Below are 914648 nucleotides of genomic sequence, written 5' to 3'. Positions count from 1 at the left end.
CAAGCACCCGCTCTACGGCAAGATCATCCGGCGCACCAGCAAGGTGAAGGCGCACGACGAGAACGGCGTCGCAGGCATCGGTGACCGCGTGCAGCTGATGGAGACCCGTCCGCTGTCCGCGACCAAGCACTGGCGTCTCGTCGAGGTCCTCGAGAAGGCCAAGTAAGAAACCGAATTATGCATCCAGTACGATGGTGGGGTTGCCTTGCGGCAGACGCACGGCAACCCCACCGTTGTGCCGCCCACCCGGGCGGCCCCTCTCGCAGGGCACGGGTGCAGACCGCGCACGTCGGGTCGGAAATCTGCCGTGCAACAGTCCAGGTCAAGGAGAAGTAAGTGATTCAGCAGGAGTCGCGGCTGCGCGTCGCCGACAACACGGGTGCCAAGGAGATTCTCTGCATCCGCGTTCTCGGTGGTTCGTCTCGCCGCTACGCCGGGATCGGTGACATCATCGTCGCCACCGTCAAGGACGCCATCCCGGGTGGAAACATTAAGAAGGGCGAGGTCGTCAAGGCCGTCATCGTCCGTACCACCAAGGAACGTCGCCGTCCGGACGGGTCGTACATCAAGTTCGACGAGAACGCCGCCGTCCTCATCAAGCCGGACAACGATCCCCGTGGCACCCGCATCTTCGGCCCCGTCGGCCGTGAGCTGCGTGAGAAGAAGTTCATGAAGATCGTCTCGCTCGCCCCGGAGGTGCTGTGATGAAGGTGCACAAGGGTGACACCGTGCTGGTCATCGCCGGCAAGGACAAGGGCGCGAAGGGCAAGGTCATCCAGGCCTACCCCGCGACCAACAAGGTCCTCGTCGAAGGCGTGAACCGCATCAAGAAGCACACCGCGGTTTCCGCGAACGAGCGCGGAGCTTCCTCCGGCGGCATCGTCACGCAGGAAGCCCCGATCCACGTTTCCAACGTCGCGGTCGTCGACTCGGACGGCAACCCCACTCGCGTGGGCTACCGGACCGACGAAGAGTCCGGCAAGCGCGTTCGGATTTCCCGGAAGAACGGGAAGGACATCTGACATGACCTCCACTGAGAACAAGATCCAGCCGCGCCTGAAGACTCGCTACCGCGAGGAGATCAAGGCTGCGCTGAACACCGAGTTCGACTACGCCAACGTGATGCAGATCCCCGGCGTCGTCAAGGTCGTCGTCAACATGGGTGTCGGTGACGCCGCGCGCGACGCCAAGCTGATCAACGGTGCCGTCAACGATCTCGCTCTGATCACCGGTCAGAAGCCCGAGATCCGCAAGGCACGCAAGTCCATCGCGCAGTTCAAGCTCCGCGAGGGAATGCCGATCGGTGCCCGCGTCACGCTGCGTGGCGACCGCATGTGGGAGTTCCTGGACCGTCTCGTGTCCGTCGCGCTTCCCCGCATCAGGGACTTCCGCGGCCTGTCGGGCAACCAGTTCGACGGCAACGGCAACTACACGTTCGGCCTGAACGAGCAGTCGATGTTCCACGAGATCGACGTGGACAAGATCGACCGCCCGCGCGGCATGGACATCACCGTGGTGACCACCGCGACCAACAACGAAGAAGGCCGTGCCCTGCTGAAGCACCTCGGCTTCCCGTTCAAGGAGAACTGAGCTAATGGCTAAGAAGGCATTGGTCAACAAGGCCAACAAGAAGCCCAAGTTCGCGGTGCGCGCCTACACCCGCTGCCAGCGCTGCGGCCGTCCGCACTCGGTGTTCCGCAAGTTCGGCCTGTGCCGAATCTGCGTCCGTGAGATGGCGCACGCCGGCGAGCTGCCCGGCGTTCACAAGAGCTCCTGGTGAGCCGGTGACGCCGTTGCCCTCTCCGGCGGCGGCGTCACCCCCACAGACTTCCGGTTCGTAACCTCGGACCGGGAAACGTAAGACCTACTTCGCGATAGGCCTGCGCCGGAAACGGCAGAGGGAACCGTTGTGAGAAAGGTAGAGGTCAACCTCATGACCATGACCGACCCCATCGCAGACTTCTTGACGCGTCTGCGCAACGCCAACACGGCGTACCACGATGAGGTGAAGTTGCCCCACTCGAAGATCAAGGCGAACATCGCCGAGATCCTCAAGCGCGAGGGTTACATCGCCGACTACCGCACCGAAGACGCCGAGGTGGGCAAGACCCTCATCGTCGACCTGAAGTACGGCCCGAGCCGTGAGCGCAGCCTTGCCGGCGTGCGTCGCGTCTCCAAGCCCGGTCTGCGTGTGTACGCGAAGTCCACCAACCTGCCCAAGGTTCTGGGCGGCCTCGGCGTGGCGATCATTTCCACGTCCACCGGCCTGCTCACCGATCGCCAGGCGGCCAATCAAGGAGTGGGCGGGGAAGTCCTCGCCTACGTCTGGTAAGGGAGGCCACCACAATGTCGCGTATTGGAAAGATTCCCGTCACCGTCCCCGGCGGCGTCGACGTCTCGATCGACGGCCAGGACGTCACGGTCAAGGGTCCCAAGGGCACGCTGGCCCTGACGATCTCCGAGCCGATTGCCATTGCGAAGAACGACGACGGCACGCTCAGCGTGACCCGTCCGGACGACGAGCGTCGCAGCCGCGCGCTGCACGGCCTGTCTCGCACCCTGGTGCAGAACCTCATCACCGGTGTCACCGACGGTTACACCACCAAGATGGAGATTCACGGCGTCGGTTACCGCGTTGCTCTCAAGGGCAAGGACCTCGAGTTCGCACTCGGCTACAGCCACCCGGTCCCGATCGAGGCTCCGGAAGGCATCACCTTCGCGGTCGAGTCGCCCACCAAGTTCTCGGTGTCGGGCATCGACAAGCAGAAGGTCGGGCAGATCTCGGCCAACATCCGTCGTCTCCGTCGTCCGGACCCGTACAAGGGCAAGGGCGTGCGTTACGAGGGTGAGCAGATCCGCCGCAAGGTCGGAAAGACGGGTAAGTGATATGAGCCAGACTGCAAACCAGAAAGCCAAGCGGATTCCGCTCGGCAAGGATGCGTCCACGAAGCGTCGCCTGTCGAAGGTGCGTCGTCACTTCCGTCTCCGCAAGAAGGTCTCCGGCACGCCCGAGCGTCCCCGCCTGGTCGTCAACCGGTCCTCGCGCCACATCCACGTCCAGCTCGTGGACGACCTCGCAGGCCACACCCTGGCTGCGGCGTCGACCACCGAGGCCGACGTGCGTGCAGCGGACGGCGACAAGAAGGCTCTCAGTGCGAAGGTCGGTCAGCTGATCGCCGAGCGCGCGAAGGCAGCCGGTGTCGAGGCCGTCGTGTTCGACCACGGTGGACACGGCTACCACGGTCGCATCGCGGCCCTTGCGGACGCAGCTCGCGAAGGCGGGTTGAAGTTCTGATGACCAAGACCGAGTACATGAACGGAAGGACAGCCTGATGCCGGGACGTCAGAGGCGTGACGGCGGAAGCGGACCCGCCGGACAGAATGGCCCCAACACCGGGGACAACCGCGGCGGCGGCGACCGTCGTGGTGGCGGTCGCGACGATCGTCGCGGCGGACAGTCGGCCGAGAAGTCGAACCACATCGAGCGCGTCGTCACGATCAACCGCGTGTCGAAGGTCGTCAAGGGTGGTCGTCGCTTCAGCTTCACCGCTCTGGTGATCGTGGGCGACGGCAACGGACTCGTCGGCGTCGGCTACGGCAAGGCCAAGGAAGTTCCTGCGGCCATCCAGAAGGGCGTCGAGGAGGCTCGCAAGAGCTTCTTCCGCGTTCCGATGATCGGCAGCACCATCACGCACCCGGTTCAGGGTGAGGCCGCAGCGGGCGTCGTCATGCTGCGTCCGGCAAGCCCCGGTACCGGTGTCATCGCCGGTGGCGCGGTGCGTGCCGTGCTGGAGTGCGCCGGTATCCACGACATCCTGTCGAAGTCGCTCGGTAGCGACAACGCCATCAATGTCGTGCATGCGACCGTTGCTGCGCTCAAGGGTCTGCAGCGTCCCGAGGAAGTTGCGGCTCGCCGCGGTCTCCCCCTCGAAGACGTGGCACCCGCCGGCATGCTGCGTGCGCGCGCACAGGCTGGGAGCGTGAAGTAATGGCCGAACTCAAGGTCACTCAGATCAAGAGCACCATCGGTACCAAGCAGAATCAGCGGAACTCGCTGCGCACCCTCGGCTTGAAGGGCATCCGTCAGACGGTTGTCCGCGAGGACAATGCCCAGAACCGCGGTCTGATCAACGTGGTGCGCCACCTCGTCACAGTTGAGGAGGTCTAACCATGACCATCAAACTGCATCACCTGCGCCCCGCGCCGGGAGCCAAGTCCGACAAGATTCGTGTCGGTCGTGGTGAAGGCGGCAAGCGCGGCAAGACCGCCGGTCGCGGCACGAAGGGCACCAAGGCCCGCAAGAACGTGCCCGCCGCCTTCGAGGGTGGACAGATGCCGCTGCACATGCGTCTGCCCAAGCTCAAGGGCTTCACCAACCCGTTCCGCACCGAGTACCAGGTCGTCAACGTCGGCGACATCGCTCGTCTGTTCCCCGAGGGTGGACAGGTCACGGTCGAGGACCTCGTTGCGAAGGGTGCCGTTCGCAAGAACCAGCTCGTCAAGGTTCTCGGCGACGGCGACCTGACTGTCGCCGTCCAGGTGACGGTCGACAAGTTCACCGGCTCCGCCAAGGAGAAGATCGCTGCTGCCGGTGGTACCGCCACCGAGCTGTGAGCTATCACCGCTAGCCAGTAGATGGCCGCAGTACAGCCTCGCGCTGTACTGCGGCCATTTGCGGCTGTACGGGCAGCACTGCCGCAGGTCTCCCAACTGTGCGTTCAGTTGCCACTGTTAGAGTTCTAGAGTTCATTCACGGACAAGTCTGCTATCGACTCGTCTCCCCACCGTCGTGCCAGGAGGATCTTTGCTTTCCGCCTTCGTCTCGGCCCTCAGGACCCCGGACCTGAGGCGGAAGATCCTCATCGCGCTCGGTCTCGTTGCGCTCTATCGCATCGGCGCGGTGATTCCGTCGCCGGGCGTCGACTACGGCAACGTCCGAGCCTGCGTCGATCAGTTGTCGGGCGGCGATTCCGCGGGTATCTACTCGCTGATCAACCTGTTCTCCGGCGGCGCGCTGCTCCAGCTGTCCATTTTCGCGATCGGCATCATGCCGTACATCACGGCCAGCATCATCGTCCAGCTGTTGACGGTCGTCATCCCGAAGTTCGAGGAACTCCGGAAGGAAGGCCAGTCCGGCCAGGCGAAGATGACGCAGTACACGCGTTATCTGTCGATCGCCCTGGCGATCCTGCAGGCCACCGGCATCGTGGCGCTCGCGTCGCGCGGCCAGCTGCTGCAGGGATGCCAGGAAGAGATCATCGCCGACAAGAGCATCTTCGGCCTCGTGATCATCGTGCTGGTCATGACCGCAGGCGCTGCGCTCGTCATGTGGTTCGGTGAGGTCATCACCGAGCGCGGTGTCGGTAACGGCATGTCGCTGCTGATCTTCTCGGGTATCGCGTCCCGCCTGCCGTCCGAGGGCAAGGCCATCCTGGACAGCCGCGGGGGACTGATCTTCGCGATCATCTGCGTCGCGGCGCTCGCCATCATCGCCGGCGTCGTCTTCGTCGAGCAGGGCCAGCGGCGCATCCCGGTCCAGTACGCCAAGCGCATGGTCGGCCGCAAGATGTACGGCGGCTCATCGACGTACCTGCCCCTCAAGGTCAACCAGGCCGGCATCATCCCCGTCATCTTCGCGTCGTCGCTGCTGTATCTGCCGAACCTCATCGCGCAGCTCACCGGCGCCACGTCGTCCGCCGATCCCAGCTGGTGGCAGCGGATCATCAACGAGTACTTGGTGAATCCGAACAACCCGGTGTACATCGTCATCTACTTCGCGCTGATCGTGTTCTTCGTGTTCTTCTACGTCGCGATCACGTTCAATCCGGAAGAGCGCGCGGACGAGATGAAGAAGTTCGGCGGCTTCATTCCCGGTATCCGCCCGGGTCGCCCCACCGCGGACTACCTGAATTACGTGCTCAACCGCATCACCGTTCCCGGCTCGATCTACCTCGGCCTGATCGCGGTGCTGCCCCACTTCTTCCTGTCCGGAAGCCAGACCTCCAGCAGCATCTTCGGTGGTGCGGCCGTGCTGATTCTCGTCAGCGTCGCCCTGGACACGGTCAAGCAGATCGAAAGTCAATTGATGCAACGTAACTACGAAGGGTTTCTCAAGTGAGACTTGTCCTCCTTGGTCCTCCCGGTGCAGGCAAGGGCACCCAGGCCGCGATTCTGTCCGAGAAGCTCGGCGTCCCCCACATCTCCACGGGCGACCTGTTCCGCGCAAACATCGGCCAGGCCACCCCCCTCGGCCTCGAGGCGAAGAAGTACCTGGACGCCGGGGACCTGGTTCCCAGCGAGATCACCAACAACATGGTGAAGGCCCGCGTCGGCGAGCCGGATGCGGCCAACGGATTCCTCCTGGACGGCTTCCCCCGGACCGTCGACCAGGCTCAGGCGCTCGAGGCGATCCTCGCCGAGCTGAACACCAAGCTCGACGCAGTGCTGTCCTTCATCGTCGACGAGGACGTCGTGGTCGAGCGGATGCTGGCCCGTGGCCGCGCCGACGACAAGGAAGACGTCATCCGCAACCGGCTCCGGGTGTACCGCGAGGAGACCGCGCCGCTGCTGGACTACTACAAGGACCAGCTGGTAACCGTCGACGCCCTGGGCGAGGTCGACGAGGTCAACGCGCGCGCACTGGCAGCGTTGGGTAAGTAATGGGCTTCGGGCGCAAGCGCAAGGTCGTTCCGTTCCGGACCGCAGGCGAGCTGGACGCGATGGCGGCCGCCGGTGCCATCGTCGGTGCGGCTCTGGTGGCGGTCCGTGATGCGGCGAAGCCGGGTGTGAGCACGCTCGAACTCGACGAGGTGGCCGAATCGGTCATCCGCGACGCCGGCGCCGTGCCGTCGTTCAAGGGCTACCACGGGTTCAGCGGATCGATCTGTTCGTCCGTCAACGATCGTGTGGTGCACGGGATTCCCTCGGCGGAAGACATTCTCGCCGAGGGAGACCTCGTCTCCATCGACTGCGGCGCCATTCTCGACGGCTGGCACGGCGACTCTGCGTGGACCTTCGGTGTCGGAGACATCATCGAAGCGGACCAGCAGCTCAGCGAGGCCACTCGGCTGTCCATGGAGGCGGGGATCGCGGCGATGCTTCCCGGCAACCGCCTCACCGACATCTCCCACGCCATCGAGCTCGGCACCCGCGCCGCCGAGGTCGCGCACGACCGCAAATACGGCATCGTCGACGGCTACGGCGGTCACGGAATCGGCAGGGAAATGCACATGGAGCCGTTCCTCGCCAACGAGGGCGCTCCGGGCAAGGGGCCGCAACTGGTGGTCGGTTCCGTTCTGGCGATCGAACCGATGCTGACCCTCGGCACCACCGATACCGTTGTCCTCGAGGATGATTGGACCGTCGTGACCTCCGACGGCACCCGTGCCGCGCACTGGGAGCACACGGTCGCGGTCACCGAGGACGGGCCGCGCATCCTGACCCTGCGTCCGGAGTAGCGACCGCCTGCGGGTGCGGGCCTACACGTCGATGAGCAGCGTCACCGGGCCGTCGTTGACGAGGCTGATCTCCATGTGTTCGCCGAACACGCCGGTCTCGACGGTCGCCCCCAGTTCGCGAAGGGCGCCGGTGAACTCGTCCACGAGTGGCTCCGCCACCGGCCTCGGCGCCGCGGCGGACCAGGACGGGCGCCGGCCTCGGCGGGTGTCCGCCATGAGCGTGAACTGACTGGCGACGAGTACCGGGGCGTCGAGGTCGGCCGCGGACTGTTCGTTCTCCAGGATGCGCATGGTCCACACCTTCTTCGCGAGCAGAGCGGCCTTCGCCTCGTCGTCCGTATGGGTGACGCCGACCAGGACGAGCAGCCCGTGGCCGCCGGCCGGGGGAGTGATCCGTCCGACCTCGTCGCCGTCGACGCGGACCGACGCGGACGTCACTCGCTGTACCAGGGCGCGCACGCACACCATCCTTCGCATCGTTGCCGGTGGGTCTCGGAAGTCGAATTCTCGCCCGGCGGGCGGGTCCGTCAGGGACCGCATTTGGCCTGGTGAGCAATTTCCCGTAACATGGATCAACGGTGCGCTATGCGTGCCGGTTGTCTGCGTGCCCAGTGCCGGATTCGATCCGGATTGTTCATGTTTCGGCCGGTGAAGATCCCATTGGGCGCCACGGTAACGGAAACAGATGCAATAAGCACGCCAAACCACATGGATCGCGGAGGATATGGCTAAGAAAGACGGGGCCATCGAGGTCGAGGGACGAGTAGTCGAGCCGCTGCCCAATGCGATGTTCCGCATTGAGCTCGAGAACGGCCACAAGGTTCTCGCCCACATCAGCGGAAAGATGCGTCAGCACTACATTCGCATCCTCCCGGAAGATCGCGTTGTCGTAGAGCTCTCGCCCTACGACTTGTCGCGCGGACGCATCGTTTACCGGTACAAGTAAAAGCTTCCCCGCCCGACCAGGTCGGGGAGAAGTACGTCCGCTGCGGATCTGCGTAGTGGGCTGCCACAAAACAGGAGATCAGAAGACGTGAAGGTTCAGCCGAGCGTCAAGAAGATCTGCGAAAAGTGCAAGGTGATCCGTCGTAACGGCCGGGTCATGGTGATCTGCGAGAACCTGCGCCACAAGCAGCGTCAGGGTTAGATCTCCGCTTTTCGAGGATCTGCTTGGCAACAAGCAAAGATGACCTCCCAGCACCAGCCAGTACTCACGGCTCTCGAGCAGGCACTGGTTCACCCCCGGCACGGAGGCCGGGGCCCCACTGAGTTAGTTGAAGCATTGTCGGTCGCGAGACCGCCGACGTTTGAAGAGGCACAGGGGATGGACTGGGAGCAGACCTCCGCACACCGATAGGAAATGCCGACATGGCACGTCTCGCAGGTGTCGATCTTCCCCGTGAAAAGCGGATGGAGATCGCACTTACTTACATCTACGGCATCGGCCGTACCCGCTCCAAGGAGATCCTGGACGCCACCGGCGTCAGCCCGGATCTGCGGAGCAAGGATCTCTCGGACGAGGATCTGGCCAAGCTCCGCGAGTACATCGAGGAGTCGCTGAAGGTCGAGGGTGACCTTCGCCGCGAGGTCCAGGCCGACATCCGACGCAAGATCGAGATCGGCTGCTACCAGGGCCTGCGCCACCGTCGTGGTCTGCCCGTGCGTGGTCAGCGCACCAAGACCAACGCCCGCACCCGTAAGGGTCCGAAGCGCACCATTGCAGGCAAGAAGAAGGCGAAGTAATGCCCCCCAAGTCACGTAGCACCGGTCCGAAGAAGACCCAGAAGGCGCGTCGCAGGGACAAGAAGAACGTCCCGCACGGCGCCGCTCACATCAAGAGCACGTTCAACAACACCATCGTGTCCATCACGGACCCCGCCGGAAACGTGATTTCCTGGGCGTCCTCGGGACACGTCGGCTTCAAGGGTTCGCGTAAGTCGACCCCGTTCGCCGCCCAGCTGGCCGCCGAGAACGCAGCCCGCAAGGCGCAGGAGCACGGTGTCAAGAAGGTCGACGTCTTCGTCAAGGGCCCCGGCTCCGGCCGTGAGACCGCGATCCGCTCGCTTCAGGCCGCAGGCCTCGAGGTCGGCACCATCTCCGATGTCACCCCCCAGCCGCACAACGGCTGCCGTCCGCCCAAGCGGCGTCGGGTCTAGCGGGAAGGATAGGTAGAAGAAAATGGCACGTTATACCGGACCCATCACCCGCAAGTCGCGTCGTCTGCGCGTCGACCTCGTTGGAGGCGACCAGGCGTTCGAGCGTCGTCCCTACCCGCCGGGCCAGCACGGCCGCGCGCGGATCAAGGAGAGCGAGTACCTGCTCCAGCTGCAGGAGAAGCAGAAGGCTCGCTTCACCTACGGCGTGATGGAGAAGCAGTTCCGCCTGTACTACAAGGAGGCGAACAACCGCCCCGGCAAGACCGGTGAGAACCTGCTCCGCATCCTGGAGTCGCGTCTCGACAACGTCGTGTACCGCGCCGGACTGGCTCGCACCCGCCGCCAGGCCCGTCAGCTGGTCACCCACGGCCACCTCCTTGTGAACAACAAGAAGGTCGACATCCCCAGCTACCGCGTCTCCCAGTACGACATCATCGATGTCAAGGACAAGTCGCTGTCCACGCTTCCCTTCCAGGTTGCGCGCGAAACCCAGGGCGATCGCCCGATCCCGGGTTGGCTGCAGGTTGTCGGTGGACGTCTCCGGGTTCTGGTTCACCAGCTTCCCGAGCGTGCGCAGATCGACGTTCCTCTGCAGGAACAGCTCATCGTCGAGTACTACTCGAAGTAGGCCTGAGGGCTCGTGCGCCTTTCCGGTAGTTCCGACTACCGGAAAGGCGCACGAGCACGAAGTGCCTTTCCCATCGTGGGCGTCAAATAGCGGACGCCCGTACAGGAGGAACTCCAATGCTCATTTCTCAGCGACCCACGCTGACCGAAGAGGTCATCGCTGACAACCGCTCGAAGTTCGTCATCGAGCCCCTCGAGCCAGGCTTCGGGTACACCCTCGGCAACTCGCTCCGCCGCACGCTGCTCTCGTCGATTCCCGGCGCTGCTGTCACCAGCATCCGCATCGACGGCGTTCTGCACGAGTTCACCACAGTTCCCGGTGTGAAGGAAGACGTCACCGACGTCATCCTGAACCTCAAGGGCCTCGTCGTGAGCTCCGAAGAGGACGAGCCGGTCACCATGTACGTCCGCAAGCAGGGCCCCGGCGCTGTGACTGCAGGCGACATCGTGCCCCCGGCCGGCGTCACCGTGAACAACCCGGATCTGCACATCGCCACCCTGAACGACAAGGGAAAGCTGGAGATCGAGCTCGTCGTCGAGCGCGGTCGCGGCTACGTCCCCGCCGTCCAGAACAAGGCGTCCGGCGCCGAGATCGGCCGTATCCCGGTCGACTCGATCTACTCGCCGGTGCTCAAGGTCACCTACAAGGTGGAGGCCACCCGCGTCGAGCAGCGCACCGACTTCGATCGGCTCGTGCTCGATGTGGAAACCAAGAACTCCATCACCGCTCGGGACGCGCTCGCTTCGGCGGGCAAGACCCTGGTTGAGCTCTTCGGCCTGGCCCGTGAGCTGAACGTCGAAGCAGAAGGCATCGAGATCGGACCCTCGCCCGCCGAGGCCGATCACATTGCTTCGTTCGGACTGCCCATCGAGGACCTGGACCTGACGGTCCGTTCCTACAACTGCCTCAAGCGCGAAGGTGTTCACACCGTCGGTGAGCTTGTCGGCCGTACCGAGTCCGATCTGCTCGACATCCGCAACTTCGGACAGAAGTCCATCGACGAGGTGAAGGTCAAGCTGCATTCGCTCGGCCTGGCCCTCAAGGACAGCCCCGCGTCCTTCGATCCGACCACCGTTGCCGGCTACGACGCCGCCACCGGGACGTGGAGCGACACGGACGCCGGTTCCTTCGGTGATGCCGAGGGCACCGAGGACTACGCCGAGACCGAACAGCTGTAGCTCACGGTCCTTTACTAGGAGATCATCATGCCCAAGCCCAAGAAGGGTGCCCGCTTCGGCGGGTCGGCTTCGCACCAGAAGGCGATCTTCGCCAATCTGGCTACCGCGCTCTTCGAGCACGGCCGCATCACCACCACGGAGTCCAAGGCCAAGGCCCTGCGCCCGTACGCCGAGAAGCTCGTCACGCACGCCAAGGCCGGAACCCTGGCTCACCGTCGCGAGGTTCTGAAGGTCATCCGCAACAAGGATGTCGTGCACACCCTGTTCGCGGAGATCGGCCCGTTCTACGCCGATCGTGACGGCGGCTACACCCGCATCATCAAGACGGTCCCCCGCAAGGGCGACAACGCGCCGATGGCGATCATCGAGCTCGTCAAGGAGAAGACCGTCACCTCCGAGGCCGACCGCGCTCGTCGCGTGAAGGCATCGAAGGATGCGCCGGCTGCTGCTCCCGCCGAGGAGAACGTCGTCGAGGCCGTCGAGGCCGAGGCGACCGACGCCGAGGTCGAGAACGCTGACGCCGTCGTCGAGGCCATCGAGGACGAGACCGCCACCGCGGCCGACGCCCCCGAGGCCGAAGAGGCCAAGAAGGACTAGTCCACTTGGTTTCGGCACACGCTGAATCGAACGAGCCCGTCGTCCCCCCGAGGGACGGCGGGCCCGTTTCGTATGGGACCCGTCGCCTGCGCCTGGACATCGCGTACGACGGAACGGATTTCTCCGGGTGGGCCCGCCAGAACGGGCTGCGCACGGTGTGCGGGGAGATCGAGGAGAAGCTCGGCGCCGTACTGCGCACGCCGCTGCAACTCACGGTGGCGGGGCGCACCGACGCCGGGGTCCACGCCACCGGACAGGTCGCGCACGTCGACGTTCCGGTCGACGCCCTTCCGGACGACCCGTCCCGGCTCGTCCGCAGGCTCGCGCGGTTCCTGCCGAAGGACGTGCGGATCAAGCAGATCTCCTTCGCGCCGGAACACTTCGATGCACGGTTCTCCGCGATGCGCAGGCACTACGAGTACCGCCTGACGTCGGCAGCCTACGGCGCCGATCCACTCCGAGCCCGGGACACCGTGTCCTATCCGAAGGTCCTGGACCTCGAACTCATGCGCTCGGCATCCGCGATGCTGCTGGGGTTGCACGACTTCGCGGCGTTCTGCAAACGCCGCGAAGGCGCCACGACCGTCCGCGATCTCCAACGCTTCGACTGGGAGCGCGACGGCGACGTGTTCACGGCCTTCGTCAGCGCCGACGCCTTCTGCTGGTCGATGGTCCGCAGTCTCGTCGGTGCGGTTCTCGCCGTGGGGGAGGGACGTCGCGACCTCGACTGGATCGAAGGACTCCTCCGCGAGAAGTCGCGGTCGAGTTCGATCCTGGTGGCCCCGGCGCACGGACTGTCCCTGGTGCGCGTCGACTACCCGGACGACGCGGATCTGGCGGCACGCAACGAGATCACCCGGGACGTCAGGACCGTGCCGGGCGGCTGCTGCGGCGACTGACCGGAACCCGCGGCGTCGATCACCACCGCGGTTGCGGAGGCACCAGCACCTACGATGGCTCCGGAAGAGAAGGAGCCTGTTCATGACCGCAGTCGCACCCGTCCGGATCGAGATCATCATCGGATCCGTCAGAGTGGGCCGGATCGCTCCCGTCGTCGCCGGCTGGTTCGCCGAACGCGCTCGCGCCTACCCGGGACTGGACGTGGGCATCATCGATCTCGCCGACACACCGTTGCCGCAGGATCTCGGCGCATCCCCGGTGACGGACGAATTCCGGGAGCGAGTGGGCAGAGCCGACGGGTTCGTGGCCGTCACCTCCGAGTACAACCACGGCTACCCTGCGGCGCTGAAGACCGCGTTCGACAGCGTCAAACACGAATGGCGCTCGAAGCCCATCGGTTTCGTGTCGTACGGCGGGTTGGCAGGCGGACTCCGGGCAACCGAACAACTCCGCCAGGTCGTGGCCGAACTGCACATGGTGTCGGTGCGGCAGAGCGTGAGCTTCCACCGGGTGCGCAAGCGATTCGACGACCAGGGACAGACGACCGACGGCGCCGCCATCGACTCGGCGGACCGCATGCTGGCTCAGCTTCTGTGGTGGGCCGACGCGGTCCGAATTCAGCGGGGGAGCACCCCGTACCCCGGCTAGTACTGGTGGACCGGCGGGTATTCGTCCACGGCACGCGGCCGGCCGATGAACGCCGTCTCGGAGGAGATCGTGACCAGCATCAGTTCGATGCTCGTCCCGCCGGTCGACAGAAGAATGCGGTCGCCCAGCGCATTCGGCTGGACAATCGACAGGTCCGGTTCGGCGCCGGGCCACTGGCTCGGTTCTCCGTAGAGGTAGATCGCGGTGACCCCGGCACGCGGCGGCAGCGCGTCGACGCCGTCGAACACGACGGTGTTGAACCCGTTGTCGGACTGCGGATTGTGGCCCGCGATGCGCAACCGGTCGGGTGTGGCGATGGAGTCGATCAACGAAGACCACGCGTCGGGCCGATCGGTGTGGACGAGCACCCGGGCGCCGGTCGCGACGGCGCGGAACACCAGTTGCTGGGCAAGGTACAGCTCGCCCGCCACGTAGACCATGCCGACGCCGGGACCTGCGATGCGGGCGGTGATTCCGTGGCCGTAGTCGTCGGAGCCGATGAGCTGGCCGCACCCCGCCGGAGGCAACTGCAGCGCACGCAGGTCCTCGACGGACATATCGGTCAGCGGCATCACCTCGTCGAGGTCCGCCATCGCGACGGGGAGATTGGAGAGCAGCCCGTCCCGGTGCCTGCCCTGCATCGAGACGAGCCCGGGAATCGTAAGGGGCTCGGGCATGGTCCGGGTGGTCACCCGGCACGCCGCACCGACCTTCACCTGCCCGTCGTGTCCGCTGGGACGCAGCCGGATCGTCACGGTCGTGCCGAGGCTCGACGGAACCCAGAGCTTCGCGAGCAGATCTCGCGTCAGGTATCGCGGGTCGACGCCGTAGCCGGTGTTGCACACTCCGGGCAGCGGTGCATGCTTCCACGTCTGCGTGAAGGTCTTCGGGTCGACGCCCCGACTGATCTGCAGCGCGGCGGATTCGATCTCCGGGGCGGTGAGAATGCGCGCGCGGCAGCCGGAATCGGCGAGTGCACGCACGACACGGCTTGCCGCGATCGTGATCGCGCGCGACGCGCCTTCCTCGCCGCCGCCACGCCGCGCCACGGCAGCGACACCGTCGGTGGCGTCGAATCGCAGGGCGAGCCACACCATCCGGGTGGCCGTCGCCGGGAGCGGGCCGACCAGCCTGTCGTACACATCGGTTGCGGGGGAGCCTGCCGCGGCGCGATAACCGTGGCTGACGATGTCGATTCCGGTCAGCGAGATGTCGTGCTGCACGAGACAAGCGGCGAGCGCGTCTGTGGGGAGTTCGTGCGTCGTCTGGAAGCCGTCCCGGGTGATCTGAGTGAGGCTCCCCGCGGGAGGAAGGACCTCGACGACTGCCACCACGCTGCCACCGTCCCAGCGAAGCCCGACGGACTGGCCTGTCGGTGACTGGAAGCTGACGGTGCGGGACTGCGTCCGACCGGGTTTGGTGCAATATCTCCAGCACGTCCGGGCCCAGTCCAGGCTCGACCAGCCGCCCACGCGGACGAGCGCGGTGAGAACGAGGACGACGGCTACGGCGACGGCGCCCCACCACACCAGCCCGCACAGCGAGGCCACGACCCCGCCGGCCACCCCCACCAGTTGCGCAATGATCACCTCGGTCGCCGAAACCCGAAGAGACGACGGCCGACGTGTGACGCGCGAACGGTCCATGGTTCCTCCCCCGAATACCTGAACCCAGCAGACCCGTACCCGTCCGCCGTGAAGATTGTCGAAGGAACTGTACTGTGTCCCCCCGAGCGCTGTGCAGCACGGGGGAGGAACAATGGCTGTAACACCCACCACCCGGTGGCAGGTCAACGGGTATCGCTTTCTGGTCAGACGGATGGAGCACGCCCTGGTGCGTCGAGACGTCCGAATGTTGCACGACCCCATGCGGTCGCAGTCGCGTGCACTCGCGGTGGGGGTCGTGATCGCGTCGCTCGGACTCGCCGCGTGCGGCGCGCTGGCACTGTTTCGTCCGCAGGACAAGATCGGCGACGCGTCGATCGTCGTCGGCAAGGATTCGGGCGCGATGTTCGTCGTCATGGGCGACACCCTCCGTCCCGTGCTGAATCTCGCGTCCGCCCGGCTCATCGTCGGAAAGCCCGAGAATCCCGTGATCGTCAAGGAATCCGAACTCGACACCCGCCCCCGCGGTGCCCTCGTCGGGATCCCCGGCGCGCCGTCTGCGCTCCCGGCGGGAGACCCCGCGGCGAAGACACCGTGGACGGTGTGCGACTCGATCGAGGCCGACGGACATCGTTCCGTCACAACATCGGTCATCGTCGGCGAGACGGAGAGCACCGAGGGCGGCGGGGCTCTCACGGGAGATCAGGCACTCCTCACGTCGACCTCCGATGCGTCGTACCTGATCTACGAAGGCAAGCGGGCCAGGATCGATCTGGACGATCCGGCGGTCACCCGGGCGCTGGGTCTCGAAGGCGCTCGGCCACGCCCGGTGAGCAAGGGCTTCGTCAACGCCGTCCCCGAGGTGCCGCCACTCGCGGCGCCCGTCATCCCGGGGGCAGGGAGCAGCCCGCGATATCCGTTGCAGGACAAGGTCGTGGGATCCGTCTTCCAGGTGCTGATCGGCTCCGAGACCACGCACTACGTGGTACTCCGCGACGGAATCCAGAAGATCAGCTCGGCCGTCGCGAACCTGATCTTCCTGTCGGACTCGCACGGCGACACCGAGATGTCGAGCATCACTCCCGACGCCACCAAGCGAATCCCCTCCGTGGAACAGATTGCGGTGGACAGCTTCCCGGAGTCGGCGCCGGTGATCGTGGATGCCACCGACAGTCCCGTGAGCTGCCTGTCCTGGCAGCCCCTCCGTGCACCGGACGAGTCGGGCTCGAGCGGTCCGGCGGCCGAGCTGTCCCTGGTAGCGGGACGCGCGCTCCCGATTCCCGGCGACGCCCGTGCGGTCGAGCTGGCCCAGGCGGACGACACGGGCGACAACGCGGATTCGGTCTACGTGCAGCCGGGAGCGAGCGGGTTCGTCCAGTCCACCGGCATCGAGGCCACCAGCACGCGACGCGACAGCACCTTCTTCGTCGCGGACACGGGAGTCCGGTTCGGTATCCCGGATGGCGACTCCGCCAAGGCATTGGGCGTCGACGGCACCCAGCCCCTCGCGCCGTGGCAGATTCTCGGCCTCCTGGCGCAGGGCCCGGCGCTCGGGAAGTCGTCGGCGCTCGTCGCGCACGACGGAATCGCCCCGGACGCGGAGCCGGCCGCTGTCGCGTCAGGGTCCAACTAGACAGGATCAGCGCCGAGCGGTCGCCGACTGGAAGCGGCGGCGGAGTGGGAACGACGCCAGGACGCCGAGTACGAGCAGCGCGCCCAGCGTCGCAGTTGCCGCGACAGCGACGTCGCGCGCCCGATGATCCGGGGGAGCAGCGGCCGGGAGCGCCTCGATCGCGACGGAATTCGACTGATCGACGGCGACGACACCGTCGAACGGAACATCGGCGGTAACGGCGGCCAGAGGATCGATGATCCCGTGCCCGACCGACGGATTCCGCCCCTCGGCCGGCGCATGCGCCGTGGCCTCGATCCGGGCCATGACCTGTTGTGCGAACAGTTGCGGGAATCTGGAACGGACCAGTGCGACGGTCGCCGAGACGTACGGGGCGGCGAAACTCGTGCCGCTTACCGGCCGGGCATTGCCCTGCGCGCTGTACACCGTGTTCGTCAGATCGCCTGTGGTCGGATGCAGCGAGATCAGACCGGCTCCCGGAGCTGCCACGTCGACCCACGGACCGGCCAGGCTGAAGTCACTCGGCGACCCGTTTGCCTCGACGGAGCCGACGGTCAGCACGTAGTCGTCGTACCAGGCGGGACTGGCGATCGTGCTCACGGAGTCCCATGGATCGGCTCCGGGCCGGAGGGGATCGACTGCCGGGTTCTGAATCTTGCATTCCTCGGGACCGAAGTTGCCTGCCGCCGCGACGACCACGGCGTTCTGCACCGTGACCGCGTATTTCACGGCCGCCCCCAGATACCGGTCGCCATCGCCGATTCCCTCGGCGGCCGTCTTGCACGCGACCTCGGAGATGTTGATGACGGTGGCGCCCATGTCGGCCGCCCGCCGGATCGCCGTCGCCATCGTCGCAACGTCTCCGTATCCGCCGACCGAGTTGCCCGCGTTGTCGAGCCGATCGGCCCGGCCGACGGGGCTGTAGGCACTACTCGACTGCCGGATGGACAGGATCCGGGAATCCGGTGCGCCACCGGAGAAACCGGAACCGGGAACCTGCGCGGCGCCGATCAGCCCGGCGACGAGCGTGCCGTGCGCGTCGCAGTCGACCGTGCCGGTCTCCGTCCCCACGAGGTCGCCGCCGTCCATGAGGCCGGGGAGACGCGGATGCGGGGAGACGCCGGTGTCGATCACCGCGACGATCTGACCGGCACCCCTCGTGATCGGCCAGACCGACTGAAAGCCGAGATCGCGCTGGGCAATCGGAACATCGGGGCCGTCCGGCACGCGCACAGCATCCTTGCACGGCTGGCGTTTCTCGGACTTCTGTCGGTCGTTCGGTGGAACCAGTCCGGCCTCCGCGGGCGCGGGCACCACAGCAGAGGCCCCGCCCTGACCCACGGCGGCGGTGACCGCGACGACCGCGGTGGCCAGGACGACGTGGGTGAGCCGGCGCCTCACAGTCCACGCATCAGCGAGTAGAGGCCGGTCACCCAGCACACCAGCGGAACGATCGACGCGATCACCGCCAGATCGATCAGCTCGGCCACCCGTCGCATCACGGGCGAGAACGTCCGGCGCGGGGCGAGGATCCCCAGCACGAGCCCACCGACGGCGAACAGGATCGCGACGGCGAACGAGGCGATCGCGAAGTCGGGCACGGCCACGGCTGCGGCGGTGAGCAGCAGAACCAGTATCGTCACCCCGCCCGCGATCAGCGGTACCGCCTGCTCGGCGCTGCTGTACGTGCGTCCCCGGAACATCAGCACGGCGGCGGTGGCGACGGCGAGAGAGAGCCCGGGCCAGAAGATTCCACCGTCCATGCCGGGGTGCGCTGCGATGAGGGCACCGGCCACGGCGAGTGCTGTCATCGCGCCGACCAGACCGGTGAGGTACTTGCGGGCGCGTGCCGCACGCTGTGCCAGAGAGTCGAACGACGGCATCGTCACCTCGTCGTCCGGGTCGTCCTCGGACGGATCGACCGAGGTGCCCGGCGCCGGGACGGGGGGCAGTGGAAGTTTCGCCAGCAGTATCGCCACCCGGGCCGAGAAGGCGAGTCCGATCAGCGCCGCCGCCACGACGCCTGCGCCGACAGCGGAAACCGGATTGCCGAACAGAGTCGCCACGAGGGCGGCGAGCGAACCGAACAGGGACGTCACCGACAGGGCCGTGAACAGCCGTAATCCGACACCGCCCAGCCGCAGCGCAAGAACGGCGGTGGTGCCCGCCAGCACGAGTCCCAGGAGCAGGTGCGGAGCGCCGAGATCGCCGGGCACGAACAGTATCCCCGCGGCGAACGAGAGGGGAACGGCGCATCCGCTGAGGACGACGGAGCTTGCCGCGTCGCCGTAGATGCGACCCGTGACCGCGCCGGCGATCAGGAACAGTAAGGCCGTCGCGAGTGCGCACCCCGCCCCCAGGAATCCTTCGGTCCCCGCCCCGGACCACAGCAGCGCGAACGAACCGGCGACGGTGCCGAGCACCGCGGCGACGGAGCCCACGACCCGTGCGGAGCCCCGGGTCCACTCACGGTCGACCTCGGCGTCGGCGATCGCCACGTTGTACATGATGTCGTCGAACAGCGGCGGCGGTGCGCTGGCGTGCACGCTCTGCAGTACGAGGAGGTCGCCGTCGCGGATTCCGTGCTCGTGCAACGTCAACGTGGTCGACAGCGGCGAGTGCCCGATCTTCGCGAGAACCCACTCGCTGGGTTCGTACTGCTCGAGCGAGTCGTCGAAGTCGTTGGTAGTGCGATGGGTGCGGATGGTGTCAACGATGCCCGGAATCAGGATGGCCAGCGGAACACCGAACGGCACGGCCATGTCGACCTGCGAATGCGTCGACAGGACGGTGATCCGGCAGAGATCTGCTGCGGCACCGGGACGGGTGGACGAGGCGGAGCCCCGCGAATCGCCATGGGTGATGGACATGTGCAATTTCCCCCAACTCTGCGACGCACAACCCCATCTGCGCCGATACGACACGGATCGACGACCGGTCACAGATCGTCATCCGATTTGATCACCGGTGACTTTACGACACCGTGGGCGCCGCCTCCAGCGTCCGGCAGGCCGCGGACCTCCTATATGCCCGATCGCCCTTCATGGGTTAGTGTCTGACTTCGCGGATCGAGCCCAGGGGGGCGACCCGGAGTTCCGGGATCGGATCGGCTGCACGGTGTTTTCGGGGCGGTTGTAGTCATGGGGGGCGAGTAGTGAGCACTATTCGGTTCGTGCGCAAGGCGCGACGGGAAGTACCGCGCATTCCGGGCGGCGAAGTGAGCCTGCAGGCTCCGCCCGAGATTCCACGCCTGGTGCCGGGAAACCTTCTGACCAAACTCCTTCCCGTGGTCATGGTCGTCGCCATGGTCGGGATGATGGCCCTGATGTTCTCGTCGGGTATGGCCCGCAATCCGATGTCGATGCTCTTTCCCGTCATGATGATGGTGTCGATGCTCGGCATGCTCGCCGTGGCGGCCGTGGCGGCCCGAAAGCGGCGGAGGCCAACGAAGACCGCAAGGACTACCTGCGCTACCTCGATCAGCTGCGCCGCGACGTCGACGAGACCGCGGAGCAGCAGCGGAAGGCGCTCGACTGGAGCCACCCCGAGCCCGGTCTGCTGTGGACCATCGCAGGAACCGCGCGCATGTGGGAGCGCCGCATCACCGACCCCGACTACTGCCACGTGCGCGTCGGCCGGGGAAGCCAGCGCCTCGCAACCCGCCTGATCGCACCGGAGACCGGACCGGTGGAGGATCTGGAACCGGTTGCCGCGGTGTCGCTTCGTCGCTTCGTCCGCGCGCACTCCGTAGTTCAGGATCTACCCACCGCGGTGTCGCTGCGTGGCTTCGCGGCCATCTCCGTGGAAGGGGAACGTGGTACGGCACGGTCCCTGGTGCGGTCGATGCTCATGCAGTTGTGTGCATTCCACGGCCCGGACAATCTCCTGGTCGCCGTCGTGTGCGGCCCCGACACCGAGCACGAGTGGGACTGGGCCAAGTGGCTGCCGCACGCGCAGCATCCGGATTCGTCCGACGGCGTCGGTTCGTCCCGCATGATCTACGGCTCGATCCTCGGACTCGAATCTTCGCTCGGTCCCCAGCTGTCGATGCGAAACCGATTCTCGCGCAATGCTCCCGCCGCCCCCGGTGTTCCCCAGTTCGTCATCGTCGTCGACGGTGGAATCCTCGAGGGCGAATCGGGGATGATCACCGACGGCGGGGTCGACTCGGTGTCCGTTCTCGACATCAGCGGCTTCTGCCCGCGACTGACGGCCACACGAGGACTCCAGCTGGTGGCGCAGGACGGATCCCTCGGCGCCCGCAGCGGAGCCGGCGTGGAGATGTTCGCGACAGCAGACCTCGTCAGCGCTCATCAGGCGGAAACGCTGGCCCGGCGACTCGCACCGTACCGAACGGCGTCGCAGACGGCAGTGGACGCGGGCGAGGACGACCAGCCAGTGCAGACGTGGAGCCAGATGCTGGGGATCGGCGACGTCGGCCGTCTCAACCCGGATCATGCGTGGCTGCCCCGTCAGGGGCGCGACCGGTTGCGGGTCCCGATCGGTGTCGGAGTGGACGGCCACCCGGTCGAGATCGACCTCAAGGAGTCGGCCGAGAACGGCATGGGGCCACACGGCCTGTGCATCGGCGCAACCGGATCGGGTAAGTCGGAGTTCCTGCGGACGTTGGTGCTCGGCCTGATCGCGACGCATTCGCCCGACGCGCTGAACCTCGTCCTCGTCGATTTCAAGGGCGGCGCCACCTTCCTCGGCCTCGAGGAGGCTCCGCACGTCGCCGCGGTGATCACCAACCTGGCCGAGGAACTCGCGATGGTCGACCGGATGAGGGACGCACTCGCCGGTGAGATGAACCGACGTCAGGAACTCCTGCGCTCCTCCGGGAACTTCGCGAACGTCACCGAATACGAGAAGGCGCGCCAGGCGGGCGCCGACCTGGACCCGCTGCCCGCATTGTTCATCGTCGTCGACGAATTCTCCGAACTGCTCAGTCAGCAGCCCGAGTTCGCGGACCTCTTCGTCGCGATCGGCAGGCTCGGTCGCTCGCTGCACATTCACCTGCTCCTGGCGAGTCAGAGACTCGAGGAGGGCAAACTGCGGGGGCTCGACAGCCACCTGTCGTACCGCATCGGTCTCAAGACGTTCTCGGCCAACGAGTCGCGCACGGTGCTCGGCGTTCCGGACGCCTACCACCTGCCCGCGACCCCGGGCGCCGGATACCTCAAATGCGATTCCGCGGAGATCGTCCGCTTCCAGGCCTCGTACGTGTCCGGCACCTTCGAGGGCGGCCGGGACGACAGTGTCCGACGGCCCGGTGAGGCGGCTGTCGAGCTGCGGCCCAAGATCTTCACGGCTGCACCGGTCCCCGTCGACATCGTCGAGATTCTCGACGAACCGGAGTCGCTCCACCTGGCAGAGGAGCCGACGGAGATCCGCACCACCATCGACGTCGTGGTTGCGCGGATCAGAGGTCGCGGACCCCGAGCCCACGAGGTATGGCTCCGCCCGCTCGACGCCGCGCCGAGCCTCGACCAGATGCTGCCGAGGTCGGTTCTCACCGAACCGGTTCCCGCACTGAGCTCGCTGCGTACACCGATCGGGATCATCGACAGGCCCTACGACCAGAGACGCGACCCGCTTGTCGTGGATCTGTCCGGGTCGACCGGCAACATGGCGGTGGTGGGTGGACCGCAGTCGGGCAAGTCGACGGCGATCCGCACCCTCGTCACGTCGTTGGCTGCCACCCACTCCGCGGAACAGGTGCAGTTCTACTGCCTCGACTTCGGTGGCGGCACGCTCGCCGGACTGTCGGGTCTGCCGCACGTCGGCTCGGTCGCCAACCGCCTCGACGTCGACCGGGTGCGTCGCACCATCGCGGAGATGAACACCATCGTGCGTCAGCGCGAGGAGCGTTTCCGCGAACTCGGGGTCGAGTCGATGGCCGAGTTCCGGCGACTGCGCGCCACCGATCCCGGCAGCGGCGGCGCGGCCGCCGGGGTGGCGCAGGATCCGTTCGGGGACGTCTTCCTGGTGATCGACGGTTTCGGCAGCATTCGTCAGGACTTCGAGGCTCTCGAACAGCAGATCACCAACCTTGCGTCCCAGGGGTTGTCGTACGGTGTGCACGTCGTGCTCACCGCCTCACGGTGGGGCGAGGTCCGACCCGCGCTCAAGGACCAGCTCGGCACACGGATCGAGCTGCGCCTCGGTGATCCCTCGGATTCCGACCTCGGTCGTAAGACCGCGGCACTCGTTCCCGAAGGCCGACCCGGACGCGGCATGACCCGCGAAAGCCTGCATCTGCTCGTCGGATTGCCGAGGATCGACGGGAGCTCGGATCCGACGGACCTGGCGTCCGGTGTGGCGCACGCGGTGTCGTCCATCGCCGCCGCGACACACGGTCGGCCCGCTCCGGCAGTGCGAATGCTGCCTGCGCAGATCGCCCGCGACGACGTGCTTCGTGCGGCCGGGGGGTGGCCGTCCTACCTCGATCCGGCGCAGGCATGTCTGCAGATTCCGATCGGTCTCGACGAGGCCGAGTTGGCTCCGACATTCCTGAACTTCGCCGAGCAGCCCCACTTCCTGGTGTTCGGCGACAGCGAATGTGGAAAGACGACGCTCCTGCGGAACATCTGCGAGGGCATCATGGCGTCGAACACGAGCAAACAGGCGAAGATCATTCTCGCCGACTACCGGCGCACGATGCTCGGTGTCGTCGAGACGGAGCACCTGGCTTCGTACGCACCGTCCGAGGACGTGCTGACGACGAATATGAGGGACCTCGCGATCCTGCTGAAGGGGCGCATGCCGGGCCCCGGTTTCAATCGCCAGCAGCAGCGCGACCGGTCCTGGTGGACGGGGCCCGAAGTCTTCGTCGTCATCGACGACTACGACCTCGTCGTGACCTCGAGCGGCAACCCCGTCGCTGCGATTGTCGAGTTCCTGCCGCACGCCCGTGACATCGGGTTTCACCTGATCATCGCGCGACGCTCCGGCGGCGCGGCGCGGGCGATGTACGAACCGGTCATCGCACGCTTGCGTGATCTGCAGTCGACGGGCCTCGTGATGAGTGGCAACCGGGAGGAGGGCAATCTCATCGGCACCGTTCGTCCGAGTGCGATGCCGCCCGGGCGCGGAACGCTGGTCAACCGTGCGGGTACCGGCCTAATCCAGCTCGCGTGGATGCCCCCGCTGTGATGTCGTCGGTCGCGATTCATCTCACTGAATCCGGCATGTGGTCCTGCACTCAGGGCGTGACGACGGCAGCTCACGAGATGACGCCGCTGTGCTTCGTCGACGACGAGTACGTGGACGTCGACGGCGGAGTTCGCTCGGTGTCCGACGCGCTGGCAGCGGTGTTCCGGTCCGTGACAGACCGTGCGGGGAACGCGGCGCCGATCGCGACGGCCGTACTGTCCTACCCGACCGAGTGGGGCTCCGCGAGGCGGAATGTGCTGTCCGACGCGGGCGCGCGCGTTGCCGCCGCCACGGTGCTGGTTCCCGTTGCCGTGGCGGCGGCCGAGGGTGCTGCGGTGTCCGGTGGCCGATGGCTGGTGCTCGAAAGCCGGACCGTGGGTGCAACGGCCGGTTACGTGGTCGGCGAGGTCGGCGGATACCGGGTCGTCGACTGCGAGCACGATCCGTCGCTCTGCGCCGACGAGGGGATCGACGAGTGGGCGACAGCGATCGTGGAACTCGGTGCGCGAGCCCGCGGTGATCGGCCTGTCGACGGAATACTCCTCACCGGCGTCGGAGATTCGCAGGAGCGCACATCGATGCGTGACGCCGTGATCGCCGCCGCGTCCCCGATCGCTGACGTCCGGATCGTCACCGGCGAAGAAATCGCACACGCACTCGCGTCCAGCTTGGACGCCGTTGCGGACGATCCGACGGCGATGACTGTGCCGCAAGCGAACTGGCTCGAACCGGCGCTGCAGGGATCGGAGCACGGTGACCGACGGAGCTCGCGGCCGACGTTCTTCGCGGTGGCCGCGGTGGCCGCGGTGCTGGCCGTCGTCGTCGGAGCTGTTCTCGTCTTCACCCTTCGGGAGCCCGGTGCCGGCACCGAATCCGTCCGTGCTCTGGACGCGAGTGCGGCACCGGCGCAACCGACCCCGACGCTCACCCGATCCTCGGTGCCGACCACCACCACCACCACCACCGCGGCGGCCCTCGAGGCGGGCGGAATTCGCGTGACACTACCGAGCGGGTGGAAGGAGCGCCCGCCCGCCGCGTCGTCTTCTTCCGGATCTCGACTGGAGTTGGTGCCTGCGGGCGGAGCCGACAGGCGGATCATCATCACGCAGAACGCGGTTCGAGAGGGTGCCGGATACGACGAGGTGGCGGCGACCCTCGCGGCGAAGATTGCGCAGCGCGGCCGTTCCGAGCTGTTCGGCGAACTGGAGCGCGACGTCGTGTTCGGCGGTCGACCCGGCATCGCGTACAGCGAGTTTCCCGAAAGGAGCTCCGTGGTGCGTTGGCACGTACTCGTCGAGCGTGACCTCCAGGTGAGCGTCGGCTGTCAGTTCCTGGCGGAGGAGTGGGAGTCGATCGAGAACGTGTGCGAAGAGGTCGTGCGGTCGCTGGTGATCGTTCGGTGACCCCGTCCTGTTCGCCGGAGAATCTTCCACCGTGGTGGAACCGATTGGGCGGTTGATGCGTCCAATCTTGTGTAGGGGTGAATTCGGGCAGTCCAGAGGGGGCCGCCGCACCGAGAACAGAAGGAGTCACAATGGCGGGAGTTGTTACCGATGTCGGCCAGATGGAGGTCGCGGCCAACCACGTGCAGACGGTGAACAGCCAGCTGCAGGGCACGATCAACAGTCTCAAGGCACGTTGCGAGGAGTCTTCTTCGGCCTGGCAGGGTGGAGCTCAGGCGGCGTTCATGGAGCTGATGGCTCGGTACGGAGATGCTGCGCGCCGTATGCAGGACTCGCTGGACGAGATTGCGGTGAAGATCCGCGAGAACGGCAAGGGATACGACGCCGCCGAGCAGGCCAACCAGGACGCGATTCATGCGGCCGGAGCCTCGGGATCGCTCGACATCTGACGCCGGCGCCGAGAACAATTACCAAGCTCGAGGGGAGCACCGAATGTCTTCATTGAAGTACGGATTTGCCGAGTTGCAGGCGCTGGCGAGCGACATCAAGTCGAACGAAGCGAAGCTGCGCGAAACGCACGACGAGCTCCGGGGCTACGTCAACGGGCTCGTGGCGCAGTGGGAGAGCGGTGCGCGGGAGAACTACCAAGCTGTGCAGGCGAAGTGGGACAGCTCGCACGAGGATTTGCTGCAGGTTCTGCAGACGATCTCGAAGGTCGTCCAGGACGGTGCCGTCGACATGCAGACTGCGGAAGACCGGAACGCCACGGCGTGGCTCTGACCTTCGCGTGACACGTCGAGTGCCCCAGCAATCCACGGTTGCTGGGGCACTGTGGTCTCCGACAGTGAATCGGGTGGATCAGTCGGCGGGCGGTATCAGCCGGCTGAGGACGACACTGCTCTTGGTCTGAAGTACGGCCGGCTCCGACCGCAGGTTCTCCAGCGTGCGTTCGAGGTGTGCCGTGTCGGTGGTGCGGACGCGGAGAAGGGCGTTGGCGTCGCCGGTGACGGTGTACGCCTCCTGAACCTCGGTGTGACGGGACACGATCCGCGCGATCTCGACGGCCGAGGTGCGACCGCTGCAGTACAACTCGACGAAGACCTCGACGCCGTGGCCGAGTGCGCGCGGATCGAGCGCAGCATGGAATCCGGTGATCACTCCGGACTCGACCAGTCGATCGACTCGACGCTTCACCGCGGGTGCGGACAGCCCGACCTCGGCGCCGATGGTGGCGAAGCTGGACCGTGCGTTGCGCTCCAGCTGCGCAACAATCCGTCGATCGAGCCCGTCCAGACGCAACGAATCATCCATGTGATGAAACGCTAGCGCATTGATCAGGCCTTTTGGTGGGTGGATACTGATTTCACCGACACCGATCGAGGGGGAGTGGAGATGGCGCCCACTGCTGGTATCGAGTCCGAGAACCCGTACGAGGAGACGGCCGAGGTGCGGCGCGACACCGCCCGCATGCCCCGGCGTGCCCACTCGCGGAGTTACCTGATGTGCCCGCCCACCTATTTCGACGTCGTCTATGCCATCAACGACTGGATGCGTCCCGAGGAGCCCGTGGACCGGGATCGCGCGATTTCGCAGTGGTCCGCGCTCGCGGACACCTACCGGCGACTCGGACACGAGGTCCTCACGATCGACCCTGTCGAGGGACTTCCGGACATGGTGTTCGTCACCGACAGCGGACTCGTCGTCGACGGCGTCGCGCTCGGCGCCCGCTACCGGTCCGCCGAGCGGCGGGCCGAGGCCGAGTGCGTGTTCCGGTGGTTCCAGGCCAACGGGCTGATCAGACCCACCCTGCCGCGGTACGTCAACGAGGGGGAGGGCGACTTCCTCGTCGTCGGTGACGTGATCCTCGCCGGAACGGGGTTCCGGTCCGATCCGCGGTCGCACGCCGAAGCCTCGGCCCACCTCGGCCGCCCGGTGATCACGTTGAACCTCGTGAATCCCCGCTACTACCACCTCAACACCGCGCTGGGTGTGCTCGACGACGCGACCATCGCCTACCTGCCGGCGGCGTTCTCGCCGGACAGTCGGGCTCTGCTCGGGCGGATGTTTCCCGACGCGGTGATCGCGGCCGAGACGGACACCGACTGGCTCGGACTCAACCTGGTGAGCGACGGCGCCAATGTGGTCCTGCCCGTGCAGGCTTCGCGCCTCGCGGAACAGCTGTCCGAACGCGGGTACGAGCCCGTGCCGGTCGACTATTCGGAGTTCCTCAAATCCGGTGGCGGAATCAAGTGCAGCACGCTGGAGCTCCGCGGCTTCCGCGGGCTCCGGGACGCGGAAGATCAGGGGTGACCAGCAATGTCGGACGGTGTCGTTTCCGTGTCGGATGCCACGCGTGAGCAGCTGAGCAGGGCCGACGAGCACAGCGCACACAACTACTCGCCGCTGCCGGTCGTGATCGAGTCGGGCGCGGGCTCGTGGGTGAAGGGAATCGACGGCGTCGACTACCTGGACGTTCTCGCCGGATACTCGGCGCTCAACTTCGGCCACGCACACCCCGCGCTGGTCCGGGTGGCGCGCGAACAACTCGGCCGCCTCACGCTGACCAGCCGCGCGTTCCAGCACGATCGGTTCGCGTCCTTCTGTGAGGACCTGAGCCGGCTGTGCCGGAAGGAAGCCGTGCTGCCGATGAACACGGGCGCCGAAGCCGTGGAGACCGCGCTGAAACTGGCCCGCAAGTGGGGTTACGACAGCAAGGGTGTGCCACCGGGGCGTGCCGAGGTGATCACGTGCGCCGGGAACTTCCACGGTCGCACCATCTCGATCGTCGGGTTCTCGTCCGATCCGGACGCGTACACCGGATTCGGTCCGTTCCCGGCCGGCTTCGCGTCCGTCGAATACGGAAACGCGGCCGCTGTCGAGGCCGCGATCACCGAGAACACCGTGGCGGTGCTCCTCGAACCGATCCAGGGGGAGGCCGGAGTCCTGGTGCCACCGCCCGGCTACCTCGCGGCGGTCCGCGACATCTGCACCCGTCGCGGGATCCTGATGATCGCCGACGAGATCCAGAGCGGTCTCGGGCGGACCGGAGACACGTTCGCGTGCGACCACGAGAACGTGACCCCCGACGTATACGTCCTGGGCAAGGCGCTCGGGGGTGGTCTGATGCCGGTCTCCGCCGTCGTTGCAGACTGGTCGGTGATGGCAGTGATCGGCCCGGGACAACACGGAAGCACGTTCGGCGGCAACCCCCTCGCCTGCGCGGTGGGAAGCGCGGTGGTGGACCTGCTCGAGACCGGCGAATATCAGCAGCGAAGCCGGGATCTGGGCGCCTACCTGCACAGCATGCTGTCGCAACTGCCTCCCGGGCACGTGTCGGAGGTGCGTGGGCGTGGGCTGTGGGCCGGTGTGCAGCTGGCCGACGGTATGCCGTCCGCCCGAACGATCTGTGAAAGACTCCTGGCACGCAGGGTCCTCGCGAAGGATGCGCACGAAGGAACGATCCGCATCGCCCCGCCGCTGGTGATCGAACGGGACGAGCTGACGTGGGCGGTCGAACAGCTCGCCGACGCGCTCGCCGAGTGAGTTTTGACCCTGGGCCTCACCGACCGGTATTGTTCTCCGTTGGCGTGCCGTGCGCCGCTGTGTCCTCGTGTCGCAGTGGCTGGCGGTTCTCGGGTCTCAACTGGCCGCCGGGAATCGCTCGACGATACGCAATGGCCAGCAGCGGATTGAACAAGACGAGGAAGTTCTGTGTCTACGTACACCCCGAAGGCCGGAGATGTGACCCGCACGTGGCACGTCATCGACGCCACTGACGTGGTGCTCGGCCGCCTTGCCGTCCAGGCAGCCAACTTGCTGCGCGGCAAGCACAAGCCCACCTTTGCACCGCACGTTGACGGCGGCGACTTCGTCGTCATCATCAACGCCGAGAAGGTTGCCATCAGCGGCAACAAGCGTGAGGGCAAGTTCCTCTACCACCACTCCGGACACCCCGGTGGTCTGAAGTCCCGCTCCGTCGGTGAGGTTCTCGACAAGAACCCCGACCGCCTCGTGGAGAAGGCCATCGTCGGCATGCTCCCCAAGAACAAGCTGGGTCGCGCCATCAGCAGCAAGCTGAAGGTCTACGCGGGCCCGAACCACCCCCACGCCGCGCAGCAGCCGGTGCCATTCGAGATCAAGCAGGTGGCCCAGTGACGGCGCCGGAGGAGCAGAACGTGTCCAACCCCGAAGAGATCACCGAGGCTGTCGAGGTCGCGGCGGACGAGTACGTGTCCGTCGAGGAGCCCGAGGTCGCCGAGGACATCGAGGCCGCTGCTGCGCCGCAGGCCCCGATCGTGATCGATCGCCCCATCCAGACCGTCGGTCGTCGTAAGGAAGCGGTTGTCCGCGTCCGTCTGACCCCCGGCTCGGGCGACTTCAAGCTCAACGGCCGCACCATCGAGGACTACTTCCCGAACAAGGTGCACCAGCAGCTGATCAAGGCTCCGCTGGTCACGGTCGAGCGTGCCGAGTCCTTCGACATCGTGGCGCTGCTGCACGGTGGCGGACCGTCCGGACAGGCCGGCGCACTGCGTCTCGCCATCGCCCGCGCGCTCATCGAGGTCACCCCCGAGGACCGTCCGGCTCTCAAGAGCGCCGGCTTCCTCACGCGTGACGCCCGCGCCGTCGAGCGCAAGAAGTACGGCCTGAAGAAGGCCCGCAAGGCATCTCAGTACTCGAAGCGCTGATGTGTCGCCGAAGCCGCCCTCCGGGGTCGGCTTCGGCACCTGTTCTTCCCGAGAGCAGGCGTCCATCGTTACCGGACGCCTGCTCTCGTGCTTTATCCGAGATGTAGTGGGTTTCCTAGGTGCGAGGGGTCTGGTCTATGGGTCGATTGTTCGGGACGGATGGGGTTCGTGGTCTCGCGAATACCGAGCTGACCGCCGAGCTGGCGTTGCAGGTGGCCTCCGCCGCCGCGACGGTGCTGGCGTCGCCGGGTTCGGGGGGACGCAAAACGGCTGTGGTCGGCCGCGACCCGAGAGCCAGCGGTGAAATGCTCGAGGCGGCGGTCGTCGCGGGCCTGACGTCTGCCGGCGTCGACGTTCTGAACGTCGGGGTGCTGCCGACACCCGCAGTGGCCTACCTGACCGCGGAGTTGGACGCAGCTCTCGGTGTCATGATCTCGGCCTCGCACAATCCCATGCCCGACAACGGCATCAAGATCTTCGCGGCGGGTGGACACAAACTCGACGACGAGGTGGAAGGCCGGATCGAGGCCGTCGCCGCCGGAACCACGACACGGCGGGCGCCGACCGGTGCAGGGATCGGACGTGTCCGGGCGGTGCCGGACGCAGCGGAACGGTATCTGCAGCACCTGGCCACCGCACTCCCGAACAGCCTCGACGGGCTGACCGTGGTGGTGGACTGTGCGCACGGCGCGGCATCGGGCGTCGCTCCCGCCGCCTACCGGGCCGCCGGCGCCACCGTCGTCGCGATCAACGCCGAACCCGACGGACTCAACATCAACGAGAACTGCGGGTCGACGCACCTCGAAAGCCTGCAGAAGGCGGTCGTCGAGCACAGCGCCGACCTGGGTCTCGCGCACGACGGGGATGCGGATCGATGCCTCGCCGTCGATGCCGCCGGTTCCCTCATCGACGGCGACGCCATCATGACCGTGCTCGCCCTCGGCATGCGCGATGCAGGCGAACTGGTGGACAACACCCTCGTCGCGACGGTCATGAGCAATCTCGGTTTGCACATCGCAATGCGCGAGGCCGGGATCTCGCTGGTCACCACTGCTGTCGGTGATCGCTACGTCCTCGAAGGGCTCCGGTCCGGCGGCTTCAGCCTGGGCGGCGAACAGTCCGGTCACGTCGTGTTCCCCGCCTTCGGCACCACCGGCGACGGAGTGCTGACGGGACTGCGGCTGATGGGCCGCATGGCGGAGACCGGACAGCCGATCGCGGACCTGGCGTCGGCGATGACGACGCTTCCGCAGGTTCTGGTCAACGTGAAGGTCGCCGACAAGCGCGCCGTCGCCGCGTCCCCGGTCGTGCTCGACGCGGTCGTGGCCGCCGAGCGCAGCCTGGGCGACAACGGCCGGGTACTGCTGCGGCCGTCGGGTACCGAGCAACTCGTCCGCGTCATGGTCGAGGCTTCGGACATCGAAGTGGCTCGGAAGCTCGCCGACGAGCTGGCGGGCACCGTCGCCTCCGTGTGAGCGGACACAGCCCACCGATCGGCCGGGGGAACCGATCGGTGCGCTGTCGCGTCTAATGCAGTAGGTCGCGAAGAGAGGGTGGGGCAATGAGCGATGGGCTCGAGGTGGACGTCGCGGTGGTGACGGACGCGGGCGCGAGACTGTTGCGGTCGGCGGAGGTCCTGAGACAACAGGCCGCCGCGACCGCCCGGCTGGAATTCGGTGGGGCGCACGCGGGCCGCGACTACGCCGCGAAGGGTGATGCGGTGCGTGACGCCCTCGGCGTCGTCGGGGTCGCGCTCGGGCAGTGGGCCGCGGACGCGGAGTCGTTCGGGCACGCGTTCCGGGCCGCCGCGGCGCGCTATTCCGGAACGGACGCGAACACCACCGCCGTCGTGAACGGGGTGCAGTGGTGACCACGGATCCGAGAATGCTGATCGACGACCCGACCCTGAGCCGCGAATACAAGGAGCAACTCCTCCAGGCCTGGGCCGCCTCCCGCGAGGAGGACGCGTCGTCCTGGCAGCCGTACCTCGACGAGTACGGGCTCGACAGGCGTGACCGGACTCCGTTCGCCGACCAGCGGTTCGTCGCACTGCTGGAGCACGGCAGCGACGCCCAGGCCGCGAACGCGTCCCGGACCGTTCTGGGGGAGCACCTGCGCCCGAAGTCCCTCAACGTTCCCGACGACATGCTCGATCTCGGCGCGCGGGGCCTCGAATTCTTCGAGATGTTCCTCCCCGCTGCGAAAAGACTGGGATACGAATCCCGCGAACTCACCGACTACTACACGAGGTTCGACGCCGAGCGGGGGATGCGCCTGCACGTGCTCGCCCGCGACGTCGACACCCTCGGACGCGGCCTCGAGGCGGCCCGCACCGAACTCGACGAGAACGAGAAGTGCCTCACCGCAGTGCGAACCGGGTGGAGGGGAGTCGCCGCCGCGGCCGCGATCGACGCCGCCGGCCGGCAGAACGTCCAGGCGGACGCCACCATTGGTCGGCTCCACGGACTCGCCGAGGTGCTGTTCGAGGCGAACCTCACGCTGAGCGCCGCGGTGACGACCAAGGCGTACAAGGTGGTGGCTCTGCACCAGCCGACGGTCGGGGGGTACAGCGCGGCCCAGATCGACGTTCTCGCGCAGATCTACGCCGACGGCAAGGACGGCGACAACTCCGCCGCGAAGGACTGCATGGAAGACGCGTCCTACTGGTTCCCCGAACTCGCCGACGACGACTACCGACACGTCAACGGCCTGTACAAGGACGGTGGCGGCGGCGCGCTCCGCAGACTCGACCGTGACGACGTGGTGCGGCGGGCCGCCGGAATCACCAAGGACTGGCTCGACGCGAACTTCCGGCACGTATATGAGGAGAAGCAGCAGGAGTTCACCGCTGCGTGTGCGGACTGCGCCGAAGCGGTGCACGCCGCCTACGACGCCGTCGTCGCCGAGGCGCGGTCGATCGAGGTGCAGCCCGGGTTTCGTCCCGAGGACACTCCCGATCCGGCGCCCGCGCCGAGGGTGCCGGAGGTGCGGAACGCGGACACAGTCCCAGCGGCTGCGCCCGCGCCCGTCCCTGCGGCGCCGGCGGCGCCCGCCGCGTCACCTGCGACGGACGTCCCGGCGTACGTCCCGCCTCGATCCGGTGGTGGGGACACGGCCACCAGTCCGATTGCCGCCGCACCACCGATGTCCGCTGCGCCACCGGCAACCGCACCACCGGCAACCGCACCACCGATCGCCGTGCCACCGATGACCGCCGTGCCACCGATGACCGTGCCACCGATGACCGTGCCACCGATGACCGCCGTGCCACCGATTACTACTGCCCCGGGCCTCGGGAGCATTCCCGGTCCCGGCGATCTGGTGCGTCAGGGGCTCGCCGGAGGTCTGGCGGATCTCGGTTCGATCCTTCGCCCGTTGATCGAGGACACCGTCTCGGCCCTCACCGACAGGGACGACGAGGAACGGAACACCGAGGACCTCGGCGACGAACACGCCGATCCGCGGGAGGACGACGGCGAGTCGGCCGACGGCGCGTCACACGACAAGAGCCTCGAACTGAACCTCGACGGCAAGTCGTGGACGCTCGCCGTCGATGCCGACGGTCAGGGAATTCACCTCGAGATGAGCGACGGCCAGGGTGGGACGGCCAGGTTCGGAGTCGAGATCGGCCCGGACGGTCTGCCGCAGATCACGGCGGAAACCGATGCGGGCGAGGGAGACGCCGGCGACGCCGACTGCGCACCTGCCTCGCCGACACCGGAATCGCAGGTCAGCGGTGGTGCCGAGGACACCGCGGACGCGACAACCGAAGAAGAGCCGCCCGGCCGACCCGCCGCGGACGACGTGCCGGACCACGAGAACGCACCGGCCCTTGCGCCTGCCGGAGACGCCGCAGCCGTCCCGCAACCACAGGTGGTGTCAGTGCAGCAGGAGCCGGTACCCGAGACGCCCGCCTGGCCCCCGCCGCTGGATGAACCGCGGTCCGCACCCGAACTGGCGACAGGTCCCGTGACCGGATTCGACAGCGGCGCCGAGTTGGCCGAGGCCGGGCCGCTGTGAGCCACCGAGCCGCACAGTTGCGTGCGCAACGGGCACAGATGCGAGCCGACCTGGACATGTTCCGGGAGCGGATCGACGAGCGCAGGGCCAGAGACGAGGAAGCCGCGGCGAACCGGTCCGGCCGCGGCCGGACCGAACCCGCAACGGCACCACCCGCGGCCGCGCAACCGAGAACACTCGACGACGACGAGTTCTATCGGCCGCGCAGCTGGCTGGTGTGACCCGAGACCTCAGATGTGCGGGAGCACGCCCTCGAAGCCGGCGTCGGTGTGCTCCTCGTGCGGGTCGACGAGCGTGGTGTGGGGGAGTTCGGCGTCCGCCTTCGCGAACACCTCGTACTTCTTGTCCTCGGTGAGGTGATAGAGCAGGAAGCCGGTGAGCAACGCGCGCGTGATCTGCTGGGTCTTCCGCTCGGAACCGCCGATACCGAGTGCACCCAGCAGGCGGCGGCCTTCGGTGAGCCCGGACTCCTTGGCCCCGTTGACGGCGCGCAGAACGTGTTCTCCACCCCACGCCTCGGCCAGCGCCTTGGCGTTGCTGTTCATGGTGTCTATGTCGGCACCGGCGACGACGAGACCCGGCGCTGTGATCTTGGACGCATACTTCTCGGCCTTCGGTGCGGTCGGAGCCGGGAACAGGGCGGCGACCGCCGACACGTCCCGTTGCGCGGCGGCGAGCACCGCCACACCCGCACCCATCCCGTGTCCTGCGAACGCGACGCGGTCGGGCTGCACGCTGATCTGGCCGGGGCCGAGCCGCACGCCCACACAGATGTCGAGGGTGGCCCGCAGGTCGGTGGCGAGGCCCAGGTGGGAGGGCACGGGACCGCGTTCACTGTTGGGGGCGGCCACGACGATTCCCCACGAAGCCAGATGCTCGAGCGTCTTCCGGTAATGGTCGGCACCTGCCATCCAGCTGTGCGCGAACGCGACGGCCGGCAGGTTGAAGCCTGATTCGGGCGTGTATACGACGCCCGGCTGTCCGGCGAGGGCGAGGTCACCCCGCAGCACGCGGTGCGGTCCACGCTTGGACAGTTCACGGGCCAGGGTCTTCGGTTTCGGCGCCACGGGGAGAACGTTATCCGATTCGCGGCCCGGCGAGAGAGCCGATGCGGCCCACACTCCGACTTCGCCGCGTCGCCCGGTCCAAGTACCCTGATGAACCATGTGCGGAATCGTGGGATACGTCGGCCACCGGCAGGCTCTGACTGTTGTGGTGGAGGCCTTGCGGCGAATGGAATACCGCGGATACGACTCTGCCGGTATCGCCGTGCTCGACGGACACGGCGGCATGGCGGTCGAGCGGAAGGCGGGTCGTCTCGCGAATCTCGAGGCCGAACTCGACGAGATCGGGGCCGAGCACTTCACCGGGAGCACCGGGATCGGTCACACGCGGTGGGCCACGCACGGCAGGCCGACCGACCGCAACGCGCACCCGCACCGTGATGCGGGCAACACGGTTGCCGTCGTGCACAACGGCATCATCGAGAACTTCGCCCCGCTGCGGGCCGAACTCGAGCACGACGGAGTCGACTTCTCCAGCGACACCGACACCGAGGTGGCGGTGCACCTTGTCGCCCGGGCCTACGCCTCGGGTGAGACGGCCGGTGACTTCGTCGCGAGCGCGCTGAGCGTGCTGCGCAGGCTGGAGGGCGCGTTCACGCTCGTCTTCACCCACTCGGATCACCCGGACACCATCGTCGCGGCGCGTCGCTCGACGCCTCTCGTCATCGGTGTCGGCGAGGGAGAGACGTTCCTCGGGTCCGATGTCGCGGCGTTCATCGAGCACACCCGTGACGCGGTCGAGCTGGGGCAGGACCAGGTCGTGGTGATCACCGCGGACGGGTACTCGATTCTGAACTTCGACGGATCCGAGGCGCAGGGCCGCCCGTTCCGCATCGACTGGGACCTCGCCGCCGCCGAGAAGGGCGGCCACGACTACTTCATGCTCAAGGAGATCGAAGAGCAGCCGGCCGCAGTCGCAGACACCCTGCTCGGTCACTTCCAGGACGGGAAGATCGTCCTCGACGAGCAGCGCTTGTCGGATCAGGAGCTGCGCGACGTCGACAAGGTCTTCGTCGTCGCCTGCGGCAGTGCCTACCACTCGGGGCTGCTCGCGAAGTACGCCATCGAGCACTGGACCCGGCTGCCCGTCGAGGTCGAGCTCGCCAGCGAATTCCGCTACCGCGACCCGGTCCTGGACCGGTCGACGCTGGTCGTGGCCATCTCGCAGTCCGGTGAGACGGCCGACACCCTGGAGGCCGTGCGCCACGCCAAGGACCAGAAGGCTCGGGTGCTGGCAGTGTGCAACACGAACGGCGCCCAGATTCCGCGCGAGGCCGACGCCGTCCTCTACACCCGGGCGGGTCCGGAGATCGGTGTCGCGTCGACCAAGGCGTTCCTCGCGCAGGTCACGGCGAACTACCTGGTCGGCCTGGCGCTCGCCCAGGCCCGCGGCACCAAGTACCCGGACGAGGTCGCTCGCGAATACGCCGATCTCGAGGCCATGCCCGACCTGGTGAGCCGGGTACTCGACACGGTCGAGCCGGTGCGGGCGCTGGCGCGGGAGCTGGCGTCCTCGTCGACGGTGCTGTTCCTGGGCCGCCATGTCGGTTACCCCGTGGCGCTCGAGGGTGCACTCAAGCTCAAGGAGCTGGCGTACATGCACGCCGAGGGCTTCGCGGCCGGTGAGCTCAAGCACGGTCCGATCGCGTTGATCGAGGACGGGCTGCCGGTGATCATCGTGATGCCGTCCCCGAAGGGGCGTGCGGTGCTGCACTCGAAGCTGCTGAGCAACATCCGGGAGATCCAGGCCCGCGGTGCGCGGACCGTCGTGATCGCGGAGGAGGGCGACGAGGCCGTGCGCCCGTTCGCCGACCACCTGATCGAGATCCCGGCAGCGCCGACGCTGCTGCAGCCGCTGCTGTCGACGGTGCCGTTGCAGGTGTTCGCTGCGGAGGTCGCGCAGACACGGGGCTACGACGTCGACAAGCCGCGTAACCTCGCGAAGTCCGTCACCGTCGAATAGCAGCGACCGTGGGGGCGTGGCAGGGCCGCGCCCCTACGGAGTGACGACGACGGTGCCGGTCATCTCGGGGTGCAGCGAACACGTGTAGTCGTAGGTGCCCGGTTCGGTGAACGTGTACGTGAACGTGCCGGTCTGCATCAACCGGCTCCGCAGCACACTCTTCGCGGCGCCGACACCCACCACGTCGTGGGTGACACCCTTGTCGTCGAAATTCCAGGTGACGGTGTCTCCCGCCTTGACGGTGAGCGTCGCGGGCGCGTACGCCATGTTCGCGACCTGCACGACAGGTCCGGTCGGGGCCTCGGGCGCCGCGCTGTCCGGCGAACCGCACCCGGACACGACGCCCGCCATCGAAATGCTTGCGGCGAGAGCCACTCCGGCGATCCACGAGCTTCCACGTCCACGCATGACGTCGAGCGTAGTCTGACCCGATACCGACCCTTCTCGCCGAGGAGTTCCCATGCGGGGCTACTACACCGCTGACGAGGTTCGAGCCGCGGAGGCGCCGTTGCTGGCGTCTCTTCCCGACGGCGCACTGATGCGACGCGCAGCGCATGGGCTCGCCACGGTGATGGCGGCGGAACTGCGAGCGCGGACCGGGGGCGTCGCCGGTCGCACGATCACGGTGCTGGTGGGGTCCGGGGACAACGGCGGCGACGCGCTGTGGGCGGCGTCGATGCTGCGCAAGCGCGGTGTCGCGGCCACCGCGGTCCTGCTCAAACCGGAGAAGGCGCACGAGGCCGGGCTGGCCGCGTTCACCGCGGCCGGCGGCCGGGTGGCAGCCCCGACCGGCGATCTGGGGCTGCCCGATCTGGTGATCGACGGGATCGTGGGAATCTCCGGCAGGGGGTCGCTGCGACCCGACGCTGCGGCCCTGGTCGACCGGATCGAGGCACCGATCGTGTCGGCGGACCTGCCGAGCGGTGTGGACCCGGACACGGGGGCAGTCGACGGGCCCGCCGTGCGCGCCGCCGTCACCGTCGCATTCGGTGCCCTCAAACCGGTTCATGCGCTCGGCGCGGCGCACTGCGGCCGAGTCGAGCTCGTGGACATCGGACTGTTGCTCGGCGATGCCGGGATCACCGCCCTCGACGCCGCCGACGTGGGTGCCGCGTGGCCGGTGCCGGGGGCGGACGACGACAAGTACTCGCAGGGTGTGGTGGGCGTGGTCGCAGGCAGCGACGGCTACCCGGGCGCCGGTGTGTTGTGTACGGGCGCCGCGGTCACGGCCACGTCGGGGCTCGTCCGCTACGCCGGGCCGTGCACGAACGAGGTGCTCGCGCAGTCGCCGGAGGTGATCGCGACCGCCGATCTCGCGAAGGCGGGACGCGTCCAGTCGTGGGTGGTCGGGCCGGGTATGGGAACCGACGACGCCGCCCGACGCACCCTGCGGACGCTGCTCGGCTCCGACGTGCCCGTCTTGGTCGACGCGGACGGTCTGACCCTGCTCGCCGAGGACCCGGACCTGGTGCGGTCGCGGACCGCAGCGACACTGCTGACCCCGCACGCCGGGGAGTTCGCCCGGCTGACCGGGAAGGATCCGGGTCCGGACCGGGTGGCGTCGGCACGTTCTCTCGCTGCCGACTGGAACGTGCACCTGCTGCTCAAGGGGCGGGCCACGGTGATCGCGGAACCCGGGGGCCGGATCTTCGTCAACGAGGCGGGCGGGTCGTGGTCCGCCACCGCGGGGGCGGGGGACGTGCTCGCCGGGATCATCGGCTCGCTCATGGCCGCGGGTATCGCTCCGGCCCGGGCCGCAGCGGTGGGTGCGCGAGCTCACTCGCTGGCCGCGAACCTAGCGGCCCGAGGCGGTGGCGCGGACCTCTCCGCAGGCCGCGGAACAGCACCGATCACCGCCGGGACGCTGCTCGCGCACCTCAGGGAGTCGATCAGAGTTCTCCGTGCGGGGGTGTCCCCCGAAGAAATGCCGGCCTCATCGTGAATGGCAGGATCGAACACATGACGCTTGCTGAAGCAGTACCGGCCGACGACCACGGACACAGCGAACCCGCAGCGCCCGCACAGGCGGCGCCGGCGCCGCAGGCCGAGGCCGTGGTCGATCTGGACGCGATTGCGCACAACGTCCGTATCCTGCGCGACAGCGCCCGGGACGCGGCGATGATGGCCGTCGTGAAGGCGGACGGCTACAACCACGGCGCGGTACCCGTGGCACGCGCAGCGCTGGCCGCCGGAGCATCGGAACTGGGCGTGACGACAGTGTCCGAGGCACTCACTCTGCGCCGCGCCGGCATCGACGCACCCGTCCTCGCGTGGCTGCACACCGTCGACGCCGATTTCGCCCCCGCGATCGCGGCCGGGGTCGAACTCGGCGTCTCCTCGCCCCGCCACCTCGCCGCGGTGGTCGCTGCGGCCCGGAGCGTCGGCACCACGGCGATCGTCACGATCAAGGTCGACACCGGACTGAATCGCAACGGGGTGGCACCCGACGAGCTGGCGCAGGTCCTCGTCGATCTGGCGCGCGCACAGGCCGAGGGATCGGTGCGGCTGCGCGGCATCTTCTCGCATCTGGCCCACGCCGACGAGCCGCACCACGCCTGGATCGATTCCCAGCGCGATCGCCTGGTCGGCGCGATCGCGGATGCCAAGCGTCAGGGGCTGGTCCCCGAAGTGGTGCACCTGTCCAATTCCGCGGCCACCCTGACCCGTCCCGACCTGCGGTTTGACATGGTTCGCCCGGGAATCGCGATATATGGGTTGTCGCCCGTTCCCGAACTCGGTCAGTTCGGGTTGCGCCCGGCGATGACACTGCGATCGAGGGTGGCTCTGGTGAAGAAGGTAGCGGCAGGTGAAGGCGTGTCCTACGGGCACCAGTGGGTGGCCCCACGGGATACCACGGTGGCGCTGCTGCCGTTCGGGTACGCCGACGGGCTGCCGCGCTCGCTCAGCGGCCGTTTCGAGGTCCAGCTGGGTTCGGAGCGACGTCCGGGGATCGGACGCGTCTGCATGGACCAGGTGGTCGTCGATCTCGGACCGGACGGCGGCGGAGTCCGGGAGGGGGACACCGCGGTGTTCTTCGGCAACGGCGACCTCGGCGAGCCCAACGCGCAGGCGTGGGCCGACGAACTGGACACCATCCATTACGAGGTGGTGACCGGGGTACGCGGACGCACGGTGCGCAGTTACGTCGGCGGGACGGGCACCTAGATGGGGTTGTCGAAGCGGTTGGGGCTCGTCGGCGGTGTGCTGAGCGCACTGGCGCTCGGTTCGGTTGCCGGTGTCAACGCGCTGCGCAGCGCGGCCCGGCCGGGCCGCGAGATCTACGGCGACGAGGACTTCACGCTGATGTCGCGGGACCGGCGCAGCGTCGTGGTCACCGAGGACGGCGTCGCGCTCGCGGTCCGCGAGGTCGGCCCGGAGGATGCGCCGGTGACGGCGGTGTTCGTGCACGGCTACTGCCTGGACATGACGTCGTGGCATTTCCAGCGTCGCCAGCTCGCCGAGCGCTGGGGCGACGACGTGCGGATGGTGTTCTACGACCAACGCGGGCACGGCGATTCGGGCGTGCCGTCCACGGCGAGCTGTACCATCGCTCAGTTGGGCGCCGATCTCGCGACCGTGATCGAGGCGAAGGCCCCCACCGGACCGGTTGTGCTCGTGGGGCATTCGATGGGCGGGATGACGGTGCTGGCCTTTTCCGGCCGGCGTCCCGAACTGGTGGCGTCGCGGGTGGTCGGTGTGGGCCTGGTGGCCACGGCCGCTGCGGGTCTCAGCGAGACCGGATTGACGCGGAACCTGCAGAACCCGGTCATCGACGGCTTCCGGCTGGCCGTCCGGACCTCGCCCGAACTCGTCCAGCACGCGCGCGGCGCGGCCCGCGTGCTGATCACCCCGATTCTGCGGGCGGCGTCGTACGGCACGGACGTGAGTCCGCGGCTGCACAAGTTCTCCGACTCCATGCTGGACCGGACGTCGGTGGTCACCATCGTCAACTTTCTGCGCACACTCGAACTGCACGACGAGTCCGCGTCACTCGCGGCGATCGAGCACACCCCGTCCGTCGTGGTGTGCGGCGACAGCGACATGATCATCCCGTTCGGCAGCTCCCGGAAACTGGCAGCGGACCTTCCGGAGTCCGAACTGGTGCGGGTGCGTGGCGCCGGCCATCTGGTGCAGCTCGAGTTCCCGACCGTCGTGTCGGACGCCGTCGACCGGGTGCTGCATCGTGGCCTGGCCACGTACGAGTCGCGTGAGCAGTCCGATGTCGGCTGAGGAGGGAGTGTTGCCCGTGAGCGGGACCGTGGTGTTACCGACGGCGGAGGACACCGAGCAGTTCGGGCGGGACCTCGCCCGGGGACTCGTCGCCGGTGATCTCGTAGTTCTCGACGGACCCCTCGGTGCGGGGAAGACCGCACTGACGAAGGGGATCGGAGCCGGGCTCGGCGTGCAGGGGCGAGTGACTTCGCCCACATTCGTGATCGCGCGGGAGCACCGGGCGGGCACGCGCCCCGACGGGGGCGCACCGGTCGGAATGGTGCACGTGGACGCGTACCGACTGGGCGGAAGCGGCCCGCACGCACTGGACGAACTCGACGCGCTCGACCTCGACACCGACCTGGCCGCAGCGGTTGTCGTCGTCGAATGGGGCGAGGGGATCGCCGAGCAGCTGGTCGATCGTCACCTGCGGGTACGCCTGCGCCGCGAACCGGAGACGGACGTCCGCACCGCCCACTGGGAGTGGATTTCCTGACGGGGTCGGGTGTCGGGAGCGGTTCTGACGTGCGAGTACCCTCAGTTACCGTGCTTGTTCTCGCCATCGACACGTCCACGCCTGCCGTGACCGCCGGAGTCGTCCGGGTTTCGGCCGATTCCGCATCGGTGGAGGCGGTGGACACCCTCGCGGTGCGCGTGACGGTCAACCCGCGCGCCCACGCGGAAGTGCTCACCCCGCACATCCTCGAGTGCCTCACCGAGTCGGGTCACGTCGCCGCCGACCTCGACGCGGTGGTGGTCGGCGCCGGACCCGGGCCGTTCACCGGACTGCGCGTGGGAATGGCCACCGCCGCCGCGTTCGCCGACGCCCTCGGTATTCCGGCCCACGGCGTGTGCAGCCTCGACGCCATCGCCGCGCAGGTGGACGGTGACCGGAATCTGCTGGTCGTCACGGATGCACGCCGGCGTGAGGTGTACTGGGCGCGCTACTCGGCTGGGGTGCGGGTCGAAGGTCCCGCGGTGGTGAAGCCGCGCGAACTCGAGCCGATGCCGTCCGAGGTGGTGGCGGGATCGCCGTCCCACGTCGACTTCTTCGATCTGCCGGTCGAGCCCGTGGAAACACCGTCGCCCGCAGGGCTGGTCGCGGTGGCCGCGGACGCCCTGTTCAGTGGTGCCGCCCCGGCGGCGCTCGTGCCGCTCTATCTACGGCGCCCGGACGCGGTCGAACTGGCGGACCGGAAGAAATGACATTCCGCATCGAACCGATGGCGGTCGCCGACGCCGAACGGTGCGCGGAGCTCGAGACACTCCTGTTCGCCGGTGACGGACCCTGGAGCGCGGGCGCATTCAGGGCGGAACTCGCCGCCCCGCACGTGCACTACACCGTGGCGCGGGACGACACCGGCCACGTCGTCGGGTACGCCGGAATCGCCCTGCTGGGCAACGGCTCACATCCCGAATCCGAGATACACACGATCGGAACGGATCCGGCGTGTCAGCGCCGGGGGATCGGCGGAGCCCTCCTCGACGAGCTCCTCCGCGTGGCCGACACCCGGGGTGGCCCGGTGTTTCTCGAAGTGCGAACCGACAACGACGCGGCGATCGCCCTCTACCGACGTGAAGGATTCGAGATCGTGGGAACACGTAAGAAGTACTACCAACCGAGCGGTGCGGACGCCTTCACGATGCGTCGCCCCGGATCGGGTGAGGAGCCGGTGCAATGATCGTCATGGGGATCGAAAGCTCTTGTGACGAGACCGGAGTCGGCATCGTCCGGTGGAACGGCGACGGAACCTGCGAACTCCTCGCGGACGAGGTCGCATCCAGCGTCGAGGAGCATGCACGGTACGGCGGGGTGGTGCCGGAGGTCGCGTCCCGCGCGCACCTCGAGGCGATCGTCCCGACGATGCGGCGGGCCCTCGCCGCCGCCGGGATCGCCAAGCCGGACGCTCTCGCCGTCACCATCGGACCCGGTCTGGCCGGCGCCCTGCTCGTCGGTGTCGCGGCGGCAAAAGCGTATGCGGCGGCGTGGGACGTCCCGTTCTACGCGGTGAACCACCTCGGCGGTCACGTGTCGGTGGACACCCTCGAACACGGACCGATGCCGCCGTGCGTGGCGCTGCTCGTGTCCGGTGGGCACACCCATCTCCTGCACGTCGAGGACCTTGCGAAACCCATCGTCGAACTCGGCACCACCGTGGACGACGCGGCCGGCGAAGCCTTCGACAAGGTGGCCCGCCTCCTCGGCCTCGGATTCCCCGGGGGCCCGGCCCTCGACGCCGCGGCGCAGGACGGCGACCGCAACGCCATTCCCTTCCCGCGCGGAATGACCGGTCCCCGGGACGCCCGGCACGACTTCTCGTTCTCCGGGCTGAAGACGGCTGTCGCACGGTACGTGGAATCCAAGGAGCAGGCCGGGGAGGCCTGCTCGGTGCCGGATATCGCCGCGAGCTTCCAGGAAGCCGTGGCGGACGTGCTGACGATGAAAGCGGTGCGCGCAGCCCGCGACGTCGGCGTGGACACACTGGTTCTCGGGGGCGGCGCCACGGCCAACTCACGCATCCGCGCACTCGCCGAGGAACGCTGCGCCGACGCCGGACTGACCCTGCGGGTGCCGAAACCGCGCTTGTGCACCGACAACGGCGTGATGATCGCCTCGCTCGGCGCGCATCTGATCGCCGGCGGAGCCGCGCCGTCCCTGCTGACCGTGGCCAGCGACCCCGGACTGTCGGTGGCGACCAGCCAGGTGTTCAGCTGACCGGAATCGTGACGGTCTGCGTGGCCGGGGGAGTGAGCGCCGCACCGGGCTGAGCACCACTCGGTTGCGCCGCATCGGGACTCGGAGCGACTGTGCCCGGCGCCGGGATCATCGGGAAGAGCCCTTCGGGCGTCGCGGGTGCAGTAGGCGCAGCGGGCGCAGTAGGTTCCGCGGGCGCGGCCGGCGTCTCCGCGGGCGGCGGTGCCACCTCGGGAACGTCGGGTGCGGGCGCAACCGGACTCGGTTCGTTCGGCGTGGATTCCCCCGGAACCTGCGGCCACAGCGGCGGAATCGCGGGCCATTCGATGTGCGGCCACGACGGCTGTGACGGGTTCGTTCCGGGCAGTGTCGGACGCGGGGGAGCCGAGGGTGTCGGTACCGGGGTGGTGGTGCGCGGCGTCGTGGGCTCGCTCGTCGCATCGGGCGCCTGCTCGGGCGTCCGGTCCGTCTGCGGTTCGGACGTGGGCGGGACAACCTGATTCGGGTAGTACTCCGACGTCGGCGTCGGATCGTACGACGGAATCCGCGTGGCGGGAGGGTCGTCCGTCGTCGTGGTCGTGACCTGCTCGGTGGTCTGGAACATGTCCGTCCCCGCGGGGGAGACGTTGGGATCGGGCGCAGGCGCGAGTTCCTTGACGCCGTAGCCGAGTACGAGCCCTCCGACCACGAGGGCGCCGACGAGTGCCCCCGACACCTTGGCGGCCGAACCGGGGCGGTTCGACTCGGTGGCCGGGTAGTCGCGGATGGCGGAGGAGACGGCGAGCAACGCCGCACCTTTCGCGGTCGCGGTGTCGGGTTCGGGCATCACGACGACCCGTGCGGTGAACGCGTCGGCGACAGCGGCGGTGATCGCGGGAATGTTCGCGCCACCACCGACGAGGGCCAGGGCGTCCGGTTGCCGCGGGGAGTCGGCGACGGTGGCACGGATGAACTCCACCGCGACCCGGACAGTCGGTGCGACGATCTCGTCGAACCTGGTGCGGCTGATCCCGATCGGGCGGATGCCCGGCAGGTCGATGTCGACGTGCGCGTTCGGCTCCGAGGACAACTGCTCCTTGGCGACGCGGCACCGCGCCGAGAGCAGGTCGCGGTCCAGGTGCCGCAGGGGATGCGGGGTGGAGAGGCCGGCGACGACGTGATGGAAGACGAGATCGTCGATTCCGGTGCCGCTCACGTGGCTCGTGCGGTCGGCGTGCAGGACGGTGCCGTCCACCTGATCGACCACGGCGACCGACAGTCCGGACTCGCCGAAGTCGACGATGGCGACCGTGGCATGCTGAGCGACCTCACCGGTGTGACGCAGGTAGGTGAGAGTGGCGGCGGTCTCGGGCACGAGATGCACGCGGTGCCGCTGCCTGCTGACGGCGCTGCGGATCGAATGCGCCTGTTCCGCCGTGCGGTACGCGACGGCGAAGGCGTCGGGAGTGGTGGGGTCGGCAGGGACCTGGGTGGTCATCAGGGATATCGACGAGCGGACCAGGTCACCGAGGTCGGTGTGCGCCTGATCGGCGGACAGGTACCGGAACTCGACGTTCTGCGAACCGTTGGAGGCCGTGGTGACGAGGGCGGAACCCACACCGGCCGCGCCGGTGGACATCCCCAAGGACATCCCCATCACACACCCCCTCACGTTTTCGACGCGTGACCTGCCATCTCTGTCGGAACACCCTGCTCAGCGGGGATTCCCTGCCCGTTGAATCGGCGACTGTTATCTGAACGTTACAGAAAACAAACGGATTTCGCTCCCGACTTTCGGCCGCAGAAGACGAGGATGGCCCTCGATATCCGGTCTCACCTGCACAGTTGTCCAAAGGAATCTCATGCGACGCGCCAGCGATTTTCGCGACCTCACGAGACGTGAGCGCCGACGGCTTCTGCTGCGCGCCTTTCTGCGCCCGCTGGTCACCGTCGTCCTGTGCGTCGTGGTCTACTTCGCCCTGCCGTGGACCTCGTTCGGGGACGTGTCGGGCGTGTTCTTCCTGGCCGGCGGTTTGCTCGTCGTCGTGCTGGTCGCGGTCTGGCAGATCCGGCGGATCGTCCAGTCCGACATACCGGCGCTCCAGGCGATCGAAGCTCTGGCCCTGATCCTGCCGATCTACCTCCTCGGATTCGCGGCAGGGTATTGCTTGATGTCCGAAAGTGATCCGGGTTACTTCACCGAACCCCTCACGCGCATGGGTGCGCTGTACTTCTCGCTCACCGTCTTCTCGACCGTCGGGTTCGGCGACATCGCCGCGACGACCGATCCGTCGCGCGCCGTCGTGAGTGTGCAGATCATCGGAAACCTGATCCTGCTCGGCGTCGGCATCCGCGCGGTCGTCGCGGCGGTCGGCTGGGCCCGCAGGCGCCGGGTCTAACGACCCGACGCCAGCACCAGTTCGACGTTCCGGTCGGGCGTCCCGCCGAGCAGATCGGGGTCGGCGTGAATGTCGTTGAACGACAACTCCCGGTACAGCGACGCCAAGCCGAGCGGTGAGAGATCCGTGTGCTCGACGGCGTAGGGGCTGTCGGCCTCGAACAGCGTCGTGAGCAGCGACACGGTTCCGTCGACGTTGTCGACCACCTCGATGATCCGCCCGTGCTGGGGGAAGTCGATGTGTGAGGCCGTGTTGATCTCCCAGAACGACTGTTCCGGAGTCGATCCGGGCCACGGGGTGATCCGGTTCTCGTGAGTGTGTCCGTTGACCCAGGCGAGGACGTTGGGGAATCGGTGCAGCAGATCCACCAGTCGCGAGCCCCGGATCCGGGGCTCCGCCGGGGCGGCCGGGTCGGGAACGACGTTGTCCATGCTGCCGCTGGTGTGGTGACTGAACAGAACGAACCAGGTGTCGCTGCGTGCCTGCGTCACCGGGTTGCCCGCCGTGTCGAAGTACCGGCTGCTGCCGGCCGTCAGGGTGTCCTCGATCCACCGGAACTGCGCCGCGCCGAGCGAGCCGTCGACGAACCCCGCCCGGTTGGTGGAATCCATGCTGATGCCGACCACGCCGGGTGCGATCTCGAACGAGTAGTAGCCGATCCCGGTCTCACCGGCGTCCGGTGCGAAACCGTGGCCGACCGGTCCGGGACCGGTGTTGGCGGGGTCCAGGTGTGCGGCGATGAACTGGCGGGGAGTGAACGGGGCGCGTGCGGGGTCGGGTGTGACGACCCGCGGTGGGATCGTGAACGCGGACAGGGCGGCGGGAATGGCGCCCGGGTCGAACCTGGTGGCGATGTCGACGGCCTTCGCCTGCTCCGGCGACCCGGGGACCTCGAACTTCAGCGAACCGGTGTACATGGCTTCGAGCGGTGGGATGCCGCTCGGGACGGTGCCTTGCACGGAGTCGTCGTGATTGCCGAAGACGCAGTACCAGGGGGTGCGCAGTCCGGGGCTCGTGACGGGAGTGATCGCCGCCCCGAGCAGGCCGGGTATCTCGGGGAACCCGGCCTTCTTGTACATGTCCTGAATGGAGGACTCCGGGTTCCAGTACAGATCGGCACCCGAGTTCTGCACGCCTTCGTAGCGGTCGGGCGCGCCTGTGTTGGGGACGATGGTGCCGCCGTTGAGTGCGGTGAGGAACCAGCCGAGTTCGGCGAATTCCTTGTTGTCGGTGTTGTCGCCGGTGCTCACGACCGCGTCGAACGGGCGCTGGGTGTGCGGGCCGGACGCGAGCGCGTTGACGCGTGCGACCAGGGCGACGAGACCTTGTGCGGTGAGTGTCTCGTGCGGGCGGAACGCGGAACCGGTGAAGGGGTGCACGTATTCGAAACGCATCGGGGACTGGGCGTCGACCAGGTGGACGTCCGTGAGCTGGACGAGGGAGGCGACGGCGGTGCGCCGGTCCTCGCGCCCGCTGCGAGCTTCGGCGAGTTCGGTGCGCACGATCGTCGGCCACCCCGGTCCTGCGCCGAGCCTGCGGTAGCCGGAGTTGCCGAGAGGGACGGCCACCGCTTCGAGGGTGGTACCTGCCCCGGATGTGGGAAGCGGCGCCGCGCCCGCGTACTGCAACCCCCACGGGCGTGCTCCGAATCCCACTGCCCCGATCGCCCCGAGTCCGGCAAATGTCAGGAATTTACGCCGATTGATGTCAGACACCAGAGGAACCTTAGGTGACGACCCGTGAGACAGGCCGACATTCGGCCCGGCGCGGTTTACCACCCCCTTCTCCTTGAGCGTTGGCACTCTCACGTATAGAGTGCCAAGTGGCGCCGATCGAGCTCCGGCACCCGCGACGACGGGGCTGTGTGAAGTGCCGTAAACGGAACACTCAAACAGGAGTCCGGAGAAGTCTCCGGATCCGCATACCCCAAAGTGGAGGGCTCATCGTGGCGAGCGTCAACATCAAGCCGCTCGAGGACAAGATCCTCGTCCAGGCCAACGAGGCTGAGACGACGACTGCCTCCGGCCTGGTCATTCCCGACACGGCCAAGGAGAAGCCCCAGGAGGGCACCGTCGTCGCAGTCGGCGAAGGCCGCGTCAACGAGCAGGGCAACCGCATCCCGGTCGACGTCAAGGAGGGTGACACGGTCATCTACTCCAAGTACGGCGGAACCGAGATCAAGTACGCCGGCCAGGAGTACCTGATCCTGTCGGCACGCGACGTGCTGGCTGTCGTCTCCAAGTAAGCCATACGTGATCCGCCCCGGAGTCCCCACAGGATCCCGGGGCGGAGTGCGTTCACGCGCGTAACCCTGAGATCCAGGAGAAGACAGAACACATGTCCAAGCAGATTGAGTTCAACGAGATCGCACGCCGGTCTCTCGAGCGTGGAGTCGACAAGCTTGCCGACGCGGTCAAGGTGACCTTGGGTCCGCGTGGCCGCCACGTAGTCCTGGCGAAGGCCTTCGGCGGCCCGACCGTCACCAACGACGGCGTCAGCATCGCCCGGGAGATCGACCTCGAGGACCCGTTCGAGAACCTCGGCGCGCAGCTCGTCAAGAGCGTCGCCACCAAGACCAACGACGTCGCAGGCGACGGCACCACCACCGCGACCGTGCTGGCTCAGGCCATCGTGCGGGGCGGTCTGAAGAACATCGCCGCGGGTGCGAACCCGATGGCACTCGGCATCGGCATCAACGCCGCGGCCGACAAGGTCGTCGAGGCGCTGCTCGCAGCGGCCACCCCGGTCGAGGGCAAGAAGTCCATCGCCCAGGTCGCGACCGTGTCCTCGCGCGACGAGGAAATCGGCGAAATGGTCGGCGAGGCGCTCACCCGCGTCGGCACCGACGGCGTCGTCACGGTGGAGGAATCCTCGACACTGGCGACCGAGCTCGTGATCACCGAGGGCGTCCAATTCGACAAGGGCTACCTGTCGCCGTACTTCGTCACGGACCTCGACGCACAGAAGGCCGTGTACGAGGACGCGCTCGTGCTGCTGTACCGCGAGAAGATCACGTCCCTGCCCGACTTCCTGCCGCTGCTGGAGAAGGTTGCCGAGAGCGGCAAGCCCCTCCTCATCATCGCGGAGGACGTCGAGGGCGAGGTTCTCTCGACGCTCGTGGTCAACTCCATCCGGAAGACCATCAAGGCCGTCGCCGTCAAGGCGCCGTTCTTCGGTGACCGCCGGAAGGCGTTCCTCGACGACCTCGCCGTCGTCACCGGTGGCACGGTCATCAACTCCGACGTCGGCCTCACGCTGAAGGACGCCGGACTGGACCTGCTCGGCAGCGCACGCCGCGTCGTGGTCAGCAAGGACGAGACCACGATCGTCGACGGCGCCGGAACCGACGACGACATCAAGGGTCGCGTCGCGCAGCTGCGCCGCGAGATCGAGAACACCGACTCCGACTGGGATCGCGAGAAGCTCGAAGAGCGCCTGGCGAAGCTGGCCGGTGGCGTCGCCGTCATCAAGGTCGGCGCGGCCACGGAGACGGACCTCAAGGAGCGCAAGTTCCGCGTCGAGGACGCCGTCAACGCCGCGAAGGCCGCTGTCGCCGAGGGCATCGTCCCCGGTGGCGGTTCCGCCCTCGTCCAGGCGAGCACCGAGCTGGCCGACAACCTCGGTCTGACCGGTGACGAGGCCACGGGCGTCAAGGTCGTGCGCGAAGCACTGCAGGCGCCGCTGTTCTGGATCGCCAGCAATGCCGGTCTCGACGGTTCCGTCGTCACCAGCAAGGTTGCCGAGCAGCCCAAGGGCCACGGTTTCAACGCCGCGACCCTGACCTACGGCGACCTGCTCGCCGACGGTGTCGTCGACCCCGTGAAGGTCACCCGCTCCGCAGTCGTCAACGCGGCCTCGGTCGCGCGGATGATCCTCACCACCGAGAGCGCCGTGGTCGAGAAGCCTGCGGAAGAGGACGAGCAGCAGACCGGTCACGGGCACAGCCACTAGGCTCTGCCGTCGCGACCGATCGGGCTCCGATCGTTCGAACGAGGAAATCCCCGTGCGGATCACCGCGCGGGGGTTTCTTCTGTCGGGCAGCGCCGGATCAGCTCAGTTGCAGCACCGCAAAAGGTTCCGACGTCGGCTGGGGTGATCCTCCGGGCGGTTCGACCGTGACGGCCAGCATGGACATCGACCCCACGTCGTCGAGGACGATCGTCGTGGTCGGCTGCACGTCTGCGGGAGAGATGGTTCCGGCGGGCACGGGCGCGTCCCCGGATGCCGGCATCAGCCACAGCTGGTACACGGTGTCTGCGCTGGGCGGGGCGACACCGTCCAGCACGAACACCACGGCGTCCTGCGACTTCGAGTAGTTGGCGGTCGCGGACCCGCCTGCCGCGATCGCACTCGTCGACGAGTGCACGTCGGAGGCGTCGAGAACCTGCTCCGCCACGGTCGGCGACGGACCTTCCGTGAGCTGCCGGACGATCACCGTCCCGCCGGCGAGCACCCCGACGGCCGCGGCGGCGGCGACGGCGACCTTCCAGCGGCGCCGGCGGGACCGGCGTTCGGTGAGCGACGTCGGCCTGGACGCGGATTGCCTGACCTCGTCGAGGACTCGCGTCCGCACCCGGGGCGGGGGTTCGACGGCTCCCACCGCACTCACCACCGCGAACGCTTCACGGATGCGCCGGACCTCGTCGGTGAACGTGGAGCGGGTGTCCTCGTCGGTGGTGGCGAGATCGGTGTCGAGTTCGCGACGTTCGCTGTCGTCGAGCGCATCGAGTGCGTACGGGTAGGCCATGCCCACGAGTTCGTCGTTCATGTCACAGACCTCCCAGGCACCCGCGAAGACGCGTCAGTCCGTCGCGGATGCGCGTCTTCACCGTGGACAGGGCGACCCCCAGCTGGGAGGCGACCTCTCGGTAGGTGCGGCCGTCGTAGTACGCCATCGCGACGGACTCACGTTGGGTGTCGGTGAGCGAGTCGAGGCAGGCGAGCACCGATTGATGCTCGAGCCGGCGGGTCACCTCCTCGGTGACGTGGTCGAACGGCCCTGCGATGTTGGTGGTCTCGTAGAGCGCCTCGCGGTCGGTGCCTGCCTGTTCCGATCGCACGCGGTCGACCGCCCGGCGGTGCGCGAGCGTCATCAGCCAGGACAGTACGGAGCCGCGCGCCGGATCGAAGTTCGACGCGGTGCGCCACGCCTGGAGGAAGACTTCCTGCGTCGTCTCCTCCGCGTACCCGGGGTCGCGCAGGACGCGCAGAACCATGCCGTGCACTCGGGCGCTCGTCCGGTCGTAGAGTTCGGCAAACGCGTCGGCGTCTCCGTTCGCGACGCGGGCCATGGTGTCGTGGAGTTCAGCGGATTCGGTGGTTCGGGCCCTGTGTGCCCCGGCTGCGTCCGCCGAGCACACGTCGTCTGCCGGAGTGTTGCCTTCGGGGGTCGTCACCGGCACTCGTCTCGCTTCATCGAGAACCACGGTAGCGTGCACATCCACTCATCTCCTCCAGCCGGTAGGCATTCGGAGACCGCGTCGCGGTGGATGGGTGTCGAGGGGATCGATGTGACGCGAGGAACCCCCGTACGGCGACGAGGGTTCCCCGGTGAGTGTCGTCGAGCGGTCAGACGGCTATCCGGCCGCGTCTGTGCCGGGCGTGCATCTCGCGTTCGGTCTCGGACATTCCGCCCCAGATTCCGTACGGCTCGGACACGCTCAGGGCGTGATTGCGGCACTGGGCGAGGACCGGGCAGCGTCTGCACATTTCCTTGGCGCGGGTCTCCCGCTGCGCGCGCGCCCGGCCGCGCTCTCCGTCCGGATGGAAGAACATCGAGGAGTCGACCCCGCGGCACAGTCCGTGCATCTGCCAATCCCAGATATCGGCGTTCGGGCCGGGCAGGTGGTTGGGTGCAGGCATGTGGACTCCTTAGCTGCAAGCTCGCCTCGGGCGACGAGCGGACCGTGGGCTCGTAGGTACGTTCAAGCCACTGAATCATTCACGTCGCTAACCGTAGAGTCGGTTGTGAAATCGCGTCAATAGTTGTTCACAGTGGCGATTTACATATCCCACGAACTGAAAGTTAACCTGGAAAATATTTACTTTCCCGCGGTTCCGTGATTCCGTTTCGGGTTGAAAGACCCTCGGTCACGGGTGACGATGTCCGGGTGCCCCAGCCTGCGGAGCCTGAAACCCCACCCCCTTCCGGATACCCGGACGAGGGACCCACGATCTCGGTATCTGCCCTGGCCAGAAAGCTCGGGGTAGCTCCGTCGACGCTCCGCACCTGGGACCGCAGATACGGCATCGGACCCTCCCTTCACGCGCAGGGAAGTCACCGGCGGTACACCCCGCGCGACGTCGCCCGGCTCGAATGTATGCAACACGCTCTGGACGGCGGTGCAAACTCCGCGGAGGCCGCGAGATATGCGATTAACGCAATGGCTACATATTCGTCAGAAAGCGACCACCGACCGGGTCTGAAAAATCTGGATGACAACTCGGTGAACGGGACGAAAACAGACCCGTCGAACCTTTTGTCCTCCTTTTCCGGCCTCGGCGGCGCCGAGGCCTCGATCCGGAATTTATCGGGTGCATTGCTGGCGCGAGACGTCGTGACCATCCGGCGGATCGTCGTGCGAGCCGTCGCGGAGCGGGGATTCAGCTCCATGTGGACGACCCTGGTCGTTCCGGTGCTCGAGTGGGCGGACGAGGGGAGGAATTCGGACGCCGCCGCTGCGAGTGTCCGCGTCTTCGCCGAATGCGTCGCAGGGATTCTGTCCACGATGACGCTGGATGCGCCGATCGGCGGCGGCGGCCGTGTCCTGCTCGTGCACGTGCCCGCGGACCCGCTGGACACCGTTCCCGCCGACCCGTACGGCCTCGAATTCCGGGCCCTGGGCGCCGCACTCGCCACGGCCTCGGTGGACACGCGGATGGCTCTGCCACTGTGCCGGTCGGCGTTGCTCGCGTCCGTGACCAACGCCGAGCCGGACGTGATCGTTTTGTGGTTGCCCGCCGGCGGATGCGAACTGCCGTCTCTCCTGCGTGCGATCCGCCGCAGGCGGACAGGGCTGACGATGCTCGCGGGCGGCCCCGGATGCCGGACGCAGTCGCTTCCCCGGTCGATAGCAGTGCTGGGCACGCTGGACGAGGCCGTGGGCACCGTCACCGCGGTCACCTGACTTCGGAGCGTCCGCGCGATGCGATGATCTCGGCGTGCCCGACTCCACTCTCCGCTCCGACGCCACGAATTCGTTGATCCGCGCGGCTTTCGGCGCCGACCCGGGCGCGTGCCCGCTACCGGCGTCCGACGTTCCCGTCGAACGCTGGATGCGCGCGGTGGCGTGGGGCGCCAGGGGGCACTACAGCCGATCCCGCGCAGAACTGGACGCACTGACACGCGGCGGAGTGGCGGAACCCGCGGTCGCCTCGCTCGCCTGGAGCACGCAGGCGTCGTTGCTGAGGCAGCTCGGCTGGCACGGTGTGGCGTCCGGGTTCGACGGCCGGGCTCTCGCCGTGGTCGGGACGGGCCTCGGCGACGACGGCGTCCTCGTCGACGAGGCGCGGTGCGACGCGCTGACGGGGCTGGCGGCCGACGCTCTGGGGTGCGGCCGGCTGGCACTGGGCAGGCGGCTGCTCGACAGGTGCTCCGAGTATCTGGACGAGCGTGCTCCCGACGAGCTGTGGCGACAGCGCGTCCGCAGGCACTGGGTGAGCGCGGAGTTGCTTCTCGCGGGCGGAGACTTCGTCTCGGCGCGCCGCCACGCCGAGACCGCAGCGGAAATTTCGGAGGCCGCCGGATCTGCGCGGCACCACGTCAAGTCGGATCTGCTGAGGAGTGCGTCGATGACGGGGGAGCCCGATTCCGGTCCGGCGGCACGCCTTGCCGCGGATGTGCTCGACCGGTGCGATGGGTACGGCCTGATACCTCTGAAGTGGGCCGCTGCGATGTTGCTGGGTGGTGTGACATCCGACTCACGTGCGGAGGCCGTGCGTGAGGAGTGCGAAGCCGTCATCAGGGCGCGAGGTGGGCGCTTCCGAATCTGACTCCGCTGGTCGGGCCCCGGACGGCCGGGTTGCGCGCGAATCGCTGCGAATCCGGGCGAATACCGTTCGGTCCGCACCGTTACTCTTGGAGTGTTCCGCTGAGAGCGGGAGCACACCCATCGGGGGAGGTGCCACTGTAACGCCAGGATATTCAGCAACGATGACTAATACGAGCGAGGAGTTGGACTCCGCAGTCGCCGCTGCAACGCAGGGTGACCGGGCCGCTTTAGCTCTGGTCCTGGAAAACATTCGGCCCTTGGTTGTGCGTTACTGCAGAGCCAGGGTCGGTGCTGCGGAGAGGGGACAACTCTCCGCGGACGACGTGGCACAAGAAGTGTGCCTCGCCGTGATGACGGCCTTGCCTCGTTACGAGGATCAAGGCCGGCCGTTCATGGCATTCGTCTACGGGATCGCCGCACACAAGGTCGCCGACGCGCATCGGAACTCCGCCCGTAACAAGTCGGAGCCCGTCGCCGAAGTACCGGATGTCGTAGCCAACGATGACGGACCCGAACAGAGGGCGCTGGACTCGGAAGCGAGCAGGCAGATGAACGAACTGCTGAGCACGCTGCCGGAGAAGCACCGGGAGATCTTGATCCTCCGCCTCGTGGTCGGTATGTCAGCCGAGGAGACGGCCGCGGCCGTGGGTAGTACCGCGGGAGCTGTCCGCGTGGCTCAACACCGAGCCATAGCGAAACTGAAAAAAGAAGTGACGAGGGCAGGTGAGAGGTTTGGCTAGGGGCATCAAGCGCAACGGCAATCCCGATGCCGATCTCCCAGGAGACGACGCACCGGTGGACGTCGCGGCAGTGCGCCGCGACGACGCTTTGATCGACGCGATCGCCGGTGGCGGTCCCGTCGCGACGGATTCGCCGGAGCAGTACGAGCTCGCTCTTCTGCTGACCAATTGGCGCGCCGACATCGTGGCGACGCCGATGCCGACCGGGCCGCTGCTCGACGACGTGATCGCGGCGATCGACGCCTCGGACGCCCGTTCCGCACGCAGCGCCGCCCGCGGCAAGCTCCGCTTGTTGCGACCGATCGCAGGCGCTGCCGCCGCGATCGCGGTCGTCATGGGTGGCGCCACCATCTTCTCGTACAACGCCGCACCCGGCGATCCGCTGTGGAGCGTCAAGTCGGTCGTGTTCAGCCAGCAGGCCGATTCGACCGTCGCGCAGATCGACACCACGTCGCAGCTGCAGGAGGCCGAGCGGCTGATCGCCGCGGGCGACGCGGAGGCGGCGAAGAACCTGCTCGAGGGCGCCGCCGACCGTGCCGGCGGGGTACGTGACTCCGACATGCGCACCGAACTCGACGTGTGGCGTGCGAAGCTCGCCGCGGAGGTCGAGAAGATCGCCCCCACCTCGCCGCCTGCGACGACGACGCCCGGTACCACCACGACGGACGCGCCGACGCAGGCCACCGAGTTGCCGGCCACCGTGCCGGGGACACCCGGTTCGACGACGCTGCCGGGAGTCGGACAGTTGCCGGGAACCCTGCCGACGGATCTGCAGATTCCGGGACTGCCGCCCATTCCGCTGCCACAGCTGCCCACGCTGCCGCCGCCGCCGCCCGAGACGTTGCCGTCCACGAGCCCGGATCCCACGATCATGTTGGTTCCGACGCTGCCCTCGGACATTCCGGCGACGGAGCCGTCCACCCAGCAGCCGCCGCAGGAGCCTTCGACGGTGCCGCTACCCACCACCACGACGCCGGTCCCGGTGCTGCCGCCCACCAGCTAGCGGTTCGGCGGCCCTCCCGCACAGACCACTGTGGCCCGACACTTCGCGTGTCGGGCCACAGTGGTCTGTATCGGGTTGTGCCGGATCAGGCGTCGAAACCGTCTCCGTGCAGAGCGTCGTTCATCGAGGCGTCCGCGTAGCCGCGGCAGTAGTCCCAGGTGACGTACGCCTCGGGTGTCGGGTCGTAGGCGGGCTCGTGCGGGCGCACGGTGCCGTCGACCAGAAGCTGGAGGAGGTTGGCACGGAGCATGTCCCAATCGTGGTAGTGATCTTGCTGGCAGTCTTCGCAGCAGACGACGAGACCGCGGATCCCGCGATGTGCCAGCAGCGCCTCGTACACGGCGAGGTCGGCCAGATCTTCCTCCACGGCGAGTCGCTCGTGGGGGTCGAGTGGCTGGCCCGGTTCGATCGCATCGAGAGCTGCGGACGGGTCGGCGGGGTCGCCGGCGAAGGGGTCCGGGGGCAGACCTGGAGGCAGTTGATCGCGCACAGCACCACGGTACGCAGGTCAGCCCGGTCTGCGCCAGCCGTTCGGCGTACGCCCAGCGTGGGTGGGCTCCGTGGTGATCGCGTCGAGCCGATATCATGGTGTGTGGAGCTGGGAATATCGATCGTCGCTCCGGCCTTTTTCCTGTATCCGTGTTCCCGAAAGTTTCCACCAGATCGAAGATCTGAATGTCCGCAGACGGCGCCACCGGCGCTGCACCTATGTTCCATGGAGGGCCCGAACCGCATGACAAGTTCAGCAGGGCATGTACACACCGGCGGTGACGACCCGAACAAGGTCGCGATGCTGGGTCTCACGTACGACGACGTCCTGCTCTTGCCGGCGGCGTCGAATGTCATCCCCGGCCAGGTCGACACATCCAGCCAGCTGACCAGGGACATCCGGCTGCGAGTGCCGCTCGTCAGCTCCGCGATGGACACCGTCACCGAAGCGCGGATGGCGATCGCCATGGCCCGCGCCGGTGGGATGGGCGTCCTGCACCGCAACCTGTCGGTCGAGGCGCAGGCCGGGCAGGTGGAGACGGTCAAGCGGTCCGAGGCGGGAATGGTCACCGACCCGGTCACCTGCAAGCCGTCGGACACCCTCGCCGAGGTCGACGCCAAGTGCGCCCGCTTCCGTATCTCCGGACTTCCGGTCACCGACGGGGCCGGGCAGCTCGTCGGCATCATCACCAACCGCGACATGCGCTTCGAGGTCGACCAGAACCGCGCCGTGTCCGAGGTCATGACGAAGGCGCCGCTGATCACCGCGCAGGAGGGTGTCACCGCGGAGGTGGCGCTGGGCCTGCTCCGCCGCCACAAGATCGAGAAGCTGCCGATCGTGGACGGTCAGGGCAAGCTCACCGGCCTCATCACGGTCAAGGACTTCGTGAAGACCGAGCAGCACCCGGACGCCACCAAGGACCGTGACGGCCGGCTCCTCGTCGGCGCAGCGGTGGGTGTGGGCGACGAGGCGTGGAGCCGCGCTATGGCTCTCACCGACGCCGGAGTGGACGTGCTCGTCGTCGACAGCGCCCACGGCCACTCGGCCGGCGTGCTGGACATGATCTCGAAGCTCAAGGCCGAGGTCGACGAGCGCGTGCAGATCATCGGCGGCAACGTCGCCACCCGCGGCGGTGCCGCCGCTCTCATCGAGGCCGGGGTGGACGCGGTCAAGGTCGGGGTCGGCCCCGGCTCCATCTGCACCACCCGCGTCATCGCCGGTGTCGGCGCCCCGCAGATCACCGCGATCCTCGAAGCGGTCGCCGCGGCCAAACCGCACGGTGTGCCGGTGATCGCCGACGGTGGACTGCAGTTCTCCGGCGACATCGCGAAGGCCCTGGCGGCAGGCGCGTCGACGGCCATGCTGGGTTCGCTGCTCGCAGGCACCGCCGAGTCGCCGGGTGAGCTGATCCTCGTGAACGGCAAGCAGTACAAGAGCTACCGCGGCATGGGTTCCCTCGGCGCGATGCAGAGCCGTGGCGCCGCGAAGTCGTATTCCAAGGACCGCTACTTCCAGGACGACGTGCTGTCCGAGGACAAGCTGGTTCCGGAGGGCATCGAGGGCCGGGTCGCGTTCCGCGGACCGCTGTCCCAGGTCACCCATCAGCTCACGGGCGGTCTGCGGGCTGCCATGGGCTACACGGGAGCGTCGTCGATCGAGGAACTGCAGAACGCGCAGTTCGTGCAGATCACCGCCGCGGGTCTGAAGGAGAGCCACCCGCACGACATCACGATGACGGTCGAAGCTCCCAACTACACCGCTCGCTAGCAACCAGTCACGATTCACGAGAAAGGGGCGCGCGTGCGCGACCTCGTTGAGATCGGCATGGGCCGAACAGCCCGACGAACCTATGAGCTGGACGACATCGACATCGTCCCCTCCCGCCGGACCCGCTCCTCCAAGGAGGTGTCGACGTCCTGGCAGCTCGACGCATACCGGTTCGACATTCCTGTGCTGGCGCACCCGACCGACGCGCTGGTGTCGCCGTCGTTCGCGATCGAACTCGGCAAGCGTGGTGGCCTCGGGGTCATCAACGGTGAGGGTCTGTGGGGCCGGCACGCGGACGTCGAGGCGAAGCTCGCCGAACTCGTCGCGCTGGCGGAGTCGGATGTCGACGTCGAGGCGCCGATCAAGAAGCTGCAGGAGCTGCACGCGGCACCGTTGCAGCCGGGACTTCTCGCTGCTGCCGTGGCTCAGGTCCGCGACGCGGGTGTCACGACCGCGGTGCGGGTCAGCCCGCAGAACGCCCGGGCGCTCACCCCGCAGCTGCTCGAGGCGGGCATCGACCTGCTGGTCGTGCACGGCACGATCATCTCCGCCGAGCACGTCGCCCACGGCGACAGCGAGCCGCTGAACCTCAAGACGTTCATCTCCGAGCTGGACGTCCCCGTCGTGGCCGGTGGGGTGAGCGATCACCGCACCGCACTGCACCTGATGCGCACGGGCGCGGCCGGTGTGATCGTGGGTTACGGCTCCACCGAGGGCGCCACGACCACCGGTGAGGTGCTGGGGATCGGTCTTCCGATGGCCACGGCCATCGCGGATGCCGCTGCTGCTCGCCGCGACTACCTCGACGAGACGGGCGGCCGCTACGTCCACGTCATCGCGGACGGCGACATCACGTCCTCGGGCGACCTCGCGAAGGCGATCGCCTGTGGCGCGGACGCCGCAGTCCTGGGCGCACCGCTGGCCGTCGCAGCGGAGGCTCCCGGCGGCGGCTGGTACTGGCCGTCGGCCGCCGCGCACCCCTCGGTTCCGCGCGGCACGATGCTGCCGGTCTCGTTCGGTGACCGGCCGTCGCTCGACCGGGTCCTCACGGGTCCGTCCGACGACCCGTTCGGTTCGCTGAACTTCGTCGGCGGGCTGCGCCGCTCGATGGCGAAGTCGGGGTACTCGGATCTGAAGGAATTCCAGAAGGTGGGCCTGACGGTCCGCGCCTGAGGCGTCCGTCCGCCACCGCTTCTCTTGTCGCCCGATGTCACATCGGTGCAGTTCAACTGCACTGGTGAGGCATCGGGCGACGTGCGTTTGCGGGTATCGCGACCGTTCCTGATACCTCTCGTTACAGTTAGGTGACCCTTGTGGCAGCTGTCACAGCCGAGGGGTGCATACTGGCGAGTAATAACTCAGGTTTCGTTGGAGGTCGAGTGATGAGCAAGCAGCGCGCAACGGAGTACGACGTCCTCATCGTCGGTTCCGGATTCGGTGGCAGTGTCACCGCACTCCGATTGGTCGAGAAGGGCTACAAGGTCGGCATCCTCGAGGCGGGCCGTCGCTACGCCGACGCGGATTTCGCGAAGACCAGCTGGGATCTCAAGAAGTTCCTGTGGGCGCCCGCTCTCGGTTTCTTCGGCATCCAGCGCGTCCACCTGCTGCGCGACTGCCTCATTCTCGCCGGCGCCGGGGTCGGTGGCGGTTCGCTCAACTACGCGAACACGCTCTACAAGCCGCCCGCCTCCTTCTTCCAGGACAAGCAGTGGTCGCACATCACCGACTGGCACGACGAGCTCACGCCGTACTACGAGCAGGCCCGCAAGATGCTGGGCGTGGTCCAGAACCCGCACATGACCCCCGCCGACGAAATCATCAAGTCGGTCGCGGAGGACATGGGGGTGGGCGACACGTTCATCCAGACCCCGGTCGGGGTCTTCTTCGGTGAGGCGGGCAAGACCGTGCCGGACCCGTACTTCGGCGGCGTCGGCCCCGACCGCACCGGGTGCATCGAATGCGGCGAATGCATGACCGGATGCCGGCACGGCGCCAAGAACACCCTGCTCAAGAACTACCTGGGTCTCGCGGAGAAGGCCGGCGCCGAGATCATCCCGATGACGACGGTCACCGGTCTGCGCGAGGCGTCCGACGGCACCTGGGACGTCTTCACCCGGCGCAGTGGGCCGCGGAGGAACCGGAACCGCACGACGTACACGGCCGCGAACGTCGTCCTGGCCGCCGGCACGTGGGGCACTCAGCATCTGCTGTTCGACCAGAAGGAGACGGGCGCGCTGCCGAAGATCTCCGACCGCCTGGGTGTGCTCACCCGCACCAACTCGGAGTCGATTCTCGGTGCCGCCAAGAACAAGGTGGACCCCGCGCTCGAGCTCACGAAGGGCGTCGCCATCACGTCGTCCTTCCACCCGACGTCCGACACGCACGTCGAGCCGGTGCGCTACGGCAAGGGGTCGAACTCGATGGCCCTGCTGCAGACGTTGCTGACCGACGGCGGCGGCCGGCGGTGGATGACGTTCCTCAAGGAGCTCGCGAAGGATCCGACGGCGCTGAAGGTCCTCACCCCGTACAAGTGGAGCGAGCGCACCATCATCGCGCTGGTGATGCAGAACCTCGACAACTCCATCACCACATACACGAAGAAGGGCCTGTTCGGTCGGCGCAAGGTCACCAGCAAGCAGGGCCACGGTCAGCCGAACCCCAGCTGGATCCCGGCGGGCAACGAGGCGACCCGCCGGATCGCGGAGAAGATCGACGGTCGCGCGGGCGGCACCTGGGGCGACGTGTTCAACATCCCGCTCACCGCACATTTCCTCGGCGGCTGCACGATCGCGTCGGAACCGTCGAAGGGCGTCATCGACCCGTACCACCGCGTGTGGGGTTACCCGACGCTGAGCGTGGTCGACGGTTCGGCCGTGTCCGCGAACCTGGGCGTCAACCCGTCACTGACGATCTCGGCGCAGGCCGAGCGTGCGGCCTCGCTGTGGCCCAACAAGGGCGAAGAGGACCTGCGTCCGGCGCAGGGGGAGGGATACCAACGCCTGAACCCGGTCGCGCCGATTGCACCGGTCGTCCCGGAAGGAGCGCCCGCAGCGCTCGTGCTGCCGATCGTCGAGATCCGCAACAGCTCTGCGGTGCCCGACGCGCAGAAGCACGGCGTTGCATAGCGCCCGAGAGGGCCGGGTCGTGGGGTCGCGCAGACCACAGAGCTGCGCCGATTAGACTGACCCGGTGGCAGATATCGAGCAACAGAGACCGGTCCTCGTCGTCGACTTCGGCGCGCAGTACGCGCAGCTGATCGCCCGGCGGGTGCGTGAGGCCAAGGTCTACTCCGAGGTGGTCCCGCACACCGCGACCGTCGAGGAGATCGCGGCCAAGAATCCCGTCGCCGTGGTGCTGTCGGGTGGGCCGTCGAGCGTCTACGCCGACGGGGCGCCCCAGCTCGATCCGGCACTGTTCGACCTGGACATTCCGGTGTTCGGCATCTGCTACGGATTCCAGGCCATGGCCGGCGCACTCGGCGGCACGGTGGCACACACCGGCACCCGTGAGTACGGCCGCACCGACCTGAAGGTGCAGGGCGGTCTGCTGCACGAGGGGCTGCCGTCCAGCCAGCCCGTCTGGATGAGCCACGGCGACGCGGTCACCGAGGCCCCGGCCGGCTTCGAGGTGACGGCCACGAGCGAGGGCGCACCCGTCGCCGCGTTCGAGGACCGGGCCCGCAAGCTCGCCGGTGTGCAGTACCACCCGGAGGTGCTGCACTCGCCGCACGGCCAGCAGGTGCTCAGCCGGTTCCTCCACGAGATCGCCGGCATTCCTCCCGCATGGACGGCCGCGAACATCGCCGACGCCCTCGTCGAGCAGGTTCGCGAGCAGGTCGGCGACGGCAGGGCGATCTGCGGACTCTCCGGCGGTGTCGACTCCGCTGTCGCGGCGGCGCTCGTGCAGCGTGCCATCGGCGACAACCTGACGTGTGTGTTCGTCGACCACGGATTGATGCGTGCGGGCGAGCGGGCCCAGGTCGAACAGGATTTCGTTGCCGCCACCGGCGCCAAGTTGATCACGGTCGACGCCGCCGACACCTTCATCGGTGAGCTGGCCGGTGTCTCCGACCCGGAGACCAAGCGCAAGATCATCGGCCGCGAGTTCATCCGCAGCTTCGAGGGCGCGGTCAGCGATGTGCTGGGCGAGAACGCCGCGCACGGCGACACGGTCGAATTCCTCGTGCAGGGCACGCTGTACCCGGACGTCGTGGAATCCGGCGGCGGCACCGGCACGGCCAACATCAAGAGCCACCACAATGTCGGCGGGCTGCCGGAAGACCTGCAGTTCACGCTCGTGGAACCGCTCCGCCTGCTGTTCAAGGACGAGGTCCGGGCGGTGGGGCGCGAGCTGGGTCTGCCCGAGGAAATCGTGGGACGCCAGCCGTTCCCCGGTCCCGGGTTGGGCATCCGCATCATCGGCGAGGTCACGCAGGACCGGCTCGACATCCTGCGTCACGCGGATTCCATTGCGCGCGAAGAGCTGACGGCCGCCGGGCTCGACGGTCAGATCTGGCAGTGCCCCGTGGTGCTGCTCGCCGACGTCCGCAGCGTCGGCGTGCAGGGTGACGGACGCACCTACGGCCACCCGATCGTGCTCCGCCCGGTGTCCAGCGAGGACGCGATGACCGCGGACTGGACGCGACTGCCCTACGACGTTCTCGAGCGGATCTCCACCCGGATCACCAACGAGGTGCACGACGTCAACCGTGTCGTGCTGGACATCACGAGCAAGCCGCCGGGCACCATCGAGTGGGAGTGACGCACTGTGCGCGGTGAGCGAGTCCTCGGACTCGCTCACCGCGCACGTGCGCTTGCGCCTCTACTTCCGCCGGTTCGGTGCGAACACGAGCACCACGCCGACCAGCACCGCGACCAGCACGAACAGCCAGCGGAACTCGACGTTCGCGAGCGGTTCCAGCGAGAACGGCCCCGCGAGTGCCCAGCCGCTCACCAGGAGCGCTGCCAATCCTGCGAGGAGCAGTAGAAGCGACGGGCGTTTCCGCGTCCGGGTCTGCTCGCTGTCCTGGGTGTCGTCGATGTCATCCACGGCGCACCTCCACACTTCCGAATCGAACATCGGCATTGAGGGTCAGAACGGGACCGTCGGTGCCGTCGACGCCACCGTCGAGACCGTCCCGGAGGCACTGCGCGTCGCCGAACTGGGCGGTGCAGTGGTTCTCGACATTCATGCCGGGCGGCAGGAGCACTACGACCTCACCGAACTGCCCGCTGACGTCGACCGTCTTGTCCTCGGTGAGAGTGACGTTTCGGAGGTCGAGCGTGAAGCTGCCGAATCCACCGGAGTACGCGGGTTCGATGGCGGCCGCTGTCGCCGGGTTCCAGGTCCGATCGCCCATGTTCTCGCTGTTCAGGTCGAGTGAACCGACGAGCGAAGCGAGGATCACGAAACCGGCCAGCGGGCCGGCGACGACGAGTAGACCGTAGCCCTTGCGCAGGAATCCGCCGATCAGCAACCCCACTCCGATGACGGTCAGCGCGACGGCGCCGATGCGACCGGGGTTCAACCAGTCGGATCCGGTGGCGACCGACAACGCCGTCGCTGCCGCGGCCGCGAGGATCGCCAACCCGATCACCATGGTGGTCAGACGGGAGTGGGTCCGCTCCGGTTGCACTGCGGGAGAGGTGGTCCTGGCCGGTTCGGGCAGGTCCCACGCGAACGGGGCGACGCCGAGCGGGTCCCACGCCGGCGGTCGCGGTTCGAGCGGCGCGAACGGGGCCGAGGGTGCGTCGACCTGCGGACCGGGCGTCGGGGTCTTCTCGAACGACACCGGATCGGATTGGGCGGCAGCAGTTTCGGGCTTCAGTGCCTCGGTGGGCGCGTCGGCCGGCTTCTCGTCCGAGGTGGGGGGCGTGCTCGGGATGTAGGAGTCGGGGAGCTTCGTGTACGGACCGTACGCACCCGGACCGTAGGCGCTCGGACCGTACGTGCCCGGGCCGAACGGGTTGGCGCCGAACTGACCCGGCGAGAAACTCGTCCCGGGATAGCCGGTCCCGACACCCGGGGCAACGGCTCCGGCGGGCAACGGTGGAGGTATCGGCTGCCGCTGGTACAGCAGCCACAGCCCGCCGAGCATCAGCGCCATGCTGATCAGCCCGGAGCCGCCGAGGCCCACACCGAAGGGGCCGACGGTGCTCAGCGCGATGGCCAGTGCGACGAGAAGGACGATGGTCTTGGTGCCCGAGTCGGAGCTGTGACCGCGTCCCACCAGCGACTCCGCGGGGGAGGCGGGGTCGCCCGACTTCGTGAGGGCGAGCCAGCACGCCAGGTAGAGGAGCACACCGGCGCCACCGAAAATGGTGGACACGACGAAGGCGACTCGTATCAGTACGGGATCGACGCCGTAGCGGTAGCCGATTCCCGCACAGACACCGGCGACGTGACCACGGCCCGGTAACCGCACCGGCCGGGTCCGCCACAGATCCTGTATCTGCTCTTGGAAGCTCCCATTGCTCATACGACCATCGTTCCGGTCGGCGCGGCGCGCGTACATCGGGAACTACCCTGATCTTTCCGGCCGGGGTGGGCCGGAACGCCTACCGAAGTCAGGGTTGGACCCTGATGCCGCGGCCAGGGGATCGTGCCAGTATCGAAGATGTGCAACCTGTGTCGAACACATCCGCGGTCGGCGCCCAGTACGCGGGTGCCGTGACCGCGCCTGTCCCGCCCGGCGGTATCCCCCTGCCGCGGCTCGAACGCCGGACCGGTGGACGCATCGTCGGCGGCGTCGCGGGTGGTATCGCCGATCAGCTGGGCGTCGACGTGATGAAGGTGCGGGTCGCGTTCGCCTGTCTCGCCGCGCTCGCCGGCGCGGGCATCGTCGGCTACGGACTGTTGTGGATCTTCACGGCCGCAGGTTCGGACACCGAGAAGCCCAGTGCGTCCGAGCGGCGGAGAGCGTACGGGCTGATCGCGATCGGCCTGGCCGGTGCGTCCGCGTTGTCGTGGTTGTTCAGTGGCCGCGTCGGTTCGGTGATCGCACCGATCATCGTGGTGGCGGTCGGCGCGGCCCTGGTGTGGCGCGAATTCGATTCGGAGGGGCCGCGCACCGTCATCGGGCTGCCGCAGCGTCCCACCGTCCTCACCTGGGCGCGGGTCCTCGGTGGCGTGACGTTGATCGTGTCGGGTCTCGGTGTGGTGATCCTCGCGCAGGTCGACTTCGCTGCGCTGCGTTCGTCGTTGCTGGCCGTGGTGGTCACCCTGGTCGGCGCCGGGCTGCTGACCGTGCCCCTGTGGCTACGACTGTGGCGCGCGCTGGGCGCGGAGCGTGCGGCCAGGATCCGCAACGACGAGCGTGAGGAGATCGCGTCGCACCTGCACGATTCCGTTCTGCAGACCCTGGCGCTGATCCAGAAGCAGGCCGACCATCCTCAGGAGGTCGCGCGGCTGGCCCGGGGGCAGGAACGGGAACTGCGGAAGTGGTTGTTCGGTGGGGGAGACACCGACCATTCGAGCCTTGCGGAGGCGTTGCGGATCATCGCGGGCGAGGTCGAGGACCATCACGGCGTCACGGTGCGACCGGTGACGGTCGGCGATGTGGCACTCGACGTCGAGGGCACGGGCGAGGGTCTGTCGAAGGAGAGTTTCACGGCGGTGCTCGGCGCGACGCGGGAGGCTCTGGTCAACGCGGCCAAGCATTCCGGGGAGACGGACATCAACCTGTTCGCCGAGGCCGAGCGCGAACAGGTCAGTGTGTTCGTCCGGGACCGCGGCGTCGGGTTCGACGTCGACGAAGTGTCCCCGGACCGTCAGGGGCTGGCGAAGTCGATCCGTGGACGGATCGAGCGGCGAGGCGGGCACGTCGACGTGCGGTCGGCACCCGGCAAGGGCACCGAGGTGCGAATCCACATGCCGCGGAACGGCCGGACGTGGGCGACAGCGGGCGCCGCCGGGGACTCGGACACCGCCGGCGTCGAGGACGTGCCGTTCAGTCAGGGTGCGTGAGCACCACTTTCGACGTGGCGGGCGCCATGGTGCGCGCCGTCTGCTCGCATGCTGTCCCATTGAGGGGGTAATGTTCGCCGGCGACACGACTGTGGGGGTCGTGTGGTCGCATCGTGCTGCGGCGGGGTGGGACGCCAGATGTCAAGGGGGGATTTCATGTTCGACCGTGAGGGTCTGCGCGTGCGCGAGCGCGAGCTGCAGGATCAGATCGATTCGATGCTGGCCACGCTCGACCGGCAGACGCAGGTTCTGCATGCCGCTCAGCAGCAGGTGGCGCAGCTGCGGGTGAGTGCGGCGTCGGCCGACGGACTGGTGCAGGTGGTGGTGAACTCGGTGGGCGGCGTGGTGGACGTGCGCCTCGCACCGGACGCGTTCCGGCGGTCCACCCCCGAGTCGCTGGGACGTGCGATGACCGAAGCCGCCCGGCGTGCGGGCGAGGCCGCGCACACCGAGTCGATGCGCATCATGGGATCGATCGTGTCCGCGACCGAGACCCTGCCGGATCTGCCGGACCTCGTGCCCGGCGCTCCGAGCCTGCGGGACTTCCTCCCGCGCCTCGAACCCGGCGTCGATGCCGTGCCGGCCGATCGGGACCCGGACCCGGATGATCCCGACGACGCGCGGTGGAATCGGCCGGTCCTGCGGGACGGGTGGCAGTGAGCGCGCAGCTGTGGGTGGACCCGGCGCATCTGCGCAGCGTCGCGCCCCGATTCGACGCATTGTCGCAGCGGATGGCAGAGGCCGCCGCCACACTGCACTCGACCCTCGAGGCCGAGGGGGAGTGCTGGGGCGGCGACGAGACCGGGACGACGTTCGCGAACGGGTATCTGCCGTCCGCGGAGGTCGCCGAGCATTCGCTGGGGTTCGCCGTCGGGGCGCTGGCCGCGCTCGGGACCGAGCTGAGGAGCACCGCCGACTCGTTCGACGACACCGACCGCGGGACCGCATCCAGCCTCGCCGGGCTGTTCTGATGGGCATCGAGGTTCCGGGCGGTGTCCGGTGGCTGGCAGAGAAAGTGGTCGGGGCGGACTGGCCCGACGCGGACGAAACGGCGATGGAGCGGCTCGGGCAAGGGTGGAAGGACGCCGGCGCCTCGCTCGACGACATCGTCGAGGAGGCCGACGCCGCGATGCGGTCGGCGATGTCCGGAGTCGATGGTGACGTCGACACCGCGATGGCGGAGCACTGGGCGCGCATCGGTGCGGACGGGGCGCTCCGCGAGTTGTCGGGGTTGCTCCACGAACTCGGCGACACCCTCGACTGGTCGGCCGACGACATCCGGGTCGCGAAACTGTCGATCATCGCGGCCCTGGTGGCGCTGGCGGCCGAACTCGTGGCCGTGGCCGTGGCCAGCGCGATGACGTTCGGTGCGGCGAGTCCCGCCGCGTTCGCGGCGGAAGCGGCCACACAGGTCACCGTCCGGATGATCATCCGGCAGCTGATCACCTCCATCCTCACCCGGGCCGCGTCGGGTGCAGCGGCCGGCGCCGGGATCCAGGCGGGCCTCGAGGCCGCGTTTCAGAAATATGAGGTGCACGTGGGCCGGCGCGACAGTATGGACTGGGGCAACGTCGCCGAGGCGGGCGGCAAAGGTGCGGTTCAGGGAGGCGTGAAGGGGGCGGTCAACGGTGCGTTCGGGCTGACGTTCACCGACCCTCGCTCTCAGTTCGGGGGCATGCTCGGCTCCTACGTGCAGGAGGAGACGGTCGGCACACCGCGGGTCACCGAGGCCGTAGCCGGCGAGGTGCTGGACCGGACCGGACTCGATGACGACGCCCGGCGGGCCCGCGACGAGATCGACGGGTGGCTGCCGTGAACGGAGTCGAGAGCCTGTGGCGAGTCCGGCCCGCCGGTCACCTACGGCGCGGTGTCGCCCTGGTGCTGGACCTCGCGTTGCACGCGCTTGTCGCGGCCGTGGTCGGTGTCATCGTCTACGTCGTGCAGACCGCCGGACAGTCGGTGCCGCCGAATGCGGCCGAGGGGACGGCGGGGTTCGCCGTGATACCGGCGTGGCTCGTGTTCTCGTTCGTCCACCGGACCGCGATTCAGGCGCGATTCCATGCGACGTTCGGCAAATGGATGACGGGTCTCTGCGTCGTGCGGCCGGAGGACGGAACGTGGCCGAACTTCGGATATCTGGTGAAGGCCTGGTTCCGAAGTGCCGTCGCCGCCGTCCAATCGGATACCCCCGAGGACGGGGAAGACGGGATGCCGGCGGTGGTGCGGCGACGGAGTGAATCATTCGACACGCTCTAGAGTGGGGTGACACTACCGCCCACGCGAGGAACAGCTGCAGTGACTTTGCCTGAAACACCCCCGTACCGTGTCTTTCTCGTCGATGACCATGCCGTGTTCCGGTCCGGTGTCCGCGCCGAACTCGGCAGGGAAGCGGACATGGAGGTGGTGGGCGAGGCGGGCGGTGTCGCAGAGGCGGTGTCCGGCATCAACGCCACGTCACCGCACGTCGTGCTGCTCGACGTCCACATGCCCGACGGCGGCGGTGTCGCGGTGCTGCGGGGCATCGAGTCGGGTCCGGTGTGCCTGGCGCTGAGTGTGTCCGACGCCGCCGAGGACGTGATCGCCGTGATCCGCGCGGGCGCCCGCGGGTACGTCACCAAGACGATCTCGGGCGCGGAACTGGCCGACGGCGTGCGCCGGGTCGCCGGCGGTGACGCCGTGTTCAGCCCGAGGCTCGCGGGATTCGTGCTGGACTCCTTCACCGGACGTTCCAATGCTCCTGAGCCGCAGTTGGATCCGGAGCTGGATTCGCTGACGCCGCGGGAACTGGAGGTGCTGAGGCTGCTCGCGCGCGGCTACACGTACCGGGAGATCGCCGAGGAACTGGTGATCTCGGTGAAGACCGTCGAAACGCATGCGTCGAACGTGCTGCGGAAGACGCAGCAGTCCAACCGGAATGCGCTCACGAGGTGGGCGCACCGACGGCGGATCGACTGACCTCCCGGGGTGTCAGGGCTGGGCGAGGAGGACGATCACGGCCACGAGCACGGCCAGGATCAGGATCGCGACCATGACACCCATGGCGATCGGCGCCCACGCCACCACCTGATCGCGGACAGTGGGCGCCGGCGAACCGGGGGCGGGCTTCGTCGGGCGCGGAGGCCACTGCAACCGGCCGAGCGGACGGGGCACGTTCTTCAACGGTGTGCTCTGATGCACAGCGGGCAGCCCGGCCTGGGTGGAACTCACCAGTTTGCTGCGCCGGCGTGAGTCGGGCAGCGGCGTCGAGCGCTGTGCCCACGCCGGGATGGTGCCGTCTGCGGAATAGACGGGCGAGCCGACGAGGTGCGCGACGTTCCCGTCCCCGGCCATGGCCACCCGGGCGAGGGCGTCGCGGGCCTCGGCCATCGTCGGACGACGCGCCGGGTCGGGCTCGAGCAGGTGCAGCAGCGTGTCGGTGAGCGGCCCGGCCTTACTGGGACGGTAGATCTCGGCCTTCGCGACCCGGTGCAGGAGTGCGATGGAATCGGAGTCGATCCCGAACGGCGGCTGGCCCTCGACGACGGTGTACAGCGTGGAACCGAGCGAGAAGACGTCGCTGGCCTCGGTGGGGTCCTGGCCGCGGGCGACCTCGGGGGAGAAGTACGCGGGTGTGCCGGTGATGACCCCGTTCGTGGTGTCGGCGGAGTCGCCCTTGGCGCGGGCGATGCCGAAGTCGCTGATCTTGACGGTGCCGAGTTCCCGGCCGCGGTCGGCGACGAGAATGTTGCCCGGCTTGATGTCCCGGTGCACGATCCCGGCGGCGTGCGCGGCGGTGAGCGCGTCGGCCACCTGCGCGCCGATCTGCGCGACCTCGAGTGGGGGCAGTGTGTCGGCGATGTTCATCGCCTGGGCGAGGCTGCGGGACGGCAGGTACTCCATGACCAGCCAGGGCTCGCCGGCCTCGAGTGCCACGTCGTACATCGCGATGGAATGGCTGTGGGCGAGTTTGGCGGCGTTGCGCCCTTCCCGCATGGTGCGTTCGCGGACACGGCGGGCCTCGTCGGGGTCGAGCCCGGCCGTCGTGGTGACCTGTTTGATGGCGACGTCGCGGTGCAGCAGGGTGTCCCGTGCGAGCCAGACCGCGCCCATTCCACCGCCGCCCAGTTTGGACCGCAGGCGGTATCTTCCGGCCACCAGGTATTCGGGTCCGATGCCCCTTTCGCTCTGCTCCTGCTCCATCACGCGTTCAGGTTAGAGGATTGTGCGGACACGGGATGCGCGACGGTCCTGACCTGGCCGTTCGGGGTCCACTTGACGGGCCTCCACCGACCGGCTTTACTTGAAATGAGTTCGAAAATACGTTCGAACAAAGCGTCTGTTCGAGCCGCGTCTTCCCCGTGGTTGCCGACCGCTGTTGGTGCCGAGTGTCAGGGGTGTCGAGTTGGCTGAAGTGGCCGGCGAGCCGGGGTTTCCGGTGCCAGGGTCTCCCGAGTTGTCCGGGCTGTCCCGGCAGGAGCGTCTGGACTACCTCCGGCGACGGATGGCCGCAGTCCCCGCGCGCGGGGAATCGGTGGCGGGCCGCGCCCCGGTGGAGAGTGCGGTCCCCACGACGGGCACTTCCGCAGCACCCGATTCCCGTGCTGCCGGGGTACTCCCGGTTCCGGCTGCGCTGGCCGAACTCCTTCCCCGTGGCGGGCTGGTGCGCGGTTCGGTGGTGTCGGTGTCGGGTGCCACCTCGCTCCTGCTGGGGTTGGTCGCGTCCGTGACCGCGGGCGGCGGACACGTCGCGGTGATCGGGCATCCCCGGCTCGGGGTGCTGGCAGCGGTCGAGATGGGGGCGCAACTGGAACGGCTGGCCCTGATCCCCGACCCGGGTGCCGATCCGGTGGAGATCGCCGCGGTGCTGCTGGACGGAATGGATCTGGTGGTGCTCGGACTGGGAGGGGCGTCGGTGGCGCCGTCCCGGGCGCGTGCGGTGGTGGCCCGGGCCCGGAGCAAGGGGTCGACCCTGGTCGTCACGGACGGGCACTGGGACGGCGCGGAGATGCGGCTGGAAGCCCAGGTGCACGGATACGCCGGACTGGGCAACGGATCTCAGGACCGGGGCTGCGGGCGGTTGCGTTCCCTCAGCCTGGCGGTGTGCGCCCGGGGGCGGTCGTTCCAGCCGCGCACCACCCGGCTGGACGTGCGGTCGGCGCAGGGCCGGGTGGAATGGGTGAGTACCCCGGAATCGGTGGTGCCGCTCGAGAATGCCCCGTTCCCTGCGCCGGTGGAGGTGGTGGGTCTGTGAGCCGGGTGCTGGCGTTGTGGTGCCCCGACTGGCCCGCCGTCGCGGCGGCGGCTGCCGCGGACCTCCCGCCGACTCATCCGGTGGCGGTGACGTCGGGGAATCGGGTGATCGCCTGCTCGGCACCGGCCCGCGCGGACGGGGTGCGCAGAGGTCTGCGCCGCCGCGAGTCCCAGGCCCGGTGCCCTCGGTTGCACGTGGTGACAGCCGATCCCGACCGCGACGCGCGGCTGTTCGAGCCGGTCGCCTCGGCCGTCGACGCGGTGGCACCCGGTGTCGAGGTGCTGCGGCCCGGTCTCGTGGTGCTGTCCGCTCGCGGTGTCGCCCGGTACTTCGGTTCGGAGGAAGCCGCCGCGGAACGGTTGGTGGATCAGGTGTCGGCGGTGGGGGTGGAGTGTCAGGTCGGCATCGCCGATCAGCTGTCCACGGCCGTGATCGCCGCGCGCAGAGCAACTCTCGTGCCACCCGGTGAGGGGGCGGCCTTCCTGGCGCCGCTCCCGATGCGGGAACTGGCCGCGGAGCCGAGCCTTGCGGCACCCCACCGCGGTGAGCTGGTCGATCTGCTGCACCGGCTGGGGTTGCGCACGATCGGCAGTTTCGCCGGGCTGTCGGCGGGCGATGTGGCCTCGCGGTTCGGAACCGATGCGGTGCTGGCACATCGGGCCGCGCGGGGTGAACCGGAGCGTCCGCCGTCGGGGCGGTCCCTGCCTCCCGACCTGGAGGTCGAGGAACGGTGCGATCCCGTCATCGAACGGGTCGACGCCGCCGCCTTCGCCGGGCGTGCGCTGGCGGAGAAGCTTCATCGCACACTGTCGGACGCCGCGGTGGCCTGCACCCGGCTGTCGATCTCGGCGAGCACCGGCAACGGTGAGCAACTGTCCCGGATCTGGAGGTGTGCGGAACCGTTGACCCCGGAGGCGACGGCGGACCGGGTGCGGTGGCAGCTGGACGGGTGGCTGACCGGGCGCAGCGAGAAGCGGCCCACCGCCGGTATCGCCGTCCTGCGGCTCGAACCGGTGGAAGTGGTGGCGGCAGGCGCCCTGCAGCTGGGGCTGTGGGGTGGGGTCGGCGACCAGGACGAGCGGGCTCGGCGGGCGCTGGTGCGAGTGCAGGGTCTGCTCGGCGGGGAAGCCGTGCAGGTGGGGGTCCTCAGCGGTGGGCGGGGCCCGGCGGAGCGCATCACGTTGCTGCCGTTGGGTGACGAGTTGATTCCGCGCAACGATCCGTCGGAGCCGTGGCCGGGCACGTTGCCGGAACCGGCGCCTGCCGCGGTGCTGACCGCGTATCCGGAGGTGTGGATGTCGGACGAGCGGGGTATGGCTGTGACGGTCACGGAACGTGGTGTGTTCAGCGCGCCTCCCGCGCGGTTGCGGTGGGGGAGCCGAGAGTGGGCGGTGTGCGGATGGGCCGGACCGTGGCCGGTGGACGAGCGGTGGTGGGACCCTCCGGCCGCCCGGACGGCGGCCCGGGCCCAGGTGCTGCTGGAAGAGTCGCGGGCGCTGCTGGTGATCTGCACGGCAGGCCGCTGGGCGGTGGAGGGAATCTATGAGTGACACAGAGCGGGACGCATCGCATCGCAGGGTCGTCGTCCAGGAATTGACGAGCCTCGACGGGTTCGTCGCCGGGCGGTCCGGCGAGCTGGACTTCTTCGATGCGGTGCCGGATTACGGTGAGGTGGACCGGTACAACCTCCATCTGCTCGCCGACACGGACCTCGTCCTGCTGGGGCGCAGGACGTACCAGATGTTCTCGGACTACTGGCCCACCGAACAGGCTCGGGGTGAGGTCGTGGCCGAGACCGTCAACTCGATCCCGAAACTCGTGTTCTCCTCGACGCTGGACAGTGCCCCGTGGGGGGATCGGGAGCCGGCGCAGCTGTGGCCGGGCGACGCCGTCGAGCGCGTGGAGCAACTCCGGCAGGAGCCGGGTGGCGACATGATCGTCTGGGGGAGCATCACCCTCGCGCGGGCACTGCTCGCCGCCGAACGGGTCGACGAAATCCAGTTGCACGTGGTGCCGATCCTGCTGGGGCACGGACGCAGGCTCCTCGACGAGGACACCGGGATGCATGCGCTGACGTTGCTGGAGTCGAAGGGGTACGACTCCGGGGTCGTCACGCTGCGTTATCGGGTGGGGCGGGCGGCGTAACCCGCCCAGACGATCTGCCTTGCGAACCGGCCGTTCGAAATGCTTTGCTGTGCAGAGGGTCGCGTGCCGGTGGCGGACAGCGTCAGGCATGGAGGCCCGCCACAGCCGCACCGTCGGTTCGTGGCATACCTCGAAAGGGTCGACTGTGACCATTTCTTTCAACCACACGATCGTCGCCGCCAAGAACAAGCAGGAGTCGGCGTCCTTCTTCACCACGTTGTTCGGACTGCCGGACGCCGTGCCTGCCGGCCATTTCCTGGCGGTCGCCCTCGAGAACGGGGTCTCTCTCGACTTCGCGGAACCGCCGATCGAATTCCAGCCGCAGCACTACGCGTTCCTCGTCGGAGAGGACGACTTCGACCGGATCTACGGTCTGATCGTCGAGTGGGGTCTCGATCACTGGGCGGATCCGCGGCAGACGCTGCCGGGCACCATCAACACCAACGACGGTGGGCGGGGCGTCTACTTCCTCGACCCGTCCGGTCACTATCTGGAGATCATCACCCGCCCGTACGGGTCGGGCCGGTAGTCCGCGGCCGGGGTGTCCGTACTCGCTAGTCTGGATTCTCGTGGAGACGAGCAGGACTACCCCGACGCGCGCCGGTATCGAGATCGCCTACCGAGACAGTGGCGAGTCCTCGGGGTCGTTGGACGTCCATCCCGTGCCGGTGGTTCTGGTGCACGGGATGGGCGGTGACGGCGGCACCTGGGACCGCTTCGCCCGCGCACTCGTCGCCCGCGGGCGACGCGTCCTCGTCCTGGACCTGCGGGGGCACGGTCGCAGTGCCCGCGCCACGTCGTATCTGTTCGAGGAGTTCGGCGCGGACGTGGTGGAGGTGTGCGACAACCTCGGGCTGACGCGGGTGGATCTCGTCGGGCATTCGCTCGGTGGTCATGCGGCGTCGCTCGCGGCCCAGGCCTCTCCCGGGCTGGTTCGCCGGCTGGTGATCGAGGAGGCACCGCTCCCGTTGCGTCCCGGTGACCCGGAACAGGTCTTCGCGAATCGGCTGCCGTCGCTGCCGGAGCTGTGGCACGCGACGACGAGCCTGATCCGGCATCCGCGGGCGGCGTTCGCCTTCGATCGGTCGATGACGGGTTCGGCGCTCGAGCAGTTCCGCCGCCCGGATCCGTTGTGGTGGGACAGATTGCCGGACATCGAGGCCGACACGCTCATCCTGCGGGGTGGTCCGGGCGGAATGGTGGATCCGCGCAGACTCGAGTCCGCGGTGGCGGCGATACAGAACTGCCGGGTGGTGGTGTTCCGCAGCGGGCACAGCATTCACCGCGACCGCTACGACGACTTCGCGGCGGCGGTCCTGCCGTTCCTGATGAAGCCCGAGACGAGCTGACAAAAAGTCCGAAAATGTAAACCGTGACGGCTTCGGCAGGACTAGCGTGGGAACCGAAGCGGGGGCTCGGAACGAGACGGTAGTCACGAGCGACCCGAAGCTGCGGGGCGTCCGACGACGTCTTCCGCACGTCCGGAAGAAGGCCAACGATGTCGACACTCACGCCCGGACGCCCCTACGCGCCCGGCAGGCAAGGGTTCAGCTCGCTCCGCGCGGGGGGCCTCAACTGGGACGCGTTCCCGTTGCGGCTGTTCACGAAGGGTAACGCCAAGTTCTGGAACCCCACGGACCTCGACTTCAGCCGGGACGCGGAGGACTGGGAGGGACTGAATTCGGAGCAGCAGCGCAACTCCACGTATCTGGTCGCACAGTTCATCGCCGGTGAGGAAGCGGTCACCGAGGACATCCAGCCGTTCATGAAGGCGATGGCCGCCGAGGGGCGCTTCGGGGACGAGATGTACCTGACGCAGTTCTGTTTCGAGGAGGCCAAGCACACCCAGGTGTTCCGGTTGTGGATGGACGCGGTGGGCCTCACACGAGACCTGCACCCCTTCGTCGCCGAGAACCCGTACTACCGGCAGTTGTTCTACGAGGAGCTGCCCGGATCGCTGAAGGTGCTCGAGACCGATCCCAGCCCGGCCAATCAGGTGCGGGCCAGCGTCACCTACAACCACGTCATCGAGGGCAGTCTCGCGCTCACCGGGTACTACGCGTGGCAGAAGGTGTGCACGACGCGCGGGATCCTGCCGGGCATGCAGGAACTGGTCCGCAGGATCGGCGACGACGAACGACGCCACATGGCGTGGGGAACGTTCACCTGTCGCCGGCACGTCGCCGCCGACGACAGCAACTGGGGTGTCGTCCAGGAGCGGATGGCGGAGCTGATGCCGATGGCACTGGGCATGATCGACTGGGTCAACAAGCAATTCGAGGTCCAGCCGTACGGGCTCGACGACCAGGAGTTCATCGCGTACGCCGCAGACCGGGCGCAGCGCCGGCTGGGGGCGATCGAGTCGGCGCGCGGACGCCCGGTCGAGGAGATCGATCTGGATTACTCACCCGAGGCCCTCGAGGAGAAGTTCGGCGAGGAGGATGCCAAGGCGATGTCGGAGGCCGCGGGCTGAGGCACGCGGTGCGGTGGGAATGGCAGGATCGGCTCATGGCGCTCACCGCACTCGACCGCAGACTCCTCGGCTGGTCCGCAGCATTCGTGATCTCGCAGGCGAACATCGTCCGGCTCCTCGGCCCGGTGGCACCCCGGCTCGCCGACATCCAGACGGCCCGGTCCGCCCGGTCCTACACGGCGATCCTCGACGGAATGACCGACGCCGAGACGGCGCGCTATCGCAGCCACTACTACCCGGACTTCGTCCATCCCGTGATCTACGCGGTCGCGCTGCGCACGGGCGCACGACGTCTGGCGGAGCTGACACCGCTGTCGCCGAGAACGCAGAAGGTGCTGGCGGCGGCCCCGGTGATCTCCGCGGCGGGCGACTACGCCGAGAATGTCGTCGGGCTGTATCTGCTGTCTCATCGCGAGCACATCACCGACGCGACCGTGCGGACCACCAGTGCGGTCAGCGTCACCAAATGGGTGCTGGCGCTCGGGGCGCTCGGATATCTTTCCCAGGGATTCGTCCGGGTCTGGGCGGGAAGACTGTTCTCCCGCTAGATTCGGGCACATGTGTGCTGCCGAGCTGAGCGTCGAGTACTTCGCCGGACAGGCCGAGTTCCGGGAATGGCTCGGCGCTCATCACGACTCCTCACCCGGCATCTGGCTGAAGATGGCCAAGAAGGGGTCGGCGCATTCGTCGATCAACTACGACCAGGCTCTCGAGGTCGCGCTGTGCTACGGCTGGATCGACAGCCAGGTCCGCCGCGTCGACGACGACTTCTTCGTGCAGCGGTTCACCCCACGCTCGTCACGAAGCCCGTGGTCGAAGCGGAACCGGGAGTTCGCGGAGAAACTGGCCGAGGCCGGTCTCCTCGAGCCCGCGGGCGCGGCGGAGGTGGAGCGGGCGAGGGCCGACGGTCGCTGGGACCGCGCGTATGCAGGACAGAAGGCGGCGCAGATACCGCAGGACTTCCTGGACGCCCTCGCGCAGAACCCCGAGGCCGAGGCCTTCTACGCGACACTCGACAGCCACAACCGGTACGCCGTCTACTACCGTCTGCAGGACGCCACCCGCCCGGAGACGCGTGCCCGCCGTATCGAGAAGTTCGTCCAGCAGTTGTCGGAGCGCAGGAAGTTCCATGACTGACCGATTTTCGCGACTGACACAATGACACCGTGCCTGACACGATCACCGCCACCTGCTCCGCTCTGTCCGCGACCGACGAACCCCTCGCGGGCACCGCTGCGCACGTCACGGGCTGGGTGTGCCTGGAGTTCCCCGGTGCGTGGGGCCGGGACGTGCTCGACGGCACCGCCCTCGGACCGGACCTGGCCCGTGAGCTCGACGCCCGCGCCGACGCCGCCGGGGTGCGGGTCATGTTCATCCGCCGGCCGGGCCGCAGCACCGCGGCCCCGGATCGGCGGACGGTGCTGCTGGCGCAGTCGCATCCCGCGCGGTCGTGGTGCGAGCGGCTCGAGATCGCCTACCCGGAAGACCTGCTCGACCTGGACCTCGGACTGATCGCGGGAACCGCACCCGGTCTCGGCACGCCGGTGACGGACCCGGTCGTCCTCGTCTGCGCGCACGGGAAGAGGGACCAGTGCTGCGCCGTCCTCGGACGGCCGGTCGCGGCGGGCCTGGCCGCGGAGTTCGGCGACGCGGTGTGGGAGTGCTCGCACACGGGTGGGCATCGGTTCGCGCCCTCGCTGATCCTGCTGCCGACGGGGTACACCTACGGCCGGCTGTCGGCGCAGGAGAGTGTCGACGCGGTCCGCGCCGCCGCCCGGGGCGAGGTGTACCCGACCGGGCTGCGCGGCCGCAGTTGCTGGGATGCGCCGGGGCAGGTGGCGGAACTCGCCGTCCGGGATCTCGTGGACGCGGGCGCGGACGAACTCACGGTGGACGCGAACTCGGTTGTCGCGCATCGTGACGGGCGCCGCTGGGTGGTCGACCTGGAGGAGCGGGAACTGCCGCCCCGGCCGGCGAGTTGCGGGGCGGCGCCGAAGCCGGTGCGACCGGTCGTCGCCACCGGAGTTCGCGCCCTCGCCCCCTGAGGCGGTCACCAGTGGGTGCCGGGCACCAGCCTTCCGACCTTCCGGGCGGCGCGGCCGAGCACCGACGACGTGTGGTGGCGGGGTTCCGGCGTGGGCTGAGGCGCCGGGGCCGCGTCGTCCGTGCTCTGCCCCTTCGCCGCCGGGGAATCGGGGAACATGCGATACATCTGGTGCATCACGCGATCCTTGACGGCGGGTGCGAAGACGTGGCCGAGTTCCCCGAGCGTGCCGGTCGGGACGTCGATGCGCTTGGGCCGTTCGATGAGCGCCCGGACGACCATTGCGGCCGCCTTCTCCGGGGAGGTGATCGGTCCGACGTTGTACCGCCCGGTGGGCGCGATCATCGGCGTCTCGACCAGTGGCATGTGGATGGTGGTGAACGTGATTCCGTCCGAGAGGGTTTCGGACGCCGCGACGTCGGTGAAGCCGTCGAGGGCCGACTTGCTGGCGACGTAGGCGGCGAACCGCGGCGTCGCGCCCTGGACCCCGGCGCTGCTGATGTTGACGATGTGCCCGAATCGCCGCTCGCGCATCTGCGGGAGGAAGGCGAGGACGAGCCGGACCGCGCCGAAATAGTTGACGGCCATGGTCCGCTCGAAATCGTGCATCCGGTCCGTCGAGTGGTACAGGCCCCGACGGATCGACCGGCCGGCGTTGTTGACGAGCATGTCGACGTGATCATGTTCGGCGAGAACGGCTTTGACGGTGTGCTCGACCGACTCGTCGTCGGTGATGTCGCAGGGGTAGCCGTAGGCCTCGCCGCCCGTCGCGCGGATCTCGGCCACCACGGCGTCGAGTTCCTCGGTGCGCCGGGCGAGGAGAATCACCTTCGCCCCCTTGCGGGCCGTCGCGATCGCGGAACTCCGGCCGATGCCGGACGACGCCCCGGTGATCACCACGTGCCTGCCCACGAGCGGTCCGGCGGGATGGGGCCGGCGCGCCCGATCCGGATCGAGGTTCTCGCGCCAGTACGACCACAGCCTGTCGGCGTACGACGCGAACCGCGGGACGTCGATGCCTGTGCCGCGCAGCGCCTCCCGCGTGTCGTCGTTCACGAACACCGTGGGCAGGGTCATGTTCTCGACGAGCACCGGAGGGATGCCGAGGGCGCTCAGCACCACCTTGCGGCCCGTGTCGAGGGCCGAGTCGGGGGTGGGAGTGAGGAAGGGGCGAACCAGGCCGCCGGGCAGGTCGGCTGCGGCATGCGGAGCGCCGGCGGCCTCGGCGAGCGCGGCGTAGATCTCGCGGACCGGCTGGGGACGCGGATTGACGAGATGGAACGTCTGGCCGTCCCGTCCCGGCGCCGACATCAACTCCACGATGGCCGCCGCCACGTAGTCGACGGGTACGACGTTGGTCGATCCGATCCGGGGGACGGCCACGGGCAGGGCCGAGGGGAGTTTCGCGAGCGCCGCGACGGCGGGGAAGAGGTAGTACGGGCCGTCGATCTTGTCCATCTCGCCCGTGACCGAACTGCCGACCACCGCGGAGGGGCGGTAGATGCGCCACCGCAGGCCCTCGGCGTCCCGGACCAGCCTCTCTGCCTCGAATTTGGTGCGGTGATACGGGGTGGGGAATCCCTGCCCGAGATCGAAATCGGTTTCCCTGAACGGACCCTCGTGATCCCCCGCGACGGCGATGGACGAGACGTGGTGCAGAGTCGCATCGAGTTCCCGTGCCAGCGCGATCACCGAGCGGGTGCCGTCGACGTTCGTGGTGGCCTGTTCGTCGCCCGCCGTGAGGTCGTAGATCGCTCCGAGGTGCACGACGTGATCGGCCGCCGGCGCAGAGGTGATTCCGAGGCCGGGCTCGGTCAGGTCGCCGATCAGCGGATGCACCCGCTCGCCGCCGGGCATGCCGTCCATGAGCGCCTCCCACCGCGCGACGGACGCGCGCCGGACGAGGACGTGGATCTCGGCTGATGCGTCGCGGTCGAGGATCAGGGGCAGCACGTGCCGACCCAGGAATCCGGTCCCGCCGGTGACGAGGTAGGTGGCCATGACCCGAACTTACTCCAAAGTAAGATAATGCACTAGTGGCCGAGACCCACCTTGGCGTGCACCTTCTTCATCCAGGCCGGAGCCCACCAGTTGGCCTCGCCCATCAGCTTCACGAGGGACGGAACGAGGAGCATGCGGACCACCGTCGCGTCGACGAGGAGCGCGACGATCATGCCCACACCGAGGAACCTCATGATCGACAGACCGGAGATGGTGAACGCTCCGGTCACCACCACGAGCAGCAGCGCCGCGGCCGTCACGATGCGGCCCGTGCGCTCGGTGCCGAAGCGCACCGCCTCCTCCGTGGTCGCGCCCGCCTCGTGCGCCTCGACCATGCGTGACATCAGGAACACCTCGTAGTCGGTCGACAGGCCGAAGACCACGGCGAGGATGAGGACCACGAACGTCGCCTCGAGCGGTGCCGGACTGACCCCGAGCAGACTCGCGCCGTGACCCAGCTCGAAGATCCACGTGAGCACACCGAACGTGGCGGCGAGGCTCAACCCCGCCATCGCGACCGCCTTGATCGGCAGCACCACCGAGCCGAACGCCAGGAACAGCAGCACGAGCGTCGAACCCACCATGATGGCGATCATGACCGGCATCCAGTGCACGATCGCGGCGTTGCCGTCGTCGACGGTCGCCTGACCGCCGCCGACGAGGAGTTCGGTTCCCTCGGGCGGCGAGATGGCACGGAGACCGTCCACCGCGGCGCTCTGGTCGTCGGTGGTGACTCCCTCGGCGTAGACGGCCTGGACCGCGACCAGTTCGTTGCCGGACGCGACGACGGTGGCGGCCCCGATGCCCTCCACCCGGCCCGCGGCCTGGGCGACCGCGGCGCCGTCGGCGGCCGTGGGGGCGCTGCCGTCGGTGCCCCGGAGAATGAGGGTGGCGCCGTTTCCGGTGGTGGGAAATTCGGTGGTGAGCGTGTCGGTGGCGATGCGGGCAGGATCGTTCTCCGGCAGCGCCGTGTACGTGACCTCGCCGAGTGACGCGCTGAGCAGTGGCGACGCGAGGACCATCAACCCCGCGACGATGCCGACCGCGATGGCGACCGGCCGGCGCATCACCCAGGTGACGACGGAGCCCCAGAACGTGCGGGCGCGAACCTCCCCGCGCTGCGCCGCATCCTTGCGCCAGGTCAGCGCGTTGATGCGATGACCAAGGATCGCGAGCAGCGCCGGGACCGCGGTGAGCGACAGCAGGGCCGCGCTCGCGACCGCGGCCATCGCACCGAACCCGAGCGATTTGATCACGTCCTGCGGAAACACGAGCATGCCCGAGAACGCGCACACGAGAAGCAGACCGGAGAACAACACGGTGCGACCTGCGGTCAGGACGGTGCGCCGGGTCGCCTCGGCGACGTCTGCGCCGGACTCGAGTTCCTCGCGGAAACGTCCGACGATGAACAGGCCGTAGTCGATCGCGAGCCCGAGGCCGAGTAGGGACGCCACGTTGATCGCGAACGAACTGACGTCGGTGAACAGGGTCAGCAGGCGCAGGGTGGCCAGGGCGCTGAAGATCGAGAGCAGCCCGACGAACACCGGAACGGCGGCGGCCACCAGCCCGCCGAAGATGAAGACCAGCAACACGAGAGTGATCGGGAGCGCGATCGCCTCGGCCAGCACCAGGTCCTGTTGCAGCCGGTTGTTGAACGCCACACCCACCACCGAATTGCCCGCGAACTCGGTGTCGATGCCCTCCACCGCGAGCTTCGGCAGCAGGTCGTCGAACGTGGCGGCGGTGATTCCGGCGTCCGGGTCGACGGTGATCGCGGCGGACGCCTTGGTGCCGTCCTCCGACACCATCAGCTGCTTCCTGGCCGCGTCCGCGGTCCAGTAGGACGTCACCGAATACGTCGGCACCTCGGCGGCGAACCGGTCGAGGCTCGCGGTGACCTCGGGGCCGATGTCGTCCAGGGTCTTTCCGTCGGGTGCGGTGTAGATGGCGATGATGTCGGGTGTCTGCGGACCCAGGTTGTCCTGGACGATCCGGGCCACCTCGGCGGATTCGCTACCGGGATCGGTGAACCCGCCCGAGCTGAGTTTCGCGAAGACACCGGTGCCCCACGCGCCGCTCACCAGGACGGCGACGACGGCGAGGCTCAGGACCCACCATTTGCGTGAAACAACGGTCGAGGCCCAACGTGTCATGCGTCATCTCCGGCGTGTCTGGGGCGGGCAGCTGCGACTGCCGACTGTAGTGCGGATCGGGGTGTCACCGACGGGGGTGTGATGCGGCTCCCGGCAAATCGTGCATACTCGGCATCGCACTTGCAGCCACACGCACGGGGGAAGCCGGTCCGAATCCGGCGCTGACCCGCAACGGTAGGCCACCAGATCCTTTCGGTGGCGAGCCCGATTACCCGGCGTGGGGTGTGCGACATCCTTTTCGTCGTGGTCTACGAAGCGGAGTCCTGCAGGCGCCGAACAGGCGTCTGCTGACTTCTCATTCGTGGCTCTGAGCCGCAATGAGGTTTACATGCACGGTCAGTTGTTCAGAAGTACCGGTCTGGTCACGCTCGCGGTGGCCGCGCTGCTGGTCGCCGGTTGTTCGCGCGGGGAGTCCGTGGGGCAGACCGCTTCCGCCGAATCCTTCGCCGAGCCGGTGTCCGTCACCAACTGCGATCGAACGGAGACGTTCGACGCCCCGCCGCAGCGCATCGTCAGCATGAACGATCACGTCACCGAGGTGCTGATCGAGATGGGGGCCGGCGACCGCATCGTCGGCACGGGGTACGGCGACGCGACCCCGCTGCCGGAGTTCGCGGACGCCTTCGCGAAGATCCCGAAACTCGCGAAGGAATACCCGACCCGGGAACAGATCCTCGACCTCGACCCCGACCTGGTGGTCGGCGGAATGCGGAGCGCGTTCGACGAGAAGGCGGGGCGGTCGCGCGAATCCCTCGGCGACCAGGGCATTCCCACCTTCCTGTTCTCCGAGTACTGCGGGCAGGGATTCCCCGACATCGGTCTGCTGCGCAGCGACTACACGCAGCTCGGCGAGATCCTCGGAGTCCCCGACGAGGCGCGGGCGATCACCGACCGGGTGACGTCCGGACTGCGGGCCGTGCGCGACGAGATCGCCGGCACCGCCCCGGTTCCCACGTTCTTCTACGATTCCGGCGAGGACGTCCCGCTGACGATCGGCGGGGTGGGAGTCGGCCAGCTCATCGCGGACCACGCGGGTGCGGCCAACCTCTTCGCCGAGGGGGAGAAGCCGTATTCGAAGTCCACCTGGGAGATCATCGGTGAACGCGCCCCGGAGGCGATCGTCGTCCTCGACTACGGCACGACGAGTGCGCAGGCGAAGATCGACTTCCTGAAGTCGCACCCGATCATGTCGACGACGCCCGCGGTGAAGGCAGGCCGGTTCGTGGTGGTCCCGCTCGACGACTTCTTCGAGAGCCCGCGCCTGGTGCGGTCGGTGGAGACGATCGCGCGGGCACTGCATCCGGACGTCGTCGGCGCGCGATGACCGTCACCGCAGAACGCGCGGCGCCAGCGGTGCAGGCGCCGCACCCGGCCCGCGCACGCCTCGGTTTCGCGGGCCTGATGGTGCTGCTCGCGCTGACGACTCTGTTCGTCGTCGGACTCGCGGTGTCGTTCGGTTCGGTGCGCATCCCGGTCGGCGACGTCTGGGCGATCGTCGCGCACCGGCTGGCCCCCGGTGCATTCGAGTCCTGGTGGTCGCAGGCGCGGGAATCGATCGTCCTCGACTCCCGGCTGCCGCGGGCGCTGACCGCGGCGGCTGTCGGGGCGGCGCTGGCCCTGGCCGGCGCCGTGGCACAGGCGGTGACGCGCAATCCACTGGCCGATCCCTACCTGCTCGGTGTGTCCTCGGGGGCGGGTTTCGGCGTGGTGGTGGTGACGGTGCTCGGGCTCGGGGTGGGAGCGCTCGGCGCGTTCACCATTCCCGTCGCGGCGTTCCTGGGCGCGCTGGTGCCGCTGTTCCTGTCGCTGGCGATCGGCGGACGGTATCCGCAGCCGACGGCGGTCATCCTCGTGGGTGTCGCGTCGGCGCAGGTGTTCTCGGCTCTCATCACCTTCTCGATCCTGGTCGTCGCCGACGAGCATCAACTGAGTTCGGTGATGCACTGGCTGGCGGGCGGATTCGGCGACTCGCGCTGGTCGACGGCGATCTTCCCGGCCGTGGCTCTCGGGACAGTCGGGGCGGCGATGATGCTGAGCGCGAGCCGTATCGACCTGCTGCAGGCGGGTGACGACGGCGCCGCCGCCCTCGGCATGAACGTGCGGCGCTTCCGCGTGCTGCAGTTGCTCGGGGTGTCGATGCTGGCCGGGGCCGCGGTGTCCGTCGCCGGCGGCATCGGCTTCATCGGCCTGCTGGTGCCGCACCTGGCCGGGTACGTCGTGGGCGCCCGGGCGGTCAGGCTGCTGCCCGTCGCCGCATTCCTCGGCGCGATCGCGATGGTCGCGGCGGACACGGCCGCGCGGTCGGTCGCGCGGAGCATCGAGGTCCCGGTGGGCGTCGTCACCGCGCTCGTGGGAGCGCCGATCTTCGTGTGGATGCTCTACCGGCAGTATCGGAGGGCCGAGCAGTGACCGCGCTGAGTCTGCAACGGGTCCGCGCCGAACTCGGGGCGCGGGAAGTGCTGCACGGCGTCGACTTCTCCGTTCGTCCCGGGGAGGTGCTGGCGTTGGTCGGGCCCAACGGTTCCGGCAAGACCACCGCGCTGCGCTGCTGCTACCGCGCGCTCACCCCGACCGGGGGCGCCGTCGTCGTCGACGGAACGGACGCAGCCGATCTGGGCCGGCGGGAACTGGCCCGCACCATCGGGGCGAGCACCCAGGAACCGCGGGTGTCCGCGGGACTGACCGTGCGCGAATCCGTTTCGCTCGGACGCGTTCCGCATCGGGGCTGGTTCGAACGGGCGAACGGCGCCGACGGCGAGATCGTCGAGACGTGCGTACGTCAGGTGGGGTTGGCCGAACTCGCGGGTCGCGACGTCCAGGCGCTGTCGGGCGGGGAGCGTCAGCGGGTGTCGATCGCCCGGGCGCTCGCGCAGCAGCCGAGGGTCCTGCTGCTCGACGAACCCACCAACCACCTCGATCTGCGGCATCAGCTGACGGTGATGACCCTGCTGCGTGACCTCGCGTGCGACGGTCTCGCGATCGTCGTGACGATGCACGACCTCCGGCTGGCCGTCGAGTACTGCGACACGCTGGCCGTGATGCACGATGGACGGGTGATCAGCACCGGTCCGCCCGCCGACGTGCTGGACGACGCCGTGCTCGGCGGGGTGTTCGGCATCCGCGCCGTCGTGCGGTCGACGCCGCGCCTGTCGATGGAGATCCTGGGGTTGGCCGATGGATGAGCAACTACGGCGTGCGTACGAGCTGACCGCCCGCCGCGTCCCGATGATCGCCGACCAGATCGCGCTGCAACCCGGCGCCACCTCGTTCCCGGGCGTGCGCCTGACCGATCCCGGCTGGCTCGCGGACCGGGTCGCGGACACGGCGACGCGGTGGGGCAGCGACGATCCCCGGGTCAACGGCACCCTGTGGTGGTACTCGGCCAGCTCGACACTGACCGGGATTCCGATCGCGACCGCGCTCGTCACGGGTGTCGCCGCCCGGCCGAGGCTCGGCGACGCCGTGGCATTCCTGCGGGACGACGGGTATCTCGGCGGTCTCACCGCGTCGTCGGCGCTGCCGGTCACCGGGGGGCTCTCCGAGCTGGCGTCCGAGATGGCCGCGGCGCTGACGCCGATCATCGACGCTCTCGCCGCGGCGTCCGGGGTGCGGCAGGCCGCGATGTGGGCGATCACGACGGATTCGATCGCCAACCGGGCACTCGACGCGGGAGCGGCGTGCGGCGATCGCGCACGCGGCAGCATCTTCGCCCGGGGGCTGGTGGACGCACTCCGCCGCGTCGGTGTGGTGATGCCGGACCCGCGGTTCGTCGACGTCCGGGCCGGGTCACTGTCACGCCGGTTCACGCAGCGGGCGTCGTGCTGCCTGATCTACGAGACCCCCGGGTCGGGCAAATGCGTGAGCTGCCCGAGGAGGCCGGCCGAGGACCGTCTGAGAGGTCTGGCCGCGCTCGTGACGTGAGTCCGGGTGGCCCCGCGTTGACCGGTCCGTGCGTGTGATGGCAGACTGAAAGTGTTCGAACTCCCGTTCGAATGATGCGTCTTCCCCAGCGGCATCTTCCATGGTTTCGGCACGGCACGTGCGCGACATGAAGAGGTGTGCCAGATGGGTTGGGGAAACGGTCCGCCGACGTGGTCCGAGATGGAGCGCGTCCTGTCGGGCAGGCCGGGGCGGGTCAACCCGGAGTCGCTGTATCCGGGCGACGGCGGCGACAGCCCCGCGTGGTCCCGCAAGCGGGGGGAGTACCGGGCGGGCCGTCAGGAGCGCGCCGGCTCCACCGTTCCGTACGCCGAACTCCACGCGCACTCGGCGTTCAGTTTCCTCGACGGCGCCTCCCCGCCGGAAGAGTTGGTGGAGGAGGCCGTCCGGCTCGGTCTCGAGGCCGTCGCACTCACCGACCACGACGGGTTCTACGGTGTGGTCCGGTTCGCGGAGGCGGCGAAGGAACTGAACATGCGCACCGTGTTCGGGTCCGAACTGACGTTGGACGACGCGCATCTGCTGGTACTGGCGCGAGGTCAGGAGGGGTACCGACGGCTCTCCCGGGAGATCGCGGCGGCGCATCTCGCGGGCGGGGAGAAGGGCACACTGCGCTACGACCTCGACCGTCTCACCCACGCGGCCGGGGGGCACTGGCAGATCCTGACCGGGTGCCGGAAAGGGCATGTGCGTCAGGCGCTGGCCGACGGTGGCCCGGACGCCGCGGCCGCCCGGCTGCGGGAACTGATCGACCGGTTCGGGGCCGATCGGGTCACGGTGGAACTCACCCATCACGGCATCGCGGAGGACGGTGAGCGCAACGCCGCCCTCGCCGAACTCGCACAGCAGCACGGACTTCGGGTGATCGCGTCCACGGCGGCGCACTTCGCGGGACCGCCGCGCCGGAGACTGGCCATGGCGATGGCCGCCGTCCGGGCCCGTCAGAGCCTCGACGACGCGGCCGGGCACCTGGCGCCCGCCGGGGGAGCGCACCTGCGGTCCGGTGAGGAGATGGCGCACCTCTTCGCCGCGTACCCGGAAGCCGTCCGCGGTGCCGCGGATCTCGGCCTGGAGTGTGCGTTCGACCTGCGGCTCATCGCGCCGCAACTGCCACCGTTCGACGTGCCCGACGGGCACACCGAGGCGAGCTGGCTGCGGCAGCTCACGATGGACGGAGCGCGCCGCCGTTACGGTGCGCCGGCGGACCGGCCGGAGGCCTACCGGCAGATCGAGCACGAACTGGACATCATCACCGGGCTGAACTTTCCGGGCTACTTCCTGGTGGTCCACGACATCGTGTCGTTCTGCAAGAACAACGACATTCTCTGCCAGGGACGGGGTTCGGCGGCCAACTCCGCCGTCTGCTACGCCATCGGCATCACCAACGTGGATCCCGTCCGCAACAAGCTGCTGTTCGAACGTTTCCTCTCGCCCGAACGCGACGGCCCGCCGGACATCGACGTCGACATCGAATCCGATCGGCGGGAGGAGGCCATCCAGCACGTCTACGCCAAGTACGGCCGCCAGTACGCGGCGCAGGTGGCGAACGTCATCACGTACCGCGGAAAGTCCTCGGTGCGGGACATGGCCCGGGCGCTGGGTTTCTCGCAGGGGCAGCAGGACGCGTGGAGCAAACAGGTCAGCCGCTGGGGTGGCATCGGGAAGGAGGTCGGCACCGACATTCCGCCCGCCGTCCTCGAACTGGCCGCTCAGATCGAGGGGTTTCCGCGGCACCTCGGCATCCACTCGGGTGGCATGGTGATCTGCGACCGGCCGATCGCCGACGTGTGCCCGGTGGAGTGGGCGCGCATGGAGAACCGCAGTGTTCTGCAGTGGGACAAGGACGATTGCGCGGCGGTGGGTCTGGTGAAGTTCGACATGCTGGGTCTCGGCATGCTCTCCGCGCTGCACTACATGATCGACCTCGTGGCCGAGCACAAGGGGATCGAGGTGGATCTGGCGCAGCTGGACCTCTCCGAGGAGGCCGTCTACGAGATGTTGCAGCGAGCGGACTCGGTGGGGGTGTTCCAGGTGGAGTCGCGGGCCCAGATGGCCACCCTGCCGAGGCTGAAACCGCGGAACTTCTACGACCTGGTGGTGGAGGTGGCGCTCATCCGCCCCGGTCCGATCCAGGGCGGATCGGTGCACCCGTACATCCGCCGCCGCAACAAGCTCGAACCGGTGACCTACGACCACCCGTCCCTGGAGAAGGCGCTGAAGCGGACGCTGGGTGTGCCGCTGTTCCAGGAGCAGTTGATGCAGATGGCGGTCGACGTGGCGGGTTTCAGCCCGGCCGAGGCCGACCAGCTCCGCCGGGCGATGGGGTCCAAGCGGTCGCCCGAGAAGATGGAACGGCTGAGGGGGCGGCTCTACCAGGGCATGCGGGAGATGCACGGGATCGGCGAGGACGTGGCCGACCGGATCTACGAGAAGCTGTACGCTTTCGCGAATTTCGGTTTCCCCGAAAGTCATTCGCAGAGTTTCGCCGCCCTGGTGTTCTATTCGTCGTGGTTCAAGCTGCATCACCCGGCGGCGTTCTGCGCCGGTCTGCTGCGGGCGCAGCCGATGGGGTTCTACTCGCCGCAGTCGCTGGTGGCCGACGCCCGCAGGCACGGGGTGCAGGTGCACGGTGCGGACATCAATGCGAGTCTCGCGCACGCCACCGTCGAGGCGGGCGGGACGGAGGTGCGTCTCGGGCTCGGGGAGGTGCGGCACATCGGGACCGCGCTGGCCGAGCGGATCGTCGACTCCCGCGGCCAGGGAGGTCCGTACACGTCGTTCCTCGACCTCACGGGCCGGGTGGAACTGAGTACGGCGCAAGCCGAATCGCTGGCCACCGCAGGTGCTCTCGACAGTTTCGGGTTGTCCCGACGGGAGGCGTTGTGGGCGGCGGGCGCCGCGTCGGGGGAGCGCCGCGACCGGCTGCCGGGGATCGGGGCGTCCACCCGCGCGCCGACCCTGCCGGGGATGAGCGATCTCGAACTGGCCGCGGCGGACGTGTGGGCCACCGGGGTGTCACCGGACACGTACCCCACCCAGTTCCTGCGCCCGCAACTCGACGCGCTCGGGGTGATCCCGGCTGCGCACCTGCTCGATGTCCCCGATGGCGACCGGGTTCTGGTGGGTGGGGCGGTGACCCACCGGCAGCGCCCGGCGACGGCCGCGGGGGTCACGTTCATCAACCTCGAGGACGAGACCGGGATGGTCAACGTGGTGTGTTCGGTGGGGTTGTGGGCGAAGTACCGCAAGCTCGCCAACACGGCGCCCGCACTGCTGATCCGCGGCAAGGTGCAGAACGCGGAGGGGGCGGTGACGGTGGTGGCGGATCGGCTGCAGCTGATGGATTTGCGGGTGTCCGCCAAATCCAGGGACTTCAGGTGAGCAGGCACCGCTAGCATTCGGACATGAGGAGATACGTCTTGTCGGCGATCGTCGTGGCTTCGCTGGCGCTCGCGGGATGTGGTGGTTCCGGCAGCGATTCCTCCCAACCGTCGCCGGCCCCGACGCCCGGGGATTCGAGCCAGATGGAAATCGGTGGCGCGGTACAGCAACCCGCGAAAGACCAGGCGCCCACCGACCGCCAGGAGATCATCACCGGTCAGGTCGCGCTCACCGCGGGCGACCCGGTGGCCGTCGGCAGGCAGATCGTGGACAAGGTCGACGATCTGGGCGGACGCGTCGACCAGCTCACCGAACAGCCGGGCTCCGACGATCAGGACGCGAGCAGTTCCCTGACCATCCGGGTGCCCGCGGATTCGCTCACCCGGACGCTGGACGATCTGCGGGAACTGGGCAAGGTCACCAGCGTCAGCGTCACGAAGAGCGACGTGACGATGCAGTCGCAGGATCTCGACGCCCGGATCGGCGCGTTGACGGCGTCCGTCACCCGGCTGCAGGGGCTCATCACGTCGGCGGCGAACACCGCGGATCTGATCGAGGCCGAGAGGGCGCTGTCGGAGCGGCAGGGCGAACTGGACAGCCTCACCGCCCAGAAGCGGACGCTGAGCGACCAGGTGGCACTGGCCACGCTCATGATCGACGTCACCACCACGGATGCCGAGCAGCCCAGTCCCGGTCCGGACAACTTCTGGGAAGGTGTCGTCGCGGGCTGGAACGCCCTGCTGTCGGCGATCAAGGGCGGCGCCGTGGTCGTGGGGGCGCTGATTCCCTGGTTCGGTTTCGTGGCCGTCATCGCACTGGTCGTGTACGGCGCGTACCGTCTGCGCCGGATGTACAACAGGCCGCCCGGCCCACCGTCGGGCCCGGCGCCGGAACGAGAAGAGGCGAAGACGCAATGATCGAAGTCGACCTGAATGCCCTGGACGGCGCGTTGGCGTCGGGTGCCCCCGTCATCGATGTGCGCGAGGCCGACGAGTACGCCCAGGCGCGGGTGCCGGGCGTGACGCTGATTCCGCTCAGTGAGTTCGTCGCGCGTGTGGACGAGATCCCGGAAGCCGAGGTCGTCTACGTGATCTGCGGGGTGGGCGGCCGGAGCCTGCAGGCGGCGGAGTACCTGAACGCGCGGGGGATCAACGCGGTGTCGGTCGCGGGCGGGACGTCCGCGTGGATGCAGTCCGGACGGCCCATCGAGTCGGGCGCCTGACACCCCGGATCACTATTCCGGTCAGCGGACCGCGCTGAGGGCGTGCGCCGCGGAACCGTCGCGGACCGCGCGCCCACCCCGTTGCCCGGCGGCGTGCCGCAGTGTGCGGACCGCGACGGTGCTCCAGATCAGGACCAGTGCGCACCACAGGGTCACGCCTGCGCCGACGATCACCACCGAGTCCAGCGCGACGCCCAGCGAGTTCGCGCCCAGCGCACAGGTGCCGACGGGGAACGTGAAACTCCACCAGCTGGGCGTGAATCCCAGCCCGCGGCGAAAGGCCCTGGCGGTCACCGTGACCAAAGTCACGAGGGCGAGGACGCCGAGTGCGCCGACCGTGGTCCCGTAGACCACGCCCACCGAGTGCAGCCAGGCGTGGCCGGATGCGCCGCCGAGCAGATTGATCGCCGCCACCGACTGTCCGATCACGCCGAGCGGAATCCACAGCGTGGGCACGAGCGGGGTGTCGGGCAGCCCGTTGCTCAGCAGATGGCGTCCGACGACGACGGCGACGGTCAGTGCGGCACTCAGCGCCAGCGCGAACAGTGTGTAGCAGACCACCAGCATCGCGACCTGCGGCGCGCCCTCCGGGAGGTGCTTGACCAGTGCGGCACCGGTAGCGGCCGACACCATGGGCGGCACGACGGGCATCAGCCAGGACGGCACCGGGGTCACCTGGTGGGGCCGGGTCAGCCGCCGCGCCATCACCACGTAGGTGACGAGCCCGATGGCGGTCCCGAGGGTCCACAGGGTGGTCGACGCGGCGACGGCGACACCGCCGAGAAGTTCGCGACCCGCGGATCCGGTGCCCGCGCCGACCGTCAGCACCGCCATCGACACGGCGCCGTAGAACGGGAACATCGTGTGGCTGCGGGCGTCCGCGAGTGCGTCGTCGCGGCGACGGATCCAGTGACGCACCAGCGCGGTCGTCAGCACCACGAGCAGCGTCACGGCAATCAGCCAGAAGATCTCGGCCGCCGTCCGGGCCACCGGACCGCCGGCCGGAAATGCCGCGGCGACGACTGCGACGATGCCGGTGCCCATCACTGCTGCGAACCAATTCGGGGTCATACCTAGAGCTTGCCGACGCATCGTCGTGGCCGGTAGAAGGCTTGAAGTTGAATACCCACAAATCGCGTTTGTGGGACTAGCCTTGGGTTGTGCCGCTGTCTCCCCGAGTACCCGAACTCAGTGCCCTCGACGTCCTGCTGTCCGTCGAGCGGCTCGGAAGCATGGGGGCGGCGGGGCGCGAACACGGGCTCAGCCAGCAGGCCGTCAGCGCCCGGGTGCGTTCGGCCGAACGCCAGTTCGGCATCAAGGTGTTCAGCCGCGGCGCCAGCGGGGTGCGGCCCACGTCGGAGGGCGCGCTCATCCTCGAGTGGGCGAGCCACATCCTCGCGACGGCCGAGGAACTGGCATCGGGTGTCGCGGCGCTGCGCGGCGAACGGCAGGCCGGGCTGACGGTGGCGGCCAGCATGACGATCGCCGAGTACCTCGTTCCCGGGTGGACCGTCGCGATGCGGCGCAAGTACCCGAACGTGGTCACCAACGTCCGGCTCCTCAACTCGTCCGAGGTGACCGCCCGGGTGCTGTCCGGTGAGGCGGATCTCGGGTTCGTCGAGGGCCCGGACATTCCGGCCGGGCTGCAGGTACGGGAGATCGGCCGCGACCATCTGGTCGTCGTGGTGCCACCGGAGCACGAATGGGTCCGCCGGTCACCGATTCCCGTGTCCGAACTCGCCGCGACGCCGATGATCCAGCGGGAGTCCGGTTCCGGGACGCGCACCACCCTGGAGAACGCGGTGCCGCAGTGCGTCCCGCCGCTGCTGGAGTTGACGTCGTGCACGGCGGTGAAGGCGGCGGTGGTGGCGGGCAACGCGCCGGCCGTGCTGTCCTCGCTGGCGGTCGCAGCCGACCTGACCGACGGCCGGCTCGCCTCCGTCCAGGTGGAGGGGTTGACGCTTCCGCGGCGGCTCTCCGCTGTCTGGGACCCGGTGCGCGGCGTGCAGGGTGCCGCGCGCGACTTCCTCGACATCGCCCTCGGTGCCGGCGCGGCCGCGGGTGTGGGGGCCGCAGCTGTCGGGGCTACAGCGCAGCCCCGCTGAATCCGTGCTGGCGCCACGCCTCGTACGTGACGAGGGCCGCGGCGTTCGACAGGTTCAGCGACCGGCGGCCGGGCAGCATGGGGATGCGGAGCCGCTCCGTCACGTGTGGATCGGCCAGCACCTCCTCCGACAGTCCGGTGGGTTCGGGACCGAACAGCAGAACGTCGCCGGGCTGGTAGGCGATGTCGGCGTACGACACGGTGGCGTGCGCGGTGAAGGCGTACACCCGCGCAGGCTCCACCGCCGCCCAGGCCGCCTCCAGGTTCTCGTGCACGGTCACCGACGCCAGGTCGTGGTAGTCGAGCCCGGCGCGTTTGAGTTTCGGCTCGGACAGGTCGAAGCCGAGTGGACCCACGAGGTGCAGTTCGCACCCGGTGCCTGCCACCATGCGGATGGCGTTGCCGGTGTTGGGTGGGATTCGGGGTTCGTGGAACATCACTCGGAACACCCGCACAGCTTAGGGGCACTCCGCGAGGCGGCATGATGGACGCATGGATCCGGTAGAAGAGGTGGTGGGTGAGGACTACGGCGACGCACGACTCCCCGCGCAGAACTGGCAGCGGCGGCACTACACGAAATGCAACTTCCGCGACGCCGACCTGAGTGAACTCCGCACCGAGTCGGTGATCTTCACCGAATGCGATTTCACGGGCGCCGACCTCGCCGAGTCGCGTCACGTGGGGACGGCGTTCCGCTCGTGCTCGTTCACCAGAACGACGCTGTGGCACAGCGAGTTCCGCAACTGCAGCTTCCTCGGTTCGGAATTCGACAACTGCAGGCTGCGCCCGATGGTCTTCGACGAATGCGATTTCACGCTCGCGTCGCTGGGCGGCGCGGACCTGCGCGGACTCGATTTCACGGACTGCCGGTTCCGGGAAGCCAACCTCGTCCGCACGGACCTCCGCCGCGCCGTACTCCGCGCGGCGGATCTGTTCGGCGCCCGCACCGGCGGCGCGAAATTCGACGGCGCGGACCTGCGCGGGGCCCACGTCGACGCGAACCTGTGGACGGCGGTGTCGCTGGACAAGGCGCAGATCGAGCTCACCCAGGCCATCGCGTACGCGACGGCCAACGGGCTCGTGGTGGAACCGACCTGACGCGCGTATGGCGAACCTGAAACAATGGGGCACGTGACTGCAACGATCCTCGATGGCAAGGCGACCCGCGACGAGATTTTCGAAGACCTGAAGGTGCGGGTGAGCGCCCTGAAGGACAAGGGCATCACGCCCGGTCTCGGCACCGTTCTGGTGGGGGACGACCCGGGGTCGGCCGCCTACGTGCGCGGGAAGCACAACGACTGCGCGAAGGTCGGGATCACCTCGATCCGCCGCGACCTGCCCGGTGACATCACGCAGGAGAAGCTCGACGCCACCATCGACGAGCTCAACGCCAACCCCGACTGCACCGGCTACATCGTGCAGTTGCCGCTGCCGAAGCAGCTCGACGAGAACGCGGCCCTCGAGCGCATCGACCCCGACAAGGACGCCGACGGCCTGCACCCGGTCAACCTGGGCCGGCTGGTGCTGGGCAAGGAGGCGCCGTTGCCGTGCACGCCGCGCGGCATCCTGCACCTGCTGCGCCGGTACGAGGTGCCGATCGAGGGGGCGCACGTCGTCGTCGTCGGTCGCGGTGTCACCGTGGGCCGCCCGATCGGTCTGCTGTTCACCCGGCGCAGCGAGAACGCCACCGTCACGCTCTGCCATACCCGCACGCGGGACCTCGCCGCGGAGGTCCGCCGCGCCGACATCGTCATCGCGGCGGCGGGTGTTCCCGGTCTGGTGACGGCCGACATGGTCAAGCCCGGCGCTGCGGTGCTCGACGTGGGTGTGAGCCGCACCGAGGACGGACTGCGCGGCGACGTGGCGGCGGACGTCGCCGAGGTCGCCGGTTTCCTGTCCCCGAACCCCGGTGGTGTCGGACCGCTCACCCGCGCCTTCCTGCTGACCAACGTCGTGGAGCGGGCCGAGCGTGTCGCAGCGTCTCTCGGCTGAGATGGCCGACTGGGGGCAATTCGCGAAGAAGAACCTGCCGATGCTCGCAGTCCTCGTCGTCATCGTCGTGGCCGTGGTGTTCGTGCTCGCGGATCGGTGGCGGCGAGGGGCGTTCGTGTTCGGTGTCGCCACGCTGCTCGCGGCGGTCTTCCGGTTGATGATGCCGTCGGAGCGCGTGGGGCTGCTCGCGGTGCGCAGCAAGCCCTTCGACGTGGGCGCGCTCGTCGCCGTCGGGGGCGCGATCGTGTGGCTGGCCGTGTCGATCGACCCGCTCGGAACCGACTAGCGGTCCGAGCGGGCGTCGCCCGCGCCGGTGTCAGCGCCCGGTGCGTGCCAGCTGCATCGTCTCGGAGAGCAGCTTCGCCACTGCGGCGGCCTCGGTGAGGAACCCGTCGTGGCCGTCCCGCGAGTTGAGCACGCGCAGTCCGTCGCAGGTGGGGATGTCGTTGGCCAGATCCTCCTGCAGGCGGATCGGGTAGAGGCGGTCGGAGTCGACGCCGCCCACGATGACGGGTGCGGTGATCTTCCCCAGCGCCGCGGCGATGCCACCGCGACCGCGGCCCACGTCGTGCCGGTTCATGGCCTCGGACAGCAGCACGTACGTGCTCGGGTCGAATCTGCCGACCAGCTTGTCGGCCTGGTGCTGGAGGTAGCTCTCGACGGAGTACCGTCCGCCGCGCCACGGGTCCTCGCCGTCCTGCGGCGAGTTCGCGAACCGGGAGTCGAGTTCGCTCTCGCTGCGGTATGTCAGGTGCGCGATCCGGCGGGCGATGCGCAGTCCGGCCCGGGGGATACGGCCGGTGCCGTGATAGTCGCCGCCCTGCCAGTCGGGGTCGCTGGTGATGGCCGCGATCTGGGTGGTCTGCGTGCCGATCTGGTCGGCGGTCGCGCGGGCTCCGACGGCGAGAACGAGCGCTGACGCCACCTGGTCCGGGTAGGTGACGGCCCACTCGAGCGCGCGCATTCCGCCCATCGAACCACCGACGACGGACGCCAGCTTGTCGATGCCCAGCAGGTCGGTGAACTTCTTCTCGGCCGCGACCTGGTCGCGGATGGAGATCTCCGGGAAGCGGCTGCCCCACGGGCGCCCGTCCTCGGCGATCGAACCGGGACCGGTGGTGCCGCGGCAGCCACCGAGGACGTTGGTCGCGATGACGCACCACTCGTCGGTGTCGATCGGCGCACCCGGACCGACCATTCCGGTCCACCAGCCGGGGGAGGGGTGTTCGTCGGTGACGGGTCCGGTGACGTGGGAGTCGCCGGTGAGGGCGTGCTCGACGAGCACCACGTTGTCGCGGTTCGGGGACAACTCACCCCATCGTTGCACGGCGAGGGACACCGACGGGATCACCGTCCCGCTCTCGAGCTCGAGCGATCCGATGTCGATGGTGCCGAGACGTCCGTCCGCCACGGGCAGGTTCTGTACAGCGCTCACGGTCAAGATGCCGCCGCCGTAAGTCCGGTCTCGATATCGGCGATGATGTCGTCGATCCCTTCGATGCCGACAGCCAGGCGGACCAGTCCGGGGGTGACGCCGCTGGCGGCCTGCTCCTCGGGGGTCAGCTGGGAGTGTGTGGTGGACGCGGGGTGGATCACCAGCGAGCGGACGTCGCCGATGTTCGCGACGTGGCTGTGCAGGGTGAGCGCGTTGACGAACTTCTTGCCCGCGTCGATGCCGCCTGCGAGTTCGAACGTCACGATGGCGCCCGCACCCCTCGGCGCGATCTGCTTCGCCCGGTCGTGCCAGGGCGACGACGGGAGCCCGGCGTATCCGACGGATACGACCTCCGGTCGCGCCTCCAGGTACTGGGCGACGGCGGTCGCGTTGGACACATGTCGCTCCATCCGAAGGCTCAGCGTCTCGAGGCCCTGCGCGATGAGGAACGCGTTGAACGGGGAGATCGCCGAACCGAGGTCGCGGAGCAGCTGCACGCGCGCCTTGAGGGCGAACGCGGGCGGTCCGAGTTCGGAGTAGACGACGCCGTGGTAGCTCGGGTCCGGGGTGGTGAAGTTGCCGTGGCGCCCCTGGGTCCAGTCGAACGTGCCGCCGTCGACGATGACACCGGCGATCGCGGTGCCGTGGCCGCCGAGGTACTTGGTGGCCGAGTGCACCACGATGTCCGCGCCGTGCTCGAGGGGGCGGATCAGGTAGGGGGTGGCCACCGTGTTGTCGACGATCAGCGGGAGTCCGTGCTGATGCGCGATCCCGGAGATGCCGGGCAGGTCGAGGACGTCGTTGCGGGGATTGGAGATGGTCTCGCCGTAGAACGCCTTCGTGTTGTCCCGGACCGCGTCCTTCCACTGCTCGAGGTCGTCGGGGTCTTCGACGAACGAGACCTCGATGCCGAGCTTGGGCAGCGTGTAGTGGAAGAGGTTGTAGGTGCCGCCGTACAGCCGCGGGCTGGAGACGATGTGGTCGCCCGCCTCCGCGAGGTTCAGGATCGCGATCGTCTCGGCTGCCTGTCCGGAGGACAGCAACAGTGCGGCGACGCCGCCTTCGAGTGCGGCAATGCGCTGCTCGACCGCGTCCTGCGTGGGGTTCATGATGCGGGTGTAGATGTTGCCCGGCTCGGCCAGACCGAACAGCGCGGCAGCGTGATCGGTGCTGTCGAACGTGTACGAGGTGGTCTGGTAGATCGGCAGCGCCCGCGCCTTGGTGGTCGCGTCGGACGTCTGCCCGGCGTGGATCTGCTTGGTCTCGAACGACCAGTTCTCGGTCATGTGCTGTCTACTCCAGTGGTCTGACGAGGCGCGGACGGAGTGCTGGGTCGTTCGCGCGCAGGGCTTGTCTGGGGTCTATCTACGACAACAACAACACATCATGAACCTCCGATGTCGGACCCGCGCTTGTCACCCGACTGTTGTATGAATCAGGGAACCAGGTCATCACCCGGGGCACCCCACCGCGGTGGAGGGTTGCCGGCCAGCTAGCCGGGGCTCGTTGCTGGCACTCATGACCTGGAGTGAATCTTAGCGGCTGAGGCGGAACGACCGGAAACGGCACCGATCAGGGCCGCTAGCAGGGAAAAGTTACCCGCGAGTAGGGGTGGGTCGTGCGCCCCACATGTTGCGAGCCGCTCGCATAGCAGTACGCTTGTCTTGTTTAGGTGCGGTCTCCCCAGGGGCCGCCTTGACCGTCTACGTTTGATAAGCGAACCGTTCGCGGACCCACTCACAAAGTGCGCCCGCAACCGTGTAACCAGGGAAACTTCCTAGGAGGACGCGAAGCACCCATGTCCAAAATCAAGGTTGAGGGCACCGTCGTCGAACTCGACGGCGATGAGATGACGCGCATTATCTGGCAGTTCATCAAAGACAAACTGATCCATCCTTACCTGGATGTGAACCTCGAGTACTACGACCTCGGCATCGAGTACCGGGACGAGACCGACGACCAGGTGACCGTCGACGCGGCCAACGCCATCAAGAAGCACGGCGTCGGCGTCAAGTGCGCGACCATCACCCCGGACGAGGCACGCGTCGAGGAATTCGGTCTCAAGAAGATGTGGCGGTCGCCCAACGGCACCATCCGCAACATCCTCGGTGGGACGATCTTCCGCGCGCCGATCATCATCTCCAACGTTCCGCGACTGGTTCCGGGCTGGACCAAGCCGATCATCATCGGCCGTCACGCCTTCGGTGACCAGTACCGCGCCACCGACTTCAAGGTCCCCGGCCCCGGCAAGGTGATGATCACCTACACGCCCGAGGACGGCAGCGAGCCGATCGAGCACGAACTGGTGAACTTCCCCGAGGGCGGCGGCGTCGTCCAGGGACAGTACAACTTCACCAAGTCCATCGAGGACTTCGCGCGCGCCTCGCTCAACTACGGCCTGCAGCAGAACTACCCGGTGTACCTGTCGACCAAGAACACCATTCTCAAGGCGTACGACGGCGCGTTCAAGGACATCTTCCAGCATGTCTACGAGACCGAGTTCAAGCCGGAGTTCGACGCGGCAGGCCTCACCTACGAGCACCGCCTCATCGACGACATGGTCGCGTCGGCGCTCAAGTGGGAGGGCGGCTACGTCTGGGCCTGCAAGAACTACGACGGCGACGTCCAGTCCGACACCGTCGCGCAGGGCTTCGGATCGCTCGGCCTCATGACCTCCGTGCTGCTGACCCCGGACGGAAAGACGTGTGAGGCCGAGGCCGCACACGGCACCGTGACGCGTCACTTCCGTCAGCACCAGCAGGGCAAGCCGACGTCCACCAACCCCATCGCGTCGATCTTCGCGTGGACCCGTGGACTCGAGCACCGCGGCAAGCTGGACAACACCCCCGACGTCATCGGCTTCGCCCAGAAGCTCGAAGACGTGGTCATCAAGACCGTCGAGGGTGGCCAGATGACCAAGGACCTCGCGATGCTGGTCGGCGGCGACCAGGGCTACCTGACCACCGAGGAGTTCCTCGGTGCGCTGGACATCAACCTCCAGAAGGCCATCGCCGAGCAGTAGGCACCGAGCCACAGCGTTACGAACGGGACGTCCCTCACGGGGCGTCCCGTTCGGCGTCTCCGGGCCCCGGGTGAGTCATCTCACGGTCGCTCGATGCGCGAAAAGCGGAATCCGGGGAAGAGAATTTCGACGTGGGTCGTTGCGCAACGAGGCGCCGTGCGCCGCGTAGCCGTATCTCTGCCTAGTCGAAAGTTCTTCTGTGAGCACTTCCACCCCCGTCCGCCCCGAGCACCTCGGTGTCATCGCGCAACATCCCTCCGTCCGCAAGCTCGCCATGATTGCGCTCGCGCTCGGTGGCTTCGGGATCGGGACCACCGAGTTCGTGGCGATGGGGCTGCTGCCCGAGATGGCGTCGAGTCTCGGGATCACCGAGCCGACGGCCGGGCACGTCATCTCGGCGTATGCGCTGGGTGTGGTCGTGGGCGCGCCACTCATCGCGGCGCTCACCGCGCGGGTGCCCCGCAAGACGCTGCTGATCGCGTTGATGGCGGCGTTCACGATCGGCAACGCCGCCACCGTGTTCGCGCCGAACTACGCCGTGCTGATGGCCGCGCGGTTCGTGGCAGGCCTCCCGCACGGCGCCTACTTCGGTGTCGCGGCCCTCGTGGCGGCGCACCTCGCGGACCGCGGTCAGCGGGCCAGGGCGGTCGCTCTCGTCATGATGGGACTGTCGGTGGCCAACGTCGTCGGCGTTCCCGTCGCCTCGTGGCTGGGCCAGACGCTCGGCTGGCGCAGCGCCTTCGCGCTCGTGGCCGTGATCGGTGTGGTGACACTGGGCGCGATCTGGTCGTGGGTGCCCGCGCTCGCCGCCATGCGGATGTCGAATCCCCTCACCGAACTCGGTGCCCTGCGCCGCGCGCAGGTGTGGATGACGCTCATCATCGGCATGGTCGGGTTCGGTGGCATGTTCGCCGTGTACACGTACATCAGCACGACGCTCACCGACGTCGCCGGGCTGTCGCGGTCGCTTGTGCCGCTCGCCCTGATGATCTACGGGCTGGGCATGGTCGCGGGCAACCTGATCGGCGGCCGGCTCGCCGACCGGGCGCTGATTCCCGGTCTGTTCGTATCGATGACGGCGCTCGGGGTATTGCTCGGCATCTTCGTGATCGCCTCGCACAACCCGTACACGGCGCTGCTGCTGGTGTTCTTCGTCGGTGCGGCGGGTGCGTCGATGGTTCCCGGACTGCAGACCCGGCTGATGGACGTCGCCGCCGATGCCCAGACCCTCGCCGCCTCCCTCAACCACGCGGCCCTCAACATCGCGAACGCGTTCGGGGCGTGGATCGGTGGCGTCGTGATCGCGGCCGGCTACGGCTACACGGCGCCCGCCGCGGTCGGTGCTCTGCTCGCCGTGGCGGGACTCGTGGTTCTCACCGTGGCGGTCGCGATGGAACGCCGCAGCGCCCGTTCGTCTCGGTAGTCGCGCTGTCGTACGCGTCCGCTACGGTGCTTGCCGTGCCACACATCATCACCACCGTCAATGTCAACGGCGTCCGCGCGGCCGCCCGCAAGGGACTCACCGAGTGGATCGAGCGCACGGAGGCCGACGTCGTCTGCCTGCAGGAGACGCGGGCGTCCGACGAGCAACTCGCCGAGACGCTCGCGCCCGCCCTGGAGGGCGGATGGAATCTGGTGTCGGCGGAACCGTCGTCGAAGGGGCGCAACGGCGTCGCGATCCTGTCCCGGAAACCTGCCGACGCCTTCCGTGTCGGCCACGGTGACGACGAGTTCGCGACCGCGGGCCGCTACCTCGAGGCCGACTTCGACGACCTGACCGTGGCGAGCCTGTACCTGCCCTCCGGGGAGGCCCAGACGCCCCGGCAGGAAGAGAAGGAGCGGTTCATGGACTCCTTCGCCCGGTACCTCACCGATACCGCAGCGGCCGCCGCCACGGCGGGCAGGCACGTCGTGGTCTGCGGCGACTGGAACATCGCCCACACCGAACTCGACCTGAAGAACTGGAAGACCAACAAGAAGAACTCCGGGTTCCTGCCTCACGAGCGGGAGTGGTTCGGGGCCCTGTTCGCCGAGGACGCGCACTGGACCGACGTGGTCCGGCAGCTGAATCCCGACATCGCCGGGCCGTACTCGTGGTGGTCGTATCGCGGGAAGGCGTTCGACAACGACTCCGGCTGGCGGATCGACTACCAGATCGCCACCCGGGAACTGGCGGAGCGGGCCAAGCAGGCCGTCGTCGAGCGCGCCGAAACCTACGACCAGCGGTGGTCCGATCACGCGCCGGTCACCGTCCAGTACCGCTGACGACCGGTATCTGATTCGTGTCGTCACGGCGCACGTGAAAAGATCAGTACTCATGTCGACCCCTGCAGCTCAGAAACCCACCGCGAAACCGCGGGTGCTCTCCGGCATCCAGCCCACCGCCGACTCGTTCCATCTCGGCAACTTCCTGGGTGCTCTGCAGCAGTGGGTGCCTCTGCAGGACGACTTCGACGCGTTCTACTTCATCCCCGACCTCCACGCGATCACGGTGGCGCAGGACCCGAAGGAGCTGCGCCGTCGCACGAAGATCGCGGCGGCGCAGCTGCTGGCCCTCGGAATCGACCCCGACCGCGCCACGCTGTTCGTGCAGAGCCAGGTGCCCGAGCACGCGCAGCTGGCGTGGGTCCTCAACTGCATCACCGGTTTCGGTGAAGCGAGCCGGATGACGCAGTTCAAGGACAAGTCGGCCAAGCAGGGCAGCGAGAACGCGAGCGTCGGCCTGTTCACGTATCCGGTGCTGATGGCTGCCGACATCCTGCTCTACCGTCCGCAGCGGGTCCCCGTCGGCGAGGACCAGCGTCAGCATCTCGAACTGGCCCGCGATCTCGCCCAGCGGTTCAACACACGGTTCGGGAAGGCGTTCGTGATTCCCGAGGCCCAGATCATCAAGGGCACCGCCAAGATCTACGACCTGCAGGATCCGACGTCGAAGATGAGCAAGTCCGGTCCGAGCCCCGCCGGGCTGATCAACCTCCTCGACGACCCCAAGGTGTCGGCGAAGAAGATCAAGTCCGCGGTCACCGACAACGAGCGGGAGATCCGCTACGACCCGCAGGCCAAGCCCGGTGTGAGCAACCTGCTCACCATCCAGTCCGCGCTGTCCGGCACCCCGGTCGAGACGTTGGTGTCCGGGTACGAGGGCAAGGGATACGGCGACCTGAAAACCGATACGGCCGACGTCCTCGCCGAGTTCGTGACACCGTTGAAAGCGAAGGTGGAGGCGTACCTCGCGGACGAGGCCGAACTCGATCGTGTCATCGCGGCCGGTGCCCACCGCGCCCGTGAGGTGTCGTCACAGACCCTGGCGGCCGTGTACGAGAAGGTTGGGTTTCTGACACCGAAGGGATGAGCACTGTGGCTGACGAACCGAGTTTTCTCGACAGGCAGCGGGCAGCGCGCCCCTGGTTCGACCATCTGATGCGGGCCGCACAGCGGTACCAGCAGCAGAAGGGCGACTATTACGCGGCGGGAATCACGTATTTCAGTGTGCTCGCCCTGATTCCGATCCTGATGGTCGCGTTCGCCATCGCCGGTTTCGTCCTCGCCGGTCAGCCGGAGTTGCTGCAGGAACTGCAGGACAGCATCACCAAGAACGTTCCCGGAAGTCTGGGCGAGACGCTCAACACCGTCATCGACTCGGCGATCGCCTCCCGCGCCAGCGTGGGCGTTCTCGGTCTGCTCGGTGCCGCCTACGCGGGACTCGGGTGGATGGCGAACCTGCGCGACGCGCTGACGGCGATGTGGGAGAGCCAGCGCGAGTCGAAGGGATTCGTGCGAACCAAGCTGGGCGACGCGGCCGCTCTGCTGGGGCTGGGGCTGGCGATGGTGGTCTCCCTCGGCGCCTCCGCGCTGAGCAGCGGTCCCGTGGCCCGAACGGTCGTCGAGTGGCTGAACCTCGACGACGTGCCCGGAATCGATTCCGGGTTGCGCGCACTGTCGACCGTGGTGTCGCTTCTCGCGACGTGGGCGGTGTTCACCTGGGTGATCGCGCGACTGCCGCGCGAACCCGTGACGTTCCGCAGTGCCCTCAAGGGGGCGCTGCTGGCGGCCGTGGTGTTCGAGATCTTCAAGCAGGTGGGTGCCATCTACCTCTCGGCGGTCACGGCGGGTCCCGCCGGGGTGGCGTTCGGTCCGATCATCGGTCTGCTCGTGTTCATCTACCTGACGTGCCGGATGCTGCTCTTCTCGACGGCGTGGGCCGCGACCACCCGCGCCAGCCTCGCGCTCGCCTTTGTGCCGCCGCCGGATCCGGCTGTCATCACCCCGCGGATCGAGGTGCACGAGGGCCCGGGTGTGCGTGGGGGACTCGCCCTGGTCGGTGCGGGCGCCGTCGTCGCGCTCGGGTTGTCGGGACTGTTCACCCGCAACAAGCGCTGAGCCGCGCGCCGCGGCCCGTCAGCGCCTGCGGGACAGCCGGCGCGCGCAGAGCACGAGGACGAGGACGACCGCCGCCCCGACGACCCCCACACCTGCCCGCAGTGCCAGTGTGTTGTCGGGGTGGTCGGAACCCGACGCGACGACGGAACTCGTCGCCGCGGCCGAATCCTGTTGCGGCGGAGCGGCAAGCACCGCGGCGGAGCCCTCTTCGGCCGGATACAGGTCCTCGAGTGACCCCACCTGGGCGTCGCGGTCGAGGGCGAAACCGTAGTCCAGCAGTCGTGCCGCCTGCTCCCACGGCCGGATCGGCTGGGCTTCGGCTCCCATCAACGTCACCATCAGGCGGCGACCGTCGTGATCGGCGCCGCCGACGTACGTGTGGCGGGCGTCGTCGGTGAATCCGGTCTTGCCGCCCAGCGCCCCGTCGTAGTTGTAGAGCAGCTGATTGTCGTTGGCCAGTGCGAACGGGGGCCGGTCCTGGTCGTCCGGGATCGCCGGGTCCTTCGGGAAACCCGGGAACTGCACCGTCTCGGTGGAGATGAGCTCCGCGAACGTCGGGTTCTTCATCGCGGTGTGGAAGATGAGTGCGAGGTCGAACGGTGAGCTGCTCATTCCGGGGCCGTCGAGCCCCGACGGGGTCGCGGTCCTCGTGTCGTGCGCGCCGAGGGTGTCGGCGAGGTGGTTCATCTTGTCGACCGTCGCGGCGTCGCCGCCGAGTTGCCGGGCGAGGACGTGGGCGGCGTCGTTCCCCGACGCCATCACCAGGCCCTGCATCAGCTGCCGGTTCGTGTACTGACCGTTCTTGCCGATCCCGACCGCGCTGCCCTCCACAGCGGCGTCCTCGGCGGTGGCGGTCACGGTCTTGTCGAGATCGAGTTCGCCCAGGGCCACGAGAGCCAGCAGCATCTTGATGGTGCTCGCCGGCCGGTAGCGGCCGTGCGGGTCCTTCGCCGCGAGCACGTCGCCGGTGTCGATGTCCGCGACCACCCAGCCGGACGCCGCGATGTCGGCGGGTAGCGCCGGCGCGTCGTCGGGAAGGATCACCCCGCACTCGTCCAGCTTCGGCCCGCCCACCGGCTCGTCGGGCACGGACACGGCGCTCGGTGTCGGATCACCCGGCTGGGGTACCTCGGACAGGTCGATCGCAGGCGCGGGGGCCGACCGGTTGGGGCAGTTGTCGGTGTTCGGGGTGGTGAACGGTGTGGCGGTGGGGGAGGAGGGCACCGCGGGCGGAATGGCCCCGGCAGCACTCACCGAGAGTCCGGCCAGCAGGGTTCCGGACACGACCGCGGTACACACTCGACGCCACATCATCGAAGAGGCAGCGTATGCGACGACCGGTCGACTTCCGAAAACGGACGCGTGTCGACACGCTTTCGTGACGTCCGCGCGACCGTTTCGGAAGGGGGACGCCGGATCAGATGAAACCCATGACCCGGACGGCGTCGCGTTCGGACTCGAGTTCCGCGACCGACGCGTCGATCCGCTTCCGTGAGAAGTCGTCGATCTCCAGGCCGTCCACGATCTGCCACGACCCGTCGACCGAGCGAACCGGGAACGAGCTCACCAATCCCTCCGGCACGCCGTAGGCGCCGGTGGAGGGCAGCGCCACAGAGGTCCAGTCGTCCTCGGGGGTGCCGAGCACCCAGTCGTGGACGTGGTCGATCGCGGCGTTGGCGGCGGAGGCCGCGGAGGATGCGCCGCGAGCCTCGATGATCGCGCTGCCACGGTTCGCGACCGTGGGAATGAAGTCGCCGGTGAGCCATTCGCGGTCGGCGGCGAACTCCGCACCGGACCGGTCCCCGACCCGCGCATGGAAGATGTCGGGGTACTGGGTGCTCGAGTGGTTACCCCAGATCGCGACGCGGCGGATGTCCTTCACCGCGGCGGCGGAGTGCCGTGCCAGCTGGGCGATCGCGCGATTGTGGTCGAGCCGGGTCAGCGCCGTGAATCGCTCCGCGGGGATGTCGGGGGCGTTGTTCGCGGCGACCAGCGCGTTGGTGTTGGCCGGGTTGCCCACGACCAGCACCCGGACTCCGTCCGCGGCAACCTGGTTGATCGCGCGACCCTGCACGGTGAAGATCTGCCCGTTCGCGGCCAGCAGGTCGCCACGCTCCATGCCCTTGGACCGGGGACGCGATCCGATGAGGAGCGCCACATCGGTGCCGTCGAAGCCCCGCTTCGGGTCGTCGTGGACCTCGACGTCGCGGAGCAGCGGGAAGGCGCTGTCGTCGAGTTCCATCGCGGTACCTTCGGCAGCGGACACGGCGGACGGAATCTCCAAGAGCCGCAGCCGGATCGGGGTGTCGGGTCCGAGCATCGCGCCTGCAGCGATCCGGAACAGTGCCGCGTAGCCGATGCTGCCTGCCGCTCCGGTGACCGTGACCACTGCGGGACTGGGCGACTGCGCCATGTGTGAACCTCACTGTCCGTCGGGAGCATCTGTTCTCGACACTAGCGCGGGGATTTCACCGTGGGACCGCTCGGACAGTGAGGTTGGACACGACGCAGGGCGCCCCCGACCGGATGTGGTCGGGGGCGCCCTGCGAACGTGCTCGGCAGAACTGGGTCAGCGCGCGAAGAGCAGCGCGCGCTTGACTTCCTGGATCGCCTTCGTCACCTGGATGCCACGGGGGCACGCGTCGGTGCAGTTGAACGTGGTCCGGCAACGCCAGACGCCGTCCTTGTCGTTGAGGATGTCGAGACGCTCCGACGCACCCTCGTCACGGCTGTCGAAGATGAAGCGGTGCGCGTTGACGATGGCGGCGGGACCGAAGTAGCTGCCGTCGCTCCAGTACACCGGGCACGACGTGGTGCAGCAGGCACACAGGATGCACTTGGTGGTGTCGTCGAAACGTGCCCGGTCGTGCTGCGACTGGATGCGCTCACGGGTGGGCTCGTTGCCGGTGGTGATGAGGAACGGCTTCACGGCGCGGAACGCGTCGAAGAAGGGCTCCATGTCGACGACGAGGTCCTTCTCCACCGGCAGGCCCTTGATGGGCTCGACGGTGATCGTGACCGGCTTGCCGTCCTTGGGCAGCATGTCCTTCATGAGGAGCTTGCAGGCCAGACGGTTGACGCCGTTGATCCGCATCGCGTCCGAACCACACACGCCGTGGGCGCAGCTGCGGCGGAACGTCAGGGTGCCGTCGAGGTAGCCCTTCACGTACAGGAGCAGGTTCAGCATGCGGTCCGTCGGCAGCGCCGGAACCTGGAAGCTGTCCCAGTGCTGGCCCTCGCCGGACTCCGGGTTCATCCGCGCGATCTTGAGGGTGACCATGACGGCGCCCTCGGGCACGGGAGGGAGATCCGACTTGTTCTCGCTCTTGTCGACTGCAGGTGCGCTCATCAGTACTTACGCTCCATCGGCTCGTAGCGGGTCTGGACTACCGGCTTGTAGTCGAGACGGATGTCGGAGAGCAGGCCGTCGCCCTCCTTGTATGCCATCGTGTGCTTCATGTACTCGGCGTCGTTGCGGTCCGGGTAGTCCTCGCGGGCGTGGCCGCCGCGCGATTCCTTGCGGTTCAGCGCGCCGACGACGGTGACCTCCGCCATTTCGAGGAGGAAGCCGAGCTCGACGGCCTCGAGCAGGTCGCTGTTGTAGCGCTTGCCCTTGTCCTGCACCGTGATGTGGTTGTAGCGCTCCTTGAGTGCGCGCACATCCGCGAGTGCCTGGGTGAGGCGCTCTTCGGTGCGGAATACGGAGGCGTTGTTGTCCATGGACTGCTGCAGCTCGCTGCGGATGTCCGCGACCCGCTCGTGACCGTGGTCCGACAGGATGGTGGCCATCCAGTCGTCGACCATCTTCTCGGGTGCCTCGGGCATGTCGACGAACTCGCTGTTGTTGGCGTGCTCGGCGGCGGCGATGCCGGCGCGGCGTCCGAAGACGTTGATGTCGAGCAGCGAGTTGGTGCCGAGACGGTTCGCGCCGTGGACGGAGACGCAGGCGCACTCGCCGGCGGCGTACAGGCCCTGGACGATCTCGTCGTTGTTGCGCAGGACCTCACCGTTGATCCTGGTGGGGATGCCGCCCATGACGTAGTGGCAGGTGGGGTACACCGGCACGGGTTCCTTGACCGGGTCCACACCGAGGTAGGTGCGGGAGAACTCCATGATGTCGGGGAGCTTCTCGTCGAGGACTTCCTCGGGGATGTGGGTCACGTCGATGTAGACGTAGTCCTTGTTCGGTCCCGCGCCGCGTCCCTCGAGGACTTCGAGAACCATCGACCGCGCGACGATGTCGCGGGGTGCGAGGTCCTTGATGGTGGGGGCGTAGCGCTCCATGAACCGTTCGCCGTCGGCGTTGCGGAGGATGCCGCCCTCACCGCGCACGGCCTCGGAGATGAGGATGCCGAGCCCGGCCAGGCCTGTGGGATGGAACTGGTGGAATTCCATGTCCTCCAGCGGAAGACCCTTGCGGAAGATGATGCCCATGCCGTCACCGGTGAGGGTGTGCGCGTTGGACGTCGTCTTGTACATGCGTCCCGAGCCGCCGGTGGCGAACACGATGGACTTCGCGTGGAAGACGTGGATCTCGCCGGTGGCCAGCTCGTAGGCGATGACGCCGGTGGCGACCGGGCCGTTCTCCGTCTCGGTGATCGCGATGTCGAGGGCGTAGAACTCGTTGAAGAACTCGACGTCGTGCTTGACGCAGTTCTGGTAGAGCGTCTGCAGGATCATGTGGCCGGTGCGGTCCGCGGCATAACATGCGCGGCGCACGGGGGCCTTACCGTGATCGCGGGTGTGACCACCGAAACGACGCTGGTCGATCTTGCCCTCGGGCGTGCGGTTGAACGGCAGACCCATCTTCTCGAGGTCGAGCACCGCGTCGATGGCCTCCTTGGCCATGATCTCGACGGCGTCCTGGTCGGCGAGGTAGTCGCCGCCCTTGACCGTGTCGAAGGTGTGCCACTCCCAGTTGTCTTCCTCCACGTTCGCCAGTGCGGCGCACATGCCGCCCTGGGCCGCGCCGGTGTGGCTGCGGGTGGGGTAGAGCTTGGTCAGTACCGCGGTGCGGGCGCGGGGACCGGCCTCGATCGCTGCGCGCATGCCGGCGCCGCCGGCACCGACGATGACCACGTCATAACGGTGTTCCTGCATGAAGTCTGTGCTCCCCTAGCTCGCCGAGATATTGGGGTCGAAGGTGAAGATGACGTACGTGCCGAGGCCCATGATCAGGATCATCGAGAGAACGAGGATCGTGGTCAGCCAGAAGCGCGTGGAGTCCTTGCGGGAGTAGTCCGCGATGACCGTGCGGAGTCCGTTTCCGCCGTGCAGCTGGGCAAGCCACAGCATGGTGAGGTCCCAGAACTGCCAGAACGGGCTGGACCAGCGGCCTGCGACGAACGCGAAGTTGATGCGGTGCACACCGTCGTCGAGCATCAGCATGATGAAGAGGTGGCCGAGCACGAGGAAGATCAGTGCGAGTCCGGAGAACCGCATGAACAGCCAGGCGTACAGCTCGAAGTTGTTCTTCGAGGTCCGGCGCGGAGAGCGCGGGTTGTCCAGGCTGGCGGGACGGTCGTAGGTCTTGCCGAGACTCTTGGCTTCTGTCGTCATGTCAGTGCCCCGCAAACATGTTGTAGAAGATGCGGCCGGCGCCCGGGATCATCACCAGGAACCAGATCGCGAGGATTACCCAGAGCATCAGGCGCTGGTACTGCGGTCCCTTGGACCAGAAGTCCACCAGCATCACCCGGACACCGTTCAGTGCGTGGTACAGCACCGCGGCGACGAGCGCGAGCTCCATGAGCCCGACGATCGGGTTCTTGTAGGTCTCGATGACACTGTCGTACGTGTCGGGATTGACCCGCACCAGCGCGGTATCCAGCACGTGCACGAATAGGAAGAAGAACGTCATTACGCCTGTGATCCGGTGCAAAACCCAGGACCACATTCCGGGGTCGCCCCGGTAAAGCGACCGTGTGCGCTCCTTGGCCGGAGCGGCTTCAGTCGTAGTACTCATCGAGTGCTGTGCCTCCAACGTCATTGGTGGACGTGTCGAGTCTGCGCAGCGTTGCGGACATACCACAACTGGGGACCCGACGTGATCCTGAACCGACTTCTCTGAACTCTAAACCCAACGGAAACGGGGGAACTAATTCGAGTCGGGGTTCGTACGCCCCCCGCAATTGAACTTAGGTTTGCCTCTCCAATACGAATCGGGCTGTCCCGGGCGAATCTCTGCATCCATTCAGCCCACGTGATTGGATGGGAAACTATGGTCGAGATCGATTGGAAACTGTTGCGCGCCAACGCGCATGAGGTGATGGGTCGGGCCTACGCGCCCTACTCCGGCTTCGCGGTGGGAGCAGCGGCGCTGGTGGACGATGGGCGCATCGTCGTCGGATGCAATGTGGAAAATGTCTCATACGGTTTGGGGCTCTGCGCCGAGTGCGTACTGGTCGGTAACTTATTTGCGGGCGGCGGCGGGCGATTAATCGCCTTCACCTGCTGTGACGCGAGTGGCGACATACTCATGCCGTGCGGGCGCTGCCGGCAGATTCTCTTCGAGCACGGCGGCCCCGCACTGCTCGTCGACCACCGGGTCGGCGTGCGCCCATTGGAACAGCTGCTGCCGGACGCTTTCGGTCCGGAGGAGAAGGGGAGAATCAGCCATGCATGACGCCTCGTCGATCATCGCCGCCAAGCGCGACGGCAGAGAACTGTCCGGTGCAGAGATCGACTGGGTGGTCGAGGCATTCACCCGGGGGGTCGTGGCGGACGAGCAGATGTCGGCGCTGGCCATGGCGATCTACTTCCGTGGGATGACCCGCGAGGAGGTGAGCCGCTGGACCACGGCGATGATCTCGTCCGGTCGCCGCCTCGACTTCACCCACCTCGGCCGGCCCACCGTGGACAAGCACTCGACGGGTGGTGTGGGTGACAAGATCACGCTCCCGCTTGCACCGCTGGTCGCCGCGTGCGGCGCCGCGGTGCCGCAACTGTCGGGACGCGGGCTCGGTCACACCGGCGGAACCCTCGACAAGCTCGAGTCGATCCCGGGCTGGCGCGCCGACCTCGACACCTCCGAGATGGCCGAGATCCTGTCCGATCCCGCCGTCGGAGCGGTCGTGTGCGCCGCGGGCTCGGACCTGGCACCGGCGGACCGGCGGTTGTACGCGCTCCGCGACGTCACCGGGACGGTCGAGTCGATTCCCCTGATCGCCAGCTCGATCATGAGCAAGAAGATCGCCGAGGGCACCGGTGCGCTCGTGCTCGACGTCAAGGTCGGGTCGGGCGCGTTCATGAAGAAGCTCGACGACGCGCGGGAGCTCGCCCAGACGATGGTCGACCTCGGGAGCGACGCCGGAGTGCGGACGATGGCGTTGCTCACGGCGATGGACGCGCCACTCGGCCACACGGCGGGCAATGCGCTGGAGGTGCGGGAATCGCTGGAGGTGCTGGCCGGCGGCGGCCCGTCCGACGTCGTCGAACTGACCCTCGAGCTCGCGCGAGAAATGTTGAAGGCAGCCGGAATCGACGGAGTCGACCCCGCCGACAAACTGCGTGACGGCTCCGCCATGGACCGCTGGCGGAGGATGATCGCCGCCCAGGGCGGCGACCCCGACGCGCCGCTGCCGACGGCCCGGCACACCGAGGTGCTGCTCTCCGAGTCGGACGGGGTGGTGTGCGGCCTCGACGCCATGGCGGTCGGGCTCGCCGCATGGCGGCTCGGTGCGGGTCGCGCGCGACAGGGCGAGCCGGTGCAGGCGGGGGCGGGCATCGAGTTGCACGCGAAGCCGGGGGAGACGGTGTCGGTGGGCACCCCGCTCGTCACGCTGCACACCGACACGCCCGAACGGTTCGCCGCGGCGAAAGCCGCACTTTCCGAAGCCTGGACGGTCGTGGCCGACGCGCCGTCGGTGACCACGCCGCTCGTCATCGAGCGGATAGAGGATCCCTCACGCTAACGTCGTCGCATGACCGCACTGGATCTGTCGGCCCTGCGCCGAGCGCCGAAGGTGTTGCTGCACGACCATCTCGACGGAGGTCTCCGGCCCGAGACGGTTCTCGAACTCGCCCGCGACTGCGGCTACGACGCGCTGCCCGCCGACACCGCGCCTGCGCTCGCCACGTGGTTCCGGGAGGCCGCCGACAGCGGCTCGCTCGAGAGATACCTCGAGACGTTCGCTCATACGGTCGCGGTCATGCAGACACCCGTCGGGCTCGAACGCGTCGCCCGTGAATGCGCCGAGGACCTCGCGGACGACGGCGTGGTCTACGCCGAGGTCCGGTTCGCCCCGGAGCAGCACCTCGAAGAGGGGCTCACCCTGGACGAGGTGGTGGAACAGGTCCTGCTGGGGTTCGAGGCCGGGGAGTCGGCGGCGGAGGTGCGCGGCCAGAACATCCGGATCGGCGTTCTGCTCACTGCGATGCGGCACGCGGCGCGGTCCCGGGAGATCGCGGAACTGGCGATCCGGTTCCGGGACCGCGGCGTCGTCGGTTTCGACATCGCCGGCGCGGAGGCCGGCAATCCGCCCAGCCGCCACCTCGATGCCTTCGAGTACATGCGGGGCAGCAATGCACACTTCACGATTCATGCGGGCGAGGCGTTCGGTCTGCCGTCGATCCACGAGGCCATCGCGTTCTGCGGGACCGACCGGCTCGGGCACGGGGTCCGGATCACGGACGACATCACGATCGGCGACGACGGCGTCCCGGTGCTGGGCACGCTCGCGAACTATGTGCGGGACAAGAGGATTCCCCTGGAACTGTGTCCCAGTTCCAACGTCCAGACCGGGGCCGTGGACGCCCTCGAGAACCATCCGTTCGACCTGCTCGCCCGGCTGCGGTTCCGGGTGACCGTCAACACCGACAACCGGCTGATGAGCGACACCAGCATGAGTCAGGAGATGCTCCGCCTCGTCGAGACGTTCGGATACGGCTGGACGGATCTCGAGCGCTACACCATCAACGCCATGAAATCGGCATTCATCCCGTTCGATCAGCGGCTGCAGCTGATCGACGAGGTGATCAAGCCGGGATTCGCCGTGCTGGTGGGCTGAGCGCCCCAGAGGGCGGGCGCTCACACCGTCCGCAGGCGGGCCTCGAACTCCCGCTCGAGCGTCCGCCACGCCTCGGCCTCGGCGTCGAACGGTGCGCTGGGCGCCATCCGGGTCGGATCCGGGTTGAGGACGAACGAGACGTACCACCCCAGCGGCTCGGACGTCGCGAGTGCGGTTTCCACCGAATCGTCGTCGGCGAAATCGGCTGCATCGGTGAACAATTCGACTGCGAGGTCGAGCTGGTCCGCGTCCACGGACTCCGGGCCGGCGGCCAGGTCGTCGGCGAGACCGGGCAGGACGTACACGTTCTCGTCGGTGACCTCGACCTCGAGCGATCCGTCGACGGCCGCCACCTGGATCTCCTCGTACGTGCTGACCTGCGCGAGGGCGTGCTCGTGGTTGTCGGCGAGGTAGCGGGCCAGCGCGCGTTCGGACGTGAAGACGAAGATCGCGCCGTCACGCCCGAGGAAAAGCGCGTCGTCGTCGAGGTAGCAGCGGAGAGTGAAGTAGGTCTCCCCGGACGTGATGATCTTGACGGGGTCGACACCCACCGCACCCCAGAACGAGTCGTCCTCCTCCTCGTCCTCGGTATCGAGGTCGAGTGCCACGAACTCCTCGTCTTCCTCGGCCTCGTCGGCCACGTCGTCCACGTCGACGGTGTTCTCGTCGGCGGCCACCAGTTCGGCCTCGGCGACGGCTACGGCCTCGGCGTCCACCTCGGGGGTGGCGACGATGTTGTCGACGGCGTCGAGGACGTCATCCCAGCCCTTCGCGATGGCGGTGCCGATCTGGGCCCACAGCTGCTCGCCCTCGCGGCCCTCGAATGCGCTGGCGCCTGCGGGGAGCGCGCCGAGAATGGGGTTCGCGTTGAAGAACTTGGTGACCGCGTCCAGTTCGCAGACCTCACCGATGTTGCGCACCATGTTGAGCGTGTCTTCGAGTTCGCTCACGACGAGAGCTTCGGGGTCGCTCGCCGCCAGCTCCGGCACACCGATCAGATCGAAGCAGAAGTTCTCGTCGGGCTCGAGTTCGGCGGCGGACAGCCCGGACACCACACTCCAGGCGGGATGCTCGACGAGATCGTTGTCGGTGTTCGTGCGGATGAAGGCAGCGAGTTCTGCCACTGATTCGAACCCGTAGAGGTCTTCCTCGTGACCAAGGAATGCTTCCCACTCGTCGTCGCCCTCACGCCACCGTGGTGCCCACAGTGTCACGAGGTCGCCGTCGGTGAGACCGAGTTCGATCGGGACGATGTCTCCAGCCATGGCGCGAAGCCTATCGACCCCGCGGCCAAAGTTATACCCGGGCTGTCTGCGGACCGTTTCCGACGTATTCCCCGCACCGACGAGATGCCGCTCAGCCAGACGGTCGTCGACTCGCCGCGGAGTGAGGGTCACACCTTCCCGAACGCGTCCTGCAGCGTCGTCATCACCCGGGTGCGCTGTTCGGTGGCGAGCCGGGCGGCCTCCTGCGTGGTGCTCGTGATCATCGTCGCGAGTGTGCGGGCGTCGAGCGCCGAGATGGAGTCGTCCATCCAGAGACCGGTCAACGTGCCGTTCCCGTCGACTTCGGCCGTGACCTGACCGGACTCGCTCGATGCGCGCGCCGTGATCGCCTGAAGCCCGGCGAGGGCCTCCTCGAGCAGATTCACCTGTTCGGTGGCCCGCCCGACGATCGCATCCATGTCGTGTTCGCTCACAGTGGTCGCATCCAGCTCGCCGGGGTGGGTTCTTCCTCGTCCTCGATCGCCTGCGCGGCCGCGACGTCGGCGCGCGTGGGCAGACCGAGCTTGTCGAGGATCTCGGCGGGCATGCCGTCGCAGGCGAGTTCGTCGCGCCGCCGCGCCCCGGCCTCCAAGGCCGAGCGCCTGCAGAGCGTCAGGATCTCGTCCGCGAGTCGCTGACCGCCGTACCGGAGTTCACGCGGATCGATGCGGAGTTCGAGTGGCAGGCCCTGCTCGGTGGTCCGGACCGAGACGGTGCCGGAGCGGTTGCTCACTGCGGCCGTGGTGCCGGCCGGGGGTGGGGTGGGGGGAAACATGATTCCTGTCATTCCGTGGGTCGGTAGAAGCCGTAGAAGCCCATGCCGCTGTTGCTGGTTCGAATCGGACCGACCTGCACGGGATCACCGGCCTCGACGAGTTGGCCGTTGCCGATCACCATCGCCACGTGACCGTCCCAGACGGCGAGGTCGCCCGGCATGAGGTCGCCCGGGTCGACCGCGGTGCCGACGTTCTGCTCCTGCGCCAGGCGCGGAAGACCCACGCCGGCTTCGCCGTACGCCCACTGTGTCAGTCCGCTGCAGTCGAGGCCCTCGCCGGGTGACGTCCCGCCCCAGACGTACGGGACACCCTGCTGCGACAGCGCGTTGCGGACGGCGTCGGCCGCCTCCTTGTTGGGGGCGACGGCGGTGCTGCCGTCGGGCAGGACCACCTCGACACCCTCGCCGCCGTGGGCGGAGTCCGAGGTGGACGGCCCGTGACCGGTACCGCCGGACCTGCCGGTGAGGGAATCCGCGCGGGATCCGCCCGAACCGCGTCCGCCCGAGGAGCGTGCGGCCGGGGCGGCGATGCTCGTCAGGCCCGACATCGGCGACGTTCCCGACGAACTCGCGAACCCGGACGCCGCGCGGCTCACCGCCTCGGAGCCCGCGGGCGTGACGGGGGCGGCGGAGGCGGGCATCGTGCTGGCCGCGGACGTGCTCGCGGGCGCGGTGGCAGCGGGCGCGGTGGCAGCGGGCGCGGACGGGGTGTCTTCGGTGGGTGTGAGGGCGATCATCCTGCCGGTCTGCTCGCCGAGTTCGGCCCGCACCTTCGCGACGACTGCGGTGGCCCGGCCGAGGTGGTCGAGCGCCGCCGCGATGATCATCGCCTGACCGGGCGGGGTGGCCAGGGCGGGTCCGGCGGCGACCGCGAGGGAGATGAACGACTGCAGGATCTCCTGCAGTTGCAGCATTCCGGCCCGGACGATCTCGGAGGCCTCGGCGACGACGGCAGCCATGTCGTTGCCGCGATCGGAGACCGCGACCGTCGACCGCTGCGCCTCCTCGGTCTTCACGATCGCACCGGTGCCGCCCTTGCCCTGCCAGTCGCCGTAGATCGAGCTGATGCCGGTGCGCCCGGTGTCGTGCACGGCGTCGATGGCGACCGAGGACGCGCGCAGGGCGTCGGCCGGTCCGCCGGCGGGGAGGACGCCGCTGCCGAACGCCCCGAGCAGATCGAGGATCGGGCGGGTGAGGAGATCGATGGGGATCACGGTCAGGCCTCCAGCCCGACCGCGTGCGCGGCGAGAGCGGCCGTGGTGGCCGCCTCGGTGCCCTCGTACGTGGCGGCGTTCGCGAGGGCGGTTGCGCTGATCCCGCCGAGGACGCCGGACAGTTTCTCGATGGAAGCCAGGTGCGCGGCGTGCGCCGTGGCGAACGCGGCGACGAAGTCTCCGCCGATCACCCCGAAGACCGGTCCGAGCAGGAGCGGCCCCGCGGCAGCGGCCCCGAGACCTGCGGCCTGCATCTCCGCCGACATGGTCGCGGCCGTGGCTGCGAACTCGGCGATACTCGCGGTATCCGCCCTCAAGTCGTTCATCGTCATCCCCCCAGTCGGATTTGATCCCGGTCACCATATTGGACGCAGGTGAGACCGATTCGGTTCCACCCCCGATTCGCCGAGAATCGCTCTCCTGCGAAATCTCGCCCCGCGCCCCCTTATTCTTCGAACATGAACACGCACGTCGTCGACCACCCGCTCGCAGCGGTCCTCCTGACAACGATGCGCGATGCGCGCAGCGACAATGCCACATTTCGGGCCGCTTTGCGACGGCTGACACACATGTTGGTGTACGAGGCGATGCGCGAGGCTCCGGTCGAGACGTTCGACGTGGTCACGCCCATCGCGACGACCGACGGGGTGCGGCTCACCCATCCGCCGTTGCTCGTTCCCGTCCTGCGCGCCGGACTGGGCATGGTCGAGCAGGCCAGCAGCCTGATCCCGCAGGCGCGAGTCGGTTTCGTCGGCATGGCCCGGGACGAGGAGACGCATCTGCCGGTGCCGTACCTCGAGTCGCTCCCCGCGGACCTGTCCGGCATCCCGGTCTACGTCCTCGACCCGATGCTCGCGACCGGCGGTTCGATGGTGCACACGATCGACTTGCTCGTCGCCCGCGGCGCCACGGACGTCACCGCAGTGTGCGTCGTCGCCGCGCCCGAAGGTGTTGCCGCCCTCTCCGCGTCGGGTCATCCCGTGAGACTCGTCACCGCTGCGGTCGACGGGGGACTCAACGAGAACGCGTTCATCGTGCCCGGCCTCGGCGATGCCGGGGACCGTCAGTTCGGACCTCGCTGACTTCCCGGCTACAGGGCTTCGGCGAACTCGCGCAACAGGTTCAACCGGGTCGCGGCCCTCTCGCGGGCCGCGGGTAGCGTCGATCGATCCGGCACCGGGACGACCACCTCCAGGTAGCACTTGAGCTTGGGTTCGGTTCCCGAGGGGCGCACGACCATCCGGACGGTGGACCCCGCGAGAACGACGGCGTCGGTGCGGGACTGCCCGCGCAGTTCCGCCAGATCCGTGGCCTCGACGGGTTCGCCGGCCAGTTCGGCAGGCAGTTCCGACCGCAGGCGTCGCATCATCGCGGTGATGTCCGCGAGGTCGGTGACGCGTCGCGACACCTGGTCTCCCGCGTGCAACCCGAATTCGAGTGCGTAGTCGTCCAGCCTGTCGAGGAGCGTCGACCCCTCTGCTCGCAGCGTCGCGGCGAGGTCGGCGGCCACCACCGCGGCGGAGATACCGTCCTTGTCGCGCACCGACTCCGGGTCGACGCAGTGACCGATCGCTTCCTCGTACGCGTACACGAGACCCTCACCGGTCCGCACGAGCCACTTGAAGCCGGTGAGGGTGCGCGCGAAGCGGGCGCCGCGGGCCTCGGCGAGCTTTCCGAGGAGGGCGGACGAGACGATCGTCGTCGCGACGAGCGAGTCGGCCGGGGCGGAGGCGAGGACGTGCTCGCCGAGGAGGACGCCCGTCTCGTCGCCGCGGAGCATCCGCCAGCCGTCCGGCCCGCGCACGCCGACCGCGCACCGGTCGGCGTCGGGGTCGAGGGCGATCGCGAGGTCGGCGCCGACGTCCGCGGCGAGAGCGAGGACGGCGTCCGAGGCGCCCGGCTCCTCGGGATTGGGGAACTCGACGGTCGGGAAGTCGGGGTCCGGGCCGAACTGGGTCGCGACGGTGTGGACGTCGGTGAATCCGGCGGATTTCAGTGCGGTGACTGCGGTCTCGCCGCCGACGCCGTGCATGGCGGTGAGCGCGATGCGCAGGGTCCGCGACGGTCCCGTCGGCAGGGACGCGACCCGGTCGACGTAGCGGTCGAGGAGTTCTTCGGACGCCGGCGTCACCACGGTGCGGGGGACGAGATTCGCCGGCCCGATCCGGCTGATCGATGCTTCGATCTCCCTGTCGGACGGCGAGATCAACTGGGCGCCGCCGTCGAGGTAGACCTTGTATCCGTTGTCGGCGGCGGGGTTGTGGGAGGCGGTGATCTGCACGCCGGCCGCGGCCCGGAGGCGGCGGACCGCGAACGCGACGATCGGCGTGGGGAGCGGGCGGGGGAGGAGGACGACCGAGAATCCCGCGGCCGCCAGCACTTCCGCCGCGGCGACGGCGAACTTCTCGGATCCGTGCCGCGCGTCGCGCCCGACGACGACGGTGGAGCCGCCCAGGCACCGGTCTGTCAGCCACGCGCCCAGCCCGGCCGTCGTGCGGATCACCACGGCGAGATTCATGCCGTTCGGGCCTGCCCGCACCGGCCCGCGCAGACCCGCGGTCCCGAAACTCAGCGGAGCGGCGAAGCGGTCGGCGAGCTCGTCGGCGGAGAGGCTCGCGAGTTCCGCCCGCGTTTCGGGGTCGGGATCGGCGTCGATCCAGTCCGCGATCGGATCGTTCACAAGCGTTCCACCAGTTCTCGCAGGAGACCGCCCATGCGGTCGGCGGACGCCCGGCCCGCGGCGAGGACCTCCTCGTGGTTCAGGTGCTCGCCGGTGATGCCGGCCGCGAGATTGGTCACCATCGAGATCCCGAGGACGCGGGCGCCGAGCGCCCGCGCCGCGATCGTCTCGTGGACGGTGGACATGCCGACGAGGTCCGCACCGATCGTCCGCAGCATGCGGATCTCGGCGGGGGTCTCGTAGTGCGGACCCGGCAGACCGGCGTAGACGCCTTCGCTCAGCGACCGGTCGATGTCGCGGGCGAGGGCCCGCAGTTCGGGGTCGTACGCGTCGACCAGGTCGACGAACTCCGCGCCCACGAGAGGCGACCGGGCCGTGAGGTTGAGGTGATCGCTGATCAGCACGGGCTGTCCGACGGTGAAGTCCTCGCGGATTCCCCCGGCGGCGTTCGTCAGGATGACGGTCGTCGCTCCGGCGGCGATGGCCGTGCGCACCGGGTGGACGACGGACGACAGGGGATGGCCCTCGTAGGCGTGGGTACGGCCGAGGAGGACGAGGACCCGCTTGCCGCCCACGTCCACGGAGCGGATCGTTCCGGCGTGACCCGCGGCCGAGGGTGGTGTGAACCCCGGTAGATCCGCCATCGGGACGGTGCAGAGTGATTCGCCGAACCGGTCGGCGGCGGCATTCCACCCCGATCCGAGGACGACGGCGATCGAGTGTTCGGCGCAGTTCGTGTGCGCGGCGAGCGCGGCGGCCGCGGCGTCTGGCGTTCCCATGAGGCGATAGTCTTCCACTCATGCCCTATCTCGATCGCGACGGCGACGTATTCATCCTGTACCTCGGCAACGAGGGCGAGACGGACAACGAGAACCGCTTCCATCCGGACTGGATCGACGCCACCCACGCCGCACTGGACGAGGTGGAAGCCCACGAGGGTCCCGCCGCACTGGTCACGACCGCGACGGGCAAGTTCTTCACGAACGGCCTGGACACCACGTGGATCTTCGCGAACACGGACAAGCTCCCGGAATACCTCGACCGGGTGCACACGATCTACAGCCGCCTGCTCGCGTTCCCGATGGCCACCGTCGCCGCCGTCCAGGGGCACGGTTTCGGTGCCGGCGCGATGCTCGCCACGTCGCACGACTTCCGGGTCATGCGCGCCGACCGCGGGTTCTACTGCCTCCCCGAGGTGTCGCTGAACATGCCTTTCACCGTGGGGATGTCGGCGCTCCTCAACACTCGTCTGCCGAAGCAGACCGCGGTCGAGGCGATGACGACGGGCCGCCGCTACGGCGGTTCGGACGCGCTCGCCGCGGGCATCGTCGACGAACTCGCGGACGGCGACGGGGTCCTCGCGGCCGCCGTGACACGGGCCGCCGCGCTCACCGCCACCCGCGGCGCCAACCTCGCCGGGATCAAGCGCGGAATCCATCACGACGCCCTCGCCGCGCTCGCCACGGTGACGGACAAGAGCAACTTCAGCTTCGGGTGAGAGAATGAGCACGTGAATGCGGATGTCGAGGCGGCGGTCAGGTCAATCGAGACCGATCTGATCGCGCTGTCCCATTCGATCCACAGCGAACCGGAGCTCGCGTTCGAGGAGTTCCGTAGCGTCGCGAAGATCACCGAGCTGCTCGAACGCAGCGGGTTCGACGTGCAGTCGGGCATCGCCGGCCTGCCCACGGCGTTCGACGCCACGTTCGGCAGCGGCGACCTCGTCATCGGTATCTGCGCCGAGTACGACGCGCTCCCGGAGATCGGCCACGCGTGCGGGCACAACATCATCGCGGCGTCCGCGGTCGGTGCCGGCGTCGCGCTCGCCACGGTCGCCGACCGGCTCGGGATCACGGTGCGGGTCATCGGGACGCCCGCCGAGGAGAGCGGCGGCGGAAAGATCGCCATGCTCGAGAAAGGCGTCTTCGACGATGTCGCGGCAGCCCTGATGGTGCATCCGGGTCCGATCGACATCACGGGTGCGACGTCGCTGGCACTGGCCGACATCGCGGTCACGTTCACCGGCCGCGAGGCGCACGCGTCGGCCGCACCGGAGTTCGGGCGCAATGCCGCCGACGCCGCGACCGTCGCCCAGGTCGGGATCGGCCTGCTGCGCCAACACCTCTCGCCGGGGCAGCAGATCCACGGGATCGTCTCCGACGGCGGCACGGCGCCCAACATCGTTCCCGCACGCTCCGAAATGCTCTACTACCTGCGCGCCGAGACGGCGTGGTCGCTGTCCGAGCTGACGACGCGCGCGGAGGCGTGTTTCGCGGCCGGCGCACTCGCCACCGGATGCACGCACGAGATCCGGACGGTGTCGCCCACGTACACGGAACTGACGCCCGACCCGTGGCTGGTCGCGACGTACCGGGAGCAGATCATCGACATGGGGCGGACACCGTTGCCGCTCGAGTGGGAGGGCGTCCGTCCGCTGGGCAGCACGGACATGGGCAACGTCACCAACGTCCTGCCCGGAATTCATCCCGTCATCGGTCTCGACTCGGGCGGTGCGGTGACGCATCAGCCTCGGTTCGCGGCGGCGTGCATCACCGAGTCCGCCGACCGCGCCGTGATCGACGGAGCGATTGCGCTGGCTCGCACGGCAGTTCGCGCGGCAACGGACGAGACACAGCGGGTGCGGCTGTTGGAAGGAGTTGATCGCCGGTGAACGCGGCAGTCGACAAATGGATTCTCGCTCACACCGACGAACTCTCCCAGTGGCGTCGACACATCCACGCCAATCCCGAACTTGCGCGACACGAATACGCGACGACGGAATTCGTGGCGACGCGGCTGGCCGCGGCCGGTCTGTCGCCCGAACTGCTCCCCGGGGGAACGGGGCTCACGTGCGATCTCGGACCGTCGGACGGTCCCCGCATCGCGTTGCGCGCCGACATGGACGCTCTCCCGCTGCAGGAACTGACCGGCGCCACGTACTCGTCGACAGTGCCGGGCGTGTCGCACGCGTGCGGACACGACGCCCACACCACCATCCTGCTGGGAACCGGTCTGGCGCTCAGCGAGATCCCCGACCTCCCGGTGGGTGTCCGGCTGATCTTCCAGCCCGCCGAGGAGGTCATGCCCGGCGGCGCGCTCGAGGTCGTCGCTGCCGGACGGCTCGAGGGTGTGTCGCGGATCTTCGCCCTCCACTGCGACCCGCGGCTCGCGGCCGGGCGGGTCGGTGTGCGGCTCGGCGCGATCACCTCCGCGGCCGACACGATCGAGGTCGTGCTCGACTCACCGGGCGGCCACACGTCGCGTCCGCACCTGACCACCGACCTCGTGTTCGCGCTGGGCACCGTCGTGACGGGGTTGCCGGGCATGCTGAGCAGGCGGATCGACCCGCGCACCGGCACCGTGATGGTGTGGGGTGCCGTGAGCGCCGGCCGGGCGCCCAACGCCATTCCGCAGACCGGCATGATGACCGGCACCGTGCGGACCGGCGATCACGAGACGTGGGAGATGCTCGAGCCGCTGGTCCGGGAGATCGTCCACGGTCTGCTCGCGCCCACCGGGGTGCGGTACCAGCTCAACTACCGCCGCGGGGTCCCGCCCGTCGTCAACGACGAGGTGTCGACGCGCATGTTCGAGGCCGCCATCCGCACGGTCGGCCCGGACGCCCTCGCCGACACGCCGCAGTCCGGCGGCGGCGAGGACTTCTCCTGGTATCTCGAAGAGGTTCCCGGTGCGATGGCCCGGCTCGGCGTCTGGTCGGGGGTCGGCGAGCAACTCGACATCCACCAGCCCACGTTCGATCTGGACGAGCGGGCGCTGGGCGTCGGGGTGCGGGTGCTGTCGAGCCTCGTGCTGGGCTGAGGCGCGGCGCCAGGCGGTTCTATTCGGTGCCCGGTCCGACGTTGCGGCTGTTGCGGGTGCGCAGGTCGCGCACGTAGTCGGCGGGGGCCCCGGCGATCTCTGCGGCGTCGGCCATCACCCCGAGGTAGCGGGCGGACGGCAGGCCGCCCTCGTACGCGTCGAGCACGTACAACCAGGCGAGCGCGGGTTCGCCCTCGGTGTCCACGCGGACGCGGATCTTGCGGTGGATGCCGAGTTCGGAGCCCTCCCATCGGTCGAGGCTGACCTCGTCCTCCTCGGGGACGTCGTAGAGCACGACGAACACCTTGGAATCGGGGTCCTCGACCACGGTGGCGAGTGCGCCCTCCCAGCCGATGTCCCCGCCACTGAACGTCAGTCGCCAGCCGTGCAGCCAGCCCGTCCCCGCCATCGGCGAGTGAGGGCAGCGCTGCAACATCTGCTCGGGATGCATGTTGGACCCGTAGGCGGCATAGATCGACACGGCGGCAAGCCTAAACGGTGGCTAGTAATCTGTTGCATGCAGTGCACGACACGACGCGCTGCGATAGCAGAAAAAGCCGGCCGGAGACCCCGGTCGACAGTTGAATTGGAGGACAGATGACCCGAATCGTGATCATTGGTGGCGGGCCTGCCGGATACGAGGCAGCGCTGGTGGCCGCACAGCACGGCGCCTCCGTCTCCTTGATCGATTCGGACGGGGTGGGCGGCGCCTGCGTTCTGTTCGACTGCGTGCCGTCCAAGACCTTCATCGCCTCCACCGGCGTGCGCACCGACATGCGGCGCGCCACCGACCTGGGCATTGCGCTCGATCCCGAGCAGGCCACGGTCGCCCTGCCGCAGATCCACGCCCGTGTGAAGAGCCTCGCGCAGGCGCAGTCCTCCGACATCCGCACCCGCCTGCAGACGGTGGGTGTCGAACTGCTGTCGGGCACCGCCGAGATCGTCGACCCGCGGTTGGGCATGGCGTCCCACCAGGTGTGTGCCACCCTCGCGAACGGCGAGAAGAAGACACTCGACGCGGACGTCGTCCTCATCGCCACCGGTGCGAGTCCCCGGGTGATCCCCGGGGCGGAGCCGGACGGCGAGCGCATCCTGACGTGGCGCGACCTCTACGACCTCGACGAGCTGCCGACGCACCTCGTCGTCGTCGGTTCCGGTGTGACCGGTGCCGAGTTCGTGTCCGCCTACACCGAGATGGGCGTCAAGGTCACGCTGGTGTCCAGCCGCGACCGCGTCCTGCCCGGTGAGGACGCCGACGCCGCCCTCGTCCTCGAGGACGTCCTCGCCGAGCGTGGCGTCACCCTGGTCAAGCACGCAAGGGCCGATGCCGTGAAACGCACGGAGGACGGCATCGTCGTCGTGCTCGCCGACGGCCGGACCGTCGAGGGCAGCCACGCCCTGATGACCGTCGGTTCGGTTCCCAACACCCAGGGTCTCGGGTTGGAGAAGGTCGGCATCGAGCTCGACAAGGGTGGATACCTGCGTGTGGACCGTGTGTCGCGGACGCCGGTGTCGGGGATCTACGCCGCGGGCGACTGCACCGGCCTGCTGCCGCTGGCGTCCGTCGCCGCCATGCAGGGCCGCATCGCGATGTACCACGCGCTCGGTGAGGGTGTGAGCCCCATCAAGCTGAAGACCGTGGCGTCGGCCGTGTTCACCCGCCCGGAGATCGCCACCGTGGGCGTCAGCCAGGCCGCGATCGACGACGGCGAGGTGCCGGCCCGCACCGTCATGCTGCCGCTCAACACCAACCCGCGCGCCAAGATGTCCGGTCTGCGCCGCGGCTTCGTGAAGATCTTCTGCCGTCCGGCCACCGGTGTGGTGATCGGCGGCGTGGTGGTGGCCCCCAACGGGTCGGAGCTGATCCTGCCCATCGCGATCGCGGTGCAGAACAACCTCACCGTCAACGACCTCGCCGCGACGTTCTCGGTGTACCCGTCGTTGACGGGTTCGATCACCGAGGCGGCACGCCAGCTGATGCGGCACGACGACCTGGACTGATCCCGAAGTGTGGGATATGCATTTCACATAGTGGCTCGTTTGGTGGGATAGTCGAGGCACGGTTCGAAATCATCGACCCGTGCCTCGGCGCTCTCCCGCCCCGCAGACCCAGGACGGACAGGGTGTTCCTCACCTGATCCCCGCTTTGACGTGCCTCCTGGGAGTCGACATGCCGCAATCACTTGCCCGCCGCATGGATGGTCTGCACAGCTCCGCCATCCGTGACCTTCTCACCCTCACTGCCCGGCCCGACGTGGTCAGCCTGGCAGGCGGGCTTCCCGATCCCGAATTCATTCCGCGCGAACGGATCCGGAAGGAAGCTGAACTCGCGCTCACTGATCCGGCGTCCGTCCAGTACGGCGAGACCACCGGGCTGCGCCGGCTCCGCGACGTGCTCGCCGCACGTGAGGGCGCCAAGATCGGCCGGCCGCTGGGCGCCGCCGACGTCGTCGTCACCCACGGCTCGCAGCAGGCGCTGAGCCTTCTCGCGCAGGTGCTGCTCGATCCCGGCGACGTCGTGATCGTCGAGGAACCCGCCTACACCGGAGCGCTGCAGGTGTTCCGGGCCGCGGAGGCCGACATCCGGTCCGTCGCCCTCGACGCCGACGGGATGGACACCGCCGCCCTGCAGGGCATGCTCGCGGACGGACTCCGCCCCACCGTGGTCCACACGGTGAGCAACTTCCACAACCCTCGTGGCGTCGTCCTGACGCCCGGCCGCCGGGAACACCTGGCTGCACTGGCCGACCGCTACGGCTTCTGGGTGATCGAGGACGATCCATACGGCGAACTTTTCTTCGACGGGCCACCGCCCGCGCCCGTCGCGGCGCTGTCGGACCGGGTGATCCGGTTGTCCAGCGCGTCGAAGATCCTGGCACCGGCGCTGCGGGTCGGGTGGCTGCACGGCGACCGGCGGGTGTGCGAGGCCGTCGAACTGCTCAAGCAGGGCGCGGACCTCTGCGGTTCGTCGCTGACACACCAGATGACCGCCGGACTGCTGTCGGACGAGCCCTGGCTGGACCTGCACCTGGAGATGCTGCGCGCCCGCTACGGGTCCCGGGCCCGGGCGCTCGCGCACGGCGTCACCTCGACGTTCGGCGACCGCGTCCGCGTGTCGTCGGCGGCGGGCGGGATGTTCTGCTGGACCGAGTTCACGGACGCGGACCTCGACACGGCGGCACTGCTGCAGACCGCCGTGGACCACGGTGTCGCCTTCGTCCCCGGATCGGCTTTCGGCGTCGCCGCGGAGCACCGGAGCGCTCTGCGACTGTGCTTCGCGACCTGTCCGGAGGACGTGCTGACGGGCGCGGCGGCGAGACTCGGCGACGCGTACGCCGATCACGCCCAGTCGTAGGTCCGTTCGACCGCCTTGTTCCACTCGGCGTAGAGCCGGGTGGACTCGGCCTCGTCCATCGCGGGTTCCCACGTCTTGTCGACGGCCCAGTTCGCGCGGATGTCGTCCTCGCTCTCCCAGAAGCCGACGGCAAGCCCCGCGGCGTACGCGGCGCCCAGCGCCGTCGTCTCGTTGACGACGGGCCGGATGACGGGCACTGCAAGGATGTCGGACTGGAACTGCATGAGGGTCTCGTTGACGACCATGCCGCCGTCCACCTTGAGGGAGGCGAGTTCGACGCCCGAATCGGCGCGCATCGCCTCGATCACCTCGCGGGTCTGATACGCGGTGGCCTCCAGGGCGGCCCTGGCGAGATGTCCCTTGTTCACGAACCGGGTGAGTCCGACGATGGCCCCGCGCGCGTCGGGCCGCCAGCGCGGTGCGAACAACCCGGAGAACGCGGGCACGAAGTAGGCGCCGCCGTTGTCGTCGACCGACGTGGCCAGATCCTCGATGTCCTTGGCGGACTCGATGATTCCCAGGTTGTCGCGCAGCCACTGCACCAGGGAGCCGGTGACGGCCACGGACCCCTCCAGCGCGTAGACGGCCGGCGCGTCACCGATCTTGTAGCAGACGGTGGTGAGGAGTCCGTGCTTGCTGTGCACGGGAGTGGTTCCCGTGTTGAGCAGCAGGAAGTTCCCCGTTCCGTACGTGTTCTTCGCTTCGCCCTCCGACAGGCAGGCCTGGCCGAACGTGGCGGCCTGCTGGTCGCCGAGGATTCCGGCCACCGGCACGCCGGGCAGTGTCCCGTGCGGTCGTCCGACGCCGTACACCTCCGACGAGCTGCGGATCTCGGGGAGCATCGACATCGGGATACCGAAATCGGCGCAGATCTCCGGATCCCAGTCGAGGGTCTCGAGATTCATCAGCAGAGTGCGGGAGGCGTTGGTGACATCCGTCACGTGGGTGCCCTCCGTGATGTGCCACAGAATCCAGCTGTCGATCGTGCCGAAGCAGAGCTCGCCCGCCTCCGCCTTCTCGCGCGCACCCTCGACGTTGTCGAGGATCCACCGGACCTTCGGCCCCGAGAAATACGTGGACAGCGGCAGGCCGGTGCGCTTCTGGTACCGGCCCGGGCCCTCGTCGCCACCGAGTTCGGTGCACAGTTCGTCGGTGCGCGTGTCCTGCCAGACGATGGCGTTGTACACGGGTTCTCCGGTGTTCCGGTCCCACACGACCGCCGTCTCCCGCTGATTGGTGATGCCGATCGCGGCGATGTCGCGTTTGGTGAGATCGGCCTTCGCGAGCGCGGACGCCACCACTTCGCGGGTGTTGATCCACAGCTGTGCCGGGTCGTGCTCCACCCAGCCTGCCCGCGGAAAGAACTGCTCGTGTTCCTTCTGGGCGACGCTGACCACGGCGCCGTCGTGATCGAAGATCATGCAGCGGCTGGAGGTGGTGCCCTGGTCTATCGCGGCGATGTACTGAATCACACGCATGAAGCTACTAGCCTGGCAGAGAATCCGTCGTCATCTCACAGGAGCCCGAGTTGAGTAGTCAGCCAGGTGTGCAGTTCCTCGGTCCCCGGCAGCGTGATGCCGCATGGGACAAGCTGCAGACCGAACAGTTCGACGTCGTCGTGATCGGCGGTGGTGTGGTCGGAGCCGGTGCGGCCCTCGATGCGGCCACCCGCGGGCTGAAGGTGGCGTTGGTCGAGGCACGCGATTACGCGTCCGGCACGTCGAGTCGCTCGTCGAAGATGTTCCACGGCGGTCTGCGCTATCTCGAGCAGCTCGAGTTCGGATTGGTGCGGGAGGCGCTCCGGGAGCGTGAGCTGTCGCTGACCACCCTGGCGCCGCACCTGGTGAAGCCGCTCAAGTTCCTGTTCCCGATCACCCACCGGGTGTGGGAGCGCCCCTACATGGCGGCCGGCATCTTCCTCTACGACCGCATGGGCGGCGCCAAATCGGTTCCGGCGCAGAAGCATCTGACGCGCGCGGGTGCGCTCCGGATGGCGCCGGGGCTCAAACGCAACTCGCTGACCGGCGGCATCCAGTACTACGACACCGTGGTCGACGACGCCCGCCACACCATGACCGTCGCCCGCACCGCCGCCCACTACGGGGCGGTCGTGCGTACGTCCACCCAGGTGGTCGGGTTCCTCCGGGAGGCAGACCGGGTCTCCGGAGTGCGCGTCCGGGACTGCGAGGACGGGCGCACCGCCGACGTGAAGGCGCACGTCGTCATCAACGCCACGGGGGTGTGGACCGACGAGATCCAGGCGCTGTCGCGGCAACGCGGCCGGTTCCGCGTCCGCGCGTCCAAGGGCGTCCACATCGTGGTGCCTCGCGACCGGATCGTGAGCGACGCCGCGATCATCCTGCGCACCGAGAAGTCGGTGCTGTTCGTGATCCCGTGGGGCAGCCACTGGATCATCGGCACCACGGATACGGACTGGAATCTCGACCTCGCGCACCCGGCGGCAACCAAGGCCGACATCGACTACATCCTCGGTCATGTCAACAAGGTGCTGGTGACGTCGCTGACCCACGACGACATCGACGGCGTCTACGCCGGTCTGCGCCCGCTGCTCGCGGGGGAGAGCGACGAGACGTCGAAACTCTCGCGGGAACACGCCGTCGCGCGCGTGGCGCCGGGTCTCGTCGCCATCGCGGGCGGCAAGTACACCACCTATCGGGTGATGGCCGAGGACGCCGTGGATCTCGCCGCCGACGACATTCCCGCGCGGATGGCGCCGTCCATCACGGAGAAGGTTCCGCTCGTCGGTGCCGACGGCTATTTCGCGCTGGTCAATCAGACAGTTCACCTCGGCCAGATGTACGGGTTGCACCCGTACCGCGTGAAGCACCTGCTGGACCGGTACGGTTCGCTGATCGACGAGGTGCTCGACCAGGCGAGCGGGAAACCGGAACTTCTCCAGCCCATCACGGACGCACCCGCCTACCTGCAGGTCGAGGTCGTGTACGCGGCGGCGGCCGAGGGCGCCCTGCATCTCGACGACATCCTCGCCCGGCGCACGCGTATCGCCATCGAGTACTCGCATCGGGGTGTGAACTGCGCCGAGCAGGTGGCGCAACTGGTGGCCCCCGTCCTCGGCTGGGATGCCGACGCCGTCGACCGCGAGGTGAAGACGTATCAGGCGCGGGTGGAGGCGGAGGTCCAGTCGCAGGCCCAGCCGGACGACCTGTCGGCCGACGCGTTGCGGGCGGCGGCGCCCGAGTCGCGGGTCGAACTGCTCGAACCCCCGGTCAGTGTGTCAGAAATACCTTGACGATCACGATGGCCGACGCGACGACGGCGAGGCCGAACGCCGCCCAGTGGGTGCCGGACGTGACTCTCTCGCGGCGGAGACGGCTGATCACGTAACTGATCGACGCGATCCGGGTGATCATCACCAACTCGGCGATCAACTGCGCGGTCCTCGGCTCCAGCCAGCCGATCAGCGCGGCGCACAGGATGACGCTGGGGACTACGGCCGACGTGAGGATGGGCAGGCCGTCGCGGAGTTCCCCGCTGCGTTCGGCTCGCGTGAGCGTGCGGTCGAGACGCAGTGTCTGCCCGACGGACTCGGCGAATAGGTGCGCGAGGAATGTGGACAGCGCCGCTCCGACGACGATCGCGATGCCGACGGTTTCCTGTGCCTTGGTGACGGGGATGAGCGCGGCGAGGACGAGGATGTTGCCGTAGATGTAGGCGCTGATGCGCCGGGCGACGCGCTCGGTGTCGATCGAGGCGTCGGTCAGCTGCGCGGGGCGGTTGAAGAGCTTCGGAAGGTCCCACTCCATGGCCCCGAGCATTCCACGCGCACGCGGTCAGCGAGTGTGGACGAGCGATTTCGGTGCGTGTGCGGCGACGACCCCGGAGAGCGCCATGACGACGAGGGCTGTGACAGCGATGAATTCCATGTGATTCAGCGTCGTCCCGGAACCCGTGAGCAGTGTGGGCGTTGTCTGTGAGCTCCCTGGGAACTCAGACTTTCGGGCTGTAGTGCTGGGGGTCGTCCCGCCGGCCGAGCGGCGGAAGATTGCGTCGGGGCGTGTGGACGAGCGGTGCGTGCGCGGGGGCGCGTCCGGTCTCGCGGTCCCAGCCTGCGCGGGCGCGCGGGTGGTAGCGGTATCGCCAGGGGACCAGACGGAAGACGGCGCCGATTGCGCGGCCGACGAGGGTGTGCAGGCGCTCGTCGCGTGTGGTCCAGCGGTAACCGAGGAGGTCGCGGACCGGTGGGTCGTACATGCCGACCGTCAGCCACACGAAGCCCTTCGCCACCGGGATCCGGAGAACCGCCCAGATCGGGTCGGGCAGCCAGGTCAGGAACGGGGGAACACCGAGACCGGACAGGTCGAGGACGTCCCGGGTGGCCTTGTTGTCCTCGAGCACGTTGCGGCACATGTGATCCCAGTACTCCTGGAATGCCTCCCAGGTTTCCGGGACGGGGCGCATGCTCATTCCGTACAGGCGGTACCACTGGATGTGCTCGGTGAACAGCCGGCGCTTCTGATCTTCGGTGAGGCCACCCATGAAGTGGTCGCCCGTGAGGATGGTCCCCATGAAGAACGTGGCGTGCGCCCAGTAGAACGTGTCGGGGTCGAGGGCGTGATACCTGCGGCCGTGTTTGTCGATTCCCTTGATGTTGTCGTGATACCCCCGAACCTGCTCCGCGGTCTGCTGGGCGCGGTCGCCGTCGAAGACGACGCCGCCGATCGGGTACAGCGACCGGTAGAGGCGCTCCCACCGCTCGTCGAAGAAGCGGGAGTGTTCCTCGACGCCCGCGCCGAGTCCGGGATGCATGTTCTGCATGGACCCGGCCCAGACACCCTGCAGCATTCCGCGCCAGTCGCCGAAATACTTCCAGGTCAACGAGTCGGGGCCGAGGGGGACGGGAGCGGAGGCCGGGACGGGCGTACCGTCCGCGTTCAAGTGACTACGCACGTTGTCAGACTAGGATCTGACAACACGCGTAGTCAAGGATTGGGGTGAGACGAGTGACGCTGGAGGACCGGCGGGAAGCGCGGCGGAATTCGCTGCTGCGTGCGGGCGTCGCGCTGCTCGGAGCCCCGGACGGGCCTGCGGTGAACGTGCGCGCGGTCTGCCGCGCCGCGGCGCTGACCGAACGGTACTTCTACGAGTCGTTCCGGGACCGGGACGAGTTCGTGCGCTCGGTCTACACCACCGTGGGCAACCAGGCGCAGGCCGCTCTCGTGGAGGCGGTGGCATCCACCGAGACCGCGCGGCAGCGCGCCGAAGCCGCCGTGGGCGCGTTCGTGAAACTGATGGTCGACGATCCCGCCATGGGCCGGGTGCTGCTCCTCGCACCGCTGTCCGAACTCGCGCTGAGCAGGCGCGGCATCGACCTGATGCCCGGCTTCGTGGCACTCGTGCACGACCAGCTGTCCGCCGTCGACGACGAGGTGGAGAAACAACTCGTCGCAGTCGGTGTGGTGGGCGCTCTCACGACGCTGTTCATCGGATATCTCGACGGAACCGTTGCCGCGTCGCGCGAGCAATTCGTCGCGCATTGCGTCACTCTGGTGGTGGAGGCAAACAAGGCCGGCCACGAGTGAGGTGCGCATGCCGTTCCAGGTATCCGTGGACGATCCGACTCGCCCGCAACCCGAACTTCGGGTACTCGACCGCAAGTTCTTCCAACTCGTCGGCGAGTTCGTCTACGTCCACGGCGACACGGTGGTGACGGTGCCCGGCTGCGCCCCCATGCCCTGCCTTCTCCGCACGGATCTGGCATCGATCCCCGCACCGCTGCAAGGCCTGCTCACCCCGTACGGTCGGCAGCTGCTTCCCGCGATCATGCACGACGACCTGTGCAAACGTGCGAGCGCGCAGGGACCGGAGGGAAACACGCTGCGACGGCACGCGGACGAACTGTTCCGGCTCGCCCTGCTCGACGAGGGCGTCGGACCGTTCCGCAGCCGCATCTTCTGGGTCGGCGTCGAGGTCGGCCGGTTCTGGACGTTCACCGACGTCGTCCGGTTCCTGCTCATCGCGCACCAGGTGCTCGGCATGCTGTGCTGGGTGGTGGGAGTGCCGTGGGCATTGGCGACCTCGCACTTCGGCCTGGCCGCGCTCCTTCTCGTGCTTCCGGTCGTGCTGTCGCTGGTGTGGCGCAGAGACTTTCCCGTCGCTCTGCTCGGGTGTCTTCTCCTGCCCGTCATCGCGCCGACATATCTGCTGACGATCGCCACGGCCGCGGTGCTGTGGGTGCCGGACGGTGCCGCGTGGTTGCTCGGCCGCCGACGGACTCGCAGACCGCCGCCGCTCGGGCCGCCGACCACGGTTCTCCGCTAACCCACGATCGGTGGTTGACAGTACGTGCAGAAGAAGATCTGCTGCTGACCGAGGTCGTGACCTTCGATCACCGTCCCGCAACGGCGGCAACGCTTTCCGGCACGCCCGTACACCCACGGCCGATGGCGGACGGAGTTGTTCTTGTCGATGTGAATCATGCGATGCGCGAGCGTGACCAGCGCGGGCAGGTCGGCCACGTCGCTCGACGGAGTGTAGGGGTGGACGCCGCGGAGGAAGCAGACCTCGTTGCGATAGACGTTGCCGAGACCGGCCAGGTTGCGCTGATCGACCAGGGCGAGACCGATGGGCTGGTCGCCGGCCTCCCGCAGGTTGCGGATCGCCGTGTCGGCGTCCCAGTCCGGTCCCAGCAGGTCGGGGCCGAGGTGGCCGACCGCGGACTCTTCGTCGTCACGCCCCAGGACCTCCGTGATGCCGAGCGAGAATCCGACCGCCACCCTGTCTTCGGTGGCGAGCACGATCCGGGCCTGGTGAGTGGGGCGGCGCCACTTCGTGTCCGGCGCGTAGATGTGCCACGCGCCCTCCATCTTCAGATGCGTGTGGATCGAGTAGTCACCGACCCGGATGAGGAGGTGCTTCCCGCGGCTGACCACCTCGTCGACGAGCTGGCCGGACAGGTCGACGGTGGCGTACCGCGGGACGCGCACGTCGCAGCGGGTCAGCACCTTGCCCTCGAGGGCGTCGCGAAGCGAGTTGGCGGTGCGCCAGACGGTGTCGCCTTCGGGCATCTCAGGCTCGCAACCGGAATCCGCGAGGGGTGGGCGAGAAACCGGCCTCGGTCAGGACCGGCGCGAAGTCGCTGCCGTGGATGGTGTCGCCATCGACCTTCTCGACCACGATCTTGTCGATTCCGCCGCGCTTGACCACACCGGCGAGCGTGACCGCCGCGGTGCGGAGCACGCCGGGGTCGTCGGTGAAGGTGAGGATCGTGCGCCCGCCGCGTTCGACGAACAGGATCAGTTCACCCTCCACGAGCACCACCAGGCCTCCGGCCTTGCGTCCCGGCCGGTGCGCGGGCGCGTCGTCGCCGCGTTTCGGCCAGGGCAGAGCCGCCCCGTACGGGTTGGCGGGATCGCTGGCGGCGAGAGTCACGGCGGGAAGAGTGGTGTGCCTGCCCTCGAGCGAGTCGGCGTAGCTCCGGAGTCGGTCCACCACGGGCGGAGTGGAGAATTGCGCACCGCCGAGCGACTCGACGAAATGTCCTCGCCGACAGCGGCCGTTGTCCTCGAACGTGCCCAGCACCTTGTACATCAGAGCGAATCCGCCGGGAACGTTCTCGGTCATCACGGACCCACGCGTCACCACCCCGTACCGCTCCAGGAGGAGTTCGGCCGTCGCGCTGGCACGCAGCGTGGCATCGGATTCGGCGGCGGGAAGGATCGACCACCTTCCCCCGACCGTGGGCGGTGCGGTGCGCACGGGAACCGTGAGGCTGCGGTACGCGCGGGCGCGCGGCGGTCGTCGCGGCGACCGGTGGCTCGTGGTGGTCCGGGACGTGTCCGACAGCAGGGCGCGGACCGGGGCGAGCGTGTCGTTGCCGATGTGGCCCAACCACACCAGATCCCACAATGCGGTGGCCAGCGCGGTGTCGTCGGACATCTCGAGGGTGTCCGCGAGTTGCCGGAAGAAGTACGCGCCGCCGCCCGACAGCGTGTCGAGCACCCGGCGCTGCACCTCCGACAGGTCCGATTCCGCGGGCGTGGTCAGCGTGAGCGGTGCGGTATCGGCGGGGTGGAGGCACACCCACCCGTCCTTCCCCGAGATGCTGCCCGCGCCCGACCACAGGACCTCGCCGGTGGAGGTGAGTTCGTCGAGCATGGCGGGGGAGTAGTCGGCCACGCGGGACGGCAGGATCAATGACTCGAGTGCGGAGGCGGGAACCGGGACACCGGCGAGTTGTTCCACCACCGTTGCGATGCCGTCGATGCCGCGCAGCGTGCCCCCGACGTGCTGCCAGCCCGGGAGGAAGCGCCCGAGCGTCGCGGTGCTGACCGGTTCGACCTCCTGACGCGCCGCGGCCAGCGAGCGCCTGCGGAGACGGCGGAGGACCTCGGCGTCGCACCATTCGCTTCCCGTCGCGCCGGGGCGGAACTCGCCCTCGACCACCCGCTTGCCCTGCGCGAGTCGCTGCAGGACGTCGCGGGCAACCGCGGAACCGAGGCCGAATCGGGCGGCGGCGTCGGTGATCGTGAACGGACCGTGGGTACGGGCATACCGGCTGATCAGGTCGGCGAGGGGATCGTCGACGGGTTCGATGAACGCGGCGGGAACACCGATGGGTAGCGGCACCCCGAGCCCGTCGCGCAGGCGTGCCGCATCCTCGATGGCCGTCCACCATTCGTGACCGGCGAACGACACGGCGAGCGCCCGTTTCGCGCGGACCAGTTCGTCGAGCCAGGGGAGGGGATCGCTGATCGACCGTGCGGTGATCTCGTCCGTGGTGAGCGGCCCCAGAAGACGCAGCAGGTCGGCGACGCCTTCGAGATCCTTCGCCTTGCGGTCGGGCAGCAGGCGCTGGAGTTCGAGTTCGGCGTGGGCGATGACGTCGGCGTCGAGCAGTTCGCGCAGTTCCACCCTGCCGAGCAGTTCCGCCAGCAGCGTCGAGTCCAGGGACAGTGCCGCTGCCCGGCGTTCGGCGAGTGGGCTGTCGCCCTCGTACATGAACTCGCCGACGTAGTTGAACAGCAGGGCGCCGGCGAACGGTGACGGCGACTGCGTCTCGACCTCGACGATGCGGATCTGGCGACGTGCGAGTCGGCGGAGCAGGTCCTTCAGGGCCGGTAGGTCGTACACGTCCTGCAGGCACTCGCGGACGGTCTCGAGCAGGATCGGGAACGTCGGATACCGGCGGGCCACGTCGAGCAGCTGGGCGGACCGCTGCCGCTGCTGCCAGAGCGGTGCACGCTTTCCCGGCGTGCGGCGCGGCAGCAGCAACGCCCGCGCCGCGCACTCACGGAACCGGGACGCGAACAACGCGGAACCGCCGACCTGTTCGGTGACGATGTCCTCGATCTCGTCGGTGTCGAAGACGAACAGGTCGGCGCCGGGCGGGGTGTCCTCGGTGTCGGGAAGACGCACGATGATGCCGTCGTCGGACGCCGTCGCGTTCGAGTCGAGGCCGTACCGCTCGCTCAGCCGCGCACTCACGGCCAGCGCCCAAGGAGCGTGAACGCGCTGACCGTACGGCGAGTGCAGGATCAGTCGCCAGTCGCCGAGCTCGTCACGGAACCGTTCGACCACCAGGGTGCGGTCGGTGGGGACCTGCCCGGTGGCGGTCTTCTGCTCGGCGACCAGCTGAACGAGATTGTTCGTCGCGTTCTCGTCGAGACCGCCGGTCCGGCAGCGTTCCTGGACCTCGGTCTCGTGCCCGAGTGAGATCTCCCGCAGGAACTGCCCCAGCGCTTCGCCCAGTTCCGCCGGCCGGCCCAGACCGTCACCGTGCCAGAACGGCAACCGCCCCGGCTGCCCGTAAGCGGGGCTGACCAGAACCCGGTCGAACGTGATCTCCTCGATCCGCCAACTGGTGGCCCCGAGCGCGAAGACGTCGCCGACCCGCGACTCGTACACCATCTCCTCGTCGAGTTCGCCGACGCGGGACGCCTTCTCACCGACCATGTACACCGTGAACAGACCGCGGTCGGGGATGGCTCCGCCCGAAGTGACGGCAAGCCGCTGCGCGCCGGGACGTCCCGTGAGCGTGTTGGCTTCGCGGTCCCAGACGAGGCGGGGCCTGAGCTCGGCGAACTCGTCGGACGGGTAGAGACCGGCGAGAAGGTCGAGGGTGGACTCGTACGCCGAGCGGGGCAGCGTCGCGAAGGAACCGCTGCGCCGGACCGTCTCGAACCAGTCGTCCACGTCGAGCGGCTCGAGGGCGGTGGCCGCCACCGTGTGCTGGGCGAGGATGTCGAGCGGATTGGCGGGGACGGCGAGCGCCTCGATCTTGCCGGTGACCATGCGCTCGACGGTGACGGCACAGTGCACGAGATCGGTGCGGTGCTTCGGGAACACGACACCCCGCGAGATCTCCCCGACCTGGTGTCCGGCGCGGCCGACCCGCTGCAGACCGTTCGCCACCGATGGGGGTGCCTCCACCTGGATCACCAGATCGACCGCGCCCATGTCGATTCCGAGTTCGAGGCTGCTCGTCGCGACAACGCACCGCAGTCGCCCCGACTTCAAGTCGTCCTCGATCAGGGCCCGCTGGTCCTTGCTGACCGACCCGTGGTGGGCGCGCGCGAGCAGGGGGTCCGCGCCGAAATTGACCTCGGACGGTGTGCCGATCTGCGAGGCCGGTTTCGGGTTCTTGTCGACGGCAGTTCCGGCGCGTTCTGCGTAGATCTCGTTGAGTCTCGCCGTCAGGCGCTCGGCGAGGCGCCGAGAGTTCGCGAACACGATGGACGACCGGTGCGCAAGGACGAGGTCGACGATCTGTTCCTCGACGTGCGGCCAGATCGACCCCGCCTGCGGGGTCGCCGACGCCGAACCCTCGGCGGGTTCGGCGAGGCCGAGTTCGGTCATGTCCTCGACCGGCACCTGCACGGTGAGGTCGAACGTCTTCGGCGACGGCGGCGCGACGATCCGGATGGGCGCCGAACCGGACAGGAACCGGCCCACCTCCTCGTGCGGCCGCACCGTCGCCGACAGCCCGATGCGCTGGGCCGGAGTGGCGAGAAGCTGGTCGAGGCGCTCGAGCGACAGGGCCAGGTGGGCGCCGCGCTTCGTGCCTGCCACCGCGTGCACCTCGTCGACGATGACGGTGTCCACCTGGGTCAGCGTCTCGCGTGCGGCGGACGTGAGCATGAGGAACAGCGACTCCGGGGTGGTGATGAGGATGTCGGGCGGATTCTTGATCAGGGCGCGCCGGTCGCCTGCCGGTGTGTCGCCGGAGCGGACGCCCACCGAGATCTCCGGCGGCGTGAGCCCGAGCCGCTTGGCCGTCTGCGTGATCCCGACGAGCGGGGCGCGCAGGTTGCGTTCGACGTCGACACCCAGGGCCTTGAGCGGGGAAATGTAGAGGACCTTGGTCTTGCGGTCCTTCCCGTCGGTGGCGGCGAGTTGGTCGAGGGACCACAGGAACGCGGACAGCGTCTTGCCAGAGCCGGTCGGGGCCACGACGAGAGTGTGCGCGCGGCTGGCGATCGACTCCCACGCACCGAGCTGCGCGGCCGTCGGCGCCGGGAAGGCACCGTCGAACCACTCACGGGTGGCAGCGGAGAACCTGCCCAGGACGTCGGTCACCGTTCCATAGTGCACCGGAGGTACGACAGGCAGCGGAAACATACCGAGCGGTCTCCGGAATCCCTAAGGTCTGGAAGGTTCACCCCCCCGACGGGGCACGGGCGATTGCGTCGGGACTCGCTGTCGCTTGCCAGGTTGATGGGACCACCTCGTTGCCACGAGCATGGGACCACCCGAAGGTGTCATCGAGCATCGACCTCGCCTTCTGAACTGTCAATGGCACCACGCCCGGGGCGGGTGCGTTGCCGGTAGGACGGGCCCTCGATGACGAGGGTGTGCGCCGCGGAGGTGAGCCGGTCGATCGCCGACTGCGCGAGCAGGGCATCGGTGGTCATCGACAGCCACTCATCAGGGGACCTATTTGAGGAGACGATCGTCGCCTTGCGACGATGGCGCTCCACGACCAACTCGTAGAAGTCGTTGGTCTCGGTGGCGTCCAGGGGGCGAAGCGCAAAATCGTCGAGGACCAGGAGATCGACGGTGGCGATGCGCCGCATCTCCGCCTCGACCGAGTTGTCGAGCCGGGCGGCGCGCAGACGGGCGAACAGCTTGTCGGCGCGGGCGCAGAGCACCGTCATCCGGCGCCGGATCGCGACGTGCCCGAGAGCGGTCGCCAGGTGCGTCTTGCCGACCCCGACCGGTCCCAGAACCAGAACCGAGTGGCCGGCCTCGGCGAACCGCAGCGAGACCAGATCTGAGAGCAGGGATCGGTCGTAGCGGAGGTCGTCGAGCGCGTTCCAGGTGTCGATTCGCATCGACTGATCCAGACCGGCTTTCGCCGACCGCAAAGCCGCCGAGCGTGATTCCCGCCGTGACACCTCGTCGGCGAGGAGCAGTTCCAGGAATGCGACGTGGCTGAGTTGGTGCTGGCGGGCCAGGGCGAGTCGCTCGGGCAGGGTGTCCTTGAGGGCGCCGAGTTTGAGGGCCTTGAGAAGGGTGATCAGGTCGGCGCCGATCGGATCGACCGGGCCGGAAATGGGTGCGGGTGGGGTGGTCATCGTGGCTCCTTCGGGTCGGTGTTGCCGCCGGCGATCACCGTCAGATGCCCGGTCCTCTCGGTGGCGACGCCGGTCCCGGCAGTGGCAGGGGTGGTCCTTTCGGTGGCAACGCCGGTCCCTGCAGTGGCGACAGTGGTCCCAGAAGTGGCGGGGCCGGTCCGGTCGGTGGCGAACTCGGCGGGGTCGCGGGGAAGAAGCGGGACGGGGCCGCCGACCCGGCGGCCGGCAGCAGCGGCGTGGTGGTCTCGGTGGCGCGTTCGAGCATCGAGGCGATCTTGCTCACCGACACCACATCCAGATCCAGCGCCGTGCTGCACGCAGCTTCGACCGGGCCGGGCCCGTAGCGGCGGACCAGTCCGAGCAGCCGGTAGACCGCCCGCATCCGGATCCAGGGCAGCGGATCGTCGAGCAGCCTTTCTGCGTAGATCCCGACGCCGCGGCCGTGCCCGGCGCAGGTGCCGATCAACCGGTCCAGGTCCCGCATCGCATACCCGACCTTCTCGGTGGGCAGGTCCTCCGGGTCGGTGCTGCGCCCACCGGCGGGCTGGCGCGGGTGCACCTTCACCAGGGTTCCGCGGGCGTAGAACTTCACCAGCGCACTGTCCGCCCGCACCTCGAGGATCGAGCCGATCCACTGTCCCGGGATCGAATACAACGCCTTGGCGACCTCGGCATGAAAGTCGCGGTGCACCTTGATCTGTTTGAAGATCGGCACGTCATAAGTTGGCGGGACGGGCAGCAGCATCGGCGCCTCGTCCGCGTCGAACACCTCGAGCGGGCGGGCGGCGGTGGTGCCGTGAGTCCGCATCCCGGCGGTGTCACGGCACCACGCTTCGGCCCGCCGTTGCGCCTCCGCTAGATCAGCGAATTCCTCACCGGCCCAGTAGTTCCCGCGTACATATTGAACGGCTCTTTCGACCCTAGGTTTGTCTTTCGGGGACCGGATCCGGGCCGGGTCCGTCACGAACCCGGTGTGCTGGGCGTAGTCCAGCCAGCCCTGCGACAGCCGCGGATTGACCGCGTCCGCCTCGGTGACCACCGCCTTCAGATTGTCCGGGATCAGGACCTTGAAGACACCGCCGAAGAAGGTCCACGCCGCTTCGCAGCCGGCGATCACCGCCGCCAGGGTCTGCGAGTACGTCAGCCACACGAACATGTGCCGCGAATACACGGCGGTGAAGATCAGTGCGTGCACCTTGCGGCGCCGACCGGTCTCCGGGTCGGTCAGATAGCCGAGGTAGCCGAAGTCGATCTGGCATTCGCTGCCGGGATCGCCATCGACGACCCGGACGGTGGTGTCCCTGCGGCCGAAACCGCACCGCTCGGTGGCGAATCGGTGCAACGTCCGATACGGCACCACACAGCCCTGACGGGCCAGCAGCGTGTCGATCTTGGTGATCGTCAGCGGCGGATGGTTCCCGTCGCCGGCCACCCACGCGGTGATCTGGTCCTCGAACCCCAACAGCCGATCCCAGGCGGACCCGTGCCCGCTCGGTCGGGCCGGGCGCACCGCCTCGATCACCGCACCGATCAGCCCGTCGTCGAGCGCCTCGACCCCGTCGGTGCGCTGCAGCCCCGCGGCCTGGGCGGCCTCGACATACCGCCGGGCGGTCTTGCGGTCCACCCCGCAGTGCGCCGCGATCGTGCGCAGCCCCGGTGGCCGCGACCCGGGCACCCCGAGCCAGACCCGGAGCACTTCCTTGACTTCGTTCACGTTGACCTCCCGAAAAGCCATGCCCGTCCGCCTTCGTGACCGGGGAAACCGACACGACGATCAAACGAGCGATCCGGCGGGACTTCGGCGCGACGCGCCGGGTGGTCCCATGACTGGCAATCCGAGTGGTCCCATGAGGGTGGCAGAAATCAAGTCAGACCGGTCCCATGCTCATGGCAGGCGACAGACTCGCGTCGTTCCTGTTCTCGGTCGGCGCTGGAATGCCGACGGCGGTCACCTCGATACTCAGTGGTTCGATTCCGCGGAGGCACTGTCTGGCGCGCGGTGAACGGCCGTACTCGTCGACATGGCCGTGCAATCGACGGGGAACTCGTCGGTGAAGTGCCGCCGATTCCGGTGTGGGGCCGGTGGTGCGAGACCGCTCCTCCCGGCCACACCACTACCCGCGCCGCACCGCGTGGCGAACGGCGGCCTGCCAGTCCTCGCCTACTTCACGCTCCCACGCCGGCGAACGTGTCGGTGGGGCGCAGTATGGTTCGCACATGAGTTCGACCGGGGGGTTGGCGGCAGGTCAGGTGATGGAACACCTCACTGCGTTGGACGCTGCCGTGTCAGGCCTGCTCGACGCAGACCTCAGCGGTGTGTCGGATTCTGATGTGGTGCTGATCATGCAGCAGCTCGAGAAGTCCCTCCGCCGCGCCGGTTCGGTCTCGCTGCGACTGATCGTCGAGAGTGTCGAACGCTCGTTGCCCGCGACGCTCGGCTACAACTCACCGAACAAGCTCCTGATCGCGGTACTCCGCGTCTCGGCGGCGGACGCCTCTGCTCGGGTAGCGTCGGCCCGCGACCTCGGTCTGCTTCATACAACCTCGGGCGAGCAGATGGAGGCAGCGCTGCCGGAAACCGCCGCCGCGCAACGGGATGGCGACATCGGCGCCGACCATGCGCGCGCCGTCCGGAAGATCATGCGAAAGATCCCGCTTGCGGTCGACAATGCCGATGTCGCATTGGCGGAGTCGATTCTGGCGCAGTGTGCGCGAGGCGGTACGCCCGAAGATGTCGAGAGTGCCGGCCACCGCCTCCTTGCTCATCTCAATCCCGACGGAAACCTGGGTGACGACCGTGATCGTTCCCGACGGCGTGGTGTTTCGTTGGGCCGTCAAGATTCCGAACTGATGTCCAAGATCTCCGGTGAACTCGACCCCACTGCGCGTGCTCTGCTCGACCCGATCCTCGCGAAATGGGCTCGCCCCGGCATGAACAACCCGGACGACCCGGAGTCACCCTGCGGCGACGCCGAGAATCCGTCGATCGACCGTGAAGCACTGGTAGCGGCGGCAGCGCGCGACAACCGCACCGCTGCGCAGCGAAACCACGACGCCCTCAGTGCGATGTTCCGGGTCATGCTCGAATCCGGGATCCTAGGTCAGCATCGAGGTCTGCCCGTCACGGCGATCATCACCATGACCCTCGACCAACTCGAGAAGGCAGCCGGCGGTGTGGCCACCACTGCGACCGGCGGACTCCTTCCGGTCGATGACGCGCTGAAACTCGCCGAACGCGCTCACCCGGTGCTCGTCCTGTTCGACCACGACGGCCGGCCCCTGCATCTGGGCCGGCGCCGGCGAGTGGCGAGCGCGGATCAACGCCTCGCTCTCATCGCTGCCGAAGGCGGATGCACACGACCGGGTTGCGCGACCCCGGCCAGCATGTGCGCGGTGCACCACGTGCAGGAGTGGCGCAAGGGCGGACACACCGACATCGACTCACTGACGCTCGTGTGCGATGCCTGCCACGCCCAGGTCCACGACGGGCCTGCAGGCTGGGCGACCACCAGCGCGCCACCCGGTGACACGTACGCGGGACGCACCGAATGGATTCCGCCACCGCACATAGACCCGGACAGAAGACCGCGAATCAATCACCGACACCACGCCGGTGAGCTGATCGGTCGCGCTTGCCGGAAAGCCCGCGACCGGGCACGAGCCGGGGACAGAGTGCCCCTAGCCGAGGACGGAGTGCCCTAGTCGGGGTTTGGCCTCACACTGTCGTGAGATCCGCGGCCGCCGGAACGAACGACGGCGACGGCAACTCGACGGTGGCGGGTTCGTGCTCGGAGACCACCACATAGGCGCCCACGGCGAGTAGCGCCAGAGCAACTGCGCGGAAAATCCTGAACACGTTGTCTCGCTTCGGTCGAAGGGGCGGTGCGTCACGGGTGGAGCTGTCAGACAGTAGACGAGGGCACCGACAGCTACGGTGGAGCCATGACTGCTGCAGGGGACAGCCACGAACTCGACCGACTCCGCGAGGCTGCACAAGCCCGCCTCGAGAAGGGGGTGGGGGACGGAAAGCTGACATTGGAGGAGTATTCGGAGCAAGCCGCGATCGTCTGGTCACGCGACGTCGACGTCGAGCGTCTTCGGCGGCTGGTGCCCGTCGAGGCACCGACGGCACCGGTGTCGCGACCTCAGTCCACCATCGTCGGAATCTTCGGCGACACCAAGCGGTCCGGCCGCTGGTCGCTCGCCGTGAAGACGTTGGCCCTGCTCGTGTTCGGGGACGTGAAGCTCGACCTCCGGTCGGCCGTGATCGGCGCCCGCACGTCGACGATCACGCTCGTCACACTGTTCGGTGACAGCACGATCACCGTTCCGGAGGGCGTGCACGTCGAGGTGGGTGGTTTCGACCTCTTCGGCGATCGCGAACTCGATGCCGGTGCACAGGATCCCGGGCCCGGGGCGCCGACGATCCGCATCGTGTCGTACTCGCTGTTCGGTGACCTGAGGGTCCGCACCCGCTAGTCGCGGCCGAGGCGCTCCAGCAACGCCGACTTGATCGCCGGACGTCCCGCTGCGACGAGTGTGAAGGTGGCTTCACGCATCAGTCGTTCCGCGGTGTTCCCGGCGAGCAGTGACGAACTGCCCTTCGCCGTGACGAGGGCAGTGGCGGTGCGGATGGCGAGTTCCGAAGCGCGGGCCCGTGCTTCGGCGATCTCCGCCCGGCCTTCGAGCGCGGCGTTGAGGTCGAGGCGTGCCCGGGCGGCCTGCTCCTCGAACGGGTCGGCGTCGACGCCGAGAGCCTCCAGTTCGCTGATCGCCCGGCGGGTGATCCCCATCGCCATGCACCCGTTGATCCACGACCCGAACAGCTGGCTCTTCGCGAAATCCTCGGAGGAGACGACGGCGCTCACCAGATCCCGTGGCACGGCGAGCCCGTCGAATTTCAACCGGACCGTGTTGGACCCGCGCGCGGCGATCAGCGGGAGTTCCTCGGCGGTGAGTCCCCGAAGTGGTTGCGCGGGAATGATGACATGCACGATGGAGTCGTCGAACTCGTCGCGCGCCGACACCTGGAGCAGATCGACGATGCCCCAGCCGGTGACGAACGGTGACACCCCGTCGAGCACATAGCCGTCGTCGACGCTGCGTGCCCACAGTGTGGGCGGGACGGGTATCGCTCCGGCCAGTGCGACACCGGCCCGAACGGTCCCGTCGATGAGCCCGTCGAGATAGCGATCCTGCAGGGCCGTGTTCGGGGAACCGGCGAGACCGGCGACGACGCCGTGGTGCTGCATCCACGTGAAGGCCGTCGCGAGGCAGCCGCCGCACAACGTCTCCATCACGTCGACCAGCACCGACGGCGTCACACCCTCTTCGCCCGGTGCCGCGAGTCCGTAGAAGCCGTCGGCGGCGAGAGTCTCGAAGTGACTGTCGGGAATCTCGCCGTCGGCATCGACGCTGTCGGCCACCGGGAACAACACGTTCTCGGCAATCTCACGCGCCATCTCGGTCCAGTTGCTCACGCCCCGAGAGTAGCCGGTCGCCGCCGCCGATCAGGTGAACTCCACCCCCTGCGCGAGCGGGAGTCGATCGGAGTAGTTGACAGTGTTCGTCGCGCGACGCATGTAGGCCTTCCATGCGTCGGACCCGGATTCGCGTCCGCCACCCGTCTCCTTCTCGCCGCCGAATGCGCCGCCGATCTCCGCCCCCGACGTGCCGATGTTGACGTTCGCGATGCCGCAGTCGGAACCGTCTGCCGCGAGGAACCTCTCGGCCTCACGCTGATCGGTGGTGAAGATCGACGACGAGAGGCCTTGGGGCACTTCGTTGTGCAACGCGATCGCCTGGTCGTAGTCGTCGTAGGTGAGGACATAGAGGATCGGTGCGAACGTCTCCTCCTGGACCACCGACGTCTGCGCGGGCATCCGGACGAGGGCGGGCGAGACGTAGTAGGCGGAGTCGCCGCCCCCACTGCGTTCGCCGCCGCAGACGACGGTCCCGCCGTCGGCGCGGGCCTTGTCCAACGCGGTCTGCATGGCCTCGAACGCGGATCGGTTCACCAACGGGCCGACGAGGACGCCGTCGTCGAACGGATTTCCGACCTTCAGCTGGCCGTACGCCGAAGAGATGCGCTGCACCAGTTCGTCGGCGACGGACGAGTGCACGATCAGCCGCCGCAGGGACGTGCAGCGCTGGCCTGCGGTGCCCGCGGCGGAGAAGACGATTCCCCGCACGGCCAGATCGAGATCGGCGGACGGGGCCACCACCGCTGCATTGTTGCCGCCCAGTTCGAGCAGGCATCTGCCGAAGCGCGCGGCGACGCGCGGACCCACGGCGCGACCCATCCGCACAGATCCGGTGGCGCTGACCAGCGCCACGCGTGCGTCGTCGACGAGACGCTCACCGACATCCCCCGCACCCTGGACCAGGGCGTGGATCCCGGCGGGTGCGCCGACGTCGCGGGCAGCGCGCGCCAGCAGTGCATCACAGGCGATGGCCGTGAGCGGAGTCCGGTCCGACGGCTTCCACACCACCGTGTCGCCGCAGACCAGCGCGACGGCGGTGTTCCACGACCACACGGCCACGGGGAAGTTGAAGGCGGAGATCACGCCGACAACTCCCAGCGGGTGCCACGTCTCCATCAGCCGGTGTCCCGGACGTTCCGACGCCATCGTCCTGCCGTACAACTGGCGTGACAGACCGACCGCGAATTCGCAGATGTCGATCATCTCCTGCACTTCGCCCTGCGCCTCGGACGGAATCTTGCCCGCCTCGAGGGTGACCAGTTCCGCCAGACCCGTCTTGTGTTCCGTCAGAAGCTGACCCAGGCGACGCACCACGGCGCCGCGCTGGGGGGCGGGGACGGAACGCCACTCGAGAAAGGCGTCGTGCGCCGCGGTGATCGCCCGGTCCACGTCGTCCGCGCTACTCGCGGTCACCGTGCGCAGTTCGGTCCCGGTGATCGGTGTGCGCGCGACGAGCGGTCCACCGGCGTCGGTGATCTCGGCACCACACCTGATCAGCGCTTCCTCGGCGCGGCGGCACAACTCCTCGGGGGCGGGAAGGTTCACGATGCTGTCCTCTCTCGGGTTCGATCCTGCTGTCGGTAGAGCGTGAACGGGTCGTGCACGGGCCGGCCGAGTGTCTCGGCGAGGCGCGGTCGGTGGGTGAAGTACGCCGGCGCCCTCGTCTCGCGTTCGGCTTCCGCGCTCGGGCAACACGGGCGGGGAGCTCTGACGTTTCGACCATGAGGCACCTCCGCTGGGCTAGCCTGCGCTGGTGGTGGAATCTTTTCGTAGCGACGCACCCCATACTCCTCTCGACGACATCGATCGGGTACTGATGCAGGAGCTGGTGGCCGACGGCCGGGCGACTCTGGCGACACTCGCCGAGAAGGCGGGGCTGTCGATCTCCGCTGTGCAGTCCAGGGTGCGCAGGCTCGAGGCCCGCAAAGTGATCCGCGGGTACACCGCGAAGATCGATCCGGATGCGCTCGGGCACGGTCTGTCCGCATTCGTCGCGATCACCCCTCTCGATCCGTCGCAGCCCGACGATGCGCCCGCCCGGTTGCGGAACCTCCCCGCGATCGAAGCGTGTCACTCGGTCGCGGGGGAGGAGAGCTACGTGCTGCTGGTGCGCGTCGCCTCCCCACGGGAGCTGGAACACCTGCTGCAGGAGATCCGTGCCACCGCCAACGTACACACGCGCAGCACCATCATCTTGCAAACATTTTACGACAGGTGAGCTCTGTTCCGGATATGTTGCCGAATCGTCGCCGGTTCACAGGAATTTTGACGTAATCTCTCGGTATGAGCACAGCGATTCGATTTACCGGAGATGGGGGCGAGCTGCCGGCGAGCCAGGTGCACGACGTGCTGCGCGAGCGCATTCTGGTCGACGGTTTCGACCTGGTGCTCGACCTGGAACGCTCACGCGGTACGCATCTCGTCGACCAGCGAGACGGCACCAGCTACCTGGACATGTTCGGGTTCTTCGCCTCGTCGGCGCTGGGGATGAACCACCCGGAACTGGCGGACGACGACGCCTTTCGCCGGGAACTGGCAGCGGCGGCGGTCAACAAACCGAGCAACTCCGACATCTATACCGTCCCGATGGCACGGTTCGTCGAGACGTTCGCCCGGGTGCTGGGCGATCCCGCTCTGCCGCATCTCTTCTTCATCGACGGTGGAGCACTCGCCGTCGAGAACGCTCTGAAGGTGGCGTTCGACTGGAAGAGCAGGCTCAACGAGAGCCGGGGCCTCGACCCGTCGCTCGGCACGAAGGTGCTCCATCTGACCGAGGCGTTCCACGGGCGCAGTGGATACACCATGTCGCTCACCAACACCGAGCCCGGCAAGGTGGCGCGGTACCCCAAGTTCGACTGGCCGCGCATCGACTCCCCGTACCTCGCGGACGGCCGGGACGTCGAAGACGCCGAGCGCCGCGCACTGGACCAGGCGCGGCGCGCGTTCGCCGAGAACCCCTCGGACGTGGCGTGTTTCATCGCCGAACCGATCCAGGGTGAGGGCGGCGACCACCATTTCCGCCCGGAGTTCTTCCAGGCGATGGAGGCGCTCTGCCGTGAGAACGACGCCCTCTTCATTTTCGACGAGGTGCAGACCGGGTGCGGTCTCACCGGCACCGCCTGGGCGTACCAGCAAATGGGAGTGCACCCGGACGTCGTCGCGTTCGGCAAGAAGACTCAGGTCTGCGGAATCATGGCCGGCGGCAGGGTGGACGACATCCCCGACAACGTGTTCGCCGTCAGCTCGCGGATCAACTCCACCTGGGGTGGCAACCTCACCGACATGGTGCGGTCCCGCCGGATCCTGGAGATCGTCGAGGAGGACAGGCTCGTCGACCGAGCCCGCATGACCGGGGCGCATCTCCTCGAGCGACTGCGGGAACTCGCACGAGCGAACGCCGAGGTGACCGAGCCGCGGGGACGTGGCCTCATGTGCGCGATCACGCTCCCCACCCCGCAGCGGCGGGACCGCGTCGTCGCCGAACTCAGGGAGCGTGAGCGGGTGCTGATCCTGCCGACCGGCAAGCGCGGGATCAGGTTCCGCCCACCTCTGACGGTGACGACCGCCGAACTCGACGCCGCCGTGGATGCACTGGCCCGAGTGCTGGGCGGTACCGTCGACGCATGACGCCGATACCGCTCACGTCCGTGCCCAATCTGCGAGACGTCGGTGGCTACCGAACCCGGGACGGCGCGAAAGTGCGCACCGGCGTGTACTTCCGTTCGACGGATCTCAGCCGGGTCGTGGACACGGACATGCCGCTGCTCGACGGCCTCGGGATCCGGACGGTGTACGACCTGCGCACCGCGGACGAGCGTGACGCGGCGCCCGACAAACTCCCGGACGGGGCCCGCGCGGTCGCGTTGGACGTCCTCGCCGACAAGGGGATCCGATCGATCCCCGCGCAGATGCTCCAGGTCATCGCCGACCCGATGATCGCCGAACGGGAACTCGGCGGCGGACGCGCAATCGACTACTTCGAGGGCAGCTACCGCGACTTCGTCGTGATGCCCAGCGCGGTCTCCTCGTACCGGGAATTGTTCGGCGGCCTGGCCTCGAACGGCAACACGCCCGCCCTCGTGCACTGCACCACCGGCAAGGACCGGACGGGTTGGGCCACGGCGGCGCTACTGCTGCTCCTCGGAGTCGGCGAGGACGACGTGTTCCACGACTACCTGCTGACCAACGAACTCCTGCTTCCGTCGTTCGCGGGCGTGTTCGAGAAATTCGTCGACGCGGGTGGAGATCCGGCGTTGCTCGAGCCCGTGCTCGGAGTCCGTGAGCAGTACCTGGAAGTGTCCCTGGCCACCATGCGCGAGAAGTACGGGACCGTCGAGCGGTACTTCTCGGACGGCCTCGGCCTCGACACCGGGGTTCAGACGTTGCTGCGGGAGCGCATGATCGCGGACTGAGCGGCCAACCCGATCGCCACACCCACCATGTCGGCGCAGAGATCCCAGACCGATCCGTGCCTGCCGATCGGCAGCACGCCCTGCAGTATCTCGGTGATCACCGCGAACGCCGCGAGCCAGAGCACGGTGATCCGTGGCGTCAGGAGCGCATACCGGGAGGCCGCCGCCAGCGCCGCGAACAGCAGGGCGTGCACCACCTTGTCGGCATGCTCGGGACCCGACGGCGTCGCGGACGCAGGGGACAGCAGCATGACCAGTGCCAGCACGGTGAGGGCCGCCACCGGAACGGATCGCATATTCACCGCTGGACCGTGAACCCCAGTGCGCCCTCCGCAAACCGTTGCACCGCATCCGATCCGCTCGCGAGCGCGTCCTCGTGGCCGGCCCGCGCCCAGCCGGTGAGGGTCGCGGAGTCCCCGGACGGAGTGAGCCCCACCTCGGCGAGCAGTTCGCCGGTGTTGGGCTGGCAGATCGCCCACGAGTAGTGCTCGTCGTTCAGCCACTGCGTCGTGCGGCGGGCGACGTACTCGGGTTCGGCGATTCCACCGTCCGCGAGCGCCGGACGATCGTCGACCCGGTCGTCGGCGCGCAGCGCGCGCAGGTACCAGCCACCCGCATTGACCTCGACAGGTTCCACGTCAGCGGTCCCGGTCCCGGTCGCGGCGGCGATCTCGGCCGTGGCGGTCGTCGCGGGTGCCGAACAGGATGGCGCCGGCGGCCGGGATCATCAGGAAGAACAACCAGCTGTTGTCGACCGGGACGACGAAGAACAGCACGAGGGCGACGAGCGGGATCACCGACATCACGATGCGACGCCAGTTCTGGTCGTTGTCGGTGCCGGCCGATTCGGCTTTGGCGGGCGTGCCGACCGTGGTCGCGGGGAGGTCGGTGAACACTCGATCGAGCTCGCCGCGGGTGGTGGCATTCGTGACCGCGAGACTGCGTTCGTCGAACTCGGGGACCGTCAAACGGCCCGCCGCGAAATGTTCGCTCAGCAAGTTCAGGGCCTGCTCACGTTCGGCAGTGCCGATACGGATCTCGGGAACGTCAGACATGCGTACAGACTACTGTGAGTCCTTCTCGACCCCGGGGGTCGAGAAGGACTCACGAGTGGTGCAGGCGCCTATTTCAGTTCGGCGAGGACGGTGCCCTGGGTGATGGCGGCGCCGGGTTCGACGGCGAGGCCGGTGACGGTGCCGGCCTTGTGGGCGTTGACGGGGTTTTCCATCTTCATGGCCTCGAGGACGGCGATGAGGTCGCCTTCGGCGACTTGCTGGCCTTCTTCGACGGCGACCTTGACGACGGTGCCCTGCATGGGGGCGGTGACGGCGTCACCGGAGGCGGCGCCGCCGTGGGCGCCGCCGCGGGTGCGGGCCTTGGGCTTCTTGCGGATCGCCCCGGCCGGGGCTGGGCCGGTGCCGAGGGTGAATTGTCCGGGCAGGGACACCTCGACGCGGCGGCCGCCGACCTCGACGACGACGTTCTGCCGGGGCAGGGTTTCGTCCTCGTCGATCGGCTGGGTGCCGGTGAACGGTTCGATCTGGTTGTCCCATTCGGTTTCGATCCACTTGGTGTAGACGTCGAAGCCGGTGCCGTCGCCGATGAAGGCGGGGTCGGAGACGATGGCCCGGTGGAAGGGGATGACGGTGGCCAGTCCCTCGACCTGGAATTCGGCGAGGGCGCGGCGGGCGCGGGCGAGGGCCTCGTCGCGGGTGGCGCCGGTGACGATCAGTTTGGCGAGCATGGAGTCGAACTGGCCGCCGATCACACTGCCGGTTTCGACGCCGGAGTCCATTCGCACGCCGGGGCCGGTGGGCGGGATGAACGTGGTGACCGGGCCGGGGGCGGGCAGGAAGCCGCGGCCGGCGTCCTCGCCGTTGATGCGGAATTCGAAGGAGTGCCCGCGGGGGGTGGGGTCCTCGGTGAGGTCGAGGTGTTCGCCGTTGGCGATCTTGAACTGCTGCAGGACCAGGTCGATGCCGGCGGTTTCCTCGGTGACGGGGTGTTCGACCTGCAGGCGGGTGTTGACCTCGAGGAAGGAGACGGTGTCGCCCTGGACGAGGTATTCGACGGTGCCGGCGCCGTAGTAGCCGGCCTCTTTGCAGATGGCCTTGGCGGAGGTGTGGATGCGGTGGCGTTGGTCGTCGGTGAGGAACGGGGCGGGGGCCTCCTCGACGAGTTTCTGGAAGCGGCGTTGCAGGGAGCAGTCGCGGGTGCCGGCGACGATGACGTTGCCGTGCTGGTCGGCGATGACCTGGGCTTCGACGTGGCGGGCCTTGTCCAGATACTGTTCGACGAAGCTCGCCGCGGCCGAACGCGGCGACGGCCTCGCGGGTGGCGGAGTCGAACAGTTCGGGGATTTCCTCGATGGTGTGGGCGACCTTCATGCCGCGCCCGCCGCCGCCGAACGCGGCCTTGATGGCGACGGGGACCCCGTATTCCTTGGCGAAGGCGACGACCTCGTCGGCGTTCTTGACGGGGTCCTTGGTGCCGGCGGCCATCGGGGCCTTGGCTTTTTCGGCGATGTGGCGGGCGGTGACCTTGTCGCCGAGGTCGCGGATCGATTGCGGGGAGGGGCCGATCCAGATCAGGCCGGCGTCGATCACGGCCTGGGCGAAGTCGGCGTTCTCGGAGAGGAAGCCGTAGCCGGGGTGGATGGCGTCGGCGCCGGACTTGGTGGCGGCGTCCAAAATTTTGTCGAAGACGAGGTAGGACTCGGCGGAGGTCTGTCCGCCGAGGGCGAAGGCTTCGTCGGCCAGGCGCACGAACGGGGCGTCGGCGTCGGGTTCGGCGTAGACGGCGACGCTGGCCAGGCCGGCATCGGCTGCGGCCCGGATCACCCGCACTGCAATCTCACCGCGGTTCGCGACGAGCACCTTCGTGATGTGCGCGCTGGCATGACTGGGCACTGAGCCTCCTGTGGTTCGCATGTTCTGTCTCCGCGGTGGCTCCCGTGGGTGTCACCAGCGGTCGTTTACGGCATCACTTCGGAGTCTAAGCACCGAACCGATCCGTGTTGTCACCGGATCGAAATTTCCCGTCAGGCCTGTCCGACGCTTCGCAACCCTACCGATGGGTAGCTGGTTGAAACCTGTTCCAGTTGTCTGCGGAGGCTCCCGACCCACGTGTGGACGCTCGCGGCAGCGATGTCGTTGCCCGGATATCGGACCGCCAGATTGACACCTCGGGGGGTTCGATTGATCCAGGCGTAGACGTCGTGGGTGTACTGCCGGCTCCGCAGCGCCCGGGCGTTGCGCTCGTGCCAGCGGCCCGCTTCGGGAACGAACCGGACGTCCATGTAGGAGACGACGAAGCGCGGCCGGATGGGGATGTCGAGTTCCTTCTCGATCTGATCGAACGGAACCACCGAGATCGGTTTCGTCCGGGCCACGCTCTCGGCGGCTTCATGGGCGACGGCGGCGAAGTCGTGCGACGTCACCTCGAAGTCGATCGGGCTGAGACCCACGAACCATCCCAGTGCGGACGCCCACTGCGGGGAGTGTCGCGTATGGACCGGAGTGACGGTCCGAAAGCGTTGATCCCCTGCCACTTCCGCCCCGGCCATACCCAGACATGCGAGCAGGCCTGCGAAGAACCCCACATCCGCCTCGCGGCACGCCGAGTTGAATGCCGCTGCCTGGTCGGCATCGAGAATCCAGGCAGACAGGTTCTGCTGGGCGTACGAGGTGCGCGGGCCGACCTCGAGCGGGAACTCGGGGAGCCCCGGTCCCTCGAGTGCCGACCGCCACACGTCGAGGGCCTCACGTTTCACCTCGGCGTCGGTGGAGTTCTCACGCTCTTCACGGCCGAAGTCGATGTAGCTGCCGACGGGGAACAGGTTGGCCGTCCGGCCGGACAGTGCCTCCTCGTACAGGGCGGTCAATTCGTGGGCGACGAGCACGATGGAGAACCCGTCGATGATCGAGTGATCCGCCGCGAAGAACACCGTGAACCGGTCGCGTTCGACGGTTTCGAGTGTCGCGAAGACGTACGACGGCCAACTGTGCGGTGAGGCGTACTCGTCGAACAGTTGCTGCAGGTGGGCGAAGTTGTCGCCACCGGCGGCGTCGTACCCGTGGCTGACGACGCCCACGTGCAGCCCGCCCTGCGGCACGGTGCGCCGGCGCACGCGCTCGGTTTCCGCGTCGAACGTCGTGTGCGAGCGCAGCACCTCGTGACGATCCGTCCACTTCTCCAGCGCCGACCGAAAGGCGGTGACGTTCAGCGTGCCGTGAATCTCGAAGGCGGTACCCAGCCACGATTCGCGACCGCCGGAGTCGGAGCACCGGCGCAGGTGCGCCTCGTGGATGTACGAGGCCGGGCGAGGATCGTCCACCCATTCCGAGCGGGCGCACGGCAACCATTCGGTGAGCGCGCCCACCGGAATGGGGTAGTCGGCAAGTTCGGTGAATTCCATCAGTGTGTGTTCAGACCCTGCCTAGCTGCGAAGATGCCGCTTGATTCGCGCGAGCATCGCGGACATGCCGCGCAGCCGCAGGGGACTGACGGCGTCGGCGAGCCCGAGCGCGGAATAGAAATCGTCCGGAACGCCGAGGATGGTGGCAGCGCTGTGCCCGTCCAGGCCCTGGTGCAGGATCGACGCGAAACCGCGTGTCGTCGGCGCTTCCGCGGGCGCGCTGAAATGCAGCCGCACATGTTCCGGATCGGAGTCGTCGACCGACAGGAACAACGGGGACTGGCATTCGGGCACCGGTTCCATCGCGTCCTGCTCGAGTTCGGCGGGCAGAGGTGCCAGTTCCCGGCTGAACTCGAGCAGCAACTGCAGCTTGTCCGAGCCGTCGACGGCAGCGAAGTCGTCGACGATCTCGGCAAGCGAATCGGGTAGTTCGGTCATGACGATGCGCCGGGAACGTCTCCCGGCTCTTCACCCCTGACGATCGGAACGCGAACCATGTTGCCCCACTCCGTCCACGAACCGTCGTAGTTGCGGACGGTGGGGTAACCGAGCAGGTGGGTGAGGACGAACCAGGTGTGGCTGGAACGCTCACCGATGCGGCAGTACGCCACGATGTCGTCGTCGGCGGACACACCGCCGTAGATCTCGTTCAGTTCACCGCGCGAGCGGAACCGGCTGTCGGGCGCGGCTGCCTTGGCCCACGGAATGCTCAGCGCGCTCGGGATGTGGCCGCCGCGCAGCGCGCCCTCTTCCGGATAGTCGGGCATGTGGGTGCGCTCGCCGGTGTACTCCTGAGGCGAACGCACGTCGATCAGCGGCCCCTTGCCGAGGTGATCGAGCACGTCGTCCTTGAATGCGCGGATCGGGGCGTCGTTGCGCTCGACCACCGGGTAGTCGGTGGGGGAGGTCTCGGGGACGTCGAACGCGGTGTCCCGGTTCTCGGCGATCCACGCGTCGCGGCCACCGTCGAGGAGACGGACGTCCTCGTGCCCGAACAGCGTGAACACCCAGAGTGCGTACGCCGCCCACCAGTTGCTCTTGTCGCCGTAGATCACGACGGTGTCGTCGCGGCTGATGCCCTTGCGGCTCATCAGGTCGGCGAACTGCTCGCCGTCGATGTAGTCACGCGTCACCGGATCGTTGAGATCGAGGTGCCAGTCGACCTTGACGGCGCCGGGGATGTGGCCGACATCGTAGAGGAGCACGTCCTCGTCCGACTCCACCACCTTGAGGCCGGGTGTGCCCAGATTCGCGGACAGCCACTCCGTCGACACGAGCCGACCGGGATTGGCGTACTCGGCGAAGGACTGGGTGGGATCTGGCGCTACGGGCACGAGTGGGCTCCTGGGGCAGATGCGACGGGGACGGCGTCAATTCTAGGCGGACGCCGGACGTTCTTCCGACCGGCGTTCACACTTACCTTCCGCGGACGGTGAAGGAGGCCGCGCGGGCGCGTACATTCGCATCCGAACGGAGGCCCCATGCCCGACATCTCGACGCGCGCCGACCTGGACCTGCTGCTCCGGCATTTCTACGGCCGGGCATTCGCCGATCCGGTCCTCGAACCGGCCTTCGAGACGCTCGCGGTGATCGGCCTGGACGACCACCTGCCCGTCATGTGCGACTTCTGGGAGACGATCCTGCTGCGCACCGGCGTCTACCGCGGCAGCGCATTCGCCGTACACCGGGCGCTGCACGGCCGGCACGGTTTCACCGACCGCCACTTCGACCGCTGGGTCGAACTGTGGACGTCCAGCGTCGACGAGTTGTTCGCGGGCGACGTCGCACACCGGGCCACGGTCGAGGCAGCCAAGATCGCCGACGCGATGCGGCGACGACTGTTCGAGCCCTCCGGCGGTCAGACGACCGGAGTGCCTTCCAGGTTCAGCTGACTGGTGAGCTCCGCGATGGGAGTGACGCCGTTCTCGCAGATGTCGTGCATGATCTCCCGCAGCCGCACCAGGAACTCGGTGACCGCCCGGCGTGCCGTCGGCGTCTCGGGGAACCGCGACCGCAACGCGAGACCCCGCTGCGTGCGTGAGATCCAGAACTGCGCGTCGTCCGCGACCGTCACGTTGCTGATGTGGTGCGCGTTCAGCTCGTCGTGATCGTCGGTGCCGGGCAGTCTGCGGTAGTCGATGTAGGAGACCATGAACACATCCGTGCGGGTGCGGCGGTATCCGTCACCGAGAGCCGCCCGCACCTGGGCCATCGTCACACCCTTGAGCGTGAGGGCCGTCCGGAACGAGGCGTGGGTGTGCGCCAGGGACGACTGGAAGTCGCAGTCGGGGGTCAGTTCGACCGTCAGCGGCGCGCTCGTCGTGAGCCACCCGATCGCATTGGCCCACTGTGGGTCCTGGCGAATGTGCAGCGGAAACTGCAACGGCATCCGGGAGATGCCGTTGATCGAGTGCACTGCCATGCCCATCGCGGTGAGCGTCCCGGTGAACAGGCTTCCCCCCGAGTCCAGGCAGATTTCCTCGAACCGCTCGGTGCCGGCGGCGTCGAGGAGGGGGCGGACGTCCGCTCCCTGCGGGGCGGGCCTGCCTGCCTCGACACCCAGATCGAGCGGGAAACTGGGCGCGGTGCCGCCGCAGCGCTCGTAGAAGCGTGCCCATCCTCGCACCCGGGGGTCGCCGATCTCCGTGACGGGCGCCTCGGCCTCCAGTTCGCAGTACCGCAGGAAGCTCCCCGGATCGCCGAGTTCCTTCGTCAGGTCCGCTTCCGTGAGCACAGCGGAGCCGCGGAGTCCGATGATTCGCTGATAGATCTGCCGGAGTTCGCCCAGCGCGATGACGAGCGAGTATCCGTCGACGAGTGTGTGATCGAACGCGCTGACGACGGTGTAGTGCGAGTCGCGCTCGATGGTGGCGAACAGGTACGCGGGGAACGTCAGCGGGTCGCACGCCTCGGTGAACCGGTACCGCAGATGGTCGCGGAGCTCGTCCGGTGACGTCGTCGCCGAGGACTCGGACGCGACGACGGTGATGTCCTCGGGATCGAGGTCCACGCGCGCCAGCGCGTCCGGGCTCACGTCGAAGCCGGTCTGCAGAGTGTCGTGACGCCGGATGAAATGCACCAGAGCCTGCGCGAGCGCGTCCCGGTCGAGTGTCCCGGGAAGGTCGAATGCCGCTGCCATCCAGACGCTTCGCCCGACCCCGTGGGTCCGTGCGGTGTCGAGGTGGAATTGCTGGTTGTACGACGGCGGCACCGCGGACGGGGAGATCTCGCCCGGCGCGACGGACCATTCCGTCACCAGGCCGGGTTCGAGCATGTACCGGTCGATCGACGTGACGTGCACTACTCCACCCCTGCGGCAGTCGCGAAGTCCGCCGCCGCCGGCACGAACGGTGACACCGTGTAATCGCCTTCGCGGGCAACGGTTCTCATGATGGTCGACAACCGTTCCGCATATGCGGTCACGGACCGGTGCGCCTCGTCGGTGTCGGGGTGTGAGACGGCCATCCACGTGCCCTCGAGGACGCGGTTGATCCAGATCGACGCGATCTGGGTGGCCTTGCCGCCCACGATGCCGGTCGCCCGCGTCGACGTGAAGCTCTCGGTCTGCGGCAATCGCCGCCCGTCGATGTACGACACGATCGGAGGCGGCGCCAGTGTGGTGGGCTGCGACATCGCCTCGGGGCCGGCCTGAGCGAGAACGGTGTCGATCACCTGCTGCACCGATACTTCGCCGAGCGCCTTGCCCGACCGGTAGGCGTCCTGTGCGCGCTGGGCGAGCCCGGTGAACGTGGTGGCGTCCTCGAGGGCGAACCCGACCGGAATGAGATTGATGAACCACCCCTGGGACCAGTAGAACTGCGGGTCGGTGCGGGTGGTGAGGGGGGACAGCGCCATGTAGCGGTCGCGCCCGACCAGTTCGTGTTCGGTGATGGCGAGGGCCGCGAACACGCCGCCGATGAAGTTGGAACCGTGTGCTTTGCATACGGCACCGAACCGTTCGCACTCGTCGGCGTCGGCGAGGTCGAATCGGCTGCCGATGGCCGGCTTCGGTTCGTCCGACGCCCCGAGGTCGAGGGGGAAACTCGGGAAGGTGCCGCCGTTGCGGGTGAGGTGACCGATCCAGCCGTGCACCTCGGGGGAGGCGAGGGTCAGCGTCGCCGCTTTCTCCCGCTCCCGCCGGCTGTATTCCACGTAGCTTCCCGGATCGGGCAGCTCGGGCTGGACACCGTCGAGTTCGGCCTGATAGATGATCCGTGTCTCGGCGAATGTGAGAATCATCGACTGCATGTCGGTGTGCGCGTGATCGACGGCGTGGAACAGGGTGAAGCTGTCGTCGGTCCCGGGAGCCGCGGCGTCGTAATGTTCCACCACGCCGAACACGAATGCAGGCCAGGCCAGCGCGCTCGTGTCGTTCGCGAAGCGCGCGGCGATGTGGTCGCGGACCTGTTCAGGGGTGGTGAGGTTCTCGCCCTCGTGCGCCGTGAGGGCGATCGAGTCGACGGGCACGACGTGCCGCCGGACCGCGTTCGCGGTGTCCGTGGGGTCGGCGTCCGCGTTCTCGAACGAGAACCAGCTGTGCAGCGTGTCGTGCCGCAGGATGTAACGCTCGAGGGTCCGGGTCATCGCGGCGCGGTCGAGCCTGCCCGGGAAGTCGAACGCGATGCCGATCCACGGGGACTGCGTCTCGCCGTTGTTCGCCGCCAGCCGGGCGCGCCGCAGGTGCCGCTCCTGCATGGTGGTCGGCAGTGCCGGATCCACCGGCGCTTCGGCAGCCGCACGTGCACTCGCGTCCGTGACTTTCCACTCGACGACCCTCCCAGGCTCTGGCTTCCAGTGGGTGATCAAGTTCAAGTCCATCGAGCGGCTCCTCGGGTGTCGAATCGGTTGCGAGTTCGGTCGGGTGTGGCACGGACTTCTCGCAACAGGATGCGGCACCGAGTGCCTTACCGCGAGAGGTAAAGAAGTATGAGACTGATTACAGGTCGGTCCCGGTCCAGTCAAGTGTCGGGCAAAAGGGTTCTACGCTGCAAGTTCTTCGCGTATTATCCAGCAACCTTTGAACCACCTCACAGCATTCTGTGAGGTTCGAGCCGCTAGCCTGTCCGGATGCCTGTGACTCAGCGTGACGCACTCTATCGAGGCGAACTCGGTCGGTGGGTCCCGTGGCTGGGTCTGGCCACCAGTCTCGCCGCCGTATTCATGCAACTCCTGGACGCGACCATCGTCAACGTCGCGCTTCCGAGCATCGCGGTCGATCTCGGCGCCTCGGTGTCGGCGCAGCTGCTGATGGTGAGCGTCTACACGCTGTCCTTCGCATGTTCGCTGATCACAGCGGCGCGACTGGGGGATCTACTCGGCCGGCGACGCGTCTTCCTCACCGCACTGGCCGTCTTCATCGTCGCCTCACTGCTCTGCGGCCTGGCCCAGTCGCCGACCGCTCTCGTGGTCTCGCGGGCGTTGCAGGGCCTCGCAGCGGGGTCGATGTCGGCTCAGACGTTCGCCATCATCTCGGGACTCTTTCCGAAACGCTCCCACCCGCGCGTGTTCGGAATCTACGGCGCGACCATCGGGCTCGCCACGATCTGCGGTCCGCTCGTCGGCGGACTTCTCATCCAGTGGGACCTCTTCGACTGGGGTTGGCGGCTGATCTTCTTCGTCAACCTCCCGATCGGACTCGCGGCGCTGGTCCTCGGCTACTTCTATCTGGTCGATGCGAAGCCCGACGGCATCCGCCGACTCGACGTGGGCGGCGCCGTGCTGTCGGCGGTCGGCCTGTTCCTCCTGATCTTTCCGCTCGCGGAGGGGAGGGAACGTGGCTGGCCGACGTCGATCGTGGTGATGCTGCTGTGTTCGGTGCCGGTCCTGATCGCGTTCGTCGTCTACGAGTGGCGGCTCGGGCGCCGCGGCGGCGACCCTGTTCTGCGCCTCGAGTTGTTCACCGACCGCGCGTTCTCGCTCGGCGCGGCCATCGCGTTCGTGTTCTTCGGGACGCTCACGTCGTTGATCTTCACCATCTCCCTCACGCTGCAGTTCGGGTTCGGGTTCTCACCGCTCAGGGCCGGGGTGATGACGTTGCCGTGGGCCCTGGGGACCGGCCTCGCCGCGCTGGCGTCCGCCGTCGTCTACCGGCGCATCGGCAACCTCGTCCTGCCTCTCGGGATGGTGCTCTTCGCCGGCTCCCTCGTCGTGCTGGCGGCGCAACTGCAGCACGAGGGCACCGATCCGCGGTGGTCGGCGCTGGCCGGACCCCTGTTCATCGGGGGAGCCGGCCTCGGTTTGTTCGTGGCGCCGCTCCAGACGGCGATCCTCGCGACCGTGCAGCCGCGCAACGCAGGTTCGGTGTCGGGCCTGCTCCCGACAGTCCAGCAGGTGGGCAGCTCGATCGGGCTCGCAGTGATCGGCGTCGTGTTCTTCAACCTCGTCGCGACGCAGTCGGCGGACGCGGTGCAGGCCGAGCGGCCTGCGCTGACCGCGCAGCTCGCCGAGGCCGGGGTGCCGCCGGCGCTGATTCCGCGGGCGGAGGAGACGTTCGTACGGTGCGCGACGGAGCAACTCGGGTCGACGTCCCCGATGAAGGTGCCGGACGAATGCCGTTCTCCGGCCTCCGGAGGTGCGGCGCTCGGTGCGACTCAGCAGCAGATCGCCGACTCCGCGGTGGTGGCCGCACGGGAATCGACGCGATCAGCGGCAGGCGAGGCGTTCCTCCAGGCAGAACGCCGCATCCTCTGGATCATCGCGGCGGTGGCGGCCGCGATCGGTGTGGCGTCGCTGACGCTTCCGCGCCGGAACCAGCAGGTCGACGAACGGTCAGCCGACGCGGCCTGACGACGCCCACAACTCGGCGACGCCGACGCCGACCTCCGCGAGCAACCTCCGGACGAGCGGCAGACCGATCCCGATCACGCTGGACGGATCGCCCTCGATTCGGTCCACGAACCAACCCCCGAGGCTGTCCAGGGTGAACGCGCCCGCGACCTGCAGTGGTTCCCCGGTCGCGAGGTAGGCCTCCAGATCGGCGTCCGGTGGGCTCGCGAAATGGACGACGGTGGCGCTGTGATCGTGTGCGTCACCCACCACCGCGCCCTCCGCGATCCGCAGGACGCTGTGCCCGGTGAGCAGGGTCGCGCTACGGCCGGCCATCGCCGACCACCGCGCGCGGGCGACGTCGACGGTTCCGGGTTTGCCCTGGAGGGACCCGTCGATGAGCAGCATGGAGTCGCATCCGACCACCACGGCGTCCGAGATCCCGTCCCGGGCGAGAACGGGGAGGACGTCGCTCGCCTTGGCGCGGGCCAGTTCGGTGACGACGTGCTCCGGGGCGGCGTCGGCACCGAGTGCCGCGATGAGAGCGTCCTCGTCGACTCCGGAGACTCGCACGACCGGCTCCACCCCGGCGCTGCGCAGAACAGCCAGCCGCGCCGGGGAAGCCGAGGCGAGAACGAAGGACGTCACCGGATCCGGATCAATGCCGGTACGCCGACACGTTCGGGAACGCGTAGGGCGAGAACGGGGCGATGCTGCGGTGCATCCGCGTGGGAGCACCCCAGGACTCGGGCGGGACGTGCGAATCGGGATCACCGCTGCCGGCGGCAGCGACCGCGGACAACACCGCGACGAGCGCCGCGATCTCCTCGTCGGAGGGTGAGCCCTTGACCACCGTGAAGAAAGGCTCACGCGCAGCGTCGGCCGCTGTTCCGTCCGTGTCACTCGGCACGTCGGTCGCCGCGCCGTTCGTGGTCGTGGTGTCCGCTGCGGAACCGTTGACTGACGGCGTCGCGTCCGGGCCGGTCTCGGTGCGCAATTCGTCCTCGGTGATCGCGGTCATAGGGGGATGTTCCCATGCTTCTTGGGCGGGAGGGTGACCATTTTGCGTTCGAGCAGGCGCAGGGCGGCCACGATCTGTCCGCGGGTGTGGGACGGGGGGATGACGGCGTCGACGTAGCCGCGTTCGGCGGCGACGTACGGGTTGACGAGGGTGTCCTCGTATTCCTGTTGCAGTTGCAGGCGCAGCGCGTCGACGTCGTCGCCGTTGCGGGCGGCCTCGAGGAGGCGTTTGCGGTAGACGAAGCCGACGGCGCCGGAGGCGCCCATGACGGCGATCTGGGCGGTGGGCCAGGCGAGGTTGACGTCGGCGCCCATGTGCTTGGAGCCCATCACGTCGTAGGCGCCGCCGTAGGCCTTGCGGGTGATGACGGTGATCTTCCCGACGGTGGCCTCGCCGTAGGCGTACAGGAGTTTCGCGCCGCGGCGGATGATGCCGTTGTATTCCTGGTCGGTGCCGGGCAGGAAGCCGGGGACGTCGACGAGGGTGATGATGGGGACGTTGAACGCGTCGCAGGTGCGCACGAAGCGGGCGGCTTTTTCGGAGGCGTCGATGTCGAGGCAGCCGGCGAACACGGTGGGCTGGTTCGCGACGATGCCGACGGAGCGGCCGTCGACGCGGCCGAAGCCGACGACGATGTTGCCGGCGCGTTCGGCCTGGACCTCGAGGAATTCGTCGTCGTCGAGGATGCGGCGGATGACCTCGTGCATGTCGTAGGGCTGGTTCGCCGAGTCCGGGATGAGGGTGTCGAGTTCGAGGTCCTCGCCGGTGAGGGAGTCTTCGATGGACCCGGTGATCGGGTCGGTGGGCAGCATCCGGGGGGCGGCGGCCTGGTTGTTGGACGGCAGGTAGGACAGCAGGTCCTTGACGTAGTCGAGGGCGTCCTGTTCGCCGGAGGCGACGTAGTGGGCGACGCCGGACTTGACCATGTGGGTGTGCGCGCCGCCCAAATCTTCCATGGTGACGTCTTCGCCGGTGACGGTCTTGATGACGTCGGGGCCGGTGACGAACATCTGGGAGGTCTGGTCGACCATGACGACGAAGTCGGTCAGGGCGGGGGAGTAGACGTGGCCGCCGGCGGCGGGGCCCATGATCAGCGAGATCTGCGGGATGACGCCGGACGCCTGGACGTTGCGGTGGAAGATTTCGCCGTAGAGGCCGAGGGAGACGACGCCTTCCTGGATGCGGGCGCCGGCGCCTTCGTTGATGCCGATCAGGGGGCGGCCGGTCTTGAGGGCGAGGTCCATGACCTTGACGATTTTTTCGCCGTAGATTTCGCCGAGGGAGCCGCCGAAGACGGTGGCGTCCTGGGAGAAGACGCACACGTCGCGGCCGTCGACGGTGCCGTAGCCGGTGACGACGCCGTCGCCCACGGGGCGGTTGTCGGCGAGGCCGAAGTTCACCGAGCGGTGCCGGGCGAGGGCGTCGAGTTCGACGAAGCTGCCCTCGTCGAGCAGGGCGGTGATGCGTTCGCGGGCGGTGAGCTTGCCCTTGGCGTGGACCTTTTCGACCGCGGCTTCACCGCTCGGGTGCTGCGCCTCGGCCTGACGATTACGCAGGTCGGCGAGCTTTCCCGCCGTCGTGTGAATATCGGGCGTACTCGCCGACTCCGCCGCGCTCGGCTCCTGAACAGTGGTCATGACAGGTCAGCTTAACGAGAGCCGGCGAGCTTCTGCCAAGGGAGGTGGTCAGGCGGCGGGTTGCCCGGACCCGGCTACTGACCAGTACCTTTTCCTGTTCGTCCTAGGCTGTGGTGATGTGGACCGACCTGAACCGACCTCCTCTCAACGCCGACAATCTGCGTGCGGCACTCGTCCGCGGTGACGACGACAGCGACACCCGCAGGTTCTGGGCGCGCCTCGACGTCGTGCAGGAGACCGGGTCCACCAACGCCGATCTTCTCGCGCGCGCCGCGTCGTCGAGCTGCGACCGGCACGTGCTGCTCGCCGAATTCCAGGGCAGCGGCCGGGGCCGCCACTCACGCGCCTGGGTAAGTCCGCCGCAGGCGCAGATCGCGGTCTCCGTGTTGCTGACGATGCCGGGCATGGGCGTCCAGGACATGGGGTGGCTGCCACTGCTGACCGGTGTCGCCGTCGTCGACGCGCTCCGCGCGACCGCCGAGGTGCCCGCGGAACTCAAGTGGCCCAACGATGTGCTCATCGACGGCCGCAAGGTCGCCGGCATCCTCGCCGAGGTGTCCGCCACGGCACCGGATCCCGCGGTGGTCGTCGGGATCGGTCTCAACGTGAGCCTCACGAGGGACGAGCTGCCCGTCGAGCACGCCACGTCCCTCGTCCTCGAAGGTGCCGAGGTCAGTGACCGCGACACCCTCGTGCGGGCGGTGCTGCGCGCCATCGCCGATCGCTGGCAGCAATGGCACGACTCCAACTGGGACGTCACGGAACTCGCCGCGGCCTACCGCGCCCGCTGCGGCACGCTCGGCCAGCGGGTGCGCGCCGAACTGCCCGGCGGTCGCGAACTGATCGGCATCGCAACGGACGTCGACGCGGAGGGCCGGGTCGTGATCGCCCCCGACGGCCAGCCCGGAACGGTCGCCGTCGCCGCAGGTGACATCACACATTTACGCCCGGTGCGCACCGAGTAGTGCCACACTGTGGTACATGAGTACCTCAATTCCGGAGTCCTCCGTCACCGCGGCCCGGCGCACGTTGACCGGCCTCACGGTGGTGCTCGGTCTGCTCACACTGGGTCTCGGCATCGCGGTGCTCGTATGGCCGCACGTGACGCTCACGGTTCTGGCCGTCCTGATCGCCATCCAGTTCTTCGGCTTCGGGATCGTCCAGATCATCCGGGCGTTCGCCGACGTCGAGGCCGGGGGAGCCGCACGGACGCTGGTGGGCGTATCCGGCGCCCTGGCAATACTTCTCGCGTTCCTCGTGCTGAGGAGCCCCCTCCAGACCGTCGTGATCATCGCGCTCGTCGTCGGTGCATGGTGGGTGTTCCGGGGTGTCCTCGAAATCGTGGAAGGCGCCTCGGGTTCGGTCGCGGATCGCGGGCTGACCATCGTGCTCGGCGTGATCAGCGTCGTCGCCGGAGGCTTCGTGCTCCTGCAGCCCGAACTGTCGCTCGAGGTGTTCGTGATCGTGGTCGGAGTGTGGATGGTGCTGTACGGCATCATCATCGTCATCACCCCGATAGTGCTCAGCCGCATGCGGTAGAGGCACACTCTTCGCATGGGATATCCGGAGGACGCCCTCGCCGAGGACGAGGAACTGCTGCTTCACCGTCATCCACACTGGAAGATGCTGTTGCTCCCCGCCGTCACCTTTCTGCTGGCGACGGCCGTGGCGGGTTTCGCGGCGGGGTTCGCCGAGAACAAGCTGGACGGCTCCGCGCTGAACGTCGTGCTCGTCGTCGTCCTCGTGGTGTGGCTGGGCCTCGTCGTATGGCGCTGTGTCGCGCCGTTTCTCAGCTGGAAGTTCACCCACTTCATCGTCACCGACCGTCGTGTCCTCATCCGTCAGGGTGTGATGACGCACACCGGGATCGACATTCCGATGGGACGCATCAGCAACGTCCAATTCCGGCACGGCCTCCTCGACCGGATGCTCCGCACCGGAACGCTCGTCATCGTGTCGTCTTCCGACGACCCGCTGGAATTCGACGACATCCCCGACGTCCAGCGTGTCCACTCGCTGCTCTATCACCAGGTGTTCGACGCGATGGATCTTCACCGCGAACGGGAGCGAGACGACCCGCGCGGCGACGCCGACACCGGCAAAGGCTGGTAACCGGTCACAGCCGTCTTCGCACCTCCGTACGCTGTGGAGGTGACTGCTGTATTGCTTGCCGAAGATGACGAAGCCATTGCCGCCCCGCTGTCGCGGGCACTGGGCCGGGAGGGATACGACGTCACCATCGAGCAGACCGGCCCGGCAGCGCTGGAGCAGGCTCTCGACGGAGCGTACGACCTGTTGATCCTGGACCTCGGCCTCCCGGGGATGGACGGACTCGAGGTGTGCAGGCAAGTGCGCGCCCACAGTTCGGAACTGGCAGTGCTCATGCTCACCGCACGCACCGACGAGGTCGACTTCGTCGTCGGACTCGACGCGGGCGCCGACGACTACGTGGGCAAGCCGTTCCGGTTGGCGGAGCTGATGGCCCGGGTGCGCGCCCTGCTGCGCCGTCGCGGCGGCGGCGAGGATTCCGTCGTCGAGGTCGGCGGCATCCGGCTCGAACCGGCGGCCCGACGGGTGCTCGTGAACGGAACCGAGATCGCCCTCGCCAACAAGGAGTACGAGCTTCTCCGGGTGCTGCTCGAACACGCGGGTCAGGTGGTCTCCCGCGACACCATCCTCGCCGAGGTCTGGGGCGACGTGGAACTGCGCGGCTCGAAGACACTCGACATGCACATGTCGTGGCTTCGCCGGAAGATCGGTGACGAGGGCCCCGCCGCCGAGCGTCGCATCGCGACGGTCCGCGGCGTCGGTTTCCGCATCAACACCGACTAGGCGGGGTAGTGCGCCGCAGAATTCTCCAGTCGATCCTCGCAGTCGTGATCCTGACGGCGCTGCTGCTCGGTGTGCCGCTCATCTACACGGCGTGGCTGTGGGTCGAGGATTTCAACCGGAGCGATCTCCAGGTCCGGCTCGATCGGATGGCGACGGAGATCATCACCCAGGAGGGCGTCAACGGTGTCGTCGAGGGTGATCTCGACACGAACTCCCTGCGTCTGCTGACGCCCGCCGGGGGCCGCCTGGTGGTGGTCTATCCGACCACCGACGACGGCGCCGCGCGAGTGGACATCGGCGAATCGTCCGTGCAGTCGCCGCTCGTGGAATCTCTCGCGATGGGCACGTCCGGTTCGCTCCGCCTCGAAGTGCCGTCCGACGAGATGCGCACCCAGCAACGCCAGGCCGTCGGTGCCGTCGCGCTGCTGGTGCTCGTGTCCATCGCGGCAGGCACCGTGGTCGCCTACGTCACAGCGAAGCGGCTCGCCGATCCGCTGCGGGACGTCGCCAACCGGGCGGCCCGGCTCGCGGAGGGCGACTTCCGGCCGGACGTGCGGCGTCACGGCATCCCCGAACTCGACCGCGTCTCCGACGTCCTGGACTCCGCGACCGTCGAGATCGCGGGACGGCTGCAGCGCGAACACGCACTCGTCGCGGACGTCTCACACCAGCTCCGCAGCCGGCTCACGGCCGTCCGCCTCCGGCTCGACGAACTGTCCGTGCACTCGGACCCCGCGGTCGTGGTCGAGGCCGACGAGGCGATGGCGCAGGTGGACCGACTGACCGTCGCGATCGACGAACTGGTCCGCTCGTCACGCAGCAACGGCACCGAGACCCAGGTGTCGGTGATCCGGGAGCTCAGTGTGGTCATCGCGGACTGGAAGCGGCCGTTCGAGGACGCCGACCGCGAACTGGTGCTGCGCGGGGACACGAACGTGATGGCGTCGACCACCGGTTCCCGGCTCCGTGAGGCCGTCGCGGTGCTCGTCGACAACGCGCTCATGCACGGGGCGGGGACATGCACCGTCGCGGTGCGTCTGATCCAGGGTCAGAATCTCAGGACACCCGGCGAGGAGACCTCGCCGCGCGAGACGATGGTGTGCGTCGAGGTGTCGGACGAGGGAGTCGGGGTCAGCAACAACCTCGCGCCTCACATCTTCGATCGCGGTTTCTCGGGGGCCGGTTCGACCGGTGTGGGCCTGGCGCTGGCCCGTGCACTCATCGAGGCAGACGGTGGCCGGCTGGAACTGCAGCGTCGCCGTCCGGCCCTGTTCGCGATCTTCGTTCCCCTCGCGCGCGAGCACGTGCCGACACGGGTCACCGGGATCCGGGAACCGCGCTGACGATCAGGAGTGGCCGAACTCTTCCTCGACAGCTTCGTCGACGAGGTCCGGATCGATGATGTGCACGTTCTCGTCGGGGAAGGCGAACCGGCGCAGTGCCCAGAACCGGAACACCATCTGCAGCAGGTTTCCGATGATGTAGTTGAGCACGAAGTCGACCACCACCAGGGTGGTCAGGTTCTCCTGGCTGGCACGGATGTCGAACACGTTGTTGGCGATCCACAGGGGCGCGGCGGCGAGGAGTACGCCGATCCCGCTGATCGTGAAGAACAGCAGGGCCTCGTGGTGTCGTTCACGTCCGCCACGGTTCTTGAACGACCATTCGCGGTTGAGAATGTAGCTCAGGACCGTCGCGAGAATTCCGGACAGAACTTTTGCGACAACAGGCTTCTCTTCGAGGATCGTCAGGCTCAGCGAATAAAAGATGGCGAGGTCGAAGATCATGGTGGTGCCGCCCACAATCGCGAACTTGATCAGTTCGTGATGCCGCAACGCGAGAGCCCGAAAAGGCTGGGGAACGCGTGCTAGGACGCCGTCGACAAATGACACAACGGATGAGTTTACGAAAGTCGGACCGGATACCACCAATTGGCGGCGAGATCATCAGGAGAATCACAGAAAGTGCGGACCGGCACCTCGGCGGCGGAACCCCGCGCCGGACGTGACAAACTAGTGACCCGTGACCGGCAACTCTGACTCCACACCGCGTCCCACGACACCCCGCGATCTGACCGCCGGGCAACCCGTCGTGACGATGATCGGTGGCGGCCAACTCGCGCGGATGACCCACCAGGCCGCGATTGCGCTCGGCCAGACACTGCGGGTGCTCTCGGGCACCGCCGACGAACCCGCAGCGCAGGTGAGCCCCGACGTCGTCCTCGGCAGCCACACCGACCTCGACGCGCTCCGCAGGGCCGCGGTCGGGTCGCACGCGTTGACCTTCGACCACGAGCACGTGCCCACCGAGCACCTCGACATCCTGGTCGCCGAGGGTGTCAACGTGCAGCCGCCGCCGACGGCACTCATCTATGCGCAGGACAAGCTGGCGATGCGCCGCAAGCTCGCCGAACTCGGCGCACCGGTCCCGGCCTACGCCGAGGTGACCTGGGCCGAGGACGTCGTCAAATTCGGCGCCGAACACGGATGGCCGGTCGTGATCAAGGCCGTCCGCGGCGGTTACGACGGTCGCGGCGTGTGGATCACCGACGATCCCGACGAAGCCGAGCGCATCGTCACCCGGCAACTCGACCAGGGTGTCTCCCTCATCGTCGAGGAAAAGGTCGAGATGCGGCGTGAGCTGTCCGCGATGGTGGCGCGGTCACCGTTCGGCCAGGGCGCCACGTGGCCCGTCGTGGAGACGGTGCAACGCCACGGGCAGTGCGCCGTGGTCCTCGCCCCCGCCCCCGCTCTGCCCGACTCGGTCGCCGAGGCCGCCGAGGAACTCGCGCTCCGCATCGCGTCCGAACTCGGGGTGGTCGGCGCGATGGCCGTCGAACTGTTCGAAACCACCGACGGAACGCTCGTCGTCAACGAACTCGCGATGCGCCCGCACAACTCCGGCCACTGGACGATGGACGGCGCCCGTACCTCACAGTTCGAGCAGCACCTGCGCGCCGTCCTCGACTACCCGCTCGGCGACACCGCACCGCTCGCGCCGATCACGGTGATGGCGAACGTGCTCGGTGCGCCGACGGCCCCCGAGATGAGCATGGACGAACGCGTCCACCACCTCTTCGCCCGGATGCCCGACGCGAAGATTCATCTGTACGGCAAGGGTGAGCGTGAAGACCGGAAGATCGGCCACGTGAACATCGTCGGCGGACCCGGCTCGATCGACGACCCCGAGTACGTGGCGCGGGTGCGCGAGCGTGCCGAGCGCGCCGCCCACTGGCTCTCGCACGCTGAATGGACCGACGGATGGGATGTACACGGTGAGTGACACGGCAGCACGGCAGGGCGCACAGGTCGGGCTCATCATGGGCAGCGACTCGGACTGGCCCACCATGGAGGCCGCCGCCGAGGCGCTCGCCGAGTTCGGGGTGCGTTTCGAGGTCGGTGTCGTCTCCGCGCACCGCACACCGCAGCGCATGCTCGACTACGCGAAGGACGCGGCCGGCCGCGGCATCCAGGTGATCATCGCCGGCGCCGGGGGCGCCGCCCACCTACCGGGCATGGTCGCGTCGGCCACCCCACTGCCCGTCATCGGTGTGCCCGTCCCGCTGAAATACCTCGACGGCATGGACTCACTGCTCTCGATTGTGCAGATGCCCGCAGGCGTCCCCGTCGCAACCGTGTCCATCGGCGGCGCCCGAAACGCCGGTCTGCTCGCCGTCCGTATCCTCGGCGCCTCCGACCCCGCACTGCAGCAGCAGATGGTCGCGTTCCAGGACGGGCTCGAGAAGATGGTCCTGGACAAGGACAAGGCACTGCGCGACAAGCTGCTGGGCTGACCGCGTCGAACTGAGCCGCCACTCTTCGCTGCTCCGGGGCCGAATCAGCCCTGGGGGAGCAAGGAGTGGCGGCTCAGTTCACTTCGGGCGCCGACTGCGACGCCGTCGACGCACCGCATCGATGATCTCGGCGGCGACCACATCGGGATGCGCCAGCACGTCGTAGGCGGCGAAGCGGAGCACCATCCACCCCTCACTGACGAGCCAGTTCTGACGCCGTCGGTCGTTCCGGAACACGTCGGGCTCGCTGTGGAACTCGCGGCCGTCGACCTCGACCACGATCCGCGCCTGCTCGTCGGCGAAATCACCCACGTACGGACCGATCGGGTGGTTGGCCTCGAGCGGGAAACCGCGAAGGCTGAGCTGGCGACCGAGTACCCGCTCGGGTTCCGACGCGGCTCGGAGGGCAGCGTGGCGTAACAGTCGCCGTGCCGCGGGCGCACCGTGCCGACCGTGGTGAGCGGCGCAGAGGTCACGGAACTCGTGCGGATCGACGCTGCGGTCGAGTTCGCTGTCGACGAGGGACGCCACGTCTCCTTCGGGCATGACGACTGCGCAATCGAAGAGCGCCTGGGCGGGCGACACCGCCGGAAGAAGGGACACCATCGACACCGTGTGCGGTGCGAGGTCGCGGCGGTACAGCCGAAGCCAGTCCGGCGGCGTGACGCGGAGGCCCCGGGGAATCGTCGCCTCGACGACCGCCGGCTCGGGCAACCAGCCGTAGAGCCAGGCCGCGGTTCGGTGGCTCAGGACCGCGGCCGGCCGCCATGCCGACACGGCGGCACACCGCACGTACGTGTCGGGTTCGACGAGGGAGTACACCGTGGGCAGCACGCGGTGGTAGCTGCCACTTCGGCACCGGGCGGCGATGGTGCTGCGGGTGAGTCCGGCGTCGGTGAGTTCTTTCAGGGTACGAATGCGTGCGGTCATGATCGACAGCATCGTGGTGGGCGCGTCATCCCTGCCGCGCGCGAACTGGGACTTCAGGTTGGTCTGTGGATGGGCGAGAAGTTGTGGATGAACCTCGCCTCGAGCACTTATCCTGCGCCTGTGAAACGCAGCCGCGGTGTGCCGATGATCCGAGCGTCGCGGGGGAACCCCCAGTCCGCGGCGATCACACGGCTCGCGCTGGCGTACGCCCGGCTGTGGGGCGCCCGCATCACGTTCGACGCCGACTTCGGCATCTTCGTGTGCAGCGGGATGCGGGGTGGGTACGCACGCGGCGGGACGACGATCGGCGGTGCATTTCTCACCGGCAGGGACCCGGCGAGAGCGCTCGTGCGACACGAAGCGGTCCACGCCGACCAATGGGCTACGTACGGGTGGACCTTCGCGCTGCGGTACCTGTTCGAGGAGTTGCGGCACCGCGGTGCCCGGAACAGGTTCGAGATCGCCGCGGGCCTCGCGGACGGCGGCTACCGGGAGAGTTGACGGGTGATCTTCTCGGTGTCCACGCGCCTCGACCGGGCTGCGGGGTCGGCGTTGGTGACCTGCACGAGTGACGCGCCGGCCGCGAAGACGGCCACCAGACTGTCGATCAGGGCGTCGGGGGAGTCCCACGCCTCTTCGGACAGCACCCGGTCGGTACCGGTGATCCCCTGCGATTCGGCGGAGGCGAGCGCTGCGGCGAGAACGTCGTCGACGCTCTTGCCCGCCAGTGCGGGTCCGGCGACCGTCGGCCGGAACTGGTCGCCGTGGACGCGCACGGACGTGGCGTAGTCGGTGATGCCGACGGGGAGGTCGGGGACGGGCCTGCCGAACGCGTCCAGCGACAGCGCCGCTACCTCGGGTACGTCCTCGACGTCGCCCAGGTGCTGGGCCGAGACGAGTGCGATTTCGGCGTCCGCATCGGGTTCGAGCACGACCTCGGCGCCGGCCCACCATGCGCCGAGCAGAACCGCGGCGGTCTGCCAGTGCGCGGGAAGGAGCACCGCGACGCGGGCGCCGGGCTCGACGCCGAATTCGTCACGCAGCAGGTTGGCGGTTTTGGCCGCCCAGTTGGCGAGCGTGAGGGCCGAGAGTTCGACCCGTTCACCGGTGGCGTCGTCGTAGAACGTGACGCGCGGTCCGGCCGGGTCGTTCTTCAGGATGGGGTCGAGCAGGGCGTCGGTCAGCGTGCGGGACGCATGGTTCATGGACACGATCCGTCTCTCGTTTTCTAGTTCACACAACGCGGGCCCGACGAGCCGGCATCGATGGGCGGGCCGGGCGGTGCCGGGGTGGGGGTCGTTCCTGCCGTGGACGCGGGCTCGAGGCCCGTCTCCGACGACTCGGATGACGTGGTGGTGCCGGTGGTTTCGGCGGACGTCGGCCCCTGGTAGTCACTCGACAGCACCACCCGCACCGAACCTTCGGGCAGTGTCGCGTCGGTGTCGGTGGGGAGCCCGCCGAGTGCTGCGGCGACCGCCTTCGCGCTGTCGTCGTCCGCGGAGTGCGCGAAGACTGTGGTCTCGCTCACCGACTCGCCCGTGTAGTTGCCGACCTCGCCCTGTCCGTAGCCGAGCGACGTCAGGGCGTCGGCGACGCCGTTCGCGAGGCCCCCGACGTCGCTGGCGTTCGCAACGTCGACGGTGACGGTCGAGGCGTCGATCTTGGGCGTCTCGGACGTGGTGGTGTCTTCCGAGTCGGTGGGCTCCTCGCCGACCAGACCGGCCACGTACTTCTTCACGTCCTTCGGCTTGACCTCGACGATGGACTCGCCGTAGTCGGTCGTGCCGTTGAGATCCGCGACCGGAATCGTCTCGAACTGCACCTTGCCGCCGGCGAGGTCCTGAAGTTGGGTGGCGAACTCGATGATGTCCCAGTCGTCGTCGAGCACGACCGAGCGTTGCACCGCGCCGCTGAGTTCGTTCAGCTTGCCCGGGTCGCTGAGAGTCTTCGCGGACAGCACCTTGCCGACGAGCGAGGCCATGAACACCTGCTGACGCACGATGCGGTCGAGGTCGCCGCGGGGGAGGTCGTGGCGCTGGCGGACGAAGCTCAGAGCGTCCGCACCCTTCAACGTCTGCTCACCGGCGGGGAAGTGCGCGCCGGACATGTCCTCGTCCACCGGTTCGTTGAGGCAGACGTCGACGCCGCCGACGGCGTTGGTGAGGAGGACGAACCCGAGCAGCCCGACCTCGGCGTAGTGGTCGACGGTGATTCCGGTGAGATCGGCCACCGATTGGATGAGCGCCTCGCGGCCTGCCTTCGTCGACTCCTCCTCGGCTTCCTTGTCGGTGGCTCCGTCCTCGACGAGTTTCAGCCGCTCGGTCTCCTTGGTGGCGCCGTACGCGGCGTTGATCTTCGACATGCCGATGCCCGGCACGTCGACGTAGGAGTCGCGGGGGATCGAGATGGCAGTGGCGGAGCTCCCGTCGTTGGGAACGCGGATGAGGACGATGGTGTCGGTGTTGGATGCCACCTCCTCGCCGGCCCGAAGCGAGTCGAGTTCTTCCTGGGACAGGGGGTTGCCGTGGGCGTCGGTGCGACTGTCCGTGCCGACCATGAGGATGTCGACGGCGCCGTCGGCGCTTCCGCCGAGGCCCAGGCCGCCCGCGGTTGCCAGATTGTTGCGCAGCGAGTCGATACTCCGCCAGGCGAATCCCGTCACGACGAGGGCGAGCACCGACAGCACCGCCACAGCGATGTGAATCGGCCGCCGAGCTGTGCTCGGGGGTGCGTCTGGTGCGGGTTGCTCGTGTGACACGGAAACCAGGCTACTGGTCGACGCGCCGGGAGCAGGGACGCGTCGATCGGCGTGCCAGACTGACCCCCGTGACGAACATCCTTGTGACCGGCGCCCGCGGACAGTTGGGTGGGCATGTCCTCCGACGAGCGGAGGCGACCGGAATTCGGGCCCGGGGTGTGGGGTCGGACGAACTCGACATCACCGACCCCGACGCGGTGAAGGCGCAGGTCGAAGACGGATCGGTGGTGATCAACTGTGCCGCGTACACGGCGGTCGACGCTGCGGAGTCGGACGAGGACACCGCCCGGGCGGTGAACGAGACGGGGCCCGCGAACCTGGCGGCGGCGTGCGCCCGGGCGGGTGCCCGGCTGATCCACGTCTCCACCGACTATGTCTTCGCCGGGCAGGCCGACACGCCGTACGAGGTGGACGCCCCGACCGGACCGGCGACCGCCTACGGGCGCACGAAACTCGCCGGCGAACGCGCCGTTCACGCAGCGCTTCCGTCCGCCCACGTCGTGCGCACCGCCTGGGTCTACACCGGGGTCGGCTCCGACTTCGTCTCCACCATGCTCCGGCTCGAGCGTGAACGTGACACGGTCGACGTCGTGGACGATCAGGTGGGCTCGCCCACATTCGCAGGCGACCTGGCCGATGCGTTGCTCGAACTCGCCGCGCGCGGCGACGTCGATGCACCGGTGCTGCACGCGACCAACTCGGGCCGGGCGAGTTGGTTCGACCTTGCGCGTGCCGTGTTCGAGGAGGCAGGTGCGGACCCTGGGCGCGTGCGCCCGTGCACGAGCGCCCAGTTCGTGCGGCCCGCCCCGCGACCGGCCTTCTCGGTCCTGTCCGGCCGTGCGTGGGCCGACGCCGGGCTGACCCCGTTGCGGCCGTGGCGAGACGCGTTGCATGCAGCCCTGCATGCAGTGGTGTGAGGCGGACCCTGTTTCAACGGCTACGCTTGCCCGCGTGAGTTCGAAGCTGGCCGTGGTGACGGTGACCTATTCGCCAGGCGAGCATCTGGAGCAGTTCCTGGGCACTCTCGCCGAGGCGACGAAAGAAGATCCGCAGGTCGTGATGGCCGACAACGGATCGACGGACGGCGCCCCCGAGGCCGCGGATGCGGCGCACGAGCACGTGCGCCTGCTGCGGACCGGCGGGAACATCGGCTACGGCGGTGCCATCAACAGGGCTGTGGCGGAGATCGACGACGAGATCGAATTCGTCGTCATCGCCAATCCGGATGTTCGCTGGGCGCCCGGATCGATCGACGTACTCCTCGCGGCCGCCGAGCGCTGGCCCCGAGCGGGGGCGCTCGGCCCTCTCGTGCTGGAACCCGACGGGAGCGTCTACCCGTCGGCGCGCCAGGTGCCCGACCTCGTGTCCGGGGCCGGGCACGCGGTTCTGGGCACGGTGTGGCCGTCCAACCCGTGGACTGCCGGCTACCGCCAGGAGAACGAGACGGTCAGTGAGCGGTCGGTCGGCTGGTTGTCCGGTTCGTGCCTGTTGATGCGCCGCGCGGCCTTCGACTCGATCGACGGCTTCGATTCCCGCTACTTCATGTACATGGAGGACGTCGACCTCGGTGACCGGCTGGGCAAGGCCGGCTGGCTCAACGTGTACGTGCCCTCCGCGGAGGTCACCCACGCGAAGGGGCACGCCGCGGGCAAGCATCCGGAACTGATGCTGCCCGCTCACCATCAGAGCGCGTACCGGTTCCAGGCCGATCGTCATCCCCACTGGTGGCAGGCGCCGCTGCGGTGGGCACTTCGGGGAGGATTGGCAGTGCGGTCGAAGATCGCCGTGGCTGCCGCAGTCCGGGAACGACGCACGAACCAGAACGAGGGGGGAACGACTCATGGCAATTGAGAAGACGACCGATGCAGTGGTGCTGGTCGGCGGTAAGGGAACGAGGCTTCGCCCGCTGACCTTGTCGGCGCCCAAGCCCATGCTGCCCACGGCGGGTCTGCCGTTCCTCCAGCATCTGCTCGCCCGGATCGGGGCGGCCGGGATCACGCACGTGGTCCTCGGCACATCCTTCAAGGCGGAGGTCTTCGAGGAGTACTTCGGCGACGGCTCGAAGCTGGGACTCGAGATCGACTACGTCACCGAGACCGAACCGCTCGGCACCGGTGGCGGCATCCGCAACGTTCTGCCGAAGCTGCGCGGTGACCACGCCATGGTCTTCAACGGCGACGTCCTCGGCGGCACCGACCTGGGCGCGATCCTCGACACCCACCGGAACCGGGACGCCGACGTCACCCTGCACCTCGTGCGGGTCGGGGATCCGCGGGCGTTCGGCTGCGTGCCCACCGACGCGGACGGCCGGGTGACCGCGTTCCTCGAGAAGACGCAGGACCCGCCGACCGACCAGATCAACGCCGGCTGCTACGTCTTCAAGCGCGAGATCATCGAACGGATCCCCGAGGGACGCGCGGTGTCGGTGGAGCGCGAGGTGTTCCCGTCGCTGCTGGCCGAGGACGCCCGCGTGTACGGACACGTCGACTCCTCGTACTGGCGCGACATGGGCACCCCCGAGGACTTCGTGCGCGGTTCCGCGGACCTGGTGCGCGGCATCGCTCCGTCGCCTGCGCTCGACGGGCCCCGCGGCGAATCGCTCGTCCACCCGGGTGCGGGTGTCGCCCCGGGTGCGCTGCTGATCGGCGGAACCGTCGTCGGCCGCGGCGCCGAGGTGGGTGCGGGCGCACGACTCGACGGCGCCGTGCTGTTCGACGGTGCCGTGGTCGAGGCCGGAGCGACCGTCGAACGGTCCATCATCGGTTTCGGCGCACGCATCGGGCCGCGGGCGCTGGTGCGTGACGCGGTGATCGGTGACGGAGCCGACATCGGCGCCCGGTGCGAACTCCTGCGCGGCGCCCGGGTGTGGCCGGGAGTGACCCTGCCCGACGGTGGGGTCCGGTTCAGCACGGACGTGTGAGAGATCAACGTACCCCTGCCCTGAAGGGCGGGGTTTGGCAGTCGCGTCCCCGACTGGCTGTCAGGTGCGCGCCGACTGTAGGCCGGTTGATTAGGCGGCCCAATAGCCGTGCGTCGTGGTCATGTACTTCACGTACCCCAGGTAGGCGATGTTCAACGCGGCATTGTGATCTGCCTGATCGACATGTCCACACACCCGGCACACAAACCGATCCTGTGTGATCCGGTTTGCCTTGTCGACGTGCCCGCACGGGTAGCACGTCCGCGAGGTGTTCCGCGGGTTAATGACCTCCACAGGGACACCCACCGACGCGGCTTTGTAGGTGACGAAGTCCCGCAACTGTGCATACGCCCACGAGTGCAGTTGTTGCCGCTGTCCGCGACAGCAATTCCCCGACCACACCCGGGCGAACCTCTGCAGTCACTCTTCGCCACCATCATATTTCGTTGCCTCCGCCGGAGACCCCGCTATCAAACGTCGCCCCATACATCACCAACCAGAAACAGCCCTGATCCCGGGACAGCCGTGCAGTCCCGGCTCTACCACGCAACTCTGATCGGCTACCTCCGGCCATGAAGGGCCCGGCTTCCGCAGAAGCGCTGGTGAAGTGACGCGCGGCTTCACACGCTAAGTGGCGCTCGACGATTCGTTTACGGAGGGATCGGCGATCCGGACCCGAGGCGTCCCAACGGATTACGCGGATGATCGGATCGGGTTGCCGAGCAACTTGCGGCCCGTCTGGGGAACATCCTCCGGCGACCGTATCGCGGCGAAGCGCCCGACGCTGGAGCCGCTCCGCTAGCGCAGTCCGGCCAGGTGCACGAGCTGGTCGATCGTGGACTTCTCCGCGTTCGGCGGCAGTGCGTCCACCGGCCACCAGCGGAGGTCCGTCGATTCGGAGCTGCGCACGATGTGGGCGCCGGGTCGCGCGCGGACGAGGAACCGGAGGTCGAGGTGCCGGGTGGGCTGTCCGAGTGAGCACGTGATCGGGTGGGTGTGCGCCGACAGCAGGTCGGGATCGATCCGGAGGTCGGGGATTCCCGATTCCTCGCACGCCTCCCGCAGCGCGGCATCGACGACGGTCTCGTCGGAAGGCTCACAGTGCCCGCCCAATTGGATCCACCGGCCGACCCGGGGATGCAGGGTCAGGAGTACGTGACATCCCCCCTCGTCCAGGACGAGGGAGGACGCCGTGATGTGTCCGGGTACGTGCTCGCGTAGGCAGCCCAGCGGCGCCGACGCGAGGAACGCGAGCATGGTGTGCCGCAACGATTCGTCGTTCTCGTCGAGCGTTTTCCAGCCTTCGAGCGCGGCGGTCGCGGTGCGGTGTAGTGATTCGGCGCTCATTGCGCGTGGCTCATCTCTCGATCAGGGCGTCGCCGGGGTCGGCGGCGTGTCGGGGGGTGAGTGGTTCGAGGGGGTGGCCGACGGCGATCGCGCCGAGTGGTTGCCAGTCGGCGGGCAGGTCGAGGGTGGCGCGGACGGTGTCGGCGGCGAAGATCGTCGACCCGATCCAGCAGCTGCCGATTCCCTTGGTCGCCAACGACACCAGCAGTGCCTGCACCGCGGCACCGACCGCGACGGTGAACATCGTCGACTCCGCCGCCCGCCGGCGCTCATCGGGGTAGTGGTGGGCGCCGTCGGGGACGCAGAACGGGATGATCACCTCCGGTGCGTCGAACAGGATGTTCCCGCGGGCCACCCGCGCGGCTACAGCGTCGGCGCTCATCCCGTCGGAGGTGAGGTCGGTGCGCCACTGCTCGGCCATCCGGGTCAGCAGTGCATCGCGGACGGTGCGGGTGCGGACCCACACGAACCGGACCGGCCGGGTGTGGTGCGGCGCCGGCGCGGTCAGGGCCTGCGCGATCGACGCCCGGACCGCGCCGGGTTCGACCGGGTCGTCGGCGAACCGGCGGACCGAGCGGCGGAGCAGCAGCGCCTCCGCCCGCCCCATCTCGACGGATTCGGCGGTGCCGAGCCAGAACAGGTCCTCGGCGCCGCGCCGGATCAGATCCTGTGCGGCGGACCCGTCGTCGGCCACATCCAGGCCCCGCACGACCGCGACCGGCACCCCGCCGAGTTTGCCCTTGACCAGATCCCCCGCCGCGGCGATCTCGTCGGCGACCGCCACCTCCGTCACCACCAGTTCGTTGCCCTGACTGTCGCGGGACCCGGCGTACCCGTGCAGCACCGCAAGCCCGGCCGCACCGATCGCGGCATCGATCTGCCCGTTGCGCCACGCCCGGCCCATGGTGTCGGTGACCACCACCGCCACCCGCACCCCCAGCGCCACCGCGATCGCCTCCCGCAGGGCGCGGGCGCTGCCGTCCGGGTCCTCGGGCAGCAGCGCGAGTTCGGAGCCCTCGACGTTCGAGCCGTCGATGCCCGACGCCGCCTGCACGATCCCGAGCCGGTTCTCGGTGATCAGGGTCCGGCCCTTGCGGGCCACGACCCGCACCGCTTCCTGCTCGACGAGCCGCCGGCGGGCGGCGTCGCGTTCCTCCGGGTCGGTCGGCGAGGACACGATCCGGCCCTCCACCTTCGAGACCACCTTGCTGGTGACCACCAGCACGTCACCATCCGCGAGCCACGGCGCGGCCGCGACCACCGCGCCGGCGAGGTCGTCGCCGGGCCGGAACTCGGGCAGGCCGGTCACCGGGCGGATCTCGACCGCACCGCCCGGGGCGTGATCGGACCGGGACGCTCCGGTGGGGTCGGTCACAGTGTCACCCCCGCCACGTCCAGCGCCGCCCGCACCATCGCGGCGGTCGCGTCGGGGTCGGTCATGATCAGCGGCACCCGGGCCACGTTCACGCCGGGGATCTCGGCGGTGTCGGTGTCGTGGACCAGCCAGCCGTCGAGGATCCCGGTCCCGGACCGGGCCCCGTACCAGCGGCCGATCGCCTCCGCCGACGTGTCCACCCCGATCACGTCCAAACATTCGTCGGCCATGCCCCGCAACGGTTTTCCGCCGACGATCGGCGACACACCGACCACCTTCGCGGCGGTGGTACGCAGGCCGCCGCGGATCCCGGGCACCGCCAGGATCGCGCCGACACTGACCACCGGATTCGACGGTGCCAGCAGCACGATGTCGGCGCTCTCGATCGCCTCGAGCACTCCGGGCGCCGGGGCGGCCTGCTCGGCGCCGATGTGCGCGAAGCTGTGCGTCGGGACCTGGGCGCGGTACCGAACCCACCACTCCTGGAAGTGGATCGCCCGCTGCTCCCCGTCTTGCGGGTCGGTGATCACGACGTGAGTTTCGCTACGGTCGTCGGTCACCGGCAGCAGGGTCACACCCGGTTGCCACCGGTTGCACAGCGCCTCGGTCACCGCCGACAACGGATACCCCGTCCGCAGCATCTGCGTGCGGATCAGATGCGTGGCGATGTCCCTGTCACCGAGCCCGAACCAATCCGGTTTCGCACCATAGGCGGCGAGTTCGGCCTTGGCGTTCCAGGTTTCACCGGCATGCCCCCACCCACGCTCGGTGTCGATACCGTCACCGAGGGTATACATGCAGGTGTCCAGGTCCGGGCAGATCCGCAACCCGTGCATCCACACGTCGTCCCCGACATTGACGACCGCGGTAATGCGATGGCCCGAATCGGCCCCCAGAAGTCTCCGCACACCTTGCAGGAACCGGGCCCCGCCCACCCCGCCAACCAATACAGTCACGTTCACGATGCAAGCCTAGGCGGTGGCTGTCCGCCTCCTGTGAGCTGCTTCCCCGGAGCGATTTGAGAGCGCGAAATAGTAATCGACTTTCGACGGTTAGCTTGACCGCGACACGCTGGGCGTGTCTAATCACAAATATGTCATTCCGACGTTGTGGGCGTGGAATCACTTGCAGCGGGGATCAATTCGAACGGTTGTTCGAACGGGTGGCAGGGGTGTTCGGTTCGGGGTACATGATCGATCGAAATTTTCTGCGCTATCACAGGTGAGGAGGCGGAACGATGCCCAATGAGCAGATCGAGTCGGAGACTCGCTGGAGCACAGTAAGCGACGAACCGCAGACCAATTCCGAAGCAGGCGCAGCGGACGGCGTCTGTGTTCAAGAAGTCTGTGTGCAAGAAGACAGTGTGAAAGAAATTCCTGTGCGAGAACTCGTCGCACAGGAAGTCGAGACGACGGGCCCTCGCCCGGCGTTGAGTCTGGTGACCGGTTTCGACGAGCTGTTCGAGACCATCGAGGACCAGTGGCAGGAACGCGCGCTCTGTGCGCAGACCGACCCTGAGGCCTTCTTCCCCGAAAAGGGAGGCTCCACCAGGGAAGCGAAGCGCATCTGCCTGGGCTGTGAGGTGCGGGACGAATGCCTCGACTACGCACTGGCCAATGACGAGCGGTTCGGTATCTGGGGTGGATTGTCGGAGCGCGAGCGCCGGCGCCTGAAGCGGGGGATCGTCTAGTCAGTCTTCGTCGCCCGGCAAATCCGGGTCGATGACCTCGGGTTCGACTCCGAGGTACGTACTCACCTGCTGTACGAGCACGTCGTGCACCAGGTCGGTGAGGTCGTCCGGGTCTTTGGCGCGCTGTTCGAGCGGTCGCCGGAACAGGACGACTCGCGCCCGCGTCGTAGATCCGTGCCGGTCGATGCCGGCCGGGATCAGTCGGGACAGCGGTACGGGCCCGTCCGCCACGACCTCGGCGGGCCAGTTGACCGAATCCGGGTCGAGCGCATGAATCTTCGGAACCTCGTCGACGGCGATGTCCAGCTTCGTCAGGCGTTCGCGCCAGCGCGCGTCGATCGGCGCGAACGCCTCGAGCACCACCAGATCGAACTTCTCTGCGCGGCTCCGTCGTGCCGGTGCGTCCGGAGGGAACACGGACCCGCGGATTCCCCGTCCCCGTCGGTCGACGGATCGGGTGGTCACGGGACGCCTGCGTCGTGCTCTGGACATGGTGTGGACATTACGACAGCCGCACACTCTCGGTGTGTCCGAGTAGGTGTCGGGCCTTCGTGGGGCTAGGCTCCCTAGCTGTGAGATCTCTGCGTCGATGCTGCCGCCCCGGGTGCAAGAACCCCGCTGTCGCGACGCTCACGTACGTGTACTCCGACTCCACTGCCGTCGTCGGCCCGCTCGCCACGGTCGACGAGCCGCACTCGTGGGATCTGTGCGAAACGCACGCGTCGAGGATCACCGCACCCAAGGGCTGGGAACTGGTTCGGTACGAGGGTGGGTTCTCGTCGAGCACTCCGGACGAGGACGACCTGACCGCGCTGGCGGAGGCCGTGCGGGAGGCGGGTCTCGGCGATCGCGGGCGGTCCGACCGGGCCGTGTCCACCGAGGAACGCGCGGAGACCGGCACCCAGCCCGGCCCGGCGCGCACCGGTCGCCGCGGCCACCTGCGGGTACTTCCCGACCCTTCCAACTGACGTCCCGGCCTGCTTCCGGGCCTGCGGTCCGCGGCGTGCCGGGCCCGCGACGGGCAGGCATTAGGCTTGCGCCAGCACTGGTGCTCGTAAAGGAGAAACAAGAAGTGGCGCGATCAGCCGAGTCCGTACATGCCGTGATCAAGGCTTACGACGTGCGGGGTGTCGTCGGTGAACACATCGACGCCGCATTCGTGCAGGACGTGGGCGGCGCATTCGCACGACTCGTCCGCGAAGACAGCGCCACGAAGGTCGTGATCGGCTACGACATGCGCGCGTCCTCTCCGGAGCTGGCCCGGGCGTTCGCCGACGGCGTCACCGCCCAGGGACTGGACGTCGTCCTCATCGGACTCGCGTCCACCGACCAGCTGTATTTCGCTTCGGGGCTGTTCGACTGCCCGGGTGCGATGTTCACGGCGAGCCACAACCCGGCGAAGTACAACGGCATCAAGCTGTGCCGCGCAGGCGCCAAGCCGGTGGGGCAGGAGACGGGCCTTTCCACGATTGCGGCCGAGGTCGTCGACGGGGTTCCTGCGTTCGACGGCGCTCCCGGCACGGTGTCCGAGGAGGACGTGCTCGAGCAGTACGCGAGTTTCGTCCGCGGACTGGTGAACCTCTCCGACCTCCGCCCGCTGACGGTGGCTGTCGACGCGGGCAACGGAATGGGCGGGCACACCGTTCCCGCCGTGTTCGAGCCCATGCCGGTGAAGCTGGAGCCGCTGTACTTCGAGCTGGACGGTACGTTCCCGAATCACGAGGCGAATCCGCTCGACCCGGCGAACCTCGTGGATCTGCAACGGTACGTCCGTGAGACCGGTGCCGACATCGGTCTGGCCTTCGACGGCGACGCGGACCGCTGCTTCGTGGTCGACGAGCTCGGCAACCCGGTGTCGCCGTCCGCCGTCACCGCCCTGGTCGCGGAGCGGGAGCTGGCGAAGGAGCCCGGCGCGACCGTCATCCACAACCTCATCACGTCCCGCGCGGTGCCCGAGCTGGTGAGTGAGCTGGGCGGACACCCGGTCCGCACCCGGGTGGGGCATTCGTTCATCAAGCAGCAGATGGCCGAGACGGGCGCGATCTTCGGCGGCGAGCACTCCGCGCACTACTATTTCCGCGACTTCTGGGGCGCCGACTCCGGGATGCTCGCCGGACTGCATGTTCTCGCAGCACTGGGGGAGCAGGATCGTCCGCTGTCCGAGCTGATGGCGAAGTACGAGCGGTACGCGGCGTCGGGAGAGATCAACTCGACCGTCGCGGACGCCGCCGAAAGGACCGACGCGGTGCTGTCGGCGTTCGCGGACCGCACCACGGTCGTGGACCGGCTCGACGGTGTCACGGTCGAACTGGCGGACGGCGCGTGGTTCAACTTGCGGGCCTCCAACACCGAACCGCTGCTGCGACTCAACGTCGAGGCGGCGACGGCGGCCGAGGTAGATGCACTCGTTACCGAGATACTGGGCATCGTCCGAGCCTGACTGCCATAGTTGGAACTACAGGTTCTGCTCGTGTTGCGAATGTGGCTTGCACCGATGAAGAAAGGGGGTGCGGTGTCATGACAGCGCCGACGCCCCTGTTCGATCTGGACGACGGGGACGCACTGGTCGCGGCGGACACCGAGGGTGTGTTGCGTTCCGCCGCCATGGGGGGTGCCCAGATCCGGGCCACCCGGTCCGCGGTCGAGGAGGGGGCTCTCGAACGACTGCAGGGACTGCGTCCGCGCAGCGTGGTGGTGGTGACCGGCGCGGGGCGTGCCAGCCGTGGGGCTGCGATCCTGACGGCGGTCCTGGCCGAACGGATCGGTTTCCCGCTGGTGCGCGCCACCCGGACCCCCGTGTGGGTGGGCCCACTCGACGTGGTGGTGGTGGCCGGCGACGACGCAGGCGACCCCCGGCTCGTGCAGGCCATCGACGCGGCGGTGCGCCGCGGCGCCGAAGTGGTGGTGGCGGCGCCGGACGAGGGACCCTTGCAGGCCGCGGCGGCCGGACGGGTCGTCATGTTCGCGCCGCGGGTCCGGGCACTCACCCGGCACGGTCTGCTGCGGTACTTCGCCGTACTGCTGGCCGTCCTCCGGGTGGTCGGTTCGGAACGCTGGGGCGACGAGGTTCCCGACCTCGAGCAGATCGCCGACGCCGTCGACGGTGAGGCGCTGCGTGACAGGCCGAACAGCGAGGTGTTCCACAATCCCGCGAAATCGCTGGCCTCCCGCATGCAGGGACGCCGCATCGTGCTCACGGGTGACACGGAGAGCACGGTGGAACTGGCCCGGCACGGCGCCGAGGCGCTGCTGCACGCGGGCCGCGTGGCGACCGCGTCGGAACTCCCGGACGTCCTGAGCGCGGCGGGCACGTTCCGTGTCGACCAGGCGCTCTCCGCACACGACTCGATATTCCACGATCCCGAGTTGGACGGTCCGCCCTCGGCGAGCCCGGTGCGCACGTTCGTGTTGTCGGCCGACGCCGATCGGATGCTCGTCGAACGCAGGATCGCCGCCCTGGGCGACGTCGACCTCGTCGTCGCGTCCTCGGACGAGGGTCAGGTTCCGTCGCAGCGTCCCGAGCTGGAACAGGCGGCGGTTCTCGTCGGCAGGCTCGACATGACTGCCGCGTATCTCCAGTTGATCGGCGGTATCTAGTGCACCGACTCGAAGGTGCGCTCCGGTCCTACGCATGGGGATCGCGCACAGCCATCGCACAGCTGCGTGGACTTCCGGTTCCGACGGCCCATCCGGAGGCGGAACTGTGGTTGGGCGCGCACCCGGGTGATCCCGCCCGCGTCCTCACCGAGGAGGGGCCCCGGTCCCTTCTGGACCTGGTGCACTCGGAACCCGAACGCCAGCTCGGCAAGCGGAGTGTGGAGACGTTCGGCGAACGCCTCCCGTTCCTGCTGAAGTTGCTCGCGTCGGAGGAACCTCTGTCGTTGCAGGCCCATCCGAGCGCCGAGCAGGCGTGGGAGGGGTTCGCCCGGGAGAACGAGGCGGGAATTCCCCTCGAATCGTCGGTCCGCAACTACAAGGACGCCAGCCACAAACCGGAACTCGTCGTGGCGCTCAGCCGGTTCCACGCGCTCGCCGGTTTCCGGGATCCCGAGCGCACGGTCAAACTGCTCGAGGCGATCGCGGTTCCGGAACTGCAGCCCTACGCCGGCCTGATTGCGGGGCAACCCGACTCGGACGGTCTCCGCGCGCTGTTCACCACGTGGATCACGTTGCCGCAGCCGGTGCTCGGCGCGCTGATGCCGAGGGTGCTCGACGGATGCGTTGCCTATCTGTCGAACACCAAGGACGGTGAGTTCGCGGCGGAGATCCGCACGGCCCTCGAATTGAGCGAGGTGTACCCGGGGGACGCGGGTGTGCTCGCCGCGCTCCTCCTGAACCGGGTCACCCTCGAACCAGGGCAGGGGCTGTATCTCGACGCGGGCAACCTCCACGCCTACTTGCACGGGATGGCCGTCGAGATCATGGCCAACTCCGACAACGTGCTGCGCGGGGGGCTCACACCGAAGCACGTGGACGTTCCGGAGTTGCTGCGCGTCCTCGACTTCGACACCGTCGACATTCCGATACTGGAGGCGGAGGAGCGCCCGGGCCGTGGCGAGTTCGTGTACGCCACGCCCGCGCCGGAATTCGTCCTCGCGCGGATCGACCTGTCGCCGGACGGCCCGACCGAGCACCGGCTCGACTCGGAGGGGCCGCACATTCTGCTGTGCACCTCGGGTTCGGTGGAGCTGCGGTGCGGAACCGATGCCCTCGAATTGTCTCAGGGCAACGCCGTCTGGATTGCGGCCGAGGACCCTGAAGTGGTGGTGACCGCGGGCACCGAGTGCGCCCAGTTGTTCAGTGCGAGGGTCGGCCCGCCGATCGCGTAGCCTGTGACCCGCCCTGCGATCCGAGAAGGGCTCCGCGGCCCGTCGTGAGGGTCGTGTGCGACCGAGAGGAGAAGTCAGTTGTCGGCTCATGGGGGAAAGAAGGCGATTCTCGCCGCGCTCGGCGCCAATGCCGGTATCGCGGTTGCCAAGTTCGCCGGCTTCCTGATCACCGGCTCGTCGTCCATGCTGGCGGAATCCGTGCACTCGGTGGCCGATACCTCCAACCAGGGCCTGCTGCTGCTCGGCCAGAAGAAGGCCGAACGCGCCGCCGACGATCTGCACCAGTTCGGTTACGGGCGTAGCCGATACTTCTACTCGTTCGTTGTCGCACTCGTGTTGTTCAGCCTCGGTTCGCTGTTCGCGATCTACGAGGGCATCCACAAGATCCAGCACCCCGAGGAACTGACGTCCCCCCTCGTGGCGGTGGTCATCCTGGTGATCGCCATCGGGCTCGAGACGTTCAGCTTCATCACCGCGGTGCGGGAGTCGCGTCCCCTCAAGGGACGGGCGAGCTGGTGGGGATTCATTCGCACGTCGCGCAGCCCGGAGCTTCCCGTCGTGCTGCTCGAGGACACCGGCGCACTGGTAGGTCTGGTTCTCGCGCTCGGTGGTGTCGGACTGACGATGCTCACCGGGGATCCGGTGTGGGACGGTGTCGGCACCCTCTGCATCGGCGCCCTGCTCGGAATCATCGCGATCATCCTCATCGTCGAGATGCAGAGCCTGCTGATCGGTGAAGGAGCGACCGCCGACGAGGAGTCACGCATTCTCGCCGCGCTCGTCGACGGCGAGAAGATCGAGCGCGTCATCCATTGCAAGACGCAGTACCTCGGACCCGAGGAAATCCTCGTGGCCGCGAAAGTGGCCGTGGCCGCCGGATCGGACATCAGCGCGGTCGCCGAAGCCATCGACGAGGCCGAAGCGCGCGTACGCGGCGCAGTCCCCGCGGCTCGCCGCATCTACATCGAACCCGACCTGTTCCGGGCAACCGAAGCATAGGCTGAACGGCAACTTTCGATTGAGGAGGCTGATGTGGCCATCCAGGACAAAGGCAGCGGAGAACCGCACCTAGGCGGCAGGCCGACCGGATTGTTCCGCACCAAGTCGATCGAGCAGTCGATCCGAGACACGGACGAACCGGAAACCAAACTCCGCAAGGATCTGACGGCGTGGGACCTGACCGTCTTCGGTGTCGCCGTCGTCATCGGTGCCGGCATCTTCACGCTCACCGCGCGCACCGCAGGCAACGTCGCCGGTCCTTCGGTGTCGGCGGCGTTCGTGATCGCCGCCATCGCGTGCGGGCTCGCCGCGCTCTGCTACGCCGAGTTCGCCTCGACCGTCCCGGTCGCGGGCAGCGCGTACACGTTCTCCTACGCGACGTTCGGTGAACTGATCGCGTGGATCATCGGCTGGGACCTCATCCTCGAATTCGCGCTCGCCGCGTCGGTCGTGGCGAAGGGCTGGTCGCTCTATCTCGGTGAGGTGATCGGCAACCACACACCGGTGGCGCAGATCGGCTCGGTCACGTTCGACTGGGGTGCGGTACTCATCGTCGCGATCATCACCGTCGTGCTGGCGACGGGCACCAAGCTGTCGTCGCGGGTCTCGCTCGTGATCACCTCGATCAAGGTGGCGGTGGTGCTCGTGGTGGTGGTGGTGGGCGCGTTCTACATCGACACCGACAACTACTCCCCGTACATCCCCCCGTCCGAGGCGGGCAGCACGGGCGAGGGCATCCATCAGTCCCTGTTCTCCTACGTCACGGGAGCCGGCGGCAGCACGTTCGGCTGGTACGGGCTGTTGGCGGCGGCGAGCCTGGTGTTCTTCGCGTTCATCGGTTTCGACATCGTCGCCACCACCGCCGAGGAGACGAAGGATCCGCAGAAGGCGTTGCCCCGCGGAATTCTGGGATCGCTGCTGATCGTGACGATCCTGTACGTGGCGGTGACGCTGGTGCTCACCGGCATGGTCGACTACCACGAATTGGCCGGGGACAGTTCCAATCTGGCCACTGCGTTCGGCATCCACGGGATCACGTGGGCGAAGAACCTGATCTCGTTCGGTGCGCTGGCGGGCCTGACCACCGTGGTGATGGTGCTGATGCTCGGGCAGACCCGGGTTCTGTTCGCCATGTCCCGGGACGGACTGATGCCGAGGCGGCTGGCGCCGACCGGCAAGCACGGCACACCCGTCCGGATCACCGTGCTGGTCGGTGTCGTGGTGGCGGTGCTCGCGGGAATCTTCCCGATCGGCACCCTCGAGGAGATGGTCAACATCGGAACGCTGTTCGCGTTCGTCCTCGTGTCGGTCGGCGTGATCGTGCTGCGCCGGACGCGACCGGACCTGCCCCGCGGATTCCGTGTCCCACTGGTTCCGTGGGTGCCCGTCCTCGCCGTCCTCGCCTGCCTGTGGTTGATGGTGAATCTGTCCGTGGAGACGTGGATCCGGTTCATCGTGTGGATGGCGCTCGGCGTGATCATCTACTTCGCCTACAGCCGCCGCCACTCGATGATGGAGCGACGAAGCCGCGGCGAGGTCTGACACGCAACGGGATTCGACGTCCGGGGGCCGGAGCGGCAGTACCGGGCGAGTACCCCGCAGGCGGCGGGCACTAATGTCTTCGCCATGACTTCGTCGCGTGTCCGGGTGCCCTATCAGGAGGCTGCGCGGTTGCTGCTGCGTCAGTCGGTGCTCGATGCGATGCGGGATCTCTTGTTCGAGAAGGACTGGTCGGACATCACGATGTCGGATGTCGCGACCGGCGCCGGGGTGAGCAGGCAGACGCTCTACAACGAGTTCAAGTCCCGGCAGGGGCTGGCGGAGGCGTACGCCCTCCGGCTGGCCGACGAGCTGGTCGACGCCGTCGACGAGGCGCTCGTGGCGAACGTCGGGGAGGGTCGTGCCGCGCTGCTCTCCGGGTTCACCGCGTTCTTCGCGGCGAGCCTGTCCGACCCGCTCGTGCAGTCACTTCTGCGCGGCGAGACCAAGCCCGATCTGCTGCGTCTGATCACGACCGAGAGCGCGCCGATCATCGAGCGGGCGTCCACGCGGCTCGCCGACGTCTTCCAGCGGTGCTGGGTGCGGGCGAACCCGTCGGACGCGGGGATTCTCAGCCGCGCCATCGTGCGCCTCGCTATGAGTTACATCTCGATGCCACCCGAATCCGAGGCCAACGTCGCCGAGGATCTGGGTGCTCTTCTGGGGCCTTTCGTGGACGAGGCGGTCGACGGGGCCGATCGGGAGTGACCGCTCCGCGGCGCAGCCTCACGTGAGTGTGACCTTCGGCCCGCAGTACCGATAGCCTTGATCGAAACAGCAGTCAACCAGGAGAGGCAGATGACGACCTCAGTTTCAACCACGCCCGTGGCCGAGAGCCGAAACGGGATCGATTTCAAGGTGGCGGACCTTTCGCTCGCCGAGTTCGGCCGCAAGGAGATCCGGCTCGCCGAGCACGAGATGCCGGGACTGATGGCGCTTCGCCGCGAGTACGCAGAGGTGCTGCCGCTCAAGGGTGCTCGCATTTCCGGTTCGCTGCACATGACCATCCAGACGGCCGTCCTCATCGAGACGCTCGTTGCGCTGGGCGCCGAGGTCCGCTGGGCCTCGTGCAACATCTTCTCGACGCAGGATCACGCCGCCGCCGCGATCGTCGTCGGCCCGCACGGCACGCCCGAGGAGCCGCAGGGCACCCCGGTCTTCGCGTGGAAGGGCGAGACGCTCGAGGAGTACTGGTGGGCCGCCGAGCAGATGCTCACCTGGCCGGACGCAGACAAGCCCGCGAACATGATCCTCGACGACGGCGGCGACGCCACGATGCTCGTCCTCAAGGGCGCGCAGTTCGAGAAGGCAGGCGTCGTGCCGCCCACGGACGACGAGCAGGATTCCGACGAGTACAAGGTGTTCCTCGCCCTGCTGCGTCAGTCCCTCGAAGCCGACAAGACCAAGTGGACCAAGGTTGCGGAATCGGTCCAGGGCGTCACCGAGGAGACCACGACCGGTGTCCTGCGTCTCTACCAGGTCGCGGCCGCCGGTGAACTCGCGTTCCCGGCCATCAACGTCAACGACTCGGTCACCAAGAGCAAGTTCGACAACAAGTACGGCACCCGGCACTCGCTGCTCGACGGCATCAACCGCGGCACCGACGTGCTGATCGGCGGCAAGGCCGCGCTCGTCTGCGGTTACGGCGACGTCGGCAAGGGCTGCGCGGAGGCTCTGCGTGGACAGGGTGCCCGCGTCGCGGTCACCGAGGTCGACCCCATCAACGCCCTCCAGGCGCTGATGGATGGCTTCGAGGTGAAGACGGTAGAGCAGGCCATCGGCTGGGCCGACATCGTCATCACGTCCACGGGCAACAAGGACATCATCACGTTCGAGCACATGAAGCAGATGAAGCACCAGGCCATCCTGGGCAACATCGGCCACTTCGACAACGAGATCGACATGGCCGGCCTCGAGCGCTCCGGCGAGGTCACCCGCATCAACATCAAGCCGCAGGTGGACGAGTTCCGGTTCAAGGACGGCCACTCGATCATCGTGCTGTCCGAGGGCCGCCTGCTGAACCTCGGCAACGCCACCGGCCACCCCTCGTTCGTGATGAGCAACAGCTTCTCCAACCAGGTGATCGCGCAGATCGAACTGTGGACGAAGCCGGAGGAGTACGACAACGAGGTGTACCGCCTCCCGAAGCACCTCGACGAGAAGGTCGCGAAGATCCACGTCGAAGCGCTCGGTGGCACGCTCACCAAGCTCACGAAGGAGCAGGCGGAGTACATCGGCGTCGACGTCGAGGGCCCGTTCAAGCCCGAGCACTACCGGTACTAGAGATCGCGGCGTCCCCCGGTCCGTCGCGTACGGGCCGGGGGATAGCCTTCTTCCTCGTGGGAAAACTGATTGCGCTGGAAGGCCTGGACGGCGCGGGCAAGCGAACACTCGTCGGCGCAGTGGTGGCACGCCTCACCGAACAGGGCCTGACGGTCGGCACCCTCGACTTTCCGCGGTACGGCAGGTCCGTGCACGCGGATCTGGCGTCCGAGGCTCTCAAGGGCGCGCACGGTGACCTCAGCGACTCCGTGCACGCGATGGCCGTGATGTTCGCGCTGGACCGGTCCGGCGCCGTCGGGGAGCTGTCCGCGCTGCTCGCCGAACACGACCTGGTGATTCTCGACCGCTATGTGGCGTCCAACGCCGCCTACGGTGCGGCCCGGTTGCATCAGGGGGCGGACGGCGAGTTCGTCGAGTGGGTGGCGAACCTCGAATTCGTACGGTTGGGGCTGCCCCGGCCCGACCTGCAGCTGTATTTGGACGTTCCCGTTGCCCTCGCCGCGCAACGCGCCCGCGGCCGCGAATCGGCGGATGCGAGCCGGTCGCTCGACGCCTACGAACGCGACCGTGGACTGCAGGAACGCACCGGCGAGGTGTACCGCGAGCTGGCCGTGAAGGACTGGATTTCGCCGTGGTGGGTGCTCACTCCGGACACCGATCCGGTCACGCTCGCCGAAAACCTGGCACTCTTGAGTGACGACACGGCACGCCGTGACGAGAAAGAACACGGCACGCCGTAACGGCGAACGGGCTGTTACGGCCTCCGAAGATGCAACGATAGGGACATGAAGCCAAGGATTCTGGTTGTCGACGACGACACTGCGCTCGCGGAGATGCTCACGATCGTCCTCCGCGGCGAAGGATTCGATCCGTATGTGGTGGGGGACGGGACCCAGGCGCTCACCGCGGTCCGGGAGACACGCCCGGACCTGGTGCTGCTCGACCTGATGCTGCCCGGCATGAACGGCATCGACGTGTGCCGCGTCCTGCGGGCCGATTCCGGTGTCCCCATCGTGATGCTGACCGCGAAGACGGACACCGTCGACGTGGTCCTCGGATTGGAATCCGGCGCGGACGACTACATCATGAAGCCGTTCAAGCCGAAGGAACTGGTGGCGCGGGTCCGGGCACGGCTTCGCCGGACCGAGGACGAGCCGGCGGAGCTGCTCAGCATCGCCGACATCGTCATCGACGTTCCCGCCCACAAGGTGAGCCGGGGCGAAGAACTGATTTCCCTCACCCCCCTCGAGTTCGACCTCCTGGTGGCTCTGGCGCGCAAGCCGCGACAGGTGTTCACCCGCGAGGTCCTGCTCGAGCAGGTGTGGGGTTACCGACATGCAGCCGACACCCGCCTGGTCAACGTGCACGTTCAGCGTCTGCGGGCCAAGGTCGAGACTGATCCCGAGAATCCCGAAGTGGTTTTGACGGTCAGGGGGGTCGGCTACAAGGCCGGACCGCCGTGACAGGTGTTTCCCGATGGCGGCGTCGTGTCAACCGACGCGTTTCGCCGATCCTTCGGTGGGGTCACTCACTGAGCAATACCCTCGCGCACACGTGGCGTCGATCGCTGCAGCTGAGGGTCGTCGTCTCGACGTTGACGTTGTCGCTCATCGTCATCGTCGTGCTCGGCGTCGTGCTGACGAGTCAGATCACCGATCGTCTGCTCGAAACGAAGATCAACGCGGCGACCGAGGAGATGGACCGTGCCCGCAGCACGGTCGAGGGGCAGCTGGCCGGCGCGGACGACAGTAGTTCGCCCACCACGCAGCTCGACGGCGCCCGGGCGGCGCTGACGAACCGGGAGCCCGACGCCGGTCAGGCGTCGGGGTCGGCGGGAACGTTCGATCCCGTGCTGATCGTGCCCGGTGACGGTCCTCGCGCCCCGACATCCAGCGGTCCGGCGGACCAGATCCCGGAATCACTGCGGGCGTTCGTCCAGGCCGGTCAGGTGGCCTACCAGTTCGCCACCGTGAACGATCCCGAAGGCTATTCGGGGCCGGCTCTGATAGTCGGGAGCCCGACCGCGTCGGCGATCTCCACGCTCGAGCTGTACCTCGTGTTCCCGCTGGCCAGTGAGGACCGCAGCCTGTCGCTGGTCCGCGGCACGCTACTGGTGGGTGGTGCGGTGCTCGCCGTGCTGCTCGCGGCCATCGCGCTCCTCGTCGCACGGCAGGTGGTTCTGCCCATCCGGTCGGCGTCCCGGATCGCGGTGCGGTTCGCCGACGGCCGGCTGAAGGAACGCATGCCCGTGCGCGGTGAGGACGACATGGCCCGGCTCGCGATGTCGTTCAACGAGATGGCGGAGAGCCTGTCGAAACAGATCACCCAGCTCGAAGAGTTCGGAAACCTTCAGAAGAGATTCACCTCCGACGTGAGCCACGAGCTGCGGACACCGCTGACGACGGTGCGCATGGCGGCCGATCTCATCCACGACGGCAGCGACGATCTCGACCCCGTCCTCCGGCGGTCGTCGGAGTTGCTCGTCGCCGAACTCGACCGGTTCGAGGGGCTGCTGGCCGACCTCCTCGAGATCAGCAGACACGACGCCGGTGTCGCGGAACTGGCCGCCGAGCAACTGGACATCCGGATGTGTGCGCGCGCGGCGGTCTCGACGGTCCGTCACCTCGCCCGCGAGAGCGGGACCGAACTGATCGTGGACCTGCCCGATCAGGCAGTCATGGCCGAGGTGGACCCGCGTCGCGTGGAACGCATTCTGCGGAACCTCCTCGCGAACGCGATCGATCACGGAGAAGGCAAACCGGTGCTCCTGCGCCTGCGCGCCGACGACAGCGCTGCGGCGTTCATCGTGCGCGACCAGGGCGTGGGCCTGCGGCCGGGCGAGGAGAAGCTGGTGTTCAACAGGTTCTGGCGGTCCGACCCGTCGCGTGTGCGACGGTCGGGCGGTACCGGCCTCGGACTCGCGATCAGCGTGGAGGACGCGAATCTCCACGACGGGAGGCTCGAGGCGTGGGGCGAACCAGGGCAGGGCGCCTGCTTCCGGCTGACGCTGCCGCGGGTGCGGGGCCGGAAGGTCGTGTCGAGCCCGCTGCCGCTGAAGCCGGGAACCGCGAAATACGTTCAGGGGCAGCCCGTCCCGGGTGACACCACGTTGCCGGTGCGCAATGAGAGTCCGGAGACGGCGGCCGACGAGTCTCGCACGGTTCCCCAGAAGCGTGAGCGTGCGCACGTCGGTGACCGAGACGGTTCGCACCTTCCGGAGCGGGACCTGTGATGCCCGGCCGGCGATCCGCCCTTCAGTCGCGGTCGGTGTGCGGTGCGATCGCCCTCGCGGTCCTCGTGACGGTCAGTGGGTGCGCCAGCCTCCCGGATTCCTCCACACCGCAGGCGATCGGCACGATCAATCGTGACTCGCCCGGATCGAGCGTCGCGGCCCCGGCGCCGGGGCGTGAACCCGACCTGCTGCTGCGCGACTTCTTCAAGGCCAGCACCGATCCGTCCGACCGGCACCTCGCCGCCCGCCAATTCCTCACCCCCGGTGTGTCCGGCAGGTGGGACGACGCGGCCAGTGCGACCATCGTCGACAAGGTCGACGTCCTGCCGGAGACACGGTCGGCCGACCAGGCGACGTACACGATCCGCGCCAACAAGGTGGGGCAGCTCGAGCCCGGCGGACTGTACGTGGCGGAGGAGGGCAGTTTCGAGACGAAGATCAGTCTGGAGCTGCAGGGCGGTGAGTGGCGGATCTCCGAGCTCCCCGCAGGCGTGATCCTCGACCGGGCGCAGTTCCTGAATACCTACCAGCGCAAATCGCTGTACTTCCTCGACCCGGCCGGGACGACGGTGGTACCGGATCCGCGCTGGGTGTCGGGCGCCCAGGACCAGATGGCGTCGCAGCTGATCGGGCTGCTGATCGACGGCCCGAAGGCCGCCCTGGCCCCGGCCGTGCGCAACGAGCTCGGCGACGGGGTGTCGGTGCGGGGCCCCATCACGAAGGCCGACGGCCGCACCGCGCAGGTGGGGGTGGGGCTCGGCGGGATCCGGATCGACTTCGCCGGCGTGCCGCCGATGGACGCGCAGGCGAAGCAGCTGTTCGCAGCGCAGGTGATCTGGACGCTGGCCAACGCGGAGATCTCGGGTCCGTATGTACTGCTCGCCGACGGCGAGCCCTTCGACGAGCGGTTCCCGAACGGGTGGACCACCGCCGACGTCGCGTCCATGAACCCGTTCGCGACGTCGAGCGCCACCGTGGGGTTGCACGCGCTGCGTGAGGGGTCGATGGTGAGCGTCACCGAAACCGGTGTCACTCCGGTGCCCGGGTACTTCGGTTCGGCCCGCAACATGCGTTCGCTCGCACTGTCCCAGGACGGAAAGCTGGTCGCCGCCGTCGCGGACACCGGGCGTCCCGCGCCGGAACCCGCGAGTTCGCTCATGGTCGGCGCGTACGAGGACGGTGCCGCGTCGGTGCTCGAGGGCGGCGCGATCACCCGCCCGACATGGGCACCCGACAATTCGGCGATCTGGGCAGCGGTCAACGGCAACACCGTCATTCGGGTGTTGCGCGAGCCCGGCACCGGCCGGACGTCGGTGGTCAACGTCGATGCCGGCGCCGTCACCGCGCTGGGTGCCACGATCACCGAGTTGCGGCTGTCCCGCGACGGGGTACGGGCGGCACTGATCGTCGACGGCAAGGTCTATCTCGCCATCGTCACCCAGATGCCGGGTGGTGAGTACGCTTTGACGAATCCCCGTGCGGTCGCGATCGGCTTGGGCAGCCCGGCGCTGTCCCTGGACTGGAGCACGAGCGACACGATCGTCGTCGCGCGCGCCGCCTCGGACATCCCGGTGGTGCAGGTGGCCGTCGACGGCTCGCGGATGGACGCGCTGCCGAGTCGCAACCTGACCGCACCGGTGGTCGCCGTGGACGCGTCGACGACCACGGAGTTCGTCGCCGACTCCCGGGCGGTGTTCCAGTTGAACAACAACGATCCGGCGGGCGACCGGTACTGGCGGGAGGTTCCCGGGTTGACGGGTGTGAAGGCGATCCCGGTCCTGCCGGGCTGAGGCTGTCGGTGCGGTCGCCGATACTGCCCGCATGCGCGCCCTGCCCGGCCTCCGGAGCCTGCTCGACCTGATCCTGCCCGCCGAATGCGGCGGGTGCGGGGTGCCGGGCACTCAGTGGTGTGCCCGCTGCGCCACGGAGTTGGCAGACGATCCCGTGCTGCTCCGGCCCCGCGTCGATCCCGGGGTCGGGGTGTGGGCACTCGGACCGTACTCGGGTGCCCGCCGTCGGGCCGTGATCGCCGCGAAGGAACGCGGGCGGCGTGATCTCGCTGCGCCCCTCGGATCCGCCGTCGCTGGCGCCCTGGGCCGTCTGCAGCAGTGGGGTGAACTCGACCCGCCGAACGTGGCCCCGGTGGTTCTGGTGCCGGCTCCGACGCGTCCCCGGGCCGCCCGTGCACGCGGCGGCGACCCCGTCGCCCGGATCGCCGTCGCCGCGGTGGGAGGCAGACGCGTGTGCCCCGCGCTCGTGATGCGACACGCCGTGCGCGATTCGGTCGGACTGAGCGCAGATCAACGTCGAGTAAACCTCGAGGGTGGCGTCCGGTTGACGCGCAGCGGGGAAGGATTCGCGCGGCTTCTCTCGTCGGGACCGGCTGCACTGCAACGTATCTCGGTGGTACTGCTGGACGACGTGTCGACCACCGGGGCGACCGCCGCCGAGTCGGTCCGGGTGCTGTCGCGAGCAGGTATCCGAGTGAGTGCGGTGGTCGTCGTGGCGGGTGTCAGATGAAATTCTGCCGAACAGTGGCACTCGCGCGCGTTACGTACTAGCGTCGCGGACACACCCGAAAACACAGGTAGGAGGTGGAACTTCGAACCTGGTGCCGGGCGGACCCCCTTCCGGCATTGCTCAAACTCGCCGCCGCCCATCAAGGGGCGGGGCCGTAATCGGGAGGTACGAGTGACGACCCCTTCGCAAGCCTCGGTTTTCGTCGACGACCGCACAACGGATGCACAAGAGAAGACGGATACCCCCAACGCCGAGATCGTCGTCAAGGGACGCAACGTCGAGGTACCCGACCACTTCCGCGTGTACGTCTCCGAGAAGCTGTCGCGCCTCGAGCGCTTCGATCCCTCCATATTCCTGTTCGATGTCGAACTTCACCACGAACCCAATCGACGCCAGAGGAAAAACTGCCAGCGCGTCGAGATCACTGCCCGAGGCAAGGGGCCGGTAGCCCGAGCCGAGGCGTGCGCCGACAGCTTCTATGCAGCATTCGAGTCGGTGACCGCCAAGCTCGAGAGCAGGCTCCGCCGCACCAAGGATCGCAAAAAGGTCCACTACGGGGAAAAGACCCCGGTGTCGGTGGCGGAGGCCACCGCCGCACTCGCCGAGGACGACAGTCTCGGCATCAGTCCCGACATCTCCCTGGACGGTCAGGTGTCGGACGAGCACACGCCGGGTCATGTCGTGCGTACCAAGGAACACAAGGCCACGCCGATGACCGTCGACGACGCTTTGTACGAGATGGAGCTGGTGGGACACGATTTCTTCCTGTTCCATGACAAGGAGTCGGACAAGGCGACCGTCGTCTACCGGCGGCACGCGTTCGACTACGGATTGATCCGTCTGGCGTGATGTACTCCCGTTCCGCCTGACGATCCGAGCGGTCGGTCTACTCGTCCGATCGCGGAAGCGCCTACCATGGAATCCGGCCGGGGTTCTCGGACCTCCGGCCGGATTTTGTGTGTCACCCATCCACTGCCGAAGATTGAGGACGAACAAGACTGTGCCGTCGCTGTCGCTATCGAAGCTGCTCCGTGTTGGTGAAGGTCGCATGGTCAAGCGGCTCAAGCACATCGCCGACCACGTTTCCTCGCTGTCGCCCGAGGTCGAAGACCTGACCGACGAGCAACTCCGCGCGAAGACCGAGGAGTTCCGCGCCCGCTACCGCGACGGCGAGACGCTCGACGAGCTGCTGCCCGAGGCGTTCGCCGTCGCCCGCGAGGCGTCCTGGCGGGTCATCGACCAGCGGCACTTCCACGTGCAGATCATGGGCGGCGCCGCCCTCCACTTCGGCAACATCGCCGAGATGAAGACGGGTGAGGGCAAGACCCTGACCTGCGTGTTGCCCGCGTACCTCAACGCGATCGCCGGGGACGGCGTGCACGTCGTCACGGTCAACGACTACCTCGCCAAGCGCGACTCCGAGTGGATGGGCCGCGTCCACCGCTTCCTCGGCCTCGACACCAGCGTGATCCTGTCCGGCATGTCGCCTGCCGAGCGTCGCGCAGCCTATGCGGCCGACATCACATACGGCACCAACAACGAGTTCGGGTTCGACTACCTGCGTGACAACATGACGCACTCCCTGGACGATCTCGTCCAGCGCGGTCACAGCTTCGCGGTCGTCGACGAGGTCGACTCCATCCTCATCGACGAGGCCCGGACCCCTCTCATCATCTCCGGCCCTGCCGACGCCTCGAGCAAGTGGTACGCGGAGTTCGCGCGCATCGCGCCGCTGCTCAAGCGTGACGTGCACTACGAGGTCGACATCCGCAAACGCACCATCGGCGTCCACGAGGCCGGCGTCGAACTCGTCGAGGACCAGCTCGGCATCGACAACCTGTACGAGGCCGCCAACTCGCCGCTCGTGAGCTACCTGAACAACGCCATCAAGGCCAAGGAGCTCTACACGAAGGACAAGGACTACATCGTCCGCGACGGTGAGGTGATCATCGTCGACGAGTTCACCGGCCGCGTCCTCGTCGGCCGCCGGTACAACGAGGGCATGCACCAGGCCATCGAGGCCAAGGAGAAGGTCGAGATCAAGGCCGAGAACCAGACCCTCGCCACGATCACGCTGCAGAACTACTTCCGCCTCTACGACAAGCTGTCGGGCATGACGGGTACGGCTGAGACCGAGGCCGCCGAGCTGCACCAGATCTACAACCTCGGCGTCATCCCGATCCCCACCAACCGGCCGATGGTCCGCGTCGACAACGGCGACCTGATCTACAAGACCGAGGAAGCCAAGTTCGACGCCGTCGTCGACGACGTGGTGGAGCGGCACGAGAAGGGCCAGCCGGTCCTGATCGGCACGACCAGCGTCGAGCGGTCCGAGTACCTGTCGAAGCAATTCACCAAGCGCGGCGTGGCACACAACGTGCTGAACGCGAAGTTCCACGAGCAGGAAGCCCAGATCATCGCCGAGGCCGGCAGGTCGGGCGCCGTCACCGTGGCGACCAACATGGCCGGTCGTGGTACCGACGTCGTGCTCGGCGGCAACCCCGACATCATCGCGGACATCGCGCTCCGCAAGCAGGGGCTCGACCCCGTTCACACGCCCGACGACTACGAGGCGGCGTGGGACGACGTCCTCGACCAGGTCAAGGCCGAGGTGAAGGCGGACGCGGACAAGGTTCGTGAGGCGGGCGGACTGTACGTCCTCGGCACCGAGCGGCACGAGTCCCGGCGCATCGACAACCAGTTGCGCGGCCGGTCCGGCCGTCAGGGCGATCCGGGTGAGTCGCGGTTCTACCTGTCGCTCGGCGACGAGTTGATGCGACGGTTCAACGGCGCGGCGCTCGAGTCGATCATGACCCGGCTCAACCTGCCCGACGACGTTCCGATCGAGGCGAAGATGGTCTCGAAGGCCATCAAGAGCGCGCAGACGCAGGTCGAGCAGCAGAACTTCGAGATCCGCAAGAACGTCCTCAAGTACGACGAGGTGATGAACCAGCAGCGCACGGTCATCTACAACGAGCGCCGCCAGATCCTCGAAGGCAAGGATATGGAGGGCCAGGTCGAGAAGATGATCACCGACGTGGTCACCGCCTACGTCGACGGCGCCACCGCCGAAGGGTACGTCGAGGACTGGGATCTCGAACAACTGTGGACGGCCCTCAAGACGCTGTACCCGGTCGGCCTCGACTACAAGGAACTGGCCGGCGACAGCGACGACGGTGAGACCAACGACATCACCGCCGAAGAACTGCGTGAGACCCTGCTGAAGGATGCACACGACGCCTACGCCCGGCGCGAGGCCGAGATCGACGGCGTCGCCGGCGAGGGATCGATGCGCGAACTGGAGCGCCGCGTCCTGCTGAGCGTGCTCGACCGCAAGTGGCGCGAACACCTCTACGAGATGGACTACCTCAAGGAAGGCATCGGCCTGCGGGCGATGGCCCAGCGTGATCCGCTCGTCGAGTACCAGCGCGAAGGTTTCGACATGTTCGGCGGCATGCTCGAGGGCCTGAAGGAGGAGTCGGTCGGATTCCTGTTCAACCTTCAGGTCGAGGCGGCCGCCCCGCAGGCGGCACAGGCCCCTGGCGTCAGCGTCACCGCGGCCTCCGCAGCGGCGACGGCGTCGGCCTCGCCCGCCCCGGCCGCGCCGCGGCCTCTGCCCACCCAGGAGGCGGCGCAGCAGGCGCAGGGCACGGCGGCACCGTCCGCCCTCCGTGCGAAGGGACTGGACGACGGCGAGCCCCGCGGGCTCACCTACTCCGGGCCTGCCGAGGACGGCAACGCCCAGCTCAGCCGCCGCGGAGCGGCCGAGTCGGACGATACCTCCGACGCCGGAACCCGTCGCCAGCGGCGTGAGGCCGCCCGGTCGCAGTCGAAGGGCAAGAAGGCCCCGCGGACCAAGCGCAAGCGCTGACCGCAGCAGAAGACGATCAGCCGATCACCAGTGAGGTGACGGTCCAGCCCGTGTCGGACTCCTGTTCGACACGGGCCGCGATCACGAAGATCCGCGGTCCTCGGCCGTAGGTGCCGAAGGCCTCGAATGCGCACGGCTCCACCGCACGCAGGTGCACGCGGACGAGCGTCGCGACACCGAGTCGCCGGGCGGGCGACTCCGACAGCGCGAGCGTGCGCACGACGTCGACGAGCGACGGCGTCACCAGCGGCCGCAGTTGCCGTACGTTGCGGCGCCGATCCAGCACTTCGAGGACGAGCCGGAACGCCTGCTCCGTGAACCGCTGGACATCCGGCGACGGAAGAGGCAGAGTTCCCGGCTGCGTCGCGGCGGTGCGTGGCGACGCCCCCGAGTGGGGCGACGAGCGGTGCCTGCCGCGCCCGGACGAGTGCCGCCCGCCCGACGGCGCCGCCGGCGAACGCCCAGGCCGAGGCGGCCCGGGAATGTCACCGGCCGCCGGTTCGAAGCGCGGCACCCGTGACAGGAACGTGTAGGACTCACTCATTTCTTACCCCCCGGTTTCGGCATGAGACGGCCGTCGTAGCGGTCATACTCGCACGGATCCCGTCGTCGTGTCGCCGAACCGGGGAGCGGACCCTAGGGTGGTGACGTGCGGGGATTGATAGTGGACTTCGGAGGCGTTCTCGCGGGTCCCGGTTCGGACATGGACGGCCTGTCGTCCGTTCTCGCCGGTGCCCGGATCCGTGGGGTGCGGACCGCGATCCTCAGCAACGATCCCGGTGGTCCCGGCGCGCAGTGGCTGCGGGAACTCGGTGACGGCCGGCTGGTCGATCAGGTCGTGCTGTCCGGGGACGTCGGTGTCGCCAAACCCGACCCGCGGATCTACCGGCTGACGGCCGACGCGCTCGGTCTGGCCCCGGGGGACTGTATCTTCGTCGACGACCTGTCGGTCAATGTCCGGGGTGCGGTGGCCGTCGGGATGGTGGGTATCCACCACGTCGACGGCGGCGCCACCGCGGAGGAGATAGCGATACTTCTCGAGGTCGATCGAGACGGGATGCAAGGGGGACAGGCGCCGACATGGTGACGAGACTGACTACGCAGGACGCGTCGTTCTACTTTCTCGAGGCGAGCAGTACGCCGATGCACGTGGGGTCGCTCGCGATCTTCCGCAAGCCGCGAAACGGGTTGTCCTACGAGGAATTACTGAGCCTCGTCGAGGAACGGCTGAGCTTGGTGCCGCGCTACCGGCAGAAGGTGCGGGAGGTGGCGCTGGGGCTGTCGCGGCCGGTGTGGGTGGATGACCAGGACTTCGACATCGAGTACCACGTCCGGCGGTCGGCGCTGCCGAAGCCTGGATCGGACGCCCAGTTGCACGATCTGGTCGCACGGCTCACGTCCCGGCCGCTCGACAACACGCGACCGCTGTGGGAGATGTACCTGGTGGAGGGGTTGTCGAACAACCGCTTCGCCATCTTCACGAAGTCCCATTCCTCGCTGGTCGACGGTGAGACGGCGCTCGAGATCGGTCAGGTGATCCTGGACCCGGCGAAGACCCGGCGGCCCATGGCCGAGGAACTCTGGATGCCGAGCCCGGCCCCCAGTGAGTCCACTCTCATCGCCGGGGCGCTGGCGGAGATGGTGTCGAGGCCGGGCGAAGGGCTGGCGGCGCTGCGGATGACGTTGGGTGACATGGCGTCTGCGCTCGGCGAGACCGTGCGCGCCGTCGGCAAGGTCGCCGCCGTCGTGCGCACCGCTACGCAGGTGGCGCCGGCAAGTCCGCTCAACGCGACCATTTCACGCAATCGGCGCTTCGCGGTGGTCAAGACCGAACTGGGCGACTACCGGAAGATCCGCGCGCAGTACGGGTGCGAGGTCAACGACGTCATCCTCGCCGTCGTGGCGGGCGCGATGCGGTACTGGCTGCTGTCCCGCGGTGAGCCGGTGGCGGAGTCGACCACGGTCCGGGCCATGGTGCCGATGTCCGTGTACGCAACGGATCCCGAGGCCGACGACGAGGCGTCACGCCGCGGCGAGTGGGCGGATCCGCGGAGCATGGTGTCGTCGTTCCTCATCGACCTGCCGGTCGGGGAACCGAATGCCGTGGTGCGGCTGTCGCACGTGGCGCACGCCATGGAGGCGCACGCCAAGCAGAGCCAGCGGGTCACCGCGGAGACCCTGGTGCGTTTGTCGGGATTCGCGCCCGCAACGCTGCACGCGATGAGTGCCCGTGTGGCGAGTAGCTTCTCGCAGCGGATGTTCAATCTGATGATCACCAACGCGCCGGGACCGCAGTTGCCGCTGTATGTCGGGGGAGCGCGGATGCTCGAGATGTATCCGGTGTCGCCCCTGCTGAAAAACCAGACTTTGAGCATCGGCCTGACGTCCTACGACGGCAACGTCTACTACGGTTTGAATGCAGACCGTGACGCCATGGCCGACGTGGACGTGGTGGCGGCGCTGCTGTACGAATCTCTCGAGGAGTTGTTGGATGCCAGCCGGTGAGAAGTCCGCGGTGCGAATGACGGGTGACGCATGACGAGGGTGTACGTTCCCGCGACGATCGAGATCCTTCAGCGGCTCGTCGCCGACCGGGAGTTCGATCCGATGAGCCGTACCGCCTTCGCCGTCACCCCCACGCTCCGCGAGGCGTACTCGTCGGGCGACGACGAAGAACTGGCCGAGGTCGCGATGGCCGAGGCGGCCCGGGCCTCGCTGCGACTGATTGCGGGCCGGGTGGGGGAGAGCGGGAGCGACGGGGTTCGCTTCCGTCGCGCCGTGGTCGCCGCGGACGTGGACGACGTGACGCCGCGACCGGACCTCGACGACGCCGTGGTCCGGTTGCCCGGTCCGGTGACGATCGGCACGGTCGCGTCGGTGCACGTGGATCTCGCGGAGGCGGAGCCGGACATCGAACGGGCCGTGTCGGCGATCGACGAGGCGGATCTCGGGGACCCGGACGCCGAGTTCGTTCTCGGTGACGCGGAGGATCATGTCCTGGCGTGGTACGCCACCCAGGAGCTTCCGTTCCTTCTCGAACTACTCTGACCGGTCCGTCCTCTTACCTCGGGGTAACCTACGGTACCGTAGCTTGGTAACCTACGGTAGCGTAGGTCATGACGGAAAAGGTGGAGGTCGGATGGGTCTGAAGGATTGGATCGAGGCGCCCGCAGCAGCGGTCGTGCCCGCCAAGCGGTCCAAGCTCAATTGGTTGCGGGGTGCGGCGGCACGGCTCACGACGCCATTGCTGCCCGACGACTACCTGCACCTGGCCAACCCGCTGTGGTCGGCTCGCGAACTGCGCGGACAGATCGTGGAGGTGCGCGCGGAGACGGCGGACTCGGCCACGATCGTCATCAAGCCGGGCTGGGGATTCGACTTCGACTACGAGCCCGGCCAGTACATCGGCATCGGTCTGCACATCGACGGTCGCTGGCACTGGCGCTCGTACTCCCTCACGTCGCCGCCGAACTGGGACGACAAGCTCATCTCCATCGCCGTCAAGGCGATGCCCGAGGGATTCCTGTCGAGTCACCTCGTCAACGGCGTGCCCTCGGGAACGATCGTGCGGCTCGCGACGCCCACGGGCAACTTCGCGCTGCCCGATCCGCCGCCGGAGCGGATCCTGTTCCTCACCGCGGGCAGCGGCATCACACCCGTCATGGCGATGCTGCGCACGATGAACCGGCGCGGTCAGCTCCCCGACGTCTTCCACGTCCATTCGGCCCCCACCGACGCCGACGTGATGTTCGCCGACGAGCTCACCCGGCTCCACGAGGAGCACGACGACTTCCGGTGCAAGATCCAGCTCACCCGCAGCCAGGGCAAGTTCGCGTTGTCCTCGCTCGACGAGGTGTGTCCCGATTGGCGTGAACGGCAGACGTGGGCCTGCGGGCCGCTGCCGATGCTCGACGAGATCGAGACGTTGTGGCGCGACGAGGGCATCGAGGGCAAGTTGCACCTCGAACGGTTCGCCGTCTCCCGCGCGGACACGTCCGGCGAGGGCGGGACCGTCACGTTCGCCAAGGCCGACAAGACCGTGTCGATCGACGGTGCCACCACTCTCCTCGAGGCCGGTGAGCAGGTCGGGGCACTGATGCCGTTCGGCTGCCGGATGGGTATCTGCCAGACCTGTGTCGTGCCGATTCTCGCCGGGCATGCGATCGACCTGAGGTCGGGCAAGCAGCACGCCGAAGGTGACCGAGTCCAGACTTGTATCTCCGCGGCGGCAGGGGACTGCACGCTCGACGCGTGAGCGTGAGCGTGTTGTTCACCTGACTCCGCTATTCTCGGACTCTCACCAGACGGAGGAGCACGGTGGCGATCACCGACATCAAAGAGTTCGCGCATCTGACCGAAGCGGACATCGAATCGCTCGGGCGTGAGTTGGATGCGATCCGGCTCGACGTGGAGGATTCGCGGGGCGTTCGCGACGCCCGCTACATCCGCCGGGCCATCAGGGCGCAACGGCTGTTGGAGCTCGGTGGCCGGCTTGCGTTGTTCGGAAGCCGCTACCGCCCGGCCTGGCTCGCGGGCACCGCGATGCTCTCCCTCTCGAAGATCATCGAGAACATGGAACTCGGCCACAACGTGATGCACGGCCAGTGGGACTGGATGAACGATCCGGAGATCCACTCCATGTCGTGGGAGTGGGATCAGACGGGCCCCTCGGAGCATTGGAAGCGGGCGCACAACTACTCCCACCACACGTTCACCAACATTGTGGGAATGGATTCCGATGTGGGGTTCGGCATCCTCAGGATGACCCGCGACGAGGAGTGGCGGCCGATCAATCTGCTGCAGCCCTTCGCCAACATCATCCTGGCCGCTACGTTCGAGTGGGGGATCGCGCTCCACGACCTCACGTTCGCCGCCGAGCTGGAGGGTGCGGAGAAGGGTCAGCTCAATTCCCAGGCCAACAAGGATTTCGGGCGCAAGATCTTCCGCCAGGTCGGCAAGGACTTCCTCCTGTTCCCGGTGCTCGCGGGGCCGGCGTGGAAGTCGACGCTGACGGCCAACGCCACCGCCAACCTCGTGCGGAATCTGTGGGCCTATGTGGTGATCTTCTGCGGGCACTTCCCAGACGGTGCCGAGAAGTTCACGGTGGACGAGTACGAGAACGAGACCCGGCACGAGTGGTACCTCCGCCAGATGCTCGGCAGCGCGAATTTCGACTCCGGCAAGATCATGGGTTTCATGAGCGGGAACCTCAGCTACCAGATCGAGCATCACCTGTTCCCGGACCTGCCGAGCAACCGGTACCCGGAGATCGCCGTGAAGGTGCGGGCGCTGTGCGAGAAGTACGACCTGCCGTACACCACGGGTTCGCTCGCCAAGCAGTACCTGCTGGCTCTGCGCACGATCCACAAGCTCGCCCTGCCCGACCGGTTCCTGCGGGCGACGGCGGACGACGCGCCGGAGACGTCCTCGGAACGCAAGTTCCGCGACGCCCGTGATGCGGGTGCCGCGATGGTCGAGACGTTGCGCACGGATCCCGTCACGGGGCAGCGGCGGGGTCTGTTGTCGGCGTTGCGCGCCCGCGCGGAGGCCAAGATTCCCCGACGTCGACGGTGATTTCACTCACACCTACACTCAGGTAACCTACGGTGTCGTAACTTACGGTACGGTAGGTCGAGTCAGCGCCTTTCGGGTGCGAACTGTCGACCCAGCCAGGAGGAGGTCCCCCATGGCGATTGCAGACGTCAAGGAATACGCACATCTCACCGAAGCCGACATCGAGTCGCTCGGACGCGAGCTCGATGCGATCCGGCGCGATATCGAAGAGTCCCGCGGGGAGCGTGACGCGCGGTACGTGCGAAACACGATCAGACTGCAGCGTTCCCTCGAAATCGGTGGCCGAGCCATCCTCTTCGCGAGCAAGCGGCGTCCCGCCTGGCTGGCGGGCACAGCCATGCTGTCCCTCTCGAAGATCATCGAGAACATGGAACTCGGCCACAACGTCATGCACGGCCAGTGGGACTGGATGAACGATCCCGAGATCCACTCCACCTCGTGGGAGTGGGACGTGACGGGACCGTCCGCTCACTGGAAGCAGACGCACAACTACATTCACCACAAGTACACCAACGTCCTCGGCATGGACGACGACGTGGGATACGGACTGCTGCGCGTCACGCGCGACCAGCGGTGGAAGCCGTTCAACACCGGCAATCTCCTGTACAACACGCTGCTCGCGCTGTTCTTCGAGTACGGAATCGCGGCGCAGCATCTCGAACTCGGTAAGGTCGCCAAGGGGCGCGTGCCGAGCGAGGAGACCCAGCGCAAGCTCCGCGAGGTCGGTGAGAAGGTCGGCAAGCAGATCCTCAAGGATTACGTAATCCACCCCGCGGTCACGGGTCCGGCGTGGAAGAGCACACTCACCGCCAACATCGCCGCGAACATGATCCGCAACGTGTGGACCAACGCGATCATCTTCTGCGGGCACTTCCCGGACGGCGCCGAGAAATTCACCAAGGCGGACATCGACAAGGAAACGCCGGCCCAGTGGTACCTGCGGCAGATGCTCGGTAGCGCGAACATCGAGGGTGGCAAGCTCATGGACTTCATGTCCGGCAACCTCAGCTACCAGATCGAGCACCACCTGTTCCCCGACCTGCCCAGCAACCGCTACGCGGAGATCGCCGTGCGGGTGCGGGAACTGTGCGACAAGTACGACCTGCCGTACACGACCGGGCCCTTCCTCGTGCAGTACGCGAAGTCGTGGCGCACCATCGCCAAGCTGTCGTTGCCGAACAAGTACCTCAAGGCGACCGCGGATGACGCGCCGGAGACGGCGTCGGAGCGCAAGTTCGGTGGAAACACCACGGCGACAATCGATCCCGTGACCGGCCGCCGTCAGGGGCTGAGTACCGCGATCAAGCGCACCCGCAAGCGCCGCGGTCTGCGCGCGCTGCTGTCCCGCTAGAAAGTTCCGCTACAGACGCGGTTCGTCCCTCACCAGGCTTCGTTGGACGCGATGGCCGTGAGGAGGTGACGGACCGCGTCGACGCGTTTGGCGGCCTTGCCCTCCAGTAGGTCGAGCGCGCATTCCGGGTCCGCGGGCGGGCCGAGGTGGGTACATCCTCTCGGACAGTCCTCGATGGCGGCGGCCAGATCGGAGAACGCGGCCACCACGTTCTCCGGGGAGATGTGGGCAAGTCCGAACGACCGGATACCGGGAGTGTCGATCGCCCAACCGCCCGTCGGAAGCGGCAGCGCGACCGACTGCGTGGAGGTGTGCCGGCCCTTGCCGACGCCGGAGACCACGCCGACGGCCCGGTCGGCGTCGGGCACGAGACGGTTGACGAGAGTCGACTTCCCGACCCCCGAATGGCCGATCAGCGCGGTGAGGCGGCCCGACAGCATCGACAGGACCTCGTCGACCGGATCGTCGCGACCGGCCACGACGACGGGGACATCGAGGTCCGCGAACGCGCTCGCGAACTCCTCGGGCGGCTCGAGATCGCTCTTCGTCAGGCACACGATGGGACTCAACCCGCCCGCATACGCGGCGACGAGCGCACGTTCGACGAATCCCGTCCGCGGCGGCGGGTCCGCCAGCGCCACCACGATCAGCAGCTGCTGGGCGTTGGCCACGACGATCCGCTCGTACGGATCGGTGTCGTCGGCGGTGCGTCGCAACACCGTGGAGCGCTCGGCCACCCGCACGATCCGCGCCAGGGTGTCGGGCTTGCCGGACAGATCGCCGACCACACTCACCTCGTCGCCGACCACGATGGGGGTGCGGCCCAGTTCCCGGGCGCGCATGGTGACGAGGGGGCGGTCGGGGTCGCCGCCCAGCACGCAACCCCACCGGCCGCGGTCGACCGAGACGACCATCGCCGACTCCGCCGCGAGGTGCTCCGGCCGGGTCTTCGTGCGCGGGCGCGTTCCTCGGCCCGGGCGCACCCGGACGTCGGACTCGTCGTACTGCCTGCGACTCAGAAGCTCGCCTTCCGCTCGGTGCCCGCACCGGCGGACAGCATTGTGGCCCACAGGTTCTCGAAACCGGGCAGGGTCTTCGCCGTGGTGCCGACGTCCTCGATCCGGATGCCGTCGACGCGCAGCCCGACGATGGCGCCCGCGGTCGCCATCCGGTGGTCGGCGTAGGAGCGCCACGTCCCACCGTGCAGGTCTGCCGGGACGATCGTGAGGCCGTCCTCGGTCTCGGTGACGTTCCCGCCCAGCGAGTTGATCTCGTGCGCGAGTGCGGCCAGCCTGTCGGTCTCGTGGCCGCGCAGATGCGCGATGCCCCGCAGGTGCGACGGACCGTGTGCGAGTGCGGCGAGCGCTGCGACGGTCGGGGTGAGTTCGCCCACGTCGTGCAGGTCGATGTCGATGCCGTTCAGCTGCTGCGGACCGCGGACCGTGAGGTTCGCGCCGTCCAGCCGGACGTCAGCGCCCATCGCCAGCAGAATGTCGCGGATTGCGTCTCCGGGTTGCGTCGTCCTGCTCGGCCACAGGGGAACCGTCACCTCACCGCCGGTGACGGCGGCGGCGGCCAGGAAGGCGGTGGCATTCGACAGGTCGGGCTCGATCGCCCGGTCGACGGCCCGGACGACACCGGGGCTCACCCGCCACGTGTCGGCCTCCCCGCCCGTCGCCGGGGTGGAGACCTCGACACCCGACTCCCGCAGCATCTCGACGGTCATGTCGATGTGCGGCATGGACGGCACCGTCTTGCCGTCGTGATGCACCGTGACGCCCTCGTCGAAAGCGGCCGCCGACAGCAGCAGCCCGGAGACGAACTGTGACGAGCCGGACGCGTCGATCGTGACCCGTCCACCGCGCAGCGAACCCCCACCGCGAACCGTGAACGGGAGGGAGTCGCCGTCGATGTCCGCGCCGAGACCGCGCAGCGCGTCCAGGATCGTGTCGAGGGGCCGGGTGCGCGCCTGCTCGTCCCCGTCGAAGTGAACCGTTCCGCTCGCGAGCGCGGCGACCGGGGGAAGGAACCGCATGACGGTGCCCGCCAGGCCGCAGTCGACCGCACCACCATGGAGAGGACCGGGGGTGACCCGCAGCGTCGTGTCGGCGCCGGCCGTCTCGATGCCGATGCCGAGCGTGCGGAGCGCGCCGATCATGAGGTCGGTGTCCCGGCTGCGCAATGCCCCGGTGAGGGTGGACGGACCGTCCGCGAGTGCGGCGAGGATCAGCGCGCGATTGGTGATCGACTTCGATCCGGGGAGGGCGACCGTCGCGACGACGGGCGCTTCGGCACGGGGGGCGTTCCACAGGCTCAGGCTCACGGTCTCCATCTTCGCCTATCGGGCGTGTCGCCGGGCGGGGTGGGCGGTGTGTCGCGGGTGTCGGTGGTTCGTGCCACTCTGGTGGGCATGTGCGGCAGGTATGCGACCACTGCGAATCCGGCGACACTCGCGGCCGACCTCGATGCGATCGACGAGGCGGGCGAGGAGGAGAGCCCGCCCGACTACAACGTGGCGCCCACCACACAGGTCCTGACGGTGGTCGACCGTCACGACGCCCGGCGGATCCGGCGGATGCGGTGGGGGCTCGTGCCGTCCTGGACGAAGGAGCTCGGCAAGGGGCCGGTGCTTTTCAACGCGCGAGCGGATTCGGTCGACACCAAACCGGCCTTCCGGAACGCGTTCAAGTACAAGCGCTGCCTCGTTCCGATGGACGGCTGGTACGAGTGGCAGACCGAGGTCGATGCGGCAGCAGCCGGGAAGAAGCCCGGCAAGGCGAAGAAGATCCCGTACTACATGTCGCCGGAGGACGGCTCCCGCCTGTACATGGCCGGGCTGTGGTCGGTCTGGCACGATCCCGCGGTCGAGGACTCACCGCCGGTCCTGAGCTGCAGCATCATCACGGTCGACTCGGCCGCCCAGCTCGAGAACGTCCACGACCGGATGCCGCTCGTGATGCCCCGCGACCGCTGGACCGCGTGGCTCGATCCCGAGCACCCCGCGTCGACGGATCTGCTCGCGGTGTCACCCGACGCGATCGCCGACATCACCGTCCGGCGGGTGTCCACGCTGGTGAACAGTGTGAAGAACAACGGACCGGAACTCCTCGACCCCGACGCGGCCGGTCGTGACGAAGAGCAGGTGGGGGAGCAGATCAGCCTGCTGTGACCGAGGCGGTGACGGCTCCGCTGAGCCGCACCAGGTCGGCGGGCGCGAGTTCGATCTCGAGTCCGCGCCTGCCGGCGCTGCACAGCACCCGGTCCCAGTCGAGCGCCGACGCGTCGACGACCGTCGCGAGCGCCTTGCGCTGTCCGAGCGGTGAGATGCCCCCGAAGACGTACCCGGTGGAGCGTTCCGCGTCGGTGCGTTCCGCCATCACCGCCTTGCCCGCGCCCAGCGCCGCGGCCGCCGCCTTCAGCGACAGCTTCTCCGGCACCGGCAGGACCGCGACCGCCAGCTTGCCGGTGTCGAGCTTGATCACCAGCGTCTTGAACACCTGGTGTGCGGTGACGCCGACCGTCTCGCCCAGGGCGTCGACGGCCTCCGAACCGTACGATTCCGCCCGCGCATCGTGCGCGTAGCTGTGCACGGTGTGGTCGATGCGATGTTTGACGAGCAGCTTCGTCGCGGGAGTGGCAGTTCCGGCCATGGACAGACACTCTGCCACGCGGTCGGGAACACAGCGGACGGGAGGCGTGTTGGTACCTGCAGAAGAACAGTGCATCGAAGGGAGTGGTCCGTATCGTGATGTCCTCGGTGATGGAGCCCACGTCGCGTCTGCAGTTGGCGGTAACGTTGACGCCCACGGCGACCGAAGGGATCAGCGTGCAGGAACATGACCGTCCGACGGCAGACCAGGCCGAACCACAGGACGAGTTGATCGCGCGTTTCGAAAGGGATGCGCTCCCACTTCTGGATCAGCTGTACGGTGCTGCTCTGAGGATGACCAGGAACCCGGCGGACGCCGAGGACCTCGTGCAGGAAACGTACGTGAAGGCCTACACGGCGTTCCGTTCGTTCCGTGAGGGCACCAACCTCAAGGCGTGGCTGTACCGGATTCTCACGAATACGTACATCAACTCGTACCGCAAGAAGCAGCGCCAGCCCGCGCAGTACCCCACCGACGAGATCACCGACTGGCAGCTCGCGGCGACGGCGGAACATTCGTCGACCGGTCTGCGGTCCGCCGAGGTGGAGGCGCTGGACGCGCTCCCCGACGACGACATCAAGGAAGCGCTCCAGGCCCTGCCGGAGGAGTTCCGGATGGCCGTGTACTACGCCGACGTCGAGGGCTTCCCCTACAAGGAGATCGCCGAGATCATGGGCACCCCGATCGGGACCGTGATGTCGCGGCTGCACCGCGGGCGCAAGCAGCTCCGGGGTCTGCTCGCCGATGTCGCACGCGAACGTGGATTCAACCGTGGGGGCACCGACGAGGTGCCCGGCGACAGTGTAGTGAGTGCGGAGCAGGAGGTTTCTCGGTGAGCGAGCAGGACGAATTCGAGCAGCTCGACTGCTCCGCCGTCATCGCAGACGTCTGGCTGATGCTGGACCGTGAATGCGACGAGGCGTCGAGGGCGCGGCTGCAGAGACATCTCGACGAGTGCGGGTCGTGCCTCGAGGCGTACGGGATCGAGGAGAAGGTGAAGAGCCTCGTGAACCGCAAGTGCGGCGGTGAGCACGCGCCGGAAAGCCTGCGTCAGCGGCTCTCCATCGAGTTGCGGCGGACGATCCTCATCACCAATACGGAACCCGACGCATAATCCGTCAGAACAGCAATCAGGGGCCGGAAAGCATCGCTGCTTTCCGGCCCCTGGTGCGTTCTACGGCGCGTCAGGCGTTGGGACGCTTGCCGTGGTTTGCGGCGTTGCCCTTGCGACTGCGCTTCTTACGACCACGCTTACCCATGAGTAGATCTCCCTTCTTTTCACCACAGTCTTCCACGTGTGGTTGGGTGTCCTTGCAACAGGGCTTTCTCGACACCCGGGAGTGAAGGATCACAATGGCAGAAGACGTGCGCGCCGAAATGGTTTCGACGGTGTATCAGGTTGTGGTGAGCGCGGGTGACGAGGTGAAGGAAGGCGACACGCTCGTCATCCTCGAGTCGATGAAGATGGAGATTCCCGTCATCGCCGAAGAGCCAGGCACGGTCACGTCCGTGGACGTCAAGGTCGGCGACGTGATCCAGCAGGGCGACCTGATCGCAGTCATCTCCTGAGCTGACACCCACCGACGATGTCCACACTGAGCGACCTGCTCGCCGAACACACCGACCTGCCCGGCGAGGCCGTCGATCATCTCCAGCGAGTCGTCGGTGAATGGCAGTTGCTCGCCGACCTCTCCTTCGCGGACGTCCTGCTCTGGGTCGGAACGGATTCCGCGGCCACCGACGCCACCGGCACCGTGATCTGCGTCGCCCACTGCAGGCCCACCACCGCGTCGACTGCGTTCCCGGAGGACGTCGTCGGGACCGTCGTGTCGGAGTCGGAACACCCGCAGGTGCTGCAGGCGCTGCTCGAGGGCCGCGTCGTGCGCCCCGAGGACGGCGGCGGGCACGCGGGTCTGCCGCCGCGTGGGGAAGCGGTTCCGGTGCGGTGGAACGGCGAGGTGATCGCGGTCCTGAGCCGGGACACCAACCTGTCGCATCAGCGGGCGCAGAGCCCGCTCGAGGTCGCGTATCTCGACTGCGCCGAGGATCTGTGCCAGATGATCAGCGACGGCACCTTCCCGATCCGTGAGGCCCGGTCGGACACCAACTCGAGTCCGCGTGCCGGCGACGGCTTCATCCGCCTCGACACCGACGGCAGCGTGGTCTACGCGAGTCCCAATGCGCTGTCGGCCTATCACCGGATGGGGCTCAGCTCGGACCTGATCGGCCAGAACCTCGCCGCCACCACGCGGTCGCTCGTGACGGATCCGTTCGAGTCGCAGGAGGTCGCCGGGTACATCCGCGACACCATCGCCGACAAGCCGGGCCGCCGCATGGAGATCGAGGCCAGGGGAGCGACCGTTCTGCTCCGGGCGCTGGTCCTCAAACCCGGTGGGAAGCGGGTGGGCGCCGCTGTCGTCGTGCGGGACGTCACCGAGGTGAAGAGGCGGGATCGCGCCCTGCTCAGCAAGGATGCGACGATCCGCGAGATCCATCACCGGGTGAAGAACAACCTGCAGACCGTGGCGGCGCTCCTGCGACTGCAGGCCCGACGCACCAACAACGAGGAAGCCAGGCAGGCGCTGAGCGAATCGGTGCGCCGCGTCACCTCGATCGCCCTCGTGCACGACACACTGTCGATGTCGGTGGACGAGGAAGTGAACCTCGACGAGGTCGTCGACCGCCTGGTGCCGATCCTGTCCGACGTGGCGACGGTGAGTACGCCGATCAAGGTCCGGCGAGAAGGCAGCTTCGGGGTGTTCTCCGCGGAGCGGGCCACGCCGCTGGTGATGGTGCTGACCGAACTCGTGCAGAACGCGATCGAGCATGCCTTCGAGCCCGGCGCTCCGGGCACGGTCACCATGAGGGCCGAACGCTCCGCGCGGTGGCTGGACGTCGTGATCCACGATGACGGCAGGGGATTGCCGCCCGGTTTCAGCCTCGAGCGGTCGGACCGTCTCGGTCTGCAGATCGTCCGGACCCTGGTGGCCGCCGAGCTGAACGGTTCCCTCGGGCTGCATCCCGGGGCGGACGGTGGAACGGATGCCGTGTTACGCGTGCCGCTGGGCCGTCGTGGGCCGCGGTACTGATCGGCGGGTAAGCAAAAGGCCCGGCACCATGTGGTGCCGGGCCCGTCTTCTTCCGAAGTATCAGACGGTGGTGCGGGCACGCGTCCGAGCGTTGCGGCGCTTGAGTGCGCGACGCTCGTCTTCGCTCATGCCGCCCCACACACCGGCGTCCTGGCCCGACTCGAGTGCCCACGAGAGGCATTCGGCGGTCACCGGGCAGCGGTTGCAGACAACCTTGGCATCAGCAATCTGCGCGAGAGCCGGACCGCTGTTGCCCACAGGGAAGAACAACTCGGGGTCTTCGTCGCGACAGATTGCCTTGTGGCGCCAGTCCATCCTTCTGCTCCTTAACTGGGTGCGTAATGCACCGTTTCGTCTTCATGAGTTCATGTGTGCGTAGAGAATGTTTCCGCACTGTTGCTTGTGAATGCTTTCACGAACTGGCGGGATGTCAATAGAAAACCGCCGCACCGTGGGGGAGCTCACGTACTTAGGCTGCCCTTCGAGGCGCGCCGTCCTTTGTACCCCGTGCAGACACTTCCCGCTAGGTGAAAACGGGGATTCTCGAGATTTGCTCAGGGTCGCGCCGGCGCGACCACATCCAGCGCCTCGGGCACCGACACGAACTCGACGACCTTGCGAAGTCCGATGTAGTCGCCGTCCATCTGCAGTCCGATGGGCTCCGACGCGGTGATTCGCACGCACGGCACGTCGTCGACCCGGACCAGCTTCTTCGCCTTCGGGCGGGTTCCGGGGGTCAGGAGCTGGCGGGCCACCCGCAGCGTCGTGAGGATCGCGGTGGATCGCATCGCGAAGACACCGAGGCCGGTGTCGTAGGTGGTGTCGGGATTGGTGTGCACTTCCCGCTTGTTCAGATACGTCCAGGGACTCGCGTTCGACACGAATGCGTAATGAACGCCCTCGACCGGATCGCGATCGGGAACCTCGACGGTGAGCGTCGGCTCCGCGTATTTCGATCGGAAGAACACGCGCACCGCCGCGCGGACATATTGCGCCGGTGTGGCCGGCCGCCCATTCTTGCGGTGCATGTCGACCGCCTCACACACCTGGGCGTCCCAGCCGAGACCGGCGTTGAACGTGAACCAGCGATTGTCGCAGTGCGCGAGACCGATCCTGCGCCGCTGCCTGCGGGCGAGGAGGTCGATGAGCTGGTTGGTGGCGTCCACCGGGTCGGGTGCGATGCCGAGCGAACGGGCGAACACGTTCGCCGACCCGCCGGGGACGACGGCGATCGGGGGGATCGGCCCCACCGTCACCGCGCTCATCGACTTCGGTTCCGGGGTGCCGAGCAGTCCGTTGACCACCTCGTTCACGGTGCCGTCTCCGCCGTGGACGATGATCAGGCCCATCCCGTCCACGCAGGCCTGCTGCGCCAGTTCGGCGGCGTGACCCCGGTGTGTCGTGTGCGCGACCGTCAACCGCACCCGGCTCGACAGCGCGTGGGCGAGGAGATCACGCCCGGCCGGGGTCGTCGATGTGGCATTGGGGTTGACGATCAGCAGCGCGCGCACGGGGCCCAAGCCTAGCCGGGGCGGCACGTGTCACCGTCCGAGGCCGCCGGCGACGGGGTGTTCTAGGCTGGCCGACGTGCCGAAGCCGTCTCTCAGCAAGTCCACGCCCACCACGGTCCGCGCGGCGGGCGCCCTGGTGTCGCTCGAGGGCGCGGTGGCGGTCGGGGTCGCCGTGGTGCTGGTGATCCGGGGACTCCTCGGACACGACCAGAGCGTCAGCAGTGGATACGGCACCGCGGCTTGGTTCGCGATTCTCGGTGGCGCCGTGCTCGCCGCCGGGCTCGCCCTGATCTTCGGCCGGCGCTGGGGGCGGGCGATCGCGATCGTCGCCCAACTGCTCCTGCTCCCGGTGGCGTGGTCGCTGCTCACCGATTCGCACCAGCCGTTCTTCGGTGTGCTGCTCGGCGTCGTCGTGGTGGCGGCCCTCGGGTGCCTGTTCAGCAGTCCGACGTCGAAGTGGATGGCTGCCGAGTACGGCCAGGAGGCCGACGCCGACAACCCGTCGGACCGCTAACTCACCTCGGACGCGAGGCGGCCGAGCGGATCCCCGGTGAGCCGGTACGTGGTCCATTCGTCCTGCGGGTGCGCGTCCAGCGACTCGTAGAACGCGATCGACGGCTTGTTCCAGTTGACCACCGACCACGACAGTCGCGTGTAGCCGTTGTCGACGCACTCCTTCGCGAGTGTGGCGAGCAGGGCCTTGCCGTGCCCGGAACCGCGCTCGGACGGGCTGACGAACAGGTCCTCCAGATAGATGCCGTGTGTTCCGTCCCAGGTGGAGAAGTTCCGGAACCACACCGCGATCCCGACGACCCGGTCGTCGTCGTTCGCCGCGACGTGGGCGAACGTGGACGGCTGCGGGCCGAACAGGGCGTCGTCGATCTGGTCGGCGGTGACGGTGCACTCGTCGCGGGCCCTCTGGTGTTCGGCGAGTTCGTAGATCATCGCGGTGATCGCGGCGACGTCCTCGGGTACTGCGCGTCTGATCATCGGGCACCTTCCTCGCTTGTCACGTTGTGGCTGACCACCTGCTGCGCCCCGTGCTCGAAGCCGAGGACGGAGTACGCGCCCGGCGACATCGCGAACCGGCGTCCCTCGCTGATCGGAAGCTCCGCCCAGCGAGCGATGAGCGCGCGCGAGAAGTGGCCGTGCCCCACGAGGATCACGTCGCGGTCGACGAGTTGCGAATGCGCGACGGACAGAACGAGGTCGCACCGGGTGTGCACCTGCTCGGCCTGCTCGCCGCGAGGGCACGGATGCGTCCACACGGTCCAGTCCGGCACCTGCTGCCTGATCTCGGGGGTCGTCATGCCCTCGTAGATCCCGTAATCCCATTCGGCGAGTGCGTCCCAGGTGCGCTGGATCTTCAATCCCGCCAGCTCCGCCGTCTCCCGGGCGCGTTGCCGCGGACTGACGATGACGAGGGGGTCGCGCAGCTCGAGAGCGTCCATTGCCGGACCCACCCGCCGTGCCTGGGCTTCACCCAGTTCGGTGAGGTGGACGTCGGTCCGACCGGTGTGTTTACCCCAACGGGCCCATTCCGTTTCGCCGTGTCGGAGGAGGACGATCCGACGGCCGCGCGGCGAATCACTGGGTGGCATCCATCCATCATGTCAGTCAATCTGCGTGTATGGCTCGCCTCCGGGGACGAAGTAGGTAAGGATCGAGCCGTGACAACGGTTCTTGCAGTGGCAAATCAGAAGGGTGGGGTCGCGAAGACCACCACGGTCGCTTCTCTCGGCGCAGCCCTCGTCGGGCTGGGCCAGAAGGTTCTGGTGGTGGATCTCGACCCGCAGGGGTGTCTGACGTTCTCCCTCGGGCACAACCCGGACCGCCTGGACGCCTCCGTCCACGAGGTGCTGACCGGTGATCTGGCGGTGCAAGACGCCGTGATCGACACCGAGGACGGTGTCGCCCTCCTGCCTGCGACGATCGACCTCGCGGGCGCGGAAGCGTTGCTGCTCATGCGTCCCGGTCGCGAGTTCGCCCTCAAGCGCGCTCTGGCGCCGCTGCTGGACGACTACGACACGATCATCATCGACTGTCCGCCGTCACTCGGTGTGCTCACTCTCAACGGGCTCACGGCGGCGCAGTCGGTACTGGTGCCGCTGCAGTGCGAGACGCTCGCCCACCGCGGTGTGGGGCAGTTACTGCGGACGGTCACCGAGGTGCAGCAGATCACCAACCCCGACCTGGTCCTGCTCGGCGCGCTGCCGACGCTGTACGACGCCCGCACGACACACAGCCGGGACGTGCTCTCCGACGTGTCCGACCGCTACAACCTGCCGGTCCTCGCTCCGCCGATCCCGCGGACGGTGCGATTCGCGGAAGCGACGGCGTCGGGTGCCACCGTGCTGGCAGGGCGCAAGAACAAGGGTGCCCAGGCGTACCGGGACCTGGCCGAGAACCTCGCCAAGCACTGGGCGGGATCCGAGCTCGCTACGTTTTCGCCTGGAAGTGCCGAGTAAGTTCTTCGGGCGTCGGATTCCACGCGGCGGGCCAATCCTGTTGGCGTAACTGGGCGTCCGTGCCCCCGTCGGCGAAGACGACGCTGCCGCAGAACAGTGTCGACCCCGGTCCGAGCAGGAACTCGACGAGCGCGGCGATCTCGTCCGGGCGGCCGCGCCGGCCCAGCGGCACCGGATAGAAATCCAGCGCCTTCGCGAGTTCGGGGTCGAGGTCGTCCCCGCTGGTCATCGGTGTGTCGATCATGCCCGGCGCGATCGCGTTGAGTCGTATGCCGTTGCCGATCCACTCGGGCCGTACCGCTTCACGCCGAATCCACCAGGCCAGCGCGAGCTTGGACGCCGGGTACGCCGGGATGGCGGTCACCTCATCGCCGATGCGCACCGCCTCCGTCTCGTCGCCGTCGAGGCACGCGGTCACCAGATTCTCGGGAATCCCCGGCTGCGTGGTGGTGCTACTGGACGAGATCACCACCACCGAGGCGCCGCCCGCGCGCTCGAGAGCGGGCTTCAGGGCCGTCACGAGTTCTACGGCCCCGAAGTAGTTCACGGCGACGAGTGTGCCGCCCGGGACGTGGGACAGCGACCCGAGTCCGGCGCAGCACACGAGTCCGTCCACGACGCCGCCGCTTGCCTCGGACACGGCGTCGGCGGCCGCAGCCCGTCCGCCGGGGGTCGACAGGTCGGCCGTCACGTCGGTGTGCGCGAGGTCGATTCCGATGACGGTATGACCGCCGGACTCGAGAATGCGGCGGCTCGCCGCCCCGATGCCCGAGGCGGCGCCGGTGATCACGTAGGTTGCCATGCCGTGAATTAGAACACGTTACATCCCGCGGTAGTGCGGACTTCGGTCGCCGATTCACTCGTGCCGGAATCCGCGTCGGCGTAGTGGGCGCGCAACCCCGTGACGCCGGGCGCGCGGTCCTCGTGCAGGACGAACCTGGTGTCGTAGTCGCCGCCGCTCTGTGAGCGGAAAGGCAACGGCGGGTCGGTGAACAGGCCGGACAGGCGATCGATCAGCCGCGCCGCGACGCCGGGGTAGTGCTCGGCGGGCAACCGGTCCGCGCTGTCGATCAGGACCGGGGGCAGTGCGGACATCCCCGTGTACCAGAAGATTCCGTGGTGGATCGGGAACAGGAGTTCGTCCATCTGGCCGTTGATCCCGCGCGGGCCCGCGCTGTCGGCACTGCCGCCGAAACTGACGACCGTCATCGCCCGCTTGCCTGCGAGGGTTCCGTCGCCGTACCGCCGGGTGGAACCGTCCTCGCGGCGCAGTCCGTAGCCGTAGCCCTCCACGAAGACCCGGTCGAACCAGCCCTTGAGGATCGCGGGCATCCGTACCACCACAGCGGGAACTGCACGATCACCGCATCGGCCCACGCGAGCTTGCGATGTTCGGCGCGGATGTCGGGGGCCAGGGTGCCCTCGGTCAGGGCCTGACCCGACCGCGCGCCGACCAGGAGGCGATGGTGGGGGTCGTGTCCGAAATCGGCTGCCGTCACCACCGGGTTCCATCGCATCGCGTACAGGTCCGAGGTCCGGATGTCGTGGCCGGCGCCGCGCAGCGCCGCGAGAGCGTCGCTGCGGAGTGCCGCGTTCAGGGACTCCGGCTCGGGATGTGCCGATACCCACAGGATCTTCATGGTCCACCTTCCGCTCTGTCGTGCCGACCCTTCCGATCATGGGCGCGTGGACGTGGTCACGACAGTGGCCTGCGGGACGATATGTGAAATAATCGGGCCATGTCCGAACCGAGGAACGGGCGGAGTGTGCGCCGCCATCGCGTGGTCGTGTTCGTGCGCGACGGTCTGCTCCCGATCGAGTTCGGGATCGTCCACCGACTGTTCGGTGAGGCGAGATCGCGGGACGGCGAGGCGCTGTACGAGGTCCTCACGTGCGCCCTCACCCCTGGCGCCGTCCGGACCGACACCGACGTGACGCTCTCGGTCGAGCACGGTCCGGCACTGCTCGGCACGGCCGACACCGTCGTGATCCCGGCATCCGATCAGGACTACGACCCGCCGGAGGACGGGCGCCTGCCCCGGCGCCTCGCGGACGCCTTCGCGCACATCCGTCCGGGCACGCGGGTGGCATCGATCTGCACCGGCTCGTTCGTCCTCGCGGCGGCCGGCCTTCTCGAGAACCGGCGTGCCACGACGCACTGGAAGTCGGCGGACGCGTTCCGGCGGTTGTACCCCGACGTGCACCTGGACCCCGGCGTGCTCTACACACACGACGGCAGCGTGCTCACCGCCGCAGGCGTCGCATCCGGAATCGATCTGTGCCTGTACATGATTCGTCTCGACCACGGTGCGTCGGTGGCCAACGAGGTGGCGCGGGGAACGGTCGTGCCGCCTCATCGCAGCGGTGGCCAGGCGCAGTTCATCACCGAGCCCGTCCCGGAGGCCGACGGTGCGTCGACGGCGCGGGCGCGGACCCGGGCACTGTCGCATCTCGATCAACCGCTGTCGCTGCGGGAGCTGGCCGCGTGGGAGTCGATGAGCGTGCGCACGTTCACCCGGCGATTCCGGGCCGAGACGGGGATGTCGCCGACGCAGTGGATTCTCGAACAGCGGATCACCCGGGCCCGCGAACTGCTGGAGAACACCGACCTGCCGGTGGACGACGTGGCCGCGGCCGCGGGCTTCGGCACCGCGACGTCGCTGCGACAACACCTCTCGCGCACGGTCGGCGTCTCACCGTCCGCGTACCGCGCCACTTTCCGTTGACGGCATGCTCATTCGTCCAAGTGCCGGGGAGCACACGGCGTTAACGTCGGGGCCATGACAGTCTCGGATACGCCTCAGAGCAACACCCTGACGATGCGGGCTCAGCCGCTCCTCGCCGTCGACGACGTCGAACGCGCAGGCGAGTGGTACCGGAAGGTACTCGGCGCGCGGAGCGGCCACGGTGGACCGGACTACGAGCAACTCCTCGTCGACGGGCACATGATCCTGCAACTGCACCGGCTCGACGAGGGCCACCACCACGGCACCCTCGGCGATCCGTCACTCCCGCGGGGAAACGGGGTGGCGATCTGGTTCGAGACCCCCGACTTCGACGGCACCGTCGCGCGGGTGCGCGAGGCGGGTGCCGACGTGGTCACGGACGTGCACGTCAATCCCAATGCGGGACATCGTGAGATCTGGATCCGCGATCTCGACGGCTATCTCGTGGTGTTCGCCGAACCCGCGTGAGCAGCGACCTCAGCGCAGCGCCACGACATCGTCGCCGCGCTGTTCGAGCACGACGTCGCCGGCCACCGTCGTGGTGATCGGCCCCGCCGCGGCGTCACGCGCCACCGGGATCGTGCGAAGCACCGCACCGGTCGACAGGTCGAGCACGGCGATGCCGGATTCCACCGGAACCAGTAGGTTTCCGGCCATCACGGCTCCCGGGCCGAGAGCGTCGGGGAAGACCCAGCGCGGTGCGAGATCGGATGCGCCGAGCGACACCACGTCCGAACCGGTCCACCAGGTGACCACCGAACTGCTCGTCGACGTGACAGGATCCGGTCCGACCCGGAGGGAGAGCGCATATTCGGACACGGCGTTGCCGGTGCCGTCGAACAGGCCGATCCGCGGTCCGTACGACGTGCCCGCGGGGAGATAGACGGCCGTGGTCTCGCCCGACACCCCGAGGATGCGTGCACCCTCGACGCCCGCATCCACCCCCGCCAGGACGCTCGACCCGTACTCCTCGGGCTCCTGATTGTCCTTCGGCGACGGGTTCATGACCGTCAGACGATCGGCCACCTCGCCGGGGCAGCGTTCGAGAACGGACAGCCGGCTGCTGCTCGAACCGACGTCGATCAGCGTGCACCCGCTGCGTGGCTGCTTCTTGGGATTCACCGGCGCGTCCACCCGTCCGTACTCGACCGTGCGGACGAGGTCGGAGCGCCACAATTCCAGCCGGCGGTCGCCGAGGGACGCCACATACGTTCCGTCGGCCTTCAGCGTCACCCCCGAATCGGCGTCACTGCTGCGCTGCGCCAGGCGCTCGCCGGTGCCGCCGTCGAGTTCGGTGACCTGGGAGCAGCCGCGGTCGTCGCGGTAGACGGCCACGACCTTCTCCCACGACGCCGTCACACCGCACAGGTCGAGATCACGCTCGTACCGCCACACCTCGGTACCCGACATCCGGTCCCGTCCCACGACGTCCCCGCCGTCGGCGGTGACGACCGCACCACCGACGACGAGGGGTGCGGTCGTGGCGGAACTGGCGGAGTCCCAGATCGGGCTCAGCGTCTCCGGAACCGTCAGGGCCGTAACGAGTGCAGGCGGCGGCTCGGCGGCGGTGACGGAGGTGGTGCCCCGGGCATCGCTGCGGAACCACACCACGGTGAGGGCGACCACGACCGCGACGGCGATTCCGGCAGCGACGACGAGATCGGCGCGCGAGCGCCGCTCAGGTGCCAGCACGGTGGTTGTTTACTCCGCGGTCGTCGCGGCGGCGCCGACCTTGGTGGTCCGGCGGCGACGACGCCGGCGGGGCTTGGAGGCACCCTCGCCGTCGGTGTCCCCGCTCGGAGCGGAGGATTCGGGTGCCGTCGGCTCCGGCGAGACGGACTTGGGGCCCACGGAGTCCGCGGGGCGGCCACCACGGGTGCGGCGGCGGGTGCGGGTGCGTGCCGGACGCTCCGTGCGCTCGGCCTTCTCGCCCTGCTCGGTATCGGTGTTCTCGCTCTGCTCCGTGCCCGTGTTCTCGCTCTGCTCGGGTGCGGCCTTTGCGGCCCTCTCCACCCGGGGGCGCTTGATCGTGCCGGTCGCGTCGGCCGGGATCGACAGCTCCTCGAACAGGTGCGGGGAGCTGGAGTACGTCTCCGCCGGATCGGGGATGCCGAGGCTGAGAGCCTTGTCGATGAGCTGCCAGCGGGGGATGTCGTCCCAGTCCACGAGTGTCACGGCGATGCCGGTGCGGCCCGCGCGGCCGGTGCGGCCGATCCGGTGGACGTACGTCTTCTCGTCTTCCGGGCACTGGTAGTTGATGACGTGGGTGACGTCGTCGATGTCGATACCGCGCGCCGCGACGTCCGTTGCGACCAGCACGTCGATCTTCCCGGTGCGGAATGCCTTCAGCGCCTTCTCGCGAGCAACCTGGTTGAGGTCGCCGTGCACGGAGCCGACGGAGAAGCCGCGCTCGGCGAGATCGTCGGCGACCTTCTGGGCGGTGCGTTTGGTGCGGGTGAAGATCATCGTCGCGCCGCGGCCGTCGGCCTGCAGCACCCGGGCCACCATCTCCGCCTTGTCGAGCGCATGCGCCCGGTAAATGTGCTGGCTGGTCCGGTCGTGCACCGCCGAGTCGTCGGCCTGCTCGGCGCGGATGTGCGTCGGCTGGGTGAGGAACGTGCGGGCGAGCGTGATGATCGGGCCGGGCATGGTGGCCGAGAACAGCATCGTCTGACGCTTGTCCGGCACCATTCCCAGGATGCGCTCGATGTCGGGCAGGAAGCCCAGGTCGAGCATCTCGTCGGCCTCGTCGAGAACGAGGACCTCGACCTTGCCCAGGATCAGATGACCCTGGTTGGCGAGGTCGAGCAGACGGCCCGGGGTGCCCACGACGACGTCGGCGCCCTTCTGGAGCGTCGCGATCTGCGTCTCGTAGGGGCGGCCACCGTAGATGGCGAGGACCTCGAGCTTGTTCTTCTCGCCCTTCAGGTACTTCGCGGCGCCCTCGAGGTCCTTGGTGACCTGGATGCACAGCTCGCGGGTGGGGACGATGACCAGCGCACGGGGAGTGCCGTCGAGTGCGGCCGTCCCGGTGGTGCCGCTGGAGATGCGGTGGAGCAGCGGGACGCCGAAACCGAACGTCTTGCCCATGCCCGTACGGGCCTGACCGATCAGGTCGTCGCCGGCGAGGGCGAGGGGGAGCGTCAGCTCCTGGATCGCGAACGTGCGCTCGATCCCGATCTCGTCGAGAGCGCGGACGATCTCGTCACGAACTCCGAGCTCGGCGAACGTGGGGGCGACGTGCGTGGAGTCGAGTTGCGCCGACAGCGTGGTTTCGGTTGCGTCGTCTTCATGGTCGACAGTGATCTTGCTCAGGGGACTGGCCTTCCTCGTAGCTGCACGCACGCACGAGGTAAGGGCCAGGCCGCTGGTCGGCCCGATTTCCCAGTCGACGCTCGTCGATGTCCTCTTCCGAGTCGATCCTGCCTCTGCCTCAGCGCAGAAATCGAAGATTTCGGCGAGGCGCGGCTGGGACCGTCGATCAGGTGCGCGCACATTATCGGTGGGAACCGCTGATCGGATCGTGATCGATCATCACTCAAACCGCGTTCTCCATGGAGGCGAACGTGGTGACGAGCGGTTGCCCATGATCATTGTAGCCGGAGAACGCCCCACAACCGGTTACGCATGGCAAACATCACTGGGCGACGCACTAGGCTGTGGCGCCATGGAGCCCAACACGCCTGCATCCTCTGATTCCACCATTCCCGCTGATCACCCCGGCGTCAGTGAACTCTTCGCGGTCCTCGCGTACGGCGAGATCTCCGCGTTCTACCGGCTGTCCGAGGACGCGCAGATGGCGCGGACCCTGCAGGGCAAAGTGGCGCTCGCGAGCATGGCCGCCGCCGAGATGGGCCACTTCGAGATGCTCGAGACGGCGCTGACCGCGCGTGGCTTCGACATCTTCGAGGCGATGGATCCGTTCGTCCGTGCCCTCGACAACTACCACGCGTCCACCACCCCGTCGACGTGGCTCGAGGCATTGGTGAAGGCCTACGTCGGTGACGGGATCGCCGCCGACTTCTACCGCGAGATCGGGCACTCGCTGCCCGCCGAGGTGTCGCGGACGGTCGAGGAGGTGCTCTCGCAGACCGGCCACTCGGAGTTCGTCGTCCACGAGGTGCAGCAGGCGATCAAGGCCAGCAACCGCGACAAGGACCGCCTCATGCTGTGGGGCAGGCGACTGCTCGGGGAGGCCATCACGCAGGCGCAGTTCGTCCTGGCGCAGCGGGAGGCGCTGACGGAACTCGTCATCTCCGCGTCCGGCGACCTCAACGGTGTCGTCGCACTGTTCGACCGCATGCAGGAGATGCACGCCGAACGCATGGCCGTGCTGGGCCTGGTCTGACGGCACCGCCGTCATGCTTGTCTGACGGCATGTTCGCTCAGGGCACAGCCCACAGACGCGCACCGGCGGCGGCCGCTGCATTAGCCTTGCCAGGACAGCTGATGTTTCTCGGAGAGTTCGGAGGTTGACCGTGGAGGTCAAGATCGGTGTAATCGACAGCCCGCGTGAGCTCATCGTCAGCAGCGAGCAGACCCCGGACGAGGTCGAGACATTGGTCTCGGACGCCCTCACCGGTGGCGACGGGATCCTGTCTCTGCAGGACGACAAGGGACGCAAGTACCTCGTGCAGTCCAGCAAGATCGCCTACGTGGAGATCGGCCCGTCCGATATCCGCAAGGTCGGATTCGCTCCGACCAAGTGAACACACGAGAAAGGGCCCGCGGTCGACTCGACTGCGGGCCCTTTCTCGTGCGTCGTGGCTAGCGCTGTTCGGGATGCAGCGGCACGCGGGACAGACCGCCCCACGCGAGCGTGACCGTCGTGTCGACCGCTTCTTCCTTCGGGATCGGGCGCGCCGCCTCGAGCCAGTACCGCGCGGTGAACTGGCTCGCGCCGACGAGGCCGACAGCGAGGATGCGGGCGCGGTACGGGTCGAGACCGGAGTCGTGGCTGACGAGGTCGAACACGGCGTCCACGCACGCCTCGGTGGCCTGCTCGACGCGGCTCTGCACCTGCGGTTCACCCATGAGGTCCGACTCGAACACGAGCCGGAAGCCCTGCGAGTCGTTGTCGACGAAGTCGAAGAACGCCTGCACCGCGGCGCGGACACGCTGCTTGTTGTCCGTGGTCGAGCGCAGCGCCTGCCGGACGCCGGAGATCAGGCTGTCGACATAGCTCTGCAGCACCGCCACGTACAGCTCGAGCTTTCCGGGGAAGTGCTGATAGAGGACGGGCTTGCTCACACCGGCGCACTCGGCGATCTCGTCCATACCGGCAGCGTGGTATCCGCGTGTGACGAAGACCTCGCTGGCTGCGGCGAGTAGCTGCAGTCGCCGGGCGTCGCGGGGGAGTCGCGTGCTGCGACGGGCCCCGGTGCCCTTTCCGGGGGTGGCATCGCGATCGGAGTTCGTCCGATCCGCGAGTTCAGTCATAGCGCTTCCAATCTGCACAAGTATTCCGCGTCACATTCTGTGTAACTGTGTGAACGATACCCGCGCGTAGTGAACCGTTCATGGTGGACTCGCTGGACTCGCCCGGTCAAGGATATTGCCTGACCGGTAACTGGGGCCCTGCGGGGGTCGGGGGCACCTGGTGATCCGGGTAGCCGCGACGTTGCGGATCGCATCTGCGTGACACGCCGAATGACCTGCGGACGGTGCGCTGGGACGGGGCGGTGCCGGACTGTGAGATTCTGGGCTGCGTGACTGACCGAGGAGGACCGCGTGTCCGCGGCCGGGCTCCCCAGAGCTCCGAGGACGGGGAGCGACGATCGCGCAGCATCGACCAGCGTGACGTCCGTCCCCGCGCTTCGCAGTCGGCACCGCAGGCGCAATCGCATCAACCACTCCGCGCGCAATGGGACCCGACCAGCCGCGACGTCGGCAGGCCCAGGAACCCGCGCCCCGAGCGGCAGGCGAGGAAGCAGAGCCGCATCGGCCGGTTCGTCTCCACCTACGGGTGGCGCGCCTACGCCATCCCGATCCTCCTGGTGGTCACCGTTCTCGTCGTGGTCGACGCGGTCCGGGACACCGGCGGCAACGAGACGACGGCCGAGACCGACACCCCCGGATTCGGCACCCTGTCCCGCGACACCGACGGTTCGAGCGTCATCGGGATCCCCCCGGAAGCCGACGGAAACTTCGCCGCCGAACTTCCCTCGGGCGCGTTGCCCGAGGGCGGTCCGTTCACGGCGGTGGGCGCAGGCACGTGGCACGTGGTTCCCGGAAGCGGGACCAAGGTCGGGCAGGGCACCGAACGGGAATTCACGTACAGCGTCGAGATCGAGGACGGGGTCGACACGTCCGGATTCGGCGGCGACGAGTCGTTCGGCCGGATGGTCGACCAGACCCTGTCGAATCCGAAGAGCTGGACGAAGGACCCGCGGTTCGCGTTCCGCCGCGTCGACCAGGGCGACCCCGACTTCCGGGTGTCGCTGACGTCGCAGATGACCATCCGCGAGGCATGCGGCTACGACATTCAGCTGGAGGTGTCGTGCTACAACCCCGGCATCGATCGCGTCGTCCTCAACGAGCCACGCTGGGTGCGGGGTGCCATCGCGTTCCAGGGGGACATCGGGTCGTACCGGCAATACCAGATCAACCACGAGATCGGGCACGCCATCGGCTACCAGGACCACCAGCCGTGCGAGACCGAAGGCGGCCTCGCGCCCGTGATGATGCAGCAGACGTTCGGGACGGCCAACAACGACATCGCGCAGCTCGACCCCGAGGGTGTCGTCCCGATGAACGGTCTGACCTGCCATTTCAATCCGTGGCCGTTCCCGAGGGCGTGAGCCGGGGCCGCCCCCCGCGACTGCCGGCGGGAGGGGAAGAATGGACCCCGTCGGGGCGTTGAACTCAATGCTGTCCGACGCATCGGAAGCTGTCGCGCAATCGTCAGGAGTGGACCGTGTCGCTTGACCGTTCTGTGAAGACCACCGAGGCACTGCCGCCGCTGGTGGAACCGGACGCCGAACTTTCCCGTGACGAGGTGGCGAGGTACAGCAGGCACCTGATCATCCCGGACGTCGGCATGGCAGGGCAGAAGCGCCTGAAGAACGCGAAGGTCCTCGTCATCGGTGCGGGCGGCCTCGGCTCGCCCGCCCTGCTGTACCTGGCTGCGGCGGGTGTCGGGACGCTCGGCATCGTCGAGTTCGACGAAGTCGACATGTCGAACCTGCAGCGACAGGTGATCCACGGCCGTTCCGACGTGGGCCGTCCGAAGGCCGAGAGTGCGCGCGACTCGATCCGTGAGATCAACGACAACGTCGACGTCCGGTTGCACGAGTTTCGGCTCGAGCCCGACAACGCCGTCGAATTGTTCGAGCAGTACGACCTGATCCTCGACGGCACCGACAACTTCGCCACCCGGTACCTCGTCAACGACGCGGCCGTCCTGGCGCACAAGCCGTACGTGTGGGGCTCGATCTACCGATTCGAGGGCCAGGCGTCCGTGTTCTGGGAAGATGCGCCGAATGGTCGGGGACTCAACTACCGCGACCTGTACCCGGAGGCGCCCCCGCCGGGCATGGTGCCGTCGTGCGCCGAGGGCGGCGTGCTGGGTGTGCTGTGCGCGTCGATCGGGTCGATCATGGCCACCGAGGCCGTCAAGCTGATCACCGGCATCGGGGAATCGCTGCTCGGCCGGCTGATGGTCTACGACGCGCTCGACATGACCTACCGCACCATCACGTTGCGCCGCGACCCCGCGCGGACCCCGATCACCGAACTGATCGACTACGACGCGTTCTGCGGTGTGGTGTCCGACGAGGGGCAGGCGGCGGCGGCCGGTTCTACCATCACGGCCACGGAGCTGCGCGACCTCCTCGACTCCGGCAAGGAGATCGAACTGATCGACGTGCGCGAGCCGGTCGAGTGGGACATCGTCCACCTGCCCGGTGCCGTGCTGATCCCGAAGGACCGCATCCTGTCGGGCGAGGCGCTGTCGGAGCTTCCGCAGAACAAGCCGATCGTGCTGCACTGCAAGACCGGCGTCCGGTCGGCGGAGGCGCTGGCCGCGCTGAAGAAGGCCGGCTTCTCGGACGCCACACATCTGCAGGGCGGCGTGATCGCGTGGGCGAAACAGGTGGACACCAGCCTGCCCGTCTACTGACCTTCGTCTGACCTTCGTCGTGGCGTGATTGCGATCTCCGGGCCAGCGCGCCTTGCAGTGTCACCGGCCCACCCGGCGGTAGCGTTGAGTCCGTGAGCACAGGCCAACCCCCTCAGCACGTGTGCTCCACGTTCGGCCTCCGGGAAGTCGAGCCCATCCCACTCGGTGCGGACTGGGACGGCGGGTGGCTCTGTGGAGACGTAGTCCTGTCAGCCGTCGCCGACCACGCGCGCGCCGCATGGTCCGCCAAGGTCCGCGAGACGCTCGAGGTGGACGGGGTGCGGCTCGCGCGCCCCGTGCGGTCCACCGACGGCAGGTACGTGGTCTCCGGGTGGCGCGCCGACACGTTCATCGAGGGCACACCCGAGCCGCGGCACGACGAGGTCGTGTCGATGTCGGGCCGGCTGCACGCCGCCACCTCGCAGCTCGACCGTCCCCGGTTCCTCGTGCAGCCCCCGGTCGCGCCGTGGGCGGAGGTCGACGTGTTCGTGGCGGCAGATCGGGCCGCCTGGGAGAAGATCCCGCTGCGCAGCGCGAAGGGTGCGGAACAGCTCGAGACGCCGTCCCCCGACGGCCGCAAGAGCCTGGAACTGATCACCGGGCTCGCGACGCTGCGCAAGCCCGTCACGAGCCCCGACCAGCTGGTCCACGGAGATCTGTTCGGCACCGTCCTGTTCGCCGGTGCGCTCGCGCCGGGGATCACCGACATCACGCCGTACTGGCGTCCCGCGTCGTGGGCGGCGGCGGTGGCCGTGGTGGACGCCATCTCCTGGGGCGGGGCCGACGAGGCCCTCATCGGGCGCTGGGAAGATCTCCCCGAGTGGCCGCAGATGCTTCTGCGTGCGGTGCTGTTCAGGCTCGCCGTCCACGTGCTGCACCCCCGGTCGACCGCGGAGGCGTTTCCCGGACTCGCCCGCACGGCCGACGTGGTGCGCCTCCTGCTCTAGGTGAGCAGCTCCGCGAACAGGTCGCGCGCGGCCGTGGTCGCGGCGGCCTCGTCCCCGTCGACCACCGCCTGGATCAGACGCCCGTGCTCGTCGTGGAACCCGGCACCGGTCGCGTGCACGTGCCGGTCGACGGTCTGGGCGATCGAGGGCAGCAGCGAGTCGTAGAACTCCAGATACACGGCGTTGTGACTCGCTTCGACGATCGCGCGGTGCAGGGCGACGTCCGCCGCGACGGCGGACTCCGTGTCGGATTCGGCCCAGCACCGGGAACGCTCGTCGAGGAGACCCTTCAAGCGTGCGACGTCGTCCGGGGTGCGGCGCCGGGCGGCGAGGGCTGCGGCGGTGACGTCGAGTGCCTGCCGCAGTTCCGTGACATCGCGCTCGTGCGCGCCGGCGAAGTACTTGCCCAGTGTGCCCCCGACGTCGGAGATGGCGACGACGTACGTGCCGGATCCCTGCCGCCGTTCGAGCAGCCCGGTGTGGACGAGCGCCTGCACCGCCTCGCGGACGGTGTTGCGTCCCGTCCCGGTGAGTTCGGACAGCGCGGTCTCGGTGGGGATCTTCTCGCCCACCGCCCACCGACCACTGCAGATCTCGTCGCGCAGCTGCTCGGTGACCTGTGAGATCAGACTCGAGCGGCGCACGGGTTTTCCAAAGGTCATCCTGTCATCCTATGATTTATCTCGTGACTCTTCTACGCGGCCGCCTCCTCGTCTTCTGTGCGATCGCCATGTCTGCTCTCGTCCTGAGGCTGGCGGTCACCTCGTTCACCCCGCTTGCCTCGCAGATCCGGGAGGACATCGGATTCTCGCCGACGGTCGTCGGGGTGTTCGGAATGGTGCCGACGGCGATGTTCGCGCTGTTCGGACTGGGGACGCCGCTCATCGCCAAGCGGTGGGGCCTGGAACGGACCGCCCTCGTCGCGATGCTGATGGCCGCGGTCGGCATGCTCACGAGAGCCCTGATGAGCGACACCTGGTCGTTGCTGGCACTGTCGGCGCTGGCGCTGGCAGGCATGGGAATCGGCAACGTGGTGATTCCGCCGCTCGTCAAGCGTTACTTCTCCGACCGGCTGGCCGTGATGAGCTCGGTCTACATCGTCGGCGTGCAGATCGGCACCATCGCGCCCGCCTTCGTGGCCGTCCCGCTCGCCGAGGCGTTCGGCTGGCGGGTCTCGATCGGCGTGTGGGCGCTCCTCGGCTTCGCCGCGGCGGTCCCGTGGATCCTCCTCCTCACCCGCGAACGACGTCGCGCCGTGGTCGTGACGGCGCAACCGCCCGCGGACGTTCCGGCCGACCGTCCCCACGGGAAGGCCTGGCGGTCGCCCGTCGGCTGGGGCATGGCCGGCATGTTCGGGATGACGTCGATGATCACGTACTCGATGTTCACCTGGATCCCCGACATCCTGTCCGACGCCGGCGCGAGCGAGGCGTTCGGTGGTGCCATGGTGGGACTGTTCTCGTTCATGGGCCTCGTCGCGGCGTTCGGCGCCCCCACGCTGTGCGCGCGCATGCGCAACCCGTTCCCGGTCGTGATCGGGTGCGCGGTCTGCTACCTCGTGTCCTTCAGCGGCCTCCTGCTCGCCCCCATGAGCGCGCCCATCCTGTGGATCGTGCTGCTCGGGCTCGGGCCCAGCACGTTCCCGATGTCGCTGACGCTGATCAACCTCCGCACGCGCAGCCACATCGGCTCCGCGACGCTGTCCGGTTTCACCCAGGGCGTGGGCTACGCCGTCGCGTGCCTCGGTCCACTACTGTTCGGGGTGTTCCACGATGCTTCCGGCGGGTGGACCCTGTCGTTCGGATTCTTGACGTTCGGTGTGGTGATCCTCCTCTTCGCTGCGTTCCAGGCGTGCAAGCCGCGCATGCTCGAGGACAGCTGGCACGTCGATTCGGAGCCGCAGGACGCTCTTCGACACGCCTAGGAAACATGCAGGAAACCTCACATCGGCCCGGCTGAAAAGTGAGGATCAGTTGACGTCGCGGTCACCGACCGCAGCACCGCCGCAACACCGGTTTTCTACCTTTGGGTCTCCCACACAACGAGGAGGCCCGGGTGAAGAAGCACTACATCGAGCACTGGGACGCGGAAGACGTCGACGCCTGGGAGGCGGGCGGCAAGGACATCGCCAAGCGGAACCTGATCTGGTCGGTAGTCGCTGAGCACGTCGGCTTCTCCGTCTGGTCGATCTGGTCCGTCATGGTGCTGTTCATGCCGACCGACATCTACGGCATCGACGCGGCGGGCAAGTTCTTCCTGGTCGCGGTCCCGACCCTCGTCGGCTCGATTCTGCGAATCCCGTACACGGTGGCGACGGCCCGATTCGGCGGCCGGAACTGGACCGTCTTCAGCGCCCTGGTCCTGCTCGTGCCGACGCTGTTCACCCTGTACCTGATGATGAACCCCGGCGCGTCGTACACGACGTTCATCCTCGTGGCCGCCCTCGCCGGCGTCGGCGGCGGCAACTTCGCCTCGTCGATGACCAACATCAACGCGTTCTACCCGCAGCGGCTCAAGGGCTGGGCGCTCGGTCTCAACGCCGGCGGCGGCAACATCGGTGTCCCGATGATCCAGGTGATCGGCCTGCTCGTGATCGCCACCCTGGGTAACACGGAGCCCTGGATCGTCTGTGCCGTCTACCTGGTCTTCATCGCCGTTGCCGCGGTCGGCGCCGCCCTGTTCATGGACAACCTCGGCAACCAGAAGTCCGACCTCCGGTCGATGGCCAAGGCGCTGAAGTTCTCCGACTCGTGGGTCATCAGCTTCCTCTACATCGGCACGTTCGGATCGTTCATCGGCTTCAGCTTCGCGTTCGGCCAGGTCCTGCAGATCAACTTCCTCGCCGGTGGCGCCACCCCCGCGGAGGCTGCGCTGCGCGCCGCGCAGATCGCCTTCATCGGACCGCTGCTCGGCTCCATCGCGCGCCCGATGGGCGGCAAGCTCGCCGACCGCATCGGCGGCGGCAAGATCACGCTGTACACGTTCGTCGCCATGGCGCTCGCCGCCGCAGTGCTGGTGACCGCGGGCACCGTCGACGACGGCACGCCCGGCGCGGCAACGGCCGGAGTGCTGGTGGCATTCGTGTTCGGCTTCATCACCCTCATCCTGCTGGCGGGCATCGGCAACGGCTCGGTCTACAAGATGATTCCGTCGATCTTCGAGGCCAAGGCGCAGGGACTCGAGGGACTGAGCCGGGACGCCAAGGCGGCGTGGTCGCGGGCGATGTCCGGCGCCCTCATCGGGTTCGCGGGCGCCATCGGCGGCCTCGGCGGCGTCGGCATCAACCTGGTGCTGCGCGCGTCCTACGGCGGCACCGCGAAGTCGGCGACCATGGCGTTCTGGGTGTTCCTCGCCTTCTACATCGCCTGCATCTTCGTCACCTGGTTCGTCTTCCTGCGCCGCCCGTCCGTCACTCGTGGGCTCACCGTCTCCGACGGCGACGACGAAAAGGTGTCGGTCTCGGCGTGACCTCACGCAGTACCGCATGAACTCGAGCAATTCAGCTAGAAGGAGCGACGGCATGAGCCGCAAGTCAGCAGTGGTCATCGGACACGGAATGGTCGGACATCGATTCGTCGAGGCGTTGCGTGCGCGCGACGAGTCGGACGACTGGTCGGTGACGGTGCTCTGCGAGGAGCCCCTCCCCGCGTACGACCGGGTGGGACTGTCCTCCTACGTGGGGGCGTGGGACCCCAGGGAGCTTGCGCTCGCGGGTAACGACTACCCGGACGACGCTCTCGTCGACCTCCGGATCGGCCGCCGGGCCGCCACCATCGATCGGGAGTCCCGCAAGGTCACCACCGATTCGGGCGAGGTCGTCGCGTACGACGCTCTCGTCATGGCCACCGGTTCGTACCCGTTCGTGCCGCCGATCCCCGGGCACGACCGTCCGGAGTGCTTCGTCTACCGCACGCTCGACGACCTCGACGGCATCCGGAAGCGTGCCGACGCGGCCGGTCCCGGCGCCGTCGGTGTCGTCGTCGGTGGTGGTCTGCTCGGACTCGAGGCCGCGAACGCGCTCAAGTTGATGGGCATGACACCGCACGTCGTCGAGTTCGCGCCCCGGCTGATGCCGCTGCAGGTGGACGAGGGCGGTGGAGCGCTGCTCGCCAACCTGGTCACCGACCTCGGTCTCACCGTCCACACGGGTGTCGGCACCGCCGGCATCACCGAGGGTCCGGACGGGATCAGCGTCGAACTGTCCGACGGTTCGGTGATCGAGGCCGCGCTGCTGGTGTTCTCCGCGGGTGTGCGGCCGCAGGACCAGCTGGCCCGCGACGCCGGACTCGAGGTCGGCGAGCGGGGCGGGATCATCACGGACCTCGGCTGCCGCACGTCGGACGAGAACATCTACGCGGTCGGCGAGTGCGCCGCGGTGGAGGGACGGTGTTACGGCCTCGTCGCTCCCGGCTACACCACCGCGGAGATCGTCGCGGACCGGCTGCTCGGCGGGGCGGCGGAGTTCCCGGGCGCCGACCTGTCCACCAAGCTCAAGCTGATGGGCGTGGACGTCGCCAGCTTCGGCGACGCGCACGCTCAGACCCCCGGCGCACTGGAGGTAGTTCTCAGCGACGCCGCCAAGGGCACCTACGCCAAGCTGGTCGTGTCCGACGACGCGAAGACGCTGCTCGGCGGCATCCTCGTCGGCGACGCCTCCGCGTACGCGTCGCTGCGCCCGCTCGTCGGCCGCGAACTGCCGGGCGATCCGGCCTCGCTCATCTCGCCGGCGGGGGAGAAGCCCGGCGCCGGGTCCCTTCCCGACGACGCCGAGGTCTGCTCGTGCAACGGCGTCACCAAGGGGTCGATCTGCGGTGCCATCGCCGACGGCGCCTGCGACATCGCGCAGGTCAAGAGCTGCACCAACGCCGGAACGACGTGCGGCGGCTGCCTGCCGACCATCAAGCAGCTCCTCGCGTCGTCCGGCGTGGTGATGTCGAAGGCGCTGTGCGAGCACTTCGAGCAGTCCCGCGCCGAACTGTTCGAGATCGTGCAGGCCACGGACACGCGCACGTTCTCCGCGCTGATCTCGAAGTACGGGAAGGGTTCGGGCTGCGACATCTGCAAGCCCGTCGTCGCGTCGATCCTGGCGTCCACCGACTCGGACCACATCCTGCACCGCAACCAGGCGGGTCTGCAAGACACGAACGACCACTTCCTGGCCAACATCCAGAAGAACGGCACGTACTCGGTGGTGCCGCGGATGCCCGGCGGCGAGTGCACGCCCGAACAGCTCATCGTCATCGGCGAGGTGGCCCGCGACTTCGGCCTCTACACGAAGGTCACCGGTGGTCAGCGCATCGACCTGTTCGGCGCCCGTGTCGAGCAGTTGCCCGCGATCTGGAAGCGTCTCGTCGACGCGGGCATGGAGTCCGGTCAGGCCTACGGCAAGTCGCTGCGCACCGTGAAGAGCTGCGTCGGATCCACCTGGTGCCGGTACGGCGTGCAGGACTCCGTGGGGATGGCGGTTGACCTGGAGAACCGGTACCGCGGCCTGCGGTCCCCGCACAAGATCAAGTTCGGTGTTTCCGGCTGTGCCCGCGAATGCGCCGAGGCGCGCGGCAAGGACGTCGGCGTCATCGCCACCGAGAACGGCTGGAACCTGTACGTCGGCGGCAACGGCGGCCAGTCTCCGAAGCACGCCCAGTTGCTCGCCGGTGGGCTCGACGACGAAACCCTCGTCCGCTACATCGACCGGTACCTCATGTTCTACATCCGCACCGCGGACCGTCTCCAGCGCACCGCGCCGTGGGTCGACTCCCTCGAGGGCGGGCTCGACCACCTCAAGGCCGTGGTGTGCGAGGACAGCCTGGGCATCGCCGCCGATCTCGAGGCGGCCATGGCCAAGCACGTTCTGGGATACAAGGACGAGTGGGCGGGCGTGCTCGAGGACCCGGAGAAGCTGTCGCGGTTCGTGTCGTTCGTCAACGCGCCCGAGGAGGCCGATCCGACCGTCTCGTTCGACGACACGGGCGTCCGGAAGGTCCCGGTGTTGATGGGAATGCCGAAATTCGCAGCTTCTACATCGGAGTAATCCCCGCTTAACGCTGCGGAAACACCGACCCCGAACGATGTATCCAAGCACGGATACACACCAGCCCGAAGGAGGACTGTGATGACCGTCGTCGACATGAACGTGCACAGTGCCAGTGGAACCAGGCGTGAAAGCGTCCAGTCAGGCCGTCTCGAATGGACGTCCGCGTGCCCGCTCAGCCAGCTGATTCCCGGTCTCGGGGTGGCGGTGCTGCTGCGGGGCGGGGAGCAGGTGGCACTGTTCCTGCTCGAGGACGGATCGCTGCGCGCCGTGGGCAACATCGACCCGTTCGGGCGCGCGGCCGTGATGTCCCGCGGCCTCGTTGGTGACCGGGCCGGCGAGCCTACCGTGGCGTCGCCGCTGCTCAAGCAGGTGTTCTCGCTGGTCGACGGACGCTGCCTCGACGACGAGTCGGTGCGGCTGCCCGTGTACGACGTGCGGGTGTGGGCCGGCGTCGTCCAGGTTCACAGCACGAACGCGTGAACGACGACACGCCGCTGTGCGGGTTCACGATCGGAATCACGGCGTCCCGGCGTGCGGAAGAGTTCGCCACGCTGCTGACGCGGCGCGGCGCCACCGTCGTGCACGCCCCGGCCATCCGCATCATCCCGCTGGCCGACGACACGGAACTCGAGCGCGTCACACGCCAGATCATCGACAACCCGCCGGAGATCGTCGTCGCGACGACGGGGATCGGCTTCCGCGGCTGGATTGAGGCCGCGGACGGCTGGGGCGAAGCGGAGGAGCTGGGCCGCGCACTGGCCTCGAGCCGCCTCCTGGCCCGCGGACCCAAGGCGAAGGGCGCGATCCGGGCCGCAGACCTGCGGGAAGAGTGGTCACCCGCCTCGGAGTCGTCGGCGGAGGTGCTCGATCACCTGCTCGGTGAGGGCGTCGAAGGCAAGCGCATCGCGGTCCAGCTGCACGGTGCCACCACGGAATGGGAGCCGGTCGCGGACTTCTGCGAGGTGCTCCGCTGCGCGGGCACCGACGTGATCGCCGTCCCCGTCTACCGGTGGACGCCGCTCGAGGACCAGGCCCCGATGGACCGGATGATCGAACTGATCGCCTCCGGCGGACTCGACGCGGTCAGCTTCACCAGCGCACCGGCGGTGGCCTCGCTGCTGACCCGCGCCAAGGAGACCGGAATGATCGAGATGGTGCTGCATTCGTTCCGGCACCGAGTGCTCGCGGCCTGCGTGGGACCGGTGACCGCCGGACCGCTGCGCGAACTCGAGGTGCCGACGACGATGCCGGCACGCTCGCGGCTGGGGGCACTCGCCCGGCACATCGCCGACGAGCTGCCGAGGCGGGCGAACAAGATCCAGACCGCCGGACACGAGCTGAGCATCCGCGGCGGATGCGTCGTCGTCGACGGCGAGGTGCGGCAGCTGCCCCCCGCCGCCATGTCGCTGATGCGCACACTCGGCGCCCGTCCCGGCCGGGTCGTGCCGCGGGACGAACTGCTCGCGGCGCTGCCCGGTGGCGGCGGCGACACCCACGCCGTGGAGACGGCCGTGGCGAGGCTGCGCGCATCCCTGGGCGCACCGAAAGCCGTCCAGACGGTGGTCAAGCGGGGATATCGCCTCGCGCTCGACCCCGTCGACTGCGTCGATTCACGTGAGGAGGGACAGCAGTGAACGAGACAGCACTGGTACTGGTGGCACACGGAACGCGGAGTCCCCGGGGCGTGGAGATGATCGCCGCGCTCGCCGACGCCGTCGCCGAGCAGGTCGGACCGACCCGGGTGTCCTTCGTGGACGTTCTCGGGCCGTCGCCCGCCGAGGTGCTCCGCGACATCACCGGGCCCGCCGTCGTGGTCCCGGCGTTCCTCGCGTCGGGCTACCACGTCCACACCGATGTTCCGCGGGAAGTCGCGGACAGCGGTCACCCGTCGGTGGCCGTGACCCGGGCGCTGGGACCGGACCCCGTTCTCGCGGAGGTCCTGCTGCGGCGGCTGGTCGACGCGGGCTGGCGGCCCGGCGACGCGGTCGTGCTCGCCGCGGCCGGCTCGTCCGACCCGCGGGCCCTGCGCGACGTCCGGCGCGCCGCGGCGCTGCTGTCGGAACTCGTGGCGTCGCGCGTCCGGATCGGCTACGTGGCGACAGCGCAGCCGCGCGTCCCCGACGTGGTGGCCGGACTGCGGGCGGACGGCGAGAATCGCGTGTTCGTCGCGTCGTATCTCCTGGCCCACGGACTGTTCCACGCGCGTCTCGCCGATGCCGGTGCGGACGGAGTAGCCGAGCCGCTCGGTGTCGATCCGGCCATCGTCGGCCTCGTGGCGGAGCGCTACCGCAGTGGAATTCCGGCCGCGCTGCGCACACTGTCGTTCCAGCGCTGAACCGTCAGCGCGGTAGCGGGATCAGCTCGGCCAGATCGCCGTCGGCCGCACCCGCCGGGACCAGCGCCAGCGCCTCGCGGTCGATCAGGCCCGCGAGATGCGCGGTCCGGATTCCGGGGTCGACACGCCACGTGCCGTCCGGTTGCGGGACGGCGGGCAGGATCCGGGTGGCGTCGCCACTGACCTCGGACGCATTCGCGATACGTCCCAGCTGACGCGGCGCCGGGGTGCGACCGGTGAGTGCGGCCGCGATGGACGGAACCGTGGTCAGGAGCGTCACGACCGCGGCGTACGGGTTTCCGGGCAGCCCCAGCACCACCCGACCGTCGGGTAGCAGGGCGGTCACCTGCGAACCGCCCGGGCGGCACCGCACCCGCCCCACCACGATCCGGGCCTCCGCCCGGTCGAGCGCGGCACGCAGCTGGTCGGCCGCGCCGCCACCGGTCGCCCCGACGATCACGATCAGATCGGGCTGGCGGACTTCCCGGAACAGTTCGTCGAAGCTGTCGGACGTGTCCCGCAGGTGGGTGTCGGCGACCGTCCGGATGCCGCACCACGAGAGGAACTGGGGGAGAACGGGTCCCAGGGCGTCCCGCGTCTGCCCGTGTCGCAGCGGACCGTCCCGCCGGATCTCGTCACCCGTCACCACCACGTGTGCGCGGACGGGGCCGCGAACCCCCGCGGTGGTCACCTCCGCGCTCGCGGCGGCGGAGACGAGTGCGGGCGTGACGGCCGTGCCCTCCACTGCGAGCCGGTACCCCTCATGCCAGTCCTCCCCCCGCCGCCGCGCGTCGTCGCGCACGGTGGCGTCCTCCTTGCGGGACAGTCGCGGTCCCTCGGAAATGTCTGTCACCACGGCGAATTCGTCCCGCACGATGGCGGTGGCACCGCTGGGGAGGTGCGCGCCCGTCGCGATCCGGGCCGCTTCGCCCTCCGCCAGCTCGAGTTCCTCGGAGCTCCCCGCGTACCGGATGTCGTCGCGCAGCACCCACGGACCGTCGCCTGCGACGGCGTATCCGTCCATGGCGGAGACGGCGATGCGCGGCAGAGCTTCGGCGGCGAGCAGCGGCTCGGCGAGGGTGGCGCCGAGCGACGTGCCGAGTGCCGCGGACCGCGGTGGGAGCGGGGGGACGGCGGTCAGGATCGCGTCCCGGGCCTCGTCGATCGTGACCGGCGTCGCCGCGGCCCTGCTCCGGGCCCGCTCGACGTCCTCCGGTGTGTCGCAGTCCGTGACGCCGCGGAAGAGGACCGTGTCGAACGTGTCCGGAACGAGTGCCTTCATGGGCTGGTTGACCGCCGATCCGAGCGAGCGCACACGGTCGGTCAACGCGCCGACGCGCCACGCGGACAACAGGAACTGCAGGCGGCCCGACTCGTCGATCGCGAACACGGTGTCGGCGTCCTGCACGGCGGCGGCGAGGGCCGCCACCATCGTGGGTTCCGCGAACGGCAGGTCCGACGCGAGCAGAATCACCCGGTCGTCCGGTTCGGCGTCGAGCACGGCGAGTCCGGCGGCCACCCCCGCGACCGGCCCGGCGCCCGGCGGCGTCTCCTGCGTCTGGAGCACCGTCGAATCGAGGTCGGCGCGCCGAGGTCCCACGACGACGATGCGCTCACAGTCGTCGACGGCGTCGAGCGCGGTGTCGAGCATCCGGCGTCCGCCGACCACCACGGCCGGCTTGTCGACGCCGCCCATCCGAGTGGCTCGTCCACCGGCGAGGACGATCGCGTGAACGGGTGCGGCAGAGTTCATTCCCTCATGCTGCCGCACACCCTCAGTCGCTGTGCAGGTGGCTGCGCGGAGGTCCGGCGAGCCCGGACCGTCCGCCGTGCGCCGTGCTGACGCAGAGCCAGGCCACCGACGCCAGGCTGAGGGCCAAGAGGATTCCAATTACCAGCATGTATCGATTGTCGGGGCAAAGTGGACCGCGAATTCCAGTCCTCTGTGGGAAAGTGGCCTGTATGAGTGTCGAACCAGTCCGAAGCGTCTCGGCAGCCGAGTTGGCGGTGCTGCTCGGTGCGGCGCCTACCGGCGGGCAACCGCTGTACCGCGGGCTCGCCGACGCCCTCCGCGAGAGGGTGGCGGACGGGTCGATGGCCGTGGGAGTCCGGCTGCCCGCCGAACGGGCCCTCGCGGAGGAGCTGCGGCTCAGCCGGGTGACCGTCAGTGCCGCGTATCGCGAACTGCGCGAGTCCGGTTGGGCGTCGGCGCGGCACGGATCGGGCACGTTCGTGGCGATGCCGTCGGGGCCGCCGGCGTGGGGGAGCATGGTGGGCGCGCCGGTGGACGGTGTCATCGACCTCGTCAACGCCGCGCCTGCGGCCGCCCCCGAGCTCAGGGAGGCGTATCTCGACGCAGTCGACGAGCTGCCCCGTTTCATGCCCCAGCACGGTTACCACCCCGGCGGACTGACGACGCTCCGGGCGGCGATAGCAGACCATTACACGCGGCGGGGTCGACCCACCACCGCGGACCAGATCCTCGTCACCGGTGGCGCAGGCGATGCCACCGAAGTGGTCTTCGAGGCTCTGGTCGAGGCGGGCGACCGCGTCCTGGTCGAACATCCGACCTACCCCGGCGCGGTCGAGTCCGTGCAGGCGGCCGGCGGCAGACCCGTTCCGGTGCCGATCGATGCGACCGACCCGGACGCGTTCGTCGCCGAGGCGGACCGGGCTGCGCGGCAGAGCGCCCCGACGGTGGCGTACCTGATGTCGGACTTCTCCAACCCGTCGGGGGCCAGGGCGACTCTCGAAGGCAGGCGGCGGCTGGCCGCGACCCTGGCCCGCCACGGCGTGGTGACCGTCGTGGACGAGGTGGCGGCGGAACTCGTGCTGGACGATTCGGACGACCTCGAGCCGTTCGGCGTCCCGGTCCCGGAATCGGCGACCGTGGCGATCGGCAGCCTCAGCAAGACCGTGTGGGGAGGTATCCGCATCGGCTGGGTGCGCGCCGAGGCCGCCCGCACCGCGCAGATGGCCAAGATCATGGCGCGCAGGCAATTGTCGGTCTCGGTGCTGGATCAGCTTGCCGCCGTGCGGTTGTTCGCCTGGCACGACCGCCTGGTCGCGCAGCGCCGCCGCGACCTGCGGGTGCAGCGGAACGCGCTCGCGGCGGCGGTGGACGAGCGGTTGCCCGGGTGGGACTACGTGCTGCCCGCCGGGGGACTGTCCCTGTGGTGCACCCTTCCTGCCGGAACGAGTTCGACGGAACTCGTCGCCTCGGCGCGGTCGAGGGGCTTGCTCCTGGCTCCCGGGCCCCGGTTCGGTACCGGTCATCTGTTCGACGACCACCAGCGGTTGCCCTTCACGCGGCCGGTGTCCGAGCTGACCGCGGCCGTGAATGTCCTTGCCACCCTGGTCGTGTCCGGCGACGCCTCGATGTCCGCGACGCCGACGCTCGTCGTGTGAAGTACCTGTGAATCGAAGTATCGGTCAGAGACCACTTCGGTACCGGGAAAGGGGCTGATCTTTATCGACGCTCTGGCATAGTGATGCCGTCGACCCGCTCGCTGAATTGTGGGGTATGTCATGGGCTCGTTGTTCCGCAGATCCTTCGGCACCGCTGTACTCGGCTCGGTCCTCGCGCTGACTGCCGCCCTCGTGGGCGCAGGCACCTCCGCGGCACAACCGCCGTTGCTGTTGCCCCCCTTGCTGTCCCCACCCGCTGCCGACGCGATCTTCCCCGTCGCCGACCCGGACCCCTTCTACATCCAACCCGCGGACGTCGCCGACCATGCTCCGGGCGAAGTCCTGAAGATCCGCCAGCTGCCGCCGTCGTACTACTTCCCCGGTAGCGCGATGTGGGAGCTGTTGTTCCGGACCACCGACTCCGAGGGCAGGCCGATCGCGGCGAACACCACATACGTGCTGCCCCCGAACCACGTCCCGGACGGTCCGCTGGTGTCGTACCAGCACATCATCAATTCGCTGGGCAACAAGTGCAAGATCGTCACCGAGCTCTACACCACCGACCCGCTGCACCAGATCCGCGAGGCCGCCGGACTCAACATCGCACTCGCACGCGGGTGGGCAGTGGCGCTGCCCGACCATCTGGGACCGAGGATGGCGTACGGCGCGGCGAAGCTCGGAGGCCAGATCACCCTCGACGGCATCCGCGCCGTCCAGCAGGTCCCCGAACTCCAGGTGCAGAACAGCAAGGTCGGGCTGGGCGGATACTCCGGCGGCGGCATGGCCACGGCCTGGGCGGCGGCGCTGGCCCCGAGTTACGCCCCCGAACTGAACATCGTCGGCGCCGCCGAAGGCGGAACCCCGATGAACCTGGTGAAGATGGCGGAGGCGCTGGGCACCAACCCGCACCCCGCGTTCGGTCTCGCGATGGCCGCCGCGCTGGGGCTGGAACGCGAATACCCGGACCGCATCGACGTCAGCGGCCAGCTCAACGATCAGGGCCGCTGGATGAAGCAGATGATCGGCAACGGATGCACCAACGAGATCATGCTGTTCGGAATCGGGCGCAGCGCATCACAGATGACCGACAACAAGAACTTCATGGACGACCCGGAAGCGTGGAAGGTGATGGAGGAGAACAGCCTGGAGCTCTATCCGGGCGTGCCCACCACGCCGATCTTCGAATGGCACAGCCCGACCGACGCGCTGATCCCGGTCGATTCGATCGACACCACCCTGCAGCGGTACTGCGACGCGGGCACTCCGGTGCAGACGCTGCTCACTCCGACCCCCGACCACCTGTCGGCGGCGGCGCTGGGACTGCCCCAGGGGCTGGACTGGATGGACGCCCGGTTCCGCGGTGATCCCGCGCCGAGCACCTGCTGAGGCGGCGGGACGTCAGCCGGCCTGATCGAACCGGTGTCGTGCGGCCGCGAGATCCACGCGGCCGTCCCGGATGGGAACACCCTCGAGTTCGAGTTTCGCGATCTGGCGGTGCGCGAGGTGCGGCGCCGGTCGTCCCGACGCGCCCAGCACCCGGTGCCAGGGGAGGTCGGCGGAGTCGGTACGCATGATCCAGCCGACCGTCCGCGCGCTGGACAGGCCTGCCGCCGAGGCGATGTCGCCGTAGGTGGCAACCCGGCCGGGCGGAATCGCCGCGACCAGCGCGCGGACCGCCTCGATCTGTTCCTCCGTCGTCGCGACCATCACTCGACCATCAGAGGAGCGTGCGGACGAGCTCGGCGACCTCGTCGGGCCGGGCCTGCGGCACCATGTGATCGCAGTCGAGGTCGACGGCAGTGAGGTTGTCGCCCAGATGATCAGTGAGAGCCTTGCGGAACTCGGGTGTGACGTACGGCGGCTGCACCTTCGACGCCTGCACGAGGACGGTCGGCAGGTGCGCGGGCGGCAGGACGGCCTCGCGTGCGAGCTCGCCCCACGCCGTGACGACCGCCGGGGTGGACAGCCGCCAGTTCACCCGGCCGTTCGCCAGCGGCACCAGGTGTTCGGCGATCTCGTTCTCGAGGACCTCGCGTGCCACCTCACCCCACGAGCCGTGCACCTTCTCGGACCGGGCCTCTGCGACGTCGGTGTAGTCGGGGGAGGAGATGGTGAGATCCGCCACGGACTGCATCAGCTCGGGATCGAGTCCGATCGCGGGATCGAGCAGCACGAGTCCCCGGACGCGGTCGGGGACGGCCCGCGACAGATGCAGTGCCAGGGCGCACCCGAACGAGTGGCCCACCACCAGGACCGGTCCCCGCGCGTGTGCGTCGAGTGTGTCGACGAGACTCGCGACGTGGGCCTCGAGATTCCATGGCGGCGACCACGTGGAGCGGCCGTGCCCGAGCAGGTCGGGGGAGATCCAGCGGGCGTCCGGCAGCTGGTCGGTGGCCAGCGCCTCCCACCGTCTGCCATGACCGGTGAGTCCGTGCAGGGCGAGGATCTCCTTGCCGTCCTCGGCGCCGAACAGGTACGTATTCAGTGCTGACACGTGACCCATGATGCCGGATCGGGTCGCCGCACGAGATGTCGGACCGTTCTGGTGGAATGCCACCCATGACGGAATCGGCGGTGCGCACCAGGACGTCGGTTCCCCGTGCCCGGCTCGTGCACCGCCGGAACCCGGTCCGCGAGGCGCGGGTGTGGGACGACGCCACGCAGCGGGTCCTCACCGCGCCGCCCCTCGGCCTGGGCTGGAATCCCTGGCAGGTGCTCGGCGGCCCCGGAACGGGCAAGACGTCGCTTCTCGTCGACGTCGCGGTGGACCGGATCGCCGGTGGCGAAGACCCGGAGTCGGTGCTCGTCCTGACGCAGTCGAAGCGAGCGGCGTGCCGGGTCCGCGAAGAGGTCACCGGCGCCCTCGTCGGCCATGACGAACACCACGGCCCCCGCGCCACGCGCGAACCGCTCGTGCGCACTGTCCACTCCTACGCCTTCGCGGTGCTGAGACTGCAGGCCGCCGCCCACGGAAATCCGCCGCCGCGCCTCATCACCGGCGCCGAACAGGACGCCGTGCTGCGCGAGATGCTGCACGGCGACATCGCGGACGGCGGTGAGATGTGGCCCGAACGGCTGCGTCCAGCACTGGCACTGGGCGGCTTCGCCGTCGAGCTGCGCGACCTCATGCTGCGCTCGAGCGAGCGGGGCCTCGGCCCTGAAGACCTGATCAAGCTGGGGCAACGTCACGCCCGTCCCGAGTGGGTGGCGGCGGGAATGTTCGCCGCCCGGTACGAGCACGGCATGCTGCTGCGCGGTGCGGTCGGGGTCGAGGCCCCCGAGGCCACGGCGCCTGCGCTCGACGCCGCCGAACTCATCGGCGCGGCCCTCACCGCGTTCGCCACCGACCCGGACCTGCTGCGCACCGAGCGTGCCCGGGTGCGGCACCTGCTCGTCGACGACGCCCAGCACCTCGATCCGCAAGCCGCGGAACTCGTCCGGCTCGTCGGCACCGGTACCCGCACCACGGTCGTCGCCGGCGACCCGGACCAGTCGATCTACGGCTTCCGCGGTGCCGACCCGACGTTCCTCGCCGAGCTGGCCGACAAGGGCGATCCCCGGCAGGTGTTGCTACCGGTCAACTTTCGCAGTTCGACGGAGGTCGCGGCCACGGCGGCCCGGATCACGTCCCGGCTTCCGGGGCATCTGCCGCACCGGATCTGGAGCCCGGCGCAGGACGGCGGACGAACCTCGGTCCGGGTGCTGAGCACGGCGGCGAAGGAGGCCGCGCTCATCGCCGACACCCTGCGTCGCGCCCACCTCCTCGACCGGGTGCCGTGGTCGGAGATGGCGGTGATCGTGCGCTCGGTTCCGCGGGTCCTGGCGCCGCTGCGTCGCGCCCTGCTGGGTGCGGGTGTGCCCGTCACCACCGCGGCATCCGAGTTGCCGCTGGCCCGTCAACACGGGGTGTCGGGACTGATGCTGGTGCTGCGGGCACTGTCGGGGCAGGAATTCACGGGCGAGGACGCACTCGCTCTGCTCGCCGGCCCGGTCGGCGGCGCAGAACCCGTGGCGCTCCGGCGTCTACGCCGGGGCCTGCGGCGCGCCGAGCTGGCGTCCGGCGGCGATCGCGACTCGGCGGAGCTCCTTCGTCTCGTGCTGGTGGGCGAGACCGACAGCACCCGCAGGGTCACCGCCAAATTGACCGACGTCGAAGCGGCATCCCTGAACCGGGTGCTGTCCGTGCTGCGCAAGGCGAAGGTGCCTCTGGACCGCGGGCGCGGCATCGAGGACGTGCTGTGGGCGGCATGGCAGGCCACCGGACTCGAACGCCGCTGGTCGGCGGCCTCCGCTCGCGGGGGGCCGATCGGGGCACAGGCCGACCGCGACCTCGACGCCGTGGTCGCCCTGTTCGACGCCGCGGCGAGTTACGTCGACCGCCTCCCGCGCGCGCAGCTCGCCGGGTTCGTCGACTATCTGACCGGGCAGGCCATTCCCACCACCCGGAACGTCTCCGCGGTCCCGGTCGACGCCGTCTCGGTGCTCAGCGCCCACTCGGCTGCCGGCCGTGAATGGGACGTCGTCGCGGTCGCGGGTGTGCAGGAAGGGCTGTGGCCGAGTCTGCGGGCCCGCGGCAGCCTGCTCGGCACCGAGGCGCTGATCGACCTGACGGCGGGAGTGTCCGACGGCAGCGAGACGGCCGCCGACCGGATGTCGCGCACCGCACCGCTCTTGGCCGAGGAACGCAGGCTGTTCCTGGTGGCGTGCAGCCGGGCGAGGCGGAGTCTGCTCGTCACCGCGGTCGACTCCGCCAGCGGCGACGCCGATCTCGTTCACTCCCGTTTCGTCGACGAACTGCTCGCCGGAGACCAGGATGCGGACGTCGAGGAGGCAGTCGTGCAGGGGGAGGATCCGGCGACCCGGGTCCTGGCCCTCCCTGCCCTCGTCGCCGAATTGCGCAGCGTGGTCTGCGATCCGGACGTCGCGGAATCCGATCCCGACCGGCAGGAACGTGCGGCGCGCCAGCTCGCCCGGCTCGCCGACGCCGGCGTGCGCGGCGCACACCCGGACCAGTGGTACGGCACAGCCGAACCGAGCACCGGCGTGGCGTTGTGGAACGAGGAGGACGGACCGGTGTCGCTGTCGCCGTCCACCATCGACCTGCTCAACACGTGCCCGCTGCGGTGGTTGCTCGAACGGCACGGCGGGACGGATGGCGACAACACCCACGCCATCGCCGGAACGCTCGTGCACACGCTGGTGCAGGCGCTCGCCGGGCGGATCCCGCCCGATCAGGTGGAACGCGCGCTCGAGAACGCCTGGGAGTCGATCGATCTGGGATCTCAGTGGTACTCGCGGCACGAACTCGACCGGACCCGGGACATGCTCGCCACCTTCACTTCCTGGCTGGGTAACACCCGGTCCGAACTCACCGAGGTCGGTGTCGAGGTGGCAGTCGACGGCGTCCTGGAACCGCGGGAAGAGGGTTCCCCGACGATCCGGCTGCGGGGGCGGATCGACCGGCTCGAGCGCGATGCCGAGGGCAGGCCCGTCATCGTCGACGTGAAGACCGCCCGCTCACCGGTCACCAAGGACGACGCCCAGCAGCACGCCCAGCTGGCGGCGTACCAGGTGGCGGCGGCGACCGGTGCGATCGACGGGGAGCCGGCGTCGAAACCCGGTGGGGCGCGGCTGGTCTTCGTCGCCAAACCACACAAGAAGGAAGGCGCGACCCAGCGGGTGCAGGCACCGCTGTCGGACGAGGACCTCGAGACGTGGCTCGCGGTCATCCACGCGGCAGCGGCGGCCACCAAGGGGCCGGAGTTCCTCGCCCGCGTCAACGACGGTTGCCGGCACTGCCCGGTGCGCACGAGTTGCCCCGCGCACGACGAGGGACGGCAGGTGACGTCGGAATGACGATCCGTATCGACCCGGTGGAACTCGCCGTCGGCCTGGGTCAGCACCCACCGACCGCGGAGCAGGCCGCCGTCATCGCGGCACCCCTCGGCCCGACCCTCGTCGTCGCGGGGGCAGGCGCGGGCAAGACCGAGACGATGGCGGCCCGCGTCGTGTGGCTGGTGGCCAACGGTGTCGTCGACCCCGAGGCGGTGCTGGGGCTGACGTTCACCCGGAAGGCGGCGCAGCAGCTGACCGCCCGGATCAGGAAACGCCTTGCCCGGCTGGCGGGTTCGGACCTGCTCCGCAGGGTCGACCCGAGCGGCGACCTGCGATCGCGAATCCTCGCGGGCGAACCGGAAGTCAGCACCTACCACTCCTACGCCGGGCGACTGCTGTCCGAGCACGGGCTGCTGCTGCCCATCGAACCCTCGGCGACGCTCCTGTCGGAGACGGAACTGTGGCAGCTGGCGCACCGGGTGGTCAGCTCGTGGGACGGCGACCTCGACACCGACCGGAATCCGGCGTCCGTCACCGAAGCCGTGCTCGCATTGTCGGGGCAGCTGGCCGAGCACCTCGTCGAACCGGACGATCTGCGGGAGGCGCACACCGAGCTCGACAAGCTCGTCCACACCCTGCCCGCCGGACCGCGGCAGCGCGGCGGCCCCGGCAAGGAACTGCTCGACATCCTCGACACCCAGCACCGGCGGGTGGAGCTCCTACCACTGGTGCAGCGTCTCGCGGACACTCTGCGCCGGGAAGGTGCGCTCGACTTCGGCAGCCAGATGTCGCTGGCGGCACGGGTCGCCGCGGACCACCCCGAGGTCGGAGTCGCCGAGCGCACACGCTTCCGGGTGGTGCTGCTCGACGAGTACCAGGACACGGGACACTCGCAGCGGGTGCTGCTGTCGTCCCTGTTCGGCGGCGGTCTCGACGGCGAACTCGCGCTCACCGCGGTGGGCGACCCCATGCAGTCGATCTACGGCTGGCGTGGTGCCTCGGCGGCCAACCTACCGCGCTTCGCCACGGATTTCCCGCTGACGCACGGAGATCCGGCGCCGACGCTGGAACTGCTCACGAGCTGGCGCAACCCGCCGGAGGCCCTGGCCCTGGCCAACATGGCGTCGGCGTCCCTGCGTGAGCGGGGCGTGTCGGTCAGTACGCTGCGGGCGCGACCACAGGCCGTCCCGGGTGATGTGCGGCTGGCCCTCACCGGTGACGTCGTGCAGGAACGCGCATGGGTGGCCGACCGCATCGCCGAACAGTACGCGGACGCCACGAGCCGGGGCGAGGACCCACCGACCGCCGCGGTGCTGATCCGCCGCAATGCGGACGCCGCACCGATCGCGGAGGTCCTGCGGTCCCGGGGTCTGCCGGTCGAAGTGGTCGGTCTCGGCGGGCTGCTCCACACCCCCGAGGTGGCGGACGTCATCGCGATGCTCCGGGTGGTCGCCGACCCGATGGCGGGCAGTGCCGCCGTGCGGATGCTGACCGGGGCGAGATGGCAGATCGGGGCCGCCGATCTGACGGCGCTGTCGCGGCGAGCCTCCGAACTGGCCATCGGAACCGGCTACGGCACCACCGGCGCCGTCACCGATTCGACCGCTCTGGCCGACGCCGTCGGCGAGGCGCTGCCCGGTGAACACGCGGAGCAGGCCGGGCTGGCGGACGCTCTGGCGGATCCCGGTCCTGCCGAACGCTATTCGCAGGTCGGCTACGCACGGATCACCGCCGTCGCGGCGGAGTTGGCGTCTCTGCGTGAGCGAATCGGGCAGCCACTCACCGAGCTGGTGGCCGAGGTGGAACGGACGCTGGGTATCGGCATCGAAGCGCAGGCGCGGACGCGGCGGTCGGCGCGGGGAAGTGCGGGCCGCGAACATCTCGACGCCTTCGCCGACGTCGTCGCCGGGTACGCGAGCCGCACGTCGGCCACCGTCACCGGACTGCTCGCGTTCCTGTCGGCCGCGGAGTCGGTCGAGAAGGGTTTGGCGCCGGGCGAAGTCGAGGTGGACCCGCATCGCGTGCAGGTGCTGACGGTGCACTCGGCGAAGGGGCTGGAGTGGGAAGTGGTGGCGGTACCGCACCTCACGGCCGGGGTCTTTCCGTCGCGGACGGCGTCCGGGTCCTGGCTCGGTGCCGTCGGTGAACTGCCACCCTCGCTGCGCGGAGATCGTGCGCGGCCGGGGGAGTCGGCCGACGGCGTGCCCGTTCTCGACCTCGAGAACCTGTACGACCGGAAGGACCTCGAGGAGGCCGTGAAGGCGCACAAGGCGGCGCTGGCCGCGCGCAAACTCGACGAGGACCGCCGGCTGTTCTACGTTGCACTCACTCGTACCGAACGGGTGCTGTTCGCTTCGGGTCACCACTGGGCAGAATCTGGAACCGAGCCCAAGGGTCCCTCCGAGTTCCTCACCGAACTGCGCGACACGGTGACGGACGAAGAGCACGAGGGAATCGGGATCGTCGACATCTGGGCGCCCGCACCCGAACCCGAGGAGCAGAACCCGCTGACCAGCACCCCCAAGTCGGCTGTGTGGCCGCGGGATCCGCTCGGCCTCCGCCGGGAGTCGGTCGAGCGGGGCGCGGCGTTGGTCGTCGCGGCGCTGAAGGGTGCCGGCGAGCCGGCACCGGCCGGCGAGGACGACGATCCCGAGAACTGGGCAGCCGACGTCGACGCCCTTCTCGCGGAGCGGGAAGCGCGGGCCAATGCGCGCACCGAGGTGGTGTTACCCGGTCAGTTGTCGGTGAGCCAGCTCGTCGAACTCGAAGCCGACCCGGACGCCCTGGCCGCCAGGCTGCGGCGTCCGCTGCCGTACCCGCCGAATCCGCTGGCCCGCCGCGGTACCGCATTCCATGCCTGGGTGGAGCGCCGCTTCGGGGCCACCCGGCTGCTCGACCTCGACGAGCTGCCCGGTGCCGCCGACACGGGTGCGGGCCCCGACACCGACCTCGCGACCTTGCAGGACGCGTTCCTGCGCTCGTCCTGGGCGGACCGCAACCCGACCGAGGTGGAAGTGCCGTTCGAGACGTCGGTGGCGGGGACGGTGCTGCGCGGCCGGATCGACGCGGTGTTCACCGACCCCGACGGCGGGTGGACGGTGATCGACTGGAAGACCGGCGCCGAGCCGAGCGCGGCCAACGAGAAGGCCGTCGTGATGCAGCTGGCCGCGTACCGGCTGGCGTGGGCCGAGCTGATGGACGTTCCGATCGAGCGGGTGCGCGCCGCGTTCCACTACGTGCGGACCGGACGGACGATCGCGCCGGAACACCTGCCCGACGCCGACGCACTCGCCCGTCTCCTCCGTTCCGCCGGTTCTCCCGAGGAGGAGGTCAGGCCTGACGCCGAGCCTTCAGTGACTCGGTGACCAACGGGATCTGCAGCGGAAGACGCAGCAGCGCACCGGCTTTCTGTACGTTCGTCGTCTTGGAGCTCTTCAGCCAGTCCACCGCCATGTTGACGTTGGCAGGGAAGACGGCGACGAACAGGAGTGCAGCGAGGCCGCCACCGAGCCTGCGGGTTCGCGGCACGGCGAGCGCGGTGCCGATGGCGAGCTCGGCGACGCCCGACACGTATGTGTAGGTGCGGGCCTCGCCCGGAAGTTGGGTGGGGACCGTGGAGTCGAAGAACTTGGGGGCGACGAAGTGCATCGTGCCCGCGCCGAGTAGCAGCGCGGCAAGGCGGAGTGCGGGCTTCTGGCTCGGTCGTGGTGTGTTGCTCTCTCGTTGCATGACGTCAGCTTGCCCGAACGACTCGGTTCGCGACAACGAGGCTCCGACGTGTCACCGATGGGGCAATCGGGGTTAGGCTGCCAGCCGATGTCGGAGTTCAGCGCAACGTGGAGACGAACATATGGCCGGTAGGCTGCGTGAGAGATTGAGCAGGTCGGACACCCTGACCGACCGGCCTGACTTCGCGTTGGTGGGTGTGCTCCGGATTCCGGAGCTGCAGACCAGTCCGGCGCGGGCGATCTACCGCCGCGTGGGTATCGCCCTGGCGGCGTTGGCGTTGGCGGTTCTCATCGTCTACATCGACCGGGCGGGCTACCGCGACGCGCAGGACAACGAATTGTCGCTGCTCGACTGCATCTACTACGCGACGGTGTCGTTGTCGACGACGGGCTACGGCGACATCACCCCGTTCACACCGTCCGCGAGGCTCGTGAACGTTCTCCTGATCACGCCTCTTCGAATCTTCTTCCTCATCGTCCTGGTCGGTACGACTCTCTCCGCGCTCACGCAGAGCTCCCGGCAGGCGTTCAAAATTCAGCGTTGGAGGCAGCACGTGCGCAATCACACCGTGGTGATCGGCTACGGAACCAAGGGACGCACCGCGATCGACGCGATGCTCGGCGACGACGTTCCGCCGTCGGAGATCGTGGTGGTCGACACCGACCACGCGGTGCTCGACTCGGCGGCCAGCAAGGGCCTCGTCACGGTCCACGGGTCCGCCACCAAATCGGATGTGCTGCGGTTGGCGGGCGCGCAGAACGCGTCGGCGATCATCGTCGCCGCCAACCGCGACGACACCGCGGTGCTGGTGACGCTGACGGCGCGCGAGATCGCACCGAAGGCGAAGATCGTCGCGGCGATCCGCGAATCCGAGAACACGCACCTGCTGCGGCAGTCCGGCGCCGATTCGGTCGTGGTGTCCTCCGAGACCGCGGGCCGGCTCCTCGGCATCGCCACGAAGACGCCGAGTGTCGTCGAGATGATGGAGGACCTCCTGACTCCGGAGGCCGGATTCGCGATCGCGGAGCGCCCGGTGGAGCGGGACGAGATCGGCGGCTCCCCGCGTCACCTCGCGGACATCGTGCTCGGTGTGGTGCGGGACGGGCGGTTGATCCGGGTCGGCTCGCCGGAGGTCGATTCGATCGAGGAGAACGACCGACTGCTGTACATCCGTCGGGTCGCCAACTGATCGGCAGTAGTGTCGACGGCGTGACTGCATTCCGGCTGAACGACACCCCGCTCCTGTCCCGCTCCGCTGTCGGCCGGGCCGAGGAATTGCGTTCGGACACGGACGCGCTGCGAGCGGGCTGGCGGGATGCGCTGCTGCTGCGCGTCAATCACCGCGGACAGGTGCGGGTGGGCGACGAGGGCCTGGTGTTCGCGGACGCCACCGAACTCGGTCCCGAACCGCAACGGGGGGCGGTGTTCCTCGGCATCCGCAAGGACCGGCACGTGTGGGCGGTGCGGGTGCAGGCGCTGACCGGCGAGCTGGCCGATCTCCGGATGCTGGGCGGGACGCTGGACGACGCGGACGCCGGCGTGCTCACCGGGGCCCTCGCGATGCTCAACTGGCACGACAGCGCGGGCTTCAGCGCGCTCGACGGCGCCCCGTCGGAGCCGACGATGTCGGGGTGGTCGCGGATCTCGACGAGCACCGGGCACGAGGAATTTCCCCGCACCGATCCGGCGGTCATCTGCCTCGTGCACGACGGCGGAGATCGGGTCCTGCTGGCCCGGCAGCCCACGTGGCCGGCGCGGCGGTTCTCGATCCTGGCCGGATTCGTCGAGGCCGGCGAATCGCTCGAGACGTGCGTCGTCCGGGAGATCAAGGAAGAAGTGGGTGTCGACGTCCGTGACGTCCGCTACCTCGGTAGCCAGCCGTGGCCGTTTCCCCGTTCGGTGATGATCGGGTTCGCGGCCGTGGGCGATCCCGACGCCCCGCTGACGTTCGCGGACGGCGAGATCGCCGAGGCCCGCTGGTTCACCCGGGACGAGGTGCGCACGGCACTCGAACTCGGCGACTGGGCGTCGGACACCGACGCCCCGCTGCTGCTCCCGGGTTCGATTTCCATCGCGCGCGGAATCATCGAGTCCTGGGCGGGAGCAGCGACGGAGTCCTAGACGCCGAGGAGCTTCTTGACCTGCGACAACGACGGGTTGGTCGCGGTGCTGCCGTCGGCGAACTTGACGGTGGGGACGACGTGGTTGCCGCCGTTGACGCTGCCGACGAACTCTGCCGATGCCGGATCGTCCTCGATGTCGATCTCCACGTAGCCGATGCCGGATTCGTCCAGCTGCGTCTTCAGGCGCCGGCAGTAGCCGCACCAGGTGGTGGAGTAGATGGTCAGGGCGGGGGTGTCGGTAGCAGTCACGGCGGATATAACACCACGACTCCGTCGTGTGTTCCCACTGCGGTGTTCGTCCGCTTCGCGCCGTGTCGGTTGCCCCTGTCATGATGGACGCCATGTCAGCAGCCGGCGCAGCAGAGGTGACGAGTACCGGTCTCGATCCCGAACAGTCCGCAGCGGTACTCGCTCCCCGGGGTCCGGTGTGTGTGCTGGCGGGGGCAGGAACAGGGAAGACCCGGACCATCACCCGGCGTATCGCGCACCTCGTGGCCAGCGGACACGTCGCGGCGGGGCAGGTGCTGGCGGTGACGTTCACGGCCCGCGCGGCAGGCGAGATGCGCGGCCGGCTGCGCAGCCTGGGGATCGGTGACGGGGGAGCGCAGGTCCAGGCGCGCACGTTCCACGCCGCCGCGCTGCGACAGCTGAGGTACTTCTGGCCGCAGGTGATCGGCGACACGGAGTGGCGGCTGCTGGACCGCAAGTTCGCGGTCGTTTCGTCCGCCGCCGGGCGGGTCGGGCTGTCCACCAGCACGGAAAGCGTCCGCGACCTGGCGAGCGAGATCGAGTGGGCCAAGGCCTCGCTGATCGCGCCGGAGGACTACCCGCGAGCGGTGGCGAAGTTACGCCGGGAGGCGCCGGTCGACGCCGCGAAGGTCGCCGAGGTGTATCACGGCTACGAGCAGCTCAAGGCCCGCGGCCAGGACGGGATGCTTCTCGACTTCGACGATCTCCTGCTCCACACGGCGGCGGCCCTCGAGGAGCATTCGGCTGTCGCGGAGGAGTTCCGCGACCGTTACCGGTGCTTCGTCGTGGACGAGTACCAGGACGTCACTCCGCTGCAGCAGCGTGTCCTCGACGCGTGGCTCGGGGAGCGGGACGATCTCACCGTCGTCGGTGACGCCAACCAGACCATCTACTCGTTCACCGGCGCCACACCCAATTACCTGCTCGACTTCTCACGCCGGTTCCCCGAGGCCACCGTCGTGCGTCTCGAGCGCGACTACCGATCGACCCCCGAGGTCGTGTCGATGGCGAACCGGGTGATCGGAGCGGCCCGCGGCAGGATCGCGGGCACCCGTCTGCAGCTGATCGGCCAACGCGATTCCGGGCCGGAGCCGAGTTTCGTCGAGTTCGACGACGAGCCGGCGGAGGCCGCCGGGGTGGCGCGCACGATCAAGCGGCTCATCGCGTCCGGCACGCCGGCCGCGGAGATCGCGGTGCTGTACCGGATCAACGCCCAGTCCGAGGTGCACGAGCAGGCGCTGACCAAACTCGACATCCCGTACCAGGTTCGGGGCGGAGAAGGGTTCTTCACGCGTACCGAGGTGCGCCAGGCGGTGGCGGCGCTCCGTCAGGCCGCAGGCCGCGACGACCTGCCGGATGCGGTCGGCGCCGACCTGGTCACGCTCGTCCGAGCCGTCCTCGCCCCGCTGGGGCTGACGGACGCGGAACCGGCGGGTGCACAGGCTCGTGAACGGTGGTCGTCGCTGTCGGCGCTGGTCGCGCTCACCGAGGAGCAGCTGACCCAGGACCCGGAGTTGACGCTCGACGCGCTGTTGCGCGAACTGAGTCTGCGGGCCGAGGCACGGCACCCACCCGTCGTACAGGGTGTGACACTCGCGTCCCTGCACGCCGCCAAGGGGCTCGAGTGGGACGCCGTGTTCCTCGTCGGGCTCACCGACGGAACGCTGCCCATTCAGCACGTGCTCGGCGACTCCAACTCGGCACCGGACGAAGCGGCCGTCGAGGAGGAGCGCCGGTTGCTGTACGTCGGCGTGACCCGCGCCCGGGAGCACCTGCAGATGTCGTGGGCGCTGTCCCGGAACGAGGGCGGCCGCAAGTCGCGGCGTCGTTCGCGGTTCCTGCACGGACTCATCCCCGAAGATTCCCCTGCCTCGCGGATCGCGGCGCCCGTCAAGAGCAACAAGAAGCGTCCACGGTGCCGGCTGTGCGGAAAACCGCTGATCGGGACGACCGCAACCATGCTCGGTCGCTGCGAGGGGTGCCCGTCGAACGTCGACGTCGAATTGCTCGAATCGCTGCGGTCGTGGCGGCTGGAGAAGTCGCGGGAGCTGAAGGTCCCGGCGTACGTGGTGTTCAGCGACAACACGTTGACGGCCCTCGCCGAGCAGCGGCCGCAGGACGATCGCGGGCTCGTCGCGATCCCTGGGATCGGTGCGAAGAAGCTCGAGCAGTTCGGCGAGGACGTCCTCGGTGTGATCAAGGGAAGCGGTAGTCCCTGAACGACTCCCACGCCGCAGGGGAGTAGCGCGCATCACTGCAGGTCAAAAATAGGTTGTGCGGTTCTGGAGAATTGCCTACTGTGGTTTCAGTGCGCGGGGAGACCCGTGTGGTTCACATCGGATCGAGAAGAAATGGAGGTGGCAGTGAAATGACGAAGTTCCAAGCACATGAGACGGCAGTCGCTGCTGCCTCCGCACTGTTCGGCATGAACGCGGCGGAAACGGCACCGGCGATCGTCTGGTCGGCAGCCCGTCGTCGTCCCGCAGCAGCAGTCGAGTCCGTGTATCGGAGTTGTCGAGGAATCCCTCGGTAGACCAACTCCCACCGTCTTTTCAAGGCCACGGACCCGCATCGCGGACCGTGGCCTTTGTAGTTCGAGCACCCTTCCCGCTCGCAGCCTCGGCTCTGGTTCGCACCCATTTCATCGAACCGAAGAGATTGACCGTCGCAATGAGAGCAGAGGAGAAGGACGTGTCTACCGTGACATGCCGAGGGGTATCCGAAACCTCAACCGCCACAAGCGGATTTGTTCAGATAGTGTCCGCGCGTGGTGACCTGCCCTGCCGGGTCGATGATCCCGACCTGTGGTTTGCGGACTCTCCCACCGAGCTGGAACAGGCGAAGGCGCTGTGCGCGTCCTGCCCGATCCGCTCCCGCTGCCTCGACGCGGCCCTCGATCGGGGTGAGCCGTGGGGCGTGTGGGGTGGGGAGATCTTCGACCAGGGTGTCGTGATCGCCCGCAAGCGTCCCCGGGGACGTCCGCGCAAGACTCAGACTCTGGTCTGTGCGTAGGAACCGGTACGGGGCGGGAGAATTCGGGCGTTCGCCCGGCCACTCACACGAGTGGGCCGGGCGGACGCCCGTTCTGTGTGTTCGGGTCAGACGGTGTCTTCGTCCTCGGGGGCGGGCTCGGCGAACCCGGGGAGCCACCGCGTGAGGATCTCCATGTACGGCGCGTATGCGTCCAGCTGAGCGCAGATTCCCACCGAGCCGACGAGAACCCGGAAGATCATCAGATATTCCGCCGGCAGATTCAGTGCCCGTGCCGTCCGGAACTGCGCACTGTTGAAGTCGGTCGCGGAACCCGCGGCCTTCTGCAACCAGGCGCGGGTGAAGTGGAACGATTCGGTACGGATCGGGTCGGTGACCGGACGCAGGTAGTCCGCGATCTCCTTGTCGGTGACCGTTCGGCCGGGCAGAACGAATCCGTTGGCGTGCAGCAACTCCGTCAGTTCGTCGAACTGCTCGTGGAGCGCCAGCCGGACCATGGCCCCGAGCACCGGGGGAAGGCCGTGCGGAAACGGTGCCGCGGCACCGAAATCGATGACACCGAGGCGGCCGTCGCTGTGCAGCATGAAGTTACCCGGATGCGGGTCGCAGTGGAGCAGGCCGACGCGGGTGGGGGAGGCGAAGTGGAACTCCGCGAGCAGTGCGCCCGCGGTGTTGCGTTCTTCGGGGGTGCCATCGGCGATGATGGCGGACAGCGGCTTCGCCGACATCCATTCGGTGACCACCACCTTGGGGGCACTCGCGACCACGTGCGGAATCGCGAACTGCGGATCGCCGTCGTACACCTTGGCGAAGCGGCGCTGATTGTTCGCCTCGATGCGGTAGTCGAGTTCTTCCTCGGTGCGGGCCGTGAACTCGTCGATGACCGGGCGCACGTCGACGCCCGGCATGACCGAGGCGAACAGACCCGCGAACCGGCCGAGCGTCTTCAGGTCGGCGCGCAGGGCTTCGTCGGCGCCCGGGTACTGAACTTTGACGGCCACGTCACGACCGTCGGCCCACACCGCGCGGTGCACCTGGCCGATGCTGGCCGATGCGGTCGGGGTGTCGTCGAACGACTGGAATCGGTCACGCCACTTGGTACCCAGCTGCTGGTCGAGCATTCGGTGGACGGCCCGCGCGGGTAGGGGAGGCGCCTGCGCCTGCAGCTTGTTCAGCGACTCACGGTACGGTTCCGCGAACTCCTCGGGGATCGCCGCCTCCATGACGCTGAGCGCCTGCCCCAGTTTCATGGCGCCGCCCTTGAGTTCGCCGAGGACGGCGAACAATTGCTCGGCGGCCTTCGCGCTCAGCTGGGCGTCGATCTCGTCCTTGTCGCCGCCGGTCAGCTTCCGGCCGAAGCCCATCGCAGCACGCCCCGCGATCCCCAACGGGATGCTCGCGAGTTTGGCGGTGCGGGCGGAACTCCTGCGGGGGATGTCGGACACCCCACCATCATGCATCATGACCGAAGCCTGTTCGATTCGCCCACAGCGGGTGCCAGGTACGTGCAGCTGCAGCTCGCGTGCCGCGGCCAGCGCCGGGTCACCAGCCGGTGCGCGCCGAGATCGATCTCGAGCGTCGCGTCGAGGCTGCTGGGCGGCGCACCTCGCGGTGCGGCCAAGACGGCCTCGAGCTGGCCGAGTGCGACCGCGGCCGTGGCCATGATCACGGCGGGGCTGGCGTGCCCGACCGCCCCGAGTAGCTGAGCGGACAGGTGCGGCCAGTCCTCGTCGTACGCGGCGCGGAGGAGGTCGGCGCACCGCAGGCAGCTGGTGTGGCCCGGGAGCACGAGCGGGCCGACCACACCACGACCGTCACGCAGCCGGACCTGCAGGTGCGGTATCCCGTTCTGGACCAGATCCGCGACGAGCCGAGGTTCTGCCACCAGGTCGTCCGCGAGCACGACGCACAGGGCGTTCCACCGCCGGACGTCGGCGTCGGCGGAATATCGGAAGGAGCGTGAAACCCGGATGCCGCCGTCCGTGAGCCCGGCCGACACCGCATCCGACAGCGGTCCGCGCCCGTGCACGCGGATCGTGATCGTGTCCGCGACGGGGGACGTGCCGGCGACATCGATCAGCCCGGCCCGGTCGAGGTCGCCGAGAAGCTTCGACACGTCCGTGGGCGCCAGGCCGTACCCGACGGCAGTCCACAGGATGTGCGGCCGCGAGTTCTTGCCGTCGAGCAGTCGGACGACGGCGAGGAGTTGCTCGGTCCGGACCCCGGGCGGCGGCGAGAGAACGAGCGCGCGCTCGGGATCCCAGCCGAACTGCACGCGCCCGTCGGGGCGGACGAGTACGGCGATCCGGGGATCGAGAGTGACACCGACGTGGGGTGTGGGCTGGATGGTCACACGCTGAGGATCGCAGGCCACACGCGGGCGTCGGCCCGGAAAACACGGGTTGTCCACAGGCCGAAACGTACTTCGACCTGTGGGTTTCCCGTTATCTACAAACTGGTGGGATCAGGTGGTCAGGATTCGGACTCGTCGTCCGTGCCGGACTTGCCGCGCTCGGCCTCCTCGGCCCGCTCGCGGGCCTCGGTTGCCTCCAGCTGCGCCATCGGATTGTCGAAATCGCCGCCGTCGCCGCCGCCGAGCACACGTTGGACGAACGCATCCGGGCTGTCGAGATCGGACGAGTCGGGCAACAGGTCGGGGTGTGCCCACACACCATCACGGGCGTCGACGGTCGACTCGGACGTGAGGCGAGTCCACAGCTGCGCGGCCTCCCGGACCTTTCGGGGACGCAGTTCGAGTCCGACGAGCGTGGCGAACGTCTGCTCGGCGGGTCCGCCGGTCGCACGCCTCCGGCGCAGCGTCTCACTGAGGGCCGCGACACCGGGGAGGCGGTCGTTCAGCGCCGACGCGACGACGACCTCGACCCAGCCCTCGATGAGGGCGAGCAGCGTCTCGAGTCGCTCGAGTGCCTGCTTCTGCTCGGGTGTGGTCTGCGGTTCGAACGCCCCCTGCTGCAGGATGCTCTCGAGCTGCGACGGATCGGTCAACGCGGACGGGTCGAGTCCCTTCGCCATGTCCTCGATGGCCGAGAAGTCCATCGTGATGCCGCGGGCGTATTCCTCGACGGTGGCGAGGAGACGCTGACGCAGCCACGGGACGTGGCTGTACAGGCGCTGGTAGGCGGCCTCACGCGCGGCGAGGAAAACGAGGATTTCGCGGTCGGGCTGTTCGAGCCCCTTGCTGAACCGCTCCACCGCAGCGGGAAGCAGTGCGCCCGTGCCTGCCGGACCGAGGGGGAGACCGATGTCGGTGGAGGTGAGCACCTCCTTCGACAGCTGGCCCAGGGCCTGGCCGAGCTGGGAGCCGAACGCGAGGCCACCCATCTGGCTCATCATGCCGATCATCGGGCCTGCCATCTGCTGCGCTTCTTCGGGCAGTCCCTGCACCCACATGCCGGACACCTTCTCCGCGACGGGGTCGCACAGCCGCTTCCAGGTGTCGAGGGTGTTGTCGAGCCAGTCGTTGGGCGTCCACGCGACCGTCTTCGTCGCGCCCGCGGGCAGCGTCGTAGCGGCGTCGAGCCACAGTTCGGCGAGCCGTGACGCATCGGCGATCGCCTCGGAGTTGCCCTGGGTGATGGGAGCGACGGACCCCATCTGCTGGCGCGCGAGTTTCTTCGCGATCTCGTAGTTGACCGGGCCGGTCTGCTCACCGGACCCCATCGACGTGCCCATCCCGCTCAGCATCTGGCCGAACTGGGTCAGCATCTGGCCGAGGGCGGCTGGGTCGAAGCCCCCGGCGGGGAAACCACCCGCCCCGAAACCGAAGTCGCCGGAACCGCCCGCGTTCTGGTCGCGGTCGGGCCCGTTCTGATCCCCCGTGTTCTTGTCACGATCGGGATCGTCGTCGGGTTTGGAGAAGCCGAACGGCGGATTGCTCATGACTCAACGGTACAAGGCGCATGGTTCCGTGGCTGTCCACCACGTCACGCTGACGGCGAACACGCGGACGGCCGACAGTCGTGTCCGCGGGTTCGCGCTCTACGCTGGTCCAGGTGAATCGACGGATCGTGACGCTTCTGGCTGCGCTGGCCCCGATCGTGGTACTCGGAATTCTCGGCACGGTGATCACGGTGCCGTATGTGGCCCTCGGGCCGGGACCCACGTTCAACACGCTCGGCGAAGTGGGTGGTGAGGAAGTGGTCGCCATCGCGGGAACGGAGGTCGACGACACCACCGGCCACCTCAACATGACGACGGTGGCCGTGCGCGACGACCTCAACGTGTTCGAAGCGTTCGGATTGTGGGCCAGTGGGCGCCAGGGCATCGTCCCCCGTGAGGAGGTCTATCCGCCGGACAAGTCGAAGGACGAGGTCAAGCAGGAGAACGACGCCGACTTCCAGCAGTCGGAGGACACCGCCGAACTCGCGGCACTCCACTTCCTCGGCAAGCCGGTGGACCTGCGGATCGCCAAGGTCGGTGAGGACGGCCCCTCCCAGGGACTGCTCCGTGAGGGCGACGTGTTGGTGAGTGTCGACGGAAAGCCGGTGTCGACGGTCGGTGGCGTGCAGGAGGCGGTGGCCGATGTGCCCCCGAACACCGAGGTGCCGATCGTGATCCGGCGCGACGGCGCCGAGACGACGGTGCGGGTGGTCCTCGGCGCACGCCCGGACGACGAGTCCAAGGGCTACCTGGGGATCACTCCCGAGGAGATCCCGGACGTCCCGTTCACGATCGACTTCAACCTCGCCGACGTGGGCGGCCCCTCGGCAGGGCTCATGTTCACCCTCGCCGTGATCGACAAACTCAGCCCGGGTGAACTCAACGGCGGCAAGTTCGTCGCCGGCACCGGCACGATCGACTCGGACGGCGACGTCGGCCCCATCGGCGGCATCAAGTACAAGTTGATCGCCGCGGAGGAAGCGGGCGCCGAGACGTTCCTCGTGCCGGCGAAGAACTGCGACGAGGCACGCCAGGGCGCACCCGACGGGCTCCGGCTCGTGAAGGTCGAGAATCTCGACGGAGCCGTCGACGCGCTCGAGGCCATCAGCGCCGGAGCCGACGCGCCGCACTGCTGAGCGGTCAGTCGTCCTCGGTCGCGTCGAGGGTGGCGTACAACGCGCTGATGAGATTCGGCGCCAGATCCTCGTAGGTGAGCAGTTCGATCCCGGCGTACGGGTCGGCATCCTCGTCGGGGCGCAACTGCATCAGGCACAACGACGGTCCGTCGCGCAGCACGGCGGCGATCAACCGGGCGGACCGGCGGTCGGGATGCGACTCGGCCGCGGCCCGCGCGGCGTCGTCGGCGGCGTCCCGATCGGACAGCAGGGGGACGAGCGCGTCGTCGAGATCGGACTCCGCCTCGGGCGGCAGAACGACGATCTCCTGAACGAGGGCGCACCCCACCACGGACTCCGGCCAGCTGGTGGTGGCGAGGAACTCGTCGAGTGCGCGCGACCCGCCGTCGATGTCGTCGGGGAACGGATCCTGTTCCACCGGGGTCAATTCCGCACCGTCGGCGAGTTGGTCGAGCAGGCTGGGTTCGGCGGCCGCGAGCAGTTCGGTCGGGACGAGTGCGAACATCTGGGGCGGCTGATCCCACCCTCCGGCATCGACGAATTCGATCACCTCGCGCACACAGCGGGCGAGGGCGTCCGTCTCTGGGTTCACATTCTCTTCACTCACGAGACCCATCTTCGCACCCCCGGAACAGGACCGACGGCCGCATCTCTCGGTTGTTACGTAGAGTGGGACGAAACGGTCACGCCCTCGCTGTTCGGGTGTGGACGAACGAACGGTGCAGTTGATCGCGGCGCGACAGCGTCGCCGAGTTCTTGGAGTGTGGCACGTGGGCATGCGGCCCCCCGCAGGTTTACCGTCGTTGTCCAAACGCAGCCGAGTGCTGCTGGTGCTGGCGCTTGTCGTCGCGGCCCTGTTGCTGGTGGGCCCTCGGCTCATCAGTACCTACACGGACTGGTTGTGGTTCGGTGAGGTCGGATTCCGTGGTGTCTTCACCACGGTTCTCGTCACCCGCCTGCTCCTCTTCCTCGTAGTCGGGGTCGTGGTCGGCGGAATCGTCTGGCTGGCACTGCTGCTCGCCTACCGTTCGCGGCCGGTGTTCGTTCCGGTGTCGGGTCCCAACGATCCGGTGGCGCGGTACCGCACCACGGTGATGACTCGACTGCGCCTGTTCGGCCTGGCCGTTCCGATCGCGGTCGGTCTGCTCGCGGGGCTGATCGCCCAGTCCAGCTGGGTGACGGTGCAGTTGTTCGTCAACGGCGGCGCATTCGGCGTCGCCGATCCCGAGTTCGGTCTCGACGTCGGCTTCTACACGTTCGATCTGCCGTTCTACCGTTTCGTCCTCAACTGGCTGTTCGTCGCCGTTCTACTGGCGTTCTTCGCGAGCCTGGTGACGCACTACATCTTCGGCGGGCTGAAGCTGGCGGGCCGGGGCGGGGCGCTGACCAATGCGGCGCGAGTCCAGTTGGCGGTCCTCGCGGGAACGTTCATTCTCCTCAAGGCCGTCGCGTACTGGTTCGACCGCTACTCACTGCTGTCGAGCAGCCGCAAGGAACCCACGTTCACCGGTGGTAGCTACACCGATATGAATGCGGTGCTGCAGGCGAAGCTGATCCTCCTGGCCATCGCGGTCATCTGCGCGGGCGCGTTCTTCGCGGCGATCTTCCTCCGCGATCTGCGGATTCCCGCAATGGCGACAGCGCTTCTCGTGCTCTCCTCGATCCTGGTCGGCGCCGTGTGGCCGCTCGTGGTGGAGCAGTTCTCGGTGCGCCCCAACGCCGCCGACAAGGAGAGCGCGTACATCGAGCGGAACATCGCCGCCACGCGGCAGGCGTACGGCATCACCGACGACAAGGTGGAGTACCAGGACTATCAGGGGTACGGAACGAAGCCGCCGCGGGACGTGCCCGCTGACGTCACCACCATCGAGAACACGCGACTGCTCGATCCGAACATCCTGTCGCGGACGTTCACCCAGCAGCAGCAGTTGAAGAACTTCTACGGTTTCCCGCCGACGCTCGACATCGACCGGTACGACATCGACGGGCAGTTGCGGGACTACATCGTCGCGGCCCGCGAGTTGTCGTCCAAGAGCCTGACGGGTAACCAGACGGACTGGATCAACAAGCACACCGTCTACACGCACGGCAACGGACTGGTCGCGGCCCCCGCGAACCGGGTGAACGCCGCTGCCGGCGAGTCCGCGGAGGAAGCCGCCAACAGCAACAGCGGTTACCCCGTCTACATGGTCAGCGACATCGCCTCGCAGGAGGCGGGTAATCAGGTCATTCCGGTCGAGCAGCCGCGCATCTATTACGGCGAGGTCATCGCCGACACGGACGCCGACTACGCGATCGTCGGCGGATCCGAAGGTTCGGATCCGCGGGAGTACGACACCGACACCTCGCGCTACACGTACACGGGTTCGGGTGGCGTGCCGATCGGCAACTGGTTCAACCGGCTGGCGTTCGCGGCCAAGTACACCGAGCGCAACATCCTGTTCTCCGGCGCCATCGGTTCGGATTCCAAGATCATCTACAACCGGGACCCGCGGGACCGGGTCACACATGTCGCCCCGTGGCTGACCGCGGACGGCGACTCGTACCCGGCCGTCGTCGACGGCAAGGTCGTGTGGATCGTGGACGCGTACACGACGTTGCAGGACTACCCGTACGCCCAGCGCAGTTCGCTCGACGGACTCGTCGAGGACAGCATCGACCAGAACACCGGCCGCCTGCTGCCCCGCAAGGAGGTGTCCTACATCCGCAACTCGGTGAAGGCCACCGTCGACGCGTACGACGGCACCGTGAAGCTCTACCAGGTGGACCAGAACGATCCGGTCCTCGATGCGTGGATGGGCGTGTTCCCGGATGCGGTTCAGCCGGCGGACTCGATTCCCGACGAACTGCGTGCGCACTTCCGCTATCCCGAGGACCTGTTCAAGGTGCAGCGCGAGATGCTCGCCAAGTACCACGTGGACGATCCGAAGGAGTTCTTCACCAACAACGCGTTCTGGTCGGTGCCGAGCGATCCCACGATCGATACGAGCGCGAACCAGCCGCCGTACTACGTGCTGGTCGGTGATCCCGAGACCGGGAAACCGTCGTTCAATCTGACCAGTGCGATGGTGGGTTACAGTCGCGAGTTCCTGTCCGCATATCTGTCGGTGAAATCGGATCCGGACAACTACGGCAAGTTCACGGTGCTCCAGTTGCCGACGGACACGCAGACCCAGGGTCCGCAGCAGACGCAGAACTCGATGATCTCGGATCCACGGGTGGCGTCGGAGAGAACCCTGCTCGAGAGATCGAACAAGATTCAGTACGGCAACCTGCTGACCTTGCCGATTGCGGACGGCGGCATTCTCTACGTCGAACCGATGTATACGGAGCGAAGTTCGACGGGCCCGAACACGTCGACGTTCCCGCAGCTGTCCCGCGTGCTGGTGAGCTACCGCGAGCCGCCGCCGAGTAACAGTGTGCGCGTCGGGTACGCCCCGACGTTGGCTCAGGCGCTCGACCAGGTGTTCGGTGCCGGCACGGGCTCGGTGGCGACGGCACCCAGTGCGGAAGAAGGGACCCCTCCGGAGACCGGCACCACGCCGCCGGTCGATCAGGGCGCGGCCCCGGCGCCGACCGCCCCGGCGACACCGCCCTCCGGAACGGACGTCTCGGCGGCGGTGGCGGAGCTGGACGCGTCGCTCGACGCCTTGACGTCGGCGCAGCGCAGCGGTGACTTCGCGGCCTACGGCGCAGCCCTCGCTCGCGTCCAGAAGGCGGTTGCCGCGTACGAGGCGATCCCGAAGTAAGGGCGCTTCAGCCGCAGAGAGAACGAGGCCCTGTCATCCGAACCGGATGACAGGGCCTCGTCGTATCTGATCGGAAGATCAGCGCAGTGCGTCGACCAACTGCGGGTTGGCGTCCACCAGCTGCTGGAACTGCTGTCCGTAGCCGTTCTGATCGGCGACCTGACGCGCGGCGTCGAGCGCCTGCTGTGCGGCGGGCTGGACCGGGGCGGGTGCCTGGACCTGAGCCGGAGCCGCGGGGGCGGGAGCCGGGGTGGGCTCCGGTGCGGGGGCGGGGGCCTCGGCGACGTCGCCGCCACCGGTGGACAGGTACTGACCGCACACCGGCCATGCACCCTGGCCCTGGGTCGCGAGAACGTTCTCGGCGACGCGGACCTGCTCGGCCTTGCTGGCGTTCGATGCCGAGCCGGTGCCGCCGTTGGCCTCCCAGGTGCTCTGCGAGAACTGCAGGCCGCCGTAGTAGCCGTTTCCGGTGTTGATTCCCCAGTTGCCGCCGCTCTCGCACTGGGCGACGCCGTCCCAGTTGTGGGAAGCGGCGGACGCGGTGCCGGTGCTCAGTCCGAGGGGGACGGCGACGACGGCTCCGGTGACGGCGATCCAGCCGAGGGCACGCTTGCTGATGCTGTGATTGGTCATGCGGGGTCAATCCTCTCCGCGCTTGCTGGCGTGGCCGGCCTGCGGGCGACGACGTTCGCGTCGTCACGCCGGGCTGCGATTCTGTGCCGCGTCCCTGCCCCTCGAAGGTTTCGGGGATTCCGAACCCGCGGGGCAGAGCTAGCAGCGGCGGGCCGGCTTTCGCCCGGTTGTTTCGGGCCGAGAGCGACCGTACGGGAGCTTTGCCCGCAGTTCACCTGGCGAAAATGATGGACAGCTGTCCGGCATCGAAGGCGAATTATCGCTGTCTTTGCAGGTCAGACCATCTCGATATCGTTTCGGCGTCTATTCGTTACCCCGTTGTTATGTGGTGGGGATCACCATGAATTTGTGCAGCGGCTCACGTCGATATGGCAGGAAAGTGGGCCTCGGTGGTGTAGGGCGAGACCGCGCAATGCAGAAGTGCCCCCGCGTGCAGTCGTGACTGCGCGCGGGGGCACTCCGAGCAAGGTGCGGATCAGAGGTACTGTCCGCAGACCGGCCAGGCGCCGGGACCCTGGGTCGCCAGGACGTTCTCGGCGACGCGGATCTGCTCCTCGCGCGAGGCGTTGGCCGGCGAGCCGGAGCCGCCGTTCGCCGCCCAGGTGCTGTCGGTGAACTGCAGACCGCCCGAGAAGCCGTTTCCGGTGTCGGCGCCCCAGTTGCCGCTGCTCTCACACGCTGCGACGGCGTCCCAGTCTCCGGAAGCGGCCGATGCGGTGCCGGTGCTCAGGCCGAGCGGCACTCCGATGACTGCTCCGGTGAGTGCGATTGCGCCCATGGTCCGCTTGACGATGCTGGAATTGGTCATGTGGTTGATTCCTCTCCGCGCCTGCTGACGAGGTGGTGGTGCAGTGACGGCTGGTGTGCCGAACCGCTTTTCGATCTGTCCTCGTCCCTGCCCCTCGAGGTGTCGGGATTCCGAATCCCGCGGGGGCAGGTCGAGCTGCGGCGGGTCGGCGTTGCCCGGTAGTTTCGGGCTGGCAACGAACGTACGCGGCGATCACGGAATGGTCACGGGTCGATTTTCTGTGACGGGCGTCCAAATACTGGGATGAACGACCCGCGTTTCCCCAGGTCGTCCCCGAAGTTTCAGGTTTCGGCGGCGTTACAGATTTCGTCCAAAATGTGACGAGCGTCATAACGTTTAGGTAACGGATGTGACTCGAGTGGTGCTCAAAGGTTGCTAGTCGGACGCTTTCCGGGCGATTTGCAATCCGTTCGTTCGCTCGTGTAACTTTGTTCATGCAACGCGGGGTGGAGCAGCTCGGTAGCTCGCTGGGCTCATAACCCAGAGGTCGCAGGTTCAAATCCTGTCCCCGCTACCACTGAAGAACCGGCGTCCTGGAATCCAGGACGCCGGTTCTTTTTTGTCTCTGCTCGCCCCCGAGGAGGGCGGTCTCACATACGCGTCGTCCGTACCAGCAACCCCGCCACGTGTGCGCACGCTGCTGCCCGTGCTCCGACCGCGTCGCCGGATTCGATGGCGCCGACGATCCGCTCGTGCTCGGTGACGGCGAGTCTCCGATTCAGATCCGCACTCCACATGTCCGACCGGTACAGATGCGATTGCCCGTCCAACCGCAGGAGGGCTTCGCTCAGCGGCTTGTTGCGGGCGGTTTCCCGGATGAGGGTGTGGAATTCGAGGTCGAGCCGTGAATCGCGGCGTTGATCGGCCGGACTGTCCAGCAGCTCGCGCTGGACCTGCACCATCTTCTTCAATTGCTGCACCGTCTCGTGGGTGGCGGTGGCAGTCGCGTGAAATGCGGCCAGTCCGTCGAGTACCTCGCGGACCTCGAAGACGGCGCGGATCGAGTCCGCGTCGAGCGAATCGACCTTGGCGCCCGCATTGCGGGTGTAGACCGCGATGCCCTCGTAGATGAGTTGCTGCACGGCCTCGCGGACGGGGGTGCGGCTGACGTTCAGTTTCGCGGCCAGCGCGGGAACGCTGAGCGGCGTGCCGGGCGGCAGCTCGCCGGAAAAGATCTGCTCACGAAGAGTGTCGTGAACGGATTCGGTGAGCAGGGCTCGTTCCGTGTGTGTCATCGATCCTTCCGAACCCTTTCCTCGGGGCGGGTCGTGGCCCCTCCGCCCGGCCCGGCTCCTGCGTCGACTCTATTCGATCGCCCGCGGGAGGGCGTCCCACCGGCTGATCCTGCTAGCGGGCGGACAGTACCCGCGCGGCTTCGCGAAGTGCCACAGTCGGTTTGACGCCCGCCTTCAACCCCGCGACCTTGGCCGCGATGTTCTCCGCGACCGTGATCGGCGGGTATCCAGGCTCCCCGTCGACGAGAGTGCCGGGGAGCGGTTCGATCACGGCATCGTGGTTCCCGTCGAAGAAGAACGCTGCGGATCGCCGGCGAATGATCTGTCCGTCGGTGATGGGCGGATTCACCCGGTGCACGGTCGAGCGCCACCGGTCGTTGGTCCACCGGGCCATGGCGTCGCCGAGGTTGATCAGAAACGCGTCGTCGGCGGGCTGCGCGTCGTGCCACGCGTTGTCGGAGCCGAGGATCTGCAGGCCGGGAACCTGATCGGCCCAGAGAATCGTGAGAATTCCGAAGTCGGTGTGCGCGCCCATGCCGGTGGCATCGCCGTCGAAGGCGACCTCACCCTCGGGAAGCGCATAGTTGTTCATCTTCAATGCGTTGATCGAGTGATCGACCATCGCGTCGAAGTATCCCGGTTCCACCCGAAGGGCATCGGTGAACGCGGCCAGGAGAATTCGTGCCAATTCCTGGGCGTGGGTGAAGTATTCCTCCACCGCGCTACGGAAGGACGGGGCGTCGCCGGGCCAGGTGTTGGTGGCGTAACTGGCCTCGGGGAGGTCGAGGTCGGGGTACTCGGTGGTCTCGGTACCGACGATGAACGCTTCGTAGAAGTCGTTCATCCGGTTGGACTGCACCCCGAGGCTCATGCTCAGGGACTCGGACACGGGCGGCGAGTACCCACGATTCTCGGACGGGGAACGCCGGTACTTCTTCTTGGTCTCGAGCGGGAGTCCGAAGAATTCGTCGAGTTCACGGGTCAGGCGATCGACCGTCGCTGCGGGAATCCGGTGACCGACGATCTGCACGAACCCGACCTCGCGGCACGCGGTGTCGAGTTCCGCTGCCACGCGGGCGCATTCGGCACTGTTGTGGGCGCGGGCTCCCTCGGCGAGATACGGGCTGATGTCGACGGTCGGGACGATGAACGGGGAGGTGGGCATGACGGCCTTTCGGGGAAGGGTGTTCAGGACTTGTGGCCGGACGCGTGCCAGCTGCCGACGAGCAGTCGGGAGAGGATGCCGAACGCGGAGAACACGGCGACGCCGAAGAGTGACGCGATCACGATCGCGGCGATGAGATCCTCGGATTGGAGCCGGCTGCGGAACACGTCGAGAAGCGTGCCGATGCCGGGCTCGCCCTTGGCGAAGAACATGTCTCCGATGATCGCGCCGACCACGACGAGGCCGGACGCGGTGCGGATGCCGGTGAGGACGGCGGGCAGTGCCGCGCGAAGTTCCAGCTTCACCAGGCGATCCCATCGGGATGCCCGGCCGAGGGTGAACAGTTCGTGGAGGCCGCGGTCGACGGACTGGAGTCCGAAGTGAGTGTTGGTGATGATGGGAAAGGCTGCGATGAGGACGCATACAAGTGTGCGGGCCGTCATCCCGTAACCGAACCACAGGCCGATCAGCGGGACGATCGCAAGGATCGGAATCACCTGGAGAACCACGGCATAGGGGTAGACGATCCGTTCGATCCACTTCGCACGGCTCATCAGGACTCCCGTACCGACTCCGACGAGCACTGCGACGACGAAGCCGACCAGCGCGACGCGGGCAGTGACGGCGAGGGCCTCGAGCATCGGCGACAGGTGCTTCCAGTCCAGGAGTGACTGCGTGAGAACGCGATTCGGCGGAGGAAGGAGGAATTGTCGTTCGGGGGAGAGGACGAACCAGCTCACCGCGGACCACAGGGCGAGTGCTCCCGCCTGCGACAGCACGGGAAACAGCAGGCCCGTGGCCACCGTGACCGTTCGCGGCCGCCGCGTCGAGGGGCGGCTCGTGGCCGTGACGGCTGGGGTCCTCGCTCTCTCGACGCGACGGGTCAGGACGGCAGGTGCTTCGGTCATCGTGTGCTCCCGTGCAGGCTGTTCGAGATCTGGGCGACGTACTCGGTGTATTTCGGGTCGAATCGCAGTCCGGGGCTTCGTGGGTGAGGGAAGTCGATGTCGATGACCGAGGCGATTCGCCCGGGCCGCGCGGTCATGACGACGACCCGGTTGGCGAGGTACACCGCCTCCGACACCGAGTGGGTGACGAACATCGACGTGAACCCCTTGTTGCTGTACAGCCTGTGGAGTTCGACCTGCATGTCGAGCCTGGTCATCTCGTCGAGTGCGCCGAACGGCTCGTCGAGCAGCATGACCTCGGGTGCGAGCGTGAGGGCGCGGGCGAGGGAGACGCGCATCTTCATTCCGCCGGACAGTGACCGGGGTAGCTGGTCGGCGAAGCCGCCCAGTCCGACGGCGGTGATGGCCTCGGCCGCGCGTGCCTTCCGGACCGCCGCGTCGCCGCGGCCGAGCTCGGCCGAGAGTTCCACGTTGGCGCGCACGGTCCGCCAGGGCAGCAGCGTGGGTTCCTGGAAGATGAACCCGACGGAGTCGGTGGCCAGGGCCACGGATCCTTCGGTCGGACGTTCCAGTCCCGCTGCCATTCTCAGCAGTGTCGACTTCCCGCAGCCGGAAGGCCCGACGACGGCGACGAAGTCGCCGCGGTGGACGTCGAGGTCGATGCCGTCCAGTGCGATTGTTCCCGTGTCGAACCGTTTGACGACAGTGCTGAAGGCGATCGCGACGTCCCGTGTGAGCCGGCGTGCGTCGACGTCCAGTGTCGTGTCGGCGAGTTTCATCCCAACCTCCAGGTCAGTGAAGTGCATGCAAAGAATCGATCTGTTCGGTGATAAGAGTCTAGATTGCATGCATGTCTGCCGGGTTGCAGAGTGTTAACACGCGGTGACATGCGGTCGATCTGGGGTGAAGTATCGACGAAAACGGGGTGATCATGATTGGGCAGCCTGCTGTTCACGTGAATGAAACAGAACAGATATTGCATGTAATCACGCCGCATGCAGACTTGGCGCACCGGTCGCCGACGCGCCTCTCGGCACCGAATTCCCTTGGTCGTCACGTGTGTTCACCGCACCTCCGCGGTACCCGGCGACGGCCGTCATCGATCGTGTTCGCGAGGAGAACAATGAACCGCAACAGCAGGACCTTCCGGCAGGCGGGCATGTCCGCCGTCGTACTGGCCACACTCGGCCTCTCGGCGTGCAGTTCGTCCGACGGCGGCAGCGCCGCCGGGGTGCCCCTCGAACCCGCCGCCGAAGCGCAGAACCTCGCCGGGGTGTGCCCGGAGAACGTCGTGGTCCAGCTGCAGTGGCAGCCGCAGTCGGACATGGGTGGGCTGTTCCGGATGCTCGGCCCCGGATATGCCGTCGACGCCGACGACAAGTCCGTGACCGGACCGCTGGTGGCAGGCGGCAAGGACACGGGTGTGGACCTGACGCTCCGCGCAGGCGGTCCGGCGATCGGCTTCCAGTCGGTGACGTCGCAGATGTACGTGGATGATTCGATCGCACTCGGCGTGGTTCACGGGGACCAGGTGATCGCTGCCGCGGCGAGCCAACCGGTCGTGGCGGTGACGCCGCTGCTGAAGTACAGCCCGGCGATCCTGATGTGGGATCCGGAGACTCACCCGGACTGGCGGACGGTCGCCGACATCGGAAAGTCGGATGCCTCCGTGGTGGTCTCGAAGGAACAGCTGTTTCCCCAGTGGCTGGTGGCGCGGGGTCTGCTGAAGGAGTCGCAACTCGACACGAGTTACGACGGCGCCCCCTCCCGGTTCGTCGGGGATCCCGCCATCGCGCAACAGGGTTTCGCGAACTCGGAGCCGTACACCTACGAGTACGAGACTCCCGCCTGGGACGAGCCGGTCGCGTACGACCTCCTGAAGGACTCGGGCTTCGACATCTACGCGTCGAACGTCTCCGTTCGCGCGGACAAGGTGGAATCGCTGACGCCGTGCCTGCAGAGGCTGGTGCCGATCATTCAGCAGTCCACCGCCGACTACGTCCTCGCTCCCGAGGCCACCAACGAGGCCATCGTGGATGTCGTGTCCCAGGACTCCTCGTTCTCGCCCTACACCGAGGGCGAGGCGGAGTTCAGTGCGCAACTGCTGAAGGACGAAGGGCTGATCGCGAACGAGGCCGACGGGTCGGTGGGGACGTACGACATGGCGCGAGTGCAGGGGACGGTCGACGAACTGAAACCGATCCTCGTCGCCGGGGGCGCAGCGATCCCGGATTCGCTGACCGCGGAACAGATCTACACGAACCGGTTCACCGATCCCTCAATCGGGATCAGCTCTCCGTAACGTCCATCTCGATCAGGACGCGACGCAGCAACTTGCCCGTCGCATTGCGGGGGAGTTCCTCGATGAAGATGATCTCGCGGGGCACCTTGTACCGCGCCAGGTTGGATTTGACGTGGGCCTTCAGCTCGTCGGCGTCCTTCGCGGACCCCGGACCGGGTACCACGAAAGCCCGGAGGCGATGGCCGAATTCGGAGTCCTCGACACCGATCACCGCGGCCTCGCGCACGTCCTCGCGGTCGGCGAGCAGGTTCTCGACCTCCAGGGGGTAGACGTTCTCGCCGCCGGAGACGATCATGTCGTCGTCCCGGCCGTCCACGAAGAGGAGGCCGTTGCGGTCGAAGTGGCCGACGTCGCCGGTGGACAGCAGACCGTTGATGCGCTCCTTGTCGCGACCGTCGGTGTATCCGGAGAAGCTGAGACCACTGGCGACGAAGATCCGTCCGACGGTCTCGGGTTCGGTGATCCGTTGACTCGACTCGTCGTAGAGTTCCACGTGGCAGGTGACGGGTGCCCGCCCCGCGGTGCCCGGCGCCAGCGCAAGATCGGCCGGAGTCGCGACGGTGGCGACGGCGACCTCGGTGGAACCGTACAGGTTGTGGAGGACCTCGCCGAAGGCGGCGGTGGTGCGCTTGCAGAGGTCGGGGGAGAGTGCGGACCCGGCCGCGAAGATGATCTTCAGGCTCGACGTGTCGTATTTGGCCAGCGTCCCCGGCCCGAGGTCGATGATGCGCTGCAGCATGGTGGGAACGACGACCAGCGTGTCGCACCGGTGCTTCTCGACCAGGCGGATCGTGTTCTCCGGATCGAACTTGCGGTGCATCACCACGGTCTGGACCAGTGCCAGCGCGAGTGCGAACTGGGAGACTCCGGTCCCGTGGAACGCGGGGGCCGCCATCATCATCGTCTGCCCGCGTCGCAGCGGAACCCGGTCGAGGAACTGGGCCGACGCGAGGGGCGACGTGTGTCCGCGGGGAGCGCCCTTCGGGGTGCCCGTGGTGCCGCTGGTGAGGAGGACGAATCCGCCCTGCGTGGACGGCGCGGGCAGCGAACCGCGGTCTCGATCCTTCATCACGTCGTCGAGTGTGCGGACCTCGGACGTCGAATCGTCCTCCGCCCAGGAGCGATAGGCGATGACCTCGTCGGGGAGGGCCTCGGCGACCGCGTGGAACTCGTCGTCGTACACGAAGGCCTGAACCTGCTCGCGGGCGGCGACGTCGACGAGCTGGGGCCGGGCGAACCCGGTGTTCATCAGCACCAGTTTGGTGCCGTTCTTGGCGGCGGCGAGCATCGTGAGGACCAGGCCGCGATGATTGCGGCACATACATCCCATGACGGAACCGGGAGTGATGCCGTCGGCCTGCCACGCCCGCACGAGGGCGTTGGACTGTTCCTCGATGTCGGCGTAGGTGAGCGGTCCGCGCTCGTCGATCAGGGCCACCGCATCCAGCCCGGCCTCGGCGTTCGCGTGGACGGGCCCGGCGAACGGACCGTACTTCCGCACGGCCAGGATCGATCGGACGCCCTGGTCGACGCGGGGAAAGGGAACGAGGCCTGCGCGGTTCATCACCCGCACAGCTCCCACGGTGTCCGTGATCTTGGTGAGGAAATGCTGAGCTGGCATGGAGAACCCCTCCGGCTGCAGTGACGGATTTCCCGTTCAGCGTAGATGAAGACGACGGTCCAGCCACGCGGTCCGGCGAAGCCGGACGCTCGCGGTGACGCGCAGCCGAATCCGGCACGAAGAAGCCCCCGCCGCAGGTGAGCGCGGCGGGGGCTACACCCCTCGATGAAAGTCCTCTCGAACTGCTACTTCAGCTCGGCGGACGACTTTCCGAGCAGACGGCGAGCGACGATGAGCTGCTGGATCTGCTGCGTTCCCTCGAAGATGTCGAGGATCTTGGAATCGCGCGCCCATTTCTCGAGCAGCGGGCGCTCCGAGTAGCCCAAGGTGCCGGCGAGTTCGACGGCCTTGAGGGAGATGGCGGTTCCGGTGCGACCGGCCTTCGCCTTCGACATGGATGCCTCGAGTGAGTTCGGCTTCTTGTTGTCCGCCATCCATGTTGCGCGCAGCGCGAGCAGGTAGGCGGCTTCCCAGTCGGCCTCGAGCTGCAGGAACTCGGCGGCGGCCGCGTGCTGGTTGTACGCGGGAGTGTCGTAGGAGATCTCCACACCGGCGTCGGAGAGGATGCTGCGCAGTTCCTCGAGTGCGGCGCGGCCGAGGCCGACCGCCATGCCGGCGACGATCGGACGGGTGTTGTCGAACGTCTGCATGACGCCGGCGAAGCCCTTCTCGACGTTGACCTCCGGCGTGCCGAGCAGGTTGTCCTTGGGGATCCGGCAGTCCTGCAGCAGCAGTACCGCGGTGTCGGACGCCTTGATGCCCAGCTTGTGCTCGAGGCGGGCGACGCTCAGACCCGGCGCGTCCCGCGGGACGACGAACGACTTGATCGCGGCGCGGCCCTTCGTCTTGTCGACGGTGGCCCACACGACGATGTGCGTGGAGCGCTCGCCGGCGGTGACGAAGATCTTCTCTCCGTTGAGCACGTACTCGTCGCCGTCGAGCACCGCGGTGGTGGTGACGGCGGCGGAGTCGGAACCGAAACCGGGTTCGGTGATGGCCATCGACGCCCACACCTTGCCGAAACGCTCGAGCTGCTCGTCGGTGGCGACGGCGGCGATGGCCGAGTTGCCGAGGCCCTGGTACGGGATCGCCAGTGTGAGACCCACGTCGCCCCAGCAGGTTTCGATGACGTTCATCAGTGACGACATGTTGCCGCCGTTGACGTTCCCGATGACCTTCGGCTCGTCGCCCCGTCCGAGGGCGGCGCCGGCCGCGCCCTTACCGGAGTCGTTGAGTCCCTCCACCATGGCGGCCATGGTGTCGAGTTCCTTGGGGTAGGCGTGCTCCGCGAGATCGTACTTGCGGGAGATCGGCCGGAAGATTTCCGCGGCGACCTGGTGCGCCTGATTCGCGGAGGCTTTGAGCTTCTTGGGAAGTTCGAGGTTGATCATGACAGTTTCCTTAGTTCGAATCCGGCCGCTCAGATCAGGACGATGCCCTCGGCGACGCCGATGGCGCGCAGATCGCGGTACCAGCGCTCCACGGGATGCTCCTTGGTGTAACCGTGGCCACCGAGCAGCTGGACGCCGTCGAGGCCGATCTGCATGCCCTTCTCGGACGCCAGCTTTCGGGCGAGAGCCGATTCGCGGGCGAAGGAGAGCCCCTGCTCGGCGCGTGAGGCCCCGCGCAACGTCACCAGACGCAGGCCGTCGAGTTCGATGCCGATGTTCGCGACCATGAACGCGACCGCCTGACGGTTGCTGATCGGTTCGCCGAACGCGACCCGCTCGTTGACGTACGGGATCACGTAGTCGAGAACGGCCTGTCCGGTTCCGACCGCGAGCGACGCCCAGCCCAGGCGGGCCAGCCGGATGGCGTCGGCGTACTCGGCCTTCCGCACGTCGGCGTCGGCGTCGCCGAGCAGACCCGACTCGGGCACGGCGACGTCGGTCAGGTTGAGCCGGCCGAGGCCCGCGGCGCGCAGACCCATGCTGGGGTCCGCCTCGACGACGAGCCCCTTCGTGTCGGCCTCGACGATGAAGAAGGAGGGCTTGCCGTCGAGTTCGGCTGCCACGATGAACAGCTCCGACGAGGCGGCGGCGGGAACGAGGCTCTTGACGCCGTTGAGCTTGTACCCGCTGGGGGAGCGAACCGCCTTGGTCTGCAATGCGAACGGATCGAACAGTGCGCGGGGCTCGTTGACGACCACGGCGGCGTTCGGAACCTGCTCGCCCGTGAACGAGGGCAGGTAGGTCTTCTGCTGGGAGTCGGTGCCCCACTGGGTGAGGGCGACGGCAACGCCGCTCGGTGCGAGGATCGGCAGGGCGAGTCCCATGTCGCCGTGGGCGAGAGCCTCGGCGACGAGGGAGTTGGTGACGGCCCCGCGCTCGCTGGCGGCCCCGTCGAGTTCCTCGGGGACGTTGATGAGGGTGATGCCGAGTTCGGCGGCGCGCTTCACGAGGTCCGCCGGGGCGGCGGCCGCAGCGTCGGCGTCGTGGCCCGCGGGTCGCAGGATCTCGGCCGCGAACTCACGCACGGTCTCGACGATCATCTGCTGCTCGTCGCTCGGAGTGAGATCGAAGTAGCCGGCCTTGGCGGTCGGGTTGTCGGGGAGGCGCTTCGGCGCACCGCCGCCGGACACCTTCTGGAACCCGCGGGTCGCGGCGCCGAGCGTCTTGAAGCCGGTCTTCGTGCCTTCGTAGGTCACCCGGTCGATCGTCTGGCGCAGGTTGTACTTCTCGGCCAGATCGGAACCGGTGATCTTGGTCAGCACGCGCATCGCGGCACCCATGGCGTCGCGCTTGACCGGATTCAGTCCGACGGCGGACGTGTCGCGGGGCTTCCGCTTCGCGCTGTCGTTGGGGGCAACAGTGTCTTGCTTGCTCATGATCACCAGCTGTTTCTCGGTGTTCGGGCGTGGACACGATCTATCTTACTCAGCAGTAAGGTTGGTGTCTACTATTGAGTAAGTTCTGGTGGGTGCGACCTTCAGGGGAACGTCCGGCTCCTGCTCGGGGAGGAGGTGGCGGCGAATCCACTCACCTACGGTGAAGCGGTGATCGAGATCCCCGCGATTCGTCGGCTGCGTCCCCTCATGCGTCTCGCGCCCCTCCTGCTCGTGCCGTTGCTGCTGCTGGCGAGCACGTTCCCCGGCGAGTACCGCGTACCCCCGAGCTACTGGCTGCTCGCGATGACGGCCGCAGTCGTGTTCGCCGCCGGGGGCCGGTGGCCGCTGGCGGTGTCGATCGTCACGTCCGTGCTCGCGGTTCCGATGTTCGCGGCGCACGCCTGGGGGCTCTCCGATTTGGTCCCCTACCTCGGCGCGGTCGCACTGGTCGACGTCGCGATGCGCGCCCGGCGGGCGCCGGCGATCCTCGCCGCCACGCTCTGCTGGACGGCGGCGGTGGTGGCAGGTCTCCGGTGGGACTCCTACGGCACGTTCTGGCGGGTTGCCACCGTCGTGTCCACCGTCGCGTACGTCGGACTGCCGCTGCTGCTCGGTCTCTATCTGCGCGCGCAACGAGATCTCGCCGCGACGTACCGGCTGCGCGCCGCCGAAGCCGAATCGCGCCGGCTGGAGGACCGGTCCCGCGCCGTGGTCGCCGAGCGCAACGCGCTGGCACGGGAACTGCACGATCTCGTGGCGCACCACATGGCGTCGATCGTGCTCCGGATCGGGGTGGCGCAGCACGTGCTGACGGATGTGGACGACCGCACGAGTTCGGTGCTCGAGGACGTGCACCGCACCGCGTCCGATGCCCTCGCCGACATCCGGCGGCTGCTCGTCGCGTTGCGCGACCCTTCGATGGGCGACGTGGCGCTGGTGGAACCCGAAGCGCTGTCGATCGAGATCGCCGCTGCGGTCGACCGCACGCGGGCGGCGGGCTTCCCGGTGTCGGCGGAGGTCGACCCCGGCATCGGCCGGCTCGACGCGATCGGCCGGCTGACCCTCCTGCGTGTGGTGCAGGAATCGCTGACGAATGCGATGAGGCACTCCACTCCCGGTGGTGCCGTGTCCGTGACACTCGAACCGAACGCCGGCGGAATCGCTCTGCGGGTGACCAGCACCGGCCACCGCGCCACCCCCGCGGATCACTCGGAGGGGCACGGCATCATCGGCATGGGCGAACGGGTGGAACTCGCGGGCGGCACCCTCGGAGTGACGGATACCGTGAACGGGTGGGTGGTCGATGCCTGGCTGCCCGGTCGTGTCGGCGACGACACCGGCACGAATGAGGTTGTGGGCCAGTGATACGGGTACTGATAGTCGACGACCAGCGGCTCGTCCGCGCCGGACTGCGGATGTTGTGTGAGGCGACGGACGACATCGACGTGGTCGGCGAGGCGTCCAACGGACTGGACGCGGTCCGGCTGGTGGCCGAGTGCCCACCCGACGTGATCCTGATGGACCTGCGCATGCCGGGACTCGACGGGATCGCGGCGACCCGGCAGATCGCGAGCTCACACCCGGCGGTGAAGGTTCTGGTCCTCACCACGTTCGACGACGACGACCACTTCTATCCCGCACTGGCCGCGGGGGCAGCCGGATTCCTCGTCAAGGACACCGATCCCGCCGAACTCCTGAACGCGATTCGCCGGACGGCGGCCGGTGACACGATCTTCACCCCCGCGCTCCTTCGCCGCCTCGTCGACCGGGCGCTGGACACCGCACCACCGGACGAGCGCTCCTCGACGTCGGTCGCACTGACCGGGCGGGAGAGAGAAGTGCTGACGCTGGTGGGGGAAGGGCTGGGCAATCAGGAGATCGCGGCCCGCCTCTACATCGGGGTCACGACGGTGAAGACGCACGTGGCGAACCTGATGGAGAAGACGGGCTGCGACAACCGGGTTCGACTGGCCGTGTTCGCCCACACCCGGCTCTAGCCGCCGTGGTGGTCGTCCGACGGCATCGCCATCGTCATCGGAGCCGGCCGCCGACCTGGCTCCAGGACGAGGAACTGCCCCATCATTCCGCGGTCCTCGTGGAGCAGAAGATGGCAGTGGAACATGTAGGGGTACGTCGCATCGGTGTAGTCGGTGAAACGCATCGCCAGCCGGATCTCGGTTCCGGGAGGCGTGTACACGGTGTCCTTCCAGCCGGCCAGCGCCGGGGGTGGCGGGGAGCCGTCGAGGTCGACGATCTGGAATTGCACGTCGTGGACATGGAAATTGTGTGGCCAGTTGTCGACGTTGCGCACCGTCCACACCTCCGTGGTGCCGACGACGGGGGAGAAGTCGATGCGGTTCATGTCCATTCGCGCCCCGTTGATCATGAACCATCGCAGTTCGAAACTCCGCTCCGCGGCAGCGGTGGCCGGGTCGAGTCGCGGGACGGCCGCCAGCGTGGGCGGAATCGGCCGGGAGGGGAGCAGCTCGCGGTCCGGGCGCAATTCGAGGACGTCGAACGTATCCTCGAGGCCGTACCCGGCGGCGTCGCCGCGGTCGACGCCGCCCCGGCCCTCGATCGGATGCGAACGCAGCATCACGGCGCGGCCGTCACCCGCTGCGACGACGAGTTCGATCCGTTCTCCCGGACTGACCTGGATCCGTCGAAGGGGTACCGGTTCGCCGAGGAGGCCCCCGTCCGTCGCGATCAGGTGGAACTCGCGCTCGTCGGAGAAGCCGAGGTTGTAGAGGCGGCCCGACGAGCCGTTGAGGACGCGCAATCTGATCAGACCGGTGCTGACGGGAAGGTGTGCGCCGGCGATTCCGTTCGTGACGATCGTGTCGCCGAGCAGGCCGACGTCCGTCGGGTCCGATTCGTCCAGTGCACCGTCCGCGGTGAACCGCCTGTCCTGGATGATCAGCGGAATATCGTCCAGCCCATACGTTTTCGGTAGATCGAGGGTGTCGGTCGTGTCGTCGTCGACGAGGAAGAGTCCGGCGAGGCCGCGGTAGACGTGCTTCTCGGTGGAGCCGTGCGGATGCGGGTGGTACCAGAGCGTGGCGGCCGGCTGGTTCACCGTCCACGACGGTTCCCACCGCGCGCCGGGCTCGATCGACTGGTGCGGTCCGCCGTCGCACCTGGCCGGGACGTGCATGCCGTGCCAGTGCACCGACGTCGGCTCGGGCAATTCGTTGTCGATGGCGAAGGCGACCGCTTCACCTCGCCGGGCGCGAAGGGTCGGGCCGAGCATCGATTCGCCGTACCCCCAGGTGGGGGTCCCGCGACCGGGCAGGATCTCGGACGTGCCCGCTCGTGCAGTGAGCGTGAAGTGGCGGACCCCGGAATCGTCCACAGTGGACGCGGCCAACGGCGGAATCGGCAGTCGCCGGGCGAATTTCCCGCGGGCGGGGGCGGCGGATTCCGATCCTCCGGAGGCGCAGGCGGCGGTCACCACGAACGGCGCGGCCGCCAATCCCATCAGAAAGGTACGTCTTGCAAGGGCTGTCACGATTCTCCTGGGTTCCGTCGCCGCGCGGATCGCGGCGGAATTGGCTCAGGAGAAATTCTTCGGGACCGACGCCGACGTTCCGTCCTCCGCGGGGCCGAGGATGGCGGAGCCGGACTCCTCCGTCGGAGTCTTGTCGGAACCCGTTGTCTGTGTTAGTCCCCGTGTCGGTTCGAGCGCAGGCGGGACAGCGCCTCGTCGTGGAGCAGCGTGTTGGTGGCCAGTGCGCTGCCTCCGTGCGGGCCGTCGGCGCCGGCGAGGTTGGTGAAGCGGCCGCCGGCCTCGCGCACCAGAACGTCGAGGGGCGCGAGGTCCCACAGCGACACCTCGGGCTCGGCGGCGATGTCGACGGCGCCCTCGGCGAGCAGGCAGTAGGAGAAGAAGTCACCGAATCCGCGGACCCGCCACACGTCGTCGGTGAGGGAGAGGAACTGTTCGCGGATGCCGAGGTCCTTCCAACCCGACAGACTCGAGAACGTGAGACTGGCCGATCCCAGTCGGTCGACGGAGGAGACGGCGAGGCGTGCGGGCTCGGACCCGTCGAACGTCGACCAGGCGCCCCCGCCGGACGCGGCCCACCAGCGGCGCGCGAGTGCCGGGGCACTCACCACGCCGACGGTGGGAACGCCGTCCTCGAGCAACGCGATCAGCGTGGCCCAGATGGGGACGCCGCGGACGAAGTTCTTGGTGCCGTCGATCGGGTCGACCACCCATTGACGTCCCGCGAACTGCGCGTCGCCGCCGAACTCCTCACCCAGGACGGCGTCGGTGGGCCGCTCGGCTTGCAGCGTCGCGCGCACTGCGCGTTCCACGGCCAGGTCGGCGTCGGTGACCGGTGTGAGGTCAGGCTTGTCGTCGACCGACAGGTCGAGCGCCCCGAATCGGGCCCTGGTGATCGCGTCCGCCTCGTCGGCGATTCGGAAAGCGAGCTGCAGGTCGGCGTGGAGGTCGGTCACGGTCGCACAGATTACTCGTACCGCGCCGGGGCGGACTCAGTCGATCTTCACTTCGGCGAGCTTGCCGGTGGCGACGTCGAAGACGAACCCTCGGAGGGACGTGGTCGCCGTGATGAACGGGCTGGACTGGATGCGGCGCAGCGACTGCCGGACGTCCTCGTCGAGGTCGGAGAACGCCTCGGCCGACCAGGCCGGCTTGATGCCGACCTCGTCCTGGATGGACTTCTTGAAGTCGTCGTCCGTGAATGTGAGCATCCCGCAGTCCGTGTGGTGGATGAGGATGATCTCGGTGGTGCCGAGCAGTCGCTGGCTGATCGCGAGAGACCGGATCTCGTCGTCGGTCACCACCCCGCCGGCATTGCGGATGACGTGCGATTCACCCTCCTGGATGCCGAGGATCCGGTAGACGTCCAGACGCGCGTCCATGCAGGCGAGGACCGCGACGTGCTTGCTCGGGGGGAGGGGCAGCGGCCCGGTGAATCCGGCGGCGTACTCCTCGTTGTTCTTCAGGTACTGGTCGGTCACGGTCATCGTCGACTCCGTCCGGAATGGCGGCACAAACAAGTGCGTACCCGTGCATGCAACAAGGTGCATCCGGGGTCCGCAAGGGTTTGACTCGACGCGATCGGAAGGGGTGACTTCGGCTGGGAAGCAGGGGTGAGAGGGCCCGGGCGCGCACCCGGTAACCTTGGGAACCGTGCATCCCGACGTATCCGCAGACCTCAGCGAGCTCGACACCACCCTCCGTACCGTCGAATCGGTGCTGGACGTGGAGGAGTTGCGCCGCCGCATCGACGAGCTCGAACACCAGGCCGCCGATCCGGAGCTGTGGAACGACCAGGAGCACGCCCAGCAGGTCACCAGCCAGCTCTCGCATTCCCAGGCCGAACTGCGCCGCGTCGAGGAACTGCGGACGCGGCTCGACGACATGCCGGTGCTGTACGAACTCGCCGAGGACGAGGGCGCGGAGGCCATCGCGGACGCCGACGCCGAGCGGCACAGCCTGCGCGAGGACATCGCCGCGATGGAAGTCAAGACGATGCTCTCCGGCGAATACGACGAGCGTGACGCGCTGGTCAACATCCGCTCCGGCGCCGGTGGCGTCGACGCCGCCGACTGGGCCGAGATGCTGATGCGCATGTACATCCGCTGGGCGGAGAAGCACGGCTACGGCGTCGAGGTCTACGACACGTCCTACGCGGAAGAGGCCGGCATCAAGAGTGCGACGTTCGCGGTCAAGGCGCCGTACAGCTACGGAACCCTGTCCGTCGAGATGGGCACGCACCGGCTGGTCCGGATCAGCCCGTTCGACAACCAGGGCCGCCGCCAGACGTCGTTCGCCGAGGTCGAGGTGCTGCCCGTGGTCGAGACCACCGACCACATCGACGTCAACGAGAACGACGTCCGCGTCGACGTGTACCGCTCCTCGGGCCCCGGTGGGCAGTCCGTCAACACCACCGACTCCGCTGTCCGGTTGACACACATCCCGACCGGCATCGTCGTGACCTGTCAGAACGAGAAGTCGCAGCTGCAGAACAAGGTGTCGGCGATGCGGGTCCTGCAGGCCAAGCTGCTCGAGGTCAAGCGCAAGGAGGAGCGCGCCGAGATGGACGCGCTCAAGGGCGACGGCGGCAGTTCCTGGGGCAACCAGATGCGGTCGTACGTGCTGCACCCGTACCAGATGGTCAAGGATCTGCGCACCGAGTACGAGGTCAACAACCCGTCGTCGGTGCTCGACGGAGACATCGACGGATTCCTCGAATCGGGCATCCGGTGGCGGATGCGCGAGAATCAGGCGTCCTAATACCTATGGAAGCGACGGCGGCGATGTTCGCTCCCACCCAGAACCTGCTCGACTGGCTCTCGTCGACGGGGCTCGCGGTGTCGCTCACCGTGCTCGGAGCCATCCTGATGGCGCGATTCGTCAATTGGGGCGGCAGCAAGGTCACCGACCGGATCGACAGCAACTACATGCAGGGCGACGCCCTCGTGCGGTCCGAGGCGACCAAGCACCGGCACTCGGTGGCCCAGGTGATCACCTGGGTGATCATCACCATCATCTATGTCATCGCGACGATGAAGGTGCTGGACCAGCTGAGCCTGCCGATCGGCAGCCTGGTGGCCCCGGCCACCGTGCTCGGTGCGGCGCTCGGCTTCGGCGCGCAGCGCGTGGTGCAGGACATCCTCGCCGGCTTCTTCATCATCACCGAACGCCAGTACGGCTTCGGCGACACGGTGCAACTCGCGGTGACGGGATCGTCGGAAGACGCCGAGGGCGTGATCGAGGACGTCACGCTGCGGGTCACCCGGATGCGGAACTCGGACGGTGAGGTCATCACCGTTCCCAACGGCCAGATCGTCAAGGCGATCAATCTGTCCAAGGACTGGGCGCGTGCGGTGATCGATGTTCCCGTCCCGGCCACGTCGGACATCAACCGGGTCAACGAGGTGCTGCACCAGGTCGGTGTCGAGGCCTTCGCGGATCGCGGACTGAAGAAACTACTGCTCGACGAGCCGACAGTGATGGGAGTGGAGAGTCTGACGGTCGACGAGGTCAGTGTTCGCGTCGTGGCGCGAACCCTGCCGGGTAAGCAGTTCCAGGTGGGTCGCGCGCTGCGCGTGCGCATCGCCACCGCGATGAGACGGCAGGGAATCACCGTCGAACCGGACCTCCAGACGGTCCGGGCAGCGGAGGGCGAGGGATGACCGACGAACCCCGGCGCGGACTGGACCGGATTCTGCACTCGTCGTTCCTTCCCGCGAAGATCTTCGGTGGACGGGTACGCACGTCGACGCTGGTGCTGTGCATCCTCTGGGTAGTGCTGTACACGCTGTACACGTACCTCAATCCCGCCGAGGAGGTGGTCCAGGGACCCGTCGCTCCGGCGGTCGTTCCCACCCGGGAGGCGCCCCTTCAGGAGACCACGCTCCCGACGTCGGAGATCGAGACGACCACCGAGCCGACGTCGGAGACGGTCACGACCACCGAGACGACACCCGAGCCGACCCTGCAGGAGACGGCGCCCACCGGGACCAGTCAGGTGACGTCCACCCCGACGTTGCCGTTCGGGATTCCCAATCCGTTCCCGCCGCCGCCGACGGGCATGCCGCCGACCACGTCTTCCGTCCCGACGACGTCGGCGACACCGCCGAGCGGGCGATGACGCCCGCGCGTCGCTCCATTTGGTCACTGTTCGATAACGTCTAGACTGGCTCCTCGTGATCAGCGTCGAGAATGTGTCGAAGTCGTACAAGACCTCCACGAGGCCCGCCCTGGACAAGGTGAGCGTCGAGGTGGACAAGGGCGAGTTCGTCTTCCTCATCGGCCCGTCGGGCTCGGGAAAGTCGACCTTCATGCGACTGCTCCTGAAGGAGGAGTCGCCGACGTCGGGTGACATTCACATCGCGGACTTCCACGTCAACAAGCTGTCCTCCCGGCGTGTGCCGAAGCTGCGGCAGAGCATGGGCGTCGTCTTCCAGGACTTCCGGCTCCTGCAGAAGAAGACCGTGTCCGAGAACGTCGCGTTCGCGCTCGAGGTGATCGGGAAGCCGCGCGCGATGATCTCCCGGACCGTCCCCGAGGTGCTCGAGATGGTCGGGCTGTCCGGTAAGGCGGACCGTCTCCCCACCGAACTGTCGGGCGGTGAGCAGCAGCGCGTCGCCATCGCGCGGGCGTTCGTGAACCGGCCGCTGGTGCTGCTGTGCGACGAGCCCACGGGAAACCTCGACCCGGAGACCAGCCAGGACATCATGCTGCTGCTCGAACGGATCAACCGCACCGGAACGACGGTGGTGATGGCCACCCACGACCACCACATCGTCGACTCGATGCGCCGTCGGGTGGTGGAACTGGACCTCGGCAGAGTGGTGCGCGACGAGGCTCGGGGTGTGTACGGCGTGGGGCGTTAGCCGCCCTCCCTGCACTCCAGCTTCAGTACTGTCCCCAAGTCTCCTACGAAGGACTCTGATTCCCCGATGCGTGCCAGTTTCATTTTCAGTGAGGTCCTGACCGGACTCCGTCGCAACGTCACCATGACCATCGCGATGATCCTCACCACCGCGATCTCGCTCGGCCTGTTCGGCAGCGGGTTGCTGGTGGTGCAGATGGCCGGCAAGACCCAGCAGATCTTCCTGGACCGCGTCGAGGTGCAGATCTTCCTCACCGACGACATCTCCACGTCGGACCCGGGTTGTGAGGGGGAGATCTGCAAGACGTTGCGCACGGAACTGGAGGACACGCCGTCGGTGGTGTCGGTGGAGTACCTCAACCGGGACGACGCCGTGAAGGACGCGACGGAGCGGGTATTCAAGGATCAGCCCGAACTCGCCGCACTGGTCAGCCCCGACAGCTTCCCGGCCTCGTTCAAGGTCAAGCTCAGCGACCCCGAGCGGTTCGGCGTGATCAACGAGAAGTTCGGCACCCGCCCGGGAGTCGAGAGCGTCCTGAACCAGCGCGAGCTGGTGGAGCGGCTCTTCAGCGTCCTCAACGGTGTGCGCAACGCCGCGTTCGCGATCGCGATCGTGCAGGCCGTGGCCGCAATCCTGCTGATCGCGAACATGGTTCAGATCGCGGCGTTCACCCGGCGCACCGAGGTCGGCATCATGAGGCTGGTCGGTGCCACCCGCTGGTACACGCAGTTGCCGTTCCTGCTCGAGGCGGTGGTCGCCGCGCTGGTGGGTGCCGTCCTCGCCATCGTCGGCCTGTTCACCGCGAAGAACATGTTCATCGACGACGTGCTCGCCGACGTGTACGAGGCCAACATCGTGGCCCGGATCTCCAACAGCGACGTGCTGTTCGTCTCACCGGTGCTGGTGCTCGTGGGCGTCGGAATGGCGGCGGTCACCGCGTACGTGACCCTGCGCTTGTACGTCCGCGAATAATTCGGCTTGCTTCTTCTCCTATGCTGGAGGGTACGAACTGTTCACCTCGGACATCGCGGACTGAAAGGCCCGGAACGTGAAGGAAAAGGGCCGCAAGGTCATTGCGACCAATCGCAAGGCGCGTCACAACTACACCATCCTCGACGTCTACGAGGCGGGGATCGCCCTCGTCGGTACCGAGGTGAAGAGTCTGCGCGAGGGCAAGGCGTCGCTGGTCGACGCGTTCGCCACCGTCGACGACGGCGAGGTCTGGCTGCGCTCCCTGCACATTCCCGAATACACGCAGGGCACGTGGACCAACCACGCGCCGCGCCGTACCCGGAAGTTGCTGCTGCACAAGCGGGAGATCGAGCATCTCGTCGGCAAGACGCGGGAGGGAAACCAGACCCTGGTTCCCCTGTCGATGTACTTCTCCGACGGCAAGGTCAAGGTGGAGCTCGCGCTCGCGAAGGGTAAGCAGGACTACGACAAGCGCCAGGATCTGGCCAGGCGGACCGCCGAGCGTGAGGTGACCCGCGAACTCGGCCGCCGAGTCAAGGGCATGCGCTGACATCGATCCTGCTCGCGCTCGTGGCCGCGATCGGTTACGGCGTGAGCGATTTCATCGGGGGAGTCGCGTCCCGCCGGGTGGCGGCGCTTCGCGTCGTCATCGTGTCGTACCCGCTGTCGCTGCTGATCGTGCTCGCGATCGCCCCGTTCGCCGGGGGCACCCTCACCTCGTCCGCCCTCGTCTGGGGCGCCCTCGCGGGAGCGGCCGGTGGCGTGGCTGTCTGGTGGTTCTACCTCGCGCTGGCGTCGGGACCGATGTCGGTGGTGTCGCCGCTGACGGCCGTGCTGGTCGCGGGCATTCCGGTGCTGATCGGGCTCGCATTCGGTGAGCGGCCCGGGCCCGTCGCGTACGTCGGGATCGCCGTGGCCCTCGTCGCCGTCGTCCTCGTCAGCCGGGAATCTCCCGACGAGACCGCGGGGGAGGTGGCCGGGGGGAGGGTGCTGCGCTTCACCCGGACCGTGGCGCTGCTGACGGTCGGTTCCGGCATCGCGTTCGCGCTCTCGTTCGTGTCGTTGCACCAGATCGGTGACGACGGCGGGATGTGGGCGCTCGCCGTGTCGCGTGCCGCGGCGACCGCGGTGGTGTGGCTGGTCGCGTTGTCCGCCGGCCACTTCGTGCTGCCGCACGGCGAACCCCTCAAGCTCGCCGTGTACGTGAGTTTCCTCGACGTCCTGGCCAACGCGGCCATGATGTACGCGTTCCAGGGCGGGCTGCTGTCGCTCGTCAGCGTGATCGGGTCGCTGTACCCCGCGGCCACCGTGTTGCTGGCGATGGTGATGCTCGGCGAACGGGTGAGCAGAATGCAGCAGGCGGGCATGCTCCTCGCCCTCGCGGCCGTCGGAATGATCGCCGTGGCCAGCTGAAATACGGCTGCCGACACTCGGGACGAAAACCGGGATGAAACCGGACCGGGTTCGCGTTACACTAGGTGGCCCCGCGAGACTCGTGGGGCACGTACGGGGCTGAACGGTTTCGACTGCGTACGTTGAGGTAGGGGAAGCGTGTCGGTGCAGGCAAGAGACCACCGTAAGCGTCGCTGCAAACATATAAGCGCCGATTCCAATCAGCGCGACTACGCACTCGCTGCCTAAGTAGCGACTGCGTGTCTGTCAGTCCGGGTTCGCCCTCGGTCCGGGTACTGGCATCAGCTAGAGGGCTTTACCGTTCGACTCGGTCGCGGAGTCGAATGGGACAACCAACAGCGACTGGGATCGTCATCCTGGCTTGTTTGCGAGACTGGGAGATCCAAGTAGAGACATAGCAAACTGCACACGGAGAAGCCCTAGCTTTGCTGCGGAGGACCCGGGTTCAATTCCCGGCAGCTCCACCAAGGTCCGGGCCGGACACCACCAGGTGTCCGGCCCGGATTTTTTGTGCCCGGCGGAGTTCAAACTCCGCGGCCCGCCGCCGTGACACGATGTGTGCCGTGTCCCTGACGAAACCCGTGGCCGTGGTCGCGCTGGGCGGCGCGCTCGGTGCGTCCGCGAGATTCCTGTTGTCCGAGCTGTGGCCGGGCATCTGGACGGTCCTTCTGATCAACGTGGTCGGGTCACTGCTGCTCGGCTACCTCGCCGAGACGGTCGGGCCGGACCGGTTGTGGCGACTGTTCCTGGGAGTCGGCGTCCTCGGCGGTTTCACCACGTTCTCGACGTTCGCCGTGGACGCGGTGCGGGAGGACGCCGTCACCGCGACGCTCTACGTGGTGGCCACCCTGATTCCCGCCCTGCTCGCGGCGCGGCTCGGGATGCTCGCCGGTCACCGGCACCGGCTGGCGCGGAAGGCGGCGGCATGACCGTTCTCCTCGTCGCGCTGGGCGGCGCGCTCGGTGCGACGGCGCGATACCTCACCGGCCGGTACGTCGACTCGTACCGCAGCTTTCCGGTGGCCACCTTCCTCGTGAACGTCGCCGGGTGCCTGATCCTCGGACTGCTGTCGGGGGCGTCGATGTCCGAGCAGACGTTCGCGTTACTGGGCACGGGCTTCTGCGGCGGCCTGACCACGTACTCGACGTTCGCGGTGGAATCGGTGGGACTGCTGCGGATCCGCCTGGCGCTCACGTCCGTCGTCTACGTGGTCGCGAGTGTGGCGGCCGGACTGGCCGCCGCCTGGCTGGGATTCCGATTGACGTCTTGAGGGCAGACTCCGGTGCGAGGGTGCAGGATGGGTGGGTAGTCGAGTTCGATCCCGATGAATTTCCAGGAGGTCTCGTGGCGCACGACAGAGCGGGTCAGGTGGCACTGCCGGAGGATCTCGTAGACATCGCGCACCTGGTGACCGCGTACTACAGCGGCGTGCCCGACCCCGAGAATCCCTTGCAGCAGGTGGTGTTCGGGACATCGGGGCACCGGGGGTCGAGCCTCGACAACGCCTTCAACGAGGCACACATCCTGGCCACCACCCAGGCCATCGTCGAGTACCGGGCGTCCCAGGGCATCGACGGACCGCTGTTCGTCGGGCGCGACACCCATGCCCTGTCGGAGCCGGCGTGGACGTCGGCTCTGGAGGTGCTGGCCGCGAACGACGTGACGGTGCTGATCGATTCGCGGAACCGGTACACCCCGACTCCCGCGGTCAGTCACGCGATTCTCCGCTACAACCGCAGCGGCCCGGAGTCGCGGGCCGACGGCATCGTCGTGACGCCGTCGCACAACCCGCCGCGCGACGGCGGTTTCAAGTACAACCCGCCGCACGGTGGCCCCGCAGGCTCCGAGGCGACGACGATCATCGCCGACCGTGCGAACGAGTTACTCCGCCGGGACCTCTCGGGTGTGCGGAGAGTCTCCGCGGACCGGGCGATCCAGCGGGCCGAGCGGTACGACTTCCTCCGCTTCTACATCGACGACCTGCCCGGCGTGCTCGATCTCGATGCCATCCGGAGCGCCGGAGTCCGGATCGGCGCCGACCCGCTTGGCGGAGCGAGCGTCGACTACTGGGGTGCGATCGCCGACACCCATCGGCTCGATCTCGAGGTCGTCAATCCGCTCGTCGATGCCACATGGCGGTTCATGACGCTCGACACCGACGGCAAGATCCGCATGGACTGCTCGTCGCCCGACGCCATGGCCTCGCTGATCGGAGCTAAGGACCGGTTCGACATCTCCACCGGAAACGACGCCGACGCGGACCGGCACGGGATCGTCACTCCCGATGGGGGACTGATGAATCCCAATCACTACCTCGCGGTGGCCATCGACTACCTGTTCTCGCACCGCACGGGGTGGGGTTCGACGGTGAAGGTGGGTAAGACGCTCGTCAGTTCGTCGATGATCGACCGGGTGGTCGGGAGCCTCGGCCGTGAACTGCTGGAGGTGCCGGTCGGTTTCAAGTGGTTCGTCCCCGGACTTCTCGAGGGCTCGCTCGGCTTCGGCGGCGAGGAGAGTGCGGGCGCATCGTTCCTGCGCCACGACGGCGGGGTGTGGACCACCGACAAGGACGGGATCATCCTGGCCCTGCTCGCCTCGGAGATGACGGCGGTGTCGGGCAAGACACCGTCGGTCCGGTACCGGGAACTGGCAGAGCAGTTCGGCAGCCCCGCCTACGCGCGCATCGATGCCCCCGCCACCCGGGAGCAGAAGGCGGTACTGGCGAAACTGTCGCCCGAACAGGTATCGGCAACCGAACTGGCGGGGGAGCCGATCACCGCGACGCTGACGAGTGCCCCCGGTAACGGGGCAGCCCTCGGCGGGCTGAAGGTCACCACCGAGTCGGCGTGGTTCGCGGCGCGGCCGTCGGGCACCGAGGACGTCTACAAGATCTACGCCGAATCCTTCAAAGGCCCGGACCATCTCGCGGAGGTACAGGCGGCGGCCAGGGAACTGGTGGCCGACGTCCTGAAGTAGGAACTCGGCCGGGGTAGGTGCTGCCGCGGAACCGGGGGCACCTACCATCGGATTCAACTATGAACACTCGCGCAGCCGGGCTGCCCGCCGGGCGCAGCCCGCGGCTCCCTTCGGAAATCTGGGTGCTGGTCTCGGCCAGCTTCGTCATCGCACTCGGATTCGGGATCGTCGCACCGGCCCTCCCACAATTCGCCCGCAGCTTCGACGTGAGCGTGACGGCGGCCACCGTCGTGATCTCGTCCTTCGCGTTCATGCGCCTGGTCTTCGCCCCGGTCAGCGGCCGGCTCGTGCAGAAACTGGGGGAGCGGCCGGTCTACATCACCGGACTCCTGATCGTCGCCGCCTCGACCGCCGCCTGCGCGGTCGCGGGGGACTACTGGCAGTTGCTCGTCTTCCGCGCACTCGGCGGCATCGGCTCGACGATGTTCACGGTGTCGGCGATGGGCCTGGTGATCCGCATCGCACCCGTGGACAGCCGCGGTCGAGTGTCCGGGCTCTACGCGACGAGCTTCCTGATGGGATCGATCTCCGGACCCCTCGTCGGCGGGCTGCTCGTCGGATTCGGGCTCCGGGTTCCGTTCGTCATCTACGCGATCGCCCTCGTCATCGCGGCCGCGGTCGTCTTCGTCAGCCTGCGGGGTTCGCACCTGACGGCGCCCGACGCCACCGCCGCCGGAGCCGCCATGACGCTCCGGGAGGCCCTCGGGCAGCCCGTCTACCGCGCCGCGCTCGGCTCGAATTTCGCGTTCGGCGGGGTGATCTTCGGGGTGCGGGTGGCGATGGTCCCACTGTTCGTCGTCGAGGCACTGCACCGCGACGCCGCGCTCGCAGGCATCGCCCTCACCGTCTTCGCCGTCGGCAATGCGCTCGTCCTCATCGTGTCCGGACGGTTGTCCGACGTCTACGGCCGGAAGCTGTTCGTCCTGATCGGACTGCTGGTGTGTGGCGCCAGCACCGTCGGGATGGGCCTCAGCGAGAACCTGCTGGTGTTCCTGGTGCTGTCCGGCATCGCAGGCATCGGTTCCGGAGTGATGAGTCCCGCGCAGCAAGCCGCGGTCGCCGACGTCGTGGGCGCGAAGTCCCGCGGTGGTCCCGTGCTGGCCACCTTCCAGATGGTCGCCGATGTCGGCGGGGTCCTCGGCCCGGTCGGGGCGGGTCTGCTCGCCCAGCACCTGTCGTACGCGGTCGCATTCGGCGTGACCGGCGGGGTCATGCTCCTCGCCGCAGTGGGCTGGCTGCTCGTGCCGAACAAGCCGGCGCCCAAGGTGTCGGTCGAGGCGGTCTGACCGGCGTCTTCGGTACGCTCGTTCGGGTGTGGATCAAGGTCGTCTCCCTTCTCGCCCGGCTGTCTCTCGCCGCCGTCTGGCTGGTCTCCGGCGCACTCAAAGTCGCCGACCCCGCCCAGACGATCATCGCGGTCCGCGCGTATCAACTGCTCCCCGAGGACCTCGTCCGGCCCGTCGCCAACACGTTGCCGTTCTTCGAGATCGCCCTCGGTCTGCTCCTGCTGATCGGGCTCGCCGTCCGCGCCACGGCCGCGGTGTCCGTCGTGCTCCTGCTCGTGCTCATCGGCGTGATCGTCTCGGTGTGGGCTCGCGGGCTGTCCATTGACTGCGGATGCTTCGGCGGCGGCGGTGCGGCCGACGTGAACGGCTGGGACTACACCAAGGAAATCCTCCGGGATGTGGGCTTCCTCGCACTGGCGGTGTGGCTGATCGTGTTTCCCCGTACCCCGGTCGCACTGGGACTCGGCTCACGCACCACTTTCTCAGTGACCCCTCAGCAGGCGATGGCAGAGTAAGCATCCGGTAAATCGATCCGACGTCGAAGGACTGCATCCACGTGAGCTCGAAGAACAAGTACAACCCGCAGCCGGAATCCAGCCGGTCCACCTACATTCTCGGTGGGCTCGCCGTACTGGTCATCGCCGTACTGGTCATCGGCGGTGTGATCTGGCAGAGCAACCGCAGCAAGCCGCGCAACGACGGTTACGGCGGGGTCCAGAACTCCGAGGTCCAGGTGGCGCTGCAGGCTGACGGCGTCGTGCTTCTCGGCCGTCCCGATGCGGCCACCACGGTCGACCTGTTCGAAGATCCCATGTGCCCGTACTGCGCTGAGCTCGAGAACAAGAACGGCCAGGAACTCGCGCAGGCCATCGACGACGGCAAGGTAGCGGTCCGCTACCACGTCCTGAACTTCCTCGACCAGCTCTCGGCCAGCGGTGACTATTCCACCCGCGCCGTCGCGGCGTCCGAGTGCGTCGCAGAAACCGGTGACGCCGTGGCGTATTCGGCGTTCCACGCGGCGCTGTTCTCCCCGTCGAACCAGCCGAAGGAGAACGGCAGCTCCGATCACACCAACGAGGAGCTCGCGCAGATCGCCAGTGACGCCGGAGCGTCCGACGCGGCCGCCCAGTGCATCACCACCGGCGCGAAGGTCGAGCAGGCCCGGACACACGCCGAGGCGGGCCGTCAGGCCCTCGCCGCGAGCGGCGCTACCGGCACCCCTGCCGTGGTCGAGGACGGCACCGTGATCGATGCATTGTCCAACGAGAACTGGGTGTCGCAGCTGTAGGCGGCTCCGCCGCCCGTGCGCGGTTGACGAGTGTCTGGACTCCTTAACCACGCACGGGCGCGAAGCGCCTCTGACCAGGCGATTTGTTGGCCAGGTCGGCAATGGTGTAACTTTCTTCGAGCACGGAGGAAGTCATTCCGAGTGCGGAGAACAACCGAATACGGGGCTATGGCGCAGCTGGTAGCGCACCACACTGGCAGTGTGGGGGTCAGGGGTTCGAGTCCCCTTAGCTCCACTTTAGAGAGAAGCCTCTCATCCGCAGACAATGCGGGTGGGAGGCTTTCCTCGTTCATCCTTTTGTCCCGGTGGGACACTGGCGTCATGACATTCACTGTGACGCATCGATCATTCGACCAATTGGCGGAGTTCGCCGTCACCGACTTCGGCGACGACGACAGCTACAGCATCCACGAGTCCGGGGCGCTCGTCATCGTCCGTGCCGCCCGGGAGCTGATCTACGCCCCCGGGAGCTGGTTCCTGGTGGAGCGGGAGGACGGGCAGGAGGACGGTTCGCCCGGCAACTACATGTGACCGACCATCGCAGCGTCGGAACCCGGGGCGGACTCGCACATATGTTCGACTACCGGGTAGATTCGACGTGTGGCCGCCAGAACCGAAACCGCGCCGGGGCGCTGTCCGAATGGGCACACGCTGGCCGCCAACACGTGCCTGGTGGGGTGGGAGGTCTGCGGGTGCGCGACGTCGAACAACGGTGGGCACCGTACTCATTTCTGCCGGCGATGTGGCGCGACCGTCCGCACTCCGCCGTGCAGTGGCGCGGCGTCCGGCGATGGTCGGTGAGCGGGTGGTTATCGGATCGGTTGCCTCGCGGCCGTGGGGTTGCCCCAGATCGTGTCTGATTCGTCCTGGAGTACGAGGGCGACCAACCTTTCGGTGCCCGCGGTGAACGTGGATGCCGCGACGCGCACCCAGATCCAGTGGCCTTCCCGGTGGCGGATGCGCAGATGTGCTGTCGCGCTGGTGCTTTCCGGGCCCAGGACCCGGGCGAGCATGGTGCCCCACAGTTCGGCGTCGTCGGGGTGGAAGAGTTTCTCGTGTTCGAGGTCGGCGAATTCGTCGGTGTCGTAGCCGATCAGGGCCGCGCACGCGGGGTTGCTGAACACGAGGTTTCGTTCCCGGTCGTGAACGCTGATCGCATGGGGGATGGACTCCATCAGTGCAGCGAATCCGTCGCTATCCAGTTGTGTCACTGTCCCCCCTCGGGCATCTACGATGGCGCCCACATCGTACGCCGCGCCTCGGATCTTCGGGCGATGTCGTAGTTAACGACGAGCAACTACCGGTGGCGAACCTGATCCGTGGGGATAGGGTGACGGGATGCGGTTCGTCACCATCGTCCAGGCCTCCGCGTTCGTCCCCGTGTGGCTGCGCGTCCTGCTGCTGATGGCGGCGGGCGCGAAAGTGTGGGGAGCCGGCATCTATTCCGGCTGCTATTTCGGCAGCAGGAACGTCACGATGGGGCTGGGGACGTTCGTCAACCGCGGAGTGCTGTTCGACGGCACCGCACCGATCACGCTGGGCAGGCAGGTCGCTGTCGGGCACCGTGCCCAGTTCATCACGAGCACTCACGAGATCGGTCCGAGTTCCGGCCGGGGCGGGCGAGTGGTCGACCGTCCGATCGTGGTCGGAGACGGGTGCTGGATCGGCGCAGGCGCGATCATCCTCCCCGGAGTGACGGTGGGGGACGGCTGTGTCGTCGGGGCGGGCACGGTGGTCACCCGCGACTGCGAGCCGAACGGGCTCTATGCGGGGTCGCCGGCGCGTCGCGTCCGCGACCTCGACTCCGCGCCGTCCGTGCGGTGAGCGCCGGCCTGGCGTTCGACGGCGACAGCACGGTTCACGCCGTCGAGAAACCGTGAAATGGTGGCTCTTTCGACGGCGTCGAAGTCGTCGAGGACGGCGGCCGCCCGGTCGATGAGCGGTCCGAAGAACGTCTGACCGAGGTCGACGGCCCGGGGGGTGACGGCGAGCAACGACCTGCGGCGGTCGTCGGCATCCCGGTCGCGCCGGATCAGGCCTGCTTTCTCCATCCGGTCGAGGAGGGCCGTCACGGAGGCGGAGTTGATGCCGAGCTGACTTCCGAGCCATCCGGGTGTGGCGGCGAGGCCCGCCCGGTGTGCGTCGAGGATGCAGATCAGGGCGCGGAGATCGGTGGTGTGCAGTCCGTGCAGTTGTGCGAATTCGGCACCGAGCAGGTTCAGCTCGACTGCCAGGGCACGCAGCCGGTGCACGGTCTGTGCGCCTTCGTCCGGGTCCACGCCCCGCAATCTACTGCGACTATTCCTTCGATTGTCTAGTATCTCGATTATCGAGATAATTCGAGGAGGGCTGATGACGACGGTCGACGACTTCGTCCGGGCCTACGACGCGCTGCTGGACAACTGGCCGGTGAACGTCACACCCGTCGACGTCCCGACACCCTTCGGGCCCACCCGGGTCAACGTGTGCGGACCCGAATCGGGGGCGCCGCTTCTCCTGCTCCCCGGGGGCGGGGCGACGTCGACCGTGTGGATCGCGAACGTCGCGGCGCTCGCCCGCAGTCACCGGGTGTTCGCGGTCGACGTCATGGGCGACGTGGGGCGCAGCGTGAACGCCGGTGCACCACTGCGCATGGTCGAGACCCTGTTCGAGTGGCTCGACGCGGTGCTCGACCACCTCGGGGTGAACGCGTCCGCAGTGGTCGGCCATTCGTACGGAGCCATGATCGCCCTCGCCTACGCGCTGCACGATCCCCGTCGCGTCGACAGCCTGGTGCTGCTCGACCCGACGTCCTGCTTTGCGCGCATGAGCTCGAAATACCTGCTCCGGGCGTTGCCGGTGCTGATCCGGCCGACCGAGACGCGGCAGCGGAGCCTGATCGACTGGGAGACCGCCGGCGCCGGAGTCGACCCGAGGTGGCTCGGCGTCGCCGCGCTCGGGACGGCGGCCTTCGGCCGCACCACGCTCGTGGTGCCGCCACGCCCGAAGCCCGACGCGCTGGAGCGACTGACCGCACACACCGCTGTGGTGCTGGCGGGAAGCAGCCGGGCGCACGATCCGGGCAAGGTGGCGGCGAACGTCCGCCGGTTGCTCCCGGCGGCCGCGGTCACGACGATTCCCGGAGCCACACACCATGCGCTGCCGATGGCACCCGCTGCCGACGTCACCGCGGCGATCCTCGCCGCGGTGGGCTGACTCCCACCCGTGTGCCGGACGCTAGGATGGGCGCCCGGTAGCTCATCGAGGTCCACGGAGGTCGCAGCGTTGGCGAAGAAGCGGATTCCCGTCGTCATCGTCGCCGGATTCCTCGGTTCGGGAAAGACCACTCTGCTCAATCACGTGCTGCGCAACAACCGCGGAGTCCGGGTCGGCGTCATCGTCAACGACTTCGGCGCCGTGAACATCGATTCGATGATGGTGGCCGGTCAGGTCGATTCCATGGTGTCGCTGAGCAACGGGTGCATGTGCTGCGCCGTGGATGTCAGCGACATGGACGAGATGCTCGACCGCCTCGCCCATCCCTCGTCGCAGATCGACGTGATCATCGTCGAGGCGAGCGGGCTTGCCGAGCCGCGCAACATGATTCGGCTCGTCCTCGGCAGCACCAACCCGCACGTCGTGTACGGCGGTCTCGTCGTGATGGTCGACGGCGAGCAGTTCGAGGACATGTCGGCGCAGCACCCGGACCTCGGAAAGCACGTCACACTCGCAGACCTCGTGATCTTGAACAAGACGGACCGCATCGACGACGCCCGACGCGCCGCCGTGCAGGCGATGGTCCGCGACTACAACGACCGGGCGCCCGTGCTGACCACCGCCCACGGCCGGATCGAGCCCACCCTGCTGTTCGACCGTGAACCCGGGCGTGAACCTGCGGCAGGGGAGCAGCTCACCCTCGACCAGCTCCTGCTGGACCAGCACGACCATTGCGGAGACCACGATCATCTGCACTCGTCCTACGAGGCAGTCGATTTCGCCTCGGACGACCCGATCGATCCGCGGCGGCTCGTCGAGTTCCTCGAGAAGCGGCCGGTCGGGATCTACCGGATCAAGGGATTCGTGCACTTCGCGGTGCCCGGGCAGTCGCGGAAGTTCGAGGTGCAGACGGTCGGCCCGCACATCAGATTCACGTCGACGCGCTGGGAACCCGGTGAAGAGCGGGCGACCCAGCTGGTGCTCATCGGTGCGGACATCGAGGCCGGGCACGTGCGGACCCGGCTCGCGGACTGCGTCGTGGCGGAGGGAGAAGAGGCGGACCCCGGCGCGATGCTGGGTGTGCACCGCTATACCGTGACCGCGTGACCGAGTCTGCGTGTAGTCCTGAAACGAATCCCGAGCCCGCGTTGTCCGTGTACGACGCGATCCGTCGTCGCCGCGACGTGCGGGCCGAGTTCACCGGGGAGCCGATCGCGTCCGACGTGCTCGACCGCATCCTGGGCGCGGCGCACTGTGCCCCCAGCGTGGGCAACACGCAGCCGTGGGATTTCGTCGTCGTCCGCGACACCGGGACGCTGACCACATTCGCCGACCACGTGGCCGGCGCGCGGCGGCGTTTCGCGGAGTCGCTGCCCGAAGACCGGAAGAAGACGTTCGATCCCATCAAGATCGAAGGGATCTGCGAGAGCGGCATGGGTGTGGTCGTCACCTACGACCGGAGCCGCGGCGGCGAACACATCCTCGGCAGGCACACGGTCGACGACACCGGTCTGTTCTCCGCGGTGCTCGCGATCCAGAATCTGTGGCTCGCCGCGGCCGCCGAGAACGTCGGCGTCGGCTGGGTGTCGTTCTACGACGAGCCGTATCTCACCGAGTTGCTGGGAATCCCCGAGCCGGTGCGCCCCATCGCCTGGCTGTGCGTGGGGAAGGTCGCCGAGTTCCAACAGGTACCGGATCTCGAGCGGTTCGGGTGGCGGGGGCGCCGGCCACTGGCCGACGCCGTCCACCTCGAGAAGTTCTAGCCCTGACGGCGGCGTGCGCCACCGGCGGACGCCGTACGGGTTCCGCCGCCCGTGGACGAAGCGGCACGCGGGCGTCCGGCTCCACCCGAGCGGGAGCGACGTGCGCCGCCGCCCTGACCGTGTGCGCGACCGCCCTGACCGCCGCGTCCACCCTGGGCGCCGCCCGGTCGCTGATTGCGTCCGCCGCCGTTCGACGCCGGCGCCGCCGCCTTGGGGGCGGGCGCGACGTGCGGTGCGATGTCGCCGACCAGGTCGAGCACGTGCGCGGAATCCGCGGTGCTGCGGACGGGGGTCACCTTGATCGCGGCCTTGCGCATGAGGACGGCGAGGTCCTTGCGCTGCTCGGGCAGCACGACCGTCACGACGTCGCCGGCGCTGCCCGCGCGTGCGGTGCGACCGGAACGGTGCAGGTATGCCTTGTGCTCGGCGGGCGGATCGACGTGGACGACCAGCTGCACGTCGTCGACGTGGACGCCGCGCGCTGCGACGTCGGTGGCCACCAGCACGCGTGCCTCACCGGCGGAGAACGACGCCAGGTTGCGGTCACGGGCCGCCTGCGACAGGTTGCCGTGCAGGTCGACCGAGGGGATTCCCGCCTCGGTGAGCTGACGGGCCAGCTTGCGGGCCTGGTGCTTGGTGCGCATGAACAGGATCCGGCGTCCGGTTCCGGAGGCCAGCCGCTCGACCAGCTTGCGCTTGGCTTCGACGCCGTCCACGTCGAACACGTGGTGCGTCATGGCCGCGACGGGCGAGTTCGCCTCGTCGACCGAGTGCAGGACCTCGTTCTTCAGGAACCGCTTCACCAGCTTGTCGACGCCGTTGTCCAGGGTGGCGGAGAACAGCAGCCGCTGTCCCTGCTGGGGGGTCGCGGTGAGGATGCGGGTGACGACGGGCAGGAAGCCGAGGTCGGCCATGTGGTCGGCCTCGTCGAGCACGGTGATCTCGACGGCGTCGAGGCTCACGAACTTCTGCTTCATCAGGTCTTCGAGCCGTCCGGGGCACGCGACGACGATGTCGACGCCGGCCTTGAGGGCGCTCACCTGACGGTTCTGGGAGACACCACCGAAGATCGTGGTGACCCGCAGGTCGTAGGCGGCTGCGAGGGGCTCGAGGGTGGCGGTGATCTGCGTGGCGAGCTCACGGGTGGGGGCCAGGATCAGGCCGACCGGGCGACCCGGGCGGCGCTTTCCGCCCGACAGTTCGCCCGCGAGGCGGGACACCATCGGAATGGAGAAGGCGAGCGTCTTACCGCTGCCCGTCTTTCCCCGGCCGAGCACGTCGCGGCCCGACAGCGTGTCGGGGAGGGTGTCGACCTGGATGGGGAACGGGGAGGTGATCCCCTTGTCGGCGAGTGCTTTCACCAGGGGGTCACGGACACCGAGCGCGGCGAACGTCGTGTCGGGAGTATGTGTGTCAGACAAGTGGTCAGGCCTTTCGGGCACAGGGTTGTGCCCGGAGGGCCGATACGGAAGGTCTCCGTCGGAGCTCGAGCACAGGTTGGCGGCGTTGCCGGTCGGCAAGCTTCTTCGCCGTAAGAAGAGCGGATGCGGTGGTGCACATCCAACAGGATTCGGGTGACCGAACTGAATGCGTTCTACGACGCTGGGTGACCGTCGTGGTCACCTAGTGATGGCCACTGTACCCGGTGGCGGCCGAACGGTCCGACCGAGGAGTCACAGACCCACCCATTCCGAGGCCCCGTCGGCGAACTTCTGCCGCTTCCAGATGGGTACCTCGTGCTTGATCCGCTCGACCAGTTCGGCGCACGCGGCGAATGCCTCGGCACGGTGGGGTGCGGCGACCGCGGCGACCACCGCGAGGTCGCCGACGGTGAGGGATCCGACCCGGTGGATGGCCGCCACGGGAAGTCCGGAGGAGGCCGCGACCTCCTCGCAGACGGTGCGGAGGAAGCGCTCGGCGTCGGGGTGCGACTGGTACTCGAGGGCCGAAACGGATTGTCCGCCATCGTGATTGCGGACGACTCCGGTGAACACCACGACGGCGCCGTGCTCGGGCCCGGCCACGGCCGCGTCGACGACGGCGGGATCGAGGGGCTGATCCGAGATCTGGGCGAGGATGTCAGGCATCGTGCGTACCTCCGCCGGCGACCTGGGCGAGAAGGTGGTCGACGAGGGGATCGAGAACGGATAATCCGTCCTTGACGCCACCCGGCGAGCCGGGGAGATTCACGACGACTGTGCCGTTCGCCACACCGGCGAGTCCGCGGCTCAGCGAGGCGTGCGGCGTCACCTCCGTCCCGCGGTTCCGGATGGCGTCGGCCACACCGGGTAGTTCCCGGTCGAGCACCGCACGGGTGGCCTCCGGCGTGGCGTCGGTGGGGGAGACGCCCGTGCCGCCGGTGCTGATGATCAGCGCAGGATTGCCGGACAATGCGTCAGCGAGGCCGGCCGCGATGTCGGCGTCCGCGTAGACCAGCGGACCCCGGGTGGTGAAGCCACGCTCCTCGAGCCATGCCGCGATCACCGGGCCGGTCGTGTCTTCCCGGGTGCCCCTCGCGCCACCGGTGGAGGCGACCAGGACGGCCGCGGATCGCGGTGTCACCGTGGGGGTTCCGGTGCTCTGCTGCTCACGCGTCCAGTGTCCGCGTTTGCCGCCGTCCTTGGTGAGCAGCCGGACGCCGTCCAGTGTCGCGGCGGGGTCGACGGCTTTCACCATGTCGTGCAACGTCAATCCGGCCACCGCCACGGCGGTGAGGGCCTCCATCTCGACGCCGGTGGGGCCCTTCGTCTTCGCGGTGGCCTCGATGGTGATGGCATTCTCGGTGAACCCGAACTCCAGCTTCACCGAGGACAACGCAAGCTGATGGCACAGCGGAATCAGCTCGGACGTCTTCTTCGCCCCCGAGATCCCGGCGATCCTGGCCGTCGCGAGAACGTCCGCCTTCGGCAGATCGTCGGCCCGGACGAGTTCGATCACCCCGGGTGTGGTGACCAATTGCCCCGCGGCCACCGCGATTCGGGTCGTGTCCGCTTTCGCGCTCACGTCGACCATGCGGGCGCGGCCCTCACTGTCGAGGTGCGTCAGGTCGGTCATAGGGGGATCACCTTCACGAGTTGGCCGGCGTCGAGCGCGGTGACGTCGGCGGGAACGTCGAGGAGGACGTCCGCCCATGCCATCGCGGCGACGAGATGGGAACCGGGGCCGGATACGAGTTCGACTCCGGCGTCTGTGCGGCGTGCGCGGAGGAACTGCCGCTTGCCGGGAATGGAGGTGACGGCCGCGGCGAGCGGCAGTTCCTCGGATTCCGTCGGGGGGAGCCCGGCTGCGCGCCGGATCTCGGGACGCGCGAACACCTCGAACGAGACGAGGGTGCTCACCGGGTTCCCGGGAAAGTTGAGGACGGGCGTGCCGTCCACGACGGCGGTGCCCTGCGGGCCGCCCGGTTGCATCGCGACGTGGCCGAAGTGCGCGCCGAGCGGTGTGAGGGTTTCCTTCACCACTTCGAAGTCGCCCATCGACACCCCGCCGGACGTGAGGACGAGATCGGCGGTGGTGGTCGCCTCCGCCAGCAGGGTCCGGAACTCGGCGGGGTCGTCGCCGCTACGGGCGATCGACACGACCTCGGCGCCGTTGGCCCTGGCGCTCGACGCGAGGGCGATTCCGTTGGAGTCGTATATCTCTCCCGGATGCAGCGTGCTGCCTGCGTCCACGAGTTCGGCGCCCGTGGTGATGACGGCGACGCGCGGGCGTGGGCGCACCGGGACGTGCTGCAGGCCGACGGCGGCGAGGACGGCGATGTGCCGGGCGGCGAGAATGCTGCCTGCAGGCAGCAGGAGGGTGCCCTCCCGGACATCGCTGCCGCGTTCGCGCACGAACTCGCCGGCGGTGCGAGAGCGTTCGATGCGGACCTGTCCGTCGGTGGCCTCGGTGTCCTCGACCGGGACGATCGCGTCGGCGCCCTCGGGGATCGGCGCCCCGGTCATGATCCGGTACGCGGTCCCGGGAGTGTGGGTGGTGGCGCCTGCCGGGCCCGCGGCGATCACGCCCCGCACCGGGAGCACCGCCGGGACCGACACCACGGATGCGGCGTCGACCGCGTACCCGTCCATTTGCGAATTGCGGAACAACGGCAGGTCGACGGGGGAGTGGACGTCGGCGGCGAGGACACGCCCGAGTGACTCGCCGAGCGGAACCTCCTGCGCCGGCCGCTCGTGGAGCGGCGCGAGGAGTTCCGCGACGTGCTGGGCGTGCTGCTCCACGGAGCGTGCGGTCACGATATTCCTCCGGCCATGGTCACCAATCCTAGGCACGCCTCCAGAAGGCGCCACGAGTGCACCGCGTCACACAGCGATCACCCCTCGCGGCATACTGGACAGATGCAGGGAAAGGCAACTCGATGACGACGGTGGAGATGGGTATCCCGACCGTCCGGCGTTCGGTGTCGCTCGCGGGCAGGCCGGATGTCGACCACCTGGTCGACCGGTTCGGCCGGGTCGCGCGCGACCTGCGGGTCTCCATCACCGAGAAGTGCTCGCTGCGCTGCACGTACTGCATGCCCGAGGAAGGGCTGCCCGCCATCCCGGCGCAGAACCTCCTCACCGCGAGCGAGATCGTCCGGCTCGTCGACATCGCCGTCCACCGCCTCGGCGTGCGCGAGGTCCGGTTCACCGGGGGCGAGCCACTGATGCGGGTGGATCTCGAGCAGATGATCGCCGGCTGCGCCGAGCGCGTGCCGGGAGTCCCGCTGGCGATGACCACCAACGCGGTCGGTCTCGAGCACCGCGCGGACGGGCTCGCCCGCGCCGGACTGACACGGGTCAACGTCTCCCTCGACTCGGTCGATCGCGAGCACTTCGCGAGACTGACGAGGCGTGATCGACTGCCTTCGGTGATGGCCGGTATCCGCGCCGCAGCCAGGGCGGGACTGGCACCGATGAAGATCAATGCGGTGCTGATGCCCGAAACACTCAGCGGAGCGGCCGACCTGCTGGAGTGGTGCCTGCGCGAGGGTGTCACGCTGCGGTTCATCGAGGAGATGCCGCTCGACGCCGATCACGAGTGGGCCCGCGAGAACATGGTCACCGCCGACCGGTTACTGGCCGTCCTCGGCGAGCGGTTCACCCTCACCGAACACGGGAGAGAAGATCCGTCGGCGCCTGCCGAGGAGTGGCTCGTCGACGGCGGACCGGCCACGGTCGGAATCATCGCGTCCGTCACCCGCTCGTTCTGCTCGGACTGCGACCGCACCCGCCTCACCGCCGAAGGAACGGTACGGTCCTGCCTGTTCAGCGACCAGGAGATCGACCTGCGGTCGGCCCTGCGGTCGGGTGCGGACGACGAGGAACTGGCGCAGTTGTGGCGCGGCGCGATGTGGAACAAGTGGGCAGGCCACGGAATCAACGCGGACGGCTTCGCACCGCCGCAACGCAGCATGGGAGCAATCGGTGGATGACGTGACGGGCATTTCCGTGCGGTACTTCGCCGCCGCCGCCGACGCGGCCGGCTGCACCAAGGAAACCCTCGATCTCCCTGCCACCGCGGATCTCGGCCAGGTGAAGGACCTTCTCCTCGCCAAGTACGGTCCCGACATGCAGCAGGTGCTGTCGGTGTCCGCATTTCTCGTCGACTCCGAGCTCACCCGCGACCTCACCCGTACGGCGGGTGCGCAGGTGGACGTGCTGCCGCCGTTCGCCGGCGGCTAGGCGCGCAATCAGCGGGAGTCGGCCAGCCACCGGTCGAACGTGATCGTTCCGAACCGATTGTCGGGCACCAGGTTCGATCCGTCCCGAAAGAACCGACCCAACGCGCCGGGAAGGGGCACGTTCACCACGAATCCGTGCGTGCCGGTGGCCTTCTTCCACGCCGTCGTCATATCGCGGGCGGTGCGCACCTCCGGTCCACCGATGGTGATCGGCCCCTCCGGCGCCGGTTCCGCGGCCAGGGCGGCGTCGACCAGCGCGGTCGCGACATCCCTGGTGTCGATGGTCTGGAAACTCGTCTTGGAGAAGGCGGGGATCAACCCGGCCCGGCTCGCGGGCTTCGCGATCATGGGAATGAAGTCGTGGAACTGGGTCGCCCGCACTATCGTCGTCGCCATCGCAGCACCCTCGTAGACCCGTTCCTGCTTCCCCTTCGCCTGGTAATAAGGGAACTCGGCCTGGTCGACGTTGACGATGGACAGCAGGACGGCGCGTCCGACGCCTGCACCGTCCGCGGTGGCGAGCAGGTTCTCGGCGCCCTTCTCGAGCACGGCCCGAGTTCCCCGGGTCTTGCCGTCGGTGGTGTCCACCAGGACGTCGACACCGTCGAGTGCCTCGGCGAGGCCGTCACCGGTGACGAGATCACCGTGGAAATGGGCGATCTCGCTGCCCGGCGCACCGCCGTGCCGGGTCAGGACCCGGACGGAGTGACCGCGCGCGAGGAATTCCTTGACCACCTGCCGGCCTGCCGTGCCGGTACCGCCCGCGACCAGCGCCTGGACCATCGGGTCACCGCCACCAGGTGTCGAGCGGGGTCACCGGGACCGTGCGCTTGTGGCGGGTATTCAGGAACATCGTCTCCAGCTTCTGCCCGACGGCGTCCGGCACGTCCTTGCCTTCGAGGTAGTCGTCGATCTGGGCGTACGTGACCCCCAGCGCTTCCTCGTCGGGGAGGGCGGGCCGATCATCCTCCAGATCGGCAGTCGGAACCTTCTTCCACGTGCTCTCGGGTGCGCCGAGTTCGCGCAGGAGCGCGGCGCCCTGACGCTTGGACAACCCGGTCAACGGGGTGACGTCCACGCCGCCGTCGCCGAACTTGGTGAAGAAGCCGGTGATCGCCTCGGCGGCGTGATCGGTGCCGACGACGAGATACCCGAGCTGGCCGGCGATCGAGTACTGGATCACCATCCGTTCGCGGGCCTTGATGTTCCCTCGGACGAAGTCGCGGAGTTCGCCGCCGTCGCCGATGATGTCGCGCAGCGCCTCGGACGACTCCTTCGCGGTGGCGTCCGCGCCGGGCTTCACGTTGACGACCACCGACCGGTCGGGCTTGATGAAGTCGAGGGAGATCTGCGCGTCGGACTCGTCGGCCTGGGTGCCGTAGGGCAGTCGCACGGCGACGAACTCGGCGTCGTGGCCCTCGTCGCGGAGCTCGCTCGCCGCAAGCTGGGCGAGGCGGCCGGTGAGGGTGCTGTCCTGACCGCCGCTGATACCCAGGACGAAACCCTTGGCCGGGGTCGACAGCAGGTAGTCCTTCAGGAACTGAACACGTTTGCGGATCTCGTCAGCCGCATCGATGGTGGGCTGGGCACCGAGTTCCTCGAGGATCTGCGCACGTAGATTCGCCATGCCAGAACTCTAGCGAGTGCCCCTGACGAACGCAGGGTACGGTTCCGCGCATGAGTAGATCGGACGTTCTGGTGGTCAGCGCGACCAAGGCGGAGGCGGTGCACGTCCCGTCCGAGTTCGAGGTCCTGATCACCGGGATCGGAAAGGTGAGCGCCGCCGTCGCCGTGGCGTCCGCACTCGCCGACTACCCGCGAACGGACAAACCGCTCGTCGTCAACATCGGTACCGCCGGCGCGCTGCACGAGCATCACAGCGGCCTGTTCACGCCGTCGACCGTCCTCAACCACGACATCAGTGCCGATGCCATCCGGGCGCTCGGGCACGAGGTGGCCGATCTCCTCGCCCTGCCGGACGGTGACGGTTCCGTGCTCGCGACCGGCGACCTGTTCGTGTCCGACGCCGGCGTACGCGACGTACTCGCCCGCAGAGCCGACCTCGTCGACATGGAGGGCTTCGCCGTCGCCTATGCCAGCGCTCGCGGCGGCGCCCGGTGCCGGCTGGTCAAGCACGTCAGCGACACGGCCGATGACTCGGCACTGGACTGGCCCGCCCGGATCGATGCGAGCGCCCGGGAACTCGGGCGCTGGCTCGCGGCTCTCTAGCTCGCCCGCAGTGTCAGCCCGACCCCGTCGCTGTTGACCAGCCGCAGCGAGTCCGAATGGACGCTGTAGCCCGTCTCCCCGGTCAACGCCGCGAGCACGGCACGCTCGACCTCGGAGACGTCCGGGGGGCACGCCATCCGGGTGGTGGCCCAGGGGCCGAACAGGATCGAACTCTGCTGCACGTCCGCGGTCCCGGTCATGCGGTTGCAGCCGGTGAAGCCGGACGCCGAACCGTCGCCGGCGATCAGCAACTGGGGTGCCGTCCTCTCCAGCGCCGCGGTCGTCGTGACCGCGTCCGGACTGATCAGCGCGGTGACCGTCCAGGTGGTCCCGACGACGGGCCGATCCGGCCGGGCGACCTTCTCGTCCGTCAGCGTCACCGACCCGGTGGGGGTGGTGAGGGTGAGTGTGTCGCCGCCGAGGGTCCAGTTCGGTTGCGCATCCAGCAGTGCCGCCACCCAGGCGTCCGCGCCGGCCGCCTCTCCCGGACATGCCATCAGCGTCATCGCGAGTGGTCCCGCCACGACCTTGCCCTCGGACAGGTCGACGTCGGCGCTGCCCTGATTGCACCCGCCCTCGACGGAGAGGCGTCCGGTGTCGGTGAACCCGAGTACGAGCGGCCCACCGCCGGGAATGGGATCGCCCTCGACGGAGGTGGAGACGAAGGTGCGGCCCGACGGATCGGGGGGCGTGGTCTGCTCATCCCCGCCGCAGGCGGTGAGCGAGGCGAATGTCAGGAGGCCGAGAACGGCGGCGGTGGTGCGCATTCCCCGAGGTTAGACACATTGTCCGGATCCGGGATCAACATCGGGTGACGCGCCGGATCAGGTCCTCCCAGGCGGCGCCGAGCCGTTCGACGGACATTCCGAGGTCGCGCAATTCGTGCAGAACGAGCGTCGCCTCGAGGGGGGCGAGGAGGGAACAGGCGAGCAGTTCGTGGTCGCCCTGCACCCCGGCCGCGCGGAGCAGGGACACGACGTGGCGCACGGACACTGCCCGGGCGGGTGCGGCGAACCGGAACTCGAGGGAGTTCTCGGCCGCGCGCTGTACCTCGCCCTGCACCTCGACGATCGCGATGCGGGCGTGCCCGAAGGCGATCAGCCGGTCGATCGGGTCGCCGCCCGGCCCGAGCGGTGGTGGACCGAACATGAAGGACTGCTGGAGTTCCCGTTCGGTGTGGTCGAGGAGTGCGTGCATGAGGCCCGACCGGCTGCCGAACCGGCGGAACACTGTGCCCTTACCCACACCGGCCTTGCAGGCGACCGCGTCCATCGTGACGGCGTCGACGCCGCGCTCCGCGACCAGCAGTGCTGCCGCATCGAGCAGAAGACGCCGATTACGTGCGGCGTCTCCGCGTTCCGGGGGGTCGACCCCGATCTGGGGCAGCAGGGGACTGGTCACGCTTGGCATCCTACCGCGACGGGAACATAAGTGGACCGCGGTCCGTTTAGTTGCTATACATGTTCACGAGTCGCCCTACGCACCATCGAAGGATTATTGACATGTCACAGACCAACGTTCTCGTTCTCGTCGGCAGCCTGCGCGCCGCCTCGGTCAACCGTCAGCTCGCCGAGACCGCGGTCGCCGTGGCGCCCGAGGGTGCCGAGGTGACCGTGTTCGACGGACTCGGAGACGTCCCCTTCTACAACGAGGACATCGACGTCGCCGGTTCCATCCCCGCCGTCGAGGCGCTGCGTGACGCCGCAGGCCGCGCCGACGCGCTCCTGCTCCTCACGCCCGAGTACAACGGCACCATCCCCGCCGTCCTCAAGAACGCCATCGACTGGATCTCCCGGCCGTACGGCACCGGTGCCGTGAAGGACAAGCCCGTCGCCGTCATCAGCGCCTCGCCCAGCGGCAACGGTGCACAGTGGGCGCACGAGGACACCCGCAAGGCTGTTCGCATCGCAGGCGGCAAGGTCCTCGAGGACGTCACCCTCGCGATCGGCGGCACCATCGACAAGTTCGGTGACCGGCACCCGCGCGAGAACGCCGAGGTCGCCCAGCAGGTTGCCGGCGTCGTCGCCAGCCTCGTCGACGCCACGAAGCAGCTCGTCGACGCCTGACGATCCGCTCGCGCGGCGCCGTCGTCGGCTACAGCCCGGTCCGATCCAGGGCTGCGTCGACGGCGTCGCGCACCGAGTCGAAGTCTTCACCGGCCGCCAGGGCAGAGTCCCTGGCGGCTTCTATCTGTTCGCGCACCGTCTCGTACCGCGCGACCCACTCCTCCTTGTTGTCGCGCCAATAACCGATGACGTCGTAGCGGTCCGCATGCCAGCCCAGGTCGTGGCGCAACCAGCGCCGCACCGCCCGCGACACCTTCGCCTCGCCCGCGAACCACACGTATCCCGGTGCATCCGGCCGCGGCCAGTCGCGGGCCGCGTCGGCGAGCAGACTGGCCCCGGCGCCGTTGCCGCTCCCGTCCAGCCACGTCACGGTCAGCGCGGCCTCGGTGGCGAACTGCTGCCGGTCCTCGTGCGTGGTGACCTCTGCGATCACGTGCGCCCGCGCCGAGCCGGGCAGTTCCTCGACGATCCGGCCGACCGCGGGCAGTGCCGTCATGTCGGCGACGAGGAGTTGCCACGCGGCGTCGGCCGGCGGCGCGTACCACCCCGAGGCGGTCGAGAACCCGAGCGTCTCGCCCGGGCGGGCGTCCGCGGCCCAGTGCGCTGCGGTCCCGCCCGCGTGGACGGCGAAATCGATGTCCATCTCCAGTGCGTCCGGGTCCCAGCGGCGCACGGTGTAGCTGCGCTTCTCCGCGCCGTCCGGTGGGAAGGCGAGGAGCAGGCGCTCGTCCGGCCTCCCACTGGACGCGAATCGACCGAGATCTCCACCCGCGAGGGTGATCCTCTGCATGTTCGGCGTCACCCGCCTCGTGCGCGCCACGGGCGCCGACCAGTCGAGGTGGTCCAGGGAGTCGTCGGACATGCGCTCAAGGTACCGGGCGGGCCGGCAGCTACCGGTGGGCAAGCGTGGGGCGAGCGTCGTACGCGACGCCCTTGTGTGCCCGGCCGCGAGCGGTCGGGGAGTGGCGTCTCCGGATGTGGCGAGTACGGCGCCCGGAGGGTGTCACCACGGTCCGGCGGAGTCGTCTCCGGCCGGTCCGGACGGTGCTCTCCCGGGGCCCGCACCGCGGATGCGGGCGTGTCTCCGGAGGTGACGTAAGCTCCCGGAGCCTCCAGTGCACGAGCGCGATGCGAGGGGTGTTCCGCGTCACGCCGAAAATGTGATGTGCGACACGCCGGAGCGAGCACGAAATTTATGGCCGGCGGGATGACGACCTGGGAATTTCATCAATGTGACTCACAACATCTCGGGTTGAGTGTTTCTGTCGGCCACTAGGTGTAGTGTCTTGAGCACTGAGAGACCACAACGAGAACCGACTCGGTGAGCATCTCCATCGGGGGTCACCGCCATCTCGATCCGGGGAAGTCTCAGTGCGCTGAACACACACTTCGTCAGCTCCATTCGGCAGTGGAAAGAGGGACTTCATGAGCATCACCGTCTACACCAAGCCCGCTTGCGTTCAGTGCAATGCCACCTACCGGGCCCTCGACAAGGCGGGTATCGAATACTCCGTCGTCGACATCACCGAAGACCCCGAGGCCCGGGACTACGTCATGGCACTGGGATACCTGCAGGCGCCCGTGATCGTGGCCGGTGACGAGCACTGGTCGGGCTTCCGCCCCGACCGCATCAAGACCCTCTCGGCAAACGCTGCTTGAAGCGAGGCGATCGCACCGCCCGAGGCGGAGATCGATCCGATTCCCGGGCGGCAGTAAACGGTAGTACTACTCCAGATGGTGGAAACCGATGACATCGCTGGTGTACTTCTCCAGCGCCTCGGAGAATACCCATCGCTTCGTTCAGAAGTTGGGTGTCCCGGCCACGCGCATACCGCTGCACGACCGCGCGGGCACGTTCGAGGTCGATGAGCCGTACGTCCTGATCCTGCCCACCTACGGGGGCGGGATCACCGCGACCGGTCGGGACACGAGCTACGTGCCCAAGCAGGTCATCAGATTCCTCAACAACACGCACAATCGCTCCCTCATCCGTGGGGTGATCGCTGCAGGCAATACGAACTTCGGCGAGTCGTATTGCTATGCCGGAAACGTGATTTCGCAGAAGTGCAGGGTTCCGTACTTGTACCGCTTCGAGCTCATGGGTACCGCCGAAGACGTAGTAGCAGTCCTGGACGGGCTCGAACAATTCATGGAGAGTGAACAGTGGCACCGACAATCACAGACACAGCCCCGGCTGGGAGTGTAGAACGCGCTGTGGCACGACCCGACGTCTCCTCGGGAGAACTCGATTACCACGCGTTGAACGCGATGCTGAACCTGTACGGCCCCAACGGCGAGATCCAGTTCGAGAAGGACCGCGAGGCCGCGAACCAGTACTTCCTCCAGCACGTCAACCAGAACACCGTCTTCTTCCACAACCAGGACGAGAAGCTGGACTACCTGGTCAAGGAGAACTACTACGAGCGTGAGGTCCTCGACCAGTACACGCGCAACTTCGTCAAGTCGCTGATCGACCACGCGTACTCGAAGAAGTTCCGGTTCCCCACCTTCCTCGGTGCATTCAAGTACTACACGTCGTACACGCTGAAGACATTCGACGGCAAGCGCTACCTGGAGCGGTTCGAGGACCGCGTCTGCATGGTCGCGCTCACGCTCGCCGCCGGCGACGAGGAACTGGCGACCAAGCTCGTCGACGAGATCATCGCCGGCCGCTTCCAGCCCGCCACCCCCACGTTCCTCAACTCGGGCAAGAAGCAGCGCGGCGAGCCCGTATCCTGCTTCCTGCTCCGCATCGAGGACAACATGGAGTCGATCGGCCGCTCCATCAACTCCGCCTTGCAGCTGTCCAAGCGCGGCGGCGGAGTCGCGTTGCTGCTCAGCAATGTTCGCGAACACGGCGCCCCGATCAAGAAGATCGAGAACCAGAGCTCCGGGGTCATCCCGATCATGAAGCTGCTCGAGGACTCCTTCTCGTACGCTAATCAGCTCGGTGCGCGTCAGGGCGCCGGCGCGGTGTATCTGCATGCGCACCACCCGGACATCTACCGCTTCCTCGACACCAAGCGCGAGAACGCGGACGAGAAGATCCGCATCAAGACGCTGTCGTTGGGCGTCGTCATCCCCGACATCACGTTCGAGCTGGCGAAGAAGAACGAGGACATGTACCTCTTCTCGCCGTACGACGTCGAGCGCATCTACGGGGTGCCCTTCGCGGACATCAACGTCACCGAGAAGTACTACGAGATGGTCGACGACAAGCGGATCCGCAAGTCGAAGATCAAGGCACGCGAGTTCTTCCAGACCGTGGCCGAGCTGCAGTTCGAGTCCGGGTACCCGTACATCATGTACGAGGACACCGTGAACCGTGCCAACCCGATCGCGGGCAAGGTCACCCACTCCAATCTGTGCTCGGAGATCCTCCAGGTTTCCACGCCGTCGGAGTTCAACGACGATCTGTCCTACAGTCATATCGGCAAGGACATCTCCTGCAACCTGGGTTCACTCAACATCGCCAAGACGATGGACTCCCCGGACTTCGCGCAGACCATCGAGACCTCGATCCGCGCGTTGACCGCCGTCGCCGATCAGACCTCCATCGACTCGGTCCCGTCGATCAAGAAGGCGAACGACGAGGGACACGCCATCGGTCTCGGGCAGATGAACCTGCACGGATACCTGGCACGCGAGCGGATCCACTACGGCTCTGACGAGGGCATCGATTTCACGAACATCTACTTCTACACCGTGGTGTTCCACGCGATCCGGGCGTCCAACGAGATCGCCAAGGAGCGCGGCACGTACTTCGCCGGCTTCCCGGAGTCCAAGTACGCCTCGGGTGAGTACTTCGACAAGTACACCGATCAGGTGTGGGAACCGAAGACGGAGCGGGTGCGGCAGCTGTTCGCCGATGCGGGCCTGCACATCCCGACGCAGGACGACTGGCGTGAGCTGAAGGCGTCCGTGCAGCAGCACGGCATTTACAACCAGAACCTGCAGGCGGTGCCGCCGACCGGATCGATCTCGTACATCAACAATTCCACAAGCTCCATTCACCCGGTGGCGTCGAAGATCGAGATCCGCAAGGAAGGCAAGATCGGCCGCGTCTATTACCCGGCGCCCTACTTGACCAACGACAACCTGGAGTACTACCAGGATGCCTACGAGATCGGGTACGAGAAGATCATCGACACCTACGCCGCGGCGACGCAGCACGTCGACCAGGGGCTGTCGCTGACGCTGTTCTTCAAGGACACCGCAACCACCCGCGACATCAACAAGGCGCAGATCTACGCGTGGCGCAAGGGCATCAAGACGCTGTACTACATCCGGCTGCGTCAGATGGCTCTGGAGGGTACCGAGGTCGAAGGTTGCGTCAGCTGCATGCTGTAGCCCGTGAGTACTTGTTAACCGCCGGCGGTTAACAAGTACTCACAGCCGAACGAAGTGAGGAATCAATGGTCAAGCTGGTGAGTCGCGTATCCGCGATCAACTGGAACCGCGTCCAGGACGAGAAGGACGCCGAGGTGTGGGACCGTCTCGTCGGCAACTTCTGGCTGCCCGAAAAGGTGCCGGTGTCCAACGACATCCCGTCGTGGGGGACGCTCACGGCTCAGGAGAAGCAGCTCACGATGCGGGTGTTCACGGGGCTGACGCTCCTCGACACCATTCAGGGCACCGTGGGCGCCGTCAGCCTCATCCCCGACGCCATCACCCCGCACGAAGAGGCGGTGTACACCAACATCGCGTTCATGGAGTCGGTGCACGCCAAGAGCTACAGCTCGATCTTCTCGACGCTGTGCTCCACCCGCGACATCGACGACGCCTTCCGCTGGTCCGAGGAGAACCCGAACCTGCAGCGCAAGGCCGAGATCGTCATGGACTACTACCAGGGCGACGAGCCGCTGAAGCGCAAGGTGGCGTCCACCCTGCTGGAGAGCTTCCTGTTCTACTCGGGCTTCTACCTGCCGATGTACTGGTCGTCGCGGGCGAAGCTCACCAACACCGCCGACCTCATCCGCCTCATCATCCGTGACGAGGCCGTGCACGGGTACTACATCGGCTACAAGTACCAGAAGGGTCTCGAGCAGCTCACCGAGGCCGAGCGCGACGACCTCAAGAACTACACGTTCGAGTTGCTCTTCGAGCTCTACGACAACGAGGTCGACTACACCCAGGACCTCTACGACGAGGTGGGCCTCACCGAGGACGTCAAGAAGTTCCTGCGGTACAACGCCAACAAGGCGCTGATGAACCTCGGCTACGAGGGTCTGTTCCCGAAGGACGAGACGGACGTCAACCCGGCGATCCTGTCGGCGCTCTCACCGAACGCGGACGAGAACCACGACTTCTTCTCCGGCTCGGGCAGCTCCTACGTCATCGGCAAGGCCGTCAACACCGAAGACGAGGACTGGGACTTCTAGTCCTTTCGCCCAATGTCACACCGGTGCAGTTCGACTGCACCGGTGTGACATTGGGCGAACTGCGTTCAGCGGCGGAACCATGCCTCGGGCTCGTCCTGCAGCGCCTTGTCGAGCCGCAGTCGCGACGACGGGGTGAGGTCCGACGGCAGAGCGTCGGGGGAGAACCAGGCGACGTCGTGGTTCTCGTCGTCCGACACGGCAGCCTCCCCGCCGACGTACCGCGCCAGGAAGCACACGTCGAGATACTGTGCGACGTCGCCGTTGGGGTAGGTGATCGGATCGGTGACGTCGACGCTCGTGATCCGGACCAGTTCCGCGTCCACGCCGGTTTCCTCGCGCACTTCACGCAGCGCCGCGGGTCCGGGTTCCTCCCCGGGCTCGAGGATGCCGGACACGACGGCCCACTTGCCGTTGTCGACGCGCCGGGTCAGCAGCACCCGGCCGTCGGCGTCGCGCACCACGACGCTCACCCCGGACAGCCACAGCGGCGCAGTGCCGACGTGGCCGCGCAGGGCGGTGACGAACTCGGGGACGGGCACCGGGCCTCCTAGCCGACGTAACCGTTCAGCGTGTTCCTGAGGTCGGTGAGCATCGCGCGTGCGGCGACGACACCGTTTCCGCCCCACACGTCACCCTCCACGGCGAAGACCCGCTTGTCGGCGGCCGCATCGAGGTCTTCCCACGCCTCACCGGACATCACGTCCTCCGCGTGCGCGGTGCCCTCTACGCCGTCCAAGACGGCGTAGATGAGGTCGCCCTCGGCCTGGTCGATGTCGGATTCGGAGATCGGTTCGGTGACTGCGCCGTCGAGGTTCTGATAGGCGGGCCGCCGCACTCCGGCGTCGGTGAGGACCTGGCCGGCGAACGTGGCCGGACCCTCGACCTCGATGCTGTCGGCGTCGAATCGGACTACGGACGCCTGTGTCTGCGCGGCATCGATGTCGACGCCGAGCTGCTTGGCGTCCTGCTGGTATTGCTCGAGCGCGGCCGTCGCCGCGTCGGCTCGGCCCAGGGCGTTGCCGGCGAGGAGGAACTGGGCCTTCCAGTACACGGGGTCGGAGCCGACGAACACTGTGGGCGCGATGGGGGAGAGCGCGCCGTACAGCTGGTCGGACGCCGGACTCGATCCGAGGATCAGGTCCGGGTCCGCCTGCGCGATCTTGTTCAGGTCCGGGGCGTCGACGGATCCGACGCTGGGGATCTCGGAGACGCCCGTGCCGAGGTACCCGGGCTGAGGCGAGTCCCCGTCGACGGTCGCCGCGCCGACCACGTTCTTCCACAGGCCGAGTGCGCACACCGCGTCCAGCGCGGCGCTGTCGAGTACCACGATCCGCTGCGGATCGGAGGGAACGTCGCTCTCGCCCTTCGTGTGGACCACCCGGTGGGTCGAGCCGGCCGCGAGTGCGGCGTCGACCGGGCCCGGCTCGGCGCAGGCGGTCGTGGTGTCCCGCTCGATGCCGACCACGCCCGCTCCGGCGATCTGCGTGGTCGTCCGGACGATGGACGCTGCGGGATCGTCGTCGGACGGTTGAGAGCAGCCGGCGACTGCGAGCACAGCGACGGCGGCGACGAGACCGGTGGACACGCGGCGGGCGGAAAACCTACGAGGGGACAATTCGGCGACTTCCTGTGTGTGCGGGCGCGTTCAGGTTAGCCGCTGTGCTTGTCCACCCCGAACGTGTCCGACAGGTCGTCGAGGATGAGGTGCGCGCCCTGGATGCTGACCGGCGACATCCAGCGGGCGTCGTCGACGTCGACCTTGCGTCCCTTCAGCGTCTGCCACAGCGGGCTCTCCAGGAACGGCTTCGCCGCTTCGGCGCTCTTGCCCGCCGGGTCCTGCCAGGTGCTGACGAAGATGGCGTCGCCCTCCGCCTCGCTGATCAGCTCGGGGCTGATGGCTTGCATGATGTTGTCCGGATCGGCCGGATCGGGGCCCTGGCTCTGCGGACGAGCGAGCCCGGCGTCCGCGAGGACGATCCCGCTGAACGAGGTGGTGCGGTAGAGGCGTGCTGTGGGCTCGCCCGCGAACCGGACGACCGAGATCACCGGATTCGACGCCGTGTCGTTGATCTCCGCGCCGACGGCGGCGGCCCGCTCCTCGTAGGCGCCGATCTTCTGCTCCGCGAGTTCCTCCTTGCCCAGTGCCTTGCCGACGAGCCGGATGTTGTCCTTCCACGTGGGCCCGGTCGTCTCCGTGAAGATGGTCGGCGCGATCGCGGACAGTTGCTCGTAGTTCTTTCCGTCGCGCACCTCGGCGGAGATGATCAGGTCGGGTTGCAGCGCGGCGATCTGTTCGAGGCTCGCGGTGCTGACCTTGCCCACCGACTCGGCTTCCGCCGCGAACTCGTCCCGCGAGGAGCCGAGGTAGTCGGGCAGGCCGGGTTCGCGGTAGTCGACGTACCCGACGAGTGGCGCCTCGAGGAGGAGGACGGCGTCGGTGAAGCTGTTGTCGAGTGCCACGATGCGCTGCGGTGCGGCCGGGATCTCGGTGCTGCCGCGGAAGTGGTCGACGGTGCGGGGGAACTGCCCGGTCGACGACGTGGTGCCGGACTCGGCGGCGGAGTCGTCGCTGCTGGAGCAGGACGTGATCGAGAAGGTGGCTGCAGCGGCTAGTGCGACCGCGCCGGCGACTACCCGGCGTCGGGAAAGAACGTTCACATGGAGCTCCTGATCGAAGTTAGGTGAGCGAAACCTTAGCACCGGGGTTCCGGCGTGTCGGAGTCTCCGTAGGTCCGTGTCGAGCGGTCGCGTGCGACACGCCGGACCGCGTGACAGTGAGCACTCCCCGGTGGGACAAACCGCAGGTCGCATGAGTCACAATTTGCTCTGAGTCCGGGTAAGTACGACAGTGGGTAGGACCCAGTCGGAGGCCGCTCAGGGCACGGTCTACGATTCGATGAGCGCAAGCCAGAGACCGTTCGCCTCGCAGCCCGGGGACGGACGCGCATTCAGGAGGATCAGTGACTGCCGTAGCGCCCCAGCCAGTCCCCGCGATAGCTGCAGCCAGGCCTTACCCGCCGCGGCAGGGACCCAAGGGCTCGTTCATCTTCAAAATGATTACGACCACCGACCCCAAGGTGCTCGGAATCATGTACTTGACGACCTCGATCGCGTTCTTCCTCATCGGTGGTCTCATGGCCCTGATGATGCGCGCCGAGCTCGCTGTGCCCGGTATGCAGTTCTTGTCGAACGAGCAGTTCAACCAGCTGTTCACGATGCACGGCACGATCATGCTGCTGCTGTACGCGACGCCGATCGTGTTCGGGTTCGCCAACTACATCCTGCCGCTGCAGATCGGCGCCCCCGACGTGGCGTTCCCGCGACTCAACGCGTTCAGCTACTGGCTGTACGTGTTCGGCGCGATCATCACGACCGCCGGCTTCATCACCCCCGGCGGTGCCGCGGACTTCGGCTGGACCGCCTACACGCCCCTGACGAGTGCGCTGCACTCCCCGGGCGTCGGCGCCGACCTCTGGGTCATGGGCCTCGCGGTCGCCGGCCTCGGCACCATCCTCGGTGGTGTCAACATGATCACCACCGTCATCTGCCTGCGTGCCCCCGGCATGACCATGTTCCGCATGCCGATCTTCACGTGGAACATCTTCATCACCAGCATCCTGATTCTGCTGGCGTTCCCGCTGCTGACCGCCGCTTTCATGGGCCTGTTCGTCGACCGTCACCTCGGTGGCCACATCTTCGACCCGGCCACCGGCGGTGTGCTGCTGTGGCAGCACCTGTTCTGGTTCTTCGGTCACCCCGAGGTGTACATCATCGCGCTGCCGTTCTTCGGCATCGTCTCGGAGATCTTCCCGGTCTTCAGCCGTAAGCCCGTGTTCGGTTACAGCGGCCTGGTCTACGCGACCCTCGCGATCGCGGCCCTCTCCATCGCGGTGTGGGCGCACCACATGTACGCCACCGGCGCCGTGCTGCTCCCGTACTTCTCGTTCATGACGTTCCTGATCGCCGTCCCGACGGGTGTGAAGATCTTCAACTGGATCGGAACCATGTGGAAGGGGCAGCTGACGTTCGAGTCGCCGATGCTGTTCTCCATCGGCTTCCTCATCACCTTCCTCTTCGGTGGTCTGTCCGGCGTCATCCTCGCGAGCCCGCCGCTCGACTTCCACGTCACGGACACCTACTTCGTGGTCGCCCACTTCCACTACGTGGTCTTCGGCACCGTCGTGTTCGCCACGTACGCCGGCATCTACTTCTGGTTCCCGAAGATGACCGGACGCATGATGGACGAGCGTCTCGGCAAGTGGCACTTCTGGACGACGTTCATCGGCTTCCACGGCACGTTCCTCGTCCAGCACTGGCTGGGTAACGAAGGTATGCCGCGCCGCTACGCCGACTACCTGCCCTCGGACGGCTTCACGTTCCTGAACTCGTTCTCGACGATCTTCGCGTTCGTCCTCGGTGCGTCGACGCTGCCGTTCATCTGGAACGTCTTCAAGAGCTACCGGTACGGCGAGGTCGTGACCGTCGACGACCCGTGGGGTTACGGCAACTCGCTCGAGTGGGCAACCAGCTGCCCGCCGCCGCGGCACAACTTCACCGAGCTGCCGCGCATCCGCTCCGAGCGCCCCGCGTTCGAGCTGCACTACCCGCACATGGTCGAGCGGATGAAGGCCGAGGCGCACGTCGGACCGGGCCACGGTGGCAAGCACGCCAGCACCGTGCTCGAGAAGGAACGCCACGAGCCGCTGACCGTCGGCGACGAAGGCGACCCCGGAACCGACACCGGCCGCTGACACCTCAGTTTCGGAAAGGCCCCGCCCCCACACCGGGCGGGGCCTTTCACTTGGCACAATGGGTGCCGGACAAGCCGCGCGAGCAACATGATCGGAGTACATCGGTGGGTGCAGCTGACACCACTGTTCTGGTGACCGTGACGGGCCCCGACCGACCCGGCGTCACCTCGGTGCTCTTCGGGTCGCTCTCCCGTCACGACGTGAGCCTTCTCGACGTGGAGCAGGTGGTGATCCGCGGGCGACTGACCCTCGGTGTCCTGGTGGCCTGCCCCGAGAACGGGGAAGCGCTGCAGGAGGAACTCGAAGAGGCGATGGCCACCGTCGGGATGTCGGTGGACGTCGAGATCGGTGCCGATCCCGGCAGGCAGTCGCTGTCCACCCATGCGGTGGTCGTCCTCGGTAGTCCGGTGTCGGCTCGCGCACTGCGTTCGGTGGCGCGGGAGATGGCGACGCTCGGGGTCAACATCGACTCGATCCGCGGTGTCGCCGACTACCCGGTGACGGGCCTCGAACTCCTCGTGAGCGCTCCCGGCACGGCGGAGGCGGACAAGAGTCTGCGCACCGTGCTGGCAGAAGTGGCCGTGCGCGAGAACGTCGACATCGCGGTCGAGCGCGGGGGACTGGCCCGGCGCGCCAAACGGCTCATCGTGTTCGACGTCGACTCGACCCTCGTCCAGGGCGAGGTCATCGAGATGCTCGCCGCTCGCGCGGGTGTCGAGGACGAGGTGCGCGCCGTCACCGAATCGGCGATGCGCGGCGAGATCGACTTCACCGAATCCCTGCACCAGCGGGTCGCGACCCTCGCCGGCCTCGACGCCTCCGTGATCGACGACGTCGCGGAAAACTTGGAACTGACACCGGGCGCCCGCACCACCATCCGTACGCTGCGCAGGCTGGGCTTCCACTGCGGTGTGGTGTCCGGCGGTTTCCGGCAGGTCATCGAGGGCCTGGCCCACGAACTGGAACTGGACTTCGTGCAGGCCAACACGCTGGAGATCGTGGACGGCAAGCTCACCGGCCGGGTGATCGGCGACATCGTGGATCGGGCCGCGAAGGCGACCGCACTGCGCAAGTTCGCCGCTCAGGTCGGCGTCCCGATGGAGCAGACGGTGGCGGTCGGCGACGGAGCCAACGACATCGACATGCTCAACGCCGCCGGCCTGGGAATCGCGTTCAACGCCAAGCCCGCTCTGCGGGAGGTCGCGGACACCGCACTCTCGCACCCCTTCCTCGATGCGGTGCTGTTCATCCTCGGGGTCACCCGCGACGAGGTCGAGGCCGCGGACGCGGTGGACGGCGTGGTGCGACGAGTCCCGCTGTCGTGACGGAATCGTGCCGGGACGCGGTCACCGGGGAGACCGGTGACGAGACCCTCTGGGCGGCGCGTCACGCCGTCCTCGCGGCCGGATACGGCGGCCGGCCGGATCCGGACGACCCGGCGCAGGTTCTCGCCATGCCGATCGTGCTGCACATTCCGAAGGCCGACCCCCCGCCGCGTAGTGCTCTGCTCGAAGCTGCCGCGACCGCGGCGGTGGCGTTGTGCCTCGACCCCCGCGTCGGCCCCGACGAGACGGGCGCGCCCGGACCGTGGCAGGAGGACTACCTCGCCTGGATCGGGTCCCGGATCCGCAAGGTGTCCCGGCGGGCGCGGGGAGCGGGGTGGGTTGCGGCGCAGGAGGTCGAGGGGATCACCGTCGACGTCGACGGTGCGCAGGCCCGCGCACTCGTGCCCGTCGCCGTCGGCGCGCTCGATCCCCGCATCCGGAAATTGCAGATCGGCGGCACCGATCTCGACCACGACGATCCCGGGGAGATCCCGGACGGGATTCCGGTGCTGTGGATCAACTCCGCCCTGGACATGACGGTAGGCAAGGCCGCGGCGCAGGTCGGGCACGCGTCGATGCTGCTCGCGGGCGCGATGACCACCGAGCAGGCACGCGCGTGGGCGGCCACCGGCTACCGCTGCGCCGTGCGGGACGCCGACGTCGGACTGTGGGAAGAGTTGACCATCGAGGTGGTGCGGGCCAGGGCGATCGCGGTGCGCGACGCCGGCTTCACCGAGGTGGCTCCCGGATCGATGACTGTGATCGCCTGCCCCTGAAGATCGATGCCTGACGCATCGTCGGTCCAGTGCCTGCGTCGTGGCTATGGGATGCGGCAGGTATGCCCGGAACACTGACGGTCATGCTCGCTCGACGCCTGATCGCTCTGTTCGCCGGACTGTGGCTGTACGGTTTCTCGATGGCCATGATGGTCACCGCCGGCCTCGGTCTCGACCCGTGGGACGTGTTCCACCAGGGGGTCGCGGATCGCACGCCACTCAGTTTCGGTGTGGTGACCGCACTGACCGGGGTTGTGGTGCTCACACTCTGGATCCCGATCCGGCAGAAACCGGGATTCGGCACGATCGCCAACGTCGTGGTCATCGCAGTGTCGGTGGACACGTCGCTCGCGTTCCTCGAACCCGCCGAGTCCCTGGTCGTGCGGATCGTGGTGATGCTCGGTGGCGTGGTCCTCAACGCGCTCGCCACCGTGCTGTACATCGGTGCGGGGATGGGCCCCGGGCCGAGGGACGGTCTCATGACCGGTCTGGTCGCGCGCACCGGGCTGTCGGTGCGGGTGATCCGCACGTCGATCGAGGTGACCGTGCTGGCCACCGGCTGGTTGCTCGGCGGCACCGTCGGGGTGGGTACCGTCGTGTACGCGCTGGGCATCGGCCCGCTCATCCAGCTGATGATGAGGTTCGGCGGCCTTTACCCGACCGCACGGAAGACGAGCAGCGTCGGACCGGACAGTGCGATCGTGGAGTCTCCGGAGATCGGGCCGCCCGGCGGCGGTGCGCCGTCGGGGGACGCCGAGTCGAATTCGGCGAGCACCGTCCCGTAGAACCATTCGGGACGGCCGAGGGTGATCACGGTGGGTCCGCCCGAGTGGAAGACGAGGAGCCAGCTGTCGTCGGTGAGCTGGTGCCCGTCCTCGGTGTGGGAGCGGATGTCGGATCCGTCGATCCACGCCTGGAGGGTGCGCCTCGAGTCGTCGTACCACGCGGGGTCGTCCATCTCCGCGCCGTCGGCGCCGAACCACACGAGGTCGGGATGGCCGGTAGGTGTGCGCCTGCCCTCGAAGAATTCCGGCTGGCGCAGGGCGGGGGAGGCGCGTCGGAGGTCGAGGGCGCGCGTGACGAAGGCGGTGAGAGTCGTGTCCCCGGTGATCCAGTCGAGCGGCCAGGAGTCTTCACGCGGGGTGTCCTCCGGGACGCAGTACGCGTTGTTGTTGCCGCCCAGTGTGTGACCGAATTCGTCGCCGGCCGTGAACATCGGCGTGCCCGTCGACAGTGCGAGCGTGGCCAGGAGTGCGCGGACGTGCCGGGACCGTGCCTCGATGATCGACGGATCCTCGGTGGGGCCTTCGACGCCGTGGTCGACGGAGTCGTTGTGATCGGCGCCGTCCCGGTTGTCCTCGCCGTTGGCCTCGTTGTGTTTGCGGACGTACGACACGAGGTCCGCGGCGGTGAACCCGTCGTGGGCGGTCACGAAATTGACGGACGCCCACGGCCGCCGGTTTCCGAACACGTCCTCGGAACCCGCCACCCGGGAGGCGAGATCACGCACCCCGGTGCCGCCGTTCCAGAACCGTCGAACGGTATTGCGGTACTTGTCGTTCCATTCCGACCACTGGACGCCGAAGTGCCCGACCCGGTATCCGTCCGACGTGGCATCCCACGGTTCGGCGATCAGTTTGCACCGGGAGAGAACGGGATCCGCCGTGATCGCGGAGAAGATCGAAGCGCGGGAATCGAATCGGCCGCCACCGGGCCGGCCGAGAGCGGACGCGAGGTCGAACCGGAAGCCGTCGACCCCCATCTCGTGCGCCCAGTAGCGCAGGCTGGCGCCGATCATCCGGACGACGACGGGCGACTGTGCGTCGACTGTGTTCCCGCAACCGGTGATATCGATGTCGCGACCGTCGGAGTCGAGGAGGTAGTAGCCGGGGGCGTCGAGGCCGCGCCAGCTGAGGCTGATGCCGTCGACGCCCTGTTCGCAGGTGTGGTTGTACACCACGTCGAGAATGACCTCGATCCCCGCGGCGTGCAGCGCGTCGACCATCGTGTGGAACTCGGTGATCTCCTCACCGGGCACCACCGCATAGCCCGGGTGGGGGGCGAAGAACGCTGCCGTGGAGTATCCCCAGTGGTTGCGCATGCCCCGGGAACGCACGGTGGCCTCGGAGACGAACGCCTGAACGGGAAGCAGTTCGACCGCGGTCACCCCGAGCCTGACGAGATGGCCGACGACGGCGGGTTCGGCGAGACCCAGGTACGTTCCGCGGTACTGCGGCGGCACGTCGGGGTGCCGTGCGGTGAACGATCCCACGTGAAGTTCGTAGACAACGGTTTCCTCCCACGGCCTTTCGATCCGCGGTCCGCTCGTGCGGGCGTGGTCGGCCGTGACCACCGACAGTGGTGTGTGGCCCAGGCTGTCGACGCGTGACGGGCCGCCGAACGGGTCGCCGTCGTGGGAGACGAGTGCGTCGTGGTCGCCGAGTTTTCCCGTGATGCGGGTCGCCCACGGATCCAGAAGCAGCTTGGCGGGGTTGAGGCGCACGCCGCGAGCGGGGTCCCAGCGTCCGTGCGCGCGGTAGCCGTAGCGCCTGCCCGCGCCGACACCCTCGACGATGCCGTGCCAGATACCGTACGTCCGCTGGACCAGATCGATCCGCGTCTCGTCGCCGTCCTCCGAAATCAGGCACACCTGTACCAGCTCGGCGTCGGGAGCGTGAACCGCGAACTGCGTTCCGGTGCCACGCACTTTCGCTCCCAGCGGAAACGGTGATCCGGGCAGCCGCAGACTCGGCGGGAGCGACGAGATCTCGCCGGGGTGCGAATCGATGTGAGGCGACACGCAACTGATCCTGCCGTGAATGCTCGGAAGATGTGCGGGAAGATGGGTGCGTGCATGAACCTGATCCCGATCTCCTCATCGAATTCGACGACGTTCTCCTCCGCCGCGGGGGCAACACTCTGGTGGGCCCGGTCACCTGGAAGGTGGAACTCGACGAACGATGGGTCGTCCTCGGGCCGAACGGGGCAGGGAAGACGTCGTTGCTCCGGATCGCGGCCGCCGAACTGCATCCCACGAGCGGAAGTGCCTACCTTCTCGGCGAAAGGCTCGGCCGGGTCGACATCAACGAACTTCGACCGCGGATCGGACTGTCCTCCTCGGCGCTCGCCAACCGGGTGCCGTCCGAGGAGGTCGTGACCGATCTCGTCGTGTCCGCCGGCTACGCGGTACTCGGGCGCTGGCGTGAGCGCTACGACGACATGGACACCGACCGTGCCGTCGAGATGCTCGAGAGCCTGGGCGCCGAGCACCTCGCGAAGCGCACGTACGGCACGCTGTCCGAGGGTGAGCGCAAACGCGTCCTCATCGCCCGTGCGCTGATGACCGACCCGGAACTGCTGCTGCTCGACGAGCCCGCCGCCGGTCTCGACCTCGGTGGGCGCGAGGAACTCGTCGCGCGCCTCACCGACCTCGCCGCCGACCCCGACGCACCCGCGACGGTCCTCATCACCCACCACGTCGAGGAGATCCCGCCGGGGTTCACTCATGCACTGCTCCTCAAGGAGGGGGAGGTGGTCTCGCAGGGGCTCCTGGATCAGGTCATCACGGCCGAGAACCTCAGCGAGGCGTTCAGCCAGTCGATCAGCCTGGACAAGGTCGACGGCCGGTTCTTCGCGCGGCGGACCCGCGTCCCCGGCGCGCACCGGCGGGGCTGAGCACCGGCGGTCACACGGGGGGACCGACTGCGACCCGCGTCACCCGGCGGCGTAGGTTCCGAGACATGGTCTCGAAGCAAGAGCAGGCGCCCCGCGACAGTACCGACGTTGCACCCAAGGACGCGTCCACCGTCATCCTCATCCGTGACGCCGCGGCAGACGTCGCGGCGCCCGGAATCGAGGTGTTCCTCCTCCGCCGGGTGAAGGGGATGGCGTTCGCCGGCGGCATGACCGTGTTCCCCGGCGGCGGGGTCGACCCGTCGGACGCCGACGCCGAGGTCGACTGGGCGGGAGCGTCCGTCGACTGGTGGGCCTCGCGGTTCTCGACCGACCCGGCGCGCGCGAAGGCCCTCGTGTGCGCGGCGGTGCGCGAGACGTTCGAGGAATGCGGCGTGCTTCTCGCGGGACCGAGCGCGGACACGGTCGTGGCGGACACATCCCGGTACGCGCAGTCCCGCACACAGCTCGAGAAGCGCGAACTGTCGTTCAGCGACTTCCTGAAGCGCGAGAACCTCGTCCTGCGGGCCGACCTGCTGCGGCCCTGGGCGAACTGGATCACTCCGGTCGGCGAGGGCCGCCGCTACGACACGCGGTTCTTCGTCGCCGCCGCACCACACGGCCAGATCGCGGATGGGGCGACGTCCGAGGCCGAGGACGTGCAGTGGCAGAGTCCTGCCGCGGCGCTCGCGCACTGGCAGGGCGGCGGAAGCATCCTGCTGCCGCCGACGTGGAGTCAGCTCACGGCGCTCAGCGCGTTCGGTTCGGTCGCGGAGGTGCTGGCCGCGGAGCCGGAGATCCCGGTGATCCTGCCGACGCTGATCACGGGCGAGGAGCAGCTCCGCGTGGAGTTCCCGGGACAGGACGGCTACTACGAAGCCGGTCCGCATCCGTGGGCGTCCCGCGACTGATCGCGATGCGGCGGGCCGCGAAACCGCGTCGGAGGCAGACAAGTAGCCTTTTGCCTCATGGCTGAGTTTGTCACTCTCGAGGTATCCGAAGGCATCGGCACGATCCGGCTCGCGCGCCCCCCGATGAATGCCCTGAACCGTCAGGTTCAGCAGGAGTTGCGGGCGGCGGCGCGGGAGGCGACCGTCAACGCCGACGTGAAGGCCGTCATCGTCTACGGCGGCGAGAAGGTCTTCGCCGCGGGCGCGGACGTGAAGGAAATGTCCGAGATGGACTTCGGGCAGATGTCCGACGTGATCGGCGACCTGCAGTCCGACCTCGCGGCGGTTTCCGAGATCCCGAAGCCCACCGTCGCCGCCATCACGGGGTACGCGCTCGGCGGCGGCCTGGAGGTCGCGCTGTCGGCGGACCGGCGCATCGCGGGCGACAACGCCAAGCTCGGCGTGCCGGAGATCCTTCTCGGCGTCATTCCCGGCGGCGGCGGCACCCAGCGTCTGGCCCGGCTGATCGGACCGTCCAAGGCCAAGGATCTGCTGTTCACCGGCCGGTTCGTCGACGCCGAGGAGGCTCTCGCGATCGGTCTGGTCGACGAGGTCGTGGCGCCGGACGACGTGTACGAGGCGGCCCGCACGTGGGCGTCGCAGTTCACGAAGGGTGCGGGCCGCGCCCTGGCTGCGGCAAAGGCCGCCGTGGACCGTGGGCTGGACGTCGACCTGGGTACGGGGCTCGCGGTGGAGCGTCAGCTGTTCACCTCGTTGTTCGCCACCCGGGACCGCACGATCGGGATGGAATCGTTCATCGAGAACGGCCCAGGTAAGGCTCAGTTCACGGGCGAGTAGTCTGGAGCCCGAAACTAGAACCTGTTCACTCTTACCAGCGAGTAGGATTTGCCGCATGACTGCAAGCGCCCATGACGACCCAGCTCCTCATCCGCACGCCACCGCCGAAGAGGTAGAGGCTGCGCTGAAGGACACCAAACTCGCCCAGGTGCTGTACCACGACTGGGAAGCCGAGACGTACGACGAGAAGTGGTCGATCTCGTACGACGAGCGGTGCATCGACTACGCGCGCGGACGTTTCGACGCCGTCGCGGGCGATCAGCCGCTTCCCTACGAGCGGGCGCTCGAACTGGGCTGCGGCACCGGATTCTTCCTCCTCAACCTGATGCAGGGTGGAGTCGCGAAGACCGGTTCGGTCACCGACCTGTCGCCCGGCATGGTGAAGGTCGCCCTCCGCAACGCCGAGGGCCTGGGATTGTCCGTCGACGGCCGCGTCGCCGACGCCGAAACCATCCCGTACGAGGACGACACGTTCGACCTCGTCGTGGGACACGCGGTCCTGCATCACATCCCGGATGTGGAGCAGTCGCTGCGCGAGGTTCTGCGCGTCCTGAAGCCGGGCGGGCGTTTCGTGTTCGCCGGTGAGCCGACCACGATCGGCAACTTCTACGCCCGCTGGCTGGGTCGCGCGACGTGGGAGGTCACCACCCGGGTCACCAAGTTGCCGTTCCTCGCCGACTGGCGTCGACCGCAGGCGGAACTGGACGAGTCCTCGCGCGCGGCCGCGCTCGAGGCCGTCGTCGACCTCCACACGTTCGATCCGAGCGACCTCGAGAAGATCGCGAAGTCGGCAGGCGCCGAGCAGGTTCACGCGGCTACCGAGGAATTCGCCGCCGCTCTGCTCGGGTGGCCCGTCCGCACGTTCGAGGCCGCTGTGCCGCCGGAGAAGCTGGGCTGGGGCTGGGGGCGTTTCGCGTTCACCGGATGGAAGACGCTCAGCTGGGTCGACGAGAAGGTTCTCCGGCACGTGGTGCCGCGGGGATTCTTCTACAACGTCATGATCACCGGCGTGAAGCCCGGCAACTGAATTGGGCTATGCGTTCACTCCCGGGGACGTGGAGTTCCTGCAGAGCCGGGACGGGGCGGCCGCTCTCGCGGAAGTGGATGGCCTCGCACTGACCACGTCTACGCGCCTGGCCGACATCGGCCGGGCGCGTACGCGTTTCGGCTCACACGGGGCGCTACTGGTGGAGACCGTGCTGTTGCGCCGGAAGGCTGCCGCCAAACTTCCCGGCACCGACACCTGGTTCTTCACGGACGATGCTCTGCAACAGGCGACGCCGCGGGTGGTCGCCGCGCACCGTGCGCTGCGGCTGAAGGACCGGGACGTCCACGACGTCACGTGCTCCATCGGTGCCGAACTGGACGCGGTGGTCGGGACGGCCGCGACCGTGATCGGCAGTGACCTCGACCCGGTCCGGCTTCTGATGGCGCAGCACAACGTTCCCGGGGCGGCCGTTCTCCGCGCCGACGCGCTCGTCCCGTGCACCCGCGGCACCGTCGTCCTCGCGGATCCGGCGCGACGGTCCGGCGGCAGGCGCACGCACGATCCCGCCGCGCTGGAACCGCCGCTGCCCGATCTGATCGACGCGTACCGCGGACGCGATCTTGCAGTGAAGTGCGCCCCGGGACTCGATTTCGACCGGCTCGGCTGGGACGGCGAAGTGGAGGTGGTGTCCCTCGACGGCGGCGTGCGCGAGGCGTGTCTGTGGTCGCCGGGACTGTCCGGTGCCGGTGTCACCCGGCGGGCGAGCGTGCTCGGCTCCGACGGCACCGCGTGGACGGTGACGGACGCCGAGGACGACGACATCCCCGAACGCGCACCGGGGCAATGGATCATCGACCCCGACGGCGCCGTCGTGCGTGCGGGCCTGGTGCGGCACTACGCCGCTCGGCACGGACTGTGGCAGCTGGATCCCCGGATCGCCTATCTCACCGGCGATTCGGTTCCCGACGGCGTGCGAGGCTTCCGCATTCTCGAACAGGTGAAGTATTCGGAGAAGTCGCTGCGGCAGGACCTGGCGCGGCACGACTGCGGGGTGGCGGAAATCCTCGTGCGCGGCGTCGACGTCGATCCCGCGGTCCTGCGCCCCAAGTTGAAGTTGCGCGGAAGTCGTTCGCTCAGTGTGGTGATCACACGGATCGGCCGAGCCGGCGTCGCCTTCATCTGCGCTTCGCGCCCGTGAGTACTTCTCAACCGCCGGACGTTGACAAGTACTCACGGGTCAGCGGAGGACGAACAGCTCCCCGAGCAGTGTCGGGGTGAGGACTTCACCCTTCGGCCCGATGGAGGTGCCGACCGTGAACCCCTTGGCCCCGGGCAGGGTGTCCTGGTCGAGGGTTTCACCGGTCCCGGTGTCGAACGTGAGCATCGCCAGTCCGTCCGTACCCTCGCGGACCACTGCGTAACCGGTCGACCCGGCCGTCTGCGCCGGGACGCCCAGCTGCAGCAGATCCTTCCGCTCCCAGACCAGTTCGGCGTGATCGCCCTTGTCCTGCAACGCCAGCAGGTGGCCGTCGAGTCCGCCCGCGGGGATGATCAGACCGTCCGCGGACGTGGACGGGCTGCCGGCGGCGGCGTACCCGATGTCGTAGCTCCACTTCGGATCGCCGGTCGCAGAATCGATCGCCCACAACGTGCCCCAGTTGTCGTTCGCGTAGACGACGGAGCCGTCGGCCGACAGATCGGGGCTGGACGCGCTGCCGCCCGGCAGAGTGTCGCTGGACCATTCCTGGGTGATCGCGGGGTTGTCGCCGCCGGAGTACTTCATCGCGACGAGTTCCGCCTCGGGAGCGCCGGGCGCGAAGAACGTGAAATAGAACTTGCCGGACTCGAGGTCGATGGCCGGCATGTTGGCGACCGGGCAGTCGGGGGAGCCGAAGAAGCAGCCGTTGAGGCCCTTGTCGTCGGGCAGGATGTCGACGTTCGCGCCCTCGGCGACGGACGGCGGCGGGACGAGATCGTACGGTGCCACGACCTTCTGACCGGTCTGCGTGTTCACGACGTTGATCTGGCCGAGCTGGGTGATGAAGAGGAGGTTGCCGTCGCCGGTGAACTGCGCCGACAGCGGCGTCCCGACCACCGGTGTGCGCCAACGCAGCTGGCCGTACTCGTTGAACGAGTTGATGGCGCCGTTCTCGCCCACGTACACGTTGGCGGCGCCGTCGACGATCGGCGTGGACGCCACGACACCCGGCGCGAGCTGGCGGCACCAGCGTTTGCGGCCGCTGTCCATCTGGTAGGAGAAGAGGTTGCAGCCCTTCTCGGTGCGGGCCGTGATGAAGATCTGGCCGCTGGCGGCCACCGACGCGTAATTCGCGACCGGACCGCCGAGCGGGCGAGACCAGGCGAAGGAGATGTCGCGGGAACCGGTGACGGGGCTGGTGTCGCTGTTGCGGGCGTCCGCGTGCATGCCGGGCCACCCGCCCGCGGAGAAGATGTCGTCGACCTGCGTTCCGCTGCTGCAGCCGCTGAGGACGACAGCCGAGATCGTCGCCAGCGCCAGTACTGACGAACGTAGGACCCGCCGCATTACATCTCCTCGTCTTCGATAACGCTCGGCCCAGAGACTATCCCGCCGAGGCTGCGCCGATCGGCACACCCCGATGCCGGTGTCGGAGTCCGGACACACCCGAACGGGGGCGCGAGCCGTGAACGTAGGCTGACAGGCTATGACGAGCATGTGGGGCGCACCGTTGCGTACGAGGTGGCGAGGATCCCGGCGGAGCGACAGCGAGCAGGCCCGCTTCCTGACACGCGACTCGCTGCGATGGGTGCTGGCGAACAAGGCGTACACGCCGTGGTACCTCGTGCGGTACTACCGGCTCGCGAAGTTCAAGCTGGCCAACCCGCACGTGATCCTGCGCGGCATGGTGTTCCTCGGCAAGCGGGTGGAGATCCATTCGACCCCCGACCTGTCGCGGCTCGAGATCGGCCGCTGGGTCCACATCGGTGACGGCAACGCGATTCGCTGCCACGAGGGTTCGCTGCGCATCGGCGACAAGGTGGTCTTCGGCAAGGACAACGTCGTCAACACGTACCTCGACATCGAGATCGGCGCGTCGACCCTCGTGGCGGACTGGTGCTACATCACCGACTTCGACCACCGCATGGACGACGTGAACGTCCCGATCAAGGACCAGGGCATCGTGAAGGGCCCGGTCCGGATCGGCCCCGACACGTGGGTGGCGGCCAAGGTCACGGTTCTCCGCAACACGCGGGTGGGGCGGGGCTGTGTCCTCGGCGCGCATGCCGTCGTGAAGGGTGACATCCCGGACTTCAGCATCGCCGTCGGTTCGCCCGCCAAGCCCGTGAAGAACCGCAAGGCCGAGTGGGAGGCGGGCGCGTCCGAACGCGCGAAGTACATCGCGGCCCTCGAAGACATCGCCCGGAAGAAGGCGGCGCAGGAGAACTGACCGACGCGGTGGCATAGTCGGCATCATGACCGTGTCGGACAGCGAACTCGAGGAGCGCATCCGGGCGCTCCTCGACGCCCGGGCCGACAGTGCGAGCATCTGCCCGTCGGATGTCGCGCGCGCCGTGGCACCGGACGACTGGCGGCCCCTCATGGAACCGGTGCGGGAGGCCGCCCGGCGTCTGGCCGACGCAGGGGAAGTCGAGGTCACCCAGAAGGGCGCCGTGGTGGATCCGGGGTCGGCGCGGGGCCCGATCCGGATCCGGCGCGTGCGCACGGACTGAGCACCACGTCAGCGGCCGGGCAGCGGACGCTCGGGAATCTCCGGTCTCGCCAACGGGTGCCGCACGCGACGCTTGGCGCCCGCGTAGACGTGGACGGTGTCCTCGGCCACCGTGTGCCAGTCGAAATCGGCGGTGAGGCGGTCGCGCGCGGCCACCGCGCGCTGCTGCGCCCCGGCGGGATCGTCGAGGACCTCCCGGACCGCGGACGTGAGCCCGGTGACGTCGCCGGGGTGGAACGACATGCCGGTCTCCCCGTCGACGACCGCTTCACCGAGGCCGCCGGCGGTGGACGCCACGAGCGGGGTTCCGGAGGCGGCGGCCTCGAGGGCGATGATGCCGAACGGCTCGTACCGGCTGGGCAGGACGATGGCGTCGGCGCCGTGCAGCCACCCGAGCAGTTCGATGTGGTCGAGGTTGCCGAGGAAGTTCACGGCGCGGGCGACGCGATGGGTGCGGGCCTGCTGGTAGAGCCAGGTGAACTGGGTGCCCTCGCCGGCGATCGACAGGGTCGTCCCGGGGTGGCTGCGGCGGATGCGGGGGAGCGCGGCGATGGCGTCCTGCACACCCTTCTCGTATTCGAGGCGGCCGACGAACAGCAGTTCCGGTGGACCGGACCGTGGCGCGCGCTCGCGGAAGCTCCAGGTGGTGACGTCGATTCCGTTGCGGATCACCGTGATCGGCGGGAGCTGTGGGCCGTAGAGTGTGGTCACTTCGTCCTGCATCGATGCGGAACAGGTGATGAGAGCATCGGATTCGTTGGCCAGCCACCATTCCACCGAATGCACCTGCCGGTTGATCCGGCCGGACACCCAGCCGCTGTGCCGTCCGGCCTCGGTGGCGTGGAGCGTGGAAACCAAAGGGACGTCGTAGAATTCGGCCAACGCGATCGCGGGGTGGGCCACGAGCCAGTCGTGTGCGTGCACCACGTCCGGCTGCCAGCCCTCCCCGACACCCGGTTTGTGCAGGGCGACGCCGGCGCGCACCATCGCGTGCCCCATCGCGAGTGTCCACGCCAGCATGTCCTCGCCGAAGACGAAGTGCGCGGGGTCCTCGGCGACGGCGACCACCAGGACGCCGTCCTCGATGTGCGTGACGGTGGGATGGGTGGCGGCGTCGGTGCCCGACGGCCGCCGCGACAGCACCACCACTTCGTGTCCGGCCGCCGCGAGTTCGGTGGCCAGGTGGTGGACGTGGCGGCCGAGGCCGCCGACGACGACGGGTGGGTACTCCCACGACACGATCAGGATCTTCACGACGCCCCTCCCTCGGTGCCCGTCGACCGGTGGTCCCTGCCGGGCAGACGGCGCGCGTCGAGCCCGGGGAACAGGCCGTCGGCGCGGTTCCATCCCTCTGCGAGTCGGTTCGCGGCCACGTCCTTGCCCGCCGACACCGCGGCGGCGATCTCGCGGGTGGCGTGCGCGTGCTTGTGTGCCCGGTCGCGGGCATACCCGGCCGCCGAATCCTTGCTGACCATGAACGCCCAGTCGCTCGATACCGTCATGAGTGCCTCCCGCAGTATCTGATCGTTCACGCGGTTCCGGAGCGCGGGACGTCCGGGGGCGGTGTCGGCGTCGTGGGTCTTGTCGACGGTGTCGAGCGCGGTCGCGACCACCTCGGAGTTGAGTTGCACCAGGTCCGACACCTGATCGCCGGCCCATACCCGCCAATCCTTGCCGGATCCCCACGACGAGTTCTCGAGCTGGACGGGCTCGCCCACGTAGCCCTGCCTGCGGGCGTCGTCGAGGGTGCCGACCCGGATTCCGGCCTCGGGCAGCGCCCGCAGTACCTTCTCGAGCCATTCGGGGCCCTCATGCCACCAGTGCCCGAACAGTTCCGTGTCGAACGCGGCGACGACGAGCGCGGGCCGTCCGATGCGCTCGGACTCGTCGCGCAGCCGCTTGCGGACGGTGGCGACGAAGTCGGCCACGTGCCGATCGACCGCCGCCGACGCGAGCGCGGGGTCGTACGGTGCCTTGTCGGCCGAGTCGACCGTGCGGCCGGTCACCCGGGCCGGTTTGAGGCCCGTGTCGTGGTCGTACGTGTGGAAGTCGCGGTAGGCGCCGTGCCCGGGATAGCCCGACTTCGGGGACCACACCCGGTAGCTCACCTGCAGGTCTCGGCCGAACGCGACCACATCGGACTCACGGACCGGCCTGCCGAGCGACGTGTCGCCGCGCAGGGCGGGACCGTCGACCATGAAATGAGTGACGCCCGCCTCGGCGTATCCGGTCTCCATGCCGGGGGTGTACCCGCATTCGGGCCCCCAGATACCTGTCGGGGTGCAGTTCCACCGAGCGGCCGCATCGGCGAGTCCCTCGCGGAGGGAGTAGGCGCGCAACCGCGGATCGAGCAGCGGCTGGAACGGGTGTGCCAGCGGGCCGCCGAGCAGTTCGAACGCCTCGCGGTCGAGAAGGTCGCGCAGGACGGGTGAGCCGCCGTGCCGCCAGCGCAGCTCGAAGTCGGCGAGTGCGGCAGCGGACGCGCGGTGCTCGCGGGCACCGAGATCGCGGTGCGCGTCGTCGGGCATGCCTGCCGCCTCGTGCGCGCGGATCTGCCAGTTCCCGAGCCAGTGGTGCATTCCCGCCAGACAGTGCGGATCATCGAGCTGAGCTGCGAGAACGGGGGTGATACCGAGGGTCAGCAGATGCGCGCGACCCTCGTCGGACAGCCGCCGCAGCATCGCGGTGAGGGGGAGGTACGACGCCGCCCACGACTGGTACAGCCACTCCTCGCCCACCGGCCACCGGCCGTGGTTGGCGAGCCAGGGCAGGTGGGAGTGCAGGACCAGGCAGAACATGCCCGGTTCCGTCGCGTCGCCCGCTCCGGTGCGGTTGTCGGTTTCGGTCACCGAACAGGATCTTTCACCGCGACGGCCACCAGGTCGAGGCTGTCGTCGATGTCGCCCTCGTGCAGGGCGAAATCGTCGACGGTGATGCCCTCGACGTCGCGGGTCAGTTCGTCGGGCCAGGGTTCACCGGCGAGTGCGCGGTCGATCTGCGCGCCGATGAAGGAGCCGCCGTGCTTAGCGTCGAGGGACTTCAGCCGATCGCCGTGATGGACGCCGGTCATGAGGGCGACCGTGAACCCGGCCTCCTCGAGGAGTTCGGTCAGCTCGGCCGCGTCGAGTTCGCGGGTGTGGAACGGATTGAGAGGCGTGTCGCGGCCCGGCGAGAACGTGATGCGGTTGGGGGTGCTGACGAGCAGTTCCCCTCCGGGCGTCAGCACCCGGAAGCACTCGCGCAGGAATTGGGCCTGGTCCCACAGGTGTTCGATCACCTGGAAATTGACCACGGTGTCGACGGATTCGTCGTCGAGGGGAAGCTCCGCGAGGTTGCCGTGCAGCATCTCGACGCGGGGGTATCGCGCACGCACGTGTTCGACTGCCGAGATGTCGTAGTCGAGTCCGGTGACGCTCTGTGCCACATCGGCAATCATGTTGGCGCCGTAGCCTTCTCCGGATCCGGCCTCGAGTACCCGGCGTCCCGTGCAGCGGGGGAGGAGGTCGCGGTAGACCACCTCGTGACGCCGGAACCAGTAGTTCTCCTCGGGGATCCCGGGCACGGTCCGCTCGCCCGTGAGGGGCAGTTGCTCGTCTCCGGTCGATGGCAATTGCTCGTGCCCGAGCGGGGGCAGCGGTGCGTCCTCGCGGTCGCCGACAAATGATTCGCTCACCGCTGCGAGGTTAGTGCCACCGGCAAGGTCGCTCGTCCAGGTGGTCTACATCACAGGGATGAAATGCGCATTCGGCCGTTATGGTGAACGAGGCTTTCACGCAAGTTACCGACCGGTAACTTAACGTGGGGTAATCTGTCGCAGAGCCATCGTGCGACGAAATATCGACAACGAGAGCTCGGCCCACGCGGAGCAACTCACGATAACCACGCAAGAACACACAGGAGGTCGACGAAGACCCATGACGAACATCGTTGTTTTGATCAAGCAGGTCCCCGACACGTGGTCCGAGCGCAAGCTGACCGACGGTGACTACACGCTTGACCGCGAGGCCGCCGATGCAGTGCTCGACGAGATCAACGAGCGCGCCGTCGAAGAAGCGCTCCTGATCAAGGAGGCTCAGGGCGGCGAGGTGACCGTCCTCTCCGCAGGTCCGGACCGTGCCACCGACGCCATCCGCAAGGCCCTGTCCATGGGTGCCGACAAGGCAGTGCACATCAACGACCCGGCCCTCCACGGCTCCGACGCGGTGCAGACCGCGTGGACCCTGGCCGCGGCACTCGGACAGATCACGTTCGAGAACGAAGAGCCTGCCGACCTGATCATCGCCGGTAACGAGGCCACCGACGGCCGCGTCGGCGCCGTCCCGGCCATCATCGCCGAGTACCTGGGCATCCCGCAGCTCACGCAGCTGCGCAAGCTCACGGTCGCCGACGGCACCGTCACCGGCGAGCGCGAGACCGACGAGGGCGTCTTCGGCCTCGAGGCGAGCCTGCCGGCCATCGTCAGCGTCACCGAGAAGATCAACGAGCCCCGCTTCCCCTCCTTCAAGGGCATCATGGCCGCGAAGAAGAAGGAAGTCATCGTCTACACGCTGGCCGACCTCGGTGTCGACCCGGAGACCGTCGGTGTCGCCAACGCGGGCACCACCGTCACCGCCTCCACCCCCAAGCCCCCGCGTACCGCTGGTGAGCGCATCGTCGACGAGGGCGACGGCGGCAGCAAGATCGCTGCCTACCTCGTGGGCCAGAAGATCATCTGATCGCGCCCCTCTACGGACCAGCAGACACATACAGGGAGAGTTAGACATGGCAGAAGTACTGGTGCTCGTCGAGCACGCAGAGGGTGCGCTGAAGAAGGTCAGCACCGAACTCATCACCGCCGCTCGCGCGCTCGGTGAGCCGGCCGCAGTGGTCACCGGTCCCGCCGGTACCGCCGACAAGCTGGCCGAGGGCCTCGCCGCCGCAGGCGCGGCCAAGATCTACGTCGCCGAGTCGGACGACATCGACGGCTACCTGGTCACCCCGAAGGTCGACGTGCTCGCGTCGCTCGTCGAGTCGGCTGCGCCGGCCGCGGTCATCACCGCCGCCAGCGTCGAGGGCAAGGAGGTCTCCGGACGTCTTGCTGCCCGCATCGGCTCCGGTCTGCTCGTCGACGTCGTCGACGTCAAGTCCGACGGCAGCGCCGTGCACTCCATCTTCGGTGGCGCGTTCACCGTCGACGCCAAGGCCAACGGCGACGTCCCGGTCATCTCGGTCCGTCCGGGTGCCATCGAGGCGAAGCCCGAAGCCGGCGCAGGCGAGAAGGTTTCCGTCGAGGTTCCGGCCCAGGACGAGGGCGCCGTCAAGATCACCTCGCGTGATCCGATCGTCGGTGGCGACCGTCCCGAGCTCACCGAGGCGACCGTCGTCGTCTCCGGTGGCCGTGGTGTCGGCAGCGCCGACAAGTTCTCCGTCGTCGAGGAACTCGCCGACTCGCTCGGTGCCGCCGTCGGCGCCTCGCGTGCCGCGGTCGACTCGGGCTACTACCCGGGCCAGTTCCAGGTCGGTCAGACCGGTAAGACGGTCTCCCCGCAGCTGTACATCGCGCTCGGCATCTCCGGTGCCATCCAGCACCGCGCCGGTATGCAGACGTCGAAGACCATCGTCGCCGTGAACAAGGACGAGGAAGCCCCGATCTTCGAGATCGCGGACTACGGCATCGTCGGCGACCTGTTCAACGTCGCGCCGCAGCTCACCGAGGCTGTCAAGGCTCACAAGGGCTGATTCTCGACCGACGGCGGCCCCGTTCCCTTCCCGGGAGCGGGGCCGCCGTCGTATCTTCCGTCGTTCATCCGGGCTGCATCGACACGACACCCAGGCGATGCCCTCACGCCGCCCCTGCTCGGTAAACCTGCGCCATGACAACTTCGTCAGTTCTCCGCGCACCGAGTGAGACCGCCGATTCTGTTGTAACCGCACCCCGATACTCCCTGGTCGTCTCGTCCGACCGCGAACACCGCGTGGCCGCCCAGCGGCTGCGCTACCGCGTGTTCGCCTCCGAGCCCGGATTCTCCGTCCCCGCGCACGCGGACGCCCTCGACGCCGACCGGTTCGACGACTTCTGTGACCACCTCCTCGTCCGCCACGAGGCGACCGGCGAGTTCGTCGGGTGCTACCGCATGCTCCCGCCCGACGCCGCAGCCCAGGCCGGGGGCTACTACACCGCCACCGAATTCGACATCTCCGCTCTGGACCCTGTCGGCAACCGCATCGTCGAGATGGGCCGGGCGTGCGTCGACCCCGACCACCGCTCCGGTTCGGTCCTGAGCCTGATGTGGGCCGGGATCCTCCACTATCTGCAGCTCACTGGATACGAGTGGGTCATGGGGTGTGTCTCCGTGCCGATGCGGGAGCATCCGGATGCCGTGGCCGGTTCCAACGTCCGCGGGGTGCGAGACCTGCTGCTCCGCAAGTACGGCAACGACCCGGACGCACGGGCCGTGCCCAGGAACCCGGTGTTCGTCGACGGGTGGTCGCTCGACGAGATCGATCCGCCCGCCCGGCCGACCCTGCCGCCGCTGCTCCGGGGCTACCTGCGCCTCGGCGCCAAGGTGTGCGGTGAGCCCGCGCACGATCCGGAGTTCGGTGTCGCCGATTTCGTCGCCCTGCAGGGACTGCACGGCGCCAACGAGCGGTACCTCGAACGCCTGCGGTCGGCGTCGGCCACTCTCGAGGCGGGGGCACAGGCATGAGTACGGCCGTGTCCGAGTCGACCGGGGTGACCGTGCACTCGTGGATGCCGTCGAGTCCGTGCGGCGCGGGGTGTCTGCCTGCGGAGGCGAACGGAGTGTCGATCCCGACCGTGGTCGTTCGGTGGTGTCTCGTGGTGTCGGCCCTGGCGACGGCGCCGCTCCTGACCGCGGGATGGTTGCTGCCCCGGTCGTGGCGGACCGGTCTGCAGCGGCGGTACGCGGCGATCCTGTTGCGCTGCGTGGGAATCCGCCTCGTCGTCGTCGATCATCGCGGAAAGCGCCGCCATACCGGCGGGATACTGGTGGTGGCGGGCCACGTGTCGTGGACCGACGTACTGGTGCTCAGCGCACTCGCCCCGGCGAACTTCGTCGCCCGCGGGGATCTGCTCGACTGGCCGGTTCTGGGATCGCTCGCGCGGCGGATGAGGGTCGTCCCGATCGAGCGGCAGAGCCTGCGGGCGCTCCCGGCCACGGTGGCGACGACGGCGGGCAGGCTGCGCGCCGGCGAACGAGTCGTGGCGTTCCCGGAGGGCACCACGTGGTGCGGACGGGCGTACGGCGGTTTCCGGCCCGCGCTGTTCCAGGCGGCGATCGACGCGGAATGCCCGGTCCAGCCGATCTCGCTGCGGTACACCGGCCGGGGCGGGGAGCTGACGACCGGGCCGTGCTTCGTGGGCGAGGAGACGATCGGTCAGTCGATCCGGCGCATCATCCGCCAGAAGGGGGTCATCGCGGAGGTCAGGCTGGCGCCGATCGAGTATCCGGGAGAGTGCCGCCGCGATCTGGCGGCCCGGTGTGAGCGCGCCGCGCGAGGCGACGAACGGATCGATCTCGCAGCGCACGACATCGTCGATCCGCTGCAGGGTGCGGTCGGGGTGGCGGCCGCGGGCATCGAGGCGGCGGAGCGTCTCGTCGCCTGAGCTATCCTGGTCACGTCATGACCTCTGCCCGCAGTGCCGATCACCCCGTCTACCTGGACCACGCAGCCACCACTCCCATGGTGCCCGCGGCCGTCCGGGCGATGACCGACATCTTCAGGACCGTGGGCAATGCGTCCTCGCTGCACGGTTCCGGGCGCGCCGCCCGCCGTCGCATCGAGGAGGCCCGCGAGTCCATCGCCGCCGACCTCGGCGCCAGACCGTCCGAGGTCATCTTCACCTCCGGCGGCACCGAGAGCGACAACCTGGCCGTCAAGGGCATCTTCTGGGCCCGGCGCGACGCCGACCCGGGCCGGGTGCGGATTCTCGCCAGTTCCGTCGAGCACCACGCGGTGCTCGACGCGGTGGAGTGGCTCGAGAAGCACGAGGGTGCTCAGGTCACGTGGCTGCCCGTCGACGAACTGGGCCGGGTGTCCCCGCAGACGTTGCGCGACGAACTCGCCGTCCACGCGGACGAGACGGCCCTGGTCACGATCATGTGGGCCAACAACGAGGTCGGCACGATCATGCCGATCACCGAACTCGCTGCGGTCGCGGCCGAGTTCGGTGTGCCGATGCACAGCGACGCCGTCCAGGCCGTCACGCACATCCCCGTGGACTTCGCTGCGAGCGGGTTGTCCGCGCTGAGCATCGCCGCGCACAAGGTCGGCGGACCGCAGGGCGTCGGTGCACTGCTGCTGGGACGGCAGGTGCCGTGTGTGCCGCTGCTGCACGGCGGGGGACACGAACGCGACCTGCGTTCGGGTACCCCGGACACGGCGGGTGTCGTCGGCATGGCGGCGGCGCTGCGCGACACGACGGCCGACCTCGACTCCCGCGCGACGGAACTGACCGTCCTGCGCGACCGCCTGATCGAGCGCGTCGGCGAGACCGTTCCCGACGCCGTGCTGAACGGGCCGGTGGGCAGCGCGCGACTGCCGGGCAACGCCCACTTCACGTTCCCCGGCTGCGAGGGCGATTCGCTGCTGATGCTGCTCGACGCCGCCGGGATCGAATGTTCTACGGGCTCGGCGTGTACCGCCGGGGTCGCTCGTCCGAGTCACGTCCTGACCGCGATGGGCGTGGATTCCGCGACCGCGCGGGGATCGCTGCGCTTCTCGTTCGGGCACACGTCGACCGTCGCGGACGTGGATGCAGTCGTCGCGGCACTGCCGCAAGTTGTGGAGCGGGCCCGGGCCGCCGGGCTCGCCGGTGTCGGAGCGCGTGGAGGGGATCGTTGATGCGAGTACTGGCGGCCATGAGTGGCGGCGTGGATTCCGCTGTGGCGGCGGCCCGGGCGGTCGCTGCCGGGCACGACGTGGTGGGAGTGCATCTCGCGCTGTCCGCCGAGCCGGGCACGCTGCGGACCGGATCCCGGGGCTGCTGCTCCAAAGAGGACGCCGGTGATGCCCGGCGTGCCGCGGACGTGCTCGGAATCCCGTTCTATGTCTGGGATTTCGCCGACCGTTTCAAGGAGGACGTGATCGACGACTTCGTGGCGTCGTACGCCGCGGGGGAGACCCCCAACCCGTGCCTGCGGTGCAACGAGAAGATCAAGTTCGCGGCGCTCGCGGACCGTGCGATCGCCCTCGGGTTCGACGCGGTGGCCACCGGCCACTACGCGCAGCTCGAGAACGGCGTGCTGCGCCGTGCCGTCGACGCGGACAAGGACCAGTCGTACGTGCTCGGTGTGCTCACCGCCGAGCAGTTGTCGCGGGCGATGTTCCCGGTGGGGGACACCCCGAAGGACCGGATCCGGGAGGAGGCCGCAGAACGCGGCCTCGCCGTGGCGAACAAGCCCGACAGCCACGACATCTGCTTCATCCCGTCCGGCGACACCCGCGCGTTCCTCGGCGCCCGAATCGGTGTCCGTCCGGGCAGTGTGGTCGACGCCGATTCGGGTGAGGTGCTCGCGGAACACGAAGGCGTGCACGGTTTCACGATCGGCCAGCGGAAGGGCCTCGGTGTCCAGGGTCCCGCAGCCGACGGGCAACCGCGGTACGTGACGTCGATCGAACCCGACACCGGCACCGTCCGTGTCGGTTCCGCACGCAACCTCGAAGTGCACGCGATCACGGCGGACCGCGCCGTGTGGACGTCCGGGAACGCGCCTGCCGGGCCGGTCGAATGCACCGTCCAGGTACGGGCGCACGGCGGGCTCGCCGAGGCCGTCGCCGAAGCGGTCGACGGCGGCATCGCCATCTCTCTTCGGGAGCCGCTGACCGGTGTCGCGAAGGGGCAGGCCGTCGTCCTGTACCGGACCGACCCGGCAGGCGACATCGTGCTGGGCAGTGGAACCATCTCGGGTACCGACGCGCGTCCGAACACGCAGTGACGCAGGGTATCTCACTGGCCGGGGCCGTCACCGGCGTCGGCTCGTGGCCGGGCACCGATCCGCGTGAAGCCGCCACGGTCGTCCTCGGCGAACTCGGCCGGCTCCCGCACCTCGTCGAGTTGCCCGCCCGCGGGCTCGGCGCCGACATGATCGGCCGCGCCAGCGCTCTGCTCGTGGATCTGCAACTGGACGTGTCCACGACGGCCTACCGTGTGGTGCAGCGTCGCGGCTCGGTCGCCAAGCGGGCGACCGACCTCCTGAACCAGGATCTCGACGCGCTGGAGGAGGCGTGGGAGAGTGCGGGCCTCGTCGGCGCCGACCACGTGGTGAAGGTGCAGTCGGTGGGCCCACTCACGCTGGCGGCCGAGGTGGAACTCGGCACCGGCCGGCGCGTGCTGACCGACCCCGGCGCGGTGCGCGACTTCGCCGAATCGCTGGGCGAGGGGCTCGCGCGGCACGCCGCGGAGGTCAACCGACGTCTCGGCGCGCAGGTGCTGGTCCAGTTCGACGAGCCACGACTGCCCGCCGTGCTGGCGGGCACGCTGTCCGGCCGGTCGCGGCTCGAGACCGTGCGGGCGATGCCGGAACCGGAGGCGCTCGCCGTGCTCGAGGCGGCCCTCGCAGGCTCCGGCGCGGTGACCATGGTGCATTGCTGCTCCGGCGATCTGCCCACCGACCTCCTGCGGCGCAGCAGTGCCCGCGCAGTGGGTCTGGACGTGGCACAGCTGACGTCCGCGGACCTGGACGGCATCGGCGAGTTGCTCGATGCGGGCAAGGAGCTCGCATTCGGCCTCGTTCCGACCGACACTCCGGCTGTGCCTGCCACGTGGCGCGACCTCGCTCGACCTGCGGTGACGTTGATCGACCGGCTCGGATTTCCGCGCACGACGCTGCGGACCCAGGTCGCCGTGACTCCTGCCTGCGGGCTCGCGGGCGCCGATCAGTCCTGGAGCCGGGAGGCCCTGAAGTTGTGCTCCGAGGTGAGCAGCGCGTTCACCGATGACCCCGAATCGCTCTGAGTCCGGCGTTCGGTGTCGGCCGGACCGGTTAATCTTCGGTAGTGAGTGAATCGACCGAAGCCCCGACACCGGCCCCCGGACACGTCCGGGAGCACTGGAACGAGCTGGCCGAGGAAGTGCGACAGCACCAGTTCCGCTATTACGTCCGCGACGCGCCCATCATCTCCGACGGAGAGTTCGATGTGCTGCTGGGCGAGCTGAACGACCTCGAGAACCAGTATCCCGACCTGCGGACGCCCGATTCGCCGACACAACTCGTCGGCGGCGGTTTCGCCACCGACTTCGCCTCCGCCGATCATCTCGAGCGGATGCTCAGCCTTGACAACGTCTTCGACACCGGCGAACTGCGCACCTGGATCAGCCGGGTGGAGCAGGAGACCGGGCCCGACCTGCACTACCTGTGCGAGGTGAAGATCGACGGAGTCGCGCTGAACCTGGTCTACGAGAACGGCCGGCTCGTCCGGGCGGCCACGCGCGGCGACGGCCGCACCGGTGAAGAAGTGACGCTCAACGCGCGGACCATCGACGACATCCCGGAAAAGCTCACCGGCACAGACGAATACCCGGTCCCGGCGCTCCTCGAGGTGCGCGGCGAGGTGTTCTTCCGGCTCGAGGACTTCGCGGCACTCAACGCGGCGCTCGTCGAGGAAGGCAAGGCGCCGTTCGCGAATCCCCGGAACTCCGCGGCCGGGTCGCTGCGGCAGAAGAATCCGGCCGTCACCGCCCGCAGGCGCCTCGGGATGATCTGCCACGGCCTCGGCCGGAGCGAAGGATTCGAGCCGGTCTCCCAGTACGACGCATACACGGCACTGGCGGCGTGGGGCCTGCCCGTGTCGACCCACACCGCCCGCGTCACGGGCGCGGACGCCGTCGTGGACAGGGTGCAGTACTGGGGCGAGCACCGGCACGACGTGGAGCACGAGATCGACGGTCTGGTGGTCAAAGTCGACGAGACGTCGCTGCAACGCCGGCTGGGGTCCACGTCGCGGGCGCCGCGCTGGGCGATCGCCTACAAGTACCCCCCGGAAGAGGCCACCACCAAACTTCTCGACATCCGGGTCAACGTCGGTCGCACCGGCCGCGTCACCCCGTTCGCCTACATGGAACCGGTCACGGTCGCCGGCTCCACCGTCTCCCTCGCCACCCTGCACAACGGCTCCGAGGTCAAACGCAAAGGCGTGCTCATCGGCGACACGGTCGTGCTGCGCAAGGCCGGTGATGTCATCCCCGAGGTCCTCGGGCCCGTGGTCGACGCCCGGACGGGCGACGAGTACGAGTTCGTGATGCCCACCCACTGCCCGGAGTGCGGCACACTGCTGGCCCCCGCCAAGGAGGGGGACGCGGACATTCGCTGCCCCAACCAGCAGTACTGCCCCGCGCAGCTCCGGGAACGCGTGTTCCACGTCGCGGGCCGCGGCGCATTCGACATCGAGGTCCTCGGCTACGAGGCCGCCACGAGCCTCCTCGAAGCCAAGGCGATCGGCGACGAGGGCGACCTGTTCTCGCTCACCGCGGACGATCTGCTCAAGACGTCGCTCTTCCGGACCAAGGCCGGCGGGTTGTCGGCCAACGGCCGCCGGCTGCTCGACAATCTCGACTCCGCCAAGGACAAGCCGCTGTGGCGGGTGCTGGTCGCGCTGTCCATCCGTCATGTCGGTCCCACGGCGGCACGTGCCCTGGCCGGTGAATTCGGGTCGCTCGAGCGGATCCGGGAGAGCTCCGTCGAGGAACTCGCGGCAGTGGACGGGGTCGGCGGCACCATCGCCGCGGCCGTCGCCGAGTGGTTCGGCGTCGACTGGCACCAGCAGATCGTGGAGAAGTGGTCCGCGGCCGGGGTTCGCATGGAAGACGAACGCGACGAATCGATTCCGCGCAACCTCGAAGGCCTGTCGATCGTCGTCACGGGTTCGCTCGAGACGTTCTCGCGCGACCAGGCGAAGGAGGCGATCCTCGTCCGAGGCGGTAAGGCCGCGGGTTCGGTGTCGAAGAAGACGGCGTTCGTGGTGGTCGGCGAATCACCGGGTTCGAAGCACGACAAGGCCGTCGAACTCGGAGTGCCGGTCCTCGACGAGGACGGGTTCCGCCGACTACTGGAGGGCGGACCGGACGCCGTCGCGGATTCCGGAGTGTGATCGGAACCTCACGCCCGCATTTTGGGCGGCGTGAGCCGTCCTGTCATAGTTCTGGACATGATCGAGATTCGGAATGCGACGCCGGACGACTACGAGGCCGTCGGTGACCTCACGCTGATCGCCTACGTGGGTGGCGGATTCGTCGAGGCGCACGATCCGTACACGAACCGGTTGCGCGACACCGCCGAGCGGGCGGAGAAGGCGGATGTGCGGGTGGCCGTGATGGAGGGCCAGATCGTGGGTTCCGTCACTATCGCGGAACCGGCTTCCCCGTACGCCGATGTCGCGCAGCCGGGCGAACTCGAATTCCGGATGCTCGCCGTGTCACCCGACGCCCGCGGTGCCGGGGTCGGGTCGGCGCTCGTGCGGCACGTGCTGGACACGGCATACGACCGCGGGGACCGCGCGGTCGTGATGTCTACCCAGCCCGACATGGAAGACGCCCGCCGGATCTACGACCGCAACGGTTTCGTGCCTGTGCCCGAACGCAATTGGGCACCAGTCCCCGGTGTCGAGCTGACCGTCCTGGTCCGCGAGCTCGTCTGAGGCGGCCACCGCCGGACCTCTCGGACGGCGCGGTGGTCAGCTCAGCGGTGGTCAGCTCAGAACCGTCGCGATGATGCCGGCGAGGTAACCCAGCCGGGCGATCTCGGACGGACGGAATTCCGGGCCGCCGGGGCGGCCGAGCATCAGCACACGTCCGGTCGTCCCGAGGGGAGCCGCCGCGAGTGTGGTGTTCATGTCACGCCACACCTGGGGGACCCAGTCGCCCTCGCCGTCGAGCGCGGTGGGTTTCTCCAGCGGCATCCACGGGATCTCGGTGGCGTGGGTCTCGGGAGCTCCCGAGCTGCCGACCACACGGTATGCGCCGTGCGGGCCGAGGTCGGCGACCACGGACCAGCCGACCCGGAGCACGCGCGGCGCCCCGTCGACGAGGACCTGCAGTCGATCGTCCGCCGCGGTGGCGACCTGGTCGATGAGCTCGAGCTCGCGGTGGGTGTCGAGGATTCCGGCGTACGGCCGGATGGAGTCGACGGTGACGCCGGGCAGGTTCTCGGCGGCGGTGATGAGGGTGTCGGGGAGCGATCCCGGCTCGACATCGACCACGAGGTCGTCGATGGCGAATCCGGCACCCCGTTCCACCACGTCGAGCGACAGAATGTCAGCACCCACCGAGCCCAGGGCGACGGCGAGAGAGCCGAGGCTACCGGGACGGTCGGGGAGCTGGACGCGAAGCAGATACGACACGTGCGTCCCTTTCACCACGAGATAGACGCGGGAGTACCTGCGACCCCCGTCGCTCACCATCCTTGCACTTTCGTTCCCGAGTATGCGGTCCCCCCTGCGGCTTCGCCGGGGACGGGACGGGGACTCGCAGGTCGCGCTCGATTCGTGACACTGCCGATACGGATTCGCCTCGTCCGCGAAACACGACAGCCCAAACATGGGTGCATGAACACCACGGCAACGGGAGTGACGACGTCCGTCTCGCGGCGGGTGGCGGCGGGCCGGGAACAGGAATTCCTGCGCTGGACGGACGCCGGCATGGCGATGGCGGGCACGTTCCCGGGGTTCCTGGGCGGGGGCTGGCTGCGTGCGGCATCCGATCCCGAGCAGTACCACGTGGTGTACCGGTTCGCGGACGAGGACACTCTCGACGCGTGGACGACGTCGCCCGCCAGGAAGGTGTGGGTAGGCAGGGGGACGGGCCTCGCACAGGACACGGTCACTCACCGGCTGACCGGGGTGGAGGGCTGGTTCGAACCGCAGTCGACGCTGACGCACGCCGTACGGGTGAGTGCACCACCGCCGCGGTGGAAGCAGGCGGTCACCATCTGGCTCGGTTTCTTTCCGATCTCACTCCTCATCGCGATGTTCGTCACTCCCCGGCTCTCGGCGCTGGACGTGGTGACCCGCACCGTGGTGGCGTCGGTGGTCACGACTCCGGTGATGGTCTTCGTGGTTCTGCCGTTCCTGACGGGCAGGTTGCGGCGCTGGCTGCACGGCTGATCGGGCCACGCTCTAGGCTGGACCCACTTGTGTACGTCCGAACCGAAAGGGGCCCCGCGGTGCCTGCCATCTCCCGTGACGAGGTCGCGCACCTCGCGCGGCTGTCTCGACTCGCCCTGACCGATGCCGAGCTCGACGAGTTCGCCGGTCAGCTGGACTCGATTCTCAGCCACGTGAAGGTGGTCACCGAGGTGCCCGCCGAGGATGTTCCGCCGATGGCGAACCCGAATGCGGTCACCAACGTGACCCGTCCCGACGTGATCGTTCCCGGCCTGACTCCCGAGCAGGCGCTCTCCGGCGCCCCGGCTGTCGAGCAGGATCGCTTCGCCGTCCCGCAGATCCTTGGAGAGGGCGAATGAGCGCCGAACTGACCACTCTCGACGCCGCAGATCTCGCGTCGAAGATCCACAGCCGTGAGGTGTCGTCCGTCGAGGTCACCCAGGCGCATCTCGACCGCATCGCCGCGGTCGACGGTGAACTGAACGCCTTCCTGCACGTCGCAGGCGAGCAGGCCCTCGTGTCGGCGAAGGAAGTCGACAGCAGCCTCGCCGCAGGCAATGCGCCCGCCTCCCCGCTCGCGGGAGTTCCGTTGGCGCTCAAGGACATCTTCACCACCACCGACATGCCCACCACGTGCGCGTCGAAGATTCTCGAGGGCTGGATCGCACCGTACGACGCGACGCTCACGACGAAACTGCGCGAGGCCGGCATCCCGATCCTGGGAAAGACCAACCTCGACGAGTTCGCGATGGGTTCGTCCACCGAGAACTCCGCCTACGGCCCCACCCGCAACCCGTGGGACACCACGCGCATCCCGGGCGGCTCGGGCGGCGGCAGTGCCGCCGCCCTCGCGTCCCGGCAGGCCCCGCTCGCGATCGGCACCGACACCGGAGGCTCGATCCGTCAGCCCGCCGCCGTCACGGCGACGGTCGGCACCAAGCCGACGTACGGCACGGTCTCCCGTTTCGGACTGGTGGCCTGCGCGTCCTCGCTCGACCAGGGTGGTCCGTGCGGCCGCACGGTCCTCGACACCGCGCTGTTGCACGAGGTCATCGCCGGGCACGACCCGCGTGACTCGACGTCGATCGACGCACCCGTGCGCCCCGTGGTGGCGGCCGCGCGTGAGGGCGCCGGTGGCAATCTGAAGGGCGTGAAGGTCGGTGTGGTCAAGGAACTGCACTCCGACAGCTACCAGCCCGGGGTCATCTCCTCGTTCGACGCCGCCGTCGCGCAACTCACGGAGCTCGGTGCCGAGGTCGTCGAGGTGTCGTGCCCCAACTTCGAGTACGCGCTCGCGTCGTACTACTTGATCCTGCCGAGCGAGGTGTCGTCGAACCTCGCGCGCTTCGACGCGATGCGGTACGGACTCCGCATCGACGAGGGCGACATGAGCGCCGACCAGGTGATGGCTGCGACGCGCGCCGCCGGCTTCGGCCCGGAGGTCAAGCGCCGCATCATGATCGGTACCTACGCGCTGTCGTCCGGCTACTACGACGCGTATTACGGTCAGGCGCTCAAGGTGCGGACGCTCATCGCCAGGGACTTCGAGAAGGCCTACGAGAAGGTGGACGTCCTGGTGTCGCCCACCAGCCCGTTCACCCCGTGGAAGCTGGGCGAGAAGGTCGGCGACCCGCTCGCGATGTACCTCTCGGACCTGTGCACGCTGCCCACCAATCTGGCCGGGCACTGCGCGATGTCGGTTCCGTCGGGACTGTCCGCGGACGACGGTCTGCCGGTGGGACTGCAGATCATGGCGCCCGCGCTGGCCGACGAGCGGCTGTACCGCGTCGGTGCCGCGTACGAGGCCGCACGCGGTCCGATCGGCTCGCCGAACTAGGAGCAGTCGGGCAGGGCGGTGCCCTGCTCGCTGCCGTAGCGGTGTCCGTGCCCGGCCGCGAAGTTCAGCGCGGACACCAGGTCGACGCTCGTCTGCAGGAACGTGATGCCCGGAATCCATTGGGGGACCGGCGCATCGCGTACTGCGAGCGAGAGGTCGGGTCGGTGGACGATCAGGTCGGGGGACCACCACACCACCGGGTCGGACGTGTTCGCCAGCACCGTCGCCCCGTCCGTCAGTACGGAGCCTGCGGGCGGCCCTGCCCACAGTGCGCCGCAGACACGCTCGCGGAGTTGGTCGGCGTCGGTGAAAATTGCACTGCCGCCGACGGACCCGAGGCTCTGGCCGTAGACGTACAGCGCCGGGCGCAGGAGGTCGGGAAGATCGGCGATCCGCTCGGCGACGGCATCGAACAACGCTGCCGCCGATTCGTCTGCGGCGGAACGTCCGAACACGAACGTGATCCAGCTCGGCAGGTACGAGTACTGCATGCCGACGATCGCGACGTCGTCGTCGAAGCGTTCCTCGAATCCCTCGGCGGCGTTCTCGTCGATCCACCCCGAGCCGGTGGGCACCGTGACGACGATGGCGGACCGGGTGAATCCGCCGGCCCGCTCGAGTTCCGAGACTGCCAGTGCCGCACGCGATTCGACGTCCGGTGCCGAATCCATCCCCACATAGGTGCGGATGGCGGCCGACTGCTCGCCCGCCGCCACGAACCGTCGTCCCTGGCGCCCGAGCGACTCCCAGCTGATCGCGGAGTCCGGGCTGCCGGACAGTTCGGCGGACATCGGCCGGTGCAGGGACACGTCGACGAGCGCGTTGGAGTCGCTGTAGGAACGCGACATCATTCCCCACAACGCCGGTCCGGCGACCAGTTGCAGTGCGGTCGCGAGAACGACGGCGGTGGTGGCGCTGCCGATCCAGCCGAGACGTCGGGCGACCGTGCCGACGACGCTGCCGATGCCGGCGAACAGCAGGAACGTCAGAGCAGCCACGATGATCGCCTGCATCCAGTGGTCCGGCCCGATGCCCGGCATGCCCATGGCGGCGCGCAGCGAATCCTGCCAGTGGTCGGCGAGCACGATCGCCCAGGACACGACGATCATGGCGCCGATCAGCACCAGCAGACGCACCGAGTCCCGCGGAGGGTGGTTGCTGCGCGAACGGGTGACGAGGTACCGCAGGCGGCGGGCGAGGACGACGAAACCGAAACCGATCGCGGCGAGGACGCCGGTGAACAGGGCCTGCGTCAGCGCACTCCGGGGGAGCAGTGAGGGAGCGAGAGATGCGAGTGTGACGGCGGTGACGACGATCGTGGAGGAGGCGCGGGGGAGGGCGGAGACCGGGATCGTCGTGACCAGAGTGCGGCGCAGGGCATTCGGCTTCGTGTGCGAGCGACTGTGCACCGTGCTCCGTCCGGGACCGGACAGAGCGGTGGTGGTCATGCGACGGCTCCGACCGGATGCGGCCGGCGGCGGATCGACCAGGCCGCGCCGGCGAGGAGCACGACACCGACACCGCCTGCCAGTGCATACGGGAGTCCGGATTCGGTGACCGGTGCCGAATAGCCCTGGCGCCAGCTGTTTCCGGTGACGAAGGTGGTCGCGACGTTTGCCATGACGAAGCACTGCGCCCGTGCCTGCTCGTCGGCGCGGGTGTCGCACGCCGCGTGCATGCGCTGATCCAGCTGCGTGTCGAGGCTCTGCCGCGCCCAGGGACCCAGGTCCTCGCCGGACCGGGACGCGTACCGCAGAAGGTCGTACCCGAGGTCGTGCGCCTTGCACGACGTGTCGAACTCGAGGGGCAGCGGCACGGGAGACGAGCAGTCCCCGCCGGGATTGGCGAGCATTCCGTCGATCGGCACCGGCGTGTAGCCCATCACGTCGGCGAAGTCCGCGGGAATGGAGTCCTCGGAGATTTCGGCCGGTGCGGTGAGGGTGTGCACCGCGGCGGAGGCGGCGGCGTTCTCGTGCCGGGGCGTGCTCGCGGCGCCGGTGCCTGCGAATCCTGTCGTGGTCAGTAGTGCGGTTGCGGCGCACGCCACCGCGGCCCAAGTCGTTCTCCGTGTCCCCGTCTTTCGCATGACGAGAACGTTATGAATTCGTGTTGCGGGGCCACATCACCCCGGAGTCCGGTTCGATCCCTGGCCTCGTGGTGCGAGGGGGCCCCGATCTCATACTCCGGGGCTACGCCGACATGAGCCCGGGGTATGAGGACACTGCGTGACCACGGTTTCTACTGTCGACGGTGTGAAGACGAAGACGCGCATCCGGAGAGCCGCCGAAGGCCAGTGGCTGAACGTGGCAATCGTCGTGGTCACGGCGATCCTGTTCGCCGTGGCGTGGCCGACCCTGCAGCTGACCCACCAGGTCAGTCCTCCCATTCAACCGTTCGTGGCGGCGCTCGCGACGTTCCCGTTCCTGCTCATCCGGTCGAATCCGGCGCTGGCCTGGGCCGTCTCCGCGGTCTCGGCGCTGGTGATTCCGCGCGTCTTCGCACTGCAGGACGGCTACGACTACCCCTGGCAGGTGGTCCACATCCTGGTGATGCTCGCCCTGCTGGCCGCCGTCAGCATGCGGGCCGCGATTCCGGTCGTGGGCGTGGCATGGATGTCCACCGTCCTGCTGTTCCTCGCCGACACCCCGGGCACCAACGGCCGCGGGTGGGCGGTGGGCCTGACCGCGATCGTCGTCTTCGGCCTGCTGATCCGGTGGCTGGTGCTCTCCCGCCGGCAACTCGCGCAGCAGGAGGAACTGAGCGAGCTCGAGCGCACTCGCCGGACGATCCTGGAGGAGAAGGCGCGCATCGCCCGGGACCTGCACGACGTCGTCGCGCACCACATGTCGATGGTCGTGGTGCAGGCGCAGAGCGCGCCGTACCGCATCGCCGACATGTCGGACGAGACGCGGGCCGAGTTCGAATCGATCGGGGCCGCCGGCCGCGCCGCGCTGAACGAGGTCCGCGGACTGCTCGGAGTGCTGCGCAGCGACGGCCAGCTGGCAGAGCACGCGCCCCAGCCCGGGGTGCAGCAGATCAGCGAGCTACTCGAGGGCAGCCGCAGGGCAGGCATTCCCGTCGCCTGGCACGTCGACGGTGACCCGACGCTCGTGTCGGAGTCGGTCGGACTCGTGATGTACCGCATCCTGCAGGAATCCCTCGCCAACACGGCCCGCCACGCGGCGGGCGCCGCGGTCGAGGTGAAGATCGCGTACGAGTCGCCGATCGCGTCGGTGTCGATCGTGAACGGCCCGCCGAGGCGGAGCCTCGTCTCGGCCCTGACCAGGCACGAGTCGACCGGCGGCAACGGCATCATCGGAATGCGTGAGCGTGCGCAGGCAGTCGGGGGCGTACTCACCACCCACCTGCACGACAACGGCGGATTCGAGGTCCACGCCGAGTTCCCGGTTGCCTCCGCCTAGGCTGGCTGGGTGGCCATCACCGTATTCATCGCCGACGACCAGGCTATGGTCCGGCAGGGCTTCGGAGCCCTGCTCGCCTCACAGCCCGACATCAGTGTCATCGGTGACGCTCCGGACGGGGCGGTGGCGGTGAGCGAGGTCCGGCGTCTGCGGCCCGACGTGGTCCTGATGGACGTCCGCATGCCGGAGATGAACGGACTCGACGCGGCCCGCGTCATCCTGTCGGCCGGTTTCGATCCGCCGGTGCGGGTGCTCATGCTCACCACGTTCGACGTCGACGACTACGTGTACGAGGCGCTGAGCATCGGGGCCAGCGGCTTCATGCTCAAGGACGCGCCCGCGGAGGAACTCATCCGTGCGGTGCGGGTGGTCGCGGACGGTGAGGCGCTTCTCGCGCCGACCGTCACCCGGCGACTCATCGCCGACGTGACCAGCCGCCGCAGCACGGCGCGCCGCAAACCGGCAGCGCTGTCGGCGCTGACGCCCCGCGAACGCGAGGTGCTCGAACTCATCGCCCGCGGCATGTCCAACACCGAGATCGCGGAGCGCCTGTTCGTCGCCGAGCAGACCGTCAAGACGCACGTCGGCAAAGTGCTGTCGAAGCTGGATCTGCGCGACCGCGCACAGGCAGTGGTCCTGGCGTACGAGAGCGGTCTCGTCACACCCGGCTGAGTGAACCGGCCGGTCCGAGGTGCTCGAACGCGGTTCGAGCGGCAAGATGTGTAAAGAGAACCACCATCACCACACGAGACGACGAGGGGTGCTTGGATGCGGATCGGAATGCTCACCGGAGGCGGCGACTGCCCCGGATTGAATGCGGTGATCAGGGCGGTGGTTCGGACTGCCGCCGGCCGATACGGCAGCTCGGTGGTGGGATTCCGTGACGGCTGGCGCGGCCTGCTCGAGGATCGCAAGGTCGTGCTGTCCAACGACGACCGGATCGACCGAATTCTCACCCGCGGCGGCACCATCCTCGGCACCGCGCGGGTCAACCCCGACAAATTGAAGGCCGGTCTCGACCAGATCCGCCAGACGCTCGACGACAACGGGATCGACGCGCTCATCCCGATCGGCGGGGAGGGAACGCTCACGGCCGCCAGCTGGCTCGCCGAGAGTGGGGTGCCCGTGATCGGGGTTCCGAAGACGATCGACAACGACATCGACTGCACCGACGTGACGTTCGGTTTCGACACCGCGCTGTCCATCGCGACCGACGCGATCGACCGCCTCCACACCACCGCCGAATCCCACCAGCGGGTGATGCTCGTCGAGGTGATGGGACGGCATGCGGGCTGGATCGCGCTGCACTCCGGGCTCGCGACCGGTGCGCATCTCACTCTCGTTCCCGAGGTCCCGTTCGACGTCGGCGAAGTCTGCTCCCTCGTGAAGAAGCGATTCCAGCGCGGCGATTCGCATTTCATCTGCGTCGTCGCCGAGGGGGCCACTCCGACCCCGGAGTCGATGAGTCTGCGCGAAGGCGGCATCGACGAGTTCGGTCACAAACGATTCACCGGCGTCGCGCAGCAGCTCGGCGACGAGATCGTCCGCCGCATCGGCAAGGAGGTGCGGACGACGGTGCTCGGGCACGTGCAGCGGGGTGGAACCCCGACGCCGTACGACCGGGTGCTCGCCACCCGCTTCGGGGTGCACGCCACCGACGCGGTCCACCGCGGCGACTTCGGCAACATGGTGGCCCTGCACGGCACGTCGATCGACCTCGTGCCGCTCGAGGAGGCGACCCGGCGCCTCAAGACGGTGCCGCGGGAGCGGTACGAGGAGGCGGCCGCATTTTTCGGCTGACCGCGTTTTTCGGTGAACGCCCGGACGCATAAACTCTGTGGCATGACTGCTGTCGACGCTCCGGACCTCCTCGACTACGACGAAGTGCTCGCCAAGTACGAGCCTGTTCTCGGCATGGAGGTGCACGTAGAGCTCGGCACCGAAACGAAGATGTTCTGCCCGTGCCCCACCGAGTTCGGTGCCGAGCCGAACACGCAGGTGTGCCCGGTGTGCCTCGGTCTGCCCGGGTCGTTGCCCGTCGTGAACGAGGCGGCGGTCGAGTCCGCGATCCGGATCGGGCTCGCACTGAACTGTTCCATCACACCGTGGGGCCGGTTCGCGCGGAAGAACTACTTCTACCCGGATCAGCCGAAGAACTACCAGATCTCCCAGTACGACGAGCCGATCGCCACCGACGGTTACCTCGACGTCGTCCTCGACGACGGCACCACGTGGCGCGTGGAGATCGAGCGCGCGCACATGGAAGAGGACACCGGAAAGTCGCTGCACGTCGGCGGCGCGACCGGGCGTATCCACGGTGCCAGCCATTCGCTGCTCGACTACAACCGCGCCGGGGTCCCGCTGGTCGAGATCGTCACCAAGACCATCAGCGGCGCCGGTGCCCGCGCCCCCGAGGTGGCCCGCGCGTACGTCACCGCGCTGCGCGACCTGCTGAAGTCGCTGAACGTCTCCGACGTCCGCATGGACCAGGGTTCGATGCGCTGCGATGCCAACGCATCTCTGATGCCGATCGGGGCGACCGAACTCGGGACCCGCACCGAGACGAAGAACGTCAACTCCCTCAAGAGCGTCGAGGTGGCGGTGCGGTACGAGATGCGCCGGCAGGCCGCTGTGCTGGAGGCCGGCGGTGAGGTGATCCAGGAGACCCGGCACTTCCAGGAGGCCGACGGGACCACGTCGCCGGGCCGCCGCAAGGAGACCGCCGAGGACTACCGCTACTTCCCGGAGCCCGACCTCGAGCCGGTCGCGCCCAGCGCGGAATGGATCGAGGAACTGCGTGGCACCCTGCCGGAGCTGCCGTGGGTCCGCCGTGCCCGGATCCAGGCCGACTGGGGTGTCTCCGACGAGGTCATGCGCGACCTCGTCAATGCGGGCGCCCTCGACCTCGTCATCGCCACCGTCGAGGCCGGTGCGTCCCCGGAGGCCGCGCGGTCCTGGTGGGTGTCGTACCTGGCGCAGCAGGCGAACACCCGCGGGGTGGAACTCGCCGAACTGCCGATCACGCCGGCCCAGGTCGCGCAGGTGGTCGCGCTGATCGACAGCGGGAAGCTCAACAACAAGGTGGCCCGCCAGGTGGTCGACCACGTCCTCGAGGGTGAGGGCGACCCCGAGCAGGTCGTCGCGAACCACCCCGAGCTGGTCGTCGAACGCGACGACACGAAGCTGAAGGCGGCCGTCGACGAGGCTCTGGCCGCGAACCCCGACATCGCCGAGAAGATTCGCGGCGGCAAGGTCGCGGCGGCGGGCAAGATCGTCGGCGACGTGATGAAGGCCACGCGCGGGCAGGCCGACCCGGCCCGCGTCAAGGAACTGGTCATCGAGGCCTGCGGCTGATCTCCTTCCGCACCAACGGGACGCTCGTTCGGATCAACCGAACGAGCGTCCCGTTCGTTTCGACGGGGGCGGGCCGTCAGTCGAATCCGCCGCCACCGGAGGGCAGGGGCATCTTGATCACACGGTCGTCGTTGGGTCCGGGCTGACCGGCGGTCTTGTTGACGGTGCTCACCCAGATGAGACCGTCGGGTCCGAGTGCAGCGCCGCCGAGTTGGCCGTACCGGTCCTGGACGATGACACCGGGGGCTGTCGTGACGGCTCCCGTGCCGGGGTCGGCAGCGAGTGCGGACATGGCCTTCGCGGTGCTCAGTGACACCGCAACGACGTCACCGGCGGCGACGCAGCCGCCGACGCCGGGCCGCTCCGGCCACGTCCACACCGGAGACGACACGGCTCCGTCGGCGCTGACCCGCAGGAGCCGGTCCTCCAACGCGGTGCGGTCGGTGACCCACACGGCCACACCCGGGTCGACGCACACCCCGCCGGCGGTCCCGATGCCCGACAGCACCACCTGAGGGCGGGGCTGCGCCGGAGTCGGTGCGGGCGACAGGGCGGTGACCTTCAGCAGTTTCCCGGCGAGGGACGCCGGATCGGCGGCCGCGGCGGCGTTGCCCGCGTTGCCGGTGAGGACCATCAGTTCGTCGCCCGAGAACTCGAGCGACCCCGCGTTGCCCGCGTCTCCGCGCGGGATCCCGCCGAGAACTTCCTTGGCGGAGTCTCCCGGTGCGATCCGCACCACCCGGTTGTCGGTCGGGGTCGTGACGTACGCGTAGATGAGGTTGTCCTCGACGAAACTCGGCGACAGCGCGATGTCGAGGAGTCCACCGTCGGTGCTGCCGTCGACGTCGACGTGCGCGATCTCTTTGGGGGTCTGCCCCTGGGCGACCTGCAGGATGCGTCCGGTCCGCCGCTCCGCGACCAGGGCGGTGGCCCCGTCGGGGAGGACGACGAGTCCGCCGGTGGTGTCGAGGCAGGTGGCGATCACGCTGGGGTCGGGATCCTGGCACGGTCCGAGCGGCCCGCTCGGCGGTGGGGTGGTCGTGGTGGACGGCGGCGGGTTCTCCGGTTCCACCTCGCCCCCCGAAGCGCCCGTCGGTTCGGGTGTGAAGGGGGAGGAGGCGGAGTCGTCGAATTTCGCGCATCCGGCGGCGAGGACCGCCGTCACGCACAGTGCGGACATCGCCATCTTGCGGGACGCCGTGCGGCGCCGCCCACCCACCATCATGATGGAGACGTTACGGAAGAGTGCGAGGTCGCCGCCACGCCGGTTCCGCCTACCAGCGATGTCCGGCCGGTCGACCTAGGCTTGACGGTGTGACTGACATGCGGAAAGACCCCAGCGAGTCGTCGGACCAGGGTGCTGCGGACCAGAGCGCCTCACCCGGCTACGGCAAGGTCTCGAGCCCTTACGACCTTCCCACCGAGCGCTTTCCGTCGGCCACGCCGACGTCCGGTTCCGCGGGGCAGCGTCTGCCGCACACCGATGACGAACTCGACTACGGCGATGCGCGCGGCGCCGGTCTCCCCACCGAGCAGATCCCCGCGTACCGGCAGTCGGGGGCGTCCGACATGTCGGACCAGCCGACGCAGGTGATCGGCGCGGGTTCCGGCGCATCCCTCGGGGCCACGGCGGGTGATTCGTCGACCGACCGGATCGGCGAGGGTGACGTGAAGATCGGCCGCGGCACCCTGGACCTCGGACTGCTGGCCCTGCGACTCGCGGTCGGCGGAACGGCACTCGTGCACGGTCTGCAGAAGCTGACGGGGATGTGGAACGGTCCGGGACTCGACGGGTTCGAAGAGGTGCTCGTGAACTCGGGGTTCCAGCAGGCGAAACTGCTCGCGATCCTGGGTGCGATCGGTGAGGTCGCAGGCGGTGCACTGCTGATCCTCGGCCTCGTCACCCCGCTGGCCGCGGCCTCGGTGCTGGCCGTGATGATCAATGCGTGGGCGTTCCGGCAGATCGCGGAACCGGGGCTCGAGTACTTCGCGCCCGCAGGCACCGAGTACGAGACGCTGCTGGGTGTGTGCGCCGGCGTGATCATTCTCACCGGGCCGGGACGCATCTCGCTCGACGGCCGCCGGGGCTGGGCGACGCGCCCGTTCATCGGGTCGTTCGCGGCACTGATTCTGGGCGTCGCCGCCGGTGTCTGCGTGTGGATCTTCCTGAACGGCGCCAACCCGCTCATCTGAGCGTCTCTTGCATACACGACTGCGCCGCACCCCGGATCGGGAGTGCGGCGCAGTCGTTTTCGTCAGAGATCAGCGTTGGACGAGTTCCGGGATGTTCTCCTCCTCGGGCGGGCCGGCCTGTGCGGCGAGCTTCTGTCCGAGGACCGACTTGCGCCGGCCGTAGGCGAGGTAGACGACGACGCCGAGGGCCATCCACACGAGGAACCGGATCCAGGTCTCGACCGACAGGTTCAGCATCAGCCACCCGCAGGCAAGGACGGCGAGGATGGGGACGAGCGGGACCAGCGGAACGCGGAATCCGCGGGGCAGGTCGGGACGCGTGCGGCGGAGGATGATGACGCCGATGCAGACGAGGACGAACGCGAAGAGGGTGCCGATGTTCACCATCTCCTCGAGCGTGCCCATCGGGAAGAAGGCGGCGAGGAGTGCGACCACGGCGCCGACGAACAGGGTGATGCGGACCGGGCTGCCGTTCTTGCCGGTCTTGGCGAGACCACGGGGCACCAGTCCGTCGCGGGACATGGCGAACAGGACACGGGTCTGGCCGAGCATCATCACCATCACGACGGTGGTGAGGCCCGCGAGCCCACCGAAGTTGATCGCGGTCTGGGCCCAGGTGATGCCGTGTGCCTCGAAGGCGGTTGCGAGGGTGGCGCTGCTGTCGCCGACGAGCGGGCTACCGGTCTTGAGGTCGGTGTACTTCACCATGCCGGTGAGCACGAGGGTGACGGCGACGTAGAGCACGGTGACGATGGCGAGCGAGCCGAGAATGCCGCGGGGGAGCGCCTTCTGCGGGTTCTTGGTCTCTTCGGCGGTGGTGGCGACGACGTCGAATCCGATGAAGGCGAAGAAGACGAGGCTCGCTGCGGCGAGGAGGCCGTACCAGCCGTAGCTGCTGCCGTCGGCTCCGGAGAGGAAGGAGAAGAGGGTCTGGTGCACACCCTGCGCGGCGCTCCCGTTGCTCTCGGCGGGCGGGATGTACGGGGCGTAGTTCTCCTTCTTGATGTAGAAGACGCCCACGGCGATGACGAGGAGAACGACGGCGAGCTTGATGGCCGTGATGACGGCGGACACGCGCGAGGACACCTTGGTCCCGATGGCGAGCACGATCGTGATGCCGCCGACGATGATCAGCGAGCCCCAGTCGAAGTCGATGGGACCGAGGTGGGCTGTGGTGGATCCGCTGAACCCGAGGACGTTACCCAGATAGAGCGACCAGCCCTTGGAGACGACGGCCGCTGCGAGGGCGAATTCGAGGATGAGGTCCCAGCCGATGATCCAGGCGACGAACTCGCCGAAGGTGGCGTAGGAGAACGTGTACGCACTGCCCGCGACGGGGACGGTGGATGCGAACTCGGCGTAACAGAGGGCGGCCAGGCCGCACGCGATGGCGGCGAGGACGAAGGCGAGCGAGATGGACGGCCCGGCGACGTTGCCTGCAGTCCGGGCGGTGAGCGTGAAGATGCCGGCGCCGATCACGACGGCGACACCGAAGACGGTGAGGTCCTTCGCGGTGAGTTCCCTCCGCAGCCGGGTGTCGGGTTCGTCGGTGTCCGCTATCGATTGCTCAACGGATTTCGTTCGCCAAATGCCGACTCCTGGCATGTGTCGCTCCTTGGTTGTGTTCCCGATGGCCTCGTGGGCCGGAGGTGTTCCGGTGGTGCTGCCGATTGTGATGTAGGTCTCAACGGCCAACTGAGGGAACCACTACTGAGCGCCGTGTGCAAGAAGCGCGGGCTCAACTGATCAATTCGATCAGTAGAACCTGTTCTGGGGTGTTGCCGCCTGAGCGAGTTGATCACCCGTGAGCGCGGTCACATCCGCGGCGGAATCGGTGGGCGCACCGACGACGGAAGCCGGGTGCCGCGGCAGGAAGCTCCTGCTGCGGCACCCGGCTTCGTGTCTGCTCGGTGCGCCCGGTGCGGGGCGTCAGGGGACCTGACGGACCGCGCCCTTGTCTGCGGACGTGGCCAGCGCGGCGTACGCCCGCAGGGCCGTGGTGACGGTGCGTTCGCGATTCACCGGCTGCCACGGACGCTCGGAAGACTCCATCTTCGCCCGGCGCTCGGCGAGCACCGCGTCGTCGACGAGGAGCTTCAGCGTGCGGGTCGCGATGTCGATGAGGATCTGGTCGCCGTCCTCCACCAGGCCGATGGCGCCGCCGCTGGCGGCCTCGGGGGAGATGTGGCCGATGGACAGTCCCGAGGAACCGCCGGAGAATCGGCCGTCGGTGATCAGCGCGCACTTCTTCCCGAGGCCGGAGCCCTTGAGGAATGCGGTGGGGTGCAGCATCTCCTGCATGCCCGGGCCGCCTGCGGGACCCTCGTAGCGCACGACGAGGACCTCACCGGGCTGAATCTTCTTGCCGAGGATCACCGACACCGCCTCTTCCTGAGACTCCACGACGCGCGCGGGACCCTGGAAGTGGAACAGGTCTTCGTCGATGCCCGCCGTCTTGATGACAGCGCCGTCGATGGCGATGTTGCCGCGCAGCACGGCCAGGCCGCCCTCGACCGTGTGCTTGTGCTCGAAGTCGCGGATGCAGCCGTTGGCGGCGTCCGTGTCGAGCGACGACCAGCGGTTGTTCGTCGAGAACGGCTCGGTGGTGCGGACACCGCCCGGTGCGGCGTGGAAGAGTTCGACGGCCTCGTCGGATGCCTTGCCGGACCGGATGTCCCACGTGTCGAGCCACTCGTCGAAGCTCTTCGTGTGCACGGTCGAGACGTCGCTCTCGAGCAGTCCGGCCCGCCGGAGTTCGCCGAGGATCGCGGGGATTCCGCCCGCCCGGTGCACGTCCTCCATGTGGTAGTCCGAGTTGGGCGAGACCTTCGACAGGCACGGAACCTTGCGGCTGATCTCGTCGATCTTGTCGAGGTCGAAGTCGTAGACCTCACCCTCCTGCGCGGCCGCGAGGGTGTGCAGGACCGTGTTGGTGGACCCGCCCATCGCGACGTCCAGTGCCATCGCGTTGCGGAACGCGGCGGGCGTCGCGATGTTGCGGGGGAGGACGGAGTCGTCCTCGTCCCGGTAGTACCGCAGTGCGGCCTCGACGACGGTGGTTCCCGCACGGGTGAACAGCGCGCGACGGGCCTCGTGGGTGGCCAGCGTGGAACCGTTGCCCGGCAACGCCAGACCGAGCGCCTCGGTGAGGCAGTTCATGGAGTTCGCGGTGAACATGCCCGAGCACGACCCGCACGTGGGGCAGGCGCTGCGCTCGACCTCGGACAGTCCTTCGTCGTCGACCTGGTCGTTGGCGCTCGCCGAGATCGCCGTGATGAGGTCGGTCGGTGCCTGGGCGACACCGTTCACGACCACCGCCTTGCCTGCCTCCATCGGACCGCCGGACACGAACACTGTGGGAACGTTCAAACGCAGTGCGGCATTGAGCATTCCGGGGGTGATCTTGTCGCAGTTGGAGATGCACACGAGTGCGTCGGCGGTGTGCGCGTTGACCATGTACTCGACGGAGTCGGCGATGATCTCGCGGCTGGGAAGGGAATACAGCATGCCGCCGTGTCCCATCGCGATGCCGTCGTCGACAGCGATCGTATGGAACTCGCGAGGTACACCACCGGCGGCGCGGACGGCGTCGGCGACGATGTCGCCGACGTTCTTCAGGTGGACGTGCCCGGGAACGAACTGCGTGTACGAGTTCGCGATCGCGACGATCGGCTTCCCGAAGTCGGAGTCGGTCATTCCGGTGGCGCGCCACAGCGCGCGGGCGCCTGCGGCATTTCGTCCTGCGGTGGTGGTTCGGGACCTCAGCGGGGGCATGAGCGTATTCCTTAGTCAGCGTACGGAAGTACTGACAAACGCTACTCGCGCACTATTCCCCGTCTGTGTCCGGCCGGTTCTTCACGGGCTGCTCGCCGTTCGATTCGGTGCCGGCGTGGTGGGCCGCTTCGTCCGCCGCGGCGGCTGCCGCGTAGGGGTCGGTGATGCGGCCGCCGCTCGCCTCGGCGATCTCGGGAAGGCGGTCGAACGTGACGACGGGAAGGGTCACCTCGCCCCCGTCGGCGAGCGTCGCCCGGGCCCAGCCGCGCTTGGGGAACCGGAATCCCGTGATCTCGGACCACGCCAGCGACCGGCCGCCGAACAGCCGGCGCACCTCGAGTCCGTCGGACGTGACCGTGGTGCGCACCCGCGCGACCCAGGCCACCGCGGCGATCGGGGCGATCACGAGCCAGCCGAAGGCGGCGGGCCAGCCGAAGATGGGGAACGACACGGCGAACAGGAGGAAGGCGCATCCCAGATAGGCCAGGGGAGAAATCCGGATGACCTGCTTGGGTGGGTTCGTCGTGTGGGATGATGATTCTGGTGGCACGGGCTGCTGCGGAGTTGACACCTCTACATCTTCGCACCGCAGCCGATGTATCTCATATTCTGGGACGGCCGACTCACCAAGTTGACTGTTCGCTATTAGCGCGCCTACCGTCGAGCGCGTGAAACAGAATGAGTTGCTCGTAATCGGCCGGCGCGTCGTCGCCTGAGTCGATTCCTTCAACTCGCCAGATAACGACGCGCCACCCTCGTACAGCATCAGCTGACGGGGGTTTTTTGTTGCCCGGAGCCAGAATCAGAGGATTTCCCAGTGAGCGCACCAACCGCACGGCCTCAACCCACGCCGCGCAAGTCGGGGGCAGCAAGCCCGACGACCGCGGCCGCCGCGACTCAGACCGGTAGCCGCCGCCAACTCGCCCCCGAGCGGGTCAGCGGCGCCCAGTCCGTGGTCCGAGCCCTCGAGGAGCTCGAGGTCGACACGGTATTCGGCATTCCGGGTGGTGCCGTTCTGCCTGTCTACGACCCGCTCTTCGACTCGAAGAAGGTCCGGCACGTGCTCGTCCGTCACGAGCAGGGTGCAGGCCACGCTGCCACCGGGTATGCCCAGGCGACCGGCAAGGTCGGCGTCTGTATGGCGACGTCCGGGCCCGGTGCGACCAACCTCGTGACACCGCTCGCCGACGCGCAGATGGACTCCGTTCCGGTCGTGGCCATCACCGGACAGGTCGGCCGCGGGCTCATCGGTACGGACGCATTCCAGGAAGCCGACATCTCCGGCATCACGATGCCGATCACCAAGCACAACTTCCTCATCACCGACGGCGTCGACATCCCCCGGATCATCGCGGAGGCCTTCTATCTCGCCTCCAGCGGTCGTCCCGGCGCAGTGCTCGTCGACATCCCGAAGGACGTTCTCCAAGCGCAGACCACGTTCTCGTGGCCGCCGGAGATGCGGCTGCCCGGATACCGTCCCGTCACCAAGCCGCACGGCAAGCAGGTCCGCGAGGCGGCCCGCCTGATCGCCGACGCGAAGCACCCGGTGCTGTACGTCGGTGGTGGCGTCATCAAGTCGGAATCGTCGCCGGAGCTGCTCGAACTGGCCGAGCTCACCGGCATTCCGGTGGTCACCACCCTCATGGCGCGCGGCGCGTTCCCGGACAGCCACACGCTGAACTGCGGCATGCCCGGTATGCACGGCACGGTCGCCGCGGTGGCGGCACTGCAGCGCAGCGACCTGCTGATCACGCTCGGTGCGCGCTTCGACGACCGCGTCACCGGTCAGCTCGATTCGTTCGCCCCCGACGCCAAGGTCATCCACGCCGACATCGACCCGGCGGAGATCGGCAAGAACCGGTACGCGGACGTCCCGATCGTCGGCGACTGCAAAGAGGTCATCGTCGAACTGATCGAGGCGATCAAGGCCGACCTGGCCACCGGAACCACGCTGGACCTCACCGAGTGGTGGGCGTACCTCGACGGAATCCGTCGCACGTACCCGCTCAGCTACGACCGTCCGTCCGACGGCGCGCTGTCCCCGGAGTACGTGATCCAGTCGGTCGGCAAGCTCGCCGGTCCCGACGCGATCTACTGCGCCGGCGTCGGACAGCACCAGATGTGGGCCGCACAGTTCGTCAACTACGAGAAGCCGCGCACCTGGCTGAACTCCGGCGGTCTCGGCACGATGGGCTACGCCGTGCCCGCCGCGATGGGCGCCAAGATGGGCATGCCCGACACCGAGGTGTGGGCCATCGACGGTGACGGCTGCTTCCAGATGACCAATCAGGAACTCGCCACCTGCGCGCTCGAGGGCATCCCGATCAAGGTTGCGCTCATCAACAACGGCAACCTCGGCATGGTGCGCCAGTGGCAGACGCTGTTCTACGACCAGCGCTACTCCAACACCAACCTCGGCACGCACGGCGCGATCCGCATCCCCGACTTCGTCAAGCTGGCGGAGGCGTTGGGCTGCCACGGCATTCGCGTCGAGCGCGAAGAGGACGTCGAGGCGGCGATCCGTGAGGCGCAGTCCATCAACGACAAGCCCGTGGTGATCGACTTCATCGTCGGCGCCGACGCCCAGGTGTGGCCGATGGTCGCGGTGGGCACGAGCAACGACGAGATCATGGCGGCGCGGGGCATCCGTCCGCTGTTCGACGACGACGAGGCGGCCGCAGAGCCGGCCGTCATTCACGAGGCCATGGAGCGCGAGCAGCGTTCGGGCACGGCCGCAGCGGCCAGGGAGGAAGATCAGTGAGCACCAGCCACACCCTCAGTGTTCTCGTCGAGGACAAGCCGGGCGTGCTGGCCAGGGTGGCCGCGCTGTTCTCCCGTCGTGGGTTCAACATCGAGTCGCTCGCCGTCGGTGGCACCGAGCTCCCCGAGATCTCCCGCATGACCATCGTCGTGACCGTCGACGAGTTCCCGCTCGAGCAGGTGACCAAGCAGCTCAACAAGCTCGTCAACGTCATCAAGATCGTCGAGCAGGACGGTGAGGCCTCCGTGGCCCGCGAGCTGGTGCTCATCAAGGTGCGAGCCGACGCCAGCGTGCGCACGCAGGTGATCGAGACGGTGAATCTGTTCCGCGCCAAGGTGATCGACGTCTCCCCGGAGTCGGTCACGATCGAGGCGACTGGAACGCGATCCAAGCTGGATGCGCTGCTGCGGATGCTCGATCCGTACGGTATCCGGGAGATCGTGCAGTCCGGGGTCGTGGCCGTGGGACGGGGGCCTAAGTCCATCACGGCCACTCGCTAGTACTTTAGATACGCAAATCCAAGAAAGAGGTTGAACTGTGGCAGTCGAGATGTTCTACGACGACGATGCCGATCTGTCGATCATCCAGGGCCGTAAGGTCGCTGTGATCGGTTACGGAAGCCAGGGCCACGCGCACTCGCTGAGCCTGCGCGACTCGGGCGTCGATGTGCGTATCGGCCTCAAGGAAGGCTCGAAGTCCCGCGCGAAGGCCGAAGAGCAGGGCCTGACCGTCGGTACCCCCGCCGAGGTCTCCGAGTGGGCCGACGTGATCATGGTGCTCGCACCCGACACCGCGCAGGCGTCGATCTTCACCAATGACATCGAGCCCAACCTGAAGGACGGCGACGCGCTGTTCTTCGGACACGGCCTCAACATCCACTTCGACCTGATCAAGGCTCCGGAGTTCGTCACCGTCGGCATGGTCGCCCCCAAGGGCCCCGGCCACCTGGTGCGTCGTCAGTTCGTCGACGGCAAGGGTGTTCCCGCTCTCATCGCGATCGACCAGGACCCGAAGGGTGAGGGCCAGGCCCTCGCGCTGTCCTATGCCAAGGGCATCGGCGGCACCCGCGCCGGCGTAATCAAGACCACGTTCAAGGAAGAGACCGAGACGGACCTCTTCGGCGAGCAGGCCGTGCTCTGCGGCGGCACCGAGGAACTGGTCAAGACCGGTTTCGAGGTCATGGTCGAGGCCGGCTACGCGCCCGAGATGGCGTACTTCGAGGTGCTGCACGAGCTCAAGCTCATCGTCGACCTCATGTACGAGGGTGGCATCGCCCGCATGAACTATTCGGTGTCCGACACCGCGGAGTTCGGTGGCTACCTCTCCGGCCCGCGCGTCATCGACGCCGGCACCAAGGAGCGCATGAAGGCGATCCTGGCCGACATCCAGTCGGGTGAGTTCACCCGCCGCCTCGTCGCCAACGTCGAGAACGGCAACACCGAACTCGAGGGCCTGCGCAAGGCCAACGCCGAGCACCCCATCGAGGTCACCGGCAAGAAGCTGCGCGACCTGATGAGCTGGGTCGATCGCCCGATCACCGAAACCGCCTAGGTTTCACTGCTTTACAGTTCCACCGAATCACCGGCCCGATGTCTCATCGGTCTCGTCAGAGGCCCCCGATGCGACATTGGGCCGGTGTTGTTTCGTGTCCGATTCCGTTGTTGCAGGCGTCCACTATGTGGTATCGGAGACCAGGATGCGGTTTCCCTGTGAGGGCGGACTAAGCTGTGTGTGGTTAAAACACCCCCACACCCACCTATTCAGGGAGTTTGCACGTGAGCCAGCCAGGCCGTCCTGTAGTTCTGATCGCCGACAAGCTCGCGCCGTCCACCGTCGAGGCATTGGGCGACGGTGTGGAGGTGCGATGGGTCGACGGACCTGATCGCCCGGCCCTGCTCGCGGCGGTGCCCGAGGCCGACGCGATCCTCGTCCGTTCCGCCACCACCGTGGACGCCGAGGTCCTGGCGGCCGGTACCAAGCTCAAGATCGTCGCCCGTGCGGGCGTCGGCCTCGACAACGTCGACGTGCCCGCGGCCACCGAGCGCGGTGTCATGGTCGTCAACGCCCCGACGTCCAACATCCACACGGCCGCCGAGCACGCCGTCGCGCTGATGCTCGCCACCGCCCGCCAGATCCCCGCGGCCGACGCCACCCTGCGCGACCGCGAATGGAAGCGCAGCAAGTTCAACGGTGTCGAGATCTTCGGCAAGACCGTCGGCGTCGTCGGCCTCGGCCGGATCGGCCAGCTGTTCGCGCAGCGTCTCGCCGCGTTCGAGACGCACGTCATTGCGTACGACCCCTACGTGTCGGCCGCCCGCGCCGCGCAGCTCGGCATCGAACTGGTCACCCTCGACGAACTGCTCGAGCGTGCCGACCTCATCTCCGTGCACCTCCCCAAGACCCCCGAGACCAAGGGACTGCTCGGCACGGAGAACCTGGCGAAGACCAAGAAGGGCGTCGTCATCGTCAACGCTGCCCGTGGTGGTCTGATCGACGAGGCCGCGCTGGCCGAGGCCATCAAGTCGGGTCACGTGCGCGCCGCGGGCCTGGACGTGTTCGAGACCGAGCCCTGCACCGACAGCCCGTTGTTCGACCTGCCCGAGGTCGTCGTGACGCCGCACCTCGGTGCCTCCACGAGCGAGGCTCAGGACCGCGCCGGCACCGACGTCGCGAAGTCCGTGCTGCTCGCTCTCGCAGGCGATTTCGTTCCGGACGCCGTCAACGTGTCGGGTGGCGCCGTGGGCGAGGAAGTTGCCCCGTGGCTCGAGATCGTCCGCAAGCAGGGTGTGCTCATCGGCGCCCTGTCGGGTGAACTGCCCGTCAACCTGTCCGTCGACGTGCGCGGCGAGCTCGCCTCCGAGGACGTCGAGGTGCTCGCGCTCTCGGCTCTGCGCGGTGTGTTCTCCGCCGTCATCGAGGACGCGGTCACGTTCGTCAACGCTCCCGCACTGGCGGAAGAGCGCGGTGTCACGGCCGAGGTCACCAAGGCCGCGGAAAGCCCCAACCACCGCAGCGTCGTGGACCTGCGCGCGGTGTTCGGCGACGGCAGTGTCATCAACGTCTCGGGCACGCTGACCGGCCCGCAGCAGGTCGAGAAGATCGTCAACATCAACGGCCGCAACTTCGAACTGCGCGCCGAGGGCCTCAACCTGGTGGTCAACTACACCGATCAGCCCGGCGCGCTGGGCAAGATCGGCACGCAGCTCGGCAACGCCGGCATCGACATCCAGGCTGCCCAGCTCAGCCAGGATGCCGAGGGCGAGGGTGCGACCATCCTCCTCCGCGTCGACCGGGAGGTGCCGAGCGAGGTGCGGGACGCGATCTCCACCGCCGTCGGCGCCACCAAGATCGAGCTCGTCAACCTGGCCTAATCCCCACTGTGCGCGTGTCGCGACCCCTGTCGTCGTGGCACGCGCACAGCTCTATCTGAAGTGAGGCGTTCATGAAGCTTGCGGTCATTCCGGGTGACGGCATCGGTGTCGAGGTCACGGCCGAGGCGCTGAAGGTGCTGCGGAAGCTCGTACCCGATCTCGAGACCACCGAGTACGACCTCGGTGCCCGTCGATACAACGCCACCGGGGAGCTGCTCCCAGACGCCGATCTCGCGGCGATCCGCGAGCACGACGCGATCCTGCTGGGCGCCATCGGCGACCCGTCGGTCACGCCCGGCGTGCTCGAGCGGGGTCTGCTGCTGAACATGCGATTCGCGTTGGATCATCACGTGAATCTGCGTCCGTCGCAGCTCTACCCGGGATCGAAGTCGCCGCTGGCGGCGCAGCCGGACATCGACTTCGTGGTCGTGCGCGAGGGGACGGAGGGGCCTTACACCGGCAACGGTGGCGCGATCCGCGTCGGCACCCCGCACGAGATCGCGACCGAGGTGTCGATCAACACGTGGTTCGGTGCCGAGCGGGTGGTGCGGTACGCGTTCGCGCTCGCGCAGACCCGGCGTAAGCACGTCACGCTGATTCACAAGACGAACGTCCTCTCCAACGCCGGTGCGATCTGGACGCGTGCCGTGGAGACGGTGTCGGCCGAATACCCGGACGTGGAGACGGCTTACTGCCACATCGACGCGGCCACCATCTACATGGTCACCGACCCGTCGCGCTTCGACGTGATCGTCACCGACAACCTGTTCGGCGACATCATCACCGACCTCGCGGGTGCGGTCACGGGAGGCATCGGCCTGGCGGCGTCGGGGAATATCGACGCGTCGGGGACCAACCCGTCGATGTTCGAGCCCGTGCACGGCAGCGCCCCGGACATCGCCGGCCAGGGGATCGCGGATCCCACGGCGGCCATCCTGTCCGCGGCGCTGCTGCTGCGTCATCTCGGCCGGGACGGCGATGCCGCGCGCATCGAAGCTGCCGTCGAGGCCGATCTGGCGTCCCGTGGTGACTCGAAGGTCGTCACGTCGGAGGTCGGCGACCGGATCGCCGCCGCCCTCTAGGACCGCGATTCGACCTTGTCTCCCTCGATCCCCGTGGCCCGGTCTTCGGACCGGGCCACGGGGATCAGTGGTATCGAGGCGGCCGGAAATCCCGCAGCTATGGCGAAAGTCACCGGGAAGCCGACGATTCCGATCAGAGCGCCGAACACCGGGGGAACGATCGAGGCCGCGACGAACTGACCGGTGTTCTGGACGCCGAGCGCGCGCCCGCCCCAGAACGGCCCCGCGATCTCGGCGACCGCGGTGAAGGCGAGGCCGTTCGGTGCCACGGTCGCGACGGACGCCGCCAGCAGCGCCGCGATCGCCAGCGGCGAGTCCATCGCATCCGTCACGGCGAGCGCCGCCATCGACACTCCGCCCGCGACGGCGACCCAGCGAAGTGGGCGCATGCGACTGCCCACCACATCGGACCAGAAGCCGACTCCCATCCGGCCGAACGCGCCGAGGATCTGGGCGACTGTCACGATCAGGCCTGCCGCCGTTGCTTCCCAATGCCTTTCGGAGATCAGCCACACGAGCGCGTACGTCCACACCGTGTACTGGGGCACGACGAGCAGCACCGAGACGGCGTGGATGCGCCACAGTGTGCCGCTGTCGCGATACGGATTCGCGAGCATGCCGAGGTCCTCCGCAGCGCTGCGACTCGGTCTGGGCGGATCGACCACCCAGAGTGCGCAGGCCAGCGCGGCAGTCGCGCACAGGGTGGCAGGCAGCGCGAGCGCCCATCCGATGCCGTGGTCGTGTGCGACCGAGGGGAGCGTCAGCGCAGCGCAGGCAATGCCCAGCGGCAGCGACATCTGCCGGATGCCCATCGCCAGTCCGCGGCGCTCGGGCGGGAACCATCCGACGACGACGCGCCCGCTCGCGGCATTCGCCGAGGCCGCCGCCATGCCGCCCAGCAGCAGGAAGGCTGCGGTGGCCGTGAGTGATCCGGACAGGGCCGCGCCGATTCCCGCGGCCGCCGTGGACGCCATTCCGGCGGCCAGCACCCGGCGTTCGCCGTAGCGGTCGGCGAGTGCGCCCCACGCGATCAGCGTCAGCATGACTCCGAGGGTGGGTGCGGCGACGAGGAGTCCGGTGCGGGCGAGGCTGAGCCCGTGATTCTCCTGGAGTTCGGGGATCAGGAAGGCGACGCCGTTGACGAAGACCGCCTGTGCGGCCTGCGCGAACATCCCGAGGGCGAGCATCCACCATCTGCGGGCAGTTCCGACGGTGGACGGCGTGTCGATCGATGCTGTCATGTCATCTCAATATCTAGGATTGAAGTCTCATATATTGGGGAACATGCGGAGTCTATACCTCGCGTCCCCCGGCGTCCCGGTACGGCGGTGAACCCGGGCCGATAGACTCGGCGCCATGCGTCTTGGTCGAGTGGCAAGTCCCGATGGTGTTGCGTTCGTCAGTATCGAGGGGGACGGGGAGTCCCGGATCGCGAAGGAGATCGCCGAGCATCCGTTCGGCAGTCCCACTTTCACCGGCCGGAGCTGGCCGCTCGCCGATGTGCGACTGCTGGCCCCGATCCTCGCGAGCAAGGTCGTGGCGATCGGAAAGAACTACGCTGCCCACGCCGCCGAGATGGGCGGCGAGGCACCGGCCGATCCTGTGATCTTCCTCAAGCCCAACACTTCGATCGTGGGCCCCGACGCCGCGATCGTCCTGCCGAAGTCCTCCAACGAGGTTCATTACGAAGGAGAACTCGCGGTCGTCATCGGACGCCCCTGCAAGGACGTGCCTGCAGCCAAGGCCCTCGACGTGGTGCTCGGTTACACGGCCGCCAACGACGTGTCGGCCCGTGACCACCAGCGCCAGGACGGGCAGTGGACGAGAGCGAAGGGGCACGACACGTTCTGCCCACTGGGCCCGTGGATCGAGACCCAGCTCGACGCGTCCGACGTCGACATCACCACCGAGGTGGACGGAGTGGTGAAGCAGCGGAGCAACACTTCGCTTCTGCTGCACGACATTCCGAAGATCATCGAATGGGTGTCGGCCGTCATGACGCTGCTCCCGGGCGACGTCATCCTCACGGGCACCCCCGAAGGCGTCGGCCCGATCGTCGACGGCCAGAGCGTGAGCGTGACCATCGGTGGCATCGGCACCCTCACCAACCCGGTGACCGCCAAGCGCTGACGGCTCTCGTGTCGAAATCGGGAGCGGACTAGCCTGTAGGAGTCCGTTTTCCCAGCGTCGACCCAAGTGAGCCATGACCACAAGCGAAGTTCGCGTCCGTTTCTGCCCGTCGCCCACCGGAACCCCGCACGTGGGGCTCGTCCGAACCGCCCTGTTCAACTGGGCGTTCGCCCGACACAACGGTGGGTCGTTCGTGTTCCGCATCGAGGACACCGATGCTGCCCGTGACAGCGAGGAGTCGTACCAGGCGATCCTGGACGCGCTGCGCTGGCTCGGACTGAACTGGGACGAGGGCCCGGAGGTCGGGGGACCGTACGAGCCCTACCGCCAGTCCCAGCGGCGGGACCTGCATCTGGACGTCGTCGCGAAACTGCTCGCGGCGGGCGAGGCGTACGAGTCGTTCTCGACGCCCGAAGAGGTCGAGGAGCGGCACAAGGCAGCCGGCCGCGATCCCAAGCTCGGCTACGACAACTTCGACCGTGATCTGACACCGGAGCAGCGGCAGGCGTTCCTCGACGAGGGACGCAAGCCCGTGGTCCGGCTCCGGATGCCGGACCACGACCTGACGTGGGACGACCTCGTGCGTGGCGAGACGACGTTCAAGGCCGGAACCGTTCCCGACTTCGCCCTCACTCGCGGCAACGGGATTCCGCTGTACACGTTGGTCAACCCCGTCGACGACGCGTTGATGAAGATCACACACGTCCTGCGCGGCGAGGACCTGCTGTCGTCGACGCCGCGGCAGCTCGCCCTCTACGAGGCGATGCAGCGGATCGGCGTGGCCGATTTCACTCCGAAGTTCGGGCATCTGCCGTTCGTCATGGGGCAGGGCAACAAGAAGCTGTCCAAGCGCGACCCCGAGTCGAACCTCTTCATTCATCGCGACCGCGGTTTCGTCCCCGAGGGATTGTTGAATTACCTGGCGCTGCTGGGCTGGGGTATTTCCGACGACCACGACGTGTTCTCGCTGGACGAGATGGTCGCCGCCTTCGATATCTCCAAGGTCAATTCCAATCCGGCCCGGTTCGACCAGAAAAAGGCCGACGCGATCAACGCCGAGCACATCCGGTTGCTGGAGCCCGCCGACTTCGCCGCGCGCCTGCGCGCGTTCCTGACGCTTCACGGCCATCTCGGGGAGAACGTGGACGAGTCCGTCTTCGCGACCGCTGCAGAACTGGTCCAGACGCGCATCGTCGTCCTGTCCGATGCCTGGGATCTGCTGAAATTCCTGTTCGTCGACGAGGCCGGCTTCGCGATCGATCCGGCCGCCGCTGCCAAGAACCTGGGCGCCGACTCCGCACCGGTTCTCGACGCCGCCCTCGCGTCGCTGGACGCACTCGAGGGATGGGATGCGGCCTCCCTGGAAGAGGCCCTCAAGACCGCTCTCGTGGACGAACTGGGCCTCAAGCCACGTAAGGCGTTCGCTCCGGTGCGGGTGGCCGTCACGGGCTCGCACATCAGCCCGCCGCTCTACGAATCGATGGAACTGCTCGGACGCGACGTTTCGCTGTCCCGGCTGCGCTCTGCGCGGGCCGGCATCGACGGCTAGGACGCCGCCCTCGGGCCGAAAAGGGTGCAAAAACAGCCTCTGACCATACGATTTGGTAAATCCCGGCAGTAGGCTGGTAATCTCTTCTTCGGCCCGAGGCGGGCCGCAGAGCCCACAAGCTCAGCGGTTCGAGAACGGCCATTGGGGTATGGTGTAATTGGCAACACAGCGGTTTCTGGTACCGCCATTCTAGGTTCGAGTCCTGGTACCCCAGCGGAAGTTCGGCCGATTTTGACTCCGAACTTCTGGAAGCTATGCTTGCTGAGCTTCCAAAGCAAGGCAAAGTTCCTGGCCCCGTCGTCTAGCGGCCTAGGACGCCGCCCTCTCAAGGCGGTAGCGCGGGTTCGAATCCCGTCGGGGCTACAAAGAGAAACACCCTCCAAGTAATTGGAGGGTGTTTCTTTATATCCGGATATGTGTCGTTTATCCGGTCTTGCGGCGGAATTCGCGTTTGTGGTCGGCAGGCCCGTGGGCCTCGTGCGCCTTGGAATGTCCGTCCTTGTGATCGGTGGACAGCCCGGCCTGATGATTCTTCCGCTCGAGTGCTTCGCGGAATTTCTTTTTCGTGTCCTCGTTACTGGCGTCAGTCATGGTGAACTCCCTCGGGTAGTCGGTTCACTCTGTGAAGCTACGCCGAGGGCACCGAGAATGCTCCCGTTTTTCCGCCCGCCCGGGATCAGGCGCGGCGGTCGGCCGTCTCCAGGTACGCGGCCGTGGTGCCTCCCACCGGCATCGCGGGCAGGCCGAGCTTGGCGTGATTCCAGCTCCTGATGCGCTCGGGAACGATCCGCACGACCACCCGCTTGTGCAGCAGCTGATCGATGGCGGGACGCAGATCGTCGGTGTAGGGGCCGGTGTACCGCTCCCACACGCTGACCCCGACCGCGAACATCGCGTCCGGGTCCTCCACGATCTCCGCCCGGCCCTCGACGGAAATACCGCGCAGGGTGTCGTACGTCTGGCCGTCCTCGATCAGGACGGTGACCCGGTCGTTACGGCGCAGGTTGACCGCCTTCTGCGATTTGGATTTCGTCTCGAACCAGATCTCGCCGTCGATCACGGCGTACCACATGGCGACCAGATGAGCTCTGCCGTCCGCTGCCACCGTTGCGAGCGTGGCAATCCGGCTCCGATCCACGAATTCGGCGATCTCCGAATCCGTCATCGTGATCTGCGATCGCTGGTTCTTCCCCATCGGCTTCTCCTGTTCGCGGTGAACGTCGGTCGTGAATGGTCAGAGTCTCTTGTGCAACGCCTCCGCGGCGGCGAGAAGGTCGGCCGCCCACCGGGCACCGGGGCGCCTGCCCATTCTGTCGATGGGTCCGGACACCGAAATCGCTGCGATGACAGCGCCGCCGGAATCCCGCACGGGAGCGGCGACGCTGGCGACACCGGGTTCCCGCTCGGCGGCGCTCTGTGCCCAGCCGCGTCGGCGGACCTCGAGCAGCACACGTTCGCCGAACGCCGCGTCGGGCAGAACTGCGCGCTGGGTCTGCGGGTCGGCCCAGGCGAGAAGGACCTTGGCGCCCGAGCCGGCGCTCATCGGCAGTCGTGCCCCGACGAGAACGGTGTCGCGCAGGCCCGTGGGCGGCTCCATCGCCGCCACACAGATGCGCTGCGTGCCTTCCCGGCGGTACAGCTGCACGCTCTCGCCGGTGATCTCGCGCAGCCGCGGGAGGACGAGCGCGGCCGCCGAGACGAGCGGATCGTTAGCCGTTGCAGCGAGTTCGGCGAGGCCGGGACCGGGGCACCACAGCCCCTCGGAGTCGCGGGTCAGGAGGCGGTGGACCTCGAGCCCGACGGCCAGCCGGTGGGCGGTGGCGCGGGGGAGTCCGGTGCGCGAGCACAGTTCAGTGAGGCTGCAGGGCTTCTCGGCCACGGCATGCAGCACGCCCACCGCTTTGTCAAGGACTCCGATGCCGCTATGCTGTCTCATAGGTCGATACCACTTTCTCGCATACTGGGATCATAGCGCACCTTCGTCTCACGTCGAGTGCGTGTCCGGGAAGAGGGTAACGACATCAAGCGCACGGCGGACCGGCCCGACGCCCGCGGTGCGAGAGGACACACAGAGGTGGAGAAGATGGCGGAGAAAGCACGCACCCTGGCAGAGAAGGTGTGGGACGACCACGTCGTGGTCCGGGGTGAGGGAGACAACCCCGACCTCATCTACATCGATCTGCATCTCGTTCACGAAGTGACGAGTCCGCAGGCATTCGACGGACTTCGGCTGGCGGGGCGCCCGCTGCGCCGTCCCGACCTGACGATCGCCACCGAGGACCACAACGTCCCCACCGTCGACATCGACAAGCCGATCGCCGACCCCGTCTCCAAGACTCAGGTGGACACGCTACGGCGCAACTGTGAGGAATTCGGTGTCCGGCTGCACCCGATGGGAAACATCGACCAGGGCATCGTCCACGTCGTCGGCCCCCAGCTGGGTCTCACTCAGCCCGGCATGACCGTGGTGTGCGGCGACAGTCACACGTCCACCCACGGCGCCTTCGGCGCGCTCGCGATGGGTATCGGCACCAGTGAGGTCGAACACGTCATGGCGACGCAGACGTTGTCGTTGCGTCCCTTCCGGACGATGGCGATCACCGTCGACGGCGAATTACCCGAAGGCGTGACGAGTAAAGATCTCATTTTGGCCGTCATCGCGAAGATCGGAACGGGCGGAGGCCAGGGTTACGTCCTGGAGTACCGCGGCGAGGCGATCCGCAAGATGTCGATGGAAGCGCGGATGACCATCTGCAACATGTCCATCGAGGCGGGTGCACGGGCAGGCATGATCGCCCCCGACGAGATCACCTACGAATTCATCAAGGGCCGTCCCCACGCGCCGAAGGGCGCCGACTGGGACGCCGCGGTGGAGGCCTGGGAGCAGTTGAAGACCGACGAGGGTGCGGTTTTCGACAACGAGGTCCACATCAACGCGAGCGCCCTGACGCCGTTCGTGACCTGGGGCACCAACCCGGGGCAGGGCCTGCCGCTCGGTGACGCCGTGCCGAATCCGGCCGAGATCGTGGACGAGAGCGAGCGTCACGCCGCGGAGAAGGCGTTGACCTACATGGGTCTCGAAGCCGGAACTCCGTTGCGTGAGGTGGCGATCGACACAGTTTTCGTGGGTTCGTGCACCAACGGCCGTATCGAGGATCTGCGGGCCGTGGCCGACGTGCTGCGCGGCCGCCACGTCGCAGACGGAGTCCGGATGCTGATCGTGCCGGGCTCGATGCGCGTTCGCGCGCAGGCCGAAAAGGAGGGTCTCGGCGAGATCTTCACCGCCGCGGGCGCCGAATGGCGGCAGGCGGGGTGCTCGATGTGCCTCGGAATGAACCCGGATCAGCTCGCGCCCGGCGAGCGTTCGGCCTCCACGTCCAACCGCAATTTCGAAGGCCGTCAAGGCAAGGGCGGCCGGACTCACCTGGTTTCGCCGCTGGTCGCCGCCGCGACCGCGGTCCGGGGAACACTGTCCGCGCCGACAGATCTGGCCTAGGACCCAAGGAATTTAGGAGATTTTTCGATGGAATCCTTTAGCACACACAAAGGTATCGGCGTTCCGCTGCGGCGATCCAACGTGGACACGGACCAGATCATTCCGGCGGTCTACCTGAAACGAGTGACCCGCACCGGTTTCGAGGACGGTCTGTTCGCCGCGTGGCGGAACGATCCGGACTTCGTTCTGAACGTCGCCCCGTACGACAAGGGCAGCGTTCTGGTGGCCGGGCCCGACTTCGGCACGGGCTCCTCCCGGGAGCACGCCGTGTGGGCGCTATCCGACTTCGGATTTCGGGTCGTGATCGCATCTCGCTTCGCGGACATCTTCCGGGGCAACGCCGGCAAGGCCGGTCTGCTGGCCGCTCAGGTGGCCCAGTCGGACGTCGAACTGCTCTGGAAGTTGCTCGACGAGCAACCCGGTCTCGAATTGATTGTCGACCTCGAGAACAAGACTGTGACGGCCGGAACCACCGTGGTGCCCTTTGCGATTGATGACTACACGCGGTGGCGTCTGATCGAGGGTCTGGACGACATCGGATTGACATTACGGCAGGTAGAAGCCATTTCCGAGTTCGAAAAGTCAAGGCCTTCTTGGAAACCTGCCACTCTTCCGGAGCCCACTCCGGCCGACTGAAAGTTGGAATCGGAGCCCTGTCTCCCAGATAATAAGTTCCTGAGAATGGTGCCGCGTTGTATGAGAATTGGCGTGGCACATAGACTCCTGCGGTATTCAGGTTTACCGTAGTTCGTAGTCGGTCCGATGATGGACCATTAGTTCGCGGAGGAATTTCAATGAATAAGGCAGAGCTCATCGATGTTCTGACCGAGAAACTGGGCACGGACAGGCGCACGGCAACGGAAGCTGTCGAGCATGTCGTGGACACGATCGTCCGGGCAGTGCACCGCGGCGACAGCGTGACCATCACCGGTTTCGGTGTCTTCGAGCAGCGTCGTCGCGCGGCACGTGTCGCACGTAACCCGCGCACGGGCGAGACCGTCAAGGTCAAGCCGACGTCGGTGCCGGCGTTCCGTCCGGGCGCTCAGTTCAAGGCGGTTATCGCTGGCGGCCAGAAGCTTCCGGCCACCGGTCCGGCAGTCAAGCGCGGCGCAGCGGCGCCCGCCACCAAGGCTGCCGCCAAGAAGGCCGCTGCAAAGAAGACGGCTGCAAAGAAGACCGCAGCCAAGAAGGCAGCTCCGGCCAAGACCACGGCCGCGAAGAAGACTGCAGCCAAGAAGGTGACTCCGGCCAAGACCACGGCCGCGAAGAAGACCGTGGCGAAGAAGGTGGCCCCGGCCAAGACCACGGCCGCGAAGAAGACCGTGGCCAAGAAGGCTCCGGCCAAGACCACGGCCGCGAAGAAGACCGTGGCGAAGAAGGTGGCCCCGGCCAAGACCACGGCCGCGAAGAAGACTGCAGCCAAGAAGGCTCCGGCCAAGACTGCAGCCAAGAAGACCGCAGCAAAGAAGGCTCCCGCGAAGCGCGCCAAGTAATACAGCGCACACAGGACTGCCCGAACACAGACAGGCGCCGACCCTGGGGGTTGGCGCCTGTCTGTGTTTTCCTGGCCTCCCGGTGAACTCCGGCCGGTGCTCAGTCCTTCCGAGTGGGAGGCAGTGGACTGTCGATGTGGTCGGCGGCGATGAGTTTGCCACCGGACAGCGAGAGCACCCAGGTGCTCGCCTTTCTGTTCCGAGCCGGGGGAAGTGCGATGCCGTCGATCTCCGCCCACCAGTCGAGCAGATCGGGAATGACACCACCCTGACTGCAGATCACCTGAACTCCGCCGAGAGAGGCGATCTTGCGGACCAGCGTGCGGGTGGCCACCGGGTCGGCGGTGTAACTCTCCTCGGACAGCAGCGGATCCAACCGGACGGTCGTGTCCAACGTGCGTGCCAGCGGCTCGACCGTCTGAGTGCACCGCGTCCGGTCGGCCGACGTGATGTCGGTGGCCCCGAATGCCTCGAGCTGCGTGACGAGCGCTTCGGCCTGGAGTAGGCCGTTCGTATCCAAGGGCCGGGTGGTGTCGTCGCCCTTGTACCGTTTCCGGCTTCCAGCCTTGGCATGCCGGACCAGGAGCACGGTTGCGGTGTCGGGTGGCTGAGCCGTGAATCGACGGAGCATCTTGCGATCCATGGGATACGACAGCTGGTCGGCCACCTCGGATACGGGAAGCCACCGCATCTCGTCCACTTCGCTGTTGGGAACGAATTCACCGGCGCGGGCTTCCGCCGCCCAGTATTCGACTCGTTTCAATCGGCGGTGGCCCGGAATCGGATATGTCAACGCACCGAGATGCCGGCCGAGGCGCCCGCGGATACCCGTCTCTTCTTCCACCTCACGCAGTGCGGCCACGACGGCGGTCTCGCCGGGGTCGAGCTTTCCCTTGGGGAATGACCAGTCCTCGTATTTGGGCCGGTGAATGAGCGCGATCTCGATCTCGTCGGGATTGTCGGGAGATTTTCGCCACAGCACTGCCCCCGCAGCGAAGATATTGGCTTTGACCGGTTTGCCGGGTGAACTGCTCACCGAATTCCTTCCTTCTGCCGCGGACTCGCCGCGATCAGGATCCGGTGCCCATTCGTTTGCGCATCATGGCTTCCTGGTGGTCGCGAACCTCCTCGCCGTGGGCGGGTGACGGAACCCACCGGCCGTCGGACCCGAGCACCCAGCACCGCGTGCGGGGATCGAGCGCGGAATCGGCTATCTCGGCTATCTGGGCGGTGAGTCGAGGATCTTTCACCTGCGCCATGACTTCGACGCGTCGGTCGAGGTTGCGGTGCATCATGTCTGCGCTGCCGATCCAGAATTCGTCGGCGCCGCGAAAATGGAAGACTCGGGAATGTTCGAGGAAGCGTCCGAGAATCGACCGGACGTGGATGTTCTCACTCAGGCCGGGAACTCCGGGTTTGAGGGCGCAGATGCCGCGCACCACGATCTCGACGGGCACACCGGCCCGGGATGCACGGTAGAGCGAGTCGATCACCTGTTCGTCGACCAAGGCGTTGGCCTTCAGCAGGATTCCGGCGTCCTCGCCCCGCAGTTTGTGCGCGATCTCACCGTCGATCCGCTCGATGATTCCCCGGCGCACACCGTACGGCGCGACGAGGAGGTTGCGGTACTGCGTCTTCCGCGAGTAGCCGGTGAGGGAATTGAACAGGTCGGTGAGGTCTGCGCCGATCTCCGGGGCGGCGGTGAGCAGACCGATGTCTTCGTACAGCCGGGCGGTCTTCGGGTTGTAGTTGCCGGTACCGATGTGGCAGTAACGCCGGATGGTGGACCCTTCGCGACGGACGACGAGGCACGTCTTGCAGTGGGTCTTGAGCCCGACCAGTCCGTACACCACGTGCACACCCGCGTGTTCGAGCTTGCGGGCCCACTTGATGTTCGCCTGCTCGTCGAATCGCGCCTTGATCTCGACCAGTGCCACAACCTGTTTGCCCGCCTCGGCGGCGGTGATCAACGCGTCGACGATGGGGGAGTCGCCCGAAGTGCGGTAAAGGGTCTGCTTGATCGCCAGAACCTGGGGGTCGGCCGCAGCCTGTTCGATGAAGCGCTGGACGCTCGTGGAGAACGAGTCGTACGGGTGGTGGACCAGGACGTCGCCGTCGCGGAGGGTCGAGAAGACGCTCTTGGGTGTTTCCCTCTCGCCGAATGCCGGATGCGTTGCCGGGACGAACGGTGCGTCCTTGAGGGCGGGCCGGTCGACCGCGTACACCTGCCAGAGGCACGACAGGTCCAGCAATCCGGGCACCTGGATGACGTCGCCGGGATCGACGTCGAGTTCGCGCAGGAGGAGTTCGAGCATGTGCTCGGTCATGTCGTCCGCGACCTCGAGCCGCACCGGGGAACCGAACCGGCGGCGCGCCAACTCACGCTCGAGCGCCTGCAGAAGATCTTCGTCGCGGTCTTCCTCGACCTCGAAATCGGCGTTACGCGTGATGCGGAATGCATGGTGCTCCACGATCTCCATGCCCGGGAACAGCATGTCGAGGTGAGCGGAGATCAGATCTTCGAGGGGCAGGAACGCGTCGATGGAGGAGGGTGTCTCGTCGCGGCGGACGCGGACGAACCGGCCCACGTTGTCCGGAACCTTGACCCTCGCAAAGTGTTCGCCACCCGTGACCGCATCCTTCACCGTCACCGCGAGGTTGAGACTCAGGCCGCTGATGTACGGGAAGGGGTGGGCGTGGTCGACGGCCAGCGGAGTGAGCACCGGGAAGATCTGGTCCTGGAAATGCACCGACAGGCGCTCGCGGTCGTCGTCGGTGAGATCGTCCCATCCGATGATGGAGATCCCTTCGGCGGCAAGCGCAGGACGAACGGAGTCGAGGAACACCCGCGCGGCCTTCTCCGAGATCTCCTGGGTCCGGGTCGCGATCAGGGAGAGCTGTTCGCGGGGGGAGAGGCCGTCGGCGGACCGCACGGACAGGCCGGTCTCGTCGCGGCGCTTGAGTCCGGCGACGCGGACCATGAAGAACTCGTCCAGATTGGACGCGAAGATGGCGAGGAACTTGGCGCGCTCGAGCAACGGCAGCGACGTGTCCTCGGCGAGGGCGAGAACCCGGGCATTGAAATCGAGCCAACTGAGTTCGCGGTTCAGGTAACGATCTTCGGGGAGCCCGTCGGTCAGCGCGCTCGTGAGGGCACTCGTCGCAGCGGGTGGCGCCATCGGAACGTTCGTGGGATTGGCCGTGACGATGCTGTCGCGGGTTCCGTTCTTTCCGTCGACGTCGGTCTGCTGGTCGAGTGCTTCTCGGTTACTCACCCCACGATCATCCCTCGAGAATTCGGCCGCGGACAATCGATGGGGCAAATTCACACGGCCTGCGCGGCCTACTCGTTTCCGCAGCGCGAGGGGGCGGTGTGTTCGAGAGCGTCGAGTGCGGCACGCGTCGCAGGTCCGACGCCGAGAGCCTGCGCGGCATCGAGATCGTCGGCGGTGTCGACGTCGGTTCGCAGACCCGGCCAGTGCCCGTCGAGGGGACGTGCCCCGGATTCGAGGTGCCGCTTCGCCGATCCTGGTCCGAAGCGGGGATCGAGCGGAATGTCCGGGTCGCAGGAGAACAGGGCGGCGGTGCCGGTGCCGTGATGATCGACGACCACAGACCTGCCGCCGGTTCTCGCCGCGGCGAGTGCTTCACCGAATTCGCCTCCGCGCAGAGACGGAAGGTCGGCCTGCAGTGCGACGACGTCGACTCCGCGCTCGTTGAGGCGGACATGCTCGGCCGCCGCTGACAGCGCCGCATTGAGACTGTGCTCGGTGCCGCCCTCGTCCGGCCGCTCGTCGGTGGACACGGGCGCGGGGTCGGCGTAGACGTCCGCGCCGACACTGCGTGCGAGCCGCGCCACCGCGGGGTCCGGCGTGACCACGGTGACACCGACGACCGTCGCGACGTCGCTGACGACGGCCAGGGTGTCGCGCAGCATCGACAGCACCAGTCCGGTGCGGTCGGCCGTGTCGAAGACACCGGACAGCCGCGTCTTGGCCGCGTGGAGTTCCTTGACCGCGACGAGTACGTGCGCGCGCGGCGCCACGGATCGGGTCGCTGTGCTCATGCGGATATCTTGCCAGCCCGCGCGGGGTGGTGCTCCGGACGCCCGGTCGCGGCTGAGCAGCGAACGAGTTCGGTAGCGGGGCGGCGCTCGACCTCGGCATCGGCAATACTGTGGGCGACGCATCGGGTAACGAACGACGAGGGGGCTGTGTGAGCAAGGCTGCGGTACTGGGAGCGGGTTCATGGGGGACTGCATTTGCGAAGGTCCTGGCCGATGCCGGGACCGATGTCACCATGTGGGCGCGACGCGCTGAGGTCGCCGAATCGATCGTGTCGCGTCACGAGAACGCGGACTACCTGCCGGGCATCGCCCTGCCTCCGTCGTTGACCGCAACGGACGACGCGCGGGCCGCACTCGACGGCGCCGACATCGTCGTCCTGGCGGTGCCGTCGCAGTCTCTGCGCGACAATTTGCAGGTCTGGACTCCGATGATCCCCGAGAACGCCACCCTGCTGAGCCTCGCCAAGGGCATCGAGACCGGCACCCTCATGCGGATGAGTCAGGTGATCATCCAGGTCACCGGCGCAGACCCGGGCCGGGTCGCCGTCCTGTCCGGGCCCAATCTGGCCCGGGAGATCGCTATCGGTCAGCCGGCGGCGACGGTTGTCGCGTGCACGGATTCGACGCGGGCACTGGAACTGCAGAAGGCCTCGGCAACCGGATACTTCCGTCCGTACACGAATTCGGACGTCATCGGGTGTGAGATCGGCGGCGCCTGCAAGAACGTCATCGCCCTCGCCTGCGGTATGGCATCGGGAATCGGATTGGGAGAGAACACGATTGCGAGCATCATCACTCGCGGTCTGGCCGAGATCATCCGGCTGGGGGTGGCGCTCGGTGCGAAACCTGCCACCCTCGCGGGTCTCGCGGGAGTGGGCGATCTGGTCGCGACATGCACGTCGCCCCTGTCACGAAATCGGTCGTTCGGTGAACGCCTCGGCCAGGGTGGTTCGATCGAGAGTGCCCAGGCGGCCACTCATGGTCAGGTCGCCGAGGGTGTGAAATCGTGCTCGTCCGTGCGGGCTCTCGCCGCCAGTTACGACGTCGAGATGCCGCTGACCGATGCCGTGCACCGGGTGTGCCACGAGGGTCTCGTGGTGCAGGACGCGATCGGTCAGCTGCTCGGCCGCCGCACGAAGCCGGAGTGAGCTCGTGAGTGGTGATTCCACCCGCTGCGTCAAAGCCGTTGCCGCAGAAAATATTCCCGGATCGCCGATGCAGAGGGGGCCGGTTTTCGCGGCGCCGTATCAGCTGAGCGCCGACGAGGGAACCGAGTCCGACACCTACGCACGCGCCTCCAATCCGGGCTGGCGTGACCTCGAATCGGCGCTGGCGACGCTCGAGGGCGCCGCGGGCGCGCTCGTCGTCGGCTCCGGGATGTCGGCGGTCACCGTCGTGCTGAGGAGTCTGCTCACCGCCGGCGACACCGTGGTCGTTCCGTCCGACGGCTACTACCAGGTGCGGGCGTACGCGCGGGAGCGTCTGGAGCCGATGGGTATCACCGTGCACGAACTGAGGACCGCCGACATGGCCGGCGAGGCGGCCGCAGCACTGCTGGCGTCCGCCGAGGGGACGACGGTGGTGGTGGCCGAGACTCCGGCCAATCCGTCCCTCGACGTGGTGGATCTGCGCGCCGTATCAGAGCAGTGCGCGAACGCGGGCGCCGTTCTGGTGGTGGACAACACGACTGCCACCCCACTCGGCCAGCAGCCGCTCGAACTCGGTGCGGACGTGGTAGTCGCCAGCGGCACAAAGACTTTGAGCGGTCACAGCGATCTCCTCATGGGATACATCGCCGCGTCGGACGCCGACTTCCTGGCCGGAATGGAACGCGAGAGGGCGCTGTCGGGCACGGTGCTGGGGCCGTTCGAGACGTGGCTCGCCCATCGGAGTCTCGGGACGGCCGGTCTGCGCTTCGAGCGTCAATGTGCCAACGCCCTGGCCCTCGCGGCGCTGCTCGAGTCGCACCCGGCGGCCCACCGCGTCCGGTACCCGGGTCTGCCCGGTGATCCTGCACACGCCGTCGCCGCCGGTCAGATGCGTCGATTCGGCGGGCTGGTGAGCTTCGATGTGGATTCCGCCGAACAGTTCCACCGCCTCGTGGCCGGAAGCGAACTCCTCGTACCTGCGACGAGCTTCGGCGGCATCCACACCACCGCCGATCGCCGGGCCCGGTGGGGTGACCCCGTGCCCGACGGGTTCGTCCGGCTCTCGTGTGGAATCGAGGACACCGAAGACCTGGTCGCCGATCTCGAGCGGGCACTGTCCGCATTGTGAGTGCGGGACCCGACGTGTCGTGAGGTCGGCGAAGGAAATGTGAGGAGAGGTGGGTGCGATGAGCGTGTCGCGGCGACGGTACGGTTTGTGTCGTGAGTAAACCGCGTACCCGGGTAGCCGTCATCTTCGGTGGCCGCAGCAACGAGCATTCCGTGTCCTGTGTGTCGGCCGGAAGCGTCCTGAGGAACCTCGACCCGGAACGGTACGAGGTGGTGCCGATCGGCATCACCACCGAGGGTTCGTGGGTCCTCGGCTCCACCGACCCCGAGACGCTGTCCATCCGCGGCCGGGCACTCCCGAGCGTCGACGCCGACGGGTCCGCACTGGCCCTCACCGCCGACCCGACGCGGTCCGGGGACCTCGTCGCCCTCGACGACGGCGAAGCGGGCAAGATCCTGGCCTCGGTCGACGTCGTCTTCCCCGTCCTGCACGGCGCCTACGGCGAGGACGGCACGATCCAGGGCCTGCTCGAACTCGCAGGTGTTCCGTACGTCGGTCCCGGTGTTCTCGCCAGCGCTGCCGGCATGGACAAGGAATTCACGAAGAAGCTGCTCGCCGCGGAAGGCTTGCCCATCGGGTTCCAGGTCGTCCTGCGTCCGGGCGCCGCCTCGCTGACCGACGAACAGAAGTCCCGCCTCCACCTCCCGGTGTTCGTCAAGCCTGCCCGCGGCGGATCGTCGATCGGGATCACCCGGGTGGCCGAGTGGGCCGCGCTCGACGACGCCATCACCCACGCCCGTCTGCACGACCCCAAGGTGATCGTCGAATCGGGGATCGTCGGCCGTGAGGTCGAGTGCGGAGTCCTCGAGTTCCCGGACGGCGACGTGCGGGCCAGCGTCATCGCCGAGATCCGGATGCCGGAAGGCGCAGGCGACGACGAGGCGTTCTACGACTTCGACAGCAAATACCTCGACGACGTGTGCGAGTTCGACGTGCCCGCCAAACTCGACGAATCGGTCAGCGAAGAGATCCGCGAACTCGCGGTGCGCGCGTTCTCCGCGCTCGACTGCCAGGGACTCGCGCGGGTCGACTTCTTCGTGACCGAGGACGGCCCGGTGATCAACGAGATCAACACGATGCCGGGATTCACGTCGATCTCGATGTACCCGCGCATGTGGGGCGCGGTGGGTGTCGACTACGGCACCCTCGTCTCGACCCTGGTCGACACCGCCCTCGCGCGCGGCATCGGCCTGCGTTAGCGAAACGGCGGTCCGGCGCTCAGGGATTCGCGACGGGCGCCGGATCGAGGGGCTTCTGCGGCAACACCTGCGACACCGCGCCGGACATGTCCTGAAGCGGCGTCGGTCCCACCCCGGTGGGAACCGTGAGTCCGATGTACACGCCGCGGTCGACGGCGAAATAGCTGCTCGCGTCGATTCCGGCGCTCGCGCCCGAGATCTCGAACCACTGAACTCCGTCGATCACCTGCAGCGGTGAAGCCTGATCGAACTCCGCGGGACGGTCCAGACCGCAACGCAGGACGAGTGGTTCGCCCTCGACCGGCTGCCACGCGGCGGTCGCCTCGGGTGCGGGTTCGGTGAGTTCGGCGCGCGTGTAGTCGCCGAGCGCGTCGGGGAGGCCCCCCATCAGGGTGGCGCACTCCGCGGAGCCGGATGCGGGCGCGGGCACAGGGCCCAGCGACACGGGTTCCTTCACCGGGTTCCGCCCGGCGAACACCGCGGCGACGACGATGCCGATGACCAGGGCCACGGGGAGCGCCACGGCCGTCGCGATGAGTGCGGGATTCCGCCGCTCCGCAGGAACCGGGTCGGAGTTGCCGGCGGGTGTGCTCTGTTCGGGTTCGAGGTCGGACATGCTCAGTTCTTGTTCGCAGACTTTTCGGGGACATCGCAGGTGAGGGTGCGGGTGATGCCGGAGACCTGACGGATCTCCTTGACGACGGGAGCGACGTCGTCAGCGGATACCCGCACGATGACGTCGTACGGTCCGACCACGTCCTCGGCGGTGCGGACTCCGGTGATCTTCGCGATCTCGGTCGCGATCGCCGCGGCCTTGCCGACTTCGGTCTGGATCAGGATGAACGCTTGCACTCTCGCTCCGGCCCTTCCCTGCTCCGCGCCGCATGGGTCTCGGTAGAGTCGCGGGTGCTTCGGCGCGCTGATCGGTCACGTGCCGAGAAGTCCCGGCAACAGCTAAAAGGTACCGCAGTCGTACATTCCGTCGACCGGACCCACCGCCGCTGCACGGGCCACCCGACACTGGAGGCACACCATCACACCGACGGATTCCCCGGACCCGACCCCGCCCCTCACCGTCGCCGACGTCGGCGAGTTCGCCGTGATCGGCCGAGCGGTGGAGGGCCGGGTGCAGCCCCCGTCCACGCTGATCGGTCCCGGAGACGACGCCGCCCTCGTCCGGGCCGCCGACGGCCGGGTGGCGGTGTCCGCCGACATGCTGGTGCAGGACAGGCACTTTCGGCTCGACTGGTCGACTCCGCGCGACGTGGGCCGCAAGGCGGTGGCCCAGAATGCGGCCGACGTCGCGGCGATGGGCGCGCGGCCGACGGCTTTCCTGGTCTCTCTCGGCTTGCCGCCGGACACCTCGATCGACGTGGCGGACGGCATCTCGGCCGCAATCGGGGAGGGCGCCGAGGAACTCGGGGCCGGTGTGGTGGGCGGTGATCTCGTGCAGGCCGCGCAGGTCGTGATTTCCGTCACCGTCCTCGGTGATCTGGGTGGCAGGAGCCCGATCCGGCGGTCCGGCGCGCGGCCGGGCGACGTCGTCGCGGTGGCCGGCGAACTCGGCCGATCGGCGGCCGGTCTCGCACTGCTGCTCGGCGGGTCCTCGGATTTCCCGGACCTCCTCGCCGCACACCGTGTCCCCACGCCGCCGTATTCCGCCGCCTGGGCCGCCGCGGACGGGGGCGCCCACGCGATGACCGACATCTCCGACGGGCTCCTCGCCGACCTCGGTCACATCTGCGACGCCTCCGGCGTCGGAATGTCCCTCACCCGATCCGAAATGGCCGTCTCACCCGAACTGGTGTCGGCGGCGACGGTTCTCGGCGCCGACTACTGGGAATGGGTGCTCACCGGGGGAGAGGACCACGGCTTCGCCGCCACCTTTTCCGCCGACGTCCCGCTCCCGGCGGGCTGGACCGCGATCGGCGCGGTACACGACGGGTCCGGCATCTCGGTCGACGGCGAGACCTGGCCGGGGGCCGGCGGCTGGCAGAGTTTCTCGGTATAGGTTGCACGCATGGCTATCTACGCGCTCGGGGACCGCGAACCCGACATCCATCCGGACGCCTACGTCCATCCCGACGCCGTGGTGATCGGGAACGTGACCCTGGCGGCAGGCACCTCGGTGTGGCCGCAGGCCGTGCTCCGCGCCGACTACGGCACCATCACCGTCGGCGCCGACACGAACATCCAGGACGGCACGGTGATCCATTGCACGATGATCGATCCCACCGTCATCGGCTCGGGGTGCGTCGTCGGTCACGCGGCGCACATCGAGGGATCCACGATCGGCGACCACTGCCTGATCGCCTCCGGATCGATCGTTCTCAACGGCTCGGTCATCGGTGCCGGTTCGGTCGTCGGCGCCGGCGCCGTCGTTCCGTTCAAATTCGAGGTTCCGCCGCGGAGCATGGCGCTCGGCGTCCCCGCGAAGATCCGGCAGGGCTACGAGGTTCGCGAGGGGCACCTCGAGATGAACGTGAAGATGTATGCCGCGAACGCGGCCTACTACCGCGACTCGCTGCGCAGGCTCGACTGATGGCGGCGCCGCTGTCGGACCTCGTCGAGGCCGGATGGGCAGACGCACTCGAACCGGTGTCCGGCCGGATCACGGAGATGGGCGAGTTCCTGCGCGCGGAAATCGCCGGCGGGCGTGAATACCTCCCCGCCGGAGAGAACGTCCTGCGCGCGTTCACCCACCCGTTCTCCGAGGTCAAGGTCCTGATCGTGGGTCAGGACCCGTACCCCACACCCGGTCACGCGGTCGGTCTCAGTTTCTCGGTGGCACCGGACGTGCGCCCGGTGCCACGCAGCCTCGGCAACATCTTCACCGAGTACAGCAAGGACCTCGGCTACGAGACGCCCACCACCGGCGACCTCACCCCGTGGTCACGCCAGGGAGTGCTTCTCCTGAACAGGGTGCTCACCGTGCAGCCCGGACTCCCGGCCTCGCACCGGAAGAAGGGCTGGGAGGCGGTGACCGAGCAGGCCATCCGCGCTCTCGTGGCGCGCCCCGAACCCCTCGTCGCAATTCTGTGGGGCCGGGACGCGTCCACGCTGAAACCGATGCTCGGCGATGTGCCGACGATCGAGTCGGCCCACCCCTCACCGTTGTCCGCGTCGCGCGGATTCTTCGGTTCGCGGCCGTTCAGCCGGGCGAACGAACTCCTCGACGGCCTGGGCGCCGAGCCGGTGAACTGGCAGCTGCCGTAATTGGTGGCCGCGAGAAGTCGGCACGTCGCTTCACTGCACTGATGAGAAGTCGGCTCGCCGCTTCTCGGCGAAGGCGTCGACGCCCTCGCGTCCCACCGGGCTGTCGGCCGCGGTGGCGATCGACGCGGCCTCCGCGTCGAGTTGCTCGGCGAGCGTGCGATATCGGGAGTCGCGGACGAGCGTCTTGATCCCCGAGAAGGACGGCGTCGGGCCGGCGGCGAGGGTGCGGGCGAGCCGAAGTGCCTCGTCCTGGACGACGTCGTCGCCGACGAGGCGGCTGAGGATGCCCAGGCGGACGGCCTCGTCACCGCTGAGAACGGCATCGGTGATCAGGATCTCGCGCGCGCGGGCGTCGCCGACGATGCGCGGCAGGGTCCAGGACATGCCGCCGTCCGGGGTGAAGCCGATGGAAGGGTAGGCCGGGCGCAACTTGGTGCCAGGGCCGCCGATGGCGACGTCCGTCAGGCACACGAGGCTCATGCCGGCGCCCGCAGCCCACCCGTGAACACCGGCGATCACCGGAACGGTCACGGCGTCGAGCGCACGAACGAATTCGTGGAACACGCGCGCGACCTCGGCGACGTATTCGCTTCGCACCGGTGCGGACGCGAAGGCGTGCACGTTGCCGCCGGCGCAGAAGTTCGGGCCCTCCCCGACGAGAAGGACGCTGCCGATCCGGTCACCGACCGCTTCGAGTGCCCGGGCACCCTGCACCATGCCCTCGCCGTCCAGCGAGGTGCCGTTCTCCGCAGTCGCGATCGTGATGCGCAGCACGCCGTCTTCGAGCTGTACTTTGCTGAGTCCATCGAGAGAAGTCACTGTTGCACCTTACGTGGGTCCTTGCCGGTGCCCGACGTGCCCCGATGCGCTGCGACGATGCCGAATCGGACAGGTGCGGGGACATAAAAAACTGCGCCCCCGACACCGAAGTGTCGGGGGCGCAGTGACATCGCACGCAGCGTCGGGTCAGCCCCGAGCAACCTTTCCAGCCTTCAGGCAGGAGGTGCAGACGTTGACCTTCCGGGTGTTTCCGGGGGCAACCTCGGCACGAACAGTCTGAATGTTCGGGTTCCAGCGACGGTTGGTACGCCGGTGCGAGTGCGAGACCGACTTACCGAAGCCGGGCCCCTTGGCGCATACGTCGCAGACGGCAGCCATAGTCGCGAACTCCTTCAAGATAGTGAACTGTGAAATTTGCTGGCCTCGTGGAGACAGGGCACAGCAAGCGCGCCCTGTACGAGGCAACCGTGCAAGAGTAGCCGCTCGAGTGTGGATTGGCCAAACCCGGTCCAGAAGGGCTCGGACCGCGGGCCCGATCATCGTCCCCCGACTAGTCTGACGGCACCTTCCCATTCCCTGGCCGGAGAGGACGACAGTGGCCCCTGAGCTCCCGATGGACGGGCGAGTCCTCGAATCGTGGGCGCGGACCGCCGTCGCGGGTCTGGAAAAGCGGTGCGAGGAGATCAACAGCCTCAACGTCTTTCCGATCCCGGACTCCGACACGGGCACCAATCTGCTGTTCACGATGCGTGCGGCGCTGGGTGCGATCGACGAGTACGCGGGCAGCGGCACCAAGGACGTCCGGCAGGTGGCCATCGCCCTGGCCCGGGGCGCGGTCGCGGGCGCGCGCGGGAACTCCGGGGTGATCCTGTCCCAGGTGCTGCGGGGGATTGCGGAAGCCGCCGTCACCCCCGCCGTCGACACAAGGACGGTCCGGACCGGGCTGCTGATGGCCACCAACCTGGTGACGGACGCGGTGAGCTACCTGGTGGAGGGGACCATCGTCACCGTGCTGCGCTGCGCCGCCGACGCCGCGGCGGAGTTCCCGGACGAGGCGCCGATCGCGGTCACGGCCCGCGCAGCCGCGGATGCGGCGGCGTCCGCGCTCACCAGGACGCCGTCGCAACTCGAGGTGCTCGGCACCGCGGGCGTCGTCGATGCGGGAGGACTCGGCCTCGTCGTGATTCTCGACGCTCTCGTCACGGCGGTAACGGGGTCGCCGCCGGATCGCGCACCGATCGCGCTCCACGTTCCGCGCCGCACACCGTCCACGCATCGCGCAGAGCCCGTCCCCGTTTCCGCACCGCACCCGTCGCAGGGCACGCACGCGCATTCGGGACCCGACTGCGAAGAGGGCCCGGATCAGGACTTCGAGGTGATGTACCTGGTCGCGGAGTCCGACGAGGACCGCATGGCGGAGTTGCGCACCACGCTGAACGCGCTCGGGGACTCGATCGTGATCGTCGGCGACGGCGGCGGAGGCTGGTCGGTGCACGTGCACTGCACGGACGCGGGCGCCGCCGTGGAGGCCGGACTCGCGGCGGGACGCATCCACGGAATCCGCGTCAGCAGCTTCCTCGTGGATGCGCGGGACCAGGGGTTGCTCGTCCCGCCGGTCCGGACCCGCCCGGATCAGGGGGAACGGGGAATCGTCGCCGTCGTGGCCGGAGACGGCGCCGCCGAACTGTTCGCGAGCGAGGGCGCGACAGTCCTCCGGTGCGACGACGCGCCCGTCACCCGGGCCCAGCTCCTCGGCATCATCAGGCAGATGGGACGCACCGAGGTGCTCGTTCTCCCCAACGGCGCGCTGACGGCTCAGGAACTCGTCGCGGTCAGTGCCGCGGCGAGGGACGCCCGGCACGAGGTCCTGCTGCTCGCGACGTCCGCGATGGTGCAGGGACTCGCGTCCCTGGCGGTGCACGATCCCGAGCGAGAGGCGGTGGACGACGCGTTCGCGATGTCGGAGGCCGCCGCCGCCACCCGCTGGGGATCCCTGCGCATCGCCCGGGAACGGGCCCTCACCTACGTGGGAACGTGCGAACCGGGAGACGGCATCGGCCTGATGGGTCACGAGGTGATCGTCATCGAACCGGACGCGGTCGCGGCCGGACGGCGACTCGTCGACCTCGTCCTCGGCGCGGGTGGTGAACTGGTGACGCTCCTGATGGGGTCGGAGGCGCCGGAGGGGCTCGACACGGAACTGGCCGATCACATCTCGCAGCGGCACCCCGGCGTCGAGGTGATGATCTACCACGGTGGACAGCCAGGAGATCTGTTGCAACTCGGGGTGGAATGAGGAATTCGATGGCCACATTGTCCGATCGGCTCGATCATCTGCTGGGGAAGAAGACCGCCGACGCGCTCGAGGCGGACTTCGACATCCGCACGGTCGAGGACCTGCTGCGGCACTACCCGCACCGGTACGCCTCCCAGGGCCGCGAGCTCGCAGAGAAGGACCCGCCGGAGGGCGAGCACATCACGATCATCGCCCGGGTCACGTCCGCGGCAGTCGTGAAGATGAAGAACCGGCCGGGCAGCATGCTCAAGGTGGTCCTGTCGACCGACACCCAGAACGTGGACGTCACCTTCTTCAGCCCGCAGAAGGTCAAGCACGTGATCAAGCCCGGTGTGCGCGCGATGTTCTCGGGAACGGTCAAGTACTTCCGCCAGAAGTGGAGCCTCACCCATCCGAGCTATCTCATCCTTCCCGAGCCACGTGCCGGCAGCGAGGACCCCGTGGTGAACGTCGGCCGGATCCGCGGTGCCGGGGATCTCGCGGGAATCGCCCGAGCGTCGCAGGAAGCCGGTGCGGGGGTCGACATGTCCGTGTTCGACCGGGCGCTGATCCCGCTCTATCCCGCCACACGGGACGTCGAGAGCTGGACGATCATGAAGTGCGTCCGCCAGATCCTGGACCAGCTCGATCAGGTCGACGACCCCCTGCCGGAGAACATCCGAGCCGAACGCGACCTGATCGGTCTCGACGAAGCTCTCCGGTCGGTCCACCTGCCCGACACACGTGAGGACGTGGAGAACGCCCACGACCGTCTGCGGTTCGACGAGGCGACCGCGCTCCAGCTGGTTCTCGCCCGACGCCGCCACGACAACGCCGAGCGAGTCGCGCCGGAGTGCCCGCCCGTGCCCGGCGGGATCGCCGACGTGTTCGAGAGCATGCTTCCGTTCCAGCTCACCGACGGTCAGCACGCGGTCGCCAACGAGATCTCCGCCGATCTGGCGCAGCCGCACCCGATGAGCAGGCTGCTGCAGGGTGAGGTGGGTTCGGGTAAGACGATCGTGGCCCTGCGCGCCATGCTCCAGGTGGTCGACGCCGGCTACCAGTGCGCTCTACTCGCCCCGACCGAGGTCCTCGCGACGCAGCACGCCCGGTCGCTGCGGGCGATGCTCGGCTCCCTCGCGACCGCCGGGGAACTCGGGGCGCACGAGAAGGCGACGCGGGTGGCGCTGCTGACGGGGTCGATGCCGGTCGCCGCCAAACGCGCGGCGCTGAACGAGGCGATTACCGGCGACGCCGGGATCGTCATCGGCACGCACGCCCTCATCCAGGACAACGTCGAATTCTTCAACCTCGGGATGGTGGTGGTCGACGAGCAGCACCGGTTCGGTGTCGAGCAGCGCGACCGGCTGCGGTCGAGGGCGCGGGAGGGTCTGAGCCCGCACCTGCTGGTGATGACGGCGACGCCGATTCCCCGCACCATCGCGATGACGGTGCTCGGCGATCTCGAGGTGTCGACGCTGCGCCAGCTGCCGAAGGGGCGGTCGCCGATCAAGAGCAGTGTGGTACCCGCGTCCCAGAAGCCGCAGTGGGTCGCGCGCGCGTGGGAACGGATCCGCGAGGACGTGGCCGAGGGGCGGCAGGCGTACGTCGTGTGCTCGCGCATCGGCGACGGCGAGAAGGGCGACGGTGAGGACGCGTTCGACGAGAAGGCGCCCGAGACGAAGTCCGCCGTCGAGGTGTTCGAGGAGTTGAGCGGCAGCATCATGCCCGACCTGCGGGTGGGACTGCTGCACGGCCGGCTTCCCGCGGACGAGAAGGACGCGGTGATGCGCGACTTCACGGCCGGTGACATCGACGTCCTCGTGTGCACCACCGTCGTCGAGGTCGGCGTCGACGTCCCGAACGCGACGATCATGGTGATCGTCGACGCGGACCGTTTCGGTGTGAGTCAGCTGCACCAGCTGCGCGGACGCGTCGGCCGCGGCAAACACCAGGGTCTCTGCATTCTCGTCACGGAGATGAATCCGGGCGGTCCCGCCTACGAGCGACTGTCGAACGTGGCCTCGACCAACGACGGTTTCGAACTCGCGCAACTCGACCTCGCCACCCGGCGCGAAGGCGACATTCTCGGTGCGGCGCAGTCGGGCACGACGTCTACGTTGCGGCTGTTGTCGCTGCTCGGCCACGAGGACGTCATCGCCGCGGCATCCGAGTTCGCGCGTTCGGTGATCGCGGACGATCCGCGACTCGAGAACCATCCGGGACTGTCGGCGATGGTGACGTCGGCTCTCGACGCCGACCGCATCGAATATCTGGAGAAAACGTGAGAACTTACTTCGCTTCACGTAAATCTTCGCTCGTCTGTTTCGGGTCTGTTGCAGAATTCGCACACGTCAGGGGGGTCTTTGTGAAGTTTGTGGAGGATCCTGAAATGTGGGATGCCACTTATCCGCGGCCGTCTTCGGCGGGGTAGTTTGCTCCAATGTTCTCCAAAGTCCTGGTCGCCAACCGTGGCGAAATTGCGATCCGCGCTTTCCGTGCCGCCTACGAACTAGGTGCTGGAACGGTTGCGGTGTTTCCGTACGAGGATCGGAACTCGATCCACCGTCTGAAGGCTGATGAGAGTTATCAGATCGGCGAGGAGGGACACCCGGTTCGGGCGTACCTCTCCGTCGACGAGATCGTCTCCGCGGCCAAGCAGGCAGGCGCCGACGCCATCTACCCCGGCTACGGCTTCCTTTCCGAGAACCCGGATCTCGCCGCTGCGTGCGCCGAGGCGGGCATCACGTTCGTGGGTCCCTCCGCCGAGGTGCTCGAGCTCACCGGCAACAAGGCGCGTGCGATCGCCGCGGCGAAGGCGGCCGGTCTGCCGGTGCTGGCGTCGTCGGAGCCGTCCGCCGATGTGGACGAGTTGCTGGCCGCGGCCGAGACCATGCAGTTCCCGCTGTTCGTGAAGGCCGTCGCCGGCGGCGGTGGCCGCGGCATGCGCCGCGTCGCCGAGCGTGCTCAGCTCAAGGAGTCCATCGAGGCCGCCGCGCGTGAGGCCGAGTCGGCCTTCGGCGACCCGACGGTGTTCCTCGAACAGGCCGTCGTCGACCCGCGTCACATCGAGGTCCAGATCCTGGCCGACGGTCAGGGCAACGTCATCCACCTGTTCGAACGGGACTGCTCGCTGCAGCGCCGCCACCAGAAGGTGATCGAGCTCGCGCCGGCCCCGAACCTTTCGGAGGAGCTGCGGGCGAAGATCTGCGCGGACGCGGTGGCGTTCGCGAAGGAGATCAACTACGCCTGTGCGGGCACCGTCGAATTCCTCCTCGACACCCGCGGCAACCACGTCTTCATCGAGATGAACCCCCGCATCCAGGTCGAGCACACCGTCACCGAAGAGGTCACGGACGTCGACCTCGTGCAGTCGCAGCTGCGGATCGCGTCGGGGGAGACCCTCGCGGATCTGGGCCTGAGCCAGGACAAGATCACGCTGCGCGGTGCGGCTCTGCAGTGCCGCATCACCACCGAGGACCCCGCCAACGGGTTCCGCCCGGACACCGGTCGGATCACCGGCTACCGCACCCCGGGCGGTGCCGGTATCCGCCTCGACGGCGGGACGTCGGTCGGGGCAGAGGTCTCCGCGTACTTCGATTCGATGCTCGTCAAGCTGACGTGCCGCGGCCGCGACTTCGAAACCGCCGTCGCCCGTGCCCGCCGCGCGGTCACCGAGTTCCGCATCCGCGGCGTGTCGACGAACATCCCGTTCCTGCAGGCGGTGCTCGACGACCCCGATTTCAAGGCCGGCCGGGTCACCACGTCCTTCATCGAGGAGCGGCCCCAGCTGCTCACGCTGCGCAGCTCCGCCGACCGTGGCACCAAGATCCTCACCTACCTCGCCGACGTGACGGTCAACAAGCCGCACGGCGAGCGGCCGTCGGCGGTGTACCCGCGCGACAAGCTGCCCCAGATCGACCTGTCCACCCCGCCGCCGGACGGCAGCCGTCAGAAGCTGCTCGCCCTCGGGCCGGAGGGATTCGCCAAGGCACTGCGGGAGCAGAAGGCCCTCGCCGTCACCGAGACCACGTTCCGTGACGCACACCAGTCGCTGCTCGCGACCCGCGTGCGGACCAGCGGTCTGCTCGACGTCGCCGGGCACGTCGCCCGGCTGACCCCCGAGCTGCTGTCCATCGAGGCGTGGGGCGGTGCGACCTACGACGTGGCGCTGCGGTTCCTGCACGAGGACCCCTGGTACCGGCTGGCCGCGCTGCGCGAGGCCGTGCCGAACATCTGCCTGCAGATGCTGCTGCGCGGACGGAACACCGTCGGCTACACCCCGTACCCGGAGAAGGTGACGCGGGCGTTCGTCGAGGAGGCCACCAACAGCGGCATCGACATCTTCCGCATCTTCGACGCCCTCAACAACGTCGACCAGATGCGGCCGGCCATCGACGCCGTCCGCGAGACCGGCACCGCTCTCGCCGAGGTCGCCCTGTCCTACACCGGCGACCTGTCGAACCCGAACGAGAACCTCTACACCCTCGACTACTACCTGCGCCTGGCGGAGGAGATCGTCGAGGCCGGTGCGCACATCATCGCGATCAAGGACATGGCCGGACTGCTCCGCGCCCCCGCCGCCACCACCCTGGTGACGGCGCTGCGCAAGAACTTCGACCTGCCCGTGCACGTGCACACCCACGACACCCCCGGCGGTCAGCTCGCGACGTACCTGGCCGCATGGCAGGCAGGCGCGGACGCGGTCGACGGTGCGTCGGCGGCGATGGCGGGCACCACCAGTCAGCCGGCGTTGTCGGCGATCGTGGCCGCGGCCGCGCACTCGAAGTACGACACCGGCCTGGACCTGCAGGCCGTGTGCGACCTCGAGCCGTACTGGGAGGCGCTGCGCAAGGTCTACAAGCCGTTCGAGTCCGGGCTGCCTGCCCCGACCGGACGCGTCTACACCCACGAGATCCCCGGCGGTCAGCTGTCGAACCTGCGCACCCAGGCCGTGGCCCTCGGACTCGGCGACAAGTTCGAGGAGGTCGAGGCCAAGTACGCGGCCGCCGACCGGATGCTCGGACGCCTGGTGAAGGTCACCCCGTCGTCGAAGGTCGTCGGCGACCTCGCCCTGCACCTCGTCGGATCCGGGGCCTCCACCGAGGAATTCAAGGAGAACCCGGCGAAGTTCGACATCCCCGACTCGGTGGTCGGGTTCCTGCGCGGCGAACTGGGCACCCCGCCCGGTGGCTGGCCCGAACCGTTCCGCACCCGGGCCCTCGAAGGTCGCGGAGCCGCGAAGCCCGAGGTGCCGCTGTCCGCGGAGGACGAGAAGGCCCTCTCCGGCACCTCCGCGGAACGCCGCGCGACGCTCAACCGGCTGCTGTTCCCCGGCCCGACGAAGGAATTCCTCGAGCACCGCGACAAGTACGGCGACACCTCGCAGCTCTCGGCGAACCAGTTCTTCTACGGCCTGCGCCGCGGCGACGAGCACCGGGTCCGTCTCGCACCCGGTGTCGAGCTGATCATCGGGCTCGAGGCCATCTCCGAACCCGACGAGCGGGGATACCGCACCGTGATGTGCATCCTCAACGGGCAGCTGCGCCCGGTGTCGGTGCGCGACCGGTCCATCTCCAGTGAGATCCCCGCCGCGGAGAAGGCCGACAAGAACAACCCCGGCCACGTGCCGGCACCGTTCGCCGGTGTGGTGACCCTCGCCGTCGCCGAGGGCCAGCACATCACCGCCGGCGACACGATCGCCACCATCGAGGCCATGAAGATGGAAGCGGCCATCACCGCCCCACGAAGCGGCACCGTCTCCCGGCTGGCCATCGGATCGGTCCAGCAGGTCGAAGGCGGCGACCTCCTCGCCGTCGTGGCGACAGGGGAGTCCGCGAGCGAGTGACTCGGATCATCGCGGGACTCGCGGGCGGTCGACGCCTGCGGGTCCCGCCGAGCGGGACCCGGCCCACCTCGGACCGGGTCCGCGAGGCATTGTTCAGCGCACTGCACAGCCGGATGGACCTCGAGGGCGCGTCCGTCCTCGATCTCTACGCGGGATCGGGGGCGCTCGGCCTGGAGGCGCTCTCCCGGGGTGCGGACCGCGTCGTCCTCGTCGAGTCCGACGCGAAAGCGGCGGGCATCATCAAGCACAACGTGACGACGGTCGGTCTACCGGGCGCGGAGGTGCGCGGCGCTCCGGTGGCGGCGGTGCTCGCGGGCACCGCCGACAGGCCGTACGACCTGGTGATGGCGGATCCGCCGTACGCCGTCGACGACGGGGCGGTGCAAACGGTGCTCGGCCATTTGCGGGGCAACGGCTGGGTCGGCGACGGCTCGATCGTGGTGCTCGAGCGGTCGTCGAGGTCGCCCGAGACGGTCTGGCCCGAAGGCTTCGCGCCCGTCAAGGCGAAGAAGTACGGCGAGGCGAGAATCGAATTGGCGACCTGCTACGGTCTGGACTCATGACTGGCGCTGTCTGCCCCGGATCCTTCGACCCCGTGACCAATGGCCACCTTGACGTGATCGGCAGAGCTGCCGCGCAGTTCGACGAGGTCATCGTGACGGTCATGGTCAACAAGAGCAAGCGTGGCCTGTTCACCGTCGAAGAGCGCATCGAGATGCTCGAAGACTCGACCAGTGAGCTGCCCAACGTTCGGGTGTCCTCCTGGCACGGTCTGCTGGTGGATTACGCCAAGCAGCAAGGGATCACAGCGATCGTCAAGGGCCTGCGCGGCGCCAACGACTTCGACTACGAACTGCAGATGGCGCAGATGAACCAGAAGCTCAGTGGCGTCGACACCCTCTTCATCCCGACCAACCCCACCTACAGCTACCTGTCGAGTTCGCTCGTGAAGGAAGTGGCCACGTTCGGTGGCGACGTCTCCGACATGCTGCCCGAGAAGGTGCACGCCCGTCTTCTCGCGAGGATCGCCGAGCGCGCCGCCGAGAGCAGCTGATACCCGACACACCGGCTGCCACGACACACCCGCGGCGTCCGGTCGGGCAGACTTGCACGAAGAAGGCTGCGCCGACCTGCTGAGGGTCATGGATGATTGGGGTTGCTTGTGTACCGGGTATTCGAGGCGCTCGACGAACTTGTCGCGATTGTCGAAGAGGCACGCGGCGTACCGATGACCGCCGGCTGCGTGGTTCCGCGCGGTGACGTCCTCGAACTGCTCGACGACGTGCGCGATGCGATTCCCGGTGAACTCGACGACGCCCAGGACGTCCTGGACCACAAGGACAAACTGGTGGGGGACGCGCGGTCCAACGCGGAGAAGACCGTCTCCAGCGCCAACGCCGAGGCGAACTCCACCATCGAGAACGCCCGGGACGATGCCGACCGCATCCTGGCGGACGCGAAGGCGCAGGCGGACCGGATGGTCGCCGAGGCCCGCGCACACGCCGAGCAGTTGGTCACCGACGCGCGCGCCGAGGCCGAGTCCTCCGTCGCGGAAGGCCAGCGCGAGTACGACGCACTCACGGGCCGTGCACGGTCCGAGGCCGATCGCATGATCGAGTCGGGCAAGGCGTCCTACGAGAGGTCCGTTGCGGAGGGCACGGCGGAGCAGGCGCGCCTCGTCTCGCAGACGGAGGTCGTCCAGGCGGCGCACGCCGAGTCGGCCCGGGTGATCGACTCCGCGCACGCCGAATCGGATCGTCTCCGCTCGGACTGCGACCTGTACGTCGACACGAAGCTCGCGGAGTTCGAGGACTTCCTGAACGGCACCGTCCGGTCCGTGGGGCGCGGACGTCAGCAGTTGCGGACCGGTTCGGGTGTTCCCGACTACGCCTCGGACTACGACGTCGACGACCGCCGGGCCGAGCGTCGCCGCTGAGCGACCGTCCGACCGGCGCCCGATCGAATTTGGCTCCACCGCGCAGATTGCGTATCGTGGAGTGGTTGCCCTTTGTCGTTTCCCTTTTCTCGAAAGTGAAGTTTGTTGTCATCCCATCGCCACAGCTCATCGCGTTCCCGACGGGACGCGGACTTCGTGCTGGACACGGTCAAACTCGGCCGTCGTCCCGGTTCGATGCGCACCGTGGAACGGGTGGTGACGGCGCCACAGCGCATCGGTCTCGACCTGATCGCCATCGAGGAAGGATCGGAGATCGATCTCGATCTCCGATTGGAGGCCGTATCCGAGGGGGTCCTGGTCACCGGTTCGTTGCGAGCCGACACCGTGGGGGAGTGCTCGAGATGTCTCGAGCCGTTCTCCGACGCGGTGGACCTGACTCTCACCGAGCTGTTCGCATACCCGGACAGCACCACGGAGGAGACCACGGAGGAGGGGGAGGTCTATCACGTCGTCGACGACGAGATCGACCTCGAACCCGTCGTGATCGACGCCGTCGGCCTCGCACTGCCATTGCAGCCGCTCTGCAGTGACGACTGCCAAGGATTGTGCCCAGAATGTGGCGTTCGCCTGGCGATTGCCGAATCTGGCCATGGGCATGACATACTTGATCCTCGCTGGGCTGGTCTTGCAGCCAAATTTGGCGTGGAATCAGAACCCAGCAAGAATCTTGTGAACACCGAAGCCGAGGAGAAGTAGAAGTGGCTGTCCCCAAGCGCAGAATGTCGCGATCCAACACGAGGTCGCGTCGCAGCCAGTGGAAGACCACTGTGCCTACCCTCGTCACCTGCCCCAACCGTGGCTGCGGCGAGAAGACGCTGCCCCACGTCGCGTGCCCGTCGTGTGGCACATACAAGGGCCGCCAGGTCACTGCCGCCGTCTAGTTCTCCGCGGAGAGGCGTTGTGACGAGCGACATCAGTAATACACCCGCCGGCGGCGAGGAGGATCATGCTTCCCTCCTCGCCGCCCTCGGCGTAGAAATCGAGCCTTCGCTGCTCACCCTGGCGTTGACGCACCGCTCGTATGCGTACGAGAACGGTGGTCTGCCCACCAACGAGCGTCTCGAATTTCTCGGCGACTCCGTGCTCGGAGTGACCGTCACCGAGAAGCTCTACCTTGCGCATCCCGACAAATCCGAGGGCGACCTCGCGAAGATTCGGGCGAGCATCGTCAACATGCACGCGCTCGCGGAGGTGGCCCGCACTCTCGGTGAGGGCGGCCTCGGTGCCCATCTCCTGCTCGGTAAGGGCGAGGAGATGACCGGTGGCCGTGACAAGCCGAGCATCCTGGCCGACGGCATGGAGTCGATTCTCGGCGCCATCCACCTCGAGCACGGCATCGACACGGCGCGACGCGTCGTGCTCGACCTCTTCAGCGATCTCCTCCAGCGAGCCCCCCGTCTCGGCGCGGGTCTGGACTGGAAGACGAGTCTGCAGGAGTTGACCGCGGAGCGTGGCGTCGGTGTGCCGGCGTACGAGATCACGGCGACCGGCCCCGACCACGACAAGGAATTCACCGCCACCGTGATCGTCGGCGGCAAGCCCCTCGGCGTCGGTATCGGCCGCTCCAAGAAAGAGGCCGAGCAGAAGGCTGCGAGTACGGCGTGGAATGCGTTGTCCGACGCAGGCCCCGACGTAGCGGCCGACGACGTCAGTGCCTGAACTACCCGAAGTCGAGGTGGTCCGGCGCGGACTCGAACGCCACATCGTGGGGGCGTCGATCGATTCCGTCGACATCCTGCACCCGCGGGCGATCCGGCGTCATCTGCCCGGCGCCGCCGACCTCGCCGGACAGCTCACCGGCGAACGCATCGCGAGCGCCGACCGTCGTGGAAAGTATCTGTGGCTGGTCCTCGAACCCAGTACGGTCGCTCTCGTGGTGCATCTCGGCATGAGTGGTCAAATGCTCGTGCAGCCACCGGAATTGCCGACCGAGAAGCATTTGCGCATCCGGGCCCGGCTCGATTCGGGTCTCGACCTCAGATTCGTCGACCAACGGACGTTCGGAGGCTGGGCGCTGGCACCCCTCGTCGACGTCGACGGCTCGCTCGTGCCGGACTCGGTGGCGCACATCGCCCGCGACCCGCTGGATCCGCGTTTCGACCTCGCGGCCACCGTGAAGGTCGTGCGCGGCAAGCACACCGAGATCAAGCGTGTCCTTCTGGACCAGACCGTCGTCTCCGGCATCGGCAACATCTACGCAGACGAGGCGCTGTGGCGCGCACAGATCCACGGAAATCGGCTCACCGACAGGCTGAGTGGTCCCAAGATCCGTGCAGTGCTCACCGCCGCCCAGGAGGTCATGCGTGAGGCACTCACTCAGGGCGGCACGTCCTTCGACGCGCTGTACGTGAACGTCAACGGCGAGTCGGGCTATTTCGACCGTTCGCTGTCCGCCTACGGTCAGGAGGATCGCCCGTGCCCGCGGTGCGGCACCGCGATCCGGCGGGAGAAATTCATGAACCGCTCGTCGTTCAGTTGCCCGAAGTGCCAGCCGGCACCACGGAGAAGCCCGGCGACATCGTCTGTGTGAGTGCGGCGGTCGCGGGCTCCTCGGCGAACTGATCGTCGGTGTCGCGGCGTGGTGTCGCCTTGGCGTCGAAGTAGTCGCCGCCCTTGCGTTTCACGTCGTCGGTTCCCCATTCGCGGTGCCGGGGAACCGGTGCCATTCTCGGAATGTGTTTGCGGCAGTGTATGTATGCCTCCTCCACCTCCACCACCACCCAGCGTTCCGGGATCCGGCCGTTCGTGTGGTCCGCAGGCAGATCCGCGATCTCGGAGCGAAGGACCGGGTCTTCGACGATCCGGGCCGAACCGTTCACGTGCAGTCCGATGAGGTCCTGCACGAAGTCCACGAGAATGATTCCGACGTGCGGGTTTTCCCGGATGTTGCCGAGGCTCGCCATCACGCCGTTGCCGCGGTACTCCGGGTACGCGAGGGTAGTGGAATCGATGACGTGCATGAATCCCGGTGTCCCGGCGCGCAGACTGTTGTCGCACTCGCCGGACGCGTCGGCGGTGGCGATGAAGGCGATCTCCTGGCGTCCGATGAACTCGATCATCATGGGATTGAGATGGTCCAGCATCTGATCCGAGTAGAACTTGGCGGCACGATCCTCGGTGCCGTACTCGGACTGAAGTTGGCGCTCTCCCGCACTACCGATCTGGCCCATCTGCATTCCCCGCTACGTCTCGGCGTCATTGGTCGGTTCACCCTACGGCCCACCGATTCCCTCTGCTGAGAATCCTCGTTCACAATTCCGCGGAAACCACTGCCGCCCACCCACCTACCTGGCGTTGCGCCGACCGGTGGCAGGATTGAGCGCATGGCAGAACAGACTTCCGACACGACGGCGCCCACCTCACTGTGGGTCGAGCGAACGGGCACCCGGCGATACACCGGCCGCAGCTCGCGCGGCGCCGAGGTCCTGATCGGCTCCGAGGGCGTGGAGGGCGTGTTCACCCCCGGGGAACTCCTGAAGATCGCACTCGCCGCGTGCAGTGGCATGAGCTCGGACTTCCCGCTGTCGCGGCGGCTGGGCGACAACTACGACGCCACCATCCGGGTGTCGGGTGCCGCCGATCGGGAGAACGAGGTGTACCCGCAGCTGGACGAGGTGATGGAGCTCGATCTCAGCGAGCTCGACGCCGACGCGCAGGAGCGTCTGGTGGCGCTCGTCGAACGGTCGGTCGACAAGGTCTGCACGGTCGGACGGACGCTGAAGGCGGGAACGACGGTGACGTTGACCGTCGAAAGAGAAGCATGATGCGGCGTGAGCTGGCCGCGCTCGCGGGCGGGACGGCGCTCTGCGCGGGTCTACTCGTGGTCGCGCCCGCGGCTGCCGGGCCCGCGTTCGCGCCCCCCGGCGGCGCGTGCACCCCGTGGTCGGTGTCCGAGGTGACGTCCGGGGCGGGTGTTCTCGAGAACCTGGCCTTCGACGGCGCGGGCACCATGCTGGTGTCGCGGACAGGCCTGGTGGGCGGCGGAGCCCTCGACGGGGTCGCCCCCGACGGCTCCGTCACCCCGATCGTGCCCGAGGTCGAGTCGCCCGGCGGAATCGCCGTGGACGGCGCCGACGCGTATTTCGCCACGGGGAACTCCTTCGCCGCCGGGGTCACGGGCTCGGCCAGCGGCACGGTGGACGTGGTGAACCTCGACACGGGTGACACACGAACCGTGGCCGAGGGGCTGGTCATGCCGAACGGGCTGGTCCGGCTGAGCAACGGAGACATCCTCACCGCCCGGAATCTGGGCTCCGGGGCCGGACTGACCCGCGTCCCCGCCTCGGATCCCCACACACCGGAGGTCGTGCGCACCGATCTGGGAACGGTGGACGGTCTCGCCGCGCACGACGGCAACGTCTACACGGTGACGACGTTCGACACGACCACCACGCTGCGCATCCTCCGCGAAGACGACCTCGGCGGTCCGGTCGTATCGGTCGAGTTGCCCGGCTCCGGGCCCCTCAACGCGGCCGACGACCTCACCGTCGGACCGGACGGCATCGTCTACGTCGCCTACAACGGTGGCGGCAAGGTGGTGCGGGTGGATCCCGCGACGGGGGAGAGCTGCGCCCTGGCGTCCGGACTGCCACTCGTGTCCTCGGTGCGGTTCGGCGCCGGACCGGGCTGGGATGCGGACGCGCTCTACGCCTCGAGTTTCACCGGGAAGATCTACAAACTCGAACGGTCGTGACGGGCATGGAGAGAATGACCGCGTGGGTGCACGGATTCGTGCAGGGTGTGGGATTCCGGTGGTGGACCCGCGCCCGGGCGCTGGAACTCGGTCTCGTCGGCTACGCGGCCAATCAGAAGGACGGCCGCGTGCTCGTCATCGCCGAGGGGCCTCGCGACAAGCTGGAGACCCTGCTGACGCTGCTGCGGTCGGGGGACACGCCGGGCGCGGTGGATCTCGTCGTCGAGCAATGGGATTCCGCCCGCGGCGACCTCACCGGGTTCGTGGAACGGTGAACCGCAGGTAAAGTTCTCCGTCATGCATCTGAAGAGTCTGACGCTGAAGGGATTCAAATCCTTTGCGTCCGCAACGACTCTGCGATTCGAGCCGGGAATCACCTGTGTCGTGGGGCCCAACGGGTCGGGTAAGTCCAACGTCGTCGACGCGCTCACCTGGGTGATGGGGGAGCAGGGAGCGAAGGCTCTGCGCGGCGGCAAGATGGAAGACGTCATCTTCGCGGGCACCGCCGGGCGGGCACCCCTCGGACGCGCCGAGGTCACGCTGACCATCGACAACTCCGACGGCGCCCTGCCGATCGACTACTCCGAGGTGTCGATCACCCGGCGCATGTTCCGCGACGGCGCCGGCGAATACGAGATCAACGGCAGCTCGTGCCGGCTGATGGACGTGCAGGAACTGCTCAGCGACTCCGGCATCGGCCGGGAGATGCACGTGATCGTCGGGCAGGGCCGCCTCGCCGCCATCCTCGAATCCCGTCCGGAGGACCGGCGCGCGTTCATCGAGGAAGCAGCCGGCGTACTCAAACACCGCAAACGCAAGGAAAAGGCGGTCCGCAAACTCGACGCGATGCAGGCCAACCTGGCGCGTCTGAACGACCTCACCGCGGAATTGCGGCGCCAGCTCAAACCACTCGGACGGCAGGCCGAGGTGGCGCGCCGCGCACAGACGGTGCAGGCCGATCTCCGCGACGCGAAGCTGCGGCTCGCCGCGGACGACCTGGTCACGCGACGCGAGGACCTGGCCAACCAGGCTCAGGACGAGAAGGTCGCGCGCGAGCAGCACGACCAGGTCACCGAGGCGCTCGACGAGGCCAATCTCGAGCTGGGACGGCACGAGCAGGAACTGTCGAGGCTCACACCGGGTGCGGAAGCGGCCGCGCAGACCTGGTTTCAGCTGTCGGCACTCGCGGAGCGCGTCAACGCGACCATCCGCATCGCCCGGGAGCGGGCGCGCCACCTCGACTCCGAGCCCTCCGCGAACCGCGGTCAGGATCCGGACGAGATGGAGGCCCGCGCCGATCGGATCGCCGCGGAGGAGATGGAGCTCGTCGAAGCCGTCGAGATGGCGCGTGCGGCGCTGGACGCGGCCAAGGAGCAGCTGGCACTGGGGGAGGAGACCGCCGCCGAGGCGGAACGCGCTCACATGGCGGCGGTCCGGGCGATCGCCGACCGCCGTGAAGGCCTGGCCCGGCTGTCCGGGCAGGTCGACACTCTGCGCACCCGCGCCGACTCCGTCGACGCCGAAGTGTCCCGGCTGACCGTCGCGATCGAAGAGGCCCGCCAGCGCGGCGACGCGGCACAGTCCGAGTTCGAGGTCGTCCAGGACGAGATCGGTGACCTCGACGCCGGTGAGCTCGGGCTGGATTCGCACCACGAGCGTGCCGTCGAGGCGCTGCGCCTGATCACCGAACGCGTCACGGAACTCCAGGCCGAGGAGCGCGCCGCCGGGCAGGAAGTGGCGTCCCTGCGTGCCCGGATCGACGCGCTGTCGATGGGCCTCGAACGCAAGGACGGCGCCGGCTGGCTCGTCGAGAATCGGGGCGAGCACGGTATCCGCGGACCGATCGGTGGCCTCATCACCGTCGAGACAGGGTACGAGGGCGCCGTCGCGGCAGCGATGGGTCCTGCCGCGGACGCCGTTGTCGCCGAATCCCTCGACGCCGCCCGTAGCGCTGTCGGTGCGTTGAAGGAGACGGACAGCGGTCGGGCGTCCCTGTTCATCGGGACCGATCAGGCCGCGCCGAACGGCGGACTCCTGGACTCCGGCGCCCGGTGGGCCGTCGACGTCATCGACTGCCCCGCCGAACTGCGGACCGGGATCGCGGCGCTCCTGGGTGGAGTGGTCGTGGTCGATTCCCTCGACGACGCCGTCGAGACCGTCCGGCGCAGGCCCGACGTGCGCGCCGTCACCCGCGACGGAGATCTCCTCGGAGCGGGCTGGATGAGCGGCGGGTCGGACCGACAGCCGAGCACCCTCGAAGTCCAGGCCGCCATCGACAACTCCGTGCAGGATCTCGCCCGCGCCGAACGGCGCGCCGAGGAACTGTCCGCGGCACTGTCCGGTGCGGTCGCGGAACAGGCCGACCGCCAGGAGAACGCCGAGCAGGCACTGGCCGCGCTGAACGAGTCGGACGCCGCGATGTCCGCCATCTACGAGCGCCTCGGCCGCCTCGGTCAGGCCGCGCGGGCCGCGCACGCCGAATCCGATCGGCTCATGGCCCAGCGGGACAAGGCCGAGAGCGGTCGGGAGGACACGCTGACCGCGCTCGCCGAACTCGAGGAACGGCTGCGCCTGGCGGAACAGGACGGGTCGTCCGCCGGCGCCGACACGGGTGGATCCGACACGACGAGCATCGATCGTGAGATGGCGGCCGCGGCGCTGGCCGAGGTGCGGGCCGTGGAAGTGGAGGCCCGGCTGTCCGTGCGCACGGCCGAGGAGCGGGCCGAGTCGGTACGAGGCAAGGCGGACTCCCTGCGCCGCGCCGCACAGGTGGAACGCGACGCGCGCGCCCGAGCCGAACGTGCGATGAAGGCCCGCCAGAACGCGGCCGCCGTCGCTGCGGCGGTCGCTGAGTCGGGACAACGGGTCGCCGAGCATCTCGGTGACGTCGTCGACGCCGCGATGGCACACCGTGACGAACTCGCCCGGGCCCGCACCGAGCGGACGACTCAACTCGAACAGGTGAAGGAAAGGGTGCGTCAGCTGACCGGACAGCTGGCGTCGCTCACCGACGCCGTGCACCGCGACGAGGTCGCTCGCGCCCAGGCCGCGCTGCGCATCGAACAGCTCGAGGAGGCCATCCTCGAACAGCACGGGATCGGCCTGGACGATCTGATCGCCGAATACGGCCCCGATGTCGCGCTGCCGCCGTCCGCACTGGAGATGGAGGAGTACGAGCAGGCGAAGGAGCGCGGCGAGCAGGTCACGATGCCCGCGCCGATTCCGTACGACCGCGCCACGCAGGAACGCCGCGCGAAACGTGCCGAGAAGGACCTGGCGACGCTCGGCAAGGTCAACCCGCTGGCACTCGAGGAGTTCGCCGCGCTCGAGGAGCGCTACAACTTCCTCTCTACGCAGCTCGAGGACGTGAAGACCGCCCGCAAGGATCTCCTCGGTGTGGTGGCCGACGTGGATGCCCGCATCCTGCAGGTGTTCACCGAGGCCTATTCGGACGTCGAACGCGAATTCGTGCAGGTCTTCGCGAAGCTGTTCCCCGGTGGCGAGGGCAGGCTGGTGCTCACCGACCCGTCGAACATGCTGACCACCGGCATCGAGGTGGAGGCCCGGCCGCCGGGCAAGAAGGTCAAGCGCCTGTCACTACTGTCCGGTGGCGAGAAGTCGCTGACGGCGGTGGCGATGCTCGTGGCGATCTTCCGGGCCAGGCCGTCCCCCTTCTATGTGATGGACGAGGTGGAGGCCGCGCTGGACGACACGAACCTGCGCCGTCTCATCGGGTTGTTCGAGCAGCTGCGGGAGAAGTCGCAGCTGATCGTCATCACCCACCAGAAGCCGACGATGGAGGTGGCCGACGCGCTCTACGGAGTCAGCATGCGCGGCGACGGCATCACCACCGTCATCTCCCAGCGGCTCCGTGGCCAGGACATGGCGGCCGCGGACGCCTGATTGTGGTCCGGTCCGGGACTGTGCGGGCGGGAAGGCAGTGCGCGACGAAATCCGGAGCCTGAAACAATGGGCGGCGTGACTACCGGAGCTTGGATTGCCATCGCGGCCGCACTGGCCGTACTTCTCGTCGTTCTCGTCGTCGGGTCCCTGCTGTATCGGCGTCGCCGAATCTCACTGAAGGCGCCGGACACCCCGCAGGTCACCACGGCGGAGAAGGACCGTTCGGGCAGTTACCGGGCGGACGGCGGGTTCAACTTCAGTCAGGGGTCGACGGCGACGGCGCCGCCACGTCCGCCTGCGCCCGAGCCGGTTCTGCCGAAACCGGTGCCCGAACCCGAGGTGGCGCCCGTACCCGAGGTCGTCGCGCCCCCCGAGCCGGAGAAGGCCCCCGAGAAGGCCCCGGAGAAGCCGACGGCCCCGCCGGAGCCGGTCACCTACGAACCGGTCGTCGCGCCCGAGGTCGAACCGGAACCCGAGGTCGCGCCCGAACCCGAACCCGAACCGGCTCCCGCCGCGCCGGTGCTCGACGTCATCGCCCCCACGGAAGGACGGCTCGACCGTCTGCGTGGGCGACTGTCGCGTTCACAGTCCGCGGTGGGCAAGAGCCTGCTCGGACTGCTCGGCGGTGGCGATCTCGACGAGGACTCCTGGGAAGAGGTGGAGGACACGCTCCTCATCGCCGACCTCGGCTCGGCGACCACCACGAAGATCGTCACGTCGCTGCGTGAGCAGATGGCGTCGCGCAGCGTCCGCACCGAGGCCGATGCCCGCGCACTGCTCCGTGAAGTCCTGGTCGCAGAACTCCGGCCGGAACTCGATCGCTCGATCCGTGCCCTGCCGCACGACGACCACCCGGCGGTCCTGCTGGTCGTCGGTGTGAACGGCACCGGCAAGACCACCACCACCGGCAAGCTCGCGCGTGTTCTCGTGGCCGACGGCAGGCGCGTCCTGCTCGGTGCCGCCGACACGTTCCGGGCCGCCGCAGCGGACCAGTTGCAGACCTGGGCCGAGCGGGTGGGCGCCGAGGTGGTGCGCGGGAAGGAAGCCGCAGATCCGGCGGCCGTCGCGTTCGATGCCGTGTCCAGGGGAATCGACAACGGCGTCGACGTCGTGCTGATCGATACCGCCGGCCGGCTCCACACGAAGACGGGACTGATGGACGAGCTCGGCAAGGTCAAGCGCGTCATCGAGAAGAAGGCCTCGGTTGACGACGTGCTCCTCGTCCTCGACGCGACCATCGGCCAGAACGGCCTCGCGCAGGCGCGGGTGTTCGCCGAGGTCGTCGACATCACCGGTGTGGTGCTCACCAAGCTCGACGGCACCGCCAAGGGTGGCATCGTGTTCCAGGTTCAGCACGAACTCGGGGTTCCCGTGAAGCTCGTCGGGCTCGGTGAGGGCGCCGACGATCTGGCGCCGTTCGAGCCGGGCGCGTTCGTCGACGCATTGCTCGGCTGACGCAGCGAATCGGGGTCGTCTCGGGCTCCCGGACGGCTCAGGGGCGATGAAACCGACCGCAAATCGCCTGGCGAAACCTGCACGCAACAAAATAGGCCGATGCGTTCACGAGCGCGAAACAGTGCAGTGGCATAGCCGAAACACCAACTGAGCACCCTTCTTCTCAGGTCGTCAGCCGCTACCGGCTGGGCAGAGAAGGAGGAGGCTCAAGGTGGATTTCCCCACTATCGGTGCACCGGACACCGGGGACACAGCGTGGATGCTGACCAGCGCCGCGCTCGTGTTGCTCATGACTCCGGGTCTTGCGTTCTTCTACGGCGGCATGGTGCGGGCCAAGAGCGTGCTGAACATGCTCATGATGAGCATCAGCGCGATGGGTGTCGTCGGCATCCTGTGGGTTCTCTACGGCTACTCCATGGCCTTCGGTGAGGACAAGGGGAACCTTGTCGGTGATCCGTTCCAGTACTTCGGGCTCAAAGGACTGATCGGCGGGTCGTACCTCGCCGAGACCGACGATGCCGGTTCGGTCATCGCCGATTCCGCGATCCCGCTCGTCGGCACCATCCCCGCGACGGTCTTCGTCGCGTTCCAGGCCATGTTCGCGATCATCACCGTCGCCCTCATCTCGGGTGCCGTGGCGGACCGCCTGCGCTTCGGGCCCTGGCTGCTGTTCGCCGGCCTCTGGGCGACGGTCGTGTACTTCCCCGTGGCGCACTGGGTCTTCGCCTTCGACGGCGTCACCGCCGAGACCGGTGGCTGGATCGCCAACAAGCTCGCCGCGGTCGACTTCGCGGGTGGAACCGCCGTCCACATCAACGCCGGCGCCGCCGGCCTCGTCCTCGCGATCATCCTCGGCAAGCGCAAGGGATGGCCGGGAACCCCGTTCCGTCCGCACAACCTGCCCTTCGTGATGCTCGGCGCCGGCCTTCTCTGGTTCGGATGGTTCGGCTTCAACGCCGGTTCGGCCGTCGGTTCCAACGGCATCGCCGGAGCAACCTTCATCACGACCGTCATCGGAACGTGCGCGGCGATGCTCGCCTGGCTCCTGGTCGAGCGGATTCGTGACGGCCACGCCACCACACTCGGCGCGGCGTCCGGAATCGTCGCCGGCCTGGTTGCCATCACGCCTTCCTGCTCCTCGGTGAACGTCCTCGGCGCACTCGCCATCGGCGTCGTGGCAGGCGCACTCTGCGCGCTCGCGGTCGGACTCAAGTTCCGCTTCGGATTCGACGACTCGCTCGACGTCGTCGGTGTCCACCTCGTCGGCGGCATCGTCGGAACGCTGATGGTCGGCCTGGTCGCAACGGCTGAGGCGCCCGCGGGTGTGGTCGGACTGTTCTATGGTGGAGGCCTCGACCAACTCTGGCGTCAGGCAGTGGGCGCCGGAGCAGTACTGCTTTACTCGCTCGTCGGGACGGCCGTCGTCGCATTGATCGTGAAGTTCACGATCGGTCTGCGGCTCAGCGACGAGGGTGAATCACTTGGAGTGGACGAGTCGGAACACGCAGAAACTGGCTACGATTTCGCCGCTCTCGGCGGAAACTCGGCAACTGCTCGTGTATCCGGCAAGGAGGGATGAGGAAATGAAGCTGATCACAGCAATTGTCAAGCCGTTCACTCTGGAGGACGTGAAGACGGGACTCGAGCAGGCGGGCGTCCTCGGGATGACCGTCAGCGAGGTCCAGGGGTACGGCCGGCAGAAGGGCCACACCGAGGTCTACCGAGGTGCCGAGTACTCGGTCGATTTCGTTCCGAAGGTCCGGGTCGAGGTCGTCGTGGACGACGCTGCTGTGGACAAGGTCGTCGAGGTGATCGTCGAGGCGGCACGCACCGGCAAGATCGGTGACGGCAAGGTCTGGGTTTCGCCGGTCGAGTCGGTCATCCGGGTGCGTACCGGGGAACGCGGCGCGGATGCACTCTGACCCCAACGGGTCCGGTAAGACCGGCCCTGGTCCCGTCGCCAAGGCGACGGAACCAGGGCCGGTTGCGTCAGGCGGATCGGACGAAGCAGCGGACCTGGCCCGCGCACGCAGGCAACTGCTCACCGGCGGCTCCGAGACCGGCCCCGGCGCAAGGAATCCCGCAGGTCACGGGCGTCGGCTCGACGCCCCTTCACTACGTCACGCGCTCGTCGACCTGCACGAGTTCTGGTTGACCACAAAGGGTGCCGAGCTGGGCATCAAGCCCGACAGCGGCTTCGCGCTCGTCGCGGTCGGTGGGCTCGGACGACGGGAACTCCTGCCGTACTCGGATCTCGACCTCCTCCTGCTTCACGACGACATGGATCCGGCGGTCGTCGCGCAGGTGGCCGACCAACTCTGGTATCCGTTGTGGGACGCGCACATCAAGCTCGACCACAGCGTCCGCACCATCCCTCAGGCGCTGCAGGTGGCGGACACCGACATCACCGCGGCGCTGGGAATGCTCGAGGCGCGTCACATCGTCGGCGACGTCGAGCTGACCAATCTGCTCATCAGCGGGGTGCGCCGGCAGTGGCGCACCGACATCCGCAACCGTTTCGACGGCCTCATCGAGCAGACGCGGTCGCGCTGGGAGCGCAGCGGCGAGATCGCCCACCGCGCAGAGCCCGACCTCAAGAGCGGTCGCGGTGGACTGCGGGACGTACAGTTGCTCAACGCGCTGTCCATCGCGCAGCTCACCGACGGCATGCCCGGGCTCGGTCCCGAGTCGCCCGGCGGGGGACTGGCACTCGCGCATCGCCGGCTCCTCGACGTCCGCACCGAATTGCACCGGGTCGCGGGCCGCTCCCGCGATCAGTTGCGGGCACAGGACGCCGACGAGATCGGCGCCGCACTGCGGATCGGCGATCGATTCGACCTCGCGCGCATGCTCAGCGATGCCGCGCGCACCATCAGCTATTCGGTCGACGTCGGGGTGCGGACGGCGGAACACGCCCTGCCGCGTCGCGGCCTGGCGCGGTTGCGCCGACCACCGGTGCGACGGCCCCTCGACGAGGGGGTCGTCGAGCACGCCGGTGAGGTGGTGCTGGCGCGCGACGCCCGGCCGGCGAAGGACCCCGGCCTCGTGCTGCGGGTCGCGTCGGCGTCGGCGACGACGGGCATGCCGATGTCGGCGTCGACGCTGAATCGCTTGGCCGACAACGCCCCCGAGTTGCGCGAGCCGTGGCCGAAGGAGGCGCTGAACGATCTGCTGGTGATGCTCGGCTCGGGTAGCCGTGCCGTCGCGGCGATCGAGGCTCTCGATCGGACCGGATTGTGGGGCAGGCTTCTTCCCGAGTGGGGTGCCGTCCGGGACCTGCCGCCGCGGGACGCGGTGCACACGTGGACGGTGGATCGTCATCTCGTCGAGACCGCTGCCTACGCCAGTGGGTTCACCACCCGCGTCGCCCGACCGGACCTGCTGATGCTCGGCGCGTTGCTGCACGACATCGGCAAGGGCCGTGGCGGCGACCACAGCGTCGTCGGCGCGGAACTGGCCACCCAGATCGGCAGGCGCCTCGGATTGTGGCCTTCGGACGTCGCGCTGCTGACGGCGATCGTGCGCCATCACCTGCTGTTGCCACACACCGCGACGCGGCGTGACCTCGACGATCCCGAGACCGTCGAGCGGGTCGTGGAGGCGCTCGGCGGCGACGGCGTCCTGCTGGAGTTGCTGCACGCGCTGGCGGAGGCGGATTCACTGGCGACAGGTCCCGGTGTGTGGGGCGACTGGAAGTCGTCGCTGATCGGGGAACTCGTGCGCCGTTGCCGCCTGGTCATGGCGGGAGAGGTGCTTCCCGCACCCGACCCGCTCGATCCGGAACATGTTGCGCTGGCGGCGTCGGGTGGCGTGCACGTCGCGCTGGTCCCCGCCGACAGTCCCCACACCTATGTGGTGACGGTCATCGCCCCCGACCAGCGGGGTCTGCTGTCGAAGGCGGCGGGCGTGCTCGCGCTGCACTCCCTGCGGGTCTACTCCGCGTCCCTGGGCAGCGCCGAGGGGTCGGCGGTCAACTCGTTCGTCGTGTCCCCGAGGTTCGGGGCGCCGCCGCAGGCGGGCCTGCTTCGGCAGGAGCTGATCCGGGCGCTGGCGGGGGAGCTGAACCTGCTGGAGATGCTCACGGCCAAGGAAGAGGAGGCCCGCGAGAGCCAGCGTGTCGCCGCCGTGGAGGAACGGGGCGAAGCCGCGGTTCCGGTGCAGTACGCGCAGGCGCCGCCGCGGGTCATCTGGTTCGACACCGCGTCGCCCGGCGAGATCATCCTGGAACTGAGGGCCGAGGACCGGCTGGGGCTGCTGTCCCGGCTCGCCGACGCGTTCGACACGTGCGGCGCGGATGTCCGCTGGGCGCGTGTGACCACCCTGGGTTCGTCGGTGATCGACTCGTTCTGCCTCGATCTGGGCGGCGGGGACACCCGGGCGAGCCGGGAACAGGTCGAGAGCGCGATCCTCGGCGTCGTTCCGCTCACGAAGCCGAAGAAGCAGGAGGGCAGCGGGGGAGAATGAACGACGGGACGTGAGCGGCTAGGCTGGGGCCCGAGAATATCCACCGCACACTCGCATGACTTCAGGAGCGCACTCGGTGTTCGAATCCCTTTCCGACAGGTTGACCGGAGCCCTCAAGGATCTGCGTGGCAAGGGTCGCCTTTCCGGAGCCGACATCGATGCCACCTGCCGTGAGATCCGGTTGGCCCTGCTCGAGGCAGACGTCGCGCTGCCCGTCGTCCGCTCGTTCATCGCCAAGATCAAGGAACGCGCCAAGGGCGTCGAGGTGTCGGCGGCGCTGAACCCGGCCCAGCAGGTCGTCAAGATCGTCAACGAGGAACTCGTCGGGATCCTCGGTGGCGAGACCCGCCGGCTGGCGTTCGCCAAGACGCCGCCGACGGTCATCATGCTCGCCGGTCTCCAGGGTTCCGGTAAGACGACCCTCGCCGGCAAGCTCGCGAAGTGGCTGCGCGACCAGGGGCACACCCCGCTGCTCGTGGCCTGCGACCTGCAGCGTCCCGGCGCCGTCACCCAGCTTCAGATCGTCGGCGAGCGCGCGGGAGCCACGGTGTTCGCGCCGCACCCGGGCACGTCCATCGGCGGCGGCGACAACGAGCTGGGCATCACCGCGGCCGACCCGGTCGAGGTGGCCCGGGCAGGTGTCGAGGAAGCCCGCAACAAGCAGTTCGACGTGGTGATAGTCGACACCGCGGGCCGGCTGGGTATCGACGCCGACCTGATGGCGCAGGCGGCGGGAATCCGCGACGCCGTGAACCCGGACGAGACGATCTTCGTTCTCGACGCGATGATCGGTCAGGACGCGGTCAGCACCGCCGAGGCGTTCCGTGAGGGTGTCGGATTCACCGGTGTCGTGCTCACGAAGCTCGACGGTGATGCCCGCGGTGGTGCGGCGCTCAGCGTCCGCGAGGTCACCGGACAGCCCATCCTGTTCGCGTCCACAGGTGAGAAGCTCGAGGACTTCGACGTCTTCCACCCCGACCGCATGGCCAGCCGCATTCTCGGCATGGGTGACGTCCTCAGTCTGATCGAGGCGGCCGAGCAGCACTTCGACGCCGAGCAGGCCGAGGCCACAGCCCAGAAGATCGGCTCGGGACAGCTCACGCTGGAGGACTTCCTCGAGCAGATGATGGCCGTTCGCAAGATGGGCCCCATCGGCAACCTCCTGGGCATGCTCCCGGGTGCGGGGCAGATGAAGGACGCGCTCGCGAACGTCGACGAGAAGCAGCTCGACCGGGTGCAGGCCATCATCCGCGGCATGACCCCCGCCGAACGCGATGATCCCAAGATCATCAACGCGTCCCGCAGGCTGCGGATCGCCAACGGTTCGGGTGTCAAGGTCTCCGACGTCAACCAGCTCGTCGACCGTTTCTTCGAGGCCCGCAAGATGATGGCCGCGATGGCCGGGCGTATGGGCATGCCCGGTTCGCGGAAGCCGCAGCGCAGCAAGAAGGGCAAGAAGGGCAAGAAGGGTGGCAAGGGGCCGACGCCGCCGAAGGTGCGCGGCGGATTCCCCGGCGGCCTGCCCGGCGGGTTCCCGGGTATGCCGCCCGGAGGTCTCCCCGCGGGGATGCCCGATCTGTCGAAGATGCCGAAGGGCCTCGACGAACTGCCGCCCGGACTCGAGGGCATCGACCTGTCCCAGCTGAAGCTGCCGAAGAAGTAGCCGATGGGCGCGTTGCACTTTCGCGGCACCGGTCTGCCCGACGAACAGCCGGTCGAATTCTGGGTCGACAACGGTGTGATCTCGGCGGAACCGGTCCCCGGCGCCGAGACCGTCTGTGAGTCCGGGTGGATCGTTCCCGGTCTCGTCGACGCCCACTGCCACGTCGGCATCAGATTCGGCGGCGGCGGTGGCGAGAGCATCGAGGGGTTGACCGCGCAGGCGGAGACGGAGCGCGACTGCGGTGTCCTGCTGATTCGTGACGCGGGTTCGCCGGTCGACACCCGGTTCGTCGACGACCGCCCCGACCTGCCGAGGATCATCCGCGCCGGGCAGCACATCGCCGCCCCCAAGCGGTACATCCGCGGACTGCCGGTCGATCTGGAGGACGAGTCGCAGCTGCCGGACGAGGTGGTGCGCCAGGCCAGGGCCGGTGACGGGTGGGTCAAGCTCGTCGGCGACTGGATCGACCGTTCCGTGGGCGACCTCGCGCCGTTGTGGAGCGACGACATCCTCGTCGAGGCGATCGCGGCCGCCCACCGAGAAGGGGCTCGCGTCACCGCGCACGTCTTCGCCGAGGATGCGCTTCCGGGCCTGATCAACGCCGGAATCGACTGCATCGAGCACGGCACCGGGCTCACCGACGAGACGATCGAGCTGATGGTCGCGCACGGAACCGCGCTCGTCCCGACGCTGATCAACATCGCGACGTTCCCGGACATCGCGGAGTCCGCCTCGCGGTTCCCGATCTATGCCGCACACATGCGTGACCTGCACTCGCGGGTGAAGGACACGATCGGAGCCGCTCACGACGCGGGGATCCCGATCTACGCGGGCACCGACGCGGGCGGATCGATCGTCCACGGACGCATCGCCGACGAGGTCGAGGAACTGAAGGCGGTCGGACTGACCCCGTCCGAAGCGCTCGGCGCCGCGTGCTGGGACGCGCGGACGTGGCTCGGACATCCGGGTGTGGAAGCAGGTGCGTCCGCGGATCTGCTTCTCTTCCGGAACGACCCGCGCGGGAGCAGCGACGCCCTCGCCGCGCCCGATGTCGTGGTGCTGCGGGGCAACGTCGTCAAGACCCGATGACCTGGTTTCCCCCGGACGGTGTTCGTCTGGCAGAATGAACCGCTGTTCGTCGCATCCGGTCACGTACCGCGCGGCGGTCACAGGTTAGAGGCAAAACCGGGCGCGCTATTCCTGCGCGTCGCCGAATTGCACGTGACACGTGGGCACATTCGTGTGCGCACTGAAGGAGAAGTACAGCAGTGGCTGTCAAGATCAAGCTCACCCGGCTCGGCAAGATCCGGAACCCGCAGTACCGCATCGTCGTCGCCGACTCCCGCACCCGCCGCAACGGCCGTGCGATCGAGACCATCGGCAAGTACCACCCCAAGGAAGAGCCCTCGCTGATCGAGGTCGATTCCGAGCGCGCTCAGTACTGGCTCGGCGTCGGCGCCCAGCCCACCGAGCCCGTCGAGGCCATCCTCAAGATCACCGGCGACTGGCAGAAGTTCAAGGGCCTGCCGGGCGCCGAGGGCACCCTCCGTGTCAAGGAAGCCAAGCCCTCCAAGTTGGAGCTGTTCCAGGCTGCGCTCGCGCAGGCCGAGAACGAGCCCGTCGGCGAGGCCATCACGCCCAAGAAGAAGAAGGCGAAGGCCGAGGACGCCGAGGCTGCTGCCGAAGCTCCCGCCGAGGCTGCTGCAGAGTCCGAGGCTGCTGACAAGTGAGTGCCGTCGTCGCCGATGCCGTGGAGCACCTCGTTCGTGGCATCGTCGCCAACCCCGACGACGTTCGTGTCGAGCTGATCACCGGGCGTCGGGGGCGCACTGTCGAGGTGCACGTCAACCCTGACGATCTCGGCAAGGTCATCGGTCGCGGTGGTCGCACCGCGACCGCTCTGCGCACGCTGGTCTCCGGTATCGGTGGCCGCGGGATCCGTGTCGACGTCGTCGACACCGATCAGTAGAGGCCTGACAGCAGTGGAGCTCGTCGTCGGCCGTGTCGCCAAGTCGCACGGCATCAAGGGTGAGATCGTGGTCGAGGTTCGTACCGACGAACCCGAGGATCGATTCGCCGTGGGTGCCGTGCTGCGGGGACACAAGCCGCGCGAGCAGACTGTGAGCACGTACACGGTGGAAGCCGCCCGGGACCATTCCGGGCGGCTTCTGCTGCGCCTCGAGGGTGTGTCGGATCGCACCGCGGCGGATGCCTTGCGGGGCACGCTGTTCGTCATCGACAGCGCCGAACTCGAGCCCTCCGACGACCCCGACGAGTTCTACGATCACGAGCTCGAGGGACTGTCGGTGCGCCTCGCGGACGGCACCGAGGTGGGAACCGTCATCGAGGTATTGCATTCCGCGGCAGGCGAATTGCTCTCGATCCGCCGGGCCGGCGACCAGTCCGGCGAACTTCTCGTCCCGTTCGTGGCGGCGATCGTCACGTCGGTGTCCGTCGCGGACGGTGTCGTCGAGATCGATCCGCCGGAAGGGTTGCTCGACCCCGACTTCGGTGAATCCGCCGACGGGAAGTGAGTCGGTAACCATGCGTCTCGACGTGGTCACCATCTTCCCCGAGTACCTCGAACCGCTTCGAGCGGCGTTGCTCGGCAAGGCCATCGACAAGGGCCTCATCTCCGTCGAGGTGCACGATCTGCGGGACTGGACGCACGACGTCCACAAGGCCGTCGACGATTCGCCGTACGGCGGCGGGCCGGGGATGGTCATGAAACCCACCGTGTGGGGGCCTGCCCTCGACGACGTCCTCGCCGCGGGCGACGGCGACTCGGACACTCTGCTGGTCGTCCCCACCCCGGCCGGTGTTCCTTTCACACAGGCCACCGCCGAGCGCTGGGCGGGGGAGAAGCGCATCGTCTTCGCCTGCGGACGCTACGAAGGCATCGATCAGCGCGTGTTCGACGACGCCGCCCGCCGTGTTCGCGTCGAAGAAGTGAGCATCGGCGACTACGTCCTCATCGGGGGCGAGGCCGCCGTCCTGGTGATGACCGAGGCGTTCGTGCGCCTGATCCCCGGAGTTCTCGGGAATCAGCAGTCCCACCAAGAGGATTCGTTCTCCGATGGCCTCCTCGAAGGTCCCAGCTACACGCGGCCGGCGACGTGGCGCGGACTCGACGTCCCGCCGGTCCTGCTGTCGGGTGATCACGCGAAGGTGGCTGCGTGGCGACACGAGCAGTCGCTGCAACGCACCGCCGAACGCCGTCCGGACCTGTTGCCCTGAAACGACTTCCGGGCCTGCCCGGACGCTAACCCTGAGGCTGCGCCCAGTCGTCGACGACACCGGTGGGGAACAGGGACTTCACGAACCCGGTCATCGTGTCCCGTGCATGCCGGGCGCTGGAATCCTCGGTGACATCCGTGATCGCGGTGTCCGGGTACGACTCCTCGTCGTCCTCGTACCGGATGTCCTCCCGCGACGCGACGGCCACGATGTAGCGGTTGTCCGCACCGATCAGCCCCGTCGACACGTGAATCCACCGATCACCGACACAGCACATCCAACCCTGCTTCACCCCGAGGACGCTCTCGCCGGGCAACCCGTCGGGGATGCCGAACCGCTGGTCGTAACCGTCGATCCCCTCGGGTGTCGACGAGCGCAGGTACCCGACGAACTCGGCGATGCGACCCGGGCCCAGGCCGTCGCGGTCGTCGAGAAGCCCGGCATAGAACGTCACGAGGTCGGCGGCGGTCGTCTCGGTGTTCCACCACAACCCGTCCCACGGCGGTGTGGTCGCGGCGAGTCCGTACCGCCCGGCGACGTCGACGACGATGTCCGAGCCGCCGAGATCGTCCCAGAGAGTGTTGGCCGCGTCGTCGTCGGACGATTCGAGCATCCGCTGCAGGAGGAGACGGTCGAAGTCGGACAGTTGCCGCTCACCGAGCGCGTCGAGGTGATACATCTGGGCGGCGATGAAGAGCTTGGCCAACGACGCCGTTTCGACCGGTTCGGCGGCGGCGCCCTCCAGATAGCCACCGGTGGCGCGGTCGAGGACGGCGATCGACATGTCGGCGCCGCGCTCGGCGGCTGCCGTCGCGACGGCAGCCGAGATGCGTTCGGTGAGGGGGGCGGACACGGGGACCCGCGCGGAGGGGAACGGTTCGGGGCTCACGGTCACACCGTCACCCGCCGGAGGGTCGTCGGCCGGGAGGAGGTCGGGGGTCGCGACGGCAGGTGACGTCGCCGGGATGTCGACCACCGAGTTCGTCTCGGTCGGAATGGTGCAGGCCAGCGGCGCGCCGAGCAGGAAGATCATGACCGTCAGGCACCGGATCAGCCTGGACATGAAATTCTCCCGAGATTTCCGTGACGGCCTCACCGCCGACGATATTGTCCCAGAGTAGCGGTAGGGTCCATTTCCGTGACTCTCAAGACCGTGAACCAGCGCATTGCCGAGGAGCTCGACGTCCGGGAGGGACAGGTCGCGGCCGCGGTGGACCTCCTCGACGGCGGAGCCACCGTGCCCTTCATCGCCCGGTACCGCAAGGAAGTCACCGGAACGCTCGACGACGCTCAGCTCCGCCAGCTCGAGGAACGCCTGCGGTACCTGCGGGAACTGGACGAGCGCCGGGTTGCCGTGCTCGAGTCGATCGACTCGCAGGGCAAGCTCGACGACCAGTTGCGTGGGCAGATCATGACCGCCGACACGAAGGCACGCCTCGAGGACATCTACCTGCCGTTCAAGCCGAAGCGTCGCACCAAGGCGCAGATCGCCCGCGAAGCCGGTCACGAACCCGTCGCCGACGCACTGATCACCGATCCGTCCACTGATCCGGCGTCCTACACGGCCGAACAGCTCGAGGGTGCGCGCGCAATCCTCGTCGAGCGTTTCGCCGAGGACGCCGACCTGGTGGGTGAGCTCCGTGAGCTGATGTGGACCCGTGGGCAGCTGGTGTCCGCGGTCCGCAAGGGGAAGGAGACCGAGGGCGCGAAGTTCGCCGACTACTTCGAGTTCTCGGAGCCGTTCGGCAAGCTCCCGTCCCACCGGATCCTCGCGGTGCTGCGCGGCGAGAAGGAAGAGGTGCTCACGCTCACCCTGGCACCCGACACGGAGGAGCCCGTCCCCGGCGAGCCCACCGTCTACGAGGGCCGGATCGCCGGCCGGTTCGGCATCGCCGACCGCGGCAGGCCCGCAGACCGGTGGCTGCTCGACACCGTCCGGTGGGCGTGGCGCACCAAGATGATCGTCACGCTGGGCATCGACACCCGGATGCGGCTGCGACAGTCGGCGGAGAAGGACGCCGTCGACGTGTTCGCCAACAACCTGCGCGACCTGCTCCTGGCAGCACCTGCCGGTACCCGCGCCACGATGGGCCTCGACCCCGGTTTCCGGACCGGCACGAAAGTCGCGGTCGTGGACGCCACCGGCAAGGTGGTGGCCTACGACACGATCTACCCGCATCAGCCGCAGAACAAGTGGGACGCCTCCCTGGCCACCCTCGCCGGTCTCGTCGCCAAGCACGGCGTGGAGCTCATCGCGATCGGAAACGGGACCGCCTCCCGCGAGACGGATGCGCTGGCGACCGAGCTGATCGCCAAGTCGGGCGCCACCAACCTGACGAAGATCGTGGTGTCCGAGGCCGGCGCGTCCGTGTACTCGGCGTCCGCGTACGCCTCGGCGGAGCTACCCGACCTCGATGTGTCGATCCGTGGAGCAGTCTCGATCGCGCGCCGCCTGCAGGATCCGCTCGCCGAACTGGTGAAGATCGACCCGAAGTCGATCGGCGTCGGGCAGTACCAGCACGACGTGTCGGAGACGCTGCTCGCCCGTTCGCTCGGTGCCGTCGTGGAGGACGCGGTGAATGCGGTCGGCGTCGACGTGAACACGGCGTCGGTGCCGCTGCTGTCCCGCGTGTCCGGTATCGCCGGTTCGCTGGCCGAGAGCATCGTCGCGCACCGGGACCAGAATGGCCCGTTCCGCAGCCGCAAGGGACTCAAGGACGTCGCGAGACTCGGTCCGAAGGCGTTCGAGCAGTGCGCGGGCTTCCTGCGCATCCCCAACGGGGACGATCCGCTCGACGCGTCCAGCGTCCACCCCGAGGCCTACCCGGTGGTGCGCAAGATCGTCGGCGCCAGCGGCACCGGCGTGCGCGAGATCATCGGCAACACGTCGGCGCTCCGCAGCCTGAACCCGGCAGACTTCGTCGACGACCGTTTCGGCCTCCCCACGGTCACCGACATCATCGGTGAGCTCGAGAAGCCCGGCCGCGACCCCCGCCCTGAGTTCAAGACGGCTACGTTCGCGGCCGGCATCGAGAAGGTGTCGCACCTGAAGCCGGGGATGACGCTCGAGGGTGTCGTCACCAACGTGGCGGCGTTCGGCGCGTTCGTCGACATCGGCGTCCACCAGGACGGTCTCGTTCACGTGTCCGCGATGTCCCACAATTTCGTCAAGGACCCGCGCGACGTCGTGAAGTCGGGCGACGTCGTGAAGGTGAAGGTCCTCGAGGTCGACGAGGCCCGTCAGCGCATCGGGCTGACGCTGCGACTCGACGACGAGGTCGGGGCCGGCCGCAAGAACGACGGTCCCCGCAGCGGCGGGCAGCGGCAGGATCGGCGGGGCGGCGGGCAGCCGCAGGATCGGCGCGGCGGCAAGCCGCAGCAGCAGGGTGGACGCGATCGCGGGCGTGACACCCGCCCGGCGCCCGGCGGTTCGATGGCCGACGCGCTGCGGAAGGCGGGGTTCGGCAAGTAGAGAGGTCACCATCCCGACACGAGCCTCCACTTTTCGATGGAGTGACCAGTTCTTTACTGGGATAGTGGATGCCGATGTACGAATGGCTGGATCGGGAAATCGTCGGGCACGGGCGTCTGCCTCTGCTCTTTTTCCTGCTCGGGTTTCTCGCGGCTTTCCTGTTCATCCGGTTGAGCGTGCGGATGATCCGCGCCGAGGTGTCGTGGTGGCCGGGCAACGTGAAACCCGGCGGGCACCACGTCCACCACGTGGTGTTCGGTGTCGTGACGATGCTCGTGTCGGGAGTCTCCCTCATCGCCGTGTACGAGGACGGCACCCAGACCACCGGCGCCGTCCTCGCCACGTTCTTCGGGATCGGCGCCGCGCTGGTGCTGGACGAGTTCGCGCTGATCTTCTACCTGCAGGACGTGTACTGGGCGGATGAGGGCCGGACGTCGGTCGATGCGGTGTTCGTGGCGATCGCGGTGACGGGTCTGCTGCTGCTCGGACTCCGGCCGCTCGAACTGATCAACGTCACCGACTTCCGGGATTCGCCGGATCCGTGGGTGCGGGTCGCGATCGCGTTGTCGTCCGTGATCAACCTGCTGATCGCGGCGGTGGTGCTGCTGAAGGGGAAGATCTGGACCGGCCTGCTCGGCTTGTTCATCTTCCCGATCCTGCTGATCGGGGCGCTCCGATTGAGCCGGCCGAGCGCACCGTGGGCGCGGTGGCGCTACACCGCCAAGCCGAAGCGGATGCTCCGGGCACTCGAACGGGAGCGGAAGTGGCGTCGGCCCGTCATCCGGGCCAAGATCTTCGTGCAGGACTTCATCGCGGGAACTCCCAGCGCAGTACACGTGAAGGAAGCCGCGGAACACGCGAGGGTGGCGGCGGAGGTCGAACTCGACCACGTGGTGCACGCGGCGCCGCCGCCGATTTCTCTTCACCCGGTGGCGTCTGGCACAATGGACGGGTTGCCTGGACCAGGCAGCAGTACTTGATCTGGGCACGAACCAGACGAGCACCGGTGTTCTCCGAACGTCCGGGTGCCGCTCGGTTCCTCTGCTCCTGCGAAAACGCAAGGATGGAACACCGATGAACACTCTCGATTTCCTGGACAAGAAGTCCCTCCGCGACGACATTCCCGAGTTCCGTCCCGGCGACACCCTCAACGTGCACGTCAAGGTCATCGAAGGCTCGAAGGAGCGCGTGCAGGTCTTCAAGGGCGTCGTGATCCGCCGTCAGGGCGGCGGCGTCCGCGAGACCTTCACCGTCCGCAAGGTCTCCTTCGGTGTCGGCGTCGAGCGCACCTTCCCGGTCCACAGCCCGAACCTGGCGCAGATCGAGGTCGTCACCCGCGGTGACGTCCGTCGCGCCAAGCTGTACTACCTCCGCGATCTGCGTGGCAAGGCCGCCAAGATCAAGGAAAAGCGCTGACCTTTCCGATGAGCCCGGCACTGCGTACTCGCAGTGCCGGGCTAATCTGATTTCGTGACAGATTCTTCGAAGGAGCGGGCATTGTCGTCGGAATCCGAGACCACCGGCGATTCGGCCGCCACCTCCGCCGTGAACGGCGGTACGGCAGAGCCCGAGAAGAAGCCCCGCTCCTTCCTCCGCGAGTTGCCGATCCTGATTCTGGTCGCACTCGTCCTGAGTTTTCTGTTGCAGACGTTCGTCGCCCGGGTGTATCTCATTCCGTCGGAATCGATGGAACCGACGCTGCACGGGTGCGCGGGCTGCACCGGTGACCGCATCGTGGTCGAGAAGATCGGTTACCGCTTCGGTGAACCGCAACCGGGTGACGTCATCGTGTTCCGCGGCCCCGATTCGTGGTCGCAGGATTTCGTCTCCACCCGGTCCTCCAACGTGGTGATTCGCGGTGCGCAGGAACTCGGTTCCCTCGTCGGACTGGTCCCCCCGGACGAGAACGACCTCGTCAAGCGGGTGATCGCCACCGGCGGTCAGACCGTCGAATGCTGCGACGACCAGGGCCGCATCCTGGTCGACGGCAAACCGCTCGACGAGCCCTACGTCGTCATGGATTTCCCGTTCGTCCCCGGCTCGCAGGCCTGCGACACCGCGTTGAAGTCGGCACGCTGCTTCGGTCCGGTCACCGTCCCCGACGGCCACCTGTGGGTGATGGGCGACAACCGCAGCAACTCCGCGGACTCGCGGTACCACGTGGGCGACGACATGCAAGGCACCATCCCGCTCGACAACGTGATCGGTAAGGCGGTCTTCATCGCGTTGCCGCCGGCGCGGATGGGCACGATCAGCTCACCCGATATCCAGGGCAAGTGACTTCCTGGCCTCCACGCATCGTCATTCGCAGGTCGTCCGGTCTGCGGACGATGGAGTCGGCCCTGGTCCGCAGCGGTCTCGGGCCGGTGGCCGGTGTCGACGAGGCAGGCCGGGGTGCGTGCGCCGGGCCGCTCGTGGTGGCGGCCTGCGTGCTCGCACCGAAGCCGTATCCGGCGCTGGCGCGCCTCGACGATTCGAAGAAGCTCACCGAACGCACACGCGAAGAGCTGTTCCCGGCCATCACCAGGCTCGCGGTGGCGTGGAGCGTCGTATCGTTCCCGGCGGAGGAAGTCGACCGCATGGGTGTCCACGTTGCCAACATCGAGGGCATGCGGCGTGCGGTCGCTGGGCTCTCGACCACCCCTGGTTACGTTCTCACCGACGGCTTCCGCGTCCCGGGGCTGCCGGCACCGTCGCTGCCGGTGATCGGGGGCGACGGCGCGGCGGCCTGCATTGCGGCGGCGAGTGTGCTGGCCAAGGTTTCGCGTGATCGGGTGATGGTCGCGATGGACGAGACACATCCCGGTTACGGATTCGCGATCCACAAGGGGTACAACACGCCCGCGCACCTGGCGGCGCTCGAGGAGCTGGGCCCGTGCCCGGAGCACCGCCGCTCGTGGTCGAACGTCGCGGCGCTGCTACACCGAGTGGATAACAGTTCCGGAAGTGCGAGATGATGACAATTCACACCAGAGCAGGAGGACTCCGAGACCGATGAGTGCCGAGGATCTCGAGAAGTACGAAACCGAGATGGAGCTGTCGCTCTACCGCGAGTATCGGGACATCGTCGGTCAGTTCTCCTATGTCGTGGAGACCGAGCGCCGGTTCTATCTGGCCAACTCGGTGGAGTTGCTGCCGCACAACGCGGACGGAGAGATCTACTTCGAGCTGCGTATGTCCGATGCGTGGGTGTGGGACATGTACCGTCCCGCGCGTTTCGTGAAGTATGTCCGGGTCATCACGTTCAAGGACGTGAACATCGAGGAACTCGACAAGCCGGACCTGCGGCTCCCGGACAACGGTCTGTCCTGACAGTCCGGAGTTCTCGTCCGCGTACGATCATCCGATGACCGGACCGAGGCGCGTTGCGCTGGCTCTGGGGAGCGGCGGTGCGCGGGGGTACGCCCACATCGGAGCGATCCAGGTACTCGAAGAGCGCGGATTCGAGATCGTCGGTGTCGCAGGATCGTCGATGGGTGCCCTCGTCGGTGGACTCCACGCCGCGGGCAAGCTCGACGACTTCACCCGGTGGGCGATCAGCCTCACCCAGCTCGACGTCGTGCGGCTTCTCGACCTGTCGGTGTCCGCACCCGGAGCCATCCACGCCGAGAAGATCCTGCAACGGGTCAGAGAAATGCTCGGTGAGATCCGCATCGAAGACCTTCCGATTCCGTATACGGCCGTGGCCACCGATCTCGCCGCGGGCCGGTCGGTGTGGTTCCAGCGAGGACCCGTCGACGCGGCCATCCGTGCGTCGATCGCCATCCCAGGCGTCATCACGCCGTATGTGCTCAACGGCCGGGTACTCGCCGACGGTGGGGTGCTCGACCCTCTGCCGATGGCGCCGCTCGTCTCCGTGAGCGCCGACCTGACCGTCGGGATCAGCCTGAGCGCCGAGGACAGGGACGGCCGCTCCCTCGCACCGGAGAACGTCAGCGCGGACTCGCGGCCGGTGGACGAGTGGGTGGCACGGTTCCGCCGGAGCGCCGCGCAGCTGCGTGACCTGGACATCGTGCGGTCGGTCGTCGGACGGTTCGGCGCCGCCCACACCGATCCGGATCCGTCGGACGAGCAGGACGACCAGGTGATCGGCGATCAGACCGTGGTCGAGGGCGACGCCGTGGCCGTCCCGAAGTTCAGCCGGTTCGCGGTGATGAACCGTTCGCTCGACGTGATGCAGGCGACGTTGGCTCGCTATCAGCTCGCTGCGTACCCACCGGACGTGCACGTTCGGGTGCCCCGGAACGCGTGCCGCAGTCTCGACTTCCATCGTGCCGCCGAGATGATCGAACTGGGTCGGGTTCTCACCGGGAGTGCGCTCGACGACGCCGGTCTCGTCTCGCCGGCAGCCGCTGTGTCTCCGGCAGATTCGGACGGCCGGCCCACCTGACAGGGGGAAGGGCCGGTGCTGCGCACGCAGCACCGGCCCTTCCCGTCACGGGGTTGTCAGCTCGAGGCCGGAGCCCGGGCGGCGCCCAGGTCGCCCACCGATTGTTCGGACTCGCCGTCGACGTGATCGACGTGCTGCGGCGCTACGAGCAGGCAGAGAATGCTGACCGCGCACATTCCGATCAGGAGGCCGATCACCGGCCACACGCTGCCGGTGGCCTGGTACATGAGCGTGGACACCAACGGCGACAGTCCACCGAAGATCGCGCCCGCGCCCTGGTAGGCGAGAGAGATGCTGGTGTACCGGGCCTGCGGCCGGAACATCTGCGACAGAACCGCCGCGATCGGACCGTACGTCGCGGCCAGGACGAGCCGCATGACGGCGAACGTCAGGAAGATCAGGACCACCGACCCGGACTTCAGGACCAGGAACTGTGGTGCCGCGAGCACCGCGACGGCCAGCAACCCGTAGATCACCACGCGGATCCGGCCGACCTTGTCGCCGAGCCACGCCACCCCGAGCGTGGCGATCAGCTCCACCACCGCGGCGACGCTGAGCGCGTTGAGGACGAGCGTTTCGGACAGCCCGACGTCCGGGTCGGTGGCGTACGCCGTGATGAATGTCGTCACGAGGTAGTAGCCACCCACCGCGACGGGCAGGATGCCCATCCCGAGCAGGATCGGGCGCCAGTTGGTGACGATGGCGTACTTCAGCGGCAGCGCTTCGGGTTCGGTCCCCGTCTGCACCTCGGACTCGAAGACGGGAGATTCCTCCACCTTCAGTCGCACCAGCAGCCCCACACCGATCAACAGCGCCGAGCACAGGAACGGCAGCCGCCACGCCCAGTCCCGCAGGGCGTCGTCGCCGAAGGTCGAGAGGACACTGAAGAACCCGGTGGCGAGAAGCGCGCCGGCGGGGTTACCCAGCTGTGCGAATCCGCCGTAGAACGTCTTCTTGTCCTCCGGCGCGTGTTCGACGGCCATCAGCACGGCGCCGCCCCATTCGCCGCCCACCGCGAAGCCCTGCACGAAGCGCAGCATCACGAGCAGCAGCGGCGCCCAGAACCCGATCTGCGCGTATGTCGGGAGTGCGCCGATCAGGAACGTGCCCGCGCCCATCAGGGTGAGCGTCACGACGAGCGCCGTCCGTCGGCCGACCCGGTCGCCGACGTGTCCGAAGACGATGCCGCCGAGTGGGCGGGCGAAGAAGCCCACCGCGTAGGTGGCGAACGCGGCGGCGATGCCGGTCAGGCGGTCGGTGTCGGAGGGGAAGAAGATCTCACCGAACACCAGGGCCGCCGCCGTGGCGTACACGTAGAAGTCGTACCACTCGATGGTGGTGCCGACGAAGGCCGCGAAACCCGCCTTGCGGGCCTTCGCGATCTGAATGTCGTGACTCATGACTGATCCTCGGTGGTTGCAGTGGTCGAGAATAGGTCGCTGCGGGTGGAATGCGCCAATTCGCCGTCGATCCAGGTTTCCCGGACCTCGATGTCGGCGATGGCGTGCGGGTCGACGGTGAGAGGGTCGGCGCCGAGAACCACGAAATCGGCGCGCTTGCCGGGGGAGATGCTGCCGAGCTCGGATTCCCGTCCGAGTGCGCGGGCCCCGTTCAGTGTGTGCGCGGTGAGGGCCTGCGCGGCGGTCAGTCGCAACGCGTTCGAGCCGAGTTGATGTCCCTGCCGGGTGATGCGGGTGACGGCGGCCTGGATCGCCTCGAGTGGTTTGGGCTCGGCGACGGGCGCGTCGGAACTGATCGTGACCGGCACGTCGGCCTCGACGAATTCGCCCAGGGGATTGAAACGCTCACCCGGGGTGCCGATGGCCGCGGTCACGCCCTCGCCCCAGTTGTAGTAGTGCTGCGGCTGGTTGACGGGGTACACACCGAGTGTGTGCATCCGCGTGATCTGCTCGGGGGTCGGCAATCCGCAGTGCTCGATGCGGTGGCGGGCATCGGCGTCGGGATGCGCGTTCTGCGCGGCCTCGATCGCGTCGAGGACCATGTCGATCGCGGTCGGCGACTGCGCGTGGGTCGCCGTCTGCAGGCCGACGGCGTGTGCCTTCGCGATCAGCGCCGCGTAGTCGGCGGGCTCGTGATAGAGCTGTCCGGTCCGGCACGGGTCGCCCACGTACCCGTCCGGGAAATACGCGGTCCATCCGCCGAGAGTGCCGTCGGCGTAGAACTTGATCCCCCCGAACGCGAGTCGTGAGTTGCCGAACGCACCGTGCAATCCGGTGTCGAGCGCGTGATCGAGCAGGTGGCTGAGCAGGTACATGCTCACGCGGGTCTCGAGCCGGCCCTGCTCCGCCAGGCGCAGGTACATGTCGAATTCGCGCCGCGTCACCTGGCAGTCGCCGATCGTGGTGACGCCGCCCTCCAGGAACTTCTCCTGCGCCACGGAGAGCTGCCGCAGATGCTCCTCGGGTTCGTCCTCGAGGTGGAAGTTCGGGCCGTGATGACCGACCTTGACGCCGTTGACGCCGGTGAGGATGTTGCAGGCGGCGTCGGACAGTTCTCCGGTCAGTTCGCCGTCCGCGTCGCGGAAGAACTCGCCGCCGGGCGGATTCGGGGTGTCGCGGGTGACGCCGTGGAGTTCGAGGGTGAAGGTGTTGACGACGCCGCCGTGGCCGCTGGCGTTCATCAGGTACACCTCGCGGTCGGTACCGACCCGGTCGAGTTCCTCCTTCGTGGGGTGACGGCCCTCGACGAGGTTGCGGTGCTCGTAGCCGTACCCGCGCACGGGTATCCCCGCAGGCTGGTTCCGGGCCGCCTCCTGCAGAAGCGCGACGATCTCGGGAATGGTGTGCGCCTTCTCGGGTCCGCAGTCCACCCAGCTGAGCATCTGGCCGTACATCAGGGGGTGGGCGTGCGGATCGACGAACCCGGGCACGACGGTCGCGCCGGCGAGATCGATGACGTCCGTGGTCCGGGTGCCGATCCGCCGCGCCTCCTCACGACATTCCGCGACGGTGCCGACGGCGGCGAACCGATTGCCGTAGACGAGGAAGGCCTCGGCGCCCTCGGTGTCTGCGTCCACGGTGCGGAGCGTGCCACCGGTGAAGACGGTGGCGGTGGCGTCGAGCGGGGACGCCTCGTGGTGAAACAACTTGCGCATGGGGATCCTTCGAAATGGTGGTGTGGGTCACGTTCCGGTTGGGAGGGAAATTACGCCGTGACCAGGGGCTGCGCAATACATCAAAGTTTCGGATCCTGTGTTGTGCGGCGAATGTGTTCGGCTTCTAAAGCAGATCCGCACTGATTCGCAGAATCTGGTGATGTGTGCGATTCTTCTTCTCTGTCGGGAGTGCAGAAAGAAATCGAGAAACTTCGGGGCATCATGAGTGTCGAACTGGATTCCAAGCTCATCGCGGCGTTGCAGTCGAATGGTCGCGCGACCTATCGGGAGCTCGCCGCGACCGTGGGCGCACCCCGCGCCGCGGTGTCCACGCGCGTGCAGACACTGCTCGACACCGGCACGGTGAGTGTCGTTGCCGTCGCCCACCCCGAGTTGCTGGGCCTCAAGGCGATGGCACACGTGTCCGTCGCCGTGTCGGGGCCGGTGGGTCCGGTGGCCGAGGCGCTCGGCGCGTCGGAGGCGGCCGTCTACATTTCCGCCGTGAGCGGGCAGTACAACATCATCGCCGAACTGCGCGTCCCCAGTCAGCGGGACCTCTACGACGCCATCGCCACGATCCGTGCGGAACCCGGTGTCCGCACCGTCAACACGCTGTTCTACGCCGATGTCATCAAGGGAATCTTCATGCCCAAGAGCGCGTTACGGGCCGACGTTCGACTGGACGCGAAAGACGTCGCGCTCATCGAGTTGCTGGAACGGAACGGACGGATGCCGTTTCTGGAACTGGCCGAGCGCACCGGGCTCTCGCCCAGTGCGGCACGGAATCGAGTGAACCATCTGATCGACAGCACCGCGTTGCGCGTCGGAGCGGTCGTGAAGCGCCGCGGCGGCGGCAGAACCCTCGCGATGGGCATCGGTGTCAGCCTCGGATCGCGGGACCGGGAGGCGTGCGCGCAGATCGAGGCCCTGCCGGGTATCGAGTTCCTGGCGCGGACGCTCGGCAGATTCGACCTGATCGGCACGGTCGCCGCCGATTCGTCGGGTGACCTCTACTCCCTCGCCGAGCACATCCGGACGATCGACGGTGTGATGGCCTTGGAGACCTGGACGCACCTCGAGGTGTTCAAGGAGCACTACGCCCGCAGCCTCGACGTCCGCGGCTAGGAGCGCGCGTCCCGGAAGTCAGCCACTTCGGCCGGGCAACTGTGAGACGATCGGCCGATGCGCCTCGGGTTGCACGCACTCGGGATCGGTACCGGCGCTCGTCGCGCGGTGATCGACTCGGTTGCAGTTGCCGCCGAAAACAGCGGATTCGCCACGCTGTGGGCCGGCGAGCACGTCGTGATGGTGGACCGGTCGGAGTCGCGGTATCCGTACGCGGACGACGGCCGGATCGCGGTCCCCGCCGTCGCGGATTGGCTCGACCCGATGATCGGGCTGAGCTTCGCCGCCGCTGCCACCCACACGATCGGCGTGGCCACCGGTGTGTTGCTGCTGCCCGAACACAATCCCGTCATGATGGCCAAGCAGGCGGCGACGTTGGATCTGATGAGTGGTGGCCGGCTGACGCTCGGTGTCGGCATCGGCTGGTCCAGGGAAGAATTCGCGGCGCTCGGTATTCCGTTCGAGGGCCGTGGCGAGCGGGCCGCCGAATACGTCGCGGCGATGCGCACGTTGTGGCGTGACGACGTCGCGACGTTCGAGGGTGAGTTCGTCCGCGTCGATTCGGTGCGGGTCAATCCGAAACCCGTGCGCGATCGCCGGATTCCGGTCGTGCTCGGCGGCAACAGCGACGCGGCGCTCCGCCGGGTCGCGGCATGGGGCGACGGCTGGTACGGGTTCAACCTGGACGGCGTCGCGGCCGTCTCCGAACGGATCCAGAAGATGAAGGCACTGTGCCGGGACGCGGGGCGTGACCCCGAGGAGCTGCGCCTGGCGGTCGCCCTGCGCGAGGTGGATCCCGCCGACGTCGAGGCGCTGGTCGATGCGGGAGTCGACGAACTCGTCCTCGTCGAGTCGCCGCCCGACGATCCCGGTGAGGCCGCCGAGTGGGTAGCGTCTCTCGCGCGCCGCTGGATGCCCGCGGTCGGCTGACCGTTCGATTACCGACTTGACAGCCCTGGCCTGGTCCTTTGGGGTGAACACTTCCTCCTGAGCGGCGAGTTGTCCACAACGTGCGCTTCATGCACAGCCCAATTCGTTCGCCCAGTTCGAGGGCATCTTCCGGAATTCGCGTCGGGCACGGTGGTGCGAGAGGCGCGGTTCGCATCGGTGGGCCGCCGGGGGACGGGGTGGAGGCTGCTGTGGCGCACAATCTCGCGCTTGGAGCGCATGGGGAGGATCTGGCCGCCCGGTATCTCACCGAGGCGGGCATGGAGATCGTCGACCGGAACTGGCGATCTCGGTACGGCGAAGTCGATCTCATTGCGGCAGAGGGAGACTGGCTCGTCTTCGTCGAGGTGAAGACCCGCCGCGGCCTGGGGTACGGCAGTCCGGCCGAGGCGGTGACGTTCTCGAAACAGCGCAGGATCCGCCTGCTGGCCGTCGAGTGGTTGCGGGACTCCGGCCGGCACTGGTCGCGGGTGCGGTTCGACGTGGTCGCGATCATGATCGGACACGGTCCGCAGCCCCAGATCGAACACGTCCGGGATGCGTTCTGATGGCACTGGGGCGAGCACACTCGGTGGCGGTGACCGGGGTCGACGGTCAACTGGTCGAGATCGAGGCGGATATCGGCCGCGGGCTTCCGGCTGTGCATCTGGTCGGGCTGCCGGACACCGCACTGCAGGAGGCCCGGGACCGGATCAGGGCCGCGGTGGCGAATTCGGGCGAGGAGTGGCCGGATTCGAAGGTGATCCTCGCGCTGTCGCCGGCGACGCTGCCGAAAGTCGGGTCGGTCTACGATCTCGCGCTCGTCGCTGCCGTGCTGGATGCAGCCAAGCAGGTGAAGCGGCAGCGGCTGCGCGAGACCGTTCTGCTCGGAGAACTGGCGCTGGACGGGCGGCTCCGGTCGGTGCGCGGGATTCTGCCCGCGGTGCTCGCGGCGAAGAATGCCGGGTGGGCAACGGTGGTGGTCCCGGTGCAGTCGCTGCCCGAGGCGGGTCTGGTCGGTGGAGTCGAGGTGCTCGGCGCGCACGACCTGCGGGCGGCGATCGCGTGGCTGCGGGAGGAGCGAGACCTCGAGTATCCGGAGCCGGTGCAGTGGGTCGCGCAACCGGTGCGCGCCGATCTGAGCGAGGTGGTGGGTCAGGCCGAGGCACGCTGGGCCATCGAGGTGGCGGCGGCCGGTGCGCACCACCTGATGCTCACCGGCCCACCCGGCGTGGGGAAGACGATGCTGGCGCAACGACTTCCCGGAGTTCTACCGCCGCTCACCGAGAGCGAATCGCTCGAGGTGACGGCAATCCACTCCGTAGCCGGGCTCCTGCCGCCCGAGCGTCCCCTCATCGACGTGCCGCCGTTCATCGCACCCCACCACACCGCGTCCGTGAGCGCGCTCGTCGGCGGTGGAAGCGGTGTCGCGAAGCCCGGAGCCGTCAGTCGCGCTCACCGTGGGGTGCTGTTTCTCGACGAGTGCGCCGAGATCGGAACCAAGGTGCTCGAAGCCCTGAGGACCCCACTCGAGGACGGGGAGGTGCGTATCGCGCGACGGGACGGGGTCGCCCGCTATCCGGCGCGCTTCCAGCTGATCCTCGCGGCCAATCCGTGCCCGTGCGCGCCCGCACGGGAAGCCGACTGTGTGTGCGCACCCACTGCGCGGCGTCGCTACCTCGGGAAACTGTCGGGACCGCTGATGGACCGCGTGGATCTGCGCGTGCGGATGCACGCCGTCGCGACCGGGGCGTTCATCGACGAGGTCGGGGAGAGCACCGAGGACGTCCGGCAGCGGGTGGCCGAGGCGCGGGCCGCCGCCGGGGAGCGGTGGAGCGACTACGGGTGGCGCACCAATGCGGAGGTGCCTGGGCCCGCCCTGCGGCAGAAGTTCCGGTTGGCGCGGCCCGCGCTGGCGCCCGTGGAACGCGCGCTGCGGAAGGGGCTGATCACGGCCCGAGGTGCCGATCGGGCGTTGCGAGTCGCCTGGACCGTATGATCGCAGTTATGAGAGTGGCGGCCTACCTGCGGCAATCCATGGACCGAGACGGCAACGAGTACGGCGTCGACCGCCAACGCGGTGACGTCGAAACACTTGCGGCACAACGTGGGTGGACGATCGTCGAGTGGTTCATCGACAACGACGTCTCGGCCACGTCCCGCAAGCCGAGGCCCCGGTTCGAGGACATGTTGCGCCTCGTCGACGAGGGCGGCGTCGACGTCATCGTGGCCCGCCACATGGACCGACTGTTACGCAAGCTGGCCGAACTCGAACACGTGATGGACCGGTGCAAGCCTCATGGCGTCACCGTCGTCACGACGTCCGACGGTGTGGACACCTCGACCGACGGGGGCCGCCTCGTGGCCCGGATCCTGGCGTCGGTGGGCCAAGGTGAGGTCGAACGCAAGTCGGCCCGCCAGCGGTCGGCGGTGGCGCAGGCGGCCACGCAGGGCCGGTGGGTGGGTGGCCGCCGGGCGTTCGGTTACGAGGGCGACGGGGTGACGATCCGTGAGAGCGAGGCCACCGCAATCCGTGAGGGCTACGCGGCGATCCTGGCGGGGGAACCGGTCACGGCGGTGGCGCGCGCGTGGAACGCGGCGGGCCTGTCGTCCACGCAGAACAAACGGGACGGCACCCCGAACACGTGGGCGCGCGAGGGTGCCCGTGACGTCCTACTCAACCCACGCAACGCGGGCCTGCGCCGCCACCGCCCCGAGGGGTCGAATGGCGCGTTTCGCAAGGACCCCGAGGCGTTCGTCGTGGGCCGCGCCGAGTGGCCCGGCATCGTCGACGAGGACACCTGGCGGGCGGCGGTGCGCGTACTCGTCTCACCCGACCGGCGGCGGGAACCGCTCAACGCGCAGGCTCTACTCACCGGTGTGGCCCGGTGCGGGGCGTGCAACGACGGGGCCTCGGTCCACACCGGGGGAGCGCGGCGGCACTATCGGACGTACCGGTGCCGACAGCGCCCCGGCCACCTGGCCCGCAAGGCGGATCCGATCGAGGAATACGTCGAGGCCGTGATCGTCGAACGGTTGTCGCGTCCCGACGCCCTCGAGGTGTTCGCGCCCGAGGTCGAGGAATCGACCCGTGACCTGTCCGCCGAGGCCGATACCCTGCGCCGCCGCCTCAAGGCCCTGGCGATCGACTACGCCGACGACGCGATGACCCGTGAACAGTTCCGCGCCGTCAACGACCGCGTGCGCACGCGCTTGGCGGAACTCGAGTCCGACATGGCCAACGCCGGGGCCGCCGACCTCGTGGCCCCGCTCGTCACGAGTGGCGACGTGGCGGCGGCGTGGGCCGACCTGACGACCCCGCGCAAGCGGGCCGTGATCGACGCCCTGGTCACCGTCACGTTGCACCCGTTGGGCCGTGGCCGCCACTCGTTTACGGCCGAGTCGTTCGCCGCCACGATCGGGATTGATTGGCTCAACGTTGATGCATAATCAAGTGACACAACGGATTTCGGTAGTTGCGGTCTAGTCGTAACCGCTGTACCGTCTGAATCAAGCGCACCGGTTCGAGGTTGATACGCCAACGGTGCCGAGGTGAGAGCCCTCCAAACGAAATCACGGAAACGCCTACCTGTCCGTGACTCGTTTGGAGAATCCGCAATGGCGACCAACGCCCCCACCCGCCGACTCGTGTCGCTCACCGAGGCCGGTCGGTACCTCAACACCAGCAAGGCCACGGTGTGGCGACGCGTGGCCGACGGCACCCTTACCGGCCACCGCCTCGGTCCTCGTACCGTGCGCGTCGATCTCAACGAGGTCGACCGCGTGTTCGGCCTCGGCGGTGCCGAGTGACCCCCGAAATGGCTGCCGTCGTGCGCGCCGTCGTCGACAAGGCCCCGCCGCTCACTCCGGCTCAACGTGACCGCCTGCGCGTTCTCATTGCAGCCAGGGCCAAGGCGGTGGCGTCGTGATCACCGCGTACACCGTCCTCGGCATCGTGGCCGCGTGGTGGGGTTACGTCGCCAGCTACGGCCACACCCCACCGCAGTGATCGACACGCCCCATCTGCCCGCCAGGCAGGGCCTACGGCCCCCTAGAAACGCCTCTGCCCCGGGGGACCAACCCGAGGCAAAGGCCGAGCAGATAGGAACTCAGATGACGTCACAAGCGTACGTCAAGAGACCGTGGTCGATCCTGCCCGATTGCCCCGAGTGCGGGTGGGCAAGCATCGTGCAGGAACGCGATTGGCTGCGGGATCACCGGTGGGTATTCGAGTCCCGTCACGCCGCTACGTGCACCAAGGCGGTGGCGTCATGAACGCCGACGACGTTCTCGGATCCCGCGCGCCGGGCGATAAGACGGACCTCGGGGGGTACGTGCGGGCACTGGCCGAGGCCGGTTTGCACATCGTGCTCGTCGAGCCGAACGCCAAGGCCCCGTTGGATATGCGCTCACCTGCGGCACGCCGCGAGGACGACGAGGTGGCGCAGGCCGCCGCCAAGGCCGCCGGTAACCCCCGGTGGGTCAACGTGCGGTCGTCCGCAGGCGTCCACCTGGCCACGACGGATACGGGCCGCCTCGACGCCTACGTGGCCGCCGCAGGCAAGCGGTACGGCGTCGACACGGTGAACCTCGGGGTCGAGGTCGGCCGGTCCCGCCTCGTCGTGGTCGACGCCGACAACGGGGCCGACGTCGAGGCGTTCCAAGCCGCTCACGCCGCCGAGGCCGGGGAGACGATCACCCCGACGGTGGACACGCCGGGCAAGCGTGACGCCTCGGGAACGTGGGTGCACAAGGACGGCGGGCACTTTTGGTTCACCGTGCCCGAGGGCGTCGAGTTGCCCGAGGGCACCGGCGCGTACACCGTCGACGGGTGGACGGCGTACTACGCCAACCGCCAGGTACTCATGCCGCCCTCGTCCCGCGACGAGGGGCCGTACGCGTGGCGCGGGGGTATCCGTCCCCTGCCGACGTGGTTGCACGCCAGGATCACCGCACAGGCCGACGTACGCACCGCCAAGGCCGCCGAACGCACCGGCAATTCACCGATCGACGCGTGGGCGTCCGTGACACCGTGGGCCGACTTGTTGGCCGCCGACGGGTGGGCGGCGTCGGGGCGCGTCTCGACGTGCGGTTGCCCCGAGTGGACCGCACCGGGGCCGCACGACAGCCGCAAATCGGCCACCGCCCACGAGGTGGGGTGCACCGAGGGCAGATTCGACGCCGCCAACGGACACGCCCCGTTGCACGTGTGGACCGACAACCCACCCGCCGGGTTGCGGGGCGGGGGCACCTACTCGAAAGCGCAGTACGTGGCCGCCGTACGTCACGACGGTGACCTCGACGCCGCGTGCACCGCACTCGGGATCCCGTACTCGGACGAGGCGGGAGCGACATGGGACGTGGCCGAGGCGGTCCTCGACGTGCCGGTGACCTCGACCGACCCGCACGACCCCGAGTTGATGCGCCAGGTATTCGAGTTCTCGCCGGTGACGGCGCACATTCTCGAACAGGCCCGGATCCGCCTCGTTGGCCCGTGGTCGGCCCTGTTGGTGGCCCTGGCCCACGCCACCGTGTTGACGCCGTGGTGGGTGCGCCTGCCCGCCATTGTCGGCGGTGACGCGTCGATCAACTCGCTGGTGGCCCTCGTCGGGGGTTCGGGTGCAGGTAAGGGGATCAGTGCCGGGGGCGGGGGTAAGCCGATCCTGTCGTGGCCTCGTGATCCCTCCGTGGACGACGGCCTAATCGACGCCGGGCAAACCGTCGACGACGCCCTCACGCCGATCACCGTCGGTTCGGGTGAGGCCCTGGCCACGCTGTTTCGGGACTGGCGCAAGGTGCCGCACACCGACGAGGACACCGGCAAGGTCACCGAGCGGTTGAAACTCGTCACGATCCGGCGGGCGGCGTGGGTGGACTTCTCGGAAATCGACCAAGTGACGGCCCTCATGCGCCGTGAATCGTCGACGTTGAGTAGCGAACTGCGCAAGCTGTGGGACGGCAAAGCCCTTGGGGTACACACCAAGTCGGTCGAACGCCGGTCCGAGGTGGCCGCGTTCACCTACCGGGCGGCGGTGACGTTCGGCGTACAGCCCGAGCGGGCCGAACCGTTGCTTGCGGGTGAGGACGGCGGACTGCCGCAACGCCTCGTGTGGGTGTCCACGTCCGATCCGGCGGTGCCCGACGAGGACGACGGGGTGCCGGACACGTTGCCAATTCCGGCACCCTCGTGGAAGCGCACGGGCGACGACGAGTACGTGTACATGGGCGTGACCGAGGCGGTGCGGAAACAGATTCGGGCCGATCGGCGGGCGGTACAGCGTGAGGCCGCCGGTGCCCTCACCGGGATCGACGCGCACCGCAACCTCGTACGCCTCAAGCTGGCGGCGGCGGTGGCCGTCCTGCACGGCCGCGCCGACGTGTCCGATGACGATTGGGAACTTGCGGGCCTGTTGCTCGAGCACAGCGACCGGGTGCGGGCGGCGGTACGCAAGTCGATCACCACAGCCCACAAGGCCGCACACGAGGCCCGTGGGGCCGCCGACGTGCACCGCGCCGAGGGCGAACGGGCGACACGGGATAAGGCAATCGAGGCGGCGGCGGTGTCGATTCACGGGTACCTGTCCAAGCGCAAGGGGACGGTGTTCACGGCGCGCGATATCAAGGCGTCGGGCAAGCCCGGTAGCCCTTGGCGGCTCTACTGCGCCGAGGCCCTGGCGGTCCTCGTCGATGAGGGTGCCGTGGCACACGGCCCCGACTCGCACACCAAGACAACCACCTATCAGTGGAACGCCGACCGAGGGGCCGACTCATGACGATGTGTGGACCCGTGGACCCTACGGGGGTCTGTCTGAGAAACGGTTAATTCTGCCTCACCCGTGATTCATATAAATACATACATTTACCTGGGGTTTTGCGGTTCGAGGGCCGTGGCCACCGATCGACTCAAATCCCACGGGGTCGAGGGTCCACGGGTCCACGGGTCCACACTTCGCCCCCACCAACGAGAGGGACCGACCATGAGCGCAGTGAGTGAGTCCGTCACCGGGATCAAGGTCACCGGGATCAACGGCACCGTGTTCGATCTCGTCAACGGCACCGAGGGGGTCGTACTCACGGCGGGCCTTGGCGGTGTCTTGTTGCCGTCGTTCCACCGCCAGGACACCCGGACGGCGCGGGCACCGGGGCGACGTGTCGGCGGCATCAAGTGGGATCCGTCGACCCTGCGGGCACAGGTGACCGTTGCCGACACGTGGCAGAGCCGCCCCGACGGCCGGTTCCGCAAGGGTGCCGCGTGGGTGGACCTCGACCGGACGTTCAAAGGGGCGTTCTCACCCCTGGCGTCGTCCCTCGTCACCGTGTCGGCACCGAACGGCCCTCGGACCCTCCGGGGACGTCTCGAGGGACTACAGGACGTCACCGACGACGGCCCCATGCGAGACGTACACGGCCGCGCCGACTATGAACTCACTCTCGGGGCCGATCACCCGTTCTGGCAGGGTGCGCCGGTCGTGTACGACTTCCCGTACTCGGACACCGGCGGGGGCAACTACTACGGGCCGACCAACGCCGCCCCGCCGTTCGTGATCTCACGGGCCAACGCGCTGGCCTCGGCCACCGTCCTCAATCCCGGTGAGGTTCCGGCGTATCCGACGTGGGAGATCACCGGCCCCGCACAGGCCACCGTCGGGGTGGGCGATCACGTCACCGAGGTCGAGGCCCTGGCCACCGGCCAACGCCTCACGATCGTCACCGACCCCAACGGCATGGCCGCCACCGACGGGGACGGTAACCGGGCGTGGTTGTTGCTGCGGACGTGGGATTTCGCCGCCCTACCGGCCGGTGAGTCCTCGACAGTCCTGGCCAGCATCGTGAGCGGCGGCCCCGGCGCGAGTATCCGCATGACCTTTGCACCCAACTACCTGTCCTGGCAGTAACCACCATCGAAGGGATCCACCCATGTCCAAGCACTTGACCACCACCCCCGTCGACCACGTGCGCGCCACTCGGTACGCCCTGGCCCTCGTTGCCGCCCACAGGGGCGACCCGTTGCCGTTCGTGGCGATCACCGAGGAACTGGCCGAGCAACCAGAGGAACGGCGCATAGCGCGCACGATGAACGCACTGGCCGAGATAGCCCTCGGCATCATCGGCCAGGTCAACGGGTACGAGAACGTCGAGGACGAACTACGGCAGGCGTTGGCCGTCACGCAGGCGGCGGCCGATCAACAGGCAGCGGCACAGGCCGACGAGGGCGGTGACGATGCCAGGGCGTGACGATCCGTGGACGATCGAGGTCAACGAGGCGGTGCGCCAGTACCGCCGCCGGACTCGGCTCAAGTTGTCGCCCAGTAAACGACGACGTGACGAGCGCGAGAATGCCAATGATAGGCGAATGCTCGAACGCCGAGAACAGGCCCGCCGGGACATGGCCTCGGTGATCGAGTGGCTACGGTCCGAGTACGCCGACGACTGAACGTTGGCACGCAGTGTCACGGCCGACGTCGTGACACTGCGTGCCACGTGGCCGCACTCGGTGCCGCCGAGGGGGTGGGGGTCGGAATCATAAAGGCCCTCAGTTGATCGTGCACCCCTTCGTTCCGGTCGCATACACGCGCTCAACCTGGGAAAACGGCTGTGAGCGTGGCTCTCAGGGCCGGGAATCGACATCTCAGCGGCCATGCCCCCCGGATTCCGGCCCTCGGGCCGCCACTAATTGGGCCTCGGCGGACTTGATCCGATTAGCGGTTGGCACTGCGTGCCACGGCCGGGCACCCCGTGCCACCTGGTACAAAACGCGGTACAGTGACGGTGCGTCTTTCCCTTTCCGTTGAGGCGCACTGCGGTAGGTGATTCGAGGTTGGGGCCGTCGTGCACCGGCGGCCCCGACTCGGACCCCGACACCAACCCACGACACGAGGCAGGGGCACATGCCAGCAGCGAAACCGGCGGCACTCAAGCTACTCAACGGCCGTAGCCCTGGCCGGGATTCCGGGGGCCGCAAGGTCCAACCGACCGGCGTCGAGCGTGGCGTTCCCGACAAGCCTGCCGACCTCACTCCCGAGGCGTCGGCCGAATGGGACCGCCTCGTGGACGGTTCGGGGATCCGGAGTTGGCTCAAACCGGCGGACCGGGCAATGCTCATCAACCTCGTCGAAACATGGTCCGATATCGTCCGCATACGAAAGATGTTGCGCAAGAACGGATTTTGCCAGATGGTCAAGGTTCGGGACGCTGCGGGGGCCGTGACCACCAAGAAAATCGAGCGGCCCGAGGTGCGCCTACTCACCAAGTTGTTGGTCGAGTACCGCCAGCAAGCAAGCGGTTTCGGTCTCAACCCCACGAGTGAGGGCGCGGCATCCAAGGCCCCGGCCACCGACGCCCCGGCCAGCGACTACGACAACCCGTTCTCGCCCGACTACGTCCCACCGGCACCCAAGTACGTCCCACCGGGGTCACGATGACCGACCTCGACGCCCTGGCCCTGCGGTTCGACATGGCCGCCCTCGGCATCGTGAGCCTCAAGGCCGAGGGGGACGGCCGCGACGTCGACGCGTTCAACCTGCGGCTGTACTGGACACTCGGCGAGGGCGCGGCGAAGATCGCGTGGGGATTCCAAGGTGACCACGGCCGGTGCACCGTCGCCCTCGGCAAGCACATAGGCGAGGACCGGGCACGCCGGGTCTGCGCGAGCTACCACAAGGATCTGTTCGGGGTTGCGCCGTCGAACGAGGTCAACGCCGAGAAGCCGCCGGTGCCCGACGACTGGGATTTCGACGCCGACTCACCCGAGGACGCCCTCAAACCCGTCGAGGACGACGAGGCGTAGGCCAATGCCCACGAGGCCACCGTCACGTTGCTCACGCTGCCACAAGCCGTACAAGACGGGCGGCAGGTGCCCCGCGTGCTTTCCGCCGTTCGCGGCGTCGGCGTGGCGCACCGGAACCACCCTCAACCGCCGCCGGTGGGCGCGGGTGCGCATGATCCACCTCACGGCGAACCCGTTGTGTGCGTGGCCGGGGTGCAAGGGCCTGGCCCACGAGGTCGATCACCGGCTCAACCTTGCCGATCACCCCGACATTTCGCCGTACGACTACACCAACCTGCAATCGCTGTGCACCGAACACCACCGGGTCAAGACGGGCCGCGAGGGTGCCGCACGGGCCACCGGAAAGGGCAACCATGAGTAACACCGACGAGCAGGGCGAACAGGCGCGCCTATTGGGCCTCGTGGACGCCGAGGCGGACCGCCGTGCGGCCGGTCCCGAGGCCGCGCAGGACGACGAACAGGCCATGGTCGAGGTAGGCGTACCCAACGAGGGTTCGGTACTCATGACGCGTGAGGCGTCGTGGGGTTGGGACGAACGGTACTGGCGCTAGTCCCTAGGGGTAACACCCTTGCGCCACAGTTGATCTCACGCCCCGGCCCTGTACTCTCGTGGGTGCGAACGGAAACGCCACGCGGGCGTCCCCTGGACAGACCGAACCGTTGACCCGTTCGCCCTTGCCAACCGGATAGGCGGCCCGTCGGGTGATCCCGGCCAACCGTAGAACCGGCCCGTGAGGACTCCTCCCATCACAACGCGCCGTATCGGCGCGTGAGTCCTTAAGGATCACCATGCGTATCAAGCTCGATTCACTCCGCGCCGCGATCAAGGCGGCCAACGAGGACACCGGCAAGCTCACCGACCGCCGACAGGCGCTCGTCACGGCGGCGTACGACGTCACCAACGCGATCAAGGCGGCCGGGGGCGGTGCGGCCCTCGGCGACGAGGCGGGGGCGGTGACGACCGCGCTCACCGAGGCGTCGACGGCCCTCGACGGCCTCGACACCAAGCTCAAGGCGGCTGTGGATTCGGCCGCCACCCTGCGCAAGTTCGACGACACGGCGGGACACGGCCGGGGCGGTGCCCTCGACACCGGCGTGCGCCTCAACCTCAAGTCGGCCGCGACCACGCGGGCAATCGTCTCGAAAATGGCGGGTTCCGACCCGTTGACCAAGGCCGTGGCCGCCTCGGGTGACGCCATCGTGGGGATTCCCCTCGACAACACCATTTACGAGATCGGCAAGGTGGGCACAAGTGCCCTCGACGTGCTGCCGGTGCACTCCCGGCCGCCGGTGTACGGGTACCTGCGCCAGACCACGCGGACGAACAACGCCGCCCCGGTCGCCGTGGGGGCTGTCAAGCCGACGTCGGTGTACGGCGTGACCAATATCGAGGGCCGCCTACAGGTCATTGCCCACCTGTCCGAGCCGGTGGATTCGTACTGGCTCGAGGACAACAGTTCACTCAACGCGTTCGTGACCACCGAGTTGCAGTACGGCCTTCAGTTGGCCGTCGAGGCGCAGGTGATCGGCGGATCCGGCACCGGCACCAACCTCCGGGGCATTCTCAACACCTCGGGTATCCAGTCGGTGCCGTTCTTCACCGACGCCACCGCCACGGTGCGCCGGGCGCTCACCGCGATCGAGACCGTCGGCCACCGCGCGACGTCGATCATTCTGCACCCGACCGACTGGGAGGGAATCGAACTCTCACGTCGCCAGGACGGCACACCCGACCTCGGGTCGTCCCTGCCCGTCGATCGTGCCGACACGCGGTTGTGGGGCCTCAACGTGGCCGTCTCGGCGGCCGTTCCGGTGGGCACCGGCGTCCTGTTCGACCCCACGGCTCTGGCTGTGGCAGTCGACAAGGGTGTTCGGGTGCAGTGGTCCGAGTCGGTCGGTGACGACTTCTCGCGCAACCAACTGCGCGCACGTTGCGAGGGCCGTTTCGGGGTTGACGTCTACAAGCCCCTCGGCATCGCCAAGGTGGCCTTGGCAGCCGCGTGACCCCGCACCCGTCCACACAGGCCACGGCCCCCGCCTCACACGTCGAGGCGGGGGCCGTTCTGTGGTGTCTAGCGGGTGTAGTCCCACTGGTACTGACGGTTCGGTTCCGTGGTCAGCCAGAAGATGCGGTACACGCGGGCACCGCCGTCGAGCTTGAGGTCGAAGTGTTCGCCGTTGTCGATGGGGTGGGGAACGGCGTCGTTGAAGTCGGTCCCGAGTCCCTGAATGGTGATTGCCACCGCCTTGCTGCCGGTGGCGTTCGAGAATCGAACCTTGCCGTCGACCTGTTCGGTGGTCCATGGTGCTGCCGTCATGCGCGTGCCTCTCGTCGTGCCCGTATACCGACCCCGTGGTCGGTACGGAAGAAACATTAAGGGTCTTGTCCGACACCTCCCGGTCGGCTTGTGCTGCGCCTTGTGAAACAACTGCTATCTATGTGCTCTAGGGGTCGCCTGGACGGTGAGTGATCTGGCAGGACTCGACATGCCGGGTCCGGAACAGGTGATCACCGCCTTGGGGTTTCGTGATCGGAGCTTCCAGTGACGGTGGAAAGCCGAAGTGGTGCAGGAGATCGGAGTGGGGTTCAGGATCCGCGTCGGTTGGCGTGGGCGTACTTGTCGAAGGTGGTGCAGGGGCCGTGTCCGGCGCTGTCGCGTCTCGTGGAGGACGTGGGCCCGGAGGAGGCTGCGCGGGCCGTGCGGGAGCGGGATCTGGCGGAGATGCTGGGGGAGCGCACGGTTGCCCGGGCGCATGTGGATACCGCCGCACACGATCTCGAACTGGTGGCGGGAATGGGTGGCCGGCTGGTGACGCCGGACGACGACGAGTGGCCGCAGTGGCGGCTTCTCGGTTTCGGGAATCTGTCCCGGTCACGGGACGAGGGCCCGCCGTTGGCGTTGTGGGTGCTCGGTTCGCGGCCGGTGGACGAACTGACCGACCGGGCGATCTCGATCGTGGGGACGCGGGCGGCGAGCGGCTACGGCGAACACGTGACTGCCGAGATTTCCGGTGATCTCGCCGTCGACGGGTGGACGATCGTGTCGGGTGCCGCGTTCGGGGTCGATGGTGCCGCTCACCGTGCGGCGCTGGGTGTCGGGGGCCTGACGGTCGCGGTGCTGGCGTGCGGTGTGGATCGTGCGTATCCGGCAGGGCATGCGCGCATGCTGCGGCAAATCGCGCAGAACGGTGCGGTGATCAGTGAGTACGCGCCGGGCACTACACCGGCGAAGCATCGGTTCCTGGCGCGGAATCGGTTGGTGGCGAGCCTGTCCGACGGGGTGGTCGTGGTGGAGGCGGGGTGGCGCAGCGGTGCGCGCAACACGGCGAGTTGGGCGCGCAAATTGGGGCGACCGGTGATGGCGGTGCCGGGTCCGGTGACGTCGGCGTCGTCGATGGGCTGCAATCGGATGATTCGGGAGGGTGAGGCGCGGTTGGTCGCGAATGCCGGTGACGTGGTGGAGGAGGCCGGGCCGATCGGGCTGCGGGAAGGCCTCGACGTGGTCCGCGATCTGGATGCACTGTCGGGGGATGCGCTGCTGGTGTACGAGGCGTTGCCGGCGGTCGGGCCGCGCGGGGTCCGGGAGCTGTCCGAACTGTCCGGAGTCGCGATCGAGCAGGTTCGGGCTGTGCTGCCGCTCTTGGAGATGGAGGGCTTCGTCGCCTCTGACGACACCGGATGGTCGCGGCAGAGGTGAGGGGTGACGAGCCGGGCGAGAGTCCGCTCGGCGGCCACTTCATCGTGCTCGGTTGTCCGAAGTGCGAGTCGAAGCGACCGATCGACGACACATTGGGGTAGAAACTTTCCTACAACGCAGCTCACAACCGCATGAAGGAGTGAGATATGGGGTCAGCCGAGGACTTGTGGCGGAACTTCGTCGCGCAGGTGTTGAGCCTGTTGATCGCCTCCGGTTCGTAGGGGAGTTACCGGCCGGCATCTCATCCGCCCGCGTCACCCCGATCTCGACGTTCCCCGCGTGATGCCCATTGCCACGTGGGAGACTTCAGAATGGTCGGTGGACCACTCGGCCCTGATGTGAGGACGGAGGTGTGATGGACGACCTCAGCCTGTGGGGAATCCCCGAGTGGGCTCAGCCTGGCATCTTCGCGATCGCGTCGGGCCTCGCGCAGATCGCGTACTGGTGGTTCAGCATCACCTGAGAGGCAAGCCGCAGGCCCCGTCGCGTCCGAGGCGATCAAGTCTGTGAGTCCTCACAGCGCCTCCGGCCGACAGTTCCCATCCACCCCGCGTTGCGCCGGAGGGGTAGTTGCGCCCGTCGTGGGTGCTCGGAGTCCAGTCGGTTCACCGATGCAGACCCCGGTCGGTGCACGTACGGTCTCCGATGAGGCAACTACCGGCGCTCCGGGAGTGCAGTCCGCTCGCGGGTGCGTCTCGAGGAGGAATCTCACATGACCAGGACCACGGCGGAACTGCTCGCTGACCTGGAGGTTCGGCTCGAACAATCGCTGAATCCGGGAAGCCCGAGGGCGATCGCACGGCGCGCGGAGAAAGGTCTGCCCGGCCCCCGCGAACGAATCCGAATGCTGCTCGACCGCGGCAGTTTCATCGAGGTCGGACAGATGGCGAGGAACCCGGGAGCTCTCGACAACCCCTACGGTGACGGCGTCGTCACCGGCCACGGAACCGTCGACGGACGTCCGGTGGCGGTGTTCTCGCACGACCACACGGTGTTCGGTGGCAGCGTGGGGGAGATGTTCGGCCGCAAGGTCGCCTCGATCATGGAATTCGCGGCGCGGATCGGCTGCCCTTGTGTGGGCATCAACGACTCCGGCGGCGCACGCGTACAGGATGCCGTCACGTCGCTCGCCTGGTACGCCGAAATGGGCCGCCGCCAGATTCCGCTGTCGGGAGTGTGCCCGCAAATCTCGATCCTCCTCGGCAAATGCGCGGGCGGTGCGGCGTACGCCCCGATCAACACCGATGTCGTTGTCGCCGTGGACGAGCAGGCGTACATGTTCGTCACCGGTCCGGGAGTCATCAAATCCGTCACCGGCGAGGACGTCACCCTCGACGAACTCGGCGGCGCCCGCGCCCAGGCCGAGAACGGGAACGTCCACCACGTCGCGCCGAGCGAAGACGCGGCGTTCGCCTGGGTGCGAGACTATCTCGGCTTCCTCCCGTCGAGCAGGCACGAGGAGGCGCCCATCGTGAACCCGGGACTCGAACCCGAGATCACCGACAACGATCTGGCATTGAACGAGTTCATGCCGGACGCCGACAACGCCGCCTACGACATGCACGACCTGCTGCTGAACATCTTCGACGACGGCGACTTTCACGAACTCGCCGCGCAGACGGCACCGAACGTGATCACCGGATTCTCCCGGGTGGACGGACGATCCGTCGGAGTGGTGGCCAACCAGCCGCAATTCCTCAGTGGGGCACTGGATCAGGTCGGCGCCGACAAGGCGGCCCGCTTCGTGCGGATCTGCGACGCGTACGAGATTCCCCTCGTGTTCGTCGTCGACACACCGGGCTTCCTCCCGGGGTTGGAGCAGGAGCGGAACGGTGTACTCCGCAGCGGCGGCCGCTTCTTGCAAGCGTTCGCGGCCGCAACGGTGCCGAAAGTGACTGTGGTGGTGCGCAAGTCCTACGGCGGCGGATATGCGGTGATGGGGTGCAAGCAACTCGGGGCCGACGTGAACTTCGCCTGGCCGACGGCACGCATCGCGGTCATGGGCGCCGAGGCCGCGATCAGTCTCCTCTACCACCGCGAACTCGAAGCCGCAGGCGAGGAACAGGAGGCGATGCGCCAGCAACTCGTCGACGCCTACAACGAGAACGTCGCGACACCGTATTCGGCCGCCGAGCGCGGCTACATCGACGCGGTGATCGAACCGTCCGCCACCCGGCTCGAGATCCGGCGAGCACTGACCGTGCTCCGCGACAAGCGTTCCGCCCGCGGCGAGCAGAAGCACCACCTGATTCCGCTCTGACCGCCGCCGGCAGCCACTCCTGTACCGTAGTTAGGTAACACTAACCAACTTGAGTTCATTGGAGAGATGCCTGTGGCAAAGCCGACTGCGACACTGACCGTGCTCCGGACCGAGTGGCTGACCCCGCACATGGTGCGGGTATTCCTCGGCGACCCGGGATTCGACAGTTTTGTTCCGAATGCCTTCACCGACGCGTACGCGAAACTCGAATTCGGGAGCCCCGAAGAGCCCGTCCTGCGCACGTACACGATCCGATCCGTGGATCCGGTGAAGCGAGAGATCGCCATCGACTTCGTGGTGCACGGTGACGCCGGTGTCGCCGGACCGTGGGCGGCCGCCGCGGCAGCCGGCGACGTCCTCCGGCTGCGCGGCCCCGGAGGCGCGTTCGCGCCCGACCCGGCCGCCGACTGGTACCTGCTCGCGGGTGACGAGACCGCAATTCCCGCCATCTCGGCGTCCGTCGAGAAGCTGGACGCGTCGGCGGTCGGACGGGTGATCATCGAGGTCGCCGGCCCCGAGGACGAAATCGCCTTCGACTCGCCCGCGGGCGTCGACGTCACGTGGATCCACCGCGGCGACACGTCGGACCGGATCGGCGAAGATGCGTCGGGGGACAACGCACCCCTCGTCGCGGCGGTGCGCGACACCGCGTGGCTGCCCGGAACCGCGCAGGTGTTCATTCACGGTGAGGCGCAGGCAGTCATGCACAACCTGCGCTCCTACGTGCGCAAGGAGCGGGGTGTCGCCGCGTCGGCCGCGTCGATCTCCGGCTACTGGCGTCGCGGTCGCACCGAGGAGGGCTTCCGGGTGTGGAAGTCCGAGCTCGCCGCGAGCGAGGGTGCCTCCCGCTGACCCGGTGCGGCGGACGCGCTACGAGATGTGCGTCCGCCGCGTCAGCACCAGCAGCGACAGCATCGCCACGGCGCCCGCGGACGGGATCGCGACGGCCATCGGGACTGCGGTGTCGGGGCCGGCGATGCCGACGAGCGGCGAGACCACCGCGGCGAGGCCGAACTGGCCGGCGCCGAGGAGTGCGGACCCGGTGCCGGACGCCTTGGTCACCTCGCCCTGAGCCAGCGCCGTCGCATTGCCCATCACGAAACCGATGCTCGACACCGAGACGAACAGCGGAACCAGGATCGCACACCAGGGCGGCGAATCGATCAGCGTCGCGGCGAGCAGCAGCACGACGCCCGCTGCCAGGAGCAGCGTGACCCCGAACCTCAGCAGCTGCCGGGCATGGAACGTGCCCACGAGCCGGGTGTTCACGATCGCGGCGCTCACCATGCCCGCGGCATTCACCGCGAACACGATGGAGAACTGCCCCGGGCTGAGCCCGAGGACGTTCTGCACGACGAACGGGGACGCGGAGATGTACGAGAAGAGCGCGACGAACCCGAACATGAACGTGAACGCGTAACCCAGGTAGACGCGATTGCCGAAAACGTAACGCAGATTCCGGACCAGTGCAGTGAGCCCGCCGCCGTGCCGGTTCTCCTCCGGAAGCGTCTCCGGGACGAGGATCAGCACTCCCGCGAACATCACCACACCGGCGGCGGTGAGAACCCAGAAGATCCCTCGCCAGCCGACCGGGCCGAGCAGGGCGCCACCCATCAGCGGTGCGACGACCGGCGCGACCCCGCCGATGATCATCATGATGCTGAAGAGCCGGGCTGCGCTGTCTCCGCGCGCGCGGTCGGCAATGCAGGCGCGCGCGAGCACGATCGCCGCGCCACCGCTCAGCCCCTGGAAAAGTCGTGCAGCGATGAGGGTTTCGACGGTCGGCGCGACTGCGCAGGCCATCGCGGCGAGGGTCGTGACAACCGTGGCGCCGATCAGCAGACGCCGGCGCCCGAGGCCGTCCGACAGCGGTCCGACGACGAGCTGACCGATTCCGAGCCCGGCCATGAACGTGGTCAATGTCAGCTGCACGCTCGGCGCCGACGTGTTCAGGCTCTCCGTCATCAGGGGGAGACCGGGGAGGTACATGTCGGTGGCCAGCGGGGCGATCGCGGACAGTAAGGCCAGGACACACAACATGGGAATGGAGATCGTTCGCTGCACAAAAGAACTCTAGCGGCGCGGCTGCTTGATTTATCTCCCGCCCGAGTCGACTGTTGCCTCTATGAGCAGCGACCTGCCGGCACCGTTGGAGCTGGTACTCGAGGAGTACGCGCGGCATCTCGGACTCGAACGCGGCCGATCGCAGCACACCGTGAAGGCATACGTCGCGGACGCGAAGTCGCTGCTGCGGCACTGGTTGTCGACGTCGCCGGAGGTACACCTCGGCGAGCTCGACATCCAGGCGCTCCGGTCGTGGCTCGCGGGCCAGTCCGCGGCCGGCATCGCCCGGACGACCCTCGCCCGGCGGACGTCGTCGGTGCGCAACTTCACAGCCTGGCTGCTGCGGACCCGGCGCATCGCCACCGATCCCGGCGCCCGGCTGGGTGCCGCGAAGGCCCACCGCACGCTGCCCCCGGTGCTGCGGCAGTCGCAGGCGGCCGACGTGATGGACGCCGCCGAATCGGGCGCGCAGCAGAACGATCCGATCGCCCTGCGCGACCGGCTCATCGTCGAACTGCTCTATGCGACCGGAATACGGGTGGGGGAGCTGTGCGGCCTCGACCTCGGTTCGGTGGATCGCGAACGGCGGCTGCTGCGCGTGATCGGCAAGGGCGACAAGGAGCGCTCCGTGCCGTACGGGAAACCGGCGGCCGACGCCGTGGACCTCTGGTTGCACGTCGGCAGGCCCGCGGTCGCGACGGACAGTTCCGGGCAGGCGCTTCTCCTGGGCAAACGAGGGAAGCGGCTGGACCAACGGCAGGCGCGCAGCGTCGTCCACGAGGTTCTGTCCGCGGTCCCCGGCGCACCGAACCTGAGCCCGCACGGCCTGCGCCACACGGCGGCCACACACCTCCTCGAAGGCGGAGCGGACCTGCGCGTCGTGCAGGAACTCCTCGGCCACGCGAGCCTCGCGACCACCCAGCTCTACACCCATGTGTCCGTGGCGCGGCTCCGTGCGGTGCACGATCAGGCACATCCCCGGGCCTGACCCGGTTTGGTAGCGTCGCGCCACGAATCTGCAGTTGTTTCTGCACTATCCCGGGGGAAACAGTGGACCGCGAAGACTTGACTCGACCGCAGCCGTCCTGGCTGAACGACGGTGGCGGCGCCCCGCTGGGCGACACCGCCGCCGATCCGTGGGGGCAGCAATCCTGGGAGGGTCCGGCCCCGGAACCGAGCCGGCATCAGGTGACCAGTCAGGATCTGGTGGCGGATGCTCTCCTCGAACGGTCACGCAAGGCGCCGAGCCGCGGGTGGCGCCGCGGACTGCACCGGCTCACCGGGGGATCGGTGAATCCAGGGGAGTCGGCGGGGGAGGCGCGCGAAGCGGCACTGCTGGACCGCATCCGGCAGCCGATCCAGGGGGACTATCGCATTGCCTTCCTGTCCTTGAAGGGCGGCGTCGGCAAGACGACGACCACGATCGGGCTGGGATCGACGTTCGCGTCACTGCGCGGCGACTGCGTGATCGCCGTCGACGCCAACCCCGACTTCGGGACACTCGCGCAACGCGTGCCCCTGCAGACGCATTCGACCGTCCGTGATCTCATCGCGGCGGAGTCGACCATCCGGCGTTACTCGGATGTGCGGGCCCACACGTCGCAGGCGCCGAGCCGTCTCGAGGTGCTCGCGAGCGAACAGGATCCGGCGATCTCCGAGGCGTTCAGCGAGGACGACTACCGGCGGGTGATCGACATCCTGCAGGTGTACTACAACATCATCCTCACCGACTGCGGCACCGGGATCATGCATTCGGCGATGAACGGCGTTCTGCAGCTCGCCAATTCCCTGGTGCTGGTGAGCTCGCCGGCCATAGACGGCGCCCGCAGTGCCGCCGCCACGCTGGACTGGTTGCAGCACCACGGCTACGGGCATCTGGTGTCGCGGACGGTCGTCGTGATCAGTGCCGCCCGGCCCGGCTCGAGCACGATCGACATGACGGAACTGACCAATCACTTCCTGCTCCGGTGCCGGGCCGTGAAGGTGGTGCCGTTCGACGAGCACCTCGCCGAGGGCTCGGTGGTGGATCTGGAACTGCTGCGTCCGGCGACGCGGAAGGCGTTCGTCGAACTCGCGGCGATGGTCGCGGACGACTTCCCGGAGTCGGCAGGCAGGCACGCCGTCGCGGAGTGGCGCTAGCCGCCGACGGGTTCGAGCCGTACCGGCGCCACGCGGACGAGTCCGAGCGGGTCGAGATACTCGCGGTCGCGGCGAAGACCCCAGTGCAGGCACGCGGCGACGGGTGCGATGCAGCCCGGATGCCCGGGTTCGAGCGTGCCGAGGACGGTGCCACGGCCGACGCGCAGTCCGGGGGTGACCCGAGCGGTCACCGGTTCGTATGTGGTGCGGAGCCCACCCGGGTGGTCGACGGACACGACGGGCTTGCCCGCCACCGTGCCGGCGAACACCACCACACCCGCCCCCGCGGACAGGACGGCCTCGTCGGGCACGCCGCCCAGATCCACGCCGCGATGGCCGGGAAGCCAGTCGCGCTCGGGGTTGTCGAACGCCCGGACCACCCGCGGTCGTGGGTGCAGCGGCCAGTCGAAATCACCGGTCGGCGCGGCATCGGCGGGCGGTGCGACGAGCGCCGCGACGGTCAGCAGCGTCGACGCCGTGGCAGCCGCCGTGAGCGCCCGCACGATCGCCCCGAACTTCGTCATGGATGAACGATCCCGCACGTCCGGGCCGATGAACGGGCACCGGACGAGAATGTGGATCGAATGCGCTTTGTCCACAGATCCCGCAAAACCCTTGCACGCGCGGCCGCGGTGTGGCAGGGGCGGTTAGGGCGTTCGGCGTGGAGGCCGTACACTGATCGAGCGGTCTGTGCTCCCACAGTCCGACTTCGCGCGCCCGCGCAGGTTATCGGCCATCGGCTGGTCTCGCATCTCGGTGTGAGTCCGATGGTCTGCGGGCGCCAGGGTGGAGCGTCCCCGAGATGCTCTGCATCAACCGGCAATGAAAGAGAGATACACAGCCATGGCTGTCGTAACAATGAAGCAGCTGCTCGACAGCGGCACGCACTTCGGTCACCAGACCCGTCGTTGGAATCCGAAGATGAAGCGTTTCATCTTCACCGACCGCAACGGCATCTACATCATCGACTTGCAGCAGACGCTGACGTACATCGACAAGGCGTACGAGTTCGTCAAGGAGACCGTTGCCCACGGCGGCACCGTCCTCTTCGTCGGCACGAAGAAGCAGGCCCAGGAATCCATCGCGGCCGAGGCCACTCGCGTCGGGATGCCCTACGTCAACCAGCGTTGGCTCGGCGGCATGCTCACCAACTTCACCACCGTCCACAAGCGCCTTCTCCGCCTCAAGGAGCTCGAGGCCATGGAGCAGACCGGTGGTTTCGAGGGTCGCACCAAGAAGGAAATCCTCATGCTCACGCGTGAGATGACCAAGCTGGACCGCACTCTCGGTGGTATCCGCGACATGGCCAAGGTCCCCTCCGCGGTGTGGGTCGTCGACACCAACAAGGAGCACCTGGCCGTTGCCGAGGCTCGCAAGCTGAACATCCCGGTCATCGCGATCCTGGACACCAACTGCGACCCCGACCTCGTCGACTACCCGATCCCGGGCAACGACGACGCCATCCGCAGCGCCGCCCTGCTCACCAAGGTCGTCGCTTCCGCCGTGGCCGAGGGCGTGCAGGCCCGTGCCGGACTGAGCGCCGACAAGGACGCGAAGCCCGAGGCCGGCGCCGGCGAACCCCTCGCCGAGTGGGAGCAGGAACTGCTCTCGCAGGCAGCGCCCGCCGCAGAGGCCGCTCCCGCAGCTGAGGCACAGGCGGCTCCGGCTGCCGAGGCCCCCGCAGCAGAGGCACCCTCCACCGAGGCCTGATCCGATGCACACGGCCCTGACCAGAGATCTTTTGGTCAGGGCCGTTTCACGGTCTGGTCCGAGTACTACCCTGACTTACGTCCCGACAGACATATGAGGAGGCTCGCTCACCATGGCGAACTACACCGCCGCTGACGTCAAGCGGCTCCGCGAGCTCACCGGCTCCGGAATGATGGCCTGCAAGAACGCTCTCGCTGAGGCCGAGGGTGACTTCGACAAGGCTGTGGAGCAGCTGCGCATCAAGGGCGCCAAGGACGTGGGCAAGCGTGCCGAGCGCACCACGGCCGAGGGCCTGGTCGTTTCCAAGGACGGCGTCCTGCTCGAGCTCGACTGTGAGACGGACTTCGTCGCGAAGAACGAGGACTTCCTGAAGCTCGCCGAGTCGATCGTCACGGTCGCCGCGGCAGCGAAGCCCGCCGACGTCGACGCGCTCAAGGCGCTCGAACTCGACGGCAAGACGGTCGACACCGTCATCCAGGAGCAGTCCGCGAAGATCGGCGAGAAGCTCGTCCTGAGCAAGATCGCCTCGTTCGACGGACCGGTCGCGGTCTACCTGCACAAGCGCAGCGCCGACCTGCCGCCCGCCGTCGGCGTCCTCGTCGAGTACACCGGTGAGGGTGACGCTGCTGCGGAGGCCGCTCGCGGTGCCGCCATGCAGGTCGCGGCGCTCAAGGCCAAGTACGTCACGCGTGACGAGGTCCCCGAGGACATCGTCGCCAACGAGCGTCACATCGCCGAGGAGACCGCGCGCGCCGAGGGCAAGCCGGAGCAGGCTCTGCCGAAGATCATCGAAGGCCGCGTCAACGGCTACTTCAAGGACGTCGTGCTCACCGAGCAGTCCTCGGTGCAGGACTCCAAGAAGTCCGTCAAGGCGATCCTCGACGAGGCCGGCGTCACCATCAAGCGCTTCGTTCGCTTCGAGGTCGGTGCTTCGAGCTAGTCGTGTGAGTCGTATGGCCCCGTCGGACGAGTGCGCTCGCCCGGCGGGGCCTACGTATACCGCCACCGTCCTGATGAGGCAGGATGAAGATGGCCGTCTGAATGGGTCGAGTAGGCGCGTGGGCGCGCTCGGCCGCTGTCGAAATCGACGAGTGCTGTGGAACTGAGGAGAGCAATGTCCGAACCAGCCAACGAACGTACGGGATTCCATCGAGTCCTTCTCAAACTCGGCGGAGAAATGTTCGGTGGTGGCAAGGTCGGCCTCGACCCCGACGTGGTGACCAAGGTCGCGGAACAGATCGCCGAGGTCGTGCGATCCGGGGTGCAGGTGGCGGTGGTCATCGGCGGCGGCAACTTCTTCCGTGGTGCGGAACTGCAGCAGCGAGGTTTGGACCGCGCGCGTTCCGACTACATGGGCATGCTTGGCACCGTCATGAATTGCCTTGCTCTGCAGGACTTCCTGGAGAAAGAGGGCATCGACAGCCGCGTGCAGACGGCGATCACCATGGGGCAGGTGGCGGAGCCCTACATTCCGCTGCGCGCTCAGCGTCACCTCGAGAAGGGTCGCGTCGTGATCTTCGGCGCCGGCATGGGCATGCCCTACTTCTCGACCGACACGACCGCGGCGCAGCGCGCACTCGAGATCGGCGCCGAGGTCGTCTTGATGGCCAAGGCCGTCGACGGCGTGTTCACGGCGGACCCGAACCTCGACCCGACCGCGACGATGTACACGCAGATCACGCACCGTGAGGTCATCGAACAGGGGCTCAAGGTCGCCGACGCGACGGCGTTCAGCCTCTGTATGGACAACGAGATGCCGATCATGGTGTTCAATCTGCTGACCGAGGGGAATATCGCTCGGGCAGTGTCCGGTGAGAAGATCGGAACGCTCGTCAAGTCATGACGCGAGTGACACGCTCGACACAGAGTTTTCTCGAAACAGAGGCAGTGACGAATCGATGCAGAACGACATGGAGGAACAGCCGTGATTGATGAAGCTCTCTTCGAAGCCGAGGAGAAGATGGAGAAGGCTGTCACGGTGGCCAAGGACGATCTCGGATCGATCCGCACGGGCCGCGCGAATCCCGGCATGTTCAATCGCATCGGAATCGACTACTACGGCGCGTTCACCCCGATCACGCAGCTCGCCAGCATCAACGTGCCGGAAGCGCGACTGGTCGTCGTCAAGCCGTACGAGGCCTCCCAGCTCGGCGCCATCGAGACGGCGATCCGGAACTCCGACCTGGGCGTGAACCCGTCCAACGACGGAAACCTGATCCGGATCTCCGTACCCCAGCTCACCGAGGAACGCCGCCGCGAACTGGTCAAGCAGGCCAAGTCCAAGGGCGAGGACGCGAAGGTGTCCGTGCGCAACGTGCGCCGCAAGGCGATGGACGAGCTGTCCCGGATCCAGAAGGACGGCGAGGCCGGCGAGGACGAGGTCGGCCGGGCCGAGAAGGAACTCGACAAGACGACCGCCCGGTACGTCGCGCAGGTCGACGAACTGGTGAAGCACAAGGAAGCCGAGTTACTGGAAGTTTAGTCACGAGACGAGGAGTGGATCGGGGACAGTGACCGTGCCAGCAGAACACGGGACCCCAGGGGGACCCATCTCCGAGGGCGACCCCTCGGAACCGGTCTCCGGGGGTGCGCCCGCGCCGGAGGCGGCCCCGGCCGCGAAATCGAAGGCCGGGCGTAACCTTCCCGCCGCGATCGGCGTGGGCGTCGGTCTCGGCGTCGCGCTGATCCTGATCCTCGTCTACGTGCCGCTGGTGTGGATCGGCGTGGTGGCCGTCGCGATGGCCGTGGCCACGTGGGAGGTCACCAAGCGTCTGCGTGAGGCCGGGATCAGCGCACCCCGGATCCCGCTGCTCGCGGGCGGTCAGGCGATCCTGTGGCTCGGCTGGCCGTTCGGCCCGGTGGGGGTGCTCAGTGCATTCGCGGGGACGGTGCTCGTCTGCATGGTCTGGCGCCTGTTCGACCACGGGCTGAAGGCGACACCACAGAATTTCCTCCGGGACACGGCGATCACCGTGTTCGTCGCCTCCTGGATCCCGTTGCTGGCGTCGTTCGCCGTGCTGATGGTGTTGCAGGACGACGGCGCCGGGCGGGTGCTGTGCCTGATGATCGGCGTTGTCTGCTCCGACGTGGGCGGCTACGCGGCGGGTGTGCTGTTCGGCAAGCATCCGATGGTGCCGGCGATCAGCCCCAAGAAGTCGTGGGAAGGGTTCTTCGGTTCGCTGCTGTTCTGCGTCATCGGCAGCCTGCTCACGGTCACCCTGATCCTCGACGAGAACTCGATGATCGGCGTGCTCCTCGGCGTTGTCCTGGTGGTCACCGCCACGCTCGGCGATCTCATCGAATCCCAGGTCAAGCGAGAACTCCGCATCAAGGACATGGGCACTTTGCTCCCCGGGCACGGGGGCATCATGGACCGTCTCGATTCCCTGCTGCCGTCGGCGTTCGTGACGTGGCTGGTGCTCACGGTCCTCGTCTGACCGTCCTGCCGTGACCATCCCCAGCCCGAACATCTGGCACTGGCCCGAGTGGTACGAGGTCGAGAATCGTGCCCAGGACGTGGACGGGGCGATCTTCCGGCACCTGCGCGGGGCCGTGGACTGGACGGGCGGCGCCGTCGCCGATGTGGGCTGCGGTTCCGGCTTCCACCTGCCGGTCTTCGCCGAGTCGGCGGCCACGGTCTACGGAGTCGAGCCGCATCCGCCCCTGCTGGAACGTGCCCGCACCCGCGTGGGGCACCTGCCGAACGTCCGGGTGATCGAGGGCTCGGCCGAGGGCATACCCCTCGGTGACGCGAGCGTGGACGTCGTGCACGCGCGGACTGCTTATTTCTTCGGTCCCGGCTGCGGCCGCGGAATCTGCGAGGCGATGCGTGTGCTGCGCCCGGGCGGCGCGCTGGTGGTGGTGGATCTCGACGCCACAGCCCATCCGTACGGCGAGTGGATGCGGGCCGACCTGCCGCAGTACAACCCGGCGGCCGTCGAGGCCTTCTTCGCGGCGCAGGGGTTCGACCTGGTGCGCGTGGAGACACGATGGCGTTTCCCGGATCGGGAATCGTTGCGCGGTGTGCTCGGTATCGAGTTCACCGGGAAGACGGCATCGAAGGCGTTCGCGCAGACACCCGGCGTGGCTCTCGACGTGCGCTATCGCGTGCACGTCCGCCGAAAGCCCGCCGGGCTGGAGATGCTCTGACCGGGGTCGTTACCGCGGTGCGATGTGGAAGAGCTTCGCGAGCGCGTTGATCTTCTTGGCCTTCGCCAGTTTGGGGAGGTCGCTGCCGTCCCGCACTCGGGAGCCGTCCTCGCCGAGGTCCGCGATCACGTCGCGGGCCCATTCGGCGTCGGCCGGGGAGGGGCTCAGTGCGTCGTTGACCGGGGCCGTCTGCGCAATGGTCATGCACAGCTTCCCGGTCATGCCCATCGACAGGGTCAGCGCCGATGCCCGGACCAGGGCGTCGATGTCGGTGCCGAGGGTGGGGCCGTCGATCGGCGGTGCGATCCGGGCGGCCCGGCTGGCGACCGTCAGCCGGGAGCGGGGATAGGCCATCGCCAGCGGCGAATCGTCCATCCCGGTGTCGCGGCGGAAGTCGCCGCTGCCGAACGCGAGCCGGAACGTGGCCTCCGTCCGGGCGATCTCGGGTGCCGCCTCGAGTCCCATCGCGGATTCGACGAGGGCGAGCACCTTCGTGCCCTCGGGGAGTCGCTCGGCGGTGGCGTCGACCTGCATGCCACTCTCGGTCTTGGCCAGCATGACGCCTTCGAGCCCGGGAACACCGTCCAGGGCTGCCAGGTCGTCCGCCCAGTAGGGGGTGGTGGCGTCGTTGATCCGCACCCACGCGCGCCGGTTCTCGCCGAGCCAGGCGACGACGTCGGCGCGGGCCCGGGGTTTGCGGTCGGGGGTGACGGCGTCCTCGAGGTCGAGGATCACGGCGTCGGCGGCGCTGGCATGGGCCGCCTCGAAACCCTCGGGCTTGCCGGCGGGAACCAGCAGCCAGGATCGTGCTTGTTCAGCCGCGATACGCGGTGCCACAGTCGTCTCCATGTCGGCCTTCACAGTCGTGCCCTTCCGGTGATATCCACGACAGTAATTCTGCTCGCTCAGCGTCTGCGCAATCCACTTGCGTAACTATTGTTCAGTTAGAAATTACTGTTCAGGCGCCGCTGCCGGTTCGCTGCCCGACGGATCTGGATGATGCGGACCCCGCCCGCGAGGGCCATGATCACCGCGCCGGCGATCGCCGCGAACAACAGCGTGACACCCAGCGGGAGGGTGAATTCCCAGGCGAACATTTCGAGAGTCACGCTGTCGAGGTTCTGCAGGATGAACACGAGAAGCAGTACCAGAACGACGATTCCGATCACCAGACCGGTCCACGTGGCGCCCACCCGGGTGTGCGTGATGCCCTTGCGGCGTGCGACGTCGGGATGCTCGGTGCCTGCCGGTGTGGTGTCGGGGTGCGGTGGGTCGGCAGGCACGGGTCCCGTGCCGGGACCGCGACCTGCCGGGACCGCCGGAGGGAAGTTCGAGGGGTCGTCCGGTGTTGTCGACATAAGTTGATCTTCACCCACCTGGACGGGTTCCGCATGCGCATCGGGCGGCGAAACGACGTCGATCAGGCATCCGCACGACAACGACCCCCGAATCAATGGGACAATGGAGAAACTATGGCTGTCTCGCTTCCCCTCGTTTTCACCGCGCCCCGGCGTGGGATGCCGCCCAAGCATCTCGCGGACCTCGACTCCGCCGAGCGGCGGGAGGCCGTCAAGGAGCTGGGTCTGCCCGGTTTCCGGGCCGATCAGCTGGCCCGGCAGTACTATGCGCGGCTCGAGGCGGATCCGGAGAAGATGACCGATCTCCCCGCCGCCGTGCGCGAGCAGGTGGGCGCGGCCCTGTTCCCGACGCTGCTGACCCCGGTCAAGCACCTGGCCTGCGACGGCGGCGACACCCGCAAGACGCTCTGGAAGGCCAACGACGGGACGCTGCTCGAGAGTGTTCTCATGCGTTACCCCGACCGCGCGACGCTGTGCATCTCCAGCCAGGCGGGGTGCGGAATGGCGTGCCCGTTCTGCGCGACCGGTCAGGGCGGGCTGCAACGCAACCTCTCGACCGCCGAGATCGTCGACCAGGTGCGTGCGGCCGCCGCCGCTCTGCGCGACGGTGACGTCCACGGCGGTCCGGGCCGGTTGTCGAACGTCGTCTTCATGGGGATGGGGGAGCCGCTCGCCAACTACAAGCGAGTGGTCGCCGCCGTCCGTCGTATCACCTCGCCCGCCCCCGACGGCCTCGGTTTGTCGCAGCGCTCCGTGACGGTGTCGACGGTGGGTCTGGCGCCTGCGATCCGCAAGCTCGCCGACGAGGACCTCAGCGTCACGCTGGCCGTGTCTCTGCACACCCCGGACGACGAACTGCGCGACACCCTGGTCCCTGTGAACAACCGCTGGTCGGTGGCGGAGGTCCTCGACGCCGCCCGGTACTACGCGGACAAGTCCGGGCGCCGCGTCTCGATCGAGTACGCGCTGATCCGGGACGTGAACGATCAGCCGTGGCGCGCCGACCTGCTGGGTAAGAAACTGCGCAAGGCGCTCGGGCCGCTGGTGCACGTGAATCTCATTCCGCTGAACCCCACACCGGGCAGTGAGTGGGACGCGAGCCCGAAGCCGGTGGAGAAGGAATTCGTCCGGCGCGTGCTGGCGCAGGGTGTGTCCTGCACCGTGCGGGATACCCGCGGCCAGGAGATCGCAGCCGCCTGCGGGCAGCTCGCGGCCGAGAACTAGGTCCGCCGCACCGTCCGAAATTACGAAACCCCTCGTCCCCGAGTGATCGGGGACGAGGGGTTTCGCTTGTGGTTCGGTGTTACCGGGGCTTGCGCCGCAGGACGATGTCGCGAACGAGGATCAGGACCATCAGGGCCGCGCAGCCGATCAGCCACAGGTCCTCGACCAGGCCGGTGTGGTTGCCGATGATCATGAGCAGCAGGAACACGGCGAAGAACCATCCGAAGAATCGGAACGTCTTCGGCGCCTCACCGCTCCAGCCCCACGCTGCCGACGGGACCTCCGCGGTGTCGATGTGTGCGGCCACGATGGGGTCGCTGGACGAGGGCTCCAACTGGGTACCGGCCACGATCGATCCTCCTGCAGATTCGGTTGCGCTACTCGACATATCGTGACATACGACTGCCCGTCGTATGTAGCGGGGCCATCCATGGCGGGCCGTCCGCATTTCATCAGGAACAATGGGTGGGTGGATGAAAACAGGCCCACTCGCGTCCTGCTGCTCGGCAGCACAGGTTCGATCGGTACCCAGGCGTTGGAGGTGGTGGCCGCCAACCCGGACAAGTTCACGGTGGTGGGACTCGCGGCCGGTGGCGGAAACGTCGAACTGCTGGCCCGGCAGATTCGTGAGACGGGTGTGTCCTCCGTCGCAGTCGCGGATCCGCGGGCGGCCGCATCGCTGGATCGGCCCGGCGTGCTGAGCGGACCGGATGCCGTCACCGAACTCGTGCGGACCACGGAAGCGGACGTCGTGCTCAACGCACTGGTCGGTTCGCTGGGGCTGGAGCCGACCCTGGCCGCCCTCGAGTCCGGTGCGCGGCTCGCCCTCGCCAACAAGGAGTCGCTCGTCGCCGGCGGGCCCCTCGTCACTGCCGCGGCGGCTCCGGGACAGATCGTGCCGGTCGACTCGGAACACTCCGCGCTGGCCCAGTGCCTGCGGGGTGGCAGCGCGAACGAGGTGGACCGGCTGGTGCTCACCGCCTCGGGCGGACCGTTCCGCGGCTGGACGGCCGATCGGCTCGAATCGGTCACACCCGAGCAGGCCGGTGCCCACCCGACGTGGTCGATGGGGCCGATGAACACGCTGAACTCCGCGACACTCGTCAACAAGGGGCTCGAACTGATCGAGACCCACCTGCTGTTCGGCGTCGACTACGACCGGATCGACGTCACCGTTCACCCGCAGTCCATCGTGCATTCGATGGTCACGTTCACCGACGGGTCGACGCTGGCGCAGGCCAGCCCGCCCGACATGAAGCTCCCGATCGCCCTGGCGCTCGGTTGGCCGCATCGTGTGGCCGGCGCCGCCGCGGCCTGCGACTTCGGCACCGCATCCACCTGGGAATTCGAGCCACTCGACTCGCAGGTTTTCCCCGCCGTCGACCTCGCCCGCGAGGCAGGCAAGAGTGGGGGATGCCTCACCGCCGTCTACAACGCTGCGAACGAGGTCGCGGCTCAGGCATTCTTGGACGGGATCATCCGGTTCCCGCGCATCGTCCGCACCGTCGCCTCCGTGCTGTCCGAGGCGGACGAGTGGTCGGCGCCACCGGCTACCGTGGAAGATGTACTGGCCGCCGACGGCTGGGCACGTGAGCGAGCACGTCAGCTCGTGAAGCAGGAAGGCTAGAACTGCATGGTGTTCGCAGTGGGCGTTGTTCTCTTCGCCCTCGGGATCGCGCTGTCGATCGCACTTCACGAAGCGGGGCACATGTGGGTGGCGCAGGCCACCGGCATGAAGGTTCGCCGGTACTTCATCGGTTTCGGACCCAAAATTTTCTCCTTCCGCCGCGGTGAGACCGAGTACGGGCTCAAGGCGCTCCCGCTCGGCGGGTTCTGCGACATCGCCGGGATGACGGCGCTGGACGAACTCGAACCGGACGAAGAAGACCGGGCCATGTACAAGAAGCCGACCTGGAAGCGCCTCGCGGTGATGTCCGGCGGCATCGGCATGAACTTCGTCCTCGGGCTCGTGCTGGTCTACGTCCTCGCGGTCGGGTGGGGGCTGCCCGACCTCAACCGGTCCACCGACGCGGTCGTCGGTTCGGTCGGGTGCGCGGCGCCGACCCAGGGGCCCGGCCCCGACTACGCCCTGTCCGAGTGCACCGGCCCGGGCCCCGCCGAGCAGGCGGGCATCAGGACCGGTGACGTCATCACCGCGGTCGACGGCAAGGACACGCCCACGTTCGCCGACGTGGCCGCCGCCACGCGTTCGCTGTCCGGTCCGGTCGACTTCACGATCGAGCGGGACGGCGAAGAGCAGACGATCGTCGTCCCGGTCCAGCAGGTGCAGCGCTGGGTCCAAGAGGAGGGTGAGACCGAACCTCACGAGGCGACCGTCGGCGCGATCGGCATCGGCGCGACACCGAGCGTCGTCGAGCACTCGGCTCTCTCGGCGGTGCCCGCCTCGTTCGAGTTCACCGGCGACATGTTCGTGATGACCGCCGAGCGGCTGGTGCAGATGCCGAGCAAGGCCGTCGACCTGTGGCACGCGGTGACGGGCGGCGAACGCGACCCGGAGACCCCGATCTCCGTGTACGGCGCCAGCGTCATCGGCGGCCAGATCGCCGAACAGGGAATCTGGGAAGCGTTCGTGCTGCTGCTCGCGAGCCTGAACTTCTTCCTCGGGATGTTCAACCTCCTGCCGCTGCTGCCGCTCGACGGCGGGCACATGGCGGTCACCCTGTACGAGCGGGTCCGGGACTGGTTCCGCAGCAGGCGCGGACTTCCCAGCGGGGGACCTGTCGACTACATGAAACTTCTGCCCGTCACCTATGTGGTGATCGTCATAGGCGGCGCATACATGCTCCTCACGCTGACCGCCGACATCGTCAACCCGATCAAGCTCTTCCAGTGATCGCTAAACTCGGACTTGAAGCTACGAAAGAAGGCACCCACGTGACCAGCCCTGTCGGATTGGGTATGCCCGAAGGCCCGGCCGCCGTTCTCGCACCCCGCCGCACGACTCGCCAGCTCCAGGTCGGAACTGTCGGTGTCGGCAGCGACTTCCCGGTATCCGTGCAGTCGATGTGCACCACCAAGACCCACGACGTCAACGCCACCCTGCAGCAGATCGCCGAACTCACGGCGTCCGGCTGCGACATCGTCCGCGTCGCCTGCCCGCGGCAGGAGGATGCCGACGCGCTCGCGACCATCGCGAAGAAGAGCCAGATCCCGGTCATCGCCGACATCCACTTCCAGCCCCGGTACATCTTCGCTGCCATCGAGGCGGGCTGCGCGGCCGTCCGTGTGAACCCCGGCAACATCAAGGAGTTCGACGGACGCGTCAAGGAGGTCGCGAAGGCCGCAGGCGACGCCGGCATCCCGATCCGCATCGGCGTCAACGCCGGTTCCCTCGACCCGCGCCTGATGCAGAAGTACGGCAAGGCCACGCCGGAGGCGCTGGTCGAGTCCGCCCTGTGGGAGGCCGGATTGTTCGAGGAACACGGGTTCGGCGACATCAAGATCTCGGTGAAGCACAACGACCCGGTGATCATGGTCGAGGCCTACCGGCAGCTGGCGGCGCAGTGCAACTACCCGCTGCACCTCGGGGTGACCGAGGCCGGTCCGGCGTTCCAGGGCACGATCAAGTCGGCGGTGGCGTTCGGCGCACTGTTGGCCGACGGCATCGGCGACACCATCCGGGTGTCGCTGTCCGCTCCGCCCGCCGAGGAGATCAAGGTCGGCACGCAGATCCTGCAGTCGCTGAACCTGCGGCCCCGGAAGCTCGAGATCGTGTCCTGCCCGTCGTGCGGGCGGGCCCAGGTCGATGTGTACACGTTGGCCGACGAGGTCACCGCCGGCCTCGAGGGCATGGAGATTCCGCTGCGCGTCGCCGTCATGGGGTGCGTCGTCAACGGTCCCGGTGAGGCCCGCGAGGCCGACCTGGGTGTCGCGTCCGGCAACGGCAAGGGCCAGATCTTCGTCAAGGGCAAGGTCATCAAGACCGTGCCGGAGGCGCAGATCGTCGAAACCCTGATCGAGGAAGCAATGCGGATCGCCGAGGAGATGGAGGGTGATGCGACGTCCGGATCACCCGTCGTGACGGTCAGCTGAGTCGGCGCAGGCAGCGGGCAACGAAACGTCTCCCGTTTCCGGCGAGTTCATGGCAATCTGGTGGGCAGGTCCACTAGCTGACAAGGTTGGGTAGATGCTCAAGCTCCTCGGTGCCAAACAGTTGAGCAGTCGGGACGCAGCACACGTGCTCCGCGTTCTCGACGCCGATCCTGTCGCCGCCTGCATGGTTGCCGCTCGCGTTGAAGAGGGCGGCATCGATCCCCGGATGATCCACGGAGAGTTGTGGAGTCGGGGCGGGCCGCTCGAATCGTTGTGCTTCTCGGGTGCGAATTTCGTGCCGCTGCGCGGCAGCATCGACGACATGCGGGCGTTCGCCGACCGGGCCTGTCGCACGCCGCGGATGTGTTCGTCGCTGGTCGGCCGGGCCGAACTGACGCTGCCGCTGTGGGAGATGCTGGAGATGGATTGGGGGCCTGCCCGCGAGGTCCGGCCCGACCAGCCGCTGCTGGCGTTGGCGAGTACCCCGCAGTGCCGCCCGGACCCCTTGGTCCGGCAGGTGCGGATGCACGAACTCGAGCAGTACCTGCCTGCCGCGGTCGCGATGTTCATCGAGGAGGTCGGCATCGACCCCCGCGCCAACGACGGCGGACGAGGGTACCGCCGCCGCGTCGCCAATCTGATCGCCGCCGGCCGGGCGTGGGCCAGATTCGACGACGGTCAGGTGGTGTTCAAGGCCGAGGTCGGGTCGGTGTCCTCGCGGGTCGGGCAGATCCAGGGTGTCTGGGTGCATCCGATGTATCGCGGACACGGGTTCGGGGCCGCGGGCACCGCGACGGTCGCGGAGGCCGTCATCGCGGAGGGCCGCATCGCCAGCCTCTACGTCAACAGTTTCAACACGGTGGCCCGCAGCGCGTACGCGCGGATCGGCTTCAGCCAGGTCGCGACGTTCGCCACAATTCTCCTGGACTGACTCGCTGTCCGCCTACCGTGTCGGCGGTGTCCGCCGACATACCATGGGCGGCGATGAACCTGCGGCCATATTCTCGCTTACGCGTCGTCCAGTCGATCGCCCTCTGCGGCGCTGCTGTGCTGACGGTGGGTCTCACGGCGTGCACGCCGAGACCGGACGGTCCGGAACCGGCCGCGCAGGCGTTTCTGACGGCGTTCGCGGAGCAGGACTCGGAGGAGGCCGCCGATCTGTCGGATCGCCCCGACGTCGCCCGCCAGGCCCTCGAGTCCGCGTGGACGTCGCTGCAGGCCGAGTCCCTCGACGCCCGGACGACGGACGTCCACGTCAGCGGTGACACGGCCACCGTCGGGTACACGTACGAATGGCATCTGCCGAAGAACCGGGTGTGGACGTATTCGGGCGAACTCCAGATGGGGCGGCGCGGCGGCGACTGGGCCGTGCGCTGGAGTTCCACCAACGTCCATCCCCGGTTGGGTGATCGGCAGACGATGTCGTTGCGTTCCACTGCCGCCCCGCGGGCGCGGGTCAACGAGCATTCCGGGTCGGACGTTCTCGTGCCCGGGGTGGTGTACCGCGTGAAGCTCGACGCTTCGCAGTCGGGCAACGTGATCGTCAGCGCCCAGTCGCTCGCGTCGGCCCTCGCCACGTTCGACAACACGCTCACTGCGCAGTCGATCGCCGAATCGGCGACGGCGGTCAAGGGCGACTACCTCGTCACCAGGCTGCGGTCGGACGACTACGAACAGGTCGCCGGCGTACTCGGCGCCATTCCCGGGGTGAGCGTGTCCGACGAGGCCGATCTCGTGGCCACCGACCGGAACTTCGCACCCGATCTGGTCGGTCAGGTGAAGAAGACCGTGATCGACGAGGTCGACGGCAAGGCCGGCTGGAGTGTGGTCACGGTCAACCAGAACGGTGTCGACACGGACGTGCTCACCGAGACCGCTCCGCAGACGTCCCCGTCGTTCTCGATCAGCCTCGACCGTCCCATCCAGATCGCCGCGCAGAACGCCGTCAATGCCCGCACCGACCAGACGATGATGGTCGTCATCCAGCCGTCGACCGGCGACGTGCTGGCCGTCGCGCAGAACAAGGCCGCGGACAAGGACGGACCGGTCGCGCTCACCGGCCTGTATCCGCCCGGTTCGACGTTCAAGATCATCACCGCAGGCGCCGCGATCTCGTCGGGCATCGCGACACCCGACACGATGGTGCCGTGTCCGGGACGCATCGAGATCGGTGAGCGCAGCGTCCCCAACTACAACGAGTTCGCGCTCGGCACCGTGCCGATGGCGACGGCGTTCGCCCGCTCGTGCAACACGTCGTTCGCGAAACTCGCCAGCGAGATGCGGCCCGACGCACTGACGGTCGCGGCGTCGCAGTACGGAATCGGGCCCGACTACGAAGTGGTGGGCCTGCCGACCGACTCCGGTTCGGTGCCGCCTGCCGAGGATCTGGTGCAGCGAACCGAGGACGGGTTCGGGCAGGGCAAGGTGGTGGTCAGCCCATTCGGGATGGCGTTGGCCGCGGCGACCATCGCCCACGGTTCGACGCCTGTGCCGCGGTTGATCGCGGGACGGGAAACCACGATCGACGGTGACCATCCGCAGATCAGCCCGGAGATGGTCGACGGGCTGCGCGGGATGATGCGCCTCGTGGTGACGAGCGGCACCGCCGAGCGGATCGAAGACCAGGGTGAGGTGTACGGCAAGACGGGTGAGGCCGAGGTCGAGGGCGGTTCGCACGCCTGGTTCGTCGGGTACCGCGGCGACCTCGCGTTCGCGACGCTGGTGGTGCGCGGCGGCAGTTCCGACAACGCCGTGGCCGTCACCCGCGACATGTTCGCCGCACTGCCCGAGGGGTACTGACACCGACGCTGTCCACCGATCGGAGGACGCGGTATTCATCCTGCTCAGGGGCTGATCGGTGGACAGACGCTGCCGCCGGGTCGGTCCATAGTTGGTTGCAGACGGAAGAACCCGCACAGTCGGGATCGAAAAGCCAACGTGGACAGGAAGTCGGACCATGACCATCAGTGCAGAAGTGAATCGCGTGGAGACAGCGAACGGCACCCGGAAGGTGTTGTTCGTCGGGCGCCCGGGCGCCGGCACCGAGCTCACGCGGTGGGTTGCGTTGCGGCAGTGGGCTTCCGACCGCGGAATCGAATCGATCAGCGAATGTGAGGGCGACGTCGTCTGCGCGATCGCGACCGAGGACGTCCTGGACGGACTCTGTTCGCCATCCGATGCGATGGCGATGCAGCTGGCGCGGGCTCGAGGGGTGCCCTGCGTCGGCGTTCGCGACGCACACGTGCTCGAGGATGCGATCTGACATGGGCTTCGAGATCATCGAGCGCGGCGAGACCCTGGTGGCCGGTCTGCCCGTGCGCAGCCCCCAGCGCGCGTTGGGGAAGCTGAGCGACCCTCGCCTGGACCGCGCATGGACGCGCGTGCTCCACCACGAGGTCGGGGGGCCGCTCGCCTCCACCTACATCGACTTCGCTCCCGACGTCGAGTCGTATTACACCCAGATCGTCGGGTACGAGTGCGCGACGGTGGACGACGCCACACGGGGTCACGTCATTTCGCGTATCCCGCCCGGAACGTACGCCAAGTTCTCCTCGCGGGGAATGTTTCCCGACGTGATGCTGCGGCTGTGGGCGCAGGTCAGCGAGGCGGAGACGAACGGCGACATCGAGCGGACGTACACCGGGGACCTCGAAGCGTATCCCCACGCCTACGCCGTGGACCTGTACATTCCGATCCACGTGGACGAGTCCGGCATGCCGTCGAGTGCGATGGGTGAGAAGCGATGATCGAGATCGTCAAGCGGCAGGCGGAATCGTTTGTGGGCCTGACCATTCCCGAAGGCAAACCCGGACGTCCCGGGCCGGGGCGGGAACTCGTCGACTACACGGTGGAGCGGATCAGGGATCGGGGGATCTCGGAGATCTTCGTGGTGTACGCGGCCTCACCGCCGCCGCGCACGTTCACGGTCGTCGTCGGATACCCGTGCGATTCGACCGACAAGATGGAGCCCGGCGACGTCCTGGTCGGCGTACTTTCCGGCTATTTCGCCCGATTCTGTTGCGAGGACGAATCGGAACCGGACGCGCTCGCCGAGACGTGGAGCGTCGCCGACTACGCGGCGGCACGCGGCCGGATCGAACGCGCCTTCACCGAGGACCTCGAGGTACATCATGCGGACGGGTCCGTCGACCTGTTCCTCTCGCTGTACTGAGGGAGAGGGTCACTCGTGCTCGGCGAGTTTCTCGGGGTCGATCTCGGGTCCGCCCTTGCCGAGCCTCTTGTTCACGAGGACGGTGCAGGCCCACAGCACGACACCGATTCCGAGGAGAACGCCCGCGATCTGGTACTGCACCGCGGGGCGGTCGGCGAAAGGAGTGACGAGGAAGCCACACGTGAGGGCGCCGATGATCGGCAGGACGGTCGGCACCCGGAAGTGCTTGTGCTCCACTGGTTGCTTGCGGAGGACGAGCACGGTGATGTTGACGATGGTGAACACGCCCAGCAGCAGCAGCGCGGTGGTGCCGCCGAGTTCGGGGACCTCGCCGACGAACGTGATGAGGCCGAAAGCGAGGATCGTGGTGAAGACGATGGCAACGTACGGTGTGCGCCGTGTGGCGTGAACCTTGCCGAGTGGGGGAGGAAGGACGCCCTCCCGGCTCATGCCGTACAGCAACCGGCTCGCCATCAGCATGTTGATCAGCGCCGTGTTGGCGACGGCGAACATGGTGATGAACGCGAAGATCCCGATCGGGAACGCGGGCGCCCCGGCCTGAACGACCTTCAGCAGCGGAGTGTCACCCTCGCCGAGCTCGCTCACCGGCACGAGGGCGATCGCGGTGATCGACACGAAAACGTAGATGCAGCCGGTGATGATCAGGCCGGTCAGCAGGACCTTGGGGAAGATGCGGCTCGGTTCCTTGCATTCCTCGGCCATGTTCACCGAGTCCTCGAACCCGACCATCGCGAAGAAGGCGAGGGCGGTTCCTGCGACGACCGCGCCGAGCGCGGATCGGTCGCCGGTGTCGAACGTCGCCACCCGGGAGAAGTCGCCGTCCCCGACGCCGAGGGCCCACAGCCCGATCATGATGATGATCAGGAGACCGGACAGCTCCACGCAGGTGAGTACGACGTTGGTCTTGACGCTCTCGCTGACCCCGCGGAAGTTGACGAGACCCACCAGCGTCATGAATCCGAGACCGAGCAGGGTGATGCCGATCCCGGTGGAGAAGTCGAGGTGGAACGCCTCGACGAAATTGGCGGCGAACGCCCGCGACGCCGTCGAGGCGGACGTGATTCCCGAGCACATGACCGCGAACGCGACCATGTAGGTGAGGAAGTGCACACCGAACGCCTTGTGCGTGTACAGCGCGGCGCCTGCGGCCTTCGGGAACTTGGTGACCAGCTCGAGATAACTGAACGCGGTGATGATCGCGACGACGAACGCCACCAGGAACGGCAACCACACCGCGCCACCGACCTGATTGGCCACCTTTCCGGTCAGCGCGTAGATACCGGTGCCGAGGATGTCTCCGACGATGAACAGCAGGAGCAACCCCGGGCCCATCACCCGCTTGAGGCTCGGCTGTTCGGGCGAATTCGAATCTGGTGCGTTCGAACTCGTGGCGTCCGCTGTCGATCCCATGACCCACCGCCTTTCGCTACCGCCTGCGTCCCTCGTTCGAGAAGACGCGTGTCGCTAGGGGAGCAGCCCGAGCCTGCGCGCGGTGACTACCGCCTCGTGGCGCGACCGCGCGTCGAGCTTGCTCATGGCACTGCGCAGGTAACTCTTCACCGTCTCGGGTCCCACCGAGAGACGCTGTGCTGCTTCGCTGTTGGTGCATCCCAGGGCCACATGGGACAGGACGTCGATCTCACGTGGAGTGAGGTGGACGCCGGGGTCCACCTCGGCGCCGTCGGCGTCCGGCCGCAGAATGCCCGCCAGTCGCTGTGACAGCCCGCGGAGGCGGGCCTGCAACGACGTGTCGGCGACAGTCTGCGCGACACTCCGCAGCTCCGCGTGGATGTCGCGGAGTTCCTCGGTGGTGGCGCCACCGGCACCGCTCACGTCGAGTGTCTTCATCATCTCGAGCCGGCGATCGACCTCGTCGCGGATGGCGATCTCGGTGCCGAGGCGCCGGGACGCCGCGACGACGATGTCGGCGGTGCGGTCGCCGATCGGTGCGCAGTCGCGGATGGCGGCGTAGAGCACGGCACGCGAGCTGCCCCGCACCATGACCGGCACCGCCAGGATGGACCGGAGCCCCTCGCTGAGGACGGGCCGGTCGTAGTGGTGGGTAATGGTCGAGGAGCGGCCGTAGTCGTTGACCGCCGCGGGCGTGCGCTGGGCGACCACTCGGCCGCCGAGACCGGAACGCGAGGGGATAGCGAGGCCCTTGAGGTTGTTGGTGCGGGTGCCGACGAACTCGCTGAGGTGCAGTGTGCCGTCCTGGACCTCGCCGCCGAACAGGACCGGCGCGATGCCGTGAGCTGCGATGGAACGTAGTTCACCGCGAAGCGCGTCCCCGTCCCGAGGGCGCAGCAGCGACGGTGCACGAGCAACCAAGTCGGTCACCCCTTTCCGGGGGTAGTCACAGCGGTCTGTGAGCTAGATCATAACCGTAGTGAGTTCGGGCGACGGCCCGACCATCCTTCACGGGCCATGAGAGCACAAGGAGTACCGCATGACCACCGATCCCACCGCACGCGTGCGTGAGCTGCTGGACCAGTACGACGCGCCGACGGCGTCCGCCGCGGAACTGCTGTGCGATCGGCACCCCGCCGACGACGTGGCGTTCACCGTCGTCGAATCGGACCTGTCGTCGACGGACCTCACGTACGGCTACCTGCGCGAGCAGTCGACGCGATTCGCCGCCGCACTCGCGGACCTCGGCGTCGAGCCGGGAGACCACGTCGCGACGCTGATGGGCAAGTCGGCCGAACTGGTCGTCGCGTTGCTCGGCATCTGGCGCCGGGGTGCCGTCCACGTTCCCCTGTTCACCGCGTTCGCGCCGCCTGCGATCGCGTTCCGGCTGGGTGCGAGCGGCGCGAAGGTCGTCGTCTCCGATGCCAACCAACTCGACAAGCTGGCCCCCGGCGAGGACATCCCCGCGGACGCGTCCTGGCAGGTCGTCGTCGTGGGCGGGGAAGGATCCGACGCGCTCGACTTCGCGACGCTCGTGGAGTCGCACGACGCAGCGGATGCGAAGGGTGCGGCCGTCACGGTCGGTGGCGACGGACCCCTCGTCCAGTTGTTCACCAGCGGCACGACCGGAACACCGAAGGGGGTGCCGGTGCGGCTGCGGGCACTCGCGTCGTTCCACGCCTACCAGGAGTTCGGCCTCGACGTCCGCAAGGACGACGTGTTCTGGAACGCCGCCGACCCCGGCTGGGCGTACGGCCTGTACTACGCGCTGCTCGGGCCCCTCGCCGCGGGCACTCGAAGCATCCTGCTCCACGCCGGGTTCTCCGCGCCCCTCACCTGGCAGGTCATGGAGCGCTTCGGCGTCACCAACTTCGCGGCCGCCCCCACGGTCTACCGCAGTCTGCGGGCGGACCCCACGCCGATCCCCGAGACGGTGACGTTGCGTCGCGCGTCGTCGGCGGGTGAACCGCTCACTCCCGACGTGATCTCGTGGGCGAAGGCCAACCTGGACGTGTTCGTCCGCGATCACTACGGCCAGACCGAGCACGGCATGTTCATCGCCAACTCCTGGGCCGACGGGCTGCGGGAAGAGGTGCGCGACGGGTCCATGGGCAAACCGTTGCCGGGGTGGGCGTGCGCCGTCCTCGAGGACGACTCCGACGCGATCGCGCCGCCGCGCACGCCGGGGCGGGTCGCGATCGACACGCACAACAGCCCGCTGATGTGGTTCACCGGCTACGTCGACGCACCGGAGAAAACGGCGCAGCGGTTCACGGCCGACGGTCGCTGGTACCTCACCGGCGACGCCGGGCAGACCGACGAGGACGGCTTCTACTTCTTCTCCGCCCGCGACGACGACGTGATCATCATGGCCGGCTACCGGATCGGGCCCTTCGACGTCGAGAGCGTGCTCGTCATGCACGACGACGTCGTCGAGGCGGCGGTCGTCGGGATGCCCGACGAATTGCGCGGTGAGGTACTCGAGGCGTTCGTGGTCCTGCGCGACGGCGTCGACGGGACCGGCGAACTCGAGGTCGAACTGCAGACACTGGTGAAGAAGAAGTTCGCGGCGCACGCCTACCCGCGCACCGTGCACTTCGTCCCCAACCTGCCGAAGACGCCCAGCGGAAAGGTGCAGCGGTACCTGCTCCGCCAGAAGTAGGCGGCTCCGCCGCCCGTGCGTGGTTGAGGAGTGCCAGGACTCGTCAACCACGCACGGGTGCGTCAGCGCCTGCGGATGCGGCCGACGGCCAGCAGGGCGAGGAGCGTGACCGCCAGCAGCAGGGTGGTGTCGGCCGCGGCGAGGAACACCCGACCGCGGTCGGTGAGCCCGAAGATGCTCACCGGCAGCGTCTTCCACGTTGCGGGGTACACCATCACGGTGGCGCCCAGTTCGCCCATCGACAGTGCGATCGACAGGCCCGCGGCGGCACCGATGGCCGGCAGCAGGAGCGGCAGCGTGATCCGCAGCAGCACGCGGGTGGGGCCGGCGCCGAGGGACTCGGCGGCCTGCCGGTACGCGGGATCGAGTCGGTCCAGAGCCGCCGAGACGGCGCTGAACGTGAAGGCAAGCACGAGGATCGTGTGTGCCAGGATCACGATCCACTTGGTTCCGCCGAGCAGGAGCGGTCGCGAGTTGAACGCGATCAGCAGACCGAGACCGATCGCCACGGACGGGATCGCGATCGGCAGGTGGAAGACGGCGTCGGTGGTGCGGCGCAACCACGTCGGCGCCTCCCGCGCTGCCAGTGCCGCCCATGTCCCGACCGCGAGTGCCAGTGCGCCCGCGATGAACGCCGTCTGCAGGCTGACGGTGAGACTGGCGAGATTCTCGTCGGACAGTGCCGCCGCGAAGTTGCGGCCGCCGAGGTCCGAGGGCAGCGGGCCCGTCCAGGATCCGGCCAGCGCGGCAGCGACCACGGTCGCGATCGGCGCCGCGAACACGACGGTCACCACGAGGGCGAACAGGCTCAGGGCCAGTGCCCTAGATCTTCTCGTCCACAGCAGCACGGCTGCCTCCCGTCAGCTTGGCGAACAGAAATCGGTACGCGCAGTACAGGGTCAGCGACAACGCCACCTGGACAGTGGCGATCACGGCTGCGCCCGGCAGGTCGAACGTGACGATGCCGCGTGTGTAGATCAGGACGGGCAGCGTCATCACGTCCTTGGCGCCCGTGAACAGGACGATGCCGAATTCGTTGAGGGTCAGCAGCAGCACCAGCGAGCCGCCCGCCAGCAGTGCGGGCCACGCCTCGGGCATCACCACGGTCCGCAGCACCCGCAGCGGCGACGCCCCGAGACTGGCGGCGACGTCGAGTTGTTCGCGGGGGATCTGGGTGAACGCGGCGAGCAGAGGCCGGACGACGAACGGGGTGAAGAACGTGATCTCCGCGGCGATCACCCCGAGTGGGGTGCCGAGGAAGTTCAGTGGTCCGTGGGCGTCGCCGGTGATGCGCGCGATCAGGGCGTTCACCGCCCCGGCCGTGCCGTAGAGGAAAGTGAAAGCCAGCGTGATCAGGAACGACGGGAGCGACAGCACCGCGTCGATCAGCCGTCCGACGACCTTCGATCCCGTGAACGGGGACGAACGCCAGCACGAGCGCGAGGAGCGTGCCGAGGACCAGGCAGCCCAGGGTGGAGAGGGCGGCGATCTGCACCGTCCGCCACAGGGCCGTGCGGAACAGTTCCGAGCCGAGGACGCCGGACCAGTTGTCCAGACCGGAACCGGTTTCGGTGTCGAGCGATTCGGTGAGCACACGCGCCATCGGGTAGACGGCGAAACCGAGTACGAGCAGCAGGGGTGGCAGCGTCCACGCGATGCTCTGCCACCGGAACGGCGCGGGCCGGGGCGGCGTCGCTTCGGTGGGCGGACGCTCGAGGGCCGCGGTCACGTCGCCGGCACCAGGACGCTGCCGTCGGAGGGGAACTGCACGCCGACGGCGGTGCCCGGTGGGCGCTGGTCGTGACCGGAGACGTCCGCGTCCACCTGCACTCCCTCGAAGTCGTCGACGGCGAGCGTGATCCGCGTGGTCGATCCCCGCCACACCGTCGAGACGATCCGGGCCGAGAACGATCCGCGCGCGCCGGGCGCCGTCAGCGTCACCGCATGCGGGCGGACACACAGAAATGCGGGCAGGTCCGACTCCCACTCCACGTGCCCGATGTCGGGTTGCGGGGCCGTGGCGGTGACCGGGACGCCGCCGATCGACACGAGCGCCGACGTTCCGATCACCCGGGTGACGGTGCACGGCAGCAGGTTGGCGCCGCCGAGGAATTCCGCGGTGAAGCTGCTCGGTGGCCGTTTCCAGAGGTTCTCGGCGCTGTCGATGTCGGCGAGCCGGGAGTTCCGCATGACGGCGATCCGGTCGGCCAGCGCCAGCGCCTCGCTCTGATCGTGCGTGACGTAGAGCATCGCGGTGCCGGGTAGCGCCGCCCGCAGTCGCGAGAGCTCACCGAGCATGCTCTCGCGTAGTTGCGCGTCCAGCGCGGCGAGTGGTTCGTCGAGCAGCAGGACCGCGGGCCGGATCGCCAGGGCCCGTGCGATCGCGATCCGCTGCTGTTGTCCGCCCGACAGCTCATGGGGCAGACGCTTGCCGTAGGCGGCCATCCCGACCATCTCGAGGGCCTCGGCCACCCGCGCGCCGATCTCCGCGCGTGGCACCCGCTGGGAGCGGAGGCCGAACGCGACGTTGTCGGCGACCCGCATGTGCGGGAACAGGGCGTAGGACTGCACGACGACGCCGATTCCCCGTTTCGCGGGCGGAAGGTCGGTGACGTCTCGGGATCCGAGCCGCACGGAACCCGAAGTGGGACGGACGAATCCCGCGAGGGCTTTGAGCGCGGTCGACTTGCCGGACCCACTCGGGCCGAGCAGCGCCACCGTCTCACCGCGGCCCACGCGCAGAGTGAAGTCGATCAGGGCGTGGGTGACGCTCCTGCCGCGGCCGTAGCCGACGGTGACCCGGTCGAAGGTGATGGCAGGCGCAGAGAAGTCGGTTGCTCCGCGGACCGCGGGGGCGTGCAGCGGGTGTGCCCGCCTGGCTGGAATTCCCGACACGATCAGCTCCCGGTGGCCTTCTGGTACGCGGCGACGTCCGAATCGAGTTCGGTGAGTACGTCGTTCCAGTTCGGCGACCACACCTGGACCCCCTGCAGTGCGCGCGCCGGGGCGCTCTCGCCTGCGGTGGCGCGCACGTCCTCACGGACCGACATGCCGAGTGCCTCGTCGGCGACGGTCTTCTGCGACTCCTCGGAGAGCAGGAACTCCATCAACTGCTTACCCTGCTCGCTGCGGGGCGCGCCCTTCGCCAGACCCATCACGTACGGCAGGGCGACGGTGGTGCGGGTGCCGTCGGCGGCTGCGGGGAAGAAGAGGTCGAACTTCGAGCCGTCGTCGGCGATCGACGTGAGGTTCATCTGGACGTCGCCGTTGGCCACGAGCAGTTCGCCGTTGCTGACCTTCGGCTGCAGTTTGCCGGTCGAGGACGACGGTCCCACGTTGTTGGCCTGCAGGTCGGCGAGGTAGTCGAGTGCGCCGTCCTTGCCTTTCAGGTGCTGCAGGAGCAGCAGGACCGCGGTGCCGTCGCCGGCCTGACCGGGAGTGGAGTACTGGATCTTGCCCTTGAACTGGTCGGACAGTAGGTCGTCCCACGTCCGGGGAGTGGGCGAGGCCGCCGGGTTGGCGATGAACGAGAGGTAGTTGTCGACGACGGGAACGTAGTGACCGGCCGCGTCCTTTTCGGCCGCGGGAACCGCGGACGTGTCGATACCGCTCGGCACGAGGAGTCCCTGGGAGTCGGCCTTCTGAATGAACGGCGGCAGCGTGACGACGACGTCGGCCTGGGGGTTCGACTGTTCTTTCTCGAGACGAGAGACGACTTCGCCGGATCCGGCCTCGACGAGGTTCACCGCGATCCCGGTCTCTGCGGTAAAGGCGTCGAAACGCGACTGGTACCACCCCGAGAGCCCGTCGGCGCTGTAGACGGTGACGGTGTCGGTGCCGGAACCGGCGGCGGTGCCGGTTCCGCCGCAGGCGGTTCCGAGGGTAAGGACGGCCGCGGCCAGGGTGGCCGCGGCGATCCGGGGACGAAGACGCATGGCGTGTTCCTAACGATGAGGGGGACTGTGAAAGGGAGCCTGCCGTTTGGTCTAGACCATTGGGCCACCGCTAGGAGAACGGCAGGTGAACAATTGGTATAGACCATTTTTCGGGTACGCTCTGCCGCATGAACGACGACAGTGACGCGTCCGGAGAGTCCGTGCTGATCGAAGCTGCGGCGGCGCTGCTGTCGCTGCGCGGCGTCTACGACGGTGAGCCGATCGACGAACTCGACCACGCCCTCCAGTCCGCGGGGCGGGCGATGGACGACGGCGCCGACGACGAGTTGATTCTCGCCGCCGCACTGCACGACATCGCCCGCAGTCCCGCTCTGGGGTTCCCCGGCGACTGCCCGCACGACCGCGAGGCGCGCGACTGGCTCACGCCGCGATTCGGGGAACGCGTCGGGTGGCTCGCCGGGGCGCACGTCGCCGCCAAGCGCTATCTGGTGGCCACCGAATCCGGTTACGCGGCAACGCTGTCCGGCCAATCGATTGCCACGCTGGACAAGCAGGGCGGCGCCGCCGTCGACGCCGAGTTCACCGGGCATCCCTATTGGCCCGACGCCGTCCGGCTCCGGCGCTGGGACGACGCCGCGAAAGTCCCCGGGGCGCAGGCGCCGAGCGTCGACGACGTGATCGCCGTCGCGCGCAGGGTGCGGCTCGCGGTGACACCCACGCCATGACGGAAACGCCGAACGTCCCCAAGTACTACCGGGTCCGCACCGAACTCGAGTCGATCCTCGCCGAACTCGAGGTGGGCGACGCGGTGCCGGCGGAGCGGGAGCTGGCCCTGCGGTTCACGGTGTCCCGCGAGACGGTGCGGCAGGCCATCCACGAACTGCTGGTCGAGGGTCGCGTCGAGCGTCGCGGCCGCGGCACCGTCGTCGCCAGCCCCAAGCTCGTGCAACCGCTGTCGTTGCGGTCCTACACCGAGGGTGCGGTCAGCCAGGGCCGGGTGCCCGGGCGCGAACTGGTGACGTTCGAGGAACTCGGCGCCGACGCGGATCTCGCCGAGGCGCTCGGGCTCGCGTTCGGGGCGCCGGTGATCCACCTCGAACGCGTCCTCCTCGCGGACGACGAGAAGATCGGGCTCGAGAGCACCCATCTGCCCGCCGAGCGGTTCGGGGAGATGGCGCGCCGATTCGACCCGGGCACCTCGCTGTACGCGGCGATCCGCGCGACCGGCGTGGTGTTCGCGTCGGCGACCGAGCGGATCGAGACCGTGCTGGCCTCCCCGCGGGAGGCCGCGCTCCTCGACTCGACCACCGCGATGCCGATGCTGCGGCTCCACCGTGTCTCGCTCGACACCGACGGCGTCCCCATCGAACGGGTGCGTTCCCTCTACCGCGGCGACCGGATCGCCTTCCTCACCACACTGCGGGAGTGACATCGACGCGCACGACGGGTCCGGACGCGACCGGGCCATACACGGGTCTAACCTGGTACCCATGTCTGTCCGCACAGCACTGAGCCCCGGAACCGTGTCTCCCGTCCTTGCCGTACCGGCGGGGATCGAGCGTCCCGAGTACGCGTGGAAGCCCACGGCGAAGGAAGGCAACGAGCCGTGGGTGCAGACCCCGGAGACCATCGAGGCCATGCGGGTGGCGAGCAAGATCGCCGCGCAGGCCCTGCAGGAGGCGGGTAAGGCGGTGGCGCCGGGTGTCACCACCGACGAGCTCGACCGCATCGCGCACGAGTACATGATCGATCACGGCGCCTATCCGTCGACGCTCGGCTACAAGGGTTTCCCCAAGTCGTGCTGCACGTCGCTGAACGAGGTGATCTGCCACGGGATCCCCGACTCGACGGTGATCCAGGACGGCGACATCGTCAACATCGACGTCACCGCCTACATCGGCGGCGTGCACGGAGACACCAATGCCACGTTCCTCGCCGGGGATGTCGCCGAGGAGAACCGGTTGCTGGTCGAGCGGACCCACGAGGCGACGATGCGCGCCATCAAGGCCGTCAAGCCGGGCCGTGCGCTCAACGTCATCGGCCGAGTCATCGAGTCGTACGCGCACCGCTTCGGCTACGGCGTGGTCCGCGACTTCACCGGGCACGGCATCGGCACCACGTTCCACAACGGCCTCGTCATCCTCCACTACGACGAGCCTTCCGTGGACACGGTCATCGAACCCGGCATGGTGTTCACGATCGAGCCGATGATCAACCTCGGCGACATCGGCTGGGAGATCTGGGACGACGACTGGACCGTCGTCACCAAGGATCGCAAGTGGACGGCTCAGTTCGAGCACACCATCGTGGTCACCGAGACCGGCAACGAGATCCTCACCCTGCCTTGAGCGAGAGCCGGTGGAAGGGCGCCCTGCTCGTCGCCGGCACCACGTCTGACGCGGGCAAGAGTGTCCTCGTCGCGGGACTGTGCCGGATGCTGGCGCGGCGAGGTGTCCGGGTGGCGCCGTTCAAGGCGCAGAACATGTCGAACAATTCCGTCGTCACGCTGGACGGCGGCGAGATCGGCCGGGCACAGGCCCTGCAGGCCGCGGCCTGCGGACTCGAGCCGAGTGTCCGCTTCAACCCCGTGCTGCTGAAACCGGGCAGCGACCGCACGTCGCAACTGGTGGTGCGCGGCCGCGCGGTCACGTCCGTCGGAGCCCGCGACTACATCGAGCACCGGCGGCACCTGCGCGCGGTGGTGGCGGAGGAACTGGCGTCGCTGCGCGCCGAGTACGACGTGGTGATCTGTGAGGGAGCGGGCTCACCCGCCGAGATCAACCTGCGGGCCACGGACCTCGCGAACATGGGGCTCGCCCGGGCTGCCGACCTGCCGGTGGTCGTCGTCGGCGACATCGACCGCGGTGGAGTGCTCGCCCACCTGTTCGGCACCGTGGCGGTCCTCGCACCGGAGGACCAGGCGTTGATCGCGGGATTCGTGATCAACAAGTTCCGCGGCGACGTGTCGTTGCTGGCGCCGGGCCTCGAGCAGTTGACGGCCATGACGGGACGCCCCACGCTCGGGGTGATTCCCTTCGCCGAGGACCTGTGGCTCGACGCCGAGGATTCGCTCGGTGTGGTGGGGGACGCCCCGGTCGGGCGTCCGGCGCCACCGATCGGCGACGACTGGCTGCGGGTGGCGGCTATCCGCCTGCCCCGCATCTCCAATTCGACGGACGTCGAGGCGCTCGCGTGCGAACCCGGCGTGTCGGTGCGCTGGGTCACCGATCCGTCTCGGCTCGAGGATGCCGACCTGATCGTCCTGCCCGGCAGCAAGTCGACGGTGTCGGATCTGGAATGGTTGCGCCGCAACGGCATCGCGGATGCGGTCGCCGCACACGCGAAACGCGGTGGCCCGGTGCTCGGCGTGTGTGGCGGCTACCAGATGCTCGGGTCCGTGATCGTCGACGACGTCGAATCCGGCCGGGGTGCTGTGTCCGGTCTCGGACTGCTCGACCTCGAGGTGGAGTTCGCCCCGGACAAGGTGCTCGCGCAGGTGCGCGGCGACGCCCACGGAGTTCCGGTGTCCGGATACGAGATCCATCACGGCCGGGTGCGGCGCAACGGCGACCAGCCGCTCCTCCACGCGAGCAGCGGCGCCGCGGAAGGAAGTATCCGCGGCGCCGTCTACGGCACGCACTGGCACGGACTGCTGGAGACCGACCGCTTCCGCCGGCTCCTGCTGGACGACGTGGCCGAACATGCGGGGAGAACCGGTTTCGTCACCGCACCGGACACGGATGTCGCCGCGATCCGGACCGGTCAACTCGATCTGCTGGCGGACCTGGTGGAGCAGAATCTCGATCTCCGTGCCCTCGAGGACCTCCTCGGCGCAGGTGCACCGCAAGGCCTCCCGGCCATCGCGTCGAACCTGGTGCGCTAGGCCGTCGCGCGGCGGACGAGCGCCCACGCCGCGACGATCCCTGCCGCCGCGGCCAGTGCCGGCAGCCACACCATCGGCACCGACCGGGGCACGTCCGCGAACCAGTGGCCGATGTCCGGCCACCACTTCTGCCACGTGATCACGAATGCGGCGGCGCCTGCGGCGAGGAGTGTGCCGACGCCGAGCGTGAAGAGCCCCACCACCCGCCACCGGTGATGCAGTGCACCCAGGAACATTCCCGCCGCCGCGGTCAGTGACAGGAAGGCGAAGTAGGCGGCCAGCTGGATCGCCGGGTCGGATGTGAAGTAGTTGGGTATCGCGAACATCCGCATTCCGACACCCCAGCCGCCGGTGGCCTCCTCGATCAGCGACAGTCCGTAGAGCATCACCCCGAACACGAAGACCTGGACGGCGGCGACGATCAGGGTGGCCGCGAAATAGTCGCGCCGGGTGACGCTCATCCCCAGTGCGAACGGGAACGTCTGTGTCATGGCCTGCAGGTAGAACGCGAGGGCGAACCCGAACAGGGAGAAGACACCGCCGGTGAAGTTGGTGTCGCTGCCGGTGTCACCGACCATCGCGAAGATGGCCGCACCGATCGTGAACGACGCGACCAGCACGCCCAGTGGCCACGCGACGAGCAGAGGCCAGGCGACGGTGTGGATGCGGGAGACGGTCAGGACCCGGTTGGTCATCGCGCGTCCTCCTTGGTGGCCGTGGTACTGCGGACCACGAGTTGTTGAAGGCTGAGCGGCTCGAAATGCAGACCGTCGTCGACCGCCCGGTCCCGTTCGGAGTCCGACAGGGTGGTCTGGACGGTCGCCCGTTCGTGATTTCCCAGCGATTCACGGTGCAGGACAGTCTTGTTCGAGGTGAAGTCTGCGACGAGCGACGCCAAGCCGGAGACGACGACGGCGCCTTCGCGAAGCGCGTCGGTGTCCTCGTCGAGGACGATCCGTCCCTTGTCGATCAGGATCACGTGTTCGATGAGGTCGCTGACCTCGTCGATGAGGTGTGTGGAGAGCACGACCGTGCGCGGGTGTTCGGCGTAGTCGGCGAGAAGCCGGTCGTAGAAGAGGTGCCGTGCCACCGCGTCGAGGCCGAGATACGGCTCGTCGAACAGGGTGAGTGGTGCGCGGGAGGCCAGACCGACCGTCACACCGAGCGCGGAGGTCATGCCCCGCGACAGCTTCTTGACCTTGCGGCACAACGGAAGATCGAAATCCTCCAGCAGTGTCTGTGCGAGTTCCTCGTTCCAGTGGGGGAGCAGGTGCCGTGCAGTCGCGAGGACGTGCGCGACCCTGAAGTCGTCCGGGTACTTCTGGCTCTCCTTGACGAAGCAGACGTCGGTGAGCACCCGGGAATTCTCGTGCGGAGCCTGACCGAAGATCTCGACCGCACCCGAAGTCTGGAACTCCTGGCCGGTGAGGATCTGCATGAGCGTGGTCTTGCCGGCGCCGTTACGGCCGAGGAGACCGTAGATCTTGTTCTCCTGAAGGGAGAAATCGATTCCGTCGAGGGCGACGAAGTCGCCGAATCGCTTACCGAGGCCCCGCGCCGAGGCGACCGTCTTCGTGTCGAACGCTGTGCCGATCATCGTGCTCCCTCCCGTTGGTCGAGCATGGTCTTGAGTTCGGCGATGCTGACGCCGAGTTTGTCCGCCTCGGTGACGAGCGGATCGATGAACTGGCGCGCGAACCGCTCGCGTCGCCGGAAGCGCAGCGCGTTCCGGGCGCCGGAGGTGACGAACATCCCGATTCCCCTCTTCTTGTAGAGGATCCCGTCGGCGACGAGCTGATTCAGTCCCTTTGCTGCGGTCGCCGGGTTGATCCGGTGAAAGGCGGCGAGCTCGTTGGTCGACGGCACCTGGCCTTCTTCGGGAAGGGTTCCGTCGATGATCGAGTTCTCGATGAGCTCTGCGATCTGCTGGAACAGCGGTCTGCCGTTGTCGATCATCGACGCCCGCCTCGTCGGTTGATCGGTTCATTACTCATGTAATGAACCATAGAACTAGGGAGGTCCGAGCGCAAGACGTCCCCGATCGCGTAGTTTTTAGCCCATGGAACTGACGCACGTGGCGGTGGGAAATGGAAACTGCACGGTCCGCATCGACGGACCGGAGAGCAAACACACCGTTCTCCTGCTACCGGGGGCCGGCGACGGACCGGATGTCTACGACGGCGTCTGCGAGCGCCTGCACAATTCCGATCTGCGCACGATCGTTCCCGAGGACATCACCGGTCTCGACGAATCGACGATCATGGCGCTGCTCGACGAACTGAAGGTCGGGTGGGTCAACCTCGTCGGGAGCCGGGAGGGAGCCGAACTGGCGTGGTCACTGGCGGCCCGCCAGTTCGGACGCTTCGCCAGCCTCGTGGTGGCCGACCGGGGGCATCCGGCCGCACCCGACGCCGCCGGTGCGGTGCGCGGATCCGACTGCCCGCCCGTCGAACTCCCCACGACCGTGATGGTCGGCAGCCCCGACCGGCGTGCCGAGGCGGACGCGAGCGGACGCTTCGTCTACTCCGACTTCCGCGTCGTACAACTCGACGGTGTCACCAACGTCCCGGCGGCCGCGGCGGCGGAGCTGGCCACCGAGATCGTTCTCCGCACCAGCCCCTGGTAGATCCCGGCCCCACGCCGGGCGCGACCGTGCTCAGCGTGGGGCGTACATGATGACGGCCATGCCCAGCAGGCAGATCAGGGCACCCGAGACGTCCCAGCGGTCCGGGCGGAAGCCGTCCGCCACCATGCCCCAGATCAGCGAGCCCGCGACGAACACCCCGCCGTACGCGGCGAGGATGCGGCCGAAGTTCGCGTCCGGCTGCATCGTCGCGACGAACCCGTACGCCCCGAGCGCCGCCACACCGGCGCCGATCCAGATCCAGCCCCGGTGCTCGCGGACGCCCTGCCACACCAGCCACGCGCCGCCGATCTCGAACAGCGCCGCGACGGCGAACAGCGCGACGGACTTGGCGACCGTCACTCGGGCGGCAGGTCGAGGCCGAGGAGGGCGTTCTCGACGACCTCGGGCAGCGCCGGGTGGATCCAGTACTGCCCCCGCGCCATCTGCTGCGCGGTCAGCCCGAAACTCATCGCCTGGATCAGCGGCTGGATCACCGTGGGCGCCTGGGCGCCGATCACGTGCGCACCGAGCAGACGCCCGGTGCCGCGTTCGGCGACGACCTTGCACAGGCCCTCGTCGTCCTCCATGGCCCACCCGTAGGCGACGTCCCCGTACGCCTGCACCTTCACCGTGATGTCCCAGCCCGCCTCCCGGGCCTCGGCCTCGGTCAGCCCCACATGCGCGATCTGCGGGTCGGTGAACACGGCCGCCGGAACGAACCGGTGGTCCGAGGCACGCAGCCCCGACGTGTCCTTCCACGCATCCTGCAGGAGATTGTGCTGAACGACTCGCGCCTCGTGGTTGGCGACGTGCTTGAGCTGGTACGGCGACGAGACGTCCCCGAGCGCGAAAACGCCTTCGGCACTGGTTCGTTGGTAGTCGTCGACCACGACACGTCCCTCGTCGTCGAGGTCGATGCCACCGGCGGCGGCCCCGATGGCGTCCCCGTTCGACTGCCGCCCGGTCGCCACCAGGAGAACGTCACCCGAGACGACGGTGCCGTCCTCCAGTTCGACCGCGACACCGGAACCGTCCCCGCGCACGGCGGCGACGGCGCTGCCGCGGTGCACGTCCCATTTCTTCTGGGCGAGATCCGTGAACCTGCGGGAGACGTCCTCGTCGAGGTGCCGCAGCAGGTGGGAGCTGCGCGCGATCACAGACACCCGGGTGCCCAGCGCGGAGAACACGTGCGCGAACTCGGCGGCGATGAATCCCGCGCCGATGATCACCATGCGCTCGGGCAGCTCCGGCAACCGCATGATGTCGTCGTTCGTGTAGTACCGCACGCCCGATTCCCGGACCACGCCGGGAATGGTCGGCCGGGATCCGGCAGCGATCACCACCTGGTCGGCGGTGACGACCTCCCCGGTTCCCGTGTCGAGGGTCCGTGGGCCCACGAACGTCGCGTGCCCGCGAAACAGCGTGGTGTTCGGGCTGTCCTCGGCGCGGTAACGCTCACCGCCGGACGAGATCGGGTCGATGCGTCCGAAGACCCGTTTGACGATGTCCGGCCAGCGCACCCCCTCGAGCTGCGCGTCGACGCCGTACTTCGCGGAATTGCCGACCGTGCGGGCCACCTCCGCGGCGTAGACGAACATCTTCGTCGGGATGCAACCCACGTTCAGGCACGTCCCGCCGAACGTGCCCTCCTCCAGGATCGCGACCGTCTTGTCCGCGAACCGATCGTCGGGCAGCGAGTTGCCGGACCCCGAACCGATGATCGCCAGATCGAAATGTGTCATCGGTTGGCCTCCGCGGCGTTGTGGCCGTGCAGCCAGTCGAGCCAGAGGTCCACCTCGGCGAACGCCTCCGCCCGGGGCTGGTCGGCGGACAGGAACACGTCGTGCCGGGCGCCCGCGATCGGGACGATCGTGGTGCGATCGCCGAGGCACCCCGCCCAGCGGGCGATCTGCCGGACGTCGAGGACGGCGTCGGCCGTGTCGACTCGGGGGTCGTACCGCGGCGCGAAGTACGACGCCTTGGACCGGAGGATCAGCGCGGGAACCCCGATGTCGAGACCGCGGTGCAGCTGGGCGTGCCCGCGGCGCACCGCGCGCAGCCACCCGAACGTGACTGGGAAACCGCTCAGTGGCTTCCAGTCGAGGTTGTAGTTCCAGATGCCGTTGCCCTCGACGTGCAGGCTCACACCGTATGTGTCGAGCCCGGTCTTCGGGACGATCGACTTGCGCTTGACGCGCCCGACCGCGTCGACGGCCACCGTCCCCACGTTCCGCAGGTACGACGGACCCTGCAGGTCGAACCACGGGCTGTTGAGGATGACCCCGCTGATGCCGAGTGCGGCGGTGCCGCCCGGCTTGCGCTGCAGGCGGTGCAGCCACAGCGGCAGAACCAGACCACCCGTCGAATGCGCGACGAGCAGGACCTCCCCGTCACCGGTCTGTTCCCGGACCTGGCGCAACGCCTCGTTCAGTTCGGCGTCGTACAGTGTCAGATCGGAGACGAAGTGCGGCGTCTGGCCGGGTTCGAGCGAACGCCCGCACTTGCGCAGATCGAGTGCGAAGAACGCGTAACCCTGTTCGGCGAAGTGCTCGGCCAGGTGCTTCTGGAAGAAGTAGTCGGTGAATCCGTGGACGTAGAGCACGGCGCGGCCGGTCTTCTTCGTCTCCTGCGCGGGCTGGTAGCGGATCAGCGTGGCTTTCACCTCGCCCTCGCCGTCGGGGTCGGTGCCGAGAGGAATGGTCAGCTGCTGATAACCGTCGCCGAGAACGTCGGGAGCCCATGTAGTCACAGATCACAATCTAATGTGCGATTCGGGGGCGCGGGGAGGCGCACAATTGGGGCAGGTGATTCTCGCTCATACGCGCGGGTAACCTATCCGGCGAACACGGCAGGCGTATGCGCGTACGGCTATGGACAAGGAAGTCGATACTCCAGTGTCAGATCAGAATGCGGTAGAGACGAAAACGGATGTAGTGCTGGTTGGCGCGGGCATCATGAGCGCGACGCTGGGAGCGATCCTGCGTCAGGTGCAGCCCGATTGGTCGATCACCACATTCGAGCGGCTCGACGCAGTAGCCGCCGAGAGCAGCGACCCGTGGAACAACGCGGGCACCGGCCACTCTGCGCTGTGTGAGCTCAATTACACCCCGCAGAACGCCGACGGCACCGTGGACATCACGAAGGCCGTCAACGTGAACGAGCAGTTCCAGGTGTCGCGGCAGTTCTGGGCGCACGGCGTCGAGAGCGGTGTGCTGACGCAGCCCAAGGAGTTCATCAACCCCATCCCGCACGTGAGCTTCGTGCACGGCGAGGCCAACGCGAAGTACCTCCGGGCCCGCTACGACGCCCTCGCCGGTCACCCCCTGTTCGCGGGCATGGAGTACATCGACGCCCCCGACGAGTTCACCCGTCGCCTGCCGTTGATGGCGAAGGGCCGCGACTTCAGCGATCCCGTCGCCCTCAACTGGACCCAGGACGGCACCGATGTCGACTTCGGCGCCCTGACCAAGCAGCTTCTCGGTTACGTCGGGGCGTCCGGCGGCGTCGTCCACTTCGGGCACGAGGTCACCGACCTCACCAAGCAGTCCGACGGCAGCTGGGTGGTCAAGGTCACCAACCGACGCAACGGTGTGAAGAAGGTCGTGCGCGCCAAGTTCGTGTTCGTCGGCGCCGGTGGCGGTGCGCTGCACCTGCTGCAGAAATCCGGCATCGAGGAGGCCAAGGGCTTCGGCGGGTTCCCCGTCAGCGGCGCGTTCCTGCGCTGCACCAACCCGGAGCTCATCGACCAGCACCGCGCCAAGGTCTACGGCAAGGCCGCCGTCGGCGCGCCGCCCATGTCGGTTCCGCACCTCGATACCCGCGTGATCGGCAACAAGCCCGGACTGCTGTTCGGGCCCTACGCCGGCTGGTCGCCCAAGTTCCTCAAGCAGGGCCGCGTCACCGATCTGCCCAGTTCGGTCAAGCCGAACAACCTGCTCTCGATGCTCGGGGTCGGGGTCAGCGAACTCGGTCTCGTCAAGTATCTGATCAGTGAGCTCGCGATGTCCGAGGCCGGCCGGATCGAGACCCTCCGGGAGTTCGTGCCGAAGGCGCTCGGCAAGGACTGGGAGCTGATCACCGCGGGCCAGCGCGTGCAGGTCATCCGTCGAGCCAAGGGCAAGGGTGGTGTCCTCGAGTTCGGCACCGCCGTCGTCAACGCTGCCGACGGCAGCATCGCGGGCCTGCTCGGCGCGTCGCCGGGTGCATCGACCGCGGTGCCCGCCATGCTCGACGTGCTGCAGCGCTGCTTCCCGACCCAGTACGAGTCGTGGAAGCCGAAGCTCCAGGAAATGGTGCCGTCGCTGGGCGTGAAGCTCTCCGACGACACCGCGCTGTTCTCGCAGGTGTGGGACTGGACGTCGAAGGTGCTCCAGCTCGACACCAGCAAGGTGGAGGACGCGTCGGTCGCGGTCTGACGGACCGCCCGGCCCGGGTCCACGGGCGCGCACACTTGCCGGTGCTGTGCGATAGTTGCCTGTCATGACGGCAACTGCAGCACTCAAGCGTTCGTGGGCACTCGATCTCGACAACAAGACGCTCTACGAGTTGCTCAAGCTTCGCGTAGAGGTCTTCGTCGTCGAGCAGGCGTGCCCGTACCCGGAACTCGACGGCCGTGATCTGCTGGTCGAGACCCGCCACTTCTGGCTGGAGCAGGACGGCCAGGTGGTCTGCACTCTCCGGCTCCTCGAGGAGCACGCCGACGGCAACAAGTCGTTCCGCATCGGTCGGCTGTGCACGTCGCGGCCGGCGCGTGGGCAGGGGCACACCACGCGTCTGCTGCGCGCCGCGCTCGCCGAGGTCGGCGACGCGCCGTGCCGCATCAACGCGCAGACGTACCTGGTGGACATGTATGCCAAGCACGGTTTCAAGCCGGACGGTGAAGAATTCGTCGAGGACGGCATTCCGCACGTCCCCATGCGGCGCGGCGGCGGTGCCGCTTACGGCGACGCCTACGAGGTCGCCGAGGCGGCCCCGTCGAGCGCCGGGCAGTGAGCGCCGACTAGGGTCGTCAGGTGAATGTCCGCGGGGAAGTCCTGTTCGAATCAGGCGCGGTCCCGCCACTGTGACGGATCTCTGACCGGCTGCCACCACCCTGGTTGCCGATCCGGTCTCCCAGCCAGATTGCCGCGGCGTTCGTACCGGCCAAAGCTCTCGGCGAGGAAACCGGGACGTGAAGGGATGCAGCGTGCGTACGGATCGTGAAGTGGACCAGGTTCGACCCGACTTTTCGTGGGGATTCCCGTTCAGCGCTGTGGTCGGTCAGGACCGGTTGCGGCTGGCTCTCATCCTCTGCGCGGTCCATCCCGGTATCGGCGGCGTCCTCGTCCGCGGTGAGAAGGGGACGGCCAAGTCGACGGTGGTCCGCGCACTCACCGCATTGCTGCCCGCGGTGCACGACGAGAACGGGACGCGCCCGGCGCGACTGATCGAACTGCCGGTCGGAGCCACCGAAGACCGCGTGGTCGGTTCGCTCGACCTCGAGAAGGTCCTGCGCGACGGTGAGCGGGCGTTCCAACCCGGACTGCTGTCGGCCGCCCATCAGGGTGTTCTCTACGTCGACGAGGTCAACCTTCTGCACGACCATCTGGTCGACGTGCTCCTCGACGCGGCGGCGATGGGTCGCGTCCACATCGAGCGTGACGGCATCTCGCACTCGCACGCCGCCCGGTTCGTGCTGGTCGGCACGATGAACCCGGAGGAGGGCGAGCTCCGGCCGCAGCTCCTGGACCGGTTCGGGCTGGCCGTCGATGTCGCCGCGTCGCGGGAGGTGGACGTGCGCATGGAGGTGGTCCGGCGTCGCCTGGACTTCGAGCGTGACCCCGCACGGTTCGCCGAGCGCTACGCCGAGCAGGACGCCGCCTTGGCCGCCGCCATCCTCGAGGCCCGCGACCGGCTCGGCTCCGTCGAGCTCGACGACGTCGAGTTGCGCCGAATCTCTTCTCTCTGTGCGTCGTTCGACGTGGACGGCATGCGCGCCGATCTCGTCCTCGCCCGGACCGCGACCGCGCACGCCGCATGGCGGGGCGCCGGCGCCGTCACGGCGGAGGACGTGCGGGTCGCCGCAGAGCTGACCCTGCCGCACCGCCGCCGCCGGGATCCGTTCGACGAACCCGGCCTCGATGAACAGCAGCTCGACGACGCTCTCCGTCAGGCCGACGAGGATGCCAGGTCCGGCGCCGAGGAATCGCCGGAGCAGGAGCCGGGATCGCCGCCGGAGACCCCGCCCGGACCGGACGGCTCGGACACCGACCCCGAGGGACCCGACGATCCCGACGGGTCCGGAGGCGGGGCTCCGGCACCCCCGGAACGCCCGGCGGGACCGACCGGCACCCAGTTCACCACCAAGCTCCTCGAGGTACCCGGAGTCGGCGAGGGCGCGCCCGGCCGGCGTTCCCGGTCGCGCTCGTCCCGCGGTCGCGCGGTGCGCTCCACCGCCGAACAGGGGCACGGACTCCACCTGGTGGGCACGCTCTTCGCCGCCGCTGAGCGACAGGTCGCCCGCGGCCGGAGCACCGGTCGGATGATCCTGGACTCCGCCGATCTACGCGGGGCGATTCGTGAGGGCCGCGAGGGCAACCTCGTGGTGTTCGTCGTGGACGCGTCCGGGTCGATGGCGGCTCGTGACCGGTTGTCGGCCGTGACCGGTGCCGTCGTCTCACTGCTGCGCGACGCCTATCAGCGCCGCGACAAGGTGGCCGTGATCACGGTTCGCGGACGAGCCGCGGAACTGGTGCTGCCGCCCACCTCTTCGGTGGACATCGCCGTCCGCCGCCTGCGCGGAATGAAGACGGGCGGCAAATCCCCACTGGCTGAAGGGTTTCTGCGCGCGCGCGAGGTCGTGTTGCGGGAACGTCTCCGCGATCCGCAGCGCCGCGCCCTCGTCGTCGCGCTGACGGACGGGCGTGCGACCGGCGGCAAGGACGCACTGCACCGGGCGAAGGTGGCCGCGGGGCTGCTCGCGGACAGCTCGGTCGCGTCGGTGGTCGTCGACTGCGAGACCGGCATGGTCCGGCTGGGCCTGGCCGCGGAGCTGGCCCGCAGGTTGCGGGGCGGCTACGTCCGCCTCGGTGAATTGTCCGCGCAGCAGGTCGCGGGCGTCGTCCGCGCCGCGGCGTGATCCGGACGCGGAGTCGGTAGGGGAGAGAGAAGACACATGCCCAAGGGTATTCCCGAGAACGTTCCCGACGATGGCCTCACCACACGTCAACGACGTAACGCTCCCGTGCTCGCGGTCCACACCGGGCCGGGTAAGGGGAAGTCGACGGCGGCATTCGGCATGGCGCTGCGTGCCTGGAATCAGGGATTCGACGTCGGGGTGTTCCAGTTCGTCAAGAGCGCCAAGTGGAAGGTGGGGGAGGAAGCAGCCTTCCGCGCCCTCGGTCAGCTGCACGAGGACACCGGTGTCGGTGGGGCGGTGCAGTGGCACAAGATGGGCGAGGGTTGGTCGTGGACGCGCAAGCACGGCAGCGAGGAAGACCACGCTGCCGCGGCCGCCGAGGGATGGCGCGAGATCGCCCGCCGGCTCGGGGCCGAGGAACACCGGTTCTACGTGCTGGACGAGTTCACGTATCCCCTGAAGTGGGGATGGGTGGATGTCGACGAGGTGGTCGAGGTCCTGCAGAATCGGCCGGGTAACCAGCACGTGGTGATCACGGGCCGCGACGCCCCGCAGGCGCTGATCGACGCCGCGGATCTGGTGACGGAGATGACCAAGATCAAGCATCCGATGGACGCCGGCCGGAAGGGCCAGCGGGGCATCGAGTGGTGACCACGCTCCCCGCGGCGCCCGCAGTGGTCATCGCCGCCCCCGCATCGGGTAGCGGAAAAACCACCGTCGCAACCGGTTTGGTGGGGGCATTGCGTGAGTCGGGCTGCAGGGTGGCACCGTTCAAGGTCGGCCCCGACTACATCGACCCCGGATACCACGGGCTCGCGGCCGGACGGCCGGGACGCAATCTCGACCCGGTCATGGTGGGCGCGCAGAGGATCGCCCCGCTGTACCGGCACGGCAGTTCGGGGTGCGACCTCGCGGTCGTCGAGGGCGTCATGGGCCTGTTCGACGGCAAGATCGACGCCGCGTCGCAGGAGCCGTCGGCCGAGGGATCGACGGCCCAGGTGGCCGCACTGCTCGGCGCACCGGTCGTGCTCGTGGTCGACGCCCGCGGGCACAGCCAGAGCCTGGCCGCGGTCCTGCACGGCTTCTCGACCTACGACTCCGGGGTCCGCATCGGCGGGGTGATCCTCAACCGGGTGGGAAGCCCGCGGCACGAACAGGTGCTGCGGCAGGCATGCGAGCGCGTCGGGCTCCCCGTGCTCGGCGCCGTGCCGCGGATGGCCGAACTGGAGGTCCCGTCCCGACACCTGGGTCTGATCCCGGCGGCGGAGCACGGATCCGACGCGGTGGACGCCGTCGATGCGATGACCCGATTGGCCGCCCGCCACCTCGACCTGCCCGCCATCCGCGCGCTCGCGGCCTCGGCGGTCGACGGGCCGGTGTGGGACCCCGCCGCCGAGGTCGGGCCGATTCCGCCCGGCCCGCGCCCGACCGTGGCGATCGCCGGGGGCCGGGCGTTCACCTTCGGGTACGCCGAACACCGCGAACTCCTGGGCGCCGCCGGTGCGGACGTCATCACGTTCGACCCCCTGCACGACGCGCTGCCGCCCGGCACGAGCGGCGTGGTGCTGCCCGGTGGTTTCCCCGAGGAGCACGCCGTCGCCCTCGGGGAAAACTCTGCGCTCCTGACACAGATCCGGGAACTCGCCGCGGCGGGTGCACCGATCCATGCGGAGTGCGCCGGTCTGCTCTACCTCGCCCGCAGCCTCGACGGGCACGCGATGGCTTCAGTGGTCGGGGTCGACGCCTCGTTCGGGTCTCGTCTCACGCTCGGGTACCGCGAGGCGGTGGCGGTCACGGACTCCATCCTCTTCGCCACCGGTGAGCGGGTGGTCGGCCACGAGTTCCATCGCACGTCGCTCGCCGCGGCCGAGGCGGACGGCTTCGCACCGGCCTGGGGATGGCGGCCGTGGGACGGCGACCCTGCGCGCGAGGGTTTCGTGCGCGGCGGCGTGCACGCGTCGTACCTGCACACGCACCCCGCGGGTCACCCGGAGGCGATCCCCCGTTTCGTCGGCGCGGCCCGCACCTTCGCCGCGCATGGGTGACGTCTGCGTCGGCGTCGGGTTCCGCGCGGCAGCGGGCAGCGCGGACATCCTCGCCGCCGTCCGGCAGATGCTGACGTCCGCGAATCTGGGTCCGGACGCGACGCTGGACTGCCTGTGCACCCTCGACCGCAAGGCAGCGGACCCGGCTGTCCGGGATGCGGCAGCGGCGTTGGGTGTCCCCGTCCGCGGATTCGCCGCGGGGGCACTCGCCACCGTCGAGGTGGCGAACCCGTCGGACCGGGTGCACGCGGCGACGGGATCGCCGAGCGTCGCGGAAGCGGCGGCGGTGCTCGGCGCGGGTGGCGGGCCCCTGATCGTGACCAAGTGGTCCGCGAATGGCGTCGTCGTCGCAGCAGCCCGTAAAGTTTCGTAGGTTCGAGACGAGACGTGCAGGATTTTCTGGAGAAACGGGGAGAGCGCGTGACTGCTGCCACCGGAGACGAGACCAACTACCTGGTCGGACTCAATTTGGCCGATCGTCGTGTGGTCGTGGTCGGTGGCGGAACAGTGGCACAGCGCAGGCTCGGGCTCCTGATCGCGTCGGGTGCGCGGGTGCACCTGATCAGCCGCGCGGTCACGCCGGCGGTCGAGGGAATGGCCACCGCGGGACAGATCACACTGGAACTTCGCGAATACCGGGACGGCGACCTCGCCGACGCCTGGTACGCCATCGCGTGCACGGACGAACCGGACACCAACGCGGCGATCGTCGCCGAGGCGGAGCGCAGTCGTGTCTTCTGCGTCCGCGCCGACAACGCCCGCTACGGCACCGCCGTCACACCGGCGAGCGCGAGCTACGACGGGATGAGCATCGGCGTGCTGGCGGGCGGCGACCACCGCCGGTCCGCCGCAGTGCGCACCGCACTCGTCGAGGGCCTGCAATCCGGTGCGGTCGCCGACACCGCCGACCACCCGGCGGCCGGTGTCGCACTGGTGGGCGGCGGCCCCGGCGACCCCGATCTCATCACCGTGCGCGGCCGTCGACTGCTGGCCCGGGCCGACGTGGTGGTCGCCGACCGGCTCGCCCCGCCGGAACTGCTCGCCGAACTCGGCTCCGACGTCGAGGTCATCGACGCGGCGAAGATTCCCTACGGCCGCGCGATGGCGCAGGAGGCGATCAACGCCGCCCTCATCGACGGCGCGAAGGCAGGCAAGTTCGTGGTGCGGCTCAAGGGCGGCGACCCGTACGTGTTCGGGCGCGGCTACGAGGAACTCGAGGCGTGCGCGGCGGCGGGTGTGCCCGTCACGGTCGTCCCCGGCATCACCAGCGCCATCTCGGTGCCGTCGGCCGCCGGCATCCCCGTCACCCACCGGGGCGTCACCCACGAGTTCGTCGTCGTCAGCGGTCACGTCGCCCCCGACCACCCGGATTCCCTCGTCGACTGGTCGGCCCTGGCCCGGTTGAAGGGCACCATCGTGTTGCTGATGGCCGTCGAGCGCATCGAGGCGTTCGCGACGGTCCTCATGGAGGGTGGGCGTCCGGTGGACACCCCGGTCACGGTCATCCAGGAGGGCACGCTGCGCACGCAGCGCACCGTGCGGGCCGATCTCCAGACCGTCGCCGCACGGGTGAAGGAAGAGCAGATCCGGCCGCCCGCCATCGTGGTCATCGGGCCGGTGGCCGGGTTTTCTGTGGACGCTGGGTAACGTGAACCCTCGTGTCTGAATCCCGAGTGCCCGAAGGCGCATCAGCGTCGAACAAGTCTGCGGCGAGAGCCACGGCGAATCCGCCCGCCGCCACCCGTGTGATGGGGCTTGCGATCATCGTGCTGAGCGGGCTGCAGATGATGGTGGTCCTCGACGGCACCGTCGCCAACCTGGCGCTCGCGCCGCTGCAGGCCGATCTCGGTCTCAGCGACAGCGGCCGCAACTGGGTACTGACGTCCTACGCGCTGGCATTCGGTGGCCTCATGCTCCTCGGCGGACGGCTCGGCGACGCATTCGGCCGGAAGAAGATGTTCGTCGGTGGTGTCGCCCTGTTCACCGTCGCCTCGCTGCTGTGCGGTCTCGCGGTGGGCGAGTTCATGCTGATCGCCGCCCGGTTCCTGCAGGGTGTCGGCGCCGCGGTGGCGTCCCCGACGGCGCTGGCCCTGGTCGCGACCACGTTCGCGGCCGGACCTGCGCGTAACCAGGCCATCGCGATCTTCGCGGCCATGACGGGCATCGGGTCGATCGCGGGTCTGATCATCGGCGGCGCCCTCACCGAGGTGTCCTGGCGCCTGATCTTCCTCATCAACGTCCCCATCGGTGTCGTCATCGTGGGGTGCGCGTTCGTGGCGTTGAAGGAGACCGCGGGCGAGCGCCTGGCTCTCGACGTTCCCGGTGCGGTTCTCGCCACCGTCGCGGCGACTGGCGTCGTGTTCGCGCTCACCGAGGGTCCGGAACTCGGCTGGGGGAGTCCGTACGTGATCGGCGCGCTCGTCGTCGGTTTACTGCTGTTCTGCGCATTCCTGTACGTCGAACGGACCGCCGACAACCCGCTGCTGCCGTTCTCCCTGTTCCGCGACAAGAACCGGGTGGCGACGCTCGTCGCGATCTTCTTCGCCGGTGCCGTCATGTTCACGGTCGCCGCCTTCGTCGCGTTGTTCGTCCAGGACATTCTCGGTTACAGCCCCCTCGAGGCGGGCCTTGCGTTCATCCCGTTCGCGTTCGGCCTCGGCGGCGCGGCCGCGGTGGCGTCCAAGCTCGCCGTGCGGATCCAGCCCCGATGGCTCGTGGTCGCCGGCGCCGCGATCATGGTGGTCGGGCTGCTCTACGGCTCGACCCTCGACAGTTCCGCCACCTACCTCGGCAACCTGTTCGTGCCGGTCATCGGGATCGGATTCGGTGTCGGACTCGCCGTCGTCCCGCTCCCGCTGTGCGCCATCGCCGGAGTGTCCGAGACGGAGATCGGTCCGCTCGCCGCCATCGCCCAGGTGGCGCAGACCCTCGGCGGACCCCTCGCCCTGGCCGTCATCGGGGCGATGGCCACCTCGCGGACGTTGTCCCTCGGCGGCATCTCCGGCAAGGTCGCCGACATGAATCCGACGCAACTCGAGGCGCTCGGCAACGGGTACACCTTCGCCCTCGTCGGCAGCGCCGGCTGCGCCCTCATCGCGGGACTGGCCGCGATGTTCATCCGCTTCACCCCGCAACAGGTCGCGCAGGCGCAGGCCGCCGAGAAGGCCGCGCAACAGGCGTGAACGGTTTCGGCCCGGTTGTCGGACGCCGTCTATAGCATCCGGTCATGGACTACAAAATCGAGCTGATCATTCTGCCGGTGTCCGACGTGGACCGGGCCAAGGCGTTCTACGCCGACCAGGTCGGCTTCGTCGTCGACCACGACCACCGCGTGAACGAGAACGTGCGTTTCGTCCAGCTCACACCGCCCGGTTCGGCGTGCTCGATCGCCGTCGGCGAGGGCCTCGTCGACACCCCGCCCGGCTCGGTGCACGGGTTGCAGATCGTCATCGACGACGCCGATGCCGCCCACGCCGAGCTGTCGGCCCGCGGCGTTCCGGTCAGCGAGGTTCAGGACCTCGCGTGGGGGCGCTTCGTGTACTTCGCCGACCCCGACGGCAACGAGTGGGCGCTGCAGCAGCTTCCGCCACGCAGCTGACCCGGCGGCCGGTCGCAGGATTCGGCCTGCCTTCGCGCGACGAGCGGCGCATGATGGTCCTGTGGTCACGCCCTCCCGCACGTCCGTCACGGGGGCAGCCGCGGTGGGCCTGCTCCTGGCTGCCTGCGTAGCCGGGGGATCGGCCGTCGCCGCGCCTGCGCCCGCGGCACCGGATCCTCGCGTCGGTCCGCTGTTCTTGGCCGGCACGCCCATCCACGTCTGCACCGGATCGGTTCTGGACAGCGCGGACGGCGACCTCGTCCTCACCGCCGCCCACTGCATCGCGGGGTCCGGGGGCGCGCTGTCGTTCGCGCCCGGATTCGATCGCGGCGTGGCCCCGTTCGGACTGTGGACGGTGTCCCAGATCTATGTCGACCCCGCCTGGCTGGAGTCGCAGGACCCGCAGCACGACTACGCCGTGCTGCGGGTGGCCCCGAGCGGAACCACCGTGCCGTCGTCCGTCGAATCGGTGGTCGGTGGGGGATTCGAGTTGGCGTCCGCGCCGGAACCCGCGACCACCGTGGCCGTGACCGGCTACCCGACCCTCGCCGACGGTCCGGTGTCGTGCACCGCCGCGACCACGTCGACGGACAGCTATCCCACGGTGATCTGCGACGGTCTCGGCGAGGGAACGAGCGGCGGTCCGTGGGTCACGGGTTCGCGGGTCGTCGCGCTCGTCGGCGGCCTCGACCACGGCGGGTGCACTGATTCGGTGTCCTACTCGCCGACGTTCGGTTCCGGAACGCTCGCGCTGCTGGACCGCGCGGAGCGCCGCGGTGCCGGCGACTCGACACCGTTCGCCCTCGCCGGCGCCTGCACCCGATCCTGACCGACCGTGTCAGCGTGGCGCGGGCCGGTAGCGGCGGACGGGTCTGCCGGCGCCCCCGTACTCGAGCCGGACCTCCAGCAGACCCTCGGACAGGTAGTGCTCGAGGTAACGGCGCACGCTGACCCGGGACAGTCCGGCGAGTTCGGCGCATTCGGTCGACGACAGCTCGCCCTTCGACCGCAGGATGTCGAGCACCAGGCGCCCGGTTTCGGCGCTGAGCCCCTTCGGGAGCCGGCTCGGCTCCGGATTCTTGCCCTTGCCCCCGAACAGGGAGTCGATCAGGGATTGGTCTGCGCCGGACTGTGATTCGAGGGCGCGGGCACGGCGCCGGAAGTTCTCGAGCTTCTCCTGCAGCTGCGTGTAGTCGAACGGTTTGACCAGATAATCGGAGGCGCCGCCGTGCAGTGCGCGGCTGACGGTGTCGATCTCCCGGGCGGCGGTGATCATGATGACGCCGACGGCGTTGCCCTCCGCGCGCAGTCGTTGCAGGACGTCGAGGCCGGACATGTCCGGCAGGTACACGTCGAGGAGCACGAGGTCGGGGTGTGCGGTGCGCACCGATTCGAGGGCCTCGGCGGCGGTCCGCGCCACGCCGACGGTGGTGAACCCCGGTGTCTTGTCGACGAATCGGCGATGGATCTCCGCGACCATGAAGTCGTCGTCGACGACCAGGACCTCATACATCGCCACGCCGTCCCGTCATGATCGGAGAGTCTAGCTACGCGGTACGTGGACGGTGAACAAGGCACCGCCGGTGCCGGGTGCGTCCGAGACGGCCGCGGACCCGCCGTGCTGGGAGCTGACGAGACGGACCAGGGCGAGCCCGATTCCGCGGCCACCGGGCGTGCCCGGCTTCGACGTGACCCCGCGCGAGAAGATCTCCTCCCGCATCGTCTCGGGAACTCCGGGGCCGGAATCGGCGACCTCGATGAGGATGCCGTCGTCGTCGGTGATCCGGATCGAGATCCGCGCGTCCCGGCCACCCTCGGACACGTCGACGGCATTGTCGATGAGGTTGCCGAGGACGGTGATGACGTCGGTGGCGAGTTCGGGGTCGAGGGCGTGCAGGTGCGAGTCGGGTTCCAATGTCAGCGCTACCCCGGTCTCGGCGGCGAGCGACGTCTTCGCGATCAGCAACGCGGCGACGGCCGGGTCGGAGATGCGTTGCGTGACAGCGTCACTGATCTCGGCGCGGCGCCGGGTGAGGGTGCCGACGAAGTCGGTGACCGCGTCGTAGTCACCGAGCTGCGTCAGGCCCGAGATCGTGTGCAGCTGGTTGGCGAACTCGTGCGTCTGCGCCCGCAGGGTGTCGGTGACACTCTTGTGCGAGGACAGCTGGCTCTGCATGGACGCCAGTTCGGTGCTGTCGCGCATCGTGGTGACGGTGCCGATCTTGTGCCCCTGGCTGGTGGCCGCGCGCCTGCTCAGCGCGAGCATGCGCGTCGACGTCGACAGCACCACGTCGCGGCCGTCCTCCCCGTTGAGGAGGTATTGCCGGACGGCGGGGTCGAGCGCGACGTCGTCGACGTGCCGGCCGACGGCGTCGTCGGTGAGGTCGAGCAGTTCCTGGGCGCTGTCGTTGAGCACGGTGATCACCCCGTCCGGGTTCACCGCGACCACACCCTCGCGGATGCTGTGCAACAGGGCCTCGCGATGGTCGGCAAGGCTTGCGATCTCGGCGATTTCGAGTCCACGGGTGTGGGTCTTGATCCGGCGCGAGAGCAGCCACGAGCCGAGAAGCCCGAGACCGGCACCGATTCCGAGATACAGGAGCAGGCGCGCCCCCGCGCTGCTGAGCAGATCCCAGACGGACGGGTAGTCGTCGCTGACGGTGACGACCGCGAGGACGTCCCCGGTGGCGGACAGGATCGGGACGTGCCCGACGATGGCGCGGCGTCCGTCGACGTCCACGTCGCCCGACCAGGCCCGCCCCGTCATCACGTCGCTGGCACCGAGTTCCGCGACCACCCCGAGCCGTGTCGGATCGGACGACACGGTCACCGCCCCGTTCGGCGCGACGATCTCGGCGAGTGTGGCGCCCGACAGGTTGACGGCGCGATCGACTTCGGGGGCCAGCACGCGCTCGACCGAGCGGTCCGACAGCTGGTCGCGCACCACCGGCGTCGACGCCACGTTCTCGGCCACCGCGATCATGCGCTGCCCCTGGAGGTCGCGGAACTCCACGGTCGACTGGTGGACCGACACGGCGGCCACCGCGAGCAGCACGACGCCGACGACGACGAGCTGGAGGAGCAGGACCTGGCCCGCGAGGCTACGCACGCGGGGATGAAGTGGTGACCACAATGAACTTAAGTTCCGTTTCGTTCGCATAGGTGACGTGCATCACCCCTGAGGTTCAGTATTGCGGAAGATCACATTCATGGCGAAATGAGGAACGATGTCGAGAACAGGTAGCGGGAGCAGGGTACGCGCGCTGCTCCTGCTCGCGCTCGTAGGCCTCCTCGTGGCCGGCTGCGGGGTCACCCGCGGCGAGGACGAGGGCCTGCACAGGGTGCGGATGATGGTTCCGAACAGTCCGGGCGGCGGCTACGACCTCACGGCGCGGACCGCGGTGAAGATCATGGAAGACGAGGGCATCACCGGCCGCGTCGAGGTCTTCAACGTGATCGGCGCAGGTGGAACGGTCGCCATGGCCAGGCTGATGAACGAGGCCGGCAACGACGACCTCATGATGATGATGGGCCTGGGCGTCGTCGGCGCCGGCTACACCAACGGATCCACCGCACGCGTCTCCGAGGCCACCGCGCTGGCGAAGGTGGTCGAGGAGCAGGAGGGCATCCTCGTGCCCGCGGATTCACCGTTGCAGACCATCGACGACTTCGTGGCCGCATGGCGCGCCGACCCGGCGTCGATCACCATCGGCGGCGGTTCCTCGCCCGGCGGTCCGGACCACCTGTTCCCGATGGAGACTGCGCGCGCGGTCGGAGTGGACCCGAACGCGGTGAACTATGTGTCCTACGACGGCGGCGGCGACCTGCTGACGGCCCTTCTCGGCCAGAAGATCACCGCAGGCACGTCGGGACTCGGCGAGTACGTAGACCAGATCGAGGCAGGCCAGGTCCGGGTCCTCGCGGTGTCGGGGAACGAGCGGGTCGAAGGAATCGACGCGCCGACGCTCACGGAGGCCGGCGTGGACCTGACCTTCACCAACTGGCGGGGAATCCTGGCGCCGCCCGGACTGTCCGACGGCGCAAAGGCCGACATGGTCGAGGCGCTCGAAAAGTTGCACGACACACCGGAATGGAAGGAGGCCCTGGTGAAGAACGGTTGGAGTGACGCCTTCACGACGGGACCGGAGTTCGAGCAGTTCCTCCGGGACCAGGACGAGCGGGTCTCGTCCACCCTGGCCGAATTGGGGCTGACATGACCGCGCCCGCAGAACCGTCCGCCGTCTCCGCGGATCCGGCCCCGGCACCGAAGCGGCGGGACTACGCACAGTTCGTCGTCTGCGCGGTGATGGCCGTGATCGGGGTGTTCCTCGTCGTCGACGCATTGTCGCTCAGCGACGGTTTCGCGAAGGTCGACCCGGTGGGCCCGCGGCTGTTCCCGCTCGTCATCGGCGGGGGATTGCTGGTCTTCGCCGTGGTGCTCGCCGTCGCGATCCTGAGGGGCTCCACCGGGGAAGCCGACAGCGGCGAGGACGTCGATCCGGAGTCCCCGGGCGACTGGAGGACGGTGGGCCTGCTCGTCGGGTTGTTCGTGGTGACCATCGCGCTCGTCGACTTCCTGGGCTGGGCGATCATCGGCACCGTCCTGTTCGCCGGGGCCGCAACCATTCTGGGCAGCCGCCACTGGGTGCGGAACATCGCCATCGGGGCGGTGCTCGGATTCGGCAGCTTCTACGCGTTCTACGTCGGGCTCGGAATACCGCTGCCCGCAGGCATTCTGGACGGAATTCTCTGATATGGATAATCTGAACTGGCTGCTGCAGGGGTTCGAGCAAGCAGCCACCCCCATGAATCTGCTGTACGCGTGCATCGGCGTCCTCCTCGGCACGGCGGTAGGCGTTCTCCCGGGCATCGGACCGGCCATGACCGTGGCCCTCCTGCTTCCCGTCACCTACAACGTCAGCCCGAGCGCCGCGTTCATCATGTTCGCCGGCATCTACTACGGCGGCATGTACGGCGGGTCGACGACGTCGATCCTGCTGAACACACCGGGGGAGTCGTCGTCGGTGATCACGGCGATCGAGGGCAACAAGATGGCGAAAGCAGGCAGGGCCGCGCAGGCACTGGCGACCGCCGCGATCGGGTCGTTCGTCGCCGGGTCGATCGGCACGATGCTCCTGGTGCTGTTCGCGCCCATGGTGTCGAGTTTCGCGGTCACCCTCGGCGCCCCGTCCTACCTCGCGATCATGCTGCTCGCGCTCGTGGCCGTCACGGCCGTCCTCGGAACCTCGAAGCTCCGCGGATGCATCTCCCTGCTGCTCGGTCTCGCGATCGGGTTGGTCGGCATCGACTTCCTCACCGGCCAGCCGCGTGCCACGTTCGGCATCCCGCAGCTGTCCGACGGGATCGACATCGTCGTCGTCGCGGTCGCCGTGTTCGCACTCGGTGAGGCGCTCTGGGTGGCCGCTCACCTCCGCCGCAAGCCGGCCGAGGTCATTCCCGTCGGCAGGCCGTGGATGGGCAAGAGCGACTGGAAGCGTTCGTGGAAACCGTGGCTGCGGGGTACCGCGTACGGATTCCCGTTCGGCGCACTACCCGCAGGCGGCGCCGAACTGCCCACCTTCCTCTCCTATATCACCGAGAAGAAGCTGTCGAAGCACAAGGACGAATTCGGCAAGGGCGCCATCGAAGGTGTCGCGGGGCCGGAGGCGGCCAACAACGCGTCGGCGGCAGGCACACTGGTGCCGATGCTGTCGCTGGGCCTGCCGACCAACGCCACGGCCGCGGTCATGCTGACGGCGTTCGTGTCGTACGGGATCCAGCCGGGCCCGACACTGTTCGAGAAGGAACCGCTGCTGATCTGGACGCTGATCGCGAGCCTGTTCATCGGCAACTTCCTGCTCCTGGTGCTCAACCTTCCGCTCGCACCGCTGTGGGCGAAACTGCTCCGCACGCCGCGCCCCTACCTCTACGCGGGCATCCTGTTCTTCGCCGCGCTGGGCGCGTTCGCCGTCAACCTCCAGTGGCTCGACCTCGCACTGCTGCTGACATTCGGGCTGATGGGGCTGATGATGCGGAGGTTCGGGCTGCCGGTGCTGCCGCTCATCATCGGCGTCATCCTCGGACCGCGCATCGAACGGCAACTGCGGCAGAGCCTGCAACTCGGCGGCGGTGACTGGGGCAGCCTGTTCACCGAGCCCGTCGCGATCATCGTCTATATCGTGATCGCAGTGCTCCTCATCGCACCCCTCGTCGCCAAGGTCGTCCGCGCGCACTACCCCGTCGCGGCGCCCGACTTCCCCGACGGACCGGCCGGTGGCGACTCCACCGACACCAGAGAGAAGGCACACGCATGATCGTCGTCGGATACACCCCCGACCAGTTCGGAGGCGCGGCCCTCGAACACGGCGTCGCGGAGGCGCAGCTGCGCGGGACGTCGCTGCTCGTGATCAACACCTCGAAGGGTGACTCCCTCGCCGACCAGTCGTTCGCCGACAACGCGCACCTCCAGGAACTCGAAGGCAAGCTGGCCGCGAGCGGGGTCGACCACGAGGTCCGGCAGATCGTGGGAGACGAGACCGTCGACGTGATTCTCGAGGCCATGACGGCGCCCAGCGCGGAACTTCTCGTGATCGGCATCCGCGACCGCACCCCGGTCGGGAAGCTCCTGATGGGCAGCACGGCCCAGCGCCTGCTGCTGTCCTGCCGCAAACCGGTCCTGGCCGTCAAGCCCGAATGAAGCTCCTGTGAGTACTTATTAACCGCCCGCGGTTAATAAGTACTCACAGGTCAGTCGGTGAGGATGATCAGCTCGCGGTCCGACGCCACCTCGACGCGCAGGCCGGCCTTCGACGCCACCCGCGCCACCCCGCGCACGTCCTGGGGTTCGGCGCGGGAGACGGTGAGCGCGCGTGCCAGCAGACCCTTGTGGTGCTTGTTGAAATGACTGACGACGGTGCGGGTGCCGTCCGGTTTCTCGGTGAGCACGGTGGCGATCACGGCCTCGGGGATCGGTCCGAGTTGCTGGTACGTCCCCGACCGCAGGTCGACGACGAGGCCGTCCGCTTCCGCGGCGATCGCCCGGCTCAGTTCCGGCTTCCACAACGCCCGGAGAGTGCCCAGCCCGGGCAGCTTCGATCCGCCCGACAGCCGGTAGGCGGGGATCAGATCACCGGCGCGCACCGCACCGAACAGTGCGGAACCCATCGCCAGACGCGACAACGCCTTGGACTTCTGCGCCTTGGTGAACGACTTCGCGTCGAGCGCATCGAACAGCACACCGGTGTAACGCTCGAGTGCGGGCCGGGTGGGGGAGACCCACAGTTTGGCGTTCCGCTCGATCTCGTCGGCCTGGGTGGGACCGAGGCCGAGCGCGAGCTGCGACGCCTCCCCGTCCGCGGCCAGCGCGACCAGCGCCTGGACCAGGACTTCGCGGGTTTCGGTGAGCTGCGGCATCGACAGCTCGGCCAGGTCGAGGGGCGCGTCGGCGCCGCCGTCGGACTTGGTTTCGGAGGGAGGAAGTAACACCAGCACGCACGAAACCCTACCGACGCGCCCGGCCCCGTCCCAGCCGACTATTCTGGTATCCCGTGATTACCCGCCTGTCCCACCTGTTCCTCCGCACTCTGCGCGACGACCCCGCCGACGCCGAGGTCCCCAGCCACAAGCTGCTGGTCCGCGCCGGTTATGTGCGTCGCATCGCGCCCGGCGTCTACTCGTGGTTGCCGCTGGGTCTGCGCGTGCTGCGTGAGGTCGAGCGGGTGGTGCGGGAAGAGATGAACGGCATCGGTGCCCAGGAGATCTCCCTGCCCGCACTGCTGCCGCGCGAACCGTACGAGGCGTCCAACCGCTGGACCGAGTACGGCGACGGACTGTTCCGGCTGAAGGACCGCAAGGGCGGCGACTACCTGCTCGGCCCCACCCACGAAGAACTGTTCGCGCTCACCGTCAAGGGCGAGTACAACTCGTACAAGGATTTCCCGGTCACCCTGTACCAGGTGCAGACCAAGTACCGCGACGAGGAGCGCCCGCGGGCCGGCATTCTCCGCGGCCGCGAGTTCGTCATGAAGGACTCGTACTCCTTCGACCTCACCGACGAAGGACTCACCGAGTCGTACCGGGCGCACCGCGACGCCTACGAGCGCATCTTCAGCCGCCTCGGCGTCAAGTACGTGATCGTGTCGGCGACGTCCGGTGCGATGGGTGGCAGCGCGTCGGAGGAGTTCCTCGCCGAGAGCGAGATCGGTGAGGACACGTACGTCCGCTGCCTCGAGTCGGGCTACGCCGCCAACGTCGAGGCCGTGAAGACGCTGGCTCCCGAGGCCGTCCCGTTCGACGGACTGCCTGCAGCGAAGGTGCACGACACCCCGGACACTCCCACTATCGCGACGCTCGTCGACTGGGCCAACGGCGCCGACCTGGGCCGGACCGTCACCGCCGCGGACACCCTGAAGAACATCCTGGTCAAGACCCGGCAGCCCGGTGGCAAGTGGGAACTGCTCGGCATCGGTGTTCCCGGCGACCGCGAGGTGGACGACAAGCGTCTCGGCGCGTCCCTCGAGCCCGCGGAGTTCGAACTGCTCACCGAGGCCGACTTCGCGGCCAACCCCTTCCTGGTCAAGGGCTACATCGGGCCGAAGGCGCTGCAAGCCAACGGTGTTCGGTACCTCGTCGACCCGCGGATCGTCGACGGCACCAGCTGGATCACCGGAGCCGACGAGAAGGGCAAGCACGTGGTGGGCCTCGTCGCGGGCCGCGACTTCACCCCGGACGGCACCATCGAGGCCGCCGAGGTCCGCGACGGCGACCCGTCCCCCGACGGCGCCGGTGCGCTCGTCGCGGCCCGGGGAATCGAGATCGGTCACGTCTTCCAACTCGGCCGCAAGTACACCGACGTGTTCTCCGTGGACGTGCTCGGCGAGAACGGCAAACCCGTCCGCCCGACCATGGGCTCCTACGGCGTGGGCGTCTCCCGCCTCGTCGCCGTGATCGCGGAACAGCACCACGACGAGAAGGGTCTCCGCTGGCCGGCCGAGGTGTCGCCCGCGGACGTGCACGTGGTGATCGCCAACAAGGACGAGACGGCCCGCGAAGGCGCCGAGGGACTCGCCGCCGAACTCGACAAGGCCGGTCTCGAGGTGATCCTCGACGATCGCAAGGCGTCGCCCGGTGTGAAGTTCAAGGACTCCGAACTGCTCGGTGTCCCGCTGGTCGTGGTCGTCGGCCGCGGCTGGGGCGAGGGCAAGGTGGAGGTCCGCGACCGCTTCACCGGCGAGAGCCGCGAGGTGGCCGCCGAGTCCGCGCTGAGCGAGATCGTCGAGACCGTCAGGGGCTGATCAAACCGCCCCACGCCTTTCGTCCGGACTGTTAACTTGGCCTGACACGTCCGGACGAAAGGCCTGCTGTGACGAATTCCCTGCTGTTCGATCCGACCTCCTACGATCCCGAGCATTTCGATCCGGAGACACGCAGACTGCTGCGGGCACTGATCGAGTGGTTCGAGTCGCGGGGCAAGAAGCGGCTGCTCGAGGACGATCTCGAGGCCGTGTGGCCCGACGACTTCCTGGAGTTCGTGAAACGGGAGAAGCTGTTCGCGAAGTTCCTCACGCCTGCCGACCTGGCGGGCGGCGACCCGGACAAGCGCTGGGACGCCGCACGCAACGCCGCCCTCAGTGAAATCTTCGGTTTCTACGGTCTGGCGTACTGGTACGCGTGGCAGGTGACCATCCTGGGTCTCGGCCCCATCTGGATGAGCGGGAACCGCGCTGCGAAGGAACGCGCCGCGACGCTCCTCGACGACGGCGGGGTGCTGGCGTTCGGGCTGTCGGAGAAGGAACACGGCGCGGACGTCTACTCGACGGACATGCTGCTGACCCCTGCGGAGAATGACCCGGGCCGCGCGTTCACCGCGAGCGGCGACAAGTACTACATCGGCAACGGCAACGTTGCGGGCATGGTGTCGGTGTTCGGCAGGCGCACCGATGTGGAGGGCAGCGACGGGTACGTCTTCTTCGTCGCGGACAGCCGTCACCCGGCATACCACCTGCAGGGCAATGTGGTGCACGGCCAGATGTACGTCAGCACGTTCCGTCTCGAGGACTACCCGGTGCGGGAAGAGGACATCCTCCACACCGGGGTCGCCGCGTTCGAGGCGGCGCTGAACACGGTCAACGTCGGCAAGTTCAACCTGTGCACGGGATCCATCGGGATCTCCGAGCACGCATTCTACGAGTCGATCACCCACGCGCACAACAGAATTCTGTACGGCAACCCCGTCACCGACTTCGCGCACGTGCGCGGAAACTTCGTCGACGCCTACAGCCGGCTGATCGCGATGAAGCTGTTCAGTGCACGCTCCGTCGACTATTTCCGCAGCGCGAGTCTCGACGATCGCCGGTACCTGCTGTTCAACCCGATGACGAAGGCGAAGGTCACCTCCGAAGGGGAAAAGGTGATCGCGCTCCTGCACGACGTGATCGCGGCGAAGGGCTACGAGAAGAACACCTACTTCCGCGAGGCCGCCCAGCTGATCGGCACCCTGCCGAAGCTCGAGGGCACGGTGCACGTCAACGTCGGCCTCATCCTCAAGTTCATGCCGAACTACCTGCTCAACCCGGCGGAGTACCCGGAGATCGGCACCCGGCTCGACGCCGCCGACGATGCCTTCTTCTGGGGCCAGGGCCCGACCCGCGGTGCCGGCAAGATTCAGTTCCACGACTGGACGAAGACCTACGAGGCGCACTCGGACAGCCCCAATGTGGCCCGGTTCCACGAGCAGGCGACCGCGCTGAGGGAACTGCTCACCACTGCCCCGCCCGACGCGTCGCAGCAGAAGGATCTCGACTTCCTGCTCGACCTCGGGCACCTGTTCTCGCTCGTGGTCTACGGGCACCTGGTTCTCGAGCAGGCCGCAATCGCCGGGATCGACCGCGACCTGATCGACCAGATCTTCGACTTCCAGATCCGCGACTTCTCCGGATATGCCGTTGCGCTGCACGGTAAATCGTCTGCCACCGAGGCGCAGCAGAAGTGGGCGCTCGGCGCGATTCGCCGCCCGGTGGTGGACGCGGAACGATTCTCACGGGTGTGGGCGCAGGTGGAGAACTACGACGGCGCGTACGAAATGCGGCCGTAGACAGCGCTCTAGGGGGGTGGGGTGGCGTCATCCCTCGGGGTGCCGGTTGCGCCCCCTGGGGTACCTGTCCGGGTGGGTGAAATCGGCGCATTCTTATGTGGCAAGCAAAACCCCACCCCCACAGAAAGATCCACACATGGCACACACCCTCAAGCGCACCCTTTCCGCTCTCGCCATCGCGGGCTTCGCCCTCACAGCGGGAGCAGGAATCGCCTCGGCCGACCCCGCTGGTGGAGGCGGCGGTGCCGGGGCTCCGGGTAGTTCGCAGGGCGGCGCCGGCGGCGCCGGCGGGAGCGCCAACGGCGGCTCCGCAAACGGTAACGTCGACAACTCCGGTGGCGTCATCATCGGTGGCGCAGCGGTCGGAGACGGTGCGACCGTCAACACGAACGTCGGGAACGGCGGCAGTGCCAACGGCGGCAACGCCAACGGCGGCAATGGTGGCAGCGGTGGTCCTGCCACCGGCGGTGCGGGTGGCGCCGGCGGCGCGGGCGCCGGGGACAGCACCGAAAACTGCTCGTTCATCTTCTGCTTCTGACCGAGTTGTGATTGCGCGATCTCCTGAAGTTCGAGGGGCCGCCACCCGCGGGTGCCGGCCCCTCGGCGTCAGTTCTGCCCCCGTCTCCCCGGCACCACCCACTGTGAAAGGTTCTTTCATGTCGATGTCCTTCGACTTCTCCACTGCTCTGACACGCACGGGCGCCACCGTCGCCGCCGCATTCTTCGTCCTCGCCGCCGGCGCCGGCATCGCGTCGGCGGCACCCGATGCCCCCGCCGATGACGCCTCGGTGAGCAACCTCGCGCCCGGACAGAACCCTCAGGGCGGCACCGTGACGATCGGCGGAGCGGCTGTCGGCACCGTGATCGCCATCGACGGCATCAACGCCGGTCCGGACGGCGCGAGCGTCGGAGGCTACGACTTCGGCGGCGGCCAGGGGCAACCCTGGGGGTGACGGGATTCGCACCCCAGGGTGTCTGGTTGCGCCGACACGGGCGCCGCATCCTGAAGTGGCAGTACAGAATACCCTCCAGTCGCGAGCGGGCCGGACAGGTCGATTCGTCGCGGCGAGGACCCCGGAACCGGAACTCACGAGGCGAAGATTCCGGGGTCCTCTCGAACTGGCACTCTCGGGTGCCGAGTGCTAAATTGGCGATGCACAGTGAATCTGGCTGCCCGTCGGGGTGGCGGGCGCCTCGAGTGATGTGGGAGGTGTTTCCTGTGCTTCGTTTCGATCCTTTCAGTGATCTCGAATCCATGACCAAGAGCCTGCTCGGCACCGAAACCGGAACCGCGCGAGTGCCGCGATTCATGCCGATGGATCTGTACAAGGTCGACGACCACTACGTTCTGCACGCCGACCTGCCGGGCGTCGATCCGGGGACCGTCGACGTCAGTGTCGACAACGGCACGCTCACGTTGACGGCGCATCGCAGTGCGCCATCCGAGGAGAACGTGCAGTGGATCGCGTCCGAGCGGTTCAGCGGAACGTTCCGGCGCCAGTTGTCGCTCGGCGACGGCGTCGACCCCGACCGCATTTCGGCGTCCTACGAGAACGGTGTCCTGAGCGTGACCATCCCGCTTGCCGCACGGGCGAAGCCGCGGCGGATCGAGGTCTCCAGCCTCGGAACCGGTGAGCATCGCACGATCGAGGCGGGTCCCGCGAGCGATACGGCCTGACGCTGCAGCCGGTACATCGGTTGTGTGGAAGCCCCCTCGCCGAGGGGGCTTCGGCGTGCCCACGTCCACCCACCCAGGGGTGGAAAGGGCAACACCTCCGGGTGCACCGGCCACCACTGGGGGTCCTGGTCGGGTCGGACCGTGCGCGGCACAGTAGAGGACAAGCAAGAACGTAACGCTTCACCAGCCGCGAGCGAAGAAACCGAGGAGGCCATCATGACGAACACCCCGGTTGCACACGAGCACGAAGGTCGTCGCCTCACGGTCCGGACCGACGACGGGATCGCACTCGCGGTGCGCGAGTTCGGTTCGCCGGACGCAGCCACCACCGTGGTCTTCGTTCACGGTCACTGCCTGCGCACCGAGTCCTGGTGGGCACTGCGCAAGCAGCTGGTCCGCTTCTGGCGCAACGACGTTCGCATGGTCTTCTACGATCACCGCGGACATGGAGAGTCCGGGGAGGCACCGGCCGCCACCTACACGATCGATCAGCTCGGCCGCGACCTCGGCTCCGTGCTCGACGCCGTCGCACCGCACGGTCCGGTCGTCCTCGTCGGGCACTCGATGGGCGGGATGACCGCGCTGTCCTACACCCGGCAGAACCCGCACACGATCGGCTCGCGGATCGTCGGCATGGCCCTGATCTCCACCGCGGCGTGCGATCTCGCCGAGGCGGGTCTCGGACGTCACCTGCGTAGCCCCGCGGTGTCGCTGTTCCGCACCGCGGTGCGCCGGGCACCCCGGGTCGTGCACGGGTCGAAGCGTGTGGGACGCACCGTCTGCACGGCGATCGCCCGCGCGGCAGGCGCCCGCAACCGAGTCGTCGATCCTCGGCTGGCGGCGCTGGTCTCCGCCATGGCCAACACGACGTCCGTCGTCACCATGTCGAGCTTCCTCGAATCCCTGCTCGGGTTCGACGAGCGGCACTCCCTCGCAGCGCTCGCTCACATTCCGTCGCTGATCCTGTGCGGCTCGGTGGACATGCTCACCCCGCTCCAGCATTCCGTCGCGATGGCCTCGAAGCTCCCCGCCTCGGAGCTCGTGAGCGTCGACGGGGCCGGCCACTCGGTGATCCTCGAGCGCGCCGCCGACGTCGCACTCGCGATCATCGGCCTCGTCGAGCGGATCGCGCACGGTGAGACCGCCGCCTTCGACCGCGAACTGATGGCGGTGGGCTGATCAGAGATCGCGCTCGTTGATGATGCCGCTGCGCATGGCCCGCTCGGCCAGGCTGACCCGCTTCTGATTCTGCGGGAGATCACCGACGCCGAACTTCGCGAACAACGCCCGGAGGTGAGTCTTGATCGCGTCGACACTGAGAAACAGTTCCTGGGCGATCTGCTGATTCGACGCGGGATTCGCGAACGCGGCACCGTGCTTGTACGGGCGGCACAGTGCCGTGAGGACCGCCCGCTGGGTGTCGGTGAGGGACCGGACCTCGGGCATGTCGGTTCCCATCCGGGTGGCCTCGTCGAGTGCGCCGCCGAATTCCAGGTACCGGATCTTCGTCCCCCCGATGCGGATGCTGTCGCCCTGGCGGAGCCGACGACGCCCGGCGAGCCGTTCGCCGTTGACGAAGGTGCCGTTGCGGGAGAGCCCGTCGTCGAGGATGGTCCAGTGCGAGCCGACGCATTCGAGGACGGCATGGAGTCGCGAGACCTCGTCGTCCTCGGTGAGGAGCAGATCAGAACCGGGCGACCGTCCGATCGTGACGCGCGCGGAAGTGGGGGAGAGGTCCACGGTGTGGTGGTGACCCTCCCGGTCGGAATAGCTCAGTCGAGACTCAACGGCTCGGTCCACGGCGACACCCCTTCGGCACGCTTCCATCGTGCCCCGCCGCGTGTCCTCTGAGCAAGATCAAGAGCGGAAATCGCCGATCACTGATGAGTTCTCGGAGCCCGCGGCGTCCAGGGTGCTGCCGAACGCGCACACGGCCAGTTCCTCGAGCGCCGGATCCTGCCCGGCATGCTCGGGGACCTGCATGGCGAGCAGGGTGTTGAGCAGCATTCCGTTGGCGATGAACGTACGGGCCCGTTCCGGGCTGCAGCCGGTGCGCGTTCGGATCTGCGTGTAGAGCCGGGACATCCAGTCGCGGGCCAGCGCGCCGATCTCCGGGTTCGCGCCGGATGTGAAGCCGTGCATCATCACGAGCAGGAGGTCGCGGTCCTCGAGCAGTTCGGTGTACGCGATGCCCATCGGGAGCCACGACTCGTCGTTCTCCGGGTCGGCGGCGACATCGTCGAAGTAGGGCTCGAAGGTGTCCATGATCCGACGCATCGCGCGGTCGAAGACGTCTGCGAACAGCCGCGACTTGGAACCGAACATGCGCACCACGTAGGGCTGGGACACCCCGGCCTCGCGTGCGACGGCGTCGGTGCTGGTGCCGTGATAGCCGTCCCGGGCGAACGCCCGGGAGGCGGCGGCCAGTACGAGTTCGCGACGTTCGGTCGCGCTCATCCGGGTCTGTTTCACGGGCGATGCCATGTTGACATGTTATCAGTCGATTACTAGTCTTCGAAATAAGTAATCATCTGATGCTTACAACCTCTTTCATCCCGCACTCACGACTCGGATACGAGGACCCGTCATGACGACACTCTCCGAACGCCTGGAACACGAAACGGCGGCGCCTCCCTCGGGGCAGGGCCGCAGCCGGATGGTGCCGGTATGGCTGGCGATCGTCGCCGCCTCGATACCGATGTTCATGGCCACACTCGACAATCTCGTGATGACCAGCGCGCTACCGGTCATCCAGCGCGACCTGGGTGCGTCGGTGGGGCAGTTGCAATGGTTCATGAACGCCTACACGCTCGCCTTCGCGACGCTGATGCTGACGCTGTCGGCGCTGGGGGACCGACTCGGTCGCCGCCGTGTATTCCTCTGGGGCATAATGCTCTTCGCGCTGGCGTCGATCGCGTCTGCCCTGTCGACCACCTCCGAGATGCTCATCGGCGCACGCGCTGTCCAGGGCATCGGTGCGGCAGCCATCATGCCGCTCTCCCTCACCCTGCTGGCCGGTGCCGTTCCGCTCGCCAAGCGCGCCCTCGCCATCGGGATCTGGGGCGGCGTCTCGGGACTGGGCATCGCCCTCGGCCCGGTGATCGGCGGCGCCGTCGTCGACGGGGTGTCGTGGCAAGCCGTGTTCTGGATCAACGTTCCTGTCGCAGCGGTCGCGATCCCGTTGGCGCTCTACGCGCTCGGTGAGTCGAAGGGAAAGCGGCAGCCACTGGATCCACTCGGTGTCGTCCTGGCCGGAGCAGCCGTGTTCCTCGGAGTCTGGGGCATCGTGCACGGCAACGACGACGGCTGGACCAGCGCCACGGTGCTCGGTGCCCTGTGCGGATCGGCGGTGTTGCTCGCGGCGTTCGTGGTGCGCGAGTTGCGCACACCGTTCCCCGTCATGCCTCTGCGGCTGTTCCGGTCCCGTCAGTTCTCCCTGGCCAACGTCATCGGGCTGACGTTCACGCTGGGAATGATGGGCGCCGTCTTCCTTCTGTCGCAGTACCTCCAGATCGTCATGGGGTACTCGCCGTTCGAGGCAGGCATGCGGACTCTGCCGTGGACGGCGGCCCCCATGCTGGTGGCCCCGATCGCGGGCCTGCTCGCGCCGCGGCTGGGAGTCCGGACCCTCCTCGTCACCGGCCTGGTCCTGCAGGGATTGTCCCTGCTGTGGATGGCGTCACTCATCGTTCCCGGCGCCACGTACGGCAGCATGATTCCGGCATTCGTGATGGCGGGCGCAGGTATGGGTCTGACGTTCGCTCCCAACGCGACCGCTGTCCTGGCCGACATGCCCGAGGCCGACCACGGCATTGCCAGTTCGACCAATGCGACGCTCCGTGAGATCGGCGTCGCGCTGGGGATCGCGCTCCTGACCGCGGTGTTCCTGGGTGCGGGCGGCAGTCTGACGCCGTCGGGATACATCGACGCCCTTGCGCCGGCCCTGTACGTGGGAGCCGGATTCGTGGCCGTCGCGGTCGTCGCCGCGGCCCTCATGCCGGGACGATCGAAGGCCGTCCTGGCGTCGACGTGACCCTGCCGGAGTGCGGGCGGGCCCGGACCGTGAGTTCCGGGCCCCCATCAGTTCCAGGGCAGGGAGGAACGCATCGGAGACTTCGCCGGGAACGGCGTACTTGCGCGACCTGGCGGGCGTCACACGCCGGAGATCCGACGTCACCCGCCCCGACGAGCTGGGTCACGCCCATACTCGACCGCGAGTACCAGTGCGGCTTGTCCGCCGATCGGCCGAAGGGCTTCGTCCCCGCTAGACCCGCGGCACGGGTGCATTCGACCGCACCGTCCAGGTCCCCGATCCGTGCGGTTGGCGCGATCGGCGGGCTGTCCTCACCGAAACCCGCAGTGACGACAACAGCGCGTGGACGTTGCCGATCGCGTCGCGGCTCGCGAACTTGATCGTGGACAGCTCTTCCTGGGACCTTTCGGGTCTGCTGTCCCACAGCTCGAGCGAGACCGAGGCCTGCACGAGATCAGTTAGAGGCTGTGTGCGAGAACATCGTGCAGTCTGCGGGTGATCGCGAGGCCGCTCCTTGCTGGCGCATCGACACTGCTCGTTCAGGGCGCTGCATTCCGCCGTCTCGGCGCGTTGCCGGCGGGCCTGAACATCCTCGACGGCGGCACGTCGGTGCTTCTCCTGGCCGGGTACGTCGCCGCGTTCGTCCTCGGCACGGTCTGGCTCGTCCGCCGGCGCGACGTGAACTGAGTGGACGGGCGCCCGGTGCTCAGAAGAGGGGGCCGCCGCCGAACGGTTCCCGGTGCGAGGGCGGGGTCCGGCCCTGAGTGTCGGTGATTCCGTATTCGACGGCCAGCTCCGCCGTGACGAAGGTGTGCCCGCTTCGGTCCGGGAGGGTGGAGTCCGCGGTCAAAGCGCAGATCACCTCGCCGATGAACTCGGGGGACTCGGCGTCCGCGACGGGAAAGCCGGCGATGGTCTCGAGGCCGCTGGCGACGATCATCTCCGTCCGCACGATGCCCGGCCACAGCGAGACCGCACGCACGTCGTGCGGAGCCAGCTCCGCCGCCATGTCGCTGGCCATCTTGTCCAGCCCGGCCTTGGACATGCCGTACAGCACCGAGTGCAGATGCCCGCGCGTCCCGAACGACGAGATATTCGCGATCAACCCGGAGCGGCGGGGCACCATCAACCGCGCAGCCTCCACGGACGCGACGTAATGGGCACGCAGACCGACGCCGATCAGCGAGTCCCAGTCGTCCAGCGGCCGCTCCCAGAACGGCGTGCTGAACCCGCCGAATCCCTTGGGCGCGGCCCACACGTTGTTGACCAGCAGGTCGAGCCGGCCGGCCTGCTCGACCGAGATCCGGGCGAACAGGCTGTGCACGTCGTCGTCGTCGCGGTGATCGCAGGCCACCGCGATGCCGGTCCCGCCGGCATCGGTGACCGTTCTCGCCGACACCGCCAGTGGGCTTTCCTCCGTCAGCGGGCCGCGCCCGGTGACGTACACGGTCCACCCCGCGGCTCCCAGCGCCGTCGCCACACCCTTGCCGACGCCGCGGCTCCCCCCGGTAACCAGAGCTACCCCGGCGCTCACTGGACGACCACCGTGTCCTGGGGGAGCGGGCGGGTGATCGACCATCGAGTGGTGAAGTGGCATCGCGACATTCGCCAGACGCCGTCCTCGAGACGGTAGGCGTCGTCGTACTCGCCGGAGGACACGGTCTCCGTCCGCTTCAGCAGATCCACTTGGCGGAACTTCAGCGTCCACGCGCCCGACGCCTCGGTGTCGCTGTGCAGCACGATGTCCGGATGGAAGCCGTGGTGCATGTCAAGGATCACGTGCTTGCCGTCCACTTCATGGAGCGCGATCCTGCGGAAGATGTCCGTGAGCCGGTCCGCGTCGTCGAACCGGCCGAGCGGCCCGAAGTCGATCGATGCCCCGGACGAGACGAAGCAGGAACGGAACGCGTCCGGATCCTTGCCGTCGCACGCTCGCCAATAGCGGTACTTGAGCGCCTTGATCGCGTCGATCCGCTCCAGGTCCGCCAGACGCTGCTCCACCGAGCGCTCGTCCACGCCGCCGTCCTCCCGTTGCCGTACACCGTGTCGGGACAGACGCTAGGCCGCGAACGCGACAGGCGGGTGCAGAATCCCGCTGGGCGGGAACCTGCGCGTCGTCAGGGCTGGCCGGGGAACGGGTCGGTCACCGGATCGGTCCCGAGAGCCGCCCGCCAGGTGGCCTCCCTGACGGCCGCTTCGGTCAGCGCGGTGACGCCGAGCGTGCGGGTGTCCTCCGTCTCACCGTGTTCGACGACCGCCCGCCACGCGACGGCGGTGTCGGCCTCGACCTGGGCCGCCAACTGTGCGGCCGTGATCGGATCGGTGACGGGGAACGGCAGGGTGTAGCCCGCCTCGGCGGCCGGGGCCGTCAGTCCTGCCGCCGTCAACGTGTCCAGGAGCCCGTCCCGTCGTGCCCGGTGGGCTGCGGCGGCGGTGGCCACCTGGGTGGCCCGGGTGGGATTCGAGAATGCGGCGACCACTCCGTAGGCGAACACCGCGGAATGTTCGGCGGTCAGCGCGTCGGCGAGGCTCTTACCCTCGGCTTCAGTGGGTGTCGTCACGGCAGCACCACCGCCAGATACGTTCCGCATGCCGCGCTGATCGACGCGCAGAGCCCCGCCCGGTAGGCGGTCAGTGCGCGCGCCGAATCGGCTGCGCTGCGCTGCGACTCGGCCAGGAAGGCCCGCAATTGATCGAGGCCGGGCGGCGGTGCCGGTGCGGTCGGTGTCGTCGACGGGGGAGCGGACGTGGTCGGTGCGGTGCCGTCCAGGTAAGTTCCTGCAGCTCTGGCGATTTCGGCATCCAGTGCGTCGGCGTGCGCGGCGCGCTGGGCGCGGACGAGTTCGAGCGCCGCGCCGCGATCGGGGAGCAGCGCGATCGTGGCCGCCGCACCGGCGGCGTCACGACGAGCCAGACGCGACTGCTCGACGAGTGAATCGACCTCGGTGTCGGAGTCCGCGTCGTCGGCGCACCCCGCCAGCAGGGCGACGCTCGCGACGCCGAAGGCCGAGGCGGCTGCGAACCGGAGAGCGGTGCGCCGGGACACGGCCGGACCGGATGTCGGGGGCCGGGAGACGGTGGGCATGAGCACCGGTCCATGGTGCCAGGTCGGGCCGCGATCCCGGGAATCGAGCACCGGGGCTGGTCACGGGCGCGTCGAATCAGCGTTACTCTTAGATGCTCGAACCCGTCCCGGCGGGTTCGTGGTGCTGCGTGCGCGGCACGATGACCTGCCAGACCACGAAGACGACGAGCGACAACTGAAACGAGGAGCTTCCCCGATGCCGGTTCCATCCAAGGAGAGGGTGACGGAGCTCATCTCCGATCTGGTGCAACGCCAGGGCTACGACTTGGAGGGCGTTGCGGTCACCCTCGCGGGTCGGCACAGCGCGGTCAGGATCATGGTGGACAGCGACGCCGGGCTCGAACTCGACGCGGTCGCGAACCTGAGCCACGAGATCTCCGAGGTCTTCGATTCGGTGTCCGATTTCGGGGAGTCGCCATACACGCTCGAGGTCACGTCTCCTGGTATCGACCGGCCGCTCACGCACGAGCGGCACTGGCGCCGGGCCCGCGGCCGCAAGGCGCGCATCGATCTTGCGCACGAGACCGTCGTGGGTCGGATCGGCGTCCTCGACGGCGATTCGGTCGCGGTGGTGATCGGCTCGCGTACGGGCCCGGAGGTTCGGCGCGTCGCGCTCCCGGACATTCAGAAAGCTGTTGTGCAAGTGGAATTCTCGAAACCCGACCCGCGAGAGCTGGAACTCGCGGGCGGGATTCCCGAGGGTCGCGTGGCACCCGCGGACGCAGACGCGTCGGAAGATGAAGAAGTAGTAGAGGGGTTGGACAAGTGAATATCGACATTGCGGCGTTGCGCGCTATCGAGGCCGACAAGGGCATCTCGATCGAGACCGTCATCTCGACCATCCAGACCGCGTTGCTCACCGCCTATCGGCACACCGAGGGGCATCAGCAGCACGCGCGGATCGACGTCGACACCAAGAGCGGCATCGTGCGTGTGATGGCGCACGACGTCGACGCCGACGGCAACATGGTCGGCGAGGAATGGGACGACACCCCGGAAGGTTTCGGCCGGATTGCCGCGACCACCGCCCGCCAGGTCATCCTCCAGCGACTGCGCGACGCCGAGCACGAGCGCAGCTTCGGCGAGTACTCCACCCACGAGGGTGAGATCGTCGGCGGCGTGATCCAGCGCGACACCCGCGCGAACTCGCGCGGGATGGTCGTGGTGCGGATCGGCAGCGAGGCCAGCGGCGCCGAGGGTCTGATCCCGCCCGCCGAGCAGGTGCCCGGCGAGAACTACGAGCACGGCGAGCGGCTCAAGTGCTACGTCGTCGGTGTGGCCCGTGGACAGCGGGGACCGCAGATCACGCTGTCGCGCACCCACCCGAACCTCGTCCGCAAGCTGTTCGCGCTCGAGGTTCCGGAGATCGCGGACGGTTCCGTCGAGATCATCGCCGTCGCCCGGGAGGCCGGGCACAGGTCGAAGATCGCCGTCCAGTCGCGGGTGCAGGGACTCAACGCCAAGGGTGCGTGCATCGGGCCGATGGGCCAGCGGGTGCGCAACGTGATGAGCGAACTCGCCGGCGAGAAGATCGACATCATCGACTTCGACGAAGACCCGGCCCGGTTCGTCGGTAACGCGCTGTCGCCGTCGAAAGTGGTCTCCGTCACTGTGGTGGACCCCGAGGCGCGGGCCGCACGTGTCGTCGTCCCCGACTTCCAGCTGTCCCTCGCCATCGGCAAGGAGGGGCAAAATGCCCGCCTTGCTGCACGCTTGACCGGGTGGCGAATCGACATCCGCAGTGACGCCGCACCCGCCCCCGAGTCGGCAGGCGGACCCGCCGCGACCAGTCGTTGAGCCGGGAATGCGGAGATCGGGGCGAGTCGGCGGTAGAGTGGTCAATGGTTCAGCATGAGCACCCCGATTCCGCGCGCGTTCCTACCGGTTCACCGGTTCGAACATGCATAGGATGTAGGGAGCGCGCGCTGGCTGTCGATCTGCTCAGGGTTGTGGTTAGTGAGAGCGGGCCGCAAGGTCATGTTCTCGCCCCGGACCCGAGGCGCAGGCTTCCCGGTCGAGGTGCGTGGCTGCACCCCGCCGAGGCTTGCCTGAGTCTCGCGGAACGACGCCGAGCATTCGGCAGAGCGCTGCGAGTGTCCGGAAGTGTCGACAGTTCTGAAGTCGACCACTGGGTACGAGCAGGGCACCCACCCAGAGCAGTACCTCTCGAACAGAACAGGCACAAGCACTCATGAGCACACCGTGAAGCACCAGCGATGATCGTCCATCGGAGATAACCCGAGGTCGTGCGGGCCCCTCTCAGGGGAGCCTCCTGCTCGACCTCATCAGTGAGGAGAGCAGTGGCAGGCAAGGCCCGCGTGCACGAGTTGGCTAAAGAACTCGGTGTCACAAGTAAAGAACTACTCGCAACGCTCAAGGAGCAGGGCGAGTTCGTGAAGTCGGCGTCCTCCACGGTGGAGGCGCCCGTCGCCAGGCGTCTGCGGGAGTCCTTCCCGTCGGCGAAGTCCGCCGATTCCGCAGCCCGTCCGGCTGCCAAGCCCGGTGCACCCGCGCCGAGCGCCCCGGCGACCGCAGCGAAGCCGGGCGGTCCGCGTCCCGGCCCGAAGCCGGCAGCCCCGGCTCCGGCTCCGGCCGCACCCGCGGCGGCAGCCCCCGCAGCCACCCCCGAGGCGCAGGCCCCGGCTCCGGCCGCGCCCGCAGCAAGCGCAGCCACCCCGGCTGCACCGGCGACCAATGCTCCCAAGCCTGGTCGCCCCACCCCGGCTGCCCCGGCTCCGGCCGCACCCGCAGCCCCGGCCGCTCCGGCTGCCAGTGCCCCCGCGGCTCCGTCCACGGGCGCCAAGCCCGGCGGACCCCGTCCCGGCCCGAAGCCCCCGCGTGTCGGTAACAACCCGTACTCCTCGGCTCCCGCCGAGCGTCCGGCGCCCCGTCCCGCTCCCGGCGTACCGCGTCCGGGTGCACCCCGTCCGGCTCCCGGTCAGGGTGGACCTCGTCCGGCACCGGGTCAGGGCGGTCCCCGTCCGGCTCCCGGTCAGGGTGGACCTCGTCCGGCACCGGGTCAGGGCGGTCCCCGTCCGGCTCCCGGTCAGGGCGGTCCCCGTCCCAGCCCGGGCTCGATGCCTCCTCGCCCGAACCCAGGCGCGATGCCTGCTCGTTCGGCACGTCCCGCTCCCGGCGGTCGTCCCGGCCGTCCCGGCGGAGCCCCCGGCGGTCGTCCCGGCGGCGGCGGCGGTGGATACCGCGGTGGCGGAGCTCCCGGTGCCGGTGCAGGTGCGCCCGGTGGCGGAGCACCCGCAGGTGGTTTCCGCGGTCGTCCCGGTGGCGGTGGACGCCCCGGTCAGCGCGGTGCGGCAGCAGGCGCGTTCGGTCGCCCCGGTGGTGCCCCGCGTCGTGGTCGCAAGTCGAAGCGTCAGAAGCGCCAGGAATACGATTCGATGCAGGCGCCTGCCGTCGGCGGCGTGCGGTTGCCCCGTGGCAACGGCGAGACCATTCGCCTCGCCCGCGGTGCATCCCTGTCGGACTTCGCGGAGAAGATCGACGCGAACCCCGCAGCGTTGGTGCAGGCACTGTTCAACCTCGGCGAGATGGTGACGGCGACCCAGTCGGTCAACGACGAGACGCTCGAACTGCTCGGCGGCGAGATGAACTACGTCGTCCAGGTCGTCAGCCCGGAGGACGAGGACCGCGAGCTGCTCGACAGCTTCGACCTCACCTACGGCGAAGACGAAGGTGGCGAAGAGGACCTCGAGTCCCGTCCGCCGGTGGTCACCGTCATGGGCCACGTCGACCACGGTAAGACCCGACTGCTCGACACGATCCGTAAGGCCAACGTCCGTGAGGGCGAGGCCGGCGGCATCACGCAGCACATCGGTGCCTACCAGGTGCTGACCGAGCTCGACGGCAACGAGCGTCTCGTGACGTTCATCGACACCCCCGGTCACGAGGCCTTCACGGCCATGCGTGCCCGTGGTGCCAAGGCCACCGACCTCGCGATCCTGGTCGTCGCCGCCGACGACGGCGTCATGCCGCAGACGGTGGAAGCGATCAACCACGCCCAGGCGGCCGACGTGCCGATCGTGGTCGCGGTGAACAAGATCGACAAGGAAGGCGCGAACCCGGACAAGATCCGGCAGCAGCTCACCGAGTACGGACTGGTCGCCGAGGAATACGGCGGAGACACCATGTTCGTCGACATCTCGGCGAAGCAGGGCACCAACATCGACGCACTGCTCGAAGCCGTGCTGTTGACGGCGGACGCTGCCCTGGACCTGCGGGCCAACCCGGACATGGACGCTCAGGGTGTCGCCATCGAGGCGCACCTCGACCGTGGACGCGGCCCCGTCGCGACCGTGCTCATCCAGCGCGGAACGTTGCGGGTCGGCGACTCGATCGTGGCCGGCGACGCATACGGACGTGTGCGCCGCATGGTCGACGAGCACGGCGACGACGTGCTCGAGGCCCTGCCCTCGCGTCCCGTCCAGGTGGTCGGCTTCACGTCGGTCCCCGGTGCAGGCGACAACCTGCTCGTGGTCGACGAGGACCGCATCGCCCGTCAGATCGCCGACCGGCGCAATGCGCGTAAGCGCAACGCTCTGGCCGCGAAGAGCCGCAAGCGCATCAGCCTCGAGGACCTGGATTCGGCTCTCAAGGAGACGTCGCAGCTCAACCTCATCCTCAAGGGCGACAACTCGGGAACCGTGGAGGCCTTGGAAGAGGCCCTGCACGGCATCGAGATCGACGACGAGGTGCAGTTGCGGGTCATCGACCGTGGTGTCGGTGGCGTCACCGAGACAAACGTCAACCTGGCCGCTGCGTCGAACGCGATCATCATCGGGTTCAACGTCCGCGCCGAGGGCAAGGCGACCGAGTTGGCGAACCGCGAGGGCGTCGACATCCGGTACTACTCGGTGATCTACCAGGCCATCGACGAGGTCGAGAAGGCTCTCAAGGGCATGCTCAAGCCGATCTACGAAGAGGTCGAGCTGGGCAAGGCGGAGATCCGCGCGATGTTCCGTTCGTCCAAGGTCGGCAACATTGCCGGTTGCCTCGTCACCTCGGGTACCATCCGTCGCAATGCGAAGGCCCGGCTGCTGCGTGACAACACGGTTGTCGCCGAGACCGTCACCATCTCCTCGCTCAAGCGGGAGAAGGAGGACGCTGTCGAGGTACGCGAGGGTTACGAGTGCGGTTTGACGCTCACCTACTCCGACATCAAGGTCGGTGACGTCATCGAGGCCTACGAGCTTCGGGAAAAGCCGCGCGACTAGTCGCCATCCGTTTGGGGTGACGTAGCAGCGTCATCCGGCGTGCGCTTCTCCGGCCGAGTCGATCGGCCGGGGGAGCGCACGTCTCCCCGAAGGAGGAAAGTTTGTACGTCGGTGCGCTCGAGCTCGACATCTTGCTCGGTGACGTGCGATCTCTGAAAGAGAAGCGTGCAATGGTCAAACCGGTACTGGCGGAGCTGCGACGCTACGGCGTCTCGGCAGCCGAGACCGGCGAACAGGATCGGTATCGCCGGTCGATGCTCGGCGTCACGATGGCGAGTTCGGCGGTCGATCACGTACACGAGGTACTCGACACGTGCGAACGGCACGTCGCCGAGCTGCCGGAACTGCAACTCCTTGCGGTCCGGCGAAGGATTTTCGGCCCCGAGGACTGACTCGGAGTGCCCTGCCCGCCCCGCCGCGTCGGCGGCCCGGCGTGCAGAATGAAATACAGCTACACACGCAACTTCACAACTTATCCAGCGGCCAGGGAGAGGAGTCTGATTGTCATGGTGGATCCCGCCCGGGCACGCAAACTCGCCAAGCGCATCGGCACGATCGTCGCAACGGCGATCGACCACGAAATCAAAGACCCTCGCCTGGCGTTCGTCACGATCACCGATACCAAGGTGACGGCCGACCTCCACGACGCCACCGTGTACTACACCGTGATGGGCGCCGACCTCGAGTCCGAACCGGACCTCGCCTCCGCAGCCGCAGGGCTGGAGAAGGCGAAGGGCGTTCTGCGCTCGAAGGTGGGCGCAGGCACCGGAGTCCGGTTCACGCCGACGCTGACGTTCGTCGCGGACACGGTCCCCGACACGGCACGGCACATGGAGGAACTCCTCGCCCGTGCTCGCGCCGCCGACGACGAGGTGGCGCGTGTCGCGGCCGGTGCGTCCCCGGCCGGCGATCCCGACCCGTACAAGGAGCCCCGAGCCGAGGACGCGGACGACGCCGAAGTCGACGAGCCCTCCGGTTCCCGCCAGGCGGACTGACACGAACCGACATGACCCACACTCAGGAGACGTCCCTGTCTGATCTCGATCGTCACGAGGTGTTTCTGCCGCAGGCGGTCGCCGTTCTCGAGAACGCGACGTCGGTGACGATTCTGTGTCACGTCCAACCCGATGCCGACACGATCGGCAGTGGACTGGCCCTGGCGTTGGTGCTCGAGCGCAAGGGGATTCCGGTGCAGGTCGCGTTCGGCGCGCCCGACGAACTGCCGGAGTCGATGCGTGAACTGCCGGGCACCCACCTGCTGGTGCCTGCGGATCAGGTGCGCCGCAACGTCGACCTGCTCGTGACCGTCGACTGCGGCAGTGCCGGGCGTCTCGGGAAGCTCGCCGACCGGCTCGCGAACGCGGGGGAGACCCTCGTCATCGATCACCACCGGTCCAACACCCGCTTCGGTCGCATGAACGTGATCGACGAGTCCGCGGAGTCGACGACCGCTGTCGTGGCGCAGATGTTCGACCTGTGGGGTGTGGAGATCGACGCCGATCTGGCGCACTGCCTGTACGCGGGACTCGTGACGGACACCGGTTCGTTCCGCTGGGTGCAGCCCGGCACCCACACTCTCGCCGAGAGGCTGCTCGCCACCGGAATCGACGGAGCCCGCATCGCGCGGCGCCTGCTCGACACCCACCCGTTCGGCTGGCTGCCCATGCTGTCCTCGGTGCTCGGGTCGGCGACTCTCGTCCCCGACGCAGCGGGAGGGCGTGGACTGGTGTTCGCCGTGATCCGGCAGGCCTACATCGGAGACCTCCGCTCGGAGGAGATCGAAAGCGTCATCGACATCGTCCGGACGACGTCCGAGGCCGAGGTCGCCGCGGTCCTCAAGGAGGCCGTGGACGGCACGTGGTCGGTGTCGCTGCGATCGAAGTCCGACGTGGACGTGTCGGTGATCGCCGGGTACCTCGGCGGCGGCGGTCATCGGTTCGCCGCCGGCTACACGGCCGAGGGCTCTGCGGACGAGATCGTGACCTTGCTCGTCGAATCGCTCGGCTGAGGTCCGAAATCATTGGCTGACGTCTCGGAAGTCACGGGCGATGCGACCGCCCGGACGGTGTTCGGGCTGGCGCTGCCCGCGCTGGGCGTGCTCGCTGCCGAACCGATCTATCTGCTCTTCGACATCGCCGTCGTCGGTCGGCTGGGCGCACTGGCGCTCGCGGGCCTTGCGGTCGGCGGTCTCATCCTCGCCCAGGTCAGCACACAGCTGACGTTCCTGTCCTACGGCACCACGGCGCGCGCGTCCCGTATGCACGGGGCCGGCGACGAGCGTGGTGCGGTCCGGGAGGGCGTGCAGGCCACGTGGCTGGCCTTGGGTATCGGCGCGCTCGTGATCGCGCTGGCCCACCTGTTCGCGCGTCCGGTCACGTCGGCGATCTCGGGCGGCTCCGACATCGCGGCGGCCGCCGAGAGCTGGCTGCGGATCGCGGTGTTCGGGGCCCCGCTCATCCTCGTCGCGATGGCGGGCAACGGGTGGATGCGCGGTGTGCAGAACACGGTTCGACCGCTGCGGTTCGTGATCGCCGGTCTCGTCGTGTCGGCCGTGGCCTGCCCAGTTCTGGTGCACGGATTGTGGGGTGCGCCGCGGCTGGAACTCGAGGGTTCGGCGGTCGCGAACGTGATCGGGCAGGCGGTGTCCGCGAGCCTGTTCATCGGAGCGCTGGTGGTGGAGCGGGTGCCGTTGCGTCCGCGGTGGCACGTCATGCGCGCCCAGATGGTGCTCGGCCGGGACCTGATCCTGCGGAGCCTGGCCTTCCAGGCGTGCTTCCTCTCAGCGGCCGCCGTCGCGTCCCGGTTCGGTGCCGCCGCGGTCGCCGCCCACCAGGTGGTGCTGCAGCTGTGGAACCTCGTCGCACTCACCCTCGACTCCCTGGCCATCGCCGCACAGGCGCTGGTCGGTGCCGCGCTGGGCGCCGGACATGCCAAGGGCGCCACGCGACTGTCGTGGCGCATCACCCGGTGGTCCACGATCTTCGCCACAGGGCTCGCCCTGATCTTCGCCCTCGGCCACGGGGTGATCCCCGAACTGTTCACCTCCGATCAGGCCGTGCTCGACGAGATGGCGGTGGCCTGGTGGTTCTTCGTCGCGATCATGCCGGTCGCCGGAGTGGTGTTCGCCCTCGACGGAGTACTGCTCGGGGCCGGCGACGTCGCCTTCCTCCGGAATGCCACGCTGTCCTGCGCGTTGGTCGGATTTCTGCCACTGATCTGGCTGTCGATGCTGCGCGACTGGGGCCTGGCGGGAATCTGGACGGGACTCACGGTGTTCATAATTCTTCGGATGCTCGCGGTCGTGTGGCGCGTGGGGACGGGCCGCTGGGCAGTGGTCGGGGCCGACCTGCAGACACGGCACGGATCGGACAGCGATCCCGCGGCGGAACACGATCGGAAAGGTGGTTGACGTGGCACCCAAACTGATGGCGGTGAGCGACATCCATGTGGGGCACCGGGGAAACCGCCCGATCGCCGAGGACATCTATCCCGACTCGCCCGAAGACTGGCTGATCGTCGCGGGCGACGTCTCCGAGAAGACCGACGACATCCGGTGGGCGCTGAAACTCCTGCGCAGTCGTTTCGCCGAGGTCATCTGGGTTCCCGGCAACCACGAACTGTGGACGACGGCGAAGGATCCGGTGCAGATCCACGGCGCCGCCCGCTACGACTACCTGGTCACCATGTGCCGCGAGATCGGCGTCATCACCCCCGAGGACCCGTTCCCGGTGTGGGAGGCGGAGGACGGCCCGATCACGCTGGTCCCGATGTTCCTGCTGTACGACTACACGTTCCTGCCCGACGGCGCCACCACCAAGGAGGAAGGTCTCGCGATCGCGCGCGAGAAGAACGTGGTGGCCACGGACGAGTTCCTGCTGTCGAGTGAACCGTACGGAACCCGGGATGCGTGGTGTCGCAACCGCGTCGAGACGACGAAGGCCCGGTTGGACGCCCTGCCCGCAGGCACCCGCACCGTCCTGATCAACCACTTCCCGTTGGTGCGTCAACCGACGCAGGTGCTGTGGTACCCGGAGTTCTCACTCTGGTGCGGCACCGAACTGACCGCGGACTGGCACACCCGGTACAACGCCGTCTGCGCCGTGTACGGGCATCTGCACATTCCGCGGACCACCTACTACGACGGGGTGCGGTTCGAAGAGGTGTCGCTGGGCTACCCGCGGGAGTGGCAGCGGCGGGGACTCCCGGACCGGCTCCTGCGGCAGATCCTCCCGGTGCCGGAGTACCCGCCGGGAACACTGAACAAGTGGGGAGGCCACTTCAAGGTCACTCCCGAACAGGAAGCCGAAGTGGAGAAGATGCGGGCGAGGGGGGCCCTGTGATCGAGAGAATTCTGCCTGCCGGAGTGGTGTCCTCGGAACTGTTCGAGGATCCGCCGGGCCTGCGTCCGCACCCGCAGGAGGAGGCGCTGATCGGCAGGGCGGTGGAGAAGCGGCGGCGCGAATTCACCACCGCACGGCACTGCGCCCGTCTGGCGATGACGAAGCTGGGCGTGGACCCGGCCCCTGTTCTGCGGGGCGACAAGGGTTCCCCCGTGTGGCCGCGCGGCGTGGTCGGGAGCCTCACGCACTGCGACGGCTACCGCGGCGCGGTGCTCGGCTACGCCATGCAGGTGCGGTCCGTGGGGATCGACGCGGAACCGCACGAGGCGCTGCCGGACGGTGTGCTGGATGCGGTGAGCCTGCCCGCCGAACGCGACTGGCTGTCGGGCGCGGCGGACTCCGGGCAGTGGCGCTCCGCCACCGGCGGGCCGGTGCACCGGGACAGGCTGCTGTTCTGCGCCAAGGAAGCCACGTACAAGGCGTGGTTCCCGCTCACGGCCCGGTGGCTCGGGTTCGAGGACGCGCACATCACGTTCGAGGCATCCGGGGACGGCACGGGCACGTTCCATTCGGATCTCCTCATCTCCGGAGAGACCGTCGACGGCCCACCACTGGCGTCGTTCGACGGACGGTGGATGGTGTCCGACGGCCTGATCATCACCGCCATTGCGGTGCACTGATTTCGGTGCGGTGACGACGGCTGGCAGAATCGGACCTCGTGTCTGCACGTGAAAAGCCCTCTTCCGGTCTCGTCGGCGCCGGACTGCTCATCGTCGACAAGGACGCGGGCGTCACCAGCCACGACGTGGTGGCCCGGTGCCGCAAGCTGCTCGGCACCCGGAAGGTCGGGCACGCGGGCACTCTCGACCCGATGGCCACCGGGGTGCTGGTGCTCGGTGTGGAGCGGGCGACGAAGCTGCTGGGGCTCCTCGCTCTGACCACCAAGGCGTACACGGCCACGATCCGGCTGGGTCAGGCCACCACCACCGACGACGCCGAGGGCGATGTCGTCGCGTCCGCCGATGCGTCCGGCGTGACGGACGACGAGATCGCCGCGCAGGTGCACACCCTCACCGGCGACATCCAGCAGATCCCGTCGAGCGTCAGCGCCATCAAGGTGGACGGCCGGCGGGCGCACGCACTGATCCGTGCGGGCGAGGAGTTCGAACTCGCTCCCCGTTCGGTCACGGTGTCTCGGTTCGAGGTGATCGGGAGGCGCACCGAGGGCACGTTCGTCGACCTCGACGTCGAGGTGGAATGTTCCTCCGGCACGTACGTCCGGGCGCTCGCGCGTGATCTGGGGATCGCGCTGATCGGCGTCGGCGGGCACCTCACTTCGCTGCGACGGACCCGGGTGGGACCGTTCACGCTCGAGCACGCGCGGACGCTGGAGCAGCTGGCCGAGGAACCGGGGGTCAGTCTCGACATCGACGCCGCCGCGCAGACCGCGTTCCCGCACCGGCAGATCGACGCGGACGAGGCCGAATCGATCAGTCAGGGCAGGTGGCTCGAGCCGATCGGAATCAAGGGGGTCTACGCCGCCATCGATCCGAGTGGGCACACGATCGCGCTGCTCCAGGAGCGGGGACGGCGGGCAAGCTCCGTGATGGTGGTCCGCCCCGCGACCCTGAGGTAGCGGTTCACACCAGCCAGATGGCCTGGGCTGCGGGGTTTCCGAGCTCGATGGAGTCCTCGTGCGTGCCGAGCCGGACCGACACGGTTCCGGCGTAGTCGCGTCGCTCCAGCACCGTGACCGTGACGTCCAGTGCCACACCGACCGAGTCGAAGTACCGCAGCATCGCCGGGTCGGAGTCCGAGATCCGGGCGATGCGGCCGCTCTCGCCGTTGACGAAGTCGCTGAGCTGACGTGCCGGGGGAGTGGGCACCGAGCCGTCGACCGCGGGAATCGGATCGCCGTGCGGATCGCGCTCGGGATGGCCGAGCTTCGCGTCCATCCGGGAGATCATCAGATCCGAGACGGCGTGTTCGAGGACCTCCGCCTCGTCGTGCACCTCGTCCCAGCCGTATCCCAGTTCGTGCACCAGATACGTCTCGATGAGGCGGTGCCTGCGGACCATTCCGACGGCGGCGACGCGCCCCGCCTCGGTGAGCGCGATGGACCCGTAGCGGGCGTGATCGACGAGGCCCTGGTCGGACAGTTTCCGAATGGCCTCCGACACGGTCGACGCCGACACCCCGATCTTCTCGGAGAGCAATTTCGTGGACACCCGCTCCTGCGACCACTCCTGAACGGTCCAGATGACCTTGAGGTAGTCCTGCGCCACTGCCGAGAGAGCCCCGGTCTCGGAGGTCGAGTCCTCGGTCACGCTCTGGTCATTCTTGTTCACGGCCACGCCAACGAGCTTAGGCAAGTCTTACCGGCGAGACACATCGACACACCTGATCCGTCGTCGGGAGACTGCCCGGGCGACCGCGAACCGCGAGGTCGTGGCGCTTCCCCGGCGAGCGGGGCGGCCGGACACCCGGTCCGGAGATGAACATCGGCGCGCGGCACCGTAGGCTGCCACTCGTGCTGAGATGGCGTGGTCTCGACGAGGTTCCTGCCGACTGGGGTCGTTGTGTTCTCACGATCGGCGTATTCGATGGCGTGCACCGAGGTCACGCCCAACTGATCAGTCGAGCGGTGGCGGCTGCCCGCACGCGTGGAATACCCAGCGTGCTCATGACTTTCGATCCTCATCCGATGGAAGTGGTTCGTCCGGGCAGTCATCCCGCCCAGCTCACGACGCTCGCCCGCCGGGCGGAGCTCGCGGAGGAGCTGGGCATCGACGTGTTCTGCGTCATGCCGTTCACCGCCGAATTCATGAAGCTGACCCCGGAGCGGTACGCCCACGAGATTCTCGTGGAGCGCCTGCACGTGGCGGAGGTCGTCGTCGGTGAGAACTTCACGTTCGGCAAGAAGGCGGCGGGCAACGTCGACCTGCTGCGTCAGATCGGCGACCGGTTCGGGTTCGCGGTCGACGGTGTGACGTTGCTCGCAGAGCATGCGGTCACGTTCTCGTCCACCTACATCCGTTCGTGCGTGGACGCCGGCGACATGGCCGCCGCGACGGAGGCCCTCGGCCGCCCGCACCGCGTCGAGGGTGTCGTCGTCCACGGCGACGGTCGTGGACGGCAGCTCGGCTATCCGACCGCGAACGTCGCGCCGCCCATGTATGCCGCGATTCCCGCGGACGGCGTGTACGCCGCCTGGTTCACCGTGCTCGGGCACGGAGTCGACCTGGGCACGGTCACCTCCGGCGAGCGGTACATGGCCGCCGTCTCGGTGGGCACCAACCCCACGTTCTCGGGGCGGACGCGCACCGTGGAGGCCTTCGTGCTCGACCGGGAAGCCGACCTGTACGGCCAGCACGTGGCCGTCGATCTGGTGGAGCGCCTCCGCGGGATGGAAAAATTCGATTCGGTCGACGACCTGATCGTCGCGATGGGCAAGGACGCCGAGCGTGCGCGCGCGATCCTGGCGGCGTCGGAGGACGTGCGGTAAAACCGTCCCATTTCAGCTGGTAAAGTAGACCGCTGGCGTGCGCTGCGGTTCGTGGCGGCCGCGCCGAGTTTCGATCCTTGCACGCGAACGTCATCACCAGGAGTGAACCAGTGGCATTGACCACCGAAGAGAAGAAGCAGGTTCTGAGCGAGTACGGCCTGCACGAGACCGACACCGGTTCGCCGGAGGCGCAGGTGGCCATGCTCACCAAGCGCATCGTCGATCTCACCGAACACCTCAAGATGCACAAGCACGACCACCACTCCCGCCGCGGCCTCCTGCTGCTGGTCGGACGCCGTCGTCGTCTGCTCAAGTACGTCCAGAAGGTCGACATCGAGCGTTACCGCTCGCTGATCGAGCGTCTCGGCCTGCGTCGCTGAGTTTCGTACACAGCGGTCATTTCGATCGCAAATCACTCCGGTAGCCGGCGGGGCCTTGCTTAGACTGGGCCTCGCTGGCTATCGGCGTTAGCTGCCGAGGGCAGCACTACCGTATGCACCCGAGAATGTGGTGTCGGTCTTCGGTAGTGGTCTTCCGGACACGGTCCGGGGGACTTCGATCGACGGCCGCCTCCGCACAGTGACATCCCGAGAACTCGAGAGGGGGATGTTCCTCAGGTGCGCAGTTCTCGCCAGGAGGGTGAGAACGCCCCCGCGGGTACGGCGAAGACGAGAGGGAAGTGAAAAGAAGAGATGACAGAGAATTCCGCAGTAGAGGTCGATGAGGGCGTGTTCGAATCCACCGCCGTGATCGACAACGGGTCCTTCGGAACCCGCACCATTCGTTTCGAGACCGGTCGCCTCGCACAGCAGGCCGCCGGCGCCGTCGTCGCCTACCTGGACGACGAGACGATGCTGCTGTCCGCGACGAGCGCCAGCAAGCACCCCAAGGAGCACTTCGACTTCTTCCCCCTGACGGTGGACGTCGAGGAGCGCATGTACGCAGCGGGCCGTATCCCCGGCTCGTTCTTCCGTCGTGAGGGCCGTCCCTCCACGGACGCGATCCTGACCTGCCGCCTGATCGACCGCCCGCTGCGCCCGTCGTTCGTCGACGGTCTGCGCAACGAGATCCAGGTCGTCGTCACGGTGATGAGCCTGAATCCGCAGGACCTGTACGACGTGGTCGCGATCAACGCCGCGTCCGCCTCCACCCAGATCGCCGGACTGCCGTTCTCCGGACCCGTCGGCGGTGTGCGTGTCGCGCTCATCACCTCGGACGAGAACAAGGCCGGCCAGTGGGTTGCATTCCCCACCGTCGAGCAGCTCGAGAACGCCGTCTTCGACATGGTCGTCGCCGGCCGCATCGTCTCCGGCAGCGGTGACGACGCCGACGTCGCGATCATGATGGTCGAGGCCGAGGCCACCGACAACGTGATCTCCCTGATCGACGGTGGCGCGCAGGCTCCCACCGAGTCGATCGTGGCCGAGGGCCTCGAAGCAGCCAAGCCGTTCATCGCCCGCCTCTGCACCGCGCAGCAGCAGCTCGCGGCCAAGGCCTCCAAGCCCACCGGTGACTTCCCCGTCTTCCCGGCGTACCAGGACGACGTGTTCGCAGCCGTCGAGGCCGCCGCAGCGGAGAAGCTCAGCGCAGCACTGACCATCGCGGGCAAGCAGGAGCGCGACGACAAGACCGACGAGGTCAAGGTCGAGGTCCTCGAGCAGGTCGCCCCGAACTTCGAGGGTCGCGAGAAGGAACTGGGCGCGGCGTTCCGCTCGCTGACGAAGAAGCTGGTCCGTCAGCGCATCCTGCGCGACCAGTTCCGCATCGACGGCCGTGGCATCACGGACATCCGTTCGCTGTCGGCCGAGGTCGCCATCGTTCCGCGTGCACACGGTTCCGCGCTCTTCGAGCGCGGCGAGACCCAGATCCTGGGTGTCACCACCCTCGACATGGTCAAGATGGCGCAGCAGGTCGATTCGCTCGGACCCGAGACGACCAAGCGGTACATGCACCACTACAACTTCCCGCCGTACTCCACCGGTGAGACGGGACGCGTCGGTTCGCCGAAGCGCCGCGAGATCGGTCACGGCGCGCTGGCGGAGCGGGCACTCATGCCCGTGCTGCCGAGTGTCGAGGAGTTCCCGTACGCCATCCGTCAGGTCTCGGAGGCACTCAGCTCCAACGGTTCCACCTCGATGGGCTCCGTGTGCGCGTCGACGCTCGCACTGCTCAACGCCGGTGTGCCGCTGAAGGCTCCGGTCGCCGGTATCGCCATGGGCCTCGTCTCCGACCAGGTCGACGGTGAGACCCGTTACGTCGCGCTCACCGACATCCTCGGTGCCGAGGACGCGTTCGGCGACATGGACTTCAAGGTCGCGGGCACGAAGGACTTCGTCACGGCCCTGCAGCTCGACACGAAGCTCGACGGCATCCCGTCCAAGGTCCTCGCCGGCGCGCTGTCGCAGGCCAAGGATGCGCGTGCGACGATCCTCGAGGTCATGGCCGAGGCCATCGATACCCCCGACGAGATGAGCCCGTTCGCCCCGCGCGTCACGGCCATCAAGGTCCCCGTCGACAAGATCGGTGAGGTCATCGGCCCCAAGGGCAAGATGATCAACTCCATCACCGAGCAGACCGGCGCCAACATCTCCATCGAAGATGACGGCACCGTGTTCGTCGGTGCGACGGACGGCCCGTCCGCGCAGGCCGCGATCGACATGATCAACGCCATCGCCAACCCGCAGCTGCCGAAGGTCGGCGAGCGCTTCCTGGGCACGGTCGTCAAGACCACCGCCTTCGGCGCGTTCGTGTCGCTCCTCCCCGGCCGCGACGGATTGGTGCACATCTCGAAGCTGGGCAGTGGCAAGCGCATTGCCAAGGTCGAGGACGTCGTGAGCGTCGGCTCGAAGTTGCGTGTCGAGATCGCCGACATCGACAACCGCGGCAAGATCTCGCTGATCCCCGTCGAAGAAGACGGCGCTGCGGCTCCGGCCGAGCAGAGCGAAGAGGCGGCTGCCGAGAAGTAGCCTTCTCCCGGTCATCACACCGGCGGCTCCGCACGAATTCTCGTGCGGGGCCGCCGGTGTCTTCGGGTCCGGTGTCGGTGGAGGGTCAGGAGGTCGGTGCCGCGGTGAACCGCCCGACATACCGCCGCTGCCACGGCGTCTCGACCGCGTGATGGTGGTAGTGCTGCCGGACGTACGCGACGGCGTCCCGCGCCGGGACCCCGTCGAGCACGGCGATGCAGGCGAGGGCTGTGCCCGTCCGGCCGCGACCGCCCCCGCACGCCACCTCCACCCGCTCCGTCGCGGCACGGCGCCACACCTCACCCAGCGCATCGAGTGTGTCGTCACGATCTCGCGGCAACGCGAAATCGGGCCAGCGGACCCATCGTGAATCCCACTGCACCGGCGGCGGCGTTCGCCCCAGCAGGTAGACGGCGAAATCGGGGAGGGGACCGTCGGGAAGTGGTCGTCTCAGCCCGCGGCCGCGGACCAGGCGCCCGGACGGCAGGCGCAGGACTCCTTGAGCGTCGGCGTCCCAGGTATCGAACATGGCGCTCACTCTATTGCGAAGCCGTACGGAAGGCCCGATCTTCGAGGACCGGGACGGCGGTGCTCCGGTCCACCTCCGCGGCGATTGCGACGTCCTCCGGATATCCCGAGGCACGCAACTCCCGTCCCGACGCGCACGCCTCCAGGGACTGCGGGAGGGAGTGCGCGACCCCACGCCAGGCGGTCATGGCCGACAGGGCTTCCGGCGAAGCGTCTGCGCCCCAACCGTTCGCCGCCAGAGCGGACAGCACGGCGCCCGCGCCCCACAGATCCTCGACCGCCGGCCGTAGTTCGCCGCCCGGCCACTTTTCCCCGGCGGCGATCACCGACACCACCGACGTCGATGTGCAGTGCCGGGCGATCCAGCCGGCGACCGCGGTCGCATTCCGTAAGGACGCTCCGACGCACACGCCGGTTCCTGCGCCGAGTTCGAAGCTGATGGTCGAACCGTTCGGCGAGGGAAGTACCAATCTGCGCGGCGCCGCGGTCTGCCGAATCGTATTCGGCGACAAGCTGATCTGCCCGTTCGCCGCCTGGCTGCGGCCGACGGCGAGGACGGCATCCGAATCCCGGGCGTAGCGTTCTGCGGACTCGTCGTTCCACCGGTAGGGCAGGACGTCGATGCCGGCGTCGACCGCAACGGTGAGGGTGGTGGTGAACGACAGGACGTCCACCACGACCGCGACGTCGGCAGCGGCGCCGATGGCTTTCGCTCCCGGCAGACCCCAGTCGAAGCGGAGGCCGTAATCGAGCTGGAGATGTTCGCGATTCACGTCGTCTCCCTGCTTTCCGACGACGTGAGGGTCCTGAGGGCAGCGATAACCGTGGTGACCGCGGCCCCCGGGGGACCGGACAGGCGCGCGGCACCGATGTCGCGGAACGCTCGGGGGTCGTCGAGGCGAATCTGCGCGCACCCGGGCGGGGGAGTGTCGGTGGCCGGCACGATGCCCACGCCCAAGCCCGATGCGACCAGGCCGTGCACGGTGTGCAGGTCCTCTCCTTCGAACGCGATCGTGGGAAGGGCGCCGGCTCGCGCGAACAGGTCGTCGAGGGATCCCCGGAGCCCGTAGCCCGGCTTGAGGGTGACGATCGGCTCGGAGGCAAGGTCACGGATCGTCGTCGAGATCGAGGCGGCTCGCGGGTGCTCGGAGGGCACCAGGACGACGAGCGGCTGTTCGAACAGCGGCGTGACCGTCAGGCCCTCCGGCGGTGGGGTGAGACGAGAGACGAGCGCGATATCGGCCTCACGGTTGAGGAGGGTGTCGAGGCATGTGCGGCGCGCGCCCTGGCTGAGAACGAACCGGATCGTCGGATCCGTCGCGCGGACGGTGCGAATCAACTCGGGCACGAGGTGCTCGCCGAGCGACATCTGAAAGGCGACGCGAACGGTGGCCCGCGCCAGTCGGTCTTCGGACTGCACGGCGTCGAGGCCGTCCACCACGGCCCCGAGTGCGCGTTGCGCGTAGGGCACCAGTGTCCGGCCGGCATCCGTCAGTCGCACGCCGCGGCCGTCGGGTTCCAGGAGCGGGGTGCCGAGTTGCTTCTCGAGTCGGCGGACTATCCGGCTGACCGTGGGTTGGGGCATCCCGAGCATCGCAGCAGCGACAGTCACATGTTCGACTTCGCCGAGGGCGACGAGGACGGGAAGATGCGGCAACAGCGCCTTGACGGACTCGCTATTCATGACTCAACTGTATGAGTCGGTGGACGCTTCTGCATTGGATTCATCAGTTCGCCGGTTCTAACGTCGACGTCATGTCCGCCACACACCTCACGGAGAAGGACGCCCGCGCCTCGGCTGCCCTGCAGAACACGCCGCCGACGGGAAATCCGGACCGCCGACTCTCGGCGGCCCTGTGGTGTGCCGGCGTGGCGACCTTTGCCTTGATGTACGCGCCGCAGGGGCTCCTCACACAGATCGGGAACGACGCGTCCGTGAGCCCGGCGCAGGCGTCTCTCCTGGTCTCGGCGGCCACGCTGGGGCTGGCGTTGTCGGTTCTGCCGTGGGCCCGGTTCTCGGATCGAGTGGGGCGCCCCACCGCGATGCGGTACGCGGCGGCAACCGCGGGACTGCTCGCCGTGGCCGTCCCCTGGCTCCCGACGTTCGACGCCCTGGTCGCGGGACGATTCGTCCAGGGCGTGGCGCTCGGTGGACTACCGGCGCTGGCGATGACCCTGCTCCATGAGGTCGCGGCGCCGGCGCGGACCGCAGCATTGGCCGGTTCCTACGTTGCGGCAACATCTTTGGGTGGTTTGAGCGGTCGCCTTCTGGTCGTCCCGGTCGCCGACCACCTCGGGTGGCGTCCGGCACTGGCGATCCTCGGGGGTGGCCTGGCGATCCTGATGACCATCCTGATCGCGCTGCTACCCGCCGGACGGGCCCGGCGATCGCCCGTCCCGTCCACCGGGATCCTGGCCATCCACCTACGGGATACCCGTCTGCTGGCATTGTTCGGCATCGGTGCGCTTCTCGTCGGTGGCATGGTGGCCGTGTTCAACTACCTCCCCTTCCGCCTCGAGGCCGCTCCCTACCACCTCGCGCCGACGGTGGTGTCGCTCATCTTTCTCGCGTACCTGGCCGGAACCGCGGGCTCTCGCGCCGCCGCCTGGTTGGTCGGCCGGTTCGGTCAGCGAACCGTGCTCGTGCTGGCCTGCACCTGCATGGCCGGCGGGACGATGCTGAGCGTCGCCGGACCGCTGGTCCTGATTCTCCTCGGCGTGGCCGCGATCACCGCCGGACTCTTCGTCGGCCACGCCGTCGCATCCGGTATGGTCGGCGCCCACGCGAAAACCGGTCGCGCGCAGGCGACTGCGCTGTACAACGTCTCCTATTACGCTGGATCCAGCCTGTTCGGGTGGGTCGGAGGAATCGCCTGGGCGAGCGGACAATGGCTCTCCGTGGCCGTCCTCGTCCTCGTGCTCACGGCGCTGGCCCTCCTCCTCGCGCTGCTCCCGTCGACCACCGCCCGTCGCGTCGTCGCCACCGAATCCTGCTGAAGCGGGAGTGGGAACTCTCCGGCAGGCCGGAGCCCGAGCCGGCATGGGGGCCTGCTGTAATGGGAACAGGACGAAAAAGGGGGACGGTCGGATGACTGAGGTGTTCATGCTCGGTGCGGTGTTGGCCGGCGGTGTGGGCGTAATGGGGTTGGCGGTCGCACTGTTCGGGGGAGTGGAGCCGCATTGCCTGTGCGCGTTCGACGGCGACACCGAAGCGTGCGACACTCCGCAGCCTTGACCGGCGAGTCGGTCGGGTTTCGACCTGCGCTTACGGGATCGAGCCGGAGCGGTGCGGATTCGGAGGAATGGCCCGGTTGCGGCGGCGGGCAACGTGCAGGACCGCACCGAAGTGCCGCTGGATGCGGTGTTCGGGCCGCTCGGCAACTCGACGACGAATCTCGCTGTACAGCCGTTCCCGTTGCCATGTCGCCATGGCGATGAGACCGGAGAAGGTGTCGAGAAGGTCGAGGTAGCCGTCCACGCGAATGAGACTGGCCGCCTTGAAGTATCGCGTTGCGGGGTCGATCCAGTGCCAGGATGTTGCCGCGCACACGAGGTCGTAGGTCACGCCTGGTGCCGGCTCCCAGTGCTCGAAATCGGCGCAGACCACCTCGGCGTTGGGGAACGGCGCCACATTCGCACGCGCGATCTCTGCCAATTCATGCCCGAGTTCGACCGACGTGATGGTGAAGCCCCGCCGCGCAAGTTCGACGGTGGCCGTGCCCGAGCCTCCTCCGATCTCCAGTAGCGAGTCACCTGGGCGCAGTCCGCTCGGGAGGACGAGTTCGTCGTAGCGCGCCGACGGACAGCGGGGCCGAGCGGCGTGGTACTTCTCGGCGGTCAACTCGAAGGTGATCCGAAGCGTACGGCGATCCGATGTCATGGTTCGGCCATCTCTGCTCCTCGGCCGATCGATCCAGCACCGGTTTCGCCGGCGTTTCGTCGGCTTGTCTACACCGCTACCAGCGCTTTGATGCGCTAACCATCAGTGACAGCGACCCCGCGTAGAGGGAAAATCAAACAGACCGGTCTCCTGTCTTCTGGCCCTACATCGCCTGAGGAGCGTGACGAGGCAGGTCGACTCCGATCCAGCCATCACCAGAAGGATGATCACCATGCCGGTTGTCGAGCAGTCCGTCGTCATCGCCCGTCCTGCGTCGGAAGTGTGGAGTTTTGTCACCGTCGCGGAGAACTGGCCGTCGTGGGAGGCGTCCACCGTTGAATGCGAGCAGCTCACCGACGGGGAACTCGGGGTGGGCACCCGGTGGCGCGGGGTAACCCGCATTCTGGGTAGGCGCCTCGACTGGGTGACCGAATTCGTCGAGTACGAGCCGTTGAAGGTGGCCACGTCCAAGTCGGTGGAGAGCAAGGTCGGCTTCACCGCGACGACGAGGCTCGAAGAAATCGACGGCGGCACCCTGTTCACCTATCGGGTCGAAAGCGAAAGTGGCCTCGGAGGAATCTTCGGCAAGCTGGCTGACCCGATAGTCGCGAAGGCGTACTCACGCACGGTGCAGGCAAGCCTGGACAACCTCGCAGACCTGCTCACCATCGACAGCTGACCATGTGGGTCGGCTCTCATTCGGTCGTTCCCCGAGCAGCGATGAGATTCCGTGTCTCGACGAGTCTTACCGTGCATACGATGTGGCCGACCGAAGGAGCGAGCTGTGGAAGATGTCTGGTCGATGGTGCACGCGGAGCGTGCGGCGCTGATCGACGACCTCGGGAGTCTCGACGCCGCGCGGTGGGACGAGCCGTCGCTCTGCGGCGAGTGGACCGTGCACGACGTGGTCGCCCACCTGGTCGACACGGCTCGGACGACGCGTCTCGGTTTCGTGGTCGCCCTCGCCCGGGCCCGTTTCGACTTCGACCGCCAGAACGCACGCGGTGTGGAGCGCGAGCGCGGCGCCTCACCACAGGAGACGTTGGAGCGGCTTCGTCAGGTGGCGTCGCGCACCTCGACGCCTCCGGCGCCCCTCGACAGCCGGCTCGTCGAAGAGATCGTTCACGGGGAGGACATCCGTCGGCCCTTGGGACTCACCCGCTCCTACCCGGCGGAAGCCGTCGACAGGTCGCTGCGCCTCCAGACACGCACCCCGGCGTCCTTCGGTGGCGCCAAAGAAATCGTGGCCCGTGTCCGGCTGACGGCAGCGGACGCCGACATATCGATCGGCGACGGTCCCGAGGTGAGCGGCACCGCCCTTTCGCTCCTCCTGGCCGTCTCCGGTCGGAGGGTGGCACTGGACGACCTCGACGGACCGGGAGTCGCCGCGCTGGCTGCCACAGTCTGACGATCTTGCCTACGGGGGGCTGGTGGCCCTCTGAACGTATTCAGTTGAAGGTCACCTCGGTTCCCCTCATGGTCGGGGCGCCGACGAGTGTCGTCCAGCTCGGCACGTCCTCCGGTGCCATGCCCCCGGCCTCGCCGTAGACGACGTCCAACGTGTCCTGCTCCATCTTCGAACCCGCGTAACTTGCGGGCGTGACCTCGGCTCCGTACCCCGGGACCTGATCGGGGACCCCGGCGGGCGCCGGGAGGTATTCGATGGTCGAGGGGCCGGGATTTCGTGAGGGCACCTGGTAGGAGCCGTCGTTGAACGATCCGCCCGGGTATTGCGGAAAGTTCCCGCCGGGTGCGGTGACGTCGTCGTAGCAAGCCGGTCCGCGGTTGTCGAGCAGGCGCGGCTCGTCCTGGTTGGGCAGATAGCGACCCTTCGGGTTGACGAACTGAACAGAACCGCGACCGCCTGGATAGGGATCGTCGAGGGCGAGCAGTTCTCGGGCTATCGGTTCGGCCTTCACGAAGTCCGCCAGAGTGCAACCGAAGCTCGGCGAGTAGCGGCCGAGGAGCTGCAGCGCCTCACGCGAATCGGCGGCGATACTGACGATCGATTCGGCGTTGGTCTGCAGGAGGTCCGCGGTGGACGAACTCGTTCCGGTGAGCGTCACGAGCAGTCGCGCGATCTCACCTCGCTTCTCGACGACCGTGTTCCCGGTGGCGCGCAGGTTGTCGAGGGCGTCGACGAGGTCGGGCCCCGCCTCGGAATACGTCTGCGAGAAATCCGCGAGTCCGCGCAGATCCTCCCGGATGGCAGGAAGTTCGGTGTTCAGCCCGCCGAAGATCTCCTCGAGACGGTCGAGTGTCAGGCCGAGTTCGGCGCCGCGGCCGCTCAGTCCCTGGGACAACGCGCCGAGCGTGTTCGCCAGGTCCTGCGGCGGAATCGCCTGCAGCAGCGGCAGCAGACCGTCCAGAACCTCGCCGACCTCGACGGCGTTGCCGCTCTTGTCCTGACGCAGCGTGTCGCCGGCCTGGATCGGCGGAGCGGTGTCGCCCTCCGGAACGATCAGCGACACATAGCGCTCACCGAACAGCGTCTTGGGCAGCAGCCGCGCCGTCGCGTTGGACGGAATCAGCTCCGCCTTGTCCGGCTGGATCGCGAGGGCCAGGGTGACCTCGTCCTCCTCGGAGGACGCGGAGCGCACCTCGCCGACGATGAGGCCCCGGACCTTCACGTCGGCATCGGGCGGCAGGGCATGTCCGGCGGTGTCCGTGACGAGGTCGACCTCGACGACCTTGGTGAAGGTCTTGTCGAACATGCCGACGGAGAGTGCCAAAAACAGCGCGAGGACGAGGAAGAACACCAGCCCCAGCACCCGTCGACCCACGACAGATGTCGTGTTGCTCATCCGACCACCCTCACGATCGCCGTCGGTGGTTGCCGTTGAAATCCGTGTCAGCGGCGCCGACCTCCCGATCTATCGTGCCTCGCGCAGGGTGGGTCTCGTGCTGCATCGGCGCAGGTACCGGCAAATACTCGACGGTAGGCTTCGGCTTTGGCGGTCCCGACCGCCATGGCCGATCCGCGCTTATGCCGCCCCTGCGTTCGTATCCGAGCGTTACCCTTGAGCGGGGAGAGTCGGCGGAAGGACACAATGTGGGTCGACAACGACACAAGGCCGCACCGCGCGTAGTCGGCGTGTGATCGCCCGGGGCTGCACTCCGAGCTACCGATGTACGAGCCGGCCGATCTGGTCGAATCAGCCGAACGAACCCGCACAGCGCTTGCCACCGTCGTGGCACGATTTTCAGAGGCTTGGGGGTCCGGGTCCCCGCCTGACCTGTCCGCGTTCCTACCCCGCGAACCGGCGGAGCGGCGTTCGATTCTGATCGAACTGATCAAGATCGACCTCGAATACCGCTGGGTTCGCCACTGCTTCCCCAAACGACTGACCGAATACCGTGCGGAGTTCGCAGAGTTGCAGGAGGGTCCGCTTCCTGCCGACCTGGTCTACGAGGAATTCCACGCCCTGCGCCGAAGTGCGCACGGAGTCGATACGGCAACCATGGCCGCTGAGGCGGCCACCACTGCGGGTGGCCCCGACCTCGACGATCTGACGAGTGACTACTGCAGCACGATGATTGCCCGTCCATTGGCGCAAGTTGTTCTCGGCAACATCGATGTCGGCGACCGTGTCGACGATTTCGACCTTTTGATGAGGATCGGGTCCGGCGCCTTCGCCCAGGTGTATCTGGCTCGGCAACAATCGATGCAACGACTGGTCGCGGTCAAGATTTCCCACAACCACGGCATCGAGCCGCAGACCCTCGCCCAACTGGACCACGAATACATCGTGCGGATCTTCGACCAGCGACTGATCGCCGACGGCGAGCTGAAGCTGCTCTACATGCAGTATCTACCGGGGGGAACGCTGCTCGACGTGGTGCACTTACTGCGCTCGACGCCGCCGGAACACCGTAGTGGTCAACTACTGCTCGATGCCGTCGACGGCGTCCTTGCCGCCAAGGGTGAGGTTCGGCCCACCGAGTCCGCTGTTCGAACACGTGCCGCCTCACTGACGTGGCCGGAGACTGTCGCCTGGCTGGGCCGCCGACTCGCGGACGCGCTTCAGCACGCATCCGAGCGGGGGGTTCTGCATCGAGACATCAAACCCGCGAACGTGCTGCTGAGCGCCGAGGGAATTCCGAAGTTGGCCGACTTCAACGTCAGCGCCAGCAATCGCATCAAGGGCACGAGCCCGCTGGCGTACTTCGGCGGGTCGCTGGCGTACATGTCGCCCGAACAGCTCGAAGCCTGCCATCCGGGCTCGCCGGCGACCGCCGCCGATCTCGACACGCGGAGCGACATCTTCGCGCTCGCTGTGATGCTGTGGGAGTTGCTCACGGGACGCCGTCCCTTCGCGGACGAAACGTCCGCCGGCGAGTCGGAGACGTCGCTGGCCCGCATGCTCGAACTTCGGCGAAGTCCCGTCGACGCGAAATTCTTGTCGGAGCTTCCGCCGGATTGCCCCATGGCGTTGCGCCGTGTGCTCCTGAAGTGTCTGTCGCCGGACCGCGAAGATCGCTACCCGTCCGGTTCGGAATTGGCTCAGCAGCTCGACCTGTGCCTCGAGGAGAGGTCCCGCGACCTGGTCTATCCACCTCCGAACAGTTGGCGGGCGCGACTGTCACGATCGCCGACCCCCATCCTGTGGTCGTCCTCGCTGGTCGGCATCGGCCTGGCCACCATCTATCTGGCCGTGCACCTCCAGGAACTGCTCAACGAGCGCCTGTCCGATGCCACCTACTCGAAGCTCTACACGAGCACGATCGTTTTCAACCTCTGTGCCTGGCCGCTGGCGGTCCTCATCTACGCCTACATGTCGCGCGATCTGCTCGCGGTTCCCCGCGGCTTACGCAAGGGCAGACGCTACGACGAGGCCGTCCTCGCGCGGGTGCGGTCGCGAACACTGGTCTGGGGCGATATGTGTGCTCTGAACACGTTCGTGTTCGCCGTCTGCGCGTCCGTGGCCGGGGTGATGTTCCTTCGCTGGTTCACCGACCTTCCGGCCCGGCTGATGGTCCATGCGGCGACGACTGTTCTTGTCGCGGGCACCATCTCCGTTGCGTACACGTTCTTTCTGTCGACGTTCTACGTCGTTCGCTGTGTCTATCCCATCTATCTGCGTCACAGCGTCACGACTGCGCACGACACCGTCGTACTTCGTGGGCTGCGCCGAAGAACGACGATCTACCTGGCGGTGACGGCATCCGTGCCGCTCGTCGGGGTGCTGGCCGGATTCAGCACCCTCGAGCCTGCGGAGCTTCCCCTCGTGCGCGATTCGGTCCTTGGCTTGTGCGCGGCCTCCGGGCTCGCGTTCGTCGCCGTGTACTGGTTGTACCGGAAGCTCGATGCCGACGTGCGCGCGCTGGAGCGGGTGGTGTAGCGCACGCAAGAAGCCGCCGGCACCTGACGGTGTCAGCGGCTTCGTTTCCTTCGCAGGCACGCTACGCAATGTAGGTCTGACCCGGTCGGGGGTGACGGTGCCCGCCAGTGCGCCTCTCGGCAAGTGGTCGCTCGAAGCGACAATTTTCAATGTGGTACCCGGGGCATTGGGTCGAACACCGTCGAGTGTGTCAACGATGCGCGGTGCAGCCGTATTCCCTCCCTTGACGGGCGGCTTTCAGAGGTGCGCTTCGGCCCGTCGGCGCGCAGACTGGAACCAGGAGGTCAGGAGGTCGTCATGCGATTACTACGGGGCCTGCTCGACGTGGTGCTGGGTATCCTCACGGCCATCCTCGGCACGGTGCTGGGCATTGTCGCGGCGGTGGTATGGCTCGTCGGTGGGGTGCTCTGCGTGACGGTCATCCTGCTTCCTCTGGGCCTGCCCGTGGTGAGACTCGCCCGCCGTCTCTTCACCCTCGCCAGGAAGCTGATGCATCTTCCCTGACGCGCAGGGTGAAGAAGATGAACGGTGCCTCACGGCTGAGCCGCTCGAAATGTTCGGGGGAGCGATCGCGCACCCCCGCACCCGGTCGTGGCTCCGAAATGCGTTCGACGGTGAATCCTGCTGCGGTGAATGCGTCGAACATGGCGTGCAACGGCCTGTGCCAGAACTTCATGGGGAAAGTCTCGCCGGACTTCACCCATTCCTCGGTGAACTCGTACGTTCCGAGATAGTCGCCCTGCCCGGCAAGCCTGAAGTCCACGAACGGGTGGTGGGTCGAGATGACGACGTACCCGCCTGGCACGAGTACCCGGCGAAACTCGGTCAGCGGTCTCGACCAGTCGTGGACGTAGTGCATCACCAACGAGGCGACGACGGCATCGAAGGCCGATGACCGAATGGGCAACTGCTGGTTGAGATCCGCCCGGATCAGCGGCACGTCGGGACCCAGGCGCCTTCGGGCGATCGCGAGCAGACCGGTGCTGAGATCGATGCCGGTGACGGCAGCACCAGCGGCGGCGAGTGCCTGCGACAGCGCACCGCTGCCGCAGCCCGCGTCAAGTACTTTCCGGCCTGCGACATCGCCGACCAGCGCCAATGTTGCGGGTCGCTCGTACAACGCGTTGTACACGTTGTCCTCGATGTCGGCGTCGTACGCCGACGCGTATGTGTCGTAGTCGTTGAAGGTTGCCACGACCTGATCATGTCCGATCGGAGCTGCTGTCGGACACCAACCGTCGCGGTATCCCGGTGAGGGCGAGCGGGCCAGGCGTGGCGGTTGTCGCTCGGGCTGCACCCGAATCGGGTCCGGAACGCGCGGCTGAAGTGCGCGGGTCGGAGAATCCCGAGGAGAAGGAGTTCTCGGAATTCGAGTTGTTCGCCGGCGAAGGCCCGGTACAGACTGCTGGGGGAGAGGTGGAGCGCGGGTACGAGGTGGGAGACGTTGCCCATGTCGGTGGATCCCTGCCGGGTGGGGGTGGCGTCGTCGATGGTGCGTCCGAGGGCTGTGGCGGCGTCGCGGTAGAGCCCGCACAGTGCGAGATCTTGGCGCAGATCGGCGTAATCGTGTGTCCGGCAAATGCAGACCGCACTTGTGGTGCGCACCTAAAGTCGGCAGGCGTGCTGATGTGAATACGGGGGTTCTGGTCCGGAACTGTCGCGGACGACCGTCGCCTGTGCGTCCGGTCGGCTTACCGGGACGGCGCCGGACTGTCGTGGACGCCGCGAGGGGACTATGAACTGCGGGGTTCGAGCTGTTCGGGCTTGCGGTGCGTGTCGCTGCGCAGGTCGCGTTACTGGCCGCGATCGCGGTCCACGTCGGGCTCGTGTTGACCTACACGGTTGTGCAGCGTCATCGGCACCTGGCGCGCATGGTGTGAGGGACCCCGAAACTTGCGGTGTGCTGGAAGGGATTCTCTCTCAACGTGTTCGGGTTGGCAGGGGCCTTCCCGTAAATCCCTTGAACAGTGTTGTATTGAAAACTCGTGCGTTCTAGAATGGGGGGTATGGCGACGGTCGAGTACGACTCGGCGGAGCCGGGCGGATCTGGGACCCGCCCGTACCGCTCTCCGCTGCGTCGGTTGCAGGCAGCTCAGACGCGTGCGGTCGTACTGGAGGCCGCCACCCGGTTGTTCGCCGAGCACGGGTGGGTCGGCACCGGCATGAGGGATGTCGCGCGGGCCTCGGCGGTTTCCGTCGAAACCGTCTACACGACGTTCGGATCCAAGGCCCGCCTGTTGACGGCGGCGCTGGAGGTCGCCATCGTCGGCGATGATGCCCAGGTGCCGTTGGCCGACCGGCCCGTCTACACGGCGATCGGTACGGGGAGCACGACCGGCGACCGCATCGAGATGGGTGCGCGCATGATCGCCAGGATCAACGAGCGCATCTACCGCCTGGCCGTCGCTATCCGCCAGGGTGCGACAGCGGATGCCACGCTCGCAGCGGCGGCCGCCGACCTGGAGGGGCAGCGCAGGCGCTCGGTCGCCGACGTCGCACAGCTGATCACGGGCCATCACGCCGACCCTGGCCAGGTCGACGAACTGTGGGTCCAGACCGGCGACCAGGTCTACGCCCTGCTCGTGGACGAATGCGGTTGGAGTCGCGTCCGCTACGAGTCATGGCTGATCGACCGCATCGAAGAGATCCTCGACCGCCCGGTGTGACATTCGGGCACATTGTCTGGAGTAGGTCATGACAACCGACACTCGGCCGCCCGCCGACACTCGAATCATGCGCATCGTCCACAGCGCGCTGCGCCGCGATATTGTGCGCGCCGCGCAGGTGCTGCGCACGGCACCGCCGCCCGCGCAGACCCAGCGGGTCGCCCTCGCCGACCATCTCGTGTGGATGATGCATTTCCTGCACCTGCACCACAGCGGCGAGGACAGTGGGCTGTGGCCGCTGGTCCGTGAGTTGAACCCGGCCGCCGGAGCACTGCTCGACGCGATGGACGCCGACCATGCGCGAATCGGCCCCGAGATAGAGCGGGTCACCGCCGCGGCAACCGAATACCGTGCCTATCCGGCTTCCCGAGAAGACCTTTCGCATTCCCTCACCGCTCTCGAACAAGTTCTGCTGCCGCATCTGCAGCGCGAAGAGGACGAGATGATGCCGGTGGTCGCCCGCACCCTGACCCGTCGTCAGTGGGACGACGTGGAGCAGCAGGTGTTCATCGCCTCGAAGACCAAGCGGGAGCTGGGGATCGAAGCTCACTGGATTGTCGACGGTGTCGACCGGGAAGACTACGACGTCACCGTTCGCAAAGTCGGTCCCGCCACCCGGTTCATGCTGATCCATACGTTCAAACGACCATACCGGCGGGCGTGCGCCGCCCGGTGGGGCGCAGACCTCGACGTCAGCCCGCGGCTCCACCAGCGACCCCGCACCGAGGGCTCGGCAGAACTGTGGATCGACGTCCCGGCCGGGCAGCTGTACGACGTGGTTGCCGATGTCACCCGCATCAGCGAACGCAGCCCCGAGTGCCGCGGCTGCGCGTGGCTACCGGGACGGTCGCCGGGGACCGTGGGCGCCCGATTCCGGGGGCACAACCGCGCACATCACATGCGCTGGTCGCGGGTGTGCGAGGTGACCGCCGCGGATCCCGGCAGGAAGTTCGAATTCCGGACGGTGTCGGATCGGCGCAACCCGCTGTACCACGACTCGACCACCTGGTCGTACATCTTCAGAGCGGACGGCGACGGGACCCGGGTGACGCACTCGTATCGGATCGACGTTCTGCCGTACCGCCCGCTGCTCGCGCTCTACTCGCGCCTGCAGCCGCAGCACCGGGATATGCGGCCGCAGATGCGGCAGAATCTGGAGGCGCTGCGGCGGCAGGCGCACGCCGGCACGTCGACAGGGTCGCCCCTGCCCCGAACGGCCTAGTGTTCTGTCACGTACAGGGTCGCGCCTCCGGCCACAGCATCATCGGTCCGGCTGTGGTCGATCGGTCCGCTCGGCGTGCCGAGGCATTGTCCGCTGCTGGTCGCGGGGCCGCGTGCCGGCGTGGCCGGCAGACTCGTGACGAAACATTCGGACATCCAGGACTGAATGAAGTTGCCGCTGTGCCGAATATGAAGCTGACCGATTCGAGTTGGCGGAGTCGCCGGTAGCGAAGTCTCCGGAGGCCGGCGAATCTACTCGCTGTGATCTGCAGGTGGGGCGTCAGGGTTGCGGTGAGTCAGGCTGTGGTCGGCCAGTGTCGGGCGTATGTCGGCAGGTGCGGATTCTTTCGCTTCGCCACAGGCGGAGACGCGCGCTTCGCTGGAGACTTGTTGCTCCCAGTACGCATCCGATCGTGCCCGTGATGCCCACGGAAATCCCATGCGAAGTCCTCTCTGTGCGTGTAGGGGAGGAGATTGCTCTTCCCGTAACGCAGATCGCGCGGGTGGCGGCTTGTCTCGCCACTGCCGAGCCTATGGGCGTCTTTCCTTTGTACGCCTCACCAGTGAGGTCTGTCGTGCCGAGCGGGCCGGGTCGGTGACCTTGCAACTCGGCCACCCGGCGAATCGGAGGCGTTCGCGCTCATGTTCATTGCCTTATCCGGAAATGCGGGGTAGACCTGAGGTACGGATCCACGGCAGACCTAGGTTGGACCGGAAGAGAAGATTCCACCTCTCGGCCGTGGCGCCCAGCACGAGTTGTAGGCACCCACGCACAAGCACGGCCCACTAACTGGGCTCAGCGCGGTGGGCTTGCGTCAGGCGGGGGGATGTCTGACGCCGAGGCCACATTTCACCCCGCGCAACCATGCAGCTTGGTAACCAGACGTTCGTGCTCGCGGACGGCGCCCCCTGACAAGGGGTGCCGTCCGACGTGTGTCTGTGGGTCGAGGTGATTCGATGGTGGTCATCGATCCCCGGAGAAGGAGAGCACATGCTGGTGGCATTCAGCGTCAGCCCGATGGGCGGGGACTCCGACAGTGTCGGTGCCGCGGTCGCGTCGGCCGTGCGGGTGGTCCGCGAATCCGGGCTGTCCAATGAGACCACGTCGATGTTCACCACCGTCGAGGGTGAGTGGGACGAGGTGATGGCCGTCGTGAAGCGTGCGACGGATGTTCTGCTGGAACAGTTTCCGCGGGTCAGTATGGTACTCAAAGCGGATATCCGGCCGGGTCGCAGCGATCAGCTGCGAGCGAAGGTCGAGACGGTGGAGCGCTACCTGACCGACTGAGGTTCGGTCATTCCTGTTCGCCGGCATACTTGTGGGCGAGTTCTGTGCCGATCCGGGCGAGCTCGGCTCGGACCGATCGCGGTTCGAGCACCTCGACCGTCGACCCCCAGCCGGCGAGGTTCCGGGCGATGTCCAACGGGGTCGGTGCGGCGAGTCGCACCCGGGCGCGACCGTCGTCGTCCTCACCGTCCGGGTGGCAGTGACGCCCGAAGTGATCGCGCAGGATCGGCACGAACCTGGCGTCGATGAGTACCGTCGCCCAGGTCGTCGAGCGCCGCTGTTCCACCTCGCCGACCACTTCTTCCCATGCCGCGGTGAGTGTGAAGTCGTCGGGGCGCGCCGCGGTCTGCTCCGTCGATTCGGCGTGGACGATCCGGTCGACTCGGAAGGTCCGCTGCCCCCGTTCGGTCCCGGCCAGGAGATACCAGATGTCGTCCTTGTCGACGAGACCCCACGGGTCGACCAGTCGCTCGGATCGTTGCCGGGAACTGTTCGTGTAGGTCAGGCGAACCTTCCGCCGCCGGATCACGGCGGCCTGCAGCACGTCGACCATCTCGGGCCTGCGGCGGTCGCGCTCGCCCCACCGGGTGGGATCGATCATGGTGGCGCTGGCGGCGGCCTCGGCATCGGCCCGGAAGGTCTGCGGCAGCGCCCGGACGAGTTTCCGCAGCGCCGCCTTCGCCTCGCCCGAGACGGCGGCTGCCGGGCCGACCAGCAGGAACAGGGCCTGCGCCTCGGTCGCGGACAACCCGCTCAGGTCGGTGCGAGCGCCGCCCATGAGCGACCACCCTCCGCCGCGCCCGGACTGCGGGTATACCGGGATCCCCGCAGCGGACAGCGCCTCCAGGTCGCGGCGAGCGGTCGCGACGGATACTTCCAGTTCGTCCGCCACCTCGGCGGCGGTCACCCGACCCCGGGACTGCATCAGCAAGAGGGTGGCGACGAGTCGGTCAGCGCGCATGTTCTCAGTTTCCCCCGGAAAGTGCTCAATTGGTGAGCACTTTGAACCGGAGGATGGGTGATGTAAACGGCCGAGGAAGGGAACCACCCATGTTGCGAGGACTCACCACCGTCAACTTCTACGCCGACGACCTCACCGCCGCCCAGGCCTGGTACACCGAACTGCTCGGAGTGGAGCCGTACTTCGTGCGCTCGGTGGAGGGTGCCCCCGCCTACATCGAGTTCCGGATCGGCGACTACCAGCACGAACTCGGCATCATCGACCGCCGATTCGCGACGCCCGACAGGTCACACGGAGCCGAGAACACGATGACCTACTGGCACGTCGACGATCTGGAGGCGAGCGTCGCGCAGTTGCTGGCCCTCGGTGCCACCCTGCACGGGAAGCCGGTCGAACACGGGCCGGGATTCGTCACCGCGTCCGTGACCGACCCGTTCGGAAACATCCTCGGCGTGATGTTCAACCAGCACTACCTGGACACTCTGGCTGCAAAGGCAGGCGCGTGATGGACACCCACGACGTGAACACCGTCGTCGCCTGCACGACCGAGCAGTGGCGTGCCTGGCTTTCGGAGAACTGCCGGTCCGAGAAGGAGGTCTGGCTGATCATCCACCACAAGGACAGCGAAACGCCGAGCGTGCGATACCACGAGGCGATCGAGCAGGCGTTGTGCTTCGGGTGGATCGACGGCCTGCACCGCAGACGAGACGCCGACAGTTCTCAACTGCGTTTCACGCCGCGCACCCCGCGCAGTACCTGGAGCCGGGTGAACCGGCAGCGTGCGGCGGACATGATCGAGCAGGGGCTGATGACCGAGCACGGTTTCGCCGCCATCGAACTGGCCAAGGCCAAAGGGACCTGGGAGAACACGGCCAACGGGGACGGCACGGTCGCCCCCGGCGATCTGCGGGCAGCGTTCGGGCGACACGACGCTGCACGCGCGAACTTCGACAAGTTTCCGCCGTCTTCGACACGGTTGATTCTCGAGTGGATAGCGTCAGCCAGGAAGCCCGACACGAGGCAGCGGCGGATCGAGCGGACGGTCAGGCTGGCGGCAATGAACCTCCGGGCCAATCACCCGGGGGTCCGAGACCCGGACGGTGTGCGGTAGGCGTCTCGGGACCGGTGTCCGATCGGCGACAAGGGAGAGGGGAGTCACCACATGGACTGGCCGCACGAACTTGCCGATCAGCTCGGCTGGCACTGGGAGCATCAGTTGCGTCCCCGGCTGGAGGGGTTGACCGACGAAGAGTATTTCTGGGAACCCGCGCCGGACGGCTGGAGTGTGCGCCCGCGCGGGGAGTCGCAGGCGCCGGTCCAGGCCGGAAGTGGCGCGTTCACCATCGACTTCGCCTTTCCCGCACCGGACCCGCCGCCGGTCACCACCATCGCGTGGCGGCTCGGGCATGTCGTCGTCGGCGTCTTCGGTATGCGGATTGCCAGCCACTTCGGCGGGCCGCCCGTCGACTATCAGACGTTCGAGTACGCCGGCACCGCTGCGGAGGCGCTCGCGCAACTCGACGAGAAGTATGCCGCCTGGTCCGCAGGCGTCCGGAGCCTCGGAGCCGAGGGGTTCGCCCGGCCGTGCGGCCCCAGCGAGGGACCGTTCGCGGATTATCCGATGGCGGCACTGGTGTTGCACATCAACCGGGAAGTCATCCATCACGGCGCCGAGGTGGCGCTTCTCCGCGATCTCTACCTGCGCCGGCCGATAATCTGACCGGAATCCTGGCCGGCTCCACGGTTTTCATTCCCCGGGGCCGCCCGCATCTGCCAAGCTCGGGTATGGCACCGACTCGGCGGGTTCTCCTGTTGACGTGCGTCCTCGTTCTCCTGGCCGCATGCACGTCGAACACCTCGTCCTCCGATGTGTCCTCCTCGGACGCGAGCAGCGGATCTGCCCTCGCGTCGGCCGATCCGGCGCAGGCCGACGCGGTGATGACCATCGTGCGCGATGCCATGGCGGAGAGCCACCTGAAGGCCGTGATCGTGCGTGTCACGGTCGACGGCAAGGAAATCGTCACCCAGGCTCTCGGCGAGTCGATGACCGGGGTGCCCGCCACCACCGACATGCACTTCCGCAACGGAGCCGTCGCCATCTCCTACGTCTCCACGCTGCTGCTCCAGCTCGTCGACGAGAAGAAGGTGAGCCTCGACGACACGGTGTCGAAGTGGCTGCCCGACCTTCCGAACGCCGACCGCGTGACCCTCCGTCAGCTCGCGCAGATGACCTCGGGCTACGTCGACTACGTCATCGGCAACACCGAATTCGCCGACGCCCTCTACGCGGCGCCGTTCCGCAACTGGACGCCTGAGGAACTCCTGGCATTCGCCACGTCCAAGCCCCTGCTCTACGAACCCGGGACCAACTGGAACTACGCCCACACCAACTACATCATCCTCGGGTTGGCTCTCGAGAAGATCACCGGTCAGCCGATGACGGACCTCATGCAGGACAAGGTGCTCGGTCCGCTCGGCCTCGACGCCACCACGGATCCGGGGACGGCAGTGATCCCCGAACCCGTCCTGCACGCGTTCTCGTCCGAGCGGCGCGAGGCCCTGCAGATCCCGCCCGGTGCGCCGTTCTACGAGGAATCCACGTACTGGAACCCGTCCTGGACCATCACCCACGGAGCCATCCAGACCACGAACATCTACGACCTCCACGACACGGCCGTCGCCATCGGCACGGGCGAACTGCTCTCGCCCGAGTCCTACGCGGCCATGGTGTCTACGGACCTGCGCGGCAAGACGACTGCGCTGCCCGGCTGCACCACCTGCTTCCCGCAGTCGGAGAACTACACCTACGGGCTCGGACTGCCGATCGTGGGCAACTGGCTGATGCAGAACCCGCTGTTCAGCGGGTCCGCCGCGGCCGAGGCCTATCTGCCCTCCCAGAAGATCGCCATCGCCGTCGCCGTCACCTACGAACAGGCCGCCTTCGACGACACGGGGGCCTACAAGAACGAGGCCGACAGGCTGTTCCGGAAGATCGGCGCTCAACTCGCTCCGAACGACGCGCCGCCGGTGGCCGTCGGTTAGCGTTCACCCGCGACACGGGCGAGGCGACGGACGAGGGTCCGCACCACCGGGCCGTAGGCGGCGCCGAGCACCGAGTCGAGCGGGCCGGGAGCGGACATCGTCATCGTGATCCGTGATCCGGCACCGCGGGGCTCGACGGCGTGATCGAGCGTCATCGGTCCCACACGCCAGGTCCAGGAACGGCCCGGCGTCTTGGCCGAGATCGATGCGGGAACAGGCACGATCCAGAGCAGCCGCGCCGCGCCGCGCCGGCCGGCCTGAATCTCGGGGGACCCGAGGCCCCACGCGCCGCGCACGTGCGGCGCCCATTCGGGCCAGCGCGAGGGCCGGGCGACGAGCGCCCACGCGACATCCACCGAGGCGTCGGAATCAGCTGAGAAGGAATGCGGCACGGGGGAGGAGTACCCGGGTTCGACCCCGCAGACACCGCAGATGCGGTTCGGGGAGGGACCGGAGGTGAACACCGGGTGAATTGGCCCGTGTCGAGTTGCGTGTAACTCGGGGTACTGGCCACGCTTGTAGGGAACGGCGAGGGAGGGAGCCGATCATGCTCGTTCGTCTGCCCGGGGTGTATCGCCCCCAGCGTGACACCTGGCTGCTCGCCGAGGTGCTGGCGGCCCGCGATCTCGGACCGGGTACCCGCGTGCTCGATCTCTGCTGTGGCACAGGGGTGTTGAGCGTCGAGGCGTGCGCGGCGGGAGCGGGGTGGGTGACGGCGGTCGACGTGTCGCGCCGGGCCGCGATCAGTACCTGGCTCAACGCCAAACTGAACCGCCGGACGATCCGCGTCGTGCGGGGTGACCTGGTGGACTCGGTCCGGACCCTGCGCTTCGACGTGGTGGTGGCCAACCCGCCCTACGCGCCGGCGACGGACGACGGCAGGCCGGGCCGGGTACTCGCGCGGGCCTGGGATGCCGGCGTCGACGGGCGCGCCGTGCTCGACCGGATCTGCAGCGAGACCCCCGACCTTCTCGCCCCCGGCGGCACCCTGCTCCTCGTCCAGTCGACGCTCAACGGTGTGGACAAGACCCGGGCAATGCTGGAGGAACGGGGACTGCGCGTGGACGTGGTCGCGTCGGAGGACGTGCCGTTCGGTCCCGCACTCTCGTCCCGCACGAGGATGCTGGAGGCGCGGGAGATGATCCGGCCGGGCCAGCGCACCGAGCGCATCGCGGTGCTCGCCGCAACCGACCTCCGGTACGGCGACGCTCCACGCTGACCCGGCGATGGCGCCGCCGCGTCCCCGGATGTTTGTCCGAATTGCCACGATCTCGCGGCAACTGCGGTTCCATGGATGGGTGCGTTCAGGACATCCTGAGGTAACGAATTCGGCGCGGACTCTGAACCTGGCGTTGGCCACCTGGGTTTCCGCGATCAACTTCTGGGCATGGAACATGATCGGCCCCCTGTCGACCACGTACGCCGAGGCGTTGTCGCTCAGCAGCACCCAGGCGTCGATGCTGGTCGCGACACCGATCCTGGTCGGGTCGCTCGGCCGGATCGTGGTCGGGGCGCTCACCGACCGATTCGGTGGCAGATCGATGTTCATCGCGATCTCGCTCGCGTCGATACTTCCCGTACTGGCCGTGGGATTCGCGGGCTCGATCGATTCCTATGTGCTGCTGCTCGTCTTCGGATTCTTCCTCGGCGTCGCGGGAACGGTATTCGCGGTGGGCATTCCATTCGCGAACAACTGGTACGAGCCCGCGCGGAGAGGCTTCGCCACCGGTGTCTTCGGTGCCGGCATGGTCGGCACGGCGTTGTCGGCGTTCTTCACCCCACGGATGGTGGGCTGGTTCGGCCTTCTTCCGACGCACGTGATCGTGGCCGCCGCACTCGGGGTCACCGCGCTGGTGTGTATCGCCGTGATGCGCGACGCGCCGGCATTCGAACCGCACACCGAACCGGTGCTGCCGAAGTTGAAAGCCGCGGCCCGCCTGCGGGTCACGTGGGAGATGTCGTTCCTGTATGCGGTGGTGTTCGGTGGTTTCGTGGCATTCAGCAACTATTTGCCCACCTACATCAAGACGATCTACGACTTCTCCGCCGTCGACGCGGGCACGCGTACAGCAGGATTCGCACTCGCCGCGGTGATCGCGCGACCGATCGGCGGTGCGCTGTCGGACCGCATACCTCCGAAGTTCGTGGTGCTCACGTCCCTCGCGGGCACCGGGGTGATGGCGGTGGTGGCCGCATTCCAACCCCCACCGGACTTCTGGTCGGCCGTCACGTTCATCACGCTGGCCGTGTTCCTCGGCATCGGGACGGGCGGTGTGTTCGCGTGGGTGGCGCGCCGATCCCCGGCCGCGAGCGTCGGCAGCATCACCGGGATCGTGGCGGCCGCGGGTGGTGTCGGCGGCTATTTCCCGCCGCTCGTGATGGGCGCCACCTACGACCCGGTGCACAACGACTACACGTTCGGGCTCGTCCTACTGGCGATCACCGCACTGATCGCCCTGCTGTACACCGCGTTTCGACTGGCGGCGCGCGAACCCGATACCTCGGTCCCGACGCACTCGACCTGAAGGAGAACTGACGTGGTCATCCCGCACACCGGTGGTCCCGCAGAAGAAGCCCTGCTCAGAGGAGGGCGCTTCTTCACCCCCGGAGTGTTCTCGGACGACCTGCGGACCGTCACCCGGGAAGGCGGGCGTCAGGGCGACGTCTTCTACCGGGATCGGTGGAGTCACGACAAGGTCGTGCGCTCCACTCACGGGGTGAATTGCACCGGATCGTGTTCGTGGAAGATCTACGTGAAGGACGGAATCATCACGTGGGAGACCCAGGAGACCGACTACCCGTCGGTGGGTCCCGACCGCCCCGAGTACGAACCCCGAGGCTGCCCCCGCGGTGCGGCGTTCTCCTGGTACACGTACTCGCCGACACGGGTGCGCTACCCCTACGCGCGCGGGGTACTCGTCGAGATGTATCGGGAGGCTCGCGAGCGTCTCGGTGATCCAGTGGACGCGTGGGCCGACATCCAGGCCGACCCCGCGCGACGCCGGAAATATCAGCAGGCCAGGGGCAAGGGCGGGCTCGTTCGGGTGAGCTGGGCCGAGGCCACCGAGATGATCGCCGCCGCCCACGTGCACACCATCAAGGAATACGGTCCCGACCGGGTCGCCGGGTTCTCGCCGATCCCCGCGATGTCGATGGTGTCGTTCGCCGCGGGATCGCGTTTCGTCGAACTTCTCGGCGGCGTCATGACCTCGTTCTACGACTGGTACGCCGATCTGCCGGTCGCGTCACCGCAGGTGTTCGGCGACCAGACCGACGTTCCCGAGTCCGGCGACTGGTGGGACGCGTCGTACCTGCTGATGTGGGGCTCGAACGTCCCGGTCACCCGGACTCCCGACGCGCACTGGATGGCCGAGGTGCGTTACCGCGGAACGAAAGTCGTGTCGATCAGCCCCGATTACGCCGACAACACGAAGTTCGCCGACGAATGGATGCCCTGCGCCGCGGGCACGGACGGCGCGATGGCCATGGCGATGGGCCACGTGATCCTGTCGGAGTTCTTCGTGACGCGGCGGGAACCGTTCTTCGTCGACTACGTGCGGCAGTTCACGGATCTGCCGTTCCTCGTCGCGCTCGAGGACCGCGGCGGCCTCCTCGTGCCGGGAAAGAACGTCACCGCCGCGGATCTCGGTGAGTCGAGCGAGAACGCCGCCTTCAAACCCGTACTGGTGGACGGTGCGACGGGCGAGGTGGTGGTTCCGCACGGTTCTCTCGGATTTCGGTACGGCGAGGAGGGAGTGGGGAAATGGAATCTGGACCTCGGTGACGTCGTGCCCGCACTGACCGTCGCCGCACCCGGCGGCGCGGGGGAGACCGCCGCCGTGCACCTGCCGCGATTCGATACCCCGGACGGCCACGGCGAGACCCTGGTGCGCGGAGTGCCGGTCCGCAGGGTCGGCGACATCCGGGTGTGCACCGTCTTCGATCTCATGCTCGCGCAGTACGGGGTCGCGCGAGCCGGGCTTCCCGGTGAGTGGCCCGACGGCCTCGACGACGTGAGCGTCCCGTACACACCGGCGTGGCAGGAACCGATCACCGGTGTCTCGGCGGCGCAGGTGATCCGGATCGCCTGCGAGTTCGCAACCAACGCGATCGACTCCGGCGGGCGCTCGATGATCATCATGGGCGCCGGGATCTGCCAGTGGTTCCACGGCGACGCGACGTACCGGGCAGTGCTGAGCCTGCTGTTGCTCACCGGTTCGATGGGCCGCAACGGCGGCGGGTGGGCACACTACGTCGGGCAGGAGAAATGCCGTCCCGTCACCGGATGGGCGACGGTGGCGATGGGCACCGACTGGAGTCGCCCGCCACGCCAGATGGCGGGCACGTCGTATTGGTACGTCCACACCGACCAGTGGCGGTACGACGGCTATCGGGCCGACGCCCTCGCGAGTCCCACCGGCCGGGGAAACTTCCGTGGCCGGCACACGATGGACGTGATGACCTCGGCCGTCTCGATGGGATGGACACCGTTCTACCCGCAGTTCCACCGCTCCAGCCTCGACCTGGCGGACGAGGCGGACGCCCAGGGCCGCGACGTCGTGGAACACGTCACGAGCCGATTGGCCTCGGGGGAGCTGAAATTCGCGCTCACCGACCCCGACGACCCCCGGAACTGGCCTCGCGTGCTGAGCGTGTGGCGCGCCAACCTGCTCGGTTCGTCGAGCAAGGGAAACGAGTACTTTCTCCGGCACCTCCTCGGCACGTCGTCGAATCTACAGGCGGAGCCGACACCCGAGGACCTTCGTCCGAACGAGGTGACCTGGCGCGACGACATCCCGGAGGGCAAGCTCGACCTGCTGATGTCCATCGACTTCCGGATGACGTCCACCACGTTGCTGTCGGACGTCGTCCTGCCCGCCGCCACCTGGTACGAGAAGTCCGACCTGTCGAGCACCGACATGCACCCGTACCTGCACGCCTTCTCGCCGGCGATCGACCCGCCGTGGGAAACCCGTTCCGATTTCGACGCTTTCGGTGCGGTGGCGAAGGCGTTCAGCGTGCTCGCGCGGCGGCACCTCGGCGTGCGCCGCGACGTCGTGATGGGCACGTTGCAGCACGACACCCCGGGCGCGATGGCGTACCGGGGCGGCACCGAACAGGATTGGCGGGCGCGAGGTGAGACACCCGTCCCGGGCAGGACGATGGGGCCGCTGGTGGTGGTCGAACGGGACTATCCCGCCGTCGCCGAGAAGTGGGCGGCCCTGGGCCCGCTCGTCGAGAAGGCCGGGCTCACCACCAAAGGAGTCACCACGCATCCGGACCGCGAGGTGCGTGAACTCGCCGCCGGGCACGGCGTCCTCGACTCGGGTGTCGCCGCGGGCAGGCCGGCGCTCGACACCGCCGAGAAGATGGCCGAGACCATCCTCGCGTTGTCGGGGACGTCGAACGGCAGACTCGCCGTCCAGGGATTCCGCGAACTGGAGAAACGGACGGGGAGGCCGCTCGCGCACCTGGCCGAAGGGAGTGAGGAGCGCCGGATCTCGTTCGCGGACACGCAGGCCCGACCGGTGCCGGTGATCACCAGCCCCGAATGGTCGGGCAGCGAGACCGGCGGTCGCCGGTACGCACCGTTCACGGTGAACATCGAGGAACTGAAACCGTTCCACACGCTCACCGGGCGCATGCACTTCTTCCTCGACCACGACTGGATCGAGGAACTGGGGGAGCAGCTCCCCATCTACCGCCCGCCGCTCGACATGGCCCGGTTGTTCGGCGAACCCGCCGTGGGTGACCGGCAGGGCGGGATCGGCCTGAGCGTGCGGTATCTGACGCCGCACTCGAAGTGGTCGATCCACTCCGAGTACCAGGACAACCTGTTCATGCTGTCGCTGTCTCGGGGTGGGCCCACCATGTGGATGAGCCCGAACGACGCCGCGAAGATCGACGTGCGGGACAACGACTGGGTGGAGGCGGTCAACCGCAACGGCGTGGTGGTGTGCCGGGCGATCGTCTCGCACCGGATGCCGGACGGCGTCGTCTACGTCTACCACGCGCAGGAACGCACCATCGACGTGCCGCTCACCGAGACCACCGGAAAGCGTGGGGGCATCCACAATTCGCTGACCAGGCTGCTGATCAAGCCGTCCCACCTGGCCGGCGGCTATGCCCAGACGTCGTTCGCGTTCAACTATCTCGGGCCCACCGGAAACCAACGCGACGAGGTGACGGTGGTGCGTCGTCGCTCGCAGGAGGTGACGTACTGATGCGTGTCATGGCTCAGCTCGCGATGGTGATGAATCTCGACAAGTGCATCGGCTGCCACACCTGTTCGGTGACGTGCAAACAAGCGTGGACCAATCGCGCGGGCACCGAGTACGTGTGGTTCAACAACGTCGAAACCCGCCCCGGTCAGGGCTATCCGCGCACGTACGAGGACCAGGAGAAGTGGCGCGGTGGGTGGGTGCGGGACGGCAAGGGACGGCTGCGTCTGCGTGACGGCGGCCGGTGGAAGAAGCTCTCGCGAATCTTCTCGAACCCGAAGATGCCGTCCATCGACGACTACTACGAGCCCTGGACGTACGACTACGAGAACCTCACCCGGGCACCGCTCGGCGAGCACATGCCCGTCGCGGCGCCGCGCAGCCTGATCAGCGGCCGGCCGATGAAGGTCGAGTGGTCGGCGAACTGGGACGACGACCTCGCGGGTTCGCCGGAAATCGTCCCGGACGATCCGGTCCTGAAGAAGGTGAGCGACAAGGTCAAGCTCGAGCTCGAAGAGACGTTCATGTTCTATCTGCCGCGTATCTGCGAGCACTGCCTCAACCCGTCGTGCGTCGCCTCCTGCCCGTCGGGCGCGATGTACAAGCGGTCCGAGGACGGGATCGTGCTCGTCGACCAGGACAAATGCCGCGGGTGGCGGATGTGCGTGTCCGGATGCCCGTACAAGAAGGTGTATTTCAACCACAAGACCGGCAAGGCCGAGAAGTGCACATTCTGTTATCCGCGCGTCGAGGTGGGACTGCCGACGGTGTGCGCGGAGACGTGCGTCGGTCGGCTGCGCTACATCGGCCTGCTCTTCTACGACGTCGACAAGGTCCTCGCCGCGGCATCGGCAGAGAACGACACGGATCTGTACGAGGCGCAACTCGATCTCCTGCTGGACCCCCGCGACCCCGCCGTCGTGGAGGGCGCCCGGGCGGAGGGGATCTCGGACGAATGGATCGAGGCGGCTCAGAACTCACCCGTGCACGCCCTGATCAAGGACTGCCGGGTCGCGCTGCCGCTGCATCCGGAATTCCGGACGATGCCGATGGTGTGGTACGTGCCGCCGCTGTCACCCGTCGTCGACGCCGTCAGCCGCGACGGTCACGACGGGGAGGACGTGGGCAACCTGTTCGGTGCGCTCGAATCGTTGCGGATCCCGGTCGAGTACCTCGCGGGGCTGTTCACCGCCGGCGACACCGAGGTGGTCGACGGCGTCCTGCGGCGTCTCGCGGCGATGCGGTCGTACATGCGTGACATCAACCTCGGTCGCGAACCGCAGGCTCATATCCCGGAGGCGGTGGGGATGACGGAGGAGCAGATCTACCAGATGTACCGGCTGCTGGCAGTCGCGAAATATGATGAGCGGTACGTGATTCCCACCGCGTACGCCGCCGACGGGCACCGCCTCGAGGAGACGGCGACGGAATGCGCACTCGACTTCGAGGGCGGCCCCGGCATGCACGAGTCCGGCCCCTTCGGTGAGGCCAGCGGCGGCCCGGTCCCCGTGGCGGTCGAGACGTTCCACGCGCTGCGCGAGCGGCAGACCACCGACGAGATGTCCGCCAACGCGAGCCATCCGTCCCGCGTGAACCTGCTGAACTGGGACGGCAAAGGCGCCCCGGCCGGCATGTTTCCCGAGCGGAGTGATCGGCGGTGACCAGTCTGTTCCGGCGTCGGCGGGACCGCACCCGGGACCGTCTCGTGTGGCACGCGGCGGCACTGCTGCTCGCGTATCCGGACGACGGCTCGGACGAGCGGCTCCACGTCGTCGCCGACATCCTCGGACACCTGCCGCCCGATTCCCGGAGGCTGCTCGCGCGGACGCATCGATTCCTCTGCGAGACGGACCCGTACACCGCGGCGGCGCAGTACGTCGAGACGTTCGATCTCCGGCGCCGCACGACGCTGTACCTCACATACTGGACGGCGGGCGACACCCGCAACCGCGGCCGCGAGATCCTGGCCTTCGCCGACGCCTACCGCCGCGCCGGGGTCGAACCGCCGAAGGACGAATCGGCCGATCACCTGACCGTGGTGCTCGAGTTCGCCGCGCTCGTCGACGCCGCCACGGGTGCGGGACTGCTGTCGGCGCACCGGGTTCCACTCGACATGCTGCACGCGGGGCTCGGCGAGTCGGGCTCGCCGTACGCATCCGTCCTGGGGGCGGTGTGCGGCACCCTGCCGCCCGCCTCCGACCAGGACGTGGTGCGGGCGAGGCAACTCGCCGCGGCCGGGCCGCCCGCCGAGGCCGTCGGGCTCGAGCCCTTCACCCTGACGGTTCCACCGCGCCGCGAAGGAGCGACCTGACATGTCTGCCGGTGAACTCTTCTGGGACATCGTGCCGTACGTGACCCTGGCGATCTTCGTGGTCGGCACGTGGTGGCGGTACCGCTACGACAAGTTCGGCTGGACAACCCGCTCCTCGCAGCTCTACGAGAGCCGGTTGCTGCGGATCGGCAGCCCGCTGTTCCACTTCGGCATCCTCGTCGTGATCGCCGGCCACGTCATCGGCCTCGTCATCCCGCAGTCGTGGACCGACGCGATGGGGATGAGCGAGCACGTCTATCACGTTCAGGCCCTCGTGCTCGGTGCGATCGCGGGTGTGGCGACCCTGTCCGGTGCTCTCATCCTGGTCTACCGGCGCCGCACCCGGGGTCCGGTGTTCACGGCGACCACCTGGAACGACAAGCTGATGTACGCGGTGCTGCTCGCCGCGATCGTCGCGGGGCTGGCGACGACCCTGCTCGGATCCGGCGTCGTCGGGGAGGAGAGCAACTATCGCGAGACGGTGTCGCCGTGGTTCCGGTCGATCTGGATTCTGCAGCCCCGCGGCGACCTCATGGCCCAGGCCTCGCTCGCCTTCCACATCCATGTCGCGATCGCGATGGTGTTGTTCGCGCTCTGGCCGTTCACCCGGCTCGTGCACGCGTTCAGCGCCCCCGTGGCCTATCTGTTCCGCCCCTACATCGTCTACCGCAGTCGCGACGTCGCCCGGAACGGCGAGCTGATCGGCTCGCAACCACATCGCCGAGGCTGGTGACCGACGGCCGGGTGCCGCGTGTAAAGTTTGCCGTTCGACGACGCCCAGCTTTCGAGGACTGCTGAACCACTACATGGCCAAGATCGATCGCAGCCGCACTGCCGCACTGACCCAAGCGCCGACCCTCCACGAGCCGGATGCCGGCGTCCGGCGCACCGTGCTTCCCGGCGGGCTCCGGGTGGTCACCGAATACGTTCCCGGTGTCCGCTCCGCGTCCGTGGGCGTCTGGGTGGGTGTCGGATCACGCGACGAACAGCCCACCGTCGCCGGGGCCGCGCACTTCCTCGAGCATCTCCTGTTCAAGGCCACGCCGTCGCGCAGCGCCCTCGACATCGCGCAGGTGATGGACGGCGTCGGCGGCGAGCTCAACGCGTTCACGTCCAAGGAACACACCTGTTTCTACGCGCACGTGCTCGACGACGACCTGCCCCTCGCCATCGACCTCGTCAGTGACGTCGTGCTGCGGGGCCGCTGCCGGTCCGCCGACGTCGACGTGGAACGCCAGGTGGTCCTCGAAGAGATCTCGATGCGCGACGACGACCCGGAAGACCTCCTCGGCGACGCGTTCCTGACCGCGCTCTACGGCGACCATCCCGTCGGCAGGCCCGTCATCGGCAGCGTCGAATCCATCGAATCGATGACCCGTACCCAACTCCACTCCTTCCACGTGCGGCGCTACACGCCGCCGCGCATGGTGGTGGCGGTCGCCGGCAACGTGGAGCACGAACCGACGGTCGAGCTGGTCCGGCGCGCGTTCGCCGGGCATCTCGAATCGGCGTCCGAGCCCGCCCCCCGACGCGCAGGGACGCTGCGCCTGCGGACGGAGCCGACACTCAGCCTGACCAACAGGGACAGCGAACAGGTGCACCTCTCCCTCGGGGTGCGCGCGTTCGGGCGCCACGAGTCGCACCGCTGGGCGCTGTCGGTGCTCAACGCCGCGGTCGGTGGCGGACTCAGTTCCCGGCTCTTCCAGGAAGTGCGGGAGATCCGGGGCCTCGCGTATTCCGTGTACTCGGGCATCGACACGTTCTCCGACACCGGCGCGTTCTCGATCTACGCCGGATGCCAGCCCGAGAACCTCGGCGAGGTCACCACGGTGATCCGGGAGGTGCTGTCGAACGTCGCCACCGAGGGCATCACCGACGCCGAGTGCGCCCGCGCCAAGGGATCGCTGCGCGGCGGACTGGTTCTGGGACTGGAGGATTCGGGCTCCCGGATGCACCGCATCGGTCGCAGCGAACTCAACTACGGCAATCACCGCAGCATCAGCGAAACCTTGAGCAAGATCGACGCGGTCACCACCGACGAGGTGCGCGACGTCGCGCGAGTCCTGCTGCAGCGCCCGTTCGGAGCCGCCGTCGTCGGACCGTATCGTCGCAAGCGTGACCTGCCGGCCTCGGTGCGCGGCATCGTGCGGTAACGAGGATTCGCCGAAAACAAGAGGAGAAGCCCGAGATGAAGATCCGTGGAGCGGTACTCGAGGAGATCGGGAGAACGCGCCCGTTCGCCGAGTCGGCACCGATCTCGATCTCCGAACTCGACCTCGACGAGCCCGGCGAGGGCGAGATCCTCGTCAGGATCGAGGCCGCGGGACTGTGCCACTCCGACCTGTCCGTCGTCGACGGCAACCGGGTGCGCCCGGTCCCGATGTTGCTCGGGCACGAGGCCGCGGGGCTGATCACCCAACTCGGCGCCGGAGTCGACGATGTCGCGGTCGGACAGCGCGTCGTCATGACGTTCCTCCCACGCTGCGGGGAGTGCGAGGGCTGCGCCACCGACGGCCGGATGCCGTGCGTGCCCGGCACCGGTGCCAACAACGACGGAACCCTGCTCGACGGGGGAGCGCGACTGCACCGCGGCGGCGACACCGTCCACCACCACCTCGGGGTGTCCGGATTCGCGACGCACGCAGTCGTCAACCGCCGCTCGGTCGTTCCCGTCGGCGACGACGTCCCCGCCGAGGTAGCGGCCGTACTCGGATGCGCCGTCCTCACCGGCGGCGGCGCCGTCCTCAACGCGGGCGATCCGCAACCCGGCCAGGCTGTGATGGTCGTCGGACTCGGCGGGGTGGGGATGGCCGCGATCCTGACAGCGGTCTCCCTGGGAGTCGGCGAGGTCATCGGCGTCGACGCCGTTCCCGAGAAGCTGCAGACCGCCCGCGAACTCGGCGCGACGGCTGTCTACACCCCTGCGGAGCTCGAGGAGGCCGGTGTCCGGGCGCCCATCGTCATCGAAGCCGCCGGAAACGCGCGCGCGTTCGAATCGGCTGTTCGCGCGACCGCTCCCGGTGGCAGGACGATCACCGTCGGCTTGCCGTCCCCCGACGCGCTGTCGTCGATCTCGCCGCTCACCCTGGTGGCCGAGGCCCGCACCATCATCGGCAGCTACCTCGGGTCGGCGGTGCCGTCCCGGGACATCCCGATCTACGAGGACCTCTGGCGCGCCGGGAAGCTACCCGTGGAGAAACTCATCTCCTCTCGCATCACGCTGAACGACATCAACCGCGGCATGGACGAACTCGCCGACGGCAAGGCGATCCGGCAGATCATCGTGTTCGACTGACCCGGCGGGCCGGTCGCGGGCAGAATTCTGCCCATGAGGTTTCGCACCACCATCGAGTTGGGCGGCAAGACCGCGACCGGTTTCCGGATCCCCGAGGACGTCGTCGCGGAACTGGGGTCGGGTAAGCGCCCCGCGGTCCGGGTCACGATCGGCGGTCACACCTACCGCACCACGGTCGCGCCGATGGGTGGCGTGTTCATGATTCCGCTCAGCGCCGAGAACAGGGCAGGTGCGGGGGTCGCGGCAGGCAACGAGGTGGACGTCGACGTCGAACTCGACACCGAACCCAGGGTCGTCACGGTTCCGCCCGACTTCGCCGCGGCGCTCGAGCGGGAGCCGGACGCGAGGACGGCGTTCGATGCACTGTCGTACAGCAATCAGCGGCGGCACGTGCTCTCGATCGAGGGCGCCAAGACGGACGAGACCCGGCAGCGCCGGATCGTCAAGGCCGTGGACGCGCTCCGGCAGGGCTGAGGCGAACCGGCGCGGATTCCGTCAGGGGGAGTCGCCCGGTCGCCCGGTGACATCCTCGACCGGCAGCGCCGACAGCGCAATCAGACCGGCCAGGAATCTCTCGCGGTCGCGCTCCGGCAACCTGGCCAAGAGCCGCTCCTCGCCCCGCCGGATCGCCGCCTGCGCCGAATCGCGCACGTCGTGCCCGGCAGGAGTCAGCGACAGCAGGCGCGCCCGGCGGTCCGCGGGATCGCGCTGCCGGTCGATCAGGCCACGGTCCTGCAGTTCGTCGAGCACGCCGATGATCCGGGTCTTGTCGGCGCCGATCGCCTCCGCGAGCGCGGCCTGGGTGCGCAGCGGATGCTCGTCGAGTGCCAGGAGCACGACGTATCCCCACATGGTCAGCCCGTGCTCCGCGAGCACGGGGAGTTCAGCCGCCACCAGCGAACGGTTCAGGGCGGTCGTCATCGCCGCGAGGTCGGGGCGGGTGCGTTGGTGCTGTCCGTTCGTCGGGTCGAGGCTGGGCATATCGCAGAAAATACACCTTGACCGATCATCTACATAGGTAGATGATAAGCGAACGCATATCAATTTGAGTCGAGTGACGAGGTGCCGACAATGGATGTGGACGAGGTCCGGCGCTGGGATCGCCGCGCCGTGCAATCGAGTGCGGAGTTCGTGTCGCAGGTGACGCGCGACGATCTGCAGCGCGCGACACCGTGTTCGGAGTGGACTCTCGGGGAACTGCTGGCCCACATGACCGTGCAGCACCGGGGATTCGCCGCGGCGGCCGCGGGCGGCGGTCCCGACCTGTCGAACTGGCGGCCGCACGCGTCGGCGGATCCCGTTGCCGCGTACCGCTCGGCGGCCGGCGCCGTCATCGAGGCCTTCGCCCGGGACGGCGTCGGGAAGCGGCAGTTCTGGTTGCCGGAGATCAGCACCGAGTTCCCGTTCCCCGCAGCCACGGCCGTCGGGTTCCACTTCCTCGACTACGTCGTCCATTCGTGGGACGTCGCCCGGTCACTCGGGCTCGACTTCGCGCCCGAATCCGGCATGGTGGCCGCGGTTCTCCCCATCGCACGTCTCGTGCCGGACGGGGCGGACCGGATGCGCGAGGGGGCCGCGTTCGCGCCCGGCCTGCCGACCGGCCCAGACTCCGCCGATTTCGACGTGGTGCTGTCGCTGCTCGGCCGATCACCGCACTGGCACCCCGAGTACGAGGCCGGTCGCGTCTGACGACGAGACGCAGGTCTCCTGCCCCGGCCCTGCGCAACGGTCGGCACCCGGCGATTGCGTAGGCTTTCGGGCGAATCGTTGTGACTGGACGGAGCGTGGAGAAGTGAGCGCAGCAACACCCATCAGGGTCGGGGTTCTCGGGGCCAAGGGCAAGGTCGGCCGAGCGATCTGCGAGGCGGTGGAGCAGGCACCGGACCTCGAACTCGTCGCGGAGGTCGACCACGGCGACAGGCTGGAGACGTTCGTCGAGACCGGCACGAAGGTCGTCGTCGACTTCACCCACCCCGACGTGGTGATGGACAACCTGAAGTTCCTCGTGTCCAACGGTATTCATGCGGTCGTGGGCACCACGGGGTTCGACGACGCCCGGCTCGACACGGTGCGGTCGTGGGTGTCGGAGCGGCCCGAGGTCGGTGTCCTGATCGCCCCGAACTTCGCGATCGGTGCCGTTCTCTCCATGCGCTTCGCCGAGGCGGCGGCACGATTCTTCGATTCCGTCGAGGTCATCGAGTTGCACCACCCCAACAAGGCGGACGCGCCGTCCGGCACCGCCTACCGGACCGCCGCCCTCATCTCGGAGGCGCGCCGCAAGGCAGGCGTGGGGCCGAGCCCCGACGCAACGACCACCGAACTGGACGGTGCGCGCGGCGCCGACGTGGACGGCGTGCGGGTTCATTCCGTGCGGCTGGCAGGTCTCGTCGCCCATCAGGAGGTCATCCTCGGCACGCAGGGCGAGACGCTGACCATCCGGCACGATTCGATCGATCGCAATTCCTTCGCCCCCGGCGTCCTGCTCGGGGTGCGGGAGATCGGCTCCCGCCCCGGTCTGACCGTCGGTATCGACCCCCTTCTCGACCTGTGAAGGACGGCTCGACCAAGACCGTCGTCACGATCGGACTGCTGGTCGCGGCGCTGGCGTTCTACTTCGTCCTTCTCGGCCGGCGCGGGATCGAGTTGATCCAGGACGGCGGAGCAGCCGCGATCGGCCTGGGTGTCGGCGTCCTGATCCTGCCGTTCCTGGGCGCCTGGATCGTTTACGCCACGCTGCGTGCCGGATTCCAGCATCAGCACCTGTCCCGCCGGATCGCCGACGAGGGACTCGAACTGGACGTCAGCGATCTGCCGAAGCGACCCTCGGGCCGCATCGACCGGGACGCCGCCGACGCACTCTTCCAGCAGATCAAGTCCGAGTGGGAAACAGATCCGGACAACTGGCGGAACTCGTACCGCCTCGCCCGCGCCTACGACTACGCCGGCGACCGCGGCAGGGCCCGGGAGACGATGAAACGGGCCGTGGAACTCGAACGCGTGGAACGGGAAGGTGAGCCCGGCCGGTAGGTGACGGACGCGGTCGTACGCTGACGACTGTGAAGTCACTACTCGTCGTCCACCACACACCGTCACCGGTGACCCGTGAGTGCCTCGAAGCCGTGCTGAAAGGCGCGCGCGATCCCGACATCGACGGCGTCGAGGTGAAGTCGATCCCCGCTCTCGGCGCGACCGTGCCCGACGTCCTGGCAGCCGACGGGTTCCTGTTCGGGACGTCCGCCAACTTCGGCTACATGTCCGGTGCGCTGAAGCATTTCTTCGACACCGTCTACTACCCGTGCCTCGACGCGGTCGCCGGACGTCCCTACGGACTCTGGGTGCACGGCAACAACGACACCGCCGGCGCCGTGAAGTCGGTGCAGAAGATCGTGACCGGGTTGGCACTCACGCAGGTGGCGGAGATCCTGGAACTGACCGGATCGCTCGACGCGAGTGCGCGGGAGCGGTGTTACGAACTCGGTGCGACGGTCGCGGTCACGCTGGCCGAGGATGCGTGACGTCGCGGCCGGGACCGTGTCGGTGGTTGATGGCAGGCTGCGGTCATGCGTGAGATGACCGCTGCCGCGGCCCGGAGATCGGCGCTCTGGGCGCAGGGGTTCGCCGACAGGAAACCGGCCGGGGCGCCGACGCGCAGGCACGTCCGCTCGGTCCTCGACCGGGTGCGGCTGTTCCAGATCGACTCGGTGTCGGTGGCTGTGCGTGCCCACTACGTCCCGCTGTTCAGCCGTCTCGGTGTCTACGACCGGGGGCTGGTCGATTCGGCGGCGTGGTCGCATTCCGCCCGCGCACCCCGGATGCTGGCGGAGTACTGGGCGCACGAGGCCGCGTTCATCCCCGTCGAGGACTGGCCGCTGATGCGCTGGCGGATGCACCGGTACCGGCATGGTCGCTGGTCCGGCGAATCCCGCGTACTCGACCGCAATCCCACGCTCGCCGCCGACGTGCTCGACGTGATCGGCGCCGTCGGTGCGTGCAGCGCGAGCGACGTGGAGAAACACCTCGAGGTCGACCGTCCGGACCGCAAGGGGCCGTGGTGGGATCGCAGCGACACCAAAGTGGTGTGCGAGCAATTATTCGCGTCCGGCGCGTTGGCGGTGGACAAACGGGTCGCCTTCACCCGTCACTACGACCTGAGTGAACGTGTGCTGCCGAAAGCGATACTCGCCGAGGAAATCTCGGAGGAGGACGCCGTCCGTGGGCTCGTGCAGCGGTCCGCGCGGGCCCTCGGTGTGGCTACCGAGCCCGATCTGCGGGACTACTACCGACTGTCGCCGGGGCAGACCGCCTCGGCCATCGAGGAACTCGTCGAGGACGGGGTGCTCGAACGGGTCGGGGTCCGCGGCTGGGATGCGCCGGCATTCGTGCACCGCGACGTCCGAATTCCCCGAAAGGTGGAGGGGGCGGCGCTGTTGTGCCCGTTCGATCCGCTGGTCTTCTGCCGTCCCCGGACCGAGCGGATATTCGACTTCCGGTACCGACTCGAGATCTATACCCCCGCGCACAAACGTGTCCACGGCTACTACGTCTTTCCGTTCCTGCTGAACGGTGAACTGGTCGCGAGGGTCGATCTCAAGGCCGACCGCGCGTCGGGAACGCTCGAGGTGCGATCCGCGTTCGTGGAACCCGACCGGAATCCGGGGCGCGTGGTGGAGGCGCTGCTCCCGGAACTGCGAAGAATGGCAACGTGGTTGGGTCTGGACGACATCCGGGTGGACGATCGCGGCAACCTCGGTGCCCTCCTCGCGGCCGCGGCGGCGCGGCCGCGAGGAGAGTGAGGAATTACAGGCTCTCGACGAACTTCGTCAGGCCCTTGCTCGCGGTCTCGAGTGCCGTCTTCTGTGCCTTCTTCACGAGGAACCCGGGCAGCGGGATCTTCGGATCGACCGTCAACTCGAAGGTGACCTTGGTGCCTGCGCCGGACTCGGTGAGGACGTACGAGCCGTCCTGGGCGTTCTGCTGGCCGCTCTCGACGAGGTGCCACGACACGGTGTCGTCGCCCTCGAACGTGTAGTCGACGACCTGCTCGTCGCTGATCCCGAGGATGGAGACGCTCATCCGGACTCGATGGGGGCGGCCGTCGTCGTGTGTGCTCTCGATGGTGACCGACTTGTGGGCCGAGGACCACTCGGGCAGGCGATCCACCGCAGCGATCGCGGCCATCACCGTGGCCGGATCGGCCTTGATCTCGAATTCCTTGACGCCGGAAACGGCCATGTTCTTCGCTCCTTCGAGCCCGTGGCGACTCTCACCGTGTGGCTGATGCGACGTAATTACATCACCGCCGCCGACGGGCGCGTGGAGTGAGTGCGCCGGTGCTCAGAAATTGTCTCTCCCGCTGCGGCGCATCTGGTCCTTGAGCGCGCCCTGGACCGCCTGCGACACCCAGGAATTGAGCGACACCCCGTTCTGGGAGGCGGCCTCCTCGGCCTTCGACTTGATCTGATCCATCAGACGCAGAGTGACGCGGCTGATGTCTCCGGTGACGTCATCGAAGGCGGCACCGATGTCCTCGGCAGCCGTCGTCCCTTCCCCCTCCGGCCCCGGCGCAGTGGGTGTGCGATGCACGTCGACCGCCACCTCGCTGCCGTCCAGTCGCACACCGACGGTGCGATTGCCCAGTTCGGACGACACTTCACCCGCGAAATCAGTGAGCGCCGAGAGGAGGAGCAGCCGGGCTGCGGGTTCGACCGCGGCAGCGAGCGCCGCCGCGGTCGCACGCGTCTGCTCGTCGCCGAGTGCTGCTGCTGCGTTCAGGTCGTCTCGCAGCCGGGAGACGTAGATGCCGAGGTCCATGACGCCAGCATGGCGTCATAGGTGACGTCAGTCAAGCAGTCGTGACTTCAGCTCGGTGATGTCGCCCTCGGACAACTTCAGCCCCTCCGACACGTAGGCGTCGAAGCTGCCGTACCTGGCGACGGCCGTGTCGAACGCGATGTCGAGCCACGCCTGGTCGACGCCGTCCAGTCCGGGATGTTCCGGGTCGGCCCCGCGGTAGGTGTTGCTGAGCAGGTAGTCCGCGGTGACCGTGTCCCGCGGGACCCCCAGGATGGTGAGCAGCACGGCCGTCGCCCATCCGGTGCGGTCCTTGCCTGCGCTGCAGTGGTAGATCACGGCGCCGTCGGACGCCGCGATGTCGTGGAGAACCGCGGAGAACGCCTCGTTCGCCCCCGGACCCGTCACGAAGGCGCGGTAGGCGGCGGGCATGTCGACCAGAGTGACGATCGGCGACTGCCCGAGCACGTCGTACCAGTTCCCGGCTGCGCCGGCCGGAAGCCGGTCCGGCGCGAGCGCCCGCTCGTACGTCGTGCGGAGGTCGTCGACGACCGTCACGTTCGAGGATTCGAGCCGCGCGAGGTCACGCGGGGTGAGCCTTTCGAGCGCGTCCGTGCGGAACACCAGACCGGAACGGACGACGGAACCGTCGGCCGTCGGGTATCCACCGATGTCACGAGCATTTCGGGCACCCTCGAGCCCGAGCGAGCGCTGCCCGGCCCCGGGCTGCGCCGGACTCCCGGCAACCGACGGTCCCGTCGCGGGCGGCCCGGCGAACGCCGGGGGAGCGGCCCCGAGAACGGCGGTCCCGAGAACTGCGATCACGACGGCGCGGCGTGCGCGGCCGGTCCGGTACTGCACAGGAAGTCTCCCTCGCGAATCTGCGGCACCACGGAATGTGTGGGCGAGACGAAGAGTGACACGCGCGGGTGACCACACGGGAACCGGGCCGTTGCCGGGGCGGGGCACACCGAGACCCCGATCAACGCTGCGACTAGGGTCGATGCATTCAGGAGGACTTCCGACCAGGGAGTTCGGTAGGAGGAACAGCGCAGTGCCGCAGACCGTGCCGCTCAGGGTGCAACTCGTCGCGAAGACGGAGTTCTTTCCGCCGGCTGACATTCCGTGGGAGACCGACGCCGACGGCGGCGAAGCGCTGGCGGAGTTCGCGGGCCGGGCGTGCTACCAGAGCTGGTCCAAACCCAACCCCCGCACAGCAACCAACGCCGGATATCTGCGCCATCTGCTCGAGGTCGGGCACGAGTCGGTCCTCGAACACGGCACCGTCAGCTTCTACATCACCGGCATCTCCCGGTCCTGCACTCACGAGTTGATCCGGCACCGCCACTTCTCCTACTCGCAGCTGTCGCAGCGCTTCGTGCGCGAGAACGACGGCAATGTCGTCGTCCCGCCCGCGATCGCCGGCGACCCGGAACTCGAGGAGTTGTTCGCGAAGGCCACCGACGCGAGCCGGACGGCATACGGCGAACTCCTCGATGCCCTCGAAACGAAACTGGCGGACACCTCCAGCGTGCCGCTGCGCAACAAGCAGGCGAGGCAGGCGGCGAGGGCCGTCCTGCCCAACGCGACGGAGACCCGCGTCGTGGTCACCGGCAATTACCGGGCGTGGCGGCACTTCGTCTCGATGCGGGCCACCGAGCACGCCGACGTGGAGATTCGCCGGGTGGCGGTCGAGTGCCTGAGGCAGCTGCAGGCGGCCGCGCCGAATGTCTTCGGCGACTTCGAGGTACTGGACTGGGGCGACGGCACGGAGGTGGCGCGGAGCACGTTTTCCGCCGACGCGTGATGGGTGTGCAAAAGTACCTGGGTCACCGGGTAGCCTTCTGACCATGACCTACGGTGATTCCGCTTCTCCCGTCGAGCGTCCGTTCGGCACCGTGTCCACAGCGATGGTGACGCCGTTCACCTCGGACGGAAAGCTGGACGTCGACGCCGGTGTCCGCCTCGCGGCGTACCTCGTCGACAACGGGTGCGACTCCCTTGTCCTCGCCGGTACGACCGGTGAGTCGCCGACGACCACCGAGAACGAGAAGCTCGAGCTTCTCCGGGCAGTCATCGACGCGGTGGGCAACCGCGCGAAGATCATCGCCGGCGCGGGCAGCAATGACACCGCGCACAGTGTCGAACTCGCCCGTGACGCCGCCCGCGCGGGCGCGCAGGGCCTCCTCGTCGTCACCCCCTACTACTCGCGTCCGCCGCAGGCCGGACTGTTCGCGCATTTCACCGCCGTCGCCAACGCCACCGACCTTCCGGTCATGCTCTACGACATTCCACCCCGCTCCGTGGTCCCCATCGAGACGGAGACCATCCGGCGCCTCGCCGAGAACCCGCGGATCGTCGCGGTCAAGGACGCCAAGGGCGACCTCAACGCGGGCGCCGAGCTGATCGGTACCACGGACCTCCAGTTCTACTCGGGTGACGATCCGCTCAACCTGCCGTGGCTGTCGGTGGGCGCGACGGGATTCGTCAGCGTCATCGGGCACCTCGTGCCCGGCCGGTTGCGCGAACTGCACACGGCATTCGCGGCCGGTGACATCGCCCGCGCCCGCGCGATCAATCTCAGCCTGATTCCGGTCATCCGCTCGGTGGCGCGTCTCGGCGGCGTCAGCGCGTCGAAGGCGGGTCTGCGCCTGATCGGCCTGGACGTCGGCGAACCCCGGTTGCCGCAGGTGGCACCGACTCACGATCAGCTCGACCTCCTGGCCGCCGATCTGCACGCTGCGGGGGTGCTCGCGTGACCCGACCGCCTCGTCGTCGCAGCGCCAGCCGTCAGGCCGGTCCCCCTTCCCCCACCGCGAGCGAGCCGACGAAGTCGGCGCCCGTCGTCGCAGACCAGCCGTCGGCTCCGAAGTCGGAGCAGGCCAAGTCCGCGCCCGTGAAGACCTCCTCCACGAAGGGCGGCGCCGCCAGCAAGTCGTCGTCCCGCTCCGGCAGGCGCGGCGGCGGCAACAAGCGTCAGGACACGCGCCCGGCGTCGGTCGATCCGACGGCCCGGCTCGGCGCCCCGCCGAAGGCTCCGTTCAAGGGTCTGCGGGTGGTGGCACTCGGCGGTATCGGCGAGATCGGTCGCAACATGACCGTTTTCGAGCACCAGGGGAAGCTGCTCATCGTCGACTGCGGTGTGCTGTTCCCGGAAGACCAGCAGCCGGGTGTCGACCTGATCCTCCCGGACTTCCGGCACATCGAGGACCGGATGGACGACGTCGAGGCCGTGGTCCTCACGCACGGTCACGAGGACCACATCGGCGCCATCCCGTTCCTGCTGCGCCTGCGGCCGGATCTGCCCGTGGTCGGTTCGCGGTTCACGCTCGCGCTCGTCGCGGCCAAGTGCCGTGAGCACCGCCAGCGCCCCAACCTCGTCGAGGTCGCCGAGGGGCAGCGCACCGATCACGGTCCGTTCGAGTGCGAGTACTTCGCCGTCAACCATTCGATCCCCGACGCCATCGCCGTCGCGATCCGGACCGACGCCGGCGTCGTGCTGCACACGGGCGACATCAAGCTCGACCAGCTCCCGCTCGACGGCAGGCTCACCGACCTCGCCGGCTTCTCGCGGCTCGGCGACGAGGGCGTCGACCTGTTCCTCGTCGACTCCACCAACGCCGAGGTGCCAGGCTTCGTCACCCCTGAACGTGAGATCGGGGGAGTGCTCGACAACGTGATCGGCAAGGCGAAGCAGCGTGTGATCGTGGCCTCCTTCGCCAGCCACGTGCACCGCATCCAGCAGGTCGTCGACGTCGCCCACCGGTACAACCGGCGGGTCGCGTTCGTGGGCCGGTCGATGGTCCGCAACATGCAGATCGCGCAGGATCTCGGATACCTGACCGTGCCGGACGGCCTGGTGGTCGACATCGACACCGCGGCCAACCTGCCCGACGACCGGCTCGTCCTCATCTCCACCGGTTCGCAGGGTGAACCGCTGTCGGCGTTGTCGCGGATGGCCCGCGGTGAGCACCGGCAGATCAACATCCGGGCCAACGACCTCGTCGTGCTGGCGTCCTCGCTGATCCCCGGCAACGAGAACTCCGTGTTCGCCGTCGTCAACGGACTCGCCAAGCGCGGCGCCACCGTCGTCACCCAGCAGAGCGCGAAGGTGCACGTCTCCGGTCACGCATCGGCGGGCGAGCTCCTGTACCTGTACAACGCGGTCCGGCCCACCAATGCCATGCCGGTCCACGGCGAATGGCGTCACCTGCGCGCCAACGCCGCCCTCGCGAAGGCGACAGGCGTGCCGGAGGAGCGGATCGTGCTCGCCGAGGACGGGGTGGTGGTCGACATGGTCGACGGTCTCGCCGAGATCGTCGGGCAGGTTCCCGTCGGGCACGTCTACGTCGACGGACTGTCCGTCGGTGACGTCGGCGACTCCACGCTGTCGGACCGGCTGGTCCTCGGTGAGGGCGGGTTCATCGCCATCAACGTCGTCATCGACGACCACACGGGTCGTGCGGTCAGCACCCCCGAGGTGTCCGGACGCGGATTCTCCGACGACCCCACGGCCCTCAAGGATGCGGCTCAGCTGGTCGAGGCGGAACTCCTCCGACTGGCCACCGAGGGCATCAACGACGCTCACCGCATCGCCCAGGCGATCCGGCGCGTCGTCGGCAAATGGGTGGCGGACAAGTACCGTCGCCGGCCGATGATCGTCCCGACCGTCATCGCGGTGCCGTCGGCGGAGGGCAAGTAGTTCTCCGGCAGGTAGATTCGGTCGGGTGACCTTCGCCCGAGAAGAACGCCTCGCCCTCGTCGACTCGATGGCCGAATTCGGTCCCGACGCCCCGACCCTCTGCGGGACGTGGACCAACCGGGACCTGGCCGCCCACCTGATCGTGCGCGAACGACGCCTCGACGCTGCCCCCGGCATCGTCGTGGGTCGGCTCGCCGGCTACACGGAGCACGTCCAGAACGAGACGGCGAAACGTCCGTGGAGCCGCCTGCTGGACGAGGTCCGGTCGGGCCCGCCGATGTGGTCCCCGATGTACTGGGTGGACGCGCAGGTGAACCTGGGGGAGATGTTCGTCCACCACGAGGACGTGCGCCGCGCCCACGAGGGATGGGAGCCGCGGGTCCTGCCCGGCGAGCGCCAGGACGCGTTGTGGGGTCTCGCACGGAAGGTCGGGAAGCTCGGCTACCGGCACTCCCCGGTGACGGTGGTGCTCGAGCGGCCGTCCGGAGAGCAGACCACCGTCCGTAAGGCCGGAGCCGGCCGGGTGATTTTGCGCGGTGAACCGTCGGAACTCGCCCTGCACGCGTTCGGCAGGGACCAGGTACGGATCGAGACCGACGGTGAGGCCGCCGACATCGAGGCCGTGACCTCCCTCGACCGAGGGTTCTGAGGGCATTTCGCCGCAGGTCTCACTGTGTTACGGGTGTTGCGGATGGTCCGGAAGGTGCCGTAGCGACTAATCTGAGAGCCATGGCAGGTAAGGCGAGCGCCCGCGGTTCGAGCACGACGACGTCCACGGCGAGGACGGGCGTGCGAGGCGGCTCGACCCCGTCCAAGCCCAAGTCCCGCACGACCCGGACGGTCAGCACTCCGCGTAAGTCGACCTCGCCGCGCGGTGGCGGCTCCCGCGGCGGCGCACGGAGGCCCGCCGCGAAGAAGTCGTCGACGTCCGGCCCCCTCAAGTCGGTGGGCCGGGGGATCGGTGCCGGCTGGTCACTCATGGCGAAGGGCGTCGGGGCCACCACCCGCACCGTCGGCAAGGCTGCCGAGATCGAACAGGGTCACCGGCGCGACGGCATCGCGCTCGGATTGATCGCGATCAGCGTCGTCGTCGCCGGCGGAATCTGGTTCTCCGCAGGCGGTCCGGTGGGCGAGTGGATCGAGACCGGAGTCCGCGCCGTGTTCGGTGGGGCGTCCGGCGTCCTGCCCCTGATCGGTGTCGCCGTCGCGGTGATCCTGATGAGGACCGAACCGAAACCCGAGATCCGGCCGCGGCTGGTCCTGGGGTCGCTGCTGGTCGGTCTGCCTGCCCTCGGTCTCTGGCACATCGCGACCGGGTCGCCCACCGACGCCGAGGGCAGGGCCCGCGGCGCCGGTTTCGTCGGGTACGCGGCGGGAGGACCACTGACGGACGGCCTGACCGTGTGGCTCGCCGCGCCGCTGCTGCTGATGGCCGCACTGTTCGGTGTCCTGCTGCTGACCGGAACCACGGTCCGCGAGGTGCCCGGCAAGCTGCAGTCGTACTTCGGGACGTCGTTCGGCCGCGACCACTACGCCGACTACGACAGCGAGTACTACGAGGACGGCGAATACGACCCCACGCTGTTCGATGCCGACGGCTACCCGGTCGACGATTTCAAGACCGGGGTCCGGGGTGCCCCGGCCGACAACTATCCCACCGACGAGTACGACGTCAGCGACACCGCGAAGACGGAGGTGCTCGGGCTCTGGGAGTCCGAGCCCGCCACGGAACCGGTGCCGTCGCCGGCCCCGGCGCCGAAACCGGCGCGCGCCAAGGCCAAGCCGGTCGCTGCCCCGAAGCCGGAACCCGAACCGGAACCGCTGCCCGACGTCGACAAATTCGTGACCGATCGGGTGATCGAGGGCGACTACACGTTGCCGCCGACGTCGCTGCTCATCGAGGGCGATCCGCCGAAGAAGCGCAGTTCCGCCAACGACGCGATGATCGAGGCCATCACCGAGGTCCTCGAGCAGTTCAAGATCGACGCGGCCGTCACCGGATTCACCCGCGGCCCGACCGTCACCCGCTACGAGGTGGAACTCGGACCGGGTGTGAAGGTCGAGAAGATCACCGCGCTCGCCCGCAACATCGCGTACGCCGTCGCCACCGACAACGTGCGCCTGCTCGCGCCGATCCCCGGTAAGTCCGCGGTCGGCATCGAGGTCCCCAACTCGGACCGCGAGATGGTGCGCCTCGCCGACGTCCTCACCGCCCCGAGCACCCGCAAGGACCACCACCCGCTGGTGATCGGTCTCGGCAAGGACATCGAGGGCGACTTCGTCAGCGCCAACCTCGCGAAGATGCCGCACCTGCTCGTCGCCGGTTCCACCGGTTCCGGTAAGTCGAGCTTCGTGAACTCGATGCTGGTGTCGCTGCTGTCCCGTGCGACACCCGACGAAGTGCGAATGATCCTCATCGACCCCAAGATGGTGGAGTTGACGCCCTACGAGGGCATTCCGCACCTCATCACACCCATCATCACCCAGCCGAAGAAGGCCGCAGCCGCGCTGGCCTGGCTCGTGGAGGAGATGGAACAGCGCTACCAGGACATGCAGGCCAACCGGGTGCGCCACATCGACGACTTCAACGCCAAGGTGAAGTCGGGTGAGATCACCGCGCCGCTCGGCAGTGAACGGGTCTACCGGCCGTATCCGTACATCCTCGCCATCGTCGACGAACTCGCGGACCTCATGATGACCGCGCCGCGTGACGTCGAGGACGCGATCGTGCGCATCACCCAGAAGGCGCGCGCCGCCGGTATCCACCTCGTGCTGGCTACACAGAGGCCATCGGTGGACGTCGTGACGGGTCTGATCAAGACCAACGTGCCGTCACGGCTCGCCTTCGCGACGTCGTCCCTGACGGACTCGCGGGTCATCCTGGACCAGCCGGGCGCCGAGAAGTTGATCGGTATGGGTGACGGGCTGTTCCTGCCGATGGGCGCAGGCAAGCCGACACGCCTGCAGGGCGCGTTCATCACCGATGAAGAGATCTCCGCGGTCGTCGATTTCAGCAAGAACCAGGCGGAGCCGGAGTACACCGAGGGCGTCACCGCCGCCAAGGTCGGGGAGAAGAAGGACGTCGATCCCGACATCGGCGACGACATGGACGTGCTGCTGCAGGCGGTGGAACTCGTCGTCTCCAGTCAGTTCGGGTCCACGTCGATGCTGCAGCGGAAGCTGCGTGTCGGTTTCGCGAAGGCAGGCCGGCTGATGGACCTGATGGAGACCAGGGGAGTGGTGGGCCCCAGCGAGGGCTCGAAAGCCCGTGAGGTGCTCATCAAGCCCGAGGAACTGGACGGTCTGCTGTGGTCGATCCACGGCGGTGACCCGAACGAGGCGCCGTCCGACCAGGAGTAGGGCCCGGCGCGCGTGTCCGAAATGGGCGATTCACGCGCAGTGTGGTTGAATGGTCACCGAATTGGAGGGGAGTATCCCCACCTCTGTGGCAGCATCGTCAACACGATCGGCACCATTGCCGATCCGGGGCTGTCAGTCGCTCGGACACGAGGTTCCGGCGCGGCGGGAGAGACCTCCGGTACCCGCTAGGTCTACCGGAGGTCTGTGTTCATGCATGTGTCACCGCTGGTCTGGGTCATCACCTGTGTGGTGATTCTCGGACTGTTCGTCTTCGACTTCTTCGCGCACGTGCGCACACCGCACGCCCCCACATTCCGTGAGTCGGCGTTCTGGTCGTCGGTCTACATCGGTATCGCCATCTTGTTCGGCCTGGTCGTGATGTGGTTGTGGGGAAGTCAGTACGGCGGCGAGTATTTCGCCGGTTACGTCACCGAGAAGGCGTTGTCGGTCGACAACCTCTTCGTGTTCGTCATCATCATGGGAACTTTCGCGGTGCCGCGGGAATACCAGCAGAAGGTACTGCTGATCGGCATCGTGATGGCGCTGGTGATGCGCGGAATCTTCATCGGGGTCGGTGCCGCGGCGATCAACGCCTACAGCTGGGTGTTCTACCTGTTCGGTGCGTTCCTCATCTACACCGCGTACACGCTCGTACGTGATCACGGGCACGAGAAAGAGGTGGAGGAGGAACGCGACAGCAAGATCGTCGCCGTCGCGAAGAAGATCCTCCCCACCACGGACACCTACGACGGCGACAAGCTCGTCACGCGAATCAACGGCAAGCGTGTCGTGACGCCGCTGCTGCTCGCGCTGGTCGCCATCGGATTCACCGACGTGCTGTTCGCGCTCGACTCGATTCCCGCGATCTACGGGCTCACCCAGGAGCCGTACCTGGTCTTCACGGCCAACGCGTTCGCGCTGATGGGTCTGCGTCAGCTGTACTTCCTCATCGGCGGCCTGCTGGACCGACTGGTGTACCTGTCGTACGGCCTGTCGATCATCCTGGCGTTCATCGGCGTCAAGCTCGTGCTGCATGCCCTGCACGAGAACACGCTGGGCTTCGTCAACGGCGGCGAGCACGTGGCCGTGCCGGAGGTGTCGACGGTGTTCTCGCTCGCCGTCATCCTCGGTGTGTTGGCAGTGACCACCGTCGCCAGCCTTCTCAAGACGCGGAACACGACGCCGGCGCAGTAGTTCCGCCGGGCGTCGTGCTCGAGGGTGTCCGGTGCTCGGTGAGTCAGGAACTGAATTCGCCGAGCACCGGAACCCATTCGACGATCCGCGAGGCCGCCACGAGTCCGTTGCGGGCGAACGGGTCGTGGGTGAAGAGCAGTTCCACGGTCTCCGCATCGGCGGCGTCGACGATGATGAATGCGCCGCTGCCATCGGCGAAGGGGCCGGACGAGACGACGGTCTTGCGCTCGGCGAGCTCACCGAGCCACTCGCGGTGGGCGGGGCGATGCTCGTCGCGTCCGGCGACGGTATCGGCCGAATACGTGTACTCCACTACGAACAGGGACATGTTCTCGCTCTCTCGGGACGGGTTCGTCGAACAAAAAATGGGATCAGGGCACTTCCGTCTCACGCACTGGGATTTCAGAGGGTGAGAAGCATTCGGGTATTGCCGAGGGTGTTCGGCTTGACGTAGCTCAGATCGAGGAATTCGGCGACACCGGTGTCGTACGAGCGGCACATCTCGGCGTAGACCTCGGCGGTCACGGGTGTGCCGTCGATCTCGACGAATCCGTGCTTGCCGAAGAAGTCCACCTCGAACGTGAGAACGAAGAGACGCTCGAGTTCGAGTTCCCGCGCGACCTCGATCAACTTGGCCACCACGTGGTGTCCCGCGCCCTGGCCCTTGGCCGACGGATCGACCGCGATCGTGCGTACCTCGCCGAGGTCGGCCCACAGCACGTGCATTGCGCCACAACCGATCACGTTGCCGTCGCGTTCGGCCACCCAGAACTCCTGGACGGATTCGTACAGGGTCACGAGGTTCTTCTCGAGCAGGATCTTGCCGGCGTAGATGTCGATCAGGCGCTTGATCTCGGGGATGTCGGAGGTTCGTGCTCGCCGCACGATCAGCTGATTGTCGGCGGTGTCCGGCGTCCGAGAAGTCATGTCGTGAACATTAGCCAACGGCCGTACCGATATTCTTAGGCACGTGCCGGTACGACCTACGAATCCTCCCCACTCCCCGCTGCGTCCCGGGGTGCAGTTCGACGCTGCGGTGCTGCGATGAGCGCGCAGCGCGAGGATTGGACGGCCGCCGACAAACCGGCGGCCCCGGACCCCTCGGTGGAGCCCGCGAGTGAGACTGCCGTACCACTTCTGAACATCGCGAACATCCTGACGATTCTCCGGATCCTGCTGGTCCCGGTCTTCCTGGTCGTGCTGTTTGTCGGCGACGGGCACTCGACGACGTGGCGCCTGATCGCCACCGGTGTGTTCGCGGTCGCGGCCATCACCGACCGGATCGACGGGCAACTCGCCCGCAAGTACGGCCTCGTCACCGACTTCGGCAAGCTCGCCGATCCGATCGCGGACAAGGCGCTGATCGGAGCAGCCCTCGTGGGGCTGTCGACTCTCGGAGACCTGCCCTGGTGGGTGACGGCGGTGATCGCGGTCCGGGAACTGGGCATCACCCTGCTGCGGTTCGCGGTCCTGCGACATGCAGTCATCCCGGCAGGCCGGGGAGGCAAGCTCAAAACTCTCGTGCAGACGGTCGCGATCGGCTACTACCTGCTGCCGCTGCCCGACGGATTCGAGGTCGCCGGCTGGATTCTCATGGGTGCCGCCGTGCTGCTGACGGTGGTGACCGGGCTGGACTACGTCGTGCAGGCCGTCCGCCTGCGAGCCGGCGTGCACAAGGTCGAGGCGAACGCGAGCACCGGAGCGTGACTGACCCGCTGGTGGACGGCACGCGGGCCGGTGACCTCGTCGCCGTCCTCACCGCCCGCGGCGAGACGGTGGCCACCGCGGAATCGCTCACCGCGGGACTGCTCACCGCGACCATCGCCGGAGTGCCCGGCGCCAGCAACGTGCTCCGCGGCGGGCTCGTCGTCTACGCCACCGACCTGAAAGCCACCCTCGCCGGGGTCGATCCCACCCGGCTGGCGGCGGACGGGCCCGTGGCCGCGTCCACGGCACGCGCACTGGCGGACGGTGCCCGCGCCCGCTGCGGCGCCGACTGGGGCGTCGGATTGACCGGTGTCGCGGGCCCGGACATGCAGGACGGACACCCGGTCGGCACCGTGTTCCTGAGCATTTCCGGGGCGTCCGGCACGGCCGTCCGCGAGCTCGGATTGACCGGTGACCGGTGGCAGATCCGGAAATCTGCGGTTTCCGCCGCCGTGTCGGGACTCCTCGATCGTGTGCAGGAAACATCCGCAGGCTAAGGTCGGGAACCAATCGGTCCTGTTCGCGCGTTGAGATAGGCGAGACAGGTGACGGATGAAGGAGGAGCGAGATGGCGCTGCTATTGCGTGAGGCAATCGGTGACAGTCTTCGGCGTACGCGCGTTTCGCAGAGCCGGACCCTGCGTGAGGTCTCCAACAGTGCTCGTGTGAGCCTCGGGTACTTGTCCGAGGTCGAACGAGGGCGTAAGGAAGCTTCGAGTGAGCTCCTGGCGGCGATCTGCGACGCACTGGAGGTCCCACTCTCCGATGTGCTCGTCGACGTCAGCGAATCGCTGTCCGACGGTTCTTCGGCCAAGCGTGCGGACACCGAGCGGCACGCGGTCGAATCCGCGCCCGCCGAGGCTCCTGCCGCGAGCGCACGACCGGGTTCGACGACCATCGCCCGCGACACCCGCGTGGTCATCCCTGCACCCGCGCAGGCGCTGGCTGCCGCGTAGCAACACCCGTGCCGAACCGATAGATTTCAGTTAACCGCCGATCTCGTTGTCGGCGGGTCAGACAGGCAGTCGGGGCGCAGCCCTTGTTCCGGTGCGTGACGGTCGCGTATCGGGTCGCGCATCGCGCGGCGCAACAGATGGAGGCAGGATCAAACCCATGGCTAATCCTTTCGTCAAGGGATGGAAGTACCTGATGGCGCTCTTCAATTCCAAGATCGATGAGAAGGCTGACCCCAAGGTTCAGATTCAGCAGGCGATCGAGGATGCGCAGCGCCAGCACCAGGCCCTGTCGCAGCAGGCCGCGTCTGTCATCGGCAACCAGCGCCAGCTCGAGATGAAGCTCAGCCGCCAGCTCGACGAGGTGGAGAAGCTCAACGCCAACGCCCGTCAGGCCGTCAACCTGGCCGACCAGGCCCAGGCCGCGGGCGACACCGAGAAGGCCATCCAGTACACCAACGCCGCCGAGGCGTTCGCCGCCCAGCTCGTCACCGCCGAGCAGGGGGTCGAGGACCTCAAGGCACTGCACGACCAGTCGCTGCAGGCGGCCGCACAGGCGAAGAAGGCCGTGGAGCAGAACGCGATGGCTCTGCAGGCCAAGGTCGCGGAGCGCACCAAGCTGCTCAGCCAGCTCGAGCAGGCCAAGATGCAGGAACGGGTCAGCGAGTCGCTGCGCTCGATGGACAGCACCCTGTCCGCTCCCGGCAACACGCCCAGTCTCGACGCCGTGCGCGACAAGATCGAGCGCCGCTACGCCGACGCTCTCGGTTCCGCGGAGCTGGCGCAGAACTCGGTGTCGGGCCGCATGATGGAGGTGCAGCAGGCGAGCATCCAGATGGCCGGACACAGCAGGCTCGAGCAGATCCGGGCCTCGATGAAGGGCGACGCCCTGCCGTCCGGCGGCGCCGCCAACGCGCCGGCGACTCCTGCCAGCCCGAACCTCGACAAGCAGCCGCCGGCAGCGGGCCAGACCGGCGCGGCGCAGTAGCCGAACAGTATTCGCATGAGTTCCACCCGAGGTGGCCGACCTGGACGCGCAGTCCGGTCGGCCACTGTCATGTCCGGGCTCGCCGGGATCCAGGGCGCTTTGCGCGACGCCGGTGAGTCCGTCGCGGACGCGGCGCAGAGGTGGCGTGACCCCCGGGAACGGCTGCTGCGGAAGAAGCGGCGGGCCCGGCGCCGCGCGAAGCGCTACGGCATCGTGTCCGGATCCTCGGCCACCGGTGCCGCGGGTCTCGCCCTGATGGCCGCACCGGAGTGGTCGATGCTGATGGCCGGTGGCGGCGCCGTCGTGTTCGCGGTCCCTGCGGTGCTGGCCGCCAGCCGCTACCGCAAGCTCGCCGCCGTGACGTTGCCACCGGGCCTGCCTGCCCGTCGGGTGCTTCCTCCGCCGTCCTCGGCCGCCCGGGAGCCGATGGAGCGACTCGTGCACAGCGAACGGGCACTGCACGGCATTCTCGGCGTGCTGTCCCGGTCCGGGACCATCAGCGGCGAGGACGTCGAGGACACCCATTCCACGGCCCGTTCCGCGGCCGCCGCCCTGCAGGCGGTCTCACTCGACATCACGTCCATGGAGGACGCCGCCCAGGGGAGCCGGGCCGCGGCAGCGCCGCTCCACCGTGCGATCGCCTCCGCTGCCGCGCAACTCGACGACGGCGTCGACCAGTTCGAAGAACTGGTGGCCGCTGCCGCCGAGGTCGCCGTTCCCGGAACGACGAGTGCCGTCGGCGAACTGGCGTACGAACGTGCAGAGCTGGTGTCGGCGACGGAAAAGCTCGCCGGCCTCGCGGCGGCTCTCGGCGAGATCGACGAGATCGTTCGCCGCTATCGCTGATGTCGTCGATCGACCCGTCCGGCGACTTCCGGGAAGTCTGTGGGGGAGAACCCTGATCTTTCCCTGATCTTTACGCTGACCTGGTGATTTACCCGCTCCGCCGTGCCACGCTGGTGTGCGTACCCGATAAGTGGGGTCGACCAGATGTCGGGCGCAGAAATCGATCGGGGAGACGTGAGTGGAGGAAATCATGTTCTGGAAGATTGTTCTTGCGGTCGCGGCGATCTGGATCGCGTTGGCGGTCGTCGGTGCCCTCGTCAAGGGTCTGTTCTGGATTCTCGTGGTCAGCGCCGTGGTGTTCGGCGTGTACCTGTTGATCAAGGCGATGTCCGGATCCGGCGAGAAATCGGACATCACGCGGAGCTGACAGGCATGCTCTACCCATGGAACCGGTACCCGAGGACTGGCATCGTGGGCTCGTCGTCGTCGCGCACCCCGACGACATCGAATACGGCGCAGCGGCGGCCGTAGCGCGCTGGACCGAGCAGGGCAAGGACATCCGCTACGTGCTCGCCACCAGCGGGGAGGCGGGGATCGCGGGCCTGCATCCCACGGAGTCTGGCCCGCTGCGGGAGGTGGAGGAGCGGCGTTCCGCAGCCGTGGTCGGAGTGACCGACGTGGAGTTCCTCGGGTACCCCGACGGCACTCTCGTGGAGAGTCTCGCTCTCCGCCGCGATCTCGCGACGGCGATCCGTCGTCATCGCCCGGATCTCGTGGTGACGGCGAACTTCGCGGACACCTGGGGGCCGGGCCAGCTGAACAGTGCCGACCACCGCGCGCTCGGCCGTTCCGTTCTCGACGCGACCGCGGATGCCGCGAACGAATGGATCTTTCCCGAGCTGGGGGAGTCGGGGTTGCCGCCGTGGCGCGGTGTCCGCTGGGTCGCCGTCAACACGATGACCCCGACCCACGCGGTGGATGTCACCCACACGGTGGATCGGGCGGTGCTCTCGCTGGCCGAGCACGTCCGCTATCTCGAAGCGCTCAGCGACGTCCCGGTGGGGCAGCAGGCGAGGGCTCAGGTCGAGATGGTGACCGGGCCGCAACCGGGATTCGACGCCGAACGCGCGGTGGGATTCGAGCTCTACTACTTCGGCTGAGGCCCGAATCGTCGGGATCGTGCAGGCGTACCGATCTCCCCGGAGAGTGACTCCGGCGCGGACGGAATGCCGTAATTATCCGAAATTGGGTGGTCCTGGCCGGCCCTCACCCGACGTGCACGCCTGTCCTGCCCGCTCACGCCCCGGCCATGCTTACGCCACTCGAATCCCCTGCGTCAGGGGCGGTCGGACGGACGTGAACGGCCTGGGCGAAGGTGATTCGGGTGCCGGTCCGGTGCCGGCGGGGGATTCGTGCGTTACGATGTTACACACAATGTCTATTCGTAATTCTCCGTCGCGAGACGACGCCTCAGCGAGCGTCGAGGACTCCATTCTCGACGCCGCACGCTCGTGCATCCTCGATTTCGGACTGCGTCGCACCACGCTGGCGGAGGTCGCCCGGCGCGCCGGCGTCAGCAGGCCGACCGTCTACCGGCGCTGGTCGGACACCAGGGCCGTGGTCGCCGATCTGATGACCCGCGAGATCGCTGCCGTGATGCCCCAATTCTCGACGGAGGAATCGGTCCACCGTCAGCTGGTCGACGCCGTGGTCCACGTGTCCACCGAGGTGCGCGACCATCCGCTGTTCGTGAAGATCCTGCGTTCGGATCAGGAACTGTTCACCACCTACGTCCTCGAGCGGCTGGGTACGAGCCAGCGGGCGATCATCGACCAGGTCGCGTTCGCGGTGTCGACGGGACAGGACCAGGGCTCGATCCGCGCGGGGGACAGCCGTCAGATCGCCACGATGGTACTGCTCATCGCGCAGTCCGCGGTTCAGTCGGCCGCGATGGTGGCCGAGGAACTTCCCGGCGACGCCCTCACGGAGCAACTCCGGCACGCTGTCGGCGCCTATCTGGCCCCGGACGCCGCCGACAACCACCCGACAGATCGAGGAGACCGGTGAACCATCCGAACACGCCGCCCGTGAGCCGTTCGTCGGCTCTGAATGCCGCGCGAAGGGCGCGCGAACTCGACCAGCTGTCGGACGGTGCACTCGTCGACGTCCTGGTGATCGGCGGCGGGGTGACCGGCGTCGGTGTCGCGCTCGACGCGGCGTCACGCGGCCTCGACGTCGTGCTCGTGGAGAAGCGGGATCTCGCGTTCGGGACCAGCCGGTGGAGTTCGAAACTCGCCCACGGCGGGCTGCGGTACCTGGCATCGGGCAACGTCGGCATCGCCCGCGAGAGCGCGGTCGAACGCGGAATCCTCATGACCCGTACCGCTCCCCATCTCGTCCGGGCGCTCCCACAGCTGGTGCCCGTCCTCGATTCGACGACCCTGTTCGGCAAGTCCCTCGTCCGTACGGGATTCCTGGCCGGCGACCTGCTGCGTGCCAGTGCCCGCACACCGTCGTCGGTCCTCCCGCGGTCACGGACGGTCCGGGCCGACCGGGTGGTCGAACTCGCCCCCGCTGTGCGGCGGGAAGGCCTGCGCGGAGGCCTGATGGCGTTCGACGGCCAGCTCGTCGACGACGCCAGACTCGTGGTGTCCCTCGCACGCACTGCCGCGCTCCACGGTGCGAAGGTGCTCACGCGGACAGGCGCGTACGACGTGACCGGGACGTCCGCGACCCTGCGCGACGAGCTGACCGGCTCGGAACTGCCGATCAGGGCGCGCGCCGTGGTCAACGCGGCGGGAGTGTGGTCGGGGGAGATCGATCCCGGAATCACGTTGCGGCCCAGTCGCGGCACGCATCTGGTGCTCCCGGCCGAGCGGCTCGGCAACCCGACCGCGGCGCTCACGGTGCCGATCCCCGGTGAGACCAATCGCTTCGTCTTCGCGCTGCCCGCACAGCTCGGCCGCGTGTACCTCGGCTTGACCGACGAGGCGGCGCCGGGACCCGTTCCGGATGTTCCGGTGGCATCGGAGCAGGAGATCGACTTCCTTCTCGACACGGTCAACACCGCGCTCGAGGTTCCGTTGCAGCGCTCGGACGTCCTCGGTACCTTCGCGGGCCTGCGCCCTCTGCTCGACACCGGGGACGGATCCACCGCGGACCTCTCCCGCAACCACGCCATCCTGCGCTCGGACACGGGTCTCGTCAGTGTGGTCGGCGGCAAACTGACCACCTACCGAAAGATGGCGGAGGACGCCGTCGACGCCGCGGTCGACGTGGCAGGACTGGACGCCGGCCGGTGCCGGACTCGGGCCCTGCCGCTCGTCGGCGCCGCGACACCCGAAGCGCTGCAGAAGGTCTCGGCCCCGCCCGCGCTGCTCGCCCGCTACGGAACGGAGGCGGCGCTGATCGCCGCCGCAGACGCCGAACTGCTCGCGCCGATCGCCGAGGGTGTGGACGTGAGCCGCGCCGAGCTCCAGTTCGCGGTGACCCACGAGGGGGCACTCGACGTCGACGACCTGCTCGACCGGCGCACCCGGATCGGGCTCGTCCCCGCCGACCGTGCCCGGTCTCTCGGTGCCGCCGAAGCAGTGTTCGAGAAACGGTGACGCCGACCGTGTGACACTCTGTGGTTCGTGCGAGTCGCCGTGGTCGCCGGGCCTGATCCCGGACATGCCTTTCCCGCCCTTGCGTTGTGCCTCGCCTTCATCGAGGCCGGAGACGATCCCGTCCTGTTCACAGGCACACGGTGGGTCGAGCCCGCACGGTCGGCCGGCGTGCCTGCCGAGCTGCTGAAAGGTCTCGCGCCCCGCCCGACGGACGACGACCTCGATGCGGGCGCGCGCATTCACGCCCGCGCCGCGCACATCTCCACCGAGTTGCTCCCCGACCTGCGCGCGATGGGACCCGACCTCGTGGTCTCGGACATCCTCACCGCAGGCGGGGGGATGGCCGCGGAGCGGCTGGGGATTCCATGGGTCGAGCTGTCCCCGCACCCGCTGTACGCCGCGTCCACGGGGTTGCCGCCCATTGGGAGCGGATTGGCTCCGGGCGTGGGAATCAGGGGCAGGCTCCGCGACACGCTCATGCGCGCCGCGACGGCGCGGTCGATCCGGCAGGGTGAGCGGCAGCGCTCCGCGGCCCGGGTCGGCGTCGGACTGCCTGCGAAGGACCCGGGACCGGTGCGCCGGCTGATCGCGACGCTCCCCGCGCTCGAGGTGCCGAGGCCGGACTGGCCTGCCGAGGCGCACGTCGTCGGTCCGTTGCTGTGGGAACCGACGAACGAGGTGCTCGAGGCGCCGGACGGCGCCGATCCTCTGGTCATGGTGGCTCCGTCGACCGCATTCACCGGCGCCGAGGGCATGCTCGAGACGACGCTCGCGGGTCTCGATGGGGCTGGCGTCCGGGTGATCGCGTCGATACTGGACGGATCGCCGGCGACGGTTCCGCCGTGGGCGCGAGCCGGTCTGGGCAGGCAGGACGCGATGCTGCGCGAGGCGTCGGCGGTAGTCTGCGGCGGCGGACACGGAATGCTGGCCAAGGCCCTGCTCGCAGGGGTTCCGGCGGTGGTGGTTCCCGGCGGCGGCGATCAGTGGGAGCTCGCGAACCGGGCCGCGCGGCAGGGGAGCGCCGTCGTGGTTCGTCCCCCGAGTGCGGAAGCGCTCCGCGCGGCGGTCGAACAGGTGCTCTCGAACGGTGCCCACGCGGACGCCGCGCGGCGGGCCGCGCGGAGCAACGCGGACGTCGCCGATCCGGTGGAGGTGTGCCGCGACGCGCTGCGGTGAGAGCCCGGCTCGAGGTTCGGCTAGCGTGGATGCGTGCGACTGACCGAATTTCACCAACTCGTCCGCGAAGAGTTCGGGCAGATGCGCGGCGACGCACTACTCGTCGACCACGTGCTGCTCAGTCTCGGGGGCAAGACCGCCGCCGAAGCCATCGAGGACGGCAGGGAACCCCGCGAGGTGTGGCGTGAACTCTGCGTGGAGTTCGACGTCCCGCCGCAGCGCCGGTAGAAATCCGGCGTGTCGAACGGACCGACCGCACATATCGAACACACGTTCCCCTATGCTGGAGATGTTCGGTGGTCACGGTTCTTGTCGGTACCTGGATCTAACCTGACCGCAGATCACTGATGAGACTCGAGGAATGGGGACGACGATGGCACCACAGGCACACGATCGAGACAAGGCGCTCGACCTCGCGCTGGCGCAGATCGACAAGAACTTCGGCAAGGGCTCGGTGATGCGCCTGGGCGAAGGTGTCCGTCAGCCCATCGCCGTCATCCCTACCGGGTCCATCGCGCTGGACGTCGCCCTCGGCATCGGCGGGCTGCCCCGCGGCCGTGTCGTCGAGATCTACGGCCCGGAGTCCTCGGGTAAGACCACCGTGGCTCTGCACGCGGTCGCCAACGCCCAGGCGGCAGGCGGCATCGCCGCGTTCATCGACGCTGAGCACGCGCTCGACCCCGACTACGCCCAGAAGCTCGGCGTCGACACCGACGCGCTGCTGGTGTCGCAGCCCGACACCGGTGAGCAGGCGCTGGAGATCGCAGACATGCTGATCCGCTCCGGTGCCCTCGACATCCTCGTGGTCGACTCCGTGGCCGCTCTGGTCCCGCGCGCCGAGATCGAGGGCGAGATGGGCGACAGTCACGTGGGTCTGCAGGCCCGTCTGATGAGCCAGGCGCTCCGTAAGATGACCGGTGCGCTCAGCAATTCCGGCACCACCGCGATCTTCATCAACCAGCTGCGCGAGAAGATCGGCGTCATGTTCGGTTCCCCCGAAACCACCACCGGTGGTAAGGCATTGAAGTTCTACTCGTCGGTGCGCCTCGACGTGCGGCGGATCGAGACCCTGAAGGACGGCACCGACGCGGTGGGTAACCGTACCCGTGTCAAGGTGGTCAAGAACAAGGTCGCGCCGCCGTTCAAGCAGGCCGAGTTCGACATTCTCTACGGCCTGGGAATCAGCAAGGAAGGCTCGCTGATCGATATGGGTGTCGAACACGGGTTCATCCGCAAGTCGGGCTCCTGGTACACCTACGAAGGCGACCAGCTGGGGCAGGGCAAGGAGAACGCCCGCAAGTTCCTGCTGGAGAACACCGACATCCGGGACGAGATCGAGAAGAAGATCAAGGAAAAGCTCGGAATCGGCGCCGACGTCACTGCTGCTACGGATGACGCCGCCCCGGTCGAATTCTAAGGCGCCGCCGTGCGTCCGACGGGCGAAGGTGGAACGGAGACGCAGGCCAAGGATTTGTGCCTGCGTCTTCTGACGGACCGTGCCCGGAGTCGAGCGGAGTTGGCCGAGCGTCTGGCGAAGAAGGGCTACTCGGCCGAGATCGCTGAGCGTGTGCTGGATCGTCTCACCGAGGTCGGACTCGTCAACGACGCCGACTTCGCCCAGCAGTGGGTGCATTCGCGGCACACGTACTCCGGTAAGGGGAAACGTGCGCTCGCACTGGAACTGCGCCGCAAGGGGATCGGTCAGGACGACGCTGCCGAGGCGCTCGCTCAGATCGACAGCGAAGACGAACGAGCACGAGCGACGGAACTGGTCGCGAAGAAACTGCGGACGGTGTCCGCGGACGATCGGGACCGTGCGGTCCGCCGTCTGGTGTCGATGCTTGCGCGCCGCGGATTCCCCCAGGGCATGGCGTTCGAGGTGGTCAAGGAACAACTCGATCGCGCCGGTGCGGAAACCGACGGCCTGTTCGACGAGACCTGACCACGTCGTCACGACAACAACACTGACGAGACAACAACACTGACAGACAACAACACTGCGGTCGGGCGGAACAGAGTTCCCGTCCGACCGCAGTGTCATGTCACACCCGCGTCATGTCACAACCGCTTGTCGGTGATGTCCATACCCGGAACCGACACCGCCGGAAGCTCGGGAACGGCCCCTCCGGGGCCTCCGCCCTTCCGGCTGGCCCGTAGTCGCTTCTCCACCTTGGTCGCCACCACGGTGAGCGTGTAGTTGAGGATGATCATGATGATCGCCACCACGATCAGGGCGGGCAGGTAGTTGCCGTAGAACGCACCGAGCTGCTGGCCGGACCGCACCACTTCGACGTAGCCGATGAGGTAACCGAGCGCGGAGTCCTTCAGGGCCACCACCATCTGCGAGATGATCGCGGGCAGCATCGCCGTGACGGCCTGCGGAAGAAGGATGCTCCGCATGACCTGGCCCTTGCGCATACCCAGTGCCATGGCGGCCTCGCTCTGTCCCTTGGGGAGCGAGTTGATGCCTGCCCTGACGATTTCGGCGATCACCGAGCCGTTGTACAGCGTGAGGCCGACGATGACCGCGGCGAGCGCAAGGTATTTCGACTTGAAGACCTCGTACTCGGCGAACAGCTGGTACGAGAAGATCATCAGGATCAGCACCGGGATGGCGCGGAACAGTTCGACGATCCCGCCGGCCACCCATCGCACCGGCCGGTGGTTCGACAGGCGTCCGATGCCGAGGATCGCGCCGAGGATCAGCGCGAACAGGATCGATACGGCGGCCGCCACGAGGGTGCCGCGGATGCCGGGGATCAGATACGTCGTCCACGACGTCGATTCGAGGAACGGATCCCACTTCGCGGCCGTCAGCTGACCCTTGTCGTCGAGCGCGGCGTAGACGAGGTAGCCGATTCCCAGTAGGACGACTGCGACCACGACCGAGATCAGGCGGTAGATGTTCTTCGCCTTCGGACCCGGTGCGTCGTAGAGGACGGTGGCGGAATTGCTCATCGTGCAACCTCGAATCGCTTGCTCAGGTATCCGAAGAGAAGCCCCATCGGCAGGGTCAGGATCACGAAGCCGAGCGCGAAGATGCCACCGACGACGAAGATGGCGGCCTCGTTCTCGATCATTTCCTTCATCAGGAGCGACGCCTCCGCCACACCGATCACCGAGGCGATCGTCGTGTTCTTGGTCAGGGCGATCAACACACTGCCGAGTGGGGCGGTGACCGCGCGGAATGCCTGCGGCAGCACGATCAACCGCAGATTCTGGGAGAACGTGAGGCCGAGTGACCGGCCCGCCTCCGCCTGTCCGACGTGCACGGTGTTGATGCCGGACCGCAGCGACTCGCAGACGAACGCCGCGGTGTAGACGCTGAGGCCGAGCACGGCGAGCCGGAAGTTGTTCTCCTCGAAGAACGTCGGCGACTGCTCGGGGGCAAGCTTGACGCCCATCGTCTGGAAGAGCCCGAACGAGCAGAAGATGATGATGAGCGTCAGGGGAGTGTTGCGGAAGATCGTCACGTACGCCGTGCCGACGCCACGCGCGACCGGGATCGGAGACACCCGCATCGCCGCGAGGATGGTGCCGAGTATAAGAGCACCGACAGCCGAGAACGCGGTGAGTTGCACCGTCGTCCAGAATGCGTCGATCAGCTGATCGCTGTATTTGCTCAGTAGGTCCACTTACCGTCTCCCCAGGTCACCGGTGGTTGGTATCGAACCGGGCCGGACGACTCCACGAATGGAAGTCGTCCGACCCGGATAAGTGAGTTGCTCAGTACCGATCGACGGTCGGCGGGGCGGGGATCGGGTAGCCCGACGCACCGACGGTCTCGTTGAACGCGCGCTCCCACGAGCCGTCCGCAATCATGGCGTCGATGGCGTCGTTGATCCTGGCGCGGGTCTCGTCGTCGCCCTTGGCCAGGCCGATGCCGTAGCGCTCTTCGGTGAACGGCTCGCCGACCACCTTCAGCTCGCCGGGATACTGCGCCGCGTAACCGGCGAGGATGATGTCGTCGGTGGTGACGGCGTCCACCGCACCGTTGCGCAGCGCCTCGACGCAGGCCGAGTACGTGTCGAACTCCTGCAGCTGCACGTCCTGCGCGTACGTGTCCTTGACCTTCTGCGCGGGAGTGGACCCGGTGACGGAGCACAGCTTCTTGCCGCCGTTGAGCGAATCGGGGCCGGTGATGTCGGTGTTGTCGGACTTCACCAGGAGCGACTGTCCGGCGATGAAGTACGGCCCGGCGAAGTCGACCTTCTCCTTGCGGGCGTCGGTGATCGAGTAGGTCGCGACGATGTAGTCGACCTCACCGTTCTGAATCAACGTCTCGCGCTGAGCCGACGGGGACTCCTTGAACACGATGTTCTCGGGCGCGACACCCAGCTTGCCGGCCACGTACTCGGCGACCTCGACGTCGAAGCCGCTGAAGGAACCGTCCGGGTTGCGCAATCCGAGGCCGGGCTGGTCGTACTTGATTCCGACGGTGAGCTTGCCCTCCGACGCGCTCTGGGAGGCGCTCTTCTCTTCACCTCCGCCACAAGCAGATGCGACGACGGCGAGCGCCATGACGCCGATTCCCACGCGAATCGAGCGATTGATCCTCATCGAGTTCCTCCAATTGAAAATGACGGGTGTTGCGTGTGGAGCACGGTCGACCGAAGGAGCACCGGCTCCTTCGGGTCAGTGGCTGAGAATCTTGCCGAGAAAGTCCTTCGCGCGCTCGGATTTGGGAGCGGTGAAGAACGTGGTGGGCTCGGCGTCCTCGACGATCTGGCCGTCGGCCATGAAGAGGACACGGTGGCCGACCTTGCGGGCGAAGCCCATCTCGTGTGTCACCACGAGCATGGTCATGCCTTCCTTGGCGAGCGAGGTCATGACGTCCAGGACCTCGTTGACCATTTCCGGGTCGAGTGCGGACGTCGGCTCGTCGAACAGCATGACCTTGGGGTTCATGGCGAGTGCGCGTGCGATTGCGACTCGCTGCTGCTGACCGCCCGACAACTGCGCCGGGTATTTGTCCGCCTGATTGGCGATGCCGACCCGCTCGAGAAGCTCGTAGGCCTTCGCCTTCGCGTCGGCGCTGCTCTTCTTCCGCACCTTGACCGGTGCGAGCATCACGTTCTCGAGGATCGTCTTGTGGGCGAACAGGTTGAACGACTGGAACACCATGCCCACGTCGGCGCGCAGCGCCGCGAGGGCCTTGCCCTCGGCCGGGAGAACCTTGCCGTCCACCGCGATCTCACCGGAGTCGATGGGCTCGAGGCGGTTGATGGTGCGGCACAGCGTCGACTTACCCGAGCCGGACGGTCCGAGGACGATCACGACCTGTCCGCGGGGGACTTCGAGGTCGATCTCCTGGAGGACGTGGAGGGCGCCGAAGTGTTTGTTCACCGATTTCATCGAGATCATGGACGGGGCCGCGCCCGTGGAGGGTGTCGGCGTCGCGTCGTCGGCTTGCGTCATAGTCGATGACCCTATGTGTTCGGAGCGGGAGCACCTGCCATTTGCTCCGAGAATCCTCGGGATGTCACGGAAACTTTACTGTCCGGCTTCGGGCGTGTGTCCGGGCGCACACCGGCCGCGACGAGGCGATTTGGCGCGGGCCGTACCCTGGCATACGTGGACACGATCGACCAGACCCCTCACCGCAGCTACGAGGTGCGCACGTACGGCTGCCAGATGAACGTGCACGACTCCGAGCGGCTGTCGGGGCTCCTCGAGGACGCCGGCTACACGAAGGCGGCCGCGGGGCAGGCACCCGACCTCGTCGTCTTCAACACCTGCGCGGTGCGGGAGAACGCCGACAACAAGTTGTACGGCAACCTGAGCCACCTCGCGCCTGCGAAGGAACAGAACCCCGACATGCAGATCGCGGTCGGCGGGTGCCTGGCGCAGAAGGACCGCGACGTCGTCGTGAAGAAGGCGCCGTGGGTGGACGTCGTGTTCGGCACCCACAACATCGGTTCACTCCCCGCGTTGCTGGACCGGGCCCGCCACAACCAGCGGGCCGAGGTCGAGATCCTCGACGCGCTGGAGGCGTTCCCGTCGACGCTGCCCGCCAAGCGGGAGTCAGCGTACGCGGGCTGGGTGTCCATCTCGGTGGGATGCAACAACACCTGCACGTTCTGCATCGTGCCCGCGCTGCGCGGCAAGGAGGTCGACCGGCGCCCCGGCGACATCCTGGCCGAGGTGCAGGCCCTGGTGAACGAGGGCGTCGTCGAGGTCACCCTGCTCGGGCAGAACGTCAACGCGTACGGCGTGTCCTTCGCGGATCCGGACCAGCCCCGCGACCGCGGCGCGTTCGCCGCGCTGCTGCGCGCATGCGGAGAGATCGACGGGCTCGAGCGGGTGCGCTTCACGTCTCCGCACCCGGCCGAATTCACCGACGACGTCATCGAGGCGATGGCCGAGACCCCCAACGTGTGTCCCCAGCTGCACATGCCGCTGCAGTCCGGCTCGGACCGCGTGCTGAAGGCGATGCGCCGCTCCTACCGGAAGTCGCGATTCCTGGGGATCATCGACAAGGTCCGCACCGCGATGCCGCACGCAGCGATCACCACCGACATCATCGTGGGATTCCCGGGTGAGACCGAGGAAGATTTCCAGGACACGCTCGATGTCGTCCGGCAGGCGCGCTTCACCAGCGCCTACACCTTCCAGTACTCCAAGCGGCCCGGCACCCCGGCAGCGGAGATGGACGAGCAGCTGCCCAAGGCGGTCGTCCAGGAACGGTACGAACGTCTCATCGCGTTGCAGGAACAGATCACCCTCGAGGAGAACCAGAAGCTCGTGGGCGCCGAGGTGGAACTTCTCGTCGCCGCCGGGGAGGGTCGCAAGAACGCGGAGACCGCCCGGATGAGCGGGCGCGCCCGCGACGGCCGGCTCGTCCACTTCCGGCCCGAGGGCAACCTCGACGGGAACGTCCGGCCCGGCGACGTCGTCACCGTCGTCGTCAGTGCCGCCGCCCCCCACCATCTCGTTGCCGACACCCCGGTCCTGACCCACCGCCGCACCCGTGCGGGCGACTCCTTCGAGAAGGGCGTGACCCCGAAGACCCCGCCGATCGGTGTGGGACTCGGACTTCCGCAGATCGGTGCGCCCGCACCACTACCCGCCCAGATGGGATGCAACGCATGACCTCCCCGTTCGACGACAAGCGGCACGACGGAAACCACACTGGCGACAGCGGTTCGAGTGCCGGGAACGAGCCGATCGAGAGTTACCTGAAGGACTTCGACGCCGCCGAGAAGAAGGTGGCCGGCGAGATCGATCCCGGCGCGCGTGCGCTCGTCGTCGCGGTCGCGGTGGTCGTGCTCCTCGGCTCACTGACGTTGCCGCACTCCGGCATCGCCAACGGCTGGGAGGTGCTGGTGTACGGGGACGACGCCCGCGCGGAGACGATCGCGCTGCCGTCGCGGCTGTTCGTGTGGTTCGAGGTGGTGTTCGGGGTCGTCGTGTCGATGCTGGCGCTCGTCACCCGCCGCTGGGCCCTCGCCTGGGTCGCCCTCGCCGGGACCGCCGTGTCCATCGTGTTCGGCATGCTCGCCATCTGGTCGCGGCAGACACCGGCGCCCGGGGTCGAGGCGGCCGGCCCGGGGATCGGTCTGATCATCGGCTGGCTCACCGTCATCGTGCTCACGTTCCACTGGTTGAAGGTGGTCTGGAGCCGGACCGCCCTGCAGTTGGCCGCAGAAGAAGAACGCCGCGCCGCTGCCGCCGAAGCGGAGCGACGCGGCGACTGGAACGTCGGCTGATCGTGCCTACGGGCCGCTGACGGCGCCCTCGGCCGCCTCGGCCCATTCGCGCCACTGCTGGGCCTGCGCGAGGGCGCTCTCGGCGTCCTTCGTCTTGCCCGCGGCGGTCGCCTTGGCGGCCTGCTCCTCGAACTGAGTGACCCGTTCCCGGAACTGCGCGGCCCGGGCGAGGGCCTCCGGGTCGGTGCGGCGCCATTCCTCGTCGGCGGCATCGCGGACACGCTTCTCGATTGCCCGCAGCTTGCCCTCGAGGTCGTGCATCCGCTCGCGGGGCACCTTGCCGATGGCGTCCCACTTCTCCTGCAGGTCGCGGAGTGCGGCCCTCGCCGCGTCGATGTCCTTGGCCGGATCGATGTGGCCGGCGTTCTTCAGCAGCTCTTCCTTGGCGACCGCGTTCTCCTCGAACTCGGCGTCGCGTTCGGAGGACGCGGCGTTGCGGGCGGCGAAGAACACGTCCTGAGCGCCCTTGAACCGCTTCCACAGGTTGTCGTCCGCTTCTCGCGGTGCGCGGCCCGCGGCCTTCCACTCGGCGAGCAGATCACGGAAAGCCCCGGCCGTGGGACCCCAGTCGGTGGAGTCGGACAGAGCCTCGGCCCGTTCGACGAGCTCTTCCTTCTTGGTCTTCGCGGCGGCGCGCTCGCGGTCGAGTTCGGCGAAATGGGCGCCGCGACGCCGGTTGAACGCCTCCCGCGCCTTCGAGTAGCGCTTCCACAGGGCGTCGTCGACCTTCCGGTCGATACCGCGGATCGTCTTCCACTCGTCCAGAATCTCGCGCAACCGGTCGCCGGCGGCCTTCCACTGCGTGGATTCGGCACCGATCTGTTCCGCCTCCGCGGCCAGCGCTTCCTTGCGTTCGGTGTGAGCCTGCCGCGACAGTTCCTTCTCGTGCTTGGCGTGGGCCGCTGCCTCGTCGGATCCGGCGATGATGACGTCGAGCCGCGCCGCGAGTGAATCGATGTCACCGATCACCGCGGCGGTCGGGAGGGATTCGGCGAGCGCGAGCGCAGCCGCCTTGGTCTTCTTCGCGTCGCCCGCACCGGAACTGAGCCGGGCCTCGAGGAGTGCCACTTCCGTTGCCAGATCGTCGAAGCGCCGACCGAAGTGCGCCAGACCTTCCGCCGCGTCTCCGGCCTGCCACGACCCGATCTGCCGTTCGCCGTCCGCGGTCTTCACCCAGGCGGTGCCGTCGTCGTCCACGCGGCCGAACTTGCTCGGGTCACTGTGGGCGGGGGCGGCGACGGCGGGGGCGGAGAGGGCGTGTGTCGGGGTGGGGTGGGGCTTGGGTGCACCCGGTTTCGCGGCGGCACCGGGCTTCGGGACGCTGGACGTCGGTGTGTCGTGCTGCTGAGCGGCAGGCTCCACGGCGGGCTTCGCGTCGCTGCTGTCGGTCATCGGTTCCTCATCTCTGCCGCGCGTCACGGCTGCCTGAACGCAATACTGGCTCCATACGACCCGGGACGGGTGCTGGCTCCATTCAACCCGGTACGGGCCCTGTGGACTATTGAATCAGGTCGGACGGTCCGCGTTGGTACCGATTGACGGCAGCGTCCGAATCGGATGCCGGGTCCGCGCGGACGGTCGACTAGCGTGACTGTGTGTTCACCGCCGCAATCCTCGTGCCGTCCCCACCGCTACTGGTACCCGAACTGACCGGGGCGGCCGCTACGGAGACGGCGCCGTTGCGGGACGCGGTGCAGACGGCGGCGAAGGCGTTGTCCGCGCTCGCCACCGAGTGGGTCGCGGTCGGAGCGGCACCCGCCGCGGTGGACGTACGACCCGACGCCCAGGGCACCTATCGCGGCTACGGCGTCGACGTGCGGGTCACGCTGCGGCCCGGTCCGGCAGCCGATCCCGACCCGGACCTGCCGCTCGCGGCGCTGACGGCCGGGTGGATCCGAGGGACGTGCGCGCCGGATGCCGTCGTCGACGCGCGGATCCTCCCCGCCGACCTGTCTCCGGAGCAGTGCGCCGAGTACGGCGCGGAACTGCGTAGGCTTCTCGATCGGGACCCCGAGCCGCGCGGGCTGGTGATCGTCGCGGACGGCGCGAATACCCTCACGGCGAAGGCGCCGGGCGCGTTCGACCCGCGTGCGGAAGGCGTGCAGGCCGGGATCGACGCGGCGCTCGACACCGGCGACCGCGACGCGCTGCTGGCCCTCGAACCCACGGTGTGCGATTCCCTCGGCATCGGCGGGCGCGTCCCGTGGCAGGTGCTCGCAGGCGTGTTCGACGCGCCGCCCGCTTCCTGCCGGACGCTGTACAGCGCGGCACCGTACGGAGTCGGCTACCACGTGGGGGAGTGGCGACCGTGACGTCACCCGTGCCGATCGCCGTTGTCGGACCGACCGCGACTGGAAAATCGGATCTCGCACTGGACCTGGCCGAGCGTCTCGGCGGCGAGATCGTCAACATCGACGCGATGCAGCTGTACCGGGGCATGGACATCGGCACCGCCAAACTCGCCCCGGCGGACCGCCGTGGAATACCGCACCACCAGCTCGACGTGCTCGACGTGACGGAGACGGCCACCGTCGCGAACTATCAGCAGGCGGCGGTCCGCGATGTGGAGGCGATCACCGCACGCGGCGCCGTGCCGGTCATCGTCGGCGGATCGATGATGTACGTGCAGTCGCTGCTCGACGAGTGGAGCTTCCCCGCCACCGATGCGTCGGTGCGGGCGCGCTGGGAAGCGGTCCTCGCCGAGAAGGGCGTCGCCGCTGTCCACGCCGAACTCGGCCGGGTGGACCCCGACGCCGCGGCGTCGATCCTCCCCACCGACGGCAGGCGCCTGGTCCGTGCCCTCGAAGTCGTGGAGATCACCGGAAAGCCGTTCGCGGCGTCGGCCCCTCGCATCGGCGAACCGCGCTGGGGCACACGCATCGTCGGCGTCGACCGCGATACCGCCGAACTCGACGACCGGATCCGGCTCCGCACCCGGCTGATGTTCGAACGGGGACTCGTCGACGAGGTGCGCGGACTGATCGACGTTGGACTGCGCGAAGGCGTCACCGCTCCCCGGGCCATCGGCTACGCACAGGTCCTCGCCTGGCTCGACGGCGAATACGACCTCGACGAGGCGCAGGAACGCACATTCATCGGCACCCGGCGCTACGTGCGCAGGCAACGGTCGTGGTTCCGCCGCGACACCCGCATCCACTGGGTCGACGGAAGTGACCCCGACCTCGCGGACACCACGATCCGCACCCTCGGCGAGACCCGAACACTGGGAGAACGATGAGCCGCGCACCATCCGGACGCAACCGTCCGGCCCCGTCCCTGCTGGTGACCGCCCGCAACGCCCGCTTCCAGCAGTGGCAGTCGTACCTCACCAACCGCGCCAAACGAACGAAAGCGGGACGCTTTCTGATTCAGGGTGTCCGTCCCCTCAACCTGGCGCTGGAACACGACTGGCCGATCGAATCGCTGCTGCACCGCATCGACGGCCCGCCGCTGTCCGACTGGGCGCGGGAACTGCTCGAGACCCGGTCCGTCGAACAGATCGGGGTCAGTGCCGAACTGATGGCCGAACTGGGTGAGAAGACCACCACCGCGCCGGAACTGATCGCCGTCGCGAAGACACGAACCCCGCGACTGAAGGACCTGCGACTGCAGTCCGTCCCCCTGATCGTCGTGTTCGATCGGCCCGCCTCACCCGGAAACCTGGGCACCCTCGTGCGTTCCGCCAACGCGTTCGGCGCCGACGCGGTCGTCGTGGTCGGCCACGGCGCCGACCCGTTCGACCCCCGGAGCGTCCGCGCCTCCACCGGATCCCTCTTCGCGATGCCCGTCGTCACGGTCTCGTCCGTCGACGAGATCCTCGCCTTCCGCGACGCCCGGCGTGCGTCCGGAACCGACCTGCACATCGTCGGCACCGACGAGACCGGCTCCGTGACCATCGACGCCCACGACTTCGGCGGCGGCACGGTGCTCGTGATCGGCAACGAGACCCGCGGGATGAGCGCTGCGTGGCGCGACGCCTGCGACACGGTGGTCAACATTCCGATCGGAGGCGCCGCGAGTTCCCTCGGCGCCCCCTCCGCCGGCGCCGTCGCCCTGTACGAAATCGCCCGGCAGCGTCGATGAACCGCACCGCGGCAGCGTCGATGAACCGCACCGCGGCAGCGTCGACGAACCCGCACCCGCTCGACCGTTGGTTAGAGTGGTGCGCATGGATTTCAGCAAGGGACACGGCACCGAGAACGACTTCGTGGTCCTCCCGGATCCCGACGTCCGCATCGACCTGTCGGCCCCGCGGGTGGCGGCGCTGTGCGATCGCAGGCGCGGGCTCGGCGCCGACGGAATCCTGCGCGTCGCGAAGGCCGGTGCGCTGGCCGGCGCCGGTGTGCTCGCCGAACTCCCCGACGGCACGTCCGAGGACGACTGGTTCATGGATTACCGCAACGCCGACGGCTCGATCGCGGAGATGTGCGGCAACGGCGTCCGCGTCTTCGCCCACTACCTCCGGGCGGCGGGGTTCGAGACGCGCGACGAGTTCGTCGTCGGCAGCCGGGCCGGCGGCAAACCGGTGATCGTGCACTCGGCGGACGGCGCCTTCGGCGAGGTCACCGTCGACATGGGGGTGGTGCGGGATCTGGGAACCAGCGCCGCGACCATCGACGGCAAGGTGTTCAACGGGATCGGCATCGACGTCGGCAACCCGCACCTGGCGTGTGTCGATGCGCACCTCACGGCGGCGTCCCTGTCGGCCCTCGACCTGACGGCCGCACCCGGGTTCGATCCCGGCTTCTTCCCGCACGGTGTCAACGTGGAGATCCTCACCCGCATCGAATCCGGCGCCGTGGACATGCGGGTGCACGAGCGCGGGGTGGGCGAGACCCGGTCGTGCGGCACCGGCACGGTGGCCGCGGCCACCGCCGCGCTGCGCTTCGACGGGGCCGACTCCGGTGAGGTGAATGTCCGTATTCCCGGTGGTCAGGTCACTGTTGCGGTGTCCGACGGCCGCGCGACGTTGCGCGGACCGTCCGTCCTGGTGGCGTCCGGGAACCTCGACGACGGCTGGTGGAACGGCCTCGGCTGATCGCCCTGCGCGAAATGCACGTGCACGCCCTCGACATTCCGTGGGATCATGAGGGTGTATGACGAAAACACATCGCACAGAAGAATCGCCGATCTCCGACTCCACTGAGTTCGCCTACGACGACGGGCGCCCTTCGGTCGGCGAGATGCAACTCGAGGACCGCAGCGCGCTGCGCCGCGTTGCCGGGCTCTCCACCGAGCTCACAGACGTCACCGAGGTCGAATACCGGCAGCTGCGCCTCGAACGCGTGGTGCTCGTCGGTGTCTGGACGCAGGGAACCGCGGCGCAGGCCGAATCCAGCATGGCCGAGCTCGCGGCTCTGGCCGAGACCGCCGGGTCCGAGGTCCTCGAGGGCCTCGTCCAGCGGCGGGACAAACCCGACGCGGCCACCTACATCGGTTCCGGTAAAGCCGAGGAACTCCGTGAGGTCGTCCTCTCGACCGGCGCCGACACCGTCATCTGCGACGGTGAGCTCACTCCCGCGCAGCTGACCGCGCTGGAGAAGGTCGTCAAGGTCAAGGTCATCGACCGGACGGCCCTCATCCTCGACATCTTCGCTCAGCATGCGACGTCCAGGGAGGGCAAGGCGCAGGTGGCGCTGGCCCAGATGGAATACATGCTGCCGCGACTGCGTGGCTGGGGTGAATCGATGTCCCGGCAGGCGGGTGGTCGCGCCGGCAGCAACGGCGGTGTGGGTCTGCGTGGTCCCGGTGAGACCAAGATCGAGACGGACCGCCGGCGAATCCGTGAGCGGATGGCGAAGCTGCGGCGTGAGATCAAAGGCATGAAGGCCGCCCGCGACACCAAACGCACCAGGCGTCTGCGCAGCGAGACGCCGTCCATCGCGATCGTCGGCTACACCAACGCCGGCAAGTCGAGCCTGCTCAACGCGCTGACCGGGTCCGGGGTGCTGGTGCAGAACGCCCTGTTCGCCACCCTCGATCCCACCACTCGGCGGGCGGCGCTGGACGACGGCCGCGAGTACGTCCTCACCGACACCGTCGGGTTCGTGCGTCACCTGCCGACCCAGCTGATCGAGGCGTTCCGCTCGACGCTCGAGGAAGTCACGGACGCGGATCTGCTGCTCCACGTCGTCGACGGCTCCGACCCGCTGCCCACGGATCAGATCAGGGCAGTCCACGAGGTGATCACCGAGGTGATCCGGGAGAACGACGCCGCGGCGCCGCCGGAGCTCATCGTGGTGAACAAGATCGACGCGGCCGACCCGGTCACGCTGACCCAGCTGCGCGGCCTGCTGCCCGGTGCGGCGTTCGTCTCCGCCCGGACCGGAGAAGGCATCGCCGAGTTGCGAGCGCATCTCAGCGACGTACTGATCCGCCCGGAGATCGAGGTCAGCGTGCTCCTCCCGTACAACAGGGGAGATCTGATGGCCCGGATCCACTCGGACGGTCAGATCCTCGATTCCTCCCACGAGGAGGACGGCACGCGTGTTCATGCGCGGGTGCCCGAAGCGCTGGCGTCGGCACTGGTTCAGTACAGCGGCAGTGCCTGACCGCTCACGGTGGTCGGCCCGTGTCGCGGTCGGAGTCCTCGCTGCGTGCACACCGCTCGCCGTGGCGGGGGTCGGATCCGCCGAGCCGTTCTTCCGCGATCAGACCGCCGTCGACGCGTCGGAGTTCGGTCCGCTCTGCACTCCCGACGATTCGGCGGTCGGCACCCCGGACGAGGCCTCCCTCGAAGAGCTGTCGGGGCTCGCATCGGCTGCGGGACTGCTCTACGCGGTCGGTGACAGCGGGTCCGATCGTGCGGTCGCGGTGATGGACGGGAACTGCGCCGTGCAGCGGTGGCTACCGCTGCCGGTCGATCCGTACGACGTCGAGGACCTGGCGTCCGGTCCCGACGGCCGGCTGTGGCTCGCCGACACCGGGGACAACGGACGCCGACGCGATACGGTGGCGCTGATCGCGATGGACCGCGACACGGGCGCGGGAGAACTGCATCGGCTGACGTATCCGGACGGCCCGCACGACGCCGAGACCGTTCTCGTCCAGCGCGACGGCACCCCGCTGATCGTCACGAAGGAAGTGTTCGGGGCGGGCAACGTGTACCGGCCTGCGGGGGGTGCCGCTGTGGGTGATCTCGCGAGCCCCGGGCCGACCCCGCTCGAGAAGGTGGGCACGCTGGACGTCGCGGAGACGAACGGCGCCGACGACGCCACCACCGGGAGCGGCACCACGGCCCCGGCACTGCATTCGACGATGTTCACGGGCGGCGCCGTCTCCGGCGACGGAACCGTGGCCGCCGTCCGCAGCTACTCCGACGTGTTCCTGTTCTCGGCACCGGACGGCGACCTGGCCGCGGCGTTCGCCGCGGGGCCCGTGGTGCGCGCGCACGTGCCGCAGCAGCCACAGGGGGAGTCGATCGCGTTCACCGAGAACGGCGACCTGTTGATCGCCTCCGAGGCGCGGGAGGGGCCCGTTCCGCCGATTCAGATGCTGCCCGGGGCGGTGTCGAGGGTGCAGGAGCAGGCCCGCGCGCAGACCGTCGGGGACGAGGCGTCGGCGCAGTCGCCGGGAACGCTGTGGGGAATCGGCATCGCCGGCGGTGCGGTCGTGCTCGTGGTCGGCGCGGGCTTCCTGGTCCGCCGCCGTGCCCGATAGGTCTGTTTTGCGAGAAATGTTGTGGGCCTGATTCTTTCGGTGCGCGACCTCGTGTGAATACTGGGCGGTGTGCAGGCCCACGAGTTGTTGTCGCATATTGCCCATCTGTCGCTGGCGCACGGTCGCGCCCGGGCGGCATCGACCGTCGCCGCGGTGGCGGGCATCGTCGTGATCCTCGCGCTGTCGCGTGCCGCCCGGCCGCCCATCCTCCGCGCCGCCGCGGTCGCGGTGCCCGTGACCGCAGCGGTCGGGGGTGCCGTGTGGGCGGCGTACCGGCCGCTTCCCAATCAGTTACCGCCGACGGGATACGCGTGGATCTGGCTCGCGGTCGGCACCCTAGTACTCGTCGCGTCGCTCCTGTTCCGGAGGCCCGGAGCCCGGCGCGCCTGGGTGATGGGTGTGGCGGGCGTAGTCGTGGCGGCCGCGGCGGCGGGGCAGGTCAATGCAGAGGTCGGCGTGTATCCGACCGTCGGGTCGCTGGTGGGACACCGCCCGCCGACGGTCGTCGAGCCGGTGTCGTTCGGTGACGTCCCCGGGTTCGAAAGCGCCGTGCAATCCGGGACCCCGATGGACTCGGTGTGGACCCGCCCGGTGCGCACACCCGGCTCCGGTGTGGTGACGGAGGTGCAGATCCCGGGCACCGAATCCGGATTCCCGGCCCGCCCGGCCGTGCTGTATCTGCCGCCGGCGTACCTGACGTCACCCCGGGCGGTGCTCCCCGTCATGGTGATGATCGCGGGACAGCCGGGGCGCCCCCAGGACTGGTTCAGCAGCGGACGACTGGGGTCCACGGTGGATGCGTATGCGGCGCGGCACGACGGCCTCGCGCCGGTCGTCGTGGTGGTCGACGCACTGGGGTCGCAGGACGCGAATCCGCTGTGCCTCGATTCGGCGCTGGGCAACGCCGCCACCTACGTGGCCCACGACGTCCCCGCGTGGATCGAGAAGTCCCTGCAGGTGTCGCACGATCCGGCGCAGTGGGCGATCGGCGGATTCTCCTACGGGGGAACCTGTTCGATCCAGCTGGCCGTGAACTATCCGCGGATCTACCCGACGTTTCTCGACTTCCTCGGTCAGGACGAGCCCTCACTGGGCGATCACGCGGGGACGGTCGCGGCGACGTTCGCAGGCGACGAGCATGCGTTCGCGGCGGTCAACCCGGTCGATGTGATGAGGACACGGCAGTTCCCGGAATTGACCGGGGTGTTCGTCGCCGGGGCCGCGGACGACGAATACCGCCCGCAGCAGCAGCGGATGTTCGCTGCCGCGCGGGCGGCCGGTCTGAACGTGCGGTACTACGAGCTCCCCGGTGGCCACGAGGGCGCCACCTGGGGTGCGGCGCTCGAACGGGAGATGGACTGGACCGGCCGTCGGCTGGGTCTCACCAGCTGACGGGCCGGATAGCGGTCAGGCGTCGAGGTCGGCCGCCACCAGCTGGGCCACCTTCTCGACGGCGTCGGCGTCGTCGCTGGTGACCGTGACGTCGGTGCCCTTGGTGGCGCCGAGCGTCATGATGAGCAGTGCGGAACCGGCGTCCACGGGTTCGCCGTCCGCCACGGCGAGGGTGACGGGCACACCGGCGGCGGCAACCGCTTCGGCGATGACGGCGGCGGGACGGGCGTGCAGGCCGATGGACGAACCGACGGCGACTGTGGTGCTGGGCATGGACTCTCTCCTCTGTCGGTGGGGTTGATGCGGGACGAGCGGGTCGATCTGTTTCTCTTACGCTGCGACTGTCGCAACGTCGGGGTCGAGTTCGGCGTCGGACGCGCCGGGTTTGATGAATTCTTTGGCGCCGACGACGCAGAGTGCGGCGACGACGACACCGGCGGCCAGCGCCACCAGGAACCACAGCAGGTTGCCGATGGCGAAGAAGACGAAGATTCCGCCGTGCGGTGCGCTGAGGGTGACGTCGAACGCCATGATCAGGGCGCCGGTGACGGCGCCGCCGGCCATCATCGAGGGAATGACGCGCAGCGGGTCGGCGGCGGCGAACGGAATGGCACCTTCGGAGATGAACGCCGAGCCGAGGAGCCAGGCCGCCTTGCCGTTCTCGCGTTCCGCCTCGCTGAACAGGCTGGGACGCAGGACGGTCGACGCGAGAGCCATCGCCAGCGGCGGGACCATGCCCGCGGCCATCACGGCCGCCATGATGCGCAGCGAGGCGGGATCGTTGACGTTGAGGCCGGCCACCGCGAACGCGTATGCCGCCTTGTTCACCGGGCCACCGAGGTCGAAGCACATCATCAGACCGAGGATGATGCCGAGGAAGATGACGGAGCTGCCGGACAGACCGTTGAGCCAGTTCGTCAGGCCCGACGTGATCGAGGCGAGCGGACGGCCCAGGACCAGGAACATGAGTGCGCCGACGATCAGAGTCGCGAACAGCGGGATGATCACCACCGGCATCAGGCCGCGCAACCACTGGGGAACCGGGATCCGGCTGATCCACAGCGCGACCACGCCGGCGATCAGACCACCGACGAGGCCTCCGATGAATCCGGCGCCGACGAAGACAGCCACGGCGCCCGCGGTGAAGCCCGGTGCCAGACCGGGCCGGTCGGCGATGGCGAAGGCGATGTAACCGGCCAGAGCGGGTACGAGGAAGCTGAACGCCAGCGAACCCAGTTGGAACAGCACCGCGCCCAGGTACGTCGCCAGGCCACCCTCGGGGAGTTGGCCGAGGGAGTTGCTGAGGACGATGTCCTCCGCGGGACCGGAGATCTCGTACCCGCCGAGTAGGAAGCCGAGGGCGATCAGCAGACCGCCGGCGGCGACGAACGGGATCATGTAACTGACACCGGTGAGCAGCACCTGGCGCAGGTGGGTGCCCCAGCCGACCGATCCGGCCGGTTCGTCGGGGGCGCCGGCCGCGCTGGTGCCGTCCACGGTCGCCGCGGACGGGTTCATGCCCGCGCGCAGTGCCTCGGTGATCATGGTGTCGGGCTCGTTGATGGCGCGTTTGACGCCCGACGCCACCACCGGCTTGCCTGCGAAGCGTTCCTTGCCCTTCACCCCGACATCGGTGGCGAAGATGACGGCGGACGCGCCCGCGATCACGCCGGCTGCCAGCGGCGTGCTTCCGCTCGAACCCTGCGTCTCCACGTGGACGACGACGCCTGCGCGTTCGCCTGCGGCGACGAGGGAGTCGGCGGCCATGTATGTGTGGGCGATGCCGGTCGGGCAGGCGGTGACCGCGACGATGTGCTTCGGTCCCTCTTCGGGCTCGGGTTCCTTTTCCGGGGCGACCGGTTCGGGAGCCTCAGCCGGAGCCGGGGCCGCCGCGGCCGCCGCGGGTGCTGCAGCGGCCGCCGCGGCGGGTGCCGGTGCGGGTGCCAGGACGTCGTTCACCAGGGTGACGATCTCGGCGGGGGTCTTCGCGTCACGCAGGGCCCCGACGAAGGCGGGGCGCACCAGCGCCCGCGCGAGCGAGGAGAGCAGCTTCATGTGTTCCGCGCCGGCACCTTCGGGTGCGGCGATGAGGAACACCAGATCTGCGGGTCCGTCGGGGGCGCCGAAATCGACCTTCGGGTCGAGCCGCGCGAATCCGAGGGACGCCGCCACAACGGCTTCGGAACGGCAGTGGGGGATCGCGATCCCACCGGGAAGTCCTGTCGCCGATTGTGATTCACGCGCCAGCGCGGCGTCACGGAGGCCGTCCGCCTCGGTGGCGCGACCGGCGTCGGCCAGACGCCGGGAGAGCGCGGAGATCACGTCCTCCTTTGAGGCTCCGAGGTCGGTGTCCAGGGAGATCAGATCTTCGCTGATGATCTGCGGCCCCGAATCGCGGTCGGGTGTCGAGTGAGACATGGTGTTTCCTTCTGGTTCAGGCCGGATCGGGGGCGGGGGAGCTGAGGGCGGTGACAGTGACGGCGTCGATGTCGACGTGGTCGGGGGTCGGCAGGGTGGTGCCGGGAAGGGCTGCCGCCGCGCTGCCGTAGGCGACGGCGGATCGGAGGCAGTCCGCGGGCGTGGCACCGGACATGTGCGCTGCCAGGTAGCCCGCCAGCGACGAGTCGCCGGCGCCGACGGTGCTGCGGGCGACGATGGGTGGTGGCGTGGCCCACCAGGCGCCGGCCTCCGTCACGAGAACCGCACCCGCGGCGCCGAGCGTGGCGAGGACGGCTTCGACACCGCGGTCCACGAGTTGCCTGCCGGCATGGGCGGTGGCCGTCGGGTCCCCGCGCAGCGCGGACTCCTCGAGTAACTGCCCGTCGGCGCCGGTGAGCTGCGCGAGTTCCTCGCTGTTCGGTTTCACGAGGTCGGGGGCGGCCGCGGGGAACCGTTCCGCGAGCGCGAGCAGCGGGGCGTCCGACGTGTCGACGGCGACCCTGCACGACGCGGAGCGGAGTGCCTCGACGAGGGTGGCGTACCAGTCGGTGGGAATGCCCGGGGGTAGGGAACCGGACAGCACCACCCACTCGGCCCGGGACCCGCGTTCGATGATCTCCGATTGGAGATCGGCGAGGGACTCGGCCGACATGACGACACCGGGTTCGTTGACCTTGGTGGTGGTGCCGTCGGGTTCGGTGATGGTGATGTTGGTGCGCGCCGGACCGGACGTCGCCACGGTCACGTGCTCGATCCCGTGCTCGGAGAGTGCGGTGAGCAGGGGGTCGCCCTCGTTGCCCGGGAGCACCGCGACTGCGGCGACACCGGCCGAGGTGAGCGCGCGGGCGACGTTGACGCCCTTGCCTCCGGGGTCGCTGTGGGTGGCGGCGGCGCGAAGGACGGTTCCGCGTTCGAGGCGCCCCACCAGGTTGACGGTGCGGTCGATGCTCGGATTGGCGGTCAGCGTGACGATCATGCGATCACCACCTCGATTCCCTGGTCGTGGAAGTGGGCTCGGTCTGCGGAACTGATGTCGGCGTCGGTGACGAGGATGTCGACGCTGTGGATGGGGGCGAAGCTCACGAGGTGCTCCCGGCCGACCTTCGACGAGTCGGCGACCACGACGACGTGGTTGGCGCACCGGACCATCGCGCGCTTGACGGCGGCCTCCTCGGTGTCCGGTGTGGACAGGCCGTGGCCGACGCTGAGCGCGTTGGTGCCGATGAACGCGACGTCGACTCGGAGGACGTCGAGGATGCGCAGCGCCTCCTCGCCGACGGCGGCCTGCGTGATGCCGCGCACCCGGCCGCCCAGCATGTGGAGAGTCACCGAATTGAGTCCCGCGAGCCGGGCTGCGATCGGGACGGAGTTGGTGATCACGGTGAGGTCCAGGTCGGACGGGAGTTCCGGGATGATGCGCCCCGTCGTGGTTCCCGCGTCGAACAGCACGCTGCCTCCGGACGGCGGCAGGTAGGCGGCGGCGCGCTTGGCGATCCGGTCCTTCTGCTCGGCGCGGGTGTGATCGCGTTCCGTCATGCCGGGCTCGGTGACGGTGAGGGAACCCGCAGGGACCGCGCCGCCGTGCACGCGGCGGACGTGGCCGAGACGCTCGAGCAGCGCCAGGTCACGTCGCACGGTTTCGGTGGTGACGCCGAACGTGTCGGAGAGGTCCGCCACCGACATGCGACCCCGCTGCGAGATCAGCGTGGTGACCGCTTGCTGGCGTTCTTCCGGATACACCGTGACCCCGTTCCTGTTCTCGTCGATGAAGTGTTCGGTGACGTGATCCGTTATGGTCTGCATCACACGAAATGTTGTGTCATGTTGTTTTACGCCCGAGTGTGTTGACATGTCAAGAGTTGAGAGTAATCTCCGTCACATAGTCGATTCGCATTTCCGACTGTGCGAAGACAGAACGAGCCGGCCAGGAGGACCCGATGACCGAAGACCGTGAAATCGTGCGAGGTACGCCGGTGGTACCGGGCATTGCCTACGCGCCGGTGATCTGGCCGGCTCCGCGGCCGGAGGTCGCACCCGGATCGGCCCGCATCGACGAGGCGTCGCGCGACGCGGAGAAGGTCCGCTTCGAGGAAGCGGCCGCCGTGGTGTCGCAGCGACTCCGCGACCGAGCGGCGAGCGTCTCCGGCGCCGCGGCAGAGGTGCTGCAGGCGAACGCGGCGATGGCGGCCGACCGCGGCTGGCTCGGTGCCGCGCAGAAGCTGATCGCCGGTGGAACCCCGGCCGAGGAATCGGCGGCGGAGGCCACCGAGCAGTTCGCGACCCTGTTCACCAAGATGGGAGGGTTGATGGCCGAACGCGTGACCGACCTGCGCGACATCCGGGACCGTGTCGTGTCCGAACTCCTCGGCCTGCCCGAACCCGGCATCCCCGTGCCCGCGACACCGTCGATCCTGTGCGCCCAGGACCTCGCACCCGCGGACACCGCCGGTCTCGATCCCGAGCTGATCGTCGGACTCGTGACCGTCCTCGGCGGCCCGACGAGCCACACCGCGATCATCTCGCGCCAGCTGGGAATCCCGTGCGTCGTCGCGGTGCGCGACCTCGAATCCGTCGTCTCGGGCACCCCCGTCCTCCTCGACGGCTCGGCGGGCGAACTCGTGGTGGAACCGGATCCCGTCGAGGCCCGCGCCGCCGTGGAACACGGCCGCGCCGAACGGATCCGCATCCAGTCGTGGGAAGGTCCCGGTCGCACGAGCGACGGACACGCCGTGTCGATTCTGGCGAACGTCCAGGACGGGGCCGGTGCGCGGTCGGCCGCCACGACCGCCGCCGAGGGCGTAGGACTGTTCCGCACCGAGTTGTGCTTCCTGGACCGCGATTCCGAGCCCGGCGTCGACGAGCAGGCCGAGATCTACGGCGAGGTGCTCGACGCGTTCGCCGGCCGGAAAGTGGTGATCCGGACGCTCGACGCGGGATCGGACAAGCCGCTGCGCTTCGCCAACCATGCCGAAGAGGCGAACCCGGCGCTCGGCGTCCGCGGAATCCGGATCGCCGAACAGAACCCGGGCATCCTCAGCAGGCAACTCGACGCCGTCGCCGCCGCGGCGAAGCAGACGCAGTCGCAGCCGTGGGTGATGGCACCGATGATCTCGACTCCCGCCGAGGCAGAATCCTTCGCTGCGGAGGTCCGCGCCCGCGGGCTCGTGCCCGGTGTGATGGTCGAGGTACCGGCCGCCGCGCTTCTGGCCGACCGTCTTCTGCGGCACGTCGACTTCCTGTCCATCGGCACGAACGACCTCGCGCAGTACACGATGGCCGCCGACCGGATGTCCTCCGATCTGGCGTCGCTCACTGACCCCTGGCAACCGGCGGTCCTCGCGCTCGTCGCCCGCACGGCCGAGGCGGGAATCGCGGCAGGCAAGCCCGTCGGCGTCTGCGGCGAGGCGGCCGCCGACCCGCTGCTCGCCTGCGTGCTGATCGGACTCGGGGTCACGTCGCTGTCCTGCGCGGGTGCCGCCGTGTCCGGTGTGGGGGCGAAGGTGGGGTCGGTCTCGCTGGACGACTGCCGTCGTGCCGCCGGGGACGTGCTCGCCACGAGCGATCCCGCGGAGGCGCGGGCCGCGGCGGTCCGGGTGCTGGGGGCGTAGTCCCGGGTTTCGCGGGGGATCCGGTCCCGACGGCGCGAAACTCCCAGATCGTGCCTACTATTGGCGAACTGTGACGAAAAGAGAAACCGACGCCCCTGACGGTCCCGCCGGCGGCTCTGCCGGTCAGTCCGCCCCCACGAGGGCGTTCGGGTGGACGCTGCACGGTGACGGCAGGCGGATCAGTGAGGGTGAGGTGGTCGCTCCCGGCGAGCGCCTCACGTGGCCGCGCACGGTCGGAATCGGGATGCAGCACGTCATTGCGATGTTCGGCGCCACCCTCCTGGTGCCGACCATCACCGGGTTCCCGGTCACGACGACACTGCTGTTCTCGGGTATCGGGACGGCCCTGTTCCTGCTCATCACCCGCGGCCGTATTCCCAGCTATCTCGGGTCGTCGTTCGCGTTCATCGCGCCGCTGACGGCGTCGCAGAGTTCGGGACCCGCCGCGCAACTCGGCGGTGTCGCCGCGGCGGGTCTGTTGCTGCTCGTGGTGGGTATCGCCGTGAAGCTGGCTGGATCGCGGGTCATCGACGCCGTCATGCCGCCCGTCGTCACCGGCGCCGTGGTCGCGCTGATCGGACTCAATCTCGCACCCACCGCGGTGGATTCGTTCGAATCGCAGCCGCTGATCGCCGGGGTGACGCTGCTGGCGATCCTGCTCGTGACTGTGCTCGGTCCGGGATTGCTGGGCCGCCTCGGCATTCTGGTCGGGGTCGCCGTCGGCTGGGTGTTCGCCGCCGTGATCGGTGGGCTCGCCGAGGAGCGGGTGACGGCGCTGCGGGAAGCGGCCTGGTTCGGTGTGCCCGAACTGCGGGGACCGACGTTCGAATGGTCCGTGATCGCGCTGACCCTGCCGGTGGTCATCGTCCTGATCGCCGAGAACGTCGGCCACGTCAAGGCGGTGTCGGCCATGACGGGTCGGTCGCTCGACGACGTCGCCGGCGATGCGCTCGTCGCGGACGGACTGGCCACGACCCTCGCGGGATTCGGTGGTGGGTCCGGAACCACCACGTACGCCGAGAACATCGGAGTCATGGCCGCGACGCGGGTCTACTCCACCGCCGCCTATTGGGTCGCGGCGGCCACCGCCGTGGTCCTCGCGTTCTCACCGAAGTTCGGAGCCCTCGTGTTCACCGTGCCGAACGGTGTCATCGGCGGCGCCACCCTCGTGCTGTACGGGCTGATCGGCGTCCTCGGTGTGCGCATCTGGATGGATGCCGAGGTGGATTTCACCGACCCCGTGAACCTCACCGTGGTCGCCGCAGCGCTCGTCGCCGGCATCGGCGACCTGACGCTGACGATCGGATCGGTGGAACTCGGTGGCATCGCGTGGGGTTCGGTCGGCATCCTCGTCGCCTACCCGGTGATGCGCTCGCTCGCGCGGTTCCGCAAGCCCTGACCCGGTGACCGGATGGGTCACGAATCCCGATCACCTGGGTCATTCACCACGTAGTTCCTCGCCTCTACCGTCGAACGAGACGTACCCAGATAGTTGATACGAGGAGTCGGCGTGGAGCGCACCCTGTTCGAACCGGAGCACCAACTGTTCCGGGAGTCGTACCGCAAGTTTCTCGCACAGCACGCCGAGCCGAACCACGCCAAGTGGGAAGAGCAGAACATCGTCGACCGCAGCCTGTGGGTCGAGGCCGGCAAGCAGGGATTCCTCGGCATGGCCGTGCCGGAGGAATTCGGCGGCGGCGGCGTGCGCGACTTCCGGTACAACGCAATCGTCACCGAGGAGACCACCCGCGGGGGATACAGCGGCATCGGCTTCACTCTGCACAACGACGTCGTCGCGCCCTACCTGCTCGAACTGAGCAACGAGGAGCAGAAACAGCGCTGGCTGCCCGGCTTCGCGTCGGGTGAGCTGATCACGGCCATCGCGATGACCGAACCGGGGACCGGCAGCGACTTGCAGGGCATCAAGACGCGCGCCGTGCGCGACGGCGACGACTGGGTCCTCAACGGTTCCAAGACCTTCATCACCAACGGCATCAACGCCGATCTCGTGATCGTCGTCGCGTGTACCGACCCCGACAAGGGAGCGCAGGGATTCAGCCTCCTGGTCGTCGAACGGGACATGCCGGGCTTCGAGCGCGGCCGCAACCTCGACAAGATCGGGATGAAGGCGCAGGACACGGCGGAACTCAGCTTCACCGACGTACGCGTTCCCGCCGCCAACCTTCTCGGCGAGGAGGGGATGGGCTTCCTCTACCTGATGAAGAACCTTCCCCAGGAGCGGCTGTCGATCGCCGTGGTGGCCGCCGCCGCAATGGAATCGGCGCTGGACATGACGATCCAGTACTGCCGCGACCGGAAGGCCTTCGGCAAGTCGATCGGCAGCTTCCAGAACACACGCTTCGTGCTTGCCGAACTCGCCACCGAGGCAACGGCGGTCCGAGTCCTCGTCGACAAGTTCATCGAACTGCTCAACGACGAGAAGCTGTCGGTGCAGGAAGCGGCGATGGCCAAGTGGTGGACCACCGAGGCGCAGGTGCGGCTCATCGACCGGTGCCTGCAGCTGCACGGCGGCTACGGATACATGAAGGAGTACCCGATCGCCAAGGCGTACATGGATTCTCGTGTCCAGACCATCTACGGCGGAACGACCGAGATCATGAAGGAAATCATCGGTCGCGGCCTCAATCTCTGACGAGGCACGACCTGCGTATCCGGGGTGGATGCGAGGAGGCCCCACGGCAATCGCCGTGGGGCCTCCTCGTGTCTACCAGCGGCAGTGACTAGATCTTGCGCATGACCGTGACGACCTTGCCCAGAATGACTGCGTCGTTGCCGGGGATCGGATCGAACAGGGGATTGTGCGGCATCAGCCACACCTCGCTGTCGGTGCGCTTGAACGTCTTGACGGTGGCTTCGCCGTCGATCATCGCTGCCACGATGTCTCCGTTCTCCGCCACGTTCTGCTGGCGGACCACCACCCAGTCACCATCACAGATCGCGGCATCGATCATCGATTCGCCGACGACCTTCAGCAGGAACAGCGAGCCCTGGCCCACCAGTTCACGGGGGAGCGGGAAGATGTCCTCGACGGCTTCCTCGGCGAGGATCGGGCCACCGGCGGCGATCCGGCCGAGTACCGGGACGAATGTGGGTTCCGGCAGGGGTGCGCCGTCGGCACCGGACTTGACCGCAGCCAATCCGACGGCGGCGCTCGCGTTCGCCGCCGCTCCCGCCGCCACCTCGTCGAGACCGCGCACGTCCACGGCGCGCGGACGATTGGGATCCCGGCGGAGGAAACCCTTCCGCTCCAGCGTGCGCAGCTGATGAGCGACCGAGGACGTCGAGGTGAGCCCCACGGCGTCGCCGATCTCGCGGATGCTCGGCGGATAACCGCGCTCGTTCACGGACGTGCGAATCACCTCGAGGACACGGCGCTGCCGGTCGGTCAACCCGGCGGCGGAGCCACCGCTCACACGTGGAGTCGAACCGTCGGTCGAGCTGTCGTCCTTCATGGCGAGGTGCCTCCGTCTGTATGTGGATCTTCTCGGTATGGGTCGCATGTGACTGCTGTGCCGCGTGACACGAATCTATCCCGCTTTCCTCGGAGTTTCAAACATCTGTTCGACACGTGTCGCGAGAAGTAGAGACTTTGTCGGAGTGCCGTGGTAGAAATCGAACATGTGTTCTTTCGAACGCGTGATCGAACGCCCGGCGGGATCGGACACCGACCGGGTCGGTAGCGGATACGACAACGGATCTGACAACGGACACGAGCAGCGGAGGTACCGATGAGCAACGCAGTTCTCCATCGGCAGGCAGTGCTGAACCAACAGGCAGTGCTGAACCGGCAGGCACTCGAACGGGGTGCCGTCCGTTCCGGGACCGCGCGGTCGTACCGGACCGAGCCTCGCCGCAGGCGCACCGACGGCGAGCTGCGGCGCCCGTCGTCCGGTGCCGTCGCGTACCGGCCCACCCACACCGGTGTCTCCCGCGCCGATCACGTGCGCGGGGCAAACGAGGTCGGCTGGCGGATGGTGCTCGCGAGTGTCGTGATCACTGCGGGTGTGTTGTGCGGGCTCGTCGGGGTGGCTCAGCTGGCCACGACTGACGGTGTGAGCAACTCGGCGGCCACGGAGGTCGTGCAGGTGCAGCAGGGTGAGAGCCTGGCCGCGCTCGCGGCGCGGATCTCCCCGGAATTGCCGGTGGCACAGGTGGTCGAGCGGATCATGGAGCTGAACGCCATGTCCAATTCGGCGCTCCACCCGGGCCAGAGTCTGATCGTCCCGTCGTCCACTACCCGGTGACGGGGATGGCTCTGCATGACTGTCCCATCGCGCGGCCGAGTAGTCTCGGATGCTGTCAGTCCCACCACTTCGTGTGGTCGCGTCGAGATCGTGCATCCGCTGCGTGAATCCGTTTTCGTCGGTTCGCCATCGGGGGAGGCGAACAGTTGCGGCCACGACGGCTACGACGAAGGAATCGCCATGCACTGCCCGTTCTGCCGGCACCCCGATTCACGTGTGGTCGATTCGCGAGAAGCCGACGAAGGACAGGCCATCCGCCGCCGCCGTTCGTGCCCTGAGTGTGGTCGCCGATTCACCACCGTCGAGACCGCCGTGCTGTCGGTGGTCAAGCGCAGTGGTGTCACCGAACCGTTCAGCCGGGAGAAGGTGGTGCGGGGTGTTCGCCGCGCCTGCCAGGGCCGGCAGGTAGACAACGACGCATTGAATCTTCTTGCCCAGCAGGTCGAGGACGCGGTCCGGGCGTCGGGCTCCGCGGAGATCCCGAGCAACGAGGTGGGCCTCGCGATTCTCGGTCCGCTCCGTGATCTCGACGAGGTGGCGTACCTGCGCTTCGCGTCCGTGTACCGGTCGTTCAGCTCTGCCGAGGACTTCGCCCGCGAGATCAAAGAGCTACGCGAACACCGCGAATCCCGCGACGACGCCTGAGCCGACGCCTCAGCGCACCTTCTCCATGGCGCTGAGCACGCGCTTCTCCGAGACCGGGATCGGTGTCCCGAGTGTTTGAGCGAACATGCTGACGCGCAGTTCCTCGATCATCCAGTGGATGGCGTCGACCTCGGGTGAGTGCTGTCGTTCTTCCGGCAGGCCCGCGAGCATGCGTTCGTATCCGGCGTACACCCGGTCGAGGACGTCCATCCCCTTCTGATCGCGCGGTGCGCTCCCCGGAAGGGCTTCGAGACGTGCGGTCGCGGCGGCTATGTAGCGGGGCAGTTCGCGGAGGCGCGTGGCACCGATGTCGGCGACGAAACCGGGGAACAGCAGCGACTGCCGCTGTTCCCGCACGTCGTCGGCGGCCTCACCGGTGGCGCGTTCCAGCACGACGGCCAGCCGATGGTCCGCTTCGAGCACCGGCGACACCAGCCGCAGGAGAACCGCCACGTTCCGGGCCATCTCCGCGCGCGCCGTCGCCACGAGGGTGTCGAAGTCCTGCGGTGTGCGCACCGGCGTGCCGTGTGCGGCGATCAACTGGTTCGCGGCGGCGTTGCGGCAGTCGTCGATGAGGGCGTCGAGGCTGCCGTCGGGGTTCTGCCCCAGTGCCAGTCGCTGTGCGTTGCTCAGACCGGACGTGACCGTCTTCGCCTGGGTGGGAACGGCGGCGAGGAGCAGCCGGCGCGTTCCGGCGCGCATCGCGGATCGTTGCTCCGCCGCGGTGCTGAGCACGCGGACGGCGACACCGTCACCCTCCGGGACCAGGGCGGGGTACCCGGTGACCTTCTGGCCGCCGAGTTCGCGTGTGACGGTGGCTTCGAGCGAACCGAGGGTGGCGGGGGTCCATGTGAGTGCGGGCGGTCGCTCCGAATTCGAGGCCGCCTTCGCCACTTCCACCTGGACGCGGGGAGCGAGCGACTTGCGCAGCGACACGAGGTCCTTGTCCCGGCCGAGGACGGCACCCTTCTCGTCCACGGCAACGAACGTCATGCGCAGATGGTCGGGGAGCGCGGTGACGTCGAAGTCCTTGGGATCGATGCGGCAGGCACCGAGCCGGGACAATTCGCGTGCCATCGCCGTGGTGAGTGGTTCGGAGCGGGGTTTCACGGCTGCCAGCGCGGCGGCCGCGAAGTCCGGTGCCGGAACCACCTGTCGGCGAAGGGTCTTCGGGAGCGTCTTTATCAGCGCGGTGACCAGTTCGACGCGCATGCCGGGGACCAGCCAGTCGAAGCCGACCGGGCGCAGACCTGCCAGCAGGGCGATCGGGATGCGGGCCGTGACGCCGTCGTCCTCGGTGCCGGGCTCGAACTGGTAGGTGAGCGGGAACTGCATGTCACCCTGACGCCAGGCGTCGGGGTATTCGCCGCCGAGCACTGCGGCCGACTCGGCGTTGACGACGGTCGCCTGGGTGAATGTGAGCAGGTCGGGATTCTTCCGGCGGGCAACCTTCCACCAGGAGTCGAAATGCCGGGCGGAGACAGCCTCAGGGCCGACGCGCTGGTCGTAGAAGTCGTAGAGGGTGTCGTCGTCCACGAGGATGTCGCGCCTGCGGGCGCGATGCTCGAGTTCCTCGACATCTTCCAGGAGTGCGCGGTTGGCATGGAAGAACTTGTGCTGCGTCTGCCATTCGCCCTGCACCAGAGCGTGGCGCAGGAACAGGTCCCGGGACGTCTCGGGGTCGATGGTGCTGTAGGTGACCGCACGCCGGGCGACGAGCGGGATGCCGTACAGCGTCACGCGTTCGTACGCCATGGCGGCGCCGCGTTTCGACGACCAGTGCGGCTCGGAGTAGGTGCGTTTCACGAGGTGCGGCGCCAGTTTCTCCGCCCACTCGGGTTCGATTCTGGCCGACATCCGCGCCCACAGCCGGGACGTCTCGACCAGCTCGGCGGCCATGACCCATCGCGGGGGCTTCTTGAACAGGCTCGAGCCGGGGAAGATCGCGAATCGGCTTCCGCGGGCCCCGAGGAAGTCTCGTTTGTCACCCTCGCGCAGTCCGATGTGCGACAGCAGTCCCGCGAGGAGGGACTGGTGGATCGCCGCCTCGCCGGCCGGGGTGCCGGTGGTGTCCCAGCCGAGCCCGCGGGTGATCTGCCGGAGCTGACCGTGCAGGTCCTGCCATTCGCGGATACGCAGCCAGTGCAGGAACTCGTTTCGGCACATCTTCCGGAACTGGTTGGACGACAACTCGTTCCGCTGCTCGCGCAGGTACTTCCACAGTTCGAGGAAGGCGAGGAAGTCGGAGTTCTCCACGGTGAACCGGGCGTGCTTCTCGTCTGCAGCCTGCTGGAATTCGGCGGGACGTTCCCGCACGTCCTGGATCGAGAGGGCGGAGACGATGACCAGCACCTCGGACAGGCAGCCGTTCCGGTGCGCCTCGACGAGCATCCGGGCCATGCGCGGATCGACGGGGATCTGCGCGAGTTCGCGTCCGACCGCGGTGAGGACGGGCTGCTCGTCCTGGGCTTTCCGTTCGATCGCTCCGAGTTCCTCGAGCAGGCCGATGCCGTCGCGGACGGCCCGCGGGTCGGGCGGCTGGACGAACGGGAACGCGGCGATGTCGCCGAGGCCGAGCGCCGTCATCTGCAGGATGACGGACGCGAGGTTGGTGCGCAGGATCTCCGGTTCGGTGAACGCGGGCCTGGCCTCGAAGTCCTCTTCCGAGTAGAGCCGGATGCAGATGCCTTCGGCCACACGGCCGCAACGCCCGGAACGCTGGCGGGCGGACGCCTGTGAGATCGGTTCGATCGGCAGGCGCTGCACCTTGGTGCGCACCGAGTAGCGGGAGATGCGGGCGGTTCCCGGGTCCACGACGTACCGGATGCCGGGCACGGTGAGCGACGTTTCCGCGACGTTCGTCGACAGCACGACCCTCCGCCCGCTGTGGGGCGTGAACACCTTGTGCTGTTCCGCCGCCGACAGCCGGGCGTACAGGGGCACGATCTCGGTGCCGCGCAGTCTGCGGTCGCGGAGCGCGTCGGCGGTGTCGCGGATCTCCCGTTCGCCGGAGAGGAAGACCAGGATGTCGCCGTCGCCCTCGCCGGACAGTTCCTCGACCGCCTCGCACACCGCGTCGACGGGGTCGCGGTCGAAGGTCTGGTCGCCCACTTCCACCGTGAGTGGGCGGTAACGCATCTCGACGGGGAATGTGCGCCCGGACACCTCGACGATCGGCGCGGGCACCCCGTCGGTGGCGAAGTGCTGCGCGAAGCGTTCCGGATCGATCGTGGCCGAGGTGATGATCACTTTCAGATCGGGCCGGCGGGGGAGGAGCTGCCGCAGGTATCCGAGGATGAAGTCGATGTTGAGGCTGCGTTCGTGGGCCTCGTCGATGATCAGCGTGTCGTACCGGCGCAGCATCCGGTCGCGCTGGATCTCGGCGAGCAGGATTCCGTCGGTCATCAGTTTCACCAGCGTGCCGTCCGACACCTGGTCGGTGAATCGCACGGTGTAGCCGACGGTCTCACCGAGTTCGCTGCGGAGTTCCTCGGCGATCCGTTCGGCGACGGTCCGCGCCGCGAGACGGCGGGGCTGGGTGTGTCCGATGAGTCCGCGGACGCCGCGGCCGAGTTCGAGGCAGATCTTCGGGATCTGCGTCGTCTTGCCGGATCCCGTCTCGCCGGCGACGATGACGACCTGGTTCTCGGCGATCGCCTTCGCGATGTCGTCGCGGCGCTGGCTGACCGGCAGCGAGTCGGGGTAGTCGATGACGGGGACGCTGTCGAGTCTTCGTGCGATGCGTCCGCGTGCGGATGCGATCTCGTCGGACAGGGACGCGAGTGCTTCGGGTGTGCGCGCACGGTCGAGTCGCCGGCGGAGCCGGTGTTCGTCGCGCAGAGTGAGTTCGCCGAGGCTGTTCTTCAGTTCCCGCCGGCTGGGTGCTGTGGTGGACATGCTGGACCCCAGCCTAGCCAACCCGGCGGAACACCTGTGCCGCGCCCGCCCGTGTGCGAATATCGGCGGATGGACGCTGCCGTCGTCACGGACCTGCGAGGTCAGAGGATCGTTCGGGTTCTGCGGGCGGTCTTCGCCGTCTACGGCCTGATCGCGTTGCTGTGGATTCCCCTCCGCAACCTCGGTAGCGACGACTTCTCATCGGCCAACTACCTCAGCTATTTCACCATCGAAAGCAACATCCTCGCCGTCGTCGTCCTGCTCGTCGGCGCGCTCCGGGATCCGCAGTCGCGGGGCTGGCAGCTGTTCCGGGGCGCAACGACGCTGTACATGGTGATCACCGGAATCGTGTACGCGGTGCTGCTGGCGAACATCGACGTCATGCTGCAGGACGGCTGGATCAACACGGCTCTGCACCGCCTGCTGCCGCTCGTGCTGCTGCTCGACTGGGTGCTCGCCCCGTCCCGGGTACGGATCTCCGAGGTGCAGAGCCTCAGCTGGCTGGTGTTCCCGGCCGTCTACGGCGCCTATTCCCTGATACGAGGTCCGATCGTCGACTGGTACCCGTATCCGTTCCTGGACCCCCGGCAACAGGGGTACCTTCAGCTCGCCGTCACAGCGGTCGTGTTGTTGCTGGCGATGGCGTTGATGGCCCTCGCCGTGAACGCGGTGGGACGTCTGGGTGCGCGCCGGCGGTTCGGCCAGGACCGGTAGCGGCGAAGCTGCGCGCAGACGATTCGCGCGCCGCGCTATCCTCCAACCGACAGGCGTCCGCGCGATCATCCGTGACTTCGGCAACGGCTGGGAGACTATGTTCGACGAGTTCGCAGGCGAGGCCTTCGACCTGCTCGGCCGCGACCGCGGCAGTGTCGTGGCCGCCGACGACGGTGTGCCGCTCGCGGTGCGCGAGGTGGGTCCGGCGTTCGCCCCCTTGACGGTGGTGTTCGTCCACGGCTTCTGCAACCGGATGACCGGCTGGCACTTCCAGCGGGTTCAGCTCGAGGAGGCGTGGGGCTCGACGATCCGCATGGTGTTCTTCGACCTGCGGGGGCACGGTGACTCCGGGGTGCCGCGGCGCGCCACCTGCACCATTCCGCATCTCGCGCAGGACGTCGACGCCGTGATCCGTGCGCTCGTGCCGGAGGGGCCGATCGTGCTGGTCGGCCATTCGATGGGCGGTATGGCGGTCCTGTCGTACGTCGGACAGCATCCCGATCTGATCGGTTCCCGCGTCGTCGGGGTGGGTCTGATCGCCACCGCTGCGGATAAGCTGGGTGACGTGGGGCTCGCGCGGACCCTCAACACGCCGGTCGTCGCCGGATTCAGCACCGCGGCCCGGCACCTGCCGCGGGTCGTCCAGAGCGGTCGCGGCGCGAGCAAGAGGGTGCTGGCCCCGATCCTGAGGTCTGCGTCGTTCGGTGACCGCAGCATCAGCCCGGCGATCATGTGGCACTCCGAGCAGATGATCAACGACACGTCCCTCAAGACGCTCGTCGACTTCCTGCCGTCGTTCAAGAATCACGACGAGACGGCGGCGGTGCCGTTGCTCGCCCCCATCGAGACGCTGGTGGTGTGCGGCGACCGCGATCTCCTGACCCCGTTCCGGTATTCGAAGTCGATCGCCGGGCATCTGCCGGACGCGGAACTGGTGAAGGTTCCGGGTGCGGGGCACATGGTGCAGTTGGAGCGCGCAGAGCTCGTCTCGGACGCGATCGATCGTCTCCTGACCCGTTCGGTCGAGACTCTTCCCACGCCGAGTGCCTGGAGCGAGTGGGTCCGGGTGGCGACGGATTACGCAGACCACGCACGGCACTGGGTCGCGCACGGCGGGCCCGCCGCCTGGTGGCGAGGGCTACGTGGCCGTCCCGTCGTCGGCCCCACGTTCCGGTAGCACGCAGAATTCGTTGCCCTCGGGGTCTGCGAGGACCACCCAGGGAACGTTCGGGTCGTCGCTCAGCAGGCGTGCGCCGAGCGACAGGAGTCGCCGGACCTCCTCGTCGCGGGATCCGGACGACGGCGCGATGTCGAGGTGCAGGCGGTTCTTCCCGGGCTTCGGGTCGTCGACGGGCTGGAACACCAGTGACGGGGACCCCGGTGCCTTCGATTCGACGTACTCGAGCCCGTACGAGTCCTTCCATCGGCGGGTCGACGGGTAGCCCAGGGCGTCGCACCAGAATCGTGCCAGTGATTCCGCGTCACGGCAGTCGACGGCGATGGCGATGATTCGGCTGGTCATGGGTTGCGGATACCCGCGCGACGGTGGTCGCACACTGTCCCTGGGACGGCTCGGGCGCGCCTCCGTGACGTCCCTGTAAACGGCAAACGCGCGACAACACGTGCCACTCGGGCCACAATGAGTGAACGCGAAACCGGCCCGAGGAGACGGGATCACATGGCATCTGCGAATTCGTCAGCCGAGCAGGAAACCCTCCCACCAGGTGTTCTCCGCCGCGCGATCGCGGCGTCAGCGATGGGTAACGCCACCGAATGGTTCGACTACGGTGTCTACGCGTTCACCGTGTCGTACATCTCGGCCGCGTTCTTCCCCGGCGACACCGGTTCGGCCACCCTGTACGCCCTGCTCGTGTTCGCGGTGTCGTTCGTCGTGCGCCCGCTCGGCGGCCTCGTGTGGGGTCCGCTGGGTGACCGGCTCGGACGCCGCCAGGTTCTGGCCTTGACGATCATCCTGATGGCGGGTGCGACGTTCTGCGTGGGCCTCGTGCCGGGATACGACGTCATCGGTTTCTGGGCGCCCCTGCTGCTGGTGCTGCTGCGCATGATCCAGGGCTTCTCGACCGGCGGCGAATACGGCGGCGCGGCAACGTTCATGGCCGAGTACTCGCCGGACCGCAAGCGCGGGTTCTGCGGAAGTTTCCTCGAGTTCGGCACCCTCGGCGGGTACGCGCTGGGTGCGATCGTGGTCCTGGCGGTGGAGTTGTTCTCCAGCGATCCGTTCATGTCGACCTGGGGCTGGCGTATCCCGTTCCTGATCGCCGGACCGATGGGTCTGATCGGCCTCTACCTGCGGACCAAGCTCGAGGAGACACCCGTGTTCCGGGAACTGGACGCGGAGGGCGAGGTGGAGTCGACACCGACCCACGAGTTCAAGGATCTGGTGACCGAGTACTGGAAGCCGTTGCTGCTGCTCGGTGGCCTCGTCATCGCGTTGAACGTCACCAATTACACCCTGCTCAGTTACATGCCGACCTATCTGGAGACGCAGATCGGCCTGACGTCCACCGCGTCGCTGTCCCTGTTCATCGTCGGGCAGCTCGTGATGATGGCGGTCATTCCGTTCGCCGGCGGGTTGTCGGACCGGGTGGGCCGAAAACCGTTGTGGTACGGCTCGCTCGTGGGATTGATCGTGCTCGCCGTCCCGATGTATCTGCTGATGCGTCAGGGGTTCGGATGGGCGATCCTCGCGTTCGCGGTGCTCGGGTTGCTGTACGTCCTGCAGCTGTCCACGATTTCGGCGACGTTCCCGGCGATGTTCCCGACACACGTGCGGTTCGCGGGTTTCGCCATCGCCTACAACGTGTCGACGTCGCTGTTCGGTGGTACGGCCCCCGCGGTCAACGAACTGCTCATCGAATGGACCGGCAACACACTGATGCCGGCGTTCTACATGATGGCCGCGTGCGGGATCGGCCTCGTCGCGCTGTACTTCGTGGCCGAGACGGCGGGCGCGTCCATCCGCGGTCGCGGGATTCCGGGAATCGACACGGAGCCGCACCCCACCGCCCTGGCGGAGAAGTGACGCGTGTGGGTGGGACCCCGCCGCCTACCGGGGCGTGCCGAAGCCCCGACGTGCCGCCGTCGCGCCGGCGACTGTGGTGGTAGCGATGGTGACCAGCGCGCCGAGGATCAGAGCCGACGGTTCGCCGGGGCCCAGGAGATGCGATTGCGCACCGATCGCTGCCGCGGCCACGGGCACGCCGAGTTGAGCGGCGGCCAACGCGCCGAGGGGCAGCGGCACACCGACCAGCCGTGTCAGGCAGTGGACGAGAACGGCAGCGAAGCCGAGTGCAACGCCGAGCAGTATCAGGGAGGGATCCGCCCCGAGGTCCCGGACATTCAACGATGCGCCGAGCCAGACGAAGAACAACGGCCCGAAGAATCCCTCGGTGATCGAGAACAGCTGCTTGGCCAGGCGTCGCGGCTCACCCACCGCCGCGATCACCAGTCCGAGTGCGAAACCGGCGAGCATGATCGACACGTGGGAGTGGACGGCCAACGCCGCCAGGAGGAACAGGACCCCGAGATTGATCCGCAGTTCCAGTGCGAAGCCGCGTTCCTTGGACTCCTGGTGCAGACTGTGAAGCCAGCCGCGGCTGTCACTCGCACGGAGGACCGCGTAGAAGACGGCGGTCGCTACCGCCACGGCCACCGCGCCTGCTGCGGCGCGTGGGGCCTGCGCCGGATCGATCACGAGCGGCAGGGCGACGATGCACGCGATGTCGGCCACCGCGACCTGGGCTGTCGTCTGCACGATCGGTGTGCCCTCGAGCCCGAGCGAGTCGATCAGGGGTAGGACGAGCGCTGCGGACGACGACGCGATGAGGACCGCGTACAGAGCGGCGTGGCCGGTACCGAACGCCTGAGCGATCCCGAACCCTGCCGGAGTGGCACCGACACCGACGAGAACGGCCCGAACCATGCCTTTCGCCAGCGCAGGCCGGATGCGTACGTCCCGGATCGGCACATGTGTGCCGGCCACGAACATGACCAGCGCGAAGCCGATGTCCGCGAGGAACGTGAAGGTGGGATCGCCGGGATCGAGCGCGCGCACACCCGTGGAGCCGAGAAGGATTCCGGCCAGCAACTCGCCGAGCACGACCGGCAGATGCCAGGTCCGGCGACTCGCAAGCAAGGGTCCGGCCAGGGCTGCGGCCGAGATCAGCGCGAGTACCTCGAAGGACATGCGTATGTCAGTTCGGTGCAGTCGAGCTCGATGACCGGCACGGGGTCTTCCTGTTCTCGCGACATCGCACTCCGGGCATGCAGAGATTGTGCCTGCCGAAGCCCTCGGACCGACTCCGATCGAGGCAACGAGGTCGGGCCGACGCAGACGCGGGGGACTGTGGAGTCGGGCGCCGGGATCCGCAGGCCACATGGCATAGTCGGCTCGGGGTGGATTTCACGAAGGGATGAGCATGGCGTCGGCACTGTGGCACGGATTCGCGGACATGGGCGCGGTGGAACAGAAGGGCGCCTTCGTGGTGTCCCGCGGCGAGGGCGCCTACATCTGGGACGATCGCGGCAACCGGTACCTCGATGCGACGGCCGGTCTGTGGTTCACCAACGTGGGGCACGGCCGTGCGGAGATCGCGGACGCCGTCGCGCAGCAGTTGCGCACCGTGGCCCATTTCTCGAACTTCGGTGACTTCGTTCCCGAGACCACCGCGGCCCTGGCCGATCGTCTCGCGACCATCGCGCCGGTGCCCGGCAGCAAGATCTTCTTCACGTCCGGTGGCTCGGATTCCGTGGACACGGCGGCCAAGCTCGCCCGCCGCTACTGGCACGAGATGGGCAAGCCGTCCAAGACGATCGTCGTCGGCCGCCAGAAGGCCTATCACGGGATGCACGTTGCGGGCACCGCGCTGGCGGGAATTCCCGCCAACCGCGAGGGATACGGCGAGTTGATGGCCGACGCCGCCACGGTCGCCTGGAACGACGCCAAGAGCCTGCTCGAACTGATCGAGAAGGTCGGCGCCGACACGATCGCCGCGTTCTTCTGCGAGCCCGTCATCGGTGCGGGCGGCGTCTACCTGCCGCCGGAGGGCTATCTCGCGGAGGTCCGCGACATCTGCCGCGAGCACGACATCCTGTTCGTCGTCGACGAAGTGGTCACGGGATTCGGCCGAATCGGCGGCGACTGGTTCGCGTCGACGCGATTCGACCTCCAGCCCGACATGATGACGACGGCGAAGGGCCTCACCTCCGGGTACGTCCCGATGGGTGCGGTGTTCATCGCCCCGCGCGTGGCCGAGCCGTTCTTCGCCGGCGGGGTCTGGTGGCGGCACGGGTACACCTACGGTGGGCACGCGGGTGCCGCCGCGGCGGCTCTCGCCAACCTCGACATCATCGAGCGCGAGAACCTGCTGGCGGAGTCCAAGCGACTGGAGTCGTCATTGCACGAGTACCTCGCGCCCCTCGCCGACCATCCGCGAGTCGAGGAAGTGCGCAGCGGTCTCGGTGCGGTTGCGGCCGTGCAACTGGCAGATCCGGCGGAAGCGCTCCCGTTCGTGAACACGTTGCGTGAACACGGGATCTCGGGGCGCGCCGCCGGTCAGGGCGCCATGCAGATCTCGCCGGCGTTCGTGATGACGGACGAGCAGGTCGCTCAGCTCGCGGACGGGATCCGCCGGGCCCTGGGCTGATCGGTTCCGGTGCCCCGCCTGCGAAAGCGGTGCAGGGCACCGGTGACCCGGTCCCGCCACGTGGGCGGGGTCAGGTCGATCTCCTGCTGCCCGTCGTGCGCCGCGTACGCACGGGTGTAGCGCTCGTGGAGGCGCGCCCGAACCTCGTCGGGCGTGTACGCCTTGCGTTGTCGATCCGCTCGCACCGCGACGACCCCGGTCGCGGCGACACCCACCACACCGGCGAGTCCGAGAAGTTTCCACCATTGCCTGCCACGCGGTCGCATCCTTCTAGGCTAGGGCCCATGGACGCGCCACGGCACACGGACGCACGACGACACGGCTCCACCATCGACCTCGACACCGCGGTCGAGGTCACCCGCACCGGCGACATCTGGATCTTCCGCGGAGAGTCCCCGGCCGACAGGGCCATTCAGACGCTGACGAACAGTCCGGTCAACCACGTCGGCATGTCGGTGGTCCTCGAGGACCTACCGCCGCTGATGTGGCACGCCGAGCTCGGACATTCGCTGCAGGACATGTGGACGGGGCGCTTCCAGCGCGGTGTGCAACTCCACGACCTGCGCGCCGCGGTCCAGGTGTGGGGTGCGCGGTACGGGCAGCGGGGATGGCTGCGCCAACTCGCCGACCCCGCGACGTCGCAGCAGGAGGACGCGTTGCTGCGGACGATCGCACGGCTGGACGGAACCCCGTTCCCGTCCACCGCGAAACTCGCGTCACGATGGTTCGGTGGGCGCCTGCCCGGGACGGGGCGCAGGCAGGAGAAGTCGGGCGGCAGCCTCGAAAGTGCCTATTGCGCCGAGGTGGTCGCGCAGACGTACGAGGAGATGGGGCTGATCAGCGGGCGCAGGCGCACCAACTGGTACGACCCTGGCAAGTTCTGGAGCGGCGACAGGCTCCCCCTCGCTCCCGGGGTGACGCTGGGCCGGGAGATCCAGGTGACTCTGGGCGAAGCCGACCTCACCGCGGGGCGAGGCCGGCGGCCGCCGTCAGAGGGTGCGTGACTTCTCGGGGTGGACTCGTCCGCCGACCTCGATCCACCCGGCCGGATCGTAGGTGGTGCGCAGCACGGATCCCTTGCCCTGCGTGATCAGGAGGGCGTGCCGGAGGTGCGCCGTGATCCGGACGGCCGCCGCTCCGGTGGCCTCGTCCTCGGTGATGCCCATGTCCGGGGCGAACATTCGCGACCGGATCGAGTGCTCGACCTTGTCTGTCCAGGCCCACAGATAATGGTGTCCGGGACCGAACTTCTTCGGGTCCGCGGACTGCACCTCGCGCACGCTGTTCATGGGGTACAGCGAGAACTCGGGTGCCCACTCCGGCCGGGCCCGCACCCAGGTGATGGCGCCGGAACGGCGGGTGGCGACGGGGCCCGCGGGCACGTCGAGTGTGGTGACCGCGGCGCCGCGCTCGTGCAGCCACCAGGACAGCCCGACCGTGGGATGTCCGGCGAAGGGCAGTTCGGTGGTGGGGGTGAAGATCTGGGCGCGCGCGTGCTCGTCACCGGGTCCGGGGATGTCGACGAAGATCGTCTCGCTGTATCCGAGTGCGGCGGCGACGGACTGCCGGTCCTCGGGCGCGACGGCCGAGGAGTCGACGATGCCGAGCGGATTGCCGTGGCGTCCTTTGTCGTCGGTGAACACCCGGACGACGTCTACGTGGATGGGCATTGACGCACCCTATCGCTCGTCGACCTCGAGACAGTGCCTCGACCGTGGGAGACGTCGCGACCGGCGCCTCGACTGGTGTGATTCCCCGTGCACGAACCCCGGGGTAAAAGGTGGAGGCGATGGATGGCGTTAGACTGATAGGCATGGCCGATCAGAGCTATCAACCCACACTGTCGCAGCTGCGCGCGTTCGTCGCGGTCGCGGAGTACCGCCATTTCGGCACGGCGGCAGCACGATTGAGTGTGAGTCAACCCACACTGTCGCAGTCGCTCGCCGCCCTGGAGAACGGGCTCGGCGTGCAGCTCATCGAGCGCAGCACCCGACGCGTGCTCGTCACCCCGGCGGGGGAGCGGCTCCTCGGTCAGGCCAAGGTCATCCTCGAGGCGGCGGACGGTTTCGTCGCGACGGCCGCGGGTGTCGGCGACCGGCTGGCCGGACCGCTGCGTATCGGGCTGATCCCCACCGTGGCCCCCTACGTGCTGCCTGCCCTGCTGCCGGCGCTGCGCGAGGAGATGCCCGCCCTCGAGCCGCAGGTCATCGAGGATCAGACGGCGCGGCTCCTGGAGGCGCTGCGAGTGGGCGCGCTCGACGTCGCGGTGCTGGCGTTGCCGAGCGGTGTCAGCGGTCTCGTCGACATTCCTTTGTACACAGAAGATTTCGTGATGGTCGTCCCCGAGGGGCATGCACTGGCGGGTCGCACCGACGTCTCACCGCAGATGCTGGACGCGCTTCCCCTCCTGCTGCTCGACGAGGGGCACTGCCTGCGCGACCAGACCCTCGATCTGTGCCGCTCGGTCGATGCGCACCCGGTGGCGGGCGATACCCGCGCCACGTCGCTGTCCACGGTGGTGCAGTGCGTTGCCGGCGGACTCGGGGTGACCCTGGTGCCGGAGTCCGCAGTCCAGGTGGAGACGGGACGGGGACCGCTCGCGACCGCCCGCTTCGCGGCTCCGGCGCCGGGCCGCACGATCGGACTCGTGTTCCGCTCGTCCAGTGCCCGTGCGGACGGCTACGCGCAGCTCGCCGGCCTGCTCACGAAGACGGCGTCGGTCGGCGCACCCGCCTGACGGTCGTGGCTACGACCGCCGGCGCGGTTTGCCCTTCTTGCCGCCCTTCGTTCCGGAGCCGGACCGTGACGTCCTGGCCCCCGCGGCCGGTTTCTGGCGTGCCGCCGCCGCGGCGGGACGCTTCTTCTTCGGCTGAGCCGGCGTCGGGGTGCGGCCCCGGGAACTGTTGACGGTTCGGCCTCGGACGATGCCGATGAACTCTTCCACCAGTTCGGTGGTCTCGTCTTCGGGCCACGACAGCGCGATCCGCGACTCCGGGCCGTCCGACACCGTCCGGTAGACGAGGTCCTTGCGGTGGTGGAGCCGGGCGAGCGACTGCGGGACGATGAGCAGCCCGATCCCCGCGGCAACCAGTTCGATCGCGTCGGCCGTCGTGGCCGGGCGGTCCTGGGCGGGCAATCCCGGCACGATGTCCCACACGAAGATGTCGTCGTGTGGATGCAGCACGATCTCGTCGGCCAGATCCGCGATCGACACCTCGTCCACCGCCGCGACGACGTGGTCCTTCGGAGCCACCACCACGGGGATCTCGGTGTACAGGGGGATGGCGCTGAGACCGGTCCGGTCGATCGGCAGCCGCACCAGGCCCGCGTCCGCGCCGCCGCCGCGCAACTGGTCGGGCGCGTCCGCGGCCGTCACCGGGACGAGGGTGAGCGGGACGTCGGGCAGCCGTTCGTTCCAGATGCGCACCCACTTGGTGGGGGTCACGCCCGGGACATACGCGAGCCGGAACGATGGGGATGCATCCGCGTCTGTCACTCCGTCAGGCTACCGGCCTTGGTCAACGGCACCGCACACGCTCGTTACTCTTGACACCATGACGTCGCACAAGAGCCCTCAGACTATGAAGCCCGCCACCGCGGCGAAGAAGCTGGGCGTGTACCTCGAGGCCACCCCCGCGGAGTTCCAGGAGGGTCTCGTCTCCCGCGACGAGCTGAGTGCACTGCAGAGCGATCCTCCGGAGTGGCTGCTCGAGCTGCGCCGCAACGGCCCGCACCCGCGGCCGGTGGTCGCGGCGAAGCTGGGGGTGTCCATTGCGGGCCTCGCCCGAGGCGGCGTCACCGAGGCGCTCACCACCGAGCAGATCGACGCGCTCATGGCGGATCGTCCCGAGTGGCTGCAGCAGGAACGCGCCACCCAGGCCGAGGTCCGCAAGGAGACCGTCCGCATCAAGGAGAAGAACGCGGCGCGGCGTGATCAGCCTCGCCGGCCGCGTTCCTGACCGCTAACCCTCGACGATGCTGAGCTCGTCGAAGATCACTTCGCCGGCCGCGTCGGACTCGGGGAGGTCGACGACCGCCGTCAACGCCCACCCGTGATCGCCCTGCGGGTCCTCGAGGACCTGCCGGACCCGCCACAGCTCGGGCGCGGTCTCCACCTGGAACAGCTGGGGGCCGCGCGCCGAGGGGCCGGTGCCCAGGGAGTCGTATTCGTCGAAGTACGGCTGGAGCTGGTCCTCCCACTCGTCGGCGTCGATGCCGTCGTCGAGTCCCTCCAGTTCGGCCCACCGCCGCCGCGACGCGAGTTCGATACGCCGGAACATGGCGTTGCGCACCATGACCCGGAATGCCCGCGTGTTCGCCGAGATGGGACGCGGCACGTCGGCGCCGAACGCGACCTGCTGGTCGTCTCCCTCGGCGCCGGGGTCGGTGAGTGATTCCCATTCGTCGAGCAGGCTCGAATCCACCTGGCGGATCAGCTCGCCCAGCCACTCGATGAGGTCGTCCAGCTCCTCCGTCCGGGCCTCGGTCGGAACGGTTTGGCGCAGAGCGCGATACGCGTCCGCGAGATACCGCAGCACGAGCCCTTCCGAACGGGCCAGGCCGTAGTGGCTGACCATTTCGGCGAACGTCATGGCCCGCTCGACCATGTCGCGCACGACCGACTTGGGCGACAGCGCGAACTCCGTGATCCACGGATGCCCACCGCGGTACATCTCGAACGCCGGGAACAACAGGTCTGCGAGAGGCTTGGGCCAGGTGACCTCCTCGAGCAGTTCCATGCGTTCCTCGTACTCGATCCCGTCGGCCTTCATCTGCGCGACCGCCTCACCGCGGGCGAAGTGCTGCTGCGCCATGAGGACCTGCCGCGGGTCGTCGAGGGTCGACTCGATCACCGACACCACATCCAGTGCATAGGAATCGGATTCGACGTCGAGGAGTTCGAGGGCGGCCAGGGCGAACGGGGACAGCGGCTGGTTGAGCGCGAAGTCCCGCTGGAGTTCCATCGTGAGCCGGGCCATGCGGCCGTCGGCGTCGGGTTCGTCGAGTCTCTGCACGACGCCGGCGTCGATCAGCCCGCGGTACAACGACAGCGCCTTGAAGATGTGCTTGCGCTGCGCGGGCCGCGACTCGTGGTTGTCCTCGAGGAGGTGCCGCATGGACTCGAAGCAGTTGCCCGGTCGTGCGATCACGTTGAGCAGCATGGAGTTCGACACGGAGAACCGTGAGATGAGCGGTTCGGGAGACGCGGCGACGAGGCGATCGAACGTGGCCTCGCTCCACGACACGAAGCCGTCGGGCGCCTTCTTGCGCTGCACCTTCCGACGCTTCTTCGGGTCGTCGCCTGCCTTGGCCAGCGCACGCAGATTCTCGACCTCGTGTTCGGGCGCCTGCACCACCACGGTGCCCAGGGTGTCGTAGCCGGCGCGTCCCGCGCGTCCCGCGATCTGGTGGAACTCGCGGGCGCGGAGGTGCCGCGTGCGGGTGCCGTCGAACTTGGTCAGCCCGGTGAGGAGCACGGTGCGGATGGGGACGTTGATCCCCACGCCGAGGGTGTCGGTGCCGCAGATGACCTTCAGCAGACCGTCCTGCGCCAGCTTCTCGATGAGGCGGCGGTACTTCGGCAGCATGCCGGCGTGGTGGACGCCGATACCGTGCCGGACGAGGCGCGAGAGCGTCTTGCCGAATCCGGTGGTGAACCGGAAGCCGCCGAGCGCTTCCGCGATGGCGTCCTTCTCCTCGCGCGAACAGAAGTTGACGCTGGTCAGGGCCTGCGCCCGTTCCAGGGCTGCGGCCTGGGTGAAGTGGACCACGTAGACCGGGGCCTGATTGGTGGTCACCAGTTCCTCGATCGTCTCGCTCACGGGAGTCGTGGCGTACGAGAACAGGAGGGGAACGGGACGCTCGGTGCCCGCCACGACGGTGGTGGGCCTGCCGGTCCGGCGGGTGAGATCGGACGAGAAGAAGTCGACCTCCCCGAGGGTGGCCGACATGAGGAGAAACTGGGCGTGGGGGAGTTCGACGAGGGGGACCTGCCACGCCCAGCCCCGGTCGGGTTCGGAGTAGAAGTGGAACTCGTCCATCACGACCTGACCGATGTCGGAGTCGGGGCCCTCGCGCAGTGCGAGGTTCGCGACGATCTCGGCGGTCGCGCAGATGATCGGCGCCCGCGAGTTGACGGCGGCGTCGCCGGTCATCATGCCGACGTTCTCCGCGCCGAACACCTCGCACAGCGCGAAGAATTTCTCGCTGACAAGGGCTTTGATCGGGGCCGTGTAGAAGGTGCGCTTACCGGTGGCCATCGCGTAGAAGTGGGCGCCGACCGCCACCATCGACTTGCCCGATCCAGTGGGCGTCGCCAGGATCACATTGGCCCCGGACACCAGCTCCATGACGGATTCTTCCTGGGCGGGGTAGAGCGTCAGACCTCGTTCCTCGGTCCAGGAGGTGAAGGCGTCGAAAACGGAATCGGAATCCGCGTTGTCGGGGAGCAGGTCGGAGAGAAGCACTGCTACAGGCTAGCCGGACCGCGGTGCGCCGCGGCCGGGCCTATGTGGCGCTGCGTTCGTCCGATCCCATTGCGTCGAGGACCGCCATGCGGGTGGACGCGCTGCCCGTGATGGTGCTCTCACCGACGCCGGTGACGAGCATCTGCCGCCACTTCGCCTCGTCGAACTGCAGGGGATGAGTCACGGACAGGAACTTCTCGATGGTGCGCAAGAATCGCATCGGGTCGTCGCGGAACGGGAAATGGCCTGCGCCGCGGAAGATCTCGAGGTGTGAGCCGGGCATCGCCGCGTGCGCGAGGTGGGCGTGACTCACCGGAATGACGGCATCTTGATCGCCCCAGATGAGCTGCACCGGGAGATTCTCGGTCAGATAACATCGGTCGAGCATCGTCACGACCTGACCGCGCCAGTCGACGACCGCGCGCAGGGTGCGCAGGTACGCCTCGTAGGCCGTGGGGTCGTACAGTTCCGCGAGTACGCGTACCAGGTCGGGTGTGTCGTGCAGCATCGCACCGGGACGCAATCGCGTTCCGTTCAGTTGGCTCAACACGTTGCCCACCAGACGCACAGTGGGCATCGCGCCGGGAATGCGCAGCAGTTTCAGGGCCTCGTTGACCACCGGAACCGACGCGAGACGGAGGAGCGGGTGAACGTCCTTGGTGACGCCGCCGGCCGAGACCAGGACGAGCCGGTCGACCATCTGCGGGAACTGGTAGGAGAACTGCATGGCGACACCGCCACCGAGGGAGTGACCGACGACGGTGACCTTGTCGATACCCAGGGTGGACAGCAGATCGCGCATGCCGTTGGCGTACGCCGCGACGGAGTAGTCGGCCCGCGGCTTGTCGGAGCGGCCGTGGCCCAGCAGATCGGGGGCGATGACGGTGTAGTTCTTGGCGAGGTGCGGGATGATCTCGGTCCAGGTGGACGAGTTGTCGCCGATGCCGTGGATCAGCAGAAGCGCGGGACCCTCGCCTGCCATGCGGAACGCGCGGCGGTAGCCGTGGATCGTGCGGAACATCATGCGGGTTTCGGCGTTCGGAACGGGCCTGAGCTTACGAATGCGAGTGTCGCTCATGTCGCCTCCTGAACTAGGTGCACTCCCGAATGTTGACAGCTCAATCATCCGCTTCATCTCGACGCTATTGCACCGCTGTCGGCCGAACAACTGGACCGTGCGGTCGCACAGTGTCCGAGTGGCGACCGCACAACCGCTCCTCGGTCACGCCCCGCCCTGCGATCCCCCCTCCTCCCCGGAGTCGCCGCCCTCGCCGTCCTGCAGGGCCTGTTCCGCGAGGAAACGCTCGAATTCTGCACCGAGTTCGTCGCCGCTCGGCAGGTCTTCCTCGCTGGCCAGGAGCGTGGACTGCTGTTCTTGAGCCGTTACGTACGCATCGTACTGACGTTCCAGGGCGTGGACGACGGTTTGTACCTCCTCGTTACCCGCGATGTGCTCATCGACCTGTTCGCGGACGCGTGCGGCGGCCTCGCCGAGCGCGGCAAGAGGCAGATCCAGGTCGGTGACGTCACTCACATTCTCGAGGAGGGTCTCGGCGGCCCCCGGGTAGTCCGTCTGAGCGAGGTAGTGGGGAACGTGAACAGAGAACCCGACGGACTCGTGCCCGTGCTGCGCCATCCGCAACTCGATCAGCGAGGACGCGCTGCCGGGTACCTGCAGTTCACCGGACCAGCGCTGGTGGTCCTTGATCAGGTCCTTGTTGGTGGAATGCGCGGTCACTCCGAGCGGGCGGGTGTGCGGGATGGCCATCGGAATGGCGTTGATGCCCACGGTCCGGCGCACACCGAGCTGCTCGGCCAGCAGGCGCACCGCCGTGGTGAACCGCTCCCAGCGGAGATCGGGCTCCATACCGGCCAGCAGCAGGAACGGGGTGCCCGCCGTGTCCTTCAGCGCATACAGGTTCAGCTCGGGCTGGTCGTAGTCCGAGAAGTGATCGGCCTTGAACGTCATGGTGGGCCGACGCGAGCGGTAATCGACGAGTTCGTCGACCGCGAAGGAGGCGACCAGCTCACTCTCCAGGCTCTCGCGCAGATGCGTCGTGGCGAGTTTGACGGCGTGGCCCGCGTCGGAGAAGCCCTCGAGTCCGTGGATCAGCACAGGTCCCTGGCCGTCCGCGGAGGACAGCTGCGGTGCCGGGAACTCCAGCTCGTACATCTTCGACTGTTCGTCCATCACAGACCTCTTCTCCTTCGTGCCTGGCCTCCAGTGTCCCCTATCGTCTCCGGCATCGATACGTCGGACTTTGCTCTCGGAGGTCCTGCTCTGGGGGAACACGGCGCGGACGACCGATAATTCCCGTCAGGAGCCTTCCGGTGTTCGCCCACAGCGAGATCCCGCGCACGGTCTGTGGCAATGTGAGGAACGGCACGGTCTGAGACGACGATCCTGGAGGTGCACGATGTCGGCACGGGTACGAAGAAGAAGTGCGGCCGCGTCGTGAGCGTGCGCATCGACCGGGTGGTCACCTCCGGCACCTTCAGTCTCGACGGGGGCACCTGGGACGTCGACAACAATGTGTGGATCGTCGGCGACGACTCCGAGGTGGTGGTGATCGATGCCGCCCACACCGCCGCCCCGATCGTCGAGGCTGTCGGCGGCAGGCGCGTGAAGGCCATCGTCTGCACCCATGGCCACAACGACCACGTCACCGTGGCGCCCGAACTGTCCACGGCACTGGACGCCCCCCTTTACCTCCACGCGGCCGACGACGTGTTGTGGCGGCAGACTCACCCCGCCGTCACCTACACGCCGATCGAGGACGGGCAGGAGATCGAGGTGGCCGGGACCGGTCTCCGCGTGCTCCACACGCCCGGTCACTCTCCCGGTTCCTGCTGCCTGTATCTGCCGGAGGCGGGGGAACTGTTCAGTGGTGACACCCTGTTCTCGGGCGGACCGGGAGCCACCGGGCGTTCCTACTCGGACTTCCCGACCATCATCGGGTCCATTCGCGACCGTCTGTTCGCGCTGCCGCCGTCGACGACGGTCCGCACCGGGCACGGCGACGGAACCACCATCGGGACCGAATCCCCGCATCTGGAGGAGTGGATCGCCCGCGGCAGTTGAGCCGCAGCCTCCCCGCTGTCGGCGCGCCGGCGTGGCAGAGTGGCGGAAAGGCTCCCCGGGTGGGAGCACCACACATCCGACACGGGAGGTCGACGGTGAGGTCTCGGCGCACAGCGGTACGGACGGCCATCGTTGTCCCGGTGGTCTCGCTGGCCGCGGTGACGTTACTTTCCGGGTGTTCCTCGACGGTCTCCGGCGTCCCGCAGCCGAGCACCACGATCGCGGCGGGTTCGCCGTCCGGAAAGGGACTGTCGAAGCTTCTGGTCGATCCGGCCGACTTCCCGGCCCGGTACGAGGCGATCGTGCTGCCCGCCCAGGCCGTGTCGATGGCGGCACCCGACCTGACGGGCGTACCACAGGGCGCGGAGGTGGATCCCGTGGACTGTGCGCCGCCTGCGCAGGACTACGGTCCGACCGGCACCGTCATGGCGGTGGGCACGGACAACGCGAGCCGTTCGACGATCTCGGTCGAGCTCACCAGAACCGATACACCCCTCGACGAACTGGCGGCACAGACGAAGAAGTGCGGCGAGGTCACCGTGACGGACAGTGGGGCCGAGTCCACCGTCACCACCGAGATCATGCCTGCCCCTCCGGTCCGGGCCGACGACACCCTCGCGCTGCGGCGGACCGTCAAGTCCGGCAACGAGAGCGACAAGGTCACCCAGTCGATGGTCACGTTGATCGCGCAGGTGGGCGACGTGCGGGTGTCCGCGACCTTCATGTCGTTCGGCGACGCGAAGGCCGACACCGTCGCTCTCGACGAGGTGTTCACCGCCGCGGTGCAGAAGGTGCAGAACAGCTGAGCGGGCCCTAGCACAGGGCTCCGACGACTTCTCGGCCGATCGGCGCGCCCGCGCGGCGCGGCGACCCGGTTGTCCACAAGCGATTGCCCATCCACAACCCTTTGTGTTTCCCCAGTTCGCCCGCGGCGCGCCGACGCGTCGGCCCGTCAGAGTCTGATGCATGACGACACCCGCATTCCCGCACGGTTCCGGTTTCTCCGACGATCCCGGCGGGGGACCGCCCCCGCATCAGCACACCGTCACGTTGTCCGCCCCGGGCGACCTTCTCGCCTCGGTTCCCGCACTGCTCGGATTCCGGCCTGCCCGGTCGATCGTGGCGGTGTGCCTGACCGGGGAGCGCAACCCGTCGGTCGGAGCCGTCATGAGACACGACCTGGTCCTCAGCGGTGGCGACGTGCCGACCCCGCCGATGTACGCGGCGTTGGGTCAGTTCGCCACCGTCTGCGAGAGGGAGCGGGCCACCGGGGTGCTCCTGGTGCTCGTCGACGACCGCTTCACCGACCCGGACGCGATCTCCCTGGACGAACTGTCCGCGATCGTCGAAGAATTCGAAGAGCTCCTCGACTGCACGCCGACCGAACTTCTAGACGTGTTCGTCACGGCGGAGATCGCGGCCGGCCGCGAATGGTGCAGCCTCCTCGGCGGCGGTGGGTACGGAGCCCAGTCCGATCCGACGTCCTCGCGGGTCGCGCTCGCGCGGGTCGTCGAGGGCAGGGCCATCCGCTCTTCGCGCGAGGAGCTGGAAGCCACGATCGAGGTGGGCCCGGTGCTCGAACGGATGCAGATCGCCGCCCTCATCGAGCGCGGCCGTCAATCATCCCTTCTGCGAAGGGAATTGGCCGAACGTTCGGCCACGCCGGAGCGCGGTCACCGTCTCGAACTCGAACTGGTGCTGACGCACGTCGTACGAGTGTCGTCCGGGGAGAGGCTCCTCGCGCCGGAATATGCGGAACTGGCGCTCGCACTGGACAATGTCACCGTCCGAGACAGCGCGCTCGCTCTGGCCGTCGGCCCGTACGCCGACGACGCGGAGCAACTGTGGATCCTCCTCGCCCGCAACCTCCCGGACCCGGAACGCGCCAACCCGGCGGCGCTACTCGGATACAGTGCCTACCTGCGTGGCGACGGGCCGTTCGCCGGCATCGCGTTGGCCGCCGCACTGGACTCGGAGCCGGGGCACGTACTGGCCACCCTGCTCGACGGTGCACTGCACTCCGGACTCCGGCCGGCCGAGGTGCGGGGCCTGGCCGACATCGGTCACGAGCGAGCCGAAGCGATCGGTGTCGTGCTGCCCCGGCAGATCGCGGACTGAGCCGGCGTCACCGGCGTGCCGCGTGCGACCGGTCGCCCAGCTCCTGCAGGTAGGCCCAGGCGTCGGCGACGATCTCGTCGAGGTCGGTGTGCTCCGGCCGCCACCCGAGATCCGCGATCGCCCGATCACTCGATGCCACGAGGACGGCGGGATCGCCCGCCCGGCGCGGTGCGTCCTCGACCGCGATGGGCAGCCCGGTGACCCGCGCACACGCGGAGATGACTTCGCGCACACTGAAACCCGCACCGCTGCCGAGATTGTAGATGCGGTGCCTGCCCTCGATCGACGACTCCAGTGCCAGCACGTGCGCCTCGGCGAGGTCGAGCACATGGATGTAGTCGCGGATCGCCGTTCCGTCCGGAGTCGGCCAGTCGGTTCCGAAGATCGAGATCTTCTCCCGCTGACCGAGCGCCACTTGGAGCACGAGAGGAATCAAATGCGTTTCGACGACCCGGTTCTCGCCCGCCGATTTGTACGCTCCCGCGACGTTGAAGTACCGCAGGCTGGTCGCCGCGAGCGAATGAGCCACCGAGTACGACGTGATGGCATGGTCGATCGCGAGTTTCGTCGCCCCGTACGGATTGGTGGGACGGGTCGGATCTGCCTCCGTGATCGGCGAGTGCTCGGGCTCGCCGTACGTCGCGGCGGTCGAGGAGAACACGAGTTTCCGCGTCCCCGAATGGCGCATGGCCTCCAGAAGTTCGAGCGTGGTGACGACGTTGCCGCGCCAGTACTTCTCCGGGAACTGGACGGACTCGCCGACGAGCGACTGCGCCGCGAAGTGCAGGACGCCGTCGAAGCGGGGTGTGCCGCTCGTGCCGAGCACGTCCGACACCACCTCCGCGACGTCGCCCTCGACGAACTCGGCACCGAGCGGCACCGCGTCGGCGTTACCCGTGGACAGGTCGTCGATGATGACGACCTCGTGTCCGCGTTCGAGCAGGACCGTGCTGCAGACGCTGCCGACATAGCCGGCGCCGCCGGTGACCAGAAGTTTCATCGACTATCCCTGAACCTGCTTCACCTGGACGGCGTGCGCCATCTCCTCGGACAGATCGAACCCGCTGTGGCCGGGCACCGTGATCGTGACCGATCCGGGCTTGGTCTCGACAGTGACGCGCGCGTCCGGAACGACGCCCGCCTCACGCAGCTGCCCGATGACGTCCGGATCCGACTGCACGTGCTCGGCGAGACGTCGGACGACGACAGCGGTCGGCTTGCCGGGCGGCACGTCCGTGAGCCGGATGAGCGTCTCGGGGGCGTCGACCGGGCGGTCCAGCCCGAGCAGCGCGAGCCCCGGAATCGGGTTGCCGTACGGCGAAGTAGTGGGGTTGTTGAGCACCTCCACGAGGCGCCGCTCGACTTCCTCGCTCATGACGTGCTCCCATCGGCACGCCTCCGCATGAACCTCTTCCCACTTGAGGCCGATGACGTCGACCAGCAGTCGCTCGGCAAGGCGGTGCTTCCGCATCACCGACACCGCGAGTTCGCGGCCCTTCTCCGTCAGTTCCAGGTGGCGGTCACCGGCGACCAGGAGGAGACCGTCACGCTCCATCCGGGCAACGGTCTGGCTGACCGTCGGACCGCTCTGCTCGAGTCGTTCGGCAATACGTGCTCGAAGTGGGACGACGCCCTCTTCTTCCAAGTCATAGATCGTCCGGAGGTACATCTCCGTGGTGTCGACCAGATCCTTCACACTCACACCCCTTCGTCTCGGTTGATTCTACCGGTGATTGCCCGCCACCGGCGCCGTCCGTCCCCGCAGCGCGTCGGTGCCGGTCGTGCCGGGGTCTGCTCGCACCCTCCGCGGGGGACCAGTAGCGTGAGTTCATGACCGCGTCGTTCAGTTCCGGGGAGGATTCGGCTGCACTGGTATCGCACCGTGCAGTCGTGTGGAGTCCGGACTATCTCAGTTATCGGTGGAGTGCGGACCACCCGATGAACCCCACCCGGCTCGACCTGACCATGTCGCTCGCCCGCAGCCTCGGGATTCTGGAGGGGGTCGAACTGTTGCGGCCCGACGCCGCCTCGGACGCAGACCTGTTGCGGATCCACACTCCCGCGTACGTCGAAGCAGTCAAACAGGCCGGGCACTCGGCGACGTCGGGTGTGCTCGGGGCGGACGCCCCGCACGGGCTCGGCACCGAGGACAATCCCGTCTTCCCCCAGATGCACGAGGCGAGCGCTATCCTCGCGGGCGGTTCCCTCGCCGCGGCGCAGGAGATCGCCGCAGGACGCACCCGTCGCGCCGTGAGCATCGGCGGCGGCATGCATCACGCGATGCCCGACTGGGCCTCCGGCTTCTGTGTGTACAACGATGTCGCCATTGCGATCTCCTGGCTGCTGGACCACGGTTTCGACCGGATCGCCTACATCGACGTCGACGCGCACCACGGTGACGGGGTCCAGCACGCGTTCGCGCACGACCCCCGGGTCCTGACGATCTCGCTCCACCAGCATCCGGCGACGCTCTGGCCCAACACGGGGTGGTCGAGCGAGGTCGGTGAGGGATCGGGGGAGGGCACCGCCGTCAACCTCCCTGTGCTGCCCGGCACCGTCGATGCGTTGTGGCTGCGCGGTTTCCACGCCGTCGTTCCGGGCGCCCTCGCGGCGTTCCGGCCCCAGATCGTGATCAGCCAGTGCGGTGTCGACAGCCACCGCGAGGACCCGCTGGCCGACCTCGCGCTCACGGTTGACGGCCAGCGGGCCGCGTTCCTCGCGATGCGCGACCTCGCCGACCGCTACTCCGAAGGACGCTGGCTCGCCGTCGGCGGCGGCGGCTACGGCCTCGTCCGTGTGGTCCCCCGCGCGTGGACCCACCTCATCGCCGCAGCGCTCGACCGCGAGATCGACACGGGCCGTGCCGTACCCGAGGGCTGGCAGGAGCGGGCACACGCGCTCGCGCCCAGCGTCGACCTGCCGGACACGATGGGCGACGGCGGCGAGGTCGACTACCGGCCCTGGGACGGTCCCGGTGGCACACCGGAAACCGGGATCCCGTCGGTCGACCGCGCCCTGACGCGGATCGACTCGGCCGTCATCGCTACTCGCCGCGCGTGCTTCCCACTACTCGGACTCGACCCGGAGGATCCCCGTGACTGAGCCGACGGACGGCAGCGAGACCACCGACGGCATCGACTCGTCGGGCGGCGCCGAATCGTCGAGCGGCACCGAGGCGTCGGTCACGACCGAGGCGAAAGCGAAACCCGACACCGCGCACGACTACCCGCGGCACTGGGTCGCCGATGTGCTGGCGGCGGACGGCGGGGCGGTGGCGTTGCGACCGATCGTGCCCGAGGACGCGGACAAACTCGTCGCGTTCCACTCGAAGCTCTCCGAGCGCACCCGTTATCTGCGGTATTTCGGCCCCTACCCGACCATGTCGCAACGGGACATCGTTCATTTCACCACCGTCGATCACCATGACCGGGTGGCGTTCGTGGTGCTGCTCGGGGACGAGATCATCGCCGTCGGCCGGTACGAGCGGCTCGTCGGCGAGGGGGACGGCAAGTCCGCGGAGGTGGCGTTCGTCGTCGCCGACGCGCATCAGGGCCGCGGACTCGGGCCAATTCTCCTCGAACACCTGGCCGCGGCGGCCGCCGAGAACGGCCTGACGATGTTCGTCGCCGAGGTCCTCGCGGAGAACCGGAACATGGTGACGGTGTTCCGTGAAGCGGGATATCAGGTGAGCCGCAGTTTCGAGGGCGGAGTGCTCAAGCTCGAATTCGCGATCGACCCCACCGAAGCGATGGTGTCCGTGCGCAATTCCCGCGAGCGGGCCGCCGAGGCGCGCAGCATGCGCAACGTCCTCAGTCCGCGGTCGGTCGCGGTGATCGGTGCGTCCACCGATCGGGCAAAGGTCGGCAACGCCGTGCTGACCAACCTGCTGCGGGCGGGATTCACGGGCCCGGTGTATCCGGTCAACGCCGAGCACCGTTCGGTTCACGGTGTTCGGGCGTACCCGACCGTCCGCGACATCCCCGACGAGGTGGATCTCGCCGTCGTCGCGGTACCCGCCGAATCGATCAACGCCGTCCTCGACGACTGCCTGGACAAGGGGGTCAAGGCCCTCGTCGTCGTGTCTTCGGGATTCAGTGAAACCGGGATGGACGGACGGCAGTCCGAACGTCGCCTCGTCCACGCCGCCCGCGCGCACGGGATGCGGCTGATCGGTCCCAACGCGCTCGGCGTGGCCAACAACGACAGCGAGGTCTCGTTGAACGCCACCCTCGCGCCGGTGCTGCCGAGCCCCGGCAACGTCGGATTCTTCTGCCAGTCCGGCGCACTCGGCATCGCCATCCTCGACGAGGCCGCGCGGAGCCGAATCGGATTGTCCGCCTTCGTCTCCGCGGGAAACCGCGCCGACGTCTCCGGCAACGACCTCCTGCAGTACTGGGATTCCGATCCGGCCACCGAGGTGGTGCTGCTGTACCTGGAGAGTTTCGGTAATCCCCGCAAGTTTTCGCGTATCGCACGCCGGGTGGCGCGGAACAAGCCGATCGTCGCGGTCAAGAGTGGCCGGCATGCCGTCCCGCCCGCGTTGGCGGCCAGCGGCGGCGAGATGGACGATTCGATCGTCCGCGCCCTCTTCGAGCAGGCCGGTGTGGTGCAGGTCGGGTCGATCTCTCAGTTGTTCGACTGTGCGCTGCTGTTCGGGTATCAACCGCTGCCCGCGGGCCCCCGGCTCGCCGTGGTCGGAAACTCCACCGCGCTCGGTGTGCTCGCCGCGGACGCGGCCCGCAGTGAGGGTCTGCAGGTCGGCGACCCCGTGGACCTCGGTCCGCAGGCCGGTCCCGAGGAGTTCGCGGCGGCCGTGCGGACGGCGCTCACGTCCTTCGACGTCGATTCGGTGATCGCCGTGTTCGTTCCACCGGTCGCCGTTCCCGTCGAACCCTATGCCCAGGCGCTGCGGGAGGCGGTGCGTGAAGCCGACAAACCCGTCCTCACGACGTTCCTCGCGGCGGAGGGTGTGCCCGACGTCCTGGCGGTCCGAGGTGAGGACGGGCACCCGACGCGCGGTTCGGTTCCCTCCTATCCCGGTCCGGAACGCGCGGCGCTGGCACTGGCCCGTGCCTGGCGGTACTCGGCGTGGAAGAGTAAACCGTCCTCGAAAGTTGTGCGCCCCAACGGGATCGATCCGGAGCGGGCGAAGACGATGGTCGACGGCTGGCTCTCGACGTCGGCGGGACGGTGGCTGTCGGACTTCGAGGCATCGCAGCTCCTCGCGTGCTACGGCGTGAACGTCGTGGAATTCCGTTCCGCCACCACCGAAGACGAGGCCGTGCAGGCCGCCGAGGAATTGGGATACCCGGTCGCAGTGAAGGCGACGGGGGAGCAGTGGCGGCACCGGCCGGACCTCGGTGGCGTCCGCCTCGATCTGGTCGGGCCCGATTCGGTCCGCTGGGCCTACCGCGACCTCGCCGCCGCGTCCGGTGAACCGCTACTCCACGTGCAGCGAATGGCCACCAAGGGAATCGGCTGTGTGGTGGGTGTGCAGGACGACCCGTCGTTCGGTTCGCTCATCTCGTTCGGACTCGCCGGCGTGATCTCCGACCTCCTCGGCGACCGCGCCTACCGGGTGCTGCCCCTCACCGAGGACGCCGCCGCGGAACTGATCGACGCACCGAAGGCCGCGCCGCTGCTGTCCGGCTACCGCAGCGCCGTACCGGTGAACAAATCGGCTCTCGTCGACCTCGTGCAGCGGATCTCCGCGCTCGCCGACGACCTCCCAGAGGTACGGGAACTGGCCTGCGAACCCGTGCTCGCCTCCGCCGAAGGCGCCCAGATCACCGATTCGCGCGTGCGGATCGGCCCCGAGCCCAGCGTCGCCGACCTCGGCCCCCGCCGCCTGCGCTGATCGATCACAGGCCCGCAGACAGCGCAACGCCGGTGCCGGTCGCGTACGACCCGGCACCGGCGCTGATTCCGGTGGGAGACTCTCGTCAGCTGGCGTAGGAGCGCAGCCGCTCGGCGCGGTCGCCCTGACGCAGCTTGCCCATCACTTCGCGCTCGATCTGACGGACACGCTCGCGGGAGAGCCCGAAAAGCTTGCCGATCTGGTCGAGGGTGCGCGGCTGACCGTCGTCGAGACCGTAACGCAGGCGGATGACCTGCTGCTCACGCTCGTCGAGGGTGGCCAGCACGCTGCGCACATCGCTGTGCAGGAGACCGGCGATCACGGCGTTCTCCGCCGACGTGGCCTCGGAGTCCTCGATGAAGTCGCCCAGGGGTGCTTCCTCGTCGTTGCCGACCGGCATGTCGAGGCTCACCGGGTCGCGGCTGTGATCGAGGAGATCCGCGATCTTGTGCGCCGGGATTCCGGACTCTTCGGCCAGCTCGTCGTCCGTCGCCTCACGCCCGAGCTGCTGATGCAGCTCACGCTTGATGCGGGCCAGCTTGTTGACCTGCTCCACGAGGTGCACTGGGAGCCGGATCGTCCGGCTCTGGTCGGCCATGCCGCGGGTGATCGCCTGACGAATCCACCAGGTGGCATACGTCGAGAACTTGAACCCCTTCGCATAGTCGAACTTCTCCATCGCGCGGATCAGACCCAGGTTGCCCTCCTGGATGAGGTCCAGCAGGGGCATGCCGCGTCCGGTGTACCGCTTCGCGAGCGAGACGACTAGCCGCAGATTGGCCTCGAGGAGGTGTGCGCGGGCGGACTGTCCTTCACGGACGATCGTCGCGAGGTCGCGCTTCTTGGCGGGGGAAAGTCGCTTCCCGGTCTCCAGGATGTGCGCGGCGTACAGCCCAGCCTCGATTCGCTTGGACAGTTCTACCTCGTCTGCGGCCGTCAGCAGAGCTGTACGGCCGATTCCGTTCAGGTAGACCCGGACCAGGTCGGCAGCGGGGCTCTGGGCGTCCAGATCGGCAGCGCTGGGGCGAATGCGAGTAGTGGTGCTGGGGCTTGTCATGACTTGCCTCCTCATCGGTGGTGTCTCATATGGATCAACGCGCCGAAGGCCTGGGAAAGTTCCCGGCCGGTAATTTGCGAGGAGGCTGTGACCTGCGGGTTCCTCGATTCGGTCCTGAGAAGTTGCTGAGAACACGTATAAGGGGGACGGATCGGGAACCCGGTGGCTACGCGGGAAGCACGAGGCCGTGCCGGACGAGGGCGTGCACGAGCGGCACGGCCGACTGCGCGAGTTCCTCGGCGTCGACGCCGTGGGCGGCGGCGAGGAGCTCGATCAATTCGCCCAGCACGAGGCCGTCGTCGCGCATGCCCGCGACGAGCGAGGCGACGAGATCGTCGACCTCGTGCTGCCACGCCGGGCCGTTCCCCCGGTGCAACCGGGCGACCACCTGGGTCCACCCCTCCTCGCCGGGCAGGAACACCCGCTCCAGGGCGGTGCTCTCCTCGACGCGGAAACGCGCGGTGAGCACGTCGTGCTCGCGCAGCCACGCCACCCGCTCGAAGTACGCGAGCGCCTCCGCGCCCAAGGGGTCGGTGAAGCCGTGGGTGAGATCCTCCGCCATCAGATCGGTGGGTGCGTCGGTCCGGCGCAGGTAGACGAACCCGAAGCCGACCCCCTCGACGTTCGCGCTCGCGAGGTGATCCAGCCAGTCCCCGGCGATCGTCGCGGTGGACGGGTCCCGGGTGTCGAGGCCGCCGTCCCGCATCCAGGTGCCGACGTACAGGGCCGGGTCCGCGACGTCCCGCTGCACCACCCACGCGTCGATCCCGTGGGCGGGAAGCCAGGACGCCACCCGGGCGCGCCAGTCCTCGCCCTCGACGTGGATCCAGGACGCCAGCAGCGCCGCCGTCCCGCCGGGCGCGAGGTAGTCCGCCACCTGGGAGATCATCAGCTCACTCGCGCCGTCGAGGTCGAGTCCGGAGTCGCGGTAGGTGTGACCCACCCGGGCGCGGCTGACGACGAACGGCGGATTGGCCACGACCTGATCGAACGTCCGGCCCTCGACCGGCTCGAACCACGACCCGGCGAGCAGTTCCACCTCTTCCTCGTTGAGCGCCGCCGTGACGGCCGCCAGATCGACGGCACGGACGTTTAGGTCCGTGGCCGTGACCGAGCCGGCGTAGGACGCGCCGTGCAGGGCCTGGATTCCGCAACCGGTCCCGACGTCGAGCAGTGTCCCGACCGGCGCGGTCGGGGTGGCCTGCAACAGCGACAGCGACGCGTGCCCGACGCCGATGACGTGGTCGACGGGGGTCTCGCGGGGGCGGAGTGCGCCGTCGAGGTCGGAGAGCACCCAGCGGTTGCCACCGCCGATGTCCATCGGACGGAGGTCGAGGGCTGCCCGGACCGCGTCGCCGTCGGATTCGAGTAGGCCGGCCGCGACGGCGTCCTCGACCGGAAGCGGGGACAGCGCCGCGGCCACCTCACCGACGGGACAGTCGTCAATGAGAAGGAACAGGCGGATCAGGGTGCCGAGTTCGCCGCAGCCGGCGCTGGCCCGGCGCACCGGGACCGGCTCGTTGCGGCTCAACGCCGCATGGACCTCGGGGCCCAGCGCATCGAGCAGAGTGTCCGTGTCGTACCGGTTGCGGCGGAGGGCCTCACGCAGAGAGGGGCAGATCGACAGCAGCTCGTCACGGTTCACTCGTGCATTGTTGCAGCACGCCCGACTGCGTCAGCCCTCGATCGTGTGGTGTGGCGGCGCGGGCAGGGCCGTGGACGGCGACTCGCGGTGGTCGTACCGGCTGGGCTCGTCCTTGGTGCGCGGCGGGCGGTCGTTGGCGATGAGAACCGCGATCCACGGCAGCGGGATCGACACCCCGATGATCGCCATCGAGATCCACGGGTTCTCCCAGATGCCGTACGCCACCGCCGCGAAGATCAGCGCGGGGAACCGGAAGGACATGATGAGCAGGTACTTGCGGACCCGGGCGCGGTGTTGATCCTCGATGGATTGCGCTGCCTCGGTGATGAGAACCGGATTGCTCGGTGAGCCGGCGTCGTGAGACCCACCGAACCCTGCACTTCGTGCCATGTCTCCACTGTTCCACTGTCAGGCGGGAAATGCACACAGGGGGTGGGATCGTCGGCCGGTTGCGGCATTATTGAGGGGTGAGCACTCAAACCAAGGAACGGCCCGACGTCACCACCGACGAGTCGACCGATGACGACACTCCCAAGTTCTTCCACTACGTCAAGAAGAACAAGATCGCGGAGAGCGCCGTCATGGGCACTCACGTCGTCGCGTTGTGCGGCGAAGTGTTTCCGGTGACGAAGTCCGCGAAGCCGGGATCGCCGGTCTGCCCCGACTGCAAGAAGATCTACGAAGGATTGCGCAAGGGCGACTGAGGCTTCGCCGGCGCTCGTCGCACACCCGGTGGCTCGGGAGATTCTCGTACCGGGCCGTCGGGCTCGTCGTCGTTCCCGGACACCGGTTCGGCCGCATCCGGGCGGGCTCGGTCGCCGACGACCTTGATCGGACCGGTGGCGATGCGACGAGTGAGGCTGGTCACCGGACCCGTCGACGGCGAACTCTCGGCCTGCGCGGCGATCCAATCCCGCATCTGGTCGATGCGGGTCGCACGGGCGGGCCAGAACTCCTGGACGGTGGCGTTGAACTCGGCGCCGAGCACCACCGCGAAACCGAGGAAGAACGTGAACAGCAGGAACGCGATCGGTGTGGCCAGCGCCCCGTACGTGTACCCGGTTCCGGCCACCCAGGAGAGATAGCGGCGCAGGCAGGTGCTCGCGCCGAGGAAGAAGATCCCCGCGACGAGCGCGCCGCCGAGGAGTCGGTGCCAGGGCAGCGACCGGGGGAGCGCCACCTTGTACAGCGTCGTCAGGCCGACGATGAGCAGCAGTCCCACGCCGGGGTAGTAGAACGTGTCGACGATCTCGGTCCCGATCGTGCGCCAGGCCTCCGGGAGCACCCTGCCGACGAGTGTCGGCCCCAGCGCGACCAGCGGCAGGGTGAACACGGCGAGGATCAGGAACATCACGTAGAGCAGCAACGCGAACACGCGCTGCCACACGGGGTGCCGCGCCTCCTGCTGGCCGTGGGCCTCGACGATCGAGTCCACGAACGTGGAGATGGCGGACGACCCGGCCCACAGGGACAGCAGAAAGCTCAGTGACACGATCTCGGGACGCCCGCGTTCGAGTACGTCGCCGACCGTCGGGCGGATGATCTGTTCGACGACGCTGTCGCTGAACACCGTCCCGCTGAAGTTGATGATCTTCGACTGGATGATGTCGACGGTGTCGGGTCCGAACCACCCGCCGACATAGCCGAGCATCCCGAGGAGCCCCAGCAGGAGCGGGGGCAGCGACAGCGTCTGCCAGAACGCCGCCGTGGCCGCCTTTCCGAAGATCGAATCGTCCCAAGCCTTGCTCGCTGTGCGACCGATCACGCTCAGTGTGCGACGTAGCGGATGCCACCCGGACCGGGGTGGGTCACCGCCACTGCGCGGCGTTGTCGAGGGTGTTTCGGTCATGATGTTTCCAGCATCCCTGACGACACGCCCGGTTGCCCACCGCTGCTGTCCTCGTGTCGCGACAAATCTGTCACTATCGGAACTCGCGAATGCGGTTCGCGTCGGATCCGGGCGCTAGGCTCCTTGACGGACAGCGCCTTCGGGTCTGGACCCGGACATGTCGATCGAATACCGAGGAGTGCGAGCAAACAGTGCCATGCCAGCGGAGGGCAGCCCGTGAGTGCTGAGACAGTGGGCTCCCAGTCGGCGCCGAGAATGGAAACCGAGGCCGCGCAGATCGTGGGCACCGAGGCCTACCTCGCACAGACCGAACCTGCCAGACCCGCAGGATCGCTGCGCGCCTGGCAGCGTCGTGCGCTGACGAAGTATCTGTCCACCGGACCGCAGGACTTCCTCGCGGTCGCGACGCCGGGCGCCGGTAAGACCACGTTCGCGCTGCGGGTCGCGTCGGAGTTGCTGCGCGACCGCACCGTCGATCAGGTGACCGTGGTCGCGCCGACCGAGCACCTCAAGCACCAGTGGGCCGAGTCCGCCGCGCGCAACGGCATCGCGCTGGACTCGTACTTCTCGAACTCGACCGGGCAGACGTCCAGCGACTACCAGGGTGTCGTGGTGACGTACGCGCAGGTCGCCTCGCACCCGTTCAAGCACCGGGTCCGCACCGAGAGCCGGCGCACGCTGGTCATCCTCGACGAGATCCACCACGGTGGCGACGCGAAGAGCTGGGGTGACGCCATCCGGGAGGCCTTCGGTGACGCCACCCGCCGTCTGGCCCTGACCGGTACGCCGTTCCGCAGCGACGACAGTGCGATCCCGTTCGTGACGTACGAACCCGACCGCGAGGGTCTGATGCGGTCGAAGGCGGATCACTCGTACGGGTACTCGGACGCCCTCGCGGACGGCGTCGTCCGGCCTGTCGTGTTCCTCGCGTACTCCGGCGAGGCACGCTGGCGGAACAACGCGGGTGAGGAGTTCTCCGCGCGACTCGGCGAGCCGCTCAGCGCGGAACAGACGGCCCGGGCGTGGCGAACCGCTCTGGACCCGTCGGGCGACTGGATTCCCGCGGTCCTGCACGCCGCCGACACCCGGCTGGGCCAGCTGCGTACAGGCGGCATGCCCGACGCCGGAGGTCTCGTGATCGCGACCGACCAGACTGTGGCCCGTGCGTACGCGCAGACACTGAAGGCGGTCACCGGGGAAGACCCGGTCGTGGTGCTCTCCGACGACCCGACGGCGTCCAAGCGGATCGCCGAGTTCGGGGCGAGCACCCAGAAGTGGATGGTCGCCGTCCGCATGGTGTCGGAAGGCGTCGACGTTCCCCGCCTGGCCGTCGGTGTGTATGCCACCAGTGCGTCCACCCCGCTGTATTTCGCGCAGGCGATCGGGCGTTTCGTGCGGTCCCGCCGCAAGGGCGAGACCGCGAGCGTGTTCCTCCCGTCGGTTCCGGTGCTGCTCGACCTGGCCAGCCAGCTCGAGGCGCAGCGCGACCACGTGCTCGGCAAGCCGCATCGGGAGAAGGACGGCTTCGACGACGACCTCCTCGCCGACGCGAACAAGCAGAAGGACGAGCTCGGCGAGGAGGAGAAGGCGTTCACCTCGCTCGGCGCGGACGCCGAGCTCGATCAGGTGATCTACGACGGATCGTCCTTCGGGACGGCCACGTTCTCGGGCTCCGACGAGGAGGCCGACTACCTGGGTCTGCCCGGGCTGCTCGACGCCGATCAGATGCGCGCGCTGCTGCGTCAGCGTCAGTCGGAGCAGCTGGACAAGCAGGAGCCTGCACCCGCGCCCGTGCACACGCCCGTTCCTCAGGTCGCGGACCGGGTGGCTGCCGCCGGACAGCTCGCGCAGCTGCGCCGCGAACTGAACAGTCTCGTCGCGATGCACCACCACAGGACGGGCAAGCCGCACGGCACCATCCACGGCGAACTGCGTCGTGTCTGCGGGGGACCGCCCACGGCGATCGCCACCGTCGAGCAGCTCACCGAGCGGATCTCCACCCTGCGTCAGTGGTGACCGGCGTCATCCGGTGGCTCGAACGCAAAGAGACCGGCGAGTGCATCGCACTCGCCGGTCTCTTTGCTGAAGAGGTGAGCCTGGGACGGGTCACCCGGGCTGACGTATCAGATTGCAGCTTCGGCTTCGGACACGATCGTGGCGTTCATCTCGCGAAGACGGTCTGCGTGCTCGTTGGCGTGGTGACCGCAGAAGAGCAACTCTCCTCCGGTCGGAAGAACCGCGCGAACGCGGGCTCCCGCACCGCACCGGTCGCACCGGTCCGCTGCGGTCAACGGGGGGCTGGTCAGTGTTCCGGGCATGACTCCTCCGTACTGGCTTCGACTGATGCCGAGTGCCTGGGGCCTTGGTCCGCCGCGTCGGGGGTGGCGCGGTGGATCTACTCTGTCAGACGTTTGGGGTTTACGCGTTGTTCCCGTCGGCGTTTCTCAGTGTTGCATCACACACGAAACGCGCCGGAAACGCGCCGTCAGGGACGTGACGAGCGCAGATGTGCACAGACCGCGCGGTCCGAGTTCGCTGACAGCTGATTCGTTTTCGGGCGTGACGCTAGTCTCACCGAGTGAAATCCGAAGACCAGCTGGTCCACATCTGCAGCCGCGACGAATGGCGCACCGCGGAACGCGAAGGCACCCGAGTGCCCGCGACGTTCGCGACGGACGGTTTCGTGCACCTCTCGACGCCCGCCCAGGTACATCTGCCCGCCAACAGGTTGTTCGCCGGCCGCACGGACCTCGTTCTGCTGAGACTCGACCCCGCCGCGCTCAGTGCGCCGGTGAAATGGGAGCCGGGCGTACCGGCCGATCCGGCGTCGATGCTGTTTCCACACCTGTACGGGCCGCTGCCCGTCACGGCGGTCACCGCGGTCGAGGAGTACCGCCCCGACGCCGACGGAACGTTCCCGGCCCGGCGCTGACGCGAGCCTTCCGCGGTGGGCACACCGATCGGTCTACCGTGGAGGCATGAACGTTGAAGTGACGCCACTACCGGGTATCGGGGTGCGTAAGGACTTCGAACTCGCCGCCGGTCGCCGCATCGGTGTCATCACCCATCGCGACGGTCGCACCGATCTGATCGTCTCGAAGGCCGACGATCCCGATGCGTGCGCTGCGTCCGTGCCGCTCACCACCGAGGAGGCGGCAGTCCTCAGCAATCTGCTGGGGGCACCGCAACTGGTGGCGCAGCTGGAGGAGGAGCACCGGGACCTGCCCGGCATCCGCACCAAGCAGCTGTACATCAAGGAGGACTCCCGGTTCGACGGCCGCTCGCTCGGCGACACGGCGATGCGCACCCGCACCGGGGTCTCGATCGTCGCGGTCATGCGGGCCGGTCAGGTGTACCCGTCACCGAAGCCCGACTTCCTGCTCACCTCCGGTGACCTCCTGGTCGCCGTCGGAACCACAGACGGACTGGACGCGTCAGCCAAGCTCCTGGCCAACGGCTGACGGTCCCGTGAACACCACCACGCTCGCGCTCATCGAACTGGGCGCGGTGTTCTTCGCGCTCGGATTGCTGGGCCGTCTGGCCGCTCAATTCGGCATGTCGCCGATCCCATTCTATCTCCTCGGCGGACTCTGCTTCGGCAGCGGCGGATTCGTCAACCTCGGCGACATCAGCGAGTTCAGTCACCTGGCGAGCGAGATCGGGGTGGTTCTTCTCCTGCTTCTGCTCGGGCTCGAATACACCGCGTCGGAACTCGTCACCGGGCTGCGACGGTCGTGGATGGCCGGTGTCGTGGACGCCGTCCTCAACGCCGCGCCCGGCGCGGTCGTCGCCCTGATGCTGGGGTGGGGGACCACCGGCGCGGTCGTGATGGCCGGCGTCACCTACATCTCGTCGTCGGGCATCATCGCGAAGGTGCTGAGCGACCTGGGTCGGCTCGGTAACCGTGAAACGCCGGTCGTGCTCTCGATTCTCGTGTTCGAGGACCTCGCGATGGCCGTCTACCTACCGATTTTGACGGCCCTCCTCGCCGGCGTCAGTTTCGCCGGTGGACTCGAGGCGGTGGGCATCTCCCTCGTCGTGATCTCGGTCGTCCTCGTGATCGCCCTGCGGTACGGCCGCTATGTTTCCGCTCTGCTGGACAGCCCGGACAGCGAGACCCTGCTCCTGAAACTGCTCGGTGCCGCACTACTCGTGGCGGGGATCAGCTCGGCGATGCAGGTCTCGGCCGCGGTCGGGGCGTTCCTCCTGGGGATCGCGATCTCCGGTACGACCGCCCACAACGCGAGCCGTGTCCTCGAACCGCTCCGTGATCTGTTCGCGGCGATGTTCTTCGTGGTGTTCGGGCTCAACACCGATCCCCGTGCGATCCCGCCGGTGCTCGGCTGGGCCGTCCTCCTCGCCGTCGTCACGGCGCTGACGAAGATGATCACCGGCGCGTGGGCGGCGAAACAACAGGGCGTCGGGCGGCTGGGCCGGGCCCGGGCCGGAGTCGCGTTGATCGCGCGCGGCGAGTTCTCGATCGTCATCGCCGGCCTGGCGTTGTCGGCCGGAGCGGTGGAGAGCGAACTCGTGGCACTCGCCACCGCGTACGTCCTCCTGATGGCCGTCATCGGCCCGGTGGCGGCCCGCGTCGTCGAACCGGTGGCAGGTGTCTGGATCCGGGTTCGCACCAGCGCGTAGCGGGCCGCAGACGACAATGCCCCCGGACTCGCTCGGAGTCCGGGGGCATCGAGGTGTGTTTCGTCAGTCCAGGTAGTCGCGCAGCACCTGCGACCGGGACGGGTGGCGCAGCTTCGACATGGTCTTGGACTCGATCTGACGGATGCGCTCACGCGTGACCCCGTAGACCTGGCCGATCTCGTCGAGGGTGCGGGGCTGTCCGTCGGTCAGGCCGAAGCGCAGGCGCACGACGCCCGCTTCACGCTCGGACAGCGTCTCGAGCACCGACTGCAGCTGATCCTGCAGCAGGGTGAACGACACGGCGTCGACGGCCACGACGGCCTCGGAGTCCTCGATGAAGTCGCCGAGCTGGCTGTCGCCCTCGTCGCCGATCGTCTGGTCGAGGGAGATGGGCTCACGAGCGTACTGCTGGATCTCCAGCACCTTCTCGGGCGTGATGTCCATTTCCTTGGCGAGCTCTTCGGGAGTGGGCTCACGGCCCAGGTCCTGCAGGAGTTCACGCTGGATGCGGCCGAGCTTGTTGATGACCTCCACCATGTGCACCGGGATGCGGATGGTGCGGGCCTGGTCGGCCATCGCGCGGGTGATGGCCTGACGGATCCACCAGGTGGCGTAGGTCGAGAACTTGTAGCCCTTGGTGTAGTCGAACTTCTCGACGGCACGGATGAGGCCCAGGTTGCCTTCCTGGATCAGGTCGAGGAACGCCATGCCGCGGCCGGTGTAGCGCTTCGCCAGCGACACGACGAGGCGGAGGTTCGCCTCGAGGAGGTGGTTCTTGGCGCGGTTTCCGTCGCGGCAGATCCAGCTCATGTCCCGGCGCTGGGCGGCGGGGAGCTTCTCGCCGGAATCGGACAGCTCCTGCATGATCTGGGTCGCGTAGAGCCCGGCCTCGATCCGCTTGGCGAGCTCGACCTCCTCTTCGGCGTTGAGGAGGGCGACCTTGCCGATCTGCTTGAGGTAGGCACGGACCGAGTCGGCGGACGCGGTCAGTTCGGCGTCCTTGCGGGCCTGGCGGAGCGCTTCGGACTCCTCCTCGTCCCACACGAAGTCGCCGGAGGCCTTGTCCTTCTCGGACGGCTCCTCGGTCTCCTCGTCTTCGCCGACCGCGACGACCTCGACGACATCGGACTCGACCTCGGCGAGGTCGCCCTCGGTGATGTCGATGTCTTCCATGTCGGCGGAGTCTTCGTCGACGTCCTCGCCGTCCGCGCCCTTACCGGCCGTGGCCTTCTTGCCGCCCGCCTTCTTGGCTGCCGCCTTCTTGGCGGGAGCCTTCTTCGCTGCTGCCTTCTTGGCGGGAGCCTTCTTGGCCGCCGGCTTCTTCGCGGAAGCTTCCTCGGCTGCCGGAGCAGTGCCGGTGGCTGCCGCTCCGACTGGTGCTTCCGGTCCTGACTCCGAAGTCGAATCAGCAGTCTGACGTGTATCGGTGGCTGCCACGTACGCCCTTTCGTGACGGTGTCGTGCGGCGTCACGCCAGAGTGGTCATCCGGCGGAGAGGTCTACTGGTTTCGCCGGCGCGCAGCCGGGCTCTTCCATTGTAACGACCCATCCGAATTAGTTACGGAGCGATGCCCGTTTCCACTGCGAGCGCAGCGCCGACGATGCCCGCCGTATTCAGCAGCGCAGCAGGTACGACGGGTGTCCTGTTGGTCAGATGCGGGATCCACTTCTCGTTCTTCCGGCTGATTCCGCCGCCCGCGATGAACAGATCCGGCCACAGGAGGTTCTCGAAGCGGGTGAGGACACGGCTCACCTCGCCGGCCCATTCCTTGTACGACTGATCCTTCTTCTCCTTGACCGAGGAAGCCGCCCGGTGCTCGGCTTCCTTGCCGTCCACCTCCATGTGCCCGAACTCGGTGTTGGGGAGCAGGACGCCGTTGTGGAGGATCGCCGAGCCGATGCCGGTGCCGAACGTGAGGAGGATGACGACCCCCTTCGCGTCCTTGCCGGCGCCGAGCGCGTCCTCCGCTATCCCCGCGGCATCCGCGTCGTTGAGGACGGTGACGAGCCGGCCGCCGAGTGCGTCGGAGAACAACGCGCGGGCGTCCGTCCCGATCCACTTCTTGTCGATGTTGGCGGCGGATCGCGCCACACCGCCGGTGACGACGCTCGGCAGGGTTATACCGACCGGTCCGTTCCATTCTGCCTGGCGGATGATCTCGGCGACGGTCTCCGCAACCGCCTCCGGAGTGGAAGGCTGGGGAGTGAGAAGCTTGATGCGGTCCCCGACCAGCTGGCCAGTCTCGAGATCCACGACGCCACCCTTGACGCCGCTGCCTCCGACGTCGACACCGAACCCCGTTTTGGTCATGGCGTGTGCTCCTTCGTGTCGACGACGACGTGTTCTCCGGCGCTCTGCTGCTGTCCGTCACACTAGTGTGTCGGCGCGTGTTCGGTGGGCGATGACACCAGCTGTGCGAAACGTCAGCGGTGGTGTGAGGCAGCGAAAGTGTGTTCCGATGGGTGGGTGCATGCAGCCCAGAGTTCAGAGTCCGCGCCAGGCCATGTCGGCACCGATCCCCGGCGACTGCTCGAGGTCGCCGTGGCGGTGGCCGAGGAAGCCGCCGCCCATGTCCGGGCGCGACGGCCCGAGGTCTTCGGAAACGTCGGGAAGCGAGCGGGATCCGGCGATTCCGTTGCGTCGAAGAGCACCCCGACCGACCCGGTCACGGTGGTCGACACCGAGAGCGAGCAGGTCATCCGCGACCGGCTCGCGGAGCTTCGCCCCGGCGACGCGATCCTCGGCGAAGAAGGTGGGGGAGAGGAGGATTCCGCCGCCGAGGTGCGGTGGATCGTGGATCCGATCGACGGCACCGTGAACTTTCTGTACGGCGTCCCGGCGTACGCCGTCTCCGTGGCCGCCCAGATCGACGGCGTGTCCGTCGCCGGGGCCGTCGTCGACGTGGCGGCCCGATCGACCTACGCGGCGGCACGCGGCGGCGGGGCAACCCTCACCGACGCGGACGGACGGGTGAGCAACCTCCGGTGCAACCCGGTCACCGACGTGTCGATGGCGTTGCTCGCCACCGGATTCGGGTACGGCGCGGCGCGGCGCGAGGCGCAGGGCGCTCTCATCGCGGACATCCTGCCGAGGGTGCGGGACATCCGCCGGATCGGCTCGGCGGCCCTCGATCTGTGCATGGTCGCGGCCGGCCGTGTCGACGCCCACTTCGAACACGGGCTGAGCCCGTGGGACTGGGCCGCGGGGTCGCTGATCGCCACCGAGGCGGGGGCCCGCGTGCGAATCCCCTCCCCTCAGACGTCGAGTGCGGACGGCGACGTGGTGGTGGCCGCGGCCCCCGGGATCGCGGACGCGCTGGACGCGCTGTTCGCCGAGATCGGGGTGGACGCCCCGATCCCGGAAGGGTGACCGCCGGTCAGCAGCGGGCGGTGCGCGCCGCCTTGAGGAGGTCGATGTCGAGGGGGGCGGGCTGGGTTCCGGGCGGCGGATCCTTCAGGGACCGCAGGACTTCTTCGGCGTCGGTGTTCGGCGAGATCTTGCGGAAGTAGGTGCCGAGGGCGAGGTCGACCGTGTCGTCGGTGCGGGTGTCCTGGATGAGTTCGGCGCACGGGGCCACCAGCCAGAGTGCGCTCGCGGCGGCGGCGCCGTCGGGGCCGAACCGCAGCTGCCCCTGGCACTGCATGTTCTGGTCGACGTAGACCGGGTCGTTGCCCGCCTGGACGTCGGGTGCGCTCGCGAACCCGTAGTCGCTGAGCTGTGCGGCCACCTGCGCCGCCTGGCCGTGCTCGCCGTTGGCGTTGAACACGCGCACCTTGGTGGCGGACAGTGCGGCAGGCTCCACGTCCCGCAGGGTCGAACCGTCGACCTTCTCGCCCAGTGCCTGCTGCGGCGGGGCGGCGGGGTCGACGGGCTGCGCGGCCGGCTGCGGAGGGTTGCAGTCGACGGTGGTGGCCAGATCCTCGTCGTCGCCGAGGACGCCGATCCACACGACGGCGCCGAGCAGGGCGAGGACGGCGAACACCACGAGGATCGGCATCGCCCGCCGCCGCCGGAACGGACGACCCTTGTCGTCGAGCGGGCTGCCTTCGGTGATCAGTGAAACCACAGTGTGCCTCGACCTCTCCTACGAACTGCGCTTCGTACGTTGCACCCGTACAGCGCACCGATACAGGGCCCGGCCACACGTCGTGGCGCAGGTTCGGCACCTACCTTAGATCCCTGGCACGTCATAACCCCGAACCCGTCCCCGTTGTGGAATGTCACAGCTTGCTGTGGTGTTGGTGACGATTAGCAGACAATTTGCGCGATCGGTCGATTCGGTTACGACTTTTGTACTTCCTTCGGCTACTGTCTGGCGGCCCCAGTCGTTCAAAGCGTGCAGAACGAGGGTCGGCAATAGATGACAAAAGAGGCGTAGATCATGTTTCCGGGGCCTGGTTCCGGGCACGAACCCATCCGCTGCAGCGTTGTGCAGCCGCAGGGTGTGATCTGCGCCGAGGCGGTTTTCGTGTGGGCGGTCGACCGGCAATCGGTTCGACGTACCGCACGGGCCGGGATACACGGAAGAGGATGAGGGGAAGGCGACATGGCAACTGACTACGACGCACCGCGGCGAACAGAGTCCGACGAGGTTTCGGAGGATTCGCTGGAGGAACTGAAGGCGCGACGCAACGAGGCTCAGTCGGCTGTTGTCGACGTCGACGAGTCCGACACCGCGGAATCGTTCGAACTGCCCGGCGCGGATCTGTCCGGTGAAGAGCTCTCGGTGCGGGTCGTTCCGAAGCAGGCCGACGAGTTCACGTGTTCGAGCTGTTTCCTGGTGCACCACCGCAGCCGGCTCGCCAGCGACGCGGGCGGAGTGCTGGTGTGCAGGGACTGCGCGGCCTGAGCGGCGGCGAGTACGAGAGGCGGACGGTGGGAGGCCCACCGTCCGATCAGTCTCCGTCCGCCTGCGGGCGGGCACGGTTGACGGCGGCCAGCAACTCGGCCGGCCGTCGTGTGCTGATCAACCAGTAGGGGGTCGGGTCCTCGGGGTCGTCGAGCACGATCAGTGCCATCGGCTTGACCCAGACCCGGTGTTGCACGAAGGCGGCGGGGTCGAGCTGGCGACCGAGAGCCGCGCTCTTCGCCGAACCGGGAACCTCGGCGACCCGCGCGATGACGTCCAGCGGCAGATGCGCCTGTCCGACCCGCAGGTGGACACCGTTCGGTTCCTCCACGACCTCGACGCGGAGGCGGCTGAGCCAGACGAGGCCCCACACGGGCAGAGGGAGCAGGAGGACGTACGGCAGCCACGCACGCAGTCCCGGCGCACCCATGTGCACCTCCGCAGCGAGCAGACCGGCGACGAACAAGCCCACTGCCCACCACCAGACGGGCACCCACAGGCGCTCGGAGTACAGCACGGGCGAGGTGTTATCGGTGGGCGCGACTTCGGGCCGGGACGTTTGTGACACCCGACCAGGATAGTCGGTGTCTGAGAGTAGGCTCGGTGCACGTGAGCGACCTATCTCCCGGCCATTCTCCCGCCGCGACCCCCGCCCTTCCGCCCGTCGCCCTCCAGCGGCTGGACCCCGACATTCCGGTCCCGCAGCGTGCGCACGACGGCGACGCCGGTGTCGACCTGTGCAGCACCATCGACGTGACCATCGAGCCGGGGCGCCGAGTCCTCGTCGGAACCGGCATCGCGATCGCGCTGCCCCTGGGCACGGTCGGGCTGATCCACCCCCGATCCGGGCTGGCCGCAAAATCGGGTCTGTCGGTGGTCAACACCCCCGGCACCATCGATGCCGGGTACCGCGGCGAGATCAAGGTGTGCCTGATCAATCACGATCTCGAGACCCCGATCGAGATCCGCCGGGGCGACCGGATCGCCCAGCTTCTCGTGCAGCGTGTCGAACTGGTGTCGTTCGTCGAGGTCCAGTCGCTCGACGGCACCACCCGCGGCAGTGACGGGCACGGGTCGAGCGGAGGCCACGCCAGCCTTGTCGGCAATGCCAGTGAAGGAGTCTGATCATGTTCGGACGTCGTAAGAAGAAGGAAGCCGAGGACGGCCGGTCCGGTTTCTTCGAGGACGCCGAGACGGACGCCGCGGCCGGCGACGGCGACGCGGATTACGAGGAGGCGGATTACGAGGACGACTACGACGCCGTGACCGAGGTGGACGGCGGTCCGTACGACGCCGACGACCTCGAGTCGGGCGCCGATCTCACCGTCGGCGAGGTGGGAACCCGCCTCGACCTCGGTTCGGTCCTCGTGCCGATGCCCCAGGGCGCCCAGTTGCAGGTAGAGATGGCGCCGGACGGTTCGCCGCAGGCCGTGCATCTCGTCACCCAGCACGGGCGCATCACCGTGGCGGCGTATGCCGCCCCGAAGTCTCCCGGCCAGTGGCGGGAAGTCGCGGGCGACCTCGCCGAATCGCTGCGCAACGACAACGCGACGGTGAGCGTCGAGAGCGGACCGTGGGGGCGCGAGGTCTTCGCCGTCACCCCGAACGCCGACCTGCGCTTCATCGGCGTCGACGGCTACCGGTGGATGGTGCGCTGTGTGGTCGCGGGACCGAGCGGCGGCAACACGGCCGACTCGGAGCTCGTCGCGACCGCCAGGGCGATCCTGCGCGACACCGTCGTGAAGCGGGGAAACGAGCCGAACCCGGTGCGGACCCCGCTGCCGGTGGTCCTGCCCGAGGCCCTCGCCCAGCAGCTGGCCGTCGCACACCAGCAGCAGTTGGCGCAGCAGCAGGGTGCCGTTCCGCAGCAGCCCGCTCCGCAGCAGCCGGCTCCGGCGGGTCCGCAGGGCGAACAGCAGGCGCCGCCCGCGGAAGCCCCGGCTCAGCCGCAGCAACGTCGCGGCGAATCGGGTTCGGCGATGCAGCAACTCGGTCGCTGATCCCGGCCCCGGAGATTCGCGGCTCAGGTCGTGTGCAGGACCGAGTCGAGCGCACTGAGGGTGGCGTAGCCGAGAACCGCCGGGTCGGCGCCGATCTCGTCCAGCGACACCGTGACGAGGCCCGCGTGCGGTAGTCGTTCGGACCACGTGCGGGCGACCTCGAGGGGATGCACGGCGTCGTCGGTGGCGGCAGCGATCCCCACCGGCGCCGTGATGCGCTCGAGGTCGCCCACACCGGGGGCGTGATACTCGGACGCCTCGTCCAGCGCGGCGGGAAGGTGCGGCCACTGCGATCGCCAGGATTTCGCCAGTTCCCGGCCCAGCCAGGCCGGGCTGGAGGCGATCATCTCGGCGGTGACCTGTTCGAGGCCGTCCGCCCGCAGCCGGGCCGCGGTGAACCGGGCGCTGGCGGCGGCGGGAGCGTCCGCGGCGGTCCCGGTCCACGCGGGCAGCGCCGCGAGAACCCCCGCGACGCGATCCGGGTGTGATCCTGCCCACTGCAGCGCCACGGCGGCCCCGATGGAGACCCCGCCGACGAGGATCCGCCCGTGCTGCGCGGCCGCGGCGTCGAGGGCGTCGACGTAGCTTCCGACGACTCGACGGGGATCGGGTTCGACTGCGGCCGTGTGAACTCCACGGCAGGTCAGAGGCTCGGTGAAGGCGCGGGCCACGAAGTCCGCGTCGGATCCCGTACCCGGGAGCACAACGGCCACGGACGGCCGATCATCAGAGGGCATGAGATGATCCTGCCTCGTCCGTCACAGCGCTCTTCCGGTGGTGTGGTTGACGGGAACCAATGGGTCTACAGTGGCGAATACACAGCCCTACGAGCGGCGCGAAGATCTCGCGTCGCACATGCTCCAGGAGCGCGCAATGGCACCCGCCACGGCAGGATATTTTCGTCGGCTGACTCGCAGGCTCACCGAGGACCTCGAGCAGCTGGACGCCGAGGAAATGGCCGAGACGTCTCAGGCGTCCGGCGCACAACGTGCCTGCGACTGCAGCCGCGGCGAAGAGGTCACCATGCTGGGACGGCTCCGTAGTGTCGAAGCCTGTCCGAAGTCCGGGAACGCCAGCATCGAAGCCGAATTCTTCGACGGCACGGAACAGATCAAGTTGGTGTGGATCGGCCGACGGAGAATTCCGGGCATCGAGCCGGGGAAGACCCTGCTCGTTCGTGGCCGTGTCGGCGAACGCGACGGCCAGAAGGTGATCTTCAACCCGTATTACGAGCTGCGCGGCGAATCGTAGCGGCCGTCTCGTGTGGCACTCTCGTTGAGTGACCGAAACGAAGCAGCAATCCATACTCGAACAGCTCGGTGGGATCAGCGGGCTGATCTATTCGACCCTGCCCATCCTGGTCTTCGTTCCGGTCAACGGTGTGTGGGGCCTGGGTCCGGCGATCTGGGCGGCCCTCGGTGTCGCCGTTGCCATTCTCGTCTGGCGCCTCGTCCGCCACAGCCCCATCCAGCCCGCGGTGTCCGGGTTCTTCGGTGTCGGCATCTCCGCGTTCATCGCCTACCGCACGGGCGATGCCAAAGGGTACTTCCTGTTCGGGATCTACACGAGCCTCGCGTACGGGGCGGTGTTCCTGATCTCGATTCTGGTGCGCTGGCCGCTCGTCGGCCTGATCTGGGGATTCCTCAACGGCCACGGCAACCTCTGGCGGCGCCATCGCGGCGCGGTACGTGCCTACGACGTGGCCACTGCCGCCTGGGCGCTGGTGTTCGCGGCCCGGTACCTGGTGCAGTCGCAACTCTATGATTCGGACCAGACCGGCTGGCTCGCGTTCGCGCGCATCGCGATGGGCTGGCCGCTGGCGGGATTGGCTCTCCTGGTGACGATCTGGGCTGTGCGCCGGGCAGACCGGATCGTCGAACCGGGACCCTCGGACGACGCCGTCGAGCCGACGGACGACACGGAAGCGGGCGGCCCCCGCGACGAGCCCGGCCGCACCTGAGCGCGGCCCTCGGCGGGGACCGCGGGGGCGCAGACCGGTTGTGGCGGAGACGAAGTCGCCGAACCGATCAGGCCACGAGGTCCTGGTACTCGGGATGCTTCGACGCGAATGTCATGACGTAAAGGCACACCGGGTGCACCCGCAGGTGACGACGGTGCTCTCGGGTGTTGCGGCGGTACTCGACGGATCCCGGGTGTCGATCGGTCCCTGCCGGGTCAGGAGAGCCCGACGGCCGTGCGCAGGTCGTCCTCGACGTCCACCGACGCGACGAACAGCAGTTCGTCGCCGCCCTCGAGCGGATCGTCCTGCTGCGGCACGATGACCCGTCCGCCGCGGAGGATGGTGACCAGTGCGGCATCGCGGGGCAATTGCAGTTTGCGGACGGGTTTCCCGGCGAGCGGGGTGTTGTCGGGCAGCGTGACCTCGACGAGGTTGGCCTGCCCCTGGCGCAGCGTCATCAGCCGCACGAGGTCGCCGACCGACACCGCCTCCTCCACCAGCGAGGCGAGCATCCGGGGGGTGGAGACGGCGACGTCGACTCCCCAGGATTCGTCGAACAACCACTCATTGCGGGGGTCGTTGACGCGGGCGACCACACGGCTGACCCCGAACTCGGTTTTCGCGAGGAGGCTGAGGACCAGGTTGGCCTTGTCGTCACCGGTGGCCGCGATCACCACCTCGTAGGTTTCGAGGGATGCGGCTTCGAGGCTGCTCAGCTCGCACGCGTCGGCGTGGACCCAGGTCGCCTCGGGCACCGACTCCTGCTCGACGTGCTCGAGCTTGCGCTCGATCAGCATGACGTCGTGTTCGCTGCGGACCAGTTCGCGCGCGATCGAGCGTCCGACTGCGCCGGCTCCTGCGATTGCGACTCTCATCGATTGCTTCCGTTCGGGTGGTCGATCGTGAACATTCTCACTGCCGTCTCAGTTGTCCGAAGGCGGGGGATTGCCCGCGAGCGCGACGGCCTCGGCCACCGTTCCCGACACAGCCGCGATGTATACCTGGTCGTCGGCCTGGAAGACGGTCTTGCGGTCGGGAAGGACGCCGGTGCCGAAGCGGATGATGAACGCGACACGCGAATTCGTCGCGGCCTCGAGTTCGGCGACCGGCCTGCCGATCCAATCCTCGTGCAGGGACAACTCGGTGACCGCGACGGTTCCGGACGGATCGCGCCACTTGGCGGTCTGGCTGTCGCGGGTGAGGGTGTGCAGGAAGCGGTCCGTCGACCACGGGACGGTCGCGACGGTGGGGATCCCGAGCCGCTCGTACACGGCGGCACGCTTGGCGTCGTAGATCCGGGCGACGACGCGTTCCACGCCGAACGTCTCCCGGGCGACACGCGCGGAAATGATGTTGGAGTTGTCTCCGGACGACACCGCAGCGAATGCCTCTGCGCGCTCGATACCGGACTTGACCAGCACATCACGGTCGAACCCCATCCCGACGACGGTATGGCCGGGGAAGTCGGGTTCGAGACGCAGGAATGCGGCAGGGTCGCGGTCGATGACCGCGACCTCGTGGCCGATCCGGGTCAGCGAGCCAGCGAGGGATGAGCCGACCCGGCCGCATCCCATGATGACCACATACACCTTGTACTCCGTTCATGGGCTCTGGCGTCACGTCTCGAGTACGTGCGTACCGAATCGAACCGTACAGTGCCCAGGCGGAAGAGCAACCGAGACAGAGATCGCAATCCGGACACATTGGTGGGTGAGGGTCCAGGTTTTCTGCGGACGGCTTACGCTTTGGCAGTGTCAAAGCTCTCGACCGCCACAAAGCGGCTACTGCTAGGCAGACCCTTCCGGAGCGACAAGCTCGGGCACACGCTGCTTCCCAAGAGGATCGCCCTCCCGGTCTTCGCCTCCGACGCGATGTCGTCGGTGGCCTACGCCCCCGAGGAAATCTTCCTCGTGCTGTCGGTGGCGGGCATCTCCGCCTACGCCTACACCCCCTGGATCGGACTCGCCGTCGCCGCGGTGATGGCGGTGGTGGTCGCCAGTTACCGGCAGAACGTGCACGCCTACCCGTCGGGCGGCGGCGACTACGAGGTCGCGACCGTCAATCTCGGTCCCAACGCGGGTCTGACCGTGGGTAGCGCCCTCCTGGTGGACTACGTCCTCACGGTGGCGGTCTCCATCTCGTCGGCCGCGTCCAACATCGGTTCGGCGGTGCCGTTCGTGGCCCAGCACAAGGTGCTGTTCGCGGTCGCGGCCATCGTGCTGCTGACCGCCATCAACCTGCGGGGCATCCGTGAATCCGGTGCCGCCTTCGCGATCCCGACGTACGCGTTCATCGCCGGCATGGCGCTCATGCTGCTATGGGGGTTCTTCCAGATCTTCGTGCTGGGCGACGACCTGCGCGCCGAATCGTCCGGATTCGAGCTGGAGGCAGAAGACTCCCACCTGTACGGGATCGCGTTCGCGTTCCTGATCGCGCGGGCCTTCTCCTCCGGCTGTGCGGCACTGACCGGTGTCGAGGCGATCAGCAACGGTGTTCCCGCGTTCCAGAAGCCCAAGTCCCGCAACGCGGCCACCACGCTGCTGCTGCTGGGATCGATTGCCATCGTGCTGCTGATGGGCATCATCATCCTGGCCCAGAAGATCGGTATCGTGTACGCGCACAGCCCGGCCGAACAGCTGATCGGTGCCCCCGCCGGGTATCACCAGAAGACGCTGATCGCGCAGATCGCGGAGACGGTGTTCGGCGGGTTCCCCATCGGCTTCTACTTCATCGCCATCGTGACGGCCCTGATCCTCGTGCTGGCCGCCAACACGGCCTTCAACGGATTCCCCGTGCTCGGCTCGATCCTCGCGCAGGACCGCTACCTGCCCCGTCAGCTGCACACCCGCGGCGACCGCCTGGCGTTCAGCAACGGCATCCTGTTCCTGTCCGGGGCCGCGATCGCGTTCGTCGTCCTGTTCGGCGCCGAGGTGACCAAGCTGATCCAGCTGTACATCGTCGGCGTGTTCGTCTCGTTCGTGCTGAGCCAGACGGGCATGATCCGGCACTGGACCCGGCACCTGAAGACCGAGAACGACCCGGCTCAGCGCCGGCGGATGCACCGCTCCCGGGTGATCAACTCCATCGGCCTCGCCATGACCGGTGCCGTCCTGATCATCGTGCTCATCACGAAGTTCGCGGCAGGCGCCTGGATCGCGATCGTGGCCATGGTCGCGATCTTCGTCGTGATGAAGATGATCCGGAAGCACTACGACAGCGTCGCCCGGGAGCTCGAGGAACAGGAATGGGACGGGGTGCTGCCCAGCCGGACTCACTCCATCGTCCTCGTCTCCAAGCTGCACATGCCGACCATGCGCGCGCTCGCCTATGCCCGGGCCACACGGCCGGACACCCTCGAGGCGATCACGGTCAACGTCGACGAACCCGACACCCGGGCACTCGTGCGCCAGTGGGAGAAGAGTGACATCGCGGTGCCACTCAAGGTGATCGAGTCGCCGTACCGCGAGATCACCAAACCCGTGCTCGACTATGTGCGGCGCGTCCGGAAGGACTCACCGCGGGACGTCGTCACCGTGTTCATCCCCGAGTACGTGGTGGGGCACTGGTGGGAGCAGATCCTGCACAACCAGAGTGCGCTGCGGCTCAAGAGCCGCCTGCTGTTCCAGCCGGGTGTGATGGTCACCAGCGTTCCGTGGCAATTGAACTCGTCCGAGAAGGCGAAGACACTGAACATCGAATACACGGCCGGGGCCTCACGCCGCGGCTACGAACCCGACGACAAGTGACGGGTGAGAAGCGTTGAGTGAGAACTGGTCGGACCGCCGCCTCGAACTGCGGCTGGGAAATCCCGGGCACGGCGGTTTCGTCGTCGCCCGGCACGAGGGCCGCGTGGTCTTCGTCCGGCACGGACTACCCGGCGAGCGGGTGATCGCCCTCGTCACCGAGGACCGCGGCGGGTCCTACTGCCGGGCCGACGCGGTCGAGATCCTCGACGCGTCCCCGGAGCGGGTCACCCCGGTGTGCCCGGTGTCGGGTCCGGGTGGTGCGGGATGTTGCGACTTCTCGCACGCGAGCCTGCACGTGCAGCGGGACATGAAGGCGCAGGTCGTGTCCGAGCAGTTGGCTCGGCTCGCGCGATTGCAGTGGGAAGTGGACGTCGAGGAACTGCCCGGCACCGGCGACGGCACCGGCTGGCGCACGCGGGTACGGCTGGCCGTCGACCCGGACGGCCGCCCCGGCTATCACCGCCACCGCAGTTCCGGGATCGTCACGGACCTCGCGTGCCCGCAGATCGTGTCGTCCGCCTACGACGGTGTGGGCGAGCATGATTGGAAGCCCGGCAGCGAGGTGCAGATCGTTCTCGACGGCGCGGGGGAGCGGCACGTGGTCGAGATCGCTCCGCCGAAGGTGTCGCGGACCGGCCGCACGAGTCCCGGGCGCCGCGGTGCCATGGCCCGCCGCGCTGCCAGCGGTGCGCCACGCGCCGAGCGGGTGGTCGTCGGATCGGGTCGCCCGGTGGAGCGGGTGCGCGACCGCGAATGGGCGCTGGCCGCCACCGGGTTCTGGCAGGCGCATCGCGGGGCCGCGGAGACGTATTCGGCCGTGGTCTCCGAATGGGCCGGGATGTCCGGGGGCGAGACCGCATGGGACCTGTACGGGGGAGTGGGTGTGTTCGCCGCCGCCCTCGCCCACGGTGCCGGGCCGGCCGGTCACGTGGATTCCGTCGAGTCCTCGCGCCAGGCCGTCTCGGACGGGAAGGCCGCGCTCTCCGACCTCCCGCAGGTACGCTTCCACGCGGATCGGGTCGAGCGCGCGATCTCCGGACTCGCCTCCCCGCCACGGGTCGTAGTGCTCGATCCGCCGCGTGCGGGTGCGGGACGTGAGGTGATCGAGGCGGTCGCCGCCGCGGGCGCCGAGCGGGTCGTGCACGTGGGGTGCGACCCGGCGTCGTTCGCCCGTGACATCGGTCTGTACCTCGCGCAGGGATATCATGTCGACGAGCTGCGCGCGTTCGATGCGTTCCCTCTCACCCACCACGTGGAGTGCATTGCGTTGCTGGCGCGCTGACACCGGCGCATCGATGTTTACCGAACGCAACAAAACGCTATAGTCGGCCCGCAAGTAGTGGGTGTGTGGGACGGGGACTGGATGTCGGTACAGGCAGATACTGCGCAAGCGCTCGTCGATGCGGTGTTCGCACTCGGGCGATCACTGCGGGCGGTCGTCTCCGCGAGCGGCGAGACCCCGATCCCGCCCGCGTTGACGAGCGTGCTCTTCGTGCTCGCCGCACGGGGGGAGTGCCGCCAGAACGAACTGGCCGCCGACCTGTGCGTCAGCCAGTCCTCGCTGAGCAGGCAGATTTCCGAACTGGTCGACGCGGGATATGTGTCGCGCGCCGCCGACCCCCACGACAAGCGTGCCTCCCGCATTCGGGTGTCGCCGAACGGGATGGACATTCTGCGCGAGACGACCGAGCGCCGGGCCGAACGGCTGCGCGGCATGCTCGAAGGCTGGTCGCAAGAACAGGCGCTGGCGGCGGTGACGTCGCTGACTCAGCTCAACGACACGTTCTCCGCGTCGGTCCAGCAGCGGGGCCCGCGGGTCTAGGCGAGACGCCACCGCACCCGAACGTCGACCCGGGTCGGCTTCTCGCCGCGTTCGACGGCGATCGGGGAGTCGGCCGCCGCGAACGCCTTCGCGACCGGCCGCGGGGACACGTCACCGATGCCGACTTCCGAGATGTCGAGCACCTCGCCCAGCACACGACGCGACAGCGAGGCGTACTGCTCCGCCTTGGCGAGAGCATCGGCCCAGGCCCGGTCCCGGGCGGTCGCCGTCAGCGCGGCAGGATCGGAGAAGTCGAATTCGAGTCCGCCGAGACGGATGGCGTCGCCGCCCGCGCCGACACAGGCCGCCACCACCTGCGCCGGTGACGATGCGGGCGCTCCGGCCTCGCGGACGGTGATCTGCAGGGTCGTCGCGGCGGTGTAGCCGGTCACCTCGCTGCCCCGGCCCTCGGTCCAGGTGGTCTCGGAATGCACGGAGAGCCCGGTGGTCGCGAGGTCGGGCCCCGAGACGCCGTACCCGCGCAGGGTGTCCGTGACGGCAGTGGTGGACCGGGCGACGGCCTCGAACGCCTCGGCCACCGCGGCACGTGTCGCGGTCACGGTGACGGTGGCGCGGACGAGATCCGGAACCGCCGAGACGATTCCGGATCCCCGTACCGTCACCGATCTCTCGGCGTGATCGGTCGTCGCCACCGTTACGACTTACGGTTGTACAGGCGCATCGTGAGCGGTCCGAAGATCACCACGAACCCGGCGCACCACCCGAACACGATGGCGAGATCCGCCATCTCCACCGTCCCGGCCATGAGCCCGCGAATGGATGTCACCAGCTTGCTGATCGGGTTGACGCTGACGAACGCCTGCAGCCAGCCCGGCATGGTCGCGGGATCGACGAAAATGTTGCTGGCGAATGTCAGCGGGAACAGGATGAACATCGAGACGCCCATGACGGCCTGCTCGGTCCGCATGAGCATCGCGAACATCGTCCAGATCCAGGACAGGCTGAACGAGAACAGCAGCAGCAGGCCGATCGACGCCACCACACCGACGAGCCCGCCGTCCGGGCGGAACCCCAGCACGAGCCCCAGGATCAGGACGATGATCGAGGCGATCGTGTAGCGGACGACGTCACCGAGCAGCGCGCCCACCAGTGGGGAGGGACGCCAGATCGGGAGCGACCGGAACCGGTCGAACACCCCCTTCTCGATGTCCTTGTTGAGCGTCAGCCCGGTGTACATGGTGATCATGACGACCGTCTGCACGAGGATGCCCGGCAACAGGAACTGGACGTAGGCGCTGGTCGAACCGGCCAGCGCACCCCCGAAGAGGTACGTGAACATCAACGTGAACATGATCGGGAACATCGTCACGTCGAACAGTTGCTCGGGGACGTGCTTGATCTTGAGCAGAGCCCGCCAGCCGAACGAGAGGGACGTGGACCACGCGGTGGGTCGCGCGGGCCTCGGGCCGGGCATCTTCAGGACGTCGGCGACAGCGGTGGCGGTGTCGGCGGTCCGGTCGGTGGTGGAGGTCATGAGGCATGCTCCTCGGTGGGTCGGCCGGTGAGGGAGAGGAAGACTTCGTCGAGGCTCGGTTGCCCCAATGCGAATGTGCTGACGGCGATTCCGGCGTCGTCGAGTGCGGGCAGCGCCCGCGAGACCCGGGCCGGGTCGTCGATACGGGCGGTGAGTGCGGCCGGATCGGCTTCTTCGGTGATCGGCACCTCGAGCACGTCCCGCAACAGCGCCGCCGCCGCCGGACGGGTCGCGATGTCGGTGACCCGCACGTGCAGTGCACCCGATCCGACGGAGGCCTTCAGTTCGCCGGTGGTGCCCTCGGCGATCACCTTGCCGTGGTCGATGACGGCCACCCGGTCGGCGAGTTGATCGGCCTCGTCGAGGTACTGCGTGGTCAGCAGCACCGTCGTTCCGCCGGCGACCAGTGCGCGGACGATCTCCCACACCTGGTTGCGGCTGCGGGGGTCGAGACCGGTGGTGGGCTCGTCGAGGAAGATCATCTCCGGAGTGACGATGATGCTGGCCGCGATGTCGAGCCTCCGGCGCATGCCGCCGGAATAGTTCTTCACCTGCCGGTTGCCTGCTTCGTCGAGCCCGAAGGCGGTCAGCAACTGTTCGGACCGGGTACGCGCCGCCGCGCGGGTGTACCCGTACAGCCGGCCGAGCAGCAGCAGATTCTCGCTGCCCGTCAGATCCTCGTCGAGCGAGGCGAACTGTCCGGTGAGAGAGACCTTGCTGCGCACGGCGTCGGGCTCGCTCGCGACGTCGTGCCCCAGCACGGTGGCCGTTCCACCGTCGAGGGGCAGGAGCGTGGCCAGCATCCGGATCGCGGTGGTCTTGCCCGCGCCGTTCGGTCCGAGTACGCCGTACACGCCCCCGAGGGGGACGGCCAGATCCAGACCGTCGACCGCGTGGGTGGATCCGAATGTCTTGACGAGTCCCGTCGTCTCGATGGCCAGCTTGTCCGCTGTGAGCATTGCACCCTGCTTTCGATTCGAGCGTCGTCGATTCCGAGCCCCAAGCCTGTCCGATTTTTCCGATTCGGGCAATCGGATTTCCCGTGAATTCCTCGATCAGGGCCGCAGCAGCGACCGCAGCATCACGTCGAGTTGCTCGTAGGCACCGGCGGCCAGTCGTTCGAGGAGAGCGAGTTTGAGTCCGGGCTCGGTGGCGGCCATGTCGGCGTACCGGTCCGCGGGGAGTACGGCGACGGTGACCTCGGAGTCGGCGCACACGTCATTGAGAAAGCGCAAGTCGAGCAGCATCGTCATCTCGCCGAAGGTCATGCCCGTCGACAGGGTCATCATCCGGTACACGGCGCCCCCGGAATCGGCGACTCTCATGCTGACGCGGCCCGACAGGATCAGGAACAGCCCGCAGGCCTTGTCGCCCCGGTGGATGATCTGCTCGTCGCGAGCGAACGTGCGGATATCGAAGTCGCGGGTGAGTCGCCGCAACTGATCCGGTCGAAGCCCGGCCAGCACCGGATGTTGCGTGACGTCGATCGCTGCCGGCTGGCGAAGGGTGGCGCAGTGTCGATCGAGGAGGGTGTCCTCGGACCACTGCAGTGCGGCTTCGAGGTCGGCGAACACGCGGCCACTCGTACCGCTGAGATCCGAATGCGTGTAGCCAAGCATGCCCGCCGGATCGACGAGAGCGACAGCGCAGCCGCGACGGGTGAGTTCGTCGCGCAGACTGTCGAGCATGCGGCCCGCGATGCCGCCGACGTCGTCCACCCGCCGGACGTCGACCACCACGACCTCGAGTTCGGTCTCGACCCCGCCGATCTCGCGGACCGCGGACTCTGCACCGGCGAAGAGCAGGTCCCCGTGCAGCTCGTAGATCCGGCTGCGCTTGCCGACGTCGTCGAGAGCGGCCCGCTCGGCGGGAGTGCGCCGCATCCGCGACGGACTGTCGACGACGGAGTAACTGGCACGGATCGCGGAACGGGCGGCACGGGTGACATGAAGGAAATGCAACTCCAACTCGGCCGACAAGGCCCGGCACGCCTCCACCCCGCGCACGCTGTTGCCGTGCTCGTCGAGGCGCGGCGAGTAGACGGCGATGCCGATCTGTCCCGGCAGGACCGCGATGATGCCGCCGCCGACGCCGCTCTTGGCAGGCAACCCCACCTCGTACACCCACTTGCCTGCGGCGTCGTACATGCCGCACGTCGACATCACGCTCAGGACCCGCTCGACGAGGGCCGGTTCGAGCACCGTCTCCCGGGTGACGGGGTTGACGCCGTTGTTCGCCATCGTCGCAGCCATCACGCTCAGGTCCCGGCACGTCACGTCGATGGAGCACTGGCGGAAGTAGAGGTCGACCGCCTCGTCGGGGTCGCCGGTGATGATGTCGAACGAGCGCAGCATGTGGCCGATGGCCCGGTTGCGGTGCCCGGTCCGAGACTCGGACTCGTACACCGACCGATTGAACGTCAGGTCCCGTCCCGCGTACCGCGAGTACGTGGCCCGGATCCGTTCGAACCGGGTGTCCAGGTCCGGCCCGGCCACCAGCGACGCCGCGGTGATCGCCCCGGCGTTGATCATGGGATTGCGCGGTCGTTCCGTCCGCGGGTCGAGGCTGATCTCGTTGAACGGTTCCCCGGACGGTTCGACGTCGATCTTCTCCGCGACGGCGGCGGACCCGCGGTCGGCGAGCGCCAGGGCGTACGTGAACGGTTTCGAGATGGATTGGATCGTGAACGGCAGGCGGGTGTCGCCGACCTCGTAGACGTAGCCGTCCACGGTGGCGATGCAGATTCCGAACGAGTCGGGGGCGACCGCGGCGAGTTCGGGAATGTAGTCGGCGAGCTCGCCGCTGCGGTTCTCCCGGGTCGCGGCGAAGACGTTCCCGATCAGCGCGTCCACGACGGTGCTCATGAGTCGACCCTAGAGGCTGTTGACGACGCTGTCGGGTGTTCCGAGGGGCCTGTCCGGCGTCACAATTGTGTGAAGCCGGTCACGGCCGTGGCCGGGATGCCCGAGGACGAGCCCGCGATATGGGGCCGCACCGGCCCATACCGCGTGTCCCGCACTCCGGCGGCTCCGTAGACTGGTTCCACTGTGACGTGACACGAAGCCACGGCAGAGGCACGCAAGGCGGCGTGCATCACGGAGGGAGCGATCTCGTTGGGTGTTCTTGCCCGTATCCAGACGCCTGACGATCTTCGTCAGCTGAATTCGGCGGAGATGAAGCAGCTCGCCGCGGAGATTCGTGAGTTCCTGGTGCAGAAGGTCGCGGCGACCGGTGGGCATCTCGGCCCCAACCTGGGCGTCGTCGAGCTGACCCTCGCGTTGCACCGCATCTTCGAGTCGCCCGCCGACCCGATCATCTTCGACACGGGCCACCAGGCGTACGTCCACAAGATCCTCACGGGCCGCAAGGACGATTTCGACTCGCTCCGCAAGCAGGGTGGCCTGTCCGGGTACCCGTGCCGGGCGGAGAGCGATCACGACTGGGTCGAGTCCTCGCACGCGTCGGCTTCGCTGTCGTACGCGGACGGCCTCGCGAAGGCCTTCGAACTGACCGGTCAGGACCGCCACGTCGTCGCCGTCGTGGGTGACGGTGCGCTGACCGGCGGTATGTGCTGGGAGGCCCTGAACAACATCGCGGCGGGCAAGGACCGCTCGGTGGTGATCGTCGTCAACGACAACGGCCGCTCGTACGCGCCGACCATCGGTGGTCTCGCCGACCACCTCGCCGCCCTCCGCCTCCAGCCGGGATACGAGCGCATCCTCGACAGCGGTCGCCGGATGGTGAAGAAGCTTCCGTGGGTCGGCCGCACCGCCTACTCGGTCCTGCACGGCATGAAGGCGGGCCTCAAGGACGCCGTCGCCCCGCAGGTGATGTTCACGGACCTGGGCATCAAATACCTGGGACCGGTCGACGGGCACGACGAGGCCGCGCTCGAATCCGCGCTACGCCGCGCGAAGGCGTTCGGTGGCCCGGTCATCGTCCACGCCGTCACCCGCAAGGGCATGGGTTACGCGCCCGCCGAGAACCACGTAGCCGATCAGATGCACTCGACCGGCGTGATCGACCCGCTCACCGGTAAGTCGGCCGGATCGGCGTCCGCCGACTGGACGTCGGTGTTCTCGGCCGAGCTGATCGATCAGGCGAGTCACCGGCAGGACATCGTGGCGATCACCGCGGCGATGGCGGGCCCGACCGGTCTCGCCGCGTTCGGCGAGAAGTACCCCGACCGGATGTTCGACGTCGGGATCGCCGAACAGCACGCCGTCACGTCGGCGGCCGGCCTCGCGCTGGGCGGTCTGCACCCGGTGGTCGCGGTCTACTCGACGTTCCTCAACCGCGCGTTCGATCAGCTGCTGATGGACGTGGCGTTGCTGAAGCTTCCCGTCACCCTCGTTCTCGACCGCGCGGGTATCACCGGCAACGACGGCGCCAGCCACAACGGCATGTGGGACATGTCGCTGCTGGGCATCGTCCCCGGTATGAAGGTCGCGGCTCCCCGCGACACCGCCACCCTGCGGGAGGAACTGGACGAGGCACTGGCCGTCGACGACGGCCCGACCGCGCTCCGGTTCCCGAAGGGCACGGTCTGCGAGGACGTGCCCGCGGTGAGCCGCCTCGACGGCGTCGTCGACATCCTTCGCGCCCCCGCCGGTCGGAACGACGTGCTCATCGTGTCGGTCGGCGCGTTCGCCGGCCTCGCGCTCGCCGCGGCGGAACGCCTGGAACAGCAGGGCATCTCGGCGACCGTCATCGACCCGCGGTGGGTCCTTCCGGTCCCGGAGTCGTTGGTGAAGCTCGCCGAGGACTACACGATGGTGGTCACCGTCGAGGACAGCGGACTGCACGGCGGTATCGGTTCCACCGTGTCCGCCGCGCTGCGGTCGGCCGGGGTCGACGTCCCCTGTCGTGATCTCGGCGTTCCGCAACAATTCCTCGACCACGCCTCGCGTGCACAGATCCACGCCGAGCTGGGCCTCACCTCACAGGACGTCGCCCGGCAGATCACCGGATGGTTCGCCGGCCTCGGGAACCTGCGCCCCGAGCAGCAGAACGGCGTCGTCGCCGACCTCGACGCGCAGCGCGCGGAGAACAGCGGCCAGTAGTACCGAGCCCCCACGCAGAAGTCCGGCCGAATCACACTGTGATTCGGCCGGATCCGTATGTGCGTGGGTCAGGTGTGCATCTCCTCGAGCTCCATCCCCTTCGTCTCCCGGACCTTCGACCGGACGAAGAAGAAGGACAGCAACGCGAAAAACGCGAACAGGCCGTACAGGAACCACAGCCCCACCGAGCGGGTGAGCGGCGGGAACGCCAGCGTGACCGTGAAGTTCGCGATCCAGTTCGCCGCCGTGCTGATGCCCAGTGCGTAGGCGCGCATGTTGTTGGGGAACATCTCGCCCAGCATCACCCACATGACCGGGCCCCAGGTGGAGGCGAAGAAGATCACGAACAGGTTGGCGCCGATCAGGGCGACCGCCCCCCACGGGCTGGGGAGCACGACGTCGTCGCCGCTGCCCGTCGCCTGGGAGAAGGCGATTGCGGCCATGAGCAGGCTCGCGAACATGCCGAGCGAGCCGACCATGAGCAGGATGCGCCTGCCGATCCGGTCGACGAACAGGATGGCGACGAACGTCATGCCCACGTTGATGATCGCGGTGATCACCGACGTGGTGAACGACTCGTTCTCGGTGAAGCCCACCGACTTCCAGAGCGTGGTGGAGTAGTAGAAGATCGCGTTGATACCCACGAACTGCTGGAAGATGGCCATGAAGATGCCGACCCAGACGATTGGCTGCAGCCCGAACTTCGGGCCGCGAATATCGTCGAACGACGCCGTCGATTCGTGGCGGAGGGTCAGCCGGATCTCGGAGACGCGCTCCTGCGGGTCGACCTCGCCGGTGATGTTCGCGAGGATGTCGGCCGCTTCCTGATCGAGGTGCTTGCCCACGAGGTACCGCGGAGACTCGGGAATGAGCAGGGCGAGAATGCCGTACACGACCGCGGGGACCACACCGACGATGAACATCCAGCGCCAGGCCTCGAGGTTCAGCCACAACTCGTTGGAGGCGCCGCCCGCGGCGTTCTGCAGCACCGCGTCCGAGAGCAGCGCGGCGAAGATGCCGAGAGTGATGGCCAGCTGCTGCAGCGACGCCAACGCGCCGCGGTAGCGGGCGGGTGCGATCTCCGAGATGTACGTGGGCGCAATGACCGACGCGATACCGATGCCGAGGCCGCCGAGGACGCGCCACAGCATCAGGTCGGGGACGCTGAACGCGAGACCCGCTCCGAGCGAGGACACGACGAACAGCACCGAACCGAGCAGCATCACTTTCTTGCGGCCCCAGCGGTCCGCGAGGCGACCCGCAAACCACGCGCCCACAGCACATCCGAGCAGGGCGATCGCCACAGCGAAGCCCGTGAAGAACGACCCCAGCTCGAAATGGCCCTGGATGGAGTCGACGGCGCCGTTGATGACCGAGCTGTCGAAACCGAAGAGAAATCCACCTACCGCGGCGGCGACGGTGACGCCGATGACCTTCGCGGTGTGTCTTTCGGACATCTGCGTCATCGCATACCTGCTTTCGGCGAGCGTTCCTGATGCGGGCACAGCGGAAACTTGTGTCCCGGATTACGCTACGCCCGACACCGCCTGTCAGGCGGGAGTTCAGGCACCCGCTTTCTTCGCCGCCTCGCTCAGCTGCGGTGTCAGCTTGTCCAGAACCCACGGAGTCGCGAGAACGCTGGTCTGGCTGAGGCCCGAGATGATCTTCGTGTCCGACAGCGCGACCGCGGTTCCACGCCCGATGGCACCGAGATTCGCGTAGGCCGGGTTCGCGGCAACGGTGGTGTTCTCCGGGACGAACGCGACCACGACGTCGGCGTCCACATCGGAGATGTTCTCCACGGAGATGTCGGCGAAGAACTTGTCCGGATCATTGGTCGCGGCCAGCTTCTGCACGCCGGGTGACACGGTGAACCCGAGCTGGGTCAGTACCTGGACCCGGGGATCGGAGGGCATGTAGACGTTGACCGTCGCGGCGTCGGTGTCGAAGTTGATCACCGAGATCGTCTTGCCGGCGAACTCGGGATGCGCGGCGGCGGTCTGAGTGAGGGTGTCGTCGAGACCGGCCACCAGCTGCTCGGCCTCCGCGCTCTTGCCGAGCGCGTGCCCGACCAGCGTGGTCTGGTCCTGCCACGTGGTCTGCCACGCCTTGTCCGGGTATGCCACCGTCGGGGCGATTCCCGACAGCTTCTCGTACGTCGCCTGGTCGAATCCCTCGTACGGGGCGAGAACGACATCGGGCGCCAGCGAGGCGACGGCCTCGATGGGGGTGGACGTGGCCGTGTCGAGCAACGTGGTCGCGGACGGATCGAATCGGTCCTGCAGCCAGGGCATCACACCGTTCGCTTCGGCGCCGTACGTGTACTTCGGCATGCCGACCGGTGTCTCGCCGAGTGCGTAGACGACGTCCTGGGCGTTCCATCCGAGCGTGACGATCCGTTCGGGTGCCGCGTCGAGGGTCGTCGATCCGAACGTGTTCTCGATCGTGACCGGAAACCCCTCACCGGACGCTTCCGTGGTGCCTCCGCTGTCGCCGGACGAGCACGCGGCGAGGAAGAGGGACGAACTGGCCACAGCGAGTGCGACGGCGATCTGACGTCGTGCGGTGGGTACGAACACGGCAACGGCTCCTTCGGGACGAAAACAGAAGGTAAGCCTAACCTAGACTTGATCGCTCGACGGGCGGACGTCGCGACTTCGAATCACCCTGATTGAAACTTCCGTACCCGGCCCGGCCTGGCGTATTCCCGGGCCGGTGCCGTGTTCGCGCTGGTGAGGCGGTCCGGTCCCGGCGCGGACCCGGCCGAATCACGGGGGCGCCCCGAGCGGCTGTTCGCGGCGACTCCGGGCCCCGCCGACTGCCGTTAGCGTGTGTCTTCGTCCAGCTCACACGCACTATCGACGAAGGAACCATGGTGGTGAATCCAACTCCTCTCCAGACGGCGTCGCGCAGTTCCCGTGCGGACCATGCGCGCAGATTCGCCGACCTGCTCCGCCAGCAGATTCACACGGACTCCTTCGCCGAACGCGGACTGCCGTCGGAATCGGAGTTGGCCGCCGAGTTCGGCGTGTCGCGCAATGCGGTACGCGACGGACTGGCACTGCTGAAGCAGGAGGGGCTCATCGACCGGGCCCCGCGCGTGGGAACCCACGTGGCCCAGCGCAAGTACGACCACGGTCTCGACGCCCTGCTCGGGCTGAAGGAGACGCTGAAGGGGCACGGCGCGGTCCGCAACGACGTCCGCGCGGCCGTGGAGATCAGCCCGCCGCCCGCCGTCGCCCGCCGCCTGCAGTTGGAGCCGGGCGAACCCGCCGTCTACATCGAGCGGGTGCGCTATCTCGGCGACCTGCCGCTCAGCCTGGACCTCACCTACCTCGTCCCCGACATCGGAGCCGAGATCCTCGGCCACGACCTCGAAACCAACGACGTGTTCGCGCTGATCGAGGAGGTCTGCGGTCAGCCCCTCGGCTCCGCCGATCTGGCGATCGAATCCGTGAACGCCGACGCCCATTCCGCCGCGAACCTCCAGACGCCCGAGGGAGCGGCGCTCCTGTTGCTCGAACGCCTCACCCGGCTCGTCGACGGACGTCCCGTCGACCTCGAATACATCCGCATGCGCGGTGACCGAATCACCCTGCGCAGCAGCCTCGCCCGCCGACCCGACATCACGAACTGGGAGCTCACCTCATGACCTTGGTCAATCAACGAGCCGACGTACCCGTCACCATCGACGAGTCGCTGTGCATCGAGGGCTGCACCCTGTGCGTCGAGATCTGCCCGCTCGATTCGCTGGCCATCAACCCGGAGAACGGCAAGGCCTTCATGCACGTCGACGAATGCTGGTACTGCGGTCCGTGCGCGGCTCGCTGCCCGACCGGCGCGGTCACCGTGAACATGCCGTACCTCCTCCGCTGAGCGAAAGACCACACAGATGAAGCGACGCTCCTCCACCTTCGCGATCGCCGCCGCGGCACTGACACTCGTGGCGACGAGTTGCTCCCTCGAACCCGCGGCCGACGACGGTGACGCGGTCACGCTCGTGATCGGGTACCAGTCCAAGACGATCAACACCGTCACCGCCGGAACGCTGCTGCGCGCACAGGGATACCTCGAACAGCGCCTGCAGGACGTGACGGAGCAGACCGGCACGAAGTACTCCGTCGAGTGGCAGGACTACGACACAGGTGCGCCGATCACCGCGCAGATGGTGGCCGAGAAGATCGACATCGGATCGATGGGCGACTACCCCATGCTGATCAACGGCTCCCGCACGCAGGCGAACCCGCGCTCGAAGACGGAAATCGTCTCGGTCACCGGCTACAACCCCGAGGGCGCCCTGAACATGGTGGTGGTGCCACCGGATTCACCGGCGACCACACTCGGCGACCTGGCCGGCAAGAAGGTGTCCGCGAGCGTCGGCTCCGCAGGCCACGGCACCCTCGTCCAGGCACTCGACCGCGCAGGAATCGACCCGGGCACCGGCGTCGAAGTGCTCAACCAACAACCCCAGGTCGGATCCTCCGCCCTGGAATCCGGTCAGGTGGCGGCGCTGTCGCAGTTCGTCGCCTGGCCCGGGCTCCTCGTCTTCCAGGACAAGGCCAAGCTGCTGTACGACGGCGCCGAACTCCGAACCCCGACCCTGCACGGTGTGGTGGCCCGTGAGGCGTACGCGGACGAACACCCCGACGTTCTCGACGCGTTCCTCCGGGCACAGCTCGACGCCACCCGGTTCGTCCAGACGCAACCACTCGAGGCATCGAGGATCGTGGCCGACGCGAGCGGCCTGCCTCAGGAGGTCGTGTACCTGTACAACGGCCCGGGCGGCACGTCGTTCGACACCACGCTCAAGCCGGGCCTGATCGGTGCGCTGAAGAACGATGTGCCGTACCTGAAGTCGATCGGCGACTTCGCCGACCTGGACGTCGACGGTTTCGTGAACGACGCTCCGCTCCGGTCCGCGTTCGAGGCCGACGGGCAGGACTACGACGCCACGCTCGCGTCCACGGCCAACCCGACGTCGGTCACCGGCACCGATCCCGTGTGCGCCACCGCCCCGAGCGATCCCGCGCTGGCCGGGGAGGTCTGGTTCGACGGCGCCACCGAGACACAGCCGGCCGCGAACCCGACGTGCCTGCTCCGGGCGGTGAAACAGGCCCGGGCCGAGGGCCGCACCGTCCGCGCCGCGTACGTGCCCGACGCCGAACTCGGCACCCGGTGGTTCGCCGACAAATCGGTGTGGGTGCGCGACGGCGACAACTTCCTGCCCTTCACCACCGGCGCGGCGGCAGACCGATATCTGCGCGCACATCCCACGGGCGGCGTGACCACGTACGACCGCGCGGTCGAGGAGGTGCGGCAGTGACCACCCTGCAACAGTCGACGGTCCTGGTCGACACCGAAGCCGCTGTCGAAGAACATGATCCGGTATCGACGCGCCGACGAACCTCGCCGTGGCGGTCACGTCTCGTGCGGGTCACGTCCGTGGTCGCGGCAATCGTCGCGTGGCAGCTGCTGACCGCCAACGACGTTCGGGTGTGGTTGCGGTTCGACACGCTCCCCACCGTCACCGACGTCGTGTCCGCGTTCGGCACCCAGCTGCAGAGCGACCTGTTCTACCTCGACCTCGGGCAGTCGCTGATCCGCATCCTCAGCGGATTCGGACTCGCCACCGTGGTCGGAGTGGCCACCGGAATCGCACTCGGCAGATCGGAACTGTTCGCCGACGTCCTCGGTCCGCTGACGGAGCTCGCGCGTCCCATCCCCGCCATCGCGGTGGTACCCGTCGCGATCCTGCTGTTCCCCAGCGACGAGGCGGGCATCGTGTTCATCACGTTCGTTGCCGCGTTCTTCCCGATCATGGTGAGCACCCGGCACGCCGTCCGGGCGCTCCCGACATTGTGGGAGGACTCGGTGCGCACACTCGGTGGCGGACGCTGGGACGTGCTGTCCCGGGTGGTGCTGCCCGGAATCCTGCCCGGCGTGTTCGGCGGACTGTCGGTCGGGATCGGGGTGGCGTGGATCTGCGTGATTTCCGCCGAGATGATCTCCGGCAGGCTCGGAGTCGGGTACCGCACCTGGCAGGCGTACACGATCGTCGACTATCCCGGCGTCTTCGTCGGCATGATCACCATCGGCATCCTCGGATTCGCGACGTCCGGCGCAGTCGAACTGCTCGGCAGGCGCGTCACCCGCTGGCTGCCACGAGGGGAGCGCGCATGACCGCCACCGCCGGAGCGTCCGTGGCCGCCGGCATGTCGCTGGTCCTCGACGACGTCACCCTGTCCTACACCGGGAACCCCGTCATCCGTTCGCTGTCGCTGACCGTGGTCCCCGGCGAGATCCTCGTGCTCACGGGACCTTCGGGGTGCGGCAAGTCCACCGTCCTGCGAGCCCTCGCCGGCCTGCTGCCGCCGGATTCGGGCCGCGTCGTCGCCGACGGCACGGCGGTGGAGTCGACGTCCCGGGACCGGGCCGTCGTCTTCCAGGACAACGCGCTCCTCCCGTGGCGCACCGTGCGCTCGAACATCGAACTGGCCCTCTCACTGCGCGGCGAACCCCGCAAGGGCCGGCGTGCGACCGCCGATCGCTGGATCGCGGAGGTGGGTCTGACCGGGTTCGGCGACTTCCTGCCCAAGAACCTGTCCGGCGGCATGCGCCAGCGAGTGCAGTTGGCGCGCGGCCTCGCCGGGGCACCGCGGGCCGTGATGATGGACGAGCCGTTCGGCGCCCTCGACACCCAGACCCGCGGCGTCATGCAGCGACTACTCGTCGACACGTGGAGCACTCACCCGACCACGGTGGTGTTCGTGACCCACGACGTGGACGAGGCGGTGCTGCTCGGTGACCGCGTCGCGGTCCTCGGCCGGGCCGGCGAGCCGCTGCGGGCACTCGTCGACATCCCGCACCCCCGGGACCGCGACCACCTCGACCACCCCGGCACCCGTGCCGCCCGCGCCGACGTGCTCGCCGCGCTGAACCACACTCCGGAGACCTGATGGACATCCCCGACCTCGCCGACACCGTCCGTCTCGATTGCGACGTACTCGTGATCGGCGGCGGCACCGCCGGCACCATGGCGGCACTGACCGCCGCCGAGAACGGCGCGAACGTACTCCTGCTCGAAAAGGCGCACGTGCGCCATTCCGGCGCGCTCGCAATGGGAATGGACGGCGTCAACAACGCCGTCATCCCCGGCAAGGCCGAACCCGAGGACTACGTCGCCGAGATCACCAGAGCCAACGACGGAATCGTCAACCAGCGCACCGTGTACCAGACGGCGACCCGCGGTTTCGCGATGGTGCAGCGCCTCGAGAAGTACGGCGTGAAGTTCGAGAAGGACGAGTACGGCGAATACGCGGTCCGCCGGGTGCACCGCTCCGGCTCGTACGTGCTGCCGATGCCCGAGGGCAAGGACGTGAAGAAGGCCCTCTACCGGGTGCTGCGGCAGAAGAAGATGCGGGAGAAGATCCGCATCGAGAACCGTCTGATGCCCGTCCGGGTGCTGACGGAGAACGGCCGGGCCGTCGGGGCCGCGGCGCTGAACACCCGCACCGGTGAGTTCGTCGCGGTCGGGGCGAAGGCGGTGATCCTCGCGACCGGTCCGTGTGGCCGGCTCGGGCTCCCGGCGTCGGGGTACCTCTACGGCACGTACGAGAACCCGACCAACGCCGGTGACGGGTATTCGATGGCCTATCACGCGGGAGCCGAACTCAGCGGCATCGAATGCTTCCAGATCAACCCGCTGATCAAGGACTACAACGGCCCGGCCTGCGCGTACGTCGCGAACCCGTTCGGCGGCTACCAGGTGAACGCCGAGGGGGAGCGGTTCGTCGACTCGGACTACTGGTCGGGGCAGATGATGAGCGAGGTCAAGAGCGAGATCGAATCCGCCCGCGGGCCCATCTATCTCAAGGTCAGCCACCTCCCGGAGGAAACCCTCGACACGCTCGAGTCGATCCTGCACACCACCGAACGCCCCACCCGCGGCACGTTCCACGCGAACCGCGGCCACGACTACCGCAGTCACGACATCGAGATGCACATCTCCGAGATCGGCTTGTGCAGCGGGCATTCTGCGTCCGGGGTGTGGGTCGACGAGCACGGTGCGACCACCGTTCCGGGGTTGTACGCGGCAGGCGACCTCGCGTGCGTGCCCCACAACTACATGATCGGCGCATTCGTGTACGGCGACCTCGCCGGATCGCACGCCACCGGCACCCTGCCCGACGTCGAGGCGCCGACCGCGCTGCCCGCGGAACAGCTGGCCGCCGCGCACGAGCTTATCTACCGGCCGCTGCGCAACCCGGACGGGCCGCCCCAGCCGCAGGTCGAGTACAAGCTGCGCCGCTTCGTCAACGACTACGTCGCGCCGCCGAAGACGGCGACGAAGCTGTCGATCGCCGTCGAGACGTTCGAACGGATGGCCGGGGAGATCGCCGGAATGGGTGCGACCACCCCGCACGAGCTGATCCGCTGCGCAGAGGTCACGTTCATCCGGGACTGCGCGGAAATGGCGTCCCGCAGCTCCCTCACCAGAACCGAAAGTCGCTGGGGGCTCTATCACGAACGCGCGGATCTCCCGGAGCAGCGGGACGACGAATGGGGATACCACCTGAATCTGCGGCGCGGCGAGAACGGCGACATGGAGTTCCTCAAGCGCCCCGTGGAGCCGTATTTCGTGCCGGTGCCCGGACTCGATTCCCTTCCGCCGGTGGACCGGTCGGTCGTACCCGTGGCGCAGCCGCCGCTGGTCGGGGGCCGGGCACCGGTGGAGGAACGTTCGCGCATCGCGGCGCCGGTCCGGAAGGAGCCGTCGTCACCGGCCATCGTCGCGGTCCTCGGACTCGACGCGCCGAGCGTCGCCGAGCTCGCACCGTATCTGCGCGACGCCGACCCGCAGGTCCGCGTCACGGCGCTCTCGGTGCTGACGGAAGGAACCCCCGACGGATTCGGGGCAGCCCTCGTCGGCGCCCTCGGCGACGGTGCCGTGACGGTGCGCCGCGCCGCCGCCGACGGCCTGCGCGAACTCGTCGAGGTGCTGCCGTCCGCCGACGGACTGGCCGACCACCTGGGGTCGGGTGACGCCGTGGTCCGGGCCGCCGTCGTCGACGTTCTGCGCGCCCTGCACGCCGGTTCGGCGGAGCAGTTCCTGACCGCACTGTCCGACGGCGATCACCACGTCAGAATCGAAGCGGTGCGGGCGCTGGTGTCGCTGGACCGGTGGGAGTCGGTGGCGGAGGGGGCACGCGACGAGAACCGTGAAGTGCGGATCACCGTCGCACACGGCCTGGCCACCATCGGGCTCGGCGGTGTCGACACGGTGCGCTCGCTGGCCGGCGACCGCGATCCGCTGGTGCGCGCCGCCGCGCTCACGGCGTTCGCGAGCCTGGGCTGCCACGGCGACGACGTGAGCCGCGCGACGGCGGCGCTGCGGGAGTCGGCCTGGCAGATCCGGCAGGGCGCCGCGCGGGCACTCGCCGGAGCGGACCCCGGCGTCGCGGTGCCCGCACTGGCGGACGCCCTGACGGATGCGCACCTCGACGTGCGGAAGGCAGCCGTCCTCGCACTCGGCCGGTGGTCCGGCGACCGCGCCGCCGTCGCCGCGCTCACCACTGCCCTCGAGGACACGGACGCCGACGTGCGGGCGTACGCCCGCCAGGCGCTCGCCGCCGCCGACCACGTCCCCGTCCCCTGAGCACGTGAGTGGGGAAGCGTGCCGGGGCACACTTCCCCACTCACATGGGGGTCAGACGCTCGCTACGCCCGGCGCCAGGAACCGCTTGCCGTTGACGGCCTCGGAGGTGCCGGTGCGGTCCAGGTACGGGGTGATGCCACCGTTCCAGAAACCGAACCCGCCGCCCAGGATCAGGCAGAGGTCGATGTCCTCGGCCGCGGCGACGACACCCTCGTCGAGCATGATCTGGATCTCCTCGGCGAACGCGCGACGCGTGCGCTCCAGAACCTCTTCGGACGTGGATGCCTTGTCGCCCTGCTTCCACAGTTCGGCGACCTCGGGGTCGACGACCTGCTTGCCGTCGGCACCGTAGCTCCACACCGCCGACTTCTTGGCCTCGACCAGCGCCTCGAGTCCGGGGGAGTTGTGGAAGCGCTCGGGGTACGCCTCGGCGAGAGTCTCGCCGGTGTGCAGCGCGACCGCCGGCCCGACGAGGGCCAGCAGGGTGAACGGGGTCATCGGCATGCCGAGTTCGGCGATGGCGTTGTCGGCCACCTCGAACGGGGTGCCCTCGTCGACCGCGTTCATGACCTCACCGAGGGTGCGGATCAGGAGCCGGTTGAAGACGAACCCGGGCAGGTCGGCGGAACCGACGGCCGACTTCTTGAGCGCCTTGGCGGTGGCGAACGCCGTTGCCAGGGTGGCGTCGTCGGTCTTCTCGCCCTTGATGACCTCGAGCAGGGGCAGCACCGCGACCGGGTTGAAGAAGTGGAAGCCGACCACCCGCTCCGGGTGCTTCAGGTCCGCGGCCATCTTGGTGATCGACAGCGAGGACGTGTTGGTCGCGAGGATCGTCTCCGGGGCGATGTGCTCCTCGAGTTCCGCGAAGATCTTCTTCTTCAGATCGAGGTTCTCGAACACGGCCTCGATCACGAAGTCGGTCTTCGCGAACGCGGCCTTGTCCAGCGATCCGGACACGAGACCCTTGAGGCGGTTCGCCGCGTCCGGCGACAACCGGCCCTTGCCCTGCAGCTTGTCGATCTCGCCGTGGACGTAGCCGACACCCTTGTCGATACGCTCCTGGTCGATGTCGGTGAGGACGACCGGAACCTTGAGCTGGCGGACGAACAGCATCGCGAGCTGGCTGGCCATCAATCCGGCACCGACGATGCCGACGCCGGTGACCTTGCGCGCGAGGGACTTGTCCGGTGCGCCTGCGGGACGCTTGGCGCGCTTGTTCACCAGGTCGAACGCGTACAGGCCTGCGCGGAGCTCGTCGGCGAGCAGCAGGTCGGCGAGCGCCTCGTCCTCGGCGGCGAAGCCCTTGTCGAGCGACGCGGGATCGGTGAGATCGGTGGTCCGGGCCAACTCGAGGAGTTCGACGGCCTTGACCGGTCCGGGGGCGTTGTTCTTGGTTTTGCCCTCGACGACCGCCTTCGCGCGGGCGATCGCGTCGTCCCAGCCCTTGCCCCGGTCGATCTCGGGACGCGCCGGCGTGATCTCGCCGGCCAGGACCTGCGCGGCCCAGGCGAAGGACTGCTCGAGGAAGTCGGCCGAACCGAACACCGCGTCGACGACGCCGAGTTCGAGGGCCTTCTTCGGGTTGAGCGTCTTGTTCTGGTTCAGCGCGTTCTCGAGGACGACGGTGACGGCGTTCGAGGGGCCGATGAGGTTGGGCAGCAACTGCGTTCCGCCCCAGCCGGGAACGAGTCCGAGGAACGTCTCGGGCAGACCCAGTGCGCCCGCGCTCTCGGATGCGGTGCGGTAGTGGCTGTGCAGCGCGACCTCGAGCCCGCCGCCGAGTGCGACGCCGTTGACGAACGCGAACGTCGGCACGGACGATTCGCGCAGCCGGCGGAACACCTTGTGCCCGAGCCGGCCGAGTTCGAGCGCCTGATCACGGTTCGTGATGCTCGGAACACCCTTGAGGTCCGCGCCCGCGGCGAAGATGAAGGGCTTACCGGTAATCGCGATCGCGACGGGATGGGCGGCGAACGCCTCGTCCAGAGCGGCGTCGAGGGCCTTCAGGCCGCCCGGGCCGAACGACGACGGCTTGGTGTGGTCGAAACCGTTGTCGAGGGTGATCAGCGCGACCGGGCCCTCGATGCCGGGTACGGCGACGATCTTGGTGTACGCGCTGGTCACGACCTCGTCGGCGAATGCCGTTGCAATGTCGGTCATCTACTTGGCTCCATCGAAGTTCGGGTTCTCCCAGATCACGGTTCCGCCCATGCCCAGACCGATGCACATCGTGGTCAGGCCGTAGCGGACGTCGGGGCGCTGGGCGAACTGGCGGGACAGCTGCGTCATCAGGCGGACACCGGAGGACGCGAGGGGGTGGCCGCACGCGATGGCGCCGCCCCACTGGTTGACTCGCGGATCGTCGTCGGCGATGCCGTAGTGCTCGAGGAACGCGAGAACCTGAACGGCGAAGGCCTCGTTGATCTCGAACAGGCCGATGTCCTCGATCTTCAGGCCGGTACGGCCCAGCAGCTTCTCGGTGGCCGGCACCGGGCCGATGCCCATGACGGCGGGGTCGACGCCCTGGAACGCGAATCCGACCATGCGCATGCCGATCGGCAGTCCGAGTTCGAGCGCGGTGTCCTCACCGGCGAGGAGGGCGGCGGTCGCGCCGTCGTTCAGACCGGCCGCGTTACCGGCGGTGATGCGGCCCGCGGGCCGGAACGGCGTCTTCAGCTTGGCGAGGTCCTCGAGCGTGGTGCCCGGCCGCGGCGGCTCGTCCTCGGTGGCCAGACCCCAGCCCGCGGCGGAGCGGGTGGCGACGGGCACGAGGGTGTCGGCGATGAAGCCGGCCTTGCGAGCGGCCTCGTACTTGTTCTGGCTCGCGACGGCGTACGCGTCGGTGCGGTCCTTGGTGATGGTCGGGAACCGGTCGTGCAGGTTCTCGGCCGTGTTGCCCATGACGAGCGCGCTGGGGTCGACGAGGCGATCGGCGAGGAACCGGGGGTTCGGGTCTGCGCCCTCGCCCATCGGGTGGCGGCCCATGTGCTCGACGCCGCCCGCGATCACCACGTCGTACTGGCCAAAGCCGATGCCCGACGCGGTGGTGGTGACGGATGTCATGGCACCGGCACACATGCGGTCGATGGCGAAACCGGGGACGGTCTCCGGGAGCCCCGCAAGGATCGCGGAGGTGCGGCCGATGGTGAGACCCTGATCGCCCGTTTGCGTGGTCGCGGCGATGGCGACCTCGTCGATGCGCGCGGGGTCGAGCTGCGGATTACGGCGAAGCAGCTCGCGGATGGTCTTGACGACGAGGTCGTCCGCGCGGGTCTCCGCGTAGATGCCTTTGGGGCCGGCCTTGCCGAACGGAGTGCGGATGCCGTCGACGAACACGACGTTGCGTTGAGTTGTGGTGGATGGAGCCACGCGAATTCCTCCTGATGGAGCAGTTTGGTTCCGGATCACGGCCAGGCGTCCGGCCTCCAGACCAGCGTACCCCTACCGTTACTCGCGGGTAACTTAATGGGTACCTCATCGGGAATTCACGCGCTCACCCCGCGTGTCGGTGCAGTCGATCAGTCGCCGCCGGAACCCTTCTGCTCGGCGGCGGAGAGCAATGCGCTCGCCAGCACGGGCACGGTCAGCATCCGCTGCCAGGGGCGCGCTCCACCCGCATCGAGCACCCGGTCGATTGCCGCCTCGACCTCGCCGTCCGCGGGCGTCGTCCAGTCCCAGCACAACCTGCGGACGAGTTCCGGGGTCACCAGGTTCTCCACCGGCACCGACACGTCCGCGCCGAGGGCGGCCAGTGCGGCGCGGGCCGCCGTCAGCCGCTCGGCGGCGTCGGGGTCGTGCCGCGCCCACCGGCTCGCGGGCGGCGGTCCCGTGAACGGCGGGGTCTTCGGAGGAAGTTCGGAGTCCGGCAGTGCCCGGGCGTCCTCGAGCGCCTGCAGCCAGATCCGGGAGTGCCGCCGCTGGCGGGGACCGCCGAACACGGGCAGCGCCCGGAGTGCCTCGATGCTGCGGGGGTCCTTCGTCGCGGCGTCGATGATCGCCGAATCCGGAAGGACCCGGCTGGGGGAGACGTCGCGTTTGCGGGCGAGGTCCTCGCGGGCCTGCCACAGGGAGCGTGCGCCGGCAAGTTGCCGTTGCGTCTTCAGTGACGTGATGTGCGACGTCCGCCGCCAGCGGTCGGCCTTGGGTTTCGGTGGCCCCGCGAGCCGGATGTGCTCGAATTCCTGTGCGGCCCAATCGCTCTTGCCCTGCTCGTCGAGTTCCGCGGCCATCACGTTCCGCAACTCGACGAGAACCTCGACGTCGAGGGCCGCATAGTTCAGCCAGGAGTCGGGCAGCGGCCGCTTGGACCAGTCGGCGGCGCCGTGGCCCTTCCGGAGTTCGAGGCCCAGCGTCCGCTCGACGATCGCGGCGAGACCGACCCGTTCGAACCCGGCGAGGCGCCCCGCGAGTTCGGTGTCGAACAGTGTCGTCGGCGCCAGGCCGATCTCCGCGAGCCCCGGCAGATCCTGGTCGGCGGAGTGCAGGATCCACTCCAGCGGGTTGATCACCTCCGCCAGCGGGGCGAGATCGGCGGCGGTGGGGATCGGGTCGAGGAGCACCGTTCCCGCACCCTCCCGGCGCAGCTGCACGAGATACGCCCGCGCCGAATAGCGGAAGCCGGACGCCCGCTCGGCGTCGACAGCCAGCGGCCCGGTGCCCTCACTCAGCGCGGCCGCGGCCTTCGCGACGCCCTCCGCCGTGGTCACGACATCGGGCACGCCGTCCCGGGGTGCGAGCAGGGGAACGATCTGCCGGCCGGGCTCTTCGGCGGGGACGGGTGACGAGGCGTCGTCGGTGACTTCGGACATGACAGCTGACTCTACGTCGCTTCGGGATTCCCGCAGCGCACCGGCGGGTTCACGACCGGTTCTCCGCTGCCTCGACGAGCTCGTCCAACGCTGCGGGAAACGCGTCGACGAGGTCCCAGAGGTGGGGTGCGAGTTCCGGGCAGCTCATCAGGCCGACGTCGAGCTGACCGTTCAGCGACATCACCGTCACGTTGAGCCCGGCGCCGTGGAAGATCGGGCCCAGCGGATACATCGCCTTGATCAGAGCGCCCAGGAAATACAGCGGGACGGATGGTCCGGGCACGTTGGAGATCACCAGGTTGTGGACCACCGGATGCCGTTCCGCCAGGCCGAGGGTCGAGTAGAGGCGCATGGCGGTGCCGAACACGGCCTGGCCGGCGAACTGGGACCAGTCCTGCAGCAGGCTCGCGCCGAGGGTCTCGTTGTGTTCCTTCGACGTCGAGTTGTGCTCGCCGATCGCGAGCAGGCGTGCGGCCGGGTCCTCGATCTGGGTGCCGAGTTGGGTGAACATGCCGGACACCTGGTTGGTGCCCGGCCGGTCCGACTTTCCGTGGACCGAGACCGGGACGATGGCGACCAGCGACTTGTCGGGCAGCTCCCGGCGGTTCTGCAGGTATTTCCGCAGTGCGCCCGAGCACAGCGCGAGCACCACATCGTTGACCTTGACGTCGAACGCGTCCTTGACGGTCTTGACCTTCTCGAGGTCGAGCTGGGTGAACGCGAGGTTGCGGTGACTGGTCAACGTGCCGTTCAGGGACGTGCGCGGCGCGGTGAACGGTGCGGGCATCGCCTCGCCGCGCCGGGCCCGGCCGATCCAGCGGGGGAGCAGCGTCAGGCTCTGCGGGACGATTCTCAGCAGTTTCGCCGGCCGGGACGCGACCGCGAGCAGCCCGCCCACGGCGATGTCGAGTGTGCTCGCCTGCCCCGCGCTCTCGGCGGAGTCGTCGGGGCCGGGTCGTGGTGCGTCCGCTTCCAGGCCGCACAGCTGCGCCATCATGTTGGCGCCGGTGATGCCGTCGACCCCGGCGTGGTGCATCTTCGACATCACGGCGACGGAACCGTCCTCGAGACCTTCGATCACCCACATCTCCCACAGCGGCCGGGCGCGGTCGAGGGGAATGCCCGCGATGTCGCCGCACAGCTCGGCCAGTTCGTCGCGGCCGCCGGGGGCGGGGAGTGCGACGCGATGGCAGTGCCGGTCGATGTCGAAGTCGGTGTCCTCGACCCACACGGGGTGGTCGAGGTTGAACTTCGAGTCCTGCAGCTTGCGCCGGAACGAGGGAATCGCTTCGGTGCGCGCGCCGAGCTCCGCCTTGAGCTGGGCGAACGTGTAGCCACCCGGAACCGTCGACACGTCGAGAACGATGACTCCGCAGACGTGGAGGAGTTGCGTCGACGTTTCGAGGTAGAGGAAGGACGCGTCGAGACCGCTGAGTCGCTGCATGGTCCGATACTAGAACACGTTCTAGAAGTTGGTCCATCGAATCGCGGAACTGTGAGGTCGGAGCAGTGTCTGGCTCTTCGAGATGCCGTCCCGTGTCGTTCTCGATCCGGCGCCCGCCGGCACGCCGGTCAACCGATTGATTAGAACATGTTCTACGGTTGGGGTATGACCCGAGGTTTCGTTCTCCGGCAGGCCGTCGGCGCGGCACTCGCCGCCAACGCCCTGCGTCCCCTGCCCGGTGCGCCCACATCGGTGGTCGCCTTCTTCTCGGGGTGGCTCACCACCGAACTCGCGCCGCACCTCCTCGCCGTGACCGCGGCCGACGCCGCCCAGCACGCCGCGCGTCACGGAACGCGCACCCGAGGTGACCGCGTCGGCCTCGCGCTGGCCGCCGCGTCCGCCGCCGGGCTCGCCGCCGTGATCGCCACCGGCCGGGGCGCCGGAGCGGAAGCCGAATCCGCTCTCGTCGAGACGCTCGGCGAGAACTACACCGACCGCGACAGAGCCATCGAACACCCCGGACGACCCGTGTGGCGGCAACTCCTCAACCCGTTCTGGATGCGGAACAAGGCGGTCACCCGGGTCCGAAACCTCGCGTACGGGCCGGGCGGGCGCCGTGCCCGCCTCGACATCTACCACCGGCAGGATCTGCCGTCGAAGAGTCCGGTCCTCCTGCAGATTCACGGCGGGGGGTGGGTGATCGGGAACAAGGATCAACAAGGTCTGCCGCTCATGCTCGAGATGGCCTCGCGGGGGTGGGTGTGTGCGGCGGTCAACTACCCGCTGTCACCGAAGGCGAAGTGGCCGGAACACCTGATCGCGATCAAGCAGGCCCTGGCCTGGCTCCGGGAGCACGTCGAGGAGTACGGCGGCAACCCCGACTTCATCGCCGTCACAGGTGGTTCGGCGGGTGGCCACCTCGCCGCCATGGTGGGACTCACCGCGAACGACAGCCACCTGCAGCCGGGGTTCGAGGACGTCGACACGTCGGTCCAGGCGTGTGTCCCGTACTACGGCGTCTACGACATCGCCGGCGACACCGGAATCAAGGCCGTCCTCCAGCGCGTGCACTCCGGGCTGATGCCGATGGTGCTCGGCAAGCAGGCCAAGTTCCCCGACGACTACCGGGCCGCGTCGCCGCTCGCGCACCTCCGGGCGGACGCACCGCCGTTCTTCGTGATCCACGGCACGAGCGATTCGCTGATCCCCGTCGCCGAGGCGCGGATCTTCGTCGACGAACTCCGGCAGGTGTCCGACAACCCGGTCGTCTATGCGGAACTGAAGGGCGCGCAGCACGCGTTCGACGTGTTCCCCTCGATCCGCAGCATCTCCGTCACGCGGGCGGTCGGGCGATTCCTGGAATGGTCGCGCAGCGCCACCACCGACGTGCCCGCGGCGGGCACCGAATCGGCCTGACTACTTGCCGCCGAGCGTCCGCAACTGCGACACCCCTGCGGGCGGCAGACCGGCCGCGTACGCCAGTACCTCGCAGAACGCCTCGACGTGGGTGGCCAGTTCGACCGACGTCGCCGTCCACGACGCGCGCAGTTCCAGCTGATGCGCATGCGGGGGACCGGCGATGTCGCCGTAGCGCACCGACGTCGTCGCGGTCACCGTCCCGCCGAGCGCGTTGAGAGGTTCGTGGCGCGACTCGAGGGCGTCGACGAGCCAGCTCCACGCCACCTCGGGAAGAAGGGGGTCGGACGCCACGGCGGCGTCGAGATCGGCCTGAATGTAGGCGACCAGCCGCATCGTGCCGTTCCACGCCTCGTCGCCCTCGGGGTCGAACAGGAGGATCAATCTGCCGAACGCGTCACCCTCGCTCTGTTCGGCGACGACCCCGGTGTCCTCGTGCACGACCTCTGCGCCGACGGCGTAGCTGTACGGCGCGAGCCGTTGCGGGGGCCGGATGGGGCCCAGCTCGATGTCCGCGCGAACCTGCGCGGAATTCATCGCTTCGACGGCGGCGCGGAACTCGGCCGGTTCGGCGGGCGATCCCGAAGTCGTCACAGCTCGGGACGTTAGACCCGGACCTGCACATCTCGTCGGAGGCGCGCCGAGCAGGGCCGATCGGCGGCGGAGTCCCGGCATGGCAGCATGAGAGCTGCCGAAATTCGAGCAGGCAGAGAGCGCGAGGACCGATGAGCGGGTTGGAAAGCACCAATGCAGGCATGAGCGAACGGGCGACGTACGCGTCGAGGCGGGTGCTCCCCGACGCCCCCCTCCTGGCGGCCGCGGAAGGCCGTACCCCCGTCCGCCGCCCGGTGTGGTTCATGCGGCAGGCGGGCCGCTCGCTTCCCGAGTACCGCAAGATCCGGTCGGGGATCGGCATGCTCGAGTCGTGCTTCGATCCGGCACTCGTCTGCGAGATCACCATGCAGCCCGTGCGCAGGCACGGCGTCGACGCCGCGATCCTGTTCTCCGACATCGTGGTGCCGCTCAAGGCCGCCGGCATCGATCTCGACATCGTCGCAGGCACCGGTCCCGTCGTCGCAAACCCGGTCCGGTCGATCGCCGACGTCGCCGCCCTGCCCCGCCTCGTGCCCGAGGAAGTCGGCGCCGTCGCCCAGGCCGTGCAGCTGCTCACCGCGGAACTCGGCTCGACGCCGCTGATCGGCTTCGCCGGAGCCCCGTTCACCCTCGCGTCGTACCTGGTCGAGGGCGGTCCGAGCCGCAACCACGAGCGCACGAAGGCGCTGATGCACTCCGACCCCCGGACATGGCACGCGCTGCTCGGCTCCCTCGCCGACACGACCATCACCTTCCTGCAGACCCAGCTGCGCGCCGGCGTCGACGCGATCCAGCTGTTCGACTCCTGGGCCGGGGCGCTGTCCCTCGCCGAGTACCGGGAATTCGTGCTGCCGCACTCCGAGCGGGTGTTCGCCGAGGTGGAGAACGCGAAGGTGCCGCGCATCCACTTCGGCGTCGGAACCGGTGAACTGCTCGGCGCGATGGGCGAAGCGGGCGCCGACGTGGTGGGCGTCGACTGGCGCATCCCCCTGGACGTGGCGGCGCGCCGGGTCGGCCCGGGCAAGGCGCTCCAGGGCAACCTCGACCCCGCGGTGCTGTTCGCGGGACCGGCGGCCGTCGAGAAGCAGGTCCGCCGCATCACCGCGGAGGCCGACGCCGCCCTCGCCGCCGGCGCCACGGGACACATCTTCAACCTCGGGCACGGCGTCCTGCCCGACACCGACCCGGGCGCGCTGACCGCGCTGGTCGAGCTGGTGCATTCACTGTGACCGGGTCGTCGCCGAACGTTCTCGTCGTCGGCGGCGGTATCTCCGGGCTCGTTGCCGCGTACCGGCTGCGGCAACGGCTCGGCGCCGAGGCCCTGATCATTCTCGCCGACGGCGCGGAACGGCTCGGGGGCAAGCTGCGCACGGTGGACCTGGCGGGGGAACCCGTCGACGTCGGGGCGGAAGCCTTCATCGCCCGGCGCCCGGAACTGCCCGCCCTGCTCGGTGAACTCGGCCTCGCCGACCAGCTGGTGTATCCGGCGGGACTGAGGCCGCTCATCTGGTCCGAGGACGCGCTGCACCCGCTGCCGGCCGGCACGCTCATGGGGATACCCGCGGACGGGAACAGCCTGCGCGGTCTCGTCGACGACCGGACACTCGCGCGGGTGGCGGGGGAGCGGACGGTGCCCCTCGACTGGACATTGGGCGCGGACATCGCCGTCGGCGCACTGGTCGGTGACCGGTTCGGCGCGCAGGTGGTCCAGCGGTCGGTGGATCCACTTCTCGGAGGGGTCTATTCGGGTCTGGCGGACACCATCGGCGTCCGCGCCGCGCTCCCCACACTCGCGGCGGCGCTCGACCGCGGAGCCACGAGCCTGTCCGCGGCCGTGGCGGACGCCCTCCCCGCCCCGACCCCCGGGCCGGTGTTCGGGGCGCTGCGTGACGGCTACGGCGTCCTGCTGCGCGCCCTGACGGAGGCCGCGTCGCCGGAAATCGTGCACGAACGGATCCGGGCACTGGGCCGGGACGGCGACGGCTGGTCGGCCGACCCGGTGGGCCGCGTCGACGGGGTCGTGCTCGCCGTGCCCGCCCCCCAACTCGCCGACCTGCTCACCGGCATCGCCCCCCGCGCGGCGGCGGCCGCCGCGGACATCCCGCTGGCCTCCTCGGCGGTCGTCGCTCTGGCCCTGCCGATCCGGGTGGACCTCCCGCAGAACTCGGGGATCCTCGTCGCCACCGACGCCGCGCTCGGCGCGAAAGCGTTCACCCTGTCGAGCCGCAAGTGGCCGCACCTCGCCGAGCGGGAGGTGACTCTCGTCCGGGCGTCGTTCGGACGGTTCGGCGACGCCGCCGTCGTCGACGCACCCGACGACGAGCTGATCGCCGCGGCCCGGCGGGACCTCGCGACGGTCACCGGGGTGTCCGCGGAGCCCGTCGCAGCGCATGTCCAGCGCTGGCACGGCGGCCTGCCGCAGTACGGTCCCGGCCATCTCGAGCGGGTGGCGGTGATCGAGCAGGAAGTCGCAGGTCTGGACGGTCTCGAGGTGTCCGGGGCACTGCTCCACGGGGTCGGTGTTCCCGCGTGTGTGGCCGCTGCGACGACGGCGGCTGCACGGCTCGCCGGGCGAGTGGCACGATAGACCCATGGCACGCCTCGACTTCGACGCATTGAACTCTGAAATCCGCTACCTCATGTTCTCGGTGTTCCAGGTGGAACCCGGTGTACTCGGGGACGACCGGGAAGCTGTGATCAAGGAGGCGCGGATCTTCTTCGAAGGTCAGGCCGACAAGGGTGTCGTGGTGCGCGGGCTCTACGACGTGGCCGGCCTGCGTGCCGACGCCGACTTCATGATCTGGACGCACTCGGCGAGCATCGAAGCCCTCCAGGCCACCTACGCCGACTTCCGCCGCACCACCGCACTGGGCCGCGCGAGCAAGCCCGTGTGGAGCAACGTCGCGTGCCACCGTCCCGCCGAGTTCAACAAGAGCCACATTCCGGCGTTCCTGGCCGGTGAGGATCCGGGCAACTACATCTGCGTGTACCCGTTCGTCCGCTCCTACGAGTGGTACCTGCTGCCCGACGACGAGCGGCGCAAGATGCTCGTCGACCACGGCATGGCGGCTCGCACGTACAAGGACGTCCGCGCCAACACCGTGCCCTCGTTCGCGCTCGGCGACTACGAGTGGATTCTCGCGTTCGAGGCGCCCGAGCTGTACCGCATCGTCGACCTCATGCGCGACCTGCGCGCCACCGAGGCCCGCCTGCACGTCCGCGAGGAGGTGCCGTTCTTCACCGGCCCGCGGGTGGATGTGGAGAAGCTGATCACCGCTCTGCCGTGATCTGAAGCACCACAGATGAATGACGCCGACGGGGCTCGCACCGCGCCCCGCTACCAGCACATGTCGCACTGGGGCATGTTCGAGGCCGAGGTCGCCGACGGCGACGTCGTCGCCGCCCACCCGTACACCGGTGACGCGAACCCGTCACCGGTGCTGGGCAACATCGCCGGGTCGGTCCGCAGCAAGGCGCGGATCACCGGCCCGGTGGTGCGCCGCGGGTGGCTCGAGAACGGCCCGGGACCCAGCAGTTCCCGAGGGTCCGACGAATTCGTGTCGGTCGACTGGGAAGAGCTGACCCAGCGGCTCGCGAACGAACTGCGCAGGGTCGTCGACACGCACGGCAACAGTGCGATCTACGGCGGTTCGTACGGGTGGGCCAGCGCGGGACGGTTCCACCACGCTCAGAGCCAGGTCCACCGGTTCCTGAACACCCTCGGTGGCTACACCCGCTCGGTGCACAGCTACTCGCTGGGCGCGACGGGCGTCATCATGCCCCGGGTGGTGGGCACCCACTGGAAGATGTTCGCCCGCTCGACGTCCTGGAAGATCATCGCCGAGCACACCGATCTCATGGTGTGCTTCGGTGGCGTCCCCCTCAAGAACACCGGCGTCAATCACGGCGGGACCAGCGACCACCCGACGCGCGACGCGCTCGACGCGCTCCGGCGCCGTGGCGGCTCCGTCGTGTCGTTCAGTCCGCTGCACGACGATGTGCACGGCGCCGCCGAGCGCCACGCCCCGGTGCCCGGAACCGATGTCGCGATCATGCTCGCACTCGCGTTCGTCCTCGCGACCGAAGACCTGCACGACACGGCATTCCTGGGCAGCCACTGCGTGGGCTACGACCGCTTCGAGGACTACCTGCTCGGGCGCTCCGACGGCGTACCCAAATCACCCGCATGGGCCGAGCAGATCTCCGGCATCGCCGCCGCGGACCTGGTCACCCTGGCCCGGCGGATGGCGTCGGGCAGGACGATGGTGACCGTCACCTGGTCGCTGCAGAGGGTCCGGCACGGCGAGCAGGCTCCGTGGATGGGGGTCACCCTCGCCGCGATGCTGGGCCAGATCGGCCTTCCCGGTGGGGGTTTCGGCCACGGCTACGGTTCCATGAACGAGCCCGGGCTCGCCCCCGTCCCGTACCCGCTGCCCACGCTTCCCCAGGGGCTGAACCCCGTCCGCGACTTCATCCCCGTGGCCGCGATCTCGGACATGCTCCTGAACCCGGGCGCACCGTTCGACTACGACGGTCAGCGGCTGACGTACCCGGACATCAAGATGCTGTACTGGGCGGGCGGCAACCCGTTCCACCACCATCAGGACATTCCCCGTCTGCGCCGGGCGCTGGCCCGTCCCGACACGATCGTGGTCCACGACCCCTACTGGACGCCGATGGCCCGGCACGCGGACATCGTCGTCCCGTCCACCACGTCCCTCGAGCGGGCCGATCTCAGCTGCACCCGCAACGACCCGCTGCTCGTCGCCATGCACGCCGCCGTCGGGCCGTACGCCGACGCGCAGGACGACTACGACACGTTCGCCGCCGTCGCCCGGAAACTGGGTGTCGGGGAGACGTTCACCGAGGGGCGCTCGTCCGAGCAGTGGCTCGAGCACCTGTACGGGCAGTGGCGAGACTTCGTCCGCGCGGACGGCGGTACCGCCCCGAGTTTCGACGACTTCTGGATGCAGGGTCACGTGCGGATGCGGACCGAGGACGACCTGATCCTGTTCGGCGACTTCCGGGCCGATCCGGTGAAGTTCCCGCTCGCCACCCCGAGTGGGCGGATCGAGATCTTCTCCGCCGACATCGACGGCTTCGGCTACGACGACTGCGCCGGACACCCACGCTGGTACGAGCCCGAGGAATGGCTCGGAGGCAGGCGGGCACGCCAGTTCCCGCTGCATCTGATCGCCAACCAGCCGCGCACCCGCCTGCACAGCCAACTGGACCACGGCGGCACCAGCCAGAAATCGAAGATCCGGGGCAGGGAACCGCTGCGGATCCATCCGGACGATGCCGCCGACCGCGGACTCACCGCCGGCGACGTCGTCCGCGTGTTCAACGACCGCGGCGCCTGCCTCGCCGGTGTGGTGGTGGACGAGGGCGTCCGCCGCGGTGTGGTCCAGCTGTCGACGGGAGCCTGGTACGACCCGCTCGACGCCACCGACCCGGATTCCCTCTGCGTGCACGGAAACCCCAACGTGCTGACCCCGGACGTGGGGACGTCGTCACTCGCCCACGGCTGCACGGGTCAGCACGTGCTCGTCGAGATCGAACGCTACGAGGACGAGCTGCCGCCGATCCGGGCGTTCGATCCGCCGACGATCATTCGCCGGTCGGTTCCAGGGTCAGCGAGATCGAATTGATGCAGTACCGCTGATCGGTGGGGGTGGGGTAGCCCTCCCCCTCGAAGACGTGGCCCAGGTGGCTGTGGCATGTCCCGCAGACCACCTCGACGCGGCGCATGCCCAGCGACGTGTCCTCGCGGAGGACGACGGCGTCCGAGTCGGCCGGATCGAAGAACGACGGCCACCCGCAGTGCGATTCGAACTTCTCCGTGCTGCGGAACAGCTCGGCGCCACAGGCCCGGCAGTGATAGACGCCTTCCGTCTTCGTGTCGGTGTACTCGCCGACGAAGGGGCGCTCGGTACCGGCCTGGCGCAGCACCGCGTACTCCTCGGGAGTCAGTTTCTCGCGCCACTCGCTGTCGGAGAGAGCAACCTTCGGGGCGGACTGCGTGGGATCCTGCTGCTGCGAACTCATGGCTCCACGCTAATACGTTTCGCCGATTCCGGCCGTGACGCCCGGCGTGGGACGCGACCTACGTCTTGGCGGCGGCCGACTCGACCTGCGGCTGCTCGTCCGGTTCCGGATCCCGCGGCGGGGCCTCGGGCGTCTTCACGTCCGGTTCGACGAGGAACGCCGGATCGATGCCCCGGTCGAGTCGCCCGTCCCGCCGTGCGGCGACGTAGCGGACGGTCAGCACACCGAAGATCACGAGGAGTATCAGACTCCACCCCAGTGTGGTCTTCATGTACTCGGCGGTCCGGCCGGCCTCGATGAACCGGCTCGACAGCCAGCTGTCGTAACTCATGAACCCGTACACGGCCAGCCACGCCGGCCAGTTCCGCATCACCGAATTCTTCAGCACCACGGACATCAGGAGCGGGAACAGCATCATCGAGTAGTACATCTGGCCCAGCGAGCCGAGCAGCCACGACGCCGTCAGCAGAACCCCGGACGTGGTGACGACGAAGAACAGCTCGTCGTGGCGGTAGTAGCGGTAGAGCAGCCACAGAGAGCTGAGCACGATGGCGGTGAAGACACCGCGCAGGGTCCAGATCATGGCGGTGGGGAGACCGTAGTACTTGCCGTTGCCGACGATTGCGCTGTTGAAGTAGTCGCGCGACTCCATCAGGTACGGCACCGTGTGGCGCACGAAGTCCATCGGGTCCGCGGACAGCGGCCACGCCACGGCGGTGAGGATCAGCGGGATACCGATCGCGGTGACGAACACCTTCCACTGTCCCCGCACCAGAGGCAGCAGCAGGAGTGGGGCGAGGATCGGTTTGACCGCGAACGTCAGCCCGATGGCGACACCGGACCACATGTCCTTGCGCTTCATCAGCAACACGAGGAACGCGATCTCGCCGAGCAGGACCAGACCGTTGATGTTGGTGAAGACGAGGGTATTGGTGACGGTCTCGGACGAGAACGTGGCGAGCAGCAGGATCGGGGCGGCGATGGAGTTCAGTCCCAGCCCGAACAGCCGCAGGAGCAGGTACAACGCGATCACGATGGCGATCGCGTTGGCGATGATGAACAACCACCGGGACTTCTCGGGGTCGATCACCGCGATCGGCGCCATCAGCAGCGTGCCGGACGGCGGATACAGGTAATGCGGATCGACCCAGTTGAAGTTGGCGGTGTAGACGGGCCGTCCGTTCAGGAAGGCCAGCGCAGCGTTGTAGACCGGGCGGAAGTCGTCGGTGATGTACCCGTTGACCGCCTTGACGACCACTCGATGCAGCACAGTCATGACGGCGATCGGCCACAGCGCGAAGTTGATTACCTCGTTGGCAGTCCGCCCAGTGCGCGGTTCGAGTTGTCGAAGGAACACCACGGCACGGTACACCGAGAAGCTCTGACGTGCGGTCACGCACCCCCTGTGGGTGTCGGGCGGAACACGTCGGCTAGGCGGGGCAGGCGCTGCCGTCCGGGGGCAGCACGCCGTCCGAGACGTAGGTGACGATCGACTTCTGCGCGCAGTCCGAATGGGTGGCGGGGTGACCGCTGCCGTGCCACGTCAACGTCGCCGTCGCGGCGCCGACGCTCGACACGGCCCCGGTCACCGTCCCCACTCCGGCGTTCCCGACGACCGGGTCGGCGGTGCCGCTCAGCACCAGGACCGGCAGCGTCAGCTCGCCGGGCAGGGCAGGCGGCGCGGTCGCGGGCCAGGAAGTGCACGCGAGCAGTCCGACGGCGGCGTTGGGACCGAAGAGCGGGAACCGCTCGCCCCACAGTTTCTGCAGTTCGCGGACCCGGTCGGGTGCGGGCCACTGCTGACCGTCCGTGCATCGGGTGATGAATTGGCCGTCGCTCTCGTAGGCTGCCTCGGCCTGCGCGACCGCCGCGAGGATCGGCGCCGTGTTTCCGGCGAGGGCGGCGGACACCGCATCGGACAGGGCGCGGACGCGGCCCTGCTGGTCGCCGCCCGCCGCGGCGAGCGACCCGGACACCGCGGTGAGGAGGGCGTTCGCGGAGACGCGAGGGATCTGGCCGTTCGCGGCGCGGGTGACGGCGTCGGCCATCGCGGCGCGGGGGTCGGCGCCGAGAGAACAGTTCAGGGCGGTGCACTGGCGGGCGAACGCGTCGAACGCCGCCTCCTGACCCGCGACCTGCTGCTCGGTGGCGGTCGCGGCATCCACGGTGGTGACGGCGGGGGAGTCGAGGACCAGCCGGCCGACCCGATCCGGGTACTTGGCGGCGTAGCTGAGCGCGACGGCACTGCCGTTGCCGGTGGCGAGGATCCCGAGCGCATCGACGTCCCAGGTGCGGCGCAACTCCTCGATGTCGTCGGCGGCGTGGGTGCTGTCGAACGCGAGTTCCTGCGGCTGGAGGTAGTCGGTGCATGCGATGGTGGCGTCGCGGCCCAGCGCGGTCACCTTGTCGACCTGGTCACCCGTCCCCGGGTCGAACTGCCCGAGATCCGCCAGGCTGCTGCGGAGCTCCGGGGTGAGGCATTCGATCTCCTGCGAGGAGGCGATGCCGCGGCGGTCCACCGCGACCACCGGTCGCGTCGACAGCAGGGACGTCAGACCGCCGGTGCTCAGCGCTGCGAGCGTCGCGGTCGACGACCGGTCCGATCCCGACGTGAGCACCAGCGGGGCGGCGCCGTCCGGGGTGTCGGCGAGCCGCGCCCGCATCGCGCCCATCGTGAAGGAGCCGGGGAGGGTGCCGCTCTCGTCGACGGCCGACTCGTACGAGCCGCATTCGAAGACGAGCCCGGCGGGCGGTGTCGTTCCCGGGCCCAGGGTGCCGAGGGTGCTCTGCGTGCAGTCGGTCCACGCCAGATCGTTCTTCGGGGTCTGCAACACGGGTGGGGGAGCGTCGGGGTTCTCGGTTTCGGTCGCGGTGGGTTCGCTGCCGCCGCCCTCGCGTTCGACCGCCACGTGCGGCCGGTTGGACGGTCCGGCTCCGCACGCGCTGCACACGACGAGAACCATTGCGAGCAACACCGATCTGCGCATGGCGACCACCCTGCCAGGTTCCCCTACGGGCGGGGCAGCCGCACCCACCTGGTGAGGACGGTGCCGTCGGTGTCGGTGAGGATGTGCGCGGGAGTCATCGCGGTGACCCGGGTACCCGGCGAGGTGGCGACACGACCCGCGGTCCCGCCGACGAGCACGGGCGCCGTGGTCAGGCAGACCTCGTCGACGGCGTCGTCCGCGGTCAGCTGCCCGAACAGGCTCGGGCCGCCCTCGCAGAGCACCCGGCGCAGTCCGAGATCCTCGAGGGCGGCGATCAGCCCGTCGCCGGTGACCTGCCCCTCGCCGGCCGTCACGATCCGCGCACCCGCGTCGGCGAGCGCCCGGACCCGCGCCGGGTCGGCGTCGGTGCACGTGACGACGATCGGGGCCACCTCGGTGTCGGTGAACAGGCGCGAATGCGGGTCGAGGTGGGCGCGTGCCGACACGACGGCGATCGGCGGGACCTCCGGCATCCCCGACGCCACCCGACGTCGCCTGCCCTCCGCGCCCACGCGCGCCCCGCCGTAGTTCTCCGCCCTGACGGTTCCGGCCCCGACCAGCACGACGTCGGCCAACTCCCGCAGGGTTTCGAAGACCAGCCTGTCCGCGGGTGTGCCGAGCGCCCCACTGACGCCGTCGACGGAGACGGCGCCGTCGATGCTGCTCACGAAGTTGACGCGGACCCAGGGCCGCAGGGTCTCCCTCGGGTAGGCATACAGGTCGCGCAGCGCGTTCGCGGTCGATTCACTGGACTCCTCCCGGGCGGGCGGACTGTCCGGTGTGAAAAATGTCGCAATATGTACACGGTGCATGTTGGTGATCACAACACGTGGATACCCTGCTTGTATGCATGCACGTCTTGTCGATCGCAGCCCCGTGGTACCGGCTGATCAGTTGGTAGCTCAGATGGTGCCCCCGGCCATGTTCGACGAGGTGAGCTTCGCGTCGTACATCCCCGATCCCGCAGAACCCAGCCAGGCCGCCGCGGTCCAGACGGCCGAGGAGTTCGCGAAGAAGGTCGTGAAGATCCGCAGCGGCGGGCGACGCGGCCTATTCGGGAAGAAGACGCAGGCCACCGGTGCCGGTCTCTACCTCGACGGCGGCTTCGGCGTCGGCAAGACCCACCTTCTGGCCTCGATCTTCCACAGCGTCCCGTCGCCCAAGGCGTTCGGCACGTTCGTGGAGCTGACGCACGTCGTCGGTGCCCTCGGTTTCAACAAGGCCGTCGAGCAGCTGTCCGACCACAGCGTCCTCTGCATCGACGAATTCGAACTCGACGACCCGGGCGACACCATGCTCGTGTCCCGCCTGCTGTCGGAACTGTCGGCGCGCGGCGTGTCCATCGTGGCGACGTCGAACACCCTGCCCGGCCAGCTCGGTGAAGGACGATTCGCGGCACAGGACTTCCTGCGGGAGATCAAGAAGCTCGGCTCGATCTTCGAGACGATCCGCGTCGACGGCCCCGACTACCGGCACCGCGACCTGCCGCCGGCCCCGGACCCGATCTCCTCGGAGGAGCTCGCCGAGCGCGCCGACAGCATCCCCGGCGCCACACTCGACGACTTCGACGCGCTGTGCAAGCACCTCAGCACGCTGCACCCGTCCCGCTACAACAAGCTGGTCGAGGGCATCCCGGCCGTGTTCCTCGACGGCGTCCACCCCGCCGAGGACCAGTCGGTCGCGCTGCGCCTGGTGGTCCTCGCCGACCGCCTGTACGACGCGAGCATCCCGGTCACCGTGGCAGGGGCCAAGCTCGACGCGATCTTCACTCCCGAGATGCTGGCCGGTGGATACCGGAAGAAGTACCTGCGTGCCACATCGCGCCTGCTGGCGCTGTCGCGCTTCGAGGTCGCCGCGAGCTGACGCCGCTCGTCACAGCGCCCGCTGCATCACGAAATCGTGGTGCAGCTGGGTGCCGACGAGGAAAGTCTTCGTTCCGACCTGCGTGAATCCGTGCTTCGCGTAGAAGCGTTGGGCGCGCACATTCTCCTGATTGACGCCGAGCCACAGCCCGGCGAACCCCGCGGCGACGGCGCGTTCGACGATGGCGTCCATCAGCGCGGACGCGACGCCGGTCCCGTGATTACCGGGCAGCACGTACAGCTTGCTGATCTCGGTGGTCGGCCGCAGTGTCACGACCCTGCCGACGTCCGGATCGGCGGGTTCACCGTCGATCAGCATCGCGTAGCCGACGATCGCCCCGCCGTGGGTGACCTTCAGGACGGTGCGGTTCGGGTCGGTGAGGTACTCGGAGAACCGTTCGGCCGACAGCACGTCGTCGATGAAGGCGGCGATGTCGTCCTGTGTCGCACCGGGCGGGCACGCGAGCGGGAACGTTGCCGCGGCGACGTCGGCGATCGCCTCGGAATCCCAGATCCCCGCCGGGTCTATTTCGACAGTCACAGCTGATCCACCGCGTCCTTCGCTTCCCGAAGTGTCATTCCCGTACTGTCCCGCAGCAGGGTGATCGCCGCAACGTTCTTGCCCTCGCTCTTGAGGTCGCGAAGCCTGCCCTCGATCGGCGCCGTGTCTCCGCAGGAGCGGATCCCGGCGGGGACCGGCCGGGCCTGGAGCCGGCCGTACTCGACCGTGGCCTTCGCGTGCCGCACGCCGATCCCGTCCCGTGCGACGAGAATCTTGATCGCCTCGAGCGTCCTGCCCCGGTCGAGCAGACAGCTCACCTCGTCCCGGACAGCGTCGTCGAGTTGTCGCCAGGTCGATGCGGGATGCAGGTCGTGTGGGGTGTGCGAGCCGCCACGAGCGGACCGTGACGAGACCAGAACCGCGACGTAGACGATCGCCACGGCGATCACGAACCATCCCCAAGTCGGCATGTCCTAAGTAGAACATCTGCTGTCAGTCGGGATCCGGGGCCCACTCGGATTGCCTGGCGCGGTCCCGGTCCGGGGCGAACGCCGGGGCGAGCAGGATGAGCCCCACCGCGAACAGGAGCGGGACGACGAACCCGATCCGCAGGCTGGTCGCCGCGGCGACGCCGCCGACGATCGCCCCGCCCACGAGGGTTCCCACGTAGTTGAACAGGTTGATCCGCGCCACGACGTCGTCCACCTGTCCGCCGGGCGCCAGCCGCCCGGCGGCACTGAAACACAGGGGAGCGACGACCGGCACGCCGAGGCCCACGACGAGGAATCCGGCAATCGCGACGGCCGGCGACGGGGCGAGCACGACGACCGTCAGTCCGGCGACACCGACTGCCGAACCCGCACGGACGACGGCGATCTCGCCGTACTTCGCCACCCAGTAGTCGCCGCTCAGTCGCGACACCAGGGCCGAGCACTGATATGCGGCCAGCGCCAGGGCAGCTGTGCCGGCATCCGCGAGCAGAACGTTCCGGACGTACAGCGCGGACCAGTTGCCGACACCGAAATCGATCGCGTAGAACAACGCCATCGCGGTACCGAGCGCGAGCAGTGCGCGGATCGGAACCGGCACGGGCACAAAGCCGGTCGCCGGCGCGGCGGTGCCCGCCGGCTCCCGGCGCACGAGGAGCCGGGGGCCGCAGACGGCGAGACCGACGGCCACGACGAGCGCCGCCACCAGTTGCGCGGTGGCGACGCCCACGCCGAGGGCGGAGGTGGCGGCGACGAAGAGTGCACCCGCAATCGCGCCGACGCTCCACACTGCGTGGAACGACGACAGGATGAAACGGCCGTAGGCGTGCTGGATCGACACCGCCTGCATGTTGGCGGCGGCGTCGACGATGCCCAATCCGGCGCCGTACACGGACAGGCAGACGAAGAACGCCGCGGTATTCGGGCTGAAACCGAGGGCGCCGCCGGCGACCGTGATGGTCGCGAGGCCGAATCGCAGGGCCGACCGGCTGGAGAATCGGCGGGCCAGGTGCTCGGCGAGGACGCTTCCCGCCCCGGCAATGAGAGACACCGTCACGACCGCGACGACGATGACGGTGTCGTCGAACCCGAATCTGTCCTGGTACTGCGGCAGTTGCGTGAGGACGGCCGCGAGGAGAAAACCCTGCAGGCCGAATGAGCCCGCTGCGGCGATCCGTGCCGAGCGGTGATCCGCGGACACATCGGGGCGTCGTGAATCCGTCATGGGTCGGCCTTCGGTAGTGGACATCCAATCGATTGGACGAGTGTCCAATACTTTGCGGGGATGTGCAGCGTTCTCCGAACAGGCGGGCGAAATGTCCTGATGCGCGCGGTGCGTGAGGTGCCCGGAACAAGACTGAGCCCCAGCCTTGGATGGGGGGTCATGGCTGGGGCTCATTGCCATCGGGGGGGTGGATGGCAAGTTCGACGATACATGAGGAATTCCTCACGTTCCAGAGGCAGCGGTAACGATTTCGTCACCCGCCCGTCACCGGTGGTCGGGCGTGCGACAGGTAAACCGGGGGTTGTCTCTGCGGACGGTTGTCGCTTACAGTGTGATCCATGCAGCGCATTCTCGTAGTTCTCCGCCGTAGCGGGGTCTGATACGGACCGACCCCTCGCTGCGGGTCGTTGAGCTACGCGTTGGTCCTCCCTTCTTTCAGGAAGACCACGAGAATGAGTACCAACACTTCTTTCGCTTCATCTTTTCCCTCCTCGACCCCGGCCGCCGACCCGTTCGCCGCGCGCCACGGCAAGTCGCTGCCGCGGGAACTCCGCAACGAATCCGCCGGAATGGCATGGTCCGCGTTCGAAGCCGTCTACGCGCCGTCCAGCGGACCGTTCCGTCTGGGCAGTTGGTCGGAAACGAAGACCGGCCCCGGAATGTGGGATTTCGAAGGGACACTCGGTATCGGCGAATCGATCTGCCAGACCGCTGCGAGCGCTCCCGGCCCGGTGGCCGCCATGACCTCGATGCTGTACGACGCGGGGTGTGCGATGGAGATCCTGTCGTTTCATCAGCACGAGATCGGGCACCGCACCGCGACATTCCTGCTCTGCGAGCGCGCCGGCATCCGCCTCTGGGCGATGGGAATCGGCGAATCCCACACGGAATCGACTTTGCGCGCAATGATCTCCGGCGCCAACCGGCTCCAGCCTGCCTGAACCCGGAACGACAGTTCAGCCCCGGTCGATGACCGGGGCTGAACTGTCGTGAACTGTTCGGTTGAGAGTGAACTGGTGCGCGATACTGGGATTGAACCAGTGACCTCTTCCGTGTCAGGGAAGCGCTCTCCCGCTGAGCTAATCGCGCGGGATGAAAAGAAGAGAGCGGACGACGGGATTCGAACCCGCGACCCCAACCTTGGCAAGGTTGTGCGCTACCAGCTGCGCCACGTCCGCATTCGTGAAAGCCCCCGTCCTGGCGGGCCTCACTGGTCGAGCAAGTAAAACAGTCGTACATCTATCATCTATCTCGGTGCGCGATACTGGGATTGAACCAGTGACCTCTTCCGTGTCAGGGAAGCGCTCTCCCGCTGAGCTAATCGCGCGAGGTGGAGACGGGAATCGAACCCGTGTGCACGGCTTTGCAGGCCGTTGCCTCACCACTCGGCCACTCCACCGCGAAGGTTGAGTCCAACCTCTCGAGCGGACGACGGGATTCGAACCCGCGACCCCAACCTTGGCAAGGTTGTGCGCTACCAGCTGCGCCACGTCCGCATGCACCGTGTAACTCGCGGAGAATGTTCTCCGTGGTGCGGTTGAGAACATTAGCCGACCATCCGCGATAGTTACAAATCTGCAGGTCAAGGCATCAGACGGTGAACTACGCATGAACGACGCCGGGTCGCGGGTGTGCCGCGGGCAAGGGTCGACACGAATCCCAACGACGTGATTTTCGTTCGGCCGCTCGGTCGTGTTAATGTTCCAACTCGTTCGAGCGCGAGTGTTTGGCGCGCTTCGGTCCCGTGGCTCAGTGGAAGAGCGTCCCGTTCACACCGGGGAGGTCGCTGGTTCGATCCCAGCCGGGACCACAGAGAAGAAGAGGGCGTTTCCGAAATCGGAAACGCCCTCTTTTTTCGTGTGGCGCACCCGAATAATCGGTTGTTCCGGCTCTCCGGCGCGGCGGACAATGAACTCAGCCGGCCGAATTCCCGGGTGATCCGCTATCGAAGGACTGAGTCCCATGTTCCCCGTGAGGCTGGAAGGCACCGCCGCGCCCACCTTGATGTGGGCGGAAGAGTGGACCATCGAGCAGGCTGCGTTGCAGCAGCTGCGGAACATGGCCGACCTGCCGTGGGTACACGGGGTGCGGGTCATGCCCGACGTCCACGTGGGCAAGGGTGCGACGGTCGGTTCCGTCATCGCGATGCGGGAGGCGGTCGCCCCGGCGGCGGTCGGCGTCGACATCGGGTGCGGAATGACGGCGGTCCGGACCGATGTGACCGCGAGCGATCTGCCCGACAGCCTGCGGTCGATGCGGTCGCGGATCGAGCGTGCGGTGCCGGTCGGGTTCGCCATGCACGAGCGTGCGGTGAACATCGGGGCACTGGACGTCGCGGACGCCGGGGGAGTGAAGAAGGGATGGCACCGCTTCTGGCAGGACTTCGGTGACCTGCACTCCGGCGTTCAGGCCCGCGAATCCAAGGCGATGAAGCAGATCGGCACCCTCGGCGGCGGCAACCACTTCATCGAGGTGTGCCTGTCCGACGCCGACGAGGTCTGGCTGATGCTCCACTCCGGGTCGCGCAACATCGGCAAGGAACTGGCGGAGCGGCACATCGCGGTGGCGCGGGCGCTGCCGCACAACCAGCGGCTGGTCGATCGCGATCTGGCGGTGTTCCTCGCAGGCAGTAAGGAGATGGACGCGTACCGCCACGACCTGACGTGGGCGCAGGAGTACGCAGCCCGCAACCGTGCCGTCATGCTCACGCTGGTGATGCAGGCGTTCCGGCAGGCCCTCCCCGGCAGGCCGGTGCGGTTCGACGAGCCGATCTCCTGCCACCACAACTACGTGTCGGAGGAGATCATCGACGGTGAGCCGATGCTCGTCACCCGCAAGGGCGCGATCCGGGCCGGGCGGGGTGATCTCGGACTCATCCCCGGCTCCATGGGCACCGGTTCCTACGTGGTGCGGGGCCTGGGCTCCGAGCTGTCCTTCAATTCGGCGTCGCACGGGGCGGGCCGGACGATGAGCCGTACGAAGGCGAAGAAGCGTTTCACCGTCGACGACCTCGTGCGGCAGACGTCCGGAGTCGAATCGCGCAAGGACGCGGGCGTGATCGACGAGATCCCCGGCGCCTACAAGGACATCGAGCAGGTGATCGAAGCGCAGGCCGATCTCGTCGAGGTCGTGGCCCACCTGCGGCAGGTCGTCTGCGTGAAGGGATGACCCGCGTGCGACTGCGACGGCGCGCCGCCGCAGGTCGCGGTCGGTAGGGTGGACTGGTGACTAGCGGAGAAGCTCGGCCGGGACCCGCGCCCGAGAACGTGGACGTGGACGACTCGGATCTGTCGCCGTTCCAGGAAGCGGAGAGCCGCTGGCGTCGGTGGCGAGCACACATCGCCGCGCGGCCGAGCCTCAACCTGGCGTACCGCATCGCGGTGGGGGTGATCGGCGGACTCGTGCTGGCCGCGGGCATCGTCGCGATTCCCTACCCCGGCCCCGGCTGGTTGATCGTGTTCGCGGGGCTCGGAATTCTCGCGTCCGAGTTCGCGTGGGCCCACCGGCTGCTGCACTACGCGCGTCAGCGGTACGACAAGTTCATGGACTGGTTCTCGCGGCAGTCGCTGGTGGTCAAGGGGGCGGGCGCGCTGCTGACGTGTGCCGTCGTCCTCGCCACGCTGTGGTTGCTCGGGACGTTCGGTCTCGTCGGAACGTGGATCGGCCTCGACTACCCGTGGCTGGAGAGCCCGCTCTAGCCGGACGCATGGTTGGGTGTGACTGCTGGGCCGATAACATGGGCTGGCACATTCACCATGTCTGCACCGCACACCTCACCTAGGAGAACATCGCCGTGAGCACCCCCGCATCCGCCGCCCCAGCCGCCCTCGTCCGGGTGCCCGCGGGGACTACGGCCGGTACAGCGGTTCGGGAGGCCGGCTACCCGAGCAAGGGCCCGGACGTCGTCGTCGTGGTCCGTGACGCGGAGGGCCAGCTCAAGGACCTGTCCTGGGTGCCCGACGCCGACGTCGAGGTCGAGCCGGTCGCGGCGAATACCGACGACGGCCGCAGCGTCATCCGCCACTCGGCGGCCCACGTGCTCGCGCAGGCCGTCCAGCAGGAATTCCCCGAAGCCAAGCTGGGCATCGGCCCGCCGATCAAGGACGGCTTCTACTACGACTTCGCCGTCGATCGCCCGTTCACCCCCGAGGACCTCGCGAGCCTCGAGAAGCGGATGAAGAAGATCATCAAGGGGTCACAGCGGTTCTCCCGTCGCGTCGTCGAGTCGCTCGAGGAGGCCCGCTCCGAGCTGGCGAAGGAGCCCTTCAAGCTCGAACTCATCGACGACAAGTCGGGAATCGACGATCCGGAGATCATGGAGGTGGGCGGCAACGAGCTCACCATCTACGACAACCTGGACCCGCGGACCGGCGAGAAGGTGTGGGGAGACCTGTGCCGCGGCCCGCACATCCCCACTACCAAGCACATCCCGGCGTTCAAGCTCACCCGCAGCTCGGCGGCGTACTGGCGTGGCAACCAGGACAATGCCGATCTCCAGCGCATCTACGGCACCGCGTGGGAGTCGGCGGAGGCGCAGGATCAGCACCTGGAACTGCTCGCCGAGGCCGAGCGTCGCGACCACCGCAAGCTGGGGTCGGAACTCGACCTGTTCAGCTTCCCCGACGAGCTCGGCTCCGGACTGCCCGTGTTCCATCCGCGGGGCGGGATCATCCGCACCGAGATGGAGGACTACTCCCGCAAGCGTCACGTCGAGGAGGGGTACGAGTTCGTCAATACCCCACACATCACCAAGGGGCACCTCTACGAGGTGTCGGGTCACCTGGACTGGTACCGCGACGGCATGTTCCCGGCGATGCACATCGACGAGGAGCTGAACGAGGACGGCACCGTGCGCAAGCCGGGCCAGGACTACTACCTCAAGCCGATGAACTGCCCGATGCACAACCTGATCTTCCGCTCCCGCGGCCGGTCGTACCGAGAACTGCCGTTGCGGCTCTTCGAGTTCGGTTCGGTGTACCGGTACGAGAAGTCGGGTGTGGTTCACGGACTCACCCGTGTGCGCGGCATGACGCAGGACGACGCGCACATCTACTGCACCCGCGAGCAGATGCGCGACGAACTGGCGACCACCCTGCAGTTCGTCCTCGGACTGCTGAAGGACTACGGACTCGACGACTTCTACCTCGAGCTGTCCACCAAGAACCCGGACAAGTTCGTCGGCGACGACGCCGTGTGGGAAGAGGCGACGGCGACACTCGCCGAGGTCGCGGAATCGTCGGGGCTGAACCTCGTTCCCGATCCGGGCGGCGCCGCGTTCTACGGACCGAAGATCTCGGTGCAGGTGCAGGACGCCCTGGGCCGCACCTGGCAGATGTCGACCATTCAGCTGGACTTCAACCTGCCGGAGCGTTTCGACCTCGAGTACACGGCCACCGACGGCACCAAGCAGCGTCCGGTCATGATCCACCGGGCCCTGTTCGGTTCCATCGAACGGTTCTTCGGCGTGCTCACCGAGCACTACGCGGGTGCGTTCCCGGCGTGGCTGGCGCCCGTCCAGGTGGTCGGCATCCCGGTGGCCGAGACGTTCGCCGATCACCTCTTCGACGTGGTGAAGCGGCTGAAGGCTGCCGGTATCCGCGCCGAGGTCGACGCGAGTGACGACCGCATGCAGAAGAAGATCTTCAACAACACGGCGCAGAAGGTGCCGTTCATGTTGCTGGCGGGTGCGCGCGACGTCGAGGCGGGTGCCGTCAGCTTCCGATTCCGGGACGGCACCCAGGTCAACGGTGTGCCCGTGGACGACGCCGTGCGCATCGTCACCGACTGGATCGGTCGCCGCGAGAACGCCTCGCCGACGGCGGAACTGCTGCAACCCGGTAAGGAAGGGTGACGCACATGACCGGAGGTGACGACGTGACGGCCGACGAGATGCTCGGCGGCCCCGGCCGCCTCGTCGACCGCGGCCCCGGCGAACCCGATCACCTCCAGCGGATCTGGTCGCCGCACCGCATGTCGTACATCGCCGAGGCGCCGAAGTCGCGGGACACCCCGAACGAGCCGTTCATCGACATCCCGAAGATGGACGACGAGGACGGGTTGATCGTCGCCCGGGGTGAGCACGTCTACGCGGTCCTCAACCTGTACCCGTACAACCCGGGGCACCTGATGGTCGTTCCCTACCGCAAGGTCGCGGCGCTGGAGGACCTGACGGAAGAGGAAAGCGCCGAGTTGATGTCGTTCACCCAGCAGGCCCTGCGGGTGATCAAGCGGGTGTCGCGGCCGGACGGGTTCAATGTCGGCCTCAATCTCGGTGCGGCGGCAGGCGGTTCGCTCGCCGAGCACCTGCATCAGCACATCGTTCCGCGGTGGGGCGGGGACGCGAACTTCATCACGGTCCTCGCCGGGGTCAAGGTCATGCCGCAGTTGCTGCGCGAGACCCGGGGGCTGCTGGCGAAGGCCTGGAATGAATGACTCGATAGATGAATGACGCGCGAGTCGCTGACTCACGCGTTCGGGGTTCCTGGCAGGAAGTGAAGAACGGGGTGGAGAGGTGCTGAGCTTCTTCGGACGGGCATCCGTGTCCAAGGTGACGGCGCCATTGGGGAAGGCCCTGGTCAAGACGGGGCTCACTCCCGATTCCGTCACCGTCATCGGCACCGTGGCGACCGTGGCCGGTGCGGTCACGCTGTTTCCCAGCGGACATCTGTTCTGGGGAGCGATGTTCATCTGGCTGTTCGTCATGTTCGACATGCTCGACGGTGCCATGGCCCGCGCCCGCGGCGGCGGAACCCGGTACGGCGCCGTTCTCGACGCCACCTGCGACCGGGTGGCCGACGGTGCGATCTTCGCCGGTCTCGCCTGGTGGGCGGTCTACCACGAGAACAGCAAGCCGCTGCTGATCGCGACTCTGCTGTGCCTCGTCACCTCCCAGGTGATCTCGTACGCCAAGGCGCGCGCCGAGGCGAGTGGACTGTCCGCCGACGGCGGACTCATCGAACGACCCGATCGGCTGATCATCGTGCTGGTCGGCGCCGGGGTGACCGGGCTCGGAGTCCCATGGGCGATTCATGTCGCGATGTGGTTGCTGTCGGTCGGCAGCGTCATCACCGTGTTCCAGCGGGTCCTGGCGGTCCGCAGGTCGCCAGGCGCCCGCGACGTGCTGCCCCTGCCTCCGGCTGACACGACGCCGGAAGACGGACAGGCGAGCACGCAGTGAGCGGACTGTCGGAACGCATCAGCGACCTGGGGTACGCGGCCGGCTGGCGGCTGGTCCGTGCGCTACCCGAGAAGGCCGCGGTCACCCTGTTCGACAGGGGAGCCGACCTCGCCGTCCGGAACGGCGGCCCGGAACAGTTGCGCCGCAATCTCGCCCGTGTGCTGGGTGTGTCCGCGGCCGAGGTGCCGGACACCCTGATGGGGGCCTCGATGCGGTCCTACGCGCGCTACTGGCGGGAGGCTTTCCGGCTGCCGTCGATGGACCTCGTGAAGACCGGCGCCGCCCTCGACGAGCTGATCGAAGGGCAGAAACACCTCGACGCCGCGAAGGAAGCAGGCCGAGGCGCGATTCTGGCACTGCCGCACAGCGGCAACTGGGACATGGCAGGCGTGTGGTGCGCCCAGCACTGGGGCGGTCTGTCCACGGTCGCCGAGCGTTTGAAGCCCGAGTCGCTGTACCAGCGGTTCGTCGACTACCGCGAAGGGCTCGGTTTCGAGATCTTCCCGCTCAGCGGGGGAGAGCACCCACCCTTCGTGGAACTGTCGGCGCGACTGCGCGGCAACGGGATCGTGTGTCTGCTCGGTGAACGCGACCTGGCGAAGAAGGGTGTCCCGGTGACGTTCTTCGGGGAACCGACGCGCATGCCCGCCGGTCCCGCCAAGCTGGCGATCGACACCGGCGCGCCGCTGCTGCCGGTGCACTGCTGGTTCACGGACGGCGGGTGGGGTTTCCGCATCGACCCGCCGATCGACACCACCGACGGGGTGTTCGCGGCGACCCAGGCCCTGGCGGACCGGTTCGAGGCCAACATCGCGGCACATCCCGAGGACTGGCACATGCTCCAGCCGCTGTGGCTCTCCGACCTGTCCCAGGCGAGGCTCTCCCGCATGGAGAACTCGTGAAGATCGGAATGGTCTGCCCGTACTCGTTCGATGTCCCGGGCGGAGTGCAGGCCCACGTCGTCGACCTCGCGGAGGTCCTGATCGAGCGTGGGCACAAGGTGAGCGTCCTGGCCCCGGCGTCCGACGACATCGACCTGCCGGACTTCGTCGTCTCCGCAGGACGTGCCCTCGCCATTCCCTACAACGGTTCGGTCGCCCGGCTGAGTTTCGGCCCGGCCGCGAGCGCCCGCGTCAGGCGCTGGATCTCGGACAACAACTTCGACGTCCTGCACATCCACGAGCCCAACGCGCCGAGCCTGTCGATGCTTGCCATGCGCGTGGCCGAGGGGCCCATTGTGGCGACGTTCCACACGTCGACCACGAAGTCGTTGGTGCTGAGCACGTTTCAGGGTGTGCTCCAGCCCTACCTGGAGAGGATCAGCGGACGAATCGCGGTGTCTGAACTCGCGCGACGCTGGCAGGTGGAGTCACTCGGCTCCGATGCGGTCGAGATCCCCAACGGCGTCGACGTCCCTGCGTTCGCGAACGCGGAGCCGCTGCCCGGCTACCCACGACCCGGAAAGACCATTCTCTTCCTCGGACGCTACGACGAGCCCCGCAAGGGCATGGCGGTGCTGTTGAAGGCGCTGCCGACCTTGGTGGAGAAGTATCCCGACCTCGAGGTGCTGGTGGTCGGCCGCGGTGACGAGGACAAGCTGCGTCGCGAGGCCGGCCCGGTATTCGGGCACCTGCGACTTCTCGGCCAGGTCGACGACGCCGAGAAGGCGTCGGCGCTGCGGAGCGCCGACGTGTACTGCGCACCCAACCTCGGCGGGGAGAGCTTCGGCATCGTGCTGGTGGAGGCGATGGCCGCGGGAGCTGCCGTCGTGGCGAGCGAACTGGACGCGTTCCGCCGGGTTCTGCGGGACGGGCAGGCAGGCGTGCTGGTGCCGGTCGGGGATTCGGCGGCGCTCGCCGCCGGGATCGACTCGGTGCTCGGCGACCCCGAGCGCAGCGCCGCACTCACCGACGCCGGCCGGACGGTGGTCACCGAATACGACTGGCCGGTGGTGGCCGAACAGATCCTGCGTGTCTACGAGACCGTCACCGTCGGCCGCGACGGCGTCCGGGAGGTTGGCTCGTGACGTTCTCCGCCCTCACGATCCTGGTCCTCGCCCTGGTCGCCGCCGTCGTCCTGGCGATCGGCCTGTGGGCGTACGGAACGGCCAACCGCCTCGACCGCCTGCACGTCCGCTCCGACCTGTCCTGGCAGGCCCTCGACGCGGCTCTCGCCCGGCGGGCGGTGGTCGTGCGGGCGGCGGCCGCGGCGATGGACCCACCCGAGGGCAGGTCGCTGGCCGCGCTGGCGGCCCGGGCCGAACGGTCGGACCGGGCCGACCGGGAGATCGCCGAGAACGCGTTGTCGAGTGCGCTCTCGTCCCTCGACCCGGAGACCCTGCGCCCCCAATTGGTGGCGGAACTCGCCGATTCGGAGGCGCGGGTGCTGATCGCCCGCCGTTTCCACAACGACGCCGTCCGCGACACCCTCGCACTCCGCACCCGGCGTCCTGTCCGATGGCTGCACCTCGGGGGCACGGCCCCGCTGCCGACGTACTTCGAGATCACCGAACGCTCGTCCGCCGCGGCGGTCACCGAAGGTCTGGCTCTCGACTCCGTCCGGACCTCCGCCCGGGTGGTGCTGCTCGACGGTGAGGGCCGGGTCCTGCTGCTCCGGGGGCACGACCCGACCGTCCCCGACATCTACTACTGGTTCACGATCGGCGGCGCCGTCGAGAAGGGGGAGAACCTGCGGGCCGCCGCGGTCCGGGAGATCGCCGAGGAGACGGGGCACAGCGCGTCGCCCGAATCGCTGCGCGGACCGATGTGGCGGCGGGTGGCCATCTTCTCCTGGAACGGGCAGCTGATCCGCTCCGAGGAACTGTTCTTCGCGCTGCGCACCGACGGGTTCGAGCCGCACCACGGGGGCTTCACCGAACTCGAGAACCGCACCATCACCGGTCACCGGTGGTGCACCGCGGACACGGTGCGTGAACTGGCGGCAGCAGGTGAAGCCGTGTATCCGCACGACCTCGCGGACCTCCTCGACGAGGCAGGCGCGGTGGCCTCGGCCGCGGACGAACCCGAGGTGCGCGCGATCACCTGAGCCGCCCGCAGATCCGGAGAAAGCCAGCAATCGCGGACTGGCTACGGAACTGGACCGCCGCTCGTCCTAGAATCGGGTACTGCAGCGTGAACGTCGTCGCTCACGCATGCCGCTTTCGAAGTCAATCCACGCCACAACCCAGGAGTTCGCTGTGAGCACCCCCGACACCACCCCCACCACCGGTACGGCCCGCGTCAAGCGTGGCATGGCCGAGATGTTGAAGGGCGGGGTCATCATGGACGTCGTCACCCCCGATCAGGCGAAGATCGCCGAGGATGCCGGTGCGGTCGCGGTGATGGCGCTCGAGCGGGTGCCCGCGGACATCCGCGCGCAGGGTGGGGTGTCCCGGATGAGCGATCCGGACATGATCGACGGCATCATCTCCGCGGTGTCGATCCCGGTGATGGCCAAGGCCCGGATCGGGCACTTCGTGGAGGCGCAGATCCTGCAGTCCCTCGGGGTCGACTACGTCGACGAGTCCGAGGTGCTGACCCCGGCCGATTACGCGAACCACATCGACAAGTGGCAGTTCACGGTTCCGTTCGTCTGTGGTGCCACCAATCTCGGTGAGGCGTTGCGCCGGATCACCGAGGGTGCGGCGATGATCCGGTCCAAGGGTGAGGCCGGTACCGGTGACGTGTCCAACGCGACCACGCACATGCGGACGATCGGTGGGGAGATCCGCCGGTTGACCTCGCTGAGCGAGGACGAGTTGTATGTGGCGGCGAAGGAGCTGCAGGCGCCGTACGACCTGGTCGTCGAGGTCGCGAAGGCCGGGAAGTTGCCGGTCACGATGTTCACCGCCGGTGGTATCGCGACCCCGGCGGATGCGGCGATGATGATGCAGCTCGGTGCGGAGGGTGTGTTCGTCGGGTCGGGCATCTTCAAGTCCGGGAACCCGGCCGAGCGGGCCGCGGCGATCGTGAAGGCGACCACGTTCTTCGACGACCCGGACGTGCTGGCGAAGGTGTCCCGTGGGCTGGGTGAGGCGATGGTCGGGATCAACGTCGACGACATCCCCGTTCCGCACCGGCTCGCCGAACGCGGCTGGTGATCCCCGCGATCGATCGGTGATCGGTCGCGGCGCTCCCGGCGCCGCACTGCTTCCGTTCGCACCGCACGAGGCCCCGACCCGGGCCTCGTGCGGTGCGGTGTGCCGGTGCCCGGGACCCGTGTGAGTGTCAGCGGACGAGCATCGGAAGGGGCCGTGGATGGCGACGATCGAAGAGATCCTGGAAGTGGAACGCCTCGAGGAGAACATCTTCCGAGGCATAGCGACCGAGACCATGCTTCCCCGCACGTTCGGTGGGCAGGTGGCCGGTCAGGCGCTGGTGGCGGCGGTCCGCACGGTCGACCCCCGCTTCATGGTGCATTCGCTGCACGGCTACTTCCTCCGCCCCGGAAACCCCACGATGCCCATCGTGTACCTCGTGGACCGCATCCGGGACGGCCGGTCGTTCGTCACCAGACGGGTCAGCGCCGTCCAGGACGGTCAGGCGATCTTCACGATGTCGGCGTCGTTCCAGGTCGAGGACGAGGGCATCGGGCACCAGGACGAGATGCCCGTGGTCCCGCCGCCCGACACGCTGCCGTTCGCCAGTGACTCCGACGACCCGGAGATCGCCTGGCTCGCCCAGGAGTGGTCCGACTGGGACATCCGGATGGTCGGACACGGCGAGGTCGACCGCCGGCGCGGTGCGGCCGCTCAGCAGCAGGCGTGGTTCCGGTCCCGCAAGACGCTGCCCGACGACCCCGTCTTCCACGTCTGCGCACTGGCCTACATGAGCGACATGACGCTGATCGGTTCCGCCATGACCCCGCACCCCGGAGTCGAGATCAACGGTGCCTCACTCGATCACGCGCTGTGGTTTCTGCGGCCGTTCCGGGCCGACGAGTGGCTGCTGTACGACCAGACGTCACCGTCCGCCGGTTTCGGTCGGGCGCTCGCGCAGGGACGGATCTTCGACCGGAAGGGCAACCTGGTCGCCGCCGTCGTGCAGGAAGGGCTGACCCGGTTCCTGCGCACGACGTGAGCGGGCTCAGCGGCCCGCCCGGACGGCGGGCCTCGGCGGATGGTCGTACCGCACCAGCAGGTCGGGTTCGACCGTGACGTCGGCAGCGCGGCGCAGCAGGGCGGGCACGGTCCATCGTTGATCGGCCGGGGTTCGGCGCATCAGGGCTCCTTCACCGAGATGGAGTTGCACGGTGACGTCGAACTCGAGGTCCCGGCCGAGCAGCATCGGGCCGGCGACGAGAAGCACCTGACCGTCGGCTGCGGGAACACGGGCGCAGCGGGCGGAGCGATCCTCGTCCTCGTCCCACAGGCGCGGCAACCACCGGCGGTCGGCGCGGACCGACCGCACCACCTCCCGGTTCAGGGCGTCGTAGTCGAACCAGAGGGTGCGGTAGCTGAGTTCGTCGTCGCGTCCGTGCTCGAACCGCAGGGAGGCGGGCCGGACGTAGTCGTGGAGGGACACCACGTCGCATGGGCGGCCCTGCTCCCGCAGCGACGCGCACACCGCGTCCGCGAGGGGCAGGGGGTGCGCGCCGTCGGGAGCGTCGATCGCGACGACGGCGGTGCCGTGAACGGCGAGGCATCGTTCGGAGACGAGGGCGACGAGGCCGTCCGGGCTCGTCGGTGTGAACATCGTCATGGCACCCATGGTGCCTCGAGCCCGAACCGGGCGGATAACCTTGACCGGGCACAGAAGGAGGGCTCATGGCGAGCATCGAGGACGTTCTCGAACTCGAAGCGCTGGAGAAGGACATCTTCCGCGGCGCGGTTCATCCGTCTGTTCTGACGAGGACGTTCGGCGGGCAGGTCGCGGGTCAGTCGCTGGTGTCCGCGGTCCGTACCGTCGACGAGGCATTCAAGGTCCACTCCCTGCACGGGTACTTCCTGCGCCCCGGAAATCCGGCGAAACCCACCGTGTACCTGGTCGACCGGATCCGGGACGGCAGATCCTTCTGTACGAGGCGCGTCACCGGAATCCAGGACGGCAAGGCGATCTTCACCATGTCGGCGTCGTTCCACAGCGAGGACGAGGGCATCGAGCATCAGGACACGATGCCGTCCGTCCCCGCGCCGGAGGAACTCGTCGACGCACAGACCCTCGAGGAGTTCGCCGCCACCGACCTCTACCGGGAGTGGAAGGAATGGGACGTCCGCATCGTTCCGCCCGGATCCACCGGGAAGACCCCCGGAATCGCCGCGCAGCAACGGGTGTGGATGCGGTACCGCAGCAAGCTGCCGGACGATCAGGTCTTCCACATCTGCACGCTCGCCTACCTCAGTGACATGACGCTCCTCGGTGCGTCGAAGGTCCCGCACCCGGGAGTGGTCACGCAGACGGCGTCGCTCGATCACGCCATGTGGTTCATGCGCCCGTTCCGCGCCGACGAGTGGCTGCTCTACGACCAGACCTCGCCCTCCGCCGGCTTCGGCCGCGCCCTCACCCAGGGCCGCATGTTCGACCGGAACGGCACGATGGTCGCCGCCGTCGTCCAGGAGGGGTTGACCCGCATCCAGCGCGATCAGGACAAGCGCGATATCGAGACAGGAAACATGGCATGACCCGTCCCCTCGTCGGAGTACTCGCCCTGCAGGGCGACGTCCGTGAACACCTTGCGGCACTGAACGATTCGGGTGCCGACGCCGTCGGCATCCGGCGCCCGGAGGAGCTCGACAAGATCGACGGCCTCGTCATCCCGGGCGGCGAGTCGACCACGATGAGCAAGCTGCTGCAGATCTTCGAACTGCTCGAGCCGCTGAAGGCGCGCCTGCGCGACGGGTTGCCCGCCTACGGGTCCTGCGCCGGGATGATTCTCCTCGCGAGCGAGATCCTCGACACGAGACCCGACGCGCAGCACCTCGGTGCGATCGACATGACGGTGCGCCGCAACGCCTTCGGTCGTCAGGTCGACTCCTTCGAGTCCGACCTCGAATTCGAGGGCATCGTCGGCGAGCCGATCCGGGCCGTGTTCATCCGGGCTCCGTGGGTGGAGCGCGTCGGCGACGACGTGCAGGTCCTTGCCCGCGTGCCCGAGTCGGGTGGCGCGGCCGCCGGACGGATCGTGGCCGTCCGGCAGGGCGCCGTGGTGGCCACGTCGTTCCACCCGGAGGTGACGGGCGACCGGCGGGTGCACGAGTTGTTCGTCGACATCGTCCGCGGGGTCTAGCTCGCCGGACGGGGTGCGACGAGCGAGTTGAGGAGCGCCGCACCCTGCGCGGCGCCGTCCACGGTGACCGCGAACGGGCGGCCGCCGGTGCGGGTCACCACGATGCCGTCGCCGGCGCGGATCACGACCGCGGTCCCGCGCGGCGTGAAGCGGTAGCCCCAGCCGCCCCATTCCGTGGGCCGGATCTCGGTGACCCGGGCCTCGTCGACGGAGTCGAGCGGGATCCTCCGCCAGCGGACGTTCCACGACGACAGGGTGAGTCCCGTGCGGTCGATCTGCACGGTCACGGACGCGAAGCCGCCGGCGGCGACCGCCAGGACGAGGAACAGGACGGCGAGCCAGAGCGCTCCCACCAGCGCGGAGACGACGGCGGCCACGGCCATGGCGAGAGCGAGCACGCCCGCCCACCGCCCGTGGGCAAATCCGGTCCAGGCTGCGCGTTCGCCGGGACCCAGCGGGACGGGCAGCGTCGGCGCTGCAGCGTTCTCCGTGGAATGCGACGTCCGGGGGAGCAGGGCGAACGTCGCGATCGCCCACAGGATTCCCAGGAGGGGAACCACGATCCACCAGCCCAGCGTTGCGGCCTCGGGCGAGCCCGCGTCGATCGTGGCAGCGACGCTGACGATCCAGGCGGTGGCCACCGTCCCCCCGATGAGAACGGTGGCGGGAAGCCAGAGCGCGACGTCGGTGCGGACCCGCGCCGCCACGACGCCGGCGGTCACGGCGGCGGCCGCGCAGACGGCGGCAGCGATCCAGAAGTAGGTGGTCGTGTCGCTGAATCGGTCGGGTTCGGTGCCGGACCAGTGGCTGGCCACCACCGGCGGCAGTTCGCCGCTCCACGCGAGTCTCGCGATCACGAGCGCGAGGAGGGGCACGGCCGAGGTTGCGGCGAGGAGCCGCGTGCGGGAGGTTGTCATTGTCTGGTGGTCTCCTTGATCACGTCGAGCATCTGTTCGGTGTCGAGTCCGAGGCGTCGTGCCTCGGACACGAAAGCGCGTGCGGCTTCGGTCAATCCGGTGCGTACCGGGTCCGTGTCGGCGCGGACGACCGCGCCCCGGCCCCGGCGGAGGTCGATCAGGCCCTCGTCGCGCAGCGCGGCGTACGCGCGCAGCACGGTGTGGAGGTTGACGTCGATGGACTCGGCCAGCGCCCGGGCAGAGGGCAGCCGGTCGCCCGCGCCGATCTCGCCGCGCAGGAACGCGCCGCGCACATTGGCCGCGATCTGTTCACCCAGTGGGGTGGTGGAGCTGTGGTCGACCCGCATCAACATGTTTGCATTCTATGCAAACAATGCCGACTTATGCGAGTTGTTACCCCGGGAACGCACAGGGGCGGCCGGGCTGCGGGTAACATCGTCAAAGCTGAAACCGCGCATTCGGCGTGCCAAAGGCAGCAGGAAAGGGGCTTGAATCGCATGAGCGGCCACTCCAAATGGGCCACCACCAAGCACAAGAAGGCTGTGATCGATGCCAAGCGTGGCAAAGCCTTCGCGAAGCTGATCAAGAACATCGAGGTGGCGGCCCGTACCGGCGGTGGCGATCCTGCGGGAAATCCCACCCTGTACGACGCCATCCAGAAGGCCAAGAAGACGTCGGTGCCCAACGACAACATCGAGCGCGCGCGCAAGCGCGGCGCCGGTGAAGAAGCGGGCGGCGCCGACTGGCAGACCATCATGTACGAGGGCTACGGACCCAACGGTGTCGCCGTCCTCATCGAGTGCCTGACCGACAACCGCAACCGCGCGGCCGGCGAGGTACGTACCGCGATGACCCGCAACGGCGGCAACATGGCCGACCCGGGTTCCGTGTCCTACCTGTTCACGCGCAAGGGCGTCGTCACCCTGGAGAAGGGTGACCAGTCCGAGGACGACGTGCTGATGGCGGTCCTCGACGCGGGTGCCGAAGAGGTCACCGACCTCGGCGACACGTTCGAGATCGTGAGCGAGCCCACCGACCTCGTCGCCGTCCGCAGCGCACTGCAGGAGGCGGGAATCGACTACGACTCCGCCGAGGCCGACTTCCGCGCGTCCGTCGAGGTCCCGGTCGACGCCGACGGAGCCCGCAAGGTGTTCAAGCTCGTCGACGCGCTCGAGGAGTCCGACGACGTCCAGAACGTCTACACCAACGTCGACCTGTCCGACGAGGTGCTCGCGGAGCTCGACGACTAGATCGCACGACGCACGGCGCGGGGTGGGGGAGCGGTGCTCGCCCGCCCCGCGCCGTCCTGCGTGTTGGTGCGCCGACTCGTCCGACCCCACGGCTAAGCTATCGAACAGCTGTTCGGCGTGGGAGAGGTGGCTTTGCGTGCGTGTGCTGGGTGTGGATCCCGGTCTGACCCGGTGCGGATTCGGAGTGGTGGACGGCGGCAGCGGCCGCACCGTCACCCCGATCGCCGTCGACGTGGTCCGAACCCCGGCAGACCTCGAGCTGTCGTCCAGGCTGCTACGGATCTCCGAGGCGGCCGAATCGTGGATCGATCTGCACAGGCCCGAGGTCGTGGCGATCGAGCGGGTGTTCTCCCAGCACAATGTGCGCACCGCGATGGGCACCGCGCAGGCGGGTGGCGTCGTCGCCCTCGCCGCCGCGCGCCGCGGCATCCCCGTGTGTTTCCATACCCCCAGTGAGGTCAAGGCCGCCGTCACCGGGAGTGGCTCGGCAGACAAAGCTCAGGTGACGGCCATGGTGACGCGCATCCTCAAACTAGCGGCCGCACCCAAACCGGCCGACGCGGCGGACGCGCTGGCCTTGGCGATCTGCCATTGCTGGCGGGCGCCGATGATCGAACGCATGGCCCGCGCCGAAGCCGCGGCCGCCGAACAGAAACGTCGCTACCAGGCCCGACTGGCCGAAGTGAAGAAGGCAGGTACACGATGATCGCGTCCGTCCGCGGCGAGGTGCTCGAGATCGCCCTCGACCATGCGGTGATCGAATCCGCGGGAGTGGGATACCGCGTGAACGCGACGCCGGCCACTCTCGGCGGACTGCAGCGGGGAACCGAGGCCCGGCTGGTCACGGCGATGATCGTCCGCGAGGACTCGATGACCCTGTACGGGTTCCCCGACTCGGAGTCCAAGGAGTTGTTCGGGCTGCTCCAGACGGTGTCGGGTGTCGGCCCGCGCCTGGCGATGGCGACCCTCGCCGTCCTCGAACCCGACGCGTTGCGGGCGGCACTGGCCGAGGGCAACGTCACGGCCCTCACACGGGTGCCGGGCATCGGCAAGCGCGGGGCGGAGCGGATGGTCGTCGAACTGCGCGACAAGGTCGACGCCGTCGCGTCCACCGCCGGGGCGGTGCCGCTCGGTGCGGGCGGCGGCGGATCGGTCCGCGACCAGATCGTCGAAGCCCTCGTCGGGCTCGGATTCCCGGCCAAGCAGGCCGAGCAGGCCACCGACGCCGTCCTCGCCGAGGCGCCCGAGTCGACCACCTCGTCCGCGCTGCGCTCCGCCCTGTCGCTGCTCGGGAAGACCAGATGAATCCCGAACCCGGCGGCGACTACGACGAGGAATCCCCGGTCTCGGCCGATCTCGTCGCCGGCGACGGCGACATCGAGGCCAGCCTGCGGCCGAAGAATCTCCACGACTTCATCGGGCAACCGCGGGTCCGCGAGCAGTTGCAACTCGTCCTGACCGGCGCCAAGATGCGCGGCGGCACCCCCGACCACATCCTGCTCTCGGGCCCGCCCGGGCTGGGGAAGACCAGCATGGCGATGATCATCGCCGCCGAACTGGGCTCCTCGCTGAGACTGACGTCGGGTCCGGCGCTGGAACGTGCCGGCGACCTGGCCGCCATGCTGAGCAATCTCGTCGAGGGCGACGTGCTGTTCATCGACGAGATCCACCGCATCGCCCGGCCTGCCGAAGAGATGCTCTACCTCGCGATGGAGGACTTCCGGGTCGACGTCGTGGTCGGCAAGGGTCCCGGCGCCACGTCCATTCCCCTCGAGGTCGCGCCGTTCACCCTGGTCGGGGCCACCACCCGCTCGGGGGCGCTCACCGGGCCGCTGCGCGACCGGTTCGGCTTCACCGCCCACATGGACTTCTACGAACCCGCGGAACTACAGCAGATCCTCATGCGATCGGCGGGCATTCTCGGAGTGCAACTCGGCGAGGACGCCGGCGCCGAGATCGCGAGCAGGTCCCGGGGCACGCCCCGCATCGCGAACCGCCTCCTCCGCCGTGTCCGCGACTACGCCGAGGTCCGGGCGGACGGCGTCGTCACCCGCGAGATCGCCCACGCGGCCCTCGCCGTCTACGACGTCGACCAGCTGGGACTCGACCGCCTCGACCGGTCCGTTCTCAGCGCTCTCGTGCGCAGCTTCGGCGGTGGCCCGGTCGGGGTGTCCACCCTGGCCGTCGCGGTGGGTGAGGAGCCCGCCACCGTCGAGGAGGTGTGTGAGCCTTTCCTCGTCCGTGCCGGAATGATCGCCCGGACACCTCGCGGTCGTGTCGCCACGGCCGCCGCGTGGACGCAACTGGGCCTGACCCCGCCGCCGGACGCTGTGACCGGCGGAATCGAGGTTCGCGTCAACGAGCCGCAGGCCTCCCTGTTCGATCCGGAAGACCCCTGAGCGTCCCCCGGAGAAACGCCCGCCTCGTGCCGACCGAACCGGTGTCCGGGCCGGTGATGGCACACTGGTGTATTGCATCGGTCCAACCGGGACCAGTGCTTCGGACCGTGCGACATACCTCGAGGTTGACTTACAGATGGATTTTCTCTTCCCGCTCCTGATTCTGGCGCTGCTCGTCCCCATGTTCCTGGGGATCCGCCGACAGAAGAAGGAGGCGGCCAAGGTGACCGCTCTGCAGGACTCGCTCTCGGTCGGCGACCGCATCCTCACGACTGCCGGTCTGCACGGAACCGTCGTCGCACTCGGCGACGAGACGATCGATCTCGAGATCGCTCCCGGCGTGGTCACCACGTGGTCGCGTCTCGTCGTCCGTGAGCAGATCGTCGACGCCCCGCTGCAGGGTGACGTTTCCATCGACCACGAGTCGATCGACGCCGAGGCCCCCGCCACCGACATCGTGCGCGAGGATCGTGAGAACGGCGGCGACACCCCGCCGCGGCTGAACAAGGATTGATCGACGCTTCCGCGGCGTACCCGCGCAGCCGTCGCGTCGCAGACGCCGGGCGTGGCAACCGGGGCACAGCCCTGCGTCTGCCGGCCCGGTGCGCTGTGAACGTTCCCACCCGAACTGCACGTACTGAGGAGACATAGAGATCGTGGCACCTTCCACAGGATCGGTGCATCCCGTCCGCTACCTCACCGTTTTCGCGGTGCTCGTGGCGGTTCTGTATGCCCTGGTGTTCTTCACCGGCGACAAGTCCGCGACACCCAAGCTGGGCATCGACCTGCAAGGTGGGACCCGAGTCACCCTCACCGCACGCACCCCGGACGGCAGCAAGCCGACACCGGACAGCCTGCGGCAGGCCCAGGAGATCATCGAGACCCGTGTGAACGGACTCGGTGTGTCCGGCTCCGAGGTTGTCATCGACGGCGACAACCTCGTCATCACCGTCCCCGGCGACGACAGCGCACAGGCGCGTTCGCTCGGCCAGACGGCGCGGTTGTACGTCCGCCCCGTGCAGACGTCCCAGGCCGCGGCCGCTCCCGGCACGCAGGCACCCGCCGCGGGTGAGACGCCGGCGCAGACTCCCGCTGGAGCCGAGAGTCCCGCGCCCCAGAACCGGCCGTTCCCGGCTCAGGATCCGTCCACCTCTCCCGAGCCGGCTCCGACGGCGGAACCGGCGCCCGCCGACGCGTCCGGCACCGAGACCGCCGAGGCGGCCGACGAGATCGCGGCAGCGCGCGCCACGCGTCAGAGCACCGACCCGGCCGTGCAGCAGCAGGCCATGGCGACGCTCGACTGCAGTGTGCCCGATCCGCTGCGCGGCAACGACGACCCGGCGCTCCCACTCGTCGCGTGCTCGACCGACGGTCAGGCCGTGTACCTGCTGGAGCCGGCGATCATCGACGGGCAGGAGATCGCCGACGCGACATCCGGCTACAACTCCCAGCAGTCGCGGCACGAGGTGAGCCTGACGTTCAAGTCCGAGGGCAGCAACACGTGGGCCACGTTCACGTCGCAGAACATCGGCAAGCAGGCCGCGTTCACGCTCGACTCCAAGGTGGTGAGCGCACCGGTCGTCCAGGGCGCGACACCCGCGGGCAGCTCGACGTCGATCACCGGCTCGTTCACCGCGGAAAGCGCGAAAGAACTCGCGAACACCCTGAAGTACGGCTCACTGCCGCTCTCGTTCGCGGCGTCGGAGGCGGAGACCGTGTCCGCGACGCTGGGTCTCGCCTCGCTGGAGGCCGGTCTCATCGCCGGTCTGGTGGGTCTGGTCCTGGTGCTGCTCTACTGCCTGCTCTACTACCGCATGCTCGGGGTGCTCACGGCGCTGTCGCTGGTGCTGTCCGGTGTGATGGTCTACGCGATCATGGTGCTGCTCGGCCGGTACATCAATTTCACCCTCGATCTCGCGGGCATCGCCGGTCTGATCATCGGTATCGGTATGACCGCCGACTCGTTCGTGGTGTTCTTCGAGAGAATCAAGGACGAGATGCGGGAGGGCCGCAGTTTCCGGTCCGCGGTTCCGCGCGGCTGGGCCCGTGCGCGCCGCACCATCCTGTCCGGTAACGCGGTCAGCTTCATCGCCGCCGCGGTGCTGTACGTCCTCGCGGTCGGCCAGGTGCGCGGCTTCGCGTTCACCCTCGGCCTGACCACCATCCTCGATGTCGTCGTGGTGTTCCTGGTGACGTGGCCGCTGGTCCACCTGGCCTCGAAGTCGCCGTTCTGGTCGAAGCCCGGTGTCAACGGGCTGGGTGCCGTGCAGCAGATCGCCAAGGAACGCAAGGCTGCCGCAGCGTCGGCGAAGGAGTCACGAGTATGAGCGAATCGACCACGTCCCAGTCTGCGTCGCAGACGGACCCCGAGTCTTCGCTGTCCGATTCGGGCGTCAACCAGTCGTCGATGCCCCAGCACAGCCTGCTGTCGCGGCTCTACACCGGAACCGGCGCCTTCGAGGTGGTCGGGCGTCGCCGCTTCTACTACATCCTGACCGGCACGATCGTGCTGATCTCGTTGCTGAGCATCCTCGTCCGCGGGTTCACCCTCGGTATCGACTTCGAGGGTGGATCGCGGATCCAGTTCCCCGCCGGCGCCGGGGTGGAGACCTCGCAGGTGGAGGACGTCTACTCCCAGGCGCTGGGCATGGACCCCGTCTCGGTGCAGACGGTGGGCTCGGGGTCGAGCGCGACCGTGCAGATCCGCTCCGAGGCACTCGACGCGGCGCAGGTGGTGACTCTTCAGGACGCGTTGTACGACACGTTCCAGCCGAAGGACAGTGACGGCAACGTCAGCAAGAACGTGATCAGCGTCGCCGACGTCAGCGAGACGTGGGGCGGGCAGATCACCCAGAAGGCGCTGATCGCGCTGCTTGTGTTCCTGGTGATCGTGAGCGTGTACATCGCCGTCCGGTTCGAGCGGGACATGGCGATCGCCGCGATCGTCGCGCTGTTCTTCGACATCGCCGTCACTGCCGGTGTGTATTCGCTGGTCGGCTTCGAGGTGACCCCGGCGACCGTCATCGGCCTGCTGACGATCCTCGGTTTCTCGCTCTACGACTCGGTGGTGGTGTTCGACAAGGTCGAGGAGAACACGCGGGGGATTCTCCACCTCACCCGTCGCACCTACGCCGAGCAGGCGAACCTGGCGATCAACCAGACGCTGATGCGATCCATCAACACCACCCTGATCAGCGTGTTGCCGGTGCTCGCGCTGATGGTGGTCGCGGTCTGGATGCTCGGTGTCGGAACGCTGAAGGACCTGGCGCTGGTGCAGCTCGTGGGCATCATCGTCGGTGCCTACTCGTCGATCTTCTTCGCGACACCGCTGCTGGTCACGCTGAAGGAGCGGTGGGGTCCGGTGGCCGCGCACACGCGCAAGGTCCTCGCTCGCCGGGCGACGCTGGCGCAGGGCGGGGCGCAGAAGGCCGGTACCCCGGCCGCCGAGGTCGCAGCGTCCACGGCTGACGTCGCCGTCCAGCGCCGCCGGTCGGCGGCGACCGCACCCACTCCGGGCTCACGTCCCACCGGGAAGCGCAACAAGAAGAGGCACTGACATGCCCGCATCGCACAGCACCCGGCGCGGTGCGCCCACCCGACACGGCCGTACGGCGGCCGTGTCGGGTGCCGGCCTCCTCGCGACCGTGCTCCTCGCCGGATCGCTCGTCGGATGTTCCGAGGAGGGGGAGCAGATCCCGTCGATCGGGTACGCCATCGACAACACCGTCACCACCTACAACGCCAACAGCGTCGCGGGTGCGGTGTCGGGGGCGCGTCAGGCGTTCGCGCGGGTGCTGCCCGGGTTCAACTACACGGGACCGGAAGGCGGACCGGTGGCCGACACGGACATCGGCACCGCCAACGCGATGCCCGGGGACGCCCTCACGATCCAGTACAAACTCAATCCCAACTCCGTCTACTCCGACGGCGTACCGATGTCCTGCGACGATCTGGTGCTGACGTGGGCGGCGAACAGTGGCCGCTTCCCGATGTTCGAGGCGGCGAGCACCGCCGGCTACTCGGACATCGACCGGATCGACTGCCAGACCGGCGCGAAGGATGCCGTCGTCACGTTCAAGGCGGGACGCAACTTCACCGACTGGAAGTCGCTGTTCGGCGCGACGTCGATGATGCCGGCGCACACGGTCGCCGGCGCTGCCGGTGTGCCCGACATCGTGGCCGCCGTGCAGAGTTCGGACCAGGGGGCGCTGACCCGCGTCGCAGACTTCTGGAACAACGGATGGACGATGGCACCCGGCGACCTCGACCTCGCCCTGTTCCCCGCGTCCGGCCCGTACAAGGTCGAATCGTTCTCCGAGGACGAGGGTCTCGTGCTGGTGGCCAACGACCGCTGGTGGGGGAACCGCCCGGCCACGTCCCGGATCGTGGTGTGGCCCAAGTCTTCCGACGTGAGCGCGCGGATCGGTGACGGCTCGGTCGAGGTCGTCGACGTCGCCGCGGGATCGGCGCCCGATCTGGACCTCGGCGGGTTCGACGTGACGGAGGTGCCCTCGCGCAGCGTCGAGCAGTTCGTCCTGTCCACCTCGGGCTTGTTCGAGGACGCAGCCGGACGGCGGGCATTCGCGGCGTGCCTTCCCCGGGAGGAGCTCGCGTCGAAGTTCGGGATCGCCACGGAGTCGGACGAGGCCGGAGCCGCAACCGGAGGCCCGGTCGACACGCGAGTCACCGCCCCCGACAGCCTCGTTCACCAGTCGGTGGCCGGCGCCGTCGGTGGACGGTACGAGACGGCGGACACGGCAGCGGCGACGGACGCACTGGCCGACACCGGCAACACGTCGGCGACCGTCCGTGTCGGATACCTCGGTCCGAACCCGCGCCGCGCCGAGATCGTGTCGGCCGTGGCGGCGGCATGTGCCCCGGCCGGCATCACCGTGCAGGACGTCGCCTCGCCCGAGTTCACGCCGTCCATGCTGCGCGACGGGCAGGTGGACGTGGTCCTCGCGGGCACGGCCGCGGCCCCCGGAGCCGCGGGCACAGCGGCGGCAACGACCGCGATGTACGCCCTCCGCAGCGGAGTCCGATCGAACTTCGGGGACTACAGCAACGGCCGTGTCGATCAGATCGTCGATCAACTCGCGGTCGACAGCTCGACCGCCACCCAGCTGTCGTTGTCGACGGAGGCGGAGAACATCCTGTGGTCGGACGTGCCCACGGTGCCGCTGTTCGACCAGCCGCGGACCGTCGCGTTCGCAACAGGGCTGCAGGCGGGAGCAATCAATCCGACGCGCTCGGGCGCCGGATGGAACATGGACAGGTGGGTTCTGCGCAGGTGATCGACCATTCTCCGGCCCGTGACGCCGTCACCCGGCTCACCCGGTGGGCCGACGACTTTCCGCAACCCGGGGTGCGGTTCGCCGATCTGACGCCGGTCTTCTCCGACGCGGACGGTTTCCGTGTCGTCGTCGACGCGCTCGCCGCCTGCGCGCCGGAAGCGGACGTCATCGCCGCAGTCGACGCACGAGGGTTCCTCTTCGGCGGCGGCGTCGCCCGGGAACTGGGATCCGGGGTGGTGGCCGTGCGGAAGTCGGGCAAACTGCCGCCGCCCGTGCTGTCGCAGTCGTACACCCTCGAATACGGCACGGCGACGCTGGAGATTCCGGCCGGATCGATCGGCCTGGACGGGCGTTCCGTGCTCGTCGTCGACGACGTCCTGGCCACCGGCGGAACCCTCGACGCCACGGCGCGACTGGTGGAATCCGCAGGTGCCCGGGTGATCGGTGTCGCCGTGGTCCTGGAGATCGCCGCGCTGGGCGGCCGGGAGCGACTCGGAAAGTACCCGCTCACGTCCCTCGTCACGGTCTGAGTACTAAAGTTGTGCCTGGTGGTCGTCACGGCCACCGGGGCGCATGCCCGAGTCCAACCAGGGCCGCACGGCCCGAGCCATTTCAGTGGTAGGAGGTGACGGCATGACTTCGAATCTTGATCGGTCGCAGAACACGGGATCAACCTCGTCTGCGCAATCCGATGCCGAGTCACCTGCAGCGAACCCGGCTTCCGGTAACAACCGTGGAGCACAGGGATTCGCCGTTCCGGCGTCCGCATCGCGCCGGGTACGAGCGCGACTCGCCCGGCGCATCACGGGTCAGCGGAACACGACCATCCGGCCGGTTCTCGAACCCCTCGTCAGCCTGCATCGCGAGCTCTATCCCAAGGCGGACCTGGCGCTGCTGCAGCGCGCCTACGACGTCGCGGAGGAGCGGCACGCGAGCCAGCGCCGCAAATCGGGCGACCCGTACATCACGCATCCGCTCGCCGTCGCCAGCATCCTCGCCGAACTGGGGATGGACACGACCACGCTCGTGGCGGCCCTGCTCCACGACACCGTCGAAGACACCGGGTACTCCCTCGAGCAGCTGACCGACGAGTTCGGCGAGGAGGTCGCCCATCTCGTCGACGGCGTCACCAAACTCGACAAGGTGGTGCTCGGCAACGCCGCCGAGGGCGAGACCATCCGCAAGATGATCATCGCGATGGCCCGCGATCCCCGCGTCCTGGTGATCAAGGTGGCCGACCGGCTCCACAACATGCGGACCATGCGGTTCCTGCCGCCCGAGAAGCAGGCCCGCAAGGCCCGCGAAACCCTCGAGGTGATCGCGCCCCTGGCCCACCGGCTGGGCATGGCGACCGTGAAGTGGGAACTCGAGGACCTGTCCTTCGCGATCCTGCATCCCAAGAAGTACGACGAGATCGTGCGGCTCGTCGCCGACCGGGCGCCGTCCCGCGACACCTACCTCGCGAAGGTCCGTGCGGAGATCAACGCGACACTGACGGCGTCGCGCATCAACGCCGTCGTCGAGGGCAGGCCGAAGCACTACTGGTCGATCTACCAGAAGATGATCGTCAAGGGCCGCGACTTCGACGACATCCACGACCTGGTCGGCGTGCGGATCCTGTGCGACGAGGTCCGCGACTGCTACGCGGCCGTCGGTGTCGTCCACTCGCTGTGGCAGCCGATGGCGGGCAGGTTCAAGGACTACATCGCGCAGCCGCGCTACGGCGTCTACCAGTCGCTGCACACCACGGTGGTCGGGCCGGAGGGCAAACCCCTCGAGGTGCAGATCCGCACCCACGACATGCACCGGACCGCCGAGTTCGGTATCGCCGCGCACTGGCGGTACAAGGAGACCAAGGGCAGGCACTCCGGTGACGTCGCCGAGGTCGACGATATGGCCTGGATGCGTCAGCTCCTCGACTGGCAGCGTGAGGCGGCCGACCCGGGGGAGTTCCTCGAGTCGCTCCGCTACGACCTCGCGGTCAAGGAGATCTTCGTCTTCACACCCAAGGGCGACGTGGTGACGCTGCCCGCCGGGTCGACGCCCGTCGACTTCGCGTACGCGGTGCACACGGAGGTCGGGCACCGGTGTATCGGCGCCCGGGTCAACGGCAGGCTGGTGGCGCTCGAACGCAAGCTCGAGAACGGCGAGGTGGTGGAGGTCTTCACCTCCAAGGCCGTCAACGCCGGCCCGAGCCGCGACTGGCAGACGTTCGTCGTCTCCCCGCGCGCCAAGACGAAGATCCGGCAATGGTTCGCCAAGGAGCGCCGTGAGGAGGCGCTCGAGGCGGGCAAGGACGCCATCGCGAAGGAGGTGCGGCGGGTCGGTCTGCCGCTGCAGCGTCTGATGAACGCCGAATCGATGGCGTCCATCGCGCACGAACTGCACTACACCGACGTGTCGATGCTGTACACGGCCGTCGGTGAGAGCCACGTGTCGGCGCAGCACGTCGTCCAGCGTCTGGTGGCCCATCTGGGTGGTGTCGGCGACGTCGAGGAGGAGCTGGCCGAGCGGTCGACTCCGTCCACGATGCCGATGCGGCCGCGGAGCACCGGCGACGCGGGTGTGCTGGTTCCCGGTGCGGAGGGCACGGTCGCGAAGCTGGCCAAGTGCTGCACACCCGTTCCCGGCGACGAGATCATGGGCTTCGTGACCCGGGGCGGCGCGGTCAGCGTCCACCGCACCGACTGCACCAACGCGGGCTCCCTGCAGGAGCAGTCCGAGCGCATCATCGAGGTCAAGTGGGCGCCGTCGCCGTCGTCGGTGTTCCTGGTGGCCATCCAGATCGAGGCACTCGATCGGCACCGGCTGCTGTCGGACGTGACGAAGGCACTCGCGGACGAGAAGGTCAACATCCTGTCGGCGTCGGTGACGACGTCCGGCGACCGGGTGGCGATCAGCAAGTTCACGTTCGAGATGGGCGACCCGAAGCATCTCGGGCACGTGCTGAACGTGGTCCGCAACGTCGAGGGCGTGTACGACGTGTACCGGGTGACGTCCGCCGCGTAGCAACGACGAACGGGACGGTGGTTCGATCAGATCGAACCACCGTCCCGTTCGTGTAGCCGGGGGAGAGGGTTCAGCCGACCTTCGCGGTCTCGATCTGTACCGGGGTGTTGGGCTTGCCGCCGCCCGCGGCCATGGATCCGTCGTCGCCGTCCGCCGCGATCTTCTCGACCGTCGCGAGGCCCTCCTCGGAGATCGAACCGAACACGGTGTAGTTCGGCGGGAGCACCGAGTCGGCGTAGACGAGGAAGAACTGGCTGCCGTTACTGCCGGGGGTCCCGCTGTTCGCCATCGCGACGGTGCCGCGCGGGTAGACCACCGGATTCGCGAGTGCCGGATCGTTCGGCGCGAACGCGGTCTCCGGGTACTCGGTGGCGAAGCCGTAGCCCGGTCCGCCGGTGCCCTTCCCACTGGGGTCGCCGCACTGCAGGACCTGCAGTCCCAGCTCCGTCGTCAGCCGGTGGCAGGGTGTGTCGTCGAAGTAGCCCTGCTGGGCCAGGCTCGTGAAGCTGTTGACCGTGCACGGGGCCTCGGCGCGGTCGAGGACGAGGCCGATCGGTCCGGCGCTCGTCTGGAGATCGACGGGAACCGTGCCCTCGGTGGAGACACCGGTGGTGGGCGGCGGGGTGACGTCCTTGGCGGCGGGCTGCCCTTCCGGGTACGCGCAGTCCACGGTGGCAGCCGCGGGCGGCGGGACAGCAGGCAGCGTGCCGAACTTGGACAGATCGAGCGACTGTTCCGCCGCGCTCGTGGACGCCGCCTTCGAGGTGCTGGTCGACGAGCCGCCGGAGTCGGACGAATCCGAACAGCCGGCGAGGAGGACCGCGAGGCTCACGCCTGCGACGAGGATCGAGGTGCGTTTCATCGGTCCATCCTCACACGAGACCTAGTCCATCCGGACGGACGTGATGTCGATGGGCAGCTTGGGCTTGCCGCCGCCGGCCTGCATCGATCCGTCGTCACCGGCCGCCGCCACCTTCTCGATGGTCGCCAGACCCGTCTCGTCGACCTTCCCGAACGCGGTGTACTGCGGGGGCAGCTGCGAGTCGGCGTAGACGAGGAAGAACTGGCTGCCGTTGCTGTCGGGCTGACCGCTGTTGGCCATCGCGATGGTGCCGCGCGGGTACGTCACCGGCACCTGCAAGGACGGATCCGATGCCTCGTACTGGTCGGTGGGGAATTCGTTGGCGAACCCGTAACCGGGGCCGCCGGTGCCTGCGCCCGTGGGATCACCGCACTGCAGGACCTTCAGTCCCTCGGACGTGACGAGCCGGTGGCACGGCGTGTTGTCGAAGTAGTTCTGGCTTGCCAGGCTCAGGAAGTTATTGACGGTGCATGGGGAGTCGGCGTTGTCCAGGATCAGGCCGATGTTGCCCTGCGTCGTCTGCATGCTGACGCTGACTTCCTGGAGGGTGGTGTCGATGTCGTCGGTGCGCGGTGGGTTCACCTGCTTCGCGGGTGGCTGAGTGCCGGGGGTGTACGTGCACGACACCTTCTCGGGCAGCGGTTCGGACCGGCCCGCGGGCATCACGCCGGGCGACTGCGGCGACGCCGACACCGACTCGGCCGCCGACGCTTCCGTCGTGTCGTCGTCGCCGCTGGTGAGGGCGAAGACGACGGCGCCCGCCGCCACCACGAGCACGACACCGAGCACCGAACCGGCGATCGTCAGCTGTTTACGCTTGCGTGCTCTGTCGGCGCGGCGTTCGAGCTGACGCTCGAGCTTTCGTTTGGCTGCTTCCCGGCGCTGCTCGTTGCTCGGCACTGCGGTGGTCCTCCCGTATCGGTCTGTCTGGCAGTCGGTCGATATAGCAGTTGGTCGGTGCGCACTACCCCCGGCACACGACCTCCAGAGTCTGCCATCCGAACCTGAGAACATCCTGGCGGGGCGGCGGCTTAGGCTGTAGCGACTGCAATGTCCACTCGAACAGGAGCCTCACAGGTGCTCGTCACAGGATTCCCGGCCGGGATGTTCCAGACCAACTGCTACATCCTCGCGCAGGACGATGCCCAGGAATGCGTCGTCGTCGACCCAGGACAGGACGCCGCCGAACCGCTGTTCGAATTCCTGGACCAGTCGAATCTCACGCCGACCGCGGTGCTCCTGACGCACGGTCACCTCGACCACGTCTGGAACGCCTACGACGTCTGCGAAAAGTTCGGGATCCCCGCGTACATCCATCCCGAGGACCGGTACATGCTGTCGGACCCCGGCCGCGGCATCGGCCCGACGATGAAGCCGTTCATCGAGGGCATGACGTTCGTCGAGCCCGGCGAGGTGATCGCGCTGGCCGACGGCGACGTGATCGAGCAGGCCGGGATGTCGTTCGCCGTCGACCACACCCCGGGGCACACGCAGGGGTCCGTGGTCTTCCGGACCCGGGTCGACACCGAGAACGGTCCCGTCGAGATCGCCCTCACCGGTGACACCCTGTTCCAGGGGTCGATCGGTCGCAGCGACCTGCCCGGCGGCAACCACGAACAGTTGCTGCGGTCCATTGCCGACAAGCTTCTGATCCTCGCCGACGACACGGCGGTCCTCCCCGGGCACGGCGGGTCGAGCACCGTCGGTGCCGAACGTGGGTCGAACCCGTTTCTCGTTGGACTCTCGGGATCGAAATAAGGAAAAGTAACGACAGTGAGCAAAGCCAGCACCTTCTCCGCCCCCAAGGGCGTCCCCGATTACGTCCCGCCGCAGTCGTCCGAGTTCGTCGCGGTCCGTGACGGACTCACGCGCGCTGCGCGACTGGCCGGATACGGCCACATCGAACTTCCCATCTTCGAGGACACCGGGCTGTTCGCCCGCGGCGTCGGCGAGTCCACCGACGTCGTCAGCAAGGAGATGTACACGTTCGCCGACCGCGGTGACCGTTCGGTGACCCTGCGGCCCGAGGGCACGGCGGGCGTCATGCGCGCTGTCATCGAACACGGCCTGGACCGCGGCCAGTTGCCGGTGAAGCTGAGCTACGCCGGACCGTTCTTCCGCTACGAACGTCCGCAGGCCGGTCGTTACCGCCAGCTGCAGCAGGTCGGGGTCGAGGCCATCGGCGTCGACGACCCCGCCCTCGATGCCGAGGTCATCGCCGTCGCCGACGCCGGGTTCCGCGGCCTGGGTCTCGACGGGTTCCGGTTGGAGATCACGTCCCTCGGTGACGACACGTGCCGGCCGCAGTACCGGGAGCGGTTGCAGGAGTTCCTGTTCGCCCTTCCTCTCGACGAGGAGACGCGTCGCCGGGCGGAGATCAACCCGCTGCGTGTTCTCGACGACAAGCGCAAGGAGGTGCGCGAGATGACGGCGGACGCACCGCTCATGCTCGATCACCTCTCGGACACGGCGAAGGCGCACTTCGACGAGGTGCTCGCACACCTCGACGCGCTGGGTGTGCCGTACGTGGTGAACCCGCGGATGGTCCGCGGCCTCGACTACTACACGAAGACGACGTTCGAATTCGTCCATGACGGTCTCGGCGCGCAGTCGGGTATCGGTGGCGGCGGACGGTACGACGGTCTGATGGCGCAGCTCGGCGGGCAGCCGTTGTCCGGCATCGGTTTCGGGCTGGGCGTCGACCGGACCGTCCTGGCGCTCGCTGCCGAGGGCAAGACCGCGGGCTCGACCGCCCGCTGTGAGGTCTTCGGTGTTCCGTTGGGCGAGGAGGCGAAGGCGAAGCTGGTGGTGATCGCTCAGCAGCTGCGCGCCCAGGGGATTCGAGTCGATCTCGCCTACGGCAACCGCGGGGTGAAGGGCGCGATGAAGGCCGCCGATCGATCCGGCGCCGCGCTGGCGCTCGTGCTCGGCGACCGCGACATCGCCGACGGGACGGTGGGAATCAAGAATCTCGCCACCGGAGATCAGGAATCGGTCTCCTCGGCGGATGTCGTCGCACGCGTCGGAGCCATCCTTGGCGCGTGACGACACCGCGCCGGTGTCACTCGACCTCGTTCCGATCGAGTTGATCGCACCGCGGCTCAAGCGGGTCGCGGCGATCGCCGTGCTGATCGGTGTGGTGGTCGGCGTCATCGTCGGGTTCTTCGGGCCCGTGTGGGTCGGGGTGACGGTGGGGGCCGTGATCGCGGTCCCCACCGCCGCGTCCGCTCTCCTCACGTTGCGGCGTCGCGTCACATTGCAGACCGGGCGAATCCGGTCGACGGGGGGACTGCGCAGCCGGCACGTCGACGTCACGAGGGCGGTCGCGGCGGAGCTGGTGGTCCGTTCGGCTCGGGTGAGCGAGGTGAGCGTCCGGATCACGGATCCCGACGGGAGCCTGGCGATTCCGCTCGCCCTGTACACGACCGACGGGGGTCGTGAACTCGAGATCCTCGGGCTCCGCAGGCTGGCCGACGCGCTGACGACGAGCGAGTTGGTTCCGGCAGCCGCGATCGCGTCGGTGCTCATCGAGCAGCTCCGTGCGGAAGCGCGCGGCGCGGCCCTTCCCGAACGCCCCCTGTTCCGGGCCGTGGAACTGGTGCGTTCGGAAGGCCGCGTGCCCACCACCACCCTCACCGATCACGAGGTGGCAGCGCTACTCGACTGAGCGATCAGCTCGGGTCGCCGAACGCAGCGTCGTCGAGGTCCTCGCCGCCGATCACGGCGGGCGCGACCATCGGAAGGTCGCCGACGAACGCGTTGTTCTCTCCGGCGTTGACGAGGTAGCTCGGTGAGGACCGGCCGCTCAGCTGTTCGTCGCCCCCGCGCCCGGCGCCCGCCATCCCGGCGCCGCCCATCGCGCCCATCCCGCCCATGGCTCCGCCGGGTGCGAGGGGTGACGAGGCGGTGGCCGGAGTGGCGCCGGGTGTCGGAGTGGTCCCCGGCGGCGCCGGCGGCGCAACCGGTCCCGTGACCGTTCCACGGGGCACGGAACCACTACCCGCGGATACGCTTCCGCCGCCGTACATGCCGATCCCCGCGCCGCCGGCCATACCCACTGCACCGGGAACGCCGCCCGCTGCCCCGTGCGCCGGGGTGACGGCGGATTTCGCCGACAGGGCGTCGGCGGGCAGGTCGGACGAGGAGACGCTCGCCGCCTGGGTGCTCGCCGACACGAGGTCGCCGACGCTGTCGGTGACGGTGGAGATCATCGGTGCGCCCACGCCCTCGATCACGGTGGACGCGATGGCGAACGGTGACGTCGGTGCGGCCCCCACCACAGCTCCGGGCGCCGGGGGCGGCGGTACCGGGACCGGCGCGGCCAGACCGTTCATCGTGAGGGTCTGCTCGTTGAGTTCGGTGCGCGTCTGCGTCACGACCCCGATGGCCGCCTTCAGGTGCTCGGCCGCGGACGCGAGAAGCATCGCCTGCCCGGGCGGCGTCATCACCATCGGCGCGGCGGCGACCGCAGTGGCCGCGAACGACTCCGAAATCGTCATGAGGTTCGCGTTGCCCCGCGCCACGGACGCGGCGGCGGTCTGCGTGGTAGCCGAGATCTCCGTGCCGCGTTCGCTCAGTTCCGTGCCGCTCGACTGAGCCTGCAGGCCCTGCGCCTGCGCCGCCTGCGCTGCCTGGCTCTGCCAGATCTGGTCGAGCACCTTCAGCCCCGACAGGCTCATCGACATCGCCTGGTCGATCATGCCCGAGGACATGTCGAGCAGCGACGTCGGATCGAACGAGCCGAACGTGCCGGTGCCGAAACTGCCGGCGAGATCGGTGAGCGGCTTGAACAACTGGTCCACCCCCGGCAGTCCGGGCAGCCCGTGCCCCTGCAGCAGCGCCTCCACCGGGTTCGGCGGCAGCGGCGGAAGGGCCGGTAGTGGCGGCAGGTCACCGAGCGGCGCATCGAGGAACGGACCGAGCGGAGAGTTCTGCAGGGCCTCGAGCGGAGTGCTCGGCAGTGGCGTGGCGAGGGCGTCGCCGACGGGCGTTCCCTGGATCAGGTCGAGGATCGATCCGCGCTCCACAGGACTTCCGGTGGTTTCGGGAGACGTCATGCGAGGCCTCCGATTCCGTCACCGGCCGCATCGAGCGCAGCGCCGTTGGCGCCGTCGACGGAGTCGTAGGAATCGGCGGTGGCATGGGCCGCGATCGCGGTCTGCGCGTAGTGAGACGCGAGTTCGGCGACCGACCTGGCGTGATTTGCCTGTGCGGCGGCGAAGGACGCAAGGAAGTCGGCGCCGATGGGACCGAACACGGGCGCGAGTGCCGCGAGATTCGCGCCGAGATCGAGTGCGGCGGCGCCGCTGATCTGTTCGGCGGCCTGCGCAGCGGTGGCGCCGTAATTCCTGATGCCGTCCGTGACGACGAAGACATCGCTCAAGATTACCCCCCAGTGATTAAGCGTTCGCCAGACTTTATCTCACGGGAACGACGTGCACGGCTAGAGGCGAAGGGGTGTTCCGCCCGCCGTCTCGGCGAGCAGTGCCCGCGACTTCACCCGGATTTCGTCCATCGGTTTCGTCCACCCGAGGGCTCGGAGGCAGGCGTCGGCGAGGAGTTCGGCGGCGCCCTCGTTCTCGGGCCCGGGAAGCAGCCCGCGCTCGATGTCGGCACGGGTTGCGATGGCGCTCTCGACTATTCGGAACGGCAGGTCGGTCAGGGCGGGGGAGGTGTCGCCGGAATGTTCGGTGATCTCCGTGAGGGCCCGGTCCGCCAGCTGCCGGTAGTGCCGGCGCAGCAGGGTTCGCTGGGCGCGGAACGGCTCGAATCGCTCGGTCAGCAGTTCCGGAAGAAGGTACAGCGCACCGAGATTCCATTTGGTCGCGGTGAGTTGCGTGACGTCGTAGGTGGCCAGCGCGTGCAGGCGCACCGTGGCGGGCGCGGCGGCGTCGGCGAGCCACCCCGCGGCGGCGAGCGCGGGGGACACCGTCTCCTCGAGGAGTGCCACCAGGATCTCCTCCTTGTTGGGGAAGTGATGGTAGAGCGATGCCTGCCGGATGCCGACCATCTCGGCGATCTGCCGGGTCGAGGTGGCTGCGAAACCCTTGGTGGTGAACAACTCTCCGGCGGCGTCGAGTATCTCCTCGGGAGTGGTCTGCCCTGGTCTGCGCTGACTGGTCAGTCGGGGTCGTCCCGGCCCTGTGGTCACCGCTCCATGATGTCAGGTCGCTCCCGGGATCGACGGTTCCCACCCGTCGTGAGGGTTTCGTCATGCTCCCGAAACGTAGGCAACGATGCTGTTACGGCCGGGCGCGATCTGGATACGCGGGCGTCACCCACCGAGGCCTTTCCGCGAGAAAACTATCGAGCGACAGATATTGCTCTCGCCGAAGGAGTAAGCCCTTGAGTACACCCACAAGGACTGCGCAAGTGCTGACCGCGCCGGCCGCACCTCCCCGCGCGTCCGGCGGAACCGGCGTCGACGACACGGGCGACCTCGGCGAATTCGGCTACGAGCAGCAACTTCACCGTTCCCTGGGTAAGTTCGCGTCCTTCGCCGCCGGCTTCTCGTTCGTCTCCATCCTCACCACCATCTTCCAGCTCTTCGGGCTCGGATTCGGATTCGCCGGACCCGCCTTCTTCTGGACGTGGCCGGTGGTGTTCGCCGGCCAGTTCATGGTGGCGCTCAACTTCGCCGAACTGGCCGCCCGTTACCCCATCTCGGGGGCGATCTACCAATGGTCACGCCGGATGGGCGGTGAGGTGGTGGGCTGGTTCGCCGGATGGTTCATGATCCTCGCGCAGATGGTGACGGCCTCCGCCGCGGCCATCGCCCTGCAGGTCGTGCTCCCCAACGTGTGGAGCGGATTCCAGATCATCGGTGACGACAGCACGTTGACGTCCGCGAGTGGCGCCGCCAACGCAGTGCTGTTGGGCTCCGTCCTCCTCGTGCTGACCACGTTCATCAACTGCATCGGCGTCAACTGGATGTCCAGGATCAACAACATCGGTGTGACCTGCGAGATCGTCGGGGTCATCGCGGTCATCGGGATGTTCCTCACCCACGCCCAGCGCGGACCGGACGTCGTGTTCGACACGGGCACGGCCGGTGCGTCACCCGGGTACGGGTGGGCGTGGATCGTGTCGGGTCTGATGGCGGCCTACGTGATGGTCGGATTCGGCTCCGCGGGCGAACTCGCCGAGGAGACGCGGAACCCGCGCCGGGTGGCGCCGCGCACGATCCGCCTCGCGCTGTCCGTGTCGGCGCTCGGCGGTGGGCTGATGATCATCGGCGCGCTGATGGCCGCGCCCAGCCTGACCGACGGGCGTCTCGCCGCCGAGGGCCTGCCGTACGTGCTCTCGTCGATCCTCAGCTCGCCCTGGGGCACCCTCCTCCTCGTCGACGTCGCGATCGCCGTGTTCGTCTGCACGCTCGCCATTCAGACGGCGGCGTCCAGGCTGGTGTTCTCGATGGCCCGCGACGGACGGCTGCCCGCCTCGAAGATCCTGTCGACGGTGAACACCCGCACCGGAACGCCCATCGCGCCGTCCGTCCTGATCGGCCTGGTCTGCATCGGCATCCTCGCGGTCAACGTCGGGAACTCCGCGATCTTCGCGACCCTGTCGAGCGTGTGCATCATCCTGATCTACCTCGCCTACCTGATGGTCACCGTGCCGCTCCTGCTGCGCCGGCTGAAGGGCTGGCCGCACGGTGGACCGCAGTTCGACGCGGACGGCCGGAAGCTGTTCTCGCTCGGACGGATCGGGCTCCCCGTCAACATCCTGGCGGTCGGCTACGGCGCGCTGATGGTCGTCAACCTGTCCTGGCCGCGCGCCGAGATCTTCGACCCCAGCGGCGACTACCCCCTCCTGCGGTGGGCCGCCCCCGTCACCGTCGCCGCCGTGGTCGCGCTCGGAGTCGCGTGCTTCCCGCGCGGCCGCACGACCCCCAACCCCGTCACGATTGGAGCCTGACATGACCTCAGTGGACACCTCGACCACCAGTGCCGCGAAGGAACACGCGCGTGCCCAGTCGGGAGTGGTCACCGACTCGATGCCGGTGGTCCCGGCGTCGTCCTGGCCCACTCCACCGTCCGACGTCGATCCGGCGCAGCTCACATGGGCGGAGACGGTGCCCGGTGGCCGGTACACCACGAAGGTGCTGGGCCGTGGCACACGACTGCGACTGCGTGACCTCGACGGCCGGGCATGTGCCCACCTGCTGCTGTACCGGGCGGACGCGCCGTGGGAGCGGCTCAACGTCGCCGACACCGTGAAGGTGCCGTGGCAGGCGTACCTGGGGGAGGGGCATCCGCTGCTCTCCGACCAGGGGCGCGTGCTCGCGACGCTCGTTTCGGACGGGTCCGGGCGACACGACGCCCTGTGCGGCACCACGTCGCTCGCCTCGAACACCGCGAAATACGGTGACGGCAGCCTGCATTCGGCGTCCCCGGCCGGCCGTGAACTCTTCACCGTGGCGGCGGCGAAGCACGGACTCGAGCGGCGCGACCTCCCGCCGTCGCTGTCGTTCTTCCACGGGGTGCGGGTGGGGGAGGACGGGTCGCTCGGCAGCATCGGATCCGCCGGCGCGGACACCGCGGTCGACCTCGTGATCCACCTCCCGGTGATCGTCCTGATCGCCAACACGGCGCACCCGCTCGATCCTTCGCCGACGTACGACACGACCGCGCTCGAAGTGCTCGCCTGGACCTGCGCCGATGTGGCCGAACCCGTCGACGCCGACCCGGAGTACCGCCGGGCCTTTCTCAACACCGAAGACGTCTGGGCTGCCACGCAGTTCCAGGGACGGGAGCAGGCATGACCACCACCATCGAGACCGCACCGCTGGTACCGGGAACGGTGATCCTGGACGAGGAAGTCGGCGCCCGCGGGCCCTGGTCTGCCGTCGTCGAGGCCGGTGACGTCCTGACCGTCGTCGATCTGTGCGGCAATCAGGCCGTGGACACCCTGATCTACGCGGCCGACGATCACCGGGCACGCTACTCGGCCGCCGCGACGGTGGCGGCGCAACGAAATCTGTTCCTGACCACGGGAAGTGTCCTCCGCACCGACGATCACGACGCGCTGATGACGCTCGTCGCCGACGAGGTCGGCTCCCACGACACAGTGGGCGGTGCCTGCTCGCAGGAGTCGAACACTCTGCGGTACGGCCACCACACCAAGCACCAGCACGCCTGCGTCGAGAACTTCCTCGCGGAAGGGTCCCGCTGGGGGATCGGCAAGCGCGACCTGGTGTCGAACATCAACTTCTTCATGAACGTTCCCGTCGACGCCGACGGCACGCTCGGAATCGTCGACGGCCTGTCCGCACCCGGCCGCCGCCTCGCACTCCGCGCGGAGCGCGACGTTCTGGTACTGGTGTCCAATTGCCCGCAGATCAACAACCCCTGCAACGGTTTCGACCCGACCCCGGTGCGGATGATCGTGACCCGGCCGACGGGAGTGCAGGCATGAGCGCCAAGATCACCGTGCACCGCCCCGGCATGCTCACCACGGTGCAGGATTACCCCGGACGGACCGGGTACTGGCACGTCGGCGTGCCGCCGTCAGGGCCCATGGACGACCTGTCGTTCCGGCTCGGGAACACCGCACTCGGCAACGACGAGGGCGCCGCCGGAATCGAATGCGCCATGTCCGGTCCCGCACTGCAGTTCGACGAGGACACGGTGGTGTGTGTGACCGGCGCGCCCGCCCCGGTCACCGTCGACGGAGTGCTGCAGGCGCAGTGGCGGCCGGTACGGGTTCCGGCGGGCGGAGTATTGGACGTCGGCGCGGCGGCCGGACCCGGCCTCCGGATCTACGTACTCGTCCAGGGCGGGCTCGACGTCGACGACTTCCTCGGCAGCGCCTCGACGTTCACGCTCGGCAAGTTCGGCGGACATCAGGGCCGCACGCTGCGCCAGGGTGACGTTCTCGGGGTCGGCGAGCACACCGGCGCCCGCGCGGCCGCTGTTCCCGCCGAACACGTTCCGGCCCTGTGCAGTCGCTGGGAGATCGCGGTCACCGAGGGCCCGCACGGCGCACCCGAGTTCTTCACCCGCGCCGACATCGACACCCTGTACCGGACCGACTACGAGGTGCACTTCAACTCGGACCGTACCGGGGTGCGGTTGATCGGACCCAAGCCCGACTGGGCGCGCACCGACGGCGGCGAGGCGGGACTGCATCCGTCCAACATTCACGACAACGCGTATTCGGTCGGCGCCCTGGACTTCACGGGGGACACCCCGATCCTCCTGGGCCCGGACGGACCGAGCCTCGGCGGGTTCGTGTGCCCCGTCACGGTCGTCGCGGCGGAACGCTGGAAGCTCGGACAACTTGCGCCCGGCGATGCGGTGCGCTTCGTGCCGATCAAGGCCGACCGGGCCGCGTCCACGCGTGCGCTGGGTCCCGCGCGGCGGGCGGCGCATCCGACCGTCTTCTCCACCACCGGTGACCGCGACGACGGCGTGATCGCCCGGCGCGACGGCGAGACCGCCGTGACGTACCGGCGCTCCGGTGACGACAACGTCCTGGTCGAATACGGCGACATGACCCTCGACCTCGCACTGCGGGCCCGCGCCCACGCGCTGCACCAGCGTCTCGAGGTCGAGAAGCCGGCCGGGCTGCTCGACCTGACACCGGGCATCCGATCGCTGCAGGTCCGCGTCGACCCCGACGTGCTGCCGATCCCGAAGCTCATGGGGCTGCTCGGCGAGGCGGAGGACGCGCTGCCCGCGGCGAACGAACTCGTGGTACCGAGCCGATCGGTGCGGATGCCGCTGTCGTGGGACGATCCCTCGACGCGTGAGGCGATCCAGCGCTACATGCACGGCGTCCGTTCCGACGCACCGTGGTGCCCGTGGAACATCGAGTTCATCCGCCGCATGAACGGACTCGGCAGCGTCGACGACGTCTTCGACACCGTCTTCGGAGCGGAGTACATGGTGCTCGGCCTCGGTGACGTCTACCTCGGCGCACCCGTCGCGACACCACTCGACCCGCGGCATCGGCTGGTGACCACGAAATACAACCCAGCCCGCACGTGGACGCCGGAGAACGCGGTCGGGATCGGCGGGGCGTACCTGTGCATCTACGGAATGGAGGGTCCGGGCGGCTACCAGTTCGTCGGCCGAACCACCCAGGTGTGGAACCATCGGCATCCCGAGAAGTCGGGACCGTTCGAGGACGGCACCCCCTGGCTGCTGCGCTTCTTCGACCGGATCTCCTGGTACCCCGTCGAACCGGACGAGCTGATGGACCTGCGATCCGACGTCGCGGCCGGTCGCGGCGGCGGTATCGAGATCACCGAGGGCACGTTCTCGCTCGCCGAGCACCAGCAGTTTCTCACTGCCAATGCCGAATCGATCGGTGACTTCCGAGCCGAACAGGCTGTCGCGTTCGCCGCCGAGCGGCAACGATGGTCTGCGGCAGGGGAGTTCGCGACGGTGGGCTGATCCGCGTTACGCGAGCATGTCGGTGAAGCTGTCCGGCCTGGGTGCGTCCGCGCGTTCCCTGGGCACGTAGTGCAATTCGACCACCCCGTTGCCGTACGACTCGGTGCCCACCAGTCGGAGGCCATGCTGGTCGGTTATCGCCGAGAACCAGGCAACACCGGGTGACACGACCGGATAGACGAAGAAATACAACTCGTCCACCAGCCCCAGTGCGAGGACCGATCGCGCGAGGGACGATCCGCCGGACAGGTGAATGTCCTTGCCCGGCTGTCTCTTCAGATCCTCGAGGTACGCTGCGAGCTCGCCGTCGGTGGCCACGACGACCTGTTCGGTGTTGGTCCATTCGGTCACCGGGTCGTCGCCGGAGCGGGAGAACACCAGCTTCCGGTAGGTGTTCATCCGTTCGGCCATGACCTGATTGGTTTCGGTTCCGGCGTGCTCGGACAGCGCGCGAGGCCAGTAGGCGGCCATCTCCTCGTAGGTAGTGCGCCCGACCAGCACCGTGTCGTAGCTCGAATAGATTCGATCGATCTCGCGGTACTGGTCGTCGACGACGTCGTGGACCCACGCTGCGGGGTCGTCGAGGCGGCCGTTGAGTGTCGTCATCATCTGCAGGACGATCTTGCGCATGTCCGGTCTCCTCCGTTATGCCTGTCGCTCAGCCAGTTCGGCGAGCTGCTCCGTGACGTTGCCCCAGCCGTCATAGAAGCCCATTTCTTCGTGGGCGTTGCGGTCGGCGTTGTTCTTGTGCATCACGTGGGCGACGTACTCCGTGCCCGTCGGATGGTCGTTCAACGTGATGATCGCGGTCATGAACGGCTGCTCGGCGGGTCGCCAGCCACCGACCAGCGAGTTGGTGAACACGATGCGCTCGAGTTCGTCGACGGCGAGGAAGCAGCCACTGATGTGTGGCACGAATTCGCCACCGCCCTCGCTGATCTGGGTGGTGAACGCCCCACCCGGGCGTAGTTCCATGTCGACGACCCGGCACCGGGACGGCGCGGGGACCCACCATTGCTCGAAGCTGGCGGGGTCGGTCCAGGCGCGCCACACGACCGGACGGGGTGCCCGGATGATGCGCGAAATCGTGAGGTCGAGATCGGGTCTCGCAGTGTCGGTCATTGCGGTGTGTCCTTTGCGTGTGTCGTGACCGTGTGTTCGGTGACGAATTGTTCGAGTCTGTCGGTGCGGCTCTCCCACAGTTCCTGTTGCTCCGCGAGCCACGACTCGACGGCCGTGAAGGGCGCCTTCTCGATCGCGCACGTCCGTACGCGGCCCTCCTTGTGTGTCCGGATCCATCCGCTGTCCTCGAGGAAGTGGATGTGCTTCATGAAGGAGGGCAGGGCCATGTCGAACGGTTTCGCCAGTTCGCTGACCGTCGCCGGACCCCGGCTCAGACGGCCCAGCACGGCCCGCCGCGTGGGGTCGGCGAGCGCTTGGAAGATGCCGTTCAGCCGCTCCGGATACTGAGCCATAAGGAAAAGTATCCACTGCAACAATGGTTAGCGCAAGGGCTAAGTGTGGCCCTGGCGGGTGGTGTCAGGCGAGCTTGCCGTGACCGGGGGTGAGAGGGACGTCCAGGGCGTCGTAGAGCCCCGGCGCGGCCGTCCGCAGCCACGGGATCGCGTTGACCAGGCGCCCCACCGCGGTGGCATTGCCGCCGGCCGCTCGGTTGCCGCCCTCGTCGGTGGCCTCCACGTTCACCTCGATGCGCGGCCTGCCTTCGATGATCACCTTGTGCGCGCCGTCCCCGCCGTCCGGCGGCACAGGCCAGTCCGGGGCGCACGACGGGTGGATCCGCGTGACGTGCTCGATGACGATCAGGGGCTCGCCGCCCACGATGCCCTGGACTTCGAAACGCAGCGCCCCCTGGGTACCGGCCTCGAACTCGCCCATCAGTTCGGTGGTGATCGTCTCGTCCAGCGGCCGGCGCAGCAGCGTCTCACGGATCCCGTCGAGCTCCACCCCGAGGGCGCGGGCGATGAGCCGAACCTGGCCACCCCACACCATCGTCGGCACCGTCGCCGCCACCATCGGCGGTTCGTAGTCCATCGGCTGGCCCATGCCGACGAGGTACCGCACGGAATCGTGCTGGTCGTACGTGGTGTAGTCGAAGATCTCCTGGCAACGGATCTGATCGATCGTGCCGGCCAGACCCGTCATCAGGATCGGCAGGATGTCGTTCCCCCATCCCGGATCGACGCCCGACACGAACAGGGCGCCGCCGCCGGACTTCGCGGCCGTCTCGATCGGGTCGCGCAACTCGGCCGGCGCGTTGCGCTGGTCGTAGAGCGCGTAGATCGACGGAGTCACGACGACGGTCCCCGCGGAGAGCGCGCGGATGATGTCCGCTGCCGCATCGTCCGGGCGAATCTCGCCCGACGCGGCGTAGACGACAGCGTCGGGGGACGTCGCGAGCACGGCATCGGCGTCGTCGGTTGCTGTCACTCCCAGTGCGTGGCCCGAGCGGGCGAGGTCGCCGGCATCGCGTCCGACCTTCTCCGGGTTCGCCACGACCACCGCCGTCAGCTCTAGGGCGGGGTGTGCATCGATTGCGCGGATCGCGGCCCGCCCCACATTCCCGGTGCCCCACACCACGGTCCGGATCTTCCCCTGGTCAGCCATGGAATCGGACCCTACCGAGTGTGGAGGTGGACAGTGGCTGAATCGGGCAACATCGTGGTACTCGGGCCACGCCGGCGGAAGTGGCCCGCCCGTGCGAGGGTGCTTCGCACGGGCGGGCCATCCCCCGACTCGCACCGGTCGGCGATGCGTCCTCGGGGTGCAGCACTGATCCCTCATAAGGGGGCGCATGTTGCCTGTCTGCGCGGGGTGTGCTGCCTGCGTGTCTGCGAGTGAAGTTGTGGGTCGGAAGCTGTGTCCGGCGGCCTCCTTGCTGTGGTTCGGCGTATCGGGTGGTCACAATTGTGGGTTGACCTGCGAGCTTTCACACCGGTCGTTCGGCGTGTGTGGGTACCTGTCTTTTCGGGGTGCGTGTGCACAACCACCGCTGTGCGCGCGGGGCTCAGGGGCGGTGGCACGTCTTTCGCGCCGACACGTCCGTGTTCAGGTGGACAATGGGGAGATGCACCCGCACGGGACGCTGCCCGGCTCGGGAAAAGGTCTGAGCAGAGCCGAACTGCTGGCCGCGGTATCGCTGGCGATCGACCTCGGTCTGGGTCAACCGATGGAACACATGCTTCGGTCGTCCCTGATCGCGACACGAATCGCCGAGCGGATGGGACTCGATCCCCGACAGCGAGCGACCGTGTACTACGCCAATCTGGTCGGGTGGATCGGCTGTCACGCCGACTCCCACGAACTCTCGGCGCTCTTCGGCGACGACATTGCCTTCCGAGCCGACACCTACGCGGTGGACATGACCGGTCTGCCGTTTCTGCGGCTGATGATGAGTCATGTGGGACGCGGATCGCCGGGCTGGGAACGCGGCATCCGTGCCGCTGTCTTTCTGGTCGCGGCTCGCGGCCAGGTCGCCACGCTGATCCATTCGCATTGCAGTTCTGCGGGGGTTCTTTCCGATCGGATGGGCTTGGACGGTCAGGTCGGAAAGGCGCTGGCCTACGCCTTCGAGCGCTGGGACGGCCGCGGGTTGCCCAACGGCTGTCGCGGAGAGGGTATCCCGGTCGAGATCCACATCGCTCACGTGGCTGACGTCGTCGAGGTGCACCTGCGGACGGGTGGGCTCGAGCACGCGAAGGACGTTCTCCGTTCCCGGCGCGGCAGTCAGTTCAGCCCGGCCGTCGCGGACCTGTTCGAACGTGACGCGGCGGCGATCGTGGACGGGCTGCTGGACACAGACGTGTGGATCGCGGCGTTGGCCCAGGCGCCGGATCGTGACCGAACCCTCATGGCCGACGAAAGCGACGAGTTACTCGGGGCCATGGCCGATTTCGTCGATCTCAAATCTCCGTTCACCCTGGGGCATTCGCGTGGCGTCGCGAATCTGGTAGGCGGCGCGGCCCGACACCTGGGCATGTCGCCGTCGGACATCACGCAGCTCTACCGTGCCGGCCTCGTGCACAGCCTCGGCAAAATGGGGGTGTCCAACCAGATCTGGGAAAAGAAGGGGCCGCTCACGACGGCCGAATGGGAACGGGTACGGATGTATCCGGATCTGACCGGCCGGATACTGAACCGAGTCAACGGCTTGGAGTCGGTGGTGTCCGTGGCGATGAAGCACCGGGAACGTATCGACGGGTCCGGCTTTCCCCGGGGCATCACGGGCGCGGAGTTGACCGCGAAGGACCGGCTGCTGGCCACGGCGGAGGCGTATCAGCGACTGCTCGAGCCGCGTCCGCAACGGCCGGCGCTCGATCGTCGCGGCGCTGCCGATCGGTTGCAAGTGGAGGCGCGTGCCGGACGCCTCGACGCCGAGTCGGTGGCGGCCGTGCTGGCGGCGGCCGGGCAGCGGGTGTCGCGGCGGACGCCCTGGCCGGCCGGGTTGACCGACCGCGAGGTCGAGATCCTGCGACTCGTCGCGCAGGGCCGGTCGAACCGAGAGATCGCCGCCGAACTGTTCATCGCCGAGAAGACGGCACGCAACCACGTCGAACGTGTCTACGCCAAGCTCGGGGTGAACAACCGCACGCAGGCCAGTCTCGCCGCGATCGATCGGGGCCTGGTGGGCTTCCCCGTCAGTGCGGTTGTGGGGAAGTGAGGCATCCGCCGTGTGGCGGGACCGGCTGTGCGGGGCCGTCATCGACGGGATGCGCCGGGCCGCGACCGCCGGTCCAGTACCCACACGGTGGCCAGCATGAGAGCGACCGCAAATGAGGCGAGCGCGATGAGACTGGCGCCGGTGCCTCCGCGGAAGGTGTCGCCGTAGGCGGACATGGCCGGGAGAGTGGCGCTGTACCGGTCGAGATCCAGGTCGCGACCCAAGGCTTCGAATGCGTGGCGGTTGGACAGGCCGAGGCTCATCAGGCGTCCCGGGAGGGCCATCTCGTCAACCGGGACGATGGCTCCACCGAACAGAACCTGAGGGAAGCAGAGCATCGGCAGGGCGAGGGCGGCCTGCGCGGCGTTGGAGACCGCGGCCGAGGCGAGCAAGCCGAGGGCCAGTGCCGAGGTCGCCTCGATGACGATCGTCACGAACAGGAAGGCGGACACGTCCCATCCGACGGCGGGGAGCCGACCGAGCGCCCGCAGCACACCGAGCAGCAGCGCGCTCACTCCAGCCAGCACCGGAAGCAGGGCTGTCACCTTGGATGCCACGTAGGCGCCCACGCTCAGCCCGGCCAGGCGCTCCTGCCGGAAGACGGCCATCTCCCCGACGATCTGGAGGAGGCCGTACGTAAGGCCGAAGAAGAAGCCTGCGAATGCGATCCAGAAGACTATCTGGGCCGGGCCGAGGTCGGCTGCGCTACGCGGATCGAACGCGCCGCGCTGGAACAGCGTCGCCATCATCGCCGTGACCAGCACCGGTGAGCCGAGCAGGACCGCGAGGGTCAGCCGGTTGCGAAGAAGGACGTCAACATTGCGTCGCGTGAGTAGCCACCATTGCCGCACCGCGCCTGTGCGTTCGACGTCGGAACGGGTGGCCGGGATGGGCGGTTGAGCCGGGTCGGGCCGGGGTTCCGACTTTCCACCGATGCCCGCGAATCGCTCGGCCCAGATCTGAGGGGTGTGCTCACGAGCCAGCCGGTCGTACACCTCGGCGAGATCCTCCACATCGAAGTAGCGCCGAGCCTCGGCAGGGCTGCCGGTGAAGGCCAGGTGGCCGTCGCGGGCCAGGAATACCACCCGGTCACATCGGTCGATGCCGGCCGGTTCATGCGTCGTGAGGACGACTGTGACCCCGCGCCGGCTGAGCCGGCGCAGCAGGCGCATCACGTCGGCCGCGGTCGAGGGGTCGAGCCCGGAGGTGGGTTCGTCGAGGAAGAACAGGTGTGGCCGGGTCAGCAGCTCCACGGCGATACTGGCCCGCTTGCGCTGGCCGCCGGACAGCGCACGGACCGGCACCTCCGCCCGATCAGCCAGGTCGAGGTCCAGCATGGTCTCCTCGACTATCCGGTTCGCTTCGGCTGCCGATGTGCCCGCGGGCAGCCGTAGTCGCGCCGCGTAGCGCAGTGTGCGGCGCAGGGGCATCTCGAGGTGGATGATGTCGTCCTGGGGCACGTAGCCGATCCGGGAATCGGCGCTGACTCGGGCACCGCGAACGACGCCGTCGTGCCGGACCACCCCGGCCGACGGTGGTTGCAGTCCTGCGAGGATCTCGAGCAATGTGCTCTTTCCCGCTCCACTGCCGCCGGCAATGGCGACCAACTCGCCGGGTTCGACCGACAGCGACAGCTCCTGGAGAATCTGACGCGCCCCGACGTGCCGGCTCACGTCGACCGCATCGACCCGCCCGACGGCCGGTGGTTCGAATGTCGATTCGGTCATGTCCGGTGATCTCAGTGCTTCCTGAACTCTTTTTGTCATGCTCTGATCATCGGTCGGCCGGTTCCGGGGTCGCATGGGGCGTTTGCCTCAAATCGCTAGGTCCGTCCGGCTGACGTGGTGGTGACCAACCCCCGTGCAGTGTCCTGTCGCTGATGCCGGTGGAGTCGGCCGCAGGCTTCGCGATGAACGAGGCGCCCGAAAACCGATCCAAGTCGGAGCCGATAAGGCAAGCTTTGGACAGATCGATGTTGCAGGCATGGATTGGGGAGCGGGGTGGCACAGACATTCCGGGGGCGGCGAATCGTCGCCGTCGTGGCGATCTCGATGACGGGACTGGTGGGATGCGGTGAGTCGGCGGTTCAACCAGCCGTGCCCGACAAGCAGCTCACCGAAACGATTCCGCCGGCGATGGAGCACGCCTCGATACCTGGGGCCATCGTCGGTGTCTGGCAGGACGGCGCCGAGCCCTACGTCCAGGCGTTCGGGGTGGGCGACACGGCCACCGGCGACCCCATGGCGCCCGACCTGTTCATGCGCATCGGCAGCTTGACCAAGACCTTCACGACCACCGCCGTGCTGCAACTGGTCGATCAGGGAAAGGTCGGCCTCGACGATCCGATCGACAGGTATGTGCCCGACGTCCCCAACGGGGACTTGATCACCATCCGCCAGTTGGCGGCCATGCGCAGTGGGCTTCCTGACTACTCGGAGGTGGTGATCCCGGCGCTCCCGAGTCAGCCGCAGCGCCAATGGACGCCCCAGGAACTGCTCGAGATCAGTTTCAGCCGTCCACCGCTGTTCGCACCGGGCACCGAGTTCGACTACTCCAACACCAATACCGCGCTCCTGGGCCTCGTGGTCGAAAAGGTCTCCGGCCAGCCGCTGAACGCGTACATCGACGAGTCCATCACGCGACCCGAGGATCTCGGCCACACCTCGGTCCCGACCGATGCGGCCCTTCCGTCACCGCACGCACACGGATACACGAAAACAACTGACGGCGAGACGGTGGACGCGACCGACTGGAACCCGTCGTGGGGATTCGGTGCGGGAAACATGATTTCCACGCTCGACGACCTGAGTGTGTGGGTGCGCGACTTGGCGACTGGAACGTTGCTCTCGCCGGCTACTCAGCGCGAACGGGAGCAGTTTCAGCCGGCGCCGTCGGAAGGTACGGGTTCGCTGTACGGACTTGGAGTCGAGTACCAGAACGGCTGGATCGGCCACAACGGAAATATCGCGGGTTACCAGACCTACGCCTATTACCTTCCTTCCGAGGGCAAGACGGTGGTGATGCTGGTCAATACGAACGCCGACCCGCTGGGCGTGTGGAACTTCTTCAGTGAGATCGTGAAGATCATCAGCCCCGACCATCCCTGGCCGGCGCCTCCGTCGTAGAGGTCGGGTGAAAAGGCTTGCAGCCGAACGGGTTAGGTAGATCTTCGTCTTCGGAGTCAGGCTCCGTGGCCAGTAGGGATTTCCGATCCCGGGCGTGCCGCTTCCCTGGGGCGCCGTAATTCCGCCTGTCCGGCGGCGACGTTGCCCAGAACTAGGTAGGGGGGACGATTGTGCTGGCACAGTAGGATGATGCGGTGCCCGTTCGATGGCTCCAAGCGTGGGCGCGGGTGTCTGCAGAACACAGAGAGAAGTCTGCATCGCTGGCTGCAGTCCGAATTCTGGCCAGTGAGCACAGGGATCCATCCGCTGCGGGTTCTCTCGCATCGAGAGAACCCGCAGGCACCGCTGGTGCTGTAATACAGGAATCGCTGGTTCAGCTGACGCGGATGAGTTTCTTGTTCACGAACTCGTCGATCCCGTATTTGCCGAGTTCGCGACCGAAACCGGAGCGTTTGACGCCGCCGAACGGCAGTTCAACTCCTTCGGCGCCAACGGCATTGACGAATACCATGCCGGCCTCCAATGAGTCGGCGACGCGGTAGGCCTGATCGGGGTCGGTGGTGAAGACATAGGAGCCGAGGCCGAACGGGGTGTCGTTGGCCAGCTCGACAGCCTCTTCCTCGGAGCGCACCTTGTAGACAGTCGCTACCGGCCCGAACAGTTCCTCCCGGTAGGTTCGTGAATCCCGTGACACGTTCGTCAGCACGGCCGGCGGGAAGAAGGCGCCCTTCCGTTCCCCCTCGGACACCAGTGTGGCGCCCTCGGCGATCGCCTGCTGGACCTGATCGGACAACCGGTCGGCGGCGGAGACCGACGACAGCGGCGCGAGTTCGTCTGCGGTGGCGAGCACCTCCGTGGTGAATCTGCCGACGAAGTCGTCGTAGAGGTCCTCGGCGATGATGAATCGCTTCGCCGCGTTGCAGGCCTGCCCCGTGTTCTCGAAACGACCTTCCACTGCCGCTTGTACGGTGGCGTCGAGGTCATCGGTACTGAGGACGATGAACGGATCGGAACCGCCGAGTTCCAGTACCACCTTCTTGAGATTGCGGCCGGCGATCTCGGCGACGGCTGCGCCTGCACGTTCGGATCCGGTCAATGACACACCTTGGACCCGGGGGTCGGCGATCGCGTCGGCAATTTGGTCGTTGGTGGCGTAGACGTTGACGTAGGCGCCCTCCGGATATCCGGCGTCGGTGAAGATCTGGTGTAGCGCTGCCGCCGATTCCGGACACTGCGGTGCGTGTTTGAGCACAATGGTGTTGCCCAGTGCCAGATTTGGACCCGCGAACCGTGCGACCTGGTAGTAGGGATAGTTCCACGGCATGATGCCGATCAGCGCACCGATCGAGCTGCGGCGGATCAGCGCGGTACCCGTGCCGTCGACCAGGTCGATTGGCTCGTCGGCCAGGAACTTCTCGGCGTTGTCGGCGTAGTACTGGTAGATCGCAGCGCTGAAGTCGACTTCCCCCAACGACTGGTCCAGGGGCTTGCCCATCTCCCGCTGGATGATCTTGGCCAGTTCGTCGCGGCGTTCGGTGTGTAACTCGGCGACCTTCTTCAGTAGTCCGGCGCGCTCGACCACCGTCGAGTGTCGCGACCACTCACGGTGCGCCTTCTCCGCCGCGGACAACGCCGCCTGCATCTGGTCGTCGGTCGCGGTCGGGTATTCGCGCACCGTCTTTCCGGTGGCGGGGTCCACTACTGCGTACAGGCTCATACTCACGTCTCCTTGAAATGTCGGGCATCCCAGTATTGCTTGCGAGGAGTGCTGTGGGTTGGTTCTCAGGGTCGGTGTTCGAGTAAATATCTCAGGAGTCTGCGTGCCGAAGGCAATCGCAGGGTCTTGCAGGCCCCACGTGGGTTACATTGGATACGAGTTCGAATACATGTTCCCTACATACGCCGCACCGTTGCCGACTTCGGGCTCACCGTTCATCGTCGGGGCAGAATCAACATGGTCGCGACATGCTGTCACGCCACCGAAGAGAAGAACTTCGATGAGGGCGAATTCTGCCAGGTCGAAGGCAACGAGTTCGTCACTGGGCATGGAGCCAGTGGTTCGGCATCGAACGGTTGCGCTGCCCAGTCGGTCCTGTCGTTTGAGACTGTCTTCGACGGCCGCTCGTGCCGACGCGTGGAACGACATCGAACATGACAGTTCAGGGCCCCGCGTGTGGTTCCCTCCGGTCCCGATCGCTGCGGAGGCGACAACGAGACCTACACTGCTGTCATGTCGGCAAAACTGCGCCATGCGCGGGTCGAAGATGTCCATGACCTTGCCCTGGGCATGCCCTATGTCAAGGTCGAATACGGGCCGCGAGGCAACCCCATCTATCAGGTCGGCGGCAAATCGTTCGTGTTCTTCCGAACCCCTCGCCCCGACGCCGCTGATCCTCACACCGGTGAGCGATACACGGACGTGATCGTCTTCTGGGTGCCCTCCGAGTCGGACAAGCGAGCAATGGTGCAAGACTCCGCATCGCCGTTCTTCACCACGGCACATTTCGATGGCCACTCTTCGGTACTGCTGCGGGCGAGCATGATTGGTGATCTCACGCTACAGGAACTGACCGAGGTAGTGCAGGACGCGTGGCTCTCCCGTGCCTCGCCCACCCGGGCTGCCGCTTGGCTCGATGGACAGAGTCGCACGTAGCGAGTGCTCGGTCCTGCACTGTTGCATCGCTCAAATATGTTGCTTCGGAGTATATTACGAAAGATCTTGTCGGGATGGAGTATTCCGGCTCGATGTGCAATTTCGAGTGCGCGAGGCCTGCGAACTCGCGGAACAGAGCCGCTTTGCCCTCCGCGACCGGCAGGGATGCGCGCGCCGAATTCTCCGAGACCGAGGCCGTAGTGAGACCATGCCGTTGGTCCACAGATCACTTGCGTTCACTCTATGCACTGGTCCATCAGGCCCGCAGTGACGTGTGGCGGAAGCCTCCGCAAATCGAGGCACGAACAGTCACTTCATCGATCTGTGTGCCTGGGTCGTGGGCAGGGGAGTGGGACACTGTTCGTCGTATCACGACGTTGGTGGCGGAGTCGCTCGGAGGGTTTGATCGATCAACTGTCGAGCGGCTCTGTCGGTGCGGGCTGCGTCGCCGGTGACGCTGATCCAGCAGCACTCCGCGTATGCCTGAGACCAGGATTGTCGCCGTGGCCGTCGGGTCCTCGACCGGGGGGTTCGAGTCGACCGAGTACCTGGGCGATGGCCGTCACCAGGAGCTCGACCGCGGACGTAGCGTAGTCGAGGAATGGGCCGCGCTGCTCGCAAACGTCTCCGAGAATTTGGAGCACAACGCTTGCACTGGTCAGCCGGACGTCGTCCGATCGCGCGAGTTAGCGGAGGACGTCGGAAGGATATTTGCCGAGAACGCTGGGGGAGACCCTCGAACTGCCAGTGTCGCTGCACTGGTCGATGCGCAACGTAAGACCGCGGCCGTCTGGGCGGAACGATCCGGCCCCGTCGGGGCGCCACCCTTCTCTCCAGTCTCGGGCACTGATCCCCTCCCGGTGCTGGGAGCGAGCTTCAGCGAGAACGTGCAGGATCTCGATGTGATCTGCGGCTGGAACGCCGACGATGTATCGGCGTTCACCGGTCCCGGGCCCGACACGGTCGAGATAACGCATCGAATGCTTGCTGAACCGCTGAGCGAATTCAGAGATCGCCTGGTCCAAGCGGGTGCTCGGGCGTGTACATACCGCTTCGATTGGCGGCCCCGCGGGTCTCGCTACGGGGCAACACACTGCGTGGAGCTGCCGTTGCTCCTCGGAACACGCGAGGCATGGGAAGGCTCTCCGATGCTCGGTGACACCGAGTGGGGCGGGGTCGAGCTGCTCGGCAAGACGCTACGCAGGATTTGGGGACGGTACGCGCACACCGGCGTGGTCGAGCCCGAACCGGCGCTGCCTATGGCCTGGGACCCGGCGATTTCGCACTCCCTGTGACCGACTCTCGTGGCCATTGTCGCCTTCGTCGGCATCCGCGGCGAGAACCTCACGCAGTTCGCTCTCGCCCACCGTCGCTATGGCGCGGATTCGTCCCACCGCGGGCTTGCACGGCACGCGGGTCCGAGCTCGGTGATGGTGGTGCCCACCTGGATGCCGAACGGCCAACGGGTGGTGACCGTCGCGGCCAGTTCGGCGTACGCAACCTTCGTCGCCGGCGGCAGCTCTGCAATGTCGAACTCCTCAGCGTCATATCGCCGTCGGAAACGATCCGTACGCTGCGCCTGCGGCCAAAGTTGCGCATGGTGCGCCTGCTGTCATAGATACTGCACCAGTGATGCTGACCAAACGAACCAGCTTTTCCGCCATGTCGATGGTGATGCTCGCAGTCGCGGGCCTGCTGGTCGCGGCCCCGGGGAACAGTGGCGCCGCACCGCCCGCCTGGCGATACACGATGGTGGCGTTCAGCAACACCAGCGACCGTGACTTGGATGTCTACGAGTCGGGGGACGCCACTCACTTCCAGCCCCTCCGACTGTCGGCGTATCGGCCCTCGTCAGGGGTGGTGCGTGACTCGAGCATCTTCCGGCACACGGACGGGTTCTACTACCTCACCTACACGACAGTCGACGGGGCGAACATCGGCTTCGCGCGCAGCAGTGACCGCATCGAGTGGACGTTTCTGGGGGCCTGGCCGGTCCCGTTCTGCTGCGCGTTCCTGCCGGGCACGGGAGACGGAACGGGCTCGGCGAGCCCGCCGGGCTCATCGGGGTCGGCCGGGTTCAGCGACGGACCGTCGCTGTCACCGTTCACCACGAAGGCCTGGGCACCCGAATGGTTCGTGGACGGCGATCGCGTCCACGTCATCCTGTCGATGTCGACCGGCGGCGGATTCGTGCCGTATCTGATGACCGCGCTGGAACCGTCGCTCCGAATCTGGGGCCCGCCCACTCTGCTCGGCGGGATCGGCGCGGACCACATCGACACCACCGTGGTCAAGGTGGGATCGACGTACCACGCGTTCACCAAGAACGAGACGAAGAAGGTGATCGAGCATGCGGTCGCGCCGTCGGTGACGGGACCCTATTCGTTCGTCCCGCCTGGAGATTGGGGCTCGCTGCTGGAGGGTCCAGCCCTGGTTCAGTTGCCGAACGATGCCTGGCGGATATATCTCGACGCCTATACCGAAGGAAAGTATCTCTATTCAGACAGCACCGATGGGCTGCGCACCTGGTCGCCCGTGCAAGAGGTTCCAGGCCTTTCCGGGACGGTGCGCCATCTCGGCGTGATGAGAGAGCCGGCATAACGACGACTCGATGACGGTCATGTCGTCAGCAAACGTGAGCGTCCGATCAGACCGAGGACGATGATCACCGCACGCAACGCGGCGGGGACAGGCGGGGCATTTCACGCTGCCCGATCTCGACGTGCGGTGTCGCGCAGGAGAGGTCGGAAACGGCCCGTCCAGGTCTGCGCCGGGCGGCGTCCGACAGGCCGCGGTAACAGCACGGTCGGCGATTGCGAAATTGATCTTGTGCGGACACTGATTCTGATCGGAACGGCCCTCGGCCTCGGGGCGGGCCTGGTGTGTACCGGGTTGTTCGCCTGGTGGTTGTCATACCCGGTGCACTTCTACGTGGGCAGCTACGAACCGCTCGGCGCCGGGGACACTACCGGGCACATGGAATCGGTGGACCCGATCCCGTTCCTCGCTGGCGGCCTGGTCCTCAGCGCGGTCCTCGGAGCGGTCGCGGGTTTCGTCGCCGCGCGCCGCGGATACCGGCTGGCGCGGCCTCGCGTCTGACCTGCTCGGCCGGCTCTGCTGTTCGCTCGGAGCCCCGTGCTGCCGCCTGCCGGCGGCACCGGGATGCTTGGCAGGCTTCGGGTCGTCTCCCGGTGGGGCAGGTGTTTATGCTCCACTTCCAGGCAGTTCGCCGGGCGAAGAGGTGCAGCGATGGCCGACAGAACCGGTACCAGGCGGGTGCACGGACCCGAGTTGACGATCGGTGCCCGGGTGCTCGTCCGCCGGCATGCGGAAGTCGACGTCCTCGGCGAGGTCGTCGAGGACTACGGATCGCTGACCGACTCCGGCGGCCATGGACATGAGTGGGCGACGGCGCATCGATGGGCGATCGCGCTCGACGACGGGCGCCTGATTTCGCCGACACCGACGATGTGACCGTCGACCCCGGCCCGCGCTAAATCCGGGGCGCGGGTGGGGTGTGCACGAAGCGCGCCCGTGGGGTGGCTGCCGGGAGGCCGCTTTCGTGGCCGGGCAGCGGGCTCGATGGCGGCTACTGTGGAAGCTGCGCGTCGAGCGCACCGTGGGAGGTTGGGGATGCTGGCCAGACGATGGACCGACCTGAGCGACCGCCAGCGCCGGTGGATCCTTGTTTCCTCCATCATCGAGGGGGCCTTGAAGATCGCGGCACTGGTCGACATCAAACGTCGGCCGGCGGAACAGATCCGGGGATCGAAGAGGGTGTGGGCGACCGCGGTGGTGCTGGTCAACTCCGTCGGAGTCGTCCCCCTCGCGTACTTCGTGCTCGGGCGACGGCCCCAGAAGAATTTCAGCTAAGCGACCGGAACAGAAGGGGGCGGCAGGCGTTCCGGCGAGGGCGCCACCGGTGCGAAACTCCCAAGGCAGCAGGCGCGATCGAGCCGCACCCCGTCAGGTCTCCTGCTGCAGCCGGCGTAAAGTGGCGTGGCGATCAGTCTCGCGGTTCGGCACCGAGGTCGTCGAGTACACGAAGCAAACCTGCCGGGCGCACAGGCAACTAGCACCGCCTCACGGTTCCTGAGGGTCGGCCACGGTAAACAACGTTGGTCATCACGCACGGTCAGCTCTCCACGAGGATCGCCTCGACCAAAGTGGTCGTGGAGGCGATCCTCGCAGCGGACTTCGACCCTGCCTCCCCGGTGGTTCGTCCGGCGAACTGCACGGTTGTGGTGAAGCGGGGTGCAAGGGAGGGCCGTCGATGTGAAGGTGCCACTCGGGTTTCGGAGCTGTTCGTTCTGGACGAGACTCATCAACCAGGCCATCGGATGGATAGCGCTTCCGCTTCTTCGCCGCCCGACAGGACCGCAAGGGATTCCAGTGCGAGGGACGCCGCGGTGGCGTTCTCGATGGAGATCAGGAGCGTCGGGCTCCCACATGACCTGCACGTAAAGTGTTCAGCGGGGCACGCGCTTCTGGGCGATATCGCGGCGACCGGAGGGGACCCTTCGGTGGTGGTGCTTGACGTGGGATTGCTCGGTGTCGAGAGGTCGTCGGCAGATCCGTGTCATCGGCGGGTACTCGTTCGGTCGAGGGTGTCAGAGGAAGGCCGCGGGCACCTACGGCGATGGCGAGAATCATCCCGGCCGAGATCACGAAGGGCCGCACTAGCCGAACCGCAGTGTCCACCATTTTGTGATGATGGTTGCGGCGGCGACTACTAGGTCGGAGTCTGTCACCCATTGACTGTTCGATTCGTGTGGAATCATCCGGAGGTTTGTTCCTTTCGTGTGAGGTTTCCGCGGGTGAGTCGGCTGTCGGTTCTAGCGGACGTAGTCGGCGCCGGTGATGTCGATGGTGGTTCCGGTGGCATGCCGGGCACGTCCGGACGCGAGGAAGACGATGGTCTCGGCGACATCGTCGGGTGGGTCACCTCACCGAGTGGTAGAGCGGCCACCGCTTCGTGGGATACGGCGATAGCGTCCCACGGAATGGTGTAGTTCGGATCGGTGAACCATCTGGTTCGTGATCAACGAGTCGTGTTGTAGGTTATGCGGGTTCGAGTTCTGGTGTCAACGATTGTGCCGGTGTCTCGGCGGTTGCGGCGCGTTGTTTGGCAGCGATGACCACTTTGAGTTCGTCCATGCTGACGTCGGAGACGTACCGGCGGGTGACTTGCCACTCGTCGTGCGCTTCGATCACCACCGCCGTCGCCAGACGTAAGAATGCGGCCGGGTTCGGGAAAATTTCGACGACATCGGCTCGTCGTTTGATTTCCTTGTTGAGCCGTTCGATCGGGTTGTTCGACCAGACCTTCTGCCAATGCGCCCTCGGAAACCCTCGAAACGCCAGTACATCCTCCTTCGCTTCGCGCATCATCGACGCCACCTTCGGAAACGACTCAGCCAACGTGTCCGCAACCTGGTCCCATTGCTTGGCAACAGCATCGGGTTCGGTGTGCGCGAAGATCGTCTTGATCGCCGCCATCACCGGCGGCACATGCTTCGACGAGACCACCGATCCCACGTTGCGCATGAAATGAACCCGGCACCGCTGCCAGGAAGCGCCGGTGAACTGCTGGGCTACAGCAGCTTTCAAACCTGCATGCGCATCGGAGATCGCCAAATGCACCCCCGACAATCCCCGTGCCCGCAGGCCGACAAGGAACTCGCGCCAGAAGTCGAACGATTCGCTGTCTCCGACCGCGGTGCCGAGCACTTCCCGGGTGCCGTCGATCGAGACCCCGGTGGCCACCACGAGGGCATGAGAGACCACGTGCGCGCCGATCCGGACCTTGCAGTACGTCGCGTCGAGGAAGATGTACGGAAAGCTCGTGTGGGTCAGCGTGCGCTCCCGGAACCGGGCGATTTCGGTGTCCAACCCGGCACAGATTCGTGACACCTGCGATTTCGAGAGCCCCGACTCGACGCCGAGTGCAGCGACGAGGTCGTCGACGTTGCGGGTGGAGACACCGTGGACGTAGGCCTCCATGATCACCGCGTACAGGGCCTGATCGATGCGCCGCCGGCGTTCGAGCAGGCTGGGGAAGAATGACCCTGATCGCAGCTTGGGGATCTGGACTTCGACGTCCCCGCTGGTGGTCGCGACGGTCTTGGGCCGGGTGCCGTTGCGGTAGTTGGTGCGCTCGGCGGTGCGTTCGTAGCGGCCGGCGCCGAGTACCTGGGTGGCTTCGGCGTCGATCAGCGCCTGCAGGCCGGTGCGGATCAGTTCGGCGAACACGCTCGCGGGATCGGCACCCTTGAGTGCATCGAGCTGGGTGATCAGGGCAGAATGGTCGTGGGTCATCGCGTGGTCCTTTGGTCGAGTCACTGTGGTAGGTAACTCGTTCATCACTACGCGATGGCCCACCCATAACTCGGCCACGACACGCCCGAGCTGCGGCTACGCTGCCTCACCGAATTCCCACCACTCCGCGGGACTTACCCGATACGGCATCATTGGCGAGGTCGGTGCACATCCCGGCGCCACCGCGTCGGCGAGGATGTTTTCGCGGGCGTACCCGCGTGCGATTCCTCGGGTAAGCGCTAGAAGTGCCCCCTTGGCGGCCCCGTAGGCGAGGTGTTCGGCGTCGTGGCCCCGATGGGACGAGCGACTCGCGACGTTGACGATCGAGCCTCCGCCGTGGGCGCGGAAATGGTTGATGGCGTAGCGCGACAGGTCTGTGGGAGCGGTGAGGTTGCGCGACCATCCGGTCTCCCAGGCGGCGTCGTCGTCGATCGGCGACTCGATCCAGGCGCCGGCATTGTTGACCAGCACATCGACCCGTCCGGCCAGGCGGACCGATTCGTCCCACACAGCGCGTGTGTCTGCCGAGTCTGTGAGGTCTCCCTGCACGAGGTGCACGCATGTGCCCAACTCCGCGGCGAGTGTCTTCGTGGCGACGGTGTTCGAGCCGTAGTGCAGGATGACGGTGCCGCCGTCGCGGTGCACGACGCGCGCCGTTGCGGCGCCGATTCCTCGGGACGCTCCGGTGATGAGGACGGTCTGGCCCGCGAGGAAGCCGATGAATCCAACGGATGCTCGGACAGTGGTCACGACACCGCCCGAGCGCCGGTGAGGCCCTTCCGGGCCAGGCCGGCCCTCGAGCATCGGGGTGTGGATCTCCCCGGGGCACACTGCGTTGACGCGAATGCCCCGCGGTGCGTAGTCCCGGGCGAGGTTCTGGGTGAAAGAGACGACCGTGCAGTCGGGCGACATACAGGTGCGCCTGCACATCGAGCGCAACGACCCCACGGGTGATTTCGTGCGCTCTGCGACTGTCGTGTGACATGTGGATCCGTGCAGCCCTCGGGGCGCGCAGCGCATTGAGCGCCTTACCGGCGTGGGCTATCGGGACGTGCAGGTCGCCGTTCGACGTCCGAAAGGGGTCGGTTCACGTGGTCGGTGTGGAGGCGTGCGGACCGGCGGCGGGCTGGAACAGTTCGATCAAATTGCCGGCCGGGTCGGTAATCAAGATCTGGCGACCACCGGGGCCGGCGACCACATCGCTGCGGAATGCGACGCCGGCCTCACGCAGGCGGGCGATCTCGGCGTCGAGGTCGCCGACGATGAGGTGGATGCGGTTTCCGCCTGGCCCGGGGGTGTCGGTGGGGGTGGCGCGAGCGCCCGAGCTGGCCGGTCCGGACAGCAGTAGACGCAAGGGGCCGCGGATCACGTCGGCGAAGGCGGGGGCGGGGTTGGTGTGCACAGTGAAGCCGAGGTGGCGGGTGTAGAAGTCTACGGCTGCGGGCACGTCATCGACGAGGTAACGGACACTGGCATATTCGTCGGGCGTTGTCATCGGACACTCCTCTTTCACGGTTCGGCGGTGAGGATCGGCAACAGGTACCGGATGCGGGTGTCGATCTCGGCGGCAGTGGCCCGGAAGTTCGGGTAGGTGTCCTCGCCGGCGCCGCCTGATGTCGACGGGTCGGGGATACTCCAGTGGATCCAGCGGGTGTCGTCGCCGAAATCCGGGCAGACTTCGCGGGCCTTGTCGCACAAGGTGACTATCGTGTCGAACCGGCGGTCGCCGAGGGTGTCGAGGTGGCGGGGATGCTGACCGGCGATGTCGATGTCGAACTCGTCCCGCAGTACCCGCACCGCAAGCGGATGCATTTCCGGCTTGGGGCGAGTACCAGCGCTGATCGCCTCGACCGACCCACTGGAGTACTTGTGTAGCAGGGCTTCCGCGATCGCGGAGCGGGCACTGTTGCCGCTGCACACGAATAGCACCGCTACCGGTGTTTTCGGGGCGAACAGTGGGGGCGGGGGATCCACGCCGAGGGCCGGGTGTAGTGCGGCGCCGGTACCGGCCAGCATCTGAGTGCAGCGGTCCAAGTCCAGGTGGTAGTAGCTGTCGCGGCCGTCGAAGCTGCTGCGAGTGGGCCTCACCAATCCGCCGTCGCGCAGCAGGCGCAGGTGGTAGGAGATCAGGTTCTGCGACTCACCGACCAGGGCCACCATCTCCCGGACCCGGTAGTCGCTGCCGGACAGCGTCGCCAACAGCTGCCACCGCACCGGATGAGCGGCCAGCTGCACGAACGACGGGACAGGTTGACGGACCGGCACCACGACACCAGGATAACATCAATACATCAAACTGATTTGATGCATTTGGCGGCGGAGTGCGACGGGAGCAGGGTGTCGACGACAACGGTGCCGGGTGCGCCGGATGAGTTGCGTCGGCGGTTCGGGCTCACCGATGCGGTCGTGATCGGCCTCGGCTCAACACAGGAACGCCACCCTTCTCGGGGCCAGCGGCACCAAGCTCCTGAAGATCCCCGACGTCGGGATCGTAACCGCCGCCCGAATCCTCGCCCGCACCGGCGATCCCACCAGGTTCACGAACGAAGCCGCGTTCGCGAACTACAGCGGCACCGCACCCGTCGAAGTCGCCAGCGCCGACAAACAACGCCACCGACTGTCCCGATCCGGCGACCGCACCCTGAACTCGGCCAGCCACATCGTCGCCGTCACCCAAGCCAGAACACCCAGCAGCGACAAATACGCCTACCACCAGAGAAAGATGGCGGAGGGCAAGACCTCACGCGAAGCGATGCGCTGTCTCAAGCGGCAAGTTGCCAAACGGCTGTGGCGGACGATGAGAGAGGATGCGCATTGCAGCTCGCCGGTGCGAGCTAGTCGGGCGTGACGATCGCTAAGTTCTTGTCCCCGGGATCGAGAACGGCGGCCAGTCCCGTGAGGACGGATGCGTCACCGGCGAGCTCGATACCGGCATGCGTAAGTCCCTCGACCGAAAGACCGCCGGGCGCGAGAGCAGGCAGCGCCCGACTCGTCGTGGTCAGCGTCGCATCTGCCGACGTCTTCTGCGGCCGGCTGCTGTAGGTGAGTACACCGTTGGCGAGTTGCAGCCGGTACCGCTCGTCGGTGTCGGTGAGCGCCACGTCGAACGACAGCTTCTCGTCCCATGCCTTCGGCCCGTTGATCTGAATCGCGATGGCATCGAACAGCATGTCCGGGCTCAACTGCCCGATGATGTCGGGCGCGGTGGTCTCGGTCGGGGTGCCGAAGTTGCCCTCACGCAGTTCGGTCCGAGCCAATACCACATCGCTCTCAGGAATCACCCACCGACCGGCACGTCGTTTCCTCGCTCGGACACGACGCAACCAGCGCCCTCACTTCCGAACCGGATAGCTACGTCTCCGAGACCCCTACCCATGAACACCCGGAAGCGGGGAACCTACCGTGAACTTCGCCCCGAACGGATCGGTGACATCCGCGGTCCGCCCGTACGGCATGTCCGTCGGATCGTCGGCGGTGCCCCCGTTGGCCCGGGCGGCGGCAACGGCCGAGTTCGCATCGGCAACCTGGAAGAGGGTGCCCCAGGAGGACTCCGAGGCGGCCGGGTCGCCCACGATGCCACCGATCTCGTGCCCATCCGGTCTGCGTAGAAAGGTGAAGTCCACACCGGGTAGGTCGTCGTTCCCGTCCAGCGTGAAGTCGAACACCGCCGCGTAGAAGTCCCGCGCCGGGCCGGGATTCGGTGTCACCAAGTCGTTGCGCAACAACGTGTTCGGCTCGTTCACGAGCTCGCAGCCGACGTGCGCCCGCCCCTGCCACAGCCCGAATTGCGCACCGGACGGATCCCGCACCATCGCCATCCGACCCTGGTCGGCGATGTCCATGGGCTCCATCAGCAGCGTGCCGCCCGCGTCTGCGGACCGAGCGACCGTCGCCTCGAGATCGTCGGTCGCCAGGTAGACGTTCCACCAGAACTCGGTGGCGTTCTCGTCGGGATTCGGCATCAGCGCGGCGACCTTCTTGCCGCCGAGCAGACACATCGTGTACCGCCCGTACTCCTCGGGACCCACGTCGAACTCCCAGCCGAAGACCGACCGGTAGAAGGTCATCGCCCGGTCGAGGTCGGGAATGCCCAGGTCGATCCAGGTGGGGGTGCCGAGTGGTTGATTCGTCGTGACCGCGCTCATCGCTGCTCCTTCGCTGCCGGGTACCCACTCGACGCTAGCTTGCGGCACCGACATTCGACGGCAGAGCCGCGATCCGCTGTCCGCTCCGCGAACCCACTCTGCAATCGACAGGACGGAGTCCTTGAGATGCAGGCGGCGGCCGAATGCCCGGTAGTCACCTCCCTGAGGCGTCCTTCCGGTCACCTTCTTCCGGTGCGCCACCCCCAGCGTGTGCGCAACTTCGGCATGCTCACGCTGGGCGTCGCCGCTGCCAACGGACACGTCAGACTCCTTGTCGGCGGTCAGTTCGCTCCGGTTGGGCGGACACGGTTTCTCCGGATCGGTGGACACGAGAATTCCGGGTCGGCGGCCACGAAACAAATGATGGACAGTCTGGCGTAAATACCGGGCGGGGTTCCTCGCCCGAGTTGGCTTGGTTTGCCGCGCGAACCAACCGACCGAAGGAACCCCGAGGCCCAAGTGTGCCAGGGACGTGATGGAGATCGTGGAGGCCTGCGACCTGACCCGGTATGTGCATTCGGCGGCGCAGGTGGTGGGTTTAGAGCATGCGGTGTGGGCGGGTGAGGGCCTTGGCGCGGCGCACCGAGATCCGTGACCACACCGCTTGCTGCAGACCGAGCGTGACCCATCCGGCCAGTGCCATCCCGGTCAGGTTCAGCAGTAGCTGCAGGGTGCTACCCCAGATCGCCGAGCCGACTCCGAACGCCGCCCCGAGCGCGATGTTTCCCGCGGCGGGGACGGTGGTGACCGAGATGAACACCCCGGTCAGTCCGCCGGCCTTGGTGGATGTCAGGGAGAGCACGCCGGCAGCCGCGGCGATAACAGCCACGATGAACGACCATTTGTCGGGGGTGTAGATGAAGGCGGTGCCGGGCCGCGGCCCGATCACGTCGTCGAGGGTGATCCATCCCAGCGCCCGCCCCAGCAGTGCCAGGACGGTGGTGATGAGGATGGCGACGGTGAAGCCGATCAGGAGGGTGCGGACGGCGACGGTCAACAGCACGAACCGCCGGCGCACAAGGGCGACGCCGAGGGCGGCGATTGCCCCGAACTCCGGGCCCAGGACCATCGCGCCGATCACCAGGATCTGCGAGTCGACGACGATGGCGATGCCGGCGATCATGGTGGCCAGTGTCATGAAGCTCAGGTAGGTCCAGTTGAGTTCGGTTTCGTCGTAGGAGCGTTGGGCCACGTCGGCCCACACCACGCTGTCGGCGCTGCTGCCGGGGGGTGGCCAGTTCGGCCTCGAAGCCGCTGCGGGAGAGCCAGGTGCGGACCGGTTCGATCTCGATGCTGCCCAGGCGGTGCAACCCGATGCCGCGGAGCCGGTCGATGACGTCGTTCGCGGCCTCTCGGGCGACGTCGGCGAGGATGACGTCGCCCGGTGGGCGGAGCGAGGCTCCTTTCATCCGGGCGAGCCCGCTCACGGCGGGATCGTGTTCGAGGATGTCGACTACGTCGTCGGCCAGTGTGGTCGGTGTCAGGATCCGCAGGTGCAACATGCAGACAGTGTGCCGCGCCCGGGCGGTGCGGGCGGGTGCGTTCGCGCTGCATCCGTGTAGTCGAAGGTGAACTTCGCGACCACCACGTCGGCGTCGTCGAGCAGCAGTGCCTTGCCGGACAGTTCGAACCGCTCATCGTGGTCGGCGGCCAAGATCGTGCGCAACTCGCGTTCGTCGACTGTCGCGACCGCGCGGATCCGACCCAGCGCCGGCTTGCGGTACGAGGCGTCCGCGCCGCGTAACACCAACCGCGCGATGGTATCGAGGCGTGCGGCGGCCGCGCCCACGAACGCGGCGGCACCGGCGATGTCGGCCGCGGTGAACAGTGCCCCCGCATGCACGGTGCCCATGTGGTTGGTCACGTCCGGGGTTACGGGAATCTCCACCGACCGCGCGATCCGGTCCGATCTCGGTGATGGCGGTGCCGGCTGTGGTGCCGAACGGCACCATGCCGTCCGACACCGCGCGCAGGTGCTCGTAGTCGACGGCGGTGGGGTCCTGGGTGCCGTACACGGCGGCGAAGCCGGTACGAGCCCGATCATCGGTGTGAGTGCTCACGGGAAAACTCCTCATGTCGTAGTGGGGTAGATGTCGTGGTCAACGGACCGAGCGCAGGATGCGTCGGGCGATCGACCAGCGCAGGACCTCGGACGGTCCCTCGTAGATGCGGAAGGCGCGGGCCTCGACCAGGAATGGACGCGCTGCCGCGCCTCCTGCCGGACGACCTCGGCCTGGGCCGCCCGGGCCTGGAGTCGCGCTGCCACGAGGCCTTGGCGCGGTTGGACTGGAACTCCCACCCGAACTGGCGGACGCACGTGGAACGGGCCGGTTTCGTGGACGTCGAGGAGCGCAGCGTCACCAGCGAGGCAACCCCGGCCCCGCCGAGCACCGGACGCTACGCACAGACCTTCCTGCGCCGCCCCGCCGTAACGCACATCCGACAGCGGACCGAACACCCCGGCATCCGTGGCCTTCTTCTGCAGGTCCAGGCGCGGCGCGTCGTCGACGACGCGCCCGTGGGCCACGACTTCGTACTCCACCGGGATGACGGTGTCGCGAATGAAGTCCGAGGTTCTTGCGACCAGTGGTTCGAGTGCAGTCATGAATCGGTGTCACTTCCATGTCGTTGCGGCTATTCCGGTCCTCGACGGCCAGTCTCACGCGGGGCGCTTCCCCCGCGGAGCCGCGATAGGGAACGCCGATCGCCCGAGTCGATTTCACGTCCACACCGAGCGGACGGTCCACCCGTGGGCGAGGCTGGACGGAGAGAAGATCGGAACCGACTCGTCCGCGCCCGGCGGATCCTCCTCCCCAGAAGGAGTCCACATTGCTTTCGGCCGACGGCACCTTTCCGGTCATTGTCGTTGCACAGCAGCAGGAAATCTCGGAGGTCGTCTCCCTCGAACTCGCGTTGCCCGATGGCAGCGAGCTGCCCACCTGGACACCGGGCGCGCACATCGACATTGCGGTCGGCGCCGCCGGTGTCCGCCAGTACTCGCTCTGCGGCGACCCGCAGGACCGGCACCGGTGGCGAATCGGTGTGCTCCTCGAACGTGACGGGCGTGGGGGATCCCGTTACCTGCATCGGGAGTCTGCGCCAGATAACACCCTGACGGTGTCATTGCCGCGCAACAATTTTGCACTCGAACCAAGCCGAAACTACATCTTCGTTGCCGGGGGGATCGGCATTACACCGATCCTTCCGATGATCGCCGCCGCGCACGCGAAAGGCGCGACCTGGACCCTGCACTACGGCGGCCGAACCCGCCCGTCGATGGCCTACCTCGACGAGATCTCGGAGTACGGCTCCGGGGTACGCGTGCTACCCCAGGACGAGTGCGGTCTGCGCCCGCTCGACGACATTCTCGCGGGCAGCGGTCCTGATGCCCAGGTGTACTGCTGCGGACCAGAACCCCTACTCGCCGCGATCGAGTCCGCCATCGAGCCCGTTGATTCGCAGCGGCTGCACGTCGAGCGGTTCCGGCCGCGTTCGGTGGACGAGGCGCTCGGGCCCGACCGCGACTTCACCGTCAAGATCGCGAGTACCGGTACCACCATCCGAGTCGGAGAGGATCAGTCGATCGTCGACGCGCTCGAGGACGCCGGGATCATGGTCGAGACGTCGTGCCGGGAAGGCACCTGCGCGAGCTGTGAGACTCCAGTGCTGGAAGGCGAAATCTGCCATCGCGACTCCGTCCTCACAGCCCATGAACGCGAACAGAGCGCATCCATCATGCTCTGCGTGTCACGCGCCCGCACGGACCTACTGGTGCTCGACCTGTAGATGCGCCGCCTCACGTCGGGCGCATCGAGAACCTCGGACCGAACCGCGGAACCGGCTGATGTCCCCGCCACCCTGCAGTCCGTACCCGCCGCCGGTCGCGCGCCGGTGACCAACCCACGCGAGCGCACAGGTGTGAGACAGAAAGCTTTGCGCCGACCGAGACGATGCGGGAAGCGACACCGAGCTACGGTAGCTCGAGCGCACCTGCTCCCGTCGAGTTCGCCAACCGAGCAATTCCGGCCTCCAGGGCAAGCCTGAGCGCGTAGTGGGTGTCGTTTCGGGTGCGGCGGCGGACCTTCATGCGGTGTTGGGTGGGGGTGGGTATGACGAGGAGGGGCAGGAAAGGCGAGTGGGCGGCGGGTCGGGCGCACCTGCCTTTCCGGGCCCCTCCTCAGCTCGCGGGGATGTCGCGGACCGGATCAACGGGGAAATGGTTGCTGGTCAGCGCATTCCGAGGATTCGGCGGACGGGACCGCGTTTGCGCTTCTTCTCGATCGTCGTGGCGAGTCCGATACGTCGACCGGTGACTGGATCGGTCGCGGGGGCACCGCCGAACCCGGCTTCGGACGCGGTTTCGGGTGCTGCGTCGCGGGTGTCGGTGAGGTACTTGTCGGGAAGCGAGAGCTTCGCGATGGTGCGCCACGACTTCCAGTACTGCACCGCGAGTGGGCCGGTCGTGTACGGCAGGTCGTACTTGTCGCACAGCTGCTTCACGCGGATCGAGATCTCGTGGTAGCGGTTGGAGGGCAGGTCCGGGAAGAGGTGGTGCTCGATCTGATAGCTCAGGTTGCCGGTCATGAAGTCCATGACGGGGCCGCCGGAGATGTTCGCGGAGCCGAGCATCTGCCGCAGGTACCACTGGGCGTGCGTCTCGTTGTCGACGTCGGTCTTGGTGAATTTCTCGGCGCCGTCCGGGAAGTGCCCGCAGAAGATTACGGCGTTGGTCCACAGGTTGCGGACGAGGTTGGCGGTCGCGTTCGCCTTTACCGTGGACTTCCATGCCTTGCCGGTCAGCGCCGGGTACACGACATAGTCCTTGAGGGTCTGCCTGCCGAGCTTGGCGAGCACTTCCTTGCCGCGCATCTTGGTGAGTTCACGGTCGTCCCGGCCCCGGGTCACTTTGCCCAGCTCGAGCAATTGGATGGCGAGGCCGTACTGGAACAGCGCCGCGAGTATCGCGTTGTAGGCGAGGTTGCCGAGGTAGAACGGCTTCCAGCGCTGGTCACGGGTGACGCGGAGCAGGCCGAAGCCCACATCGTCGTCCATGCCGAGGACGTTGGTGTATTTGTGGTGCGCGTAGTTGTGGGTGAGCTTCCAGTGCGCCGACGGATCGGCGTTGTCCCATTCCCAGTTCACGGAGTGCACCTCGGGATCGTTCATCCAGTCCCATTGCCCGTGCATCACGTTGTGCCCGAGCTCCATGTTCTCGATGATCTTCGACAACGAGAGCATCCCGGTGCCCAGCACCCACAGCGAGCGCCTGCGGGAGCCGAAGAGCACGGCGCGGCCGCCGAGTTCCAGGCCGCGTTGCAGCCGGATGGTGTTGCGGAGGTACCGGGCGTCGCGTGCACCACGCGATTCCTCGATGTCCCGCCGGATCGCATCCAGGTCGCGGCCGATGGCCTCGACGTCGGCATCCGTGAGGTGCGCGTATTCCTTGATGTCCGATATCGCCATGCGCCTACGGTACCGTAAGTTACGGAACCGTAGGTTACGGGCCAGTATTTTATGATGAGAATCACTTTGACTGGTACGCACCGTTTTTCGCTGTCGAAAGGCGGACAGGGCGAGCAATTACCGCGCTCTGGGGCCGCGGCGATAAGACCGTCCGCACCGTCCAGCAGGACAGTGCGGACGGTGTATCGCCGCGGGCCCGGTCGAACGCGAGGGTCACATCTCGGGCCGGTACGTCAGAGCATCGTCATGCGTGCGCAGTGGAGACTCCGGGGTGGTTCACTGGATGCGGACGTTGGCACATGGTCGGTGTGAAGCGGGGGAGGATTGTGCAGAGGGCGGGCAGGTCGTTGCCGCTACTGAGGACGGTGCCGTCGGGCCGGATGATGGCGGCGCGGGCGCGGCCGCGGCGTAGCCAGTGGTGCAGATCGGTGCCGGGTCGAGCTAGCAGGACTGTGCCGCCGCGTTGTTCGATGTCGGTGCGTTGTGTCGGGGTCGGGGGGATGGAGGTGACGACCGCGAATCGGCCGGCTACGACCTCGGCGAATCGGCGACCTTGGTCGAGGTCCGGATTAGGGATCAGGCGGCCCGCTCGGCTTCTGCGTAGTCGAGGTCGTTCTATCAGAGTGGAGCGGTGGAGGGCCGGGGTTTCGCCGTCCATGATCTTGTCGCTCAGGCCCGGCATACGGTGCAGCAGTGGTACGACGATGCGACGGATGAGGTTGCCGAGTTCGCCTCCTTCGGTCATGGCCATTCCGACGAGCTTGGCGCGCCGGATCAGTGCGAGCGCGTGGGGTTTGCGTTCGATCTCGTAGGTGTCGAGTGCGCTGTCGGGCAGATCCCCGGTGAGGACGCCGGCAAGTTTCCAGGCGAGGTTCATCGCGTCGCGGATCCCTGCCCCCATCCCTTGTCCGATGAACGGTGGTGTGAGATGGGCGGCGTCGCCGAGTAGGAACACGCGCCGGTCGCGCCATCGGTCCGCGATTTGGGCTTTGAAGGTGTACTCGGCCACGCGGACGAGCTTCAGGTCGTCGACCGGTGTGTTCCGCGTCCACGGCGAGATGAGGGGTTGCAGTCGAGCAATGTCGCGATAGTCGTCGGCGGTCTCGCCGGGTGTGAGCCGGAACTCCCAGCGGTAGCGAGTGTTTCCGATCCGCATGTATGTTGCCGCGCGCACGGGGTCGCACACCTGGTGGGCGCCCTCCCACGCGCTGAGGTCGGCGGTGGTCGCGACGTCGACAACCAGCCAGCGTTGGTCGAACTTCAGGTTCCGCATCGTTGCCTGAATTTGGTTTCTGACCAGGCTGTTGGCGCCGTCACAGCCGAGGACGTACCCGGCCCGCACCGATTCCTGCATACCGGTGTTTCGGTCGGTGAAGTCGACGCGAACGCTGCCGGTCGTGTCGTCGGCCAGCCCGGTGACCTCGACGTTGCCGCGGAGGGAGGCCTTCGGGTGCCGTGTCAGGTTGGCGCGCAGGATCTCCTCGAACTGCGGCTGGTCGAACATGTTGGCCTCGGGGTAGCCGTGGACGCCCGGACCGGGGTCTCGGTGGAACTCGGTGAGAACGCGCATGTTCCGGTCGACAAGCCGCAACCCGAGGCAGGGCCGGGAGATCACCGCGAATTCCTCGGCGATCCCGAGGTGCGCCACGATCCGGTGGATCTCACCGTCGAGATGGACCGCCCGTGGCTGCGCGTAGACGCCCTCCCAGCGCTCGAGTAGCAGGCACTCGATACCGTACTGAGCCAGCAGCGTGGCGGCGGTCAGTCCGGTGGGTCCGGCACCGACGATGACGACTGGGACGACCCGTTCACTCATCGGATCGATCCGAACAGGACTACGAGGTAGGCCCCGATGGCTACGCCGACGACGATGGCAGGCGCCATCTCACGCAGTCCGTCACCGTTGCGTAGGTGTGTGACGACGGCACCCACCATCAGGAGTAGCAGCCCGATGGCGGCTGCGGCGCCGAGCGCCGGCACGAGTCCTCCGATCAGGAGACCGACGGCACCGGCGACCTCGAGCGCACCGATGCCCCGATACGTGCTGACGGGCATACCGGCGTGGGCTGCTCGTTCCCGCATCGGCGTGGTTGCCGCTATTTTGCCGACGCCGAGCAGGAGGTAGAAGACTGCGAGGCAGAGTGCCAGAACTAGTGATGCGGTGGTCATGTGCGCACCGTGACCTTCCAATTGATCGCATATCGGTCCAGGATCGCCTTGACCGTCGGTTCGCCGGCAGGTCCGTCGATCTCGACGGTGGCAAGGATCGAACTGTCCTCGACGGACGCCTGGATGCTGTCGATGCCTGCGACGGTGGCGAGGGCATGCTCGAGTTCGCGCCGTGTCGCGTCGGCGCGCAGTGCGAGCTTGTAGAGCTTGCCTACCGCCGTGACGGGCAACGCGGGGAGGATGGTGACCGCCTTGGGTGCCGCGGCCCGTTCGGGGACGCGCTCGCTAGCCCAGGCTTGCAGCTCGCGCGCGGTGATGTCGGCGTCTGCGACAACGGTGACGTAGGCAACGGGCACTTCGCCGGCGTGGGCATCTGGGCGTCCCACCGCGCTGACCGCGGTGACCTGCGGATGGTCCAGAAGGACGTCTTCGACGACCGCTGGATCGATGTTGTGCCCGCCCCGGATGATGACGTCCTTCGCGCGTCCGACCAGGTAGATGAAACCGTCGCTGTCGATGCGCGCCAGGTCGCCGGTGTCGAGCCAACCGTCGACCAGTCTGCCCATGCCGTCGAGAACGGGTCCGTATTCGTCGTGGCCGGCGACATAGCCGGCGAACACCGTCGGACCGCTGATTGCCAGCACTCCGGTGGCTCCGGTGGGCAGGTCGTCCCAGGTGCCGTCGTCACGGACGCGTACCACCTTGACCTGCTGATAGGGCATCCGTACCCCGACCGAGCCAGGTCGTGGCGCGTCGGGAAAGCTGCGTGCACTCGCGCAGGTTGCCTCCGTCAGTCCGTAACCTTCGAGGAGGGGCACACTCGTGTGGTCCTGGAACTTTTCGATGAGCGCGGTCGGTAGAGGCGACGCCCCCACCATGGCGAATCGCAGACTACTGATGTCGGCGTCGACCGGGCGCTGCGCGAGGGCCGCGTACACGGTGGGCACCGCGCTCATCGACGCGATGCGGTAGTGCGCGACGATCTTCCAGAATTGGCTGGACAGTATCGGGTCGCGATAGCCGAGCGGGCCGGCCCACACCACGCCCTGGCCCTTGAACAGCGGCGCCAGCAGCGTGACCATCAAGGCGTTGACATGAAACAGCGGCAGGGCGGCGAAAACGACGGAGTCCGAGTCCCACGACGAGTTCGCGGCCAGCATCCAGGCATCGGCGACCTCGTTGTCGTGGGTGTGGGCGGCCAGCTTCGGAACACCGGTGGTACCACCGGTGTGAAACAGTGCGGCCACGTCGAACCCGCGGGGTGGATCACCGATGAAGTCGGAGGAATCGATGTCGGCCGACATCGCACTGAGGTAGCCGATCCGCACTCCGTCGACCTCGGGCAGGTCCGCAGGCGCGCCGGCGGCGCCGGTGGGCCGCAAGACCAGCACGGCGTCCACTTTCCCGCTCACGGCAATCTGGTGCGCGGCCTCCCATGTCTCGGGCGCGAGTTCGGGTCCGGCCGCGACGAGTACCCGGGCACCTGAGCGGCGCAACAATTCAGCGATGTGCTGCGGCGACTGCGCGGCGTTGATGGGAGCGGCGATGCCGGCAAGCTGTGCGGCGAGAGTCGCGGGGATCAAGTCGGCGCAGTTCGGCGCCATCAGGGCGACGGCGTCGTGGCGCCGCACGCCCAGATGATGGAGCAGGTTCGCGTAACGGTGAACATCGTCGAGTAGTTCGGAGAAACTGCGCTGCAATGGCTGCCGCCACCGTGCACCGTCCGGGAGGATGGTGAGCGCGAGGCGATCCGGCCACATGCGGGCCGCTCGGGTGAGTAACGCATAGGTGGATTCCGGAAGCCCCCGATCGCGCAGCGGCACGGCCTCGATCGTCGTCAGATCGGTGGGAACCGCGTAACGCGGCCACAGCAGGTCGGTGGTCATCGCGCGTACCTCACCACCGTGCGCTGGCGCCCCAAGTCGATGGTCCCGTCGTCGGTGGCGACAGTGGCTTCGATGAGGTCGCCGTCCTGCAGGTAGTTCGAATTCTTGGCCTGGCCCGCGAAGAAGAGCTTCCATTTGACTGCGGGCGGTAGCAGGGAGGAGAGGATTGCGATCGGCTTCGGTGGGGCGCTCAGTGCCGTCCCGACCGGCGTTCCGGTCAGCAGCAAGTCCCCGGCATCGAGGCGTTGAAACCGGGTCAGCGCCTGCAGAGTCTCGGTCGGCTGGTAGATCATGTCGGCAACGGTCATGTTCTGGCGCGGTTCACCGTTGACCCAGAGCCGCAGGCGCAGGTCGGTGAACCGCTTCAGCTCGTCGCCGTCGAGCAGTACGAGGGCGGGGCCGACCGGGGTGAATGTCGGGTATGACTTGGCCTCGTAGAACTGCGTTTTGGGAAGCTGGATGTCGCGCGCGGAGATGTCGTTGGTGACAACCAGGCCGGCAACGTGATCGGCGAGAGTGTCTGCGGTGATCGCTGTCCCGACCGGGATGTCGCGGGCGAGGACGAGCCCGATCTCCACCTCGTAGTCCAGTAGTTGGACGTGGGCAGGACGGATCACGTCGTCGTTGGGGCCGCTGATCGAACCGGATGCCTTTCGAAAGAAGGTCAACGGAATGGTGGCGGGGTTCATCCCGGCGTCCTCGACGTGCGAGGCGAAGTTCGTCATCTGTGCGACCACCCGGCAGGGGGCGGTGACCGGGGAGAGCAACGAGAGAGTCTCGACGTTCACGGTGCCCTTGTTGAACGCGGCTGCCTCGACGGCCGGTCGGTCGGCCAGCAGTTGGGCGGTGGTGGTGGCCGCGGTGTCTACCCGTGCGGCACCCGTGGGTGTGACGACCCACCAGGCATCGGCGGTGCGGAGGACGGAGATGGTCATGAGCTGGCAACTTTCAGAAGGCCGCGGAGGCGGTGGAGGTCGAATTCGTTGTCGGCGCGCAGCGCGTGGACAATGGCGCGCAATTCCTGGAGTGATTCCCGACCGGGGTTCAATCCGAGGAAGTCTTTGGTGGCGGGCGGCCCCCACTGGGACAGTCCGGACGCGGTCATCGGTGCCCAGCCTGCTTCGAGCGTGCTGTCGAAAAGATCGCCGTCGCTGAAGTGCTCGACCATGAATCCGTCAGGGTCGCGCCAGTAGTCGAAGATTTGGCTGCCCTGGATGTGCCGGCCGATGCCCCAGGACCGGCGGTAGCCCCGGTCGAGCAGGTATTCGCCTCCTGCAGCGAGGCAGTCGAGGTCGGCGACCTGATATGCCGAATGCACATAGCGGTTGGCCGGGCCGAGGACCATCGCGAGCGTGTGATGGTCGGTGGGCGTGGCGCCACGGTCGCAGCGGATGAAGCTCATGATCGGGCCCCGGGCCCGTTGACCGGGGTAGTAGAGGAAGTCGCTGACGATCAGTCCGAGGTGCTCGAGGTACCAGTTGAGTGTTTCGAGGTACGTCGTCGTCTGGAGCACGACGTGACCGAGCCGTTGCACGGTGGCCGGCGCGCGGGGCGGCCGCTGAGGAGCGTTCACCCGCCCGCGGTCGTGGCCGAAATTCAGTGGGAGCGGGGTCTGGTCGGACAGCGCCGGCAACTCGAACATGTCGGACACGACGCGGACTCGCAATGCGCTGGGATCCAGAAGATCGACCGTGATCCCGCCCAGACTCTCGGGGAGGGGCACGACCGCACCGCCGACCGCGTCCGCCAGTCGCAGCACGTCGGTCGAGTCGGCAGCCCGGAAGGCGGGACCGACGAACCGCGACCGCGGGCCTCGGCGGATGAGCACGCACGGCGAGCCGGGGTCTGTACCACGCAACTGCAGTTCGTGTGCGGTGCGGAGCGCCGTCGTGAAACCGAAGGCATGGGCGAACGCCTCCGCCCGCTCGAGGTCGGGCTTCTCGAACTCCAGCCACGCGAGGTCATGCACCTTGATGATCGGCTCGGCGGCCCGCCCCCGGTGTTCGCCCGCCAGGGCGCCCGGCTCACTGTGCAGACCGGTATGCGGGTCATGGTGGACACTCATTGACCACTCCCTTCAGGTAATGACGATATCGTCACTTACGACCATATCGTCAGTCAAGAGTAGTTGAGGAATTCGTCAATATTGATGACGAGCGGTAGGGTAGGGCCAGCTCAGACGAGTAGGAGATGGGCACGCACGCCATGACCGAGCAGATCACCGATGTACCGAACAGCCTGAGCTGGCGTAAGGCGCGTACCCGCGCCGCGCTCGTACGCGCAGCCCAGTCATCCATGGCGGCAGGGAAACCGACCTCCCCGATACTCGAGATCATCCAGGCTGCAGATGTCGGAATGGGGTCGTTCTACAACCACTTTCAGACCACGGAGGAGCTCTCCCTCGCGGCCGTGGAGGAGGCCCTCGACCGCCACGGCGCGACGCTCGACGAACTGCCCATCGGCAGGGAGCACGCCGCCGAGGTCTTCGCGCAGAGTTTGCATCTGACCGGACGCCCGCATCGTAGGAGCCCCGGGCCCGGCAACGCTGTTCACCCACGGGCTGACACGTCGTCGGCGGGATGCTGATGGCTGGAATGGGTTTGGTGCAGCGGTTGCTCGGGCAAGACGGATTCGAACCGATTCGCGTGGTGACCGAAGTGAGCGCGTCCGGCGAGGCGAATCGGGAAGAAATTCCCGTGGAGCAGGTCGTAGCGCTCCTGCGGGAGCGTGTGTACGGCGCGATGACGTGTTTGGCGACGCTTGCCGTCCTCGTCCGCTACACGGCTCCCGACACGAGCCCATGGTCTCGGGTCCTGGATGTCGCGGTGGCCACCGGCGGGCTCTGGGCGGCGAGCCTGCTGGCCGACTGGGTAGCGCACCTCGGCGCGCACCACAGTGCTCCGCGCGGACGGGCAGCGCTGCGGATGCTGCAGGCCTCCGGCCAGATTGTAGAGGCCGCGGTCTTGCCCCTGCTTGTATTGATCGCAGCTGCCGTCGGACTATTGAGTCTATCCAACGCGATGTGGATCGCGATGTGGATCCTCGTCGTCGAACTTGGGGTAATTGCTCTGTTGGCCGTACGGATGGCCCAATTACGTTGGTGGCAAAAGCTGTTCACCATCACAGGTTTGGTCGGAGTGGGCGTACTCGTGGTCTGCATCAAGATCCTCGCGCATTAGGTTGGACCGTGTGTGGCGACTGCTTGCGGACTGGAGTAGCCGCCAAGGTTGAGGAATTCGTCAATATTGATGACACGCGGGTACTGTAGGGCAAGGTCGGACGGATCAGGAGAAGGGCACGGCATGACTGAGCAGATCACCGATGCGCCGAACCGCCTGGAACGGCGCAAGGCGCGTACCCGCGCCGCACTCGTACGCGCAGCCCAGTCCTTCATGGCGGCAGGGAAGCTTACCGCCCCGATACTCGAGATCACCCAGGCCGCAGATGTCGGAATGGGGTCGTTCTACAACCACTTCCAGAGCAAGGAGGAGCTCTTCCACGCGGCCGTGGAGGAGGCCCTCGACCGCCACGGCGCGGTACTCGACGAACTGACCGCCGATCTGGACGACCCTGCCCAGATCTTTGCGCAGAGCTTCCGTCTGACCGGACGCCTGCATCGCAGAAATCCCGAACTGAGCAAAGTTCTGCTCCGCGACGGGCCGAGTCTGGTCGGCTCGGACAAAGGCCTGGCGCCGCGAGCTCGCCGCGATATCGAGGCAGCTGCCCGTGCGGGCCGGTTCAACGTGCGCGACCCCGAACTGGCCCTGACGATCACAGCGGGGGCCGCGCTCTGTCTGGGTCAACTGCTGCACGACCACCCCGAACGTGACGACGCGGAGGACACCGACCAAGTCACCGAGGACCTGTTGCGCATGTTCGGTCTCTCGGCCGACGAGGCCCACGAGATCTGCCGACGCCCCTTACCCGACGCCGACGATCAAACCCACGGCGCAACCGCTACATAGTGTGTCCGAATGTGCGGGGCGGACACGACACTGACCGAGATGAGCGCCGGCGCCGGTCGCTCGGGGTGATAGCTGCAGAGATGAAGGATGCAGTATTACCTCACCACCACAGAAAGCGGGCACGCGAACGGCGATCATGTGCTGGCGCCGCAGGAGTACGAGCAGTTCCTTGAGCACCAGCGCGATTTCGCCGTGCGTCGTTTGTTTGTCCAAACGGCTCGGAAAACGAAGGCCCTCAGCTTCCGCGAAGCCGTTGTGCAGGTGTCCGACTGGCTCGCCACCTACCCTCCGGTGCACGACACCGACGGATCAACCCGGGGGCTTGTGTACGGCGGCAAGCGGTTCTACAACCTCGGTTCGGCCACTGTGCACGGTTACAAGTGGATGCATGAATCACCGAGTGTGCGGTGGCGCTGTTCGAGGCGAACGCTCTTGACCCGGCAGACCTGCGCAACGAGAAGTGCACTATCCGAGGCATCTGTCCGCCGCAGTTTCCACCTGGGCGGCCCTGTCTCGATAGGTCCGCGGTCCGCTAGCTGAGCTGACGTAATCGGGGAGGTTGTCGGCGAGTTGCTCGAATAGGGTCGGCCCTCCGCGGCGAAGCCAGGTCAGCCGGCCGCGGTCGAGATGACCGCCGTCGAGAAGATGGGAGAGACGATGCTGCTGCGCGGGGACGCCGAGCTGACGGAGTTTGGCCGAGGAACTGGTACCGCTGGATCAGATGTGCGCGCACCGCGTCGATGTGCTGTTCTTCGGTGACGTCCATGACAGAAATTGTGGTCCCGGCGACGGTGCTCGGGAAGGGTTTCACCAAGCACCACAATTCTTTCGTACCGCGGTAGGGGAGCGGTGGCGGGTGACGTCGGTCGCCGGGCTGGCAACGATGCTCGGTGGATTGCATCGGCGCAGTCACCCCTCACGCCCCGCGGCACCATCATTTGGAGTGCGGCCGCACCGAGCAGGAGAGCACCGGATGACACCGACCGAGCACGACCTCGACCCCCGATATCGCCCGGGCGCGGATGTTCCGTGACCTGCTGGACGCCGAGATCGCGGCGCTCACGGCCCAGATCGAGAGCACCCGGCACGCAGGCCACACCCAAGACGGGGAGCTGGGTGCAGGTCTGCGCGGCCAACTCGCCGAGGCGCATCAGCTGGTGGCCGGGCTGATCGCCCGGTACCCGGATCTGCGAGGCACCGAGCGACCGTCCAGGGACTGATCAGCGTCCTGGATCAGCGGCGGCGGTCCATCGGTGGGCGGTCGCGGTCGATGACGGGCGCCTGATCTTCGCTGACGCCGAGGACCTCACCATCGATCCCAGCACCGGCCGCCATGCGGAATCGGAGTTGGCGCCCAAGCCGGTCACATCCCCGAGGAAGTGATAGGCGGACGGACAACGCAAGCCACCCACGGCTGCGTTCACCGGGCGGGTCCCGCGACCTGTTCAGGCGGAGGGTCGGTGGGTACTCCCGGTCGGACAGGATCGGCGGCGTCGTCGATCTCGGGTACTGATGGAGCGGGGCGACAGGTGATGGATCTGGTGAGTGGTACGGCACGGGCGGTGACTGGAGTGGGTGCGGCTGCGACGGCTGGCCTCGGCGCGGCGGTGGAGCTGCGGTCGGCGGTCTGGTCGGCAGTTTGAAGGGTGCGGCAGTCGGGGCCCAGGAGGGCGCCCGGCGTGGAAGTCATCGACGGGTCCTCGAGCAACTCGAACTCGGCACGAGGCCGGACGAGCCGGGGTCCGGTGAGCAGTTGACCGGCACCGGGGTCACGACCGGTGCCGGAGCGAAGGCCGCGGCCGCGTCGGCGGTCCCGGCCGCACCCGCGGCCGAAGCGAACACTCCCATTCCTGCCGGGAAGGCGGTGCGGGGGGCGCCGGACGCCGGCGAAGGCAGCCCCTTCGTCGACACCGTGACGGTAGGCCCGACGCGGACGTAGCGGGCTCGCGTTCGCTTCCACGGACTTTTCGGACACGGTGGCGCCGTCGAGCACCGTGGTTGCGGTGCTCGACGGCGCCACCGGTTTTTAGGTGTTGTTCGCCGTCCGCGGGGTGTGGTTGCGGGCTTCGATGGCCGCGACGGTCTTGTCGAACGCCTTTCCCAGGACGCGTGTGCCGAAGACGCCGAGCACGGCCCCGAGCGCTCGTCCTTTGAGGTTCTTGCCGTCGCGGACCACGACGGCGTCGACGTCGGTCGTTCCGTCGGGCCGCGGGGTGAGGGTGTAGGTGTGGCCGGAGTTGCCGCCCCACAGGTTGGAGTCGGTGGTCGTCATGACGACGCGGTGGGGGTCGGTCCAGTCGTAGTGCAGGCGTTCCCAGGCCCCGCCCGATCCCTCGGTGACGTCGGCGTGGTCGGTGCCGAGTTCGTGCACGTGGAGGTAGTCGTCGGCGCTGTTGCCGAACAGTGCCTGCCGGCCGGGCCCGAAGTCGGTGAGTGCGTCGAGAAACTGTTCGGGTGTCGCGGTGGTGGTCTGGTGCAGGTGGATCGTGGACATGGTGTTCTCCTGGGTGCGTGGTGAACGGTGAGGGGGTGACCGGGTGTCGAGGGCAGTTAGAGGGGCGACTCTGTCCCGGCCTGTTCGGCGACCATGTAGGCGGCGTACCAGTCGGGCCAATTCGGATCCGCTGTGCCGGTGCGCTTCTCGTGTTCTCCGTGAGCGATTGCCGCGCGAATCGGCGCACTGGTCAGGTCGGTGGTGCTACTGAATGTTGTTGCCGCGGTGGTGACGTTCTGGGGGGAGCGGGTGTCGGTGGTGCTCATGGTTGCCTTCTCGCGGGGTCTCGCCGGGCCGCTCTACATCTGGGTGTTGCTGTTCCAGCCGGCCAGGATCTGGTCGAGCACGATGGTCTCGGCGCGCCGGTCTTGCCGCTGGTCACGCTGGCGGTCGTGCTGACGTTGCTGCATGTCGTTGTCGCGGTCGAGCGGATTGTCGTGGGTGACGGCGGCGGCGACGGGCTGCGCGGAGTTCGACGGTGCGGTGGTGGCGGTGGCGGCGCCGACCGGGATGAGGCCGAGTGCGGCGGCCGCGGCGGCGACGGCGGCCAGTCGCTTCCAGGAGGAGGTGCTGGTGGCGGAGTGTGCGATCGGGTGCAGCTGTGTGGTGCTCATGGTGGGTGTTCCTCATTCGAGTGCCGCGGGCCCAGCGTCTGCGGCTACTCGAACGGTGTGTGTGGGGGCCGGAAGCGTTACGCCGACCAACCCCGGAGCTAGTGTGATGTGCGTCACTTACCGGAGCGGCTGTTGCGGCGGATCGGTGTCGATGGGTCGAGGCGGCATGGCATCACCGGCTGCAGTATCACGTCGGTGCGGTGATGCGCGGGCGATGGGGTGAACGTCGCTATCTAGTCGCACATCCGCGCGCTGATCTCTGCGTTGCGCTGAGATCGGAGCCATGGACATTGAACGTTACCTTGTTGGATCCGGGGTGCTGTTGACATTGACTTGGGCTTCGATCACCAACGAAATGTGCTCTATGATACGGCTTTTGGAGATTCGGGAGTTTCCGGTGAGCCAGTGCTGGTACAGGAAGGCGAGTGCGCCGAAGATCGCTATCGAGTTGAGTTGACTGGTGACCTTGTCGCGTGTGTCGTCGCCGCTCAGCCTGTCGAGTGATGCCGCGATCGGCGCCGTGAATTCTTTCACGAGTTGCTCGCCGCGTTGTGCGAGCTCTGGGACGCTCTGCGACTCGACGAACATGATCTTCCCGCGGCGACGATCTTTTGCGATGTAGTCGGTAAAGGCGCGGACGACGTGCCGAACAAGGTCGTGTGGCTCCGTCGGGGATGTTTGCAGCGCCGTGATCAACGTATCGCGTGCGGTGAGGACGACACGGTCCAAGACGGCAACCAGGAGTTCATCCCTGCTGGCGAAGCTCTCGTAGAAGTACCGCTCGGTGAGGCCTGCTTGACGGCAGGTTGCCCGCATCGTCGTGGCGGCTGCGCCGTCCGTCCCCATGATTTCCAGGCCTGCTTCGATCAGTTGTTCGCGGCGTGCGGCTCGTCGGTCTTCGGGCTCCTGTCCGCGCCATCGGCGGGGGGCGCTGCGGCCGGTCTCGATTTCGGTCATGTCTTCATCCTCTCACTGCGGCGAGATGTGAGTCGGACGCGTGTGTGGCAGCCCGTTGTATGTTGACATCGACTGCTGTTGACAGCGGGTGATGTCAGTTCTAACGTTCTCGACATGCGCGGCAACAACGAGGAGGGCGTCCGAATGGTCAGGTCTGCAATACCGGTGGAAATTCCGGTCGATAGCGTCGGTCGCGCACCCGAAAGGGTCGAGGTACTCATCGTCGGCGCGGGATTCGGTGGGCTGGGAACTGCGATCAGGCTGAAACAGGACGGCATCGAGGACTTTGTCGTGCTCGACCGCGCGGACGACATCGGTGGAACGTGGCGGGTCAATACCTACCCGGGAGCGCAATGCGACATCCCCTCCATCCTCTACTCATTCTCGTTTGCTCCCAACCCGAACTGGACCAGGCTTTACCCGCTGCAGCGCGAGATCCACGACTATCTACGCGCCTGCGCTGAGAGGTTCGGCATCGTCTCGCACCTGCGGATGGGTCATGACGTGCAGGACGCAACCTGGGACGACGACTCGCAGGTCTGGCACGTGACCACTACTCATGGAAACTGGGAGGCGCGGGTTCTGGTCGGGGCGATGGGCCCGTTCAGCGAACCTGCGGTTCCGAACCTTCCCGGACTGGCGGATTTCCAAGGTGCCGTCTTTCACTCGGCCGCCTGGGACCACGAGCACGATCTCGCAGGAGAAAAGGTCGCAGTGATCGGAACCGGCGCTTCTTCGGTGCAGATCATCCCCCGAATCCAGCCGATCGTCGGTTCGCTGACGGTGTTCCAGCGCACCCCGACGTGGATACTTCCGCACCCCGACCAGCCGATGACCGGATGGCCCCAGAGGTTGTTCGCGCGGGTACCTATTGCCCAGCGGCTGGCACGGACCGGCCTCGATCTCGTCCAAGAGGCGATGGTTCCGGGGTTCGTGTACAGGCCGGCGCTGCTGAAGGGGCTGGCGGCGCTCGGCCGCGCCCACCTGCGCCGCCAGGTCCGCAACCCCGAACTGCGGACAAAGCTCACGCCCACCTATGCGTTCGGCTGCAAACGGCCAACGTTTTCCAACTCTTTCTATCCGGCGCTCGCGCGGCCGAACGTGGAAGTAGTCACCGACGGAATTCGTGAAGTGCGATCGAATGGGATCGTCACCGACGACGGCGTTCTGCACGAGGTCGACACGATCGTGATGGGAACGGGCTTCAGGTTGACCGACAATCCCGCGTTCGACGTGGTGCGAGGTCGAGACGGTCGCACGTTGGCGGAGGCGTGGAACGGCAACGCCCGAGCCTATCTCGGCACCACTATCAGTGGATTCCCCAACTTCTTCATGTTGCTCGGCCCCAATTCCGTGGTCTACACCTCGCAGGTTGTGACCATCGAAGCTCAGGTTGCGTACATCCTCAGTTGCCTGCGGGAAATGAACTCGCAGGGGGTGACGAGTATCGACGTCCGCCCCGGGGTCCAGCAGGCGTTCGTCGACGAGGTCGACAAGAGGCTTCAGACCTCGGTCTGGAACACCGGCGGGTGCAACAGCTATTACCTCAGCGGAGAGGGACGCAACTTCACCTTCTATCCGGGATTTAACCGCCGCTTCCGCGCGCGGACGCGGCGGGTGGACCTCAACCAATACATCGTCAGCAGGGCCGGAGCCTCGGCGAAGTCGACAGTTAGGACAGCAGGATGATTCCGTTTCCCCGAATCGGCCGAAACCCTGTGGTCGATCCTGTAGGTGCGCGACGGTACACGGACGAAGCGCACGCGATCAATGCTCGTGACGTCGAGTTCTCTTGGGATGGAGTGCCGTTGCACTATGTTCCCGACGAGCCGATGGCCACGCATGTCATCAACTTCATGCACCTGGTACTTCCGGAAGGCGAGCGCGCGATGTCCGCGACGTTGGCCGAGGCACTGCCGCTGATCGAGGACGAAAGGCTCCACGAGGAAGTGGTCGGGTTCGTCGGCCAGGAGGCGACCCACGCCGCTTCGCACAAGGGGGCCCGTGAACACCTCGCGGAACTGGGCATGGACATCGAACCGATGGCGAAGAAGATGGACTGGCTCGTAGACCGGATTCTGGGAGACCGAGGGTTGTCCGGCCGTGCGAAACGGGCGTGGTTGTGTGAGCGGCTGGGCTTGTTTGCCGCCATGGAGCACTACACCGCGGTGGTGGGAGAGTGGTTGCTGACGGACCCCGCGCTGGAGAAGGCGGGCATGCATCCGGTCATGCTCGACATGGTCCGGTGGCACGGCGCCGAGGAGGTCGAGCACCGCAACGTCGCCTTCGACGCCTACATGTACGTCGACGGCAGCTATGCCCGGCGGGTACGAACGGCACTGATCGCCAGCCTCACGCTCATCCTGCTGTTCCTGACATCGATGAACTACCTCTTCCGCACCGACCCGTCGACGGACAAGGGTCGCTTCTGGCCCCTGCAATTGATCCGTGCAACCAGGCGGGGGCTGGTGCCCAACATCAAATTCCTGATCACGGAGATCCCGCCGTATCTCCGTCCCAGCTTCCATCCCTCGCAGATCGGTGACATGGATGTGGCGATGCGCTACCTCGCACGGTCGCCTGCCGCCAACCGCTCCCACTGAGAAGGCCACTCATGACAATGACGACGTCGGATAGTTCCGCAGGCTCGGACTCCGATACGCCCGACTTCGAACCGTCCAGGGTTCTCCGGCTGGCCGCGCGGGCGACGGTCGCGTACCGGCACGTGTTCGCCGCCAGTCGTGCAGCTCCATGGCTGTCCAGGCCAAAGCCGGTGCGCAACTGGGGGTTCGATATGAATCTGATTGTTGCGGAAGTACGGACCGAGGCGGCTGATGTTGTGAGCGTGAAAGTGGCGTCGCCGGACGGAGGCGATCTTCCGTCCTGGATCCCAGGCGCTCACCTCGACCTGATCCTGCCGTCGGGAAAACAGCGGCAGTACTCTCTGTGTGGCGACCCCGATGATCTCTCGTCCTACCGCATTGCGGTGCGCCGGATCGACACCGGCCTGGGTGGTTCGCGGGAGGTTCACGACTCCCTGCGAACCGGGACCCCGATCACTGTGCGCGGGCCACGCAACGCCTTCCCGCTGGTGGCGGCGGACTCGTATCTGTTCGTCGCGGGCGGAATCGGAATCACTCCGATCCTGCCGATGGTGAAGAGATGCCACGACAGAGAGCTGCCCTGGCGGCTGGTCTATCTCGGACGCTCCCGAGCGACCATGCCATTCCTCGACGAACTCGCCCGGTACTCGCGTGGCCAGGTCGAGATCCGGCCAGACGACGAATTCGGGCCACCCGGCATCGCCGGAATCGTCGCCACCGCTTCGCCTGGTGCGGCCGTCTACATGTGTGGCCCGACACCACTGATGACGACCGCACGTCTGGTGATGCGCGAGATCGACCCGACCGGATCGTTGCACACCGAACGCTTCTCACCACTGCCTGTGGTCGACGGCCGCGAGTTCGAGATACGCCTCGCCCGCCGAGGGACAACCGTGTCAGTCGGGCCGGACGAGACGGCGCTGGCCGCGATCCGCCGGGAGGTCCCCGGCGTCGCCTACTCATGCCGGCAAGGCTTTTGCGGCACCTGTCGCGTGCGCGTCCTGGCCGGCGAGGTCGATCACCGCGACAGGATCCTGACGCACAACGAGCGGGAGAATTCGATGCTGATCTGTCTGTCCCGCTCGGCCGGTGGATCGCTGGTGATCGACCTGTGACGCGCTGGTACCCACTCGCCGCCACCGACGACGAGTTCCTCCAGACCGCCAGATTCCGGCTCGTGCACGTCGTGTATTCGTCGACGGACACCGACCACGTGTGGAGTGTGTTGACCGCCCACGACGCACTGGTGTCGTGGGCGCGACTCATCACGGCAAGCGAGTGGACATCGCCACGCCCCTTCGGCGTCGGTACCACCAGAACCGTGACGATTGGACACGGGGCCGCAGCTCTGAGGGAATGCTTCTACCGCTGGGACGAGGGCAGAAGGATGACCTTCACCGCCGAGTCCGCCAGCAGACCGGGGTTCCGCCGGTTCGCCGAGGACATCACCCTGGAACCGACGCCCGACGGAACCCGGCTCACCTGGACCTTTGCCATAGACACCACGCCCGGGTTCGCCCCATTCCTCGAACTGTCCCTGCCAATCCTCCGTCGGGTGACACGTGGATGGGCGAACGCGCTCGCCGACAAGGCGCTCGACGAACCGAAGGGCACTACCCGATGATCACCACCTCGCCTGCGGCCGACATGTTCGATGTGATCAGTCCGGTGACCGGACGGGTGGTCGGCACCCACCCACGCGGGTCGGCCGACGACATCGACGACGCGGTTCGCCGCGCGCATGAGGTCGCCGGGTGGTGGGGGGGCACTGGGATTCGATGCACGGGCCCGGCGACTCGATGCGTGGCGGGGCATCATCGCCCGTCGCGCACCGGAACTCGCTGAGCTCACCCATATCGAAATGGGTAAGCCGCGCGCGGACGCAATGCTCGAGATTGCGATGGCCTTGGAACACCTCGCGTGGTCGGCGAAGAACGCCGCCCGCGTACTGGGTCGCCGCGCGGTCCGCTCCAGCCTCCTCACCGCCAACCAGTCGGCCAGCGTCGAATATCTTCCCCTCGGAGTCGTGGGGGTGATCGGACCCTGGAACTACCCCATCTTCACTCCGCTCGGTTCTCTATCCTTCGCGCTCGCAGCCGGGAACACCGTGGTCTACAAGCCCAGCGAGTACACCCCGGGCGTCGGTGTGTGGTTGGCCCAGACATTGTCCGAGGTCGTGCCGGAACACCCGGTTCTGCAGGTGGTCACAGGTGACGGCTCAACAGGAGCTGCACTGTGCCGATCGGCCGTGAACAAGATCGGGTTCACCGGTTCCACCGCCACGGGAAAGAAGGTGATGACCGCGTGCGCGGAGACACTCACCCCGGTCCTGATGGAGTGCGGCGGAAAGGACGCCTTGATCGTGGACGCTGACGGCGACCTCGAGGCGGCTGCCGATGCGGCCGTGTGGGGTGGGCTCTCCAACGCCGGTCAGACCTGCCTCGGGGTGGAGCGGGTGTACGTGCACGAAGAAGTATTCGACGCGTTCGTCGATCGGGTGGTCACTCGTGCACGCACGATCCGGGCCGGGTCCGGTGGGAACGCCCAGATCGGCCCGATCACCATGCCCACGCAAATCGACGTCATCCGCCGCCACATCGACGACGCGATCGGAAAGGGCGGCCGCGCCGTACTCGGAGGGCCGGACGCCATCGAGGGCAACTTCGTGCAGCCGACCATTCTGGTGGACGTGCCGGAGGACAGTGTTGCGGTCACCGAGGAGACATTCGGGCCGACACTGACCGTAACCAGGGTGCGGGATATGGACGACGCGGTCGAACGGGCCAATGCGAGCCGATACGGATTGGGGTTGAGCGTCTTTTCCCGCCGACGCGGAGACGCGATCGCGACAAGAATCCGCACCGGCGCAGTGTCGGTCAATTCGTACGTCATGTACGCCGCTCGTCCCGAGCCTGCCGCTGGGTGGTGTCGGAGATTCCGGATTCGGCCGGGTCCACGGTGCTGACGGGTTGAGGGAATTCACCTTTCCCCGTGCGATGACGAGGCAGCGATTCCCGTCGATTCTGCCGCTCACCACGTTTCGGCGCACACCACGGATCGACGCCCTGGTCCGCGTTCTCGTCAGACTGCTCCATGGAAGGCATTGATGATGGCCACGTACAGAACCCGATCGACTGTCGCTCGCACCCTGAGAGACCTGGGACTCCCACTTCCCGGTCGAGGCGCCGAGTACAACGTTGCCGGCAAGGTGGTCCTGATTACCGGCGGAGGCGACGGTATCGGACTGGCATCGGCGCGAGCGCTGCATGCCCGCGGCGCGACCGTCGCGCTGATCGATGTCAATCAATCCGCGCTGACGGCAGCCGAATTCGCGCTCGGCCGACGGCGGGTTCTCACCGTGGTCGCCGATGTCCGCGACCGTCTCGGCATGGATGCGGCCGTGCACGGGGTGATCGAGCGGTATGGGCGGATCGATGTGGTGGTCGCGAACGCCGGAGTGACCCCGCCCCCCTCCACCCTCCGCCAGATCGATCCGGCGGGCTTCGACCGCGTGATCGACATCAACCTCACCGGTGTCTTCAACACCGTCCATCCTGCGATCGACGAAGTGATTACGCGACGCGGTCACATCGTGGTGGTGTCGTCCGCGGCGGCCTTCGCGCCCGGTCTCGGTGGTGCGTCCTACATGATCAGCAAGGCCGCCGTCGAACAACTCGGCCGGGCACTCCGTCTCGAACTCGCCGGCTACGGCGCCTCCGCAGGTGTGGCGTACTTCGGGATGGTCGACACCCAACTGGCTCGGGCGACGCTCGACGACGACGAGATCGGCAGAAGGCTCGATGCGCGTCTTCCTCGTTCGCTGCGTCGCCGTATCAGTCCGGAGGAGGCCGCGACTGTGATCGCCGATGCTGTTGCTCGTCGCGCCGGTCGCACCCTCGCTCCAGCGGCATGGCAACCGTGGGCACTGGGGCGCGGACTGGTGAACGTGCTCGCCGACGGCTACCTGGCAGCCGACGCCGAATGCCATCAACTGATCCGGGAACTCGAAGAACGCTCCATCACAACACATCCGAGTGGATCTGCAGCTGCAAGTTCTGAACCGAGGAGTACGCCATGACCATCGAGGAAGCGCCCCACACGCTGTGCGCAGCATTTCAACGCACCGCCGCCGTCGACCCGGACGCAATCGCGCTGCGAACGGTCGGCGATTCACAAACGCTGACCTGGCGGCAATACTCGAGCCAGGTCCGCGAGGTGGCGGCCGGATTCGCCGCACTCGGGGTCCGCCGCGGGGACACCGTCGCCTTGATGATGGCCAATCGTGTGGACTTCTATCCCATCGATGTCGGAGCGCAGCATGTTGGGGCGACGTCGTTCTCGATCTACAACACGCTTCCCCCATCTGCCATCGCATACGTTCTCGGCAACGCCAAAGCCAAGGTCGTGGTGTGCGAGGCCCAGTACGTGGAGCGGATCAGGGAATCCGGCGCACTGCTGGAGCAGATCGTCGTCATCGATGCGGGAATGGCGCCGGCCGGGACGCTCGCCTTGGACCAGATGAAGGCTCTCGGCTCACCGGACTTCGACTTCGACGCCGCGTGGCGCTCTGTGCGGCCTGACGATGTTGCAACCCTGATCTACACCTCGGGCACTACCGGCAACCCGAAAGGGGTGGAGTCGACTCATGCTGCATTGTTGTTCGAGGCCAGCGCGGTGTGCTGGATCCTCCCGATCGAGTTCGGAGATCGCATCACCTCCTTCATGCCGTCGGCACACATCGCCGATCGGATGACGGCACTGTACTTCCACATGGTGTTCGGAACGCAAGTCACCGTGGTCGCGGACGTGCGGCAGATCGCTGCCGCACTGCCCGACTGCCGGCCGACCATCTGGGGCGCGGTGCCGCGTGTCTGGGAGAAGCTGAAAATCGCGGTCGAACGGGCGGTGTCGAACGAACCGGACGACGCACGACGGAACGCGTTGGAGTGGGGCCTCGATGTCGGCGCACGCCGGATCGAGATGCTCCGGGCAGGTCTCCCCGTACCGGAAGAACTGGAACACGACTTCGTCAAGGCAGAATCCACGGTGTTGGCGCCGATGCGCGCCGAACTCGGATTCGACAAGCTCAGATGGGCCGTGTCAGGGGCGGCACCGATACCCGCCGACACGTTGGCGTTCTTCGCAGGACTCGGGCTGCAGATCTCCGAGATCTGGGGGATGTCGGAACTGACCTGCATCGCCAGCGCGGCCCCGGCCGATCCCGCCAAACTCGGAACGGTCGGCAAGATCGTGCCCGGCATGGACATGCGGGTCGCGAACGACGGTGAGCTTTTCGTTCGTGGGCCCCTCGTCATGAAGGGTTACCGGGGAGAGCCTGCCAAGACCGCCGACGCCGTTGACGCCGACGGATGGCTGGCCACCGGTGACGTGGTGTCCGTCGACCCGGACGGGTACCTCACCGTCATCGACCGGAAGAAGGAACTGATCATCAACTCCTCGGGGAAGAATATGTCCCCCGCTACGATCGAGAACGCGATCAAAGCCGCTTCCTCGCTCATCGGCGGCGTGGCCACCATCGGAGATGCGCGCCCCTACAACACCGCCCTCATCTCACTCGACCCCGAGGCCGCAGCGAGTTTCGCTGCAACGAAGGAGATCCGGGTCGATTCCGCGTCACTCGCGACGGACCGCGACATGATCGCGACGATCGCCGCCGCGATCGCGACGGCCAACGCAGACCTGTCTCGCGTGGAGCAGATCAAGCGCTTCCTGATCCTCCCAACCTTCTGGGAGCCGGGCGGCGACGAACTCACCTTGACGATGAAGCTGCGCCGCAAACCGATCGCCGAGAAGTATGCATCAGAGATCGAGCTGCTCTACCGCGACCCCCTCGCTCAGGGTGTGTATGAGCCCACCGCCGACCGGAAGTGGGAGGTTCCGGTGGGGAGCTGAGACCGCTAACCCATCGTGACCAATTCGCAACAACTTTGGAGACGAACCCTTGACTGCTCACACTGTCACCACGGAAAGCGCATCCCCATGGATGGACGACGAACTCGGCGCAGTTGCCGAACTCGCACGCAACTTCTTCGCCAAGGAGGTCACCCCCCACCAACGCCGGTTCGCCGAACAGGGCTTTCCGGACAAGGAGGTCTACGGCACTCTGGGCGAGCTGGGCTTGTCGGGAATGTCGATTCCCACGGAATTCGGCGGAGGGGGAGGAACTTTCGCCCACGATGCCGTCCTGTTTCACGAACAGGTGATGGCGGGTGACCACTCGCTCCAGCTCGGCGTGCACGCGGGAATCGTTCCGCACTACCTGAACGCATACGGAAGCCACGAGCAGAAGTCGCGATGGCTTCCCAAACTCACAAGCGGTGAATGGGTCGGTGCCATCGCCATGACCGAGCCAGGAACCGGCTCAGATCTGCAAAACATCACTACCAAGGCCGTGCGCGACGGGGGCGACTATGTCATCACCGGCGCCAAGACTTTCATCTCCAACGGTCGCAACTGTGACCTCGTCATCATCGCCGCCAAGACCGATCCCACGCTCGGCGGGAAGGGAGTGTCTCTCGTTGTCGCCGAGGTGACCGACGACACTCCCGGATTCTCGCGCGGACAGATCTTCGACAAGCTGGGCCAGAAGGGACAGGACACCACTGAACTGTTCTTCGACCGTCTCCGCGTCCCGGTGGACAACCTCCTCGGAGAACGCGAGGGTGCCGGATTCGTCCACCTGATGGAGCAACTACCACAGGAAAGACTGATCTGCGGCGTCGCCGCCGTCGCCGCGATCGAACGCGCAGTAGCTCTCACAATCGAGTACACCAAATCGCGGACAATGTTCGGGAAGACACTGTTCGACCTCCAGAACACACGCTTCGAACTTGCCGAATGCGCAACCCTCGCGCGGGTATCACGCACCTTCCTCGACGACTGCATCGACAAGCACCTGCGCGGCGAACTCGATGTCACCACCGCCGCAATGGCGAAGTACTGGTTGACCGACCAACAGTGCGCCGTGATCGACCGCTGTCTACAACTGTTCGGAGGGTACGGCTACATCCTCGAATATCCCATCGCCCAGATGTACGCCGACGCCCGTATCCAGCGCATCTACGCCGGATCCAACGAGGTCATGAAGGAAGTGATCTCCAGAGCACTGTAGCCATATTGGTAGCCGAATCATGCGTCAGCACTGCGTGACTACTCGAATGGCGCATCGTTTCGCAGCAACCGTGTGAGACGGCCTCCTGCTGCCAATCGTTGCTGCAGGCAACGCAGGCACCTTTCGCGGCGCACTCCTTACCGCGGCTATCCCAGATCTGGTGGCCGAGGCAGCGGAGCAGCGGCATGCTGAATCTGTTGGTCGAGCAGGGAACTTGTCGCTTCGCCTTTCGCCCGCCCTACCCCCGGCGTGAAGGCAGGATTGAGAAGTCCCACCGCAGTCCTCCGTTCGGTGACGGGTTACCGCGGATACCCCACTTGGCCCACCGCCCGTCCCCGGCAGTCGGCGACCAGGTGCCCCGGCCCTGCGACCCAATTTCTGCGTAGCGATCCGCCGGTTGTCCCGACGAGCCGTAATCGATCGCTCTGGACACTCGGGGAGTGATTGGTGCTCAGTGCGGTTCGGCTGTGAGTTCGGTCAAAGTGAGCGTCGCGGTCGTTCCGTGGTGGTTGCGGATGAGGATGGTCCGGTCGGTCAGGTTGGTGACGGTGGTGCACAGCGTGGTGAGGGGGTCTGTGCCGGCGGCGGTGCGGTGCACTCCGGTCGGGACGGGTGATCCTGTCAGCACCTGGGTGAACCAGTCGACGTCGGGTTCGAGGACGGGAACAAGGCTGTCGAGGACTTGGCCGCGGGCGAGGCTTTCCTCGCGTTGGCCGAGGTTCGCCGTCGCGGTGCCTGCGGCTGCCTGGTCGGGCGGGTTCGACATGAAGCGGATGTGGTTGGTGTGCCACTCGAATCCGTTATCGGGCGGGAGTTCTCGGACCGCGACCTGTCCGGCAGCGGCTTCCACCACGGCGACCCGGCCGCTTCTGGTGTCGCCGAGGGTGTAGGCGAAGCCGCCGGCGCTGGGGTTGCTGCGGAGGTAGTCGATGGCGTCGGTGAGCGTGGTGCACTGTTGCAGGCCGCGGGCGACGAAGTGTCGGCCTGGTGCGGCGATAGGGGTGGTGACCTGGATGTGGTTGATGCCCCACACCAGTCCGGCACCGTTGACGGTCAGGGTGTTGGCGGGCAGAAATCCCGGGTACCACTGCACGGTGACCGGGAGGTCGCCCTCGATGCGCAGGGTGAGCAGCATGAAGTGGCCGTCGAGGGCGGGGGCGCCGTCCTCGTTGTGGGCGACGAAGGACTGCGTTCCGCGCCAGGCGAGGTCGGTGCATCCGGTGCCGTCGTCGATGCCGATGTCGCCGCGGAGATTGGCCAACAGCAGATCCTCGTAGGGCACGGTCGCGCCGGTCGCGAGCGCGCGCAGCTCCTCGGTGTATCGCGGATAGGCGTGAGTGGTGGCCGCTACCACGTCGGCCAGGATGCGGCGGCCGCGATCGCTGCGGGTGAAGGATTGCAGGCCTTCACGTTCGGGCATCTTGCTCTGCACGGCGGTGATGGACTCTCGCGCGTACTGACCGAGGACTGTGAAGGCGGCGTTGCGCTCACCGGTTACCACCAGCCAGCGCAGGCCGGCGATCGTGGTCTCGTCGATGTGGGCGTTCATGGTGGGTCTCCTCGGCGGAAAATGGTAGCGGTCTCGGTGGCGGCCGGGATGGTGCCGGTGATCGGTGGGCAACGACGGTGCCTGGCCCGGGGCGGCAGGCCAGGCATCTGGTCCGTGCGTCTCGAGCCGGTGCGATCGGGGTGGATCGAGACTGCTCGTGTCAAATCGGTCAGGGTCGGGGGACGTGCAGAAGTAGGGTCTTGACCACCGGAATCGAGGACGTGTTGGTCGCCAGTAGTGCATCAGGGCGGGCGATCTCGTCGACACGGGCGAACAGGTCGAGCTCGAGCTCCTCGAACTCCGGGACGGCCTCGATGATGACCGATTGCTCACCCAACCGACAGTTCGGGTGCGGCTTGATCCGAGAGAGCGCGGCGCGGGCGGCGGCCTCGGCGATGCCCGCGCCCATGATGCCGCCACCGATGATCCCGACGCCGGGCTGAACGGCGCTCATCGGCCGCTGAACTGCGGGGTGCGCCGCTCGAGCATGGCCCCGACCGCCTCGAGGTGGTCTTCGGTGTGGTGGGCGATGGACTGCATCGCCGCGGACAACTCGAGGATGCTCTCGAGGCTCTGGTGCTGGGCTTCACGCAGCAGCCGCTTGGTCATCCGCAGCACGTGCGGCGGATTGGCCGCCACCCGTGCGGCCAGCTGGTGCGCGGCCGGGAGGAGCTGGTCGGGTTCGACGACCTGTGACACCAATCCCCAGTTCAGGGCGGTTGCGGCGTCGATCGCCTCCCCGGTGAACGCCATCTCGCTGGCCCGGGCCATTCCGACGGCCCGTGGCAGCAGCCACGCCCCTCCGTCGCCGGGAATGATCCCGACCTTGACGAAGCTTTCCGCGAACTTTGCTGTGCTGGAGGCGACCCGCAGGTCACACATCGCCGCCAGGTCGCAGCCGGCGCCGATGGCCGGGCCGTTGACTGCGGCGATGGTGGGAACCTCGCAGTGATGCAGCGCCCGGGGGATGCGCTGGATGCCGTGCCGGTAGCCCTGGCGCAGTTCGGCGGGTGTCCCACCGAACATGCCCGCTCTGTCGAGCATGTGCTTGACATTGCCGCCGGAGGAGAACGCGGACCCGGCGCCGGTGAGGATGGCTACCCGCACGCTCGGGTCACGGTTGACCGCGGTGACGGCGTCCTCGAGCGCGGCGATGGTGCCGGCGTCGGAGATGGGGTTGCGGGCTTCCGGGTTGTTGAGGGTCCAGACGATGGTGTCGCCGACGCGGTCGATCAACAGGGGGTCTCTCATATGTGGTCTCCAGGGTGGTTCTCGGACAGGACGATTCGCACGTCCACGGGCACGATGCCGGTGTCCGATGCGATCACGGGGTTGAGGTCGAGTTCGCTGATCTCGGGGCGGGCAGCGACGATGTCGCCGACCCGGACGAGGAAGCGGGCCAGCGCTTCCCGGTCGACGATCGGGAGGTGCCGGTAGCCGTCGAGCATGCGGGAGGCGATGGTCTCGTCGATCATCTCGTGGGCCTCGAGGTCGGTGAACGGGGCGGCGCGGAAGGTGACGTCCTCGAGGGCTTCGACCATGACGCCACCGGAACCGAAGGCCACCACCGGCCCGAAGATCGGGTCGCGGGTGGCACCGACGAGCAATTCGACACCGGTGTCGGCCATCGGGGTGACCACGATGCCGTCGATCACCGCGCCGGGCACGTTGCCGGTGACCGAATCGATGATCGCCTGGGCGCTGTCCGCGGCGGTGGCGGCGACCACGTTCAATCGGACTCCGCCGACATCGGACTTGTGGATGACCTGCGGGGACACAATCTTCAGTGCACACGGACGCGCGTATCCGGTCACTGCGGTGACGACGTCGTCGACGGTACGGGCGAGGGTCCAACCACCGATCTCGACGCCGGCGTCCTCGATGAGAGCGCGGGCGGTGGGCTCGTCGAGGATGCCCGCTCCGCTGGCCGCCCGCGGGGCAGGTTCCGGCAGGGCGAGTGCGGAGCGCTCGGCTGCGGTGGACAGCCGGTGCCCGCGCCGGTCGAGAGCGGCAACGACGCGGACGGCGTGGTCGATGGAATTGATCACCGCGACCCCACCGGCGCGCAGACGGTCGTGGTTGGCGACGGCGTCACCCGCGTAGCAACTCTGGACCAGGAGCGGCACACCATGGGAGGCGGTCAGCGCGAGCAGCGAGTCCGCGGTGGCGTCCTCCGCCTCGCGCAGGCTCGCGTCGAAGCGCAGGTGATAGCCGCCGAAGAGACCGACGATGAGCACCAGGCCGACCGCCGGGTCGCTCATCAACGCGTCGACGGCGGCGGCGAAGACCGTGGGATCGGCGTCGGTGGCTCCGGCCACGTCGACGGGGTTGACCACCGACGCCGGTCCACCGAGCAGCTCCCGCAGGATCTGCTGGGTCTGATCGCCGATCTGCGCGAGTTCGATTCCGCGCGCGGTCAGCGCATCGGCGGCGAGTGTGGCGTGCCCGCCGCCGTCGGAAAGAATGGCGACCTTACGGCCGGGAGCAATGGGCGCTGTCGTCGCCATGGCACCGGCCACGATGGCGAGTTCGTCGGAGCGGTCGACCAATTCGACACCGGCCTGGCGGAGCACCGCGGTGGCGACGGCATCGGATCCGGCGATAGACCCGGTATGCGAAAGCGCGGTGCGTTGCCCGATCTCCGAGCGGCCGCCTCGCAGCACCACCACTGGCTTGTCCTGCACTGCGCTCGCGGCGGCCTGTAGGAATGACCGGCCGTCCGCGAAGCCCTCCGAATGGATGGCGACGGCACCGGTGCCCTCGTGCCGGGACAGTTCGGTAACGCATTCGTCGTAGCGGACATCCGCCTGGTTACCGAGACCGACATAGGCATGGAAACCCGGTCCCTTCAGCGCGCGGTTGTCGTTGACCAGGGACAGCAGCATGTTGCCGCTCTGGGTGATCACGCTGATCGGCCCCACGGGTACGTCCTGTAGCCCAACCAGATTGGCCCCGGTGGACACGTTGAGCATCCCGGAGGTGTTCGGGCCGATCAGCCGAATACCCGTTTCGGCGATGGCCTCGGCGAGGGCCGCATCGAGGTCGGCGCCCGCATCCCCGGTTTCCTTGAACCCATTGGCCAGCACGACCGCCCCGGCGATGCCGACGGCGGCACACCGGCGCAGTGCGTCCGGGATCGCCGCGCCGGGTAGCGCGATCAGGGCGACGTCGATGCCATACGGCAGCGCATCGATCGAGGGGACGACCTCGAGCCCGAGGATCGCGGTGGCCTTCGGGTTGACTGGGTACACCGGGTGCTGAAACCCGGACTGCTGCAGCGCCCGCACGGCCTGGAAGCCCCGCTTGGTCGGGCTCGTCGAGGCGCCGACGATCGCGATCGAGCGGGGGTCGAAGAGCCGTTCGAGTGCCGTGCGGGTCACCGGGGACGGGGGAGTGGCGACCGCGACGGCGGAGGGCTGTGCCATGGTGGGCATCTCTACTTTCCCTGGAAGATCGGGGTGCGGCGTTCGGCGAAAGCGGTCACACCTTCGGCCCAGTCCTGCGTGCCCATCAGCGCGAGCAGTTCCTGCGGTTCGGTGTCGAGCACCACCTCGAGCGGGTCGTTGCGGCGCAGCGCCGCCTTCATCCGAGCCAGGGACAGTGGCGCTTTCGCAGCCAGGGTGCTGGCGAGGGCGTGCGCTGCCTCGAACACCGTGTCGGCGGGAACCGCGGAGTGCGCGAGCCCCCACTCGAGGGCCTGGCTGCCGGTGAAGCGTTCGCCGAGGATCAGCATGTCGGTGGCCCGGCGCAATCCGACCAGGCGGGGCAGGCGGTTGGTGACGCCGCCGCCGACGAAGGTGCCGATGCTGACTTCGGGGAAGCCCATCTGGGCGTCCTCGGCGATGACGAGGAAGTCGGCGCTGACCGCCATTTCTGCGCCGGCGCCGAGTGCGTAGCCGTTGACCGCGGCAACGACCGGAATGTCCATCCGCTGGATCTGTTCGCATACCCGCTGGGCGAGGTCGAGGTAGTGCGCCTGCTCCTCGCGGCTGCGGGTACCGGAGTTGTGGGCCTTGAGGTCGGCGCCGACGCAGAAAGCGCGGCCCGTGCCGGTGAGGACGACCGCGCGCACGTCCGGGTCCGTGTCCGAGGCGACCAATTCGTCGATCAGCGTCTGGTACAGCTCCTCGCTCACCGCGTTGAGGCGGTGGGGTCGGTTCAGGGCCAGGGTCGCGGTCGAACCCGATCGGGTTGCCAGGACGGTCGTCATCGTCTCACGTCTCCTTCTTGTCGATCATCTTGTAAAGCTCTGTCCGACTGACGGTTTGACTGCAGGGTTCACGTCTGCTTCCGGGAGCCGTCAGCAGTCCCACTCGGTGCTCGCGCTCGGACGCTGTTCGTCCCGACGCGAGGAGCGGGGCCTCATGTGATCCATACAACAGCATCGCAATCCATAATGCAAGCATATTTGCACTAGATCGCTTTGATGCAAATCGACCCGCACTGTGTCTGTGGCGCGTGTGCCGATCTGCCCCTCCGGGTTCGCCGAGGGGCGGGGTCGAGATGTCCCCGCCGACGCCCCGGCTTGCGTCCTTTCGTCCGTCACTCCGCGCGGGGTGTCATTTGTGCAGGTCCACCCGCTCTCACGATTGTGATGTGAAGTTTGCACAATGAAGAATGTATGCAAATGTACTTGCATGACGCGGCTGGGGCGTGTTTCATGACTCCTGGCAGTTACCTGGGTCACATCCCGAGTTCTATGGAAGAAGGCGTCGTGCCAACATCGCTCTCCAGCTCAGAGAATCTGAAGCACTCCATCAACACCCGCCAACTGACGATGATCGGCATCGGCGGTGTCATCGGTGCCGGCCTGTTCGTCGGCAGCGGCAAGGCGATCTCCTCGGCCGGACCCGGCATCGTCCTGGTCTACCTGTTCACCGGTCTGGTCATCATTCTGGTGATGCGGATGCTCGCCGAACTGGCGACCGCGAGTCCGGAGACGGGATCGTTCTCAACCTACGCATCCCGTGAATTAGGTTCGTGGGCAGGATTTTCCGTCGGATGGCTCTACGCATATCATTGGTGTGTGACGGTCGCGTTCGAGGCGATCGCCGGTGCCGCGATCGCGAACCAGCTGATACCCGTAGTGCCCACCTGGCTCTACGCGCTGATCTTCATGACAGTGCTCACCGGGGTGAACCTCGCTGCCGTGACATCGTTTGCGCGATTCGAGTTCTGGTTCGCGATGATCAAGGTCACCGCGATCGTGTTGTTCATCGGCGTCGGCATCGCCGCGATCTTCGGCGTGCTCCCGCATTTCGACTCGCCCGGAACCTCGAATCTGCTCGGCCACGGCGGACTGTTTCCCAACGGCGTCACTCCTCTACTGATCGCCGTCCTGACGGTCTTCTTCTCCTACTTCGGCACCGAGCTGGTCACCATCGCAGCCGGCGAGGCCAAGGACCCGGTCGTAGCGGTCCGCAAGAGCATGCGCAGCGTCGCCTGGCGCATCCTGCTCTTCTACGTCGGCTCCATCCTGGTGGTCGTCACGCTGCTGCCGTGGGACACCGCCGAAGTCACCAAGAGTCCCTATACCGCCGTGCTCAACCTGCTCGGCCTGCCCGGCGCACAGACCATTATGAATCTGGTCGTACTCACCGCCGTGCTGTCGTGCCTGAACTCCGGCATCTACTCCTCGTCCCGAATGCTGTTCTCCCTGTCACGCCGCGGCGAAGCCCCCGGTGCACTCGGGACCACCGGCAAGTCCGGGGTACCCGTCAAGGCCGTCCTCGCCGCATCGAGCGCCGGGTTCCTGGCGGTGATCGCGAACTACTTCCTGCCCACCGGTGCAGTGTTCACCTTCCTGCTCAGCTCCTCCGGGGCCGTCGCCGTGGTGGTCTACCTGTGCATCTGCGGAACACAGATCGCCGGACGTCGCAAGAAGACCGCCGAGGAGAAGGCGGCCCTGCCGGTCAAGATGTGGGGCTTTCCGTACCTGTCCTACCTCGTCGGCCTCATCCTGCTCGCCATCGTCGGCGGCATGGTCTTCACACCCGCCACCCGTACCCCCCTCGCGCTGACCATGATCGTCACCACCCTCGCGGTGGCGGCCGGACTCATCCACCAGCGTCGCAAGACGGCCTCCGCAGCCGAGCAGGCCGGCGACGTCGACGCAACCCTGTCGAAGTCCCCGCAGTAGCAACATTCCTTCGCCGCACAAGTGGGGTGCACCCGAAGTCGGGGTGCACCCCACCACTGCATCGAACCGTGTGAGCCGCGGTGCCTCCGCAGACGATCAGCCCGCGAGTACACGGCAACAGCGAGCTGTACGAATCTCCGAACGGCACGAAGTGGTCCGCTTCCCGCCGCGAATTCCCCGCGATGCATGCGGGGCCATCTCCGTCAGATGTCGGGTCGTTCGGTGGCGTAGACGCGAAAGCTGCTGAGGAGTTTCTCCTCTTCGAGGAGGGTTTCGCGGACCTGGTGTCCGAGCAGGTGGGCGACTCCGCCGGACATCGCCTGGGCAAGGGAAGTGAAGGCTGTCATGGACCTGAGCACCGACGCGCTCGAAGCATCGATGTAGAAGGTGTCGTGTGCCGGGCCGGCGAGGGGTGAGCTGGCGTTGTCGGTGAACGCGATGACGTGCGCACCGCTCTGCCGCGCCCACTCCGCCGCACGGATGGTGTCGGCGCTGTAGCGGTGGATCGACATCGCCACGAAGCTGTCGCCCTCCCGGACGCGACGCAGATCATCGGTCAACGAACCGACACTCGCTGTGACCGTCTCGACGTCCTCGCGCAGCATCCGCAACAGATACCCGAGCAGGTATGCCGGTGCGTGGCATTTGCGCAGTCCCATGACGTGTACCCGAGGTGCCTGCGCCAGGTGCTCGACCGCGGACTTCCACGTCGCCTCCTCGATCCGCGCAAAGGTGCGGGCGATGTTGGCCTGATCGAGCGCCACCGTCTGCTCGAGCAGGCCGGCCCCCTCGGAGGCGACATGCTCGAGATTGTCGAACCGGCGCAACAGCTGCGCCTGCTCCTGAAGTCGCTCACGGCACAGTCGGGTCAGTCCGGGATAGCCCTTCAGGCCGAGGCCGGTCGCGAACCGCACCACGGTCGCCTCGTTGACACCGACAGCGGCCGCGAGCTCCGAGATGGTCATGAACGCCACTGCCTCCGGGTCGGACATCACCCGCTCGGCGATCTTGCGATGCGAGGGAGACAGCGACCCCGAACGTGCACGGATTTCGACGAGAAGCTCGTCGAAGGACTGGGGCCCCGTGGTGGTGTTTTCAGCCTTCGTGCCCATGCGGCCTCCTCGTCCGTGACGATCCATATGTCGAGTCCAAGCCAACTCGATCGCAGGATGGTGAATTGCTTCCGAAAGAGCATCTGCAAGCATAGTTGCACTACGTGACCCGTCCACCGTCATCCGAGGTCTCGAAAGCGGGTATCCGGCAATGCAGTGAGACGGTAATCCCCGCGACGCGGCAACGACGCCCAGTAGGGCCCGCAACGATGCTGCCCCGTCGTCGCCCACCGCGGACCGCGATGTGGCGACGGCCCCGCAGACCACCGCGGCCACTGGCAGACTCCCGGAGCAACGGTCGACAACAGTCGCACTTCGATCACAGCGGCAACCACACTCCCGAATATGAACAGCAGGTGGTCCTGGGTGGTGTCCTCAGTTGGTGTAGCGCAGTAGACAGACGCCGTTCTGGAAGCCTCGTGCCTCCACCAGCTGCAGCCTCGGCATCTCGTATCCGTCGGGAAACAGCCGTCGTCCCCGACCCTGGACGGCGGGGTACACGAACAGCCGGTACTCGTCGACCAGGCCAGAGACGATCAGGGCGTGGGTCAGCGTGATACTGCCGGTGACCACGATGTCGCGGCCCTCCTGTCCCTTCAGGGCCCGCACCTGGGCGATCCAGTCGCCCGTGAGCAGGGTCGAGTTCCGCCACTGCGGGTCGGTCATGGTCGAGGAGACGACGTACTTCTGAATTTGGTTCAGCTCGTCGGTGATGCCCGTCTGGTCGTCGGTCTGTCGGGGCCAGTAGCCGCGGAAGTCCTCGAACGTCTGCCGACCCAGCAGCATCGCGTCCGCGCGCTCGGACTGCCGGCGGGTCGCCTCCAGTAGCTGCGGATCCTGGTCCGTGGGGTCGAACCAGTCGCCGAGCATCTCGATGGAGCCGTCGAGGGTGATGTTCTGGGTGATCGCGAGTTTCCTCATATCAGATACTGACCCCGCCACGGTCGTAAAATCATCGCCAACAGGCACAGCCCCATCTGTGGCGCTGCGGTCGAGCACTGGATCGACCTCATGGCGGGGAGCCGGTGAGTGTAGTCGGCAAGATCACGGACTGGGCGGGGCATTCACCTGAACAGGTTCACACCATGCGGGACGGATTGGCGGACCTCGAGCGCCGGGGACTTTGCCGTGATCTACGACTAGTCCCGAGCACGCCGAAGAAATCGTGGGATCCCGTCACGTAACTGGGCAAGCGGGGCGCATCAATCGACGGTGGCCCCCGATGGTTGCACCTACCTCTGTCTCGGGGCCGAGTCCCCAGATGTATCGAAGTTCTCAGACGCAGCCCCGGCAGATCCGCTGTACATTGACGGCGAGGCGACCGTGGTGATGGACCAGGACGCGACTGGTGCAGGTGAATTCGCCCAATCTGGACAGCACAGTGAACTTCGAGTCAACACCGCCGACAACCGGCTGCACTCCTCAGCGTGGTTCTCATGGCGATCGCCCTCGTGATCGGCATCATGAACGGACGCAGTGGTTTGAGCTCGGAACCTACGCTGCGCTACTGGTGTTGGTCATCGGCCTGAATGGCTGACTCGCGTGGACGAGGCGACATGGCGCAGTGTAGGGCGGTTCATTGCTCGTCCAAGCGTCGTTCGCTGGCCGGTTTGCTCCTCCTCGAAGGCGCGGTTGATCTCGAAGAGATCGGTAGCGACGTCGTCCGAGACTGACCGCGAAAGGTAGACGCGAATACGTCCCGAATCAACTTACGGTGCAGAGGATTAACGATCGACAGGAAGAGTTTCGGGATTGGGAGATATCGCAGAGCGCCACGCTGCGTCGAGGTGTCAATGACGCACGCGCGGGTTCCGTAGGCGCACAATCGGTGAATGGCTTTTCGGTTCATGCAGGAGACAGCCCGTTTTCTCGCGGTCTCCGATCCCGGCCGGCTGCGGCTTCGTGCCGCTACCGCCACGACGATCACCGTCGTGCTCGCGATGGTGGTGTTGTTACCGGGTTCCAACGCGATCGGCCAGCCACTCACCGTAGCGCTGCTCGGGACGGTCGTCGCGATGCAGTCCTCGGCGGCGGTCAAGGACAGGGATCAGCACAGCAGGGTGGTCACGACACTGCTGCTCGTGTTCCCTGCAATCGCAGCGGTGTCGATGTCCGCGGTGCTGTCCCAGTTCGGGAAGGTCGCCGATGTGGGCTTCATCGCGGTGCTCTTCGCGGCCGTCTGGGTGCGGCGCTACGGCCCGCGAGGTACGGCTCTCGGGATGGTCGCGTTCATCTGCTACTTCTTCGCGCTCTTTCTTCGGGCCCAGCTTGGGCAGATTCCCATCCTCACCGTGTCCATCGTCGTCGGCGTCGGTATCTCGCTCCTCGTCCGTACGGTGATCCTGCCGGACCGGCCCGGGCTCGAACTCAAACGGTTGGTTCGGGCGCTGCGGGCCGCGTCGATCGACGTGCTGGAGGTGGCGTCGAACAGGGGTGATCGGAACCTCGATCTACTCCGCAAGAAACTCGACCGGCTCGGAAGCACCGCGCTGATGATCGACGACTGGCTCGACCGCAACGATGCAGCTCAGCTCCTGAGCGTCACGAACGATGATCTGTCCGTTCGCATCTTCGACGCGCAAATCGCTACCGAACAACTCGTCAGCGCGCTGTGGGCGCTCGACCCGAACAAGTTGTGGCCGAATTCGCTGGGGCAGGCGACCACTGCACTGGGATCGTGCCTGCAGAACAATCCGTCGGACGACCAACTCCGCGCTGCCCGACGCCTCGCCGCCGCGGCTGCAGACAAATCCGATCCATCGACTCCGGCGGGTATCGCGACCGCCGTCGCGATGCGGGCAGTGCAGGCACACATCGCGATTCATCACATCACCAGCAATGCCCTGCGAACAGAATCCGAACCGAGGAAGCAGCCGGACGAGGGCGAAGAAACGGACCCCGGATGGAATCCGAGCACCAAAGCCGCGATCCAGGTAGCCGTCGCGACCAGCGCTGCAACGATTCTCGGTGAGCTCATCTCGCCCGACCGCTGGTACTGGGCGGTCCTGACGGCCTTCCTCGTCTTCACCGGAGCGTCTACCCGCGGTGAGATTCTCTCTCGCGCAGGGCACCGCGTCGTCGGCACCATCGCGGGAGTTCTTGCAGGAGTGGTGCTGTCCGCGTTGGTCGGAAACAACCAGCCGTTGCAGCTGCTCCTGCTCGTCGTCTGCGTATTCTTCGCGTTCTACCTCGTCACGGTTGCCTACGCGTTGCTCTCCTTCTTCGTCACCGTCATGCTTGCGATGCTGTACGGACTGCTCGGCACATTCAGCATCGAGGTACTTGAACTGCGCATCTACGAAACGGCGGCAGGCGGAATCGTCGGAATAGCGGCGGCGTATTTCATCTTCTCCACCGGAACGAGATCGACGCTGATCTCGAAGATCGACGACTACCTCGATCAGATGACTGCCATCATCGACACCGGTATCGGAGCCGTCGTCCAACCAGGCCACGAAACTGACCTCGTCGCCGACATCCGGAAGCTGGACAACACGCTGAAGGACCTGGTCACGGCGGGCAAACCCTTGGAAATGGGACCGACGACGCGGACTCGTCGGGGAGCGAAACGGTTGTTGCGGATCATGACGGTCAGCAATCGGTCGTCTCATGCACTCGCCCGAGCAGGGGTGAGCGCCTCTCGCGGCGAACCGGACAGCGGACCGTCGCAGGAGACCGCGAAGGCATTGGGCCAAGCAGCGGACGTCACCAAGGCAACCATCGCCGACGTCAAACGCGCACTCGCCGGCGAGCACGTAGAGCCTCCGGAGAAACTCACCGAAACCTCGGCACCCGACGTCATGCTGCAGTCGACCACCACGCCCGGGCCGGTTCGCAGTGCCGTCCGCTCGCTCAGCACCCTCAACCGCACGATGGGGGAGGCATTGACGCGTGTCTGATGGGGTCGTACATACTGCTGAGCGAAGCACAAAGCACGCCCGGCGCATGACACCATCACTCCCACCACAAGGTCACCGATAGTGCATCGATGACCGGCAATAGGTCGACGCGGACACAGTGCGCGTCTTCGCGACTACATCGAGGATGGCAGGATCAAGTCATCGAGATCGGAACCTCGATGTGAGATCCGGATCGAGATCTAGGGAGTATCGGCATGGCTCAGGGCATTGTGAAGTGGTTCAACGGTGAGAAGGGCTTCGGTTTCATCGCACCCGACGACGGAACTCCGGACGTCTTCGTGCATTACTCGGAAATCTCGGGCAGCGGTTTCAAGTCGCTCGACGAGAACCAGCGTGTGGAGTTCGAGGTCGGCCAGGGCCAGAAGGGCCCGCAGGCCACGAACGTACGCACTGTCTGACCAGTGCGACTTGGGGACCGCATCCGGTGGGTGCGGTCCCCATCTATATCGTCCGATCGGTATCCGGGTGAGGGAGAGCGTTAACGAGGGTTTCCGCGACCCGCCCCTGCGTGGGCGGACTGAGGGCTGGAGGGGCGACGATCGCTGAGCCAGCGGTCTTGCTGCCATGCCAAGGAGAGCTGAAGAGGGGGAGCGCACCGCCCACGGTTCGCTCGTGGGAGTCATGGCATCGGTCAATGGATTGGTTGTGGCTCGGCCTGAGATGCTGTGTGTGAGAGGACGTCATCCAGGTTTCCCATAGCCTGTTTGGCTTCTTCCGCCGAATGCCCTCTCGCCACTGCTTTCTTGAGCGTGGGCGACGCTGGGTAGTCGATCCGACGTAGCCCGCACCGGCAAATCCCATTCGCGGGAGTCGACGATGATGACCAGACTGCAGGTCGCGATCGCGGTGATCGTGGGCTATTGGCTGGGCCGCTCCCGCCACACGAAGCCGGGCATGATGCTCGCCGCGGCGAGCGCAGGACGCCGCGCCGGCAGCCCGCAAGAGATGGTCGACCACGCCACGATGCTGCTCCAATCATCACCTGAGTTCGCTGCCCTCGACGAATCTGTGCGCGGTCAACTCCTTGACGCGGTGAGGGTGGCGGCCCTGAGCACCGAAACCGCCGGGATTGACATCGACAAGGACCGCCGGGTGGCCGGCGGCGCTGACGAGGCCGTCCAGATTGCCCACGAGACTGTCGAGGACACCGCGTGCTTGACCGGAGATGGCGTCGCCGTCGACACCGTCGGACCCGTCGTCGACGGCACCGAGACCACCGCTACCGAAGTCGGCACAGGTGCGCTTGGCGTCACGGGTGCGCTGACGCGCCGAAGGCGGGCGACGAGAGCGAGAACGCCGGCCGCCGATACGTCCGAACATGCCGACCTGGCGGACTCCGGCAACGATGTGGACGCCGAGAAGGACACGACGGCAGCACTGTCCGACGAGACACCCACCGACAACGCCGCCGCAGCAGCCACACCGCCCACCGCCGAGGTCCGGGCCTGGGCCGCGCCCACGGCATCCCCGTGTCTGTCTGACCGCGGACGACTACGCGTCGAGGTATGGGAGGCCTACGCCGCCGCCCACCCCGGAGCACTGACATCGGGCGGAACTGCTCCGGCCTAGAGCCCCAGGCGCGGGCGTCAGAAGAAGCGGATCCGGGGATGGGCAATTTTCGAAGAATTCCGGCCGGCCGCGGCGTAGCGGTGGCGCACCCAGTCTTCGAGAAAGCGTGGGTTCCTTGTTGGACAAATCGGTCCGCGAAAGGCGGCGAATTTGCGATTGCTCCGAGGCCTGGCCTCCGCGTCGAATGACAGATCTTGGAGCAGAATTTCGTCCAGGGACTCTTGCCGCACGCTTCCTGCGAATGCCGCTCGCCCTTCAGCTTCCCATTCCATCCCTACTGCCACGGACATCAAATAAAACCATGCTCGGTCGTCAGTGAGCAGCGTTGTACGCTTCCGTGATCTCGGTGGGAATGCGCCCGCGGACACCGACTTCATAGCCCTGTTCCTGCGCCCATTCCCGCACTGCCCTCACATGGTCACGGTCGCGCCGCACAGGCTTCCGCTTGACCTCACCGCCCGACGTGAGTGCGCCCGCGGATCGATTCTTGCGGCCACCCACCCTCGTGGCGTGATCGATGTAGTGATCGAGTTTCTTGTGGAACTCCTTCGCGTTTCTCGCCGACAAGTCGATCTCGTAGTCGATTCCATTCACGGAGAAGGCGATCGTCTCGCCCTTTCCCTCCGCAATGGGAGTTCCGTCGATATCGTCGACGTGTTCGACAACAATTTGGCGCGCCATTCCAGCTCCTTTGTCCCTTTTACGCACCCACTCTACGTCCATTACGCAATGCTCGCCTCAGCCAAAAATGCAGCACTCCACTGTATGCACCGAAAATGGAAAATCGGACGGAAATTCTTAGCGAAACGGACATTATCCACCGAGCGGGTCAGCTCTCGAATGCATGGCGGGTGTTGGAAGTAGCCGGGGCCTTGGGGCGACGCGAAGAAGTCCGCGGCGAGGGCGACGGACGGGGGACTCAGTGGAGGCGTTTGCGGATCCGGCCGGTGCGGGCAGTCCGATGTTTCGGGACGGATGGCTACGGGCACGCCGGGAGTATGACGACCGAACACGGAACTACGCATGTCTCCGCATCCGGGTCTGCGGGGGATTGTCCGCTTCCTCCTCTCAGGTCCGGTGGCCGGTTGCACATCGTCGAAGGTCGGCCCTGGCGGCGGGCGCTCGAGTGCGTTGCGGTCGGCGGCCGGGAGGGCAGAAGGCCGTGGCACGGGGCGCCGGACCCCCATGATCGGGATTTGCTGCTGGTTGTGCTCTCGACAGATCCCCGCATGGTGTTGTGTGTCGAGGTGGTGGCCGGAGGTGTGGCCCACCCCGGTGGCAACATCGTGGTACGCCCCTCCGAGACGGTTCTGTTCCGTCACGGCATTCTATTCGATGCGGTGAAAAAGCGTTCAGGACTTCATGTTCGGATGTACGAGAGCTACCGCGGGGCGGATGCGCATGCGATCCTGGACGCCCTCGACAAGGAGTACCACCTCGATACACCGTGGTTCACCCCCGCACGGTGGCTCGAGGGCCACGGGGTCGACTTCTAGCCGGGTGACCAGTCGGGGACGGGCGGCGGTACGAGCTGCCGCCGATCCGCAGCACCGGCCGGGCAGCACGAGCCGCGTGCCCGCTGTCCATCGCCCTGACATGGTCTCGCAGCGTATTCGGGCCACGACCTCGAGGTGTGTCAGCCGTTGGCGTGGAACGGCGCGCCCCGTCCGCGGCTCCGTGGGGTGCGGCGGCGGAGGAGGACCTGGAGGCCGGTGGTGCCGCCGAGCAGCATCATGAGCAGAGCCTTGTGGATGTTCATGGGTTTCCTTCCTATCGGGTGCCGATGGTGTGGCGGTCGGCGGAGAGGGCCGCAATCCGGGGTCTTGATCCCGGCCCCGGGGTGGTGTTACAGGCCGACAACCTGTTCGAGGGCGTGGAGTTCGCCGTCGAGGTGGTCGAGCATCGGGTGCAGGTTCGGGACGGTGCGCCGGCAGCCGGTCAGCCCGAAGACGAGTTGGTCGTCGCTACTGGTGCAGGTGATGTTCAGGGCTTGTCCGGTGACCGGGATCGACAGGGGGTACAGGGAGTCGAGGCGGGCGCCGTTCCAGTACAGCGGGGTGGCGGGTCCGGCGACGTTGGAGATCACCAGGTTAAACGGCGGTCGCTGAGGTCCCCGCCGGCCGAGGAGCATTTCGATGCCGAGGGGGGCGGCACCGAGGGCGCTCATCGCCAGCACTTGGGCGGGGCTCATCGCGCCGAGGGCGTGTTTGCCTTCGCGCATGCAGGTGCGCACGGTGTCGAGGCGGTGGGCGGGGTCGGGCAGGTGGGTGGCGAGGTTGCACATCAGCACCCCGATCCGGTTCCCGCTTGCGGATTCCGGATCGATGCCGCAGCTGGTGGGGCGCAGGGAGACCGGGACCATCGCGATCAGCGGCTCGGCGGGCAGCGCGCCGAGATCGTGAAGGTAGCCGCGCAGAGCTCCGGCGGACATCGCCAGGATGATGTCGTTGACGGTGGCGTCGGCGTGTTTGGCGAGCAGCCGTATCCGTTCGAGCGGCCAGGTGCGAGCGGCGAAGTGCCGGGCACCCCCGATCGAGACGTTGAACATCGTGTGCGGCGCCCGCGTCGACAGCGGCCCGCCCTCGGCGCGTAGGGCGCGGTCCACGGTGCCGGCCAGCGCCGGTGCCAGGCCGACGACTTCCCCGGCCGCGCCGCGGGCTCCGCGCAGGACTCGGCCCGACAGACCCCGCAGATTCGTTGGCGACGATGACACTGGCGCCGGCCCGGCCACGTCGGTCGCCGTCAGGGGTGCGGTGGGTTGCCAGGGGGCGGGCATGCCCCTTCGGGAAGGGTCCGTACTCATGCTGCGGCGCAACAGGTTCATCGCGGACGCGCCGTCGGCGAGGGCGTGGTGAATCTTGGTGTACACCGCGTAACGGCCATCGGCGAGGCCTTCGATCAGGTGCATCTCCCACAGCGGGCGGCTGCGATCGAGTGGCGTGCCGTGCAGTCGCGACACCAATGTCATAAGTTCCGGCATGCCACCCGGGCGGGGGAGGGCGTTGCGGTGCACGTGATAGTCGACGTCGACGTCGGTCGCGGTCTCCCAACCCCACTGCCCGAGGGTGGTCACCGATCGGCGGGCGCGTCGGCGCAGCAGCGGTGCCACCTCGTCGGAGTCCAGCGCCGCCTCGAACAAGGCCCCCATCTCGTCCGTGTCGGTGCCATCCGGTGGGGTGAAGGTCGCCAGGCCGCCGACGTGCATGGGATGCTCCCGCGACTCGCCGAGGAGGAACAGCGAATCGGTCGGTGACATCGGCAGCAGCATGTGAGGTGTCCTTTCCGTTCGTCCGGATCGGTACCTGCACTGCCACTGCGGGTGCTTCCGGGCGTGGGGTTCAGCTCTAGGTAATCGGGTCGTAAGATAACGGTTAGGTGTGGTTCACGTCACAAACCGGCATCCCTGTTCAGTTGTACAGGACGCGCGGACGACCGCGCGAGGCCGAAAGTCCCGGATAGGACAAGTCGGGCAATTCGCCGGTCCGCCGGACGGGGATCGAGGGCGGGGCCGGCGCCACGTTTCGTAGTCGGCGATCGGGCTGTCCGAGCCGGGCGCAGGGTGATCTTTCTCGAGCCGGGAGCAGTTGGCCCCAAGCTTCCGCCACCGTCGACCCCGTCGGGGGATTGCGGCCCCCTGTGGATGATCCGTGGGCAAGGTCCATCCCGGCCGCCGCTGCCCTCGAATTCACTTCATTATGTTGTTGGGATTGATCCACAGACAGCTTGTCGTCGCCACTGTCCGTCTCGAATGACGGCCACCCGCTTGCGGCAGTCGCCGAAAGCGGGTGGCAGATTATCCTTCTGGGCGGTTCGATAACTCACGCCATCTCGGGGACGTGTAGATGCGCGATGGCCAGCTCGAACTCGCAAGTATCGAGAACCTCGGCGTTCGCCTCGCGAACTCCTTCGTCCCGGATGCTGTCGATGCGTTCTCTGTTGCGTTCCATCGCCTCGGCGCTGTCGAATGTCAGCGACGACACCCCGCGACCCGCGGCGTGGTCGAGCATCAGGCTGGCGCTGCAGAAGCCGTCGAGTACCTCCATCTTGGGCAGTGCGGCCATCTTCCACACGTCGACGGCGCGGTCCATGTGGGCCGGCTCGGTCTTGATCCAGGTGACCCGGCAACAGGCCCCGCGATCCGAATGGTGGTCGCGATGCATGACAGCGATGTCCCACCGCGAGACCTCCGTGGTGCCGTGGAAGACCTCGGCTGCGTCGTCACGCAGCTTCAGGACCGGTCCCTCGCTGGCGCGCAGAGATTCCTCGTCTCGCCATGAACTGGTCGCGATGCACCGGCCCGAGCCGCGATCGACCAGCAGGGACATTCCGAGGCAGCCCTCGGTGTCCGCCAGCGCGGGCATCACAGTGTCGCGTACATGCTTGATCCCGGCGTCGATGTACGACGGATGCGCATGAATTGTTGTTGAGCGTGCGAACACGATCGGCACCCTTCTCCTCAGGGCGGCGCCGACGCGGCGTCGCCGGTCATTTCCCCGTGTTTCACACTGCTCCCCCTATCCGCCGGAGGCAATGGGCGGTGGCCGTCGCCGGCTTGGATCTGCAGCTGCGCTTTTCGATCACCGACATGAGATCGTGATCGAGGCGTCGATAGGTGCGCAGCCATACCTGACCCCTTGCTGCGGCACGTTCGCGCACAACCTGCGAACGGGTGGTCATCGTTGCAGATCGTTCTGGGGGCGCAGAGTTTCTCGAGTTGCGTTTCTCGCAGGGTTCTCAATCCGGCTGGCAGTGCCCCGGATGCGACGACGCACCCAGTGCTGGGGAGCGTGTCACCAAGTCCGGCTGCCGGACCTGTCCGTGCAGTCCGGCGGTGTGGTTATTCGAAAGTCTTCTCGAGGGGGGGGTGTTGAAATGCTGTCTACCGCCAAGTACGGGCGCAGTCCGATCTCCACATCGTCGTCGGTCGATGACGGGCAGAAGCTGGATGGTCGCCCACTGGGAGCGACCACCCAGCTATTTCACGCGTGGAGCGCCGGCTACGGACGGTCGCTGCGCGGGCTGGTATTGCTCAGAGTTTCAGTAAGGCCAGTGCGTTGGTGCGTGCGATCTTGATGTGGTCGTTGTTGTTGATTTCGAGTCGGTCGAACCAATCGGCCGCTTCGCGCATGTCCTCGAACGGGTAGTCGGCGGCGAACAGCAGGCGGTCGGCGCCGACTTCCTGGATGGTTTCAGTAGCGCCGGGGTGCGGAAGTTTCCGCTGGTGGTGAGGTAGAAGTTGTTGCGGAGGTAGTGGCCGAACGAGTGCTGGCTGTCGATGCCGCGCGGTGTCACCGCGATGCGGTGGTCGGTTCGCCAGATGTTGAACGGCAGCAGTTCTCCGAGGTGGCCGAGGAGGATGTTCAGGTTGGGGTGCCGATCGAACAGTCCGCTGCCCATCAGGCGGAGTGCGTGGGCTCCGGTTTCGACGGAGAACGCCCATGCGGAACCGTAGAGCCAGGGGTGGCCGTGGTATTGCGGGGTGGTGGATTCGAGGGGGTCACGCGGGTGCAGGTAGACGGGGACGTCGAGTTCGGCGACGGTGGACCAGAATTCGGCGTATCGGGGGTCGTCGAGGTAGACGACGGTGTTTTCGTCGCCGAATTGGGAGAATCCGTTGACGAGGGCGCCGACGAGGCCGAGTTCGGTGACGGCGCGGCGTATTTCGGTGGTGGCTGCGGCGGGGTCCTGCATGGGTAGTGCGGCGAATGAGGCGAATCGGTCCGGGCGGTGGGCGACGTGTTTGGCGGCGTAGTCGTTGAGTTGTTGTGCCCAGTCGACGGCCTGGGCGGCGTCGTGCAGGGACTGGATACCGGGGGACAGAAGGGAGGGGACGGCCGGGTCGATGTCGCACTCGTCCATCAGGTGCAGGCGGGTGTCGTGGATGTCGGGCAGCATGTCCCGGTAGGCCAGGCGTCGGCGCGGAAGTGGGCGGCCTCACCGGTCAGGGCTTGCTGGGCGGCGGCGATTCCGAAGGCTTGTCCGGTGGCGAACGCGGTTCCCATCACTCGGAGAGAGGCCGCCCATCACGCGGGCGCGACCCGCGGTGGCTCGGTCGCTCCGAACTCCCGGCCCATGGCCATCGTGCCGACCAGGATCTGGACGTCGAGCACGATTGCGGTTGAGCCTGGATCCACCGATAGGGGCGGGTCGGGTGATGGGTTCGGTTGTGGCCGTTGATGGGCTGTCAGGGGTGTGGGTGATCGCCCGACCGATGTGTCGGGTTGTTCCACTGGGTCTTTCGGGTCGGGGCCGGGGGTGGCCGGGCGGATTAGGTGACCTGGGGTCTTCGATGTCGGGTGTGGGTGAAGAGTTGGTTCCATTCGGATTCCCAGGGCCAGCGCCGCGGCAGGTGCAGGGTGAGGCGGCGGGCCGAGGACGCGATCCGCGCCGGGACCGAGATCAGGGTCCGGCGGATGGTGGCGGTCGTCGCCTTGGCCAGGCGGGCCCCGGTGAGGGTGGCGGCGGCGCGGGTGAGATTGAACGCCATCACCGCAAGCACCAGCCAGGCACTGTTGGCGGCGAACCGCCCCGACGGCAGGTGCGCGAGCGCGGAGTTCTTCAGGTCGGCGTGGACCTGCTCGATGATCGCGTGCCCGCGGTGGATCTTGTCCGCGGCCACGGTGTCCAGGACGGCGGGGTCGGTGGTGGTGAAGAACGCGTGGAACCGCCAGGCGTCGAACAACGTGCCCTGACCATCGGTGTGTTCCCGCAGGTCGGGGATGCGGCGCACCACCAACCGGCCCGGTGTCCGCTCGGAGGCGAGGCGGGTGAACGCGGTGAAGTCGATCTCGGCGACCTCGGCGCGGGAGATCCACCGGCCGGCCTGTTCGTCGTAGACGGCGTCGGTGTATTCGATCGGGGTCCACGCATCCTCGTCGATGGCGGCGATCGCCGCCTTCACCGTCGCGGTCATCCGCACCGTGACCGAGACGTCGGCGCCGGAGCGCAGTGCCGCGGACACGGTCGGGTGCCCGTAGAAGGCCGAGTCGGCCCGCACCAGCACAGACCCCGGTGACAGCTGCGGGCGCAGGCGGCCGAGTGTGGCGAGGGCGTCGCTGACCATCCGGGATGCCCCGCGTGGGGATCCGCAGCCGCCGCGGCGCAGGCGTTGGCCGACGATCACCGGTGCCCGCCCGTCGGTGGTGGCGGTGGCGATCAGCGCGTTCAACCCCCGGACCCCCGTATATCCGTAGCCCGAACCCTGCTTGGCGTGCCCGTGCACCTCGACGATGGTGTCGTCGAGGTCGACGAGGATCCGCCCACCTGATTCGGGCCCACCGACCAGCGGTGTTCGTTCGGCCAGGCCTTGCAGGAATCGGGCGGCGACGGCGTCGAGTTGGCGGACGTGCCCGAAGGAGAACGTCCGCAGGAAGGAGCCCAGCGTCGACGGGGCGTACGGGCGGTCGAATACCGTGGGCATGGCGCCGTGCCGCAGCAGCGCCATGTCGTCGATGCTGTCGGCGCCGGCGACCATGCCCGCTACCAGTGCGGTCACCTTCCGGCCCGCGTGTGCGCCCTTGTCGGTGGGCAGCGTCAGATGCTCGTCTGCCAGGTCATCGAGGCCGCAGTCCTGAGCCAACCCCAGGACCGGGACCAGTCCGGCCGCGGCGAGGAGATTGCGGTCGTCGAACGCCGAGGCCGTCACCGGGTGGGTGTGGGATAGTTGCACCCTAGAGATGCCCTTCGTGTCGATCGAACTGGTTCTGTGAGAAGTCCAATTCTTTCAGCACGCAAGGGCATCTCGCCGTTTCGACTCACCTACCCCGACACCACATCGGTGGATCCAGGTTGAGGCGAGCACGTGGCCGGCGTCGACTCGTTCACGAGCTGCAGCGCGCGTCGATCCGTGTCGATATCGGCCACGGTTTCCCGGAACAACTGCATGTTACTTGAATTCTCATGAAAACGCCGAGGCGTTCAAGATCAATTCAATGGATGCTGCAACTCGATCGCCGAGTCGGTGGCGAGGTACGCTGCAAGTTCTGCGATTGCTGCCGTAACCGACTAATGTGCCGGGCGGAACACAGTCGAGACGGAGCACAAGGGTGAGTTTATGCACCCCGGATAAACACATTAGATCTCCGATCGATTCGCGATTCGCGATTCGATTGGAATAGGAAATAGGAGTAAGGAAGGATGACGACTTCCGGAAGGGATGCGATATTCGAGACTCTCTTGGAATCGGCCAAGCGCCTCTCATTCGATCCGCGGGACCCGCTAGTTTGCCAACCTGATTCAGACGGCGACGAATTTCACGGGATGACACCCGAGTGGTCACCTCTCTTCGGCACCGCTACGTGGGACTCCATGGCAGAGTCGGAACGCGTCCGCCTCACCAGAAGCGAGGTCGCGCAGTTCTTGGGCGTCGGAATCTGGCTGGAGGTGGGATTGCAGGTGGCATTGCTGCGGGCCAGTCACAGTGCGGACCCCGCCCGCTCGGACGTCAAGTTCCTGTTCAACGAATGCGCCGACGAGAACCTGCATTCGTTGATGTTCGTCAACGTCATCGACAGCATCGGATCGCACTTCTATCGACGCGACCGCTCACTGGACTTTTTCGGATGGCTGTTCAGGACCATCGCGTGGGACGAGGTGGCGTACGGAATCGTTCTGGCCGGAGAAGAGATCTTCGACGTCATGCAACGTGACTGGATGGCGAGCGAAGACGTCGCTGCGCCCATCCGCAGGGCATGCTATATCCATGTTATCGAGGAATCCCGGCACATGGCGTACGCGCGTCAGAAAATCCGCACCCGGCTGATTAAGATTTCGCGCGTCCGACGGTTTATCAGCATCCTGGTCATCGCGATTGGAACGCATCTCGTCGCGAAGAGCCTGATCAATCGTCGAATGTACGAGGACCTCGGCCTGGATTGGAAAGTCGTGGGACCGGAAATCGCCGCAAATGAACACCACCGGATAATGTTCCGCAGGGCCGCAGAACCGTTTATCGAATTCCTGAGCAGAGAAGGGCTGCTGAATTTCGGCGCGCGATGGATCTACCGAAAATCGAATCTTCTCTGAGCAAGCAGGAGTCGTTATGACCCACGTTGTCCTGGGGCATTGCTGTAAGGATGCCTCGTGCGTGCGGGTGTGCCCGCAGAATTGCATTCATCCCGCCCCCGGCGAAGCGGGTTTCGAGTCGGCCGAGACGCTGTTCATCGACCCGCGCTCGTGTATCGATTGCACCGCCTGTGTCGAGGCCTGCCCGGCGTCTGCCATCAAACCCGAGTGGACGTTGACCGTCACCGAACGGCCCTACGCGGCCCGAAACGCAGAGTTCTTCGAGCAAGCTCCCGCCAAGTCCCGGCCCCGGTCGCGACGGATCCGCTTCGAGCAACCGCTGGGGAGGCCGAGCGACAGGCTGAGGATCGCCGTCGTTGGATCCGGGCCGGCGGCGATGTACACCATTCGCGAACTCCTTCGGCGATCGACCTCGGTACGCATCACCGTCTTCGAACAGCACGGCGAGATCGGGGGCCTACTGCACCGGGGCGTCTCCCGGGACCACGTCGGCGTTCGCGATATGATCCGGCTCTTCGACGTGCCCTTCAACGACGATCGCGTCACGATCGTGCACAACACAGAAGTCGGGGTGGATGTCTCGGTCGAAGACCTCCGAAACAGATTCGACGCCATAGTGCTCGCGTGTGGCGCTTCACAGCCCCGGAGACTCGGGCCCACGACTGTGGACCGCGGCGAGGGTATCTATGAGGCCATCGACATTCTGGTGGCCGAGAACTGTGGGGCGTACGGCTTTCGCCCGCGCGGGCCGCTGGGACCGAGATCCCTCGTGATCGGGGCGGGAAACGTCGCCTTCGATGTCATCCGATGGATGGCCAAGACACGCGACCGAGGTGCCGCGGCCCAAGCGGTGACGGAGGTGGTGGTGTTGTCGCGATCGACCCCGGATCGCGCCTCCTTCACGCCGTCGGCGTTCTATGAGCTTCTCGACCTCGAGAACGCCGAGGTGCTGATCGACCGCTACGGCCGTCCGCCGGGCGCCGGTGCAGACGCCCCGCTGCTACGCGACCTTTCCGCTTTGCCCGCTGCCGATATCTGGGCGGCAGACGGCCCGACCGCCACCGACGAGGGCAGGCTGCGCGTTGTTTTGTCCTTCGGACAGGAGGTGACCGATCTCGGGAAGACAGTGGCCGGCGGTGTCGCCGTCACCACGACGACCGGTCGGACCTTCCTCGCGGACTCCGCGATATGCGCCACCGGATTCACGACGAAGCAGATAGATGGCATCCCCGTGGACGAGCGGGGGGTCGTGCCCAACCGCCGAGGACGAGTGATCTCGCTCGAGACGGGCGAATCGCTCGACGGACTGTATGTGGTCGGCTGGGCGAAACGAGGCGCCTCCGGCGGCGTCGGCGACAACCGTAGCTGCGCCACGGGAACCGTGACGGAACTCGCCGCAGACCTGCACTCGCGGGTGTGACGCCCGGTTGGGCCTGAGTTGGCTCATTTCGTTAGTGCGTGAGTCCGGGTCCGGTGATCTTGTCGATGAGGTCGCGGGTGTCGGGGTCGAGTTCGGGTGGGAATGTGTGTCGGGTGCCGTTGATCGCGATGGTGGCCGAGCGGAGAGGTCGGAGTCGTTTGAGGACGTTGCCGATCGCTAGTCCGCTGCGGTGTTGGGCCAGGTAGGACACCGCCAGGGCGGCGAACACGATGGTCAGGTGCGCTTCGATCGCGTCGCGGGTGCGGTGGAAGATCGGCCTGGCTCTCAGGTCAGTTTTCGACATGCGGAACGACTGCTCGACGTGCCAGAGGTCGTGATACTTGCCGATCACCTCGCCGGGTTCCATCAGGGTGGCGGGGATGTTGGTGACATAGCCTTTCAACCCGATCAGCGACCGGGCCCGCTCGATCGATGCGGTGTCGAGGCTGCGTCCCTTGCCGGTGGTCTTGACGAACCGGGTCGATTTCGGGGCTTTCGCCCCGTCGACGACCTCGCGGGCTCGGGTTTCCTGGGCGTTCAAGGTCTGGTTGTCGCGGACCGCGCGGCGTTTCGAGTACTGCCAGACCGCCCGCCACGACTTCGGGTGCCTGGCCGGATCCCAGACCGGTTCGGTGCGGTGACGGATGTTGTTGACGGTGCTCTTCGCATGCCGCGGCGTGACGGTGTCGATGACTTGTCCGTCGACGAAAACGTCTCCTTTCCAATGGAAATGGTTCGACAGATCGATGGGTGCTTTGGTGACGCGGGAGCCGACGATGAACTTCAGGCCGGCGTCGTCGAGGTCCTTCAAGTTACCGGCGGAGAGCATCCCGGCGTCGGCGGCGACGACCATCTCGACCCCGGTGATGTCGTGGCGGGTCTGGAACTGCCGGATGATCGGGACGATGGTGTGGGTTTCGGCCTTGTTCCCCTCGAAACATCCGACTTCCAAGGGGAATCCGGTCCGGTCGACGAGCAGACCGACCACGATCTGCGGATCGACGCGGCGTTCTTTCGAGTAGCCGACCTTGCGGAGCTCGTCTTCCTTCTCCGCCTCGAAATACAAGGTCGTGACGTCGTAGAGGATCAGGGACAGGCCACCTGTTTCGGCGGCATGCTCGAAACATTTCGTCGCGATCTGGTCCCGGTAGTCGCGGTCGACGATCCACCGCAGGTGCCGCTTGATCGTGGCGTAGCTCGCCGGGGCCTTCCCGAGGTCACGAACCACCCTGGCGGCGTCGAGTTTCGAGCCGGGCTCGACGATTCGGGCGATCACTAGATCCCGGAACACCTCGTCGCCGAGCACTCCGAAACCGAGCTGGTCGTAGAGACTTTCGAGGATCTGCCGCAGTACCACCGACCCCGTCGACGCGGTCCGCCCCGGCGCATCGACGACCGGCCGGTCATCCGCGGCTGGCAACAACACGCCCTGGCCCGCCGCCAGGACGCTCGCCGCCGGTGTTTGCGGGGTGACGCCCAGGTCGAGGGCCTGTTGATCGGGCTCGATCCACGCTCGGGCCCGCTCGAGAAGCATCCCGAGCTCGACATCGGTGTGCGCTGACCCGATGTGCTTGACGATCTCCTGCCGGCCGTTGACATAGCGGGCGACCTGCACCGCTGTGGCCCCGGACTTCGTCCGGACCCGCCTGATGAACGTCACCCGACGAGGGTAGACCGGCGCCGTTAGTGCGTGAAACCGCCGCCGTAGACACGAGAAGTGCCAGGTCAAGAGATTGGAACGTCATTCCTCACCGAGAAGTGAGCCAAGACAGGTGTATGTGGTCGGCTGGGCGAAACGAGGCGCCTCCGGCGGCGTCGGCGACAACCGTAGCTGCGCCACGGGAACCGTGACGGAACTCGCCGCAGACCTGCACTCGCGGGTGTGACGCCCGGTTGGGCCGGGTAGCCCACACGGCACGAATAGGTCCACGGGTCACGCTCGGGTCCTGCTCACGGGGCTCGGCAGCGCGGCGTCCGGTTCTCGGGGTCAGCCGGAAACAGGCCGGGCTATCGCTTGGCCGTGCCCGCCACCATCAGGATTCGGTGCGCTTCCTGAGCTGCCTTTGCCGCCCGGCTACGTGGCGGTTCCGCTGTCGGGAGTTCTTCGAGGCCGTGGGCCAGTGCCGAAACCGCGTCGGTCAGCGCCTGCACCCTGTCCTCCATGGCGTTCAGTCGGCGATGCTCGGCGGAGGCTCGCGGCGCGGCGGCAGGGGTGGGGGTTTCGCTCGCGAGTTCGCCGCGGAGCCCGCTCGGCATCTGTGCGAACACATGGTCGAGTTGCCCGGGCGAGAACAGCGCACTCAGCCCGGCGGAGATTGCACTGGCGGTGGCGGGGACGTCGGCTGGGCTGATGCCGCCTTCGTATGCGAACAGGGTGGTGAACCCGGTGGTGTCGTAACGGATGGGCACCTTGCTCGGTACCCAGCCCTCGAAATAGACTCCGCGCAGGAACTCGGGCAGCTGCGCGGCGAGATGCACTGTGCTGTCCACGGTGAGCCGGTCGCGAACCAGATGTAGCCATGCCCGCAGCACCCGGTAGGTGTAGTTGCGGTCTTCGGTCCCGAGCCGCTCGGCGACAACCTTCAGCCACTCATGTGCGGTGTGCTGGGCGTGCGCGAGAGGGTCGTTGTGGTGTGTCATGAGGTCCTCCTACAATGTCGTGCCTGTCTCCATGATCGTCCGCCCCGATGGCCGCCAACAGGGGCGACTGACCTTCAATGCGGGGCAGATCCGGCTTCGATCGCGTCGGGTGGACGGTGAGCAGCCGTTGGACTCCCGAATAGCCGGTGTTCGCTGTTGTCCCTTGATCACGCCGAGCAGGACCAGCCGGGCGACCTTGTGGCGCAGCCCAGCGCTGACGGCGGCGTCCACCACGGCATCGATGTCCTTGGGCCCTATGGGTGCGGTCGGGGAAGGTGTGCGCGGGACGTTATTCGACGCTGCCCGTGGGATAGGCGTCGGGACGTTGAGGTCGAGCGTGGAGCCGGGCAACTGTGCGGGGCTGTAGTTGTGTGGCCGCTCTACCGGCACTGTGGGCCTCCACGGCGGGGGCACATGTTCGTGGCCCCGAAGACGTAGCTGTCTTTGTCGGTCACACGCTCCCACTCGAAATCGACGGGCTCGCCGAGGATCGCCTCGCGGAAGCCGCTGCTGAGCAGAAACGGATTTGCCGGATCTGGCCTTGGGGCGCTTGTCGGACCACAGGTGGCTGCGGGGGCCCACGGCTCGGATACTTCGCGAGGGTTGCTTTGTGGGATCTTGACAAGAAGTCGCGGTGACTGGCATTCGGCCGTTTGTGCAACACCAATCGGTGGGAACGCGTGAATGCGTGATTGTCGTTCTGACTGAACGTATTTGACACACTCTTGAATGAGAATCCTGTCGACGTGGTGATGCCCTTCGGCCCCGACTGGCCTACGCTGTTCACCGCACTGCGATCCCTGATCGATCCCACTAGTTGCCGTACCACCACCTGTACGTGGTCGTAATCGGCAGCAAGCCCTATCGCGATACCGTCGATCTGCGTGACTATCTCAGATGTCGGATCGTCTTGTTCCTGAGCTGTCGGTTGTTCTTAGGTTCCCGCGCCGACTTCTGGTCTTCGATCTGCCGGATCAACTCATGCTTCGCTGCGCCGAGAGCCTGAACCAGGTGCGGATCGGTGGCGGCTGCCACTAATGGCGGAAGGCCGGGGAGCGTCGTGCGTAACGTGACTCGCTGTTCCTTGCCGCCCCGGTCTTTCACCGAGATTTCCACATCCACATCGCTGGGGTCCCAACGCCCCAGGTGCGGCGCGAGCGCCGACAACACTTCCAGCACGTGCGACCGGTCCTGCTCTTTGAAGCCCGCGCCCATGTGGAGCGTGTGCTCGTCGAGGACGTCTCGTCGCTTGTTATCGGATGTACTCACCGTGGCCTCATCTCTGGAGTCTCACCTCGACGGTAGCCCCTTTCCGCGGATAGTCGTTCGAGGTCGTGCTGAGTCCGACGTGCGACCGGAGCAACCCGCAAATCCGGTTTCGCGTGTGCCCGCTCGGAGTCGTGATCAGGGCGCTGAGGAACCCACCGGTCTCACCTGCCGCTGAGCTGGGTGGCCGGTGCCCCGCGTCGCCCGAATTGAGCACGGAAAACAATTGGCGGCCGAACCCCGGTGGTAGGTAGATTCGGTGGCTGCCCTGCCCCGTCATTCGCTGGGATGTCCGCAGTTCCCACCATCCGAAAGGTTCACCGTGACCGAACCCGCTGGCCTCGTGAACGACGAGGAAAGAGCCGACGATCGAATCGAACGCCGACACCTGCAGGTGATCGGTGTCCTGTTGGTTGCCAGCTTTGTGGTGATCCTCAACGAGACGGTGATGAGCATCGCCATCCCGGTCCTCCAGGTCGAATTGGGCGTTCATCCCAGCGTGGGGCAGTGGCTGACGACAGCGTTCATGCTCACGATGGCGGTGATCATCCCGCTCACCGGCTATCTCATCCAGCGCATCCCGACGCGCACTCTGTTCGTGCTCGCCATGTCGCTGTTCACTGCGGGAACGCTGATCGCTTTCGCGGCACCAGGCTTCGGTGTGCTGCTGTTCGCCCGAGTCGTGCAGGCATCCGGGACAGCCCTGATGCTGCCGCTGCTGATGACGACGATCATGACGCTGGTGCCGCCCGCCCGTCGCGGTGCGATGATGGGCAACATCTCCATTGTGATCGCGGTTGCGCCTGCTCTCGGCCCCACCCTGTCCGGTTTCATCCTCGACCACTTCGGGTGGCGTTGGATCTTCGGATTCGTTGCCCCCATCGCGCTGGTCACGTTGGTCCTCGGCGCACGATTCGTTGTTTCGGTGTCCGAGACGACGAAGGCCGGCGTTGACATTCTGTCGATCCCCCTGGCGGTACTCGGGTTCGGTGGCCTGGTGTACGGCCTGGTGAGCATCGGTGAATCGGCCCAGGACTCCGCGACGATCCCGGTGGTGGTGCCGTTCCTCATCGGTGCGGTGGCGTTGTCCGGGTTCCTCGGCCGACAGTTCCGGCTGCAACGCGAGGACCGCGCCCTGCTGGACCTGCGCGTGTTCGGATACCGCCAGTTCAGCATCTCTGTGGTCGCGATGCTGGTCGGCATGGCAACGATGATGGGCACCTTCATCATCGTTCCCTACTTCGCGCAGTCGGTGATTTACCTCGATCCGTTCGAGACCGGTCTCATTACGCTGCCCGGCGGCCTTCTGATGGGTTTGGCGGGACCGATCGTGGGCCGCATCTACGACCGGCGCGGTCCTCTCGTGCTGGTCATCCCCGGCTCGATCCTCGTCAGCGCCGGAGTGTGGATGCTGACGACGGTGAACACGTCCACCTCATTGTGGTGGCTCCTGTTGTCGAATATGGCGCTGTGCCTCGGCCTGTCGGCGACCTTCACGCCGTTGATGACATCGGGATTGGGATCGGTGGCCGCTCACCTGTATGCGCACGGCTCCGCCGTGGTGGGCACGTTCCAGCAGGTGGCCGGTGCTGCCGGCACGGCACTGTTCGTCACCGTAATGACAGTCGTCGCCTCACGATCCGGTCACCCTCACGATTCACCGGAGGCCATTGCCGAGGGAGTGCGAATGGTCTTTCTTGTTGCCGGGATCCTCTCATTCGTGCTGATCGCGGCATGCGCCTTCGTGCGCAAACCGGCGAATCCGGTAGACCACGCACACACTGCATCCGTGGATGCGCCCGCTCAGGGGATCTGAACGGAGGCGCGTGTCATCCACGCTGACCTTTCGGGGCCACGGCGGTGGTCGACATCTTCCCGGTGGAGCGGCGGTCCTCAGCCGACTGCCGGTCGAGACCAGGTGCGTACCGCAGGGTCTCGACATACGGGACCCCGCCGGGCTGCTGGTGTCAGTTCGGTACTGACGTCAGCGAGGCGGGGTCGAGGTGTCGCATCGTGATGGGTCGACATCGGTTGCCGCGACACTTTCTCAGCGTAGGGGTCGCCCACAATCGTCGGAGAGAAAGTGACCGGGAAGTCTGGGTGAACGTTCTCGGGGGCCTCGGTGGCGAACTCCCGGTCCACGCTGGTCTGACCTGCTCCGCACGCCCCGCCACTGTCGACCGCTCTCGCCCGCCAGATCGTGCCACGAACTGCCAGGTCAGCGGGGGCGGACCACACGAGACGCTTGTGAACTTCTGAACAACACGAGGTCGTCGAGGGGCCCGAATGGTTAGGCTCTGCATGCTTTTTCGTATCGGTTGCAGTACGTACTGAATGGGGATCGGCATGACGAACATCAGCACAGCTCGACCCGGACGCAAATCCTTCACCGGCATGGCGGCGGTAGCGGGCATTGCCGTGCTCGCCGTGGTCATGGGTAATGGCACCGCCTCGGCCGGTGTCGACAACTCCAGTTCCGTCATCGACGCGGACGGCAATCGCATCGAGGTCTTGCAGGGCGACACGCAGTATCAGGTCGTTCCGCCGCTCGACGGCGTACCGACCAGCGTCGAGTTCTTCCACAATGGATACGCCGGTGTGAACATCAGCGGTCCCGATGCGGCGGAGTTCGAGGGGACGCAGCTCACCGTCGGATATCAGATCGGCTACCCGGTTGCGCTGGCAGGTGCGACCATCGTCCTCAATTCGCCCGGCCTCGGGTTCGCGATCGGGTCGGACACCGGAATCGACCTGGGGCTCGTCCCCGACTTCACGCTGGATCTGAGCGCGGGGACCAACGCGGAGTTGGCGGGTGACATCATCCCGTCGCAAGAGCTGGACATCGACCTGGAGCCGGGCGGTATCACCACGGTCCCGCTGCTCGAGGGCCAGGAGTTCGACGGACCCGAGGCGCTGGTGCGGATGCAGGGCGTTCACGGGTCCATTTCCGGCGCGATCGGACCGGTCACCATCCGGCCGTACGCGATGGCCGTGACGGCCAACGGTGACACCGTCATGACCTACGGTGTGCCGCAGAAGCTCAACTGAGCAAGAACCCGAACAGGTTTCGGTTGGGGTGCCGCCGGGTCGTTACCAGGATCGGACCCGCGGCGCCCCGTTCCACCGGAGCAGCCGACAACATCGTCGACCTCCCGGCCGGATTCTCATCCTTCACATGTTTGACGAGCAGATCGAGGACCTTGGGAACGCGGGCAGTCCACCACGCCACACCGAAAGGCAGTGCGTTCTCCGTCAGCTGAGTAGGGCCCTACCGTTTGTGGTGATACATAATGGTGACCCGGCGACTCGCCGGCCGTTTCGGAAGTCGTATCTCGCGGGGGAGTACGTTCTGCTATGCGACCCGGCGGACCGGGGGTCTCGCGGATCGCCGAGCTCGCGACCATTTTCGACAAGGATTGACGGAGAGCTGCAGGGCTGGTTCACCGCATGCGAACAGATCGCGTGCGGAGGCGAACCGCAAGGTCGGTAGGCTCATGGTGTCGGCAGATGCATTCAGCACGGATCGGATTGGCCGACGCTGCCCCGACCGGACTGCTGTCATTGCCCTGTCGCACCCCATGGTCGACCCCGGCCACGGGGTGAACCGCAACCGAGGTCTTGCCGTCACGTCCAGAACAAGGCGCGCCAGCCATTAGCGACGTCGCCCGTCCACCCGTTTGCCTCCAGATTGAGGCGGCATCGCTTCGTTACTTTATCGCCGGCGGGCATCAGGATGTCGACTATCGACATCCGGTTACCGCCTATACGACTGATGTTCACTTTGCGGCAGATCGCTGACCGGCGTGCGGAGTTCGGCAAGCGACGGCGGTGCCTGCCGGTCGGCCTCCGATGTTCGGGGAGTCCTCGCCTCGCTTCGTGGCCGAGCAACGTGCGAGTCCTTCGGCATCAGATCGGGGTTCCGAGGCGATCGTGCCGCCACCGGCGGTGCGACGAGTTTGCCCGCCAGCGCCGAATACCGGAACTGGATACCGCACCGGACGGAACTCGGCTGATGCGTACGTCGCCCGAGAAGGGGAGAGGCGGCGCCGCAAACGATACCGGACAGTCTGCTGCGTCTGGTGAGTGCCGCACTCGAACCGCCCCTTGGCTGCATTTCGCCGTTCGGGAGATGTGTGTCGACGTTTCATCCACGCCTTGGCTACGGTTAGTGGAAAGATTGGGGTAAGGGTGCTTATACAACTCGCTAAGACCCTTGGAGGAAGCATGCGCATATCTCAAACGGCGGCCAGTGCGGTCGGCGTCATGCGGCTTGCGTTCGATGCGGGCGTCGCCCTGGTCTCCATCGTTGTTGCAGTGCCGGTCGCATTGGCAATAGGCCGAGGGAGGGTGTTAGTGCGCGGGGCCCGCGGCGACATCGCGGCGACGAGTGTCCCGGCAGAAGAGCACGTTCATGACCTGGGAACGATCGTGGAAGTGCGGTAACCGGCAAGGCACTGGTGGACAGGGCGAACTGATCGAGATCGACATCGCGATGTCGACGTGACCGACGTTCGGATGTGGCGAGAGGGGATGGTGCCGCGGAGGAACCCGACGGCACCATTTATATTGTGCCCGAGTCTTGTTCGCTCGGTGCGAGCACTGCGGCACCGAACCAGTGGCAGGTCAGCAAGGCGATCTCGACATCCAGGCGGCCCTCGGTGAGGGGGTGGCCGCGGCGTTCGAACGCGCGCTGGACCCGGTACTTCACCGAGTTGAAGTGCAGGTGGAGTTCCTCGGCGGCGGATTTGGAGCTGGAACCGTGTCCAAGGAAGGTGCGCAGCGTCTCGCGGAGCCGCGCATCGTTCTCGGTGTCCGCGGCGAGAGGTCCGAGTGTCTCGTGCCGTGTTGGACCAGAGCCGAGCCGGCTTCCCCGCCGCCGCCCTCGACCGGACCACCGCCCAGGCCGCTGTCCGCGTCTCCGCGGCCCGCGGGTACCTCGACGGCCGCTCACTGGCCGAGGTGTTCGCCTGGCTACGCCCGACCGACCTGATCTGGCGGTACTGGGTCAACAAACTACATCCAGTGCTCTTCTGGAACGCCGACACCACCCGGATGGCCGCCACACTCCACAAGGACATGGTGCAGATGGGACTGAGCAACGCGCTGACCACCCCGGGCGCAGTGCGCATGCTCGGCACCCCCGTCGACCTGACCAAAATCACCGTGGACACCTACGTGATCGTCGCCTTCCAGAATCCGCGCCGGTGCCGACGGTTGGTCCTCGCCGCCACCGCAACCGGCGCCCTCATGGTGCCCGCCCGGCCGTCGGTCCTGACGAAGATGCTCACCCCTCGCCGATTCGTCGACCGCGACTGTCTGGCCTCGATCGCCGCGACCATCTACGGCGGCAGCGCCGATTTCGGCAACGCTGACATCGCCCAGATCGTCGGCCATCAACTGGCGGCCGGATCCCGCCGCGGCTATCTGTACCAGCTGCTCGCCGGGTCGGTGTGGTCGAGCCTGTTCGCCCTCCCCGCGATCCGCCAACCCACCCTCATCGTCGCCGGCACCGATGACCCGATCATTCCGATCATCAACGCCCACATCATGGCCCGGCTGCTGCCGCACGCCACCCTCCACACACACCCCGGCGGCCACGTCGACCTGCTCACCAACGCGTCCACACTCGGCCCGATCATCGAGGACTTCCTCGCGACCCAATATGTTCGGCCGGCGGCGCAGGGTGCTGCGTATCGACGGTTGGTTGGCCGGCCGTCGCCGGGGTCGAGTGCGCTCAGAATCCGATGGCCTCGCGGATGAGAACGACGGTTCCGCGGCCGGGGACCAGTTCGCGTCCGTTGATCAGGATTTTCGAGATCGTGCTGCGGACGCCGTAGGCATGCTGGGCGCGGACATCTTCTTTGGGATAGGAATAGGTCTCGATGCGGTGCAGTGCTGTGGCCAGATCGGGCACCACCTTTTGGGCTCCGACCACCCATACGGCCTGTGTGGCGCCGGATGCGTAGGGGGCGAGTTGGCTGCCGCTCGCCGATGCGGTCACGAGCTTTCCGTCTTCGGTGACGGCGTGGACGCTCCCGATCACCACTTCGGGTGCCGAGCGGGTGACGCGTACGTCGTCATGTCGTGCGCTCAGGTCCCAGTCGGACTGCTCGGCGCGCAGGCTGCGGAACGTGCCGGAGGAGTTGATGGTTTCCGCCAGGCCGGAGAGTCGGAGCGTCTCGCTGGTCGAGGTGAAGATTGTCTTGTCGGTCGGGAGCAGGTCGGTGACGAGGGTGTGCGCCTCTTCGACGGTGTCGACGATGTGCGCGGTGAACCCATTGCGGCGCAGACTTTCCGCGGCCCTCTCCACCTGATCGGGGGCGGCGGGCGTGGCGAACGACTCGTCCACTGCGAGTTCGACGATCGGATTGTCGGTCATGATGTGAAACCTTTCAATTGGCGACTGTCTGCGGATCGGCAGGCAGGCGGCAGCGAAGAGCGGGGTTCGTGCCCCTCTGCATCCGGCGCGCGTAGTCACACAATTCTCCCGCTATTGATCTCGCCGGGTTTCTGATTGCCGAACGACAGCGTCCGCGTCCGTCGTCAGATGCGTCCTGCGAACTGGAAGGGAAGCATCGATTCCGGGATGTGACGGGTGGTGACCATTTCGGCGATCCCCTCAGCTGTGGCAGGTGCCAGGGTGACCCCCAACATGCCGTGGCCGGCGGCAATGTAGAGACCGCGGTGACCGGGCGCTGGGCCGATGAACGGCAGGCTGTCCGGTGTCGCGGGCCGTAGTCCGGCTCTGCCGGAGCGAATGTCGACATCTGCGTCCGGGGACCATCCTGCCAAGTAGGGATGCACCTGGTTCAGGAGGAGTCGGATCCGTCGCTCGGGGACGCGTTCGTCGCGGGCAGGTAGTTCGAAGGCGCCGGCGATGCGTACCGCGTCGTGGTAGGGGCTCAGTCCCAGCTTGGGCTCCATCAGGTACAGCGCATGGCGTGGGGAGCTACCGGCACCCCGGACGTCGATCGAGTACCCCTTGGCTCCGATGATCGGCAACCGGAAACCGAGGGGCGTGAGAAGCGCGTTCGTCGCGGCACCGAGCGTTACGACCACGGCGTCGACGTCCAATGAGTGGTCCGGCATTCGTATCGACCACCTCGCACCTATGGGAGTGACGGCCTGCACGGCTGTGTCCTGGAGTACGGTGACGCCCATTGCACTGATCCGCTTGTGCAGACCTTGGAGCAGGGATTCCGGGTTGACGTGCCGGTCGATCGAGGTGTGGGCAGCAACCTGTACCCCGGGTCCCACGGCAGTGTCGCGTCGACGTGCTTCGTCACCGGACAGATATTCGACGCTGCCGGGGAAGCCCATCGGGAGCAGGTGGTCGAACAGCTGGGTGAACCATTCCAGGCCGTCGGCGGATTGTGCCAGTGCGAGCAACCCGGCCGAGTGCATCTCGAAATCGACGCCGTCATCGCGCATCTCGTCGAACAGATCGAGTGTGTGGGTGTTCAGTTGCAGCAGTGCCCGGACTCCGCTCTCGTACGCCGAGGGTCGGGACGCGCGGGCGAACTTCCACAGCCAACGGATCCAGTCGGTGTCCAGCCGCGGCCGGATGGACAAGGCGCCATTGGGGTCGAAGGCGTGTTTGAGTCCGAGTCCGACGACACCGGGTGAGGCGAGGGGTGTCGACAGGGACGGCGTGATCCAACCGGCATTGACGCCGGAAGCCGACCGGCCGATCGAACCGCGTTCGATGACCGTGACGTCCTCGCCGCGACGGCGAAGGCTCCACGCTGTACTCATCCCCACAACCCCGCCGCCGATCACTGCAACAGTCACCTCGGTCTCCTTTCTGTTGATTCGGTGAAAGATTCAGGTGGTGGCCAACTCGGAAACGGTTGCCGCCGCGTCGTCTCGGGGTCGGCTGAGCAAGTCGACGACCGACTCGAGTTGTGCGCCGAAATCGACAGGTGCGCTTCCGACGGGGAATCGCCGAAGGATCTGCCGGTTGAGCGCCGCGAGCCGTCGTGGCACCGACAGTCCCGTGCGGGCGAGTGTGTGGCTGGCCACGACGCCGAGGACGGCGAGATTGTTGTCGAGTGCTGCACCGGCATCGTGCGCTTTTCGCCACGCAAGCAGGTCGGGTGTTCCCGTGTCGGTCTGACCTGCTCCGCCCAGGCCGATCAGTGACGTCGTTGCGGCGGCGCGCGCCTCTTCCGCCCATCCTGCCGACGTCATGTACAGCAGGCTGACCTGGGATTCGGGTTCGGTAGCGACGAGCTCTCGGGGATCTTCGACGATTCGATTGACCTGGGCCGTAACCAACTGGCACACATCGGCCCACGTGCGAGCGAGGGAATCGAGACTCGGAGCGACGAGGGGGTTGTGGTAGCCGCCGTTCGACAGGACCGCGCCGAGGGGCGGATGGATTGCCGGGCCGACGAAGATCGGGTTGTTCGATGACGCCGAGAGCGCGATCTCGGCGCATTCTTCGGCGGCGGCCTGCGCCCGCCGCGCCCATCCGATGACGCGTGGCCCACTGCGGAAGGACACCGGCGCTTGATAGGGGAGTTCGGACGAGTGGTCGTCGGTCTCGATGAGTCGGCGGATGTTGTGTATGGCTTCGGCCTGGTGTTCGTCGCGCCAGGCGGCCTCGAGTTCGGGGGCGTAGTGAGCTGCCGGGGCATGGATCGCCACCGCGCCCAGCGCCATCATCTGCTCCATGACAGTGATCCGATGCCGTCCGGCCAGTGCGGCGTCACCCAGGGCCGCCGCCGCCACTGGGGAACCATTGATGAGTGCCATCCCCTCGCCGATCTCGAGGGTCCCGTCGAAGTGGGTCCGGAGCAGGTGTCCCAGGGGAATGATGTCGCCTGGCTCGCCGTTTCCGCGGGCTGGAACCGGTGGAAGATCGGTTTCGAGCAGGTCGAGAAGCCGGTGCACTGTTTCCACGCGCAGGCACGCCGTCCCGTTCAGCACGTCTGCGAGCCGGGCCAGGACGGCGGCGCGGAGGAGGCGTTCAGGCAGCCGCGGGCCGACGGTGGCGGGTGTCGACGGCAGTCGGGTGGCGAACTCTGCGCGGCCGTCGTCGGCGAGAACGGATTTCGCGCCGACATGGTGTTTGGTAGTGATTCCGTAGAGATGACGATCCGCGTTCTGTTCGACGAAGTCGACGAATTCTTGTCGACGGGCCCGGATGACACTCAGTGCGCGATCACTGATGCTGCACTGTTCGCCCATCCAGGCCACCCGAGCGATGTTGTCGAGGGTGAGGTCGTCGCTGCTGTCGATGAGAACAGTCATGAAGGTTCCTCCGAGTGAGAGTTGGGCTGATGGCGCCGGTCGGTCGGCTGACTGACGGCGTCTGTTCGGGTTACGCCTGAGACACGAACGACGAGTTGCTGTCAGGACTGCCGCTGTCGGATTTCTGCGGCGCTTCCTCGGTGTCGGCTGCGGCCTGCGCGAGGGTCAGGCCCGCGGTTTCCGGTGCCCAGGCGATGCTGATGAGAAAACCGACACCAGCCACCACACCGGTGATCAGCGTGACCCCGTGTGCTCCGAACTTATCGATTCCTACCGGCAGCAGAAGCGTCCCGATCGCTGCCCCGATCCGGCTGAAGGACACGCAGATTCCGGTCGCGGATGCGCGGATGCTGGTCGGGAACAGTTCGCTGGGATAGACGGTGTCGAGTGCGGCCATCGCCGACGAGATGAGTGCGAACAGTGCGAAGAGGGCGATGACATAGCCCGCGGGGGCGCTCTGCCAGAGGCCGATTGCCAGTGTCGATGCGGTCAGAAGTGCGAAGGAGATCAGGGTGTAGGGGCGTCGACCGATCTTGCCGATCGTGACGATGCCGACGACGCCGCCGATCAGAAGGAAGAGGTTGACACTGGTGGTCTGCCAGAAGCCGGATTCGATGTCGAGTGATTCGAGGATGGTGGGGAGGAAGGTGAAGACGGCGAAATAGGGAACGACCTGGCAAAACCAGAACAGGCACGCGAATGCCAGACGCTTGCGGTGCTGTGCGGCGAACACGTCGCGCAGTGAACCAGACGATTCCGCCGCCTCCTCCTCGGCGAGGTCGGCGAGGGTTGCGGTCGGGGAGACATGCTTCCGCAGAATCGCGAGGCCTTCCTCTGCTCGTCCGTTCTGAGCGAGCCAGCGCGGTGACTCGGGTGTATTCCGGCGGAGGATGAGCAGAATGAGCGCGGGGACCGCGCTGGTCGCCAGGATCCAGCGCCAGGCGTCGGCGCCCCCGACCTCGGCGAGTGCCGTTCCGACGATAATCGCGAGGACGTACCCGACTGTCCACATCGCCGGCCCCACTGCGAGCAGGGTGGCCCGGTGTTTCCGCGGTGAGAACTCGGCCACGAGGGTCGTGGCGATCGTGTAGTCGGCTCCGACCGCAATCCCCAGCAGAACCCGGAGAACGAGCAACATGACGGCGTCGGTGACCGCGATTTGAGCGAGGGAGAGGACGACGAACAATGCGAGGTCGATGACGAACATCCGCCGGCGGCCGATCTTGTCGGTGACCCAGCCGAACAACAGGCTCCCCAGGAACACGCCGATCAGTGCGGAGGCGCCGATCAAGCCGCTCATCAATGAACCGATCGGATGAGACTGCGCGAAGAGGGGGAGTGCGGGAACAATGGCGCCGAGGATGTACCCGTCGCAGAGATGTCCGCCATTTCCGTAGAGCGTCGTTTTCAGATGAAACCGCGAGAGTTTCGCGTCATCGAGAGCGTGTGTGGCCACGGGGGCTCCTTCAGGAAAGAGGATGGGTAATCATCAGTCGCGACGGTCGAGCTCGCCGATTCCGGCCCGTGCACCCGCCGGAATCCTCGTTCGAGTGTGGCTCTTCTGACCCTTTGATGGGTGATCTCCGCGAGCCTGATAGACGCAACGCCCTCCCTCGCATAGGTTTTGGTTTGCGAAGACAAGACCTAAGGGAGAAGGCGTTGCGCGCTGCCAGAATACTGCAGAAACTGCTGGGAATCGACAGGGCCCGGGTAATCGATGTCGCATTCACGGACGACGAACGAGGGCCCGTGATCGTGGTGACCCTCGAGTCGCACGCGTCGGTGCGGTCCCGCTGTCCACATTGTAAACAGCGCTGCCCTAGATACGATCGCCCGAATCGATCTCGACAGTGGCGTCACCTGGATATGGGCGGCACACGGTGCTTCGTACAAGCTTCGGTATCGAGGATTCGATGCCCCGAGCACGGCGTGGTGACCGAGATGGTGCCGTGGGCACGGCCGGCCGCGAACATGACCAGGGCGTTCGACGACAACGTGGCGTGGTTGGCCGCGCACAGTCCAGCTACCTCGGTGTGCGAGTACGCCCGAGTGGCGTGGCGATCTGTGACCAGGATCGTCACCCGCGTCGTCGGCGACGCTGTCGGACGCACTGATCGGCTCCAGGGATTGCGGCGCTTGGGGATCGACGAAATCGCCTACCGGAAAGGTCACCGGTATCTCACCGTGGTGGTCGATCACGACACAGGCCGACTCGTATGGGCAGCCGAAGGGCACAACGAGAGCGTTGAATCGATTCTTCGACGAGTTGGGTGAAGAACGCACGGCTCGTCTGACGCATATCAGTGCTGATGCTGCGAAGTGGATCGCCTCGACCGTGTGCAGCAGGGCGCCGCAGGTGAAGCGGTGTATGGATCCGTTTCATGTGATTCAGTGGATGACGCGGGCTCTGGACCGACTGCGCTCGCGTGTGTTGTCGCGGCTATGGGGATTCACCGACCGGGATCGACGGCACCTGCGGTGGGCATTGTTGAAGAACGTCGAGAATCTCAACCCCGCGCAGATATCAGTCCGAGCAAAGATCCTCGAGGACAGAAACAGCGAACTGTGTCGAGGCTATGTCATGAAAGAACAACTGCAACATGTCTATTCCGGCTCGAAGAAGAGAGCCTCCGTACGACTGCGAGCATGGATGCAGATGGCCCAGGACAGTCGGATCCCGGAACTTGTAGGCCTGGCTAAGAGCATCGCTCGCTACCGGCGCGAGATCCTCAACGCAATCGAATACGACCTGTCCAATGCTCGCGTCGAGGCTAACAACACCCACCTGCGTTCACTGACGAAGCGATCCTACGGATTTCACAGCCCAGAGGCCTTGATTGCGATGGCGACACTGACACGAGGAGGGGCGTGCCCAGCTCTGCCACAACGTTAATCGCCCACCAAAGGGTCAGGACGGCCTCGAGTGTTCGAGGGAACCGGCACGTCGACGTGGTCGGCGAGGGTCTGTCGGCGCGTCCATCTGCACCGATGCGACGTTCTCGACTGTGATTCCGAACACTACGGCCGACGTGCGGGAGCGTCTTCCGTCTGTGTTCGAGTAACGGCGACGTCTGTTCCTGAAATTGTCGAAAGCTCCAGGTGGTCCGTGGAAACTGACGGTTGAACACGCATCAGGTGTTGCGGATCAGCATCGCCAATCTGAGCGCGAGCTGGAGTCCGGCTCTGCGCTCGCCCTGGGCCCAATCCTCTCCGAGAAGCTGTTGCGCACGGTCGAGCCTGTAGTAGAGGGTGGTGCGGTGCACCGCCAGTTGGGCGGCAGCGCGGCGTGTGTCACCGCCGCAATCGAAGTAGGCGTCCAAACTCTCGCGAATCAGCGTGTTGTCCGCATCGAACAGACGGGATGCGCCGGGGAACAGAATCTCCAGGGTTTCCGTCGTCCACGGCAGTCCGTAGAACACGAGGTCGGCTCCGAGCTCGTTCCAGCCCAACTGCTCGACGTTCCGCGCGTGTGCAACGGTTGCCGCATAGCTGGATTCCGTTCCGGATCGTCGCAGCCCATCGAGATCGGAGGCAGCGCCCCCGGTGCCGGTTCCGTGCAACTTCCATCCACGCCGCCGGGCCGCCTGTGCCAGAGCGTGGCGGAACGGGCGAAGGCGGTCGGCGTGTACCTCGGCACTGACAATCAGGTGGAGTGTGTCGTCGCCGTGCCCCAGGAGGGAACGGCCCACCGGTCGGGCGTACGCGACTTCCTGGGCGGCGCCCCGCATCGCACGGACGTCCAGCGGCTCGCCGCCGGCATCGATCGGTGCCAACTTCATGGTGAGCACACATGCGGGTTCGGTAAATCGGAGGAGCGGTTCACCGCTGAGAAGGTCGGCCGGCGGTGAAGACTCGTGCGGTGGGGCGAGCAGTGCGCGCACGAGTTGAGACTCGCGGTCCAGCACGGTGGCCGTCGACTGAAACTGCTGGTGGAGCAGGTCTGCGATCGCGGAGGCGGTCCCGGCCGCTGCTGTGATGTCGGAATCTGTGAGCGGCGGGCTGTCGATCAGCCACAGATATCCCTGGAGTTCCCCGTGTGCCCGCATCGGAATGCACACCCGAGGCAACGTCTGCAACGCCGGATTCGCGGGGAACCGAACCGGCCCGGTTGCGTGCGCGATATCGAGCGAGAATGCGTACTCGAATACTTCCGGGGACGAGTGTCGCTGGAGGATCGACCGGACGCGGACATCGTCGAGATCACCGTGCTGCTCGGTCAAAGCGAGCGGCTTGAGACCGCAGTCGTCGATTTCGATCGAGCGGTTCAACTGATCCGCGAGACTGTCCGCGTACTGCTGGACGTCGTTCATCCGTAAACCTGCCGGTCGTCATCCCGAGTTGCGGGGCCCCGATGTCTCTGCTTGTGCTGCAACGTTTTCGAGTGCGACGCGCGGCGGGGGATCGGATGGACAGGTCACTCGGTGTTCATCCGATCCCCTCGTCGGGGAATTCGTCAGTTCGTGACCGCGGGGCGGGTGGGCCTGCGGTCGTCGGCGAACATGGCCTCGATCCTCGACTTGATCTCCGCGGTGCTCATGGTGCCGCTGCGCCGGGGCGTCTGCCGTCCGGTGGGAGTCGTCGGGGCAATCGAGGTTGTCGCCATGTGTCCTGCTTTCGTCGGTTACCGATATGTGTGCCTCACGGTCACGGTTGTGATCTGATTCACATCGTGGCCGACTATGTTGTACACCACATGTTCGGTCCCGTGCCACTCGGCCTGGTCACCTCGGCAGTGGCTGGGAATGTGACCGAGCGGGTGCGAGGTCGGCGAATCGGCTCCGGCTGATTGCGGCGGCCCGAGCGTAGAATTGCGCGGGTTCGGTCGATCACGCTGGGCCCGGATTTCGGTGAGGCCTTACCGAACTTCTCTGGCCTCGTCGCCGCTCTGCGCTGCTCGGTCGTCGGCTCCGAATTGCGACGAGATCGGGAGGGTATTTCAGCGATGCGAACCGATGGAGACAGTTGGGACATCGTCAGTAGCGTGGGCCTGACCGCGTTGGGAGTGGCGACATTTCGGGCGTTGGAGACAGTGCGCCCCGACGCGCTGATTCAGGACGACTACGCGCGGTGGTTCGTCGAAGCGGCGGGTGAACCGCATTTCACCGGGCTGTTGGCCGACCCGTCGACACTCGGGGACATGCCGGTCTCCGGATTCATGGGTTCTCGGACCAAATTCTTCGACGAGTTCTTCTCGTCAGCCACGAGTTCAGGGGTTTCACAGGCGGTGATCCTCGCGGCCGGGTTGGACGCACGGGCGTATCGCCTCGACTGGCCGACCGGCACGACGGTCTTCGAGGTCGACCAACCGCAGGTGCTGGAATTCAAGGAGGGGGTCCTCGCTGATCATGGCGCCAGGGCGAAGGCTGATCGTCGCCCGGTGGCCGTCGATCTGCGAGACGACTGGCCTGTCGCCCTCCAAGCTGCCGGATTCGACCCCGGTAAGGCGACCGCCTGGTCGGTGGAGGGGCTGCTGGCGTACCTCCCGGGCGTGGCGCACGACGCGCTGTTCGAGCGGATCGACCACCTGTCCGGTCCCGGCAGCCACCTTGCCGTGGACAACTTCGCGGCGGGAACCGATATGCAACGCTTCGAGGCCATCAGAGCGAAGTATTTCGCGAATAATCCGTTCGGCGACATCGACATCTCCGAGCTGTTCTACGGTGACGAGCGGGCCGATCCGGTGCAGTGGTTGACCGGGCACGGCTGGTCGGTGCGGCGGTCCACTTCGCTCGAGCTGGCGGCTGCCTACGGGCGGCCGGTTCCGGAGCTCCCCGAAGAACTTGTCGATCTGTCGAAACGATCGACGTACCTGACCGCGGTCAAGTAGCCCACGCTCTCGCTCGCAGCGATGAACCACAGAGGCGAGCCATTGCGGTGGACCGCCATCCGCGCGTACATTGGTAGTTGCGGATCGAGAGAGTAATCGGCAACGGTGAAACACTCGAGAAGCAGAGATCCGGCCGAGAATGTGAGAGCATTCCCGGCCGAACCCCTGTCTGGGGCATGTTCCCGCTCACCGACCTGGCCGAACTGGTGCTCCATCACGCGGCCGGCACGAGTCGCATGCCGGTCTCGGCATCGGTGCTGCGAGCATCACCATCCTCAATCCTGCTCTGCAACAATATCATCGACGATCCGCGCAGGTGCCGGCCGGGACGAGGTAGGCGAAGACTTTCGGCGAGTACGCCACGGTGCCATCCGGTCGAGGAGCCTGTCGTTCAGGACCAGCACATGGAAGAGGACGGCGGACATGTGTGCGGTGAAGGTGAAGAACAGCAGGTAGGCGAATGCGGTGTGAGCTTGTCTCAACAACGCGTAGACGCTGGGATCGGGTGCAATCAGCGTGGGCAAGTGCAGATGCTGGTAGAGGATGATCGGGTAGCCGCCGGCCGAGAGCATGGCCCACCCGGTGAGTGGCTGGATCACAAGTAGCGCGTAGAGCAGGTACTCCGACGCGGTTGCGACCCGGCGCTCGGCCGGTCTCATGGTGGAGGGTGGTGCGGGCGCGCGGCGCACCAGCCGATTGCCGATGCGGACGATCACCAGGGCGAGGATCGCGGCGCCCAACGGGACGTGCACCGAGCGCAGCAGATGGTAGTGGTCGAGGGTCGTCACCATGACGGCGCCGACGAGCAGTTGTGCGATCACCATGACCGCCATCGCCCAATGCAGCAACCGGACGGTCGGCGCGAACCGGAGCGGGCGGTCGGTCGGGTCAGCGGTCATCGCGCACCCCATCCACATCGACGAGGGCCGGTGTTTTGGGCTCCCCGGACCGTCGGGTGAACGATTCGGTGTAGACCGCGGACCGGGCGCTGAGCAGGGGATCGTCCGAGGGCGCAATGCCCGTGGGGAGGATGAGCGGGTCGAAGTTGAGGTCCCGCGCGTTGTGCGGCGCTTCGGTCCGGACCGCGTCGATGATCACGGTGCCGACGTCGAGGACCTGCCGGGTCGGCGGCCACGGCCGGGTGGCGTCGTCGGTCCTATCGCCGGGTTGACCGATCGTGAGCAACATCCGCCACCGCAACGGTCGACGCGAGACTGTCGCGGTGAGTGTGTCGAAGAGGTAATCGCGCCCCGGCAGGCCGGGGGAGCGGGCCGGTTCCTCAGGGACCAGTGTCCATCGCACCGGAACCGTGACTCCGGTGTCGTTGGTGCAAAGGAAGGCGTTGAGACCGTAGTAGGTGCTGTTGTCGAACCCGGAGGTCGGTGGATGCTGTCGGATGAGGTTCATCGCCGCCGCGGTCTCGGGGCGGCGGGAAAGAAACGCCGCCATGCGATCCGGATCGGGCTTGCCGGTGGCCGGGTCCGCTTTCGATGCGAGTAACCGCTCGTAGAAGCCGTCTAACGTCCGGTCGGGGAACACCGGGGTGTTGATCATCGCGGTGCGCCACTGCTCGCCATCGGGGAGGTCGAACGCCAACCCCAGCCCGCGGACCGTGGCGTCGGCGTCCGGAGTGGACGGATTCCCACCCGAGAGTGAGAACCGGCCGGTCACCGGGATCCGGCCGATCCGGAAAACACTGGCCGTGGAGACCGCGGACCCGGCGCCGGTGGCGGTGAAATATCCGGTCGCGCTGACTCCTTTGGCGTGATTGCGCCGGAACCCGTCGTGGTGCCCGGCGACCTCCTCGAATCGGTCGGTCAGCCGTGCCGGGGTCAATGCGTCGGCGTCCAGTGTCCCCGCCGCGCAGAGGAACCCGCCGACGTCCGCTGCTGCGATCGCGCCGACCGCGGCCAGGCCGAGCAGCGCACTGCGCCGACTGACCGCCGGGCGTGGCGCCCTGACCGGGGGTGCGGTGGCGTCATCCATGGGCGGAGTCGACCGTCACCACGTGCCAGGTTCCTTTGACGCCGTCGCCGCCCGTCTGCCCGGGGGCGGTGTCCTTCGCGAACCGGTAGAGCGGGTGGCCGTCGTAGGTGATTTGCTCGGTTCCGTCCGGCCGCGTCGTGGCACCCGTGCGGGCGGCGAGGGTGGCGTCGGGCCGGGGTGCTCCGAGTGAGGGCGGCCAGATCTCGGCGCAGGGGCCGGTGCACCGGATGGAGCCGGGTGTGTCCTCATCGAATCGGTAGAGCGTGAAACCGTCTCCGTCGGTGAGCACCGCGCCGAGTGCGGTGTCCCGGGTGCCGAGCTCCACCTGCCCGGCGGCCGCCGGGGTTGCCGGTTCGGGGTTCGCCGCGGCGGACGCAGACGGCGGCACCTCGGGCGGGGCGTCGTCGGTGGCGGTGCCGCACGCCGAGATCAGCGCGATCGCGGTGCCGGCGCCGGCCGCCGCAAGAATCGACTTCTTCAGCATCTTCGTAGATCTCCATTCGTTCGTTCCCGTGTGCCTGTCGTTCGGTGCTGGGGAGTACGGATGGTCGGCGGTCCGCGTTCACCTGCCGGGGCCGCCTCCGCGCACCCGAGTGGCAGAATTCGAAGTGAACGCCGCGCCGCCCGCGCCCGTACTCCTCGGTGGGTGTCGGGCGAGCCGACGCCGTATCCGGTGTTCGGGAGGTGAGTGGTGCGGCTTCGTATCGTGCGCACACGCGGGGACCAGTCCGAGGGAAGTTTGGATGACGAGACGGTGTTGCGGGCCGCCTACGACGACCACGGCAGGGAACTGTTCGCCCTCGCCTACCGCTCCCTCGGAGACCGGGGTCGCGCGGAGGAGGCGGTGCAGGAGACGTTCCTGCGTGCGTGGCGGGGCGCGGACCGGTACGACCCACGGCGCTCTACGCTCCGGACCTGGCTGTATGCGATCTGCCGCAACGTGGTGATCGACGCGATCCGGGCTCGTGCCGCCCGACCGGAGCTGGCCGACGCTGCACCACCCGAGCTGCCCGCACCCGAGCGTCCCCTCGAACAACTGCTGGTGGGGCTCGAGATGGAGGAGGCGCTGCGGCGGCTGTCCGATCAGCACCGCTTCGTCCTGGTCGAGATTCACCTGCGTGACCGGCCCGCCACCGAGGTGGCCGCACACCTCGGCATTCCCGTGGGCACCGTCCGCAGTCGCGTGTACTACGCGCTGAAGGCTCTCCGACTCGTACTCGAAGAAATGGGGTGGCATGGTGACCACTGACCGCTGCCAGCAGATGCGCACCATGCTGGGGATGTACGCGCTCGGTCGCCTCGACGACAGCGAGACGATCACACTTCGCGCCCACCTGGACGGTTGCCCGGAGTGCCGCACCGAGTTGCGTCTGCTGACTCCGGTGGCGGCTGCCCTGTCGGCGGCGGACCCGGACCGGCTCACCGAACCTGCGCCCCGGCCGTCGTCGACGCTGCCCGACGCGATCTTCGGGGCGGTCGACCGCGAACGCGGACGGAAGCGGTACCACCGGATCGCAGTCGCCGCCGCGGCCGTCGTGATCGCCGTCGGCCTGGTGACCGGCGGGTTCTTCCTGCGCGGGGGCACCTCGACGGCCCCGCCCGGGCAGCCGGTGGCATTCACGGTGCTCGCCGCAGGTGTGGATGCCTCCGCGCGGGTGGAGAACCGGGCGTGGGGAACCGGAATCAGCCTCGACGTCGCCGGACTCCCACAGGGCCGCACGTACAACGTCTGGCTCCAACGCTCCGACGGAAGTCGCATGAATGCCGGCAGTTTCATCGCCGGCGGCGACAAGACGATGTCGATGCAGTTGGCGGTGGGGCTACCGATGTCGGATGCGACGATGCTCGGGGTGAGCGCCCCGGGCGACGACCGGACCCTGCTGCAAGCGCCCCTGCGGTCCTGACCGACGCCCTCGGGACGACTCAGAGGAGTATGCCGTCGCGAGCGACGACCCGTCCGGCCCGCACCACCGTGTCCCGACGGGGGACGTCGACGACGATCTGCGGCACGCATTCTCCGTCCAGCAACATGAAGTCGGCGGGTGAACCCGGTTGCAGGTCGGCCCGCGGTAGCCCCATGACGGCAGCACCGCCGTCGGCGGCGAGTTCGTAGCACGCCTCGAGATCCTCGTCGAGGCGTGCGTCGAGTGCCCAGCCGAGCAGCCACGCGCGGTGGAGCATGTCCGCGTCACCGAATGGGCTCCAGTTGTCGCGAACGCCATCCGACCCGAGCCCGACCCGCACACCGTGCTGCGCCAGAAGACGGAACGGTAATACCGTCGCCGTGGACAGCGCGGCCGTCGTCAGCGCGATATCCGCCATCGCCAGCAGATTCGCCGTCGAATCCAGGGTGTGGCCGGACAATTCGGCTACGGCGAAGGCGTGGCTGACCGTGACCCGGCCCTGTAGACCGGCCGCTCTGGTTCGCTCGGCGATGTCGGTGAGAGTCGCGGTACCCGTCTCGCCGGTGTCGTGGAGGTGGATGTCGATCGGCAAACCGTGTCTTTCGGCGATCCCGAAGACCGTGTCGAGTTGGCGGGCGCCTCCTCCGGTTCCACCGGGGGTGTGGTCGAAGCCTGCCGGGTCGATCCCTCCGATCACGTCGATCAGCCCGCTGTCGGCGGCCATCTCGAGCAGTGCCGCGGTGCCCGGCGTCCGTTCGACACCGTGCTGTGGGAACGCGACGATCTGGACGTCCATCGCGTGGCGCAGGGCATCTCGGGCGGTGGCCACCGCTTCCACCCCGGCGAGCCCGTACGCCGGCGCCACGTCCACGTGCGCCCGCATCGCTCGTGTCCCGAGGGTGACGGCGTGCGCCATCAGCCGGAGCGCTCGGTCCGCGACGGGTGTGGGTTGGGCGTGGTGGAGTTCGACGTCGCCGGCGACGAGTTCCCCGATCGCGTGCGCAGTCCGCCTGCTGTACCACGGCTCGCCCCATGCGGTTTTGTCCGGATGGATGTGGGCGTCGACCAGGGTCGGCACGGCGGCCTTCCCGTGGCCGTCGACGTAGTCGACGGCGACTCCGTCGGGAATGTTGTGTGCCAGTGCGCCGTTCACGGCGATCAAGTCGGTCACCGCGCCGCCGAAGGGGCGGACGTCGCGGAAGACGGTGACGGTGGTGTTTTCGGCGGTCATCGTGTTTCTCGGTCCCGTTCCACGTCGACGCTCGTGAGTGATGCGTAGCGTGCCGGATCGCAGCGGCGGATGTGCAGGGCGACATAGAGGCCCGCCGCCGCGACAATCGGCAACGGTGCGAGCAGGAGAACGTTGACGAGCCCGGAGCGTCCCGTCAGCAGGTCGAAGTGCACGATCGCGAGCACGGTGAGAACAGTGAGTCCGGCGCAGGAGATCAGCGGCGCCCACATCACTCTCGCCGCCGAGAGGCCCCGCCGGTCGCGGCGGAAGAAGGCGTACACCGCGAGCGCGGCGAATGCCTGCATCGCCATGATGCCGAGGACACCGATGCTGTTGGTCCACAAGAACACCACCGAGTACGGATCCACCGCGCACGCGGCGCCCGCGAGGATGATCACCGCGCTGAACACGGTCTGCGCGATCACGGCGCCGCTCGGTGAGCCGTGGCGGGCGGACACCTTCCCGAGGAACCGCGGCAGCAGTCCCTCCCGGCCGAGGGCGAAGAGGTAGCGGGCGGCGGCATTGTGGAAGGCCAGGGCGGCGGCGAACGCGCTGACGATGATGAGTGCGTGCATCGTGTCGGCCAGCCACGCGCCGACGTACAGTTCACCCGCCTCGAAGGTGAGATCGGGCCCTGCGGCGGAACCGGCCATCGCGACCGCGGTGTCGGTGCCGAAGGCGCCCATGATCAGCCACACCCCGCCGGCGTAGAACAGTGCGAGGAATCCGACGGCAATGTACGTGGCCCGCGGCACCGTCCGCTTCGGATCACGTGCCTCTTCCGCGTAGATTGCGGTCGCCTCGAAACCGGTGAACGCGCCGATCACCAGAACGAACATCCCGGCTACCCCTCCGGTCGCGAGCGTGGCCGGATCGAAGGACTTCACATCCAGTGCGGCCAACCCGCGTTCGCCGAGGATTCCCGCATTCATCACGAGCAGCGATGCCACTTCCAGTATCAAGGCGACGCCGAGAACCTTGGCGCTGAGTGTGACCTTCAGCCAGCCGAGCACGCCGACGGCGACAACACAGACGCCCGACAACACCCACCACGGGACGTCGGCGCCCGTCGCACTGCGGATCGTCCCGGAAGCGAAGTAACCGAAGGCGGCGGCGACCCCCGGTGTGATGAGGTTGTAGGACATCACGGCGATGTACGCGATCCCGACGCCGAGGCTCCGGCCGAGTCCCCGCGCGACGTAGGCGTAGAAGGCGCCGGCGTTACGCACGTACAGACTCATCGCGGTGAAGCCGGCCGCGAACAACGTGAGCAACGCACCCGCGATCAGGTAGGCGAGTGGGGCACCGGCACCTCCGATCCCGATCGCGAACGGCGCGACGCCCGCCAGGACGGTCAGCGGGGCAGCGGCGGCGACCACGAAGAAGACGAGGTCGAACGTACCGATTCGACCGGCGGCGAGCCTGCCGTCGGTGGTCTTCTGCGCGGGGGCCTTGGCTTGGGAGACGTTTCGGTCAGTGATCACGGGAATCCTCGAAGGTCGGTGGCTGAATGCGGATAGTGGTGCGGGGGGTCGGGCCGACGATCCGGCCCCCATGGAGGACGAGAAGTCGCTCGGGATGGGAGGCAACGGCTTCGGGGACACTGCCCGCGGCGACGGCCACCAGGTCGGCGCGTTTGCCGGGAGCCAGCCCGTAGTCGGTCAGGCCGAGGGCGGCTGCGGCCTCGTCGGTGGCGAGGGCGGCGGCATACCGGAGGTCGTCGTCGGTCATCAGCTCGCCCTGCAGGCCGATGATGGTTGCACGTTCGAGCATGTCGGCGGTGCCGTACGGCCACCAGGTGTCGCGGATGTTCTCGGACCCGGCGAAGACCCGGACTCCGTGTTCACGCAGGCGGAGCACCGGGGGCATCGACCGGCTCGGGCCGTTGGTCATGATCGCGACTCCGGCTCGGGCGAGCGCCTCGGCCACCCGGTCCAGCTCGTGGTCGTCGAGTTGCCCGAGCGCATAGGCGTGGCTGACGGTGACCTTCCCGACCAGACCCAATGCTTTTGTTCGCGTGGCGATTTCGTGCAGCTGGTGGGCGCCTGCCTCACCGCCGTCGTGTAGGTGGATGTCCACACCGGCGCCGTGCCGTTCCGCGAGCCCGAAGACGACGTTCAGCTGACCGTCGACATCGCCGTCGAATCCGGCGGGGTCGAGTCCTCCGATGACGTCGGCGCCGTCGGCGAGTGCGGCATCGAGGAGGTCGGCCACCCCCGGGGCGGTGACGACCCCACTCTGTGGAAAGGCGACGAGTTGGATACCGAGTCGCGTGTGGAACTGTTCGCGCACCTCGAGGAGCGCGTGCAGGCCTGTGAGTTGCACGTCCGGGTCGATGTCGACGTGAGAGCGTACGTGCCCGGTGCCGAGCGACACCATGCGCCGGGCGAGGGCCGCGGCGCGTTCGGTGGCCGGCGCCTGCGTGTCGCGGCGCGATAGTCGCTCGGTGGTGATCTGCTCGCGCAGCGTCCGTGAGGTTCGGTGAGGCTGCCACGCCGAGCCGAGCAGGGTTTTGTCCAGATGGCAGTGTCCGTCGACGAGCGCGGGCAGGAGCAGGGCGCCGCCGAGGCGATAGGCGCCGGGCCGGTGGCGACCGGGCCGGTGATCGTCGACGGATTCGATCCGATCGCCGCGGAGTCCGACGTCGGCGCGGCGCCCGCAGGGAAGTGTGACGTCTTCCAGAGCCGTGGGTGTCGCAGTGCCGGGGGCGGTGGGATCGGGCGCGGTGCCGACCGATTGGTGCATCAGTTTCTCTCCGGGGGTAGGTATAGAGGTATCAACATGCAGGTCAGGGATGGTTCGGATTGAGCGTCCGGGACGAAGTTTGGTCTACGGTATACCAAATGACCCGGGTGCGGAAGAGATCGCCGAAGCCTGCAATGATGCGAGGGAGAGTCTGCGACCGAGCAGGCCCCGTCCCTCGAACCTGGAGTCGCGCAATGACCACCCGCCGCACCGCGCAGCGCTCCGCCTCGATCGGCGGCACCCATCAGTCACTGCGAGATCGCGCCTACATCGAATTGCGTGAGCGAATCATCGAAGGCCGATATCCGGCCGGGTTCCGGCTGGTCGAGCGGGAACTGTCCGAGGAGTTCGGTTTGTCACGGATCCCACTGCGCGAGGCGCTGCAGCGATTGGAATCCGAGGGATTCGTGACGGTGGCACCACGACGCGGCGCGGTGGTCGCGAAATTCGACGCGGCGGCGGCCGAGAATCTGTTCGATGTGCGCGAAAGCCTCGAGGGGCTGGCGGCGCGGCTGGCAGCTCTGCACGCCACCGCCGGCGAACTCGAGGCCCTCCGTGCAATCGTGGCCCGTTCCCTCGCCGCCGCCGAGACCGGGAAGACCCGCCAGGTCGTCGCGCTCAACGCGGACTTCCATCGGACGATCGTCGAGGCATCCCACAACCCCCTGCTGCAAGATCTGATGGCGCCACTCGATGCGCGACTGCGACGTCTGTTCCACCTCACCTCGACCCGCGACGACGGCGACACCATGTGCGGCGAGCACGAGCAGCTCTACCAGGCGCTCCGTGCTCGAGACGCGGACGGAGCGGAAGAACTGGCCCGCCGACACGTCGTGGGCACCCGGGTCGAGGCCCTCCGCTCCCTGGCCGCCGAGACCGGGACGACCTGAGGATTGCTCCCCGATCGCGGGAAGTACCGGCAGGGCATCCTCGATGTCACCGGTGTCCGATCTGGATCACGGACGGCCCGCAGGGGAAGTTCGACGGACTGTTCCGGTGCCGCGATCGAACGGACGGAGACCCCGCCGACTCGTCTCGAGAAGATGTCGTTGACGGGGCCATCCACCACGTCGGTGTTCTCGCCCCTCTGAGAACGCCGAACGCGGTATTCGCTCACCGGCCGAGACGTGCCAGCCGTTCGCCCGGTGTCGTCGCACCCCAGACGCCGTGCTGTTGGCCGGTGTGGAGGGCATACTCGAGGCATTCCTCCACCACCGCGCAGCCGCGGCAGAACTCCTTGGCGAGATTTTCCCGCTCGGAGCGAGCGTTCCTGCGTTCGGCGTCCGCCGGGAAGAAGATCTCCGCATCCGCTTCATGGCAACGCGCAGACAATCGCCACTGCCACAACTCGGTGTCGTGAGGCTGCAGTGTCATCACCGGTGTCGACATCTTTTCGACTACCCCCTTCGCTCTCGGTCGCCCCGAATTACAGCCCATTCGCCAGCACACGAGAAGAATTCGAATCTCCAGGATTTCGGGGTGAACTCGATGCGCTATTGGGTGGCGAGCCACTGAAGATCTGATCGGCGTGACGCGAATCCTGTTCTTCGACGACCGCTCTTGCGATGCTGACCGAGTGACACCCGGGCGGCCTCGAAAGGCAGACGCATGACCATCCTCGATCCCCCCGCAGTCGATGCTGAGAGCCTCGGAGTCTACGACTCGATCACCGACGCCATCGGCAACACCCCCCTCGTCCGGTTGAACCGGGTAACCGGAAGCATTTCCGCGACGGTGTATGCCAAGCTCGAGTTCCTCAACCCCGGCGGAAGTGTGAAGGATCGCGCCGCCCTCGCCATGATCCACGCGGCTGAGGAATCCGGGGAACTCCTGCCCGGAGGCACCGTCGTGGAAGGCACCTCGGGCAATACCGGAGTCGGGCTGACGTTGGTCGCCGCCGCTCGGGGATACCGTTCCGTAGTCGTGGTACCGGACAAGACGAGCGTCGAGAAGATCGCGTTGCTGCGGGCACACGGGGCGCAGGTGCATGTGACACCGGGCGGCCGGCCCAGCCATCATCCCGAGTTCGTACGCAACGTGGCCACTCGACTCGCGGCGGAGATTCCCGGCGGCTGGCTCGCCGGCCAGTACGACAACCCGGCCAATCCCGACGCGCACCGCACCACGACCGGACCGGAGATCTGGCGTCAGACCCAGGGCCGAGTCACTCATTTCGTCGCCGGTGTCGGAACCGGTGGGACCATCACGGGGACGGGGGAGTTCCTGACGAAGATCTCCGGCGGGGCCGTGCAGATCATCGGTGCGGATCCCGAGACCTCCGTATACGGCGGGGGAGACGGACAGGCCTGGTACATCGAATCCGTGGGGCATTTCCTGCACCCGCAGACCGTGCACGACGAGTGGCCGGATTCCTATCACCCGGACGTCGTCGATCGACTCGAGCGGATCCCGGACATCGAGGCGCTCACGGTGCTGCACCGCCTCGCCCGGGAGGAAGGCCTCCTCGTCGGAGGTTCCGCCGGTACAGCGGTCGCCGCCGCCCTGCGGGTCGCGCGGACCCTCGGTCCGGACGACGTCGTGGTCGTGATCGTCCCGGACTCGGGCCGGGCCTACCTGTCGAAGTACTTCGACAACGAGTGGCTGGGACGGCTGGGCTTCCCGCTCTACCACGCAGCGACCGGACCCGTTGTGGGTGACGCACTGGGCGGCCGGGGGAGCGCACCCCGGGCAGTGCCGTCCACCGCAACCGTCGCGGAGGCGCGTGACGTGCTCGCCGACACCCCGGTGCTACCCGTCGCGCTGGCGCGCCCGGTCACCGGTCCGGTCGTGGTCGCGGAGATCCTGGGGTTCGTCGGTGCCGCGGCGCTGTCAGACGCTCCGGACGACGACCCGGTCGGCGTGCACGTCGATCAGCCGTTGCCCGTCGTGGGAGTCACCGAAGAGCTGACGGTGGCCGTGCGACGAATCCGGGGGCACCGGGGGCCGGTCGTCGTGTCCGAGAACGGGCGAGCCGTGGCGTTGGTCGACGCCGACGTCGTCCGCACCTCGTCTGTTACGTGGAGTGCGGCGATCCGTCACCCTTCACCGAATACCTTCTCGAAGCAATTCGAGAAGGGCAAGATCTCGTACGGGGAGAAGATCGGAATCCGCGAGTAGCCACTCTTCTCGTACAACCTGACCGCGTCGGGTTGCCGGTCGCCGGTCTGGAGAATCAGGCGGGGGCGCCCCGCCTTCCTGGCGGCATCCTCGACTGCGCTCAACAACGCTGTCGACACGCCGGTTCCGCGATGCTCCACTGTGACGAACATCCGTTTCAACTCGAGGTCGTCGCCGTTCCACCGGAGTGCGGCGTGACCGACCGCTTCTCGTTTGCCGGTCGTCACCTCGGCGGTGTACACCACCACTGTGACGAAAACGGATGTCGGGTCAACCGCATTGGTGGCGGCCCGGTCTGCAGTCGATACTCGGTCGGAGTATCGCGGCCCCACTTCGTCGGCCATGGCCGCTCGCAATGCCTCCGCGTCGGGATCGAACCAAGACACCTCGCTGACGTGAAGTGTCGAGAATGCTAGTTCAGAGGGCATTCACATTCTCCGTCGATGAAAACGCAATTTCGGTTGATGATTCACCGTCTTCATCCATGCTTCGAGGGTTGAAATCATCTTGACGCCAATGGTGTCCAAGGAAGGGGCATCGATGAAGGTGCAAGGTGCACTGGGCATTTCCGATCGGGAGGAATTTATGTCCCGTTGCGTCGAACTGTGGCACGTCAGGTCCTGTTTCTCTCCATGGGGGACTGAACGCGGGGACGTGCACGGTGGCAACCGGGGTTAGTCTCGCGATGTCCGGATGCTGGTCACGTCGTCCGGTCGGGTGCATCCCTCGGGCGAAAGTAGGGAAGTGACGCAATGGCTTCGTGACGAAGGTCGCCAGTGGCGAGGCCTGGGCACGTGACCCGCGCACCGCTCACAGCGGGGACCGAGCGGTGGCGACGCCGCGCAGCTCCGTGCGCGGCCGCTGCTCTTCGTCCTGGTCATCATCACCATCGAACAGGAATCACCATCCCATGAGTCTCGAATTCCTCTGGTACATCCCGAATCAGGTCACCCCGGGACACCGCGGCGACGCCGTCACGGTCGACCACAACAGCCTGGACACCCTCACGGCGCAGGCGAAGGCCCTCGAGGAACACGGCTGGAAAGGGGCATTGATCGGCACCGGCTGGGGTCGGCCCGACACACTCACCGTCGCCGCCGCCCTTGCGGCCAGGACGGCGACGTTCGAGCCGCTCATCGCGATCCGACCCGGCTACTGGCGACCGGCTCACTTCGCCTCCGCTGTCGCTACTCTCGACCACCTGACCGGTGGCCGGGTCCGGATCAACATCGTGTCGGGGAAGGACAACCTCGGAGCGTACGGCGAACACGAGAGCGACCAGGCTCACCGTTACGCCCGCACCAAGGAGTTCCTCCAGCTCGTCCGCAAGCTGTGGACGGAGGAGAACGTCACCTTCCGGGGTGAGCATTTCCAGGTCACCGATTCCACGGTGCTGCCCCGGATCTCGCCACACGGAGGCCGGCTCCACCCGAAGCTCTACTTCGGTGGCGCGTCCGAAGCCGCCGAGCATGTTGCGGCGACCGAGGCCGATGTACAGCTCTTCTGGGGAGAGCCGCTCGTGGGTGTGCAGGAGCGCATCGAGCGGTTGCGGTCACTGAGTGAGGAACTCGGCCGAGAGCATGCGCCGCTCGAGTTCGGCCTGCGGATCACCACCTTCGTCCGGGACACGACCGGGCAGGCATGGGCCGAGGCAGAGGCGAAGGTAGCGGAGATGGCGAAGAACCAGGGTGCGCCGCCGCAGGACCCGCATCGCCCGACAGCCGTGGGACAACAGCGACTCCTCGACCTGGCTACCCGTGGCGACGTGCTCGACGACAACCTGTACACCGCACCCGGGAAGGTCGGTGGCGGCGGCGCCGGCACCACCTGGCTCGTCGGCTCCCCGGAGGACGTCGCGAAGTCGCTGCGCAAGTACCAGGATCTCGGCATCACCCACTTCGTGCTCTCCGACACCCCGTATCTGCCGGAGATCGAGCGTCAGGGGAATCAGCTCCTGCCGTTGCTGCGCGAATGAGCCGGGGGAGCGCTACTTATGCTTCCCCGCAACAGCTTTGAACAAACGGTGACAGTCGCCCGCCCGCGCTGCCGGCGCGAGCGGGTGACTGGTTGTCATCGGCTGGTGGCTCTGTCACACAACGAATCCCGGCGGACGACGCACGCCGGAATATTCTCGGCGGTCAGAGCCCGAGTCCGGTCCCGTGCACACCGTGTTCCTCGATGAGCGCGAGTTCTTCGTCGGTGAGCGCCGGAAAATTCAGGGCCGCGATGTTGTGGTCGAGTTGCTCGGTCGAACTCGCTCCGATCAGCGCCGAGGTGACCTCCGGCCGCCGCAGTACCCACTGCAGCGCGAGTTGCGCGAGTGACTGGCCGCGTGCCTCGGCGATCTTGTTGAGCTCGGCGGTGCGCTGTCGGTAGGTCTCGTCGATTACATCCGGCGTCAGGAACGTGCTGTTCTGTGCTCGTGCGCGCTCGGGAATCGTCTCCAGGTACTTGTCGGTCAGCAGACCCTGCGCCAGGGGTGAATACACGATCAGCCCGAATCCGTCCTGGCGGGCGGTGTCCAGCAATCCGTTTTGTTCGAGGCGACGGTCGTAGATCGAGTAGCGCGCCTGGTGAATGAGCAGCGGAACGCCGGCCTGGCGCAGCAGTTCGGCGGCTTCGTGGGTGCGATCGGGCAGGTAGTTGGAGATGCCGACGTAGAGCGCTTTGCCCTGCTCCACCGCGCTGACCAGCGCACCGACGGACTCTTCCAGCGGCGTGCTGAGGTCGGGGCTGTGATGGTAGAAGATATCGACGTAGTCGGTGCCGAGGTCGCGCAGAGTGTGGTCGAGCGAGGCGAGAATCGATTTGCGCGAGCCGCCCCTGAGATACGGGCTCGGACCGATCGGGTTGCCTGCCTTGGTCGACAGGATGAGCTCGTCCCGGTAAGCCGCGAGGTCTTTGGCGAGCACGGCGCCGAAGTTCTTCTGGGCTGCGCGATGCGGTGGACCGTAGCGGTCGGCGTTGTCGAAGTGGGTAATGCCCAGGTCGAACGCATGGAGGATGATTTCCCTCTGCGTCGCAAAAGCGTAGTCGCTACCGAACTTCTGCCACAGGCCGAACGAGAAGGCAGGCAGATCGAGACCGGAGTTTCCGGTGCGGTGGTACGGGACCTTCTCGTAGCGGTCCTCGGCAGCGGTGTAGGTGAGATCGAAGGGGCTAGCGGTCATGGGTGTCGTCTCTTCCGTTCTGGTCGGTGGCCGTGGCGCGGGCCGACGCGGCTCTCTCTGCGGCGCTCACCACTATCGAGGTGCAGCTACACGCCGACGTGGATCCATGCGAACACTGTCACCGAACGGTGACGGAATGGGAATCGTTCGGATCGCGCAGATTCAGTGGAAGGTCTCGAGCGGATCGACGAACCGTCCACCCCGGCAGCCTCCGTGCCGTCGACAGGTCTGCGGCGGGATCCGGTGCAGAAGTCGACCGGGCACGGCCGGTTACGGATTGGGGCACAAGACGCGGCATTATCTTGGTGTGGTGGGCGATGACGCTTGGGCCGGTTTGGCTGACCAATTTGCCGATGAGGCGTATGCCTCGGTGAAGGGACGCGTGCGCACCTATGTGCTGCACCAGCAGCTGCTGGAGCATTTGCCGGCGCCTCCAGCGTCTGTGCTCGACGTCGGCGGCGGCGCAGGTCATCAATCGTTCCCGCTGGCCCACGCCGGTTACGACGTGACGCTGCTAGACCCGTCGTCGGCGATGCTGGACAAAGCTCGACAGCGACTCCAGCAGTTGCCTGTTGAGGCGCAGCGACGGGTGACACTCGTGGAGGCCGACGGTGAGAACGCCGACGAGGCGGTGAACGGTCAACGCTTCGCCGCCGTGTTGTGTCATGGCGTGCTCGGATACCTGGAGCGGCCGGAGCCATTGGTCGAACAGCTGTGCCAGTGTACTGCTGCCGGCGGCGTCGTCTCGATCATGGCGGGCAACGCCAAGGCGATGGCAGTGCGCCCGGCCTTGGAACTGCGATGGGACGACGCTCTGGCATCGTTCGACACCAGGGGAGAGGTCGGGGTGCTGGGAGTGCCTACTCGAGCCGACACGGTGGAGGAACTCAGCGAGCTCCTGCGGAGCCGCGGCGTGGAACCCCTACGCTGGTACGGGGTGTGGCTGTTTGTCGATTGGCTCGATTTCAGTGGAGCCGAGTTGGACCCCAGCGATTCGAAGCAGGTGGCGGCGGCGGCCGCAGTCGAACTCAAGGCCAGCCGACGAGACCCCTACCGCCAACTCAGCCGCGTCTTTCATCTCGTGGGAAGAAAGGGTCCGAGCTGACCGGACACAGCATGGCCAGATCGTCACCATAGTGAATCGACGGTCTTCAGCGCTGCGCGATTCGTTGTTCGATCAGCGGTTGTCGTCCCCGGGGGACGACGCATCGAGGAACCGGTCGCGGTCGACGATCGCCCGGTCGATCTCACCCGACGCGACAACCTTCCCCGAGCTGTCGATCGCTCGCACGGTGAAGGTGAGCCGATGGCCGACAGCGGCGGCTGGGGGCTCGGCAGCGATCTCGACGCCGGCGCCGACCGGCGTGGGGCCGAGGTGCTCGATACGGACAGCGGTCCCGACCGTCGTCTGGCCCGCCCCGATGAACGGTGCGGCGCAGGCGATGGTGGCCGCCTCCATCCACGCAATCAGCCGTGGGGTCGCCAGTGCCGGAACGTCACCACTGCCCAATGCGGTCGCGGTATCGGACTCACCTACCTCGTAGCGCACCGCTCTACGGTACGCCAGACGCGGGCCGGCCATCTGGTCGACAATGCCGGATCGAGGTGCTTCGGGTTCGCCGGCTTGCTGGGTGGGATCGGCACTCTCGACGGGATCAATCTCCGAGGCGAAGTTCCAGTAATCGAGCAGGGGACGCCCGGGGCGGTCCTGTCACCCACATGTGATCAGCTATGTACCCATAGGACACTGGACCACAGGCGGAAAATCGACACCACGCCGGCATGCCGCCGCCCCTATCCCGACAACCCGATAAGGACAGCATGAACTACTTCGTTCCGCGAGGCGGCCTGCCGCCGCAAACCGACCTGACCACCGACCGCGCGGTCTTCACGGAGTCCTACGCGGTCCTGCCGCGTCGCACGATGAGCGATATCACCGCCAGTCTGCTGCCACACTGGAACGGAACCAGGGCGTGGGTGCTGGCGCGGCCGTTGTCGGGATTCGCGGAGACCTTCTCGCAGTACATCGTCGAGGTCTCGTCTGGTGGCGGTAGTGACCGTCCCGATGCTGATCCGGGCGCCGAGGCGGTGGTGTTCGTTGTCGACGGTGCGCTGACTCTCACACTCGACGGGGTCGAGCATGTGCTGGATGCGGGCGGCTACGCATTCCTCGCTCCCGGCGCCCGGTGGACCCTGCACAACCACGGTCCGGCCACCGGGACGTTCCATTGGATCCGCAAGACCTATCAGCAGGTCGACGGCATCGAGGTGCCCGAGTCCTTCGTGACCCGGGAGCGCGATGTCGTGGGCGTCGAGATGCCCGGCACGAACGGGGCGTGGAAGACCCAGCGGTTCGCCGATCCGAACGACATCCGCCACGACATGCACGTCAACATCGTGTCCTTCGAACCGGGAGGTGCGATTCCGTTCCCCGAGACGCATGTCATGGAACACGGCCTGTACATCCTCGAAGGCAAGGCGGTGTATCTGCTCAACAAGGATTGGGTCGAAGTGCAGGCGGGCGACTTCCTGTGGTTGCGCGCCTTCTGTCCCCAGGCGTGCTACGCGGGCGGGCCGAGTCGCTTCCGCTATCTGCTCTACAAAGACACCAACCGGCACGCCGGCCTCCAACTCTGACTCTCCTGAATCTGGTCATGATCCGGTGTGCTGCTGCCGTTGGCGCACGGGTGGCGGCCCACCGATCGTCTGTGCGCGGGGGTCAGTGCGGTCTGCTGGGAGCGTCGTGTTCGGTGCCGAGTCGTTCCTGGCTAGCGGCCCAGGAAGCGAGGAGCGTGAGGGCGTCGGCGGTGGGTGTGCCGGCGGCTGCGGTATAGATGTTGAGTTGCAGGCCGGGTTCGGAAGGCAGTTCGAGTGCTTCGAAGTCGAGGTCGAGTTGGCCGACGGCGGGGTGGTGCAGGCGCTTTCGGCCGCTGCGGTGGAAGCGGACGTCTTGTGATGCCCAGCGTTGGCGAAATAGTTCGCTTTGGGTGGACAGTTCCCCGACCAGTGCGATGAGTGCTTTGTCGTGGGGGTTGCGGCCTGCTTCGAGTCGGAGCATGGCGGCTGCGTCCCTGGCGATGGTGTCGTAGTCGACGAAGAAGTCTGCGGCTGCCTGGGGGTGGAGGTAGACGAATCGGGTGGTGTTGGCGGGGCGGCGGGGGTCGGCGAGCACGGGGGAGTAGAGGGCGCGCGCGAGGTCGTTCATCGCGATGATGTCGTGGCGGCCGTTGCGGACCCAGGCCGGTGCGTCCGTGATGGCATCGAGTACTTGCTGGATTGCCGGACGCACGGTCACCGGTGGAGTGCGGGGGCGGCGGGTGGTGCTTGCCTGTGCTTGCCGGGCGAGGGCGAAGAGGTGGTCGCGTTCGGCGTCGTCGAGTTGCAGGGCGACGACGAGGCCGTCGAGGACGCTGTCGGAGGCGCCGGCGAGGTTGCCGCGTTCCATGCGGACGTAGTAGTCGACCGAGACACCGGCGAGCATGGCGACCTCTTCGCGGCGCAGGCCTTTGACGCGGCGGTTACCGCCGTACACGGGTAGTCCGCTCTGCTCAGGGGTGATGCGTGCGCGCCGCGTGCTGAGGAACTCGCGGATTTCGGTGCGCAGGTCGGTCGAGCTCATGAGTCCACGGTAGGCAGCGATCGCCGGATGTGGGAGGTACTGGCAGTACCCGGAACGTCCGTGACTCCCCGCGCGGCCGGAATGGAGGTCAACTGGGTGGCATGAAAGCGACGTACATGTTCGGCGCGGGCGATGTCCGTGTCATCGATGTTCCTGATCACACCATCCAGTCGTCCACCGACGCTCTGGTTCGGATCGTGCGGGCCTGCGTGTGTGGCAGCGACCTGCACCCCTATCACTCCATGGAGGTCGATCCTGCGGGCAGATCGATGGGGCACGAGTTCATCGGTGTCGTCGAAGCAACCGGTTCGGATGTGAGGACGTTGCGTGTCGGTGACTTCGTCATTGCACCGTTCGCGGTGTCGTGTGGCACGTGCGCGTTCTGCGCTGCGGGTCTGCAGACCTCGTGTGTGCGTGGCGGGTTCTGGAATGACGCCTCGCTGGGTACGGCGGGTGGTCAGGCCGAGGCGGTCCGGGTGCCGCTGGCCGACGGCACGTTGGTAAAGGTGCCGGTGGGCGAGGACGCCGACGATGCGCTGCTCGACTCCTTGTTGACGTTGTCGGATGTGTACGGCACCGGCTGGCATGCCGCGATCCGCGGCGGCGTCGGCGAGGGCAGTGTGGTGACCGTGATCGGTGACGGGGCGGTCGGGTTGATGGCGGTGCTGTCGGCTCGCCAGCTCGGTGCCGAGCAGATCGTGTTGATGGGGCGGCACCAGGTGCGCACCGATCTCGGTCGCGAGTTCGGTGCGACCGATGTGGTTGCCGAGCGTGGTGAGGAGGGAATCGCGAAGGTTCGTGAGCTGACCGGCGGCCTGGGCAGCGCGATCGTCCTCGAGGCGGTCGGTCACCGGCCCGCCTACGATCAGGCTGTGGGCGTCGTCCGCGCGGGCGGAACGATCAGTCGTGTGGGGGTGCCCCAGTACGAGGACGCGCCGGTCGGGTTCGGGAGCCTGTTCGGGCCGAACGTCACCCTGACCGGTGGTCCGGCGCCGGTGCGCGCGTATATCGAGCAGCTGCTTCCGGCAGTCCTGGGCGGCATCGTGCAGCCGGGGAAGGTGTTCGACCGGACCGTCGGACTTGCTCAGACGCCGCAGGGCTATGCCGCGATGGATGCCCGCGACGCGCTCAAGGTCGCGGTCCGGCCGTGACAACCGCAGTTTCCGGTCGGGCCACGGCCGCGCCGATGATCCTGGTGGGCGCCGCATTGCGGGTTGGCTCCGCATACACCCGCCGCACGAGATCCGCGGCATGACAACTGCTCAGTGCGTCACTCCCCGCGCGTGCTGACCGATCCTAAGGTTGAATCATGACCATCCCCGAATTGACATTGAACAACGAAATCACGATGCCCGCATTGGGTTTCGGGGTGTACCAGACCCCGCCCGATGACACTGTTACTGCGGTCGAGGCGGCACTGGAGACCGGATACCGGCACATCGACACCGCCGCTGCCTATCAGAACGAACGCGAGGTCGGTGAAGCCATACGCCGTTCGGGCATCGATCGCTCGGCCATCTTCATCGAGACCAAGATCTGGATCACCGACTACGGCTACGACGCGACGCTGCATGCCTTCGACAAGAGCGCACGCAAACTCGGAATCGATCAGATCGACCTGCTGATACTGCACCAGGCTCTGCCCGGCGAGTTCACCCTCACCGTCGAGGCCTACAAGGCGCTCGAGACGCTGCTCGCGGATGGCCGCGTCCGCGCCATCGGTGTCAGCAACTTCATGTCCGGCCGCCTCGCGCGACTGCGGGACGAAACATCGGTGGTGCCGGCGGTCAACCAAATCGAGGTACATCCGTACTTCCGTCAATCCGACGTGCTCGCGGCCAACGCCGCACGAGGGATCGTGTCCCAAGCGTGGTCTCCGATCGGTGGCATCACCTTCTACCGCAACGGCTCCCACGGCTCCACACTCGACGATCCCACGATCAAGAACATCGCAGCGGCACACGGGAAGACGCCGGCCCAGACGATGCTGAGGTGGCACCTGCAGCAGGGCCGCCAGGTGATTCCGAAATCGGTCACCCCGTCGCGTATCACCGAGAACTTCGACGTCTTCGACTTCGAGCTCACCGCCGATCAGCTCACCGCGATCGACGCTCTCGACACCGGGGTGCGCGGCGGACCGGAACCTGACGACATCACCCGCGAGACATTCGGCCTCGAAATCCCGGAAGCCTGAGGAGTACCGCAATACAGATCGACCCCCATACCGCGAGCACGAAGAACTCCTACTTGCCGGTCTTTTCCCGGTGACGACAACCAGGCCAGCAGCATGGGCGGCGCTTGCCCTCAGCCAGTTCGGTATGCGTCCTCTTGATCCGACGCCGTCTCGTCTCATCGAGCTTGGCATCCTCGACCCAGCAGATCCACTCATTGCGTGCCAAGGGTGTGATGTCGTTCCACGCGGCCAGTGCCGGGCCGTTATCGACCAATGCCTGTCGTAGATCTGTTGGCACTCCATGCACCGTGCCGCTCGGGACCGTGGGCTTGCCCATGTTTCGACACTACCGACGGTCGCCCGGTATGGCGGGCGGTAGCCAAGCGCGGCGTGGTGTCGGTCCACCGGCAGGCCGCCTCCATCTGGCGGTCGCCGCATGCCGGCTTCGCCCACCTCTCGACGATGACCTGGCGAGTTACCGGGCCGTTTCCATCCAGGTGACCGGTAGTTCGTGGACACCATAGATGTTCATATCGGTTCTGAGTTTCACATCGTCGGCGGGGATGGCGAGTTCGAGAGTGGGGAAGCGGCGTAGCAGTCCGGCGAAACCGGCGCGCATCTCGATGCGGGCCAGTTGCTGGCCGAGGCATTGGTGGACGCCGTGACCGAAGGACAGGTGACCGCGGGCCTTGCGACGGATGTCGAGTGTGTCGGGGTCGTCGAATCGCTGGGGGTCGCGGTTGGCGGCCAGCAGTGAGACGACGACGGTCGATCCCTTGCGGATTGTTTCGCCGCCGAGTTCGATGTCTTCCGTGGCGTAGCGATAGAAGATGTCGGCAACGGCCAGGTAGCGCAGGAGTTCTTCGACGGCATCGGGTAGCAGGTCCGGGTCGGCGCGCAGCTCGGCTAGTTGCTCCGGGTGCTCCAGAAGCGCGAAGGTGCCCAGTGCCAGCATGTTGGCGGTGGTCTCGTGGCCCGCGAGTAGCAGCAGGAAGGCGGCACCGGTCAGCTCCTCGATGGTGAGGTCGTCATGGCGGGCCAGGTCGGAGAGTATGTCTTCGCCGGGGGCGGCGCGTTTGCTGGTGACGAGGTCGGAAAGGTACGTGGTCAGTGCAATGTACGCGGCCATCTTCTCGTCGAGCGGCTGGTCCTTGACCAGGAACTTGGCGGAGTTGACCTGGAAGTTCTCGCGGTCTGCGTAGGGGACACCGAGCAGTTCGCAGATCACCAGCGAGGGCACCGGCAGCGCGAACTCCTTGACCAGGTCGACCGGCGGGGTCAGGCGCGCCATCTCGTCCAGTTGCCGCTCGGCGATGTCGGTGATGTGGTCTTCGAGCTGCTTCATGCGTTTGACGGTGAAGGCGCCGGTGAGTTTGCGCCGCAGCCGGGTGTGGTCCGGCGGGTCCATGGCGATGAACAGGCCCGGGATTTGCGGGGACGGTTCGGTGGCGGCGGGCATGCCGGGGGTCTCGTAGGGCACGTGGAGAATGCCGATGTCCTGGCGGGAGCTGAGTCGGGTGTCGGCCATGAGCCGGCGGACCGCGTCGTAACCGGTGACGAGCCAGCCCTCGTGACCGTCGGGGAAGATCATGGGACTGACGGGGCGAGCTTCGCGCAGCCGGGTGATCTGTCGGGGCGGGTCGAAGGGGCCCGCATCGCGATCCATGGGGAGGCCGTGCTGGGTGGGAATCGTTCGACTCATCGGAATTCCTTTCGTGGCGGTAGTCGGGTTCCCCGGGTGTCGTGCGGGATACCGGACGGCCGGTGGTGTCAGCGTGAGTGGTGTCTGATGGCGGTTACCGGTCGAGGATCGTGATTGCCGCGGCGGGGCAGGTGTGGGCGGCTTGGCGGACTGACGTGTGTTGCGGGGGTGGTGGTGTGGGATCGAGCAGAAGCACCCGGCCGTCCTCGGTGTTCTGGTCGAATACCTCGGGAGCGGTCAGTACGCACATGCCGGCGCCGATGCAGCGGTCCTGGTCCACGTCGAGATGCATCGGTTGGTTCTCGAACGCGGGGCCGCCGAACGACTTTCGCAACCTGGTCACTTCAGTCGCCGGCTGAGATTGCTCGGTGGTCATGGTTTCCCTTTCTCCAGGGCCAGAAGGGGATCACGAACGGCGGATCGTGATGCCGCCGAACGAGGTGTGTGCGCGCACCTCGACGGTCTCGTCGGACGCCTCGGGCCGGGTGGTGTCGTCCAGCAGGTTGTGCACCTGCCCGAACTTGCTGTTCACCTGCAGCCGTGCGGCGGTGCCCTCGGCGATGCCGATCTCCAGGTCGCCCATCGCAGTCCCGAGCTCGACCGAGCCACGGGCCACCTCGCCGAGGCGGATGCTGCCGTTGGACGTCTTCGCCTCGACCCCCGCGCCGGCCCGGTCGACGGAGATGTCGCCGTTCGTCGAGCGCACCCGGACGTTGCCGGTGGCCGCGTCGATCATGGTGTCGCCGTTGGAGTTCTTGACGGCCACGGAGCCCTCTGTCGCTCCGATGCGAACCCTCCCGGAGCCGGTGTGGATCTCGGCGTTGCCCGCGACGCCGTCCGCGGTGACGTGACCGGCCGCGGTGTCCACACGCAGGGGGCCGCTCCGCTCGAGCCGGACGTTCCCGGCCGAGGTCTTGAACCTGCACTCCCCGAGTCGGCCGGTGCCGCTGAGGTCTCCCACCTGTACCTCGCCGGACACCTGCGAACCGCTGGGGAGGTTGATGGACACCTCCACCGACCTGGTCTTGTGGGAGAAGTCGAAAACGCGCGCTTTGGGCCCCGAGACCTGGAGCACGCCGTTCGCGTAGTCGACGCGGACCCGCTGGGCGGCGTGCACGTCCGACTCATCGGATTCGTCGCTCGGGCGGACATCGACGGTGGTGTCGGTGCGGTCGCTCGCGGTGACCTGCACATTGCCGACGCCGAGCTCGAGCGTGACGGAAATCGGTTCGGGTGTATCGAAATTGGGCATGACTGTCCCCTTCTGATGGGTGGGCGAGACATCCCCGCAGGTCGGGGACGCGGTGTGGTGGGAGGCGGTGCGGCTACCGCACCCGGCGGGTGAGGCGCCGCGTCGTCTGTTTGACGCGCTGGGTCGTCCGGATCCCCGACTCGAGTGACCCGGTCAGGTGCTCGACCAACGTGCAGGGCGCGTCGTCGCCGCCGGCTTCGGCGTGTGTGGCGAACTCGCGTCCATGGTTGCTCACGTACGAGGTCAAGTCCATGGCACCAATATGGCACCAAGATGGCACCAGCGCAAGCCATGATGGCTCAATCGGGGCATCATGCAGCACCCGTCTCGTTCTTCTCGCAGGAAAATTTCTGGTCAGGATCGCGTGCGGTGAAGGGCGCCGGGACGATCGGTGATGCCTTCAGGTATCGGTGAAATCGGCCTAATCACCGCCGCTCCCGCATGCCCGCTTGAATCGGCTATCCGCTGGTTGCGGCGCAACAGGTCCGTGGCCCGGGCTGCGACCGGGGCGTCGACGAAGTCTCATCCGGCATGCGCAGTGCGGCGTGCCCTGCTGCTTCGAACGAGTAAGACACGCCGCGCCCAGTCGAGTTGGTCGGGAGAGGGGGTGAAAACCCGGTGGATCGCCTGCAGCTGGGCGGGGTGGATCTCCGACATCCCGACGAATCCGAGGCCCCACGAATGTTCGGCTTCGGCCGTGAGGAGGCCGTCGTCGTCGAGTTGTGCGACCACGCTGTCGATCGGCGGCGGCAGTCCGGCCGCGCGGGCGGCGCGCACGATGAGAGCGGGCATGCGTGCTTCTTGCAAATAAACCTCCTTGTCACGCGCGTTTACGAGCACGTAACCCACGGCATGGTTTCCTGCCATTATCTTCAGTTTCATCGCATGGTGATCGACGTAGCGATTGCACAATCCCATCCCCAGGAGGACCCCAATGACCGTTGTCGATTCCAGTGCGATCGGACGGACCGTCGCACCGTTCCGCGTCACCGCAGATTTCTGGAAGTCTCTGCCGCAGATGCCGGTTGCGGAGTACCCGGGCACCGAAGGCTTCATCGACGACGTGTACGCAAACCCGGACGGGTCCGAGATGTCGGCAGGCTACTTCGAACTCCGGCGCACGGACAATCCCCTCGATTACCTCTACGAGTACGACGAAATGAAGGTTGTGCTCGAGGGCGAGTTCGTTCTCGAGAATCTCGACACCGGACAGAAGGAGGTCGCCAAGGCGAAGGACGCGATCTTCTTGCCGAAGGGATCGCGGATCCGATTCACCACCCCTGACGGTGCGTTGGCGTACTACGTCGGTCACCGCTCCTTCGCGCCGTAATCGGCGATGGCAGTGACCACGGCGTCCTCTACCCGGTGGTGGCGGTGGGTGCTGCCGTGACGTCGGGTGTTCAGCGCGCACTGTCACACTGTCACTACCGCCGCCGTGATCGACGACGAATTCCGTTGTGGCGGTTCCCGAGCAACCCTGATCGTCTACCACCACTTCTCCCGCCGTCACCATGCCAATCATGGCTATCGAGCAGATTCGGAGGATCTGACGTGACCGAAGCAGTCGAGACCGCGACAACCAGCGCCGTGGTACAGAGCGACCTTTCCGTCGAAGTTGCCGACACTTCGATGCTCTGCGAGGACATCCGTCAGGTCGTCCTGGCGCCAGTCGGTGGCGGAACGTTGCCGTCGTTCACCCCGGGCAGTCACATCGCGGTCACCTGGAAGCCGGGAACACGCAATTCCTACTCCCTGACAGGCCCGGCGATCGAACCGGACCACTACTCGATCTCTGTTCGACTGGACCGGGCCGGCGCCGGCGGGTCGCGGTGGGTCCACAACCTCGCCGTCGGCGACCAGGTGACCACGTCCCGCCCGCGCAGTGCGTTCGCTCCCATTCCGAACGCACGCCACCACGTCCTCGTCGCCGGCGGCATCGGGGTCACCCCGATCCTGTCGCACGTGCGTGCGGCAGTGCAGTGGCGTCGCTCGTTCGAGGTGATCTATTCCTTCCGCTCCGGCTTCGGCGCACACGTCGAGGACCTGATCGAACTATGCGGGGACCGGTTGACGATGGTGGAGACCCCGGAACAGTTCTGGGACCACGTGACACCGACTTTGACGCGGCAGCCGATCGGCACCCACCTCTACACCTGCGGACCGGCGCAAATGATCGACGCCGTCACCGAAGCTGCGCTCGCCGAGGGCTGGCCACTCCAGCGTGTGCACTCAGAGCCGTTCTCCTCCGGCATCTCCGCTGGGGGTGAACCCTTCACCGCGACCCTGGGCCGCACCGGTACCGCCGTGACTGTCGGACCCGACGCCAGCTTGCTCGACGCGCTGCTGGACAACGGCTTCGACGTGCCGAACCTGTGCCGGCAGGGCGTGTGCGGGGAATGCAAGCTCCCGGTGCGCGGCGGACGGATCGAGCACCGCGACATCTATCTCACCGATGAGGAGAAGTCCACGGGTGACGTGATGATGCCGTGTGTGTCCCGGGCAGCTGGCGCGGATCTGGAGCTGGACCTGTGACCTCCACGGCATCAGACACCGCAACCGAAGACCTCATGCATTCCCCATCCGCGCTTCCCCGCGAACAGTACCGGCAGTGCCGCCCGGGAATGGCATGGCTTCGTGAACACGGCGGCGTCACCGGCTGACCACCTCGAATACCAAACCACCGGGCCTGTTCCTCAACGACTCTCAGAGGGAAATGTCATGACAAGCATCGACGACTCCGACATCGCCACCGCGCAGGTCGGTATTACCGCGGCCAGCATGGACCTATCTGGCCGCCAGTACCTCCTGATCGCGATCGGTGATGACCCCAGTGCCACCGCCAAGGTCGAAAAGTGGGCGCGGGATCTCGACTCCGCGCACCGGGCAGTGGCGTTGCACAGCCTCCCCGACGGTGCGGGTGTCGCCGACCTGATCGACACCAGCACAGTCGGGGTCCGCATCATGGTCGCCGGGGCGGAGTACGAGGTGATGCAGGCTGTTGCGGTAGCGCGCGAGGCGGGAATTCTGCCGTGCGAGTTGTTCATCCACATCTCACACGTGGACGTGATCAACGTCTTCTGCCCGCACTGCGACACCGCCACCCGGGCCACCGCGCGCCCAGACCACACCATTGAGTGCTCGGGCTGCGCCCGCGACCTCCTCGTGCGCCCGCACACCTCCTCGCATCGTGCGATGTATCTGGCATCGGTTGCCTGACGACCGACTGGAGATCACCCTGCACCGCCATTCCGGCCCGACTCTGGAGCGAAATACCATGACCGAACTGCTCACAAGCGACCTGACCTGTCTGCCCTGGCCTTTCCCGGCAGGGGACGAAACCTTCCGCTACGCGGTCAATGTCGAGCCTGCACCCCGGTATACCCCCACCCTCGCCGGGGGCTGGGGCCGACACGTCGTCGACCTCGGACTCGAATACGTGCCGATGATGCAGCTCAAACGGGAGATCCTGGCGAAAGACCCAGGGCGAGTGCAGATTTTGCCGCACATGATGCCCGCCTGCTGGGACGTCATGCTCTACCTCATGCGGCAGATGGCCGACTCCCACCCGGAAACCATGCAGCTGACCGGGCAGGGCAACCGCTACCACTGGCGCAACACGTTGCTCGACATCGACCAACACTTCGAAATGGGTGATCTGGTCACGCTGCCGGAGGACCCGCTGACCTTCATCGGCTGCCAGGTGCCTGACGACATTCTCCTGCTCACCGAGCGCCACGACCAACTTTGGTTCGACGCGGCCATCGTCACCTTCGCTGCCGACTGGTCGATCAAGTTCGATGTCGGTATGAACTTCAATGAAATTCACCGCCCCGTACCTGGGCTGACCAGCGGCGGCATCACCAGCCGTGCGCAGCAGTTCATGCGCCATCTCACCACGGACCGCATCTTCCGCCGCGCCAACTGGACTTTCTCCGCCGTTGGCTCACCGCACCGCGACACCAGCCTCGAAACCCGGCCCGAATGGGAAGACGACATTCCGAAGCTCGTCGCCGACGGAGACTACGGACGCGTGCAACTGCGGATCGAACTCGAACACCTCATCCGCCTGCCCCTCACCGGAGCACTCGTCTTCAACATCCACACCTACCTGGCGCCACTGTCGGACATCGCCACCATTCCCGCGTGGGCCGAGCAACTCGCCGACATCCTCACCGAACTACCCGCCGAAATCGCCACCTACAAGGGCATCGACAGTTACCGCCACCACGCCGCCCGCTGGCTGCGTACACAGTCATCGGCTCCCGCCTCCATCTGAGACGATCGACGCCCGAGGAACCCCGCGGCCGTCGATTCGACACCGTCTGGTGATCCTGAAGGTCGCCGGCTCGGCGCCTTGTCGATCGCGACCGCGGCGTGCGCAGCCGGGACTACGGACTCGGTGTTGTGCCGATACCGCTGTGCCACTTCCGAGACGGTCCCTGTTCGTGCTGTCCCGGATGAACCTGCTGGTCTGTGAGGCACACCAGCGCATCGCCGCGTACGAGATTCGACGCCGTCGTGTCGCGGATCGCCGCCCTCAGATGAGGGTGGGGCCCGTGGTCGCTGACAGCGCTTCGAGAAAGGCGGTCGGGACCGTCGTCCACTCCGGCCGCCACAGCCCGTGCAGTTGATCGTCGCGGAGGCCACGCAGGGTCGACATGACATACGGTCCTCCGTCGAGGAGGTACCGGATCATGTCGCGTTCCGCGCACTGCGCCGCGATCGATGCCAGCACCTGCTTCGCCTCGTCGTTTCGGCCTGCGGCCGCGAGGCAGCCGACGAGCAGTCGATTCGCTTGCAGTAGTGCTCGGTGCCGTCCCCGGCCTTCGATCCTGTGCACCCATTCCCCGGCCCAGGTGCAGGCGGCCGCGGTCGTCTCCGCCGATCGTCGACCGAGGAGAAGGGTGATGGCGGTGGCATCCTCGAGCTGCGCGGTGATCTCGTCCAATCCGTCGACCGGGTGACGCCGCTCGGCGAACTCGGCGGCGCGACCTGGTTCGAGAGGGAGGCCCAGCATGACCCGTTCGTTGTCGATCCTGGCCCGAAATCGCGGCAGCGACCGGGATTCGGCGGCCTCGGCGCCTTCGTCCAGCCGGTTTGCCGCCCCGTCGCGGTCTCCTCGCAGCGCCATGATGTGCGCTCCGACGACACAGGGGGCGAGCATGAAATCCACGCAGACGTCGTATCCGAGTTCTCGGCTCTCGTTCAATAGCCGTTCGGCGGTGGCGAGGTCGCCACGTTCGTAGAGCAGTTCGCCGAGCAGGGCGCTGGCGAGACGTGCAGCGTGTGAGTGACGTCCCCCGGACTTGACCGCGAGCCGCATCGCCTTCCGGAAGTGGTGTTCGGCCGCAACGACATCGAGCTGTTCATTGGCGGCGATGCCGTAGTAGCAATAGCCCCACGCCCCGCTGTACGGTCCACTGGTTCGCTCGTGGTACGTCGATGCCCAGTCCTGCATACGGCGTGCCGCGTCGAAGTCGAATCGGTAGACCTCGGCGAAGGTTGCGATGTCGGCCGCGGCGGAGACGACCCATGGGGGCAGGGTCTCCGGTCGCGACAGGCATTCCGCCATCAGCTCGTCGACGCCGTCGATCCGGTCCGAGAATATTGTGATGTCACCCTGAACGACGTCGGCCTCGACCCGCAGATCGGCGACTTCGGCCCCGGCCGTCGCGTCACGTTCGAGGAGGTAATAGACGCGGTCCAGTGCCGCCTGTGCGGGCCGGACACGCTGGAGTTCACAGTGGGCCCACGCCAACGTGAGCTGGAGACGGGCGCTGGAGACGACGAGCCTCGGGGGGAGTTTCGCCACCAGACCGAGCAGGGTGGACATTTTCGCGTGCTCGAGCAGAACCGTTCCGTCATGCTCGACCATGTCGACTGCCCGTTTCTCGTCTCCTGCAGCGAGGGCATGATTGACGGCCTCACTGAGCAATTGACGATCGGCGAACCATCGCGATGCCGCGGCGTGGAGCTCGCCGATCCGCTCGGGTTGATCACGCTCGAGTCTTCTGCGCAGGTATTCGGCGAAGAGGTGGTGGTACCGGAACCAGTCGCCGTCGTCGTCGAGGCGGCGCAGAAACAGATCTCGGCTCTCGACGTCTTCGAGCATCGCCTGCCCACGCTCGACGCGCGCGAGTGACGACGCGAGGCTGCCGCAGATGCGTCCGGTGATCGAGGTGGCCATGAGGAATTCGAGCAGTCTCGGTTCGAGGGTCTCGAGCACGTTCTCGGCCAGGAACTCACCGATGGCGTGATGGCGCCCCGACAGATGACTGATCAGCTGCGTTGGGTCGTCGCATCCGCGCAGCGACAAGGAAGCGAGTTGCAGGGCGGCCACCCATCCGTCTGTCGAGCGCGTCAATGCGTCGACATCGCCGCGGTCGAGCGTCAGCCCTCCGAGATCGACGAGAAACGAATTCGACTCCGCGGCATCGAAACGCAGGGCAGCCGAATCGATTTCGACGAGCTCGTCACACACTCTCATCCGGCTCAGGGGCAGGCCGGTGCGGGTGCGGCTGGTGACGATGATCGGCAGGTGGTGGCAGCCGTGGTCGAGAAGAAACTCCATCGCTGTGATCGTCGCGGCACTGGTGACCCGGTGCCAGTCGTCGAGGACCACGGCCACACGCTGCCCGCTGTCGTGGACCTCGTTGATCAGGCTGATCATGACGTACTGTGCGGCCGCATCGCCGCGTTGCTCGAGCGCCTCACCGAGACCATCCCCGAGGGCCGGGCTGATCTTCCGGATCGCCTCGACCAGGTGCGCGAGAAACCACACGACGTTGTCGTCATCATGATCGACACCGAGCCATGCCACCGCCACGCCGTCCTCGGTGAGGACATCCCGCCACTGGGCGGCGAGCGTGCTCTTACCGAATCCCGCCGGTGCATGAATCACGGTCAGTCGTCGCGACCGGCCCGCGCGTAGGACGTCGATGAGCCGAGCCCGGGCAACCAGCAGACGGGTGGGCGTCGGTGGACGGAACTTGGCCGCGGCAGTGGGCGGCGGGATCGTTGTCGGCGTGCGCCGACGGACGGGACTCTTCAACGGGCGGGAGCTCCCCGACACGACGCCAAGCGTCCCGCCCAGTGGATTCTGTCCGTCCTCGCTCAGTTCGACCGGAAGCGCCATGTGATCGACGGACAGGCCCATTCGACGCTGGCACTCCTGCAGCTCGTACCCGAACTCGGCGGCGGTCGTCGGGCGCATCCGCGGGTCTCCGGACATGGCGCGGTCGACGACGTCGCACACGTCCTGCGGGATACCCTCCGCTCCGAAATCGGGGATGGGTTCGGTGGTGACCCGCAGGAATTGGGCAATAACCCGCTCACCGCTGCGTCGCTCGAACGCGGCGTGGCCGGTGATCGCGCAGAACAGAGTAGCCGCGAGGCCGTAGACGTCCGAGCTCGGAGTTGTCGGCCCACCCGAGAGGACCTCGGGGGCGGTGAAGGCCGGCGACCCGAGAACGGACCTGGTGGAGGTCTCGAAGCCGCCGGCGATGCGGGCGATGCCGAAGTCGGTGAGCTGGGGTTCTCTGTACTCGGTGAGCAGGATGTTCGCCGGCTTGACGTCGCGATGGATGATGCCGAGACGGTGTGCAGTCTCGAGGGCACCTGCCAGTTTGATCCCGAGTCGCAACGCCTCGGGCCACTCGATCGGCCCCAGTCTGCGAATGCGGGCGTCGAGCGAATCGCACGCGTGATATCGCATCACGATGTAGGGGCGACCCGAAGAGGTGGCGCCGACCTGGTGGATGTTGACGATGTGCGGGTGCCCGGACAGCTGCCCCATCGCGCGTTGCTCACGCAGAAACCGTTCGAGGTTGTCGGTGTCGAAGTCCTCGGTGAGCACTTTCACCGCGACGGTGCGGTCCAGGGCAGGTTGACGGCACCGGTAGACGACGCCGAACCCGCCCCGCCCGATTTCCCGGGCGTCCTCGAATCCGGCCGCGGCCAGCTCCGTGGTGATCGCGCGACCGGGGGCACGCTGAGTGGTCGGTGGATCGAACTCGGCCATCGGCGGCCGCCTCACTCCCGGACATCGATACCAGACGTCGATCCCTCGCAGACACTGCTCGACTGCTCGACGTGGGTGTTGCTCCAGGATAGTCCCCGAGTTCGAGGGTCAGCCGTGCCGCGCGCGTAACCAGACCGGGTCGGCCCCACCGCTTCGCCTCGGAGCTCAGAACCTCAGTGAGCACCTTGAAAGGCGGGGTTCGCGGGTCCACCATCGGCCGTGAATCGGATCAGCCCGTGACGGGCGCACTGCACTGCGACGGGGGCCAGGGCCGCCCGGCGTCGTCAGTGTGCCCATTGGTGACACGGCGTCCGAGAAGCACGGCCGCCGAATGCAGGTGCGGGCCGGCTCGGTGCCGCCGAAGGACGAGGTGCTCCACCCAAGTGAAGGCACACAGGGTACAAACAAGGAAGTCTGAGGACGACGAACCCACCGGGAGTCCGGGTCTGGAACCTGTGCGCGTCGATCCGTTACGACGGACCAAACCCATACAGCTCGGTCAGGATTCGAGAAGCGCCGGCCCTGCGGTGCGGATAGCGTGGTCCGTATCGCCGAAGATGCGGTCGTCGATGACCGCGTACCCCGAGGGAGACGAATATGAGTCCCACAATCCGCAGCCTGGTGATCCCGGTATCCGACCTGGACGCCGCCAAGGCGGTCTACACCGCGCTGCTCGGCGCACCGCACACCGACGAGTCGTACTACGTCGGGTACAACGTGGACGGCTTCGAAGTCGCCTTGAATCCGAGTGGCGAGAACGCCGGACCTTGTTGCTTTCGCCGACGTCGAGGATCTCGACGCGACCCGCGAAACCCTGCTCGCCGCTGGTGCGACCGAGCGCAGCGCCCCGCGCCAAGTCGCATCCGAGACGCGGATTTGCGTGCTTGCCGACGCCGACGGCAACCCGATCGGACTGCGCGGTCGGTAGCCACGGCGTGGGCTCGGCCTCGTGAGTCGCCCCACGTCCCCCGCGCTATCGACCTCGAACCGACTCGCGCGGCGTGTCGCTCGTTTACCCACGATCATCAGGGCTGCGCATTACCTACGGGTTGATCGGAACGCTGGTTGAGGATCTAGCGTATTGGTCATGACACCAGATGACAGAACAGCGCGTGCAGCCCTGGATCGGGATGCCTTCGGACGCCAGGGATTCGGAGCGATGAGGTTGCGCGACGACAGCGCCGGTGGCCCGGATCGCGACCCGGTGGCCGTGGTTCACGCCGCGCTTGATGCGGGCATCACGATGGTGGACACCGCCGACGCGTACCAGAATGAGGAGCTGATCGGCCGGACGATCCGGGGCCGGCGGGATGAGGTGCTGCTGGCCAGCAAATTGGGCCTCGTGTGGCGGGATCAGGTCGCCGGCGGATTCGACGTGCGCGCCGATCCGTCATACGTGCGGCAGGCGTGCGAGGCGAGCCTGCAACGGCTCGGCGTCGACATGATCGACCTGTACTACCTGCACCATCGCAGTGAGACGAACTCGATCGAGGAGACCGTCGGCGCCATGGCAGAACTGGTCGGCCAGGGAAAGGTGCGCTACCTCGGCCTGTCCAATGTGACGGCGGACGACCTGCGCCGCGCACACGCCGTCCACCCGATCGCCGCGCTGCAAGAGCAGTGGTCGCTGGACCACCGCCACATCGAGCATCAACTGCTACCCGTCATCGCGGACCTCGGCACAGTGGTGGTGGCACACTCACCGACCAGTCATGGACTCCTGCACCAGACTCCGAGCGCAGCCGACGACCAGCGAGCGAGCGGCCTGCATGCCGCCGTGGACGAGATCGGCGGCACCCACGGCGCCACGGCCGGACAGGTCGCACTGGCCTGGGTGCATCATCGGCAGCAGGCGCACGGTGTACCGGTGGTCCCGCTCCCCGGGACGACCAGCGTCGAACACCTACGCCTCAACGTCGCCGCGGCCGACCTGATCCTGTCCGATGTCGAGCTGCGACGACTCGATTCCCTCGGGACGGCATCGTGACCTGCGTGGCCTCAGACGTCGACGAGGGAGCATACAAGGTCGATCTTGCAGCGGAGTAGACGGCTGGATCGTCGAGGCGCGGAGTCAGATCTGCCTGCGTCCTTTCCGTTCGCATCGAATTCGGAACGACCGGGAATGCCTCAGTCGATTTCACGGTCACTGCCGATGCGTGCCCGAGTCGAGGACCGGCCGAAGGACAAACTTTCCGCGAACGCCGCCCTGCGCGACCGCGCGGTGGGCGGCGGCGACTTGGTCGAGCGGTACGACGGCGTGCACGCGTGCCGGCAGGTGGCCGCTCGCGGTGGAGTCGAGGAGCTGGGCGAGCCGGGCACCGTCGGGCTGCGCCACCAGCACCCGGACGGTGACGCCGCGTTCGCTTGCCGGCGCCGCGCCCGGCTGCACGCCGACGAAGAGGCCGCCGTCGCGGACCAGCGTGAGGCCCTGCTCCTGGAGTGCGGCACCGTCGGCTACCGCGTCCCAGGCGCGCGCCGCCTCTGTGGTGAAGTCGGCGCCGAGGCCGCGCACGAATTTCTCGTCTTCGGCCCGGGCGAGTCCGGTGACCCGCCAGCCGCGGTCCTGGGCGAGCGTGACGACGTTGGCCCCGACCGCTCCGGCGGCGCCGGTCACCAGCAGGCTCCGGCCTCCGCCGTCGCCGAGTAGGTCGACCAGCTGGTCTGCGGCCAGGCCGTTGAGCGGAACCGTGGCTGCGGTGGCCAGGTCGAGTCCCTCCGGCACGGGTGCGGTGTCGCCCGCCGGGACAATCAGCTGCTCGGCGTACGTCCCGAAGTCGCGGTCGAACCCGGCGACCAGCCCCGCGACGCGGCTGCCGACCGGGAGGTCGACGTCCGGACCGGCCGCCGTGACGGTGCCGGCGAAGTCCCAGCCCAGGCCGGTGTGGTCGGGCTGGTCGATCAGCCCGAGCCGGTGGAACACCCCGGCGGCAAGCGCCAGGTCGACGGGGTTGACCGCGGCCGCTGCGATCTCGACCCGGACCTCGCCCGGGCCGGGCTCGACGACCGGGACGTCGATGATCTCGATGGAGTCGGGACCGCCTGGGGTGCGGACGATCGCGGTGCGGAAGGTGGTGGACATGTTCGCCTCCTGTGGGCCGGTGTTTGTGCTGTACCCACCACGATGGAGGGGTTACTCTCCAATGGGAAGTAGGCACTTCAAGGTGCGTATGTCACCGCGCAGGAAGGAGCGGTCGATGTCGACAACCACGGCAGCCCAGGAGCGGGCGCAGGCGAAGGTGGAGTACGAGGCGTTCCTGGCGACCTGTCCCAGCCGCCGGCTCCTCGACCGGATCTCCGACAAGTGGGTGACGCTGGTCCTCGCCGCGCTGGGCGGCGACGGACCACACTCAGGCCAGGACTGCGTCGGCGAGCCGCGGCGGATGCGCTACTCGGAGCTGTCCCGGCGGCTGGCCGGAGTCAGCCAGAAGATGCTCACCCAGACGCTGCGCTCCCTCGAACGTGACGGCCTGCTCACCCGCACGGTGACGCCGACCGTGCCTGTCACGGTCACCTACGAGCTGACCGACCTCGGGATCTCGCTCCACGCCGTCATGCGCGGCATCAAGGGGTGGGCGGAGGCGCACATGGACGAGGTGCTCGCCAACCGAGAGCAGTACGACACCGGCGTCGACTAGCGGCGGCGACGGCCATGGTGTGCCGATGCCGGTGATGCTACGAGAGGACGTCGGCAAGGTCTTCGAGGATCGCGGCTTTGTCCTTGGTGCCCACTATCTGTTTGACAACCTCGCCGTCGTGGAAGAGGACCATGGTCGGAATCGACATGATGCGGAAGTGCTTGGTCGAGTCGGGGTTTGCGTCGACATCGAGTTTCGCGACGGTGAGTTTGTCGGAGTGCTCGGAAGCGATCTCGTCGAGTACTGGGGCGATCTTCTTGCACGGCCCGCACCACGGCGCCCAGAAATCGACGAGTACTGGCATCGTGCTGTTCAGGACATCCCTGGTGAAGGTGTCGTCGGTTACGGTGACCGTGTGGGCGTCGGACATGGGTGGCTCCTTGGGTTGAAAGACTGTACGGATCACGTCGAATCCGGTTGGTCAGGCGAGGATGTCGACCTCGGGGTCGAGCTTGATGTCGACCACGTATGGTCCTCGGAGATCGTGGGTGATGTGCCGGAGTTCGTCGAGCTCCTCGATCTTCCGAACGGACATCGATCCAGCGCCGATCGCTTCGGCGATGGGCCCGAATTCTGGCCACATATTGAGGGAATGGTCCGGATCGGCACCGTAGCGTTGAAGTTTGGTGTGCTCGGCACCGTAGGCGTTGTCGTTGAAGACGAGGACCAGGAGGGGCAACTGGAGTCGGACCGCGGTTGTGAGTTCGGCCAGGTGCATCATGAATCCTCCGTCGCCGACGACGGCGATGGTCAACTCGTCGGGACGCGCGATCGCGGCACCGATTGCGCCGGCGAGACCGAGTCCGAGTGCGCCGAAGCCTCCCATGGTGGTGAAACGCCGCGCGTCGGGCACCTCGATGCGTGGCCAGACGGCGTTCGTGAAGCGGCCGATATCGCTGACCATCGTTCGGTCGGACGGCAGCACGTCGTCGAGTCTGAGGCAGGCAGTTCGCACATCGACCGTGTCGACCGCTGTGTGGTCCTTGTACTCGGCCTCGGGGCGATAGTCGACCAGGGTCTGCTGCACCGACTGCAGCCATCCCGGGTGTGAGGGTGTGTGGTCTATCGCGTCGAGAGCTTCCCGGATCGAGTCGGCGACCACGGCGGCGTCGCCGGCGATGTATCCGCTGGCGGGTAGGTACCAGCCGAAGCGGCCTGGATCGATGTCGACCTGGACGACATGTTTGTCGGCCAGAAGTTCGCCGTGGAAGGTGGTGTAGACGTTCAAGCTCGCGCCGAACGCGATGATCAGATCCGATTCGGCGATGGCTGCGGCGGCCACGCTGTGGGAGAGGCTGCCGCAGATTCCGAGGTTGCTGGGGTGCCCACGGAACATGTCCTTGGCCAGCACAGACGTCGCGACCGGGGCGGCCAGTGTCCCGGCGAGAGCGAGCAGTGCTTCGTCGGCCCGCGACAACACGGCGCCGTAGCCGGCGAGGACGATCGGGCGTTTGGCGCTCGCGACAAGGCCGAGCGCAGCATCGAGGTCGTCGATTGCCGGAACCGAGGGCGAGGAGTGTACCGCGGGGGAGACCGGAGCTTGGGCACCCGCGTCTTCGAGCATCAGGTCGACCGGAATGTTCAGTACGACCGGTCTGCGTTCGGCGACCACCCGTTGGAACGCTCGATTGAGGTCACGACCGAGGGTTTCCCGCCGATGCACCTTGTCGTATCCCGCTCCCGCTGCCTGTGCGAAGGAACTGATGTCCATCCGTTGAAAGTGGGTCGGTTCCGCCGGTGTGTCCCCGGTCAGGAGCAGGACTTGGCTGCGGCTGCGGACTGCTTCCATCAATGACGTCATGGTGTTGGACAGTCCGGGGCCATGAGTGACCGTGGCGACGCCGACCCGTCCGGTGCTGCGAGACCAGCTGTCCGCCATAGCGACCGCGCTGCTCTCATGCACGACGGCGACAAACTGGCCTCCACGCTCACGGTAGTTCGCGACATACAGCATGTTCGCGTCACCCATGAGCCCGAACATCACATCGACGCCGTGCCCGAGAAGGGAATCTGCACACGCCTCGAAGATCTTCATACGAAATTCCCCCTAGTGAGATCCGGCAGCTGCCAGATACCGTTCGACGTCTAGTGCTGCACTGCAGCCACTGCCGGCCGCAGTGATCGCCTGCCGGTAGGTGTGATCGACGAGGTCGCCGCACGCGAACACACCGGACACCGGCGTCCGCGAGGTTCGTCCTTCGGTCAGGACGTATCCGGCATCGTCGAGTGCGACTTGTCCATGCACGAGCTCGTTGCGCGGATCGTGCCCGATCGCGATGAACACCCCGGTCACGCGCAACGTCGAAAGTTGATCGGTGGCCGTGTCACGCACCACGAGTCCGGCAACCTGCTCGACGCCGATCACGTCCTCGGCGACGCTGTTCCACAGGAACCGGATCTTGGAGTTTGCGAACGCGCGTTCCTGCATGATCTTCGAGGCCTTCAGTGTGTCCCGGCGGTGAATCACGTTCACGCTGGCCGCAAACCGGGTCAGGAACATCGCTTCTTCCAGCGCGGAGTCTCCGCCGCCGATCACTGCGATGTGCTGATCGCGGAAGAAGAAGCCGTCACAGGTGGCGCACCAGGACACTCCGTGCCCGGACAGACGTTTCTCGTTGGGCATCCCGAGGGCGCGGTAGGCCGATCCCATCGCCAGGACAACGGTTTTGGCCGTGTACTGACGATCATCGGTGGAGACGCGCTTGATCTCGTCACCCAGGTCGACGGTGGAGACGTCCCTGGCGATCAGCTCCGCACCATAGCGTTCGGCTTGCTTGCGCAGGGTGTCCATCAACTCGGGTCCCTGAATTCCTTCCACGAAGCCGGGAAAGTTCTCGACCTCGGTGGTTTGCATGAGTGCGCCGCCGTATTGGGTGCCCTCGAAGACCAGCGGGTGCAGGTTTGCGCGGGCGGTGTAGATGGCGGCGGTGTAACCGGCGGGCCCGCCGCCGATGATGATGACGTCGCGTGGGGAGTTCATGGTTGCTCCGAGTCAGTGAAAGGCGGCAACGCCGGTGATGGCGTGGCCGACGATGAGGGTGTGGATTTCGCCGGTTCCTTCGTAGGTCAGGACGGATTCGAGGTTGGCCATGTGCCGCATCACCGGGTATTCGAGGGTGATGCCGTTGGCTGCCAGGATGGTGCGGGCGCTGCGGGCCACGTCGAGGGCGCTCTGCACGTTGTGCAGTTTGCCGAAGCTGACCTGCTGGGGGTGGAGTTGTCCGGCGTCCTTGAGTCGGCCGAGATGGAGTGCCAGCATGAGTGAGGTGTTGACCTCGGTGAGCATCTCGACGAGTTTGCGCTGGGTGAGCTGGAAACCGGCGATGGGCCGGCCGAATTGGGTGCGCGTGGTGGAGTAGTCGAGCGCCGCTTCGTAGCAGGCTCTCGCTGCGCCGACTGCTCCCCAGATGATCCCGTATCGGGCTTCGGTCAGGCATGAGAGGGGGGCGCGCAGGCTGGTGGCCTGGGGGAGTGCGGCGCTGGTGGGGAGCCTGCAGTCCTCGAAGACGAGTTCCGAGGTGGTGGATGCGCGCAGCGACATTTTGTGTTTGATGTCGCGGGTGGAGAAGCCGGGGGTGTGGCGAGGGACCACGAAGCCGCGGATACCGTCGGGGGTCTTCGCCCACACGACGGCGACGTGGGCTTTGCCGCCGTTGGTGATCCACATCTTGCTGCCGTTGAGTACCCATTGTCCGTCTTCGAAGCGGGCGGTGGTGCGCATCCCGGACGGGTCGCTGCCGGCATCGGGTTCGGTGAGTCCGAAGCATCCGATTGCTTTGCCTTCCGACATCGCCGGTAGCCACGTCTGCTTCTGTTCCTCGCTGCCGTAGCGCCAGATCGCGTACATCGCGAGTGATCCCTGGACGGAGACGAAGCTGCGCAGGCCGCTGTCGCCGGCTTCGAGTTCCAGGCAGGCGAGCCCGTAGGCGACCGCGCTGGTTCCGGGGCAGCCGTAGCCCTGCAGGTGCATGCCGAGCAGACCCAGTTCTCCTGCAGCTCGGGGGAAGTCGTCGGGCAGGTATGCGTTGTCGTAGGCGTCGGGAAGTCGGTGGAGCAGGTCGCGGCGGACGAATCCGCGGACGGTGTCGCGGATGAGTCGTTCTTCATCGGACAGCGAGGCGTCGATGTTCAGGAAGTCGTGGGCGTTCAGCGGCGGGGGAGTGGTCTGCTTCAGGTCTTCGGTGGTGGTCATGAGTGGTCCTTCGTCATGCGGTTTCGCGGCGGGATTCGAGTTCTTCGAGCCAGCTTCGGATGTCGGTGCTGTGTTCGCCCAGGTGCGGTGCCCGGGTTCGGTACGTGACCGGTGTGGCCGACAGGCTGATGGGGTTGGCTACCTGGCGTCCGAGTCGGGTGTCGCCGTCGGCGGTGTTTGTGACGGGTTCGAGACCGAGTTCGGTGGCGAGATGGAAGGCATCCGCGATGTCGTTGACCGCGCCGGCGGGCACCCCGTGTGCTGTCAATGCTTTAGTCCAATGGTGCGCTGGGTGCGGTGCCAACGCTCGTTCGAGGCTTTCGCGTAGAGCTTGTCGATTCCGGACTCGAAGTTCGTTGGTGGTGAAGCGATCGTCTCGAGCCAATTGAGGGAAATCCAGAGTGGAGCAGAGGTCGCTGAACTGTCGGTCCGTGCCCACAGCGAGTACGAGAGCGCCTCCGCCGGTGGCATATGTGTCGTAGGGGGCGATGCTGGGATGTCCGTTGCCGAGGGCGTGGGGAATCTTTTCCGCCAGAACGTATCCCGAAGACTGATTCGCCAATGCGCTCAGCAGTGCCGACATGAGGTTCACTTCCACGCGCTGGCCCACTCCGGACCTTTCGCGTTCGTGGAGCGCGGATAGTATTCCGACCGTGGCGAAGAGGCCGGCCAGCACGTCGACGAGAGCGACGCCGGCTTTCGTCGGTGAGTTCTGATCGGGTCCTGTGATGCTCATCAGCCCGCCGAGTGCTTGCACGAGGAGGTCGTAGCCGGCGAGTTCGCGGCCGGCTCCGGCACCGAACGCTGAGATGCTGCAGTACACCAATTCGGGGTTGGCCTGGCGAATAGTGGTTTCGTCCAATCCGAACCCCGCCATGGTGCCGGGTCGGAAGTTCTCCACGAGAACATCTGCGTGCTCGGCGAGGGTCCTGGCGACCTCGAGATCGTCCGGGTCGCGGAGATCGAGCACGATGCTGCGTTTGTTCCGGTTGACGCCGAGGTAGTAGGTGCTCTGATCGTCGACGAACGGGGGACCCCAGGCCCGGGTGTCGTCCCCTTCGGGGCGTTCGACCTTGATGATTTCGGCGCCCAGGTCGCCCAGTGTCATCGTGCAGAACGGGCCCGCGAGGACTCGCGAGAAGTCCGCTACCAGTAGGCGAGAGAGCGGAGGGTTGGTCATGTCGTCTCCTTGGATCGGTGCGCACGTGCTCGCTGCCGGTAGTGACAGCGCCACCCATGCCTTCGGGCTGACAGACCGAGGTCCGCCGGTCCCGGGGCGGGTGCAGCGCCGTGGGATTTCGAGATGCGGTGGGGTGCCTGGCTGCTGGGCACCCCACCGCGGCCTTGCTAGACGGAGGACGTCGTCGCGGTCCGCGTGGCCCGGGTGGGCGTTCCTGTCAACCAGATATCGAGGGCCTGAGGAGCGACTTCGGCGGCGCGGCCTTCGAGCTGCTCGAGAGTCAGGCTGCTGATCGGGTGGGTGATCACGACGGGCTCGAGGTCCGCCATTCCACGTGCGTCGCGCTGTAGGCGGGCTTCGTGCTCGAACTCGGTGGTCACGATGACCGCCGTGGGCAGTCCGGCCTGTTCGAGGCGAACACCGTCGGTGACACACGCGGAGCAGCAGGAACCGCAGTCGCCGATTGCAGTCAGCGCAATGTCGTTTTCGGCGGCAATCCGGTTGATTACTTCAGCACTTGCGTCCGAGGAGAAGGATAGCGTCCCACGGAATGGTGTAGTTCGGATCGGTGAACCATCTGGTTCGTGATCAACGAGTCGTGTTGTAGGTTATGCGGGTTCGAGTTCTGGTGTCAACGATTGTGCCGGTGTCTCGGCGGTTGCGGCGCGTTGTTTGGCAGCGATGACCACTTTGAGTTCGTCCATGCTGACGTCGGAGACGTACCGGCGGGTGACTTGCCACTCGTCGTGCGCTTCGATCACCACCGCCGTCGCCAGACGTAAGAATGCGGCCGGGTTCGGGAAAATTTCGACGACATCGGCTCGTCGTTTGATTTCCTTGTTGAGCCGTTCGATCGGGTTGTTCGACCAGACCTTCTGCCAATGCGCCCTCGGAAACCCTCGAAACGCCAGTACATCCTCCTTCGCTTCGCGCATCATCGACGCCACCTTCGGAAACGACTCAGCCAACGTGTCCGCAACCTGGTCCCATTGCTTGGCAACAGCATCGGGTTCGGTGTGCGCGAAGATCGTCTTGATCGCCGCCATCACCGGCGGCACATGCTTCGACGAGACCACCGATCCCACGTTGCGCATGAAATGAACCCGGCACCGCTGCCAGGAAGCGCCGGTGAACTGCTGGGCTACAGCAGCTTTCAAACCTGCATGCGCATCGGAGATCACCAAATGCACCCCCGACAATCCCCGTGCCCGCAGGCCGACAAGGAACTCGCGCCAGAAGTCGAACGATTCGCTGTCTCCGACCGCGGTGCCGAGCACTTCCCGGGTGCCGTCGATCGAGACCCCGGTGGCCACCACGAGGGCATGAGAGACCACGTGCGCGCCGATCCGGACCTTGCAGTACGTCGCGTCGAGGAAGATGTACGGAAAGCTCGTGTGGGTCAGCGTGCGCTCCCGGAACCGGGCGATTTCGGTGTCCAACCCGGCACAGATTCGTGACACCTGCGATTTCGAGAGCCCCGACTCGACGCCGAGTGCAGCGACGAGGTCGTCGACGTTGCGGGTGGAGACACCGTGGACGTAGGCCTCCATGATCACCGCGTACAGGGCCTGATCGATGCGCCGCCGGCGTTCGAGCAGGCTGGGGAAGAATGACCCTGATCGCAGCTTGGGGATCTGGACTTCGACGTCCCCGCTGGTGGTCGCGACGGTCTTGGGCCGGGTGCCGTTGCGGTAGTTGGTGCGCTCGGCGGTGCGTTCGTAGCGGCCGGCGCCGAGTACCTGGGTGGCTTCGGCGTCGATCAGCGCCTGCAGGCCGGTGCGGATCAGTTCGGCGAACACGCTCGCGGGATCGGCACCCTTGAGTGCATCGAGCTGGGTGATCAGGGCAGAATGGTCGTGGGTCATCGCGTGGTCCTTTGGTCGAGTCACTGTGGTAGGTAACTCGTTCATCACTACGCGATGGCCCACCCATAACTCGGCCACGACACGCCCGAGCTGCGGCTACGCTGCCTCACCGAATTCCCACCACTCCGCGGGACTTACCCAGGAGAAGTGCTCCTTGTCGTAGTACTCGACGGAGGCGAACGTCACGCCCCGTTGCTCGAGTGCCCGCACGGTGGCACGCAGGAGTTTGGCAGCATTCCACTTCGTGTTGCTCAGCACTGCCAGACGAAGGCCATCTGCGCTGTTCGGCCGGGTTGCCAGGGGAGAGGCCTCCACTTCGACAACACCTCGGGGGTCGTAAATACCATCGTTCATCGTTCTTTCCTCGCTGTCAGATTTTGTGTTGTGGGCGGTCGGGGGAGCTACAGGCGGCAGGAGCCGTCCGAGCATTCGAGGCCGCCGGGGTCGCCTGTCGGCACGGTGTCGTCGTGGACGGCTCGTAGCACCGGCGTTGTCGCCGTGCTCCATCCGGGCAGGAAGGCCGAGAATCGACCGGCCGCGCCGCCCGCGATGAACAGATGGATGTCGTCGGGCGTAAACACGATCGGCACCTGTCGGCCGGACTGGCGCGGATACCACTTCGGCAGGTTGCGGTTGTAGGTGGTTCCGCCGGGAGGGGCGTAGCGGTTGCCGTAGCTGACCTTGTCCCAGTCATTGGTTCCGTTGAGCCAGAGGTACCGGCGGATGTCGTCGCGGGTCCATCCGAAGGATGCGATCGTGCGTGCGTGTTCGATGCCGAGGACGACGGTGCAGGAGCCGCCGAGCACGGCGTTGTTGTGACCGATCGTGCTCATGGCCGAGGCGATGGAGTCCAAGATGCCCTGCGGGTCATCGGAGATGTGGTTGGTCACGCTGTGGGGGGCTTCGGCGCCGATGACGAGCACCGTGCTGTCCTCCGGGGCGTAGCCGTGTTCGACGTGGTAGGGAGCCCAGGGGCTGGCTTCTTCGTTCTCGGCGATGCAGAAGGTGTACTTGCCCGGATGGCCGAGGGTGCTCTTGTCGAGTTCACCGGGGATGCCCCCGCCGACGCTGAGCATGATCAGTCGCACTGCCCGGCCTATGGTCGCGTTCGCTCGGTTGCCGGAGCCGAAAAGATTCCCCCCGGAGTTCATGCCGATCTCGCGAGCGATCGGACCGTTGACCACGATCAGCGGCGAGACGACATGGGTGGTGGCTTGGATTCCGTTGAGGTTGAAGCGGGTGTCCGCCAGGGCGAGTACTGCGGCGCGCACGACGGGTGCATATTCCGGCTTGCAGCCGGCCATCACCATGTTGACTGCGAGGAGTTCGCGGGTCAGGCTGCCCCATCGCGGTGGGATTCGTGCCTCGAGGGTTTGGGGATTGCCGCCGAGTGCCTCGACCACGGCCGCGACTCGGTCCGGCGTGGGGGGAACGACTGGCAGGCCGTCGCTCCACGGCTGGTTGAAGTAGTGCTCGACCAGGTCGTTGTGGTCGATGCGGGGTTGTACGGCAGTCATTTCGGTTGTCCTCCTGGGTAGATCTGAATTACCTAGGCCAACCGTAAGTCCGCTACACCATCACAGTCCAAGACATGTTTGGTCACCTATTATATTCTGTGTATATGAATGATCCGGAGATGCGATTACTCCGCTATTTCGTCACGGTCGCCGAAGAACGTCACTTCGGACGCGCAGCCGAACGGCTGCATATGGCGCAACCGCCGCTGAGTCAGCAGATCCGTAAGCTCGAGCACCAGCTGGGGGTCGAGCTCATCGATCGTTCACGGCGGCCGATCGAACTCACCGATGCCGGTCATGCCCTGTTCGAGGAGGCTCGCCTCTCGCTCGTGCACGGGGAACGAGCCTTCGCCGCAGCACGGCGGGCCGCCACCGGGCACCTGGGGCATCTGCATATCGGCGCCCTGCAAGCTGCCGTCGATGGGGTGTTGTCGTATGTGATGCGTGCCCACCGTCGTGCGTACCCGGACGTCAAACTCGAACTCGCGGAACTGGGTACAGCGGACCAGATCGTTCAGCTCACCGAACATCGACTCGACGTCGGATTCCTACGTGGGCCCGTGGACGAACCGACGCTGACTGTGGAGACGCTGATCGACGACCCGCTCGCGGCCGTCGTGTGCGATGACGACCCTCTCGCTGACCGCGGGAGAATAGACCCAAGGATACTGGCCGATGAACCCATCATCCTGTGGACGCGGGCCGCAGCGCCGACCACCTTCGCCGATGTGGTCGAGCTGTTCCGGCAACACAGGATCCAACCAACCGTCGTCGAGGAATCTCCGCGCATTCAAACCATTCTGGCGCTTGTTGCCTCCGGTGCGGGGGTGGCATTGCTGCCTACATCGTTCATCAATCTCAGCCGCCAGGGAGTCCGGTTCGTTCCACTCCACGACCCGCTCCCGCACCGCCCGCTGTCGCTCGCCTGGCGCGCGGGCCAACAGTCGCCTCTCGTCGCAGGCTTCGTCGACGTCGCTCGCCGCACGGGACCGCAGTATCTGCACGATCTGACGCTGCGACACCCTCAGCTCCGACCAGAAGCGTGACCCGAAGTTGTCACGGATAGGTGCGCCGAGGTGATCAATGCCCGCAAACTCGATGCATGACACACATTGATTGTGGGCGTTGCCTCGATGGAACTGCGTGATCTGGAGGCATTTTCCGCTGCAGCGCGGTTCGGGCACTTCGGGCAAGCCGCCGAGAATAGATTCATGTCGCAATCGGCGCTGAGCCGTGCCATCGGACGTTTGGAAGACGAACTGGGAGTTCCGCTGTTCGATCGTGTCGGACGAACGGTACGACTGAACCGGTACGGCGAGATCTTCCGGGCCCGCGTGGAGGAAGCCTTCAAAGCGCTCGATAGAGGATGGTCGGAGATCACCGACGCCGTGGATCCGAACCGCGGGATCGTGACGATGGCGTTCATACCCTCTGTCGGACCGATCCTGGTCCCTCGCCTGCTTCGAGAGTTCCGGCGGACTCATGCGAATGTGCGCTTCCAGCTGTCACAGGGCGGGGCAGGGTCCGTTGTCGGGATGCTTCAGGACGGCTCGGTGGACCTCTGTCTGACAGCTCCCGACCCGCAAGTGCCTGGTGTGGAATGGGTACCACTGTGGAAGGAGCCGATGATCTTGGCTGTTCCCGAAGACCATCGACTGGCCACTGCGGACACTGTGCAACTGGCCGACCTCGCAGAGGTTCCGGTAGTTGCACTGAAGCGCGGCTTCGGGATTCGGCAGATCACCGATGAGCTCTTCGAGGAAGTCGGTGTCACCCCGACAATCGTGTTCGAAGCTGCCGACGTGCCCACCGTCCGCGGCCTGGTGGCAGCCGGGCTCGGGGTCGCCGTTCTCCCTCCCTCTCCCGACACACATCAGGTCGGGTTGCCCATAGAGGTACCGATCAGCGATGTCGACGCCAGCCGCGTGGTCGGGGTTGCACGAGTTACCAGCCGCTATATGCCTGCCGCTGCGCACGCTTTCCTCGAGCATGTCATTTCCATGGCAGAGACCCCGCGGAGTTGAAGCTCCACGGGGCCGGTGTCCGCCAGTCAGCCCAGGCCGAGATGCGGAAGCCAGAGGACGACACCGAGAGCGATCAGGATGCAACCGACCAGGTCGAACACCGATCCGGTACGAAGCATCCGTTTGATCGGAACGAAACCGGAGCCGTACACAATTGCGTTGGGAATCTGGGCGATCGGAAGCATGAATCCGAACGATCCGCCGAAGACGCTGGCAACAGCAGGAATTACCGGATTGATGCCGGCCGCCATCGCGATGGGCACGACGATGGGCACGACTATTGCCACAGCCGCAGTATTGCTCGTGGTCTCGGACAGCAGGATCGCCATTGCGACAGCGAAGAGAGTGATCACGAACAGGCTCGGAAAGCCCAGATTCTGGCTGAGGGTCTCACCGACGAGATCCGCGAGACCGGTCGAGGACAACAGACCGCCGAGCACGATGCCTGCGCCGACCAGGACAATCACTCCCCAGTCGATTCGCACCGCCTGTTCCCAGTTCAAAACCCTGGCGCCGGGTTTGCTCCCGGGCAGAACGAACAGCAGGGTCGCCGCAATCACTGCTACCGCGCCGTCGTCGAGGTGGCCGGCAACGAAGGTCGCGATCGAGGAGTCGACGCCGAACGTCAGCGAGACAACGCTCGGGGTCAACCATCCCGCACACACCAGGCAGAAGGCGAACAGCGTGCTGCGCTCACCTGTCGAGAGTCGGCCGAGTTGCGCACGCTCGTGACGCAGGTAGTCGAGGTCGGGCAGAGCGCGGCATTCCGGGCGATTCATCGAGATGATGACGACGCACAAGATGACGAACATGATTGCGACGATGGGGGCTGTTGCCGCTGTCCACTGCAGGAAGCCGATGGAGCTGCCCGTGAGCTTTTCGATGTAACCGATGCCGACGAGATTGGCTGGGCTTCCGATGGGCGTCAACAGGCCGCCAACCGCCGCTGCATACGCGATCATCAGCATGAGAGCGGTCGCAAATCGGGTCTGCCTGGGCCCGGATGAATCAGTATCCCCTGGGGACATGATGGGGTTGAGCGTGCGGATCAGACCCAACCCGATCGGCAACAGCATCGTCGCCGTCGCCGAATTCGATACGAATGCGGAGATCACCAAGGCGATGAACCCGAAGGCCACGATCACGCGATAGGAAGACTTCGCGACCCCCGGCAGGGTAAGCACACGCAGCGCGAACCGGGCATCGAGGCCGTGCACGTTGATCGCCTTGGCGAAAAGGAAACCTCCGATCAGCAGAAAGATGACCGAGGAGGAGAACGAGGAGAAAACGAGATCACTCCCGTTGCCGCCATCGGGACTGTCCGCGATACCGAGTGTTGCAGCGAGTCCGATCGCGAGGAGCGACGTCACCGCCAGCGGGAGCGCCTCGGTGATCCAAAACGCCACGGCCAGAATCAAGATCGCTGCCAGCCGTTGCTGGGGTCCACTCAACCCCGTCGGGATCACGAGTAGGGCGACGAACCCGATGCCGCCGACGAGGAGGCCGATGGCTTGTGTCCTTGTGCGGCTGGGTGGACGCTCCTTGTCCACGGTGGGAGGAACCTTGTTTCCCGTAGTGTTCGGTACTCGAGTCGGCACTGTCATCTGGGCCTCCGCTGGACGGCATCGCGACGTCATACGTACGCGTGCGATGAGGAATCGTTCATAAGCGCTTATGTGGGTCAGGTCACGTTAAGCACCCGCAACCATTGCGGTCCAGTGAACGATTTGCCTATAACTCATGCGCGCGACGCATATAGACGGTTACGGGACGTCGGACAGCTCCGGCGTCCCTGCCCGACACGTCGGGCAGGGAAGAGCCCCTCGGTTCGGTGGGTATCGGTCCTCCGCGATTGAGGTCGCTTCGCGCTGATTCAGCTGCGGTCGGCGGCAATGGCGTCGCGTGGGTCGTCCAGGTCGCGGTTGATCGGGTCGGGGGTGATGTACGTGGTGCCGATGGTGATGAGCGTCAGGATGCACAGGTATCCGGCGATGAACACCCATGACCCCAGTCCGGCGCCGGGGACGTCCGGGCCGCCGTCAGCGGCGACGACCATCGCGATGATCCAGGCGCCGATCAGCGGTGCGATACCGCCGGAGAGCACCGCGGAAATTTCACGGGCCACCGACACGCCGAGGTAGCGCTGTCGGGAGCCGAACAGCTCGCACATGAATGCGCTCTGCGAGCCGAACATTCCCCAAGTCCCGATCCCGAGCGCCAATGAGATGACGACGATGGTCAGCACCACGCTGCCCTGGCTCAGTGCCCACCAGATCGGGAACGCGGACACCAACTGGAAGTAGGCGAAGGCGCGGTAGGTCCTGACCCGGCCGAACCGGTCGGAGAGCTTGCCGGCGATAGGGATCACGATCGCGCCGAGGGACGCGGCGAACACCAGCGAGAGGGCACCGATCGGTCCCTTGATGCCGACCGCGGCGCTGGTGACGTAGGCGACCGCCAGAGCCTGGTACATCGAGGACGAGCCGTTCTCGGCGAGGCGAAGGCCGATGCCCCGCAACAGAGACGGGCGGGAGTGGGCGAGCAGGTTGTGCAGCGGCCGCTCGTCGATCTGATCGCGGACCTCGAGTTTCTTGAAGGTCGGCGACTCCTTCAGGTTGACCCGCAGGTACATCGCGACGCCGAGGATGACGACGCTCGCCAGGAACGGCACCCGCCACAGCCAGGTGTCGGTGATCTCGCTGTGGCCGCGGTAGACGAGGAAGTAGACCAGTGCCGCGGTAACGGTGCCGACCTGCACACCGAGGAACGGCAGCGACGCGTAGAAGCCGCGCTTGTTCGGCGGGGAGTACTCGGTCATCAGGATCGAAGCGCCGGCCATCTCCGCGCCGGCGCCGAGACCCTGGACGATGCGTAGAAGGATCAGCAGGATCGGGGCGAGCATGCCCACGCCGCCGGAGTACCAGTCGCCTTCACTGCCGTGGTAGGTCGGCAGCAGACCGATACAGGTGCTGGCGACGCCCATCATGATGATGGTGGCCATCAGCACGAACTTGCGGCCCAGCCGGTCACCGAGCCGTCCGAAGAACACCCCGCCGAGGGGGCGAACGGCGAAGCCGATGAAGTACGTCGCGAAACTCAGGACCAGCCCGGTCGAGGCGTTCTCACTCGGGAAGAACAGCGGCCCGAACACCAGCGCGGACGCCAAGCTGTACAGGGCGAAGTCGTAATACTCGAGGGCGCTTCCCACGGATGCGCCCCACGCTGCCTTGCGTAGGTCTTTCGTGGTGACCACCGGGATATCCGTGTGGGCTTCGGGACCAGCCGTGGACGGTGAGTGTGGATTGAGGGTCATAGTGTGCCAATCCGGTCGAGGGATCTGCTGAGTAGCGAGAAGGACTGAGGGGCTTACGAGTTGGTGAAGACGGGGGTGGTCTTGTTCTGGAAGGCGGCGACCCCGACTGCGAAATCATCGGTCGACGCGGTGAACCCACTGCCAAGGGCCTCGAGGATCACAGACGGGGCGCCGACGGCGGCCGCGTCGACGAGCTGCTTGCTCACCTGCACAGCGGCGGGGGCACCTTCGAGGATCCGGTCGACGATCACCCCGACGTCGGTGGCGAGACTGTCACGGTCGGAGACCGCGGTCAACAGCCCCCATGTCAGCGCCGTCTCGGCGTCGAGTTGGCGGCGGGTAAAGATCATTTCCTTGGCCCGCGCGGCCCCGACTACGTGCGTGAGACGCTCGGTGCCACCCCACCCGGGAATGGTTCCGAGGCTGGTTTCGGGGAGTCCGAGGCGGGCGGTGGTGGCGCCGACTCGCAGGTCGCAGGCGAGGGCGAGTTCGAGTCCGCCGCCGACGGCGATCCCGTCGACGACCGCGATCGTCGGTTGGCGCAACTGGGCGAGAAAGTTGAACACCCGGTGGCCTTCGGTGATCCAGCGTTTCCACATCTGGGCGGGGGTGAACTGCGCGAACTGGGTGATGTCGGCGCCGACACAGAACGCCTTGTCTCCGGCGGTTTTCAACAACACCACCTGGGCGTCGGAGTTCTCGATGGCCCGCAGTTCAGTGTAGAGGTTGTCGAGCAGCTCGAGGGTGAGGGCGTTGAGTTTGCGCGGTCGGTCGATCAAGATGGTCGCGACCCGGCCGGCACGGTTCCAGCTCACGTTGATGCGGCCGACGTTCTGGTGGATCTCAGTGGTGTTCATGGAAAGTTCCTCGGTAAGTGTGGTCAGCTCTGCAGTGCCTGCACGCGCGGGTGCGCGGGCAGTGGGGCGAGGGTCAGGCCCTGCGCGCGCGGGGAGAACAGCTCCGGCGCCATGGTCTTCAGGTTCGGGTCGACGAGCAGATCGAACTCGGACTTGTCGAGAATGTCGCGCTGCAGGTCCACGCCGGGCGCGATCTCGATGACGGTCAGTCCCTCGGGCCGCAGTTCGAGGACGGCCCGTTCGGTGACGTAGAGGACCTTCTGGCCGTTGGCGAGTGCGCGTGTGCCGGAGAACGTGGGGGAGTCGACCTCCTCGACGAACTTGGTGTGTGGTCCGTCGGCCCGGATATGCAGGGCGCCGTCCTCGATGGCGATGTCGCGGCGGCCGGCGGTGAAGGAGCCGACGAACACGATCGACGGTGCAGCGGAGGTGATGTCGGCGAACCCGCCGACGCCGGCGGTGACGTGCCGGCGCTTGGGGAGGCTGTGCACGTTGACGTTGCCGTGTCGATCGATTTCGAGGAAGGAGAGCAGGGTGTGCTCGAAGCCGCCGCCCTGCAGCAGAGTGAACTGGTCCGAGCTCTGCATGATCGCGTCCGGGTTCTGTGCAACCCCGAAGACGAAGTCCAACAGTGGAACACCGCCGACCGGACCCTGCTCGATCACCCAGGACACCGCGTCGGCGAGCCCCTCCTCGACCAGGACGTGGGGAACCAGGGCCGAGACGCCGAAGCCGAGATTGGCGATCTCGCCGGACTGCAGCTCGGTTGCGGCGCGGCGGGCCATGATCTTCTCGAGGGTGAACGGCACCGGTTCGAGAGTGCTCAGCGGGCGGCGCAGCTCACCGGAGATGGCTGGGTCGTACGGGGTTTGGGTGGTCTGTAGCTGATCCGGCGCGAGCACGAGGGTGTCGACGAGGATGCCCGGCACCTGCACCGCCTGCGGGCTCAGGCTTCCGCCCTCGGCCAGGTACTTGACCTGGGCGATGACGATGCCGCCGTTGTTGTGGGCTGCGTAGGCGAGGTCGAGGGCGCCGAGCGGGGACGGCTCCTCCTCGAAGGTGAGGTTGCCGTGGGTGTCGCGACATTCGGGACGAGGGCGTCGTAGAACAGCCACTCCTGACCGTCGAGTTCGTGGACGCGGACGAAGGCGTCCGGGGTGATGGTGTTCATCCGGCCCGCGCTGATCCGGGGGTCGACGAAGGTGTCGAGGCCGACCTTGGTCAGCACGCCGGGCTGCTTGGCGGCGGCCGCGCGGTGCAAGTGGAACAGCACACCAGAGGGGAAGTTGTATGCCTCGACCTCGTTGTTCTCGATCATCTGCCAGATTCGGGGCGGCTCCGCCGACGAGGGTCCGGATGGGTAGGAGCCGGCGATCACGCGTGCGAGCATCCCATTGTGCGTCAGGTGGTCGATGCCCTTGATACCCCACATGTCACCGGCCGCGATCGGGTGCACGCTGGTCAGGTTCGTCGGTGACTGCGTCTCTACGTACCGCTGTCCGAGGCCGGCGAGCACCGCGTCTGGGCAGCCCAGTCCCGATGAGGAACTGACGGTGACGATGTCGCCGTCCTCGACGAGGTCGGCAGCCTGGCGGGCGGTGAGTACGCGGGGGGTGTGCATCATCTGGCTCCTAGCTGTGAAAGCGCTTACTTTTTGGTCATGTCGAGGCGGTTGGTAGGGCGGTATCCGGAGTGAGGTGTGCCTACCCGCGGCGAGGACGCCAGGCGGCGGTGGAGGCGCGCACTCGAAGCGCAGGCTCGACGAGCTGGTGACTGTACGGAGTGGCGGCAGTAGTGCCGTCCGGCGTCTGAGGTTGGCCGAGGCGTTCGAGGATCAGTTCGCCGCACTTCTCCCCGATCTTGGTGGGGAAGGTGGCGACGGTGGTCAGCGGCGGCGTGCGGTGAGCGGAACCGGCGATGTCGTCGAAGCCGCCGACAGCGATGTCGCGGCCGGGCTCGAGGCCGCGTCGGGTCAGTTCGGCGTAGACGCCGACGGCAACGATGTCGCTGTAGGCCACGATCGCGTCCGGGATCTCGCCGCGGTCGAGCAGGCGGCGGGTGGCGTCGGCGCCGCCGTCCGGGGTCGCCTCCCCGAACAGTCCGTCGGTGGGGTACATGGTCATGTCGGATCCGGCGATGGCGGCCAGAAAGCCCTGCTCGCGCTCGCGGCGTGCCGAGGTGTGCTGGGGGCCGCCGACCATGGCCACGGTCCGTGCACCCATCGAACGCAGGTGGTGGCCGAGCAGTCGTCCGGCTTCGACGTTGTCGGCGCCGACGTAGTCGTGGCGGAGGTCGAAGTGTCGGGCCAGGAGTACAAGCGGGATGCCGCTCGCCGCGAGCAGGTCGTCGATGTCCGAGGCCTGGGTTTCGCCCGCGGGGAGCAGGATCAATCCATCGATGCTGCGTTCGACGAGCCGGTCGAGTAGACGCCGCTGGCGGGTGGGGTCGTCGCGGCTGTAGCCGATGAAGACGGCGTAGTTGGCGCGGTCGGCGACGTCTTCGAGGGTCATGGCGAGTTCGGCGAAGTAGGGGTTCTGCACCTCGGTGACTACGAGGCCGAGGGTCATCGACCGAGGATTGCGAAGCATCGCGGCGTGCCGGTTGTAGACGTATCCGAGTGCCTTCATCGCCTCACGTACACGGCGTGTGGTCTCCGGCGCGACGCTCGGGCTGTCGTTGAGGACAAGAGACGCCGTCGATCGGGACACGCCGGCGTGGCGGCTGACGTCGGAGAGTGTGACTCGCCCCATGACCTCGACCCTGTCTCTCGTCCAGTGTGACCTGCGATACAGAACATACACGAGAACCTGGATCGATCCAAGAGCTTGTTCTCGCAGTTCGCAGTACCTTCCGGATGTCGATCGGTCATCTGGCCGGTCATCTGCGGAAACAGGAATGGATCGATCCAGAATCGATTTCCGGGTTCCGTGTGGGTCGGGTGCCGCACCTCGGCCGTGAGGGCGCGGATCCACGGCCGTCGCCCGGTGCTGGCTACGTGGCACGGTTGGCCACGCGCGGTAAACGATTTCTTGACGGTGTTCCCACTGCCCTCTACGGTGAGTTCGGGTACCCGCGACAAGTGGGCCCAGGCCGGGAGCAATCTGTCCCGCTCGTTGGCGCGGCGGTTCGGCGTTCCGCTCAGCGTGGCGCAACGTCGACACCCCGCAGGATTCACGGGAGCCACTATGCAAACAATGAGAAGTGTTCAGGTCTGCGCCGATGTCGAGGTTCTCGCCATCACCGAGACGGGCCGGGCGTCGTGACTGCAGAGATCGTCACGATTGCATCATTGACGGTGGGGGATACTGCGACTCGACGGTTCGTGGTCGACGCGGGTGCGGTGGATGCCTACGCCGACCTGTCGGACGACCGCAATCCGATCCACGTCGACGCGCAGTATGCCGCATCGACGCCGTTCGGAAAACGGGTCGCGCATGGGATGTTGGTCGCCGGCTATGTCCAGTCGGCGCTGACATCGCTCGTCGCTCCCGGCGGGGTCTCGAAGAGCTATACGTTCGAACTCCACGCGCCGACGTTCGTCAACTCGGTGGTCGACGCCACCGTGACCTGCGTTGAGACTGATCCGCGGACAGGCCGAGCGCATTTCGACCTGGAGATCACCGACGTCGACACGGGTACGGCCGTGATGTCTGGTCAGGCCGTCGTTGCGTTCAAGAAGTCGGCGTCGGTCGACTGATCGTGCCGCAGCGATTGCTGCGAGCTTCCAGGACGAGGAGCCCGAGCGGGCGTGTGCGCCCGCTGGGGCTCCTCGTCGTACTTTGAGCCTCAAATGGCCTGCCTCCGAACACATCCAACGCTCGTACCTATTCGGACGCATCCTTCTGCACTGGGCATTGTTGTGGGGTTCAACCCTTGACTAGCGTTAGTGATGTGGATTACATTTACCGCACTCCACACTATGGATTGAGGTCCACAATATGGAAACGCCCGGAGCGCAGAGTGCGTATCGACTTCTCGACGTCCTGACTCGAGTATCCCTCCACCCCGAAGGAATCACGGCAGGAGACATCGCAAAGGCAACCGATCTGACGGTCCCTACCGCGCACCGACTGCTGCGTGTTCTTCGCGAGCGCGGGTTCGCTGTCCAAGACGGTGCGTCGGGTAAGTACTCGCCGGGTCCGCAGATTCAGGTTCTTGCGGGTGAGGGCGTAGATCGCTACGCGCTCGAGGAACTGGGTAGGCCATTGCTTGCGCAGCTGCGTGACGCCACGACGGAGACGGTGTTCATGTCGGTTCGACGCGGCCTGCGGTTGACCTACCTCGTCTGTATGGCTTCGTCGCATTCCGTGCAAATGTACGGCGAACCGGGGCAACAGATTCCGCTGCACGCCACCAGTCAGGGCAAGGTGATCCTCGCGTTTCTGCCGTCGGGAGTCGGCGATCGGATCATCGACCAACTGGACCTGACCCGATACACCGACTCGACTATCACCGACACGGAAGAACTGCATCGAGTGATGCAGGACGTTCGACGCGACGGATTCGCACTCAGCCTCGAAGAGCGTGAGCTCGGAGTGCGCTCCATCGCGGCTCCCGTGTTCGATGCGACCGGCGCCGTGGCCGCGGCGATCTGTGTGGGTGGCCCGATCTTCCGTGTCACCGAATCCGACCTTCGCTCGCGATTCGCCGATCTCGTGCTGGACACCGCCTCGAAACTTACCGCCGAACTCTCCCGAATCAGACGCCCCTCCATTGGCGCCGACACGCTCCTCCCCATCGACTAGCACCGAGTAGCTCTACCGCACAACGTACTTGCCACCTCCACCGCTGCAAACACAGCGGTCGAACAAACATGCCCCGAGTAGGCACCTCCGCCAGAAGGAACCCCATGAAGCAATCCCGTGCTCTGATTCCCGCGCTTGCCTGCGCCGCGATACTCGTTGCCGGAACCGCGTGCAGCTCGAGCGTCGACAACAACGCCACCGCTGTCGAGGCTTCGGTTGCCGACGTCGTCATCGACGACGGCGGATGCGCCAAGAACCACGACCAGATCGCAGACATCCAGAAGAAGCTCGCCGGCAACCTGTACGGAATCGCTGCCGCGAACTCGGACAAGGGAACCAACACCAACCCCGAGCCGAAGCGCGCCGACGACCCGATCAAGATCACGTTCTCGATCGAAGGACTCAGCCACCCCTTCCTCGTCAAGCAGAAGCAACTCGCCGAGGAGACTGCCCGCGACCTCGGCGTCGAGATCAACGTCATCAGCGCCAATGACGACGTCAACCAGCAGTTCAACGACATCCAGACCGCCGTCGCGCAGGGCACGGATGCGCTGATGATGATGCCCGCGAACACCGAAGGACTCAACGCCGTCCTGTCGCAGGCCTCCACGGCCGGGGTGCCGTACTTCTTCACACAGAAGGGCATGCTGGGAGTGAAGCCGGCGTCCCAGGTGCTGGCACCCTACGCCACTGAAGGTCGCCAACTCGGCGAATGGGTCGTCGAACACTATGCGGGACAACAAGACATCAAGGTAGCCGTTGTCTCCGGAATCCCCGGGGATGCGTCGAGCGATGCCCGGGTCGGAGCGTTCATGCTTCCCCTGCTGCGGGCATGCACGTTCGACATCGTCGCCGAGCAGCCCGGCAACTATCGCCGCGCTGATTCCGAGAAGGCCGCCCAGAACATGCTCGCCGCGAACCCCGACGTCGACCTGGTGTTCGGCGCGAACGACGAGGCGGCACTCGGCGCAGTCGCCGCACTGCAGTCCAGCGGACGAACTGGAGTCGACGTCGTCGGCGCCGACGGCGAGACCGACATGTTCACCGCGATCGACAGCGGACAGACGCTCGCCACCGTCATTCACAAGCCCACCGCCGGCATCCTCGTCGAGGAGATCGTCAAGTACCTTCGCGGCGAGGAAGTTCCGCAGTTCAAGGTCTTGGATGAGGATCTGGTGACCAAGGACGACACCGCAACCACGCAACCCGCTTTCTGAACTCGGGAGTCCTCATGACAACCACAACATCCGTGCCAAGCCCGTCGAAGCCACCGTCGGCACCCGTCGACACCCCGCGGGCACGCATCCTCGACGGCAACGCGGTCAAGCAACTCGCCCAGCTCGGCCCCGTCGTTGCCCTGATCCTCCTCGTTGCCTTCTTCTCGGTCCAGGCGCCGAACTTCATCACAGCCAACAACCTGACCAACGTTCTGCAGCAAGTGTCCATCACCGCGATCGCGGCAGTCGGTGCCACCGTCGTGATTCTCGTTGCCGGAATCGACCTTTCGGTCGGATCGATCGTTGCCCTGACAGGCAGCGTCGCCGCGCTGTATCTCCAGCACGCAACGTTGTCGACCGGCATGGCAGCGGGCGCGGCCGTTGCGATCACCCTGGTCGCCGCGATCGGCTGCGGATTGCTCAACGGGATTCTCGTGACGGTAGCGAAGGTCCCCGCATTCATCGCCACGCTCGCGACCCTGACGGCTCTGCGCGGAATAGCCCTGCTGATCACCGACAGTTACCCCATCTCGATCAACAACTCCGCATTCACGCAGATCGGCATCGGCAAGGTCGGGCCGGTTCCTGTGCCGGTCATCATCATGGGCGTCACCTTCGCCGTCGGGTACGTGATCCTTCACCGGCTGAAGATCGGCCGGCGGATCTACGCGGTCGGCGGCAACAAGGAAGCCGCACGCCTGTCCGGGATCCGGGTCTCGCGAGTTCTGTTGTTCGCCTTCGTGTTCGCAGGATTCTGTGCCGGCGTGGCATCCCTGATACTCAGCGCGAAGCTGTCCTCCGGGCAACCGGCAGGAAGCGTCGGTTTCGAACTCGATGTCATCGCCGCGGTCGTCGTCGGCGGTACAAGCCTATTCGGGGGGCGCGGCAGACTGGCCGGCACGTTCCTCGGCGCGCTGGTCATCGCGGTTCTCGGTAACGGTCTCACCCTGATGAACGTCCCGTTCTACTGGCAGCAGATCGTCACCGGCGCCGTCGTCGTTGCCGCCGTGGTGCTCGACCGAGTCACCCGAGGGGAGCCGGGCGAATGACCGTCGACACCGCCGTCCGAACCGGACTCCTCGAAGCACGCGGAATTTCGAAGCGTTACGCGGGTGTCTCGGCGCTCGAGGATGTATCGATCGCACTCGAGCCCGGAAAGATCCACGCCCTGATCGGGGAGAACGGCGCTGGCAAATCGACGCTGTCGAAGATCCTGTCCGGTTTCGCGACACCGGACGACGGCGACATCCTCCTCGACGGCGATCCGGTGTCGATCAAGAGCCCGGCGCACGCCGCCGAACACGGAATCGCGATCGTGCACCAAGAACTGTCGGTGATCGGTTCGGTGTCGGTGGCCGAGAACGTTCTGGTCGGTGCCGAACCGTCGCGCTGGGGATTCGTGGATCGAAAGGCCCTGTCGACCGACGCCTCGCGCTACCTCGCCCGGGTCGGTCTCTCGATCGATCCCCGTCAGGACGCCGGCCGGTTGTCTATCGCCGAACAACAGCTCGTCGAGATAGCCCGCACCATCGCTCTCGACGCACGGATCGTATTCTTCGACGAGCCGACCTCGTCGCTTCCGCACGACGACTCTCGTCGGCTCCTCGGACTGCTCCGCGAGCTGCGAGATGCCGGCACCGCCGTGGTCCTGATCAGTCACGACCTGCCGGAAGTACTCGAATACTCCGACACCATCACCGTGCTGCGCGACGGCCGGCACATCATCACCGCACCGACCGCCGAGTTCACCGAAGACTCCCTGATCAAGCACATGATCGGCCGCGAGCTCGGCGCGCTGTATCACGGGCACACCAGCGCACCTCCGTCGTCCGCCGATCCGATCCTGACCGTCACCGGGATCGAAGCACCCGGAGTGCGAGCGGCATCCCTGCACGTCGCGCCGGGAGAAATCCTCGGCATCGGCGGGCTGGTCGGCAGCGGACGCACCGAGGTGCTGCAAGCGATCTTCGGTGCAACACGAATCACGGCGGGCACGATGATGCTCGACGGCACCGAATACACCGCCTCCCATCCGCACGAAGCGATCGAGTGCGGGATCGGACTCGTCCCCGAGGACCGCAAGGACCAGGGCCTCCACCTCGGCCTGCCGATCAGCTCCAACATCGAGCTGGCCAGTCTCGCGCAAATGAGCAGCGGACCGTGGCTGCGGCGCAGACGCGGCACCAAGATCGTCGACAAGTTCTTCCGAGAACTCCGCATCAAGGCGGCGAGCACCTCGTTGCCGGTCGGCGCCCTGTCCGGCGGCAACCAGCAGAAGGTCGCGCTCGCCAAGGTACTGGCCACCAACCCACGCGTCCTGCTGCTCGACGAACCGACCCGCGGCATCGATGTCGGTGCGAAAGCCGAAGTGCACAGACTCATCCGTGAACTGGCAGACAACGGCATCGCGATCATCATGGTGTCTTCCGTGCTTCCCGAACTTCTCGGCGCCTCGGACCGCATTGTGGTCATGCGCGGCAGACGAACAGTAGGCGAGCTCTCGCGGGCGGATGCCACCGAGGAGTCGGTTATGCGACTCGCCTTTCAAGGTGCGATCATATGAGCGCGCCGGTCGCCGTCGTGACCGGCGCGGAGGGCGGGTTGGGCGGTGCCGTGACATGCCGCCAACGGGCGATCGACGACCTGGACCTCGCAACGTGGAACCACACACTGTCGGTGAACCTGACCGGGACTTTCCTCTGCGCGATCGCGGCCATGGACGAGCTCCGCAGAACCGGTGGGGCCATCGTCACCATCGGAAGTCAGCTCGGATACACGGGCGGAATCGACTGTGCCGCATATGCGGCATCGAATGCAGGGGTTTCGGGGTTGACCCGGGCCCTCGCGCGACAACTCGGCCCCGATGTCCGGGTCAATTGCGTGGCCCGGGACCGATCGAGACACCGATGACCGCAGCGCACGCGACCCCCGAATGGGTCGAGCAGAAGACACAGCAGCAGGTGATGAAGCGCTTCGGCACCGCCGACGAGGTGGCCGCGGTCTCCTGGGTTGCGGGCACGGACGCCAGCTTCGTGACCGGACAAACCATTCACGTCAACGGGGGAGGAGTAATGCCATGAGAACCAGCGGAAAGATCGCACCCGACTTTCTCACCGCACGCGAGGCGGTCGACCGAATTCCCGACCGCGCACGTGTGCTGGTCGAAGCGTCCGGAGGCGGGGTCATCGAGCCGTCGGCGCTGATCGCGGCCGTCGCCGAGCGATACCGGCACACCGCGGCACCGTCGGAACTGTCCGTGTACTTCTGCAGTGGTATCGGTGATCGCAACGGCGCCGGGATGGACATGATGGCGATCCCCGGTCTGGTCAAGACGGCGGTCGCCGGACACTGGGCGATGACGCCCACTCTGTCGACCATGGCGCACGACGGCGAGATCGAGGCCTACAATCTGCCGCAAGGTGTGCTGGCGCAGCTGCTTCGGGAGAGCGCAGCGCACAGGCCGGGCCTGGTCACCAAGGTCGGGCTGGGGACCTTCATCGATCCGCGGCACGGCGGCGGAAAACTGAACGACGCGACGACCGCGGATCTGGTGAAGGTCCTCGAACTCGAGGGCGAGGAATACCTCTACTATCCCAGCCCGTCGTTCGACGTCGCCCTGATTCGCGGCACCACAGCAGACGAGCACGGCAACCTGACACTCGAGCACGAGACCGCCAAGCTGGGGGTGTTGGCCGCGGCGATGGCGGTCCGCAACAGCGGAGGCATCGTCATCGCCCAGGTCAAGCGGGTGGCGGCAGCGCACACACTGAGCCCGAAGAGTGTGGTCGTTCCCGGTCACCTCGTCGATGCGGTGGTCGTCGACGAGGATCAGTGGCAGACCGCGATCAACCACTACAACCCCGCCTTCTCCGGCGAACTGTACGTTCCGTTCGGGCGCTCCCCGGCGATGCCGCTCAGCGAACGCAAGGTGGTCGCCCGCCGCGCGCTCGACGAAATCCCTTACGGTGCAGTGGTGAATCTCGGTGTCGGGATGGCCGACGGGGTCGCAACCGCGGCCTTGGAAGAGGGAAGATTGGGCGAGATGACCCTCACCGTCGAGCAGGGACTGGTCGGCGGAGTGCCGGAACGCGGAGTCATCTTCGGAGTGACGATGAACCCCGAGGCGGTCATCGAGCACGCCTCGCAATTCGATTTCTACGACGGGGGAGGACTCGACGTGACCTGCCTCGGCTTCGCCGAAGTCGACATGGAAGGCAACGTCAACAGTTCGCTCGTCGACGGCCGGATCTTCGGCGCCGGCGGCTTCATCAACATTTCGCAGGCCGCCAAGAAGGTGGTCTTCTGCGGTTCCCTCACCGCCGGTGGTCTGCGCACGGACCTGACCGGATCGGCCCTGCGGGTCACCAGCGAAGGCAAGCACCACAAGTTCGTCCAGAAGGTCCGGCAGATCACCTTCAACGCCCGGCTGGCCCGCGAACGCGGTCAAGAGGTCCTCTACATCACCGAACGGGCGGTCTTCGCACTCGGCGACGACGGGCCCGTCCTGATCGAGGTGGCTCCGGGATGGACGACCGAGCAGATCGTGGCGCTGATGGACTTTCGGCCCAAGATCTCCGAATCCGTCGGACAGATGCATCCCTCCCTGTTTCGGGAGACACGAGCGAGAACACACATCGGGCCGGCCACGGCCGGCACGACCAGCGAGGAGAACTGACATGCGTACCCGCGCAGCCGTGACCTACGGCCTGAACACGAAATTCGACGTGAAGGAAGTCGAACTCGACGACCCCTCCGCCGACGAGGTGCTCGTCCACCTGGTCGCCTCGGGAATCTGCCATTCGGACATGCACCACGTGACCGGCGACCAGATCGCCCAGCTGCCCATGATTTTCGGGCACGAGGGCGCCGGGGTCGTCGAGAAGGTCGGCTCCGCGGTGACCCACGTCAAACCGGGTGATCACGTCGTCATGTCGTACCTTCCCTCGTGTGGCACGTGCCGGTGGTGCACCGACGGACAAACCAACCTGTGCGACCTCGGCGCGTACACCGTGCAGGGTCCGCAGCTGGATGGAACCCACCGGTTCCACGACGACGATGGCACCGGCCTCGGCCAGTTCTGCCTCGTCTCCACCTTCAGTGAATGGACGGTAGTACCGGGACAGTCCGTCGTGAAGGTCGAGCCGCACTACCGGCTGGAACGAGCATGTCTGGTGGCGTGCGGCGTCACCACTGGAGTCGGGACCGCAATCTATCGCGGCGGCGTCCGGCCTGGTGACGACGTCATGGTCTATGGCGTCGGCGGCATCGGGATGAACATCGTGCAGGGCGCCAAGGTTGCGGGCGCGAAACGCATCATCGCGTGCGACATCAACGACTGGAAGTTGGAACAGTCCAAGCTTTTCGGTGCAACACACACCGTCAACCCGACCGTCACCGATCCGGTGGAGTTCGCGACCGAACTCACCTGGGGCGTCGGTGTCGACCGGTCGTTCGAGGCGATCGCCACCCCCGAGACTATCGGCGCGGCGGTGCGCTCGGTCCGCAAGGGCGGAGTGGCGACCGTTGTGGGACTGACCCGCCACGACCAGCCGGACATCCCGATCAACCCGTCCGAGTTCGTGCTGTGGCAGAAGACGCTCACCGGATCCCTGAACGGTGGCTGCAACCCTCGCAACGACATCCCCGCCATGCTGCGGTTGTGGGATTCCGGGCAAATCGACCTGGACGGGCTCGTCACCAAGGAATACCGGCTTGAGGAGATCAACGAGGCCTATGACGACCTGCTGGCGGGGAAGAACCTGCGCGGCGTCATCCGTTACGAATGGGCAGACAACGGGGTGGACGCATGACACCGAACCCGCGACTCGACGACACCTCCCAGGAACTCCTCGAGGTGGTCGCCGACTTCTGCCGCACCAAGATCGCACCCCGGGCACAGAGCATCGACGAAACCGCGGAGTTCTTTCCCGACCTGCTGACCCAGGCCGCAGACATCGGTCTGCAGGGCCTGATCTTCGACGACGACGGGAAAGTCGATACCGCGATGTTGTCGCTGGCCCACGAGACCACCGAACTGGTGGCGTCGTACTCGGGTGCCGTCGCGCTGGGGATCTCCATTGCACGGCTGCACGGATACCTCCTGGCGACCTACGCACCGGACGACGTGCGACGCAGATGGCTTCCGGGCCTGATTGACGGATCCGCTCGCGGCAGCTTCGCGCTCAGCGAACCGCACGCTGGCACCGACATCCGCGCAGGCAAGACCGTCGCGACGACGATCGACGCCGACACGTTCTCGATCACCGGCGAGAAGGCCTGGATCACCCAATCGCCGCAGGCCGACTTCTGCATCGTCCTGACCAAGCTGGATTCGAAGGATCGCGACGCGGCCACAGCCGCATTCGTCGTGCCGCTCGACACACCCGGCGTGACCGTCGGACAGGACGAGCCGATGTCCGGATTCCGCGGAATGCCCATGGCCAACGTGTATTTCGACAACTGCCTCGTCCCCGCCGCGTGGCGACTGAACGTCGACGGCTTCCGTGGCATGCTCGAAGGCCTCAACCTCGCCCGTCTCGACGCGGGATGCTACGGCGTCGGATTCATGCGCGCCGCCCTGCGCGAAACGAGCGAATACGTCCGCAACCGGGAAGCATTTGGGCGCACATTGGCCGACCAGCAGATCGTGCAGGAAAAACTCGGACACATGCACGCGGACTACCTCGCCGCACGCGGGCTACTCCGGGACGGTGTCGACTCGTTCGCCCGCGGAGGGGGCGGGAACGCCCACCTGATCTCGGCCGCGAAGATGTTCGCTAGCGACGCCGCGATGCGCCACACCATCGAGGCAGTTCAGTTGCACGGCGGCTACGGAGTGCACCTGCACTATCCGGTCCAACGCCTGATGCGCGACGCAAAGATCATCCAGATCATCGACGGAACCAGCGAAATCCACGCCCTCATGCTCGGCCGTGCCGCAGCACGAGCGGACTGGACGAAGACCGAGGTGAACGCATGACCACCACCACCGCCGAAATCGACGTCCGGGACAAGGCAACCGGCGAGATCATCGGATCCGCACCAGTCTCGTCCGCCGTCGACGTCGATCGCGCCGTCGCCGAACTGGGCCGAACCCAACCGGACTGGGTCGCCGTGCCGGCAACCGAACGAGCAGCGATCCTGCGCCGCGCCGCCACGCTTCTCCAGCGCGACACAGATCGATTCGCGCGCATGCTGGTGCGTGAAGGCGGAGCCACCACGGCCAAGGCCGAGGGCGAGATCGGTGCCAGCATCCTCGAGTTCTACCAAGCGGCGGAGCTCGCGACCACAGCGCTCGGTGAGGTGATCCCATCCGGGCAACGCGGCCGCATGAACATCGTCGAACGGCGGCCGGTCGGTGTCGTCGGGCTGATCACGGCCTGGAATGCACCACTGCACATCGCGCTGCGCGTCCTCGCCCCCGCCATCGCCTTGGGTAACACCGTGGCACTCAAACCCGCTCCGGAAACTCCGTTCAGCGGCGGGCTGATGATCGGTGAACTACTCGACGAGGCGGGGCTCCCTGCCGGGGTCGTGGAGATACTGACCGGCGGACCGGCCGGGCAGGCGCTGGTGACCCACCCCGCGGTCGACATGATTCACTTCACCGGCTCCGAGGAGACCGGGCGCCGTATCAACGTCGCGGCCGCGCCGAGCCTCAAACGGGTAACACTCGAACTCGGTGGCAACAATGCCACCGTCGTACTGGCAGATGCCGATGTCGAATTGGCCGCACGATGCGGCGCCGAAGCCTCGTTCGGGCACCAAGGCCAGGTGTGCATCGCGACCGGCCGGCACATCGTGCTGTCGGCTGTCGCGGACGAGTACACGACGAGACTGGCCGCGCACGCCGCGGCACTGACCGTCGGTGATCCGAATGCAGGACAGGTCGATCTCGGGCCCATGGTGTCGACACGGCAGGTAGGCAAGGCGCAGGACATGATCGCCCGCAGCGTCGAGATGGGTGCGCACGTCGTCGAGGGAGGCACCGCGGCCGGCACACTGATGCGCCCGACGGTCGTGCGCGCGGTGCGTCCGGGGATGCCGCTACACGACGAAGAGGTATTCGCGCCGGTCGCGCCGATCACCGTCGTCGAGTCGGTCGAGGAAGCACTCGACATCGTCAACGGCACCCGATTCGGGTTGACCGCATCGGTGTTCGGCCGCGACCTCGACCACGCCTGGTCGGTGGCCGACCGGATTCGCACCGGAATGGTGCACGTCAACGATGTGTCCGCCATGCACGAGTCGCACGTACCGTTCGGTGGTAGGGCGGCGTCCGGACTTGGTGACGACCTCGGCGGCCGGGCCAACATCGACCTGTTGACCGAACGCCGGTGGACCAGCCTGCAGCGGACCAGGCAGTGAACAGCCATTCAGGCGGGATACGTCTCGAGATCAACGGGCCCGTCGCGAATCTGATCCACTTCCGGCAGACGGGCCCCGAAGTCGTCCGTGGCGCGTGGACCCGAGCCGGACAGCGGGCGTCCGCGTCCCTCGCGGCGTTACCGCAGACCACCGTTGCGGTGTTGAGCGGCAGCGCGTACGGCGGCGGGCTGGAACTGGCTCTTCATTGCGACTTCAGGATCGCCGCATCGCACGTCGAGATCGGACTTCCGGAAACGACGCTGGGCACGACAGCGGGGTACTCCGTCGGCGAAACATCGAGCTTTCTGAACAACCCATCATGGAGGGCAACCGATGACACGAACGGTCCTGATAGCGGGCTCCTCCCGCGGAATCGGTGAAGCAGCAGCACGACTGGAAGCTGCTGCAGGCTCACGCGTGATACTCCACGGCCGGACAGAAACGGAGAAACTGAAACAACTCGCAGCCGAACTCGGCACGCTCGCCTTCACCTGCGACGGGCAGGATGAAACTGCGGTGAACCGAACCGTCCAGCAGATCACTGAACAGGGCTACGAGATCGATGCGCTGATCTGCACCATCGGAGCCGTGCTACCGACGAATGCACTCACCGGCGACACCGAGCGTTGGATAGACGAGTACCGGTCCAACGTCTTGGCGCCGGTGAACTTCATCCGCGCCGTCGCACCGGGGATGACAGCCCGCGGACGCGGACGAATCGTCACCGTGTCGTCCATCCGCGGACGCGACAATTTGGCAAGCCCCGAAGTGACCGGCTACTCGGCGGCCAAGGCAGCCCTCGAGAACGTCACTGCGTCGTTCGCCAAAGCGCTGGCACCAGCGGTCACCGTCAACGCGGTGGCGCCGGGGTTCGTCATGACGGACATGGCCGAAACGTGGTCGGAGACCGTTCGCGGAGAAGTCGCATCCAATCTGCTCGGACGCGCGGGACAGCCCGAAGAGATCGCGGCACTACTGAGCTACTTGACGAGCGACGGAGCGAGCTTCATCACCGGACAGACAATTCTTGCCGACGGTGGCCTCGACGCCCGATAGCACCGAGTTCTACTGGGCGTCGAGGTCCTTGGCCACCACCGAGTCAGCGCCCGCTCGGCACGCTTGCTGCGCTGCAGCAACAAGTCCGGGAAGTGCGATCCGGAGGCGGCTTGGGGACGGCGACGTCGAGAGTGCCGGCGCGGGTGGGGGTACCGCCCTGCACGAAGAGCTTGGGGGAGCGAAGTCGCGGTGTCGGCACCCGTTGCGGCTGTTGGTGCGATCGCTGAAGAGCGTTCGCCGTAGCGGGCGCCGCACAGGGTGTCGGCCTCGCGCGCCCATCAGTGCGTCGATGAACGTGGACAACAAACTCCGCAGCAGGTCAGGGCTGGCGTCGGTGAGGCGACCGGTCAAGATCGGGCGCAGGTCGATGTCGTAGGCAGTGGTCATCGCGTGCTCTAACGCCCAAGTCGAGTTGGTGGCTCCCTGGGAGGACGGTTCTCTGTTTGTCAATGGGCGACAGCGGCGTTCAGGGTGCGGAAGAGCTCGCGGGCGATGTACCGCTCGAGTGAGCGTCGGATCTCCGGGTCGGACTTTCCCCGTGCGCGGCCCGCGGCGATGTAGGCGGGGGGTCGGACTTGCCGCGGCGCCGTGTCTGCCCACGGGGACACTCGACCTCGACGATGGTCAGTCCGGCACCGGTCAACACGCGAGCCAGGCCGATTCCGTAGCTGCGGGTGCCTTCGATCCGACCACGACACGGGGGCCGGGGGCGTGCTCGGCGATCCACACGAGGGCGTCGGAGAAGTCGCGCCGTTCGGTGCGGTCATCTCCAGTGCGTGTGTGTCGCGGTGTGTGTCGCCGCCGATGACGGCATCAACGGTGTCTGCCACCATGGTCATGGGCCTTCGCGCTCCTTCGGGTGCAAGGGTCAGGGCGGCACCGTCCCGGGCGGAACCACCCAGCGGCATATCTGTGACGGGTCACGTGCCCTTCGGCACGGACAGGCTTCTGATCAGGCCATGGCTCTCAGGTCGGGACGATCAAGGTCTGGCTGAGCAGGGCGGGGTTTGGTGCGGTGAAATCGGCGTCGTGGAACCGCTTGTCCGGATAACCGACAGCAGACTCCGCCGTCCCTTCTGAGTCGAGCGCCCCGCATCGATATCGATTCGGGGCACTCTCGCCGCGAGCTGAAACTACCCCTGGCGGCGGAGCTCCGCGCAAAAGACCGGAGGCGCCAACCCCGAGAAGGGTGAACGCCTCCGGCTCATCTTGTGCATCCGCAGTGTCGCCGCCTCTCGCCCACTCTTGCTCACGAACTAGACAGTCGGCCTTGTTCGAGCGGCCCCGGCACTGCGATCAGACGATCGGGGGGCATGTCATCACCCGCGGTGAAAACCACACTCCGTCACGGTCGGAGAGGCGGCCAGGAACGGGCGCAGCTCGAGCCACTCGTGGATCGGTTTCCCACCTGCGCCCGGAGCCGCGGACAGTTCGCCGGCCAGTTCGAGCGCCCGCTCGTGGCTGTCGACGTCGATCACCATCCAGCCGGCGATCAGGTCCTTGGTCTCGGCGAACGGGCCGTCGGTGACCGGTGGTCGCCCCTCGCCGTCGTAGCGGACGAACGTGCCCTCCGGGGAGAGTGCCTGACTATCGACGAACTCGCCGGTGCCCTCGAGCCGGGCGGCGAAGTCGTTCATGTACTGCACGTGGGCCGAGATCTCCTCCGGCGTCCACTGGTCCATGGGCGCGTCGTTGACCGATGCCGGCGCGCCGCGGTAGTGCTTGAGCAGCAGGTACTTGGCCATCATGTTCTCCTTCGTACGGTACGGCCCATTCTGGCCGATTCACTCCGGGGACGAAGCCGCGCGCGGGTTCTCGACAGTCCACGGCGACATGTCCTGACCATCTTCTCTGTCGGGGCCACAATCCATCGCGGGGACGGTGAGAGCCGCTCAGCTCGATTGTCGGATGTTGGGGAGGGTGTCGGCGAGTTGGTCGAAGAGGGTGGGCCATCCGCGACCTAGCCAGGCGAGGCGGCGCGGTCGAGGTGGTTGCCGTCGAGGAGGTGGGAGAGGCGGCGCTGCTGTTCGGCGGACACCGAGCTGGGAGCCTGGCATAGACGGGATTCACCGGGATCCGGTTCGATGTTCAGCGGTACAGGTTCGGCGAGGTCAAGCGCATCATGGAATGCCGGGAGACAGCAGCCGTGCATGGATCCGCGCCGCTTTGTTCCGCGGGGTGGACGCATCTTTTATAAAGATGGCGTTCGTGAGGTCCCCGGCCGCGTGCTCAAAACCTTTGCGGCCCTTGGCATACCTTTACTCAACTTGTTGTCTGGGAGGGGCGGGAGCGATCGTTGCCCCGTCCTGGCAGGTTGTCCTCCATCGTGCCAGGCTCAGCGACGGCACGGCGGTCGCGGGCCCGTGACGCCACAGCCGGGCGGTCTTGCGGCGATAGCCCCAGCCGAAGGTGTGGAGAAGTATGAAACGTGGGACGGCCGGGATCACGTGCAGGATCACCTCGCGCCCCTCCGGGTCGAGACCGTCGATGATCCAAGGCCCTTCGGCACCGAGTTCCCGGAAGCCCTTCGGTTTGACGAAGTACCCCTGTTCGATGGCGAGGTACTCGGCGGTGGTGATCGTGGCGCCGACGACCGGCCGGATGACGACAGTGACACGTGTCAGGAGGTGTGTGGGGTGGGGATGCTGTGGGTGAGGGCGCGGGCGGCGAGTTGAGCGCGTTTGTGGTGTGGAGGGAGGTCGTCGAGGTGGAATTTGGTGTAGAGGGCTTGCAGGTGTGTTTTGACGGTTTCGGTGCTCACTTGCAGGGTGTCAGCGATGTGTTGGTTCGATGCGGGGATGGGGTGGTCGGTGCCGTCGTGGAACGGTCGGCACAGTTCGGTGAGGACGGCGTGTTGAGCGGGGGTGAGGTCGAGGGGGCGGTCGGCGGTGTTGCCGATGTTGGTGATGCCGCAGTCCGTCGGGGGCTCACCGTGGTAGCTGAGGGTGCTGGAACCGATCCGAATGACATCTCCGGGGTGCAGGGTGTGGCGTCCCCATATCCGTGTGCCGTTGACGAAGGTTCCGTTGCGGGAGAGGCTTTCGTCGATGATGGTCCAGTAGATGCCGATGCGTTCGAGTGTGGCGTGGAGGCGGGAGATGTCCGGGTCGGTCTGTAGTGACAGGTCGGCATCGGCGGAGCGGCCGACGGTGATGGGGGAGCGGTCTGGGGTCAGCGGCATCTGATGGGTGTGTTCGTGGTCGGTGTAGGTCAGCGTCGGGTCTGTCACTGGGAGTCCTTGTGGTACGGGGTGGTTGGGACAGGCGCGGTGGTGGGCATCTGGGCCAGGATCTGCGCGGTGGTGTCGAGCATCTGCTCGATGACGATGGCTGCGGCGATACCGAGGGAAAGACACACCGCGCTGGCGAGGGGGAGCCACGGGGTGAGGGCTGCGGGGAAGAACCACCACAGGACGGCCAGGGCGAGGAGCGGGGCGGGCACCGCGATCCGCTGAGCTCGGGAGAGTTGGTCACGGTGCGCGGTCAGGGCGGTGCGTTGGGTGGGTGGGGGTCGTTGCTCGGCGGGTCGGTGAAGGTGTTCGTCGTCATGGGGCGTGCTTTCTCGCGATCGCGGTCGGGGGTGGGGTGGTGACGGGTGTCGGTTGTTTCCGGCCTCCTTCTATCGTGGTGGGCGGGGGCTGTTGGCGTTAGCCACCCTGGGGGTGACTGTGACCACCCCCGGGCCTCTGCGAGTCTGTGTGTGGTTCCGATTCGGTCAGGTGAAGGCGGAGGACAGGCACCAGGCGGTGGAGAGGACGCCGATGCTCAGAGCGATGATGCCGAGGGTTCTGGCCCTCTTTGATGCGGCCCGCGCGCCGTCGAGGTCGCCGCTGTACCAGCGGGGGAACACTTTCAGTGCGTTGCCGAACGCGGCGAATGCCAGCGGCCAGAAGAACACCGCGGCGGCGACGGCCCATCCGACGTTCGAGGGCGGGAGTGGGGGCGGCGACGGCGGCGGGGTGTGCGGTGTGGTCAGTTCGGGCTGGGTCATGGGGATTCTCCTGAAGATCGTGCGGTGGAGGGGGTGTGTGCCCGGTTAACACTGGTTCACGCCGATGTTCGGGCGCGTCCCCTTCAGGGTGGGGTGTACCGCACCCCCGGCTACTGGGTGCGGTAATGCGCTGGGGGAGTGCAATTTCGGAGAGTCGGGGGGGTGGGGTGATGCGCACCCTGATGGGGATGAGCGATCCCTATGGGGCCGGGCATCGTTGACGGCATCGAAAGCTCCACCCACCCACTCACACCGGTAAGGAACTCATGACGTCGAACACCACCAAGTCCACCAAGTCCGGCAAGTCCAGCCTGCGGGCGCTCGTCGTCGGTGCCGCCGCGGTGCCGATGCTGATGCTCGGGGCGGGCGCCGCGTCCGCTGCCGCGGCGTTCCCGTTCGATGTTCCGATCAACATCGGTTTCGAAAACAGCCAGCAGGGCGGCAATGGTGGCGCTGGTACCGGCGGTAGCAATGGCAACGGCAACAACAACACCGGCGGCAACGGCACCGGCGGTGCGGGCGGCGACGTCGGCGGCGGAATCAACGTCGGTTTCGAGAACAACCAGAGGGGTGGCAACGGTGGCGCTGGTACCGGCGGTAGCAATGGCAACGGCAACAACAACACCGGCGGCAACGGCACCGGCGGTGCGGGCGGCGACGTCGGGTAGGGAGCACGTCATGTCGAGAAGGACCACGATCGTTGCGTGTGCCGCGGCGGCGGTGATCGCCTGCGGGTGCGGGTCCGCCGCCGCGTCCGACGGCCCGACTCTCGGCCGCCCCGCGGTGGCCGGAGTCACCGTTCCGGACACCCCGGGCCGCGCCGACTGCCAGCCGGGTGCGCCCGGGAGCGGCAGCCGGGGCGGGGACGGCGGCGACTGTGTCGGCGGCTCCACCGGCGACGGCGTCGGAAACCGCGGCGGCAGTGGCACGGGCGGCGCCGGCGGCAACGTCGGATAGAACAACGGAGGGCGTACAATTCTCGTCACCGTTCGGCACCACACCATCGACGACCTGCGCCCGCCCGGGATTCTGCGCCCGGGCGGGCACAGGCCGTCGCCGTATCCGTCCGCCCGTCGGGCGAGCCACAGCAGGCGTTCCTGGAACACCGGGCTGACAACGTGTTGGCCTGGGACTTTTCGGTGGTCGACGAGTCCGACACCGAGGTCGCCCGGATCAGCAAGACGTGGGCGGGTTGGGACAACGCGGCACTTACCAACGCCGACAACGATGACGTGCAGATTCATGGGCGGATGCCGGATCCGTTGGCCTCTGTGGTGTCGCGGCCAGCCTGCCATCGACCTGACATCGAAACCGGACGACCGGGGCCGGAGCCCGTCCGGTCTGCTCCTGTGGTGATCCGTGCTCCCGTGGTGATCCGGTTGGGACGGAGCAGTATTCGAAACGTCGAACTTGGGGGACCGGAGTACTCGATTCGGTGCACCGAGAAATGTGGTGTGTCGCGCGGGCGGCGGGGGTGGCCGGAGTGGCACTGCCGTTCGAATTGCAGTTGGAGCCCTACGCCTCGGCGTGAGTGCGGAGCATTGTTTTCGCCTGGTAACAAAGATGATTCCACAAATATGAGACCGCTGCGACGGGGTGCGGCTTGCTGCAATTTTGCCTCACCCCGGCATTTCACAACATGCTCCTGTGGAGATGATTTCGACGGCTACTCTGCATGCTCGGATCCACTGGTCGGCGGCGGTAGCGGTGGCACTGCTCGCTCTGATGGTGACGGCAGTTCGGCGTCGGATACTACGGGCGCGACGACGCCCGCGACAACAAGGTGATCGAAAGATTTGGCCGAAGCGATGGGGGAAGTCTGCAAACTGCCCGAGGACGTTGCGGTCGTCGGGATGTAATGTGTTGGTATCAACGCAGTTTGGTATTCAGGGGATGGCCGGATGGTGTTGTGCTACGAGATGTTCAAGGTGCGGGAGGATGTTCGCGACGGTGTCGGGGATGCCGTTCTGGGTGGCCATGTGTTGACGGTGCCGGTCAATCCGCCTTCGGCGCTGGGCCCGTTGTCGCCGACGATGAGGATGACCAGCGTGTCATCGGCGATGTCGAGTTCGTCGAGGACCGCGACGAGGCGTCCGACCTGATCGTCGGTGTGCGCGACGAAGCCGGCGAACACTTCCTGCATCCGCGCACTCAGGTCGCGGACATGGCTGCGGGAGTCGCCGCCACCAGATAGCCATGGTTCGTTTGGATCATCGGGAAAATAGTCCTCGGCTGTCTGTCCATGTCACCTAGATGTGTCGCAGACGTGGGCCTACCTGGATGTGCGGACGGTAACGATTACTTTGCCGAGTTGGGATTCTTGCGCTGGTTTGCATTGAAGCGCGCTTTCTTCTGACGATTCCCGCACGTGTTCATGTCACACCATCTGCGGGTGCGGCTTTGGCTGGTGTCGAAGAAGGCGGCTTGGCAGGTTGGCGATGCGCACAGGGCCAATTGTCCGTCTCGTTCACCTGCGATGATGCTGATCGCGTCGGCGGCGATCACGCCTAGGGCATCTTCAACGCAGGAAGCCGAGCTCAGTCGCCATCGCCGATTGCCCTCGGGAGTCAGGATTGCCGCTGCCCGACCCTGAATGCTGCAGTCATTGATGACGTGGACAGCGGACGCAGGGAGAGCGTCTTGGATCGCGGCCGCTGTCGCTGCGGCGTGAATACATTCCCTCAGTTCCCGAGCGAGTTCGAGCTGGGCGGTGGTGCAGGAGTCCACGGCTAGGCCGTTCTCTGCCAACCAGTCGACGAGTCGCTGCGGCGTGGGAATGCGCTCCACAGCGTTGCCATGACGCTCCGTCAGAGTCCCCGTGAAACTGGTCGCTAGCACGTTACCGAGGCGAAAGTCGGGGAACCCAGCACGCATGGAACCACCTTAGCGGGTTGCACGCTGTCATGAAGACGTGTTAGAACCGTCTTAGCCGGTTCGCGATAGGTCTTAGCCGGTTCCCCGATGACCGGGAGGTCTCATGCCCCGTCCAACCAGCGACGTGCAAGCATTTGAAGCCCACGCAACTGACGCTGACCTCGACGATCTGCGCGCGCGATTAGCCGCGGCTCGGCTACCGGAGGCTGAGACGGTCTATCGCGCCGCGCCCGACCCTCGCCGATGGGAACAGGGCGTTCCTCTCGCCGACCTCGTCGACGTCGTCAACTACTGGCGCACCGGATACAACTGGCGGTCGTTCGAAGCGCGCCTCAACCGGATCGGACAGTTCCGCACGACCATTGATGATCTGGGAATCCACTTCCTACACCGCCGATCCGCGCGCGCAGATGCCACTCCTCTGATCTTGACGCACGGCTGGCCAGGCAGCATTGCCGAGTTCGTCGATGTAGTAGACGAGCTCGCAGATCCGAAAGATGCCGACGCGCCAGCGTTCCACGTCGTGGTCCCGTCGTTACCGGGCTTTGGTTACAGCGACAAGCCGGCCACCACCGGGTGGGGAATCGAAAAGATCGCGGCCGCATGGGTGGAACTGATGGGAAGGCTCGGCTACGACAAGTTCGTAGCCCACGGCGGCGACTGGGGAGGTGTGATCACCACGGTGCTCGGCGGAAGGTTCCCGGCGCACGTTCTCGGCATCCATACAACGACCGCGCAGGCACCGCCCGGGTTGACAACGGACGGGCTGACGGCGGCCGAGAGAAAATGGACCGAGGAAACCCGCGATTTCTGGCGCCACCACGCGGCGTATGCGAAGCAGCAGGCGACCCGACCGCAGACCATCGGCTACTCGCTCGTGGACTCACCAGTCGGGCTTCTCGCCTGGATCCTTGACAAGTTCGCGGAGTGGACAGATACCGAAGATAGCCCGTTCGAGACGGTTTCCAGAGACAGAGTTCTCGACGACGTCACTCTGTACTGGCTGACGCGGACCGGCGCATCGTCAGCCCGCATCTACTACGAAAGCCACAACTCGCTCGACCCCGACCTTCGGGTCGACGTCCCGTCGGCAATCAGTGTGTATCCCCGCGACATCGAGAAGTGTCCGCGCGCCTGGGCGCAGGAGCGATACCGACAGATCGTCCGATGGAGGTCGCCCGAAACAGGGGGACATTTCCCGTCGCTGGAGGTTCCCGAGTATTTCCTCAAGGATCTGCAAGAAGGCCTCACGGCAGTGCTGGCCGCTGATCGGTAGACGCGGCCGGGTGCCGGGACTCGGAATTGGTCCGAGGATCCGAGCTGCGCGCCGCATGCGCGGCCCGGCGAGGGCGCTAGGGCATGTCTCCCAATAACTTGAGCCACTCGACGATGCCGGCGAGCAGGAATCCGGCGCGGTAGGTGAGGGCGAGTTTGTCGTAGCGAGTGGCCACCGCACGCCACTGTTTCGCCTTGTTGAAGGCCCGTTCGACCACGTTGCGCCCCTTGTAGGACTCCGGGTCGAAGTTCGGTGGCCGCCCGCCTGCGCGGCCCTTGTTCACCCGGTTCGCTGCCTGATCGGTCTTCTCGGGGATCACCGCCTTGATGCCTCTGCTGCGCAGCAGTTCCCGGTTTGCCCGTGATGAGTACGCCTTGTCGGCCCGGACCTCGACGGGGCGCGTGCGGTGCGCTCCGCCCGCGAGCCGCGGCACGCAGATGCCCTCCAGCACGTGGGCGAACATCGGACTGTCACCGGCTTGGCCTGGGCCGACCAGCACCGACAGCGGGCGCCCGTGACCGTCGCACGCCAGGTGCGCCTTGCTGGTCAACCCGCCCCTCGACCGGCCGATGCCGTGATCGGCAGGCTCGTCACGCAGGTTCGTGTAATTCGGTAGATCCCCCTGTGTGGCGGGCGGCGTTCGCACCGTGCTGATGGACACGGACCACTGTGGAATCGACCGATACCGCCCAGTCCAGGTTCCCGCCGGCGTCGGCCATCGCGACCAGAGCCGTCAGCACCCGATCCCAGGTTCCGTCTCCGGCGTATCGGCGATGTCGCTTCCACACCGTCTTCCACGGCCCGAAATGCGACGGGAGATCTCGCCAGGGCAACCCGGTCCGCAGTCGATACAGCATCCCCTCGACCACCACACGATTGTTCCGGAACTTCCGCCCCCGGAGCCCATCGGAACTGGGCAACAGCAGCGCGAGCAACTCCCACTGCTTGTCCGTCAACACCTCAAACCGATCAACAACGTCTGCCACACCGAAGAGTCTGCAGCACAACACCACAAATCATTGGGAGACACACCCTAGCACCGCGACCGGCTGCAACGGCGACTAGGACTCCTCGCGGCAAGGCATAGGACCTCCGATGAGACCGTTCACCGATCGGCTTGCGGAACGGCGGGCATGAATCGTCCACGACGTTGGGTCGGGACGGCGTCGGGCCCAATCCAGTCGGTGACGGGCAGCATTTGTCACACTGGCTTCATGAATGATGTCTGGCCGATTGTGCACGCGGAGCGTGCGGCGCTGATCGATGACCTCACCGACCTCACCGACGACCAGTGGGCCCACCCGTCGCTCTGTGGTGACTGGACCGTGCACGACGTCGCTGCACATTTGATCAACAACGCGAAGACCACCCGCCTCGGCATCGTGCGCAACATGGCCCGTGCGCGCTTCAACTTCGATCGCCAGAACGCCCAAGGCGTCGAACGCGAACGCGGCGCCACGCCCCGCGAAACGCTCGCCGGGCTTCAGCAGGTAGCAACACGTACGTCGACGCCGCCGGCACCGCTCGACAGCAGGCTGGTCGAAGAGGTCGTCCACGGCGAAGACATCCGACGGCCGCTGGGCATCACCCGTATATATCCGTCGGAGGCGGTCGTCAGGTCGTTGCGGTATCAGGCGCGCACCCCGGTATCCCTGGGCGGTGCGAAGCAACTCATTGCCTCGGTCCAGTTGCGGGCCACCGACGCAGACGTGTCGATCGGCGATGGCCCAGAAGTCTGCGGCCCGGCACTGTCGCTGCTCATGGCGATATCGGGGCGCAAGTCGGCGCTGGGTGACCTCGACGGACCCGGAGTATCTGCGCTGGAGTGATCACGCCAGTGGCGTCCCGCAGAATCAACCAGCAGCGAGACAGTCTGGCCGACAGCCCGCCGCCGAACAGGTGGTTCCGTAAGCGGAGAGCCGATGCCTCGCAGGCCGAGAGCACCGAATCCCGGCTGGGTCCTACGACCTGCTCGCCGGCGCTGAGAGATTCGAATCCGTAACGGACCAGTCGGTCTGGACGATCAAGGTGCCAAGGCTATATACCGACACAAGGAGCGAGAAGTATGGGTTCGTCCGAAATCTTCACTGATTTGGTCGCCTGGGGTGCTGAGGGTTTTCTGAACGGAAATCCGGTGCAGTCGGCAGTGGGTGCGGTGCTGTTCCTGGGCCTGGGACTCTGGGACCTCGTCACGGGTGCACCCATCGTCATCTGAACCGGCCACACGTACGGTACTTGCCAGAGAATGTAAATCTGTGGGCTGAGCCTGGCCGAGGCCGATGGTTGACCCGAGGTCCGAGACATTTCCGAGTCCGGCCACTCGACGCCGGACAACATCCGTGGCACAGCCGTGCCCAGTCTTCGCATCGACCCTCGTCTGGGCCTAGTGGATTCGCAAAAGAACAGCAACGTGCTGTCACCGGGCGATGAGCGGGCCGTCGGTCATCGGACGGGCCAAGCAGGACTGCTCGGCACCAGACGTATTGCTACTGAAAGGATCTCAATGAGAAGCACAATTAGGGCTACAGCACGAGTCACGGCCGCCGTCGTTACGGGTGTCGCCTTCGCGGCGATCATCGGCTCCGGCACCGCCCAGGCGGCCCCCCAGGACTGCGTCATTCAGCGGGATGCCTTCAGCGCGACGGCGACCTGCCATGACACCGATGCACCCCATGGTAGGGAGTACGCGCTGATCGTCGACTGCTGGGGCCTTCACGGCATCCCCAACGCCTTTCCGTTCTATGCGATCGGGCCCTTTAGCCAGTCCAGTCGCTCATTCGTGCCGACAGGTCAGGCCACAGGGGCTTGCGGCACGAATTGGGGTGCCCCCGCGTTGGATGCCGGCGTGATCACCAACGCCCACGTGGAGATCTATCGCCAGTAGCAGGTACCAGGGACGCGATCCGCGTGTCCGCCGAAGCTGTGCACCTGGTTGACGATCCACATCCCGACCTCGATGTCGCCAGCCACGAAGGACTAGCGCGTCGTCTTGGGATAGGGCCGGGGAGCAGTTTCGCGATCGTGGTGCGCGCGTTCAAGTCTGAGAGCTGGACCGTCCCGATGCCTGCTGACGGAGAGTGTGGCTACTCGGGGAGTGTGTCGCCCGGGAAGCCGAGGCACGGGAGGACCTCACAGGTCATGATTCCGGCCTGCACACACGGGTCGGCGGCCATGATCTGCCGCGCCCGTTCAAGGGGCTCGGTCATGATCGCCACGCCGGCAACGGTGTCAGAGATGACGGGACAGAGGATCGCGATCACGCCTTCGGCGCGTAGCGACACCATGCGACGTTGGTGCTCGAGTTCGATCGCCTCGGCTCCGTCCTGGTATCGGTCCGAGCTCCATCGAAGCTGAACCAGGCTAAAGGGCTTGGCGGTCGCGGCCAGGGCTTGAATCTGGTCGTCAGTCACGTCCGAGCTCATCTCGTTCACATCCCTCCTCTTGGCGTTCGACCTCGATCAAACCTACGACCCGCTCCTGATCTCGTCCGTACGGCGCCTCTTGCCACGCCGTTGTAGACGATCTGGGCGCACAGACACACGTGGGCAACGCGCGCGCGTCAGCCGATCTGCTCGAACAGCGACACGATGATCCCTTCGGGCCCGCGCACGTAGGCCATCCGCACGCTGTTCTCGTACTCGCCGATGCCGCCGATGAGCCCGTACCCGTCCGCAGCCACCGCATCGACGGCCGCCTGGAGGTCGCCGACCTCGAAGGACACGTTGCGCAGGCCAAGCTCGTTGGCCATCGCCGAGGGCGATCCGGGCTCGTGGTCGGGCGTGACGAAGGTCGCGAGCTCCAGCCGGGACCCTCCATCGGGCGGTCGCAGCATCGCGATCTCACAGTGCGCGCCTGGGATGCCGCAGACGGTCTCCACGAACTCGCCCTCCACGGATCCGGTGCCCTCGACCTCGAGACCCAGTCCGACGAAGAACGCCGTCACCGAGTCGAGGTCCGCGACGGTGATGCCGATGTGGTCGAAACGTTGTACGTGTGCCATGGGATCCATCCTCCATTGTTGTCTTTGCCGATTCGATGCTGGGACGGAGCCGGTGCTGGGATCTCGACATGTTCTTGCCGCAAAGCTGCAGTCAACCTAAGGGTTCGACAGATCGTGCGGGACGACAGGTTGCTTTCGCGGCTGGAAGACCCGGGCACGCCCCTGGTGCATGACGGTCCCCGTGAACCTCTCGCGACCTTTCGTTGGGTGTTCGCCGGCGTTGTCCCCACGCGCAACCGACCGATCCTAGATGCCCGAGACAGTCACCCGGTCCGCTCGACCAGCTCCTGCAGGAATTGCGGAAGTCGGCCGGCGCCGAAGTCGAAGTAGCGCACCCAGTGCGGCGTGATCGCGATACGCGCCATCTGGTCGTACAGCTCGCGGCAGTTCTGCTCGAACTGGGCCGCCGCCTCGGCGTCCATGGCCTTCCTGGCGCTGGCGAGGTATTCCTCGGTCACCCCGTCGACGATCTGGACACTCGCCCGTCCGCGAATCGACAGGGATCGTGCGTCGCCGGGCGTGTCGCCGCTGTCGATTGTCAGGGCGACGTCCGGGTGGGCTGACAGCGCCGCGACCTTGGGTGCGGTCGCGGCGGTGCAGACCACGATCTGGTCGCCCGTCCAGTAGAAACCGATCGGGATCACCCGCGGGGTTGCGTCCGTTGCGAGGTACGCCAGGCGGGCCACCGAGCTGGACGTGAGCAGCTGCTGCGCGCCGGTGCTGGTGAGTTCGTCGTCGATCTCGTGCCGCTTCATGCGTGTTCACCTTCCGTCGTAACGCGGCCTTTATGGCCGGTTCACATCAGGGACGCGCCGGCCGCGGATTCTCGACATCGGTCCGCGGAGGAATTCGCAGCAGCCCCGACGACACTGGGTCGCACGGTTTCCACACCTGCGAGCAGGTCCGCGGGTCCTCAAGTGGTCGAGGGCCGGCCGAGTACTCGGTCCCACCAGTCGGCGAGCGGGCTGGGGTCGGGCCAGACGATCGGATCGTCGGGTAGCGACAAGGATTTGCTCGGGTCCTCGCCCTCGGATTTTCGATCCGGATCGGCGTCGGCCAGGGGGCGCCGCACAGCCCCGCACCGGCCGGCGGCCAGAGTCGGTGATCGGTCCGGGTGAGTCGCTTGTCGGAGCGGCGGCGGATCGGCGGGCGGTGGTGGGATGCGGACTGTGGGGTGGATTTCGTTCTCGCGCACGAACGTTTGCTCGTTCGCTGCATGCATCGGTCACCGGACGTGTGGTGCCGGCCGGTCTCCATCGCGGGGGTGATCCACCCACGTCACTGTCGATGCCCCTCAGTTGTATCCGACCCGGCCCGCCCTGTCAGCTGAACGTCTTACACTGCCGCGGTTCGGGGACATCCCCACTGCAAGGACCGCGGTCGCGGCGAGGGCCGAGGCGGACCTGCGTTGCGCCGACGCCCATCGCAAATGGACGTCCGCGAGGACCCGACACTGACGTTGCGAACCACGCGTTAACGCGCTTCTCATTGAAGGTCGGTCGGTGAAGCGCAACTTGGACTCGGAAAGTGTCGTGCCCGTCGATCGCACCCTGCAGACGACATTCTCACCAGACTGAAAGCGGACAGTGGGCCGCTCCATCCGAACTCGCTCGTCCGGGCACGTCCGTGTGTCAACCGGCAACTGATGGTGATCAGCTGCGATCATTCCGGCAGGCGATTCCGGCTGCGGGCGGCCGTCCGCTCCGAACCCCTATATCACCGAAGCTGCAATGACCTCGTGGTGCGTCTCTGTACTGCCGAATAGCAGTGAGTCACTCTTGGCTCGCCGAAAGTACCTGTGTAGGGGGTATTCCCAGGTGAATCCGATGCCGCCGTGGATTTGGATGGACTCTTCGGCGGCGAAGGTGAAGGCCTCGGACGCCAGTACATGAGCGATGCTCGCTGCAGTGGCCAGTTCGTCCGTTGGCCGGTCGTCAGCGTTCGCCGCGTCCAGCACTGCGGCGTGCGCCAGCTCGAGTGCCACCAGAATGTCGGTGAGGCGGTGCTTGATCGATTGGAACGAGCCTATCGGTCGGCCGAACTGCTCCCGGTTCTTGGCGTACTCGACCGACATTTCCAGGCACGCCTCGGCGGCGCCGACCTGTTCGGACGCAAGCGCCACGAGGGCTGACGCCTGCGCGCGTGGCAGCGTCGCAGCCAGGTTCGGGTTGCCGACCGCCTGCGCGTGGGCGTCGAAGAACTCGATCCGGGTCAGTGGGCGGGTGGTGTCAAGGGACTCTAGGGGGGTACGCACGACGCCGGGTGTGGTGCCGTCGATGACTGCTAGCTCGAGGCCCTTCTCTCCGCGTGCGACAACGACGAGGAGGTCTGCATTGGCGCCGTCTACCACGAATTCTTGTGTGCCCCGCAGAATCAACTGGCTGTTACCGGTTGCGGTGGCGGTAATCGGGGTGTCCGAGTAGGGGTACCCGGCGACCAGCGTGGCAGTGCGTTCGCCTGCTGCGATTGCGGGCAGATGTGTGGCGCGGCCCGTGTCGGAGGAGCATGCCGAGAGGGTGAGCCCGGCAAGACACACGGACGAGAAGAAGGGGGCGTTGGAGATGGTGCGGCCGAGTTCGCGCATTACGACGGAGGTGTCTTTGAGGGTGCAACCGGCTCCGCCGAAGCGTTCGGGGAAGGGGATCTCGGTCAATCCCAGGCCGGTGAGCCCTTCCCACAGTGCTTGTTCGGTGTCGGCGTTCTTCGTAAGGAAGGCGCGGACGCTGTCGCGAAGTTGTTCTTGTTCGTGGGTCAATTCGAGGGCCATGTTTGCTCCTAGCGCGGTTCTCTGGGCAGCCCGAGGCCGCGTTCGCCAATGATGTTTCGCTGGATCTCGTCGGAGCCGCCGGCGATGCGGTAGCCCGGGGCGCCCAGGAGATGCTCGGTCCAGGCATAGGTGTTCGGAATGCCCGTGTCGGCGAGGATGCGGGGTCCGAGGAATCGGGCCGCGGCGTCGCCGATGCGCTTGAGATTCTGCGTCCACACGAGCTTGGCGATCGAGCCCTCGACTCCAGGAACATGGCCGGCGAGTTCACGTTCGGCATAGCGGGCGTTGAACATTGCGGTGGCTCGCTCGTAGACGACGACTCGGGCAAGTGTCTGACGCACGTGGGGGTCGTCGGTGATACCAAGTTGCTTGGCCAGGCGGATCAGATCGGCTGCGCTTCCGCCGGCGGAGACGATTCCGCCGCTGGAGCTGCGTTCGAAACCGAGGGTGGTCAATGCGACGTTCCAACCGTCGCCGATCTCGCCGAGACGCAGCGAGTCAGGCAGTTCGACGGCGGTGAGGAATACCTCGTTGAACGTGGAACCGCCGGACATCTGGCGGATTGGCCGGGTTTCGATTCCTGGGGCGTCCATCGGCACCAGGAACGCTGTCATTCCGCGGTGCTTGGGTGCGGCGGGGTCGCTGCGCGCGATGAGTAGTCCCCACTCGGAGAATTGTGCGCCGGAACTCCACACCTTCTGACCGGTGATCTTCCAGCCGGTGTCGGTGCGAACTGCGCGGGTCGCGAGCGCGGCCAGGTCGGATCCGGCGCCGGGTTCGGAGAAGAGCTGGCAGCACAGTTCGTCGGCACGCAGGAACGGTTGCACGAATCGTTGTTTGTGTTCCTCGGTGCCGAGCAGGTGGATTGTCGGTGCGATCAGCTCCACGGTCACCAGGATGGTCTCGTGCCGCTCCGGGGCACGGAACTGACGTTCGAGCTCGACGTAGATCCGTTCGTGGGAGGCGGTCAGGCCCGGTCCGCCCCATTCGGGGCCCCAGGTGATCGCGCCGAATCCGGCGTCGACGCGTGCGGATTGCCAGGCCTTGCCGCGGACGAGTAGTTCGCGCTCTTCGGCCTCTGTGCGGTTGTGGAAGATGGCGTAGGACGGCTCCGCGTCGTTTCCTGGCAGGTTGGTTTCGGTGGCCGGGGGATGCCGGTCCAGCCGCTGTGACAGCCACGCGGTGGCGCGTTCCTCGAACGCGTCCAGGTCTTCCGGTGTTGCCAGTTCGCTCGTTGCCGTACTCATATGTTCTTGCCGTTCGTTAGTGCGGCCATTCGTGCCTCGACTGCAGTCTTGGAGTCCGGATGCTCGGACAGCCGGACGGTGAAGGTCTGTTCGAGCTCGTAGCCGCGCTTGAGATCCATACCCTCGCAGCCGTTCAACGATTGCTTCGCCAGGGTCAGCGCGTAGCGGCTCTTCGAGGCGATGGACCGTGCGCGGGTGAGCGCCGTGGTCATGAGTACGTCGTGGGGGACCACCTCGATCGGCGCGCCCCACCGTTCGAGGGTGTGTGCGTCGACGGCTTCTGCGGTGAAGAACAGCCGGCGCATTGCCTGCTGCGGCAGCATGCGGGCGGTGAATCGGCCGCCGCCGAGTACCCCGACGTTCATTTCCGGCAGTCCGAACGTTGCCTTCTCCGACGCCACCACGAGGTCGCAGGATGCGGTCAGACCAAATCCGCTGCCTAGTGCCGGACCGTTGACGGCGGCAATGACGGGGATCGAGCAATCGATGAGGTTGAACATCGCGCGGCGGACGTTGCGCATCTGCAGTTCACCGCTCGTCGTGTCCATGGTGCGGAAGTCGTTGAGGTCGTTGCCCGCGCAGAACACGTGACCGCGTCCTGTGAGCACGGCGACGTTGACTGTCGGATCGTCGGATAGCCGGTCGAAGGCCTCGGCAAGTTCGCCGTACATTCGGTGGTCGATTGCATTGACCTTGCCGCGGGCGAGTTCGACCAGCGCGATCCCCGGTTCGGGTTGGGAGATGAGAATGTGCTCGGTCATGTCGTCCTCACTTCTCATGCGCCGCATGGAGGCTGACGCCGACCATCTGCGGCGGGAGGTCGGTGCGGTTACGGGTCCAGTCGCGGAGCGCGAACTTCTGGATCTTGCCGCTCGCGGTCTTGGGTAGTACGTCCACCACGAAGACGCTCTCGGGGATTTTCTGTTTGGCGACCTCGCGTCCGGTCAGGAACTCGTGGACGTCTTCGAGGGTGAGGTCCTGCGCGTGGTGGGTGACGACGAAGGCGCAACCCCGTTCACCGGTCGTCGCGTCCGGCCCGGCGACGACGGCGACCTCGCTGACGGCGGGGTGCTCACTGAGCAGGTTTTCCACCTCGTGAGTGCTGATCTTCTCGCCGGAGCGGTTGATGATGTCCTTGATTCGGCCCTCGATGTGGATTGCGCCGGTGTCGTCGAACCGTGCGAGGTCACCGGACCGGAAGAAGCCGTCCTCGGTGAACGCCGCGGCGTTGAGCGAGGGGTCGAGGTACCCGAGGAAGGTGTCGGGGCCGCGCCACAGTACTTCGCCGACGGAGCCGGGCTCGACGGGGCGCTCGGAGGGGTCGACGATGATCACCTCGGTGGGCGCGAGGACTCGACCGTCGGTTCGGGTGCGTAATTGTGTTGTGTCCCAGCGATTGCCTGCTGTGACGGACGGTCCCTCGGTGGCGCCGTACATTCGGACGACGGTGCCGAGTCGCTCGGTGGCCCGACGGGTCAGGTCGTCCGGCATGTCAGCGCCGCCGCACACGATGTACCTGATCGACGGAGTGGGGCGACCCTCCGCGATCGCGGCGTCGAGCAGCCCCTGCAGGAACGGTGTGGAGAAGATCATGAAGCTGGCGGCGTCGCGGGAAATCTTGTCGAGCGCGGCGACTGGATCCCACTGATCGTGCAGCACGACGGGCGCCCCGAGCAGGAAAGGCAGGGTCAAGGCACAATTCACGCCGGTCACGTGCGTGACCGGCGACGGGTTGAAGATGACGTCGTTCTCGTTGAGGCCGAACAACTCGATCATCGAGAGGTTCTCGAATACCAGGGTGTTGTGGCTGTGCAGCGCGCCCTTCGGATCCGCGGTCGTCCCAGAGGTGTACAAGAGCAGGCAGAC

The 914648-nt window shown here is 67.6% G+C and carries 878 protein-coding genes, 10 tRNA genes, 1 other RNA gene, 17 pseudogenes and 2 riboswitches (2 of these 908 only partly in view); of the genes and pseudogenes, 557 read left to right on the top strand and 349 right to left on the bottom strand.

The features are described from left to right. The 14 genes from rpsQ to map (WKC72_RS29665) all read left to right on the top strand — a co-directional run. On the top strand, nucleotides 1-166 hold the 3' portion of the coding sequence (gene rpsQ, locus WKC72_RS29730; RefSeq protein ID WP_005239638.1) for a 30S ribosomal protein S17. Its footprint begins 116 nt before the window's first position; the window shows 166 of its 282 coding nt (coding positions 117-282); the start codon falls outside the window, past its left edge; its stop codon occupies nucleotides 164-166. 170 nt (nucleotides 167-336) lie between these two features. Beyond that, nucleotides 337-705, top strand: coding sequence for a 50S ribosomal protein L14 (gene rplN / locus WKC72_RS29725; protein ID WP_005239639.1), 369 nt, complete (start codon nucleotides 337-339; stop codon nucleotides 703-705). Next, nucleotides 705-1022: a 50S ribosomal protein L24 gene (gene rplX, locus WKC72_RS29720; protein WP_005239640.1), complete on the top strand. Its 318-nt coding sequence runs from the start codon at nucleotides 705-707 to the stop codon at nucleotides 1020-1022. The genes rplN and rplX overlap by 1 nt, the downstream gene beginning before the upstream one ends. Before the next feature lies 1 nt (nucleotide 1023). Beyond that, entirely contained in the window at nucleotides 1024-1590 is a 567-nt protein-coding gene (gene rplE / locus WKC72_RS29715; protein ID WP_005239642.1) for a 50S ribosomal protein L5, read from the top strand. A 4-nt stretch (nucleotides 1591-1594) separates the two neighbouring features. Further along, nucleotides 1595-1780: a type Z 30S ribosomal protein S14 gene (locus WKC72_RS29710; RefSeq protein WP_005239644.1), complete on the top strand. Its 186-nt coding sequence runs from the start codon at nucleotides 1595-1597 to the stop codon at nucleotides 1778-1780. Nucleotides 1781-1933: 153 nt separating this feature from the next. Continuing rightward, entirely contained in the window at nucleotides 1934-2332 is a 399-nt protein-coding gene (gene rpsH / locus WKC72_RS29705) for a 30S ribosomal protein S8 (RefSeq protein ID WP_005239657.1), read from the top strand. Nucleotides 2333-2346: 14 nt separating this feature from the next. Continuing rightward, a complete protein-coding gene (gene rplF, locus WKC72_RS29700) occupies nucleotides 2347-2886 on the top strand; it encodes a 50S ribosomal protein L6 (RefSeq protein WP_005239658.1) in 540 nt (179 codons plus the stop codon). Between the two features lies 1 nt (nucleotide 2887). Further along, the gene (rplR, locus tag WKC72_RS29695; protein ID WP_005239660.1) at nucleotides 2888-3295 is read left to right on the top strand and encodes a 50S ribosomal protein L18; all 408 of its coding nucleotides are present in this window, start codon (nucleotides 2888-2890) and stop codon (nucleotides 3293-3295) included. A gap of 37 nt (nucleotides 3296-3332) precedes the next feature. Further along, nucleotides 3333-3989: a 30S ribosomal protein S5 gene (gene rpsE / locus WKC72_RS29690; protein WP_005239662.1), complete on the top strand. Its 657-nt coding sequence runs from the start codon at nucleotides 3333-3335 to the stop codon at nucleotides 3987-3989. Further along, nucleotides 3989-4168: a 50S ribosomal protein L30 gene (gene rpmD, locus WKC72_RS29685; protein WP_005253859.1), complete on the top strand. Its 180-nt coding sequence runs from the start codon at nucleotides 3989-3991 to the stop codon at nucleotides 4166-4168. Before rpsE ends, rpmD begins: the two co-directional genes overlap by 1 nt. Before the next feature lie 2 nt (nucleotides 4169-4170). After that, nucleotides 4171-4614, top strand: a complete 444-nt coding sequence (gene rplO / locus WKC72_RS29680) for a 50S ribosomal protein L15 (RefSeq protein ID WP_005239667.1) — start codon at nucleotides 4171-4173, stop codon at nucleotides 4612-4614. 190 nt (nucleotides 4615-4804) lie between these two features. After that, nucleotides 4805-6118, top strand: coding sequence for a preprotein translocase subunit SecY (gene secY, locus WKC72_RS29675; protein WP_005239668.1), 1314 nt, complete (start codon nucleotides 4805-4807; stop codon nucleotides 6116-6118). Beyond that, nucleotides 6115-6660 carry an adenylate kinase gene (locus WKC72_RS29670; RefSeq protein WP_009479373.1) on the top strand — a complete coding sequence of 182 codons (546 nt, stop codon included), beginning with the start codon at nucleotides 6115-6117 and terminating at the stop codon, nucleotides 6658-6660. Before secY ends, WKC72_RS29670 begins: the two co-directional genes overlap by 4 nt. Continuing rightward, nucleotides 6660-7457, top strand: a complete 798-nt coding sequence (gene map / locus WKC72_RS29665; protein ID WP_061041834.1) for a type I methionyl aminopeptidase — start codon at nucleotides 6660-6662, stop codon at nucleotides 7455-7457. Before WKC72_RS29670 ends, map (WKC72_RS29665) begins: the two co-directional genes overlap by 1 nt. Nucleotides 7458-7478: 21 nt before the next feature. Here map (WKC72_RS29665) and dtd read toward each other — a convergent pair whose 3' ends face one another. Beyond that, the gene (dtd, locus tag WKC72_RS29660; RefSeq protein WP_037245006.1) at nucleotides 7479-7916 is read right to left on the bottom strand and encodes a D-aminoacyl-tRNA deacylase; all 438 of its coding nucleotides are present in this window, start codon (nucleotides 7914-7916) and stop codon (nucleotides 7479-7481) included. A gap of 265 nt (nucleotides 7917-8181) precedes the next feature. Between dtd and infA the strand changes: the two genes are divergently transcribed. The 9 genes from infA to WKC72_RS29615 all read left to right on the top strand — a co-directional run bounded on the left by infA (nucleotide 8182) and on the right by WKC72_RS29615 (nucleotide 13564). Further along, nucleotides 8182-8403: a translation initiation factor IF-1 gene (gene infA, locus WKC72_RS29655; RefSeq protein ID WP_003418601.1), complete on the top strand. Its 222-nt coding sequence runs from the start codon at nucleotides 8182-8184 to the stop codon at nucleotides 8401-8403. A gap of 87 nt (nucleotides 8404-8490) precedes the next feature. Beyond that, entirely contained in the window at nucleotides 8491-8604 is a 114-nt protein-coding gene (gene rpmJ, locus WKC72_RS29650; RefSeq protein WP_003938068.1) for a 50S ribosomal protein L36, read from the top strand. Nucleotides 8605-8825: 221 nt separating this feature from the next. Then, a complete protein-coding gene (rpsM, locus tag WKC72_RS29645) occupies nucleotides 8826-9200 on the top strand; it encodes a 30S ribosomal protein S13 (RefSeq protein ID WP_005239677.1) in 375 nt (124 codons plus the stop codon). Further along, entirely contained in the window at nucleotides 9200-9613 is a 414-nt protein-coding gene (rpsK, locus tag WKC72_RS29640; protein ID WP_005239680.1) for a 30S ribosomal protein S11, read from the top strand. The genes rpsM and rpsK overlap by 1 nt, the downstream gene beginning before the upstream one ends. A gap of 22 nt (nucleotides 9614-9635) precedes the next feature. Continuing rightward, nucleotides 9636-10241, top strand: coding sequence for a 30S ribosomal protein S4 (gene rpsD / locus WKC72_RS29635; RefSeq protein WP_005239683.1), 606 nt, complete (start codon nucleotides 9636-9638; stop codon nucleotides 10239-10241). Nucleotides 10242-10357: 116 nt separating this feature from the next. Continuing rightward, nucleotides 10358-11419, top strand: a complete 1062-nt coding sequence (locus tag WKC72_RS29630) for a DNA-directed RNA polymerase subunit alpha (RefSeq protein WP_037244707.1) — start codon at nucleotides 10358-10360, stop codon at nucleotides 11417-11419. Between the two features lie 27 nt (nucleotides 11420-11446). Beyond that, nucleotides 11447-12016 carry a 50S ribosomal protein L17 gene (gene rplQ / locus WKC72_RS29625; RefSeq protein WP_005239685.1) on the top strand — a complete coding sequence of 190 codons (570 nt, stop codon included), beginning with the start codon at nucleotides 11447-11449 and terminating at the stop codon, nucleotides 12014-12016. A 5-nt stretch (nucleotides 12017-12021) separates the two neighbouring features. Then, nucleotides 12022-12915 (top strand): tRNA pseudouridine(38-40) synthase TruA, encoded by an 894-nt coding sequence (truA, locus tag WKC72_RS29620; protein ID WP_370180589.1) that lies wholly within the window; start codon nucleotides 12022-12024, stop codon nucleotides 12913-12915. A gap of 82 nt (nucleotides 12916-12997) precedes the next feature. Beyond that, nucleotides 12998-13564: an NADPH-dependent FMN reductase gene (locus WKC72_RS29615; protein ID WP_370180588.1), complete on the top strand. Its 567-nt coding sequence runs from the start codon at nucleotides 12998-13000 to the stop codon at nucleotides 13562-13564. Here WKC72_RS29615 and eccE read toward each other — a convergent pair. Next, entirely contained in the window at nucleotides 13561-15210 is a 1650-nt protein-coding gene (gene eccE, locus WKC72_RS29610; protein WP_370180587.1) for a type VII secretion protein EccE, read from the bottom strand. The genes WKC72_RS29615 and eccE overlap by 4 nt on opposite strands. 112 nt (nucleotides 15211-15322) lie before the next feature. On the opposite strand from eccE, the gene eccB reads away from it, so the two are divergent. After that, entirely contained in the window at nucleotides 15323-16801 is a 1479-nt protein-coding gene (gene eccB, locus WKC72_RS29605; protein WP_370180586.1) for a type VII secretion protein EccB, read from the top strand. Nucleotides 16802-16807: 6 nt separating this feature from the next. Here eccB and mycP read toward each other — a convergent pair whose 3' ends face one another. Both mycP and eccD read right to left on the bottom strand, forming a co-directional pair. Next, nucleotides 16808-18202, bottom strand: a complete 1395-nt coding sequence (gene mycP / locus WKC72_RS29600) for a type VII secretion-associated serine protease mycosin (RefSeq protein ID WP_370180585.1) — start codon at nucleotides 18200-18202, stop codon at nucleotides 16808-16810. Beyond that, the gene (eccD, locus tag WKC72_RS29595) at nucleotides 18199-19671 is read right to left on the bottom strand and encodes a type VII secretion integral membrane protein EccD (RefSeq protein ID WP_370180584.1); all 1473 of its coding nucleotides are present in this window, start codon (nucleotides 19669-19671) and stop codon (nucleotides 18199-18201) included. Before eccD ends, mycP begins: the two co-directional genes overlap by 4 nt. Nucleotides 19672-19955: 284 nt before the next feature. Here eccD and eccCa point away from each other — a divergent pair. The 4 genes and pseudogenes from eccCa (at nucleotide 19956) to WKC72_RS29575 (ending at nucleotide 26139) form a co-directional block, all read left to right on the top strand. Then, nucleotides 19956-23956: pseudogene (gene eccCa, locus WKC72_RS29590) on the top strand (type VII secretion protein EccCa). Between the two features lie 56 nt (nucleotides 23957-24012). Next, on the top strand, nucleotides 24013-25359 hold the full coding sequence (locus WKC72_RS29585; protein ID WP_370180583.1) for a type VII secretion-associated protein: 1347 nt from the start codon (nucleotides 24013-24015) through the stop codon (nucleotides 25357-25359). Between the two features lie 131 nt (nucleotides 25360-25490). After that, complete coding sequence (locus WKC72_RS29580; protein ID WP_037244726.1) at nucleotides 25491-25808, top strand: WXG100 family type VII secretion target; 318 nt, start codon at nucleotides 25491-25493, stop codon at nucleotides 25806-25808. A gap of 43 nt (nucleotides 25809-25851) precedes the next feature. Continuing rightward, complete coding sequence (locus WKC72_RS29575) at nucleotides 25852-26139, top strand: WXG100 family type VII secretion target (protein WP_005253873.1); 288 nt, start codon at nucleotides 25852-25854, stop codon at nucleotides 26137-26139. Nucleotides 26140-26217: 78 nt separating this feature from the next. Here the strand turns inward: WKC72_RS29575 and WKC72_RS29570 are convergent, their stop codons facing one another. Next, nucleotides 26218-26670 carry an Lrp/AsnC family transcriptional regulator gene (locus WKC72_RS29570; RefSeq protein WP_037244728.1) on the bottom strand — a complete coding sequence of 151 codons (453 nt, stop codon included), beginning with the start codon at nucleotides 26668-26670 and terminating at the stop codon, nucleotides 26218-26220. Between the two features lie 81 nt (nucleotides 26671-26751). Here WKC72_RS29570 and ddaH point away from each other — a divergent pair, with 81 nt between their 5' ends. From ddaH to WKC72_RS29530, 8 genes are all read left to right on the top strand, one after another. Continuing rightward, on the top strand, nucleotides 26752-27669 hold the full coding sequence (gene ddaH / locus WKC72_RS29565) for a dimethylargininase (RefSeq protein ID WP_370180582.1): 918 nt from the start codon (nucleotides 26752-26754) through the stop codon (nucleotides 27667-27669). Between the two features lie 6 nt (nucleotides 27670-27675). Continuing rightward, nucleotides 27676-28902, top strand: a complete 1227-nt coding sequence (gene rocD / locus WKC72_RS29560) for an ornithine--oxo-acid transaminase (RefSeq protein ID WP_370180581.1) — start codon at nucleotides 27676-27678, stop codon at nucleotides 28900-28902. A 168-nt stretch (nucleotides 28903-29070) separates the two neighbouring features. Then, nucleotides 29071-29514 (top strand): 50S ribosomal protein L13, encoded by a 444-nt coding sequence (rplM, locus tag WKC72_RS29555; RefSeq protein ID WP_005239728.1) that lies wholly within the window; start codon nucleotides 29071-29073, stop codon nucleotides 29512-29514. After that, nucleotides 29511-30047: a 30S ribosomal protein S9 gene (gene rpsI, locus WKC72_RS29550; RefSeq protein ID WP_005239729.1), complete on the top strand. Its 537-nt coding sequence runs from the start codon at nucleotides 29511-29513 to the stop codon at nucleotides 30045-30047. Before rplM ends, rpsI begins: the two co-directional genes overlap by 4 nt. Nucleotides 30048-30184: 137 nt before the next feature. Then, entirely contained in the window at nucleotides 30185-31522 is a 1338-nt protein-coding gene (gene glmM, locus WKC72_RS29545) for a phosphoglucosamine mutase (protein WP_112302228.1), read from the top strand. Between the two features lie 86 nt (nucleotides 31523-31608). Continuing rightward, nucleotides 31609-31917 (top strand): type VII secretion target, encoded by a 309-nt coding sequence (locus WKC72_RS29540; protein ID WP_370180580.1) that lies wholly within the window; start codon nucleotides 31609-31611, stop codon nucleotides 31915-31917. Between the two features lie 14 nt (nucleotides 31918-31931). Next, on the top strand, nucleotides 31932-34067 hold the full coding sequence (locus tag WKC72_RS29535) for a hypothetical protein (RefSeq protein WP_370180579.1): 2136 nt from the start codon (nucleotides 31932-31934) through the stop codon (nucleotides 34065-34067). Nucleotides 34068-34105: 38 nt separating this feature from the next. Then, nucleotides 34106-34288: a hypothetical protein gene (locus WKC72_RS29530; RefSeq protein WP_037244743.1), complete on the top strand. Its 183-nt coding sequence runs from the start codon at nucleotides 34106-34108 to the stop codon at nucleotides 34286-34288. Between the two features lie 9 nt (nucleotides 34289-34297). On the opposite strand, the gene WKC72_RS29525 is transcribed toward WKC72_RS29530, so the two are convergent. Further along, nucleotides 34298-35134 carry a dienelactone hydrolase family protein gene (locus WKC72_RS29525; protein WP_037245016.1) on the bottom strand — a complete coding sequence of 279 codons (837 nt, stop codon included), beginning with the start codon at nucleotides 35132-35134 and terminating at the stop codon, nucleotides 34298-34300. 97 nt (nucleotides 35135-35231) lie between these two features. Between WKC72_RS29525 and glmS the strand changes: the two genes are divergently transcribed. Continuing rightward, on the top strand, nucleotides 35232-37094 hold the full coding sequence (gene glmS / locus WKC72_RS29520) for a glutamine--fructose-6-phosphate transaminase (isomerizing) (protein ID WP_037244746.1): 1863 nt from the start codon (nucleotides 35232-35234) through the stop codon (nucleotides 37092-37094). A 33-nt stretch (nucleotides 37095-37127) separates the two neighbouring features. Here the strand turns inward: glmS and WKC72_RS29515 are convergent, their stop codons facing one another. Continuing rightward, the gene (locus tag WKC72_RS29515; protein ID WP_370180578.1) at nucleotides 37128-37502 is read right to left on the bottom strand and encodes a cupredoxin domain-containing protein; all 375 of its coding nucleotides are present in this window, start codon (nucleotides 37500-37502) and stop codon (nucleotides 37128-37130) included. Between the two features lie 52 nt (nucleotides 37503-37554). On the opposite strand from WKC72_RS29515, the gene WKC72_RS29510 reads away from it, so the two are divergent. The 7 genes from WKC72_RS29510 to tsaD are packed head-to-tail and all read left to right on the top strand — an operon-like array spanning nucleotide 37555 to nucleotide 44022. Further along, nucleotides 37555-39036: an NAD(P)H-hydrate dehydratase gene (locus WKC72_RS29510; RefSeq protein WP_370180577.1), complete on the top strand. Its 1482-nt coding sequence runs from the start codon at nucleotides 37555-37557 to the stop codon at nucleotides 39034-39036. 17 nt (nucleotides 39037-39053) lie between these two features. After that, complete coding sequence (gene alr / locus WKC72_RS29505) at nucleotides 39054-40259, top strand: alanine racemase (protein WP_037244754.1); 1206 nt, start codon at nucleotides 39054-39056, stop codon at nucleotides 40257-40259. Further along, on the top strand, nucleotides 40260-41324 hold the full coding sequence (locus tag WKC72_RS29500) for an alpha/beta fold hydrolase (protein ID WP_112302233.1): 1065 nt from the start codon (nucleotides 40260-40262) through the stop codon (nucleotides 41322-41324). After that, a complete protein-coding gene (tsaE, locus tag WKC72_RS29495) occupies nucleotides 41314-41802 on the top strand; it encodes a tRNA (adenosine(37)-N6)-threonylcarbamoyltransferase complex ATPase subunit type 1 TsaE (protein WP_037244760.1) in 489 nt (162 codons plus the stop codon). Before WKC72_RS29500 ends, tsaE begins: the two co-directional genes overlap by 11 nt. 50 nt (nucleotides 41803-41852) lie before the next feature. Further along, complete coding sequence (gene tsaB / locus WKC72_RS29490; protein ID WP_037244766.1) at nucleotides 41853-42512, top strand: tRNA (adenosine(37)-N6)-threonylcarbamoyltransferase complex dimerization subunit type 1 TsaB; 660 nt, start codon at nucleotides 41853-41855, stop codon at nucleotides 42510-42512. Continuing rightward, nucleotides 42509-42988 carry a ribosomal protein S18-alanine N-acetyltransferase gene (gene rimI / locus WKC72_RS29485; RefSeq protein WP_037244769.1) on the top strand — a complete coding sequence of 160 codons (480 nt, stop codon included), beginning with the start codon at nucleotides 42509-42511 and terminating at the stop codon, nucleotides 42986-42988. The genes tsaB and rimI overlap by 4 nt, the downstream gene beginning before the upstream one ends. Next, complete coding sequence (tsaD, locus tag WKC72_RS29480) at nucleotides 42985-44022, top strand: tRNA (adenosine(37)-N6)-threonylcarbamoyltransferase complex transferase subunit TsaD (protein WP_370180576.1); 1038 nt, start codon at nucleotides 42985-42987, stop codon at nucleotides 44020-44022. Before rimI ends, tsaD begins: the two co-directional genes overlap by 4 nt. Here tsaD and WKC72_RS29475 read toward each other — a convergent pair. Further along, a complete protein-coding gene (locus WKC72_RS29475; RefSeq protein WP_370180575.1) occupies nucleotides 44015-45637 on the bottom strand; it encodes an Hsp70 family protein in 1623 nt (540 codons plus the stop codon). The two genes, tsaD and WKC72_RS29475, sit on opposite strands and share 8 nt — an antisense overlap. Before the next feature lie 205 nt (nucleotides 45638-45842). On the opposite strand from WKC72_RS29475, the gene WKC72_RS29470 reads away from it, so the two are divergent. Beyond that, a complete protein-coding gene (locus WKC72_RS29470; protein ID WP_037244780.1) occupies nucleotides 45843-46379 on the top strand; it encodes a potassium channel family protein in 537 nt (178 codons plus the stop codon). Here WKC72_RS29470 and WKC72_RS29465 read toward each other — a convergent pair. Beyond that, nucleotides 46376-48094 carry a TIGR03767 family metallophosphoesterase gene (locus WKC72_RS29465; RefSeq protein WP_370180574.1) on the bottom strand — a complete coding sequence of 573 codons (1719 nt, stop codon included), beginning with the start codon at nucleotides 48092-48094 and terminating at the stop codon, nucleotides 46376-46378. The two genes, WKC72_RS29470 and WKC72_RS29465, sit on opposite strands and share 4 nt — an antisense overlap. A 230-nt stretch (nucleotides 48095-48324) precedes the next feature. Here WKC72_RS29465 and groES point away from each other — a divergent pair, with 230 nt between their 5' ends. Both groES and groL read left to right on the top strand, forming a co-directional pair. Continuing rightward, nucleotides 48325-48624: a co-chaperone GroES gene (gene groES / locus WKC72_RS29460; protein ID WP_003940763.1), complete on the top strand. Its 300-nt coding sequence runs from the start codon at nucleotides 48325-48327 to the stop codon at nucleotides 48622-48624. Nucleotides 48625-48716: 92 nt separating this feature from the next. Further along, nucleotides 48717-50330 carry a chaperonin GroEL gene (groL, locus tag WKC72_RS29455; RefSeq protein ID WP_037244786.1) on the top strand — a complete coding sequence of 538 codons (1614 nt, stop codon included), beginning with the start codon at nucleotides 48717-48719 and terminating at the stop codon, nucleotides 50328-50330. A 97-nt stretch (nucleotides 50331-50427) separates the two neighbouring features. Here the strand turns inward: groL and WKC72_RS29450 are convergent, their stop codons facing one another. The 3 genes from WKC72_RS29450 to WKC72_RS29440 form a co-directional block, all read right to left on the bottom strand. Next, nucleotides 50428-51147, bottom strand: a complete 720-nt coding sequence (locus WKC72_RS29450; RefSeq protein WP_370180573.1) for an anti-sigma factor domain-containing protein — start codon at nucleotides 51145-51147, stop codon at nucleotides 50428-50430. 1 nt (nucleotide 51148) lies between these two features. Further along, nucleotides 51149-51781 carry a sigma-70 family RNA polymerase sigma factor gene (locus tag WKC72_RS29445; protein ID WP_081792779.1) on the bottom strand — a complete coding sequence of 211 codons (633 nt, stop codon included), beginning with the start codon at nucleotides 51779-51781 and terminating at the stop codon, nucleotides 51149-51151. A 166-nt stretch (nucleotides 51782-51947) separates the two neighbouring features. Beyond that, nucleotides 51948-52241, bottom strand: coding sequence for a WhiB family transcriptional regulator (locus WKC72_RS29440; protein WP_005239766.1), 294 nt, complete (start codon nucleotides 52239-52241; stop codon nucleotides 51948-51950). Between the two features lie 197 nt (nucleotides 52242-52438). On the opposite strand from WKC72_RS29440, the pseudogene WKC72_RS29435 reads away from it, so the two are divergent. The 5 genes and pseudogenes from WKC72_RS29435 to WKC72_RS29415 all read left to right on the top strand — a co-directional run. Then, nucleotides 52439-52738, top strand: a pseudogene (locus WKC72_RS29435) (MerR family transcriptional regulator); the annotation flags it as partial. Nucleotides 52739-52936: 198 nt separating this feature from the next. Further along, complete coding sequence (locus WKC72_RS29430) at nucleotides 52937-53506, top strand: transcriptional regulator (protein WP_235214737.1); 570 nt, start codon at nucleotides 52937-52939, stop codon at nucleotides 53504-53506. Nucleotides 53507-53540: 34 nt separating this feature from the next. Further along, on the top strand, nucleotides 53541-54371 hold the full coding sequence (locus tag WKC72_RS29425; protein ID WP_370180572.1) for a hypothetical protein: 831 nt from the start codon (nucleotides 53541-53543) through the stop codon (nucleotides 54369-54371). A gap of 160 nt (nucleotides 54372-54531) precedes the next feature. Next, on the top strand, nucleotides 54532-55110 hold the full coding sequence (locus WKC72_RS29420) for a sigma-70 family RNA polymerase sigma factor (RefSeq protein WP_005239770.1): 579 nt from the start codon (nucleotides 54532-54534) through the stop codon (nucleotides 55108-55110). Beyond that, nucleotides 55094-56113, top strand: a complete 1020-nt coding sequence (locus WKC72_RS29415; protein ID WP_370180571.1) for an anti-sigma-D factor RsdA — start codon at nucleotides 55094-55096, stop codon at nucleotides 56111-56113. Before WKC72_RS29420 ends, WKC72_RS29415 begins: the two co-directional genes overlap by 17 nt. An 85-nt stretch (nucleotides 56114-56198) precedes the next feature. Here the strand turns inward: WKC72_RS29415 and WKC72_RS29410 are convergent, their stop codons facing one another. Further along, entirely contained in the window at nucleotides 56199-56603 is a 405-nt protein-coding gene (locus WKC72_RS29410; RefSeq protein WP_005239778.1) for a DUF5319 domain-containing protein, read from the bottom strand. A 243-nt stretch (nucleotides 56604-56846) separates the two neighbouring features. Between WKC72_RS29410 and guaB the strand changes: the two genes are divergently transcribed. The 4 genes from guaB to guaA all read left to right on the top strand — a co-directional run bounded on the left by guaB (nucleotide 56847) and on the right by guaA (nucleotide 63131). After that, complete coding sequence (gene guaB / locus WKC72_RS29405) at nucleotides 56847-58370, top strand: IMP dehydrogenase (RefSeq protein ID WP_268790942.1); 1524 nt, start codon at nucleotides 56847-56849, stop codon at nucleotides 58368-58370. A 33-nt stretch (nucleotides 58371-58403) separates the two neighbouring features. Then, complete coding sequence (locus WKC72_RS29400) at nucleotides 58404-59543, top strand: GuaB3 family IMP dehydrogenase-related protein (protein ID WP_005257142.1); 1140 nt, start codon at nucleotides 58404-58406, stop codon at nucleotides 59541-59543. Between the two features lie 209 nt (nucleotides 59544-59752). After that, nucleotides 59753-61495, top strand: a complete 1743-nt coding sequence (locus WKC72_RS29395; protein WP_037244806.1) for a GMC oxidoreductase — start codon at nucleotides 59753-59755, stop codon at nucleotides 61493-61495. A gap of 64 nt (nucleotides 61496-61559) precedes the next feature. Next, complete coding sequence (gene guaA, locus WKC72_RS29390) at nucleotides 61560-63131, top strand: glutamine-hydrolyzing GMP synthase (protein ID WP_370180570.1); 1572 nt, start codon at nucleotides 61560-61562, stop codon at nucleotides 63129-63131. Nucleotides 63132-63191: 60 nt separating this feature from the next. Here the strand turns inward: guaA and WKC72_RS29385 are convergent, their stop codons facing one another. Together WKC72_RS29385 and WKC72_RS29380 are read right to left on the bottom strand one after the other, a co-directional pair. Then, on the bottom strand, nucleotides 63192-63419 hold the full coding sequence (locus tag WKC72_RS29385) for a hypothetical protein (RefSeq protein WP_128639084.1): 228 nt from the start codon (nucleotides 63417-63419) through the stop codon (nucleotides 63192-63194). Next, the gene (locus WKC72_RS29380; protein WP_370180569.1) at nucleotides 63412-64884 is read right to left on the bottom strand and encodes a PspC domain-containing protein; all 1473 of its coding nucleotides are present in this window, start codon (nucleotides 64882-64884) and stop codon (nucleotides 63412-63414) included. The genes WKC72_RS29385 and WKC72_RS29380 overlap by 8 nt, the downstream gene beginning before the upstream one ends. 113 nt (nucleotides 64885-64997) lie before the next feature. Here WKC72_RS29380 and WKC72_RS29375 point away from each other — a divergent pair, with 113 nt between their 5' ends. From WKC72_RS29375 to WKC72_RS29350, 6 genes are all read left to right on the top strand, one after another. Continuing rightward, nucleotides 64998-66335, top strand: coding sequence for a PspC domain-containing protein (locus WKC72_RS29375; RefSeq protein WP_370180568.1), 1338 nt, complete (start codon nucleotides 64998-65000; stop codon nucleotides 66333-66335). 156 nt (nucleotides 66336-66491) lie between these two features. Continuing rightward, nucleotides 66492-66995 carry a YbaB/EbfC family nucleoid-associated protein gene (locus WKC72_RS29370; RefSeq protein ID WP_370180567.1) on the top strand — a complete coding sequence of 168 codons (504 nt, stop codon included), beginning with the start codon at nucleotides 66492-66494 and terminating at the stop codon, nucleotides 66993-66995. Beyond that, entirely contained in the window at nucleotides 66992-67306 is a 315-nt protein-coding gene (locus WKC72_RS29365) for a WXG100 family type VII secretion target (protein ID WP_370180566.1), read from the top strand. Before WKC72_RS29370 ends, WKC72_RS29365 begins: the two co-directional genes overlap by 4 nt. Further along, a complete protein-coding gene (locus WKC72_RS29360; RefSeq protein ID WP_370180565.1) occupies nucleotides 67306-68151 on the top strand; it encodes a hypothetical protein in 846 nt (281 codons plus the stop codon). Before WKC72_RS29365 ends, WKC72_RS29360 begins: the two co-directional genes overlap by 1 nt. Next, nucleotides 68148-68591 carry an RDD family protein gene (locus WKC72_RS29355; RefSeq protein ID WP_268790935.1) on the top strand — a complete coding sequence of 148 codons (444 nt, stop codon included), beginning with the start codon at nucleotides 68148-68150 and terminating at the stop codon, nucleotides 68589-68591. Before WKC72_RS29360 ends, WKC72_RS29355 begins: the two co-directional genes overlap by 4 nt. A 39-nt stretch (nucleotides 68592-68630) precedes the next feature. Continuing rightward, nucleotides 68631-69290 carry a response regulator transcription factor gene (locus tag WKC72_RS29350; RefSeq protein ID WP_015889975.1) on the top strand — a complete coding sequence of 220 codons (660 nt, stop codon included), beginning with the start codon at nucleotides 68631-68633 and terminating at the stop codon, nucleotides 69288-69290. 12 nt (nucleotides 69291-69302) lie between these two features. Here the strand turns inward: WKC72_RS29350 and WKC72_RS29345 are convergent, their stop codons facing one another. After that, the gene (locus WKC72_RS29345) at nucleotides 69303-70514 is read right to left on the bottom strand and encodes a serine/threonine-protein kinase (protein WP_037244821.1); all 1212 of its coding nucleotides are present in this window, start codon (nucleotides 70512-70514) and stop codon (nucleotides 69303-69305) included. Nucleotides 70515-70725: 211 nt separating this feature from the next. Between WKC72_RS29345 and WKC72_RS29340 the strand changes: the two genes are divergently transcribed. From WKC72_RS29340 to WKC72_RS29300, 9 genes are all read left to right on the top strand, one after another. Next, complete coding sequence (locus WKC72_RS29340) at nucleotides 70726-71565, top strand: hypothetical protein (RefSeq protein WP_370184584.1); 840 nt, start codon at nucleotides 70726-70728, stop codon at nucleotides 71563-71565. Beyond that, entirely contained in the window at nucleotides 71562-73115 is a 1554-nt protein-coding gene (locus tag WKC72_RS29335) for a DNA polymerase Y family protein (RefSeq protein ID WP_037244826.1), read from the top strand. Before WKC72_RS29340 ends, WKC72_RS29335 begins: the two co-directional genes overlap by 4 nt. Further along, nucleotides 73108-73710: a dihydrofolate reductase family protein gene (locus WKC72_RS29330; protein ID WP_370180564.1), complete on the top strand. Its 603-nt coding sequence runs from the start codon at nucleotides 73108-73110 to the stop codon at nucleotides 73708-73710. Before WKC72_RS29335 ends, WKC72_RS29330 begins: the two co-directional genes overlap by 8 nt. Nucleotides 73711-73855: 145 nt before the next feature. Next, nucleotides 73856-74239, top strand: a complete 384-nt coding sequence (locus WKC72_RS29325; RefSeq protein WP_174233898.1) for a VOC family protein — start codon at nucleotides 73856-73858, stop codon at nucleotides 74237-74239. A 40-nt stretch (nucleotides 74240-74279) separates the two neighbouring features. Further along, the gene (locus WKC72_RS29320) at nucleotides 74280-75059 is read left to right on the top strand and encodes an alpha/beta fold hydrolase (protein ID WP_370180563.1); all 780 of its coding nucleotides are present in this window, start codon (nucleotides 74280-74282) and stop codon (nucleotides 75057-75059) included. 149 nt (nucleotides 75060-75208) lie between these two features. After that, entirely contained in the window at nucleotides 75209-76183 is a 975-nt protein-coding gene (locus tag WKC72_RS29315; protein ID WP_037244834.1) for a R2-like ligand-binding oxidase, read from the top strand. A 35-nt stretch (nucleotides 76184-76218) separates the two neighbouring features. Beyond that, nucleotides 76219-76731 (top strand): hypothetical protein, encoded by a 513-nt coding sequence (locus tag WKC72_RS29310; RefSeq protein WP_037244836.1) that lies wholly within the window; start codon nucleotides 76219-76221, stop codon nucleotides 76729-76731. 10 nt (nucleotides 76732-76741) lie between these two features. Further along, nucleotides 76742-77320 (top strand): YdeI family protein, encoded by a 579-nt coding sequence (locus WKC72_RS29305; protein WP_037244838.1) that lies wholly within the window; start codon nucleotides 76742-76744, stop codon nucleotides 77318-77320. Between the two features lie 29 nt (nucleotides 77321-77349). After that, a complete protein-coding gene (locus WKC72_RS29300; protein WP_128639074.1) occupies nucleotides 77350-78228 on the top strand; it encodes a sucrase ferredoxin in 879 nt (292 codons plus the stop codon). A 5-nt stretch (nucleotides 78229-78233) separates the two neighbouring features. Here the strand turns inward: WKC72_RS29300 and WKC72_RS29295 are convergent, their stop codons facing one another. Both WKC72_RS29295 and WKC72_RS29290 read right to left on the bottom strand, forming a co-directional pair. Further along, entirely contained in the window at nucleotides 78234-80228 is a 1995-nt protein-coding gene (locus tag WKC72_RS29295) for an SDR family oxidoreductase (RefSeq protein WP_370180562.1), read from the bottom strand. Nucleotides 80229-80260: 32 nt separating this feature from the next. Then, nucleotides 80261-82381, bottom strand: coding sequence for an MMPL family transporter (locus WKC72_RS29290; RefSeq protein ID WP_268790928.1), 2121 nt, complete (start codon nucleotides 82379-82381; stop codon nucleotides 80261-80263). Between the two features lie 100 nt (nucleotides 82382-82481). Next, nucleotides 82482-82616: riboswitch (cobalamin riboswitch) on the top strand. Nucleotides 82617-82709: 93 nt separating this feature from the next. On the opposite strand from WKC72_RS29290, the gene WKC72_RS29285 reads away from it, so the two are divergent. The 7 genes from WKC72_RS29285 to WKC72_RS29255 all read left to right on the top strand — a co-directional run bounded on the left by WKC72_RS29285 (nucleotide 82710) and on the right by WKC72_RS29255 (nucleotide 90923). Beyond that, on the top strand, nucleotides 82710-83705 hold the full coding sequence (locus tag WKC72_RS29285) for an ABC transporter substrate-binding protein (protein ID WP_370180561.1): 996 nt from the start codon (nucleotides 82710-82712) through the stop codon (nucleotides 83703-83705). Then, entirely contained in the window at nucleotides 83702-84790 is a 1089-nt protein-coding gene (locus WKC72_RS29280) for an iron ABC transporter permease (RefSeq protein ID WP_037244851.1), read from the top strand. Before WKC72_RS29285 ends, WKC72_RS29280 begins: the two co-directional genes overlap by 4 nt. Then, on the top strand, nucleotides 84787-85563 hold the full coding sequence (locus WKC72_RS29275) for an ABC transporter ATP-binding protein (protein ID WP_268790926.1): 777 nt from the start codon (nucleotides 84787-84789) through the stop codon (nucleotides 85561-85563). Before WKC72_RS29280 ends, WKC72_RS29275 begins: the two co-directional genes overlap by 4 nt. After that, on the top strand, nucleotides 85556-86302 hold the full coding sequence (locus WKC72_RS29270; RefSeq protein ID WP_370180560.1) for a (2Fe-2S)-binding protein: 747 nt from the start codon (nucleotides 85556-85558) through the stop codon (nucleotides 86300-86302). Before WKC72_RS29275 ends, WKC72_RS29270 begins: the two co-directional genes overlap by 8 nt. Nucleotides 86303-86446: 144 nt before the next feature. After that, a complete protein-coding gene (locus WKC72_RS29265; RefSeq protein WP_037244861.1) occupies nucleotides 86447-89701 on the top strand; it encodes an error-prone DNA polymerase in 3255 nt (1084 codons plus the stop codon). A 23-nt stretch (nucleotides 89702-89724) separates the two neighbouring features. Next, the gene (locus WKC72_RS29260) at nucleotides 89725-90618 is read left to right on the top strand and encodes a DUF4349 domain-containing protein (RefSeq protein WP_268790924.1); all 894 of its coding nucleotides are present in this window, start codon (nucleotides 89725-89727) and stop codon (nucleotides 90616-90618) included. Then, the gene (locus WKC72_RS29255; RefSeq protein ID WP_037244869.1) at nucleotides 90615-90923 is read left to right on the top strand and encodes a rhodanese-like domain-containing protein; all 309 of its coding nucleotides are present in this window, start codon (nucleotides 90615-90617) and stop codon (nucleotides 90921-90923) included. Before WKC72_RS29260 ends, WKC72_RS29255 begins: the two co-directional genes overlap by 4 nt. A 21-nt stretch (nucleotides 90924-90944) precedes the next feature. On the opposite strand, the gene WKC72_RS29250 is transcribed toward WKC72_RS29255, so the two are convergent. Beyond that, nucleotides 90945-91994 (bottom strand): TDT family transporter, encoded by a 1050-nt coding sequence (locus WKC72_RS29250; protein ID WP_370180559.1) that lies wholly within the window; start codon nucleotides 91992-91994, stop codon nucleotides 90945-90947. An 89-nt stretch (nucleotides 91995-92083) separates the two neighbouring features. Between WKC72_RS29250 and WKC72_RS29245 the strand changes: the two genes are divergently transcribed. Further along, complete coding sequence (locus WKC72_RS29245) at nucleotides 92084-93028, top strand: LysR family transcriptional regulator (protein ID WP_037244875.1); 945 nt, start codon at nucleotides 92084-92086, stop codon at nucleotides 93026-93028. Here the strand turns inward: WKC72_RS29245 and WKC72_RS29240 are convergent. Continuing rightward, complete coding sequence (locus WKC72_RS29240) at nucleotides 93009-93476, bottom strand: tRNA (cytidine(34)-2'-O)-methyltransferase (protein WP_037245025.1); 468 nt, start codon at nucleotides 93474-93476, stop codon at nucleotides 93009-93011. The two genes, WKC72_RS29245 and WKC72_RS29240, sit on opposite strands and share 20 nt — an antisense overlap. Before the next feature lie 43 nt (nucleotides 93477-93519). Between WKC72_RS29240 and WKC72_RS29235 the strand changes: the two genes are divergently transcribed. From WKC72_RS29235 to WKC72_RS29225, 3 genes are read left to right on the top strand one after another with little or no spacing between them, the layout of a single operon-like run. Next, nucleotides 93520-94125: a pentapeptide repeat-containing protein gene (locus tag WKC72_RS29235; protein ID WP_037244878.1), complete on the top strand. Its 606-nt coding sequence runs from the start codon at nucleotides 93520-93522 to the stop codon at nucleotides 94123-94125. A gap of 33 nt (nucleotides 94126-94158) precedes the next feature. After that, a complete protein-coding gene (locus WKC72_RS29230) occupies nucleotides 94159-95019 on the top strand; it encodes a bifunctional methylenetetrahydrofolate dehydrogenase/methenyltetrahydrofolate cyclohydrolase (protein ID WP_174233840.1) in 861 nt (286 codons plus the stop codon). Nucleotide 95020: 1 nt separating this feature from the next. Beyond that, complete coding sequence (locus WKC72_RS29225; protein WP_005239865.1) at nucleotides 95021-95305, top strand: DUF3017 domain-containing protein; 285 nt, start codon at nucleotides 95021-95023, stop codon at nucleotides 95303-95305. A gap of 30 nt (nucleotides 95306-95335) precedes the next feature. On the opposite strand, the gene WKC72_RS29220 is transcribed toward WKC72_RS29225, so the two are convergent. Next, entirely contained in the window at nucleotides 95336-96460 is a 1125-nt protein-coding gene (locus WKC72_RS29220; RefSeq protein WP_037244882.1) for a homoserine O-acetyltransferase, read from the bottom strand. Next, the gene (locus WKC72_RS29215; RefSeq protein ID WP_005257028.1) at nucleotides 96457-97740 is read right to left on the bottom strand and encodes a bifunctional o-acetylhomoserine/o-acetylserine sulfhydrylase; all 1284 of its coding nucleotides are present in this window, start codon (nucleotides 97738-97740) and stop codon (nucleotides 96457-96459) included. Before WKC72_RS29215 ends, WKC72_RS29220 begins: the two co-directional genes overlap by 4 nt. A 117-nt stretch (nucleotides 97741-97857) precedes the next feature. Continuing rightward, nucleotides 97858-97978, bottom strand: a riboswitch (SAM riboswitch). Between the two features lie 274 nt (nucleotides 97979-98252). Here WKC72_RS29215 and WKC72_RS29210 point away from each other — a divergent pair. The 5 genes from WKC72_RS29210 to yhjD all read left to right on the top strand — a co-directional run bounded on the left by WKC72_RS29210 (nucleotide 98253) and on the right by yhjD (nucleotide 103856). After that, nucleotides 98253-99476 carry an NADP-dependent isocitrate dehydrogenase gene (locus tag WKC72_RS29210; protein ID WP_005560536.1) on the top strand — a complete coding sequence of 408 codons (1224 nt, stop codon included), beginning with the start codon at nucleotides 98253-98255 and terminating at the stop codon, nucleotides 99474-99476. Nucleotides 99477-99675: 199 nt separating this feature from the next. Then, entirely contained in the window at nucleotides 99676-100899 is a 1224-nt protein-coding gene (locus WKC72_RS29205) for an MFS transporter (RefSeq protein ID WP_370180558.1), read from the top strand. Nucleotides 100900-100934: 35 nt separating this feature from the next. Next, nucleotides 100935-101741: an exodeoxyribonuclease III gene (locus WKC72_RS29200; protein WP_112300852.1), complete on the top strand. Its 807-nt coding sequence runs from the start codon at nucleotides 100935-100937 to the stop codon at nucleotides 101739-101741. Between the two features lie 52 nt (nucleotides 101742-101793). Next, on the top strand, nucleotides 101794-102828 hold the full coding sequence (gene trpS, locus WKC72_RS29195; protein ID WP_370180557.1) for a tryptophan--tRNA ligase: 1035 nt from the start codon (nucleotides 101794-101796) through the stop codon (nucleotides 102826-102828). Further along, on the top strand, nucleotides 102825-103856 hold the full coding sequence (gene yhjD, locus WKC72_RS29190) for an inner membrane protein YhjD (protein ID WP_370180556.1): 1032 nt from the start codon (nucleotides 102825-102827) through the stop codon (nucleotides 103854-103856). Before trpS ends, yhjD begins: the two co-directional genes overlap by 4 nt. 18 nt (nucleotides 103857-103874) lie before the next feature. Here yhjD and WKC72_RS29185 read toward each other — a convergent pair whose 3' ends face one another. The 6 genes from WKC72_RS29185 to sdhC all read right to left on the bottom strand — a co-directional run bounded on the left by WKC72_RS29185 (nucleotide 103875) and on the right by sdhC (nucleotide 109821). After that, entirely contained in the window at nucleotides 103875-105155 is a 1281-nt protein-coding gene (locus tag WKC72_RS29185) for a D-alanyl-D-alanine carboxypeptidase family protein (protein WP_370184581.1), read from the bottom strand. A 118-nt stretch (nucleotides 105156-105273) separates the two neighbouring features. Continuing rightward, nucleotides 105274-106269 (bottom strand): malate dehydrogenase, encoded by a 996-nt coding sequence (locus WKC72_RS29180; RefSeq protein ID WP_370180555.1) that lies wholly within the window; start codon nucleotides 106267-106269, stop codon nucleotides 105274-105276. Between the two features lie 156 nt (nucleotides 106270-106425). Next, the gene (locus WKC72_RS29175) at nucleotides 106426-107205 is read right to left on the bottom strand and encodes a succinate dehydrogenase iron-sulfur subunit (protein WP_005256985.1); all 780 of its coding nucleotides are present in this window, start codon (nucleotides 107203-107205) and stop codon (nucleotides 106426-106428) included. Next, nucleotides 107205-108956, bottom strand: a complete 1752-nt coding sequence (sdhA, locus tag WKC72_RS29170) for a succinate dehydrogenase flavoprotein subunit (RefSeq protein ID WP_037244896.1) — start codon at nucleotides 108954-108956, stop codon at nucleotides 107205-107207. Before sdhA ends, WKC72_RS29175 begins: the two co-directional genes overlap by 1 nt. A 15-nt stretch (nucleotides 108957-108971) precedes the next feature. Then, nucleotides 108972-109415 carry a succinate dehydrogenase hydrophobic membrane anchor subunit gene (locus WKC72_RS29165; RefSeq protein ID WP_005239887.1) on the bottom strand — a complete coding sequence of 148 codons (444 nt, stop codon included), beginning with the start codon at nucleotides 109413-109415 and terminating at the stop codon, nucleotides 108972-108974. A gap of 1 nt (nucleotide 109416) precedes the next feature. Next, on the bottom strand, nucleotides 109417-109821 hold the full coding sequence (gene sdhC / locus WKC72_RS29160) for a succinate dehydrogenase, cytochrome b556 subunit (RefSeq protein WP_005239889.1): 405 nt from the start codon (nucleotides 109819-109821) through the stop codon (nucleotides 109417-109419). A 255-nt stretch (nucleotides 109822-110076) separates the two neighbouring features. Here sdhC and WKC72_RS29155 point away from each other — a divergent pair, with 255 nt between their 5' ends. From WKC72_RS29155 to WKC72_RS29145, 3 genes are read left to right on the top strand one after another with little or no spacing between them, the layout of a single operon-like run. Continuing rightward, nucleotides 110077-110481, top strand: coding sequence for a cytidine deaminase (locus WKC72_RS29155; RefSeq protein ID WP_037244899.1), 405 nt, complete (start codon nucleotides 110077-110079; stop codon nucleotides 110479-110481). After that, entirely contained in the window at nucleotides 110474-111769 is a 1296-nt protein-coding gene (locus WKC72_RS29150) for a thymidine phosphorylase (RefSeq protein ID WP_037244901.1), read from the top strand. The genes WKC72_RS29155 and WKC72_RS29150 overlap by 8 nt, the downstream gene beginning before the upstream one ends. A gap of 9 nt (nucleotides 111770-111778) precedes the next feature. After that, complete coding sequence (locus WKC72_RS29145; protein ID WP_037244904.1) at nucleotides 111779-112864, top strand: adenosine deaminase; 1086 nt, start codon at nucleotides 111779-111781, stop codon at nucleotides 112862-112864. Nucleotides 112865-112884: 20 nt separating this feature from the next. Here the strand turns inward: WKC72_RS29145 and WKC72_RS29140 are convergent, their stop codons facing one another. From WKC72_RS29140 to WKC72_RS29120, 5 genes are all read right to left on the bottom strand, one after another. After that, a complete protein-coding gene (locus tag WKC72_RS29140; protein WP_370180554.1) occupies nucleotides 112885-114129 on the bottom strand; it encodes a primosomal protein in 1245 nt (414 codons plus the stop codon). A 128-nt stretch (nucleotides 114130-114257) separates the two neighbouring features. Further along, nucleotides 114258-114563, bottom strand: a complete 306-nt coding sequence (locus WKC72_RS29135; protein ID WP_370180553.1) for a YbaB/EbfC family nucleoid-associated protein — start codon at nucleotides 114561-114563, stop codon at nucleotides 114258-114260. Beyond that, nucleotides 114560-114904, bottom strand: a complete 345-nt coding sequence (locus tag WKC72_RS29130) for a hypothetical protein (RefSeq protein WP_037245031.1) — start codon at nucleotides 114902-114904, stop codon at nucleotides 114560-114562. Before WKC72_RS29130 ends, WKC72_RS29135 begins: the two co-directional genes overlap by 4 nt. A gap of 8 nt (nucleotides 114905-114912) precedes the next feature. Next, a complete protein-coding gene (locus tag WKC72_RS29125) occupies nucleotides 114913-116118 on the bottom strand; it encodes a C40 family peptidase (RefSeq protein ID WP_370180552.1) in 1206 nt (401 codons plus the stop codon). Nucleotides 116119-116120: 2 nt separating this feature from the next. Continuing rightward, nucleotides 116121-116444: a type VII secretion target gene (locus tag WKC72_RS29120; RefSeq protein ID WP_037245034.1), complete on the bottom strand. Its 324-nt coding sequence runs from the start codon at nucleotides 116442-116444 to the stop codon at nucleotides 116121-116123. A 132-nt stretch (nucleotides 116445-116576) separates the two neighbouring features. Between WKC72_RS29120 and upp the strand changes: the two genes are divergently transcribed. After that, the gene (upp, locus tag WKC72_RS29115; protein WP_370180551.1) at nucleotides 116577-117200 is read left to right on the top strand and encodes a uracil phosphoribosyltransferase; all 624 of its coding nucleotides are present in this window, start codon (nucleotides 116577-116579) and stop codon (nucleotides 117198-117200) included. An 8-nt stretch (nucleotides 117201-117208) separates the two neighbouring features. Here upp and WKC72_RS29110 read toward each other — a convergent pair whose 3' ends face one another. Together WKC72_RS29110 and WKC72_RS29105 are read right to left on the bottom strand one after the other, a co-directional pair. Further along, a complete protein-coding gene (locus tag WKC72_RS29110) occupies nucleotides 117209-118798 on the bottom strand; it encodes a phospho-sugar mutase (protein WP_370180550.1) in 1590 nt (529 codons plus the stop codon). Then, nucleotides 118795-119577, bottom strand: coding sequence for a purine-nucleoside phosphorylase (locus tag WKC72_RS29105; RefSeq protein WP_370180549.1), 783 nt, complete (start codon nucleotides 119575-119577; stop codon nucleotides 118795-118797). Before WKC72_RS29105 ends, WKC72_RS29110 begins: the two co-directional genes overlap by 4 nt. A gap of 20 nt (nucleotides 119578-119597) precedes the next feature. Here WKC72_RS29105 and WKC72_RS29100 point away from each other — a divergent pair, with 20 nt between their 5' ends. From WKC72_RS29100 to WKC72_RS29090, 3 genes are read left to right on the top strand one after another with little or no spacing between them, the layout of a single operon-like run. Beyond that, nucleotides 119598-120296 carry an enoyl-CoA hydratase-related protein gene (locus WKC72_RS29100; protein ID WP_037244917.1) on the top strand — a complete coding sequence of 233 codons (699 nt, stop codon included), beginning with the start codon at nucleotides 119598-119600 and terminating at the stop codon, nucleotides 120294-120296. Between the two features lie 12 nt (nucleotides 120297-120308). Next, nucleotides 120309-121469, top strand: a complete 1161-nt coding sequence (locus tag WKC72_RS29095; RefSeq protein ID WP_112300857.1) for a M20 family metallopeptidase — start codon at nucleotides 120309-120311, stop codon at nucleotides 121467-121469. Beyond that, nucleotides 121466-122617, top strand: coding sequence for a M20 family metallopeptidase (locus WKC72_RS29090; protein ID WP_037244919.1), 1152 nt, complete (start codon nucleotides 121466-121468; stop codon nucleotides 122615-122617). The genes WKC72_RS29095 and WKC72_RS29090 overlap by 4 nt, the downstream gene beginning before the upstream one ends. A gap of 19 nt (nucleotides 122618-122636) precedes the next feature. Here the strand turns inward: WKC72_RS29090 and WKC72_RS29085 are convergent, their stop codons facing one another. Beyond that, on the bottom strand, nucleotides 122637-123098 hold the full coding sequence (locus WKC72_RS29085) for a gamma-glutamylcyclotransferase (protein ID WP_011598217.1): 462 nt from the start codon (nucleotides 123096-123098) through the stop codon (nucleotides 122637-122639). Between the two features lie 116 nt (nucleotides 123099-123214). On the opposite strand from WKC72_RS29085, the gene WKC72_RS29080 reads away from it, so the two are divergent. Next, nucleotides 123215-124618: an NAD(P)H-quinone dehydrogenase gene (locus WKC72_RS29080; RefSeq protein ID WP_370180547.1), complete on the top strand. Its 1404-nt coding sequence runs from the start codon at nucleotides 123215-123217 to the stop codon at nucleotides 124616-124618. A 169-nt stretch (nucleotides 124619-124787) separates the two neighbouring features. Continuing rightward, nucleotides 124788-125972 carry a PLP-dependent aminotransferase family protein gene (locus WKC72_RS29075; protein ID WP_370180546.1) on the top strand — a complete coding sequence of 395 codons (1185 nt, stop codon included), beginning with the start codon at nucleotides 124788-124790 and terminating at the stop codon, nucleotides 125970-125972. Here the strand turns inward: WKC72_RS29075 and glpK are convergent. Next, nucleotides 125957-127450, bottom strand: a complete 1494-nt coding sequence (gene glpK, locus WKC72_RS29070) for a glycerol kinase GlpK (RefSeq protein ID WP_268790914.1) — start codon at nucleotides 127448-127450, stop codon at nucleotides 125957-125959. The two genes, WKC72_RS29075 and glpK, sit on opposite strands and share 16 nt — an antisense overlap. Before the next feature lie 50 nt (nucleotides 127451-127500). Here glpK and glpD point away from each other — a divergent pair, with 50 nt between their 5' ends. Next, nucleotides 127501-129243, top strand: a complete 1743-nt coding sequence (gene glpD / locus WKC72_RS29065; RefSeq protein WP_005239930.1) for a glycerol-3-phosphate dehydrogenase — start codon at nucleotides 127501-127503, stop codon at nucleotides 129241-129243. On the opposite strand, the gene WKC72_RS29060 is transcribed toward glpD, so the two are convergent. Both WKC72_RS29060 and WKC72_RS29055 read right to left on the bottom strand, forming a co-directional pair. Continuing rightward, on the bottom strand, nucleotides 129221-129757 hold the full coding sequence (locus tag WKC72_RS29060; protein WP_268790913.1) for a hypothetical protein: 537 nt from the start codon (nucleotides 129755-129757) through the stop codon (nucleotides 129221-129223). The genes glpD and WKC72_RS29060 overlap by 23 nt on opposite strands. Nucleotides 129758-129941: 184 nt before the next feature. Further along, nucleotides 129942-130901, bottom strand: a complete 960-nt coding sequence (locus tag WKC72_RS29055) for an oxygenase MpaB family protein (RefSeq protein ID WP_370180544.1) — start codon at nucleotides 130899-130901, stop codon at nucleotides 129942-129944. A 53-nt stretch (nucleotides 130902-130954) separates the two neighbouring features. Between WKC72_RS29055 and WKC72_RS29050 the strand changes: the two genes are divergently transcribed. Both WKC72_RS29050 and WKC72_RS29045 read left to right on the top strand, forming a co-directional pair. Beyond that, nucleotides 130955-131533, top strand: coding sequence for a TetR/AcrR family transcriptional regulator (locus tag WKC72_RS29050; protein ID WP_370184578.1), 579 nt, complete (start codon nucleotides 130955-130957; stop codon nucleotides 131531-131533). 7 nt (nucleotides 131534-131540) lie between these two features. Continuing rightward, nucleotides 131541-132272, top strand: a complete 732-nt coding sequence (locus WKC72_RS29045; RefSeq protein WP_037244936.1) for a DUF1353 domain-containing protein — start codon at nucleotides 131541-131543, stop codon at nucleotides 132270-132272. Here the strand turns inward: WKC72_RS29045 and WKC72_RS29040 are convergent. The 4 genes from WKC72_RS29040 to istA form a co-directional block, all read right to left on the bottom strand. Then, complete coding sequence (locus tag WKC72_RS29040) at nucleotides 132269-133018, bottom strand: DNA-formamidopyrimidine glycosylase family protein (RefSeq protein WP_112299272.1); 750 nt, start codon at nucleotides 133016-133018, stop codon at nucleotides 132269-132271. The two genes, WKC72_RS29045 and WKC72_RS29040, sit on opposite strands and share 4 nt — an antisense overlap. 1 nt (nucleotide 133019) lies before the next feature. Beyond that, nucleotides 133020-137528, bottom strand: coding sequence for an ATP-dependent helicase (locus tag WKC72_RS29035; RefSeq protein ID WP_370180543.1), 4509 nt, complete (start codon nucleotides 137526-137528; stop codon nucleotides 133020-133022). A gap of 182 nt (nucleotides 137529-137710) precedes the next feature. Continuing rightward, nucleotides 137711-138526 carry an ATP-binding protein gene (locus tag WKC72_RS29030; RefSeq protein WP_370180542.1) on the bottom strand — a complete coding sequence of 272 codons (816 nt, stop codon included), beginning with the start codon at nucleotides 138524-138526 and terminating at the stop codon, nucleotides 137711-137713. Between the two features lie 40 nt (nucleotides 138527-138566). Next, on the bottom strand, nucleotides 138567-140261 hold the full coding sequence (gene istA / locus WKC72_RS29025) for an IS21 family transposase (RefSeq protein ID WP_370180541.1): 1695 nt from the start codon (nucleotides 140259-140261) through the stop codon (nucleotides 138567-138569). Nucleotides 140262-140743: 482 nt separating this feature from the next. Here istA and WKC72_RS29020 point away from each other — a divergent pair, with 482 nt between their 5' ends. After that, a complete protein-coding gene (locus tag WKC72_RS29020) occupies nucleotides 140744-142228 on the top strand; it encodes a DUF222 domain-containing protein (protein ID WP_370180540.1) in 1485 nt (494 codons plus the stop codon). Between the two features lie 13 nt (nucleotides 142229-142241). Here WKC72_RS29020 and WKC72_RS29015 read toward each other — a convergent pair whose 3' ends face one another. Beyond that, nucleotides 142242-142382 (bottom strand): hypothetical protein, encoded by a 141-nt coding sequence (locus WKC72_RS29015; RefSeq protein ID WP_156046805.1) that lies wholly within the window; start codon nucleotides 142380-142382, stop codon nucleotides 142242-142244. 86 nt (nucleotides 142383-142468) lie between these two features. Here WKC72_RS29015 and WKC72_RS29010 point away from each other — a divergent pair, with 86 nt between their 5' ends. After that, nucleotides 142469-143005 (top strand): LiaF domain-containing protein, encoded by a 537-nt coding sequence (locus WKC72_RS29010; protein WP_268790909.1) that lies wholly within the window; start codon nucleotides 142469-142471, stop codon nucleotides 143003-143005. Here the strand turns inward: WKC72_RS29010 and WKC72_RS29005 are convergent. Continuing rightward, nucleotides 143002-144006, bottom strand: a complete 1005-nt coding sequence (locus WKC72_RS29005; protein ID WP_081792780.1) for an acyl-CoA dehydrogenase family protein — start codon at nucleotides 144004-144006, stop codon at nucleotides 143002-143004. The genes WKC72_RS29010 and WKC72_RS29005 overlap by 4 nt on opposite strands. Nucleotides 144007-144036: 30 nt before the next feature. Beyond that, nucleotides 144037-145554 carry an aldehyde dehydrogenase family protein gene (locus WKC72_RS29000; protein ID WP_370180538.1) on the bottom strand — a complete coding sequence of 506 codons (1518 nt, stop codon included), beginning with the start codon at nucleotides 145552-145554 and terminating at the stop codon, nucleotides 144037-144039. Between the two features lie 208 nt (nucleotides 145555-145762). Between WKC72_RS29000 and WKC72_RS28995 the strand changes: the two genes are divergently transcribed. The 3 genes from WKC72_RS28995 (at nucleotide 145763) to WKC72_RS28985 (ending at nucleotide 148421) form a co-directional block, all read left to right on the top strand. Further along, entirely contained in the window at nucleotides 145763-146227 is a 465-nt protein-coding gene (locus WKC72_RS28995) for an Lrp/AsnC family transcriptional regulator (protein WP_037208656.1), read from the top strand. A 65-nt stretch (nucleotides 146228-146292) separates the two neighbouring features. Beyond that, a complete protein-coding gene (gene lat / locus WKC72_RS28990; RefSeq protein WP_370180537.1) occupies nucleotides 146293-147636 on the top strand; it encodes an L-lysine 6-transaminase in 1344 nt (447 codons plus the stop codon). After that, nucleotides 147633-148421, top strand: a complete 789-nt coding sequence (locus WKC72_RS28985; protein ID WP_112299279.1) for a tyrosine-protein phosphatase — start codon at nucleotides 147633-147635, stop codon at nucleotides 148419-148421. Before lat ends, WKC72_RS28985 begins: the two co-directional genes overlap by 4 nt. On the opposite strand, the gene WKC72_RS28980 is transcribed toward WKC72_RS28985, so the two are convergent. From WKC72_RS28980 to WKC72_RS28950, 7 genes and pseudogenes are all read right to left on the bottom strand, one after another. After that, nucleotides 148385-148717: a VanZ family protein gene (locus tag WKC72_RS28980; RefSeq protein ID WP_037244953.1), complete on the bottom strand. Its 333-nt coding sequence runs from the start codon at nucleotides 148715-148717 to the stop codon at nucleotides 148385-148387. The two genes, WKC72_RS28985 and WKC72_RS28980, sit on opposite strands and share 37 nt — an antisense overlap. A gap of 2 nt (nucleotides 148718-148719) precedes the next feature. Further along, the gene (locus tag WKC72_RS28975) at nucleotides 148720-149058 is read right to left on the bottom strand and encodes a hypothetical protein (protein WP_370180536.1); all 339 of its coding nucleotides are present in this window, start codon (nucleotides 149056-149058) and stop codon (nucleotides 148720-148722) included. 1 nt (nucleotide 149059) lies between these two features. Beyond that, the gene (locus WKC72_RS28970) at nucleotides 149060-149476 is read right to left on the bottom strand and encodes a DUF1707 domain-containing protein (RefSeq protein ID WP_370180535.1); all 417 of its coding nucleotides are present in this window, start codon (nucleotides 149474-149476) and stop codon (nucleotides 149060-149062) included. A gap of 68 nt (nucleotides 149477-149544) precedes the next feature. Continuing rightward, nucleotides 149545-151330 (bottom strand): annotated as a pseudogene (locus tag WKC72_RS28965) (biotin carboxylase N-terminal domain-containing protein). A 131-nt stretch (nucleotides 151331-151461) separates the two neighbouring features. Continuing rightward, nucleotides 151462-152838, bottom strand: a complete 1377-nt coding sequence (locus tag WKC72_RS28960; RefSeq protein WP_370180534.1) for a condensation domain-containing protein — start codon at nucleotides 152836-152838, stop codon at nucleotides 151462-151464. Nucleotides 152839-152859: 21 nt separating this feature from the next. Then, nucleotides 152860-153276, bottom strand: coding sequence for a SufE family protein (locus WKC72_RS28955; protein ID WP_037241309.1), 417 nt, complete (start codon nucleotides 153274-153276; stop codon nucleotides 152860-152862). After that, nucleotides 153273-154172, bottom strand: a complete 900-nt coding sequence (locus WKC72_RS28950) for a sulfurtransferase (RefSeq protein WP_128639035.1) — start codon at nucleotides 154170-154172, stop codon at nucleotides 153273-153275. The genes WKC72_RS28955 and WKC72_RS28950 overlap by 4 nt, the downstream gene beginning before the upstream one ends. 147 nt (nucleotides 154173-154319) lie before the next feature. Between WKC72_RS28950 and WKC72_RS28945 the strand changes: the two genes are divergently transcribed. Beyond that, on the top strand, nucleotides 154320-154730 hold the full coding sequence (locus WKC72_RS28945) for a group III truncated hemoglobin (protein ID WP_370180533.1): 411 nt from the start codon (nucleotides 154320-154322) through the stop codon (nucleotides 154728-154730). Here WKC72_RS28945 and WKC72_RS28940 read toward each other — a convergent pair. Both WKC72_RS28940 and WKC72_RS28935 read right to left on the bottom strand, forming a co-directional pair. Further along, a complete protein-coding gene (locus WKC72_RS28940; protein ID WP_370180532.1) occupies nucleotides 154697-156139 on the bottom strand; it encodes a condensation domain-containing protein in 1443 nt (480 codons plus the stop codon). The two genes, WKC72_RS28945 and WKC72_RS28940, sit on opposite strands and share 34 nt — an antisense overlap. Beyond that, a complete protein-coding gene (locus WKC72_RS28935; RefSeq protein WP_370180531.1) occupies nucleotides 156139-157656 on the bottom strand; it encodes a condensation domain-containing protein in 1518 nt (505 codons plus the stop codon). The genes WKC72_RS28940 and WKC72_RS28935 overlap by 1 nt, the downstream gene beginning before the upstream one ends. Before the next feature lie 249 nt (nucleotides 157657-157905). Between WKC72_RS28935 and WKC72_RS28930 the strand changes: the two genes are divergently transcribed. Then, the gene (locus tag WKC72_RS28930) at nucleotides 157906-159624 is read left to right on the top strand and encodes an MFS transporter (RefSeq protein WP_370180529.1); all 1719 of its coding nucleotides are present in this window, start codon (nucleotides 157906-157908) and stop codon (nucleotides 159622-159624) included. Here WKC72_RS28930 and WKC72_RS28925 read toward each other — a convergent pair. The 3 genes from WKC72_RS28925 to WKC72_RS28915 are packed head-to-tail and all read right to left on the bottom strand — an operon-like array spanning nucleotide 159607 to nucleotide 162261. Next, a complete protein-coding gene (locus WKC72_RS28925) occupies nucleotides 159607-160251 on the bottom strand; it encodes a nucleoside triphosphate pyrophosphatase (RefSeq protein ID WP_037241292.1) in 645 nt (214 codons plus the stop codon). The two genes, WKC72_RS28930 and WKC72_RS28925, sit on opposite strands and share 18 nt — an antisense overlap. A gap of 10 nt (nucleotides 160252-160261) precedes the next feature. After that, a complete protein-coding gene (locus tag WKC72_RS28920; protein WP_037241289.1) occupies nucleotides 160262-160624 on the bottom strand; it encodes an acyl-CoA carboxylase subunit epsilon in 363 nt (120 codons plus the stop codon). Next, the gene (locus tag WKC72_RS28915) at nucleotides 160621-162261 is read right to left on the bottom strand and encodes an acyl-CoA carboxylase subunit beta (RefSeq protein WP_370180528.1); all 1641 of its coding nucleotides are present in this window, start codon (nucleotides 162259-162261) and stop codon (nucleotides 160621-160623) included. The genes WKC72_RS28920 and WKC72_RS28915 overlap by 4 nt, the downstream gene beginning before the upstream one ends. 116 nt (nucleotides 162262-162377) lie before the next feature. On the opposite strand from WKC72_RS28915, the gene WKC72_RS28910 reads away from it, so the two are divergent. Genes WKC72_RS28910 through WKC72_RS28890 form a run of 5 tightly spaced genes read left to right on the top strand, consistent with a single transcriptional unit; the run spans nucleotide 162378 to nucleotide 166436 of the window. Beyond that, nucleotides 162378-163226 carry a biotin--[acetyl-CoA-carboxylase] ligase gene (locus tag WKC72_RS28910; RefSeq protein ID WP_112299346.1) on the top strand — a complete coding sequence of 283 codons (849 nt, stop codon included), beginning with the start codon at nucleotides 162378-162380 and terminating at the stop codon, nucleotides 163224-163226. A gap of 16 nt (nucleotides 163227-163242) precedes the next feature. Continuing rightward, on the top strand, nucleotides 163243-163800 hold the full coding sequence (locus tag WKC72_RS28905) for an HdeD family acid-resistance protein (RefSeq protein WP_005264683.1): 558 nt from the start codon (nucleotides 163243-163245) through the stop codon (nucleotides 163798-163800). Nucleotides 163801-163815: 15 nt separating this feature from the next. Then, nucleotides 163816-164373 (top strand): PH domain-containing protein, encoded by a 558-nt coding sequence (locus WKC72_RS28900; RefSeq protein WP_105413190.1) that lies wholly within the window; start codon nucleotides 163816-163818, stop codon nucleotides 164371-164373. Between the two features lie 39 nt (nucleotides 164374-164412). Beyond that, the gene (locus tag WKC72_RS28895; RefSeq protein ID WP_025432276.1) at nucleotides 164413-165093 is read left to right on the top strand and encodes a response regulator transcription factor; all 681 of its coding nucleotides are present in this window, start codon (nucleotides 164413-164415) and stop codon (nucleotides 165091-165093) included. Between the two features lie 8 nt (nucleotides 165094-165101). Continuing rightward, nucleotides 165102-166436 carry an ATP-binding protein gene (locus WKC72_RS28890; protein WP_370180527.1) on the top strand — a complete coding sequence of 445 codons (1335 nt, stop codon included), beginning with the start codon at nucleotides 165102-165104 and terminating at the stop codon, nucleotides 166434-166436. Between the two features lie 3 nt (nucleotides 166437-166439). On the opposite strand, the gene WKC72_RS28885 is transcribed toward WKC72_RS28890, so the two are convergent. Beyond that, on the bottom strand, nucleotides 166440-166985 hold the full coding sequence (locus tag WKC72_RS28885) for a GtrA family protein (RefSeq protein WP_037179117.1): 546 nt from the start codon (nucleotides 166983-166985) through the stop codon (nucleotides 166440-166442). 130 nt (nucleotides 166986-167115) lie between these two features. Here WKC72_RS28885 and WKC72_RS28880 point away from each other — a divergent pair, with 130 nt between their 5' ends. Together WKC72_RS28880 and purE are read left to right on the top strand one after the other, a co-directional pair. Beyond that, complete coding sequence (locus tag WKC72_RS28880; RefSeq protein WP_037245073.1) at nucleotides 167116-168375, top strand: 5-(carboxyamino)imidazole ribonucleotide synthase; 1260 nt, start codon at nucleotides 167116-167118, stop codon at nucleotides 168373-168375. After that, nucleotides 168359-168886: a 5-(carboxyamino)imidazole ribonucleotide mutase gene (purE, locus tag WKC72_RS28875; protein ID WP_005563291.1), complete on the top strand. Its 528-nt coding sequence runs from the start codon at nucleotides 168359-168361 to the stop codon at nucleotides 168884-168886. Before WKC72_RS28880 ends, purE begins: the two co-directional genes overlap by 17 nt. Nucleotides 168887-168964: 78 nt before the next feature. Here purE and WKC72_RS28870 read toward each other — a convergent pair whose 3' ends face one another. Then, nucleotides 168965-169816 carry a DUF559 domain-containing protein gene (locus WKC72_RS28870; protein ID WP_370180525.1) on the bottom strand — a complete coding sequence of 284 codons (852 nt, stop codon included), beginning with the start codon at nucleotides 169814-169816 and terminating at the stop codon, nucleotides 168965-168967. A gap of 144 nt (nucleotides 169817-169960) precedes the next feature. On the opposite strand from WKC72_RS28870, the gene WKC72_RS28865 reads away from it, so the two are divergent. Next, the gene (locus WKC72_RS28865; RefSeq protein ID WP_370184575.1) at nucleotides 169961-170317 is read left to right on the top strand and encodes a hypothetical protein; all 357 of its coding nucleotides are present in this window, start codon (nucleotides 169961-169963) and stop codon (nucleotides 170315-170317) included. On the opposite strand, the gene WKC72_RS28860 is transcribed toward WKC72_RS28865, so the two are convergent. Both WKC72_RS28860 and WKC72_RS28855 read right to left on the bottom strand, forming a co-directional pair. After that, the gene (locus tag WKC72_RS28860) at nucleotides 170302-171021 is read right to left on the bottom strand and encodes a TIGR03089 family protein (protein ID WP_370184573.1); all 720 of its coding nucleotides are present in this window, start codon (nucleotides 171019-171021) and stop codon (nucleotides 170302-170304) included. The two genes, WKC72_RS28865 and WKC72_RS28860, sit on opposite strands and share 16 nt — an antisense overlap. A 23-nt stretch (nucleotides 171022-171044) precedes the next feature. Next, nucleotides 171045-172508: an LCP family protein gene (locus WKC72_RS28855; protein ID WP_370184570.1), complete on the bottom strand. Its 1464-nt coding sequence runs from the start codon at nucleotides 172506-172508 to the stop codon at nucleotides 171045-171047. A gap of 134 nt (nucleotides 172509-172642) precedes the next feature. Here WKC72_RS28855 and rfbD point away from each other — a divergent pair, with 134 nt between their 5' ends. From rfbD to WKC72_RS28840, 3 genes are read left to right on the top strand one after another with little or no spacing between them, the layout of a single operon-like run. Then, on the top strand, nucleotides 172643-173491 hold the full coding sequence (gene rfbD, locus WKC72_RS28850) for a dTDP-4-dehydrorhamnose reductase (protein ID WP_370180523.1): 849 nt from the start codon (nucleotides 172643-172645) through the stop codon (nucleotides 173489-173491). A gap of 34 nt (nucleotides 173492-173525) precedes the next feature. After that, nucleotides 173526-174425 (top strand): glycosyltransferase family 2 protein, encoded by a 900-nt coding sequence (locus WKC72_RS28845; protein ID WP_037245081.1) that lies wholly within the window; start codon nucleotides 173526-173528, stop codon nucleotides 174423-174425. After that, entirely contained in the window at nucleotides 174415-175494 is a 1080-nt protein-coding gene (locus tag WKC72_RS28840; RefSeq protein WP_037245084.1) for a sugar phosphate nucleotidyltransferase, read from the top strand. The genes WKC72_RS28845 and WKC72_RS28840 overlap by 11 nt, the downstream gene beginning before the upstream one ends. Before the next feature lie 90 nt (nucleotides 175495-175584). Here the strand turns inward: WKC72_RS28840 and WKC72_RS28835 are convergent. From WKC72_RS28835 to cofD, 4 genes and pseudogenes are all read right to left on the bottom strand, one after another. Then, nucleotides 175585-175875: pseudogene (locus tag WKC72_RS28835) on the bottom strand (zinc ribbon domain-containing protein); the annotation flags it as partial. Nucleotides 175876-176292: 417 nt separating this feature from the next. Beyond that, nucleotides 176293-176841, bottom strand: coding sequence for an NUDIX hydrolase (locus WKC72_RS28830; protein ID WP_037245087.1), 549 nt, complete (start codon nucleotides 176839-176841; stop codon nucleotides 176293-176295). A 10-nt stretch (nucleotides 176842-176851) separates the two neighbouring features. Further along, nucleotides 176852-178216 carry a coenzyme F420-0:L-glutamate ligase gene (locus WKC72_RS28825; protein ID WP_112299297.1) on the bottom strand — a complete coding sequence of 455 codons (1365 nt, stop codon included), beginning with the start codon at nucleotides 178214-178216 and terminating at the stop codon, nucleotides 176852-176854. Next, entirely contained in the window at nucleotides 178213-179178 is a 966-nt protein-coding gene (gene cofD / locus WKC72_RS28820) for a 2-phospho-L-lactate transferase (protein WP_112299298.1), read from the bottom strand. Before cofD ends, WKC72_RS28825 begins: the two co-directional genes overlap by 4 nt. A gap of 467 nt (nucleotides 179179-179645) precedes the next feature. Here cofD and WKC72_RS28815 point away from each other — a divergent pair, with 467 nt between their 5' ends. Then, nucleotides 179646-179906 (top strand): WhiB family transcriptional regulator, encoded by a 261-nt coding sequence (locus WKC72_RS28815; protein ID WP_166680705.1) that lies wholly within the window; start codon nucleotides 179646-179648, stop codon nucleotides 179904-179906. Here WKC72_RS28815 and WKC72_RS28810 read toward each other — a convergent pair whose 3' ends face one another. Further along, a complete protein-coding gene (locus WKC72_RS28810) occupies nucleotides 179907-180398 on the bottom strand; it encodes a metallopeptidase family protein (protein WP_029539455.1) in 492 nt (163 codons plus the stop codon). 80 nt (nucleotides 180399-180478) lie between these two features. Here WKC72_RS28810 and WKC72_RS28805 point away from each other — a divergent pair, with 80 nt between their 5' ends. From WKC72_RS28805 to secA, 15 genes are all read left to right on the top strand, one after another. Beyond that, the gene (locus WKC72_RS28805; protein WP_037245096.1) at nucleotides 180479-180874 is read left to right on the top strand and encodes a DUF3499 domain-containing protein; all 396 of its coding nucleotides are present in this window, start codon (nucleotides 180479-180481) and stop codon (nucleotides 180872-180874) included. 104 nt (nucleotides 180875-180978) lie between these two features. Continuing rightward, nucleotides 180979-182346, top strand: a complete 1368-nt coding sequence (locus WKC72_RS28800; RefSeq protein ID WP_112299299.1) for a phosphomannomutase/phosphoglucomutase — start codon at nucleotides 180979-180981, stop codon at nucleotides 182344-182346. 77 nt (nucleotides 182347-182423) lie between these two features. Next, a complete protein-coding gene (locus WKC72_RS28795) occupies nucleotides 182424-183503 on the top strand; it encodes a hypothetical protein (RefSeq protein WP_009479522.1) in 1080 nt (359 codons plus the stop codon). Then, nucleotides 183503-184735: a mannose-6-phosphate isomerase, class I gene (gene manA / locus WKC72_RS28790; protein ID WP_037245101.1), complete on the top strand. Its 1233-nt coding sequence runs from the start codon at nucleotides 183503-183505 to the stop codon at nucleotides 184733-184735. The genes WKC72_RS28795 and manA overlap by 1 nt, the downstream gene beginning before the upstream one ends. A gap of 78 nt (nucleotides 184736-184813) precedes the next feature. After that, complete coding sequence (locus tag WKC72_RS28785; RefSeq protein ID WP_037245103.1) at nucleotides 184814-185734, top strand: cation diffusion facilitator family transporter; 921 nt, start codon at nucleotides 184814-184816, stop codon at nucleotides 185732-185734. Nucleotides 185735-185767: 33 nt separating this feature from the next. After that, on the top strand, nucleotides 185768-187276 hold the full coding sequence (locus WKC72_RS28780; protein WP_009479525.1) for an amino acid permease: 1509 nt from the start codon (nucleotides 185768-185770) through the stop codon (nucleotides 187274-187276). An 84-nt stretch (nucleotides 187277-187360) separates the two neighbouring features. Beyond that, the gene (locus WKC72_RS28775; protein ID WP_037245110.1) at nucleotides 187361-187981 is read left to right on the top strand and encodes a TetR/AcrR family transcriptional regulator; all 621 of its coding nucleotides are present in this window, start codon (nucleotides 187361-187363) and stop codon (nucleotides 187979-187981) included. 90 nt (nucleotides 187982-188071) lie between these two features. Next, nucleotides 188072-189556, top strand: a complete 1485-nt coding sequence (gene ahcY / locus WKC72_RS28770) for an adenosylhomocysteinase (protein WP_037245113.1) — start codon at nucleotides 188072-188074, stop codon at nucleotides 189554-189556. Nucleotides 189557-189612: 56 nt separating this feature from the next. Beyond that, nucleotides 189613-190296: a dTMP kinase gene (locus tag WKC72_RS28765; protein WP_037245116.1), complete on the top strand. Its 684-nt coding sequence runs from the start codon at nucleotides 189613-189615 to the stop codon at nucleotides 190294-190296. Between the two features lie 45 nt (nucleotides 190297-190341). Then, the gene (gene mtrA / locus WKC72_RS28760; RefSeq protein ID WP_005240059.1) at nucleotides 190342-191019 is read left to right on the top strand and encodes an MtrAB system response regulator MtrA; all 678 of its coding nucleotides are present in this window, start codon (nucleotides 190342-190344) and stop codon (nucleotides 191017-191019) included. Next, the gene (gene mtrB, locus WKC72_RS28755) at nucleotides 191016-192788 is read left to right on the top strand and encodes an MtrAB system histidine kinase MtrB (protein WP_370180521.1); all 1773 of its coding nucleotides are present in this window, start codon (nucleotides 191016-191018) and stop codon (nucleotides 192786-192788) included. Before mtrA ends, mtrB begins: the two co-directional genes overlap by 4 nt. Then, nucleotides 192785-194578, top strand: a complete 1794-nt coding sequence (lpqB, locus tag WKC72_RS28750) for an MtrAB system accessory lipoprotein LpqB (protein WP_081792783.1) — start codon at nucleotides 192785-192787, stop codon at nucleotides 194576-194578. The genes mtrB and lpqB overlap by 4 nt, the downstream gene beginning before the upstream one ends. 31 nt (nucleotides 194579-194609) lie before the next feature. Further along, nucleotides 194610-195308 (top strand): ComF family protein, encoded by a 699-nt coding sequence (locus WKC72_RS28745; RefSeq protein ID WP_112299300.1) that lies wholly within the window; start codon nucleotides 194610-194612, stop codon nucleotides 195306-195308. 171 nt (nucleotides 195309-195479) lie between these two features. Next, on the top strand, nucleotides 195480-196157 hold the full coding sequence (gene hpf, locus WKC72_RS28740; RefSeq protein WP_037245130.1) for a ribosome hibernation-promoting factor, HPF/YfiA family: 678 nt from the start codon (nucleotides 195480-195482) through the stop codon (nucleotides 196155-196157). 151 nt (nucleotides 196158-196308) lie between these two features. After that, nucleotides 196309-199179 carry a preprotein translocase subunit SecA gene (gene secA, locus WKC72_RS28735; RefSeq protein ID WP_370184566.1) on the top strand — a complete coding sequence of 957 codons (2871 nt, stop codon included), beginning with the start codon at nucleotides 196309-196311 and terminating at the stop codon, nucleotides 199177-199179. Between the two features lie 16 nt (nucleotides 199180-199195). Here the strand turns inward: secA and WKC72_RS28730 are convergent, their stop codons facing one another. Then, a complete protein-coding gene (locus tag WKC72_RS28730; RefSeq protein ID WP_370180518.1) occupies nucleotides 199196-199723 on the bottom strand; it encodes an Rv3235 family protein in 528 nt (175 codons plus the stop codon). A gap of 105 nt (nucleotides 199724-199828) precedes the next feature. On the opposite strand from WKC72_RS28730, the gene WKC72_RS28725 reads away from it, so the two are divergent. The 6 genes from WKC72_RS28725 to WKC72_RS28700 all read left to right on the top strand — a co-directional run bounded on the left by WKC72_RS28725 (nucleotide 199829) and on the right by WKC72_RS28700 (nucleotide 206104). Further along, nucleotides 199829-200266, top strand: coding sequence for an HAD-IA family hydrolase (locus WKC72_RS28725; RefSeq protein ID WP_037245135.1), 438 nt, complete (start codon nucleotides 199829-199831; stop codon nucleotides 200264-200266). Then, a complete protein-coding gene (locus WKC72_RS28720; protein WP_037245137.1) occupies nucleotides 200260-201684 on the top strand; it encodes a wax ester/triacylglycerol synthase family O-acyltransferase in 1425 nt (474 codons plus the stop codon). Before WKC72_RS28725 ends, WKC72_RS28720 begins: the two co-directional genes overlap by 7 nt. 30 nt (nucleotides 201685-201714) lie before the next feature. Continuing rightward, nucleotides 201715-202227: a hypothetical protein gene (locus tag WKC72_RS28715; RefSeq protein WP_009479537.1), complete on the top strand. Its 513-nt coding sequence runs from the start codon at nucleotides 201715-201717 to the stop codon at nucleotides 202225-202227. Between the two features lie 91 nt (nucleotides 202228-202318). Continuing rightward, complete coding sequence (locus WKC72_RS28710) at nucleotides 202319-203434, top strand: ferredoxin reductase (RefSeq protein ID WP_037245141.1); 1116 nt, start codon at nucleotides 202319-202321, stop codon at nucleotides 203432-203434. Between the two features lie 62 nt (nucleotides 203435-203496). Beyond that, nucleotides 203497-204753: an acyl-CoA desaturase gene (locus WKC72_RS28705; RefSeq protein WP_009479539.1), complete on the top strand. Its 1257-nt coding sequence runs from the start codon at nucleotides 203497-203499 to the stop codon at nucleotides 204751-204753. A gap of 112 nt (nucleotides 204754-204865) precedes the next feature. Beyond that, complete coding sequence (locus tag WKC72_RS28700) at nucleotides 204866-206104, top strand: fatty acid desaturase (RefSeq protein WP_128639015.1); 1239 nt, start codon at nucleotides 204866-204868, stop codon at nucleotides 206102-206104. 29 nt (nucleotides 206105-206133) lie between these two features. Here WKC72_RS28700 and rsgA read toward each other — a convergent pair whose 3' ends face one another. Further along, complete coding sequence (gene rsgA, locus WKC72_RS28695; RefSeq protein WP_081792784.1) at nucleotides 206134-207174, bottom strand: ribosome small subunit-dependent GTPase A; 1041 nt, start codon at nucleotides 207172-207174, stop codon at nucleotides 206134-206136. Continuing rightward, complete coding sequence (aroA, locus tag WKC72_RS28690) at nucleotides 207120-208436, bottom strand: 3-phosphoshikimate 1-carboxyvinyltransferase (protein WP_128639014.1); 1317 nt, start codon at nucleotides 208434-208436, stop codon at nucleotides 207120-207122. The genes rsgA and aroA overlap by 55 nt, the downstream gene beginning before the upstream one ends. A 78-nt stretch (nucleotides 208437-208514) precedes the next feature. Between aroA and WKC72_RS28685 the strand changes: the two genes are divergently transcribed. Further along, nucleotides 208515-209273, top strand: coding sequence for an SOS response-associated peptidase (locus WKC72_RS28685; protein WP_037245719.1), 759 nt, complete (start codon nucleotides 208515-208517; stop codon nucleotides 209271-209273). Here WKC72_RS28685 and ybaK read toward each other — a convergent pair. After that, on the bottom strand, nucleotides 209260-209754 hold the full coding sequence (ybaK, locus tag WKC72_RS28680) for a Cys-tRNA(Pro) deacylase (RefSeq protein ID WP_112299303.1): 495 nt from the start codon (nucleotides 209752-209754) through the stop codon (nucleotides 209260-209262). The two genes, WKC72_RS28685 and ybaK, sit on opposite strands and share 14 nt — an antisense overlap. Nucleotides 209755-209852: 98 nt before the next feature. Between ybaK and WKC72_RS28675 the strand changes: the two genes are divergently transcribed. Together WKC72_RS28675 and rsrA are read left to right on the top strand one after the other, a co-directional pair. Beyond that, nucleotides 209853-210590: a sigma-70 family RNA polymerase sigma factor gene (locus WKC72_RS28675; RefSeq protein ID WP_043943904.1), complete on the top strand. Its 738-nt coding sequence runs from the start codon at nucleotides 209853-209855 to the stop codon at nucleotides 210588-210590. Beyond that, the gene (gene rsrA, locus WKC72_RS28670) at nucleotides 210587-210868 is read left to right on the top strand and encodes a mycothiol system anti-sigma-R factor (protein WP_005240092.1); all 282 of its coding nucleotides are present in this window, start codon (nucleotides 210587-210589) and stop codon (nucleotides 210866-210868) included. Before WKC72_RS28675 ends, rsrA begins: the two co-directional genes overlap by 4 nt. 70 nt (nucleotides 210869-210938) lie before the next feature. Here the strand turns inward: rsrA and WKC72_RS28665 are convergent, their stop codons facing one another. Beyond that, entirely contained in the window at nucleotides 210939-211013 is a 75-nt protein-coding gene (locus WKC72_RS28665; protein WP_022597109.1) for a 50S ribosomal protein bL37, read from the bottom strand. 94 nt (nucleotides 211014-211107) lie between these two features. Here WKC72_RS28665 and WKC72_RS28660 point away from each other — a divergent pair, with 94 nt between their 5' ends. Continuing rightward, nucleotides 211108-211323 carry a biotin/lipoyl-binding carrier protein gene (locus WKC72_RS28660; RefSeq protein ID WP_005240095.1) on the top strand — a complete coding sequence of 72 codons (216 nt, stop codon included), beginning with the start codon at nucleotides 211108-211110 and terminating at the stop codon, nucleotides 211321-211323. 17 nt (nucleotides 211324-211340) lie between these two features. Continuing rightward, nucleotides 211341-212843, top strand: a complete 1503-nt coding sequence (locus WKC72_RS28655; RefSeq protein WP_037245148.1) for a sensor histidine kinase — start codon at nucleotides 211341-211343, stop codon at nucleotides 212841-212843. 60 nt (nucleotides 212844-212903) lie between these two features. On the opposite strand, the gene WKC72_RS28650 is transcribed toward WKC72_RS28655, so the two are convergent. Both WKC72_RS28650 and WKC72_RS28645 read right to left on the bottom strand, forming a co-directional pair. After that, nucleotides 212904-213158, bottom strand: a complete 255-nt coding sequence (locus WKC72_RS28650) for a WhiB family transcriptional regulator (RefSeq protein ID WP_005240099.1) — start codon at nucleotides 213156-213158, stop codon at nucleotides 212904-212906. A 239-nt stretch (nucleotides 213159-213397) separates the two neighbouring features. After that, nucleotides 213398-214354, bottom strand: coding sequence for a diacylglycerol kinase family protein (locus WKC72_RS28645; protein WP_037245151.1), 957 nt, complete (start codon nucleotides 214352-214354; stop codon nucleotides 213398-213400). A 76-nt stretch (nucleotides 214355-214430) separates the two neighbouring features. On the opposite strand from WKC72_RS28645, the gene WKC72_RS28640 reads away from it, so the two are divergent. Next, nucleotides 214431-214868, top strand: a complete 438-nt coding sequence (locus WKC72_RS28640; RefSeq protein ID WP_005240102.1) for a hypothetical protein — start codon at nucleotides 214431-214433, stop codon at nucleotides 214866-214868. On the opposite strand, the gene WKC72_RS28635 is transcribed toward WKC72_RS28640, so the two are convergent. After that, nucleotides 214865-215344, bottom strand: a complete 480-nt coding sequence (locus tag WKC72_RS28635) for a GNAT family N-acetyltransferase (RefSeq protein ID WP_037245153.1) — start codon at nucleotides 215342-215344, stop codon at nucleotides 214865-214867. The genes WKC72_RS28640 and WKC72_RS28635 overlap by 4 nt on opposite strands. Then, a complete protein-coding gene (locus WKC72_RS28630) occupies nucleotides 215341-215955 on the bottom strand; it encodes an acid phosphatase (RefSeq protein WP_005240106.1) in 615 nt (204 codons plus the stop codon). The genes WKC72_RS28635 and WKC72_RS28630 overlap by 4 nt, the downstream gene beginning before the upstream one ends. A gap of 69 nt (nucleotides 215956-216024) precedes the next feature. Between WKC72_RS28630 and WKC72_RS28625 the strand changes: the two genes are divergently transcribed. Further along, nucleotides 216025-216822 carry a ParA family protein gene (locus WKC72_RS28625; protein ID WP_037245159.1) on the top strand — a complete coding sequence of 266 codons (798 nt, stop codon included), beginning with the start codon at nucleotides 216025-216027 and terminating at the stop codon, nucleotides 216820-216822. Here the strand turns inward: WKC72_RS28625 and WKC72_RS28620 are convergent. Together WKC72_RS28620 and WKC72_RS28615 are read right to left on the bottom strand one after the other, a co-directional pair. Next, entirely contained in the window at nucleotides 216794-217624 is an 831-nt protein-coding gene (locus WKC72_RS28620; protein ID WP_370180516.1) for an SDR family oxidoreductase, read from the bottom strand. The two genes, WKC72_RS28625 and WKC72_RS28620, sit on opposite strands and share 29 nt — an antisense overlap. Nucleotides 217625-217632: 8 nt before the next feature. After that, nucleotides 217633-218462, bottom strand: a pseudogene (locus WKC72_RS28615) (NAD(P)H-dependent oxidoreductase). Between the two features lie 99 nt (nucleotides 218463-218561). On the opposite strand from WKC72_RS28615, the gene WKC72_RS28610 reads away from it, so the two are divergent. Together WKC72_RS28610 and WKC72_RS28605 are read left to right on the top strand one after the other, a co-directional pair. Then, nucleotides 218562-219548 carry a GlxA family transcriptional regulator gene (locus tag WKC72_RS28610; RefSeq protein WP_037245167.1) on the top strand — a complete coding sequence of 329 codons (987 nt, stop codon included), beginning with the start codon at nucleotides 218562-218564 and terminating at the stop codon, nucleotides 219546-219548. Nucleotides 219549-219602: 54 nt separating this feature from the next. After that, entirely contained in the window at nucleotides 219603-220016 is a 414-nt protein-coding gene (locus WKC72_RS28605) for a VOC family protein (RefSeq protein WP_370180515.1), read from the top strand. A gap of 9 nt (nucleotides 220017-220025) precedes the next feature. Here WKC72_RS28605 and WKC72_RS28600 read toward each other — a convergent pair whose 3' ends face one another. Together WKC72_RS28600 and WKC72_RS28595 are read right to left on the bottom strand one after the other, a co-directional pair. Then, nucleotides 220026-221240, bottom strand: coding sequence for a hypothetical protein (locus tag WKC72_RS28600; protein WP_370180514.1), 1215 nt, complete (start codon nucleotides 221238-221240; stop codon nucleotides 220026-220028). 9 nt (nucleotides 221241-221249) lie between these two features. Further along, the gene (locus WKC72_RS28595) at nucleotides 221250-222893 is read right to left on the bottom strand and encodes a DEAD/DEAH box helicase (protein ID WP_370180512.1); all 1644 of its coding nucleotides are present in this window, start codon (nucleotides 222891-222893) and stop codon (nucleotides 221250-221252) included. Nucleotides 222894-223215: 322 nt separating this feature from the next. Between WKC72_RS28595 and WKC72_RS28590 the strand changes: the two genes are divergently transcribed. Together WKC72_RS28590 and WKC72_RS28585 are read left to right on the top strand one after the other, a co-directional pair. Then, entirely contained in the window at nucleotides 223216-223896 is a 681-nt protein-coding gene (locus tag WKC72_RS28590) for a ferritin-like fold-containing protein (RefSeq protein WP_037245178.1), read from the top strand. Nucleotides 223897-224026: 130 nt separating this feature from the next. After that, complete coding sequence (locus WKC72_RS28585; protein ID WP_005259708.1) at nucleotides 224027-224257, top strand: DUF3107 domain-containing protein; 231 nt, start codon at nucleotides 224027-224029, stop codon at nucleotides 224255-224257. A gap of 58 nt (nucleotides 224258-224315) precedes the next feature. On the opposite strand, the gene WKC72_RS28580 is transcribed toward WKC72_RS28585, so the two are convergent. Then, complete coding sequence (locus tag WKC72_RS28580) at nucleotides 224316-224987, bottom strand: TetR/AcrR family transcriptional regulator (RefSeq protein ID WP_005259707.1); 672 nt, start codon at nucleotides 224985-224987, stop codon at nucleotides 224316-224318. 224 nt (nucleotides 224988-225211) lie between these two features. Between WKC72_RS28580 and WKC72_RS28575 the strand changes: the two genes are divergently transcribed. From WKC72_RS28575 to WKC72_RS28565, 3 genes are all read left to right on the top strand, one after another. After that, entirely contained in the window at nucleotides 225212-226348 is a 1137-nt protein-coding gene (locus WKC72_RS28575) for a DUF3152 domain-containing protein (RefSeq protein WP_128970012.1), read from the top strand. Nucleotides 226349-226482: 134 nt separating this feature from the next. Next, on the top strand, nucleotides 226483-227667 hold the full coding sequence (gene moeZ, locus WKC72_RS28570) for an adenylyltransferase/sulfurtransferase MoeZ (protein ID WP_037245180.1): 1185 nt from the start codon (nucleotides 226483-226485) through the stop codon (nucleotides 227665-227667). 92 nt (nucleotides 227668-227759) lie between these two features. Then, on the top strand, nucleotides 227760-228614 hold the full coding sequence (locus WKC72_RS28565; protein ID WP_005562508.1) for a TIGR02569 family protein: 855 nt from the start codon (nucleotides 227760-227762) through the stop codon (nucleotides 228612-228614). On the opposite strand, the gene WKC72_RS28560 is transcribed toward WKC72_RS28565, so the two are convergent. Then, nucleotides 228611-229276 (bottom strand): FadR/GntR family transcriptional regulator, encoded by a 666-nt coding sequence (locus WKC72_RS28560; RefSeq protein WP_037245184.1) that lies wholly within the window; start codon nucleotides 229274-229276, stop codon nucleotides 228611-228613. The two genes, WKC72_RS28565 and WKC72_RS28560, sit on opposite strands and share 4 nt — an antisense overlap. A gap of 11 nt (nucleotides 229277-229287) precedes the next feature. Here WKC72_RS28560 and WKC72_RS28555 point away from each other — a divergent pair, with 11 nt between their 5' ends. From WKC72_RS28555 to WKC72_RS28530, 6 genes are all read left to right on the top strand, one after another. Next, nucleotides 229288-230538, top strand: coding sequence for an MFS transporter (locus WKC72_RS28555; protein ID WP_112299310.1), 1251 nt, complete (start codon nucleotides 229288-229290; stop codon nucleotides 230536-230538). Between the two features lie 131 nt (nucleotides 230539-230669). Beyond that, the gene (locus WKC72_RS28550) at nucleotides 230670-232082 is read left to right on the top strand and encodes an MFS transporter (RefSeq protein WP_052033811.1); all 1413 of its coding nucleotides are present in this window, start codon (nucleotides 230670-230672) and stop codon (nucleotides 232080-232082) included. A gap of 52 nt (nucleotides 232083-232134) precedes the next feature. Next, a complete protein-coding gene (gene nirB / locus WKC72_RS28545; RefSeq protein WP_370180511.1) occupies nucleotides 232135-234645 on the top strand; it encodes a nitrite reductase large subunit NirB in 2511 nt (836 codons plus the stop codon). An 81-nt stretch (nucleotides 234646-234726) separates the two neighbouring features. Then, nucleotides 234727-235128 carry a nitrite reductase small subunit NirD gene (gene nirD / locus WKC72_RS28540; protein WP_005574158.1) on the top strand — a complete coding sequence of 134 codons (402 nt, stop codon included), beginning with the start codon at nucleotides 234727-234729 and terminating at the stop codon, nucleotides 235126-235128. Next, nucleotides 235125-236282, top strand: a complete 1158-nt coding sequence (locus WKC72_RS28535; RefSeq protein ID WP_370180509.1) for a uroporphyrinogen-III synthase — start codon at nucleotides 235125-235127, stop codon at nucleotides 236280-236282. Before nirD ends, WKC72_RS28535 begins: the two co-directional genes overlap by 4 nt. Continuing rightward, nucleotides 236279-236983 (top strand): sirohydrochlorin chelatase, encoded by a 705-nt coding sequence (locus tag WKC72_RS28530; RefSeq protein WP_370180507.1) that lies wholly within the window; start codon nucleotides 236279-236281, stop codon nucleotides 236981-236983. The genes WKC72_RS28535 and WKC72_RS28530 overlap by 4 nt, the downstream gene beginning before the upstream one ends. A gap of 4 nt (nucleotides 236984-236987) precedes the next feature. On the opposite strand, the gene WKC72_RS28525 is transcribed toward WKC72_RS28530, so the two are convergent. Together WKC72_RS28525 and WKC72_RS28520 are read right to left on the bottom strand one after the other, a co-directional pair. Next, nucleotides 236988-238736: an NTP transferase domain-containing protein gene (locus tag WKC72_RS28525; RefSeq protein WP_370180506.1), complete on the bottom strand. Its 1749-nt coding sequence runs from the start codon at nucleotides 238734-238736 to the stop codon at nucleotides 236988-236990. A 22-nt stretch (nucleotides 238737-238758) separates the two neighbouring features. Next, the gene (locus WKC72_RS28520; RefSeq protein ID WP_255221814.1) at nucleotides 238759-238884 is read right to left on the bottom strand and encodes a hypothetical protein; all 126 of its coding nucleotides are present in this window, start codon (nucleotides 238882-238884) and stop codon (nucleotides 238759-238761) included. Between the two features lie 61 nt (nucleotides 238885-238945). On the opposite strand from WKC72_RS28520, the gene WKC72_RS28515 reads away from it, so the two are divergent. Together WKC72_RS28515 and WKC72_RS28510 are read left to right on the top strand one after the other, a co-directional pair. Next, nucleotides 238946-240391, top strand: coding sequence for a PLP-dependent aminotransferase family protein (locus WKC72_RS28515; RefSeq protein WP_370180505.1), 1446 nt, complete (start codon nucleotides 238946-238948; stop codon nucleotides 240389-240391). 120 nt (nucleotides 240392-240511) lie between these two features. After that, the gene (locus WKC72_RS28510) at nucleotides 240512-241777 is read left to right on the top strand and encodes a lipase family protein (protein ID WP_370180504.1); all 1266 of its coding nucleotides are present in this window, start codon (nucleotides 240512-240514) and stop codon (nucleotides 241775-241777) included. Nucleotides 241778-241789: 12 nt separating this feature from the next. Here the strand turns inward: WKC72_RS28510 and WKC72_RS28505 are convergent, their stop codons facing one another. Both WKC72_RS28505 and WKC72_RS28500 read right to left on the bottom strand, forming a co-directional pair. Further along, nucleotides 241790-242098, bottom strand: coding sequence for an MGMT family protein (locus tag WKC72_RS28505; RefSeq protein WP_370180503.1), 309 nt, complete (start codon nucleotides 242096-242098; stop codon nucleotides 241790-241792). 10 nt (nucleotides 242099-242108) lie between these two features. Further along, entirely contained in the window at nucleotides 242109-242894 is a 786-nt protein-coding gene (locus tag WKC72_RS28500) for an alpha/beta fold hydrolase (protein WP_037245727.1), read from the bottom strand. A 56-nt stretch (nucleotides 242895-242950) separates the two neighbouring features. On the opposite strand from WKC72_RS28500, the gene WKC72_RS28495 reads away from it, so the two are divergent. Together WKC72_RS28495 and WKC72_RS28490 are read left to right on the top strand one after the other, a co-directional pair. Further along, nucleotides 242951-246247: an ATP-dependent helicase gene (locus WKC72_RS28495; protein ID WP_370180502.1), complete on the top strand. Its 3297-nt coding sequence runs from the start codon at nucleotides 242951-242953 to the stop codon at nucleotides 246245-246247. Beyond that, nucleotides 246244-249591 (top strand): ATP-dependent helicase, encoded by a 3348-nt coding sequence (locus WKC72_RS28490; protein ID WP_370180501.1) that lies wholly within the window; start codon nucleotides 246244-246246, stop codon nucleotides 249589-249591. Before WKC72_RS28495 ends, WKC72_RS28490 begins: the two co-directional genes overlap by 4 nt. Here the strand turns inward: WKC72_RS28490 and WKC72_RS28485 are convergent. Further along, nucleotides 249557-249955, bottom strand: a complete 399-nt coding sequence (locus tag WKC72_RS28485) for a MauE/DoxX family redox-associated membrane protein (RefSeq protein WP_128639000.1) — start codon at nucleotides 249953-249955, stop codon at nucleotides 249557-249559. The two genes, WKC72_RS28490 and WKC72_RS28485, sit on opposite strands and share 35 nt — an antisense overlap. Before the next feature lie 121 nt (nucleotides 249956-250076). Between WKC72_RS28485 and WKC72_RS28480 the strand changes: the two genes are divergently transcribed. Beyond that, nucleotides 250077-251144 carry a TrkA family potassium uptake protein gene (locus WKC72_RS28480; RefSeq protein ID WP_037245219.1) on the top strand — a complete coding sequence of 356 codons (1068 nt, stop codon included), beginning with the start codon at nucleotides 250077-250079 and terminating at the stop codon, nucleotides 251142-251144. Nucleotides 251145-251164: 20 nt separating this feature from the next. Continuing rightward, nucleotides 251165-252076 carry an NAD(+) diphosphatase gene (gene nudC / locus WKC72_RS28475; RefSeq protein WP_037245222.1) on the top strand — a complete coding sequence of 304 codons (912 nt, stop codon included), beginning with the start codon at nucleotides 251165-251167 and terminating at the stop codon, nucleotides 252074-252076. Here the strand turns inward: nudC and WKC72_RS28470 are convergent. Further along, the gene (locus WKC72_RS28470; protein ID WP_037245224.1) at nucleotides 252073-252327 is read right to left on the bottom strand and encodes a mycoredoxin; all 255 of its coding nucleotides are present in this window, start codon (nucleotides 252325-252327) and stop codon (nucleotides 252073-252075) included. The genes nudC and WKC72_RS28470 overlap by 4 nt on opposite strands. An 80-nt stretch (nucleotides 252328-252407) precedes the next feature. On the opposite strand from WKC72_RS28470, the gene WKC72_RS28465 reads away from it, so the two are divergent. Beyond that, nucleotides 252408-254546: an ATP-dependent DNA helicase UvrD2 gene (locus tag WKC72_RS28465; protein ID WP_112299319.1), complete on the top strand. Its 2139-nt coding sequence runs from the start codon at nucleotides 252408-252410 to the stop codon at nucleotides 254544-254546. Nucleotides 254547-254997: 451 nt separating this feature from the next. Then, nucleotides 254998-255339, top strand: a complete 342-nt coding sequence (locus tag WKC72_RS28460; RefSeq protein WP_016883149.1) for a WhiB family transcriptional regulator — start codon at nucleotides 254998-255000, stop codon at nucleotides 255337-255339. A gap of 86 nt (nucleotides 255340-255425) precedes the next feature. Here WKC72_RS28460 and WKC72_RS28455 read toward each other — a convergent pair whose 3' ends face one another. From WKC72_RS28455 to WKC72_RS28445, 3 genes are all read right to left on the bottom strand, one after another. After that, nucleotides 255426-256781 carry an AarF/ABC1/UbiB kinase family protein gene (locus tag WKC72_RS28455; RefSeq protein ID WP_037245231.1) on the bottom strand — a complete coding sequence of 452 codons (1356 nt, stop codon included), beginning with the start codon at nucleotides 256779-256781 and terminating at the stop codon, nucleotides 255426-255428. Next, on the bottom strand, nucleotides 256778-257671 hold the full coding sequence (locus WKC72_RS28450; protein WP_037245235.1) for a hypothetical protein: 894 nt from the start codon (nucleotides 257669-257671) through the stop codon (nucleotides 256778-256780). Before WKC72_RS28450 ends, WKC72_RS28455 begins: the two co-directional genes overlap by 4 nt. Nucleotides 257672-257790: 119 nt before the next feature. Beyond that, nucleotides 257791-259218 (bottom strand): zinc-dependent metalloprotease, encoded by a 1428-nt coding sequence (locus tag WKC72_RS28445; RefSeq protein WP_370180500.1) that lies wholly within the window; start codon nucleotides 259216-259218, stop codon nucleotides 257791-257793. Between the two features lie 113 nt (nucleotides 259219-259331). Between WKC72_RS28445 and WKC72_RS28440 the strand changes: the two genes are divergently transcribed. Continuing rightward, a complete protein-coding gene (locus WKC72_RS28440) occupies nucleotides 259332-260354 on the top strand; it encodes a PDZ domain-containing protein (RefSeq protein WP_370180499.1) in 1023 nt (340 codons plus the stop codon). Between the two features lie 4 nt (nucleotides 260355-260358). Here WKC72_RS28440 and WKC72_RS28435 read toward each other — a convergent pair whose 3' ends face one another. Next, entirely contained in the window at nucleotides 260359-260970 is a 612-nt protein-coding gene (locus WKC72_RS28435) for a PPA1309 family protein (RefSeq protein ID WP_037245242.1), read from the bottom strand. Between the two features lie 154 nt (nucleotides 260971-261124). On the opposite strand from WKC72_RS28435, the gene WKC72_RS28430 reads away from it, so the two are divergent. Continuing rightward, complete coding sequence (locus tag WKC72_RS28430; RefSeq protein WP_112299323.1) at nucleotides 261125-264103, top strand: UPF0182 family protein; 2979 nt, start codon at nucleotides 261125-261127, stop codon at nucleotides 264101-264103. 78 nt (nucleotides 264104-264181) lie between these two features. Here WKC72_RS28430 and WKC72_RS28425 read toward each other — a convergent pair whose 3' ends face one another. Next, complete coding sequence (locus tag WKC72_RS28425; RefSeq protein ID WP_037245245.1) at nucleotides 264182-264736, bottom strand: transglycosylase family protein; 555 nt, start codon at nucleotides 264734-264736, stop codon at nucleotides 264182-264184. Between the two features lie 478 nt (nucleotides 264737-265214). Beyond that, nucleotides 265215-265544: pseudogene (locus WKC72_RS28420) on the bottom strand (transglycosylase family protein); the annotation flags it as partial. 440 nt (nucleotides 265545-265984) lie between these two features. Between WKC72_RS28420 and WKC72_RS28415 the strand changes: the two are divergent. Beyond that, a tRNA-Met gene (locus WKC72_RS28415) sits at nucleotides 265985-266061 on the top strand. 73 nt (nucleotides 266062-266134) lie between these two features. On the opposite strand, the gene WKC72_RS28410 is transcribed toward WKC72_RS28415, so the two are convergent. From WKC72_RS28410 to WKC72_RS28395, 4 genes are all read right to left on the bottom strand, one after another. After that, nucleotides 266135-266779: a GntR family transcriptional regulator gene (locus tag WKC72_RS28410; protein ID WP_370180498.1), complete on the bottom strand. Its 645-nt coding sequence runs from the start codon at nucleotides 266777-266779 to the stop codon at nucleotides 266135-266137. Between the two features lie 112 nt (nucleotides 266780-266891). Next, a complete protein-coding gene (locus tag WKC72_RS28405) occupies nucleotides 266892-267944 on the bottom strand; it encodes an isopenicillin N synthase family dioxygenase (RefSeq protein WP_370180496.1) in 1053 nt (350 codons plus the stop codon). Nucleotides 267945-267967: 23 nt separating this feature from the next. Next, the gene (locus tag WKC72_RS28400) at nucleotides 267968-268852 is read right to left on the bottom strand and encodes an ABC transporter permease (RefSeq protein ID WP_370180495.1); all 885 of its coding nucleotides are present in this window, start codon (nucleotides 268850-268852) and stop codon (nucleotides 267968-267970) included. Next, entirely contained in the window at nucleotides 268849-269631 is a 783-nt protein-coding gene (locus WKC72_RS28395; RefSeq protein ID WP_268790874.1) for an ABC transporter ATP-binding protein, read from the bottom strand. The genes WKC72_RS28400 and WKC72_RS28395 overlap by 4 nt, the downstream gene beginning before the upstream one ends. A 344-nt stretch (nucleotides 269632-269975) precedes the next feature. Between WKC72_RS28395 and WKC72_RS28390 the strand changes: the two genes are divergently transcribed. Then, the gene (locus tag WKC72_RS28390) at nucleotides 269976-271154 is read left to right on the top strand and encodes a nitrate ABC transporter substrate-binding protein (RefSeq protein ID WP_370180494.1); all 1179 of its coding nucleotides are present in this window, start codon (nucleotides 269976-269978) and stop codon (nucleotides 271152-271154) included. Here WKC72_RS28390 and WKC72_RS28385 read toward each other — a convergent pair. The 3 genes from WKC72_RS28385 to WKC72_RS28375 form a co-directional block, all read right to left on the bottom strand. Next, nucleotides 271141-272775 carry an acyl-CoA synthetase gene (locus WKC72_RS28385; RefSeq protein ID WP_370180493.1) on the bottom strand — a complete coding sequence of 545 codons (1635 nt, stop codon included), beginning with the start codon at nucleotides 272773-272775 and terminating at the stop codon, nucleotides 271141-271143. The genes WKC72_RS28390 and WKC72_RS28385 overlap by 14 nt on opposite strands. Before the next feature lie 185 nt (nucleotides 272776-272960). After that, on the bottom strand, nucleotides 272961-274166 hold the full coding sequence (locus WKC72_RS28380) for an acyl-CoA dehydrogenase family protein (RefSeq protein ID WP_005240205.1): 1206 nt from the start codon (nucleotides 274164-274166) through the stop codon (nucleotides 272961-272963). A 29-nt stretch (nucleotides 274167-274195) separates the two neighbouring features. Beyond that, entirely contained in the window at nucleotides 274196-275608 is a 1413-nt protein-coding gene (locus WKC72_RS28375; RefSeq protein WP_037245266.1) for an acyl-CoA dehydrogenase family protein, read from the bottom strand. 129 nt (nucleotides 275609-275737) lie between these two features. Here WKC72_RS28375 and WKC72_RS28370 point away from each other — a divergent pair, with 129 nt between their 5' ends. Continuing rightward, nucleotides 275738-276967 carry a sensor histidine kinase gene (locus WKC72_RS28370; RefSeq protein ID WP_370180492.1) on the top strand — a complete coding sequence of 410 codons (1230 nt, stop codon included), beginning with the start codon at nucleotides 275738-275740 and terminating at the stop codon, nucleotides 276965-276967. Then, on the top strand, nucleotides 276964-277599 hold the full coding sequence (locus WKC72_RS28365) for a response regulator transcription factor (protein ID WP_128638993.1): 636 nt from the start codon (nucleotides 276964-276966) through the stop codon (nucleotides 277597-277599). The genes WKC72_RS28370 and WKC72_RS28365 overlap by 4 nt, the downstream gene beginning before the upstream one ends. Here WKC72_RS28365 and WKC72_RS28360 read toward each other — a convergent pair. From WKC72_RS28360 to WKC72_RS28350, 3 genes are all read right to left on the bottom strand, one after another. Then, a complete protein-coding gene (locus WKC72_RS28360) occupies nucleotides 277596-279110 on the bottom strand; it encodes a multicopper oxidase family protein (protein ID WP_370180491.1) in 1515 nt (504 codons plus the stop codon). The two genes, WKC72_RS28365 and WKC72_RS28360, sit on opposite strands and share 4 nt — an antisense overlap. 152 nt (nucleotides 279111-279262) lie before the next feature. After that, nucleotides 279263-280063 carry a histidinol-phosphatase gene (hisN, locus tag WKC72_RS28355; protein ID WP_370180490.1) on the bottom strand — a complete coding sequence of 267 codons (801 nt, stop codon included), beginning with the start codon at nucleotides 280061-280063 and terminating at the stop codon, nucleotides 279263-279265. A gap of 36 nt (nucleotides 280064-280099) precedes the next feature. Beyond that, a complete protein-coding gene (locus WKC72_RS28350) occupies nucleotides 280100-280594 on the bottom strand; it encodes a carbonic anhydrase (protein WP_037245277.1) in 495 nt (164 codons plus the stop codon). 166 nt (nucleotides 280595-280760) lie between these two features. On the opposite strand from WKC72_RS28350, the gene prfB reads away from it, so the two are divergent. The 16 genes from prfB to WKC72_RS28270 all read left to right on the top strand — a co-directional run bounded on the left by prfB (nucleotide 280761) and on the right by WKC72_RS28270 (nucleotide 292438). Then, a complete protein-coding gene (gene prfB / locus WKC72_RS28345) occupies nucleotides 280761-281867 on the top strand; it encodes a peptide chain release factor 2 (protein ID WP_015890161.1) in 1107 nt (368 codons plus the stop codon). Between the two features lie 5 nt (nucleotides 281868-281872). Beyond that, the gene (locus WKC72_RS28340; RefSeq protein WP_005240218.1) at nucleotides 281873-282769 is read left to right on the top strand and encodes a mechanosensitive ion channel family protein; all 897 of its coding nucleotides are present in this window, start codon (nucleotides 281873-281875) and stop codon (nucleotides 282767-282769) included. After that, nucleotides 282766-283227, top strand: coding sequence for a hypothetical protein (locus WKC72_RS28335; protein ID WP_370180488.1), 462 nt, complete (start codon nucleotides 282766-282768; stop codon nucleotides 283225-283227). Before WKC72_RS28340 ends, WKC72_RS28335 begins: the two co-directional genes overlap by 4 nt. 55 nt (nucleotides 283228-283282) lie before the next feature. Then, the gene (gene ftsE, locus WKC72_RS28330) at nucleotides 283283-283972 is read left to right on the top strand and encodes a cell division ATP-binding protein FtsE (RefSeq protein ID WP_370180487.1); all 690 of its coding nucleotides are present in this window, start codon (nucleotides 283283-283285) and stop codon (nucleotides 283970-283972) included. 66 nt (nucleotides 283973-284038) lie between these two features. After that, nucleotides 284039-284944 carry a permease-like cell division protein FtsX gene (ftsX, locus tag WKC72_RS28325; protein WP_370180486.1) on the top strand — a complete coding sequence of 302 codons (906 nt, stop codon included), beginning with the start codon at nucleotides 284039-284041 and terminating at the stop codon, nucleotides 284942-284944. 76 nt (nucleotides 284945-285020) lie between these two features. Further along, a complete protein-coding gene (gene smpB, locus WKC72_RS28320; protein WP_005240226.1) occupies nucleotides 285021-285494 on the top strand; it encodes an SsrA-binding protein SmpB in 474 nt (157 codons plus the stop codon). Nucleotides 285495-285502: 8 nt separating this feature from the next. Continuing rightward, on the top strand, nucleotides 285503-286357 hold the full coding sequence (locus tag WKC72_RS28315) for a DMT family transporter (RefSeq protein WP_112299334.1): 855 nt from the start codon (nucleotides 285503-285505) through the stop codon (nucleotides 286355-286357). Between the two features lie 95 nt (nucleotides 286358-286452). Further along, nucleotides 286453-286824: a transfer-messenger RNA gene (gene ssrA / locus WKC72_RS28310) on the top strand. Nucleotides 286825-286911: 87 nt separating this feature from the next. Then, nucleotides 286912-287286: a CrcB family protein gene (locus WKC72_RS28305; RefSeq protein ID WP_112299335.1), complete on the top strand. Its 375-nt coding sequence runs from the start codon at nucleotides 286912-286914 to the stop codon at nucleotides 287284-287286. After that, a complete protein-coding gene (crcB, locus tag WKC72_RS28300; protein ID WP_037245293.1) occupies nucleotides 287283-287627 on the top strand; it encodes a fluoride efflux transporter CrcB in 345 nt (114 codons plus the stop codon). The genes WKC72_RS28305 and crcB overlap by 4 nt, the downstream gene beginning before the upstream one ends. 74 nt (nucleotides 287628-287701) lie before the next feature. Beyond that, nucleotides 287702-289333 (top strand): phosphoglucomutase (alpha-D-glucose-1,6-bisphosphate-dependent), encoded by a 1632-nt coding sequence (gene pgm / locus WKC72_RS28295; protein WP_370180485.1) that lies wholly within the window; start codon nucleotides 287702-287704, stop codon nucleotides 289331-289333. A gap of 59 nt (nucleotides 289334-289392) precedes the next feature. Next, entirely contained in the window at nucleotides 289393-290619 is a 1227-nt protein-coding gene (locus WKC72_RS28290; RefSeq protein WP_370180484.1) for an MFS transporter, read from the top strand. A 26-nt stretch (nucleotides 290620-290645) separates the two neighbouring features. Next, on the top strand, nucleotides 290646-291134 hold the full coding sequence (locus tag WKC72_RS28285; protein ID WP_037245303.1) for a MauE/DoxX family redox-associated membrane protein: 489 nt from the start codon (nucleotides 290646-290648) through the stop codon (nucleotides 291132-291134). Between the two features lie 41 nt (nucleotides 291135-291175). After that, nucleotides 291176-291907, top strand: coding sequence for a DsbA family protein (locus WKC72_RS28280; RefSeq protein WP_037245306.1), 732 nt, complete (start codon nucleotides 291176-291178; stop codon nucleotides 291905-291907). Between the two features lie 162 nt (nucleotides 291908-292069). After that, nucleotides 292070-292142, top strand: a tRNA-Ala gene (locus tag WKC72_RS28275). An 86-nt stretch (nucleotides 292143-292228) separates the two neighbouring features. Next, nucleotides 292229-292438 carry a hypothetical protein gene (locus tag WKC72_RS28270; protein ID WP_011598322.1) on the top strand — a complete coding sequence of 70 codons (210 nt, stop codon included), beginning with the start codon at nucleotides 292229-292231 and terminating at the stop codon, nucleotides 292436-292438. A 278-nt stretch (nucleotides 292439-292716) separates the two neighbouring features. On the opposite strand, the gene WKC72_RS28265 is transcribed toward WKC72_RS28270, so the two are convergent. Then, complete coding sequence (locus WKC72_RS28265; RefSeq protein ID WP_037245308.1) at nucleotides 292717-293118, bottom strand: PAS domain S-box protein; 402 nt, start codon at nucleotides 293116-293118, stop codon at nucleotides 292717-292719. 127 nt (nucleotides 293119-293245) lie between these two features. Here WKC72_RS28265 and WKC72_RS28260 point away from each other — a divergent pair, with 127 nt between their 5' ends. Beyond that, complete coding sequence (locus WKC72_RS28260; RefSeq protein ID WP_037245311.1) at nucleotides 293246-293731, top strand: DapH/DapD/GlmU-related protein; 486 nt, start codon at nucleotides 293246-293248, stop codon at nucleotides 293729-293731. On the opposite strand, the gene WKC72_RS28255 is transcribed toward WKC72_RS28260, so the two are convergent. Beyond that, nucleotides 293671-294195, bottom strand: coding sequence for a MarR family winged helix-turn-helix transcriptional regulator (locus WKC72_RS28255; RefSeq protein WP_268790866.1), 525 nt, complete (start codon nucleotides 294193-294195; stop codon nucleotides 293671-293673). The two genes, WKC72_RS28260 and WKC72_RS28255, sit on opposite strands and share 61 nt — an antisense overlap. Before the next feature lie 64 nt (nucleotides 294196-294259). Here WKC72_RS28255 and WKC72_RS28250 point away from each other — a divergent pair, with 64 nt between their 5' ends. The 3 genes from WKC72_RS28250 to bluB all read left to right on the top strand — a co-directional run bounded on the left by WKC72_RS28250 (nucleotide 294260) and on the right by bluB (nucleotide 296865). Continuing rightward, nucleotides 294260-295102 (top strand): alpha/beta fold hydrolase, encoded by an 843-nt coding sequence (locus WKC72_RS28250; protein ID WP_370180482.1) that lies wholly within the window; start codon nucleotides 294260-294262, stop codon nucleotides 295100-295102. Between the two features lie 69 nt (nucleotides 295103-295171). Beyond that, nucleotides 295172-296209: a GTP-binding protein gene (locus tag WKC72_RS28245; RefSeq protein ID WP_037245321.1), complete on the top strand. Its 1038-nt coding sequence runs from the start codon at nucleotides 295172-295174 to the stop codon at nucleotides 296207-296209. Further along, nucleotides 296206-296865: a 5,6-dimethylbenzimidazole synthase gene (gene bluB, locus WKC72_RS28240; protein ID WP_052033814.1), complete on the top strand. Its 660-nt coding sequence runs from the start codon at nucleotides 296206-296208 to the stop codon at nucleotides 296863-296865. The genes WKC72_RS28245 and bluB overlap by 4 nt, the downstream gene beginning before the upstream one ends. Here the strand turns inward: bluB and WKC72_RS28235 are convergent. The 4 genes from WKC72_RS28235 to glp form a co-directional block, all read right to left on the bottom strand. After that, nucleotides 296862-298286, bottom strand: coding sequence for a DEAD/DEAH box helicase (locus WKC72_RS28235; RefSeq protein WP_174484750.1), 1425 nt, complete (start codon nucleotides 298284-298286; stop codon nucleotides 296862-296864). The genes bluB and WKC72_RS28235 overlap by 4 nt on opposite strands. A 252-nt stretch (nucleotides 298287-298538) precedes the next feature. Beyond that, nucleotides 298539-298952, bottom strand: coding sequence for a molybdenum cofactor biosynthesis protein MoaE (locus WKC72_RS28230; RefSeq protein WP_037245328.1), 414 nt, complete (start codon nucleotides 298950-298952; stop codon nucleotides 298539-298541). After that, complete coding sequence (gene moaCB, locus WKC72_RS28225) at nucleotides 298945-299919, bottom strand: bifunctional molybdenum cofactor biosynthesis protein MoaC/MoaB (protein ID WP_370180481.1); 975 nt, start codon at nucleotides 299917-299919, stop codon at nucleotides 298945-298947. Before moaCB ends, WKC72_RS28230 begins: the two co-directional genes overlap by 8 nt. Next, a complete protein-coding gene (glp, locus tag WKC72_RS28220; RefSeq protein WP_370180480.1) occupies nucleotides 299916-301100 on the bottom strand; it encodes a gephyrin-like molybdotransferase Glp in 1185 nt (394 codons plus the stop codon). The genes moaCB and glp overlap by 4 nt, the downstream gene beginning before the upstream one ends. Nucleotides 301101-301222: 122 nt before the next feature. On the opposite strand from glp, the gene moaA reads away from it, so the two are divergent. After that, nucleotides 301223-302278: a GTP 3',8-cyclase MoaA gene (gene moaA, locus WKC72_RS28215; RefSeq protein WP_015890180.1), complete on the top strand. Its 1056-nt coding sequence runs from the start codon at nucleotides 301223-301225 to the stop codon at nucleotides 302276-302278. Then, nucleotides 302271-302528: a MoaD/ThiS family protein gene (locus WKC72_RS28210; RefSeq protein ID WP_370180477.1), complete on the top strand. Its 258-nt coding sequence runs from the start codon at nucleotides 302271-302273 to the stop codon at nucleotides 302526-302528. The genes moaA and WKC72_RS28210 overlap by 8 nt, the downstream gene beginning before the upstream one ends. Nucleotides 302529-302536: 8 nt before the next feature. Here WKC72_RS28210 and WKC72_RS28205 read toward each other — a convergent pair whose 3' ends face one another. Beyond that, nucleotides 302537-303310 (bottom strand): SDR family oxidoreductase, encoded by a 774-nt coding sequence (locus WKC72_RS28205; protein ID WP_370180476.1) that lies wholly within the window; start codon nucleotides 303308-303310, stop codon nucleotides 302537-302539. A gap of 4 nt (nucleotides 303311-303314) precedes the next feature. Beyond that, nucleotides 303315-304154 carry an ammonia-dependent NAD(+) synthetase gene (nadE, locus tag WKC72_RS28200; RefSeq protein WP_037245345.1) on the bottom strand — a complete coding sequence of 280 codons (840 nt, stop codon included), beginning with the start codon at nucleotides 304152-304154 and terminating at the stop codon, nucleotides 303315-303317. A gap of 50 nt (nucleotides 304155-304204) precedes the next feature. On the opposite strand from nadE, the gene WKC72_RS28195 reads away from it, so the two are divergent. Next, entirely contained in the window at nucleotides 304205-304756 is a 552-nt protein-coding gene (locus WKC72_RS28195) for a nucleosidase (protein WP_370180475.1), read from the top strand. Here the strand turns inward: WKC72_RS28195 and WKC72_RS28190 are convergent. Together WKC72_RS28190 and WKC72_RS28185 are read right to left on the bottom strand one after the other, a co-directional pair. Continuing rightward, nucleotides 304753-305523 carry an META domain-containing protein gene (locus WKC72_RS28190; protein WP_370180474.1) on the bottom strand — a complete coding sequence of 257 codons (771 nt, stop codon included), beginning with the start codon at nucleotides 305521-305523 and terminating at the stop codon, nucleotides 304753-304755. The genes WKC72_RS28195 and WKC72_RS28190 overlap by 4 nt on opposite strands. 34 nt (nucleotides 305524-305557) lie before the next feature. Further along, nucleotides 305558-306157, bottom strand: coding sequence for a TetR/AcrR family transcriptional regulator (locus WKC72_RS28185; protein WP_128638983.1), 600 nt, complete (start codon nucleotides 306155-306157; stop codon nucleotides 305558-305560). A 101-nt stretch (nucleotides 306158-306258) separates the two neighbouring features. Here WKC72_RS28185 and WKC72_RS28180 point away from each other — a divergent pair, with 101 nt between their 5' ends. Continuing rightward, nucleotides 306259-306822 (top strand): NAD(P)H-dependent oxidoreductase, encoded by a 564-nt coding sequence (locus WKC72_RS28180; protein ID WP_037245358.1) that lies wholly within the window; start codon nucleotides 306259-306261, stop codon nucleotides 306820-306822. A gap of 28 nt (nucleotides 306823-306850) precedes the next feature. Here the strand turns inward: WKC72_RS28180 and WKC72_RS28175 are convergent, their stop codons facing one another. Further along, the gene (locus tag WKC72_RS28175) at nucleotides 306851-307684 is read right to left on the bottom strand and encodes a siderophore-interacting protein (RefSeq protein WP_370180473.1); all 834 of its coding nucleotides are present in this window, start codon (nucleotides 307682-307684) and stop codon (nucleotides 306851-306853) included. A gap of 563 nt (nucleotides 307685-308247) precedes the next feature. On the opposite strand from WKC72_RS28175, the gene WKC72_RS28170 reads away from it, so the two are divergent. The 4 genes from WKC72_RS28170 (at nucleotide 308248) to nrdF (ending at nucleotide 312203) form a co-directional block, all read left to right on the top strand. Continuing rightward, entirely contained in the window at nucleotides 308248-308481 is a 234-nt protein-coding gene (locus tag WKC72_RS28170) for a redoxin NrdH (protein WP_005240286.1), read from the top strand. An 88-nt stretch (nucleotides 308482-308569) separates the two neighbouring features. Further along, a complete protein-coding gene (nrdI, locus tag WKC72_RS28165; protein ID WP_015890189.1) occupies nucleotides 308570-309028 on the top strand; it encodes a class Ib ribonucleoside-diphosphate reductase assembly flavoprotein NrdI in 459 nt (152 codons plus the stop codon). Further along, nucleotides 308986-311172: a class 1b ribonucleoside-diphosphate reductase subunit alpha gene (gene nrdE, locus WKC72_RS28160; RefSeq protein ID WP_043825778.1), complete on the top strand. Its 2187-nt coding sequence runs from the start codon at nucleotides 308986-308988 to the stop codon at nucleotides 311170-311172. Before nrdI ends, nrdE begins: the two co-directional genes overlap by 43 nt. Nucleotides 311173-311237: 65 nt before the next feature. Further along, complete coding sequence (nrdF, locus tag WKC72_RS28155) at nucleotides 311238-312203, top strand: class 1b ribonucleoside-diphosphate reductase subunit beta (RefSeq protein ID WP_015890191.1); 966 nt, start codon at nucleotides 311238-311240, stop codon at nucleotides 312201-312203. 65 nt (nucleotides 312204-312268) lie between these two features. Here the strand turns inward: nrdF and WKC72_RS28150 are convergent, their stop codons facing one another. The 3 genes from WKC72_RS28150 to WKC72_RS28140 are packed head-to-tail and all read right to left on the bottom strand — an operon-like array spanning nucleotide 312269 to nucleotide 314861. Further along, nucleotides 312269-312742, bottom strand: coding sequence for an NUDIX domain-containing protein (locus WKC72_RS28150; RefSeq protein ID WP_037245364.1), 474 nt, complete (start codon nucleotides 312740-312742; stop codon nucleotides 312269-312271). An 8-nt stretch (nucleotides 312743-312750) separates the two neighbouring features. Then, entirely contained in the window at nucleotides 312751-313818 is a 1068-nt protein-coding gene (locus tag WKC72_RS28145; RefSeq protein WP_370180472.1) for an iron-siderophore ABC transporter substrate-binding protein, read from the bottom strand. A gap of 35 nt (nucleotides 313819-313853) precedes the next feature. After that, entirely contained in the window at nucleotides 313854-314861 is a 1008-nt protein-coding gene (locus WKC72_RS28140; protein WP_112299419.1) for an ABC transporter substrate-binding protein, read from the bottom strand. A 302-nt stretch (nucleotides 314862-315163) separates the two neighbouring features. Here WKC72_RS28140 and ctaD point away from each other — a divergent pair, with 302 nt between their 5' ends. The 3 genes from ctaD to WKC72_RS28125 all read left to right on the top strand — a co-directional run bounded on the left by ctaD (nucleotide 315164) and on the right by WKC72_RS28125 (nucleotide 319055). After that, nucleotides 315164-316954: a cytochrome c oxidase subunit I gene (gene ctaD / locus WKC72_RS28135; RefSeq protein ID WP_005240299.1), complete on the top strand. Its 1791-nt coding sequence runs from the start codon at nucleotides 315164-315166 to the stop codon at nucleotides 316952-316954. 104 nt (nucleotides 316955-317058) lie between these two features. Then, entirely contained in the window at nucleotides 317059-318279 is a 1221-nt protein-coding gene (serB, locus tag WKC72_RS28130; RefSeq protein WP_005240300.1) for a phosphoserine phosphatase SerB, read from the top strand. Continuing rightward, the gene (locus WKC72_RS28125; protein ID WP_370180470.1) at nucleotides 318276-319055 is read left to right on the top strand and encodes an aminoacyl-tRNA hydrolase; all 780 of its coding nucleotides are present in this window, start codon (nucleotides 318276-318278) and stop codon (nucleotides 319053-319055) included. Before serB ends, WKC72_RS28125 begins: the two co-directional genes overlap by 4 nt. A gap of 652 nt (nucleotides 319056-319707) precedes the next feature. Here WKC72_RS28125 and glgX read toward each other — a convergent pair. Continuing rightward, nucleotides 319708-321855 (bottom strand): glycogen debranching protein GlgX, encoded by a 2148-nt coding sequence (glgX, locus tag WKC72_RS28120; protein WP_370180468.1) that lies wholly within the window; start codon nucleotides 321853-321855, stop codon nucleotides 319708-319710. Between the two features lie 50 nt (nucleotides 321856-321905). Here glgX and WKC72_RS28115 point away from each other — a divergent pair, with 50 nt between their 5' ends. The 5 genes from WKC72_RS28115 (at nucleotide 321906) to WKC72_RS28095 (ending at nucleotide 326661) form a co-directional block, all read left to right on the top strand. Continuing rightward, nucleotides 321906-322730 (top strand): ABC transporter ATP-binding protein, encoded by an 825-nt coding sequence (locus tag WKC72_RS28115; RefSeq protein WP_052033815.1) that lies wholly within the window; start codon nucleotides 321906-321908, stop codon nucleotides 322728-322730. A 65-nt stretch (nucleotides 322731-322795) separates the two neighbouring features. Next, nucleotides 322796-323638: an NUDIX hydrolase gene (locus WKC72_RS28110; protein WP_370180466.1), complete on the top strand. Its 843-nt coding sequence runs from the start codon at nucleotides 322796-322798 to the stop codon at nucleotides 323636-323638. Nucleotides 323639-323695: 57 nt separating this feature from the next. Then, nucleotides 323696-324475 (top strand): enoyl-CoA hydratase/isomerase family protein, encoded by a 780-nt coding sequence (locus WKC72_RS28105; RefSeq protein WP_037245385.1) that lies wholly within the window; start codon nucleotides 323696-323698, stop codon nucleotides 324473-324475. A gap of 55 nt (nucleotides 324476-324530) precedes the next feature. Then, nucleotides 324531-325502: a class I SAM-dependent methyltransferase gene (locus WKC72_RS28100; protein WP_007296833.1), complete on the top strand. Its 972-nt coding sequence runs from the start codon at nucleotides 324531-324533 to the stop codon at nucleotides 325500-325502. 1 nt (nucleotide 325503) lies between these two features. After that, entirely contained in the window at nucleotides 325504-326661 is a 1158-nt protein-coding gene (locus tag WKC72_RS28095) for a class I SAM-dependent methyltransferase (protein ID WP_370180463.1), read from the top strand. Between the two features lie 39 nt (nucleotides 326662-326700). Here WKC72_RS28095 and WKC72_RS28090 read toward each other — a convergent pair whose 3' ends face one another. Next, entirely contained in the window at nucleotides 326701-328008 is a 1308-nt protein-coding gene (locus WKC72_RS28090) for a PQQ-binding-like beta-propeller repeat protein (RefSeq protein ID WP_370180462.1), read from the bottom strand. Nucleotides 328009-328147: 139 nt separating this feature from the next. Here WKC72_RS28090 and WKC72_RS28085 point away from each other — a divergent pair, with 139 nt between their 5' ends. Then, nucleotides 328148-328891: an acyltransferase gene (locus WKC72_RS28085; protein ID WP_005240319.1), complete on the top strand. Its 744-nt coding sequence runs from the start codon at nucleotides 328148-328150 to the stop codon at nucleotides 328889-328891. 25 nt (nucleotides 328892-328916) lie between these two features. Continuing rightward, a complete protein-coding gene (locus WKC72_RS28080; protein ID WP_037245391.1) occupies nucleotides 328917-329174 on the top strand; it encodes a DUF3253 domain-containing protein in 258 nt (85 codons plus the stop codon). An 8-nt stretch (nucleotides 329175-329182) separates the two neighbouring features. On the opposite strand, the gene WKC72_RS28075 is transcribed toward WKC72_RS28080, so the two are convergent. From WKC72_RS28075 to WKC72_RS28065, 3 genes are read right to left on the bottom strand one after another with little or no spacing between them, the layout of a single operon-like run. Next, complete coding sequence (locus tag WKC72_RS28075) at nucleotides 329183-330427, bottom strand: glycosyltransferase family 4 protein (RefSeq protein WP_370180460.1); 1245 nt, start codon at nucleotides 330425-330427, stop codon at nucleotides 329183-329185. Continuing rightward, nucleotides 330424-332022, bottom strand: a complete 1599-nt coding sequence (locus WKC72_RS28070; RefSeq protein ID WP_370180459.1) for a 1,4-alpha-glucan branching protein domain-containing protein — start codon at nucleotides 332020-332022, stop codon at nucleotides 330424-330426. Before WKC72_RS28070 ends, WKC72_RS28075 begins: the two co-directional genes overlap by 4 nt. After that, nucleotides 332019-332846, bottom strand: a complete 828-nt coding sequence (locus WKC72_RS28065; protein WP_370180458.1) for a class I SAM-dependent methyltransferase — start codon at nucleotides 332844-332846, stop codon at nucleotides 332019-332021. Before WKC72_RS28065 ends, WKC72_RS28070 begins: the two co-directional genes overlap by 4 nt. Nucleotides 332847-333087: 241 nt before the next feature. Here WKC72_RS28065 and WKC72_RS28060 point away from each other — a divergent pair, with 241 nt between their 5' ends. The 9 genes from WKC72_RS28060 (at nucleotide 333088) to WKC72_RS28020 (ending at nucleotide 342808) form a co-directional block, all read left to right on the top strand. Continuing rightward, on the top strand, nucleotides 333088-333888 hold the full coding sequence (locus tag WKC72_RS28060; RefSeq protein ID WP_037245401.1) for an electron transfer flavoprotein subunit beta/FixA family protein: 801 nt from the start codon (nucleotides 333088-333090) through the stop codon (nucleotides 333886-333888). A gap of 46 nt (nucleotides 333889-333934) precedes the next feature. Then, nucleotides 333935-334891, top strand: a complete 957-nt coding sequence (locus WKC72_RS28055; protein WP_005240335.1) for an electron transfer flavoprotein subunit alpha/FixB family protein — start codon at nucleotides 333935-333937, stop codon at nucleotides 334889-334891. Nucleotides 334892-335025: 134 nt separating this feature from the next. Continuing rightward, nucleotides 335026-335859 (top strand): GNAT family N-acetyltransferase, encoded by an 834-nt coding sequence (locus WKC72_RS28050; protein WP_112299409.1) that lies wholly within the window; start codon nucleotides 335026-335028, stop codon nucleotides 335857-335859. Next, complete coding sequence (locus WKC72_RS28045; RefSeq protein ID WP_370180457.1) at nucleotides 335856-336779, top strand: lysophospholipid acyltransferase family protein; 924 nt, start codon at nucleotides 335856-335858, stop codon at nucleotides 336777-336779. Before WKC72_RS28050 ends, WKC72_RS28045 begins: the two co-directional genes overlap by 4 nt. Before the next feature lie 17 nt (nucleotides 336780-336796). Continuing rightward, entirely contained in the window at nucleotides 336797-338017 is a 1221-nt protein-coding gene (locus tag WKC72_RS28040) for a cysteine desulfurase family protein (protein WP_112299407.1), read from the top strand. After that, nucleotides 338017-339111: a tRNA 2-thiouridine(34) synthase MnmA gene (gene mnmA / locus WKC72_RS28035; RefSeq protein WP_037245409.1), complete on the top strand. Its 1095-nt coding sequence runs from the start codon at nucleotides 338017-338019 to the stop codon at nucleotides 339109-339111. The genes WKC72_RS28040 and mnmA overlap by 1 nt, the downstream gene beginning before the upstream one ends. Beyond that, nucleotides 339108-340130 carry a methionine synthase gene (locus WKC72_RS28030; protein ID WP_037245411.1) on the top strand — a complete coding sequence of 341 codons (1023 nt, stop codon included), beginning with the start codon at nucleotides 339108-339110 and terminating at the stop codon, nucleotides 340128-340130. The genes mnmA and WKC72_RS28030 overlap by 4 nt, the downstream gene beginning before the upstream one ends. Before the next feature lie 41 nt (nucleotides 340131-340171). Continuing rightward, nucleotides 340172-342262: an NAD-dependent DNA ligase LigA gene (ligA, locus tag WKC72_RS28025; RefSeq protein ID WP_370180456.1), complete on the top strand. Its 2091-nt coding sequence runs from the start codon at nucleotides 340172-340174 to the stop codon at nucleotides 342260-342262. A 57-nt stretch (nucleotides 342263-342319) separates the two neighbouring features. Continuing rightward, nucleotides 342320-342808, top strand: a complete 489-nt coding sequence (locus WKC72_RS28020; protein WP_037245415.1) for a GNAT family N-acetyltransferase — start codon at nucleotides 342320-342322, stop codon at nucleotides 342806-342808. Between the two features lie 51 nt (nucleotides 342809-342859). Here WKC72_RS28020 and WKC72_RS28015 read toward each other — a convergent pair whose 3' ends face one another. Then, a complete protein-coding gene (locus WKC72_RS28015; RefSeq protein WP_025432327.1) occupies nucleotides 342860-343510 on the bottom strand; it encodes an amino acid-binding protein in 651 nt (216 codons plus the stop codon). A gap of 204 nt (nucleotides 343511-343714) precedes the next feature. On the opposite strand from WKC72_RS28015, the gene WKC72_RS28010 reads away from it, so the two are divergent. Genes WKC72_RS28010 through gatA form a run of 3 tightly spaced genes read left to right on the top strand, consistent with a single transcriptional unit; the run spans nucleotide 343715 to nucleotide 346109 of the window. Continuing rightward, entirely contained in the window at nucleotides 343715-344272 is a 558-nt protein-coding gene (locus tag WKC72_RS28010) for an antibiotic biosynthesis monooxygenase (RefSeq protein ID WP_037245417.1), read from the top strand. Nucleotides 344273-344331: 59 nt separating this feature from the next. After that, the gene (gene gatC / locus WKC72_RS28005; RefSeq protein WP_005240352.1) at nucleotides 344332-344631 is read left to right on the top strand and encodes an Asp-tRNA(Asn)/Glu-tRNA(Gln) amidotransferase subunit GatC; all 300 of its coding nucleotides are present in this window, start codon (nucleotides 344332-344334) and stop codon (nucleotides 344629-344631) included. Further along, entirely contained in the window at nucleotides 344628-346109 is a 1482-nt protein-coding gene (gene gatA / locus WKC72_RS28000; protein WP_037245420.1) for an Asp-tRNA(Asn)/Glu-tRNA(Gln) amidotransferase subunit GatA, read from the top strand. Before gatC ends, gatA begins: the two co-directional genes overlap by 4 nt. On the opposite strand, the gene WKC72_RS27995 is transcribed toward gatA, so the two are convergent. Further along, nucleotides 346106-347557 carry an alpha/beta-hydrolase family protein gene (locus WKC72_RS27995; RefSeq protein ID WP_370180455.1) on the bottom strand — a complete coding sequence of 484 codons (1452 nt, stop codon included), beginning with the start codon at nucleotides 347555-347557 and terminating at the stop codon, nucleotides 346106-346108. The genes gatA and WKC72_RS27995 overlap by 4 nt on opposite strands. Next, a complete protein-coding gene (locus tag WKC72_RS27990) occupies nucleotides 347554-348195 on the bottom strand; it encodes a hypothetical protein (protein ID WP_112299400.1) in 642 nt (213 codons plus the stop codon). The genes WKC72_RS27995 and WKC72_RS27990 overlap by 4 nt, the downstream gene beginning before the upstream one ends. 139 nt (nucleotides 348196-348334) lie before the next feature. On the opposite strand from WKC72_RS27990, the gene WKC72_RS27985 reads away from it, so the two are divergent. The 4 genes from WKC72_RS27985 to gatB all read left to right on the top strand — a co-directional run bounded on the left by WKC72_RS27985 (nucleotide 348335) and on the right by gatB (nucleotide 352885). After that, entirely contained in the window at nucleotides 348335-349531 is a 1197-nt protein-coding gene (locus tag WKC72_RS27985) for a sensor histidine kinase (RefSeq protein WP_037245426.1), read from the top strand. Between the two features lie 9 nt (nucleotides 349532-349540). Then, nucleotides 349541-350203: a response regulator transcription factor gene (locus WKC72_RS27980; RefSeq protein WP_005240363.1), complete on the top strand. Its 663-nt coding sequence runs from the start codon at nucleotides 349541-349543 to the stop codon at nucleotides 350201-350203. A gap of 96 nt (nucleotides 350204-350299) precedes the next feature. After that, nucleotides 350300-351331, top strand: coding sequence for an ATP-dependent 6-phosphofructokinase (locus WKC72_RS27975; protein WP_009479670.1), 1032 nt, complete (start codon nucleotides 350300-350302; stop codon nucleotides 351329-351331). 42 nt (nucleotides 351332-351373) lie between these two features. Continuing rightward, a complete protein-coding gene (gene gatB, locus WKC72_RS27970) occupies nucleotides 351374-352885 on the top strand; it encodes an Asp-tRNA(Asn)/Glu-tRNA(Gln) amidotransferase subunit GatB (RefSeq protein WP_112299399.1) in 1512 nt (503 codons plus the stop codon). Between the two features lie 76 nt (nucleotides 352886-352961). Here the strand turns inward: gatB and WKC72_RS27965 are convergent, their stop codons facing one another. Beyond that, a complete protein-coding gene (locus tag WKC72_RS27965) occupies nucleotides 352962-354110 on the bottom strand; it encodes a sorbosone dehydrogenase family protein (protein ID WP_037245433.1) in 1149 nt (382 codons plus the stop codon). Nucleotides 354111-354208: 98 nt separating this feature from the next. Here WKC72_RS27965 and WKC72_RS27960 point away from each other — a divergent pair, with 98 nt between their 5' ends. Continuing rightward, complete coding sequence (locus WKC72_RS27960) at nucleotides 354209-355078, top strand: DoxX family protein (RefSeq protein ID WP_037245435.1); 870 nt, start codon at nucleotides 354209-354211, stop codon at nucleotides 355076-355078. A gap of 69 nt (nucleotides 355079-355147) precedes the next feature. On the opposite strand, the gene WKC72_RS27955 is transcribed toward WKC72_RS27960, so the two are convergent. From WKC72_RS27955 to WKC72_RS27945, 3 genes are all read right to left on the bottom strand, one after another. Then, nucleotides 355148-356683 (bottom strand): amino acid permease, encoded by a 1536-nt coding sequence (locus WKC72_RS27955; protein WP_370180453.1) that lies wholly within the window; start codon nucleotides 356681-356683, stop codon nucleotides 355148-355150. A gap of 324 nt (nucleotides 356684-357007) precedes the next feature. Next, nucleotides 357008-358852, bottom strand: a complete 1845-nt coding sequence (gene ilvD, locus WKC72_RS27950) for a dihydroxy-acid dehydratase (protein ID WP_370180452.1) — start codon at nucleotides 358850-358852, stop codon at nucleotides 357008-357010. 52 nt (nucleotides 358853-358904) lie between these two features. Continuing rightward, nucleotides 358905-359402, bottom strand: coding sequence for a PH domain-containing protein (locus tag WKC72_RS27945; protein ID WP_370184560.1), 498 nt, complete (start codon nucleotides 359400-359402; stop codon nucleotides 358905-358907). A 267-nt stretch (nucleotides 359403-359669) separates the two neighbouring features. Here WKC72_RS27945 and WKC72_RS27940 point away from each other — a divergent pair, with 267 nt between their 5' ends. The 5 genes from WKC72_RS27940 to WKC72_RS27920 all read left to right on the top strand — a co-directional run bounded on the left by WKC72_RS27940 (nucleotide 359670) and on the right by WKC72_RS27920 (nucleotide 366066). Continuing rightward, nucleotides 359670-361613, top strand: coding sequence for an acetolactate synthase large subunit (locus tag WKC72_RS27940; protein WP_370180450.1), 1944 nt, complete (start codon nucleotides 359670-359672; stop codon nucleotides 361611-361613). Continuing rightward, on the top strand, nucleotides 361610-362113 hold the full coding sequence (gene ilvN, locus WKC72_RS27935) for an acetolactate synthase small subunit (RefSeq protein ID WP_015890233.1): 504 nt from the start codon (nucleotides 361610-361612) through the stop codon (nucleotides 362111-362113). Before WKC72_RS27940 ends, ilvN begins: the two co-directional genes overlap by 4 nt. Nucleotides 362114-362162: 49 nt before the next feature. Then, entirely contained in the window at nucleotides 362163-363164 is a 1002-nt protein-coding gene (gene ilvC, locus WKC72_RS27930) for a ketol-acid reductoisomerase (RefSeq protein ID WP_061700158.1), read from the top strand. Nucleotides 363165-363388: 224 nt separating this feature from the next. Continuing rightward, nucleotides 363389-364984 carry a phosphoglycerate dehydrogenase gene (serA, locus tag WKC72_RS27925; RefSeq protein WP_005240386.1) on the top strand — a complete coding sequence of 532 codons (1596 nt, stop codon included), beginning with the start codon at nucleotides 363389-363391 and terminating at the stop codon, nucleotides 364982-364984. A gap of 71 nt (nucleotides 364985-365055) precedes the next feature. Beyond that, nucleotides 365056-366066 carry a 3-isopropylmalate dehydrogenase gene (locus tag WKC72_RS27920; RefSeq protein WP_005240388.1) on the top strand — a complete coding sequence of 337 codons (1011 nt, stop codon included), beginning with the start codon at nucleotides 365056-365058 and terminating at the stop codon, nucleotides 366064-366066. On the opposite strand, the gene WKC72_RS27915 is transcribed toward WKC72_RS27920, so the two are convergent. Next, on the bottom strand, nucleotides 366063-367307 hold the full coding sequence (locus tag WKC72_RS27915; RefSeq protein WP_112299395.1) for an MFS transporter: 1245 nt from the start codon (nucleotides 367305-367307) through the stop codon (nucleotides 366063-366065). The genes WKC72_RS27920 and WKC72_RS27915 overlap by 4 nt on opposite strands. Before the next feature lie 115 nt (nucleotides 367308-367422). Here WKC72_RS27915 and WKC72_RS27910 point away from each other — a divergent pair, with 115 nt between their 5' ends. The 4 genes from WKC72_RS27910 (at nucleotide 367423) to WKC72_RS27895 (ending at nucleotide 370108) form a co-directional block, all read left to right on the top strand. Further along, a complete protein-coding gene (locus WKC72_RS27910; RefSeq protein WP_370180448.1) occupies nucleotides 367423-368196 on the top strand; it encodes a fumarylacetoacetate hydrolase family protein in 774 nt (257 codons plus the stop codon). A gap of 73 nt (nucleotides 368197-368269) precedes the next feature. Then, entirely contained in the window at nucleotides 368270-369745 is a 1476-nt protein-coding gene (gltX, locus tag WKC72_RS27905) for a glutamate--tRNA ligase (RefSeq protein ID WP_037245456.1), read from the top strand. A gap of 142 nt (nucleotides 369746-369887) precedes the next feature. Beyond that, nucleotides 369888-369959, top strand: a tRNA-Gln gene (locus tag WKC72_RS27900). A gap of 76 nt (nucleotides 369960-370035) precedes the next feature. Then, nucleotides 370036-370108 (top strand) — tRNA-Glu (locus WKC72_RS27895). 60 nt (nucleotides 370109-370168) lie between these two features. On the opposite strand, the gene WKC72_RS27890 is transcribed toward WKC72_RS27895, so the two are convergent. The 3 genes from WKC72_RS27890 to WKC72_RS27880 all read right to left on the bottom strand — a co-directional run bounded on the left by WKC72_RS27890 (nucleotide 370169) and on the right by WKC72_RS27880 (nucleotide 371681). After that, nucleotides 370169-370336, bottom strand: coding sequence for a DUF5302 domain-containing protein (locus tag WKC72_RS27890; protein WP_005240394.1), 168 nt, complete (start codon nucleotides 370334-370336; stop codon nucleotides 370169-370171). Between the two features lie 85 nt (nucleotides 370337-370421). Continuing rightward, on the bottom strand, nucleotides 370422-370940 hold the full coding sequence (locus WKC72_RS27885) for a pyridoxamine 5'-phosphate oxidase family protein (RefSeq protein ID WP_112299394.1): 519 nt from the start codon (nucleotides 370938-370940) through the stop codon (nucleotides 370422-370424). Nucleotides 370941-370979: 39 nt separating this feature from the next. Next, nucleotides 370980-371681, bottom strand: a complete 702-nt coding sequence (locus WKC72_RS27880) for an IclR family transcriptional regulator (RefSeq protein WP_037245461.1) — start codon at nucleotides 371679-371681, stop codon at nucleotides 370980-370982. A 138-nt stretch (nucleotides 371682-371819) separates the two neighbouring features. Here WKC72_RS27880 and leuC point away from each other — a divergent pair, with 138 nt between their 5' ends. The 3 genes from leuC to WKC72_RS27865 all read left to right on the top strand — a co-directional run bounded on the left by leuC (nucleotide 371820) and on the right by WKC72_RS27865 (nucleotide 374734). Continuing rightward, a complete protein-coding gene (leuC, locus tag WKC72_RS27875) occupies nucleotides 371820-373241 on the top strand; it encodes a 3-isopropylmalate dehydratase large subunit (protein WP_370180447.1) in 1422 nt (473 codons plus the stop codon). A 27-nt stretch (nucleotides 373242-373268) separates the two neighbouring features. After that, nucleotides 373269-373877, top strand: a complete 609-nt coding sequence (gene leuD, locus WKC72_RS27870) for a 3-isopropylmalate dehydratase small subunit (protein ID WP_037245463.1) — start codon at nucleotides 373269-373271, stop codon at nucleotides 373875-373877. 158 nt (nucleotides 373878-374035) lie between these two features. After that, on the top strand, nucleotides 374036-374734 hold the full coding sequence (locus WKC72_RS27865) for an HU family DNA-binding protein (RefSeq protein WP_370180446.1): 699 nt from the start codon (nucleotides 374036-374038) through the stop codon (nucleotides 374732-374734). 100 nt (nucleotides 374735-374834) lie between these two features. Here the strand turns inward: WKC72_RS27865 and WKC72_RS27860 are convergent, their stop codons facing one another. The 3 genes from WKC72_RS27860 to cofC form a co-directional block, all read right to left on the bottom strand. Continuing rightward, nucleotides 374835-375770: an NUDIX hydrolase gene (locus tag WKC72_RS27860; RefSeq protein WP_112299392.1), complete on the bottom strand. Its 936-nt coding sequence runs from the start codon at nucleotides 375768-375770 to the stop codon at nucleotides 374835-374837. Nucleotides 375771-375804: 34 nt separating this feature from the next. Next, nucleotides 375805-378009, bottom strand: coding sequence for an RNA degradosome polyphosphate kinase (locus WKC72_RS27855; RefSeq protein WP_037245470.1), 2205 nt, complete (start codon nucleotides 378007-378009; stop codon nucleotides 375805-375807). 68 nt (nucleotides 378010-378077) lie between these two features. After that, nucleotides 378078-378779: a 2-phospho-L-lactate guanylyltransferase gene (gene cofC, locus WKC72_RS27850; protein WP_322789946.1), complete on the bottom strand. Its 702-nt coding sequence runs from the start codon at nucleotides 378777-378779 to the stop codon at nucleotides 378078-378080. Between the two features lie 170 nt (nucleotides 378780-378949). Between cofC and WKC72_RS27845 the strand changes: the two genes are divergently transcribed. The 3 genes from WKC72_RS27845 (at nucleotide 378950) to WKC72_RS27835 (ending at nucleotide 382276) form a co-directional block, all read left to right on the top strand. Beyond that, on the top strand, nucleotides 378950-379948 hold the full coding sequence (locus tag WKC72_RS27845) for an NAD(P)H-dependent glycerol-3-phosphate dehydrogenase (protein WP_037245476.1): 999 nt from the start codon (nucleotides 378950-378952) through the stop codon (nucleotides 379946-379948). A gap of 4 nt (nucleotides 379949-379952) precedes the next feature. Then, nucleotides 379953-381077, top strand: coding sequence for a cystathionine gamma-lyase (locus WKC72_RS27840; RefSeq protein ID WP_370180445.1), 1125 nt, complete (start codon nucleotides 379953-379955; stop codon nucleotides 381075-381077). A gap of 92 nt (nucleotides 381078-381169) precedes the next feature. Then, a complete protein-coding gene (locus WKC72_RS27835; RefSeq protein ID WP_370180443.1) occupies nucleotides 381170-382276 on the top strand; it encodes a D-alanine--D-alanine ligase family protein in 1107 nt (368 codons plus the stop codon). A 19-nt stretch (nucleotides 382277-382295) separates the two neighbouring features. Here WKC72_RS27835 and WKC72_RS27830 read toward each other — a convergent pair whose 3' ends face one another. Together WKC72_RS27830 and WKC72_RS27825 are read right to left on the bottom strand one after the other, a co-directional pair. Next, nucleotides 382296-382892: a DUF3515 domain-containing protein gene (locus tag WKC72_RS27830; protein ID WP_370180442.1), complete on the bottom strand. Its 597-nt coding sequence runs from the start codon at nucleotides 382890-382892 to the stop codon at nucleotides 382296-382298. Nucleotides 382893-382894: 2 nt separating this feature from the next. Continuing rightward, nucleotides 382895-383128 carry an Lrp/AsnC ligand binding domain-containing protein gene (locus WKC72_RS27825; RefSeq protein ID WP_005240420.1) on the bottom strand — a complete coding sequence of 78 codons (234 nt, stop codon included), beginning with the start codon at nucleotides 383126-383128 and terminating at the stop codon, nucleotides 382895-382897. Nucleotides 383129-383375: 247 nt separating this feature from the next. On the opposite strand from WKC72_RS27825, the gene WKC72_RS27820 reads away from it, so the two are divergent. From WKC72_RS27820 to WKC72_RS27810, 3 genes are read left to right on the top strand one after another with little or no spacing between them, the layout of a single operon-like run. Then, nucleotides 383376-384287, top strand: coding sequence for a thiamine-phosphate kinase (locus tag WKC72_RS27820; protein WP_370180441.1), 912 nt, complete (start codon nucleotides 383376-383378; stop codon nucleotides 384285-384287). A gap of 9 nt (nucleotides 384288-384296) precedes the next feature. Then, nucleotides 384297-384818, top strand: coding sequence for a gamma carbonic anhydrase family protein (locus tag WKC72_RS27815; protein WP_128638961.1), 522 nt, complete (start codon nucleotides 384297-384299; stop codon nucleotides 384816-384818). Beyond that, nucleotides 384818-385492 (top strand): uracil-DNA glycosylase, encoded by a 675-nt coding sequence (locus WKC72_RS27810; protein WP_037245494.1) that lies wholly within the window; start codon nucleotides 384818-384820, stop codon nucleotides 385490-385492. The genes WKC72_RS27815 and WKC72_RS27810 overlap by 1 nt, the downstream gene beginning before the upstream one ends. 30 nt (nucleotides 385493-385522) lie before the next feature. Here WKC72_RS27810 and WKC72_RS27805 read toward each other — a convergent pair whose 3' ends face one another. Together WKC72_RS27805 and rpmB are read right to left on the bottom strand one after the other, a co-directional pair. Further along, nucleotides 385523-386311, bottom strand: a complete 789-nt coding sequence (locus tag WKC72_RS27805; protein ID WP_370180440.1) for an enoyl-CoA hydratase/isomerase family protein — start codon at nucleotides 386309-386311, stop codon at nucleotides 385523-385525. 147 nt (nucleotides 386312-386458) lie between these two features. Further along, nucleotides 386459-386650: a 50S ribosomal protein L28 gene (gene rpmB / locus WKC72_RS27800; protein ID WP_005240429.1), complete on the bottom strand. Its 192-nt coding sequence runs from the start codon at nucleotides 386648-386650 to the stop codon at nucleotides 386459-386461. Between the two features lie 235 nt (nucleotides 386651-386885). Between rpmB and WKC72_RS27795 the strand changes: the two genes are divergently transcribed. The 10 genes from WKC72_RS27795 (at nucleotide 386886) to mutM (ending at nucleotide 398882) form a co-directional block, all read left to right on the top strand. Further along, nucleotides 386886-388568, top strand: coding sequence for a DAK2 domain-containing protein (locus WKC72_RS27795; RefSeq protein ID WP_052033817.1), 1683 nt, complete (start codon nucleotides 386886-386888; stop codon nucleotides 388566-388568). A gap of 8 nt (nucleotides 388569-388576) precedes the next feature. Then, nucleotides 388577-390835 carry an ATP-dependent DNA helicase RecG gene (gene recG / locus WKC72_RS27790; RefSeq protein WP_370180439.1) on the top strand — a complete coding sequence of 753 codons (2259 nt, stop codon included), beginning with the start codon at nucleotides 388577-388579 and terminating at the stop codon, nucleotides 390833-390835. A 155-nt stretch (nucleotides 390836-390990) separates the two neighbouring features. Further along, nucleotides 390991-394395: a pyruvate carboxylase gene (locus WKC72_RS27785; RefSeq protein ID WP_370180438.1), complete on the top strand. Its 3405-nt coding sequence runs from the start codon at nucleotides 390991-390993 to the stop codon at nucleotides 394393-394395. Then, nucleotides 394392-394958 (top strand): 16S rRNA (guanine(966)-N(2))-methyltransferase RsmD, encoded by a 567-nt coding sequence (gene rsmD / locus WKC72_RS27780; protein ID WP_112299383.1) that lies wholly within the window; start codon nucleotides 394392-394394, stop codon nucleotides 394956-394958. The genes WKC72_RS27785 and rsmD overlap by 4 nt, the downstream gene beginning before the upstream one ends. Continuing rightward, entirely contained in the window at nucleotides 394955-395449 is a 495-nt protein-coding gene (gene coaD, locus WKC72_RS27775; protein ID WP_005240440.1) for a pantetheine-phosphate adenylyltransferase, read from the top strand. The genes rsmD and coaD overlap by 4 nt, the downstream gene beginning before the upstream one ends. A gap of 108 nt (nucleotides 395450-395557) precedes the next feature. Continuing rightward, on the top strand, nucleotides 395558-396331 hold the full coding sequence (locus WKC72_RS27770; protein ID WP_037245510.1) for a DivIVA domain-containing protein: 774 nt from the start codon (nucleotides 395558-395560) through the stop codon (nucleotides 396329-396331). Between the two features lie 156 nt (nucleotides 396332-396487). Then, complete coding sequence (locus WKC72_RS27765) at nucleotides 396488-397048, top strand: DUF177 domain-containing protein (RefSeq protein WP_037245512.1); 561 nt, start codon at nucleotides 396488-396490, stop codon at nucleotides 397046-397048. A gap of 2 nt (nucleotides 397049-397050) precedes the next feature. Beyond that, nucleotides 397051-397233: a 50S ribosomal protein L32 gene (gene rpmF, locus WKC72_RS27760; protein ID WP_005240446.1), complete on the top strand. Its 183-nt coding sequence runs from the start codon at nucleotides 397051-397053 to the stop codon at nucleotides 397231-397233. Between the two features lie 19 nt (nucleotides 397234-397252). Further along, on the top strand, nucleotides 397253-398011 hold the full coding sequence (gene rnc / locus WKC72_RS27755; protein WP_009479707.1) for a ribonuclease III: 759 nt from the start codon (nucleotides 397253-397255) through the stop codon (nucleotides 398009-398011). Then, nucleotides 398004-398882: a bifunctional DNA-formamidopyrimidine glycosylase/DNA-(apurinic or apyrimidinic site) lyase gene (mutM, locus tag WKC72_RS27750; protein WP_128638958.1), complete on the top strand. Its 879-nt coding sequence runs from the start codon at nucleotides 398004-398006 to the stop codon at nucleotides 398880-398882. The genes rnc and mutM overlap by 8 nt, the downstream gene beginning before the upstream one ends. Here the strand turns inward: mutM and WKC72_RS27745 are convergent. Continuing rightward, nucleotides 398824-399528 carry a pyridoxamine 5'-phosphate oxidase family protein gene (locus tag WKC72_RS27745; RefSeq protein ID WP_128638957.1) on the bottom strand — a complete coding sequence of 235 codons (705 nt, stop codon included), beginning with the start codon at nucleotides 399526-399528 and terminating at the stop codon, nucleotides 398824-398826. The genes mutM and WKC72_RS27745 overlap by 59 nt on opposite strands. Before the next feature lie 147 nt (nucleotides 399529-399675). On the opposite strand from WKC72_RS27745, the gene WKC72_RS27740 reads away from it, so the two are divergent. The 14 genes from WKC72_RS27740 (at nucleotide 399676) to trmD (ending at nucleotide 415767) form a co-directional block, all read left to right on the top strand. Further along, nucleotides 399676-400116, top strand: coding sequence for an OsmC family protein (locus tag WKC72_RS27740; protein ID WP_037245522.1), 441 nt, complete (start codon nucleotides 399676-399678; stop codon nucleotides 400114-400116). Next, nucleotides 400116-401045: a hypothetical protein gene (locus WKC72_RS27735; protein WP_370184554.1), complete on the top strand. Its 930-nt coding sequence runs from the start codon at nucleotides 400116-400118 to the stop codon at nucleotides 401043-401045. Before WKC72_RS27740 ends, WKC72_RS27735 begins: the two co-directional genes overlap by 1 nt. A gap of 5 nt (nucleotides 401046-401050) precedes the next feature. Continuing rightward, the gene (locus WKC72_RS27730) at nucleotides 401051-401320 is read left to right on the top strand and encodes an acylphosphatase (protein WP_011598391.1); all 270 of its coding nucleotides are present in this window, start codon (nucleotides 401051-401053) and stop codon (nucleotides 401318-401320) included. A gap of 22 nt (nucleotides 401321-401342) precedes the next feature. After that, nucleotides 401343-404948 (top strand): chromosome segregation protein SMC, encoded by a 3606-nt coding sequence (gene smc / locus WKC72_RS27725; protein WP_370180436.1) that lies wholly within the window; start codon nucleotides 401343-401345, stop codon nucleotides 404946-404948. Between the two features lie 66 nt (nucleotides 404949-405014). Further along, a complete protein-coding gene (ftsY, locus tag WKC72_RS27720) occupies nucleotides 405015-406403 on the top strand; it encodes a signal recognition particle-docking protein FtsY (RefSeq protein WP_370180435.1) in 1389 nt (462 codons plus the stop codon). 259 nt (nucleotides 406404-406662) lie between these two features. Next, nucleotides 406663-407982, top strand: coding sequence for an ammonium transporter (locus tag WKC72_RS27715; protein WP_370184553.1), 1320 nt, complete (start codon nucleotides 406663-406665; stop codon nucleotides 407980-407982). Between the two features lie 4 nt (nucleotides 407983-407986). Next, a complete protein-coding gene (locus WKC72_RS27710) occupies nucleotides 407987-408325 on the top strand; it encodes a P-II family nitrogen regulator (protein WP_005240467.1) in 339 nt (112 codons plus the stop codon). Continuing rightward, nucleotides 408315-410867, top strand: a complete 2553-nt coding sequence (locus WKC72_RS27705; RefSeq protein ID WP_037245532.1) for a [protein-PII] uridylyltransferase — start codon at nucleotides 408315-408317, stop codon at nucleotides 410865-410867. The genes WKC72_RS27710 and WKC72_RS27705 overlap by 11 nt, the downstream gene beginning before the upstream one ends. A 76-nt stretch (nucleotides 410868-410943) precedes the next feature. Beyond that, entirely contained in the window at nucleotides 410944-412530 is a 1587-nt protein-coding gene (gene ffh, locus WKC72_RS27700) for a signal recognition particle protein (RefSeq protein ID WP_037245535.1), read from the top strand. 3 nt (nucleotides 412531-412533) lie between these two features. Then, entirely contained in the window at nucleotides 412534-413619 is a 1086-nt protein-coding gene (locus tag WKC72_RS27695; protein WP_370180433.1) for an amidohydrolase family protein, read from the top strand. A gap of 179 nt (nucleotides 413620-413798) precedes the next feature. Then, complete coding sequence (gene rpsP, locus WKC72_RS27690) at nucleotides 413799-414260, top strand: 30S ribosomal protein S16 (RefSeq protein ID WP_037245541.1); 462 nt, start codon at nucleotides 413799-413801, stop codon at nucleotides 414258-414260. Next, nucleotides 414257-414499, top strand: a complete 243-nt coding sequence (locus WKC72_RS27685) for an RNA-binding protein (RefSeq protein WP_005240479.1) — start codon at nucleotides 414257-414259, stop codon at nucleotides 414497-414499. Before rpsP ends, WKC72_RS27685 begins: the two co-directional genes overlap by 4 nt. Before the next feature lie 13 nt (nucleotides 414500-414512). Next, entirely contained in the window at nucleotides 414513-415064 is a 552-nt protein-coding gene (gene rimM, locus WKC72_RS27680; RefSeq protein WP_037245543.1) for a ribosome maturation factor RimM, read from the top strand. Between the two features lie 10 nt (nucleotides 415065-415074). Next, nucleotides 415075-415767, top strand: coding sequence for a tRNA (guanosine(37)-N1)-methyltransferase TrmD (gene trmD, locus WKC72_RS27675; protein ID WP_037245546.1), 693 nt, complete (start codon nucleotides 415075-415077; stop codon nucleotides 415765-415767). 25 nt (nucleotides 415768-415792) lie between these two features. Here trmD and WKC72_RS27670 read toward each other — a convergent pair whose 3' ends face one another. Continuing rightward, on the bottom strand, nucleotides 415793-416830 hold the full coding sequence (locus WKC72_RS27670; RefSeq protein WP_370180432.1) for a hypothetical protein: 1038 nt from the start codon (nucleotides 416828-416830) through the stop codon (nucleotides 415793-415795). 75 nt (nucleotides 416831-416905) lie between these two features. On the opposite strand from WKC72_RS27670, the gene WKC72_RS27665 reads away from it, so the two are divergent. The 7 genes from WKC72_RS27665 to WKC72_RS27635 all read left to right on the top strand — a co-directional run bounded on the left by WKC72_RS27665 (nucleotide 416906) and on the right by WKC72_RS27635 (nucleotide 423629). Then, a complete protein-coding gene (locus WKC72_RS27665; protein WP_174233785.1) occupies nucleotides 416906-419239 on the top strand; it encodes a Tex family protein in 2334 nt (777 codons plus the stop codon). A gap of 74 nt (nucleotides 419240-419313) precedes the next feature. Beyond that, nucleotides 419314-420219: a hypothetical protein gene (locus tag WKC72_RS27660; RefSeq protein ID WP_112299435.1), complete on the top strand. Its 906-nt coding sequence runs from the start codon at nucleotides 419314-419316 to the stop codon at nucleotides 420217-420219. 94 nt (nucleotides 420220-420313) lie between these two features. Beyond that, complete coding sequence (rplS, locus tag WKC72_RS27655) at nucleotides 420314-420655, top strand: 50S ribosomal protein L19 (protein WP_005240490.1); 342 nt, start codon at nucleotides 420314-420316, stop codon at nucleotides 420653-420655. An 81-nt stretch (nucleotides 420656-420736) separates the two neighbouring features. Next, nucleotides 420737-421519 (top strand): signal peptidase I, encoded by a 783-nt coding sequence (gene lepB, locus WKC72_RS27650; protein ID WP_037245555.1) that lies wholly within the window; start codon nucleotides 420737-420739, stop codon nucleotides 421517-421519. Next, complete coding sequence (locus WKC72_RS27645) at nucleotides 421516-422196, top strand: ribonuclease HII (protein WP_037245558.1); 681 nt, start codon at nucleotides 421516-421518, stop codon at nucleotides 422194-422196. The genes lepB and WKC72_RS27645 overlap by 4 nt, the downstream gene beginning before the upstream one ends. Nucleotides 422197-422233: 37 nt before the next feature. Next, nucleotides 422234-422551 carry a DUF2469 domain-containing protein gene (locus tag WKC72_RS27640; RefSeq protein ID WP_005240496.1) on the top strand — a complete coding sequence of 106 codons (318 nt, stop codon included), beginning with the start codon at nucleotides 422234-422236 and terminating at the stop codon, nucleotides 422549-422551. A 34-nt stretch (nucleotides 422552-422585) separates the two neighbouring features. Then, the gene (locus tag WKC72_RS27635) at nucleotides 422586-423629 is read left to right on the top strand and encodes a patatin-like phospholipase family protein (RefSeq protein WP_128638949.1); all 1044 of its coding nucleotides are present in this window, start codon (nucleotides 422586-422588) and stop codon (nucleotides 423627-423629) included. 56 nt (nucleotides 423630-423685) lie between these two features. On the opposite strand, the gene WKC72_RS27630 is transcribed toward WKC72_RS27635, so the two are convergent. Next, nucleotides 423686-425029 (bottom strand): MFS transporter, encoded by a 1344-nt coding sequence (locus WKC72_RS27630; protein ID WP_112299372.1) that lies wholly within the window; start codon nucleotides 425027-425029, stop codon nucleotides 423686-423688. Further along, a complete protein-coding gene (locus tag WKC72_RS27625; RefSeq protein WP_128638948.1) occupies nucleotides 425026-426744 on the bottom strand; it encodes an amidohydrolase in 1719 nt (572 codons plus the stop codon). Before WKC72_RS27625 ends, WKC72_RS27630 begins: the two co-directional genes overlap by 4 nt. A gap of 222 nt (nucleotides 426745-426966) precedes the next feature. Here WKC72_RS27625 and WKC72_RS27620 point away from each other — a divergent pair, with 222 nt between their 5' ends. From WKC72_RS27620 to WKC72_RS27545, 16 genes and pseudogenes are all read left to right on the top strand, one after another. Beyond that, nucleotides 426967-427869, top strand: a complete 903-nt coding sequence (locus tag WKC72_RS27620; protein ID WP_128638947.1) for an Lrp/AsnC family transcriptional regulator — start codon at nucleotides 426967-426969, stop codon at nucleotides 427867-427869. Nucleotides 427870-427926: 57 nt separating this feature from the next. Beyond that, nucleotides 427927-428799, top strand: coding sequence for an LLM class F420-dependent oxidoreductase (locus WKC72_RS27615; RefSeq protein WP_128638946.1), 873 nt, complete (start codon nucleotides 427927-427929; stop codon nucleotides 428797-428799). Between the two features lie 209 nt (nucleotides 428800-429008). Then, nucleotides 429009-429365 (top strand): YraN family protein, encoded by a 357-nt coding sequence (locus tag WKC72_RS27610; protein ID WP_005259362.1) that lies wholly within the window; start codon nucleotides 429009-429011, stop codon nucleotides 429363-429365. Next, nucleotides 429365-430792: pseudogene (locus WKC72_RS27605) on the top strand (YifB family Mg chelatase-like AAA ATPase); the annotation flags it as partial. The gene WKC72_RS27610 and the pseudogene WKC72_RS27605, both read left to right, overlap by 1 nt. Before the next feature lie 11 nt (nucleotides 430793-430803). Further along, on the top strand, nucleotides 430804-432246 hold the full coding sequence (locus tag WKC72_RS27600; protein WP_370180430.1) for a recombinase family protein: 1443 nt from the start codon (nucleotides 430804-430806) through the stop codon (nucleotides 432244-432246). A gap of 168 nt (nucleotides 432247-432414) precedes the next feature. After that, nucleotides 432415-432606: a helix-turn-helix transcriptional regulator gene (locus WKC72_RS27595; RefSeq protein WP_370180429.1), complete on the top strand. Its 192-nt coding sequence runs from the start codon at nucleotides 432415-432417 to the stop codon at nucleotides 432604-432606. Beyond that, nucleotides 432603-432725: a hypothetical protein gene (locus WKC72_RS27590; protein WP_370180428.1), complete on the top strand. Its 123-nt coding sequence runs from the start codon at nucleotides 432603-432605 to the stop codon at nucleotides 432723-432725. The genes WKC72_RS27595 and WKC72_RS27590 overlap by 4 nt, the downstream gene beginning before the upstream one ends. 342 nt (nucleotides 432726-433067) lie before the next feature. Next, the gene (locus WKC72_RS27585) at nucleotides 433068-435569 is read left to right on the top strand and encodes a bifunctional DNA primase/polymerase (protein ID WP_370180427.1); all 2502 of its coding nucleotides are present in this window, start codon (nucleotides 433068-433070) and stop codon (nucleotides 435567-435569) included. 204 nt (nucleotides 435570-435773) lie between these two features. Further along, nucleotides 435774-436691, top strand: coding sequence for a hypothetical protein (locus WKC72_RS27580; RefSeq protein WP_370180426.1), 918 nt, complete (start codon nucleotides 435774-435776; stop codon nucleotides 436689-436691). Between the two features lie 22 nt (nucleotides 436692-436713). Further along, a complete protein-coding gene (locus WKC72_RS27575) occupies nucleotides 436714-437031 on the top strand; it encodes a hypothetical protein (protein WP_370180425.1) in 318 nt (105 codons plus the stop codon). After that, nucleotides 437018-437230, top strand: coding sequence for a hypothetical protein (locus tag WKC72_RS27570; protein WP_370180424.1), 213 nt, complete (start codon nucleotides 437018-437020; stop codon nucleotides 437228-437230). Before WKC72_RS27575 ends, WKC72_RS27570 begins: the two co-directional genes overlap by 14 nt. 454 nt (nucleotides 437231-437684) lie before the next feature. Continuing rightward, complete coding sequence (locus WKC72_RS27565) at nucleotides 437685-438218, top strand: P27 family phage terminase small subunit (RefSeq protein WP_370180423.1); 534 nt, start codon at nucleotides 437685-437687, stop codon at nucleotides 438216-438218. Further along, nucleotides 438215-438583, top strand: a complete 369-nt coding sequence (locus WKC72_RS27560) for a hypothetical protein (RefSeq protein ID WP_370180422.1) — start codon at nucleotides 438215-438217, stop codon at nucleotides 438581-438583. Before WKC72_RS27565 ends, WKC72_RS27560 begins: the two co-directional genes overlap by 4 nt. A gap of 4 nt (nucleotides 438584-438587) precedes the next feature. Further along, the gene (locus WKC72_RS27555; RefSeq protein WP_370180421.1) at nucleotides 438588-438944 is read left to right on the top strand and encodes an HNH endonuclease signature motif containing protein; all 357 of its coding nucleotides are present in this window, start codon (nucleotides 438588-438590) and stop codon (nucleotides 438942-438944) included. After that, the gene (locus tag WKC72_RS27550; protein ID WP_370180420.1) at nucleotides 438937-439134 is read left to right on the top strand and encodes a hypothetical protein; all 198 of its coding nucleotides are present in this window, start codon (nucleotides 438937-438939) and stop codon (nucleotides 439132-439134) included. The genes WKC72_RS27555 and WKC72_RS27550 overlap by 8 nt, the downstream gene beginning before the upstream one ends. A 238-nt stretch (nucleotides 439135-439372) precedes the next feature. After that, the gene (locus WKC72_RS27545) at nucleotides 439373-440587 is read left to right on the top strand and encodes a phage major capsid protein (protein ID WP_370180419.1); all 1215 of its coding nucleotides are present in this window, start codon (nucleotides 439373-439375) and stop codon (nucleotides 440585-440587) included. 68 nt (nucleotides 440588-440655) lie between these two features. Here WKC72_RS27545 and WKC72_RS27540 read toward each other — a convergent pair whose 3' ends face one another. After that, nucleotides 440656-440901 carry a hypothetical protein gene (locus WKC72_RS27540; RefSeq protein ID WP_370180418.1) on the bottom strand — a complete coding sequence of 82 codons (246 nt, stop codon included), beginning with the start codon at nucleotides 440899-440901 and terminating at the stop codon, nucleotides 440656-440658. Between the two features lie 285 nt (nucleotides 440902-441186). Between WKC72_RS27540 and dprA the strand changes: the two genes are divergently transcribed. From dprA to WKC72_RS27525, 3 genes are all read left to right on the top strand, one after another. Beyond that, nucleotides 441187-442281 carry a DNA-processing protein DprA gene (dprA, locus tag WKC72_RS27535; RefSeq protein WP_112299367.1) on the top strand — a complete coding sequence of 365 codons (1095 nt, stop codon included), beginning with the start codon at nucleotides 441187-441189 and terminating at the stop codon, nucleotides 442279-442281. A 712-nt stretch (nucleotides 442282-442993) separates the two neighbouring features. Beyond that, nucleotides 442994-444541, top strand: coding sequence for an acyl-CoA carboxylase subunit beta (locus WKC72_RS27530; RefSeq protein WP_112299366.1), 1548 nt, complete (start codon nucleotides 442994-442996; stop codon nucleotides 444539-444541). Between the two features lie 72 nt (nucleotides 444542-444613). Then, nucleotides 444614-445393: a siderophore-interacting protein gene (locus tag WKC72_RS27525; protein WP_370180417.1), complete on the top strand. Its 780-nt coding sequence runs from the start codon at nucleotides 444614-444616 to the stop codon at nucleotides 445391-445393. An 18-nt stretch (nucleotides 445394-445411) separates the two neighbouring features. Here WKC72_RS27525 and WKC72_RS27520 read toward each other — a convergent pair whose 3' ends face one another. Then, the gene (locus WKC72_RS27520; RefSeq protein ID WP_370184551.1) at nucleotides 445412-446581 is read right to left on the bottom strand and encodes a multidrug effflux MFS transporter; all 1170 of its coding nucleotides are present in this window, start codon (nucleotides 446579-446581) and stop codon (nucleotides 445412-445414) included. Nucleotides 446582-446666: 85 nt separating this feature from the next. On the opposite strand from WKC72_RS27520, the gene WKC72_RS27515 reads away from it, so the two are divergent. Together WKC72_RS27515 and WKC72_RS27510 are read left to right on the top strand one after the other, a co-directional pair. Beyond that, nucleotides 446667-447593 carry a tyrosine recombinase XerC gene (locus WKC72_RS27515; RefSeq protein WP_370180416.1) on the top strand — a complete coding sequence of 309 codons (927 nt, stop codon included), beginning with the start codon at nucleotides 446667-446669 and terminating at the stop codon, nucleotides 447591-447593. 125 nt (nucleotides 447594-447718) lie between these two features. After that, the gene (locus WKC72_RS27510; RefSeq protein WP_370184549.1) at nucleotides 447719-448744 is read left to right on the top strand and encodes a MinD/ParA family protein; all 1026 of its coding nucleotides are present in this window, start codon (nucleotides 447719-447721) and stop codon (nucleotides 448742-448744) included. Here WKC72_RS27510 and WKC72_RS27505 read toward each other — a convergent pair. Continuing rightward, nucleotides 448741-449343 carry a M23 family metallopeptidase gene (locus WKC72_RS27505; protein WP_370180415.1) on the bottom strand — a complete coding sequence of 201 codons (603 nt, stop codon included), beginning with the start codon at nucleotides 449341-449343 and terminating at the stop codon, nucleotides 448741-448743. The genes WKC72_RS27510 and WKC72_RS27505 overlap by 4 nt on opposite strands. Nucleotides 449344-449587: 244 nt before the next feature. On the opposite strand from WKC72_RS27505, the gene rpsB reads away from it, so the two are divergent. From rpsB to WKC72_RS27475, 6 genes are all read left to right on the top strand, one after another. Then, complete coding sequence (gene rpsB, locus WKC72_RS27500; protein WP_370180414.1) at nucleotides 449588-450454, top strand: 30S ribosomal protein S2; 867 nt, start codon at nucleotides 449588-449590, stop codon at nucleotides 450452-450454. Nucleotides 450455-450566: 112 nt separating this feature from the next. Next, nucleotides 450567-451394: a translation elongation factor Ts gene (tsf, locus tag WKC72_RS27495; RefSeq protein ID WP_005259342.1), complete on the top strand. Its 828-nt coding sequence runs from the start codon at nucleotides 450567-450569 to the stop codon at nucleotides 451392-451394. 174 nt (nucleotides 451395-451568) lie between these two features. Continuing rightward, the gene (gene pyrH, locus WKC72_RS27490; RefSeq protein WP_005240535.1) at nucleotides 451569-452297 is read left to right on the top strand and encodes a UMP kinase; all 729 of its coding nucleotides are present in this window, start codon (nucleotides 451569-451571) and stop codon (nucleotides 452295-452297) included. An 81-nt stretch (nucleotides 452298-452378) separates the two neighbouring features. Then, nucleotides 452379-452936: a ribosome recycling factor gene (gene frr / locus WKC72_RS27485; protein WP_005240537.1), complete on the top strand. Its 558-nt coding sequence runs from the start codon at nucleotides 452379-452381 to the stop codon at nucleotides 452934-452936. A gap of 28 nt (nucleotides 452937-452964) precedes the next feature. Continuing rightward, nucleotides 452965-453891 carry a phosphatidate cytidylyltransferase gene (locus WKC72_RS27480; protein WP_128638941.1) on the top strand — a complete coding sequence of 309 codons (927 nt, stop codon included), beginning with the start codon at nucleotides 452965-452967 and terminating at the stop codon, nucleotides 453889-453891. 10 nt (nucleotides 453892-453901) lie between these two features. Next, nucleotides 453902-454603, top strand: a complete 702-nt coding sequence (locus WKC72_RS27475) for a class I SAM-dependent methyltransferase (RefSeq protein ID WP_037245580.1) — start codon at nucleotides 453902-453904, stop codon at nucleotides 454601-454603. A 9-nt stretch (nucleotides 454604-454612) separates the two neighbouring features. On the opposite strand, the gene WKC72_RS27470 is transcribed toward WKC72_RS27475, so the two are convergent. Both WKC72_RS27470 and WKC72_RS27465 read right to left on the bottom strand, forming a co-directional pair. Then, entirely contained in the window at nucleotides 454613-455464 is an 852-nt protein-coding gene (locus WKC72_RS27470; RefSeq protein ID WP_174233783.1) for a CoA ester lyase, read from the bottom strand. An 83-nt stretch (nucleotides 455465-455547) separates the two neighbouring features. After that, nucleotides 455548-455961: a lipopolysaccharide assembly LapA domain-containing protein gene (locus WKC72_RS27465; RefSeq protein WP_037245582.1), complete on the bottom strand. Its 414-nt coding sequence runs from the start codon at nucleotides 455959-455961 to the stop codon at nucleotides 455548-455550. Nucleotides 455962-456075: 114 nt separating this feature from the next. Between WKC72_RS27465 and rlmN the strand changes: the two genes are divergently transcribed. Continuing rightward, entirely contained in the window at nucleotides 456076-457185 is a 1110-nt protein-coding gene (rlmN, locus tag WKC72_RS27460) for a 23S rRNA (adenine(2503)-C(2))-methyltransferase RlmN (protein WP_005240549.1), read from the top strand. Nucleotides 457186-457264: 79 nt separating this feature from the next. Here rlmN and WKC72_RS27455 read toward each other — a convergent pair whose 3' ends face one another. Further along, on the bottom strand, nucleotides 457265-457534 hold the full coding sequence (locus WKC72_RS27455) for a DUF2631 domain-containing protein (RefSeq protein ID WP_005259333.1): 270 nt from the start codon (nucleotides 457532-457534) through the stop codon (nucleotides 457265-457267). 81 nt (nucleotides 457535-457615) lie between these two features. On the opposite strand from WKC72_RS27455, the gene dxr reads away from it, so the two are divergent. The 8 genes from dxr to WKC72_RS27415 all read left to right on the top strand — a co-directional run bounded on the left by dxr (nucleotide 457616) and on the right by WKC72_RS27415 (nucleotide 465409). Then, on the top strand, nucleotides 457616-458812 hold the full coding sequence (gene dxr / locus WKC72_RS27450; RefSeq protein ID WP_370180413.1) for a 1-deoxy-D-xylulose-5-phosphate reductoisomerase: 1197 nt from the start codon (nucleotides 457616-457618) through the stop codon (nucleotides 458810-458812). A gap of 6 nt (nucleotides 458813-458818) precedes the next feature. Beyond that, complete coding sequence (locus tag WKC72_RS27445) at nucleotides 458819-460039, top strand: RIP metalloprotease (protein ID WP_037245587.1); 1221 nt, start codon at nucleotides 458819-458821, stop codon at nucleotides 460037-460039. A 41-nt stretch (nucleotides 460040-460080) separates the two neighbouring features. Beyond that, entirely contained in the window at nucleotides 460081-461238 is a 1158-nt protein-coding gene (ispG, locus tag WKC72_RS27440) for a flavodoxin-dependent (E)-4-hydroxy-3-methylbut-2-enyl-diphosphate synthase (RefSeq protein ID WP_037245590.1), read from the top strand. Between the two features lie 94 nt (nucleotides 461239-461332). Beyond that, on the top strand, nucleotides 461333-462169 hold the full coding sequence (locus tag WKC72_RS27435; RefSeq protein WP_005240559.1) for a GNAT family N-acetyltransferase: 837 nt from the start codon (nucleotides 461333-461335) through the stop codon (nucleotides 462167-462169). A 53-nt stretch (nucleotides 462170-462222) separates the two neighbouring features. Continuing rightward, complete coding sequence (locus WKC72_RS27430; RefSeq protein WP_370180411.1) at nucleotides 462223-464037, top strand: penicillin-binding transpeptidase domain-containing protein; 1815 nt, start codon at nucleotides 462223-462225, stop codon at nucleotides 464035-464037. Nucleotides 464038-464194: 157 nt separating this feature from the next. Continuing rightward, nucleotides 464195-464500, top strand: a complete 306-nt coding sequence (locus WKC72_RS27425) for a hypothetical protein (RefSeq protein WP_370180410.1) — start codon at nucleotides 464195-464197, stop codon at nucleotides 464498-464500. A gap of 1 nt (nucleotide 464501) precedes the next feature. Continuing rightward, nucleotides 464502-464984 carry a GyrI-like domain-containing protein gene (locus WKC72_RS27420; RefSeq protein WP_037245594.1) on the top strand — a complete coding sequence of 161 codons (483 nt, stop codon included), beginning with the start codon at nucleotides 464502-464504 and terminating at the stop codon, nucleotides 464982-464984. Beyond that, entirely contained in the window at nucleotides 464981-465409 is a 429-nt protein-coding gene (locus tag WKC72_RS27415) for an AraC family transcriptional regulator (RefSeq protein ID WP_370180409.1), read from the top strand. Before WKC72_RS27420 ends, WKC72_RS27415 begins: the two co-directional genes overlap by 4 nt. 9 nt (nucleotides 465410-465418) lie before the next feature. Here WKC72_RS27415 and WKC72_RS27410 read toward each other — a convergent pair whose 3' ends face one another. Then, the gene (locus tag WKC72_RS27410) at nucleotides 465419-466840 is read right to left on the bottom strand and encodes an APC family permease (protein WP_128638936.1); all 1422 of its coding nucleotides are present in this window, start codon (nucleotides 466838-466840) and stop codon (nucleotides 465419-465421) included. Nucleotides 466841-466894: 54 nt separating this feature from the next. Continuing rightward, entirely contained in the window at nucleotides 466895-467770 is an 876-nt protein-coding gene (locus tag WKC72_RS27405; protein ID WP_037245601.1) for a LuxR C-terminal-related transcriptional regulator, read from the bottom strand. Nucleotides 467771-467879: 109 nt separating this feature from the next. On the opposite strand from WKC72_RS27405, the gene WKC72_RS27400 reads away from it, so the two are divergent. Then, nucleotides 467880-469502, top strand: coding sequence for an AMP-binding protein (locus WKC72_RS27400; protein ID WP_370180408.1), 1623 nt, complete (start codon nucleotides 467880-467882; stop codon nucleotides 469500-469502). A 62-nt stretch (nucleotides 469503-469564) separates the two neighbouring features. Here WKC72_RS27400 and WKC72_RS27395 read toward each other — a convergent pair whose 3' ends face one another. The 4 genes and pseudogenes from WKC72_RS27395 to WKC72_RS27380 all read right to left on the bottom strand — a co-directional run bounded on the left by WKC72_RS27395 (nucleotide 469565) and on the right by WKC72_RS27380 (nucleotide 473437). Then, nucleotides 469565-470350, bottom strand: coding sequence for an ABC transporter permease (locus WKC72_RS27395; RefSeq protein ID WP_370180407.1), 786 nt, complete (start codon nucleotides 470348-470350; stop codon nucleotides 469565-469567). Beyond that, nucleotides 470325-471231 (bottom strand): annotated as a pseudogene (locus tag WKC72_RS27390) (2-aminoethylphosphonate ABC transporter permease subunit). The gene WKC72_RS27395 and the pseudogene WKC72_RS27390 overlap by 26 nt, the downstream one beginning before the upstream one ends. Further along, nucleotides 471228-472397 carry an ABC transporter ATP-binding protein gene (locus WKC72_RS27385; RefSeq protein WP_370180406.1) on the bottom strand — a complete coding sequence of 390 codons (1170 nt, stop codon included), beginning with the start codon at nucleotides 472395-472397 and terminating at the stop codon, nucleotides 471228-471230. The pseudogene WKC72_RS27390 and the gene WKC72_RS27385 overlap by 4 nt, the downstream one beginning before the upstream one ends. 2 nt (nucleotides 472398-472399) lie before the next feature. Next, nucleotides 472400-473437 (bottom strand): 2-aminoethylphosphonate ABC transporter substrate-binding protein, encoded by a 1038-nt coding sequence (locus WKC72_RS27380; RefSeq protein WP_115948464.1) that lies wholly within the window; start codon nucleotides 473435-473437, stop codon nucleotides 472400-472402. A gap of 128 nt (nucleotides 473438-473565) precedes the next feature. Here WKC72_RS27380 and WKC72_RS27375 point away from each other — a divergent pair, with 128 nt between their 5' ends. From WKC72_RS27375 to WKC72_RS27360, 4 genes are all read left to right on the top strand, one after another. After that, the gene (locus WKC72_RS27375; protein ID WP_370180405.1) at nucleotides 473566-474123 is read left to right on the top strand and encodes an HD domain-containing protein; all 558 of its coding nucleotides are present in this window, start codon (nucleotides 473566-473568) and stop codon (nucleotides 474121-474123) included. Next, nucleotides 474120-474827 carry a GntR family transcriptional regulator gene (locus WKC72_RS27370; protein ID WP_128638928.1) on the top strand — a complete coding sequence of 236 codons (708 nt, stop codon included), beginning with the start codon at nucleotides 474120-474122 and terminating at the stop codon, nucleotides 474825-474827. The genes WKC72_RS27375 and WKC72_RS27370 overlap by 4 nt, the downstream gene beginning before the upstream one ends. A gap of 61 nt (nucleotides 474828-474888) precedes the next feature. Continuing rightward, nucleotides 474889-475746 (top strand): type I methionyl aminopeptidase, encoded by an 858-nt coding sequence (gene map, locus WKC72_RS27365; RefSeq protein ID WP_016880170.1) that lies wholly within the window; start codon nucleotides 474889-474891, stop codon nucleotides 475744-475746. Then, a complete protein-coding gene (locus tag WKC72_RS27360; RefSeq protein ID WP_370180404.1) occupies nucleotides 475743-477281 on the top strand; it encodes a cobyric acid synthase in 1539 nt (512 codons plus the stop codon). The genes map (WKC72_RS27365) and WKC72_RS27360 overlap by 4 nt, the downstream gene beginning before the upstream one ends. On the opposite strand, the gene WKC72_RS27355 is transcribed toward WKC72_RS27360, so the two are convergent. From WKC72_RS27355 to WKC72_RS27345, 3 genes are read right to left on the bottom strand one after another with little or no spacing between them, the layout of a single operon-like run. Then, nucleotides 477278-477976, bottom strand: coding sequence for a hypothetical protein (locus WKC72_RS27355; RefSeq protein ID WP_037245622.1), 699 nt, complete (start codon nucleotides 477974-477976; stop codon nucleotides 477278-477280). The genes WKC72_RS27360 and WKC72_RS27355 overlap by 4 nt on opposite strands. Next, nucleotides 477973-478878 carry an ABC transporter ATP-binding protein gene (locus WKC72_RS27350; RefSeq protein ID WP_037245625.1) on the bottom strand — a complete coding sequence of 302 codons (906 nt, stop codon included), beginning with the start codon at nucleotides 478876-478878 and terminating at the stop codon, nucleotides 477973-477975. The genes WKC72_RS27355 and WKC72_RS27350 overlap by 4 nt, the downstream gene beginning before the upstream one ends. Then, on the bottom strand, nucleotides 478875-479237 hold the full coding sequence (locus WKC72_RS27345; RefSeq protein ID WP_005259287.1) for a GntR family transcriptional regulator: 363 nt from the start codon (nucleotides 479235-479237) through the stop codon (nucleotides 478875-478877). Before WKC72_RS27345 ends, WKC72_RS27350 begins: the two co-directional genes overlap by 4 nt. A gap of 103 nt (nucleotides 479238-479340) precedes the next feature. On the opposite strand from WKC72_RS27345, the gene WKC72_RS27340 reads away from it, so the two are divergent. Beyond that, nucleotides 479341-479907 carry an alpha/beta fold hydrolase gene (locus WKC72_RS27340; protein WP_037245631.1) on the top strand — a complete coding sequence of 189 codons (567 nt, stop codon included), beginning with the start codon at nucleotides 479341-479343 and terminating at the stop codon, nucleotides 479905-479907. A 30-nt stretch (nucleotides 479908-479937) separates the two neighbouring features. Here the strand turns inward: WKC72_RS27340 and WKC72_RS27335 are convergent, their stop codons facing one another. Genes WKC72_RS27335 through WKC72_RS27325 form a run of 3 tightly spaced genes read right to left on the bottom strand, consistent with a single transcriptional unit; the run spans nucleotide 479938 to nucleotide 482656 of the window. Further along, the gene (locus tag WKC72_RS27335; protein ID WP_015890329.1) at nucleotides 479938-480267 is read right to left on the bottom strand and encodes a YnfA family protein; all 330 of its coding nucleotides are present in this window, start codon (nucleotides 480265-480267) and stop codon (nucleotides 479938-479940) included. Next, complete coding sequence (gene mtr / locus WKC72_RS27330) at nucleotides 480264-481649, bottom strand: mycothione reductase (RefSeq protein WP_370180402.1); 1386 nt, start codon at nucleotides 481647-481649, stop codon at nucleotides 480264-480266. Before mtr ends, WKC72_RS27335 begins: the two co-directional genes overlap by 4 nt. Next, entirely contained in the window at nucleotides 481646-482656 is a 1011-nt protein-coding gene (locus WKC72_RS27325) for an alpha/beta hydrolase (protein ID WP_037245639.1), read from the bottom strand. Before WKC72_RS27325 ends, mtr begins: the two co-directional genes overlap by 4 nt. Nucleotides 482657-482777: 121 nt before the next feature. Here WKC72_RS27325 and mqo point away from each other — a divergent pair, with 121 nt between their 5' ends. From mqo to WKC72_RS27275, 10 genes are all read left to right on the top strand, one after another. Then, nucleotides 482778-484322 (top strand): malate dehydrogenase (quinone), encoded by a 1545-nt coding sequence (mqo, locus tag WKC72_RS27320; RefSeq protein ID WP_128638923.1) that lies wholly within the window; start codon nucleotides 482778-482780, stop codon nucleotides 484320-484322. 64 nt (nucleotides 484323-484386) lie between these two features. Continuing rightward, a complete protein-coding gene (locus WKC72_RS27315; protein ID WP_037245643.1) occupies nucleotides 484387-484899 on the top strand; it encodes a GNAT family N-acetyltransferase in 513 nt (170 codons plus the stop codon). A 211-nt stretch (nucleotides 484900-485110) separates the two neighbouring features. After that, nucleotides 485111-487024, top strand: coding sequence for a magnesium chelatase subunit D family protein (locus WKC72_RS27310; RefSeq protein ID WP_370184547.1), 1914 nt, complete (start codon nucleotides 485111-485113; stop codon nucleotides 487022-487024). A 36-nt stretch (nucleotides 487025-487060) separates the two neighbouring features. Beyond that, nucleotides 487061-487675: a cob(I)yrinic acid a,c-diamide adenosyltransferase gene (gene cobO, locus WKC72_RS27305; protein ID WP_370180401.1), complete on the top strand. Its 615-nt coding sequence runs from the start codon at nucleotides 487061-487063 to the stop codon at nucleotides 487673-487675. Further along, the gene (locus WKC72_RS27300) at nucleotides 487669-489069 is read left to right on the top strand and encodes a cobyrinate a,c-diamide synthase (protein ID WP_112299252.1); all 1401 of its coding nucleotides are present in this window, start codon (nucleotides 487669-487671) and stop codon (nucleotides 489067-489069) included. The genes cobO and WKC72_RS27300 overlap by 7 nt, the downstream gene beginning before the upstream one ends. Next, complete coding sequence (locus tag WKC72_RS27295; protein ID WP_037245654.1) at nucleotides 489062-489442, top strand: cobalamin biosynthesis protein; 381 nt, start codon at nucleotides 489062-489064, stop codon at nucleotides 489440-489442. Before WKC72_RS27300 ends, WKC72_RS27295 begins: the two co-directional genes overlap by 8 nt. Nucleotides 489443-489489: 47 nt before the next feature. Beyond that, nucleotides 489490-490716, top strand: a complete 1227-nt coding sequence (cobA, locus tag WKC72_RS27290) for a uroporphyrinogen-III C-methyltransferase (protein WP_112299267.1) — start codon at nucleotides 489490-489492, stop codon at nucleotides 490714-490716. A gap of 101 nt (nucleotides 490717-490817) precedes the next feature. After that, nucleotides 490818-492251: an MFS transporter gene (locus WKC72_RS27285; protein WP_112299251.1), complete on the top strand. Its 1434-nt coding sequence runs from the start codon at nucleotides 490818-490820 to the stop codon at nucleotides 492249-492251. A 44-nt stretch (nucleotides 492252-492295) separates the two neighbouring features. Beyond that, a complete protein-coding gene (locus WKC72_RS27280) occupies nucleotides 492296-492667 on the top strand; it encodes a glyoxalase superfamily protein (protein ID WP_005240620.1) in 372 nt (123 codons plus the stop codon). 61 nt (nucleotides 492668-492728) lie between these two features. Beyond that, nucleotides 492729-493496 (top strand): serine protease, encoded by a 768-nt coding sequence (locus tag WKC72_RS27275; protein ID WP_037245659.1) that lies wholly within the window; start codon nucleotides 492729-492731, stop codon nucleotides 493494-493496. A 9-nt stretch (nucleotides 493497-493505) separates the two neighbouring features. Here WKC72_RS27275 and WKC72_RS27270 read toward each other — a convergent pair whose 3' ends face one another. Then, the gene (locus WKC72_RS27270) at nucleotides 493506-494180 is read right to left on the bottom strand and encodes a response regulator (protein WP_025432363.1); all 675 of its coding nucleotides are present in this window, start codon (nucleotides 494178-494180) and stop codon (nucleotides 493506-493508) included. Between the two features lie 30 nt (nucleotides 494181-494210). Beyond that, on the bottom strand, nucleotides 494211-495827 hold the full coding sequence (locus WKC72_RS27265; RefSeq protein WP_370180400.1) for an ATP-binding protein: 1617 nt from the start codon (nucleotides 495825-495827) through the stop codon (nucleotides 494211-494213). Between the two features lie 67 nt (nucleotides 495828-495894). Here WKC72_RS27265 and WKC72_RS27260 point away from each other — a divergent pair, with 67 nt between their 5' ends. The 4 genes from WKC72_RS27260 to WKC72_RS27245 are packed head-to-tail and all read left to right on the top strand — an operon-like array spanning nucleotide 495895 to nucleotide 499364. After that, complete coding sequence (locus WKC72_RS27260; RefSeq protein ID WP_005259246.1) at nucleotides 495895-496884, top strand: tripartite tricarboxylate transporter substrate binding protein; 990 nt, start codon at nucleotides 495895-495897, stop codon at nucleotides 496882-496884. Next, a complete protein-coding gene (locus tag WKC72_RS27255; RefSeq protein WP_370180399.1) occupies nucleotides 496881-497420 on the top strand; it encodes a tripartite tricarboxylate transporter TctB family protein in 540 nt (179 codons plus the stop codon). Before WKC72_RS27260 ends, WKC72_RS27255 begins: the two co-directional genes overlap by 4 nt. A 1-nt stretch (nucleotide 497421) precedes the next feature. Further along, nucleotides 497422-498981, top strand: coding sequence for a tripartite tricarboxylate transporter permease (locus WKC72_RS27250; RefSeq protein ID WP_005240632.1), 1560 nt, complete (start codon nucleotides 497422-497424; stop codon nucleotides 498979-498981). Then, complete coding sequence (locus WKC72_RS27245; RefSeq protein WP_037245669.1) at nucleotides 498978-499364, top strand: universal stress protein; 387 nt, start codon at nucleotides 498978-498980, stop codon at nucleotides 499362-499364. The genes WKC72_RS27250 and WKC72_RS27245 overlap by 4 nt, the downstream gene beginning before the upstream one ends. A gap of 50 nt (nucleotides 499365-499414) precedes the next feature. On the opposite strand, the gene yaaA is transcribed toward WKC72_RS27245, so the two are convergent. Further along, entirely contained in the window at nucleotides 499415-500158 is a 744-nt protein-coding gene (gene yaaA / locus WKC72_RS27240) for a peroxide stress protein YaaA (protein ID WP_005565339.1), read from the bottom strand. Between the two features lie 56 nt (nucleotides 500159-500214). On the opposite strand from yaaA, the gene WKC72_RS27235 reads away from it, so the two are divergent. The 6 genes from WKC72_RS27235 (at nucleotide 500215) to WKC72_RS27210 (ending at nucleotide 506616) form a co-directional block, all read left to right on the top strand. Continuing rightward, nucleotides 500215-501960, top strand: coding sequence for a proline--tRNA ligase (locus WKC72_RS27235; protein ID WP_370180398.1), 1746 nt, complete (start codon nucleotides 500215-500217; stop codon nucleotides 501958-501960). A gap of 68 nt (nucleotides 501961-502028) precedes the next feature. After that, nucleotides 502029-503759 (top strand): acyl-CoA dehydrogenase family protein, encoded by a 1731-nt coding sequence (locus tag WKC72_RS27230; RefSeq protein ID WP_370180397.1) that lies wholly within the window; start codon nucleotides 502029-502031, stop codon nucleotides 503757-503759. 136 nt (nucleotides 503760-503895) lie between these two features. Continuing rightward, on the top strand, nucleotides 503896-504297 hold the full coding sequence (locus WKC72_RS27225; protein WP_037245679.1) for a hypothetical protein: 402 nt from the start codon (nucleotides 503896-503898) through the stop codon (nucleotides 504295-504297). Nucleotides 504298-504415: 118 nt separating this feature from the next. Continuing rightward, nucleotides 504416-504712 carry a hypothetical protein gene (locus WKC72_RS27220; RefSeq protein ID WP_370180396.1) on the top strand — a complete coding sequence of 99 codons (297 nt, stop codon included), beginning with the start codon at nucleotides 504416-504418 and terminating at the stop codon, nucleotides 504710-504712. A gap of 266 nt (nucleotides 504713-504978) precedes the next feature. Then, nucleotides 504979-505437 (top strand): Hsp20/alpha crystallin family protein, encoded by a 459-nt coding sequence (locus WKC72_RS27215; protein WP_037245764.1) that lies wholly within the window; start codon nucleotides 504979-504981, stop codon nucleotides 505435-505437. A 216-nt stretch (nucleotides 505438-505653) separates the two neighbouring features. Beyond that, nucleotides 505654-506616, top strand: coding sequence for an alpha/beta fold hydrolase (locus tag WKC72_RS27210; protein WP_009479797.1), 963 nt, complete (start codon nucleotides 505654-505656; stop codon nucleotides 506614-506616). Here WKC72_RS27210 and WKC72_RS27205 read toward each other — a convergent pair whose 3' ends face one another. Beyond that, nucleotides 506617-507264: an FHA domain-containing protein gene (locus tag WKC72_RS27205; protein WP_052033821.1), complete on the bottom strand. Its 648-nt coding sequence runs from the start codon at nucleotides 507262-507264 to the stop codon at nucleotides 506617-506619. 30 nt (nucleotides 507265-507294) lie between these two features. Then, nucleotides 507295-507921, bottom strand: a complete 627-nt coding sequence (locus WKC72_RS27200; protein ID WP_037245687.1) for a TetR/AcrR family transcriptional regulator — start codon at nucleotides 507919-507921, stop codon at nucleotides 507295-507297. A gap of 103 nt (nucleotides 507922-508024) precedes the next feature. On the opposite strand from WKC72_RS27200, the gene WKC72_RS27195 reads away from it, so the two are divergent. Continuing rightward, on the top strand, nucleotides 508025-509470 hold the full coding sequence (locus WKC72_RS27195) for a DHA2 family efflux MFS transporter permease subunit (protein ID WP_370180395.1): 1446 nt from the start codon (nucleotides 508025-508027) through the stop codon (nucleotides 509468-509470). Nucleotides 509471-509965: 495 nt separating this feature from the next. Beyond that, nucleotides 509966-510157, top strand: coding sequence for a hypothetical protein (locus tag WKC72_RS27190; RefSeq protein ID WP_370180394.1), 192 nt, complete (start codon nucleotides 509966-509968; stop codon nucleotides 510155-510157). A gap of 19 nt (nucleotides 510158-510176) precedes the next feature. Here the strand turns inward: WKC72_RS27190 and WKC72_RS27185 are convergent, their stop codons facing one another. From WKC72_RS27185 to WKC72_RS27170, 4 genes are all read right to left on the bottom strand, one after another. Beyond that, on the bottom strand, nucleotides 510177-511004 hold the full coding sequence (locus WKC72_RS27185; protein WP_370180393.1) for an SDR family NAD(P)-dependent oxidoreductase: 828 nt from the start codon (nucleotides 511002-511004) through the stop codon (nucleotides 510177-510179). Next, a complete protein-coding gene (locus tag WKC72_RS27180; protein ID WP_037245696.1) occupies nucleotides 511001-511486 on the bottom strand; it encodes a nuclear transport factor 2 family protein in 486 nt (161 codons plus the stop codon). Before WKC72_RS27180 ends, WKC72_RS27185 begins: the two co-directional genes overlap by 4 nt. A 101-nt stretch (nucleotides 511487-511587) precedes the next feature. Further along, nucleotides 511588-512031, bottom strand: a complete 444-nt coding sequence (locus tag WKC72_RS27175) for a ferritin-like domain-containing protein (RefSeq protein WP_037245699.1) — start codon at nucleotides 512029-512031, stop codon at nucleotides 511588-511590. Continuing rightward, on the bottom strand, nucleotides 512028-512555 hold the full coding sequence (locus WKC72_RS27170) for a hypothetical protein (protein ID WP_037245701.1): 528 nt from the start codon (nucleotides 512553-512555) through the stop codon (nucleotides 512028-512030). Before WKC72_RS27170 ends, WKC72_RS27175 begins: the two co-directional genes overlap by 4 nt. Nucleotides 512556-512751: 196 nt before the next feature. Here WKC72_RS27170 and rimP point away from each other — a divergent pair, with 196 nt between their 5' ends. From rimP to truB, 11 genes are all read left to right on the top strand, one after another. Beyond that, entirely contained in the window at nucleotides 512752-513324 is a 573-nt protein-coding gene (gene rimP / locus WKC72_RS27165) for a ribosome maturation factor RimP (RefSeq protein ID WP_037245703.1), read from the top strand. Continuing rightward, nucleotides 513321-514352: a transcription termination factor NusA gene (gene nusA, locus WKC72_RS27160; protein ID WP_105419289.1), complete on the top strand. Its 1032-nt coding sequence runs from the start codon at nucleotides 513321-513323 to the stop codon at nucleotides 514350-514352. Before rimP ends, nusA begins: the two co-directional genes overlap by 4 nt. Nucleotides 514353-514396: 44 nt before the next feature. Beyond that, nucleotides 514397-514750: a YlxR family protein gene (locus WKC72_RS27155; protein WP_081792792.1), complete on the top strand. Its 354-nt coding sequence runs from the start codon at nucleotides 514397-514399 to the stop codon at nucleotides 514748-514750. Nucleotides 514751-514855: 105 nt separating this feature from the next. Beyond that, nucleotides 514856-517783 carry a translation initiation factor IF-2 gene (gene infB, locus WKC72_RS27150; RefSeq protein WP_370180392.1) on the top strand — a complete coding sequence of 976 codons (2928 nt, stop codon included), beginning with the start codon at nucleotides 514856-514858 and terminating at the stop codon, nucleotides 517781-517783. Between the two features lie 101 nt (nucleotides 517784-517884). Then, on the top strand, nucleotides 517885-518175 hold the full coding sequence (locus WKC72_RS27145; RefSeq protein WP_005240674.1) for a DUF503 domain-containing protein: 291 nt from the start codon (nucleotides 517885-517887) through the stop codon (nucleotides 518173-518175). A 114-nt stretch (nucleotides 518176-518289) separates the two neighbouring features. Continuing rightward, the gene (gene rbfA, locus WKC72_RS27140; protein ID WP_005240675.1) at nucleotides 518290-518778 is read left to right on the top strand and encodes a 30S ribosome-binding factor RbfA; all 489 of its coding nucleotides are present in this window, start codon (nucleotides 518290-518292) and stop codon (nucleotides 518776-518778) included. A gap of 11 nt (nucleotides 518779-518789) precedes the next feature. After that, nucleotides 518790-519791, top strand: a complete 1002-nt coding sequence (locus WKC72_RS27135) for a bifunctional oligoribonuclease/PAP phosphatase NrnA (RefSeq protein WP_128638910.1) — start codon at nucleotides 518790-518792, stop codon at nucleotides 519789-519791. A 12-nt stretch (nucleotides 519792-519803) separates the two neighbouring features. Continuing rightward, nucleotides 519804-521192, top strand: coding sequence for an MATE family efflux transporter (locus WKC72_RS27130; RefSeq protein WP_128638909.1), 1389 nt, complete (start codon nucleotides 519804-519806; stop codon nucleotides 521190-521192). Between the two features lies 1 nt (nucleotide 521193). Continuing rightward, entirely contained in the window at nucleotides 521194-522123 is a 930-nt protein-coding gene (locus tag WKC72_RS27125; RefSeq protein WP_037232634.1) for a metallophosphoesterase, read from the top strand. Beyond that, nucleotides 522120-522803: a 4'-phosphopantetheinyl transferase Npt gene (gene npt, locus WKC72_RS27120; protein WP_112299234.1), complete on the top strand. Its 684-nt coding sequence runs from the start codon at nucleotides 522120-522122 to the stop codon at nucleotides 522801-522803. Before WKC72_RS27125 ends, npt begins: the two co-directional genes overlap by 4 nt. A gap of 38 nt (nucleotides 522804-522841) precedes the next feature. Beyond that, nucleotides 522842-523759 (top strand): tRNA pseudouridine(55) synthase TruB, encoded by a 918-nt coding sequence (gene truB, locus WKC72_RS27115; protein ID WP_370180391.1) that lies wholly within the window; start codon nucleotides 522842-522844, stop codon nucleotides 523757-523759. Nucleotides 523760-523763: 4 nt separating this feature from the next. Here the strand turns inward: truB and WKC72_RS27110 are convergent, their stop codons facing one another. Further along, entirely contained in the window at nucleotides 523764-524477 is a 714-nt protein-coding gene (locus tag WKC72_RS27110; RefSeq protein ID WP_128970010.1) for a metal-dependent transcriptional regulator, read from the bottom strand. 176 nt (nucleotides 524478-524653) lie between these two features. Between WKC72_RS27110 and WKC72_RS27105 the strand changes: the two genes are divergently transcribed. The 3 genes from WKC72_RS27105 to WKC72_RS27095 all read left to right on the top strand — a co-directional run bounded on the left by WKC72_RS27105 (nucleotide 524654) and on the right by WKC72_RS27095 (nucleotide 528594). Continuing rightward, nucleotides 524654-525628: a bifunctional riboflavin kinase/FAD synthetase gene (locus WKC72_RS27105; RefSeq protein WP_037232696.1), complete on the top strand. Its 975-nt coding sequence runs from the start codon at nucleotides 524654-524656 to the stop codon at nucleotides 525626-525628. Nucleotides 525629-525738: 110 nt separating this feature from the next. After that, nucleotides 525739-526008 carry a 30S ribosomal protein S15 gene (rpsO, locus tag WKC72_RS27100; protein WP_005240682.1) on the top strand — a complete coding sequence of 90 codons (270 nt, stop codon included), beginning with the start codon at nucleotides 525739-525741 and terminating at the stop codon, nucleotides 526006-526008. Between the two features lie 312 nt (nucleotides 526009-526320). Beyond that, nucleotides 526321-528594: a polyribonucleotide nucleotidyltransferase gene (locus tag WKC72_RS27095; protein WP_037232621.1), complete on the top strand. Its 2274-nt coding sequence runs from the start codon at nucleotides 526321-526323 to the stop codon at nucleotides 528592-528594. Between the two features lie 85 nt (nucleotides 528595-528679). On the opposite strand, the gene WKC72_RS27090 is transcribed toward WKC72_RS27095, so the two are convergent. Genes WKC72_RS27090 through WKC72_RS27080 form a run of 3 tightly spaced genes read right to left on the bottom strand, consistent with a single transcriptional unit; the run spans nucleotide 528680 to nucleotide 530806 of the window. Next, complete coding sequence (locus tag WKC72_RS27090; RefSeq protein WP_128642137.1) at nucleotides 528680-529123, bottom strand: protein-tyrosine phosphatase family protein; 444 nt, start codon at nucleotides 529121-529123, stop codon at nucleotides 528680-528682. 10 nt (nucleotides 529124-529133) lie between these two features. Next, nucleotides 529134-529895, bottom strand: a complete 762-nt coding sequence (locus tag WKC72_RS27085; RefSeq protein WP_370180390.1) for a 2-phosphosulfolactate phosphatase — start codon at nucleotides 529893-529895, stop codon at nucleotides 529134-529136. Then, nucleotides 529892-530806 carry a LysR family transcriptional regulator gene (locus WKC72_RS27080; protein ID WP_112299230.1) on the bottom strand — a complete coding sequence of 305 codons (915 nt, stop codon included), beginning with the start codon at nucleotides 530804-530806 and terminating at the stop codon, nucleotides 529892-529894. Before WKC72_RS27080 ends, WKC72_RS27085 begins: the two co-directional genes overlap by 4 nt. A gap of 11 nt (nucleotides 530807-530817) precedes the next feature. Here WKC72_RS27080 and WKC72_RS27075 point away from each other — a divergent pair, with 11 nt between their 5' ends. Together WKC72_RS27075 and WKC72_RS27070 are read left to right on the top strand one after the other, a co-directional pair. Beyond that, nucleotides 530818-532119, top strand: coding sequence for an MFS transporter (locus tag WKC72_RS27075; protein ID WP_370180389.1), 1302 nt, complete (start codon nucleotides 530818-530820; stop codon nucleotides 532117-532119). 91 nt (nucleotides 532120-532210) lie between these two features. Beyond that, complete coding sequence (locus WKC72_RS27070; RefSeq protein WP_174233777.1) at nucleotides 532211-532357, top strand: hypothetical protein; 147 nt, start codon at nucleotides 532211-532213, stop codon at nucleotides 532355-532357. 30 nt (nucleotides 532358-532387) lie between these two features. Here the strand turns inward: WKC72_RS27070 and WKC72_RS27065 are convergent, their stop codons facing one another. Further along, nucleotides 532388-533002, bottom strand: coding sequence for a trans-aconitate 2-methyltransferase (locus WKC72_RS27065; RefSeq protein ID WP_370180388.1), 615 nt, complete (start codon nucleotides 533000-533002; stop codon nucleotides 532388-532390). A gap of 223 nt (nucleotides 533003-533225) precedes the next feature. On the opposite strand from WKC72_RS27065, the gene WKC72_RS27060 reads away from it, so the two are divergent. Both WKC72_RS27060 and WKC72_RS27055 read left to right on the top strand, forming a co-directional pair. Next, complete coding sequence (locus WKC72_RS27060; protein WP_370184544.1) at nucleotides 533226-533681, top strand: SRPBCC family protein; 456 nt, start codon at nucleotides 533226-533228, stop codon at nucleotides 533679-533681. A 105-nt stretch (nucleotides 533682-533786) separates the two neighbouring features. Continuing rightward, nucleotides 533787-534410 carry a maleylpyruvate isomerase family mycothiol-dependent enzyme gene (locus WKC72_RS27055; RefSeq protein ID WP_370180387.1) on the top strand — a complete coding sequence of 208 codons (624 nt, stop codon included), beginning with the start codon at nucleotides 533787-533789 and terminating at the stop codon, nucleotides 534408-534410. A gap of 40 nt (nucleotides 534411-534450) precedes the next feature. On the opposite strand, the gene WKC72_RS27050 is transcribed toward WKC72_RS27055, so the two are convergent. Further along, nucleotides 534451-535806 (bottom strand): MCE family protein, encoded by a 1356-nt coding sequence (locus WKC72_RS27050; RefSeq protein WP_037232603.1) that lies wholly within the window; start codon nucleotides 535804-535806, stop codon nucleotides 534451-534453. 324 nt (nucleotides 535807-536130) lie between these two features. Between WKC72_RS27050 and WKC72_RS27045 the strand changes: the two genes are divergently transcribed. Both WKC72_RS27045 and WKC72_RS27040 read left to right on the top strand, forming a co-directional pair. After that, entirely contained in the window at nucleotides 536131-538344 is a 2214-nt protein-coding gene (locus WKC72_RS27045) for a serine/threonine-protein kinase (RefSeq protein WP_037232600.1), read from the top strand. Nucleotides 538345-538641: 297 nt separating this feature from the next. Further along, the gene (locus WKC72_RS27040; RefSeq protein WP_025432377.1) at nucleotides 538642-538848 is read left to right on the top strand and encodes a hypothetical protein; all 207 of its coding nucleotides are present in this window, start codon (nucleotides 538642-538644) and stop codon (nucleotides 538846-538848) included. Here the strand turns inward: WKC72_RS27040 and WKC72_RS27035 are convergent. Beyond that, nucleotides 538814-539539, bottom strand: coding sequence for a class I SAM-dependent methyltransferase (locus WKC72_RS27035; RefSeq protein WP_037232686.1), 726 nt, complete (start codon nucleotides 539537-539539; stop codon nucleotides 538814-538816). The two genes, WKC72_RS27040 and WKC72_RS27035, sit on opposite strands and share 35 nt — an antisense overlap. Nucleotides 539540-540350: 811 nt before the next feature. On the opposite strand from WKC72_RS27035, the gene WKC72_RS27030 reads away from it, so the two are divergent. The 3 genes from WKC72_RS27030 to WKC72_RS27020 all read left to right on the top strand — a co-directional run bounded on the left by WKC72_RS27030 (nucleotide 540351) and on the right by WKC72_RS27020 (nucleotide 543519). After that, nucleotides 540351-541010 carry a TetR/AcrR family transcriptional regulator gene (locus WKC72_RS27030; RefSeq protein WP_370180386.1) on the top strand — a complete coding sequence of 220 codons (660 nt, stop codon included), beginning with the start codon at nucleotides 540351-540353 and terminating at the stop codon, nucleotides 541008-541010. Nucleotides 541011-541038: 28 nt separating this feature from the next. Continuing rightward, nucleotides 541039-542232 carry a hemerythrin domain-containing protein gene (locus WKC72_RS27025; RefSeq protein WP_112299222.1) on the top strand — a complete coding sequence of 398 codons (1194 nt, stop codon included), beginning with the start codon at nucleotides 541039-541041 and terminating at the stop codon, nucleotides 542230-542232. Between the two features lie 990 nt (nucleotides 542233-543222). After that, nucleotides 543223-543519 (top strand): MTH1187 family thiamine-binding protein, encoded by a 297-nt coding sequence (locus WKC72_RS27020; RefSeq protein WP_370180385.1) that lies wholly within the window; start codon nucleotides 543223-543225, stop codon nucleotides 543517-543519. 7 nt (nucleotides 543520-543526) lie between these two features. On the opposite strand, the gene WKC72_RS27015 is transcribed toward WKC72_RS27020, so the two are convergent. Then, the gene (locus WKC72_RS27015; RefSeq protein ID WP_370180384.1) at nucleotides 543527-544480 is read right to left on the bottom strand and encodes a helix-turn-helix transcriptional regulator; all 954 of its coding nucleotides are present in this window, start codon (nucleotides 544478-544480) and stop codon (nucleotides 543527-543529) included. An 89-nt stretch (nucleotides 544481-544569) separates the two neighbouring features. Between WKC72_RS27015 and WKC72_RS27010 the strand changes: the two genes are divergently transcribed. The 4 genes from WKC72_RS27010 (at nucleotide 544570) to WKC72_RS26995 (ending at nucleotide 547522) form a co-directional block, all read left to right on the top strand. Continuing rightward, on the top strand, nucleotides 544570-544986 hold the full coding sequence (locus WKC72_RS27010; protein WP_037232583.1) for a VOC family protein: 417 nt from the start codon (nucleotides 544570-544572) through the stop codon (nucleotides 544984-544986). Further along, the gene (locus WKC72_RS27005; protein ID WP_370184541.1) at nucleotides 544986-545591 is read left to right on the top strand and encodes a YdeI family protein; all 606 of its coding nucleotides are present in this window, start codon (nucleotides 544986-544988) and stop codon (nucleotides 545589-545591) included. The genes WKC72_RS27010 and WKC72_RS27005 overlap by 1 nt, the downstream gene beginning before the upstream one ends. Nucleotides 545592-545642: 51 nt before the next feature. Then, the gene (locus WKC72_RS27000; RefSeq protein WP_112299217.1) at nucleotides 545643-546200 is read left to right on the top strand and encodes a DinB family protein; all 558 of its coding nucleotides are present in this window, start codon (nucleotides 545643-545645) and stop codon (nucleotides 546198-546200) included. A 65-nt stretch (nucleotides 546201-546265) separates the two neighbouring features. Beyond that, complete coding sequence (locus WKC72_RS26995) at nucleotides 546266-547522, top strand: serine hydrolase (RefSeq protein ID WP_112299216.1); 1257 nt, start codon at nucleotides 546266-546268, stop codon at nucleotides 547520-547522. Here WKC72_RS26995 and WKC72_RS26990 read toward each other — a convergent pair. Further along, nucleotides 547519-547914 (bottom strand): SRPBCC family protein, encoded by a 396-nt coding sequence (locus tag WKC72_RS26990; RefSeq protein WP_037232575.1) that lies wholly within the window; start codon nucleotides 547912-547914, stop codon nucleotides 547519-547521. The two genes, WKC72_RS26995 and WKC72_RS26990, sit on opposite strands and share 4 nt — an antisense overlap. A 155-nt stretch (nucleotides 547915-548069) precedes the next feature. On the opposite strand from WKC72_RS26990, the gene WKC72_RS26985 reads away from it, so the two are divergent. The 9 genes from WKC72_RS26985 (at nucleotide 548070) to WKC72_RS26945 (ending at nucleotide 559823) form a co-directional block, all read left to right on the top strand. Continuing rightward, on the top strand, nucleotides 548070-548741 hold the full coding sequence (locus WKC72_RS26985; RefSeq protein ID WP_112299215.1) for a HemK2/MTQ2 family protein methyltransferase: 672 nt from the start codon (nucleotides 548070-548072) through the stop codon (nucleotides 548739-548741). 175 nt (nucleotides 548742-548916) lie between these two features. Then, complete coding sequence (locus WKC72_RS26980) at nucleotides 548917-550047, top strand: nitrate/nitrite transporter (RefSeq protein ID WP_370184539.1); 1131 nt, start codon at nucleotides 548917-548919, stop codon at nucleotides 550045-550047. Between the two features lie 12 nt (nucleotides 550048-550059). Further along, on the top strand, nucleotides 550060-553746 hold the full coding sequence (locus WKC72_RS26975; protein ID WP_370180383.1) for a nitrate reductase subunit alpha: 3687 nt from the start codon (nucleotides 550060-550062) through the stop codon (nucleotides 553744-553746). Further along, complete coding sequence (gene narH / locus WKC72_RS26970) at nucleotides 553746-555404, top strand: nitrate reductase subunit beta (RefSeq protein ID WP_370180382.1); 1659 nt, start codon at nucleotides 553746-553748, stop codon at nucleotides 555402-555404. Before WKC72_RS26975 ends, narH begins: the two co-directional genes overlap by 1 nt. Continuing rightward, entirely contained in the window at nucleotides 555401-556054 is a 654-nt protein-coding gene (gene narJ / locus WKC72_RS26965) for a nitrate reductase molybdenum cofactor assembly chaperone (protein WP_370180381.1), read from the top strand. Before narH ends, narJ begins: the two co-directional genes overlap by 4 nt. Before the next feature lies 1 nt (nucleotide 556055). Then, the gene (gene narI / locus WKC72_RS26960) at nucleotides 556056-556787 is read left to right on the top strand and encodes a respiratory nitrate reductase subunit gamma (RefSeq protein ID WP_370180380.1); all 732 of its coding nucleotides are present in this window, start codon (nucleotides 556056-556058) and stop codon (nucleotides 556785-556787) included. 73 nt (nucleotides 556788-556860) lie between these two features. Beyond that, entirely contained in the window at nucleotides 556861-558207 is a 1347-nt protein-coding gene (locus tag WKC72_RS26955; RefSeq protein ID WP_037232568.1) for a pitrilysin family protein, read from the top strand. A gap of 35 nt (nucleotides 558208-558242) precedes the next feature. Beyond that, nucleotides 558243-559349, top strand: coding sequence for an alcohol dehydrogenase catalytic domain-containing protein (locus WKC72_RS26950; RefSeq protein ID WP_268790837.1), 1107 nt, complete (start codon nucleotides 558243-558245; stop codon nucleotides 559347-559349). A gap of 33 nt (nucleotides 559350-559382) precedes the next feature. After that, nucleotides 559383-559823 carry a YdeI/OmpD-associated family protein gene (locus tag WKC72_RS26945; protein ID WP_370180379.1) on the top strand — a complete coding sequence of 147 codons (441 nt, stop codon included), beginning with the start codon at nucleotides 559383-559385 and terminating at the stop codon, nucleotides 559821-559823. Between the two features lie 21 nt (nucleotides 559824-559844). Here the strand turns inward: WKC72_RS26945 and WKC72_RS26940 are convergent, their stop codons facing one another. After that, nucleotides 559845-560330 carry a MarR family winged helix-turn-helix transcriptional regulator gene (locus tag WKC72_RS26940; RefSeq protein ID WP_370180378.1) on the bottom strand — a complete coding sequence of 162 codons (486 nt, stop codon included), beginning with the start codon at nucleotides 560328-560330 and terminating at the stop codon, nucleotides 559845-559847. A gap of 90 nt (nucleotides 560331-560420) precedes the next feature. On the opposite strand from WKC72_RS26940, the gene WKC72_RS26935 reads away from it, so the two are divergent. The 5 genes from WKC72_RS26935 (at nucleotide 560421) to WKC72_RS26915 (ending at nucleotide 564142) form a co-directional block, all read left to right on the top strand. Beyond that, the gene (locus tag WKC72_RS26935) at nucleotides 560421-561038 is read left to right on the top strand and encodes a TIGR03086 family metal-binding protein (protein WP_370180377.1); all 618 of its coding nucleotides are present in this window, start codon (nucleotides 560421-560423) and stop codon (nucleotides 561036-561038) included. A 103-nt stretch (nucleotides 561039-561141) separates the two neighbouring features. Continuing rightward, nucleotides 561142-561900 carry a 4-hydroxy-tetrahydrodipicolinate reductase gene (gene dapB / locus WKC72_RS26930; RefSeq protein ID WP_370180376.1) on the top strand — a complete coding sequence of 253 codons (759 nt, stop codon included), beginning with the start codon at nucleotides 561142-561144 and terminating at the stop codon, nucleotides 561898-561900. Continuing rightward, the gene (locus WKC72_RS26925) at nucleotides 561897-562376 is read left to right on the top strand and encodes a hypothetical protein (protein WP_037232557.1); all 480 of its coding nucleotides are present in this window, start codon (nucleotides 561897-561899) and stop codon (nucleotides 562374-562376) included. The genes dapB and WKC72_RS26925 overlap by 4 nt, the downstream gene beginning before the upstream one ends. A 29-nt stretch (nucleotides 562377-562405) precedes the next feature. Continuing rightward, nucleotides 562406-562864 (top strand): flavodoxin family protein, encoded by a 459-nt coding sequence (locus tag WKC72_RS26920; protein ID WP_037232556.1) that lies wholly within the window; start codon nucleotides 562406-562408, stop codon nucleotides 562862-562864. Between the two features lie 45 nt (nucleotides 562865-562909). Then, on the top strand, nucleotides 562910-564142 hold the full coding sequence (locus WKC72_RS26915) for a winged helix-turn-helix domain-containing protein (protein ID WP_370180375.1): 1233 nt from the start codon (nucleotides 562910-562912) through the stop codon (nucleotides 564140-564142). 4 nt (nucleotides 564143-564146) lie between these two features. Here the strand turns inward: WKC72_RS26915 and WKC72_RS26910 are convergent, their stop codons facing one another. From WKC72_RS26910 to WKC72_RS26900, 3 genes are all read right to left on the bottom strand, one after another. Next, entirely contained in the window at nucleotides 564147-564581 is a 435-nt protein-coding gene (locus WKC72_RS26910; protein WP_005240727.1) for an SRPBCC family protein, read from the bottom strand. 102 nt (nucleotides 564582-564683) lie between these two features. Further along, complete coding sequence (locus tag WKC72_RS26905; RefSeq protein ID WP_037232552.1) at nucleotides 564684-565160, bottom strand: toxin-antitoxin system HicB family antitoxin; 477 nt, start codon at nucleotides 565158-565160, stop codon at nucleotides 564684-564686. A gap of 27 nt (nucleotides 565161-565187) precedes the next feature. Further along, nucleotides 565188-566000 carry a tyrosine-protein phosphatase gene (locus WKC72_RS26900; RefSeq protein ID WP_370180374.1) on the bottom strand — a complete coding sequence of 271 codons (813 nt, stop codon included), beginning with the start codon at nucleotides 565998-566000 and terminating at the stop codon, nucleotides 565188-565190. Nucleotides 566001-566193: 193 nt separating this feature from the next. Here WKC72_RS26900 and thyX point away from each other — a divergent pair, with 193 nt between their 5' ends. The 6 genes from thyX (at nucleotide 566194) to WKC72_RS26870 (ending at nucleotide 574395) form a co-directional block, all read left to right on the top strand. After that, nucleotides 566194-566946 (top strand): FAD-dependent thymidylate synthase, encoded by a 753-nt coding sequence (gene thyX / locus WKC72_RS26895; protein WP_128638894.1) that lies wholly within the window; start codon nucleotides 566194-566196, stop codon nucleotides 566944-566946. Between the two features lie 43 nt (nucleotides 566947-566989). Then, entirely contained in the window at nucleotides 566990-567898 is a 909-nt protein-coding gene (gene dapA / locus WKC72_RS26890; protein ID WP_005261164.1) for a 4-hydroxy-tetrahydrodipicolinate synthase, read from the top strand. After that, nucleotides 567895-569841: a ribonuclease J gene (locus WKC72_RS26885; RefSeq protein WP_370180373.1), complete on the top strand. Its 1947-nt coding sequence runs from the start codon at nucleotides 567895-567897 to the stop codon at nucleotides 569839-569841. Before dapA ends, WKC72_RS26885 begins: the two co-directional genes overlap by 4 nt. 25 nt (nucleotides 569842-569866) lie before the next feature. Continuing rightward, on the top strand, nucleotides 569867-570490 hold the full coding sequence (locus tag WKC72_RS26880) for a TIGR03085 family metal-binding protein (protein WP_370180372.1): 624 nt from the start codon (nucleotides 569867-569869) through the stop codon (nucleotides 570488-570490). Between the two features lie 80 nt (nucleotides 570491-570570). Then, nucleotides 570571-573201 carry a DNA translocase FtsK gene (locus tag WKC72_RS26875; RefSeq protein WP_370180371.1) on the top strand — a complete coding sequence of 877 codons (2631 nt, stop codon included), beginning with the start codon at nucleotides 570571-570573 and terminating at the stop codon, nucleotides 573199-573201. Nucleotides 573202-573411: 210 nt separating this feature from the next. Further along, nucleotides 573412-574395 carry a TerC family protein gene (locus WKC72_RS26870; protein WP_009480008.1) on the top strand — a complete coding sequence of 328 codons (984 nt, stop codon included), beginning with the start codon at nucleotides 573412-573414 and terminating at the stop codon, nucleotides 574393-574395. Nucleotides 574396-574438: 43 nt separating this feature from the next. Here WKC72_RS26870 and WKC72_RS26865 read toward each other — a convergent pair whose 3' ends face one another. After that, the gene (locus WKC72_RS26865; protein WP_005240736.1) at nucleotides 574439-574723 is read right to left on the bottom strand and encodes a YciI family protein; all 285 of its coding nucleotides are present in this window, start codon (nucleotides 574721-574723) and stop codon (nucleotides 574439-574441) included. A 74-nt stretch (nucleotides 574724-574797) separates the two neighbouring features. After that, nucleotides 574798-575322, bottom strand: a complete 525-nt coding sequence (locus tag WKC72_RS26860) for an amino-acid N-acetyltransferase (protein WP_037232537.1) — start codon at nucleotides 575320-575322, stop codon at nucleotides 574798-574800. Nucleotides 575323-575439: 117 nt separating this feature from the next. Between WKC72_RS26860 and pgsA (WKC72_RS26855) the strand changes: the two genes are divergently transcribed. The 13 genes from pgsA (WKC72_RS26855) to recX all read left to right on the top strand — a co-directional run bounded on the left by pgsA (WKC72_RS26855) (nucleotide 575440) and on the right by recX (nucleotide 585554). After that, entirely contained in the window at nucleotides 575440-576102 is a 663-nt protein-coding gene (gene pgsA, locus WKC72_RS26855) for a CDP-diacylglycerol--glycerol-3-phosphate 3-phosphatidyltransferase (RefSeq protein WP_370180370.1), read from the top strand. Next, entirely contained in the window at nucleotides 576099-576599 is a 501-nt protein-coding gene (locus WKC72_RS26850; RefSeq protein ID WP_025432385.1) for a CinA family protein, read from the top strand. The genes pgsA (WKC72_RS26855) and WKC72_RS26850 overlap by 4 nt, the downstream gene beginning before the upstream one ends. 71 nt (nucleotides 576600-576670) lie before the next feature. Beyond that, a complete protein-coding gene (locus WKC72_RS26845; RefSeq protein ID WP_005240740.1) occupies nucleotides 576671-577057 on the top strand; it encodes a helix-turn-helix domain-containing protein in 387 nt (128 codons plus the stop codon). Between the two features lie 157 nt (nucleotides 577058-577214). Continuing rightward, complete coding sequence (locus tag WKC72_RS26840; RefSeq protein ID WP_009480014.1) at nucleotides 577215-578042, top strand: PspA/IM30 family protein; 828 nt, start codon at nucleotides 577215-577217, stop codon at nucleotides 578040-578042. A 69-nt stretch (nucleotides 578043-578111) separates the two neighbouring features. Continuing rightward, complete coding sequence (locus WKC72_RS26835; protein ID WP_370184536.1) at nucleotides 578112-578888, top strand: hypothetical protein; 777 nt, start codon at nucleotides 578112-578114, stop codon at nucleotides 578886-578888. A gap of 190 nt (nucleotides 578889-579078) precedes the next feature. After that, nucleotides 579079-579255 (top strand): hypothetical protein, encoded by a 177-nt coding sequence (locus tag WKC72_RS26830; protein ID WP_007296377.1) that lies wholly within the window; start codon nucleotides 579079-579081, stop codon nucleotides 579253-579255. A gap of 16 nt (nucleotides 579256-579271) precedes the next feature. After that, nucleotides 579272-579988, top strand: coding sequence for a PIG-L deacetylase family protein (locus WKC72_RS26825; RefSeq protein WP_037232524.1), 717 nt, complete (start codon nucleotides 579272-579274; stop codon nucleotides 579986-579988). A 274-nt stretch (nucleotides 579989-580262) separates the two neighbouring features. Beyond that, a complete protein-coding gene (locus WKC72_RS26820) occupies nucleotides 580263-580895 on the top strand; it encodes a TetR/AcrR family transcriptional regulator (RefSeq protein ID WP_370180364.1) in 633 nt (210 codons plus the stop codon). Continuing rightward, nucleotides 580892-582436, top strand: a complete 1545-nt coding sequence (locus WKC72_RS26815; protein WP_370180362.1) for a glycerol-3-phosphate dehydrogenase/oxidase — start codon at nucleotides 580892-580894, stop codon at nucleotides 582434-582436. The genes WKC72_RS26820 and WKC72_RS26815 overlap by 4 nt, the downstream gene beginning before the upstream one ends. A 27-nt stretch (nucleotides 582437-582463) precedes the next feature. Next, the gene (locus WKC72_RS26810) at nucleotides 582464-583612 is read left to right on the top strand and encodes a glycosyltransferase (protein WP_112299200.1); all 1149 of its coding nucleotides are present in this window, start codon (nucleotides 582464-582466) and stop codon (nucleotides 583610-583612) included. Between the two features lie 33 nt (nucleotides 583613-583645). Beyond that, complete coding sequence (locus tag WKC72_RS26805) at nucleotides 583646-583840, top strand: DUF3046 domain-containing protein (RefSeq protein ID WP_005240748.1); 195 nt, start codon at nucleotides 583646-583648, stop codon at nucleotides 583838-583840. A gap of 145 nt (nucleotides 583841-583985) precedes the next feature. Further along, nucleotides 583986-585029 carry a recombinase RecA gene (gene recA, locus WKC72_RS26800; RefSeq protein WP_005240749.1) on the top strand — a complete coding sequence of 348 codons (1044 nt, stop codon included), beginning with the start codon at nucleotides 583986-583988 and terminating at the stop codon, nucleotides 585027-585029. A 9-nt stretch (nucleotides 585030-585038) separates the two neighbouring features. Continuing rightward, nucleotides 585039-585554: a recombination regulator RecX gene (gene recX, locus WKC72_RS26795; RefSeq protein ID WP_128638889.1), complete on the top strand. Its 516-nt coding sequence runs from the start codon at nucleotides 585039-585041 to the stop codon at nucleotides 585552-585554. A gap of 116 nt (nucleotides 585555-585670) precedes the next feature. Here recX and WKC72_RS26790 read toward each other — a convergent pair whose 3' ends face one another. The 4 genes from WKC72_RS26790 to WKC72_RS26775 form a co-directional block, all read right to left on the bottom strand. Further along, complete coding sequence (locus tag WKC72_RS26790) at nucleotides 585671-586570, bottom strand: amino acid ABC transporter permease (RefSeq protein ID WP_128638888.1); 900 nt, start codon at nucleotides 586568-586570, stop codon at nucleotides 585671-585673. Further along, on the bottom strand, nucleotides 586567-587247 hold the full coding sequence (locus WKC72_RS26785) for an amino acid ABC transporter permease (protein ID WP_005261143.1): 681 nt from the start codon (nucleotides 587245-587247) through the stop codon (nucleotides 586567-586569). The genes WKC72_RS26790 and WKC72_RS26785 overlap by 4 nt, the downstream gene beginning before the upstream one ends. Nucleotides 587248-587338: 91 nt before the next feature. Beyond that, on the bottom strand, nucleotides 587339-588172 hold the full coding sequence (locus WKC72_RS26780) for a glutamate ABC transporter substrate-binding protein (RefSeq protein WP_370180357.1): 834 nt from the start codon (nucleotides 588170-588172) through the stop codon (nucleotides 587339-587341). Between the two features lie 75 nt (nucleotides 588173-588247). Continuing rightward, on the bottom strand, nucleotides 588248-588976 hold the full coding sequence (locus tag WKC72_RS26775) for an amino acid ABC transporter ATP-binding protein (protein WP_025432387.1): 729 nt from the start codon (nucleotides 588974-588976) through the stop codon (nucleotides 588248-588250). Between the two features lie 210 nt (nucleotides 588977-589186). Here WKC72_RS26775 and miaB point away from each other — a divergent pair, with 210 nt between their 5' ends. Together miaB and WKC72_RS26765 are read left to right on the top strand one after the other, a co-directional pair. After that, on the top strand, nucleotides 589187-590704 hold the full coding sequence (gene miaB / locus WKC72_RS26770) for a tRNA (N6-isopentenyl adenosine(37)-C2)-methylthiotransferase MiaB (RefSeq protein WP_037232509.1): 1518 nt from the start codon (nucleotides 589187-589189) through the stop codon (nucleotides 590702-590704). After that, nucleotides 590701-591321 carry a hypothetical protein gene (locus tag WKC72_RS26765; protein ID WP_037232506.1) on the top strand — a complete coding sequence of 207 codons (621 nt, stop codon included), beginning with the start codon at nucleotides 590701-590703 and terminating at the stop codon, nucleotides 591319-591321. Before miaB ends, WKC72_RS26765 begins: the two co-directional genes overlap by 4 nt. A gap of 6 nt (nucleotides 591322-591327) precedes the next feature. Here WKC72_RS26765 and WKC72_RS26760 read toward each other — a convergent pair whose 3' ends face one another. Continuing rightward, complete coding sequence (locus tag WKC72_RS26760) at nucleotides 591328-592713, bottom strand: DUF349 domain-containing protein (protein WP_037232503.1); 1386 nt, start codon at nucleotides 592711-592713, stop codon at nucleotides 591328-591330. A gap of 203 nt (nucleotides 592714-592916) precedes the next feature. Between WKC72_RS26760 and WKC72_RS26755 the strand changes: the two genes are divergently transcribed. From WKC72_RS26755 to WKC72_RS26725, 7 genes are all read left to right on the top strand, one after another. After that, nucleotides 592917-593633, top strand: coding sequence for a class III extradiol dioxygenase subunit B-like domain-containing protein (locus tag WKC72_RS26755; protein WP_037232501.1), 717 nt, complete (start codon nucleotides 592917-592919; stop codon nucleotides 593631-593633). Then, nucleotides 593630-594559, top strand: a complete 930-nt coding sequence (miaA, locus tag WKC72_RS26750) for a tRNA (adenosine(37)-N6)-dimethylallyltransferase MiaA (protein ID WP_370180353.1) — start codon at nucleotides 593630-593632, stop codon at nucleotides 594557-594559. Before WKC72_RS26755 ends, miaA begins: the two co-directional genes overlap by 4 nt. After that, nucleotides 594556-595404: an RNA methyltransferase gene (locus WKC72_RS26745; protein WP_037232488.1), complete on the top strand. Its 849-nt coding sequence runs from the start codon at nucleotides 594556-594558 to the stop codon at nucleotides 595402-595404. The genes miaA and WKC72_RS26745 overlap by 4 nt, the downstream gene beginning before the upstream one ends. An 85-nt stretch (nucleotides 595405-595489) precedes the next feature. Continuing rightward, nucleotides 595490-596359 carry a diaminopimelate epimerase gene (gene dapF / locus WKC72_RS26740; protein ID WP_370180350.1) on the top strand — a complete coding sequence of 290 codons (870 nt, stop codon included), beginning with the start codon at nucleotides 595490-595492 and terminating at the stop codon, nucleotides 596357-596359. A 58-nt stretch (nucleotides 596360-596417) separates the two neighbouring features. Further along, nucleotides 596418-597872 (top strand): GTPase HflX, encoded by a 1455-nt coding sequence (hflX, locus tag WKC72_RS26735; protein ID WP_037232486.1) that lies wholly within the window; start codon nucleotides 596418-596420, stop codon nucleotides 597870-597872. Continuing rightward, nucleotides 597865-598980 (top strand): hypothetical protein, encoded by a 1116-nt coding sequence (locus WKC72_RS26730; RefSeq protein WP_370180347.1) that lies wholly within the window; start codon nucleotides 597865-597867, stop codon nucleotides 598978-598980. Before hflX ends, WKC72_RS26730 begins: the two co-directional genes overlap by 8 nt. A 69-nt stretch (nucleotides 598981-599049) precedes the next feature. Then, complete coding sequence (locus tag WKC72_RS26725; RefSeq protein WP_370180345.1) at nucleotides 599050-600372, top strand: alpha/beta hydrolase; 1323 nt, start codon at nucleotides 599050-599052, stop codon at nucleotides 600370-600372. Nucleotides 600373-600387: 15 nt separating this feature from the next. Here the strand turns inward: WKC72_RS26725 and WKC72_RS26720 are convergent, their stop codons facing one another. Genes WKC72_RS26720 through WKC72_RS26705 form a run of 4 tightly spaced genes read right to left on the bottom strand, consistent with a single transcriptional unit; the run spans nucleotide 600388 to nucleotide 604551 of the window. Further along, entirely contained in the window at nucleotides 600388-600645 is a 258-nt protein-coding gene (locus tag WKC72_RS26720) for an HPr family phosphocarrier protein (RefSeq protein ID WP_005261132.1), read from the bottom strand. Between the two features lie 57 nt (nucleotides 600646-600702). Next, nucleotides 600703-602790, bottom strand: coding sequence for a fructose-specific PTS transporter subunit EIIC (locus WKC72_RS26715; RefSeq protein WP_128638882.1), 2088 nt, complete (start codon nucleotides 602788-602790; stop codon nucleotides 600703-600705). Nucleotides 602791-602806: 16 nt separating this feature from the next. Beyond that, entirely contained in the window at nucleotides 602807-603787 is a 981-nt protein-coding gene (gene pfkB, locus WKC72_RS26710; protein WP_037232473.1) for a 1-phosphofructokinase, read from the bottom strand. Continuing rightward, the gene (locus tag WKC72_RS26705) at nucleotides 603784-604551 is read right to left on the bottom strand and encodes a DeoR/GlpR family DNA-binding transcription regulator (RefSeq protein WP_005261129.1); all 768 of its coding nucleotides are present in this window, start codon (nucleotides 604549-604551) and stop codon (nucleotides 603784-603786) included. Before WKC72_RS26705 ends, pfkB begins: the two co-directional genes overlap by 4 nt. A 197-nt stretch (nucleotides 604552-604748) precedes the next feature. On the opposite strand from WKC72_RS26705, the gene ptsP reads away from it, so the two are divergent. The 3 genes from ptsP (at nucleotide 604749) to WKC72_RS26690 (ending at nucleotide 609072) form a co-directional block, all read left to right on the top strand. Beyond that, nucleotides 604749-606419, top strand: a complete 1671-nt coding sequence (gene ptsP / locus WKC72_RS26700; protein ID WP_370180341.1) for a phosphoenolpyruvate--protein phosphotransferase — start codon at nucleotides 604749-604751, stop codon at nucleotides 606417-606419. A gap of 70 nt (nucleotides 606420-606489) precedes the next feature. Further along, the gene (locus WKC72_RS26695; RefSeq protein ID WP_112299189.1) at nucleotides 606490-607818 is read left to right on the top strand and encodes a uracil-xanthine permease family protein; all 1329 of its coding nucleotides are present in this window, start codon (nucleotides 606490-606492) and stop codon (nucleotides 607816-607818) included. 111 nt (nucleotides 607819-607929) lie between these two features. After that, on the top strand, nucleotides 607930-609072 hold the full coding sequence (locus WKC72_RS26690) for an acyl-CoA dehydrogenase family protein (protein ID WP_112299188.1): 1143 nt from the start codon (nucleotides 607930-607932) through the stop codon (nucleotides 609070-609072). Nucleotides 609073-609160: 88 nt separating this feature from the next. On the opposite strand, the gene lexA is transcribed toward WKC72_RS26690, so the two are convergent. Beyond that, the gene (gene lexA, locus WKC72_RS26685; protein WP_037232466.1) at nucleotides 609161-609892 is read right to left on the bottom strand and encodes a transcriptional repressor LexA; all 732 of its coding nucleotides are present in this window, start codon (nucleotides 609890-609892) and stop codon (nucleotides 609161-609163) included. Between the two features lie 276 nt (nucleotides 609893-610168). On the opposite strand from lexA, the gene WKC72_RS26680 reads away from it, so the two are divergent. Both WKC72_RS26680 and nrdR read left to right on the top strand, forming a co-directional pair. Then, nucleotides 610169-610684, top strand: coding sequence for a LysM peptidoglycan-binding domain-containing protein (locus WKC72_RS26680; RefSeq protein WP_370180338.1), 516 nt, complete (start codon nucleotides 610169-610171; stop codon nucleotides 610682-610684). 180 nt (nucleotides 610685-610864) lie between these two features. Next, complete coding sequence (nrdR, locus tag WKC72_RS26675) at nucleotides 610865-611329, top strand: transcriptional regulator NrdR (RefSeq protein ID WP_015890458.1); 465 nt, start codon at nucleotides 610865-610867, stop codon at nucleotides 611327-611329. Between the two features lie 9 nt (nucleotides 611330-611338). On the opposite strand, the gene hrpA is transcribed toward nrdR, so the two are convergent. Beyond that, nucleotides 611339-615226 carry an ATP-dependent RNA helicase HrpA gene (gene hrpA / locus WKC72_RS26670; protein ID WP_370180336.1) on the bottom strand — a complete coding sequence of 1296 codons (3888 nt, stop codon included), beginning with the start codon at nucleotides 615224-615226 and terminating at the stop codon, nucleotides 611339-611341. 69 nt (nucleotides 615227-615295) lie between these two features. On the opposite strand from hrpA, the gene WKC72_RS26665 reads away from it, so the two are divergent. Continuing rightward, on the top strand, nucleotides 615296-615940 hold the full coding sequence (locus WKC72_RS26665; protein ID WP_037232460.1) for a Pr6Pr family membrane protein: 645 nt from the start codon (nucleotides 615296-615298) through the stop codon (nucleotides 615938-615940). 97 nt (nucleotides 615941-616037) lie between these two features. Continuing rightward, nucleotides 616038-617117 carry an alpha/beta fold hydrolase gene (locus WKC72_RS26660; protein WP_370180333.1) on the top strand — a complete coding sequence of 360 codons (1080 nt, stop codon included), beginning with the start codon at nucleotides 616038-616040 and terminating at the stop codon, nucleotides 617115-617117. On the opposite strand, the gene WKC72_RS26655 is transcribed toward WKC72_RS26660, so the two are convergent. Then, nucleotides 617079-617462 (bottom strand): VOC family protein, encoded by a 384-nt coding sequence (locus WKC72_RS26655; protein WP_037232458.1) that lies wholly within the window; start codon nucleotides 617460-617462, stop codon nucleotides 617079-617081. The two genes, WKC72_RS26660 and WKC72_RS26655, sit on opposite strands and share 39 nt — an antisense overlap. 156 nt (nucleotides 617463-617618) lie before the next feature. Here WKC72_RS26655 and WKC72_RS26650 point away from each other — a divergent pair, with 156 nt between their 5' ends. After that, nucleotides 617619-618983: an MFS transporter gene (locus WKC72_RS26650; RefSeq protein WP_037232455.1), complete on the top strand. Its 1365-nt coding sequence runs from the start codon at nucleotides 617619-617621 to the stop codon at nucleotides 618981-618983. Between the two features lie 24 nt (nucleotides 618984-619007). On the opposite strand, the gene WKC72_RS26645 is transcribed toward WKC72_RS26650, so the two are convergent. Next, nucleotides 619008-620147 carry a cation:proton antiporter gene (locus WKC72_RS26645; protein WP_370180329.1) on the bottom strand — a complete coding sequence of 380 codons (1140 nt, stop codon included), beginning with the start codon at nucleotides 620145-620147 and terminating at the stop codon, nucleotides 619008-619010. 226 nt (nucleotides 620148-620373) lie between these two features. On the opposite strand from WKC72_RS26645, the gene WKC72_RS26640 reads away from it, so the two are divergent. After that, nucleotides 620374-621606, top strand: coding sequence for an aspartate aminotransferase family protein (locus tag WKC72_RS26640; RefSeq protein ID WP_370180327.1), 1233 nt, complete (start codon nucleotides 620374-620376; stop codon nucleotides 621604-621606). Here the strand turns inward: WKC72_RS26640 and WKC72_RS26635 are convergent. Then, nucleotides 621570-621872 (bottom strand): hypothetical protein, encoded by a 303-nt coding sequence (locus WKC72_RS26635; RefSeq protein ID WP_370180326.1) that lies wholly within the window; start codon nucleotides 621870-621872, stop codon nucleotides 621570-621572. The two genes, WKC72_RS26640 and WKC72_RS26635, sit on opposite strands and share 37 nt — an antisense overlap. An 18-nt stretch (nucleotides 621873-621890) precedes the next feature. On the opposite strand from WKC72_RS26635, the gene WKC72_RS26630 reads away from it, so the two are divergent. Beyond that, the gene (locus tag WKC72_RS26630; RefSeq protein ID WP_037232444.1) at nucleotides 621891-622610 is read left to right on the top strand and encodes a hypothetical protein; all 720 of its coding nucleotides are present in this window, start codon (nucleotides 621891-621893) and stop codon (nucleotides 622608-622610) included. Here WKC72_RS26630 and WKC72_RS26625 read toward each other — a convergent pair. Next, the gene (locus WKC72_RS26625; protein WP_370180324.1) at nucleotides 622596-623276 is read right to left on the bottom strand and encodes a PhzF family phenazine biosynthesis protein; all 681 of its coding nucleotides are present in this window, start codon (nucleotides 623274-623276) and stop codon (nucleotides 622596-622598) included. The genes WKC72_RS26630 and WKC72_RS26625 overlap by 15 nt on opposite strands. Before the next feature lie 143 nt (nucleotides 623277-623419). Between WKC72_RS26625 and WKC72_RS26620 the strand changes: the two genes are divergently transcribed. Continuing rightward, the gene (locus WKC72_RS26620) at nucleotides 623420-624343 is read left to right on the top strand and encodes a hydrogen peroxide-inducible genes activator (RefSeq protein ID WP_037232439.1); all 924 of its coding nucleotides are present in this window, start codon (nucleotides 623420-623422) and stop codon (nucleotides 624341-624343) included. 9 nt (nucleotides 624344-624352) lie between these two features. On the opposite strand, the gene WKC72_RS26615 is transcribed toward WKC72_RS26620, so the two are convergent. Then, complete coding sequence (locus WKC72_RS26615) at nucleotides 624353-625102, bottom strand: LysR family substrate-binding domain-containing protein (protein ID WP_370180321.1); 750 nt, start codon at nucleotides 625100-625102, stop codon at nucleotides 624353-624355. A gap of 58 nt (nucleotides 625103-625160) precedes the next feature. On the opposite strand from WKC72_RS26615, the gene WKC72_RS26610 reads away from it, so the two are divergent. Continuing rightward, nucleotides 625161-625565, top strand: a complete 405-nt coding sequence (locus WKC72_RS26610; RefSeq protein ID WP_005240786.1) for a DUF5997 family protein — start codon at nucleotides 625161-625163, stop codon at nucleotides 625563-625565. A 3-nt stretch (nucleotides 625566-625568) separates the two neighbouring features. Here the strand turns inward: WKC72_RS26610 and WKC72_RS26605 are convergent, their stop codons facing one another. From WKC72_RS26605 to WKC72_RS26595, 3 genes are all read right to left on the bottom strand, one after another. Beyond that, complete coding sequence (locus WKC72_RS26605; protein ID WP_370180319.1) at nucleotides 625569-628073, bottom strand: DEAD/DEAH box helicase; 2505 nt, start codon at nucleotides 628071-628073, stop codon at nucleotides 625569-625571. Nucleotides 628074-628113: 40 nt separating this feature from the next. Then, entirely contained in the window at nucleotides 628114-629151 is a 1038-nt protein-coding gene (locus WKC72_RS26600) for an alpha/beta fold hydrolase (RefSeq protein WP_005240793.1), read from the bottom strand. A 144-nt stretch (nucleotides 629152-629295) separates the two neighbouring features. Continuing rightward, nucleotides 629296-630264 carry a proteasome assembly chaperone family protein gene (locus tag WKC72_RS26595; RefSeq protein ID WP_112299177.1) on the bottom strand — a complete coding sequence of 323 codons (969 nt, stop codon included), beginning with the start codon at nucleotides 630262-630264 and terminating at the stop codon, nucleotides 629296-629298. Nucleotides 630265-630528: 264 nt separating this feature from the next. On the opposite strand from WKC72_RS26595, the gene WKC72_RS26590 reads away from it, so the two are divergent. The 3 genes from WKC72_RS26590 (at nucleotide 630529) to WKC72_RS26580 (ending at nucleotide 633273) form a co-directional block, all read left to right on the top strand. Next, entirely contained in the window at nucleotides 630529-631155 is a 627-nt protein-coding gene (locus tag WKC72_RS26590; RefSeq protein WP_112299264.1) for an MBL fold metallo-hydrolase, read from the top strand. 140 nt (nucleotides 631156-631295) lie between these two features. Further along, nucleotides 631296-631961, top strand: coding sequence for a DUF5642 family protein (locus tag WKC72_RS26585; protein ID WP_128638874.1), 666 nt, complete (start codon nucleotides 631296-631298; stop codon nucleotides 631959-631961). 160 nt (nucleotides 631962-632121) lie between these two features. Continuing rightward, nucleotides 632122-633273, top strand: coding sequence for a DUF4192 domain-containing protein (locus WKC72_RS26580; RefSeq protein WP_370180315.1), 1152 nt, complete (start codon nucleotides 632122-632124; stop codon nucleotides 633271-633273). A 7-nt stretch (nucleotides 633274-633280) separates the two neighbouring features. On the opposite strand, the gene galE is transcribed toward WKC72_RS26580, so the two are convergent. Next, nucleotides 633281-634273, bottom strand: a complete 993-nt coding sequence (gene galE, locus WKC72_RS26575; RefSeq protein ID WP_037232427.1) for a UDP-glucose 4-epimerase GalE — start codon at nucleotides 634271-634273, stop codon at nucleotides 633281-633283. Nucleotides 634274-634276: 3 nt separating this feature from the next. Further along, the gene (locus WKC72_RS26570) at nucleotides 634277-634969 is read right to left on the bottom strand and encodes a metal-dependent transcriptional regulator (RefSeq protein WP_005240804.1); all 693 of its coding nucleotides are present in this window, start codon (nucleotides 634967-634969) and stop codon (nucleotides 634277-634279) included. A 134-nt stretch (nucleotides 634970-635103) separates the two neighbouring features. Between WKC72_RS26570 and WKC72_RS26565 the strand changes: the two genes are divergently transcribed. After that, nucleotides 635104-636375, top strand: a complete 1272-nt coding sequence (locus WKC72_RS26565; RefSeq protein WP_037232424.1) for an acetoin utilization protein AcuC — start codon at nucleotides 635104-635106, stop codon at nucleotides 636373-636375. After that, nucleotides 636368-639130: a GNAT family N-acetyltransferase gene (locus tag WKC72_RS26560; protein ID WP_370180311.1), complete on the top strand. Its 2763-nt coding sequence runs from the start codon at nucleotides 636368-636370 to the stop codon at nucleotides 639128-639130. The genes WKC72_RS26565 and WKC72_RS26560 overlap by 8 nt, the downstream gene beginning before the upstream one ends. Nucleotides 639131-639215: 85 nt before the next feature. Here WKC72_RS26560 and WKC72_RS26555 read toward each other — a convergent pair whose 3' ends face one another. The 3 genes from WKC72_RS26555 to WKC72_RS26545 form a co-directional block, all read right to left on the bottom strand. After that, the gene (locus WKC72_RS26555; protein ID WP_037232419.1) at nucleotides 639216-640187 is read right to left on the bottom strand and encodes a sigma-70 family RNA polymerase sigma factor; all 972 of its coding nucleotides are present in this window, start codon (nucleotides 640185-640187) and stop codon (nucleotides 639216-639218) included. A 166-nt stretch (nucleotides 640188-640353) separates the two neighbouring features. Further along, complete coding sequence (locus WKC72_RS26550) at nucleotides 640354-641832, bottom strand: methyltransferase (protein ID WP_370180308.1); 1479 nt, start codon at nucleotides 641830-641832, stop codon at nucleotides 640354-640356. A gap of 30 nt (nucleotides 641833-641862) precedes the next feature. Then, nucleotides 641863-642222 (bottom strand): DUF3099 domain-containing protein, encoded by a 360-nt coding sequence (locus tag WKC72_RS26545; protein WP_037232413.1) that lies wholly within the window; start codon nucleotides 642220-642222, stop codon nucleotides 641863-641865. A 77-nt stretch (nucleotides 642223-642299) separates the two neighbouring features. On the opposite strand from WKC72_RS26545, the gene WKC72_RS26540 reads away from it, so the two are divergent. After that, complete coding sequence (locus WKC72_RS26540; protein ID WP_005240826.1) at nucleotides 642300-642536, top strand: DUF3039 domain-containing protein; 237 nt, start codon at nucleotides 642300-642302, stop codon at nucleotides 642534-642536. On the opposite strand, the gene WKC72_RS26535 is transcribed toward WKC72_RS26540, so the two are convergent. Then, complete coding sequence (locus WKC72_RS26535) at nucleotides 642509-643681, bottom strand: YihY/virulence factor BrkB family protein (protein ID WP_174233775.1); 1173 nt, start codon at nucleotides 643679-643681, stop codon at nucleotides 642509-642511. The genes WKC72_RS26540 and WKC72_RS26535 overlap by 28 nt on opposite strands. 255 nt (nucleotides 643682-643936) lie before the next feature. Here WKC72_RS26535 and WKC72_RS26530 point away from each other — a divergent pair, with 255 nt between their 5' ends. Further along, complete coding sequence (locus WKC72_RS26530; protein WP_054246693.1) at nucleotides 643937-645697, top strand: DEAD/DEAH box helicase; 1761 nt, start codon at nucleotides 643937-643939, stop codon at nucleotides 645695-645697. 107 nt (nucleotides 645698-645804) lie between these two features. Here the strand turns inward: WKC72_RS26530 and WKC72_RS26525 are convergent, their stop codons facing one another. Next, nucleotides 645805-645999: a hypothetical protein gene (locus WKC72_RS26525; protein ID WP_005240831.1), complete on the bottom strand. Its 195-nt coding sequence runs from the start codon at nucleotides 645997-645999 to the stop codon at nucleotides 645805-645807. A gap of 260 nt (nucleotides 646000-646259) precedes the next feature. On the opposite strand from WKC72_RS26525, the gene WKC72_RS26520 reads away from it, so the two are divergent. From WKC72_RS26520 to WKC72_RS26510, 3 genes are read left to right on the top strand one after another with little or no spacing between them, the layout of a single operon-like run. Continuing rightward, nucleotides 646260-646613, top strand: a complete 354-nt coding sequence (locus WKC72_RS26520; RefSeq protein WP_268790806.1) for a DUF952 domain-containing protein — start codon at nucleotides 646260-646262, stop codon at nucleotides 646611-646613. A 46-nt stretch (nucleotides 646614-646659) separates the two neighbouring features. Continuing rightward, complete coding sequence (locus tag WKC72_RS26515) at nucleotides 646660-647142, top strand: cation:proton antiporter regulatory subunit (protein WP_037232405.1); 483 nt, start codon at nucleotides 646660-646662, stop codon at nucleotides 647140-647142. Nucleotides 647143-647149: 7 nt separating this feature from the next. After that, on the top strand, nucleotides 647150-648322 hold the full coding sequence (locus WKC72_RS26510; RefSeq protein WP_037232403.1) for a cation:proton antiporter: 1173 nt from the start codon (nucleotides 647150-647152) through the stop codon (nucleotides 648320-648322). 63 nt (nucleotides 648323-648385) lie between these two features. On the opposite strand, the gene WKC72_RS26505 is transcribed toward WKC72_RS26510, so the two are convergent. Both WKC72_RS26505 and ppgK read right to left on the bottom strand, forming a co-directional pair. Next, nucleotides 648386-649759 (bottom strand): RNA polymerase sigma factor, encoded by a 1374-nt coding sequence (locus WKC72_RS26505; protein ID WP_370180302.1) that lies wholly within the window; start codon nucleotides 649757-649759, stop codon nucleotides 648386-648388. A 121-nt stretch (nucleotides 649760-649880) separates the two neighbouring features. After that, nucleotides 649881-650633, bottom strand: coding sequence for a polyphosphate--glucose phosphotransferase (ppgK, locus tag WKC72_RS26500; protein WP_112299169.1), 753 nt, complete (start codon nucleotides 650631-650633; stop codon nucleotides 649881-649883). A 156-nt stretch (nucleotides 650634-650789) separates the two neighbouring features. Here ppgK and WKC72_RS26495 point away from each other — a divergent pair, with 156 nt between their 5' ends. After that, a complete protein-coding gene (locus tag WKC72_RS26495) occupies nucleotides 650790-651692 on the top strand; it encodes an inositol monophosphatase family protein (RefSeq protein ID WP_052033201.1) in 903 nt (300 codons plus the stop codon). 7 nt (nucleotides 651693-651699) lie between these two features. Here WKC72_RS26495 and cei read toward each other — a convergent pair whose 3' ends face one another. Then, the gene (gene cei / locus WKC72_RS26490; protein ID WP_112299168.1) at nucleotides 651700-652389 is read right to left on the bottom strand and encodes an envelope integrity protein Cei; all 690 of its coding nucleotides are present in this window, start codon (nucleotides 652387-652389) and stop codon (nucleotides 651700-651702) included. 480 nt (nucleotides 652390-652869) lie between these two features. Between cei and WKC72_RS26485 the strand changes: the two genes are divergently transcribed. Beyond that, entirely contained in the window at nucleotides 652870-653172 is a 303-nt protein-coding gene (locus WKC72_RS26485) for a DUF4193 domain-containing protein (RefSeq protein WP_005240850.1), read from the top strand. A 46-nt stretch (nucleotides 653173-653218) separates the two neighbouring features. Here the strand turns inward: WKC72_RS26485 and WKC72_RS26480 are convergent, their stop codons facing one another. After that, nucleotides 653219-653689 (bottom strand): DUF3093 domain-containing protein, encoded by a 471-nt coding sequence (locus WKC72_RS26480; RefSeq protein WP_005240851.1) that lies wholly within the window; start codon nucleotides 653687-653689, stop codon nucleotides 653219-653221. 86 nt (nucleotides 653690-653775) lie between these two features. Between WKC72_RS26480 and dut the strand changes: the two genes are divergently transcribed. Together dut and WKC72_RS26470 are read left to right on the top strand one after the other, a co-directional pair. After that, nucleotides 653776-654297, top strand: coding sequence for a dUTP diphosphatase (dut, locus tag WKC72_RS26475; RefSeq protein WP_174484680.1), 522 nt, complete (start codon nucleotides 653776-653778; stop codon nucleotides 654295-654297). A gap of 2 nt (nucleotides 654298-654299) precedes the next feature. Then, nucleotides 654300-655172, top strand: coding sequence for a DUF3710 domain-containing protein (locus tag WKC72_RS26470; protein ID WP_370180297.1), 873 nt, complete (start codon nucleotides 654300-654302; stop codon nucleotides 655170-655172). 23 nt (nucleotides 655173-655195) lie between these two features. On the opposite strand, the gene WKC72_RS26465 is transcribed toward WKC72_RS26470, so the two are convergent. After that, nucleotides 655196-655909 carry an alpha/beta fold hydrolase gene (locus tag WKC72_RS26465; RefSeq protein WP_037232394.1) on the bottom strand — a complete coding sequence of 238 codons (714 nt, stop codon included), beginning with the start codon at nucleotides 655907-655909 and terminating at the stop codon, nucleotides 655196-655198. Between the two features lie 136 nt (nucleotides 655910-656045). Here WKC72_RS26465 and WKC72_RS26460 point away from each other — a divergent pair, with 136 nt between their 5' ends. After that, nucleotides 656046-656423: an OB-fold nucleic acid binding domain-containing protein gene (locus WKC72_RS26460; protein WP_005240856.1), complete on the top strand. Its 378-nt coding sequence runs from the start codon at nucleotides 656046-656048 to the stop codon at nucleotides 656421-656423. A gap of 28 nt (nucleotides 656424-656451) precedes the next feature. Further along, nucleotides 656452-657132, top strand: coding sequence for a DUF3159 domain-containing protein (locus WKC72_RS26455; protein WP_112299166.1), 681 nt, complete (start codon nucleotides 656452-656454; stop codon nucleotides 657130-657132). A 215-nt stretch (nucleotides 657133-657347) separates the two neighbouring features. Here WKC72_RS26455 and WKC72_RS26450 read toward each other — a convergent pair whose 3' ends face one another. After that, nucleotides 657348-658007 carry a TrkA family potassium uptake protein gene (locus WKC72_RS26450; protein ID WP_037232390.1) on the bottom strand — a complete coding sequence of 220 codons (660 nt, stop codon included), beginning with the start codon at nucleotides 658005-658007 and terminating at the stop codon, nucleotides 657348-657350. A gap of 48 nt (nucleotides 658008-658055) precedes the next feature. After that, entirely contained in the window at nucleotides 658056-658721 is a 666-nt protein-coding gene (locus WKC72_RS26445; RefSeq protein WP_037232387.1) for a TrkA family potassium uptake protein, read from the bottom strand. A 162-nt stretch (nucleotides 658722-658883) separates the two neighbouring features. Between WKC72_RS26445 and WKC72_RS26440 the strand changes: the two genes are divergently transcribed. The 3 genes from WKC72_RS26440 to WKC72_RS26430 all read left to right on the top strand — a co-directional run bounded on the left by WKC72_RS26440 (nucleotide 658884) and on the right by WKC72_RS26430 (nucleotide 662700). Next, nucleotides 658884-660878, top strand: coding sequence for an APC family permease (locus tag WKC72_RS26440; RefSeq protein ID WP_037232378.1), 1995 nt, complete (start codon nucleotides 658884-658886; stop codon nucleotides 660876-660878). A gap of 13 nt (nucleotides 660879-660891) precedes the next feature. After that, nucleotides 660892-662160, top strand: coding sequence for a class I SAM-dependent RNA methyltransferase (locus WKC72_RS26435; protein ID WP_370180292.1), 1269 nt, complete (start codon nucleotides 660892-660894; stop codon nucleotides 662158-662160). 81 nt (nucleotides 662161-662241) lie between these two features. Next, nucleotides 662242-662700, top strand: a complete 459-nt coding sequence (locus tag WKC72_RS26430; protein ID WP_037232643.1) for a MarR family winged helix-turn-helix transcriptional regulator — start codon at nucleotides 662242-662244, stop codon at nucleotides 662698-662700. Here WKC72_RS26430 and WKC72_RS26425 read toward each other — a convergent pair. The 4 genes from WKC72_RS26425 to glsA all read right to left on the bottom strand — a co-directional run bounded on the left by WKC72_RS26425 (nucleotide 662697) and on the right by glsA (nucleotide 667059). After that, nucleotides 662697-663353, bottom strand: a complete 657-nt coding sequence (locus WKC72_RS26425) for an SIMPL domain-containing protein (RefSeq protein ID WP_370180289.1) — start codon at nucleotides 663351-663353, stop codon at nucleotides 662697-662699. The two genes, WKC72_RS26430 and WKC72_RS26425, sit on opposite strands and share 4 nt — an antisense overlap. 2 nt (nucleotides 663354-663355) lie before the next feature. Next, nucleotides 663356-664195, bottom strand: a complete 840-nt coding sequence (locus WKC72_RS26420; RefSeq protein WP_370180287.1) for an ABC transporter permease — start codon at nucleotides 664193-664195, stop codon at nucleotides 663356-663358. Next, entirely contained in the window at nucleotides 664192-665154 is a 963-nt protein-coding gene (locus WKC72_RS26415; RefSeq protein WP_037232368.1) for a daunorubicin resistance protein DrrA family ABC transporter ATP-binding protein, read from the bottom strand. Before WKC72_RS26415 ends, WKC72_RS26420 begins: the two co-directional genes overlap by 4 nt. Nucleotides 665155-665250: 96 nt before the next feature. Beyond that, on the bottom strand, nucleotides 665251-667059 hold the full coding sequence (gene glsA / locus WKC72_RS26410) for a glutaminase A (RefSeq protein WP_370180285.1): 1809 nt from the start codon (nucleotides 667057-667059) through the stop codon (nucleotides 665251-665253). Between the two features lie 249 nt (nucleotides 667060-667308). Here glsA and dxs point away from each other — a divergent pair, with 249 nt between their 5' ends. After that, nucleotides 667309-669258 (top strand): 1-deoxy-D-xylulose-5-phosphate synthase, encoded by a 1950-nt coding sequence (gene dxs / locus WKC72_RS26405; protein WP_037232363.1) that lies wholly within the window; start codon nucleotides 667309-667311, stop codon nucleotides 669256-669258. Between the two features lie 68 nt (nucleotides 669259-669326). Here the strand turns inward: dxs and WKC72_RS26400 are convergent, their stop codons facing one another. Together WKC72_RS26400 and WKC72_RS26395 are read right to left on the bottom strand one after the other, a co-directional pair. Next, on the bottom strand, nucleotides 669327-670724 hold the full coding sequence (locus WKC72_RS26400; RefSeq protein WP_037232360.1) for a sugar porter family MFS transporter: 1398 nt from the start codon (nucleotides 670722-670724) through the stop codon (nucleotides 669327-669329). 96 nt (nucleotides 670725-670820) lie between these two features. Continuing rightward, nucleotides 670821-671837, bottom strand: coding sequence for an iron-siderophore ABC transporter substrate-binding protein (locus WKC72_RS26395; protein ID WP_037232356.1), 1017 nt, complete (start codon nucleotides 671835-671837; stop codon nucleotides 670821-670823). Nucleotides 671838-672130: 293 nt separating this feature from the next. Here WKC72_RS26395 and WKC72_RS26390 point away from each other — a divergent pair, with 293 nt between their 5' ends. The 6 genes from WKC72_RS26390 to WKC72_RS26365 are packed head-to-tail and all read left to right on the top strand — an operon-like array spanning nucleotide 672131 to nucleotide 678913. Then, a complete protein-coding gene (locus WKC72_RS26390; protein WP_037232352.1) occupies nucleotides 672131-672910 on the top strand; it encodes a GntR family transcriptional regulator in 780 nt (259 codons plus the stop codon). Then, nucleotides 672907-673134, top strand: a complete 228-nt coding sequence (locus tag WKC72_RS26385) for a ferredoxin family protein (protein ID WP_005240903.1) — start codon at nucleotides 672907-672909, stop codon at nucleotides 673132-673134. The genes WKC72_RS26390 and WKC72_RS26385 overlap by 4 nt, the downstream gene beginning before the upstream one ends. Before the next feature lie 16 nt (nucleotides 673135-673150). Next, the gene (locus WKC72_RS26380; protein ID WP_128638866.1) at nucleotides 673151-674581 is read left to right on the top strand and encodes an ABC transporter substrate-binding protein; all 1431 of its coding nucleotides are present in this window, start codon (nucleotides 673151-673153) and stop codon (nucleotides 674579-674581) included. Beyond that, nucleotides 674578-675438 carry an ABC transporter permease gene (locus WKC72_RS26375; RefSeq protein WP_112299157.1) on the top strand — a complete coding sequence of 287 codons (861 nt, stop codon included), beginning with the start codon at nucleotides 674578-674580 and terminating at the stop codon, nucleotides 675436-675438. Before WKC72_RS26380 ends, WKC72_RS26375 begins: the two co-directional genes overlap by 4 nt. Beyond that, nucleotides 675435-676214, top strand: coding sequence for an ABC transporter ATP-binding protein (locus tag WKC72_RS26370; protein ID WP_370180277.1), 780 nt, complete (start codon nucleotides 675435-675437; stop codon nucleotides 676212-676214). Before WKC72_RS26375 ends, WKC72_RS26370 begins: the two co-directional genes overlap by 4 nt. Next, nucleotides 676214-678913: a fumarate reductase/succinate dehydrogenase flavoprotein subunit gene (locus WKC72_RS26365; RefSeq protein ID WP_370180275.1), complete on the top strand. Its 2700-nt coding sequence runs from the start codon at nucleotides 676214-676216 to the stop codon at nucleotides 678911-678913. Before WKC72_RS26370 ends, WKC72_RS26365 begins: the two co-directional genes overlap by 1 nt. Before the next feature lie 51 nt (nucleotides 678914-678964). Here WKC72_RS26365 and WKC72_RS26360 read toward each other — a convergent pair whose 3' ends face one another. The 4 genes from WKC72_RS26360 to WKC72_RS26345 form a co-directional block, all read right to left on the bottom strand. Continuing rightward, nucleotides 678965-681073, bottom strand: coding sequence for a 3-hydroxyacyl-CoA dehydrogenase NAD-binding domain-containing protein (locus WKC72_RS26360; RefSeq protein ID WP_370180273.1), 2109 nt, complete (start codon nucleotides 681071-681073; stop codon nucleotides 678965-678967). Continuing rightward, nucleotides 681074-682282 (bottom strand): thiolase family protein, encoded by a 1209-nt coding sequence (locus tag WKC72_RS26355; RefSeq protein ID WP_011598615.1) that lies wholly within the window; start codon nucleotides 682280-682282, stop codon nucleotides 681074-681076. A gap of 149 nt (nucleotides 682283-682431) precedes the next feature. Next, nucleotides 682432-683721 (bottom strand): HRDC domain-containing protein, encoded by a 1290-nt coding sequence (locus WKC72_RS26350; protein ID WP_370180270.1) that lies wholly within the window; start codon nucleotides 683719-683721, stop codon nucleotides 682432-682434. A 49-nt stretch (nucleotides 683722-683770) separates the two neighbouring features. Then, nucleotides 683771-685165: a wax ester/triacylglycerol synthase family O-acyltransferase gene (locus WKC72_RS26345; RefSeq protein ID WP_370180268.1), complete on the bottom strand. Its 1395-nt coding sequence runs from the start codon at nucleotides 685163-685165 to the stop codon at nucleotides 683771-683773. A gap of 165 nt (nucleotides 685166-685330) precedes the next feature. Here WKC72_RS26345 and WKC72_RS26340 point away from each other — a divergent pair, with 165 nt between their 5' ends. Continuing rightward, the gene (locus WKC72_RS26340; RefSeq protein WP_370180266.1) at nucleotides 685331-686581 is read left to right on the top strand and encodes an alpha/beta hydrolase fold domain-containing protein; all 1251 of its coding nucleotides are present in this window, start codon (nucleotides 685331-685333) and stop codon (nucleotides 686579-686581) included. On the opposite strand, the gene WKC72_RS26335 is transcribed toward WKC72_RS26340, so the two are convergent. Beyond that, nucleotides 686582-687175, bottom strand: a complete 594-nt coding sequence (locus tag WKC72_RS26335; protein WP_037240540.1) for a DUF3000 domain-containing protein — start codon at nucleotides 687173-687175, stop codon at nucleotides 686582-686584. It lies immediately after the preceding gene. A gap of 161 nt (nucleotides 687176-687336) precedes the next feature. On the opposite strand from WKC72_RS26335, the gene hemE reads away from it, so the two are divergent. From hemE to WKC72_RS26315, 4 genes are read left to right on the top strand one after another with little or no spacing between them, the layout of a single operon-like run. After that, nucleotides 687337-688404 carry a uroporphyrinogen decarboxylase gene (hemE, locus tag WKC72_RS26330; protein WP_370184532.1) on the top strand — a complete coding sequence of 356 codons (1068 nt, stop codon included), beginning with the start codon at nucleotides 687337-687339 and terminating at the stop codon, nucleotides 688402-688404. Then, a complete protein-coding gene (locus WKC72_RS26325) occupies nucleotides 688401-689762 on the top strand; it encodes a protoporphyrinogen oxidase (RefSeq protein ID WP_370180263.1) in 1362 nt (453 codons plus the stop codon). The genes hemE and WKC72_RS26325 overlap by 4 nt, the downstream gene beginning before the upstream one ends. Nucleotides 689763-689766: 4 nt before the next feature. Beyond that, nucleotides 689767-690462: a hydrogen peroxide-dependent heme synthase gene (gene hemQ, locus WKC72_RS26320; protein ID WP_370180261.1), complete on the top strand. Its 696-nt coding sequence runs from the start codon at nucleotides 689767-689769 to the stop codon at nucleotides 690460-690462. Between the two features lie 15 nt (nucleotides 690463-690477). Beyond that, nucleotides 690478-692826, top strand: a complete 2349-nt coding sequence (locus tag WKC72_RS26315; protein WP_037240553.1) for a molybdopterin-dependent oxidoreductase — start codon at nucleotides 690478-690480, stop codon at nucleotides 692824-692826. On the opposite strand, the gene msrB is transcribed toward WKC72_RS26315, so the two are convergent. From msrB to WKC72_RS26295, 4 genes are read right to left on the bottom strand one after another with little or no spacing between them, the layout of a single operon-like run. Then, the gene (gene msrB / locus WKC72_RS26310) at nucleotides 692786-693223 is read right to left on the bottom strand and encodes a peptide-methionine (R)-S-oxide reductase MsrB (protein ID WP_005264000.1); all 438 of its coding nucleotides are present in this window, start codon (nucleotides 693221-693223) and stop codon (nucleotides 692786-692788) included. The two genes, WKC72_RS26315 and msrB, sit on opposite strands and share 41 nt — an antisense overlap. Before the next feature lie 58 nt (nucleotides 693224-693281). Beyond that, nucleotides 693282-694619 (bottom strand): glycosyltransferase family 87 protein, encoded by a 1338-nt coding sequence (locus WKC72_RS26305; RefSeq protein WP_037240555.1) that lies wholly within the window; start codon nucleotides 694617-694619, stop codon nucleotides 693282-693284. A gap of 34 nt (nucleotides 694620-694653) precedes the next feature. Continuing rightward, nucleotides 694654-696210, bottom strand: coding sequence for an alpha/beta hydrolase (locus WKC72_RS26300; protein WP_037240589.1), 1557 nt, complete (start codon nucleotides 696208-696210; stop codon nucleotides 694654-694656). Nucleotides 696211-696233: 23 nt separating this feature from the next. After that, the gene (locus WKC72_RS26295) at nucleotides 696234-697022 is read right to left on the bottom strand and encodes a pyrimidine reductase family protein (RefSeq protein ID WP_037240592.1); all 789 of its coding nucleotides are present in this window, start codon (nucleotides 697020-697022) and stop codon (nucleotides 696234-696236) included. A gap of 34 nt (nucleotides 697023-697056) precedes the next feature. Here WKC72_RS26295 and zapE point away from each other — a divergent pair, with 34 nt between their 5' ends. Then, on the top strand, nucleotides 697057-698073 hold the full coding sequence (gene zapE, locus WKC72_RS26290) for a cell division protein ZapE (protein WP_037240557.1): 1017 nt from the start codon (nucleotides 697057-697059) through the stop codon (nucleotides 698071-698073). A gap of 9 nt (nucleotides 698074-698082) precedes the next feature. Here zapE and WKC72_RS26285 read toward each other — a convergent pair whose 3' ends face one another. From WKC72_RS26285 to WKC72_RS26275, 3 genes are read right to left on the bottom strand one after another with little or no spacing between them, the layout of a single operon-like run. Further along, nucleotides 698083-698613: a GNAT family N-acetyltransferase gene (locus tag WKC72_RS26285; RefSeq protein WP_037240560.1), complete on the bottom strand. Its 531-nt coding sequence runs from the start codon at nucleotides 698611-698613 to the stop codon at nucleotides 698083-698085. After that, on the bottom strand, nucleotides 698610-699044 hold the full coding sequence (locus tag WKC72_RS26280; RefSeq protein ID WP_037240562.1) for a hypothetical protein: 435 nt from the start codon (nucleotides 699042-699044) through the stop codon (nucleotides 698610-698612). The genes WKC72_RS26285 and WKC72_RS26280 overlap by 4 nt, the downstream gene beginning before the upstream one ends. A gap of 22 nt (nucleotides 699045-699066) precedes the next feature. Beyond that, nucleotides 699067-700287 carry an MFS transporter gene (locus WKC72_RS26275; RefSeq protein WP_370180253.1) on the bottom strand — a complete coding sequence of 407 codons (1221 nt, stop codon included), beginning with the start codon at nucleotides 700285-700287 and terminating at the stop codon, nucleotides 699067-699069. 452 nt (nucleotides 700288-700739) lie between these two features. On the opposite strand from WKC72_RS26275, the gene WKC72_RS26270 reads away from it, so the two are divergent. After that, nucleotides 700740-701228 (top strand): 2-isopropylmalate synthase, encoded by a 489-nt coding sequence (locus WKC72_RS26270; RefSeq protein WP_370180251.1) that lies wholly within the window; start codon nucleotides 700740-700742, stop codon nucleotides 701226-701228. Nucleotides 701229-701301: 73 nt separating this feature from the next. Here WKC72_RS26270 and WKC72_RS26265 read toward each other — a convergent pair. The 5 genes from WKC72_RS26265 to WKC72_RS26245 all read right to left on the bottom strand — a co-directional run bounded on the left by WKC72_RS26265 (nucleotide 701302) and on the right by WKC72_RS26245 (nucleotide 701783). Continuing rightward, a tRNA-Val gene (locus WKC72_RS26265) sits at nucleotides 701302-701376 on the bottom strand. A gap of 16 nt (nucleotides 701377-701392) precedes the next feature. Next, nucleotides 701393-701465: transfer RNA gene (locus WKC72_RS26260), tRNA-Gly, on the bottom strand. Nucleotides 701466-701542: 77 nt separating this feature from the next. After that, nucleotides 701543-701614, bottom strand: a tRNA-Val gene (locus WKC72_RS26255). A gap of 1 nt (nucleotide 701615) precedes the next feature. Beyond that, nucleotides 701616-701686, bottom strand: a tRNA-Cys gene (locus tag WKC72_RS26250). Between the two features lie 24 nt (nucleotides 701687-701710). Further along, nucleotides 701711-701783 (bottom strand) — tRNA-Gly (locus WKC72_RS26245). A gap of 242 nt (nucleotides 701784-702025) precedes the next feature. Between WKC72_RS26245 and WKC72_RS26240 the strand changes: the two genes are divergently transcribed. The 11 genes from WKC72_RS26240 (at nucleotide 702026) to WKC72_RS26190 (ending at nucleotide 712542) form a co-directional block, all read left to right on the top strand. Next, nucleotides 702026-702097, top strand: a tRNA-Val gene (locus tag WKC72_RS26240). Nucleotides 702098-702249: 152 nt separating this feature from the next. Then, nucleotides 702250-703455: an RtcB family protein gene (locus WKC72_RS26235; protein WP_370180249.1), complete on the top strand. Its 1206-nt coding sequence runs from the start codon at nucleotides 702250-702252 to the stop codon at nucleotides 703453-703455. A gap of 104 nt (nucleotides 703456-703559) precedes the next feature. Continuing rightward, on the top strand, nucleotides 703560-703985 hold the full coding sequence (locus WKC72_RS26230) for a TIGR02611 family protein (protein WP_370184529.1): 426 nt from the start codon (nucleotides 703560-703562) through the stop codon (nucleotides 703983-703985). A gap of 95 nt (nucleotides 703986-704080) precedes the next feature. Next, nucleotides 704081-706138 (top strand): threonine--tRNA ligase, encoded by a 2058-nt coding sequence (gene thrS, locus WKC72_RS26225; protein ID WP_037240574.1) that lies wholly within the window; start codon nucleotides 704081-704083, stop codon nucleotides 706136-706138. A 5-nt stretch (nucleotides 706139-706143) separates the two neighbouring features. Continuing rightward, nucleotides 706144-706719: an HIT domain-containing protein gene (locus WKC72_RS26220; protein WP_005240964.1), complete on the top strand. Its 576-nt coding sequence runs from the start codon at nucleotides 706144-706146 to the stop codon at nucleotides 706717-706719. 79 nt (nucleotides 706720-706798) lie between these two features. After that, nucleotides 706799-707464 (top strand): phosphatidylinositol phosphate synthase, encoded by a 666-nt coding sequence (gene pgsA / locus WKC72_RS26215; RefSeq protein ID WP_268790793.1) that lies wholly within the window; start codon nucleotides 706799-706801, stop codon nucleotides 707462-707464. Further along, a complete protein-coding gene (locus WKC72_RS26210) occupies nucleotides 707461-708366 on the top strand; it encodes a phosphatidylinositol mannoside acyltransferase (RefSeq protein ID WP_370180245.1) in 906 nt (301 codons plus the stop codon). Before pgsA (WKC72_RS26215) ends, WKC72_RS26210 begins: the two co-directional genes overlap by 4 nt. Next, complete coding sequence (locus tag WKC72_RS26205; protein ID WP_037240582.1) at nucleotides 708363-709490, top strand: glycosyltransferase family 4 protein; 1128 nt, start codon at nucleotides 708363-708365, stop codon at nucleotides 709488-709490. Before WKC72_RS26210 ends, WKC72_RS26205 begins: the two co-directional genes overlap by 4 nt. Further along, nucleotides 709487-710509, top strand: coding sequence for an NUDIX domain-containing protein (locus WKC72_RS26200; protein ID WP_370180242.1), 1023 nt, complete (start codon nucleotides 709487-709489; stop codon nucleotides 710507-710509). Before WKC72_RS26205 ends, WKC72_RS26200 begins: the two co-directional genes overlap by 4 nt. A gap of 151 nt (nucleotides 710510-710660) precedes the next feature. Next, on the top strand, nucleotides 710661-711563 hold the full coding sequence (gene pdxS / locus WKC72_RS26195; RefSeq protein WP_011598631.1) for a pyridoxal 5'-phosphate synthase lyase subunit PdxS: 903 nt from the start codon (nucleotides 710661-710663) through the stop codon (nucleotides 711561-711563). Between the two features lie 157 nt (nucleotides 711564-711720). Then, nucleotides 711721-712542, top strand: coding sequence for an acyl-CoA thioesterase II (locus tag WKC72_RS26190; RefSeq protein WP_112300693.1), 822 nt, complete (start codon nucleotides 711721-711723; stop codon nucleotides 712540-712542). A gap of 6 nt (nucleotides 712543-712548) precedes the next feature. Here the strand turns inward: WKC72_RS26190 and WKC72_RS26185 are convergent, their stop codons facing one another. Further along, on the bottom strand, nucleotides 712549-713172 hold the full coding sequence (locus WKC72_RS26185) for a hypothetical protein (protein ID WP_370180239.1): 624 nt from the start codon (nucleotides 713170-713172) through the stop codon (nucleotides 712549-712551). A gap of 56 nt (nucleotides 713173-713228) precedes the next feature. On the opposite strand from WKC72_RS26185, the gene WKC72_RS26180 reads away from it, so the two are divergent. Next, nucleotides 713229-714083 (top strand): acyl-CoA thioesterase II, encoded by an 855-nt coding sequence (locus WKC72_RS26180; RefSeq protein ID WP_037239911.1) that lies wholly within the window; start codon nucleotides 713229-713231, stop codon nucleotides 714081-714083. Continuing rightward, nucleotides 714080-714688, top strand: coding sequence for a pyridoxal 5'-phosphate synthase glutaminase subunit PdxT (gene pdxT, locus WKC72_RS26175; protein WP_037239913.1), 609 nt, complete (start codon nucleotides 714080-714082; stop codon nucleotides 714686-714688). The genes WKC72_RS26180 and pdxT overlap by 4 nt, the downstream gene beginning before the upstream one ends. On the opposite strand, the gene WKC72_RS26170 is transcribed toward pdxT, so the two are convergent. After that, on the bottom strand, nucleotides 714685-715605 hold the full coding sequence (locus WKC72_RS26170; protein WP_370180235.1) for a hypothetical protein: 921 nt from the start codon (nucleotides 715603-715605) through the stop codon (nucleotides 714685-714687). The two genes, pdxT and WKC72_RS26170, sit on opposite strands and share 4 nt — an antisense overlap. Next, nucleotides 715602-715958: a GntR family transcriptional regulator gene (locus WKC72_RS26165; protein ID WP_037239917.1), complete on the bottom strand. Its 357-nt coding sequence runs from the start codon at nucleotides 715956-715958 to the stop codon at nucleotides 715602-715604. The genes WKC72_RS26170 and WKC72_RS26165 overlap by 4 nt, the downstream gene beginning before the upstream one ends. A gap of 144 nt (nucleotides 715959-716102) precedes the next feature. Between WKC72_RS26165 and WKC72_RS26160 the strand changes: the two genes are divergently transcribed. The 10 genes from WKC72_RS26160 to WKC72_RS26115 all read left to right on the top strand — a co-directional run bounded on the left by WKC72_RS26160 (nucleotide 716103) and on the right by WKC72_RS26115 (nucleotide 727557). Beyond that, nucleotides 716103-716855 carry a YebC/PmpR family DNA-binding transcriptional regulator gene (locus WKC72_RS26160; RefSeq protein ID WP_011598635.1) on the top strand — a complete coding sequence of 251 codons (753 nt, stop codon included), beginning with the start codon at nucleotides 716103-716105 and terminating at the stop codon, nucleotides 716853-716855. A 136-nt stretch (nucleotides 716856-716991) separates the two neighbouring features. After that, nucleotides 716992-717561, top strand: a complete 570-nt coding sequence (gene ruvC, locus WKC72_RS26155; RefSeq protein WP_037239920.1) for a crossover junction endodeoxyribonuclease RuvC — start codon at nucleotides 716992-716994, stop codon at nucleotides 717559-717561. Further along, nucleotides 717558-718160: a Holliday junction branch migration protein RuvA gene (gene ruvA, locus WKC72_RS26150; protein WP_037239923.1), complete on the top strand. Its 603-nt coding sequence runs from the start codon at nucleotides 717558-717560 to the stop codon at nucleotides 718158-718160. The genes ruvC and ruvA overlap by 4 nt, the downstream gene beginning before the upstream one ends. Further along, nucleotides 718157-719254, top strand: a complete 1098-nt coding sequence (ruvB, locus tag WKC72_RS26145; RefSeq protein WP_037239926.1) for a Holliday junction branch migration DNA helicase RuvB — start codon at nucleotides 718157-718159, stop codon at nucleotides 719252-719254. The genes ruvA and ruvB overlap by 4 nt, the downstream gene beginning before the upstream one ends. 136 nt (nucleotides 719255-719390) lie before the next feature. Beyond that, entirely contained in the window at nucleotides 719391-719768 is a 378-nt protein-coding gene (yajC, locus tag WKC72_RS26140) for a preprotein translocase subunit YajC (protein WP_037239929.1), read from the top strand. Between the two features lie 142 nt (nucleotides 719769-719910). Next, the gene (gene secD / locus WKC72_RS26135) at nucleotides 719911-721581 is read left to right on the top strand and encodes a protein translocase subunit SecD (protein ID WP_128638848.1); all 1671 of its coding nucleotides are present in this window, start codon (nucleotides 719911-719913) and stop codon (nucleotides 721579-721581) included. Further along, nucleotides 721578-722810: a protein translocase subunit SecF gene (gene secF / locus WKC72_RS26130; protein ID WP_370180228.1), complete on the top strand. Its 1233-nt coding sequence runs from the start codon at nucleotides 721578-721580 to the stop codon at nucleotides 722808-722810. Before secD ends, secF begins: the two co-directional genes overlap by 4 nt. 1 nt (nucleotide 722811) lies before the next feature. Further along, nucleotides 722812-724548, top strand: coding sequence for an ABC transporter substrate-binding protein (locus WKC72_RS26125; RefSeq protein WP_370180226.1), 1737 nt, complete (start codon nucleotides 722812-722814; stop codon nucleotides 724546-724548). Continuing rightward, nucleotides 724545-725078, top strand: coding sequence for an adenine phosphoribosyltransferase (locus WKC72_RS26120; RefSeq protein ID WP_370184527.1), 534 nt, complete (start codon nucleotides 724545-724547; stop codon nucleotides 725076-725078). The genes WKC72_RS26125 and WKC72_RS26120 overlap by 4 nt, the downstream gene beginning before the upstream one ends. Nucleotides 725079-725181: 103 nt before the next feature. Continuing rightward, nucleotides 725182-727557 carry a bifunctional (p)ppGpp synthetase/guanosine-3',5'-bis(diphosphate) 3'-pyrophosphohydrolase gene (locus WKC72_RS26115; protein WP_005241006.1) on the top strand — a complete coding sequence of 792 codons (2376 nt, stop codon included), beginning with the start codon at nucleotides 725182-725184 and terminating at the stop codon, nucleotides 727555-727557. 70 nt (nucleotides 727558-727627) lie between these two features. On the opposite strand, the gene WKC72_RS26110 is transcribed toward WKC72_RS26115, so the two are convergent. After that, entirely contained in the window at nucleotides 727628-728419 is a 792-nt protein-coding gene (locus WKC72_RS26110; protein ID WP_128638845.1) for a peptidylprolyl isomerase, read from the bottom strand. 21 nt (nucleotides 728420-728440) lie between these two features. Continuing rightward, nucleotides 728441-729319: a peptidylprolyl isomerase gene (locus WKC72_RS26105; RefSeq protein WP_370180222.1), complete on the bottom strand. Its 879-nt coding sequence runs from the start codon at nucleotides 729317-729319 to the stop codon at nucleotides 728441-728443. 177 nt (nucleotides 729320-729496) lie between these two features. On the opposite strand from WKC72_RS26105, the gene WKC72_RS26100 reads away from it, so the two are divergent. Genes WKC72_RS26100 through WKC72_RS26090 form a run of 3 tightly spaced genes read left to right on the top strand, consistent with a single transcriptional unit; the run spans nucleotide 729497 to nucleotide 732086 of the window. After that, a complete protein-coding gene (locus WKC72_RS26100; RefSeq protein WP_174233832.1) occupies nucleotides 729497-730177 on the top strand; it encodes an MBL fold metallo-hydrolase in 681 nt (226 codons plus the stop codon). A gap of 15 nt (nucleotides 730178-730192) precedes the next feature. Then, nucleotides 730193-731464 (top strand): histidine--tRNA ligase, encoded by a 1272-nt coding sequence (gene hisS, locus WKC72_RS26095; RefSeq protein ID WP_037239956.1) that lies wholly within the window; start codon nucleotides 730193-730195, stop codon nucleotides 731462-731464. Continuing rightward, nucleotides 731427-732086, top strand: coding sequence for a hypothetical protein (locus tag WKC72_RS26090; RefSeq protein ID WP_052033580.1), 660 nt, complete (start codon nucleotides 731427-731429; stop codon nucleotides 732084-732086). The genes hisS and WKC72_RS26090 overlap by 38 nt, the downstream gene beginning before the upstream one ends. Before the next feature lie 4 nt (nucleotides 732087-732090). On the opposite strand, the gene WKC72_RS26085 is transcribed toward WKC72_RS26090, so the two are convergent. The 3 genes from WKC72_RS26085 to WKC72_RS26075 are packed head-to-tail and all read right to left on the bottom strand — an operon-like array spanning nucleotide 732091 to nucleotide 734570. Then, entirely contained in the window at nucleotides 732091-733476 is a 1386-nt protein-coding gene (locus tag WKC72_RS26085) for a hypothetical protein (RefSeq protein WP_370180218.1), read from the bottom strand. Continuing rightward, nucleotides 733473-733802, bottom strand: a complete 330-nt coding sequence (locus WKC72_RS26080) for a type VII secretion target (protein ID WP_112300685.1) — start codon at nucleotides 733800-733802, stop codon at nucleotides 733473-733475. Before WKC72_RS26080 ends, WKC72_RS26085 begins: the two co-directional genes overlap by 4 nt. 60 nt (nucleotides 733803-733862) lie before the next feature. After that, on the bottom strand, nucleotides 733863-734570 hold the full coding sequence (locus tag WKC72_RS26075; RefSeq protein WP_037239964.1) for a TetR/AcrR family transcriptional regulator: 708 nt from the start codon (nucleotides 734568-734570) through the stop codon (nucleotides 733863-733865). Nucleotides 734571-734791: 221 nt separating this feature from the next. Here WKC72_RS26075 and WKC72_RS26070 point away from each other — a divergent pair, with 221 nt between their 5' ends. From WKC72_RS26070 to WKC72_RS26055, 4 genes are read left to right on the top strand one after another with little or no spacing between them, the layout of a single operon-like run. Next, nucleotides 734792-736336, top strand: a complete 1545-nt coding sequence (locus WKC72_RS26070; RefSeq protein ID WP_370184524.1) for an amino acid permease — start codon at nucleotides 734792-734794, stop codon at nucleotides 736334-736336. A 1-nt stretch (nucleotide 736337) separates the two neighbouring features. Then, entirely contained in the window at nucleotides 736338-737183 is an 846-nt protein-coding gene (locus tag WKC72_RS26065; RefSeq protein WP_370180214.1) for an urea amidolyase associated protein UAAP1, read from the top strand. Further along, nucleotides 737180-737836, top strand: a complete 657-nt coding sequence (locus WKC72_RS26060; RefSeq protein ID WP_112300682.1) for an urea amidolyase associated protein UAAP2 — start codon at nucleotides 737180-737182, stop codon at nucleotides 737834-737836. Before WKC72_RS26065 ends, WKC72_RS26060 begins: the two co-directional genes overlap by 4 nt. Further along, nucleotides 737833-739818: a 5-oxoprolinase/urea amidolyase family protein gene (locus tag WKC72_RS26055; RefSeq protein WP_370180211.1), complete on the top strand. Its 1986-nt coding sequence runs from the start codon at nucleotides 737833-737835 to the stop codon at nucleotides 739816-739818. The genes WKC72_RS26060 and WKC72_RS26055 overlap by 4 nt, the downstream gene beginning before the upstream one ends. Nucleotides 739819-739824: 6 nt before the next feature. On the opposite strand, the gene WKC72_RS26050 is transcribed toward WKC72_RS26055, so the two are convergent. From WKC72_RS26050 to WKC72_RS26035, 4 genes are all read right to left on the bottom strand, one after another. Further along, nucleotides 739825-740448, bottom strand: coding sequence for a dihydrofolate reductase family protein (locus WKC72_RS26050; RefSeq protein WP_112300680.1), 624 nt, complete (start codon nucleotides 740446-740448; stop codon nucleotides 739825-739827). A 15-nt stretch (nucleotides 740449-740463) separates the two neighbouring features. Continuing rightward, nucleotides 740464-740940, bottom strand: coding sequence for an SRPBCC family protein (locus WKC72_RS26045; RefSeq protein ID WP_370180208.1), 477 nt, complete (start codon nucleotides 740938-740940; stop codon nucleotides 740464-740466). Beyond that, nucleotides 740937-741293, bottom strand: coding sequence for a helix-turn-helix transcriptional regulator (locus WKC72_RS26040; RefSeq protein WP_037239983.1), 357 nt, complete (start codon nucleotides 741291-741293; stop codon nucleotides 740937-740939). Before WKC72_RS26040 ends, WKC72_RS26045 begins: the two co-directional genes overlap by 4 nt. A gap of 64 nt (nucleotides 741294-741357) precedes the next feature. Further along, on the bottom strand, nucleotides 741358-742443 hold the full coding sequence (locus WKC72_RS26035; protein ID WP_370180205.1) for a dihydrodipicolinate reductase: 1086 nt from the start codon (nucleotides 742441-742443) through the stop codon (nucleotides 741358-741360). Nucleotides 742444-742903: 460 nt separating this feature from the next. Here WKC72_RS26035 and WKC72_RS26030 point away from each other — a divergent pair, with 460 nt between their 5' ends. Further along, nucleotides 742904-744496 carry an HD domain-containing phosphohydrolase gene (locus WKC72_RS26030; protein ID WP_370180203.1) on the top strand — a complete coding sequence of 531 codons (1593 nt, stop codon included), beginning with the start codon at nucleotides 742904-742906 and terminating at the stop codon, nucleotides 744494-744496. 38 nt (nucleotides 744497-744534) lie between these two features. Here the strand turns inward: WKC72_RS26030 and WKC72_RS26025 are convergent, their stop codons facing one another. Next, complete coding sequence (locus WKC72_RS26025; RefSeq protein ID WP_370180201.1) at nucleotides 744535-746223, bottom strand: ATP-binding cassette domain-containing protein; 1689 nt, start codon at nucleotides 746221-746223, stop codon at nucleotides 744535-744537. A gap of 273 nt (nucleotides 746224-746496) precedes the next feature. Here WKC72_RS26025 and WKC72_RS26020 point away from each other — a divergent pair, with 273 nt between their 5' ends. Continuing rightward, on the top strand, nucleotides 746497-747621 hold the full coding sequence (locus WKC72_RS26020) for a serine hydrolase domain-containing protein (RefSeq protein ID WP_370180198.1): 1125 nt from the start codon (nucleotides 746497-746499) through the stop codon (nucleotides 747619-747621). A gap of 373 nt (nucleotides 747622-747994) precedes the next feature. On the opposite strand, the gene WKC72_RS26015 is transcribed toward WKC72_RS26020, so the two are convergent. Further along, nucleotides 747995-749338 (bottom strand): NAD-dependent succinate-semialdehyde dehydrogenase, encoded by a 1344-nt coding sequence (locus WKC72_RS26015; RefSeq protein WP_037239997.1) that lies wholly within the window; start codon nucleotides 749336-749338, stop codon nucleotides 747995-747997. A gap of 513 nt (nucleotides 749339-749851) precedes the next feature. On the opposite strand from WKC72_RS26015, the gene WKC72_RS26010 reads away from it, so the two are divergent. The 6 genes from WKC72_RS26010 (at nucleotide 749852) to WKC72_RS25985 (ending at nucleotide 754147) form a co-directional block, all read left to right on the top strand. Beyond that, a complete protein-coding gene (locus WKC72_RS26010) occupies nucleotides 749852-750274 on the top strand; it encodes an MmcQ/YjbR family DNA-binding protein (protein WP_370180197.1) in 423 nt (140 codons plus the stop codon). 479 nt (nucleotides 750275-750753) lie between these two features. Beyond that, on the top strand, nucleotides 750754-751569 hold the full coding sequence (locus WKC72_RS26005; protein ID WP_370180196.1) for a hypothetical protein: 816 nt from the start codon (nucleotides 750754-750756) through the stop codon (nucleotides 751567-751569). A gap of 337 nt (nucleotides 751570-751906) precedes the next feature. Further along, nucleotides 751907-752875, top strand: a complete 969-nt coding sequence (locus WKC72_RS26000; protein WP_370180193.1) for an arabinofuranosidase — start codon at nucleotides 751907-751909, stop codon at nucleotides 752873-752875. Between the two features lie 228 nt (nucleotides 752876-753103). Beyond that, entirely contained in the window at nucleotides 753104-753373 is a 270-nt protein-coding gene (locus WKC72_RS25995; RefSeq protein ID WP_370180191.1) for a hypothetical protein, read from the top strand. A 150-nt stretch (nucleotides 753374-753523) separates the two neighbouring features. Continuing rightward, nucleotides 753524-753748, top strand: a complete 225-nt coding sequence (locus tag WKC72_RS25990) for a hypothetical protein (RefSeq protein WP_370180189.1) — start codon at nucleotides 753524-753526, stop codon at nucleotides 753746-753748. Nucleotides 753749-753907: 159 nt separating this feature from the next. After that, entirely contained in the window at nucleotides 753908-754147 is a 240-nt protein-coding gene (locus tag WKC72_RS25985; RefSeq protein WP_370180187.1) for a hypothetical protein, read from the top strand. Nucleotides 754148-755335: 1188 nt separating this feature from the next. Here the strand turns inward: WKC72_RS25985 and WKC72_RS25980 are convergent. The 5 genes and pseudogenes from WKC72_RS25980 to WKC72_RS25960 form a co-directional block, all read right to left on the bottom strand. Continuing rightward, nucleotides 755336-756592 carry an IS256 family transposase gene (locus tag WKC72_RS25980; RefSeq protein ID WP_370180185.1) on the bottom strand — a complete coding sequence of 419 codons (1257 nt, stop codon included), beginning with the start codon at nucleotides 756590-756592 and terminating at the stop codon, nucleotides 755336-755338. Between the two features lie 96 nt (nucleotides 756593-756688). Beyond that, nucleotides 756689-757342: an SDR family NAD(P)-dependent oxidoreductase gene (locus tag WKC72_RS25975; protein ID WP_370184522.1), complete on the bottom strand. Its 654-nt coding sequence runs from the start codon at nucleotides 757340-757342 to the stop codon at nucleotides 756689-756691. A gap of 84 nt (nucleotides 757343-757426) precedes the next feature. Then, nucleotides 757427-757504: pseudogene (locus WKC72_RS25970) on the bottom strand (hypothetical protein); the annotation flags it as partial. Nucleotides 757505-757679: 175 nt separating this feature from the next. Further along, the gene (locus tag WKC72_RS25965) at nucleotides 757680-758087 is read right to left on the bottom strand and encodes a VOC family protein (protein WP_370180183.1); all 408 of its coding nucleotides are present in this window, start codon (nucleotides 758085-758087) and stop codon (nucleotides 757680-757682) included. Nucleotides 758088-758101: 14 nt separating this feature from the next. Next, a complete protein-coding gene (locus WKC72_RS25960) occupies nucleotides 758102-758860 on the bottom strand; it encodes an ArsR family transcriptional regulator (RefSeq protein WP_370180181.1) in 759 nt (252 codons plus the stop codon). 199 nt (nucleotides 758861-759059) lie between these two features. Between WKC72_RS25960 and WKC72_RS25955 the strand changes: the two genes are divergently transcribed. After that, nucleotides 759060-759440, top strand: a complete 381-nt coding sequence (locus WKC72_RS25955) for a transposase (RefSeq protein ID WP_370184519.1) — start codon at nucleotides 759060-759062, stop codon at nucleotides 759438-759440. On the opposite strand, the gene WKC72_RS25950 is transcribed toward WKC72_RS25955, so the two are convergent. From WKC72_RS25950 to WKC72_RS25935, 4 genes are all read right to left on the bottom strand, one after another. Continuing rightward, a complete protein-coding gene (locus tag WKC72_RS25950) occupies nucleotides 759427-759849 on the bottom strand; it encodes an alkyl sulfatase C-terminal domain-containing protein (protein ID WP_370180179.1) in 423 nt (140 codons plus the stop codon). The two genes, WKC72_RS25955 and WKC72_RS25950, sit on opposite strands and share 14 nt — an antisense overlap. A gap of 111 nt (nucleotides 759850-759960) precedes the next feature. Beyond that, nucleotides 759961-760737 (bottom strand): VOC family protein, encoded by a 777-nt coding sequence (locus WKC72_RS25945; RefSeq protein WP_370184517.1) that lies wholly within the window; start codon nucleotides 760735-760737, stop codon nucleotides 759961-759963. A gap of 538 nt (nucleotides 760738-761275) precedes the next feature. Continuing rightward, entirely contained in the window at nucleotides 761276-761929 is a 654-nt protein-coding gene (locus WKC72_RS25940; protein ID WP_370180177.1) for a DUF389 domain-containing protein, read from the bottom strand. Between the two features lie 288 nt (nucleotides 761930-762217). Continuing rightward, nucleotides 762218-762625: a DUF4442 domain-containing protein gene (locus WKC72_RS25935; protein ID WP_370180175.1), complete on the bottom strand. Its 408-nt coding sequence runs from the start codon at nucleotides 762623-762625 to the stop codon at nucleotides 762218-762220. 941 nt (nucleotides 762626-763566) lie between these two features. Between WKC72_RS25935 and WKC72_RS25930 the strand changes: the two genes are divergently transcribed. Continuing rightward, nucleotides 763567-764523, top strand: a complete 957-nt coding sequence (locus tag WKC72_RS25930) for a 2Fe-2S iron-sulfur cluster-binding protein (RefSeq protein WP_370180173.1) — start codon at nucleotides 763567-763569, stop codon at nucleotides 764521-764523. Nucleotides 764524-764964: 441 nt separating this feature from the next. Here the strand turns inward: WKC72_RS25930 and WKC72_RS25925 are convergent, their stop codons facing one another. The 6 genes from WKC72_RS25925 to WKC72_RS25900 all read right to left on the bottom strand — a co-directional run bounded on the left by WKC72_RS25925 (nucleotide 764965) and on the right by WKC72_RS25900 (nucleotide 772320). Beyond that, nucleotides 764965-766200: a fatty acid desaturase gene (locus tag WKC72_RS25925; RefSeq protein WP_370180171.1), complete on the bottom strand. Its 1236-nt coding sequence runs from the start codon at nucleotides 766198-766200 to the stop codon at nucleotides 764965-764967. A 244-nt stretch (nucleotides 766201-766444) separates the two neighbouring features. After that, nucleotides 766445-768016, bottom strand: a complete 1572-nt coding sequence (locus WKC72_RS25920) for a bifunctional 3-(3-hydroxy-phenyl)propionate/3-hydroxycinnamic acid hydroxylase (protein ID WP_370180169.1) — start codon at nucleotides 768014-768016, stop codon at nucleotides 766445-766447. Then, complete coding sequence (locus tag WKC72_RS25915; protein ID WP_370180167.1) at nucleotides 768013-768369, bottom strand: DoxX family protein; 357 nt, start codon at nucleotides 768367-768369, stop codon at nucleotides 768013-768015. Before WKC72_RS25915 ends, WKC72_RS25920 begins: the two co-directional genes overlap by 4 nt. Then, complete coding sequence (locus tag WKC72_RS25910) at nucleotides 768366-770255, bottom strand: acyl-CoA synthetase (protein WP_370180165.1); 1890 nt, start codon at nucleotides 770253-770255, stop codon at nucleotides 768366-768368. The genes WKC72_RS25915 and WKC72_RS25910 overlap by 4 nt, the downstream gene beginning before the upstream one ends. Further along, nucleotides 770252-771190 carry a fumarylacetoacetate hydrolase family protein gene (locus WKC72_RS25905; RefSeq protein ID WP_112300657.1) on the bottom strand — a complete coding sequence of 313 codons (939 nt, stop codon included), beginning with the start codon at nucleotides 771188-771190 and terminating at the stop codon, nucleotides 770252-770254. Before WKC72_RS25905 ends, WKC72_RS25910 begins: the two co-directional genes overlap by 4 nt. Beyond that, entirely contained in the window at nucleotides 771187-772320 is a 1134-nt protein-coding gene (locus WKC72_RS25900; protein ID WP_370180162.1) for a VOC family protein, read from the bottom strand. The genes WKC72_RS25905 and WKC72_RS25900 overlap by 4 nt, the downstream gene beginning before the upstream one ends. 140 nt (nucleotides 772321-772460) lie before the next feature. Here WKC72_RS25900 and WKC72_RS25895 point away from each other — a divergent pair. The 6 genes and pseudogenes from WKC72_RS25895 to WKC72_RS25870 all read left to right on the top strand — a co-directional run. Then, nucleotides 772461-772787 (top strand): annotated as a pseudogene (locus WKC72_RS25895) (TetR/AcrR family transcriptional regulator); the annotation flags it as partial. Between the two features lie 62 nt (nucleotides 772788-772849). Next, nucleotides 772850-773434 carry a hypothetical protein gene (locus WKC72_RS25890; RefSeq protein ID WP_370184514.1) on the top strand — a complete coding sequence of 195 codons (585 nt, stop codon included), beginning with the start codon at nucleotides 772850-772852 and terminating at the stop codon, nucleotides 773432-773434. A gap of 123 nt (nucleotides 773435-773557) precedes the next feature. Next, nucleotides 773558-774220 (top strand): TetR/AcrR family transcriptional regulator, encoded by a 663-nt coding sequence (locus WKC72_RS25885; protein WP_370180160.1) that lies wholly within the window; start codon nucleotides 773558-773560, stop codon nucleotides 774218-774220. Nucleotides 774221-774307: 87 nt separating this feature from the next. Then, nucleotides 774308-774760, top strand: coding sequence for a hypothetical protein (locus tag WKC72_RS25880; protein ID WP_370180157.1), 453 nt, complete (start codon nucleotides 774308-774310; stop codon nucleotides 774758-774760). A gap of 482 nt (nucleotides 774761-775242) precedes the next feature. Beyond that, on the top strand, nucleotides 775243-775440 hold the full coding sequence (locus tag WKC72_RS25875) for a hypothetical protein (RefSeq protein WP_370180155.1): 198 nt from the start codon (nucleotides 775243-775245) through the stop codon (nucleotides 775438-775440). 419 nt (nucleotides 775441-775859) lie between these two features. After that, entirely contained in the window at nucleotides 775860-776159 is a 300-nt protein-coding gene (locus tag WKC72_RS25870; RefSeq protein ID WP_370180153.1) for a hypothetical protein, read from the top strand. An 87-nt stretch (nucleotides 776160-776246) separates the two neighbouring features. Here the strand turns inward: WKC72_RS25870 and WKC72_RS25865 are convergent, their stop codons facing one another. The 4 genes from WKC72_RS25865 to WKC72_RS25850 all read right to left on the bottom strand — a co-directional run bounded on the left by WKC72_RS25865 (nucleotide 776247) and on the right by WKC72_RS25850 (nucleotide 778285). Beyond that, nucleotides 776247-776714, bottom strand: coding sequence for a hypothetical protein (locus tag WKC72_RS25865; protein ID WP_370180151.1), 468 nt, complete (start codon nucleotides 776712-776714; stop codon nucleotides 776247-776249). Nucleotides 776715-776770: 56 nt separating this feature from the next. Continuing rightward, nucleotides 776771-776980: a glyoxalase gene (locus WKC72_RS25860; RefSeq protein ID WP_370180149.1), complete on the bottom strand. Its 210-nt coding sequence runs from the start codon at nucleotides 776978-776980 to the stop codon at nucleotides 776771-776773. A 33-nt stretch (nucleotides 776981-777013) separates the two neighbouring features. Next, nucleotides 777014-777328 (bottom strand): hypothetical protein, encoded by a 315-nt coding sequence (locus tag WKC72_RS25855; RefSeq protein WP_370180147.1) that lies wholly within the window; start codon nucleotides 777326-777328, stop codon nucleotides 777014-777016. 297 nt (nucleotides 777329-777625) lie between these two features. Then, nucleotides 777626-778285, bottom strand: a complete 660-nt coding sequence (locus WKC72_RS25850; protein WP_370180145.1) for a TetR/AcrR family transcriptional regulator — start codon at nucleotides 778283-778285, stop codon at nucleotides 777626-777628. A gap of 144 nt (nucleotides 778286-778429) precedes the next feature. Here WKC72_RS25850 and WKC72_RS25845 point away from each other — a divergent pair, with 144 nt between their 5' ends. The 8 genes and pseudogenes from WKC72_RS25845 to WKC72_RS25810 all read left to right on the top strand — a co-directional run bounded on the left by WKC72_RS25845 (nucleotide 778430) and on the right by WKC72_RS25810 (nucleotide 788020). Further along, nucleotides 778430-779974, top strand: a complete 1545-nt coding sequence (locus tag WKC72_RS25845) for a flavin-containing monooxygenase (protein ID WP_370184512.1) — start codon at nucleotides 778430-778432, stop codon at nucleotides 779972-779974. Then, nucleotides 779971-780888, top strand: coding sequence for a metal-dependent hydrolase (locus tag WKC72_RS25840; RefSeq protein ID WP_370180143.1), 918 nt, complete (start codon nucleotides 779971-779973; stop codon nucleotides 780886-780888). The genes WKC72_RS25845 and WKC72_RS25840 overlap by 4 nt, the downstream gene beginning before the upstream one ends. Before the next feature lie 11 nt (nucleotides 780889-780899). Further along, entirely contained in the window at nucleotides 780900-782003 is a 1104-nt protein-coding gene (locus WKC72_RS25835; protein WP_370180141.1) for a 2Fe-2S iron-sulfur cluster-binding protein, read from the top strand. After that, entirely contained in the window at nucleotides 782000-782512 is a 513-nt protein-coding gene (locus tag WKC72_RS25830; RefSeq protein WP_037227817.1) for an SRPBCC family protein, read from the top strand. The genes WKC72_RS25835 and WKC72_RS25830 overlap by 4 nt, the downstream gene beginning before the upstream one ends. After that, nucleotides 782509-783995: pseudogene (locus WKC72_RS25825) on the top strand (aldehyde dehydrogenase family protein). Before WKC72_RS25830 ends, WKC72_RS25825 begins: the two are co-directional and overlap by 4 nt. Continuing rightward, nucleotides 783995-784966: an SDR family oxidoreductase gene (locus tag WKC72_RS25820; RefSeq protein WP_128638816.1), complete on the top strand. Its 972-nt coding sequence runs from the start codon at nucleotides 783995-783997 to the stop codon at nucleotides 784964-784966. The pseudogene WKC72_RS25825 and the gene WKC72_RS25820 overlap by 1 nt, the downstream one beginning before the upstream one ends. Then, nucleotides 784963-786801 carry a fatty acid--CoA ligase FadD11 gene (gene fadD11, locus WKC72_RS25815; protein ID WP_370180138.1) on the top strand — a complete coding sequence of 613 codons (1839 nt, stop codon included), beginning with the start codon at nucleotides 784963-784965 and terminating at the stop codon, nucleotides 786799-786801. The genes WKC72_RS25820 and fadD11 overlap by 4 nt, the downstream gene beginning before the upstream one ends. 91 nt (nucleotides 786802-786892) lie before the next feature. Then, nucleotides 786893-788020, top strand: coding sequence for an acyl-CoA dehydrogenase family protein (locus WKC72_RS25810; protein WP_370184510.1), 1128 nt, complete (start codon nucleotides 786893-786895; stop codon nucleotides 788018-788020). Between the two features lie 451 nt (nucleotides 788021-788471). Here WKC72_RS25810 and WKC72_RS25805 read toward each other — a convergent pair whose 3' ends face one another. The 5 genes from WKC72_RS25805 to WKC72_RS25785 form a co-directional block, all read right to left on the bottom strand. Continuing rightward, complete coding sequence (locus WKC72_RS25805) at nucleotides 788472-789569, bottom strand: C45 family autoproteolytic acyltransferase/hydolase (protein ID WP_370180136.1); 1098 nt, start codon at nucleotides 789567-789569, stop codon at nucleotides 788472-788474. A gap of 169 nt (nucleotides 789570-789738) precedes the next feature. Continuing rightward, entirely contained in the window at nucleotides 789739-790023 is a 285-nt protein-coding gene (locus tag WKC72_RS25800) for a 3-hydroxyacyl-CoA dehydrogenase NAD-binding domain-containing protein (RefSeq protein WP_370180134.1), read from the bottom strand. Then, a complete protein-coding gene (locus WKC72_RS25795; protein WP_370180131.1) occupies nucleotides 790020-790820 on the bottom strand; it encodes a crotonase/enoyl-CoA hydratase family protein in 801 nt (266 codons plus the stop codon). Before WKC72_RS25795 ends, WKC72_RS25800 begins: the two co-directional genes overlap by 4 nt. Further along, nucleotides 790817-793003 (bottom strand): acetate--CoA ligase family protein, encoded by a 2187-nt coding sequence (locus WKC72_RS25790; protein ID WP_370180129.1) that lies wholly within the window; start codon nucleotides 793001-793003, stop codon nucleotides 790817-790819. The genes WKC72_RS25795 and WKC72_RS25790 overlap by 4 nt, the downstream gene beginning before the upstream one ends. Nucleotides 793004-793005: 2 nt before the next feature. After that, nucleotides 793006-793779 carry an enoyl-CoA hydratase/isomerase family protein gene (locus WKC72_RS25785; protein WP_370180127.1) on the bottom strand — a complete coding sequence of 258 codons (774 nt, stop codon included), beginning with the start codon at nucleotides 793777-793779 and terminating at the stop codon, nucleotides 793006-793008. Nucleotides 793780-794283: 504 nt separating this feature from the next. On the opposite strand from WKC72_RS25785, the gene WKC72_RS25780 reads away from it, so the two are divergent. After that, a complete protein-coding gene (locus WKC72_RS25780; protein ID WP_245973292.1) occupies nucleotides 794284-795708 on the top strand; it encodes an amino acid permease in 1425 nt (474 codons plus the stop codon). 203 nt (nucleotides 795709-795911) lie between these two features. On the opposite strand, the gene WKC72_RS25775 is transcribed toward WKC72_RS25780, so the two are convergent. After that, nucleotides 795912-796820, bottom strand: a complete 909-nt coding sequence (locus WKC72_RS25775; RefSeq protein ID WP_370180124.1) for a MurR/RpiR family transcriptional regulator — start codon at nucleotides 796818-796820, stop codon at nucleotides 795912-795914. Between the two features lie 375 nt (nucleotides 796821-797195). Next, entirely contained in the window at nucleotides 797196-797741 is a 546-nt protein-coding gene (locus WKC72_RS25770; protein ID WP_112302276.1) for a dihydrofolate reductase family protein, read from the bottom strand. Between the two features lie 911 nt (nucleotides 797742-798652). Between WKC72_RS25770 and WKC72_RS25765 the strand changes: the two genes are divergently transcribed. The 3 genes from WKC72_RS25765 to WKC72_RS25755 all read left to right on the top strand — a co-directional run bounded on the left by WKC72_RS25765 (nucleotide 798653) and on the right by WKC72_RS25755 (nucleotide 802309). Next, nucleotides 798653-800719, top strand: coding sequence for an FUSC family protein (locus WKC72_RS25765; protein WP_370180121.1), 2067 nt, complete (start codon nucleotides 798653-798655; stop codon nucleotides 800717-800719). Nucleotides 800720-800934: 215 nt separating this feature from the next. Next, nucleotides 800935-801138 (top strand): cold-shock protein, encoded by a 204-nt coding sequence (locus tag WKC72_RS25760; protein WP_037227806.1) that lies wholly within the window; start codon nucleotides 800935-800937, stop codon nucleotides 801136-801138. 418 nt (nucleotides 801139-801556) lie between these two features. Continuing rightward, a complete protein-coding gene (locus tag WKC72_RS25755) occupies nucleotides 801557-802309 on the top strand; it encodes a hypothetical protein (protein WP_370180118.1) in 753 nt (250 codons plus the stop codon). A gap of 312 nt (nucleotides 802310-802621) precedes the next feature. On the opposite strand, the gene WKC72_RS25750 is transcribed toward WKC72_RS25755, so the two are convergent. Continuing rightward, the gene (locus WKC72_RS25750; protein ID WP_370184508.1) at nucleotides 802622-802990 is read right to left on the bottom strand and encodes an Lsr2 family protein; all 369 of its coding nucleotides are present in this window, start codon (nucleotides 802988-802990) and stop codon (nucleotides 802622-802624) included. Between the two features lie 689 nt (nucleotides 802991-803679). Between WKC72_RS25750 and WKC72_RS25745 the strand changes: the two genes are divergently transcribed. Then, nucleotides 803680-803805: a hypothetical protein gene (locus WKC72_RS25745; RefSeq protein ID WP_257237409.1), complete on the top strand. Its 126-nt coding sequence runs from the start codon at nucleotides 803680-803682 to the stop codon at nucleotides 803803-803805. Between the two features lie 140 nt (nucleotides 803806-803945). On the opposite strand, the gene WKC72_RS25740 is transcribed toward WKC72_RS25745, so the two are convergent. From WKC72_RS25740 to WKC72_RS25710, 7 genes and pseudogenes are all read right to left on the bottom strand, one after another. Continuing rightward, nucleotides 803946-804068: a hypothetical protein gene (locus WKC72_RS25740; RefSeq protein ID WP_268748073.1), complete on the bottom strand. Its 123-nt coding sequence runs from the start codon at nucleotides 804066-804068 to the stop codon at nucleotides 803946-803948. Between the two features lie 87 nt (nucleotides 804069-804155). Continuing rightward, complete coding sequence (locus tag WKC72_RS25735; protein WP_128638784.1) at nucleotides 804156-805577, bottom strand: wax ester/triacylglycerol synthase family O-acyltransferase; 1422 nt, start codon at nucleotides 805575-805577, stop codon at nucleotides 804156-804158. Between the two features lie 550 nt (nucleotides 805578-806127). Next, entirely contained in the window at nucleotides 806128-806757 is a 630-nt protein-coding gene (locus WKC72_RS25730; RefSeq protein ID WP_370180115.1) for a hypothetical protein, read from the bottom strand. A gap of 581 nt (nucleotides 806758-807338) precedes the next feature. Next, the gene (locus WKC72_RS25725; RefSeq protein ID WP_370184506.1) at nucleotides 807339-807749 is read right to left on the bottom strand and encodes an amidohydrolase family protein; all 411 of its coding nucleotides are present in this window, start codon (nucleotides 807747-807749) and stop codon (nucleotides 807339-807341) included. After that, nucleotides 807701-808168 (bottom strand): annotated as a pseudogene (locus WKC72_RS25720) (amidohydrolase family protein); the annotation flags it as partial. The pseudogene WKC72_RS25720 and the gene WKC72_RS25725, both read right to left, overlap by 49 nt. Then, the gene (locus tag WKC72_RS25715; RefSeq protein WP_370180113.1) at nucleotides 808168-808311 is read right to left on the bottom strand and encodes a hypothetical protein; all 144 of its coding nucleotides are present in this window, start codon (nucleotides 808309-808311) and stop codon (nucleotides 808168-808170) included. The pseudogene WKC72_RS25720 and the gene WKC72_RS25715, both read right to left, overlap by 1 nt. Before the next feature lie 266 nt (nucleotides 808312-808577). Beyond that, nucleotides 808578-809978 carry an IS1380-like element ISRop1 family transposase gene (locus WKC72_RS25710; protein ID WP_370180111.1) on the bottom strand — a complete coding sequence of 467 codons (1401 nt, stop codon included), beginning with the start codon at nucleotides 809976-809978 and terminating at the stop codon, nucleotides 808578-808580. Nucleotides 809979-810445: 467 nt separating this feature from the next. On the opposite strand from WKC72_RS25710, the gene WKC72_RS25705 reads away from it, so the two are divergent. Next, nucleotides 810446-811333 (top strand): diiron oxygenase, encoded by an 888-nt coding sequence (locus tag WKC72_RS25705; RefSeq protein ID WP_370180108.1) that lies wholly within the window; start codon nucleotides 810446-810448, stop codon nucleotides 811331-811333. A gap of 16 nt (nucleotides 811334-811349) precedes the next feature. Further along, nucleotides 811350-812753: an FAD-dependent oxidoreductase gene (locus WKC72_RS25700; RefSeq protein WP_370180106.1), complete on the top strand. Its 1404-nt coding sequence runs from the start codon at nucleotides 811350-811352 to the stop codon at nucleotides 812751-812753. A 31-nt stretch (nucleotides 812754-812784) separates the two neighbouring features. Here the strand turns inward: WKC72_RS25700 and WKC72_RS25695 are convergent, their stop codons facing one another. The 3 genes from WKC72_RS25695 to WKC72_RS25685 all read right to left on the bottom strand — a co-directional run bounded on the left by WKC72_RS25695 (nucleotide 812785) and on the right by WKC72_RS25685 (nucleotide 816662). Further along, nucleotides 812785-814413, bottom strand: a complete 1629-nt coding sequence (locus WKC72_RS25695) for an IS1634 family transposase (protein WP_370180103.1) — start codon at nucleotides 814411-814413, stop codon at nucleotides 812785-812787. Between the two features lie 347 nt (nucleotides 814414-814760). Then, entirely contained in the window at nucleotides 814761-815393 is a 633-nt protein-coding gene (locus WKC72_RS25690; RefSeq protein ID WP_370180101.1) for a DUF2267 domain-containing protein, read from the bottom strand. 888 nt (nucleotides 815394-816281) lie between these two features. Further along, nucleotides 816282-816662: a hypothetical protein gene (locus WKC72_RS25685; RefSeq protein WP_235214446.1), complete on the bottom strand. Its 381-nt coding sequence runs from the start codon at nucleotides 816660-816662 to the stop codon at nucleotides 816282-816284. 319 nt (nucleotides 816663-816981) lie between these two features. Between WKC72_RS25685 and WKC72_RS25680 the strand changes: the two genes are divergently transcribed. Further along, on the top strand, nucleotides 816982-818475 hold the full coding sequence (locus WKC72_RS25680) for an MDR family MFS transporter (protein ID WP_370180098.1): 1494 nt from the start codon (nucleotides 816982-816984) through the stop codon (nucleotides 818473-818475). Nucleotides 818476-819005: 530 nt separating this feature from the next. After that, nucleotides 819006-819707 carry an MspA family porin gene (locus WKC72_RS25675; RefSeq protein ID WP_370180096.1) on the top strand — a complete coding sequence of 234 codons (702 nt, stop codon included), beginning with the start codon at nucleotides 819006-819008 and terminating at the stop codon, nucleotides 819705-819707. Nucleotides 819708-821220: 1513 nt separating this feature from the next. Here WKC72_RS25675 and WKC72_RS25670 read toward each other — a convergent pair. Continuing rightward, a pseudogene (locus WKC72_RS25670) lies at nucleotides 821221-821496 on the bottom strand (helix-turn-helix domain-containing protein); the annotation flags it as partial. Between the two features lie 5 nt (nucleotides 821497-821501). Between WKC72_RS25670 and WKC72_RS25665 the strand changes: the two are divergent. Then, nucleotides 821502-822419 carry an alpha/beta fold hydrolase gene (locus tag WKC72_RS25665; protein ID WP_370180094.1) on the top strand — a complete coding sequence of 306 codons (918 nt, stop codon included), beginning with the start codon at nucleotides 821502-821504 and terminating at the stop codon, nucleotides 822417-822419. Here the strand turns inward: WKC72_RS25665 and WKC72_RS25660 are convergent. From WKC72_RS25660 to WKC72_RS25645, 4 genes are all read right to left on the bottom strand, one after another. After that, on the bottom strand, nucleotides 822394-823038 hold the full coding sequence (locus WKC72_RS25660) for an LUD domain-containing protein (RefSeq protein ID WP_128638779.1): 645 nt from the start codon (nucleotides 823036-823038) through the stop codon (nucleotides 822394-822396). The two genes, WKC72_RS25665 and WKC72_RS25660, sit on opposite strands and share 26 nt — an antisense overlap. Before the next feature lie 164 nt (nucleotides 823039-823202). Then, on the bottom strand, nucleotides 823203-824471 hold the full coding sequence (locus tag WKC72_RS25655) for an NAD(P)/FAD-dependent oxidoreductase (protein ID WP_370184503.1): 1269 nt from the start codon (nucleotides 824469-824471) through the stop codon (nucleotides 823203-823205). Between the two features lie 12 nt (nucleotides 824472-824483). After that, nucleotides 824484-825914 (bottom strand): aromatic amino acid lyase, encoded by a 1431-nt coding sequence (locus tag WKC72_RS25650; protein WP_370180091.1) that lies wholly within the window; start codon nucleotides 825912-825914, stop codon nucleotides 824484-824486. A gap of 70 nt (nucleotides 825915-825984) precedes the next feature. Beyond that, nucleotides 825985-827370: an MFS transporter gene (locus WKC72_RS25645; RefSeq protein WP_370180089.1), complete on the bottom strand. Its 1386-nt coding sequence runs from the start codon at nucleotides 827368-827370 to the stop codon at nucleotides 825985-825987. Nucleotides 827371-827486: 116 nt separating this feature from the next. On the opposite strand from WKC72_RS25645, the pseudogene WKC72_RS25640 reads away from it, so the two are divergent. Beyond that, nucleotides 827487-828807: pseudogene (locus WKC72_RS25640) on the top strand (ISL3 family transposase). Nucleotides 828808-829045: 238 nt separating this feature from the next. Here WKC72_RS25640 and WKC72_RS25635 read toward each other — a convergent pair. Together WKC72_RS25635 and WKC72_RS25630 are read right to left on the bottom strand one after the other, a co-directional pair. After that, the gene (locus WKC72_RS25635) at nucleotides 829046-830224 is read right to left on the bottom strand and encodes a CdaR family transcriptional regulator (RefSeq protein WP_268790720.1); all 1179 of its coding nucleotides are present in this window, start codon (nucleotides 830222-830224) and stop codon (nucleotides 829046-829048) included. 143 nt (nucleotides 830225-830367) lie between these two features. Continuing rightward, a complete protein-coding gene (locus WKC72_RS25630) occupies nucleotides 830368-830517 on the bottom strand; it encodes a hypothetical protein (protein ID WP_009473232.1) in 150 nt (49 codons plus the stop codon). Nucleotides 830518-830856: 339 nt separating this feature from the next. On the opposite strand from WKC72_RS25630, the gene WKC72_RS25625 reads away from it, so the two are divergent. Further along, nucleotides 830857-831741, top strand: a complete 885-nt coding sequence (locus WKC72_RS25625; protein ID WP_268790719.1) for a class I SAM-dependent methyltransferase — start codon at nucleotides 830857-830859, stop codon at nucleotides 831739-831741. A gap of 275 nt (nucleotides 831742-832016) precedes the next feature. Here WKC72_RS25625 and WKC72_RS25620 read toward each other — a convergent pair whose 3' ends face one another. Genes WKC72_RS25620 through WKC72_RS25610 form a run of 3 tightly spaced genes read right to left on the bottom strand, consistent with a single transcriptional unit; the run spans nucleotide 832017 to nucleotide 834211 of the window. After that, nucleotides 832017-832640: a cytochrome b gene (locus WKC72_RS25620; protein ID WP_268790718.1), complete on the bottom strand. Its 624-nt coding sequence runs from the start codon at nucleotides 832638-832640 to the stop codon at nucleotides 832017-832019. Continuing rightward, nucleotides 832630-833727 carry a catalase family peroxidase gene (locus tag WKC72_RS25615; protein ID WP_268790717.1) on the bottom strand — a complete coding sequence of 366 codons (1098 nt, stop codon included), beginning with the start codon at nucleotides 833725-833727 and terminating at the stop codon, nucleotides 832630-832632. The genes WKC72_RS25620 and WKC72_RS25615 overlap by 11 nt, the downstream gene beginning before the upstream one ends. Further along, nucleotides 833720-834211 carry a hypothetical protein gene (locus tag WKC72_RS25610; RefSeq protein ID WP_268790716.1) on the bottom strand — a complete coding sequence of 164 codons (492 nt, stop codon included), beginning with the start codon at nucleotides 834209-834211 and terminating at the stop codon, nucleotides 833720-833722. Before WKC72_RS25610 ends, WKC72_RS25615 begins: the two co-directional genes overlap by 8 nt. A gap of 207 nt (nucleotides 834212-834418) precedes the next feature. Between WKC72_RS25610 and WKC72_RS25605 the strand changes: the two genes are divergently transcribed. Both WKC72_RS25605 and WKC72_RS25600 read left to right on the top strand, forming a co-directional pair. Then, on the top strand, nucleotides 834419-834976 hold the full coding sequence (locus WKC72_RS25605) for a sigma-70 family RNA polymerase sigma factor (RefSeq protein WP_174233900.1): 558 nt from the start codon (nucleotides 834419-834421) through the stop codon (nucleotides 834974-834976). Beyond that, nucleotides 834963-835631, top strand: a complete 669-nt coding sequence (locus tag WKC72_RS25600) for an anti-sigma factor (RefSeq protein ID WP_112302295.1) — start codon at nucleotides 834963-834965, stop codon at nucleotides 835629-835631. Before WKC72_RS25605 ends, WKC72_RS25600 begins: the two co-directional genes overlap by 14 nt. Nucleotides 835632-835650: 19 nt before the next feature. Here WKC72_RS25600 and WKC72_RS25595 read toward each other — a convergent pair whose 3' ends face one another. From WKC72_RS25595 to WKC72_RS25585, 3 genes are read right to left on the bottom strand one after another with little or no spacing between them, the layout of a single operon-like run. Continuing rightward, nucleotides 835651-836862, bottom strand: a complete 1212-nt coding sequence (locus WKC72_RS25595; RefSeq protein WP_370180083.1) for an amidohydrolase family protein — start codon at nucleotides 836860-836862, stop codon at nucleotides 835651-835653. Beyond that, entirely contained in the window at nucleotides 836859-838346 is a 1488-nt protein-coding gene (locus tag WKC72_RS25590; RefSeq protein WP_370180081.1) for an APC family permease, read from the bottom strand. The genes WKC72_RS25595 and WKC72_RS25590 overlap by 4 nt, the downstream gene beginning before the upstream one ends. Next, a complete protein-coding gene (locus WKC72_RS25585; protein ID WP_370180079.1) occupies nucleotides 838336-839607 on the bottom strand; it encodes an amidohydrolase family protein in 1272 nt (423 codons plus the stop codon). The genes WKC72_RS25590 and WKC72_RS25585 overlap by 11 nt, the downstream gene beginning before the upstream one ends. 194 nt (nucleotides 839608-839801) lie before the next feature. Between WKC72_RS25585 and WKC72_RS25580 the strand changes: the two genes are divergently transcribed. After that, entirely contained in the window at nucleotides 839802-840497 is a 696-nt protein-coding gene (locus WKC72_RS25580) for a GntR family transcriptional regulator (protein ID WP_370180077.1), read from the top strand. A gap of 223 nt (nucleotides 840498-840720) precedes the next feature. Here the strand turns inward: WKC72_RS25580 and WKC72_RS25575 are convergent, their stop codons facing one another. Further along, a complete protein-coding gene (locus tag WKC72_RS25575; protein WP_370180075.1) occupies nucleotides 840721-840981 on the bottom strand; it encodes a WhiB family transcriptional regulator in 261 nt (86 codons plus the stop codon). A 234-nt stretch (nucleotides 840982-841215) separates the two neighbouring features. Here WKC72_RS25575 and WKC72_RS25570 point away from each other — a divergent pair, with 234 nt between their 5' ends. Next, a complete protein-coding gene (locus tag WKC72_RS25570; RefSeq protein WP_370180073.1) occupies nucleotides 841216-842724 on the top strand; it encodes a PLP-dependent cysteine synthase family protein in 1509 nt (502 codons plus the stop codon). Here WKC72_RS25570 and WKC72_RS25565 read toward each other — a convergent pair. Then, nucleotides 842643-843152, bottom strand: a complete 510-nt coding sequence (locus tag WKC72_RS25565; RefSeq protein WP_370180071.1) for a GNAT family N-acetyltransferase — start codon at nucleotides 843150-843152, stop codon at nucleotides 842643-842645. The two genes, WKC72_RS25570 and WKC72_RS25565, sit on opposite strands and share 82 nt — an antisense overlap. A gap of 482 nt (nucleotides 843153-843634) precedes the next feature. Between WKC72_RS25565 and WKC72_RS25560 the strand changes: the two genes are divergently transcribed. Further along, complete coding sequence (locus WKC72_RS25560; protein WP_370180069.1) at nucleotides 843635-844699, top strand: LLM class flavin-dependent oxidoreductase; 1065 nt, start codon at nucleotides 843635-843637, stop codon at nucleotides 844697-844699. 163 nt (nucleotides 844700-844862) lie between these two features. Here the strand turns inward: WKC72_RS25560 and WKC72_RS25555 are convergent, their stop codons facing one another. Beyond that, entirely contained in the window at nucleotides 844863-845894 is a 1032-nt protein-coding gene (locus tag WKC72_RS25555) for an aldo/keto reductase (protein WP_370180067.1), read from the bottom strand. Nucleotides 845895-846204: 310 nt separating this feature from the next. Here WKC72_RS25555 and WKC72_RS25550 point away from each other — a divergent pair, with 310 nt between their 5' ends. Then, nucleotides 846205-846999 carry a class I SAM-dependent methyltransferase gene (locus tag WKC72_RS25550; protein ID WP_370180065.1) on the top strand — a complete coding sequence of 265 codons (795 nt, stop codon included), beginning with the start codon at nucleotides 846205-846207 and terminating at the stop codon, nucleotides 846997-846999. Between the two features lie 72 nt (nucleotides 847000-847071). Here the strand turns inward: WKC72_RS25550 and WKC72_RS25545 are convergent, their stop codons facing one another. Beyond that, nucleotides 847072-847443 carry a thioesterase family protein gene (locus tag WKC72_RS25545; protein ID WP_370184500.1) on the bottom strand — a complete coding sequence of 124 codons (372 nt, stop codon included), beginning with the start codon at nucleotides 847441-847443 and terminating at the stop codon, nucleotides 847072-847074. A gap of 272 nt (nucleotides 847444-847715) precedes the next feature. Here WKC72_RS25545 and WKC72_RS25540 point away from each other — a divergent pair, with 272 nt between their 5' ends. Further along, entirely contained in the window at nucleotides 847716-848531 is an 816-nt protein-coding gene (locus WKC72_RS25540; protein ID WP_370180063.1) for a bifunctional allantoicase/(S)-ureidoglycine aminohydrolase, read from the top strand. Between the two features lie 82 nt (nucleotides 848532-848613). On the opposite strand, the gene WKC72_RS25535 is transcribed toward WKC72_RS25540, so the two are convergent. Further along, entirely contained in the window at nucleotides 848614-849513 is a 900-nt protein-coding gene (locus tag WKC72_RS25535) for a helix-turn-helix transcriptional regulator (RefSeq protein ID WP_370180061.1), read from the bottom strand. A 101-nt stretch (nucleotides 849514-849614) separates the two neighbouring features. Between WKC72_RS25535 and WKC72_RS25530 the strand changes: the two genes are divergently transcribed. Both WKC72_RS25530 and WKC72_RS25525 read left to right on the top strand, forming a co-directional pair. Beyond that, nucleotides 849615-850664, top strand: a complete 1050-nt coding sequence (locus tag WKC72_RS25530; protein ID WP_370180059.1) for an alcohol dehydrogenase catalytic domain-containing protein — start codon at nucleotides 849615-849617, stop codon at nucleotides 850662-850664. A gap of 158 nt (nucleotides 850665-850822) precedes the next feature. Further along, nucleotides 850823-851707, top strand: coding sequence for an aldo/keto reductase (locus tag WKC72_RS25525; protein WP_370180057.1), 885 nt, complete (start codon nucleotides 850823-850825; stop codon nucleotides 851705-851707). A gap of 49 nt (nucleotides 851708-851756) precedes the next feature. Here WKC72_RS25525 and WKC72_RS25520 read toward each other — a convergent pair whose 3' ends face one another. The 6 genes from WKC72_RS25520 to WKC72_RS25495 all read right to left on the bottom strand — a co-directional run bounded on the left by WKC72_RS25520 (nucleotide 851757) and on the right by WKC72_RS25495 (nucleotide 855432). Then, nucleotides 851757-852023: a YdeI/OmpD-associated family protein gene (locus tag WKC72_RS25520; RefSeq protein ID WP_128638760.1), complete on the bottom strand. Its 267-nt coding sequence runs from the start codon at nucleotides 852021-852023 to the stop codon at nucleotides 851757-851759. A gap of 138 nt (nucleotides 852024-852161) precedes the next feature. Beyond that, nucleotides 852162-853388 carry a cytochrome P450 gene (locus WKC72_RS25515; RefSeq protein WP_037227743.1) on the bottom strand — a complete coding sequence of 409 codons (1227 nt, stop codon included), beginning with the start codon at nucleotides 853386-853388 and terminating at the stop codon, nucleotides 852162-852164. Between the two features lie 94 nt (nucleotides 853389-853482). Continuing rightward, nucleotides 853483-853731, bottom strand: a complete 249-nt coding sequence (locus tag WKC72_RS25510; RefSeq protein ID WP_327205254.1) for a ferredoxin — start codon at nucleotides 853729-853731, stop codon at nucleotides 853483-853485. Between the two features lie 63 nt (nucleotides 853732-853794). After that, entirely contained in the window at nucleotides 853795-854640 is an 846-nt protein-coding gene (locus WKC72_RS25505; protein ID WP_128638759.1) for a DUF4097 family beta strand repeat-containing protein, read from the bottom strand. Nucleotides 854641-854713: 73 nt separating this feature from the next. Then, the gene (locus tag WKC72_RS25500; RefSeq protein ID WP_112302309.1) at nucleotides 854714-854893 is read right to left on the bottom strand and encodes a hypothetical protein; all 180 of its coding nucleotides are present in this window, start codon (nucleotides 854891-854893) and stop codon (nucleotides 854714-854716) included. Between the two features lie 269 nt (nucleotides 854894-855162). Beyond that, nucleotides 855163-855432, bottom strand: coding sequence for a hypothetical protein (locus tag WKC72_RS25495; protein ID WP_235214442.1), 270 nt, complete (start codon nucleotides 855430-855432; stop codon nucleotides 855163-855165). A gap of 142 nt (nucleotides 855433-855574) precedes the next feature. Here WKC72_RS25495 and WKC72_RS25490 point away from each other — a divergent pair, with 142 nt between their 5' ends. The 4 genes from WKC72_RS25490 to WKC72_RS25475 all read left to right on the top strand — a co-directional run bounded on the left by WKC72_RS25490 (nucleotide 855575) and on the right by WKC72_RS25475 (nucleotide 858916). Next, nucleotides 855575-855970, top strand: a complete 396-nt coding sequence (locus tag WKC72_RS25490; RefSeq protein ID WP_037227739.1) for an ethanolamine utilization protein — start codon at nucleotides 855575-855577, stop codon at nucleotides 855968-855970. A gap of 221 nt (nucleotides 855971-856191) precedes the next feature. After that, the gene (locus tag WKC72_RS25485) at nucleotides 856192-857172 is read left to right on the top strand and encodes a 2Fe-2S iron-sulfur cluster-binding protein (protein ID WP_370180050.1); all 981 of its coding nucleotides are present in this window, start codon (nucleotides 856192-856194) and stop codon (nucleotides 857170-857172) included. Nucleotides 857173-857358: 186 nt separating this feature from the next. Then, nucleotides 857359-857856, top strand: coding sequence for a dimethylamine monooxygenase subunit DmmA family protein (locus WKC72_RS25480; protein WP_037227735.1), 498 nt, complete (start codon nucleotides 857359-857361; stop codon nucleotides 857854-857856). Nucleotides 857857-857914: 58 nt separating this feature from the next. After that, nucleotides 857915-858916 (top strand): DUF3445 domain-containing protein, encoded by a 1002-nt coding sequence (locus tag WKC72_RS25475; RefSeq protein ID WP_370180046.1) that lies wholly within the window; start codon nucleotides 857915-857917, stop codon nucleotides 858914-858916. 261 nt (nucleotides 858917-859177) lie between these two features. On the opposite strand, the gene WKC72_RS25470 is transcribed toward WKC72_RS25475, so the two are convergent. Continuing rightward, on the bottom strand, nucleotides 859178-862660 hold the full coding sequence (locus WKC72_RS25470; protein WP_370180044.1) for a protein kinase: 3483 nt from the start codon (nucleotides 862658-862660) through the stop codon (nucleotides 859178-859180). A gap of 748 nt (nucleotides 862661-863408) precedes the next feature. Here WKC72_RS25470 and WKC72_RS25465 point away from each other — a divergent pair. Then, the gene (locus tag WKC72_RS25465) at nucleotides 863409-863588 is read left to right on the top strand and encodes a VOC family protein (protein WP_370180042.1); all 180 of its coding nucleotides are present in this window, start codon (nucleotides 863409-863411) and stop codon (nucleotides 863586-863588) included. A gap of 159 nt (nucleotides 863589-863747) precedes the next feature. Then, nucleotides 863748-864647, top strand: coding sequence for an aldo/keto reductase (locus WKC72_RS25460; protein WP_370180040.1), 900 nt, complete (start codon nucleotides 863748-863750; stop codon nucleotides 864645-864647). A gap of 156 nt (nucleotides 864648-864803) precedes the next feature. Here WKC72_RS25460 and WKC72_RS25455 read toward each other — a convergent pair whose 3' ends face one another. Further along, a complete protein-coding gene (locus tag WKC72_RS25455) occupies nucleotides 864804-865739 on the bottom strand; it encodes an NADP-dependent oxidoreductase (RefSeq protein ID WP_370180037.1) in 936 nt (311 codons plus the stop codon). Between the two features lie 115 nt (nucleotides 865740-865854). Here WKC72_RS25455 and WKC72_RS25450 point away from each other — a divergent pair, with 115 nt between their 5' ends. Next, a complete protein-coding gene (locus WKC72_RS25450; RefSeq protein ID WP_037227727.1) occupies nucleotides 865855-866295 on the top strand; it encodes a helix-turn-helix domain-containing protein in 441 nt (146 codons plus the stop codon). A gap of 37 nt (nucleotides 866296-866332) precedes the next feature. Here WKC72_RS25450 and trxA read toward each other — a convergent pair whose 3' ends face one another. The 9 genes from trxA to WKC72_RS25405 form a co-directional block, all read right to left on the bottom strand. Then, nucleotides 866333-866665: a thioredoxin gene (gene trxA / locus WKC72_RS25445; RefSeq protein ID WP_370180034.1), complete on the bottom strand. Its 333-nt coding sequence runs from the start codon at nucleotides 866663-866665 to the stop codon at nucleotides 866333-866335. Nucleotides 866666-866716: 51 nt separating this feature from the next. Beyond that, the gene (locus tag WKC72_RS25440) at nucleotides 866717-868330 is read right to left on the bottom strand and encodes a thiamine pyrophosphate-binding protein (protein WP_370180032.1); all 1614 of its coding nucleotides are present in this window, start codon (nucleotides 868328-868330) and stop codon (nucleotides 866717-866719) included. A gap of 12 nt (nucleotides 868331-868342) precedes the next feature. Further along, the gene (gene trxB / locus WKC72_RS25435; RefSeq protein ID WP_370180030.1) at nucleotides 868343-869275 is read right to left on the bottom strand and encodes a thioredoxin-disulfide reductase; all 933 of its coding nucleotides are present in this window, start codon (nucleotides 869273-869275) and stop codon (nucleotides 868343-868345) included. A gap of 12 nt (nucleotides 869276-869287) precedes the next feature. Next, nucleotides 869288-870487, bottom strand: coding sequence for an acyl-CoA dehydrogenase family protein (locus WKC72_RS25430; RefSeq protein ID WP_370180028.1), 1200 nt, complete (start codon nucleotides 870485-870487; stop codon nucleotides 869288-869290). A gap of 13 nt (nucleotides 870488-870500) precedes the next feature. Then, the gene (locus WKC72_RS25425; protein ID WP_268790700.1) at nucleotides 870501-871667 is read right to left on the bottom strand and encodes a CaiB/BaiF CoA-transferase family protein; all 1167 of its coding nucleotides are present in this window, start codon (nucleotides 871665-871667) and stop codon (nucleotides 870501-870503) included. Nucleotides 871668-871834: 167 nt separating this feature from the next. Then, nucleotides 871835-872047, bottom strand: a complete 213-nt coding sequence (locus WKC72_RS25420; RefSeq protein WP_370180025.1) for a hypothetical protein — start codon at nucleotides 872045-872047, stop codon at nucleotides 871835-871837. Nucleotides 872048-872275: 228 nt separating this feature from the next. Then, nucleotides 872276-873532 (bottom strand): IS256 family transposase, encoded by a 1257-nt coding sequence (locus WKC72_RS25415; protein ID WP_370180023.1) that lies wholly within the window; start codon nucleotides 873530-873532, stop codon nucleotides 872276-872278. 96 nt (nucleotides 873533-873628) lie between these two features. After that, on the bottom strand, nucleotides 873629-873886 hold the full coding sequence (locus tag WKC72_RS25410) for a hypothetical protein (RefSeq protein WP_370180021.1): 258 nt from the start codon (nucleotides 873884-873886) through the stop codon (nucleotides 873629-873631). Nucleotides 873887-873933: 47 nt separating this feature from the next. After that, complete coding sequence (locus tag WKC72_RS25405; RefSeq protein ID WP_037227716.1) at nucleotides 873934-875049, bottom strand: hypothetical protein; 1116 nt, start codon at nucleotides 875047-875049, stop codon at nucleotides 873934-873936. 104 nt (nucleotides 875050-875153) lie between these two features. Here WKC72_RS25405 and WKC72_RS25400 point away from each other — a divergent pair, with 104 nt between their 5' ends. Next, on the top strand, nucleotides 875154-876095 hold the full coding sequence (locus tag WKC72_RS25400) for a LysR family transcriptional regulator (RefSeq protein ID WP_370180019.1): 942 nt from the start codon (nucleotides 875154-875156) through the stop codon (nucleotides 876093-876095). Between the two features lie 87 nt (nucleotides 876096-876182). Beyond that, the gene (locus WKC72_RS25395) at nucleotides 876183-877073 is read left to right on the top strand and encodes a LysR family transcriptional regulator (protein WP_370180017.1); all 891 of its coding nucleotides are present in this window, start codon (nucleotides 876183-876185) and stop codon (nucleotides 877071-877073) included. 26 nt (nucleotides 877074-877099) lie between these two features. Here the strand turns inward: WKC72_RS25395 and WKC72_RS25390 are convergent, their stop codons facing one another. The 5 genes from WKC72_RS25390 to WKC72_RS25370 all read right to left on the bottom strand — a co-directional run bounded on the left by WKC72_RS25390 (nucleotide 877100) and on the right by WKC72_RS25370 (nucleotide 883993). Next, nucleotides 877100-878623, bottom strand: a complete 1524-nt coding sequence (locus tag WKC72_RS25390; RefSeq protein WP_370180015.1) for a DASS family sodium-coupled anion symporter — start codon at nucleotides 878621-878623, stop codon at nucleotides 877100-877102. 323 nt (nucleotides 878624-878946) lie between these two features. Then, nucleotides 878947-880386, bottom strand: coding sequence for an MFS transporter (locus WKC72_RS25385; RefSeq protein WP_370180013.1), 1440 nt, complete (start codon nucleotides 880384-880386; stop codon nucleotides 878947-878949). Nucleotides 880387-880439: 53 nt separating this feature from the next. Beyond that, nucleotides 880440-881243, bottom strand: a complete 804-nt coding sequence (locus tag WKC72_RS25380; protein WP_037227709.1) for an enoyl-CoA hydratase/isomerase family protein — start codon at nucleotides 881241-881243, stop codon at nucleotides 880440-880442. Between the two features lie 946 nt (nucleotides 881244-882189). Further along, nucleotides 882190-882867 carry a CoA-transferase gene (locus WKC72_RS25375; RefSeq protein WP_370180010.1) on the bottom strand — a complete coding sequence of 226 codons (678 nt, stop codon included), beginning with the start codon at nucleotides 882865-882867 and terminating at the stop codon, nucleotides 882190-882192. Between the two features lie 79 nt (nucleotides 882868-882946). Then, nucleotides 882947-883993, bottom strand: coding sequence for a LacI family DNA-binding transcriptional regulator (locus WKC72_RS25370; protein WP_370180008.1), 1047 nt, complete (start codon nucleotides 883991-883993; stop codon nucleotides 882947-882949). Between the two features lie 104 nt (nucleotides 883994-884097). On the opposite strand from WKC72_RS25370, the gene WKC72_RS25365 reads away from it, so the two are divergent. The 12 genes and pseudogenes from WKC72_RS25365 (at nucleotide 884098) to WKC72_RS25310 (ending at nucleotide 896628) form a co-directional block, all read left to right on the top strand. Beyond that, nucleotides 884098-884940 (top strand): MaoC/PaaZ C-terminal domain-containing protein, encoded by an 843-nt coding sequence (locus tag WKC72_RS25365; RefSeq protein ID WP_370180006.1) that lies wholly within the window; start codon nucleotides 884098-884100, stop codon nucleotides 884938-884940. A 241-nt stretch (nucleotides 884941-885181) separates the two neighbouring features. Continuing rightward, nucleotides 885182-885988: an IclR family transcriptional regulator gene (locus tag WKC72_RS25360; RefSeq protein WP_052032901.1), complete on the top strand. Its 807-nt coding sequence runs from the start codon at nucleotides 885182-885184 to the stop codon at nucleotides 885986-885988. 104 nt (nucleotides 885989-886092) lie between these two features. Continuing rightward, nucleotides 886093-887205: a substrate-binding domain-containing protein gene (locus WKC72_RS25355; RefSeq protein WP_037227704.1), complete on the top strand. Its 1113-nt coding sequence runs from the start codon at nucleotides 886093-886095 to the stop codon at nucleotides 887203-887205. A gap of 14 nt (nucleotides 887206-887219) precedes the next feature. Then, nucleotides 887220-888254: an ABC transporter permease gene (locus tag WKC72_RS25350; RefSeq protein ID WP_037227702.1), complete on the top strand. Its 1035-nt coding sequence runs from the start codon at nucleotides 887220-887222 to the stop codon at nucleotides 888252-888254. Continuing rightward, nucleotides 888251-889768: a sugar ABC transporter ATP-binding protein gene (locus WKC72_RS25345; protein ID WP_370180002.1), complete on the top strand. Its 1518-nt coding sequence runs from the start codon at nucleotides 888251-888253 to the stop codon at nucleotides 889766-889768. The genes WKC72_RS25350 and WKC72_RS25345 overlap by 4 nt, the downstream gene beginning before the upstream one ends. After that, nucleotides 889765-890285 (top strand): annotated as a pseudogene (locus WKC72_RS25340) (SDR family NAD(P)-dependent oxidoreductase). Before WKC72_RS25345 ends, WKC72_RS25340 begins: the two are co-directional and overlap by 4 nt. After that, nucleotides 890282-891880 carry an acyl CoA:acetate/3-ketoacid CoA transferase gene (locus tag WKC72_RS25335; protein WP_370180000.1) on the top strand — a complete coding sequence of 533 codons (1599 nt, stop codon included), beginning with the start codon at nucleotides 890282-890284 and terminating at the stop codon, nucleotides 891878-891880. The pseudogene WKC72_RS25340 and the gene WKC72_RS25335 overlap by 4 nt, the downstream one beginning before the upstream one ends. A gap of 1 nt (nucleotide 891881) precedes the next feature. Then, entirely contained in the window at nucleotides 891882-893015 is a 1134-nt protein-coding gene (locus WKC72_RS25330) for a Zn-dependent alcohol dehydrogenase (RefSeq protein WP_370179998.1), read from the top strand. After that, on the top strand, nucleotides 893012-894184 hold the full coding sequence (locus tag WKC72_RS25325) for an acyl-CoA dehydrogenase family protein (protein WP_112302330.1): 1173 nt from the start codon (nucleotides 893012-893014) through the stop codon (nucleotides 894182-894184). Before WKC72_RS25330 ends, WKC72_RS25325 begins: the two co-directional genes overlap by 4 nt. After that, on the top strand, nucleotides 894181-895572 hold the full coding sequence (locus tag WKC72_RS25320; RefSeq protein ID WP_370179995.1) for an aldehyde dehydrogenase family protein: 1392 nt from the start codon (nucleotides 894181-894183) through the stop codon (nucleotides 895570-895572). Before WKC72_RS25325 ends, WKC72_RS25320 begins: the two co-directional genes overlap by 4 nt. Beyond that, nucleotides 895542-895952, top strand: coding sequence for an enoyl-CoA hydratase-related protein (locus WKC72_RS25315; RefSeq protein WP_370179993.1), 411 nt, complete (start codon nucleotides 895542-895544; stop codon nucleotides 895950-895952). Before WKC72_RS25320 ends, WKC72_RS25315 begins: the two co-directional genes overlap by 31 nt. Beyond that, nucleotides 895906-896628, top strand: coding sequence for an SDR family NAD(P)-dependent oxidoreductase (locus WKC72_RS25310; RefSeq protein ID WP_370179991.1), 723 nt, complete (start codon nucleotides 895906-895908; stop codon nucleotides 896626-896628). The genes WKC72_RS25315 and WKC72_RS25310 overlap by 47 nt, the downstream gene beginning before the upstream one ends. Nucleotides 896629-896669: 41 nt before the next feature. Here the strand turns inward: WKC72_RS25310 and WKC72_RS25305 are convergent. The 5 genes and pseudogenes from WKC72_RS25305 to WKC72_RS25285 form a co-directional block, all read right to left on the bottom strand. After that, a pseudogene (locus WKC72_RS25305) lies at nucleotides 896670-897015 on the bottom strand (transposase); the annotation flags it as partial. 932 nt (nucleotides 897016-897947) lie between these two features. Then, complete coding sequence (locus WKC72_RS25300) at nucleotides 897948-898373, bottom strand: YciI family protein (protein WP_128638745.1); 426 nt, start codon at nucleotides 898371-898373, stop codon at nucleotides 897948-897950. Between the two features lie 875 nt (nucleotides 898374-899248). Beyond that, nucleotides 899249-899857 (bottom strand): FHA domain-containing protein, encoded by a 609-nt coding sequence (locus tag WKC72_RS25295; protein ID WP_268790689.1) that lies wholly within the window; start codon nucleotides 899855-899857, stop codon nucleotides 899249-899251. Further along, nucleotides 899854-900069: a hypothetical protein gene (locus tag WKC72_RS25290; protein WP_268790688.1), complete on the bottom strand. Its 216-nt coding sequence runs from the start codon at nucleotides 900067-900069 to the stop codon at nucleotides 899854-899856. Before WKC72_RS25290 ends, WKC72_RS25295 begins: the two co-directional genes overlap by 4 nt. A gap of 273 nt (nucleotides 900070-900342) precedes the next feature. Beyond that, the gene (locus tag WKC72_RS25285) at nucleotides 900343-900618 is read right to left on the bottom strand and encodes a CD225/dispanin family protein (protein ID WP_370179987.1); all 276 of its coding nucleotides are present in this window, start codon (nucleotides 900616-900618) and stop codon (nucleotides 900343-900345) included. A gap of 266 nt (nucleotides 900619-900884) precedes the next feature. On the opposite strand from WKC72_RS25285, the gene WKC72_RS25280 reads away from it, so the two are divergent. Continuing rightward, nucleotides 900885-901286 (top strand): hypothetical protein, encoded by a 402-nt coding sequence (locus tag WKC72_RS25280; RefSeq protein ID WP_370179985.1) that lies wholly within the window; start codon nucleotides 900885-900887, stop codon nucleotides 901284-901286. A 10-nt stretch (nucleotides 901287-901296) separates the two neighbouring features. Then, entirely contained in the window at nucleotides 901297-901575 is a 279-nt protein-coding gene (locus WKC72_RS25275) for a hypothetical protein (RefSeq protein ID WP_128638739.1), read from the top strand. A 955-nt stretch (nucleotides 901576-902530) separates the two neighbouring features. Here the strand turns inward: WKC72_RS25275 and WKC72_RS25270 are convergent. Next, a pseudogene (locus tag WKC72_RS25270) lies at nucleotides 902531-902830 on the bottom strand (sulfatase-like hydrolase/transferase); the annotation flags it as partial. Between the two features lie 86 nt (nucleotides 902831-902916). Next, complete coding sequence (locus tag WKC72_RS25265; protein WP_370179982.1) at nucleotides 902917-903492, bottom strand: ABATE domain-containing protein; 576 nt, start codon at nucleotides 903490-903492, stop codon at nucleotides 902917-902919. Nucleotides 903493-903595: 103 nt separating this feature from the next. Here WKC72_RS25265 and WKC72_RS25260 point away from each other — a divergent pair, with 103 nt between their 5' ends. Then, nucleotides 903596-904768: an epoxide hydrolase family protein gene (locus WKC72_RS25260; RefSeq protein ID WP_370179980.1), complete on the top strand. Its 1173-nt coding sequence runs from the start codon at nucleotides 903596-903598 to the stop codon at nucleotides 904766-904768. Nucleotides 904769-904844: 76 nt separating this feature from the next. Here the strand turns inward: WKC72_RS25260 and WKC72_RS25255 are convergent. Then, nucleotides 904845-905754, bottom strand: a protein-coding gene (locus WKC72_RS25255; protein ID WP_268789290.1) for an IS5 family transposase whose coding sequence is annotated in 2 segments (ribosomal slippage) — nucleotides 904845-905396 and nucleotides 905398-905754 — 909 coding nt in all. Because the reading frame shifts where the segments join, the coding sequence is not laid out codon by codon here. 228 nt (nucleotides 905755-905982) lie between these two features. Here WKC72_RS25255 and WKC72_RS25250 point away from each other — a divergent pair. From WKC72_RS25250 to WKC72_RS25240, 3 genes are all read left to right on the top strand, one after another. Further along, the gene (locus WKC72_RS25250) at nucleotides 905983-906597 is read left to right on the top strand and encodes a maleylpyruvate isomerase family mycothiol-dependent enzyme (protein WP_370184498.1); all 615 of its coding nucleotides are present in this window, start codon (nucleotides 905983-905985) and stop codon (nucleotides 906595-906597) included. Between the two features lie 236 nt (nucleotides 906598-906833). Then, the gene (locus WKC72_RS25245; RefSeq protein ID WP_167344014.1) at nucleotides 906834-906983 is read left to right on the top strand and encodes a hypothetical protein; all 150 of its coding nucleotides are present in this window, start codon (nucleotides 906834-906836) and stop codon (nucleotides 906981-906983) included. A gap of 288 nt (nucleotides 906984-907271) precedes the next feature. Continuing rightward, complete coding sequence (locus WKC72_RS25240) at nucleotides 907272-907652, top strand: hypothetical protein (RefSeq protein ID WP_370179977.1); 381 nt, start codon at nucleotides 907272-907274, stop codon at nucleotides 907650-907652. Nucleotides 907653-907851: 199 nt separating this feature from the next. On the opposite strand, the gene WKC72_RS25235 is transcribed toward WKC72_RS25240, so the two are convergent. The 7 genes from WKC72_RS25235 to WKC72_RS25205 all read right to left on the bottom strand — a co-directional run. Continuing rightward, nucleotides 907852-908178 carry a hypothetical protein gene (locus WKC72_RS25235; RefSeq protein WP_370179975.1) on the bottom strand — a complete coding sequence of 109 codons (327 nt, stop codon included), beginning with the start codon at nucleotides 908176-908178 and terminating at the stop codon, nucleotides 907852-907854. Nucleotides 908179-908327: 149 nt separating this feature from the next. After that, nucleotides 908328-908768, bottom strand: a complete 441-nt coding sequence (locus WKC72_RS25230; RefSeq protein WP_037227661.1) for a VOC family protein — start codon at nucleotides 908766-908768, stop codon at nucleotides 908328-908330. Between the two features lie 263 nt (nucleotides 908769-909031). Then, a complete protein-coding gene (locus tag WKC72_RS25225; protein ID WP_370179972.1) occupies nucleotides 909032-909523 on the bottom strand; it encodes a pyridoxamine 5'-phosphate oxidase family protein in 492 nt (163 codons plus the stop codon). Between the two features lie 956 nt (nucleotides 909524-910479). Next, the gene (locus WKC72_RS25220; RefSeq protein ID WP_370179970.1) at nucleotides 910480-911535 is read right to left on the bottom strand and encodes an acyl-CoA dehydrogenase family protein; all 1056 of its coding nucleotides are present in this window, start codon (nucleotides 911533-911535) and stop codon (nucleotides 910480-910482) included. 8 nt (nucleotides 911536-911543) lie between these two features. Next, a complete protein-coding gene (locus WKC72_RS25215; RefSeq protein WP_370179968.1) occupies nucleotides 911544-912782 on the bottom strand; it encodes an acyl-CoA dehydrogenase family protein in 1239 nt (412 codons plus the stop codon). After that, a complete protein-coding gene (locus WKC72_RS25210; RefSeq protein WP_370179965.1) occupies nucleotides 912779-913543 on the bottom strand; it encodes an enoyl-CoA hydratase-related protein in 765 nt (254 codons plus the stop codon). Before WKC72_RS25210 ends, WKC72_RS25215 begins: the two co-directional genes overlap by 4 nt. A 7-nt stretch (nucleotides 913544-913550) precedes the next feature. Further along, on the bottom strand, nucleotides 913551-914648 hold the 3' portion of the coding sequence (locus WKC72_RS25205) for an AMP-binding protein (RefSeq protein ID WP_268790679.1). Its footprint extends 501 nt past the window's final position; 1098 of the gene's 1599 nt are visible here — the last part of the coding sequence; its start codon lies off the right edge, out of view; its stop codon occupies nucleotides 913551-913553.

This window comes from Rhodococcus wratislaviensis (genome assembly GCF_041228765.1).
Taxonomy (GTDB): domain Bacteria; phylum Actinomycetota; class Actinomycetes; order Mycobacteriales; family Mycobacteriaceae; genus Rhodococcus_F; species Rhodococcus_F wratislaviensis.
Note: the sequence above shows the minus strand (reverse complement) of the source record. Positions and strands in the feature narration are given on the sequence as shown.

Excerpts from the sequence above, each read along its gene's own strand:
- rplX (WP_005239640.1), top strand. The coding sequence starts at position 705 with ATGAAGGTGCACAAGGGTGACACCGTGCTGGTCATCGCCGGCAAGGAC.
- rplE (WP_005239642.1), top strand. The coding sequence starts at position 1,024 with ATGACCTCCACTGAGAACAAGATCCAGCCGCGCCTGAAGACTCGCTAC.
- WKC72_RS29710 (WP_005239644.1), top strand. The coding sequence starts at position 1,595 with ATGGCTAAGAAGGCATTGGTCAACAAGGCCAACAAGAAGCCCAAGTTC.
- rpsH (WP_005239657.1), top strand. The coding sequence starts at position 1,934 with ATGACCATGACCGACCCCATCGCAGACTTCTTGACGCGTCTGCGCAAC.
- rplF (WP_005239658.1), top strand. The coding sequence starts at position 2,347 with ATGTCGCGTATTGGAAAGATTCCCGTCACCGTCCCCGGCGGCGTCGAC.
- rplR (WP_005239660.1), top strand. The coding sequence starts at position 2,888 with ATGAGCCAGACTGCAAACCAGAAAGCCAAGCGGATTCCGCTCGGCAAG.
- rpsE (WP_005239662.1), top strand. The coding sequence starts at position 3,333 with ATGCCGGGACGTCAGAGGCGTGACGGCGGAAGCGGACCCGCCGGACAG.
- rpmD (WP_005253859.1), top strand. The coding sequence starts at position 3,989 with ATGGCCGAACTCAAGGTCACTCAGATCAAGAGCACCATCGGTACCAAG.
- rplO (WP_005239667.1), top strand. The coding sequence starts at position 4,171 with ATGACCATCAAACTGCATCACCTGCGCCCCGCGCCGGGAGCCAAGTCC.
- map (WP_061041834.1), top strand. The coding sequence starts at position 6,660 with ATGGGCTTCGGGCGCAAGCGCAAGGTCGTTCCGTTCCGGACCGCAGGC.
- infA (WP_003418601.1), top strand. The coding sequence starts at position 8,182 with ATGGCTAAGAAAGACGGGGCCATCGAGGTCGAGGGACGAGTAGTCGAG.
- rpsM (WP_005239677.1), top strand. The coding sequence starts at position 8,826 with ATGGCACGTCTCGCAGGTGTCGATCTTCCCCGTGAAAAGCGGATGGAG.
- rpsK (WP_005239680.1), top strand. The coding sequence starts at position 9,200 with ATGCCCCCCAAGTCACGTAGCACCGGTCCGAAGAAGACCCAGAAGGCG.
- rpsD (WP_005239683.1), top strand. The coding sequence starts at position 9,636 with ATGGCACGTTATACCGGACCCATCACCCGCAAGTCGCGTCGTCTGCGC.
- WKC72_RS29630 (WP_037244707.1), top strand. The coding sequence starts at position 10,358 with ATGCTCATTTCTCAGCGACCCACGCTGACCGAAGAGGTCATCGCTGAC.
- rplQ (WP_005239685.1), top strand. The coding sequence starts at position 11,447 with ATGCCCAAGCCCAAGAAGGGTGCCCGCTTCGGCGGGTCGGCTTCGCAC.
- WKC72_RS29615 (WP_370180588.1), top strand. The coding sequence starts at position 12,998 with ATGACCGCAGTCGCACCCGTCCGGATCGAGATCATCATCGGATCCGTC.
- eccE (WP_370180587.1), bottom strand. The coding sequence starts at position 15,210 with ATGGACCGTTCGCGCGTCACACGTCGGCCGTCGTCTCTTCGGGTTTCG.
- eccB (WP_370180586.1), top strand. The coding sequence starts at position 15,323 with ATGGCTGTAACACCCACCACCCGGTGGCAGGTCAACGGGTATCGCTTT.
- eccD (WP_370180584.1), bottom strand. The coding sequence starts at position 19,671 with ATGTCCATCACCCATGGCGATTCGCGGGGCTCCGCCTCGTCCACCCGT.
- WKC72_RS29580 (WP_037244726.1), top strand. The coding sequence starts at position 25,491 with ATGGCGGGAGTTGTTACCGATGTCGGCCAGATGGAGGTCGCGGCCAAC.
- WKC72_RS29575 (WP_005253873.1), top strand. The coding sequence starts at position 25,852 with ATGTCTTCATTGAAGTACGGATTTGCCGAGTTGCAGGCGCTGGCGAGC.
- WKC72_RS29570 (WP_037244728.1), bottom strand. The coding sequence starts at position 26,670 with ATGGATGATTCGTTGCGTCTGGACGGGCTCGATCGACGGATTGTTGCG.
- ddaH (WP_370180582.1), top strand. The coding sequence starts at position 26,752 with ATGGCGCCCACTGCTGGTATCGAGTCCGAGAACCCGTACGAGGAGACG.
- rocD (WP_370180581.1), top strand. The coding sequence starts at position 27,676 with ATGTCGGACGGTGTCGTTTCCGTGTCGGATGCCACGCGTGAGCAGCTG.
- glmM (WP_112302228.1), top strand. The coding sequence starts at position 30,185 with ATGGGTCGATTGTTCGGGACGGATGGGGTTCGTGGTCTCGCGAATACC.
- WKC72_RS29540 (WP_370180580.1), top strand. The coding sequence starts at position 31,609 with ATGAGCGATGGGCTCGAGGTGGACGTCGCGGTGGTGACGGACGCGGGC.
- WKC72_RS29535 (WP_370180579.1), top strand. The coding sequence starts at position 31,932 with ATGCTGATCGACGACCCGACCCTGAGCCGCGAATACAAGGAGCAACTC.
- WKC72_RS29530 (WP_037244743.1), top strand. The coding sequence starts at position 34,106 with ATGCGAGCCGACCTGGACATGTTCCGGGAGCGGATCGACGAGCGCAGG.
- glmS (WP_037244746.1), top strand. The coding sequence starts at position 35,232 with ATGTGCGGAATCGTGGGATACGTCGGCCACCGGCAGGCTCTGACTGTT.
- WKC72_RS29515 (WP_370180578.1), bottom strand. The coding sequence starts at position 37,502 with ATGCGTGGACGTGGAAGCTCGTGGATCGCCGGAGTGGCTCTCGCCGCA.
- WKC72_RS29510 (WP_370180577.1), top strand. The coding sequence starts at position 37,555 with ATGCGGGGCTACTACACCGCTGACGAGGTTCGAGCCGCGGAGGCGCCG.
- alr (WP_037244754.1), top strand. The coding sequence starts at position 39,054 with ATGACGCTTGCTGAAGCAGTACCGGCCGACGACCACGGACACAGCGAA.
- WKC72_RS29500 (WP_112302233.1), top strand. The coding sequence starts at position 40,260 with ATGGGGTTGTCGAAGCGGTTGGGGCTCGTCGGCGGTGTGCTGAGCGCA.
- tsaE (WP_037244760.1), top strand. The coding sequence starts at position 41,314 with ATGTCGGCTGAGGAGGGAGTGTTGCCCGTGAGCGGGACCGTGGTGTTA.
- rimI (WP_037244769.1), top strand. The coding sequence starts at position 42,509 with ATGACATTCCGCATCGAACCGATGGCGGTCGCCGACGCCGAACGGTGC.
- tsaD (WP_370180576.1), top strand. The coding sequence starts at position 42,985 with ATGATCGTCATGGGGATCGAAAGCTCTTGTGACGAGACCGGAGTCGGC.
- WKC72_RS29475 (WP_370180575.1), bottom strand. The coding sequence starts at position 45,637 with ATGGGGATGTCCTTGGGGATGTCCACCGGCGCGGCCGGTGTGGGTTCC.
- WKC72_RS29470 (WP_037244780.1), top strand. The coding sequence starts at position 45,843 with ATGCGACGCGCCAGCGATTTTCGCGACCTCACGAGACGTGAGCGCCGA.
- groL (WP_037244786.1), top strand. The coding sequence starts at position 48,717 with ATGTCCAAGCAGATTGAGTTCAACGAGATCGCACGCCGGTCTCTCGAG.
- WKC72_RS29450 (WP_370180573.1), bottom strand. The coding sequence starts at position 51,147 with ATGAACGACGAACTCGTGGGCATGGCCTACCCGTACGCACTCGATGCG.
- WKC72_RS29440 (WP_005239766.1), bottom strand. The coding sequence starts at position 52,241 with ATGCCTGCACCCAACCACCTGCCCGGCCCGAACGCCGATATCTGGGAT.
- WKC72_RS29420 (WP_005239770.1), top strand. The coding sequence starts at position 54,532 with ATGACTAATACGAGCGAGGAGTTGGACTCCGCAGTCGCCGCTGCAACG.
- guaB (WP_268790942.1), top strand. The coding sequence starts at position 56,847 with ATGACAAGTTCAGCAGGGCATGTACACACCGGCGGTGACGACCCGAAC.
- WKC72_RS29395 (WP_037244806.1), top strand. The coding sequence starts at position 59,753 with ATGAGCAAGCAGCGCGCAACGGAGTACGACGTCCTCATCGTCGGTTCC.
- WKC72_RS29380 (WP_370180569.1), bottom strand. The coding sequence starts at position 64,884 with ATGTACGCGCGCCGCGCCGACCGGAACGATGGTCGTATGAGCAATGGG.
- WKC72_RS29370 (WP_370180567.1), top strand. The coding sequence starts at position 66,492 with ATGTTCGACCGTGAGGGTCTGCGCGTGCGCGAGCGCGAGCTGCAGGAT.
- WKC72_RS29360 (WP_370180565.1), top strand. The coding sequence starts at position 67,306 with ATGGGCATCGAGGTTCCGGGCGGTGTCCGGTGGCTGGCAGAGAAAGTG.
- WKC72_RS29345 (WP_037244821.1), bottom strand. The coding sequence starts at position 70,514 with ATGGAGCAGGAGCAGAGCGAAAGGGGCATCGGACCCGAATACCTGGTG.
- WKC72_RS29330 (WP_370180564.1), top strand. The coding sequence starts at position 73,108 with ATGAGTGACACAGAGCGGGACGCATCGCATCGCAGGGTCGTCGTCCAG.
- WKC72_RS29315 (WP_037244834.1), top strand. The coding sequence starts at position 75,209 with ATGTCGACACTCACGCCCGGACGCCCCTACGCGCCCGGCAGGCAAGGG.
- WKC72_RS29310 (WP_037244836.1), top strand. The coding sequence starts at position 76,219 with ATGGCGCTCACCGCACTCGACCGCAGACTCCTCGGCTGGTCCGCAGCA.
- WKC72_RS29305 (WP_037244838.1), top strand. The coding sequence starts at position 76,742 with ATGTGTGCTGCCGAGCTGAGCGTCGAGTACTTCGCCGGACAGGCCGAG.
- WKC72_RS29295 (WP_370180562.1), bottom strand. The coding sequence starts at position 80,228 with ATGGCCACCTACCTCGTCACCGGCGGGACCGGATTCCTGGGTCGGCAC.
- WKC72_RS29290 (WP_268790928.1), bottom strand. The coding sequence starts at position 82,381 with ATGACACGTTGGGCCTCGACCGTTGTTTCACGCAAATGGTGGGTCCTG.
- WKC72_RS29285 (WP_370180561.1), top strand. The coding sequence starts at position 82,710 with ATGCACGGTCAGTTGTTCAGAAGTACCGGTCTGGTCACGCTCGCGGTG.
- WKC72_RS29280 (WP_037244851.1), top strand. The coding sequence starts at position 83,702 with ATGACCGTCACCGCAGAACGCGCGGCGCCAGCGGTGCAGGCGCCGCAC.
- WKC72_RS29270 (WP_370180560.1), top strand. The coding sequence starts at position 85,556 with ATGGATGAGCAACTACGGCGTGCGTACGAGCTGACCGCCCGCCGCGTC.
- WKC72_RS29265 (WP_037244861.1), top strand. The coding sequence starts at position 86,447 with ATGGGTTGGGGAAACGGTCCGCCGACGTGGTCCGAGATGGAGCGCGTC.
- WKC72_RS29260 (WP_268790924.1), top strand. The coding sequence starts at position 89,725 with ATGAGGAGATACGTCTTGTCGGCGATCGTCGTGGCTTCGCTGGCGCTC.
- WKC72_RS29255 (WP_037244869.1), top strand. The coding sequence starts at position 90,615 with ATGATCGAAGTCGACCTGAATGCCCTGGACGGCGCGTTGGCGTCGGGT.
- WKC72_RS29250 (WP_370180559.1), bottom strand. The coding sequence starts at position 91,994 with ATGACCCCGAATTGGTTCGCAGCAGTGATGGGCACCGGCATCGTCGCA.
- WKC72_RS29235 (WP_037244878.1), top strand. The coding sequence starts at position 93,520 with ATGGATCCGGTAGAAGAGGTGGTGGGTGAGGACTACGGCGACGCACGA.
- WKC72_RS29225 (WP_005239865.1), top strand. The coding sequence starts at position 95,021 with ATGGCCGACTGGGGGCAATTCGCGAAGAAGAACCTGCCGATGCTCGCA.
- WKC72_RS29215 (WP_005257028.1), bottom strand. The coding sequence starts at position 97,740 with ATGACCGAGAACTGGTCGTTCGAGACCAAGCAGATCCACGCCGGGCAG.
- WKC72_RS29210 (WP_005560536.1), top strand. The coding sequence starts at position 98,253 with ATGTCCAAAATCAAGGTTGAGGGCACCGTCGTCGAACTCGACGGCGAT.
- trpS (WP_370180557.1), top strand. The coding sequence starts at position 101,794 with ATGTCGACCCCTGCAGCTCAGAAACCCACCGCGAAACCGCGGGTGCTC.
- yhjD (WP_370180556.1), top strand. The coding sequence starts at position 102,825 with ATGAGCACTGTGGCTGACGAACCGAGTTTTCTCGACAGGCAGCGGGCA.
- WKC72_RS29180 (WP_370180555.1), bottom strand. The coding sequence starts at position 106,269 with ATGGCGCAGTCGCCCAGTCCCGCAGTGGTCACGGTCACCGGAGCGGCA.
- WKC72_RS29175 (WP_005256985.1), bottom strand. The coding sequence starts at position 107,205 with ATGAGCGCACCTGCAGTCGACAAGAGCGAGAACAAGTCGGATCTCCCT.
- sdhA (WP_037244896.1), bottom strand. The coding sequence starts at position 108,956 with ATGCAGGAACACCGTTATGACGTGGTCATCGTCGGTGCCGGCGGCGCC.
- WKC72_RS29165 (WP_005239887.1), bottom strand. The coding sequence starts at position 109,415 with ATGACGACAGAAGCCAAGAGTCTCGGCAAGACCTACGACCGTCCCGCC.
- sdhC (WP_005239889.1), bottom strand. The coding sequence starts at position 109,821 with ATGAGTACTACGACTGAAGCCGCTCCGGCCAAGGAGCGCACACGGTCG.
- WKC72_RS29155 (WP_037244899.1), top strand. The coding sequence starts at position 110,077 with ATGGTCGAGATCGATTGGAAACTGTTGCGCGCCAACGCGCATGAGGTG.
- WKC72_RS29150 (WP_037244901.1), top strand. The coding sequence starts at position 110,474 with ATGCATGACGCCTCGTCGATCATCGCCGCCAAGCGCGACGGCAGAGAA.
- WKC72_RS29145 (WP_037244904.1), top strand. The coding sequence starts at position 111,779 with ATGACCGCACTGGATCTGTCGGCCCTGCGCCGAGCGCCGAAGGTGTTG.
- WKC72_RS29140 (WP_370180554.1), bottom strand. The coding sequence starts at position 114,129 with ATGGCTGGAGACATCGTCCCGATCGAACTCGGTCTCACCGACGGCGAC.
- WKC72_RS29130 (WP_037245031.1), bottom strand. The coding sequence starts at position 114,904 with ATGTTTCCCCCCACCCCACCCCCGGCCGGCACCACGGCCGCAGTGAGC.
- WKC72_RS29120 (WP_037245034.1), bottom strand. The coding sequence starts at position 116,444 with ATGAACGACTTGAGGGCGGATACCGCGAGTATCGCCGAGTTCGCAGCC.
- upp (WP_370180551.1), top strand. The coding sequence starts at position 116,577 with ATGAACACGCACGTCGTCGACCACCCGCTCGCAGCGGTCCTCCTGACA.
- WKC72_RS29105 (WP_370180549.1), bottom strand. The coding sequence starts at position 119,577 with ATGGGAACGCCAGACGCCGCGGCCGCCGCGCTCGCCGCGCACACGAAC.
- WKC72_RS29100 (WP_037244917.1), top strand. The coding sequence starts at position 119,598 with ATGCCCTATCTCGATCGCGACGGCGACGTATTCATCCTGTACCTCGGC.
- WKC72_RS29080 (WP_370180547.1), top strand. The coding sequence starts at position 123,215 with ATGACCCGAATCGTGATCATTGGTGGCGGGCCTGCCGGATACGAGGCA.
- WKC72_RS29075 (WP_370180546.1), top strand. The coding sequence starts at position 124,788 with ATGCCGCAATCACTTGCCCGCCGCATGGATGGTCTGCACAGCTCCGCC.
- glpK (WP_268790914.1), bottom strand. The coding sequence starts at position 127,450 with ATGCGTGTGATTCAGTACATCGCCGCGATAGACCAGGGCACCACCTCC.
- WKC72_RS29060 (WP_268790913.1), bottom strand. The coding sequence starts at position 129,757 with ATGGAGTGGGACCTTCCGAAGCTCTTCAACCGCCCCGCGCAGCTGACC.
- WKC72_RS29045 (WP_037244936.1), top strand. The coding sequence starts at position 131,541 with ATGCCGTTCCAGGTATCCGTGGACGATCCGACTCGCCCGCAACCCGAA.
- WKC72_RS29040 (WP_112299272.1), bottom strand. The coding sequence starts at position 133,018 with ATGCCCGAAGGCGACACCGTCTGGCGCACCGCCAACTCGCTTCGCGAC.
- WKC72_RS29030 (WP_370180542.1), bottom strand. The coding sequence starts at position 138,526 with ATGACCACCCCACCCGCACCCATTTCCGGCCCGGTCGATCCGATCGGC.
- istA (WP_370180541.1), bottom strand. The coding sequence starts at position 140,261 with ATGGCTTTTCGGGAGGTCAACGTGAACGAAGTCAAGGAAGTGCTCCGG.
- WKC72_RS29020 (WP_370180540.1), top strand. The coding sequence starts at position 140,744 with ATGAGTTCGACCGGGGGGTTGGCGGCAGGTCAGGTGATGGAACACCTC.
- WKC72_RS29010 (WP_268790909.1), top strand. The coding sequence starts at position 142,469 with ATGACTGCTGCAGGGGACAGCCACGAACTCGACCGACTCCGCGAGGCT.
- lat (WP_370180537.1), top strand. The coding sequence starts at position 146,293 with ATGAGCACAGCGATTCGATTTACCGGAGATGGGGGCGAGCTGCCGGCG.
- WKC72_RS28985 (WP_112299279.1), top strand. The coding sequence starts at position 147,633 with ATGACGCCGATACCGCTCACGTCCGTGCCCAATCTGCGAGACGTCGGT.
- WKC72_RS28980 (WP_037244953.1), bottom strand. The coding sequence starts at position 148,717 with ATGCGATCCGTTCCGGTGGCGGCCCTCACCGTGCTGGCACTGGTCATG.
- WKC72_RS28970 (WP_370180535.1), bottom strand. The coding sequence starts at position 149,476 with ATGTCTGACGTTCCCGAGATCCGTATCGGCACTGCCGAACGTGAGCAG.
- WKC72_RS28960 (WP_370180534.1), bottom strand. The coding sequence starts at position 152,838 with ATGGAATTCACCGAACTTGCCGACTACCCCATTCCGGTGGGCGCGCTC.
- WKC72_RS28955 (WP_037241309.1), bottom strand. The coding sequence starts at position 153,276 with ATGACCGAACTACCCGATTCGCTTGCCGAGATCGTCGACGACTTCGCT.
- WKC72_RS28945 (WP_370180533.1), top strand. The coding sequence starts at position 154,320 with ATGCCCGACATCTCGACGCGCGCCGACCTGGACCTGCTGCTCCGGCAT.
- WKC72_RS28935 (WP_370180531.1), bottom strand. The coding sequence starts at position 157,656 with ATGGACTTGAACTTGATCACCCACTGGAAGCCAGAGCCTGGGAGGGTC.
- WKC72_RS28930 (WP_370180529.1), top strand. The coding sequence starts at position 157,906 with ATGCCTGTGACTCAGCGTGACGCACTCTATCGAGGCGAACTCGGTCGG.
- WKC72_RS28920 (WP_037241289.1), bottom strand. The coding sequence starts at position 160,624 with ATGACCGCGATCACCGAGGACGAATTGCGCACCGAGACCGGCCCGGAC.
- WKC72_RS28915 (WP_370180528.1), bottom strand. The coding sequence starts at position 162,261 with ATGACCACTGTTCAGGAGCCGAGCGCGGCGGAGTCGGCGAGTACGCCC.
- WKC72_RS28910 (WP_112299346.1), top strand. The coding sequence starts at position 162,378 with ATGTGGACCGACCTGAACCGACCTCCTCTCAACGCCGACAATCTGCGT.
- WKC72_RS28905 (WP_005264683.1), top strand. The coding sequence starts at position 163,243 with ATGAGTACCTCAATTCCGGAGTCCTCCGTCACCGCGGCCCGGCGCACG.
- WKC72_RS28900 (WP_105413190.1), top strand. The coding sequence starts at position 163,816 with ATGGGATATCCGGAGGACGCCCTCGCCGAGGACGAGGAACTGCTGCTT.
- purE (WP_005563291.1), top strand. The coding sequence starts at position 168,359 with ATGTACACGGTGAGTGACACGGCAGCACGGCAGGGCGCACAGGTCGGG.
- WKC72_RS28870 (WP_370180525.1), bottom strand. The coding sequence starts at position 169,816 with ATGACCGCACGCATTCGTACCCTGAAAGAACTCACCGACGCCGGACTC.
- WKC72_RS28865 (WP_370184575.1), top strand. The coding sequence starts at position 169,961 with ATGATCCGAGCGTCGCGGGGGAACCCCCAGTCCGCGGCGATCACACGG.
- WKC72_RS28860 (WP_370184573.1), bottom strand. The coding sequence starts at position 171,021 with ATGAACCATGCGTCCCGCACGCTGACCGACGCCCTGCTCGACCCCATC.
- WKC72_RS28840 (WP_037245084.1), top strand. The coding sequence starts at position 174,415 with ATGGCAATTGAGAAGACGACCGATGCAGTGGTGCTGGTCGGCGGTAAG.
- WKC72_RS28830 (WP_037245087.1), bottom strand. The coding sequence starts at position 176,841 with ATGAGCGCCGAATCACTACACCGCACCGCGACCGCCGCGCTCGAAGGC.
- WKC72_RS28810 (WP_029539455.1), bottom strand. The coding sequence starts at position 180,398 with ATGTCCAGAGCACGACGCAGGCGTCCCGTGACCACCCGATCCGTCGAC.
- WKC72_RS28795 (WP_009479522.1), top strand. The coding sequence starts at position 182,424 with ATGACAGCGCCGACGCCCCTGTTCGATCTGGACGACGGGGACGCACTG.
- WKC72_RS28775 (WP_037245110.1), top strand. The coding sequence starts at position 187,361 with ATGACTTCGTCGCGTGTCCGGGTGCCCTATCAGGAGGCTGCGCGGTTG.
- ahcY (WP_037245113.1), top strand. The coding sequence starts at position 188,072 with ATGACGACCTCAGTTTCAACCACGCCCGTGGCCGAGAGCCGAAACGGG.
- mtrA (WP_005240059.1), top strand. The coding sequence starts at position 190,342 with ATGAAGCCAAGGATTCTGGTTGTCGACGACGACACTGCGCTCGCGGAG.
- WKC72_RS28745 (WP_112299300.1), top strand. The coding sequence starts at position 194,610 with ATGCGCGCCCTGCCCGGCCTCCGGAGCCTGCTCGACCTGATCCTGCCC.
- WKC72_RS28730 (WP_370180518.1), bottom strand. The coding sequence starts at position 199,723 with ATGAGTGAGTCCTACACGTTCCTGTCACGGGTGCCGCGCTTCGAACCG.
- WKC72_RS28720 (WP_037245137.1), top strand. The coding sequence starts at position 200,260 with ATGGTGACGAGACTGACTACGCAGGACGCGTCGTTCTACTTTCTCGAG.
- WKC72_RS28715 (WP_009479537.1), top strand. The coding sequence starts at position 201,715 with ATGACGAGGGTGTACGTTCCCGCGACGATCGAGATCCTTCAGCGGCTC.
- WKC72_RS28710 (WP_037245141.1), top strand. The coding sequence starts at position 202,319 with ATGGGTCTGAAGGATTGGATCGAGGCGCCCGCAGCAGCGGTCGTGCCC.
- WKC72_RS28700 (WP_128639015.1), top strand. The coding sequence starts at position 204,866 with ATGGCGATTGCAGACGTCAAGGAATACGCACATCTCACCGAAGCCGAC.
- aroA (WP_128639014.1), bottom strand. The coding sequence starts at position 208,436 with ATGGAGACCGTGAGCCTGAGCCTGTGGAACGCCCCCCGTGCCGAAGCG.
- WKC72_RS28685 (WP_037245719.1), top strand. The coding sequence starts at position 208,515 with ATGTGCGGCAGGTATGCGACCACTGCGAATCCGGCGACACTCGCGGCC.
- ybaK (WP_112299303.1), bottom strand. The coding sequence starts at position 209,754 with ATGGCCGGAACTGCCACTCCCGCGACGAAGCTGCTCGTCAAACATCGC.
- WKC72_RS28675 (WP_043943904.1), top strand. The coding sequence starts at position 209,853 with ATGTCCTCGGTGATGGAGCCCACGTCGCGTCTGCAGTTGGCGGTAACG.
- WKC72_RS28660 (WP_005240095.1), top strand. The coding sequence starts at position 211,108 with ATGGCAGAAGACGTGCGCGCCGAAATGGTTTCGACGGTGTATCAGGTT.
- WKC72_RS28655 (WP_037245148.1), top strand. The coding sequence starts at position 211,341 with ATGTCCACACTGAGCGACCTGCTCGCCGAACACACCGACCTGCCCGGC.
- WKC72_RS28650 (WP_005240099.1), bottom strand. The coding sequence starts at position 213,158 with ATGGACTGGCGCCACAAGGCAATCTGTCGCGACGAAGACCCCGAGTTG.
- WKC72_RS28635 (WP_037245153.1), bottom strand. The coding sequence starts at position 215,344 with ATGATCAGACGCGCAGTACCCGAGGACGTCGCCGCGATCACCGCGATG.
- WKC72_RS28630 (WP_005240106.1), bottom strand. The coding sequence starts at position 215,955 with ATGCCACCCAGTGATTCGCCGCGCGGCCGTCGGATCGTCCTCCTCCGA.
- WKC72_RS28620 (WP_370180516.1), bottom strand. The coding sequence starts at position 217,624 with ATGGCAACCTACGTGATCACCGGCGCCGCCTCGGGCATCGGGGCGGCG.
- WKC72_RS28610 (WP_037245167.1), top strand. The coding sequence starts at position 218,562 with ATGTCCGAACCGAGGAACGGGCGGAGTGTGCGCCGCCATCGCGTGGTC.
- WKC72_RS28605 (WP_370180515.1), top strand. The coding sequence starts at position 219,603 with ATGACAGTCTCGGATACGCCTCAGAGCAACACCCTGACGATGCGGGCT.
- WKC72_RS28590 (WP_037245178.1), top strand. The coding sequence starts at position 223,216 with ATGGAGCCCAACACGCCTGCATCCTCTGATTCCACCATTCCCGCTGAT.
- WKC72_RS28580 (WP_005259707.1), bottom strand. The coding sequence starts at position 224,987 with ATGACTGAACTCGCGGATCGGACGAACTCCGATCGCGATGCCACCCCC.
- WKC72_RS28560 (WP_037245184.1), bottom strand. The coding sequence starts at position 229,276 with ATGACCTTTGGAAAACCCGTGCGCCGCTCGAGTCTGATCTCACAGGTC.
- WKC72_RS28555 (WP_112299310.1), top strand. The coding sequence starts at position 229,288 with ATGATTTATCTCGTGACTCTTCTACGCGGCCGCCTCCTCGTCTTCTGT.
- nirB (WP_370180511.1), top strand. The coding sequence starts at position 232,135 with ATGAGCCGCAAGTCAGCAGTGGTCATCGGACACGGAATGGTCGGACAT.
- nirD (WP_005574158.1), top strand. The coding sequence starts at position 234,727 with ATGACCGTCGTCGACATGAACGTGCACAGTGCCAGTGGAACCAGGCGT.
- WKC72_RS28525 (WP_370180506.1), bottom strand. The coding sequence starts at position 238,736 with ATGAACTCTGCCGCACCCGTTCACGCGATCGTCCTCGCCGGTGGACGA.
- WKC72_RS28520 (WP_255221814.1), bottom strand. The coding sequence starts at position 238,884 with ATGCTGGTAATTGGAATCCTCTTGGCCCTCAGCCTGGCGTCGGTGGCC.
- WKC72_RS28515 (WP_370180505.1), top strand. The coding sequence starts at position 238,946 with ATGAGTGTCGAACCAGTCCGAAGCGTCTCGGCAGCCGAGTTGGCGGTG.
- WKC72_RS28510 (WP_370180504.1), top strand. The coding sequence starts at position 240,512 with ATGGGCTCGTTGTTCCGCAGATCCTTCGGCACCGCTGTACTCGGCTCG.
- WKC72_RS28505 (WP_370180503.1), bottom strand. The coding sequence starts at position 242,098 with ATGGTCGCGACGACGGAGGAACAGATCGAGGCGGTCCGCGCGCTGGTC.
- WKC72_RS28500 (WP_037245727.1), bottom strand. The coding sequence starts at position 242,894 with ATGGGTCACGTGTCAGCACTGAATACGTACCTGTTCGGCGCCGAGGAC.
- WKC72_RS28495 (WP_370180502.1), top strand. The coding sequence starts at position 242,951 with ATGACGGAATCGGCGGTGCGCACCAGGACGTCGGTTCCCCGTGCCCGG.
- WKC72_RS28490 (WP_370180501.1), top strand. The coding sequence starts at position 246,244 with ATGACGATCCGTATCGACCCGGTGGAACTCGCCGTCGGCCTGGGTCAG.
- WKC72_RS28485 (WP_128639000.1), bottom strand. The coding sequence starts at position 249,955 with ATGCAACGAGAGAGCAACACACCACGACCGAGCCAGAAGCCCGCACTC.
- WKC72_RS28480 (WP_037245219.1), top strand. The coding sequence starts at position 250,077 with ATGGCCGGTAGGCTGCGTGAGAGATTGAGCAGGTCGGACACCCTGACC.
- WKC72_RS28465 (WP_112299319.1), top strand. The coding sequence starts at position 252,408 with ATGATGGACGCCATGTCAGCAGCCGGCGCAGCAGAGGTGACGAGTACC.
- WKC72_RS28460 (WP_016883149.1), top strand. The coding sequence starts at position 254,998 with ATGAGAGCAGAGGAGAAGGACGTGTCTACCGTGACATGCCGAGGGGTA.
- WKC72_RS28455 (WP_037245231.1), bottom strand. The coding sequence starts at position 256,781 with ATGATGCATGATGGTGGGGTGTCCGACATCCCCCGCAGGAGTTCCGCC.
- WKC72_RS28445 (WP_370180500.1), bottom strand. The coding sequence starts at position 259,218 with ATGAGCAATCCGCCGTTCGGCTTCTCCAAACCCGACGACGATCCCGAT.
- WKC72_RS28435 (WP_037245242.1), bottom strand. The coding sequence starts at position 260,970 with ATGGGTCTCGTGAGTGAAGAGAATGTGAACCCAGAGACGGACGCCCTC.
- WKC72_RS28425 (WP_037245245.1), bottom strand. The coding sequence starts at position 264,736 with ATGACCAATCACAGCATCAGCAAGCGTGCCCTCGGCTGGATCGCCGTC.
- WKC72_RS28410 (WP_370180498.1), bottom strand. The coding sequence starts at position 266,779 with ATGACACACACGGAACGAGCCCTGCTCACCGAATCCGTTCACGACACT.
- WKC72_RS28405 (WP_370180496.1), bottom strand. The coding sequence starts at position 267,944 with ATGCCCACCTCCCCGTTCATCGTCCCGACCGTCGACATCAGCCCGTAT.
- WKC72_RS28400 (WP_370180495.1), bottom strand. The coding sequence starts at position 268,852 with ATGACCGAAGCACCTGCCGTCCTGACCCGTCGCGTCGAGAGAGCGAGG.
- WKC72_RS28395 (WP_268790874.1), bottom strand. The coding sequence starts at position 269,631 with ATGAAACTCGCCGACACGACACTGGACGTCGACGCACGCCGGCTCACA.
- WKC72_RS28390 (WP_370180494.1), top strand. The coding sequence starts at position 269,976 with ATGAACCGCAACAGCAGGACCTTCCGGCAGGCGGGCATGTCCGCCGTC.
- WKC72_RS28385 (WP_370180493.1), bottom strand. The coding sequence starts at position 272,775 with ATGCCAGCTCAGCATTTCCTCACCAAGATCACGGACACCGTGGGAGCT.
- WKC72_RS28380 (WP_005240205.1), bottom strand. The coding sequence starts at position 274,166 with ATGATCAACCTCGAACTTCCCAAGAAGCTCAAAGCCTCCGCGAATCAG.
- WKC72_RS28350 (WP_037245277.1), bottom strand. The coding sequence starts at position 280,594 with ATGACCGTGACCGACCAGTACCTGAAGAACAACGAGGAGTACGCCGCC.
- WKC72_RS28340 (WP_005240218.1), top strand. The coding sequence starts at position 281,873 with ATGGAAGCGACGGCGGCGATGTTCGCTCCCACCCAGAACCTGCTCGAC.
- WKC72_RS28335 (WP_370180488.1), top strand. The coding sequence starts at position 282,766 with ATGACCGACGAACCCCGGCGCGGACTGGACCGGATTCTGCACTCGTCG.
- ftsX (WP_370180486.1), top strand. The coding sequence starts at position 284,039 with ATGCGTGCCAGTTTCATTTTCAGTGAGGTCCTGACCGGACTCCGTCGC.
- WKC72_RS28305 (WP_112299335.1), top strand. The coding sequence starts at position 286,912 with ATGTGTGCCGTGTCCCTGACGAAACCCGTGGCCGTGGTCGCGCTGGGC.
- crcB (WP_037245293.1), top strand. The coding sequence starts at position 287,283 with ATGACCGTTCTCCTCGTCGCGCTGGGCGGCGCGCTCGGTGCGACGGCG.
- WKC72_RS28290 (WP_370180484.1), top strand. The coding sequence starts at position 289,393 with ATGAACACTCGCGCAGCCGGGCTGCCCGCCGGGCGCAGCCCGCGGCTC.
- WKC72_RS28270 (WP_011598322.1), top strand. The coding sequence starts at position 292,229 with ATGACATTCACTGTGACGCATCGATCATTCGACCAATTGGCGGAGTTC.
- WKC72_RS28260 (WP_037245311.1), top strand. The coding sequence starts at position 293,246 with ATGCGGTTCGTCACCATCGTCCAGGCCTCCGCGTTCGTCCCCGTGTGG.
- WKC72_RS28250 (WP_370180482.1), top strand. The coding sequence starts at position 294,260 with ATGACGACGGTCGACGACTTCGTCCGGGCCTACGACGCGCTGCTGGAC.
- WKC72_RS28230 (WP_037245328.1), bottom strand. The coding sequence starts at position 298,952 with ATGCCTGACATCCTCGCCCAGATCTCGGATCAGCCCCTCGATCCCGCC.
- moaCB (WP_370180481.1), bottom strand. The coding sequence starts at position 299,919 with ATGACCGACCTGACGCACCTCGACAGTGAGGGCCGCGCCCGCATGGTC.
- moaA (WP_015890180.1), top strand. The coding sequence starts at position 301,223 with ATGACGACGGTGGAGATGGGTATCCCGACCGTCCGGCGTTCGGTGTCG.
- WKC72_RS28205 (WP_370180476.1), bottom strand. The coding sequence starts at position 303,310 with ATGGTCCAGGCGCTGGTCGCGGGCGGTACCGGCACGGCAGGCCGGCAG.
- nadE (WP_037245345.1), bottom strand. The coding sequence starts at position 304,154 with ATGGCGAATCTACGTGCGCAGATCCTCGAGGAACTCGGTGCCCAGCCC.
- WKC72_RS28195 (WP_370180475.1), top strand. The coding sequence starts at position 304,205 with ATGAGTAGATCGGACGTTCTGGTGGTCAGCGCGACCAAGGCGGAGGCG.
- WKC72_RS28190 (WP_370180474.1), bottom strand. The coding sequence starts at position 305,523 with ATGCGCACCACCGCCGCCGTTCTCGGCCTCCTGACATTCGCCTCGCTC.
- WKC72_RS28180 (WP_037245358.1), top strand. The coding sequence starts at position 306,259 with ATGTCACAGACCAACGTTCTCGTTCTCGTCGGCAGCCTGCGCGCCGCC.
- WKC72_RS28175 (WP_370180473.1), bottom strand. The coding sequence starts at position 307,684 with ATGTCCGACGACTCCCTGGACCACCTCGACTGGTCGGCGCCCGTGGCG.
- WKC72_RS28170 (WP_005240286.1), top strand. The coding sequence starts at position 308,248 with ATGAGCATCACCGTCTACACCAAGCCCGCTTGCGTTCAGTGCAATGCC.
- nrdI (WP_015890189.1), top strand. The coding sequence starts at position 308,570 with ATGACATCGCTGGTGTACTTCTCCAGCGCCTCGGAGAATACCCATCGC.
- nrdF (WP_015890191.1), top strand. The coding sequence starts at position 311,238 with ATGGTCAAGCTGGTGAGTCGCGTATCCGCGATCAACTGGAACCGCGTC.
- WKC72_RS28110 (WP_370180466.1), top strand. The coding sequence starts at position 322,796 with ATGGTCTCGAAGCAAGAGCAGGCGCCCCGCGACAGTACCGACGTTGCA.
- WKC72_RS28105 (WP_037245385.1), top strand. The coding sequence starts at position 323,696 with ATGGCTGAGTTTGTCACTCTCGAGGTATCCGAAGGCATCGGCACGATC.
- WKC72_RS28100 (WP_007296833.1), top strand. The coding sequence starts at position 324,531 with ATGACTGCAAGCGCCCATGACGACCCAGCTCCTCATCCGCACGCCACC.
- WKC72_RS28090 (WP_370180462.1), bottom strand. The coding sequence starts at position 328,008 with ATGCGGCGGGTCCTACGTTCGTCAGTACTGGCGCTGGCGACGATCTCG.
- WKC72_RS28085 (WP_005240319.1), top strand. The coding sequence starts at position 328,148 with ATGACGAGCATGTGGGGCGCACCGTTGCGTACGAGGTGGCGAGGATCC.
- WKC72_RS28080 (WP_037245391.1), top strand. The coding sequence starts at position 328,917 with ATGACCGTGTCGGACAGCGAACTCGAGGAGCGCATCCGGGCGCTCCTC.
- WKC72_RS28060 (WP_037245401.1), top strand. The coding sequence starts at position 333,088 with ATGACGAACATCGTTGTTTTGATCAAGCAGGTCCCCGACACGTGGTCC.
- WKC72_RS28055 (WP_005240335.1), top strand. The coding sequence starts at position 333,935 with ATGGCAGAAGTACTGGTGCTCGTCGAGCACGCAGAGGGTGCGCTGAAG.
- WKC72_RS28050 (WP_112299409.1), top strand. The coding sequence starts at position 335,026 with ATGACAACTTCGTCAGTTCTCCGCGCACCGAGTGAGACCGCCGATTCT.
- WKC72_RS28045 (WP_370180457.1), top strand. The coding sequence starts at position 335,856 with ATGAGTACGGCCGTGTCCGAGTCGACCGGGGTGACCGTGCACTCGTGG.
- WKC72_RS28040 (WP_112299407.1), top strand. The coding sequence starts at position 336,797 with ATGACCTCTGCCCGCAGTGCCGATCACCCCGTCTACCTGGACCACGCA.
- mnmA (WP_037245409.1), top strand. The coding sequence starts at position 338,017 with ATGCGAGTACTGGCGGCCATGAGTGGCGGCGTGGATTCCGCTGTGGCG.
- WKC72_RS28020 (WP_037245415.1), top strand. The coding sequence starts at position 342,320 with ATGATCGAGATTCGGAATGCGACGCCGGACGACTACGAGGCCGTCGGT.
- WKC72_RS28010 (WP_037245417.1), top strand. The coding sequence starts at position 343,715 with ATGAACACCACGGCAACGGGAGTGACGACGTCCGTCTCGCGGCGGGTG.
- gatA (WP_037245420.1), top strand. The coding sequence starts at position 344,628 with ATGAGCGCCGAACTGACCACTCTCGACGCCGCAGATCTCGCGTCGAAG.
- WKC72_RS27995 (WP_370180455.1), bottom strand. The coding sequence starts at position 347,557 with ATGACCACCACCGCTCTGTCCGGTCCCGGACGGAGCACGGTGCACAGT.
- WKC72_RS27990 (WP_112299400.1), bottom strand. The coding sequence starts at position 348,195 with ATGCGAAAGACGGGGACACGGAGAACGACTTGGGCCGCGGTGGCGTGC.
- WKC72_RS27975 (WP_009479670.1), top strand. The coding sequence starts at position 350,300 with ATGCGGATCGGAATGCTCACCGGAGGCGGCGACTGCCCCGGATTGAAT.
- gatB (WP_112299399.1), top strand. The coding sequence starts at position 351,374 with ATGACTGCTGTCGACGCTCCGGACCTCCTCGACTACGACGAAGTGCTC.
- WKC72_RS27965 (WP_037245433.1), bottom strand. The coding sequence starts at position 354,110 with ATGATGGTGGGTGGGCGGCGCCGCACGGCGTCCCGCAAGATGGCGATG.
- WKC72_RS27960 (WP_037245435.1), top strand. The coding sequence starts at position 354,209 with ATGCGGAAAGACCCCAGCGAGTCGTCGGACCAGGGTGCTGCGGACCAG.
- WKC72_RS27955 (WP_370180453.1), bottom strand. The coding sequence starts at position 356,683 with ATGCCAGGAGTCGGCATTTGGCGAACGAAATCCGTTGAGCAATCGATA.
- ilvD (WP_370180452.1), bottom strand. The coding sequence starts at position 358,852 with ATGCCCCCGCTGAGGTCCCGAACCACCACCGCAGGACGAAATGCCGCA.
- ilvC (WP_061700158.1), top strand. The coding sequence starts at position 362,163 with ATGTTCTACGACGACGATGCCGATCTGTCGATCATCCAGGGCCGTAAG.
- WKC72_RS27920 (WP_005240388.1), top strand. The coding sequence starts at position 365,056 with ATGAAGCTTGCGGTCATTCCGGGTGACGGCATCGGTGTCGAGGTCACG.
- WKC72_RS27915 (WP_112299395.1), bottom strand. The coding sequence starts at position 367,307 with ATGACAGCATCGATCGACACGCCGTCCACCGTCGGAACTGCCCGCAGA.
- WKC72_RS27910 (WP_370180448.1), top strand. The coding sequence starts at position 367,423 with ATGCGTCTTGGTCGAGTGGCAAGTCCCGATGGTGTTGCGTTCGTCAGT.
- gltX (WP_037245456.1), top strand. The coding sequence starts at position 368,270 with ATGACCACAAGCGAAGTTCGCGTCCGTTTCTGCCCGTCGCCCACCGGA.
- WKC72_RS27890 (WP_005240394.1), bottom strand. The coding sequence starts at position 370,336 with ATGACTGACGCCAGTAACGAGGACACGAAAAAGAAATTCCGCGAAGCA.
- WKC72_RS27885 (WP_112299394.1), bottom strand. The coding sequence starts at position 370,940 with ATGGGGAAGAACCAGCGATCGCAGATCACGATGACGGATTCGGAGATC.
- WKC72_RS27880 (WP_037245461.1), bottom strand. The coding sequence starts at position 371,681 with ATGAGACAGCATAGCGGCATCGGAGTCCTTGACAAAGCGGTGGGCGTG.
- leuD (WP_037245463.1), top strand. The coding sequence starts at position 373,269 with ATGGAATCCTTTAGCACACACAAAGGTATCGGCGTTCCGCTGCGGCGA.
- WKC72_RS27865 (WP_370180446.1), top strand. The coding sequence starts at position 374,036 with ATGAATAAGGCAGAGCTCATCGATGTTCTGACCGAGAAACTGGGCACG.
- WKC72_RS27830 (WP_370180442.1), bottom strand. The coding sequence starts at position 382,892 with ATGTCCGACCTCGAACCCGAACAGAGCACACCCGCCGGCAACTCCGAC.
- WKC72_RS27815 (WP_128638961.1), top strand. The coding sequence starts at position 384,297 with ATGGCTATCTACGCGCTCGGGGACCGCGAACCCGACATCCATCCGGAC.
- WKC72_RS27810 (WP_037245494.1), top strand. The coding sequence starts at position 384,818 with ATGGCGGCGCCGCTGTCGGACCTCGTCGAGGCCGGATGGGCAGACGCA.
- rpmB (WP_005240429.1), bottom strand. The coding sequence starts at position 386,650 with ATGGCTGCCGTCTGCGACGTATGCGCCAAGGGGCCCGGCTTCGGTAAG.
- WKC72_RS27795 (WP_052033817.1), top strand. The coding sequence starts at position 386,886 with ATGGACGGGCGAGTCCTCGAATCGTGGGCGCGGACCGCCGTCGCGGGT.
- recG (WP_370180439.1), top strand. The coding sequence starts at position 388,577 with ATGGCCACATTGTCCGATCGGCTCGATCATCTGCTGGGGAAGAAGACC.
- WKC72_RS27785 (WP_370180438.1), top strand. The coding sequence starts at position 390,991 with ATGTTCTCCAAAGTCCTGGTCGCCAACCGTGGCGAAATTGCGATCCGC.
- coaD (WP_005240440.1), top strand. The coding sequence starts at position 394,955 with ATGACTGGCGCTGTCTGCCCCGGATCCTTCGACCCCGTGACCAATGGC.
- WKC72_RS27745 (WP_128638957.1), bottom strand. The coding sequence starts at position 399,528 with ATGCAGATGGGCCAGATCGGTAGTGCGGGAGAGCGCCAACTTCAGTCC.
- WKC72_RS27740 (WP_037245522.1), top strand. The coding sequence starts at position 399,676 with ATGGCAGAACAGACTTCCGACACGACGGCGCCCACCTCACTGTGGGTC.
- WKC72_RS27735 (WP_370184554.1), top strand. The coding sequence starts at position 400,116 with ATGCGGCGTGAGCTGGCCGCGCTCGCGGGCGGGACGGCGCTCTGCGCG.
- WKC72_RS27730 (WP_011598391.1), top strand. The coding sequence starts at position 401,051 with ATGGAGAGAATGACCGCGTGGGTGCACGGATTCGTGCAGGGTGTGGGA.
- smc (WP_370180436.1), top strand. The coding sequence starts at position 401,343 with ATGCATCTGAAGAGTCTGACGCTGAAGGGATTCAAATCCTTTGCGTCC.
- ftsY (WP_370180435.1), top strand. The coding sequence starts at position 405,015 with ATGGGCGGCGTGACTACCGGAGCTTGGATTGCCATCGCGGCCGCACTG.
- WKC72_RS27715 (WP_370184553.1), top strand. The coding sequence starts at position 406,663 with ATGCTGACCAGCGCCGCGCTCGTGTTGCTCATGACTCCGGGTCTTGCG.
- WKC72_RS27710 (WP_005240467.1), top strand. The coding sequence starts at position 407,987 with ATGAAGCTGATCACAGCAATTGTCAAGCCGTTCACTCTGGAGGACGTG.
- WKC72_RS27705 (WP_037245532.1), top strand. The coding sequence starts at position 408,315 with ATGCACTCTGACCCCAACGGGTCCGGTAAGACCGGCCCTGGTCCCGTC.
- WKC72_RS27695 (WP_370180433.1), top strand. The coding sequence starts at position 412,534 with ATGGGCGCGTTGCACTTTCGCGGCACCGGTCTGCCCGACGAACAGCCG.
- trmD (WP_037245546.1), top strand. The coding sequence starts at position 415,075 with ATGCGTCTCGACGTGGTCACCATCTTCCCCGAGTACCTCGAACCGCTT.
- WKC72_RS27670 (WP_370180432.1), bottom strand. The coding sequence starts at position 416,830 with ATGTCCAGGCTGATCCGGTGCCTGACGGTCATGATCTTCCTGCTCGGC.
- WKC72_RS27660 (WP_112299435.1), top strand. The coding sequence starts at position 419,314 with ATGTACGAATGGCTGGATCGGGAAATCGTCGGGCACGGGCGTCTGCCT.
- rplS (WP_005240490.1), top strand. The coding sequence starts at position 420,314 with ATGAACACTCTCGATTTCCTGGACAAGAAGTCCCTCCGCGACGACATT.
- WKC72_RS27640 (WP_005240496.1), top strand. The coding sequence starts at position 422,234 with ATGAGTGCCGAGGATCTCGAGAAGTACGAAACCGAGATGGAGCTGTCG.
- WKC72_RS27635 (WP_128638949.1), top strand. The coding sequence starts at position 422,586 with ATGACCGGACCGAGGCGCGTTGCGCTGGCTCTGGGGAGCGGCGGTGCG.
- WKC72_RS27630 (WP_112299372.1), bottom strand. The coding sequence starts at position 425,029 with ATGAGTCACGACATTCAGATCGCGAAGGCCCGCAAGGCGGGTTTCGCG.
- WKC72_RS27625 (WP_128638948.1), bottom strand. The coding sequence starts at position 426,744 with ATGCGCAAGTTGTTTCACCACGAGGCGTCCCCGCTCGACGCCACCGCC.
- WKC72_RS27620 (WP_128638947.1), top strand. The coding sequence starts at position 426,967 with ATGAGTGTCGAACTGGATTCCAAGCTCATCGCGGCGTTGCAGTCGAAT.
- WKC72_RS27615 (WP_128638946.1), top strand. The coding sequence starts at position 427,927 with ATGCGCCTCGGGTTGCACGCACTCGGGATCGGTACCGGCGCTCGTCGC.
- WKC72_RS27600 (WP_370180430.1), top strand. The coding sequence starts at position 430,804 with ATGAGAGTGGCGGCCTACCTGCGGCAATCCATGGACCGAGACGGCAAC.
- WKC72_RS27595 (WP_370180429.1), top strand. The coding sequence starts at position 432,415 with ATGGCGACCAACGCCCCCACCCGCCGACTCGTGTCGCTCACCGAGGCC.
- WKC72_RS27585 (WP_370180427.1), top strand. The coding sequence starts at position 433,068 with ATGAACGCCGACGACGTTCTCGGATCCCGCGCGCCGGGCGATAAGACG.
- WKC72_RS27580 (WP_370180426.1), top strand. The coding sequence starts at position 435,774 with ATGAGCGCAGTGAGTGAGTCCGTCACCGGGATCAAGGTCACCGGGATC.
- WKC72_RS27575 (WP_370180425.1), top strand. The coding sequence starts at position 436,714 with ATGTCCAAGCACTTGACCACCACCCCCGTCGACCACGTGCGCGCCACT.
- WKC72_RS27570 (WP_370180424.1), top strand. The coding sequence starts at position 437,018 with ATGCCAGGGCGTGACGATCCGTGGACGATCGAGGTCAACGAGGCGGTG.
- WKC72_RS27565 (WP_370180423.1), top strand. The coding sequence starts at position 437,685 with ATGCCAGCAGCGAAACCGGCGGCACTCAAGCTACTCAACGGCCGTAGC.
- WKC72_RS27560 (WP_370180422.1), top strand. The coding sequence starts at position 438,215 with ATGACCGACCTCGACGCCCTGGCCCTGCGGTTCGACATGGCCGCCCTC.
- WKC72_RS27555 (WP_370180421.1), top strand. The coding sequence starts at position 438,588 with ATGCCCACGAGGCCACCGTCACGTTGCTCACGCTGCCACAAGCCGTAC.
- WKC72_RS27550 (WP_370180420.1), top strand. The coding sequence starts at position 438,937 with ATGAGTAACACCGACGAGCAGGGCGAACAGGCGCGCCTATTGGGCCTC.
- WKC72_RS27545 (WP_370180419.1), top strand. The coding sequence starts at position 439,373 with ATGCGTATCAAGCTCGATTCACTCCGCGCCGCGATCAAGGCGGCCAAC.
- WKC72_RS27540 (WP_370180418.1), bottom strand. The coding sequence starts at position 440,901 with ATGACGGCAGCACCATGGACCACCGAACAGGTCGACGGCAAGGTTCGA.
- WKC72_RS27530 (WP_112299366.1), top strand. The coding sequence starts at position 442,994 with ATGACCAGGACCACGGCGGAACTGCTCGCTGACCTGGAGGTTCGGCTC.
- WKC72_RS27520 (WP_370184551.1), bottom strand. The coding sequence starts at position 446,581 with ATGTTGTGTGTCCTGGCCTTACTGTCCGCGATCGCCCCGCTGGCCACC.
- WKC72_RS27515 (WP_370180416.1), top strand. The coding sequence starts at position 446,667 with ATGAGCAGCGACCTGCCGGCACCGTTGGAGCTGGTACTCGAGGAGTAC.
- rpsB (WP_370180414.1), top strand. The coding sequence starts at position 449,588 with ATGGCTGTCGTAACAATGAAGCAGCTGCTCGACAGCGGCACGCACTTC.
- tsf (WP_005259342.1), top strand. The coding sequence starts at position 450,567 with ATGGCGAACTACACCGCCGCTGACGTCAAGCGGCTCCGCGAGCTCACC.
- pyrH (WP_005240535.1), top strand. The coding sequence starts at position 451,569 with ATGTCCGAACCAGCCAACGAACGTACGGGATTCCATCGAGTCCTTCTC.
- WKC72_RS27465 (WP_037245582.1), bottom strand. The coding sequence starts at position 455,961 with ATGTCGACAACACCGGACGACCCCTCGAACTTCCCTCCGGCGGTCCCG.
- rlmN (WP_005240549.1), top strand. The coding sequence starts at position 456,076 with ATGGCTGTCTCGCTTCCCCTCGTTTTCACCGCGCCCCGGCGTGGGATG.
- dxr (WP_370180413.1), top strand. The coding sequence starts at position 457,616 with ATGGCGGGCCGTCCGCATTTCATCAGGAACAATGGGTGGGTGGATGAA.
- WKC72_RS27445 (WP_037245587.1), top strand. The coding sequence starts at position 458,819 with ATGGTGTTCGCAGTGGGCGTTGTTCTCTTCGCCCTCGGGATCGCGCTG.
- WKC72_RS27435 (WP_005240559.1), top strand. The coding sequence starts at position 461,333 with ATGCTCAAGCTCCTCGGTGCCAAACAGTTGAGCAGTCGGGACGCAGCA.
- WKC72_RS27430 (WP_370180411.1), top strand. The coding sequence starts at position 462,223 with ATGAACCTGCGGCCATATTCTCGCTTACGCGTCGTCCAGTCGATCGCC.
- WKC72_RS27425 (WP_370180410.1), top strand. The coding sequence starts at position 464,195 with ATGACCATCAGTGCAGAAGTGAATCGCGTGGAGACAGCGAACGGCACC.
- WKC72_RS27420 (WP_037245594.1), top strand. The coding sequence starts at position 464,502 with ATGGGCTTCGAGATCATCGAGCGCGGCGAGACCCTGGTGGCCGGTCTG.
- WKC72_RS27415 (WP_370180409.1), top strand. The coding sequence starts at position 464,981 with ATGATCGAGATCGTCAAGCGGCAGGCGGAATCGTTTGTGGGCCTGACC.
- WKC72_RS27410 (WP_128638936.1), bottom strand. The coding sequence starts at position 466,840 with ATGGGATCGACAGCGGACGCCACGAGTTCGAACGCACCAGATTCGAAT.
- WKC72_RS27400 (WP_370180408.1), top strand. The coding sequence starts at position 467,880 with ATGACCACCGATCCCACCGCACGCGTGCGTGAGCTGCTGGACCAGTAC.
- WKC72_RS27380 (WP_115948464.1), bottom strand. The coding sequence starts at position 473,437 with ATGCGTCTTCGTCCCCGGATCGCCGCGGCCACCCTGGCCGCGGCCGTC.
- WKC72_RS27375 (WP_370180405.1), top strand. The coding sequence starts at position 473,566 with ATGAACGACGACAGTGACGCGTCCGGAGAGTCCGTGCTGATCGAAGCT.
- WKC72_RS27370 (WP_128638928.1), top strand. The coding sequence starts at position 474,120 with ATGACGGAAACGCCGAACGTCCCCAAGTACTACCGGGTCCGCACCGAA.
- map (WP_016880170.1), top strand. The coding sequence starts at position 474,889 with ATGTCTGTCCGCACAGCACTGAGCCCCGGAACCGTGTCTCCCGTCCTT.
- WKC72_RS27355 (WP_037245622.1), bottom strand. The coding sequence starts at position 477,976 with ATGACCAACCGGGTCCTGACCGTCTCCCGCATCCACACCGTCGCCTGG.
- WKC72_RS27350 (WP_037245625.1), bottom strand. The coding sequence starts at position 478,878 with ATGATCGGCACAGCGTTCGACACGAAGACGGTCGCCTCGGCGCGGGGC.
- WKC72_RS27345 (WP_005259287.1), bottom strand. The coding sequence starts at position 479,237 with ATGATCGACAACGGCAGACCGCTGTTCCAGCAGATCGCAGAGCTCATC.
- WKC72_RS27340 (WP_037245631.1), top strand. The coding sequence starts at position 479,341 with ATGGAACTGACGCACGTGGCGGTGGGAAATGGAAACTGCACGGTCCGC.
- mtr (WP_370180402.1), bottom strand. The coding sequence starts at position 481,649 with ATGACACATTTCGATCTGGCGATCATCGGTTCGGGGTCCGGCAACTCG.
- mqo (WP_128638923.1), top strand. The coding sequence starts at position 482,778 with ATGGACAAGGAAGTCGATACTCCAGTGTCAGATCAGAATGCGGTAGAG.
- WKC72_RS27315 (WP_037245643.1), top strand. The coding sequence starts at position 484,387 with ATGACGGCAACTGCAGCACTCAAGCGTTCGTGGGCACTCGATCTCGAC.
- cobO (WP_370180401.1), top strand. The coding sequence starts at position 487,061 with ATGCCCAAGGGTATTCCCGAGAACGTTCCCGACGATGGCCTCACCACA.
- WKC72_RS27295 (WP_037245654.1), top strand. The coding sequence starts at position 489,062 with ATGGGTGACGTCTGCGTCGGCGTCGGGTTCCGCGCGGCAGCGGGCAGC.
- WKC72_RS27285 (WP_112299251.1), top strand. The coding sequence starts at position 490,818 with ATGGGGCTTGCGATCATCGTGCTGAGCGGGCTGCAGATGATGGTGGTC.
- WKC72_RS27280 (WP_005240620.1), top strand. The coding sequence starts at position 492,296 with ATGGACTACAAAATCGAGCTGATCATTCTGCCGGTGTCCGACGTGGAC.
- WKC72_RS27270 (WP_025432363.1), bottom strand. The coding sequence starts at position 494,180 with ATGTATGAGGTCCTGGTCGTCGACGACGACTTCATGGTCGCGGAGATC.
- WKC72_RS27265 (WP_370180400.1), bottom strand. The coding sequence starts at position 495,827 with ATGCGAACGAAACGGAACTTAAGTTCATTGTGGTCACCACTTCATCCC.
- WKC72_RS27260 (WP_005259246.1), top strand. The coding sequence starts at position 495,895 with ATGTCGAGAACAGGTAGCGGGAGCAGGGTACGCGCGCTGCTCCTGCTC.
- WKC72_RS27255 (WP_370180399.1), top strand. The coding sequence starts at position 496,881 with ATGACCGCGCCCGCAGAACCGTCCGCCGTCTCCGCGGATCCGGCCCCG.
- WKC72_RS27250 (WP_005240632.1), top strand. The coding sequence starts at position 497,422 with ATGGATAATCTGAACTGGCTGCTGCAGGGGTTCGAGCAAGCAGCCACC.
- WKC72_RS27245 (WP_037245669.1), top strand. The coding sequence starts at position 498,978 with ATGATCGTCGTCGGATACACCCCCGACCAGTTCGGAGGCGCGGCCCTC.
- WKC72_RS27225 (WP_037245679.1), top strand. The coding sequence starts at position 503,896 with ATGGCACACACCCTCAAGCGCACCCTTTCCGCTCTCGCCATCGCGGGC.
- WKC72_RS27220 (WP_370180396.1), top strand. The coding sequence starts at position 504,416 with ATGTCGATGTCCTTCGACTTCTCCACTGCTCTGACACGCACGGGCGCC.
- WKC72_RS27210 (WP_009479797.1), top strand. The coding sequence starts at position 505,654 with ATGACGAACACCCCGGTTGCACACGAGCACGAAGGTCGTCGCCTCACG.
- WKC72_RS27205 (WP_052033821.1), bottom strand. The coding sequence starts at position 507,264 with ATGGAAGCGTGCCGAAGGGGTGTCGCCGTGGACCGAGCCGTTGAGTCT.
- WKC72_RS27200 (WP_037245687.1), bottom strand. The coding sequence starts at position 507,921 with ATGGCATCGCCCGTGAAACAGACCCGGATGAGCGCGACCGAACGTCGC.
- WKC72_RS27195 (WP_370180395.1), top strand. The coding sequence starts at position 508,025 with ATGACGACACTCTCCGAACGCCTGGAACACGAAACGGCGGCGCCTCCC.
- WKC72_RS27170 (WP_037245701.1), bottom strand. The coding sequence starts at position 512,555 with ATGCCCACCGTCTCCCGGCCCCCGACATCCGGTCCGGCCGTGTCCCGG.
- rimP (WP_037245703.1), top strand. The coding sequence starts at position 512,752 with ATGCCGGTTCCATCCAAGGAGAGGGTGACGGAGCTCATCTCCGATCTG.
- WKC72_RS27155 (WP_081792792.1), top strand. The coding sequence starts at position 514,397 with ATGGTTCAGCATGAGCACCCCGATTCCGCGCGCGTTCCTACCGGTTCA.
- rbfA (WP_005240675.1), top strand. The coding sequence starts at position 518,290 with ATGGTGGATCCCGCCCGGGCACGCAAACTCGCCAAGCGCATCGGCACG.
- WKC72_RS27135 (WP_128638910.1), top strand. The coding sequence starts at position 518,790 with ATGACCCACACTCAGGAGACGTCCCTGTCTGATCTCGATCGTCACGAG.
- WKC72_RS27095 (WP_037232621.1), top strand. The coding sequence starts at position 526,321 with ATGACAGAGAATTCCGCAGTAGAGGTCGATGAGGGCGTGTTCGAATCC.
- WKC72_RS27090 (WP_128642137.1), bottom strand. The coding sequence starts at position 529,123 with ATGTTCGATACCTGGGACGCCGACGCTCAAGGAGTCCTGCGCCTGCCG.
- WKC72_RS27080 (WP_112299230.1), bottom strand. The coding sequence starts at position 530,806 with ATGAATAGCGAGTCCGTCAAGGCGCTGTTGCCGCATCTTCCCGTCCTC.
- WKC72_RS27075 (WP_370180389.1), top strand. The coding sequence starts at position 530,818 with ATGAGTCGGTGGACGCTTCTGCATTGGATTCATCAGTTCGCCGGTTCT.
- WKC72_RS27070 (WP_174233777.1), top strand. The coding sequence starts at position 532,211 with ATGACTGAGGTGTTCATGCTCGGTGCGGTGTTGGCCGGCGGTGTGGGC.
- WKC72_RS27065 (WP_370180388.1), bottom strand. The coding sequence starts at position 533,002 with ATGACATCGGATCGCCGTACGCTTCGGATCACCTTCGAGTTGACCGCC.
- WKC72_RS27060 (WP_370184544.1), top strand. The coding sequence starts at position 533,226 with ATGATCACCATGCCGGTTGTCGAGCAGTCCGTCGTCATCGCCCGTCCT.
- WKC72_RS27050 (WP_037232603.1), bottom strand. The coding sequence starts at position 535,806 with ATGAGCAACACGACATCTGTCGTGGGTCGACGGGTGCTGGGGCTGGTG.
- WKC72_RS27045 (WP_037232600.1), top strand. The coding sequence starts at position 536,131 with ATGTACGAGCCGGCCGATCTGGTCGAATCAGCCGAACGAACCCGCACA.
- WKC72_RS27040 (WP_025432377.1), top strand. The coding sequence starts at position 538,642 with ATGCGATTACTACGGGGCCTGCTCGACGTGGTGCTGGGTATCCTCACG.
- WKC72_RS27030 (WP_370180386.1), top strand. The coding sequence starts at position 540,351 with ATGGCGACGGTCGAGTACGACTCGGCGGAGCCGGGCGGATCTGGGACC.
- WKC72_RS27025 (WP_112299222.1), top strand. The coding sequence starts at position 541,039 with ATGACAACCGACACTCGGCCGCCCGCCGACACTCGAATCATGCGCATC.
- WKC72_RS27020 (WP_370180385.1), top strand. The coding sequence starts at position 543,223 with ATGCTGGTGGCATTCAGCGTCAGCCCGATGGGCGGGGACTCCGACAGT.
- WKC72_RS27015 (WP_370180384.1), bottom strand. The coding sequence starts at position 544,480 with ATGCGCGCTGACCGACTCGTCGCCACCCTCTTGCTGATGCAGTCCCGG.
- WKC72_RS27010 (WP_037232583.1), top strand. The coding sequence starts at position 544,570 with ATGTTGCGAGGACTCACCACCGTCAACTTCTACGCCGACGACCTCACC.
- WKC72_RS27005 (WP_370184541.1), top strand. The coding sequence starts at position 544,986 with ATGGACACCCACGACGTGAACACCGTCGTCGCCTGCACGACCGAGCAG.
- WKC72_RS27000 (WP_112299217.1), top strand. The coding sequence starts at position 545,643 with ATGGACTGGCCGCACGAACTTGCCGATCAGCTCGGCTGGCACTGGGAG.
- WKC72_RS26995 (WP_112299216.1), top strand. The coding sequence starts at position 546,266 with ATGGCACCGACTCGGCGGGTTCTCCTGTTGACGTGCGTCCTCGTTCTC.
- WKC72_RS26985 (WP_112299215.1), top strand. The coding sequence starts at position 548,070 with ATGCTCGTTCGTCTGCCCGGGGTGTATCGCCCCCAGCGTGACACCTGG.
- WKC72_RS26980 (WP_370184539.1), top strand. The coding sequence starts at position 548,917 with ATGATCGGCCCCCTGTCGACCACGTACGCCGAGGCGTTGTCGCTCAGC.
- narH (WP_370180382.1), top strand. The coding sequence starts at position 553,746 with ATGCGTGTCATGGCTCAGCTCGCGATGGTGATGAATCTCGACAAGTGC.
- narI (WP_370180380.1), top strand. The coding sequence starts at position 556,056 with ATGTCTGCCGGTGAACTCTTCTGGGACATCGTGCCGTACGTGACCCTG.
- WKC72_RS26955 (WP_037232568.1), top strand. The coding sequence starts at position 556,861 with ATGGCCAAGATCGATCGCAGCCGCACTGCCGCACTGACCCAAGCGCCG.
- WKC72_RS26950 (WP_268790837.1), top strand. The coding sequence starts at position 558,243 with ATGAAGATCCGTGGAGCGGTACTCGAGGAGATCGGGAGAACGCGCCCG.
- WKC72_RS26945 (WP_370180379.1), top strand. The coding sequence starts at position 559,383 with ATGAGGTTTCGCACCACCATCGAGTTGGGCGGCAAGACCGCGACCGGT.
- WKC72_RS26940 (WP_370180378.1), bottom strand. The coding sequence starts at position 560,330 with ATGCCCAGCCTCGACCCGACGAACGGACAGCACCAACGCACCCGCCCC.
- WKC72_RS26935 (WP_370180377.1), top strand. The coding sequence starts at position 560,421 with ATGGATGTGGACGAGGTCCGGCGCTGGGATCGCCGCGCCGTGCAATCG.
- WKC72_RS26915 (WP_370180375.1), top strand. The coding sequence starts at position 562,910 with ATGCGTGAGATGACCGCTGCCGCGGCCCGGAGATCGGCGCTCTGGGCG.
- WKC72_RS26910 (WP_005240727.1), bottom strand. The coding sequence starts at position 564,581 with ATGGCCGTTTCCGGCGTCAAGGAATTCGAGATCAAGGCCGATCCGGCC.
- WKC72_RS26905 (WP_037232552.1), bottom strand. The coding sequence starts at position 565,160 with ATGGACCTCGGCATCTACGTCTCCCGGCTGCGAGACGACCTGAACGCA.
- dapA (WP_005261164.1), top strand. The coding sequence starts at position 566,990 with ATGACCTACGGTGATTCCGCTTCTCCCGTCGAGCGTCCGTTCGGCACC.
- WKC72_RS26875 (WP_370180371.1), top strand. The coding sequence starts at position 570,571 with ATGGCAGGTAAGGCGAGCGCCCGCGGTTCGAGCACGACGACGTCCACG.
- WKC72_RS26870 (WP_009480008.1), top strand. The coding sequence starts at position 573,412 with ATGCATGTGTCACCGCTGGTCTGGGTCATCACCTGTGTGGTGATTCTC.
- WKC72_RS26865 (WP_005240736.1), bottom strand. The coding sequence starts at position 574,723 with ATGTCCCTGTTCGTAGTGGAGTACACGTATTCGGCCGATACCGTCGCC.
- WKC72_RS26860 (WP_037232537.1), bottom strand. The coding sequence starts at position 575,322 with ATGACTTCTCGGACGCCGGACACCGCCGACAATCAGCTGATCGTGCGG.
- pgsA (WP_370180370.1), top strand. The coding sequence starts at position 575,440 with ATGAGCGCGCAGCGCGAGGATTGGACGGCCGCCGACAAACCGGCGGCC.
- WKC72_RS26845 (WP_005240740.1), top strand. The coding sequence starts at position 576,671 with ATGGCGCTGCTATTGCGTGAGGCAATCGGTGACAGTCTTCGGCGTACG.
- WKC72_RS26840 (WP_009480014.1), top strand. The coding sequence starts at position 577,215 with ATGGCTAATCCTTTCGTCAAGGGATGGAAGTACCTGATGGCGCTCTTC.
- WKC72_RS26835 (WP_370184536.1), top strand. The coding sequence starts at position 578,112 with ATGTCCGGGCTCGCCGGGATCCAGGGCGCTTTGCGCGACGCCGGTGAG.
- WKC72_RS26830 (WP_007296377.1), top strand. The coding sequence starts at position 579,079 with ATGTTCTGGAAGATTGTTCTTGCGGTCGCGGCGATCTGGATCGCGTTG.
- WKC72_RS26825 (WP_037232524.1), top strand. The coding sequence starts at position 579,272 with ATGGAACCGGTACCCGAGGACTGGCATCGTGGGCTCGTCGTCGTCGCG.
- WKC72_RS26820 (WP_370180364.1), top strand. The coding sequence starts at position 580,263 with ATGTCTATTCGTAATTCTCCGTCGCGAGACGACGCCTCAGCGAGCGTC.
- recA (WP_005240749.1), top strand. The coding sequence starts at position 583,986 with ATGGCACCACAGGCACACGATCGAGACAAGGCGCTCGACCTCGCGCTG.
- WKC72_RS26790 (WP_128638888.1), bottom strand. The coding sequence starts at position 586,570 with ATGAGCAATTCCGCCACCGTCCTCTACGACGCACCGGGTCCGAAGGCG.
- WKC72_RS26780 (WP_370180357.1), bottom strand. The coding sequence starts at position 588,172 with ATGAGGATCAATCGCTCGATTCGCGTGGGAATCGGCGTCATGGCGCTC.
- WKC72_RS26775 (WP_025432387.1), bottom strand. The coding sequence starts at position 588,976 with ATGATCTCGATGAAATCGGTGAACAAACACTTCGGCGCCCTCCACGTC.
- WKC72_RS26765 (WP_037232506.1), top strand. The coding sequence starts at position 590,701 with ATGACCTCCCCGTTCGACGACAAGCGGCACGACGGAAACCACACTGGC.
- WKC72_RS26760 (WP_037232503.1), bottom strand. The coding sequence starts at position 592,713 with ATGACCGACAGCAGCGACGCGAAGCCCGCCGTGGAGCCTGCCGCTCAG.
- WKC72_RS26745 (WP_037232488.1), top strand. The coding sequence starts at position 594,556 with ATGAGCCGCGCACCATCCGGACGCAACCGTCCGGCCCCGTCCCTGCTG.
- dapF (WP_370180350.1), top strand. The coding sequence starts at position 595,490 with ATGGATTTCAGCAAGGGACACGGCACCGAGAACGACTTCGTGGTCCTC.
- hflX (WP_037232486.1), top strand. The coding sequence starts at position 596,418 with ATGACGAAAACACATCGCACAGAAGAATCGCCGATCTCCGACTCCACT.
- WKC72_RS26720 (WP_005261132.1), bottom strand. The coding sequence starts at position 600,645 with ATGCCCAGCACCACAGTCGCCGTCGGTTCGTCCATCGGCCTGCACGCC.
- WKC72_RS26715 (WP_128638882.1), bottom strand. The coding sequence starts at position 602,790 with ATGTCTCACTCGACACCCGACCGCGATTCGGGGCCGCAGATCATCAGC.
- pfkB (WP_037232473.1), bottom strand. The coding sequence starts at position 603,787 with ATGATCGTCACGCTGACCGCCAATCCGAGCATCGACCGCACCGTCAAC.
- ptsP (WP_370180341.1), top strand. The coding sequence starts at position 604,749 with ATGACCGAAGACCGTGAAATCGTGCGAGGTACGCCGGTGGTACCGGGC.
- lexA (WP_037232466.1), bottom strand. The coding sequence starts at position 609,892 with ATGAAGGACGACAGCTCGACCGACGGTTCGACTCCACGTGTGAGCGGT.
- WKC72_RS26680 (WP_370180338.1), top strand. The coding sequence starts at position 610,169 with ATGAGCAACGCAGTTCTCCATCGGCAGGCAGTGCTGAACCAACAGGCA.
- nrdR (WP_015890458.1), top strand. The coding sequence starts at position 610,865 with ATGCACTGCCCGTTCTGCCGGCACCCCGATTCACGTGTGGTCGATTCG.
- hrpA (WP_370180336.1), bottom strand. The coding sequence starts at position 615,226 with ATGTCCACCACAGCACCCAGCCGGCGGGAACTGAAGAACAGCCTCGGC.
- WKC72_RS26665 (WP_037232460.1), top strand. The coding sequence starts at position 615,296 with ATGGACGCTGCCGTCGTCACGGACCTGCGAGGTCAGAGGATCGTTCGG.
- WKC72_RS26660 (WP_370180333.1), top strand. The coding sequence starts at position 616,038 with ATGTTCGACGAGTTCGCAGGCGAGGCCTTCGACCTGCTCGGCCGCGAC.
- WKC72_RS26655 (WP_037232458.1), bottom strand. The coding sequence starts at position 617,462 with ATGACCAGCCGAATCATCGCCATCGCCGTCGACTGCCGTGACGCGGAA.
- WKC72_RS26650 (WP_037232455.1), top strand. The coding sequence starts at position 617,619 with ATGGCATCTGCGAATTCGTCAGCCGAGCAGGAAACCCTCCCACCAGGT.
- WKC72_RS26645 (WP_370180329.1), bottom strand. The coding sequence starts at position 620,147 with ATGTCCTTCGAGGTACTCGCGCTGATCTCGGCCGCAGCCCTGGCCGGA.
- WKC72_RS26640 (WP_370180327.1), top strand. The coding sequence starts at position 620,374 with ATGAGCATGGCGTCGGCACTGTGGCACGGATTCGCGGACATGGGCGCG.
- WKC72_RS26635 (WP_370180326.1), bottom strand. The coding sequence starts at position 621,872 with ATGCGACCGCGTGGCAGGCAATGGTGGAAACTTCTCGGACTCGCCGGT.
- WKC72_RS26630 (WP_037232444.1), top strand. The coding sequence starts at position 621,891 with ATGGACGCGCCACGGCACACGGACGCACGACGACACGGCTCCACCATC.
- WKC72_RS26625 (WP_370180324.1), bottom strand. The coding sequence starts at position 623,276 with ATGCCCATCCACGTAGACGTCGTCCGGGTGTTCACCGACGACAAAGGA.
- WKC72_RS26620 (WP_037232439.1), top strand. The coding sequence starts at position 623,420 with ATGGCCGATCAGAGCTATCAACCCACACTGTCGCAGCTGCGCGCGTTC.
- WKC72_RS26610 (WP_005240786.1), top strand. The coding sequence starts at position 625,161 with ATGACGTCGCACAAGAGCCCTCAGACTATGAAGCCCGCCACCGCGGCG.
- WKC72_RS26600 (WP_005240793.1), bottom strand. The coding sequence starts at position 629,151 with ATGAGCGACACTCGCATTCGTAAGCTCAGGCCCGTTCCGAACGCCGAA.
- WKC72_RS26595 (WP_112299177.1), bottom strand. The coding sequence starts at position 630,264 with ATGGACGAACAGTCGAAGATGTACGAGCTGGAGTTCCCGGCACCGCAG.
- WKC72_RS26580 (WP_370180315.1), top strand. The coding sequence starts at position 632,122 with ATGACGACACCCGCATTCCCGCACGGTTCCGGTTTCTCCGACGATCCC.
- galE (WP_037232427.1), bottom strand. The coding sequence starts at position 634,273 with ATGAAACTTCTGGTCACCGGCGGCGCCGGCTATGTCGGCAGCGTCTGC.
- WKC72_RS26565 (WP_037232424.1), top strand. The coding sequence starts at position 635,104 with ATGACCGCGTCGTTCAGTTCCGGGGAGGATTCGGCTGCACTGGTATCG.
- WKC72_RS26555 (WP_037232419.1), bottom strand. The coding sequence starts at position 640,187 with ATGACAAGCCCCAGCACCACTACTCGCATTCGCCCCAGCGCTGCCGAT.
- WKC72_RS26545 (WP_037232413.1), bottom strand. The coding sequence starts at position 642,222 with ATGGCACGAAGTGCAGGGTTCGGTGGGTCTCACGACGCCGGCTCACCG.
- WKC72_RS26535 (WP_174233775.1), bottom strand. The coding sequence starts at position 643,681 with ATGACCGAAACACCCTCGACAACGCCGCGCAGTGGCGGTGACCCACCC.
- WKC72_RS26530 (WP_054246693.1), top strand. The coding sequence starts at position 643,937 with ATGGAAACCGAGGCCGCGCAGATCGTGGGCACCGAGGCCTACCTCGCA.
- WKC72_RS26525 (WP_005240831.1), bottom strand. The coding sequence starts at position 645,999 with ATGCCCGGAACACTGACCAGCCCCCCGTTGACCGCAGCGGACCGGTGC.
- WKC72_RS26515 (WP_037232405.1), top strand. The coding sequence starts at position 646,660 with ATGAACGTTGAAGTGACGCCACTACCGGGTATCGGGGTGCGTAAGGAC.
- ppgK (WP_112299169.1), bottom strand. The coding sequence starts at position 650,633 with ATGACCAAAACGGGGTTCGGTGTCGACGTCGGAGGCAGCGGCGTCAAG.
- WKC72_RS26485 (WP_005240850.1), top strand. The coding sequence starts at position 652,870 with ATGGCAACTGACTACGACGCACCGCGGCGAACAGAGTCCGACGAGGTT.
- WKC72_RS26470 (WP_370180297.1), top strand. The coding sequence starts at position 654,300 with ATGTTCGGACGTCGTAAGAAGAAGGAAGCCGAGGACGGCCGGTCCGGT.
- WKC72_RS26465 (WP_037232394.1), bottom strand. The coding sequence starts at position 655,909 with ATGCCCTCTGATGATCGGCCGTCCGTGGCCGTTGTGCTCCCGGGTACG.
- WKC72_RS26460 (WP_005240856.1), top strand. The coding sequence starts at position 656,046 with ATGGCACCCGCCACGGCAGGATATTTTCGTCGGCTGACTCGCAGGCTC.
- WKC72_RS26450 (WP_037232390.1), bottom strand. The coding sequence starts at position 658,007 with ATGAGAGTCGCAATCGCAGGAGCCGGCGCAGTCGGACGCTCGATCGCG.
- WKC72_RS26430 (WP_037232643.1), top strand. The coding sequence starts at position 662,242 with ATGTCGGTACAGGCAGATACTGCGCAAGCGCTCGTCGATGCGGTGTTC.
- WKC72_RS26420 (WP_370180287.1), bottom strand. The coding sequence starts at position 664,195 with ATGACCTCCACCACCGACCGGACCGCCGACACCGCCACCGCTGTCGCC.
- WKC72_RS26415 (WP_037232368.1), bottom strand. The coding sequence starts at position 665,154 with ATGCTCACAGCGGACAAGCTGGCCATCGAGACGACGGGACTCGTCAAG.
- glsA (WP_370180285.1), bottom strand. The coding sequence starts at position 667,059 with ATGAGCACCGTCGTGGACGCGCTGATCGGGAACGTCTTCGCCGCGACC.
- WKC72_RS26400 (WP_037232360.1), bottom strand. The coding sequence starts at position 670,724 with ATGACGCAGATGTCCGAAAGACACACCGCGAAGGTCATCGGCGTCACC.
- WKC72_RS26390 (WP_037232352.1), top strand. The coding sequence starts at position 672,131 with ATGGTGGTGAATCCAACTCCTCTCCAGACGGCGTCGCGCAGTTCCCGT.
- WKC72_RS26385 (WP_005240903.1), top strand. The coding sequence starts at position 672,907 with ATGACCTTGGTCAATCAACGAGCCGACGTACCCGTCACCATCGACGAG.
- WKC72_RS26380 (WP_128638866.1), top strand. The coding sequence starts at position 673,151 with ATGAAGCGACGCTCCTCCACCTTCGCGATCGCCGCCGCGGCACTGACA.
- WKC72_RS26370 (WP_370180277.1), top strand. The coding sequence starts at position 675,435 with ATGACCGCCACCGCCGGAGCGTCCGTGGCCGCCGGCATGTCGCTGGTC.
- WKC72_RS26365 (WP_370180275.1), top strand. The coding sequence starts at position 676,214 with ATGGACATCCCCGACCTCGCCGACACCGTCCGTCTCGATTGCGACGTA.
- WKC72_RS26360 (WP_370180273.1), bottom strand. The coding sequence starts at position 681,073 with ATGACCGACATTGCAACGGCATTCGCCGACGAGGTCGTGACCAGCGCG.
- WKC72_RS26350 (WP_370180270.1), bottom strand. The coding sequence starts at position 683,721 with ATGTCCGAAGTCACCGACGACGCCTCGTCACCCGTCCCCGCCGAAGAG.
- WKC72_RS26345 (WP_370180268.1), bottom strand. The coding sequence starts at position 685,165 with ATGCAGCGACTCAGCGGTCTCGACGCGTCCTTCCTCTACCTCGAAACG.
- WKC72_RS26340 (WP_370180266.1), top strand. The coding sequence starts at position 685,331 with ATGACCCGAGGTTTCGTTCTCCGGCAGGCCGTCGGCGCGGCACTCGCC.
- hemE (WP_370184532.1), top strand. The coding sequence starts at position 687,337 with ATGAGCGAACGGGCGACGTACGCGTCGAGGCGGGTGCTCCCCGACGCC.
- hemQ (WP_370180261.1), top strand. The coding sequence starts at position 689,767 with ATGGCACGCCTCGACTTCGACGCATTGAACTCTGAAATCCGCTACCTC.
- WKC72_RS26315 (WP_037240553.1), top strand. The coding sequence starts at position 690,478 with ATGAATGACGCCGACGGGGCTCGCACCGCGCCCCGCTACCAGCACATG.
- msrB (WP_005264000.1), bottom strand. The coding sequence starts at position 693,223 with ATGAGTTCGCAGCAGCAGGATCCCACGCAGTCCGCCCCGAAGGTTGCT.
- WKC72_RS26300 (WP_037240589.1), bottom strand. The coding sequence starts at position 696,210 with ATGCGCAGATCGGTGTTGCTCGCAATGGTTCTCGTCGTGTGCAGCGCG.
- WKC72_RS26295 (WP_037240592.1), bottom strand. The coding sequence starts at position 697,022 with ATGCACCGTGTACATATTGCGACATTTTTCACACCGGACAGTCCGCCC.
- zapE (WP_037240557.1), top strand. The coding sequence starts at position 697,057 with ATGCATGCACGTCTTGTCGATCGCAGCCCCGTGGTACCGGCTGATCAG.
- WKC72_RS26280 (WP_037240562.1), bottom strand. The coding sequence starts at position 699,044 with ATGCCGACTTGGGGATGGTTCGTGATCGCCGTGGCGATCGTCTACGTC.
- WKC72_RS26275 (WP_370180253.1), bottom strand. The coding sequence starts at position 700,287 with ATGACGGATTCACGACGCCCCGATGTGTCCGCGGATCACCGCTCGGCA.
- WKC72_RS26270 (WP_370180251.1), top strand. The coding sequence starts at position 700,740 with ATGAGTACCAACACTTCTTTCGCTTCATCTTTTCCCTCCTCGACCCCG.
- WKC72_RS26235 (WP_370180249.1), top strand. The coding sequence starts at position 702,250 with ATGTTCCCCGTGAGGCTGGAAGGCACCGCCGCGCCCACCTTGATGTGG.
- WKC72_RS26220 (WP_005240964.1), top strand. The coding sequence starts at position 706,144 with ATGACCGGAGGTGACGACGTGACGGCCGACGAGATGCTCGGCGGCCCC.
- WKC72_RS26190 (WP_112300693.1), top strand. The coding sequence starts at position 711,721 with ATGGCGACGATCGAAGAGATCCTGGAAGTGGAACGCCTCGAGGAGAAC.
- WKC72_RS26185 (WP_370180239.1), bottom strand. The coding sequence starts at position 713,172 with ATGGGTGCCATGACGATGTTCACACCGACGAGCCCGGACGGCCTCGTC.
- WKC72_RS26180 (WP_037239911.1), top strand. The coding sequence starts at position 713,229 with ATGGCGAGCATCGAGGACGTTCTCGAACTCGAAGCGCTGGAGAAGGAC.
- pdxT (WP_037239913.1), top strand. The coding sequence starts at position 714,080 with ATGACCCGTCCCCTCGTCGGAGTACTCGCCCTGCAGGGCGACGTCCGT.
- WKC72_RS26170 (WP_370180235.1), bottom strand. The coding sequence starts at position 715,605 with ATGACAACCTCCCGCACGCGGCTCCTCGCCGCAACCTCGGCCGTGCCC.
- WKC72_RS26165 (WP_037239917.1), bottom strand. The coding sequence starts at position 715,958 with ATGTTGATGCGGGTCGACCACAGCTCCACCACCCCACTGGGTGAACAG.
- WKC72_RS26160 (WP_011598635.1), top strand. The coding sequence starts at position 716,103 with ATGAGCGGCCACTCCAAATGGGCCACCACCAAGCACAAGAAGGCTGTG.
- ruvA (WP_037239923.1), top strand. The coding sequence starts at position 717,558 with ATGATCGCGTCCGTCCGCGGCGAGGTGCTCGAGATCGCCCTCGACCAT.
- ruvB (WP_037239926.1), top strand. The coding sequence starts at position 718,157 with ATGAATCCCGAACCCGGCGGCGACTACGACGAGGAATCCCCGGTCTCG.
- yajC (WP_037239929.1), top strand. The coding sequence starts at position 719,391 with ATGGATTTTCTCTTCCCGCTCCTGATTCTGGCGCTGCTCGTCCCCATG.
- secF (WP_370180228.1), top strand. The coding sequence starts at position 721,578 with ATGAGCGAATCGACCACGTCCCAGTCTGCGTCGCAGACGGACCCCGAG.
- WKC72_RS26125 (WP_370180226.1), top strand. The coding sequence starts at position 722,812 with ATGCCCGCATCGCACAGCACCCGGCGCGGTGCGCCCACCCGACACGGC.
- WKC72_RS26115 (WP_005241006.1), top strand. The coding sequence starts at position 725,182 with ATGACTTCGAATCTTGATCGGTCGCAGAACACGGGATCAACCTCGTCT.
- WKC72_RS26110 (WP_128638845.1), bottom strand. The coding sequence starts at position 728,419 with ATGAAACGCACCTCGATCCTCGTCGCAGGCGTGAGCCTCGCGGTCCTC.
- WKC72_RS26090 (WP_052033580.1), top strand. The coding sequence starts at position 731,427 with ATGTCGTCGCACGCGTCGGAGCCATCCTTGGCGCGTGACGACACCGCG.
- WKC72_RS26085 (WP_370180218.1), bottom strand. The coding sequence starts at position 733,476 with ATGACGTCTCCCGAAACCACCGGAAGTCCTGTGGAGCGCGGATCGATC.
- WKC72_RS26065 (WP_370180214.1), top strand. The coding sequence starts at position 736,338 with ATGACCTCAGTGGACACCTCGACCACCAGTGCCGCGAAGGAACACGCG.
- WKC72_RS26060 (WP_112300682.1), top strand. The coding sequence starts at position 737,180 with ATGACCACCACCATCGAGACCGCACCGCTGGTACCGGGAACGGTGATC.
- WKC72_RS26055 (WP_370180211.1), top strand. The coding sequence starts at position 737,833 with ATGAGCGCCAAGATCACCGTGCACCGCCCCGGCATGCTCACCACGGTG.
- WKC72_RS26050 (WP_112300680.1), bottom strand. The coding sequence starts at position 740,448 with ATGCGCAAGATCGTCCTGCAGATGATGACGACACTCAACGGCCGCCTC.
- WKC72_RS26045 (WP_370180208.1), bottom strand. The coding sequence starts at position 740,940 with ATGACCGACACTGCGAGACCCGATCTCGACCTCACGATTTCGCGCATC.
- WKC72_RS26040 (WP_037239983.1), bottom strand. The coding sequence starts at position 741,293 with ATGGCTCAGTATCCGGAGCGGCTGAACGGCATCTTCCAAGCGCTCGCC.
- WKC72_RS26035 (WP_370180205.1), bottom strand. The coding sequence starts at position 742,443 with ATGGCTGACCAGGGGAAGATCCGGACCGTGGTGTGGGGCACCGGGAAT.
- WKC72_RS26030 (WP_370180203.1), top strand. The coding sequence starts at position 742,904 with ATGCACCCGCACGGGACGCTGCCCGGCTCGGGAAAAGGTCTGAGCAGA.
- WKC72_RS26025 (WP_370180201.1), bottom strand. The coding sequence starts at position 746,223 with ATGACCGAATCGACATTCGAACCACCGGCCGTCGGGCGGGTCGATGCG.
- WKC72_RS26015 (WP_037239997.1), bottom strand. The coding sequence starts at position 749,338 with ATGAGCCTGTACGCAGTAGTGGACCCCGCCACCGGAAAGACGGTGCGC.
- WKC72_RS26010 (WP_370180197.1), top strand. The coding sequence starts at position 749,852 with ATGTCGGCAAAACTGCGCCATGCGCGGGTCGAAGATGTCCATGACCTT.
- WKC72_RS26005 (WP_370180196.1), top strand. The coding sequence starts at position 750,754 with ATGCCTGAGACCAGGATTGTCGCCGTGGCCGTCGGGTCCTCGACCGGG.
- WKC72_RS26000 (WP_370180193.1), top strand. The coding sequence starts at position 751,907 with ATGCTGACCAAACGAACCAGCTTTTCCGCCATGTCGATGGTGATGCTC.
- WKC72_RS25990 (WP_370180189.1), top strand. The coding sequence starts at position 753,524 with ATGGCCGACAGAACCGGTACCAGGCGGGTGCACGGACCCGAGTTGACG.
- WKC72_RS25985 (WP_370180187.1), top strand. The coding sequence starts at position 753,908 with ATGCTGGCCAGACGATGGACCGACCTGAGCGACCGCCAGCGCCGGTGG.
- WKC72_RS25980 (WP_370180185.1), bottom strand. The coding sequence starts at position 756,592 with ATGACCCACGACCATTCTGCCCTGATCACCCAGCTCGATGCACTCAAG.
- WKC72_RS25965 (WP_370180183.1), bottom strand. The coding sequence starts at position 758,087 with ATGACAACGCCCGACGAATATGCCAGTGTCCGTTACCTCGTCGATGAC.
- WKC72_RS25945 (WP_370184517.1), bottom strand. The coding sequence starts at position 760,737 with ATGAGCGCGGTCACGACGAATCAACCACTCGGCACCCCCACCTGGATC.
- WKC72_RS25925 (WP_370180171.1), bottom strand. The coding sequence starts at position 766,200 with ATGGCGATATCGGACATCAAGGAATACGCGCACCTCACGGATGCCGAC.
- WKC72_RS25920 (WP_370180169.1), bottom strand. The coding sequence starts at position 768,016 with ATGAGTGAACGGGTCGTCCCAGTCGTCATCGTCGGTGCCGGACCCACC.
- WKC72_RS25915 (WP_370180167.1), bottom strand. The coding sequence starts at position 768,369 with ATGACCACCGCATCACTAGTTCTGGCACTCTGCCTCGCAGTCTTCTAC.
- WKC72_RS25910 (WP_370180165.1), bottom strand. The coding sequence starts at position 770,255 with ATGACCACCGACCTGCTGTGGCCGCGTTACGCGGTTCCCACCGATCTG.
- WKC72_RS25905 (WP_112300657.1), bottom strand. The coding sequence starts at position 771,190 with ATGACCATCTCCGTCCTCCGCACCGCCGATGCCTGGTGGGTCGTCACA.
- WKC72_RS25900 (WP_370180162.1), bottom strand. The coding sequence starts at position 772,320 with ATGAGTGTCCACCATGACCCGCATACCGGTCTGCACAGTGAGCCGGGC.
- WKC72_RS25890 (WP_370184514.1), top strand. The coding sequence starts at position 772,850 with ATGGGTTTGGTGCAGCGGTTGCTCGGGCAAGACGGATTCGAACCGATT.
- WKC72_RS25885 (WP_370180160.1), top strand. The coding sequence starts at position 773,558 with ATGACTGAGCAGATCACCGATGCGCCGAACCGCCTGGAACGGCGCAAG.
- WKC72_RS25880 (WP_370180157.1), top strand. The coding sequence starts at position 774,308 with ATGCAGTATTACCTCACCACCACAGAAAGCGGGCACGCGAACGGCGAT.
- WKC72_RS25875 (WP_370180155.1), top strand. The coding sequence starts at position 775,243 with ATGTTCCGTGACCTGCTGGACGCCGAGATCGCGGCGCTCACGGCCCAG.
- WKC72_RS25865 (WP_370180151.1), bottom strand. The coding sequence starts at position 776,714 with ATGTCCACGATCCACCTGCACCAGACCACCACCGCGACACCCGAACAG.
- WKC72_RS25860 (WP_370180149.1), bottom strand. The coding sequence starts at position 776,980 with ATGAGCACCACCGACACCCGCTCCCCCCAGAACGTCACCACCGCGGCA.
- WKC72_RS25855 (WP_370180147.1), bottom strand. The coding sequence starts at position 777,328 with ATGAGCACCACACAGCTGCACCCGATCGCACACTCCGCCACCAGCACC.
- WKC72_RS25850 (WP_370180145.1), bottom strand. The coding sequence starts at position 778,285 with ATGACCGAAATCGAGACCGGCCGCAGCGCCCCCCGCCGATGGCGCGGA.
- WKC72_RS25845 (WP_370184512.1), top strand. The coding sequence starts at position 778,430 with ATGGTCAGGTCTGCAATACCGGTGGAAATTCCGGTCGATAGCGTCGGT.
- WKC72_RS25840 (WP_370180143.1), top strand. The coding sequence starts at position 779,971 with ATGATTCCGTTTCCCCGAATCGGCCGAAACCCTGTGGTCGATCCTGTA.
- WKC72_RS25835 (WP_370180141.1), top strand. The coding sequence starts at position 780,900 with ATGACAATGACGACGTCGGATAGTTCCGCAGGCTCGGACTCCGATACG.
- WKC72_RS25820 (WP_128638816.1), top strand. The coding sequence starts at position 783,995 with ATGATGGCCACGTACAGAACCCGATCGACTGTCGCTCGCACCCTGAGA.
- fadD11 (WP_370180138.1), top strand. The coding sequence starts at position 784,963 with ATGACCATCGAGGAAGCGCCCCACACGCTGTGCGCAGCATTTCAACGC.
- WKC72_RS25810 (WP_370184510.1), top strand. The coding sequence starts at position 786,893 with ATGGACGACGAACTCGGCGCAGTTGCCGAACTCGCACGCAACTTCTTC.
- WKC72_RS25805 (WP_370180136.1), bottom strand. The coding sequence starts at position 789,569 with ATGAACGCCCACATCGACGAGACCACGATCGCCGGCCTGCGCTGGCTG.
- WKC72_RS25800 (WP_370180134.1), bottom strand. The coding sequence starts at position 790,023 with ATGAGCGCCGTTCAGCCCGGCGTCGGGATCATCGGTGGCGGCATCATG.
- WKC72_RS25795 (WP_370180131.1), bottom strand. The coding sequence starts at position 790,820 with ATGAGAGACCCCCTGTTGATCGACCGCGTCGGCGACACCATCGTCTGG.
- WKC72_RS25790 (WP_370180129.1), bottom strand. The coding sequence starts at position 793,003 with ATGCCCACCATGGCACAGCCCTCCGCCGTCGCGGTCGCCACTCCCCCG.
- WKC72_RS25785 (WP_370180127.1), bottom strand. The coding sequence starts at position 793,779 with ATGACGACCGTCCTGGCAACCCGATCGGGTTCGACCGCGACCCTGGCC.
- WKC72_RS25775 (WP_370180124.1), bottom strand. The coding sequence starts at position 796,820 with ATGGGCACGAAGGCTGAAAACACCACCACGGGGCCCCAGTCCTTCGAC.
- WKC72_RS25770 (WP_112302276.1), bottom strand. The coding sequence starts at position 797,741 with ATGAGGAAACTCGCGATCACCCAGAACATCACCCTCGACGGCTCCATC.
- WKC72_RS25765 (WP_370180121.1), top strand. The coding sequence starts at position 798,653 with ATGGCTTTTCGGTTCATGCAGGAGACAGCCCGTTTTCTCGCGGTCTCC.
- WKC72_RS25760 (WP_037227806.1), top strand. The coding sequence starts at position 800,935 with ATGGCTCAGGGCATTGTGAAGTGGTTCAACGGTGAGAAGGGCTTCGGT.
- WKC72_RS25755 (WP_370180118.1), top strand. The coding sequence starts at position 801,557 with ATGATGACCAGACTGCAGGTCGCGATCGCGGTGATCGTGGGCTATTGG.
- WKC72_RS25750 (WP_370184508.1), bottom strand. The coding sequence starts at position 802,990 with ATGGCGCGCCAAATTGTTGTCGAACACGTCGACGATATCGACGGAACT.
- WKC72_RS25745 (WP_257237409.1), top strand. The coding sequence starts at position 803,680 with ATGTACGAGAGCTACCGCGGGGCGGATGCGCATGCGATCCTGGACGCC.
- WKC72_RS25740 (WP_268748073.1), bottom strand. The coding sequence starts at position 804,068 with ATGAACATCCACAAGGCTCTGCTCATGATGCTGCTCGGCGGCACCACC.
- WKC72_RS25735 (WP_128638784.1), bottom strand. The coding sequence starts at position 805,577 with ATGCTGCTGCCGATGTCACCGACCGATTCGCTGTTCCTCCTCGGCGAG.
- WKC72_RS25725 (WP_370184506.1), bottom strand. The coding sequence starts at position 807,749 with ATGGGCGTTCTCCGTCGAAACCGGAGCCCACGCACTCCGCCTGATGGG.
- WKC72_RS25715 (WP_370180113.1), bottom strand. The coding sequence starts at position 808,311 with ATGGGAACCGCGTTCGCCACCGGACAAGCCTTCGGAATCGCCGCCGCC.
- WKC72_RS25705 (WP_370180108.1), top strand. The coding sequence starts at position 810,446 with ATGACGACTTCCGGAAGGGATGCGATATTCGAGACTCTCTTGGAATCG.
- WKC72_RS25700 (WP_370180106.1), top strand. The coding sequence starts at position 811,350 with ATGACCCACGTTGTCCTGGGGCATTGCTGTAAGGATGCCTCGTGCGTG.
- WKC72_RS25690 (WP_370180101.1), bottom strand. The coding sequence starts at position 815,393 with ATGACACACCACAACGACCCTCTCGCGCACGCCCAGCACACCGCACAT.
- WKC72_RS25675 (WP_370180096.1), top strand. The coding sequence starts at position 819,006 with ATGACGAACATCAGCACAGCTCGACCCGGACGCAAATCCTTCACCGGC.
- WKC72_RS25660 (WP_128638779.1), bottom strand. The coding sequence starts at position 823,038 with ATGACCGACAATCCGATCGTCGAACTCGCAGTGGACGAGTCGTTCGCC.
- WKC72_RS25650 (WP_370180091.1), bottom strand. The coding sequence starts at position 825,914 with ATGACTGTTCTCATCGACAGCAGCGACGACCTCACCCTCGACAACATC.
- WKC72_RS25635 (WP_268790720.1), bottom strand. The coding sequence starts at position 830,224 with ATGAACGACGTCCAGCAGTACGCGGACAGTCTCGCGGATCAGTTGAAC.
- WKC72_RS25630 (WP_009473232.1), bottom strand. The coding sequence starts at position 830,517 with ATGGCGACAACCTCGATTGCCCCGACGACTCCCACCGGACGGCAGACG.
- WKC72_RS25625 (WP_268790719.1), top strand. The coding sequence starts at position 830,857 with ATGCGAACCGATGGAGACAGTTGGGACATCGTCAGTAGCGTGGGCCTG.
- WKC72_RS25620 (WP_268790718.1), bottom strand. The coding sequence starts at position 832,640 with ATGACCGCTGACCCGACCGACCGCCCGCTCCGGTTCGCGCCGACCGTC.
- WKC72_RS25615 (WP_268790717.1), bottom strand. The coding sequence starts at position 833,727 with ATGGATGACGCCACCGCACCCCCGGTCAGGGCGCCACGCCCGGCGGTC.
- WKC72_RS25610 (WP_268790716.1), bottom strand. The coding sequence starts at position 834,211 with ATGCTGAAGAAGTCGATTCTTGCGGCGGCCGGCGCCGGCACCGCGATC.
- WKC72_RS25600 (WP_112302295.1), top strand. The coding sequence starts at position 834,963 with ATGGTGACCACTGACCGCTGCCAGCAGATGCGCACCATGCTGGGGATG.
- WKC72_RS25595 (WP_370180083.1), bottom strand. The coding sequence starts at position 836,862 with ATGACCGCCGAAAACACCACCGTCACCGTCTTCCGCGACGTCCGCCCC.
- WKC72_RS25585 (WP_370180079.1), bottom strand. The coding sequence starts at position 839,607 with ATGCACCAATCGGTCGGCACCGCGCCCGATCCCACCGCCCCCGGCACT.
- WKC72_RS25580 (WP_370180077.1), top strand. The coding sequence starts at position 839,802 with ATGACCACCCGCCGCACCGCGCAGCGCTCCGCCTCGATCGGCGGCACC.
- WKC72_RS25575 (WP_370180075.1), bottom strand. The coding sequence starts at position 840,981 with ATGACACTGCAGCCTCACGACACCGAGTTGTGGCAGTGGCGATTGTCT.
- WKC72_RS25570 (WP_370180073.1), top strand. The coding sequence starts at position 841,216 with ATGACCATCCTCGATCCCCCCGCAGTCGATGCTGAGAGCCTCGGAGTC.
- WKC72_RS25565 (WP_370180071.1), bottom strand. The coding sequence starts at position 843,152 with ATGCCCTCTGAACTAGCATTCTCGACACTTCACGTCAGCGAGGTGTCT.
- WKC72_RS25560 (WP_370180069.1), top strand. The coding sequence starts at position 843,635 with ATGAGTCTCGAATTCCTCTGGTACATCCCGAATCAGGTCACCCCGGGA.
- WKC72_RS25555 (WP_370180067.1), bottom strand. The coding sequence starts at position 845,894 with ATGACCGCTAGCCCCTTCGATCTCACCTACACCGCTGCCGAGGACCGC.
- WKC72_RS25540 (WP_370180063.1), top strand. The coding sequence starts at position 847,716 with ATGAACTACTTCGTTCCGCGAGGCGGCCTGCCGCCGCAAACCGACCTG.
- WKC72_RS25535 (WP_370180061.1), bottom strand. The coding sequence starts at position 849,513 with ATGAGCTCGACCGACCTGCGCACCGAAATCCGCGAGTTCCTCAGCACG.
- WKC72_RS25530 (WP_370180059.1), top strand. The coding sequence starts at position 849,615 with ATGAAAGCGACGTACATGTTCGGCGCGGGCGATGTCCGTGTCATCGAT.
- WKC72_RS25525 (WP_370180057.1), top strand. The coding sequence starts at position 850,823 with ATGACCATCCCCGAATTGACATTGAACAACGAAATCACGATGCCCGCA.
- WKC72_RS25520 (WP_128638760.1), bottom strand. The coding sequence starts at position 852,023 with ATGGGCAAGCCCACGGTCCCGAGCGGCACGGTGCATGGAGTGCCAACA.
- WKC72_RS25515 (WP_037227743.1), bottom strand. The coding sequence starts at position 853,388 with ATGAGTCGAACGATTCCCACCCAGCACGGCCTCCCCATGGATCGCGAT.
- WKC72_RS25505 (WP_128638759.1), bottom strand. The coding sequence starts at position 854,640 with ATGCCCAATTTCGATACACCCGAACCGATTTCCGTCACGCTCGAGCTC.
- WKC72_RS25500 (WP_112302309.1), bottom strand. The coding sequence starts at position 854,893 with ATGGACTTGACCTCGTACGTGAGCAACCATGGACGCGAGTTCGCCACA.
- WKC72_RS25495 (WP_235214442.1), bottom strand. The coding sequence starts at position 855,432 with ATGCCCGCTCTCATCGTGCGCGCCGCCCGCGCGGCCGGACTGCCGCCG.
- WKC72_RS25490 (WP_037227739.1), top strand. The coding sequence starts at position 855,575 with ATGACCGTTGTCGATTCCAGTGCGATCGGACGGACCGTCGCACCGTTC.
- WKC72_RS25480 (WP_037227735.1), top strand. The coding sequence starts at position 857,359 with ATGACAAGCATCGACGACTCCGACATCGCCACCGCGCAGGTCGGTATT.
- WKC72_RS25475 (WP_370180046.1), top strand. The coding sequence starts at position 857,915 with ATGACCGAACTGCTCACAAGCGACCTGACCTGTCTGCCCTGGCCTTTC.
- WKC72_RS25470 (WP_370180044.1), bottom strand. The coding sequence starts at position 862,660 with ATGGCCGAGTTCGATCCACCGACCACTCAGCGTGCCCCCGGTCGCGCG.
- WKC72_RS25460 (WP_370180040.1), top strand. The coding sequence starts at position 863,748 with ATGACACCAGATGACAGAACAGCGCGTGCAGCCCTGGATCGGGATGCC.
- WKC72_RS25455 (WP_370180037.1), bottom strand. The coding sequence starts at position 865,739 with ATGTCCACCACCTTCCGCACCGCGATCGTCCGCACCCCAGGCGGTCCC.
- WKC72_RS25450 (WP_037227727.1), top strand. The coding sequence starts at position 865,855 with ATGTCGACAACCACGGCAGCCCAGGAGCGGGCGCAGGCGAAGGTGGAG.
- trxA (WP_370180034.1), bottom strand. The coding sequence starts at position 866,665 with ATGTCCGACGCCCACACGGTCACCGTAACCGACGACACCTTCACCAGG.
- WKC72_RS25440 (WP_370180032.1), bottom strand. The coding sequence starts at position 868,330 with ATGAAGATCTTCGAGGCGTGTGCAGATTCCCTTCTCGGGCACGGCGTC.
- trxB (WP_370180030.1), bottom strand. The coding sequence starts at position 869,275 with ATGAACTCCCCACGCGACGTCATCATCATCGGCGGCGGGCCCGCCGGT.
- WKC72_RS25430 (WP_370180028.1), bottom strand. The coding sequence starts at position 870,487 with ATGACCACCACCGAAGACCTGAAGCAGACCACTCCCCCGCCGCTGAAC.
- WKC72_RS25425 (WP_268790700.1), bottom strand. The coding sequence starts at position 871,667 with ATGACCAACCCTCCGCTCTCTCGCCTACTGGTAGCGGACTTCTCGCGA.
- WKC72_RS25415 (WP_370180023.1), bottom strand. The coding sequence starts at position 873,532 with ATGACCCACGACCATTCTGCCCTGATCACCCAGCTCGATGCACTCAAG.
- WKC72_RS25410 (WP_370180021.1), bottom strand. The coding sequence starts at position 873,886 with ATGAACGATGGTATTTACGACCCCCGAGGTGTTGTCGAAGTGGAGGCC.
- WKC72_RS25405 (WP_037227716.1), bottom strand. The coding sequence starts at position 875,049 with ATGACTGCCGTACAACCCCGCATCGACCACAACGACCTGGTCGAGCAC.
- WKC72_RS25400 (WP_370180019.1), top strand. The coding sequence starts at position 875,154 with ATGAATGATCCGGAGATGCGATTACTCCGCTATTTCGTCACGGTCGCC.
- WKC72_RS25395 (WP_370180017.1), top strand. The coding sequence starts at position 876,183 with ATGGAACTGCGTGATCTGGAGGCATTTTCCGCTGCAGCGCGGTTCGGG.
- WKC72_RS25385 (WP_370180013.1), bottom strand. The coding sequence starts at position 880,386 with ATGACCCTCAATCCACACTCACCGTCCACGGCTGGTCCCGAAGCCCAC.
- WKC72_RS25380 (WP_037227709.1), bottom strand. The coding sequence starts at position 881,243 with ATGAACACCACTGAGATCCACCAGAACGTCGGCCGCATCAACGTGAGC.
- WKC72_RS25375 (WP_370180010.1), bottom strand. The coding sequence starts at position 882,867 with ATGATGCACACCCCCCGCGTACTCACCGCCCGCCAGGCTGCCGACCTC.
- WKC72_RS25370 (WP_370180008.1), bottom strand. The coding sequence starts at position 883,993 with ATGGGGCGAGTCACACTCTCCGACGTCAGCCGCCACGCCGGCGTGTCC.
- WKC72_RS25365 (WP_370180006.1), top strand. The coding sequence starts at position 884,098 with ATGTCGATCGGTCATCTGGCCGGTCATCTGCGGAAACAGGAATGGATC.
- WKC72_RS25360 (WP_052032901.1), top strand. The coding sequence starts at position 885,182 with ATGGAAACGCCCGGAGCGCAGAGTGCGTATCGACTTCTCGACGTCCTG.
- WKC72_RS25355 (WP_037227704.1), top strand. The coding sequence starts at position 886,093 with ATGAAGCAATCCCGTGCTCTGATTCCCGCGCTTGCCTGCGCCGCGATA.
- WKC72_RS25350 (WP_037227702.1), top strand. The coding sequence starts at position 887,220 with ATGACAACCACAACATCCGTGCCAAGCCCGTCGAAGCCACCGTCGGCA.
- WKC72_RS25345 (WP_370180002.1), top strand. The coding sequence starts at position 888,251 with ATGACCGTCGACACCGCCGTCCGAACCGGACTCCTCGAAGCACGCGGA.
- WKC72_RS25335 (WP_370180000.1), top strand. The coding sequence starts at position 890,282 with ATGAGAACCAGCGGAAAGATCGCACCCGACTTTCTCACCGCACGCGAG.
- WKC72_RS25330 (WP_370179998.1), top strand. The coding sequence starts at position 891,882 with ATGCGTACCCGCGCAGCCGTGACCTACGGCCTGAACACGAAATTCGAC.
- WKC72_RS25325 (WP_112302330.1), top strand. The coding sequence starts at position 893,012 with ATGACACCGAACCCGCGACTCGACGACACCTCCCAGGAACTCCTCGAG.
- WKC72_RS25320 (WP_370179995.1), top strand. The coding sequence starts at position 894,181 with ATGACCACCACCACCGCCGAAATCGACGTCCGGGACAAGGCAACCGGC.
- WKC72_RS25310 (WP_370179991.1), top strand. The coding sequence starts at position 895,906 with ATGACACGAACGGTCCTGATAGCGGGCTCCTCCCGCGGAATCGGTGAA.
- WKC72_RS25300 (WP_128638745.1), bottom strand. The coding sequence starts at position 898,373 with ATGGCCAAGTACCTGCTGCTCAAGCACTACCGCGGCGCGCCGGCATCG.
- WKC72_RS25285 (WP_370179987.1), bottom strand. The coding sequence starts at position 900,618 with ATGACCCAGCCCGAACTGACCACACCGCACACCCCGCCGCCGTCGCCG.
- WKC72_RS25280 (WP_370179985.1), top strand. The coding sequence starts at position 900,885 with ATGACGTCGAACACCACCAAGTCCACCAAGTCCGGCAAGTCCAGCCTG.
- WKC72_RS25275 (WP_128638739.1), top strand. The coding sequence starts at position 901,297 with ATGTCGAGAAGGACCACGATCGTTGCGTGTGCCGCGGCGGCGGTGATC.
- WKC72_RS25265 (WP_370179982.1), bottom strand. The coding sequence starts at position 903,492 with ATGCGTGCTGGGTTCCCCGACTTTCGCCTCGGTAACGTGCTAGCGACC.
- WKC72_RS25260 (WP_370179980.1), top strand. The coding sequence starts at position 903,596 with ATGCCCCGTCCAACCAGCGACGTGCAAGCATTTGAAGCCCACGCAACT.
- WKC72_RS25250 (WP_370184498.1), top strand. The coding sequence starts at position 905,983 with ATGAATGATGTCTGGCCGATTGTGCACGCGGAGCGTGCGGCGCTGATC.
- WKC72_RS25245 (WP_167344014.1), top strand. The coding sequence starts at position 906,834 with ATGGGTTCGTCCGAAATCTTCACTGATTTGGTCGCCTGGGGTGCTGAG.
- WKC72_RS25240 (WP_370179977.1), top strand. The coding sequence starts at position 907,272 with ATGAGAAGCACAATTAGGGCTACAGCACGAGTCACGGCCGCCGTCGTT.
- WKC72_RS25230 (WP_037227661.1), bottom strand. The coding sequence starts at position 908,768 with ATGGCACACGTACAACGTTTCGACCACATCGGCATCACCGTCGCGGAC.
- WKC72_RS25225 (WP_370179972.1), bottom strand. The coding sequence starts at position 909,523 with ATGAAGCGGCACGAGATCGACGACGAACTCACCAGCACCGGCGCGCAG.
- WKC72_RS25220 (WP_370179970.1), bottom strand. The coding sequence starts at position 911,535 with ATGGCCCTCGAATTGACCCACGAACAAGAACAACTTCGCGACAGCGTC.
- WKC72_RS25215 (WP_370179968.1), bottom strand. The coding sequence starts at position 912,782 with ATGAGTACGGCAACGAGCGAACTGGCAACACCGGAAGACCTGGACGCG.
- WKC72_RS25210 (WP_370179965.1), bottom strand. The coding sequence starts at position 913,543 with ATGACCGAGCACATTCTCATCTCCCAACCCGAACCGGGGATCGCGCTG.